This is a genomic window from Actinosynnema sp. CA-299493 (assembly GCF_050946825.1).
In the GTDB taxonomy this organism is placed as follows: Bacteria; Actinomycetota; Actinomycetes; order Mycobacteriales; family Pseudonocardiaceae; genus Actinosynnema.
On the sequence record NZ_CP191993.1, the window covers coordinates 6415828 to 7338573 of the forward strand.

General features: G+C 71.0%; 804 protein-coding genes, 5 tRNA genes, 3 rRNA genes and 20 pseudogenes (1 of these 832 only partly in view). 410 read left to right on the top strand and 422 right to left on the bottom strand.

The window, feature by feature from the left end; translation table 11 throughout:
- A protein-coding gene (locus ACQPYE_RS26660; RefSeq protein ID WP_498715230.1) for a hypothetical protein crosses the window boundary here: on the top strand, nucleotides 1-263 show its end. It extends 607 nt beyond the left edge of the window; the window shows 263 of its 870 coding nt (coding positions 608-870); the start codon falls outside the window, past its left edge; its stop codon occupies nucleotides 261-263.
- Nucleotides 260-4558: an NACHT and WD repeat domain-containing protein gene (locus ACQPYE_RS26665; protein ID WP_498715232.1), complete on the top strand. Its 4299-nt coding sequence runs from the start codon at nucleotides 260-262 to the stop codon at nucleotides 4556-4558. Before ACQPYE_RS26660 ends, ACQPYE_RS26665 begins: the two co-directional genes overlap by 4 nt.
- Here the strand turns inward: ACQPYE_RS26665 and ACQPYE_RS26670 are convergent.
- Entirely contained in the window at nucleotides 4552-4839 is a 288-nt protein-coding gene (locus ACQPYE_RS26670) for a hypothetical protein (RefSeq protein WP_498715234.1), read from the bottom strand. The two genes, ACQPYE_RS26665 and ACQPYE_RS26670, sit on opposite strands and share 7 nt — an antisense overlap.
- A gap of 587 nt (nucleotides 4840-5426) precedes the next feature.
- Here ACQPYE_RS26670 and ACQPYE_RS26675 point away from each other — a divergent pair.
- The 5 genes and pseudogenes from ACQPYE_RS26675 to ACQPYE_RS26695 all read left to right on the top strand — a co-directional run bounded on the left by ACQPYE_RS26675 (nucleotide 5427) and on the right by ACQPYE_RS26695 (nucleotide 11096).
- Nucleotides 5427-5780 carry a CU044_2847 family protein gene (locus ACQPYE_RS26675; protein ID WP_498715236.1) on the top strand — a complete coding sequence of 118 codons (354 nt, stop codon included), beginning with the start codon at nucleotides 5427-5429 and terminating at the stop codon, nucleotides 5778-5780.
- 32 nt (nucleotides 5781-5812) lie between these two features.
- A complete protein-coding gene (locus ACQPYE_RS26680) occupies nucleotides 5813-7588 on the top strand; it encodes a VMAP-C domain-containing protein (protein WP_498715237.1) in 1776 nt (591 codons plus the stop codon).
- 12 nt (nucleotides 7589-7600) lie between these two features.
- On the top strand, nucleotides 7601-8620 hold the full coding sequence (locus tag ACQPYE_RS26685; RefSeq protein WP_498715240.1) for an AAA family ATPase: 1020 nt from the start codon (nucleotides 7601-7603) through the stop codon (nucleotides 8618-8620).
- A pseudogene (locus tag ACQPYE_RS26690) lies at nucleotides 8610-10025 on the top strand (SAV_2336 N-terminal domain-related protein); the annotation flags it as partial. The gene ACQPYE_RS26685 and the pseudogene ACQPYE_RS26690, both read left to right, overlap by 11 nt.
- A gap of 147 nt (nucleotides 10026-10172) precedes the next feature.
- Nucleotides 10173-11096, top strand: coding sequence for a FliA/WhiG family RNA polymerase sigma factor (locus ACQPYE_RS26695; protein WP_498722993.1), 924 nt, complete (start codon nucleotides 10173-10175; stop codon nucleotides 11094-11096).
- Nucleotides 11097-11243: 147 nt separating this feature from the next.
- Here the strand turns inward: ACQPYE_RS26695 and ACQPYE_RS26700 are convergent, their stop codons facing one another.
- Nucleotides 11244-11366 carry a hypothetical protein gene (locus ACQPYE_RS26700; protein ID WP_498715244.1) on the bottom strand — a complete coding sequence of 41 codons (123 nt, stop codon included), beginning with the start codon at nucleotides 11364-11366 and terminating at the stop codon, nucleotides 11244-11246.
- A gap of 483 nt (nucleotides 11367-11849) precedes the next feature.
- On the opposite strand from ACQPYE_RS26700, the gene ACQPYE_RS26705 reads away from it, so the two are divergent.
- The 4 genes from ACQPYE_RS26705 (at nucleotide 11850) to ACQPYE_RS26720 (ending at nucleotide 16597) form a co-directional block, all read left to right on the top strand.
- Nucleotides 11850-12296: a hypothetical protein gene (locus tag ACQPYE_RS26705; protein ID WP_498715246.1), complete on the top strand. Its 447-nt coding sequence runs from the start codon at nucleotides 11850-11852 to the stop codon at nucleotides 12294-12296.
- A gap of 223 nt (nucleotides 12297-12519) precedes the next feature.
- Nucleotides 12520-13668 (top strand): integrase core domain-containing protein, encoded by a 1149-nt coding sequence (locus ACQPYE_RS26710; RefSeq protein WP_498715248.1) that lies wholly within the window; start codon nucleotides 12520-12522, stop codon nucleotides 13666-13668.
- A 282-nt stretch (nucleotides 13669-13950) separates the two neighbouring features.
- Nucleotides 13951-16209 (top strand): hypothetical protein, encoded by a 2259-nt coding sequence (locus ACQPYE_RS26715; RefSeq protein ID WP_498715249.1) that lies wholly within the window; start codon nucleotides 13951-13953, stop codon nucleotides 16207-16209.
- A 76-nt stretch (nucleotides 16210-16285) separates the two neighbouring features.
- A complete protein-coding gene (locus tag ACQPYE_RS26720; protein ID WP_498715250.1) occupies nucleotides 16286-16597 on the top strand; it encodes a transposase in 312 nt (103 codons plus the stop codon).
- A gap of 176 nt (nucleotides 16598-16773) precedes the next feature.
- Here ACQPYE_RS26720 and ACQPYE_RS26725 read toward each other — a convergent pair whose 3' ends face one another.
- The gene (locus ACQPYE_RS26725; protein WP_498722994.1) at nucleotides 16774-17811 is read right to left on the bottom strand and encodes a pentapeptide repeat-containing protein; all 1038 of its coding nucleotides are present in this window, start codon (nucleotides 17809-17811) and stop codon (nucleotides 16774-16776) included.
- 123 nt (nucleotides 17812-17934) lie between these two features.
- Here ACQPYE_RS26725 and ACQPYE_RS26730 point away from each other — a divergent pair, with 123 nt between their 5' ends.
- Entirely contained in the window at nucleotides 17935-18273 is a 339-nt protein-coding gene (locus ACQPYE_RS26730) for a hypothetical protein (protein ID WP_498715251.1), read from the top strand.
- A 93-nt stretch (nucleotides 18274-18366) separates the two neighbouring features.
- On the opposite strand, the gene ACQPYE_RS26735 is transcribed toward ACQPYE_RS26730, so the two are convergent.
- From ACQPYE_RS26735 to ACQPYE_RS26760, 6 genes are all read right to left on the bottom strand, one after another.
- Entirely contained in the window at nucleotides 18367-19071 is a 705-nt protein-coding gene (locus tag ACQPYE_RS26735) for a hypothetical protein (RefSeq protein ID WP_498715253.1), read from the bottom strand.
- Between the two features lie 49 nt (nucleotides 19072-19120).
- Nucleotides 19121-20188: a restriction endonuclease gene (locus ACQPYE_RS26740; RefSeq protein WP_498715255.1), complete on the bottom strand. Its 1068-nt coding sequence runs from the start codon at nucleotides 20186-20188 to the stop codon at nucleotides 19121-19123.
- 227 nt (nucleotides 20189-20415) lie between these two features.
- On the bottom strand, nucleotides 20416-20613 hold the full coding sequence (locus tag ACQPYE_RS26745) for a hypothetical protein (RefSeq protein ID WP_498715256.1): 198 nt from the start codon (nucleotides 20611-20613) through the stop codon (nucleotides 20416-20418).
- 360 nt (nucleotides 20614-20973) lie between these two features.
- Entirely contained in the window at nucleotides 20974-21642 is a 669-nt protein-coding gene (locus tag ACQPYE_RS26750; RefSeq protein WP_498715258.1) for an HNH endonuclease family protein, read from the bottom strand.
- Between the two features lie 344 nt (nucleotides 21643-21986).
- The gene (locus tag ACQPYE_RS26755) at nucleotides 21987-22877 is read right to left on the bottom strand and encodes an IS5 family transposase (protein ID WP_498715214.1); all 891 of its coding nucleotides are present in this window, start codon (nucleotides 22875-22877) and stop codon (nucleotides 21987-21989) included.
- A 115-nt stretch (nucleotides 22878-22992) separates the two neighbouring features.
- Nucleotides 22993-24453 carry an NF041680 family putative transposase gene (locus ACQPYE_RS26760; protein WP_498715260.1) on the bottom strand — a complete coding sequence of 487 codons (1461 nt, stop codon included), beginning with the start codon at nucleotides 24451-24453 and terminating at the stop codon, nucleotides 22993-22995.
- A 254-nt stretch (nucleotides 24454-24707) separates the two neighbouring features.
- On the opposite strand from ACQPYE_RS26760, the gene ACQPYE_RS26765 reads away from it, so the two are divergent.
- Nucleotides 24708-25591 (top strand): IS5 family transposase gene (locus tag ACQPYE_RS26765; protein WP_498715262.1). Its coding sequence is split into 2 segments (ribosomal slippage): nucleotides 24708-25055 and nucleotides 25058-25591, totalling 882 coding nucleotides; the frame shifts between segments, so codons are not numbered across the junction.
- Nucleotides 25592-25903: 312 nt separating this feature from the next.
- On the opposite strand, the gene ACQPYE_RS26770 is transcribed toward ACQPYE_RS26765, so the two are convergent.
- The 4 genes and pseudogenes from ACQPYE_RS26770 to ACQPYE_RS26785 form a co-directional block, all read right to left on the bottom strand.
- A complete protein-coding gene (locus ACQPYE_RS26770) occupies nucleotides 25904-26269 on the bottom strand; it encodes a hypothetical protein (RefSeq protein ID WP_498723100.1) in 366 nt (121 codons plus the stop codon).
- 28 nt (nucleotides 26270-26297) lie between these two features.
- Nucleotides 26298-26879: pseudogene (locus tag ACQPYE_RS26775) on the bottom strand (DNA cytosine methyltransferase); the annotation flags it as partial.
- Nucleotides 26876-28063: a TRM11 family SAM-dependent methyltransferase gene (locus ACQPYE_RS26780; RefSeq protein WP_498715264.1), complete on the bottom strand. Its 1188-nt coding sequence runs from the start codon at nucleotides 28061-28063 to the stop codon at nucleotides 26876-26878. The gene ACQPYE_RS26780 and the pseudogene ACQPYE_RS26775, both read right to left, overlap by 4 nt.
- A complete protein-coding gene (locus tag ACQPYE_RS26785; RefSeq protein ID WP_498715265.1) occupies nucleotides 28060-29262 on the bottom strand; it encodes a hypothetical protein in 1203 nt (400 codons plus the stop codon). The genes ACQPYE_RS26780 and ACQPYE_RS26785 overlap by 4 nt, the downstream gene beginning before the upstream one ends.
- 464 nt (nucleotides 29263-29726) lie before the next feature.
- Here ACQPYE_RS26785 and ACQPYE_RS26790 point away from each other — a divergent pair, with 464 nt between their 5' ends.
- The 10 genes and pseudogenes from ACQPYE_RS26790 to ACQPYE_RS26835 all read left to right on the top strand — a co-directional run.
- Complete coding sequence (locus ACQPYE_RS26790; RefSeq protein WP_498715267.1) at nucleotides 29727-30728, top strand: hypothetical protein; 1002 nt, start codon at nucleotides 29727-29729, stop codon at nucleotides 30726-30728.
- Nucleotides 30729-30922: 194 nt separating this feature from the next.
- The gene (locus ACQPYE_RS26795; RefSeq protein ID WP_498715269.1) at nucleotides 30923-31240 is read left to right on the top strand and encodes a pilin; all 318 of its coding nucleotides are present in this window, start codon (nucleotides 30923-30925) and stop codon (nucleotides 31238-31240) included.
- Between the two features lie 311 nt (nucleotides 31241-31551).
- Nucleotides 31552-33309 carry a TrbL/VirB6 family protein gene (locus ACQPYE_RS26800; protein ID WP_498715271.1) on the top strand — a complete coding sequence of 586 codons (1758 nt, stop codon included), beginning with the start codon at nucleotides 31552-31554 and terminating at the stop codon, nucleotides 33307-33309.
- Nucleotides 33310-33368: 59 nt separating this feature from the next.
- The gene (locus tag ACQPYE_RS26805; RefSeq protein WP_498722995.1) at nucleotides 33369-34547 is read left to right on the top strand and encodes a PrgI family protein; all 1179 of its coding nucleotides are present in this window, start codon (nucleotides 33369-33371) and stop codon (nucleotides 34545-34547) included.
- On the top strand, nucleotides 34547-36472 hold the full coding sequence (locus ACQPYE_RS26810; protein WP_498715275.1) for a VirB4 family type IV secretion system protein: 1926 nt from the start codon (nucleotides 34547-34549) through the stop codon (nucleotides 36470-36472). The genes ACQPYE_RS26805 and ACQPYE_RS26810 overlap by 1 nt, the downstream gene beginning before the upstream one ends.
- A 156-nt stretch (nucleotides 36473-36628) precedes the next feature.
- The gene (locus ACQPYE_RS26815) at nucleotides 36629-39154 is read left to right on the top strand and encodes a type IV secretory system conjugative DNA transfer family protein (RefSeq protein WP_498722996.1); all 2526 of its coding nucleotides are present in this window, start codon (nucleotides 36629-36631) and stop codon (nucleotides 39152-39154) included.
- A 51-nt stretch (nucleotides 39155-39205) separates the two neighbouring features.
- Nucleotides 39206-40267, top strand: coding sequence for a replication-relaxation family protein (locus ACQPYE_RS26820; RefSeq protein ID WP_498715278.1), 1062 nt, complete (start codon nucleotides 39206-39208; stop codon nucleotides 40265-40267).
- The gene (locus ACQPYE_RS26825) at nucleotides 40264-41250 is read left to right on the top strand and encodes a C40 family peptidase (protein WP_498715281.1); all 987 of its coding nucleotides are present in this window, start codon (nucleotides 40264-40266) and stop codon (nucleotides 41248-41250) included. The genes ACQPYE_RS26820 and ACQPYE_RS26825 overlap by 4 nt, the downstream gene beginning before the upstream one ends.
- A gap of 143 nt (nucleotides 41251-41393) precedes the next feature.
- Nucleotides 41394-42266, top strand: coding sequence for an IS5 family transposase (locus ACQPYE_RS26830; RefSeq protein ID WP_498715164.1), 873 nt, complete (start codon nucleotides 41394-41396; stop codon nucleotides 42264-42266).
- 263 nt (nucleotides 42267-42529) lie between these two features.
- Nucleotides 42530-42685, top strand: a pseudogene (locus ACQPYE_RS26835) (IS110 family transposase); the annotation flags it as partial.
- A 156-nt stretch (nucleotides 42686-42841) separates the two neighbouring features.
- Here ACQPYE_RS26835 and ACQPYE_RS26840 read toward each other — a convergent pair.
- Together ACQPYE_RS26840 and ACQPYE_RS26845 are read right to left on the bottom strand one after the other, a co-directional pair.
- A complete protein-coding gene (locus tag ACQPYE_RS26840) occupies nucleotides 42842-45406 on the bottom strand; it encodes a tetratricopeptide repeat protein (RefSeq protein WP_498715283.1) in 2565 nt (854 codons plus the stop codon).
- Nucleotides 45403-45804, bottom strand: a complete 402-nt coding sequence (locus tag ACQPYE_RS26845) for a Het-E N-terminal domain-containing protein (protein ID WP_498715285.1) — start codon at nucleotides 45802-45804, stop codon at nucleotides 45403-45405. Before ACQPYE_RS26845 ends, ACQPYE_RS26840 begins: the two co-directional genes overlap by 4 nt.
- A gap of 357 nt (nucleotides 45805-46161) precedes the next feature.
- On the opposite strand from ACQPYE_RS26845, the gene ACQPYE_RS26850 reads away from it, so the two are divergent.
- Nucleotides 46162-47253: an IS701 family transposase gene (locus ACQPYE_RS26850; protein ID WP_498722997.1), complete on the top strand. Its 1092-nt coding sequence runs from the start codon at nucleotides 46162-46164 to the stop codon at nucleotides 47251-47253.
- Nucleotides 47254-47336: 83 nt separating this feature from the next.
- On the opposite strand, the gene ACQPYE_RS26855 is transcribed toward ACQPYE_RS26850, so the two are convergent.
- From ACQPYE_RS26855 to ACQPYE_RS26865, 3 genes and pseudogenes are all read right to left on the bottom strand, one after another.
- A complete protein-coding gene (locus ACQPYE_RS26855; RefSeq protein WP_498715288.1) occupies nucleotides 47337-48311 on the bottom strand; it encodes a hypothetical protein in 975 nt (324 codons plus the stop codon).
- Nucleotides 48312-48906: 595 nt separating this feature from the next.
- Nucleotides 48907-49248, bottom strand: coding sequence for an ATP dependent DNA ligase (locus ACQPYE_RS26860; RefSeq protein ID WP_498715291.1), 342 nt, complete (start codon nucleotides 49246-49248; stop codon nucleotides 48907-48909).
- 98 nt (nucleotides 49249-49346) lie between these two features.
- A pseudogene (locus ACQPYE_RS26865) lies at nucleotides 49347-50018 on the bottom strand (ATP-dependent DNA ligase); the annotation flags it as partial.
- 7 nt (nucleotides 50019-50025) lie between these two features.
- On the opposite strand from ACQPYE_RS26865, the gene ACQPYE_RS26870 reads away from it, so the two are divergent.
- The 4 genes from ACQPYE_RS26870 to ACQPYE_RS26885 all read left to right on the top strand — a co-directional run bounded on the left by ACQPYE_RS26870 (nucleotide 50026) and on the right by ACQPYE_RS26885 (nucleotide 52424).
- Entirely contained in the window at nucleotides 50026-50223 is a 198-nt protein-coding gene (locus tag ACQPYE_RS26870; RefSeq protein ID WP_498715292.1) for a hypothetical protein, read from the top strand.
- Nucleotides 50224-50357: 134 nt separating this feature from the next.
- The gene (locus ACQPYE_RS26875) at nucleotides 50358-50618 is read left to right on the top strand and encodes a helix-turn-helix transcriptional regulator (protein ID WP_498715294.1); all 261 of its coding nucleotides are present in this window, start codon (nucleotides 50358-50360) and stop codon (nucleotides 50616-50618) included.
- Nucleotides 50587-51752 (top strand): IS3 family transposase gene (locus ACQPYE_RS26880; protein ID WP_498715296.1). Its coding sequence is split into 2 segments (ribosomal slippage): nucleotides 50587-50871 and nucleotides 50874-51752, totalling 1164 coding nucleotides; the frame shifts between segments, so codons are not numbered across the junction. Before ACQPYE_RS26875 ends, ACQPYE_RS26880 begins: the two co-directional genes overlap by 32 nt.
- A gap of 450 nt (nucleotides 51753-52202) precedes the next feature.
- Nucleotides 52203-52424 carry a hypothetical protein gene (locus tag ACQPYE_RS26885; RefSeq protein WP_498715298.1) on the top strand — a complete coding sequence of 74 codons (222 nt, stop codon included), beginning with the start codon at nucleotides 52203-52205 and terminating at the stop codon, nucleotides 52422-52424.
- Between the two features lie 51 nt (nucleotides 52425-52475).
- Here ACQPYE_RS26885 and ACQPYE_RS26890 read toward each other — a convergent pair whose 3' ends face one another.
- Nucleotides 52476-52991 (bottom strand): ATP-binding protein, encoded by a 516-nt coding sequence (locus tag ACQPYE_RS26890; RefSeq protein WP_498715300.1) that lies wholly within the window; start codon nucleotides 52989-52991, stop codon nucleotides 52476-52478.
- Nucleotides 52988-53718 (bottom strand): annotated as a pseudogene (locus ACQPYE_RS26895) (SAM-dependent methyltransferase). Before ACQPYE_RS26895 ends, ACQPYE_RS26890 begins: the two are co-directional and overlap by 4 nt.
- Before the next feature lie 398 nt (nucleotides 53719-54116).
- On the opposite strand from ACQPYE_RS26895, the gene ACQPYE_RS26900 reads away from it, so the two are divergent.
- A complete protein-coding gene (locus tag ACQPYE_RS26900) occupies nucleotides 54117-58937 on the top strand; it encodes a DEAD/DEAH box helicase (RefSeq protein WP_498715302.1) in 4821 nt (1606 codons plus the stop codon).
- A 149-nt stretch (nucleotides 58938-59086) separates the two neighbouring features.
- On the opposite strand, the gene ACQPYE_RS26905 is transcribed toward ACQPYE_RS26900, so the two are convergent.
- The 5 genes from ACQPYE_RS26905 to ACQPYE_RS26925 form a co-directional block, all read right to left on the bottom strand.
- On the bottom strand, nucleotides 59087-60304 hold the full coding sequence (locus ACQPYE_RS26905; protein WP_498715303.1) for a hypothetical protein: 1218 nt from the start codon (nucleotides 60302-60304) through the stop codon (nucleotides 59087-59089).
- A 157-nt stretch (nucleotides 60305-60461) separates the two neighbouring features.
- Nucleotides 60462-61202, bottom strand: a complete 741-nt coding sequence (locus ACQPYE_RS26910) for a TatD family hydrolase (RefSeq protein WP_498715304.1) — start codon at nucleotides 61200-61202, stop codon at nucleotides 60462-60464.
- Nucleotides 61203-61222: 20 nt separating this feature from the next.
- Nucleotides 61223-62584, bottom strand: coding sequence for a Qat anti-phage system QueC-like protein QatC (gene qatC, locus ACQPYE_RS26915; protein WP_498715305.1), 1362 nt, complete (start codon nucleotides 62582-62584; stop codon nucleotides 61223-61225).
- Nucleotides 62581-63312 carry a Qat anti-phage system associated protein QatB gene (locus tag ACQPYE_RS26920; protein ID WP_498715307.1) on the bottom strand — a complete coding sequence of 244 codons (732 nt, stop codon included), beginning with the start codon at nucleotides 63310-63312 and terminating at the stop codon, nucleotides 62581-62583. Before ACQPYE_RS26920 ends, qatC begins: the two co-directional genes overlap by 4 nt.
- Nucleotides 63312-65408: a KAP family P-loop NTPase fold protein gene (locus ACQPYE_RS26925; RefSeq protein ID WP_498715308.1), complete on the bottom strand. Its 2097-nt coding sequence runs from the start codon at nucleotides 65406-65408 to the stop codon at nucleotides 63312-63314. Before ACQPYE_RS26925 ends, ACQPYE_RS26920 begins: the two co-directional genes overlap by 1 nt.
- Before the next feature lie 1049 nt (nucleotides 65409-66457).
- Here ACQPYE_RS26925 and ACQPYE_RS26930 point away from each other — a divergent pair.
- Together ACQPYE_RS26930 and ACQPYE_RS26935 are read left to right on the top strand one after the other, a co-directional pair.
- Nucleotides 66458-66805, top strand: coding sequence for a helix-turn-helix domain-containing protein (locus ACQPYE_RS26930; protein WP_498715310.1), 348 nt, complete (start codon nucleotides 66458-66460; stop codon nucleotides 66803-66805).
- 101 nt (nucleotides 66806-66906) lie between these two features.
- Complete coding sequence (locus ACQPYE_RS26935; protein ID WP_498715311.1) at nucleotides 66907-68022, top strand: site-specific integrase; 1116 nt, start codon at nucleotides 66907-66909, stop codon at nucleotides 68020-68022.
- A 117-nt stretch (nucleotides 68023-68139) separates the two neighbouring features.
- Here the strand turns inward: ACQPYE_RS26935 and ACQPYE_RS26940 are convergent.
- The 4 genes from ACQPYE_RS26940 to ACQPYE_RS26955 all read right to left on the bottom strand — a co-directional run bounded on the left by ACQPYE_RS26940 (nucleotide 68140) and on the right by ACQPYE_RS26955 (nucleotide 70082).
- Nucleotides 68140-68211: transfer RNA gene (locus ACQPYE_RS26940), tRNA-Val, on the bottom strand.
- A gap of 49 nt (nucleotides 68212-68260) precedes the next feature.
- A complete protein-coding gene (locus ACQPYE_RS26945; protein ID WP_498715312.1) occupies nucleotides 68261-68689 on the bottom strand; it encodes a TIGR02611 family protein in 429 nt (142 codons plus the stop codon).
- Nucleotides 68690-68715: 26 nt separating this feature from the next.
- Nucleotides 68716-69492 (bottom strand): anti-sigma factor, encoded by a 777-nt coding sequence (locus ACQPYE_RS26950; protein ID WP_498715315.1) that lies wholly within the window; start codon nucleotides 69490-69492, stop codon nucleotides 68716-68718.
- Entirely contained in the window at nucleotides 69489-70082 is a 594-nt protein-coding gene (locus ACQPYE_RS26955; RefSeq protein WP_498715317.1) for an RNA polymerase sigma factor, read from the bottom strand. Before ACQPYE_RS26955 ends, ACQPYE_RS26950 begins: the two co-directional genes overlap by 4 nt.
- 293 nt (nucleotides 70083-70375) lie before the next feature.
- Between ACQPYE_RS26955 and ACQPYE_RS26960 the strand changes: the two genes are divergently transcribed.
- From ACQPYE_RS26960 to ACQPYE_RS26975, 4 genes are all read left to right on the top strand, one after another.
- Entirely contained in the window at nucleotides 70376-70801 is a 426-nt protein-coding gene (locus ACQPYE_RS26960; protein ID WP_073893954.1) for an SsgA family sporulation/cell division regulator, read from the top strand.
- Nucleotides 70802-70946: 145 nt separating this feature from the next.
- Nucleotides 70947-71019: transfer RNA gene (locus tag ACQPYE_RS26965), tRNA-Gly, on the top strand.
- A 58-nt stretch (nucleotides 71020-71077) separates the two neighbouring features.
- Nucleotides 71078-71149 (top strand) — tRNA-Cys (locus ACQPYE_RS26970).
- 1 nt (nucleotide 71150) lies between these two features.
- Nucleotides 71151-71225 (top strand) — tRNA-Val (locus tag ACQPYE_RS26975).
- A gap of 14 nt (nucleotides 71226-71239) precedes the next feature.
- Here the strand turns inward: ACQPYE_RS26975 and ACQPYE_RS26980 are convergent.
- Nucleotides 71240-72304 (bottom strand): tyrosine-type recombinase/integrase, encoded by a 1065-nt coding sequence (locus tag ACQPYE_RS26980; protein WP_498715319.1) that lies wholly within the window; start codon nucleotides 72302-72304, stop codon nucleotides 71240-71242.
- A 447-nt stretch (nucleotides 72305-72751) separates the two neighbouring features.
- Here ACQPYE_RS26980 and ACQPYE_RS26985 point away from each other — a divergent pair, with 447 nt between their 5' ends.
- From ACQPYE_RS26985 to ACQPYE_RS27005, 5 genes and pseudogenes are all read left to right on the top strand, one after another.
- Nucleotides 72752-73060: a transposase gene (locus tag ACQPYE_RS26985; protein ID WP_498715320.1), complete on the top strand. Its 309-nt coding sequence runs from the start codon at nucleotides 72752-72754 to the stop codon at nucleotides 73058-73060.
- Complete coding sequence (locus tag ACQPYE_RS26990) at nucleotides 73057-73851, top strand: IS3 family transposase (RefSeq protein WP_498715321.1); 795 nt, start codon at nucleotides 73057-73059, stop codon at nucleotides 73849-73851. Before ACQPYE_RS26985 ends, ACQPYE_RS26990 begins: the two co-directional genes overlap by 4 nt.
- A pseudogene (locus ACQPYE_RS26995) lies at nucleotides 73779-74621 on the top strand (transposase); the annotation flags it as partial. The gene ACQPYE_RS26990 and the pseudogene ACQPYE_RS26995, both read left to right, overlap by 73 nt.
- A 680-nt stretch (nucleotides 74622-75301) precedes the next feature.
- Nucleotides 75302-77056, top strand: a complete 1755-nt coding sequence (gene ltrA, locus ACQPYE_RS27000) for a group II intron reverse transcriptase/maturase (RefSeq protein ID WP_498714643.1) — start codon at nucleotides 75302-75304, stop codon at nucleotides 77054-77056.
- A gap of 119 nt (nucleotides 77057-77175) precedes the next feature.
- Nucleotides 77176-77693 (top strand): annotated as a pseudogene (locus ACQPYE_RS27005) (IS30 family transposase); the annotation flags it as partial.
- Nucleotides 77694-78445: 752 nt separating this feature from the next.
- Here ACQPYE_RS27005 and ACQPYE_RS27010 read toward each other — a convergent pair.
- The 6 genes from ACQPYE_RS27010 to ACQPYE_RS27035 form a co-directional block, all read right to left on the bottom strand.
- Complete coding sequence (locus tag ACQPYE_RS27010; RefSeq protein WP_498715322.1) at nucleotides 78446-79045, bottom strand: pentapeptide repeat-containing protein; 600 nt, start codon at nucleotides 79043-79045, stop codon at nucleotides 78446-78448.
- A gap of 183 nt (nucleotides 79046-79228) precedes the next feature.
- Nucleotides 79229-80266 carry a hypothetical protein gene (locus ACQPYE_RS27015; protein WP_498715323.1) on the bottom strand — a complete coding sequence of 346 codons (1038 nt, stop codon included), beginning with the start codon at nucleotides 80264-80266 and terminating at the stop codon, nucleotides 79229-79231.
- Nucleotides 80267-82195: 1929 nt separating this feature from the next.
- Nucleotides 82196-83005 carry a serine peptidase gene (locus tag ACQPYE_RS27020; RefSeq protein WP_498715324.1) on the bottom strand — a complete coding sequence of 270 codons (810 nt, stop codon included), beginning with the start codon at nucleotides 83003-83005 and terminating at the stop codon, nucleotides 82196-82198.
- Nucleotides 83006-83120: 115 nt separating this feature from the next.
- Nucleotides 83121-86357: a hypothetical protein gene (locus tag ACQPYE_RS27025; RefSeq protein ID WP_498715326.1), complete on the bottom strand. Its 3237-nt coding sequence runs from the start codon at nucleotides 86355-86357 to the stop codon at nucleotides 83121-83123.
- Nucleotides 86358-87502: 1145 nt separating this feature from the next.
- Complete coding sequence (locus ACQPYE_RS27030; RefSeq protein ID WP_498723101.1) at nucleotides 87503-87733, bottom strand: hypothetical protein; 231 nt, start codon at nucleotides 87731-87733, stop codon at nucleotides 87503-87505.
- A complete protein-coding gene (locus tag ACQPYE_RS27035; protein ID WP_498715327.1) occupies nucleotides 87661-88521 on the bottom strand; it encodes a tyrosine-type recombinase/integrase in 861 nt (286 codons plus the stop codon). Before ACQPYE_RS27035 ends, ACQPYE_RS27030 begins: the two co-directional genes overlap by 73 nt.
- A 695-nt stretch (nucleotides 88522-89216) precedes the next feature.
- Between ACQPYE_RS27035 and ACQPYE_RS27040 the strand changes: the two genes are divergently transcribed.
- Genes ACQPYE_RS27040 through cutA form a run of 3 tightly spaced genes read left to right on the top strand, consistent with a single transcriptional unit; the run spans nucleotide 89217 to nucleotide 92937 of the window.
- Nucleotides 89217-90089, top strand: a complete 873-nt coding sequence (locus tag ACQPYE_RS27040; protein WP_498715328.1) for an FAD binding domain-containing protein — start codon at nucleotides 89217-89219, stop codon at nucleotides 90087-90089.
- A gap of 5 nt (nucleotides 90090-90094) precedes the next feature.
- Complete coding sequence (locus ACQPYE_RS27045; protein ID WP_498715330.1) at nucleotides 90095-90580, top strand: (2Fe-2S)-binding protein; 486 nt, start codon at nucleotides 90095-90097, stop codon at nucleotides 90578-90580.
- The gene (gene cutA, locus ACQPYE_RS27050; RefSeq protein WP_498715332.1) at nucleotides 90577-92937 is read left to right on the top strand and encodes an aerobic carbon-monoxide dehydrogenase large subunit; all 2361 of its coding nucleotides are present in this window, start codon (nucleotides 90577-90579) and stop codon (nucleotides 92935-92937) included. The genes ACQPYE_RS27045 and cutA overlap by 4 nt, the downstream gene beginning before the upstream one ends.
- Nucleotides 92938-93223: 286 nt before the next feature.
- On the opposite strand, the gene ACQPYE_RS27055 is transcribed toward cutA, so the two are convergent.
- Together ACQPYE_RS27055 and ACQPYE_RS27060 are read right to left on the bottom strand one after the other, a co-directional pair.
- Complete coding sequence (locus ACQPYE_RS27055; RefSeq protein WP_498715333.1) at nucleotides 93224-94891, bottom strand: pectate lyase family protein; 1668 nt, start codon at nucleotides 94889-94891, stop codon at nucleotides 93224-93226.
- A 947-nt stretch (nucleotides 94892-95838) separates the two neighbouring features.
- Entirely contained in the window at nucleotides 95839-96534 is a 696-nt protein-coding gene (locus ACQPYE_RS27060) for a DUF4386 domain-containing protein (RefSeq protein WP_498715334.1), read from the bottom strand.
- 82 nt (nucleotides 96535-96616) lie between these two features.
- Here ACQPYE_RS27060 and ACQPYE_RS27065 point away from each other — a divergent pair, with 82 nt between their 5' ends.
- A complete protein-coding gene (locus ACQPYE_RS27065) occupies nucleotides 96617-97306 on the top strand; it encodes a TetR/AcrR family transcriptional regulator C-terminal domain-containing protein (RefSeq protein ID WP_498715335.1) in 690 nt (229 codons plus the stop codon).
- Between the two features lie 498 nt (nucleotides 97307-97804).
- Here the strand turns inward: ACQPYE_RS27065 and ACQPYE_RS27070 are convergent, their stop codons facing one another.
- The 14 genes from ACQPYE_RS27070 to ACQPYE_RS27135 form a co-directional block, all read right to left on the bottom strand.
- Nucleotides 97805-98476, bottom strand: coding sequence for a response regulator transcription factor (locus ACQPYE_RS27070; RefSeq protein ID WP_498715336.1), 672 nt, complete (start codon nucleotides 98474-98476; stop codon nucleotides 97805-97807).
- Entirely contained in the window at nucleotides 98452-99579 is a 1128-nt protein-coding gene (locus ACQPYE_RS27075; RefSeq protein ID WP_498715337.1) for a hypothetical protein, read from the bottom strand. The genes ACQPYE_RS27070 and ACQPYE_RS27075 overlap by 25 nt, the downstream gene beginning before the upstream one ends.
- Nucleotides 99572-100705, bottom strand: coding sequence for a sensor histidine kinase (locus tag ACQPYE_RS27080; RefSeq protein WP_498715338.1), 1134 nt, complete (start codon nucleotides 100703-100705; stop codon nucleotides 99572-99574). Before ACQPYE_RS27080 ends, ACQPYE_RS27075 begins: the two co-directional genes overlap by 8 nt.
- A gap of 715 nt (nucleotides 100706-101420) precedes the next feature.
- On the bottom strand, nucleotides 101421-102176 hold the full coding sequence (locus ACQPYE_RS27085) for an ABC transporter permease (RefSeq protein WP_498715339.1): 756 nt from the start codon (nucleotides 102174-102176) through the stop codon (nucleotides 101421-101423).
- 83 nt (nucleotides 102177-102259) lie between these two features.
- On the bottom strand, nucleotides 102260-102673 hold the full coding sequence (locus tag ACQPYE_RS27090; RefSeq protein WP_498715341.1) for a lasso peptide biosynthesis B2 protein: 414 nt from the start codon (nucleotides 102671-102673) through the stop codon (nucleotides 102260-102262).
- A complete protein-coding gene (locus ACQPYE_RS27095) occupies nucleotides 102670-102927 on the bottom strand; it encodes a lasso peptide biosynthesis PqqD family chaperone (protein WP_498715343.1) in 258 nt (85 codons plus the stop codon). Before ACQPYE_RS27095 ends, ACQPYE_RS27090 begins: the two co-directional genes overlap by 4 nt.
- Nucleotides 102927-104747 carry an asparagine synthase-related protein gene (locus ACQPYE_RS27100; protein WP_498715344.1) on the bottom strand — a complete coding sequence of 607 codons (1821 nt, stop codon included), beginning with the start codon at nucleotides 104745-104747 and terminating at the stop codon, nucleotides 102927-102929. Before ACQPYE_RS27100 ends, ACQPYE_RS27095 begins: the two co-directional genes overlap by 1 nt.
- Before the next feature lie 101 nt (nucleotides 104748-104848).
- Complete coding sequence (locus ACQPYE_RS27105) at nucleotides 104849-105877, bottom strand: helix-turn-helix domain-containing protein (protein ID WP_498715345.1); 1029 nt, start codon at nucleotides 105875-105877, stop codon at nucleotides 104849-104851.
- A 1038-nt stretch (nucleotides 105878-106915) separates the two neighbouring features.
- Nucleotides 106916-107194 (bottom strand): hypothetical protein, encoded by a 279-nt coding sequence (locus ACQPYE_RS27110; protein ID WP_498715347.1) that lies wholly within the window; start codon nucleotides 107192-107194, stop codon nucleotides 106916-106918.
- Nucleotides 107195-107265: 71 nt separating this feature from the next.
- Nucleotides 107266-107898 (bottom strand): hypothetical protein, encoded by a 633-nt coding sequence (locus ACQPYE_RS27115; RefSeq protein ID WP_498715348.1) that lies wholly within the window; start codon nucleotides 107896-107898, stop codon nucleotides 107266-107268.
- Nucleotides 107899-107906: 8 nt separating this feature from the next.
- Entirely contained in the window at nucleotides 107907-108587 is a 681-nt protein-coding gene (locus ACQPYE_RS27120; protein ID WP_498715349.1) for a hypothetical protein, read from the bottom strand.
- A complete protein-coding gene (locus ACQPYE_RS27125; RefSeq protein WP_498715350.1) occupies nucleotides 108584-109723 on the bottom strand; it encodes a WXG100 family type VII secretion target in 1140 nt (379 codons plus the stop codon). The genes ACQPYE_RS27120 and ACQPYE_RS27125 overlap by 4 nt, the downstream gene beginning before the upstream one ends.
- A complete protein-coding gene (locus ACQPYE_RS27130) occupies nucleotides 109720-110046 on the bottom strand; it encodes a hypothetical protein (protein ID WP_498715352.1) in 327 nt (108 codons plus the stop codon). The genes ACQPYE_RS27125 and ACQPYE_RS27130 overlap by 4 nt, the downstream gene beginning before the upstream one ends.
- A gap of 13 nt (nucleotides 110047-110059) precedes the next feature.
- The gene (locus tag ACQPYE_RS27135) at nucleotides 110060-110581 is read right to left on the bottom strand and encodes a YbaB/EbfC family nucleoid-associated protein (RefSeq protein WP_498715354.1); all 522 of its coding nucleotides are present in this window, start codon (nucleotides 110579-110581) and stop codon (nucleotides 110060-110062) included.
- Nucleotides 110582-110722: 141 nt separating this feature from the next.
- Here ACQPYE_RS27135 and ACQPYE_RS27140 point away from each other — a divergent pair.
- From ACQPYE_RS27140 to ACQPYE_RS27150, 3 genes and pseudogenes are all read left to right on the top strand, one after another.
- A pseudogene (locus ACQPYE_RS27140) lies at nucleotides 110723-110866 on the top strand (neutral zinc metallopeptidase); the annotation flags it as partial.
- 541 nt (nucleotides 110867-111407) lie between these two features.
- Nucleotides 111408-111923: a hypothetical protein gene (locus ACQPYE_RS27145; protein ID WP_498715357.1), complete on the top strand. Its 516-nt coding sequence runs from the start codon at nucleotides 111408-111410 to the stop codon at nucleotides 111921-111923.
- 262 nt (nucleotides 111924-112185) lie between these two features.
- A complete protein-coding gene (locus ACQPYE_RS27150) occupies nucleotides 112186-112614 on the top strand; it encodes a hypothetical protein (protein WP_498715358.1) in 429 nt (142 codons plus the stop codon).
- Nucleotides 112615-112801: 187 nt separating this feature from the next.
- On the opposite strand, the gene ACQPYE_RS27155 is transcribed toward ACQPYE_RS27150, so the two are convergent.
- Nucleotides 112802-113425 carry a universal stress protein gene (locus ACQPYE_RS27155; RefSeq protein ID WP_498715360.1) on the bottom strand — a complete coding sequence of 208 codons (624 nt, stop codon included), beginning with the start codon at nucleotides 113423-113425 and terminating at the stop codon, nucleotides 112802-112804.
- A 28-nt stretch (nucleotides 113426-113453) separates the two neighbouring features.
- Nucleotides 113454-115139: pseudogene (locus tag ACQPYE_RS27160) on the bottom strand (HAD-IC family P-type ATPase); the annotation flags it as partial.
- Here ACQPYE_RS27160 and ACQPYE_RS27165 point away from each other — a divergent pair.
- From ACQPYE_RS27165 to ACQPYE_RS27185, 5 genes are all read left to right on the top strand, one after another.
- Nucleotides 115138-115476 (top strand): hypothetical protein, encoded by a 339-nt coding sequence (locus ACQPYE_RS27165; protein WP_498715363.1) that lies wholly within the window; start codon nucleotides 115138-115140, stop codon nucleotides 115474-115476. The pseudogene ACQPYE_RS27160 and the gene ACQPYE_RS27165 overlap by 2 nt on opposite strands.
- 107 nt (nucleotides 115477-115583) lie before the next feature.
- A complete protein-coding gene (locus ACQPYE_RS27170; protein ID WP_498715366.1) occupies nucleotides 115584-115766 on the top strand; it encodes an FxSxx-COOH-like cyclophane-containing RiPP peptide in 183 nt (60 codons plus the stop codon).
- Nucleotides 115767-115777: 11 nt separating this feature from the next.
- Nucleotides 115778-116794 (top strand): hypothetical protein, encoded by a 1017-nt coding sequence (locus ACQPYE_RS27175; RefSeq protein WP_498715368.1) that lies wholly within the window; start codon nucleotides 115778-115780, stop codon nucleotides 116792-116794.
- A 22-nt stretch (nucleotides 116795-116816) separates the two neighbouring features.
- The gene (locus ACQPYE_RS27180) at nucleotides 116817-117206 is read left to right on the top strand and encodes a DUF6153 family protein (protein WP_498715370.1); all 390 of its coding nucleotides are present in this window, start codon (nucleotides 116817-116819) and stop codon (nucleotides 117204-117206) included.
- A 10-nt stretch (nucleotides 117207-117216) separates the two neighbouring features.
- A complete protein-coding gene (locus ACQPYE_RS27185; RefSeq protein WP_498715371.1) occupies nucleotides 117217-117912 on the top strand; it encodes a DUF305 domain-containing protein in 696 nt (231 codons plus the stop codon).
- Between the two features lie 95 nt (nucleotides 117913-118007).
- On the opposite strand, the gene ACQPYE_RS27190 is transcribed toward ACQPYE_RS27185, so the two are convergent.
- On the bottom strand, nucleotides 118008-118592 hold the full coding sequence (locus ACQPYE_RS27190) for a TetR/AcrR family transcriptional regulator (protein ID WP_498715372.1): 585 nt from the start codon (nucleotides 118590-118592) through the stop codon (nucleotides 118008-118010).
- 94 nt (nucleotides 118593-118686) lie between these two features.
- On the opposite strand from ACQPYE_RS27190, the gene ACQPYE_RS27195 reads away from it, so the two are divergent.
- A complete protein-coding gene (locus ACQPYE_RS27195) occupies nucleotides 118687-118944 on the top strand; it encodes a hypothetical protein (RefSeq protein ID WP_498715373.1) in 258 nt (85 codons plus the stop codon).
- Nucleotides 118941-119474 (top strand): DUF2269 domain-containing protein, encoded by a 534-nt coding sequence (locus tag ACQPYE_RS27200; RefSeq protein ID WP_498715374.1) that lies wholly within the window; start codon nucleotides 118941-118943, stop codon nucleotides 119472-119474. The genes ACQPYE_RS27195 and ACQPYE_RS27200 overlap by 4 nt, the downstream gene beginning before the upstream one ends.
- A gap of 15 nt (nucleotides 119475-119489) precedes the next feature.
- Here ACQPYE_RS27200 and ACQPYE_RS27205 read toward each other — a convergent pair whose 3' ends face one another.
- On the bottom strand, nucleotides 119490-119792 hold the full coding sequence (locus tag ACQPYE_RS27205; RefSeq protein WP_498715375.1) for a (2Fe-2S) ferredoxin domain-containing protein: 303 nt from the start codon (nucleotides 119790-119792) through the stop codon (nucleotides 119490-119492).
- Nucleotides 119793-120004: 212 nt separating this feature from the next.
- Entirely contained in the window at nucleotides 120005-121420 is a 1416-nt protein-coding gene (locus ACQPYE_RS27210; RefSeq protein ID WP_498715376.1) for an MFS transporter, read from the bottom strand.
- 205 nt (nucleotides 121421-121625) lie between these two features.
- Between ACQPYE_RS27210 and ACQPYE_RS27215 the strand changes: the two genes are divergently transcribed.
- From ACQPYE_RS27215 to ACQPYE_RS27225, 3 genes are all read left to right on the top strand, one after another.
- Nucleotides 121626-121988, top strand: a complete 363-nt coding sequence (locus tag ACQPYE_RS27215; protein WP_498715378.1) for a BlaI/MecI/CopY family transcriptional regulator — start codon at nucleotides 121626-121628, stop codon at nucleotides 121986-121988.
- Nucleotides 121985-122923, top strand: a complete 939-nt coding sequence (locus tag ACQPYE_RS27220; protein WP_498715379.1) for a M56 family metallopeptidase — start codon at nucleotides 121985-121987, stop codon at nucleotides 122921-122923. The genes ACQPYE_RS27215 and ACQPYE_RS27220 overlap by 4 nt, the downstream gene beginning before the upstream one ends.
- A 408-nt stretch (nucleotides 122924-123331) precedes the next feature.
- Nucleotides 123332-123739 carry a four-helix bundle copper-binding protein gene (locus ACQPYE_RS27225; RefSeq protein WP_498715381.1) on the top strand — a complete coding sequence of 136 codons (408 nt, stop codon included), beginning with the start codon at nucleotides 123332-123334 and terminating at the stop codon, nucleotides 123737-123739.
- A gap of 130 nt (nucleotides 123740-123869) precedes the next feature.
- On the opposite strand, the gene ACQPYE_RS27230 is transcribed toward ACQPYE_RS27225, so the two are convergent.
- From ACQPYE_RS27230 to ACQPYE_RS27245, 4 genes are all read right to left on the bottom strand, one after another.
- Complete coding sequence (locus tag ACQPYE_RS27230) at nucleotides 123870-126152, bottom strand: heavy metal translocating P-type ATPase (RefSeq protein WP_498715383.1); 2283 nt, start codon at nucleotides 126150-126152, stop codon at nucleotides 123870-123872.
- Entirely contained in the window at nucleotides 126145-127131 is a 987-nt protein-coding gene (locus ACQPYE_RS27235; RefSeq protein ID WP_498715384.1) for a DUF8832 domain-containing protein, read from the bottom strand. Before ACQPYE_RS27235 ends, ACQPYE_RS27230 begins: the two co-directional genes overlap by 8 nt.
- 70 nt (nucleotides 127132-127201) lie before the next feature.
- Entirely contained in the window at nucleotides 127202-127408 is a 207-nt protein-coding gene (locus ACQPYE_RS27240) for a heavy-metal-associated domain-containing protein (RefSeq protein WP_123743082.1), read from the bottom strand.
- Nucleotides 127409-127437: 29 nt separating this feature from the next.
- Nucleotides 127438-127719, bottom strand: a complete 282-nt coding sequence (locus ACQPYE_RS27245; RefSeq protein ID WP_498715386.1) for a metal-sensitive transcriptional regulator — start codon at nucleotides 127717-127719, stop codon at nucleotides 127438-127440.
- Between the two features lie 257 nt (nucleotides 127720-127976).
- Between ACQPYE_RS27245 and ACQPYE_RS27250 the strand changes: the two genes are divergently transcribed.
- The 5 genes from ACQPYE_RS27250 (at nucleotide 127977) to ACQPYE_RS27270 (ending at nucleotide 130787) form a co-directional block, all read left to right on the top strand.
- Entirely contained in the window at nucleotides 127977-128258 is a 282-nt protein-coding gene (locus ACQPYE_RS27250; RefSeq protein WP_123743084.1) for a metal-sensitive transcriptional regulator, read from the top strand.
- Between the two features lie 105 nt (nucleotides 128259-128363).
- Nucleotides 128364-128567 (top strand): heavy-metal-associated domain-containing protein, encoded by a 204-nt coding sequence (locus ACQPYE_RS27255; protein ID WP_123743085.1) that lies wholly within the window; start codon nucleotides 128364-128366, stop codon nucleotides 128565-128567.
- 62 nt (nucleotides 128568-128629) lie between these two features.
- On the top strand, nucleotides 128630-128860 hold the full coding sequence (locus tag ACQPYE_RS27260; RefSeq protein WP_498715389.1) for a CDGSH iron-sulfur domain-containing protein: 231 nt from the start codon (nucleotides 128630-128632) through the stop codon (nucleotides 128858-128860).
- Between the two features lie 62 nt (nucleotides 128861-128922).
- Entirely contained in the window at nucleotides 128923-130152 is a 1230-nt protein-coding gene (locus ACQPYE_RS27265) for a cytochrome P450 family protein (RefSeq protein ID WP_498715391.1), read from the top strand.
- Between the two features lie 77 nt (nucleotides 130153-130229).
- A complete protein-coding gene (locus ACQPYE_RS27270; protein ID WP_498715392.1) occupies nucleotides 130230-130787 on the top strand; it encodes a pyridoxamine 5'-phosphate oxidase family protein in 558 nt (185 codons plus the stop codon).
- Here ACQPYE_RS27270 and ACQPYE_RS27275 read toward each other — a convergent pair.
- Entirely contained in the window at nucleotides 130736-131401 is a 666-nt protein-coding gene (locus ACQPYE_RS27275) for a thiaminase II/PqqC family protein (RefSeq protein ID WP_498715394.1), read from the bottom strand. The two genes, ACQPYE_RS27270 and ACQPYE_RS27275, sit on opposite strands and share 52 nt — an antisense overlap.
- A gap of 204 nt (nucleotides 131402-131605) precedes the next feature.
- Between ACQPYE_RS27275 and ACQPYE_RS27280 the strand changes: the two genes are divergently transcribed.
- From ACQPYE_RS27280 to ACQPYE_RS27320, 9 genes are all read left to right on the top strand, one after another.
- On the top strand, nucleotides 131606-133177 hold the full coding sequence (locus ACQPYE_RS27280; RefSeq protein ID WP_498715395.1) for an MFS transporter: 1572 nt from the start codon (nucleotides 131606-131608) through the stop codon (nucleotides 133175-133177).
- Between the two features lie 425 nt (nucleotides 133178-133602).
- A complete protein-coding gene (locus tag ACQPYE_RS27285) occupies nucleotides 133603-136614 on the top strand; it encodes a non-ribosomal peptide synthetase family protein (RefSeq protein WP_498715397.1) in 3012 nt (1003 codons plus the stop codon).
- A 5-nt stretch (nucleotides 136615-136619) separates the two neighbouring features.
- Nucleotides 136620-137405 (top strand): leucyl/phenylalanyl-tRNA--protein transferase, encoded by a 786-nt coding sequence (locus tag ACQPYE_RS27290; protein WP_498722998.1) that lies wholly within the window; start codon nucleotides 136620-136622, stop codon nucleotides 137403-137405.
- A 20-nt stretch (nucleotides 137406-137425) separates the two neighbouring features.
- Nucleotides 137426-138175: an N-acetyltransferase gene (locus tag ACQPYE_RS27295; RefSeq protein WP_498715399.1), complete on the top strand. Its 750-nt coding sequence runs from the start codon at nucleotides 137426-137428 to the stop codon at nucleotides 138173-138175.
- Between the two features lie 29 nt (nucleotides 138176-138204).
- Nucleotides 138205-139269, top strand: a complete 1065-nt coding sequence (locus ACQPYE_RS27300; protein WP_498715401.1) for a methyltransferase — start codon at nucleotides 138205-138207, stop codon at nucleotides 139267-139269.
- Between the two features lie 12 nt (nucleotides 139270-139281).
- A complete protein-coding gene (locus ACQPYE_RS27305; RefSeq protein WP_498715403.1) occupies nucleotides 139282-141084 on the top strand; it encodes an acyl-CoA dehydrogenase family protein in 1803 nt (600 codons plus the stop codon).
- A gap of 104 nt (nucleotides 141085-141188) precedes the next feature.
- On the top strand, nucleotides 141189-141815 hold the full coding sequence (locus ACQPYE_RS27310) for a GntR family transcriptional regulator (RefSeq protein WP_498715405.1): 627 nt from the start codon (nucleotides 141189-141191) through the stop codon (nucleotides 141813-141815).
- Between the two features lie 228 nt (nucleotides 141816-142043).
- Nucleotides 142044-142559, top strand: a complete 516-nt coding sequence (locus ACQPYE_RS27315) for a DUF4396 domain-containing protein (RefSeq protein ID WP_498715406.1) — start codon at nucleotides 142044-142046, stop codon at nucleotides 142557-142559.
- Nucleotides 142560-142563: 4 nt separating this feature from the next.
- The gene (locus ACQPYE_RS27320) at nucleotides 142564-143370 is read left to right on the top strand and encodes an alpha/beta fold hydrolase (protein WP_498715407.1); all 807 of its coding nucleotides are present in this window, start codon (nucleotides 142564-142566) and stop codon (nucleotides 143368-143370) included.
- Between the two features lie 78 nt (nucleotides 143371-143448).
- Here the strand turns inward: ACQPYE_RS27320 and ACQPYE_RS27325 are convergent, their stop codons facing one another.
- The gene (locus tag ACQPYE_RS27325; RefSeq protein WP_498715409.1) at nucleotides 143449-143871 is read right to left on the bottom strand and encodes an Imm1 family immunity protein; all 423 of its coding nucleotides are present in this window, start codon (nucleotides 143869-143871) and stop codon (nucleotides 143449-143451) included.
- Nucleotides 143872-144968: 1097 nt separating this feature from the next.
- Here ACQPYE_RS27325 and ACQPYE_RS27330 point away from each other — a divergent pair.
- Nucleotides 144969-146066: an ABC transporter permease gene (locus ACQPYE_RS27330; RefSeq protein WP_498715411.1), complete on the top strand. Its 1098-nt coding sequence runs from the start codon at nucleotides 144969-144971 to the stop codon at nucleotides 146064-146066.
- Between the two features lie 805 nt (nucleotides 146067-146871).
- Here ACQPYE_RS27330 and ACQPYE_RS27335 read toward each other — a convergent pair.
- Nucleotides 146872-147753 carry a recombinase family protein gene (locus tag ACQPYE_RS27335; protein ID WP_498722999.1) on the bottom strand — a complete coding sequence of 294 codons (882 nt, stop codon included), beginning with the start codon at nucleotides 147751-147753 and terminating at the stop codon, nucleotides 146872-146874.
- A gap of 196 nt (nucleotides 147754-147949) precedes the next feature.
- Between ACQPYE_RS27335 and ACQPYE_RS27340 the strand changes: the two genes are divergently transcribed.
- The 6 genes and pseudogenes from ACQPYE_RS27340 (at nucleotide 147950) to ACQPYE_RS27365 (ending at nucleotide 153344) form a co-directional block, all read left to right on the top strand.
- Complete coding sequence (locus ACQPYE_RS27340) at nucleotides 147950-149023, top strand: 3-methyl-L-tyrosine peroxygenase-related protein (RefSeq protein WP_498715412.1); 1074 nt, start codon at nucleotides 147950-147952, stop codon at nucleotides 149021-149023.
- A gap of 35 nt (nucleotides 149024-149058) precedes the next feature.
- Complete coding sequence (locus tag ACQPYE_RS27345; RefSeq protein ID WP_498715413.1) at nucleotides 149059-150030, top strand: TauD/TfdA family dioxygenase; 972 nt, start codon at nucleotides 149059-149061, stop codon at nucleotides 150028-150030.
- A 71-nt stretch (nucleotides 150031-150101) separates the two neighbouring features.
- The gene (locus ACQPYE_RS27350; protein ID WP_498715414.1) at nucleotides 150102-151364 is read left to right on the top strand and encodes a hypothetical protein; all 1263 of its coding nucleotides are present in this window, start codon (nucleotides 150102-150104) and stop codon (nucleotides 151362-151364) included.
- A 94-nt stretch (nucleotides 151365-151458) separates the two neighbouring features.
- A pseudogene (locus tag ACQPYE_RS27355) lies at nucleotides 151459-152217 on the top strand (FAD-dependent oxidoreductase); the annotation flags it as partial.
- 298 nt (nucleotides 152218-152515) lie between these two features.
- Nucleotides 152516-152731: an STAS domain-containing protein gene (locus ACQPYE_RS27360; RefSeq protein WP_498715416.1), complete on the top strand. Its 216-nt coding sequence runs from the start codon at nucleotides 152516-152518 to the stop codon at nucleotides 152729-152731.
- Between the two features lie 313 nt (nucleotides 152732-153044).
- Nucleotides 153045-153344 carry a hypothetical protein gene (locus ACQPYE_RS27365; protein ID WP_498715418.1) on the top strand — a complete coding sequence of 100 codons (300 nt, stop codon included), beginning with the start codon at nucleotides 153045-153047 and terminating at the stop codon, nucleotides 153342-153344.
- Nucleotides 153345-153733: 389 nt separating this feature from the next.
- Here the strand turns inward: ACQPYE_RS27365 and ACQPYE_RS27370 are convergent, their stop codons facing one another.
- Both ACQPYE_RS27370 and ACQPYE_RS27375 read right to left on the bottom strand, forming a co-directional pair.
- Entirely contained in the window at nucleotides 153734-155395 is a 1662-nt protein-coding gene (locus ACQPYE_RS27370; RefSeq protein WP_498715420.1) for an FAD-binding dehydrogenase, read from the bottom strand.
- Nucleotides 155392-156294, bottom strand: a complete 903-nt coding sequence (locus tag ACQPYE_RS27375; RefSeq protein ID WP_498715421.1) for an alpha/beta fold hydrolase — start codon at nucleotides 156292-156294, stop codon at nucleotides 155392-155394. Before ACQPYE_RS27375 ends, ACQPYE_RS27370 begins: the two co-directional genes overlap by 4 nt.
- An 819-nt stretch (nucleotides 156295-157113) precedes the next feature.
- On the opposite strand from ACQPYE_RS27375, the gene ACQPYE_RS27380 reads away from it, so the two are divergent.
- A complete protein-coding gene (locus ACQPYE_RS27380) occupies nucleotides 157114-158484 on the top strand; it encodes an NsdA family TPR-like regulatory protein (RefSeq protein ID WP_498715423.1) in 1371 nt (456 codons plus the stop codon).
- Between the two features lie 67 nt (nucleotides 158485-158551).
- Here the strand turns inward: ACQPYE_RS27380 and ACQPYE_RS27385 are convergent, their stop codons facing one another.
- Nucleotides 158552-160294, bottom strand: a complete 1743-nt coding sequence (locus ACQPYE_RS27385) for an alpha-keto acid decarboxylase family protein (protein WP_498715426.1) — start codon at nucleotides 160292-160294, stop codon at nucleotides 158552-158554.
- Between the two features lie 159 nt (nucleotides 160295-160453).
- On the opposite strand from ACQPYE_RS27385, the pseudogene ACQPYE_RS27390 reads away from it, so the two are divergent.
- A pseudogene (locus tag ACQPYE_RS27390) lies at nucleotides 160454-160712 on the top strand (transposase); the annotation flags it as partial.
- 147 nt (nucleotides 160713-160859) lie between these two features.
- Here the strand turns inward: ACQPYE_RS27390 and ACQPYE_RS27395 are convergent.
- Nucleotides 160860-162539: a long-chain-fatty-acid--CoA ligase gene (locus tag ACQPYE_RS27395; protein WP_498715429.1), complete on the bottom strand. Its 1680-nt coding sequence runs from the start codon at nucleotides 162537-162539 to the stop codon at nucleotides 160860-160862.
- 502 nt (nucleotides 162540-163041) lie between these two features.
- Between ACQPYE_RS27395 and ACQPYE_RS27400 the strand changes: the two genes are divergently transcribed.
- From ACQPYE_RS27400 to ACQPYE_RS27410, 3 genes are all read left to right on the top strand, one after another.
- Nucleotides 163042-164625: a PHA/PHB synthase family protein gene (locus ACQPYE_RS27400; protein WP_498715431.1), complete on the top strand. Its 1584-nt coding sequence runs from the start codon at nucleotides 163042-163044 to the stop codon at nucleotides 164623-164625.
- A gap of 62 nt (nucleotides 164626-164687) precedes the next feature.
- Nucleotides 164688-165797, top strand: coding sequence for a Leu/Phe/Val dehydrogenase (locus ACQPYE_RS27405; RefSeq protein WP_498715433.1), 1110 nt, complete (start codon nucleotides 164688-164690; stop codon nucleotides 165795-165797).
- A 68-nt stretch (nucleotides 165798-165865) separates the two neighbouring features.
- Entirely contained in the window at nucleotides 165866-166714 is an 849-nt protein-coding gene (locus ACQPYE_RS27410) for an SDR family oxidoreductase (protein WP_498715435.1), read from the top strand.
- A 170-nt stretch (nucleotides 166715-166884) separates the two neighbouring features.
- Here the strand turns inward: ACQPYE_RS27410 and ACQPYE_RS27415 are convergent, their stop codons facing one another.
- Nucleotides 166885-167784, bottom strand: a complete 900-nt coding sequence (locus ACQPYE_RS27415; RefSeq protein WP_498715437.1) for a phosphotransferase — start codon at nucleotides 167782-167784, stop codon at nucleotides 166885-166887.
- Nucleotides 167781-169154, bottom strand: coding sequence for a helix-turn-helix transcriptional regulator (locus ACQPYE_RS27420; protein ID WP_498715439.1), 1374 nt, complete (start codon nucleotides 169152-169154; stop codon nucleotides 167781-167783). The genes ACQPYE_RS27415 and ACQPYE_RS27420 overlap by 4 nt, the downstream gene beginning before the upstream one ends.
- Before the next feature lie 552 nt (nucleotides 169155-169706).
- Between ACQPYE_RS27420 and ACQPYE_RS27425 the strand changes: the two genes are divergently transcribed.
- Nucleotides 169707-170816: an ISAs1 family transposase gene (locus ACQPYE_RS27425; RefSeq protein ID WP_498715440.1), complete on the top strand. Its 1110-nt coding sequence runs from the start codon at nucleotides 169707-169709 to the stop codon at nucleotides 170814-170816.
- A 97-nt stretch (nucleotides 170817-170913) separates the two neighbouring features.
- Here ACQPYE_RS27425 and ACQPYE_RS27430 read toward each other — a convergent pair whose 3' ends face one another.
- Nucleotides 170914-171336, bottom strand: coding sequence for an Imm1 family immunity protein (locus ACQPYE_RS27430; protein WP_498715442.1), 423 nt, complete (start codon nucleotides 171334-171336; stop codon nucleotides 170914-170916).
- 372 nt (nucleotides 171337-171708) lie between these two features.
- Here ACQPYE_RS27430 and ACQPYE_RS27435 point away from each other — a divergent pair, with 372 nt between their 5' ends.
- From ACQPYE_RS27435 to ACQPYE_RS27460, 6 genes and pseudogenes are all read left to right on the top strand, one after another.
- On the top strand, nucleotides 171709-172569 hold the full coding sequence (locus ACQPYE_RS27435) for an alpha/beta hydrolase family protein (protein ID WP_498715443.1): 861 nt from the start codon (nucleotides 171709-171711) through the stop codon (nucleotides 172567-172569).
- A 595-nt stretch (nucleotides 172570-173164) separates the two neighbouring features.
- Nucleotides 173165-173404 (top strand): STAS domain-containing protein, encoded by a 240-nt coding sequence (locus ACQPYE_RS27440; RefSeq protein WP_498715445.1) that lies wholly within the window; start codon nucleotides 173165-173167, stop codon nucleotides 173402-173404.
- Nucleotides 173405-173716: 312 nt separating this feature from the next.
- Entirely contained in the window at nucleotides 173717-174841 is a 1125-nt protein-coding gene (locus ACQPYE_RS27445) for an AI-2E family transporter (RefSeq protein WP_498715446.1), read from the top strand.
- Nucleotides 174842-175075: 234 nt separating this feature from the next.
- Nucleotides 175076-175594, top strand: coding sequence for a divalent metal cation transporter (locus tag ACQPYE_RS27450; protein WP_498723000.1), 519 nt, complete (start codon nucleotides 175076-175078; stop codon nucleotides 175592-175594).
- Between the two features lie 198 nt (nucleotides 175595-175792).
- Nucleotides 175793-176629, top strand: coding sequence for a (2Fe-2S)-binding protein (locus ACQPYE_RS27455; protein ID WP_498715447.1), 837 nt, complete (start codon nucleotides 175793-175795; stop codon nucleotides 176627-176629).
- Between the two features lie 398 nt (nucleotides 176630-177027).
- Nucleotides 177028-177471: pseudogene (locus ACQPYE_RS27460) on the top strand (class I SAM-dependent methyltransferase); the annotation flags it as partial.
- A gap of 275 nt (nucleotides 177472-177746) precedes the next feature.
- On the opposite strand, the gene ACQPYE_RS27465 reads toward ACQPYE_RS27460, so the two are convergent.
- Nucleotides 177747-178946 (bottom strand): cytochrome P450, encoded by a 1200-nt coding sequence (locus ACQPYE_RS27465; protein ID WP_498715449.1) that lies wholly within the window; start codon nucleotides 178944-178946, stop codon nucleotides 177747-177749.
- Nucleotides 178947-179117: 171 nt separating this feature from the next.
- Between ACQPYE_RS27465 and ACQPYE_RS27470 the strand changes: the two genes are divergently transcribed.
- A complete protein-coding gene (locus tag ACQPYE_RS27470; RefSeq protein WP_498715451.1) occupies nucleotides 179118-179855 on the top strand; it encodes a class I SAM-dependent methyltransferase in 738 nt (245 codons plus the stop codon).
- A 43-nt stretch (nucleotides 179856-179898) separates the two neighbouring features.
- On the opposite strand, the gene ACQPYE_RS27475 is transcribed toward ACQPYE_RS27470, so the two are convergent.
- From ACQPYE_RS27475 to ACQPYE_RS27485, 3 genes are read right to left on the bottom strand one after another with little or no spacing between them, the layout of a single operon-like run.
- The gene (locus tag ACQPYE_RS27475) at nucleotides 179899-181116 is read right to left on the bottom strand and encodes an ABC transporter substrate-binding protein (RefSeq protein WP_498715452.1); all 1218 of its coding nucleotides are present in this window, start codon (nucleotides 181114-181116) and stop codon (nucleotides 179899-179901) included.
- A 50-nt stretch (nucleotides 181117-181166) separates the two neighbouring features.
- On the bottom strand, nucleotides 181167-182213 hold the full coding sequence (locus ACQPYE_RS27480; protein ID WP_498715453.1) for an ABC transporter ATP-binding protein: 1047 nt from the start codon (nucleotides 182211-182213) through the stop codon (nucleotides 181167-181169).
- Nucleotides 182210-183316 (bottom strand): FecCD family ABC transporter permease, encoded by a 1107-nt coding sequence (locus ACQPYE_RS27485; protein WP_498715454.1) that lies wholly within the window; start codon nucleotides 183314-183316, stop codon nucleotides 182210-182212. The genes ACQPYE_RS27480 and ACQPYE_RS27485 overlap by 4 nt, the downstream gene beginning before the upstream one ends.
- Nucleotides 183317-183551: 235 nt before the next feature.
- Between ACQPYE_RS27485 and ACQPYE_RS27490 the strand changes: the two genes are divergently transcribed.
- Nucleotides 183552-184310: a class I SAM-dependent DNA methyltransferase gene (locus tag ACQPYE_RS27490; protein WP_498715457.1), complete on the top strand. Its 759-nt coding sequence runs from the start codon at nucleotides 183552-183554 to the stop codon at nucleotides 184308-184310.
- Nucleotides 184311-184373: 63 nt separating this feature from the next.
- Here the strand turns inward: ACQPYE_RS27490 and ACQPYE_RS27495 are convergent, their stop codons facing one another.
- Nucleotides 184374-185528, bottom strand: a complete 1155-nt coding sequence (locus ACQPYE_RS27495; protein WP_498715458.1) for an MFS transporter — start codon at nucleotides 185526-185528, stop codon at nucleotides 184374-184376.
- A gap of 426 nt (nucleotides 185529-185954) precedes the next feature.
- On the opposite strand from ACQPYE_RS27495, the gene ACQPYE_RS27500 reads away from it, so the two are divergent.
- The 3 genes from ACQPYE_RS27500 (at nucleotide 185955) to ACQPYE_RS27510 (ending at nucleotide 188983) form a co-directional block, all read left to right on the top strand.
- Nucleotides 185955-187034, top strand: a complete 1080-nt coding sequence (locus ACQPYE_RS27500) for a pyridoxal-phosphate dependent enzyme (protein ID WP_498715459.1) — start codon at nucleotides 185955-185957, stop codon at nucleotides 187032-187034.
- Nucleotides 187031-188218, top strand: a complete 1188-nt coding sequence (locus ACQPYE_RS27505) for an ATP-grasp domain-containing protein (RefSeq protein ID WP_498715462.1) — start codon at nucleotides 187031-187033, stop codon at nucleotides 188216-188218. The genes ACQPYE_RS27500 and ACQPYE_RS27505 overlap by 4 nt, the downstream gene beginning before the upstream one ends.
- 72 nt (nucleotides 188219-188290) lie before the next feature.
- Nucleotides 188291-188983, top strand: coding sequence for a DJ-1/PfpI family protein (locus ACQPYE_RS27510; protein ID WP_498715463.1), 693 nt, complete (start codon nucleotides 188291-188293; stop codon nucleotides 188981-188983).
- A gap of 229 nt (nucleotides 188984-189212) precedes the next feature.
- On the opposite strand, the gene ACQPYE_RS27515 is transcribed toward ACQPYE_RS27510, so the two are convergent.
- Nucleotides 189213-189956, bottom strand: a complete 744-nt coding sequence (locus ACQPYE_RS27515) for a zf-HC2 domain-containing protein (RefSeq protein ID WP_498715464.1) — start codon at nucleotides 189954-189956, stop codon at nucleotides 189213-189215.
- A 63-nt stretch (nucleotides 189957-190019) separates the two neighbouring features.
- Here ACQPYE_RS27515 and sigC point away from each other — a divergent pair, with 63 nt between their 5' ends.
- Complete coding sequence (gene sigC / locus ACQPYE_RS27520) at nucleotides 190020-190571, top strand: RNA polymerase sigma factor SigC (protein ID WP_498715466.1); 552 nt, start codon at nucleotides 190020-190022, stop codon at nucleotides 190569-190571.
- Between the two features lie 33 nt (nucleotides 190572-190604).
- Here sigC and ACQPYE_RS27525 read toward each other — a convergent pair whose 3' ends face one another.
- The gene (locus ACQPYE_RS27525) at nucleotides 190605-191150 is read right to left on the bottom strand and encodes a vitamin K epoxide reductase family protein (protein ID WP_498715467.1); all 546 of its coding nucleotides are present in this window, start codon (nucleotides 191148-191150) and stop codon (nucleotides 190605-190607) included.
- 5 nt (nucleotides 191151-191155) lie between these two features.
- Entirely contained in the window at nucleotides 191156-191890 is a 735-nt protein-coding gene (locus ACQPYE_RS27530) for a DsbA family protein (protein WP_498715469.1), read from the bottom strand.
- Between the two features lie 194 nt (nucleotides 191891-192084).
- On the opposite strand from ACQPYE_RS27530, the gene ACQPYE_RS27535 reads away from it, so the two are divergent.
- Complete coding sequence (locus ACQPYE_RS27535) at nucleotides 192085-192228, top strand: hypothetical protein (RefSeq protein ID WP_498715470.1); 144 nt, start codon at nucleotides 192085-192087, stop codon at nucleotides 192226-192228.
- A 429-nt stretch (nucleotides 192229-192657) separates the two neighbouring features.
- On the opposite strand, the gene ACQPYE_RS27540 is transcribed toward ACQPYE_RS27535, so the two are convergent.
- Both ACQPYE_RS27540 and ACQPYE_RS27545 read right to left on the bottom strand, forming a co-directional pair.
- Nucleotides 192658-194076 carry an NF041680 family putative transposase gene (locus ACQPYE_RS27540; RefSeq protein ID WP_498715472.1) on the bottom strand — a complete coding sequence of 473 codons (1419 nt, stop codon included), beginning with the start codon at nucleotides 194074-194076 and terminating at the stop codon, nucleotides 192658-192660.
- 155 nt (nucleotides 194077-194231) lie between these two features.
- The gene (locus ACQPYE_RS27545; RefSeq protein ID WP_498715474.1) at nucleotides 194232-194957 is read right to left on the bottom strand and encodes an ABC transporter substrate-binding protein; all 726 of its coding nucleotides are present in this window, start codon (nucleotides 194955-194957) and stop codon (nucleotides 194232-194234) included.
- 234 nt (nucleotides 194958-195191) lie between these two features.
- On the opposite strand from ACQPYE_RS27545, the gene ACQPYE_RS27550 reads away from it, so the two are divergent.
- The 4 genes from ACQPYE_RS27550 to ACQPYE_RS27565 all read left to right on the top strand — a co-directional run bounded on the left by ACQPYE_RS27550 (nucleotide 195192) and on the right by ACQPYE_RS27565 (nucleotide 198863).
- Nucleotides 195192-195815 (top strand): superoxide dismutase, encoded by a 624-nt coding sequence (locus ACQPYE_RS27550; RefSeq protein WP_498715475.1) that lies wholly within the window; start codon nucleotides 195192-195194, stop codon nucleotides 195813-195815.
- A 128-nt stretch (nucleotides 195816-195943) separates the two neighbouring features.
- Nucleotides 195944-196693 carry a class I SAM-dependent methyltransferase gene (locus ACQPYE_RS27555; protein WP_498715476.1) on the top strand — a complete coding sequence of 250 codons (750 nt, stop codon included), beginning with the start codon at nucleotides 195944-195946 and terminating at the stop codon, nucleotides 196691-196693.
- On the top strand, nucleotides 196690-197262 hold the full coding sequence (locus ACQPYE_RS27560) for a GNAT family N-acetyltransferase (protein WP_498715477.1): 573 nt from the start codon (nucleotides 196690-196692) through the stop codon (nucleotides 197260-197262). The genes ACQPYE_RS27555 and ACQPYE_RS27560 overlap by 4 nt, the downstream gene beginning before the upstream one ends.
- Nucleotides 197263-197405: 143 nt before the next feature.
- The gene (locus tag ACQPYE_RS27565) at nucleotides 197406-198863 is read left to right on the top strand and encodes a PepSY-associated TM helix domain-containing protein (RefSeq protein WP_498715478.1); all 1458 of its coding nucleotides are present in this window, start codon (nucleotides 197406-197408) and stop codon (nucleotides 198861-198863) included.
- 82 nt (nucleotides 198864-198945) lie between these two features.
- On the opposite strand, the gene ACQPYE_RS27570 is transcribed toward ACQPYE_RS27565, so the two are convergent.
- Together ACQPYE_RS27570 and ACQPYE_RS27575 are read right to left on the bottom strand one after the other, a co-directional pair.
- The gene (locus ACQPYE_RS27570; RefSeq protein WP_498715480.1) at nucleotides 198946-199194 is read right to left on the bottom strand and encodes a hypothetical protein; all 249 of its coding nucleotides are present in this window, start codon (nucleotides 199192-199194) and stop codon (nucleotides 198946-198948) included.
- A complete protein-coding gene (locus ACQPYE_RS27575; RefSeq protein WP_498723102.1) occupies nucleotides 199191-199592 on the bottom strand; it encodes a hypothetical protein in 402 nt (133 codons plus the stop codon). The genes ACQPYE_RS27570 and ACQPYE_RS27575 overlap by 4 nt, the downstream gene beginning before the upstream one ends.
- A 7-nt stretch (nucleotides 199593-199599) precedes the next feature.
- On the opposite strand from ACQPYE_RS27575, the gene ACQPYE_RS27580 reads away from it, so the two are divergent.
- Entirely contained in the window at nucleotides 199600-199704 is a 105-nt protein-coding gene (locus tag ACQPYE_RS27580; protein ID WP_498723001.1) for a transposase family protein, read from the top strand.
- Nucleotides 199705-199776: 72 nt separating this feature from the next.
- Here ACQPYE_RS27580 and ACQPYE_RS27585 read toward each other — a convergent pair whose 3' ends face one another.
- The gene (locus ACQPYE_RS27585; RefSeq protein WP_498715481.1) at nucleotides 199777-200097 is read right to left on the bottom strand and encodes a hypothetical protein; all 321 of its coding nucleotides are present in this window, start codon (nucleotides 200095-200097) and stop codon (nucleotides 199777-199779) included.
- A 239-nt stretch (nucleotides 200098-200336) separates the two neighbouring features.
- On the opposite strand from ACQPYE_RS27585, the gene ACQPYE_RS27590 reads away from it, so the two are divergent.
- Together ACQPYE_RS27590 and ACQPYE_RS27595 are read left to right on the top strand one after the other, a co-directional pair.
- Complete coding sequence (locus ACQPYE_RS27590) at nucleotides 200337-201512, top strand: glycoside hydrolase family 27 protein (protein ID WP_498715482.1); 1176 nt, start codon at nucleotides 200337-200339, stop codon at nucleotides 201510-201512.
- A 197-nt stretch (nucleotides 201513-201709) separates the two neighbouring features.
- Nucleotides 201710-202204, top strand: a complete 495-nt coding sequence (locus ACQPYE_RS27595) for an RICIN domain-containing protein (protein WP_498715483.1) — start codon at nucleotides 201710-201712, stop codon at nucleotides 202202-202204.
- 87 nt (nucleotides 202205-202291) lie between these two features.
- Here ACQPYE_RS27595 and ACQPYE_RS27600 read toward each other — a convergent pair whose 3' ends face one another.
- From ACQPYE_RS27600 to ACQPYE_RS27615, 4 genes are read right to left on the bottom strand one after another with little or no spacing between them, the layout of a single operon-like run.
- Nucleotides 202292-203758 carry a glycosyltransferase family 2 protein gene (locus tag ACQPYE_RS27600; protein WP_498715485.1) on the bottom strand — a complete coding sequence of 489 codons (1467 nt, stop codon included), beginning with the start codon at nucleotides 203756-203758 and terminating at the stop codon, nucleotides 202292-202294.
- A gap of 40 nt (nucleotides 203759-203798) precedes the next feature.
- Nucleotides 203799-204212 carry a GtrA family protein gene (locus ACQPYE_RS27605; RefSeq protein WP_498715486.1) on the bottom strand — a complete coding sequence of 138 codons (414 nt, stop codon included), beginning with the start codon at nucleotides 204210-204212 and terminating at the stop codon, nucleotides 203799-203801.
- Nucleotides 204209-205243 carry a glycosyltransferase family 2 protein gene (locus ACQPYE_RS27610; protein WP_498715488.1) on the bottom strand — a complete coding sequence of 345 codons (1035 nt, stop codon included), beginning with the start codon at nucleotides 205241-205243 and terminating at the stop codon, nucleotides 204209-204211. Before ACQPYE_RS27610 ends, ACQPYE_RS27605 begins: the two co-directional genes overlap by 4 nt.
- Complete coding sequence (locus ACQPYE_RS27615; RefSeq protein ID WP_498715489.1) at nucleotides 205240-207534, bottom strand: glycosyltransferase family 39 protein; 2295 nt, start codon at nucleotides 207532-207534, stop codon at nucleotides 205240-205242. Before ACQPYE_RS27615 ends, ACQPYE_RS27610 begins: the two co-directional genes overlap by 4 nt.
- 488 nt (nucleotides 207535-208022) lie before the next feature.
- On the opposite strand from ACQPYE_RS27615, the gene aspT reads away from it, so the two are divergent.
- The 4 genes from aspT (at nucleotide 208023) to ACQPYE_RS27635 (ending at nucleotide 213755) form a co-directional block, all read left to right on the top strand.
- The gene (gene aspT / locus ACQPYE_RS27620) at nucleotides 208023-209702 is read left to right on the top strand and encodes an aspartate-alanine antiporter (protein WP_498715491.1); all 1680 of its coding nucleotides are present in this window, start codon (nucleotides 208023-208025) and stop codon (nucleotides 209700-209702) included.
- A gap of 177 nt (nucleotides 209703-209879) precedes the next feature.
- Nucleotides 209880-211589, top strand: coding sequence for an aspartate:alanine exchanger family transporter (locus ACQPYE_RS27625; RefSeq protein ID WP_498715492.1), 1710 nt, complete (start codon nucleotides 209880-209882; stop codon nucleotides 211587-211589).
- A 20-nt stretch (nucleotides 211590-211609) separates the two neighbouring features.
- Nucleotides 211610-213265, top strand: a complete 1656-nt coding sequence (locus ACQPYE_RS27630; RefSeq protein WP_498715493.1) for a bifunctional aspartate transaminase/aspartate 4-decarboxylase — start codon at nucleotides 211610-211612, stop codon at nucleotides 213263-213265.
- A 295-nt stretch (nucleotides 213266-213560) separates the two neighbouring features.
- Nucleotides 213561-213755: a hypothetical protein gene (locus ACQPYE_RS27635; protein WP_498715495.1), complete on the top strand. Its 195-nt coding sequence runs from the start codon at nucleotides 213561-213563 to the stop codon at nucleotides 213753-213755.
- Between the two features lie 653 nt (nucleotides 213756-214408).
- Here ACQPYE_RS27635 and ACQPYE_RS27640 read toward each other — a convergent pair.
- Both ACQPYE_RS27640 and ACQPYE_RS27645 read right to left on the bottom strand, forming a co-directional pair.
- The gene (locus tag ACQPYE_RS27640) at nucleotides 214409-214822 is read right to left on the bottom strand and encodes a hypothetical protein (RefSeq protein ID WP_498715497.1); all 414 of its coding nucleotides are present in this window, start codon (nucleotides 214820-214822) and stop codon (nucleotides 214409-214411) included.
- 1361 nt (nucleotides 214823-216183) lie between these two features.
- Nucleotides 216184-216816 (bottom strand): IS630 family transposase, encoded by a 633-nt coding sequence (locus ACQPYE_RS27645; RefSeq protein ID WP_498715499.1) that lies wholly within the window; start codon nucleotides 216814-216816, stop codon nucleotides 216184-216186.
- A 470-nt stretch (nucleotides 216817-217286) separates the two neighbouring features.
- Between ACQPYE_RS27645 and ACQPYE_RS27650 the strand changes: the two genes are divergently transcribed.
- Nucleotides 217287-219188, top strand: coding sequence for an alpha/beta hydrolase family protein (locus ACQPYE_RS27650; RefSeq protein ID WP_498715501.1), 1902 nt, complete (start codon nucleotides 217287-217289; stop codon nucleotides 219186-219188).
- Nucleotides 219189-219379: 191 nt separating this feature from the next.
- Here the strand turns inward: ACQPYE_RS27650 and ACQPYE_RS27655 are convergent, their stop codons facing one another.
- The 5 genes and pseudogenes from ACQPYE_RS27655 to ACQPYE_RS27675 form a co-directional block, all read right to left on the bottom strand.
- A complete protein-coding gene (locus tag ACQPYE_RS27655; RefSeq protein WP_498723103.1) occupies nucleotides 219380-219754 on the bottom strand; it encodes a hypothetical protein in 375 nt (124 codons plus the stop codon).
- A gap of 2 nt (nucleotides 219755-219756) precedes the next feature.
- On the bottom strand, nucleotides 219757-219912 hold the full coding sequence (locus tag ACQPYE_RS27660; protein ID WP_498723104.1) for a hypothetical protein: 156 nt from the start codon (nucleotides 219910-219912) through the stop codon (nucleotides 219757-219759).
- Nucleotides 219913-220186: 274 nt separating this feature from the next.
- Nucleotides 220187-220723: pseudogene (locus ACQPYE_RS27665) on the bottom strand (DNA cytosine methyltransferase); the annotation flags it as partial.
- On the bottom strand, nucleotides 220720-221754 hold the full coding sequence (locus ACQPYE_RS27670) for a TRM11 family SAM-dependent methyltransferase (RefSeq protein ID WP_498715504.1): 1035 nt from the start codon (nucleotides 221752-221754) through the stop codon (nucleotides 220720-220722). The gene ACQPYE_RS27670 and the pseudogene ACQPYE_RS27665, both read right to left, overlap by 4 nt.
- The gene (locus tag ACQPYE_RS27675) at nucleotides 221751-222842 is read right to left on the bottom strand and encodes a hypothetical protein (RefSeq protein WP_498715505.1); all 1092 of its coding nucleotides are present in this window, start codon (nucleotides 222840-222842) and stop codon (nucleotides 221751-221753) included. Before ACQPYE_RS27675 ends, ACQPYE_RS27670 begins: the two co-directional genes overlap by 4 nt.
- Nucleotides 222843-223411: 569 nt before the next feature.
- Here ACQPYE_RS27675 and ACQPYE_RS27680 point away from each other — a divergent pair.
- The 11 genes from ACQPYE_RS27680 (at nucleotide 223412) to ACQPYE_RS27730 (ending at nucleotide 239621) form a co-directional block, all read left to right on the top strand.
- Nucleotides 223412-224398 (top strand): hypothetical protein, encoded by a 987-nt coding sequence (locus tag ACQPYE_RS27680; protein ID WP_498715507.1) that lies wholly within the window; start codon nucleotides 223412-223414, stop codon nucleotides 224396-224398.
- 191 nt (nucleotides 224399-224589) lie between these two features.
- Nucleotides 224590-224907, top strand: a complete 318-nt coding sequence (locus ACQPYE_RS27685) for a pilin (RefSeq protein ID WP_498715509.1) — start codon at nucleotides 224590-224592, stop codon at nucleotides 224905-224907.
- Between the two features lie 398 nt (nucleotides 224908-225305).
- Nucleotides 225306-226934 (top strand): TrbL/VirB6 family protein, encoded by a 1629-nt coding sequence (locus ACQPYE_RS27690; RefSeq protein WP_498715510.1) that lies wholly within the window; start codon nucleotides 225306-225308, stop codon nucleotides 226932-226934.
- Nucleotides 226931-228046, top strand: coding sequence for a PrgI family protein (locus ACQPYE_RS27695; protein WP_498715512.1), 1116 nt, complete (start codon nucleotides 226931-226933; stop codon nucleotides 228044-228046). Before ACQPYE_RS27690 ends, ACQPYE_RS27695 begins: the two co-directional genes overlap by 4 nt.
- Nucleotides 228046-229905, top strand: a complete 1860-nt coding sequence (locus ACQPYE_RS27700) for a VirB4 family type IV secretion system protein (RefSeq protein WP_498715513.1) — start codon at nucleotides 228046-228048, stop codon at nucleotides 229903-229905. Before ACQPYE_RS27695 ends, ACQPYE_RS27700 begins: the two co-directional genes overlap by 1 nt.
- A gap of 45 nt (nucleotides 229906-229950) precedes the next feature.
- The gene (locus ACQPYE_RS27705) at nucleotides 229951-232548 is read left to right on the top strand and encodes a type IV secretory system conjugative DNA transfer family protein (RefSeq protein ID WP_498715516.1); all 2598 of its coding nucleotides are present in this window, start codon (nucleotides 229951-229953) and stop codon (nucleotides 232546-232548) included.
- A gap of 89 nt (nucleotides 232549-232637) precedes the next feature.
- Entirely contained in the window at nucleotides 232638-233708 is a 1071-nt protein-coding gene (locus tag ACQPYE_RS27710; RefSeq protein WP_498715519.1) for a replication-relaxation family protein, read from the top strand.
- Nucleotides 233709-233711: 3 nt separating this feature from the next.
- A complete protein-coding gene (locus ACQPYE_RS27715) occupies nucleotides 233712-234707 on the top strand; it encodes a C40 family peptidase (RefSeq protein WP_498715520.1) in 996 nt (331 codons plus the stop codon).
- A 682-nt stretch (nucleotides 234708-235389) separates the two neighbouring features.
- Nucleotides 235390-235728, top strand: coding sequence for a transposase (locus ACQPYE_RS27720; RefSeq protein WP_498715521.1), 339 nt, complete (start codon nucleotides 235390-235392; stop codon nucleotides 235726-235728).
- Between the two features lie 358 nt (nucleotides 235729-236086).
- Entirely contained in the window at nucleotides 236087-238780 is a 2694-nt protein-coding gene (locus tag ACQPYE_RS27725; protein WP_498715523.1) for an RICIN domain-containing protein, read from the top strand.
- Between the two features lie 346 nt (nucleotides 238781-239126).
- On the top strand, nucleotides 239127-239621 hold the full coding sequence (locus ACQPYE_RS27730; RefSeq protein WP_498715524.1) for a hypothetical protein: 495 nt from the start codon (nucleotides 239127-239129) through the stop codon (nucleotides 239619-239621).
- A 64-nt stretch (nucleotides 239622-239685) separates the two neighbouring features.
- Here the strand turns inward: ACQPYE_RS27730 and ACQPYE_RS27735 are convergent, their stop codons facing one another.
- From ACQPYE_RS27735 to ACQPYE_RS27770, 8 genes are all read right to left on the bottom strand, one after another.
- A complete protein-coding gene (locus tag ACQPYE_RS27735; RefSeq protein WP_498715525.1) occupies nucleotides 239686-240534 on the bottom strand; it encodes a DUF4082 domain-containing protein in 849 nt (282 codons plus the stop codon).
- Between the two features lie 283 nt (nucleotides 240535-240817).
- Nucleotides 240818-241204 (bottom strand): hypothetical protein, encoded by a 387-nt coding sequence (locus tag ACQPYE_RS27740; RefSeq protein ID WP_498715526.1) that lies wholly within the window; start codon nucleotides 241202-241204, stop codon nucleotides 240818-240820.
- 641 nt (nucleotides 241205-241845) lie between these two features.
- Complete coding sequence (locus ACQPYE_RS27745; RefSeq protein WP_498715527.1) at nucleotides 241846-241998, bottom strand: hypothetical protein; 153 nt, start codon at nucleotides 241996-241998, stop codon at nucleotides 241846-241848.
- A 518-nt stretch (nucleotides 241999-242516) separates the two neighbouring features.
- Nucleotides 242517-244763: a peptidase domain-containing ABC transporter gene (locus ACQPYE_RS27750; protein WP_498715529.1), complete on the bottom strand. Its 2247-nt coding sequence runs from the start codon at nucleotides 244761-244763 to the stop codon at nucleotides 242517-242519.
- On the bottom strand, nucleotides 244763-244972 hold the full coding sequence (locus tag ACQPYE_RS27755) for a hypothetical protein (RefSeq protein ID WP_498715530.1): 210 nt from the start codon (nucleotides 244970-244972) through the stop codon (nucleotides 244763-244765). The genes ACQPYE_RS27750 and ACQPYE_RS27755 overlap by 1 nt, the downstream gene beginning before the upstream one ends.
- Nucleotides 244972-245412, bottom strand: a complete 441-nt coding sequence (locus ACQPYE_RS27760) for an ArsR/SmtB family transcription factor (protein ID WP_498715532.1) — start codon at nucleotides 245410-245412, stop codon at nucleotides 244972-244974. The genes ACQPYE_RS27755 and ACQPYE_RS27760 overlap by 1 nt, the downstream gene beginning before the upstream one ends.
- Nucleotides 245413-245568: 156 nt before the next feature.
- Nucleotides 245569-246273 carry a DUF169 domain-containing protein gene (locus ACQPYE_RS27765; protein ID WP_498715535.1) on the bottom strand — a complete coding sequence of 235 codons (705 nt, stop codon included), beginning with the start codon at nucleotides 246271-246273 and terminating at the stop codon, nucleotides 245569-245571.
- Nucleotides 246274-247846: 1573 nt separating this feature from the next.
- Nucleotides 247847-248596, bottom strand: coding sequence for a hypothetical protein (locus tag ACQPYE_RS27770; RefSeq protein WP_498715537.1), 750 nt, complete (start codon nucleotides 248594-248596; stop codon nucleotides 247847-247849).
- A gap of 313 nt (nucleotides 248597-248909) precedes the next feature.
- On the opposite strand from ACQPYE_RS27770, the gene ACQPYE_RS27775 reads away from it, so the two are divergent.
- Both ACQPYE_RS27775 and ACQPYE_RS27780 read left to right on the top strand, forming a co-directional pair.
- The gene (locus ACQPYE_RS27775; protein WP_498715538.1) at nucleotides 248910-249776 is read left to right on the top strand and encodes a MarR family transcriptional regulator; all 867 of its coding nucleotides are present in this window, start codon (nucleotides 248910-248912) and stop codon (nucleotides 249774-249776) included.
- 67 nt (nucleotides 249777-249843) lie between these two features.
- Nucleotides 249844-250782, top strand: a complete 939-nt coding sequence (locus ACQPYE_RS27780) for a DUF4192 domain-containing protein (RefSeq protein WP_498715541.1) — start codon at nucleotides 249844-249846, stop codon at nucleotides 250780-250782.
- 505 nt (nucleotides 250783-251287) lie between these two features.
- Here the strand turns inward: ACQPYE_RS27780 and ACQPYE_RS27785 are convergent.
- Complete coding sequence (locus tag ACQPYE_RS27785; protein ID WP_498715543.1) at nucleotides 251288-251785, bottom strand: DUF6933 domain-containing protein; 498 nt, start codon at nucleotides 251783-251785, stop codon at nucleotides 251288-251290.
- Nucleotides 251786-252007: 222 nt separating this feature from the next.
- Here ACQPYE_RS27785 and ACQPYE_RS27790 point away from each other — a divergent pair, with 222 nt between their 5' ends.
- From ACQPYE_RS27790 to ACQPYE_RS27800, 3 genes are all read left to right on the top strand, one after another.
- A complete protein-coding gene (locus ACQPYE_RS27790; RefSeq protein ID WP_498723002.1) occupies nucleotides 252008-252217 on the top strand; it encodes a hypothetical protein in 210 nt (69 codons plus the stop codon).
- 25 nt (nucleotides 252218-252242) lie between these two features.
- The gene (locus tag ACQPYE_RS27795) at nucleotides 252243-252833 is read left to right on the top strand and encodes a hypothetical protein (protein ID WP_498715544.1); all 591 of its coding nucleotides are present in this window, start codon (nucleotides 252243-252245) and stop codon (nucleotides 252831-252833) included.
- A 454-nt stretch (nucleotides 252834-253287) separates the two neighbouring features.
- On the top strand, nucleotides 253288-253827 hold the full coding sequence (locus ACQPYE_RS27800; RefSeq protein ID WP_498715546.1) for a pyridoxamine 5'-phosphate oxidase family protein: 540 nt from the start codon (nucleotides 253288-253290) through the stop codon (nucleotides 253825-253827).
- A 17-nt stretch (nucleotides 253828-253844) separates the two neighbouring features.
- On the opposite strand, the gene ACQPYE_RS27805 is transcribed toward ACQPYE_RS27800, so the two are convergent.
- The 3 genes from ACQPYE_RS27805 to ACQPYE_RS27815 all read right to left on the bottom strand — a co-directional run bounded on the left by ACQPYE_RS27805 (nucleotide 253845) and on the right by ACQPYE_RS27815 (nucleotide 257181).
- Nucleotides 253845-254027 (bottom strand): hypothetical protein, encoded by a 183-nt coding sequence (locus ACQPYE_RS27805; RefSeq protein WP_498715547.1) that lies wholly within the window; start codon nucleotides 254025-254027, stop codon nucleotides 253845-253847.
- Nucleotides 254028-254089: 62 nt separating this feature from the next.
- Nucleotides 254090-255886, bottom strand: coding sequence for a vWA domain-containing protein (locus ACQPYE_RS27810; protein WP_498715548.1), 1797 nt, complete (start codon nucleotides 255884-255886; stop codon nucleotides 254090-254092).
- Nucleotides 255887-255924: 38 nt separating this feature from the next.
- Complete coding sequence (locus ACQPYE_RS27815; RefSeq protein ID WP_498715549.1) at nucleotides 255925-257181, bottom strand: AAA family ATPase; 1257 nt, start codon at nucleotides 257179-257181, stop codon at nucleotides 255925-255927.
- Between the two features lie 1104 nt (nucleotides 257182-258285).
- Here ACQPYE_RS27815 and ACQPYE_RS27820 point away from each other — a divergent pair.
- A complete protein-coding gene (locus ACQPYE_RS27820; protein ID WP_498715550.1) occupies nucleotides 258286-258717 on the top strand; it encodes a DUF6892 domain-containing protein in 432 nt (143 codons plus the stop codon).
- Between the two features lie 155 nt (nucleotides 258718-258872).
- On the opposite strand, the gene ACQPYE_RS27825 is transcribed toward ACQPYE_RS27820, so the two are convergent.
- The 6 genes from ACQPYE_RS27825 to ACQPYE_RS27850 form a co-directional block, all read right to left on the bottom strand.
- Nucleotides 258873-261899 (bottom strand): BTAD domain-containing putative transcriptional regulator, encoded by a 3027-nt coding sequence (locus ACQPYE_RS27825; RefSeq protein WP_498715551.1) that lies wholly within the window; start codon nucleotides 261897-261899, stop codon nucleotides 258873-258875.
- A gap of 126 nt (nucleotides 261900-262025) precedes the next feature.
- Nucleotides 262026-262454: a hypothetical protein gene (locus tag ACQPYE_RS27830; protein WP_498715552.1), complete on the bottom strand. Its 429-nt coding sequence runs from the start codon at nucleotides 262452-262454 to the stop codon at nucleotides 262026-262028.
- Between the two features lie 44 nt (nucleotides 262455-262498).
- Nucleotides 262499-262888, bottom strand: coding sequence for a hypothetical protein (locus tag ACQPYE_RS27835; RefSeq protein WP_498715553.1), 390 nt, complete (start codon nucleotides 262886-262888; stop codon nucleotides 262499-262501).
- Between the two features lie 83 nt (nucleotides 262889-262971).
- Complete coding sequence (locus ACQPYE_RS27840) at nucleotides 262972-263379, bottom strand: pilus assembly protein TadE (RefSeq protein WP_498715555.1); 408 nt, start codon at nucleotides 263377-263379, stop codon at nucleotides 262972-262974.
- A 108-nt stretch (nucleotides 263380-263487) separates the two neighbouring features.
- Nucleotides 263488-263835, bottom strand: a complete 348-nt coding sequence (locus ACQPYE_RS27845; protein WP_498715556.1) for a TadE/TadG family type IV pilus assembly protein — start codon at nucleotides 263833-263835, stop codon at nucleotides 263488-263490.
- A 104-nt stretch (nucleotides 263836-263939) separates the two neighbouring features.
- The gene (locus tag ACQPYE_RS27850; protein ID WP_498715557.1) at nucleotides 263940-264104 is read right to left on the bottom strand and encodes a hypothetical protein; all 165 of its coding nucleotides are present in this window, start codon (nucleotides 264102-264104) and stop codon (nucleotides 263940-263942) included.
- A 139-nt stretch (nucleotides 264105-264243) separates the two neighbouring features.
- Between ACQPYE_RS27850 and ACQPYE_RS27855 the strand changes: the two genes are divergently transcribed.
- On the top strand, nucleotides 264244-264540 hold the full coding sequence (locus tag ACQPYE_RS27855; RefSeq protein ID WP_498715558.1) for a hypothetical protein: 297 nt from the start codon (nucleotides 264244-264246) through the stop codon (nucleotides 264538-264540).
- Nucleotides 264541-264602: 62 nt separating this feature from the next.
- On the opposite strand, the gene ACQPYE_RS27860 is transcribed toward ACQPYE_RS27855, so the two are convergent.
- The 8 genes from ACQPYE_RS27860 to ACQPYE_RS27895 form a co-directional block, all read right to left on the bottom strand.
- Nucleotides 264603-265496 (bottom strand): type II secretion system F family protein, encoded by an 894-nt coding sequence (locus ACQPYE_RS27860; RefSeq protein ID WP_498715560.1) that lies wholly within the window; start codon nucleotides 265494-265496, stop codon nucleotides 264603-264605.
- A 5-nt stretch (nucleotides 265497-265501) separates the two neighbouring features.
- Nucleotides 265502-266425, bottom strand: coding sequence for a type II secretion system F family protein (locus ACQPYE_RS27865; RefSeq protein ID WP_498715562.1), 924 nt, complete (start codon nucleotides 266423-266425; stop codon nucleotides 265502-265504).
- The gene (locus tag ACQPYE_RS27870) at nucleotides 266413-267861 is read right to left on the bottom strand and encodes a TadA family conjugal transfer-associated ATPase (protein ID WP_498715564.1); all 1449 of its coding nucleotides are present in this window, start codon (nucleotides 267859-267861) and stop codon (nucleotides 266413-266415) included. Before ACQPYE_RS27870 ends, ACQPYE_RS27865 begins: the two co-directional genes overlap by 13 nt.
- Nucleotides 267858-268745 carry a CpaE/TadZ family protein gene (locus ACQPYE_RS27875; protein ID WP_498715565.1) on the bottom strand — a complete coding sequence of 296 codons (888 nt, stop codon included), beginning with the start codon at nucleotides 268743-268745 and terminating at the stop codon, nucleotides 267858-267860. The genes ACQPYE_RS27870 and ACQPYE_RS27875 overlap by 4 nt, the downstream gene beginning before the upstream one ends.
- A complete protein-coding gene (locus tag ACQPYE_RS27880; RefSeq protein ID WP_498715567.1) occupies nucleotides 268745-269242 on the bottom strand; it encodes a hypothetical protein in 498 nt (165 codons plus the stop codon). The genes ACQPYE_RS27875 and ACQPYE_RS27880 overlap by 1 nt, the downstream gene beginning before the upstream one ends.
- 337 nt (nucleotides 269243-269579) lie before the next feature.
- On the bottom strand, nucleotides 269580-270428 hold the full coding sequence (locus ACQPYE_RS27885; protein WP_498715568.1) for a hypothetical protein: 849 nt from the start codon (nucleotides 270426-270428) through the stop codon (nucleotides 269580-269582).
- Entirely contained in the window at nucleotides 270422-270994 is a 573-nt protein-coding gene (locus ACQPYE_RS27890) for a hypothetical protein (RefSeq protein ID WP_498715569.1), read from the bottom strand. Before ACQPYE_RS27890 ends, ACQPYE_RS27885 begins: the two co-directional genes overlap by 7 nt.
- 61 nt (nucleotides 270995-271055) lie before the next feature.
- The gene (locus ACQPYE_RS27895; protein ID WP_498715571.1) at nucleotides 271056-271751 is read right to left on the bottom strand and encodes an A24 family peptidase; all 696 of its coding nucleotides are present in this window, start codon (nucleotides 271749-271751) and stop codon (nucleotides 271056-271058) included.
- Nucleotides 271752-271959: 208 nt separating this feature from the next.
- Here ACQPYE_RS27895 and ACQPYE_RS27900 point away from each other — a divergent pair, with 208 nt between their 5' ends.
- Nucleotides 271960-274287 (top strand): tetratricopeptide repeat protein, encoded by a 2328-nt coding sequence (locus ACQPYE_RS27900; RefSeq protein ID WP_498715573.1) that lies wholly within the window; start codon nucleotides 271960-271962, stop codon nucleotides 274285-274287.
- Here the strand turns inward: ACQPYE_RS27900 and ACQPYE_RS27905 are convergent.
- Nucleotides 274236-274829, bottom strand: coding sequence for an LOG family protein (locus tag ACQPYE_RS27905; RefSeq protein WP_498715574.1), 594 nt, complete (start codon nucleotides 274827-274829; stop codon nucleotides 274236-274238). The two genes, ACQPYE_RS27900 and ACQPYE_RS27905, sit on opposite strands and share 52 nt — an antisense overlap.
- A gap of 73 nt (nucleotides 274830-274902) precedes the next feature.
- On the opposite strand from ACQPYE_RS27905, the gene ACQPYE_RS27910 reads away from it, so the two are divergent.
- Complete coding sequence (locus tag ACQPYE_RS27910; protein ID WP_498715576.1) at nucleotides 274903-275853, top strand: nucleoside hydrolase; 951 nt, start codon at nucleotides 274903-274905, stop codon at nucleotides 275851-275853.
- 143 nt (nucleotides 275854-275996) lie between these two features.
- On the opposite strand, the gene ACQPYE_RS27915 is transcribed toward ACQPYE_RS27910, so the two are convergent.
- The 5 genes from ACQPYE_RS27915 to ACQPYE_RS27935 all read right to left on the bottom strand — a co-directional run bounded on the left by ACQPYE_RS27915 (nucleotide 275997) and on the right by ACQPYE_RS27935 (nucleotide 279824).
- On the bottom strand, nucleotides 275997-276455 hold the full coding sequence (locus tag ACQPYE_RS27915) for a PPC domain-containing DNA-binding protein (RefSeq protein WP_498715577.1): 459 nt from the start codon (nucleotides 276453-276455) through the stop codon (nucleotides 275997-275999).
- 9 nt (nucleotides 276456-276464) lie between these two features.
- Nucleotides 276465-277523 (bottom strand): asparaginase, encoded by a 1059-nt coding sequence (locus tag ACQPYE_RS27920; RefSeq protein WP_498715578.1) that lies wholly within the window; start codon nucleotides 277521-277523, stop codon nucleotides 276465-276467.
- 38 nt (nucleotides 277524-277561) lie between these two features.
- Complete coding sequence (locus ACQPYE_RS27925) at nucleotides 277562-277831, bottom strand: hypothetical protein (protein WP_498715580.1); 270 nt, start codon at nucleotides 277829-277831, stop codon at nucleotides 277562-277564.
- A gap of 201 nt (nucleotides 277832-278032) precedes the next feature.
- A complete protein-coding gene (locus ACQPYE_RS27930; RefSeq protein WP_498715581.1) occupies nucleotides 278033-278581 on the bottom strand; it encodes an NUDIX hydrolase in 549 nt (182 codons plus the stop codon).
- Complete coding sequence (locus ACQPYE_RS27935; protein ID WP_498715583.1) at nucleotides 278574-279824, bottom strand: helix-turn-helix transcriptional regulator; 1251 nt, start codon at nucleotides 279822-279824, stop codon at nucleotides 278574-278576. Before ACQPYE_RS27935 ends, ACQPYE_RS27930 begins: the two co-directional genes overlap by 8 nt.
- Nucleotides 279825-279959: 135 nt before the next feature.
- Here ACQPYE_RS27935 and ACQPYE_RS27940 point away from each other — a divergent pair, with 135 nt between their 5' ends.
- Nucleotides 279960-280337 carry a hypothetical protein gene (locus ACQPYE_RS27940; protein WP_498715584.1) on the top strand — a complete coding sequence of 126 codons (378 nt, stop codon included), beginning with the start codon at nucleotides 279960-279962 and terminating at the stop codon, nucleotides 280335-280337.
- Here ACQPYE_RS27940 and ACQPYE_RS27945 read toward each other — a convergent pair.
- Entirely contained in the window at nucleotides 280321-281193 is an 873-nt protein-coding gene (locus ACQPYE_RS27945) for an IS5 family transposase (RefSeq protein ID WP_498715586.1), read from the bottom strand. The genes ACQPYE_RS27940 and ACQPYE_RS27945 overlap by 17 nt on opposite strands.
- A gap of 547 nt (nucleotides 281194-281740) precedes the next feature.
- Between ACQPYE_RS27945 and ACQPYE_RS27950 the strand changes: the two genes are divergently transcribed.
- The 4 genes from ACQPYE_RS27950 to ACQPYE_RS27965 all read left to right on the top strand — a co-directional run bounded on the left by ACQPYE_RS27950 (nucleotide 281741) and on the right by ACQPYE_RS27965 (nucleotide 285162).
- Complete coding sequence (locus ACQPYE_RS27950; RefSeq protein ID WP_498715587.1) at nucleotides 281741-281869, top strand: hypothetical protein; 129 nt, start codon at nucleotides 281741-281743, stop codon at nucleotides 281867-281869.
- Between the two features lie 350 nt (nucleotides 281870-282219).
- Nucleotides 282220-282492, top strand: coding sequence for an integrase core domain-containing protein (locus ACQPYE_RS27955; RefSeq protein WP_498715590.1), 273 nt, complete (start codon nucleotides 282220-282222; stop codon nucleotides 282490-282492).
- Between the two features lie 367 nt (nucleotides 282493-282859).
- Nucleotides 282860-284638: an ATP-dependent nuclease gene (locus ACQPYE_RS27960; RefSeq protein ID WP_498715593.1), complete on the top strand. Its 1779-nt coding sequence runs from the start codon at nucleotides 282860-282862 to the stop codon at nucleotides 284636-284638.
- Between the two features lie 311 nt (nucleotides 284639-284949).
- Nucleotides 284950-285162, top strand: a complete 213-nt coding sequence (locus tag ACQPYE_RS27965) for a KTSC domain-containing protein (protein WP_498715595.1) — start codon at nucleotides 284950-284952, stop codon at nucleotides 285160-285162.
- A gap of 442 nt (nucleotides 285163-285604) precedes the next feature.
- On the opposite strand, the gene ribD (ACQPYE_RS27970) is transcribed toward ACQPYE_RS27965, so the two are convergent.
- The gene (ribD, locus tag ACQPYE_RS27970; RefSeq protein WP_498715596.1) at nucleotides 285605-286525 is read right to left on the bottom strand and encodes a bifunctional diaminohydroxyphosphoribosylaminopyrimidine deaminase/5-amino-6-(5-phosphoribosylamino)uracil reductase RibD; all 921 of its coding nucleotides are present in this window, start codon (nucleotides 286523-286525) and stop codon (nucleotides 285605-285607) included.
- Nucleotides 286522-287793, bottom strand: a complete 1272-nt coding sequence (locus tag ACQPYE_RS27975) for a helix-turn-helix transcriptional regulator (RefSeq protein WP_498715597.1) — start codon at nucleotides 287791-287793, stop codon at nucleotides 286522-286524. Before ACQPYE_RS27975 ends, ribD (ACQPYE_RS27970) begins: the two co-directional genes overlap by 4 nt.
- Nucleotides 287794-287930: 137 nt before the next feature.
- On the opposite strand from ACQPYE_RS27975, the gene ACQPYE_RS27980 reads away from it, so the two are divergent.
- The 9 genes from ACQPYE_RS27980 (at nucleotide 287931) to ACQPYE_RS28020 (ending at nucleotide 294903) form a co-directional block, all read left to right on the top strand.
- Entirely contained in the window at nucleotides 287931-289109 is a 1179-nt protein-coding gene (locus ACQPYE_RS27980) for a radical SAM protein (RefSeq protein WP_498715598.1), read from the top strand.
- Nucleotides 289106-289732: a 3'-5' exonuclease gene (locus ACQPYE_RS27985; protein ID WP_498715599.1), complete on the top strand. Its 627-nt coding sequence runs from the start codon at nucleotides 289106-289108 to the stop codon at nucleotides 289730-289732. Before ACQPYE_RS27980 ends, ACQPYE_RS27985 begins: the two co-directional genes overlap by 4 nt.
- Nucleotides 289729-290346 carry an AAA family ATPase gene (locus ACQPYE_RS27990; RefSeq protein WP_498715600.1) on the top strand — a complete coding sequence of 206 codons (618 nt, stop codon included), beginning with the start codon at nucleotides 289729-289731 and terminating at the stop codon, nucleotides 290344-290346. The genes ACQPYE_RS27985 and ACQPYE_RS27990 overlap by 4 nt, the downstream gene beginning before the upstream one ends.
- A gap of 176 nt (nucleotides 290347-290522) precedes the next feature.
- Nucleotides 290523-290960, top strand: a complete 438-nt coding sequence (locus ACQPYE_RS27995) for a hypothetical protein (protein ID WP_498715602.1) — start codon at nucleotides 290523-290525, stop codon at nucleotides 290958-290960.
- Between the two features lie 322 nt (nucleotides 290961-291282).
- Nucleotides 291283-291861, top strand: a complete 579-nt coding sequence (locus tag ACQPYE_RS28000; RefSeq protein WP_498715604.1) for a Scr1 family TA system antitoxin-like transcriptional regulator — start codon at nucleotides 291283-291285, stop codon at nucleotides 291859-291861.
- A 222-nt stretch (nucleotides 291862-292083) separates the two neighbouring features.
- Nucleotides 292084-292935: a helix-turn-helix domain-containing protein gene (locus ACQPYE_RS28005; RefSeq protein WP_498715606.1), complete on the top strand. Its 852-nt coding sequence runs from the start codon at nucleotides 292084-292086 to the stop codon at nucleotides 292933-292935.
- 75 nt (nucleotides 292936-293010) lie between these two features.
- Entirely contained in the window at nucleotides 293011-293253 is a 243-nt protein-coding gene (locus ACQPYE_RS28010) for a transcriptional regulator (protein WP_498715607.1), read from the top strand.
- Nucleotides 293250-294053, top strand: coding sequence for a tetratricopeptide repeat protein (locus ACQPYE_RS28015; protein WP_498715608.1), 804 nt, complete (start codon nucleotides 293250-293252; stop codon nucleotides 294051-294053). Before ACQPYE_RS28010 ends, ACQPYE_RS28015 begins: the two co-directional genes overlap by 4 nt.
- Nucleotides 294054-294417: 364 nt before the next feature.
- Complete coding sequence (locus ACQPYE_RS28020) at nucleotides 294418-294903, top strand: NUDIX hydrolase (RefSeq protein ID WP_498715609.1); 486 nt, start codon at nucleotides 294418-294420, stop codon at nucleotides 294901-294903.
- A gap of 568 nt (nucleotides 294904-295471) precedes the next feature.
- On the opposite strand, the gene ACQPYE_RS28025 is transcribed toward ACQPYE_RS28020, so the two are convergent.
- Nucleotides 295472-295633 carry a hypothetical protein gene (locus ACQPYE_RS28025; protein WP_498715610.1) on the bottom strand — a complete coding sequence of 54 codons (162 nt, stop codon included), beginning with the start codon at nucleotides 295631-295633 and terminating at the stop codon, nucleotides 295472-295474.
- A gap of 684 nt (nucleotides 295634-296317) precedes the next feature.
- Here ACQPYE_RS28025 and tgmB point away from each other — a divergent pair.
- The 12 genes from tgmB (at nucleotide 296318) to ACQPYE_RS28085 (ending at nucleotide 310232) form a co-directional block, all read left to right on the top strand.
- Nucleotides 296318-297265, top strand: a complete 948-nt coding sequence (tgmB, locus tag ACQPYE_RS28030; RefSeq protein WP_498723003.1) for an ATP-grasp ribosomal peptide maturase — start codon at nucleotides 296318-296320, stop codon at nucleotides 297263-297265.
- Entirely contained in the window at nucleotides 297262-299823 is a 2562-nt protein-coding gene (fxsT, locus tag ACQPYE_RS28035) for an FxSxx-COOH system tetratricopeptide repeat protein (RefSeq protein WP_498715612.1), read from the top strand. Before tgmB ends, fxsT (ACQPYE_RS28035) begins: the two co-directional genes overlap by 4 nt.
- A 473-nt stretch (nucleotides 299824-300296) precedes the next feature.
- Nucleotides 300297-300725: a hypothetical protein gene (locus ACQPYE_RS28040; RefSeq protein ID WP_498715614.1), complete on the top strand. Its 429-nt coding sequence runs from the start codon at nucleotides 300297-300299 to the stop codon at nucleotides 300723-300725.
- 7 nt (nucleotides 300726-300732) lie between these two features.
- Entirely contained in the window at nucleotides 300733-303114 is a 2382-nt protein-coding gene (locus ACQPYE_RS28045) for a tetratricopeptide repeat protein (RefSeq protein WP_498715615.1), read from the top strand.
- Nucleotides 303115-303359: 245 nt separating this feature from the next.
- Nucleotides 303360-303563: a hypothetical protein gene (locus ACQPYE_RS28050; RefSeq protein WP_498715617.1), complete on the top strand. Its 204-nt coding sequence runs from the start codon at nucleotides 303360-303362 to the stop codon at nucleotides 303561-303563.
- 134 nt (nucleotides 303564-303697) lie between these two features.
- Nucleotides 303698-305005, top strand: a complete 1308-nt coding sequence (locus tag ACQPYE_RS28055; protein ID WP_498715618.1) for a helix-turn-helix transcriptional regulator — start codon at nucleotides 303698-303700, stop codon at nucleotides 305003-305005.
- The gene (locus tag ACQPYE_RS28060; protein ID WP_498715619.1) at nucleotides 305002-305535 is read left to right on the top strand and encodes a flavoprotein; all 534 of its coding nucleotides are present in this window, start codon (nucleotides 305002-305004) and stop codon (nucleotides 305533-305535) included. The genes ACQPYE_RS28055 and ACQPYE_RS28060 overlap by 4 nt, the downstream gene beginning before the upstream one ends.
- A gap of 127 nt (nucleotides 305536-305662) precedes the next feature.
- Nucleotides 305663-305959 (top strand): hypothetical protein, encoded by a 297-nt coding sequence (locus tag ACQPYE_RS28065; protein ID WP_498715620.1) that lies wholly within the window; start codon nucleotides 305663-305665, stop codon nucleotides 305957-305959.
- 147 nt (nucleotides 305960-306106) lie between these two features.
- Nucleotides 306107-307399: a Na+/H+ antiporter NhaA gene (nhaA, locus tag ACQPYE_RS28070; RefSeq protein ID WP_498715622.1), complete on the top strand. Its 1293-nt coding sequence runs from the start codon at nucleotides 306107-306109 to the stop codon at nucleotides 307397-307399.
- A 28-nt stretch (nucleotides 307400-307427) separates the two neighbouring features.
- Nucleotides 307428-308822 carry an FAD-dependent monooxygenase gene (locus ACQPYE_RS28075; RefSeq protein WP_498715623.1) on the top strand — a complete coding sequence of 465 codons (1395 nt, stop codon included), beginning with the start codon at nucleotides 307428-307430 and terminating at the stop codon, nucleotides 308820-308822.
- Entirely contained in the window at nucleotides 308819-309409 is a 591-nt protein-coding gene (locus ACQPYE_RS28080; protein WP_498715624.1) for a TetR/AcrR family transcriptional regulator, read from the top strand. Before ACQPYE_RS28075 ends, ACQPYE_RS28080 begins: the two co-directional genes overlap by 4 nt.
- Before the next feature lie 523 nt (nucleotides 309410-309932).
- On the top strand, nucleotides 309933-310232 hold the full coding sequence (locus ACQPYE_RS28085) for an integrase (protein WP_498715625.1): 300 nt from the start codon (nucleotides 309933-309935) through the stop codon (nucleotides 310230-310232).
- 102 nt (nucleotides 310233-310334) lie between these two features.
- Here ACQPYE_RS28085 and ACQPYE_RS28090 read toward each other — a convergent pair whose 3' ends face one another.
- Complete coding sequence (locus ACQPYE_RS28090) at nucleotides 310335-310709, bottom strand: hypothetical protein (RefSeq protein ID WP_498715626.1); 375 nt, start codon at nucleotides 310707-310709, stop codon at nucleotides 310335-310337.
- A 732-nt stretch (nucleotides 310710-311441) separates the two neighbouring features.
- Nucleotides 311442-311876: a hypothetical protein gene (locus ACQPYE_RS28095; protein WP_498715627.1), complete on the bottom strand. Its 435-nt coding sequence runs from the start codon at nucleotides 311874-311876 to the stop codon at nucleotides 311442-311444.
- Between the two features lie 410 nt (nucleotides 311877-312286).
- On the opposite strand from ACQPYE_RS28095, the gene ACQPYE_RS28100 reads away from it, so the two are divergent.
- Nucleotides 312287-313492: a serine/threonine-protein kinase gene (locus ACQPYE_RS28100; RefSeq protein ID WP_498715629.1), complete on the top strand. Its 1206-nt coding sequence runs from the start codon at nucleotides 312287-312289 to the stop codon at nucleotides 313490-313492.
- A gap of 234 nt (nucleotides 313493-313726) precedes the next feature.
- Here ACQPYE_RS28100 and ACQPYE_RS28105 read toward each other — a convergent pair whose 3' ends face one another.
- Nucleotides 313727-314032, bottom strand: coding sequence for a DUF7489 domain-containing protein (locus ACQPYE_RS28105; protein ID WP_498715631.1), 306 nt, complete (start codon nucleotides 314030-314032; stop codon nucleotides 313727-313729).
- Between the two features lie 313 nt (nucleotides 314033-314345).
- On the opposite strand from ACQPYE_RS28105, the gene ACQPYE_RS28110 reads away from it, so the two are divergent.
- Entirely contained in the window at nucleotides 314346-314639 is a 294-nt protein-coding gene (locus ACQPYE_RS28110) for a hypothetical protein (RefSeq protein WP_498715632.1), read from the top strand.
- Nucleotides 314640-314936: 297 nt separating this feature from the next.
- Nucleotides 314937-315215, top strand: coding sequence for a hypothetical protein (locus ACQPYE_RS28115; RefSeq protein ID WP_498715633.1), 279 nt, complete (start codon nucleotides 314937-314939; stop codon nucleotides 315213-315215).
- A 344-nt stretch (nucleotides 315216-315559) separates the two neighbouring features.
- Here the strand turns inward: ACQPYE_RS28115 and ACQPYE_RS28120 are convergent, their stop codons facing one another.
- Nucleotides 315560-316297 carry an ANTAR domain-containing response regulator gene (locus ACQPYE_RS28120; RefSeq protein WP_498715635.1) on the bottom strand — a complete coding sequence of 246 codons (738 nt, stop codon included), beginning with the start codon at nucleotides 316295-316297 and terminating at the stop codon, nucleotides 315560-315562.
- 761 nt (nucleotides 316298-317058) lie between these two features.
- Here ACQPYE_RS28120 and ACQPYE_RS28125 point away from each other — a divergent pair.
- The 4 genes from ACQPYE_RS28125 to ACQPYE_RS28140 all read left to right on the top strand — a co-directional run bounded on the left by ACQPYE_RS28125 (nucleotide 317059) and on the right by ACQPYE_RS28140 (nucleotide 320309).
- Complete coding sequence (locus ACQPYE_RS28125) at nucleotides 317059-317601, top strand: EF-hand domain-containing protein (protein WP_498715636.1); 543 nt, start codon at nucleotides 317059-317061, stop codon at nucleotides 317599-317601.
- Between the two features lie 29 nt (nucleotides 317602-317630).
- Nucleotides 317631-318182: a DUF6875 domain-containing protein gene (locus ACQPYE_RS28130; RefSeq protein WP_498715638.1), complete on the top strand. Its 552-nt coding sequence runs from the start codon at nucleotides 317631-317633 to the stop codon at nucleotides 318180-318182.
- Complete coding sequence (locus ACQPYE_RS28135; RefSeq protein ID WP_498715639.1) at nucleotides 318179-319702, top strand: pyridoxal phosphate-dependent decarboxylase family protein; 1524 nt, start codon at nucleotides 318179-318181, stop codon at nucleotides 319700-319702. The genes ACQPYE_RS28130 and ACQPYE_RS28135 overlap by 4 nt, the downstream gene beginning before the upstream one ends.
- A gap of 160 nt (nucleotides 319703-319862) precedes the next feature.
- Complete coding sequence (locus ACQPYE_RS28140; RefSeq protein WP_498715641.1) at nucleotides 319863-320309, top strand: ATP-binding protein; 447 nt, start codon at nucleotides 319863-319865, stop codon at nucleotides 320307-320309.
- Nucleotides 320310-320552: 243 nt separating this feature from the next.
- On the opposite strand, the pseudogene ACQPYE_RS28145 reads toward ACQPYE_RS28140, so the two are convergent.
- Nucleotides 320553-321325 (bottom strand): annotated as a pseudogene (locus tag ACQPYE_RS28145) (SulP family inorganic anion transporter); the annotation flags it as partial.
- Between ACQPYE_RS28145 and ACQPYE_RS28150 the strand changes: the two are divergent.
- The 3 genes from ACQPYE_RS28150 (at nucleotide 321303) to ACQPYE_RS28160 (ending at nucleotide 322695) form a co-directional block, all read left to right on the top strand.
- Complete coding sequence (locus ACQPYE_RS28150; protein WP_498715643.1) at nucleotides 321303-321755, top strand: RICIN domain-containing protein; 453 nt, start codon at nucleotides 321303-321305, stop codon at nucleotides 321753-321755. The pseudogene ACQPYE_RS28145 and the gene ACQPYE_RS28150 sit on opposite strands and share 23 nt — an antisense overlap.
- A gap of 334 nt (nucleotides 321756-322089) precedes the next feature.
- Complete coding sequence (locus ACQPYE_RS28155; protein ID WP_498715644.1) at nucleotides 322090-322284, top strand: hypothetical protein; 195 nt, start codon at nucleotides 322090-322092, stop codon at nucleotides 322282-322284.
- A 36-nt stretch (nucleotides 322285-322320) separates the two neighbouring features.
- A complete protein-coding gene (locus ACQPYE_RS28160; protein WP_498715647.1) occupies nucleotides 322321-322695 on the top strand; it encodes a hypothetical protein in 375 nt (124 codons plus the stop codon).
- 402 nt (nucleotides 322696-323097) lie between these two features.
- Here the strand turns inward: ACQPYE_RS28160 and ACQPYE_RS28165 are convergent, their stop codons facing one another.
- Complete coding sequence (locus ACQPYE_RS28165) at nucleotides 323098-324330, bottom strand: hypothetical protein (protein WP_498715650.1); 1233 nt, start codon at nucleotides 324328-324330, stop codon at nucleotides 323098-323100.
- 1490 nt (nucleotides 324331-325820) lie between these two features.
- On the opposite strand from ACQPYE_RS28165, the gene ACQPYE_RS28170 reads away from it, so the two are divergent.
- From ACQPYE_RS28170 to ACQPYE_RS28185, 4 genes are all read left to right on the top strand, one after another.
- Nucleotides 325821-326039 (top strand): hypothetical protein, encoded by a 219-nt coding sequence (locus tag ACQPYE_RS28170; RefSeq protein ID WP_498715653.1) that lies wholly within the window; start codon nucleotides 325821-325823, stop codon nucleotides 326037-326039.
- Between the two features lie 181 nt (nucleotides 326040-326220).
- Complete coding sequence (locus ACQPYE_RS28175; RefSeq protein ID WP_498715655.1) at nucleotides 326221-326787, top strand: hypothetical protein; 567 nt, start codon at nucleotides 326221-326223, stop codon at nucleotides 326785-326787.
- Between the two features lie 155 nt (nucleotides 326788-326942).
- Nucleotides 326943-327425 (top strand): hypothetical protein, encoded by a 483-nt coding sequence (locus ACQPYE_RS28180; RefSeq protein WP_498715657.1) that lies wholly within the window; start codon nucleotides 326943-326945, stop codon nucleotides 327423-327425.
- 308 nt (nucleotides 327426-327733) lie between these two features.
- The gene (locus ACQPYE_RS28185; RefSeq protein WP_498715659.1) at nucleotides 327734-328666 is read left to right on the top strand and encodes a serine/threonine-protein kinase; all 933 of its coding nucleotides are present in this window, start codon (nucleotides 327734-327736) and stop codon (nucleotides 328664-328666) included.
- A gap of 1013 nt (nucleotides 328667-329679) precedes the next feature.
- Here the strand turns inward: ACQPYE_RS28185 and ACQPYE_RS28190 are convergent.
- Both ACQPYE_RS28190 and ACQPYE_RS28195 read right to left on the bottom strand, forming a co-directional pair.
- Nucleotides 329680-332907: an NACHT domain-containing protein gene (locus ACQPYE_RS28190; protein WP_498715661.1), complete on the bottom strand. Its 3228-nt coding sequence runs from the start codon at nucleotides 332905-332907 to the stop codon at nucleotides 329680-329682.
- A 181-nt stretch (nucleotides 332908-333088) separates the two neighbouring features.
- Nucleotides 333089-334096: a 3'-5' exonuclease gene (locus ACQPYE_RS28195; protein WP_498715663.1), complete on the bottom strand. Its 1008-nt coding sequence runs from the start codon at nucleotides 334094-334096 to the stop codon at nucleotides 333089-333091.
- A gap of 722 nt (nucleotides 334097-334818) precedes the next feature.
- Here ACQPYE_RS28195 and ACQPYE_RS28200 point away from each other — a divergent pair.
- Entirely contained in the window at nucleotides 334819-335472 is a 654-nt protein-coding gene (locus ACQPYE_RS28200; RefSeq protein WP_498715665.1) for a response regulator transcription factor, read from the top strand.
- 11 nt (nucleotides 335473-335483) lie between these two features.
- Nucleotides 335484-336578 (top strand): sensor histidine kinase, encoded by a 1095-nt coding sequence (locus ACQPYE_RS28205; RefSeq protein ID WP_498715668.1) that lies wholly within the window; start codon nucleotides 335484-335486, stop codon nucleotides 336576-336578.
- On the opposite strand, the gene ACQPYE_RS28210 is transcribed toward ACQPYE_RS28205, so the two are convergent.
- Nucleotides 336561-336728 carry a hypothetical protein gene (locus ACQPYE_RS28210; RefSeq protein WP_498715669.1) on the bottom strand — a complete coding sequence of 56 codons (168 nt, stop codon included), beginning with the start codon at nucleotides 336726-336728 and terminating at the stop codon, nucleotides 336561-336563. The two genes, ACQPYE_RS28205 and ACQPYE_RS28210, sit on opposite strands and share 18 nt — an antisense overlap.
- A 187-nt stretch (nucleotides 336729-336915) precedes the next feature.
- On the opposite strand from ACQPYE_RS28210, the gene ACQPYE_RS28215 reads away from it, so the two are divergent.
- Genes ACQPYE_RS28215 through ACQPYE_RS28230 form a run of 4 tightly spaced genes read left to right on the top strand, consistent with a single transcriptional unit; the run spans nucleotide 336916 to nucleotide 340317 of the window.
- Entirely contained in the window at nucleotides 336916-337407 is a 492-nt protein-coding gene (locus tag ACQPYE_RS28215) for a hypothetical protein (protein WP_498715670.1), read from the top strand.
- Nucleotides 337404-338438 carry a peptidoglycan-binding protein gene (locus ACQPYE_RS28220; protein WP_498715671.1) on the top strand — a complete coding sequence of 345 codons (1035 nt, stop codon included), beginning with the start codon at nucleotides 337404-337406 and terminating at the stop codon, nucleotides 338436-338438. The genes ACQPYE_RS28215 and ACQPYE_RS28220 overlap by 4 nt, the downstream gene beginning before the upstream one ends.
- Nucleotides 338435-339121, top strand: a complete 687-nt coding sequence (locus tag ACQPYE_RS28225) for an ABC transporter ATP-binding protein (RefSeq protein ID WP_498715672.1) — start codon at nucleotides 338435-338437, stop codon at nucleotides 339119-339121. The genes ACQPYE_RS28220 and ACQPYE_RS28225 overlap by 4 nt, the downstream gene beginning before the upstream one ends.
- Nucleotides 339118-340317, top strand: coding sequence for an ABC transporter permease (locus ACQPYE_RS28230; RefSeq protein ID WP_498715673.1), 1200 nt, complete (start codon nucleotides 339118-339120; stop codon nucleotides 340315-340317). The genes ACQPYE_RS28225 and ACQPYE_RS28230 overlap by 4 nt, the downstream gene beginning before the upstream one ends.
- A gap of 95 nt (nucleotides 340318-340412) precedes the next feature.
- On the opposite strand, the gene ACQPYE_RS28235 is transcribed toward ACQPYE_RS28230, so the two are convergent.
- From ACQPYE_RS28235 to ACQPYE_RS28265, 7 genes are all read right to left on the bottom strand, one after another.
- Nucleotides 340413-341663: a hypothetical protein gene (locus tag ACQPYE_RS28235; protein WP_498715675.1), complete on the bottom strand. Its 1251-nt coding sequence runs from the start codon at nucleotides 341661-341663 to the stop codon at nucleotides 340413-340415.
- 428 nt (nucleotides 341664-342091) lie between these two features.
- A complete protein-coding gene (locus tag ACQPYE_RS28240; RefSeq protein ID WP_498715676.1) occupies nucleotides 342092-342520 on the bottom strand; it encodes a hypothetical protein in 429 nt (142 codons plus the stop codon).
- A 474-nt stretch (nucleotides 342521-342994) separates the two neighbouring features.
- Nucleotides 342995-346264 carry a CHAT domain-containing protein gene (locus ACQPYE_RS28245; RefSeq protein WP_498715678.1) on the bottom strand — a complete coding sequence of 1090 codons (3270 nt, stop codon included), beginning with the start codon at nucleotides 346262-346264 and terminating at the stop codon, nucleotides 342995-342997.
- 23 nt (nucleotides 346265-346287) lie between these two features.
- A complete protein-coding gene (locus ACQPYE_RS28250) occupies nucleotides 346288-347373 on the bottom strand; it encodes a hypothetical protein (RefSeq protein ID WP_498715679.1) in 1086 nt (361 codons plus the stop codon).
- 121 nt (nucleotides 347374-347494) lie between these two features.
- The gene (locus ACQPYE_RS28255; protein WP_498715681.1) at nucleotides 347495-348250 is read right to left on the bottom strand and encodes a hypothetical protein; all 756 of its coding nucleotides are present in this window, start codon (nucleotides 348248-348250) and stop codon (nucleotides 347495-347497) included.
- Between the two features lie 533 nt (nucleotides 348251-348783).
- Complete coding sequence (locus tag ACQPYE_RS28260; protein ID WP_498715683.1) at nucleotides 348784-350022, bottom strand: metal-dependent hydrolase family protein; 1239 nt, start codon at nucleotides 350020-350022, stop codon at nucleotides 348784-348786.
- On the bottom strand, nucleotides 350019-351770 hold the full coding sequence (locus ACQPYE_RS28265) for a flavin monoamine oxidase family protein (RefSeq protein ID WP_498715685.1): 1752 nt from the start codon (nucleotides 351768-351770) through the stop codon (nucleotides 350019-350021). The genes ACQPYE_RS28260 and ACQPYE_RS28265 overlap by 4 nt, the downstream gene beginning before the upstream one ends.
- Nucleotides 351771-352260: 490 nt before the next feature.
- Between ACQPYE_RS28265 and ACQPYE_RS28270 the strand changes: the two genes are divergently transcribed.
- Nucleotides 352261-352920, top strand: a complete 660-nt coding sequence (locus ACQPYE_RS28270; protein WP_498715686.1) for a hypothetical protein — start codon at nucleotides 352261-352263, stop codon at nucleotides 352918-352920.
- Nucleotides 352921-352942: 22 nt separating this feature from the next.
- Nucleotides 352943-354040: a carboxylate-amine ligase gene (locus tag ACQPYE_RS28275; RefSeq protein WP_498715687.1), complete on the top strand. Its 1098-nt coding sequence runs from the start codon at nucleotides 352943-352945 to the stop codon at nucleotides 354038-354040.
- 32 nt (nucleotides 354041-354072) lie between these two features.
- Here the strand turns inward: ACQPYE_RS28275 and ACQPYE_RS28280 are convergent, their stop codons facing one another.
- On the bottom strand, nucleotides 354073-354720 hold the full coding sequence (locus tag ACQPYE_RS28280; protein WP_498715689.1) for a hypothetical protein: 648 nt from the start codon (nucleotides 354718-354720) through the stop codon (nucleotides 354073-354075).
- Between the two features lie 220 nt (nucleotides 354721-354940).
- On the opposite strand from ACQPYE_RS28280, the gene ACQPYE_RS28285 reads away from it, so the two are divergent.
- From ACQPYE_RS28285 to ACQPYE_RS28310, 6 genes are all read left to right on the top strand, one after another.
- Nucleotides 354941-355387, top strand: a complete 447-nt coding sequence (locus ACQPYE_RS28285; protein ID WP_498715690.1) for a response regulator transcription factor — start codon at nucleotides 354941-354943, stop codon at nucleotides 355385-355387.
- A 109-nt stretch (nucleotides 355388-355496) separates the two neighbouring features.
- Complete coding sequence (locus ACQPYE_RS28290) at nucleotides 355497-359255, top strand: amino acid adenylation domain-containing protein (protein WP_498723004.1); 3759 nt, start codon at nucleotides 355497-355499, stop codon at nucleotides 359253-359255.
- A gap of 64 nt (nucleotides 359256-359319) precedes the next feature.
- A complete protein-coding gene (locus ACQPYE_RS28295; RefSeq protein WP_498715692.1) occupies nucleotides 359320-359982 on the top strand; it encodes a hypothetical protein in 663 nt (220 codons plus the stop codon).
- 23 nt (nucleotides 359983-360005) lie between these two features.
- A complete protein-coding gene (locus ACQPYE_RS28300) occupies nucleotides 360006-361244 on the top strand; it encodes an FAD-dependent oxidoreductase (protein WP_498715693.1) in 1239 nt (412 codons plus the stop codon).
- Between the two features lie 16 nt (nucleotides 361245-361260).
- On the top strand, nucleotides 361261-362034 hold the full coding sequence (locus tag ACQPYE_RS28305) for a HisA/HisF-related TIM barrel protein (RefSeq protein WP_498715695.1): 774 nt from the start codon (nucleotides 361261-361263) through the stop codon (nucleotides 362032-362034).
- Between the two features lie 3 nt (nucleotides 362035-362037).
- Nucleotides 362038-363006, top strand: coding sequence for a zinc-dependent alcohol dehydrogenase family protein (locus tag ACQPYE_RS28310; protein WP_498715698.1), 969 nt, complete (start codon nucleotides 362038-362040; stop codon nucleotides 363004-363006).
- A 247-nt stretch (nucleotides 363007-363253) separates the two neighbouring features.
- Here ACQPYE_RS28310 and ACQPYE_RS28315 read toward each other — a convergent pair whose 3' ends face one another.
- The 5 genes from ACQPYE_RS28315 to ACQPYE_RS28335 form a co-directional block, all read right to left on the bottom strand.
- A complete protein-coding gene (locus ACQPYE_RS28315) occupies nucleotides 363254-363964 on the bottom strand; it encodes a hypothetical protein (RefSeq protein ID WP_498715700.1) in 711 nt (236 codons plus the stop codon).
- 180 nt (nucleotides 363965-364144) lie between these two features.
- Nucleotides 364145-364585 carry a hypothetical protein gene (locus ACQPYE_RS28320; protein ID WP_498715701.1) on the bottom strand — a complete coding sequence of 147 codons (441 nt, stop codon included), beginning with the start codon at nucleotides 364583-364585 and terminating at the stop codon, nucleotides 364145-364147.
- Complete coding sequence (locus tag ACQPYE_RS28325) at nucleotides 364582-364776, bottom strand: hypothetical protein (protein ID WP_498715702.1); 195 nt, start codon at nucleotides 364774-364776, stop codon at nucleotides 364582-364584. Before ACQPYE_RS28325 ends, ACQPYE_RS28320 begins: the two co-directional genes overlap by 4 nt.
- Before the next feature lie 25 nt (nucleotides 364777-364801).
- Nucleotides 364802-365179 carry a hypothetical protein gene (locus ACQPYE_RS28330; protein WP_498715705.1) on the bottom strand — a complete coding sequence of 126 codons (378 nt, stop codon included), beginning with the start codon at nucleotides 365177-365179 and terminating at the stop codon, nucleotides 364802-364804.
- 24 nt (nucleotides 365180-365203) lie between these two features.
- Nucleotides 365204-365575 (bottom strand): hypothetical protein, encoded by a 372-nt coding sequence (locus ACQPYE_RS28335; RefSeq protein ID WP_498715707.1) that lies wholly within the window; start codon nucleotides 365573-365575, stop codon nucleotides 365204-365206.
- An 837-nt stretch (nucleotides 365576-366412) separates the two neighbouring features.
- Here ACQPYE_RS28335 and ACQPYE_RS28340 point away from each other — a divergent pair.
- A complete protein-coding gene (locus tag ACQPYE_RS28340; protein WP_498715710.1) occupies nucleotides 366413-367747 on the top strand; it encodes a GAF domain-containing protein in 1335 nt (444 codons plus the stop codon).
- 47 nt (nucleotides 367748-367794) lie between these two features.
- On the opposite strand, the gene ACQPYE_RS28345 is transcribed toward ACQPYE_RS28340, so the two are convergent.
- Together ACQPYE_RS28345 and ACQPYE_RS28350 are read right to left on the bottom strand one after the other, a co-directional pair.
- The gene (locus ACQPYE_RS28345; protein ID WP_498715712.1) at nucleotides 367795-368106 is read right to left on the bottom strand and encodes an STAS domain-containing protein; all 312 of its coding nucleotides are present in this window, start codon (nucleotides 368104-368106) and stop codon (nucleotides 367795-367797) included.
- A complete protein-coding gene (locus ACQPYE_RS28350; RefSeq protein WP_498715713.1) occupies nucleotides 368106-372254 on the bottom strand; it encodes a SpoIIE family protein phosphatase in 4149 nt (1382 codons plus the stop codon). The genes ACQPYE_RS28345 and ACQPYE_RS28350 overlap by 1 nt, the downstream gene beginning before the upstream one ends.
- Nucleotides 372255-372680: 426 nt before the next feature.
- On the opposite strand from ACQPYE_RS28350, the gene ACQPYE_RS28355 reads away from it, so the two are divergent.
- Nucleotides 372681-373025 carry an STAS domain-containing protein gene (locus ACQPYE_RS28355; RefSeq protein ID WP_498715714.1) on the top strand — a complete coding sequence of 115 codons (345 nt, stop codon included), beginning with the start codon at nucleotides 372681-372683 and terminating at the stop codon, nucleotides 373023-373025.
- A 13-nt stretch (nucleotides 373026-373038) separates the two neighbouring features.
- Here the strand turns inward: ACQPYE_RS28355 and ACQPYE_RS28360 are convergent, their stop codons facing one another.
- Entirely contained in the window at nucleotides 373039-373461 is a 423-nt protein-coding gene (locus tag ACQPYE_RS28360; RefSeq protein WP_498715715.1) for an ATP-binding protein, read from the bottom strand.
- 172 nt (nucleotides 373462-373633) lie between these two features.
- Here ACQPYE_RS28360 and ACQPYE_RS28365 point away from each other — a divergent pair, with 172 nt between their 5' ends.
- From ACQPYE_RS28365 to ACQPYE_RS28375, 3 genes are all read left to right on the top strand, one after another.
- Entirely contained in the window at nucleotides 373634-374065 is a 432-nt protein-coding gene (locus tag ACQPYE_RS28365; protein ID WP_498715716.1) for a hypothetical protein, read from the top strand.
- 694 nt (nucleotides 374066-374759) lie between these two features.
- Nucleotides 374760-375890: a tryptophan dimethylallyltransferase family protein gene (locus ACQPYE_RS28370; protein WP_498715717.1), complete on the top strand. Its 1131-nt coding sequence runs from the start codon at nucleotides 374760-374762 to the stop codon at nucleotides 375888-375890.
- Nucleotides 375891-375913: 23 nt separating this feature from the next.
- The gene (locus ACQPYE_RS28375; RefSeq protein ID WP_498715718.1) at nucleotides 375914-377383 is read left to right on the top strand and encodes a tryptophanase; all 1470 of its coding nucleotides are present in this window, start codon (nucleotides 375914-375916) and stop codon (nucleotides 377381-377383) included.
- 24 nt (nucleotides 377384-377407) lie between these two features.
- Here the strand turns inward: ACQPYE_RS28375 and ACQPYE_RS28380 are convergent, their stop codons facing one another.
- Entirely contained in the window at nucleotides 377408-378676 is a 1269-nt protein-coding gene (locus tag ACQPYE_RS28380) for an FG-GAP repeat domain-containing protein (protein WP_498715719.1), read from the bottom strand.
- 212 nt (nucleotides 378677-378888) lie between these two features.
- Between ACQPYE_RS28380 and ACQPYE_RS28385 the strand changes: the two genes are divergently transcribed.
- Nucleotides 378889-379269 (top strand): hypothetical protein, encoded by a 381-nt coding sequence (locus ACQPYE_RS28385; protein ID WP_498715721.1) that lies wholly within the window; start codon nucleotides 378889-378891, stop codon nucleotides 379267-379269.
- 202 nt (nucleotides 379270-379471) lie between these two features.
- Nucleotides 379472-380338 carry a diacylglycerol/lipid kinase family protein gene (locus tag ACQPYE_RS28390; RefSeq protein ID WP_498715722.1) on the top strand — a complete coding sequence of 289 codons (867 nt, stop codon included), beginning with the start codon at nucleotides 379472-379474 and terminating at the stop codon, nucleotides 380336-380338.
- A 37-nt stretch (nucleotides 380339-380375) separates the two neighbouring features.
- On the opposite strand, the gene ACQPYE_RS28395 is transcribed toward ACQPYE_RS28390, so the two are convergent.
- Nucleotides 380376-381485 (bottom strand): sugar ABC transporter substrate-binding protein, encoded by a 1110-nt coding sequence (locus ACQPYE_RS28395; protein WP_498715724.1) that lies wholly within the window; start codon nucleotides 381483-381485, stop codon nucleotides 380376-380378.
- Nucleotides 381486-382047: 562 nt separating this feature from the next.
- On the opposite strand from ACQPYE_RS28395, the gene ACQPYE_RS28400 reads away from it, so the two are divergent.
- Nucleotides 382048-382884, top strand: coding sequence for a lipase family protein (locus ACQPYE_RS28400; protein ID WP_498715725.1), 837 nt, complete (start codon nucleotides 382048-382050; stop codon nucleotides 382882-382884).
- Between the two features lie 179 nt (nucleotides 382885-383063).
- Nucleotides 383064-383639 carry a hypothetical protein gene (locus ACQPYE_RS28405; RefSeq protein WP_498715726.1) on the top strand — a complete coding sequence of 192 codons (576 nt, stop codon included), beginning with the start codon at nucleotides 383064-383066 and terminating at the stop codon, nucleotides 383637-383639.
- Between the two features lie 110 nt (nucleotides 383640-383749).
- On the opposite strand, the gene ACQPYE_RS28410 is transcribed toward ACQPYE_RS28405, so the two are convergent.
- From ACQPYE_RS28410 to ACQPYE_RS28420, 3 genes are all read right to left on the bottom strand, one after another.
- Nucleotides 383750-384682, bottom strand: a complete 933-nt coding sequence (locus tag ACQPYE_RS28410) for an enediyne biosynthesis protein UnbU (protein WP_498715727.1) — start codon at nucleotides 384680-384682, stop codon at nucleotides 383750-383752.
- The gene (locus ACQPYE_RS28415; RefSeq protein ID WP_498715728.1) at nucleotides 384679-386598 is read right to left on the bottom strand and encodes a CRTAC1 family protein; all 1920 of its coding nucleotides are present in this window, start codon (nucleotides 386596-386598) and stop codon (nucleotides 384679-384681) included. Before ACQPYE_RS28415 ends, ACQPYE_RS28410 begins: the two co-directional genes overlap by 4 nt.
- 136 nt (nucleotides 386599-386734) lie before the next feature.
- Nucleotides 386735-387973, bottom strand: a complete 1239-nt coding sequence (locus tag ACQPYE_RS28420; RefSeq protein WP_498715729.1) for an ABC1 kinase family protein — start codon at nucleotides 387971-387973, stop codon at nucleotides 386735-386737.
- Between the two features lie 575 nt (nucleotides 387974-388548).
- Between ACQPYE_RS28420 and ACQPYE_RS28425 the strand changes: the two genes are divergently transcribed.
- The gene (locus ACQPYE_RS28425; protein ID WP_498715730.1) at nucleotides 388549-389082 is read left to right on the top strand and encodes a P-loop nucleotide/nucleoside kinase family protein; all 534 of its coding nucleotides are present in this window, start codon (nucleotides 388549-388551) and stop codon (nucleotides 389080-389082) included.
- A 478-nt stretch (nucleotides 389083-389560) separates the two neighbouring features.
- Here ACQPYE_RS28425 and ACQPYE_RS28430 read toward each other — a convergent pair whose 3' ends face one another.
- The 8 genes from ACQPYE_RS28430 to ACQPYE_RS28465 form a co-directional block, all read right to left on the bottom strand.
- The gene (locus ACQPYE_RS28430) at nucleotides 389561-390745 is read right to left on the bottom strand and encodes a PrsW family intramembrane metalloprotease (protein WP_498715731.1); all 1185 of its coding nucleotides are present in this window, start codon (nucleotides 390743-390745) and stop codon (nucleotides 389561-389563) included.
- Entirely contained in the window at nucleotides 390742-391377 is a 636-nt protein-coding gene (locus ACQPYE_RS28435) for a hypothetical protein (protein ID WP_498715733.1), read from the bottom strand. Before ACQPYE_RS28435 ends, ACQPYE_RS28430 begins: the two co-directional genes overlap by 4 nt.
- 145 nt (nucleotides 391378-391522) lie before the next feature.
- Nucleotides 391523-392065 (bottom strand): potassium-transporting ATPase subunit C, encoded by a 543-nt coding sequence (locus ACQPYE_RS28440; RefSeq protein WP_498715734.1) that lies wholly within the window; start codon nucleotides 392063-392065, stop codon nucleotides 391523-391525.
- Between the two features lies 1 nt (nucleotide 392066).
- Complete coding sequence (kdpB, locus tag ACQPYE_RS28445; RefSeq protein WP_498715736.1) at nucleotides 392067-394112, bottom strand: potassium-transporting ATPase subunit KdpB; 2046 nt, start codon at nucleotides 394110-394112, stop codon at nucleotides 392067-392069.
- Nucleotides 394109-395731 carry a potassium-transporting ATPase subunit KdpA gene (gene kdpA, locus ACQPYE_RS28450; protein ID WP_498715737.1) on the bottom strand — a complete coding sequence of 541 codons (1623 nt, stop codon included), beginning with the start codon at nucleotides 395729-395731 and terminating at the stop codon, nucleotides 394109-394111. The genes kdpB and kdpA overlap by 4 nt, the downstream gene beginning before the upstream one ends.
- Nucleotides 395731-395832: a K(+)-transporting ATPase subunit F gene (gene kdpF, locus ACQPYE_RS28455; protein ID WP_498715738.1), complete on the bottom strand. Its 102-nt coding sequence runs from the start codon at nucleotides 395830-395832 to the stop codon at nucleotides 395731-395733. Before kdpF ends, kdpA begins: the two co-directional genes overlap by 1 nt.
- Nucleotides 395829-395966 (bottom strand): hypothetical protein, encoded by a 138-nt coding sequence (locus tag ACQPYE_RS28460; RefSeq protein ID WP_498715739.1) that lies wholly within the window; start codon nucleotides 395964-395966, stop codon nucleotides 395829-395831. The genes kdpF and ACQPYE_RS28460 overlap by 4 nt, the downstream gene beginning before the upstream one ends.
- A 186-nt stretch (nucleotides 395967-396152) precedes the next feature.
- Nucleotides 396153-398135 (bottom strand): amino acid transporter, encoded by a 1983-nt coding sequence (locus ACQPYE_RS28465; RefSeq protein ID WP_498715740.1) that lies wholly within the window; start codon nucleotides 398133-398135, stop codon nucleotides 396153-396155.
- Between the two features lie 272 nt (nucleotides 398136-398407).
- On the opposite strand from ACQPYE_RS28465, the pseudogene ACQPYE_RS28470 reads away from it, so the two are divergent.
- The 6 genes and pseudogenes from ACQPYE_RS28470 to ACQPYE_RS28495 all read left to right on the top strand — a co-directional run.
- A pseudogene (locus ACQPYE_RS28470) lies at nucleotides 398408-398521 on the top strand (magnesium transporter); the annotation flags it as partial.
- A 406-nt stretch (nucleotides 398522-398927) separates the two neighbouring features.
- Nucleotides 398928-399296: a DUF1048 domain-containing protein gene (locus tag ACQPYE_RS28475; protein WP_498715741.1), complete on the top strand. Its 369-nt coding sequence runs from the start codon at nucleotides 398928-398930 to the stop codon at nucleotides 399294-399296.
- Nucleotides 399293-400060, top strand: a complete 768-nt coding sequence (locus ACQPYE_RS28480) for an ABC transporter ATP-binding protein (protein WP_498715742.1) — start codon at nucleotides 399293-399295, stop codon at nucleotides 400058-400060. Before ACQPYE_RS28475 ends, ACQPYE_RS28480 begins: the two co-directional genes overlap by 4 nt.
- A gap of 9 nt (nucleotides 400061-400069) precedes the next feature.
- Nucleotides 400070-400831: an ABC transporter permease gene (locus ACQPYE_RS28485; RefSeq protein ID WP_498715743.1), complete on the top strand. Its 762-nt coding sequence runs from the start codon at nucleotides 400070-400072 to the stop codon at nucleotides 400829-400831.
- Nucleotides 400832-400906: 75 nt separating this feature from the next.
- Nucleotides 400907-401266 carry a Cd(II)/Pb(II)-sensing metalloregulatory transcriptional regulator CmtR gene (cmtR, locus tag ACQPYE_RS28490; protein ID WP_498715744.1) on the top strand — a complete coding sequence of 120 codons (360 nt, stop codon included), beginning with the start codon at nucleotides 400907-400909 and terminating at the stop codon, nucleotides 401264-401266.
- On the top strand, nucleotides 401263-401973 hold the full coding sequence (locus ACQPYE_RS28495; protein ID WP_498715745.1) for a cation efflux transmembrane domain-containing protein: 711 nt from the start codon (nucleotides 401263-401265) through the stop codon (nucleotides 401971-401973). Before cmtR ends, ACQPYE_RS28495 begins: the two co-directional genes overlap by 4 nt.
- A 45-nt stretch (nucleotides 401974-402018) precedes the next feature.
- Here the strand turns inward: ACQPYE_RS28495 and ACQPYE_RS28500 are convergent, their stop codons facing one another.
- Nucleotides 402019-402414 (bottom strand): BlaI/MecI/CopY family transcriptional regulator, encoded by a 396-nt coding sequence (locus ACQPYE_RS28500; RefSeq protein ID WP_498715746.1) that lies wholly within the window; start codon nucleotides 402412-402414, stop codon nucleotides 402019-402021.
- Between the two features lie 71 nt (nucleotides 402415-402485).
- Here ACQPYE_RS28500 and ACQPYE_RS28505 point away from each other — a divergent pair, with 71 nt between their 5' ends.
- From ACQPYE_RS28505 to ACQPYE_RS28530, 6 genes are all read left to right on the top strand, one after another.
- Nucleotides 402486-403412 (top strand): M48 family metalloprotease, encoded by a 927-nt coding sequence (locus ACQPYE_RS28505; RefSeq protein WP_498715747.1) that lies wholly within the window; start codon nucleotides 402486-402488, stop codon nucleotides 403410-403412.
- A 172-nt stretch (nucleotides 403413-403584) separates the two neighbouring features.
- A complete protein-coding gene (gene efeU, locus ACQPYE_RS28510) occupies nucleotides 403585-404409 on the top strand; it encodes an iron uptake transporter permease EfeU (RefSeq protein ID WP_498715749.1) in 825 nt (274 codons plus the stop codon).
- A 16-nt stretch (nucleotides 404410-404425) separates the two neighbouring features.
- A complete protein-coding gene (efeO, locus tag ACQPYE_RS28515) occupies nucleotides 404426-405541 on the top strand; it encodes an iron uptake system protein EfeO (RefSeq protein WP_498715751.1) in 1116 nt (371 codons plus the stop codon).
- The gene (efeB, locus tag ACQPYE_RS28520) at nucleotides 405538-406800 is read left to right on the top strand and encodes an iron uptake transporter deferrochelatase/peroxidase subunit (protein ID WP_498715752.1); all 1263 of its coding nucleotides are present in this window, start codon (nucleotides 405538-405540) and stop codon (nucleotides 406798-406800) included. The genes efeO and efeB overlap by 4 nt, the downstream gene beginning before the upstream one ends.
- 674 nt (nucleotides 406801-407474) lie before the next feature.
- Entirely contained in the window at nucleotides 407475-408248 is a 774-nt protein-coding gene (locus ACQPYE_RS28525) for an IclR family transcriptional regulator (protein WP_498715753.1), read from the top strand.
- A 520-nt stretch (nucleotides 408249-408768) separates the two neighbouring features.
- Nucleotides 408769-409734: an ABC transporter substrate-binding protein gene (locus tag ACQPYE_RS28530; RefSeq protein WP_498715754.1), complete on the top strand. Its 966-nt coding sequence runs from the start codon at nucleotides 408769-408771 to the stop codon at nucleotides 409732-409734.
- Nucleotides 409735-409791: 57 nt separating this feature from the next.
- Here ACQPYE_RS28530 and ACQPYE_RS28535 read toward each other — a convergent pair whose 3' ends face one another.
- Nucleotides 409792-410256 (bottom strand): DUF6292 family protein, encoded by a 465-nt coding sequence (locus tag ACQPYE_RS28535; RefSeq protein WP_498715755.1) that lies wholly within the window; start codon nucleotides 410254-410256, stop codon nucleotides 409792-409794.
- A 374-nt stretch (nucleotides 410257-410630) separates the two neighbouring features.
- Here ACQPYE_RS28535 and ACQPYE_RS28540 point away from each other — a divergent pair, with 374 nt between their 5' ends.
- Nucleotides 410631-411374 carry an ANTAR domain-containing response regulator gene (locus tag ACQPYE_RS28540; RefSeq protein ID WP_498715756.1) on the top strand — a complete coding sequence of 248 codons (744 nt, stop codon included), beginning with the start codon at nucleotides 410631-410633 and terminating at the stop codon, nucleotides 411372-411374.
- Nucleotides 411375-411407: 33 nt separating this feature from the next.
- Nucleotides 411408-411923 carry a hypothetical protein gene (locus ACQPYE_RS28545; RefSeq protein WP_498715758.1) on the top strand — a complete coding sequence of 172 codons (516 nt, stop codon included), beginning with the start codon at nucleotides 411408-411410 and terminating at the stop codon, nucleotides 411921-411923.
- Between the two features lie 140 nt (nucleotides 411924-412063).
- Here the strand turns inward: ACQPYE_RS28545 and ACQPYE_RS28550 are convergent, their stop codons facing one another.
- Nucleotides 412064-413839: an N-acetylglutaminylglutamine amidotransferase gene (locus ACQPYE_RS28550; protein ID WP_498715760.1), complete on the bottom strand. Its 1776-nt coding sequence runs from the start codon at nucleotides 413837-413839 to the stop codon at nucleotides 412064-412066.
- Between the two features lie 208 nt (nucleotides 413840-414047).
- Here ACQPYE_RS28550 and ACQPYE_RS28555 point away from each other — a divergent pair, with 208 nt between their 5' ends.
- Entirely contained in the window at nucleotides 414048-415523 is a 1476-nt protein-coding gene (locus ACQPYE_RS28555; protein WP_498715762.1) for an amidase family protein, read from the top strand.
- Between the two features lie 3 nt (nucleotides 415524-415526).
- On the opposite strand, the gene ACQPYE_RS28560 is transcribed toward ACQPYE_RS28555, so the two are convergent.
- The 8 genes from ACQPYE_RS28560 to ACQPYE_RS28595 form a co-directional block, all read right to left on the bottom strand.
- On the bottom strand, nucleotides 415527-416669 hold the full coding sequence (locus ACQPYE_RS28560) for a carboxylate-amine ligase (protein WP_498715763.1): 1143 nt from the start codon (nucleotides 416667-416669) through the stop codon (nucleotides 415527-415529).
- 299 nt (nucleotides 416670-416968) lie between these two features.
- Nucleotides 416969-417487, bottom strand: coding sequence for a DUF2231 domain-containing protein (locus ACQPYE_RS28565; protein WP_498715765.1), 519 nt, complete (start codon nucleotides 417485-417487; stop codon nucleotides 416969-416971).
- Between the two features lie 54 nt (nucleotides 417488-417541).
- Entirely contained in the window at nucleotides 417542-418033 is a 492-nt protein-coding gene (locus ACQPYE_RS28570) for a hypothetical protein (RefSeq protein WP_498715766.1), read from the bottom strand.
- Between the two features lie 77 nt (nucleotides 418034-418110).
- Entirely contained in the window at nucleotides 418111-418467 is a 357-nt protein-coding gene (locus tag ACQPYE_RS28575; RefSeq protein WP_498715767.1) for an STAS domain-containing protein, read from the bottom strand.
- A 38-nt stretch (nucleotides 418468-418505) separates the two neighbouring features.
- The gene (locus ACQPYE_RS28580; protein WP_498715768.1) at nucleotides 418506-419369 is read right to left on the bottom strand and encodes an inositol monophosphatase family protein; all 864 of its coding nucleotides are present in this window, start codon (nucleotides 419367-419369) and stop codon (nucleotides 418506-418508) included.
- A 195-nt stretch (nucleotides 419370-419564) separates the two neighbouring features.
- Entirely contained in the window at nucleotides 419565-419819 is a 255-nt protein-coding gene (locus ACQPYE_RS28585) for a hypothetical protein (RefSeq protein ID WP_498715770.1), read from the bottom strand.
- Nucleotides 419820-419841: 22 nt separating this feature from the next.
- Nucleotides 419842-421605 carry an aa3-type cytochrome oxidase subunit I gene (gene ctaD / locus ACQPYE_RS28590; RefSeq protein ID WP_498715771.1) on the bottom strand — a complete coding sequence of 588 codons (1764 nt, stop codon included), beginning with the start codon at nucleotides 421603-421605 and terminating at the stop codon, nucleotides 419842-419844.
- 199 nt (nucleotides 421606-421804) lie between these two features.
- The gene (locus tag ACQPYE_RS28595; protein ID WP_498715772.1) at nucleotides 421805-422290 is read right to left on the bottom strand and encodes a DUF6292 family protein; all 486 of its coding nucleotides are present in this window, start codon (nucleotides 422288-422290) and stop codon (nucleotides 421805-421807) included.
- A 243-nt stretch (nucleotides 422291-422533) separates the two neighbouring features.
- Between ACQPYE_RS28595 and ACQPYE_RS28600 the strand changes: the two genes are divergently transcribed.
- Nucleotides 422534-423298 carry an ANTAR domain-containing response regulator gene (locus ACQPYE_RS28600; RefSeq protein WP_498715774.1) on the top strand — a complete coding sequence of 255 codons (765 nt, stop codon included), beginning with the start codon at nucleotides 422534-422536 and terminating at the stop codon, nucleotides 423296-423298.
- Between the two features lie 140 nt (nucleotides 423299-423438).
- Here the strand turns inward: ACQPYE_RS28600 and ACQPYE_RS28605 are convergent, their stop codons facing one another.
- Both ACQPYE_RS28605 and ACQPYE_RS28610 read right to left on the bottom strand, forming a co-directional pair.
- Complete coding sequence (locus tag ACQPYE_RS28605) at nucleotides 423439-424908, bottom strand: aminotransferase class I/II-fold pyridoxal phosphate-dependent enzyme (RefSeq protein WP_498715775.1); 1470 nt, start codon at nucleotides 424906-424908, stop codon at nucleotides 423439-423441.
- Nucleotides 424909-424985: 77 nt separating this feature from the next.
- Nucleotides 424986-426422: a M20/M25/M40 family metallo-hydrolase gene (locus ACQPYE_RS28610; protein WP_498715776.1), complete on the bottom strand. Its 1437-nt coding sequence runs from the start codon at nucleotides 426420-426422 to the stop codon at nucleotides 424986-424988.
- 326 nt (nucleotides 426423-426748) lie between these two features.
- Here ACQPYE_RS28610 and ACQPYE_RS28615 point away from each other — a divergent pair, with 326 nt between their 5' ends.
- Entirely contained in the window at nucleotides 426749-427450 is a 702-nt protein-coding gene (locus tag ACQPYE_RS28615; protein WP_498715777.1) for a GAF and ANTAR domain-containing protein, read from the top strand.
- 45 nt (nucleotides 427451-427495) lie between these two features.
- Nucleotides 427496-428251, top strand: a complete 756-nt coding sequence (locus ACQPYE_RS28620) for a GAF domain-containing protein (protein WP_498715778.1) — start codon at nucleotides 427496-427498, stop codon at nucleotides 428249-428251.
- Here ACQPYE_RS28620 and ACQPYE_RS28625 read toward each other — a convergent pair.
- On the bottom strand, nucleotides 428248-428526 hold the full coding sequence (locus ACQPYE_RS28625) for a hypothetical protein (RefSeq protein ID WP_498715779.1): 279 nt from the start codon (nucleotides 428524-428526) through the stop codon (nucleotides 428248-428250). The two genes, ACQPYE_RS28620 and ACQPYE_RS28625, sit on opposite strands and share 4 nt — an antisense overlap.
- Nucleotides 428527-429017: 491 nt before the next feature.
- Between ACQPYE_RS28625 and ACQPYE_RS28630 the strand changes: the two genes are divergently transcribed.
- Nucleotides 429018-429764, top strand: a complete 747-nt coding sequence (locus ACQPYE_RS28630; RefSeq protein ID WP_498715780.1) for a GAF and ANTAR domain-containing protein — start codon at nucleotides 429018-429020, stop codon at nucleotides 429762-429764.
- Between the two features lie 51 nt (nucleotides 429765-429815).
- On the opposite strand, the gene ACQPYE_RS28635 is transcribed toward ACQPYE_RS28630, so the two are convergent.
- Nucleotides 429816-430838: an SGNH/GDSL hydrolase family protein gene (locus tag ACQPYE_RS28635; protein WP_498715781.1), complete on the bottom strand. Its 1023-nt coding sequence runs from the start codon at nucleotides 430836-430838 to the stop codon at nucleotides 429816-429818.
- Between the two features lie 535 nt (nucleotides 430839-431373).
- On the opposite strand from ACQPYE_RS28635, the gene ACQPYE_RS28640 reads away from it, so the two are divergent.
- Nucleotides 431374-431637, top strand: a complete 264-nt coding sequence (locus ACQPYE_RS28640; protein ID WP_498715782.1) for a hypothetical protein — start codon at nucleotides 431374-431376, stop codon at nucleotides 431635-431637.
- Nucleotides 431638-431711: 74 nt separating this feature from the next.
- Here the strand turns inward: ACQPYE_RS28640 and ACQPYE_RS28645 are convergent, their stop codons facing one another.
- Complete coding sequence (locus ACQPYE_RS28645; RefSeq protein WP_498715783.1) at nucleotides 431712-431984, bottom strand: hypothetical protein; 273 nt, start codon at nucleotides 431982-431984, stop codon at nucleotides 431712-431714.
- Nucleotides 431985-432254: 270 nt separating this feature from the next.
- Between ACQPYE_RS28645 and ACQPYE_RS28650 the strand changes: the two genes are divergently transcribed.
- The gene (locus tag ACQPYE_RS28650) at nucleotides 432255-432575 is read left to right on the top strand and encodes a hypothetical protein (protein ID WP_498715784.1); all 321 of its coding nucleotides are present in this window, start codon (nucleotides 432255-432257) and stop codon (nucleotides 432573-432575) included.
- Nucleotides 432576-433084: 509 nt separating this feature from the next.
- Here ACQPYE_RS28650 and ACQPYE_RS28655 read toward each other — a convergent pair.
- Together ACQPYE_RS28655 and ACQPYE_RS28660 are read right to left on the bottom strand one after the other, a co-directional pair.
- Nucleotides 433085-434254 carry a cytochrome P450 gene (locus ACQPYE_RS28655; RefSeq protein ID WP_498715786.1) on the bottom strand — a complete coding sequence of 390 codons (1170 nt, stop codon included), beginning with the start codon at nucleotides 434252-434254 and terminating at the stop codon, nucleotides 433085-433087.
- A gap of 333 nt (nucleotides 434255-434587) precedes the next feature.
- Nucleotides 434588-434893: a hypothetical protein gene (locus ACQPYE_RS28660; RefSeq protein WP_498715787.1), complete on the bottom strand. Its 306-nt coding sequence runs from the start codon at nucleotides 434891-434893 to the stop codon at nucleotides 434588-434590.
- A 489-nt stretch (nucleotides 434894-435382) separates the two neighbouring features.
- Between ACQPYE_RS28660 and ACQPYE_RS28665 the strand changes: the two genes are divergently transcribed.
- From ACQPYE_RS28665 to ACQPYE_RS28675, 3 genes are all read left to right on the top strand, one after another.
- The gene (locus tag ACQPYE_RS28665) at nucleotides 435383-437686 is read left to right on the top strand and encodes a molybdopterin-dependent oxidoreductase (protein ID WP_498715788.1); all 2304 of its coding nucleotides are present in this window, start codon (nucleotides 435383-435385) and stop codon (nucleotides 437684-437686) included.
- Between the two features lie 170 nt (nucleotides 437687-437856).
- A complete protein-coding gene (locus ACQPYE_RS28670; RefSeq protein ID WP_498715789.1) occupies nucleotides 437857-438408 on the top strand; it encodes an EF-hand domain-containing protein in 552 nt (183 codons plus the stop codon).
- Nucleotides 438409-438595: 187 nt separating this feature from the next.
- Entirely contained in the window at nucleotides 438596-439855 is a 1260-nt protein-coding gene (locus ACQPYE_RS28675; RefSeq protein WP_498715790.1) for an ROK family protein, read from the top strand.
- Nucleotides 439856-439881: 26 nt separating this feature from the next.
- On the opposite strand, the gene ACQPYE_RS28680 is transcribed toward ACQPYE_RS28675, so the two are convergent.
- Nucleotides 439882-441564: an ABC transporter substrate-binding protein gene (locus tag ACQPYE_RS28680; RefSeq protein WP_498723005.1), complete on the bottom strand. Its 1683-nt coding sequence runs from the start codon at nucleotides 441562-441564 to the stop codon at nucleotides 439882-439884.
- A gap of 233 nt (nucleotides 441565-441797) precedes the next feature.
- Between ACQPYE_RS28680 and ACQPYE_RS28685 the strand changes: the two genes are divergently transcribed.
- From ACQPYE_RS28685 to ACQPYE_RS28700, 4 genes are all read left to right on the top strand, one after another.
- Nucleotides 441798-444245 (top strand): glycoside hydrolase family 2 protein, encoded by a 2448-nt coding sequence (locus ACQPYE_RS28685; protein ID WP_498715791.1) that lies wholly within the window; start codon nucleotides 441798-441800, stop codon nucleotides 444243-444245.
- Nucleotides 444246-444566: 321 nt separating this feature from the next.
- Nucleotides 444567-446105, top strand: a complete 1539-nt coding sequence (locus ACQPYE_RS28690) for a cellulase family glycosylhydrolase (RefSeq protein ID WP_498715792.1) — start codon at nucleotides 444567-444569, stop codon at nucleotides 446103-446105.
- Nucleotides 446106-446361: 256 nt separating this feature from the next.
- A complete protein-coding gene (locus ACQPYE_RS28695; protein WP_498715793.1) occupies nucleotides 446362-446634 on the top strand; it encodes a GlsB/YeaQ/YmgE family stress response membrane protein in 273 nt (90 codons plus the stop codon).
- 96 nt (nucleotides 446635-446730) lie between these two features.
- Nucleotides 446731-446910 (top strand): hypothetical protein, encoded by a 180-nt coding sequence (locus tag ACQPYE_RS28700; RefSeq protein WP_498715794.1) that lies wholly within the window; start codon nucleotides 446731-446733, stop codon nucleotides 446908-446910.
- A 28-nt stretch (nucleotides 446911-446938) separates the two neighbouring features.
- Here the strand turns inward: ACQPYE_RS28700 and ACQPYE_RS28705 are convergent, their stop codons facing one another.
- Nucleotides 446939-447796: a DUF4253 domain-containing protein gene (locus ACQPYE_RS28705; RefSeq protein WP_498715796.1), complete on the bottom strand. Its 858-nt coding sequence runs from the start codon at nucleotides 447794-447796 to the stop codon at nucleotides 446939-446941.
- Nucleotides 447797-447976: 180 nt separating this feature from the next.
- On the bottom strand, nucleotides 447977-448624 hold the full coding sequence (locus tag ACQPYE_RS28710; RefSeq protein WP_498715797.1) for a TetR/AcrR family transcriptional regulator: 648 nt from the start codon (nucleotides 448622-448624) through the stop codon (nucleotides 447977-447979).
- Nucleotides 448625-448711: 87 nt separating this feature from the next.
- Between ACQPYE_RS28710 and ACQPYE_RS28715 the strand changes: the two genes are divergently transcribed.
- Nucleotides 448712-449560, top strand: coding sequence for an SDR family oxidoreductase (locus ACQPYE_RS28715; protein WP_498715798.1), 849 nt, complete (start codon nucleotides 448712-448714; stop codon nucleotides 449558-449560).
- A 95-nt stretch (nucleotides 449561-449655) separates the two neighbouring features.
- Here ACQPYE_RS28715 and ACQPYE_RS28720 read toward each other — a convergent pair whose 3' ends face one another.
- Nucleotides 449656-449805 carry a hypothetical protein gene (locus ACQPYE_RS28720; RefSeq protein ID WP_498715799.1) on the bottom strand — a complete coding sequence of 50 codons (150 nt, stop codon included), beginning with the start codon at nucleotides 449803-449805 and terminating at the stop codon, nucleotides 449656-449658.
- 59 nt (nucleotides 449806-449864) lie between these two features.
- Here ACQPYE_RS28720 and ACQPYE_RS28725 point away from each other — a divergent pair.
- A tRNA-Arg gene (locus ACQPYE_RS28725) sits at nucleotides 449865-449936 on the top strand.
- Between the two features lie 22 nt (nucleotides 449937-449958).
- On the top strand, nucleotides 449959-452271 hold the full coding sequence (locus ACQPYE_RS28730; protein WP_498715801.1) for a hypothetical protein: 2313 nt from the start codon (nucleotides 449959-449961) through the stop codon (nucleotides 452269-452271).
- Between the two features lie 7 nt (nucleotides 452272-452278).
- Here the strand turns inward: ACQPYE_RS28730 and ACQPYE_RS28735 are convergent, their stop codons facing one another.
- On the bottom strand, nucleotides 452279-452581 hold the full coding sequence (locus ACQPYE_RS28735; RefSeq protein WP_498715802.1) for an SDR family NAD(P)-dependent oxidoreductase: 303 nt from the start codon (nucleotides 452579-452581) through the stop codon (nucleotides 452279-452281).
- A 101-nt stretch (nucleotides 452582-452682) separates the two neighbouring features.
- Between ACQPYE_RS28735 and ACQPYE_RS28740 the strand changes: the two genes are divergently transcribed.
- The 5 genes from ACQPYE_RS28740 (at nucleotide 452683) to ACQPYE_RS28760 (ending at nucleotide 457473) form a co-directional block, all read left to right on the top strand.
- Nucleotides 452683-453351, top strand: coding sequence for a fasciclin domain-containing protein (locus ACQPYE_RS28740; RefSeq protein ID WP_498715804.1), 669 nt, complete (start codon nucleotides 452683-452685; stop codon nucleotides 453349-453351).
- A 131-nt stretch (nucleotides 453352-453482) separates the two neighbouring features.
- A complete protein-coding gene (locus ACQPYE_RS28745; protein WP_498715805.1) occupies nucleotides 453483-454226 on the top strand; it encodes an alpha/beta hydrolase in 744 nt (247 codons plus the stop codon).
- A complete protein-coding gene (locus ACQPYE_RS28750) occupies nucleotides 454223-455503 on the top strand; it encodes an NAD(P)/FAD-dependent oxidoreductase (protein WP_498715807.1) in 1281 nt (426 codons plus the stop codon). Before ACQPYE_RS28745 ends, ACQPYE_RS28750 begins: the two co-directional genes overlap by 4 nt.
- A 6-nt stretch (nucleotides 455504-455509) precedes the next feature.
- Complete coding sequence (locus ACQPYE_RS28755) at nucleotides 455510-456235, top strand: DUF1365 domain-containing protein (protein ID WP_498715808.1); 726 nt, start codon at nucleotides 455510-455512, stop codon at nucleotides 456233-456235.
- Nucleotides 456232-457473, top strand: a complete 1242-nt coding sequence (locus ACQPYE_RS28760; RefSeq protein WP_498715810.1) for a class I SAM-dependent methyltransferase — start codon at nucleotides 456232-456234, stop codon at nucleotides 457471-457473. Before ACQPYE_RS28755 ends, ACQPYE_RS28760 begins: the two co-directional genes overlap by 4 nt.
- A gap of 56 nt (nucleotides 457474-457529) precedes the next feature.
- Here ACQPYE_RS28760 and ACQPYE_RS28765 read toward each other — a convergent pair whose 3' ends face one another.
- Genes ACQPYE_RS28765 through ACQPYE_RS28775 form a run of 3 tightly spaced genes read right to left on the bottom strand, consistent with a single transcriptional unit; the run spans nucleotide 457530 to nucleotide 460580 of the window.
- Nucleotides 457530-458345, bottom strand: a complete 816-nt coding sequence (locus ACQPYE_RS28765; protein WP_498715814.1) for an anti-sigma factor — start codon at nucleotides 458343-458345, stop codon at nucleotides 457530-457532.
- A gap of 51 nt (nucleotides 458346-458396) precedes the next feature.
- Entirely contained in the window at nucleotides 458397-459269 is an 873-nt protein-coding gene (locus ACQPYE_RS28770; RefSeq protein ID WP_498715816.1) for a DUF1295 domain-containing protein, read from the bottom strand.
- Nucleotides 459270-459272: 3 nt separating this feature from the next.
- A complete protein-coding gene (locus ACQPYE_RS28775) occupies nucleotides 459273-460580 on the bottom strand; it encodes a class I SAM-dependent methyltransferase (protein WP_498715817.1) in 1308 nt (435 codons plus the stop codon).
- Between the two features lie 307 nt (nucleotides 460581-460887).
- Between ACQPYE_RS28775 and ACQPYE_RS28780 the strand changes: the two genes are divergently transcribed.
- Nucleotides 460888-461298 carry an ATP-binding protein gene (locus ACQPYE_RS28780; RefSeq protein ID WP_498715819.1) on the top strand — a complete coding sequence of 137 codons (411 nt, stop codon included), beginning with the start codon at nucleotides 460888-460890 and terminating at the stop codon, nucleotides 461296-461298.
- 206 nt (nucleotides 461299-461504) lie between these two features.
- Nucleotides 461505-463106: an ABC-F family ATP-binding cassette domain-containing protein gene (locus ACQPYE_RS28785; protein WP_498715820.1), complete on the top strand. Its 1602-nt coding sequence runs from the start codon at nucleotides 461505-461507 to the stop codon at nucleotides 463104-463106.
- A 24-nt stretch (nucleotides 463107-463130) separates the two neighbouring features.
- On the opposite strand, the gene ACQPYE_RS28790 is transcribed toward ACQPYE_RS28785, so the two are convergent.
- Nucleotides 463131-463433: a hypothetical protein gene (locus ACQPYE_RS28790; RefSeq protein WP_498715822.1), complete on the bottom strand. Its 303-nt coding sequence runs from the start codon at nucleotides 463431-463433 to the stop codon at nucleotides 463131-463133.
- A 96-nt stretch (nucleotides 463434-463529) separates the two neighbouring features.
- Nucleotides 463530-464600 (bottom strand): LacI family DNA-binding transcriptional regulator, encoded by a 1071-nt coding sequence (locus ACQPYE_RS28795; RefSeq protein WP_498715824.1) that lies wholly within the window; start codon nucleotides 464598-464600, stop codon nucleotides 463530-463532.
- Between the two features lie 225 nt (nucleotides 464601-464825).
- Here ACQPYE_RS28795 and ACQPYE_RS28800 point away from each other — a divergent pair, with 225 nt between their 5' ends.
- The 4 genes from ACQPYE_RS28800 (at nucleotide 464826) to ACQPYE_RS28815 (ending at nucleotide 468788) form a co-directional block, all read left to right on the top strand.
- Nucleotides 464826-465878, top strand: a complete 1053-nt coding sequence (locus ACQPYE_RS28800; protein ID WP_498715826.1) for a sugar ABC transporter substrate-binding protein — start codon at nucleotides 464826-464828, stop codon at nucleotides 465876-465878.
- Between the two features lie 2 nt (nucleotides 465879-465880).
- Nucleotides 465881-466918 (top strand): ABC transporter permease, encoded by a 1038-nt coding sequence (locus ACQPYE_RS28805; protein ID WP_498715829.1) that lies wholly within the window; start codon nucleotides 465881-465883, stop codon nucleotides 466916-466918.
- The gene (locus tag ACQPYE_RS28810) at nucleotides 466915-467688 is read left to right on the top strand and encodes an ATP-binding cassette domain-containing protein (protein ID WP_498715832.1); all 774 of its coding nucleotides are present in this window, start codon (nucleotides 466915-466917) and stop codon (nucleotides 467686-467688) included. The genes ACQPYE_RS28805 and ACQPYE_RS28810 overlap by 4 nt, the downstream gene beginning before the upstream one ends.
- A 158-nt stretch (nucleotides 467689-467846) precedes the next feature.
- A complete protein-coding gene (locus ACQPYE_RS28815) occupies nucleotides 467847-468788 on the top strand; it encodes a carbohydrate kinase family protein (protein WP_498715835.1) in 942 nt (313 codons plus the stop codon).
- A gap of 23 nt (nucleotides 468789-468811) precedes the next feature.
- Here ACQPYE_RS28815 and ACQPYE_RS28820 read toward each other — a convergent pair whose 3' ends face one another.
- Nucleotides 468812-470023: a PLP-dependent cysteine synthase family protein gene (locus tag ACQPYE_RS28820; RefSeq protein ID WP_498715837.1), complete on the bottom strand. Its 1212-nt coding sequence runs from the start codon at nucleotides 470021-470023 to the stop codon at nucleotides 468812-468814.
- A 183-nt stretch (nucleotides 470024-470206) separates the two neighbouring features.
- Between ACQPYE_RS28820 and ACQPYE_RS28825 the strand changes: the two genes are divergently transcribed.
- The 7 genes from ACQPYE_RS28825 to ACQPYE_RS28855 all read left to right on the top strand — a co-directional run bounded on the left by ACQPYE_RS28825 (nucleotide 470207) and on the right by ACQPYE_RS28855 (nucleotide 479166).
- On the top strand, nucleotides 470207-471541 hold the full coding sequence (locus tag ACQPYE_RS28825) for an ATP-grasp domain-containing protein (RefSeq protein ID WP_498715838.1): 1335 nt from the start codon (nucleotides 470207-470209) through the stop codon (nucleotides 471539-471541).
- On the top strand, nucleotides 471538-472971 hold the full coding sequence (locus ACQPYE_RS28830) for a pyridoxal phosphate-dependent decarboxylase family protein (RefSeq protein WP_498715839.1): 1434 nt from the start codon (nucleotides 471538-471540) through the stop codon (nucleotides 472969-472971). The genes ACQPYE_RS28825 and ACQPYE_RS28830 overlap by 4 nt, the downstream gene beginning before the upstream one ends.
- Nucleotides 472968-473498 carry a hypothetical protein gene (locus ACQPYE_RS28835; protein WP_498715840.1) on the top strand — a complete coding sequence of 177 codons (531 nt, stop codon included), beginning with the start codon at nucleotides 472968-472970 and terminating at the stop codon, nucleotides 473496-473498. Before ACQPYE_RS28830 ends, ACQPYE_RS28835 begins: the two co-directional genes overlap by 4 nt.
- A gap of 113 nt (nucleotides 473499-473611) precedes the next feature.
- The gene (locus ACQPYE_RS28840; protein ID WP_498715842.1) at nucleotides 473612-474754 is read left to right on the top strand and encodes an acyl-CoA dehydrogenase family protein; all 1143 of its coding nucleotides are present in this window, start codon (nucleotides 473612-473614) and stop codon (nucleotides 474752-474754) included.
- 26 nt (nucleotides 474755-474780) lie between these two features.
- Nucleotides 474781-475587 (top strand): alpha/beta fold hydrolase, encoded by an 807-nt coding sequence (locus ACQPYE_RS28845; protein WP_498715843.1) that lies wholly within the window; start codon nucleotides 474781-474783, stop codon nucleotides 475585-475587.
- Nucleotides 475588-476014: 427 nt separating this feature from the next.
- Entirely contained in the window at nucleotides 476015-478072 is a 2058-nt protein-coding gene (locus ACQPYE_RS28850; protein WP_498723006.1) for a PQQ-dependent sugar dehydrogenase, read from the top strand.
- Between the two features lie 71 nt (nucleotides 478073-478143).
- The gene (locus tag ACQPYE_RS28855; protein WP_498715844.1) at nucleotides 478144-479166 is read left to right on the top strand and encodes an SMP-30/gluconolactonase/LRE family protein; all 1023 of its coding nucleotides are present in this window, start codon (nucleotides 478144-478146) and stop codon (nucleotides 479164-479166) included.
- Between the two features lie 57 nt (nucleotides 479167-479223).
- Here the strand turns inward: ACQPYE_RS28855 and ACQPYE_RS28860 are convergent, their stop codons facing one another.
- Nucleotides 479224-479601: an HNH endonuclease gene (locus ACQPYE_RS28860; RefSeq protein WP_498715845.1), complete on the bottom strand. Its 378-nt coding sequence runs from the start codon at nucleotides 479599-479601 to the stop codon at nucleotides 479224-479226.
- Between the two features lie 130 nt (nucleotides 479602-479731).
- Here ACQPYE_RS28860 and ACQPYE_RS28865 point away from each other — a divergent pair, with 130 nt between their 5' ends.
- Nucleotides 479732-480028 (top strand): HPF/RaiA family ribosome-associated protein, encoded by a 297-nt coding sequence (locus ACQPYE_RS28865; RefSeq protein WP_498715847.1) that lies wholly within the window; start codon nucleotides 479732-479734, stop codon nucleotides 480026-480028.
- Nucleotides 480029-480046: 18 nt separating this feature from the next.
- Here ACQPYE_RS28865 and ACQPYE_RS28870 read toward each other — a convergent pair whose 3' ends face one another.
- A complete protein-coding gene (locus ACQPYE_RS28870; protein WP_498715848.1) occupies nucleotides 480047-480664 on the bottom strand; it encodes a CGNR zinc finger domain-containing protein in 618 nt (205 codons plus the stop codon).
- A gap of 138 nt (nucleotides 480665-480802) precedes the next feature.
- Here ACQPYE_RS28870 and ACQPYE_RS28875 point away from each other — a divergent pair, with 138 nt between their 5' ends.
- The 6 genes and pseudogenes from ACQPYE_RS28875 to ACQPYE_RS28900 all read left to right on the top strand — a co-directional run bounded on the left by ACQPYE_RS28875 (nucleotide 480803) and on the right by ACQPYE_RS28900 (nucleotide 488274).
- Nucleotides 480803-481762 (top strand): pyridoxamine 5'-phosphate oxidase family protein, encoded by a 960-nt coding sequence (locus ACQPYE_RS28875; RefSeq protein WP_498715850.1) that lies wholly within the window; start codon nucleotides 480803-480805, stop codon nucleotides 481760-481762.
- Nucleotides 481759-482225 (top strand): annotated as a pseudogene (locus ACQPYE_RS28880) (nuclear transport factor 2 family protein). The gene ACQPYE_RS28875 and the pseudogene ACQPYE_RS28880 overlap by 4 nt, the downstream one beginning before the upstream one ends.
- Before the next feature lie 152 nt (nucleotides 482226-482377).
- Nucleotides 482378-483196 carry a lipase family protein gene (locus ACQPYE_RS28885; protein WP_498715851.1) on the top strand — a complete coding sequence of 273 codons (819 nt, stop codon included), beginning with the start codon at nucleotides 482378-482380 and terminating at the stop codon, nucleotides 483194-483196.
- A gap of 64 nt (nucleotides 483197-483260) precedes the next feature.
- Entirely contained in the window at nucleotides 483261-487082 is a 3822-nt protein-coding gene (locus tag ACQPYE_RS28890; protein WP_498715853.1) for an nSTAND1 domain-containing NTPase, read from the top strand.
- A 103-nt stretch (nucleotides 487083-487185) separates the two neighbouring features.
- The gene (locus tag ACQPYE_RS28895) at nucleotides 487186-487770 is read left to right on the top strand and encodes an RNA polymerase sigma factor (RefSeq protein WP_498715854.1); all 585 of its coding nucleotides are present in this window, start codon (nucleotides 487186-487188) and stop codon (nucleotides 487768-487770) included.
- Nucleotides 487771-487806: 36 nt separating this feature from the next.
- A complete protein-coding gene (locus ACQPYE_RS28900; protein ID WP_498715855.1) occupies nucleotides 487807-488274 on the top strand; it encodes a peroxiredoxin family protein in 468 nt (155 codons plus the stop codon).
- Nucleotides 488275-488278: 4 nt separating this feature from the next.
- Here ACQPYE_RS28900 and ACQPYE_RS28905 read toward each other — a convergent pair whose 3' ends face one another.
- Nucleotides 488279-489823 carry an MFS transporter gene (locus ACQPYE_RS28905; protein WP_498715856.1) on the bottom strand — a complete coding sequence of 515 codons (1545 nt, stop codon included), beginning with the start codon at nucleotides 489821-489823 and terminating at the stop codon, nucleotides 488279-488281.
- Between the two features lie 125 nt (nucleotides 489824-489948).
- On the opposite strand from ACQPYE_RS28905, the gene ACQPYE_RS28910 reads away from it, so the two are divergent.
- Nucleotides 489949-490953 carry a methyltransferase gene (locus ACQPYE_RS28910; RefSeq protein WP_498715857.1) on the top strand — a complete coding sequence of 335 codons (1005 nt, stop codon included), beginning with the start codon at nucleotides 489949-489951 and terminating at the stop codon, nucleotides 490951-490953.
- A gap of 294 nt (nucleotides 490954-491247) precedes the next feature.
- The gene (locus tag ACQPYE_RS28915; RefSeq protein WP_498715858.1) at nucleotides 491248-491649 is read left to right on the top strand and encodes an STAS domain-containing protein; all 402 of its coding nucleotides are present in this window, start codon (nucleotides 491248-491250) and stop codon (nucleotides 491647-491649) included.
- Nucleotides 491650-491681: 32 nt separating this feature from the next.
- Here the strand turns inward: ACQPYE_RS28915 and ACQPYE_RS28920 are convergent, their stop codons facing one another.
- Entirely contained in the window at nucleotides 491682-492443 is a 762-nt protein-coding gene (locus ACQPYE_RS28920) for an ANTAR domain-containing protein (RefSeq protein WP_498715860.1), read from the bottom strand.
- A gap of 276 nt (nucleotides 492444-492719) precedes the next feature.
- On the opposite strand from ACQPYE_RS28920, the gene ACQPYE_RS28925 reads away from it, so the two are divergent.
- On the top strand, nucleotides 492720-494303 hold the full coding sequence (locus ACQPYE_RS28925) for a lipase family protein (protein WP_498715863.1): 1584 nt from the start codon (nucleotides 492720-492722) through the stop codon (nucleotides 494301-494303).
- A gap of 16 nt (nucleotides 494304-494319) precedes the next feature.
- Here ACQPYE_RS28925 and ACQPYE_RS28930 read toward each other — a convergent pair whose 3' ends face one another.
- Nucleotides 494320-494790 carry a hypothetical protein gene (locus tag ACQPYE_RS28930; protein ID WP_498715865.1) on the bottom strand — a complete coding sequence of 157 codons (471 nt, stop codon included), beginning with the start codon at nucleotides 494788-494790 and terminating at the stop codon, nucleotides 494320-494322.
- A 183-nt stretch (nucleotides 494791-494973) separates the two neighbouring features.
- On the opposite strand from ACQPYE_RS28930, the gene ACQPYE_RS28935 reads away from it, so the two are divergent.
- The 7 genes and pseudogenes from ACQPYE_RS28935 (at nucleotide 494974) to ACQPYE_RS28965 (ending at nucleotide 501629) form a co-directional block, all read left to right on the top strand.
- Nucleotides 494974-495387: a hypothetical protein gene (locus ACQPYE_RS28935; RefSeq protein WP_498715866.1), complete on the top strand. Its 414-nt coding sequence runs from the start codon at nucleotides 494974-494976 to the stop codon at nucleotides 495385-495387.
- 189 nt (nucleotides 495388-495576) lie between these two features.
- A pseudogene (locus ACQPYE_RS28940) lies at nucleotides 495577-496188 on the top strand (RNA polymerase sigma factor); the annotation flags it as partial.
- Nucleotides 496189-496571: 383 nt separating this feature from the next.
- Nucleotides 496572-497510, top strand: coding sequence for a hypothetical protein (locus ACQPYE_RS28945; RefSeq protein WP_498715868.1), 939 nt, complete (start codon nucleotides 496572-496574; stop codon nucleotides 497508-497510).
- Between the two features lie 227 nt (nucleotides 497511-497737).
- Entirely contained in the window at nucleotides 497738-497980 is a 243-nt protein-coding gene (locus ACQPYE_RS28950; RefSeq protein WP_498715870.1) for a hypothetical protein, read from the top strand.
- Nucleotides 497981-498063: 83 nt separating this feature from the next.
- On the top strand, nucleotides 498064-500679 hold the full coding sequence (locus ACQPYE_RS28955; protein WP_498715875.1) for a CHAT domain-containing protein: 2616 nt from the start codon (nucleotides 498064-498066) through the stop codon (nucleotides 500677-500679).
- Nucleotides 500680-500874: 195 nt separating this feature from the next.
- The gene (locus tag ACQPYE_RS28960; RefSeq protein ID WP_498715878.1) at nucleotides 500875-501285 is read left to right on the top strand and encodes an STAS domain-containing protein; all 411 of its coding nucleotides are present in this window, start codon (nucleotides 500875-500877) and stop codon (nucleotides 501283-501285) included.
- 113 nt (nucleotides 501286-501398) lie between these two features.
- Entirely contained in the window at nucleotides 501399-501629 is a 231-nt protein-coding gene (locus ACQPYE_RS28965) for a hypothetical protein (protein WP_498715880.1), read from the top strand.
- A 57-nt stretch (nucleotides 501630-501686) separates the two neighbouring features.
- On the opposite strand, the gene lexA is transcribed toward ACQPYE_RS28965, so the two are convergent.
- Entirely contained in the window at nucleotides 501687-502346 is a 660-nt protein-coding gene (gene lexA / locus ACQPYE_RS28970) for a transcriptional repressor LexA (RefSeq protein WP_498715881.1), read from the bottom strand.
- A gap of 82 nt (nucleotides 502347-502428) precedes the next feature.
- Here lexA and ACQPYE_RS28975 point away from each other — a divergent pair, with 82 nt between their 5' ends.
- Nucleotides 502429-503100, top strand: coding sequence for an enoyl-CoA hydratase-related protein (locus ACQPYE_RS28975; protein WP_498715882.1), 672 nt, complete (start codon nucleotides 502429-502431; stop codon nucleotides 503098-503100).
- Nucleotides 503101-503232: 132 nt separating this feature from the next.
- Here ACQPYE_RS28975 and ACQPYE_RS28980 read toward each other — a convergent pair whose 3' ends face one another.
- From ACQPYE_RS28980 to ACQPYE_RS29025, 10 genes are all read right to left on the bottom strand, one after another.
- Nucleotides 503233-504456 carry a putative PEP-binding protein gene (locus tag ACQPYE_RS28980; RefSeq protein ID WP_498715883.1) on the bottom strand — a complete coding sequence of 408 codons (1224 nt, stop codon included), beginning with the start codon at nucleotides 504454-504456 and terminating at the stop codon, nucleotides 503233-503235.
- Nucleotides 504457-504732: 276 nt separating this feature from the next.
- Nucleotides 504733-506607: an FAD/NAD(P)-binding protein gene (locus tag ACQPYE_RS28985; protein ID WP_498715884.1), complete on the bottom strand. Its 1875-nt coding sequence runs from the start codon at nucleotides 506605-506607 to the stop codon at nucleotides 504733-504735.
- 372 nt (nucleotides 506608-506979) lie between these two features.
- The gene (locus ACQPYE_RS28990) at nucleotides 506980-507525 is read right to left on the bottom strand and encodes a TetR/AcrR family transcriptional regulator (protein WP_498715886.1); all 546 of its coding nucleotides are present in this window, start codon (nucleotides 507523-507525) and stop codon (nucleotides 506980-506982) included.
- 185 nt (nucleotides 507526-507710) lie between these two features.
- The gene (locus ACQPYE_RS28995) at nucleotides 507711-508709 is read right to left on the bottom strand and encodes a carotenoid oxygenase family protein (RefSeq protein ID WP_498715887.1); all 999 of its coding nucleotides are present in this window, start codon (nucleotides 508707-508709) and stop codon (nucleotides 507711-507713) included.
- A gap of 135 nt (nucleotides 508710-508844) precedes the next feature.
- Nucleotides 508845-509456: a hypothetical protein gene (locus ACQPYE_RS29000; RefSeq protein WP_498715888.1), complete on the bottom strand. Its 612-nt coding sequence runs from the start codon at nucleotides 509454-509456 to the stop codon at nucleotides 508845-508847.
- Between the two features lie 227 nt (nucleotides 509457-509683).
- Nucleotides 509684-511291: an acyl-CoA carboxylase subunit beta gene (locus ACQPYE_RS29005; protein ID WP_498715889.1), complete on the bottom strand. Its 1608-nt coding sequence runs from the start codon at nucleotides 511289-511291 to the stop codon at nucleotides 509684-509686.
- Nucleotides 511288-512310 carry an SDR family NAD(P)-dependent oxidoreductase gene (locus tag ACQPYE_RS29010; protein ID WP_498715890.1) on the bottom strand — a complete coding sequence of 341 codons (1023 nt, stop codon included), beginning with the start codon at nucleotides 512308-512310 and terminating at the stop codon, nucleotides 511288-511290. Before ACQPYE_RS29010 ends, ACQPYE_RS29005 begins: the two co-directional genes overlap by 4 nt.
- Before the next feature lie 34 nt (nucleotides 512311-512344).
- Nucleotides 512345-512851 (bottom strand): flavin reductase family protein, encoded by a 507-nt coding sequence (locus ACQPYE_RS29015; RefSeq protein WP_498715893.1) that lies wholly within the window; start codon nucleotides 512849-512851, stop codon nucleotides 512345-512347.
- Nucleotides 512848-513306 carry an acyl-CoA thioesterase gene (locus tag ACQPYE_RS29020; protein ID WP_498715894.1) on the bottom strand — a complete coding sequence of 153 codons (459 nt, stop codon included), beginning with the start codon at nucleotides 513304-513306 and terminating at the stop codon, nucleotides 512848-512850. The genes ACQPYE_RS29015 and ACQPYE_RS29020 overlap by 4 nt, the downstream gene beginning before the upstream one ends.
- Nucleotide 513307: 1 nt before the next feature.
- The gene (locus tag ACQPYE_RS29025; protein ID WP_498715896.1) at nucleotides 513308-519079 is read right to left on the bottom strand and encodes a type I polyketide synthase; all 5772 of its coding nucleotides are present in this window, start codon (nucleotides 519077-519079) and stop codon (nucleotides 513308-513310) included.
- A 443-nt stretch (nucleotides 519080-519522) separates the two neighbouring features.
- Here ACQPYE_RS29025 and ACQPYE_RS29030 point away from each other — a divergent pair, with 443 nt between their 5' ends.
- The 5 genes from ACQPYE_RS29030 (at nucleotide 519523) to ACQPYE_RS29050 (ending at nucleotide 524653) form a co-directional block, all read left to right on the top strand.
- The gene (locus tag ACQPYE_RS29030) at nucleotides 519523-520506 is read left to right on the top strand and encodes a hypothetical protein (protein ID WP_498715897.1); all 984 of its coding nucleotides are present in this window, start codon (nucleotides 519523-519525) and stop codon (nucleotides 520504-520506) included.
- Nucleotides 520507-520531: 25 nt separating this feature from the next.
- Entirely contained in the window at nucleotides 520532-521596 is a 1065-nt protein-coding gene (locus ACQPYE_RS29035; protein WP_498715898.1) for a cobalamin-independent methionine synthase II family protein, read from the top strand.
- A 258-nt stretch (nucleotides 521597-521854) separates the two neighbouring features.
- Nucleotides 521855-523174, top strand: coding sequence for an ABC1 kinase family protein (locus ACQPYE_RS29040; protein WP_498715899.1), 1320 nt, complete (start codon nucleotides 521855-521857; stop codon nucleotides 523172-523174).
- A gap of 7 nt (nucleotides 523175-523181) precedes the next feature.
- The gene (locus tag ACQPYE_RS29045; protein ID WP_498715900.1) at nucleotides 523182-523787 is read left to right on the top strand and encodes a carboxymuconolactone decarboxylase family protein; all 606 of its coding nucleotides are present in this window, start codon (nucleotides 523182-523184) and stop codon (nucleotides 523785-523787) included.
- Nucleotides 523784-524653, top strand: a complete 870-nt coding sequence (locus ACQPYE_RS29050; RefSeq protein ID WP_498715901.1) for an SDR family oxidoreductase — start codon at nucleotides 523784-523786, stop codon at nucleotides 524651-524653. Before ACQPYE_RS29045 ends, ACQPYE_RS29050 begins: the two co-directional genes overlap by 4 nt.
- Before the next feature lie 71 nt (nucleotides 524654-524724).
- On the opposite strand, the gene ACQPYE_RS29055 is transcribed toward ACQPYE_RS29050, so the two are convergent.
- Nucleotides 524725-526272 carry a GMC family oxidoreductase gene (locus ACQPYE_RS29055; protein ID WP_498715903.1) on the bottom strand — a complete coding sequence of 516 codons (1548 nt, stop codon included), beginning with the start codon at nucleotides 526270-526272 and terminating at the stop codon, nucleotides 524725-524727.
- Nucleotides 526273-526635: 363 nt separating this feature from the next.
- Here ACQPYE_RS29055 and ACQPYE_RS29060 point away from each other — a divergent pair, with 363 nt between their 5' ends.
- From ACQPYE_RS29060 to ACQPYE_RS29070, 3 genes are all read left to right on the top strand, one after another.
- Nucleotides 526636-527631: a DUF1702 family protein gene (locus ACQPYE_RS29060; protein ID WP_498715904.1), complete on the top strand. Its 996-nt coding sequence runs from the start codon at nucleotides 526636-526638 to the stop codon at nucleotides 527629-527631.
- Nucleotides 527628-528995 (top strand): cytochrome P450, encoded by a 1368-nt coding sequence (locus ACQPYE_RS29065; RefSeq protein ID WP_498715905.1) that lies wholly within the window; start codon nucleotides 527628-527630, stop codon nucleotides 528993-528995. The genes ACQPYE_RS29060 and ACQPYE_RS29065 overlap by 4 nt, the downstream gene beginning before the upstream one ends.
- A 286-nt stretch (nucleotides 528996-529281) precedes the next feature.
- Nucleotides 529282-530307, top strand: coding sequence for a carboxymuconolactone decarboxylase family protein (locus ACQPYE_RS29070; protein WP_498715906.1), 1026 nt, complete (start codon nucleotides 529282-529284; stop codon nucleotides 530305-530307).
- A gap of 177 nt (nucleotides 530308-530484) precedes the next feature.
- Here the strand turns inward: ACQPYE_RS29070 and ACQPYE_RS29075 are convergent, their stop codons facing one another.
- From ACQPYE_RS29075 to ACQPYE_RS29085, 3 genes are all read right to left on the bottom strand, one after another.
- Nucleotides 530485-530754 carry a hypothetical protein gene (locus ACQPYE_RS29075; RefSeq protein ID WP_498715908.1) on the bottom strand — a complete coding sequence of 90 codons (270 nt, stop codon included), beginning with the start codon at nucleotides 530752-530754 and terminating at the stop codon, nucleotides 530485-530487.
- Between the two features lie 13 nt (nucleotides 530755-530767).
- Nucleotides 530768-531577 (bottom strand): helix-turn-helix transcriptional regulator, encoded by an 810-nt coding sequence (locus ACQPYE_RS29080; RefSeq protein ID WP_498715910.1) that lies wholly within the window; start codon nucleotides 531575-531577, stop codon nucleotides 530768-530770.
- A 172-nt stretch (nucleotides 531578-531749) separates the two neighbouring features.
- A complete protein-coding gene (locus tag ACQPYE_RS29085) occupies nucleotides 531750-532505 on the bottom strand; it encodes a helix-turn-helix domain-containing protein (RefSeq protein ID WP_498715911.1) in 756 nt (251 codons plus the stop codon).
- A gap of 1834 nt (nucleotides 532506-534339) precedes the next feature.
- Between ACQPYE_RS29085 and ACQPYE_RS29090 the strand changes: the two genes are divergently transcribed.
- Nucleotides 534340-535032, top strand: coding sequence for a TetR/AcrR family transcriptional regulator (locus tag ACQPYE_RS29090; RefSeq protein WP_498715912.1), 693 nt, complete (start codon nucleotides 534340-534342; stop codon nucleotides 535030-535032).
- A gap of 220 nt (nucleotides 535033-535252) precedes the next feature.
- Here ACQPYE_RS29090 and ACQPYE_RS29095 read toward each other — a convergent pair whose 3' ends face one another.
- On the bottom strand, nucleotides 535253-535954 hold the full coding sequence (locus tag ACQPYE_RS29095; RefSeq protein ID WP_498715914.1) for a DUF899 domain-containing protein: 702 nt from the start codon (nucleotides 535952-535954) through the stop codon (nucleotides 535253-535255).
- Nucleotides 535955-536727: 773 nt separating this feature from the next.
- Between ACQPYE_RS29095 and ACQPYE_RS29100 the strand changes: the two genes are divergently transcribed.
- Genes ACQPYE_RS29100 through ACQPYE_RS29110 form a run of 3 tightly spaced genes read left to right on the top strand, consistent with a single transcriptional unit; the run spans nucleotide 536728 to nucleotide 540151 of the window.
- On the top strand, nucleotides 536728-537183 hold the full coding sequence (locus ACQPYE_RS29100; RefSeq protein WP_498715915.1) for a hypothetical protein: 456 nt from the start codon (nucleotides 536728-536730) through the stop codon (nucleotides 537181-537183).
- The gene (locus ACQPYE_RS29105; RefSeq protein WP_498715917.1) at nucleotides 537180-539129 is read left to right on the top strand and encodes a CRTAC1 family protein; all 1950 of its coding nucleotides are present in this window, start codon (nucleotides 537180-537182) and stop codon (nucleotides 539127-539129) included. The genes ACQPYE_RS29100 and ACQPYE_RS29105 overlap by 4 nt, the downstream gene beginning before the upstream one ends.
- 5 nt (nucleotides 539130-539134) lie before the next feature.
- Nucleotides 539135-540151: an enediyne biosynthesis protein gene (locus tag ACQPYE_RS29110; protein ID WP_498715919.1), complete on the top strand. Its 1017-nt coding sequence runs from the start codon at nucleotides 539135-539137 to the stop codon at nucleotides 540149-540151.
- A 970-nt stretch (nucleotides 540152-541121) separates the two neighbouring features.
- Here ACQPYE_RS29110 and ACQPYE_RS29115 read toward each other — a convergent pair.
- Nucleotides 541122-541895 (bottom strand): helix-turn-helix domain-containing protein, encoded by a 774-nt coding sequence (locus tag ACQPYE_RS29115; protein ID WP_498723007.1) that lies wholly within the window; start codon nucleotides 541893-541895, stop codon nucleotides 541122-541124.
- A 1248-nt stretch (nucleotides 541896-543143) separates the two neighbouring features.
- Here ACQPYE_RS29115 and ACQPYE_RS29120 point away from each other — a divergent pair.
- The 3 genes from ACQPYE_RS29120 to ACQPYE_RS29130 all read left to right on the top strand — a co-directional run bounded on the left by ACQPYE_RS29120 (nucleotide 543144) and on the right by ACQPYE_RS29130 (nucleotide 545998).
- The gene (locus ACQPYE_RS29120; protein WP_498715921.1) at nucleotides 543144-543800 is read left to right on the top strand and encodes a winged helix-turn-helix transcriptional regulator; all 657 of its coding nucleotides are present in this window, start codon (nucleotides 543144-543146) and stop codon (nucleotides 543798-543800) included.
- A 415-nt stretch (nucleotides 543801-544215) separates the two neighbouring features.
- Complete coding sequence (locus ACQPYE_RS29125; protein ID WP_498715922.1) at nucleotides 544216-544773, top strand: hypothetical protein; 558 nt, start codon at nucleotides 544216-544218, stop codon at nucleotides 544771-544773.
- 4 nt (nucleotides 544774-544777) lie between these two features.
- The gene (locus tag ACQPYE_RS29130) at nucleotides 544778-545998 is read left to right on the top strand and encodes a DUF6239 family natural product biosynthesis protein (protein WP_498715924.1); all 1221 of its coding nucleotides are present in this window, start codon (nucleotides 544778-544780) and stop codon (nucleotides 545996-545998) included.
- A gap of 17 nt (nucleotides 545999-546015) precedes the next feature.
- Here the strand turns inward: ACQPYE_RS29130 and ACQPYE_RS29135 are convergent, their stop codons facing one another.
- Nucleotides 546016-546222 (bottom strand): DUF2795 domain-containing protein, encoded by a 207-nt coding sequence (locus tag ACQPYE_RS29135; protein WP_498715925.1) that lies wholly within the window; start codon nucleotides 546220-546222, stop codon nucleotides 546016-546018.
- 128 nt (nucleotides 546223-546350) lie between these two features.
- Here ACQPYE_RS29135 and ACQPYE_RS29140 point away from each other — a divergent pair, with 128 nt between their 5' ends.
- Both ACQPYE_RS29140 and ACQPYE_RS29145 read left to right on the top strand, forming a co-directional pair.
- A complete protein-coding gene (locus ACQPYE_RS29140) occupies nucleotides 546351-546536 on the top strand; it encodes a hypothetical protein (protein ID WP_498723105.1) in 186 nt (61 codons plus the stop codon).
- Between the two features lie 133 nt (nucleotides 546537-546669).
- A complete protein-coding gene (locus ACQPYE_RS29145) occupies nucleotides 546670-547008 on the top strand; it encodes a VOC family protein (protein WP_498715927.1) in 339 nt (112 codons plus the stop codon).
- A 112-nt stretch (nucleotides 547009-547120) separates the two neighbouring features.
- Here ACQPYE_RS29145 and ACQPYE_RS29150 read toward each other — a convergent pair whose 3' ends face one another.
- From ACQPYE_RS29150 to ACQPYE_RS29170, 5 genes are all read right to left on the bottom strand, one after another.
- Nucleotides 547121-547537, bottom strand: coding sequence for an RbsD/FucU domain-containing protein (locus ACQPYE_RS29150; protein WP_498715929.1), 417 nt, complete (start codon nucleotides 547535-547537; stop codon nucleotides 547121-547123).
- A 7-nt stretch (nucleotides 547538-547544) separates the two neighbouring features.
- Entirely contained in the window at nucleotides 547545-549005 is a 1461-nt protein-coding gene (locus ACQPYE_RS29155; RefSeq protein WP_498715931.1) for a family 43 glycosylhydrolase, read from the bottom strand.
- 300 nt (nucleotides 549006-549305) lie between these two features.
- Nucleotides 549306-549869: a YdeI/OmpD-associated family protein gene (locus tag ACQPYE_RS29160; RefSeq protein ID WP_498715933.1), complete on the bottom strand. Its 564-nt coding sequence runs from the start codon at nucleotides 549867-549869 to the stop codon at nucleotides 549306-549308.
- Between the two features lie 42 nt (nucleotides 549870-549911).
- Complete coding sequence (locus ACQPYE_RS29165; RefSeq protein WP_498715935.1) at nucleotides 549912-550199, bottom strand: hypothetical protein; 288 nt, start codon at nucleotides 550197-550199, stop codon at nucleotides 549912-549914.
- Nucleotides 550200-550269: 70 nt separating this feature from the next.
- Nucleotides 550270-550551, bottom strand: a complete 282-nt coding sequence (locus ACQPYE_RS29170) for a CGNR zinc finger domain-containing protein (protein ID WP_498715936.1) — start codon at nucleotides 550549-550551, stop codon at nucleotides 550270-550272.
- A 365-nt stretch (nucleotides 550552-550916) separates the two neighbouring features.
- Between ACQPYE_RS29170 and ACQPYE_RS29175 the strand changes: the two genes are divergently transcribed.
- The 5 genes from ACQPYE_RS29175 to ACQPYE_RS29195 all read left to right on the top strand — a co-directional run bounded on the left by ACQPYE_RS29175 (nucleotide 550917) and on the right by ACQPYE_RS29195 (nucleotide 555739).
- The gene (locus ACQPYE_RS29175) at nucleotides 550917-551888 is read left to right on the top strand and encodes an arabinan endo-1,5-alpha-L-arabinosidase (protein ID WP_498715937.1); all 972 of its coding nucleotides are present in this window, start codon (nucleotides 550917-550919) and stop codon (nucleotides 551886-551888) included.
- 207 nt (nucleotides 551889-552095) lie between these two features.
- Nucleotides 552096-553364 (top strand): ABC transporter substrate-binding protein, encoded by a 1269-nt coding sequence (locus tag ACQPYE_RS29180; protein ID WP_498715939.1) that lies wholly within the window; start codon nucleotides 552096-552098, stop codon nucleotides 553362-553364.
- On the top strand, nucleotides 553361-554332 hold the full coding sequence (locus ACQPYE_RS29185) for a carbohydrate ABC transporter permease (protein ID WP_498715940.1): 972 nt from the start codon (nucleotides 553361-553363) through the stop codon (nucleotides 554330-554332). Before ACQPYE_RS29180 ends, ACQPYE_RS29185 begins: the two co-directional genes overlap by 4 nt.
- Entirely contained in the window at nucleotides 554329-555165 is an 837-nt protein-coding gene (locus tag ACQPYE_RS29190; RefSeq protein ID WP_498715941.1) for a carbohydrate ABC transporter permease, read from the top strand. The genes ACQPYE_RS29185 and ACQPYE_RS29190 overlap by 4 nt, the downstream gene beginning before the upstream one ends.
- A gap of 4 nt (nucleotides 555166-555169) precedes the next feature.
- Nucleotides 555170-555739 carry a hypothetical protein gene (locus tag ACQPYE_RS29195; RefSeq protein WP_498715943.1) on the top strand — a complete coding sequence of 190 codons (570 nt, stop codon included), beginning with the start codon at nucleotides 555170-555172 and terminating at the stop codon, nucleotides 555737-555739.
- 249 nt (nucleotides 555740-555988) lie between these two features.
- Here ACQPYE_RS29195 and ACQPYE_RS29200 read toward each other — a convergent pair whose 3' ends face one another.
- Nucleotides 555989-556978 carry a LacI family DNA-binding transcriptional regulator gene (locus ACQPYE_RS29200; RefSeq protein WP_498715945.1) on the bottom strand — a complete coding sequence of 330 codons (990 nt, stop codon included), beginning with the start codon at nucleotides 556976-556978 and terminating at the stop codon, nucleotides 555989-555991.
- Nucleotides 556979-557098: 120 nt separating this feature from the next.
- On the opposite strand from ACQPYE_RS29200, the gene ACQPYE_RS29205 reads away from it, so the two are divergent.
- Nucleotides 557099-558340, top strand: coding sequence for an MFS transporter (locus tag ACQPYE_RS29205; protein ID WP_498715947.1), 1242 nt, complete (start codon nucleotides 557099-557101; stop codon nucleotides 558338-558340).
- On the opposite strand, the gene ACQPYE_RS29210 is transcribed toward ACQPYE_RS29205, so the two are convergent.
- Together ACQPYE_RS29210 and ACQPYE_RS29215 are read right to left on the bottom strand one after the other, a co-directional pair.
- Entirely contained in the window at nucleotides 558312-560687 is a 2376-nt protein-coding gene (locus ACQPYE_RS29210) for an ABC transporter permease (RefSeq protein ID WP_498715948.1), read from the bottom strand. The two genes, ACQPYE_RS29205 and ACQPYE_RS29210, sit on opposite strands and share 29 nt — an antisense overlap.
- Nucleotides 560684-561376, bottom strand: a complete 693-nt coding sequence (locus ACQPYE_RS29215) for an ABC transporter ATP-binding protein (RefSeq protein ID WP_498715950.1) — start codon at nucleotides 561374-561376, stop codon at nucleotides 560684-560686. The genes ACQPYE_RS29210 and ACQPYE_RS29215 overlap by 4 nt, the downstream gene beginning before the upstream one ends.
- 205 nt (nucleotides 561377-561581) lie before the next feature.
- On the opposite strand from ACQPYE_RS29215, the gene ACQPYE_RS29220 reads away from it, so the two are divergent.
- Both ACQPYE_RS29220 and ACQPYE_RS29225 read left to right on the top strand, forming a co-directional pair.
- On the top strand, nucleotides 561582-562847 hold the full coding sequence (locus tag ACQPYE_RS29220; RefSeq protein WP_498715951.1) for a sensor histidine kinase: 1266 nt from the start codon (nucleotides 561582-561584) through the stop codon (nucleotides 562845-562847).
- Complete coding sequence (locus ACQPYE_RS29225; protein ID WP_498715953.1) at nucleotides 562844-563515, top strand: response regulator; 672 nt, start codon at nucleotides 562844-562846, stop codon at nucleotides 563513-563515. The genes ACQPYE_RS29220 and ACQPYE_RS29225 overlap by 4 nt, the downstream gene beginning before the upstream one ends.
- Before the next feature lie 30 nt (nucleotides 563516-563545).
- Here ACQPYE_RS29225 and ACQPYE_RS29230 read toward each other — a convergent pair whose 3' ends face one another.
- Entirely contained in the window at nucleotides 563546-564751 is a 1206-nt protein-coding gene (locus ACQPYE_RS29230; RefSeq protein WP_498715954.1) for an alpha/beta hydrolase family protein, read from the bottom strand.
- A 71-nt stretch (nucleotides 564752-564822) separates the two neighbouring features.
- The gene (locus ACQPYE_RS29235) at nucleotides 564823-567987 is read right to left on the bottom strand and encodes an ATP-binding protein (RefSeq protein WP_498715955.1); all 3165 of its coding nucleotides are present in this window, start codon (nucleotides 567985-567987) and stop codon (nucleotides 564823-564825) included.
- Nucleotides 567988-568114: 127 nt separating this feature from the next.
- On the opposite strand from ACQPYE_RS29235, the gene ACQPYE_RS29240 reads away from it, so the two are divergent.
- Nucleotides 568115-568975, top strand: a complete 861-nt coding sequence (locus ACQPYE_RS29240; protein WP_498715956.1) for an alpha/beta fold hydrolase — start codon at nucleotides 568115-568117, stop codon at nucleotides 568973-568975.
- Between the two features lie 174 nt (nucleotides 568976-569149).
- On the opposite strand, the gene ACQPYE_RS29245 is transcribed toward ACQPYE_RS29240, so the two are convergent.
- Nucleotides 569150-570292, bottom strand: coding sequence for an NsdA family TPR-like regulatory protein (locus tag ACQPYE_RS29245; RefSeq protein ID WP_498715957.1), 1143 nt, complete (start codon nucleotides 570290-570292; stop codon nucleotides 569150-569152).
- Between the two features lie 243 nt (nucleotides 570293-570535).
- Between ACQPYE_RS29245 and ACQPYE_RS29250 the strand changes: the two genes are divergently transcribed.
- The 4 genes from ACQPYE_RS29250 (at nucleotide 570536) to ACQPYE_RS29265 (ending at nucleotide 573295) form a co-directional block, all read left to right on the top strand.
- Entirely contained in the window at nucleotides 570536-570976 is a 441-nt protein-coding gene (locus tag ACQPYE_RS29250) for a hypothetical protein (protein WP_498715958.1), read from the top strand.
- Nucleotides 570921-571757: a tetratricopeptide repeat protein gene (locus tag ACQPYE_RS29255; RefSeq protein ID WP_498715960.1), complete on the top strand. Its 837-nt coding sequence runs from the start codon at nucleotides 570921-570923 to the stop codon at nucleotides 571755-571757. The genes ACQPYE_RS29250 and ACQPYE_RS29255 overlap by 56 nt, the downstream gene beginning before the upstream one ends.
- Nucleotides 571758-572051: 294 nt before the next feature.
- Nucleotides 572052-572879, top strand: coding sequence for a DddA-like double-stranded DNA deaminase toxin (locus ACQPYE_RS29260; RefSeq protein ID WP_498715962.1), 828 nt, complete (start codon nucleotides 572052-572054; stop codon nucleotides 572877-572879).
- Complete coding sequence (locus tag ACQPYE_RS29265) at nucleotides 572864-573295, top strand: Imm1 family immunity protein (protein WP_498715965.1); 432 nt, start codon at nucleotides 572864-572866, stop codon at nucleotides 573293-573295. The genes ACQPYE_RS29260 and ACQPYE_RS29265 overlap by 16 nt, the downstream gene beginning before the upstream one ends.
- A 299-nt stretch (nucleotides 573296-573594) precedes the next feature.
- On the opposite strand, the gene ACQPYE_RS29270 is transcribed toward ACQPYE_RS29265, so the two are convergent.
- Both ACQPYE_RS29270 and ACQPYE_RS29275 read right to left on the bottom strand, forming a co-directional pair.
- On the bottom strand, nucleotides 573595-574605 hold the full coding sequence (locus ACQPYE_RS29270; RefSeq protein WP_498715966.1) for a TerC/Alx family metal homeostasis membrane protein: 1011 nt from the start codon (nucleotides 574603-574605) through the stop codon (nucleotides 573595-573597).
- Nucleotides 574606-575096: 491 nt separating this feature from the next.
- Nucleotides 575097-575588 carry a DoxX family protein gene (locus ACQPYE_RS29275; RefSeq protein WP_498715967.1) on the bottom strand — a complete coding sequence of 164 codons (492 nt, stop codon included), beginning with the start codon at nucleotides 575586-575588 and terminating at the stop codon, nucleotides 575097-575099.
- A gap of 91 nt (nucleotides 575589-575679) precedes the next feature.
- Here ACQPYE_RS29275 and ACQPYE_RS29280 point away from each other — a divergent pair, with 91 nt between their 5' ends.
- The gene (locus ACQPYE_RS29280) at nucleotides 575680-576231 is read left to right on the top strand and encodes a TetR/AcrR family transcriptional regulator (protein ID WP_498715968.1); all 552 of its coding nucleotides are present in this window, start codon (nucleotides 575680-575682) and stop codon (nucleotides 576229-576231) included.
- A gap of 145 nt (nucleotides 576232-576376) precedes the next feature.
- Here ACQPYE_RS29280 and ACQPYE_RS29285 read toward each other — a convergent pair whose 3' ends face one another.
- The gene (locus ACQPYE_RS29285) at nucleotides 576377-578371 is read right to left on the bottom strand and encodes a GTP-binding protein (protein ID WP_498715969.1); all 1995 of its coding nucleotides are present in this window, start codon (nucleotides 578369-578371) and stop codon (nucleotides 576377-576379) included.
- 328 nt (nucleotides 578372-578699) lie between these two features.
- Here ACQPYE_RS29285 and ACQPYE_RS29290 point away from each other — a divergent pair, with 328 nt between their 5' ends.
- Complete coding sequence (locus tag ACQPYE_RS29290; RefSeq protein WP_498715971.1) at nucleotides 578700-579245, top strand: hypothetical protein; 546 nt, start codon at nucleotides 578700-578702, stop codon at nucleotides 579243-579245.
- Between the two features lie 59 nt (nucleotides 579246-579304).
- Here ACQPYE_RS29290 and ACQPYE_RS29295 read toward each other — a convergent pair whose 3' ends face one another.
- From ACQPYE_RS29295 to ACQPYE_RS29315, 5 genes are all read right to left on the bottom strand, one after another.
- Nucleotides 579305-582571 (bottom strand): discoidin domain-containing protein, encoded by a 3267-nt coding sequence (locus ACQPYE_RS29295; protein WP_498715972.1) that lies wholly within the window; start codon nucleotides 582569-582571, stop codon nucleotides 579305-579307.
- A complete protein-coding gene (locus tag ACQPYE_RS29300) occupies nucleotides 582568-584004 on the bottom strand; it encodes a glycoside hydrolase family 43 protein (RefSeq protein ID WP_498715974.1) in 1437 nt (478 codons plus the stop codon). The genes ACQPYE_RS29295 and ACQPYE_RS29300 overlap by 4 nt, the downstream gene beginning before the upstream one ends.
- 29 nt (nucleotides 584005-584033) lie before the next feature.
- Nucleotides 584034-586544: a glycoside hydrolase family 127 protein gene (locus ACQPYE_RS29305; RefSeq protein WP_498715976.1), complete on the bottom strand. Its 2511-nt coding sequence runs from the start codon at nucleotides 586542-586544 to the stop codon at nucleotides 584034-584036.
- Between the two features lie 87 nt (nucleotides 586545-586631).
- The gene (locus tag ACQPYE_RS29310) at nucleotides 586632-587501 is read right to left on the bottom strand and encodes a hypothetical protein (protein ID WP_498715977.1); all 870 of its coding nucleotides are present in this window, start codon (nucleotides 587499-587501) and stop codon (nucleotides 586632-586634) included.
- Nucleotides 587502-587676: 175 nt separating this feature from the next.
- Nucleotides 587677-589614, bottom strand: a complete 1938-nt coding sequence (locus tag ACQPYE_RS29315; RefSeq protein WP_498715978.1) for a glycoside hydrolase family 127 protein — start codon at nucleotides 589612-589614, stop codon at nucleotides 587677-587679.
- A 168-nt stretch (nucleotides 589615-589782) separates the two neighbouring features.
- On the opposite strand from ACQPYE_RS29315, the gene ACQPYE_RS29320 reads away from it, so the two are divergent.
- A complete protein-coding gene (locus tag ACQPYE_RS29320; protein ID WP_498715980.1) occupies nucleotides 589783-590808 on the top strand; it encodes a LacI family DNA-binding transcriptional regulator in 1026 nt (341 codons plus the stop codon).
- A gap of 142 nt (nucleotides 590809-590950) precedes the next feature.
- Here ACQPYE_RS29320 and ACQPYE_RS29325 read toward each other — a convergent pair whose 3' ends face one another.
- The 4 genes from ACQPYE_RS29325 to ACQPYE_RS29340 all read right to left on the bottom strand — a co-directional run bounded on the left by ACQPYE_RS29325 (nucleotide 590951) and on the right by ACQPYE_RS29340 (nucleotide 594870).
- Complete coding sequence (locus ACQPYE_RS29325; protein WP_498715983.1) at nucleotides 590951-593248, bottom strand: heavy metal translocating P-type ATPase; 2298 nt, start codon at nucleotides 593246-593248, stop codon at nucleotides 590951-590953.
- Complete coding sequence (locus ACQPYE_RS29330) at nucleotides 593241-594182, bottom strand: DUF8832 domain-containing protein (RefSeq protein WP_498715985.1); 942 nt, start codon at nucleotides 594180-594182, stop codon at nucleotides 593241-593243. The genes ACQPYE_RS29325 and ACQPYE_RS29330 overlap by 8 nt, the downstream gene beginning before the upstream one ends.
- A 143-nt stretch (nucleotides 594183-594325) precedes the next feature.
- The gene (locus ACQPYE_RS29335) at nucleotides 594326-594532 is read right to left on the bottom strand and encodes a heavy-metal-associated domain-containing protein (RefSeq protein WP_077005321.1); all 207 of its coding nucleotides are present in this window, start codon (nucleotides 594530-594532) and stop codon (nucleotides 594326-594328) included.
- A gap of 56 nt (nucleotides 594533-594588) precedes the next feature.
- Entirely contained in the window at nucleotides 594589-594870 is a 282-nt protein-coding gene (locus tag ACQPYE_RS29340) for a metal-sensitive transcriptional regulator (protein WP_498715987.1), read from the bottom strand.
- Nucleotides 594871-595535: 665 nt separating this feature from the next.
- Between ACQPYE_RS29340 and ACQPYE_RS29345 the strand changes: the two genes are divergently transcribed.
- Complete coding sequence (locus ACQPYE_RS29345) at nucleotides 595536-595664, top strand: hypothetical protein (protein ID WP_498715988.1); 129 nt, start codon at nucleotides 595536-595538, stop codon at nucleotides 595662-595664.
- 20 nt (nucleotides 595665-595684) lie between these two features.
- On the top strand, nucleotides 595685-596449 hold the full coding sequence (locus ACQPYE_RS29350; RefSeq protein ID WP_498715990.1) for an alpha/beta hydrolase: 765 nt from the start codon (nucleotides 595685-595687) through the stop codon (nucleotides 596447-596449).
- 4 nt (nucleotides 596450-596453) lie between these two features.
- Here ACQPYE_RS29350 and ACQPYE_RS29355 read toward each other — a convergent pair whose 3' ends face one another.
- Both ACQPYE_RS29355 and ACQPYE_RS29360 read right to left on the bottom strand, forming a co-directional pair.
- Nucleotides 596454-596657, bottom strand: a complete 204-nt coding sequence (locus ACQPYE_RS29355) for an Rv3202a family protein (RefSeq protein WP_498715992.1) — start codon at nucleotides 596655-596657, stop codon at nucleotides 596454-596456.
- Between the two features lie 45 nt (nucleotides 596658-596702).
- On the bottom strand, nucleotides 596703-598808 hold the full coding sequence (locus ACQPYE_RS29360) for an amylo-alpha-1,6-glucosidase (protein WP_498715994.1): 2106 nt from the start codon (nucleotides 598806-598808) through the stop codon (nucleotides 596703-596705).
- Nucleotides 598809-598994: 186 nt separating this feature from the next.
- Here ACQPYE_RS29360 and ACQPYE_RS29365 point away from each other — a divergent pair, with 186 nt between their 5' ends.
- The 6 genes from ACQPYE_RS29365 (at nucleotide 598995) to ACQPYE_RS29390 (ending at nucleotide 604271) form a co-directional block, all read left to right on the top strand.
- Nucleotides 598995-599849, top strand: a complete 855-nt coding sequence (locus ACQPYE_RS29365) for a hypothetical protein (RefSeq protein ID WP_498715996.1) — start codon at nucleotides 598995-598997, stop codon at nucleotides 599847-599849.
- 47 nt (nucleotides 599850-599896) lie between these two features.
- The gene (locus tag ACQPYE_RS29370) at nucleotides 599897-600532 is read left to right on the top strand and encodes a helix-turn-helix transcriptional regulator (RefSeq protein WP_498715997.1); all 636 of its coding nucleotides are present in this window, start codon (nucleotides 599897-599899) and stop codon (nucleotides 600530-600532) included.
- Nucleotides 600529-601620: an alanine racemase gene (locus ACQPYE_RS29375; protein WP_498715998.1), complete on the top strand. Its 1092-nt coding sequence runs from the start codon at nucleotides 600529-600531 to the stop codon at nucleotides 601618-601620. Before ACQPYE_RS29370 ends, ACQPYE_RS29375 begins: the two co-directional genes overlap by 4 nt.
- Complete coding sequence (locus tag ACQPYE_RS29380; RefSeq protein WP_498715999.1) at nucleotides 601617-602546, top strand: ornithine cyclodeaminase family protein; 930 nt, start codon at nucleotides 601617-601619, stop codon at nucleotides 602544-602546. Before ACQPYE_RS29375 ends, ACQPYE_RS29380 begins: the two co-directional genes overlap by 4 nt.
- Before the next feature lie 89 nt (nucleotides 602547-602635).
- Nucleotides 602636-603793, top strand: a complete 1158-nt coding sequence (locus ACQPYE_RS29385; RefSeq protein ID WP_498716001.1) for a glycoside hydrolase family 6 protein — start codon at nucleotides 602636-602638, stop codon at nucleotides 603791-603793.
- A gap of 124 nt (nucleotides 603794-603917) precedes the next feature.
- The gene (locus tag ACQPYE_RS29390; protein WP_498723008.1) at nucleotides 603918-604271 is read left to right on the top strand and encodes a DUF2203 domain-containing protein; all 354 of its coding nucleotides are present in this window, start codon (nucleotides 603918-603920) and stop codon (nucleotides 604269-604271) included.
- 55 nt (nucleotides 604272-604326) lie between these two features.
- On the opposite strand, the gene ACQPYE_RS29395 is transcribed toward ACQPYE_RS29390, so the two are convergent.
- The 6 genes from ACQPYE_RS29395 to ACQPYE_RS29420 all read right to left on the bottom strand — a co-directional run bounded on the left by ACQPYE_RS29395 (nucleotide 604327) and on the right by ACQPYE_RS29420 (nucleotide 609693).
- A complete protein-coding gene (locus tag ACQPYE_RS29395) occupies nucleotides 604327-605100 on the bottom strand; it encodes an AfsR/SARP family transcriptional regulator (protein WP_498716002.1) in 774 nt (257 codons plus the stop codon).
- 184 nt (nucleotides 605101-605284) lie between these two features.
- Complete coding sequence (locus ACQPYE_RS29400) at nucleotides 605285-606874, bottom strand: S8 family peptidase (protein WP_498716004.1); 1590 nt, start codon at nucleotides 606872-606874, stop codon at nucleotides 605285-605287.
- Nucleotides 606875-607068: 194 nt separating this feature from the next.
- Nucleotides 607069-607707: a hypothetical protein gene (locus tag ACQPYE_RS29405; protein ID WP_498716006.1), complete on the bottom strand. Its 639-nt coding sequence runs from the start codon at nucleotides 607705-607707 to the stop codon at nucleotides 607069-607071.
- Nucleotides 607691-608131 (bottom strand): DUF4383 domain-containing protein, encoded by a 441-nt coding sequence (locus ACQPYE_RS29410; protein WP_498716007.1) that lies wholly within the window; start codon nucleotides 608129-608131, stop codon nucleotides 607691-607693. The genes ACQPYE_RS29405 and ACQPYE_RS29410 overlap by 17 nt, the downstream gene beginning before the upstream one ends.
- 70 nt (nucleotides 608132-608201) lie before the next feature.
- Nucleotides 608202-608726, bottom strand: coding sequence for an STAS domain-containing protein (locus tag ACQPYE_RS29415; protein ID WP_498716008.1), 525 nt, complete (start codon nucleotides 608724-608726; stop codon nucleotides 608202-608204).
- Nucleotides 608727-608736: 10 nt separating this feature from the next.
- Nucleotides 608737-609693: a Ppx/GppA phosphatase family protein gene (locus ACQPYE_RS29420; RefSeq protein ID WP_498716010.1), complete on the bottom strand. Its 957-nt coding sequence runs from the start codon at nucleotides 609691-609693 to the stop codon at nucleotides 608737-608739.
- 100 nt (nucleotides 609694-609793) lie between these two features.
- Here ACQPYE_RS29420 and ACQPYE_RS29425 point away from each other — a divergent pair, with 100 nt between their 5' ends.
- Nucleotides 609794-610594 (top strand): SDR family NAD(P)-dependent oxidoreductase, encoded by an 801-nt coding sequence (locus ACQPYE_RS29425; protein WP_498716012.1) that lies wholly within the window; start codon nucleotides 609794-609796, stop codon nucleotides 610592-610594.
- A gap of 146 nt (nucleotides 610595-610740) precedes the next feature.
- Here the strand turns inward: ACQPYE_RS29425 and ACQPYE_RS29430 are convergent, their stop codons facing one another.
- Nucleotides 610741-610956 carry a hypothetical protein gene (locus ACQPYE_RS29430; protein WP_498716013.1) on the bottom strand — a complete coding sequence of 72 codons (216 nt, stop codon included), beginning with the start codon at nucleotides 610954-610956 and terminating at the stop codon, nucleotides 610741-610743.
- A gap of 52 nt (nucleotides 610957-611008) precedes the next feature.
- On the opposite strand from ACQPYE_RS29430, the gene ACQPYE_RS29435 reads away from it, so the two are divergent.
- From ACQPYE_RS29435 to ACQPYE_RS29465, 7 genes are all read left to right on the top strand, one after another.
- Nucleotides 611009-611380 (top strand): hypothetical protein, encoded by a 372-nt coding sequence (locus ACQPYE_RS29435; protein ID WP_498716015.1) that lies wholly within the window; start codon nucleotides 611009-611011, stop codon nucleotides 611378-611380.
- A gap of 10 nt (nucleotides 611381-611390) precedes the next feature.
- Nucleotides 611391-611903, top strand: coding sequence for a GNAT family N-acetyltransferase (locus ACQPYE_RS29440; RefSeq protein WP_498716016.1), 513 nt, complete (start codon nucleotides 611391-611393; stop codon nucleotides 611901-611903).
- 88 nt (nucleotides 611904-611991) lie between these two features.
- Nucleotides 611992-612909 (top strand): anti-sigma factor RsbA family regulatory protein, encoded by a 918-nt coding sequence (locus ACQPYE_RS29445; protein ID WP_498716017.1) that lies wholly within the window; start codon nucleotides 611992-611994, stop codon nucleotides 612907-612909.
- Nucleotides 612910-613048: 139 nt separating this feature from the next.
- Nucleotides 613049-613789, top strand: a complete 741-nt coding sequence (locus tag ACQPYE_RS29450; protein WP_498716018.1) for an alpha/beta fold hydrolase — start codon at nucleotides 613049-613051, stop codon at nucleotides 613787-613789.
- A gap of 15 nt (nucleotides 613790-613804) precedes the next feature.
- A complete protein-coding gene (locus ACQPYE_RS29455; protein ID WP_498716019.1) occupies nucleotides 613805-616252 on the top strand; it encodes an NACHT domain-containing protein in 2448 nt (815 codons plus the stop codon).
- 9 nt (nucleotides 616253-616261) lie between these two features.
- A complete protein-coding gene (locus ACQPYE_RS29460) occupies nucleotides 616262-616909 on the top strand; it encodes an HAD family hydrolase (protein ID WP_498716020.1) in 648 nt (215 codons plus the stop codon).
- An 8-nt stretch (nucleotides 616910-616917) separates the two neighbouring features.
- Nucleotides 616918-617874, top strand: a complete 957-nt coding sequence (locus ACQPYE_RS29465; protein ID WP_498716021.1) for an LLM class F420-dependent oxidoreductase — start codon at nucleotides 616918-616920, stop codon at nucleotides 617872-617874.
- 25 nt (nucleotides 617875-617899) lie between these two features.
- Here ACQPYE_RS29465 and ACQPYE_RS29470 read toward each other — a convergent pair whose 3' ends face one another.
- The 3 genes from ACQPYE_RS29470 to ACQPYE_RS29480 all read right to left on the bottom strand — a co-directional run bounded on the left by ACQPYE_RS29470 (nucleotide 617900) and on the right by ACQPYE_RS29480 (nucleotide 621340).
- Nucleotides 617900-619219, bottom strand: a complete 1320-nt coding sequence (locus tag ACQPYE_RS29470; protein WP_498716022.1) for a serine/threonine-protein kinase — start codon at nucleotides 619217-619219, stop codon at nucleotides 617900-617902.
- Between the two features lie 310 nt (nucleotides 619220-619529).
- Entirely contained in the window at nucleotides 619530-620018 is a 489-nt protein-coding gene (locus ACQPYE_RS29475) for a hypothetical protein (RefSeq protein ID WP_498716024.1), read from the bottom strand.
- 53 nt (nucleotides 620019-620071) lie between these two features.
- Complete coding sequence (locus ACQPYE_RS29480; RefSeq protein ID WP_498716026.1) at nucleotides 620072-621340, bottom strand: PucR family transcriptional regulator; 1269 nt, start codon at nucleotides 621338-621340, stop codon at nucleotides 620072-620074.
- A gap of 82 nt (nucleotides 621341-621422) precedes the next feature.
- On the opposite strand from ACQPYE_RS29480, the gene gabT reads away from it, so the two are divergent.
- From gabT to fxsT (ACQPYE_RS29515), 7 genes are all read left to right on the top strand, one after another.
- Nucleotides 621423-622682, top strand: coding sequence for a 4-aminobutyrate--2-oxoglutarate transaminase (gene gabT, locus ACQPYE_RS29485; RefSeq protein ID WP_498716027.1), 1260 nt, complete (start codon nucleotides 621423-621425; stop codon nucleotides 622680-622682).
- Nucleotides 622679-624109 (top strand): aldehyde dehydrogenase family protein, encoded by a 1431-nt coding sequence (locus ACQPYE_RS29490; RefSeq protein ID WP_498716029.1) that lies wholly within the window; start codon nucleotides 622679-622681, stop codon nucleotides 624107-624109. Before gabT ends, ACQPYE_RS29490 begins: the two co-directional genes overlap by 4 nt.
- A 3-nt stretch (nucleotides 624110-624112) precedes the next feature.
- Nucleotides 624113-624814: an effector-associated domain 2-containing protein gene (locus ACQPYE_RS29495; RefSeq protein ID WP_498716031.1), complete on the top strand. Its 702-nt coding sequence runs from the start codon at nucleotides 624113-624115 to the stop codon at nucleotides 624812-624814.
- A gap of 101 nt (nucleotides 624815-624915) precedes the next feature.
- Complete coding sequence (locus ACQPYE_RS29500) at nucleotides 624916-626418, top strand: VMAP-C domain-containing protein (RefSeq protein ID WP_498716033.1); 1503 nt, start codon at nucleotides 624916-624918, stop codon at nucleotides 626416-626418.
- The gene (locus ACQPYE_RS29505; protein ID WP_498716035.1) at nucleotides 626415-627440 is read left to right on the top strand and encodes an AAA family ATPase; all 1026 of its coding nucleotides are present in this window, start codon (nucleotides 626415-626417) and stop codon (nucleotides 627438-627440) included. Before ACQPYE_RS29500 ends, ACQPYE_RS29505 begins: the two co-directional genes overlap by 4 nt.
- Nucleotides 627437-631780, top strand: coding sequence for an FxSxx-COOH system tetratricopeptide repeat protein (gene fxsT, locus ACQPYE_RS29510; RefSeq protein WP_498716037.1), 4344 nt, complete (start codon nucleotides 627437-627439; stop codon nucleotides 631778-631780). The genes ACQPYE_RS29505 and fxsT (ACQPYE_RS29510) overlap by 4 nt, the downstream gene beginning before the upstream one ends.
- Nucleotides 631781-631961: 181 nt before the next feature.
- Nucleotides 631962-633662: an FxSxx-COOH system tetratricopeptide repeat protein gene (gene fxsT, locus ACQPYE_RS29515; protein ID WP_498716038.1), complete on the top strand. Its 1701-nt coding sequence runs from the start codon at nucleotides 631962-631964 to the stop codon at nucleotides 633660-633662.
- 15 nt (nucleotides 633663-633677) lie between these two features.
- Here fxsT (ACQPYE_RS29515) and ACQPYE_RS29520 read toward each other — a convergent pair whose 3' ends face one another.
- On the bottom strand, nucleotides 633678-635318 hold the full coding sequence (locus ACQPYE_RS29520) for an aKG-HExxH-type peptide beta-hydroxylase (protein WP_498716040.1): 1641 nt from the start codon (nucleotides 635316-635318) through the stop codon (nucleotides 633678-633680).
- A 92-nt stretch (nucleotides 635319-635410) separates the two neighbouring features.
- The gene (locus ACQPYE_RS29525; RefSeq protein ID WP_498716042.1) at nucleotides 635411-635542 is read right to left on the bottom strand and encodes an FxSxx-COOH-like cyclophane-containing RiPP peptide; all 132 of its coding nucleotides are present in this window, start codon (nucleotides 635540-635542) and stop codon (nucleotides 635411-635413) included.
- A 257-nt stretch (nucleotides 635543-635799) separates the two neighbouring features.
- Here ACQPYE_RS29525 and ACQPYE_RS29530 point away from each other — a divergent pair, with 257 nt between their 5' ends.
- The 3 genes from ACQPYE_RS29530 (at nucleotide 635800) to ACQPYE_RS29540 (ending at nucleotide 637184) form a co-directional block, all read left to right on the top strand.
- Nucleotides 635800-636075 carry a hypothetical protein gene (locus tag ACQPYE_RS29530; protein WP_498716044.1) on the top strand — a complete coding sequence of 92 codons (276 nt, stop codon included), beginning with the start codon at nucleotides 635800-635802 and terminating at the stop codon, nucleotides 636073-636075.
- A 5-nt stretch (nucleotides 636076-636080) separates the two neighbouring features.
- Nucleotides 636081-636455, top strand: coding sequence for a hypothetical protein (locus ACQPYE_RS29535; RefSeq protein WP_498716047.1), 375 nt, complete (start codon nucleotides 636081-636083; stop codon nucleotides 636453-636455).
- 213 nt (nucleotides 636456-636668) lie between these two features.
- Nucleotides 636669-637184: a lytic polysaccharide monooxygenase auxiliary activity family 9 protein gene (locus ACQPYE_RS29540; RefSeq protein WP_498716049.1), complete on the top strand. Its 516-nt coding sequence runs from the start codon at nucleotides 636669-636671 to the stop codon at nucleotides 637182-637184.
- 149 nt (nucleotides 637185-637333) lie between these two features.
- On the opposite strand, the gene ACQPYE_RS29545 is transcribed toward ACQPYE_RS29540, so the two are convergent.
- From ACQPYE_RS29545 to ACQPYE_RS29555, 3 genes are all read right to left on the bottom strand, one after another.
- Complete coding sequence (locus ACQPYE_RS29545; protein WP_498716051.1) at nucleotides 637334-638062, bottom strand: SDR family NAD(P)-dependent oxidoreductase; 729 nt, start codon at nucleotides 638060-638062, stop codon at nucleotides 637334-637336.
- A gap of 339 nt (nucleotides 638063-638401) precedes the next feature.
- Nucleotides 638402-639049 (bottom strand): UdgX family uracil-DNA binding protein, encoded by a 648-nt coding sequence (locus ACQPYE_RS29550; RefSeq protein ID WP_498716052.1) that lies wholly within the window; start codon nucleotides 639047-639049, stop codon nucleotides 638402-638404.
- Nucleotides 639050-639051: 2 nt separating this feature from the next.
- Nucleotides 639052-639234, bottom strand: coding sequence for a CsbD family protein (locus ACQPYE_RS29555; RefSeq protein WP_498716054.1), 183 nt, complete (start codon nucleotides 639232-639234; stop codon nucleotides 639052-639054).
- A gap of 73 nt (nucleotides 639235-639307) precedes the next feature.
- Here ACQPYE_RS29555 and ACQPYE_RS29560 point away from each other — a divergent pair, with 73 nt between their 5' ends.
- Together ACQPYE_RS29560 and ACQPYE_RS29565 are read left to right on the top strand one after the other, a co-directional pair.
- Nucleotides 639308-639667, top strand: coding sequence for a VOC family protein (locus ACQPYE_RS29560; RefSeq protein WP_498716056.1), 360 nt, complete (start codon nucleotides 639308-639310; stop codon nucleotides 639665-639667).
- Between the two features lie 209 nt (nucleotides 639668-639876).
- A complete protein-coding gene (locus tag ACQPYE_RS29565) occupies nucleotides 639877-640410 on the top strand; it encodes an ANTAR domain-containing protein (protein ID WP_498716058.1) in 534 nt (177 codons plus the stop codon).
- Here ACQPYE_RS29565 and treZ read toward each other — a convergent pair.
- From treZ to ACQPYE_RS29595, 6 genes are all read right to left on the bottom strand, one after another.
- A complete protein-coding gene (gene treZ, locus ACQPYE_RS29570) occupies nucleotides 640370-642115 on the bottom strand; it encodes a malto-oligosyltrehalose trehalohydrolase (RefSeq protein ID WP_498716060.1) in 1746 nt (581 codons plus the stop codon). The two genes, ACQPYE_RS29565 and treZ, sit on opposite strands and share 41 nt — an antisense overlap.
- Nucleotides 642112-644241, bottom strand: a complete 2130-nt coding sequence (gene treY, locus ACQPYE_RS29575; RefSeq protein ID WP_498716061.1) for a malto-oligosyltrehalose synthase — start codon at nucleotides 644239-644241, stop codon at nucleotides 642112-642114. Before treY ends, treZ begins: the two co-directional genes overlap by 4 nt.
- 104 nt (nucleotides 644242-644345) lie before the next feature.
- Entirely contained in the window at nucleotides 644346-646469 is a 2124-nt protein-coding gene (gene glgX / locus ACQPYE_RS29580; protein WP_498716063.1) for a glycogen debranching protein GlgX, read from the bottom strand.
- Between the two features lie 51 nt (nucleotides 646470-646520).
- On the bottom strand, nucleotides 646521-646859 hold the full coding sequence (locus ACQPYE_RS29585) for a hypothetical protein (protein WP_498716064.1): 339 nt from the start codon (nucleotides 646857-646859) through the stop codon (nucleotides 646521-646523).
- Nucleotides 646860-646950: 91 nt separating this feature from the next.
- On the bottom strand, nucleotides 646951-648855 hold the full coding sequence (gene malQ, locus ACQPYE_RS29590; protein WP_498716065.1) for a 4-alpha-glucanotransferase: 1905 nt from the start codon (nucleotides 648853-648855) through the stop codon (nucleotides 646951-646953).
- Between the two features lie 135 nt (nucleotides 648856-648990).
- Nucleotides 648991-649914 carry a LacI family DNA-binding transcriptional regulator gene (locus ACQPYE_RS29595; RefSeq protein WP_498716066.1) on the bottom strand — a complete coding sequence of 308 codons (924 nt, stop codon included), beginning with the start codon at nucleotides 649912-649914 and terminating at the stop codon, nucleotides 648991-648993.
- A gap of 109 nt (nucleotides 649915-650023) precedes the next feature.
- Here ACQPYE_RS29595 and ACQPYE_RS29600 point away from each other — a divergent pair, with 109 nt between their 5' ends.
- Nucleotides 650024-650506: a peroxiredoxin gene (locus ACQPYE_RS29600; RefSeq protein WP_498716068.1), complete on the top strand. Its 483-nt coding sequence runs from the start codon at nucleotides 650024-650026 to the stop codon at nucleotides 650504-650506.
- A gap of 39 nt (nucleotides 650507-650545) precedes the next feature.
- Here ACQPYE_RS29600 and ACQPYE_RS29605 read toward each other — a convergent pair whose 3' ends face one another.
- From ACQPYE_RS29605 to ACQPYE_RS29635, 7 genes are all read right to left on the bottom strand, one after another.
- A complete protein-coding gene (locus tag ACQPYE_RS29605; RefSeq protein WP_498716070.1) occupies nucleotides 650546-651130 on the bottom strand; it encodes a TetR/AcrR family transcriptional regulator in 585 nt (194 codons plus the stop codon).
- A gap of 2 nt (nucleotides 651131-651132) precedes the next feature.
- The gene (locus ACQPYE_RS29610; protein ID WP_498716071.1) at nucleotides 651133-652083 is read right to left on the bottom strand and encodes an LLM class F420-dependent oxidoreductase; all 951 of its coding nucleotides are present in this window, start codon (nucleotides 652081-652083) and stop codon (nucleotides 651133-651135) included.
- Between the two features lie 172 nt (nucleotides 652084-652255).
- Nucleotides 652256-653179 carry a M23 family metallopeptidase gene (locus tag ACQPYE_RS29615; RefSeq protein WP_498716072.1) on the bottom strand — a complete coding sequence of 308 codons (924 nt, stop codon included), beginning with the start codon at nucleotides 653177-653179 and terminating at the stop codon, nucleotides 652256-652258.
- A 309-nt stretch (nucleotides 653180-653488) separates the two neighbouring features.
- Nucleotides 653489-655603 carry a transglycosylase domain-containing protein gene (locus ACQPYE_RS29620; RefSeq protein ID WP_498716074.1) on the bottom strand — a complete coding sequence of 705 codons (2115 nt, stop codon included), beginning with the start codon at nucleotides 655601-655603 and terminating at the stop codon, nucleotides 653489-653491.
- 356 nt (nucleotides 655604-655959) lie between these two features.
- Complete coding sequence (locus ACQPYE_RS29625) at nucleotides 655960-657072, bottom strand: PfkB family carbohydrate kinase (protein ID WP_498716076.1); 1113 nt, start codon at nucleotides 657070-657072, stop codon at nucleotides 655960-655962.
- 23 nt (nucleotides 657073-657095) lie between these two features.
- Nucleotides 657096-657791, bottom strand: coding sequence for an RNA polymerase sigma factor ShbA (gene shbA, locus ACQPYE_RS29630; RefSeq protein ID WP_498723009.1), 696 nt, complete (start codon nucleotides 657789-657791; stop codon nucleotides 657096-657098).
- 182 nt (nucleotides 657792-657973) lie between these two features.
- Nucleotides 657974-659221, bottom strand: coding sequence for a class I SAM-dependent methyltransferase (locus ACQPYE_RS29635; protein ID WP_498716078.1), 1248 nt, complete (start codon nucleotides 659219-659221; stop codon nucleotides 657974-657976).
- Between the two features lie 248 nt (nucleotides 659222-659469).
- On the opposite strand from ACQPYE_RS29635, the gene ACQPYE_RS29640 reads away from it, so the two are divergent.
- The 3 genes from ACQPYE_RS29640 to ACQPYE_RS29650 are packed head-to-tail and all read left to right on the top strand — an operon-like array spanning nucleotide 659470 to nucleotide 661110.
- A complete protein-coding gene (locus ACQPYE_RS29640) occupies nucleotides 659470-660315 on the top strand; it encodes an alpha/beta fold hydrolase (protein WP_498716079.1) in 846 nt (281 codons plus the stop codon).
- Between the two features lie 38 nt (nucleotides 660316-660353).
- Nucleotides 660354-660539 carry a helix-turn-helix domain-containing protein gene (locus ACQPYE_RS29645; RefSeq protein ID WP_498716081.1) on the top strand — a complete coding sequence of 62 codons (186 nt, stop codon included), beginning with the start codon at nucleotides 660354-660356 and terminating at the stop codon, nucleotides 660537-660539.
- 4 nt (nucleotides 660540-660543) lie between these two features.
- Complete coding sequence (locus tag ACQPYE_RS29650; RefSeq protein WP_498716084.1) at nucleotides 660544-661110, top strand: nucleotidyltransferase family protein; 567 nt, start codon at nucleotides 660544-660546, stop codon at nucleotides 661108-661110.
- Between the two features lie 87 nt (nucleotides 661111-661197).
- Here ACQPYE_RS29650 and ACQPYE_RS29655 read toward each other — a convergent pair whose 3' ends face one another.
- A complete protein-coding gene (locus ACQPYE_RS29655) occupies nucleotides 661198-661836 on the bottom strand; it encodes a DivIVA domain-containing protein (RefSeq protein WP_498716085.1) in 639 nt (212 codons plus the stop codon).
- 22 nt (nucleotides 661837-661858) lie between these two features.
- On the bottom strand, nucleotides 661859-662740 hold the full coding sequence (locus ACQPYE_RS29660) for a lysozyme (protein ID WP_498716087.1): 882 nt from the start codon (nucleotides 662738-662740) through the stop codon (nucleotides 661859-661861).
- Between the two features lie 298 nt (nucleotides 662741-663038).
- Here ACQPYE_RS29660 and ACQPYE_RS29665 point away from each other — a divergent pair, with 298 nt between their 5' ends.
- Nucleotides 663039-663416: a hypothetical protein gene (locus ACQPYE_RS29665; RefSeq protein WP_498716089.1), complete on the top strand. Its 378-nt coding sequence runs from the start codon at nucleotides 663039-663041 to the stop codon at nucleotides 663414-663416.
- Nucleotides 663417-663550: 134 nt separating this feature from the next.
- The gene (locus tag ACQPYE_RS29670) at nucleotides 663551-665683 is read left to right on the top strand and encodes a transglycosylase domain-containing protein (protein ID WP_498716091.1); all 2133 of its coding nucleotides are present in this window, start codon (nucleotides 663551-663553) and stop codon (nucleotides 665681-665683) included.
- Nucleotides 665684-665934: 251 nt separating this feature from the next.
- Here the strand turns inward: ACQPYE_RS29670 and ACQPYE_RS29675 are convergent, their stop codons facing one another.
- Both ACQPYE_RS29675 and ACQPYE_RS29680 read right to left on the bottom strand, forming a co-directional pair.
- Nucleotides 665935-666507 (bottom strand): transposase, encoded by a 573-nt coding sequence (locus ACQPYE_RS29675; protein ID WP_498716092.1) that lies wholly within the window; start codon nucleotides 666505-666507, stop codon nucleotides 665935-665937.
- A 296-nt stretch (nucleotides 666508-666803) separates the two neighbouring features.
- Nucleotides 666804-667568, bottom strand: coding sequence for a DeoR/GlpR family DNA-binding transcription regulator (locus ACQPYE_RS29680; RefSeq protein ID WP_498716094.1), 765 nt, complete (start codon nucleotides 667566-667568; stop codon nucleotides 666804-666806).
- 103 nt (nucleotides 667569-667671) lie between these two features.
- On the opposite strand from ACQPYE_RS29680, the gene ACQPYE_RS29685 reads away from it, so the two are divergent.
- Both ACQPYE_RS29685 and ACQPYE_RS29690 read left to right on the top strand, forming a co-directional pair.
- Nucleotides 667672-668412: an SIS domain-containing protein gene (locus ACQPYE_RS29685; protein WP_498716096.1), complete on the top strand. Its 741-nt coding sequence runs from the start codon at nucleotides 667672-667674 to the stop codon at nucleotides 668410-668412.
- A 62-nt stretch (nucleotides 668413-668474) separates the two neighbouring features.
- Complete coding sequence (locus ACQPYE_RS29690) at nucleotides 668475-670046, top strand: penicillin-binding transpeptidase domain-containing protein (RefSeq protein WP_498716097.1); 1572 nt, start codon at nucleotides 668475-668477, stop codon at nucleotides 670044-670046.
- A gap of 124 nt (nucleotides 670047-670170) precedes the next feature.
- On the opposite strand, the gene ACQPYE_RS29695 is transcribed toward ACQPYE_RS29690, so the two are convergent.
- The 4 genes from ACQPYE_RS29695 to ACQPYE_RS29710 form a co-directional block, all read right to left on the bottom strand.
- Nucleotides 670171-672042: an ABC transporter ATP-binding protein gene (locus ACQPYE_RS29695; protein WP_498716099.1), complete on the bottom strand. Its 1872-nt coding sequence runs from the start codon at nucleotides 672040-672042 to the stop codon at nucleotides 670171-670173.
- 490 nt (nucleotides 672043-672532) lie between these two features.
- Nucleotides 672533-673348, bottom strand: a complete 816-nt coding sequence (locus tag ACQPYE_RS29700; RefSeq protein WP_498716101.1) for an enoyl-CoA hydratase/isomerase family protein — start codon at nucleotides 673346-673348, stop codon at nucleotides 672533-672535.
- Between the two features lie 66 nt (nucleotides 673349-673414).
- The gene (locus tag ACQPYE_RS29705; protein WP_015103570.1) at nucleotides 673415-673624 is read right to left on the bottom strand and encodes a helix-turn-helix domain-containing protein; all 210 of its coding nucleotides are present in this window, start codon (nucleotides 673622-673624) and stop codon (nucleotides 673415-673417) included.
- Between the two features lie 177 nt (nucleotides 673625-673801).
- On the bottom strand, nucleotides 673802-675430 hold the full coding sequence (locus tag ACQPYE_RS29710) for an ABC-F family ATP-binding cassette domain-containing protein (protein WP_498716103.1): 1629 nt from the start codon (nucleotides 675428-675430) through the stop codon (nucleotides 673802-673804).
- A gap of 142 nt (nucleotides 675431-675572) precedes the next feature.
- Between ACQPYE_RS29710 and ACQPYE_RS29715 the strand changes: the two genes are divergently transcribed.
- Nucleotides 675573-676346 (top strand): SDR family oxidoreductase, encoded by a 774-nt coding sequence (locus ACQPYE_RS29715; protein ID WP_498716105.1) that lies wholly within the window; start codon nucleotides 675573-675575, stop codon nucleotides 676344-676346.
- Nucleotides 676347-676818: 472 nt separating this feature from the next.
- On the opposite strand, the gene ACQPYE_RS29720 is transcribed toward ACQPYE_RS29715, so the two are convergent.
- The 5 genes from ACQPYE_RS29720 to ACQPYE_RS29740 all read right to left on the bottom strand — a co-directional run bounded on the left by ACQPYE_RS29720 (nucleotide 676819) and on the right by ACQPYE_RS29740 (nucleotide 679569).
- Nucleotides 676819-677295 (bottom strand): hypothetical protein, encoded by a 477-nt coding sequence (locus tag ACQPYE_RS29720; RefSeq protein WP_498716106.1) that lies wholly within the window; start codon nucleotides 677293-677295, stop codon nucleotides 676819-676821.
- Nucleotides 677288-677803, bottom strand: coding sequence for a SigE family RNA polymerase sigma factor (locus ACQPYE_RS29725; RefSeq protein ID WP_498716108.1), 516 nt, complete (start codon nucleotides 677801-677803; stop codon nucleotides 677288-677290). Before ACQPYE_RS29725 ends, ACQPYE_RS29720 begins: the two co-directional genes overlap by 8 nt.
- A 4-nt stretch (nucleotides 677804-677807) precedes the next feature.
- Nucleotides 677808-678212: a hypothetical protein gene (locus ACQPYE_RS29730; protein ID WP_498716109.1), complete on the bottom strand. Its 405-nt coding sequence runs from the start codon at nucleotides 678210-678212 to the stop codon at nucleotides 677808-677810.
- 81 nt (nucleotides 678213-678293) lie between these two features.
- Entirely contained in the window at nucleotides 678294-678980 is a 687-nt protein-coding gene (locus ACQPYE_RS29735) for an acVLRF1 family peptidyl-tRNA hydrolase (protein ID WP_498716111.1), read from the bottom strand.
- Between the two features lie 13 nt (nucleotides 678981-678993).
- Nucleotides 678994-679569, bottom strand: coding sequence for a hypothetical protein (locus ACQPYE_RS29740; RefSeq protein ID WP_498716113.1), 576 nt, complete (start codon nucleotides 679567-679569; stop codon nucleotides 678994-678996).
- A 320-nt stretch (nucleotides 679570-679889) separates the two neighbouring features.
- On the opposite strand from ACQPYE_RS29740, the gene ACQPYE_RS29745 reads away from it, so the two are divergent.
- Complete coding sequence (locus ACQPYE_RS29745; RefSeq protein WP_498716115.1) at nucleotides 679890-680867, top strand: hypothetical protein; 978 nt, start codon at nucleotides 679890-679892, stop codon at nucleotides 680865-680867.
- A 71-nt stretch (nucleotides 680868-680938) separates the two neighbouring features.
- On the opposite strand, the gene ACQPYE_RS29750 is transcribed toward ACQPYE_RS29745, so the two are convergent.
- The 5 genes from ACQPYE_RS29750 to ACQPYE_RS29770 all read right to left on the bottom strand — a co-directional run bounded on the left by ACQPYE_RS29750 (nucleotide 680939) and on the right by ACQPYE_RS29770 (nucleotide 690747).
- Nucleotides 680939-683728, bottom strand: a complete 2790-nt coding sequence (locus ACQPYE_RS29750; protein WP_498716116.1) for a S8 family serine peptidase — start codon at nucleotides 683726-683728, stop codon at nucleotides 680939-680941.
- 144 nt (nucleotides 683729-683872) lie between these two features.
- A complete protein-coding gene (locus ACQPYE_RS29755) occupies nucleotides 683873-685441 on the bottom strand; it encodes a deoxyguanosinetriphosphate triphosphohydrolase family protein (RefSeq protein ID WP_498716117.1) in 1569 nt (522 codons plus the stop codon).
- A 120-nt stretch (nucleotides 685442-685561) separates the two neighbouring features.
- Nucleotides 685562-685678, bottom strand: a 5S ribosomal RNA gene (gene rrf / locus ACQPYE_RS29760).
- Between the two features lie 116 nt (nucleotides 685679-685794).
- Nucleotides 685795-688876, bottom strand: a 23S ribosomal RNA gene (locus ACQPYE_RS29765).
- A 353-nt stretch (nucleotides 688877-689229) separates the two neighbouring features.
- Nucleotides 689230-690747 (bottom strand): 16S ribosomal RNA (locus ACQPYE_RS29770).
- The 16S, 23S and 5S rRNA genes sit together here, the layout of an rRNA operon.
- 514 nt (nucleotides 690748-691261) lie before the next feature.
- Here ACQPYE_RS29770 and ACQPYE_RS29775 point away from each other — a divergent pair.
- From ACQPYE_RS29775 to ACQPYE_RS29795, 5 genes are all read left to right on the top strand, one after another.
- Entirely contained in the window at nucleotides 691262-692230 is a 969-nt protein-coding gene (locus ACQPYE_RS29775; RefSeq protein ID WP_498716119.1) for an MASE1 domain-containing protein, read from the top strand.
- Nucleotides 692230-693315 (top strand): lycopene cyclase family protein, encoded by a 1086-nt coding sequence (locus ACQPYE_RS29780; protein WP_498716121.1) that lies wholly within the window; start codon nucleotides 692230-692232, stop codon nucleotides 693313-693315. The genes ACQPYE_RS29775 and ACQPYE_RS29780 overlap by 1 nt, the downstream gene beginning before the upstream one ends.
- A gap of 41 nt (nucleotides 693316-693356) precedes the next feature.
- Nucleotides 693357-695060 (top strand): EAL domain-containing protein, encoded by a 1704-nt coding sequence (locus tag ACQPYE_RS29785; RefSeq protein ID WP_498716122.1) that lies wholly within the window; start codon nucleotides 693357-693359, stop codon nucleotides 695058-695060.
- Between the two features lie 82 nt (nucleotides 695061-695142).
- On the top strand, nucleotides 695143-696255 hold the full coding sequence (locus ACQPYE_RS29790; protein WP_498716124.1) for a carboxylate-amine ligase: 1113 nt from the start codon (nucleotides 695143-695145) through the stop codon (nucleotides 696253-696255).
- A 64-nt stretch (nucleotides 696256-696319) separates the two neighbouring features.
- Nucleotides 696320-696733 (top strand): CBS domain-containing protein, encoded by a 414-nt coding sequence (locus tag ACQPYE_RS29795; RefSeq protein WP_498716126.1) that lies wholly within the window; start codon nucleotides 696320-696322, stop codon nucleotides 696731-696733.
- 72 nt (nucleotides 696734-696805) lie between these two features.
- Here the strand turns inward: ACQPYE_RS29795 and ACQPYE_RS29800 are convergent, their stop codons facing one another.
- The 8 genes from ACQPYE_RS29800 to ACQPYE_RS29835 all read right to left on the bottom strand — a co-directional run bounded on the left by ACQPYE_RS29800 (nucleotide 696806) and on the right by ACQPYE_RS29835 (nucleotide 703465).
- Nucleotides 696806-697204, bottom strand: a complete 399-nt coding sequence (locus ACQPYE_RS29800) for a metal-sulfur cluster assembly factor (RefSeq protein WP_498716128.1) — start codon at nucleotides 697202-697204, stop codon at nucleotides 696806-696808.
- Nucleotides 697201-697644: a Fe-S cluster assembly sulfur transfer protein SufU gene (gene sufU, locus ACQPYE_RS29805; protein ID WP_498716129.1), complete on the bottom strand. Its 444-nt coding sequence runs from the start codon at nucleotides 697642-697644 to the stop codon at nucleotides 697201-697203. Before sufU ends, ACQPYE_RS29800 begins: the two co-directional genes overlap by 4 nt.
- 1 nt (nucleotide 697645) lies before the next feature.
- Nucleotides 697646-698923 (bottom strand): cysteine desulfurase, encoded by a 1278-nt coding sequence (locus tag ACQPYE_RS29810; protein WP_498716131.1) that lies wholly within the window; start codon nucleotides 698921-698923, stop codon nucleotides 697646-697648.
- Nucleotides 698924-698986: 63 nt separating this feature from the next.
- Complete coding sequence (sufC, locus tag ACQPYE_RS29815; RefSeq protein ID WP_498716133.1) at nucleotides 698987-699760, bottom strand: Fe-S cluster assembly ATPase SufC; 774 nt, start codon at nucleotides 699758-699760, stop codon at nucleotides 698987-698989.
- A gap of 52 nt (nucleotides 699761-699812) precedes the next feature.
- On the bottom strand, nucleotides 699813-700133 hold the full coding sequence (locus ACQPYE_RS29820) for a non-heme iron oxygenase ferredoxin subunit (RefSeq protein WP_498716135.1): 321 nt from the start codon (nucleotides 700131-700133) through the stop codon (nucleotides 699813-699815).
- The gene (sufD, locus tag ACQPYE_RS29825) at nucleotides 700130-701320 is read right to left on the bottom strand and encodes a Fe-S cluster assembly protein SufD (RefSeq protein WP_498716136.1); all 1191 of its coding nucleotides are present in this window, start codon (nucleotides 701318-701320) and stop codon (nucleotides 700130-700132) included. The genes ACQPYE_RS29820 and sufD overlap by 4 nt, the downstream gene beginning before the upstream one ends.
- 1 nt (nucleotide 701321) lies before the next feature.
- Nucleotides 701322-702767: a Fe-S cluster assembly protein SufB gene (gene sufB / locus ACQPYE_RS29830; RefSeq protein ID WP_053721370.1), complete on the bottom strand. Its 1446-nt coding sequence runs from the start codon at nucleotides 702765-702767 to the stop codon at nucleotides 701322-701324.
- On the bottom strand, nucleotides 702764-703465 hold the full coding sequence (locus ACQPYE_RS29835) for a helix-turn-helix transcriptional regulator (protein ID WP_498716138.1): 702 nt from the start codon (nucleotides 703463-703465) through the stop codon (nucleotides 702764-702766). Before ACQPYE_RS29835 ends, sufB begins: the two co-directional genes overlap by 4 nt.
- Before the next feature lie 116 nt (nucleotides 703466-703581).
- Here ACQPYE_RS29835 and mptB point away from each other — a divergent pair, with 116 nt between their 5' ends.
- Nucleotides 703582-705144 (top strand): polyprenol phosphomannose-dependent alpha 1,6 mannosyltransferase MptB, encoded by a 1563-nt coding sequence (mptB, locus tag ACQPYE_RS29840; RefSeq protein WP_498716139.1) that lies wholly within the window; start codon nucleotides 703582-703584, stop codon nucleotides 705142-705144.
- A gap of 237 nt (nucleotides 705145-705381) precedes the next feature.
- Complete coding sequence (locus tag ACQPYE_RS29845; protein ID WP_498716140.1) at nucleotides 705382-709026, top strand: patatin-like protein; 3645 nt, start codon at nucleotides 705382-705384, stop codon at nucleotides 709024-709026.
- A 208-nt stretch (nucleotides 709027-709234) separates the two neighbouring features.
- On the opposite strand, the gene ACQPYE_RS29850 is transcribed toward ACQPYE_RS29845, so the two are convergent.
- Together ACQPYE_RS29850 and ACQPYE_RS29855 are read right to left on the bottom strand one after the other, a co-directional pair.
- Nucleotides 709235-711259, bottom strand: coding sequence for a glycosyltransferase (locus ACQPYE_RS29850; RefSeq protein WP_498716142.1), 2025 nt, complete (start codon nucleotides 711257-711259; stop codon nucleotides 709235-709237).
- Entirely contained in the window at nucleotides 711256-711897 is a 642-nt protein-coding gene (locus tag ACQPYE_RS29855) for a DUF998 domain-containing protein (protein ID WP_498716144.1), read from the bottom strand. The genes ACQPYE_RS29850 and ACQPYE_RS29855 overlap by 4 nt, the downstream gene beginning before the upstream one ends.
- A 122-nt stretch (nucleotides 711898-712019) precedes the next feature.
- On the opposite strand from ACQPYE_RS29855, the gene ACQPYE_RS29860 reads away from it, so the two are divergent.
- From ACQPYE_RS29860 to ACQPYE_RS29870, 3 genes are all read left to right on the top strand, one after another.
- A complete protein-coding gene (locus ACQPYE_RS29860) occupies nucleotides 712020-712958 on the top strand; it encodes an ABC transporter ATP-binding protein (RefSeq protein ID WP_498716145.1) in 939 nt (312 codons plus the stop codon).
- 65 nt (nucleotides 712959-713023) lie between these two features.
- Entirely contained in the window at nucleotides 713024-713743 is a 720-nt protein-coding gene (locus ACQPYE_RS29865; protein ID WP_498723010.1) for an ABC transporter permease, read from the top strand.
- Between the two features lie 46 nt (nucleotides 713744-713789).
- Nucleotides 713790-714743 carry a COX15/CtaA family protein gene (locus ACQPYE_RS29870; protein WP_498716146.1) on the top strand — a complete coding sequence of 318 codons (954 nt, stop codon included), beginning with the start codon at nucleotides 713790-713792 and terminating at the stop codon, nucleotides 714741-714743.
- Here the strand turns inward: ACQPYE_RS29870 and ACQPYE_RS29875 are convergent.
- The 4 genes from ACQPYE_RS29875 to ACQPYE_RS29890 all read right to left on the bottom strand — a co-directional run bounded on the left by ACQPYE_RS29875 (nucleotide 714680) and on the right by ACQPYE_RS29890 (nucleotide 718998).
- Nucleotides 714680-715144 (bottom strand): GbsR/MarR family transcriptional regulator, encoded by a 465-nt coding sequence (locus ACQPYE_RS29875; RefSeq protein WP_123746618.1) that lies wholly within the window; start codon nucleotides 715142-715144, stop codon nucleotides 714680-714682. The two genes, ACQPYE_RS29870 and ACQPYE_RS29875, sit on opposite strands and share 64 nt — an antisense overlap.
- Nucleotides 715145-715302: 158 nt before the next feature.
- Nucleotides 715303-715830, bottom strand: a complete 528-nt coding sequence (locus ACQPYE_RS29880) for a DUF742 domain-containing protein (protein ID WP_498716148.1) — start codon at nucleotides 715828-715830, stop codon at nucleotides 715303-715305.
- 7 nt (nucleotides 715831-715837) lie between these two features.
- Nucleotides 715838-716281: a roadblock/LC7 domain-containing protein gene (locus tag ACQPYE_RS29885; protein WP_033440767.1), complete on the bottom strand. Its 444-nt coding sequence runs from the start codon at nucleotides 716279-716281 to the stop codon at nucleotides 715838-715840.
- Nucleotides 716278-718998: a sensor histidine kinase gene (locus tag ACQPYE_RS29890; protein ID WP_498716151.1), complete on the bottom strand. Its 2721-nt coding sequence runs from the start codon at nucleotides 718996-718998 to the stop codon at nucleotides 716278-716280. The genes ACQPYE_RS29885 and ACQPYE_RS29890 overlap by 4 nt, the downstream gene beginning before the upstream one ends.
- Nucleotides 718999-719327: 329 nt before the next feature.
- Between ACQPYE_RS29890 and ACQPYE_RS29895 the strand changes: the two genes are divergently transcribed.
- The 3 genes from ACQPYE_RS29895 to ACQPYE_RS29905 all read left to right on the top strand — a co-directional run bounded on the left by ACQPYE_RS29895 (nucleotide 719328) and on the right by ACQPYE_RS29905 (nucleotide 723889).
- Nucleotides 719328-719744 carry a DUF485 domain-containing protein gene (locus ACQPYE_RS29895; protein ID WP_498716158.1) on the top strand — a complete coding sequence of 139 codons (417 nt, stop codon included), beginning with the start codon at nucleotides 719328-719330 and terminating at the stop codon, nucleotides 719742-719744.
- Nucleotides 719744-721318, top strand: a complete 1575-nt coding sequence (locus tag ACQPYE_RS29900; RefSeq protein ID WP_498716160.1) for a monocarboxylic acid transporter — start codon at nucleotides 719744-719746, stop codon at nucleotides 721316-721318. The genes ACQPYE_RS29895 and ACQPYE_RS29900 overlap by 1 nt, the downstream gene beginning before the upstream one ends.
- A gap of 66 nt (nucleotides 721319-721384) precedes the next feature.
- Nucleotides 721385-723889: a tetratricopeptide repeat protein gene (locus ACQPYE_RS29905; RefSeq protein WP_498716161.1), complete on the top strand. Its 2505-nt coding sequence runs from the start codon at nucleotides 721385-721387 to the stop codon at nucleotides 723887-723889.
- Here ACQPYE_RS29905 and ACQPYE_RS29910 read toward each other — a convergent pair.
- The 3 genes from ACQPYE_RS29910 to ACQPYE_RS29920 are packed head-to-tail and all read right to left on the bottom strand — an operon-like array spanning nucleotide 723886 to nucleotide 725882.
- Nucleotides 723886-724737, bottom strand: coding sequence for an ATP-grasp domain-containing protein (locus ACQPYE_RS29910; protein ID WP_498716162.1), 852 nt, complete (start codon nucleotides 724735-724737; stop codon nucleotides 723886-723888). The genes ACQPYE_RS29905 and ACQPYE_RS29910 overlap by 4 nt on opposite strands.
- A complete protein-coding gene (locus tag ACQPYE_RS29915; protein ID WP_498716164.1) occupies nucleotides 724734-725021 on the bottom strand; it encodes a hypothetical protein in 288 nt (95 codons plus the stop codon). Before ACQPYE_RS29915 ends, ACQPYE_RS29910 begins: the two co-directional genes overlap by 4 nt.
- 60 nt (nucleotides 725022-725081) lie before the next feature.
- Nucleotides 725082-725882 (bottom strand): nucleotidyltransferase domain-containing protein, encoded by an 801-nt coding sequence (locus tag ACQPYE_RS29920; protein ID WP_498716165.1) that lies wholly within the window; start codon nucleotides 725880-725882, stop codon nucleotides 725082-725084.
- A gap of 109 nt (nucleotides 725883-725991) precedes the next feature.
- Between ACQPYE_RS29920 and ACQPYE_RS29925 the strand changes: the two genes are divergently transcribed.
- Together ACQPYE_RS29925 and ACQPYE_RS29930 are read left to right on the top strand one after the other, a co-directional pair.
- On the top strand, nucleotides 725992-727614 hold the full coding sequence (locus tag ACQPYE_RS29925) for a DUF885 domain-containing protein (protein WP_498716166.1): 1623 nt from the start codon (nucleotides 725992-725994) through the stop codon (nucleotides 727612-727614).
- 94 nt (nucleotides 727615-727708) lie between these two features.
- On the top strand, nucleotides 727709-728680 hold the full coding sequence (locus ACQPYE_RS29930; protein WP_498716168.1) for a quinone oxidoreductase family protein: 972 nt from the start codon (nucleotides 727709-727711) through the stop codon (nucleotides 728678-728680).
- A gap of 130 nt (nucleotides 728681-728810) precedes the next feature.
- Here the strand turns inward: ACQPYE_RS29930 and ACQPYE_RS29935 are convergent, their stop codons facing one another.
- The gene (locus tag ACQPYE_RS29935; protein ID WP_498716170.1) at nucleotides 728811-729398 is read right to left on the bottom strand and encodes an FKBP-type peptidyl-prolyl cis-trans isomerase; all 588 of its coding nucleotides are present in this window, start codon (nucleotides 729396-729398) and stop codon (nucleotides 728811-728813) included.
- A 221-nt stretch (nucleotides 729399-729619) separates the two neighbouring features.
- On the opposite strand from ACQPYE_RS29935, the gene ACQPYE_RS29940 reads away from it, so the two are divergent.
- The 3 genes from ACQPYE_RS29940 to ACQPYE_RS29950 are packed head-to-tail and all read left to right on the top strand — an operon-like array spanning nucleotide 729620 to nucleotide 731991.
- A complete protein-coding gene (locus ACQPYE_RS29940; protein ID WP_498716172.1) occupies nucleotides 729620-730627 on the top strand; it encodes a hypothetical protein in 1008 nt (335 codons plus the stop codon).
- A 6-nt stretch (nucleotides 730628-730633) separates the two neighbouring features.
- Entirely contained in the window at nucleotides 730634-731281 is a 648-nt protein-coding gene (locus ACQPYE_RS29945) for a cupin domain-containing protein (protein ID WP_498716174.1), read from the top strand.
- Nucleotides 731282-731340: 59 nt separating this feature from the next.
- On the top strand, nucleotides 731341-731991 hold the full coding sequence (locus ACQPYE_RS29950; protein WP_498716175.1) for an HD domain-containing protein: 651 nt from the start codon (nucleotides 731341-731343) through the stop codon (nucleotides 731989-731991).
- Between the two features lie 332 nt (nucleotides 731992-732323).
- On the opposite strand, the gene ACQPYE_RS29955 is transcribed toward ACQPYE_RS29950, so the two are convergent.
- On the bottom strand, nucleotides 732324-733247 hold the full coding sequence (locus tag ACQPYE_RS29955; protein WP_498716177.1) for a heme o synthase: 924 nt from the start codon (nucleotides 733245-733247) through the stop codon (nucleotides 732324-732326).
- Between the two features lie 255 nt (nucleotides 733248-733502).
- On the opposite strand from ACQPYE_RS29955, the gene tkt reads away from it, so the two are divergent.
- The 7 genes from tkt (at nucleotide 733503) to ACQPYE_RS29990 (ending at nucleotide 743443) form a co-directional block, all read left to right on the top strand.
- Nucleotides 733503-735596 carry a transketolase gene (gene tkt, locus ACQPYE_RS29960; protein ID WP_498716179.1) on the top strand — a complete coding sequence of 698 codons (2094 nt, stop codon included), beginning with the start codon at nucleotides 733503-733505 and terminating at the stop codon, nucleotides 735594-735596.
- Nucleotides 735597-735619: 23 nt separating this feature from the next.
- Nucleotides 735620-736732, top strand: a complete 1113-nt coding sequence (gene tal / locus ACQPYE_RS29965; protein WP_498716180.1) for a transaldolase — start codon at nucleotides 735620-735622, stop codon at nucleotides 736730-736732.
- A 25-nt stretch (nucleotides 736733-736757) separates the two neighbouring features.
- On the top strand, nucleotides 736758-738374 hold the full coding sequence (locus ACQPYE_RS29970) for a phosphoglucose isomerase-related protein (RefSeq protein ID WP_498716181.1): 1617 nt from the start codon (nucleotides 736758-736760) through the stop codon (nucleotides 738372-738374).
- Nucleotides 738375-738421: 47 nt separating this feature from the next.
- Complete coding sequence (gene zwf / locus ACQPYE_RS29975; protein WP_498723011.1) at nucleotides 738422-739912, top strand: glucose-6-phosphate dehydrogenase; 1491 nt, start codon at nucleotides 738422-738424, stop codon at nucleotides 739910-739912.
- Complete coding sequence (opcA, locus tag ACQPYE_RS29980) at nucleotides 739909-741120, top strand: glucose-6-phosphate dehydrogenase assembly protein OpcA (protein ID WP_498716182.1); 1212 nt, start codon at nucleotides 739909-739911, stop codon at nucleotides 741118-741120. Before zwf ends, opcA begins: the two co-directional genes overlap by 4 nt.
- Nucleotides 741117-741890 carry a 6-phosphogluconolactonase gene (gene pgl / locus ACQPYE_RS29985; RefSeq protein ID WP_498716184.1) on the top strand — a complete coding sequence of 258 codons (774 nt, stop codon included), beginning with the start codon at nucleotides 741117-741119 and terminating at the stop codon, nucleotides 741888-741890. The genes opcA and pgl overlap by 4 nt, the downstream gene beginning before the upstream one ends.
- 266 nt (nucleotides 741891-742156) lie before the next feature.
- A complete protein-coding gene (locus tag ACQPYE_RS29990; protein ID WP_498716186.1) occupies nucleotides 742157-743443 on the top strand; it encodes a sensor histidine kinase in 1287 nt (428 codons plus the stop codon).
- A gap of 13 nt (nucleotides 743444-743456) precedes the next feature.
- Here ACQPYE_RS29990 and ACQPYE_RS29995 read toward each other — a convergent pair whose 3' ends face one another.
- The 3 genes from ACQPYE_RS29995 to ACQPYE_RS30005 form a co-directional block, all read right to left on the bottom strand.
- On the bottom strand, nucleotides 743457-744734 hold the full coding sequence (locus ACQPYE_RS29995; protein ID WP_498716188.1) for an APC family permease: 1278 nt from the start codon (nucleotides 744732-744734) through the stop codon (nucleotides 743457-743459).
- Between the two features lie 120 nt (nucleotides 744735-744854).
- Nucleotides 744855-746519, bottom strand: a complete 1665-nt coding sequence (locus ACQPYE_RS30000; protein ID WP_498716189.1) for a serine/threonine-protein kinase — start codon at nucleotides 746517-746519, stop codon at nucleotides 744855-744857.
- Nucleotides 746516-747334, bottom strand: a complete 819-nt coding sequence (locus ACQPYE_RS30005) for a hypothetical protein (RefSeq protein WP_498716191.1) — start codon at nucleotides 747332-747334, stop codon at nucleotides 746516-746518. The genes ACQPYE_RS30000 and ACQPYE_RS30005 overlap by 4 nt, the downstream gene beginning before the upstream one ends.
- Before the next feature lie 97 nt (nucleotides 747335-747431).
- On the opposite strand from ACQPYE_RS30005, the gene ACQPYE_RS30010 reads away from it, so the two are divergent.
- Nucleotides 747432-748289: a hypothetical protein gene (locus ACQPYE_RS30010; RefSeq protein ID WP_498716193.1), complete on the top strand. Its 858-nt coding sequence runs from the start codon at nucleotides 747432-747434 to the stop codon at nucleotides 748287-748289.
- A 78-nt stretch (nucleotides 748290-748367) separates the two neighbouring features.
- Here the strand turns inward: ACQPYE_RS30010 and ACQPYE_RS30015 are convergent, their stop codons facing one another.
- The 5 genes from ACQPYE_RS30015 to gap form a co-directional block, all read right to left on the bottom strand.
- Nucleotides 748368-748712 (bottom strand): RNA polymerase-binding protein RbpA, encoded by a 345-nt coding sequence (locus ACQPYE_RS30015; RefSeq protein WP_015103628.1) that lies wholly within the window; start codon nucleotides 748710-748712, stop codon nucleotides 748368-748370.
- A gap of 76 nt (nucleotides 748713-748788) precedes the next feature.
- Nucleotides 748789-749022, bottom strand: a complete 234-nt coding sequence (gene secG / locus ACQPYE_RS30020; RefSeq protein WP_360449807.1) for a preprotein translocase subunit SecG — start codon at nucleotides 749020-749022, stop codon at nucleotides 748789-748791.
- 90 nt (nucleotides 749023-749112) lie between these two features.
- On the bottom strand, nucleotides 749113-749901 hold the full coding sequence (tpiA, locus tag ACQPYE_RS30025) for a triose-phosphate isomerase (protein WP_498716196.1): 789 nt from the start codon (nucleotides 749899-749901) through the stop codon (nucleotides 749113-749115).
- Complete coding sequence (locus ACQPYE_RS30030; protein WP_498716197.1) at nucleotides 749901-751064, bottom strand: phosphoglycerate kinase; 1164 nt, start codon at nucleotides 751062-751064, stop codon at nucleotides 749901-749903. Before ACQPYE_RS30030 ends, tpiA begins: the two co-directional genes overlap by 1 nt.
- A gap of 22 nt (nucleotides 751065-751086) precedes the next feature.
- Nucleotides 751087-752091, bottom strand: coding sequence for a type I glyceraldehyde-3-phosphate dehydrogenase (gene gap, locus ACQPYE_RS30035; RefSeq protein WP_053721402.1), 1005 nt, complete (start codon nucleotides 752089-752091; stop codon nucleotides 751087-751089).
- 434 nt (nucleotides 752092-752525) lie between these two features.
- On the opposite strand from gap, the gene ACQPYE_RS30040 reads away from it, so the two are divergent.
- Entirely contained in the window at nucleotides 752526-754583 is a 2058-nt protein-coding gene (locus ACQPYE_RS30040; RefSeq protein WP_498716199.1) for an acyltransferase family protein, read from the top strand.
- Nucleotides 754584-754719: 136 nt separating this feature from the next.
- Here ACQPYE_RS30040 and whiA read toward each other — a convergent pair whose 3' ends face one another.
- From whiA to ACQPYE_RS30075, 7 genes are all read right to left on the bottom strand, one after another.
- Nucleotides 754720-755706 carry a DNA-binding protein WhiA gene (whiA, locus tag ACQPYE_RS30045; protein WP_053721404.1) on the bottom strand — a complete coding sequence of 329 codons (987 nt, stop codon included), beginning with the start codon at nucleotides 755704-755706 and terminating at the stop codon, nucleotides 754720-754722.
- The gene (locus ACQPYE_RS30050; protein ID WP_498716201.1) at nucleotides 755697-756728 is read right to left on the bottom strand and encodes a gluconeogenesis factor YvcK family protein; all 1032 of its coding nucleotides are present in this window, start codon (nucleotides 756726-756728) and stop codon (nucleotides 755697-755699) included. The genes whiA and ACQPYE_RS30050 overlap by 10 nt, the downstream gene beginning before the upstream one ends.
- Nucleotides 756725-757582, bottom strand: a complete 858-nt coding sequence (gene rapZ / locus ACQPYE_RS30055; protein ID WP_170232487.1) for an RNase adapter RapZ — start codon at nucleotides 757580-757582, stop codon at nucleotides 756725-756727. The genes ACQPYE_RS30050 and rapZ overlap by 4 nt, the downstream gene beginning before the upstream one ends.
- 26 nt (nucleotides 757583-757608) lie before the next feature.
- Complete coding sequence (gene uvrC, locus ACQPYE_RS30060) at nucleotides 757609-759552, bottom strand: excinuclease ABC subunit UvrC (protein WP_498716202.1); 1944 nt, start codon at nucleotides 759550-759552, stop codon at nucleotides 757609-757611.
- A gap of 112 nt (nucleotides 759553-759664) precedes the next feature.
- Nucleotides 759665-760126 carry a Rieske (2Fe-2S) protein gene (locus tag ACQPYE_RS30065; protein WP_498716204.1) on the bottom strand — a complete coding sequence of 154 codons (462 nt, stop codon included), beginning with the start codon at nucleotides 760124-760126 and terminating at the stop codon, nucleotides 759665-759667.
- 100 nt (nucleotides 760127-760226) lie between these two features.
- Complete coding sequence (locus ACQPYE_RS30070; RefSeq protein WP_498716206.1) at nucleotides 760227-760637, bottom strand: Rieske (2Fe-2S) protein; 411 nt, start codon at nucleotides 760635-760637, stop codon at nucleotides 760227-760229.
- A 14-nt stretch (nucleotides 760638-760651) separates the two neighbouring features.
- Nucleotides 760652-761143: a hypothetical protein gene (locus ACQPYE_RS30075; protein WP_498716208.1), complete on the bottom strand. Its 492-nt coding sequence runs from the start codon at nucleotides 761141-761143 to the stop codon at nucleotides 760652-760654.
- Nucleotides 761144-761418: 275 nt separating this feature from the next.
- On the opposite strand from ACQPYE_RS30075, the gene ACQPYE_RS30080 reads away from it, so the two are divergent.
- Genes ACQPYE_RS30080 through ACQPYE_RS30090 form a run of 3 tightly spaced genes read left to right on the top strand, consistent with a single transcriptional unit; the run spans nucleotide 761419 to nucleotide 764461 of the window.
- A complete protein-coding gene (locus ACQPYE_RS30080) occupies nucleotides 761419-762975 on the top strand; it encodes a helix-turn-helix domain-containing protein (RefSeq protein WP_498716210.1) in 1557 nt (518 codons plus the stop codon).
- 2 nt (nucleotides 762976-762977) lie between these two features.
- Nucleotides 762978-763460 (top strand): hypothetical protein, encoded by a 483-nt coding sequence (locus ACQPYE_RS30085; RefSeq protein ID WP_498716212.1) that lies wholly within the window; start codon nucleotides 762978-762980, stop codon nucleotides 763458-763460.
- A gap of 44 nt (nucleotides 763461-763504) precedes the next feature.
- Nucleotides 763505-764461: a helix-turn-helix transcriptional regulator gene (locus ACQPYE_RS30090; RefSeq protein ID WP_498716213.1), complete on the top strand. Its 957-nt coding sequence runs from the start codon at nucleotides 763505-763507 to the stop codon at nucleotides 764459-764461.
- A 3-nt stretch (nucleotides 764462-764464) separates the two neighbouring features.
- Here the strand turns inward: ACQPYE_RS30090 and ACQPYE_RS30095 are convergent, their stop codons facing one another.
- From ACQPYE_RS30095 to rpe, 7 genes are all read right to left on the bottom strand, one after another.
- On the bottom strand, nucleotides 764465-765802 hold the full coding sequence (locus tag ACQPYE_RS30095; RefSeq protein WP_498716215.1) for a M28 family peptidase: 1338 nt from the start codon (nucleotides 765800-765802) through the stop codon (nucleotides 764465-764467).
- Nucleotides 765803-766011: 209 nt separating this feature from the next.
- Nucleotides 766012-766461: a PH domain-containing protein gene (locus ACQPYE_RS30100; RefSeq protein ID WP_498716218.1), complete on the bottom strand. Its 450-nt coding sequence runs from the start codon at nucleotides 766459-766461 to the stop codon at nucleotides 766012-766014.
- Nucleotides 766458-766937 (bottom strand): 6,7-dimethyl-8-ribityllumazine synthase, encoded by a 480-nt coding sequence (ribH, locus tag ACQPYE_RS30105; protein WP_498716220.1) that lies wholly within the window; start codon nucleotides 766935-766937, stop codon nucleotides 766458-766460. The genes ACQPYE_RS30100 and ribH overlap by 4 nt, the downstream gene beginning before the upstream one ends.
- Nucleotides 766934-768202 (bottom strand): bifunctional 3,4-dihydroxy-2-butanone-4-phosphate synthase/GTP cyclohydrolase II, encoded by a 1269-nt coding sequence (locus tag ACQPYE_RS30110; RefSeq protein ID WP_498716221.1) that lies wholly within the window; start codon nucleotides 768200-768202, stop codon nucleotides 766934-766936. Before ACQPYE_RS30110 ends, ribH begins: the two co-directional genes overlap by 4 nt.
- Nucleotides 768199-768810 carry a riboflavin synthase gene (locus ACQPYE_RS30115; RefSeq protein WP_498716223.1) on the bottom strand — a complete coding sequence of 204 codons (612 nt, stop codon included), beginning with the start codon at nucleotides 768808-768810 and terminating at the stop codon, nucleotides 768199-768201. Before ACQPYE_RS30115 ends, ACQPYE_RS30110 begins: the two co-directional genes overlap by 4 nt.
- Nucleotides 768811-768819: 9 nt before the next feature.
- On the bottom strand, nucleotides 768820-769815 hold the full coding sequence (gene ribD, locus ACQPYE_RS30120; RefSeq protein WP_498723012.1) for a bifunctional diaminohydroxyphosphoribosylaminopyrimidine deaminase/5-amino-6-(5-phosphoribosylamino)uracil reductase RibD: 996 nt from the start codon (nucleotides 769813-769815) through the stop codon (nucleotides 768820-768822).
- 14 nt (nucleotides 769816-769829) lie between these two features.
- On the bottom strand, nucleotides 769830-770480 hold the full coding sequence (gene rpe, locus ACQPYE_RS30125) for a ribulose-phosphate 3-epimerase (RefSeq protein ID WP_498723013.1): 651 nt from the start codon (nucleotides 770478-770480) through the stop codon (nucleotides 769830-769832).
- A 164-nt stretch (nucleotides 770481-770644) separates the two neighbouring features.
- Between rpe and ACQPYE_RS30130 the strand changes: the two genes are divergently transcribed.
- A complete protein-coding gene (locus ACQPYE_RS30130; RefSeq protein WP_498716225.1) occupies nucleotides 770645-771283 on the top strand; it encodes an SDR family NAD(P)-dependent oxidoreductase in 639 nt (212 codons plus the stop codon).
- Nucleotides 771284-771466: 183 nt separating this feature from the next.
- Here ACQPYE_RS30130 and ACQPYE_RS30135 read toward each other — a convergent pair whose 3' ends face one another.
- From ACQPYE_RS30135 to pyrR, 20 genes are all read right to left on the bottom strand, one after another.
- Nucleotides 771467-774145 carry a helix-turn-helix transcriptional regulator gene (locus ACQPYE_RS30135; protein WP_498716226.1) on the bottom strand — a complete coding sequence of 893 codons (2679 nt, stop codon included), beginning with the start codon at nucleotides 774143-774145 and terminating at the stop codon, nucleotides 771467-771469.
- Between the two features lie 36 nt (nucleotides 774146-774181).
- Nucleotides 774182-774733, bottom strand: a complete 552-nt coding sequence (locus tag ACQPYE_RS30140; RefSeq protein ID WP_498716228.1) for a flavoprotein — start codon at nucleotides 774731-774733, stop codon at nucleotides 774182-774184.
- Nucleotides 774734-774797: 64 nt separating this feature from the next.
- Nucleotides 774798-776225, bottom strand: coding sequence for an RsmB/NOP family class I SAM-dependent RNA methyltransferase (locus ACQPYE_RS30145; protein ID WP_498716230.1), 1428 nt, complete (start codon nucleotides 776223-776225; stop codon nucleotides 774798-774800).
- Entirely contained in the window at nucleotides 776222-777151 is a 930-nt protein-coding gene (gene fmt / locus ACQPYE_RS30150; protein WP_498716232.1) for a methionyl-tRNA formyltransferase, read from the bottom strand. Before fmt ends, ACQPYE_RS30145 begins: the two co-directional genes overlap by 4 nt.
- Nucleotides 777152-777355: 204 nt before the next feature.
- Nucleotides 777356-777898, bottom strand: a complete 543-nt coding sequence (gene def / locus ACQPYE_RS30155; protein ID WP_498716234.1) for a peptide deformylase — start codon at nucleotides 777896-777898, stop codon at nucleotides 777356-777358.
- A gap of 46 nt (nucleotides 777899-777944) precedes the next feature.
- Nucleotides 777945-778091, bottom strand: a complete 147-nt coding sequence (locus ACQPYE_RS30160; protein ID WP_498716236.1) for a hypothetical protein — start codon at nucleotides 778089-778091, stop codon at nucleotides 777945-777947.
- Between the two features lie 209 nt (nucleotides 778092-778300).
- Nucleotides 778301-780082: a gamma-glutamyltransferase gene (gene ggt, locus ACQPYE_RS30165; RefSeq protein ID WP_498716238.1), complete on the bottom strand. Its 1782-nt coding sequence runs from the start codon at nucleotides 780080-780082 to the stop codon at nucleotides 778301-778303.
- A 66-nt stretch (nucleotides 780083-780148) separates the two neighbouring features.
- Entirely contained in the window at nucleotides 780149-782134 is a 1986-nt protein-coding gene (locus ACQPYE_RS30170; RefSeq protein ID WP_498716240.1) for a primosomal protein N', read from the bottom strand.
- A 227-nt stretch (nucleotides 782135-782361) separates the two neighbouring features.
- On the bottom strand, nucleotides 782362-783564 hold the full coding sequence (gene metK / locus ACQPYE_RS30175; RefSeq protein ID WP_498716241.1) for a methionine adenosyltransferase: 1203 nt from the start codon (nucleotides 783562-783564) through the stop codon (nucleotides 782362-782364).
- A 74-nt stretch (nucleotides 783565-783638) separates the two neighbouring features.
- Nucleotides 783639-784877, bottom strand: a complete 1239-nt coding sequence (coaBC, locus tag ACQPYE_RS30180) for a bifunctional phosphopantothenoylcysteine decarboxylase/phosphopantothenate--cysteine ligase CoaBC (protein WP_498716242.1) — start codon at nucleotides 784875-784877, stop codon at nucleotides 783639-783641.
- On the bottom strand, nucleotides 784874-785152 hold the full coding sequence (gene rpoZ, locus ACQPYE_RS30185; RefSeq protein WP_053721631.1) for a DNA-directed RNA polymerase subunit omega: 279 nt from the start codon (nucleotides 785150-785152) through the stop codon (nucleotides 784874-784876). The genes coaBC and rpoZ overlap by 4 nt, the downstream gene beginning before the upstream one ends.
- On the bottom strand, nucleotides 785149-785817 hold the full coding sequence (gmk, locus tag ACQPYE_RS30190; RefSeq protein WP_498716244.1) for a guanylate kinase: 669 nt from the start codon (nucleotides 785815-785817) through the stop codon (nucleotides 785149-785151). The genes rpoZ and gmk overlap by 4 nt, the downstream gene beginning before the upstream one ends.
- Entirely contained in the window at nucleotides 785814-786131 is a 318-nt protein-coding gene (gene mihF, locus ACQPYE_RS30195; protein ID WP_077005726.1) for an integration host factor, actinobacterial type, read from the bottom strand. Before mihF ends, gmk begins: the two co-directional genes overlap by 4 nt.
- Nucleotides 786132-786432: 301 nt before the next feature.
- Nucleotides 786433-787233 (bottom strand): orotidine-5'-phosphate decarboxylase, encoded by an 801-nt coding sequence (pyrF, locus tag ACQPYE_RS30200; RefSeq protein ID WP_498716247.1) that lies wholly within the window; start codon nucleotides 787231-787233, stop codon nucleotides 786433-786435.
- A gap of 14 nt (nucleotides 787234-787247) precedes the next feature.
- Nucleotides 787248-790547 carry a carbamoyl-phosphate synthase large subunit gene (gene carB, locus ACQPYE_RS30205; RefSeq protein WP_498716248.1) on the bottom strand — a complete coding sequence of 1100 codons (3300 nt, stop codon included), beginning with the start codon at nucleotides 790545-790547 and terminating at the stop codon, nucleotides 787248-787250.
- Nucleotides 790548-790549: 2 nt separating this feature from the next.
- Entirely contained in the window at nucleotides 790550-791662 is a 1113-nt protein-coding gene (gene carA, locus ACQPYE_RS30210; RefSeq protein ID WP_498716249.1) for a glutamine-hydrolyzing carbamoyl-phosphate synthase small subunit, read from the bottom strand.
- Nucleotides 791659-792144, bottom strand: a complete 486-nt coding sequence (locus ACQPYE_RS30215) for a PH-like domain-containing protein (RefSeq protein ID WP_498716251.1) — start codon at nucleotides 792142-792144, stop codon at nucleotides 791659-791661. Before ACQPYE_RS30215 ends, carA begins: the two co-directional genes overlap by 4 nt.
- Nucleotides 792141-793415 carry a dihydroorotase gene (locus tag ACQPYE_RS30220; RefSeq protein WP_498716252.1) on the bottom strand — a complete coding sequence of 425 codons (1275 nt, stop codon included), beginning with the start codon at nucleotides 793413-793415 and terminating at the stop codon, nucleotides 792141-792143. The genes ACQPYE_RS30215 and ACQPYE_RS30220 overlap by 4 nt, the downstream gene beginning before the upstream one ends.
- 47 nt (nucleotides 793416-793462) lie before the next feature.
- Entirely contained in the window at nucleotides 793463-794422 is a 960-nt protein-coding gene (locus ACQPYE_RS30225) for an aspartate carbamoyltransferase catalytic subunit (protein ID WP_498716254.1), read from the bottom strand.
- Nucleotides 794419-794991 (bottom strand): bifunctional pyr operon transcriptional regulator/uracil phosphoribosyltransferase PyrR, encoded by a 573-nt coding sequence (pyrR, locus tag ACQPYE_RS30230; RefSeq protein ID WP_123746566.1) that lies wholly within the window; start codon nucleotides 794989-794991, stop codon nucleotides 794419-794421. The genes ACQPYE_RS30225 and pyrR overlap by 4 nt, the downstream gene beginning before the upstream one ends.
- Before the next feature lie 258 nt (nucleotides 794992-795249).
- On the opposite strand from pyrR, the gene bldD reads away from it, so the two are divergent.
- A complete protein-coding gene (gene bldD, locus ACQPYE_RS30235) occupies nucleotides 795250-795738 on the top strand; it encodes a transcriptional regulator BldD (RefSeq protein ID WP_015103676.1) in 489 nt (162 codons plus the stop codon).
- A gap of 154 nt (nucleotides 795739-795892) precedes the next feature.
- On the opposite strand, the gene nusB is transcribed toward bldD, so the two are convergent.
- The 3 genes from nusB to ACQPYE_RS30250 all read right to left on the bottom strand — a co-directional run bounded on the left by nusB (nucleotide 795893) and on the right by ACQPYE_RS30250 (nucleotide 798039).
- Nucleotides 795893-796312 carry a transcription antitermination factor NusB gene (nusB, locus tag ACQPYE_RS30240; protein ID WP_498716255.1) on the bottom strand — a complete coding sequence of 140 codons (420 nt, stop codon included), beginning with the start codon at nucleotides 796310-796312 and terminating at the stop codon, nucleotides 795893-795895.
- 1 nt (nucleotide 796313) lies between these two features.
- Complete coding sequence (gene efp, locus ACQPYE_RS30245) at nucleotides 796314-796877, bottom strand: elongation factor P (protein WP_498716256.1); 564 nt, start codon at nucleotides 796875-796877, stop codon at nucleotides 796314-796316.
- Between the two features lie 76 nt (nucleotides 796878-796953).
- Nucleotides 796954-798039: a M24 family metallopeptidase gene (locus ACQPYE_RS30250; protein WP_498716258.1), complete on the bottom strand. Its 1086-nt coding sequence runs from the start codon at nucleotides 798037-798039 to the stop codon at nucleotides 796954-796956.
- Between the two features lie 177 nt (nucleotides 798040-798216).
- On the opposite strand from ACQPYE_RS30250, the gene ACQPYE_RS30255 reads away from it, so the two are divergent.
- Complete coding sequence (locus tag ACQPYE_RS30255) at nucleotides 798217-798636, top strand: hypothetical protein (RefSeq protein WP_498723106.1); 420 nt, start codon at nucleotides 798217-798219, stop codon at nucleotides 798634-798636.
- Nucleotides 798637-798693: 57 nt separating this feature from the next.
- Here ACQPYE_RS30255 and ACQPYE_RS30260 read toward each other — a convergent pair.
- The 8 genes and pseudogenes from ACQPYE_RS30260 to ACQPYE_RS30295 all read right to left on the bottom strand — a co-directional run.
- A pseudogene (locus ACQPYE_RS30260) lies at nucleotides 798694-798924 on the bottom strand (VOC family protein); the annotation flags it as partial.
- 304 nt (nucleotides 798925-799228) lie between these two features.
- Complete coding sequence (gene aroB / locus ACQPYE_RS30265) at nucleotides 799229-800341, bottom strand: 3-dehydroquinate synthase (protein ID WP_498716259.1); 1113 nt, start codon at nucleotides 800339-800341, stop codon at nucleotides 799229-799231.
- 19 nt (nucleotides 800342-800360) lie between these two features.
- Nucleotides 800361-801428 (bottom strand): DNA glycosylase AlkZ-like family protein, encoded by a 1068-nt coding sequence (locus ACQPYE_RS30270; protein ID WP_498716261.1) that lies wholly within the window; start codon nucleotides 801426-801428, stop codon nucleotides 800361-800363.
- Nucleotides 801429-801947, bottom strand: a complete 519-nt coding sequence (locus ACQPYE_RS30275) for a shikimate kinase (RefSeq protein ID WP_498716262.1) — start codon at nucleotides 801945-801947, stop codon at nucleotides 801429-801431.
- Nucleotides 801944-803143 (bottom strand): chorismate synthase, encoded by a 1200-nt coding sequence (gene aroC, locus ACQPYE_RS30280; protein WP_498716264.1) that lies wholly within the window; start codon nucleotides 803141-803143, stop codon nucleotides 801944-801946. Before aroC ends, ACQPYE_RS30275 begins: the two co-directional genes overlap by 4 nt.
- 122 nt (nucleotides 803144-803265) lie before the next feature.
- Entirely contained in the window at nucleotides 803266-803823 is a 558-nt protein-coding gene (locus ACQPYE_RS30285; RefSeq protein ID WP_498716265.1) for a prepilin peptidase, read from the bottom strand.
- A 153-nt stretch (nucleotides 803824-803976) separates the two neighbouring features.
- The gene (locus ACQPYE_RS30290) at nucleotides 803977-804429 is read right to left on the bottom strand and encodes a PTS sugar transporter subunit IIA (protein ID WP_498716266.1); all 453 of its coding nucleotides are present in this window, start codon (nucleotides 804427-804429) and stop codon (nucleotides 803977-803979) included.
- Nucleotides 804426-804662: a PTS sugar transporter subunit IIB gene (locus ACQPYE_RS30295; protein WP_498716267.1), complete on the bottom strand. Its 237-nt coding sequence runs from the start codon at nucleotides 804660-804662 to the stop codon at nucleotides 804426-804428. The genes ACQPYE_RS30290 and ACQPYE_RS30295 overlap by 4 nt, the downstream gene beginning before the upstream one ends.
- Before the next feature lie 166 nt (nucleotides 804663-804828).
- Between ACQPYE_RS30295 and ACQPYE_RS30300 the strand changes: the two genes are divergently transcribed.
- The 3 genes from ACQPYE_RS30300 to ACQPYE_RS30310 are packed head-to-tail and all read left to right on the top strand — an operon-like array spanning nucleotide 804829 to nucleotide 807204.
- The gene (locus ACQPYE_RS30300; protein ID WP_498716268.1) at nucleotides 804829-805599 is read left to right on the top strand and encodes a GntR family transcriptional regulator; all 771 of its coding nucleotides are present in this window, start codon (nucleotides 804829-804831) and stop codon (nucleotides 805597-805599) included.
- Complete coding sequence (locus ACQPYE_RS30305) at nucleotides 805596-806903, top strand: PTS transporter subunit EIIC (RefSeq protein ID WP_498716270.1); 1308 nt, start codon at nucleotides 805596-805598, stop codon at nucleotides 806901-806903. The genes ACQPYE_RS30300 and ACQPYE_RS30305 overlap by 4 nt, the downstream gene beginning before the upstream one ends.
- A gap of 31 nt (nucleotides 806904-806934) precedes the next feature.
- Nucleotides 806935-807204, top strand: coding sequence for an HPr family phosphocarrier protein (locus ACQPYE_RS30310; RefSeq protein ID WP_498716272.1), 270 nt, complete (start codon nucleotides 806935-806937; stop codon nucleotides 807202-807204).
- Between the two features lie 148 nt (nucleotides 807205-807352).
- Here ACQPYE_RS30310 and ACQPYE_RS30315 read toward each other — a convergent pair whose 3' ends face one another.
- The 6 genes from ACQPYE_RS30315 to ACQPYE_RS30340 form a co-directional block, all read right to left on the bottom strand.
- Entirely contained in the window at nucleotides 807353-808204 is an 852-nt protein-coding gene (locus tag ACQPYE_RS30315; RefSeq protein ID WP_498723014.1) for a shikimate dehydrogenase, read from the bottom strand.
- Complete coding sequence (gene mltG, locus ACQPYE_RS30320; RefSeq protein ID WP_498716273.1) at nucleotides 808201-809421, bottom strand: endolytic transglycosylase MltG; 1221 nt, start codon at nucleotides 809419-809421, stop codon at nucleotides 808201-808203. Before mltG ends, ACQPYE_RS30315 begins: the two co-directional genes overlap by 4 nt.
- Complete coding sequence (gene ruvX, locus ACQPYE_RS30325) at nucleotides 809418-809930, bottom strand: Holliday junction resolvase RuvX (RefSeq protein WP_498716275.1); 513 nt, start codon at nucleotides 809928-809930, stop codon at nucleotides 809418-809420. The genes mltG and ruvX overlap by 4 nt, the downstream gene beginning before the upstream one ends.
- Nucleotides 809917-812589, bottom strand: coding sequence for an alanine--tRNA ligase (gene alaS, locus ACQPYE_RS30330; RefSeq protein WP_498716277.1), 2673 nt, complete (start codon nucleotides 812587-812589; stop codon nucleotides 809917-809919). The genes ruvX and alaS overlap by 14 nt, the downstream gene beginning before the upstream one ends.
- An 81-nt stretch (nucleotides 812590-812670) precedes the next feature.
- Nucleotides 812671-812940: a hypothetical protein gene (locus ACQPYE_RS30335; RefSeq protein ID WP_498716279.1), complete on the bottom strand. Its 270-nt coding sequence runs from the start codon at nucleotides 812938-812940 to the stop codon at nucleotides 812671-812673.
- Entirely contained in the window at nucleotides 812937-813332 is a 396-nt protein-coding gene (locus tag ACQPYE_RS30340; RefSeq protein WP_498716280.1) for a DUF948 domain-containing protein, read from the bottom strand. The genes ACQPYE_RS30335 and ACQPYE_RS30340 overlap by 4 nt, the downstream gene beginning before the upstream one ends.
- Nucleotides 813333-813600: 268 nt before the next feature.
- Here ACQPYE_RS30340 and ACQPYE_RS30345 point away from each other — a divergent pair, with 268 nt between their 5' ends.
- The 5 genes from ACQPYE_RS30345 to ACQPYE_RS30365 are packed head-to-tail and all read left to right on the top strand — an operon-like array spanning nucleotide 813601 to nucleotide 820219.
- A complete protein-coding gene (locus ACQPYE_RS30345) occupies nucleotides 813601-814983 on the top strand; it encodes a pyridoxal phosphate-dependent decarboxylase family protein (RefSeq protein WP_498716282.1) in 1383 nt (460 codons plus the stop codon).
- Nucleotides 814980-816629: an IucA/IucC family protein gene (locus ACQPYE_RS30350; RefSeq protein WP_498716284.1), complete on the top strand. Its 1650-nt coding sequence runs from the start codon at nucleotides 814980-814982 to the stop codon at nucleotides 816627-816629. The genes ACQPYE_RS30345 and ACQPYE_RS30350 overlap by 4 nt, the downstream gene beginning before the upstream one ends.
- Nucleotides 816626-817204 carry a GNAT family N-acetyltransferase gene (locus ACQPYE_RS30355; RefSeq protein ID WP_498716286.1) on the top strand — a complete coding sequence of 193 codons (579 nt, stop codon included), beginning with the start codon at nucleotides 816626-816628 and terminating at the stop codon, nucleotides 817202-817204. Before ACQPYE_RS30350 ends, ACQPYE_RS30355 begins: the two co-directional genes overlap by 4 nt.
- Nucleotides 817201-818481, top strand: a complete 1281-nt coding sequence (locus ACQPYE_RS30360) for a lysine N(6)-hydroxylase/L-ornithine N(5)-oxygenase family protein (RefSeq protein ID WP_498716287.1) — start codon at nucleotides 817201-817203, stop codon at nucleotides 818479-818481. Before ACQPYE_RS30355 ends, ACQPYE_RS30360 begins: the two co-directional genes overlap by 4 nt.
- Entirely contained in the window at nucleotides 818471-820219 is a 1749-nt protein-coding gene (locus ACQPYE_RS30365) for an IucA/IucC family protein (RefSeq protein ID WP_498716288.1), read from the top strand. The genes ACQPYE_RS30360 and ACQPYE_RS30365 overlap by 11 nt, the downstream gene beginning before the upstream one ends.
- A gap of 96 nt (nucleotides 820220-820315) precedes the next feature.
- On the opposite strand, the gene ACQPYE_RS30370 is transcribed toward ACQPYE_RS30365, so the two are convergent.
- Both ACQPYE_RS30370 and ACQPYE_RS30375 read right to left on the bottom strand, forming a co-directional pair.
- Nucleotides 820316-821044 carry an SAM-dependent methyltransferase gene (locus ACQPYE_RS30370; RefSeq protein ID WP_498716289.1) on the bottom strand — a complete coding sequence of 243 codons (729 nt, stop codon included), beginning with the start codon at nucleotides 821042-821044 and terminating at the stop codon, nucleotides 820316-820318.
- Nucleotides 821045-821085: 41 nt separating this feature from the next.
- Nucleotides 821086-822432, bottom strand: coding sequence for a replication-associated recombination protein A (locus ACQPYE_RS30375; RefSeq protein ID WP_498716290.1), 1347 nt, complete (start codon nucleotides 822430-822432; stop codon nucleotides 821086-821088).
- Nucleotides 822433-822522: 90 nt separating this feature from the next.
- On the opposite strand from ACQPYE_RS30375, the gene ACQPYE_RS30380 reads away from it, so the two are divergent.
- From ACQPYE_RS30380 to ACQPYE_RS30395, 4 genes are read left to right on the top strand one after another with little or no spacing between them, the layout of a single operon-like run.
- Nucleotides 822523-823287 carry a type VII secretion target gene (locus ACQPYE_RS30380; RefSeq protein WP_498716292.1) on the top strand — a complete coding sequence of 255 codons (765 nt, stop codon included), beginning with the start codon at nucleotides 822523-822525 and terminating at the stop codon, nucleotides 823285-823287.
- Entirely contained in the window at nucleotides 823287-824309 is a 1023-nt protein-coding gene (locus tag ACQPYE_RS30385) for a CHAP domain-containing protein (protein WP_498716293.1), read from the top strand. Before ACQPYE_RS30380 ends, ACQPYE_RS30385 begins: the two co-directional genes overlap by 1 nt.
- On the top strand, nucleotides 824306-824584 hold the full coding sequence (locus tag ACQPYE_RS30390) for a YbaB/EbfC family DNA-binding protein (RefSeq protein ID WP_498716294.1): 279 nt from the start codon (nucleotides 824306-824308) through the stop codon (nucleotides 824582-824584). The genes ACQPYE_RS30385 and ACQPYE_RS30390 overlap by 4 nt, the downstream gene beginning before the upstream one ends.
- The gene (locus tag ACQPYE_RS30395) at nucleotides 824572-824826 is read left to right on the top strand and encodes a hypothetical protein (RefSeq protein WP_498716296.1); all 255 of its coding nucleotides are present in this window, start codon (nucleotides 824572-824574) and stop codon (nucleotides 824824-824826) included. Before ACQPYE_RS30390 ends, ACQPYE_RS30395 begins: the two co-directional genes overlap by 13 nt.
- A 116-nt stretch (nucleotides 824827-824942) precedes the next feature.
- Here ACQPYE_RS30395 and ACQPYE_RS30400 read toward each other — a convergent pair whose 3' ends face one another.
- The gene (locus ACQPYE_RS30400; protein ID WP_498716297.1) at nucleotides 824943-825692 is read right to left on the bottom strand and encodes an ESX secretion-associated protein EspG; all 750 of its coding nucleotides are present in this window, start codon (nucleotides 825690-825692) and stop codon (nucleotides 824943-824945) included.
- 72 nt (nucleotides 825693-825764) lie between these two features.
- Here ACQPYE_RS30400 and ACQPYE_RS30405 point away from each other — a divergent pair, with 72 nt between their 5' ends.
- On the top strand, nucleotides 825765-826514 hold the full coding sequence (locus tag ACQPYE_RS30405; RefSeq protein ID WP_498716298.1) for a helix-turn-helix transcriptional regulator: 750 nt from the start codon (nucleotides 825765-825767) through the stop codon (nucleotides 826512-826514).
- Here ACQPYE_RS30405 and ACQPYE_RS30410 read toward each other — a convergent pair.
- From ACQPYE_RS30410 to ACQPYE_RS30430, 5 genes are read right to left on the bottom strand one after another with little or no spacing between them, the layout of a single operon-like run.
- Entirely contained in the window at nucleotides 826441-826977 is a 537-nt protein-coding gene (locus ACQPYE_RS30410; RefSeq protein WP_498716300.1) for a hypothetical protein, read from the bottom strand. The genes ACQPYE_RS30405 and ACQPYE_RS30410 overlap by 74 nt on opposite strands.
- Nucleotides 826978-827006: 29 nt before the next feature.
- Complete coding sequence (locus ACQPYE_RS30415) at nucleotides 827007-827645, bottom strand: hypothetical protein (RefSeq protein ID WP_498716301.1); 639 nt, start codon at nucleotides 827643-827645, stop codon at nucleotides 827007-827009.
- Nucleotides 827638-827904: a WXG100 family type VII secretion target gene (locus ACQPYE_RS30420; protein WP_498716303.1), complete on the bottom strand. Its 267-nt coding sequence runs from the start codon at nucleotides 827902-827904 to the stop codon at nucleotides 827638-827640. Before ACQPYE_RS30420 ends, ACQPYE_RS30415 begins: the two co-directional genes overlap by 8 nt.
- The gene (locus ACQPYE_RS30425; RefSeq protein WP_498716305.1) at nucleotides 827901-829127 is read right to left on the bottom strand and encodes a PPE domain-containing protein; all 1227 of its coding nucleotides are present in this window, start codon (nucleotides 829125-829127) and stop codon (nucleotides 827901-827903) included. The genes ACQPYE_RS30420 and ACQPYE_RS30425 overlap by 4 nt, the downstream gene beginning before the upstream one ends.
- Nucleotides 829124-829594, bottom strand: coding sequence for a hypothetical protein (locus tag ACQPYE_RS30430; protein WP_498716306.1), 471 nt, complete (start codon nucleotides 829592-829594; stop codon nucleotides 829124-829126). The genes ACQPYE_RS30425 and ACQPYE_RS30430 overlap by 4 nt, the downstream gene beginning before the upstream one ends.
- 417 nt (nucleotides 829595-830011) lie before the next feature.
- Here ACQPYE_RS30430 and ACQPYE_RS30435 point away from each other — a divergent pair, with 417 nt between their 5' ends.
- The 4 genes from ACQPYE_RS30435 to ACQPYE_RS30450 all read left to right on the top strand — a co-directional run bounded on the left by ACQPYE_RS30435 (nucleotide 830012) and on the right by ACQPYE_RS30450 (nucleotide 833765).
- The gene (locus ACQPYE_RS30435; RefSeq protein WP_498716307.1) at nucleotides 830012-830617 is read left to right on the top strand and encodes a uridine kinase family protein; all 606 of its coding nucleotides are present in this window, start codon (nucleotides 830012-830014) and stop codon (nucleotides 830615-830617) included.
- Nucleotides 830618-830646: 29 nt separating this feature from the next.
- Nucleotides 830647-831066: an SRPBCC family protein gene (locus ACQPYE_RS30440; protein WP_498716309.1), complete on the top strand. Its 420-nt coding sequence runs from the start codon at nucleotides 830647-830649 to the stop codon at nucleotides 831064-831066.
- Between the two features lie 113 nt (nucleotides 831067-831179).
- On the top strand, nucleotides 831180-832490 hold the full coding sequence (locus tag ACQPYE_RS30445) for an MFS transporter (RefSeq protein WP_498716312.1): 1311 nt from the start codon (nucleotides 831180-831182) through the stop codon (nucleotides 832488-832490).
- 141 nt (nucleotides 832491-832631) lie between these two features.
- Nucleotides 832632-833765 carry a lytic polysaccharide monooxygenase gene (locus ACQPYE_RS30450; RefSeq protein WP_498716315.1) on the top strand — a complete coding sequence of 378 codons (1134 nt, stop codon included), beginning with the start codon at nucleotides 832632-832634 and terminating at the stop codon, nucleotides 833763-833765.
- Between the two features lie 25 nt (nucleotides 833766-833790).
- On the opposite strand, the gene ACQPYE_RS30455 is transcribed toward ACQPYE_RS30450, so the two are convergent.
- The 4 genes and pseudogenes from ACQPYE_RS30455 to ACQPYE_RS30470 all read right to left on the bottom strand — a co-directional run bounded on the left by ACQPYE_RS30455 (nucleotide 833791) and on the right by ACQPYE_RS30470 (nucleotide 836206).
- The gene (locus ACQPYE_RS30455) at nucleotides 833791-834579 is read right to left on the bottom strand and encodes an energy-coupling factor ABC transporter ATP-binding protein (RefSeq protein WP_498723015.1); all 789 of its coding nucleotides are present in this window, start codon (nucleotides 834577-834579) and stop codon (nucleotides 833791-833793) included.
- Nucleotides 834580-834594: 15 nt separating this feature from the next.
- Nucleotides 834595-835233 (bottom strand): annotated as a pseudogene (gene cbiQ / locus ACQPYE_RS30460) (cobalt ECF transporter T component CbiQ); the annotation flags it as partial.
- Complete coding sequence (locus ACQPYE_RS30465; RefSeq protein ID WP_498716316.1) at nucleotides 835230-835538, bottom strand: PDGLE domain-containing protein; 309 nt, start codon at nucleotides 835536-835538, stop codon at nucleotides 835230-835232. The pseudogene cbiQ and the gene ACQPYE_RS30465, both read right to left, overlap by 4 nt.
- Nucleotides 835535-836206 (bottom strand): energy-coupling factor ABC transporter permease, encoded by a 672-nt coding sequence (locus tag ACQPYE_RS30470; RefSeq protein ID WP_498723016.1) that lies wholly within the window; start codon nucleotides 836204-836206, stop codon nucleotides 835535-835537. Before ACQPYE_RS30470 ends, ACQPYE_RS30465 begins: the two co-directional genes overlap by 4 nt.
- Nucleotides 836207-836390: 184 nt before the next feature.
- On the opposite strand from ACQPYE_RS30470, the gene ACQPYE_RS30475 reads away from it, so the two are divergent.
- Both ACQPYE_RS30475 and ACQPYE_RS30480 read left to right on the top strand, forming a co-directional pair.
- Nucleotides 836391-838874, top strand: coding sequence for a DEAD/DEAH box helicase (locus tag ACQPYE_RS30475; protein ID WP_498716317.1), 2484 nt, complete (start codon nucleotides 836391-836393; stop codon nucleotides 838872-838874).
- 73 nt (nucleotides 838875-838947) lie between these two features.
- The gene (locus ACQPYE_RS30480; RefSeq protein WP_498716319.1) at nucleotides 838948-841896 is read left to right on the top strand and encodes an AfsR/SARP family transcriptional regulator; all 2949 of its coding nucleotides are present in this window, start codon (nucleotides 838948-838950) and stop codon (nucleotides 841894-841896) included.
- A gap of 51 nt (nucleotides 841897-841947) precedes the next feature.
- Here the strand turns inward: ACQPYE_RS30480 and ACQPYE_RS30485 are convergent, their stop codons facing one another.
- Nucleotides 841948-842553: an RICIN domain-containing protein gene (locus ACQPYE_RS30485; RefSeq protein ID WP_498716320.1), complete on the bottom strand. Its 606-nt coding sequence runs from the start codon at nucleotides 842551-842553 to the stop codon at nucleotides 841948-841950.
- 790 nt (nucleotides 842554-843343) lie between these two features.
- Here ACQPYE_RS30485 and ACQPYE_RS30490 point away from each other — a divergent pair.
- From ACQPYE_RS30490 to ACQPYE_RS30510, 5 genes are read left to right on the top strand one after another with little or no spacing between them, the layout of a single operon-like run.
- Complete coding sequence (locus tag ACQPYE_RS30490; protein ID WP_498716321.1) at nucleotides 843344-843652, top strand: hypothetical protein; 309 nt, start codon at nucleotides 843344-843346, stop codon at nucleotides 843650-843652.
- Between the two features lie 36 nt (nucleotides 843653-843688).
- Nucleotides 843689-844528: a LytR/AlgR family response regulator transcription factor gene (locus ACQPYE_RS30495; RefSeq protein WP_498716322.1), complete on the top strand. Its 840-nt coding sequence runs from the start codon at nucleotides 843689-843691 to the stop codon at nucleotides 844526-844528.
- Entirely contained in the window at nucleotides 844525-844911 is a 387-nt protein-coding gene (locus tag ACQPYE_RS30500; protein ID WP_498716324.1) for a DUF485 domain-containing protein, read from the top strand. The genes ACQPYE_RS30495 and ACQPYE_RS30500 overlap by 4 nt, the downstream gene beginning before the upstream one ends.
- Nucleotides 844908-846629, top strand: a complete 1722-nt coding sequence (locus ACQPYE_RS30505; RefSeq protein WP_498716325.1) for a sodium/solute symporter — start codon at nucleotides 844908-844910, stop codon at nucleotides 846627-846629. Before ACQPYE_RS30500 ends, ACQPYE_RS30505 begins: the two co-directional genes overlap by 4 nt.
- A complete protein-coding gene (locus ACQPYE_RS30510; protein WP_498716326.1) occupies nucleotides 846626-847798 on the top strand; it encodes a histidine kinase in 1173 nt (390 codons plus the stop codon). The genes ACQPYE_RS30505 and ACQPYE_RS30510 overlap by 4 nt, the downstream gene beginning before the upstream one ends.
- 64 nt (nucleotides 847799-847862) lie before the next feature.
- Here the strand turns inward: ACQPYE_RS30510 and ACQPYE_RS30515 are convergent, their stop codons facing one another.
- Entirely contained in the window at nucleotides 847863-848111 is a 249-nt protein-coding gene (locus ACQPYE_RS30515; RefSeq protein ID WP_498716327.1) for a hypothetical protein, read from the bottom strand.
- A 103-nt stretch (nucleotides 848112-848214) separates the two neighbouring features.
- A pseudogene (locus ACQPYE_RS30520) lies at nucleotides 848215-848556 on the bottom strand (transposase); the annotation flags it as partial.
- A 417-nt stretch (nucleotides 848557-848973) separates the two neighbouring features.
- Between ACQPYE_RS30520 and ACQPYE_RS30525 the strand changes: the two are divergent.
- From ACQPYE_RS30525 to ACQPYE_RS30535, 3 genes are read left to right on the top strand one after another with little or no spacing between them, the layout of a single operon-like run.
- Nucleotides 848974-849819 (top strand): metallophosphoesterase family protein, encoded by an 846-nt coding sequence (locus ACQPYE_RS30525; RefSeq protein WP_498716328.1) that lies wholly within the window; start codon nucleotides 848974-848976, stop codon nucleotides 849817-849819.
- Nucleotides 849816-850475 (top strand): 4'-phosphopantetheinyl transferase family protein, encoded by a 660-nt coding sequence (locus ACQPYE_RS30530; RefSeq protein ID WP_498716329.1) that lies wholly within the window; start codon nucleotides 849816-849818, stop codon nucleotides 850473-850475. Before ACQPYE_RS30525 ends, ACQPYE_RS30530 begins: the two co-directional genes overlap by 4 nt.
- A 24-nt stretch (nucleotides 850476-850499) precedes the next feature.
- Nucleotides 850500-851978 carry a glutamate-cysteine ligase family protein gene (locus ACQPYE_RS30535; protein ID WP_498716331.1) on the top strand — a complete coding sequence of 493 codons (1479 nt, stop codon included), beginning with the start codon at nucleotides 850500-850502 and terminating at the stop codon, nucleotides 851976-851978.
- Between the two features lie 67 nt (nucleotides 851979-852045).
- Here ACQPYE_RS30535 and ACQPYE_RS30540 read toward each other — a convergent pair whose 3' ends face one another.
- The 6 genes from ACQPYE_RS30540 to ACQPYE_RS30565 form a co-directional block, all read right to left on the bottom strand.
- Complete coding sequence (locus ACQPYE_RS30540; protein WP_498716335.1) at nucleotides 852046-853290, bottom strand: tetratricopeptide repeat protein; 1245 nt, start codon at nucleotides 853288-853290, stop codon at nucleotides 852046-852048.
- A gap of 58 nt (nucleotides 853291-853348) precedes the next feature.
- Nucleotides 853349-856624 carry a DUF4082 domain-containing protein gene (locus ACQPYE_RS30545; protein ID WP_498716337.1) on the bottom strand — a complete coding sequence of 1092 codons (3276 nt, stop codon included), beginning with the start codon at nucleotides 856622-856624 and terminating at the stop codon, nucleotides 853349-853351.
- 289 nt (nucleotides 856625-856913) lie between these two features.
- A complete protein-coding gene (locus ACQPYE_RS30550) occupies nucleotides 856914-858326 on the bottom strand; it encodes a cellulase family glycosylhydrolase (protein ID WP_498716338.1) in 1413 nt (470 codons plus the stop codon).
- A 166-nt stretch (nucleotides 858327-858492) separates the two neighbouring features.
- Nucleotides 858493-858885 carry a hypothetical protein gene (locus ACQPYE_RS30555; RefSeq protein ID WP_498716340.1) on the bottom strand — a complete coding sequence of 131 codons (393 nt, stop codon included), beginning with the start codon at nucleotides 858883-858885 and terminating at the stop codon, nucleotides 858493-858495.
- A 37-nt stretch (nucleotides 858886-858922) separates the two neighbouring features.
- Complete coding sequence (locus ACQPYE_RS30560) at nucleotides 858923-859330, bottom strand: hypothetical protein (RefSeq protein ID WP_498716343.1); 408 nt, start codon at nucleotides 859328-859330, stop codon at nucleotides 858923-858925.
- A 9-nt stretch (nucleotides 859331-859339) separates the two neighbouring features.
- On the bottom strand, nucleotides 859340-859882 hold the full coding sequence (locus ACQPYE_RS30565; protein ID WP_498716346.1) for a TetR/AcrR family transcriptional regulator: 543 nt from the start codon (nucleotides 859880-859882) through the stop codon (nucleotides 859340-859342).
- Nucleotides 859883-859927: 45 nt separating this feature from the next.
- Here ACQPYE_RS30565 and ACQPYE_RS30570 point away from each other — a divergent pair, with 45 nt between their 5' ends.
- Nucleotides 859928-861535, top strand: coding sequence for an AMP-dependent synthetase/ligase (locus tag ACQPYE_RS30570; protein WP_498716348.1), 1608 nt, complete (start codon nucleotides 859928-859930; stop codon nucleotides 861533-861535).
- Here ACQPYE_RS30570 and ACQPYE_RS30575 read toward each other — a convergent pair.
- The 8 genes from ACQPYE_RS30575 to ACQPYE_RS30610 all read right to left on the bottom strand — a co-directional run bounded on the left by ACQPYE_RS30575 (nucleotide 861502) and on the right by ACQPYE_RS30610 (nucleotide 870934).
- Nucleotides 861502-862221 (bottom strand): DUF998 domain-containing protein, encoded by a 720-nt coding sequence (locus ACQPYE_RS30575; RefSeq protein WP_498716349.1) that lies wholly within the window; start codon nucleotides 862219-862221, stop codon nucleotides 861502-861504. The two genes, ACQPYE_RS30570 and ACQPYE_RS30575, sit on opposite strands and share 34 nt — an antisense overlap.
- A gap of 533 nt (nucleotides 862222-862754) precedes the next feature.
- The gene (locus ACQPYE_RS30580) at nucleotides 862755-863741 is read right to left on the bottom strand and encodes a LacI family DNA-binding transcriptional regulator (protein ID WP_498716351.1); all 987 of its coding nucleotides are present in this window, start codon (nucleotides 863739-863741) and stop codon (nucleotides 862755-862757) included.
- Between the two features lie 55 nt (nucleotides 863742-863796).
- Nucleotides 863797-865503, bottom strand: coding sequence for a discoidin domain-containing protein (locus tag ACQPYE_RS30585; protein ID WP_498716352.1), 1707 nt, complete (start codon nucleotides 865501-865503; stop codon nucleotides 863797-863799).
- Nucleotides 865500-866762 carry a DUF1996 domain-containing protein gene (locus ACQPYE_RS30590; RefSeq protein ID WP_498716354.1) on the bottom strand — a complete coding sequence of 421 codons (1263 nt, stop codon included), beginning with the start codon at nucleotides 866760-866762 and terminating at the stop codon, nucleotides 865500-865502. The genes ACQPYE_RS30585 and ACQPYE_RS30590 overlap by 4 nt, the downstream gene beginning before the upstream one ends.
- A gap of 249 nt (nucleotides 866763-867011) precedes the next feature.
- Entirely contained in the window at nucleotides 867012-867590 is a 579-nt protein-coding gene (idi, locus tag ACQPYE_RS30595) for an isopentenyl-diphosphate Delta-isomerase (RefSeq protein ID WP_498716355.1), read from the bottom strand.
- Nucleotides 867591-867615: 25 nt separating this feature from the next.
- Nucleotides 867616-868971 (bottom strand): class I adenylate-forming enzyme family protein, encoded by a 1356-nt coding sequence (locus ACQPYE_RS30600; protein ID WP_498716356.1) that lies wholly within the window; start codon nucleotides 868969-868971, stop codon nucleotides 867616-867618.
- 6 nt (nucleotides 868972-868977) lie between these two features.
- Complete coding sequence (locus ACQPYE_RS30605) at nucleotides 868978-870051, bottom strand: 3-dehydroquinate synthase II family protein (RefSeq protein WP_498716358.1); 1074 nt, start codon at nucleotides 870049-870051, stop codon at nucleotides 868978-868980.
- Nucleotides 870052-870136: 85 nt separating this feature from the next.
- A complete protein-coding gene (locus ACQPYE_RS30610; RefSeq protein WP_498716360.1) occupies nucleotides 870137-870934 on the bottom strand; it encodes a 2-amino-3,7-dideoxy-D-threo-hept-6-ulosonate synthase in 798 nt (265 codons plus the stop codon).
- Between the two features lie 212 nt (nucleotides 870935-871146).
- Between ACQPYE_RS30610 and ACQPYE_RS30615 the strand changes: the two genes are divergently transcribed.
- Nucleotides 871147-872103, top strand: coding sequence for a LysR family transcriptional regulator (locus ACQPYE_RS30615; protein WP_498723017.1), 957 nt, complete (start codon nucleotides 871147-871149; stop codon nucleotides 872101-872103).
- An 87-nt stretch (nucleotides 872104-872190) separates the two neighbouring features.
- Here the strand turns inward: ACQPYE_RS30615 and ACQPYE_RS30620 are convergent, their stop codons facing one another.
- The 3 genes from ACQPYE_RS30620 to ACQPYE_RS30630 all read right to left on the bottom strand — a co-directional run bounded on the left by ACQPYE_RS30620 (nucleotide 872191) and on the right by ACQPYE_RS30630 (nucleotide 874802).
- Nucleotides 872191-872550, bottom strand: coding sequence for a cupin domain-containing protein (locus ACQPYE_RS30620; RefSeq protein ID WP_498716361.1), 360 nt, complete (start codon nucleotides 872548-872550; stop codon nucleotides 872191-872193).
- Between the two features lie 396 nt (nucleotides 872551-872946).
- Nucleotides 872947-873372, bottom strand: a complete 426-nt coding sequence (locus ACQPYE_RS30625; RefSeq protein WP_498716362.1) for a hypothetical protein — start codon at nucleotides 873370-873372, stop codon at nucleotides 872947-872949.
- A complete protein-coding gene (locus tag ACQPYE_RS30630; protein ID WP_498716363.1) occupies nucleotides 873369-874802 on the bottom strand; it encodes a hypothetical protein in 1434 nt (477 codons plus the stop codon). The genes ACQPYE_RS30625 and ACQPYE_RS30630 overlap by 4 nt, the downstream gene beginning before the upstream one ends.
- Before the next feature lie 76 nt (nucleotides 874803-874878).
- On the opposite strand from ACQPYE_RS30630, the gene ACQPYE_RS30635 reads away from it, so the two are divergent.
- The 3 genes from ACQPYE_RS30635 to ACQPYE_RS30645 all read left to right on the top strand — a co-directional run bounded on the left by ACQPYE_RS30635 (nucleotide 874879) and on the right by ACQPYE_RS30645 (nucleotide 879781).
- Nucleotides 874879-876267, top strand: a complete 1389-nt coding sequence (locus ACQPYE_RS30635) for an SDR family NAD(P)-dependent oxidoreductase (protein ID WP_498716364.1) — start codon at nucleotides 874879-874881, stop codon at nucleotides 876265-876267.
- Between the two features lie 281 nt (nucleotides 876268-876548).
- Nucleotides 876549-877496 (top strand): hypothetical protein, encoded by a 948-nt coding sequence (locus ACQPYE_RS30640; RefSeq protein ID WP_498716365.1) that lies wholly within the window; start codon nucleotides 876549-876551, stop codon nucleotides 877494-877496.
- Entirely contained in the window at nucleotides 877493-879781 is a 2289-nt protein-coding gene (locus ACQPYE_RS30645) for a hypothetical protein (protein WP_498716367.1), read from the top strand. The genes ACQPYE_RS30640 and ACQPYE_RS30645 overlap by 4 nt, the downstream gene beginning before the upstream one ends.
- 9 nt (nucleotides 879782-879790) lie before the next feature.
- Here the strand turns inward: ACQPYE_RS30645 and ACQPYE_RS30650 are convergent, their stop codons facing one another.
- The 4 genes from ACQPYE_RS30650 to fxsA all read right to left on the bottom strand — a co-directional run bounded on the left by ACQPYE_RS30650 (nucleotide 879791) and on the right by fxsA (nucleotide 885971).
- Nucleotides 879791-880963: a hypothetical protein gene (locus ACQPYE_RS30650; RefSeq protein ID WP_498716368.1), complete on the bottom strand. Its 1173-nt coding sequence runs from the start codon at nucleotides 880961-880963 to the stop codon at nucleotides 879791-879793.
- A gap of 31 nt (nucleotides 880964-880994) precedes the next feature.
- Nucleotides 880995-881957, bottom strand: a complete 963-nt coding sequence (locus ACQPYE_RS30655) for a hypothetical protein (RefSeq protein ID WP_498716369.1) — start codon at nucleotides 881955-881957, stop codon at nucleotides 880995-880997.
- A gap of 19 nt (nucleotides 881958-881976) precedes the next feature.
- Nucleotides 881977-885711 (bottom strand): FxSxx-COOH system tetratricopeptide repeat protein, encoded by a 3735-nt coding sequence (gene fxsT, locus ACQPYE_RS30660; RefSeq protein WP_498716370.1) that lies wholly within the window; start codon nucleotides 885709-885711, stop codon nucleotides 881977-881979.
- Between the two features lie 92 nt (nucleotides 885712-885803).
- A complete protein-coding gene (gene fxsA, locus ACQPYE_RS30665) occupies nucleotides 885804-885971 on the bottom strand; it encodes an FxSxx-COOH cyclophane-containing RiPP peptide (protein ID WP_498716372.1) in 168 nt (55 codons plus the stop codon).
- Nucleotides 885972-886181: 210 nt separating this feature from the next.
- Here fxsA and ACQPYE_RS30670 point away from each other — a divergent pair, with 210 nt between their 5' ends.
- From ACQPYE_RS30670 to ACQPYE_RS30685, 4 genes are all read left to right on the top strand, one after another.
- Nucleotides 886182-887312, top strand: coding sequence for an FxsB family cyclophane-forming radical SAM/SPASM peptide maturase (locus ACQPYE_RS30670; protein ID WP_498716374.1), 1131 nt, complete (start codon nucleotides 886182-886184; stop codon nucleotides 887310-887312).
- The gene (locus tag ACQPYE_RS30675; protein ID WP_498716375.1) at nucleotides 887309-888454 is read left to right on the top strand and encodes an aKG-HExxH-type peptide beta-hydroxylase; all 1146 of its coding nucleotides are present in this window, start codon (nucleotides 887309-887311) and stop codon (nucleotides 888452-888454) included. Before ACQPYE_RS30670 ends, ACQPYE_RS30675 begins: the two co-directional genes overlap by 4 nt.
- Nucleotides 888455-888623: 169 nt before the next feature.
- The gene (locus ACQPYE_RS30680) at nucleotides 888624-892055 is read left to right on the top strand and encodes a TM0106 family RecB-like putative nuclease (RefSeq protein WP_498716377.1); all 3432 of its coding nucleotides are present in this window, start codon (nucleotides 888624-888626) and stop codon (nucleotides 892053-892055) included.
- A 128-nt stretch (nucleotides 892056-892183) separates the two neighbouring features.
- A complete protein-coding gene (locus ACQPYE_RS30685) occupies nucleotides 892184-892831 on the top strand; it encodes a hypothetical protein (protein ID WP_498716381.1) in 648 nt (215 codons plus the stop codon).
- 51 nt (nucleotides 892832-892882) lie between these two features.
- Here the strand turns inward: ACQPYE_RS30685 and ACQPYE_RS30690 are convergent, their stop codons facing one another.
- The 6 genes from ACQPYE_RS30690 to ACQPYE_RS30715 all read right to left on the bottom strand — a co-directional run bounded on the left by ACQPYE_RS30690 (nucleotide 892883) and on the right by ACQPYE_RS30715 (nucleotide 899256).
- A complete protein-coding gene (locus tag ACQPYE_RS30690) occupies nucleotides 892883-893872 on the bottom strand; it encodes a zinc-dependent alcohol dehydrogenase family protein (RefSeq protein WP_498716384.1) in 990 nt (329 codons plus the stop codon).
- Nucleotides 893869-894669, bottom strand: coding sequence for a carbohydrate ABC transporter permease (locus ACQPYE_RS30695; RefSeq protein WP_498716385.1), 801 nt, complete (start codon nucleotides 894667-894669; stop codon nucleotides 893869-893871). The genes ACQPYE_RS30690 and ACQPYE_RS30695 overlap by 4 nt, the downstream gene beginning before the upstream one ends.
- A complete protein-coding gene (locus ACQPYE_RS30700) occupies nucleotides 894666-895640 on the bottom strand; it encodes a carbohydrate ABC transporter permease (RefSeq protein WP_498716387.1) in 975 nt (324 codons plus the stop codon). Before ACQPYE_RS30700 ends, ACQPYE_RS30695 begins: the two co-directional genes overlap by 4 nt.
- Nucleotides 895641-895671: 31 nt before the next feature.
- On the bottom strand, nucleotides 895672-897015 hold the full coding sequence (locus ACQPYE_RS30705) for an ABC transporter substrate-binding protein (RefSeq protein WP_498716389.1): 1344 nt from the start codon (nucleotides 897013-897015) through the stop codon (nucleotides 895672-895674).
- Nucleotides 897016-897082: 67 nt separating this feature from the next.
- Entirely contained in the window at nucleotides 897083-897844 is a 762-nt protein-coding gene (locus ACQPYE_RS30710) for a DeoR/GlpR family DNA-binding transcription regulator (RefSeq protein WP_498716390.1), read from the bottom strand.
- Nucleotides 897845-898182: 338 nt separating this feature from the next.
- On the bottom strand, nucleotides 898183-899256 hold the full coding sequence (locus tag ACQPYE_RS30715; protein ID WP_498716392.1) for an alkene reductase: 1074 nt from the start codon (nucleotides 899254-899256) through the stop codon (nucleotides 898183-898185).
- A gap of 210 nt (nucleotides 899257-899466) precedes the next feature.
- Between ACQPYE_RS30715 and ACQPYE_RS30720 the strand changes: the two genes are divergently transcribed.
- A complete protein-coding gene (locus tag ACQPYE_RS30720; RefSeq protein WP_498716393.1) occupies nucleotides 899467-899871 on the top strand; it encodes a MarR family winged helix-turn-helix transcriptional regulator in 405 nt (134 codons plus the stop codon).
- On the opposite strand, the gene ACQPYE_RS30725 is transcribed toward ACQPYE_RS30720, so the two are convergent.
- The 6 genes from ACQPYE_RS30725 to ACQPYE_RS30750 form a co-directional block, all read right to left on the bottom strand.
- The gene (locus ACQPYE_RS30725) at nucleotides 899855-901375 is read right to left on the bottom strand and encodes a glycoside hydrolase family 13 protein (protein ID WP_498716395.1); all 1521 of its coding nucleotides are present in this window, start codon (nucleotides 901373-901375) and stop codon (nucleotides 899855-899857) included. The two genes, ACQPYE_RS30720 and ACQPYE_RS30725, sit on opposite strands and share 17 nt — an antisense overlap.
- 25 nt (nucleotides 901376-901400) lie before the next feature.
- Nucleotides 901401-902240, bottom strand: a complete 840-nt coding sequence (locus ACQPYE_RS30730) for a carbohydrate ABC transporter permease (protein ID WP_498716396.1) — start codon at nucleotides 902238-902240, stop codon at nucleotides 901401-901403.
- Nucleotides 902237-903106 (bottom strand): carbohydrate ABC transporter permease, encoded by an 870-nt coding sequence (locus tag ACQPYE_RS30735; RefSeq protein ID WP_498716397.1) that lies wholly within the window; start codon nucleotides 903104-903106, stop codon nucleotides 902237-902239. Before ACQPYE_RS30735 ends, ACQPYE_RS30730 begins: the two co-directional genes overlap by 4 nt.
- Entirely contained in the window at nucleotides 903106-904464 is a 1359-nt protein-coding gene (locus ACQPYE_RS30740) for an ABC transporter substrate-binding protein (RefSeq protein WP_498716399.1), read from the bottom strand. Before ACQPYE_RS30740 ends, ACQPYE_RS30735 begins: the two co-directional genes overlap by 1 nt.
- A gap of 277 nt (nucleotides 904465-904741) precedes the next feature.
- Complete coding sequence (locus ACQPYE_RS30745; RefSeq protein WP_498716401.1) at nucleotides 904742-905743, bottom strand: LacI family DNA-binding transcriptional regulator; 1002 nt, start codon at nucleotides 905741-905743, stop codon at nucleotides 904742-904744.
- Nucleotides 905740-906282, bottom strand: a complete 543-nt coding sequence (locus tag ACQPYE_RS30750) for an enoyl-CoA hydratase/isomerase family protein (RefSeq protein ID WP_498716402.1) — start codon at nucleotides 906280-906282, stop codon at nucleotides 905740-905742. Before ACQPYE_RS30750 ends, ACQPYE_RS30745 begins: the two co-directional genes overlap by 4 nt.
- A 59-nt stretch (nucleotides 906283-906341) precedes the next feature.
- Between ACQPYE_RS30750 and ACQPYE_RS30755 the strand changes: the two genes are divergently transcribed.
- The 5 genes from ACQPYE_RS30755 (at nucleotide 906342) to ACQPYE_RS30775 (ending at nucleotide 913998) form a co-directional block, all read left to right on the top strand.
- Complete coding sequence (locus tag ACQPYE_RS30755) at nucleotides 906342-906920, top strand: hypothetical protein (protein ID WP_498716403.1); 579 nt, start codon at nucleotides 906342-906344, stop codon at nucleotides 906918-906920.
- A gap of 151 nt (nucleotides 906921-907071) precedes the next feature.
- Complete coding sequence (locus ACQPYE_RS30760; protein WP_498716405.1) at nucleotides 907072-910026, top strand: type 2 lanthipeptide synthetase LanM family protein; 2955 nt, start codon at nucleotides 907072-907074, stop codon at nucleotides 910024-910026.
- Nucleotides 910023-910235 carry a hypothetical protein gene (locus ACQPYE_RS30765; protein WP_498716407.1) on the top strand — a complete coding sequence of 71 codons (213 nt, stop codon included), beginning with the start codon at nucleotides 910023-910025 and terminating at the stop codon, nucleotides 910233-910235. The genes ACQPYE_RS30760 and ACQPYE_RS30765 overlap by 4 nt, the downstream gene beginning before the upstream one ends.
- A 91-nt stretch (nucleotides 910236-910326) precedes the next feature.
- Entirely contained in the window at nucleotides 910327-913251 is a 2925-nt protein-coding gene (locus ACQPYE_RS30770) for an ATP-binding protein (protein WP_498716408.1), read from the top strand.
- A 60-nt stretch (nucleotides 913252-913311) separates the two neighbouring features.
- A complete protein-coding gene (locus ACQPYE_RS30775) occupies nucleotides 913312-913998 on the top strand; it encodes a peptidylprolyl isomerase (protein WP_498723018.1) in 687 nt (228 codons plus the stop codon).
- On the opposite strand, the gene ACQPYE_RS30780 is transcribed toward ACQPYE_RS30775, so the two are convergent.
- Nucleotides 913995-914720, bottom strand: coding sequence for a hypothetical protein (locus tag ACQPYE_RS30780; RefSeq protein ID WP_498716409.1), 726 nt, complete (start codon nucleotides 914718-914720; stop codon nucleotides 913995-913997). The two genes, ACQPYE_RS30775 and ACQPYE_RS30780, sit on opposite strands and share 4 nt — an antisense overlap.
- Before the next feature lie 96 nt (nucleotides 914721-914816).
- Here ACQPYE_RS30780 and ACQPYE_RS30785 point away from each other — a divergent pair, with 96 nt between their 5' ends.
- Nucleotides 914817-915470 (top strand): MOSC domain-containing protein, encoded by a 654-nt coding sequence (locus ACQPYE_RS30785; RefSeq protein WP_498716411.1) that lies wholly within the window; start codon nucleotides 914817-914819, stop codon nucleotides 915468-915470.
- Between the two features lie 34 nt (nucleotides 915471-915504).
- Here the strand turns inward: ACQPYE_RS30785 and ACQPYE_RS30790 are convergent, their stop codons facing one another.
- Entirely contained in the window at nucleotides 915505-916344 is an 840-nt protein-coding gene (locus ACQPYE_RS30790; protein WP_498716414.1) for an aldo/keto reductase, read from the bottom strand.
- 129 nt (nucleotides 916345-916473) lie between these two features.
- Nucleotides 916474-918498 carry a phenylacetic acid degradation bifunctional protein PaaZ gene (paaZ, locus tag ACQPYE_RS30795; protein ID WP_498716415.1) on the bottom strand — a complete coding sequence of 675 codons (2025 nt, stop codon included), beginning with the start codon at nucleotides 918496-918498 and terminating at the stop codon, nucleotides 916474-916476.
- 135 nt (nucleotides 918499-918633) lie between these two features.
- Between paaZ and ACQPYE_RS30800 the strand changes: the two genes are divergently transcribed.
- The 3 genes from ACQPYE_RS30800 to ACQPYE_RS30810 all read left to right on the top strand — a co-directional run bounded on the left by ACQPYE_RS30800 (nucleotide 918634) and on the right by ACQPYE_RS30810 (nucleotide 922098).
- Nucleotides 918634-919875: a ricin-type beta-trefoil lectin domain protein gene (locus ACQPYE_RS30800; RefSeq protein WP_498716417.1), complete on the top strand. Its 1242-nt coding sequence runs from the start codon at nucleotides 918634-918636 to the stop codon at nucleotides 919873-919875.
- A 22-nt stretch (nucleotides 919876-919897) separates the two neighbouring features.
- Complete coding sequence (locus ACQPYE_RS30805) at nucleotides 919898-920977, top strand: acyl-CoA dehydrogenase family protein (RefSeq protein ID WP_498716419.1); 1080 nt, start codon at nucleotides 919898-919900, stop codon at nucleotides 920975-920977.
- A 152-nt stretch (nucleotides 920978-921129) separates the two neighbouring features.
- Entirely contained in the window at nucleotides 921130-922098 is a 969-nt protein-coding gene (locus tag ACQPYE_RS30810) for an LLM class flavin-dependent oxidoreductase (protein WP_498716421.1), read from the top strand.
- A gap of 17 nt (nucleotides 922099-922115) precedes the next feature.
- Here ACQPYE_RS30810 and ACQPYE_RS30815 read toward each other — a convergent pair whose 3' ends face one another.
- Nucleotides 922116-922472 carry a chorismate mutase gene (locus ACQPYE_RS30815; protein ID WP_498716422.1) on the bottom strand — a complete coding sequence of 119 codons (357 nt, stop codon included), beginning with the start codon at nucleotides 922470-922472 and terminating at the stop codon, nucleotides 922116-922118.
- Between the last annotated feature and the right edge of the window lie 274 nt (nucleotides 922473-922746).

Below are 922746 nucleotides of genomic sequence, written 5' to 3' on the forward strand. Positions count from 1 at the left end.
CGTTGGGCATCGCGAACCTGGTGTTCGACCGCCTGGACCCTCCGCCGGTCGCCGCACGGGGTGCGTGGCCCGGCGACGAGAGCTTGGTGTGGACCAACGTCGCTGATCCCGGCGATGTGGTGGCGCTGGTCAAGGACCTGCGGCCGCGGTTCGGAGACCGGGTGCGTAACGCGGTGGTGGACAACGGTGCGAAGGCGCACTCGGTGTTGCCCTACCTGACCGACGCCCTCACCGGTGCGGCGATCGCTGCGGGCCTGGCATGACCGGCGCCACCCCCTCCCCCGTCTCCTCGCCTTCCACCGGTCCGTTGCCGGTGGAAGGCGAGGGACGTCGACTGCTGGTGGCCACGGCCGTCACCAGCCACCGCCACCAGCCGGAGTGGGACCGCCCGGAGCTGGCCCAGGCCCGCCGGGAGGTGATCGAGCTGTTCACCGGACGCTTCGGCTACCGGCACCTAAGCGAGCTGGGACTGGATCCGACCCGGCAGCAGCTGATCGCCGGCCTGGAAGAGGTGTGCTCGCCGCTGGCGGCCGATCCGATCGGCGAGCTGGACATGCTGGCGGTCTACATCACCTGTCACGGGCACGTCCTGGACGACACCGGCGAGCACGTGCTGGTCACCTCCGACACCCACCCGGAGCACCTAGGCGCCGCGGTGACCACCGCGGACCTGACTGCGGGCATGCTGCGCGGCACGAAGGTCCGCAGGTTGTTACTGATGCTGGACACCTGCCAGGCCGGGCGGGGCGGCAACGAGCTCGCCGCCGCGGCCCTATCGCGGCTGACCGACACCTGGGGACGGCAGCCGGGCGCGGGCATGGCGGTGATCGTCTCGGCGCAGCCGTCCGAGGAAGCCGCCACCGGCGTGTTCCCCCGGCTGCTGCGCCAAGCGGTGGACGCCGTACCGGTCGCCGGGCACGGCCCGCAGGCATTGGACTTGCAGGCGCTGGTCACCGAGATGAACAAGCACGCACCCGGTCATCAGCGCATCGGTATCGAGCAGGTCCGTATGACCGGCCACGCGCCAACGTTCCTGCCCAACCCCCGCCATGACCCCGCTCTCGACGGCGTCGACCTGGCCGTCCAACAGGCCGCCGAATGGCGGGCCCAGGCCGACGAGCGGGAACTCGCCTTCCAGGAGGCGGTGGTGCGCAAAGCGATGGGCAGCCACGACGCCCCCGGTGGCGGCTGGTGGTTCACCGGCCGCCACACCGCCCTGCACGACCTCACCACCTGGCTGAACACTCCCGACCCCGCGAGGCCGCTGCGGGTGGTAACCGGCGACCCCGGTTCGGGCAAGTCGGCCGTGCTAGGCCTGCTGGCAACCCTCGCCGATCCCGACCGCCGCCACACCGTCCCCGCCCATACCCTGGGCCTGCCTTCTGGCGCCGTCCCGACCATCGGGGTGGTCGACACCCGGTTGACCGCGCAACAGGCGACCACCGAGCAGATCCTGCACGCCCTCGCCTCCGCCGCACGACTGGACGCCACCAGCCTCGGACGGTTGCTGGCAGGTCTGGAACCCATGCTCCGGCAGCGGGGAAAGCCATTCACCGTCCTGCTCGACGGTGTGGACGAAGCCGCCACGCCCCATGACCTGGTGGGCAGGCTGCTGGCACCACTGGTGGATCACGCCCAGGGCCGGATCCGGTTACTGGTGGGCACCCGCCCGCACATGCTGCCCGCTCTCGCTCCGGGACTGCACCGCGGCGATGTCGACCGTGTGATCGACCTGGACGACGAGCGCTACGCCGACACCGACGCCATGACCGCCTACACCCTGCGCACCCTACTCGGCGCCGTGGCTGGCAGCACTTACCGCGACCGACCCCGTCACCGCCTGCTGCCCGTCGCCGAGGCGGTTGTCAACGCCGCGCACCCGTCGTTCCTGGTCGCCCGGATCACCGCCACCACCCTGGCCTCCCAACCACCGGTCACCGACCCGGAGGACCCCGGCTGGAGGCGCTCGCTTCCCCGGCTGCCCGGCCCCGCCATGCGCCGCGACCTGGACACCCGCCTAGGCGTCGAGGCGGCCCGCGCCCGTGACCTGCTGCTGCCTCTGGCCTTCGTCCAGGGCAACGGCCTGCCTTGGGAGGACCTCTGGGCACCGCTGGCGTCACGAATCTCCCGGCGCGACTACACCGACAAGGACCTACTGTGGCTGCGCGATCACGCCGGGTCCTACATCGTGGAGAACACCCATGAGGGGCGCTCGCTGTACCGCCTCTACCACCAGGCCCTGGTCGAGCACCTGCGCGACGGCGCCGACCATCGCGCGGTGCACGACGCGTTCGTAGACGTCCTGCTCGACCGGGTCCCCCTCGGCGCGGACGCCCGTACGGCCTGGTTCCGAACTCATCCCTACACCCGTGCGCACCTGGCCACCCACGCCGCCGAGGCGGGCCGAGTCGACGAGATCATCACCGATCCCGAGTACCTCGTTTACGCCGATCCCGACACTCTTCTCCCGGCTCTGCAACACACCACCACCGATGCAGCCGTGCGCACCCGCGCGATCTACCGCAACACCGTTCACCGCGACCTCACCCCCGCCCAACGCCGACTCACCCTCGCTATCGACGCCACCCGATTCGACGACACCACCCTCGCTACCGAACTTGCCCACAACCTGCCCTGGCGCCCCCGCTGGGCCACTGGAAAACAGACCAGCACTACCCACCGCGCCACTCTCACCGGCCACACCTGGCCGGTGAGGACGGTGGCGTGCACCGAAATTGATGGCCAACCCGTCGCCGTCACCGCCAGCAGCCACGACCGCGCGGTGCGAATCTGGAATCTCACCGACGGCACCCTGCGCACCACCATCACCGGCCACACCGGGCGAACGAGGGCGGTGATGGCGGTGGCATGCACCGAGATCGACGGCCAACCCGTCGCCGTCACCGCCAGCGGCGACGGCACCGTGCGGGTCTGGGATCTGGCCGACGGCACCATCCGCACCACCCTCACCGGGCCGATGGAGGTGGTGGTACCGGTGGGAGCGTTGGCATGCACCGAAATCGACGGCCAACCCCTCGCCGTCACCGGCAGCGGCGACGGCACCGTGCGGGTCTGGAACCTGAGCAACGGCACCCTGCACACCACCATCACCGGCCACACCGGGCCGATAGAGGCGGTGGCGTGCACCGAGATCGATGGCCAACCCGTCGCCGTCACCGCCAGCAGCCACGACCGCGCGGTGCGAATCTGGAATCTCACCGACGGCACCCTGCGCACCACCATCACCGGCCACACCGGGCGAACGAGGGCGGTGATGGCGGTGGCATGCACCGAGATCGACGGCCAACCCGTCGCCGTCACCGCCAACAGCCACGACCGCGCGGTGCGGGTCTGGAATCTCACCGACGGCACCCTGCGCACCACCATCACCGGCCACACCAGGCCGGTAAGAACCGTGGCATGCACCGAAATCGACGGCCAACCCCTCGCCGTCACCGGCAGCGGCGACGGCACCGTGCGGGTCTGGAACCTGAGCAACGGCACCCTGCACACCGCCATTACCGGCCACACCAGGCCGGTAATGGCGGTGGCGTGCGCCAAAGTCGACGGCCAACCCCTCGCCGTCACCGGCGACGGCGACGGCGCGGTGCGGGTGTGGGACCTAGAGGCAACCGAATCACAAGCGACTTCGGTTACCGACGGAACCGACACCTTGGCGGTGACCTGGGTCGAGGTCGACGGCCAGCCCGCTGCCGTCACTGGCAGCGGCGACGGCACCGTGCGGGTCTGGAACCTGAGCAACGGCACCCTGCGCACCACCATCACCGGCCACACCGGGCCGGTGGAGGCGATGGCGTGCACCAAGGTCGACGGCCAACCCGTCGCCGTCACCGCCAGCCGCTACGACCGCGCGGTGCGGGTCTGGAATCTCACCGACGGCACCCTGCGCACCACCATCACCGGCCACACCAGGCCGATAAGAACCATGGCATGCACCGAAATCGACGGCCAACCCCTCGCCGTCACCGCCAGCGGCGACGGCACCGTGCACCTCTGGAACCTGAGCAACGGCACCCTGCACACCACCATCACCGGCCACACCGGGCCGGTGGAGGCGATGGCGTGCACCAAGGTCGACGGCCAACCCGTCGCCGTCACCGCCAGCAACCACGACCGCGCGGTGCGGGTCTGGAATCTCACCGACGGCACCCTGCGCACCACCATCACCGGCCACACCAGGCCGATAAGAACCATGGCATGCACCGAAATCGACGGCCAACCCCTCGCCGTCACCGCCAGCAGCGACGGCACCGTGCACCTCTGGAACCTGAGCAACGGCACCCTGCACACCACCATCACCGGCCACACCAGGCCGATAAGAACCATGGCATGCACCGAAATCGACGGCCAACCCCTCGCCGTCACCGCCAGCAGCGACGGCACCGTGCACCTCTGGAACCTGAGCAACGGACAGGGCGAACTCCTGTTCCGCCAGAATGGAATCCAGGCGCTGACAGTGACTCCGAACATCGAGATTGTCAATAGCACAGGGTGGGATCTTGTCGTAACTCATAGAATTCAGCGACTATCTTATTGAATCGAAAGTGATCGGTTTCCTGTAGGCTGCCTGGGTGGTCCAGCCACCGAATCAGGATCCTGGGCACCACCGCGCACCCGACCGCGTCCTGGGTCACCCAAGCCGCCAGAAACCTCGTCATAGACCTCGAAGACGAGGGCCAACACGTGCGGTTCCTGATCCGAAACCGTGACGGGAAGTTTCCCGCCCTGTTCGACGCCGTCCTCGCCGACGCGGGCATCGAGGTCGTCCTCAGCGGCGTCCGCACTGGACAGGTCGATCGCGGATGGGTAGACAAGCACTCGAAGCTCCTAGCGGTGGCCTTGCTCTTGGTCGAGAAGTCATCTACCAGGAGCTTCGCCACGTCTCCACCACGGCCACCGCCCACGCCACCAAGTTGGAAAGGGTTCAGTCATAGAAACATCTCAGTGCTGTCAATCCGCAGCAGCCGGGCAGGCAGGTGAGATGGCAGTTCCATCGACCTTCGAACAATCGACCGAGACCGTCGCGCAGCGGCTGGGCTGGCGGGCGCGGAAGCCGGTGCCACTCCGTGGGCATACGCTGTCATCGGTTACATCTGACGCGTATATTGCTCCAAAAGTGTCCACTTGCCTGCATCTCACGCCGCTGGCCAGCAGATTCGCTGCAGGAAAGAAGGTAGCCGCATACTTTCGGTGCAATAACGTCAAGCTGACTCTAACCGATGCCCCTTCTGACGACTGCAATCAAGAGGTGAGACTAAGACACACGTATAGTAGCTCCAGCATTGCCCTCATCAACCTGCCGCTTCACATCGTCAGACGCCCATGATGCTGCCCAATCTCTTGACACACATCGCTACGATCAACTGCACTGACTGTACCTATACCTAAAATACCGAAAGGACCTCATGGCTGAGTTAATGCAGATGGATACAGCAAATGACAGTTTCGTATTGGTCGAGGTTGACGACTCTGACCCGGGCTTCCAACGCGCCAGTCGTCAAGGGGCCATCATCAAAGCTACCGAAACTTTCGAAAATGCGCTCGATAACGTCAAGAACGCCGCACTCTCCGCACTGGACCGAATGACCAGTGGCCCACGCCAACCAGATTCCATTGAAATCGAGTTCGGCGTCAAGATGAACGCTGAAGCAGGCGCAATTATTGCAAAGACATCGATTGAGGGTCACCTGAAGGTGAAGATGATCTGGCAACGAGCAGGCCTACAGACCGATGCCAATAACGAAGAGCCGGACGATTAATTAAAATAGTTCTACGATATCATCGAAGGCGGGTGACGACTGCAACAGTGAACAACAAAGGATGGCGTGCTCAAATCACCGATAACCACGGCCGTGTGCTGGGGTCAGGATTTCTGATCGATCCTCATCGCGTCATGACTTGCGCTCATGTGGTCGGAAAAAATACTGACCTAGTGGTAATTTTTTCAGAAATGCCACAACTCGACTCCTATAGAGCAAAGGTCGAGTTTCGAGGGCCATGGACCGTTGATGACGAGCGCGGAGATATCGCCGTGCTCAGCCTCTCGTCCGCGACGTCAATTCCTCCGGCGCGGTTCGCTCGATTAAATGAGCTCGCCGAACGGAGGCTTGATCCGAGTCGTTCAGAACTACATGTGTACGGTTTCCCGCGGGGATACGATCGTGAAGGTGCGGACACTCAGGTACGCGCGCCGTATGAGAGCCTACACCTCGGTGAATGGTCACAACTCGAGGCAATAACTGATCGAGGTATACGCCTCCAAGCTGGCTTCAGCGGAGCTGCGGTAAGCTTCGCCGATACCGGCGAAGTGGTCGGCTTGGTTGTTGGCGCCGATCGCGACAAAGAAACCAGAACAGGAAAAATGTTACCCCTCAGTGGAATACGTCGCCACTGGGCTCCGCTCATCAATTTACTTCCAATCGGTAGGCTTTTACCTCTTGCCTGGAACGCGCTGCAAGAACTCTTAACAAAAGCATCATTAAGCAGCGCCGATCTTACTCGAATTTATTTGGCAAGCCTACAGGATGGCCTTGGACCCGAACCACCGCAGTTTACATCAACCTGGGAGCTCGCACGGTTTCTTGCCGACGAGGTCATCTCCGAGAGTGACGCGCCACTTGCACGCTTTTGTATACAAGTCGCAGATGCGATCGATGACGATGAGTTACGCACCGAACTCGTCCGTTGGCGCGAGAAAAACCTGTCTTGGTCTACAGCCAATTACACGGCTAGTAGTAGCCTAAATCATTCTAATCTGAATCAAGAACCAGGCCGCGTAACCATCGGATTAAGACCGAGTGGAAATCCAAACGAGTTCCTTCTTGCCGTCACATCGACTACTTCAAAAACGGCACACTCAGTTTTTCAAGGAATAGTCACAGCTCGTCAAGTGCGCCGAACCGTTGAGCGTGTATTGCCAGAAGCCATTAGTCGCGTGCCAGCCGCATTAGACGTCATGATCGAATTTGAACTTCCGCTGAGCTGGCTAAATAAACCCGTGCACGAATGGCATGCAGATCAGATAGAAAAGCTACCCATTGGCTGGGCGTATCCAGTCGTGGTCCGAATCCCGCCATCTCCTACGGGGACAGACCGGCTTCGTCGACTGGACCGACGATGGAAAAAGCTTCTCCTACAGCCTAAATTGACTCCCCTGGATTCCGTCGACTGTCGAGATCAGCGGGACCGTAATCGGCTGACGGCGTGGCTTTTGGCCGACGCCGAGTTAACCGTGCTAGCGCTCGCAAATCCTCCGAAGCAAACTGCGCAGGACCCGGCACTACGTGCAGCACTATCTGCAGGCGTCCCCGCCATGGTTTGGGCACAGCAAAATTGCGTTGATGATCATATCGACAAGAGGGCATGCCGCGGAGACCGATTCCTGCATGCTATTACCGAAGCGCTCAGTAACAGTTCACCAACTGAACTACCTGATCGGGTACGAATCCTTCGAGCAGAAGCTGCCGCCAAGCCAGACGAGTCGAACGATGAATACACATCAATTATCTTATACTGGGACAAACCCTATATTTTTGATCATCACCTGCCACTCGGTGTGGCCCGATAATGGAGGTGCTCGATGTCGTGGACGATCTACTCCGGTGACAGCAAGCCACATGACGGCATTGAACGGCTCCCACCGCCGCCGCCCTGGCGTGCATTCAATGGTGAGCCACTAATACCGCCTCCACCATCCGATGAGTCAGCGTTCCTTCCTTCTGAACTCCACCAAGCGCTCGCGTACCAGGCGGCACCCGATACCATCCAACTCATTAATGCGGCGTTGTACTTACGTCGGCCGCTCCTGGTAACCGGACCACCGGGAGCAGGAAAATCTACGCTGGCTTACGCGGTTGCTCACGAACTCAAACTTGGTTCAGTGCTGTACTGGCCCATCACCAGCCGAAGCACACTGCAGGACGGCTTATACCAATACGATCCGCTCGCCCGCTTGTATGCCGCGAGCAAAAGTCATGATTCACGCAGCACCGATGATATCGGCCGCTACTTAAGACTCGGCCCGCTGGGAACAGCACTACTACCTTATGAGCGACCAAGGGTACTTTTGATCGACGAGATTGACAAGTGCGACATTGATCTACCGAATGACCTTCTAACAGTGTTCGAGAAAGGTCAGTATGAGATACCCGAACTTACCCGAGTGGCCGATACCCAGCCCACGTGCGAGCTACGCATCTCACATTATCAGAAATCAGTCACGATAACTCAAGGCGTTGTACGCTGTCGAGAGTTCCCACTCGTCATCATGACGAGCAACGGTGAACGCGAGTTTCCTCCCGCGTTCTTACGGCGATGCGTGACCGTTGAACTGCGCGACCTTGAGTACGACCAACTTGCTAAAGTCGTCGAAGCGCACCTTGGCGAACTTGCACATTCTGGCAAGGATCTGATTGATCGTTTCCTAGAACGCAAACAGGCAGGCGAACTTGCTACTGATCAACTGTTGAATGCAATATACCTGGTTCACCACGCTGCACGTGCGGGATCAATTGATCGAAAAGCTTTAGCCGACCGTGTACTTCCATATCTTTCCGGCCGCATTTCTGTGACAGCCGATGAGGATCTCGATGACGATTGAAAGGCTTGGCGCGGTTTTGGGCGCGATTGGCCCTAGACCACTCGCGACAGAACTTGCGGATATCATCTGGTTGACGAATCACATCAATGAAGCCGCTACATCCGCGCAACCAGGCCACTCCAATCCCATATCCAAGTCATCACCTAGCCTGTCCGGGGATCCCGCGAGCCATGAGCCAGACGGTATCCAGCACATCAATGAAACGCCGACAGCGCAGGTCCCGATAGCTGCGACACCAATCCAACAAAGCGCCCTATATGCTGCGCTCCCAGGCACGACTACAGGTATCGATGCCTTGGCTCTGATCGCCCCCACGGCGGCCATGCTTGAGGGCCGCCTAGCCATCGCACGAGCGCTTCGCCCATTAAAAAGACGCGTTTTCGCACGGAATCGTCTTATCTTGGATGAATACGCCACGGCACACCACGCGGCCCAACTCCTGCCGGACCGCCATGCATGGATACCCGTTATGCGCTCAGGCCAGGAACGCTGGCTCGATCTTACTCTCGTGTTCGATGACAGTTCCACTATGACCATGTGGCGACCGCTGATAGGTGAGCTCCGACGCGCGTTTACTGATGTAGGCGCGTTCCGAAGCATCCAGGAGCTAACTCTAGTTTCAGAGTCAGACGGACTAAAACTCAAGGATGCCACAGAACCAAGTCGGGCGCTTAATCCGACCATGCTGGCGAGCTCCCCCGGCCAGCGAGTGACGTTGATCATCAGCGACTGCGCCAGCCAGCCTTGGTGGCGGGGCGAGGTCGGAAAAATTCTGAGTCATTGGGCGCGTAGTTGTCCTGTCGCTATCCTTCAGCCCCTGCCAGAACGACTGTGGAATCGGACTGCTGCGCCAGCCGAGCCTGTCATCATGAGTGTGCCGAAACCTGGCGCTCCGAATACACAACTCCGGTGCGTGCCTGCTGAGTACCCTGGTGGAGGGCCGCTGCAGGGCTTGCCAGTGCCAGTACTTGAAATCACGCCACGCTGGCTCAACAGTTGGGCACATATGGTTATGGGACGCCCTCTGGCTGATGCTATTGCGGCCGCAACTTTCCTCAGTCTTGGTCCGCCCCAGACTATGGATGACACATCTACTGATGAGATCCCGCCGCGGGAACGAGTTCTTAGGTTTCGACGGACCGCTTCATCTGAAGCATTTAGGCTTAGCGCTTATATCGCTACCACGATCCCTGCGCTTCCCGTAATGCGGTTAGTGCAAAGTGCCATGCTCGATGAGTCGCAACCCACCTATCTTGCCGAGGTTATACTCAGTGGACTGCTTCGCGTGGTCGATACCGAAACAGGGCATTATCAGTTTGTCGAAGGTACTCGAGAAATCTTACTTGAAACGCTATCGCGCTCCGAGTCGAGGCAAGCGCTCGAAGTGCTCAGAAGGGTATCTACCGAGATCGAGACCCTTGCAGGTCGGCATACTGACCACTTTCAAGCCCTACTAGCTTCCTCCTCAAACTCCAGTCGTTATGCACTTCCCATAGCAGAAAGACCATTTGCGCTTATCAGCGATATAGCGCTTGCACGCCTCGTCTCTCCGATGACTCGGAGCGCATATGACACTGATACCGCAGTGCCTTCACAGCGTTCCGCAGTCCGTCCGGCAATTGAGCCGAATTTACAGCAAGGAAGTGAGCCGATCGACAGGACCATTGCTACAACGGCGCGCACGGCAGCCGACAAACATATACCACCCGCGCAGCTTGATCCTGGCGACATCATCGAGTTGTGGCGCCGCTATAATGAGTCCCGCGCCCAGAGCCAGCGCGACCAATTGCTGTTGCACTACGCGCCGTTGGTTAAGTACGTCGCTGGCCGCGTCGGTACCGGCCTACCCGCTCACATCGACATCGCGGACCTCATCCAGGGTGGGATCTTCGGCCTGGTCGACGCGATCGAGAAATTCGAACCTGAGCGCGGCCTCAAGTTCGAGACGTACGCCATGCAGCGTATCCGCGGCGCGATCCTCGACGACCTCCGCTCCCAAGACTGGGTACCAAGCTCGGTACATAGCCGCGCCCGCGACATCGAGCGTGCTCTGGAACACCTCAGCGCCACATTGCAGCGCACACCGACCGACCGTGAGCTCGCCGCAGAGCTTAAGATCGGCCTTAATGAACTGCGCCAGCTCTACAGCCAGCTACAGCTCACTAGCATCGTCGCACTCGACCAGCTTATTTTCTCCAACAGGAGCGGCTCCTCCCTCGCCGAGTCACTGCCCGACGACGGTGCGGAAGACCCTGGCGCGAACATGATCGACCAAGATAGCCGATACCAACTCGCCAACGCTATCGCCGAACTCGCCGAACGTGACCGTGTTGTCGTCACTCTTTACTATTTCGAGAATTTGACACTCGCTGAAATCGGCAGGGTTCTCGGTGTCACCGAGTCGCGGGCCGCCCAGTTGCATACCAGAGCGGTACTTCGTCTACGCGCACGAATTAGCCAAGATCCATCCCGCTAAGAGGTGTCACGTATTGGGTAGAAAGTGATCACTTGTCTGTAGATTGATCAATGCGATCGAGGTCGTGTGAGGTTGTGCCTGCCGAAAACCTCATTCATGCAGGTGGAAACGTATAAGTACGTCGCGAGCCTGCGAGAGCCGCCGCGCTCAGCAGGTGAGCAGCTGAGACGGCGGAGTCGTGTGGTCGAGCCGTTTCACGTAGGCGTCCCCGCCGACGGCGGCGCGCTGCGCGCACGCGTCGTCCTGGGTGGCGAAGGTCCCGTAGTACACCGCGTAGATGTCGGCCCCATCAAGTTGCTTGCGCAGCGAGCCGCACCCGGTCGTCGACGAGTGCAGGTACCGCGTACCTGTGGGTGCCAGAACTCTGCACTGGGACGCTGAGCTGCAGCGATCCTGCCCCCTCGGCTGACAGAGCATGATCGTGAGGTGTGGCGTTCCGACTGCCGTACCCGATCTTCGTCCGACTCGGTGATCGGCTGGCGCTCCTCGGCCGGCCCTCTGCGACCAAGGACGTCGAACTGCTGGTGCTACGACACGAGGTCGCGGTACTGCGCCGGACCACTCCCCGTCCGCAGCTGGAGTTGGCCGATCGCGCAGTGCTCGCCGCGTTGACACGGCACCTGCCACGACTGCTACGCGAGCACCGAGTAGTGACCGAGGGCGTCGACGTCGCGAGGCCTGAGGGCACCCCTAGAGTAGGCGGCTACGGCTCTCGCGGCCTCAACACCCGGAGTAGCAACTGAACGGTCACACATGACGCTGGGCGAGGACGATAGCGGTGCCAGTCGGCGCAACGACTTGTCCGGGACGGTAAACGGGCTGAGCATCCAGGCGAACGTCATTAGCGGACCGGTCTTCATCGGCGACCGGAGTGTTCATGATCATGTTTTGGCTCTCCTTGAAGAGTTTGCAGATGTCAAGCGAAAGCTCGTCGAGAGCATGGCAGCCGACCGCGAAATCACGAAGTTCGTCTGGTTCCTTCAAGACGTACTAGCTACGTTGCGGATCGAATCCGGGCGACTGGTTTGGGAATTGAGCCAAGAGCGCGATGCTTCGGAACGACTCCGCGCTGAGCTGACCTGTGCCGTTCGAAAAGTCATCGTCGCTGGTAGAGCGAGAATGTCGCCGCGTTGGGACCATGGCCAGGCCGATACCTCGGCGGTCCTGTTGACGATCGTGCCAGCATCGACGCGGAAATAGGCATACGGGCAGCACGTTGTGCCTGCCGATAATCTCATCCGCGCAGGTAGAGGTTGTACGGAGACCAAGACCTCAAAACGCTCATCGGCACGGCTGCCATCCGCCGTGCCATCGGCCAGCACGGCATGATGACCGGCTGTGCTGCTCCGACTGGCCTTGTGCCTGCCGATAATCCCGTCCATGCAGGTGAGAGCACGGTCGGGGCAAGGTCTCGGGATGGCCGATGAGGGTGCTCGTGTTCCACGGGCGCGGCGACGGGCGCGGCATGATGGCGGCTGTGCTGCTTCGACTGGCCTACCTGGGCATGACCAACACGTTCGCGCTGCTGCGCCTGCTGCCCATGAGCGACCGGGACAAAGACACGGAGATCCTGGCGCTACGCCACCAGCTCACGATCAAGGACGCCGGAATCGACCCGGCACCCGAACGCACCACGACGACGTGGTCGGCCTTCCTCCACTCGCAGGCCGACGCCCTGCTGGCCTGCGACTTCTTCGAGACCTCCACGTTGAGCGGCACCCGCCTGTACGTGCTCGCGGTGATCGAGCACGCCAGCCACCGGATCCTGGGTCACCCAAGCCGCCAGGAACCTCGCCATGGACCTCGAAGACGAGGGCCGACACGTGCGCTCCCTGATCCGCGACCGGACAGGAAGTTCCCAGCTCTGTTCGACGCCGTCCTCACCGACGCAGGCATCCAGGTCGTCCTCAGCGGAGTCCGCATCCCCCACATGAACGCGATCATGGAACGCTGGGTCCACAGCTGCCGCCACGAACTCCTCGACCGCACCCTCATCTGGAACCAACAGCACCTACTCCACGCCCTACGCGAGTACGAGCACTTCTACAACACCCACCGACCCCACCAAGGCATCCACTACGCGCCCTACCGCCACCCATCACCGACCAAGCAGCGCTCACCCACCTCGACATCCGCCAACGACAGCGGCTGGGCGGAATCCTCAACGAGTACTAACACGCCTCCTGACCTGCACGGACGACGTTTTCGGCAGGCACAGCGTACGCGCGGCCGCCTCGCCCAGACCGTCACGTGCATCCTCCGCGATCGCAACAGCGGCTTCGAACTGATCTCCGGTGCCCTCTGCGGCCGCCCCAAGTGCGTGTGCCAGCACGACGTTCGCCCGCAACGCCCTCGGGTCGTCCAGACCATGCGCCGATGCCTCACCCACGAAGGCGACAGCCAATTCCAGGACTTCGATCGCCAGGTCGGCCCGCGTCACGACCTTATCGTTCCCGGCGGATTGGGGTTCGCGGAGGCCGGCGTCGAGCAGCCGCCGCGCCGTCTCCAGGGTGTCGAAGTGCGCCGGCCCCTGCACTCGAAGCCGTTCGGCGTACACAACCGGTCCCGGTGACGACCTCGTGCACGTTGACCGGTCGGTTCCAGGCCGCGCTACCGCCGCCGGAGAACGCGGTCGTGGCCAGGAACTTCCTCGCCGACGCCGTGGCCTGCAGCGGCACCGGCCGCACACGTCCACGCCGACCGCAGAATGCGTGACGAAACGTTGTACTCGGCCGCGCGGGTGAGGTTAAGGTCCTGTCTGCTCGGCCTGTAGCGAACCATCCACGTGAGCCGATTACCAAGTGTGTTCGCAGACTACCTCGTAACCAGCCTAGCGCTCCGCACTCTGGCGACGATGTCGTACGAGTGGGTCCGCAACCGGCAGCAGATGCAGAACGGGCCGTTCAAGGTCTCGACGGACGAGCTTTTAACCGCAGCCAAGCAGGCGGTGCTGGCCGACCCCGCCACAGTCGACCTCGTCTCGGAGGTCGCGGCCGAGGAGATCGAGACAATCCTGACATCTGGGCGGGCGCTCGCGTCGATCAGTGCCACAGGACCGTTACGGCGTATCCGCGCGTCGGCTCGCAAACTGCACTCGATCCTGTCCGACGCGGCCGGAGACGCACTGCCTGCAGAGCAGCTCGCACTGCCGATCGACGAGTGGGAGGTGCGGCCCTCTCTGCGAGCGCTGCTGGTCGCGGCACGGGATACCGAGCAGTTCGTCGGTATCGAACAGGAGTGGCGGGCACAGCGCGAAGCGGCGGTGACAGCGATCGCACGCCACTTGCGGGCGACGTTGTTCATGACGCTCAACAACGCTCGTGGCAAGGACTACTCGACCACCATGCACGCGGCACCGGTAGTCGGGCTGACGGGCAGACCCAACCCCAGCCCGATCCCCGTAAGCACCGACGCCGTCGCGCGGATCGAGGCGATGATCAGGGACCGGCGGGGCGGCAGCATCGGGGTCGCGGGCCCTCGAGGGGTCGGGAAGACCACGTTCCTGCGGCACTTCACCGCCGACGGCGGGCCGACCGGCGCGCGCCGCGGTGTCATGGTGTCGGCACCGGTGGAGTACGACGCGCGCGAATTTGTGCTGTACCTGCACGCCGAGCTGTGCAAGATGATCACCGGCGCGACCGAACCGGCGAAGGCGTTGCCGAAGCTCCCGCCGAACAGGGACATGCCGCTGGCGACGGACATGCTCGCTGTGGCCGCGGCCGTCGGCGGCCTGGGTCTGCTTACGTTGGCCGTCCTGCGGCGCGTCGCCCAGCCCGCGCGGGAGTTCGCCGACTTGGGGGCTGGACTGTTGTTGCTCTCCCTGGTGGTGTCGGGTGTCCTCGGCGCTTCGGGGTTCTCTGCTGCGGGGTCGCTACGGTCGTGGTCGCGGGTGGCCGCGTGGACCGCCGCCGCGACGTTCAGCGGCGGCCTGGTCCTCTTCCTAGGCAACGGGGCGTGGGGACCGGCCGCGTCCCAGGTAATGTGGGCTCTCGGGCTGCTAGTGGTGCCACTGACGGTGTTCGCGTTGCGCAAGCAGTTGGCCCGGCGGCGCGCGGAGCACCCGGTGCCCGTGGACAAGGTTGTCGCCACGGCCGACAACCACTTCCGTGACATCCGTTACCAGCAGAGCTTCACCACGGAGCGCACGATGACGGTGAAGCTAGCCAACGGCGCCGTTCCGTTGGGTCTGGACCGCGCGGACAAGGCGGGCGCGACGTTGACCGAACGACCGAAGGGCCTGCCCGACCTGGTCGAGGATCTAATCGGGCTCATCACCACGATCTCGGAGCAGTGGCCGCTGATCGTCGGGATTGACGAGCTCGACAAGCTGCGGTCGGCGGCGAAGGCGGAGGAGTTCCTCAACGACATCAAGGGCATCTTCCGGGAACGGCAGTGCGTCTTCCTGGTGTCGGTCTCCGACGATGCCGCGGCCGGGTTCGAGCGGCGGGGCGTGCCCTTCCGCGATGTCTTCGACAGCACCTTCGATGACGTGATCACGCTGCGACACCTGGACCTGGCGGCGTCCCGTGACGTCCTCTACCGGCTGCTTCCGCAGTGGACCGAGCCGTTCATCGCGTTCTGTCACGTGTGGTCCGGTGGTCTCGCCCGGGACCTGGTTCGCGGCACGGGTCAGTTACTCGACCACCGCGACGTCGACGGCAACGTCGAACTCGCCGCAGTCATCCCAGCCATCTGCCGACGTGAGGTCGGCGCGCGCGTCGACGCCATCTGCCACGAACTTCTGCGCGACCCCACAGACAAGCACCGTATGGACCTGTTAGCCGAGATCGAGAAGGCTTATGGCATTGGCGATCCCGAGTCGTGGCTCGACCGTCATCGTGCGCTGCAGGCCTGGGCCGATACCCACGACCATGACGCGGCAGCCGCCGCACCGGTCACGTTGGCCCGTGAACTGGCCGGATTCGTGCTGCTGGCCAGGACGGTGCTGGACTTCTTCGACACAGACGCCGTCGCCCTGCGCCTCCAGCAAGCCACCCGCGACCCCACCCACCCGCTCGAAGCGATCGCTGTCGCCCGCCGGACGCTCGCCGTCACCCCGAAACCTGCCATCGACAGCATCTCGCGGTTTCGCAGTGCCTGGGGATTCCCCTGAGGTCGTTGATGAGGTTCCCCCGGTAGCTCGGAGTCACTTTCCAGACATGGTCCGAAGGGCCTGAAGGGAGTCGTCCGTGGCACTACCGAAGAAGTACCCCGACGAGTTGCGGGCTCGGGCTGTCCGGTTGTACCGGGAGTCGGACCCCAAGCCGGTGATCCGGCGCCTGGCCGAGCAGCTGGGCGTGCACCACGAGGCGTTGCGGAACTGGATCCGGCGGGACGAGGCCGACCGCGGCGAACGTGGCGACCGGCCCACCGCGACCGAGTCCGACGAGCTGCGCTGGCTGCGACGGGAGAACGCGGAACCCAAGCACGCCAACGAGATCCTGAAAACCGCGTCCGCGTTTTTCGTGGCGGAACTCGACCCGACCCGGCGACGGTCGTGAAGCTCGTCGAACAGCTTCGCGACCGCTTCGGGGTCGAGTTCGTCCTCCGGGTCCTCGGCGTCGCCTCCTCCACCTACCACGGCTGGGTGGCCCGACAGGCCGACCCTGTGTATGCCGATAACCTCATCCATGCAGGTGAGAAGCGTGTGCAGGGACAAGGGCTCGGGTAGCCACATTCAGACTTGCTCCCGGAGCAGTTGGGTCCAGCTGTCCCCTCCGTCGGGCAAGTCCTGGTGCCATTCCGGTGGCCACGTGGCCGTCTTGTCGGTACGTGCGGCGGCGTCGCCAAGGTCGATGCCCTCGGGTGTGGTGACGTCGACGAAGGACACGTTGCCGTGGAAGGTGGCCGAGCGGAGGTTGGCCTGGTAGCGGAACGTGGCGCGGTCGAAGGTGACGTCGCCGTGGAAGGTCGCGTCACGTAACCAGGTGGGGCCGGTGAACACCGCATCGGCGAACGAGGCCCGGCCGATGATCGTCACGCCGGCCATCCGGGTGTTGGGATGGATGCGGCAACCCACGAAGTTGGCGGTGATCAGTGTGGCGTTACCGAGGTAGACGTCCAGGTCGTCGCCCCAATAGTCCGGTATGGGCTGACCTTCGACCGCCGGTGGGCGGTGGACATGCGCACGGAGAAGACCCTGGACGGCGTAGCGGACCTCGACCTCCTGTCGACGTTCCCGGCGGTCCTGCTCCACGATCGGTTCGGCGCCCGCTTCCAGTTGCTGCGAGGTAAGTCGTTCGTCGGGGTCGAGGTAGGGCATGCGCAGGTAGGAGCACAACACGCTGACCACCGGGCGGCGCTGATCCGGATGGTCCTGGGCGAGGCGTTCCAAAGCGTAGAGCGCGGCCATCCGAACAGCCGCCTTGTCCGACCCGAGCATCTCGGACGCCTTGGTGTACAGGTCGGTCACCCGACGCTGCTCATTGTCGTGACGGGTATCGGAGGCGACCTGCTCCGTAGACCGTTGCCGACGCCACGCCAGATACAGCGCGACCGCCCCACCGCACGCGGCGGCGACACTCAACCCGATCTTGACGGCATCCAGCCGCGCGGCACTCAGATCACGGCCGGCCAACCCCGCGGTCGCGACGGCCCACAGCACCGCGGTCAGAAGCACCGCGACACCGACGCTGACAACAGCGCTCCACACCAACGCCCGACGGGGTAAGACGCCCGAGGTTCGATCGATCATGCCTCGTTGATAGCGCAGCACCGGCAAATAGGTATGCCATATCGGACTGCAGGTCGACAATCTGTCGCGGTTCCCGGCACGCCAGGGTGCGCCGGGACCGCCGAGCTGCTGGATCAACTCGCGGTGGCGGTCCAGGATGAGCGGGTGGACTTCGAGGATCTGAACACCGACAGGCTCAACGAGGCGGCCTGCTACTTCGCCGCAGGCGAGGCTGCCCGACGCACCCGCCATCCGATCGCGTTGCACGAGGACGGACGCAGGTGGCTACTGATCATCAACGGGCATCGTGCCCGGGTCTTCGCCCGGCGCACCGCCGCGGCCCGGCCGATGCGCCGCGGTACCGGCCAGGATGCCACCGACGCCCACTCGTTGGTCTTCGTCGACCTCTCCGAACCCACGCCGCGCTTCTACATCACCCCACCCGACGTGAGCGCCGGTCAGGTCGAGCAATGGCCCGACCGATGGGACCGATTCGACACCTGATCCGGCATAGACCTGCCTACCCTTGGAGGCCATCGTCGCAGCTCAGGCCGTCGTGGACGAGCCTTTGACCTCTATGGCATCGTGGAATCACAGTCAGCCACGAGGTTGCTTGTCGCCTTTGGCAGGTTCCTCGATCTTCACTGCAAGTAGTCGCATCCGACCGCCGACGGTGTGGTCGAGCATGGAGAAGTCGCGCCAGACCATCCGGTAGTGGCCGGTCAGGGTGATGGGCTGTTCGCGCCCTTTGGTCGTTCCGGCACCGGCCTGTGCCGACCAGGCCCGTTCGCCGCTGAGGGTGGCGTCTTCGTGGATTCGGAAGGCGTCGGCGGCGGTGGCGCGGAAGGTGGTCGGTGGCCGCCAGTCCAGGTCATCGTTGCTCCACAGCAGTACCAGGCCGTCACAGCCGGCCCTGGCGGCGACGAAGCGCTCCACGCGGGAGATGTCCTTGAGGAAGTCGTAGCGGCGGATGTCGTGGGCGCCCTGGTTGGGCAGGTCGAACCGCTCGCCCGCGACGGTCCCGCTCCAGCGCTTCTTCCAGTACTTGACCTCGATGGCGGTGGACCGGCCGAGGTCGGGGCGGTACAGCAGCAGGTCCAACCGCTCACGCACCGCCGGGTCAGGCCGGATCTCCAGCCGGACCTGCACGTGGGGGTGGAGCAGGTGCGCCTGCCAGGCCAGGGCGTGTTGCAGGTCGGCTTCGCTGTGGAAGACCGGGCGTGCGCGGGCGAGACCGGACAGCAGGTCGACCAGACGCATGCTTCCAGCGATCGTCGCGTCGTCGAACAGGTCGGTGTTCAAGAGTCGTCCTTTCCCGCGTGTACCTGCACGGGCGGTTGGTGGGGTGTCGTCAGCCGGTCTCCTCCACCAGGGTCCACACCTGCTTGAGCGGGAGGTCCGCCCGCAGGTTCGGCGGCAGCGCGGCGTAGTGCCGGAACACGCGGTCCAGGAGATCTTTGGAGTTCCAGACTTTGATGGCGAAGCGCTGGGTGGACAGGTACCGGCGGGCGTGGTCGGTGATGTCGCCCCAGGCGACGAGCAGGCCGATCGCGCCGTGGGCGGACATCGCGCCCTGCAGCTGCTGCACCACCGGCAGACCGACCCGTCCGGCCTCGGACTTGACCTGCACCACGAGCCTGGGCTCGCCCAGGCCGAGCGTTCCGGTGCCCGCGATGATGTCGACGCCCTGGTCGTTGCCTTCCGGGGAGACCTCACAGGTGAACCCGTCCGCTTCCAGCAGCGCGGCGGTGAGTTCGGCGAGGCGGTGTCCGGCGAAGGTCTCGATGAGGCGGCCGGCGATCCGGTCGGTGGCGTATTGCCCGATGTCCACGCCGAACTGCGCGGAGTCGGCGGCATCGTCGACCGTATCCCCGTCGGAGCCGGTATTCGTCCTGCTGGACTTGTCCGACGCCCTGGGGGGACGCGCACCGGGGTCACGGCCGTCGGTGAGCAATCGCTCGATCCGCCAGGCGGCGTCGTTGCGGGACACCTCGCAGATCGTGGAGAAGGCGCCGAGGGAGTACAGCAAGTCCTGTTTGATCGCCGTGCGCGGCAGATCGGTCACCAGCCACTGCACAGGCCGCACGTGCCGACGTTCAGGATCGGGCTCGGCGTCCAGGTAGCGGTACCGGTCGCCGATGCGGCCGATGGCGACGTGCGGGGAGGACTTCAACGGCATGACGACCAGGTCGCCGACACCGATCCGCTCCCGCAGCGCCCACAGCTGGGCGGTGAAGTTCCTGGCAGCCTGCTCTTTCGCCTCGGGCACGGCGGCCAGCACCGCCTCGAGCACCGCCTCACGGGTGGAAGCACCGCTTAGGTCGGCCACATCACCGAACCCGCCACCGGTGTGACCGGTGGTCAACGCCCACCGCTCACGCTCCCCCGCCTTGCCCGCCCGCGCTAACCACGCCCGCACCCAGACCTCCCATACCGCACAACCCGGATGGGTGAGCCTAGTACGAAGGCAGAGGCCTGATCGGCGGCGAAGAAGCCGATCAGGCCTGACCGACCATGGTGGCCGGAGCGCTCAGGCAAGCCTGGTCCGTGGCATGCCGGTGTCGATCCGGACGCGTCGTCTGCACCTCGGCCGAGTCGAATGGCAGATAGACCTCGGGTGGGAGCGCAGAAGGCGCGGCAGTCCCCTCACTCGTCGGCTTGGGCCTCCGCTACGAGGCGCAAACGGGCAAGGTCGTAGGGGTCGCCACGCCCTTCCCGCCCCGCGTCGAACACCGCCTGCCGCAGCGTCATGTCGGCCCACTCCGACGTAACCCCCAGGCCCGCAGCGTGGGCGAAGTAGTCAGCCTCGGCACGGCCGGCACCGGCATATAGATCGTTATCCACGTCCGAGAGAGTGGCGCATACCGCTGTTCGTCGCCATCCGAGCTCCGGCACATCGACTCGGTTGCATAAAACAGGAGATTTAGTCTGCACTGAAGAAATAGAGTGCACTACTCTACCGATTGGTTTCCTTCTCGCTCCCGTCCAGCCCTGGGCCGAAGGCACCAGCACGCGTGCACTACGACCCGATTCGGCCGCTTCGTAGACGGCTCACAGCGTCGCCTCGTGATTGCGGCCCGCTGCGGCTTGATCGGGCCTTCTTCACGGTCATCCTGGATCCGGCGATGCCGCTGCTGCCGAACAGTGGCGGTCACGCCACCGGCACGTGGATCCCGGTTCACCGTCCGGCCGGGTGGCGTGTGGTTACGCGGGTCGGACGGTGATGGGATCGTTCGGGCACTGCGCCGCTGTTGTGATCAGTGCGTCGTGTTCGATCGTGTCGACGGTCAAGCCCCAGCGCAGCTTCACCGTGACCCATTCGGCGACGTAGCGGCACACCGCAGGTGTGTGCAGTGGCAGCCAGGTGGCAGGGTCCCGGTCGGCTTTGCTGCGATTGGAGCGTGCGGTCACCGCTACCAGGGCGACGGGTTCGTCCAGGTCGTTGGCGTAGGACTGGCGGCGCTGTGCGGTCCAGTCGAAGGCGCCGCTGTCCCACGCCTCGGCCAACGGCACCATGTGGTCGATGTCCAACCCTTGAGGGCCGTCGACCTGGGTGTCGTCATAGTAGGAGTACCACCGACCTTCTGACAGGGTGCAGGGCGGTGCGACCTGCGGGGCGGTGGTCGCCTCCTGCAGCAGGACTTCAGCGCGGGTGGAGCAGCCGTCGCGGTCGGCGTCGATCCAGTGGCGGAACTTGGCGCGGTCGTAGCCGTCACGTATCTCATCGGCCACGACCAGGCGGGTGATCGCTTCGCGCAGTGGCACCGCCTCGGTGCGCGCCGTGTCGGTTTCCGCTGCGGCCTGCCCGGCTGCTGTCGCGAGCGCGATGCAGACCAACGCGATCGCCGCCAGCACTCGTCGATACGCCTTCATCGTGTCCCTTCGCCGTGACCGGACCTAATGGGTCCAGAAGTAGTAGCGGTGTCCTGTGACCGCCTGACGGCGAATGAGATTCCACCCGATGGTGAAGCGGAGGCCGGGGCGCGGGGCGAGGGTTGATCGCCTCGGGTGCCGCTGTCTTTGGCGACGTGCCGTCGTGGCATGGGGGTGGGGCCGGAGATAGGGTGTCTCGCTGTCGGCCCTCGGCGTGCGGTGATTCGTTTCCCCGACCGTGACCCCGTGCCGAGGGCTGCTCTCATCCCGAATACAGGTAGGCCTCGTCGCGCGACGGAGTTGATCGTGCTGTGGGCCGGCAGATGTAAGTAGCCGTTTCCGAGCTACGGGCGTTGGGCGAGTCGACGGCTGGTGATGCGGATCATGGACCAGCGGACCATGGCCTCGTGGTGGTGGGGTAGGCGTTCGTAGTCGCGGGCGCAGCGGCGGTGTCCGGTAATCCAGGCAAGGCTTCGCTCGACCACCCATCTCCTCGGCAGCACGGTGAAATACGGCACCTGCGGACGTTGGACGATCTCCACCATCAGGCCGAGGGTCTTGCGGGCCCAGTCGAGGAGCGGGCCGGTGTAGCCGCCGTCGGCCCACACCAGTGCGGCCCGTTTCCCGGCGGTGTCGCGCAGGCGGCGCAGCAGGCTGCGGGCGGCGACCCGGTCCTGCGTCGAGGCGGGCGTGACCAACACGGCCACCAGCAAACCCAGGGTGTCCACGACGATGTGCCGCTTGCGGCCTTGGACCTTCTTCCCACCGTCCCAACCCCGCGTGGCCCGGCTCACGGTCTCCGCTGCGCGCACCGACTGCGAGTCCATCACCGCCGCCGACGGCGCCGCCACCCGGCCCTCGGCCAGGCGGACCCGGTCACGCAACGCGTCGAGCAGCCGCTGCGACGCACCCGCCTTCTCCCACGCGGCGAAACGCTTATAGACCGTCTGCCACGGAGGGAAGTCCGCGGGCAGGGCCCGCCACTTGATGCCATTGTCGACCACGTACAGGATGGCGTCCACGATGACCCGTCGGCAGTGCTTCTCCCACCGCCCGCCCCGACCGGCCAGGCACGCCGGATCGGGCAACAGCGGATCCAGCTCGGCCCACTGGGCGTCGGTGACGTCGGTGGGATAACGACCCGTCCGTCGTCGGGTGGGCTGGTGGGACGCGGCCAGACGACAGCAGGGAGTACCCGCGGTGGAACCGCCCGCGGGGATCGGGCACGATAACAACGGAACTCCTGGTGGAACGGCGCATAGACACCGTCCGATCTACCAGGAGTTCCTTGTGTCCGCACCAAAGGCCCTCCACCAGCCCAAGCTCGGAAACAGCTACTAAGCTTGTCTTTTAACCTGTTCGGCGGGGTTTGGTGCCCTTCTTGTGGTGGGCCGGTCGGGTGTGTGCCTGGCCGGTGGCCAGGAGTAGGCCGACGTCGAAGCGTTGCGCGATGACACGGTTCTTCGATCCGGCCGGTCGCCCTGGGCCGGGCCGGACAGGTTTGGGTGCTGCTGCTGGGCGGGCGATCTTCGTGTGGAGGTTGCGGAACCCGCGCCGGACGCGGGCTGGGGTGAGTTTGGCGGGTTCGGCGGGGCGTTCCCAGGGGTGGCGTAGGTCGGCGACCAGCGGACGGGCCAGGCGGAGTTGGGTGTGGGCGGCGAGGATCAGCCAGGTCCACCTGTCGGCCTCGGGGTCGCGCAGTCGGGGTCTGGTCCAGCCGAGGGTCTGCTTGAGCATGCGGAAGGTGTGCTCGATGTCGAAGCGCCGCAGGAACATCTGCCACCACCGGTCGACCTGCGCGGGGTCGGCGTCGATGCCGGAGCACCATAGCCAGACGGGTTTGTTCACCCCGCCGGAGGGCAGTCGCTGCACCGTCAGGCGGATGACGGTGCCCTCGATGATCGGCAGTGGCGCGGTGTGGTCGATCCAGGCGGCCTGGCGGGTCAGGCGTGGGTGCAGCCGGTTCCATGCCTGTGCGGTGGCGGTGCCGTAGAGGCGGGTGTCGGTGCTGGTGGTCACGTGTTCAGTGCCCCAGGTGGTCGGGTCGCCGAAGACGAACTCGCCGCCGTGCTTGGGAAAGCGTCCGCCCAGCGGGTTGTGGACCCGGGGTGGGGTCGGGCGGCGCAGCACCCGGTCCGACCGCATCCGCCCCAGCACCAGCACCGGCAGATCGGCCAGCAGGTAGGCGATGCGGGGGGCGTCGTAGCCGGCGTCGAGCACCACCAGGATCTCCGGATCGCCCTGCTTCCACTGGCCGGCGGCGATGAGTCGTTGGACCACGCCGCGCAGCTGGGCGACAGTGACCGCGGCGAGGTCGGCGCCGGGCGCAAGGCGGACCGCGTCCAGCAGCGCGGTCCACGAGGTGCCGCCGGTTTCCAGCGCGGCCACGAACGAGTACGGCCATCCCGGGATCATGCGGTGCTCGCCCTTGCCGCGCCCGTAGACGTGGCAGAACGCGCGGTCCGGACAGGTCGCGCCGTCCGGCCGCAGCCACGGTGAGACGTCGACCGCGAGCACCAGGCGGCCGTCTGCCGCCCGCGGTAACGGCATCCCGGCCAGCGCGTCACGCAACCGGTCGACCTCGATGCGGCCGTTGTTGACCGCGTCGTAGAGGCCGCCGTGCCCGCGCCGGTGCTCCGGTGCCAGCGACAACCCCACCAGGGTCCGTACCGGCCCGTCGGTGCACAGCACGGCGTCGGTCAGCTCGAACAACCCGTCCGCCCGGCGGGTCAGGCAACGGTGGAACTCTCGCCGGAACCCGGACAACGCCCCGAGCGCCGGCCCGGAGTCGAGATGGTGCACACTGATCACGCAGCCCTTTGGTCGATCATCCTTCTGTCGCAAGAGTGATGATCAACCAAGGGCTGCTTCCATGATCAACCGGGGTGCACATCACCGACCGGGACCTAAAAAGACAAGCTAAGCGATCTTGGTTTGCGGGTCTGTCGCTGTTGGCGGTTGTGGTGTTTATGCCGCGCCAGCGTTTCGGCTTGTCGCGGGTTGGTGGTCGGTGTCTAGGGCGTGTCCGCCGGAACGTTGATCGTGGGGTTTGATCAAATTGTGTTGTGGCGCGTGGTGATCTGACGGATGCGGAGTGGGCGGTCCTGGAGCCGTTGCTTCCCGGTCCGAGGCCTGGGCGGGGTGGCCGGTGGGGTGACCGTCGGCGGGTGGTCGACGGGATCCTGTGGCGGATGCGGACGGGCGCGCCGTGGCGGGATCTGCCGGAGCGGTACGGGCCGTGGAAGACCTGTTACGAGCGTTATCGCCGGTGGGCGGTCGACGGGACGTGGGCGCGGCTGAAGCGGCAGGTCCAGGGTCGTGCCGAGGCCGGGGGCGACATCGACTGGGACGCGCAGGCCGACTCCACGATCGTGCGCGCCCACCAGCACGCGGCCGGTGCCCGAAAAGGGGGCTGAGTCCGGAGGAATCGCGGGCAGCCCAAGGGCTGGGCCGGTCCCGGGGCGGGCTCACGTCCAAGATCCACACTATCGCGGACGGCCGGGGCCGCTCACTGTCGACCCATGTCACTCCCGGCCAGGCCGCGGACACGAAGCGGTTGGAGGCGCTGTTGGAGGGCATCTCCGTGCCCCGGCCCGGTGGCGCGGGCCGGCCGCGCAAGCGTCCGGACTCGCTGACCGCGGACAAGGCCTACGGCAGCAGGGCGAACCGGGCCTCGCTGCGGCGCCGGAAGATCAAGGCGGTGATTCCCCAGCGGCGGGATCAAGTCGCCAACCGGCTGCGCAAGGGATCGGCCGGTGGACGGCCCCCGTCCTTCGATGCCGATGCCTACAAGCGGCGCAACCAGGTCGAACGGGGATTCAACCGCCGCAAGCAGTTCCGCGCCCTCGCGACCCGCTACGACAAGCTCGCCCTGCACTGGCAGGCCACCAACGACATCGTCGAGACCATCGACTGGATCCGAGCCGCCCCAGACAAACCCCGATCATGACCCGGCGGACACGCCCTAGTAGTTCGGCGAGGTCGTCGAGCAGCAGTGATACCGCGTGGGCGGCCTGGTGGGGAATCACTCCGTTGCCCAGTGCCCGCAGTTGGGCGGTGCGGGGCAGTGGGAGGTCGGTGACCCACCCGCGGGGTAGGCCCATGAGGTGCTCGACGAAGGTGGGTGCGAGTACGGGGCGGCCGTGGTTGCCCGGTTGCGTCGGGTGCGGTGTCGGGCGGCCGAGCACGGTTTCCCAGCGGCGGATCGCCGCCTCGTAGGCGTCCCAGTGCGCCGCCGCCGTGTGAGCCGATACGGGGAGGGTTACGTCGGGAACGGTTGCGAGTGGTCCTCGGTGTCGTCGTCGGTTGTCGGGGTGATCAGGCGGATGACCGCCGAGGGCAGCATCAGGTCGCCTTTCGAGCCGCGCTGCGCCGGGCAGCCTTTCGTCCCGTCCGTGGCGCGCGGTGTCGGCAGCAGGGGCTGTCGGTCCGCCAGTGGCAGTACCTGCTGGGACAGCGGTGGCCGGAATCCCCGCCCGGCTTTGCGGCCGGTCGTCCCGGTGTCCGAGGCCCTGGGTGTGGGCAGCAGCCGTACCCGATCCGGTAGTGGGTGGACGCCGGTGTGGATGCGGTGCGTGCGACTCTGGGCGTCGAAGGCGGTCGGGGTGGACGGCGGTGCCGAGGTCACGTCGCCAGGCGAGCAGGAACACGCGTTCACGGCGGTGCGGGGCTCCGATGTCGGCGGCGCGGACGCTACGCCATGCCGCGTCGTACCCCGCTTCGGCCAGGTCGCCGAGTACACGGTGGAGTCCTCCGCCTTTCCAGCGAAGCGCGGCGACGTTCTCCAGCACGACGTGCGTTGGTCGTAGTACGCGAAGGCCTGCCACGATGTCGGTCCAGAGGCCACTGCGGTGCCCTTTCTCGATGCCCGCGCGCTTGCCGGCGGCGGAGACGTCCTGGCAGGGCCAGCCCGCCACCACGACGTCGACGGGTTCGACCGCTGCCCAGTCGATGTGCCGCAGGTCGCCGAGGTTCGGGATGCCCGGCATCCGGGCGGCGAGGATCTGCGTGATGTGCGAGTCGGGGTCGGCGACCCAGGCGATCCGGCCGCCGCCGAGCGCGGTCAGCACGCCGAGGTCGAGCCCGCCGTAGCCGGTGCACAGCGACCCTATGGCGGGGCCGGGCTCGGCGGCCGGTGGCTCCGGGTGCCTCTGTCCCGGTGCCACCGTCGGGGTCGGGGCGATCGCGAGCGTGGGAGCCTTTCGCTCGCGTGGCGACCGATGTGGTCGGCCGGTCATGCCGCCCGACTCTCCGGCGTGCTCAGGTCCGTATTCGGGTTCGCGGTGTCCTGCGTTCCTCCGGTGACCGATGCTCTGGATTCGGGGAGAGCCGTCACGCCCGCTGAGGGCGAACCTGTGCCATTCAGGGGCGTCCTGAGGATCAGTACGTCCTCGTGTGCGATCAGGTGCAGGGGTAGCCCGGCTTCGCGTTGTTTGCGGATGAAGTCGCGTTGGAAGAACGAGCCCCTGGGTACGAGGTCGTGTTCGGCCGCGCGTGCGAGCAGGGCGACGCAGCGTTCGACGGGGATGAGTCCGGCGGCGCGTCCGCAGGCGAGGATCTGGGAGGGCAGGTCGATGAGTTCGGCGTGTTCGCGCCAGGGGCGGATGGTGATGGCGATGTGTCCGCCGGGGCGCAGGAAGGTGGTGAGTCCGGTGAGGATGCGGGTGAATCCGGCGAGCAGGCGGTGGTGGCCGATGTTGGCGAGGTTGCCGCGGTCGAGGGTGTTGCCGTAGAGGTGGTGGTACTTCTGCACTCCGACGCCGGGTATCGCCGAGACCTGTCCGTGGGTGGAGGGCCCGTACGGCGGCGAGGTGACCACCAGTGCGGCCTGCCCGAGGTATTCCGGTGGTAGCAGTGAGGTGATGCGGCGGGCGTCGCCGTGGAACACCCGGCCCTCGTGGGTGACGCCGGTGTGGTGGGCGAGGGCGAGGTTGGCGCGGGAGACCTCGATCCAGTGGGGTTCGTACTCGACCCCGACGGCGCGGCGTCCGGCGTGCAGGGCCTCGACGAGGGTGGTGCCGATGCCGCACATCGGGTCGAGCACCAGGTCTCCGGGCGCGGTGTAGTGGCCGATCGCGTAGGCGGCGACGGCGGGGAGCATCTTGGCCGGATGAGCGGTCGACTCGGCCGTGTAGCGGCCTTTGCGCTGCGCGCCCGGTGAGGTCTGCGCGGTCGTCCACACCGACACCGGAGACTCCTCCACGGCGTCCTCGGCGGAGCGGTTCGGCGTGGTGTCGACGCGGTCGACGGCGGCGCGCGGGACTCGCCGGGTGGGCCCGTCGGCCGCGCCCGCAATGCGGGTCCGGGTCGGGTAGACGCGTGTGTCGGAGGCGGTGCGGAGGACGTCGTCGTCGGCCACGGGTGTACCTTCCTGACGAGTGGTCGGGGCCTGCGCGGGGTTCGGGATCGGGACGCTGGTCATCGGATGACTCCGGGGTCGACCACTGCGGTGCCCGCGGCCTGGCGGGGTGGTTCGTAGTCGTGCTGCTGTCCGAACACGAGTAGGTCCGAGTGGATTCGGCGATGCGGCGTGGGCAGCCCGCGCACGGCCGCGCGGTGTCGGGCGCGCGTGTCGTCCTCGGCCGTCGGACTGTCGAGTCCGGTGAGCGCTTCGGAGCCGAACCGGCCGGCGCGCACCGGCGCGTGCAGGGCGACGATGTGCTGGAGGTAGAGCAGGTCGGCGTTCTGCGCCGCGGCCACCACTGCTCCGGTCGGATCGGTCAGCTCACCGCTCGTCCAGTCGCAGTGCGTGAGCACGGCGAGGATCCCGCCGACCCGTAGCAGCCGTGCCGCGACCAGTGCCACGAGGTCGCCGGCGTGGTCTCCGCCGTGCTGGGGACGCAGGCTTGTGATGATCAGGTCCGTGGCCGCCGGCGGGACGTCGGGGTCGTCGGGCACACGGTCGCCGATGTCGGAACGCGACGATGCCGAGACGGTCGAGCGTGGCGCATCGGGGTTGCCGACGAGGTCGTCCCAGAACGGTCGCGACGCCGGACCGATGGTGGTGGGATCCGCCGTCACGCGCACCACACGGCCTGTCCGGCGGAGGCCTTCGACGGCGGCGAGCGCGTCGGCCAACACGCCGTCGGGGTCGGTCGGTGGCGTGTTGTCGACCGTCCTGTCATCGCCTGCCGGCGTGCGCGGGGAGGTGTCGCCTGGGGTCGGCCAGGGCAGCAGCACGACCTGTCCGCCGGGCTTGCTGAACGCGCGGACGATCTTGCCGATGATCGGTGTGGGCCAGGTGGTGTCGAGGTCGATCGGAGCCGGGCCGGCCGTCCACACCGTCGCCGGTGTCGGCGTCGCGGCCGCGTCACGTGACCGCGACCGGGTGCGTTCGGAGCCGGGTTTGGCGGGGCTGACCCTGGTGGTGGTCGGGGCGGTCGGGTAAGGGCGGCGGTTCCCGTCCAGGTGGCGGCGCGAACTGATGCCCGCTGGGCGGGTGGTGTCGTCGCGGCGCGTCGGGCCGCGACGTGCGGGGTGGTCGGGCTGGGTCATGGATTCCTCGCAGAGAAGTCGGGATGCGGGGCGAACGCGGCGCGCTCGTACACCCTCGACTCCGAAATCCGGACTGTTTTTCAACAACCTGTACCCGGATTTCTTGAGGCCCCCTCCGGCGCTCATGAGTGATCACACGCAGAGGGTCCTTATGTACGCCCGTGCCGAGGGCCGGAGAGCACAGTCGGAAGAAGTCGCCGGAGCGGCTCGATTGCTCGCGTCTCGGAAGAAAACGCATGACACCACGGTGCGGCTTGAGCTCGCGACCCTCGCCACCGGAACGCCACCAGATTGCCACCGATCTCCTGTTCCGCCTGGTTGAGCGCGGTTTCCGCTGGACATCGGATGATCTTGGGCACCGGCCGAGAAGTCACGGGAAGGCACGCCAGGTGATCTTGACAGTGGCTCGGCATGACCTTTCGAGGTACCCGGTGGCGGTTCGGTGGCTTTTCGGATGCGGTTTCGTGGCATTGCCGTGGACGTGACCTGGCTTCCTTGTGTGGTCGTTGTTGGTCGATCACACAAGGAGTCTCGCCATGGCGAAACGTCACCTGTTGAACTGTGTTCCTCTAGGGCGCGATTGTCTGCCGTTGGATGCGGCGAGGACGGCATTCGAGTGGCTGGTCACCGGCCCGGATCCGCTCTCGGTCGAGGGTCGGCGGTTCCCTGGTCTGCCGCGGCGGCGGGTGCCGCTGGACGAGCTGCGGGAGCTGCTGCTGGATCACGCGCTGCCGATGTCGACGGTGGATCCGGTCTGGGTGCATCTGGTCACGCGCTCACGCGACGAGGGCGGCGCGGCGACGGTGGGCTGTGTCGGGGTCGCGCTGCCGGCGTTGTTCGCCATCGCGGCCGAGCTGTGCGGGCCGTTCGCCGACGAGCACCACGACATCCATGCGGCGGTGCTGACCGGGTTCCTGTCCGAGTTGGCCCGTGCGGACCTGGACAGGCCGTGGGTGATGTGGCGGCTGCGGTGCGCGGCGTTGCGCGCGGGACACCTGTTCATCCGCGACGCGTTGGAGAGCCCGACTCCGTCGGAGGAGGACTTCCACTCCGGCGAGCCGGCCCGGCCGTGGGGGCATGAGGATTTCGTGCTCGCCCGCGCGGTGGCCGAGGGCGTGATGACCGGGGCGCAGGCCGAGCTGATCGGCTCCACCCGCCTGGAGCCGGAGTACACGCTGCGCCAGGCCGCCGTGGACCGGGGCGTGAGCTACAAGGCGATCGAGCAGGTCCGCCGCCGGGCGGAGCGCAGGCTGGTGGCCTGGCTCGCCGAGCAGGCCCCGTACGACGACCCCGGCGACCGACGTGAACGCGATGTGGAGATCCGGGCGGTCAGCGCGGTCACGATCACCGCCGCCGTCCGCGAAGCCACGTCCCCGTCGACAACCATACCCCGACAGTCACGCATGGTGACCGCTCGTGGTGGCGGGTCGGCGAAAGAAGTCCGGCGAAGCGTGTTGAAAAACGCCCCGGATTCCGGAGTCGAGGGCTGCGGGAGACGAGCGGTCGCTCCCGCGCACATCACCTCGCCCGACCGTCCGACCGGAACCACGCGGACGTCGAGCACGACTCCGGAGGAACCCCGATGCGCCTGACACGTCCACCGGCCAACCGCCCGTCCGATCGCCGGAACAACGGCCACCGGCCGGGCCACAAACCTGTCGCCCGTCGGTCCGCGACGACTCGGCCAGACCGGTCCGGTGCGTCGCGATCGACTGCCGGCACACCGGCCACACCTCCGAGGTGTGCCGCTCCGACGCGGTGGCGCACCACCGTCGCCCGGCGGCTCGTGGCGGCGGCGGAACTGGTGGTCGGGCTCGTCGTCGTCCTGCCCGTGTCGTCGGCTCATGCGGACACCGCGGTGCTCGCGGTCGCTGGCAGCGTCGACGAGGTCCTGACCAACATCCGCAATTGGTTGATGGGCATCCTGGCCGGACTGGCGACGGTGTTCCTGACCGTCGGTGGTGTGCGGCGGGTGTTCGGCGGCGGCGATCCCGGCGAGCAGGAGAAGGCGAAGACCGCGTTCAAGTCCGCCGGGATCGGCTACGGGTTGGCCGCGCTCGCCCCGCTGGTCGTCTCGGTGCTCAAGGGCATCGTGGGCGCCTAGCCATGGCCACCACCACACCCACCGTGTGCCGGCACCGGCAGCCCCCGTGCGACGAGTCCCCCATCATCGTCGCGGCCCCGGTGTCGCCGGGTGATAGCGGCGGCCTTGCACAGCAGACGATCGGGCGTCGACGACGCACGGTGTGGGTGTTGTTGGCCGGTGTGGTCGCGGTGCTGGGCTGCACCCTGGTGCTGTCGGCGTCCGCGCAGCCGACGACACCGACACCTCCCGCTCAACCGTCCGATCCGTGTGCCGGTCCGGGACCACACGCGGTGCCGTGCCCACCGTCGTCGACGAGCTCGCCGACAGCGGTGCCGTCGACCACGGCACCGTCGAATCCCTGCCTCACCCCACAGCCCGGCCAACCCGTTCCGCCCGGATGTCTACCGCGCCCGACGACGACCTCGTCCCGACCGTCTACGACCCCGACGGGCACCCCACCGGCACGTCCCGAGGGCCCGGAGTGCGGGATCCTCAATCCGGGTGCGTGCGTCGGGGAGGGCATCGCCGGGTTCCTGCACCTGCTGGTCGGCGAGTCGCTCAACGTCCTGCTGGGCTGGGTCGGCAGCAGCCTGCTGTCCACCCCGACACTGGCCGACCTGCCCCGGGTCGGGGAGATCTGGGAGCAGTCGCGGCTGTTCGTGGTGGCGGTCTACTCGCTGCTGGTGATGCTGGCCGGGCTGCTGCTGATGGGGCACGAGACGGTGCAGGCCCGCTACTCGCTTCGCGACATCGCGCCGCGTGTCGTGGTCGGGTTCCTGGCCGCCAACCTCAGCCTGTTCGTCGGCGACCATGCCATCCGTTTGGCCAACGCCGCGACCATGGCCGTGCTCGGTGACGGGCTGGACCCGCAGACCTCCGGGAAGGCGGTCACCGAGCTGTTCGTCAGCCTGGTGGCCAACTCACTCGTGACAGGCGGGTTGTTCGCCGGGGCGCTGTCGGTGGTGCTCACCGTCCTGCTGGTCGGACTGCTGGTCGGCTACATCGTGCGGGTCGCGCTCACGGTGATCCTGCTGGCCGGGGCGCCGCTGCCGCTGATGTGCCACGGCCTGCCCCAGACCGAAGGGCTGGCGTACTGGTTCTGGCGTGCCGGGGCCGGCGTGCTGGGCATCCAGGTCGGGCAGAGTCTCACGCTGATCTGCGCGCTGAAGGTGTTCCTGGAGCCCGGTGGTTTCCACTTCTTCGGCGCCCCGACAGCGGACGGGTTGATCAACCTGCTCGTGCTGATCTCCCTGGTGTGGGTCTTGGTGAAGATCCCCGGCTGGGTGATGCGGCAGGTCCAGATCGGCGGCGGACGACGCTCGTTCGTCGGCGGACTGGCGCGCGCGTTCGTGGTCGGCAAGACGATGGGAGTGCTCGGCGGACGCGGTATCGGCAGCGCTGCTGCATCGCGGTCGGGCGGTCCGGGTCCCGGTACGGGTGGCGCGGCGCGCCGCGAGCCGCCGTGGCCGCCGCCGATCCGGGAGTGGGGCGGCATCGGCGGCCCGGGGACCCCGGAGGCGGTCGGACGCCGCCTGCGCGCCCAACGGGCGCAGGAGTCCGCGCGGCGGCGCACGGTGTCCGGGCAGCAGCACTTGCGGTTCCTGCAGCCCGCGCCTCAGACGCCGACGCACGACCTCGCCGCGTGGAACCCCGCGGGCAGCACCACCGTGCCCGAGTTCCGGACCGCCGGCGCGTCCGAAGAAGATTCGTCGTCGAGTCCCCTGCCCTATCCGGTCGGCACCACGGCACCGCCGGTGTTCGGCACGGCGGCACCGCGTGGGTCGTCCCGGTCCACGCCGCTGCCTCCGTCGCGCACGGCGTCGGTGCCGCCGGAGCTGCGGTTCCGGCCGGCCACCGGAGACGCTCCCGTGCGCCCGGTCCGGGCGGCCACGCGGGCCGAGGTGCCGGTGTTCCGGCCGGTGTCACCGCAGACCGGTGCGCACGGCCGGCGGGCCAGGACCCACACGCCGGCGCCGGTGCTGTTCCAACCACCGCGTCCTCCAGACACGCCACCACCGCCGTCGGTTCCTCGTGCCCGTGGTGTCGCGCCGGTGCGGCCCACTCGATCGGATGGTGAGCGGTCGTGAACTCGCAGGAGAGCAGGGCGGGCGGGTCCTATGCGGTGCGGATCCCGGCCGACGTCGACATGCACGACCGTGTGCTGGGGCCGCTGACCGCGCGTCAGCTGGCTGTCCTCGCCGCCGCTGGAGCGGTGCTCTATCTGCTCTGGGCGGCCACGCGCACGCTGCTGCCGACGCCGGTGTTCGCCGTGTTCGCCGTCCCTGTCGGCGCGGCCTCGGCGATGCTCGCGCTGGGCCGTCGTGACGGCGTCGCGATGGACAAGCTGGTGCTCGCCGCGATCCGGCAGCGGCTGGCCCCGCGGCAGCGTGTCGCCGCGCCGGAGGGCGTGCGCCCGGCCCCGGCCTGGCTCACCGCCGCCGCGGGCGAAACGGCAGGCGGTCATCCGCGTGGCGGGCGGCGGGCGCCACGGTCCGAGGGGGTGTCGCCGTCGGCGTTGCGGCTGCCCGCCGAGGCGGTCACCGACACCGGCGTGGTCGACCTGGGCGGCGACGGCCTGGCGGTGGTCGCGGTCGCGAGCACGGTGAACTTCGCCCTGCGCACACCGAACGAGCAGGAGGCGCTCGTCGCCGGGTTCGGCCGCTACCTGCACTCCCTGACCGCCCCGGTGCAGGTGCTCGTGCGCACCGAACGCCTGGACCTGTCCGGGCAGATCGCGCAGCTGCGCGAGCACGCGGGTGGGCTGCCGCACCCGGCGCTGGAGGCCGCCGCGTTGGAGCACGCCGACTACCTGGTCCAGCTCGACGCTCAGTCGCAGCTGCTGCGCCGCCAGGTGCTGCTGGTGCTGCGCGAGCCCTACGGTGTCGCCGCCCCGACCGACGGCCTCGGCGGTCCGGGCCCGCTCGCGATGCTCGGCGCGATGGCCCGCGCACGCCGGAGGAAGCACGCGGCCGGTCAGGTCGACGGTGGGGCGCGGTGGGCGGCGGAGTCGAGGTTGGTACGCCGCCTGGGCGAGGCGATCGAATTGCTGTCCCCGGCCGGGATCGTGGTCACCCCTCTGGACGCCGGGCAGGCCACGGCGGTGCTGGCCTCGGCGTGCAACCCCGACAGCCTGCTGCCGCCGTCCGCCCGCCTGGCCGGCGTGGACGAGGTCATCACCACGCCCACGCCCCACCCGGACGCGGCCGGACCCGACACCGCCGACGGTTTCCCCCAGGGTGCCGGCCGTGTGTCCGGGCCCTACGAGGACTTCGACGACCCGGACTTCCAGGACGACGACTACCAGGATGAGAGGGGGCGGTCCTGATGGGCTCCCGCGTAGACCGCCGCCGAGCCGCCCCGGCGGCGTCGCCCGGCGCCGCCGCGTTCACCCCTGATGCCCTGTCGGTCGGTGCGCGGCATCTGGAGGTCGGCGGCGACTGGGTCTCCTCGTTCGCCGTGGTCGGGTTCCCGCGGGAGGTGCACCCCGGCTGGCTCTCACCGTTGTTGACCTACCCCGGCCGGTTGGACGTGTCGGTGCACGTGGAGCCGATCGACCCGGTCACCGCCGCGTCCCGGTTGACCAAGCAGTTGGCGAAGTTGGAGGCCGGGCGCCGCCACACCGCCGAGCACGGACGCCTGTTCGACCCACTGGTCGAGGCCGCCACCGAGGACGCCTACGACCTGTCCTCCCGTGTCGCGCGCGGCGAAGGGAAACTGTTCCGGGTCGGGCTGTACCTGACCGTCCACGCCGGCACGGAGCAGGGGTTGGCGGACGAGGTGGCGGCGCTGCGGTCGCTGTGCGCGTCGTTGCTGTTCGACGCCAAGCACACCACCTACCGGTCGTTGCAGGGCTGGGTGTCGACCCTGCCGATGGGCCTGGACCTGATCGGCATGCGCCGCACCTTCGACACCTCGGCGTTGGCGGCCGCGTTCCCGTTCACCAGCCCCGACCTGCCCGCCCCCGACCCCACCTCGGTCGCCGCCCCGTCAGGGGTGCTCTACGGCTACAACATCGGCTCCCAAGGACTGGTGCACTGGGACCGGTTCGGCGAAGCCATGCACAACCACAACTCGGTGATCCTCGGCCGGAGCGGGGCGGGCAAGTCCTACCTGGTCAAACTCGAGCTCCTGCGCAGCCTCTATCGGGGCATCGAGATCGCCGTGGTCGACCCCGAGGACGAGTACGCCCGCCTGGCCGCCGCGGTGGGCGGCACCTACGTCCACCTCGGCGCGCACGGTGTCCGGTTGAACCCGTTCGACCTGCCCGTCCACACCCGCGCCGACGGCCGCCGCACCGCACCCAAGGACGCGCTCGTACGGCGCAGCCTGTTCCTGCACACCGTCATCGCCGTGCTCGTCGGCGGCGAACCCGCCGCGGCCGAGCGGGCGGCGTTGGACCGGGCGATCGCGGCGACCTACCAGAGCGTCGGGATCACCGCCGACGCCCGCACCTGGACCCGCCCCTCCCCCACCCTGCGCATCCTGCGCGACCAGCTCGCGGTCGCGGGTCAGGCCGGTGACCCGGCCGCCGGCGAGCTGGCGGCACGGTTGCACCCCTACGTGGAGGGCGCGTTCAAGCAACTCTTCGACGGTCCCAGCAGCGTCAACCCCGAAGGCCACCTCGTCGTGTTCAGCCTGCGCGACCTACCCGATGAGCTCAAGGGCATCGGCACGCTGCTCACCCTGGACGCGGTATGGCGACGGGTGTCCAACCCGGCCATCCGCCGCCCGCGGCTGGTCGTGGTGGACGAGGCGTGGCTGCTGATGAAGCAACCCTCCGGCGCCGACTTCCTGTTCCGCATGGCCAAGGCCTCCCGCAAGCACTGGGCCGGGTTGACGGTCGCGACGCAGGACACGGCCGACGTGTTGGGCAGCGATCTGGGCAAGGCCGTCGTGGCCAACGCGGCGACCCAGATCCTGCTGCGGCAGGCGACGCAGGCCATCGACGAGATCACCCGGACGTTCGACCTCTCGGCCGGGGAAAGGGGGTTCCTGCTCTCGGCCGACCGCGGGCAGGGCCTGCTGTCGGCCGGCACGCAGCGGGTGGCGTTCCACGCCATCGCCTCCCCGACCGAGCACTACCTGGTCACCAGCGACCCGGCCGAACTCGCCGCCTACGCCGCAACGACCGACCCGACCGACGAGGCCGATGCCACCTACGTCGATCTGGGATCCGGCGACGACGTCCCCCGCGCCGCAGTCGGCCACGAGTCCCCCGCCGACGACCACGTCAAGGCCGACTCCGCCTGATCATCACCGCACGTCCATCTCCGCGCGTTGCGCGGCTTCCACGAAGGACACGTGATGCTGCCCTGGATGCAGGCTGCCGTCGATCAGCCACCGGAACCACCACCGGACAGGGACGTCCGCCCGTCGCGCTCGTCGGCTGTCCTGGCCGTCGAGTGGATGGAGGACTATCTGCGCGACCCCGGCGGCGCCGTGCTCGCGCTGCTGGAACGGCTGCGCGATCTCGCACTGGGTTGGGGTCCGATCGTGGCGCCGGTACTCGCGGTCCTCGTCACCGTGATCGTGACCGGTCGACGCTGGTGGGCGCGGCGCTGCCACGAGTTGCTGCTCGCCGACGCCCGTCTGGTCACCGTGCTCGCCCCACCACAGGTGGATCCCGCAGGAGGGGCGGCGTTGTGGTCCAACCTCGTCGGCCTGCTGCGGCCGGGCTGGCGGCGGGCGTTCACCGGCCAGCCCCACATCGTCTGCGAGTACGTGTTCTCCGAGGCCGGTGTCGCGATCCGGCTCTGGGTGCCCGGTGTCATCCCGCCCGGGCTGGTCGAACGGGCGGTCGAGGCGGCCTGGCCAGGCTCGCACACCCGCGTCGGCCCCGCTCTCCCGCCGCTGCCCGCGTCCGGCGACGGCCGCAGACGGGTGGTGGTCGGCGGCGAGCTGCGCCTGGCACGCCCCGAGGCACTGCCCATCCGGTCGGTGTTCGACGCCGACCCGCTCCGCGCGCTGATCGGGGCGCCCGTGGGGCTCGGCCGCGACGAGCACGCCTGCGTGCAGATCCTGGCCCGCCCGGTCACCGGCCGCCGCGTCCAACGCGCCCGCCGCGCCGCCCGACGCGTGCACACCGGCAGGTCGCCTCGCCTGGTGGGTCGACTGTTGGACGTAGTCACGCCCGGTGTACGAACCGGCGGGTCCCGGGGCGCGGCGGCGTCGGGCGCGGTGCGCAGCGATCCGCAGACGTCGCTGGAGTACGCGGCGCAGAACCGGGCGATCGTCGCCAAGCAGCGCGGCAGCCAGTACGAGACGGTGATCCGCTACGCCGTCGCCACCCTCCTCCCCACAGACGCGGTCGACGGCGAGGTGCGGGCCGCGCGGGATATCGCCCGAGGCCGGGCACACGCCCTCGCCTCGTCGTTCGCCTCCTACACCGAGCACAACCACTACACCCGCCACCGCCTCCGCAACCCCGGCACCGTGATCGACTCGAGGCGGCTCGGGCGCGGGGACCTGCTCTCGGTGCCGGAGCTGGCAGCCCTCGCGCACCTGCCCACCGACGAGGCCATCCCCGGTATCCAACGCGCCGGAGCCCGCGCCATCGCACCACCACCCGGCATCGCCACCCCCGGCCCCGAGGCCAAACCGCTCGGGATCACCGACACCGGACACGAACGCCCCGTCGCGCTACGGGTACCCGACGCGCGGCACCACCTGCACGTCATCGGCGCCACCGGCTCCGGCAAATCCACCCTGCTGGGCAACATGATCCTGGCCGACGCCGAAGCCGGACGCGGCATCGTCCTGATCGACCCCAAAGGCGACCTCGTCACCGACATCCTGTCCCGGCTGCCGGCCGCAGCCGGGGACCGGGTCGTGCTCTTCGACGCCGACAGCCGCAGCCGCCCGCCGTGCCTCAACCCCCTCGACGGCGGCGAGACCGACCTGACCGTGGACAACCTCGTGTCGGTGTTCCGGCGGGTCTACTCGGCGTTCTGGGGACCGCGCACCGACGACGTCATGCGCGCCGCCTGTCTCACCCTGCGCACCCAGCAAGGCGTCGCGACCCTCGCCGACCTGCCCAAACTCCTCGGAGACCCCGCGTTCCGGTCACGGGTCACCGCCTCGGTCACCGACCCCGTGCTGCGCGGATTCTGGTCCTGGTACGAGGAACTGACCGACTCGTCCCGTTCCCAGGTCATCTCGCCGTTGATGAACAAGCTGCGCGCGTTCCTGCTCCGCCCGTTCGTCCGCGACGCCATCGCCGGCGGCCCCTCCACCGTCGACATGAGCAGCGTCCTGGACGGCGGGATCTGCCTGGTACGCATCCCCAAAGGCTCACTCGGAGAGGAGACCACCCGGCTGGTCGGATCGCTGGTCGTCGCCCGCACGTGGCAGGCCACCACCGCCCGCGCCCGCACCCCGCAACGCCAGCGACGCGACGCCTCCCTGGTGATCGACGAGTGCCACAACTTCCTGCACCTGCCCTACCCGATCGAGGACATGCTCGCCGAAGCCCGCGGCTTCCGCGTCGCCATGACCCTGGCCCACCAACACCTCGGCCAACTCCCCCGCGAACTCCGCGAAGGCATGTCCACCAACGCCCGCAGCAAGATCTTCTTCAACGCATCCCCCGAAGACGCCCGTGAGCTGTCCCGCCACACCGCACTGCGGTTGTCCGACCACGACCTCGCCCACCTCGGCGCCTACCACGCCGCAGCCCGCCTCGTCCTGGCCGGCGAGGAAGCGCAACCGTTCACCCTGCGCACCACTGTCCTGCCACCCGCGATCCCCGGCCGCGCCCGCGACATCCGCAGCGCCGCCCGCCGCGCCCTGCGCAACCCCACCACCGGCACCACCCGACCCACGTCCGACCCGCAAACCCGGCCCGACCAGCAAGACCCGCCGCTGAACGCCGCCGGCGATCGACGCACCAGGCCCGCCGGGCGGCCGCAAAGCGCCGACCCGCGCCGCCGCTGACCGACCCACCCGACGGGAACTTTTCCACCACTCCACTCGCGGAGGTTCGCCGTGATCACCAACCCGACCCGGCAACGCACCCTGCGCGGCCACAAGCCCACCCGCCCCACCCCACGCGCCGCCAACACCGCCGACCACCAAGCCGCTCTCGCCTGGCGGCTCACCCCACGCGACCGGTGGATCATCCGCATGGTGCACGAACACCGCGTGCTCACCGCCCACCAGATCACCACCCTCGCCTTCCCCTCCTTCCGATCGGGCCGGATGCGACTGCGCGAGCTGTACCTGTGGGGCGTCGTCGACCGGTTCCAGCCCTACGTCACCATCGGCACCGCCCCCATGCACTACGTCCTCGCCCCCGCCGGAGCCGCCGTCCTCGCAGGCGAAGACGGCTTGGACGTCAAAGAACTCGGCTACCGACACGATCGCGCTTTCGGCGTCGCCCACTCCCTGCGGCTCGCCCACACCGTCGGCGTCGCCGAATGGTTCACGGCCCTGGTCGACCACGCCCACCACAGCAACCCCGACCACCGCACCGCCCTGACCGCCTGGTGGTCCGAAGCCCGCTGCGCACGCCACTTCGGTGACCTGATCAAACCCGACGCCTACGGCCGCTGGACCACCCACCGCACCGAGATCGAGTTCTTCCTCGAATACGACTTCGGCACCGAGGTCCTCGCCAAACTCACCGGAAAACTCGCCGGTTACGCAGCCCTCGCCCACGCCACCGGCATCACCACCCCACTCCTGGTGTGGCTACCCACCTCACGCCGCGAAGCCACCACCCGCCGACTCCTGCACCAGGCATGGAGCGAACTCGACAACCCCCACTCGGTGCCGGTCGCGACAGCCACGGCCGAACTGCTCAACCCCCAAGCACCTCATCCCAGCCCCGCCGACGAGGTCTGGCTGCCTCTGGACACCACCGGCGGCACAACGGGACCGCGCAGGGCACTGCACCGACTACTCGACGCCTGGCCGCACCTCACGACAACCACCGACGACGACCCCGACCGGGAGCCGGACACTCCGACGCTGATGGCCCCGGCACCGCCGCCCATGCCACCGGCCACCCCACGCGCACCCGTCGCCGACAGCCCTCGGCGCCGATGACCGCGAAAACCGCCGCCGCGATCGGAACGATCCTGCTGCTGATCGCCGCCGGAGCAACCGGCACGATGTCGGCCGTGTTCGGCGGCTCGTCCGACACCTCGATCGACTGCATGAACCCGATCGCCGACATCCCGCCCGAGTACTGCCTGCTCTACGTCACTGCGGCACCGCACTGCCCCGACCTGGACTGGACGATCCTCGCGGCCATTGGCAAGGTCGAAACCGACCACGGCCGACTACAGGCCCCCGGCGTCACCGAGGGCGAGAACCACGCCGGAGCCGGCGGACCGATGCAGTTCCTCGCACCCACCTTCGACAGCGTCATCGCCGCGCACCGGATACCGGCAGGCGGCGCCAGCCCGCCCTCGCGGTACAACCCCCACGACGCCATCCACGCCGCAGCCTTTCTACTGTGCGACGAAGGCGTCCGACGAGGCGACCTGCGCGCGGCGATCTTCGCCTACAACCACGCCGACTGGTACGTCGACATGGTCCTCGACCAAGCCGCCAAGTACGCCCAAGCCGCCGCAACCATCGACGGCGACGGCGACTGCAACGCCATCCAAGCCCCCAACACCGCCACCCTCGCAGCGATCAACTACGCCTGCGGTATGCGAGGACTGCCTTACGTGTGGGGCGGCGACGGACCCGACGGCGGACACGAAGGCTTCGACTGCTCCGGCCTGACCAAAGCCGCCTACACCGCCGCCGGAATCACCCTGCCCCGCACCGCCCAGACCCAATTCGACGCAGGCCCGCGCGTCCCCGCCGAGCAACCACTGCTGCCGGGTGACCTCGTCTTCTACGGCACCCCCGGCAACATCCACCACGTCGGCCTCTACATCGGCAACGGACTCATGATCAACGCCCCAACCTTCGGCCAACCCGTCCAGATCGACAACCACCGGTACAACGGCGACGACTACGCCGGAGCAACCCGCCCCGCCGCCTCTCGTGCTGTCACTGCCTCTACAGCGCGGTGAGCGCACACCGTCGGTCAGCTATTAAGTGTCCGTTTCCGAGCTTGGGCTGGTGAAGGGCCTTTGGTGCGGACACAAGGAACTCCTGGTAGATCGGACGGTGTCTATGCGCCGTTCCACCAGGAGTTCCGTTGTTATCGTGCCCGATGCCCGCGGGCGGGTCCACCGCGGGTGCCCCGTGCTGTCGTCTGTCCGCCTCCCACCAGCCCGCGCGACGGACGGCGCGGTATCCCACCGACGTCACCGACGCGCAGTGGGCCGAGCTGGACCCGTTGTTGCCGGATCCGGCGTGCCTGGCCGGTCGGGGCGGACGGTGGGAGAAGCACTGCCGCCGGGTGATCGTGGACGCGATCCTGTACGTGGTCGACAACGGCATCAAGTGGCGGGCACTTCCCGTCGACTTCCCGCCCTGGCAGACGGTCTACAAGCGCTTCGCCGCCTGGGAGAAGGCCGGTGCGTCGCAGCGGTTGCTCGACGCGTTGCGTGACCGCGTCCGCCTGGCGGAGGGCCGGGAGGCGGCACCCTCGGCGGCGGTGGTCGACTCGCAGTCGGTGCGCGCCGCCGCCACCGTGGGCCGGGCCACGCGTGGCTGGGACGGAGGGAAGAAGGTCGCCGGCCGCAAGCGGCACATCGTCGTGGACACCCTGGGCTTGCTGTTGGCCGTGTTGGTGACGCCCGCCTCGACGCAGGACCGGGTCGCCGCCCGCAGCCTGCTGCGCCGGATGCGCGACACCGCCGGCGGGCGGGTCCGTCTGGTGTGGGCCGACGGCGCCTACACCGGCCCTCTGATCGACTGGGCACGAAAGACACTTCGTCTGGTGATCGAGATCGTCCAACGCCCGCAAGTGCCGTACTTCACCGTGCTGCCCCGCAGGTGGGTGGTGGAGCGGACGTTGGCGTGGATCACCGGGCACCGCCGCTGCGTCCGCGACTACGAACGCCTACCCCACCACCACGAGGCCATGGTCCGCTGGTCCATGATCCACATCACCAGCCGCCGACTCACCAGACCCCGGTAGCTCGGAAACAGCTACTAACAAACCGCACTGTCATGCCGACGAGCGAGCGTTCGTCGTACGTCCGTTACTGCCGTGGTCTCAGGGTCTGGTAGCTGGTGATGGCTTGACGGCCAGCCAGAGCAGGCGGCCGGCAATCTTGCCACCGCCCTTACCCGCGAGTAACTTGCTGTTGGGGGCGCGAGGGGGTGTCGGTGGATCGCTACGACCTGATCGGACAGGGATATCGGCGTCAGCGGCTGCCGGATCCGCGGACCTGCCCGGAATCCAGATGGTTCTACGACCGCAAACGCACCGAAGGCAAACACCACACCCAGGCCGTGCTCGCCCTCGCCCGCCGACGCGTCAACGTCCTCTGGGCACTGCTGCGTGACAACCGGCCCTATCAACCTGCCCCTTACCTCGCTGCCGCCGCCGCTTGACAAACCGATTAAGAGTCGTCGAGGTCGTCGAGTTGCCGTTGGACGCGGTCGGCGTCGGTGTCGCGGCCCTGTTCCCGCCACCTTCGCCGACAACGGCCTCCCGATAGCACGGGCGGAGACCAACGCTTGGCCTTCTCCGCCCTGGTCATTCCGGATCTACCCGTTCTGGCTGCGTTGCCGCCAGTAGGCGAGCTCGCTGCGGATGATCAGGGTGTCGGTGTGGTCGGGACCCAACACCCGGAGCAGGTCGTCGAGCAGTTGCTGGAACTCGGTGGCGGCACCGGCCGGGTCCCCCGCCTCACCGCGCCAGTAGGCGAGCTGGCTGCGGATGATCGGGGTGTGCGGGTGGTCGGGACCCAGCACCCGGAGTTGGTCGTCGAGCAGTTGCTGGTACTCGGTGGCGGCGCCGGCCGGGTCACCCGCCTCACCCCGCCAGCGGGCGAGGTGGCCGCGGGCAGTCAGGGTATGGGGGTGGTTGGGACCCAGCACCCGGAGTTGGTCGTCGAGCAGTTGCTGGAACTCGGTGGCGGCGCCGGCCGGGTCACCCGCCTCACCCCGCAAGCGGGCGAGGTGGCCGCGGGCGCTCAGAGTGTGAGGGTGGTCGGGACCCAGCACCCGGAGCAGGTCGTCGAGCAGCTCCTGATATTCGGTGGCGGCGCCGGCCGGGTCACCCGCCTCACCCCGCCAGTGGGCGAGGTTCCCGCGGGCGCTCAGGGTGTCAGTGTGGTCGGGACCCAGCACCCGGAGCAGGTCGTCGAGCAGCTCCTGATATTCGGTGGCGGCGCCGGCCGGGTCACCCGCCTCACCCCGCCAGCGGGCGAGGTTCCCGCGGGCAGTCAGAGTGTGGAGGTGGTTGGGACCCAGCACCCGGAGTTGGTCGTCGAGCAGTTGCTGGAACTCGGTGGCGGCGCCGGCCGGGTCACCCGCCTCACCCCGCCAGGAGGCGAGGTTGTTGCGGGCGGACAGGGTGTGGGGGTGGTGGGGACCCAGCACTCGGAGCAGGTCGTCGAGCAGTTGCTGGAACTCGGTGGCGGCACCGGCCGGGTCACCCGCCTCACCCCGCCAGGAGGCGAGGTTGTTGCGGGCTGTCAGGGTCTCGGTGTGGTCGGGACCCAACACCCGGAGTCGGTCGTCGAGCAGTTGCTGGTACTCGGTGGCGGCACCGGCCGGGTCACCCGCCTCACCCCGCCAGCGGGCGAGGTTGTTGCGGGTGGACAGGGTGTCGGGGTGGTCTGGGCCGAGGTGTCGGGTGGTGACCTGGTGGAGTCGGGCGAAGTGGGCGATGGCGGCGTGGACCTGGCCTGAATCGCCGAGTGATCGTCCGGTGCGGAAGAGCACGATGTGTGTGTCAGGGGTGATCAGGGCCGGGGTGGTGGTGTCGTGCAGCGTGGTGGTGGCGGAGCGCAAAGCTTGGGCCAGTGCGACGTCGCGGGTGTCGATCTCGGGCCAGGCGTCGAGCAGGCCGGTGGCCGCGGTGCGGGCCAGCTCGGTGGTGGTGTCGTTGGTGAGGGTGTCGCGGACGGCTCGTTGCAGCAGGGCGTGCACGCGGATTGACCGGTCGGGTCCGATGGTGGCCAGGCTGAGTCGGTGCAGGACGCCCACCGCGTCGGTCACGTCGTCAGAGGTGATGGTGCGGCCGATGACGGTGGCCAGGTGCTCGCAGATGGTGGTGGTGGTCAGCACGGTCAGGGGTGTGCCGTTGGGGTCGAGCAGGCTGAGCAGCCGCAGCACCGGCCGGGCCAGCCCGTGTGGTCGCAGGGTGTCGGCGTGTTCGATCGACAGCGACCAGGTCGCGGCGACGGTGTCGCGGTGATGGTCGGGCAGTTCACGAGTGGTGGGCATGAGTTCGGCCAGGGTGCGGCGGCGGTCGGCCAGCCGCTCGCGGTATCCGGCCACAGTGAGCAGGGGGTTGTTGTCGATGAACGCCGCGGCTTGGGCCAGGGCCAGCGGCAGCCCGCCCAGGTCGCGGGTCAGCCCGCGCAGGTCCTCGGGGTCTGTGTCCTCGGGCAGGACACCGCGTAGGTAGTCCACCGCCTCGGTCTCGGTGAACACGTCCAACTCTACGACCACCCGGCCGTCGCCTAGGGCGCTGTCGCGGTGTCGGGTGGTGACCACCACCCGACCACCCCGATGGTGCCGCGGCCAGAGATCTCGTAGGTCGCCGGGGTCCTGGAGGTCGTCGAGCACGATCAGCCACTGGCGTTCGGTAGTGGCCAACCAGTCCCGCAGCAACCGCGCCGCCTCCTGCGGCGGCAGCGTGTCGATGTCGGGGTGCCGTTCGCACAACACTTGTTTGGCGGTCTCGGCGTAGGCGGTGAGCACCGCGTCACGGGACAGGGCGCTCACCCACACCGCCACGTCCAGCCCGGGGTCCTGCCACAGCGACCAGGCCAGACGCGCGGCGGTCTGGGATTTGCCCACTCCACCCTGGCCCCGCACCACCGCGCCCGCGCCGGTGGGGGCGCCGACCAGGACCGCCGCGTGCCCGACGGCCACCGCCGCGGCCACCGCGGTATCGGCGGGCCGGGGCTGGTAGTGGTCGTCCACCGGCGGCGGGGTGCCGACACGGACCGGCCACGTCACCGTCCGCGCCGGGTAGGTGATGTGCTGGTGGTAGACGTTGGTCTGCGTGCTCCCATTGCCGGCCAGGACTCCCTGGCCGCCGTACACGACGGTCGACGGCCCCTGGGGTGGCTGGTCCCGCTCGTCGGGTTCGGTCATCGGGGCTGCGAGAAGGTGTTGTGCTGGGTGGTCCCGTCGCCCACCTGGACTCCCTGGCCGCCGTGCACGACCACCCGGTACTTCCCGTCCCCGGCGCCGCTGGGGTCGGTCAGTTCCAGCAGTCGCCGGGCCGCCGCGACCAGTTCGGGGTCGGTGTCGGCGCCGACACCGCGCAGTGCCGCCGCCAACTCCCCGGCCCGCTCACCCGGCTCGACGGCGTCGTCCTCCACGGCCCGCACCACCTCGCCCGCCACGGACCCGTCACGACGCAGAACACGCAACACGCCTGCCTTAAGACCCAGGTAGGCGTCCTTCACCGCCGCGGACGCGGTATCGGTCAACCCCGCCGCCGCCCCCGCCGTCAACGCCGTGACCAATAACTCCACCGACTCGATCACCGAACCCGCCCCTCATCGCACGTCGACCTTGTTCATCGTTCATCGGGATGATCGTCGCCACCCGTCCGCCCGCTACACCGGTGACGATCATCGCCCGCCCCGCCAGCCGGACAGAAACCACCCGGCCGCAGACACACACCGACCGCTACACCTCGCCGAGATCCTTCACCGGCCAACCCGTGACCGGCGTTAGTACGACAGCCGCACAGTGTGATCACCGTCGGCGTGTCATGATCGCGGAGCCGGTCATCGCGTGATCGACTCCGGGGCGTGTTGAGTGTGGAGCAGGGCGCGCAGTCGCCGTCCGGGACGGCCGGAGACGATCGCCTGGCGCGGTGGCGGGCGGGGTTCGCGGACATGTTCGCGCTGGTGGCGGGTCGGTTCGCGCAGGCGGACTCGCGTCGCCGTGCCCGGTTGTACGTGTTGGGCCTGCTCTCGGGTGCCGAGCGGAAGAACTCGTGGACGCTCGCCGAGCAGGCCGGTGACCTGTCCCCGGACGGCATGCAGCGGTTGCTGAACTTCTACCGCTGGGACGCCGACGCGGTGCGCGACGACCTGCGCGGGTACGTGCTGGACCACCTCACCGACCCCGGCGGTGTCGTAGTCGCCGACGAGACCGGTTTCCTCAAGAAGGGCACCAAGTCCGCCGGAGTGCAACGCCAGTACTCCGGCACGGCTGGGCGGGTCGAGAACTGTCAGCTCGGCGTGTTCCTGGCCTACGTCTCGCCGAGGGGTCGGGCGTTGATCGACCGCGAGCTCTACCTTCCGAAGTCCTGGACCGAGGACCGCGAGCGGTGCGCCGAGGCCGGGATAGGAGACGAGGTCGGGTTCGCGACCAAACCCACCCTGGCCGCGCGGATGCTGCAACGGTTGCTCGACGCGGGCGTCGCGGTGCCGTGGTTCACCGCGGACGAGGCCTACGGCGACAACCCGGGACTGCGGACCTGGCTGGAGGAGCACAGCCTGGACTACGTCATGGCCGTCTCGTGCGACGACCGGTTCACCACCCCGCGCGGCCCGGTCCGGGCCGACGATCTGGCCGCGACCGCGCCGCGCAAAGGCTGGCAGCGTCTCTCGGCCGGGGCCGGCGGCAAGGGACAACGCCTCTACGACTGGCTGCTGCTCGATCCCGGCGCCGACACGCACCACCTGTTGGTGCGCCGCTCGATCGGCAAACCCACGGAACTGGCCTACTACGTCTGCCACACCCGCCGTCCCGTCGCGTTGGCCGAACTCGTCCGCGTCGCCGGAAGCCGTTGGGGTGTCGAGGAAACCTTTCAGTTCGCCAAGAACGAGACCGGCCTGGACCACTACCAGGTCCGCAAGTACGACGCCTGGTACCGCCACATCACCCTGTCCATGCTCGCCGCCGCGTTCCTCGCCGTCACCGCACACGCCGAACGGGCCCGCGACGCAAAGGGGGCTCCACCGGAAGCCATGGAAATCTGATTCCGTTGTCATGCAACGAGATCAGACGCCTATGGGCCAGTTTGACCCGGCCCGAGCACCCTCGAACACACATCTTCCACTGGTCAGGCTGGCGACGACTCCACCAGACCCGCGCCCGACACAGCCACTACCAGCGACAACGCCTCAAGCATCCCAGATTGCGGCTGTAGTATTAGGACTGCGGCAGTGAGGTCGAAGTCGGTGTCTGCCCAGAAGGTCGTCATAGGGTGGTCGGCGTCGCTGTCGGGATTAATGTGCGTGGTGAGGATGCGTTGGGCGGTTAGCCGGACCTCGCGTTCCTGGACTCGTTCGCGGTGCTCGTCGCGGGTTGCCTGATCGGCGTTCACGTCAGGCGGGTCACCGGGAAGGTCGAAGGGTGCGCGTAGGTAGGCGCAGAGCACGTTGACCACGGTTTGGCGCAGGGCCGGGTTTTCGGGATGGTCTTGTGCTAGGCGCTCCAGGGCATACAGGCCGCCGTGACGTACTGGAGCCTTGTCCGATCCGAGCTGCTCCACCGACTTCGCGTACAGGTCGGTGATCCGGCGTGCTCCGGCGTCGCGTTCGGTGGTGACTGCGACACGCTCAGCGTGTTGGCGAGTGTGCTCGGCGATCTCGCGTTGCAGTTCGTAGGCGCGGGTGACGTCAGCCTGGTCGCGTTCCTTCTGTACCAGTCCGATCTCGGTGGCGTGTTGGCGTCGCCATGCCAAATACAGCGCGAAGATTCCGCCTCCGCCTACTCCGATGCTCAACCCGGTGCGCAGTGCGTTGAACCGCGCGTTTACCAGCTCCGCGCCGGACAGTCCTGCGGTTCCTGCCCACCACAGCGCCACTACCAGACCGACCGTTGCCGTGGCGATCACAGCCGCCACGGTCGCGATCACCTTGGGCGGCATCGGCTCCAGCGGCGTGCGTGACGTGGATGCTGTCGGCAGCGGCACGGGAGCACGGGTGGCGGACTGCTCGCCGGGGGCAGGGTGGGATAACGGCACTGGAGTGGAGCGGTCCTCGGGCATGTTCGCATCATCGTTGGTCGACGTGGCTGTGTTTCCCGACGACACGCCTGTCAGGCTGGGCAACTTGCTGCGGACGGTGTTCCGGCGGGTGTCTGTGCCGAGGACGTACCGAAGTGGCTGCGCCGAGAGCTGCAAGTGCTGGTCAGGTGTGGTTCAGGCGGGACTCTGTAAATCAGTCACGACTCTGGGGTGCGCTCGGGTTCGTCACCGAGCCGAAGTTAGGCCAGAACGCGACCGCGGTCCGGTGCACGGGTCCTTCCGGTGGCACGACCTCCAGCAGCGCGATGAGTGAACGAGCGGTCTTGGTCCACCGCCTCGAAGTATCGGATGAGGTAGGTCCTCCTGCGGCTGTCCACCCTGCAGCAGCACGCCACCGCGCGGAGCGCGTCGACCAGGCGTTGGCATCCTGTCGCGCTCCTCGACGCGCTAGCCCGGCAGGGACGCCACCAGGCGCCGGATCCGATCGACCATCCGCTCGTACACGCGCCGCTCCACGCGACCCACCCCTCGATTATCGACAACCTGCCCACACTTCGCGGGCAGACACACCGCGGTCGGGGGAGAACCGCTCCACAGTCACCAACAAGCGTTCGATTTCACGTCAAGATGAATCACACCACCGCGCCCACCCGCCGACCTGTCAGCGGCCGGGATGGTGGACGTCCGCCGGATCCAGGTCGTCACGCAGACCGCGCCAGGACGGGTGGCGGAGCCGGTGGTCGGTGGTCCAGTGGCGGAATTCGACCTCGCCGACGAGCACCGGCTCGACCCACCGCGCGTCACGGGCGAACTCGCGTGGGACCGGTGTGCCGAACAGGCTGGTTGGGCGCCGAAGCCCATTGAGCCGTTGTTGCATGTCGACCAGGGCCTTGTCGGTGAAGCCGGTGCCGACGTGCCCGACGTAGACCAAGCCGGTCTCGTCATACGCACCCAGCAACAGCGACCCCACCGTGCCCGAGCGCCGCCCCTGCCCGGCTTCCATCCACCGACGACAACCTCGTGGGTCCGACGCAACGGCGTCTTGATCCACGCGGGAGACCGTCGACCCGGCTCGTAGCGGGAGGCAGCGCGTTTGCTGACGATGCCTTCGAGGCCGTGCTGCTCGGCGACGTGAAGGATTGTCGCGGGTTCGGTGTCGGGGAAGCTCGGCGGGACCTGGATCGGATGATCGCCGGGCAGCTGCAGCGCGATAAGCATGGCCCTCCGCTCGTGATAGGGCAGGTGCTGCACGGATCGCCCATCGACAACCAGCAGATCGAACGCGTAGTGGGCGACCGGCGCGATGCGCAACGCCCGGACACCCACGGTGCTGCGAGTGCGCCGCTGAAGCAGCCCGAAGTCCGGGCGCCGGTCAAGCCCCAGAGCGACGATCTCCCCATCGAGCACGATGGTGCGCCCGTGCAGCACGTCCGACAGCACCCGCAGCTCCGGAAACCGGTCGATCAGCTCCAGCCCGTTGCGGCTGAGCATCCGCACCCGATCACCCCGGCAGTACGCCACCCCTCGGTAACCATCCCACTTGAACTCCACCGCCCAACCCACACCCGTCGGCGGTTCCCCCAGGGTGGCCAGCATCGGAGGGATCAGCGGCAAGTCAGCGGCCCCGCCCGCTGCATGCCCCATCCCGACCACCTCCCGGACCGACGAATATTCATCGTCGCCGGGAATCAGGCGGGTCGTGACCGGAGGGAGACCGGCGAGCGTCCCTCGCGGATCACACGGCTGGCAGACACGCGCACCACCAGCCAGCATTGCGACCGTGAACGACCCTTACGCAGATGCCAGCAAGGCCGAGACCGACTACTTCACGCAGGCCGAGAACCTCGGCGCGTCCAAGGAACATGCCGACCGAGTCCTACGGCAGGCGATCCTCGACGTCAGCCGAGGAGAAGCCGACGACCCCTACGAACTCGCCCGCCTCCAACTCACCGCCGATCTGCACCAGAACCCGAAGTGAAGCGGACCTGGCTGCAACTACCTCGGGCAGGTTTCCGCCGTTGCCGCGATCACACAGCCTGGACCGGCTATGATTACCAAGCGCGATAGACCGATCTCCGAACGCACCGTTACTTGGCCTTCTGCGGAGCGACCGTGAACCAAGAAGACCTCTCAGCAGGTGGTAACAGCGTCGCGGCGCGGCTGGCTCGGGAGATCAGGAATCGTCGACTCGCCGCAGGCCTGAGCCAACCAGAACTGGCCAAGCTGATCGGGTACACCCGCCAGTACGTGTCGCTGGCCGAGCGGCACAGGCAGGGTCTGCTGCACGGATTGGTGACATCTGAGTTGGCTTGCCGTGATGGTGAGCTGGGAGGATGTCGCTGTGCCCAAGCCCTACCCTCGGGAGTTCCGTGACGATGTCGTGCGGGTCGCCCGTGATCGCGAGCCCGGCGTGACCGTCGAGCAGATCGCCAAGGACTTCGGGGTCCACCCGATGACCTTGTTCAAGTGGCTGCGCCAGGCCGACACCGACGAGGGCGTCAAACCCGGTGTGAGCAGGAACGACTCGGCCGAGCTGCGCGAGGCGCGCAAGCGGATCAAGCTGCTGGAGCAGGAGAACGAGGTCCTGCGCCGCGCGACCGCATATTTGTCGCAGGCGAACCTGCCGGGAAAAGGCTCTACCCGCTCGTGAACGAGCTCGCCGCCGACGGGATCCCCGTCTCGGTGACGTGCCGGGTACTCGACATCGCTCGACAGCCGTACTACCGGTGGCGTGCCCGGCCGGTCACCGGGACGGAACTCGATCAGGCGTATCGGGCAAATGCGTTGTTCGACGCGCACCGCGACGATCCGGAGTTCGGATACCGGCTCCTGGCCGACGAGGCCCGCGACGCCGGCCTGCCGATGGCGGATCGGACCGCGTGGCGGATCTGCTCGTCGATGGGCTGGTTGAGCGCGTTCGGCAGGAAACGCGGCCGCAACGGCAGGAAGGCCGGCCCGCCGGTCCACGACGACCTGGTCCGGCGCGACTTCACCGCCACCGCACCGAACCGGCTGTGGCTGGCCGACATCACCGAACATCCCACCACGGAAGGAAAACTGTATCTGTGCGCGGTCAAGGACGTCTGCTCCAACCGGATCCTGGGCTACTCCATCGACTCCCGGATGAAGTCCCGCCTCGCCGTCACCGCGCTCACCAACGCCGTCGCCCGCCGCGATGATGCCGTCGGCTGCGTGGTGCACACCGACCGCGGATCGCAATTTCGATCAAGGAAATTCGTCCGTGCGCTCGCACGCCACGGGCTGGCCGGCTCGATGGGCAGGGTCGGCGCCGCAGGAGACAACGCCGCGATGGAAAGCTTCTTCGCGTTGCTGCAGAACAACGTTCTCGACCGGCGTACCTGGCCCACCCGCGACGAGCTCCGGATCGCGATCGTCACCTGGATCGAACGCACCTACCACCGCCGCAGACGCCAAGCCGCTCTCGGCAGGTTGACCCCCATCGAATACGAAGCAATCATGACCACGTCAGCCAGTCAGGCTGCGTGACTACCACTGTCACCTACTCGTGCAGCAGACCCAACTGCGGATGACCAGCATGGCCGCCCAGGTTGCTGCCACCAATCCAGCCCAGTACGCCGACCAGGCCGCGCATCGACTCGCCTGCTTGCAGGGGCAACGCGGGCCGAGGCCCTGGAGCGGCTGGCAACCCGTACCCTAAGAGGGGCATCTGGTCTCGATATGGACGATTTCCGTATCGGGGTCGTCGACCTTGGTCGCCGGGACTTCGGGCCGGAGGCTAGCGGGTGGGCGTTGAACTCGGCGCCGGGGTGCTCGCCCAGGCCGCGGTACAGCCGGGCGGTGGTGGCGTCGAGGTCTTCGTAGCTCATCTGCAGCACTCCTCCGACGGACAGCTCGTGCGAATCCAAGGCGGCGGATGACGCCTTTGGCGGGGTGGCCGCTCAGGCGGGTGATCAGGCGCGCGGAGTCGCGTCGGGGATGCGCGGCGAGGTGGGCCCCGGCGATGGTCAGCGCCAGCGGGTGCCCGTGGCAGCGATCGGCCAGCGCACGCAACAGCTCGTCCCCGATGGGCCGGCGGTCCTCGTCGAGCAGTCCGGCCAGCAGCGCGGCCCCGGTGGCGGCGGGGAAGCAGTCGAGGTCGAGGGGGCGGTAGCCGACCACGGCCAGGCCGGCGAGCCGGTGGCGACTGGTGACTGGTGACTGGTGACTGGTGACTGGTGATCAGGGTCGTGCCGCACGCCGTGGCGGACACTAGGGGCTGCACCTGGTCGCGAAGCGGGCGTTGTCGATCAGGACGGCCAACGCTTTGTCCGAGGTGACCGTCCGGTACAGCGCGGACAGCGCGGCCACGTTGCCGGGGAGATCGTCGGCGGCGACGCCGAGCGCGCGCAGCCACCCGGCGAGGACCTGACCCGTGGTCGGTGGCGGGTGGCCGCTCCAGCCGTTGAGGTCGATGTGCAACACGCCGTCGGGGTGGCGGTCGTGGTGCCGGTCGAGCCAGCGCACCGCCAAGCATGTCTTGCCGACTCCGCCCAGGCCGGTCAGGACCACGCGCATCGCTCCCGCTGCGGCCAGCAGACGGTCCAGCCGGTCGAGTTCCTCGGCGCGGTCGACCCAGGTGCGTGCGGGCGGCGGAAGCTGCCGGAGCACCGGCAGCCGTCGGTCGTGAGCGTGCAGGACGATCGTCTCGGCGGTGACCGTGTGGGTCTGAAAGACCGGACCGACGACCGTGCCCGCGATGCTGTTGATGTGCTGGGCCCTGCTCACACCTGCTCTGGGGCCTGGAGGCGGCGGCCAGCCATCACGGCATTGCCCAACGAGCGCTCGGGCCGGGGACCCGTCAGGCTGTCCGGCCACCACCAGCCGACGGGCACCACGCCGTCCGGCTGCGGCTGCCACGGCCCGAGCAGGTCGGCGAGCCGCTGTTCGCTGCGGTGAACCAGGGTGATGCCGGCCTCGGCGAGGCAGTCCTCGATCGCGGCGGCCAACTCGAGCCCCAGCGGCGTGCCGTCGGCGTGCGAGGCGGCCAGCGGCGAACCGGGCGCGAGCCGCTCGTAGTACCCGGCCAACGCCGCAGCGGGGTCGTCGGCGTCGGGCAGGCAATGCAGCACTGCACCGGCGACAACGCCCACCGGTCGGCTCAGGTCCAGCAGCCGGGCGGTCACGGCGTGGTCGAGGACCTCGTCCACGTGCCGCAGGTCTGCCTCGACCACCCCGGTTCGCGGGTCGCCCTGCAGAAAACGCCCGTTCCCACATCGAGAAACTGCTCGATCCCGGCGGGGAGCATGTGGAGCACCGCGCGGCGCCGGAACGTGCTGTTCTCGCGGATGAACACGCCGTAGCCGGGCGCCAGAGCCGCGATCTGGTCGGCCACGACCCGATCAGCGGCGAAGTTGTGCCCGCCGCCGAGCAGGTAGTCGTAGATCCGGGACAGCGACGGCGCGTCAAGATCGACCGGCGCGTCGAGGCCCAGCGCACCCTTTTGCGTCGCCATCACCGTGACGTTCCCCCGCCCGGCTCGTCATCACGAGCCTGACCTGCTGTGGACCTGGTCGGCCCCGCCGGTGGGACGTCCGCGTTACCGGAAGTCGGCCGGGTTGGTGCGGGCGATTAGAGCGGCCACATCAAGGTCTGAACCAGAGCGGACACGCGGCGCTCGTGAGGCGTCCATGAGGCGACACCGCACCTGAACACGACTTCATCACTCGCCCGAGTGACCGTCCGTCGCCGCTCGCCCACCCCGACCCGTCACGTTCCACCTCGATCGAACAGTGTTCGACCACAGTGCTAGCTTCGCTGATATGAGTTCGCCGCTTCCGCTTGCCGAATCGGACGGCGCACGTCCGGGAGCCTCAGCATGTCGGCGTATGCGGCATGACTAGTCTCGTGGTCGTGACCATTCTCGAGGTGCTCGACGGACTGCGTGTTCAGGCGTTGGACGAGCGGGACAAGGGTGACAAGTTCGAACGGCTGATTAAGGCGTACCTGACGACTGACCCGGAGTGGACGGCGAAGTTCTCTGACGTCTGGTTGTGGTCGGAGTGGCCAGGCCGTAGCGGGGTGACCGACATCGGCATCGACCTGGTCGCGGCCAACCGCGGCAGCGGCGACTTCACCGCGATCCAGTGCAAGTTCTATGCCCCGGGCCGCAAGGTCGAGAAGAGCGACATCGACGGGTTCCTGGCGCTGTCCATGCGGCCGGAGTTCAGGTTCTCCCAGCGGATCGTGTTCGATACGGCGTCAGGCTGGTCCGGCAACGCCGAAGAGACATTGAAAGGCGTCGCACAGCGAGTCGACATCAACTATCTGAGCGACGCGGCGATCGACTGGTCACAGTTCCGCTGGGCGACACCGGAAGTTGTTGTCCCGACGGACAAGAAGCAGCTCCGGCCGCACCAGGCCAATGCGCTGGCCGATGTCGTGACCGGTCTGGCCGAGCACGACCGCGGCAAGCTGATCATGGCCTGCGGCACCGGCAAGACGTTCACCTCGCTGCGGATCGCCGAGGACAAGGTCGGCGCGGGCGGTAGCGTGCTGTTCCTGGTGCCGAGTATCCAGTTGCTCTCCCAGTCGCTGCGGGAGTGGATGGCCAACGCCGAGACGGACATCCGGCCGTTCGCGGTCTGTTCTGACGTGCGGGTCGGCCGTAGGACGCAGACCGATGACGCGGACATGTCGCCCATCGACCTGACCGAGCCGGCCACCACCGACCCGGCCACGCTGGTCCGGCGGGTGAACTCCGGTGAGCAGGCCGGCCAGCGGATGACGGTGGTGTTCGCGACTTACCAGTCCATCGACGTGATCATCGCGGCCCAGCAACAGGGTTTGGCCAAGTTCGACCTGGTGATCTGCGACGAGGCGCACCGCACGACCGGCGTGACGCTGTCCGGGCAGGACGAGTCGAGCTTCGTCAAGGTCCACGACCAGAACGTCCTCAAGGCGAGCAAGCGGCTCTACATGACCGCCACCCCACGGGTGTTCGGCGATGGCGTGCGGCAGAAGGCCACCGAGGCCGACGCCGTCCTCACCGATATGAACGACGAGTCGTACTACGGACCCGAGCTACACCGGCTCGGCTTCGGTGACGCGGTCGAGGCCGGCCTGCTCACCGACTACAAGGTCCTGGTACTTACCGTCGACCAGCAGTACATCGCCGACCACTTCGGGCGCGCCATGGCCGAGTCCGGCGAGATCAAGATTAATGAGGCGGCCAAGCTGATCGGCTGCTGGAACGGCCTGGCTAAAAACTTCGGCACCACCGACGAGGCCCCGCCGATGCGGACTGCGGTCGCGTTCGCCCAGAACATCCAGTCCTCCAAGGCAGCCGCGCAAGCGTTCCCAACCATGGTTGACCAAGCCATCCTCGATCTGCCCGACAACCGCACCCCATTGCGGGTCGAAGCGCGGCACGTCGACGGCACGATGGGCATCCACGAACGCAACGCCCACCTGGCCTGGTTGAAGGCGCCCACCTCGGACGGCGACACCCCAGTCTGCCGAATCCTGACGAACGCCAAATGCCTCTCCGAGGGCGTCGACGTGCCAGCGCTGGACGCGGTCCTTTTCCTCACCCCACGCGGCTCCCAGGTCGACGTAGTCCAGTCCGTCGGTCGGGTGATGCGCAAGGCTCCAGGCAAGGAGCTCGGCTACATCATCCTGCCAGTCGTCGTCGCCAGCGGGGTCGCACCTGAGGATGCGCTGCGCGACAACGAGCGCTACAAGGTTGTCTGGCAGGTGCTCCAGGCGCTGCGCTCGCACGACGACCGCTTCCACGCGCTGGTCAACCGGATCGAGCTCAACAAGACCAAGCCGACCGACAAGGTCGACATTATTCCGGTCACCAACCCCGCCGACACCGATACCGACAGCTTCAGTCGCGAGGACACGGAAAAACAGCGGCAGCAGGCGGTCCAGACCCTCCTCGAATTCGATGCCGACAAATTCCGCGACGCCATCTACGCCAAGATCGTGCAGAAGGTCGGCGAGCGCCGCTACTGGGAGACCTTTGCCAAAGACGTCGCGGACATCGCCCAGAGTCACGTCACCCGCATCAAGGGCCTGCTCGCCGAACCGGACTCTGAACCGGCCCGCGAGTTCGAGAAGTTCCTCGGCGGTCTACGCGGCAACCTCAACGACAGCATCACCGAGGCCGAGGCGATCGACATGCTCGCCCAACACCTCGTCACTCGCCCGATCTTCGAGACCTTGTTCGACGGCTACGACTTTGCCGAGACCAACCCCGTCGCCAAAACCATGGAACGTATGCTCGCCACCCTTGACGAGCACAATCTTGAAACCGAGAACCAGTCTCTGGAAAAATTCTATGAAGTAGTCCGCCGCCGTGTCGAGGGCGTCGACAACGCCGTGGGCAAACAACGCATCCTGATCGAGCTCTACGACAAGTTCTTCGCTACCGCGTTCAAAAAGACCGTCGACAAACTCGGCATCGTATATACCCCCGTCGAGATCGTCGACTTCATCCTCCGCTCTGCCGACGACGTCCTCCGTCAGGAATTCGGCCAGGGCCTTACCGATCAAGATGTTCACATCCTCGACCCCTTCACCGGCACCGGGACCTTCGTAGTCCGCCTACTCCAGTCCGGCCTCGTCAAGCCGCACGACCTGGCCCGCAAATACGCCAACGAGATCCACGCCAACGAGATCCTGCTGCTCGCGTATTACATCGCCTGCGTCAACATCGAAACCACCTACGTCGACCTCACTGGCCAACCCATCCCGTTCCCTGGCTTGATCCTCACCGATACCTTCCAGTCCTGGGAACCCGATGACCGCCCCGACCTTGGCATCTTTCCCGAAAACAATGAACGCCTCGAAAATCTGAAAAAACTTCCCATTACCGTTATCATCGGAAATCCACCCTACTCGGCTGGCCAGGGTAGTGCCAACGACGACAATGCCAACGAGTCGTACCCGGCACTGGACAACGAGATCGAAAAGACCTACGTGGCGCAGTCATCGGCGACCTCCCGCAAGGCGATGTATGACTCCTACATCCGCGCGATTAAGTGGGCAAGCATCCGCATCAAGGATCGCGGGGTCATTGCATACGTCACCAACGGCGGGTTCCTTGACTCCAACGGCGCGGACGGCATGCGGAAAACGTTGGCCGAAGAGTTTTCTGCTATTCACATTTACAACCTGCGCGGCAACCGAAGGAATGCAGGCGCCGAGGGTCGCCCCATCTGGGAAGCATTCGCCAAAGGTTCCGGCGGGTCCATTGCAGGCATCGCAATTGTTGTGCTGGTCAAAAACCCGGCCATGTCGGGACCAGCCGCTATCCAGTACGCCCAGGTTGCGGACTTCACATCGGCTCGCGAGAAGGTCGCCGAAGTTGTGGCAGCGGGCTCGATCCTGGGGACATCGCCAAAAACGATTACCCCCAACAAGCATGGGGACTGGATTAACCAGCGGCGTGGCGACTTCAGCAACTTCATACCGCTCGGCTCTCGGGACGGCTCTGCGGCTGTCTTCGCGTCCTACTCCCTCGGAGTCGGCACGAACCGTGACCCATGGGTCTACAACGCGAACAAGGATCAAATCCACGCCTCAATGGAAGTTGCGAGCCGCGCGTACGCGGAAAGCCTCACTGCGGATCGAGTCACCGACCCGCGCAGGATCAAGTGGTCATCGTCGTTGCAACAGCGTCTGGATCGCCGCGAAGAGATCCCGTTCGCCGGCGGCAACTGTGTAGTTGCGCAGTACCGGCCTTTCGAACGCTCCTACCTATACGGAGATACCCGGTGGATACACCGTCCCGGGGCACTCAGAAGCTACTTTCCCGATCAAGTTGAGAACTACGGGATGTCGATCACTGGAGTTTCGTCGCACGCCGACTTCTCCCTGATCGCAGTGGGCGTGGTCCCAGACCTACACGTGCTGGACAGTGCCCAGTTCTTCCCCCGCTGGCGTTACGAGCAAGTCGTAGAAGACGGGTCGCTTAATCTTGAGGTCGACGGTGAGATCGTCAACGGCTATCGCAAGATCGACAACGTCACCGACGGGGCACTGAAGGAGTTTCAGGCCGCGTATCCCGCCGAGATGGTCACGAAGGACGACATCTTCTTCTACATCTACGGCCTGCTGCATTCGCAGCAATACCGCGAAACCTACGCCGCCGACCTGAAGAAGATGCTGCCACACATCCCGTTCGTCCAGGATTTCCGCAGCTACGTCGACGCCGGCCACCTCCTGAGCGAGCTACACCTCGGGTATGAGTCGGTCCAGCCGTACCCGCTTGAGGGACTCGATGTTAACGGCCCGGAAGGCGACGCGGCTTACAACTTCTTCGCTGTCGGGGACAAAAAGATGCGCTTCGGCCTGCCGACCGCCGATCAGAAAGCCACCGGCGAACGTGCCGACCGCACGGTAATCAAATACAATGACCGGATCACGCTGGGTGACATTCCGCTCGACGCCTACCGCTACCGGCTTGGTAACAGGTCAGCGGTGGAGTGGATCATCGACCGCTACAACGTCAAGACCGACAAGGCATCTGGGATCGTCAACAACCCTAACGACTGGTCGCGTGACGTTGGCAACCCCCGATACATCCTCGACCTGCTGGCCAGGATCGTGGCCGTCTCGCTGGAGACGAACAAGATCGTGGACAGTCTCCCGGCGCTAGACCTTCTAGAGTCACTGGGAGTTGATGAGGCGCCAACAGGCAGGCGACACTCCGCCAGCCATGGTTGATATGCCGGAATTTTGCGTACTGAAGTCGCCAGCGAAAAAAACCGGAACATCAAGATCAACAAACATATTTCAGCACGCAGGCCAGCGTCATACTTACTGAAATACTCAGTGGCGCCCGGCAAGGTCTCCCGCCGTGTCATAGTGGCGGGTCACCTTGCCGGGAACTCGTCGAGTTGTGGAAATTTTAGGCTGGACAAATCTTCTGAGAGCCATGCCGGTTCGTCGCGGTATGCCGTCTCCCATCTCTGAAATTCCGGCATTGCATCGTCACGGAGTGGGATGACGACTGTCTCCCGGACAAGGTGGGCGCTGACTAGACGACGTATTCCCATTCCGTGTTGGGAGTCGATGGCCTGGTTCTCGGCAGTCGGGTCTGCGGCTCCGAGCGATACCACGGTACTCGATGACAGGACGATCCCGGCGAGGTGCTCGACTCCGGCGTCGGCGAGGTCGCGCTGGAGTGTGGTCGCGACTCGGTTGAGTCTCTCGGGCCAGTCCAACGTGGGCCATTCGGTGAATTGGAAGAAGCCGTCCAAGGCATCGATCCGCAGCCAGACTGGCACTGAACCGGCGCTCTGGCGGGCTTTGCCGTGCACGGCGCGGCCGAGGCGATGCCAACCGTCTCGGGCGAGTGTGGCACCGACGAACGAGTGCTCCCACCCCGGTGAGCTGGGCATTCGGATCTCGGCTCGCCCTAGGTCGGACTCGACGATTTGGTGATCGTCCGTGTCATGTGAGCGAGCGGCGAGTTCGATGGCGTCGAGCCAGGCTTTGGTCTTGGTGTCATCGCCTTGGTCGGTCATATGCACGGCGATGCGGACCTTGTGCCGGAGTTCAATAGCTGTGACGGCCTGCCAGACGTGGTGTTCGTATCGCTCTCGTTCGAGGTCGGCTTTGGCGCGGGCGAGGGTGGTTGTCTCCACAAGAAACGACGAACCTTCGCGCCGGGTGATTAGCAGGTCCGCCCGGTTGGTGCTGCCGCTGATCTCGGGCTCGAAGGAGATGGAGGTGCCGGGTTCCCGCAGGGCCCGGTTCACTTCGAGTTGGAGCAGGGCATGTCGCCATCCGTCACTGGTGACGCCTCGCTTCACAGCTCGGAGGATCTCTTCGAACGTCGGCTCGCTGGCGGCGGCCTCGAGCCGGGTGACCAGTGCCAGGAACTGGGGTAGTGCGGCGGTATGGAACCCGAGAAGGGTCAGTTCGCTGGGCAACCATCCCTGTCGCTGGTATTGCTTATGAGGCCAGTAAGGGCCCAGTAGGCGTTCCAGGCTGCCGATGGCTTGGTCAAGGGCCGCAGCGCCCGCTGAACTGAACCGTCCATCGGAGACGCGCCGGCGCAGGGCATCCCAGCTGGGTCCGTCTTCCACCACGAGATGATGTCAACCACGAGGCAGGAAGGCCAGCACTCGCCTGGGTGGCGCGCCGCCCCGTGCGATCGATGTAATGAACGCTGCGCGTTGACCTGCGGCTGCGTCGCCCGCGTGAAGATCGCGAGGTGGTCGCAGTGGCTCGCACTTGTGTAGTTCAACCGGTTGTGGTGTCTGACCGGTCGAGCAGTCGCTGCTGGTTGTCCAGGATTGCTTGCCGGACCTGTCCTTCCGGCATCTCCCACAGACGAGCAAGGTGGTTCAGCACCGCCACAACGTCGGCGGGCGTGGCGGCGGTGCCTGAGTGTTTTACATAGGGGCCGTCGGTTTCCAGGAGCACGCGCTCAATCGGAAGGCGTTGGAGGAGTCCGGCCGCTTTCCGGGATCTGATCATGGCGGGGTTGATGGAGAACGACATCCCGGCGGCGAGCGCATCGTCGGCGACGTCGAGTGGACCTGTGTACCAGTGCAGGATGGCGGGAACTTGTGCTCGGGCGAGTCGCGTGACGGTGTCGCGTTCCGCGCCGCGGCTGTGCACTGTGACCGGTCGGGTCCGTAGCCGTGGTTCCGCGAGGATGGCGTCAAATGCCAGGAGCTGCGCGGATTTGGTGGGCAGCCCGGCTCGGCTGAAGTCGAGGCCGATTTCCCCGATCCAGGTCGCTTGGGGGAGAAGCCTGAAGAATCGGGCGAGGTCGTGTGGACCGAGTACCCCGGCGCGAAGAGGGTGGTAGCCGAGAGCGACGTCGACTTCCTCACGTCGGCCGAGTCGAGTGCGCAGCAGCCGGTATCCACCGGGGTCCTCGGTGACGGCGATGACGTGGACGTTGGCGGTGCTTGCGTGTTCCAGGACGGCGACAGGGTTGTCGTAGACGTCGACATGGCAGTGGGTGTCGATCAACGGGTGGAATGTCGGCAGTGTCACGTCAAAGACTCCAGCAGCGTGACCAATTCGCCTTGTGCCCCAGTCGTAAGCCAGGAGCGCAGTTCGGTGATTCCTCGACGCCAGACACCGGTGAACGCCGCCCGCTCCCCGTATGGAAGTGGCCCGTTGCGGAGTACATCGCGGTCCGGGCGGTCGGCGAAGGCGCCGCTGATGACTGCGCGTAGGTCGGCTCCGCGCCGCCTGCGGCGGTCGAGCAGGGCATCCTCGGATAGGACGTCCCAGGAGTATCGGTCGTCGTCCCAGCCGACATGGGCGAGCGAGGCGCGTCGGATCAGGCAAGGGAAGCAGTAGCCGCAGTTTCCCTGGGGCCGGCCGACGAAGCGTGCGGTCTCCGGATGCGAGCAGGACACGCTCATCGGAGCCAACCGCCGCAGCAGCGCCGGATTGCGGGACTCGGCGAGGATCTCGCCCTTGGTGCGTAGCCGGTACGGGTTCAAGATCGGGTTGACGACCCCGACGGCTTCCGCGGCGGCCTGCAGCTGCGCCATGAAGTGAGGGTGGGTGGTGCGGGTGCTCGCGCTGCCCACTCGTGCCCGTGTGAGCGGCACGTTGATGCCGATAAAGCCGTTCTCCGGGACGTACACGGGTACGTGTGGTCCTTCTGCGGCGGCCAGACCCAGCGCGGTGGTCAGGAACAGCAGGGACCGTGAGCGGGTGGTGTTCTCTCGCAGGCGTGGCAGGGGGCGAGCCTGGTGGGCGTTCTTGGGTGCCGGCCGGAGGTAGAGGCGGCGGGCGGTGATGCGATCAGGCCCGTAGTAGGCGGTCAGCTCATCGAGCAGTGCCTGTTGCGCGCTGGACGCCTGGCCTCCCTCGTGGTGCGACAACAGGCACAAACGGCGGCGCGGGTCTTCTTCGAGCAAGTCCACGACGCCACAGAGCGAGTCCAGACCACCCGAGAAGAGGCACACCGCGTCGACACCAAGTCCAATGGCTCTGCCCGTTGAAAGCACCCCGGCGACGTCGGTAAGAGGATGCCGAGTGGACCTGTGGGGAATGACCTGCCAGTGGTCGCCGGTCAGGAAGGCCAACGTTCCGTCGAAGTCCGCGCTCCTCCAGGCTGCGGTGTCGGCGACGGGCAGCCGCAGGATGATGTCCCTCGTCCAGGCATCCACGGTGGTCCGTCTGCTCGCCGTCTTGTCCGCGCAGTAGACCGCGGCTCCCAGAAGCATCAGGTCGGCGGCCGAACGAGGTGGGCACCAGTCCTTGAAGAACTCCGGGCCCGCGTCGCCGGTCTGGATGGTGGCAGCCGGACGCGCCGGGGCCCAGTCGAGCAGGCGCACCTCATCGGGCTCGGTCACGGGCGCCGAGAGGTCGGTGCGTACCAGGTAAGTGGTCATTCGTCGTCCAGGCTCTGGAGAGTCTCATAGGTGATCCGGACGGCGTCCTCGGCGATCTCACGCCCCTGCGGGCCTGCCCAGTCCACGGAGAACGGGTCAGCGGGCAGCCGCAGGGTGACCAGGTCCTGGATGATCTGGCGCATCTCCTCGTCGGCGCGGCGAGCAGCCTGGGGATCGGTGATGCGACTGAGCCGTTCGGCCACTACCGGCACGCGGTTGTAGACGTACTGGGCCAGGAACATCTCCAGCAGTGGGACGATGCTCTCGCGTGACACGGTCGTCTCGGTGGTGTCGGTCATCTCGTCCCAGGTGTCCGCGTCGGCGAACACTTGGTCGAGGACCTCGCAGACGGCGTCGCGAGCGGCCTCGGAGTCCAGGTCGTTGCCGTCCCCGGCGACGAACGTGATCAACTCGTCGAGCACGTCGAACCGAGCCCTGCCGACCAACTCGGCTAGGCCCAGCGAGGTCAGGGTCGTTTCAAGGCCGCTGTCACCCACTCCGCCGAGCAGCGATCCCAGGCGTTGGATACCTGCGCGTCCCGCCCGAGCGCCGGACGCGGCACCGGCGCTTCCACCTAGCACGGGCACATGACGAGCAAGGACACGTCGGGCGTAACCACTGGTGTCGGACGAACCCGCGCGCAGTCCGCGCACGTAGGAGGTGGTCGCGTGCTTCAGCGGTGTCCAGGCACCTCCTCTACCGGCTGTGCGATCCGCCGAGGTACCCATCAGGGGCGCTCGCTGCGACTCTGCGCCTCGCGAGCATTGGTGATGACGCTCTTAAGCCGTGCGACGTCGCAGGTGGCCCAGCGGTCGAGGACCGCGACTGCGGCCGGATCGGTCTTGGGCAACCGGATGACCGCCCGCCCCGCCCACTTCACGGGCACCGCGTTGACGGGAATGCGCATCAGCGCTTCGCAGACGGCGGGCAGGGTGTCGGGGGCGCGATCGACAAGGTCGAGTGCGGCGATGAACGCTGGTCCTGTGGGGTGGCGCGCCAACGTGTCGAGAAGTGCCTCCACCAGTTGGACACGTTCGCCGTCGGGCAACGCGGCGACGGCCTTGCACGCGGCAAGCCGTGCCGCGTCGACATCTGTCTGCACCTTTGTGAGCAGCTCCTGAAGGTGCTGCGGCAGCCGTGTCACCGCCACGCCGAGGGTGAGCTTGTCGCGGGAGTAGGTGAAGTAACGGCGGAGGTCGACCTCTCCGAGGCGGGGAGGGAGTTGGAGCCAAGTACGGACGTGAGGCTTGTCAATCCAGGCTCGGACATCGTCGGGCAACACCGTTCGATCCCCGATCGTGTCCGCATTCTGGTCCGCCGTGGCTTTCTTGCTCTTCGATGGGGATGCGGCGCTTCCGGTGCGCCCCGCTGCGGTGTGCGACGCATCGTCAGGTGTTCGTGCACTGGTTGAAGGCGCGACTGTCGCCACGGCCGCTTCCTCCGCCATCCGCAGTTCCGGGATGGGGCCAACTGAGGCCAACTGCCAGTCGAACAGTCGCCGGAACTCGGCGACGTACTGCTCCTCCAGCGCCATCAACTTGGCCAAGACCGGCAACTGTAGGTCGATGCCCCGGCGGTCGGCGCTGCGGTGCTTGAGCATGAGGTTGTTCAAGAAGCGCTTGAGCTGCCTGGGATTTCCTCGCAATCCACTGCCGAGCACCTCCGAGACGCTCGCGGCCCATTGCAGATCTCGTACGAGCCCGGCCGGCACCTCACCGAGCACGTCGAAGCACACGCCGAGGTTGAAGGCCACCTGGAGGTTGCCTGACGTACGTCGCTGTTGTGTCTCGGCCACGACCTTGGCGAACTGCTCCTTGTTCAGATGCAGCTCGGCCAGCAGCAGGTTCATGTAGGTGTCGGCTTCTGGTGCGGACAGTTGTGGGATGGTCACCTTGAGCTGAAGCATCTTCTCCAGATAGTTCGCGCCCAACCCCACGCCGTCCCGGACCAGAGCGGGGTAGCGGGAGTCGATCGCCGACTCCACGACAGCCTGGTTCGCCGCGATCACGTAGGCCGTCTTCGAGGTGTTCACGAACAGCCTGATCGCCTCGAAGGTGTCGACGACCGTCTCGGGCAGGCAGCGATCAAGGTCGTCGATGAACACCACGATGGCTTCGACGTCGGACAGGTGTTGCACCAGGCTCTCGAATTCGGCGCGGAACTCGCTGGCATTCGTGACCGGCTCGACAGCCCCGGTGGACGGCTGTTCTGTGTCCTCGGGATCTTGCAGGCGCTGGGCGCCCACCGTGGCAGTTGCATCGGCGAAGGTCTTGATACCTTCGAGGACAGCGGGATCCATCGTCGGGTCAAGTGCCTGTGCGAGCAATGGTGCCGCGGTCGGCAACGCGGTCATCCCGCCGCGCCCGAGTCGGCGACTCCATCGGCCGAAGCCGCGAGCGGCCCTCTTTAGCACCGAGACCTTCTCCTGCTCCGGATCGTTGTCCTCGATCCGCTCGGCGATCGCGTCGAGGATGGTCGTCATGAGTGCGACCTTGACGTCGTCGTAGTCCTCGTACTGCCACGGGCTGAAGGACACGCACAAATACGGTGACACCGATTCGTCGTCATCCTCGCCACCGGACCGCTCCAGCTCCGCCCTGGTGATGGCCATCAGGCTGCTCTTGCCGGACCCCCAGTCACCCAGCAGGCCAACGGTCAACGGCAGGAGCTTGGGCTCAGTGACCGCCACATACAGGGTGTCGACCAGGAAGTCGAACCCCAGCAGGTCGATGTCAGCCTCGTTGTCCGCCCACACAACCCGCTCCGATCCGTACGACGCCCGGCCGACCCCGTCCGGCAGCAACGCGACCAGAAGGGAGATCATAAGGAGGATAGGCCGCCACACCTTCGCTACGTGCCCCAACGCGACCGTGTCGTATGAACGCGAATGAAATTCACAAAATGGATCACGTTGCAGTCAAGCGCTCGGATCTCGACATAGCCGCCGACCCGATCGGCGCGCTTCCAAATCCGGAAACAGGCAGCGGCGTGACCGGTCCACAGCTCCGAGGATCGCCCCGTGGGCGAGACCGCCTGATCCCGCCCACGGCAGCCCGTCACCCCTACGGCGACAACCCGAACCGGCACTCAATCACCAGACTGCCGCTAAAAACCGCTGGTCAGCCCAGGTCCCATCCTTTGGTAATCTCGCCGGGGATTCGAACCTGCGCACCCGGCCAGGGCATCGCCGCATACCCCTTGCCCACTCGGCGACGCGGACGTCGTCGACAGTTCGCCCATGGGCCACCGCGGTCGCGTCGATCGAGTCGATGCACCGTAGCGCGGCCCGCTCCGGCACCGTGCCGTCCATACGCCAGCGATCAACGGCACGGTGATCGCCGCTCTGCGTCCGAACGCGTCGATTAAAGCAAGATGGAGACCATATGGGCAGGTCGGAGCTGGTTCAGCACGCTCGGCGCACGGTGACGCCTTGTTGAGTAACCGCGACGCCTCCCTGACGAGCAACCACCGCGGCCACCGCAACCGGTAGTCGACACTGTCGAAGCGCGAACCCATCCCCGCATCTTCCCAGGCGCACAGCCCCTCCGATGCGCGGTGGTCTCCACGCTGCTCGTTTCAACCGCACCGGGCAGCTGCGATTTAGCTGCTACATTCTTTTAGTCAACACTGAAGCTATTATAACTCTCAACACCTGCTGGTGGCACCGGAAACGCACCTGCGCCGGCACCAGCGCCTTGTCGCAGAAGAAATGGACGCACCCCGAACCGGACGGCGTGCCCCGAACCGTCGCGTCTCCGGATCGGTCAAGCCGAGAAACTTGGAGCGGCTGTGTTGCTTTTGATGCCTTTCGGCGGAGTTGAGGGGTGCTGACCGGCGCCGTACCGCGGCACCGCTTCCCTATCGGAGGTCCTCATGGCGAACACAGTCCCCGGCCGGGCGGTCGGATCCGCCGCCGACCCCGTCGACGGGCAGGCGACGACCGACTCCGACGCGGCCGCTCCGGATCTCCCCGAGGCAGCGGACGGGGTGCGGCTGTTGCACACCCCGGCGCAGGCGGCGCGGGCGTTGTCGGTGCGAGAGTCCTGGTTGCGACGCATGGCCGGGCGCGGCGAGATCCCGTGCACCTTCCTGGGCAAGCATCTGCGGTTCTCCGACGCCGACCTGCGCTCGATCATCCACTGCGGATCCCGCGCCGCCCGCCGGGACGCGACGTCCCGCCCCGATGCACGCGGTCCGTACACGCACCGTCGGCAGGGGTGAACACAGTTCGGTTGCATCGCAACGGATATGGAGCGTCACTGTCCGTCGGCCGTCGTCCACGACGGACCGACACCCTCAACGAGAAGTAAGAGGAGACTGGCATGGCCTGGGCGGAGAAGCGCGGCGACGGGTACCGGGTGCGCTACCGGTTGCCGGACGGGTCGTTGTTCACGGAGAACGGGTTCGACACTCGTGAGGAGGCGGAGAACCGGGCGAAGGACGTGGAGTCCGATCAACGACGCGGGCGGTTCGTCGACCCGCGGCTGGCGCAGACCCGGTTCGGCGACTGGGTGAAGGAGTGGGTCCAGGCCCACGACGTCAGCCCGGTCACCTGGGCCACCTACGACTCCCATCTGCGCAACCACATCCTGCCCCGCTTCGCCGACACCGAGCTGGGCGACCTGTCGCGGATGGTGGTCAAGATTTGGGCCAAGCAGCTGCGACGGTCGTTGGGCGAGCGCAGCGTCAGCGATGTGGTCAACCTGCTCTCGAGGATCATGGGCGAAGCCGTCGACGAAGGCCTTATCGGCGCCAACCCCTGCCGCAAACTCCGCCTCACCAACGGTGATCAACCCGAACGACCCCACGCCACCACCGCCCAGATCGCCGGCCTGGCCGCCCGTGTGTCCCCTGACAACGCCGCCCTGATCGTCACCGCCGCCTACACCGGCCTGCGCTGGGGTGAACTGACCGGCCTGCAATGGACACGCGTCGACACGGCCAACCGGGAGATCCGCGTCGACGGCAAGGACGGAGCCCTCCACGAGGTCGGCGGCAAACTCACCCTCGGACCACCCAAGACACCCGCCAGCGTCCGCACCGTGCACCTACCCAAATTCCTGGCCGACCTCCTCGACGACCACCACGACCGCCACCCCGCCGCACGGTTCGTGTTCACCGGAACAGACGGCGGCTTCCACCGACGGTCCAACTTCCGCCGCCGCGTCTGGCTACCCGCACTACGTGGGGACACCACCACCGACCGACCGCGGATCAACCCCGAGATGCACTTCCACGACCTACGCCACACCCACAAGACCTGGCTCATCGAAGACCGCGTCCCCGAAGTCCTCCAACACAAGAGGATCGGCCACAAGTTCCACGGCGTCATGGGCGTCTACTCCCACGTCACCCAACCCATGATCGACGCCATGCTCGCCGCACTCCAACACCGCTGGGAGCAAACCCGGGAGCAAACGGGGAGCACGACACCATGACCACCTTCGCAAATACGGTTGTGGTCAAGATCGTTTGCTCCCCAGATGCTCCCCGAAACGATCAATGGCCCGCAGACAGTGATCGTCTGCAGGCCATTGACCAGGTAAAACACACTGTGGGCGATACTGGGATCGAACCAGTGACCTCTTCGGTGTGAACGAAGCGCTCTCCCGCTGAGCTAAACGCCCTTATTCGGTTCTCACACCCGCTCTCGCGGTGTGGTCGTAGCTTACAACATCATCCCCGTGAACCAAAAATCGGGCTCTGCAACCAGGTCCAGTCGAGGCCGAACCAGCCGCCTACCAGCGCGAACGCACCGAGCAGCCAGCACGTCGCGATCACCACGAGGCCGGTGGCCGCGAGTACCAGAGCCTTGACCAAGAGGTTCTGTCGCCGCAGCCACGCGACCCACGCGTCGTAGTAGCCCTTGGCGAACCTCAGCACGCGGCCAGCCCACTCGAACTCGGTGGCCAGGATCGCCAGGCCGGCGAAGACGACCAGCCAGCCCGGTCCGGGGTACGGGATCATCAGCACGCCCGCGACCAGCACCAAGCCGCCGACCACACCGACACCGATGCGGTAGGTCAGGTTCAGCGCGGGGTTTCGGCGGAACCAGGGACGGTGCTCCGCGTCCTTGTCGGCGTCTTCGCGCTGCTCTGTACTCATGCCCACATCATCCGCCCATTCGTCATTCACGCAGGACCCACCCGGCCCGATGCCAACACCGCCGACGGTTGCGCGGGCGCGGTGCGGCCCTCTTCCAGCGAGATCCCGAAGCCGTTGTGCCGGTGCGCGTCCGGCGACCAAGTCAGCAGTCGGACGTCCGACCCATCCTCCACGACGTCGAATGTGGCCAACGCCACAGGCTCCGGTGTGCTGGTCCCCCACACCACGTAGACCTGCCGCGCCGCGTCGTTGGACGGCAGGTTCGTCGGCACGATCGCGGCGTCGTCATCACCGGACAGCAGCACAGCCAGGGCGGCACCCGACTCGTCCTGCAGCACGGCTCGGGTCGTCCCCGGGTCCGCGGCGATGCGCAGCGCGCGCTCCATCTGTCCGGCCCGCACGTCCTGCTGTGCAACCCGGTCGTTCAGCTGGCCGAACTTCACGCCTGCGACACCGATCCCGGCCACCACGACGAGCGCCGCGGCGGCCAGGAGCAATTTGCGTCCCCACCCGCCGGGCCGGTCGCGCCGCCGTGGCTCCAACTGGACCGGCTTCTCCACCACGGACACCTGAGGGGTGTGCTCGATCGCATCCATCAGGCGTGTCCGCAGTCGCTCCGGGGGGTCGTACTGGTGGACCGATCCGCCCAATGCCGCCGTCACCTCTTGGGTGGCGCGGACCGATTCCAGGCACCGTGCGCATCCCCGGAGGTGGGTGCGCATCAGCTCTTCTTCGGCTGGTTCGAGCGCGTGCATGGCGTATCCGACCGCGAGTTCGTCTTCAGGGCACCGGTCGTCCGTCACCGTTGTGCTCCCGTCGTCTCATCTGGCGTGTCGCCGCCGGTCTCGCCCGTCCACGCGGAGCGCAGTGTCGTGCGCAGTTTGCGGATGGCTGCGAACGTGCGTGATTTCACCGTGCCGAGGGGTACGCCGGTCAGCGCCGCGACCTCGATCTGGGTGTAGCCGCCGAGGTAGGCCAGTGTCAGCACCTGCCTTTGGTCTTCGGGAAGCCGTTGCATCGCTTCGCGCACCTCGGCGCCCGCCACAGCGCTCAGCGCGGCGTGGTCGGCGCCTTGCGCGGGTGTGACGTTGCGCTCAGAGACCTCGTCGGTCAAGGGGAGGCTTCGTCTACGCTGGGCGTTCTCGCGGCGGACCGCGTCGACCGCGCGGTGGTGCACCACGGTCATCAGCCACGTGCCGAATCCGCCGCGTGAGTGGTCGTAGGCCGCGGGGTTGCGCCAGAGGGCCAGGAACGCCTCCTGGACGACGTCCTCGGCCAGGTCCGGGTCGACACAGATCCGTCGGGCCAGTGAGTACGCCGGTTTCGCGTGCCGGTCGTAGAGTTCGCCGAACGCGGTGCGGTCACCCACCGTCACCCGTGCGGCGAGGTCCACGTCGGTGGGGCGCGGTCCCGGGTCGCGATGCGGCGGGGGTGGGTCAGCCACCAGAGAGGTCCTCACGTCCAACATTCGCGCAACAGTCGGTACCGGGTTCAGGTTAAACCCAGCAAGATGGGAGCAGCCCGACTCAGTGGACACGGAACGCATCGAGGTGGTCGCCCAGTGGAGTTGGATAGCCCCAATCGGGTGATAAACCATGAGGAGTTGAGCGTTCCTCGCCACATATACGTCACAAGTAGAGAACTCGGTCGTTCCATTGGCCGGGAAGGGAGAAGAGGGTAACGACGATGCGCAATGACCACGTGACACTCCGCTCAACAGCGGTCTTCGACCTGCTGGCACCGAGGACCCCGGCCGTCCCGGTTCAGGTGGAGCTTCGCTATGACACGAAAGACCCGTACGCGGTGGTTGCCGCGTTCCGAACCGGCCGTGCCGGGTGGGTGGAGTGGGTCTTCGCCCGCGACCTGCTCGCCGATGGCCTGATCGCCGACGCGGGTGACGGTGACGTCCGGATCCGCCCGGCCGCCGACGACCCCGAAGTCGTGGTGATCGAACTGAGCTCGCCGTCCGGCCACGCCATGTTCGAGGCCTCGGCCCAGGAGCTCGCCGACTTCCTCGATCGGACCTACGACGTCGTGGTGCCCGGGAACGAGCACCTGTGGGTCGACGTCGACGAGGCCCTGACCCACCTGATCTCCAACGATCTGACGTAAAAGTGCAGGTAGCGGGCCCGCGAGGAGGTCTGGGACCCCCCGATTTGATCCCGCTGCGGTGCATGTAATAAAGTTCCTCTCGCACCGAGGAAGACCGGAACGACAAGCCCCAAAAGGGAAAAGTTCCAAGTAATCCACGGGGCATGCGGATGTAGCGCAGTTGGTAGCGCATCACCTTGCCAAGGTGAGGGTCGCGAGTTCGAGTCTCGTCATCCGCTCGGCAGAGGGCCCCTTGGGCTCAGGCCTGACTCCTGGGTGCTAGCCTTCAGGAATCACGGCGGAGTGGCCGAGTGGCTTAGGCAAGGGCCTGCAAAGCCCTGTACACGGGTTCGATTCCCGTCTCCGCCTCGGACGATTAGCTCAGCGGGAGAGCACTACCTTGACACGGTAGGGGTCACTGGTTCAATCCCAGTATCGTCCACCATCTATAAACGCAGGTCAGACAGCCCGTCGGTGATCACCACCGGCGGGCTGTTCTGCTGTCTTGGGAGCAAATTGGGAGCAAACGATCTTGACGTGATCGTCGACACCGTATGTGGTCACCCCGTTCGGACCCGTGGGAGCGACCAGCGAACGCTCCCACCGACGCTGCAGCCCGTCGAGCATCGCGTCCATCATGACCTGCGTCACATGCGAGTAGGTGCCCCGGACCCCCGCCATTCGGTGCCCGAGCCGCTTGCACTGGAGGATCTCCGGCACGCCGTCCTCGATCAGCCAGGTCTTGTGCGTGTGACGTAGGTCATGAAAGTGCAGACCAGGGTGGACAGGTGCCCATCCCCGGGTCGAATCGCCGTTGACGAGGGGCAACCAGACCCGCCGCCGGAAGTTCGACCGGCGCAGAAGTTCTCCGTCCAGACCGGTGAAGACGTGTTCCTGCATCCGGTCGGCCCTGTGCTCGGTGAGCAGGTCGACCAGGAACGGCGGCAGGTGCACCGTGCGGACACCTGCTTTCGACTTCGGCGGACCCAGCTCCAACCGGCCGCCCACCTCGTGCAGCGCGCCCTTGTCCGGGTCGATCATGATGACCCCGCGGGCCAGGTCCACCCGGCCCCAGCGCAGCCCGGCCAGCTCGCCCCACCGCAGCCCCGGGTACGCCGCCATGACCACCAACACGGCATCCGCGGGCAAACACCGCTGCGCCATCGCCCGCACCTGCCACGGCGAAGCATGAGGCCGCTCGTCGTGATCACCGATGTTGACCCGCAATCGCCGACACGGGTTCGCCCCGATCAACCCCTCGTCGACCGCCTCACCCAACAACATCGACAACAGTGTTACGACATCGCCCACGGTCCGCTCGGCCAACGACCGACGCAGCGTCTTGACCCACCCCTTCACCGCGATCCGCGAGATCTCCTTCAACGGCACGTCAGCGAACTGCGGCAACACGTGGTTGCGCAGGTGCGAGTCGTACTTCGCCCACGTCGTCGCACTCACATCATGCGCGTCCGCCCAGGTCGGCACCCACTCCCCCAGCGGCATCGCACCCACCGACGGGTCCACGAAGGTCCCCCGACGCTGATCCGACTCGATGTCCCTCGCCCGGCCGACCGTCACCGAACGATCGGCGAACCCGGTCTCCGACCTCAACGTCCCGTCCGGCAACCGGAACCGCACCCGGAAACCCGAACCGTGCTTCTCCACCCACGCCATACCCGTGACTCCTTGTCAACGACGAAACCGCACCCGAACGGGCGCAGCAGATATGGACGCTCCATAAAGGACAGATGTCAAACCGTATGTGGTCACCACCCATCCGAAGCCGAGTGCCCGTCGACCATCGGACCGACATCACCTCCGACACGAAACACAGCAGGATGACCCTTGGGTCTGCTGCACCGATAGGTGACATCTGAGTTGGCTTGCCGTGATGGTGGGACTTGACCCTGGATATTGGACACCAGACACACTTGGATCCTGACGATCCGGGTGGACAGGAGTCCCGTTCAGATGGTGATGAAGCACTACCCGCCGGAGTTCCGGGCCGAGGCGGTCGCGCTCTACCGGTCCCGACCGGGCGCGACGATCAAGTCCGTGGCCGAGGATCTCGGGGTCAACCACGAGACGCTGCGCAACTGGATCAGGCTCGACGACGCGCAGCGCACCGGACCGCAGGTCACCACCTCAGCGACCGGTATGGCCCCGCCCTCGCCGGGGGACGAGAACGCCGCACTGCGCAAGCGGGTCCGCGAACTGGAGGAAGAGCGCGACATCCTGCGCAAGGCGGCCAAGTATTTCGCGGGCGAGACGCGCTGGTGAACCGCTTCCAGTTCGTCGACGATCATCAGCGCCACCATGGCGTGAAGCGGTTGTGCCAGGTCATCGGGATCGCCCGGTCCAGCTATTACCACTGGAAGGCCACCGCGTCGGACCGGGCCGCCCGCGTCGCGGACGATGCGCGCCTGGCCGCCCGTATCCGGGTGATCCACCGCGAGTCGGCCGGCACCTACGGCGTCCCGCAGATCACCGCCGAACTGCACGACACCGGAGATCGCGTCAACCACAAGCGCGTCGCCCGGGTGATGCGCGGGATCGGCCTGGCCGGTCTGCGGTTGCGCCGCCGGCACCGCACCACCCTCGCCGACCCAGCGGCGGTCAAGGCCCCCGACCTGCTCGAACGCGACTTCACCGCCGACACGCCCAACACCCGCTACGTCGGCGACATCACCTACCTGCCCATCGCCGACGGCACGTTCCTCTACCTGGCCACGGTGATGGACCTGTGCTCTCGCCGCCTGGTCGGCTGGGCCGTGGCCGACCACATGCGCGTCGACCTCGTCCTCGACGCCCTGCACGTGGCCGAGCGGACACGCGGCAGCCTGGCCGGGGCGATCTTCCACAGCGACCGCGGGGCGCAAGGTGAGTTCAACTGGTCGTCGCAACACTTCGATGACGGAGGTGTTGGATGGGATGGCCGAGGAAGCAGGTGCCGCAGGCGCCGAGCGGGGCTCGACGTCAGTGGGCTGTGGATAGGGCGATGCGGGCGCCGATGCGCTCACCGGGGCGGCCGGAGCCGTCGCGGGCGGTTCAGCGGGATTTCTGGCGTCTGATCGCCTCCGGGGTCACGACGGTCCAGGCCGCGGAGGGGGTCGGCGTGTCGTCACCGGTCGGGATCCGTTGGTTTCGACACGCTGGCGGGATGACGCCGCTGAGCCTCGACGATCCCACCGGCCGGTACTTGTCGTTCGCTGAGAGGGAGGAGATCGCGCTGCTGAGGGCTCGGGACATGGGCGTGCGTGAGATCGCGCGCGTGATCGGCCGCGATCCTGGGACCGTGTCTCGTGAGCTGCGGCGCAATGCCGCGACCAGGGGTGGCAAGGCGGTCTATCGCGCGGTGGTGGCGCAGTGGAAGGCTCAGCAGGCGGCGAAGCGCCCGAGAACGGCGAAGCTGGCGGGTGACGAGCGGTTGCGCGAGTACGTGCGGGACCGGCTCGCCGGCGATGTCCGTCGCCCCGACGGCACGGTCGTCGCGGGCCCCGGGACGCCGCCGTGGAAGGGGTTGAACAAGCCCCATCGTCAGGACAGGCGCTGGTCGACGGCGTGGAGTCCGGAGCAGATCGCGCATCGCCTGAAGCTCGACTTCCCCGATGATGAGTCCATGCGCATCAGCCACGAGGCGATCTACCAGTCCCTGTTCATTCAGGGACGTGGCGCGCTCAAACGTGAACTGGTCACGTGTCTGCGCACGGGCCGGGCGCTGCGAGAGCCGAGGGCCCGATCACGCAACAAGCCGCGGGGACACGTCACCGCCGATGTCGTCCTCAGCGAACGCCCCGCCGAAGCTGCCGACCGCGCCGTCCCCGGTCACTGGGAGGGCGATCGTGCGACACGAAGTCGCACGAATGTGAGTGGACTGACCGATTGGAGAGGCGGTTGATGAGGCCGTAGGTGCAGTCACGGGTCCGTGTCCGTATGACCCGTCCCCGCCCTCGACGTGCGATTCCGGTAACGGCGTGGTGCGAAGCTCGGGGGAAAGCCCAAGGACTCCTGTTCCATCCGGGAGTTACCGGCAAGGGGAAGACCGGACGGGTGAACGCAAGTGAACTCCCGATGATGCCTCGTGATCCCAAGCCCCGCCGATGGAATGTGTTAGTGGGGTGCATGGCTGGCCGTTGAGAAGCGGCAGGCGCTGGCTGGCAGAGGTCTCTCCGGCCAGGTGGACACCGCCGCCTCGGGGTAAAGGGAGCACCCACCCCGGTCGTATCTCACTCGTGTGGAACGTGGAAAACCCGTTGAGGTCCAGGCCTTCGTGGCCCGGTCGGTCGACCGCAAGGAAGGCTCAACTCTCCAGCGGGAACAGGACGGCCCAACAAGCCAATGCCGGAAGCCGAAAGGAAACGGGAAACTTGGGCGCTTTGACCGGATTCTCCGCCGGTGGCCCCGGATAACCGTCCGGATACGGGTGCGCTGCCCGGACCCGAAAGGGTGCTGACGTGGGCCGGGTGAGCCTGTGGGGAAACACTGGACAGGACGACGGAACCGAGGGACAAGTTGGACGCTGTGTGGATCACGGGCGGAGCGGCCTCGGTCGTCTCGGCTGTTTCTGCGCCGGTGAACGGACCCGAGGGCGAGGACTTGGACTGGCCGTCGATCGACTGGCGGCGGGTCGAGGAAGACGTACGGCGTCTGCGGCAGAGAATCTTCGCGGCATCGCAGGCAGGGGACCTGAAGAAGGTCCGAAATCTACAGAAACTGATGCTCCGATCCCGCTCGAACACGCTTCTGGGCGTGCGACGGGTCACGGAGATCAATGCTGGACGCGCGACGGCGGGAGTCGACGGGAAGGTCGTGCTGATGTCCCAGGACAAGGCCGCACTGGCCGACTGGGTCCAGCACCGGGCCCGACCGTGGATTCCCAAGCCCGTCAAGCGGGTGTTCATCCCCAAGTCGGGGACCACGAAGAAGCGCGGGCTCGGGATTCCCGTCATTGTCGACCGGTGCCTGCAAGCCGTGGCATTGGGGGCATTGGAGCCCGAATGGGAAGCGCGGTTCGAGCCGAAGTCGTACGGTTTTCGGCCCGGCCGTGGCTGTCACGACGCGATCGGAGCCGTCTACTCCACGCTCAACGGGAAGAATCCGCAGCGTGCGTGGGTGCTCGACGCGGACCTGACGGCGGCGTTCGACCGCATCGGCCATGCCCGGCTCATGGCCGCACTCGGCACCTTCCCCGCCCGGGGACTGGTCCGACAGTGGCTCAAGGCCGGGATCGTGGATCGCGGTCGGTTCGCCCCGACCGAGGAAGGAGTTCCGCAGGGTGGGGTGATCAGCCCGTTGCTTTTCAACGTGGCCCTGCACGGAATGGAGGAGGCCGCGGGCGTCCGCTACTACACCACCGGCAGGGACGCCGGAAGTGCGCAAAGCGGCAGCCCCGTGCTGGTCCGGTACTCGGATGATTTTGTCGCGATGTGCACCAGTCGCGAACAGGCCGAACAGGTCAAGGAACGACTGGCGGCATGGCTGACACCCAGAGGACTCGCCTTCCACGAGGACAAGACGCGCATCGTCCACGCGGAGAGCGGGTTCGACTTCCTGGGGTTCAACGTCCGCCGCTATCACGGCAAACTGCTGATCAAGCCGAGCAGGGCGGCCCGGCGACGAATCCGGGAACGGCTCAGCGCCGAGATGCTGGCCCTGCGTGGGGCCAACGCCGGTGCGGTGCTCAAGAAGATCAACCCGATCGTACGCGGCTGGTCGGCCTATTACAGGACAGTGGTGTCCAGCGAGATCTTCACGGCGCTGGACAACCACATGTGGAAGCTCGCTTACAAGTGGGCCAAGCACAGCCACCCGAACAAGTCGAAGCACTGGGTATCCGACAAGTACTTCGGCCGGTTCAACAGGACCAGGAAGGACAGGTGGGTGTTCGGTGACCGCGACAGCGGCGCCTACCTCCTCAAGTTCTCCTGGACGAAGATAGTCCGGCACCGGTTGGTCAAGGGAAGGGCGTCCCCGGACGACCCCGCCCTGGAATCATACTGGGCTCAGCGGCGCCGCAAGGGAACACCTCTGCCGGTCGACGCCATGACCATGCGCCTCATACAGGCGCAACACGGTCGTTGCCCAGCCTGCGGAGGTCTCCTGCTGTACGCCGACCACCCGCCGCGAAGCCCACGAGAATGGGAAACATGGCGGGTGGTCATCCGGAAGGCGATCTCCAAGCAGTACATCGCGCTTCCAGACGAGAGTGCGCCGGGCGATCAACGAATCCACCTCCTCCACGCCCATTGTCAACGACGGAATGAACCGCCGCGATGACAAGTCCAGCACTGTTGCCTGCCGGCGAGCCTTTGGGGCTTGCTTGAGCCGTGTGCGGTGAAAGCTGCTTGCACGGTTCTGAGGGGGCGGGGACGCAGTAATGCGTCCCCGCTACCCGACTGATCATCGGGTCGGGCCGCTCGGCGATCGGCACCATTGTCGAGCGCAGCAGCCGCTCCACGCTCCTGGTGCATCTGCCGCGGCTGGAGGGCTGGGGCGAGACGCCGCCTGTGAAGAACGGCCTGTCGCTCGGCGGCTACGGCGCCGTCGCGATGAACGCCGCCCTGACGGTGTCGATGACGAAGCTGCCCGAGCAGCTCCGCAAGACCCTCACCTGGGACCGGGGGAAGGAACTGTCCGCGCACGCCCGGTTCGCTCTCGACACCGGCACGAGAGTGTTCTTCGCCGACCCCACTCACCGTGGCAACGGCCGACGAACGAGAACACGAACGGGTTGCTGCGTCAGTACTTCCCCAAGGGCACCGACCTGTCGAGATGGTCCGCCGAGGACCTCGAAGCCGTCGCCCTGGCCCTGAACAACCGGCCCCGCAAAGTCCTCGGCTGGAAGACCCCCGCCGAGGTATTCACCGAACAGCTACAGTCGCTCCAACAGCCCGGTGTTGCATCGACCGATTGAACTCGCCCAGGATGCGGCGCAGGGCCTCCCGACTGACCGCCGCCACGCTGGAGGCGGGCACGCAGTTTCGACAGCAACCAGATGAGAACGCGGCGGTGATGCCCCCAGGAGGCGGGGGACGTCTGCTCGATCAGGCAGGTCCGTTGCCGGACCGCCTCACCGATCGCCTTCGGGCGTCCCCCGCCCCATTCCGCCTGCCCGTGGGTGGACATCAGGACCACGACCGCCCGACGCAACCGCACCGGGTCCTTCACTGAACTGCCGGGCCAGCTTCTCGCGCTCGACCCCGCCGACTCCCGCGAGATCTTGACTCGGTGGGCGGGCGTCTACGAGCGCGAAGCCGCCTGAGCTGCGCGTCCCGCCACGTCACTCGGCCGGCGGTGTCCGCTGGGTTGTGAGACCACCAGCCGCCCGTCTCGAAGAACTCTAGGAACAGACACCGCGTAAGCCCGTCCGACCGCAGCACGAGGTCACGATGCCGTACACCATCCGACTCCGATGCGACATGTTCACCGAATCAGCGAAGCTGGCGGGCTTCCGATCCGACTACGCGCTCGCCACGAAGAGGGAGATCAACCGCTCGACCCTGGCGCGAGTACTCAGGAACGAGCTGCAACCCGGTCCCCGCGTTCATCGCAGGTGCTCTCATGGCCCTCGCACCTGTGCAGTTCACCGACCTGTTCCACATCGCGCACACCGACCGGCAACTTCGCGGCGGGTCGGGCAGTGCGATCGCCAACCGGATCGTCTCGTCAAGCGCAGGAGGGCACCCGAGGAGCATCCGCAGTCGGCCATCCGACGACCTTTTCGGTCTGGGCGGGGTCGACTACGGCATCGGCGACGTTCGCACCGGTGGCATCGGCGCCGTCGAGAACAGCCTTGGTGAGATCGACTCGATACATGCACGTGCCGCGCAGGTCGGCGCCGCGCAGGTCGGCACCCACCAGTGACGCCCGGTCGAGCACGGCACCGCGGAAGGACGCCCCGGAGGCCAGCGCGCCGGTGAGGTCGCGAGCGCGCAGGTCCACCCCGTCGAAGACCGCGCCTGCGAGCAGCGCCCCCCGCAGGTCGCGGTTCTTGACGTCGTCAGCGGTTACCACCTTCCCGCGCAGGTCGACCGGTTCCGGTGGCCCCGTCGGGGTCGCGAGGAAGTCCACACCCGCCAGCCTGCCCACCACTACTCCGGCTCCGAACACGATGGCCAATGCCGAGATCCAGATCCGCAGCCCTCGGCTGACCACGTCCCGGCCGACCAAGAGCACCAGGGTCGTCACTGCCACTAGCGAGGCGAGCAGTGCTCCGAACGCGCTCCACAGCTCTCCAGCCGCTGCGACGACGGCGATGGCACCCACCGGCCACAACCACAGTAGACGGTCCGAGAGCTGGGATCCGTGACGATAGAGGCCAACCGGCTCGCGTTCACCGGGTCCGGTGTCCGTCATCGAGGGTGATGCAGGTGGGGGCGGTGGAGGCATACCAGGCGGCTCTTCGCCTTGGGCTGCCGTTGGCGTTGCGTTCTCGACCACTCTGGTGTTCTACCCGGTCCCCGATCGTTCCTGCTCGTCACCTGCCGCACCAGCTTGGGACGGGAAGGGGAACTGCAAGGGCGGCGGCGGGTGTTCGTAATCGATGTCGCGGTCAGTCGGCAGGGTAGACCTGAGCAGGGACATCAATCCAGCGTTGAGCTCCCGCTCGGACGTGATCGACTCGGGAAGTTTCAGATGGAGGCGTTCGTAGAGCGAAAATCGATTTAATTCGATCATGACGGTGAGCGCGGTGCCGTACTCGTGAGCGACGACGATTGCACCCTTGTAAGCAAAGTATGCCACTGCGTATGGGATAAGGGCGAGCAGAAGCCACACGCCGTGCCGCCACATTACGGCTACCGTAATCATCGCAGCAAGCATACCGAGCACAGCGATTCGAACTGCGAGTTCTAATTGCGTCCGCTGATCGGATACGTACTGAACTCCTCGCTCGTCCGCAACCATGGCCATCCGGGGAATGGCTGGAATCATCCCGATGCCGTACGGCGAGCCGCTGCTCATCTCGTACCGGCGCAAAACGTTCCCCAATCGAGTAGGCAAGAAGTCGTTTTCGTTGAGAGGGTACGACGCCAGGAGCCGGTTCGCCTCCCTTCGTCGCACTCTCGCCAAGAGCACACGGTTACGCATATCCGGCTCGCGCGACCCGCCACCGACGACCTCATCGGCCTCCAGGATTTCGTCGACCATTTCCTTTGACAGCGATCGATGGTGATTTATTCGTAAAACGGCAAGGATTTGTCCGACTCGGGATCGTCCCCAGTATCCCTCAAGCAGTTGAATGAGAGTGTACTGGAGCGAATGCAATGCCACCGCAGCCGTGAAGGAAAGGATTGCCAGCAATACACCGGCCTTCAGGTCAAGGTCACGGACCGCATCGCCGAAGCGCACCGGTCCGCTCCATGCACCGCTAGCCAGCAACAAGTAGACGTAACTTACAAAAACAGCCGACGGCAGTGCGCTGACCACGGTAAAATAACGACCTATGCGATGAGTTCCGGAAATGGCCCCCAGAATCTCGGCCGCCATCTAGCCCACCTCCCATGACTGACCGGTCAACTCACATTTCCACTTTTTGTCTTTGGATCGCCGAACCGCGTATCCGTGCCCACCGGGCCTGACATTATGCGAGCTACATAAACACGGTGTTGTACTAAGTTGTCCACACTCTCCGGTAGAGCAGACCCACGGTGCGTTCTCCCCTGCCTTCACTGCAAGCCAGGTGCACGGACATTTTCTGCCGTGCATTTGACCATCTCTAGGGCACCACCAATAGTTTTCGTCTTGCCGAAGCGCCATGTTTTTACATTTAGGGCAATGAGCCCGAGAGAACAGATGCCCGCAAATCAGACACTGAAATAAGTCGTATGAGGCATCGATGCATCGAGAACCCTTGTTGCAGCGGGGACATTTCGCCACCGACGAGGCGGACGAGTCGGGACCAGGAGGCGTGAAGCCAGGGTTCTGCAAGACCTGGTGAATGAGTAACAGAAGAATGACCAGTGTGTCCTTGACCGGGCGGGGGATCACTGGAGCCAAGCGCGCCACCCCCTCCACTTCCGCGCTTGCGCTCGGTCTAGCAGGTGTTCGAGGGTATGTCCATGGGTCATGGTTGGCATACCGGCACTCGGGTAGGAGTCGCGTGCCCGACAAGACAAGATCAACTTCGAGCGATCCGCAGCGCGCCGCCTTCGGATGCCCGAGGTCGACGATCCCGAATCCGCTAGATGAGTAAGCTCAAGGGGCAGAGGCCTGGAGACATGGGACGAGGGTGTCGATGTACGGGTTGTGACGACCGACATTGACACCTCGCGACCGCACTCCACGTCAGAACCGACGACCTACTGAAGGACGCGCCGCCCTTCGCGCCATGGTGACCGAAGGTCGGCGGATCGGACGGGGGCGGTCGTCGTCACAGGCCCGGGAGCCGGTGGCCGTGTCGTGGCTACGATCGGAGGGGGATCGGCGATTGTGACGGCAGGCTGTTCCTGAGTCTGTGGCGCCGCGGTCGTCGGCGGCGTGATCGGATTGCCCCACTGCTGCACTACGCCAACCACTGCGGCCCGCTCACAGCCTCGGCGAGCGAGATACTGCCGCGGGCAGCATAGTTCCAGAGCTTGGCCGGCCAGACCGCGCAGGCAGTTGAGAGAGGACGCCGTCACACTGCCGAACCGGCTCGATCGATGGACGGTGTCCTGCGTCCGCAACACGTCGGCAGCCGTCACATTCGGCGTCCGTCTACCGATAGCCACGCATGGCACTCCACATGATCTCATCCGAACTACCTTCACCGTCTGTGCGTGCCGGATGGCGAAGACGTATCCACAGCCTGGCATGGGTGGTGGCGTTACTCGCGTCGCTGCTCACTTCGACTCCTGCGCAGGCGCTGGGTGACGACTACCCCTGGCCAAACGCCGACATGAACCAGCACTCGTGTGTCCCGCATGAACAGCATCCACTCCGTCGACTCGTCGGGTGGTGGCAGCAAATCCCGCGATGTGAGCAGTTCATGATGGCGCAGCGTGCGCTTGGCGAACGCAGCGTGCCGTCGCAACAGGTAGAGCGTAATGCGCATGGCGCACCTCCCTGCCGGACTGTTCTCACCGGACGCTACGTGTCTTTGGACCTTTGTCCAAATCACACGATTGAGGGGAGCCGGCGAACCGGTAACGAACATCCGTTCGAAGTGAACCAGTTAGCCACCTAATGGTCAGGACAACGGATCTTCCTGATCGCCCGGAGGTCCCCCGTCACCTGAGGCATCACCGCTTTTTCGACGTGGTCGCTGTCGCAGCTGCGCGACCACCTGTTCGACCACGGAACCGTCGCGGCGATCAGCTGGGAACCCGGCGCCTCATCGTGCACACAGGCGGCCACGGTGCAACGCGGATCACGAACTCCTCCGCGACCACGGTGACAGACCGCGAAGGCACGCTCGACCGACGAACCGACCACGTGTCAGCGCGCCTCCAGTTCGGCGGCCAGCGGCCCACAGGCGAGGTAGTTGGTCACCATGTGGAAATCGAACGCGTGGATCACCGAGGTGTGGTCGACGGTCACGCCCGCGAACCGCGACGAGACTCCACCGGACGGAATCGCGACCAGGTCGCCTGGGTCGGCGATGTTCACCCAGCGTCGCACGTTCGGGGGACGTGATCCCAGACCGTCGACCGGAGCGGGCGCGAGGCGGGGGAAGACGGCGTGAGGGAGCGCCAAAGGGGATCCGAGAGTGACGAGGAGGTCGATCTCCAGGTCTTCCTGCTGCCATAGGGTTTCATAGGCTACGACGCTTCCCAACGAGTGCGCCAGCACGACGGACGGTCGGTGTTCCCGGATCGTTGTGGCAACTGCCTCGCGGCTGGCTTTGCGGGCATCCGGGGTGTGCAGGTAGTGGGCGACCTCACGGCAGAACTTCCGGATGAACAGCTCCACCAGACGCGGCGCGAGCTTGCGGCGCTCCGCGATCCAGGCCAGGACCTGTCGGACGGGGAGGGTGCCCCAGCCCTGTGCAACGGACGGCGGCATGTCGAACTGGTCCACCAGCGCGAACAGCATGTCCAACGCCTCAGGAGTCAGGCCGTCCTGCTCACCCTGTCGACCAGGGATGTCCAGGTGATCGCCGTAGTACGCCACGGTCAGGTCCACCGGCGTCGGGCAACCTCGAGCTAAGGCACGGCTCCAAATCGCGGCCAACTGGTCACGCGCCTGATCCGGACGCACGGACGGACGGTGGTTACCGATGCCATGGACACCGACGACTCGCAGCATGTGATCATTCCTTCGGTCCGAAGTGCCATTTCGCGTCTTCGTCACACACCGCGCTCGCTTCCCGGCGCAGTCACGGTTGCGTGCACGAGGCAGGCGCGCCCACCCACCGTCCGCTTCACCGTTCTCGCCCGGCGCGTTGATCGAACACCAGGACATCCGACCCGCTGCACACCACCAGGCCGCCGTCGGACGAAATGCTCAGGGCATGCACCTCGACGGGCATGACCAGGATCGCCCTGCACGTTGCCGTGGTGAGGTCCCACATCCTGACCGTGCGGTCGGCCCCACCGCTGAAGGCCATTGGCCGACCGTCGACCACGGTGCAAACCACCGCCGAGACCCAGCTCATGTGTCCCATGAGCGGCTGATAGACCGCCCGACCAGTCGCGATGTCCCACAGATGCACCACGTCGTCGTCACCTCCGGTGACCACGACGTGACGGCCATTCAGCACCCCGCAACTCGCGGCGTAGACACGGTCGCGATGCCCGCGCATCGGCGGGTGGAGCAGCATGCCACCGTCCGGGTCCCAGATTCGGACACCGTGGTCATTGCTGCCTGTGACGACAAGCGGGTGGTCGTCGGGATCGACACAGGCCACGGCTCGTGCCCACCGATGCGCGTCCTGCGGACCGCCGATCGGCTCCTTGGAAGCAAGGTCCCACAACCGCACCGACTCGTCGCCGCACACCACGGCGACCGTGCGACCGCGGAGCCGGACGCACGCGATGGCGTTGACCCAGCCGCACCCGGCTTCGAACGCGGTGACCAGGTCACCCGTAACCACATCGCTCACCCTCACGGTGGAATCAGCTCCGCCGGTCACGACGACTTGCCGGCCTGCGAGGTCGGTGGTGGAGAGGGCGGACACATGACCTCGATGGCCGGTCAACGGCGCGCTGATCGGACCACCGGACACTGCATCCCGGATCCAGACCGCACCTGTCGAGCCGGCGACCGCGATGAAGTGCCGGTCGTTCACCACGCCACAGGCCACCGCAGTGGCCCTACCCTCGTCGAGGGACACGGTGTCCGCCCAACGTGGCACCCAACCCTCGGGACCGGTGTCCGCTACGAAGCGTTCAGCCAAGTCAGGCTCGCCGTGCCGGGCCGCTTCCACGGCGAGCACCCAGCGCCAGTCCGCGAGCTCCGCGTACTGTCCGCCGTGCAGTTTGGCTTCACAGGCCCGTTCGTAGACTTCCGCGTTCAACTTGGCAGCGGACGTCGTCGCCCGCCGTAGTTCGGGACGTAGGCTTGCGACGTCCGCATGCACCAGGAACTCGACATCGGCCAGCAGCTCGTCGACCCTGTCGGCCTCGACAGCGTGGTGGATCGTGTGTCGCACCAGGTACGGCGGCACCGAGGACCACCGCCCCCACTCGCCGCCGCGGACGGCGCTCAAGATGCGGTCGAGGACCAAGCTCGCCTGCAACGGGACAGAGGAGTAGGAAGCGTCGACGTCGTGCGCAGGTCTGACTGTGGGGAAGCGGCGCAGGTAGTCGGCAAGGCTCTGGTGGAGGAGCCGGTAGAGGGTGGTGCCGTCCCTTTCCACTGTCGTGCGCAGGTAGAAGCGGCCGGCGTCGAGGCAGTTGATGACGTCCTCGGCACGCATGTCGTCCGCGAACCCGGCTGCCACCAGGCCCGCGACCTCGGCCGGCATGCCTTCGCCCTTGGCGTAGGCCAACGCGGCCAAGGTCGCTCGAAGTTTCGCGCCGAGCAGGTGCACGCCCAGGTCGAGCTCCAAGACCTCCGGAAGGTTCCGCGGCACTGTCGCGCCCAGCTGTTCGGCCTCCTCCACGGTCATCGCGGGAACGATGCCGTTGAGGTAGCCGGCGAAAAGCCCGGCGACCAGGAATGCTCCCCATTGCGGCCCGGACGGATGAGAGTTCTTCCTCACCAGGCGTTCGGCGATCGTCGCGGCGAGCCGATCCCTCACGGGCCGCCGCACGGCTGCGGCATAGCGGGGAAGGTCCGCGAGCCGGGCGGTCAGGTACTCCTCGATGTCCACACGAAGCTCGGCAGGCGTCACTTTGTCGAGATCCAGCAACTCACCAGCCCGTACGGCGAGGTCGTTCGCACTCGCGGAGTGATGCCACGGCCGGAGTCCGACCAACAGTCGGCACACGGGCGCGTTGTCCATGCGCATGGCGGCAGCCAGCGGGAACAGTAGTTCGGAAATGACCTGTCGCGGGTGCAGCGCCTCGTCGACCGCGTCAACCACGACGACCGGCGTGGTCGGCAGTGCCTTGAACTCGCGGATCAAGTCGAACGCCGTCCAACCGTCGCCGGTCTCGGAGAAGTCGAACTGTCGGGCGAGCGAGGCGATCAACTCTTCGGCTCGACGCTGACGAGCGTGCACGGCGCCGAGGTGCTCGTTGCGCGAGGGACAGCCAGAAGCTTCCAGTCGTGCGCGCACATGCGGTACCGCATCTGCGAGGACCGGGTGCGCGGAGCACACCAGCGCGCCGAGCAATGCCGATTTGCCTACTCCCGGGCTACCGACGACGACCCGCAGGCCGGAGGTCGGGAAGCCACCGTCCATCCATCGAGCAAGCAAACGCAACTGCTTGCGGCGCCCTGCGAAATGCAGACCGACTCTGCCGAGGAAGTGCTCGGAGTCAAGCACGTCGTCGAGTTCGTCGAGAAAACTTCGCAGCGGCGACTCGATGGCCTGCCGCGCCTCACGCTGCGGGTCGTCGCTGTAGCGCGGATTCGGGAAGAACGGTAGCTCGGCTACCTTCTGCGCCGGATCGATCGGTGTCGCGTGAACCCTTTGCGGCAGACCTGGCATCGCTTCGACTCGTTCGGCGATCCGCCGTGCGACGGTTTGGAACGACACGTACCTGCGACTGGGATCGGTCCCCAGACCATCCTTCGCGAGTTGGGCCAGCACGGCCGCCACTGCCATACTGAACCGACCGTCGAAGGCGTCCTCATCCGGGCCCGCCGCAGCGATCACCCACACTCGCGCATCATGGTTGCCGAGACCGGTGAGCCAAGGCAGGCGGGCAGCTTTTCCCGATCGGCAAAGGTCAAGCAGGAACAACGCCGCGTTGCTCCGCTGCTGAGCGGTCGACACCCACTCGCTGACGTTCGTGCCGAGCCCAATACGGCCACACGCCGGAACCACGTCGAGGCGAGTGTCGTCATCACCCACTTCACCATGCGAGACGACATGCACGATAATGCCAGAGTCGTCACTGTCGAGTATTCCGCTGACGGCACGAACAAGTTCGGGGCGCTCCGGTTCGCGTAGAACCGTCGTGTCGTACCTCAAGTCGGCGAAGGCCCGCTCGACTTCAAGGACCACCTCGCCCACGAAGGCCAGCGGTTGCCGGACGATGTCGGTCAACGACAGCTCCTCAGCGTCCGCGTGAAGAGCCGCAAACTGCTCCACTCCGACGAGAAGCGCCTTGTTCCGCACTGTCCTCCCTTGATGAAGTCGCGTCACCGCAGGTCGCCAGGCGGCGACACAGACCAGGACAGCCGAGGGTAATCCACACCCAGTACGGCATGCCGCAGGTTCATCCGTCTGTTGCTCGTTCGGGGTACGGCGCGAGACCTAAAACCTGCAACTGCCCGAACAGACCACGTTCGGCGCGGCATGCGCGGTTTACCAGGCGGTCCCATATCGAGCTCGGAATCGATGCAGGCCTACCAATCCGCATTTATGCGGAGAAATTATCTTTCCGGAATGCTAATGCACCACACGGATAGCCCTGCGGGACATGTGCGGACTCTCGCTCTACGTCGGCGAGTCGTACCTAGTGTTCGCGTTCGGCGACTCCACTGGCAGCGAGGTGTCGTCCCACTATCGCTCCGGCACCCGCCGGCAAACGCCGGCCCGCCCGTGACGACCACGGCGATGGCCGCCCCGGCCGCGGCACCCACCTGCACCTCCGCCGCTTCCTGACCGCCCCGGACCGGATGTGGGTGGCCGCCACCACCCACATCCGGACACGTGTCGCAGCGCCTCGGTGGCACCCATTCAGTGCTGACGGCAACCTCGACCCCCGCAATCGAGCGCGGAGCACCGCGCTAGCGGACCCGAGCAGGGCCGAGGCAAGCCCTACGCGGCGTAGAGACACCCCTATGTGATCTCGACGCTCATCACAGGCAGCCCGCCCGTCGTCGCACAACCCGATTACGCGCTGTCGGGTATCAACCCCATGCCGCTGTGCAGGGAAACGACGACGAGCCTCGCACAACCAATTAACCACTAACCAGAACGACTTACGCTGAGGAGCGGACCTCAACCACTGCGCTCGACCAGCCACCTGGGAGCAGCGCTGTGGGAGCAGATTGGGAGCCGCAGGACGCGTCCAACCGCATCCAACGGCTCCCAACCACGGTCAACTGCACCCATGCAACCTGCTGGAGGCTTGTTCCGCAGGTCAGAGCAGGTGGCGATGTACGTTGACACGGTAGGGGTCACTGGTTCAATCCCAGTATCGTCCACCATCGATATACGCAGGTCAGACAGCCTGCCGGTGATCTTCACCGGCAGGCTGTTCTGCTGTCATAGGAGCACATCCGGAGCAACGATTCTGGTGTGACCGTCGACACCGTCACCCCTGCCGGACCCGTGGGAGCGACCAGCGAGCGTTCCCATCGCCGCTGCAGTCTGTCGAGCATCGCGTCCACCATGACCTGCGTCACATGCGAGTAGGTGCCCTGCACCCCGGCCATCCGGCGTCCGAGCCGCTTGCACTGGAAGATCTCCGGCACGCCGTCCTCGATGAGCCAGGTCTTGTGCGTGTGACGTAGGTCGTGGAAGTGCAGACCAGCGTGGATCGGTGCCCACCCTCGGGTCGGATCGCCGTTGACGAGAGGCAGCCAGACCCGCCGCTGGAAGTTCGACCTTCGACTTCGGCGGCCACAGCTTCAGACAGCCGCCGTGACGACCACCACGCTATCCACGGGCGAACACACCGCGGGGGTCTCGCCCGCACCTGCCACGACGAAGCATGAGGCCGCTCGTCATGATTACCGGTGTTGACCCGCAACCGCCGACACGGGTTCGCCCCGATCAACCCTTCGTCGACCGCGTCGCCCAGCAACATCGACAACAGCGTTACGACATCGCCCACGGTGCGCTTGGCCAGCGACCGACGCAGCGTCTTGACCCACCCCTTCACCGTGATCCGCGAGATGTCCTTCAACGGCACGTCGCCGAAGCGGGGCAGCACGTGGTTGCGCAGGTGCGAGTTGTACTTCGCCCACGTCGTCGCACTCACATCGTGTGCGTCCGCCCAGATCGGGACCCACTCCCCCAGCGGCACAGCGCCCACCGAGGGGTCCACAAAGGTGCCCCGACGCTGATCGGACTCGATGTCCCTCGCCCGGTCGACCGCCATCGAACGATCGGCGAACCCGGTCACCGACCTCAATGTGCCGTCCGGCAACCGGTACCGCACCCGGAAACCCGAACCGTGCTTCTCGACCCACGCCATACCGTGACTCCTCGTCAACGACGAACCGTGCCCGAACGGGCGCAGCAGGTATGGACGCTCCATAAAGGACAGATGTCAACCCGTATGTGGTCACCACACCCATTCGAATTCCGAGATTCAGATGGCCATTGGCCTGGCCGTGTCGGTTGCCCAGGTTCGTGTACAGGTCCAGCGCGCGGGTCGACGTCGTCTCCGCCAACCCGTACTCACCTCGCACGCCCTGCACGCGAACACCTACGCGACATCGTCAACAGGGCGAACGTTGCCTGATGCGGCGCTAGGCCGGCCGGGGGCGACCCATTGACACCGATGGCGCGGGTGGCGACAGTGGTTGACCAGCCTCATCGCGCCGGACCGGACGACGAACGCTCCTCCCGTCGTTCGTGCACGGCACCGGAGGAGGAGTGGCCGATGGAGCTGCCGGCTCCGGTCGTCGATGACTTACGTGGTGGCCCCGCTGCGTCCGTGCCGGTCCGGTCGGCGAGGCCGAAGGGGTGTCGCTTCCGCCCAGTCGCCTCGGGTGTGACCGGTGAGGACGGGCGACAGCGCCGGGCTGGCGCGCAGATCGCCCCGCGCGTCGTGCCGGGGTCCGCGCGGCGCTCCGGGCCGGGCGAGGCCTGCCGCCACCCCGGGATGGTCCAAGTCCTCCGGTCGGGGTCGTGCGGCGGGCCGGCCGCCGCGATCGCCGCCTCGGGGGGCTGCCACGCCCGGTGGCCGCGTATCACCGGGTACCGACGACCGGTTCGGGTCGGTGCCCGGTGAAACCCGCGCCGTTCGATTACCACAGACCTCGCTCGTTGGAGGAGGCGCTGGTCACCCTGGACCGGCTCGGCACCGCCGGGACCGTGATGGCGGGCGGGCAGAGCCTGGTCCCCCTGATGAACCGCCGGGAGGTCTCGCCCGCGAACATCGTCGACATCAACTCCCTGGTCGAGCTGTCCGGCATCATCCACGAGGACCGCGCGGTGCGCGTCGGCGCGCTGGTCCGCCACGCGGAGTTGGAGCGCGACGCAGCCGTGCGGCGGTGGAACCCGTTGCTCGCGGAAGCGGTGCCGCACATCGCCCACGCGGCGATCCGCAGTCGCGGCACGACCGTCGGCAGCCTCGTCCACGCGGACCCCACTGCCGAGATGCCGGCGGTCCTGGTCGCGCTGGGCGGCTCCGTGGAACTGCGGTCCGCGGCGGGCGGGCGCACGGTTCCCGCGACCGAGTTCTTCCTGGGTACCAACCGGTGCTGCGCGGCGGTGGGCGAGCTGGCGGTGGCCGCGAGCTTCCCCGTCCCGCCGCCGCGCACCGGGACCGCCTGGTTGGAAGTGGCCCGGCAGCGCGGCGGTCGAGCGGTGTGCGGCGTCGCGGCCGTGGTAACCCTGGATACCGGCCGGCGCGTCGAGCGCGCGACCGTGACGTACGCGGGTGTCGGCGCGACACCGGTGCTGGTGGACCTGACCGAGGTGATGACCGGTGCCCGGTTCGACGACCTCGCGCGGTGGCGCGTCGCGGCGGACGAGGGCGGGTCCGCCCTGGCGCCCGCGGACGACCTCCACGCGAGCGCGGGGTACCGGCGACACCTGGCGCGAGTCCTGGCCGAACGCGCCGGGCGACTGGCCGCGATCCGCGCGACGGGAGCGTGAAGCCCTTGTCCGAGCACGAGATCGAGTTGTCGGTCAACGGCAGGCGACAGGTGGTGCGGGTGCCCGCGCGACGGCTGCTGTCGGACTGCTTGCGCCACGACCTGGCGTTCACCTCCACGCACGTGGGCTGTGAACAGGGCACGTGCGGCGCCTGCACCGTGCTGGTCGACGGCGCGCCGATGCGGTCGTGCCTGTTGCCGGCGGTCACCGTCGACGGTTGCGAGATCACCACCGCCGAGGGCTGCCGGGCGCCCGACGGCGGCCTGGGCCGCGTGCAGCGGGCGCTGGTGCGGTGCCAGGGCGTCCAGTGCGGGTTCTGCACCCCCGGCATGGTCGTCAGCATCGTCGCGTTCCTCCGCGAGTGCCCCCGGCCTTCACCCGAGCAGGCGCGTGACGCCATTGCCGGGGTGCTGTGCCGGTGCACCGGGTACCAGGACCTGGTCGCGGCGGTCCTCCACGCGGCGCGGCCGGACGGGGAGGAGAGCGGATGACCGCGCCGCACGTCGGCCGGCCGGTCACCGGCGCGGCGGCCGAGCGCTTCGCCGCCGGGACCGGGCGGTTCCTGGACGACCTGGGTTCGGGCGCGGCGGCGGCAGCCTTCGTGCGCAGCCCCCACGGCCACGCCAGGGTGCTGCGGATCGACCTGGCGGACGCCGAACGGGTCCCCGGCCTGATCGCGGTGTTCACCTACCGGGACCTCACCGGCGGGGCGCGTGAACCGCTGCCGGTGCTGATCCCCCACCCCTCGCTGCACTCGCCGCGCACCGGCCTCCCGCTGGCCGACGACGTGGTCCGGCACGTCGGGGAGCCCGTCGTCATGGTCGTGGCAGTGGACAGGTACGTCGCCGAGGACGTCTGCCGGCTGATCAGGGTGGACTACGAACCGCTCCCGGTGGTGATCGGGATTCCCGCAGCGCGGCGTGCGGACCATCTCGTGCACCCCGGGGTCGCCGGAAACGTGGCCGCGCGCATGGTGCAGGAGAACGGTGACGCGCGGGCCGCGGTCGCCGCCGCGCCGCACCGCCTGACCCTGCGGCTCGGCGTGGAACGGTCCGCCGCGATGCCGATGGAGTGCCGTGGCGTGTACGCCCGACCCGACCGGGACGACCGGTCGCTGCGGGTCTACTCCGCCACGCAGGCGGCGGCGTCGCTCAGGTTCGCGCTGGCGGCCATCCTCGACCTGCCCGCGGACCGGGTGGAGGTGGTGGCACCCGACGTCGGCGGCGGTTTCGGCGTGAAGCTGGTGCACCCCTGGCCCGAAGAGGTCCTGGTCCCCTGGGCGGCGCTGCGCCTGGGCCGCGAGGTCAAGTGGGTGGAGGACCGCGCCGAGCACATCGCCGCCGCCTCGCACGAACGCGGGCAGCAGCACGAGGTGGAGGTGGGGTTCGATGGCGACGGCCAGGTCCGGGGCCTGGCCGTGTCCTTCTGGCACGACACCGGCGCCTACACCCCTTACGGCGTCATCGTCCCGCTCGTCACCAGCACCCAGTTGCCCGGCCCCTACCGCCTCGGCGCGTACCGGGTCGAGTTCCGCTCGCTCTACACCAACACCGCGATAGTCACGCCCTACCGCGGCGCGGGGCGGCCGCAAGGCGCGTTCGTGATGGAGCGCACCCTCGACGCGATCGCCCGGTTCCTCGGCGCGGACCGCGCCGAGGTGCGCCGCCGGAACATGATCCGGCCCTCGGAGATGCCCTACGACCAGGGGCTGACGTTCCAGGACGGCCGTCCGCTCGTCTACGACTCCGGTGACTACCCCGCCCTGCTCGACACCGCGCTGACGAGATCGGGGTGGCACGATTTCGCCACCCGCCGCGAACGGGAACCCGACAAGCGCCTGGGCATCGGCATCGCCTGCTACGTCGAAGGCACCGGCATGGGCCCCTACGAGGGTGCTCGCGTGCAGGTCGACACCGGCGGCCACGTGACGGTGACCGTCGGCCTGACGACCCAGGGACAGGGGCACGGGACCGTGTTCGCCCAGATCGCAGCCGACGAACTCGGGGTCGCGCCGCGGGACGTCACGGTGGTCTGCGGGGACACCCGGCGGTTCCCCTACGCCGCGGGCACGTTCGCGTCCCGGTCGGCGGTGGTGGGCGGCAACGCCGTCGCGCTCGCCGCACGAAAGGTGCGGGCCAAGGCGTTGCGCGTCGCGGCGAGGGCGCTGGACGTGCCGCCGGACGAACTCCGCCTGGCCGACGGCGCGGTCGTGGCGAACGATCGGGCGATCCCGCTGGCGACGGTGGCCGTCCTGGCCAACCCGCTGCGCTACGCGTTCGACCACCGCACCCGGCAGGCGACCCAGTTCGCCCCCGACGCGGACCCCGACCGGCCGCCGCTCGACGCCGACGACGCACCGGGTCTGGACGCGACCGCGTTCTTCTCACCGATCCGTTCCACCTTCTCCGCCGGGGTGCACGTCGCGGTGGTCGAGATCGACCCCGACACCGCGGAGATCGCACTGCGGAACTACGTCGTGGTGCACGACTGCGGCAGGCCGATCAACCCGGCTGTCGTGGAAGGCCAGATCCGCGGTGGGGTCGCGCAAGGCATCGGCGGCGCGCTCTACGAGCGCATCGTCTACGGGGACGACGGCCGGTTGCGGACGGGTTCGCTGGCTGACCTCCTGCTGCCCACGGCGCACGAGGTCCCCGAAATCACGATCGACCACCTGGTCACCCCCTCGCCGCTCAACCCCCTCGGGGTCAAGGGCGTGGGAGAAGGGGGAGTCGTCCCCGTGATGGCCGCCATCGCGTCAGCGGTCGAGGACGCCGAGGGCATCGTGCTCGACCGGATGCCGATCACCCCGGCCGAACTGTGGGAACTCCGGCAGAAGCACCGCGGCTGACGGGGGGCGACGGTGACGGCCTTGGGGCGGTGTGGGGTGCCAGAACTCTGCAGAGGGATGCTGAGCTGCGGCGATTATGCCCCTCGGCCGACAGGGCGGGATCGTTCTGGCACCCCACAGGCTTGCGACTCCCTCGGGCCGGTGAGCCGCGTGCGGCCAGCCGACGCCCGGTGGCATCGCGGCGAAAGCGGCCGGGTCCGGCGCCGGTGCTGTGCTCGGGCCGTCACGTCGAAACGGCGGCTACCGGGCCGGTGTGGCTCGGTAGCCGCCGTGCGAAGCCCTGCTGCTAGCAGCTGCCGTTCGACTCCTTCATGCCCGTGTTGGCGCCTGCCGTCTGTCCGACGATGGTCGGCACGCAGGCGGCCTGGTCGAGCGTGAAGTTGTAGGGGATGCTGACCGTGGTGGTGGACTTGACGTCCGGCCCGGCGGGCTTGTGCTCGCTGTCGGGCGTGGACCAGGTGACGTTGTCGAAGATGTTCCCGCTGACCTGCCAGTAGCCGGCCATGTCGGTGTAGAAGGTGCCGAGGACGTCTCGGGAGTTCTTGAAGTAGTTGTTGTCGACCTTGGCCTTGGCCCCGGCCCTGGAGTTGATGCCGGACTCGTTGAGGCTCACGTAGTAGTTGTTGTACATGTGGCCCACGCCGCCGCGCAGCAGGGGTGCCCGGGAGTCGATGTTCTCGTAGAGGTTGTGGTGGAAGGTGACGAACCCGTTCGAGAGGTCGCTCTCGCTGGACCCGACCAGTCCGCCGCGGCCGGAGTTGCGCAGGGTGCTGTAGGACAGGGTCACGTACTGGGTGTTGTTCTTCATGTCGAAGAGGCCGTCGAAGCCCTCCGCCTCACCGCCCGACGCGAGCAGGGTGGTGTGGTCGACCCAGACGTTGCGGACGTTGCTCTCCATGCCGATGGCGTCACCGCCGTTGGACGTGGGAGAACCCGACTTCTTGACGTTCCGGATCGTCACGTTCCGGATGATGATGTTGCGGGAATCGCGGATGTGGATGCCCAGCTGGTCGAAGACCGCTCCGCTGCCGACGCCGATGATCGTGACGTTGCTGATCTGCTTGAGCTCGATCACGCCTGAGGCGGTCGAGCAGCTGCCGCCCGACACCTGAGTGGTGTTGCCGTGGTTGATGGTGCCCTCGACCTCGATGATGATGGGGGTGCTGGCGCTGGCCCGACTGCACAGGGCCGCGTGGATCTGCGTTCCCGTGGTGGCCCGGACCCTCGCACCGCCCTGACCGCCGGTGGTCCCACCGTTCTGGGTCGCGTAGCCGGTCGCGGCGCCCGTGGGCGGCGGGTTCGTCGTGGTCGTGGTCGAGGTCGTGGTGGACGTCGTCGTGCTGGTGGACGTCGACGTGGACGTCGTGGTGGACGTGGAGGTCGACGTCGAGGTCGGCCCGCCGCTCACAGGGGTGAACGTCCACTGCTTGGTGGCCACGCTGTCGCAGGAGTTGATCTGCACCCCGGCGCCGGCGGTGGTCGAGCCGTCCTTGATGTTCATGCACTTCGTGCTGTTGGTGTCGACCACGCGGTAGTTGCTGCCACTCGCGGTCAACGTCCAGGTCTGGCCGGCGCCGCCGCACGCGACCTGCTGGACCGCCTTGCCCGCCGACGTCGACGCGTCCTGCACGCCGGCGCACAGACCCGTGGCGACCGAGCTGATCCGGTACCCCCCGCTGACCGCCGTGAGCTTCCACTGCTGGCTGCTCGCGGTGCCGCACGCCGCCTGCTGGAGCTGCACGCCCGCGGTCGCGCTGGGCACGTCGAGGCAGTGCCCGCTACCCACGTTCTTCAGCGTGTACGTGCCCGCGCCGATCGCCGCCGACGCGGTCGTGACCGGCCAGGCGACGAGCGTGGCGGCCAACGCCGTGACGCCCGCCGCCGCTGCCGCGCCCGCACGCCATCGCGCGCGGTGCGGCCGTACGGCCCGCGTGGAGGGAGGTTGAACATTCATCGACTACTCCGCTTCTGGCTTACCCGGACACCGGAACTGGCGGTGGCGACTATTCACGCTGGACGAGATCCGCCGCCGAGGAATTCGCCGGCACGTGCTGGCCAATGCCAAGCATCCAAGGCGCTTCCTCACGTCGTTGTGGGAAATCACTTTCCGGCCGAATGCTAGAGGGTCCGGAAGTGGCCGGTCAATAACGGTTTCGGCGACTGGCGCCGGGCAAGTGTCGAATACGATCGAACGCCCAGGTCAATGGCACCCGAACTGATCATCCGCCGACCGCGCGACAATGCTTCCAATCATACTTGTGAACAGAACCGGCGGTTGCCGATCACACTTGTGAACAATGGGCGCCGGTGGTCGCATTCAACCCGGCAGAAGCCGCCGAGGGCTGGCCCGGACCATGCCCGTGAAACCGGAAGCACTCCCGCAGCGCGTCGGCCAACGGCCGCACGTGAGGGAGCGGACCGTGTTCGGCCGCGTGCGCCATCGCCGCGACGAGGTTCGAGGCCTCGGCGTCCAGCCACTCCGGTACCGGTGGTGCGGTGAACGCGCGTCGGGGTCGATCGTCGCCACCGCGGCGGTCCGCGCTGTACTGGTGGTCGCCGCAGAGCACGGCCGCCACCTCGGCGGAGAAGTCCGCGCCCGGCCGAGGGCCAGTCGCTGCAACAGGATTCGCGCCCTGGTCGGCGAAACAGGTAGGACAGGCGAACGTCGCGCACCGTCATTCCCGGCTCGATGCCGACGGCGAGCGTCTCCATCGGAACGATCTCGACGCTCGCGGACTGCTCCGCACCTGCATCCTCTGGGACTCATCAACGAGTACAGACATGCCGCTCGATCAGCAGCGATGACTTTCGGGCGGCACAGTGCCGGTGCCGCACTGCCGACTGGAGGGTGAGCCGGAGTCGGTGCGGTGGCACCGCACCGGTTCCGGCATCCCGTTCTCGTCAGGCCGCAGCCGGTGTGGCCGACGGTGTCTCTTCGTGGGCGCGGGCGCCCACGCCGCGCACGAGCAGGTAGCCGACCATCCAGACCTCGCCCACGGTCGCGGGCAGGGCGAACGCGTCGACGACGCCCTCCGCGCCGGGGACGAGGTAGCGCACGAACGCGCCGAGCAGGTAGGCGACGCCGCCGGCGATGAGCACCCAGCCGAGTGCGCGTGGCATCCACCCGGAGCGGAGCACGCACCAGCCCATCGGGATCAGCCACAAGCCGAAGAACAACGCCCCGACGCCCCACAGGTTTGCGCTGACCAGGTAGAGCAGTTGGACGGTGGCGGCAGCGTCGCCCATCGGCTCCAGCGCGACATCGAGCGCGGTGGCGAGCATCGCCGCGCTGGTGAGGACTACGACCGCGTTGACGAGGCCGAATGCTGCGATGCCGGCGGCGGCGAACGGGTCCGCGGTGCGGAACAGCCGGTAGAACCACCCGGCGGCAAGCGCCTGCGTGACGACCACGAGCAGTTCGACCGCGATGCCGGCGCGGGCGAGCGTCTCCTGCTGGACCAGGTTGGCGAGCGTCGCGGGTGGATCGCCGGCTGCGAAGAGTTGCGACCGGATGAGCAGGAAACCGAGGCCGCCGGCGACAGCCAGGCCGAGGTAGAGCAGGCCTGTCGTGCGGGCGGTGCGGATAAGCGGGTGCATCGTGGCTCCTCCGAGAGTCGAGGCGGCCTTACACCGTAAGGTGTCTTACACTGTAAGGTACCGGTCAAGAGCGAGGAGACACGTGGCAGACAAGGCATCCCGGACGCCGCTCAGCCGCGAGCGCGTGTTGGCGACGGCCGTCGCCCTGGCGGACTCCGACGGGATCCAGGCGCTGACGATGCGCCGCCTCGCGGCCGACCTGGAGGTCGAGGCGATGTCGCTCTACTACCACCTGCCTGCCAAGGAAGCCCTGCTCGACGGCGTCGTCGAGACGGTGCTCGCCGAGGTCGACGCCGCGACCGCCCACCTCCCGACGAACGGTGACGACGACTGGCGCGCGCGGATCCGGCGGCAGTTCCTCGCGGCACGCCAGGTCATGCTGCGCCATCCGTGGATGCCCGGGCTGCTGGGCACGCGCCGGACGGCTCCACCGAGCGTGTTCACCTACTACGAAGGCATCCTGGGCACCATGGTCGGCGCCGGGTTCTCCTACCGGCTCGCGCACCGCGCGCTGCACGCGTTCGGCAGCATGCCGCTCGGGTTCGTGCAGGAGATCTTCAGCCCGGAAGCGGCCGGCGGCATCCCGGAGGCGGAATTCGTCGAGCTTGCCCGGCGGATGCCGCACCTCGCGGCCATGATGTCGACCGAAATGCACGACAGCGCCGATCCCACGCTCGGATGGTGCGACAGCCAGGTCGAGTTCGAGTTCACCCTCGACCTGCTCCTCGACGGCCTCGAACGCCTCCGCCGCACCGCCAATGCCCGAAGCTAGCGGTGTGCCTGCCGACAACTCCATCCATGCAGGTCGGAGCCGTGCGCAGCGCGAGGGGTGGAGGTGCTCCCAAATGCGGCTGACGCGGCATGACGACCGGCTGTCCGGCCGCCTGATCCGCGTCCTCGGCGCCACCACATCCTCGGGTCGCCCGAGCCGCCGGAAATCTCGTCATGGACCTCGAGACCGAGGACCGACACGCGCGGTTTCTGATCCGCGAGCGCGACGGCAAGTCCCCGCCCTGTTCGACACCGTCCTCGCTGACGCCGGCAGCCTCGACGCGTATCACCACCACGTCGCCTGACCTGTGTGGACGACATTGCCGGCAAGCACAGCGTTCGAGTCCCGACGCGGCTCCTACAGCATTCACACCGATCCCACAGGCCGGTGGCGCGGCATTCCTGGTCCGACTGCCACTCGACAGGACGTAACGACCGCCTCGGGTCACCGGGGGAACCTCATCCCGACCTCGACCGCGGACCTGCAGGCGTCACGTGCTCAGAGCTGGTCGACGTCCACGATTTCGTCTTGGATGGCGCGGGCGACGAGGGCGGCCTTGGTCAATGCCTCGCGACCGACGTTCGCGTACTTCATCCGGACGCGCTCCAAGTACGAGTTGACCGTGCCCAGCGAGATGCCCAGCCTCTTCGCCACCCGTTCCTTCGAGTCCGACTGGAACCAGGAAACCAGAACCTCGTACTCGCGGGCGGACAGGGCAGGGCGGGTGGGTCTTCGGTCACCGGCCAGCGCGCCCGCCATGGCCGGTGGTGTGTAGCCCTGCCCCTGGGCGGCGGCGAGCACCGCTTGCACCAGGTGCTTCTCGCCTTCCGCCTTCGTGAGGTAGCAGAGTGCGCCCAGTTCCAGCGAGTGCAGCGCCAACTCGTTGCTGGCGTGCATGGTGTAGACGATGACCCGCCTGTCCGCCCGGGCCAGTCTGCGGACCTCGCGGAGGTTGATGGGTCCGTCAAGCTGGAGGTCGAGGATCACCACGTCCGCGTGCGCCCCCGGGCCGACCCACGCCTCGCGGACATCGGCCGACGAGCCGAGCACCTCGACAGGTGGAGTGGCCGTGGTGAGCCACAACTGGACGCCCGCGCGCACGGCCGGGTGGTCGTCGATGACGACTGCCGTCGCCCGCCCGTTCGTCAGTCGGCCAGTTGCCGTGTCCACATCGCCTCCATCCACAGGGTTCCGTCCTTGGTCGAACTGGTGATGTCGATTCCATCCGCGTGCGGGATCTTCAGGTGCGCCCGGTTGGTATCGGCGACAACGGCCACCCTCGTCACGTGCTCCGTCCGGAGCAGTGTCACGTGAGCGTTGTCCACGGCCATGGCCAGCGCTGTCATCACCGGTTCGGTCAGGCCACGCCGGACCTCCACGGGCACGGCTTGCGCGGACCCGCTGACCCGCAGCTCCACCACGAGGCCGCTTCGCTGGGCGACGTCGACGCACGCTGCCAACTCGTGGCCCAGCGAGTCCGGGACGCTGTCGTTCTCCGCGAGCAGCCTCCCCAGTCGGGCCGCGCCGAGCGCGCAGCGCTGCCTGCCCTGCTCCGTCTCGACATCCAGGGTCTGGTCGGCGAGGCCCACCAGGAGCGGCAGCGCGCCGCCCAGCTGGTCGGCCCATCGCGATCGGTTCTGGCGTTCGACGTCCGCGGCGATCAACTTGCCCGTGACCAGGCTCGCCCGCTGCGCCGCCAGCTCCGCGCCCACGGTGGCACGCGTGTGGGAGAAGCGGATGGCGACGGCAACAGCGAGCTGGAACCCGAGCACGCTGAACACGGCGGTGCCCGCGGCTGCGAACGCCGCCGCCGTGAGCGGAGCGATCAGCGCGTAGTTCACCAGGTTGATCGCGGCGTTCGCGCCGAGCGCCGTCGCCGTCGCCGTCAACTTGCGCGTGGCGAGCAGGAGCAGCAGCGGCCAGCCGACCAAACCGAAGCTCCAGTGCGCGTCTTCGAAGAACCGGTCGGGCGGCACCGCGAGGGTTCCGAGGGCGGACGCGGCGAACAACGCGATCGTTCCCGAGACGATGAAGGCCGGTGGCAGCAGCCGGGAGCGCAGCACCCACCACCCGCTGCCGAGCGTGACCACCGCGACGATGACGAAAGCTGCCACTGCGACCCATGTCGGTCGGTAGTGGGGGAACCACGTCACCAGGGAACGGAAGCTGAGCGCGAACTGCACGAAGACCGCGACAACGAACAGCACGACGCGCAAACTTCCGGCGTACTGCTCGACTTGTGTCGTCGGCGGCGGCGCCGTGCTGTCACGCATCGGGCCACACCAGTCGGACGGTCGTACCACGACCAGGTTCGGAACGCACCTCGGCGCATCCGCCGCAGGCCGCCATTCTGCCTACTATGGACGCGGATATGCCGTGACGTGTCGCGGGCACACTCTCGGGGTCGAACCCGAGCCCGGCGTCGCTGAGTTCGAGCAGGACGCCACGACCCGCTGCCGTCACCAGCAGCCGAACGTGCCGCACGCCCGCGTGTCGCTCCACGTTGGACAGCGCTTCGCGCAGTGCGCGCACCAGAGCGAGCGCCGGGTCCAGCGGCAGCAGCGCCTGGCAGGTGCCCACCGTCTGGACGATCAGTGAGCTTTCCCTCCCGACCGCGTCGACCAGCGCGGCGAGGTCCACCATTTCAGTGGTTGCGGGCGTGCCCACGCGGTGGCCCAGGATTTCCAGGTCGCGCCGCGCGTAGCGGCTCAGTTCCGCCGAACCGGGCCGAGGGTGCACGCTCGCCGCGACGAGCAGGGTGGCCGCCGCGGTGTCGTGCAACAGGGCCAGGTACTCCCTTTCTTGCTTGCGGCGCGCGGTGTCGAACGCGATCTGCTGTTCCAGCTGCTGCTTCTCGTCGCGCATGCGGTCGAGCCTGCGGGCGTTGCGCAACGCTATCCACGTGCAGAACCACGCCGCGCCCGATTCTGCGGCGACCCGGACCGCGAGGACCACCGACGGCGCGTCCGGGCGTTGCGCCAGTGCGTCGGCGGCAATGAGCACGGCACAAGCCGCGGCCGCAGCGGGTGCCGGCCACTGCCATTGCAGGGTGATCGCGGTGATGGAGACGACGGCGAAGGACCATTCGTTCGGGTGGAACGCGGTGGGACTCGACGCGAGGGCGGGTTGCAACGCGGACACCACCACCGCGAAGAGCACGGTCGCGCAGCCCGGCCAGTACACCCGATCGACACTCGCCGACAGGCAGTCGACCACGGCGAGGCCGAGCCCGACACCTGCGAGAGCGAAGGCGAACGGCCGGGCGTCCGCCGGAGCCGCGCTCGCGCCCAGGACGCTGACCACCGCCACCACCAAGGCGCGTATGAGACAGGCCAACCGCCAAGTCGACTCGACATAGGCCCGCTCGAACGACATGGCAGACATCGACGACGTCGTCACCGCGCGGATCCTCCTGCACCGGCTCCTGAGCGAGGGCTTCCGACCTGACAGGGGCACCCGACTGCTGTCGCGGTGTCGGGTTACGCACCGGTTATCTAACTCTCGCCTTGACGAAATGTGTCAACGATTTGTGCATTATGATCATGGAATAACCGGCTGATCGGACTTGTCCGATCGGAAAACACCTGGTCAAGCATGCAAGTCCATGGTTCTTCATCCTGCGGCATACCGAAGGGGCGGCTGCGACATCGTCCGTCGCCTGCGGATGCCGCTGCGAGAGCGACAGATCCACTGCGGCCGTCCGGGATCGGTCGTCAGCCGTATGCCGCGCCCTGGCACGGACAATGTCATGGCCTCGCGAATCCGATCGGTACCCACCATTCTCACCGCTCACTCCGGTCACACCTTCGGCGTCGTCAAGATCGTGGCGAGCATCCGGGGCGAGCTTTCGCTGATTCGTACGTGGGCAACGGTGCTTGGATATGCCTGCCGATTGCGCCCCACTAATACTTTCACCGTGATGCCGCAGGCCACGGCACCGGTTGGGCGATCGGTCCGCGCCTGGCATCGTCAGGAGCAGGTCGACTCGGGTCGTGCGCCGGGCTCGATCTCGGCGGAGAAGCCGGGGTCGTCCGCGGTCCGGTGCGGATCGCCGAGTCGGAATGGAGCCGGCCGACCTGAAGCGTGGAGCCGGCGTGATGCACGGACACTCCCCTCACCGCGCACGGGTGAATCCGCGTACGGCGATCCGGACGCTCACCAGGCACACACAGGCGCCGGCGGCCAGAGCAAACCAGACCGAGTGGCCCACGGAGGTGCCGAGGACGAGGCCGCGAATGGCGTCGACGCCATGGGTCAGCGGGTTCACCAGGGCCACGAGGCGCAACCAGTCCGGGAGTCCGGCGAGCGGCACGTAAGCGCTGGATGCGAACATCAGGGGAAACATGGCCATCATGCCGATCGACTGCATCGCCGAGGCATTGCGCAGCCACGTCGCGATGGCGAGGAAGACCCAGCCCAGCGACCATCCGATGGCCATCGTCATCAGGAACGCACCGAGGAGACCCGCGAGACCTCCGGCGGGCACGCCGGCGGAGATCACCAAGGCCAGGGCGAGCAGCAGGAAGAGTTGTCCTGTGAGGTTCATGAGGTCGCCCGCGCTCCGTGCGAGGAGGACTGCGACGGGACGGACCGGCATCGACCTCAGGCGCACCACGATTCCGTTGGCCAGGTCTTCCACCAAGCCCACTCCCGATTGCAGGGCGGACCCGATACCGGTGGTCATCATGATCGCCGGAAGCAGGTAGTCGAGGTAGGAAACCCCCGGCGGGAACCGCGCGGAACTCTGGAGCATCCCCCCGAAGAGTTGGCTGAAGACCAGGAACACGAGCAACGGCTGGAGCACGCCGAGCACCACGAGACGAGGGTCGCCCAGGTAGACCCGGACCGAGCGCGACGTCAGCACCAGCACCTGCGTGACGAGCCCGGCTCCCGTCCACGTACGAGGTTCGACGGAGGTGCCGGCTCCATTCGCGGAACGCGGTCGGACGCCCTTCACGGCACCGACATGACGACGCTGAAGTTCATCACGGCCTCGGTGTCCTCCCCGATCGGCACACCGTCCACCGCGACCCACGCGTGCGCGGCGAAGGGTTCGGTGACGACCCCTGTGCACCACTGCGGCCAGACCCCGCTCATGCGGCACAGCAGCGCCGTGGCGATCGATCGCTGCAGGCAGCGCGGGCCCGCACAGGCGATGCTGACCGCCACGACGGCGTCACGGGCTCCGAGCGCCTGCTCACCGCTCGCCGGGCGCGCACCCCGATAGGCGAGCCCGAGGACACGTCTCAGTCGCCGCGGCGGCATCCTGGCCAGCAGTCTGGCCGCGGCCACCGCCACAAGCGCGGCGGGGCGGCGTCGCCAGGGAACGGACCCGGACCTCTCGAGCGTCATGTGCAGGCTGCTCATCGCGCGATCACCTCGGCTTCGCGCAGGGCGCGCAGGAGGTTGTCGACGTCCGCGGCGATCTCGTCCGCCGCGTCGGGGAACCGGGTCCGGAGGTCTTCCACCGCCGCATCCTGTGCGCGTCCGTCCAGCAGGTGTTGGAGGACTACCGCTCCGGTGCCGTTCACCACCCAGTAGCGGCCGTTTCGCTCGTTCAGCAGGACCAAGCCGTGAGGGGTTGGGGTGACTGTGATGTCCGGGATCAGGGCGAAGGTCATCACACCTCTTCCAGGGACGGGGCGGGCAGGTTCTCGGGGGTCAGACTCCTGAGCCAGAGTTCGCAGGCGAGAGTGGGGTCCAAGGGCATGAGCGGGCGGGCATCGGCGTGGGAGTCGCGGATGACTCGGCGGAGTATCCGGGGGTCGACCAAGCCCATCCGCGCGAGTCTGGAGTCCTCGACCAGTTCCAGCAGTTCGGTCCTGCGGTTGCGCAGCCCCGCGTACATCTCCGCACTGGCGTCACCCTTGGTCTTGCGGTCGAGGATGTCGGCGGGGACGGCATCGCGCATCGCCGTGCCGAGCACGGGTTTGAACCGGCGCCGGTCGACCCGGTCCTCGAACCGGATCGCCAGCACGGCGTCCAGCACCCGGTCGTCGGTGTAGGGGGCCTCGAAGGTCACGCCGGCCGCCGAGGCGATTCGGGAGTTGCGCCGGATCGCCCGGCCGTTCACCGCGGTGATCCTGATCATCTCGTGCTGCGCCGGGATCGACGCCAACGGTTCGGGGTCGGCGGCCGCGGCCTCTCGCAGGACGCGTCGCACCGTGACCGCGGCGTCCGAGGTGACCCAAGGTGGGAGTTTCGGCGCCGCCTCCCACGCAGGTGCGCCGAACTGCGAGGGGTTCTCGACCAGGTCGTCGGCGCACGAGGCCAGCCAGCGCGAATATGACTTGCGGAAACCGAGCACCTTCGCCGTGGCGGTCAACGACCAGCGGCGTCGGGAGCGCATGGCTCGGACATGCGCCAAGGCGGCAAGGGGGCTTTGTCGTGCCAAGGCGTGCAGGGCCATCGTCCCGGCGTGGAAGAGTTCGTCCCCGCCGACGCCTTGGACGTGCCTTCGAGATCCGTGCGTCGCGACCAAGGCGGCCAGGTGCTCGTTGGTCGCCCGCGCCCTGGCGAACATCAGCGGGCCTTCACGGTCGTGCAGCCCGTCGCTCAACGGCGCGTACCAGTCCGGCGCCGATCCGGCAGGTACCACGAGGTGACGGGCGGCGCGCAGGTCGGATTCCGCTCGGGTGGCCCACGTCCTGTCGTCGACGGACCTGCCCAGCGCTTCGTAGTGGACGGTGACCAGGTCGGCGTCACCCCTGGACGCGAGGAAGCACAGTGTGGTCGAGTCCAGCCCTCCTGAGAGGTCCGCGCTGATGACGTCCTCGCCGCTCGTCCTCGCGGCGACAGCGTCGACGAGCGCGTCGCGGACCGTTGCTCCCGATCCGAGGGGGAGGTCGGGCTCCGGTGGTGTCCACCACCGTCTCGTGCGGCCGACACCGTCACCGTCGACTTCCAGGCATTCGCCCGTACGGGGGACTTGGACACCGTGCCACACGGTGCGCTCGCTCAGCGGCCACGGCGGTCCGAACGGCGAGAGCAGTTCCAGCGCGAGTTGCTCCTCGTCGACCCTTGCCCGTGTGCGGTCGACCAGGGACTCCGGCCGGTTGGACGCGATGGTCAACCCGGTGATCGACGCGAAGTAGACCTGGCGGGCGGTCGACAGCGTGCCCTGCACCCGGACTCGGCCATCGATGGACGCGATCAGGTGGAAGCTGCCCGCCAGTCCTCCGGCGAGTGTGTCGAGGTCGCGAATCGACCGCACCGCCCGCAGGCGCTCCTCCAACACCGCGGGGGTCACGAGCGCGCTGCCGAGGAGGACCAGACGCTTGGCACCACTGATCGCCGCCACCATGTCTTTGTCGTGCCATTCGCCGACGATCCACGGCCGTCCGGAAAAATGCGCGATCGTCCTGGTGCCCGTTGGTGCGGCAGCGACACCGGGCACCAGGGTGGCGGAACGCGAATTATCTGGCATTACAAGGAATTCCATGACGTGTCCGTCTCACGAAGAGCGGAATGGCGGAGTGGCGGCCGGCACCATGGTGCCGGCCGCTCCACACCTTCAGTTCCGCAGTCGGTCAGAACGCGGGATCAGAACCAGTACGCGCCCCACGGGCTGTCGATCCAGTAGCCCCTGCTGGTGAGCTGGGTCAGCTCGTCGAAGTCGCCGACCTCGACCAGGGTCGGGGCTTCGTAGACTGCGGTCACGTTCTCCATGATGTCCTCCGTCTGCTTGCCGAGTGCTTTTCGAGGTGTTCTGCCGGACGAACCGACAAGGTGATCCTGCCTGCGCACCGCATCGCCGGTCTTGGACGAAATCGCCATCGACCTCCACCCGGCGGTGATTTGTCGTGGGGACATGCCGGTCAACGCGCGGCACTCACGGCTCAGGTGAGCTTGGTCGTAGAAGTGGCACTCCACGGCGACCCGGGAACCGGGTAGTCCCGCGGAGAGGGACCGTAGAGCGCGGTGCAGGCGCAGCACACGGGCGGCCATCTTGGGTGGTACGCCGAGCTCCTCGGAGAACCGGCGCGACAGTTGGCGGTGGCTCCAACCCGCTGCAGTCGCCACCTGGGGAATCAGTGATGTTCCATGGGTCAGCGTCATCGCTCTCCACGCCCGCCGGACAGGCGGTGACGTTGGTGTCCCGCTGTCCCAGCGGCGGAGCAGTGCCGCGTCGAGCACGGCGAAGCGCGTCGACCAGTCCGCGGCGCCGGATAGCGTGCGCAGCAGTGCTTGCAGGCCCCTGTCCTGCAAGTGGATCTTCCGAGCGCTGAGCGCGGCATCCCGGCCGGCACTTCCCAAGAGTGTGTGTGCCGCCCAGGGATGGATGAAGACGTCCACTCCCGCGCAGTGGCCGCAATCGACATCCGCGTCCTCGGCGACAAATTCCGAGAGTGATGCCTTGAAGACCAGATGCCGACAACTCCCCTCGGGTCCGGACCCGTTCGGCGATCCGAAGCGGAAGGACAACGTTGCGGTGACGCCTTTCCTGTCCACCATCTCATCGGCATGAGTGAACTCCGGACCATAGGCACGGTAATGCGTGATCGCATGCCGTAGTCGTTCGTGTGGACGAACCGAGAGGCTGATCGAGTTCTGTTTCGACTGCAGAATCACACACTCCCCCTGTTTCGAATTTCCTTCCCAATGACCTCTGGCAAGTCCTCGTCGGAATGAATGCCGACCGAACGGCGGGCGGGATCGGATGGACAATGCTTTCCACTGGCACGAGTCGGCACTGCAGAAGAGGTTCTTATTTTTGACTTGCGCTAGTCGATACCCCCTTCACGACCGACGCTAGCGGTGCCCGCGGTCGGTGGGTGTCAGTCGATCATCCGACACCCACCGACCCGGTGGGTGTGCGACCAAGACCACCTTGGTCGGCGCGGCCTGCCGATGTCGGCGTAGTTGATCCTGTGCCGCTCGGAAGGTCATCGTCGCTGGTAGAGCGAGGCTGTCACGGTGTCGGAAGCATGTCCGGGCGATCGTGTCCGTGCTGTGGAGGTGACCCGCAGGTCGCTGTCCGTCCTGCCGGTGCTTTCCGCAGCGCCCCGCACGTCTGACATCGCAGACTCGTGTCTCGCAAGTGGGACTAGAGCTCGTGGCACGGTGTGGTCATCGATGAGTCCAAGGCGAAATGACCCGTTCCGGCCACCGCGTTGCCCACTCGACGGTCTGGCCGAACAGGGTGTGGTCGAGGACTTCGCGCCGTCCACGCCTGGGTTGGGTGGGCGGCGCGGCGACCGGCGGGCGGCGTTGGGCACGCCGCCCAAGTGCGGAGCGTGGCAGCAACTCCCGCTGTGGTTCGTGGTCCCCGCGCCGCTCGTGCTGATCGCGATCGGCTGGGCCATCCCGCTGCTCGGGGTGAGCCGGCGGGCGGGGACTTTCTCCGCTTCGCGAAGGACGATCTTCTCGTGTCCTGTGCCGATTGCCTACGCCAGCAGGAGAGTCTGCCGCGTTCACCCGACTTCACCGGCGCAGTGCTCGCCGCCACCCGTCGGTCCAGTCGGTCGGATCGGTCACGAACGGGTGGTCCAGGCGCATGGCCTCGCCGGGACCGCCTGAAATCCGCAAGCCGACATCGACCACGCCGGCATCGGGGATCCGGAACACCACACCGACGCACCAGCGGGCCGCTTCACGCGGCCATGAGCATCATCCACCGTGCCCGCTGTCGCCATCGTGACCCGGCTCCGGAACCACCACCGCGGACTGCCCGCCGATCGGCCCGACGACCGAGCCGAGCGTCCACGCGGCAGCCGCCACCAGCACCAGGACAACCCCGAACGCGACCAACTTCGCCACCGGGGTCAACCGCGCGATCCGATCTCCGACACCGCCCACCCCGATCGCCCAGCCGCAGCCCGCCACCAGGACCAACGCGAGCACGCCGGCGACGACCACCATCACGAACCGCTCGATGCCTCGACGCACCTCACCATGCGACAAAGGTACCGGGCACTTGTGCCGACGAGCGGCTCACCGGGGTGCTCCGGAAACCCTGGTCACAGGTTGGCGTGCACTGTGCGCACGGTCTGCTCGGCGTGGTCGTCGCGCAGGTCGAACGTCGAGCCGTCGCCGAACTCCATGCGCAGGAACCACTCCGGGGTGACGTGTCGGCCCAACGGCGCGGGGGTGAAGGCGCGGACGGTGGAAATCGGGCCCTCCCACCAGGTGACCAGGGGCGGCACGTCGCGGGACTGGCCCAGTGAGCGCACGCGGCCCAGCAGCCCGCCGGAGACCGGTTCCTCGGGGATGGCGACCTCACCCTCGACGATCAGGGCGACGCGCCGGTTGGTGATGAGCAACCAGCACTCGTCGCGACCGGCGGTGAACAGGTCGGCGAAGCGGACCGCGAGCTGGTCCAGGCGTCGGGCGTGGGCCCAACCCCAGACGGCCGGGTCGTGGGCCCACTCGTCGAGGTGGAAGCGGCCCTGGCCCACGGCGGCGGTGGGCAGCGGCCACGCCGGAGCAGGCGTGGACAAGGCGGGCGCGGCGGTGCGGTGGGGCGCGATGCGAGTGGTGCCGACAGTGCTGCCGACGTGCCCCTGCGGGTTGGCCAGCCACACGACCTGCTCGCCGGGGGCGGCCCAGTGCCGCTGGGCGATCTCACCGATCTTCGTCCGGTTCTTGGGCACGTCTTGTCCTAGGCGTTGACGAGGGCGAGCAGCCGTTGTGCGGCTTCGGGACGTCCCTTGGCCAGGACGTCCACACCGGAGCCGTCGGTCAGGGACAGCCGCAGCACGGTCGCGGAACCGGGCACGGAGCCGCGGGGCAGCTTGCGCTCGGCGAGGGAGACACCGGCGATGTGCGGCCGGGGCAGCTCGGCGAGCGCGGTGATCCCCGCGGTGGGGACGGGTTCGTGCGGCGGGTACGGGCTCGTGCCGGTGAACGCGTCCCGGGCGCCGCGGGCGAAGTCGCCGACCCGGTCGAGCAGCGACTTCTCCGGCTCGGGTTCGGCCGGGTCCGGCACGGCCGCCACCCAGGCCAGTCGACGCGGGGTGAGGACCAGCCAGGAGACGGCGGCCTGCCGGGACGCGAGCGCGGCACGGGGGCCGAGGGCGTCGGGAGAGGCGCCGAAGACGACGACTCCGGGCAGTTCCCGGGCGCCGAGGTCGTCGTCGGCCGCCGCGGACGCGATGTCGGCGGCGAACCCTGCCACACCGCGCAGCGCCTTGCCCGCGAACCCGGCCGCGGGGTTGCCGGACCAGTCCAGACCCGACACGTCGAACCTCGTGGACGCGCCGGCGGCGCCCGCGCACAGCAGCACGGGCTCGTCCGGTGCGGCCCAGTGCTCCCTGATCGCCAGGACCCCGTCGAGCTTCACCAGGTGAACCCGCGGTCCTGGGTCTCGCGGCGTTCCTCTTCGGACGGTGCGTCGCGCGCCTGGTCGTAGGCCTCCTGGGTGCCGAACTTGACGGCGCCGTCCACGGCGGCGTCCACGCCGGCGCTGACGACCGCGCCACCGACCCTGGTCTGACCGCCGAGCATGCCGGTGAGCACGGTCTGGGCGATGTTGCCGGCCAGCGCGCCCTCACCGGTGACGCCCTGCATGAACCGGTTGCCCGTGGTGGAGGCCAGGGAGACGTCGTCGGCGCGGGTGACGATGTTGACCAGCGGGTTCGAGCCGAGGTTGCGGCCCGCGAACTGCTGGGCCGCGTTGCCGCCGCGCAGGCCGTTCATGCGCTGGATGACCTGGCGCAGCGGACCGCGCAGCCGAGTGAGCAGGGCCTCCAACCGCTTGACGATCTTGAACAGCTCCATCTGGAGCTTCGAGACGCGCATGGTGATCCGCACACCGGTGCTGCCGACCTGCACCGTGGTGGTCGCCCCGGCGGCGGCGACCGAACCGCCTGCGGTGATCCAGGACGCGGCCAGCGCGGCCAGCCACTGCACGATCAGGCCGATGATCAGCTCGGTGAGGATCTGGATCACGAACTCGACGAACATGTCGAACAGGTCGGCGATCATGTCCAGGGTCTGCTTGAGCCCCCGCACGTCCTCGGCCAGGGCCGACACGCCGTCGCCGAACTCGGTGACCTGGCGGCGGAACGCGTCGCCGGCCGCTCCTTCCCAGACCCCGGTGGTGGCCTCCGCGCGCGTCTTCTCGGCCTCGGCGACCTCGTCGAGCCAGGACGCGACCTGCTCCCAGCCGTTACCGGTGGCACGCATCTGCTCCGGGTCGCCGACCGCCCACTCGGCGAGCTCGATCAACGGGCTGAGCACGATGGAGACCAGGAAGCCCAAGCCGTTGTCCAGCAGCGCCTGGCCGGGACTGGCCATGGTCTGCAACAGCTCCATGCGCCCGGAGATCGTGGCGGCGGCCATCTGCGGCGGGCTGGTCGCGTCGGCGAGGTCCTGCAGCGCCCCGACGCCCGAGCTGCCGCGCCCGGCGGCCTGCTCGAACCAGTTCTTCTGCTCGCCGCCGTTGAGGTCGGCGACCGTGCCCGGTCCGGCGTTCACCGCCCACCGCCCAGGCCGTCACCGATCTGCGTCAACGCCTGCGAGATGCCGTCGTCCACACCTCGGTAGACCTCGAAGCTGCCACGAAGCTGCTCACCGGTCTGCTCCAGGAAGCCCTTGGCGTCGGTGGCCAGCTGCCGGCACTCGTCCAGGCTGGAGAAGTAGCCGCTGCTCAGCCCCACGGCGTCCCCGATGGGGCCGAAGCACTGGTCGTCGACGCGCGCCTGCTCCAGCAGGTCGGCGAGCTGCCCGAACTTGCCGGCGAGGCTCTCGCTGCCGGCCGCGAAGGCGGTCAACGCCTCCGGGACGATGCTGAACGTCATCTGCTGCTCCCCCTCAACGCAGGTACGTGCTCGGTGGTTCGTCGTCTTCGACCGGCGCGGCCGGCCGGTTCCGCTGTGGTTGGCCGGGCGGCGGGGCGAACGGCGGCCCGCCGGCAGGCCCCGACGGTGGGCCGGTGCGCGGCGGCGCGGGCGGCGCGAAGTCCGGCGGTGGCGGAGCGGACGGCATGATCGGCTCGACGCCGGAGGCCGCCATGCCCTGCTTGAACTGCTCCAACCGGTCACCGAGGATCGGGGCGACCGCCGCGTCGAGTTGGCGCGCCGCGTCCTGGGTGGCCGTCCGGATCGCGTCCAGGATCTCCTGCTGCAGCGCCACGTGCGAGCGTCCCATCGCGGCCGGCGACAGCTGCAGGCCCAGCACGGCTCCGGACGGCGCCGCCGTCACGACCACCGCGCCGTCCCGGCTGCGGCCGACCCCGCGCAGCTCCTTCATCGCCTCCTGGAGCTGACCGGCCTTCGCCGCCTGTTCCTGGAACGACTTCATCATGTCCTGCAGTCGCTGCTGGTGATCAGCCACGACAACCCCCGTTCGGCGCGACGCCCCCGCTTTGCCGGATCCCTCGGCTGACGGGACCCGGCCGGCACCCTATCGACACCCGACCCGAACGCGCCGCCGAACACGTGACTTCCGCATCGGGCGTTGTCGTGTTCCCCCTATCGTGAGCGCCTCGGTGGTGGGAAGGTCGACACCACCAAGTTCAGCCACGGCTCCTCGGCTCAGCGGCAGAAGTGGTACACCACCGGCCTGCAGACCGGTGATCCCGCGCGCTGCAACACCTTCGACACCGACGACCTCGACTGACCGTTGCCCGCGATCGGGTTCACAGTCGTCACCCCGACGATTGCGGTGAGGCCCGCGCGACGAGCGTTATACGTTGATGGTGCCGGCCGCGTCACGCACGGTCGGCATTGGTTCGGCTCCCGACGCCACTCCCACTGGACTGGAGCCGGACCACCGTCACCACTTGCGTTGACGCGCTGACCCCGCGGCCGTGGAAGCCGGCCACCAGCGCCACCCCACCGGCGGCGAGTGCGATCTGGATGGCGCAAACGCCCGACCGGACCACGCCACCCTCTCCGATGACGCCCCTCGGGGAACTTCCACCCGGTCGGACGACGTGGGTGAGCAGCCCGCGCCGACGAGGGCGGGCGCGATCACCGCACCAGCTCGCACTGGTCGGACGGGTCGGTGACCGGTTTGGCGCGCGTGTCACCGCATCGGGCGGACACCGCCGCAACCTGGCATGGGCGGGCGGTGCGAGGGCATCCGCCGGGCACTCCCGGATGCCGGGGCGTCCCGACGACACGGTGAGGTTCCGCCGGAGGGCACCGTCGTAGAAGGAGTGGGTCGTATGCGCACGTACAGGATCGTTCCCGTTCTCGCCGCCGCCGTCATGATGACGGTCTCCGGCGCCGCCGCGGACGGCGCCGGTCCCGCGGCCACGCCGCACCGGGAGGTCGCCGCGCCTGCCGCGGCCGGTCTCCCGCCGATGGCGCTGTTGTTCGCGACCTCTCAGCGCGATGTGCTCACGACGCTGCGGGTCGAGGTCTGCACCGGCGCGGAGGTCGCGGGGACGCCCACCTTCAAGGTCGACGTCAAGACCAGCGACGAACCGGTCAACCCCGCCTGCGTCAACGCCACCCTGCCCGAACCTCCGCAGCGGCACCGCGCCACCGACCCGCGCCCGCGGGTGACAGCGGACACCGACAACGACGGCATCAGCATCGCCAACGCCGTCAACATCAACGCGATCAACATCAACCTGTGCGTCAACGGGGAGGTCACGGTCATCGGGCCGATCGTGGGGAGCGAAAATATCGATCCCGATGCGTGCAAGAAGGTTCCCCTCGGCAAGTAGGACCTTCTCCCCCGCGTCGTACGCCATGGGCGTTGCGGCGGGATCCGGACGGGCGGTGCCGTCCTATCGGACGCGGCCCGGCGGCGGTGGGAGGCCGTGGACAAGACACGAGGTTCTGAAGTGTCCAGTGTCCGCTCTGAGGGTCCATGGACATCGGAATAGAGATCAGCGTGAGTCGTTGAATAATTACGGCGTGTAGTCGTGGCGGCGTTGCCTTGCCACGTTCGTCGGGTTTCAGCAGACCGGATGGTGAATAGCGGTTGTGATCGGCATGGACGCCATCGGGCGGTCGACCCTTCCTGTGCCGTCCGCAGGGCGGCGAATCCTGTACGAGCGAAGGGAAGCGAGGATCATGATGCGTCGACCAACTGGAAAGATCGCCTGTTGTGGTGCCGCGATGGTGCTGGCCCTGGGTGCGCCGGCGTACGCCTCGGCCTCAACTACCGCCGGGACCGCGGCCCAGGAGGCGTACGCGTGCTCGTCCGTGGAGTGGGACGGTAGCGACGTCCAGGCCGAGGGGTGCGAACCGGAGGAGAGTCCCAACCTGAAGCCGGATCCGTTCATCATCCACCACAAGTTGGAACTGCTCCCGAGGTACATCCTCTGCCAGTCCGGCTCGCAGGTCTGGGACGTCATTCGCGGGAATGATTGCCAGTACGTATGGTACGAGCAGGATGACGAACGTGCGTGACGGCTCATAGTGCACGTTTCCGTCTTATCGGCGTCGAGCCGGGCTGATGACGTGCATTTGACCCGAGCGCAAATGCGGCCCTCGGCCGGTCGTCTGCCAGCGACTGGTGGATGACCGGACCGAGGGTCCGCATTCATCACCCCTGTGGTCGCCCCCTCGGCCGTCGCGTAGGCCGCCAGGACGCGCATCACAGGTCCTGCGCGGTGGCGCGCACCACCAGCACCGGGCACGGGGCGTGGTGGAGCAGGGCGTGGCTGGTGGAGCCCAGCAGCAGGCCGGTGAGCGCGCCGCGTCCCCGGCAGCCGACGACCAGCAGCGCGGCGTCCCGGGCGCGGTCGATCAGCGCTCGTGCCGGGTTGCCGCGGGCGACGACCAGTTCCAGCGGGACGTCGGGGTACTTCTCCCGCCACGGCGCGGCCAGCGCGGCGAGGTTCCCGCCTTGCTCGGCGTCGTACTCGGCCAGGTCGATCCCGACCACGTCGGTCAGCGGCTCGGGTGGCGCGTGCCAGGTGTGCACCAGGATCAGCGGCACGTCGCGGGCCGACGCCTGGTCGAACGCCTGGGTCAACACGGCCGGGCTGTCGCCCTCCACCCCGCACACGACCGGGCCGGATCGCCGGTCCCCGCGGACGACGACCACCGGGCAGGCGCCGCGGCTGGTGACGGCGATGGCCGTGGAGCCCAGCAGCATCGAGGTGAACCCGCCCAGTCCGCGCGAGGCCAGCACGACCAGTTCCGCGTCGACCGACTCGGCCACCAGCAACGGCGACCTCCACGTGCACGTCCAGCCGCAGGTCGGGATCGATGTCACGGGCGACGTCCGCGGCCTCGTGCAGCCACTGCCACGCCTGCTCGTGCAGCGCCTTGCGGGTGCGCCCGTCGAGGTCGGGCACGTCGCCGGGCAAGGGCAGTTCGGCGTGCACCAGCCGCAGCGGCAGGCCGCGGGTCCGCGCCTCCTGCGCCGCCCACCGCACCGCGTCGAACGCGGGCTCCGAACCGTCGACGCCGACGACCACGGGCTTGCTCATGCGAACCGCCTCCTCATCCACTTGTGCCCGGCGTCCACCAGCAGGACGACCGGGATGGTCATCGCCGCGAGCGCCCATCCCAGCGGGGTCGGCGCGCTGCCGCCCAGCAGGGTCGGACAACGGCGGCACGAACAGGAACACGGCCAGCACGGCGAGTTCGAAGAGCACCGCGCCGATCAGGATCCGGTTGCCCAGCAGGGTTTTCACCGGTGTGGTGGCGCTGCGGCAGGCGAAGGCGTTGGCCAGTTGCCCCAGCACGATCGCGGTGAACGCGGTGCCCGAGGCGGTGGCCAGCAGCACCGGGTCGCCGAGGTTCCAGTCGCCCGCGAGCAGCACGAGCGTGAACGCCGCCATCGCGGCCAACGCTTCGGCCGGTCCCAGCACGCCGAACGCGCGGACCAGCACCGAGCGGTCGATCAGCGACCCGGTCCGCGCGGGCCCGGTCATGGTGCGCGGGTTCAGCTTCTCCGCGCCCAGCGCCAGCGCGGGCAGCAGGTCGGTGCCGATGTCGAGCGCCAGCACCTGGAGCACGCTCAACGCGAGTGGGTACGAGCCGCCCGAGAGCGCCCAGAACACGAACGGCGTCAGCTCGGCGACGTTGTCGGTCAGGTGGTAGGTCAGGAACCGGCGGATGTTGGCGAACGTCGCCCGGCCCAGCTCGACCGCGTCGACGATGGTGCCGAAGTGGTCGTCGAGCAGGACGAGGTCGGCGGCTTCGCGGGCCACGTCGGTGCCGGAGGCGCCCATGGCCACGCCGATGTCGGCCGCCCGCAGCGCCGGCCCGTCGTTGACCCCGTCACCGGTCATCGCCACGACGTGACCGCGGTGCTGCAACGCCTGGGCGATGCGAAGCTTGTCCTCGGGCGTGACACGGGCGACGACGACGACGTCGTGGTCCAGCAGCTCACCCAACGCCGCGTCGTCGGCGGGCAGGTCCTTGTCCTCGACCACCAGCCGGTCGGGGCCGAGCAGTCCCACCTGGGCGGCGATGGCGCGGGCGGTGGCCGGGTGGTCGCCGGTGATCATGGCGAGCTTGATGCCGGCCTTGCGGCACAGGGCGATCGAATCGGTGACGTCGTCGCGCGGCGGATCCTGCAACGCGACCAGGCCGAGCAGGGCCAGGCCCTGTTCGGCGTCCTCCCAGCCGGTGGCCGTGCCGGGTCGCCAGGCCACCGCGAGCACGCGAAGCCCTTGCGCGCCGAGTGCGTCGATCGCCTCGTGCGCTCCCGGTGCCAGTGTGCACAGCGGGAGCACGGTGTCGGGTGTGCCGGTCACGTGCACGCCGTCACCGTCGACCACTGACGAGCGGCGTCGGCGCGGGTCGAACGGGAAGCGGGTCGCCGCCGGGGTCGCGGTGTCTGCGCCGACCCGTGCGGCCAGCACGTGGAGCGCGACCTCCATCGGGTCGCCGACCGGCTGGACCGGTCCGCGAACCGGTGACGGCATCCCACCCACGTCCGCCGGTGCGCGACCCGCACCCCAGGACGAATGGGCCATGCGAGACTTCCACGCCGCCGAACGCCCACCGGGCGAGGACTACGAATCCGACCCTCTCGTCGTGGTCCTCTGCTCGTTCTACAACGGACCCCTCGCCGAACTGCAAGCAGGCCAAGCCCTGCAACGCGTCCTGCTCACCGCCACCACCCTCGGCCTGTCCGCCTCCTTCCTGTCCCAGGCCATCGAAGTCCGCCCCGTCCGCGACGAACTCCGCCGAGCCCTCGGCGGCACCCTCGAACCCCAGACCGTCCTGCGCATCGGCTTCGGCTCACCGGTCCCCGCCAGCCCCCGCCGCACCGTCCGCGAGTTCATCCTGGAGCCGATCGGGACGGCCTGAACTCCACGAGACCGCATACCTGTCCACAGGTCCTGTGGGCAGCCGGAATAATTTGACGTATCTGACTCTTGCCACGTCGAGAGCCGCCTCCGCGAGGAGGAGGACGGGTGGTCGACACCGCGGACGGTGGGGAAGCCGAGTTGGAGTCGGACCTGGTCGATCTGACCGAGGTCGACCTCCAGCAGCTCGGACGGCTGCCGCGCACGGCACTGTGGACGTCGTTGCAGCGCATCCTGCTGGAGAACGGGACGCCCACGGACCAATACGCCTCCTTCCAGAGCCGGATCTGAGCGCGGGGGCCATGATGACCGAGCAGCCGCCCAGCGAGCGCACCGCGTCCAGCCCACCCTTGATCGTTGCGTTCACCTCGCCCACCAACGGCATCGGGCGCACCGGCGTGGTGGCCAACCTCGCGTGGCTGTTGGCCGCCGCCGGTAATCGGGTGGCGGTCGCAGACTGGGGCACCGAGGTTCCTCGCGTGCACGACTACCTGAGCCCGTTCCACGTCGCGGATGTGCCCATGCGGGAGTTCCTCGACGAGGTGGTCAGGCCGCGGCGGCTCGGAGTCCCCACCTCGGCGCACAGCACCTACGACGAGGAGCTGTTCCCGGCGCTGGTGGTCCGCCGCTGCCGCATGCCCGATGGTGTCGGACGTCTCGACGGGGTGGCCCCTGCGGACTCCTCTTCGCCTGTGCGGGGCTTCGCGCCGGAGCAGGGCGGTCTGGGTGAAGTCGAGCGGCTCCGCGACGCCATTCGGCGCAGCGATCACGACTTCGTGCTGGTCGACGCGCCCACCAACATGTCGGCTGACACGGGGAGCCGCATGGCGCGGTTGTACGACGTCGTCGCCGTGTGCTTCCTGCCGCTCAACAGTGCCATCCGGCAGGCCGCCTCGATCGCCGGGGAGGTCTGGGACTCCGCCAGGGTAGGCGTGCGGGTGCTCGCCGTACCGCTGCGGTTCGATCAGGGTGACCCCGCCCGGGCGGAGCAGAACGCCGCCACCGTGAACGCGGCGTTCGACCGGTTGTTGTCGGAGAGGCCGACGGTGAGGAGGTTGTGGCCGTTACGGCGGCGCACCAGGCCGAACTCCTCGACGCGCCAGCGGTGGGCGAGGCGCGCAGGGTCGCGGCGACGGTCAGGTAGGTGGCCGGTTCAGCGACTCGGGCATGCGTGGCAGCGGCACCATCGGGCACGGAAAGGGCGGCTTTGCCCACGCGGGCTTCGCGGGCGACGGAGACCACGGAGACGCCGAGTCCCTCGGTGGCGTAGAAGCGGCGGGCTGAACCCGGCCGAGCGCCCTGTCAACTATCCGTCATAGGACATTTGTGTATCCTGGGATCGTGCTCCGCCGCTTCCGCACCCGGACCTCGCAATGGGCTCTGGTGTGGGCTGTCGCGTTCGCCGTGGTCGGCATGCACCACCTCGGCACGCAGGAGCCAGCCGTCCACGCGACGACTGCTTCGGCAGCCGCGTCGGTGGTCGACTGTTGCCCCCATGCGTCCGAAGAGCACACTCCGGCGCCGACCGGGCAGCACGACATGTTGCACTTGTGCCTGGCGATCCTGTGCGCCGCGCTCGGCTTGACGCTCGCCATGGCAGCCCTGCGGGGCAGGACCGTCACTGAGCGCCTCAGTTCGCTGTCGATGCGAGCGGTACGACCGCGATCCCCTCCTCCGAGACCGGGCGGCGCACCAGCGCGGCTGGCCGAACTCTGCGTCCTGCGGCTGTGACAGGCGGCGCGTGACGTCCTCCGAGGACGTTGACGCGACGCCGCACATCCGACTGGACTTCACCACCGCAGAGGACATCATGACCAGGAAGAACCTGGTCAGGACGGCGCTTACCGTCCTGACCACCGGACTCGTGCTCGCCGGGTGCGGCGACTCCGGCTCCGGCGGCCACGACATGGGCAGCATGACCGGAACCGCCAGTTCCACAAGCCCCACCAGTGCTGCCGCCACGCCGTCGGGTCAGCACAACGACGCCGACATCGCGTTCGCACAGGGCATGATCCCCCATCACCAGGGCGCGATCGAGATGGCCAAGCTCGCCGAGGGCCGGACGTCCAACACCAAGGTGCTCGACCTCGCGTCACGCATCGAGAAGGCTCAGGATCCCGAGATCAAGACCATGACCGAGTGGCTGAACACCTGGGGCGCCGAGGTGCACACCACGGGAATGCCGGGCATGGATCACGGCTCGGACATGGCCGGCATGAGCGACGCCGAGATGGACATGTTGGAGCAGGCCAAGAACGCTGACTTCGACAGGATGTTCCTGGACATGATGATCAAGCACCACCAGGGCGCGATCGACATGTCCAAGCTGGAACTCCAGCAGGGCGACAACCCCGACGCCAAGAAGCTCGCGCAGCAGATCATCGACTCGCAGCAGACCGAGATCACCGAGATGCAGGGACTGCTCGCGGCCAGCTGACCGTCGACGGAATCCCAGGTGCTCCGCATCACGCCTACTGCGCTCGACAGGAGGCGTGATGCGGGAACCCGACGAACGGGAAGTCCCGATCCAGGTCAGGGTGGCGGTCGCAGACCTGTGATCGTGACGGTGACGAGCCTGCGGACGGCGGCCTCGGATCGCAGGCTCGCGGCTGCCGAGAGGGCGTGCACGCAGAAGGCGGCGAGTTCGTCGGGTGCGACGTCGTTCCGGAGGTCACCGCTCGCCGCGACTTCGATCAGCAGGTCCTTGATCAGGTCTTGGACCTGCTGCTGTGCTTGGGCGAGTTGTGGGCCCTGGTGCAGGGTCGCGGCGAGTTGGTGGCCGGGACGGTCGTGGGACGAGCGGTCCCGCGAGATGCGCGCGTAGGCGTGCAGAACGGTATCGAGCCGCTCGCGGGGGTCGGCTACCCGATCTCGGATGTCGGCGAGCTGCCGGAGGTGGCTCTCGACCTGCCGTTGGTGCCAGGTGTGCAGGATCGCTTCGACGTCGGGGAAGTACTTGTAGAGGGTCGCCCTCCCGATACCGGTGGTCTCGGCGATCTTCGACATGGTCACCGACAGCAGACCGTGCACGCGGACCAGTTCTGCGGTGGCGTTGAGGATCGCCTCGTGCACCGCTTGGCGGTGCGCGTCGATCGTCTCGTTCCACAGCCGGGGCACAGCCGAAGTGTACGAGACGGCCGGGTAGAGACAGTGTGGTTAGACATCGACAGAGTGTCTCGATAAACTCGCCGGACCGACGAGGAGGTCCACCGTGAGCACACCGCCCGTTCCCTCCGGCGATGACACCGCCCCGACCTCCGACCAGGGACAGGACTCGGATCAACCGCCCAGGGTGCCGCGCTGGGTGAAGGCGCTTGTGGTCATCGCCGGCATCCTCGCCCTGCTGGCCTTGATCCTGATGTTGACCGGTCTCGGGGGTGAGCACGGTCCCGGTCGTCACACGGGCACCGGTGTCTCCCCGGCCGTCGTCGTCCCAGCCGAGGAGATCACCCCCGACGGTGAGGTGTGAGATTCGCACCGAGGATGCGCAAGTTCGTGCTGCTCACCCACATCACGACCTCGGTGGGGTGGTTGGGCGCGCTACTCGCCTACCTCGCGCTGGACATCACCGCCACCACCGGCCAGGACGCGGAGACAGTCCGCGCCGCCTACGTCGCGATGGCGACCATGGTCTCCTACGTCATCGTCCCGCTCGCGCTGGCATCAGCAGTCATCGGCATCTTCAATGCGCTGGGCACCCCGTGGGGCCTGCTCCGGCACTACTGGATCCTGGTAAAGCTGCTGCTCACGGTCTTCGCCGCGACCGTGCTCCTGATCGAGACTTCGACGGTGCACCACCTGGCCGACACGGCTACCTCGGGCACCGACCCCCGTGAGCTGCCCGGCACGCTGCTGCACTCGATCGGCGGCTCGGTGGTGCTGCTGCTCATCATGGTGCTGTCGGTGTACAAGCCACGCGGCGTGACGCGCCACGGGTGGCGCAGGCAGCAGGAGCAGCGACGTCAACCGGGCAATCAACAGCCGACATCGGCGCGATGACCAGCCCCTTGGGGCTCAGCTCGCGGCGCTGTCGTCAGCCGGACGGTCAAGCAGGTGGTCGGTCAAGCCTGCCGGCATCTCGGCACGGCCCGGCCCACCCGCGGCGACCCAGTCGAGGATGTGGTCCACCGCCTCGTCGGTGAGCACGCCGCCCAACCACACAGGCCTCGCACCGGTGCCCCGCGCCGGTCTGACCACGACGACGTTGGAGAACTCGCAGGAGCTCAGGCAGTTCGCCACGGTGACCGCCTGCGGCCCCACGGCTTCCCGGAACCTGCGCAGTTGCGTCACGTGGTCGACGTCCGGGTGCTTCTTCACGGTGCCGCAGCAGCAGCCCCGACAGACGGTCAACCTGCTCGATTCGGACACCTGATCTCCATACGTCGCCGTTACGACCGTGAACCTACTAGGACGGGTAGTGCGTCAGCCAGCGCCGACGACCGAGAAGTGCTTACCTGCGGAAATGCTCCCCGCATACCCGGTCTGGGGTATGCGGGGAGCGGACCGGTGCGCGTTCACACACCACCGGGCTAGACCTTGGCCGCCACCTGCTCGGCGGGTTCGGCGGCCCGGCCGCGCAGGGTGAAGGCCGCCAGCAGCGCGGCCACCAGCGCGACCAGCGCCGCGCCGGTGAAGGCGGCCGAGTAGCCGTCGGTCAACGCGACCGCGTCACCCAGCCGGTCGGCGCCCTGTGACGTCGCCACCGCCGTCATCGCGGCCAAGCCGAGCGCCGAGCCGATCTGGTAGGTGGTGTTGACGATGCCCGAGGCCAATCCGCCCTGGTCGGGCGCGACTCCACCGATGGCGGCCATCGTCGCCGGGATGAAGACCAGCGCCATGCCGACCGCCGAGATCAGCGAGCCGGGCAGCACGTCGACGACGAAGCTGCCGCCCGGATCGGCGGTGGCCAGCAGGCCCAGGCCGGCGGCGAGCACGGCAAGGCCGGTGACGATCAGCGGCTTGGTGCCGAACCGTCCGATCAGGCGTCCGCTGGCGGTGGTCATGAGAACGGTCATCAGCACCGTCATCGGCAGCAGCGCCGCGCCGCTGGCGAACGAGTCGAACCCGAGCACCTGCTGGACGTAGAGGTTGAGGAAGTACCACATCGGGATCCACGCCGCGCCCAGCAACGCCATCGCGACGTTCGCCGCCGCCAAGTCGGGCGTGCGCCACACCTTCAGCGGCATCAACGGGTTCTTGACCGCACGCTGCAGCAACAGGAATCCGATCAGCAGCACTGCCGCGGCGCCGAGCTGCACGAGCGTCGCGGTCGACGCCCAGCCGCGTTCGGGAGCCTGCACGGTGGCGTAGACGGCCAGGGCGAGCCCGCCAGTCACCGCGATCGCCCCGCCGACGTCCAGGCCGCCGCTGCGTCCGGGGACGACGGGGAGCAGTTTGGGGGTGAGCGCGAGGGTCAGCACACCGATCGGGATGTAGACGATGAACACCCACGGCCAGCTCAGCCACTCGGTGATCACGCCACCGAGGAACACGCCCGCCGTGCCGCCCGCCGGTGCCGCCGCGCCGTAGAAGGCCATCGCCTTGGGCAGCTCGTTCGACTGACCGGCGAACAGCACCATCAGCAGCGTCATCGCGGCCGGTGCGATCAATGCCGCGCCGACACCCTGCACCGCACGTCCGAGCACTTCCACGCCCGCGCCGGTCGCCGCGGCGGCGACCACCGAGCCGACGATGAGGGTGGTCCAGCCGATGGCGAACACCCGACGGGCACCCCAGAGGTCGGAGAGTCTGCCGCCGAGCAGCAGCAGACCGCCGAGCGCGACCGCGTAGGCGTTGAACACCCACTGGAGCCCGCCCGGTGTGAAGCCGAGTTCGCGCTGCATGTCCGGCAGCGCCACGGCGATGATCGAGGTGTCCATGATGACCATGAACTGCGCTGCCGCGAGCACGACGAGTGCCCACCAGCGCCGGGGATCGGGATTCATGGCAAGTCCTTCCAATTGTTCCGCTTATACCCCATGGGGGTATGTTGCCAAGCGATCGAAACATACCCCCGTGGGGTAGTTGGTTGTCAAGCCGCAGGAACCCCGGACGGGCACCAGCACGAGGAAGCAAGAGGCGACCTAGCAGGAGCCGCGACTTCCAGGGCCATCCTCGACCGCGTAACATGTCGTGGTCGGAGGGGGCGGGATGCACGGGCTCGGCGAGCTGGAAGCAGCGGTGATGGACGTGCTGTGGCGCACGCCGGAGCCGATGAAGGTGCGCGATGTCCTCGACCGGCTCGACACTGGTAAGCAACTCGCGTACACCACGGTCCTGACCGTGCTGGACAACCTCCACCGCAAGGGCTGGGTCCAGCGCGAACTGGTGGGCAAGGCCTACCACTACGAAGCGATGACGAGCCGCGCGGAAGCCGCCGCGAAGGCGGTGCGCGAGCTGGTGAACGCCTCCGGCGACCCGGACGGCGTGCTGCTGCACTTTGCACGCTCCGCGTCGGAGCACGAGACAGAACTGTTGCGCAAAGCGCTGCCGAAGAGATCGCGCAAGACATGACCGTGGCCGCCGCACTGCTGGTGGCGGCAGGTCTGATGGGTGTGCTGGCACCCCGTCAGTTGTTGCGCCTGGTCACCCGCGGCGCCGACCCGCTCGTCCCGTTGCTGGCCTGGCTGGCGTCCGCGGTGAGCGTCGTCACCACCTCTGCCCTGGCCGTGACCCTGCTCCTCCTGCCGGACCACGGCACGGACGTACTGGCACTCGCGCACGAGTGCTGGTCATCGCTCGAACACGGGTTGGCCCCGCGCGTCGAGGCCGCCGGTGGCGTCGTCGGCCTGGTGTTGTTGACCGGGCTCTTGATCCGGCTCACGGTCCTGAGCGTCAAGGGCGCACGGCACCGGGCACGCAGGCGTCGCGACCACCTCGCCGTGCTCCGGGTCGCGGCTCGCCACGAACCCGGCTCGCCTTCGACGCTCTGGCTCGACCACGACGAACCGCTGGCGTTCAGCCTGGCCGGCACGCCGGGCGTCGTCGTCGCCACCGAAGGCCTCAACCGGCGACTGACCGACAAGCAGGTCGACGCCGTACTCACCCATGAACGCGCTCATCTCGACGGCAGGCACCACCTCCTCGTCGCCGCGGCTGACGCGTTGTCGACCGTGCTGCCGTTCCTCCCCCTGTTCCGGCGGACTCCTGGTGTGGTGCGGGAGTTGGTGGAGGTCGCCGCAGATGCCGCCGCGGTCCGCGCCTGCGGCGTCGAGGCGGTCCGGGCCGCCCTGCTCAAGGTTTCGGGCCACGGCGCACCCGGCTCGGCGCTCGCGATGGGTCGGGATTCGGTCGAGGTGAGGTTGGCACTCCTGGCCCACCCACGTCGACGTCCGGACTCGGCACGCAGCCTGCTGGCATACGGGGCAGCTTGCGCGACAGCCTTGACGGTCCCGGTCTTCGCGGCGTTCGGCGGCCTGCTGGCCGTGATCTTGGTCGCCTGTCACTGAGCCCGGACCTGAACGACACAACACGGCGCCCACTTCGCCACTCTTACAAGCAGGTCGACGACGCACGCGCCCAGTACCAACAGCTCAATTCGGCCGACAAGGCCATCCTCTCCAACCCCGGCGACACGTCGCGCATCGCCGTGCCCGCAGGGACCGCCGGCCGGGCGTTGGAGTACGCCCTCACCCAGCGCGGCGACCCTTACGTCTTCGGCGTCGACGTCATCCGACGCATCGAAGGCTGAGTGACCAGATCAAGGTGGACCCGTCTGACGGTCCCACCGACATCGTGGCTTCACCATAGGGGTACCCCCTATAGGCATAGTTCAACAGCACGTCATCAGGCCGTTACGCTTGATTGGCACGTGGGTACTCCCGGTAGGCATCTACTACGACTACTAGGAGGTCCTGGTGACCACGACGCAGGAGATGCTCCGCACCTACCCGGCCGACCTGGGAGGTATCGACCAAGAAGCTCTCGCGAGGTGCATCGAGGCGTGCTTCGAGTGCGCGCAAGCGTGCACCGCGTGCGCGGACGCCTGTCTGAGCGAGAGCGGCGTCGCCGAGTTGGTCAAGTGCATCCGAACCAACCTGGACTGCGCCGACGTCTGCACCACCACCGGCCGGGTGCTGTCCCGCCACACCGGCTACGACGCGAACCTGACCCGTGCGTTGCTCGAAGCGTGCGCGACGGCATGCAAGGCCTGCGGTGATGAGTGCGGCCAGCACGCGAGCATGCACGAGCACTGCCGGATCTGCGCCGAGGCGTGCCGTCGCTGCGAGCAGGCGTGCCGGGAGTTGTTGGCCTCGTTGAGCTGACCGGTGTCGGAGCCACCGCTACCAGCAGGTCGGGCGGGAGGCTCCAGAGCTGGAAAGCCGGTACGGTCGCGTGGATTAAGACTGCGGTGTGGGTCCGAAGTGGCATTCGGACCCACACCGCAGTCGGGTGTCAGGCGACCTTTGCGAGCGCCTTCTCCGCAGTGGTCCGGGCCCCGGCGGTCTGGTCGGTCGGCGCGGTGGCACGGAAACCGCGCAGGCGCAGGCTGTTGCTGACCACGAACACACTGGAGAACGCCATGGCGGCACCCGCGATCATCGGGTTCAGCAGTCCGGCGGCAGCCAGGGGCAAGGCCGCCACGTTGTAGGCGAAGGCCCAGAACAGGTTGCCCTTGATGGTGCTCAGAGTGCGGCGGGCGAGCCTGATCGCGTCCACTGCGGCCATCAAGTCGCCGCGTACCAGGGTGAGGTCGCTCGCCTCGATGGCGGCGTCGGTGCCGGTGCCCATCGCGAGGCCCAGGTCGGCCTTGGCCAACGCCGCGGCATCGTTCACCCCGTCGCCCACCATGGCCACGACCTTGCCCTCGCCCTGGAGGCGGGTGATGACGTCGACCTTGTCCTTGGGCAGGACTTCGGCGATGACCTCGTCGATGCCGACCTCGGCGGCGACCGCGCGGGCGGCGGCCTTGTTGTCGCCGGTCAGCAGGACCGGGGTCAAGCCCAGCTCGCGCAGGCGCCGGACGGCTTCGGCCGAGGTCGGCTTGACCGTGTCGGCGACCGCGAGGACCGCTTTCGCCTGCCCGTCCCACGCGACGAGGACAGCGGTGTGGCCACGCTGTTCGGCCGCCTCCTTGGCTTTGACGAGGTCCTGGTCGAGGTGGACGGACCACTCGGCCAGCAGGCGTTCACGGCCGACGACGACCGCGTGCCCGTCGACCACGCCCTGCACGCCCACGCCCTCGTGGTTCTGGAAACCTTCGACCTCGGGCAGCTCCCCCACCCGGTCGGCCGCGCCGGTCGCGATCGCCTTGGCGATGGGGTGCTCGGAGGCGTGCTCCAGCGCACCCGCCAAGCGCAGTACTTCGTCCTCCGCGACGCCCGCGGCCGGGTGCACGGCGACCAGGCTCATCCGGCCGGTGGTGACGGTGCCGGTCTTGTCCAGCACGACGGTGTCGACCCGCCGGGTGGACTCCAGCACCTCCGGCCCCTTGATCAGGATGCCGAGCTGTGCGCCCCGGCCGGTGCCGACCAGCAGCGCGGTCGGCGTGGCCAACCCGAGGGCGCACGGGCAGGCGATGATCAGCACCGCCACCGCGGCGGTGAACGCGGCGGAGACGCCGCCACCAGCACCGAGCCAGAAGGCCAGCGTGCCCACGGCGAGGGCGATGACGATGGGGACGAAAACGCCGGAGATGCGGTCCGCCAAGCGCTGGGCTTCGGCCTTGCCGCCCTGTGCGTCCTCGACCAGCTTGGCCATCTGCGCCAACTGGGTGTCGGTGCCCACGCGGGTGGCCTTGACGACCAGGCGTCCGCCGGCGTTGACGGTCGCACCGACCACGGCGTCGCCGGGACCGACCTCGACCGGCACGGACTCACCGGTCAACATGCTCGCGTCGACCGCGGAGCTGCCCTCGTCGACCACACCGTCCGTGGCGATCTTCTCGCCGGGCCGCACCACGAACCGGTCCCCGACCATCAGATCGGCGATCGGGACGCGTACCTCGCGGCCGTCGCGCAGCACGGCGACATCCTTGGCGCCCAGTTCCAGCAGCGCTCGCAAGGCCGCGCCCGCGCGCCGCTTGGAGCGGGCCTCGAAGTAGCGGCCGGCCAGGATGAACACGGTGACGCCGGCGGCGACTTCCAGGTAGATCGACCCGGCGCCGTCGGCGCGCTGGACGGTGAGCTCGAACGGGTGCGTCATGCCGGGCGTGCCCGCGGTGCCCCACAGCAGCGCGTACAACGACCAGCCGAACGCCGCGACCGTGCCCATCGAGATCAACGTGTCCATGGTGGCCGCGCCGTGGCGCAGGTTCGTCCACGCCGCCCGGTGGAACGGCCAGGCGCCCCAGACCAGCACCGGGGCCGCCAGCGTGAGGGAGATCCACTGCCAGTAGGTGAACTGGAGCGCTGGAACCATGGCCAGCACGATCACCGGCACCGCGAGCACGGTCGAGCCGATCAGCCGCTGCCGCAGGGTCCTGGTGGGGTCGACCTCGGCGGCCTCGGCGTGTTCCGGGTCGGCGGAGGGCAGCGTGGCGCCGTACCCGGCGGCCTCGACCTGCTGGACCAAGGTCTGCGGGTCGACGTCATCGGAGAAGGTGACGCGCGCTTTCTCGGTGGCGTAGTTGACCGTGGCGGTCACGCCGTCGAGTTTGTTGAGCTTGCGCTCGATCCGGTTGGCGCACGAGGCGCAGGTCATGCCGGTGATCGAGAGTTCGAGCCGCGTGTCAGCCATGTCCGTGCCCTTCCTCTTCCCCGTGCCCTTCCTCGACCGGTGCCGACGGTGCCGTCGGCGTCGGCGCGGGCTGCTGGCCCTGGATGCCCTCGGTGGTCACCGTGAACTCCGCGGTGCGCACGACACCGCCGTGCTGGAAGTCCAGGAACAGCCGGTACCCGCCCGCGGACGGCACCTCGGAGACGAACGCGACCTCCGGCCCGGCGGCCGTCTTCCCGTCACCGGGCGTGCCCTCGGGGTGGACGTGCAGGTAGGCGAGGTCACCCTGCCGCAGGGCCACCAGGTGGCCGTAGGCACCGAGATAGGGCTCCAAGTCGGTGACGGGCGTGCCACCCCTGCTCACGGTCAGCCGCACCGGCGACGCCTCACCGGGCTTGAGCTCGCCGTCCAAGCGCACCTCGTAGCCGTCGACCTGGGCCACCCGCGACGGCGTGTACTGCTGCGGCTCGAACTGCCCGGCGGCGGTGACGTCGACACCCAGCGTGACGGCCTCGCCGCCGGTGGGCTTGAAGTCGGCGAACACCCGGTAGGAGCCCGCGCCCGACACCGGCAGTTGAACGGTCCAGGTGCCGTCGGCGGCCATCTCCGGGTGGACGTGCCGGAAGCCGGAGGTGTCGCGTCGTACCGCGATGAGGTGCATCCGCTTGTCGTGCTCGACGTCGAAGGCGGTCACCGCCGCGCCGTCGGGGCCGGTGATCCGGAAGGAGAAGGTGTCGGTGGTCCCGGCGGTCAGCGTCGTGTCGACGGGCGTGAGGGTGTAACCGCCCCGAGACGATGCCAGCCCGGCCGGCTGGTCCTGCTCTGCTCCCGCGACGGCGTCGCCGTGGTCGTCCCCGTGCCCGGCGCCCTCAGCGCCGGACGTGTCGTGGCCCGCGGCCTCGACGGAGAAGGGACCGACAGCGCTCCCGGCCGCCCAGGCGCCACCGGCGACCAGGGCGAGCGCCACGCCGTAGGTGGCGAGCTTCGCTGCTGCATTCATTGCGAATACCCTTCACACATGATGGAGGCCGGCGGACCGGCGCTCCGCGTCACCCGGTGCGTCGCGCGAGTCAGCTCGCCAACGCGTAGCCCGCTTCCTCGACCGCCGCACGCACGTCCGCCTCGGCCACAGGTTCAGCACTGGTGACCTTGACGGCCCCCGTCGCCAGGTCGACGTCGACGTCGGTGACACCGGGGATCTCCGAGACCTCCTCGGTCACGGATGCCACGCAGTGGTCACAGGTCATGCCGGTGACGGTGTAAGTGGACTCGGCCATGGGGTTACTCCTCGTCAACGTGTCGATGTTCAGGAACGCACCAGGCGTGCGATGGCCTCGCTTGCCTCATTGACCTTGGCCTCCGCGCCCTCGCCACCCTGCGTCAGCGCATCCGCCACGCAGTGCTTGAGGTGCTCGTCGAGTAGGTTGAGCGACACCGCCTGCAGCGCCTTGGTCGCGGCGGCGATCTGGGTGAGCACGTCGATGCAGTACTCGTCGCTCTCGACCATCCGCTGCAAGCCGCGGACCTGCCCTTCGACGCGACGCAGCCGTTTCAGCACCGCGTCCTTGTTCGCTGTGTACCCGTGCATCCGATGCCCCTCTCACTCAATCCTGACGATACCCCGCAGGGGTATACAGGTCAAAGGTGCCCCTTCGAGTGACCGGCGCACCCGAACGACACGATCAGGGTGAGGACTCGCGCCATGTCGCCAAAGACTACCCCCCTGGGGTAAGAGGCAATCCTTGACCGACGACTCCCACCACGCCCGCCGCAGTTCGGCAGCGTCGTCGACACCACGTTCCGCGTATCCTGAACTTGGGTTGACCTGCCGAAAGGACTCTCGCCATGCCGGGCTACGCACACCGCCGCGACGACCACCTGAAGCGGTTGCGCCGCATCGAGGGCCAGATCCGCGGCCTGCAGCGCATGGTCGAGGGTGACGAGTACTGCATCGACGTGCTCACCCAGATCGCTGCCGCGACCAAGGCGCTGCAGGCGGTGTCACTCGGCCTGCTCGACGAGCACCTCAAGCACTGCGTGTCCGAAGCAGTCGCGGAGGGCGGCGAGGTGGCCGAGGCGAAGATCGCCGAGGCGAGCGCGGCGATCGGGCGACTCGTACGGTCCTGACCTGGAAGTTTCCCAGCAGACGACACAGCGCTCCTCCTTGTCGGGCAACCACTTCGTCGGCTCTGATACCGTACGGGGGTTCCGTTTACTAGCTTGGGAGCGTCGATGAGCACCATCTCGATCAACGTTGAAGGCATGACGTGCAACTCCTGCGTCAACAAGGTGACCGACGCGGTCAGCGCCGTTGACGGTGTAGAGGACGTCGACGTGGACGTCGCCAGCGGTGAGGTGACGGTCTCCGGCAGCCAGGTCGACCCCGAGATCGTCAGGACGGCCGTGACCGAAGCCGGCTACCGGATCGCTTCCTGAACCCACCCTCGCCCGGCGGCTCGCGGCACGCGCCGCGAGCCGCCCGACCCCGGGAACCCACGATGGACCAGCAGCAACCCGAAGTAGTGATCAAGGTCGTGAACTCCGGCCCCTACCAGGTGAAAGGGCCGGTGAAACTGGTCGATCACGAAGGCCGGGAGTACGACGTGCCGCAGCGTCGGAGCGTCCTGCTGTGCAGGTGTGGCCAATCGCAGGACAAGCCGTTCTGCGACGGTGCGCACACGAGGACCGGCTTCACGGCCGAAGCGTCTGCCGAGCGACCCGCTACCTGACCCGTGCGGCGGGTACCAGTGTCGACAAGCCCGTGATAGGCGTACTTCCGAGGAGGTGCAGCATGATCGGCTTCAGCACACCCACGAGCACGAAGCTCGACAGCGGTGGTGGCGGGTGCATGTACAAACAGATCGACGAACTCAGGGCGTCCGCTCCCGCCGTCCCGGTCGAGTTACCCGAGGGTGTATCCGCCTGGTCCGTCACCCGAGGCGACGTGGTCAAGCGGTTGCTCACCCATCCAGGTATCTCGCGCAACCTCAAGAAGAACAACTCCGACTACCAGCCCGGTTCGATCCCGTGGCTGGCGCCTTGGGTGGACGTGGACTCGATGTTCACCGCTCAGGGCCACGAGCACACCAGGCTGCGCAGGCTGATCGCCCCGGCCTTCACCCCCAAGCGCATCGACGCGATGCGGTCGCAGCTCGAGGCGATCACCGCCGACCTGCTCGACGACCTGTGGTCACGCCCCGGGAACGAGCCCGTCGACCTGCACGCGGCCTTCTCCCACGGTGTGCCCACCCGGCTGATCTGCGACCTGTTCGGCGTCCCGGACGACCAGCGGGCCGAGGTGCTGCGCATCCTTCGCGTGGTCGTGGCGACCGATGTCCCCGAGGACGAGTCGGCCAGGCTCAACGAGGACATGGACCGCGCGATGCGCCTGCTGATCGACACCAAGCGGCGCGAGCCCGGCGACGACCTGACCAGCTTCCTGCTCACCGCGCGAGTCGAGGGCGAAGCGCCGCTGAGCGAGCAGGAGCTGATCTCGACGCTGCTGCTGATGATCGGCGGTGGCAGTCAGACCACCGTTTCCTTGATCGATCATGCGGCGCGTGAGCTGCTCGCCCACCCCGACCAGCTCGCTGTCGCCCAGGCCGATCCGGCGAAGTGGACCGACGTGGTCGAAGAGGCACTGCGGGTCCACTGCCCGGTGATGCACCTGCCGATGAGGTGGGCGACCGAGGACATCGAACTGGGTGAAGGCGTGGTCATCCACGCCGGGGACGCGGTGCTGATCGCGTTCGGCGCGCACGGCCGCGATCCGAGACTTCACGACAACCCGGGTGAGTTCGACATCCACCGCGCGAACAAGGAACACCTGGCGTTCGGTGCGGGTCCGCACTTCTGCCCCGGCGCGCGTCTGGCTCGACTGGAGGCCGCGGTCGCCCTGCCGGCGCTGTTCGACCGCTTTCCACGCTTGGCCCTTGCCGTGGCTCCGGACGAGGTCGAGCCGCTGCGCTCGTTCATCGCCAACGACGTCCTGGCCTTGCCCGTGCTGCTCAACCACCGATGAGCCGGCCTGGTGGCGGGCGGGGGTGACACAGGTCCCGTCCACCACCGGGTCTCCGCGTTGCAGAAAGGCGGGACATCGTGAACGACAGCCCGGCAGTCCGGACGCGGCGGCTGCTCGACGAGGCGAAGTACCTGACGTTGGCCACCGTGTCGCCGGACGGCACGCCCTGGTCGGCGGTGCTCCAGTACGCGTGGCTGGCCGAGCCGCTCCGGTTGCTGTTCGGCTCGGCCGTGCAGTCCAGGCACTCTCGCGACATCGCTGTGCGGCCCCAGGTGAGCGGGACGCTGTTCACGGCCAAGACCGGCGGTGGGCTCACGGCGGTGGACGGAGCGCAGTTCAGCGGCACGTGCACCGAGTTGCGGGACGAGGACGTGGAGCGCTTCCACAGTTCGTTCTACGACGCGGTGCTGCCCGATCCGCAGGATCGTGCCCGGTGGACGTTGCCGTCATCGCAGCTGGCGCCACCAGCCCCGCACCGCCTGTACGTGATCGAGGTCGAGCGGTGGTGGCTGGTGGACACCAGCACGTGGGCGGAGGACCGGATCGACCGGCGGGTCGAGGTGTCACCGGTTGACCTCGCGAGTCAGCTCTCGGTGATTCCCTCGGCCAGGGCATCCCAGAACAGCGACTCGTAGACGCTCACCAAACGGGCGGTCCGCACGGCCTCGTCCGGGTCCTCGCCCGCGGCGAGGCCGTGCGCCACCACGGCTTCGGCCTGGTCGAGCAGTTCGTCGGGCGTCTCGCCGAAGAAGCGGAAGTGGCCCACCGCCTTACCGGAGAAGCCGTATCGGGTCTGGAGTGCGTCGGCCACGCGCCGGTAGGTGGAACCGGACTCCGCGACGTTCGCCAGCAACGCCAGCGCGACCGCGCTACTGCCGCCACCGAGGGCGACCTGCGCCAGGTACGCGGGATAGACCTGGGCGAGCGGAAGCGGTTCGTGGGCACGGCGCTCGGCCTGGTCCACGTCGACCGCCGCGGCGAAGTCCGACAACAGCCGCAGCGCTTCGCCCTCGCCTTGCGCCATCGTCAGGTAGAAGTCACCGGCCGGAGACTCCGGGAAGCGCGATGCGAGCAGGGTGAAGCTTCGGCGGTCGCTGGCGACCAACCGGTGCAACTCCGCGGCGAGCTGCCGCAAGCGCTCGACGGGAAGGGCGCCGTTGTCCAACAGATCGAGGAATCTGTTGCTGTACGGGCGTTCTGCGGTGCGCTGTCGCGCTCGGGCGACGAGCTTCTTGACCTCGTGGTCCATGCAGGCATGGCAACACCGACCTGGAGCCCTGTCAAACCCGAGCACTCCTCTCGACTTGCTACCCATACCCCCTAGCGGTATAAGTTGTACCCGTACCCGGGCTGGGTATGTGTACCACACCGGCCGATCGGGTAGTCGAATCGAAGGACGTCGGTCGCCGACCTGGGCGACGACCGCGACGATCACGCCGCGAAGGGAAACACCATGTCCTCTGCGAACAGCACGTCCGCCCCGAAGGCCGGACGCCGGGAGTGGTTAGGACTGGTCCTGCTGGTCCTTCCTTCCCTGCTCTTGTTCATGATGCTCACGATCCTGTTCCTGGCGATCCCGCACATCGCCGCGGACCTGGCTCCCAGCAGCACGCAGATGCTGTGGATCCTGGACATCTACGGCTTCATGATGGCCGGGTTCCTGGTGACGATGGGCACCCTCGGCGACCGGATCGGCCGACGTCGGATGCTCATCCTCGGCGCGGCGATCTTCGGCGTCGTGTCGGTGGTGGCCGCGTTCACCGACGACCCGGCACTGATGATCGTATGGCGCGCGGTCCTGGGTCTGGCGGCGGCGATCCAGATGCCCGCCACGCTGGGCCTGATCTTCGCCACGTTCCAGGACGCCAAGCAGCGCGGTGTCGCGATCGGCGCGTGGGCGGCCGGCATCTCCGCCGGTGTCGCACTCGGACCGCTGCTGAGCGGCCTGCTGCTGGAGGCGTTCTCCTGGCGCGCGACCTTCCTGGTCGCCGTTCCGATCATGGCCCTGGTCGTGATCGGCGCGCCGTTCCTGCTGCCCGAGCACCGCGACACGGGCGCAGGTCGTCTCGACCTGGTCAGCGCGGTGCTGCTGCTGGCGACGCTGCTGCCGTTCGTCTACGGCGTGAAGGCGTTGGCGAAGGACGACGCCCTGGTGGTGGCGCTGGTGACCATCGCAGCGGGTCTGCTGTTCGGTGTGTGGTTCACGCTGCGCCAGCTCAAGGCCGAGCACCCGCTGCTGGACGTGCGGCTGTTCGCCAACCGCACCGTCAGCGGCGCACTGGCCGTGTTCATCCTCTCCGCCACCGCGCTGGGCGGCACGTACCTGATGTTCACGCAGTACCTGCAGCTGGTCGCCGGGTTGTCGCCGCTGCAGACGGGTCTGGCGATCCTGCCCGCGGCGTTGATCCTGATCGTGGTGGCGACGTCCTCGCCGATCATCGCCCGCAAGGTGCGTCCCGGCTACGTCATCGCCGCCGGTCTGGCCATCCAGGTGATCGGCTACGGGATGCTGACCCAGGTCGACAGCGCGTCCGGGCTGCCGCTGCTGATCGCGGGCTTCATCGTGCTGTACCCGGCGGTCGCACCGTCCATGGCGCTGACGACCGACCTCGTCGTCGGTTCCGTCCCGCCGGAGAAGGCAGGCGCGGCGTCGGGCCTGAGCACCACCGCGAACGACCTGGGCATCTCGCTGGGGGTCGCGCTCGTCGGCAGCGTCGGCGTGGCGACCTACCGCAACGAGATCGACGGCACGCTTCCGGCGGATCTGCCGGCCGAGGCGAGTTCGGCCGCGCGGGACAGCATCGACGGCGCGGTGGCCGCGGCGGGCCAACTGCCCGGCGACGCCGCCTCGTCCTTGCTGGACGCTGCACGCGCCGCGTTCACCAGCGGTCTGAACCTCGCCGCCATCGTCGCGGCGGTGATCGCGGCGGTCGCCGCCGTGATCGCCGCGACGCGGTTGAAGCACGTGCCGCCGACCGGTGCGGCTTCGACGGACCAGGCTCAGACCGAGGCGAACGCGCAGTAGGTCCTCGCGTCCCGGTGCGGTCCCCAGCCGCACCGGGACGCGGTCCAGGAGAACACCGAATTCCTTTCCCGCGCACATCGGACGGCGTCGGGAAATTTGTCATGCCCATTTCCAGGACAACAAAGGCATCCCCTTCCACTTGACGATGTCCGGTTCCACCCGTAATGTCGGTGGTGAAATTTCACCAAAGCCCTTCCGCTAATCGTCGTTTACTTGCGGAATCGAGGCCACCGAGCACAGCCACGAAGACCAGACGTCGCCCGGGACGTCCGTGATCCACGTGCAGAGCTCAACCCAGCGGGTTCGGTGCCGCAGTCGCGCCCGGGCCGCGTGGAACGGACGTCTTCAGGGTGTCAACGAACACGCTTGACGGCAGGCCGCCATTCGAGCGCTTGTCTCGTCGGGCTCCACGCTGAGGGGACTTGATGAACGTTCACCGGGAATTACCGGTTCACCACCTCGTCGCCAGGCACGCCGTCACCCGACCGCACCACACCGCCGTCGTGTGCGGGAACGCGCGAATCGACTACGCGGAACTCGACGCACGGGCCAACGGGCTGGCCAACCACCTCCGGGACAGCGGGGTGGACCGTCGATCGGTGGTCGTGGTCCACCTGGAGCGCTCCGTCGACGCGATCGTCGCGCTGCTCGCCACGTGGAAGGCCGGCGCGGCGTACCTCCCGGTCGAGCGCGGTGTGCCGGTCGGCCGGCTGGAGACCTTCATCAAGGAGACCGGCTGCCAGGTCGTCATCACCGACGAGCCCGGCCGCTTCACCGACCTTCCCGTCAGCGTGGCCACCGCCGACTCCGGCACCGCGACCTCGCCGCCCGAGGTGACGGTGGATCCCTCGGACACCGCGTACGTCATCTACACCTCCGGCTCCACCGGCGTGCCCAAGGGCGTGGTGGTCCAGCACCGGTCGTTGAGCTACCTGCTCGGACAGCTCGGTCCGCTCTACGGGATCACCCCTGCCGACCGGGTGCTCCAGTTCGCCTCCCTGTCCTTCGACACCTCGATCGAGCAGATCCTGGTCGCCCTGACCGGCGGCGCGACGCTCGTCCTGCCGGAGACGACGTGGGCTCCCAGCGAGTTCGCGGACCGGGTGGTCGGGCACGGCATCACGGTCATGGACCTCACCCCCGCCTACTGGCGCGGTTTCCTGTCCGAGCACGCCGGGAAACCGGTCGACCTGCCGGTGCGGCTGGCGATCGTGGGCGGCGAGGCGGTACGCGCCGAGGACTGCCGCACCGCACTGCGGCTGATGCCCGACACGCGGCTGGTCAACGCCTACGGGTTGACCGAAACCACCGTCACCTCCTGCACCGCGGAAGTCACCGAGGACGTGCTGCCCGCGCTGGGCAACGCACCGGTCGGACGCCCGCTGCCCGGCACCGTGGTGCACGTCCTGGACGAAGACCTGCGACCGGTCGTTCCCGGTGAGCGGGGCGAGGTCTACCTCGGTGGTCCGGGTGTCGCCTACGGCTACCTGGTCGAGGAGGCCCCGCACCGGGCCCGGTTCCTGCCCGACCCGCTCGCCGAGGAACCGGGAGCGCGCATGTTCCGCACCGGCGACCTCGGCGCGTGGACGGCGACGGGCGAGCTGGAGATCCTCGGCCGCACCGACCGACAGCTCAAGATCCGCGGCTTCCGGGTGGAACCGGCGGAGGTCGAGGCGGTGCTGGCCGGGCACGACCTGGTCGAGGACGTCGCCGTGACCGCACACGAGCACAACGGGCAGGCGCAGCTCATCGCCCACTACACCGTGCCGGGCAACACCGCGCACTCCCCCACGGCCGAGGAGTTGAGGACCTTCGCGTCCGGTCTCCTACCCGGCTTCATGGTGCCGACGGCCTTCGTGGAGCTGGCCGAGATGCCGGTCAAGACCAACGGGAAGATCGACCTCGACGCCCTGCCCGAGCCCGTGCCGGACGCGCCGACGTCGAGGGGCGCCGGCTCCACCGCCGGGGCGACCGAGCACGGCATCGCCAAGCTGTGGTGCCAGGTCCTCGGCGCCGAGGAGGTCGGCCCGGAGAGCAACTTCTTCGAGCTGGGCGGCAACTCGATCCTCGCCGCCGAACTGCTGGCGAAGGTGCGTGCCACGTTCGGCGTGCAGATCACCCAAGTACGACCGCTGATCCGCCTGCTGCTGGAGGACGCCACCCTGCGCGGCTTCGCCCAGGCGGTCCAAGACGCCCGCGCCGGCACGCTCGCGGGTGACGACACGCGCAAGCAGGTCGACTTCGCCGCCGAGTCGCAGGTCGAGGTGCCGATCCAGCGCACGGTCACCGACCCGCCCCGCTGGCAGGACCCGGGGCACGTCTTCCTCACCGGCGTCAGCGGCTTCCTGGGCATCTACCTGCTGCGCGAACTGCTCACCACCACCGACGCGATGGTGCACTGCCTGGTGCGCGCGAAGGACGACGAGCACGCCCTGCGCCGCATCCAGCACAACGCGGTGCACTACTTCCGCGACGACCTCGACGAGCACCGCGCGGCCGGACGGATCGTGCCGGTCGTCGGAGACCTCGACCAACCGCTGTTCGGCCTGTCCGAGGAGCACTTCGACACCCTGGCCCGCACGGTCGACGTGGTCCACCACCCCGGCGGGCTGGTGAACTTCATCTACCCCTACTCGCACATGCGCCCGGCCAACGTCGGCGGCACCCGTGAGGTCGTCCGGTTGGCAGGCCGGTACCGCAACATCCCGGTGCACTACACCTCCACGATGGCCGTGGTGTCCGGTTTCGGCACCGCGGGCGTCCACCACGTCACCGAGGACACTTCCGCCGACCATGCCGACCACCTGTCCGTGGGCTACGTGGAGAGCAAGTGGGTCGCCGAGGCGCTGCTGAAGAACGCGGCGAAGCAGGGACTGCCCGTGGCGATCTACCGCGCCGCGGACATCTCCGGGGACTGCGTGACCGGCGCGTGGAACACCTCCACCGAGATGTGCGCGATGAAGAAGTTCGTCGTGGACACCGGCGTCGCGCCGATCGCCGCGCTGCCGTTGGACTACACGCCGGTGGACCGCTTCGCCGCCGCCGTCGTGCACATCGCCCGCTCGGCGCTGCCGGCAGGCGAGGTCTACCACCTGACCAACCCGAACAAGGCCTACATCGGTGACCTCGTGGAGCGGTTGCGCGCCCACGGCCACGAGGTGCGCGAGGTGTCCTGGAGCGAGTGGGTCGAACGCATGGTGGAGCTGGCCGTGGAACGGCCCGACCACCCGATGACCCCGTTCGCCCCGCTGTTCATCGACCGGTGCGCGACAGGCGCGATGAGCGTCGCCGAAATGTACTTGGAAACGACCTTTCCCGAGTTCACCCGCACCAACGTCGAGAACAGGCTGCGTGGCAGCGGCATCGAGATCCCGCCGGTCGACACCGCGATGCTCGACCGCTACCTCCGCTACCTGACTTCCGTGGAGTTCCTGTGAGCGCGATGACGAACCGATTACCGACCCACCACGCCACCACGTGGGGACTGCTGGACCTGGCCGGCGCCCCTTCCGAGGGACCGGTCGCATTCCGCGACGAGCTGTCCCCAGCGGCCTTGTTCGACGCCTACCGGCACGGTCTGTTCCCGTTCCCCGCCTCGTCGCCGGAACAACGCTTCGTCCATGAGGTCGTCAGCGAAGCCGACGTGGCCGCCGGCCTCGTCCAGGTCTTCAACGGCGGTGACCCGTACTCGGTGGCCTGGTGCTCACCCGATCCCCGACCGGTGATCTTCGCCGCCCGGGCCCGGATCCAGCGGAGCCTGCGCCAACAGCTGCGCAACAAAGTCGTGTGGACCACCACGCTCGACCGCGCCTTCGAGCGCGTCGTGGAGCAGTGCCGCGCGGACCGCGAGTCGCAGTGGCTGACCGACGACCTGGTGAACGGCGTGATCGGGCTGCACGAGGCAGGGCACGCGCACAGCGTCGAGGTGTGGGAGGGCGAACAGCTCGTCGGCGGCACGTTCGGCGTGCTGGTCGGCGGCGTGTTCAGCGCCGACTCCCAGTTCACCCGTCGCAGTGGCGCGGGCAAGGTCGCCGTGTTCGACCTGATGCGGCGGCTCGCCGATGCCGGTGGGATCGCCGTGGACGTCCAGCACGACGGCGCCCATGCCCGCCTCTTGGGCGCGGCGCCGATCCCGCGAGCGGATTACCTCGCTCTGCTGCGCGAACACGCCGGAGACCCCGTCGTCCTGTCCACCGACGCGCTGCCGGCCGCGCGGCTGGCGGCCTGACGCAACCCTCGGAGGTAGCCATGTCCACCCTGGTGGACCTGCAGGTGGTCAGTCTCGCCGAACGCCCCGACCTGGAAGAGGCCATGCTGACCATGGAGGCGGCCTGGCCCGAGTACATCCGTCCGGACCCGGTGCTCGTCGACTGGGCGTTCGATCGCCACGCGCGCCACCAGCTCGTCGTGCTCGACGACGGCGAGGTCGTGGCCCGGGCCGCGAGCGTGCCCTTCGCGTGGGACGGAGACCCCGGCAGCCTGCCCGACACCGGGTGGGACGAGGCGCTGCGGCAGAGCATGACCGACACCTACGCGGGCGCGCACCTGAACACGCTCTGCGCGCTCGAAGTCGCCGTGGTGCCCGGCAAGCGGGCACAGAACCTCTCCGGCCGCACGCTCGCCGCCCTGAAGGAACGAGCACGCCGGGAGGGCTACAACGACGTCGTCGTCGCCGTGCGCCCCAGCCACAAGCACACCGAGCCGCACGTGACCATGGCCGAGTACGCCGCGCGCACCCGACCCGACGGGCTGCCCGCGGACCCCTGGCTGCGCGTGCACGTGAGGGAAGGCGCCGAGATCGTCAAGGTGTGCCCCGCGTCGATGACCATCGGTGGCAGCCTCGCGCAGTGGCGTGCCTGGACCGGCCTGCCGTTCGACCGCAGCGGCCCTCTCGTGGTCCCCGGCGCGCTCAGCCCGGTGATGGTCAGCGTCGAGCACGACCACGCCGCGTACGTGGAGCCGAACGTCTGGGTCCGGCACCGGCTGACCCGTCCCTGACAGACCACCAGCAACGGAAGGCGTTGGAGATGACCAGCACAGCACCCGCGAGCACTGACAAGAAGGCCGGTGACCGTGCCGCGCTGATCGAGCTGATCGGCGGTTACATGACCGCTCACGCGCTGGGCTTGGCCGCCGAGCTGAAGCTCGCCGACCACATCGGTGACAGCACGCGCACCAGCACCGAGCTGGCCGCGGCCACCGGCACGCACGAGCCGTCGCTGCACCGCCTGCTGCGCACGCTCGCCGCGGCCGGTGTCACCACCGAGCCCGAGCCGGGGCGCTTCGGCCTGACCGAGGTCGGCGCCCAGCTGCGCACCGACTCGCCGGACTCGCTGCACGCGTTCACCAGGATGTTCTGCGACCCGACGCTGTTCACGGCCTGGCAGGAGCTCGGCCGCGTCGTGCGCACCGGCGAACCGTCGTTCGCCCACGTGCACGGCAAGGACATCTACGGCTACCTGGCCGAACACCCCGAGCTGAGCGCGCTGTTCAACGAGGCGATGGGCCAGGAGTCCCGCATCTCGGCCGACCGGATCGCCGCCGCCCACGACTTCTCCGGGGTCGAGCACGTCGTGGACCTCGGTGGCGGCGACGGCACCCTGCTGGCCGCGATCCTGGGCGCCAACCCGCACCTGCGCGGCACGGTCGTCGACAGCCCCAGCGGTGTGGCCCAAGCGGCCGAGGTGCTCGGTGCGGCCGGCGTCGCCGACCGGTGCGAGGTCGTCGCCGGCGACTTCTTCCAGTCCGTGCCCGCCGACGGTGACCTGTACATCATCAAGAGCGTGTTCCAGGACTGGGACGACGAACCGGCGCGCGCGATCCTGCGCACCTGCCGGGCCCACATGCCCGACACCGCCACCCTGCTGATCATCGGCTCGGTGCTTCCCGAGACCGCGTCCGCCGAGACGGTGTCCGCCGAGACGCGGATCATGTTCTACACCGACGTGAACATGATGGTCACCTCCGGCGGTCGGGAGCGGACCGAGAGCGACTTCCGGACCATGCTCGCCGACACCGGGTTCACGGTCGAGTCGGTCGCCCACGCCGCCGCGGGGCCGTTGTCGATCATCCGCGCCACCCCGGCGTCCTGAAGGAGCGGCTCCTTGAGCACCGAGCAGTTGGACGAGGCCGTCGATCTACAGGCATCCGGTGGAACGAGCCGGAAACCGAGCTTCGGGCGCGAGTTGTTCCGGGGCAGCGCGCGGATCGACCTCCTGACCCTGCCTCCGGGCGTCGGACAGCGCTTGGACGAGGAGAGCGAGGCGTTCCTGGAACGCCTGCGCGAGTTCCTCACCCACATCGACGCCCCGGCGATCGAGCGGGACGACCACCTCCCCGACGAGGTGATCACCGGCCTGCGCGACCTCGGCGCGTTCGCGATCAAGATCCCGCGCGCCTACGGCGGCCTGGGGCTGCCCGGCGTGTGCTACCACCGGGCGCTGATGCTGGCCAGCAGCGTGCACCCCGCGTTGAGCGAGCTGCTGGCCGCGCACCAGGCCATCGGGCTGCCGCAGCCGATCGCCCTGTTCGGCACCGAGGAGCAGAAGCAGGAGTTCCTGCCCCGGTGCGTCCGGGAGATCTCCGCGTTCGCCCTCACCGAGCCGGACATCGGCAACGACCCCTACCGGATCCACACCACCGCCGTCCCCCACGGCGACACCTACGTCCTCAACGGCGTGAAGTCGTGGGCCACCAACGGTGTGCTCGCCGACCTGCTGGTCGTGCTGGCTCAGGTCCCCGACACGGAGGACCACGCGGGCGGCATGACCGCGTTCGTGGTCGAGGCCGACTCCCCCGGTGTCACGATCGAGCACCGCAACGCCTTCCTGGGCCTGCGCGGCGTCGAGAACGGCGTCATCCGGCTGCACGAGGTGGTCGTGCCCGCCGGCAACCGGATCGGTGGTGAAGGGGAAGGACTGGAGATCGCCCTCGCCGCCCAGGACACCGGTCGGCTGTCCCTGCCCGCGGTGTGCGCCGCCGCCGCGAAGTGGAGCCTGAAGATCGCCCGCGAGTGGTCCAAGGCCCGGGTGCAGTGGGGCCGCCCCATCGGCGAGCACGAGGCCGTGGCGGGCAAGATCGCGTTCATCGCCGCCACCGCCTTCGCGCTGGAGGCCATCGTCGAGGTGACCGGGCGCCACGCCGATGACGGGCAGGTCGACACGCGGATCGACGCGGAGCTGGCCAAGCTGTACGCCACGGAGAAGGCGTGGCTGATCGCCGACGAGCTGGTGCAGGTCCGCGGTGGGCGTGGTTACGAGACGGCCGAGTCCGCCGCGGCGCGCGGTGAGCGCGGTGTGCCGGTCGAGCAACTGCTGCGCGACCTGCGCGTCGGCCGCATCTTCGACGGCTCCAGCGAGGTGCTGCGCGTGTTCCTCGCCCACGAGATCCTCTCCGAGTACCGGTGGGACGGCCCCGGCGACAGCACGTCGACCGGCCTGGCGCACTATGGGCCGCTGGTCCCGCACCTGTTGTTCGTCGAGCAGGCCGCGCACAAGGTCGCCCAGCGCCTCACCGACGGCTTGGCACGGTGGGGCGAGGAGTTCGAGGAGCACCAACTCCACGTCGGACGGCTGGTCGACATCGTCGCCGAGCTGTACGCGATGAGTGCCGCGTGCGTGTACGCCAAGGCTCGTGACGACCTCGGTGAGGCCGCCGTGGAACTCGCGGACGCGTTCTGCCGTCAGGCCACCCGACGCGTGCAGGAGCTGTTCGACCGGCTGGCCTCCAATACCGACGATCACGACCGCGTGATCGCACGCCGGGTGCTGGACGAGCAGCACACGTGGTTGGAGCAAGGCGTTCTCGATCCCTCGACCGACGGCCCGTGGATCGTCCAGTCCGCCCCTGGGCCATCACGTCATCGCAACCTGCGCCGGAAGGTGCCGAAGGCGGCCGACCCCACCTGATGATCAGCCGGGCAGGCCACTACGCCCATGATCACTGGGGTATCGGAGGAAGGAGTTGATCCCTTGTGCTGGATCGTCCTGAACCGGAACCGCAGACCGGGAGCGTGACCGACGCGGCGTACCGGCACCTCAAAGAGCAAGTGCTGACCGGCTGCCTCCGTCCCGGTGAAGAGCTGCGCGAGGCCCGGCTCGCCCAGTTCACCGGTTTCGGCCGCTCACCGATCCGCGAGGCGCTGCGGCGCCTCGTGCAGGAAGGCTTCATCGAGGTACGTCCCAGGCTGGGCTACCGGGTCACCGCCATCACCCTCGCGGGAGTGCGCGACCTGTTCGAGATGAGGCTGCTGCTGGAACCCGCCGCCGTGGACCTCGCGGCTCGACGCGCACCACTTGAAACGCTGGAAGCACTGGCCCCGCCCGTGCAGGCGACCTACACCCAAGACGACACCGAAGCCCGCCGGCAGTTCCTCACCACCAACCGCGAGTTCCACGTACGCATAGCCCATGCGTCCGGCAACGATCGACTTGCCCATGCCATCGAGGGTCTGCTCGACGAGATGCAGCGACTGCTGTTCGTCAGCATCGGCAGTCGAGGTCTCCCCCCTGATCACACTCATGAGCACACCGTCCTGTATGACGCGCTCCTGCGCCGCGACGCTCCCGCAGCACGCAACCTCGCGATGGCGCACGTGGAGGCAAGCCGCAGACTGGTGTTGGAGCACTTCCTGGGCTGAGACTCGCGTGGCATGCCATCGGTTCTCCACAGTGGAAGAGCGCTCGTGGCAACGGCGTCAAGGTATAGGCGGGTGCATCGCTCGCGTGGATGCCATCGAAGGCCACCTCGGGGAACAAGCCCGAAGCTCGGCATCGGGCGATGGACCTCGCTCGTACATCCAGCTCGCGACCCACGCCTGTGCTATCGTCCGAATACCCCCTAGGGGTACATCCGGAAGGAGTTGACGATGGACGCCGAACACACTGAGCACCACCGCGGACACGGCACCCACGAGCAGCACGACACCCATCACAAGCATCAGCCCGGCGCGAGCTGGGGCATGGCCGCCTCGGCCACCCTGCACTGCCTCACCGGCTGCGCCATCGGCGAGGTCCTGGGCATGATCATCGGTACTGCGCTGGGCTGGGGCAACCTCGCCACCGTCGTGCTGGCGGTCGGACTGGCGTTCGTCTTCGGCTACGCCCTGACCATGCGCGGGGTCCTCAAGGCCGGTGTCGGTTTCCGGCGCGCGCTGAAGGTGGCACTGGCCGCCGACACCATCTCGATCGCCGTCATGGAGGTCATCGACAACGCCGTGATGCTCACCGTCCCCGGCGCGATGGAGGCCGGTTTGTCATCCTGGCTGTTCTGGGGGGCTCTCGCATTCGCCCTCGCAGTCGCCTTCGTGGTCACCGTGCCGGTGAACAAGTGGCTCATCGGACGCGGCAGCGGCCACGCCGTCGTGCACGCCTACCACCACTGAGTCGATGACCCACCCACCCGAGCACTTCACCTACCGCGGCGGGGACGGCTGCGCGCTGCACGCGGCCTCCCTCGGTGACGGCCCGCCCGTCGTGCTCCTGCACGGCGGCGGGCCCGACCACCACAGCCTTCTACCGCTGGGCAGATCCCTGGCCGACCGGTACACGCTGGTACTGCCCGACGTGCGCGGCTACGGCCGATCGGTGTGCACCGACCCCGGCAGGCACACCTGGGACAACTACGCCGACGACGTCGTCGCGCTACTGGACCACCTCGAAGTCGAGACCACCGTCCTGGGCGGCACCGGCCTGGGTTCCAGCATCACCCTGCGCACCTGCCTCCGACACCCCTCGCGCGTCCGCGCCGCCGTGCTGATCAGCGTCGAGGACGTCGAAGACGACCGCGCCAAGGCAGCGGAGGTCGACTTCCTCGACGCCTTCGCCGCGCGAGTACGCACCCATGGCATCCAGGCGGCGTGGACCCCGATCCTCCCCACCCTCGCGCCCGTCATCAGCACTCTGGTCGCCGACGCCATCCCCCGCTCGAACCCCGACAGCATCGCCGCAGCCGCCGCCATCGGCCACGACCGCCTGCTGCGCTCTGTCACCGAACTTGCCGACATGACCACCCTGACGCTCGTGATCCCCGGCATTGATCAACGCCATCCCACGGCGATCGCCGAAGCCGTAGCCGCGACGCTGCCCCACAGCAGGCTCGCCACCACCGCCATGTCGGACGACCTGCGCACCGCCGAGGACCTCGCTACCGCGTTCGAGCCACCTATCAGCGCGTTCCTCGCCGGATTCCAGTAGTCCCAGCCCCATGAGGCAGGAACTCTGCGCTGAACTGCCGGATCATGCTCGGTAAGCAAACCGAGATCGGCTTCGTAGTCAGGTTCCCCAGGGTCGCCAGGTGACCGCCGATGACCGGTCACCGTCGCCGGCGATAAGGTCATGGGCGGCTTTGATCACATCGGCCAGCGGCAGCTCAGCGTCGGAGGGCCACTCCCGGGCGTGGGCCTGGTGGTCGTAGAGGATCGGTTCGCCGTCCGGGTCGCCGCCGTTGGTGGTGATGTAGGAGCCGGTGGCGTCGGCGTGGGCGATGAAGCCGCGGTCGGGGGCGATGCCCAGCCGGACAGCCACCCAGCCCTCGGCCCACGGGTCGGGGCGGGCCAGTTCGACCATCGGAGGGACCGGGCCGTCCTGGGCGGCGAAGTCGGCGGCCATGCGTTGCAGCAGCGCGTCGAGATCGGCCGCGCTCGTGATGGGGGTCGGCTCCTCGCCCCTCTTGTACCAGGCCATCAACGACGCCACGGCGGTTTCCTCCGGTGAACCTCTTGTAGTAGCCGTCCGGGCCGTGCACGGCGAGCGTGTAGCCCTCGGGCAGCACGACCTCGGATCGGCACCCGAACACGGCCCTGAGATCGGCGGTTCGACATCGCCGCCCCGCAAGGCGGGCGGATCCTCGCCTGGGCACCGGACATCTGCACGATCGCACCGGACGAGATCATCCAACACGTGGAGCCGTGGGAGCTGTTCGGCATCGACCAGCGGAGCGGCCGTTGTGACCGACACGCCACGACGACGGATCCGGATGGCGGACTCGTCACCCGGAACTCCCGCACACTTACCCTGTTGCGGTAGGACTCCCGAGACTTCTTGAGCAGAAAGTGATTACCTTCCGGTGACCGGTGAAGGGACGGGGTATAGCGGTATGGACGCCGGCACAGCGATACGGGCCAGCCACGTCGCGGCCCAGACCCCTGGCAGGAGTGGTTCACATGTCCAAGTCCGACGTAGCACGATGGTTGGGTGCGCGCCTTGCAGCCTTCGCGGCGGTTGCTGCGGTGGCAGCCGCACCGGCCACTGCGGTGACCCCGCGCTCGCTGTGACGACCACCTCGGCCACCGTCATCACATGCGAGGAAATCCGAGACTGGGCCTGGCAACGATCACTTTGGGGGAACGGGGTGTCGACCGGACCTCGAGGGTCCGGCGAAGCAGGTGGCCATCAACGGACCTCACCACACCTACTCCTGCGGGTCCGCGGAACCACACGACGAGGGCGTCGTTCGCGCATTCAACCGCGACAGGCGCGAGTGAGCAGCCCGACGTCCGGCAGGGTCGCTGCAAGCCCGCGATTGTGACTGCCCGGAGCTGGCAAATCCTCCAGAGGCCCATTCCCGTCCAGGTGCAGGGAAAGCGGTTGTAGTTCGGCGCGGCGGTCGCGTACGCCGCCGTTGACCGGACGAGGCGAGGGCGTCGGTCCGGGCACGTCCCGGCCGAATCGCCACTCCTCCGGGTGAAGCTCGCCCGCCACGGACGGCCCCGGCGCCGGTGTGCCGGATAGGGTCGGGTGTCCACTCCAGCCACTCGTCTCGACCGTGCGGCACCGCGGAGGACCAGCGCCCGATGAGCCACGCAGCACCGACCGCGGACACCGGGGCCGCGAACCGCGGACGGTCGCGGTTCGCCACCGAGCTGCGCGACGCGCTCAGCGTGCGCGCGATGCTGTTGGTCCTGGGTGTCCTGGCGCTGCAACTGGGTTTTGTGCTGTCCTACATCGGCGCGTTCCACGCCCCCACGCCGCACCGCATCCCGGTCGCGGTCGTCGCGCCCGCCGCCGTGGCCGACCAATTGGTCCGGCAGCTCGACGAACTCGACGGCGAACCCATCCGGGCCCGCACTGCGGACAACGCGGACCAGGCCCGCGCACTGGTGCTGGACCGCACCGTCGACGCGGCCGTCCTCGTCGACACAGGCGGTACCACCGACACCCTGCTGGTGGCCTCCGCCAGCGGCCCCGCCGTGTCCGACACCGCGGCCCAGATCGCCCAGCGCGTCGAGTCCGCGCGGAACCGCGAGGTCACCGTCGAGGACATCCTCCCGCCCGCCGCCGGCGACGGCCGCGGCCTGTCCTCGTTCTACCTGGCCCTGGGCTGGATCATCGGCGGCTACCTGGTCGCCGCCATCCTCGGCATCGCAGGCGGCGCCCGCCTCGCCAACACCCGGCGCACCCTCATCCGGCTGGGCGCGCTCGCCCTCTACGCGGTGGCCTCCGGCCTGGGCGGCGCGCTCATCGTCGGCCCCGTCCTGGACGCGCTGCCCGGCCACCACGGACAGCTGTGGGCCATCGGCGCGCTCGTCGTCTTCGCCGCGGGCGCCGCCACCGTCGCCTTCCAGGTCCTGCTGGGCATCGCCGGGATCGGGGTCACCATCCTGGCCTTCGTCATCCTCGGCAACCCCAGCGCGGGCGGCGCCTACCCGGCACCGCTGCTGCCTCCGTTCTGGCGCGCCATCGGTCCCTGGCTTCCGCCGGGTGCCGCGACCACCGCGATCCGCAACACCGTCTACTTCGAGGGGCACGCGACCACCGGGCCGCTGTGGGTGCTGGCCGGCTACGCGGTCGGCGGTGCCGTCCTCGCCCTGGTCGCCACCCTGCTGCGGCAACGGCGCACCGCTGAGCCCTCGCTCGGCCGGCACGAGGCCGAGGAGCCGCGCACCACGTGAACGGCGACCACCCGGCCGTCGGACCACTGTGGACGACCCGGTGCGACGTGCCGGGCCCGCACCGGTGATAGCGTCGCCACTCGCGTCGGCCGAGGGCAGGCCCCTCCGCACGCGACGTGATGAGGACGGTCCGTTCCGGTGCTCGATGGGATCGTCATCCTCGTGGCTGTGGTGCTGTGGTCGTGCCAGGCCGCGCGCTGCCGGGTGAAACTGCCGGCGCACCGGCAGGCCACCGTCGTACGCATCGCACTGGCCACCCCGCCGGGAGGGCGTGGTCGGGCCGCTGGTCAAGGGATTTCCGATCGCGCCCGCGATCAGGTGCGCGACGATCGCCACCGCACAGCTGTAGATTTCGTTGAGCGAAAGCCGGAGTGGAAATTTCTCGGACACATAATTTGCCCCGCGAGATACTTCCAGGTCAATTGGGAGCCTCGTGGGGCTTTGTGTTTCCCGACCTCGCTCGAAGCCTACTTGCTGACTGCTGCTCGTGGGGTGTCTGCTGGCGTGAGGGCATGACCAGTGGGCGACGTCCGGCTCTTCGTGCCGGGGCCTGTCGACTGTGGTTGTAGTGGCGTCCGCTCGGCGGGTGATCGTCACGCCCGGTCCGGGAGGTGTCCCGCGACCGCCTGGCGAAGATAGCGGCGTCCTGTCTGCGTTGCCGGTGTCGCCGCTGTGGCACTGCGTGACGTTGCGGGCGGGGGCGGCGGCCGGAGAGGCTGCCGCGCGGGGTGGGTTTGACCAGCCGGTGCGTCACCCCGGTCCGCAGGTGCGTCGGGCCGGTCCGTCTCCTCGGCTGTCGCATAGGTCAAGACCAGCAGGAGCTGGTCGTCTCCGTTCCGGAGCGTGTCGTCGCCGGGCTGCCGGGCAGGCGTTTGCGTGGTGTGCGCGCTGATGTGATGGCACCGCGTTCGAGGAGTGCGACGCGGGTGGCGTCGCAGCGGAAGACGAGCCAGAGTTCGTCGACCAGTCGTGCGGTCTGCTCGGCGTCGGGGTTGTCGGCGATGCCCGTAGTGGTGAGGTGTGCGGCGATGCGGGCGAGCACGTGGTCCTCGCGCAAGTACAGGTTGCCGGGCGCACTCTCCGGTCGGGTATGGGCGCTGGTGCGACCGTGACGGCAGCGGTAGGCAGCCCGGCCGTGGGAGCGGCGCGAATCCATCTTCCGCCCGCACAACCCGCACTGAAGCCGGCCCGCCAACAGGTAGACGCACTCGCCGCCATCAGCGTCGACAGCCTGGCCGGTGCTGTGCCGGGCGGCTTGGACGGTCTGGGCGGCGACGAAGTCCTGCTCGGACACCAGCGGCACGTGGGCGATACGGGCCGAGATCGCCCACGCGTGCTGCTCGTTGCGGACGCTGGTCCGTCGGCCGCTCGGCGAGCGGGTGGCGCGGTCGGCGCTGGTGCGGTTCCACACCTGGCGGCCGGTGTAGCGGGGATTGCCCAGGATCTCCACCACGGTGCGCAGCGACCATTCGGCATCCACCCGAGCCCTGTCGCGTTCCGTGTCCGCACCCGCGGGGCTGGGCACGGCCTGCTCGTTGAGGTGACGGGCGATGCCCGCGGCACTGTGCCCGCCAGGCGTAACGAGAAGATCAGCTTCACCACGGGTGCCGTGGCCGGGTTCGGCACGAGCAGTTGCCCGACTACATGCAGCCCCACCGGATACAACGACTCCACAACTCCCCCTCACGCCCAACGGCAAGACCGACTACCGCACCCTGCACAACCTTCGACCGGAGTGGTGACTCACTGTCATCCCGGGCTTGCCGCAGGATGCCGGTGTGGCGGCAGGTGGGATACCCGATCGGGCGGCCCCAAAGGATTCGCAGGTCGGGATACTCGAGGTCGTGGACCCACCAACGGCCGCCCGGTATCCGCCTGTCGCCGTGTTCAGGGACCCGCGCCCCGACGGGACCGTCCCGGACCTCGATCTCCTCGCACGAATCGGCGCGCGACGAACAGCGGCGGCGCTGGCCGCGGTGCCGACGCACGCCGGCCCCGTCGAGCGCACGGCTGCCCTGAGGCGGGCTTCGGCGGTCGCGGACGGGCTGGTGGCGGCGCTGTCCGCGCGAGGCGCGGCCGTGGTCGGCGAGGACAACCCGGCCGAGTCGACCAGCCAGTCGTTCTTCCGCGTGCGCGAGGTGGACCTGTCCGACCACCAGGCCGCCTGGCACGGCGCCGCCATCGTGCAGCGAGGTCTGCGGGACCTGTGCGAGGCGCCGCTGTCGGGCGCCGATCTGGCGGTCGAAGTCGCGGGCATGGCGCAGGCCGTGCTCGACCTGACCGGGGCCGACAGCCAGGACGGTCCTCCCGACGAGCCGTTCCCCACCGCACGGGCGGGCGACGAGGCGTCGCTGGAAGAGCGGTGGACCGCCCGGTGGATCGTCGGGCACCAGGTGCACGTGCTGTTCAACGTCTGCGCGGCGGTCGCGGTGACCGACGCCGCGCACCACCTGCGCCGCGGTGCGGTCCGGGCCGCGCTGCAGCGACTGGGCCACGCCACCACGTTCGTGCGCGGCTTCCCCGCGGCCATGACCCACGCGAGCACGATCCCGGTCGAGTACTACACCGCCGCGGTCCGCCCCTCCATGCAGCCGCCCGAGGTGGCGCGTCCGTTGAGCGGGCGGCAGCACCGCGGCTACAAGACCTTCCGCACGGCGATGAAGGACCTGCTCGCGGTCGTTCCCGACACCTACGGACAGTTGGCCGCCCGCGACCCGGAACTCGCCGCCGCACGGGACGCGTTGCTCGAAGCCGACTTGATCGACAGTGAACGGCACGTCACGCTCGCCTACTCGATGGTGCGCCTGCAACGCTCGATCGCCCAGCTACCCGACGGCCCGGACAACGCCGTGGGCGAACTGCGCCTGATGCGCCACCGACGGGCGGCGCAGTACGCGCCGCTGATCCGCTTCGGCGACCACTACATCGCCGAAGCCGTCGCCGCCCTGCGGCACTGATCCCCACCAGGCGCCGGAACCAGGAGTGAACGCCGATGCCCGAGCTGACCGCCACCGCCGACCTGGAGCTGACACCGTCCGACACCGCCGAGGTCGACCGCGTCGCCCAAACCCTGTGCTCCGATCGACACCCCGTGGACGCGCCAGAGTGGATCGACCGCGCCCGCGACGCCTGGGACGAGCTGCCGCTCGCGTTGCGCCGCGGGGTCCGCCGGTTCCGGCGGCACTCCGGCCCGCACGGGGTGCTGGTGATCCGAGGACTGCCCGTGGACGAAGCCGCGCTACCGGCCACGCCGTCGAGGCCGGAGTCGGTGCAGCGCGAGCCCACCGTCGCGGCGGCGGTGCTGACCATGGTGGCCTGCGGGCTCGGCGACCCCGCCGCGTACCTGGCCGAGAAATTCGGTGCCCTCGTGCAGGACGTGGTCCCCGTGCCCGGCAGGGAGAACTTCTCCGGCAACGCCGGATCGGCGCTGCTGACCTTCCACAACGAGAACGCCTTCCACCCCCACGAACCCGACCACGTGCTGCTGCTGTGCCTGCGCGCCGACCACGACCGCACCGCCGGGCTGCGCACCGCGTGCCTGCGCGAGGTGCTGCCGCTGCTGCCCGAAGCCACCCGCGACGCACTGTTCACGCCCGAGTTCATCCTCCGACCACCACCCTCCTTCGGCGTCGACGACACCGCCCGCGCACCGCAGCCGCTGCTGTTCGGCGCGGTGGACGACCCGGACATGCGCATGGCCCAGATCGCCACCACCCCGGCGACCCCGCGGGCCGAAGCGGCGCTGGCCGAACTCGCCCGCGCCTTCGACACCGCCGCCCGCACCACCCGGCTCACCCCCGGCGACCTGGCCGTCATCGACAACCGGGTCACCGTCCACGGCCGAACCCCCTTCCGCCCCCGCTACGACGGAGCCGACCGCTGGGTCCAACGCACCTTCGCCGTCACCGACCTCCGCCGCTCCCGCGACCACCGCCCCGGCGACGGCTACGTGCTCACCCGATGACCACGCTCCCCTTGCACCTGTCACCCGATCGATACGTGGCCCGCCCGAGTCAGGCGTGATTCGCTCAAGACATGAACCCGATCGAGGAAGCCGGTGACAGATCGAGTCCCGACGGCTACCCCTACGCCTTCCACATCGCCCTGGACGGCAACGGGCTCAATGGCTTGGAAGGCCGTGCCGGGGTCTGCGTGTTCCACTACGACCCGGTCAGCGGACGCCACACCACCCGGATCCAGTACTACGACGGACTCGCCGGCGGCCACGCCATCAGCCTCAGCCCCGATCGACGCACCGGGTTCCTCGGCAACACCGGCCAGCACCTGGCGTTCTACGACACCGCACGGCCCGAGGAGACTGAACGGGTCTCCACGCTGCGCTTCGAACCGACCGACTCCTCGATCAAGGGCAGCACGCACGCCGTGTGGCTGGACAGCTCCACGGGCATCACCGCCATCGGAGAGTCGTTCTGGAAGTTCGACGTCAACCGGCTGACCGCCGCCGAGAACATCGGCGCCCACGGCCTGAAGCTCCCCCACGCGATCAAGCGCACCGCCTCGGGCCGCCACCTCGTCTACGGCGGTATGGACCACCCCCGTCGCGGTGAGGCGTGCGAGGTCGGCATCTTCGACCTGGAACGCCGAACGCACCGGGTGATCGAGCTGCCCGCGACCTGCTGGCACGTCGCCACCCACCCCACCGAGGACCGCTTCTACGCCCTGTCCTTCCGCGTCGTCCCCCAAGAGGGCCGCGACTGGCACGAATGGGCGATGGCCTACTTCAAGGAGTACGTCTTCGAGATCGACGCCGACTCGGGGCAGGTCCTGCGGCACTGGAGCGCCGCAGGCGACATCCCCGCCCACATCAACTCCGACGTCTGCCTCTCCGACCGCGAACTCATCTACTGCACCGGCGGCAGCAACACCGTCGTCCTGATCGACCTGGCCGACTTCTCCTCCTACCGGATCATCGACGAACGCCCCGACCTGCGCGACCAGGTCAAGGCCGGGCGCCAGGCCGCACGTCAGGTCCTCGATGTCCTCACCAGGGGCTCCGCCCTGGCCAGCACCAAGCACTTCCTCGCCGCCCTGCGCGTCAGCCGCGGCACCCTCATCGACGGCGTCTACGCCTGCCAACTCTCCGCCGACCAGACCCTGCTGTTCACCGCCAACCGCGGCCTCAACACCATCCCCGTCTACGACTACCCCGCCTGCACCGTCCGGCTACGCGTCAAGATGCCCGACCTGCACGACCACGTCGACGGCCTGCGACCCTGGTCCGACCCCCGCCTGGGCTTCCACCACGGCGCGCTCATCAGCCCCCGCACCGGCCACTGAAGACCGCGCGAGCAGCACCTCCGACCGGAACCACACGGCCCGGACGCCTTCCGACAGGTGCGGATCGGCCCTACCCGGCAGACTGCGGTTCGTGATGGGACACAGCCGGTTCGACGTGGACGTCCTGGTCGTCGGTGACGGGGTGCTCGGGCGTTCGATCGCCTACGCCCTGGCGTCGGAGGGCGCGTCGGAGGGCGCCGGGGTCCGGGTTGCCCTGTGCGGCCTCGCGGGGCCGGCGGCGTCGACCGCGGCCGGCGCGATGCTGGGTGTGCTGGGTGAGGTCACCGACGCGTCGTCGACCAGGCCGCACGGTGACCTGAGGCTGCGGATGGCCGTCGAAGCAGCCGCTCGCTGGCCCTCGTGGCGCGCGGGCGTTCGTGAGCGCGCAGCCGCCGCGGCTCCCGCCGAGGACGGGTACGGCCAGGGGACGTTCATGCTTCTCAACGCCGTCTCCGCCCCACTGGACGAACGCGCTTACACCGCCGTGCAGGTCGCCGGGGACCGGCACGGGCTGCCGGTCGAGCACGTCGACCCCGCGGACATCCCGGCTACCGACCGCTGGACAACGACCGCGCGTTGCGGGCGCTGCACCTGCCCGCGGAAGGCTTCCTGGACGCGCGGCGCTGGCTGGCCACCCTCGACGCGGCGCTGGACGCGCTCCCCGGCACGACCCGGCGTCCTCGGTGGACGTCTGGCCGCCACAGCGTCCGGCTACGCCGTGCACAGCACCGACGGGACGCACGCCGCCCCCACAGCGGTCGTCGCGGCCGGCGCCTGGACCAGCCCGGTGCTGCGCGCGCTGGACCCGGACCTCACCGTGATGCCGGTGCTGGCGGTGCACGGCACCGCCGTCACCGCCCGCGCCCCGTCCCACTTCCCGCGGTCCTGCGGACACCCAACCGCGCCTACGCCTGCGGCCTGCACGCCGTTCCCCAAGCCGACGGCGCCTGGCACGTCGGAGCCTCCGCCGCGCCCGCTCTCACGCCCGGCGCGGACCCCACCGCGGGCGGCCTCCGCTTCCTGCTGGACGCGGCACTCGGCCAACTCCACCACGGACTCGCCACGGCGCCGCTGCACCGGCTCCACCACGGCAACCGCCCCATCGGGCTCGACGGCCACCCGCTGCTCGGCCCTGCTGCCCGGCCCGGCCTGTGGGTGGCCAACGGAACGCAGCGCACCTGACGCTGGACTTCTCCGGCGTCGCGTTCTGCGACTCCTCGGGGATGAGCGCGCTGCTCGGGATCTGGATCTGGCGGTGCCTGCACGCCCACGGCGGCACCCTCACTGTCACCGCTGTGCCCGCCAACATCGCCAAAGCCCTGCGCCTCGGCGGTCTCGACCAGATCATCACCGTCCGCACCGCCTGACACACCCGCCTGTGGGAATCCGCTGCCCGATTCGGCCATGCGGCGAGAGCGGGTCTGTCGAGGTGGCTGGTGCTTCACGCGGTCAGATCCTGTCTCAAGCGGCCCGGCCGACCACGAACCGTCCACTCAATCGGCTCCCGGTACTGCGCCTGGCACAGGACAACCCCACCGGGGCTACCGCCGCATGCATGGCGAACTGCTCGTCTCGGCACCAAGGTCGCAGCCTCCACGGGTATGGCAGATCGACAGGGCTACCCGGCTGCAGACGGTTGAACGCTCTCGGGTGCGGTTCTGTCGTGCCGCCGTCGGTGCTGTGGCGGACACGGTGGCAACGCTTGGTCGACGTCGGGTAGATATCGAACGCCTCGTCCAGTCGGGTGGCCTTGATCGAGCACAGCACGACACGGTGACCGGCAACCACGACGAACCTGACGCCGCATCGGTCGGCGTCCCTGGCGGCCTCGATCAACAGGGAAGATTCCACCCGTCTCCGGCGCCCCGCGACGTCGAGGTCCACTTCGGCGACATCACCCTCGACACCGCACCGCGGATCGAATCGCTCATCCCGCGCATCGATCGAGCCGAACGGCGAGGTCTTCCTATACGCCGATGACGTCGACGCCGCTACGCCAAATCCCCGGGATTGCGGAGGTTGCCCCGGAAGCCGGGCAGATTTCGGGCGGTGGCGCAACGGCTGTGCGGCAAGGATCTGTGCGGGTCTACACCTGAGGCCCGCACTCGCCCTGGCAAAGCGGCGGCGGCGAAGACACCAACGACCTGTCCACCAGTACTTCCCCGAAGCACCGACCTCTCGGTCCGCACCCCGAGGACCTTGCCGCCGTCGCCGCCCGACTCGACCGCCGCACACGCCAAGCGCTCGACTGGGACACCTCCAGCCGAGCGCTTGGCCAAACTCCTGAACGGAGCCAGTTGATCACCTGGGTCGCAACGACCCATGGAATCCGCCCAGGGCTCAAGCCGCCCGATGGGGCCGTCGTGGGCTCACCCCAGCTCGCGGTCGAGCGCGCGCCCGGCGACCCGGCCGGAGAAGACGCAACCGCCGAGGAAGCTGCCTTCCAGCGCGTGGTACCCGTGCATCCCCCCTCCGCCGAACCCCGCCGCCTCGCCGACCGCGTACAAGCCGTCGACCACCGTCCCGTCGCGGCGCACCACCTGCGAGTCGAGGGTGGTCTGCACCCCGCCCAGGGTCTTGCGGGTGAACAGGTTCAGCCGGATCCCGTACAGCGGCCCGTGCGCGGGATCGAGCAGCCGGTGTGGGCCGGCAGTGCGTGTCAACCGCTCCACCGTGTACTTGCGGACGTTGTGCAACGACATCAGTTGCGCGTCCTTGGAGTAGTCGTTGCGGACTTGGAGGTCGCGCGTCGCGGCCTCGTGCTCCACGCGCGCGAGGTCCAGCGGCGCGTGGGGGGTGAGCGTGTTCATCGCCTCCACCAGCGCGGACAGGGTTCGGCGGATCACGATGTCCTCGCCGTGGTCGAGGAAGGCGCGCACCGGCTTCATCAGGCTCTTCTTCGCCCTCAGCAGCAACAGCGCGAGGTTCTTGCCGGTCACGTCGGGGTTCTGCGCCGAGCCTGACAGGTCGAACTCCTTGTCCACCATCGTCTGCGTCATGACGAGCCACGAGTGGGCGTGCCCGCCGAGCGCCACGTGTCGCAGCACGTCACCTGCGGAGTGGCCGGGGAACAGCGGCGGTGGCAGCCGCCGCCCGGTGGCGTCGAGCCACAGGCCCGAGGGGCCGGGCAGGAAGTGCACCGCGTCGCGGGGCCAGACCGGGCTGTGGTTGCGCAGACCCTCCGGGTAGTGCCACATGCGGTCGAGGTTGACCACCGAGCCGCCGGCGCGCGAGGTGATGCCCAACATCCGCCCGTCGACGTGCGCGGGCACGCCGATGAGCATCGACTCCGGGAAGGTGCCGAGGCGGTCGACCGGCCAGTTCGCGCGTACCAGGTCGAGGTTGCCGCCGATACCGCCCGAGGCGACGACCACCGCCTGCGCCCGCAGGTCGAACGCGCCGACCTCTTCCCTCGATGAGGGCGCGCCGCGTGGTGCGTCCGAAGGCGCCAGCAGCGCGCCGCGCACGCCGACCACGGCGCCGCCCTCGACGACGATCTCGTCGACCCGGTGCCGGTGCTTGAAGGTCACCGACCCCCGGGCGGCGGCGTCGAGCACCGGGTCGCGGAAGACCCGCACGAGTTCGGGGCCGGAGCCCCAGACGACGTGCATCCGGGGCACGGAGTTGCCGGGCCCGGTCGCGGTGCCCGATCCGCGCTCGGGCCAGCCGACGTTGGGCATCAAGCGCAGCCCGAGGCCACGCAGGTAGTCGCGCTTACCTCCGGCGGCGAAGTCCAGGTACGCCTCGGCCCAGGCACGCGCCCAGCGGTCCTCCCGGTCGCGGTCGAACGCCGCCGAACCCAGCCAGTCCGACCGCGCCAGCTCGTGCGAGTCCTCGATGCCCACCCGTCGCTGCTCGGCGCTGTCCACCAGCAGCAGACCGCCTTGGGCCCAGTGCGCCTGGCCGCCGAGGTTGGCTTCGTTCTCCTGGTCGACCACGATCACCCGCCGTCCGAGGCGGGACAGCTCGTAGGTCGCGACGAGCCCGGCCAGTCCCGCGCCCACGACGATGACGTCCGCCTCGTCGTTCACGACCGCTCCTCTCCGTCGACCTGGTCACCGAGGCCGGCGAGGAAGTGGCGGACCGGCCGGAGCAGCTTCTCCGGAGCTTCCAGCGGCAGCAGGTGGGCTGCGCCGGTGACCAGCACCAGCCGGCCCCGGCGCAGCCTCCGGCGGGCCGCGATCCCCTGCCAGAACGGCACCTGCCGGTCCCGCAACCCCCACGCGACCAGCGTCGGCATCGGCAGCTCCGGCAGCCGGTCGAGGAGCGGGTCGCGCTGGCCGAAGAGCCCGGTCGTGGAGCGCTGCGAGCGCAGGCTCGTCTCCAGCGCGACGGGGTTGGAAACCGCGCGCGTCTGGCTCGACCACCAGGCCGAGGAGATGCGCCACGGCCGGCGCGCCCCGGTCAACGCCGTCGTCACGACGAGCAGTCGCGGACCGAACGGCAACACCGGGACCAGCCACTTCGTGAGGCCGCCCAACGGGGTGACGGACTGCACGATCGCGAGCGGGTTCACGGCGCGGCCCATGCCGGAGGAGTCGACCAGCACCAGGGCAGGCACCCGGCTCGGCTGTGCCAGCGCCGCGTGGACCGCCACCGCTCCTCCCAACGAGTGCCCGATGAGCACGGGCCGCCGCAGGTCGAGAGCACGGGCGAACCGCCACACGAACACCGCGAAGGCCGCCGGGGAGGCGCCGGCCACCGGCTCGGTGTAGCCGTAGCCGGGCAGGTCCACGGCGATGACCCGGTAACGGCCCGCGAGGCCTTGGATGACGTCGTGCCACTCCTCGGCCACGGAGCCCTCGCCCGGGATCAGCAGGACGGGGGGCCCGGCGCCGGCGACCAGGTAGCGGGTGGCCGTGCCGTCCACGTTCGTCCAGCGCTCCTGGACCTCGATCGCTCGTGTCCGCTCGGCGGTGGAAGTGGTCATCGGGTTCTCCTTGCTCAGGCTGGTCCGGAAGCTCCGGGCCGCGCGGCACGGGCTCGGCACCGGTGCGCGTCCGTCGCGGTGGCCGTGAGTGCCCACAGTCAGAAGTTAGGCACGCGGCGGGTGGCGCGGGCAGGCGTACTGGGGGCGCTCGGGAGCGCGGGTGCCGCGTGGCGCGCGCCCGCTCGTGGAGATTCATTCGCAGCAAGCCGTAGAACGGCGGGCGCGAATTTCCCACTGGCGACCTCAATCACGCCTATCTGACCGGTACGGTGATGCATGAGGCCGAACGGGTTATTTTCGACCTGGACTGCGCACGGTGGCCACCTTCACCCCAACGGCTTATACCCAACCCTCTCCGACCTGCGCTTACATGACTTACGCCATGCTCACTACCTTTACCAATAGAGGCGGCAATGGTGCACGGAGAGGTGGGGCGCAGGTAGTGGACCGGGTTTGATCGAATCCGCGCCGCACTGGAGAGGGCCACGCCGGAGTCGATCTACATTTCTCCGCCACCACCGCTGTGCAATATATCCCGCAGTCGCGGCCCGCGATTCCCGGGTAAGGAAGCGGCAACGTGCGGCCCGCGATGGTGATCGGCGCCGGTGCCATTGCCCGGCGTTTGCCCGAACGGCCTCCTCGGAGGTGTCCGTCAAGGGGTTGGGGCGATCGACCGACGCGGAATCGGCGGTCCGAACCACTCAGGCCCCACCCCGGCAGGCGTCCGAGGCCGGCGCGGCCGACCGGTGTGACCGCCGGGGGTGCGACCGGCGACTGCCCAAGGCCGACCACACGACGAACCGAGGAGATGCGAGAGCCATGGGTGTACGACTGCCTGCGAGCCGGAAGGCGAACGAACGGCTGCGCGCCGTGATGGAGGAGGCGAGGTGCTCCAACACCGGACTGGCCCGCCGGGTCAACACGTGCGGCGCCGAGCAAGGTCTCGACCTGCGCTACGACAAGACGTCGGTGGCTCGCTGGCTGCGGGGACAGCAGCCGCGGGGTCCGGCGCCCGCGATCATCGCTCAGGCGCTGGCGCACAAACTGGGTCGCACGGTGACCGTCGACGAGATCGGCATGACACCGGACCGGGGCGCGGCGCCCGCCACGGGGTTGCGGTTCGAGCCGGTCCTGGCGAGCGCCCTCCAGCAGGTGTGCGCGCTGTGGCGCGCGGACGCCGACCACGGTGGCGCGCCGACCGGGGAGGTGCTGTCGACCTCCGTGCTCGTGCAGCCCAGCCGGGACTGGCTGATCGCCGGCCCGGATGTCGCCGCCACCGACGACGGGTCGTCCGCCGTGGGCACGACCGGCGTCGACGCGGTGCGGGCGGCGACCGCCGCGTTCGCCGACCTCGACCACCGCTTCGGCAGCACCAGCGTCCGCCCCGTCGTCGTCCACTACCTCGACAGCGTCGTCTCACGGCTGCTCGTGGACTCCCCCGGCGAGTCCGCCGGACGGCAGTTGCTCGGCGCCGCCGCGCGCCTCACCGAACTCGCCGGCTACATGGCGGTCGACATCGCCCGACCCGGTCTCGCGCAGCGCTACTACATCCAGGCCCTGCGGCTCGCCCAGGCGGCGGACGACCGCGGCATGGGCGGGTACGTGCTGGCTTCGGGTATGAGCCGCGTGGCTCTGGCGCTGGGCAGTCCCCACGAGGCCGTCCAGCTCGCCCGGGTGGCGCAGGAGGGGGTGCGGGACCAGGTCACCGCCGGTGTCCACGCGGTCTGCCACCTCGCCGAGGCGCGCGGCCACGCCGTGCTGGGTGACGCGCGGGCCTGCGAGCGGGCAGCGGGTAGGGCGATCAGGGCGCTGGAGCACGGCGACCCCGCCGGAGAGGCGGACTTCCTCGTCCACGTCGACCGGGCCTACCTGGCGGAGGAGTTGGCCCGGTGCGCCCAAGACCTCGGCCAGGCCGCGACCGCCGTGCGGTGGTCCCGGGAGGCCGTTCAGGGCTGTCGCCCGGACTGGTCACGGCGTCGTGCGCGCAGGCTGCTGCTGCTGGCCACAGCGCAATTGCGGGTGGACGACCTCGAACAGGCCCGCTCGACCGCCAAGCAGGCGGTGGAGGTGCTCAAGGGGGTGCACTCCGCGCAATGCGCCGACGACCTGGTGGGCTTCAGCGCCCGGTTGGCTGCCCTGGGCCACCGGGAAGAGGCACGCGAGCTCGTCGCCGGGCAGGACGGGAGCTGATCCGCTCGGCGCACGTGATCCGGCCCGGCGACGAGTCGGCGCCGGGCCGGATCGGTCCGCGCGTCCGTCACGGCACCCACTTCGCCCGGTCGGGCCGGTTCGCGGACATCCGGTGGAACGACGGGGGCACGTCGTCCTTGTGGAGGAACACCTCGATGAGGACGAGCCGGTCCTCGGTCGCGGCGGCGCGGACGAGCGCCCGGTCCAACTCGGCGCGCCTGCGCGCCGACAGCACGAGCGGGTGCGGCACGCCGAGCGCGGTCGGCACCTCGGGCCAGTGCCAGCGGACCACGTCGTTGTAGACGGCGCGCTGCCCGTGGGTGATCCGCTCGACGGTGTAGCCGTCGTTGTTCACCAGAACCACGATGGGGTTGAGGCGGTGGCGGCCGATGACGCCCAGTTCCGGTGCGGTGAGCTGAGCCGCACCGTCGCCGATGAGCAGCAGCCCCCGCCTGGAGGGATCGGCGAGCTGCCCGAGCAGCGCGGGGATGCCGTAGCCGATGGAGGCCCACAGCGGCTGGGCCACGAACCGCGCGCCGCTCGGGAAGCGTCGGCCCGCCACGCCCATCAACGCCGTGCCGTTGTCCGCGTAGACGGTGTAGTCGGACCGCACGGCCTCGCCCACGGCCTCCCACAGGTAGGACTGGGTCAGCGGAGTCCGCGGTCCGCACAGCGCCCGGCCGACGGCTCCGGCGGACTTCCTCACCGCCGTCGCGAGGTGCGTGGTCGGCGAGACCTGCCGTCGCCGCTCGGACGCGGTGACCGCCGCCCGGGACATGGGGCGCTCCTTCACCAGCTCCGCCAGCACCTCCAGCGCGGCGGCCAACGGCACGCCGGGGAAGGTGACGCCGTCCACCTTGGCGGCTTCCGGGCCCAGGTCGATGGCCCGGCCGGGGTCGAACTCGTGCGTGAACTTGCCAGTGGCCATGTCGGTGAGGACCACACCGGCCATGATCAGCGGATCCGCCCGGTCGATGGTGGCGCGGACGACCGCCTCGCTCGTGGCCCCCGCGTACAGGCCGAGGAAACCGGGGTTGCCCTCGTCTACCACGGTCTTGCCGGCCATGGTCGTCGCGTGCGGCAGCGGACCGGCCGCCACCAGCGCGGCCAGCTCGGCCCGGGCGTGGAACCGGTCCACCAGGAAGTCCGCCAGTACCGCCGCGTCGTCCGACCCGGCGAGTCGTGCCCGGGCCGCGTCGCGGAACGCCTCCAGGCTCTCCGCGTCGGCCGCCTTCAGGTCCGGCACCGCCAGCGGCGGGCGCGGCGCGGCGGGCCCGAGGGCGACATCGCGCGGTATCCGCAGGTAGCCAGGGCGGCTTTCGCGCAGGCAGGTCGTCACCACGCGGTCGACCTCCGACAGCGCGTCCTCGGGCCGCAGCACGGCGTCCGCGCACACCACCTGCCGGTGCACTCGGGCGAACCGGTCGAAGTCGCCGTCCCCCATCGTGTGGTGCACCAGGCCGCCCGCCCGCTCGGTGGCCCGGGTAGGTCCGATCGCGATGTGGAGCACCGGAACCCGCTCGGCGTAGCTGCCCGCCACACCGTTGACGGCGTTCAGCTCGCCCACCCCGAACGTGGTCAGCAGCGCGCCGAAGCCATTCGCGCGACCGTAGCCGTCAGCGGCGTACGCGGCCGACAGCTCGTTCGTCGTCCCCACCCACTCGACCCCGGGGTGGGCGAGCACCCGATCCAGCACTTCGAGGTTGTAGTCACCCGGCATCCCGAACAAGTGCCGGACCCCCAACGCGCTCAGGCGGTCCAGGATGTGGTCGATCACCGTGGCGCTGGTTTCCGATCGACTGGTCGTCATGTGCCTTCCTCTCTCGTCATGGACATGCGGGCCCACCGGTGTCCACGGGGTGCGCGGTGCGTCGGGCCCGTGGAACGCGCGCCGGGGGTGCGGCGGCAGGTCGGGCGCGCTCTCGCCGCGCCTTGTCGGGATCCGCGCGCCCCTCCCACGCTTTCCTGCATGGGAGGGAAACTGTCCCGACGCCTGGTGCCGGACCCGCTGTGGGCGGTGGTGGTGCCACTGGTGCCGGAGTTCGGTCCACGACCGCAGGGAGGCGGCACCGCCCCGCTGGACGGTCGGGATGTCTTCACCGCGATCGTGTTCGTGCTCGTGAGCGGCTGCGCCTGGCGCCGGTTGCCGCCCACGTTCCCCGTCTCACCCGCCACGGCGCACCGCCGCTTCGTCGCCTGGACCGAGGCCGGGCTGTGGGAGGGGATGCAACGGGCGCTGGCGAAGAGCCGCGACCTCGGTGACGACCGGGCGTGGGCGTCGACGATCGTCGATGCCGCGTTCACCCGGGCAGCGCGCCGTGAGTGAGCGGCGCCGTCGTCCGGACGTGGGTGTTCGCGGCGCGCGTTCCTCGGCGTCACTCCGCCAAGTGGGTCACCTCGAGTTGGCCGCGCGAGTACTGGTCCCGGATGAGCCGCTTGTCGTACTTGCCCACCGACGTCTTCGGCACCAGCGCCACGGCTGCCCACCGCTCGGGCACCATCCAGGACTCGACGTGCCCGCGCAGGAAGTCGCGCAGGTCCCGGAAGTCCACCGCGCTGTCCGCCCGCAACGCCACCGCGGCCAGGGGCCGCTCGCCCCAGCGGTCGTCGGACACGGCGATCACGGCCGCCTCGACCACCGCCGGGTGCTCCGCCAACGCGTTCTCCAACGCCACACTGGAAATGAACTCACCACCCGACTTGATGACGTCCCTCGCCCGGTCGGTGAGTGTCAGGAAACCATCCGGGGACACGCTGCCCACATCACCGGTCCTCAACCAGCCGTCGACGGTGAAGCTCTCCTCCGGCCGTTGCGGCGGCCCGTCGCACCCACCGTGGTAGGCGGCGGTCACGCAGGGACCGCGCAGTTGCAGCTCGCCGGTGCTCACCCCGTCGTCGGGCACGACGGAACCGTCCGGCCCGACGACCCGGAACCGGATCGACACCGGGAACTGGCCTTGGCTGACCCGGTACGCCCGCTCGCGCTCGGCGTCGACGTCCAGTGGTGGCAGTGCCGTGGTCGCTAGCGACGACGTCTCGGCCATGCCCCAGGCGTGCAGCAGTTCGATGGCGTGGCGGTCCCGGTAGGCGGCGATGAGCGCGGGCGGGCAGGCGGACCCTCCCACGAGTCCGCGGCGCAGGCTGGACGTGTCGTGGGGACGGGCGTCCAGCTCCTCCAGCAGCCCGGCCCAGACAGTCGGCACCGCCCCCGCGAAGTCCGGGCGCCCCGCTTCGATGATGTGGGCGAGCGAAGCGGGCTTGAGGTGCCGGTCGGCCAGGATGAGGTCCGCGCCGGTGAAGAGCGCGACGTGGGGGATGCTCCAGCCGTTGACGTGGAACATGGGCGCGATGGGGAAGACGGTCTCGCGGTGGGTGAGGTCGTAGCGGTTCGGCGCCGCCACTTGGAGGCAGTGCAGGTAGATCGACCGGTGGCTGTACACGATCCCCTTGGGGTTGCCGGTGGTTCCGGACGTGTAGCAGATCGCCGCGGCGGTGCCCTCGTCGAGCTCCTCCTCCCAGAGGTAGTCGGTCGGCGCATCGGCGAGCAGCTCTTCGTAGTCGTGCACCTCTCCCGCGAACCGGGCCAGTGCCCGGCGGTCGCCGGACCCGGCGACGACGATGTGCCGGACGGAGGTAGGCAGCAGGGGGAGCACGGGGGCGAACGCCTCCAGCAAGCCGGCGTCCACGACGATCACCTCGTCCCCGGCGTGCTGGACGGTGTAGGCGACCTGCACCGCCGACATGCGTGTGTTGAGGGCGTGCACGACGGCCCCCATCGCGGGTACCGCGAGGAACAGCTCCAGGTGGCGGTTGTTGTTCCACATGAAGGTGCCGACCACGCCCTGCCGGTCCTGCGGTCGGGTGCCGACCGGCACTCCCAGCCGGCTGCGCAGCACATGTGCCAGGCGGGCGGCACGTGTGCCCACTTCCGCATAGGTCATGCGGTCGAAACCGGTCCCGTTCCACGTGGCCACGGTGGAGACGCCTTGGACCGTGGAGCCGTACCTCAAGATGCGTGCGATGGTGAGCGGCACGGCGGGCATGGTGCTGTGCATGGGAATCCTCCGGGTCGGATGTCGCTTCCAGTGGACCGGACCTCAGGCGCCTTCGATCCGTGCCACCGAACGTAGGCGTCGACACGACATCCGTCGCCCGTCGAAGCCATCTCACGTGGTGGGCCGATTCGTGGCGGTCAACGTGGTCGTGACCACCTCGTGCGGGTGAAACCCGGGGGAACGTGCAGTCAGGCACACGGTTTCGCCACGTCGGCACGCACCCACGTGAAACGGCGGCCTGTTGTCGCACATGGTGTCGCGGCCGGGTGCCCGCGCGGTTCCGCGCGCCACCACCGCGCGCCCTCTGCACCCCCGGCGCAACCGCGAGGCCACGGCCACCCAACGCGCCTGCCGTTGCGCGCTGCGCGGTTCTACGGTCTTGCAAAGGAAGTGGACGCCCACCCGGCTGCCGCGCTCCCCGGCGACGTGCCGGGACAGTGCCGGGCGTCCGGAGCCACCACGGGGACCGGTTGAACCGCTGGTCCGGTGAGGAGCACGTCCAGTGGATCCGCACTACCGCGAAGCGCACAGTCCGGATTGGCCGCAGACCGCCGGGCAGCGCGCTGCCGCCGACGTCGAGTGGTGGCACCGCGAACTCCTCACGGCGATGAGATCCGGCCCGGACCCCGACGACGGCCGGTTCCGCGACGCGGCTTGGCACGCCACCGGCTACCGGTTCCTGCTCCGGGGATACCTGGCGTGGCGGAAGCTGGTGCCTGCCGTCGCCGGGACGCCGTTCGCGTCGGCGCGGCGCCGCGCGCAGGCGAGGTTCCTGGCGGAGGTCGTCGCCGAGGCGGCGGCTCCCGTGAACACCTTGCTCGGCAACCCGGCGGCGTTGCGCCGCGCCGCGGCCACCCGCGGCGGGAGCCTGGTCCGCGGGGCGGGCAACTTCCTCGACGACCTGGTGCGACGGCGGGGGCGCCCGGCCAAGATGCAGTCGGGCTCCTACCGCCTGGGGGAGAACCTGGCCACGACGCCCGGCCGGGTCGTGTACCGCGACGACCTCGTGGAGGTGCTCCAGTACGAGCCGCAGACTTCCGAGGTGCGCCGGACTCCCCTGCTGCTCATCCCCGCTTGGGTGAACAAGTTCTACATCTACGACCTGGCACCGGGCCGCAGCCTGGTCGAGTGGGCCGTCCGGGAAGGGTTCACGGTGTTCGCCATCAGCCAGCGCAACCCGCGGCCACACCAGGAGGACGTGGGGCTGGACGAGTACTTCCGGCGCGTTCCACTGCGCGCCTTGGACATCGCGCGGGAGGTCACCGGCTCGCCGGAGGTCCACCTGGTGGGGGTGTGCGCGGGCGGAATGCTCGCCGCGTCCCTGGCCGCCTGGCTCACGGCGGGCGGGGAACCGGGTGCGGCGTCGCTGACGCTGCTGATGTCCGCCCTCGACCACCAAGCAGCCGACAGTGGTGAGAACCTGTGGTCGGAAGTCGAGATCAAGGCGCTGACCCGTGTGCTGTCGAGGCGGCGAGGCTTGGTCGACGCCGGCCGGATCAGCCTGCTGCTCGACTTGCTGCGCTCCCGGGACACGCTGTGGCAGCCGTTGATCTCGGGCTGGCTGCTCGGCGAACGGCCGGCGCCCTTCGACATCTGGGCCTGGAGCGAGGACGGGGTGGACGTGCCCCGCGTCCTCTTCGAACAGACGCTCCGCCTATCGGCCGACAACGCGCTGGCCCGCGGCTCGCTGCGAATCGCGGGGAGGCCGATCGACCTCGCCGCCGCCACGCAGGACGCCTTCGTGGTCGCCGGCGTCCGGGACCACATCGTCTCCTGGGAAACGGTGTACCGCAGCGCACGGCTGCTCGGCGGCGAAGTCGCCTTCCACCTCGTGCCCTCAGGGCACGTGGGCAGCATCATCAACCCACCACGCCCCGCAGCGGCCTACCGGACAGGTCCGACCGAGTTGCCGGCCGACCCCTCGGACTGGGCGGCCGGCTCGGCGGCGCGGCAGGAATCCTGGTGGCAGGCGTGGTCCCGCTGGCTCGCTCCCCGGTCGGGGCCGCACGTGCCCGCCCGCGCACCCGGGAGCGACCGTCACCCCGCCGGTCCCCCCGCACCCGGTCTCCACGTGCGATCGCGCTGACCGGAGGTTCCCCGGTTCTCGTCACGACAGCAGACCAAGTCATCACCCCGAGGAGGAACGACATGAGCACGTTCACCCGTAGCGCTCCCCTTGCCGCTCTCGGCCCGGCCGCCCTCGACCACGAGCAAATCATCCTGTGCCAGGACGCGGCCACAGGACTGAAAGCCGTCATCGCCATCCACTCCACCGCGCTGGGCCCGGCGCTGGGCGGCACCCGCTTCCGCCGCTATCCCAGTGACGAGGAAGCCGTCAAAGACGCGTTGGACCTGTCACGCGGCATGTCGTACAAGAACGCCATGGCCGGGCTCGACTTCGGCGGCGGCAAGGCCGTCATCATCGGCGAACCGGCTCGGGACAAGTCCGAGGAGCTGCTGATGGCCTTCGGGCGGTGCGTGGCCGACATGGGCGGTCGGTTCACGACCGGGTCCGACCTGGGCACCGACCTGACGGACATGGCGGTGCTGTCCCGCGTGTGCCGATGGGTCGTGGGCCTGTCCCACGAGACGGGCGACGTGGGCGACACGTCGAACCTCACCGCGCAGGGGTTGGTCCACGGCATCCGCGCGGCGGCCGGACACCGCTGGGGCTCCACGTCGCTGCGAGGGCGGGTGGTCGGTGTCGCGGGGCTGGGAAAGGTCGGTCGCAGGCTGGTGGGCCTCCTCGTCCACGAAGGCGCGGAGGTGGTGGTCACCGACCTGCGTGCCGAGGCAGTGCGCCGTGTCGTGGAGGAATTCCCCGGAGCTGTGGCCGTTGAGGACGCTGACGCCCTGGTCCGATTCGAGGGCTTGGACGTCTATTCCCCTTGTGCGGTGGGAGGAACCCTGAACTCCGCCGTCGCCTCGGTACTCACCGCCGAGGTCGTGTGCGGCGCCGCCAACAACCAGCTCGCCCATCCGGAGGTGGAGCAGCGGCTCGCCGACCGGGGGGTGCTCTACCTCCCGGACTACGTGGTCAACGCCGGTGGCGCGATCCGCGCGGCCGGGGAATCGCTCGGGCACTCCGTGCGCGAGAGCGCCGCGAACGTCGGACGGATCTTCGACACCACGCTGGAGGTCCTGGAACGCGCCGAGTCGGACGGCATCCTGCCCGGCGAGGCCGCCGACCGGACAGCCCGGCAGCGCATCACCGCCGCGGCCGAGAAGCATGTGAGCAGGACTGCGGCACGCGCGTAGCAGGTGCGCAACCAACTCGGGTGGCAGCAACCGCGTCACCGAGCACGAGGACACCGAGGAGTCTATCCATGATCTTGGACAGGTTTCGTCTGGACGGCAAAGTCGCCGTGGTGACCGGAGCCGGTCGCGGCATCGGCGCGGCGAGCGCCGTCGCACTCGCCGAAGCCGGAGCGGATGTCGTGCTCGCCGCACGCACGGAACCCCAGCTGCTCGCGGTGGCCGAGAAAGTGCGGAGAACGGGTAGCCGCCCCCACGTCGTGCCGGGCGACCTGTCGGACCCGGATGCCGCGGCGGCGTTGGCCGATCGCGCCGCGGCCGAGTTCGGCCGGCTCGACGTGGTGGTCAACAACGTCGGCGGCGGCTCGGCCAGGTCACTGGCGCGCAGTTCGACGGAAGACCTCGAAAAGGCCTTCCGCTTCAACGTCTCCACCGCGCACGCGCTGACGCGTGCCGCGGCCGACGTGATGCTGCGCGGCGACGGCGGCGCGATCGTCAACATCTCCTCGGTGATCGGACGCGTCACCGGCCGCGGATTCCTCGCCTATGGCACGGCGAAAGCGGCGTTGACCCACTACACGCGCCTCGCCGCCGCGGATCTGTCACCCCGGATCCGGGTCAACGCCGTGGCCCCGGGCACCGTGCTCACGTCGGCGTTGCGAGCGCTCCTCGGGGAAGGCGCGATGCGCACGCAGGCCGAGGCCGCGACGCCACTGCGGCGAATCGGCGATCCGGAGGACGTCGCCGCCGCGGTCCTGTACCTCGCCACGGATGCGAGCGCATACCTGACCGGGAAGGTCATCGAGGTCGACGGCGGGTTGCAGGCGCTCAACGTGGACCTGGGTCTCCCCGATCTCCAGGCGGGTAACGCACAGGTCGGCCAGTGGCCGCAAGCGGTCCGGGACCGGGCGACGGGCTGACGGGTGGCCCGGTCGTGCCGCATCAGTCTCCGGCCTGCTCCGGTCAGGGGATGCGGCACTCTGCCCCTACACGCCGGGTCTGCTGCACGGATTGGTGACATCTGAGTTGGCTTGCCTTGATGGAAGACGACTTGGGTACGGCGGCGCTCCCCCGTGGCGATAGATGATTGTCACGGCACTGCATGCCAGCCGCTCCACGGTCTCGGACCTTGATGGCCATGCAGGCAGGCGAGTCGGTGTGCGGCCTGGTTGGCATAGCGTGCTGGATTGGTGCTTGCTACTTGGATGGCCATGGTGGTCATGCGCAGTTCGCGGATGTCACGCAAGACGTCAAATCCGGCCCAGGTGGTGACGTCGAAGCCGTAGGCCCTGCTGTAGGCGGTCCATTCAGCGGTGTTCATCCAGTCGGTGGTGACGTGCGAGACGGCGGTGGAGACCAGGTCCCATTCCGGTGGGCCGAGCGCGCAGCGCTCGAAGTCCAGCAGCACCACGTCGCCATCACGAGTACGGACCACGTTGCCTTCCCACGCGTCGCCGTGGACCACCGCGCGTGGCAGGCCGGGTGGTAGGGCGTCGTAGGCGTCCTGGAGTGCTGCCAGCCGCCTCAATATCCATGCCCGGTCGTCGTCGCTCAGCACGGACGCGGCCTGGATGCGTTCGGCGAGCCGCACGAATGGGTCCAGTTCGGGCAGTTCGAAGTCCTCCGGCGGAGCAAGGGCGTGGAAGCGGCGCAGGACGGCAGCCACGTCGTCACTGGAACCGGGCTCGTGCGGGGGCAGTTCGTGCCAGAACGTCACGGCTCTGCCCTCGACCACGACCGGTTGTTCCACCTCCCGCAGCACGCGTACGGCCGGCACGCCGCCGTCCTCCAGCCACCGGGCTACCTGTACCTCTTTGGCCGCCGCGGCGTCTTGCCCGACGCGCGCGACCCTGGCCACCAGGGAACCGGGCAGCCGGTAGAGGTCGTTCTCCCCGAGCCGGATCACCGCAGTACCTGCCGTGTCCAAGCCCGCCTTCGCGGCGGCGCTCTCGAGTGCCGCGCGGCTGGTGTTCCGTTGGGTGTCGGTCATCCGACCACCGCTGTGCCGATGCGGTGCCGCAACTCGGCCACCTCCGTGACGTTGTCGTGCACAAGCGCGAAGCGGTGAAGATCGCGCAGGTCATCCGCGGCGCGTCGTGACTTCACGGTGCCCGCCCAGTCCAGCGCCAGGCTACCGAGCACGGCGGCTTCCGCCGGATCTCCGACGGCCATGACCAGGGAGGCAAGCTTGGTCTGGCTGATCGCACGGGCACGGGCGAACTCGTCACCGTGTCCGGTCACCGCCGAGGCGAGCCTGTCCCGGGCTTCCGCGTAGAAGTGTCCTCGGACGGCGGTGTCCCACAAGGCGTGCCCCGTGTCCCCGGCATGTTGAGCGGTGTCGTAATACCGCATCCACGGCGGATCGTCGTCCGGGCGGCTATGGCCGAACTCCTCGTCGGCGGCACCGACCGCGCTCGCCGTCTCCTGCATCCTGGCGAGCTTGGCCAGCGCGCGGGCACGACCGGTGTGCAGCATGGCCCGCTCGGTGGCGGTCAACCGATCGGCACGCACCAGGGCCAACTCGGTGAACGTCAGCCCACTGTCGGGATCACCGCACCAGATCGCCTGGCGTGCCATCGAGGAGAGCACCTTGGCGCGCAGGTGCCAGTCCCCTGCCTCCTCGGCGCACGCCAGGGCGAAGCGGAACATGCGACGCGCGTCGTCGTGGGCGTAAGCGTCGAAAGCCATGAACCCGGTGACGTGACCGAGGTAGCCCACGGCCGAGAACAGGGCTGGGCGGACCTTGTCCGAGCACCGTGCGCCCAGCAGGCCCGCGCAAAACCGCAGTTGCGCGGTGACGGCCGTGCGGACCAGCCCTCCACCGTAGAGAGCGTCCCAGCCCTCGAAAGCACGTGCAGCGGCCCGCACCTCCTCGACTTCCGTCAAGCCGACCACCGAAGGAAGAGGCTCAGGCTGGACCGGCACGATGAGCTCGGCCAATCCGGACCAATCGGCTGTCGACCTCGCAGAGGAAGGCCTCACATTACCCGTTGACGTTGTCATGACGTCATCCGAGTGAAGGTTGAGTCGTATCCGACTACCTACATCACGAGGGTCATCGATGTCGTCCAGTGACCTTTTCTGCTGTCCACCTTCTGCTCTGCCGAATTGCTGACGGAGTCGTCTCTGCTCGTCCTTGACTTCTTCTCTCAGCGTGATCAGCGCACCCTCGGCGCCCAAGGCGTGGTCGAGAGCCCTGACCATCTCGGCGGAGGGGAGGTTGTGGCCGGGGCGTTCGGCCAGGGACACGTACTGCCTGGTGTAGCCGACCATCCGAGCCAGTTGCGGCTGGCTGAGACCGGTCTCGGTGCGGCGTCGACGGATCTCGCGGGCGAGCCGAAGTCCAGCCGATTTGGTCACGTCAGACTGCTTATCATCACTCATGTCGCCTCCGCCTGCACTGGAGGAAAAGGGGGCAAATCCATATTCCGACTGTTTGCGCTACCCCCTGATCGTACCGGTCCTGACCAAACCCACACGAACGACTCGACGAACCGAAAGGGAAGATAACCGACGACAGGATCTGTCCGAGCTGCCTGCTGTCGATAGGCACAGTAGTACTCAGGACGCTGAATGAGTCACCGCCAGCACAGCTCTACACCACGCCAACGTGCTTCATCGTCAGGAAACTCGGTCGCAGTGGGTGAGGTAGGTCCGTCCCCAGGGCGATTGCGTAGTCGGACAGCAAGGCTCTGAGCTGGGAGTTCGTGGAGTGAAGGGCCTTCGTGGAGGCGATGGTGGCGGGTGAGATCGCGTCGGTGATCATGGAGTTGCGACGCTTCACGACTCCGAGGAAGACCTCACCCGCCGATGACATCATCTCTCATCACCGCACTGACCGTCACGACGCCCTCCGGCAACGGCCCGGCGGCGCCTGTCACCGATGGTGAGCAGGGTGGTCTGCTGGACGCCTTGGCGAAGGTCCCGGACCCGCGTGACCCGCGCGGGATCCGATACCCACTGTCGGCACTGCTGATGGTCGCGGTCTGCGCGGTCCTGGCCGGGGCGTCGTCCTTCGCGGCGATCAGCGACTGGCTGCGGGATCTCGACCGTCATGCCCGTGACCGGCTCGGTTTCGACCGCATCCCTTCCGGCACAACGATGTGGCGGCTGTTGACCCGCCTCGACGCCGACCAGTTGGCCACCGTCCTCGCCGGCTGGCTCACCACCCGCACCCGACGATCACCACCGGCCCGACCAGGCCGACACCGCCGCGTCATCGCCGTGGACGGCAAGACCCTGCGCGGCGCCCGCGTCGGCGACGGCCGCCAGGTCCACCTGCTCTCCGCGCTGGACACCGACACCGGCATCGTCCTGGCCCAGATCACCGTGGACCCGAAAACGAACGAGATCCCCGCGTTCACCCCGCTTCTCGACGCCGTCCACACGGTCGTCGGCACCCTGAAAGGCACCGTGTTCGTCGCCGACGCACTGCATGCCCAAGCCGGCCACGCCCGGCAGGTCGCCGCCCGCGGAGCCCACCTGATGACCGCGGTCAAAGGCAACCAACCGAAGCTCCTCGCCCAACTCAAATCCTTACCCTGGCCCGAAATCCCGGTCGGTGGCCGCACCCGAAACCGCGGCCACGGACGCCGCGAGACCCGCACCGTCAAAGCCGTCACCCCGCGCACCCCCGGCGGCATCGCGTTCCCGCACGCCGAGCAGGCCGTCCGGATCACCCGCAGCCGCACCACCAGCGCAAAGACCACCCGCGAAACGGCCTACTTCACCATGTCCCTGCCCGCCGGCGACGCCCCGCCGGCCGAACTGCAGGACTGGATCCGCCGCGAATGGCTCATCGAGAACCAGATCCACCACGTCCGCGACGTGACGCTCCGTGAAGACTCACACCAAGCCCGGACCGGCACCGGCCCCGCCGTCATCGCCACCCTGCGCAACACCGCGATCGGATGGCACCGCACCAACGGCGACACCAACATCGCCCGCGCCCTCCGACGCGCCAACCGCCGATCACACGACCTCATCACCGCCGTGACCAGCAGCTACCCCACAACGCAATGACCCTGGGTCCGTCCCTCCGAACGCCCATCGTGACGTCCGAGAGTGAAGCCAGAGTCCGGACGCCGTTCCCGCCGGAGGCTGCGAATAGACCTCTCAGTCAGGTTTCCCATGGTCTCCAGGTGACCGCCGACGAGCGGTCACCGTCGCTGGCGATGAGGTCGTGGGCTGCCTTGATCACGTCCGTCAGCGGCAGTTCGGCGTCGGAGGGCCATTCGCGGGTGTGGGCCTGGTGGTCGTAGAGGACCGGTTCGCCGTTCGGGTCGTCGCCGTTGGTGGTGATGTAGGAGCCGGTGGCGTCGGCGTGGGCGATGAAGCCGCGGTCGGGGGCGATGCCCAGCCGGACGGCCACCCAGCCCTCGGCCCACGGGTCGGGGCGGGCCAGTTCGACCATCGGCGGGACCGGGCCGTCCTGTGCGACGAAGTCGGCGGCCATGCGTTGCAGCAGCGCGTCGAGATCGGCCGCGCCCGTGATCGGAGTCAGCTCCTCGCCCCTCTTGTACCAGGCCATCAACGACGCCACGGCGGTTTCCTCCGATGGACTTCTTGTACGGCCTTGAGGTCGGCCAACGGCCCTGGTGGCAGATCGGGTCTGGCCAGCAGTCGCGGCTTGGACGACTGCTTCGCCTCGCTGCTTTCCTCGCTCACCCCACACATAGTGCCCGCACCGCGGACGCTCGACCTACCCACTGCCCGCATACCTGGAGGGTGGGTGAGCAGGCCTCGGCCCGTGACCGACTGTCGAAGACCGGCCGTGCGACTTGCTAGCACTTCACCTGAGCCCTGTCATCCGCACCGCCACCGGGACCGGTGGTTGCACCGATGCGGACCGGTGGGGCGGTGGCGCAGGGTCGTCGCTGTCCACGGTTCCCTGCCAAGCGAGGTGTACACCGACGTGCAACTCCGCACACTGATCCCCGCGCTGGTTTCCGCGCTCACCCTGTCGCTGGTGGCGGTCTCCCCCGCCAACGCCGAGGTCGAGTACCGACGCGGCCCGGCTCCGTCCAACGCGAGCATCGAGGCGTTGCGCGGTCCCTTCAGCACCGCCTCCACCTCGGTGTCGTCGCTGGTGAGCGGCTTCGGCGGCGGCACGATCCACTATCCGACGAGCACCTCCGAGGGCACCTTCGGCGCGGTCGCCATCTCACCCGGCTTCACCGGCACGGAGTCCACCATCGCGTGGTTGGGCCCCCGCCTGGCGTCGCAGGGCTTCGTGGTGATCACGATCGCCACCAACACCCTCTACGACCAGCCCGACAGCCGGGCGGACCAACTGCTCGCCGCCCTGGACTACCTGACCCAGCGCAGCGATGTCCGCGGCCGGATCGACGCCTCGCGGCTGGGCGTCATGGGTCACTCGATGGGCGGCGGCGGCACGCTCCGGGCCGCCGAGCAGCGCCCGGCCCTGCAGGCCGCGATTCCCCTGACCGGTTGGCACACCGACAAGACCTGGGGCAGCGTGCGGGTGCCCACCCTGGTGATCGGTGCCGACGGCGACACGATCGCACCGGTGGCCTCGCACTCCCAGCCGTTCTACACCTCGCTGCCGTCCACCCTGGACAAGGCGTACCTGGAGCTCAACGGCGCCAGCCACTTCACGCCGAACAGCTCGAACACGACGATCGCGAAGTACAGCATCGCGTGGCTCAAGCGGTTCATCGACAACGACACCCGCTACGAGCAGTTCCTGTGCCCGGCGCCGAGCCGGAGCCTGACGATCTCGGAGTACCGAGACACCTGTCCCCACTCCGTCTGATCCACTCGAAGACCCACCCTGAAAGGCCCGGGCGTGGCACCGCGACGATGTCCGGTGCCACGCCGGGCCTGGTGGTCCGGGTCGCCGACGCCGCGTCCACCGGCACCCGCGCCAACGCACCGGTTGGACCGGGATGGCCGGGCGCGTAGGCCGGGAACAGGTACGCGACTGTCACCACCGGTGGCCCCGACCACGAGTGCCGACCGAACGCGCGGAGCCGGTCGCCTTCGGCACGTGCCTGAGGATGGCGGGACTACTGACGCCCAGCAGGCGCGCGAGCTCGAGCAGCCCCCGTCGTAGCGATCCCGGCACCGGGCCCGAACGAGAGCCGGTACGGCGCGAAAGTTGCCGATGACCGAGGCGGGCGGTTCCGCTCGCCCGTCCGTGGACGACGCGGTCGCGGTCCGTGCACACCAGGTCACCCTGTCGGGGGTTCGGTGACCGGCGGACCCAGAACAGGCACTGTCGATCCGAGCGGCCCGGAGCGCGAGTCCGTCCGCCTCGGGCAGCAGCGGGTACGGCACGTCGTGCGGGTGGGCTTGCCGCCACTGGTCAGTTCGTCCGTCCCGATCTCGGACCGGACCAGGTGGTCCTGTTGAACCGGCGGCCCGCCGCGCTGGTGGTCGACCTCGACGGAGTGGAGTTCTTCGGGTCGTCGGGCATCACGACGCTGCTGGAGGCCAGGGAGCGTGCCCGTCCGGCTGGGGCGGGGTTCGCCGTGGCCGCGAGTCGGCGACCGGTGCTGAGAACGCTTCAGGTGACCGACCTGGTGGAGGTGCTGCACGTCCGGGTGAGCTTGCCGGAAGCAGTCGACTTCGCCCGATCGGCCGTGTAGCCCGAACTACGGTCGAGAGGAACGCGTGCCTTCCGCCGGGCTGATGCGCGTGTCACGGATTCGGGTGCCGGCGGCGTATCGGTGCCTGTCGAAGAGCCGCGCCGGTCGGGTCGGGCACCGGGGCGGTCCGGTTTCCGATTCGTCGTTGCCGCTCACGTGTGCACGCCGAGGGTGTGGATTCGTCCGGACCGGGTAGGTGATGCACGCCCCGGTTCGGGGCTTCGACGAGGAAGAGGTGTGATGGGCGGTCGGACGGAGTTCTCGCGCCCCGACGATGACGCAGCACCGTCGGCACAGGGACATCACGAGTTGGTGGGCCAGCCTCATCGAGAGGACGAGGAAGGACCGGTGGCCGAGGCCGAGGCGGTCGCGGCGGAGATCAGCACGCCGCAGCAGCCGCTGGGGCGGCCCGGCAAGCCTCTCAACCGGAGGTCTCCGTTCTTCGTCGGGATGCTCGGCGCGGCCGGTGTCGCGGCCACCTACCTGCTCGCCCAGATCATCGTCACCGCGCAGGACATGCTGGTGCTGATCGGGTTGGCGTGGTTCATCGCGATCGGCCTGGAACCGGCGGTGTCCTGGCTGGTCGGCCGCCGCCTGCCCCGCTGGGCCGCCGTCACCGCGGTGTTCGCCGGGGTACTGGGGCTGGTCGGCGGCTTTCTCGCCGCCGCGATCCCGGTGATCGTCGCGCAGGCCGGCGAGTTCGCGGCCGACGTGCCCGACCACCTGCAACGCCTGCAGGACAGCAACTCCGCGCTGGGGCGGCTCAACGGCCGCTTCGGCGTCGAGGAGCAACTGCGCCGACTGCTCGACGGCCAAGCAGCGGTGGAAGGCGCACTGGGTGCCGGCCAGGCCGTGCTCGGCGTGCTGGGCGACCTGCTGATCGTCGTGGTGCTCACCATCTACTTCCTGGCCGACCTGCCCCGCATCCGCCAGGGCCTCTACCGGCTGGTGCCGCACTCGCGACGGCCCAGGGCCATCCTGATCGGCGACGAGATCTTCGCCAAGGTCGGCGGCTACGTCCTGGGCAACCTCACCATCTCCCTGATAGCGGGTGCCCTCACCTTCGTGTGGCTGCTGGCGTGGAACGTGCCGTACGCGCTGCTGCTGGCCGTCACCGTCGCCCTGCTCGACCTCGTCCCCGTCGTCGGCGCCACGCTCAGCGCCGTCGTGGTGTCGCTGGTCGCCTTCACCGTGTCGCTGCCGGTCGGGCTGTCCACCATCGGGTTCTTCGTCGTCTACCAACTGCTGGAGGACTACGTGCTCGTACCCAGGATCATCGGCCGCGCGGTCAAGGTCCCCGCCCTGATCACCGTCGTCGCCGTGTTGCTGGGCGGTGTGCTCCTCGGCGTCATCGGCGCACTGGTGGCCATCCCCATCGCCGCAGCGGTGCTGCTGCTCCTGCGCGAGGTCACCTTCCCCCGCCTCGACAAAGCCTGACCCACCCGATCGGGCGTTGTGCTCGTGCCGCACGTCCGGAATGCGGCACGAGCGCGGACGGGCCGACGAGACTTACGTGGTGGCCAACGTCGTCAGCGACTCCAATTCGTGTGACAGTCCTCCGCCGCCCAGGGCACTCAGGGACCAGTCCTGCACCGCCGAGCCGATCACCCCCGCCGACAGGCATCGTCTGGGCACCCACGTACGGCCGCGCACGAGGGCGGCGGGCTGTACCTGACCGACGACGAGGTCGCCGCGTCGGCCCTGATCGGATACGACGCCGTGGACAGCATGGAGGACGGGCACGCGGCGATCGGCGCCGAACTCGGCGACGGCATTGCCCAGCTGTTCGCCGTCGGGCTGCTCGCCTCCGGTTTCGCCTCCACCGCCGCGGGCTGCTACTCCGGCGTGGTCGTCCTGGACGGTCTGATCGAGGTCCGCGCGCCTCTCCTGGTCCGACGCCTGGCCACGCTGGTGCCCGCGCTCGTCGTGCTGGGCGCGGGTGTGGACCTGACGGTCGCACTGGTGCTCTCGCAGGTCGTGCGGTCCTTCGGCATCTCCTTCGTCCTGATTCCGCTGGTCCGGCTGACCTCCGGTCGCGTCGTGATGGGCGTCCACGTCAACCACCGGGCCGTCACCACCGCCGCAGTTCTCGTCGCCGCAGCGGTGATCGCGCTGAACACGGCGTGGATTTCATCTGACCGTGCGATGAGCCGTTCGACTCCTGGCGATGGCACACCACAAACACAGTGAGACGCGTCACAGGAACTGGCGCGCTGTCTCATGCGACCACCTGGGCAGAGGACTTTCGCCTGGGCTTGATCGGGAACACCAGCCGGGATCGCACCAGGACGCTGGTCCTCGTCACACAGCACCAGCCGCCGCCGGTCAAAGCCGCTACCCGACCTGGAGGCACCTGTGAGGCCCGTCAGTTCGTCACCGCTTGATTCGGTGGCCGACCACCGAGACCGCACCGGCCTCAACACCACCGGCTGCGGCACGGCCGATGACACGATCCCGCAGGATCCGGGCGGCTTCATCGACGGCGAGCGCACCGACCCGCCCGGCGCGGTGGCCGGTTTCCCGTGGGCGCTGCCTACCGGAGCTCAGTCGATCGGGCGCGCCGAGGTCGCCGCCGCGCTGTCGGCAGCGGCGAGGATCAGCCCGGACTGCGCGGCCGACCAGGACCACACCGGCGAGCCGCTGCGCTCGCTGCACACCGATCCCGCAGCCTTGACCGAGGCCGTGCGGCGGGTCGGCGCGAGGTTCGAGGCCGCCGAGGCCCGCGTGGCCGCGTCGACCCTGCAGTTCCTGGTGGCGCACCGGCTGTGGTCGGTCGCCCTCGGCGCGCTGGCCGGCGGTGGTGTCGTGCCCGACCTGGTCGGGGTGCGGTACCGGGTCGACGAGGACGCCTCCGTGCGGCTGTCACTGCCCGACCCCGGTGGGTGGACCACCACCGGTGATGCCGCGCCGCTGCTGCTGCGCGCCGTGGTCGAGGATCACCTGGTGCCGTTCCACCGCGGGCTGCGCGCCGTGGTCAAGGTCGCCGACGGGCTGCTGCGGGGCAATGCCGCCGCGGCCCTGCGCAGCGCCCTGCGGCCACTGCCCGCCGACCTCGGCACACTCGGGGACCGCCTGCTGTCCACCCCGCTGCTGCGCGGCGCGCTGTCCTCCGACGGCACCCGCCGCAGTTGCTGCCTGTTCTACCGCACCCCCACCGGCCACACGTGCCGCGCCTGCCCGCTCGTCGGCGCCGCGGTCACCGCGTCGAGAGGGAACCGCACCTGACCGGTCCCCAGGGGCGGTGTGACCGAGGAGGTCGACATGCATGTCCACCGGTTGACCGCCGAGGATCACGGGTTGCTCGATGTCGCGGTGCGCAGGTTCCGTGACGTCGTGGTCGAGGATCACGCCTCGTTCCTTGAGGATTCCGCGACGGTCGTGTTCGTGGCGTTGGAGGACGACGAGGTGCTCGGGTGGGTGTGGGGCTGCCGGTGGGCGCCCTTCGCCGCACGCCGATGCGGGTTACTGGTGGGTGCTCGACGGCGCTACGGCCGGCTGACCTCCGACATGGCGGTCCGCTTGCGGGCGTGTGCCGCCGGGACCTGCGCGCCCGCCGGGCTCGCGGACGCGTACCCGGAAACGGGACGACACCCGGACGACACCCGATCGAAGGTGCTGCCGGCATGGCTCGATGCGCGTGCACACCGCCTACGAAGGTGCCCTCGGCGACCACTTCGCCCACCGTGCCACCGACAGCCCCTACAACGCCCACACCGACCGGCCGGCCGTGCTCGCCCTGGCCCGGGGACGTCACCGGGTCGAGGGTCCTCGACGCCGGGTGCGGCACCGGGCACTACATCGCTGAGCTGCGGGCGCGGGGAGCGGCCGAGGTCGTCGGTGTCGACGGCAGCGCAACGCTGCTCGGTCACGCCCGCGAGCGCGTCGGGGGCGATCCCGCGGTGCGGCTGCACCGGCACGATCTGGAGGAGCCGCTGACCTTCCTGGCCGACGGCTCGTTCGACGTCGTGGTGATGGCCCTGGTGCACCACCACGTCGAGGCCCGGAGGCACCTGCTCGCCGAGGTGCACCGGGTGCTCCGGCCGGCCGGCGTCCTGGTGCTGTCCACCACGCACCCGATCGCCGACTGGACGTGGCACGGCGGGTCCTACTTCGACGCGGGGCGCGTCGAGGCGGGCGTCGGCGACGGTTTCACCATCAACTACCGCCGCATGACGTTGCAGACCTTCCTGAACGAACTTCTCGACGCCGGTTTCGCGTTGGAGCGCGTCGCGGAACCGGGCCACCGAGGAGGCCCGGAGTGTCGACGAGCGGCGGTACCTCAAGACCCAGCGGACGCCGTTCTTCCTCGCGGTCAGGATGAGGAAGAACCCGTGCGCGGGGGCTACCAGGTGACGGGGAGCCGCTCCGGGCCGCGTGCCATCCGGCCGTGTCGCCAGGACAGCTCGTCCTCGGCGGCGGCCGGCCGCAGGGTCGGGAAGCGGCGCAGCAGGGAACCGAGGGCCACACGCAGCTCGGCCTTGGCCAGCTGGGCGGCGACGCAGTAGTGCAGGCCGAAGCCGAACGCGAGATGCGGGTTGGGTTTGCGGGTGACGTCGAGTTCGTCGGGGCGGTCGAAGACGCGGTCGTCGCGATTGGCGGCGTCGGGGTGCACCATCACCGCGTCACCGGCGCGGACGAGCACGCCGCCCAGTTCGACGTCCTCCAAGGCGATGCGGGTGAATCCCGCCGAGGTGACCAGGGGGTTGAAGCGCAGCAGTTCGTCCACCGCCCGGTCGATCAGCGCGGGGTCGGCGCGCAGCGCGGCGAGCTGGTCGGGATGGGTGAGCAGGGTGTGGATGCCGTTGCCGAGCTCGCTGGTCGTGGTCTCCAGACCGGCGTAGAGCAGGGTCACGCCCAGCACGACCAGCTCGTCCTCGCTGAGCCGGTCGTCGGTGTCGCGCGCTTGGACCAGGGCGCCGAGCAGGTCGTCGCCGGGTTCGCGGCGGCGGGCGGCGACCAGGCCGGCCACGTAGTCCTTCAACCGGGCGAACGCGGCGTGGATCTCCTCGCTGGAGAACGCGGTGGTGGCCAGCGCGACGTCGATCCAGCCCGCGAACTCCTCGCGGTCGGCGACCGGCACGCCCAGCATCTGGCAGATCACCGCTACCGGCACCGGCACCGCGAAGCCCGCGATCAGGTCGGCGGGCGGTCCCTGCTCCTCGATCCGGTCGAGCAGTTCGTCGGTGACGTGCTGGGCGTGTTCGGCCAGGCGCTCGATCCGCCGGGGGCTGAAGGCGGCGGCGACCAGGCGGCGCAGCCGGGTGTGCTCGGGCGGGTCGACGGTGTGCAGCGTGGCGTCGGTGTGCCTGCGGGGTGAGGCTCGGGGCACGTCGCGGTCCAGCAGCGCGGCCCGGCTGAACCTCGGGTCGCTGAGCACCGTGCGGACGTCTTCATGCCGCACGGCCAGCCACGCGTCGCCCCCGTAGGGCAGGGAGATGCGGCTGAGCGGTTCGTGCTCCCGGAGATGGGCGTACTCCGGCTCCAACTCCAGCGCGGTCGGCTCGCGGAACGGGTAGGCGCGTGCTGCCTGCGTGGGTCGCATCGGATCCCCAACCTCGAAGTCGGCTGTCACCACCACAGGTCGTCCTGGCAGGTTCGGAAGTTCCCGACAGTCGACGGCGGTCGACGTGTCTCGGGAACCGGTCGAAGCTCTCCGACGACCAGTAGGACGGGAAGGCGTTATTCCGCGCGAGGACGCTACGGCTGGAGCGGCATGGGCTGGTACGAGGACGACGACCTGTGGGTGGGGTTCGCGGAGGTGATGTTCCCGCCGCGTCGGGTCGAGGAGGCGGAGCGCCTGGTGACGACCTCGCCGCTGCTCAAGGTGGCTGCGGGCGATCGGGTGCTGGATCTGGCGTGCGGCCCGGGCACGCACGTCGTGCCACTGGCCCGGCGAGGGGCGGTGGTCACCGGGGTGGACCTGAGCGAGGCGATGCTGGTGCGGGCGCGCGAGGCGTGCCGGGAGGCAGAAGTCGAGGCGCGGCTGGTGCGGGCGGATATGCGCGCGCACGTCGAGCCGGACGCTTACGACCTGGTGGTGAACCTGTACACGTCGTTCGGCTACTTCACCGACCCGGACGAGAACCTGGCCGTGCTCCGCAACGCGCACACCAGCCTCGCCCACGGTGGACGGCTGCTGGTCGACATGTTGGGCAAGGAGGTGTTCGCCGGGTGGGTCGGCCGCCCGCAGGCGGTGGACGTCGGCGGCGGCACGGTGTTCATGCGTGACACCGTGCTGGACGACTGGACACGGGTGCGCAGCGACTGGACCTGGGTGCGCGGGGACGAGGTGCGGCGCACGTCGATCCACAACACCCTCTACAGCGCCGCGGAGCTGCGGGCGCTGTTCGAGGAGGCGGGGTTCACCGATGTCGAGTGCTTCGGCGACTTCGACTGCTCCCCCTACGACAACCACGCCCGCCGGCTGATCGTGCGGGGCACCCGCGCCTGAACGCCGGGTCCGCCGGGCAGCCGTGCCCGGCGGACCCGGTGCCTCAGGAGGCGCGGGCGAAGCAGGTGCCCTTGGCGTCCGGGAACAACTCGGGCGCCAGGCCGATGGCGAAGTCGCGGATGAGCACGTCGACGTCGAGGTAGGTCTTGGCGCGGCACTCCTCGAAGTTCTCGTCGACACCGGCGATGAAGTCGTCGTCCCGGAAGGGCTTGAACTGGTTGGTGCGCGGGTCGGCCTCCAGCGCGGCGCGGGTCATCTTCATGGGGTCGTAGACGATGAAGAAGTCCGCATTGGCCGCGGTGCCCACGGCCTTCTCGAAGTCGTAGGGCTGCCCGTTGGGCGCGGGGTTGTCGGGCGCGAAGACGTTGTCCACCCCGAGTTGGGTGAGCAGGCGGCCGACGAGGGTTTCGGCGCCGTGGCCGTGCACGAACTCGCAACCGCGCTCGGGGGCGACGCAGAGGTAGCCCGCCTTGCGGTTGCCGATCTTGCCGGAGACGGTGGAGACGACCTCGTCGTAGCGGGTCTTGATGGTGTCGAACTCGGTGTTGGCGGCGGCTTCGGCGTTGTAGAACGCGGCGACCATCTTGATCCACTCGGCGGAGGCCAGGGCGTGGCGCTCCAGCCGGTTGGACACGCTGACCCCGGGCATCCCGGAGGCGCGGGCGTTGCTGATGTCGTCGAACCCCTTGCCGAACCCGGACATGAGGATGACCTGGTTCTTCAGGCCCAGCACGGCTTCCTTGTTCAGGTCGGTGTACTCGCCGATCGACATGGGCTTGCCGGCGGCCTCGGCGACGCCCGCGTACCACTTGTCCTTCCCGGCGTTGCCCAGCAGCTGACCGCTCAGTCCGGTGATGGTCTTGTTCTTGCCCAGCCGGTCGACCATGGCGAGGGCGTTGAACGAGGTGACCGAGACGTTGGTGACCGGCACCTGGACCGTCAGCGCGCCTTCCAGCTCGCCGGTGGCCTCGGGTTGGGGCGTGCCGCACTGGTAGAGCACGTACTTGAGCTCGGGGCCGTCGGTGTTCTCGGTGTCGGTGAGCGTGATGGTCTTGTAGGAGCCGTGGTAGGTGATCTTCCACAGCTCGGATTCGGTGACGGTGGCTTTGTCGGGGAAGTAGTCCCGGCCCTCGGCGTAGTCGGTGACGCAGCCGTCCGCGCCGGCCTGGCCGCCCGACGCGTCGGGATTCGACCCTCCGCAGCCGGCCAGGGCGAGGGGCAGCGCGAGCAGCGCGACGGCCGAGCGGGTGAGTGTGTTCACGGTGGTGCTCTCCTGCGTGTCCGTGGTGGGTCGGGCGGTGGGACCGGGTGTCACCCGGTCCGGGCGTCTTCGGGCAGCGGCGCGGCGCGGCCGCGCAGGTGGATGACCAGGGCGTCGAAGCCGACGCCCTGCGCGCCGTTGACGTTCCAGCGGCACGGTGTGCCGTGCTCGATGCTCAGGACGTGCCCGCACGGGTCCGCGACCGGTTCCCACCCGGCGCGGCGCACGGCGTGCTCGGCCCACTGGCGCAGACGTCCGTCGGCGACGACCTGGACGGTGGCGCCGGGTTCGGTGTCGTCGGCCACGACGATGGTGGCCGCGGCGTCGTCGAAGGACATGTTCTCGCCGGTGAAGGTGCGGGTGATCGCGTCGCCGTAGGCGAGGTCCTCGGGTGCGCCGGCGGTCACCGCGCCGTCGCCGCCGACCAGCCACACCTGGTCGGCGCGGCGCAGCGCGAACGACAGGTCGTGGGTGGACAGCACGATCGCCGTGCCGGTGGTCGCGCTCAGCCGGGTCAGCATCGCCGCGAACTCGATGCGGCGCGCCACGTCCAGGAACGCGGTGGGCTCGTCCAGCACCAGCACCGCCGGTTCCTGCGCCAGGGCGCGGGCCACCATCACCCGCTGCCGCTCACCGTCGGACAGGTCGGTCAACGGGCGGTCGCGCAGGTCGGCGACCCCGGCGTCGAGCAGCGCCCGGTCGACGGCGTCGCGGTCTCGCGGGCTCTCCCGGCCGATCCACGACCGGTAGGGGATCCGACCTAGCGCCACCACCGCCTCGACGCTCATCTGCCCCACGTCGACCGGTTCGGTCAACGTGACCGCGAGCCGCCGGGCGCGCTGCCGCGGCGACAGGTCCGCGAGGTCGTGACCGTCGAGCAGGACGTGACCGGCCAGCGGCGGCTGCGCCCCGACCAGCGTGCGCAGCAGGGTGGACTTGCCCGCGCCGTTGGGGCCGATCAGGGTGATCAGCTCGCCGGGCCGGGCGGCCAGGTGCACGTCGCGCAGCACGGTGACCTCCGGGTGCCGACGCCGCCGCCGGTAACCCGCGCTCACGGCCACGGCTTGCAGGGCGGGCCGGGTGTTCTCGGTCGTCACGCCTGCCTCCTCGCCCGACCGGACAGCAGCACCCACAGGATCACCGGCGCGCCGACGAACGCGGTCACCGAGTTCAACGGCAACGACGTCCTGGTCAACCCGTTGCCACCCGCGATGTACTCCGCGACCAGCACGATCACCGCGCCGATCAGGGCGCTGGCGGGCAGCACCAGCCGGTGGTCGGCGGTGCGCAGCAGGCCCCGGGCCAGGTGCGGCGCGGCCAGCCCGACGAACCCGATGGCCCCGCAGTAGGCGGTGGTGATGCCCGACAGCACCGCGACGCTCGCCAACGCCAGGAAGTGCACGCGGCGGACGTTGATCCCCAGGCTGCCCGCGTACCGGTCACCCAACAGCAGGGCGTTGAGCGGCTGGGCCAGGAACACCGACAGCACCAGCACCACCGCGCAGGACACCGCGATGACCTGCAGCTCGTTCCAGGTCACGTTGCGCACCGAACCGCGGGTGAACGTGGCCAACGCTTGCAACCGGTCCGGGTCGGTGTAGTAGACCAGCATGTCCACCACCGCCCCGGCCAGATAACCCAGCATCACGCCCACGACCAGCACCACCACCGGGTCACCCACCCGACGGGCGATGCCCAGCGCGATCAGCAGCACCCCGGCGGCCCCGGCCACGGCCGCCCCGGTCACCCCCAGCTGGCTGACCACGCCGAGCCCCGAGAGCCAGCCCACGCCGCTGGTGCCCAGGATGACGACCGACGCCCCCAGGATCGCGCCGGAGCTGACGCCGAGCACGAACGGGTCGGCCAGCGGGTTGCGGAACAACGTCTGCATCTGCGCCCCGCCCACCGCCAGCGCCGCACCGGCCAGCAACCCGGCGACCACCTTGGGCAGCCGCGCGTCCAGCACGATCGTGCGGCTGATCTCGGACTCCGCCTGCCGGCCGGTCAGGATGCGCAGCACCTCCCCGATCGGGATGGCGATCGAGCCCTGCGCGACCAGCACCACCACCGCGCCCAGCAACAGCAGGAGCAGTAGCCCGAACAACCCCGCCACGTACCCGGCCCGCCCACGCGCCCTGGCCCCGCGCGGCGGTGCGACGACCTCGGCCGCGTCCTCGACCCCCGTGCCACTACCCGACACCGCGCACCCTGTTCCTCTCGCTCCGGGCCGCTGTCGAACCGGCCACCACCGTAGAAGTCGTGCCGCACCGCCATCCGGTTCCCGAGGATCGCGGAAACGCACAGGCGGTGACGATTCCGCACGAGTCGGGAACTCAACGGATCGGCCGGCCGACCTTGGTGGACGTGCCGTGGCCGCCGAACCCTGCCCGCACCACGCGCCCGGCCGCGGGAAACGGCCCTCGGGAGGACACCTCATGCAGAGCTTCGGACCGGAGACCTACGGCGAGCTCAACGCCGACGTCTACGACGAGTGGCACGCCGCGCACGACCCCGCCGACGCGGTGCGGGGCCTGGCCGAGCTGGTCGAGGAAGGACCGGTCGGGCCGGTGTTCGAGCTCGCGGTGGGCACCGGGCGGGTGACGATCCCATTGGCCGAGGCGGGTGTCGACGTGAGGGGCGTGGACGCCTCGGAGGCCATGGTGGCCCGCATGCGCGCCAAGCCCGGCGGCGACCGCATCCCCGTCGTCATCGGCGACATGGCCGACGTCGACGACGGCACCGACGACCTGTTCGCCATGGTGTTCGTGGTGTTCTCCACCTTCTTCTTCCTCCAGGACCAGGAAGAACAGGTGCGCTGCTTCGCCAACGCCGCGAAGCGCCTGCTGCCCGGCGGCCGGTTCGTCCTGGAGTGCCCGATGCCCGACGTCGCCCGCTACCAGCGCAACCAGACCCTGGAGACCCACCAGGTCGGCCTCGACCGGGTGCGACTCGCCGCAGTCCGCCACGACCCGGTCGAACAGCGCTTCGAGGGCCACCACGTGCTGATCACCGAGCACGGGATCAAGCTGGCGCCGGCGTTCATGCGCTACGCCTGGCCGGCCGAACTCGACCTCATGGCGCGCCTGGCGGGGCTGCGACGCGTGCACCGGTGGGGAGGCTGGCGCCGTGAGCCGTTCCGCGCCGAGGGCAACTACATCACCGTCTACGAGAAGCCCGTGATGACGGCTTCGTAATCCCGCAGGGGTCAGGCGTGGACGTGGGACATCGCGAACCGCGGTGTCCCACGTCCCACCGGATCACCTCGGCATGGACAGCCTTCGGGCCACCACCAGCACCAGCGGCGGCAGCAGCAGGCACTGCGCGGCCACCGCCAACCAGAACCCCGGCAGCAGACCCGCCTCCTCGAACAGCCCGTACACCGCGCCGCCGACCACCCCGCTGAGCAGGGAACCCACCCCGACCGCCAGCCGCTGCTGCCCGAAGGTCACCGTGGCCGACCGCCGCGACCCCGTCAGCGCCTCCAGGTCGTTCTTGAGGAACAACACCGCCGTGCCCACCGCCATCACCGCGACACCCGTGGCAAGACCAGCCACCCCGCCGGTGGCCAAGGCGGCCATGCCGGCGGCCATGCAGCAGAAGCCGACCGCCATCGCCGCCGGGTAGCCGACGCGACCGACCCGCCGCGCCACCAGCGGCTGCACCGCCACCAACCCGAGTGAGTACCCCATCATGACCACCCCGTAGACCGCCGTGGGCACACGCCCTTCCGCGAAGGTCGACAGGTATTGGTAGAACTGCATGTAGAGGTAGTGGGTCAGCACGGTCACCGCGAACGGCAGCCCGGCCAGCCCCCGCAGCACCCGTCGGAACGGCTCGACCTCGGGCCTGGAACCGGTCGTCCGCTCCGGGCGCAGGAAGAAGTGCGCCACCGCCAGCACGGCGTAGAGCGCGGTGGTCATCGCGAACAACCGACCCGGCTGGTGCAGGAACAGCGCCCCGACCACCGGCCCGAGCGCGATGCCGAGGTTGCCGGCCGCGTTGCCCGCCGACAGCATCCGCGGCCGCTGCTCCTCGGTCGCCGAGTGCACCAGGTAGCCGCGGTAGGCCGGCGAGTAGAGCGCCCCGGCGCCGCAGCTCAGAAACAGCGCGAGCACCGTCAACCCGGGTTCGTCCGCCCCGACCAGGTAGGTCAGCGCAGCCATCACGTAGACGAACGTGGCCAGCAGCAGGCAGCGCTTGAGCCCGATCCGCTCGGCGAACGCGGCCGTGAGCGGTGCGCCGGCGAACTGCACCAGCGTGGCCGCCCCGAGCACCACACCGACCTGCGCCATCCCTGCTCCCAGCCGGTCGCGCAGCAGCACGGCCAGGTACGGGTACACCGCGAAGGTGCCCACGTTGACCAGGCACCCGGCAACCAGCAGCGCGGCCTGCGCTCCCGTGAGACCCGCCACCCCGGTTCCCCGGAAACGCCTTCGGGTTCCCGCGCGAGGAGGTATTCCGGCGCCCATCAACCGTCCCAACCCATGCGCAGCCTCCGTGCCCCCGTCGCCCCCGCACCGGCCGGTCCACCGGCCCGGCGCAGAACTGGTCGTTCCACCACGTGCGGGAGTTCCGAGTCTCACCCCGAATTCCACCGCCCAGGGAACCGATCAGGTCCTGCGGACGACCAGTAGGACTGGAAGCGGTGCGGCCGGTGGGCAGGCCGGCGCGACCCGCACCACCGTGCGCACGGTAGCGGTCCGCGCATCCCCACCCGCACCGCCGCTCGACGACCCGCCCCACACCCGGAAGGGCTCGATCATGACCCTGACCCGCACGACGGTCCCACCGGCGGCGGCAGCGGCGCGCTGCCCACGGCCGGCCGGGAGGTGAGGACCGTGCTCGACCACAACGCCGTGGCGCCGCCGGTCCACGACCACATCACCGACGCCGTCAAAGCGCCCTCACTGATCCGGCTCTCGCCGAACACCGTGCTGGTCCGCTTCGAGACCCTCAAGGTGTACGCCGCGCTCGGTGCGGTGCGCCACCTCCTGGACACCGGGGTGGTTCACCGTGGACAGACCCTGGTCGACAGCTCCAGCGGCATCTACGCCCTCGCGCTGGCCATGGCCTGCCACCGCCACGGGCTGCACTGCCACATCGTCGCCTCCACCACTGTCAACGACACCATGCGCGCCCAACTGGAGATCCTGGGCGTCACCGTGGATCAGATGCCGCCGTCGGACGATTTGCGACTGGACCAGAGCAGGCGGGTGGCCCGCGTGCGCGAGTTGCTGGCCCGACGTCCCGACCTGCACTGGATGCGCCAGTACCACGACCCCGTGCACCACCTCGGTTACACCGAACTGGCCGACCTGCTGCGCCGCGCGTTACCCGGGCAGGCGCTGACCGTGGTGGGCAGCGTCGGCACCGGGGCCTCCACCGGCGGTCTGACCCGGTCGCTGCGCGAACACGACCCGGACGTGCGGCTGGTGGGCGTGCAACCGTTCGGCAGCGTCACCTTCGGCAGCGAGCGGTTCACCGACCCCGAGGCCATCATCGCCGGCATCGGCAGCGCCATCCACTTCGACAACGTCCACCACAACCTCTACGACCGCATCCACTGGCTGGACTTCCAGCACGCCATGGCCGCCACCATCGGCCTGCTGCGCGAGCACGCCGTCTTCGCCGGCCTGTCCACCGGCGCGGCCAACCTCGTCGCCACCTGGGAAGCCGCACGCGATCCCCTGCGCACCCATGTGGTCATCGGCGCCGACACCGGCCACCGCTACACCGACCGCGTCTTCTCCCGCTGGCGCGAGGCCTCCGACCCCGCGCTGCTCAAGCCCGTGGAGATCGACTCGCTGGACGAGTTGGCCCCGCCGTGGGCGGCGATCGAGTGGGCACGCCGCTCGTACGGACCGGTCGAGCCCGCGCAGGAACGCCTCTTGGAGCTCAGGAAGGACCCCGTGCCGTGACCGTCGTGCTGCTGGAAGCCCTCACCTTCGGCCTCGGCCGCCTCGCCGACGCCGCCCGCGCCGCCGGGCACGACCTCGTGCTGCTCACCGGCGACCGCGCGATCTACCGCCACGAACTGTCCCGCTGCGGTGACCGCGTGCGGGTCGTGGACATCGACACCACCGACGTCGCCGCCTGCGAGCGCGCGCTGCGGGACACCCCCGACCTCGCCGGGCTGATCAGCTCCACCGACACCTGGGCGCTACCCGCCGCGGACGTGGCCAAGCGCCTGGGCCTGCCCGGACCGGCGCCGGACGCGGTGCGCGTGCTGCGGGACAAGGCCGCCGTCCGGGCCCGGCTGCACGCACACGGCCTCAGCCGCACCGGCCCGCTCGACCCCGCCACGGCGCAGGACTTCCCGCTGGTGGTCAAGGACTCCGCGGGCACCTCGTCCCGCGCGGTGTGGCTGTGCCGCACCCCCGCCGAGCGCGACGCCGCCCTGTGCGAAGCCGCCGACACCCCGCTCAAGGGCCACCTGACCGCCGAACCGTACTTCGAAGGCCCGCTCTACAGCGCCGAGACCATCACCTGGCAGGGCGAGACCCGGCTGCTGGGCGTGCTCAGCCGGGTGCTGTCCCCCGAACCCGCCCGCCGCGAGGAGGCGTCCGCGTTCCCGGTCGCCTTCCCCGACTCCGACCTCGCCGAGCTGGACGACTGGATCGGCCGCGTGCTGAAAGCCGCCGGGCACGAACGCGGCTTCGCGCACACCGAGTTCGTGCTCACCACCGACGGCCCCGAGGTCGTCGAGATCAACGCCCGCATCGGCGGAGCCCTCGTCGGCGAAGCCCTCTGCCGGGCCCTGGGCGCCAACGCCTACGACGCGATGGTCCGGATCGCCCTCGGCGAGCGGCCCGACCTGCTCGACAGCACGGCCGGTGACGGCACGGCGACCGGGTTCGTGGCGCTCTACCCCCGCGAAGCCGGGGTCCTGGAGGGCTGGACCGGGCTGGACCGGCTGCCCGACCTGCCTGGGTCACCCGAGTGGTACCCGACCGCGAGTCCTGGCGACCTGCTGGAGCACCTGACCGATCAGCGCTCCTGCACCGGCATCGTCCTCGCCGAAGGCCCCACCGCCGAACTCGCCCTGCACCGCGCCCAGGCCGCCGCCGGCGGCATCACACCCTTGATCCGGGCGCGAGGCTAACCACGTCGCTCCGCGTCGATGCCGTGCCGCGTATACGCCGCACGGCGGACAGCAACAATCCGGGAGTTCATTGTGGAACGTCGTTCTTTCCTGCGTGCCTCGGCGTTGTCGGCCGGTGGACTGGTCGGGGTGGCCGCGACCGCCCCGACCGCGTCGGCGGCGAACCCGCTGCGAGTGCAGCTGCTGATGTTCGACGGTGTGGAGGAGCAGGACTGGGCCGGCCCGGCGGAGGTGCTCGGCCTGGCCGGCGGGCTCAGCGGCGGCGCGCTGTCCACCACCCTGGTGACCACCGGGAGGCCCGGTACCGTGACGTGCAGCTTCGGCGCCCGGGTCGAGGTGGCGAAGGGGTGGTCGCCGCACGAGGCGGACGTGCTGGTGGTGCCCGGTGGCGGACGCTACACCGACCCGGCGAGCCCCGGTGTGCGCCGGCTGATGGCCGACCGGGAGTTCCTGCGCCGCCTGGCCTCGGTCGACGCGCTCCGGGTGGGCATCTGCACCGGCGTCATGGTCCTGTCGGCCGCGGGGATCACCAGGGGACGCAACGCGACCACCCACCACCGCGCGAAGGCAGACCTCGCGGCCCAGGGTGCGATCGTGGTCGACGCCCGCGTGGTCGACGACGGCGACCTGGTCACCGGCGGGGGCGTCACGTCCGGTCTGGACGTGGCGCTGTGGCTCGTGGAGCGCTTCCTGGGCGCGCGGTCGGCCCAGCAGGCGGAGACCTTCCTGGAGTACGAGCGCCGGGGCACCGTCTGGCGCGCCTGATCGGCGACGAGGAAGTCCGGCAGTGCGCGCACCGCACACCACCGGCCCTACTCGACGGTGGGGTCGTGTGGTGCGGGCGCTCCGCTGCCGCCGCGCCGTGTCCGTGACGAGTGGACGTCCGGAAGGCCCGCGCCGGCCGGGGGAAGGGGTGCCCGGCCGGCGCGGGTGATCGCGGCGGTGTGCGACGCCAGGGCAGTGGGAGGAAGACCGGCCCGGCGTGTCCGCGGGGTCAGGCGGCTCGTCGGTGGTGGGCGGTGGGTCGCAGGTGACGCCGCTGCCCGCGACGCTCCTCGGGGCTCAGGACGGTGTCGTCGCCGTCGTGGTCGTGCTGGTCGAGGTCGTCGCGGTCGTGCCTGGCGGGCATGCCCGGGGTCGGCTCCCGGTGAGCGCGGGCGACGAGGTAGAGCAGCACCAGACCGGCCACCAGGGGCAGGTGGGATGCGACGCGGGTGGTGGTCGCGGTGCCGTCGAGCAGGTCGCTGACCGAGAAGGCCAGCAGCACCGCGACGAACCCGCCGAGGGTGGGCAACAGCCCGGCGGCGCGGTGCGAGCTCACGGCGGCCACCATCAGGCCGATGCCCAGGGCGAGATTCCACGCGGCGCCCTCGTTGAACAGGTGGGTGGAGATCCCGGGGCCACCGTGCCCGCCGGTGGCCCCGGCGAGGAGTTGGGCCAGGGCGAGCCACAGCTGGACGATGGCGACCGCGGCCAGCGCCAGGCGTGGCCTCAGGGCGGTGTGGCGGGGTACGGAGGTGTGATCGGGTGGGGCGGCGGCCAGCACGGCGTCGACCAGGTCCGGGTCCGGCCCGACGGGACGGACCCGGATGGTCCTGGTCAGCGCCTGTGCGCTCGCCTGCCACCGGGTGCAGGCGGGGCACTGTGCCAGATGCGCGTCCGTCTCGGCGGCGGGTACGGGCTCGGTCTCGCCGTCCAGGCGGGCCGAGAGCGCTTCACGGCAGGATTGGCAGTCCACGCTCCAATAGTCGGGCCATTCGGCTCACGAGTTCCCCACGGGGTGTGGTTACGATTCGGAATCGTGACAGCCTTCGACGACGAGGTGACGCGCTGGGCGCTGGACGCGCGTTCCGGCGACCGCGACGCCCTGGAGCGGTTCGTCCGCGCCACCCAGCGCGACGTGTGGCGCTTCGTCGCCCACCTGTCCGAGGTCGCGTTGGCCGACGACCTCGCGCAGGAGACCTACGCCCGCGCCCTGCCGAGCCTGTCGCGCTTCGCCGGGCGCTCCTCCGCCCGCACCTGGTTGCTGGTCATCGCCCGCCGCGTCGTGGTCGACCACATCCGCATGGCGCAGTCACGACCTCGGCTGTCCTCGGGCGCGGACTGGGCGCAGGAGGCCGACCGCCAGACAGCCGCCACCGGCTTCGAGGACGTCGTCGAGCTCAACATGCTGCTCGACGCCCTGGACCCGGACCGCCGCGAAGCCTTGGTGCTCACCCAGGTCCTGGGCCTGCCCTACGCCGAGGCCGCCGAGGTCGCCGGCTGCCCGGTGGGCACCATCCGCTCCCGCGTCGCCCGCGCCCGCGACGACCTGCTGCGCGCCACGGGTGACGAGGCCACCGACGTGGGATGATCTTCCGCTGGGCGGCCGGTCTTCGCGACACCGTCACAGCAGGCTCGTCCAGTAGTCCCAGAAGGCGTGCAGCACCAGACCGGCGATCAGCGCGTACCAGAGGGCCAGGACGGCGCTGTGCAGGCGGCGCAGCGGCGCGAGCGCGGGCCAGGTGTCCAGGGTGGTGTACCAGAAGATCGGGATGGTCACGACCCAGACCACCAGGCAGTAGGGGCACAGGGCGTGGATGTCGTACAGGCTCGCCGCGATGAGCCAGTGCACGAACACCACGCCGAAGGCGGTGCCCGCGTTGAGCGCGATCCGGTACCAGCGCGGTGGTTCGAACCCGGCCAGCACCGCTACCCCGCTGGTGACCACGACCGCGAACGCCGCGATGCCGATCAGCGGGTTGGGGAAGCCGAACGCGGCGGCCTGCGGGCTGTCCATGACCGACCCGCACGAGATGACCGGGTTGAGCGAGCACGTGGGGATGTAGGCGGGGTCGCGCAGCTTGGCGATCTTCTCCAGCGTCAGCGCCACGGCTGCTGCCAGGCCGAGGGCGCCGCCGAGGACGTGCAGCCAGGCAAGGCGGTGGTTCACCCGGTTCACCCGGCCAGGGCGGCGTCGATCTTCGCGCGCAGCTCGCGGTCGATGTCGGCGACGGTGCGCCCGGCGGGCTGGAACTGCTCGCCGTCGAGGAAGAACGTCGGCGTGCTGCCCACCCCGAGTTCCCCGCCGTCGGCGACATCGCGGTCGATGGTGGCCCGCACCTCGTCCGAGGCCATGTCGGCGAGGAAGCGCTCCAGGTCCAACCCGAGGCTCGTGGCGTACTCCTCGAACCTCACGGTCGCACGGCCGGTGTCGGAGCTGGTGGACTGCCCGGCCACGGCCCACTGGTCGAAGTTGTCGTAGAGGGCGTGGTACATCTCGGCGTGCTTGCCCTGCTTGACGGCGGCCTCGGCGGCGCGCGCGGCGGGGACCGCGAGCAGGTGCATCTCCAGCGGGAAGTTGCGCGTCACGAACGTGATGCGTCCCTGGTAGTCCTGTTCCAGCTTTTTGGTGATGTTGGCGTAGTAGGAGGCGCAGGCGGGGCACTGGAAGTCCAGGAACTCCACCAGGGTGACCTTGTCACCGTCCACCCTGGACAGGGTGTGCGCGCCCGCCGGGAACAGCGTCTCGTTCGACGCGGCACCCTCCTCACCGGACCGGTTGGCCAGCAGCACCCCGCCGATCACCAGGACCGCGACGAGGACCACCGCGCCGGTGAGGACGAGGTTGAGGGAGGGACCGCGGCGCGCGGCCATGGTGTTGCGGTTCTTCTGGCGGCTTGTGCGTGACATCGGGTACGTCGTTTCTGATCGGGTTCGACTTCTCGTCAAGTTGGTCGGATGACGATCGGAGTAGTTCCGGGAACTCCGCGACTTGTTCGCCCGACTGGTGCAGTCGTGAGGGTTGACCAGGCCGCTGTGCTCGCGACCGGTATTGCGGTGTCGTGCGTCACGTACGTGGTCCTGGCGGCGGGGGACGTGCACGGGTGCTCGGCGACACCGATCCGGGACGGGTGGCGTCGTGGCTGTTCGGGGTGGTCCGGTTCACCGCCGAGGCGGGTGCGGTGGTGGCGGTCGGCGCGCTGGCCTTCGCCGCGTTCGTTGTGCCGGCCGGGCGCGCGCGGGACTGACTGCCGACGCCCACGCCGCGGTCCGGCGAACGCCACCACCGGCACCGTGGCGACGACCAGACCCACCACCAGGGCGGCGTACCCCGGCCCGGACACCGGGTATGGCCGCTTGAGTCCCGGCGCGGTGCTAGCCGTGCGCGGCATCGGCCAGCTTCTTCACCGCGACCGTGTTGAGCGGGCCCGGGTAGATCCCGTCCGACACCGACGTGAACCGCTTGGTCTTGGACGCCTCCACCGCGGGAACTTCGCGAACAGGTCCTCGGCCATCACCTGCGCGTTCTCGCCGGGCTGGAACAACCCGACCACCAGCAGGTCGACCTGCGCCGCGGCCAGCGCCTCGGCGTTGATCTCGGCCAGTTCGGCGTTGGTCTTGCCGGCGAACGGGTTCACCCCGCCCGCGCGGTCGACGACGTCGTCTTAGCTTGTCTTTTAACCTGTTCGGCGGGGTTTGGTGCCCTTCTTGTGGTGGGTCGGTCGTGTGTGGGCCTTGCCGGTGGCCAGGAGTAGGCCGACGTCGAAGCGTTGCGCGACAACACGGTTCTTCGACCCGACAGGTCGTCCTGGGCCGGGCCGGACAGGTTTGGGTGCCGCTGCTGGGCGGGCGATCTTCGTGTGGAGGTTGCGGAACCCGCGCCGGACGCGGGCGGGGGTGAGCTTGGCGGGTTCGGCGGGGCGTTCCCAGGGGTGGCGCAGGTCGGCGACCAGCGGGCGGGCCAGGCGGAGTTGGGTGTGGGCGGCCAGAATCAGCCAGGTCCAGCGGTCGGCGGCGTCGGGATCGCGCAGTCGGGGTCTGGTCCAGCCGAGGGTCTGTTTGAGCATGCGGAAGGTGTGCTCGATGTCGAAGCGGCGCAGGAACATCTGCCACCACCGGTCGACCTGCGCGGGGTCGGCGTCGATGCCGGAGCACCATAGCCAGACGGGTTTGTTCACCCCGCCGCTGGGCAGCCGCTGCACCGTCAGGCGGATGACGGTGCCCTCGATGATCGGCAGTGGTGCGGTGTGGTCGATCCAGGCGTTGCGGCGGGTCAGGCGTGGGTGCAGTCGGTTCCATGCTTGTGCGGTGGCGGTGCCGTAGAGGCGGGTGTCGGTGCTGGTGGTCACGTGTTCGGTGCCCCAGGTGGCCGGGTCGCCGAAGACGAACTCGCCGCCGTGTTTGGGGAAGCGTCCGCCCACAGGGTTGTGGACCCGGGGTGGGGTCGGGCGGCGCAGCACCCGGTCCGACCGCATCCGCCCCAGCACCAGCACCGGCAGATCGGCCAACAGGTGGGCGATGCGGGGGGCGTCGTAGCCGGCGTCGAGCACCACCAAAATCTCCGGATCGCCGTGCTTCCAGTGGCCGGCGGCGATCAGCCGTTCGACCACCCCGCGCAGCTGGGCGACGGTCACGGCGGCGACATCCGCGCCGGGCTGCAACCTGACCGCGTCCAGCAGTGCGGTCCACGACGTTCCGCCGGTCTCCAGCGCGGCCACGAAGGAGTACGGCCATCCCGGGATCATGCGGTGCTCGTTGTGTCCGCGGCCGTAGGTGTGGCAGAAGGAGCGGTCCGGGCAGGTGTTGCCGTCCGGACGCAGCCACGGCGAGACGTCCACCGCGAGCACCAGCCGACCGTCCGCCGCACGGGGCAGCGGCAACCCGGCCAACGCGTCACGTAACCAGTCTGTGTCGATCCGGCCGTTGTTGACCGCGTCGTACAGCCCACCGTGCCCGCGTCGGTGCTCCGGTGCCAGCGACAGGCCGACCAGGGTCCGCACCGGCCCGTCGGCGCACAGCACGGCGTCGGCCAGCTCGAACAGGCCGTCCGCCCGGCGGGTGAGGCAACGGTGGAACTCATGCCGGAACCCGGACAACTCCCCGAGTGCCGGTCCAGGGTCGAGATGGTGCACACTGATCACGCAGCCCTTTGGTCGATCATCCTTCTGTCGCAAGAGTGATGATCAACCAAGGGCTGCTTCCATGATCAACCGGGGTGCACGTCACCCGTCCGGGACCTTAAACGGCAAGCTTAGATTCCGCCGCCGAACACCGCGGGCAGGCCGTTGTTGTTCATCATCGACATTCCCGGGTAGACGACCAGGACGTTCGCGCGCTGCTTGCCCGCCACCGCCTGCTCGGCCCCGGCCAGGCGAGCGCGCTGCTCGTTGACGTAGTCGGCGGCCCGCTGCCGCACGTCGAAGATCCGGCCCAACTCCAGCAGCAGCTCGAACGACGGCTCGACCGACTGCCCCCGGTAGCGCTCCTGGTCCTCCGGCGACGCCGCCGGGTCACCGAAGCCGCAGTTGACCGGCGTCACATAACTCGCGACACCGACCGCGGCCAACTGCTCGCGGCTGATGGAGCCGATCTTCTCGTCGAAGCCGCCCGCCCACGGGGAGATCACCAGGTCCGGTCGCAGGCCGAGCACCTGCTCTCGCGGCACCTCGAAGTTCTGGTTGAGCGTCAAGCCGCCGGTGGGGACCGCTGTCACCTTCTCCACCATCGCCGGGTCGTCCGACACCCCGTAGGACTGGCTGTTGGCCAGGACGCGGTCCTGCAGGCCCAGCACGACGAAGCTCTCCACCTCGGCCACGGAGGTCCCGTTGAGTAGGACCACCCGGCCGGGAACCCGGTCGAACGTCACCGTCCGGCCGCAGTTGCGGATGGTCAACGGGTAGGTCGTCGGGCCGCGGTCGCCGACGGCGGCACGGAACGGGACGTGGGCGCCGTGGAGGCGCCCGACCCCGCACCACATCCGAGGACGGTCACCGCCACCAGTGCCAGGGGATCGCGAACACGCGCCGGGTCGTGGATGTCAACACACCCACCAAGTCGTCCGGGGGTCTCCCCTGGTTCCCGCCGCCCGCGAACCCGGCCGGTGTCCCAGCACCGTCTGCGACACGCGGTACCCGACAGGTTCATCCTGTTGCAAATATCTTGCAGTTAGTATCTTATGGCAACAGCACACCGAGCGATGAGGTGACCACGCGTGGGCCAGTACCACCTGCCCGACCTGCCCTACGACTACTCCGCGCTGGAGCCGGCGATCACCGGCGAGATCCTGGAGCTGCACCACTCCAAGCACCACGCCGCCTACGTCAAGGGCGCCAACGACACCCTGGAGCGCATCGCCGAGATCCGCGAGAAGGACGACTTCTCCGGCATCGTCGGACTGGAGAAGACCTTCGCGTTCAACCTGTCCGGCCACGTGCTGCACACGGTCTTCTGGGAGAACCTGTCCCCCGACGGCGGCGACCGCCCCGAGGGCGAGCTGGCCGCCGCGATCGACGAGCACTTCGGCTCCTTCGACGCCTTCGCCAAGCAGCTCTCCGCCGCCACCTCCACCGTGCAGGGCTCGGGCTGGGGCGTGCTGGCCTGGGAACCGCTGTCACGCCGCCTGGTGGTCGAACAGGTCTACGACCACCACGGCAACATCGGCATGAACACCAGCCCGCTGCTGGTCTTCGACGCCTGGGAGCACGCCTACTACCTCCAGTACCGCAACGTGCGCCCCGACTACGTCCAGAAGCTGTGGTCACTGGTCAACTGGACCGACGTCACCCGCCGCTTCGACCTCGCCCGCAACGGGCTGCCCACCCTGCCCGCCGCCTGACCGCGGGCCGCGAACCCGGCAGTGGGTGCTCCGACAAGCCCTCCTCTGCCGTGACCGGTGCCCCGGATCAACCGATCCGGGGCACCTCGCCGTCTTCCCTGCACCGGTCCGTCATCGAGGAGGTTGAAGTGGGTAGTCGTGTCGACAGCGCTGTCGCCCGCGAGTGGGTGCGGCGGTGGGACCACCAGCAGGAGCGCTACATCGCCGACCGCGAGGAGCGGTTCCGGGTGATCGGCGACGTGGTGGAGAAGGCGTGCGCGAGGGTCGGTTCCCCCGTGGTGGTCGATCTCGGGTGCGGCCCGGGATCGCTGACCACCCGGCTGCGCGACCGTGTCGGCGGACGCGTGGTCGGCGTCGACGCGGACCCGTTCCTGCTCGAACTGGCCCGCGCCACCGGCGAGGGCATCGACTACCTGCACGCCGACCTCGCCTCGCCCGGCTGGACCGACCGGGTCGGCGGCCCGTGGGATGCCGCGGTGTCCACCACCGCGCTGCACTGGATCGCACCCGAACCGCTCGCCGACCTCTACCGCGAACTGGCGCGGATGATCCGCCCCGGCGGCGTCCTGGTCAACGGCGACCACCTCCACCACGACCAGCCCGCGCTGCGCGAGTTCGCCGCGCACGTGCGGGACCGCCGCGCCGAACGCGCCGGGGTCACCGGCAACGAGGAGTGGCGGCCCTGGTGGGAGGCGGTGCGCGCCGACCCCGACCTGACCGCCGCCTTCAGCCCCGAGGAACTGGCCTGCGCCCACGGCGGCTACGGCAACGGCCTCAGCGCCGGCGACCACGCCGCGCTGCTGCGCGCGGCGGGCTTCACCGAGGTGGGCGTCGTGTGGCAGTACGGCGACGACCACGTACTGGTGGCTGTGCGGTGACCGACGACCTCACGCACCGCGACCCGACCGGGCACCACGTGCTCACCGAAGTCGACGCACCGGGCCTGCTCGCACTCGCACAACCCCTGGAGCGGATCTACCGCGCCTGCTTCGCCGCACCACCGTGGAACGAGGACGAAGCCCGCTTCGCCAGGTTCGCCGACCGCCTCGCCCGGCACATGGCCGAACCCGGCGTGCGCGGCATCGTCGCCCGACACGACGGGGAACCGGTCGCCGTCGCCTACGGCTGGCCGTCCGCGCCCGAGGTCCCGGACACGCCCTTCTACACCGGCGCCCACAACGCCCTCGCCCCCGCCGACCGGTACCGGCTGCGCCCATCCGCGATCGAGGTCGTGGAGCTGATGGTCGCCCCCGGACACCGCGGGCACGGCCTGGCCGGCCGACTGCTGGAACGCTTCGTCCGGGGTTACCCCCGCGCCTGGTTGTGCACCCACCCCGACGCCCCGGCCCGACACCTCTACCGGTCACGGGGATGGGTGGAACGCGGCTCGTTCACCGACGTCAACGGCGTGCCGCTGATCGTGCTCACCCTCGACGCCGCGCCCTGACCGCTCCCCACCCAGTACGACAACCACCGAACCGGCGCTGCCCGACAGCCGCGCCGCCGGGTTCTTCGAATCGCCGGGAACCAGGTGGCCACCCGGCACGACTAGTGGGCAGGTGTTCCTCCCTTCCCCACCAGAGGTGTCCCGTGTCCGCTCCTCCCGTCGACGACGTGCGCACCGACGAAACCCCCGCTGCCACACCCCGGGTGTCCGTCGTGCCGTTGTTGCGCCGTCTGCACTTCTACGCCGGGGTGCTGGTAGCACCGTTCCTGGTCGTGGCCGCGCTGTCGGGGCTGCTCTACGCGCTCGCACCCCAGCTCGACACCCTGCTCTACGACGACGTGCTGGAGGTGTCCTCGACCGCCGGCACGCCCCGCCCGGTGTCCGAGCAGGTCGCCGCCGCGCAGGCCGCCCTGCCCGACGGTGCGGTCACCGGCGTGCTGCTGGCCGACGACCCCGACACCACCACCCAGGTGGTGTTCTCCCTACCCGGCCTCGACGAGGAGTACAACCGGACCGTCTACGTCAACCCCCACACCGCGCAGGTGCAAGGCCAGCTGACCACCTGGTTCGGATCGACCCCGGTCACGACCTGGCTGGACAACCTGCACCGGCACCTGCACCTCGGCGAGCCCGGCAGGCTGTACTCCGAGCTGGCCGCGAGCTGGCTGTGGGTGATCGCACTGGGCGGCGTGGTGCTGTGGCTGAACCGGCAGCGCACCGCCCGCCGCCGGGTCAAGGCGGTGCTGGTCCCGGAGTCCGACGCCAAGGGCGTCCGCAAGACCCGCTCACGGCACGCGAGCCTCGGGATGTGGGTGCTGATCGGCGCGCTGTTCCTCTCCGCCACCGGCCTGACCTGGTCGACCTACGCCGGCGAGAACTTCAGCGCCGCCCTGACCGCCCTCAACGCCAAGGCACCCGTCCTGGACACCAGCCTGAGCGGCACCACGGGAAGCACCGGCTCCGACGGGCACGGTGAACACAGCAGCGGATCGCAGGACGCCGAGCCGGTAGACCCCGCCACGTTCGACCGGGTGCTCGTCACCGCACGCGCCGCAGGGCTGGACGGACCGCTCCAGCTCGGCGTCGCCGCCGAACCCGGCACCGCGTGGACGGCCGCGCAGAACGACAACACCTGGCCGGTCCGCCTCGACAAGGTCGCCGTCGACCCGGAGACCACTACCGTGACCGCCCGCGCCGACTGGGCCGACCGCCCCTTCCTGGCCAAGCTGTCGTCCCTGGGCATCCAGGCCCACATGGGCAGGCTGTTCGGCCTGGTCAACCAGATCGCCCTGTTCCTGCTCGCCGCCGCCATCCTCACCCTGATCGTGCTCGGCTACCGGATGTGGTGGCAGCGCCGCCCCACCCGCGCCGACCGCCGCGCCCTGCTGGGCACCGCCCCCAAGCGGGGAACCTGGCAGCACCTCCCGCTGTGGTTCGTCATCCCCGCACCACTCGTGCTCATCGCCATCGGCTGGGCCATCCCCCTGCTCGGCCTGAGCCTGCTCGCCTTCCTCGTCCTCGACGGACTGATCGGCCTGACCCGCAAACGCACCGGCCGCGGGAGCGGAACCGACGACGTGGCGGCCCGGCCGGCGAGCTGAGCGGAAACCGGTCGCCCACGAGCCGAGTCCCCCGGCGGCTGTTCGGTGGCGCGGATCAGCTCCGCACCACCGAACAGCCCGGTCACTCGCCATGTCCGTCACCGGAGTGATCCTCCGACACCCCCGTCACAGGCTGACCGCCGATCGGCCCCACCGCCGAGCCAAGGGTCCACGCCGCGGCCGCCACCAACACCAGCACAACCCCGAACGCGGCCAACTTCCCCACCGGATTCAGCCGCGCCACCAACTCACCGGCACCACCCATGCCGATCGCCACACCGCAGCCCACCAACAGCACGACCGCGAGCACACCTGCCACGACCGCCATCACCGGCGCCCCACCAAGCCAATCAGCTCGACCATGCGCCAAGGGTACCGACCGGCGACGGCACACAGCCCGCGCGACATCGCCATCGCGCTCTTCCGGCAGCCAGGAGAACTCCTGAACGGGCCACACCACGTCACACCGCCGACCGAACCACCCAACACACGAACCCGACCCTCGACAAAACACTCACCACAGGACCACGGCAGGTCGGCCATGCCTGCAATCCCGGGCTCGCGGCAACCGACCACACCGGACGGTGCTCGCTCCCGCAGACGCGATGCGTGAATTGATAACAGTCCAAAAGAGACTATAAGACGAGCGGCCCTGACCGTAATCGACAGTGACACCGAGTAGTCGATCATGATCATGATCATGATCATGTGGTGGATGTCGATCTCCACTCGGGATATGGCCGCGCCGTGTCCGGTGTGCGGGACTGCGACGGCGAAGGCGCACGGGAATCACCACCGGACAGTGAAGGACGTGCCGGTCGACGGCCGCCAGGTCGTTTAAGGCGAAGTTCTCCCCGCGCTACGAACCGGTGCACATGGCCTTCCGCGACGAGGCCGACCTGCCGCCACCCGATCACCGGCCTGACCCGCCGCCAGCGCGCCGGCAGGGGTGGTGGTCGTTCAGGTCGTTCAGGTCGTCGGGGGCGGTGGGGGCGAGACCGAAGGCGGTGGTCATGCCGATGCCGGAGGTCACCGGGACGACCTGGGTGGTGGGGTGCTGCGGCGCGGCGATGAGGAACTCGTCGGGGACCGAGGCGTAGACGCCGGTCCAACGTCGGCGCACGGTCAGCGCGGGCACGCCAAGCAGGCGGGCGGCTTCGCGCAGCACCAGGTCGTCGGTGTCCTCGTCGAGGAACGGGTCGTGGGTGAAGGAGGCAAGACCGTTGAGGTTCACGCGACGTCGAGCGCGAGGCCGGACGGCGCGACCTCCCCGGACCGCTCCTCCCGCCACACCCGGAGATCCCGGTGGTGCCCGACGCCGAACGGCACTGCCCGCCCCGGCGGTACCGCGGCGGACGCGGCCACCCGGGTGCGATTCCCGGCCGAGCCCACGACTCGGTGAAATCCCGGTTTCGGGTTTCCCTGCGCCAGGGCTTCTGGTTCCGTGGATCGCATCGTCCTGCTGGAGGTGGCGTGCGTCGGTCGGTGGCACAGGTGGCGCTCGCGGGACTGCTGGTCTCCGCGGTCGTCGTGGTCGGGCCCCCCGCGGCCCGTTCCGTGTCGGCGGGCTTGGCCCCGACGCCCCCGATGGGGTGGAACTCGTGGAACAGGTTCGGCTGCGACGTCGGGGAGCGGATGGTCCGCGAGACCGCGGACACGATGGTGGAGTCGGGCATGCGCGATGCCGGCTACACCTATCTCAACCTGGACGACTGCTGGATGGCGCGCGACCGGGACGGGCGGGGGGAACTGGTGCCGGACCCGGCGAAGTTCCCCAACGGTCTCAAGCCGGTGGCGGACTACGTGCACGAGCGCGGGTTGAAGTTCGGCGTCTACGCCGACGCGGGCTCGAAGACGTGCGCGGGCTACCCCGGCAGCCTGGGGCACGAGCAGGTCGACGCGCGCAGCTTCGCCGAGTGGGGTGTCGACTACCTCAAGTACGACAACTGCAACAACGACGGCAGCCCCGCGGCCGAGCGGTACGCGAAGATGGGACGCGCGCTGCGGGAGTCGGGCAGGCCGATCGTGTTCAGCATCTGCGAGTGGGGGCACCAGCGCCCGTGGGAAGGCTGGGGTCGCAAGGTCGGCGGGCACCTGTGGCGCACGACCGGCGACATCTCCGACTCCTGGGCGAGCTGGACGGCGCTGCTGGACCTCCAGGTCGGGTTGGAGGCCTACTCCGGGCCCAACGGCTGGAACGACCCGGACATGCTGGAGGTCGGCAACGGTGGCATGGCCGAGCACGAGGACCGGGCGCACTTCACGATGTGGGCGCTGTTGAACGCGCCGTTGATCGCGGGCAACGACTTGAGGGTGATGGACCCGGCGACCAGGGACATCCTGCTGGACCGCGACGTCATCGCCGTGAACCAGGACTGGGGCGGGCGGCAGGGTCATCGACTGCGCGACGACGGTGAGCAGGAGGTCTGGATGAAGCCGATGTCGGACGGATCCGCCGCCGTGGTGCTGCTCAACCGGGCGTTGGCCGAGCGCGAGATCGGTGCCACCGTGGACGCGATCGGGCTGCCGTCCGCGGCGGAGTACCGCGTGGTCGACCTGTGGACCGACGAGGAGACCGAGATCGCCGACGAGGTGCGCACCCGTGTGCCCGCTCACTCCGTCGTGGCCTACCGGATCTGGCTGACGTGAGCGGGGCGCTCCGCGCGGTGGCCAAATCCTTCTTTCGAATGACGCACAGCGCGAACACCGGTGGAGGAATCCTTTTCAGACGGTCATCCGCGACGTGTCACCCGCACGAGTGTCGTCCGGCGCATCCCGTTGGGAGTACAGGGGATTCCGAGTAACGTCGACTTGAATCCGCCCGCGGAGGAGGGAACTGATCAGCGATGACTTCCGGAATCACGAGAAAAGCGCTCGCCCTCGTGGCGTTGGCCGTGCTCGGCGGTTCGGCGCTCGTCTTCCCGGGCACCGCGTCGGCCGAGGACCCCCGGATGATCCGCAACGGCGGCAGCGGGCGCTGCCTGGACGCCGACGTGGGCACCATCGGCGACGACGGCACCAAGGTCCAGCTCTGGGAGTGCCACGGTGACGTCAACCAGCTGTGGGACCTCGAATACGGTGGGCTCATCCGCAACAGTCGGAGCGGGCGTTGCCTGGACGCAGAACTGGACAGCATCCACCGCAACGGCACGAAGGTCCACCTGTGGGACTGCCACGCCGACAAGAACCAGATCTGGGACTTCGACCACGATCGCGGAGTGCTGATCAACTACATGAGCGGGCGCTGCCTGGACGCCGATCTGGGCACCATCGGCGGCAACGGCACGACGATGCGGCTCTGGGACTGCCACGGCCGGTCGAACCAGCGGTGGCAGTTCTAGCCGGTGGCGGATCCCCGTCGTCGGCGGCGAAGGCGGAAAGCGGTGCGCGGTGTCCGCGCGAGCGGGCTTCCGGCCTGCCCGCCCGTCTCAGCCGGGTGGCGACCGGAGCGGGACACCTCGGACCTCGTCTTCGCTGACCAGGCCGTGGCGGGTGAGTTCCCAGTGGTGGCGCTTGCTGGGGCGCAGTAGTTGGACGAGCGCCTTGTAGGCGGCGACGCTCATCAGCGCCCAGTACAGGGGGACGGTGAGCATGGTCGGCACGGCGCGGTGCAGGCCGCGTTCCATGCACCCGGCCATGAAGTGGTACAGCACGGCGAGGTTGCCCCCCAGCATGGCGACCGTTCCCGCGTAGAGCACCGCCGGCGGGAACAGCGGCTCGATCCGCTCCGGGCCCGCGACGAGGTAGAGGCACGTCAACGACCAGAACAGCGGGTTGACCAGCGTGGTGAAGGTCGTGAAGCCGAAGGTCAACTGGAAGCCGACGAACTTCCGAGGGCCGAGTTCGCGCAGCAGCCGCCACGGGTTGCGCATGTGCACCAACCAGGTCTGGAGGTAGCCCTTGATCCAGCGGCTGCGCTGGCGGATCCAGTTGCCCAGTTCGCTGTTGGCCTCCTCGTGGGTGATCGAGTCGATCATCCGCACGTCCCAGCCGCGTCGGGCGATGCGCACGCCCAGGTCGGCGTCTTCGGTGACGTTGTGCGGGTCCCAGCCGCCGAGCGCGTGCAGGGCGTCGACCCGGAAGTGGTTCGACGTGCCCCCCAAGGGGATGGGCAGGCGGAAGCGGTCCAGCCCGCGCAGCACCAAGGCGAAGGTCAACGCGTACTCGGCGGCGAAGTTGCGGGTCAGCCAGTTCGTCCACGGATTCCAGTAGGCCAGCTCCGCCTGCAGGCACACCACCCGGTCCGGTTGCCGCGCGAACGCCACCGCCGCCTTGCGGAGCTGGTCTGATTCGGGCCGGTCCTCCGCGTCGTAGACGACGCACAGCTCGCCGGTCGCGCGGGTCAGGCCGACGTTGCACGCGTTGGGCTTGGTGCGCGGCCCGCCCTCGGGAACGAGCACCACCTCGAACACCGGCGGCAGGTCCAGGCGGTCCAGCGCTGGACGGGTGATGTCGTCGTCCTGTTCGACCAGCAGCAGCACCTGCAGCCGGTGAGCGGGGTAGTCGAGCCGGTGGATGGTCCCGATCAGGCCTGGCAGCACCGCCTCTTCGCGGTGCACCGGGACCAGCACCGTGTAGGGCGGCAGGTCCTGGTCGGCGGTCAGGAGGTCGTCGCGCACCCGGATGACCCGTGCACCGGGGCCCGCCACCACCAGCAGGCATCGGAAGCAGATCACGAGCACGTAGACGATCGTGGTGCCGGTCACGAACGCCTGCGCCCACCACAGGGGAGGCGGTGCGGCCGTGGTGAAGGCGCCGGCCAGGACGGTGCACGCCAGGACGACGGACACCACCGCGAGCGTGGACTTCTGCGCGTGGCTGAGCAGTCTGAGGGCGCTGTACCGCTCGGGGAGGACGAGGTCTTCGGCCCGGTCTCGGGGGGAACTGGTCGTCATGCGCGTTGTGGTTCCATTCGTGGGCGCGGGCGGGTTGCCGTCACCGGGCGGGCCCGCCCCGGCGGAAGACGACCTTGCTGTACAGGACGTAGTTCCACACCAGTCCGAAGGCCAGGGCGATGAGTTTCGGCCCCGTCACCGCGGTCAGCGTGGTCGGGTCGCCGAACAGCCCTTCGGTCGTGTCGATCACCAGGGGTTGCAGGACCCACAGCCCTGATGCCGTGCACAGGACGAACAGCGCGACCTGGGCGCGCAGGGGGCCTGACCGCGCGCGGAAGGTGAACGACCTGTTGAGCACGAAGCTCGACGCCATCCCCGTCGAGGTGGACAGCAGGTTCGCGAGGAACACCGGGGTGCCCGCCAGCACGAGTGCGGTGTAGCCGAGGAGGTCCGCGGTGGTGTTCACCGAACCGACCGCGCCGAATCGCAGCCGGAGGCTGGTGGCCGGCTTCACCGGTTCAGGCTCCGGTGGCCCGACCGCACCGACCGGTTCCGCGCGGTCTTCTCGGCGGTGGTGCGCTGGTCGGCGGCTGTGCGCACCGAGGACACGGTGTAGAGCGGTCGCCCTTGGGCTTCGGCGTAGGTCCGGCCGATGTAGCTGCCCAGCACCCCGAGCATCGTGATCTGCACCCCGCTGAGGAAGAACATCGCGATGGCGGTGAACGCCCAGCCGGGCACCGCCGTCTCCGGAGCCAGGGCTTTCACCCCGGCCGTGTACAGGATTCCCAGGAAGCTCAGCAGCGAGATGCCGTACCCGATCCTGCTGATCAACCTGAGCGGGGTGACGGAGAACCCGAGGAGGCCGCCCGCGGCCAACCCCAGCATCTTGCCCAAGGGGTAGCCGGTGGTGCCCGCGTGCCGCTCGTCGCGGTCGAACAGCACCCCGGTCTGGCGGAAGCCGATGTAGCTGACCAGGCCGCGCAGGAACCGGTCGCGTTCGCGGAACTTGCGCAGTTCGTCGACCACCCTGCGGTCCAGGAGCCTGAAGTCACCGGTGTCGCGCGGGATGTCGACCGAGGCGATCTTGCGCAGGAACCAGTAGAAGGCGCTCGCGGTGACCCTCTTGAACGTCGTGTCGCGGCGGGTGCGGCGTTGCGCGTAGACCACCTCGTACCCCTGCCGCCACTTCGCGATCAGCTCCAGGCTCACCCGCGGCGGATCCTGCAGGTCGCTGTCCATGATGATCACCGCATCGGCGTCGACGAGGTCCAGGCCCGCCGTGACCGCCAACTGGTGGCCGAAGTTGCGCGCCAGTTCGATCACGGTGACGCGGTGGTCCGCGTCGGCCAGCGCCTGCAGTCGGGTGGCGGAGTCGTCCTCGCTGCCGTCGTCGACGTAGATGAAGGAGAAGTGGTAGCGGTCCGAGAGCACCTCCGTGACCTCGCACACCGTGCGGTGCAGCAGCTCGATGTTCTCCGCCTCGTTGTAGACCGGGAAGACGTACGCGATGGTCCGCTCCCCGCCTCCTTGGCCCTCGTGGGTCACTGCCGCTCCAGTCCTCGGCCCTCCACGCGCCGGTAGAAGATGTGGTGGTCGTCTGCGTAGGCCGGCTTGTACTCGACGTGCATCAGGGGGCTGTCGTGCAGGCGCCGCCACACCTCGTCCTCACCGCCGGGCGTGCGACGCAAGTGGACCCAGCGGATGCCCTGCCCGACGGGGTCGTCGAGCGCGGGCTCCCACTGGCGGAAGCTGCCCTCGTAGACCACGCGCGCCGCGGGCACGCGGGAGTCGAAGGTGACCGTCTCGTTGCTCCACGACTGCATCAACACCCGGCCGCCGTCGTAGTGCTCGCGCAACCAGGCCGCGGCTCGGGCGTTGGCGCGTTCGGTCCCGCCCGCCCGGAAGGCCGCCGCCTCCTCCAGCGTCGCGGTTCCCGCCATCGCCAGGTACCCGCAGCCGAACAGCACCGCGAGCGCGGGCAGGGACCGGACCAGCGCCCGGCTCGCCGGCGCGACGAGGTAGGCGGTGAACACCGCGGCGGGCAGCACCATGACGAGCCCGAACCGGACGTTGTAGAGGTCGCCGCTGATCTCGGGCACGTGCAGCGGCCGTTGACCGGCGTGCAGCGCGCAGACGAAGAACGGCAGGAACACCAGCAGGGGCATCGGTGCCAGTGCCTCGTCCCGCAGCCCGGTCCGCCGCGTGAAGCAGACCAGCCCGACCACGGCCAGCGCCAGGACCACCGGCCCGAGGTTGTGGTTCACGGCGTACGAGTAGGTCGACAACGACACGGCCCAGTCACCTGCGGCCCGCTCTCCCACGCCGACCCACAACGCGGGCTTGGCGAACTCGCCACGCACGAAGTTCAGCGGGTCGCCGAAGATCGCGGCGTTCCACGCCGCCCAGCCCACCGCGCCGCTGACCGCCAGGCAGCCGAAGAACACCAGGTCGGCGCGCACTCGGACCAACGGCTTCGGCTCGATCCGCGACCGCCGCCACGACCTCACCCCGACGACCACCGCCACCGCGGCCAGGAAGACCCACCCCTCGTAGCGCACCAGGGTGGCCCCGAGGACGGCGACGGCCGTCGCCAGCAGTTGTCGGTAGTCGTCCTCCCGGCACCACCGCAGCAGGTGCCAGGTCGCTGCGGACAGGCAGGCGAGCAGCAGGGATTCGGTCATCGGGGTGCTCTGCAGGTACAGGACGTCGGGATTGGCGCAGAACACCAGCGCCGCGGTCACCCCTCCCCCGCGGCGACCGGTCAGCGCGGAGCCGATGCGGTACAGCCAGCCCGCGGTGGCGACGTAGGCGCACATGGACACCGCGCTCGGCAGGACGCCCGCGTGGTACCAGGAGTCGTTCACCACGAGCGGCAGGGCCAGCACGTGCGACAGCGGCAGCCAGACCCCGCCCAGCTGGGCGGCGCCGGGTGTCGGCGAGTCGAACACCCGGCGGGTGATCAGGAGGTGTGACACCGCGTCCGGATAGGCCAGCGTCATCCCGCTCGTGGCCACCACGGCGCAGGCGCCGATCGACAACGCCACCGCTGCCAGGAGCACCGCGCGGAAGATCGGGTCACGTGGCGGGACCACCCTGCCGGTGACGCGACCGACCGGACCCGAGCGGATCCGAGCCGTCCGGGTCCCGAGCACGCTCGCGACCGAGGCGACCGGACCGTCGTCGTCCCATCCGGGCACGTGCTGGACGGGGACGGTCAGGACCCTCGCCTCACGCCGGCGCAGCTCGGCGAGCAGGTCCACCGGCACCACCGCGGACCGCGCGGTCGAGCCGAGGTCGGCCAACGCCCGCCGGTCGACCAGGTGGTGGGCCGGGTCCGGGCCGTGGAGGCCGGTGCGCGGCAGGACCGGGCACACCACCGCCCACAGCCAGGAGAACACCCCGGGTCGCGGTGGACCGGCTCGGCCACGCCGGTACCCGACGACCAGGTCGGCCCGTTCCTCACGCGCCACCGCCAGCAGGGCCAGCAGTTGCGCGGCGGCGAAACGACCGTCGGCCAGGAAGACCCGCCGGTGGTCGCTCTCCGCCAGGGCCACCGCCAAGGCCCTGCCCGGCACCGCGTCCTCGTCCTGACCCGGTTCACGACGGACCGCCTTGACGCGATCCGGGTACCGGTTCGCCAAGACGTCCGCGGCGCCTCCCGTGACGGGGTCGTCCTCGGTCACGAGGAGCACGCTGCACCGCTCACCGGCCCGGTCCAGCGCGGACACCAGTTCGTCCACCGCCGCGGCCGCCAAGTCGCCTCGATCCCCCTGGACCGACATGACCACGGTGACGCCCTCGGCGGCGCGCTGCTCGGACGGACCCGGGCGGAGCATGGACCTGGTCACTCCTCGTGGAGAAGAACGATTCGCCGCAGGCGTGGTGGAAGCGGCCAGGGCTGCGATCGGCCCGAGTTCCCTCCGCGACAGAGCATCGACGCCGCGGTCGACCGTCGCAAGTGGAACCACTCGGTCATCGACCCTCCGCACCCGTGCGGGTGACGATCCACTTCACCGGACGTCCGCCGAAGAGGCGCTCGAATCCTCGGCCCGCCCCGGCGCGCCGATTCGCGCCAGGAGACTCCGGTGCTCACACCCACCCGGGTGTGGTCGGATCACGGGCGGAGTCGACGGTGAAAGGACCGGGTGGCCTGTTCTCGCGACGGGCTCGCTGCTCCGGCACGTGGCCGAGCCGCTGGTGCGCGACACGAAATCACAGACGACCGCGCAGGACCCCGCAGGGGTGAAGTCGCCGATCTCACGCTGCGAGCGGACCGCGGGCTGTCGAGGCTGTGCTGACCGTCGCCAGGAGAGGACAGGGCCACGTGGACTGGGTGAGATCGCTGTTGCAGGCCACCCCCGAGATCGCCCTCTTCGTGTGCCTGGCGCTCGGGTACACCGTCGGCAAGGTGCGGGTGGGGTCGATCCAGCTGGGCGGCATCTGCGGCACGCTGATCGTGGCGATGGTGGTGGGGCAGCTCGACGTCACGGTGGACGACCAGGTGAAGAACATCGCGTTCGCGTTGTTCATCTTCGCGCTCGGCTACACCGGCGGGCCTCAGTTCTTCGGCAACTTCAACCGGTCCGGGCTCAAGATCGGGGTGCTGTCGTTCATCGAGACGGTGACCGTGGTGGCCATCGTCCTGGTGCTGGCGGGCGTGCTGGACCTCGGGGTCGGGGTGGCGTCGGGCATCCTGGCGGGGTCGGCCACGGAGTCGGCGGTGGTCGGGACGGCGTCGGAGGCGATCGGGAAGCTGGGTCTGCCCGTCGACGAGGTCGTCGCCCAGCAGGGGCAGGTCGCCACCGCCTACACCGTCTGCTACCTGTTCGGCCTGGTGACGATCGTGCTGTTCACCAGCGGGGTCGGCCCGGCGCTGCTGCGGGTGGACCTGCGCAAGTCGGCGGCGGAGCTGTTCGAGCGGATGGGTGGGGCCGGTGACCAGGAGGGCCGGTCCCCCGCCATGCCCGACATCGTCGGCCGCAGCTACCGGATCGGCCCGGCCGCGGGCCGCACGCCGGCCGAGGTGGAGGCGGCGCTGGCCGGGCGCAGCGCGGTGGAGCGGGTCGTGCGAGGCGGGAAGCCGATCCCAGTGGCGCCGGACCTGCGCCTGGAGAAGGACGACGTGGTGCTGGTGGTCGGCCGGCGGGAGGCCCTGGTCGACGCGGAGTCGGTGCTCGGCCGCGAGGAGGTCACCGTCGACGGCGACCCGGTGACGCTGGAGAGCCGCGAGATCGTGGTGACCGCGAAGGACGCGGACCACACCACCGTGGGCGAGTTCCGGGCGGAGCGGAGCGCGCCGAGCCACGGGGTCTTCATCACCGGGCTGCTGCGCGGGGAGAAGCGCCTCCCGGTGGTCGACGGCACGACGCTGCGGCGCGGCGACTCGCTGGACGTCGTCGGCGCGACCCCGGACGTCGACCGGGTGACCAGGAGCCTCGGCTACGCGGTTCCGCGCGGCGCCGGGACGGATTTCGTCTACCTGGGGCTCGGTGTCGCCCTGGGCATGCTGATCGGCAAGCTGACCGTGCGCGTCGGCGACGTCCCGCTCTCGCTGGGGACCGGCGGCGGCGCGCTGGTGGCGGGGCTGGTCTTCGGCTGGTTCCGCTCCCGGCACAAGGCGATCGGCAACATCCCGCCCGCCGCGGCCACCGTCATGAAGGACCTGGGGCTGGCGACCTTCATCGCCGCGACCGGGCTGGCCGCCGCGCCGCAGGCCGGGCCGATGCTGGCCCGGTACGGGGTGCTGCTGCCGCTGGCCGGGATCGGGATGGTCCTCGTCCCGGCCCTGCTCTCGCTCTTCGTGGGGCACCGGCTGCTCAAGATCGAGACGCCGATCCTGATGGGGGCCATCGCCGGGCAGCAGTGCAGCACGCCCGCGATCTCCTCGGTCACCGCGGCGGCGGGCAACCCCGTGCCGCTCATCGGCTACACCATCACCTACGCGCTCTCCAGCATCCTGCTGCCGCTGACGGGACCGGTCGTGGTCGGTCTCGTCGGCACCTGACCGCAGACGGACCACCCTGTGCGGGCTTCTTGCGCCCAGGTCGAGGGTGCCCGGTGCCTCGACGCGGCCCTGAGCGCGCCACGGCGCGTGCCGCCGGGGAGGCGGTCCGGTCCGCTCGTCCCTCTGACGGGTGATCCGGCTGATCCCCACCCGCGGAACCGGCGATGATGTGTGAGCGTGGTCGCTGTGGACCTGCTGAAGGACAAGGTCTTCGGGCCCTACCCGGAGCTGCTCGTCTTCATCGTCGTGGCTCTCGGCTTCCTCGTCGGCAGGCTCCACTACCGCGCCATCGCGCTCGGGGCCGTCACCGGGTGCCTGCTGTCCGGCCTCGCCTTCGGCTGGCTGTTCGACGTCGGGGTCAACGGCACGGTCAAGTCGCTGTTCTTCGTCCTCTTCCTCTTCGCCCTGGGCTACCGGGTCGGCCCGCAGTTCTTCAGGGGACTGCGCTCCGACGGCCTGCCCCAGGTGTTCCTCGCGATCGTGGTGTGCGTGTCGGGCCTGCTGGTCTGCTGGCTGTTCGCCGCGATGCTCGGCTACGGCCCCGGACTGTCCGCCGGTCTGCTGGGCGGCGCGCTCACCCAGTCGGCGGTGATCGGCGTGGCCGGGGACGCCATCGGCAACCTGCCTGGCCTGTCCCCCGAGCAGGCCACCGAGCAGGCGAACCTGGTGGCGGTCGGGTACGCGGTCACCTACCCGCTCGGCACCATCCTGGCCGCCCTGCTGTTGGCCAACGTGCTCCCCCGACTGCTGCGCAGGGACCTCGCCCGGGAAAGCGCGGATTTGGCCGCGGAGATGGACGTGCACGCCGAGGACCCGGACCTCGGCCACGGCTACTACGAAATCGTGCTGCGGGCCTACGACCTGACCAGCACGGCGGTGGCGGGCAGGACGATCGATGCGTTCGAGCGGGCGCAGGCCGAGCAGGGCAGGCGGATCTACATCACCCGGGTGCGCCGGGACGGGAAACTGCTGGAGCAGAGCCAGGACATCGTCCTCACCCAGGGCGACGTGGTCGCGGTCAGCGCCCTGCGCGGCGACCTTATCGGCTTCGACCCCGAGGACGAGATCGGCCCCGAGACCGACGACGTCGCCCTGCTCGGCTACGAGACCGAGCACCTGCACGTGGTGGTCCACAACCGCGACCAGCTCCACAAGAGCATCGCCGACCTGCGCACAGAGCCGTTCATGGCGGGCGTCTACGTCGACAAGCTCTACCGGTCCGGCTCGGAGTTCCCGTTCCGGCTCGGCACGGAGGTCGAGCGCGGCGACACCGTGGTGCTCACCGGCCCCAAGCGGCTCGTCGAGCCCGCGGCCAGGGCCATCGGCACGCCGGTCCGCACGAGCTTCGCCACCGACATGACCTGGGTGTCGCTGGGGGTGTTCCTCGGCGGCTGCCTCGGGATCCCGGCGCTGACGCTGAGCGGGGTGCCGATCAGCCTGTCCACGTCGGGCGGCGCGCTCATCATGGGCCTGGTCTTCGGCTGGCTGCGCGGCAAGTACCCGACGTTCGGCAACGTGCCGCCCGGCGCGCAGTGGTTCATGGACACCTTCGGGCTGTGCCTGTTCGTCGCGGTGGTCGGCATCGACGCCGGTCCCGGTTTCGCCGGCGGCCTGGCCCAGGCCGGGTGGGGGCTGCTCGGGTTCGGCGCGGTCGCGACCGTGGTCCCGCTGCTGGTGGGCTTCGTCGTCGGGTGGTGGGTGCTCAAGATCCGGCTGCCCATCCTGCTGGGCGTCCTCGCCGGTGCGCAGACGACGACGGCCGCCATCGGGGCGATCAACGAGTCCGCCCGCAGCCAGATCCCCACCCTCGGCTACACGATCCCCTACGCCGTCGGCAACGTGCTGCTCACGGTGTGGGGCGCGGTGATCGTCATCCTCCGGCACTGACGCACAGAGAGGCAGCGGCCATGACCGAGCCCGGCCACACCCGCGCGGAACTGCGGCGGTACGCGCAGCTGAGCCCGTTCGAGCTGAAGGAGCGGTTCATCGCCCTCGCCGAGCAGCGGCTCGCCGAGCAGCCCGTGCAGAAGCAGCGGGCCAACGACCTGATGCTCAACGCCGGGCGTGGCAACCCGAACTGGACGGCGGCAGCCCCGCGAGAGGCGTTCTACGCGTTGGGGGCGTTCGCGATGGCCGAGAGCCGTCGCGTGTGGACCGCGGGCGACCTGGCGGGCATGCCCGCGAAGGGCGGTATCGCCGCGCGGTTCACCGACTACGCGTTGGCCAACCCGGGACTGCCCGGGATGGCGGAGCTGCGGCGGGCGGTGGACCTGGGCGTCGAGGAGTTCGGGTTCGACCCCGACACCTGGGTGCACGAACTGGCCGACGGCATCACCGCCGACAACTACCCCGTGCCGGACCGGATGCTGCGCTGCGGCGAGCAGGTGGTCGCCCGGTACCTGCGGGAAGAGCTCTTCGACGGGCACGCCCCGGAAGGGCAGACGCTGAACCTGTTCGCCACCGAGGGCGGCACGGCGGCCATGTGCTACATCTTCGACTCGCTAATGGCCAACGGGCTGCTGAAGCGGGGTGACCGGGTCGCGCTGATGGTGCCGATCTTCACCCCGTACATCGAGATCCCGGTGCTCGACACCTACGGCCTCGAACTGGTCCTGGTGCAGGCCGACAAGTTCAGCGACACCGGCGTGCGGGAGTGGCGCTACCCGTCCCGGGAGATCGCCAAGCTGGCCGACCCGTCGGTGAGGCTGGTCTGCCTAGTCAACCCGAGCAACCCGCCGTCACTGGCGCTCTCGGACGTGGTGCGCAAGGAGATCCAGCAGGTCGTCGCGACCCGCAACCCGAACCTGATGATCGTCACCGACGACGTCTACGGCACGTTCGTCGAGGGGTTCCGCAGCCTGGCCGCCGACCTGCCCCGCAACACGCTGCTCGTCTACTCCTACTCCAAGCACTACGGCGCGACCGGCTGGCGGCTGGGCGTCATCGGCCTGCACGACGACAACATCTACGACGAGCAGATCGCGAACCTGCCCGACGCCGAGCGCGACCGGCTGCGGACGCGCTACGGCACGCTGACCCTGGAACCGGACGAGATCCGCTTCATCGACCGGATCGTCGCCGACTCCCGCCGGGTCGCGCTCAACCACACCGCGGGCTTGAGCACACCGCAGCAGGTGCAGATGACGCTGTTCTCGCTGTACGCGCTGCAGAAGGCGGGGCAGGAGTACAAGCACCAGGTCCGCGAGATCGTCGACCGCCGGCTGAACCTGCTGCTGGAGGGTTCCCAGATGCGGATCACCGACGACCCCCACCGCGCCGCCTACTACATCGAACTGGACCTCCTCGCCGAGGCCGAGCGCCTGCACGGCTCCGCGTTCGCCGAGTACCTCCAAGCGACCTACGAGCCGGTCGACCCCCTGTTCCGGCTCGCCGAGCAGACCTCGGTGGTCCTGCTCAACGGCGGCGGTTTCGACGGCCCCGAATGGTCCGTGCGCGTCTCCCTGGCCAACCTGGAGGACCTGGACTACCTGCGGATCGGCCACTACCTGAACCTGATCTTCCGCCAGTACCTGAACGAATGGCAGGAGTCGACCGCCAGGTGACCGCCCTCTGGTTCACAACGACGCCGACGGCCGGGCGGGTGACGGTGGCGTAGGCCGCAGGCGACGACTTCTCTGAAGTTAGCGCGTTGACCACATACGTTCGCCGGGTTGGTCAGGCTGCTCGTGGTCGGGTTGCCGTTGGCGTTGAGCCAGCCGACGCGTACCTGGCCGACCAGCCGCTGCTCACCGTCACCGCCTACCGGGGCCTGCTGGCCGACCGGTGCCGCGCCCTGGCCGAACTCACCCCACCCGAACACACCCTGCCCGAACACCAATGCACCATCGCGGTCACCTGGTGGGTTCCATCGAACGCGCCGACCTCGTCAAAGACCCGACCCGGCCGTGCGGCGCGGGCCTGGCCCGCCCGCTGCTGGAAATCGCCGCCCTGCTCGACCCCAACGACATCCCCTCACCACCTTCACCGCCCAACCCGTCCTGGACCACCTCACCGGCTGGCCGATCGAACCCGACGACGTCCACGACGGACTGACCGACTACACCGGTTCAACCTCATCACCCTCACCCCGAACCAGCCCCCACTGGCGGTGACGGTGCACGCCCTGGCCCAACGCGCAGTCCGCGACAGGCTCACCCCGACCGGCTCCACATCCTTGCCCACACCACCGCCGACACCCTCCACGCTATCTGGCCCGACTCTGACACCACCCAACCCGATTTCGCCTATCGCGATGGTCAAGTCGGCCCGGACCGGGACGCCGTCGGCGGCCAGGATCATGACGTCGATCGGGGTGGAATCGAGAACGGAGATTCAACACATCGACGCGCTCAACAAAGCTGGTGGCATGGAAATGATGCTGCGAGCCCGCGAGGTCATCCGCCAGAACCTCGGGGCCGCTCTGGCACGGGAGCACGAAGCCGCCTGGGATGGCGTCGCCTACCGGGCGGCCTGTGTTGCCTGTGATCCTCGGTGGAAGATCGTGGTGGGGGCGGTCAAGGTCGCGGTGCCCACCGGGGGAGCAACCATGTGCAACAGAGGGGCCCTTGCGATGCGGAAGCGCCGCGGTCAACTTTGCAACCGGTCGCGGCGCTGGGTGCCATCTGCTCCCGAGTCCCATATGAGTGGCGACGGTCGGGCGTCCAGCAGGACAGACGACTGTCACGCGTAGGAGGTCCGGCCGCCGGTCACGCGGTAAGCCAGGAACCACAACCGTTGGAATTGCACGCCCGGAACTGCGGCCGCTGGGTCGACCACGTGAAGTACTCTGCGAAGTTCGGTCGCTTAGTGTTCTGCCAGGTCGCCCGTCCGTCTGCGGTCACCCAGTTCACCTGACCGAAGCTTTCGCCGTAGACCGTTCCACCCACCCTCCACATCGGCACGCGGCCGCCGACACCGTCGCTCCCTTCGCTGTACGTCCAGCAGAACTCCACCCGGGCACCCCCCGGGCTGGTCGCGTCCCGACATTCCAGGGAGGCGGCACTGCCCGACTGCCCGGCCTTCCCGGACGCGACGCGAGCCACCGCGTCCGGCGCGTCCGGCGCGGCGGCAACCGAACCGGCGGACATCACCCCGGCAACTATGAGCAGCATCGGGATCATAAGCTTGGACCCGTATCGACCCGACATCGAAACCCCTATTCTCACAACACAGACCACGGCACGAAAAACATCCGACGTGTTAAACAGGAAATTTACCGGTCAATCTGCACACATCCTCGACACTTACCGTCGAACAGGCGCTCACCAGCCTCATCGCCCCAGAAATGTTCCGCTGCGGACAAAATCAAACTAGCTCACCACCCACCTGCAACTGACCTGAGCGCAGAATATTACCCATTTGGCGCACCAAAACGAGGACCATCGCAACAATCCGTCCCGACCCCGCCGCTGCCGAGCCGGAGGTGTTGCGCCGTCCGAGTGAGGGTCCGCGTTGTCGAACGCTCGACGACAACCTGGGAAGACGTGGCCCATGACCGTCAGCAGCCACGCCCACCGTGTTCCCACCGCAGCTCCCCTCAACCGAATTCGTCAACCAGGTCTGAAAACTTCGCCAGCCAGTTATCCGGACCTGGTTGACGAACCGCAGGGCAGCCGCTCGCGCCTCCGTCAACCTCGCGCGGACCGGACAACAGCACAACGACTGCGGCCCGACCCCAGACGGGGTCGGGCCGCGTCCCGTTTGCAGGGCCGGTGGCGGCTACCCGCCCCCGCGATACCGACGTCGCCCGCGCGGAGGCCGCAGCGGACAGCCTGACCCCCACGTCGCTACGTGATCGACTTCGGGTGATCAGGAGATCGGTCAGCAGTTCTCGCCGATGAGGCCATCGCCTCCGCAAACTGCGCCGTACCCGCACCGGTACGCTTCATGAATATTGAACCGAAAGTGCGTGGTTGCCTTCCTTGCTGTCGAATCACCGCAGGTCGGGAGTTTGAGGGTCGACAAGCGGACAATATCTTCCGACTTTGTCGGCGGAACAATCGTTGCGCTTTAGGGCCGCCACATCAGAGCAAAACGTCATCGGGTTCGTGTCGACCCTGTGTGGGAAGCCAGCCGGATGGCCGACCTGGGGACGCCACGGCCTCAACGTCGGCTTCGCAGACCGGAACCGGTCACAGAGCAGCGCCGACGAAGGTGCCGCTGGACATCGACCCCCTCGCTGATGGCCGGCTCCCGAAGCCGATGAACGGTGTCCCATCACCGGCATCCGGCGTCGGGATTCATTGAAACGACGTGGGCGGCTGCCCTCTTCTCCGCAACGCGCCGCTGATCGCCTCGCGTGGCGGCGCCACGTCGGCCGTGCCGTGTCGGTCTGCGCCGCGGCCTGGTGGGTGCTGCCGTGAGCACGGTGCCAGCCGACGCGATCATCGCCGCCGCTCGCCGGGATCTGCTCATCGTGCCCCCGGTGTTGTCGCGTACTTGCTCCCGAGGAACCGCTAGTGCCGCGATGGTGGTGTCGCGGTCATCGTCTCGGCGGGTTGTGGAACCAGGTGCGCAGGGGTGAGTCGGTGTCGAAGCCGGTCTTGGGGCGGGCGTGGGTGTTGCGTCGGCGGATGTAGACGGCGATGGCGGCATTCTGCTCGGCGTGGCTGTGGTGGTCGGTGCCGCTCAGGGCGAGGTGGCGCAGGGCGATGAACTCGACTTCGATCCAGTTGAGCCAGGAACTGTAGGTGGGCAGGAACACCAGTTCGGCGTTGTTGTCCTCGGCCCACTCGCGGACGGCGAGGTGGTGGTGGGATGCGTAGTTGTCCAGCACGAGGTGGAGCCGTTGTCGCGGCCAGCGGGCTCGGAGGCTGCGCAGGAGGTCGAGCAGTTCGTGGTGGCGTTGACGACGCCGGATCCGGTAGTGGATCCGACCGGTGGTCAGGTCGAGTGCGGCGAGCATGTACATCACGCCGTGTCGCCGTGGACGCCTGCCGCGAGGGTGGGGCGGCGGGACCGAACGTTGCCAGGCCGGGCCTTTGCGTGGGCGCAGGCGCAGCGGGCCGAACTCGTCCACGCAGATGACGCGGCCGTCGTGTGGTGGGTGGTCGTACAGGGTCAGGACGTTGTGCGCCTTGGTGTGGGGGGTCGATGTCGCGTCGGAGGTGTTCATGCGGCCTGCTCCTCGGCGATGACCGGCCGGCCGGAGCGGCCCAACCAAGGTGAGCAGCCGTCGGAGTCGTCCTCGACGCTTATGTCCGTGGAGGTCAGCTGCGGGCCTGGAGTAGTGGCGTGGCGGAGGGCGTGGTCGGGCCCGGCAGCTTCGGCCCACCCCTGAGGGCCGTTGTCGCGTACCCGGTACCGGCTCGCGTTGCCGTGGAAGGGGCAGCCGACGCAGGCGGACTCCACCGGCTGCGCGGATCCGTGCTGGGCGAGGTACTGCACGCAGCGGGCCCGGTCGAAACCGAGGCCGATCAGCGGAAAGGTACTGCGCGGCGCACTGCGCGGGTGCGGATCGTCGGCACGGCAACCGTCCGCACGGTTCGAGGGCAACGATCCGCCCAGGAACCCGCCGGACAACCTCGCGTCAACCTGCGCTGACTCGCTCGCGTGCTGCCCTATCGATGTCGGCAGACTGATCACATGACAGGTCTGACCGCCGAACTCGTCGTTGATGGTCGCGCACCGCAGACCCCGACCCTTGCCCCGAACGGGCAACTGCTCTGCTACGTCCTCGCTCCCACCAGCCGGACCGGTGACCACCTCGACACCGAACTCTGGCTCGTCGACACCGACAGCGCCGCCGCGTCGCGCCGGGCTACCACCGACACCGCAACGGAGTCCCGACCACGCTGGTCCGCGGACTCGGGCACGGTGTTCTTCCTGTCCGACCGCGCGGACCGCGGCACCCCACAGGTGCACCGGCTCGCCCTCGCCGACGGCGCGGCGGCCGCGGTGACCAGCTGGCGCGCCGGCATTGTCGACCACCTGCCGCTCGCCGACCCCAACCTGGTCGCTCTGCTCGCCCAGGACGAACCCACCGAACAGGACGCGCGCCGCGCCCAGGACCGTGACGACGCCATTGTCGTCGGTGAGCGCGAACCGCGTGCCCGGTTGCGCCTGCTCGACCTGCGCACCAGCCTGGTCACCACTCCGGATGTGTTCGGCGACCGGCACGTCGTGGAATTGCGGCAACGACCCGACGGTGGCCCGCTCGCCGTGCTCACCCAGGCCGGCAGCGATAACGACTACGGCCCCCGCACCGGCCGACTGCACCTGTTCGATCCCACGACCGGGGTCACGGTGGACCTCGGGACGGTCGGGGCGGACGCGCGATCCCTGGCCTGGTGGCCGGGCGAGGACGGCTGGCACCTCGGTTATCTCGCTCTCACCCCACCGGTTCTGCAAGCCGGTACCGCTGTGTTCGACCTGGCCGTGGACAGCCGCGTCCTGCGCAACCGGACGTCCGGCCTCCCGATGTGCCCCACCGAACTGCACCAGACCGACACCGTCCCACTGGTCGTGTTTGCCGACGGCCTGAACACGACCTTGGCCCGACTCGACCCCACCGGCCCCACGACCTTGTCGCAGCACCCCGGACGCCTCGACGACCTCACCACCACACCCACCGGCGAGAAGATCGCGGCACTGACCGGCACCCGGTACCAGCCCGCGAACGTTCACGTCGGGCCGCCGACCGGGCCGCTGCGGAAGATCACCGACACCCGCCCGGAACTGAGCGGCATCGCATTCGGGACCCAACAACCGCTGGCCTACCGTGCCGCCGACGGCCTCGACCTGGACGGCCTGCTCGTGCTGCCGGTAGGGAAGACCGCGTCGGACGGCCCGTTCCCCCTGGTCACGATCGTGCACGGAGGCCCCTACGATCGTTACGCCGACCGCTTCCAGCTGTTCTGGTTCCCCAGCGCGCAGTGGCTGGCCACCGCCGGCTACGCGGTGTTCCTGCCTAACCCGCGCGGGGGCCAAGGCCACGGCCACCAGTTCGCCCTCAGCGTGGCCGGCAGGGTCGGACAAGAGGAGTGGACCGACATCCTGACCGGCATCGACCTGCTCATCACCGAGGGCGTCGCCGATCCGGATCGACTGGGCATCGCCGGCGGGAGCCACGGCGGGTTCATGGCCGCCTGGGCGGTCGGTCAGACCGACCGATTCCGCGCCGCGCTGGTCCTCGCCGGCGTCATCGACTGGGGCATGCTCGCCGCGACCGGGGAGAACGGCCAGTTCGAAGCTGCGCTCGGGGGCAGCACGGGGTGGTCGGGCATCGGCCCGCACCCGCACGACGCGGTCAGCCCGATCTCCTTCGCCGGCCGCATCACCACCCCGGTGCTCATCCTGCACGGCGCCGAGGACACCAACGTGCCCCTCGGCCAGTCCGTGTACTTGCACCGGGCGTTGCGGCATTTCGGTGTCGAGCACGAGTTCGTGATCTATCCGAGGGAAGGGCACTCGATCCGGGAACGCCACCACCAACTCGACCTCCTGCGCCGGACCCGTGCGTGGTTCGACCGCCGGCTCCGGCCCTGACCGAGGGTGTGTGGCCCGGGTGTCGGTGCGGAGGTTCCCGGCCGAGACCCGGTGTACCGGGATGTCGTGCTTCGCGGCGTGCGCGGTCAGGCGTTCCGGGTTGGCGTAGACGGCTTGGAGTTCCCGGCCGGTGCCGGGGGACAGCAGTCGCAGGGCGGGCCCGTGATCGGGCGCCGCCGGGTGTCGTGTGGTCATGACGCGAGCACCTCCTCTCCGGTCTGGGACCGGTGGTCGGGGTGGAGAAGTTCGGCGAGGTCGTCCAGCAGCAGCGACACTGCGTGGGCGGCCTGCTGCGGGACTACGCCGTTGCCCAGCGCTCGCAGCTGCGCGGTGCGGGGTAGCGGGAGGTCGGTGACCCAGCCGGGTGGTAGGCCCATGAGGTGTTCGACGAAGGTGGGTGCGAGCACCGGGCGGCCGTGGTTACCGGGCTGGGTCGGGTGCGGTGTCGGACGGCCGAGCACGGTTTCCCAGCGGCGGATCGCCGCCTCGTAGACACCCCACTGCACCGACTCGGACGACGCCTGGACGGTCGGCTCACCGGCCGGGCCGCCGGTCGGGTCCGGCACCGCTACGAGGTGGCCTTTCCTTCCTGGCCGTCGGCCGGGGTCAGCAGCCGGATGACCGCCGACGGCAGCATCAGGTCGCCCTTGGACCCGCGCTGTGCCGGGCAGCCCTTCGTGCCGTCCGTGGCACGCGGTGTCGGCAGCAACCCTGTCAGGTCCACGAGTGGAAGCACCTGCTGCGACAGCGGTGGCCGGAATCCCCGTCCGGCCGCACGGCCCGCCGTTCCGGTGTCCGAGGTCCGCAGGGTGGGCAGTAGCGGACGCTCGCCGGGCGGCGTCGGGCCACCTCGTCTGCTCGCGGCTGCGGCGTCGTTCGACGAGCCGTCGTGCGCGGTCGACATCCCGGCCCTCTCGACCGGGGCAGAGCAGGCGGAGCCAGGCGAGCAGGAGCACCCGTTCGCGGCGGTGGGCGGCTCCGATGTCGGAGGCGCGGACGCTACGCCATGCCGCGTCATACCCCGTTTCGGCCAGGTCGCCGAGTACACGGTGCAGTCCTCCCCCTCGCCAGCGAAGCGCGGCGACGTTCTCCACGACGACGAGCGCTGGTCGTAGTAGGCGAAGGCCCGCCACGATGTCGGTCCAGAGTCCACTGCGGGCTCCTTTCTCGATGCCCGCGCGCTGGCCGGCGGCGGAGATGTCCTGGCAGGGCCATCCGGCGACGAGCACGTCGACCGGCTCGACTCCCGCCCAGTCGATGTGCCTCAGGTCGCCGAGGTTGGGCACGCCCGGCATCCGGGCGGCGAGGATCTGCTCGATGTGCGGGTCGGGGTCGGCGACCCAGGCGATCCGGCCACCGCCGAGCGCGGTCAGCACGCCGAGGTCCAGGCCGCCGTAACCGGTGCACAATGACCCTATGACCGGTTCGCGGTCGACGATTGAGGTGCCCCGCCCCGGCCCCGACGTCACCGCCGGGGCCGGGGCGGGAGCGAGCGGACGTGCCGTCCGCGAACGAGGCGAACGGTGCCGGGTCATGCCGCCCGTCCTCGCCGTGCGGGAACGTCACCGAGATGGCCGGTGGACCGCGTCAAATGGACCTGCCCGAGGTCGGTCACGCTCGCCGCAGGCCCGCCGGCGGTCTTGTGCAGGGCGGTGCGGAAGACGAGCACGTCCTCGTGCGCGATCAGGTGCAGCGGTAGCCCAGCCTCACGCTGTTTGCGGATGAAGTCGCGCTGGAAGAAGCTGCCGCGGGCGACGAGGTCAGTGGCGGCGACGCGGGCCAGCAGGGCGACGTTGCGCTCCACCGGGATCAGACCGGCCGTGCGTCCGCAGGCGAGGATCTGGGAGGGCAGGTCGATCAGTTCGGCGTGTTCGCGCCACGGGCGGATGGTGATGGCGATGTGCCCGCCCGGCTTCAGGAAGGTGCGCAGCGCGGCGAGGATGCGGGTGAACCCGGCCAGCAGCCGGTGGTGGCCGATGTTGGCGAGGTTGCCGCGGTCGAGGGTGTTGCCGTAGAGGTGGTACTTCTGCACCCCGACGCCCGGCACCGCCGAGACCTGCCCGTGGGTCGACGGTCCGTAGGGCGGGGAGGTCACCACCAGCGCCGCCTGTCCCACGTACTCCTCCGGCAGCAGCGTCACGAGCTGGCGGGCGTCGCCCTGGAAGACCCGCCCGTCGTGGTCGATGCCCTGTTCGGTCGCGAGGTCGAGATTGGCGTTCGCGACGTCGACCCAGTGGGGTTCGTACTCGACGCCGACGGCGCGGCGGCCGAGGCGGACGGCTTCGACGAGGGTGGTACCGATGCCGCACATCGGGTCGAGCACCAACTCGCCCGGGCGGGTGTAGTGGGTGACGGCGTGGCGGACGACCTCGGGCAGCATCTTGGCCGGGTGCGCGGTCGACTCCGGGACGTAGGTGTTCTTGCGCTGGGCCGCCGGCGACGCCTGCGCGGTGGTCCACACCGAGACTGCGGGCGGCTCGGACCGGTCGCCGCTGGTGCCGGTTGAGGGGTTCGCGTCGGTGTCGGCGGAGGGTCGAGTAGAACGGGGAGTGCGCGGCACGCTCATCGGATGTCTTCCTTCCGCACGGGTGCGTCCGTCGGGGGTTGGTGGTCGTGCGGTTGGGCGAAGACGAGGACGTCGGAGTGGATGCGCCGATGCGGTGCGGGCAGTCCGCGTACTTGCGCGCGGTGCCGCGTGCGGGCCTGTGCGTCGTCGGTGTCGGTGTGGTCTGACGTGCCGTCGCGGTGGTGGGTGGGTGGTGTGTCGGCGAGGTGGAACTGTCCGTCGCGGACGGGTGCGTGGACGGCGACGACGTGCTGGAGGTAGAGCAGATCGGCGTTCTGCCCAGCGGTCACCACGGCACCGGTCGGGTCCGCCAGCTCACCGCTGGTCCAGTCACAGTGCGTGAGCACGGCAAGGGTGCCGCCGGCTCGCAGCAGGCGGGCCGCATGGACGGCGACGAGGTCTGCCGCGCGGTCACCGGAGTGGTGCGGACGCAGGCTGGTGATGACCAGGTCCGCAGTGCCGCCGGCCATCGACCGCTCGTGGTGCGCCGTGGCCTCGATGGCGACCGCTGGTGTCGTCGGGACGGTCGCGGACGCCGGGCCGGTGCCGTCGAGGAAGTCGGCCCGGAAGGGGCGGGAGGCCGGGTCGGTGGCGATCGGGTCGCCCGGGACGTGCTCGACGCGCACTGCGCGGTCGAGGTGTTCGATCGTGCGCACGGCGTCGGCGAGTTCGGGGTCCGACTCGGCGTCCGGCGCGTGGTCGATGACGCCGTCGATCCCCTCCGGAACGGTCCCCGGCAGTTGTTGGTCGGTGGTGGGCCAGGTGAGCAGGACGACCTGTGCGGCGGGACGGCTGAACGAGGTGACGATGCGTTGCACCAGCGCTGCGGGCCACGTGGCGTCGAGGTCGATCGGGTGCGCGGTGGCGGTCCAGACAGTGGCCGGGGTGGGTGTGGAGGCCGAGCCGCGCGACCGGGAACGGGTGGTGTCGCCGATGGGCTTGGCGGGGCTGACGCGGGTCGTTGTCGGGGCGGTCGGCCAGGGACGACGGTCCGCGCCCTGCCGTCCACCGGGGCGAGGTGGGGTCGGGCGCGTGGTGTCGGCGTGGCGTTGTGGTGGGCGGCTGTCGGAGTGCTCGGGTCGGGCCATGGGATTCCCGTCGCTGAGGTGGGGTGCGCCCGTCGGTGCGGGACGCTGACGACACCCGAGAACTCCGAAATAAAGGTCCTCCGGGGACATGCGGTGGGCCACTTTCCGAATGACTCCATAGTCACGTTGAAACTGGTGAAGGCTTACGCTCCGCCTTCGCGCATGCGAGGAGGGCGGCTTTCACGCGGGACGGTGGCGGCGGTTTCCGGCGCTAGTCGTCGCCGGTCCGGCTCGTCACTTTCGCGCCGCTGCCTGAGGGACACCGCTATGACCAAACTGGTACCGAACTAGTACCGGACCCGACTAAGCACAGCTAGAGGGGCATTACCGCCGCGCCGTTGAGGATCTTGAAAACGTCAAGCCGATGATCATGCTCACCGTGAAGGTCGATCTGCGGATTATCAGGGAGGCGCGCGGAAGGTCGTCGGTACCTGTGCGGTACCAGTTTGGTCAGTGGTTGGTACTACCCGCTGTGGCGTCCTGGGCGATTCGTTGTTCCGACTCGCTTCGGGAGCTGTTCCATGACTTCACATGACGTCGTTCCGCGCTCGGGTTTCGAGCGTGGTGACATGCCGTTGGACGCCGTCCGGTCCGCGTTCGCATGGCTGACCGTCGGCCCGCATCCGGTAGGTGTCGACGGCCGGTTGTTCCCCGGCCTGCCGGCGCGGCGGGTGCCGCTGGACGAGCTGCGCGACCGGCTGCTGAACCGCCGTTGCCCGCAGGCGCTGCGGGACGCGGTGTGGGCGCACCTGGTCCTGCTCGCCCGCACCGAGGGCGGCACCTGGACCGTCGGCGCGGTCGGTGTCGCCCTGCCCGCGTTGATCTCCATCATCGCCGCGCTGTCGGCGAAGTTCGCCGGCGATCCCAGCGACATCCACGCCGCCGTGCTCACCGGGTTCGTCGCCGAACTGGGCGAGGTGGACCTGCGTCGGCCGCGCATCATGTTGCGGTTGCGGTGGGCGGCCTACCGCGCCGGCCACGCGGCCGTGCGCGAGGCGCTCGACCGGCCGATGCCGTTCAGCCCGGGGTTCCGCTCGACCGCGCCGCAACCCCCGTGGGGCCACCCCGACTTCGTCCTGGCCCGCGCCGTCGCCGAGGGCGCCATCACCGCGACCGAGGCCGAACTCATCGGCTCCACCCGCCTGGAAGGCGTGTCCCTGGCCGACGCCGCGGCGGTACGCGACCTGTCCTACCAAGCGGTGAAGAAAGCACGCCGGCGCGCCGAGCACCGCCTCGTCGCCTACCTGCTCCACGACGCCGCGGACACGACGCACGCCGGTGCCAGCGAAGACGATCCGGCGACCCGGGCGGTCGACTCGGTGGTCATCACCACGGCCACCCAACGGTCGATCTCCACTACCGATTCGTCACGCAAGGTGACGGCCTTGCGGAAGCGCGCGCCACGGAAATCTGGGGATCGTATGTCCCCGCAGGACGGATTTTCCGGAGTTCACGGACGCGGGAGGACTTCGCCCTCCCCCACGCCCACCACCTCCTCGCCCGAGCCGCCGCAGCGGCTGTCGGGCCCGACTCCGGGAGCGTCGCAATGCGCCTGACCCGTACCCCCGTCCGTCTTCACCGCCACCGCGGGAACGTCGACAACCGACCCGTCGACGGACCCGCACCGGACCGGAACGAGAGCAGCTCGCACGTCCGGCCGACCGGCTGCACAAGCTCCGACTCGCACAGCCGGCAGACAACGATCCCTCCGACCTCTCATGCAGTGCGCGGGCGTGTGTTGCGTCGCGTGTTCGTGCTCACCGAGGTGGTCCTGCTGGTGCTGCTGGCCTCTGCGGCAACCGCGCACGCGGGCACGGTGGTGCTCGCGATCGCGGGCAGCGTCGACGAGGTGCTCAACAACATCCGCAACTGGTTGATGGGCATCCTCGCCGGGCTGGCGACGGTGTTCCTCACCGTGGGCGGTGTGCGTCGGGTGTTCGGCGCCGGTGACCCCGGCGAGCAGGAGAAGTCCAAGCAGGCGTTCAAGTCGGCCGGGATCGGCTACGGCCTGGCCGCGCTCGCCCCGCTGGTCGTCACCGTGCTCAAGGGAATCGTGGGGGCCTGACCATGGCCGCATCCACCACGCGCCCGCACCCGCAGGACCGGTCCGCAGCCGACGTCCGACCCGGGACCTCGCCGGTCGACGACGACACCACTGGGCGCACGACCCGACGACGACGCCGCACCGTGTGGGTGGTGCTCACCGGCGTGGTCGCGGCGTTGGCCTGCACGCTGGTGCTGTCCGCGTCAGCCCAACCCGCCGATCCCTGCACCGGCCCGGGACCATACCCACTGCCATGCCCGACGAGCTCACCGACGACAGCGGTGCCGACCACCGCGCCGGCGAACCCGTGCCTCACCCCTCAACCCGGTCAACCTCGCCCGCCACAATGCCTTCCCTCACCAACGACCTCGACTCACCCCGCCGCCACACCGACGAGTGCTCCACCGACACCTCCGGCGATGTCCGAGTGCGGGATTCTCAACCCCGGTGCCTGCATCGGGGAGGGCATCGCCGGGTTCCTGCACCTGTTGGTCGGCGAGTCGCTCAACGTCTTGTTGAGTTGGGTGGGCAGCAGTCTGCTGTCCACGCCGACGCTGGCCGACCTGCCCAGGGTCGGGGAGATCTGGGAGCAGTCGCGGCTGTTCGTGGTGGCGGTCTACTCGCTGCTGGTGATGCTGGCCGGGCTGCTGGTGATGGGGCACGAGTCAGTGCAGGCTCGTTACTCGTTCCGGGAGATCGCGCCGCGTGTGGTGGTCGGGTTCCTGGCCGCCAACCTCAGCCTGATCGTGGGCGATCACGCCATCCGCCTGGCCAACGCCGCGACCATGGCCGTGCTCGGTGACGGGCTGGACCCGCAGACCTCGGGCAAGGCGGTCACCGAACTGTTCGTCAGCCTGGTGGCCAACTCGCTGGTCACCGGTGGGCTGTTCGCCGGGGCGCTGTCGGTGGTGCTCACCATCCTGCTGGTCGCGCTGCTGGTCGGCTACATCGTCCGCGTCGCGCTCACGGTGATCCTGCTGGCCGGAGCACCTTTGCCGCTGATGTGCCACGGCCTGCCCCAGACCGAAGGACTGGCCTACTGGTACTGGCGCGCCGGGGCCGGAGTCCTGGGCATCCAGGTCGGCCAGAGCCTCACGCTGATCTGCGCGCTCAAGGTGTTCCTACAACCCGGCGGCTTCCACTTCTTCGGCGCACCCACCGCCGACGGACTGGTCAACCTGCTCGTGCTCATCTCCCTGATCTGGGTCCTGGTGAAGATCCCCGGCTGGATCATGCGACAGGTCCAGATCGGCGGCGGACGACACTCCCTCGTCGGCGGACTTGCCCGCGCGTTCGTGGTCGGCAAGACGATGGGCCTGCTCGGCGGTCGAGGCGCGGGTGTTCCCGTCGCGTCCGCGGCGGGCGGCGCGAAACACGGTGCCCGAACACCGCACGGACGCGACCCGATGTGGCCTGCGCCGGTGCGGGAGTGGGGCGGCATCGGCGGCGTGTTCAGCCCCGAGGCGACCAGCCGTCGCCTGTACACCCACCACGCCCGGGAAGTCGCGCGGCGGCGCACGGTATCCGGTCACCAGCACCTGCGGTTCCTCCAGCCCTCCCCTCAAACGCCCACGCACGACCTGGCCAGTTGGAGCCCTGTGGGCAGCACCACCACTCCGGAATTCCGGACCGCGTCACCCGCCACCGACGACTCGCCGGAACCCGGTCAGCCACCGATCGGCACCGCGGCGGCACCCGTATTCCGCACGACGGGTAACGACGCCCCTCCTCGGCCCACGTCACCCTCCACACGCGCGGTCACCGTCCCGCCCGAGGTGCGGTTCCGCCCTCCCGCTCGCGCGACTCCCGTCGCACCGGTCCGGGCGGCGGAGCGGGCCGAGGCACCGGTGTTCCGCCCGGCCGCGCCGCCACCGCCCGGCGCGCACGGCCGGCGTGCCAGGACCCACACACCCGCGCCCGTGCTGTTCCAGCCGCCGGGTCCGCCCACCACGCCACCGACACCCGGCGGTCCGCCGGTTCGAGGTGTTCCTCCGGTCCCTCCCGCACGCCCCGTGCGGCCGGCGCGTCCAGGAGGTGAGCAGCGGTGAGCCACCCCGTGCGCATCCCGGCCGATGTCGACATGCACGACCGCGTGCTCGGCCCGCTGACCGCACGCCAACTCGCCGTCCTCGCCACCACCGGGACAGTCCTCTACCTGATCTGGTTGGTCACCCGCGCGTTCGTGCCGATCCCGGTGTTCGCGGCCTTCGCCGTCCCGGTCGGCGCGGCGGCGACGATGCTCGCGGTCGGCAAGCGCGACGGAATGCCGCTGGACACACTGCTGCTCGCCGCCATCCGACAACGCCTGGCCCCGCGCCACCGCGTCGCCGCCCCCGAAGGCGTGCGACCGGCACCCGCATGGCTCACCCAGACCGCGAACCACACCACCGACGGCAAGGACCGCGTCGAGCGACCCGAGCAGGTCTCCCCTTCGGCGCTGCGGCTGCCGGCCGAGGCGGTCACCGAGACCGGAGTGGTGGACCTGGGCGGCGACGGCCTGGCGGTGGTCGCGGTCGCCTCCACGGTGAACTTCGCACTGCGCACCCCGAACGAACAGGAGGCGCTGGTCGCCTCGTTCGGCCGCTACCTGCACTCGCTCACCGCACCCGTGCAGGTGCTGGTACGCACCGAACGGCTCGACCTGACCGCCCAGATCGCCGAGCTGCGGGAGCGCGCGGGCGGACTGCCGCACCCCGCGCTGGAGGCCGCCGCGGTCGAACACGCCGACTACCTGACCCAACTCGGCGGGCAGTCCGACCTGCTGCGTCGCCAGGTACTGCTCGTGCTGCGTGAACCGCTCAACGGTGCCGTCCCGACCGACGGGCTGGGTGGCCCCGGTCCGCTGTCGCTGCTCGGCGCGATGGCAGGCAAGCGCTGCACGCGAGCGGGCGGTGAGAGCGGTGCGGGGATGCGGCGAGCAGCGGAGTCACGCCTGGTACGCCGCCTCGGCGAAGCGATCGACCTGCTCGCCCCGGCCGGGATCGTGGTCACCCCGCTGGACGCCGGGCAGGCCACGGCGGTGCTGGCTTCGGCGTGCAATCCCGACAGCCTGCTGCCCCCGTCGACCGGGCTGGCCGGGGCCGACGACGTCATCACCACACCCGACTCCGACCTGGTCGACGACGACTGGGACTACGAGGACGAGAGGGGACGGTCCTGATGGCCTTCCGCACCCGACGCGACCACAGCCCGCCCGCCCCGGTCGGTTCCTCCGCGTTCACTCCCGATGCCCTGTCGGTCGCCGCACGGCACCTGGAGGTCGGCGGCGAATGGGTCTCCAGCTTCGCCGTCGTCGGCTTCCCGCGCGAGGTGCACCCCGGTTGGCTCGCGCCGCTGCTGACCTACCCCGGACGGCTGGACGTGTCGCTGCACGTGGAGCCGATCGACCCGGTCACCTCCGCCTCCCGGTTGCGCAAGCAGCTGGCGAAGTTGGAGGCCGGGCGGCGTCACACCGCCGAGCACGGGCGCCTGTTCGACCCGCAGGTCGAGGCGGCCACCGAAGACGCCTACGACCTGTCCTCACGGGTTGCCCGTGGCGAGGGCAAGCTGTTCCGGGTCGGGCTGTACCTGACCATCCACGCCGTCTCGGACAAGGCGCTGGGCGATGAGGTGGCCGCGCTGCGGTCGCTGTGCGCCTCGCTGTTGCTGGACGCCAAGCACACCACCTACCGGTCGTTGCAGGGCTGGGTGTCGACCCTGCCGATGGGCTTGGACCTGATCGGCATGCGCCGCACGTTCGACACCAGCGCGCTGGCCGCCGCGTTCCCGTTCACCAGTCCCGACCTGCCCGCTGCCGATCCCACGTCCGTGGCCGCACCGTCCGGGGTGCTCTACGGCTACAACGTCGGTTCCCAAGGGCTGGTGCACTGGGACCGGTTCGGCGACGGGATGCACAACCACAACTCCGTCATCCTGGGCCGCTCCGGCGCGGGCAAGTCCTACCTGGTCAAGCTGGAACTGCTGCGCAACCTGTACCGGGGCATCGAGATCGCCGTGGTCGACCCCGAGGACGAGTACGCCCGTCTGGCCGCCGCAGTGGGCGGGGTCTACGTCCACCTCGGCGCGCGGGGTGTCCGGCTCAACCCGTTCGACCTGCCCGTCCACACCCGCGCAGACGGCCACCGCACCGCACCCAAGGACGCGCTCGTGCGCCGGTCGCTGTTCCTGCACACCGTCATCGCCGTGCTCCTCGGCGGCGAACCGACAGCGGCCGAGCGGGCCGCGCTGGACCGAGCGATCGCGGCGACCTACCAGTCGGTCGGCATCACCTCCGACGCCCGCACCTGGACTCGCCCCTCCCCCACCCTGCGGGACCTGCGCGACCAACTCGCGGGCGCCGGCCAGGCCGGTGACCGGGCGGGCGGTGAGCTGGCAGCCCGGCTGCACCCCTACGTGGAAGGCGCGTTCAAGCAACTGTTCGACGGGCCCAGCAGCGTCAACCCCGAAGGCCACCTGGTGGTGTTCAGCCTGCGCGACCTGCCCGACGAGCTCAAGGGCATCGGCACGCTGCTGACCCTGGACGCGGTGTGGCGGCGGGTGTCCAACCCGGCCATCCGACGCCCGCGCCTGGTCGTAGTGGACGAGGCATGGCTGCTGATGAAGCAACCCTCCGGCGCCGAGTTCCTCTTCCGCATGGCCAAGGCCTCCCGCAAGCACTGGGCGGGCCTCACGGTGGCCACGCAGGACACCGCCGACGTGCTCGGCAGCGACCTGGGCAAAGCGGTCGTCGCGAACGCGGCCACCCAGATCCTGCTGCGGCAGGCGTCGCAGGCCATCGACGAGATCACCCGGACCTTCGACCTCTCCGCCGGGGAACGGGCCTTCCTCCTCTCCGCCGACCGTGGACAGGGGTTGCTGTCGGCGGGCACGCAGCGGGTGGCGTTCCAGAGCATCGCCTCGCCGACCGAGCACTACCTGGTCACCAGCGACCCGGCCGAACTCGCCGCCTACGCCAACGCCGCCGGTACGGACGAGGAAGCCGACGCCGCATTCGTCGACCTGGGCCTCGACGCCGCCTGACCACTTTCTCCGCGCGTTCTCACGCGCCGTTCGAAGGGCTCCCTCATGTCGACTCGAACATCCGCCTGGGTCTCGGCTGCCTATGACCGGCCACCACAATCTCTCCCCGCCACCGGCATCGAGGCTCTCCGACCGTCGACTGTTGCGGCGGCCGGGTGGCTGGAGGACTACCTGCGTGACCCCGGCGGTGCCCTGCTGACGTTGCTGGGCCGGCTGCGTGACCTCGTACTGGAGTGGGGTCCGATCGCGGCACCGGTCTTGGCCGTGCCCGCCATCGCGATCGTGGTCGGCAGGTGGCGGTGGAGGCGCCGTTGCCACGAACTGCTGCTGGTCGACGCCCGTCAGGTCACCGTGCTCGTCCCACCCACCGTGGATGCCGCCGGCGGGGCAGCGCTGTGGTCCAATCTGGTCGGCTTGTTGCGGCCGGGCTGGCGGCGGGCGTTCACCGGCCAGCCGCACGTGGCGTGCGAGTACGTGTTCTCCGAGGCCGGTGTCGCGATCCGGCTGTGGGTGCCCGGCGTCATCCCACCGGGCCTCGTCGAGCGTGCCGTCGAGGCCGCTTGGCCCGGCGCGCACACCCGCGTCGGCCCGGCCGAACCACCCCTCCCCTCACCGAGTGAGGGACAGCAACGGCTGGTGGTCGGCGGCGAGCTGCGGCTGGCGCGCCCGGAGGCGTTGCCGATTCGCGGTGATTTCGACGCCGATCCCCTTCGCGCCTTGATCGGTGCGCCGGTCGGGCTTTCCCGTGATGAGTACGCCTGCGTGCAGGTGCTGGCCCGCCCGGTGACCGGTCGCCGGGTGCAACGCGCACGCCACGCCGCCCGCCGGGTCCACACCGGCGGCTCGACCCGTCTGGTCGGCCGCCTGCTCGACGCCGTCACGCCCGGCACGGGCATTCAGTCGCGACGTTCACCGTCGTCACGGGCGACGACCGGAGCGCCGCACACCGATCCGCAGACGTCGCTGGAGTACGCGGCGCAGAACCGCGCCATCGTGACCAAGCAACGAGGCAGCCAGTTCGAGACCGTCGTGCGCTACGCCGTCGCCACCCTCCTACCTTCCGACGCCGGCGAGGACGCGGTCCGTCAAGCCCGCGATGTGGCCCGCGGTCGCGCGCACGCCCTTGCCGCTTCGTTCGCCTCCTACACCGAGCACAACCACTACCGACGTCGTCACCTGCGCCACCCCGGCCGGGTCATCGACTCCCGTCGCTTCGGGCACGGGGACCTGTTGTCGGTGCCCGAGCTGGCGGCGATCGCGCACCTGCCCACCGACGAGGCCATCCCCGGCATCCAACGCGCCGGAGCCCGCGCCATCTCGCCGCCACCCGGCATCGCCACCCCCGGCCCCGACGCCAAACCGCTCGGGATCACCGACACCGGCCACCAACGCCCCGTCGCGCTGCGCGTCATCGACGCACGCCACCACCTGCACGTCATCGGCGCCACCGGCTCCGGCAAATCCACCCTGCTGGGCAACATGATCCTGGCCGACGCCGAAGCCGGTCGCGGCATCGTCCTGATCGACCCCAAAGGCGACCTCGTCACCGACGTCCTGTCCCGCCTGCCCCGCTCGGCCGCCGACCGTGTGGTCATCTTCGACGCCGACAGCAAGTCCCGACCACCGTGCCTCAACCCGCTTGACGGCGGTGAGACCGATCTGACCGTGGACAACCTCGTCTCGGTGTTCCGGCGGGTCTACGCGGCGTTCTGGGGACCGCGCACCGATGACGTCATGCGCGCCGCGTGCCTCACCCTGCGCACCCAGGACGGCGTCGCCACCTTGGCCGACCTGCCCAAGCTGCTCACGGACACCGCCTTCCGCAACCGCGTCACCGCCGGCGTCACCGACCCGGTGCTGCGCGGATTCTGGTCCTGGTACGAGGACCTCACCGACTCGTCCCGTTCCCAGGCCATCGCGCCGTTGATGAACAAGCTCCGCGCGTTCCTGCTCCGCCCGTTCGTGCGCGACGCCGTCGCAGGCGGCCCCTCCACAGTGGACATGAGCAGCATCCTGGACGGCGGGATCTGCCTGGTGCGCATTCCCAAAGGCTCACTCGGCGAGGAGACCACCCGACTGGTCGGATCACTGGTGGTCGCCCGCACCTGGCAGGCCACCACCGGCCGGGCCCGTACCCCGGAACGCCAACGGCGCGACGCGAGCCTGGTGATCGACGAGTGCCACAACTTCCTCAACCTGCCCTACCCGATCGAGGACATGCTCGCCGAAGCCCGCGGCTTCCGCGTCGCCATGACCCTCGCCCACCAACACCTCGGCCAACTCCCCCGCGAGCTCAAGGAAGGCCTGTCCACCAACGCCCGCAGCAAGATCTTCTTCAACGCCTCCCCCGAGGACGCCCGCGAACTGTCCCGCCACACCACACCACGACTCTCCGAGCACGACCTCGCCCACCTCGGCGCCTACCACGTCGCCGCCCGCCTCGTCCTCGGCGGTGAACAAGCCCAACCGTTCACCATCCTCACCCAACCCCTCCCGCCCTCCGTCCCCGGCCGGGCCCGCGAGATCCGCGCCGTCGCGCGCCGGACAGCACGGACTGATGTGACCGAGGCCGCCACCGGCACCGGACCGTCGAGTCCTTCCCGACCGGTGGAACGGAGCGCCGACCCCCGCCGCAACGGCTGATCCCGACCCGCTCCAGCCCTTCGCCACCGTGCCCCGGCGAACACCCGAACCGAGGGCTACTTCGCCCTGCTCACCAGAAGGAGTACACCGTGATCACCAACCCGACCAGGCAACGTGCCCTGCGCGGCCACAAGCCCACCCGACCGACCCCGCGCGCGGCCAACACCGCCGAGCACCAAGCCGTACTGGCCTGGCGGCTCACACCGCGCGACAAGTGGATCACCCGGATGCTCTGGGAACACCGGGTCCTCACCGCCCACCAGATCACCGCCCTGGCCTTCCCGTCACCGCGGTCCGGACGCCAACGGCTGCGTGAGCTCTACACCTGGGGCGTGGTCGACCGCTTCCAACCGTTCGTCACCCTCGGCACCGCCCCCATGCACTACGTGCTGGCACCGGCCGGCGCGACCGTGCTCGCCGCCGAGGACGGCCTCGACGTCAAAGAGATGGGCTACCGACACGACCGGACCTTCGGCATCGCCCACAGCCTGCGCCTGGCCCACATCATCGGGGTCAACGACTGGTTCACCGCCCTGGTCGACCGCGCCCGCCACCCCAAACCCGGCGAACAGGCAGCGCTGACGGCGTGGTGGTCGGAGACCCGCTGCGCACGCCACTTCGGCGACCTGGTCAAACCCGACGGCTACGGCCGCTGGCACCACCACGACCACCACGGCGACCGACAGATCGAATGGTTCCTCGAATACGACTTCGGCACCGAGGCCCTGACCAAACTCGCTGCCAAGCTCACCGGCTACGCCGACCTCGCCCAAGCCACCGGCATCACCACGCCACTGCTGGTGTGGCTGCCCACCTCACATCGCGAAGCCACCGCCCGCCGACTACTCGCACGAGCCTGGCACGAACTGGAGAACCCCCGCTCGGTACCGGTCGCCACCGCCGCAGCCGAACTGCTCAACCCCGACACCACCCACCCCAGTCCCGCCGACCAGATCTGGCTCCCACTCGACACCCCGACCAGCCGGCCACCACGACGAGCACTGGCCCAACTGCCCGACGCCTGGCCACACCTCCCACCCCCGATCACCACCGACGAGACGGTGATCGGGTCGGACTCACCACAACCGGCAACCCCGCCACCCTCGCCCATGCCACCTGCGGTGACGGCGCGCGGAGCGGACCAACCAGGGAGGCGGTGAACCTTGTCCGCCAAGCTCCCGGTCGGGATCGCCGCGACGCTGCTGCTCGTCGTCGTCCTACTCGGCCACGCCATGGGCACCGTGTTCGGTGCGCTGTTCGGCAGCTCGTCCAGCACCGTGGACTGCGCCAAACCGATCGCCGACATCCCGCCCGAGTACTGCCTGCTCTACGTCACCGCCGCCCCGCACTGCCCCGACCTCGACTGGACGATCCTCGCCGCCATCGGCAAGGTCGAAACCGACCACGGTCGACTACAGGCACCCGGCGTGCACGAGGGTGAGAATCACGCCGGAGCCGGCGGGCCGATGCAGTTCCTCGCACCCACCTTCGACGGCGTCATCACCGCACACCCGATCCCGCCAGGCGGCGCCACCCCGCCCTCCCGGTACAACCCGCACGACGCCATCCACGCCGCAGCCTTCCTGCTGTGCGACGAAGGAGTCCGCCGAGGCGACCTGCGCGCAGCGATCTTCGCCTACAACCACGCCGACTGGTACGTCGACATGGTCCTCGACCAAGCCGCCAAGTACGCCGCCGCCGCAGCGGCCGGCGTCGGCAACGGCGACTGCAACGCCATCCACGCCCCCAACACCACCACCCTCACGGCGATCAACTACGCCTGCGGCATGCGCGGCCTGCCCTACGTATGGGGCGGCAACGGCCCCGACGGCGGCCACGAAGGCTTCGACTGCTCCGGCCTGACCAAAGCCGCCTACGCCGCCGCCGGCCTCACCCTCCCCCGCACCGCACAAGCCCAGTACGACGCAGGCCCACGCGTCCCGGCCGGACAGCCGCTACTGCCCGGCGATCTCGTCTTCTACGGCGCACCCGACAGCATCCACCACGTCGGTCTCTACATCGGCGCCGGGCTCATGATCAACGCCCCGACCTTCGGCCAACCGGTCCAGATCGACAACTACCGGTACGACGGCGACGATTACGCAGGAGCGACCCGCCCAGCAGCTTCCAGCGCCGCCACAGCGTCCGCAGCAAGATGAATACTCCGCATGAAGGGCAAGCACCGGACGAGCGCCTCACATTGATTTCACAATCCCAACGTTCGCATGGATCGCTTTGTTGTGAGGCAATCAGGGCCTAGCGCGCGCTCGCATTTATCGAGGTGGCTTTGAACAACGGGATCGCCCTGCCGTGGTCGCCTGCCGCCCGGCAGGCGCAAGCCAGGTTGTTCCGCAAGGCCAGTGTAAGCGGATGGTCGGAATTCAGGGCCCGCCCTCGACGAAAGATATCGCCCTGCCCAGATCACCCACCGATCCGCAGGCGCCGGCCAGGTTGTTTCGTGAGGTCAGCGTGTCCAGGTGGTCAGGATCGTTGAGGCGTTTGAGACTGGCAGCGGCACAGTAGGCGATGACGGCACCGAGATCACCATGGTTTGAGGTACAGACCCAGATCCGCCCAGGAGCCGGACGGCTTGAGCGGTGTCGGTGGCGGATGTGGTGCCCGGCCAGCAAGGTCGCGAGTGGGGCAGGATCATCTGGCAAGTGGGCCGGCCGGTGGGATTGGACAGGTGAAGTTCGACGAGGGCGCTTGCCGAGGTGGACGCGGCTGTGTCGCGGGCGGCGGCGATGTCGATGGACTGTCGGTGCCGGTCGGTCGGGTCGGGGGTACGGCTGACCGCCTGGACCAAGCGGTGCATGGCAGCGGTTTCTTCGGATACAGACCTTGAAAGCGGGCCGGAAGGTCAACGTCGTCGCCGACCGGCACCCGGTCCATCGCAGCAAGGCCGTCCGGGTGTGGCTCGATGCCGACGCCGACCGGGTCGAGCTTTACCTGACGCCCGGCTACAGCCGCGCGCTCAACCCGGACGAGTTGCCCAACGCCGACCTCAAAGGCAACGTCGACGTCTCCCGCGCCCACAACGTCGACCGCCTCGCCCACGAGACCCGACGCTTCCTGCACCGCCGCGAACGCCAACCGCACCTCGTCCGCAGCTGCTTCCAGGCCCCGCACGCCTGCCATGCCATCGTGCAGGAAGCTCAATACTTCCTGCTCAATAATTAGCACGGGTACTGCTCAAATAATTAGCACGGATCGCAACGGTCGGCCGCTTTTCAACTCGTGAGGGCTCCGTTACAGTCTGTACCTGGGAACGCTCCCAGCTCCTGAGGGGTTACCGTGCCAAGGTTGTCGCGCGTGCTCGCCGTTCTGTCCGTCGGCGCGTTGGTTCCGATAGGCAGTCGGCAGATCACGTCCGACTGGAACCACGATTGCTTACCGACCGATGCCTTGTTCCACGGGCATGGAGCCGGTAGACGAGTCCATAGTGGTCCTCTCCATTTCGGCGGCCCGGCGGTAATGACGATGGGTCCGATGATCGGTGTATCCCCGTAGACGTGACACCCGCGAAAGGGGTTTTTTGATGCGTCGGAACAGCCCTCGCACGCTGTCCCAGCGCTTGGCCCGCGCAGCGCTGGCCGGCGCCACACTCCTCGCGACCATCGGCACGGTGCAACCCGTCGCCGCAGGACAACCCTCCGCCGCAACACAGCCGGCCGTCGCAACACAGTCCGCCCCCGCGGCCGCGGCTGCCGGCGCCACCGCGATCGCCTCGGTCGACCTGGCCGGGACGTGGGGTTTCACGCCGGCGGGTCGGGGGGCGACCTCGATCACCGTGCCCGGCGGCGGCTGGTACAAGCAGGGCTTCACCGACGTGAACGAGGCGGTGTACTCGCGCACCATCACGGTGCCCGACTCGGGCCAGCCGCAGTCGACGTGGATCGAGTTCGGGGCGGTCAACCACCAGGCGACGCTGTCGGTCGACGGCCGGGTGGTGGCGACGCAGACCACGTCGTTCACGCCGTCGAACTTCGACATCACCGCCTACGCGGCCCCCGGCAGCACCCACACGATCAGCGTCGCCGTGAAGGGTCGCGGCGCGTTGAAGGCGTCCAACGGCCGGTACCTGGTGCCCGACGCCGCCACGTGGTCCGAGGCGATCCCGCAGGGGATCTTCGGGTCCGCGTTCCTGCAGGTGTACCCGGCGGTGTACGTCAGCGACACATTCGTGCGCACGTCGGTGGCGAACAAGACGTTGAGCTACGACGTGTCGGTGCGCAACACGTCGGGCAGTTCCCGATCGGTGACGCTGACCGGGTCGCTGTCGTCCGCCAACGGAACGGCTTTCAGCTACCCGGAACTCCCCAGCCGCACGGTCACCGTGCCGGCCAACTCGACCATGACCGTGACCGTCGGGCCGGTCGCGTGGAACCTCGACAGCACCTCGTACTGGTGGCCCAACGTGCCGTACCGGTCGGGGTACCGGGCGCAACTGCACCGGCTGACGGTGCACGCCGTCGCCGATGACGGGCGCACCAGCGACGCCACGTACCGGTTCGGGTTCCGGGAGGCCACCCAGAACGGTGACTACTACTACCTCAACGGCGTGCGCGTGAACTTCCGCGGCGACAACCTCCAGGGAGCCGACTACGACCGGGTCAACAACGGCGGCAAGGGCGACGCGTACCACACCCTGCCCGGCTTCCTGCCCCCGTCGCCCGGCAACGGCGGCTGGCCGCAGGCGGTGGACAACTACCAGCGGCTGAACTTCAACGTGGTGCGCATCCACCAGGAGCCCGCGAGCCCGTACATGTTGGATGTCGCCGACGAGATGGGCCTGATGATCATCGGCGAGGTCGCGATTCGCGGCTCCCAATCCTCGCAGGAGTGGAGGGAGACCGTCGGGCGCAACAACATGATCAACCACGCCCGTGCGCTGGTCCTGCGCGACCGCAACCACCCCGCGATCATCCGTTGGAGTCAGAACAACGAGCCGAACCAGAGCGGCCAGGATTCCGAACAGTTCGAGAAGGACTTGTACGCGGCGATGAACGGCGCCGACGGAACCCGGCCGATCATTGTAGAGGTGGGCGTCGGCAACAATGTCAGCCTGTATCCCGGGATGACGTACGCCAACTTCGCGGTGATCCCGCACTACGTCGACGGCTTCGGCAAGTACGGGGAGGGCCTGATCACCGTGAATGGGCGGCCCGACGGCGAGGGCGAGTACATCTGGCCGGCATGCAACACCAAGCAGGGCTTCGAGTGGTTCGCCACGGCAACCCTGGCCAAGCGCGGCAAGGGCGCCACCGACCTGCGTCCGTACACGCTGCTGTCCGCCTGGGCCAGCGTCGTGCCCGGAGTGCGCACCGGCGACTTCGTCCCGGAGGAGGGCGGTCGCCCCGTCTACGGCGCGGACAACCTACCGGACCCCTGGAGCAACCCGCAGTTCCAGCGCGTGCAGGCGGCGTTCAACCCGGTGGCCGCGGTCGACCTCCCCTACTGGTCGGCCTCCGGCGTCTCGGACTCCAACGGCACCTTCCCCCTGCCGCAGGCCGTGCCCAACTACGCCCGGAACGCCGCGGTCACCCGCAACATCACCGTCTTCAACGACGACTTCGCCGACACTTCGGTGGGCTTCACCTGGACGGCGCGGCTCGACGCGCCGGACGGCGCGGTCGTCGCGTCCGGGAGCACGACCCTGACCGTCCCGCTCGGCTCGCGGGTCACCCAGCCGGTGTCCTTCACCACCCCGGCCACCGGCAACCGCGTGTACCTGCAGCTGTCGACCACGAAGTCCGGCAGGTCCGTCTTCACCGACGCGGTGGAGTACTTCAACCTCGGAAGCGGCGGAGACGGACCCGCACCGGGCACCTACCGCATCGTCAACCGCAACAGCGGCAAGCCGCTCGCCGTCGCGGGCAACTCCACCGCGGACGGCGCCAAGGTGGTCCAGCAGAGCGGCACCGGCACCTGGACCGTCGCCACGACCTCCGACGGCTCCTACACCCTCCGGTACATCCCGAGCGGAAAGATGCTCGACGTCAACGGCGGCAGCAGCACCGCCGGACTGCAACTACAGCAGTGGACGGCCAACGGCGGCACCAACCAGATGTGGTACCTGCGGTCCACCGGCAACGGCTACCACACCATCACCAGCCACGACAGCGGACTGGTGGCGGACGTCTCCGGCGCCGCGACCAGCGACGGGGCACAGGTCGTGCAGTGGGCCGCCAACGGCGGGACCAACCAGCAGTGGCAACTGATCCGGGCCTGACCGGACGACCCGGTTCTCGCCTGCCGCCTCGGCAGCGACCGCTACCCCTGACCGCCCGGCCCTGCGGCCAGGGGTAGCAGCGAGATGTCAACTCCGAACATCGGCAAGCAACCACCACCGAACACCTGCCCCCGCTCCCATCGGTACGGACCGGCAGACCACGAGGAGGCGCATCGGTTGTCACCCGCAGAGCGTGAGGTGTTCCGGTCGCGGGCGGTGGCGGCTCCGGACGGACGAGGCCGGGTGGGAACGCGTGACCGTGGAGTCGGCGCCGACTGCGACGACGATCCCGGTCACCCGCGACCGGCACGTAGGATCACCCGGCCCACATAGCCGAGGAGTGCTCATGTCGTCCAGGACGGTTGCTGACCCGGTCGCGTCGGAGGTCGACGCGCGTGCCCGCTGGGCGTCATTGGATCCGGTCGCCGCGACCGGCCAGGACCAGCACGGCCGTCGCCTGGAGATCGCGCCGAGCGAGCTGCTGGCGCCGATCCTGCGGCGGGCCCGGCTGATCAGCGCCTCGGCGGCGCTGTGCGAGGCGGTCGTCGCGCACCTGGCCGCGTCCGGGGTGGACGCCGTGGTGGACCAGGTGCGAGCCGATCCGCGCGCCGCCGACGAACTCGCCGCCGACGGGCGCGGCCCGGTGCAGGTCATCGCGGTGCGCGCCGGGGATCGACTGGTCCCCTTGCGGCCCGGCCACGGCACGCTGCGGGTGTGGCCACTGACCGAGGACGTCGACCTGACCGGTGAACCGCTGGCCGAGGTCACGGTGGACGCCGACCCGGACCGGTGGGTACCGGCTGCCCGGATCGCCGAAGCACTACGACCCCATCTGGTCTGATCGGTCCATCCGGCGGTTCACACCCTCGCGGCGCCGCGAGGGTGTGGAGAGCCGGTGGGCTCGCTCACCGCGTGAGGCTGAACGTGGGCATGATCCAGTAGTTCGCGCCCCGGTAGGTCTCCGTCGGGTATCCGCCGCCCGTCCCGTAGCGGTAGTAGCTGCGGGTGGCCCGGAACGGTGATTGGACCAGCAGCCCGGTGAAGTAGTCGGGAGACGCGGCGTAGCCACCGGCCGGCGTGTAGTAGGTGATCATGAGCTGCTGCCAGCGCAGCACCGGCAGGGGCGAGGCGAAGCGCACTTGCTGGACGCCCGTGCCCGGGGGTGCCGTGACCTGCACGATCCGGGTGCCGGACGGGTTGTAGACGCGTACGACCAGCTCACCGGTGTACGCGCCCCGGCGGATCGCCGCACCGGTGAGGTAGCCGTCGCGGTCGACCATCGTGCTCAGGCCCAGCTCCACCGGTTGGTCGTCGGAGTGGGCCGCCATCGGCTTGTCGACCATGTCGAACACGCATTCGCAGGTGATCTGCGGCGCGGGGAGCGTCGACCCACCGACCCGCACCACCACCGACGAAGCCGGCCCGACCACGTCGTCCACGACCGCGCGGGCCAACACCGAGTGCGAACCGGTGGTCGTGGGTGTGAAGTCGTGGAACCACCCGTCCGGTGTCCCCGAAGCGGTCACCCACCCGACACCGCCGTCGGTGGACACCTCCACCCGCACACCCGGCTCGGCCGAGGACGTACCGGTCACCATCACCGTCGTGCCGGACACGACGAGCAGGTTGGGCGTCGGAGTCCGGATGACCGCCACCGGATCGGCGGTCGGCGTCGGCGCCGCGACGGCCGGTGCGGCGGTGGCCGTCAACGCGATCGCGGCCACAACGGCGAGCAGTGCTCGTGAACGGAACACGATGTCCCTCCCGTGGCGCGTCCGTCGCGCCCAGGGGTGGGATCGCGCACCACACCCGTCCCGCTACCGGAACCGGCGCCGGACAAGCCCTTCGGCCCAACACCTAACCCGAACCCGACCAACCGGTTGCGCCGTTGAGCCGGCGCCGTTGCGCCGAAACGCCCCGGTGCGAGTGATCGGTCGGGACCAGTTCCGGGTTCGGCTCCGTTCGTGGACGCCGTGATGCGACGCTGCAACCGAGCACCTTCCGGAAGTGCCCGTCGCGGATCGCGCGCAGGAACACTCAGGCAGCTGCGGCGTGAGCGAGTCCAGCGCCAAGCTCCTTGAGGAGGTGATGCGGTTCACCGAGCTGGGCCACACCATCTTCGTGGCCGAACACGCTGATTGCCCCGGACGTGCGGTCGACGTCTGGGTCGACCGCGACATGCAGGTCGAAGTCATTCACTTCTGCGTGCAGTCCATGCAGCACGGTCACCACACGATCGCTTCGGTGAAGATCGCCGAGGCCGAGACCCGGTTGTGCGCCGCCGGTATGCCGATCATCGACCCCGAAGCCGACGACGTGGCCGAACTGGACGGCCTGCTCCCCGACGAACAAGCCGGGCACACGCTCACCGCCGACGCGCACGCCGGCTGCCCCGGCCACGCCGCCTACATCGACCACGCCCACGACCGGGAGGAACCGGACGTCCACTACGTCTGCACCGACCACACCGCCACGGACACGTGCTGCGCTTCGCACCCGCGGCGCGGCCGGAGCCCGACAGCGCCTTCGAGACCGGCGAGCGCAAGCGCACGAAGGAGAACAACCAGCTCTGGCGTGACGGCAAGGCCGACCGCTGGGAGTGGCTGGTCAGGCACTTCGCCCAGTGGCACAGGACCAAGGCCAAGGAGATCGTGTTGCCGCCGCGGGTGCACCACTGGCTCGGGTTGGCCGAGGTGCTGGCGGGCGACTACCTCAGCGACGCCGCACCCCTGCACCGCTACACCTGCACCCTGCTCACGCTGGACGAACCGAAGGACCACCGGCGCGAGCTGCACCCGATCACGGTGCAGCTGCGCAAGAAGTCCACCACCAAGCCGGCCCGGTCCCGAAGCTTCAGCACATCGCACTCACCGGCTACATCACCGAACTCGGCCGTCTCATCGGTGACCTCGACGGCAAGCAGGCTCAACCGTGACCCGCGCCGCCACCCAGGCCCGTCTGCACCAGGTGCTGACCTGGCTGCTCGCGGGCCAACCCACCGCCGCCGACGGCGAACTGACTGTGGTCAACCTGTGTCGGGAAGCCGGTGGGTGCCGCGACTCGTTCTACCGCGCGCCCCAAAGTTCGAAGACGCCGTTGCGGCAGCCCAAGAGAATCGCGACACGTGTCAACCGGAACTCGTCGCACTGCGCGACGAGGTCACCATCCTCAAACGGCAGCGCAAACAGACCGCCGGTCAACAGGTCGTCACGGTCCATGAAATGAAGGAAACGGTCAGGGTCTATGCCAACCCTGATCCAGATCCTCGCCCTGCGGAATTCCGAATTGGAAGAACAGGTCCGATGACTGCACCTCCGACTGGACGACACCGACCACGCCGTCATCGCGTTGCCCGACCGATCCTGACACCGACAGAACCAATCCGTGCCGGAGCGGTGCGGCGGTCCAGTTCGGGCCGTGGTCGATGTCCGTTGACGGCTCATCGCGAAGCTGTGTCTGTCGGGTGGCTGCCTTCGGCGTGCGTGGCTGGAAGGATGGGCGGTGGGCCGACGTGGTCGGCCTTGTCCGGGCCGGTGGTGAGCGGGCCAGGGTCAAGCTGGCCCGCTCACCACCGGTCATACCTCGACCACCTGCAGTGGTTGGTCGGGGTTACACGGTGGCGCTGCACACGCAGACGCCGTCCGGAGTGGCGGCGCATGTGCTGACGTCGCCCTGGCCGCCGACGACCGAGTCGAGCTCGGTGTCGGTCAGCTCCAGGATCTCCTCCATGCTGGGTTCACCTCCTTCCGTTGCCGTGGGTGGTCTCCGCTGTCGCGGAGGTGGCTGGTGTGGGCACCTGCGGTGCGGTGGCGGGTTGGTCGAGTTGTGCGGTGACCAGGGCGGTGTAGTGCCCGTCGTGGGTGAGCAGCTCGTCGTGGGTGCCGGTTTCAACCAGGCGGCCGTCGTGCAGGACGAGGATCCGGTCGGCGTCGCGGACGGTGCTGAGCCGGTGGGCGATGACGATCTGGGTGCACCGCTGGTCGGCGAGGTTGCGGTGGACCTGGGCCTCGGTGACGGCGTCGAGGTGGCTGGTGGCCTCGTCCAGCAGCAGCACGGCGGGGCGACGCACGAGGGCACGAGCCAGGGCGAGCCGTTGGCGTTGGCCGCCGGACAGCCCTGTGCCGCGTTGGGCCAGGCGGGTGGCGTAGCCCTGGGGCATGCCGTTGATCTCGTCGTGCAGCCCGGCCAGGCGCGCGGCACGCGCGATCTCCTCGTCGGTGATCGCCGGGTCGTGCAGGGTGATGTTGTCGCGGATGGTGCCGCTGAACACGAACGGCTCTTGCAACACCACGCCGATCTGGCCGCGCAACGCGCGCGGGTCGAGCGTGCCCGCGTCGTGGCCGTCGAAACGAATCGTTCCCGCCGTAGGGCTGTACAGGCCGAGCAGGAGCATGCCGAGCGTGGTCTTGCCCGATCCGGTGGAGCCGACCACGGCCACGCGTTGACCGGGGCGGACGGCGATGGTGACGTCGTGCAGGACAGCGGGGCTGTAGGGGTCGTGGCCGAAGCCGACCCGGTCGAGCTCGATCGCCCCCCGCAGCCGCGGCGCCGTGTCGTCGGAGGGCTCGGGACGTGGTTCCGTTGCGGTGTCGAGCACGTCGGCGAGGCGTTGCAGCTGCGCGCCGGCCAGTTGCAGGCGTTGGCCGTTGACCGTGACCGAGGCCAGCGGGGTGAGGATCGCGGCGGCCAGCCAGGTGACGGCGAGCATGGTGCCGGGTGACAGGGTGCCGTCGAGCACCCGGGGCAGGCACAGCCACAGCACCAGCAGCGGTGTCACGAAGCGCAGCGTCGAGGTGACCGCGTCGATGGTGGAGGCGAGGTGGCCGCGGCGCAGGGTGACCGAGGTCCAGGTGGACACCAGCCTCGCCAGCCTGCTCATGGCGCGGTCCTCGGCCGCGGCGGCCTTGACGGTGGTCATGCCTTCGAGCATCTCCACCAGGTAGCCCTGGGCTTCGGACTGCGTGGCCAGGTCCAGTGCCATGCGTTCGCGCACCAAGCGGGTCGTGCTCCACAGCAGTACCACCACGGCGACGGCCACGGCCAGGACCGCGAGCGCGACGGTCAGGTCGACGAAGAACAGCACGCCGAGGTAGGTCAGCACCAGCACGGCGTCCAACAGCGAGCCCAGGGTCTGGCCGGTCATCAGCTCGCGCAGCATGGCGATGCTGCTGAACCGGGTCACCAGGTCGCCGGTGCTGCGTTGCTCGAAGAACCGCAGGGGCAGCCGCAGCAGGTGTGCGCTGAACCCCAGTAGGGCGTGGGTGTCGAGCCTGCCCTGCAACCCGATCAGCAACGCCGCCCGCAACAGGCCGGTGACCAGTTGCGCGACCGCCACGACCAGCACGCCCACGCCGAGCAGGGTCATCAGCGACGAGCCACGCAGCGCGGACGTCTCGTCGATCACGAGCTTGGTGGCCAGCGGCATCGCGACCACGAGCGCCTGCGCGACCAGGCTCACCAGCAGCACCTGCGCCAGCAGGCCACGTGTGCCGGGCAGGGCGAGCAACGATCGCAGGTAGCGGCGCCAGAAGGGTTCGGGGCGCCGACCGCCGGGCTTCGCGCCCTCGTCGGGCCGGATGCTGAGCACGACCTTGCCCAGTCCGGCGGAGAACTCCGAGGGCAACAGCCGCCGCCGTCCGAGCCTGGGGTCCACCAGGTCGACGCCGCGATCGGTGATCCGTTCCACGACGACGAAGTGGTCGTCCTCCCAGTGCGCGATCACCGGCAGCGGCACCTGCTCGAACACGGCAGGGACCGCCGGGTAGCCGCCGGCCCGCATGCCCAGCTGTCTGGCGGCGCGGATCATCACGCCGGCGCTGATCCCGTCACGGCCGACCGGGCACAACCGCCGCACCTCTTGCGGTGAGATCATCTGGCCGTGGTGGTTGAGCACCATGGTCAGGCACGCGACACCGCACTCGGCGCGGCTGGCCTGCAACACCACCGGCACCCTGCGCCGCCCGGGTCGGGCGAGGACGGGCATCACAGGACCGTCCCGATGGCCACGGCGACGCCGGCCAGGGCCAGCAGCACCGCCGCGAGGACGAGCCACGTCCGGCGCACGGCGGCGGGACGCGCCGGGGCGGGAAGCAGTTCCTCAGTACGGCCGGCTGGCCACCGCGCGGCGTCGTCGCCGAACAGGAGCCCGTCTGCGGCGTAGGGTGACGCGGCCGATCGCATGGACGACGGCATCACAGGTCCCTGACCGGTTCGACCGGCGGATCGGCCTGCGCCTGTGGCGACAAGGGCTGTGGCGGCGCGTCGCCGAGGTCGATCACGGTGCCCAACCGGCGCATCGCGTCGCGGTCCACCGAGTAGTAGGCCCAACTACCCCGCTGTTGGCGGCGCAGCAGACCCGCGCCGACGAGTTGCTTGAGGTGGTGGCTGATCGTGGACTGCGGCATGCCCATGGCGACCTGGATGTCGTAGACGCAGGCCGCGAACGCGCTGGACACCAACAGGTTCATCAACTGCACCCGGGTCGGGTGCGCCAAGGCCTTGAACACCACCGACAGATCGTGGGCCTGGTCCTGGGACAGCCGCGGCGTGGTCAGCGGAACGCTGCAATGCGGCGCGTCCGGCGATCGCGTCGCGACGACCTCCAACTCGATGAGTCGCCCAGGCGTCGTCACGACCGTCCACCCCTCACATCGAATACTGTCGATCCTCAAGGGATCGAACTTTGTCGATGTGACCGAGAGTAGGCCCGGAGTGGCGGACCGCGCAATCCCCCGGCACTGCCGACTGGTCAAGAGTCAGGTGTCAGGGGACCGCGCGGCGTCAGCCCGTCACGCGAACTGGGCCAGCTTGCTCTCGTAGAACTCCTTCATGCCGGCGTTGGCCTGCACGGTGACCTTCAGCGCCTCGACGAACTCGCCGACCTTGGCTCCCGGCAGCACGGCCAGCATCCGGTCGGCCGCGATGCCGGTGAACGTGCGCATGCCGATGCAGCCCAGCGCCATGCGCGGCTGCCCGGTGTCCATCGCCAGCGCCAGCGCTGAGCACGCCGGACGCCCGGTCACCTGCCCCGCGTCGGCGGTCCAATTCGCCGTACCCGCCGCCTCGTTGTAGATCATCGCCTGGGCCGGGGTCAGCCACAGCAGCACCACGTCCGGCTCGACGGGCAGGTCCGCCAGCGGCCCGTAGACCACGCCCACGCCCGCCTTGCTCACCGACGGGATCTTCGCCACCTCCGACATTTCCAGGTACTGGGCGTCGCACATCGACTGCACCAGCCCGCCCAGCTCCGCGTTGACCTCTTCCGGCATCTCGAAGCCCATCACCATGGACCCCACCGGACAGTTGAAGTGCTCCGCGGCCTCGGCGTAGAACACTCCCTTCTCCGCCACCCGCCACAACGCGCAACTGGACGGCACCGGCCGACCGGTGTCGACGACCCCCTCCGGACGCGCGTCCACCTTCGACAGCGCCACCGGCGGCAGGTCCAGCGACAGCAGATCGGTCAAGGCGGTAGCCAGCTCGGGATGACTCATCACTTCGTCCTCTTCTCATTCCATGCCACAACGCATCAAGCACGTCGAGACAAGGCGTATAAAGCTCATATTTCGATGGCGCGTACCACTGTCCGCGCACGGTGATCAACGCAGGATCGACCGACAGACCTAAGGCATCCCCCAATAATCCACCCGTGATGCGCCTAACGGAGCATCCCAATACCCGCAGTCTGAACCAGATTCAATCAACCACGAACCCCGCAGACGGGTACGATTTCCGGCCTGACGAATACACATTCCGGTCACACAGCGTGCGAACTCCGCAACGGCGGCTACGGCATCAGGGTGACGACGACAGGCCCCGACTCAAGCCCGACCGGCGCCGGGAGGGCCCGGACTAGAGTCGATGCGGCCGCACGCGACCAGCTCGGCGGCGTTGTCAGCGGCCAGCGCGCGAGCGAGACGTACCAGGTCCACCACCCGTGAATCGGCGACCCGGTAGCAGGAGAAGCGACTGTCCCGGCGGACCTTGACGTAGCCGCAGTCGGCCAGATGCGCCAGAATGGGTCGCGACCCGACCCTGGGCAAGGCCGATGTGCCGGACGCACTCGCCGACCGACCATTCTGGCCGTCAGGAACTCCAGCAGCCGCAGCCGGGCCGGATCACCGAGCGCGCGGAAGAACTTCGCCAGCACCGCGGCCACGCCCGATCTGCCCTTCGCGCCCTGGGCGGCTACGGCAGGTACCGGTCGAGCCAACGCAGGAACACCCCCAGCGCACCACGCTCGTGCCATCCTCGTCGGATCACCGCCTCGCGGACGACGCGGACGCCACTCCGCAGCCTCCCGGCCGCCGAAGGTCGCAGTTCATCACGTCGCCGCACGGCACGCCGCTGCAACCACCGGGCGCAACGCAGACACACACCCACCTCGGGATGCTCCCCGAGCCGGACCAGTTCCGATTCCGGGAATCCGTCTCCGCAGCACCAGCATTTCGTCGCCGAGGTGCTGTCCGGCTCGGGCCGCACAGTCATCGGGCCACCTCCGATCCATGTGGTCGCGCGGATCCTCAGTGACCAGGAATCTGCTCGCACGAGCGTTGTCGCCGTAGCGATTCCTACACTCTGGTAGACCGGAGTCACGGCGTGGCTCCCTGCCAGGCGGTCCCTCCTCGCTCCACAGCCTGGCGGTGACCGAGCGCGAACATCATCGGCCCGCGCCTGTAGGTCCGCATCACGCCTTCGGCAGATGACAGTGCGGGGAACTGCGACATCCGATGGCCTGCGACAGCTTGACTGTCTACATAACGGTCGTGATCGCCGCCCGCTACACCACCGACCCGTCCAGTCGGAACTTCGCCTTGCGGGATCTGGCCGTGATCACCGGGATGACCGGACAGGTTCTGTCGCCGGTCTGGGCATGTTGCCGGAAGCTCCCTGTACTTGCGGTTTCATTTCGAGGGTGTGGCCGGGGCCGAATGCGGCGCGCAGGCCGAGTACGGCGTGGTCGTCGACGGGGCGGTCGGTGGGCATCGCACGGTCCTTCCATGGTCCGGAGGGTTCCGGTGGCGCGTCGTGGGACCGCCCGGGGAACGGCGACTGGTGTCCGGGTGGTCAGCGGGTGGTGTCGGGTCGGGTCGTGTGGGGGCCGAGGGTGCAGTCGGGTAGGTGGGCCGGGTCGTGGCGGAACCGGTCGCAGGGGTGGATGCCGGTGTCGGGGTCGAGGTGTTCGCCGAGGTCGGCGAGGGTGGCGACGGGTGTGGCGGGTACGTCGATGCCGCATTCGGGACACGGGGTGATCAGGAACCAGCCGTTGCCGTAGGCGGCGGGGTCGGTGATGAACCGCCACGTCTGTTCGGTCGCGGGGTCGGCGACGATGATCAGGTCGCCGGGTACGTGCCCGTCCCGTGTGCGGTGTTCGCGGTAGGTGTCGTCGGTGACGGTCACCTGGTCGGCGGGGATCTGGAGTGCGGCGGCGATGGTGCGGGCGACACGGGCGCGGCGGGCCCACCGCCCCCATCGGACCGGGTCGTCGTGGCGGTGGTCGAATCCGTTGGGATCGACGGCGCGGTAGGCGCGTGCGACGTGAACCGCTCGTTCGGCGAGCCCTGGCGGGATGGTCGCCCCTGTCGTGCCGGGTACTGGCCGGAGTCCACGGCCATCGCTGGTGTCGCCCGGATTTCCGGCGGCATCAGCGTGTATGAGGCGGCGTCCGAGAGGGATGGGAACACCGATGTTCGGTTGTGTGTTTCCATCGTTCGTCGGCGACTCGTCGTGCTGAAGTTGTTTCGGCGTTGACGGGCCTGTGCCCGACGGGTCGTCGGGTGGGGTCTGTGCCCGTCGGCGCGGTTCGCTGGTCGACATTCGCTCGGCGTTCCTTCGGTTCCGTGATCAGTGGCCGCGGTGTCCGTGTGTATGGACGCTCCATTGAGGCGGTCATGTCAACCGATGTGCGGGATCACCGATGGAATGAACCCTTATGGGTACGTCAAGTCACGTGGACCTCAATGTCCACACGAGACGGTCATGGTTCCTCGACAGACGACTTGACTTCATAGCGCGAAGGAAGCGTTCATAGTCGTGCGGCCCGGAACCATCGGATGCGCACCGCGGGGCCGCACCCGCTCCGGCCGGGGCATGACCACCGCATCGATCACAAGCTCGAATCGAGGTAGTCGTGTCCAGCAAGACCCGCACCCGCGAAACCCACACCACCCCCGAGCCCGTCCCTGCACCGATCCTGCGGTCAGTTCCCGATCGCACGACCGTCGTCAAGGCCCGCACGGACGTGGAGAACAAGCTGTGGGCGGCGTTGCACGCCAACCCGAACAGCACCGCCGCCGACCTTGCCGAGACGGCGGCGATCGGAAGGTCGACAGCGCAGAAGCTTCTCGTCAAGTGGGCGAACGACGGCAGCCTCACCCGCACCCTCGGCATCGCCAACGGTGGGCGGCGCGCCGCCGACCTGTGGGCGATCACCGAAACCGACACCGACCCGACCCGCGCGGACCACCAGGTTCCAACCGGTGACGTCGACACGGCAGACACCACGCAGGCCGGTCCGCCCGCACCGATCGAGCAGAACACGCCCGACACGATCGACGCCGCGCCCGACGACGACCATCCAACCGAGCCGACAAACACCACACCGACGGACGTTGATCAGAGCTCCGATGACGATCGACCTGCGGACGACGGACCGACCGGTGACCGACCCGTCCAGGAACAGCCCGTCGCAGAGTTGGGTGACGTGCCCTCCGACGACCCTCCGGCTACGGCCGAAAAGGCACAGGCGGGCGTGGGGTCGAAGGGCGGGCGGTTGGCGTCGGGGGCGTTGCGCGGGCTGGTCGAGGACTACCTGCGGGAGCACTCCGGTCAGGACTTCAGCCCAAACACCGTGGGCAAGGCGCTGAACCGGTCGGCCGGTGCGGTGCACAACGCGCTGGAGAAGCTGGCCGCCGGCGGCTATGCCGTGCGCACCAGCGACAAGCCCAAGAAGTACGCGCTCGCCCCGACCTCCGACGACTCCGCCGTACGCAACTGACGGGCGCAGGGGCGCGGGCATCTCCCGCCCCCGCCACCCACACCGAACGACCTACGGGAGCACAACCATGCCCATCACCGACCCGGCGGACGCCACCACCACCGATCACGACGAGCACGCCCTCACCTCCACGCCGCCCTGCCACGCCATCGCCGACTTCCACGACGAACACGACGCCCAGCCGCGCTGGCTCGGATCCGTCCAAGGCCACGCCGACCCGGCATCACTGCGCGCCATCGAGTCCGGCCGGAGGCTGCTGGAGGCAACCGACCCCCATGCCTTCGCCACCGCCGTGGCCGACCTGGTCGACGCGTGGGCCGACCAGGACGACGGTCTGCGCTATCCACCGGCGGACGGGTGGCCCTGGCCGTGGCCGGACCTGCGCCACGCCGACTGGATCTACACCTTCGACGGACAGCAGGTCTGGGTCGTCACCGACCGCGCCACCGTCGGCACCATCATCCCCACCGCCCTGCTGCCCGACCCGCAGGACGCCCTCGCACGACGGGTCGAACTGCTCGACGACCTCCACCGTCGAACCGACCCCACCGCCGAGGACCGCTCCACCTCCCCCGGCCGGCCCAGCCCTCGGCGACACCGATTCGACCTGCTGCACGAACACGTACTCCGCACCGCCGACCGCACCCACCCACTGACCGACCGCGAAGTCGCCGACCTGGCCTTCGCACTGACCAACCCACTGGTCCGCGACGCCTGCCTGTCCTTCGCCCTCGGCGAGCACGCCGGGCACGCCGAGGCGCTGTGGACCGAACTGGTCCGGGCCAGCCCCACACCCGAACGAGCCGAACCCGCCGCGCTCCTGGCCGCGTTCGCCTACACCCGAGGAGACCTCGACCTAGCCGCCGCCGCGATCGGACTCGCCACACGCAGTTGCCCCGGGCATCGTCTCGGCGAACTGCTCGGCACCGCCCTGCGCAACGGCGTCACTGCGGACGCCCTACCTGAAATGGCCAGGCAAAGCCGGGAACTGATCGCAGAGCTGTGACGTCACCACCCGAGCACCGGATGCCGTCCTCTCCGACCTGATCCCGAACCAGCCGTCGGCGGCCAACCAGGGTCGCCGACGGCTGTTCCCTCTCACAGACGCGACCAGGTCGCCCCTGGCCCGAGGACCCTCGATCCCGTGCTGCGATCAAGGCCGGCCACTCGCGAGTCGACCGCTCGGCGTCGGGCCGGACCAACGCGTCCGGACGACGAACAGTGCCGCGTCGTGCGTAGTGCACGCGCGACCGTCATCGGTCGGCACCGACCGCTTCCACTCCCACAACCTGCAGACGGCCCACCGGCACCATCGCCGCCGGGCACGTCGACGCGCGCGAACTGTCAGTGGCCAGTTCGCTCTCCCCCTGACGGCCACTTGGCGGGGAGGTATCCGGCCGTGTCGTCACCACGCTCGGTGAGCTTGCCTGCTACCGGCCGTCTCATCGCCGGCAGACTGGGCCGCGTGCTCCGTGGCGTACCGGTGGACATGACCGGTCTCGTGCCCGGTGTCAGGTCGTGATCGCCTGCAACGTCGCGGCGAGTTCACGGTCCGGACTGACGTTCCTGCCGTACAGCGGGCTGCACGGGGTCGCGGCCAGTCGGACCGCGAGTGCGACGAGGTCCACGGTGGGATCGTCGTCGTGGTGGATCTCCGCGAGGCGGGCGAAGTCGACCATCACCCCCACGACGCTGCGGTTGGCGGTGACACCGAACTGAGCGGTCCGCATGTGTCGCTGTTCCTGGTCGACGATCGCGGACGGCGTGTCGAGGGTGGTCAGCACCGTGCCAATCTCCTCGGAGAGCCTGCCGGCCAGAGTCTTCGCGGGTGCCAAAGGCAGCAGCACGGGCAGCAACGTCACCTCGTTGACCAGCAGCACGACCCGAGGCCGCCAGAACAGGACCGTGGCGTACCAGGGGCCCAGCAACGTCGTGCCCCGATCGTCGGCGGGCGCGGTGGGCGGACCCGTCAGACGCAGCAGCTTCCTGGTGGCACGCACGATCAACACCCGACCATTCTGCCCCGATCCCGACCGCGGCACACCACCACGTCAGCCGTCGACGCCGACGCCGGTCACGGAGACCCGGCTCGGCGCGGCTCGCCCGCGGCGGCGCGAACCGGTCCGACGTGACGAGCGCGGAGGCAAGGCTGCGCTTGTCACCGACCGCGCATCCGGCCGCGAGCGGGAACTGCAACCAACCACCACAACTGGCCGTCCTCGGGAATCGTCATCGACGAGCTCGGCTACAGGGAACCCGACCGCCGCGACACCCAACCGCTCTTCCAGGTCCTCACCGAACGCGAGAAGACCAACTCCACCGCCATCGCCTCCGACCAGCCCTTCTCCAAAGCGCACAGGTTCGCGCGAACCTGTGTCAGGCAGCGCCGAAACGCACCGAGTTCTCCGGGAACACGGCGAAAGGAATCAACGTGCGTGTGAGCCGCAGGCATCCTAGGCTCGGTTGGTGCTTACCGAGGACATCCGGAGTGGTCTGAACGTCGCGTTGAACGAAAGCCGGTTCCTGTCGGTGCAGGTCGATCGCGCGGTGCGCAGTGCCATGGTGTGGTTTGAGGTGCTGACCTTGCCCGAGGATGGACCCCCGCCGGCCGACACCGTGGTGGCCCTCGCCGTTCGAGGGGTGACGCGTGTCGCAGCGTCGTTGCGCGAGGGGTGGTGGGACGATAGGGAAGCCGCAGTCACGCCGGTCACGCTCGACCGCCTCGACGCCGTGGTGCGCGAATTCAGCGGATCAGCGATCTATGGCTGGGACTTCATTGATCCTCCAGATGAATCCTGGGTGCATTGGTGTGAGCGGTTGAGCCTGGACGAGGTGCTGTCCGCGGAGGCGGCAGACCACGTGTTGGACCTGTTCCAAGAGGGCGCGACCGTGAGCCGTCACCTGGACCTGCGGTTGTGGTTCACCGAATTGAGCGTCGTTGATCGGCACGGCCAGAAGATCGAGCTTGAGCAGTTCGTGGCAGGCGGGGCGCGGTGGTGGGATGCCTTATACACAGGCGATTCTCGCACCGACGGTCACGGCATCGTTCCGGGGTGAGCGTCGGCCTGCTCGCAGGAAGGCGCATGCCGTCGATGTGGTCAGCGAGGTAGATCAGTGGCGCTTGGGGGTCCATGCCGAACGCGGCGGCGACGAGTTTCGGGTCCATGGTGTTGCCCAGGTCGACCAGGCGGGTGCTGCGGATGACGCGGGGCGAGAGCCCGCAGCCGTCAAGGACGTGGCTGAGATAGGCGGTCGAAGCGGGTCCCCGCCCGGCCTTGGTGCCCTTGATGTCGCCGAGGGACGGACATACCGCATCGTCGAACTCACGCCGGCCCAGATGGCTGGCCCCACACCTTCACCAACCCACGCCTCCGCGCTGCGATCACCAACTGACTCACCTTCGCCGGCAACATCCCAGAGACCGGCGCCCACCTCCTACCGACTCGCCCACACCCGGTCGGCGACCGCGCACCGAGCCGACACTGTCGGTGGGAGCTGATTGACTGGTCGAGTGTTCGAAACTCCCGACGAGCTCCACAGCCTCCAACTCCTGCTCGACACGTCCCTGGCCGGCTCCGGCAGCCACCTCAAATCGATCATCCGGCCAGGTGAGAGCACCTTGAATGCCGAGCAGGTCGTCCGAGTCTGCCAAGGCATGTGCACCCTGGCCATCGCCACGGTCACCCGGCGCGGCGAGCCACGCATCAGCGGCGCCGACGGACACCTCCTGCACGGCCGCTGGATCTTCGGCACCCACCGCCAGGCCGCCAAAGCCCGTCATCTCGCGGCCCGGCCCGGCATCAGCGCCACCTTCATGCGCGGCGAGCAGCTCGGCATCTTCACACACGGACAGGCCGTCCCGCTCAACCCCGAAGGGACCAGCAGCGACCCGACCTGGCCAGCAATCCGCGACTACCTCGTCAACCACTACCACGGCGACAACGACGACCCGTTCTGGGACGACAACATCTGGTACCGCATCAACCCCAGCTGGATGGTCGCCTACAGCACCGACCCCGCCGGGCTGCTCGACCAACAACCGCCAGCCTGAACAGAGCCCGCGCGGGTTCACCCCAGGCCGTCACTCCGGGGCCAGTCGAGGTTGACGTCTTCAGCCACGTGCTTGCGCAGCTCCTGGCGCTCATCGGCCGACACGCCGCCCGCCGGCGGAGCGGCTTGGGCCTGTTCGGCTGTGCGGGCCCAGTTGCGGAGGGTCTCGTGCCCGGGCGCGGTGTCGGTCATCGTGGTCATCTCGCGTGTGGTCGGCCGATGGGGCGGTTCGGGGTGCGGTACCGGCCCCGGATCCGGCGGGGTCAGCGGGTGGCGCGGAGGGCGGCGGTGGCCGCGCGTCCGATGGCTTGGGCGGTGGTGGCGGGATCGGTCAGCAGGTGCACGGTCGCCCCGCCGAGCGGGGTGTCGTCGGGGTCGGTGCTCAGCCACAGCACCGCGCACCCGGTCGTGCGCAGCCGGTCGAGTGCGCGCTGTCCGTCGTGGCGGGGTTGGTCGCGGAACCGGCCGTCGGAGACCACGACCAGCAGGCGTGCCGCGCCGGGGCGGGACAGCCCGAGGGCTCCGTCGAGGGCGTGCAGGGCGGTGGGGACGTCCTCCCAGTTGTCGCGGGACTCGAACTCGGTGACCCCGGCGGGGTGCTTGTCGGGGTGGGTCAGGGGGCGGACGTGGTGGCCGAAGATCACGCTGGCGGTCTGGGTGGGGACCCTGGTGTGGCGGGCGGCGTCGGCGAGGATCCACGCCGCCGAGGCCACGTGGGCGCGTGCCCAGCCCATCGAGCCGGACACGTCGCACGCCACCCCGATCCGCAACGGCGGCGTGGTGACCGGGGTGCGGGTGATCCGGGTGAACGGTTGCGCGGTCACGGTCGCCCCGGCCGCGCGTTGTGCTTCGGCGGCGAGCACGCCGCGCATCCGCAACCGCCCCGGCGGCACTGCCGAGGCGGACTTGACCGCGACCCGTTCCCTCAGGCCGGCGGTGTCCAATGCCCGCGCCAACACCCGCGCGGCCGTGCGTTCCCGCAGGGTGGGTGGGCGGGTGCCCGTCGTGGCGGTGCGCCCGTCCCGGGGACCACCGGCCTGGAACACACCGCGTGCCGCCCGACGGGCTACCTGGTCGGCGGCGGCCTCACGCGCCCTGTCGGCGGCGGCGACGGCGGCGGGGTCCTCCGGTGCCTTCTCCCGCGCCACCCTGCCCGCCACGTTGTCCAACACGGCGGCGATCGCACCCGCCAACGGCGACGGCGGGGCACCGACCGGGGGCATGCCCGTTCCGCTACCGGTTGTGGTGCCGCTGGAGGGGTCGGGTGTGCCGGAGGGATCGGGTTCCGCGCCGGGGTCGGGGTCGCCGGTGTCCGGGTCGGTGCCGGTGATCTCGCACCACCGCCGGCCGAGGTCGAGCATGGTTTCGCCGTCGTCGTCGGCGGTGCGCAACGCCGTGCGCCACACCGCCCGCAACTCGTCCAGGGTGTCCTCGCCGAGCACGTCCCGCACCACCCGCGCGACCGGGGCGACCTCGACGCGGGTCAGCACACCGGCGTCCGCCCGTCCCAGGAGCAGGGCGGCGGCGCGGGCGGCGTCGGCCTTGGTCATCTGCGGGGCGGTGGCGGGGTCGGCGAACAGGTGCAGGTCGGCGACGACGATGCCGCGCACGCACGCCCGCAACCAGTGCCGGTCATCCGGCCGGCGACGGACCTGCGCGGCTTCCATGCGCGGCTCTTCCAACAGCATTGCGGCGGCCACCACACCCGACGGGGCGTCGCACGGCGGTTCCCAGGCGGTGTGACGGGCGTGCCCGCACTCATGGGTCAGCGCACCCCACGCCGAGGCGTAGCGGGACCGGTCGGAGAGGTCGGACGGATTGACGGTGGCGGGGTCGACGCCGAGGTGGTCGCCGTCGACCTCGATCAGCGCGCGGGCCGGGTAGAAACACGCCGGGGCACCACTGCCCGCACCGGGCGCGACGCTGACCACGAGGTCGTCCCGGTCGGCGATCACCGGGACCTCGTCGGCGAACGCGGCGGACAGGGCCAGCCACTCCGGGCGGGTCGGGAACACGGCGGCACCGGTGACGGTCGGGTCGGCGGTGAAGTGGGTGCTCATGGTCGGAGTCCTTACGCAGCGGTCACGGGGTGGCAGGGTCAGGGGGTGATGCGGGCACCGAGGGCGAGTGGCTTCACGGTGCGACCGAAGGCGTCGCGCACCACGGCGGCGACGGTCTCCCGGTCCTCCTCCGGCGCGATGCCCACCAGGTTCGCGGCGGCGGCGTCCACCCCGAGCACGGCGGCGACCTTCTTGAACGCCAGCAACTCCCGCAGTTGTGGTGCCCAGCCGACCTCGCCCCGCTCCTGCCGGGTGGCCAGGTTGCGCGCCACCCGTACCGCCTTCTTGTCGACCCCCAACTGGTCGGCGAGGTCGTAGTCCGACGACACCGCGACCTGCACCGAGAACCGGCTGGAGAGGGCGTCGGTGAGCACCGCCCCGTGCACACCGGGGTTGTGCCCGGCGACCACGTAGAACCCCGGTGCGGCGTCCACCACCTCGCCGCCGTTGGCCTTCACGACGATCTGCCGGCGGCCGTCCATCGCGGGGTAGACCACGGCGAGCACGGTCGGCGGAATCAGGGTGGCGTCGTCGATGAACAGCGGCACGCCCTCGCGCATCGCACGCACCAGCGGACCGTGCACGAACACGAACTCCCCGTCCGGGGTCTTGGTGTAATCGCCCACCAGGTCGGCGACCACCGTGTCCCCGTCGCCCTGCACCGTGACGCAGTCCGGGAACGCCGCCTCCACCACAGACGTCTTGCCCGTGCCGGGAGGCCCGTACAGCAGCGCGGCGACACCGGCCTCCCGCAACCGCCGCAACGCCGTCACATCCGGCAACGAAGTGCCCGCCAACAGGCGCGGGTGGTACTCGGTGCCGTTGGGGCGCAGCACCGGACCTGTCACCACGGCCGCCGACCGTGCCTTCCCCGGTGCTGGACCGGTCGCCGCCACGGTGCGCGCGGCAGCGCTCATGGGCACCGTGGCGGACGGCGCGGCGAGCGGCTTGAGACGGGGCGTTCGGGATGGTGCGGCGGTGAACGCGGTCGCGGCGGCGGATGTCGTGGTCGCGGTCGCCCGATAGGCCAGCGGCGTGGCAGAAGCGACCACCGCCGCGCCCTGGTCCGCCAACACCCGGCACGCGTTGCCCACCGCACCGGAGGACCGGTTCAACGCGTGCGCGATGGCACGCGGCGTCAGCGCGGTACCAGGACTGTCGGCGAGGACCCTCGCGACCATCGCGCGCAGCTCACCGCTGCGCAACCGCGACACCGACCCACTTGCCTTCGCGGTGGGCGCGGTGGTGGTGACGGTCGTGGGTGGTGCGGTCGGCGGCATCGCATGTCCTTCCATGGCGTACAGGGTGATAGCGGCAGGGACCGGTGTGGACGTTCAGGGAAGGGACGTCAGGGCCGTAGTCGAGACATGGCTCACGCCGGGCATGACATTCGAAAGGTTTCCGACTTCCCGGCCTAATTCAATTATTGCTCGACACCACACAAGATACAACTCGAATGACGACTTCTTCTCAAGACTCTTCTCAGACCAGCGATCGCAATCGCGTTCACCACGGACCATCGACGTGCAGCCAGCCATCCGAACCGCCACGATCCCAAGAGAACGAATCGGACGACTTCAAGGCAAAGCAGAGACGTGGACCGAACTAAATATGGTGAACGAGATCGGGGAATTCATTTCAGTAGAGCGAAGGACAGAAATCATGAGCTGAGAGAAGGCAGACCGGAAGGCGTGGAGCGACCGACAGGCGCGAGACTGCGAGACCGCCCGATGTTCACCGGCTTGCGAGCAAGCGAGTCTGGGATACCAGCGGATCCTCTTGCAGCACCCTGACCAGCTTCTTCGCCGGATGGAGAAGGTAGTGCCCTAACAGGATCCCCGACCTGATCCCCAATGTGATCCCCCATGCGCCCCTCCGGCGGAAGTCACCGTACGCGCAGTCGATCTCCATGACAGTCACTCAGCGCGACGACCGACGACTCTGCTTTTAGCGGACTCTCAAGGGAACATGACCACTCACCATCTCCATCTCAACTTTGAAGACTCGCCGCGCCGGACCGAAATTCCGGCATCGATCAACCCGCACCGCAGTGAAACCGGAATAACTGGAGACGACATCCCGCACGATAGCATTCCGGCTCACACCCCAAATGAAGGCATACCGTGCCAGGCCAGAGCGTCCGACGGGTCGAAGCAACTCTTCCTCGGAGTCGAATACTTGCCGAAGCCGCCGAGTCCTCGGAAGAGGATGTCCACAGCCGACCTCGGATGTCTGCACAGGACAGTTGAACGACACCTGGACCGGTGCTCTGGGCGGCGTGCTGACCGCCGCCGACGGTGTGCTGCTGTGCCGACCGACGTCGGTGTGCACGTTTCGTCGATCAGTGTGGGTGTGTGCTGACTGCCCCGATTGTCGGGGCGACCTGGTAGATAGGGGGCATGTTCCGCGACTTCAACTTCAAGCTGCTGGTCATCGACAAGCTCATGTACCAGGACAAGGTGATCCAGCCCCGTTTCCGGATCGCCGACGTCCTCCACGCCAAGGGCGCCACCGGCGACCTCTGGAAGTACCTGTACCAACAGGACCTGCTGTACACCGTCCTGGAGGAAGCCCGCCAGTACTTCACCGACCTGGAGATCACCCCCGACCAACTGGCCACCGTGGAGGAACTGACCACCGACGGCGGCCTGGAGATCTACCACCAGTGCTCGCCGTTCTGGGACGGAGAGGACGACCTCTTCGACGTCACCTCACTGGACGACCTCGCCCTGCTCCCCAACCTCCGCGTCATCCACGGCGGCAACGAGTCCATGATGTCCGCCCCCGACGCCGCAGACACCCTCAAAGCCCGCGGCATCGCCGTGGGCTGACCAACACGTCCATCGCCACCACTCAACGGCCCTCGCCCCTCGCAGAAAGAACTCCTCAAGGCTTCCCTTCTCCCCTGGGACCTGCCCGCGCGGCAAGCGATTCAAGGTCAGGTGTCGTGGACGCGCCTGGGCGGTGCAGCACTTCGTCGGATTCGTCAACCTGCCCTGTTGTGCCCGCGTCGGTCGGTCGCTGACAGGTGAGGGACGTCGGCGGTGGTGTCGTGGCGGTGGCGCAGCCGGTCGGCCAGGCTGATCGCCTGCGGGGTGGGCCGGTCGTCGACTTCGGCGAGTCTGGTGGTCAGCAGGGTGAGTGTGCGCGGGATGGCGTCGAGCCGGCCGAGGCGTTCCTGCAGTCGCATGATGTCGCGGTAGATCAGTTCGTTGTGCGGGTCGAAGGTCCGTGCGATCTCCAGCAGGTCCAGCGTCTGCTGGGGGTCGTGCTCGACCAGGGCGCGGGCCAGTGCGGCGACGGCGTCGATGGCGTCGCGGCGGATGGCCTCCCGCGCGGTTTCGATCCAGTCGGTGCTGATCCCGTCGGCCAGCGGGCCGCGGTAGGTGTCGACGATGCGCCGGTAGGTCTCGACTCGTTGGTGGTCGGTGGCGGCGGTGCGGCGGGCGGTCACGGCGGCGGCGAAGGACCAGTAGTCGACCTCCACCAGGCCGGGGTCGAGGCGGTACCGGCCTTCGCCCGCCAGCAGGACGTCCGACAGGGCACCCTCGGTCGCAGCCGTGACGGCGCGGCGAAGGCGGCTGAAGCTGGTGTTCATCGCGTTGGTGGTCTTCTCCGGCGGGCTGGTGGCCCACAGTGCGGAGATGAGCGCTTCACGGCTGGCGCCGTCGGGGTGCAGGGCCAGGAACACCAGCAGCTCGCGCAGCCGCGGCTGGAAGGCGGAGCTGATCTCGCGTTCGGTGATGTCACCGTCGGGTCCTGCCGACTCGGGACGCCACCACACCTGCGGCGGTCCCAGCACGCTGAGCCGCATCGGCACGAACGGGACACCTTGGGTAGGACGGGCAACGTCGCCAGACCTGTGGTCCTGGGAATGGCCAGGGCTGGTGACCGGTGACGTGTGGTCGGCGCGGGGTTCAGTTCGTGTGCGCGTGGGTCGGTCGGGGCGCAACCGGGAACCGGGCGAGGTCGTGGACGCCGTCGCGAAGATTTCCAGGTCGCGGGCGTCCCGTCGTTTGACACCGCTGCGGGCGACCGGCAGTTCCAGTTCGTCGTCGGCTGGTTCCTCGGCGACCGGGTACTCGTCGTGTCGGCCACCCTCACCGCTATCAGCGGGGGCCACGGTGAATGCGTCCGAACCGGCGTGAAGACGAGGAGGAAGTACCGGTAGCGGAGGGTTGTCAGCAGTGTGTTCGGTTTCGGTCGCGTCGTCGGGGGCGGCACGGTGCAGCAGGGTCAGGAGATCGGTGGTGTGGTCGTCGCCGAGCCGGAACACTCGGGTGCCGCGCAGTGGTTCGCCCATGCCGGGGCTGGTCGCGGAGATGGTGCCGTCGTCGCGGACGTAGGCGGTCACCCCTGAGTTCCATTGCCCCAGCAGCAGCCCGGTGACGCCGACGGCCGCTCCGTTGTCCAACACCGCCTGCAACCGTCGCGACTGCCGACCTGGGGTGCGGGCCACCAGCACGATCGGCCCCGACGGGCGGTCGGTGGACCGGCGTTGGCCGGCACGCACCAGGGTCTCGGACTCCAGCACGTCCAAGGCCGCGTCGAGGTCGGGCACCACGTGCAGACCGGCCGGGAGCGACGCCTGCACCGCCCGCCGACCCGCCAGGACAGCGAGGTCCTCGACCGGAACGAGTACCGTGGCCGCTTCGTCCGCGGTGGTCAGGGCGGCGAGGAGCAACGCGCGGGCCGCGCCGGCGGCACCCGCGCCGAGCAGGCCCAGACCACGCGTCGTGGCCAGGCTCAGGGCTATCTCGCGGCCGTCGCGCACGCCGACCGGCAGAACCGGCGCCTGATCGTCGGGGGTGTGGTCGTCGTGGCCGAGCACGATCGGCGGTACCGGTTCCCGTCGGCCCGTCCGGTCGTGGGCCAGGTCGTCGTCAGCGCGACCTGGGCCGTGGCCGCCTTGGTCGGCACGCAGGTGTGCAAGCCGTAGCTGGTACACCACCGGGGCGACGGGGAGGTCGCTGCGGTCGCCGCTTCCAGGCCGGTAGTCACGCCGGTTGCGGCGGCGTACCACGACCAGAGCGGCGCTGATCACCGAAACCAGACCGAGTCCGACGAACAGCTCCTCGCCCCAGCTGAACCCTGGTCCGGCGGGCGCGTCGGTGCTCGACGACGGCGGTGTGGCCGGCACCCGGGAATCCTGCGAGGTTGTGGCAGGTAGTCGTGTGGGGGTGGATGCCGGTGTCGGCGGGTTGGTGGACGGCGGCGTCGCGGTGGTCGGCGATGGTGAAGTGGGTTGGTGCGGCGGTGTCCCGGGCACGGTGGCGTCGTCGGGCAGGGCCAGCTCTTCACCGGGGAAGACCAGGCTGGGCCGGGTGAACGTGCCGCCGTCGGGTTGGGGTTTGCCGTGGTTGAGCTCATAGATCTCCGGCCAGCGGGTGCCGTCGCCCAGCGCGCGTTCGGCCATGCGCCACAGCGAGTCGTACACGCCCGTCTCGGGGTCGTACGGGAGCACCACGGCAGAGGTCGCACGGGCGGGCCGCTCGTCGGCCCCACCGGGCGCTGCCCGGAGGGGCGAGGTGTGAGCGGTCGGGCGCACCCGGGTTGAGGCTTGCTCGGACGGCTGGTTCCAGGCCGGACCCGCCGCGACCACGTCGGTGCTGCCCGGTCCGACTGCGTGCAGGGGTGATGCGGGAAGACCGGCGCGCTGGCCGAGTAGCGCGATCAGGACCGCGCCGACGAGCACGGCCGCGATCCGGTGGACCGGCCCGGTCGCGAACAGGTCCGGCGCTCGTGCGTCGCGGGCGATGTCGATCGCGCAGCGGGCGACGTCGAGGGCGAAGAAGACCCAGACCAGCCAGGTGAGGCAGGCGAGGGAGTCCAGCAGGAACGTCGTGGTCATCGGGCCGAGCAGCACGCCTTGGATCTCCGCCCAGGTGGGCAGGTGGTTCGGCAGCGGCCAGCCGACGAAGTGCGTCAGCGCCCACGGCAACCCCGCCAACAACGCTCCGAGAACGGCAGCGGCCAGCAAGCCGCGCACCAGTTGCGCGAGCGACCCGAGCACGTGCCCAGCAGCAGCACGCCGTGCCCGACCGCGTTCTCGCGGCAGCGTTCGGCGGGGAGGGTGCGGTGGTGCCGTCATCACGTGCTCGTTTCCACAGCAGGATAAGGACTCCGGCCCGGAGGGAAGTCAGCTCGCCTGCGCGACCGGACCCTCAGCTGCGCCCTGCGGCCTGGCTGCGGCCAGTACTCCGCGCGGAACGGGTGCTTGGCCGGACGTCGACGTCCTCGATTCCGGGCCGCGACGGTCGTCGCCTTGGGCGCTGGAGGTGCCGGTGGGCTTCTTGCGCTTGCCGCGACCGGGTTTGCGGCCGGCGAGCCAGGCGGTGAGGTCGGCGGGCTTGAGGTCGGTGAACTCGGCCAGTTCGTCGACGCCGATGACGTCCTGGGCCTCGGCGAGCACGTCGCCGAGCTCCCGCTCGACGTCTTCGAGTTGGTCCAGGACGGCGGCGCGGCGCTGGGCGAGTTCGCCGACCTGCTGTGCGGCGGCGGCCCGTCGCGCGCTGCGGGCGGTGTCGGTCTGTTCGACGCGGCGGCGGATCTCCTCGGGCGTTGCCATGCTCTTCTCCTTCTCCGGTCGGCATTCACGGTGGACAGCGGTGGTCAGGGATCGATGGCGGTCACCCCGCGCTGCGGATGGGCGCTGCCCTGGCCGTGCACCGACAGGGAGCCGATGCCGACCAGCCCGAGCAGTTGGGTGGTCCGGGTAGCGGTCACGGTGACCGTGACGGTGTCCCCGGAGACGGTCACCGTGCCGGTGGCGCCTTCGATGGCCAGGTGCGTTTGGGCGGCGGCGACCGCGTGCGCGGGCACCAGGTGCACGGTGCCGGTGGCGCGGTAGGCGGTGAGGTCGATGGCCTGTGCGCCGGCACGGGCGGCGGCTTCGGCCTGGCCGTTGGCCCGCACCTTCGCGGCCAGTGCGAGGCCGCCGTCCAGGGTGAGGCCGGCCAGGGCGAGGATGCCGGTGGTGAGCACCACGACGAACGCGGTCACCCCGCCCTCGTCGGCACGCCACCACCGAACCCGCGAACACCACGCTGCACCTCCGCCATGACGGGCAACGTGGTGTCGACGGGTCATGTCAGGCTCCCGGTGTTCGATGTCGAACGCCACAGGTCGACCGGTTCGACAGAGGTGGCCGAGAGGGTCTTGCCGCCGGGTACGCCGAGGACGATCGCGTCGCCGAAGTCCACGGTGCAGGACACGGTCACGCTGACCGTGCTGCCGGGCCGCAGACCTCCGGTGGCGGTGCTCACCGACAGGGACGCGCACGTCACCCCGGCCTGTGACAGCGCGCTGGCGGCGGTGGACTGGGCGGCGGCAGTGGCGGCGGCGGGGGTGCGTTCGATGCTGGCGGCGCGGGCGGCCTGGTGGGCGGCGTCGTCGATGCGGATACGGGCGTCCACGCCCCGGTGGATCACCACGCCCACGAACACCAACAGCATGACCAGGAACGGCGCGGCGATGGTCACTTCGGCGGCCACGGAACCGTCGTCAGTCCGCCACCAGGCCGACCACTGTCGGCGACCGTGGCCGCACCGGAGGGGTGTTGCGCGCGTATCGGGTGTTGTGGGTGGTGCGGTCATCGCACCTCACCCGCTTTCCAGGTCGGGGACGAACCGTTCGACCGGGCCGGTGGCTTCGGCGTGCACCGGCAGGCTCAGGAACGGCACTACGGAGTTGGCGGTGCCCGAGATCCGCACCGACGCCGCCGTCACCCCTCGGTCGGTGGTGACGGCGGTGCCGGTCAAGGGCCCGCCTGCGAGCTGGTCGAGGATCTGCTGTGCGCTCGCCGTTCCGGCCGCCGAGGTCCCGTTCTGCGATCGCGCTGCGGCCAGGCCTTGCGAGGCGGCGGCCTGGGCGATGTGGGTGGCGTGCGACCAGAGCGCGAACTGCACGATCGCCAGCAGCATCAGCAGAAGCAGCGGTGTGGCGATCACCAACTCCGCGCTGACCGCTCCGCCGTCACCGCGCAACGCCCATCGGACACGATGGCCGCGCCGTGGCGGTCGCCCATGGAGGCGATGTCCGTGGCTCATGTGGATCACATCGTGATCCCGTTGGCCTTCTCGGTGACCTTGGCGACCACGATCGCGATCACCGCGAGCGCGGCCACCACCAGCAGCGCGGTCACCAGGACAGCCTCCGTCGAGTACCCGGCATCGGGCAGCCTGCGCAGTTCCTGCCAACGAGCTCGCAGCACCGTCATCCATGCATCCAGTTGCGGGAGCATCACGTTCCTCCTTGTTCGTTCCTGTTCGCGGTGTCCACACCAGGTGGTTTCCGTACGTCACTTGTAATTTCGTTGATTTCCTCGCAGCGACTGTCGGGTCTGGCACGATCGCTCCATGGCAGCGGAAGCTCGTTTGACGAGGCGGATCCGCCGGGATTTCCCGGAGCCGGGTTCCGCGAACGGAATCCTTCGTCTGCTCGCCGACAGCCCATCAGTGAGGGGCAGCGAGCCGGAGGGCACCGAACGCATCCAGGCGGCGATCGTCATCCTGGCCGCCGGAGACCTCACACGACTGCGTGCGGCGTTGGCCGTAGTCGAGGCGGACTGGCGTGACCTGCTCGTCGCAGCCGGTCTCGCCCACAACGACTGGCGCGCACGACTCGATCAGGAACTCGGTACCGCCGACACCTGAACGGGCTGGGCGACAGCTCTGCCCCGACACGGTGATCATCCCCTTTCGGTTGCGGCTGACGTTCACAATCCGGTGAGCACCTGGCTCAGGGCCGGGTAGGCGATGAAGACGAGGAATCCGAGGAACAGGGCCATGACCGGCAGCGACATGCGCTCGGTCGCGGCCTGTGCGTCGCCCTCGGCCTCGGTGATCTGGTGGGTCCGCAGGGCGTGTGCCTTGGCGGCCAGCGAGACGCGGACCTTGGCGCCCTCGGTGCCGGCCAGGCTGACCGTGGCGGCGAGCTCGGACAGCTCCGTCACGTCCAACTCCTCCCCCAACCGGCGCAGGGTCGCCCACGGGGTCGTGCGGGTCAGACGGGCGGTGTCCAGGGCGCGGCGGATCTGGGCGAACGCCCACCCGCGGCCGACGCTCACCGAGTCACCCAAGGCGCTGTCCACCCCCGCACCACCGGCCAGCGTGATCCACACCAGGTCCAGGTAGGCGGACAGGGCGTGGCGGAACCCGACGCGCAGCTTGGCGGCTTGTGAGCGGGCGTGCAGGTCCGGCAGGACGAAACCCACGACGGCCAGCAGCAGACCTGCGATGACCGGGAACCGCAAGCCCGGACCCAGCCCTGCCACCGTGAGCACCACGGCCGACAGCACGGGCAGCAGCAGGCCGGCGAGGGCGAGTGTGGCCTTCTCCGCCAGGTGGGTCGAGGTCGACCGGCCGATGACCGCGAGGTCCCGCGCCAGGCGCGGACCGGGCAACCCGAGCGCACGCAGCGGGGCGACGGCGGGGCGACCCAGCCGTGCGGCCCAATCGGTGTCGTCGGTGGCGAGGATCGGCGCGGGCGCCGGTGGCGTCGTGGCGCGGGCCAGGACAGCGCCGAGGGCAGGGCGCGGCGGGACCAGGTAGACCGCCACGGCCCACAGGCCGATCCCGAGCCCGATGCCCAGAGCGATGGAGGTGATCACGGCGCTCACCCCTGTCTTCCGGTGGCCACGGGCACCCGCTGCCCACCGGCCGGGCCCGGCTCGGTGGTGGACAGGAAGCGGTCGGGTCGGGTGACCCGGGCGATGCGGGCCAGCCAGACGAAGCCGAGGGCGAACACCGTTCCGATGCCCAGCAGGACGATCTGGCCGGTCGCGCTGTCGTAGACGGCCATGTAGTCGCGGTTGAGCAGCACCACCACGACCGCGAACGCCAGCGTGGTGCCGACGATGACCCGCACCGACGTGCGCGTACGGGCACGTCCGGCCTCGACCCGCATCCGCATCGAGGCCTGCCCGCGCGCCGCGTCGGCCAGCGAACCGAGCAGATCGGCCAACCGGCGGGTCTGCTGCTCGGCGGCGAGCACCAGCGCGGCGACGACCAGGTCCCCTACCGGGTCGTCCAGCCGCTCGCCGAGCCGGCGCAGCGCGGGAGCCAGACGCTCGCCGTTCTCGATCCCGGCGGCCAACCCGCCAACCTCACCGCGGATCGCAGCCGGGGCGAGCGGGGCGGTGGCGAGGATGGCCTGCTCCAACCCGGCCGCGGCCGACAGGGTGTCGCGCAGCATCTCCGTCCAGGTCGCGACCGCCTCGATCCGCGCCACCCCGCGGACGTGCTCCGGGTCGCGTCCCAACACCCGAGGCAACGCCCACACCGCCAGCCCTGCCAGCACCCCACCGACGACCCACCCGGTCAGCAGACCGGTCACCACCGCAGCGGTGACCGCCAACGCCACGCGCAATGTCCGGCGCCGGTCCAGCGCGCCGGTGGCGTGCGTACGAGCCCGGCGAGGCCGGTCCGGGTCGGTGCCGCGCTGGCCGAGGACGATCAGCAGCAGGCCGACCCCGGCGCCCATGCCGAGCAGGGCGGCCACCGCCGTGGTGGGGCTGAGGGTGATGCTCACGGAACCCACCACCCGTCGGGGTTCTCCAACACGCCGGGGTCGAAGCCGACGTCGACCAGGTCGTCGAGGGTGTCACCGCTCACCGCACCGGCCACCGGCCGGGCACGCCGGTCGGGGCCGGGCCGGTAGACCTCGTTGGAGATCACCTGCGGGCCGTCGGCACCGACCACTTCGCGGATCGAGGACACCACCCGTGTCCGGCGATCGGTGGCACGGGCCAGGTGCACCACGAAGTGCACCGCGCTGGCGACCAGCAGGTTCGTCGCCTCCAACGGCAGCCGTTCGACACCCTGCGCGGCGTAGGAGGCCAGCCGGGTGAACGCGACACGCGAACTGGAGGCGTGCAGGGTCGCCATGCTGCCGTCGTTGCCCTGGCTCATCGCGTTGCACATCGGGATGACCTCGGGCCCGCGGATCTCCCCGACGATCACCCGATCCGGCGACATGCGCAAACCCCAGCGCACCAACTCCGCCTGGCTGACCGCGCCCTCACCCTCGACATTGGGCTCACGGGCCTGGAACGCGGTCACATCCGCGTGAACCTCCGGGTCGTGGTCCAAGCCCAGCTCGAAGGCGTCCTCGACGGTGACGATCCGCTCCAGCGGGTCCATCTCCGAGGCCAACGCCCGCAGCAACGTCGTCTTGCCCGCACCGGTACCGCCGGTGATCAATACGTTCTTGCGTGCCTTGACCAACGCCCGCAGGAACACCTCCAACCCGGGGTCCAAGGTGCCTCGACGACGCAGCTCGGACAGCGTGACGGTGAGGTAGCCGTGGCGGCGGATCGACAACGCCGTCACCCCGCCCGCCGTCAGGCCCATCACGGCGAACAACCGCTCCCCGCCGGGCAGCTGCAGGTTGACCGCCGGGGAGCCCTGGTCGAACCGGCGCTCCTGACTGCTGGCACGAGCGGCGAGCAGCCGCACCAAGTCGGTCAACTCCTCGTTGGACCCCGCGATCGGCCCGACCCGGGCTCGGCGACCGTCGTCGTACTGCACGAACACCCGGTCCCAGCGGTTAGCGTTGACCGTCTCCACCGTCGGGTCGTCCAACAGCGGCTGCAACCCGGCCATGCCGAACAACTCGTTGACGACCTCGCCCACTACCCGCAGCTCGGCCTCGCGGGGCAGCAGCTGCCGTCCTGCGGCCAACTCATTCTCGGTGTGCATCCGCAACGCCTCGTCCAGAACGCCCCGCGCCAACTCTCGCCGCGTCTCCCGGCCGGCGGTCGCCCCGGTGCGGTCCTGTTGATCTGCCACCCGCTGCGGCAGTTCCGCGTTCAACCGCTCACGCAGGTACCGACGCAGCCGGGTGGCCGGAGCCACGAGGTCCGTCTCGCCGGAATCAACTGCCGATGCCCGGCCGCCGAACGGATCGGCCTCGCCTGGCCGCGGGTAGGGACGCAGCGGCACGGGCGGCGGGTAGTGGTCGGTTGGATCAGTCATGACGCCTGACCTCCTCGCTGCCGATACGGGTCGATGTCCGGCCCGGGCACCGGATAGATGCCACTGCGCCCGCCATGGCCCGCGGGCAGCCTGGTCACCAGTGCTCCCAGCGCCGCAGGTTCCGCAGACGGCTGAGACAGCGGGGTGGGCCGTTCGCGGGCGGCGAGTTGGATGGCGACCTTGTGCGCGAATCGACCCAGCGCGGAATGGGAAGGGCCGCTGCGACCCCAGCGCAGCGTGTTCGGCCGCCCGCACAGCACAGCAGCGCCGTTCGGGTCGTGCGGCACCCGACCCAACGGCGACACCCCGAGTTCCCGGGCCACCTCGGCGCCGCTGTAGCCCTCGCCCACCAGCAGCAGCACCGGGTTCGGGCTCCAGCGGCCGACCACAGGCAGCCTGCGCGGCAGGTGCGCCAGGTCATCCGCGTGAGCCCGCGACAACAGCACCACCACATCGGACGACCGCACGATCGACAACGCGGGTGAACCGGGATCGACCCGCCCGCAGTCCACCACGACCACCAAGCCGGGCTGGTCGGCCGCCACACGCAGAACACCAGGCCCACCGGCTGGATCCGGAGCGAGAGCGGACAGCGCCGCACCGGCCCGCTCGGCGTCCGGCGGTGCGGCGATCACCGGCAGACCACCGGGAAGCTGCCGGGTGTGCGACCACACCAGATCGATGTGACCGTCCCGACGGGCGGCGGCGGCCAGACTCACGAGACCGGGCGCCGAGGGCAGGGAGAACCGCACACCCAGATCACCCCCGGAAGAGTCGGCCTCCACCACCACGGCGCGAGCAGGAACCGGCCAGCGCGCGGCCAAGGCCACCGCGAAGGTGGTCACCCCCGGCGAACCCTTCAACGACAGCACCGAGACCAACATCAACGACCCCCCACGGTCGAGAGCATCACGATCGACAACTGCCCGGCAGGCACCGCCGCGACCTGACGGGCAGCGGCCTCGGGCAACTGCACCGACACCACGGTGCCCTGCCCGCCGGGTGACGCGGTCACGCTGGTCACCACGGCAGGCCAGACGATGCCGCCGTCCGTAGGCGGACCGGTCGCGGTACCCGCCTGACCAGGAACGAACACCACCGAAACCCGCGCACCTGCAGAGACCTCGGGTGGGAACTGACCGGACTTGAGCGCGAGCGCCGCGACAGCCTGCCCCCTGACCGGAACCACAGCACCACCGACCGAGCTCGACGTGAGCAGAGCCCCGATCGACAGACTGGTGGCCATCGGCCTGCCGACCACCGTGGCCGCCTGGTCCGCGCCCATCACCGCCACACCGGGGTCGACCGCGACGTTGACCTGTCGCAGGTCCTGCGCGCTCAGCACGTGACCGACCGACACGTCGCGGGTCAGCACGAGCACGGCCCGGCGGTCGCCGGAGTTCAACGAGATCAGCACGAACCCGCCCACACAGGCCAGCAAGAGCAGCACGCCGAGTAGCAGGTACGGCAAGCTCCGGCGGCGAGTGGTGGCACGCAGCCGCGAGGCGGACGGCTTCCTGCCCTCGCTTATCCAGGGGCCGTCGGCCGTGGCCGCAGGCCGGTCGATGTCCAGCCGGATCGTGGTATTGGTACTCACGCCGGAACCTCCAAAAGGCATAGGGGTGGTGCGCCGCGTCGCCGAGAGGGATCAGCGAACGGAACAGGTCTGGCTATCGGTTGGGCTCTGCAGAGATGGACCGGTGGGGACGGGGTGCCGGTCAGCCGCCGCCGTTGTTCAACGCCTGCGACTCCGCGACACGAAAGCCAGCGCCGCCCGTGGTGGTCATGTCCGGGAACGTGCCGCCCTGCCCAGCGCCGGACCAGGTCACCGTCCAGTGCACCGTCGCCGTCACAGCAAACGCCTGCCCCGGTTGGCTCGCCGACGACCGGCGGTAGACGTGGCCACAGTCCGGTGAAGGCACCTCCGCGTCGGTGCCCGCCGTATACGGAGTCCCCGCATCCATACAGGTCACGGTCGAGCCGTCACCCATCGACCAGGTCACCGAGATCGGAGCCGCGACCGCGGTCACCGACACACCCGGAACCGACGCGTTCGCCGACACCTCCTGCCAACCACCGCTCAACCACAACCACGTCGGCAAGTTCACCAACTGCACCTCAGCGGGGTTGGCCGCGATCACGACTGAAGGCAACTGCAAACGGTTGCGCGCGATGGCTGCCACCTGCTCCGGCGACAGCGCCGGTTGCGCACCACCGCCGGCAGGCACCCACACGGGCCCGTGGGACAGCGGATCCTTGCCATCCGGCGAACACAGCACCATGAACCAACCGCCCGGCTGCTCCGGCTGCCCTTGCGGTGATTGGTAGTCGACCGGCTTGTAGTTGCAGTCCGCATAGGGATCGTCGCCGTTGTCATGTTCGGAGGGTGGTTCTTTGCCTCCGGGGCGTCCGATCACCGGCCCGGGTCGGTTACCGATTCCAGCACCGAGATCGCAGATCGGCGAGGGATCTTGGGTGCAGTTCACATCGCCCCATGGGTCCTGGGCCCTGGCAGGCGCAGCTGTCATCGAGAGGATGAGCACTCCGATGATCGCGGGACTCAGCATGTTCCCACCTCGTGTACGCCGAAGTCGCTGACCTTCCAGGATCCGTCGACCTGCTTCTCCACCACCGCGTTGATGTGCCGCCTGCCTCCAGGTTCACCGTCAGCGAGTGCTCCGCTGTCGGCGTAGTGCTTGGTCCATGTCGTCGAGTCGCCGCAGTCGGAGACGATCACCTTGGCGGGCAGATCAGGAGGCTCCACTGAGGACACCACCGGATTCAGGACGGGTTGCCCGCGCGTCACGATCTTCAAATCGCGGTAGCCGAAAAGACCTCGGGTCAAGGTCGACAAGGCGCCGCCGGTGGCGTAGCGGGCCAGTTCCGGCGACTGCCAGTCGGCGGTGGCACCGGCTGTGGCGTAAGCAGTCCACATCTGCCGATAGGTCTGCACGCCTTGTGCCCGTGCCTCATCAACCGGATTGGTTGCCGCCACCGTGGATGTTTCGGGGAGAGGGCCGTCCACGTCGGCTGGCATGCCTGACTGGTCTGGCGAAATAGAGGTTGATGAACTGCACGCGGACACAGAGAGGAAGACGGCCAGAGCGGTCGCCGTGCTGTGGAAAATCTTCATATCATCCTTCAGGTCTCGATCGTGGTGACGGGAGAAGGCGCATCGGCGGACTTCCAGATGATCACGGTGTGACGAGAGCGAGCAGGGCTCCGCCGACGATGGCCGGGCCGAAGGCGAGGCGGTCCGTCCGCGAGATTCGTCGGGTGATCAGCAGTGTCGTGCCTGCAGTGGCGCCCAGGAGCAGCGCGAGCACAACGCCGCGCAGCAGGTCGAGCCAGCCGACCCACCCAAGGTAAAGGGCGACCGCTCCCAGGAGCTTGACGTCGCCCGCCCCCAGAGCGGCAGGAATGATCATCGCCACTGTCAACGACGCAGCGGACGTGATCGCGACGGCTAGGAGCGCTCGTATCAGGGCGTTCAGGTCATCGTGGGAAGCCGCGACATATCCCAAGATCGCCACTCCGCCCGCGAACAGGGCTCGGACGAGTGGGGCGGGCAGGCGGTGGCATGCCCAGTCGATCATCATCAGCGGAACGCCGATCGCTGCCAGCCACAGGACGGCGAGCTGGTGGGGCACACCGTCGAACCGCTGGTGAAGCACGACCAGACCGACTCCGACGACCGCGCCCACCATGAACCCGTCGCGCGTCCCGAGCGCGTTCAACGAAGGCCAGGACCAGAGCCCAGTTTCCGGATACGGAACCTGTGGCCGTCCGCCGTTCGCCTGGGGCCCGTTCGTGCCAGCTGGATCTCCGGCCACCACGCCGAGCGTCACGGGGCCGCACGCTGCGCCGATCATTGCGACTTCAACCCACATGTCACAACCTCTCGCGAGGTGAAGCGAAGATGACTTCACGTATCCGACAACCGCACTGTTCACTCGATCGGGGTTTCATCGGATCGGTTGGACCATCGGTCTGCATCTGATCCCCATATCCTCGACTCCTGTCGGTCGCCATCGGGGCCGGCTGGCACCAACGGTGGCAAGGTCGCCTGGGAGGTGACAAGGGGGGCGGTGTATTCACTTGGACGGAATAAAGAATAGGCAGGCCGACATAGGGCCCGAGCTGCGCCGGAGGCGTACCGCAGCGAAGCTGTCGTTGCAGCAGTTGGCGGACCGATGCCACTACAGCCCTGGGCACATCAGCAACGTCGAGCACGGGACCAAGCCTGCGAGTGAGGACTTCCTCCGGGCCTGTGACCAGGCGCTCGACACTGGCGGCACCCTGGTGGCACTGCTGTCCGCGCGAGGCGATCGCGCCAAATCACGTACGTGGAGCAGTCCTTCGCAGTTGCCTCCGGTGCCACGACTGGTGGGCCGTTCTGCACTCGTCGACGAACTCGACAGGACACTCGACGCGGTGATGAATACCCGATCGTTGGGCGTTATTGCGCTGGATGGGGCAGCTGGCAGCGGCAAAACCACACTTGCCGTTACATGGAGTCACCGGATACGGCAGAACTTCCCCGATGGGGTGTTGTTTTACGATCTCCGCGGCTACTCGGCGAATTCTGCTCCAGCAGACCCGACCGAAGTGTTGGAGACCTTTTTGCTCGATCTCGGGGTGCCGCCGGCAGACATCCCGCCGACCGCCGACCGCCGAGCCACCCTCCTGCGCACGAAGCTCGATCGGATGCGCGCCTTGCTGCTCCTGGACAACGCATCCGACGCACAGCAGGTACGCCCTCTGCTCCCAGGAGGGTCAGGCTGCCTGGTGATCATCACGAGCCGTCGACGACTGTCCAGCCTGGCAGTCCGGGAGGGCGCCCGATGCGTCACCGTTCCCTCGTTCACCTCCGACGAAGCAGTGACCCTGTTGCGCGAAGCGATCGGCACCGAGCGGGTGAACAGCGAGCCGACCGCCGCCTATGAGATAGCCCGGTTGTGCGCGCACTTGCCGTTGGCGGTCAGGGTGGCCGCGGAGCGGATCAGCGCCCACCCGCACGTGACGTTGGACGAGCTGGCGAGGGAACTGTCCGCGATCGACAAGCGGTTGGATGTCCTCTCGCAGGAGGACGAAGCGGTGCGCGCGGTGTTCTCCTGGTCCTACCGCGCCCTGGGCGACGATGCGGCCAGGCTGTTCCGCCTGCTCGGCCTGCACTCCGGTGACCGGTTCGGTCCCGACATCGCCGCGGCGTTGTGCGGCATCGAGTCCCGCAGCGCGATGCCGCTGCTCAGGCAACTGTCGGCCGTGCGGCTGGTTGACGAAGTCGGTCAAGACCGCTTTCGTCAGCACGACCTGCTCAAGGCGTACAGCGTCGAACTGGTCCGCACCGAAGAATCCGAGGATCAACGCACCGCGGCCGTGACCCGGCTCGTCGACTGGTACCTGCACACCGCCTATAGGGCCAACCACGCCCTGGCCCCGCAACGGCGCGATCCCGAACTGGACCGTCCTGCCGACGGGGTGCCGTCGTCACCGGCCGGCTTCACCTATGAGCAGGCGCTCACGTGGTGCGAAGCGGAGCTTCCCAACCTCGTCGCGGCCACCCGGTTGGCACATCACAGCGACCTGCACAAGCAGGCGTGGCAGCTACCGGTCGGGCTCTGGAACTACCTGTTCCTGCGCAAGCCGTGGACGGCCTGGATCACCTCCCACACCATCGCCTTGGCCGCCGCAGAGGCCGGCGGAGACGTTTTCGGTCGGGCATGGGCGCTCAACAACCTCGCTCACGCCCACCGCGAGCGTCAGGAATACGACCTGGCCAATCGCGAGCTGGAAGAGGCGTTGACCCTACGTCGCCAGATCGGGGACGAGACGGGGCAGGCGTGGACACTGACCGGCAGCGGCTACCTGGCCGCCGAACTGGGCAGGCGGGATGAGGCGGTGACGCTGTTCAGCGAGGCGGTGGAGTTGTTCCGCGGTGTCGGCGATCGCCATGGTGAAGCCATCGCATCGGCCAGCCTCGGTGAGGCGATGCGACGTTCCGGCCGCGACGCGGAAGCCTTGCACCACCTGGGCAGGGCTCTGGAGATCATGCGTGGCACCGACGATCGCTACGGCGAAGGCTTCACCCTGACGAAGCTCGGCACCACACTGCACGACCTGGGCCGCTATCAGGAAGCCCTCGGCCAGTTCGACCTCGCGCTGAAGACTCGTCGACAGGTCGGTGACCGGTGGGGCGAGGCTGAGACGTTGGTCAGCCGTGGCCATACCCTGAATGCTCTCGGCGACCGGCAAGAAGCGCAGGCCTCATGGCGCAAGGCGCTGGCCATCCTCGACGAACTCGACGACCCGCGCGCGAACGAGGTCCGGGATTACCTGAACTCCGCGAGCGATGACATGCCAACGCCTCGCAGTCATGAACCCGACGGTCCGGCAGTATCCACCGGGTCGTCCGACCAGGTGTAGTCGGGCGGTTGGTAAGCGATGAAGCGGTCCAGCAAGCGGTCCACGTCGTCGTCGACCAGCAGCATCTCGCGGTACGGCCGCTTGAGGAACCCCTCGGCCACCATGTGGTCGACCATTGCCAGCAACGGGTCGAAGAACCCGGCCACGTTGAGCACCCCGACCGGCTTGGTGTGCACCTTCAGCTGCGCCCACGTCCACGCCTCGAACAACTCGTCCAGCGTGCCCGCTCCGCCCGGCAACGCCAGCACCGCGTCCGACAGTCCGGTCATCATCGCCTTGCGCTCGTGCAAGCCCGCCACCACACGCAGCTCGGTCAGCCCCTGGTGGGCGATCTCCCACCCCACCAGCGACTCAGGGATCACCCCGATCACCCGACCACCGGCCTCCAGCGCCCCGTCGGCAACGGCTCCCATCGTGCCCACTCGGGCACCGCCGTACACCACCTCGATCCCCCTCCGGGCCAATGTCGCGCCGACCTGCCTGGCCGCCGAGAGGTAGGTCACCCCGGCACTGGAGGAACCGCAGTAAACGCACACCCGCATGACGCCGAACCTAAAGGCACACCGCTCGAACGAGTGATAGCGACGCCCCTGACCAACCTGATTGGGTGACCACGTGCGCATCGTTCTGGACACCGACCCCGGCATCGACGACGCACTGGCCATCCTCTACCTCGCCGCCCAAGAGCAAGCCGAGATCGTCGCCGTAGGCAGCGTCCACGGCAACGTCCCGGCTCCCCAAGCCGCCGACAACGCCCTCCGGGTGCTCGAACTCGCGGGCCTGCACACCGTGCCGGTGGCAATCGGCGCACGTCGCCCGTTGGCGCAGCCACTGCACACCGCCGAATTCGTCCACGGCCACGACGGCCTCGGCGGTCACGCCGGTCCTCCCCCCGAAGGCCGCCCGATCCAGCAGTCCGCGGCCGAGCAGCTCGTCCGCCTGGCCCGCCACCACCCTGGCGAACTCACCCTCCTCGCCCTCGGCCCGCTGACCAACATCGCCCTGGCACTGCTGCTGGAACCCGAACTGCCCGGGCTGCTGCGCTCGGTCATCGTCATGGGCGGCGCCCTGACCGCCCCCGGCAACATCACCCCTTCGGCCGACGCCAACTCCTGGCACGACCCCGAAGCGACCGACCTCGTCCTGGGAGCCGGATTCCCCCTGACCCTCATCGGCCTGGAGGTCACCGAAGCAGCCCGTGTCGACCAGGCGTGGCTGGACACACTTGCCACGATCGACAACTCCCGCGCCCGCTTCGCCACGAGCATCATCGGCCACTACGCCAACTTCTACGCCGCCATGTTCGGCCGCCGCGAATGCACCCTGCACGACCCGCTCGCCGCCGCCATCGCACTGGATCCCGACCTGGCCACCTACCGTCGACTGGCTGTAGCCGTCGAACTCACCGGCACCCATACCCGCGGCCGGCTCATCGCCGACCTGCGCCCCATCGTCAACACCACCCACATCGAAAGCTCCATCACCACCGACCGCCACCCCGTTGACGTCGCTCTCACCGCCGACGCCGCCACCTTCTTGTCCAGACTGCTCGAAGCACTCAGCTGAAGGCGACATCGAAGCGGCAGCCGAGGGCACGTGGACGCGGATGAGGCGGAAGAGCCCCCGGATGTCGCATGAAGCGGCACCGAGGGTACCGGCCGAACCCGGATCTACCGGGTCGTCGCAGGGCCTTGAGCGCGGCGATGTTGTCAGCCGAAGTGGAGCTGTGGGACGTCGTAGAGGTTTGCGTTGCGGCGGCGGATGAGGGCGGGCTGCGCGATTTCGATGATCAGCATTTCGGTGAGGAACTGGACTCGTGCGTTGAGCAGGTGGCTGGTGTACCCGGCGGCACTGTGCTCTTTGAGGCCGACCGAGACGTGAGTGTGGGGGTGCACCTGGTCGCCAGCTTCGTCGTAGGCGAGGGTGCCGCCACCGAAAGCTTCGACATTGGTGAGGTGAACCTTGGACCAGACCGGAGCCTGTGGATCTTGAAGTTTGTCGCATGTGCCGACGATGTCGACTTCACTGAAGCCGGCGATGAAGCTGGGGATGTAGGCGTGCCGGACCTGGTGGTGGTCACAGAAGGCGGCCAGTTCGGTGAAGAAGTCGTCGCCGTGGTCGAAGGCGACACCGAAGCTGCGGCCGAGGGTGAGTTCATGGCTGCGCACGGTAGGTCCTTATCCAGTCGTGGTCGTGTACGGCCAATCGGCAACTGTGCCGTGGCTGCCGGCTGCGGCGAACGCCATCGTGATGGTCTTCCGATCACAGCCAGCTTCCACGGAGAGGAGTCCGTGGAGAAGCAGGCGGGACTTGAGGGGGTCGAGGAAGCCCGCCCGGATGAGTCCACGCGACAGCAGGTCGTGTTCGGAGCCGGGGAACGCGTAGGTGGTTGAAAGCACGGATCCGGCTCCGGTGCGGGAGCAGAGCACCATGGGGATGCGTGCTGCGATGTGTTCCAGGGCAGTCACCCAGGCGACGGGGACGTGGCCCACCCCGAACGCCGCCACGACGAGGCCGTCGAGCTGGCTGGCCAGCGTGTGCAGCAGTGACCCGTCGTCTCCGAGAGAGGCGGTGACGACTCCCACCCGCACGTCCAGGCGGTTGCCGATGTCGGGAAGCAGCGTACGACCGACGGGCCTGTTGACGATCCGGGGCCGGCCTTCGACGAGGTAACCGAGCGGTCCCCCGTCGGGTGACTTGAAGGTGGAACCGCTGGTGGTGTGGGTCTTGCGGACCCTGTGAGCGGCGTGGATCTCGTCGGCGAAGACAACCAGGCAACCGAGGCCGTGCGTGGCCGGGTCCGCAGCGGTCTGGATGGCGGCGAGCAGGTTGGCTGGCCCGTCGGCCCCGGCGAGGGTCGGGTTGCGCATGGCGCCGGTCACGACAACCGGTTGTACGGCGGCGTGCCGAAGATCGAGGTAGTAGGAGGTCTCCTCGATGGTGTCGGTGCCCTGCGTCACCACAACACCGTCGACTCCGGCAGCACACCGGTCACGGATCTCGTCCGTCAGTGCGGCGAGGTCTTCGAAGGTCAATGACGCGCCCGGCACACGGCGGAAGTCCACCACCTCGACTTCGATACCGGTGTCTGCCAGACCTGGTACGGCGGCGACCAACTGCTCCGCGGACAACGCGGGCACGACGCCGCCGCCTGTCGTCGCTGTCATCGCGATCGTCCCACCGAGGCCGATGACCGCGACGCGATGAGCAGGCCTACTCGAGGCTTCAAACGACACGAGCGGTCCCCTCCGATCCGGGCCGGTTGATCACCACCCTAGTCATTCCGCCCGGCGGCACTTCCGACGAACCAGCAGGCCCGTTCATGAACTGTCGCGCCTCGGGCCACCGAATGCGCGCGGGCATGATTCGACGCATCGTGGAACTCGCGCAGCTTGGGCCGGTGCTCGGTGATGTCGACCTGCCAAATACCGTCGGCACCCATCCAGTTGGCCACCACCGCGCGACGCCGGTCTGCCACGAACCCGTCCAACGAGCCGTACTCGGGGTCGGTGACGACGTCCACCCGGATGTCGAACGACTCCATCAACGCCACGGCAAGCAGCAGGAGCACCCGCTCAGGGCGGCTCGACCCTGTAACAGCCGTGTTCGGGACGCAGAACGTGCTACCCAAGTCGGCCTGATCCGTGGCCGTTCTCCGCAAGGAGTCGAACTTGTGGGCGAGGAACAGCCAAGTGCTCGCCTCCTCGCTTTCGTCTTCCTCGCCGCGATCAGCGTTGGTCTGGATTCATTCGTGCGGTCCTGTGGTAGCGAGGTAGACGGCCAACGCGGTCAGTGAGGGGCCGTCGGTGATCTGTCCGGTTTTAATGAGTCTGCGCAGGTCGGACACCGGGATCCATTCAACGCGACTGGCTTCGGCGACTTCGTGACCGCCGACCAGCGTTGCGGATCGCGCCAGGTACACGTAGTACCTCTGGCTGCTGATGCCGGTCATTGGGCTGTAGGTGACCATGAGTGTGACGTCATGGGGTTCGTAGCCGGTTTCCTCACGAACCTCGCGAGCAACGGCTTGGGCGGGATCCTCGCCCTGCTCGGACCACCCGGCGGGGATTTCCCAGCCCCAGGTGTCCGTGGTGAAGCGATGTCGCCACAGGAGCAGAACGCGGTCCCGGTCGGTGACGACGGCGCCTGTCGAGGCGCGGGGGAAGCGTAGGACGTGGTGTTCGAAGCGTGGCCCGTCCGGGATGTCGACGTCGTCGAGGTCGACGTTGACCCACTCGGAGGCGTAGACCCTGCGGGTGCCTCGGACTGTCCACTGTGTCGGATCGTCAGCCACGCGCTACCTCCTTCAGCCTGGCGTCCAGGCTTCGCGTGCCAGCCAGGCCGACTGAGCGAACCATCTGGCCTCGAATGGCGTACGCACGGGTCAGGATCGGTTCCACCATGGCGTCATCCGCCCAATCCAGTGCGGTGATGGCCAACCGTGCCGCCTCCACAGGCTCGTCGTCGTGGAGATGACACTCGGCCAAGTCCAAGCCGAGCAGTGCCCGTCCTTTGACATCGTCGGCTGCCCGCCGACCAAGCGCTGCGCGCAGCAACGACGTGGCGGGCCGGGTCTGACGCAGTAGAAGGTAGGTGCTGCCCGCGATGCCGTCCAGGCGCGCACCGTCGAAGAAGTCAGTGCCCTGAGGCGGGTCGTTGATCGCCTCCACGTGGCGGCGGGCCGCGTCGAGTGCTCGGAGACTGGCTCGGGTGTCACCCATCGCGGCATGAGCTCGCGCCAGGAGTGCACTCACCCAGGCACGGCGTCGTGGGCTCGACGACGCACTTTCCAGATAGGCGCGTTCCAGCGACTCGACCGCCAAGCGGTAGTCCCCGCTGAAGAACGGGCCAAGCGAACGGACCGCGAAGACCCAGGTGGCGAGGTCGGGCGACTCTGCCTCCAGGGCGGCCAACTCGGCCACGTCGAAGTACCCGACAGCTTCGTCCTGACGATTGCGGTCCAGGCACAAGTTCCCGGCGATACCGGTCAGCACACCCAACAATGACGCGACACGACGACGCACGCGTTGCGGCTGCGGGCGGGACAGCACGTCGTTGATCCGGGCGATCTGGCCGGACACGGACGGCCAAAGCGCGTTCGGCGGAATCGCAGGGTATCGCTGTGCGTACAGGGAGGCCGCCCGTTCCATGTGATCCAGTGCTGTACCGCTGATATCGGATCGCGTCAGCGTGTCCACGAGCACCCACGGGTTGATATCCGACCCATCCGACGGGCTAACGACGGGCTCGATCCATCGTTTACCTCTGCGCTGTGCTTGCTGTTCCGCTTTGGCCTGTTCTCGGAGGGCAAGAAGTTGACCGTTTGCGTCGAGCGCGTTGTCGATGGCCTTGACGACTTCAATCGACGGCAGATTGTGCCCGGCGCGCTCGGCAAGTGAGACGTACTGGCGGGTGTAGCCGATGAGCTTGGCCAGTTGAGGTTGACTGAGACCGGCTTGTTCGCGGCGCTCTTTGATTTCCTGGGCGAGTCGAGCTGCTGCGGTGATGTCGGAGTCGGGCGAGCGGTGGTTGGTCATGATGGCTCCGCTGCGACAGGAGGGAAAATAGGGGGCAAGTCTCTCAATAATCGATTTGCCCGTTCCGCAATCGTAGCTGGTCCGGGTCGAATGGCCCCAGGGTGGTTCGGGTGATCAGGGGAGGCAGGTGCGGCCATGGAACGGGCGGGTCGGGGCGAGCGGGTCGGCAGGTCGGGTGTTCGGCTGCTGGGTGCGGTGGAGCGGGCGCGGTTGCGGCCGGAGTTGTTGGAGGTGGTCGAGTACCGGAAGTCGGGGTTGAGCCTGAACTGGATTATCGGGTGTCCGCTGGACTGTGGGTACTGCGTACGGCACCTGTTCGACAACTACGGGATGAAGGTGCCGCGGGCGTTGACGGGCGAGGAGGAGGCGGTCGGGTTGCTGACCGGGCACCGGTTCTTCCAGCCGCACGTCACGCCGGTCCAGCTGCTCAACCGGGCGACGGACCCGATGCTGCCCGTGGTGAAGCCGCACCCGCGCTTGAGTAGCTGTTTCCGAGCTACCGGGGTCTGGTGAGTCGGCGGGTGGTGATGTGGATCATGGACCAGCGGACCATGGCCTCGTGGTGGTGGGGTAGTCGTTCGTAGTCGCGGACGCAGCGGCGGTGCCCGGTGATCCACGCCAACGTCCGCTCCACCACCCACCTTCTGGGCAGCACGGTGAAGTACGGCACTTGCGGGCGTTGGACGATCTCGATCACCAGACGAAGTGTCTTTCGTGCCCAGTCGATCAGAGGGCCGGTGTAGGCGCCGTCGGCCCACACCAGACGGACCCGCCCGCCGGCGGTGTCGCGCATCCGGCGCAGCAGGCTGCGGGCGGCGACCCGGTCCTGCGTCGAGGCGGGCGTCACCAACACGGCCAACAGCAAGCCCAGGGTGTCCACGACGATGTGCCGCTTGCGGCCGGCGACCTTCTTCCCTCCGTCCCAGCCACGCGTGGCCCGGCCCACGGTGGCGGCGGCGCGCACCGACTGCGAGTCGACCACCGCCGCCGAGGGTGCCGCCTCCCGGCCCTCCGCCAGGCGGACGCGGTCACGCAACGCGTCGAGCAACCGCTGCGACGCACCGGCCTTCTCCCAGGCGGCGAAGCGCTTGTAGACCGTCTGCCAGGGCGGGAAGTCGACGGGAAGTGCCCGCCACTTGATGCCGTTGTCGACCACGTACAGGATCGCGTCCACGATCATCCGGCGGCAGTGCTTCTCCCACCGTCCGCCCCGACCGGCCAGGCACGCCGGATCCGGCAACAACGGGTCCAGCTCGGCCCACTGCGCGTCGGTGACGTCGGTGGGATACCGCGCCGTCCGTCGCGCGGGCTGGTGGGAGGCGGACAGACGACAGCACGGGGCACCCGCGGTGGACCCGCCCGCGGGCATCGGGCACGATAACAACGGAACTCCTGGTGGAACGGCGCATAGACACCGTCCGATCTACCAGGAGTTCCTTGTGTCCGCACCAAAGGCCCTTCACCAGCCCAAGCTCGGAAACGGACACTGAGATGTGGCCGTGCCGTGTCCGATGAGCGGGACCGCGACGGCAAGGTGCACGGGCATCACGCCGGACGGTGAAGGACATACCGATCGACGGTCGTCAGGTCATCGTGCACCTGCGCGTGCGGCGGCTGGTCTACCCGGCTCGGAGCTGCCTGCGGCAGACCCTCCTCATTCGGTCCTCCGCGGCCAAGGACGTCGAACTGCTGGTACTGCGGCACGAGGTCGCCGTGCTACGCCGGGCCAATCCCCGCCCGCGGTGGGAGTGGGCCGATCGAGCTGTGCTCGCCGCGCTGGTTCACCGACTCCCTGACAGGTGCGCGAGCACCGGTTGGCGACACCGGGAACCCTCCTACGCCAGCACCGGCGCTTGATCGCGAGGAACTGGATCCACCCGAACCGAACCCGGCGGCCATTGGTCAACGACGGTGTCGTGGCTTCGATCGAGCGGATGGCCCGGGAGAACACCCATTGGGGCTACCGCCGGATCCAGGGCGAGCTACTCAAGCTCGGCCACCGGATAGCCGCCTCAACCGTACGCCGCGTGCTCAAGCGCCTGTGAGTACCGCCCGCGCCCCAGCGCAACACCGACGCCTCCTGGCGACTGTTCCCGCACGCCCAGGCCGCGAGCATGTTGGACTGCGACTTCTTCCACGTCGACTGCGCCGTCACCCTTCAAGTGCGTCTACGTGTCTTCGTGATGGACGTGGCCACCCACTACGTGCACATCCTCGGAGCCACCACAAACCCCGACGGCCCTTGGATCACCCAACAGGCCCGCAACCTGCTAATGGACCTGGCTGATCGAGCCGACGACTTCCGGTTCCTGATCCGGGCCGGGCCGGGCCGGGCCGGGCCGGGTAGTTCACCACCTCGTTCGACGCTGTCTTCTCCGACACCGACATCAAGGGCGTGAAGTTCCACCACGCTGCCCGAGCAGTCAACGGCCACGCCGAAAGGTTCGTCGGCACCGTCAGACGCGAAGTCACCGACCGCCTGATCGTCATCAACGAACACCACCTGCGAGCGCTTCTGGACCGCTACAACCACCGCCGACCACACCAGGCGTTACAACTCACACCACCGCGACCAGACCAGCCGATCACAGAGCCGAGCCGCACCTCGATACGTCGCCGACCAATCCTCGGCGGCCTGATCAACCAGTACAAACCCACAGCAGGATGAGCGCAGGTCAGACCATGTGACCGACTTTCGGCACCCCACAGGCTGGTCAGGGTCAAGGCGCCGTTCCAGGACAACAGCGAGCCGCCATCTGCAGCGAAGGAGACACGACCTGCCTTTTCTGCATTTTTGCGGTCTGGGGTTGGGCAGTGAGTACGAGATGGTGAGAGGGTCGGCGTGTCGACCACCCTTGATGGCATGAGCCGACGCTAGAAGATCTAGCATCTTCGGCCATGGGGGCGAGCAAGTTGCCGTCGACCTCCTTTGGACAGCAGCCCAGCGACGTGGTCGGGACGTCACGGTGGGCAGAACGGAGCAATCCGCAGTCGTGCACCTGAAGAGCTTCTCCGCGAACGGGTTCCGTTCGCTCATGAAGGTCGAGGACATCCCGATCAGCTCGCCGACGATCGTCGCGGGCCACAACGATGGGGGCAAGACCGCGCTGCTGGCGTCCCTTTCGTTCCTGCTCGGCGATTACGAGGCTGTCGAAGAGGATCGTTCCTACGTTCCCGGACCTCCGGGGACCCGCTGCGGAGCCACCGACGTCGAAGGGCTCTTCGAACTCGACGAGTGGGAGCAGGAGACGTTCAGACTCCCCTCGATGGTCAGGATCCGTCGCACTGCGGACGACGAATCGGCACGGTGGGAGTGCTGGATGCCGATGCCGACCGACGAGCGCCTGCGTGACCTCACCCAGTACAAGGCCCCGGAGCTGGCCAAGCTGGCCCGGCAACTGGTTCCTGAGGAGGCTGCGACCCGCAAGGCCGACAATCTCGCGGTGTTGGAGAAGTACGGTCGGATCCACAGCGAGGGCGAGGATTGGATTCCCGTCACTCAGCAGGTGGTCGACCGGCTCCCGCACCTGCTGCCCTTCGACGGCAAGGTCGCCAGGGCCAACGAGGCGGTCAAGTCGGCGTTGACTTCCCGGTTCCAGAGCCATGTGCAGGATCCCGACTTGCGCGGGCGCCTGACCGACATCGAGGACGAGGTCAAGAACCGCCTGCGCACGGACTCCAAGTCGCTGTGCGACCACATCAAGTACCGCTGCCCCGACATCACCGAGATCTCCGTGGAGCCGGAGATCTCGTTCACCCATGGCTTCCGCAGCGCTCAACTGCGTATGACGCGCAACTCGGGCGGCCCGGTCGACATGACGCGGTCCGGTGACGGCAGTGGACGTCGGGTCGCGCTGGCCATCTGGGAGTGGACCAGCAACCTGCTCGCCGAGCAGAACGCCAGTGAGCCCGATCCCGTCTCCTTGGACCAACTCACGCCGTCGCCGTTGCAGACGATCATCGTCTACGACGAGCCGGACACCCACTTGGACTACGCGCACCAGCGCAAGGTCATGGGTTTGATCCGCGAACAGAGTGCGATCCCGAACGTCAACGTCGTCGTCGCCACCCATTCGATGAATCTCATCGACGGTGTCGACATCGCCGACGTGGTGCACCTCAAGCTGGCCGACGGGTACACGGTCGTCGAGCGACTGGGTACCGAGACGCACGAGAAGATCGACGGCTTTCTCGGCAAGCTCTCCGCGAGCGTCGGACTGCGCAACTCCGTGCTCCTGCACGAGCGCTGCTTCATGGCCGTCGAGGGAGACACCGAGCAGCAGGCGATCCCGCTCCTGTTCAGCCTCAGCGAAGGCGTCTCGCTCCAGGCTGCGGGCATCGCATTGTGGGCGTGCAACAACAACGAAGGCGCTCTGCACCTGGCGAAGTACCTCGTGGACCACGAGAGACTCGTCCGCTTGGTCGTCGACGCGGACAGCCGTCGCATCAGAATGTTCCAGGACACCAGCCTGGAGATGAAGTTCGGCCGGCGGAAGCAGGAGGTCGTCACCTTCATCGGCGAACCGGACGGTCACAACGAGCTGGAAGAGATCTTCCCGGACGAAGTGTGGGCCAGGGTAGCCAATGAACGATGGCCACGCGGTACACCCTGGACATCGGACGACTTCGCCGAACACCGCGCGAGTAAGTTTAGTTCGAAGGTGCAACAGATGCTACAAGAGGGCAGCGAAGCCGGCCCTGGCGGCAAGACCGCCATGATGCACGGCTTGGCCCTCTCATTGCGATCACCGGATGACGTACCCGACCAACTCCGCAAGGTCTTCAAGGAAATCCGGGAGCTAGCCGCAGAGTAAGTACCGACTCTCGTGCTCGCGCGGCTCCGTCGTAGGACGGCGTCGCGCGAGCATGCGGGCTTTGCGCTGCTCGCTGGTCGGAGCTTCCCAGAAGTGCCACCCGATCGGCGGCTTCCACCTCCGGTAGTGCGACCGTTCCTCCACGCCGCACCACTTGCACCCGTTGGGGCTGCCGGTCTCCGGCTCAGCGCTGCTGTCACCGCTCGCCATGGGTCCTCCTCGGTCCTGCCGTAGTTGTACCCCCTCCCACCGACATTTTCGCCGCACCGGACCGAAGCCGCAGGTCGACGGCGTGACACCCCGAGGTCCCAATGAACCGCCAGGTCGTCCAGTCCTCGAGCATCTCCTCCATCGGCTACGGCGAACCCAGCCTCACCCTCGAAGTCGAGTTCCACCACGGCGGGACCTATCAGTACCTTTCGGTCTCCGATGCGGTTCACCTCGGATTTCTGAACGCCTCCAGCCACGGCCGGTTCTTCCAGAGTCACATCCGAAATCGTTACTCATACATTCGGGTTAACTGAGCTTTGTTGCTTTTCAAGGTATTCATCTTCCATCCGAGCTGCCCCAGGACAGATATTTGAGCCAAAAGTGATCATCTTTCGGTAGGTTGATCCGTCGTGATCGAGGTCGAGGGTGCGCACCGGTTGTCGCCTGCGGAGCCTGAGATGTGCGGTTGCGGGTGGTGGCCGCGTTGGAGCCCAAAAAGGTCGAGGGCTATCGGCAGGCTGCGGAGGTGTTCGGGGTCTCGAAGCGCTCGGTGGCGGCCTGACGGCGCGCCTACCGGCGGAACGGCCGCGACGGCCTGGCGACCGACACGGGACGCCCCAGCCCTGCCGAACTGATCGGCCCGGAGGGATTGGGGTACACTGTTCGCCGCAATGGCGCGACTACGCGCAGAAGCTGCTGACCGTGGCTCCACCCGAAGCCCAAAGCAGCGATTGCCGAATAATCTGATCTGCCAGCTCACGGTGAACGTGTCTGCCCATGCCAAACCTGTTTATTGGGCGGAGCGACGGACGCATCGACTTGGATATATTGCCCAAACACGCTGACCCGGTCGATCGAAAACTTCGACAACACCGCTTCCTCCACTGACCCTGACGAAGCGGAAGGTCCTACTGAGCGCGCATATGCCGTCACGTAGTCGATCAAACCATCCCGAAGGAACGGCCTTGCAGTCAAAGGGCTCGTGATCAACACTGATCGCGCTCCACCTGTGTGCAATAGTGCGAGCTGCGCTGCGGGATCGTCGGCGGGGACGGCGGCGGGCAACCTGAACGCGGTGTCTCCGTGACCGTTCGGCAGGCCTTCAGTGAGTCGACCGGTGTCGCCTAGGACCGCGTCGAACTCGACTCGGTGCCGGGCGACGAGTACATCGCTAGGCGCGATGATCCGACCGGATGTGTCGATCTCGTAGAGCCATGTGACGTGTGGCCGTCCCAGTTGCAGGCTGTGCAGCCACGGGCGGAGCACCAGTTGCGCGGATTCGGCCAGGAGGCCGACTTCGACGTCGACGCCTGCCGCTCGCAGTCGCTCGGCGCCTCCTTCTTCTCGGGAGGTCGGGTCGATCACCGCGATCACAGTTCGGCTGATGCCCGCGTCGATGAGTGCTTGGCGGCACGGTGGTGTCCGGCCGTGGTGATTGCACGGTTCAAGGGTGACCACCGCGGTGCCGCCGCGGGCGCGTTCGCCTGCTGCGGTGAGGGCGTGGACCTCGGCGTGTGCTTCGCCTTTGCGTTCGTGGTAGCCCTCACCGACGACTCGCCCGCCACGGTCGAGGATGACGCAGCCGACCGGCGGGTTCGGGCTGGTGCGTCCGAGCCCGAAGGCGGACAGGACGATGGCACGCTGCATCGCGCTGACCTCGTTCACCGACGCGCTCACCGGGCACCGTTGAACGTCACCTTGGCCCGGAACGCGGCAACCGATGGCAGCGTGTCGTAGCGGGTCAGTGCGTTGGCGACGACCCGCAGCTCGTTCTCGGTCCGTGCGGATCCGGAGCCGCGCGCGATGTCCAACGCCTCGGCGGCGAGATGCGCGGCTTGTTCCGCTTCTCCGACGGCGGCTGATGCCAGCGCGTAGCGGCCAAGGGCGATGCCCCTGTCACGCCGGTACACCGCCGGCAGGGACGGCAGGACCACGTCGTAGAGCTCGATGGCCTTGCGGGGATGCCCCAAGGTCAGCCAACAACCGGCGCGCTGCAGTTCGAGGTAGTTGGCGGTGCAGAAGGAGCCGTGCCCGCCACGAGCCTCACCTGTCGTGTCCGATGCGGCCCATTCGTGCGCTTCGTCCAATGTGCGTTGAGCAGCGAGCACATCGCCGTCGAGTGCGTGTCCATGAGCTTGCTGCTGGGTGATGGCCGCGCGCATCGGGGACGGGAGCGCCGAGCCTTCGCGGTGGGCGGCGTGCGCCATGCCGATCACTCGGGCGGGGTCGCGGTTGGTCGTGGCCTGCTGGCTGCGACGGAACAACGTCCACGCCAGCATGAGGCGGTCGTCCGCTTCGTGTGACCATTCCATCGCCCGGTCTGTCCACCGCTCGGCGAGCAGGGTCTCGCCGGCGTCCTCGTGCAGCCATGCGGCGGACTCGGCGTACTGCGCCGCCAACGCCACCACCTCGCGTCGGACCAGGCCTCTGGCCGAGCGAGCGATGCTCATCACGAGTCTGAGGTACTCGTGCACCGAACTGAGCGCGAATCGCGGACCGAAGAGGTTGTCGGTCTTCACCAGGAGGTGCCACTGCTCCCGGAGGTGGCTGAGCAAGCCCGGAATGTCGCTCGAAGCCAGGCCGCTCAACAACGAGACCCCACTGAGCGGGTCGGTGTCGGCTGATTCGCCGTGGGTGATCGGGGTCGGCGCGGGGGTGGTTGTGTTCGGCCGGATCCGGCGGGCCTGCCGTTCCCGATGTGCCTGTTCGCGGAGGGCGAGGAGTCGTCCTCTTGCCCCCAGTGCCTCGTCGAGGGCTTTCACGATCTCCAGCGAGGGCAGATTGTGGCCAGGGCGTTCGGCGAGTGACACGTACTGGCGGGTGTAGCCGATCCGTTGAGCGAGTTGCGGCTGACTGAGTTCGGCGTCGTTGCGGAGCCGCTTGATCTCGGCGGCCAGCAGCGCCGCGGCGGGATGTGCCTCGTCGTATGCCCGGTTTTCGTTCACGGTCTCCTCCGCTGCGGCAGGGGGCAAACGAAGGGCAAATGCTCTAAGTAATCATTTTGCCCCGTTCCGTGATCGTAGCTGGTCCGGGTCGAATAGTCCCAGGGTGAACCGGGTGATCACGGGAAGCGGGTGCGGCCATGGAACGGACGGGTCGAGGCGAGCGGGTCGGCAGGTCGGGTGTTCGGCTGCTGGGCGCGGTGGAGCGGGCGCGGTTGCGGCCGGAGTTGTTGGAGGTGGTCGAGTACCGGAAGTCGGGGTTGAGCCTGAACTGGATTATCGGGTGTCCGCTGGACTGTAGGTACTGCGTACGGCACCTGTTCGACAACTACGGGATGAAGGTGCCGCGGGCGTTGACGGGCGAGGAGGAGGCGGTCGGGTTGCTGACCGGGCACCGGTTCTTCCAGCCGCACGTGACGCCGGTCCAGCTGCTCAACCGCGCGACGGACCCGATGCTGCCCGCGGTGAAGCCGCACCTGTTCCGGTTGTTGCGGTTGCTGGACGAGCGGGGGTTGACCAATCACGTGCTGGTGATCACCCGGTGGCGGGTGGAGCAGGAGGACTGCGCCGCGCTCAACGCGTTGCGGAACCTGAAGGTGACCCTGTTGATCACCCATTCGGGTATCGATGATCCGCAGATCGAGCCGGTGGACTCGGCCATCGCCGCGCGGTCGTTGCGCACGGCGTTCGAACACGCGGAGCGCTATCGGGTGGTGTTGTACTGGCGCCCGATCGTGCCCGGCCTCAACGACACCGACGTCCACCTCGACCACGCCCTGGACCTGGGCCGCTCCGCCCATGCGACGGTGTTCACCGGCCTGTTCTACCGTGACGTGATCCGCGACTACTACCGCGCGCAGGGCCTGCCCGAGCCCTACGAGACCGGGGCGCGGCGCAAGGTGTTCCCGGAACGGTTGGAGCAGCGCATCCTGACCGCCGCAGCACGCCGGACCGACGGTGCGGTGTTGTTCCGCAAGACCTCCTGCGCGGTCGCCTACGCCCACGGCATGGCCGACTACAACGGCCACTACGGCATCCGCGAGCTGTGCGACATCTGCCCGGTCGCGCAGCTCGGCCGGTGCGCGACCGGGTGGGCTCCGCCGGACCCGAACGCGGCCGCCGCGCTGGCACGGGAGTTGGGCGGCAGGCTGGTGGCGATCACCGACCGGGCCGTGATCGTGGACGGCCTGGACGAGCAGGCCCGTTACCTCATGCAGCACAGCTTCGGCTTCCAGGTCCACGACGTGGCCAAGCCGCACCACCCGCACCGTCACGGCCGCGCCGACATCGGCTGGCCCACCACCGTGGAGGCATCATGACCACCCCGCCACCTGGCGCGTCGTTGCCCGCCGTATTGGACGGCCACCCACTGGTGGTGGTCGACATCGAGGGCAACGGCGGACAGCCGCCGCAAATCGTGGAGATCGCCGTGCTGCCCGTCGACGGACCGGTCGCCGGACGTGACTTGCGCAGCTGGCTGGTGCGCCCCTCCTCCCCCATCACGCCGATCGCCCGCCGCATCCACGGCATCGGCAACGACGAGGTCGAACGCAAACCACGCTGGCACGGCGTCTCCCACGACATCCAACAGACACTGACCGGCCGCACCTTGGTCGCGCACAACGCGAGCACCGAGTACCGGGTGCTCCGCGCGCACCTGCCCAGCTGGCAGCCGCCCCTGGTGCTCGACACCCTCACACTTGCCAAACATGTCTGGCCCGACCTGCCCGGCTACGGCCTCGACAAACTCGTCGCGCACGCCGGTCTGGACACCACCGGCGTCAGCGGGCAGCGTCCGCACCGCGCCGGCTACGACACCTGGTGCGCCTGGTTGCTCTTCCGCACCCTCGTCGACCAGTCCGCGCTGGACTGGGACGGCCTGGTCCGCGCCGCCGCCCACCCCGACTTCCAGCCCGACCACGCGCAGGACGGGCTGTGGTGACCGGCGAAGTGGAGAAGCCCGTCGCGATCGGAGCGCTGGGCGCCCACTCGACCGGCAAGAGCGCCTTCCTCGCCCGACTGGCCCACGAACTGCGTCGTGAGCAGGTCCAGGTCTCCACGGTCGCAGACCTGGGGGAACAGGCCCAGCGCGTCGGGCTGCCGATCCTGCGCAACCACACCTGGGCCTCCACCCTGTGGATCATCACCAGAGGCATCAGCAACGAACTCGAAGCCTGGCTGCACGCCGACGTCGTCCTGGTCGACCGCGCCGTCCCCGACGCACTCGGCTACTACCGCGCCGCCCTCGCCCACCGCGACGAACAACCAGACCCCCGCATCCAGGCACACCTGGAAGCGATCGTCCGCGACCACAGCACCACCTACGACCTGCTCTACCGCACCACCCTCGACCCCGACATCCCCCTGGGCGACAACAAACCCCGCGATCCCGACCAGACCTTCAGACAACTCGCCGACCACCACGTCGCAGCCGTCCTGCACGACCTCGCCCTGCCACACCGCCTACTTCCCTCCGACGGCCACGACCGAGCACTCGACGACGCCCTGGACTTCATCATGGGCAGGCTCTCCGGAGCAGAAGTCAACACGCCATGACCATCCTTTACTCCACCATGGATGGCCGCGCCGACCACAGGACTGCCGGGACGACGGTCGGGCCAGTCGACCACGTCGAGCAGGGCGCTGCCTGAACTATCCGAAGCACGGTCGCCGGAACAGTTGCGATCAATCGGGAGGAGCCAGTCATGACCCGCCACCGGCAAGGACACGCCGTGCTGCGCCTGCTCATCCGCCTGGGCTGGCAGCACGATCCGGCCACGTGGACAGTCCGCTGCAGAAACCGGAGCGGCCGACGGGCACGACTGGAAATCCACGTGGCCGCCACCGGTATCTCGATCGACGGCATCCACGCCGATCAGCTGGTCCTGACACCTCTTGAGGTTGGAAGGCTGCGAGCCGCGCTCCGACAGGCGCTACTCGCATTCGACCGGCTCGCCGGTCACGACACCCAGCCCGACCACACGCTCGTCACACCCGTCACTTCGTCGATGCCCACCGAGCTTCCCCACAGCCGCGCACGAGTCCGCCTCTCCGCCCGGCCCACCGTGACTGCAATCCGCACGCGACTCGCCGTATCCCCGACTCCTGACGCCCCGGAGGTGAACAATGAACAACAACTCCGCACCAAGCCCCGCCGGTTCGCGGCGTGACCCCGCGGCAGGGCAGGACATCAATCCACACCGGGTCACCGCTCGGCCGTCGTCGGCGTATCGCACCGCCGGCTGCCGTACGCAGCGGAGCGGACCACCCGACGTCCACTCCGCCTCCTGGTCCACCGGCCCGGTCCGCACGCCGCTCGCCCACACCCGATCACGCCACCCCCACGTGACCGCCGTGCGCAGAGCGCCGAACCGACGCCGGCCGCCGGGGCGGCAGGTTCCGCACCCCCTGCCGCCCCACCTCGCTTTTGTCGATCCTTCCGCTTCCACCCGCGCCACCCCCCTCCATCACCAACGCACGGAGAACACGGACATGACCCGCAACGACGGCCGACCGCACCCAGCCACGCCAACCCTGCGAGGCCGTGTCCTCGGCACCGAACTGCGACGGGCCCGCGAAGCCTCCGGCCTGTCCATCACCGAACTCGCCGCATGCAGCGGCCACTCCCCCGACACCGTGCGACGACTGGAAGAAGGCATCACCGACGCCTCGGCGCCCGACCCGACGCTGTGGTGCCGCTGGGGCACCTTCGCCACCAGCGTGATCACCATTCTGTGCCGCATCTCGGAACGGATCGACATCTTCGCCCCGTCAGGCATCAACCCGGCTTTCGAACGACTCGCCCCCGACCGCTGCACCGCCTACGTACTGGAACACACCCACATCGACCACACCGACGTCACAGTCCGCGTGATCCCCCGCAGCGCGGGCTACTTCCCCGGCCTCGAACAACAACCACCGACCCGCTTCTCCCTTCCGGACGGCCCGGCCATCGTCCAGTACGCCTACCCCCACGCAGCACACTTCACCGAAGAACCAGAACACCTGCTGGCGGCCTACACGCTCTTCGAACAACTCGACCAGATCGCCCTCGCCGCAGACGACCGGTGACTGACCGGACCCTCTTCGAGGAATCCCTGTCCGGCGGCAACGCGGCGAAACGGTCGCAGGGACCAACTGCGATACCCCTATGGCGACTGCCCATGGCCACCGCGATACACAACCCGATCGCATGGCCGGAACTGACGGAGCTCAGCTTGCCCGCCCGGCCTCTTCCCCCTCCCCCGACGGTCACCCGACCGTACTGCCACCCTCAGGCCACAGGAGAAACCGATGGAGACCGACCAGCAGACCACCACGTCCAGGAACACCACCGCTCGTAGCCGTGAACTCGGCGAAGAACTGCGCCGAATCCGTCATCGGGCAAGGAAATCGGCCTCGGACACCGCCGACGCGCTCGGATGGTCATTGGGCAAGCTCAGCAAACTGGAGACCGGCAGCCGGGGAACCAGCCCGTGGGAGATCGCCGTCCTGACCGGCAGGCTGGGCGCGGACAAACCCGCCCGCGACCGCATCCTCACCATCGCCACCGAACTCGACACCGGCAGCTTCCTCCGCCACCACGGCACCGCCCCCGACACCCTGACCGCCCTGCGCCAGAACGAACAAGCCGCACTCACCATCACCACCTACCACCCACTCACCATCCCCGACCTCGTCCAAACCGGGGACTACACCCACGCCCTGACCGGCGACCGCGTCCTCGTCCAAGACCGGGCCATCAGGCAGGAAATCCTGCACAGCACCACCCGCCCCGACACGGTGCTCTACATACACGAAGCCGCGGTGCAGTCACTGGTCGGAGATCGGGTGGTCATGCGAGACCAACTGCGGCACCTGACGTCGATGTACGCACCGACAGGGATATCAGTGCGCCTGATCCCGATGATCGCGCCGTTCCACCCGGCCCTCGCCTGCCCCGCCACGCTGCTCACCTTCACCCCGCCGACCCGCCCCCTGGCGTACATCGAGACCGACACCACGACCGTGTTCCACGACGACCCGACCATCGTCGCCCACTACGAGACCAAAATGCGCCGCATCGACTCGCTGGCCCTGTCGGACACCGACTCCCGTGACGTCCTCGCAAGCTGGGCCGACACCTACAACAGCCACACACCCTGACCCACCACACCACGCCGCCCAGCTCCACACGCGCCGCCACTACAGCGCCGAATCCCGGCGGCAGGGAAGAACCCGATGAGCACCCACTACGTCGCACTACGGATCGATGTCTTCACCAAAGCCGCACGGCTGGCCGGTTTCCGCTCCGACTACAAACTCGCCAAAGCTATGGGCCTGAACCGCTCCACCGTCACACGCGTCCTGTCAGGCGACCTCCGACCCGGCCCCGCGTTCATCGCCGGCGCCCTCATCGCACTCCCACCGATGTCCTTCGAAGACCTCTTCGAGGCGACCACCGACCCGGACGGGTCCGCATGACCGACCCCGGACCCACCGTCGCACAACTACGCCGCGAACTGACCTCCCTGGGCTCCGACGCACACCCACCGTTCGACCCCGCGCGCGTACTGACAACGCTGCACGCGACCATCGGACAACCCGAGGCAGCGGTGGCGCTGCTGACCGACACATGGCGCGCCGTCCCCGCAGACCTCGACCAATCGTGGCTCCACAGACTGTGCGACCTCGGCACCGAACTGGCCGCCACCCTGCCCACCTCCCTACTGCTCGCCACAGCCTTCCGCCACGCCGCACAAACACTGCGCACCCGAGGCCTCCTCCACCTCGCCGCTGGCCAAGGCATGCGCGAACTGTCCATCCACCGCCTACACGATGACAACCCCGACGACGCCGCCGCCGCCCTACACGACCTCGCCCACACCTACCGCGCCCAACACCGCCTGCACAAGGTCATCGACTGCGCCGACGAAACCCTGGAAACCTACCTACTGCACGACCACGACACCGGCACGGCCCGCACACTGCTCCACCTCGGCGAACTCATGATCGAAGCAGGCCGACACGACTCAGCCGTCAAATACCTCACCCGGGTCGACAAGGAGCACCGACACGCGCTCACCACCACCGAACAAGCCCATGGCCTCGCCGCGCTGGGACAGGTGCTCCGACTGTCCGGCAAACACGCTCCAGCGCACCGCGCATTCAACCGGGCCGTCGCTCTGACCATCGGCATCGATGATCCCACGGCGCAAGAAATCCGAGTCCTCGCCACGCGGCCGGACGACACCGCCGAGATCCCGCTCCGGCCGGGTCCATGACCTCAAGCGATGGGCAGATTTGCCCCGGCCCACCTGCGCCGGCGACGGCCACCACCAACTCACCGACGAGACCCTGCCCGCCTCGCCACCGACCCCATCGTGATCAACGACCGTTACATCCCACACGTGGTTGTCTGGCTCGTTGCCCGCCCGAAGACGTCCTTGCGCTCGCTGAGACCAAACCACCTCGAAACCCACCACCTGGTCGAGGCCTTCACCGCTACGGGCTACAGCGCGACCAGGCCCGGACACGCCGACGGCCAACTCGACGTCATGATCACCACCAAGCACATCACCCTCCTCGACCCGCTCACTGCCACCCGACTATCTACCCCGTCCACCACGCCCCAGGGACACCGCACGAATGGCCGGCACCAGCCCCCGCATCGGCGCACGCGTACTCCTGCTCGACCCCACCGACCGGGTCCTGCTCATCCACGCCCGCGACCCCGACCAACCCGACCACCACTGGTGGGAACTCCCCGGCGGCGGCTGCGACCCTCACGAGACCCTTACCGACGCTGCCCGACGCGAAGTCGCTGAGGAAACCGGCCTCCGCTTGGACCGTCTTGGTCCGAAGCTGTGGATCCGCGAGAGTCGATTCCACTACCGCGGCCGCGGCCACCATCGCATCGACCACGTCTACCTCGCTCGCACCACCACAACAACTCCCCAACTGGCCCTCAGACCTACCGACAACGAGAAGCGCGGCCTCATCGAACGCCGTTGGCGCACCCTCCACGACCTGGTCAACAGCACCGACAAACTTCTCCCCTCACAGCTCCCCCAACTGCTGCACCAAGTCATCAACGGCCACCTGCCGACCGAACCCGTGATCCTCGTCGACTGACCGGCACGGCAAGCCGCCCGCTGCGTGCGCTGCGCCGCCGAACCACAACCGACACCGCCTCACCAGGCCCGAGACCAGCTACCACCCGAGACTCAGCAGTACCCCGCCGCGGTACGCGACCTCGACACCCGCAGAGTGCTCCGCACCCGCATCCTCGGCGGTCTCATCAACGAATACAGACAGGTCACCTGACCAGCAGCGATGACTTTCCGAGCGGCGCACAGTCACCGCGCTGCGGCGCAGTTCGCGGGCGGCCGAGGCGAACGCGCTCGGTCAGGTCCGCCGCCCGCTCGGCGTCGACCGGCACGGCGTGGCAACTGGGGTAGACGCTCTTGCCGTACGGCTCGGTCAGCGCTTCGAAAGCGGCGTCGCCGCCGCTGAGGAACCGGTGACGAGGTCCGCCTCGCTGTCCACCATGCCCACCTCTCGGCATGAGTCGGGCCGTTGGGCCAAGTGGTGCCTGGTGGGAGGTCTTCGTGCACCGCATCACTGCGATCTGCGGGGTCACGATCGGCCGGCCACTGCGGGCGGGGGATGCGCCGGACGCTCACTCGGTGGTGCCGGAGTCTCAGGAGACGATCCGGCGGGGAACCGCGAGTCCTTCGCCTACAGCGAAGGTCAGGACCTCCAGGTCCACCTGGCGCGGGTTGGCGGTGCCGTTGTGCCGGATGGACCACGCGCCCACCGAGAGGATGGCGCGATCACCCGATTCGACGGCGATGCCCGTCACAGAGATTTCGTCATCGACGGACCCGATACACCTGATCGCTCGCACACACGTGCGAAGGCCGCATTACCCACACTCCTGTGGCAGGACCGGCAGGTGCTCGGCACCGGCGAGGGCGTGACGAAGGCTTTCGTGGGCACGGCACAGGCGACCTGCGGACGAATAACACCGTCGCCGCCACGGTGGCAGGTCGACGCCCGCAGGGTCCGCCATAGTGCGGATTACCCAGCCCGGGGCACTTCCGCGAATGCTCTCACGTGACACGCGATCCCGATGGCACCCATTTGACTGACGGGGGTTGGTCATGGACCCGCCTGTCTGTTTTACTGGTCAATCCAGGCAGGCGATCGACTCGTCGGGGGCCGCTGTGACTATCCATAATGGAGGATTTGCAGAAATCGGTAGCGTTTTGGCGTCGGTCGACGACCGGTTCCCGACTCGACAGCGGGCGCGCCCTCGCCCTGACCGTGATCGCATCGCGTTCCGCTCGTTCGGGCTCCGGTTCCTCCACGAAACTCCGGTGGCAGGCCAGCCGCCCTATCGGTACTCGCATGAACTCCAGTCAGTGGTGCACGACGGCCCTCGAACGCACGTCGTGCTGGCCGGCACGTCCAGCGGCGGAACCGACGGCCCCACAGGTGACGAGGAGATGGACTTCCACCAGCCCGACGACGAGTCGCCGTGACGGTGTTGATCATCAGTGGTGACTCCGACCCCACGGTCAACCGGGTCGTCCTCGAGCTCCGTAACCGCGCGGTGCCGGTCTTCCGATGCGACGTCGGGTGGTTTCCCGCCGGTCTGTCCCTGGATGCCGTGCTCGACGGGGGCAGGTGGCGTGGTTCGTTGACGACACCTCACCGCAGCGTCGATCTCGAGGCCATCAGGTCGGTGTTGTTCCGCAGTCCCACGGGCTTCACGTTCAAGACCGGGGTGTCCGCGGTCGAACTAAGGCACATGCGGATGGAGGCCAGGTTGGGGCTCGGCGGTGTCCTTGCGTCACTACCGGTGCCGTGGTGCAACCACCCTGCCCGGCAGGCCGACGCCGGGTACAAGCCGTGGCAGTTGGCGGTCGCCGCGCAGAGCGGGTTCTCCGTGCCTACGACGATGGTCACCAACGACCCGAAGGCGGCCCACCGGTTCACCGCCGACCTCTCCCAGGTCGTGACCAAGGTCCTCGGCGTCAACCGGCTGGACGACGGTCAGGTCACGAGGATCGCCTACACGCACCTGCTCCAATCCTCCGACCTGGATGATCTCGGCGGGGTCGAGACCACGGCGCACCTGTTCCAGGAGTGGGTCGAGAAGTCCTTCGAGGTGCGCCTGATCGCCGTCGGCACCACTCTGTTCGCGGTGGCGATCCACGCACACAGCGCCGCCGCGCGCGTCGACTGGCGCAGCGACTACGGCGCGCTGTCCTACTCGGTGATCGACCCGCCGCCGGAGATCGTCGACTCGGTCGGTCGGTTCCTGGACGCGTTCGGGCTCACCTTCGCGGCGTTCGACTTCGTCGTGACCCAGGAGGGTCTGTGGCGATTCCTGGAGGCCAATCCCGCGGGCCAGTTCGGCTGGTTGGAGGAGGCGGTGGGGTTGCCGGTCAGTGCGGCCATCGCCGACATGTTGGCGGAGGCGGCATGACCTCGGGCGCCTCCGGGCAGTCCGCGCGCTCGACCGGGCACGGCAGCGTCCTGCAGGCCGGCCGCGACATCGTGACCATCCACGACACCTCACGGTCGCCGCATCCGGACCTGTCGAGATTCGTATCGGTCGAACCGCTCTGGGACCGACTCGACCACGACGTCCACGGTCGCACCGGTCTGGTGGACCGCCTGACGCGGATGACCTCGGACGACACCGGGCGGATCATCGTGCTGCACGGTGGCGGCGGCTACGGCAAGACGACCCTGGCACTGCACTTCGCCGCTCGGATGCGCGACCGCGGGGTCGTCGTGTGGTGGGTGTCGGCCCACGACGAGACCGGTGTGACCACCGGCATGCGGGAAGTGTGCTCGCGTATCGGCGTATCGCTGGAACACATCCACGCCGCCTGGACAGGCCAGACCTCGGCACCGGACCTGCTGTGGCGACACCTCGTCGCCTTCCCGCACCCGTGGCTGCTCGTCATCGACAACGCCGACGACCCCGAACTCGTGCTCTCCGCCCGCTCCACCCACCCGGCGGGGCCGAGTTGGCTTCGCAGCACGAGCGGCAGCAACGGATCGGTCCTGGTCACCAGTCGCGACGGGCGGCGGCAGGCATGGGGCCCGCACGCGACACTGCTGCCGGTCCCCGCACTGGACCCCGACGACGGTGCCCGCGTGCTGCTCGACCTGACACACCGGGACGCCGACCAGTTCCCGGCCGCCCGGGCCGTCGCCGACCGCCTGGGCAGCCTTCCTCTGGCTCTACGACTGGCCGGCCTGCACTCGGCGCGCATGGCGACCGCACCTCCGTTGCCCGGACTGAAGACCGTCCGGAACTTCGACGACTACCTGGCCGCACTCGACGAGCACTTCGTCACCACGGTCGACGCCGCATCACCGCACCCCCGCGAACGCAGAGAGCCACGAGAGTTGATCACCGAAACCTGGGAACTGTCCTTGGAAGCGCTCCGACGACGCGGACACGCCGACGCACGCACAGTGCTGCGCCTGCTGTCCTGCTTCGCGGACAGCCCGATTCCCTACCGGCTGCTGGACGCCCGCGTCATGGCAACCTCTCCCCTGTTCACCGGGATCACACCGGAGAAACTCCTGACCCTGCTCCAAGCCCTCGCCGAACTCGGCCTCACCGAACAAGCTCCAGGACCACACCAGCCCCAGGCGACACCGGTGGCCGAACTGGTGCTGCACCCGGTGGTCCGGGAAAGCAACCGTCACCACCGCGACGTCGTCGACAACCTGGTCGAGTACGCCACCGTGACCGGGGCACTGCTGGACTCCGCCACCCGCGACCTGGACTACGAGGACTCCACGACCTGGACTCAATGGCAAACGCTGGCCCCGCACTGCACCGCCCCGCTACGACTGTGGGAGGAAACGGGCGCCGAAGCCCTCGACCACGCCGAACGCATACGCGTCACCGCCCTGAGCGTCTACCGGTGCGGACGGTTCCTCTACCAATGCGGCCTCTACTCCCAGGCCGAGCACGAATTGACCGCGGCCCTGGAGCCACAGCACAAGATCCTCGGCGACACCCATCCCGACACGATCCGGACCCGGGTCACCCTGGCCTCGGTCCTCACCACCGAGGGCAAGTTCGACGCCGCCGACACCGAATTCCACACCGCCCTCGCGATCCAGACGACACTCCTCGGCGAGGCACACCCCGATACCCTGGACACCCGCAGCCGACTCGCCGTGGCCCTGCGGGCACGCGACCGCCTCGACGAGGCCGAAGCCGAGTTCCGCGACGTACTGGACCGGCAGGTCGCCATCCTGGGTGCCGGGCACCGTCAGACCCTCGACACCCGGAACCGTCTCGCCCACCTCATGCACCTGCAAGGCCGGGTCGAGGAAGCGGAAGCGGAATTCCGCGCCGTGCTGGCCGCCCGGGAAGCCGTACTCGGCAGACACCACATCAACACCCTGGACACCCGCAGCGAACTGGCGTCACTGCTCCACGTCCGCGGCGACCTCGCCGCCGCCGAGGCCGAATACCACCGACTACTCGCCGACGAACGCCAAGCCCTGGGCGAGGACCACCCCAAAACCCTCATCGCCTACAGCCACCTGGTCATGCTGCGCCACGACCAGAACAAGATCGACGACCTCCAGACCCTGTACGAGGACGTCCTGAAAAAACAGAAACGCGTACTCGGCGCGACCCATATCCACACCCTCGCCACCTGCCATCGACTGGCGAAATTCCACTTCGAAAGCTCGCGACTGGAAACGGCCCGACAGCAGTTCGAGGATGTGTTCAAGGCAAAAACTGAAGTTCTCGGCGAAGAGCACCACGCCACGCTCATCACTCGCGAGTACCGGGCACTCACCCTCGCGGCCTCGGGAAAGACCCAGGCCGCCGTCGACGAACTGAAGGCACTGCTGGCGATCCGACTCCGCACCACAGGACAGCACCATCCCCTCACAGCGGCGACGCGAGCCAATCTTGCCTCGGTCGAAAAAACGGCGGAGGAACTCATGTCGAGGGAGGGCAACAGCTCTTCGGAACCGCACGAACCGGCATCAAGCTGACCGGGGTTCGTCAGCCGCAGCGACCGCAGGAACGCGACAGCCGCTCGGTGAACCAGCCGACGTGACCGATGTAGACCAGGCCCGGTTCGTCCGCCGTAGGCGCCCAGCAGCAATGATCCGACGGTTCCCCGCCGTCCTACCCCACATCCTGCACCTGCGCGAACACCCGTCGCCTCTCGACGCGGACGATTCCGAACCGCACATCATGCCCCTGACCGATCTCGTGCTGCACGGTTGATCACGCAATCAGCGACAGAATCACTCGTGTGACAGCCCTCCGGACAGCGAACCGCTCGTCGGCCGGCTGGTCTGCTCGATCGGTCATCGGCGGGGCCCACCGTCGCGTTCACAGCGGACTTCCCGAAGTCAGCGACATGGATTGATTGACTCCGCATTAATGCGGATCGTTGGTCTTCGGCCAGACGTGATGCACCGGACGAACGCGGAGTGGTGATACTTCTGGAGGACCATCCTTGAGGCGAGGGGTTGACGTCGTGGTGATGGAGTTCGTGGAGCCGGTGTTGCTGGCGTTGACCGCGGGCGCGGCGGTGGGTGCGGGTGAGACCGCTTCGACCGCGGTGCAGGACGCCTACCGGGGGTTGAAGACCGCAGCCGGCAAGGTGCTGCGCAGCAAGGTCGCCGATGAGGGCGACGAGGCCGCGACGGAGGCCGCGGTCGAGGAGCGGCTCACGGAGCCGCAGGTCCACCGCGACGAACTCGTAGCCGCCTTGGCCGAGACCGACCCGGACGAGCGGGCCGAAGTGCTGACCGCGGCTCACAGGTTGTTGGAACTGATCGATCCGCAGGACGTTGCGGCGGCCAAGTACAGGGTTGAGTTGCGGGACAACAAGGGTGTGCAGGTCGGTGACCACAACACCCAGACCAACCACTTCGGCGCCTGACAGCCGCATGACCTCGGCTTCGCCGGAAGGGGACGACCGCTCGACCGCCTCGGCGCGGGAGGGCGGGTTCGACGTGCACGGCAACCTCGGGCCGCAGATCGGCGACCACAACACCCAGCACAACACCATCGCGGTCACCCTGGCGCAGGCGGGGGTGAAGTGGCCCGTGCGCATCGGCGTGCCGCCGGAGGTGGTTCACCACTTCCAGGACCGGGCGGCGCGCTCGCGGTTGACCGAGGCCCTGTCGGCGGCCCGGGCCGCCGTGGTGACCGGTGCCGCGTCCGGCTCGGCGGTGGTGTCCGGGTTGGGAGGGGTCGGCAAGTCGCAGCTCGCGGCCGACTACGCCTGGCGGGTGTGGCACGACCGCTCGTTCGACGTGGCGGTGTGGGTGTCGGCGTTGTCCCGCGACGCCGTCATCACCGCCTACGCCGATGCGGCTCGACAGGTCCTGCGGGAGCAGGACCCTCGTATCGCGGACCGCACCCCCGTGGACGCCGCCCGGTCGTTGCGGGCGTGGTTGGCCGGTACCGACCGTCGTTGGCTGATCGTCCTCGACGACGTCCAAGCCCCCGCGGACCTGCGCGACCTACGGCCTCCGCACAGTCCCTCCGGCCAGGTCGTGATCACCACCCGTCGCCGCGACGCCGCCCTCACCGGGGGCGGTTACCGGCTCGTCGAGGTGGGCGTGTTCACCGAGCGGGAAGCTCTCGACTACCTCGACGGCGTCCTGCCCGAGAACGCGCGTCGAGGCACCGACCCCGAGCAGTTGCGCCTGCTGGCCGAGGACCTCGGTCGTCTGCCGCTGGCCCTGGCCCAGGCGGCGGCGTTCATCGCCGACAAGCCGCTGCTCACCGTCGAGCAGTACCGGCAACGGCTGGCGGACCGGCTCAAGAGCCTGGCCGACGTGATGCCCGCGCACGACGACTTGCTCGACGAGCACGGGCAAACGGTGGCCGCCACCTGGTCGATGTCCATCGACCTGGCCGAGCAGCTCTCGCCCGCGGGCATCGCCCGCCCGTTGCTGGTCCTGGCCGGCCTGCTCGACCCCAACGGCACACCGCTGGCGGTGTTCACCACCGAGGCCGTCCTCAGGCACCTGACGGGGCTCGTCGGGAATGACGTCGACGCCGAGATGGTCAACGATGCGCTCGCCGTCCTGCACCGGCTCAGCCTCGCCACCCTCGACACCAGACGATCAGCCCGCACACTCGCGGTGCACGCGATGGTGCAGCGCGTCGTCCGCGACACCCTCGACCCGGCGGAACTGCACGCCTCGGCCCACGTCACCGCCAATGCGCTGCTGACCGTCTGGCCGGGCATCGACACCACCGACCCCGACCTGACGCAGGCGCTGCGCTCGGCCACCCAAAGCCTGCACGCCTGCACCACGCCCGCCCTCTGGCAACCGGAAGGCCACACCCTGCTGTTCCGCGCCGGCGTCTCCCTCGGCGGGAGTGGCCAGGTCGCCGCCGCGATCGACCACTTCGGCATGCTGCGCCGACAGGCCGAGACCGAACTGGGTGCGGATCACCGGGACGCGCTACGCGCCCGGTGGTACCTCGCGTACTGGCGAGGTGCGGCCGGAGACGCCGCCGGTGCCGTGGCCGAGTTCGAAGCACTACTGGTCGACCAGCACCGCGTCCTGGGGCCCGACGACCCCGACACCCTCGACACGCGCAACGACCTGGCCTCCGGACGCGGTGACACCGGAGACGCCGCCGGCACCGTGGCGGAGCTGGAAGCGTTGCTGCTCGACCAGCAACGCGTCCTGGGCGCCGACCACCCGGACACGCTCGACACCCGGGCCAACATCGCCCGCTGGAAGGGAGAGGCAGGACGCCCGGCCAAGGCCGCGGCGGAGCTCGAAGTGCTCCTGCTCGACTTCCGGCAGGTACTGGGGCACGACCACCCCGCCACGCTGATGGTCCGGCACGAACTGGCCTGGTGGACAGGCGAAGCGGGAGACCCCGCCGGCGCCGTCGCGGACTTCAAGACCTTGCTGGACGACTACCGCGACCTGCTGGGCACCGACCACCCCCACACCCTCACCACCCGCCACAACCTCGCCCGCTGGCGGGGTGAGACCGGGGACAGCGCCACCGCAGCCGTGGAACTGCATGCGCTCCTCACCGACCAACAGCGCGTGCTCGGCCCCGACCACCCCCACACCCTCACCACCCGCCACAGCCTCGCCCACTGGCAAGGCGAGAACGGCGACACCGCCACCGCCATCGCGGAACTGCGCACCCTGCTCACCGACCAACAGCGTGTACTCGGCCCCGACCACCTCCAGACCACCGCGACCAACCACAGCCTCACCCACTGGCAGGAACGTCACACGACGACAAGCGCGGAGTCGTCCGTGGACCAGCTGCCCGCTGGCCCGTGATCGCCGCTGGTCGCTCACGTGTGGTGATCTCGCATACGGGAACGACCGGCTCGAAGCAGGTGACCTCACCCCCGCCGGGAGGACAGCGCTCGCGGTGCGCTGGGCGAGCAGCGCCCGCCCACATGTTCCGGGCGATCGGTTCATTGTCATCGGAATCAGGTGGGTCGCGACCAGAGGAGACCCGGGCAGCGTCCCGCGGACCACACGGCTGGCAGACACGTGCACCACAGGCGAGCATTGCGACCATGAAAGACCCGTACGCCGACGCCGACGCTGCCAAGACCGAGAACGACTACTTCGCTTACGCCGAGGACCTGGGCGCGTCGAAGGAACATGCCGACCGGGTCCTGCGGCAGGCAATCCTCGACGTCAGTCGAGGAGACGCCGCGGACCCCTACGAACTCGCTCGTCTCCAACTCGCCGCCGACCTGCATCAGAACCCGGAGTGAAGCGGGCTCCGGCCGCCAACCTTCTGAGCGGGCTTCGGCCGTTGCTGGGGCGCACGGCCTGCACCAGTTATGATTACCCATCGTGATGGACCGATTTCGGACCGTACTGTCACGTTGCCTTCTGAGGAGCGACCGTGAGCCAAGAAGACCTACCGGCGGGTGGTGACAGTCTCGCGGCTCGGCTGGCTCGGGAGATCAAGACTCGTCGGGTCGCCGCAGGCCTGAGTCAGCCACAGCTGGCCAAGCTGATCGGCTACACCCGCCAGTACGTGTCGCTGGCCGAGCGGCACAGTCACAACCTGCCCTCGTCCGAACTCGTCAACGCCATCGACGAAGCACTCGCCGCGAACGGGGCGCTGACCACCCTCCGCAGGCAGGCGAAGCACGAGCAGCAAATGCTTCGGCGGTCAACCGTTGCAGCCGTCCACCCGATATCCGATCAGCCGCTCTACCAGCACATACAGCCCCTGCACACGAGGCGGAGTCCAGGAAACGCGGCCACGCACCCGGCTTCCAACGTCGGATCCGAACCGCCTGATCTCGCATCCCGTCCCGGTGGTGTCCGGTACGCGGCGGCGCTCGTGCAGGGGCTGCACCGGGACTACCAGGCGGCCCGCTACGCCGAGGTCGCGCAGGTCCTGCCCGGCGTTGACGACACGGTCAGCGCGCTGGCGGACAGCAGCACCGGTGACCAGCGTCGTCGGGCGTTGAGCCTGCAATGCCAGGTCGCGATCGTGGCGGCGAAGCTGGCGACCAAGGTCGGCGACGGGGTCGCGGCCTATGCGGCGGCCGAGCGCGCGCGGACGGCCGCAGAGCACGCCGAGGATCCGTTCGGCCAGGCCGCTGCCGCCTACCAGCTCACCTGCGCACTGCTGCGGCTCGGCGGCGCCGACGAAGCGGAACTCCATGCCGTCGGCATCACCGACACCATGACCGGCGACGATCCGGACAGCGTCACCTGGCGGGGTGCGTTGACGCTGATCAGCGCGGTGATCGCCGCCCGCCGAAGCGATCCCGCCGAGGCCGGCCGCCGCCTGGACCACGCCGAACAGCTCGCGACCCGGCTCGGGGGCGACTACAACATCGGCTTCACCGCGTTCGGCCCGACCAACGTCCGGATCCACCGCGCCGCGGTCGCGGTCTCCGTCGACGACCCCCACCGGGTACTCGCCATCGCCGAGCAGGTGGACGTCACCGCCCTGCCTTCCGGCCTGCACGGCAGGCAAGGGCAGTTCCACCTGGACAGCGCGTGGGCACACGCCCGACTCGGCGAAGACCCGCTGGCCGTCATCCACCTGCTCGAGTCCGAGCGGGTCGCCGCCCAACTCCTGCGCACCCACCGCATCGCACGAACAGTGGTGCACGACCTGCTGCGCCGCGAACGTCGCCACGCCGTTCCCGGCCTCCGAGTCCTGGCCCGACGGATCGGAGTCCTCGCGTGACCGGACAGCGCCCATGGGTGTACATCGTGGCCTCTGCCGCGCCCCCGGTCCTCCGCCTCCACGAACTCATCGCGCTCCTGCACGACGACGGTTGGCGGGTGTGCGTCATCGCGACACCGACCGCGGCGACGTGGGTCGACCTCGGGCAATTGGCCGACCGGACCGGCTGCCTCACCAGAACCACCACACACCCACCCGGTCATCCCCAAGACGCTCTACCGCACGCCGACGCGGTGATCGCAGCACCGATCACCTTCAACTCCATCAACAAGTGGGCGGCCGGCATCAGCGACTCACTCGCCCTCGGCGTCCTGAACGAACTGATCTCCACCGACATCCCGATCATCGCCGCGCCCTGCGTCAAACCCCTGCTGCGCCAACACCCGGCCTACACCCCCAGCATCACGACACTCACCGACACCGGAGTCACCGTCCTCGACCCGGACTCCACAGCGGCGCGAACCGAAGACGGGTTGGCAACCTTCCGTTGGGCAGCGCTCACCACTGCCCTGATGGCCCACACCGATTAGGGCCTGTCCGGGGTTGTGATCAAGGTGCAGGCCGAAGGCCGCGCATCCAAATCATGGCTCCACGTAGATGCAGACCGGCGAAGTAGCCCCGGAGCGGATCTCCCATGTGACAGTCGGCGACTGAGCCGTGGCGGTCATCGCGATCGTGCTGGTCCGGCCCGCCGCGATGCTGCTGTCGTTGCTGCGCACGCCGCTGCCGCCCTGGGAGCACACCGCCGCGGCCCGGTTCGGGCCCAATGGCGTTGCCTCGGTGGTCTGCGTGCCGCTGGCCGTCCAGGCGGGCATGCCCGCCTGGTTGGGCTGGGCAGTGGTCTGGTTCGACGGCGGGTGGGACTCGCCGGGGGCCGCCGTCACCGCCCTGTTGGTCCTGCTGCCCACCGGTCGAGCGACCGCATCCTTGGTTATGACCACGCACGGTGGCTGAAGGACACCGGCCGTTCATGACGATGTGACCACCTGGTTCGTGCTCCGACGGACACCGCCGGGTACGGTCGGGGTGTTGCCCGCATGCGGGCATGGTGTGCCGGGAAGCCTGGTCGGCGACGTGTTTCGCCAACCCTGGGAGCCGCCCGTGCAACGCCGTGCCACCACCCTGTTCAACCGGGGCTCCTGGCCCGAGGCCAAGCGGATCGCCGACATCCTCCGCCTGGAGACCGTCGGCGGGGTGATCATGCTGGCCGCCGCCCTGGTGGGCCTGGCCTGGGCAAACTCTCCGTGGGCGCCGACCTACGAGGCGCTGCGCGACTTCGAGTTCGGCATCGCGGCGCTGCACCTGGAGCTCAGCGTCGGGCACTGGGCTTCCGACGGGCTGCTGGCGATCTTCTTCTTCGTCGCCGGGCTGGAACTCAAGCGGGAGTTCGTGGCCGGGGACCTGCGCGACCCGCGGCGGGCGGCGGTGCCGGTGGCCGCCGCGTTCGGCGGGGTGGCGGTGCCGGCCCTGATCTACGTGCTGGTCAACCTGGGCACCCCTGGGGCGACGTCCGGGTGGGCGATCCCGACCGCCACGGACATCGCGTTCGCCCTGGCCGTGCTGGCGGTGATCGGCCGGTTCCTGCCGTCGGCGCTGCGGACGTTCCTGCTCACCCTGGCCGTGGTGGACGACCTGATCGCGATCGTGATCATCGCCATCTTCTACACCGACGACCTGGCCGTGACGCCGCTGCTGCTCATGGTCGTGCCGCTGGCGCTGTTCACCGTGCTGGTGCAGCGGCGGGTGCGCTCGTGGTGGCTGCTGTTGCCGCTGGCCGCGGCCACGTGGGGGTTCATGCACGCTTCCGGGGTGCACGCCACGGTGGCCGGGGTGCTGCTGGGCTTCGCCGTGCCGGTCATCCGCCGCACGCCCGGCGAGGGGCCGGGGCTGGCCGAGCACTTCGAGCACCGGTTCCGGCCGTTGTCGACCGGGGTCGCGGTGCCGGTGTTCGCGTTCTTCGCCTCGGGCGTGGCCCTCGGCGGGATGGCCGGCCTGACCTCGTCGCTGGCCGACACGGTGACCCTCGGCATCGTGGCGGGTCTGCTGCTGGGCAAGCTGGTGGGCATCACCGCCGCCACCTGGCTGGTGTCGCGGTTCACCCGCGCCGAACTGGACGACGACCTGGCGTGGGTGGACGTGGTGGGCCTGGCGGTACTGGGCGGCATCGGGTTCACCGTGTCGCTGCTGGTGGGAGAGTTGGCCTTCGGCGAGGGCAGCCGTCCCTACGACGACGCCAAGATCGGCATCCTGCTCGGCTCCCTGCTGTCCGCCCTCGTCGCCACGGTCATCCTGCGCGCGCGCAACCGCGTCTACCGACGCATCCACGAGGAGGAAACGCGCGACGACGACCACGACGGCATCCCGGACGTCCACCAACGGAATGTTATTGACTAACAGTTGTTAGTGGATAACACTACGGCTCATGGGCGTAGTGGTGGTCGGCGCGGGTCCTACCGGTTTGGCGGCGGCGTGCGCGCTGCGCCTGTACGGCGTGCCGGTGCGGGTGGTCGACGCGGCGGCCGGGCCGGCGACCACCTCTCGTGCCCTGGGGTTGCAGCCGCGCGGCAGCGAGGTGTTGGAACGGCTCGGCGCGCTGGGCGACCTGCCGGCACGATCGGTCGGCATCCGCCGGGTCGTCGTGCACGTCGGTGGTCGCCACTCGGGTGAACTGCGGGTCGGTCACCCCACCGCGCTGGTCCGCCGCCCCGGTCTGCTCGTGTCGCAGGCCGAGGTCGAAGCCGGGCTGCGGGCACGCCTGGCGGACCTGGATGTCCGGGTGGAGTGGGGCATCGCGGTCACCGACCTCGACCAGGACGGACGCGGGGTGGCGCTGTCCACCCCGACCGGGCCGGTGGCGGCCGACTGGGTGATCGGCTGCGACGGCGCGCACAGCGCGGTCCGCAAGGCCGCCGGCATCGGCTTCCCCGGCGTCCCGCTCGTCGAGGGCTTCGTGCTGGGAGACGTGCGCACCGACCTGCCGCTGGAGCGCGACTCGGTCGGGGTGTGGGTCGACGGCGGGGAGGTGTTCGCGGCCTTCCCGCTGCCCGGAGGGGTGTGGCGGTTCATGGCACCCGCCCCGGGCACCTCGGTGGACGACGTCCCGGAGTTCCTCACCCGCGCCGCGCACCGGCACGCCGGCGCGCGAGTGGCGACCGGCGGGGACTGGCTGTGGGTGTCGGTGTTCCGCATCCACCGCCGCCTGGCCGAGACCTACCGGCGCGGCCGGGTGCTGCTGGCCGGCGACGCCGCGCACATCCACAGCCCGTTCGGCGGACAGGGCATGAACACCGGGCTGGGCGACGCCGAGAACCTCGCCTGGCGGCTGGCCCTGGTGTCCTCCGGCCGTGCCGGCGACCACCTGCTGGACGACTACCAGGCCGAACGCCGCCCCGTCGCCGAGGAGGTGCTCGGAGCCACCAGCGGTCTCACCGGGCTCGTGCTCGGCGAGTCCCCCGTGGCGCGACTCGTGCGCGACCGGGTGCTGTTCCCCCTGATGGGCCTTCGACCGGTGGAGAAGCTGATCTGGGAACAGGCGTCGCAGCTGAAGACCAGCTACGCCCGGTCGCCGTTCGGGCGACGGCCCAGGGTCGGCGACCGGGTGCCGGAGTTCGCGGCGGCCGACCGGTTCGGCTGGACCCTCGTCTCACCGCGCGACGACGCCTGCGCTGCGGTCGCCCGCGACGTGCTCGGCGACGTCCGGCACGTGCACCGCGACGGCGACGCGCTGCTGGTGCGCCCGGACGGCCACCTGGCCTGGCGCGGCAAGCCGGAGCCGGCCGCGCTGCGCCGGGCGCTGGCGGTCATGCTTGACCGGTGACGAAGCAGGCAGCGCGAGGCGGGGTGCGCGAGCAGCGCAAGGCCCGCACCCGCCGCACCATCCAGGAACACGCGCTGCGCCTGTTCCTCGACCAGGGCTACGAGCAGACCACGGTCGAGCAGATCGCCACCGCGGCGGACGTGTCGCACATGACCTTCTTCCGCCACTTCCCCACCAAGGAAGCCGTGGTCGAAGACGACGACTACGACCCGCTCATCGCCGACCTCGTCCGCACCCGCCCTGTCGGGGAAAGTCCGCTGGAGGCGCTGCACGCGGCCCTGCGCGCCGGCTTGGACGCGGTGCTCGACACCGACCGCGACGCCGTCTACGCCCGCACCCGACTCGTCGTCACCACCCCCGCCCTGCAAGCGCGGCAGTGGCACAACACCGCCACCACCGGCGAACTGCTCGCCACCGCACTCGCCGACCGCGAACAGCGACCGGTCGACCTGCGGCTGCGCGTGATCGCCGCAGCCGCCACCGCCACCCTCACCACCGCCCTCACCGCCTGGGTCGAAGGCCAGGGCACCGACGACCTGCGCTCACTGGTCGACGAGGCATTCGCGGCCCTGACCCCGGACCGGTAGACGAGGCGGACGAACAGGGACGCACCCGACCACCGCAGCGATGCCTGTCGTCCCACCACCTGACCGACCCGATCAGCCCGGAGGCAGCAGCACACCGACACCACGAGGGCTCCGACAGTCGGCATGGACGGCAGACAGGGGTCATTGGCCACTCCGGGCGCGGCGATGCGCTCCGGGTCCTGCGGGTCTACTCCACTCGCCCGACGGTGAACCGCACCTCGATCGAACCGGCCACGCCAACCCGGTTCCGCGCCGACCACGACGCCCGGCGCGGTCCGACCCGTCGCCAGCAGTTCGTCAGCCCTGTCCACCAAGAGGTTGGTGCCCACGACGAACCCCGCGAACAGCAGCAGCATCACGCGGCCGCGACGGCGCAGGCACCGCACCGCCACCGTCGCCACCGCATCCGGCACGGTGTGCCGGCCGGGCCGCGTCAGGTCGTCCTGGCCGCGCACCCCACCGCATCCCAGGCCACCCAAGCCGCCAAGACCTCGCCACGGACATTGAGCACGCAGGCAGCTCCGTGCGGTTTCCGATCCGCGACCGGGACCGGAAGTACCCGGCGCTGTTCGACGCCGTCCTCGCCGACACGGGCATCCAGATCGTTCTCAGCGGAGTCCGCATCCCGCACATGAACACGATCATGGAATGCTGGATCCACAACTGCCGCCGAGAACTCCTCGACCACACCCTCATCCGGAACCAACAGCACCTGCTCCACGCCCTGCGCGAGTACGAGCACCTCTACGACAACCACCGGCACGACATTCGCCGACGACAACGACTCGGCTGCATCCTCAACGAGTGCCAGCGCGCTGCCTGACCTGCACGGACGGCATTTCGAACAAGCACAGAATTCCCGACGATCATTCGCGAAACGTTGATCGACCCCGGCGGTGGCACCGCCGGGGTCGGTCGGCGTCACTCAGATGACGCGCAGGTACAGGTAAACGGTGGAGCCGGCGTGGGATTTGTCGAAGCTGGTGGTGTTGCCGTCCCCTGCGGCCTTCACGATGCCGAAGCTGTCCCCGTTGCCCCAGGTGCCGAACACCTCCGCCCGCTTGCCGTCGGCGTCGGTGTCCGAAACCCAACCCTGTGCCCGGATTCGCCCGCTGGCGCAGGTCAGCCGCCATGCTGCGGCGCCGCCGCCGACCGTCGGGTTGAAGCTTTGGCCGCAGGTCCCCTGGATGATCACGATGCCGTCGGTGCTCGCCGCAGCGGGGCCGGCCCCGATCAGCGCACTGCCCAGGGCCAGTCCGGTCATGGTCGCCGCGAGGGCGGCCTTTCTCCCCTTGTTCATTGTCTCTCCGTGGTTCGTCGGAAATGTTTCCGGTGAATTCCGGGCGCTCGTCGAAGTGTTGCCCGGGTGTCGACCGTGGCAGCTTCCCGGCGGGGCCACAAGGGGGGTTCCGGAGAAGCACTCGGTTGGCTCAGCGTAGGTCGAAATAATTTTCGTGCCGCTCAAAAGTCATTACCGCTGGTAGAGTGAGGGCCTCACGTCTTGAGAGCATGTCCGGGTGATGATCTCTGCTGTACAAGGTGACCCGGAGGTTGCAGCCCGTCTCGGCGGCGCTTCTGCGCAGCGAGGCGGCAAAGGATACCGAACTGCTCGTGCTGCGGCACGAGAACGCGGTCCTGCGCCAGCAGTTGGCGGGTCTCGTCCGCTACGAGTTCGCCAACCGGTCCGGTTCGCCACTCTGTCCGGGCTGGTGGATCCTCGACTTGGTCGGGGATCTTTTCGGTCACCGCGGGCACTCTGCTCGCCTGGCACCGCAGATTTGTGGTTCGTGCGCGGGACTGCTCCGCGCGTCGATGCACCGGACACCCACCGACCTGGGTCGCGATCAAGACGCTCGTGCTGTCGGACGCGAGTACCCCGCACCAACCCTTTCAGTCCATCGAGCCCACCCGAATGGACGTCAGTCGCCGCACCGGCACGACAGCCGCGCATGCCTTCGGCGGTGTCGCGGCCGGTCCTCGGTCCGGTAGGCCGGTACTACGTGGACGAACCGGAGTTCCGGAGCTCACCGGGTCACGGGTGCGGAGGGTCCAGAACGACCGCGTGCTTGGGCAGCACGCCGGGCAAGCCGTTCCCGTGCCCGGTCACCCCGGCATCTCCGAGGCCACCGATCCAGGCGAACACCCCGGCCAGCACCCCGACGACCGCTACCGCGCCGCCAGCCACCGCCAAGCCGAGACGCCCTGAAACCAGGCCTGCCAGCCCGAACACCACGAGCACACCGCACGCCCACATGCCCCACCGCCACCGCGCGCGCCTGAGCTCCGTCGCCGCGACGCTGTGGACGGTGAACGTCAACTCACGCGCGCACACGACGCACCGACGCAGCTGCCGCACGACCGGTTCCCCGTCCGCCGGCCGCTGCACCTCCCACGGCACGGCACCCCGGTACTCGAACGAGGCATCACCCGGCGAGGTACGCGCCCAGAAGTTCACCCGATGACGCACCACGGCACGGTGACTCCTGACCGGCTTCACCGGCACGCCACACCCCCTTCCGCTGCGGGACTCACACGCACGAGCGCGCCGACGTTAACAAAACGTGCCGTCGCACCGGTTCGCTGCTCCTTGATGCGCGTCGAGCCGTCAGCGCGCTGACCTCGACGGACGAACATACCCACCCCCGGTCGGCACAGGACCGGTTCCGGGCACCGGACCTGCTTTCAGCAGCCGCGCCACGTACACGGCGTTGCTCGTCGGCTACTTGTCGGTCGGGGTAGCGGGTCGGACGTCCAGGCCGAGCCGGAACGCCTGAGGCCCCGTCTGTTGCGACCACAACACGGACTTCCCCTGAACTGTTTCGGGTCTCCGCAGCAGGGCACCCGGAAGCATCGGGTCGGGTGATGGAAGGTGTCGCGGTGTCACTGACGGTGAACGGCAGCCTGTTGGCGGGTCGCTATCGGTTGCTGGAGTCGGTGGGTGTCGGCGGGATGGCCGAGGTCTACCGCGCCGAGGACGTGGTGCTGGGCCGTGAGGTGGCGGTCAAGGTGTTCCGGCCCGGGTGGGACGACACGGCCAGGCACCGGTTCGAGGCGGAGGTCCGCACGCTGGCAGGGCTGTCGCACCCCGGTCTGGTGCCGGTCCACGACGCCGGTACCGGCGGCGACACGCCGTTCCTGGTGATGCGGCTGGTCGAGGGGCACACCCTGCGCGGCGAGATCGCCGACGGCCCGTTGCCGGCGTGGCGGGTGCGCCGGTTGGGTGCGGAGTTGGCCGAGGCGCTGGCCTACGTGCACGCCCGGGGTGTGGTGCACCGCGACGTCAAGCCGTCCAACATCCTGCTCGACGCCCACGACAAGCCGTACCTGGCCGACTTCGGCCTGGCCCACCTGCCCGGCGCGACCCGGCTGACCCGCACCGACCAGATGGTGGGCACCGCGGCCTACCTCGCCCCCGAACAGGTCCGCGGCGTAGACGTCGACCACCCCGCCGACGTCTACGCCCTCGGGCTGGTCCTGCTGGAGTGCCTCACCGGCCACCGCGAGTACCCCGGTGGCGAGGTCGAGGCGGCCGTCGCCCGCCTGCACCGCTCCCCCACGATCCCCCCGCACCTGCCAGCCGAGCTGGCGAGCCTGTTGTCGTCGATGACCGCCACCGCCCCCGATCGACGGCCGACCGCAGCCGACTGCGCCCGCGCTCTGCGGCTCAGCCCGGTCGATGACACCGTCCCGGTTCCGGACGGCGTCGCGAAGACCGCTGCGGTGGAGGTGCCACTCCTGGCACGGGTGCCGCGCAAGGCGCTCCTGGCCTCGGCCGCAGCGCTGTTGGGCGCGGTCAGCGTCGCGTGGGCGATGGCCCCGGGGGCTCAACCGGTGAACTCGGCGCCGACGTCCGGCAGTTCCACGACCACCACGTCCTCCAGCACAACGGCCCCCGCCTTCACAGCGCCACCGCAGACCGCGGCACCGGCCGAGCAGACCGCCGCCCGGGTCGACACCGCCGCCCCCGCTCCCGCCGCCCCGGAAGTGGCGCACCAACCAGCCGCCGCCCGGGTCCCGGCTGCGGAACCGGGTGCGAAGAAGCAGAAGGACAAGACGCAGCCACCCGGCAAGGGCAAGAAGTAGCCGGCGGCACACGGGCGGACAGGCGCGGCAGCGCCGCTGCACGACGTCGGGACGTTCGAAGGACCCGTGCGCGATCCCGAGCCTCGACAAGGCTCCGCATCACCGCGCCGCCCGGTAAGGGTGGACCGCAACGCACGGAGAACGCTGCACTCGCGTCGAGCAGGCGGAGCTCCGAACGGTCGACGGCAGGTCGAACCCGGACCGGTGGTGGACATCCCAGCCGACATCAGGTCATCAGACCCGGGTGGGCCAGTGCTGTCCCGGCTCTTTGGCCACTCGATCACCGACAGCGAGGCCGCGGAAGACTTCGGGCGTCACCCCGACACTGATTGTTTCGTCGTCATCGGTGAGCACGATCACCCAGAAGTCGAAGTGGACGCTTCTCCCCGTGACGACCTTCTCATGACGCCGCTCGACGACTTGGCCGCTGAACATCCGAGCCCTTGTCACCGTCACGCGGTTGCCCGCGAGCGCCAGCACGGTGAACCCGACGCAGGCCGCGACCACCAAGGCCACCACCACTTCGACCGGCATCCCCATGCGCACGACTTACCCGGGCCACCGCCATCGACACGCCCTCACCTCGACCGACACCCGTTTGGAGCAGTTCTCACGGAACCGCCCGGCTGGAGCACCGAGGGGTGTCCGCCACCAGTGCGGCATCCACTCCTCCCGCCGAGCCCGGCGGATGGACGGGATGCGCGTGATCCGACGGCGTAGCAGGCGGGTAGGAGGAGCCGGCCAACCCGTGCCCGTCGGACCGGGTCGGCGCGGTCAACGGCGATCGACGAAGCGCGGTTCGACGGTAACGACAGATCCATCACCCGGCGATACAACGGACGTGGCCGATGACATGCACCCGACGGGATCCCTGCGGACCTCGACAGTCCTGCGGCTGCTGGCTGTGGTGTTCCTCGGTGTGGCGGTGGTCGACGCGGTCGTGGCCGTGCACGAGGCGGTGATGTGGCCGCTGGTGGCCGCGATCGGCTGCACGGGAGTCGCGTTGTGGCTGGAACGGCTCGTGTTCCGCAGCCGAGTCGCCGACCGCGCGCCGGACGGTCCTGCTCTCGCTTCACCGCGACACCCCGGCAAGGCCGGCACCTCGGTGGTCGTGCTGGCGGTCGTGCCGGCACCGACGCGTAAATAAGTGTGCGAACAGCACGCGGCCGGTGGTCATCCGACGACGCGGTGCGTGCGGCGGCATCGGCCCCGGACCACGATCCACGACCACCGCGTGCCGACCTGGCGTCGGCGGGTGTCACCGAGGCTCCCCGCTGGACAAGCGGGCGATCAGCAGGTGACGACGGCCTCGCGGGTCTTGGACGAAAATCTGCGGGTGAAGGGTTGGCGGTCACCCGATCGGGGTAATTACGGCTGCCGGGACGCGTCCGCTTCCGGTGCAGCCTGACCGGGATGCCCCATCGATCGACCAGGGACCACAGCGATGAGCAGCAGCAACCGCCCCGTCGACGGTTCCGCCGAGCACCGCGGCGGCACTTCCTCCGCCGGTCGCAACGGCACCGCGACTCCTGCTCGGACGAGCACCGCGCCGCCCGTCGACGCGGTCGCGACCCCGATCTACGACGAGCTGGCCGCCCGCTTCGACCTGCTACCCGGCCGCGAGGGCGCAGAGCGCCGCGCCGACACCCCGCCGGTCGACACGACCCGGTCCGACGCCGCGGAGGCGGACGAGGAACCGGTAGCCATGCGCCAGGCCTCCTGACGAACCACCGGCCACCGGATCAGGCACTTGTCGTGGTGAAGGTCGCCGGGATCACGTCGACCCGCGGTCGCCGGTTGATCGGATCGAGGGCACGTTGGGCGCATCGCAGCCGCGCCGAGGCAGTGGTTCTGCCGCCCGACACCCCGACTCATGCTGGTGATCGGGTTGTGCTCGACGGGGTGATGCAGCGGGGCCGGGCCTGATCGTGGTGGACGAGCTGTCCTGGAAGTGGGGCACCTCCCCCGCTGCCCGGTGGAGGCAGGGCCGTGTGGACGACCATCTCCGGACGCGCACCGAACCGGTGGCGCACCACCACCGTCCCCGAACGCGGCGGGTCGTGCCGGTCAGGAGGATCGGGCGCCGGTGGCGTGGTCGACGAACCGCGCTGCCAGGTCGCGGAGTTTGACGTTCTCCCGTTGGGATTGCTCGACCAGCAGGGTGAACGCCTCGTCGGCGTTGATCTGGCGGATGGCCATGAGGATGCCCTTGGCCTGATCGATCACCGCGCGGGTCTCCAGCGCGATGCGCAACTGCCCGGTGACGTCGCGGGCGTGCTGGTAGCGGCAGTAGGCGCGCAGCGCGGCGGTGGCGGCGCCGGTGTAGAGGCCGAGCAGCTTCTCGTCCAGCTCGGCGAAGCCGCCCGGGTGGCCGCTGTAGCAGTTGACGCCGCCACCGTGGCCGTCGTTGATCGCCAGAGGCGCGGACAGGAAGCTGCCGAACCCGGCGGCGCCCGCGTCCCGGGCGAACTCCGGCCACCGCTCGGCCACCTCACCGATCGACACGCGCACCAGCTCCCCGGTGCGGGCCGCTTCCAGGCACGGTCCGTCACCTCGCTCGTACTGGCCGCGGTCGAGGTCGACGACGACTTCGCTGGTGCTCGCGATGGTGGTCGGTTCGCCGTCCTGGAGCAGGGTGATGGTGGCCTCGTCCACGCCGGGTACGGCGGTGGTGACCTGCTCGCACACCCGGTGCAGCAGGGCCTCGAAGTCGTCCTCGGTGCCCAGTGTGGCGGTGAGGGACGCCAAGGCGCCGGTGACCTCGTCGAGCACTTGCGGCCACGAGTCGTCTGGGACGGGTTCCATGGGGGACGCTCCTGTCGGTCGCACCGAGCAAGGAAACCCCAGGGCGACGAGGCACGACGAGCGGGACGACACCATTTGCCGTCGATGATCGTCTCGGCGATGGTGCGATTCTTTCCCTGCCGCGCTGCTGGACGAGGAGAGAGGCGCCGTACCCCGCCTCACGGCGGAATTCCTGCGTTCGCGGGACCGGTGTGGTGAAGGCGGCACACCGCTGAATCGATGCGCGCGACGAACCTTCAACGCCAAGCTATCAGCACCGATGGCACGTCCGCGGAACGCGAGGTCCCGGATTCGCGACCGTTCCGATAGCCGCAGTCGACGTCCGGGGAGGCCGTGAGCGAGGTCTGGTCGTGCCCGGTGAACGCGGTCCGGAGGTGGTCACGCTGATCTGGACGGGGAGGAACTGCCGGCCATCATGGACCGGGTCTGCCGGCAGGTCGTCGGCGCGATGCCGGCGCGGACCTGGCCGTCGGCCGGGCCACGGCGGGTGCGGCGCGTCGCGGTGGCTGCGGGTGATCGGCCAACCGACGGGGTGTGCAACGCCCGGTGCGACGGCTTCGTCCGGTATGGCGGAGAACACGGCGTGGTCTGCGCGGAAGGCTTCGGCGAGCCTCCGTTCTGATGCGACAGTCCACTCGACGGTGACTCACTCGATGGATGGAACTCGCGGGTGGAGGGGTGCAGTGGTGTGGATTGCCTGTGACCATCCCGCTGTGGAACCCGCCAGAATTCCACCGTCCCAGGCAGGGAGTTGTCCCACCATGACCATCGTGCAGGACGCGTACACCACCAAGATGGCCGCCCGGTTCGCGACGTTCGACCGCGATCACGACGGGCGGGTCACCGTCGACGACTTCGAGGCGATGGCCAGGTCAGTCCTGCTCACCTTCGGATTGCCGCCGGAGTCGGCCAAGGGCCGTGAACTGATGGCCGGTGCCCGGGCGTTCTTCACGGGGCTGGCCGAAGTGGCCGACGCCGACGACGACGGGGCGATCACCGAGTCGGAGTTCGTGTCGGCGGCGCAGGACCGGTTGCGGGACAACCCCGGGGGATTCGCCGTCATCGTGCGCCCCTGGGCGGAAGCCGTGGTGTCCGTCGCCGACGCCAACGGCGACGGCACCGTCGACCTGGAGGAGTGGGAGCGGACGCTGTGCGCGATGGGCGCCGCACCGCACGCCGCGGCCGAGCAGGCCGCCCACGTGGACAGCGATGGCGACGGCGTGGTCAGCGTTGCGGAGGTGCTGGCCACCGCGGTGGCGTTCTACACCGACAGCCAGGCCGGGCACGAGTTCGACCAGGCATGACCACGGCGTTAGCTACCGGTCCGCAAGGGTTGCCCGTCCCCGTTCCGTGGGGCGCCAACCCGTCCGACGGGGTTCTCGGCGAGCTGGACCGGTGGGCTCGGGAGTACCTGTGCCAGTCCCACCTCCAGCTGGGGCGATCAGGGCCGGTCTGCCCGTACGTGCCTCGGGCGCTGGAGGCGGGGACCCTGTGGGCGGCCGTGATCGCCCACAGGGTCCGGGAGGTTGACGACGTGGTCGGGGTGATGGGCCACTACCGGGACTGGTTCACCGCCCGCACCGACCCGTCCGAAATTCACCACGCGCTGCTGGTCGTGTTCACCGCACTGGATCCGCACGAGGTCGAGCGGGCGCAGCGGCGGGCCAAGACCTCGTTCGCCCGCGCCGGGTTGATGATCGGCGAGTTCCACGACGGCCCACCCGCCGCCGGTGGCATCCGCAACCCGGCGTTCCGCCCGCTGCGCAGCCCGCTGCCGCTGCTGGCGGTGCGTCGCATGGTCACCACCGACCTGCCCTTCCTCACCGACGCACCAGAGCACCTCACCGCTTACCACTCCCGGTTCCCCGAGCGAGAAACCCCGTGACACCACCACAGCCCTCCTCCGCCGGCCACATGGACGTCGAGGAGTTCCGCCGGCACGGCTACGCGGTGGTGGACTGGTTGGCCCGTCACTGGACCGGACTCGAACACCGACCGGTCACCCCCGACGTGCGCCCCGGACAGGTGACGACCTCGCTGCCGTCCAGTGCCCCGGAGCACGGCGAGCCGTTCGAGGCGCTGCTGGCCGACGTGGACCGGCTGCTCGTGCCCGCGATGGCCCACTGGCAGCACCCGATGTTCCTCGGCCACTTCCCCATGACCAACTCCGCGCCGTCGGTGCTGGGCGAACTGCTGACCGCGGGCCTGAACCCCCAGGCGATGCTGTGGTCGGCCAACCCCGCCCTGGTGGAGCTGGAGGGCGTGGTGTGCGACTGGCTGGCCGACCTGCTCGACCTGCCCACCTCGTTCCGCGGCAACGGCGTGCTGAACGACACCGCCTCGGGCGGCGTGGTGGTGGCGTTGGCCGCAGCGCTGTGGCGACGCGGCGGCGAGCACTGGCGGCAGCACGGCGCCGGGCCCCGCTACACCGCCTACACCTCCACCGAGGGCAACTGCTCCATCGCCAAGGCCGTCCGCGTCGCCGGCCTCGGCGAATCCTCCCTGCGACTGGTCGACACCGACCCGGACACCCTCGCCCTGCGCGTGGAGCACCTGCGGGAACTCGTCGAGGCCGACCTGGCCGACGGGCGGGTCCCGGTCATGGTCGCCGCCACCATCGGCACCACCTCCACCACCGCCGTCGACCCGATCGCCGACATCGGCCGGCTGTGCCGGGAGCACGGCATCTGGCTGCACGTCGACGCCGCCTACGCCGGCGTCGCCGCCGCCTGCCCGGAACTGCGGTGGATCCACCACGGCGTCGAACTGGCCGACAGCTACTGCGTCAACCCGCACAAGTGGCTGCTCACCGGCTTCGACTGCAGCGCGCTGTGGGTCGCCGACCAGACCGCGCTCACCGCCGCGATGACCACCTCGCCGCCCTACCTGCACGAGACCACGGGCGCGGTGGACTTCCGCGACCGGCAGATCCCACTGGGCCACCGCTCCCGCGCGCTCAAGCTGTGGTTCGTGCTGCGCTGGTACGGTGCCGAAGGGCTGCGCGCCCACCTCCGCCACGGCATCGCCCTCGCCCGACGCTTCGCCGACCACGTCCGCGCCGACGAGCGCTTCGAGATCACCGCACCCCACCCGTTCAGCCTGGTCTGCTTCCGCCTGCGCGCCGACGACACCACCAACGCCGAACTCCTGCACCGCCTCAACGCCACCGGCGAACTGCTGCTCAGCCACACCGAAGTCCACGGCCGCCACACCCTGCGCATGGCCACCGGCGGCCCGACCACCACCACCGCGCACATCGACGCCGCCTGGCAGCGGATCAGCGCCACAGCCACCGAACTGCCGGGTTCCCGGCGACGCGCCGGAGGTGCGCCCGTCACGGACGAGCAGACCGTGCGGCGTGGCAGAACGGTCACGACCCCACCGGCGCGCCCGTCCCGGACCTGACCGCGACCGTCGTAGTGGGCGAGGTGAGACCACCACAGGGTGTTCGCCGGGTGGACCGTGATCGTTGTTGCACCACATCGGGTGATCGCCGGTCCGTGATGATGATCTTGCTATTGGGTAAGCAAGCTGTGACGCAACACAGTCGGCAGTGAGGACGGCCATGATCACCGACGAGACTCCCGCGAACAGAACCCGACCCGCCGAGCTGTCCGAACACCCTGTGCTCGAACTGGTCGGTGAGATGCCTGATCTCGCCGGAGTGCGGCGCTGGACGAGCGAGGCCTTGGCCGATCTCACCGAGGACGAGATCGCCGACGCGAGGTTGGTGGTGTCCGAGCTCGTGACCAACGCCTACCAGCACGGGCAGCACCCCCTGCACCTGCGGTTGCGGCGCACCCGTGCTCTGATCCGCGTGGAAGTGACCGATCTGTCGCCGCACCTGCCGGTGGTGGGTCGATCCTCGGTCCGGGTGACCCGCGGTCGCGGGATGGTGCTCGTGGACCGGCTGTGCCGACGCTGGGGAGCCGTGCGCCACGCGGTGGGCAAGACGGTGTGGGCCGTTCTGACTCGCCAACCCGGCCGCGCCACCACGGCGACGGCCGGTTGACCCGTTCTCCACCGCACAACGTCGATCTACGACGGAAGCGAACAACCTTTGCCGTCCACGCGACTGGAACTGCGCGGCGGTTCGTGTTCGATCTGCTCTACCAGGCAAGACGTCACCCAGACACCGACACACCTTCACACCTGGCACGAGCACTGGCCGAACGCGCCCGACACCTGACCGACGCCGCTTGAGCACCACGCGGTGCCCCGACCGATCCTGGCGGGGCAACCGGCGTCGAGGCGGTCAGTGGCCGGCGGTGAGTTCGCCGGTGAGCTTGCCGTGCAGGCGGGCGCTGTGCGGGTCGAGGCCAACGATCTCGACGGTTTGCCGCGCTGGGCGTACTTGGTCTCGATCGCGTCGAGCGCGGCGACCGAGGAGGCGTCCCAGATGTGCGCGGCGCCGAGGTCGATGACGACGTGGAGCGGGTCGCCGGTGTAGTCGAACCGGCCGACGAGGTCGTTGGAGGAGGCGAAGAACAGCTCGCCGGTGACCCGGTAGACGACGGTCGTGCCGTCGGGGTCGGGGACGGCGGTGACCTCGGCCAGGTGGGCGACGCGCCTGGCGAAGATGACCATCGCGGTGATCGAGCCGACGACGACGCCGATCGCGAGGTTGTGGGTGATCACCACGCAGGCGACCGTCGTCACCATGACGGTGATCTCCCCCAGCGGCATGCGGCGCAGGGTCTTCGGCGCGATCGAGTGCCAGTCGAACGTCGCGAACGACACCATCACCATCACGGCGACCAGCGCGGCCATCGGGATGTCGGAGACGACCGGGCCGAACACGATGCACAGCACCATCAGGAACGCGCCGGAGAGGAAGGTCGACAGGCGGGTGCGGGCATCGGAGACCTTCAGGTTGATCATCGTCTGGTCGATCATCGCGCAGCCGCCCATGCCGCCGAAGAAGCCGGTGACGATGTTGGCGACGCCCTGGCCGATGGACTCGCGGGTCTTGTCAGAGTGGGTGTCGGTGATGTCGTCGACCAGCTTGGCGGTCATTAACGACTCCAGCGGCGGAGACGGGCCCGCACCGGGCACCTACCGCATCGTCAACCGCAACAGCGGCAAGCCGCTCGCCGTCGCGGGCAACTCCACCGCGGACGGCGCCAAGGTGGTCCAGCAGAGCGGCACCGGCACCTGGACCGTCGCCACGACCTCCGACGGCTCCTACACCCTCCGGTACATCCCGAGCGGAAAGGCGCTCGACGTCAACGGCGGCAGCAGCACCGCCGGACTGCAACTACAGCAGTGGACGGCCAACGGCGGCACCAACCAGATGTGGTACCTGCGGTCCACCGGCAACGGCTACCACACCATCACCAGCCACGACAGCGGACTGGTGGCGGACGTCTCCGGCGCCGCGACCAGCGACGGGGCGCAAGTCGTGCAGTGGGCCGCCAACGGCGGGACCAACCAGCAGTGGCAACTGATCCGGGCCTGACCGGACGACCCGGTTCTCGCCTGCCGCCTCGGCAGCGACCGCTACCCCTGACCGCCCGGCCCTGCGGCCAGGGGTAGCAGCGAGATGTCAACTCCGAACATCGGCAAGCAACCACCACCGAACACCTGCCCCCGCTCCCATCGGTACGGACCGGCAGACCACCGCAGTGAACGCATCGAACCGCCTCGCCCGCGAGCGGCAAGCACCTGAAGTCCGGCACGTTGGCCGTGGCCCGTGTGATCGGATCAGGCGCATGCGAGCCGGCCGCACGGTGGTCGCAACACCACCGGCGTGCTCGTGGTGAAGCGTGAGGAGATTCCGTAGCGTCGGGCGCGTGCCCAACCCGGTGCGTATCGAGATGTCCGGCGAGGCGACCCTGGTCGTCCAGGCCGGGTCGATCACGGGCGGCGTGCACCTGCACCCACGGCACGCCGTCGCGGTCGACGGACCCGGGCTCCCGGACCTCCCCCGCGAGCACGATCAGACACTGGCCCGCTGGCCGACGCCGGACGGTGGGACGAGGCGCTGACCATCGCGCGCCGGGCCGCACTGGGCCGGCGCCTGGTTGGCGGAGCGGTTCGCCGCGACCGGCATGCCCGAAGCCGCCGCAAACCTGGCCGCCCACACCCTGTCCACCAACGACCAAGCCGACGCCGAGGCGGTGGTGTCGGGCTTCGTGGAGGCCGGTCACCCGCCGACCGAACGGCTGCTCGCCGCCTTGGTCGACAGGGGCAATGACGAGCTTGCGATCACGCTGGCCGACACCGGCCTCGGCCACGCCGGCCGAGAGCCGGCGGCGCTGCTCGCCGAACGCGGCCGGCACGGCGAACTGCTCGACCGGACGCATAAGGGCAACGAACACTGCGCGCAACGGCTCGTCGCCCGCGCCCACGAGGGAAAGATCCCGAACAGCGAGCGACTGCTCGCCGAAGGGCTATGACGCCAACCCGACGGGCGCGCCAAGCATGAACGCGGCAGCCGAGCAGCAGCCCGTCGACCACTCGGATCCCGCCCGACACGACCCCATACCCGCGCTTCCGTTCACCGCTGCACCGCGCAAGGACTGTCGAGACGACATCACGCGTCGCCTCAAACGCTTCATCGTCCGTGCCAGGTCCACTACGCCCTGACCAAGTAGCCGTTTCCGAGCTACTTGTGTTGGGTGAGTCGGCGGGTGGTGATGCGGATCGTGGACCAGCGGACCGCGGCCTCGTGGTGGTGGGGCAGGCGTTCGTAGTCGCGGACGCAGCGGCGGTGTCCGGTGATCCGTCGCGCGAGCCGGACGCCGGGCTTGCGGTGGTGGCCGCAAGCCCGGGGCGTGAACCTTGGTTACTGCTGTCGGTCAGCAGGAGCAGACGCCACCGTTGTTGACACCGGCTACGCCGTTGGCGCCGGCGATGCCGGGAGATCCGTTGACGACGGTCGCGCCGGCTTCGACGGTGCCGGTGTTACCCAGGCCGCCCGCGCCCGCGGCGCCGCCGAGTCCGCCGGCACCTCCGGGGCCGCTGCACCCGGTGCCGCCATTGCCGCCGGCACCGCCGTTACCACCGTTGCCGCCGGTGACGGTGATGACATCGGCACCCAGGTCGCCGTTGACGGCTCCGGAGTTGCCAATACCGCCCGCGCCACCCGCGCCGCCGACACCGCCCGCACCGCCGGGCTGGGTGGCGCTGATGCCGTTGCCGCCCTTGCCTCCGCCACCACCGGCGCCACCGAGACCGCCGTTGGCCTTGAGGGTGTCGACTCCGGCGCCGCCGTTGATCGTGCCGGAGTTACCGATACCGCCCGCGCCACCCGCGCCACCGACACCGCCCGCGCCGCCGCCGCTGCCGCAGCCGCCGACACCACCTGCGGCACCGGCTCCACCCGCACCGCCGGTGGCGGTGACGCTGTCGAGACCGGCGTCCGCAGTGCCACCGTTGACCGTGCCGGAGTTTCCGACACCGCCGACACCGGCCGCGCCACCGATGCCACCGGCGCCCGCGCCGCCCGCGACAGCGCCGCCGTTGCCGCCAAGCGCGCCGAGACCGCCGTTGCCGCCCTTGCCGCCGGTCGCGTTGACGGTGTCGTTGCCCACGCCGCCGTGGATCAGTCCGGCGTTGCCCGCCCCGCCGACCCCGGCTACGCCGCCGTTGCCGCCGGCGCCCCCGGCGCCACTGCTCAGTCCGGTCCCGCCGATGCCGCCGTTGCCGCCGTTGCCACCCGCGCCGCCGATGACGGTGATGCTGTCCGTACCGACGCCACCGTCGATGATCCCGGTGCCGCCGACGGCGACACCGCCGCCTGTTCCGACGCCGCCGTTGCCGCCGGCGCTGCCGGCCGGGGTGCCCACGGTGCCGTTCGCACCGGGAGCCCCGGCCGAGCCCGCGACACCCGCGACACCGGTGACGGTGATCGTGTCGTTGCCGCCGAGGCCGTTGACGGTCCCGTCGACCGGGCCTCCGGTGATGGTGATGATGTTGTTGGCCGAGGTGCCGTCGAGGACCTGGCCGGCGGGGATGCCGGCGGTGCAGACGAAGTTGTTGCCCGTCTGCGTGCACCCCGGCGGGATCGCCAGGGCCGTGCCCGGTGCCACCAACGCGAACCCGGCCACCGTACCCAAACCGATCAGAGCCCGGCCCAAGCGGCGGGCCGTGCCTGCGCGTGCTGTTGAAATCATGATCACTCTCCACCCGTGGGTGGGTCCGAGCCGATGCCGCGGACCCGCAGGGGTAATCCGAATGACCGGGGTCCAGAGTCACCAGGGTCGACGCTCCTGAAATGAGACGTCGAATCGGACAGCGCCCTTCGCGGACCACACTCCACCATTTTGCGGTGCGAGGGAAGGCACATCATGGTCGACCACCCCAATGCGATCGGTTCTCACTCCGATGCGTGGAAGCCGGCTCCTCCGGAATTTCCGCTCCGAGTGACCCGATCATCGCACCGGTCTTTCTGCCTTCATTTCGAATATCACCGAAGTCGAAGGCAAGCCGGAAACGCCCGACACCCCCACCTGCGACGACACAGCGGACTTGAGAGGTTTTCACAGTCACCACTTCCGATCACTCCGACGACCGCGCGCCCTCCCGGAACGCTTCGACTCGGCACGTGTCTCCTTCCACCAGTCATCCAGGGCGATCTTGGAATTCAACGGTCGTCCGACATAAACGCACGACCGGCCGGAGTAATATTCCCCCGGCCAAGTCCGAAGAAGTCGATGAAGACCGCGCACCGCCAGTCCCCTGCTCGGTGGATCTCCGAGCCCCTGGCGGACCGCGGGCCGAACCCCGGAGATTTCGGCGGCAAGACCGCAGAGCGGACAACATTGCGAGCCACCGTGCCTGACCCCGGAACGACGAAAGCCCCCGGAAACCGCGATCCCGAGAAAGCCGACCGCTCGCGCACCGCCCGGCGAGTTATCGCCATCACCGCGGTGGTCGCCACCTGTCCCCTCGGCGCGGAGTTCGTCACGGGAGTGGCGAACGCCGCGGCCGCTCTGACCTCGATCGTGACGGTGTCGATCGACGGCGCGACCGGCAGGTGGGCTCCTGACAGGAGTTCCGCCGCAGTGCCGGCGACGTCGGCACAACCCGCGCCGACATCCGAACAGCCGATCCCCGCCGCCCCGGAACAGGCCCGACCACGTCCTCGGTGGTCGACACCTCACTCGTTCCCGAGCCGACGAGCCAGAGCGGACCCGTACCGACGGCCCAGCCCTGACGACCGCGGGTCACCGCGCCGTCCGGCTCACACCGTCCACCTCGCGGTGTCCTCACCGCGTGGTTCCCGCTCGACATCAGGAGCAACGCCATGCGAGTCACCTCGAAGATCAAGCCTGTGGTCGGCCTCGCCGCCGTCGGCACGTTGATGGCCGTCACCGGGGTTCGATCGTCGCGTTCGCGGCCTCGGTGCCCGCCCTCAGCCCTGCGGTGAAGTTGGTGCTGCCGTCCTGCTATTGCAGGCGCCCCGACGCGTCGTGAAAGACCTGTCCAGAAGACCCGGCCGGTGGTGGAGAACGCAGCCAGGCGACGGCGCCCACGCCCGGCCTCCCTTGGAAATGACCGTGTCGGGTAACGGGTCTCGATGTCCACCGCGATCCCGATCCCGCCGGGCGGCGTGCCGTCCACCGCGCCTGCGGGCACACCACCGGCCAGCACCAACACGGCGGTGGCCGACACGGCTCCGAGCCTTCTCATCCGTCGTGTCACCACGTCGCGGGAACTGCGCTCGTCCGACGAGATCGCGGAGCACCCGAAAATCCGCCGAACGGTTGGTAATCGGGAATCACGGCACAGGATGTGACTCTTGCTCGCAATCCTCCGAGCCGCTGTCGCAACACCGGCAGCGCGGACCTGCGGCAACGAAATCTGCGGTTCCGCGCTCGTGGGCGCATACGGAAAGTGTCATCGCATTTCGCCCGTTCGGCATGCCACCACGTGATTACAGTGTGAACCCGGACGAGTCACGGATGTGGGGTGCTCCGATGAGGACTGCGGGAATCGGGAAACTGGTGTCGGCGGCGCGGCGGTCCTTCGTGGGCGTCGTCGTCGCCATGTCGGTGGCGGTCGCGGTGGTGGCCGCCGCACCAACGGCCCAAGCCGCGGACGTCGAGTTGCTGTCGTGCGTGGGCAGCGGCGCCAACACCTACCAGCCGGGGGTCACCGCGCAGCCCAGGGTCGTCTCCATCACCTCCAGCGCGGACTACGGCTCCTGCGTCTCGAGCGGATCACCCACGATCACCTCCGGCGGGTACGCGATCGCGGCGAACGGTCTGGTGTCCTGCCTGGGTGGTGGAGTCTCCATCACGGTGACCATCACCTGGAACACCGGTGAGACCACCACCGTGGCCGCGGTGGGGCTGGTCGTGCTGCGACCCGCCAACGAGGTCGTCGTGGTCTACCAGGGCACCGTCACCGCGGGCCGGTTCACCGGAGCCGCCGTCGTGATGACCGCGGCGCTGCTCAACACCACACCGGCGCAGTGCTTCACCCCCGAAGGCGTCACCGGCACCAGCGGCCCCGCCAACATCACCATCACCCAGCTCACCTGACCGACCGCCTCGCAAGGAGTGCTCGCAGGCCACGCGCGAGGCCTCGCAGTCCGTCGCGAGGACGTGTCGCCCGCTGCACCCGGAGGTGGCATGTCGGACTCGCACGGATCGCGGAGCCGGATTCGCCCACCACCTTCCCGGGGAACAGGAATCCCATGCGCCTGCGTTCATCGATCGCCGCCGTGGTCGGCGGCCTGCTCGGCGCCGCAGGGATCTTCCACGCGCCCGCTTCGGCGTCCGCGGTGGATGTCAACTGCGCCCTGGGCACCCGGATCGGCACCTACTCCCCCGGCATGACGCTGCTGCCCAGGCACATCGATTTCCACGCCACCGGCACGCTGGGCGGCTGCGTGTCCCCCAGCCACCCCGACATCACCGGCGCGACCTCCACCTCCACCGTCAGCGGCACGTTCAGCTGCCTGGCCGGCTCCACCACCAACACCTCCACCTACCACTGGAACACCGGGCACAGCAGCACCGTCCGAGGCGGCTTCGAGGTCAACCTCAAACCCGGCGGCACCACCGTGCTCGTCCTGACCGGCACCGTGGTCGACGGACTGTTCCAAGGCGCGACCGTCGTGCAGACCAAAGTCCTGCCCGCCACCGACCTCACCGCCTGCCTCACCCACAGGGCCTGACCAGCGTCAGCGGTACCGTCACCTTCACCGCCGTCCGGTGAACCGACGAACGGCGGAACGACGAACGGCGGAACGACGAACCTCTGGCGGTCCGTGGCACATCCTTCTCGACCCACGTGACCGACATCGGGCTCGACAGCCTGATCAAGGAGTACGATTCGCCCGCCCCCCGGATCGGCACCGTCGTCCACCGAGCCTCGTGACCAGTGACAACAGGGCGATCGAGTCGCCCTGTGCCGATGAGCTCACGGAGCGGGACCGGAGCACCCCACGCCTCACCGACGCCATCGGATCGAATCCCGTACCCGATGGATGCCCTGATCGAGGGTCGCGGCACGATGGTCTATTCAGGTATGTTCGACATACTGCGGATAACGTTCCTATTCGACGAACCGACAATGGGTATTGAATGTCGTGTCGGTTCTGCGGAGGCAGGTGTGGCGGTGCCCCTTCCTGTCGGCCACCTGGTGGGCGGTAGGTACGAGTTGACCGGGTTGCTCGGGGCCGGGGGCATGGCCGAAGTCCACCGCGCCCTCGACCAGGACCTGCGTCGGCCGGTGGCGATCAAGGTGTTCCGGCCGAGCGCCGATGTGGACGCCGTACGCAGGTTCGACCTCGAGGCCCGGACGTTGGCCCGCTTGGCGCATCCCGCCGTGGTGTCCCTCTATGACGCGGGGCTCCACGGCGGTAGGCCGTTCATGGTGCTGCAGTTGGTCGAAGGACCCACGTTGCGCGCCCGAATACAGCAGAGCGCCTTATCGGTGGCCCAGGTCCGCCGACTGGGCACTGAGGTGGCCGAAGCGCTGGCGCACGTGCACGACCAGGGCGTGGTGCACCGGGACGTCAAGCCCTCGAACATCCTGCTCGACCACGACGACACGCCGTACCTGGCCGACTTCGGGCTCGCACGCTCGGCGCACGCCACGTGGTTCACCCGCACCGGCCACGTGCCCGGGACAGCGGCCTACCTCGCCCCCGAGCAGGTCCGCGGTGGTGACGTCGGCCCCGCCTCCGACGTCTACGCCCTGGGACTGGTATTGCTGGAATGCCTGACCGGCCGACGCGAATACCCCGGCAGCCAGGTCGACGCCGCGATGGCACGCCTGCACCGCCCACCAGCCATTCCCGACACCCTGCCGTCCGACCTCGCGCGCCTGCTCTCACTGATGACCTCCCTCACCCCACGCCGCCGACCGACCGCGCAACACTGCGCAGAAGCACTGCACACCCCGGGCTGGTAAGCCATCACGACCGTCCCGCGTACGGCGTCGACCGCAGGACTGGTTGCGGCGGCCGGCATCGCCTGGACCGCGTTGTCCTTCACCGGCCCCGCCCGACACCCCGGACCAACCCACTCCCCGATGTCGTCATCCACTACCTCCGATCAACCGACCGAGAATCCGAACGAGGTGATCGGTAGGGTCACGACACCGGCGGCAGCACTGCGGCGCCCCTCCGGCGCCGTCATCCCGCTGACGTCCCCATAACAACAGGTGGCACCGCACAAGGATTGATGAACGCGTTGCGCGCCACGGGCAACGCGTTGCGGGTCAACCTGTGGATGAGGAACGTCGAGCGCGGCCCTGCCGTGGAGCGCGGTGCCGCGACGGCGTCGCTGAGCGAGCTGGAGGCGTTCGTGTCGCTGAAGGGCAAGTTCCGGCACGACGGCGAGATGAACGGCACGACGGTGTTGTGGGCACCCTTCGGACCGCTGTCCGACGGGCTGCGAGGGCGGGTGGAGTGTCGGACCCAGGGATCAAGCGCGATGTGCCGGCGGGCGTATTCAACGCCGTGTGCCTGGGCAGAGTGGTGTCGGGGACGGCCAGGAGTGGGTGGTGCAACCGATCGCCGTGTTCCGGTGACGACCGGAGCAAATGACCAAAGCTCTCGCCGAGCGGGGTCGGTCTACACGGTCGGGGATCTCGCCGAGGAGGGAGGTACTCGGCGGCATCGTGTGGGTGAACGTGGAGCGGGATCTGCCCACCCAGGTGACTGTTCGACCGAAGGACCGCCCTACTGCTGGTCACTCGATCCACCGGACACGAGATCGACACGGCGGAGCTCGAAATCATCGAACGGGTGGCAGCAGGTCGTGCGCTGTGCCATCGGGCTGCACGTCTTCGTCAGCAACCTCGCAGGTCGACCTGTGCTGAGCCGCCTGGTGCAACGTGTCGCGGAGCGGATCGAGGGCCGGTGCTCGTCAGTCGACCTACGGGATCGGGCATGCGGCGGTCCGACCCCGCTGCCGCCTGCGTCACTGGCGCGCCGCGTGCTCTGACTCGATCACCACGCGGGAGATCTCGTCGACCGACTCTTCGCTCACCTTCTGCACGAAGGCGGCGTTCCTGGGCGACGCATTCATCCACTCCCGGAACGGGGCGCCAGTGCCCGGCACCAGATCCGCCTTTCGGCCCCTGCTGTGCTCCGCGGTCGCGGCCAGGTCGGAGAGGAAGCCCACCACATCGCCGGACACCCCGAAGCGTCCCGTCTTGCGCAGGTGGTTGAGGTAGCGCCAGAAGTCCCGGTCCCGTTCGCAGCCGTCGATGATGGCGGTCAGGTCCGCCACGCTCAACGGCCCGGCGCCTTCGCGCTGTGCCACATCCCGCGCCACCTTGCGAGACGTCCGGCTCACCGGGTGCACAGCCGGGTCCGGTCCGAGGTACCGCCACGTCGGCATGACCACTTTCTTGCCGATCACCGCCGCGAGCCAGAAGCCCAAGATACCAATGCCGCTCATCAAGATGAAGAGACCGACCCCGAGGAGCACTTCGAGCAGCATGTCCAGCAGCCTTGAAAGGAGCGGCTTTTCGTCGCCCCCGCCGGTCGGCGTCGATGTCGTCGTCGGCTGGATCGCGCTCGTCGCCCCCGCCGGGCTGCCGCTCGGTGAACTGCTGTCGGTCCCGGATGCGGGAGGCTGGTCGTCGGGACGCAGGCCAAGCCAGACGAGGAAGCCGATGACTCCGACGACGAACAGGGACAGGAGCCAGTACCGGACCCGCCACAACCTCTTCACGCAGGCGCGGAGCACCCACACGATCGCCTGCGCCGGGTAGACGACCAGCCAACTGCCGAACGCCATGGCCTTGTGGGTGGTCAGGTAGTGCGCCACCGAGGGGTACAGCAATCCGGAGATCCCGATGAGCACCGAGCCGGCGGCGGTGAACGCGATCCCCTCGGTGTAGTTGATCAAAACCACGACCATCAGAGCCGTCACGGCCAGCCGGAGCAGGATTCCGGCGGTGCCTACCACTTGGCCCGTGCTCGGCCCCGGATCAAGCCGCAGGAACCTCGCGAGAGTCAACAGCCGTGCCACCGATTTCCTCGGCCTGGTGGCCCAGGAGACGCGGGGCGACATCATCAGCATCTCCAGCGACAGGCGGTTGAGCAGCACGTAGCCGTTCACGATCACCACTACGCCGAGGACCAGTCCGGTATCGAGAACGTCGATGCCGGACAGAAAACCGACGGCGACTATTGCGGCGATGATCGAGAGGGCGAACTCGATCACGGGCAGGACGGTGATGGCGGACAAGGTCCGCAGCAGTCCTTTCGCACCTTCCAGTTGGCGGATCTGGTGGCGCAACGCGGATCTGCGTGCTCTGAGCCGGCCTTCGCCCCACAGCGTCAGGAGACCCTTCCGCATGTGGAGAGCGAGGTTGTGAGGGAGTTCAGGGAGGAGTCCGGCCTGCCGGTAGGCCTCACCGCGCAGCAACGAACTCGGGGACTCGAAAGCTTTCCGGATGATCGACAGCCGAGTCTCGGTGTCGGCCAGACCGACGATCTCCAGCACCCAGAACTTGTCATGACGACGCCCCGCGTTCCAGGTGGACTCGAGGAAGAGCGAAAGCGCCCCGCGGAACTCCGGCCGCAGGGCGTCCTGAGCGCCGGCGAGGCCCGCTGACATCAGGCTGAGCAGATGCAGTGAACCTTTCGGCCAGATGCCGGACGGCTGGTGCAGCGACATGGCCGCGGTCAGGAGTTCTTCCGCCTTGCGCAGCACGGGTTCGACGATTTTGTCGGCTTGGCTCTGCAGCATGGTCACGGCGGTCTCCCGCCAGTTGTGGTCCAGGACCAGCGTCTCGGGCGGTACGAGATCGAGGTTCTCGAGGACTACGCAGGTGGCGAAGTACTCTTGGATCCGCCGGTGGATGAAGGTGAACTCGCCGCCGTCCCGTGTCTTGACCTTGACGGGCCGCGCGATCTTGGCGTACTCCAGCGCGCGCAAGGCGGCTTCCGCCGTGTCGTCGTCCAGGGAGGAGTCCCGGTTCCGGAGCATCGACCGGAGTTCGGGCCGATCGACCTGCAGCCCGAACCCCGGTGTCGAAGCCATGAGGAACGCGGCGTGCTCGGCCACCAGGCGGACCGTGCCCTGCCCGACGTTGTAGAGCTTGCGGAAATCCCTCTCGTGCCGGCTGATCATGTCGTTGACGTATCCGGAGAACAGCTTGTGCGACACGTCCGGGAACTCGCCATTGGTTTCGACGTACAGGCAGAGCAGACTGAGGACCAGCGGTGTGTGGGCCAGTGTGCGCAGCTCGGGGTCGGCGGTCTCCAGGCCGTTGAACAGCACTGCCCGCCTTGCCGAGTCCAGGTTCCACTCGACGGCCAGCGTGTGCTGGCGTTCCTCGGTCAGGGCCAGGATCCGGAACCTCGGCCAGCCGATTCGTCCAGGCCCCCGGTACTCCCGGGAGGCGAGCACGCCTCGGCACCGGTTGAAAGGGCCGAGGAACGTGCTGATGGCCGTGATGTACTCCTGCACGACCTCGTCCACGTCGGTGGAGCTGAGGATGTCCGGAATCTCGTCGAACGAGTCGAACAGGAACAGGAACTCGCCCTCGTCCAAGCCGGGCGGGAGCTCGGTTTCCAGGAACTTCCTGACCCTCGCGTTCTGGTGCGGGTTGACCGCGTCCTTGACGAACTCGGCGACGTGGTCGGAGGTCACCGGGCGGGGCGGGCGGAAGGTCTTCAGGTTGACGTAGAGCGGCAGGACGACCTTCGGCGGCGCGGACTTGCGCCCGCTCAGCCGCTTGGCCATCGCCTGTGCGGTGTGCCGCAGAGCGATGCTCTTACCCGCCCCCGGGACACCTTCCACCAGGATGTTCTTCTCCGCCGTCCGTTCGACGGCGACGGAGAGGGACTTGACCCGCTGTGGGATGTTGCCGGCGGGCGTCAGCAGGTCGTGGAGCTTGCCGAAGTGCCGGTGGTGTGTACGTCCTTCCATCTCCACTTCGGCTTCGAGTTCGGTGTACCGGCTGTGCTCGAAGCTCTCCCCGTCGGCTAACTCCTTGGTGATCTCGAGGACGTGCTCGGCGAAGCGTCGTTGGCCCTCCCACCGCACCCGTGCCGCCTCACGTCGTTCTGCCACCGATGGTCGCTTGCGGCTCGTGTTGATGTAGATGTCGCCGGCCCTGCCCGTCTGCACAACGGTTTCGGCTGAACCGCTCAGTGTGTTCGACACCGAGTTCGGGGCTGTCTCGTCCATTAGGCACCTCAGGCGGCTGGGCGGGCATCGGTCTGGTCATCGCATCACTGGCCGGTGGCGTGGTGAGCCGTTCACCGGCCCGGAGACCCCAGCGGCAGGCCGACGAGCTGACCGGTCTGAAGCCGGGACGACTGGCAGCGAACCGGAGCTCACCCGGCACGGACGGTTCGACGGCTCGGGACTACGGGGTGGTGCGCTCGGATCCGGTGATGAGGTTTCGCACGTCGTGGGGTGCGCGGATCAGGTAGTGGCGCAGCAGGTCGGTGGTTGCCTCGGCGTCGGCGAGGGCGCGGTGGGCCGTGCCGTGGGTGAAGGGTATGCCGGTCGCGGTGAGGCAGTCGTGCAGTTTGCGGCGGCCTTCCCCGTGGACGTGGTTGTCGAGCTTCATCGTGCACAGCGTCCCGCTCGGGGTGAACGGGTGGCCGGCGCGGGCGAACTCGGCGTTCAGGAAGTTCACGTCGAACGAGGCGTTGTGGGCTACGACGACGGCACCGTCCAGGTGGGCCGCCAGGATGGGTGCCACTTCGGCGAACAACGGCGCGCCGGCCAGGTCGTCCTCGGTGATGCCGTGGATCTCGGAGGCCGCGAGTGGGCGTTGCGGGTTGACCAGTGCGCTCCACTCGTCCAGGACGGTGCCGTCGGGGGCGATGCGGATGACCGCTGCCTCGATGATCCGGTCCTTGCCCCAGGCGGCGAAGCCAGTGGTTTCGACGTCCACGATCGCGTAGGCCGTCGGGGTGGCGACGAGGGGTGACGGGACATGGGGGACTCCGGTGATGACGTCCGCGTCGTGCTCTGGCAGTCGGTCGACCAAGTCCGTCAGCGCGGAGCGGGCTCCGGCCATGTCGAGGTGACCGGCGGCGTAGGCGCGGGTGCGCAGGGGCTTGCCGAGGTGGACGTCGTGCTTCTCGACCGCGGTGTCGGGCAGTGCGGCGGCGATGTCCTCGGCGGTGGTGTTGTCCTCCAAGAGCAGTTGTTGGAGGACCGCGCGCAGTTGGGCCGGTGTGCACTTGGGCACGGTGAAGGCAACGCCGTCCCGGGCGGCCGGCACGCCGGCGCGGGTCAGCCAGGCGGTGAGTGTGTTGAGGATGCGGTCACCGCGCCAGGGGAACACGATGGTGTCGTCGCCCCTGGCCAGGCCCGCCACCGACGACGTGGTGCCGGCCGGCACCCAGGCCGGGGCGGACACCGGGGGCTGACGTCGCGATACCGGCTGAGACCGGGGAGGAGGCGGCGGCGGACCTGGCCGCGCTGAATGCGGTACGGGCACCGCCGGCGGCACGAACGCTGGGATCGGCGGCGAAGGTCGCGGTGGCGCCATGACGGCGGGCTTGCTCTCGAACAGCTGCCGCAGTCGGCCCAACAGCCCCACTCGGCCCCCTCAACTCGCGCCGTGTGCACACGGACGGTCCCTCTAAAACGGTGACAGCGGCTACGTCGCGTCAGATCCATGCCGCGTTAGCGCCCGAATGGGTGAATTACTTCAGTGGTGCTTTCACCTTGTCGCAGCAACAAGCCAATACATGAAAATTACTCACTCAACCGTGTGAATGGACGGCGCAGCGCTACCGCGAACGGCCGCAATCTTCCGCGAGGAGTACCCCCACACGGTGGGCGCGATGGCCACGGCCCCGGGCAACTGCACATTCCGGTCGTCCACCCCGCCGGAGGAGCTGGTCGACCCCAAGCGCCGCGGTTACCCGCGCGGCCTCGTGGTGCAGGCAAGGCAGACCGGTCGCCGCACCCCCTGGCGGACGGTATCCGCACGGTGCCCGACGCGTACGGGCCGCTGCGGCACTGACGGGAGCCGCCCGCCCCCGGGTGCTCCCGGGAAGAGGGGCGGCTTCTGCTCGCGGCGGTGCTCGGGCGGCGGAAACGCGGTGGAAACACCCGGCCCCCTATCTTGGACCGATGCGCGTGCTGCTGGCCGAGGACGAGGTGGAGTTGGCCGACCTGGTGGCGATGGGTCTGCGCAAGCACGGGTTGGTGGTGGACGTGGTGCACGACGGGCTGGCCGCCGACGAACGGCTGACCTACCACGACTACGACGTCCTCGTGCTCGACCGCGACCTGCCGGGCAGGCACGGCGACGAGGTGTGCGCCGACCTGGTCGCGCAAGGCGGTCGCACGAAGATCTTGATGCTCACCGCCGCCGGTTCGCTGGAGGACCGGGTGGACGGCCTCCGGCTGGGCGCGGACGACTACCTGGTCAAGCCCTTCGAGTACCCGGAACTGGTGGCGCGGGTCCACGCGCTGTGCCGGCGCAGCCAACCGGTGCTGCCGCCGGTCCTGGAGCGCAGGGGCGTGCGGCTCGACGTCGCCGACCGGACCGTCACCCGCGACGGCCGCCCCGTCGACCTCTCGCCCAAGGAGTTCACCGTGCTGGCCGTGCTGCTGCGCGCGCGGGGAGCCGTGCTCAGCCCGGAGCGGCTGCTCGAACTCGCCTGGGACGAGCACGCCGACCCGTTCACCAACGCGGTGCGCGTCGCGATGTCCAAGCTGCGCGCCAAGCTGGGCGACCCGCCGGTGATCGAGACCGTGCCGGGCGCCGGCTACCGTCTCTGAGGGACGACGACGTGCGGGTCACCATCCGGGTCAAGCTCACCCTGCTCTACGGCGGACTCATCCTGGTCAGCGGCGCCCTGCTGCTCACCGCCGTGTACCTGGTCATGGACCAGCGGCTCGAACCGCAGCTGGCGCAAGCGGTCCGGGGCACCCCCGCCGTACCGACCGGGAGTGTCCAGGTCTACTCGCGCGACAGCGACCAGGTCGTCGAGGTGGCCAGCACGACCGCCCTCGACACGCTGGTCGTCGTCTCGGCCCTGTGCCTGCTCGGCATCGCCGCGCTGTCGCTGCTGGGCGGCTGGTGGCTGTCCGCCCGCGTGCTCCGCCCGCTGCACACCATCACCGCCACCGCCCGGCGGCTCTCGGCCGGCACCCTGCACGAACGGCTCTCCCTCGGCGGACCGCGCGACGAGCTGATCGAGCTCGCCGACACCATCGACGGGATGCTCAACCGCCTCGAATCCGCTTTCCGGAGCCAGCGCCGCTTCGTCGCCCACGCCTCCCACGAGCTGCGCACCCCGCTCGCGCTGCAACGCGCGGCGCTCCAGATCGGCCTCGACGACAACGCGGACCCCGACGTGGTCAGGACCCGGGACCACCTGCTGACCGCCAACCGCCGCATCGAGCGCATCATCGACGGCCTGCTGCTCCTGGCGCGCAGCGACCGCGGCTTGGAGCACCGGGAACCGGTGGACCTGCGCGATGTCGTCACCGAGGTCGTCGACCAGCACCGCGACCTCGCCGCGGAACACCGGGTCGGACTCGACGTCGAGGCGGCGGACGCCACCGTGCTGGGCGACCGCGTCCTGCTCGTCCAGCTCACCGCCAACCTGGTGGCCAACGCCATCCGCCACAACGCGCCCGGCGGCACCGCCTGGATCCGCACCGACGGGCACGGCCGGCTCAGCGTGGCCAACACCGGCCGCCACGTCCCCGAGGACCAGCTCCCCCGGCTGTTCGAACCGTTCCACACCACCGGCTCCGGCGCCGGTCTCGGCCTGTCCATCGTGGACTCGATCGCGCGGGCGCACGACGGTGCGGTCACCGCCACGCCCCGTCCCGACGGCGGCTTGGAAGTCGAGGTCGTGCTACCGACCGGTCCTTGACCGGGGCGCGGCGACCGGCACGAGCGGCAGCAGGTCGGGCCCACCACCGCCGATGATCACGTCCTCGCGCTCCACGGGGTGGGTTTCCTCCCGGGTGGTGCCGTCCTCGGCCGCGCCGGGCTCGGCCGCGACGCACCCGGCGAGCTCCACCTGGCAGCCGACGAACGGGCCGTCCGCGCTCCGCCACCGAAGGTCTGCCTCACACCGGTGGTGAGGCCGTCGTACCCGTCCCCGTACCCGCGCCCCGGGAAGACCGGCCGCCCGAGGCGGAAACCGCCTGGAAACACCGCCCTCGGTAGACCTGCTCCCGACGGATCGCTCATCGAGGAGGAACGACGTGGGTACACGCCTGGGAGCACTGGCGCTGCTGTTCGCCGTGCTGGTGGTCGGTTGCGGCGACACGACCGGGAGCGGCGGCGGGAACGCCGCGACCGACGAGAAGACCAAGGCGTTGAAGTACGCGCAGTGCATGCGCGACAACGGTGTCGACATGCCCGACCCGACGTTCGGGGAGGACGGGTCCGTCCGAGACGGCGTGATGGCCCTGGGCAAGGACGACGACCCGACCGCGTTCACCAAGGCGCAGGAGGCGTGCAAGGAGTTCCAGTCCTCCGACCGCTTCGACCCGAACGACCCGGAGGTCGTGGAGGAACGGCTGGAGTTCGCCCGGTGCATGCGCGAGCACGGCGTGGACATGCCCGACCCCCAGGCCGGGAAGGGCATGGCGATCGACGAGGGCGGTGTGGACGACAAGACGCTCCAGGACGCCCTGACGGCGTGCGGCAAGGCCGGTTCCGTTCCCGCCGCACCCGCGGAAGGCGGCCGGTGAAGCGGCTCACGGTGGTGGCCGCGGCGGCAGTCCTGGTCGCCGGCGCGGGCGGGGTGGCCACGGTCGCGGTCACCGGGCAGGAACGGGTCGCGGAGGTCGTGCCGGACCCGCCCGGCGGGACGGCCACCGCGGACCAGGGTGACCTGGTGCAGCAGGAGCAGGTCAACGGCACGCTCGGCTACGCGGGCTCCCACCAGGTGACCGCGCGGGCCGGCGGGGTGCTCACCTGGCTGCCCGCACCGGGCTCGGTCGTGCGGCACGACGAGCGGGTGTTCGCGGTGGACGACCGGCCCGTCCCGCTGTGGCGCGGCGACAAGCCGCTGTGGCGGCGGGTCGAAGCCGGTGTGGGCAAGGGCTCGGACGTGACGCTGGTCGAGCAGAACCTCAAAGACCTGGGCCTGTTCCCCGGCACGCCCGACGACGCGTTCACCTGGACCACGGCGGCGGCGCTGCGCGAGTGGCAGCGGGCGAAGGGCCTGGAGCGCACCGGCGCGCTCGACGTGGGCGACGTGGTGGTGCTGCCCGGCGAGATCCGGGTCACCGAGGTGACCTCAGTGCTCGGCGCGGGCGCGGGTGGCCCGGTGCTGCGGGCCAGCGGCACCGGGCGGCTGGTGACGGTGGAGATGCCGGTCGCCAAGCAGACCATCGCCCGCCAGGACGCGGAGGTGGAGGTCCGGCTGCCCGGAGGCGCCCGGACGAAGGGCACGGTCGTCTCGGTGGGGACGGTCGCGAGGAACCGCGACGACGGCACGGCGGTGATCGACGTGCTGGTCACCCTGGTCGACCCGGCGGCGGCGGGCGGTCTGGACGGCGCTCCGGCCACCGTGCACTTCACCACCGAACGGCGCGAAGGCGTGATCACCGTCCCGGTCAACGCGCTGCTGGCGCTGCCCGGCGGCGGCTACGGCGTCGAGGTCGTGCGCCCTGGCGGGGTGGACCTCACCCCGGTGGAGCTGGGCCTGTTCGGCAACGGGCGGGTCGAGGTCACCGGCGTGGCCGAGGGCGCGGAGGTCAGGGTGGCCACGTCGTGACCCCGCCGGTGATCGAACTGGACCGGGTCGGCCGGACCTATCCCGGCCACGTGCACGCACTGCGGAGCGTGTCGCTGCGTGTGCACGCGGGTGAACTGCTGGCGGTGGTCGGCCCCTCGGGCTCCGGCAAGTCCACGATGCTCCAGCTCATGGGCACCCTCGACCGGCCGACCGAGGGCGTGGTGCGGCTGCTCGGCCACGACGTGGCGCGGCTGGACGACCGGCGGCTCGCGGCCGTGCGGGCGAAGCGGATCGGGTTCGTGTTCCAGCAGTTCCTGCTGACCGCCCACCTCACCGCGGCCCAGAACGTCGCCACCGGCCTGCTCTACCACGGCGTGGGCCACGCCGAGCAGGTGCGGCGGTCGACCGAGGCGCTGGAACGGGTCGGTCTGGGCCACCGCACCGCGCACCGGCCCGCGCAGCTCTCCGGCGGGGAGAAGCAGCGGGTCGCCATCGCCCGCGCGCTGGTCTCCGGCCCGGCGGTCGTGCTCGCCGACGAGCCGACCGGCGCGCTGGACTCGGCCACCGGCGCGGGCGTGCTCGACCTGCTCCGGCAGCTCAACGACGCGGGCACCACGATCGTCGTGATCACCCACGACCTCGGCATCGCGGCCTCGCTGCCGCGCCGGGTCGAGCTGCTCGACGGCCGGGTCCGCCACGACAGCGCGTCGGCGTCGCGGTGAGCGCCCCGCTCCCCCACCCGGCCCGCGTCCGGTTCCCCCAGCTGATCCGGGTGGGCCTGGTGGGCGTGGCCGGCCGGCCGGGCAGGGCCGCGCTGTCGGCGCTGGGCATCGCGATCGGTGTGGCCGCGCTCGTGGCCCTGCTCGGCATCGGCGCGGCCGGACAGGCGGAACTGGCCGCGAAGCTCGACGCGCTGGGCACGAACCTGCTCCGCGTGAGCGCGGGCAAGACGTTCACCGGCGAGACGAGCCGGTTGCCCCGCGAGGCCGTCGCGATGGTCGCCAGGGTGCCCGGCGTGCACCGGGCCGGCGGCACGGGCGAGGTGCGCGGCGCCACCGTGCACCGCACCGACCTGACCGACCCGCGGTCCACCGGCGCCATCCAGGTGCTCGCGGCGCGACCGGACCTGCTGGACGTGGTGGGCGCGCAGGTGCGCACCGGCACGTGGCTCAACACCGCCACCGGCCGGTACCCGAGCGTGGTCCTGGGCTCGGCCGCGGCCGAGCACCTGGGCGTGGACGCGTCCGGCACGCAGGTGTGGCTGGGTGGCCGCTGGTTCACCGTGCTCGGCGTGCTGGCCCCCGTGGAGCTTGCGTCCGAGCTGGACCGGGCCGCCCTGGTCGGCTGGGTGGCCGCCGAAGCGCTGCTCGGCTTCGACGGCCACCCCACCACCGTCTACGAGCGCTCCGACGACGACGCCGTGCAGCGGATCGCCGAGGTGCTGCCGGGCACGGTCAACCCGCAGCACCCGAACGAGGTCGAGGTCAGCCGCCCGTCCGACGCCCTGCGGGCGAAGATGGCCGCGCAGAACACCTTCGCCACCGCCTACCTGGGCCTGGGCGCGGTCGCGCTGGTGGTCGGCGGCATCGGCGTGGCCAACACGATGGTGGTGTCCGTGGTCGAGCGCCGAGCCGAGATCGGCCTCCGCAGGGCCCTGGGCGCGGGCAGGAGGCAGATCAGGACCCAGTTCCTCACCGAGGCGGTGCTGCTGTCCGTGCTGGGCGGCCTCACCGGCGTCCTGCTCGGCCTGGCGACCGCCGCCGGGTGGGCCCTGCACAGCGGCTGGCCGATCACCGTCCCGGCGGTGGCGGTGGCGGTGGGTGTCGGCTCGTCTGTCCTGATCGGCTCCGTCGCCGGCTGGTTCCCCGCGGCCCGCGCCGCTCGGCTGTCGCCCAGCGAGGCGCTGAACACCGCCTGAGTGAACGGGATGGGCACCGCGTGCCCGGCGACCGCGATCGAGCGGTCGCCGGGCACGTCCACGTGGTCGTCACGGCTCCTCGCGCCCCGGCTCGGCTACCGCTGGTAGGGCAAATCCTCCAGGACGTTCCCGGCGGCGTCGAACGTCACCACGCGCTCGGTGACCGGCCCCCGCTCGCGCGGCGCGGTGAGGTCGGGGTCCGCGATCACGAGGGTGCCGCCGGCGAGCACGGCGGGCAGTTCGCGGCCGGTCGCGCGACGCAGGACGACGGCGGCGACCCGCGGCTCCACCAGGCCGACCAGGGCCACCCGGTCGCTCCGGTCGTCCACGAACCCGTGGTACAGCCTGGTCAGCGCGACGGTCTCACCGGTGACGGCGAAGTCGCGCACCGGACCGCGCGCCGGGCCGAAGTCGGCCACGTGGGGAAGCTGACCGGTCAGGTGCGAAAGCAGCAGGTCGCCGTACCGGCCCAGTTGGACGGACTCGGTCTCGTCGAGCACCGCGTGCGCGCCGGGCTGCCAGCACGACGGGTCGACCACCGGCCGCACGGCGGCCTGTTCCAGCGCGTGCGCGAGGCGACGCCCGGCAGGTGACCGGCGATCGGCCGCCGGCGCGGGCCGATCCACCACACCCCCGGCACGCGGCGGCACGGCGACCGGTGTGGCCTCGCCGTCGACGCGCAGCACGACGCCCCCGTCGTCGGCGGTGAAGGCGTTGGGCACGACGAACACCCCGTCCACCACGACCGCGGACTCCTCGGCCCACCCACCGACCACCCTTTCCACGGCCACACGGGTGGTCCCCGGTGGCACGACACCGGCGAGCGTGCCCGAGCCGGTGTGCAACACCAGCTCGGGCGGCGCGAAGGGCACCGGGGGCGACAACGTCGTGGTGGTCGGTGTCAGTTCGGCGAACAGCGGACCGTCCGGAGTGGAGAAGACGACCACGCGGACGCCGGTGTGCCGCGCCGTGAGCACGGGCCGCCAGGTGCGTGCGGGTGGGTGCGCGGCGGTCGCCACCCGCGCGCAGCGGGCCACGTCGTCGTCATCGGCCCACCCCCGGTGCACTCGGTAGCGGTTGTCGGTGGTCAGCGCGCCGCGATCCGGCATCGCCGCGAGGTCGTCCAGGTGTCGCCGCAGTCGCGGCCAACTGGGGAAACCGTGGTGGCGGGCCACCACGAGCTGCGCGGAAGCCAACGTGAACGAGTCCGCCGCGATCTCGGGGGCGTGCTCGGCGACGAGGGCCAGCGCACGCGGTTCGGTGGCGCGGACCTGCCGCAGCAAGTCCTTGGCGCGCTTGCGGATCTGCTCGACGTCAGGGCGCTCGGGCAGGGGGATGACGGGCATTCCAGCCTCCTGGGCACCTGCGGTCCGCTGCTCAGGGCACTGAGGAGGGTGGCTTCGGAGGACGTGCGCGAAAGCCGGAGGTGGGCTCAGCCCTTCCCGCGGACCCGGGGGCGCTCCCCGGCGCCGACCACCACCGTACACGACGGAGCGCTTCGCACCCGGGATCCACCGCGACAGCGGGAACTCCCAGCCACTGCGAGGTCGACCGCCGGCGGCGGGGAGTGGAGGCAACCTCGTGGTCGCGAAGCCGGGCACGTCCCCGCGAGGGTTGGAGGACCGCCCGTGAGCGCGGCACCAAGCTCAAGTTCGGTGGCTCGTCACACCTCATCACCACCGGGCCGCGCTCAGGCGAGGCCACGGCGCTGATCCCGCCCACCGCTTGGAGCACCACCTCGAAACCTGGCAGCCATCGGCCAGGTGGAAGTGGCTTACGACTCCCCGGCGCGACCCCGCCTCGGCACGCCCAAGACGAGGACCGCGGCGAAGGCGCCGCACATCACCACCTGGTAGCCGAACGAGATCGGCTCGCTGGACGCGAGGTAGAGCGCGTCCGCGAACCCGACCGCCCACCACCCCGCCAACGTGCTCAGCGCGAAGCCGTGCCAGAGCAGGAACACCGCGCAGAAGACCAGGACGGCCACGCCCGGGGCGGCCCGGCGCCGCACCCGGCGCACCATCGGCACGAGCGCGGCCAGGTTGACCGGCAGGCCCAGCACGACCAGCACACCCAGAGCGGCCAGGTCGAACCTGGTGACCTCACCGGGCGGACCGCCGAACAGGAGCAGGGCGGACGCCGCCTGGACGCCGGTCACGACGACCGCGAGCCGGCTCGCCCAACTGCCTCGGGACTTCTCCATCGGACTCCACTCCGGTGCTCACGGGACGACGACCGGGCCGGCGGCGCCCGTGGTGGCGGACAGCAGCGCCCGCCACCACGGGTAATCATGCCTGGTCAGCAGTAGCCGACCTCGGTCTGCCCGACCGGGCCGTGCTCACCGCGCCGCTTGAACTCGCGCTGCTTACAGGCGGCTGCATCGTCACCTCGACGAACCGGAACCGGCCCTTCAGCTCCTCGATCGGGTCGGGGCCGGCGGACCGCTGGCGGCCATCACCTTGACGAACGGCAGCAGGGCATTCACCAGGCCGTTGGAGCGGCGGCACGGCCCGCCGGCCCTCGACAACGCCGGCAGTAGCACCGCCCGGTTCCTGATCCACAACCACGACCGCGACGGAAGTCCTCCCACCCTGTTCGACGAGTCGTGCTCAGCTCAGACCTGTGCGACGGGCTTCCACCGCACCGGTCGATCGACAGCTGATGAGCAGGTTGCCGGTCACCTCACTCCCCCGGTCCGCGTGGTCATCGTGAACGGAGCCCATGCGTGGGGCGATCCGTGCTGCTTCATGGTGTGCAGCGTGGCGATCCGGTGGGACTCGGCGAGGTCGTCGACGGATCCTGGCTCGTGGTGCTCGTGGAAGGCGTGCAGCCACGTCAACGCGGCTTCCTGGTCGACGTTCCACAGTGGGCTGATGAGGGTGTGTCCGCCGCTGAACAGGTGCCCGCGTTCCAGCCCGCTGCGAAGTCCTCCCGGTCCGATGTGGGTGCGGCCGGTCGCGCAGGCGATCGTCACCAGGACCGCGGGTGCGGGGTCCAAGGCCGCGAGTCGGGACCAGTCGATCAGGAAGTCGCCGAGGTCGGGGTCGAGTTCCACCAGCAGCTTCTTCGGGGGCAGCAGGCCGTGGGCGGCCACGCAGAAGCCGGGGCCGTTCGGGCCCTGGTACCCGTGGCAGAGGAAGTAGACCTCGTCGGCGGTCGCGCAGGCCGTCAGGACGGTGTCCGCGATCGCGTCGGTGTTCGTGATCGGCGCCTCGCCGCCTCCGGTGAGTTCGACGGCTGCGGCCGTCAACCCTTCCACGAACCAGGGCGCGTCGAGGTCGTTGGGCACGGCGATTACCTTCGTGCGCGTGGTCGTGCGGACGGGTACGGGTGTGAGGTAGGTGTGCAGGTTGGGGGAGAGCACGACCGGTCGCTCCGCCACCAGTGGCTGATCAGGCCACCCGGCCGCGTGCAACGGCGTGGTGGCCAGCCGCCTGCCGGGCAGGAGCACCAGCGGCAACCCCGGTGACAGGTGGGGGCGCAGGCCACGAGCGATCCGACCCGCCAGGTCCCACCACACCGTCACCTGGGCATCGGTGCGGTGCGGCGCGACGGGATTCGCGGAGTCGTAGGCGGCGACCTGGGCGACCGCGGTGGCGACCTCTTCGGAAGTGGCCGCCACGGTGACGACCGCGGGTTCACGGACCTCGTCGCCCGGGATCACGACGAGCCGCAGGACGCTGACCCCGTCGAGCACGGCTACCACGTCCTGGCCCCGCACCTGCGGCAGGAGATCCGCGGCCGACCCGGTCACCAGGTCCCTGCTGTTGGCGACCTCGTGCACCGCGAGCAGGTCCACCGCGGAGCCACCGGTCTCGGCTGCCACCGCGAGGGCGTGATCGATGGCGTCGCGCTGTTTGCTCAGCCACCCACGAGCGAAGCGGGCATCGACGCCCGCCGGGACGGACTCGTTCAGCGACTCGACCACACGGCGCAGGAACGGCCATGGGTCGCCGCCCTCGGCGGCGACCACGCGCGCCCACAGCGCCGCGGCACCCGCGTCCATTCGGTCGACTTCCAGGAAGTCGCCCAACCACCGTTCGAGGGCGCCGCGGGCGCCGGTCACGTCTCCTGACCCCAACGCCCGGTCGACCAGCGAGCCGACCATGCTCAGCCGCTCACCGGGATCGAGCCGGTGCGGTTCGAGCTGGTCGAGTTCCCGCGCGCACTGCGCGGCGAACGCGGCGAACTCCTTCGGGGGGTCGGCTATGCGGATGACTTGAGCCGCCACGCTCGGTTCCTCCAGCGGCAGGCTGATGCCACTGCACAACCCCCACGCAGCCGCCAAGCCGGGCAGGCCTTCCAGCGCTCGATCGAGTTCGTGCAGCACCACGGCGCGGAGCACGAGAAGACGGACTCGACCGGGATCCGCTATCTCGTGCAGCAACGCGCGGTCGAGGGCGTCCAACGCCGGCTCCCACTCACCGATGTCCAAGTGCATCAGCGCCCTCGTCTGCAAGACCTCGGGGTCGTCACCCAGCCCTTCGAACAGGCCGAAGGCCTCTCCGTAGCGACGCAGGGCACGCAGCGCCGAGGCGCTTCGCCTGCGGATTTGCTCCGATCGAACGTCGGCATCAGGCAGCGGAGCGCTCGCGAGCTCCGCCTTCGCGTACTCGTCGAGCGCCACAGCAGGTGAGTTGCGCGAGCGGATGAGGCCGGTCGCGAAGTGCAGCTCCGCTCGAACCAGGGTGGGCAGGTCGGCGACGTCCACCTCCAGCGCCTCCCACCAGCCGAGCAGCCGCAACGCGGCGTCGGACCAACCGGATCGGTCGAGGGCAGCGCCGCAGTACGTCACGAACACGGCGACTTCGGACGGCCCGGTCTCGGCGGCGAGGGCATCGGCGTAGCGCAGGACCAGTTCCACCGGTTGTCCGGCGTCCACCCACTGGCCGAACGTCTCCGCCAAGAAGGAGATCCACTCGTCGGTCGGCGCGTCCTCCTCCACCATCCAGGCGATCAGGTCGTGCATGCCCTCTTCAGGAGTGGAATCGGTTTCCACACCGACGAACGTGCGCGCTCTCGCCTGGGATAGCTTCACGCTGAGCAAACTTCTCCAGCCCGCTCGCTCGAAGAGTCCTCCGAATCGATTCCCCAACTCTTCGAGTTGTCCCTTCCCGCGGGAGTCGAGTGCATCGACGGCCGCCTTGAACAGCGTGTCGAAGCCGGTGCTGAACTGCAGGGCCTCGGCGTCGAGGAAGAAGGCGTCATCGAAGTCCTGGAGACCGAGTTCGCGCTGCGCCCACATGTAGACCAGCAGCCCCGCCCAATCCCCGGCTCTCGGGTTGGGGATCCCGGCCAGCGCGTGGGCCACTGCGCACACGTACTCCATGTGCCAGTTGAAGTACTCACCTTCGCATCCTCGCGCCAGTGCTGACAGCACATGGGGGAACAGCGCCTGAACGGGCACGGCGGAACGGAGCCGGTCCGCGAGCCGAGGCAGCGTGGAACTCCTGGCCACCTCAGTGGCGTGCGCGACGATCACGGCCACCACGACGTCCGCAACCGCCTCGGCCGACCCCTCGTCCCGGATGAAACCCATCCGCATCCCCAGGAGGGCTGCCCGGGAAACCTCCAGTGGAGCCCAGTCGTCCGCATACGCGCCACGAATGTGCACATCGGCGTCGCCTAGCAGCCGTTGCAGGACATAGGCGCGGAACATGTCCGCTTGGGGTGTCACGCCCGGCGTCGCTCCGGATTCGGCGTCCGGATCCAGGACCACTGGAACCTCGCCGAGCCCGTGCACGCTGATACGCGCATCGACCGTCGTCACGTGGCCGCAGAAATGCCGCACCTTGTTCAGGGTGTCGAATGCCAGCGCGTCGAGGTGGTCGGTGTCGACGGCGTAGTCGATCAGGGTCACCGGCTCGGGCAGCAGCATCGGGACCCCGCAGTTCTCGCAGGTCCGCGCCACTCGATCACTGCTCGCGGAACTGGTCAACTCCTGCACGGCCGTGGTCTCCTCGGTCGATCTCACTCCGTCGGAACGGCCTGGCCGTCCACCAGTCGGATCCAGGCCCTGGTGCTGGTCTCCTTCACCTCCACCGGCGTGGGGCGGAAAGCGTCCAGGTCGATGCCGGGGTCCTGGCGCACGACGGATTCGCGGATCTCCTCCGACACCACGAGCACGACGGTCCCCGTGGACTTCTTGAGGGCGTCCTTCACCGCGGGCGCGTCGAGCATCCGGTGAGCGAGGATCATGGTCTGCCCGACGTAGCCCGTGCCGTCGCGGCGGAGCTCGCCCGCGTCAACCGCCATGCGCAGTCGGAACCGAGCCTCCGGCGCGTGGACCGCGTTGTGCCGGCGAACCGCGGCGGCGATCCGAACCGGCAGGACGTCCACGAGCACGATCTTGGGCACCTCGGGCGGGAAGACCAGCAGCAGACCGTCGCCCGTGTCGCCGACCTCCGCCGAGTCCCACGGCACACCGGACTCGGCACACGCGGTCGTCATGACGCCGCGGAGCCCGTCTCGCGCGGCCATGCGGTGTTGCGTGGTCCGATCCGGATCGCCGTAACCCTCGATGTCCACCACCACGATCGAGCGGTGCAGGGACGTACGCGCTTCCGCACGGGTCTGGGGGTGATCAGTGGAATGAGGGACTTGACCGAGGGCCGCCTTGACCAGCGCCGAGAGCTCGGCCGGTGCGCGGTAGCCCGTCCTCCTGCGCACGATGATCCTCTCGGTGCCGTCGGGGTCGCGTTCGAAGGTGGTGACCTCCTCGTGCTGCTGCCGCCTTCGCAGGCTGATCGTGGAAATGATGGTGGTGGCGAGCGCCGCCATCATGATGATGTCGCTGAGCCCGAGCACGAGCTGTTTGCGCCCGGCACCCTCCAGGGACTCCTCGACCAGTTCGGCGGTCTCGCCTTCGGCGGCCAGGCTCAGGGCGATGAGCGCGAGCGTGTGCAACTCGTCGAGGTGGCCCATCGGCTCGCTCAGCAAGCTGGAGTCCGGCACCTCTTCGGGTTTGATCGCCAAGGCACTGCCGAGTAACAGCACCGCCTCGAACGCGATCTCCTGCCCGGTGTCGTCGATGCGGTCCTGCAGGTTTTCAGTCACTGAATCTCCTCGGCGGGCGGCGTCACTCGGGTGCTTGTGGTCAAAAGGCCGGTACGAGAGCCCAGGCGGCAAGGCATCGCGGTCAGGGTCGGACGCAACCTGGTCACCGATCCGGGACGAGTTAAGCGCGCCACCCCGCGGCCCACTTGAGTGCCCGGGAAGTGGAGTTGTACGACGCGCCGAGCAGGATCAGGACGATCAGCACCCACGGCAGCGGCTTGAACACGAACCAGTTCCACGACCACGTCGGACCGACGTAGCTGGACTGCGTGTCGGGCCATGACGGTTCTACCAGGGCCTGCGCGAGGAACAGCAGGACGAAGCCCTCGACCAGCACGACGCTGCGCGCAAGGGTCAGCAGGAACACACCGCGCGGCATCTCACGAGGTTCCTCTTTGCGGACCTCGGCGGTCGTGAAGCGCAGACGGGCCAATGTGAGCACCACCAGCAGCACGACCGTCAGCCCCGCGACGGCCACGCGGAACCCACCCGGATCTCCGGGTTCGATCCACGAGTCGGGCATCAGCACAGCCACCACGTCGCGAGTCGCGCCGAGAGCCGTCGACTGCTTGGTAGCCAGTAGGAAACCCGCCAGCGCGAACCCGCCCAGGCTCACCAGTAGGCCGGCGAGCCGCGCGGTGATCCCGCCACTACCTCCTCCGGAGGGACCCCGCGCCCTTTGGGGACGGTGACGGTCCAACTCCGGGTCGTCCTCACGCTCGTCCCGGTGCGACGAGTCCGGGCCGTAGTCCGGCTGCGCCGGGCGCCACCCCGTGTCGAACGATGTCGGACCGTCCCAGATCGAGCCCGGGTTCTGCTGCGTGTAGTCGCTGGTGCCGTGCTGCGGTCCGTTGCCGTAGAGATCGTCGTCAGACATGGCAGGAGTGTCCGTCTTGGCGGCCGGATGATCTCCGCAGAAGCACGGTCTGCCGAGAACCGCCGGTCAGCTGCCGAAGCCGGGCCGAAGGACACAGCGGCGCCTGAGGGACGCCGGACGCCGTCTCAGGGCCGGAGTCGCAACGTCAGCCCTCAGCACGCCACACCTCTCAACCCTGCAACTTCGTCATGATCGAGTCGACTTGAGCGGTCCGGTTCTGCGCCGTGTAGAGATCGAGCGCTCGCCGCCACTGCACTCTGGCCGCAACAAGGTCCACGACAGCGCAAGCATCTCCTGGTCTGGCTATGGCATCGGCTTCCCCCTTGCGCGCGCATCGACTCCACGCCGAAGCTCCGGGCTTCGGCGTAGTTCCCCATCCCCCGCGCCCGCGGTCGTGAGGCCGAGCGCTGTTCTCAGCGGGTTCCGATCCGCCCCGGCGGTCACGTCCCGGTAACCAGCTGTGCCGTCGAACCGCGACGCATGCCCCGACGGCCCCGCTCAACGTCCGACCACACGGCGACGGCGTGTCGATGTCAAGACCGAAGGTGGATGTCGCCGTCCTGCATCACGAAGTCGACCTGTCCCATCATGCTCATCGTGGTCAGTGGGTTGCCGGGCACGGCGATCAGGTCGGCGACGCAGCCGGGTCGCAGGCGGCCGAGTTCCGGTCGCTTCAGCAGGTCGGCCGCGACGCTGGTGGCGGCGCGCAGCACACGTGCGGGTTGGATGCCGGCCTCCGCCATGTCCACGAATTCCCGCCAGTTGTCCGCGTAGGGGACGGTGCTGGCGTCGGTGCCGAAGGCCAGGGTGACGTCGCTGTCAGCGAGCAGTCGGCTTGACGTGCGGATGCGGTCGGCGTGCGCCCGGAACTTCTCCCGCACCACGGGGAGTTTGCTCGACCAGAACTCGTCGTCGTCCAGTCTGCCGAGGAAGTGGGCCATCGAGTGCAGGGTCGGCACCAGGGGAACACCGTTCTCGGCCAGCAGCTCGAAGGTCTCCTTGCCCGCCATGTTGGCGTGCTCGACCGAGTCCACTCCCGCGCGTACGGCGCGCCGCACGGCTTCGTCGTTGAAGGCGTGCACCGCGCAGGGCAGTCCGAGGTCGTGCGCCGCGCCGACCAGCGCGTCCATCTCGCGTTGGGAGTAGGTCACCGTCGCAGGGTCGTCCGCCGGGGAGGAGAAGCCGCCGCTGGCGGCGAACTTGATCCAGTCCGCGCCGGCCCGCGCCTGTTCCCGCACCAGGCGCAGCACCTCCTCGACGCCGTCACCCAGGGTGCCGACCTGGAGGTTGTACCTGGTGGCGAGGGCGGGTTCCTTCTCCCCGTGGCCACCGCGCGCGGACAGCATGTTCGGCGCGACGACGAGGCGCGGGCCGACGACGACACCCTCGGCTTGGGCGCGGCGCAGGTCGATGCCGCCGGGGTAGTCGGCGCTCCCCAGATCGCGGACCGTGGTGAACCCGTTGTCCAGCAGTGTGCGCATCGCCGGCAAGGCCCACAGGATCTGGAGGCCGGTGGGGTCGGTCACCCGGGCCTCGTCGAGCACGTGCACGTGGCAGTCGATGAGGCCGGGCAGCAGCGTGTGACCGGGCAGCACCACAGTGGTGCCGGCCCACGCCGTGTCCACGTCCCGGCCGACCGCCTCGACGCGCCCCTGACGCACCAGGACCCGCGCGTGGCCGTCGGAGCGCAAGTGCTCGCCGTCCCACAACCTGTCGGCGAGGACCACGACGTCGTCGCGCGTCGGGTCGTCGGAGGTCAGCGACGTGCTCACCGGGTTTCGTCCTTGTCGCCGTCGGACAGGACCAGCGGACGGTAGTGTTCATCGGCCCACAGATCGCCGGGTCCCGGGTTGTCCGGGGTGGTGTCGCCGCCCAGGCAGCGCAGCACGCCCCAGGCGGCGTTGAGGCCGGACGCCATGGCGTGGTCGAGCCACCCCGGCGACCACGCGACGTCGTCACCGGCCAGGAACAGCGGTGAGGCGGGCTCACCCGGCACTGCCGGCGAGCCGGTGAAGTCCTTGAGGAAGTGCGCGAACAGGTCCCACTGGTAGGTGTACTCGCCGGGGCGGGCGAACCGGCAGTAGCCGCGGAAGTTCCGCTCGTTCTCCCACGAGATCGTGCACGCCTCGGCGGTGCTCGCCTGCCTTCGCAATTCGTCGGCCAGGTCCGGGTGGATGTCGGCCAGCTCGCGGACCAGGGCCCGCACCCGCTCCTGCACCGAGGACGCCGCCAGTTTCATCGAGTCCTGCGCCCAGGTGAAGCTCAGCACCAGCACGCCCCGCCGGCCACCGGGTTGCCGCGGTTCGCCGTAGTCGAACGTGTAGGTCGCCCTGGGCAGCCGGTCGGTGATGGTGACGCCGTCCATGCCGGTGCCCTCCCAGAACGGCGTCGGGGTGACGAGGACGGTTTTGGCCGACTGCCAGTAGCTGAGCCGGCGGATCGCCTGCCGCAGGCGTGGACCGAACGGAGGGCTGCCGTCCAGGGAGCGGACTTCGACACCGCTCTCCAGGATGTGCAACTGCGGTGTGAACACGGCGGCGGGATACCACTGGCTCGTGCCGTCCTCGCAGTGCACGACCACGCCCTGCGCGTGGTCCGCGCCGACCTCCAGCGCGGTCACCGCCGGCCGGGGCGCACCGCGGTTCACCTCCGCCAGACTGGTCGCGGTGCCGTCCGGGCCCGTCGTCCTCCGGTTCCAGAAGGCGTCCGCCAGCGCGCTGATCCCCTCTTCCAACAGGTACATCGTCGAGCCCTCGGTCGTCAGCAGCATCCGGAGCGTCTCCAGGAACGACAGGTCGTAGAACGCGTCCCACACCGTGGTCGCCACGCCCGCGGTCCCCACCAGGTGGGCGTCCGAGCGGCTCAGGCCGACTCCTCCTGGATCGCGCAGGAACCGGTAGAAGCTCCACTCCTCGAAGCGGTGCACGAGGTCGGTCCACATCCGCCTCGCGCGCGGGAGGTCGCGCGCGGCCAGTGCCGCCTGCAGTTCGAACACGCCTATGCGGTGCAGCGCCGACTCCCACTTCCGGTGGGCTTCGCCGAACCGGGCGTGCTCGGGGTACAGGTCGGTGATGGTGCTCACGGAGTAGCTCGTCCCGTCGAGGTCGAGCACGGTTCGAGGCGTGACGTCGGCGGCGTACTCGTCGCGGAAGGGTTTCCACCGCAGGTCGAACGCGTCCGTGTAGTGGCGCAGCAGCCGCGCCGAGTCGGGGAACCGCATGCACCCCAACTCGACCACGGCGCTGTCCGCCGCCGCGAGCCGCCGCGAGAACATGCGACCGCCGAGCCTGCGACCACCGGGGCCGTCCAGCTCGGTCTCCGCCTCGTAGAGGATCGGCCGGCAGCCGATCCGCAGCAGTTCGTAGGCGGCGGTCAAACCGCTGCCACCGGCGCCCACCACGGCCACCGGCGAACCCAGCGCGTGCTCGGGCAGCCGGCCGATCCGCCGCCCGTCCGAGACGTAACCGGTGTAGTCGAACGGGAAGTCGACCTGCAAGTCGGTGGCACGCGGTTCGGTCACCCTCTGTTCCTCCCTCGAAGCCGCAGCCGTGGCCGCGCAGCCAGAACCGCCACCGTGCGCGATCCGCTTCGACGGGATTGTGCTCCGGTATCCGCGAGAGTGGTCCGCCACAGGACTTTCAGCGACCGGCCGGCCGTGCGGACGAACACCGGAGCTGCTGCGGATCAGCGGCTCACACGGCTGCCCCGGATGGGGGGCGGCGTGGCCCTTCCGACACAAATTAGCAGCGACTCGGGCGTTCGTCCAGCGTCGGGGGGCGAGTGCGAGCCGGTATCCCCCTTATGTCGCAACACTTCCACGACAGTGGGACTACTATCGTCCACATCGGACAATTGCCTTGCTCGCGCGGTCGATTCCATCAGCGAACGACAGCCGTGCGCCGTCGATGGCCTAGGGCAGAAGTTGCATACCTGTTGGCACATCGGCGTTCTATCCTGGTCGCAGTGCGTTGCCCCGGTTCGCCGTCGGATGCGCGGCCAGGAGGGATACCATGGCGGAGGCCACCGAGATCATCCACAACTACCAGGCGCTCCTGCCGGTCGCACATCAGGTCCGGAGCAATGAACTGCTCGCCGCCGCGCGCCAGGGGCGGGTCCACCCGCAGCACCTCCAGCGGTTCGCGATCGGCGAGTTCCTCACCCAACAGGCCGAGATCCCCCGTTACGGCGTGCTGATCGACCGGTTCCGCCACGAGGTCCCGGCCGGGTTCTTCGCCCACGTGGCGACCCTGTTCATCTCCCAGAGGCGACTACTGGCCGATGCCGTGATCCCCGCGGTCGGCCTGGACGCCGACGAACTGCGCCACGCGGATCTGCCGCAGGCCGTCACCCAGCTCAACCAGGCGGTGTCGTGGGTGGCCTCCCACGCGGGTCCGGCCGAAGCGGCGATGGAGGTGCACACCGACTTCCAGCTGTTCTGCCCGGTCGCGGCCGAACTCGTGAGCGCGCTGCGCGAGCTCGACAACGTTCCCGATCCGGTGGTCGCGTACCTGGAGAACTACTCCGCCGAACCCTCCGAGATGCGGCAACGACTGCCCGAGGTGGTCGAGCACGGCCTCTCCCGGGGCGAGCCCGAGCGGTGGGTCACCCGCAGCGCCGAGGAGATCCCCGACCTGCTGACCGACTACTGGCACTACATCGCGACCGGTTGACCGCGGCTCGGGGAGGATTCCGTTGAGGCTGACGATGGGTGTGGAGGAGGAGTTCCTCCTCACCGACGCGGAAACGCGGCACGCGGTGTGGCGGTCGGGTGAGGTCATCCACTCCACCTCGCCGCGGGTCGGCGAAGGGATCGTCCCGGAACTGGCCCTGACCCAGGTCGAGACCGTGAGCAAGGTGTGCACCAGCCTGCCCGAGCTCCGCTCGGAACTGCTGGGGTTGCGCCGCGCCGCGGCCCACGCCGCCGAAGCGGCCGGATCCCGCCTGATTGCCAGTGGCACCGTCGTCCTGGGCCATCCCGGTCCACCGCCGGTCCTCGACCAGCCGCGGTACCACCGGATCGTGGAGCGCTTCGGCCCGGTGGTGGACCAGCAGTGCGTCTGCTCGTGCCACGTGCACATCGGCGTCGACGACCCCGAAGAGGCGGTGCAGACGGTCAACCACCTGCGCCCGTGGCTCCCGGCGCTGCTCGCCCTGTCCGGCAACTCGCCGTACTGGGAAGGACGCGACACCGGCTACCACAGCTGGCGGACCCAGTTGTGGGGGCGCTGGCCGACGGCAGGGCCGCCGCCGTACCTGGCCGACGCGGACGAGTACGGACGAGTGGTCACGGATCTCCTGGACAGCGGCGCCATCCTCGACAACGCCATGCTCTACTGGTACGCGCGTCCGTCACACCACCAGCCGACGGTCGAGGTGCGGGTGGCCGACGTGCCGCAGACCGTGGACGACACCGTCCTGATCGCGGCGTTGACCAAGGCACTGGTCGCCACCGCCCTGGGCGACATCCGTGCGGGGCGCGAGGCGCCACGCGTCGGCGATCAGGCATTGCGCGCCGAGTGCTGGCGCGCCGCCCGCTACGGTCTCCGCGACGACGGAGGTCCTCCACCGGCCGGCGGTGAGCGCGCGCGGCCCGTGGCGGGTGTGCCGGAACTGATCGCCCACGTCCGCCCGGTGCTGGACGCCGCCGGTGAAACCGGTCCTGTGCTCGACGCGCTGGGCTCGTTGCGCGTCGGCGGTTCGGGCGCCCACCGGCAGCGACTGGCCCACCAGCGACGAGGTCGGCTGGAGGACGTCGTGGACATGTTGGCCGAACGCACGACGGCGGGGTGAGCGCCGGGCCGGCCGGGAAGGTCCTCGGGTGGTCAACCGGTGACGACGAAGCGCCAGAACCCGCGCAGCAGTGGTTCCATCGCCGGCGCGCTGCGGGTGACCCACTCTTCCCGCTCCCCCGCCGCCAAGCCGAAGTCGATCACCTCGGCCGCGCCGTCCACGACCTCGTCGGGAGCCTCGGCGTAGTGCTGGACGTAGGCCTGCACCTCGGACGGGACGTCGGCGTCGGCCAACGCTTCGGCGAGCGGCGCGCACACGCCGCACCACAGCAGGAAGTCGGTGCGGGCCAACATCGCTGCCTCGCTCGCGCCGGCGTGCAGCGCGACCCACGAGATGAACTCCGTGAAACGCTTCACCTCCGGTGAGACGGGGGCCACCCGCATGTCATCCGGAACCAGGCCGACCGCTCCGGCCACGTCCGAGACCAGAAATCGACGCGTCTCCAGCAACGTGTCGGCGATGAACACGAAGAAGCTCCCCGGCACCTCGTGGTGGAACCTGGCGACCAGGGTGGCATAGGCGGTGAACTCGGCCTCCTGCGCCTGGAATTCGGCCAGCAGCAGCCGCCTCAACTGCCCGGTGTCCACCTGCTTGACCTTCGCCGCCGCCAGGAGCCCGTTCTCCCGCACGTGCTCGTGAACCGGCACGGTGAAGTTCTCCACCAGTTGCCTGCCACCCATCCCGAACCTCCTTGATCGGATCCCCACCGTATCCGGTATTCGCACCCGACACATCGAACCTTTGCCCTAGTGCCGGACAAGCCGTCTGGAATACGGCGACGACTACCCGTTCAGCGGCTGTCGACCGCTCATAGCGACTACTATTGTTACGGGGCAGTAACTTGACCACGACATGATCGGGACGGGCCCGATGCCATCCCAAGAAGACTTTTACCGAGCCTTGGACAGAGCGCTGGAACTCCAACGACTCGCATCGGACGCCTGGAACCACGTCCACCACTTGCTCGGAACACAACACCAGGACCTCGTGCGCCCGGTGGCGAGCCCGCCGACCGACCTGACGCCGCGGGAGACGCAGGTGGTCACCCTGATGGGCTCCGGCATGTCGAACCGGTCCATCGCCCGCCACCTGCGCATCTCGGAGCGCACCGTGAAATCACACCTGCACAGCATCTTCACCAAGCTGGGGGTCACCACGCGCGGCGAAGCCGCCGCGCACTTGAACAACAGCCCCGTCCCCGGCTGGATGTGCCCGAAGTGCCCGGCCGCGTATCGCCGTGCGGAGGACTACCCGCCAGACCGGATTCGTGAGGACACGCACCGGCCCCTGGACACGGTGACGATTTACGAAGAGTCGCGACAGCTGCCGACAACGAGAAGGGAATAAATTTCCACGAATATTTCCAGCCTTTCCGTCAATGACTCCAGCAGTCGCCAGTCGTTCTGCAAGCGCGACCGGGCCGTGCCCGGTCGCGATGAGAGGTTCTACCGTGGGAATGCGAGAGTCGCAGCGCACCGAGCACGCGGACCGGGTTCGGACCTGGAACGCGACGGCCACCGATTATCCGCGGGACGCGCTCGTCCACGAATTGTTCATCGAACAGGCCCGCGCGACCCCCGATGCGGTCGCCCTGTCACCCCAGGACAGTGACGACCTGGACTACCGCGAGGTCCACCGCCGCATGGAGAACTTCGCCGCGCTGCTCGCCGCCAAGGGAGTCCGGACCGGCGATTCCGTCGCGGTGGCGCTGGAACGCTCGGTGGACGCGTACGTGGCCATCCTCGCCATCCTGCGCACGGGCGCCCGGTGGGTCCCCGTCGCCCCGGACGACCCTCCTGCGCGGATCTCGACCATCTTGGCCGACGCGGGCTGCACGGCGGTGGTCACCGCGGCGGCCCATGGCGACGCGCTACCCGCCGAGGTCACCGCGGTGGACCCCACAGGCACCACGGACACCGCGCCACCGCCGATGCCGGAACTGACCGCGCGAGATCCCGCCTACGTCATGTTCACGTCCGGGTCGACCGGCACGCCCAAAGGGGTCGTAGTGCCGCACCGCGGGATCGTGCGGCTGGTGCGGAACACGGGCCCCCTCGCGTTCGGGCCCGACGACGTCGTGTGCGCGACGGTCAACCCGACCTTCGACATGTCCGTGTTCGAGCTGTTCGGAGCCCTGTTGAACGGCGCACGCCTCGTGATCCCGACCCGGGAGACCGTCCTGTCCGCGCCGGAGCTGGAATCGCTGATGGCACGGGAGCGAGTGACGACGATGTGGCTGGGGTCGGCCCTCTTCCACCAGTTCGTCGCCCAGCGGCCGACGATGTTCCGCGACCTGCGCTGCCTGGTGGCCGGCGGCGACGCGCTCAACCCGAACATCGTCCGCAAGCTCCTGGCGGAGGGCCGGCCGGCGCGGTTCGTCGACGGCTACGGCCCGACCGAGAACTCCGGGTTGAGCACGGCCCACGTGGTGGACGACCTGCCACCGGAAGCCGAGTCGGTGCCGATCGGGCTGCCGATCGACAACTCCACCGCGTACGTGGTCCGCGCGGACGGCTCCCTCGCCGATGTCGGTGAGGAAGGTGAGCTGTGGGTGGGTGGCGACGGCGTGGCGCTCGGTTACCTGGACATGCCGGACCTCACCGCGCAGAGGTTCGTGCCGGACGTGTTCCGGGGCGAGCGGGGAGGAACGCTCTACCGCACCGGTGACGTGGCCCGGTGGCGACCGGACGGCGTGCTGGAATTCCTCGGGCGCCGCGATCGGCAGGTCAAGGTCGACGGCTTCCGGGTGGAGCTGCGGGAGGTCGAGACCGTGCTCGCCGCGCACCACCAGGTGCAGGACGCGGTGGTGGAGGTGCTCGACGAACCCGACGGTGGTCAGCACTTGTGCGGCTGGGTCACGGCGGCCCGCGACACCGGTCCGGAGGAGCTGGTCGCGGCGTTGCGCCGCCACCTGCGTGACCGGTTGTCGACCTACATGGTGCCCAACGACATCAGGGTCGTCGACGCCATGCCGCTCAACTCCAGTGGGAAGGTCGACCGGAATCGGCTGCGGGACCTCGGCGCCCCCGAGCCGCCCGCGGTGGACGAGCAGGACCGACCGGAGGAGGGCGTCGAGAGCCTGGTGGCGGCGGTGTGGCAACGGGCGTTGGGTGTGTCCGCCGTGCGGCGGCACGACGACTTCTTCGCCTTGGGCGGCCAGTCCGTCCAAGCCGCGCAGGTCGCCGCGGCGGTGAGCGGCCGGGTCGGGATCGCGCCTGACCGCGTCGGGTCGTTGGTGCGCACGCTGTTGACCGATCCGAGCCTGGCGCGGTTCGCGCGGCAGGTGGAAGCCCTGCGATCGGCGGACCGACCCGACGAGGCGGCGGTGGACTTCCGGCAGGAGGCCGAGCTGCCGGAAGGGTTGCGGTTCACCGCGCCACCGGCCGGTGATCCGTCGACTCCCCGGCGGGTCCTGCTCACCGGCGCGACCGGTTTCCTCGGCGTGTTCCTGCTCGACCGCCTGGTCGAGGCCGGAGCGTCCGAGGTGCACTGCCTGGTCCGGGCGCACGACCAGGCCCACGCGCGGCGCAGGCTCGCCGGTCGAGTACGCCGCTACGGCCTCGACCACGACAAGGTCGCGAGCCATGTCGTGCCGCTGCCGGGCGACCTGTCCGAACCGCGCCTCGGGTTGGGCGAAGACGGGTTCGACCGGCTCGCGGAGACCGTGGACACGATCGTCCACAACGGAGCAGCGGTCAACTTCGCCTACCCCTACGAATCGCTGCGGGGCAGCAACGTCGACAGCGTCCGCACGCTGCTCGAACTGGCCGCGTCCCCCCGGCTCAAGACCTTCCACCACATCTCGACCATCTCCGTGCTGACGGGGTACGCCGCCACCGGTGACCGCTACGTCATGGAGGACCAACCGCTCGACTTCCCGGAGAGGCTTTCGCTGGGCTACCTGGAGACGAAGTGGGTCGCCGAGCAGATGGTGCGCGACGCCGCCCGGCGCGGCCTCCCGGTGTCGATCTACCGACCGTCCGAGATCACCGGCACCCGTGACCGCGGCACCTGGAACACCGACACCTTCCTGTGCGCGTGGCTCCGGGCGATCGTCGAAACCGGGACGGCGCCGGACGTCGCCCTGTCACTGGACTTCGTCCCGGTGGACTACACGGCCGAGGCGATCGTCCACATCATCCGCACCGGGCGGCACGAGGGCCGGACGCACAACCTCACCAACCCGCGCACCGCGCCCCTCGACCTGCTGGTGGACCGGCTGCGCCACCGCGGCTACCGGATCCGCCCGATCCCCTACGACCACTGGGTCGCCCACGTGACGAACGACAGCAGGAACGACCCCGGACGCCCGATGACCCCCTACCTCCAGATGTTCAACACCAGCGCGGCGGACGGCGAGCTCACGGTCGAGGAGATGCAATTCGCCGGGAACTTCCCCGCGTTCAGCCGCACCAACACCCGACGCGCCACCGACGGCGCGGCACCGCACCTGCCCCCGGTCGACGCCGACCTGGTCGACAAGTACCTCGACTACCTGACCGGTTCCGGTTTCCTGCCGCCCGCGCCGAGCCTCGACACGACCCGCCCGCCCACGCCGGACGACCCCACGCCGTCGGGAGGAGGACGAGGCGTCGCACTCGCGGACCTGCTGCTGCCCGACTTGCGCGGGCACGTCGACGCGAGCCCGCTGTACGAGGCGTTGCTGCGGGACGACCTCGATCCCGATCGGGTCCGCCGCGTCATCACCCGCGAAGTGCACCAGCGCCGGACCGAGGTGGACGCTCTCACCCGGCTGTCGCGCAGGTTCCGCGGCACTCCCGCCGGCACGCTGTTCGGCGGTCTGGCCGAAGCGGCCGACGGCCTGCTGGCCGACGCACGTGCGGCCGACGAAGCTCTGGACGCCCCGGCACAGGAGAAGATCTCGGCCCACACGGACCTCTCCGAGTTCCTCACCGCACTGGCCTCCGACGCAGAACCCGGCGCCGCCGCGGCGGCGGTGCGAAGCGCGTCGGTGCTGCACTCGGCGGTCTGCGCTGAGCTCGGCCACGCGCTGCGCCGCGCCGCCACGACCGCTGCCGAGCCGGTGCTGCGCTACTTCGACGAGTCGCGTCAAGCCGCTTCCCGGTCGTTCGCGGCCTTCGGAGACGTGATCGTCCAGGCCGTGGATGAGGGCGAGGACGCCGACGTGATCACCCGGACGGCGAAGAGAGTGGATCCGCTCCTGCACGCGTACTGGGCCACCGACACCGGTTGATGCTCCGGGGCGGGAGACCCCGGCAACGGCAACCGCGAAACGCACCACCGATCGAGGAGCCACCATGACAGCACACACCGCGGCAGCTGATCTCGCCGGACGGCTCGGCACCCTCCGCGAGGAGGAACCGATCGGCAACGCCGTCCTGGACAAGGTCAACGACGGCAGCGTCACCGAGAGCGACCTGCACGGGATGGTCCTGACGGAACTCCAAGCGCACCAAGCGGAGCTGGTGGCCTACGGGATCGGGCTGGCGAGGTACCCGCACATGCCGGCGACCGCGTTCTTCACGCAGATCACCGAACTGGTCGCCAACGCCACGCCCAAGCTCGAAGCGTGCGCCCGTGCGTTCGGGTTCAGCGACGCCGACCTGCGACGCCGGGAGCCGGACCCGAGGATCTACGCGTTCGGCGGCTGCCTGTCGTGGATCGCGGTGACCGGCAGCGAGGCGTCGCTGGCGCTGGCCCTGCACACCGACATGACCGTCTACTTCCCGGACTGCCTGGCGATCTCCACCGGGGTCAGGAAGTCGTCCCTCGACGTGCCGGACGAGTTCTTCGACTACTACGAGGGGACGGCGTCGGAGGACCTGCTCTCCCTGGCGCTGGAGGTCGTGGACGATGGTCTCCGCCGGGGCGACGACCCCGACGAGGCCGTCTTCTCGGCCCGGTTGCTGGAGGCCAACATCGGGCAGTTCTGGCGTGCCGCCGCCTCGGCCTGGTCCTGACCGCACGACGCGAGGAGATCGCCATGCGAGTCGGCATCATCGGTGCGGGCATCGCCGGTCTGGTCACCGCCTGGCTGATCGACGAGGCGTGCGCCGCGGTCGTGCTGGAAGCCCGTCCCCGGATCGGGGGGAACGCGCGGTCCGTGACGGGGTGCGTCGACGGCGTGCCCGCCGTGTTCGACCTCGGCACCCAGGAGATCGCGGCGGACGACTCCTCGCCGCACACCGCGCTGCTGAGCGCTGTCGGCGTTGACGAGCGGCACGTGGTCGACGTCCCGTCCTCGCACACGTTCTCCACGGACGGGGACGCTTCCCCGCTGCTGGTGGACGACCACCCCGGACGACCCGCCCACGTGGGCCGTGGTCGGTGGTGGGAACACGTGCGGTCGTTCCTCGACGGCGTGGGGGAGCTGCCGGACTGGGACGTCCCCTTCGGCGCGGTGCCGGCACTGCGGTCGCTACCACCCGCGGTGCGGGATCACGTCCTCTGCGCACTGCCGGCCGGCCTGTTCGGGTGCCCCGTGGCGGAGGTGCCCGGACTGTCGGCCCGCGTGGTCCTGACCTACCTGTCGGCCGTCGCGAACGACACGGCACCGCACGTGCGCCTCTTGCGCGGCGGCATGGAAAGCCTCGCCTGGGCGCTCGCCTCGAAGCTGACGACCGCCGAGATCAGGACCGAGGCGGTGGTCGACCGCGTCGAACGCACCGGCGACGGGTACGTGCTCGTCGATGCCGCGGGCCGCCGCTGCGCGGTGGAGCAACTCGTGCTCGCCGTGCCGCCACCGACCGCCGTGCGCCTGCTGCCCGCGTCGATGACCGGGCCCGGCACGCCGTTGCACGTGTTGCGACGGTTCACCTACCGGCAGCTGCGCTACGCCCTGCACCTGGACCCCGCCTACGTGCCGACCGACCGCTCGCTGTGGTCGACCCAGAACCTGGTCAGCCACGACGGCTGGGCGGAGACGAGCACCTGGTGCGGGCCCTCCCACGGCGTCGACGTCTTCAAGAGCCAGATCACCCACCGCGCCACCCCGCCACGACGCGTCCTGGCGGCGAGCACCTTCCAAGCCCTGTCACCCACCACCGACGTGATCGACGCGCAACGGGCGCTGACGGACCTGCAGGGACTCGGCGGCCTGCACTTCGCCGGCCACCACACCACCGGGCTGGGCGACCAGGAAAGCACGATCGCCTCGGCCGCCGCGGTGGCTCGCCGCATCGCGCCGAACAGCACCCGCCTGCGCCATCTGCCCGCACCGTGACCCGCTGGAGGACCTCATGCCAGTCACCGATCCCCGAACTCTCGTCGACCTGCTCATCCCGTGCGTCGACGTGTCCGCCGGGCGCTCCACGGAGCCCACCGGCGTCCCCGGCGTGCGGGACCAGTGGGATCCGGTCGAGTTGGTCGGGCGCTACGCCGATGCGGGCGTGCGACGGGTCCTGCTCGACGTGGTGGACACGTGGGACCAGGCCGACGACGCGATGCGGGTCATCGCCGGCGCGGCGCCCCTGGTCGAAGTCCTGGTGTCGCTGCACGACGGTCGCATCCCCTCGGTCGAGGACTGCGGGCGCCTGCTGGACGCCGGGGCGACCGCGGTGTCGGTCAGCACGAGCGTGATCACCGACCCGGACACCGTCGCGGCCGCCGTCGCGCGCTTCGGACCCGACCGGGTGGTGGGCACGGTCAACGCCCGGTACCGGTCCGGCGGGCAGGACGGCTGGACGGTCTACGTCGAAGGCGGTGACGAGGCGACCGGGATCGACGTCGTCTCCTTCGGGCGGACCCTGACCGGACTCGGGTGCGGGATGGTGATCGCCAACTGCGCCGACCGGGAAGGCACCGGGCGAGGCTTCGACCACGCCCTCACCCGCGCCTTGGTCGAGGCCACCGGACTCCCCGTGGTCGCCTCCGGCGGCAGCCGGACCGTCGAGGACCTGCACCAGGGCATCGCGGAAGGCGGCGCGTCCTACGTGCTGGCCAACAAGATGTTCCACTCGGGCAGCGTCACGATCGAGGACGTCCGCCGCGTTCCCCTGCCCGACGGGCGGTGACCCGTGCGCAGCGTCGTCTTCTTCCGGTACGGGCCCGCGTCCCGGGTCGTCACGCTGGAGGACCGTCCCCGGCCCCGGCCTGGCGCCGGTGAGGTGCTGGTGAGGGTCCGTGCCCGCCCGGTCAACCCGTCCGACGAGCTGTTCATCGAGGGGCGCTACGGCCGCCGTCCCACGCTGCCCACCGTGCCGGGGTTCGAAGGCGTGGGCACCGTCGAGGAGACGACGACCGGCGGTGGCCTCGCCGTCGGCCAACGCGTGGCCCTGTCCTCTCAAGGCACCTGGCAGGAGTACGTCGCGGTGCCGGAGACCGACGTCGTCCCGGTACCCGACCGGCTGGCGGACCCGGTGGCCTGCCAACTCACCGTCAACCCCCTCACCGCACTCCTGCTGACCCGTCAACTCGCGCTGCGCGGCGGAGACTGGTTGCTGATCACCGCGGCCGGGTCCGCGCTGTCCCGCATGGTCCTGCACCTGGCGCACCGCATCGGCGTCCGGTGCGTCTGCGTCGTCCGCGACGGCGACCACGACGACCTGACCCGCGCCGGAGCGACCGCCGTGGTCAACACCGCCACCGACGACCTGGTCGGCCGCGTGCGCGAGTTGACCGGTGGGCAAGGCGTCCACGCGGTGCTCGACGTCGTCGGCGGGGAGCCGGGCAGCACCGCCCTCCGCTGCCTCCGCGACGGTGGCCAGGCCGTCGTGCTCGGCATGTTCGACGGCGGCGCGATCACCGTCGAACCCCACGCCCTGGTGTTCGGCGACGTGACCGTCCGCGGCTTCTGGCTACCCCACCAGCTCTCCCGGCAGACCGCCGAGGTCCGTGCCGAGCTGACCGAACGCGCCCTCGACCTGCTGGGCACAGCCGACTTCGCCGCACCCATCGCCGCCGCCTACGACTTGGACGACGTCATCACCGCACTGGACCACGTCCACCGACCTGGCCGCCGGGGCAAGGTGATCCTCACCGGCTGACCCACCTGGCCACGTGCCCGACAGTTCCTTTTCCCACCACAGCGCCGGCTTCTCAGCGACCTGGGCACCGACCGGCCGGCCCGGCTCAAGGCCGGTGCCGCTCCACTGACACCCGCCGGCGAGATCGCTTCGCACCCCGGCGTGCCACGCGGAGCGGCCGGTCAGGTCTTCTGGAACGCGCTGTTCCCGGGGCGCACCGCGTGTTCACCAGGTCCTGCGCCGCCAATGACTTCCGAGGGGGCACAGGTCAGCTCACGGTGAAGTCGGTGGAGGCGCTGCCGGTCTGCCCGGCGTCGGTGACGACGTCGACCTGGAGTCGGTAACGGCCCGGCATGTCGAGCGAGTCGTTGAAGTTGAACATGGTGATGCCGCCGGACGTGCACCTGCCATTTCGGATCTTCTGCACCACGGCGTCCTCACGGGTCAGCACCCAGGAGGGGTAGCAGCCGGAGCTGAGTTGACCGACATCGTCGTAGACGTCGACGTTCGCGCCCGGTGTGGCTCCCGCACGGTATTCCGACGGGCCGATCTTGCCGCCCGACCCCATCTTGATGGTGATCACCAGCGCTCCGGCCCGGGTCGGCCGGGCGGCCGTCGTGGTGGGCCCGGGAGCCGGTGGCCGGGTCGTGGTCACCACCGGAGGGGGATCGGCGATCGTGACGGCAGGCTGTTCCCGGGTTTCCGACACCGTGGCCGTCGGCGGCACGGTCGGGGTGTCCTGCCGCTCGGGAGACCGGGCGATCGTGGTCTGGGTCGACTCACCCGCTCCGACGAAGCGCTCGACGAACGACAAGGCCCCGTCGAGGTTGGCCGCGCCGACCACCAAAGCCCCCACGACTGCACCAGCCGCGCCCAACTTGCCGTACTTGGCCCAACGGTCGCTTGCGGTTGTCGGCGTACGCCCCAGTGTGCACAGGTAAGTACGGGATGCCGTGCACATCAGCGGCGACCAGCGCAAGGGTGCTGACCGACGTCAAGTTCATCGAGCCTATGGACGCTGGCGGCCGTAGTGGCCAAGCCGGCACGCGAGCGCGCTCTGCGGCATGCGCGGATATTCTGCGTTTCCCGACAACGCCGACCCACCCCGGTCGCACTAATCAGCCAAACCCGCCAACAGTCCCATGTCGCTGACCACGCACTATTGGGGCGGGCGAAGTTTGCCAGGAAAAAGATACTTAGTCATCCTACCTAGCAGATTCGAGACTGCAGGTCCACTACCCTCCTCCCCTTCCGGAGCGTTTACTTGCCCAGAAGGCGTCGGGACTGACTGTTCGGATCCGGCGACCGACTTCGGTTTCTGAGCAGAGGCAGCCGATCGTGCGACGATGTCCTTGATGAGCCTGTCGATCTCGTGCTGATAGTCGACCAGCAAAGACTTGCGCAATTCATCGCGCACACGGGGGTCAAAACTCTCGTACTCGGCCAGTACCGCGGTTTTGTAACGCTCCGCGGAAGTGCTGAACAAATCGACATCGGCTCGGCCGATATGGCCCGCACGCACCATTTCCAGAATTCGACGTCCCGCCGGTTCCTCTATCTGCGTCCGGATCAGCGCCTCCAACTCGGCACGGTCACTCATCCTCGCTCCAGCCTGTCCTGCTCAATCTCGGCTTCGGCCACAATCTCCGAAATGCGCATGTCAACTCTAACCTCTTGACGAATGAGTGCGGCCTTGCGCTCCAAACCGGCAGCCAGTTGGGCAATTTTAGCCGCCTTGCCCGCCTCAGCAACCCCGCCACCGGCTGGATTTTGTTTCTCTACTTCGCCCATCGCGAGACTCCCATCTCGAACCGGATCATTGATCCCGCAATTTACCCATCTCGTGCTTTAGATCGCTAAGCAGGTTCTCCTCCAGCAGTCTCCGCACCTCCGGATGCCAGGAGTGATCGGCCTGAACAAGCAGAAGGTAGTCATTAAACCGTTTCGCGGTAACTATGTTCAGCTCGCACCGCTTGGCTACCCTGGCGTCCTGCATCTGCACTTCGACTTGTATTCTAAGCTTATTCACGGTCATGATCACTCCGCGCACCACGGCCGCAGCCGGGTAGTGGAGCGCATGCATCACCGCTTCGACCACCAATGCGCCAATATCTCGACCGGACGACATTAAGCCATCTTGGCCCCGCAAGGTAAAAGGCACCCGCGACCCGGCCGGTTCGATCGAATTACCCACTGACCTCACACCTCACTGATTCGGTCATACGTCCGCGACCACGAAACCGATCACTGCGAGCACGCCGACGCAGAACGCTGTCAGCAACGTCAGCCAGAAGCCTTGGAGTACCGAACTGATCAGCAGTCCGAATCCAACATCGACAAGGAACAACTCGACCTCACTGTCCATGTCGCCGTGGCGCGCCTTGCGCTGCCTGCCAAGCAACGCGCGCACCGGATACGACAAGATCTGGCGAACCGTCCGCAGAAACCCCTCTTCGCCCGACAATGCCTGAAATCCAGATATCAGTAGCCATCGGAAGAGTGGAACGAGCAAGAACTTCGCGCCACCGATACTCAGGCACAGGAGTAACAGCGCCAACAACGCCGAGCCCAGGAACTCGAAAATCGTCAACCTCCCGCATCGCACATTGGTGAAGGGTCACCACGCCTTCGGCGGGCACTTACCAACAGATCGGCCGGTATCGCGTCAGCGTTACGGACTCCACAGGCGGCAGGACGACCACCATGCAGTCTCCGCGCGTCCATCGGCTCGCTGGAAGCCGCTCATCGACAGATGAGGGACGTTCACCTGATGGGTCGACGACGGAAATGCCACCGACCCATCAGGGCAAGTACTGGACGTGCCAGAACACCAGGACGAACTTGCCCGTGCCTGGGGGACCACCTGGTGCTCGTGTGCACGTTCATCCGTACCGGGCTGGGCACGTTGACCTGTACGCCGACAGCGGTCGACATGCGGCTCTGCACTTCCTCGGGGTAGGCGCTGTCGAAGGCTCTATCGACCGGAAGGGCCAAAAGGTTTCGGCGCGTCCGCTTCACACGGCCCAGCATTTTATGAGTTCTACTCGACTATCACGGGTCGCCGGCACTGCGGCGAGTCGTTCAACTACCAGCAGTAGCACTTGCAGCACGGGGTTGCACAGGTACGAGTCGTGACTCCATCCACGTCATCACGCTCACATCATGAGTTTCAGCGGCCGCCCAGGTGGGTACCCAGCCCCCGGTGGCATGCCCGCTACCCACGATCCACAGAGATGCCGACGCCGATCCGACACCGCGCCTCAGTGGACGCAGCAGGCATGGACGCTCCACAAAGGACCGGCGCCAACCCGTACGTGGTCGAGGTTGTGGGTCGGGCACGGCCGTGTCCCAGGCGCTAAGCCGTCGCACAGCCCGGTACGTCCCCGCATTATCATCGGCACCACAGACTTCGGGAACGGATTACACGATGACGGCGGCACCAGACCAGCACTTTCTCGCCGCAGAGACCGCGGTCGCCGGACAGGCGGCCGAGGAGGACCTGCGCGTCTTGTTCGGGCAGTCCATCGCCGTGTACGCCTCGTTGGCGGGGCCGGGGCACGTGGTGGAGACGGCGAACCCGGCGTTCTTCGCCGCCATCGGCGAGCACCGGGCGCGCACCGGCGTCCCGCTGGCGGAGTTGATGCCCGAACTGGCCGGCCAAGGCTTCATCGCCCTGCTCGACGAGGTCTACCGCACCGGTGAGTCCTACACCGGACGCGACGTGCGGGTCGTGCTCGACACCGGGCCGCACGCGCGGGACGCGTTCTTCGACTTCACCTACGAGCCGCGGCGCGACGGCGAGGGCAACGTCGTCGGGATCCGGGTGATCGGGGTGGAGACCACCCAGGTCAAGCACGCGCAGCACCTGATGGCCGAGCACCGCGCCCTGCTGGAGCAGATCGCCCGGCAGGCGCCCCTGGACGAGGTCCTCGACGGGATGGCCCGCTGCATCGAAGAGCTGGCCCCGGAGGAAGTGCTCGTCTCCGTCCTGCTCGCCGATCCCGACGGCCTGCACCTGCGCCACGGTGCCGCGCCCAGCCTGCCCGACTTCTACAACCAGGCCATCGACGGGATCGCCACCGGCGAGGGCGTCGGCTCGTGCGGCACGGCCGCCCACCGGCGGGAACCGGTCATCGTCACCGACATCGCCACCGACCCGTTCTGGGACGACTTCCGGGACCTGGCCGACCGGGCGGGACTGGCCGCCTGCTGGTCCACGCCGATCCTGGCCCGCGACGGGAGCCTGCTGGGCACCTTCGCCATGTACCACCGAGCCGCCCGGGCCCCGCAGGACGTCGACCTCGCACTGGCCCGGATCTTCGCCGGCACCGCGGCCCTGGCCATCGAACGCCACCACGGCGAGCAGGCACGACGCGACGCCGAGACCCGCGCCGAAGCGGCCCACGCGGAGCTGGCCAAGGCGATGCGCGCGGAGCAGAAGCTGCGCGCCGAAGCCGAGCAGCGCGCCGAAGCCGCCGCGGAACTGGCCGACCGGATGCGCGACGCCACAGCCGCGCAGGCCGCCGTGCCACACCCCCGGCAGTGCGGGCTCGGCGGCGCGGACGGGTGCCCCGAACCGGCCGAGCTCAAGGTCGCCGACGCCTGGGGCGACGCGGCATGGGGCTGCCACGACCACGCCGAGGAAGCCCTCCTCACCGTGCGGTCGGCCTTCATCGCCAGCGAAGAACTCGGCGGCCTGGCCGCCTACATCGACCGCCGACCCGCCCGAGCACGGCACAAGGGACAGCCCCACACCGATTGAGCTTCAGGCGGAAGCCGGGCGTCGGCGCTACGGCCGCAGAGCCTGCGTCACAGGTCTTCGAGCCCGCGAACGGGAGTCAGCTCGGTGAGCCCCGAGGTGGTCAGGACGGGCTCCAGGAGGGGGTTGGCGGCGAGTTCGATGTGGTCCGCGTAGGAGAACAGGACGCTCAGGCCGGCGCTGTCGAGGTAGTCGACCTCGGTGAGGTCCACCAGCAGTCGCCCCCGGGCACCGTCGGAAGCAGCGGCCAGGGCCGCGGCGAAGGCATCGCTGTTGCTCATGTCGATCTCGCCGACGGCCTTGAGGACCGCGGTTCCGTCCGGGCCGCGGTCGGTGGTGAGGGTCAGCGGTGTGGTGCTCATCAGGTGATCCTCGTGTGCATCTCGACGGTCGTGCCGGCCGGGCCGCGGGTGATGGTGACGTCCCGCATGGTCGCGCGCATCAGGTCCACGCCGCGTCCGCGGTGCGGGTTGGCCTGTGGCTGGGGTGTCTTCCAGCGGCCGTTGTCCACCACCGTCAGGTACAGGTCGTCGACCAGCACCTCGGCCCGCAGCCGGACGGCGTCGGCCGGCTCGTCCCGGTAGCCGTGCTCGATGGAGTTGGCGCAGGCCTCACCGGCGGCGAGCAGCACGCTCTGCACGGTCCGAGGGGGCAGTCCGCACTGGTTCAGCCAGGTGCGCAGGGTGTCGCGGACCGGAGCGAGCTGACCGGTTTCCGCCGTGAAGGTCAGCTCCAGGGGAGCGGGGTGGCGGTACAGCAGGAGGGCGACGTCGTCCTCGTACCCCCCGGCCGGCGCCAATCGGTCCATCACCCGGGTGGCGAGGTCGTCGAGCGGGGCGTCGCGGCCGGCCTGGACGGCTTCACCCGCCTCGTCGATGCCCTCGGTCAACGGGCGGCGCCGCCGCTCGACCAGCCCGTCGGTGTACATCAGGAGAGTGGCGCGGGGTGGCAGGACGCACTCCGCCTCGGGACGTTCGCGACCGGGCCGCACGGCGAGCGGGGTCGACCGCCCCTCCTCCAGCAGGCGCGTGGCGCCGTCCGCTTCGGTGAGGATGGCGGGTGGGTGTCCGGCGCTGGAGTAGACCAAGCGACCGGTCTCCGGGTCCAGGACGCCGCAGAACACGGTGGTGCACAACGCGCCGGGCAGGGCGGCGGCGAAGTGGTCCAGGGCCATGAGCGTGCGCGCCGGGCCGATCTGCTGCAGCAGCAGCGCCCGGCAGGCGCTGCGCAACTGGCCCATGATGGCGGCGGCTTCCAGGCCGCGGCCGACGCAGTCGCCGACGACGATGCCGATGTGGCCGTCGGGCAGGACGACGGTGTCGTACCAGTCACCGCCGATCCCCAAGGGGCGTACCGCGGGTTCGTAGCGCACGGCGAAGCCGTCGGGCAGTCGGGACGGGCCGAGGATGGCGCGTTGCAGCGCCAGGGCGGTTTCGCGTTGCTGGTCGATCTGGTGGGCGCGGCTCAGTCCCTGGGCGAGGTGCCCGGCGAGCAGGGACAGCAGCAGCTGGTCCTGCTCGGTGAAGGGGCGGTGGTCGTCCAGGTCGAGCCAGAGCACCATGGTGCCCTCGGGGTGTTCCAGGCTGATCCCGGCGCCGTGGGTGGTCGGGCTCAACGCGGGGCGCTCGCGCAGCGCGGTGAGGGCCTCGCGACGGTCTTCGGTCAGGTCTTCCCAGGACAGGTCCGGGTCCGTGCTCGTCAGGGTGGACTTGCCGTGGTCGGTGAACACGACGGCCACGGCGCGCCGGGCGTGCCACAGGTCTTCGAACTCCCGCAAGGCTCCGGCCAGGGCTTCGGGGAGGCTGGCGGCCTGGGACAGACGCATGCTCAACGCCGCCAGGGCGGTCTCGCGCTGGATGGCGTAGTGCTCGGCGGTGACGTCGCGGAAGGTGCCCACGATGACGGTGCGACCGGTGTCGGGGTCCTGGGCGGGGTTGAACATGACGCTGACCCACAGCGGGTGCCCGTCGCGGTGCGTCACCGGGATGGTGCAGCTGCCCTGGTCGCGGCCGAGCAGACCGGCGAAGGCGTCGGCGACCTGCCGGTGGGCTTCGGGATCGGTGTCGGCGTCGGGCAACCAGGGGTGGGTCGGGGCGTAGGGCAGGCCCTCGGGTCCGAAGCCGAGGATGTCGGTGAACGCGGCGTTGGTCTCCACGACCGTGCCGTCCTCGTCGCAGACGAAGAACGCCTCCTGGAGGGAGTCGATCAGCGCGGTGCGCCAGCGGGCCTGGTGGTTGCGCAGCCGCGACAGCTCCACGTTCGCCCGCACGCGGGCCAGCAGCTCGGCGGCGGCGAACGGTTTGACCAGGTAGTCGTCCGCGCCTGCCCGCAACCCCTCGATCGACGCCTCCGGCCCGGCCCGGGCCGACAGCAGCAGCACCGGCACCGCCGCCGTGCGGTGATCGGCCCGCAGCGCGGCCACCAGGTACAGGCCGTCCAGGCGGGGCATCATCACATCGCTGACGACCAGGTCCGGGGCGTGGCTCCGGACGGCGTCGAGGGCTTCCGCACCGTCGACGACGGCTCGGACCTCGTACCCGGCGCCCGACAGGAGCCGGGTGAGGTACTCCCTCATGTCGGCGTTGTCGTCGGCGACCAGCACCCTCGTGGGCACGGTGGGACCGGGTGCGCTCGGACCGCCGATGTCCGACCCCACGACGTCCGCGCCACCCTCGTCGGGCAGCCAGCGCAGGGCCTCCTGCACGTACGGGTCGGCCGCCGTGGACGCCGCCGTGGACGGTGCGCCGCTGGGCGCCAGGGCGTCGGCCGGCAGGTGGGCGGAGCCGAACGGCAGCCTGATGGTGAAGCGGGTGCCCTCCCCCACCGCGCTGTCGGCGGTGATCGTGCCGCCGTGCACGCCCACCAGCTCCCGCACCAGGGCCAGCCCGATGCCGCTGCCCTCGTTGGACCGGGCGCGGACGTTCTCGATGCGGTGGAAGCGCTCGAACAACCGAGGGATCTCCTCGGGCGCCACGCCGATGCCGGTGTCCGCGACAGTGACCACGGCCTCGCCGTCACCGGCGCGGACGGACACCGCGACCGAGCCCTCGAAGGTGAACTTCAGCGCATTGCTGAGCAGGTTGAGAACCACCTTCTCCCACATGCCGCCATCGAGGTACACCGGTTCGGGCAGCGGTGGGCAGTCCACCTCGAACGCCAACCCGGCCTTCTGGATCGCGGAGCGGAAGACGCTGGCCAGGTCCGCGGTGACGACGGCCAGGTCGACCGGCGCGTAGGCGGCCTGCATCCGGCCTGCCTCGATGCGCGAGAAGTCGAGCAGCTGGTTGACCAGCTTGCCCAGCCGCAGCCCGTTGCGGTGCACGACGTCGAGCTCTTCGCGCGCCCGCGGGTCGGACTCCGCCAACCGGTCGCGCAGCTCCTGCACCGGCCCCATGATCAGGGTCAGCGGGGTGCGGAACTCGTGGCTGACGTTGGAGAAGAACGCGGTCTTGGCCCGGTCCAGCTCGGCCAGCTCCTCGGCCCGGCGCTGCTGGGCCTGGTAGCTGCGGGCGCTCGCGATACCGGCCGCCACGTGCCCGGCGACCAGGTCCACGAAGCCCCGGTAGCCCTCGTCCAGCGGCCGGTAGCGGTTCAACCCGGCCACCACGAACCCGTACGGCGTGCCGCCCTGCTGCTGCAACGGCGCCAGCAGCGCCCTGGTGGGAGGCTGCGGCCAGTCACCGCCCGGCAGCCCGGCGAACGCGGGTCCGTCGAGTTCCACCAGCGCGGAGTCACCCCGGGCAGCCGCCGCCACGGGCCACACCGCGGCCGGGTCGTCCACCGCCAACTCCGCCGGCGCGGCCGGGTGCCCGGCCGCGATCCTGGTCGCACCCGCCAGGTGCGCGCCGCCGTCGTCGTCGAACAGGTAGGTCAACGTGAAGGGCAGGTCCCGCAGGTTGCGGGCCAGCTGCCGGCAGGAGAAGGCCAGCGTCTCCTGCTCGGTGCGCACGACGCTGGGATCCGAACCGAGGTCCCGCAGGGTCGCCATCCGCCGCTCGCCGATGACCCTCTCGGTCTCCTCGCTCACCACGCACAACATGCCGACCACGACACCGGCGTCGTCGCGCAGCGGGCTGTAGGAGAACGTGTGGTAGGTCTCCTCGGGGTAACCGGACCGTTCCAGGAACAGCAGCAGCGCCTCGTCCCAGGTCGCCTCCCCCGTGGTCAGCACGGTGTCGATCCGCGGCCCGATGTCACCCCAGATCTCGGCCCACACCTCGCTCGCCGGGCGACCCAGCGCCCACGGGTACTTCCGGCCGAGGGTGTCCCGCCGGTAGGCGGCGTTGCAGAAGAACGTCAGCTCCGGTCCCCACGCCAACCACATGGGGAAACGGGACGACAGCAGGATGCTCACGGCGGTGCGCAGGCTCTGGTGCCACTCGACCGGCGGCCCCAGCGGCGTCGCCGCCCAGTCCACGACGGCGAGATCCCGACCGACCTCGGCGTCAGCGGCGAACACGTCGACCGCGGCGGCCGACGCTCTGTGCCCTGCGTCGTCAGAACCTGCCACTCGATCCTCTTCCTCCACACCGGCCACCGCTGCGACGGCTGTCACCCGGCTCCGCGATCGTCACGAGCCCGGTGACGGGGCTGGCTGGATGATAAGCAATCACGTCGTGGTGGGCGCGCTCCGGACCGGGGGTGCACGTGTCCGACTGCTCGATCGGCGGATATCCGCACCTCATGGTCACCGTGCCCGGGATGGAGCAGGTGCGGGACGTGCGGTTTTGCGCACCACCATCGGGTGGCCGCCACGAGGCCGGTCTCCGAATGTTCCGCCGGTTGATTGTGCCGAGCCGTGACGGACACGTACTGTTGAGTTCGGTGAGTCCTCACCGATCCGCCGCAGAGCGACGATACGGGTTGAACAACAGCAGCTCGGTTGCCGGTTCTCGTGGGTTCCGACGAGAGGCACCCCATGCTCCGCTCTTCCGAGATGGCGACAGTCGAGACCATTCGACACCGCGATGTCCCCGTGGTGGTGGTCATCGGTGAGATCGACTCGACCACGACCGCACCGGTCCGGGCCCACGTGGTCGACCAGCTCGACCGACGCCCACGCCGACTGGTCATCGACCTGTCCGGCGTCGACTTCCTCGGCTCCACGGGCCTGCAACTGCTGGCTGAAGCAGCGGTGCGTGCCGAAGCTCAGGGCACGACGCTCGCGGTGGTGGCGCGCAACCGCGCCGTCCTGCTTCCGATGCGGATCACCGAAATGGACGCGGAAGTGATCGTGCGCGACACGGTCGACCAGGCGATCACCGCCATGCGGTCGCGCTGACCACCGGTTACTCTCAGCCAGCCGGCGATTGTGTGACGTAGGGCACCTGCGCCCACACCGTCTTGCCGTGCGCACGGTGCTCGATGCCCCAGTCCGCGCTCAAGTTCGCCACGAGCACCATGCCCCGGCCGCGGTTGGGGCCCAAGCTCGACCGTCCCACCACCACCTCACCGGGCGACGCGTCGTCGACCTCGATCCGCACGGAGCACGGCTCCGGCACGCGGTGCAGCCGCACGCGCCGCGGCGCCTGGCCGTGGTCGTAGGCGTTGGCCACCAGTTCGGTGGCCACCAGCAGGCAGTCACCCACCTCGTCATCGGTGAGGTCGGACAACGCCGCCTCCACCCAACGGCGCACCCGAACCAGCGGTGGCTCTTCATCGACCAGGTCGAAGATCAGCGTTCCAGAGCCGCTCTCGTCTTCTTCGAGCAACGTCACGCGTCTCACGTCCTCTCCGCCGAAGACGTTGGACGGCGTGGAGGTACCCACGTGTTCTGACCGTCAACCACACGGCGATGAATACCGTAACCGCTCACCGAACGGCTCGCGTCAGTCCACAGATCAGACCATTGGCGGGTACGGCACCCCCTGAATCGCTTAAGGTGCCGGAATGGCGGAGGACGGGTTCGTCGAGGTGCGCGGGGCCAACCGGGACAACAACGTGATCCTGCACCTCTTCGCCGCGGCGTTGATGGTCACCGGACCGATCGTCTACGCGGCCAACGACGGCGGCACCGTCGGCATCGTGCTCACCGCGGTGCTGCTGCCGCTGGGCATCGCCGTGTGGCGCGGTATCGCGCGGGCCAAGCGGCGGCTGCTGCGCCTGGACGAGGTGGGTCTGCCCGCGACCGCCGTGGTCCTGTCCATGGAGCCGATCAGCGAGGACGCCACGGTCCGCGTCCGGCTCCTGATCAAGGGCCCGGACGTGCCCGAGTTCGTGATCGAGCACGACGCCAGGTACGACCCCAGCCTGAGGCCGGGGAACAAGCTCGTCGCGTCCGTCGACCCCGACGACCACCGCGACTTCGAACTGGACTATTAAGCCCTGGGTGACCCGCGCCACGCCGTGCCGCGTGCTGGTCCGGCCGGTGTGGGGTGGGCCAGGACATCGAGCGGGCGGCTGCCGCGGTGGTGCGTCGCACGGCGTGCAGGACCGCGCTCGCGGAGGGCAGCCACCGGTGTCCCGGGTCGGGGGCGACGAGCCAGGACCCCGACGGTCGTGGCGACGGCAGGGCCGGCGCGGCGCCCACCCACAGGTGCCTGACCCCGAGCGGCATGTCCGCCTGGGCGAGCACCGCGTCGTTGCCGTCGCGGAGGAAGGTCACCCGGTCGTTGCCCGTCCCGGTTCGCAGGGCCGGGCGGGGCACTCCCAAGCGCACACGGTCGGGCACCAGGGATACCGGCGGAAGATCGGTCCGGCGCGCCGCCTGCGCGACGCCCGACCGGTAGGTTGACCGCGTCGTCCCCCCGACCAGGCACCGCGTCGGGCTCTGGGGAGCACGACCTCACGTCTCGATGCAGGCGGTAAGCCACGAACTGGCTCGGCGACGGGCCTACGTCGTGAAGCGGCTGACGCGACGAGCCGGGTTCTGGCCGGCGGATGACCTGCCGCACCGGCGTTCGGCAACTCCATCGAGGGATGCATGTCCCCCGTACGGGCACTGTTGCTTCCGTGATCACGGGATGTGCCGGTTACTGGAGTGACGATACGACTCTGGGGGCAGGGGAATCTCGTCATGTCAGACGCGACCGCGTTCATCCGTTCCACCGTCCGGAATTCCGGCTCCGATTCGTTGGGGCACCTCGTTCACCGGCAGTTCACCGCCCTGGCCGAGGCGGTGGGGCTGACAGGTCGGCACGTGGAGTTCGGGCACCTCGGGTGCGCGCTGTTCGGGCCTTCCGCCACCCTCCCGGTGGGCGAGCCCGGATGGTGGCGCTCGGACGTGTCCGACGACCACTCGCCGGTGGAGTACTCGATCTCGTTCGAGGCGGGCCAACAGCCGCAGCTGCGGCTGTTGGCCGAGCCGAACGGGGTGCCGCCGGGAGTTCGCGAGAACGTGGCGGTCGGTCGGCGGGTCCTGCGCGGGCTCGCGGAGCGCCACAGCTTCGACCTGCGGCGGTTCGCCCTGGTCGAGGACCTGTTCCTGCCCGAACGGCCACGGGGCACGTTCGGGTTGTGGTGCGCGGTCGTGCTGACCGCGCACGGCGAGCCGTCGTTCAAGGTCTACTTCGATCCGTGCGCACGGGGCGCCGCGCGTGCCCCGGACCTGCTGGAGGAGGGGTTGGCCCGGTTGGGCTTCCGCCGCGCCCGCCGGCTGGTCGGTGACGCGGTGGCCGACGGGAGCCGGCCGATGTACTTCGCGCTGGACCTCGGGCAGTGGTCCCGGCCGCGGGTGAAGGTCTACTTCGCCCACGACGGCGGTGGTCCCGAGGACGCGGCGAGGGCGGCGGGCGCGGTTCCCGGCACCTCCGCAGCGGCGGTCGAGGAGTTCTGCCGCGCCGTCGGCGGGGCGGGCCCTTCCGCGACGCGGCCCCTGGTCTCGTGCTACTCGCTGGTGGACGCCGACCGGGAACAGCCTGGCGGGTACACCGTGCACGTGCCGGTCCGGGACTACGTCGAGCACGACGGGGAAGCGCGCGCCCGCGCGGTCGCGGTGATGCGTAGCCAGGGACATGACCCCGTGGTGCTGGACCGGGCGCTGGCCGCGGTGACCGGGCGGCGGCTGGACGCGGGGGTGGGGCTGATCTCCTACCTGTCGCAGGTGTTCACGCCGCACGCCCGGCGGTTGACCGCGTACCTGTCCGCGGAGGCCAACCTGGTCCGACCGCCGCGCACCCGCGTTCCCGACGCGGTAGCGGGCAGGTGAGCGACGTGGACGAGGTGCCGGTCATGGAACCGTTCCGCGCCAAGGTCGTGGAACCCATCCCGCTCACCACGCGGGCCCAGCGCGAGCAGGCGTTGGAACGGGCCCGCCACAACCTGTTCAACCTGCGGGCCGAGGAGGTGACCATCGACCTGCTGACCGACTCCGGCACAGGCGCGCTGTCCGCCGCGCAGATGGCCGCGGCGATGCTGGGTGACGAGAGCTACGCCGGGGCCCGCTCGTCACACCGGTTCCAGGAAGTCGTCGGGGACCTGACCTCCTACCCGCACGTCCTGCCGGTGCACCAGGGGCGGGCCGCCGAGCGCATCCTGTTCTCCACCCTGCTGCGCCCGGGGCAGCTCACCCTGGGGAACACGCACTTCGACACCACCCGCGCCAACGTCGAGCTCGTCGGCGGACAGGCCCGCGACCTGCCGTGCCCGGAGGCGGCGGACCTGGACAGCCCTCACCCGTTCAAGGGCGACATCGACCTGGACGCGCTGCACCGGACCCTCACCGGCCCGGACGGTCCGCGGGTGGCCGCGGTCGTCATGACGCTCACCAGCAACGGCATGGGCGGCCAGCCCGTCTCGATGGCCAACCTCACCGACACCGCCCGGCTGTGCCGCGCGCACGGGGTGCCGTTGTTCCTGGACGCGGCGCGCTTCGCGGAGAACGCCTGGCTGGTGACCCGGAACGAGCCCGGCTACCGGGACCGCAGCCCGCGCGAGGTGGCCGAGGAGGCGTTCCGGCTCGCCGACGGCTGCACGGCCAGCATGAAGAAGGACGGCCTGGTCAACACCGGCGGCTTCCTCGGCCTGCGCGACCCCGACCTGGCACAGCGGTGTGAGCTGCTGCTCGTCGCCACCGAGGGGTTCCCCACCTACGGCGGCCTGGCGGGCCGCGACCTGGACATGCTCGCCCAGGGACTGATCGAGGTCACCGACCCCGACTACCTTCGGTCCAGGGCCGCCACGACCGCCTACCTCGCCGAACTGGCACGCGCGGCCGGGGTCGCGGTGGTGGAGCCGCCGGGCGTGCACGCGGTCTACCTCAACGCCGGCCGACTCCTGCCGCACATCCCCCCGCACCGCTTCCCCGGGCACGCGCTGGCCTGCGCGCTGTACCTGGAGGGCGGCATCCGCAGCGTGGAGTGCGGCTCGCTCTACCTGGGCAAGGAGGACGAGCACGGCAACCCCGTGGTCAGCGCCCCGTGGGAACTGCTCCGCCTGGCCATCCCGCGCCGGGTCTACAGCCAGAGCCACATCGAGCACGTCGGCCGGACCCTCGCCCGGATCGCCGGGAACACCGACCACCTGCCCGGCTACCGGATCACCGGACAACCACCCCTGCTGAGGCACTTCAAGTGCACGCTGGAACCCGTACCGCTCCACACCGACGAACTCCGGGCGACGACCGATTCCACCACCGCGCCGAGCCCGCGACCACGCCCGACGGCGGTGGCGGTCCCACCCGCGTCCGCCGCAAGCCTCTGAGCCGGGCACGAGGCGAGGTTTTCATCAGCCGGAGTGGCCATCAGGTTGGTCGTCACCCGTGAGATCGGCGAACTGGACGCTCACCGGGTCGCCGATCCAGCCCTTGCCGATCATCACCGAGGAGTGCCACGGGTGGTCGGGGAAGGTGTGGTTGTTCCACCACGCCGAGGTCGTGCCGTCCTCGTTGATCGAGATCAGCTCGTCGAAGCCGTCGCCGTCGAGATCCGCGAAGCGAACGCGCACGGGGTCGGCGTGGCCCGGTCCGAGGTCGACGGCCGCGCTCCACGGTCGAGCGGGGAAGACGCCCGTGTTGCGTCCGACTCGGATCGGGCTGCCGGACGCCGTGCCCAAGGTGATCAGCTCGGCCTTCCCGTCACCATCGAGATCGGCGAACCGCGCGTGCCTGGACGGCGCTTCGCCCAGCTCCACCGGGTCGCTCCACGGCCACTCAGGGAAGTCGCCGTTGTTGGGCCAGGCGCGGACCAGCTCGTCGACGGCGATCATCTCATCCCTGCCGTCACCGTCCAGGTCAGCGAAGTGGATGTCGGCCGGATCTGCCGTCGAACCCTTGCCGACGATCACCGAAGAATGCCACGGCCGGTCGGGAAAGCCCCTGTCGTTCCACCACGCGGTAACCGTCCCATCGGCGGCGATCCGGACCAGTTCGTCGAACCCGTCGCCGTCCAGGTCGGCGAATCGGGCCAGAGCCGGGTCGCCGTGGCCCAGCACCATGCTGACCGGGTCGCTCCACGGCCATCCCGGGAAGCCGCCCGTGTTCGACCACGCGCGGACCGTGCCATCGGCGGCGGTGCGGATGTCGATCATCTCCGCTTTTCCGGCCGGAGGTTTCCCACGCTGCGGCGGATCGGTCCCCGCGGTGACCACGACCGCCGTTGCCGTACCCGCCAGCAGGAACAGCGCGGCCAGGATGACGACCAGTCGGCCGCGACGAATCCTGAAACGGGAAGCGTTTTTCACCCTCTCGGATTGTGACGGCACCTCAGTTTTCCCAGGTGGGTGCGGTTCCGGTTTCACGGGTATCTCCGGCGCCGAAACCGCCGCGACTTCGTGCCAGCGGCTTTCCCATTGCTCCGCGTCCCCTTCGCAGGCCCGCACGTACGCCAAGGTCACCGCGAGACTCGGCAACTCACGCCCTCCGGCCGCCCGCGCCAGGGTCGCCGGCGCGTAGTGGGCCCGCAGCGCCAGCGCCCGGTACGGCGGGCTGCCGGCCTTCTCCCGCAGCAGGCGCAGGTCGTGGGCGAAGAGCTGCACCACCCCCGCCTGCGGATCCAACCGGCTCTCAGGCCGCGGCATGCCCGTCTCCTCTGTCCGACCGGCCCGGCCGGGTTGTCTCCTGCGCTCCGGGTTGTCTCACGTTCATTGTCTCGGCCGTCCGGCACGCGGAAACAATTCCCCGATGCGGTAGAACTGGATCGCAGGACGGGCACAGCCCGTCGCCCTCTCTACCCGATCAGGTGAATCAATCTCCAGCAAGGGAATCCACCATGCCAAAGACACGTTTGCTGTTGGCCGCTTTTTGCGCGTCCCTCGTCTTCCCCGCCGGCACCGCCTCGGCGACCGACGAGGAAAGGGTTCTGAATACGACGGAGTGCGAGGAGTACCTCTGCATCAACATCATCCACTCCGACCGATTCGTGAACAAAGTGGAGGTGTACCAGAACGGCGACGGGCCGAACTGGTACGGCCACGTGGGATTCACGTCGAACACCCTGCCGCACCAAGTCGGACCGGACGGCAACCCCGTGCCCTGGGTGGTCGTCGAGCCTCTCCAGACGGTCCGGGAGGGCACGGACCTGTGCGGTGAGGCGTGGGAGAAGCACGGCGCGGGCTACCGGGATGTCGGCCACGTCTGCGTGCGCCTCTGACGATCACGCCCGCGGTGGCGCCCCGCTGGGGGTGGGGCGCCACCGCGACCTGGCAACCCACCGGCCGGGCAGGTCCGGCCGCCACAGCGCTTTGCGTGTCGCGTCCCACGTGTACGTTCGCTCGTCGCAGGGCATCCGGTCCGGTGTCGACCTCGTGAAGGCGGTTCGGGTGGATCCAGGGCGTGGCGGGCTTCGTGTTGCGGTGGTCGTTCATCCGGTCGCCGAGGTGGATCACCCCGGGTTGCGGGACCTGGTGTCCCGTACCGCCCGGGACCGGGGCTGGGGTGAGCCGCAGTGGTTCGAGACCACCCTTGAGGACGCCGGGACGGGGGTGACGGCGCTCGCCCTGCGCGACCACCCGCGGCTGGTCTTGGCGTGTGGTGGGGACGGCACGGTGAACGCGGTGGCCGCCGGGTTGGCGCACACCGGGGTGGCGATGGGGATCGTGCCGATCGGCACGGGCAACCTCGTGGCCCGGAACCTGGGGGTCGGCAGTGGCGTGGAGGACGCCGTGACGTCGGCGTTCGACGGGGTGGACCGCCGCGTCGACATGGGGCTGCTGGACGGACGCCCCTTCGTCGGCATGGGCGGGATCGGTCTGGACGCGGAGATGGTCCGCGACACCTCGCCCAGGATGAAGCGCCTCCTGGGGTGGCCCGCCTACGTGCCGGCGGTCCTCAAGGGCCTGAGATCGGGCGCCGGCCGGATGGCTGTCCGGTTGGACGACGGTCCCTGGCTGACCCGCCGCGTCCTGGGGGCGGTCGTCGGCAACATAGGCGCCTTGCAGGGCGGGGTCTCCCTCCTGCCGGAGGCGGACCCCGCCGACGGGCTCCTGGACCTGGCGTTGCTGCGTGACGTGCGCGCCAAGGGTTGGCTCGTCACCGCGGGACGCCTGATCGGTTCCCGCCGGGTGGACGGGCCGGTGGTGGAGCGGTTCCGGTTCCGACGCCTGGAGTTGCGCAGCAGCCGCACCAAGCCGTTCGAGGTCGACGGAGAAGTCTGCGGCACGACCAGGACGCTGACGGTCGAGGTGGACCCCGGAGCGCTCGTCGTCAAGGTGCCGGCCTGAACTCGGCGACCCTGTCCCGGGTCGAACCCCGAGATGTTCACCGGACCTGGTAGACCTCGGGCTTGAGGATGGTTCGCGTCACCGTCTGGCGGCCGTCGAGCATCCTCTGCAGCACCTCGACGGCGCTCTCGGTGAGGCGGTGGGGGTCTTGGACCACCGTGGCCCGCAGCGGACTCGCGGCGTTCGCGATGAGGTGTCGTGCCTCGGGTATCCCGTCGACGCCGATGACCGTGGTCTCCCTGGTGAGCGGTGATTCCGTCGCACGCAGTGCGTCGACCGCCCCCAGCGCCATCTCGTCGTTGGTGCAGAACACGGCGTCCAGACGGGGCGCCCGCACGGTCTGCGACCGGATGTGGGCCTGGACCGCCTCGTAGGCGCGTAAGCGGCTGAAAGCGCAGGTGTCGTCGACGCTGATCGACACGGTGCCCAAACCGGTTCGCAGGACGTCCGCGCACGAATCCTGGCGATCGGAGTGCTCACGGCTGGCGACGATCAACACGTGTGGCCGCCGCACGCCACGTCGCCGCAGGTGGTCCACCAGCCAACGCCCCGCCTCCGTCCCCAGGTCGGCGCTGACGTAACCGACGAACGCCGTGTTCGCGGGGTACTCCCTCTCGTCGTCGAACGGGTCGACGTCGGTGAACACCACCGGCAGCGCCAGTTCGGCGCAGAACTCCACCAGCAGCGAGCGCATCCGGTGCAGCTCGGTCGGGACGACGAACCCGCCCAGGTAGCTGTCCTTGGTGTTGAGCACCCGCCGCAAGTCGTGGCCCTGCGAAGCGGCGTCGTAGTCCCGGTCGGGCACCTTCAGCACCAGGTTGATGCCCTTGCGGTCCAACGCCCGGTGCAGGCGCTGCACCAACTCGGCCACCCAGTACTTCTGGCTGAAAGCCGAGGTGACGAGGAACGCCTGGCGCGGGTCCACCTTCCGCGCCTTCCTGCGAAGCAGGAGCGGAACGGTCACGAGCGACACCGCTACGGGAATCGTCCACGCGGGCACCGATTCGAACAGCACACCGCTGCGGATGACGACGACGCTGCCAACCACGACGACCACACCGCACACGGCGACCAACGCGGTGATCCCCACCGGTGCCGACCTGATCACCGATGCCCGGTGGTGGACGTGCTGCTCGAACGTGACCACAGCGTCCCGACCCGCCTGAATGACAGCGCCGGAGGACGAGGCCCGACCCCGCTGCCGGACAGCACGACCAAGACGGTCCGACGGCCCGGGTGGATCTTGTCGCGCAGCGGCGTCCGATCCGTCGCCATCGCCGGCCCGGGAACCCCTGCCCATGACGGTCCCCCTCGACGCCATCACGTGCGAACCCAAGGCATAGCCGATCCCGGCCGTGCTGATCACGCACTTCTGCGGACAAGGCGTCTCCGCGTTCGGCTGCACCCGAGATCGTGATACCTCGCAGACCACCGGCAACCGACGGTCCGGTCCTCGGCGGCCGAGGCATGATGACCGCGGCCAGGCGTGTCGGGCCGGGAACGCCGATTCGGAACAGTTCTCCAGGAAGATCGACCGGTGGTCGCCGAGCCGTCGACCCGAGGCTTTCGAGCGGCACGGGATGATGAGGTTGCACGGCGGGGTGAACTGTGGCGCGGCCGGTGGCGCGGTGGGCCGCAGCGGAGGTAGGCACAGGTGGTGTGGCGGGGACGTGGCCACCGTTGACCTGTCGCCTGCACGAGGATGGACGATGTCCGCACCGACGATGAACCACCAGGCCACCGGGTACGACCCCCGCCAGGCGTACTGCATGGCGAAGGCCGCCGAACTGGCCTACCAGGACCGGGACGAGATCGAGGCCACCGCCGCGGAGTGGGGCTTCGACCGGGTGCGGCACCACCACTCGACGTTCAAGCCGCCGTTCGCGATCAGCCACACCCAGGCCTACACGATGGCGAGCCCGACGATGATCGTCACCGCCTTCCGCGGCACCGAGCCGCTGCAGTTGCGGGACTGGTTCTCCGACGCGACCGTTCCGCCGTGGCCCGGACCGGCGAAGACCGGCCTGGTCCACTACGGGTTCGCCGAGGCGTTGCGCGCGGTGATCCCGTCCGTGCTGGCCGCCGTCGAGGAGCTGCGCGACGACGAGCAGACGGTGTGGTTCACCGGGCACAGCCTCGGCGGCGCACTGGCGATGCTGGCCGCCGCGTGGCTGCACTTCGAGAAGCCACAGCTGTCGGCGCACGGCGTCTACACCTTCGGACAACCCCGCACGTGCAACAACGCCTTGGTCAAGGCCTACGACCAGGCGCTGGCCGGACGGACGTTCCGAGTGGTCAACAACAACGACATCGTCGCGCAGGTCCCACCCGGGCCGGTGTTCCGCCACGTCGCCGCACTGCGCTACATCGACTCCGCCGGCAAGGTCCGCGACTCCATGCCCAGGGTGTCCAAACTGCTCGACCGCGCCAAAGGCCTGACCGCCGACCTGTTCGCCCCGGCCGCCGACGGGATGCGCGACCACCTCATGAAGGCGTACGTGGCCGCCCTGGAGAAGAACCTCCCTGAGGGCTCCGCACCGCGATGACCACGGGGGCACCTCTCGAATGGGTGCGAGAGGTCCGGTCGAACGACGCTTGCCGCCACCACGACCACTGCCCGTCACGTCGGCTGACACGATCTAGTCGATCTCGTCGTGGACCCGGCCGGCGCCGCCGATCTGACTTAGGTTCGGTTCGACGCGCTGCCGAGGTCGTGGAGGACCTGATGGTGAACCTGTTGCCCAAGATCGGTGTCGAGATCCCGTGCAGTTGCCTGGCCCTCAACACCCCGATGACCATCGGCACCAGCCTGTTCACCCTCGACTTCAAGGGCGGCATCAAGATCCGGGTCGAGGTCAACCCCAACGAACCGCTCAACTCGGTACGACTGCGAGTCGTCGGCCACAAGATCAGTGCCGAACTGCCGGCGGACGACAGCGCGGGAGGTCCCGCCACGGTCACCATCGAGCAGAACGACATCGACATCGACGCGAAGAGCGTGCTGCGACTGATCGGGAAGTTCCCGCCGAAGTTCGAGCAACTCATGGTGCTGAGCTTCACCATGACCATCGACAACCCCGGAGCGGTGCTGCGGAGCGCGGGGATCCGGACGACCGTTCCCTCCGAGCCGCTGGTGCTGTCCACGAAGAACCCGGTGCAGCTGACCAGCAAGCTCACGAAGTTCCCCCCGAGGGGGGACATGTACAAGCTGACGAGCCCGATGGAGCTGGTGCTGCCGGACAACCCGGACACCACGATCGTGAAGATCGACTCGTTCCCGATCAAGGTGGGCGGCTCCTGACCGGTCCGGCGGACACGCCGGTCCCGTCGAGTCCGGGTTTGTCGGCGGCGGGCGTCGAAGCCCGTCGCGCAACGCGGCCGGCACACGCCATGCCCACTCCCCGCGCTTCGTCAAGGCTCGTGCAGCACGGCCGGACGCTCGACGGTGATCCGCTGTCGCGGCACCACCGGAGCCACCCGTGGTGGGCGGGCGGCGGTGGCCAGCAGCACGACCACGCGGAGCACGCACACGACGACCAGGGCGAAGAACAAACCGAACACCACGTGGAACTGCACCAGCACGCCGTACACCGCAGCCGTCGCCAGCCCGAACAGGACCTGGTTGCGCGGCCGGACGGGCGTCGTGCCGGGATCGGTGATCATGTAGTTGGTGAACAGGATGAACGCCGTTCCGCTCAGCGGCAGCAACGCGCTGACCAGGGAGATGTCGGTGACACCCCACCGCAGCACCGCCTGGGCGACGAACCCTCCCACCCAGCCCAGGATCAGCGGCACCTTGCCGGTCAGCCGCGCGTTCACCACGGTCCCGGCGACCAGCAGCAGGGCTGGGACGACCGCGCCCCACCACCCGGTGACCCACTCGGTGAACTGGTACGGCGGCGCGACACCGATCCAGGGGAAGGCCACCAACACCACGACGATGCCGAAGTTGCTCGGGTTGAGCACGTGCCGCGAACGTCCACCGACCGGCACTCGGATCACGTACTTGCTCGCCACCCCGACCACCGTCGCGAGCACCGTGGGCAGCAACCGGTCGTTGGCGTACAGCAACATCGCGCACGCCATGCCCGTGATGTAGGCAGGGAGCAGGAAGTCCACGACCGCGCCCGGCCGGCCGAGCCAGCGCGGGCGGCACCCTTCCGCCGCCGCCTCCACCGAGTCCAGCACGAGCTCCGCGACGAGGCCGGCGAGGACCGCGACCACGGGAGTCAGGTACGCCTGCTCGAAGCCGAGAACGGTGTGCCCGAGCACCGTCAGCGCGGTGATCGACACCCCGAACCGGCGCAGTGCCGCGGAACGGCGATCACGACCGGTCGTGGTCACTCGTCCTCCCGCACACTGCCATCGGGCTCCAGCCGGAGCACGTGCCACCCGGCCGCCAGGGAGACCGAGCCGGTGTGCCGCCGGCCGCAGCCGTCCCGCCACGACACCCGGGCCGACACCGTGGCGGCCGGGTTCGCGCCGAGGCCGAAGTGCAGGTCCGCGGCGTTCACCCCGTTGTGGCCGTTGGCCGGGTAGAGCTGAGCCAACCTGGCACCGCCATCCGGAGTCGACACCTCGACCTCCGCGCCGATCGCCGGCGTGGTCGGCCCACCCGCGTGCGCCGTGCACCGGGCCGCGCCGGTCGGAAGACGCAGCCGCAGGCCGAGGAAGCTCCCCGCCGGGGACGTGTTCCGGTACAGGGTCGACCGCGCCCACTGGTTGGCGACCACGAAGTCCAGCCGGCCGTCCGAGTCGACGTCCCCCACGGCGAACGCCCGGCTGACCGCGGCGCTGTCCACGCCGACCGGGCCGGCCACGTCCACGAACCGGCCGTCCCGGCCGCGGACGAAGAACGTGTTGCGGTCGTGCCCGGACAGGTCGACGCCCTCGGTGAAGTCCGGCCACAACTCAGGGTGGCGGACCACGAGGTCGTTGGACATGGCCAGCTCCTGCAACTGGGCCCAGCGGTTCTCCGCACCGGCTACGAACCCGGTCGCGTGCATGACCTCGTCCGCCCCGGTGTTGTCGAAGTCGGCGGCCTTGACGTCCCACGACCAGCCCGACCGGGACAGGCCGAGATCCTCGCTGACGTCGTCGTAGGGCGCCACCCCGTGACGCAGCTGTTCGGCCATGGCGGTCCTGCCGCCGGTCGCGACGAAGGCGAAGTTGCTCTCCTGGAGGGCGTGGGGCTCGGTGATGTTGCTGACCAGGATCGCGGGCACGCCCGTGCCCAGCAGGTCGGTGAACGCCACCCCCATGCCCTTGAACGAGTCGTCGCCCAGCACCTTCGACTTCGGTGTGGTCGCGTGCCGGACGCCGCCGGCCGGGGTGAACGCGGCACGCCCCGGCGCGGACCCGTTGACCAGCAACCGGTCGGGGCCGAAGTCGTTGGCCACGTACAGCTCCGGCAGCCCGTCCCCGTCGAGGTCCTGTGCTCCGAGCGCGAACGTCCACCCGGTCCGGTCCGCCGGCGCGAACGCGTCGCGGGCCTCGGCGAAGTGCCCGCCCCCGGCTGACCGGAACAGGCGCAGCGTGCCCCCGTTCGCCGCGTGCGAGAGCGAGTCGTTCATGACGGGCTCGGGGGAACCGGCGGTCGGGTCGAGCACCCGGACGCCGTCCGGGAAGTAGTTGCCGAACACCAGGTCGAGGTGGCCGTCGCCGTCGAAGTCGCCCGTGGTCGCGGCGTTGGTGTTCCACACCTGCCACGGGCTCACCAGCTCACGCGCGGAGAACGCGGCGGCCGACGGCGACACGCCGGGGGTGCGCCGGAACAGCACGGGCGAGCGGCCCCAGTAGTAGACGACCACGTCCTGCCAGCCGTCCGCGTCGAGATCGGTCGGCAGGCAACCCATCGGCGCCGCGTGCGGAGGCAGCTCGGACCCGCCGGGAACGAGCGCGAACGGCCGGTAGCGGTCACCGGTCGTGGGCGCCGGCGCCACTCCCACCGTGTCCGTCCGCGGATCCACCAGGCACAAGTCGTGCGAGACCGTGCCGCCATCCGCGGCGAAGAGTCCGGTTCCCGCGCCGACCGAGGAGATCCAGGACCGGACGCCCTCGTAGGCGGGGGCGACGGAACGCAGGTGTCGAGCACCGGGTTGATCGGCAGGGCTGACCGGGTAGCCGGTGAACGAGAACCGCTCGGCCAGCGCATCGCGATCCGCCGCCGACGGCTGGGGCCCGACCGTCGCGGCGAACACCGCGGCACAGCCGAGCAGCGCGACCAACCGGACGGCGTGCCGGCGCAGGAACGTCCTCATCGCCCCTCCCGCTGTCGACTGCTGCCGGGTGATCCGGTGGCGCACCGACGAGGGTCCGCGCTCAGTGGCCGCGCGCAGGCCCACCCGAGGCCCCGGGCGAGCAGGGCACGGCCCGTTCCGGCTCCCTCCGACAGCCTCACCGCGATGCCCCGCCGCGCACCATCGCACGCTCGAACAGCGCGGTGACCAGCAAGGGCTTCGCCTCCCGCTGGAAGTCGACCTCCGGGTAGAACTCGCGCACGGTGCCCTCCAGAACCAGCAACGACAGGATCGGGAACACGAACTGCGGGTCGGCGTAGAAACCGTGCCGCCGCTGCACGTCGAACAGCGTGGTGGCGAACGAGATGAGGTCGAACTCCTCCGCCCGCCGGCCGGCGCTCTCCTCCACCAAGGTCACCAACTCGGCGCGGAAGCCGTCCGGGTCCGCACCCGGCGCCACCGTGGCCGTCGAGGCCACGATGTCCGCGCACGCCGGCCCGTCGCCACGGCCCATGCAGTAGAAGAACGCCGCGAACTTCTCCCGAGCCGAATCCGACAGCCGCACGGTGAAACCGGCGTCCAGGATCACGATCGAGCCGTCCTGGCGGAAGTACAGGTTCCCGGGGTGCAGGTCGCAGTGGACCACACCGTCGAGGAACAACATCCGGTACACCGCACGCAGCGCGATCACCACAGCCCGCCGCCGGTTCGCCACCGAGAGCTCGTCGGGCCGGAAGCGGACCAGGTCACCGACGAAGTCCATCACCACCATGTCCTCTGTGGACAGATCGCGGTCGACCGCCGGCACGGTCACCCCCGCGACGTCCGCCATGGTCCTCCGGAAACCGTCGAGCAGCTCGGCCTCGCGGGTGAGGTCGAGCTGCGCCCGGATGCCTTCGGTGAGCTGCCGGGCGATGTCGACGACCGGCGCACCGCGCAGGACTGGCAGCCGAGCCAGCACCCCGGCGACACGCTCCAGCACAGCCAGGTCCAGGGGCAGCGACCGCTCCACATCCGATCGACGCACCTTGACCGCGACGTCCCGGCCACCGGCGAGCCGAACCCGGTAGACGCAGGCGATGCTGCCCGACCCGACGAGCGTCGCCGACGAACCGGCCAACCCCCGCAGTGCCGCGAACGACGACGCGGGTTCCGGCCGCACCTGGTCGTAGAGCCGGGCCAGCGCACGGCAGACCTCCGGCGGCAGCAGATCCGCCCGCGTGCTCAGCAACTGCGCCGCCTTCACGAACGCCGCGCCGAGTTCGACCACCGTGCCCGCGAGCCACGACTCCAGCACGGGCCCGTGCCCGCGCAACCGGCCGGTCACCGCCAACCAGGCCAACGACAACGAGCGCCTGCCGAGAACCACCAGAACCCGCGCGAACCGAAGAACCACCGCACCCCGACCGACATTCCCGACGGCCATCCCCACGAGCGCCTCCGAATCGCCGGGTACGACATCGCGCCGAGACGCTAGCAGCGACCAGCCACACCGGCCGACACGCAATCAGACGACGCGAAACACCCTTATGAGCGAACATCCGCCCACCAATACGGTGAAGACGTGCGCCACTGCGGACCCGGCGTCAACGCCACATCCCGCGAGCATCGGCAACCGACCAGTCCTGAGCGTTCAGACGTCCCCCATCGCCGGAGCGGGAACGCATCCGGCTACGGAACGCACACGCCACTTTCGGGTAAACCGGAAGCTCCGGCGAGCACATCACCGCTGTACAAGATCACCCGGAGGCGTCGGGACCGCCATGAGCCCACAGGGCGATCCCGGCGCAGGCCCGAGCGCCTGCTCACGCAGCGTGCGCCGGCCGGAACCAAGGTTCCAAGGACAAGTGCTACAACGTAAACACGACACAATTCCCGCTCTCCCAAGGGGTCGGGCCGCCGAGATCCGCGCCTTGGTCGGGAGCGCGAGGTCGGTGATGATGGAGCTGTCGCTGAGCTGGGGATGGGATGATGCAACCGACGCTCTTTTTGATGGTCGGGCTGCCGGCCGCTGGGAAGACCAGTGCTGCGCGGCGCATCGAGGTCGAGCGCGACGCGCTTCGCCTGACGAAGGACGAGTGGGTCAAGGCCCTCTACGGGCACGAGAACCCGCCATCGGCCTCCGACGTGATCGAAGGACGGCTCAACGAGATCGGGCTGCGCGTCCTGGAACTCGGCGGCAACGTGGTGATCGACTACGGGCTCTGGGGGCGGGACGAGCGCTCCGCGCTGCGGCAGGCGGCGGCGGATCGGGGCGCACGTGTGGAGATGCACTACTTCGAGGTGTCCCAGGCCGAGCAGCGGAGGCGGCTCGATCAACGCCAAGCCGACGAGCCGCACACCACGTGGCCCGTGTCCGACCAGGAAGCCGCCGAATGGGCTGACGTCATCCAGATCCCCACACCAGGTGAACTCGACGGCACCGAACCCATCGACGACCCACCGGCCGGCTTCACCTCCTGGGACGAGTGGCGCAGGCACCGCTGGCCACCGGCGATCTCCTGACCGTTACCGACAGATCCGCGCGTGAACGGGAACGTGATCTCGCCCCACTCCAGGAACGACAGCCGCGCAGCCCACGACGCCAGGACCGGGTCGTGCTCGCTCTCGGCGACCAGGCGCCCGTGCAGCGACCGTGGGTCGGTGCCGAGCACCGCCGCGTGCGGCGCCAGATCGGGCCAGTCCTCCAGCGCGCGCAGCGTCAACCCCAGCCGGAGCAGGAAGTTCGGCACGTACACCTCGTCGTCCCGGAACGTCAGGTCCTCACCGTCGACGTAGATCTTCACCGAACGCAGCTGTGGGTGCTCCACCTCGACCGGCCCTACCAGGACCCCGAACCGCGCCCGATCACCGATCACCGAATCCTCCAGCTTCCCCGGAAAACCGCACCGTACCGGCAAGGCAGACCTGGCTCCTGCGTATTTCCGCGCAGCGCACCGCCCTACCTGGTTACGTCCGACTCGGTTGGCCGGGCACCTGCGGGTCAGGGTTTTTCGCGTAGGCGGTGGAGTTCGGCACGTGCGTGCACGACGCCGGGGCTGTCGTCGCCCCCGGCGCGGGCGAGTTCGTGGGCGAGGTCGCCCGCGCCCTCGATGAGGTGCCGGGCCTTGGTGCGGCTGCGCAGGTGCTTGCGGTAGTCCTTGCGGTCCTTGCGCAGACCGCTGACCGCGTCGAGCAGCGCGGGGTCCACGGCGCCCGTGCCGATCTCCGGTGCGAGGAGGTCACGGGTCCAGGAGCGTTCCCGCCGCGCGGCGTGCCGCAGGACGTAGAACAAGAACGCCAGTTCGACGATCGCGATGAGCAGCGCCAGCGGGATGAACAGCACGCTGCCGCCGCTGAGGCCTGCCATGTCGTCCCAGGCGAAGTGGAAGGCCATCGCCGTCAGCATGGTCAGCACACCGCGCACGACGTGCCGCTCGCCCGGCGTCCGGCCCAGCACCCACATCAGCCCGGCGCAGAAGATCGCGCTGAACAAGGCGTGCGACACGATCCCGGACGCGCCGCGGAGGAGGAACATCTGCAGCGAAGAACCGAACTGGTCGACGCCGAAGCCCTGCACCGCGCTGTTGTAGACGTACAGGATGTCCTCGAAGACCTCGAACCCCAGGCCGGTGAACGCGCCGATGATGAACCCGTCGTAGGCGCTGCGGACCAACCGCGGGGCCAAACCGATGAGCAACACCAGGGCCAGGGCCTTGCCGAACTCCTCGTTGATCGGCGCGGTGAGCCCGGCGCCCCAGTCGGCGGCGAAGGACGTGCCACCGAGCTTGGCCCAGATCTCCAGCAGGGCGCCGTTGGCGGGTAGCGCGATCCAGAACGTCGCGGCGACACCGCCCCACGCGAACCCGGTCGCCAGCAGCCCGGCCGGCAGGGCGGTGAACCGGTTGTGGTGGCGCAGCAGCAGCAACCACGGCACCAGGTAGAGCCCGAACAGCAGCACGCCCCCGGACAGGGCGGGCGCGTAGAAGCCGGCGTTCTGGCCGAAGTAGCGCAGCATGGTCAGCGCGCCACCGCCGACACCGAGCACGTACACCCAGAAGGCGAGGTTCTGCGGCTGGAGGAAGCGGAACGGCCGTCCCCAGCCGGACTGCTCGATGGCGGCCAGCTGCGCCGCCTTGGCCTCCGACGGCAGCGCCGCCGTGTTCCCGGACGACGTCACGTCGGTCATCGGCCCGCTCCCGGTGTGATGCTGCGCAGCAGTGCCGCGATCTCGTCCTGCACGTGCTCGAACCGGCCGGGCGCGGTGCGCACCCGCACCAGCAGCGCGGGTGCCGCCTCGACCTCCCGCGCCGTGCCGGTGGCCATCTTGAACGCCACGTCCAGGCTGTCGCCGCCGGGTCCCGTGTCGCTCTGCGCCACCCCGACCAGCCCCGTGGCGGTCGTGATCGCGCCGGGCGCGCCGTCCACCGCCGGCGCGTCCTGCGCGCGATTCACCTGATCGAGGAATTCCCGGGCGGTGCCGTCGAAGGATGCTCCCCGCAGTTCGGCCTGTGCGCCGCCCGTGACCAGCAGGACGTACACGCTCGTCGACGACGCACCGGCGCCACCGACGAGCGTGCCGTCCTCCAGCTGCCAGCCCACCGGCGGCACCGCGGTCGCCCCGTCGCCCAGGTCCAGCACGTCACCGGCCCGCACCTCGTTGTGCCACGGTATGGCCGCGTTGAGCGCGGGCAACCCGTAGATCAGCAGCAGGGCGATCCCCAAGGCGATCAAGCCGGGCTTGAACGCCCGCCGGTCCATCCCGAAGAACCGGTGCTCGACCGGCACCCGCGTCCCGGACGCCTCGCGCGCCTCCGCCATCCCGGCTCCTTCCCGGCACCCGGCCTGCCCGCACCTCGACCGGCGGCGCGACCGCCCGGAATCGGACGGGACCACCCGGTGGTGGGGGAACGGTAAGCACAACGCGTCCCGGCCGCATGACGAACGCACCCCGAACGCGCGGTGCTCACCGCGTTGGTGCGACCGCGCGGTTGAGGGCGGTGACGTTGACCCCGGGTTCGCCGAGGACGCCGAGCGCGCGGCCGTCGGTGTGCTCCGCGACCAGGTCGCGGACCCGTTCCTCGGTCAGCCCGTTCTCCCTGGCGACCCGGGGCACCTGGAGATCGGCGTAGGCGGTGCTGATGTGCGGGTCCAGCCCGGAGGCCGAGGCGGTGACCGCGTCCTGCGGCACCCGGTCCTCCCCCACGCCCTCGCGCCGGGCGACCGCGGTGCGGCGTTCGGCGACGACGGCGTCGTAGTCGGCGTTGCGCTCCCCCTTGTTGGAGCCGCCGGAGGCGGGCAGCGCGGCGGCCGACGGGCGGGCGACGAACCACCGGTCGCCCGCGCGCGGGACGGCGACGAGAGTGGTGTCGACCGCCTCGGCGTTGGCGTGCAGCCCCGGCACGCGGGACACCACCCACACCGCGGCGGGGTAGAGCACGCCGGTGATGACGGTGAGCACGAGCAGGACGCGCAGTCCGGCCAGCGCCTGTCTGACGAAGGAGGTCATGTCAGCCGATCCCGGGGATGAGTCGGACGAGCAGGTCGATGAGCCAGATCCCGGCGAACGGCGTCACGATGCCGCCCAGGCCGTAGACCAGCAGGTTGCGCCGCAGCAGCGCGGACGCGCTGGAGGGTTGGTAGCGCACGCCCCGCAGGGCCAGCGGGATCAGCACGACGATGATCAGCGCGTTGAAGATCACCGCAGAGAGGATCGCCGACTGCGGCGAGCCCAGGCGCATGACGTCGAGCCGGTCGAGCTGCGGGTGGATCGCGGCGAACATGGCCGGGAGGATCGCGAAGTACTTGGCGAGGTCGTTGGCCACCGAGAACGTGGTCAGCGCGCCGCGGGTGATCAGCAACTGCTTGCCGACCTCCACGATCTCGATGAGCTTGGTGGGGTCGGAGTCCAGGTCCACCATGTTCCCGGCTTCCTTGGCGGCCGAGGTGCCGGTGTTCATGGCCACGCCCACGTCGGACTGGGCCAAGGCGGGGGCGTCGTTGGTGCCGTCGCCGGTCATCGCGACGAGCCTGCCGCCTTCCTGCTCCTCGCGGATCAGGGCCAGCTTGTCCTCGGGCCTGGCCTCGGCGAGGAAGTCGTCCACCCCGGCCTCGGCCGCGATGGCGCGGGCGGTGAGCGGGTTGTCGCCGGTCACCATCACCGTGCGGATGCCCATCGCGCGCAACTCGGCGAACCGCTCCCGCATCCCGGGCTTGACCACGTCGGACAGCCGGATGACCCCGAGCACCCGGTCATCCTCGGCCACCACCAGCGGTGTGCCGCCCCGTGCGCTGATCCCGTCCACGACTGCCGTCGTGGACTCGTCGAGGGTGAAGGCGCTCGCCGCGCCCTTGCGGACGCGTCGGCCGTCGAGGTCGACGCCGCTGACCCGGGTCTGGGCCGTGAAGGGGACGAACTCGCCGGTCTTCTCGTGCTCGTCGGCCTGGGCGGAGCGGCCGTGCTCGACCGCGCAGAGCTCGACCACGCTGCGGCCTTCGGGGGTGCCGTCGGCCAACGACGACAGCCGGGCCGCGTCGACCAGCGCGTCCAGCGAGGTGCCGCGGACCGGGATGAGCTCCGTGGCGCGTCGGTTGCCCCAGGTGATGGTGCCGGTCTTGTCCAGCAGGAGGGTGTCCACGTCGCCCGCGGCCTCCACGGCACGGCCGGAGGTGGCCAGGACGTTGCGCTGCACGAGCCGGTCCATGCCCGCGATGCCGATCGCGGACAGCAGCGCGCCGATGGTGGTGGGGATCAGGCACACCAGCAACGCGGTCAGCACGATCACCGACTGCTCGCCACCGGAGTACACCGCGAAGGGCTGCAACGCGACCACCGCGAGCACGAAGATGACCGTCAGCGTCGAGAGCAGGATCGTCAGCGCGATCTCGTTGGGCGTCTTCTGCCGCCGGGCGCCCTCCACCAGCGCGATCATCCGGTCCACGAACGTCTCACCCGGTTTCGCGGTGACGCGCACGACGATCCGGTCCGACAGCACGGTCGTGCCGCCGGTGACCGCCGACCGGTCGCCGCCCGACTCGCGGATCACCGGCGCCGACTCGCCGGTGATGGCCGACTCGTCCACGGTGGCGATGCCCTCGACCACGTCGCCGTCACCGGGGATCACCTCGCCCGCCTCGACCACGACCAGGTCGCCGACGACGAGTTCGGCGCCGGGCACGGCGCGGCCGTCGGTCAGGCGGGCGACGGCGTCGGTCCTGGTCTTGCGCAGCGCGTCCGCCTGCGCTTTGCCACGTCCCTCGGCGACGGCCTCGGCGAGGTTGGCGAACAGCACGGTCAGCCACAGCCACACCGCCACGGTGGCGGTGAACACGTCGGGGTCGGTCACGGCGAAGACCGTGACCAGGACCGACCCGACCCACACCACGAACATCACGGGGTTGCGCGCCTGGTGGTGCGGGTGGAGCTTGCGCAGCGCGTCCGGGAAGGAGGCGAGCAGTTGCCGGGGGTGGAACACGCCCGCCGCGACCTGGCGGCCCGGACCGTGGTCGTGGACCTCTTCGGGAGTCCGCTGCGGGTGGTCGGTGGTGGTTGTCACAGCAGGGCCTCCGCGATGGGACCGAGGGCGAGGGCGGGCACGAAGGTGAGCGCGGCGACCAGCACGATCGAGCCGGCCAGCAGCGTGGCGAACAGCGGTCCGGTGGTGGGCAGCGTGCCCGCCGTCTCGGGGACCTTCCGCTGCGCGGCCAGCGAACCGGCCAGGCACAGCACCGCGATGATCGGCACGAACCGGCCCAGCGCCATGCACACGCCCAACGACGCCTGGAACCACTCGTCGGTGACTGTGATGCCGGCGAACGCGCTGCCGTTGTTGTTCGACGCCGACGCGTAGGCGTAGAGGATCTCCGACAGGCCGTGCTCACCGGGGTTGTTCAGCGCGTCTCGGGTGGCGGGCAGGATCGCGGCGGCGCCGGCGCCGAGCAGCACCAGGGCGGGCATGGCGAGCATGGACACCGCGGCGGCCGTCACCTCGCGGCGGCCGAGCTTCTTGCCCAGGTACTCCGGGGTGCGGCCGACCATCAGCCCGGCCAGGAACATCGCGATCACGGCCATCACCAGGATGCTGTAGAGGCCGGTGCCGACACCACCGGGCGTCATCTCGCCGAACAGCATGTTCAGCAGCGCGCCGCCACCGCCGAGACCGGTGAAGCTGTCGTGCGCGGAGTTGACCGCGCCGGTCGAGGTGGCGGTGGTGGTGTTGGCGAACAGCGCGCTGGAGGGGATGCCGAACCGCAGCTCCTTGCCCTCCAGCGGTCGCAGCCCGGTCGCCTCCGCGACCCAGATGACGGCGAGCATCGCGCCCCACAGCGCGCCCATCACGCCGAGCAGCACGTGACCCTGCCTGCGGTCGCCGACCATGACGCCGAAGGTGCGGGTGAGCGAGACCGGGATGAGCAGGATCAGGAAGAGCTCGACCAGGTTGGTCCAGCCGTCGGGGTTCTCGAAGGGGTGAGCGGAGTTGGCGTTGAGCACGCCGCCGCCGTTGGTGCCCAGTTCCTTGATCGCCTCCTGGGAGGCCACCGGGGCGGTGGCGACGGTCTGCCCGTCGACGTCCACACCGGACTTCAGGCTCATCACCACGCCCGAGGCCACCAGCACGATCGCGAACAGGAAGGCCACCGGCAGCAGGACGCGGATCGTGCCGCGGGTCAGGTCGACCCAGAAGTTGCCCACCCGGTCCGTCCGGTGCCGCACGAAGCCGCGCACCAGCGCCACCGCGACGGCCATGCCGACGGCCCCGGACGCGAAGTTCTGCACCGTCAGGCCCACCAGCTGCACGGTGTGGCCCATGACGGTCTCGGGCACGTAGGACTGCCAGTTCGTGTTGGTGACGAAGCTGACGGCGGTGTTGAACGCCATCCCGGGTGGCACGTCGCCGCGGCCGAAGTTCCACGGCAGCAGCGACTGCACGCGCTGGAGCACGTAGAGCAGGACGATCCCGACGAACGAGAACCCGAGCACACCCAGCGCGTAGGTGCCCCAGCGCTGCTCGGAACCCGGGTCCACCCGCGCCACCCGGTAGAGGGCGCGCTCGACCCTCGTGTGCTTCGAGGAGGTGTAGACGCGGGCCATGTAGTCGCCGAAGGGCCGGTGGACCACGGCCAGGGCGGCCACCAGCAAGCCGACCTGGAGCAGGCCGGCGGTGGTCGAGGACATCAGAACCTCTCCGGTCTGATCAGCGCGACGAGCAGGTAGCCGATCAGCAGCAGGGCCAGGACGCCGCCGACCACGTTCGCCACCACACCCGTGCCGCTCACAACCCCTCCAGACCGCGCACGCCCGACACCAGCAGCGCGAACACCCCGATCAGCAGCAACGCGTAGGCCAGGTCGGCCATGAGCGCGCTCCCTTCCCGACTCCGGGCGGCACCCGTCCGTGGACGCCGCGACACCCGGAAGGGTGCGTCAGGACGAGGCCGGTTCCGGGCGGGCTGACGCGTCCTTGACGCCTCCGACCGGGTCCCTTACGGCTTGTTGACGGTCGGGCGAGACCCGCGTCACCCCAGGTCACAGCCCGAACCACCCGTGCCGCGGTAGGCGCCGCACCAGGCGAACCGGTCGCCTGGTGAACGTCGCCGCTACCCGCCGACGTGGATGCCGGGACGCCGGTCCGGGTCGGCTTCGGTGGAGCGGATGATCTCGCGCACCACCGGCGCGGTGTCGCCGCGACCCAGCAGCAGGTACCGGAGCAGGTGGCCCAGCGGGTTGCCCTCGCTCCAGGCGAAGTGGCAGTGCGGTCGCACGCCCGTGGTGTCGCGCAGGGCCAGCAGGATCGCGGCGATGGCGTTGGGCGCGGCCGGGCTCTCGGCGCGCAGCACGCGGTGCCCGTCGACCTCCACGCCCCGCACCTTGAGCACGTCGCTGAAGCCCGACGGGTCGACCACGTCGATCTCCAGGAACATGACGTCGGCCGCGCCGGGCACCGGGTTCGCGCCGCGCTGCTCGGCCTCCTTCTCCGCGTACTCCGCGGCGTCACCGGCCTGGCGCCGGTTGGCGATGATCGTCAGCGCGCCGTCGTGGGTGATGGAGTCGGTGACGAACCGGCGGGCGGTGGCGTCGAACTCGATGTGCTCGACGCGCAGCTCGGTGGTGCGGCTGATCCGGGACACCAGCGAGACCGCGATGATGCCCAGGATGAAGAAGAACGAGATGGTGATGCCGTCGGGCTTCTCGATCACGTTCTCCACCAGGGCGTAGACCATGATCAGCGTGAGCACCGTGAACGCGATCGCCGCCGGCCGCCGCCGGGCGCGCGCGGCGGACAGGGACACCGCGGCGGAGGCCGAGACCATCATCACCAGGATGCCGGTGGCGTACGCGCCGGCCTGGGCGTTGACGTCGGCCTGGAAGACGACGGTGATGAGGACGCAGATCGCGGTGTAGACCAGCACGACGGGACGCACGGCGCGCGACCACTCCGGTGCCATGCCGTAGGCGGGCAGGTAGCGGGGCACGATGTTGATCAGACCGGCCATCGCGGACGCGCCGGCGAACCACAGGATCAGGACGCTGCTGATGTCGTAGGCCGTGCCGACCCACTCCCCCAGCAGCTCGTGGGCGAGGTAGGCCAGGGCGCGGCCGTTGGCCTCGCCACCGGGCTGGAACTGCTCCACCGGCACCAGGACCGTGGTCACGAAGCTGGTCGCGACCAGGTAGACCGACATGATGACCGCGGCGGTGGTGAGCAGCTTGCGGGTGTTGCGGATGCGGCTCTCCAACCGCTCGGCCTGCGTGCGCCCGTCGGCGGCGACCAGCGGCATCATGCTCACCCCGGTCTCGAACCCGGACAGGCCCAGCACCAGCAGCGGGAACGCCAGGACGGCCGGTCCGACGACGCCGAACAGCCCTCCGCCACCGGCGGTCAAGGCGTCCAACCACCGGTCCAGCGCGACCGGTCCGGAGACCACCTCCAGCACACCGGCCACCACGACCACGGCGTTGAGCAGCAGGAACACCGCCACCAGCGGGATCGCCACGCCGACGGCCTCGCTGAACCCGAGCAGGAACACCCCGCCCAGGACCAGCAGCAGCACGACCGTGACCAGCACTTCATGACCGTGCAGGAACTCCGGCGCCCGCGGGTTCTCCAGCGCGTGCACCGTCGCGTCGGCCGCGGACAGGGTGATGGTGATGATCCACGACGTGGCCACGAACCCCAGCAGCACCAGCACGAACAGCTTGCCCCGCCAGAACGGCAGCAGGTCCTCCAGCATCGCCACCGAACCCTGCCCGTACGGCGACTCCCGAGCCACCCGGTGATACATCGGCAGCATCCCGAACAGGGTCAGCGCCACGATCAGCAACGTCGCCAGCGGCGAGATCGCGCCCGCCGCCAACGCCGCGATACCGGGGAGGTAGGACAGGGTGGAGAAGTAGTCCACCCCGGTCAGGCACATGACCTTCCACCACGCCGTGGGCTTGGCGTGCTGCTCCGAACCCGCCGGCCCCACCGGCTGCACGCGGTGCTCCAGCAACCACCGCCCCAACCGGGACGACGGCGCGGACTGGCGGACCGGACTGTCCACCCGTTCGGGGACAGCGAACTCCGGTGTGTCGGACATGCAGGGTCTCCTGTTGTGATCACTTCATCGGCTACGGCATGCGGTCACCGCGCGGCGGGTGCGCGGCGACGGACCGGAGGGCGCAGGGCGGTCCGGTCAGGGCACAGCGGCAGTCAACTTCCCGCCGGATGCCGCCGAGGTGAAAAGGGGCGCCGTCACGCGTAAAAATCGCGCAAAGAATTCGATCGGATCCGCCCTCGAACCACGACGCAGGATTGCGAATTGTCTGCATTGCCGCATTGAGCGGAGTCGAGGGGCCTGCCCGCCACGGCACCACGGCCAACGAGATCGTCGAGTCCGGTGAGATCATGGTCTTCCTCGGCGCCGACTACGTCGTCACGGTCCGTCACGGGCACCACTCCGGGCTCGCGACCCTGCGGGAGGAGGCGATCGTGCTGCGCAGACCCACCTTCTGGGTGGTCGTCTTCCTGCTGACCTGGATCACCCTCGTCACCGTCCAGATCAGCCTCGGCATGGGCGCCGCCCCCGTCGAGGGCGGCAGCGCGCCCTGACGCAGGGCCGCTGACCCACGTCACCCCCGCGAGGAGCGACCGGACTCCGCAGGGATCGGACTCAGCGGGGGTCGGACCGCCGTGCCTGGACGAGGGCCGTGTCAGCGCGATGGCTGTCCCGTGTCAGGGCAGAGGCCGATGCTCGTCACCGTGACCACCCCCACCGCCCGGCGGAACTTGCACCGCCGGCTCTACTCAGCTTTACTAGGTACCGGTAGTCAGTACTACTAGGTAGAGGCCGGGGAAGCAGTCCACGGCTCCACGAAGGGGATGACCGGACATGAACATCACCGACCTCGCGTCGAAGGTGATCGGCGACAAACGCCGCTGGCGGGCCTATAAGGCGCGCACGAAACAACTGCCCGAGAACTACCGCACCGCGGTCGACGCGCTGGAGCGGTACCTGATGCACTTCGGGCCGGGGGACGGCGACAGCGCGGCCACGATGTACGAAGACCTCGCCGACCTGTTCGAACGGGCCGCGGCGGACGGCACGCCCATCCACGCCATCGTCGGGGACGACCCGGCGGAATTCGCCGAGGCGTTCCTGCGGAACTACCCCAAGGGCAGCTGGATCACCCGGGAACGGGAACGGCTGAACAGCGCCGTCAAGAAGGCCGAAGAAGCACCCGGGGAGACCTCGTCGTGAAGAACACGACCACCGAGCCCGTGATCCGCGTACAGGGTCTGAAGAAGTCCTACAAGGCTCTGGAAGTGCTGCGCGGCGTGGACTTCGAGGTGGCGCGCGGCAGCATCTTCGCACTGCTCGGCTCCAACGGGGCCGGCAAGACCACCGCGGTGAAGATCCTGGCCACGCTGCTCAAAGCCGACGCGGGCCGGGTGAGCGTCAACGGCTTCGACGTCGCCACGCGGGCCGCGGACGTGCGGGAGTCCATCAGCCTCACCGGGCAGTTCGCCGCCGTGGACGAGATCCTCAGCGGGCGCGAGAACCTCGTGCTCGTCGCCCGGCTCCGGCACCTCGGGAAGCCCGGCACGATCGCCGACGACCTGCTGGAGCGCTTCTCGTTGACCGACGCGGCGGCGCGGAGGGTGTCGACCTACTCGGGTGGCATGCGCCGCCGGCTCGACATCGCGATGAGCCTCGTCGGGAACCCGCCGGTCATCTTCCTCGACGAGCCGACCACCGGCCTCGACCCCCAGGGGCGCATCGAGGTGTGGCAGGCGGTCAAGGAGCTCGCCGCCCGGGGCACGACGGTGTTGCTCACGACGCAGTACCTGGACGAGGCCGAACAGCTCGCCGACCGGATCGCGATCCTGCACGAGGGCCGGATCATCGTGAACGACACCCTCGCCGAACTGAAGAAGCTGCTCCCGCCCGCCGAGGTCGAGTACGTCGAGAAGCAGCCGACGCTGGAAGACGTCTTCCTCGCGCTCGTCGGCGACAAGAAGTAGGGAACGACGATGGCCAAGAACTTCCTCGGCGACACCACCGTCCTGCTGGGACGGTCCCTGCGCCACATCGCGCGCAGCCCGGACACCATCATCACCACCGCGATCATGCCGATCGCCATGATGCTGATGTTCGTCTACGTCTTCGGCGGCGCGATCGACACCGGCTCCGACTCCTACGTCCAGTACATGCTGCCCGGCATCCTGCTCATCACCGTCGCCTCCGGCATCTCCTACACCGCGTTCCGGCTCTTCCTCGACCTGAAGGGCGGCATCTTCGAGCGGTTCCAGTCCATGCCGATCGCGCGGTCGTCGGTGCTGTGGGCGCACGTGATCACGTCACTGGTCGCCAACCTGATCTCGCTCGTCGTGGTCCTGCTCGTGGCGCTGCTGATGGGTTTCCGCGCGAGCGCGGGAGTGGTCGAGTGGCTCGCGGTCGCGGGCATCCTGTTCCTGTTCACCCTGGCGTTGACCTGGCTCGCCGTCATCCCCGGCCTCACCGCGAAGTCCGTCGACGGCGCGAGCGCGTTCTCCTACCCGCTCATCTTCCTGCCGTTCCTCAGCTCCGCCTTCGTCCCCACCACCACGATGCCCGGCCCGGTCCGCGCCTTCGCCGAGCACCAGCCGGTCACCTCGATCGTCAACACCATCCGCGCCCTGTTCACCCGGCAGCCGATCGGCGCCGACATCTGGACCGCCCTCGCCTGGTGCGTCGGCATCCTCGTGGTCGCCTACGTCCTCGCCACGGTCACCTACCGCCGCAAGATCGCCTGACGGCGGCGTCCGGGGCTCGACGACCAGACGATTCAGCGATGGCTGTAGTACAGCCGAAGCTGTATGGTTCCGTCCATGTTGAAGTGTGAGACGCGCGAGGACGCGCTGGCCCGTCTGGGCAAGGCGCTGGCCGACCCGACCCGCTGCCGCATCCTCGTGGCCCTGCTCGACGGGATCAGCTACCCCGCCCAGCTCGCCGACCACCTCGGACTGACCCGCTCCAACGTGTCCAACCACCTGTCGTGCCTGCGCGGCTGCGGCCTGGTCGTGGCCACCTACCAGGGACGACAGGTCCACTACGCCCTGGCCGACGCCCACCTGGCACGGGCGCTGGGCGAACTCGTCAAGGTCGTGCTCGCCGTGGACACCGCCGAGCCGTGCCTCGACGACGAGCGGCCCGTCGGCTCCGCGACCACGGCGGAGGCGGTCCGATGAGCACCGAGTCCACCCGGGTCGACCTCCCGCTGACCCCGAGGCCCGCCGCGGCCGGTCCCGGGTGCGCGGACGGGTGTTGCGCCCCGGGGACCGCCGACAACGCCGAGCTCGACCCGCGGCGGAGGTCGTTCCTCACCCGCCGGGTGCGGCTGCTGGTGGCCGCGACGATCACCTACAACGTCATCGAGGCGATCGTCGCGCTCACCGCCGGCACGATCGCCTCCTCCACCGCGCTGATCGGCTTCGGCCTGGACTCCGTCATCGAGGTCGCCTCCGCCACCGCGGTGGCCTGGCAGTTCGCCGGCGCCGACCCCGGGAAGCGCGAGCGGACGGCGTTGAAGATCATCGCCGTGTCGTTCTTCGCCCTGGCGGCCTACGTCACCGTCGAGTCGGTGCGCTCCCTGCTGGGCGCGGCCGAAGCCGGCCACTCCACCGCGGGCATCGTGCTGGCGGCGGTCTCACTGCTGGTCATGCCGTTCCTGTCGGCCGCACAACGCCGCGCTGGCCGCGAACTGGGCTCGGCCAGCGCCGTCGCCGACTCCAAGCAGACCCTGCTGTGCACCTACCTGTCCGGCGTGCTGCTCGTCGGCCTGGTGCTCAACTCGCTGTTCGGCTGGTCCTGGGCCGACCCGGTCGTCGCCCTGGTCATCGCCGCCGTCGCGGTCAAGGAGGGCCGCGAAGCCTGGCGCGGCGAACACTGCTGCTGACACCGCACCTCCACAGCGGAGCCCTGACCGGCCGAGGTCGGGGCGTCAGTCGCCGAGCTCGCGCAGCAGGTCGCGGAGCACGCGTTCGTCTTCTTCGTCCAGCGCGCCGACGAAGCGGGTCAGCACGGAGGCGCGGTCCGGTTCGCCCGCCAGCAGCCTGCCCATGCGCCACGCGGTGAGCGACGACGGGTCGGTGGTGGCCCGGTACCGGTAGGCGCGGCCGTGACGGGTCCGCGTGGCCATCCCCTTGTCGTGCAACCGGGTCAGGGTGGTGACGACGGTGCTGTAGGAGATCCGGCCCGACGGGTCCACGATGTCGCGGACCTCGGCCGGTGTCAGGGCCGTGTCGGCGTCGTTGAGCACCTCCAGGACCCTGGACGCCAGGGCTCCCGGTTGGCGCCGGGGCGGCCGGTCGTCGCCCTCCGCGGCCTTGTCGTCCACGGTGCGAATCGTACCTTCGGCCGATTCCGGTCATCCGCCTCGTCCACGTCCGCGCGTGCGAGACTGGGCGCGTGTTCGACCACTTCGCCTGGTCCGTGCTGGCCACGCCGCTGCTGGTGCTGCTGGGCACGGTGTGGCTGGCCGAGCGGGTGCGCGCCGACGTGGCGCTGCGGGTGTTCGGGTGGACGGCGGTGGTGGCGGCCGGGGCGAGTTCGGTGACCCTGGTGGCGTTCGCGCTGAAGGCGTTGGCCGAACTGCCGGTCGTCGCCGGGTGGGGGCACTGGTCGCCGGAAAGGGTCATCGCCGACACCGCGCACGTGCCGTGGGTGTCGTGGGTGTCGCTGGCCTGGACCTGCACGACCGCGGTCGTGGTCGCCATCGCACGGTCACGACGCGGGCGCGTGCTCAGGGCGGTGCGCGACGAGGTCTCGTGGTGGGACCGGGACGGCGCCGTCGTGGTCTTCGACGACACCCGGGTCGACGCGTTCGCGGTTCCCGGCGAGCGGGGAGGACCCGGTCGGATCGTCGTCACCACCGGGATGCTGGACGTGCTGGACGAACCGGGGCGTGCCGCGGTGTTCGCCCACGAGCGGGCGCACCTGACGGGTGGCCACCACCGGTTGGTGTGGCTGGCGCGGTTGGCCGCGATGGTCCACCCCGTGCTGTGGCCGGTGGCGGGCAAGGTCGCCTACCTCGCCGAACGCGCCGCCGACGAGGCCGCCGCCGCGGTCTTGGGCGACCGGCGCGCGGCGGCCAAGGCCCTCGGCCACGCCGCGCTGGCCGTCTCGCGCGCGGGTCGCCGGTCGCACGGCCTGCCGGCCGCTTCGGGATCGAGCCCCGGAGCCGTGCCCCGCAGGGTGTCGGCGTTGATCGCGCCGGGACTGCGGCGGCGGTGGCCGGTGGTGCTGCCGGTGCTGCTGGCCGCCGCGACGGTCGGGTGGACCGGCGAGTGCGTCTACGACCTGTTCGAACTGCTGGACCTCGCCTCCGCCCAGTAGCCGGCCGGATCCGTCGCGTCAGCCGAACGCCTCGCGGTAGCCGTCGTGCCGCCTCGCGGTGACCGTCGTCTCACCCGGCCCACCTGCACCGGCGTCGCTTGACAAACCCACCCGCCTTTCTTCTACAGTCTTGTCGAAGTTCGCATAGGCTTACCTAACAGGGCGGTGCGCGGTGCTGGTGAGCAACGGGCTGATCGGGTTGCGGGAAGGGCTCGAAGCGGCGCTCGTCGTCAGCATCCTGGTCGCGTTCCTGGTCAAGACCGACCGCCGGTCGAAGTTGCCCCACGTCTGGACGGGCGTCGGGCTCGCCGTCGCGCTGTCGGTCGCCGTGGGCGCGGTCATCACGTTCACCACCGCCACCCTGAGCTTCGAGGCGCAGGAAGCGCTCGGCGGCGGCCTGTCGATCCTCGCCGTCGCGTTCGTCACCGGCATGATCTTCTGGATGCGGTCGACCGCGCGGACGATCGCCGCGGAGCTGCGCGGCCGACTCGACCGGGCCCTCGACGTAGGACCGGCGGCCATCATCACCGTCTCGTTCCTGGCCGTCGGCCGCGAAGGCCTGGAGACGGCCGTGTTCTTCTACTCCAGCGTCCAGAGCGCGGGTGGCGGCACCACGCAGCCGCTGATCGGGTTCGTGCTCGGCATCGCCGTCGCGATCGCGCTCGCGTTCCTGCTCTACCGGGGCGCGATCCGGTTCGACCTGGGCAAGTTCTTCACCTGGACGGGCGCCCTGCTGGTCTTCGTGGCCGCCGGCGTGCTCGCCTACGGCCTGCACGACCTCCAGGAGGCCGCGATCCTGCCCGGCCTGCACACCCTCGCGTTCGACCTCAGCGAGTCCGTCCCCGAGGACTCCTGGTACGGGGCGCTGCTGAAGGGGATCTTCAACTACTCCCAGCGCACGACGGTGCTCCAGGCCGTCGCCTGGTGCGCGTACGTCGCGATCGTCCTGCCGCTGTTCCTGATCCGCCCGCGCGCCCGCGTCGCGGCGGGCAACTGAAACCGGAGTAACGCACGTGTCCAAGCGCACCCTGGGCTTCGCCCTGCTCCTCCTGCTCACCGCGTGCGGCACGAGCGCGCCCGCGGCGGACGGCTCCGGCCCCATCGCGGTCGAGGCGTCCGACGACGCGTGCAGGGTCGCCCGCACCGACGCCGCCACCGGCAACGTGACCTTCGAGGTGACCAACAAGGGCAGCAAGGTCACCGAGTTCTACCTCTACGCCGAGGGCGACCGGATCCTCGGCGAGGTCGAGAACATCGGCCCCGGCCTCACCCGGCGGCTCATCGTGGAGGTCACCGAGGCCGGCGCGTTGCAGACCGCGTGCAAGCCGGGCATGAAGGGCGACGGCATCCGCGGCGCGTTCACCGTCACCGGCGACGCGAAGAAGTCCACCGACTCCGACGCGCGGCTGGCCGAGGCCACCAAGAGCTACCAGCGCTACGTCAACTCCCAGGCCGACAGCCTGCTCACCAAGACCACCGAGTTCGTCGACGCGGTCAAGGCGGGCAAGGTCGAGGAGGCCAAGGCCCTCTTCCCGATCGCCCGCACGTACTGGGAGCGCATCGAGCCCGTCGCGGAGAGCTTCGGCGACCTCGACCCGAAGATCGACGGCCGCGAGGACGTCATCGAGGAGGGCCTGGAGTTCACCGGCTACCACCGCCTGGAGAAGGACCTGTGGGAGACCGGACCGCAGGCCGACTCGCCGGCCATCGCCGATCGGCTGCTGACCGACGTCAAGGACATCGTGCGGCAGGCCAAGGCCGTCGAGCTGACGCCCCTGCAACTGGCCAACGGCGCCAAGGAACTCCTCGACGAGGTCGCCACCGGCAAGATCACCGGCGAGGAGGACCGCTACTCCCACACCGACCTGTGGGACTTCCGGGCCAACGTCGACGGCTCCCAGGCTGCGGTCGCCGCGCTGCGACCCGTGATCGAGGAGAAGGACAAGGCGCTCGTCGCGACCGTGGACGAGAAGTTCAAGGCGCTCGACGCCCTGCTGGAGACCCATCGCGCCGGTGACGGCTTCAAGCTCTACACCGACCTGACCGAGCCGGAGATCAAGGCGCTGGCCGCCGCCGTCGACGCGCTCGGCGAGCCGATCTCCCAGGTCGCCGAGGCGGTGTCGCGGTGACCGGACTGCCCCGACGACGCCTGCTCGGGTTCGCCGGAGCGGGCGTCGCCCTGGCGGGCGCGGGCGCGGCGGTGGGCGCGCTGACCTCGTCCCCGTCCTCGTCCTCGAACGACGTGCGGTCCGCCTCGTCGCCGGCCGACGCCGTGCCGTTCCACGGCGAGCACCAGGCCGGGATCACCACCCCGGCGCAGGACCGGATGCACTTCGTGGCGCTCGACGTCACCACGACCAAGCGCGCGGAACTGGTCGCGCTGCTCAGGGAGTGGACCGCGGCGGCCCGCCGGATGACCTCCGGGCAGGAGGCCGCGGCGGGCGGCGCCGTCGGCGGCAACCCCGACGCCCCGCCCAAGGACACCGGCGAGGCGCTGGACCTGCCGCCGTCCGCGCTGACGCTCACGATCGGCTTCGGCCCGTCGCTGTTCGACGACCGGTTCGGCCTGGCCGACCGGCGCCCGCCACGCCTGGTCGACCTGCCCCGATTCCCCCAGGACGACCTGGACTCGGCCCGCACCGGCGGCGACCTGTGCATCCAGGCGTGCGCCAACGACCCGCAGGTCGCCGTGCACGCCATCCGCAACCTGGTGCGCATCGGGTTCGGCCGGGTGACGGTGCGCTGGTCGCAGCTGGGGTTCGGGCGCACGTCGTCCACCTCCACCGCCCAGGCCACCCCGCGCAACCTGTTCGGCTTCAAGGACGGCACCAACAACCTCAAGGCCGAAGAGACCGACCAGCTGCGGCAGCACGTGTGGGTGCAGCCCGGCGACGGCCCCGACTGGCTCACCGGCGGCACCTACCTGGTGGCCCGCCGCATCCGCATGCACGTCGAGATCTGGGACCGCACGTCGCTGGCCGAGCAGGAAGCCATCGTGGGCCGCACCAAGGGCGTCGGCGCGCCGCTCGGCCAACTCGCCGAGTTCGACCCGGTCGACCTGCACGTCAAAGGAGCCGGCGGCACACCGCTCATCGCACCGGACGCCCACGTCCGCCTGGCGTCCGCCGAAGCGCTGGGCGGCGTCAAGGTCCTCCGCCGCGGCTACAACTTCACCGACGGCACCGACGGCCTCGGCCACCTGGACGCGGGACTGTTCTTCGTCTGCTTCAACCGCGACACGGCGAAGCAGTTCGTGCCGATGCAGCAGGCGCTCGCCACGAAGGACAGGATGATGGAGTACCTGGAGCACAACGGCTCCGGCCACTTCGCCGTCCCCCCGGGCGTGCGGGAGGGCGGCTTCTGGGGCGACACCCTGTTCACCCCGTAGGACACCGGCCAGGCGGACCGCCGTCGTTCGCCCGATCGCGTGGAATGACAAGCAATGTCCAAGCGCTCCGTCGACGGACCGCGTCCGGCGCCGCCGACACCAGGGGCCGGTCCGGCGCCGACTGGAGTGAGCAGTGCGTCGGCGGGAGTGGACGAGTGCGATGGCCACCGCACCCAGCGCTCCGACGGCCGCGAAGGCGTAGAAGCCCCACGGGTGGGCGACCCCTGCGGTGAGCAGTGCCCCGCCGAGGACCGGGCCGGAGATCGTGCCGAGCCGGCCGATGCCCGCGGCCCGGGAAACCTCCGGTGGCAGTGCGCGAGATCCGCTCCGGCAAGCTGCGAGCAAGTATGCGCAGAACGTCCGACCACGCGCTTCGAATCACTTTCACCCTGTGGAAGAACGCTCGGTTTTCGGCGCACGACGTCACGTCGGCAGCAGCGCGATGACCGTTGGGACGCCCAAGGCGAACATCACTCAAATGAGCTTTGATCAGATTTCTCGGCACGGTGAGGCACCGACCCCCACCACGTGTCCGATTCGATCCTCCACCGGGCAGTTCGGTTCCCGAAGATCGCGGCCTCCCACTTCCACCCCACGGAAGTTCGGTGCTCACGAACGGACGGATCACCGCTATCATCTGCCGGTTTCCAGACCGGAAGGGGTGCGGAGGTCGAATGTCGGAAGGAACGCCCGATCGCGAACGGGGAGTCCTGGCCAAGGCGTTCGACGTGCTGGCGGCGTTCGAGGGGTCGCGTGAGGGCCTGGGTTTGGCCAACCTGGCCCGCCGTTCGGGCTTACCGCTCACCACCGTGCACCGACTGGCCGCGGAAATGGTGCGGCAGCAGGTGCTGGAACGCCTTCCCGACCGTCGCTACGTCGTGGGTCGGCGCTTGTGGCAACTCGGCCTGCTGGCCCGCGTGCAGGGCGAGCTGAGGGATGTGGCGCTGCCGTTCCTCCAGGACCTGTACGAGGCGACCCGCGAGAACGTGCACCTCGCCATCCGCGACCACGATCAGGCCCTCTACCTGGAACGACTGCACGGTCGCACGTCCGTGCCGCTGGTCAGTCGCGCCGGCGGCCTGCTCCCGCTGCACGCCACCGGCGTCGGGAAGGTGCTGCTCGCCCACGCGCCACCGGACGTCCTCACCCACGTCGTGGAGAACGCCGAGAAGGTGACGCCCTACACGGTGACCGAACAGGGCCGCCTGCTGCGTGAACTGGCGGAGGTGCGGCGGCGTGACTACGCCAGGACCGTGGAGGAGATGACCCTGGGCACGTGCTCGGTCGCGGTGCCCGTGCGCGACCCCGAGGGGGTCGTGGTGGCGGCGATCGGCCTGGTCACGACGACGCGACGAGAGCCGGAGCGGCACCTGCCGCCGCTGCGGATGGCCGCGGCCGGCATCACCCGCGACCTGGCCCGCCACCACGGCGACCGGCTGTCGCCGTAGCTCGCGTAGCGGCGTCAACCGTCGACCACCAGATCGCCATTCCACTCAGCGGAAATCACCCCGAAGGGAATTGCCCCCACCACCGTTTTTGAAAAAGTTTCGCCTTACTGACCGGAAAGTTCGCCTGTATGGCCGAACCAGTCGAGGCAGGCGTCTGGCTAGATTTGCGACTGGCCCCCGGCGCTTATAGCCGCCGAACGACACGGCCGTGAAAGCGCGAACGAAAGGCCGCACCACACCCAAAGGAAAATGAGGGCAGCTCACCCCGAAACAGGGGCGGAGCTACACCTCGATCGGAAAGAGCGATCACCCGCAGGCCGCCCGGAGCTCCCATTGACCGCGATGGGCCCACTCCGGGCGGGATCAGGCACCAGCCGACGCATCGAATCGTCGCGCGGATCCATCGCGCCCTGTTGCCGCGCGTCCGGCTTTCCGCACACCAGTCACCACCAGGAGAGATGTACCCATGGCTCGAAGTGTCGGTTCATCGGCACGAAGGATCGTCAGCGCTCTGTCCGCCGTGACGCTGCTGGCCGCGATCTCCGGCTGCGGCGCGCTCGGCGGCACCGCGGAGGACGCCACCGGCGCCGCGGCGCCCGGCGAGGTCGAGAAGAGCAGGATCAGGCTGGGCCTGCTCCCCATCCTCGACGTCGCCCCGGTCCACATCGCGATCAAGAGGGGGTACTTCGAGCAAGAAGGGCTGGAGGTCGAGCCGGTCACCGTGACGGGTGGAGCCGCGGCGCTGCCCGCCCTGATCGGCGGCGACCTCGACATCACCTTCGGCAACTGGGTGTCGTTCTTCGCCGCCCAGTCCAACGACACCGCGAAGGGCGTCGGCGGGCTCAAGCTGATCATGGACGGCTACCAGGCGAAGCCGGACATGTTCCTGATCATGGCGAAGGCCGGGTCGGACATCAAGTCACCCCGGGACCTGGCCGGCAAGACGCTCGGGATCAACACCTTCAGGAACATCGCGGAACTGACGTCGAGGGCTTCCCTGGAGGCCAACAACGTCGACCCGAAGACCGTGACGTTCAAAGAGGTGCCACTGCCCGAGATGGAGGCGGCGATCGAGAACGGTTCGGTCGACGCCGCGTTCTCCAGCGAGCCGTTCATCACGAGGGCGCAGCGCAACTCCGGCCAGATCGCGATCCTCGACGCGGCATCGGGCCCGACCGACGGCATCCCGATCGCCGGGTACGGCACGACCGGCAAGTTCCTCGCGGACAACCCCAACACCGCTGCCGCGTTCCAGCGCGCCCTGGTCAAGGGCCAACGCGACGCCGAGGACCAGGCCATGGTCCGAGGGCTGCTGTCCGAGTACGCCAAGGTCGACAAGGACACCGCTTCGCTGGTCCACTTCGGCGAGTTCCCCACCACGCTCGACGCCACCCGCCTCCAGCGCGTGGCCGACCTGATGACGACCTACGGGCTGTTGAAGGACAAGTTCGACGTCAGGCCGATGCTGGCCCCGATGCCGGGCTGACCACCGGTGGCCGCGTGGCGGTGACGGCGTCGCACTCACGCCGTCACCGCCACGCCACTACGTGGTCCTGCCGGTCATCGCGCCACGCGGCTCCGCGCTGCTGGGGGACCGGGGAGCCGGCACCTGGTTCAGGGGGACGCGCGACGCCGAGCGGCCGTCGTCCGGCACGGGCGGAAGCCGGTCACCCACCTGTCGTGTGTCCGCGGTCGACCGGAGGAACAGACCCGTGACCCATTCGGCCACGGCGACGGGCGTCGGCACCGCCAGGCCGGCGAGGCGCTCCACCACCACCATGTCCTCATCGACCTCGACCACGGCCGTCCAGCCGTGGCGCTCGTCCCACAGCAGTGCCACGTCGTGGTCCGGGAACGAGGCCAACCGGCCGTCGAGTGCCAGGTAGATGCCCGCCAAGTGCTCGCCGAGCACGCACCAGCAGTCACCGCTGAGGCCCACCGCCGAGCTGACCGAGCGTGCGTACCTCCGCAACGCGTGCGTCATCGTGTCGTCGAAGTACAGGTCCATCAAGCCTCGCCGCCTCTGCTCGGTGCCCACCGCGCATACCGCGCCGACTGCTTGACGCCACCCCATCGAGTACCCGGCGACACCGCGCCCAACCGCACGCGGCACGACCGCGTGGCAGGTCAGCCGACGGGCGGGTACTGGGCCTGCTTGAGCAGCCGGGCCAGGTGCGCGACGCCTGCTGCGCAGCCTCCGCCGTGCGGTGGGCCGCATGGACGTGAACGGCGGTGGCATCGACTGTCCTGGTCCGCTCTCCGCGCGGGCAATCCGACTTCCGCCACTCCTGACTGAGGCGGCCTGAATCTGGCTACTCTGGGTGTGTGGGCCGTAGCCGCTCCAGTCGAGCGCCCTCGGCCGCCGCGGGAACGGGGTGGGTGATGAGCTGGCCGGGAATCAGCGGCGAGGAGGAGTTCCTCCAGCGGCTCGACGAGGTCACCGGCGCTCTGGCGGGTCTGTCCCGGGTGCTGGAGGAAGAAGAGGACCTGGCGGTCATCATGGACCGCGTCTGCCGGCAGGTCGTCGGCGCGGTTCCCGGCGCGGACCTGGCGAGCGTGACGGTGCTGGGCGGTGGGATCCCGCAGTCCGTGGCGTGGACCAGGCCGCACACCCTCGCCGTGGACCGGGCGCAGTACGAGGCCGGTGAGGGCCCCTGCCTGGAGGCCGCCCGGTCCGGGCAGGTGCAGCGCGTCGACGTGGCGGAGGCCGCCGGCCGGTGGCCCGCCTTCGCCGAGGCGGCCGGCGGTCTGGGCATCGGCAGCTACCTGTCCGCGCCGCTGTTCATCGACGAGGAGTACCGCGGTTCGCTGAACCTCTACGGCCGGCACACGCACGGCTTCCGGGAGCTCGACGCCGCCCTGCTCGAGCTCTACACCACCGCCGCCGAGGCGGCCCTGCGCAACGCTCGCCGCTACCTGCGGGCCCGCCGGCAGGCGGCCGAACTGGAGGAGGCGCTGACCTCGCGGGCGGTCATCGACCAGGCCAAGGGCATCGTGATGGCCGTCCACCGGATCTCCGCCGAGGAAGCGTTCGCCCTGCTGGTGGACCGGTCGCAGCAGGAGAACCGCAAGCTCCGCGACCTGGCCGAGCACTTCGTCGACGAGACCACCCGACCCGAAGCCTGACATGGACTCCGGCCCGGCGGGTATCCGCCGGACATGCTGATGCGCTCGCTGGGACAGGGTCTGCTCGCCGGAGCGGCCGGGGTGGCGGTGATGACGGTCGTGGAGAAGGTCGAACAGCGGTTCACCGGAAGACCCGACTCCCACGTGCCCCGCCAGGTGTTGGAGCGGCTGACCGGTCAGCCGGAGCGGCGCTCGCGGGCGCGCAACCTCTCCATGCACTTCGGCCAGGGCGCGTTGCTGGGTGTCGTCCGGGCGCTGATGGCCAACGCCGGCCTGCGGGGTCCGGTCGCCTCCGCGATGTTCGCGGTGGTGCGGTTGACCAACGACCAGATCCTGGAGAACGCCACCGGTGTCGGCGCGCCGCCGCAGACCTGGCCGCGCAAGGAGTTGGCCGTGGACCTGGTGCACAAGGGCGTGTACGCCTTCGCCACCGGAGCGGTCGCCGACGCGCTGGCCGCGCGCAACGGTCCCGGCCCCGGCCAACGGCACGCTGCGCTGCGCCCCGGTCGCCACTCCGATGTCGGACCGATCGCCCGGACCGACCGGTAGAGCACCCGCAGGACCGGGCCCGCAACCGCTCGGCCACCCGCAGGACCGGGCCCGCAACCGCTCGGCCACCCGCCGCGAACGGACCGAGCGCTCGTCACGCGTCCGCGATCGGACCGGCGGCCTGGCCGCGGGAACGCGGTTCAGGCGATGCCGTGGTGCTGGAGCCACAGTTCGAGCACGCCGACCTGCCACAGTTCGTTGCCGCCGACCTTGGTGGTGTGGCCGTTCGGGTCGTCGAGCAGGGCCTTGACGTAGTCGGGGCGCAGGATGCCGCGCTGCCGGGCCGCGGTGGACGACAGCGCGGTGCGCACCATGTCCAGGACGTCGCCGTCGAGTCGGGTGAGGGCGGGGACGGGGAAGTAGCCCTTGGGCCGGTCGACCACCTCGACGGGCAGCACGTCGCGGCCGATGTCCTTGAGGATCGCCTTGCCGCCCTGGCCCGACTTGAGCTCCGGCGGGCACGCCGCGACCAGTTCCACGAGGTCCTGGTCGAGGAACGGCACCCTGGCCTCGACGCCCCAGGCCATGGCCATGTTGTCCACCCGCTTGACCGGGTCGTCCGGCATCAGCAGGTGCGTGTCGGTCCGCAGCACGGCGTCCAGCGCCGTGTCCGCGCCCGGCCGGTCGAGGTGGGCGGCGAGCAGGGCCGAGCTGGGGTCGCCCTCGGCCGACCAGTCGGGGTGCAGGATGTGCGCGAGGTCGTCGTGGTCGGCGAACGCGTCGCGGAGCACCCTCGCGGCGTCGTGCCGCGGCGCGTCGGCCGCGGGCTGGTGGTAGCGGTAGCCGCCGAACACCTCGTCCGCGCCCTGGCCGGACTGCACGACCTTGACGTGCCGTGACACCTCCCGGCAGATCAGGTGGAACGCGGTGACGTCGTGGGTGCCCAACGGCTCGCTCATCGCCGCGACCGCGTGCCCCACCGCGGGGGCGAGCTCGTCGTCGCCGATGCGCAGCTGGTGGTGGTCGGTGCCGAACTTGTGCGCGACGGCGTCGGAGTAGGCGAACTCGTCGCCGACGAGGCCGTCGCGGTCGGTGAAGCCGATGCTGAACGTGCTGGGCCGCTGCCCTTCCTCGGCCAGCAGGGCGACCAGCAGGCTGGAGTCCACTCCCCCGGACAGCAGCACGCCCACCTCGACGTCGGCGACCGTCCGTCGTCGCACCGCGGTGCGCAGGGCGTCGCGGACGGCCTCCTGCCAGTCCCGCGCGGACCACCCGGCGTGCTCGGGCCGCCGGGTGTAGTCGGGCCGCCAGTAGACGTGGTCGCGGGGCTCGCGGCCGGGTTCGAGGACGCGGACGGTCGCGGGCGGCAGCTTGCGCACGCCCCGCAGGATCGTGCGCGGCGCCGGGACGATGGAGTGCCACGAGAGGTAGTGGTGCAGACCGACCGGGTCCAGGCCGGTGTCCACGCCGCCACCGGCCAGCAGCGCGGGCAGGCTGGAGGCGAACCGGGTCCGGCCCGCCACGTCGGCGAGGTACAGCGGCTTGATGCCCAGCCGGTCGCGGACCAGCAGCACGCGGTCGCGCCGCTGGTCTACCAGGACGATGGCGAACATGCCGACGAGGTGCTCGACGAACCGCTCACCCCAGCGGTCGTACGCCTTCAGGACGACCTCGGTGTCGCTGGTGGACGTGAAGTGGTACCGGTCGGACAGCTCCGACCGCAGCTCCTGGTAGTTGTAGACGCACCCGTTGAAGGCGACGGCGAGTCCGAGGTCGGCGTCGACCATGGGCTGGGAGCCGGTGTCGGACAGGTCGATGATCGAGAGCCTGCGGTGCCCCAGGGCCACCCGCCCCGCCGACCAGCGGCCCTCGCCGTCCGGTCCGCGCGAGCGCATGGCCCCCGTCATGCGCGCCACGGCGTCGAGGTCCGGAACGTCGTTCCGGCCGGTCACCACCTCACCGGCGATTCCGCACATGGTCAACCTCCACGGCTCGGTTGAGAAGACGTCCCCCACCGGGGTGGCCTCCGTGTACCCCGATCATGGAAAACCAAGCACCACCGACCCGGTGACCTGCGGTTCCACGGCCCTGGCAGGTGGCGTTACCCACAGCGAACGCTCCCGAAACACAGATGTGACGACGAATGGCTTGACGCCGGCCGCTCGCCGGCTTGGGGTGTACGCCATGCCCTCCCCGCCCGCCGCGCCGCCGGCCCGCGCCGAGACCGACGGGTGTCCGGACCTCGATCTGGACGCGGCCACGATCCCGGAACTGGCCGACCGGATGCAGGCCGGTGCGCTGACCTCCGTCGAGCTGACCCGCGCCTACCTGGACCGCATCGCCACCGTGGACCGGCAGGTGCGGTCGGTGCTCGTCGTGAACCCCGAGGCGCTCGACCAGGCCGCCGAGAGCGATCGCCGGCGCGGTCGCGGCCAGTCGCTCGGGCCGCTGGACGGCATCCCGGTGCTGGTCAAGGACAACATCGACACCCGCGGTCTGGGCACCACGGCCGGCTCGCGGGCGCTGGGCGTGCCACCGGTCGACGACGCCGAACTGGTCGGACGCCTGCGCGCGGCGGGGGCCGTCGTGCTGGGCAAGACCAACATGTCGGAGTGGGGGAACTTCCGCTCCGCGTGGTCCACCTCCGGCTGGTCGGGCGCGGGTGGGCAGACCCACAACCCGCACGTGCTGGACCGCAACCCGTGCGGCTCGTCGTCGGGGTCGGGCGCGGCGGTCGCGGCGTCGTTGGCGCAGGTCGCGGTCGGCACCGAGACCAACGGCTCGATCGTGTGCCCGTCGAGCCAGGCCGGTGTCGTCGGCTTCAAACCCACGCACGGCCTGATCAGCGGCGACGGGATCGTGCCGATCTCCGCGCGGCAGGACACCGCCGGGCCCGTGGCGCGACACGTCGTGGACGCCGCGATCCTGATGTCCGTTCTGGAGGGGCGCGGGGTGGACTACGCCGCCGCGCTCACGGCCGACCCGCTGCGCGGTGCGCGCGTGGGCGTGTGGCGCAGGGCGGGCCACGACGCGGAGGCGGACCGGGTCGTCCAGGAGGCGGTGGACGTGCTGCGACGCCATGGCGCCACCGTGGTCGAGGTCGACCTGCCCTACCAGGGCCGGATCGAGGCCATCGGGCTGCCCGCGCTGGTCGCGGAGTTCAAGCACGACCTGGAGGCGTACCTCGCGACGCGGCCGGGGGTGCCGCGGACCGTGCGGGAGCTGATCGAGTTCAACGAGGCGGATCCCGTCGAGCTGAGCAGGTTCGGGCAGGACCTGTTCTTCGAGGCCGTGAAGGCGCCGCCGATCACCGACCCGACCTACCTCGACCAGCGCCGCACGGCCACCGACCTGGCTCGCCGATCGATCGACGAGGTGATCGGGGCGCACCGACTGGACGTGATCCTGGCCCCGACCAACGGCCCGGCGTGGCGGACCGACTACGCCGGCGACCCGGTCGGGCTCGGCTCCTCCACGCCCGCGGCCGTCTCGGGCTACCCGAACGTCACCGTCCCGGCGGGCTTCGCCGGTCCGCTGCCGATCGGTGTGTCGTTCATGGCGGGACACGGGGCGGACGTGACGGTCCTGCGGTTCGCGGCGGCGTTCGAACGCGCCGCGCCGGTGCGCCGCGCGCCGGCCTACCTGCCCACCCTCCCGTGACGCTCACGCGGCGGTCTCGGGCAGCCAGTCGTGGCCCGTGTCACGGCTCAGCAGCTCCACGACGTCCTCGATCCGCCCGCGCCGCTGCAACGCCCGGCGCTGGCGGACGGCACCGTTGCCGTTCTGGAGGACCTTGGTGAGCAGGGCGGTGACCACGCGCAGCTCCCCGGTGTGGCGCAGGGCCGGCCGGACGTGGCGGATCAGCCGCCGCACCAGGTGTGCGGCCGGGACGCGGCGGTTGCCGAACAGGTCGATGCCGTCGCCCTCGATGCCGTCGTGCGCGGCGCGCCAGTAGGCCGCGCGCAACGCCTCGGTGGTGACCGGCAGCCCCCGATCGCCCCGGCCGACCGCACCGAGGGCGGTGACGACCAGGGCACGCACCAGGGCGGCGAGCAGGACCGACTCGTCGACCGTGGTGGGCACGTCGGAGACCCGGACCTCGACGGTGGGCAGGTGGTCCGAGGGCCGCACGTCCCAGTACACCATTCCCGGGTCCAGCACCGCTCCGCTGTCGACCATCATGTCCAGCACGGCGTCGTAGTGCTCCGCCGACGTGAAGTACGGCGGCGCGCCGGAACACGGCCAACGGCTGTTGAGCACCGACCGCCAGCTCGCGCAGCCGGTGTCCACGCCCTGGTGGATCGGCGAGTTGGCGGTCAGCGCGAGCAGGACCGGCAACCACGGCCGCAGGTGGTTGCACACCTGCACCGCGGTCTCCCGATCCGGCACGGCGACGTGCACGTGACAGCCGCAGACGCCGTGCTCGGCGGCCAGCAGACCGTAACCCTCCCCGATGCGCCGGTAGCGGTCCGAGTCGCTGAAGGACTGTCGCATCGGTCCGGTCAGCGGCGCGCCGACCGCCAGCAGCCGCGCCCCCGCCTGGAGCGCCGCCGCCGAGGCCGTCGACCGCGCGGTCAGCAGGTGCCCGCGCACCTCGCGCAGCGTGCGGCACACCGGTGTGTTGCTCTCCACCTGCACCCGGGTCAGCTCGGGCTGGAGGTCCGCGCCCAGCCGGCGGGCCAGGTCGACGACCTCGCCGGCCACCGGGACGGGCAGGCCGCTGCCGGGGTCGACGACCAGGAACTCCTCCTCCACCCCCAGGGTCGGCACGTCGGTGCCCGGGAGTGGCAGATCAACGTTGATCATGGTGTCCTCACCGCTCGCTCATCGTCGGCACGCGAGTGCGCCCGCGCGCCGCCTTCACGCGAGCGTGACGACGACACGATCCCCGCACGGGGCAACCGCGTGGCTGTCGGCACACTGCTTGACCGACGAGAAGTCCCTTCCGCGGCCTCGTTCCGATGGACACGAGACCCCGTCGAGGGATCACGGAATACCACTCACGAGTGCGGACAAACCGAGTGTGACCGGCTCCTGCGGCTCGCTCTTCGATCGGCCACGAAGCGTCGCACGCGAAGGGCGACGACGCCGTGCGAACAGGCGGCTCAGCGCGCGTCCACCGGCCAGCGGTGGACACCGGCGGCTTGCGCGTAGGACAGGTGGCCACCGAGTGCGCCGCCCGCGCTGAGCACCACCAGCCCGACCAGGCCCCACGCCCGGGCGCAGCGGTGGCCGCGGCACCGGGTCGAGGCGAGGAAGCAACCGGCGGCGAGCACGTTGCCGATCGCGTGCAGGAGACCGACGCGCCGCTGGCGGACGTCCAGGCGGGAGAAGTCGGCCAGACCGGCGAGCACGGTCGGCGGTGTCGCGGCCAGCCCGATCAGCACCAGCCGGCGTGCGGCGGCCCGGTTCCCGCTGACGTCGAGAACCGCGGAGCACACCCAGGCGCCGATCGGCACGGTCACCAGCAGCGGGTGCACGGGGTGGCCCAGCCACGCGCCGCGCAGCAGCCGGTCCGCCCGGCCCCGGCCCACGACCCGCCGCACGACGCGCGCGATCACGCCGGCCGGGGCGTCGACGGCGTCGAGCGACTCGGCGGCGTGCAGTGTCCGACGCAAGCTCATGCGTCCCGAGTACCCGCCGCCTGCCCGACGAACCACCGGCGGGACGCGGGGTGCCTACCGCGGGCCGCGGGCGGTGAAGGCGTCGACGCCGGCGCGGGCGCGGAAGGGTTCGAGGTCGGCGCGTTGGCGTGCGGCCCGGTCGATCAGGTGGTCGAAGTCGATGTCGGGCAGGCGTTCCCGCAGGCCCGCGAGGTCGCGCAGGGTTGTCCAGAGCTGCTTCTTGCCGTCGATGCCCATCGCGAGGAACTCCAACTCCTCGAACCGGCTCAACGGCGAGTACGACGTCAGCCGGCCGTTGCGCTTGAGCCGGCCGAGGCGCTCGGCGCCCCACGCCAACCCGGTCTTGACGGGGTCGGTGCGCACCCCGAGCCGTCGCATGATCGTCCGGAACGTCTCGACGTCCTCCGCGATGGCCGTCGCGACACCCCCCACCGCGGCGCCGAGCTCGGTGCCGCGGTTGTTGCGCTGCGCACGCCTCGCCAGCTCGCGCCACAGCACGCCCATCGCGAGCTGGTCCCTGAGGTAGATGCCCAGAAAATCGTCCACGGGCACGAGGTACCCGGCCCGCCGCCCACCGGAACCCTTCCCGCGCGGGCGAACCGCTCCTCTGCGGGACGACCGGCTCAAGTGGACGCGAGCCGCACCGCCACCACCGCGGCCCGCACCGTCGGGTGCAGGGGCAGCGCCGTGTCGACCTGGCTCATCCGCAGTGGCCGCAGCACGCGCTGGTTGTCCGCGACGACGGCGAAGGGGATGCCCAGCCTCGCGGCCCGGTGCCGGGCGTTGATGAGCAGGGCGATGCCGGACGACCCCAGGAAGTCGACCGCGCGCAGGTCCAGGACGATCGCGCCGGGACTCGTGTCGAAGACGGCGTCCAACGCGTCCGCGAGGGGCCGCTGCGATGCCACGTCCAGCGAACCCGACACCCGGACCGAGGAGATTCCCTCGTCCACGTCGGTCCTGGTCGAAAGGTGGGTCATCCAAGCCTCTCCTCGCGATCGGGATTGCGGGTCGGGCGTCACCGGTCGGTGACGGCCAGGCCGTGCCGGGCGACGGCCGGTGGGTGCACTCCGGCCAGCAGTTCCCGCAACGGGCCCCACAGCACAGGCGCCGCGGCCAGCACGTCGCCGCTGCCGGGCCACGTCCGCGGTGACGTGCCGACGAGGTCGCCGACCGTGCCGCCCGCCTCCTGCACGAGCAGGACACCCGCGGCGCAGTCCCACGGCTTCAGGTCGGGCGCCCACAGCGCGTCCGCCCGTCCGGTGGCGACGCGGGCCAGCGCCGCGGCGGTGCTGCCCCCACGCCGGACCTCGCCCACGCGTGCCACGAGCGCGTCCACCGTGCGGCCCGCCGAGGCGCCGCGCCCGTCGGAGGCGACCTCGACCAGGGCACGGGCCAGGTCGCGCCTGCCCGGAGGGGGCACGGGGTCGTCGTTGCTCGTGGCGCCGCCGCCCAGCCGGGCCCCGGTCAGCACGCCCGCCGCCGGCTCCGCCACCACCCCGGCCAGCAGCGTGCCACCGGGCGCGGCGGCGGCCACGCTGACCGCCCAGTCCGGCCGTTCGTAGAGGTAGTCGACGCTCCCGCCGATCGGGTCGACGATCCACCGCACGTCGGTGTAACCGGCGGTGCTCCCCTCCCGGCCGAGGATGCCGTCGTTGGGCCGCTGCCTGCGCAGGACGGCCCGGATGGCTTGATCGGCTTCGTGGCGCGCCTCGTCGATGAGGACGTCGAGCGCGATGTCGCCCTCCTGGAACAGGCGGTGCGCGCGGTGGCGCCAGAAGGCTGCGGTGCGGCCTCCCGCCCGCGCGGCGGCGCGGGCGACGGCCAGCAGCTCGTCGAGGTCCACGGCGCTCCGGCGCGAGGTCGGCGATGTCTCGGTCATGTCCGGTCCTGAAGGGGTCGGCCCGCTGCCCGGGCGGCGGGGTGACCAGGTCGCCACAGGCGCGCCCAGCCACCGGGGTGGTGGGGGTCGGCGCCTGCTCGACCGACCTGCCGAGGAACCGATCGGTCGACGCCGGCACGGCGCGGTCCGATCGATCCCGGGATACCCGGCCCACAACGGGCAAACCCCTCCCGGTCACCCTTGCGGCGCGGCCGGGCGCGGACGTGTGACGTGCGGGCACGCCGCCGCCATGAGCAGCAGGCAGCCCGCGAACGCCAGTGGCAGGTGGACGGCTGCTCGGCCGACCGCCGGCACGATGCCGAGCAGCGCCGACCACGCCTTGGCCGAGGTGCGGTGCACGGGCCGCCGGATCGTGGTCCGGCCGGAGAGCGCGCGGGCCGGGTCGGTGGTCTCGATCCGGCGGAGTCGACGGCGCTCGTACCGGGTCATCGGGTTCTGCTCCCCCACGACGTCAGTCGTCCTGTCGGGTGTCACGGTCGGTCGGGGCCAGGTACTTCTCGGTCGTCGGGTCGACGCCGGTGTCGTCCTGGTCGCGGTTGCGCACCGAGTAGTGGGCCTCGTCGCGCATCCGCTCGACCATGTGCGGGTAGTGCAGCTCGAACGCGGGGCGTTCGGAGCGGATGCGGGGCAGCTCGGTGAAGTTGTGCCGCGGCGGCGGGCAGCTGGTCGCCCATTCCAGCGAGTTGCCGAAGCCCCACGGGTCGTCGCGACCGGCGGGTTCGCCGAAGCGGTAGCTGCGCAGGACGTTCCAGATGAACGGCAGGGTCGAGGCGCCCAGGACGAACGAGCCGATGGTGGAGATGGTGTTGAGGCCGGTGAACTGGTCGCTCTGCAGGTAGTCGGCGTAGCGGCGCGGCATGCCCTGGTTGCCGAGCCAGTGGTGCACCAGGAAGGTCAGGTGGAAGCCGAGGAACGTGGTCCAGAAGTGGACCTTGCCCAGGGTCTCGTCCAGCATCCGGCCGGTCATCTTGGGGAACCAGAAGTAGATGCCCGCGTAGGTGGCGAACACGATCGTGCCGAACAGGACGTAGTGGAAGTGGGCCACCACGAAGTAGGTGTCGTGGACGTGGAAGTCGATCGGCGGCGAGGCGAGCAGGATGCCCGACAGGCCGCCGAACAGGAACGTCACCAGGAACCCGACGCCGAACAGCATCGGCGACTCGAACGTCAGCTGCCCCTTCCACATGGTGCCGATCCAGTTGAAGAACTTGATGCCGGTCGGGATGGCGATGATGAACGTGGACGCGGCGAAGAACAGCAGCAGCACCGCGCCGGTGGCGTACATGTGGTGCGCCCACACGATCACCGAGTACAGCGCGATCGCGATCGTGGCGTACACCAGGCCCTTGTAGCCGAAGATCGGCTTGCGGCTGAACACCGGGAAGATCTCCGACACGATGCCGAAGAACGGCAGCGCGACGATGTAGACCTCGGGGTGGCCGAAGAACCAGAACAGGTGCTGCCACAGGATCACGCCGCCGTTGGCCGGGTCGAACACGTGCGCGCCCAGGTGCCGGTCGGCCAGCAGGCCCAGCAGCGCGGCGGTCAGGATCGGGAACGCCACCAGCACCAGGATCGAGGTGATGAGGATGTTCCAGGTGAAGATCGGCATCCGGAACATGGTCATGCCCGGCGCGCGCAGGCAGACTACCGTGGTGATCATGTTGACCGCGCCGAGGATCGTGCCCAGACCGCCCACGACCAGGCCGGAGATCCACAGGTCGGCGCCCACACCGGGGCTGTGGATCGCGCTGGACAGCGGCGTGTAGGCGGTCCAGCCGAAGTCCGGCGCGCCGGCCGGCGTGAGGAACGAGCCGACCGCGATCAGGCCGCCGAACAGGTACAGCCAGTACGACAGCGCGTTGAGCCGCGGGAACGCCACGTCCGGCGACCCGATCTGCAACGGCAGGACGAAGTTGGCGAACCCGAACACGATCGGGGTCGCGTAGAGCAGCAGCATCACCGTGCCGTGCATGGTGAACAGCTGGTTGTACTGCTCGTTGGACAGGAACTGAAGCCCCGGCCGCGCCAGCTCGCCGCGCATCAGCAGTGCCATCAGCCCACCGACCAGGAAGAACGCGAACGACGTGGTCAGGTACATCAGGCCGATCACCTTGTGATCGGTGGTGCGGAACAGGCGGAGCAAAGCCGACCCCTTGAGACGGGGCCGCGCGGCCCCGCGGGCAACGATCGGCGTCGGCTTGAGCGTCGTCATGACCATCCTCGACTCACCGGGGCGGTGCGCCGGCCCACCGGCGCCACCGACCGCTTCCACCTTCCGGGTACCGACTCGGACCGCCACGGACGCGCCCGACCACCGCCAGTGCCGGCCCCCGCACCGCCGTGACTTCCGGTGGCGTTGACCGAGGTGGCCCACCGCGAGCCCGCTGCCGGAGTGCGTGCGCCCCGGCGCCTCATGCGATCCGGGACAGCGCGGTCGGCGGCACGGCGGCGTACGGCGCCAGTCGACGGGCCAGGTCCGCCCGCGCCGGGCCGGGTGACCCGTACCCGGCATCGGGGTGCGGGCCACCCCGCAGCAGCGCGTCGACCCAGCGGGCCACCGCACGCGGCCAGGGCAGCAGGTCCGTGCCGAACCACGCCTGCACGATCAGGTCCTCGCCGCTGTGCGTCTCCACCGCCGCCGCCCAGCCGCTGCGCTGGTCCCACAGCAAGGCCGCCTCGCGGTCAGGGAACGCCGGGAGCCTGCCGTCGAGCTCCAGGAACACGGTCGCCGGCCCCTCGGCCTGCACGTACGAGCGCTCAGGGGCGAGCCCCAGCTCAAGGGTCACCGACCGCGCGTAGCCGCGCAGCGCCCGGACCAGGAAGTCGTTGAACTGCGATTCCACCGCGTCGCCGCCTTCGTCCAACCATCGGGTGAACGCGCCGGCTTCTTGACGCACTGGTTCAGTACCCCGCACGGGACGACGAAACCACCCTTCCGGGTGAAAGACCGGGTGAGGTGCGGGCCGGACGCCGTGATCCACCCCGTCGGTGCCGCTCGGCCACGAGGGGTGTTCGCCCAGCGATGCCGCAGGAGCACCGCCACAGGTTCGCGCCGACAGGTGTGACCGCGGTGTGCACGGGGCAGGAGTGCTACGTGGAACGGGCCGGCGATGCCCGTTGCGGTGGAGGAGGCTGGGGCGATGGGCGGGCAGCGTGAGGAAGCGGGTGGTCACGTCGCGAACGGGTTGGCCCGTCGGCTCGACGAGGTCACGAAGGCGCTGGCGCAGCTGTGGGCGGTCCTGGACCAGGAGGAGCAGCTGTCGACCGTCCTGGACCGGGTCTGCCGACAAGTGGCCCAAGCCGTGCCCGGAGCGGACGTCGTCAGCGTGACCATGCTGGGCCGGGACGGCCCGAGAACCGCGGCGGCGACCGGGCAGCCCGCGCTGGACGTGGACACCGCGCAGTACCGCACGGGCGAGGGGCCCTGCCTGGAGGCCGCCCGGACGGGCCGGGTCCTCCAGGCGATGGTGACCGCCGCGTCAGATCGGTGGCCGGTGTTCTCGGCGGCGGCCGCGAAGTCGGGCATCACCGGCTACCTCTCGGCTCCGCTGCGCATCGACGAGGAGCGGTCCGGCTCGCTCAACCTCTACAGCAAGCAGGAGCGCGGGTTCGAAGAACTCGACGCGGCCGTGCTGGAGCTGTACACGACCGCCGCGGAGGCGGCGCTGCGCAACGCCCGCCGCTACCTGCGGGCCCGCCGGCAGGCGGCTGAACTGGATCAGGCGTTGACCAGCCGCGCGGTCATCGACCAGGCCAAGGGGATCATCATGGCGGTGCACGGGATCACCGCGGACGAGGCGTTCGCCATGCTGGCCGCCCGCTCCCAGCGCGAGAACGTCAAGCTCCGCGACCTCGCCCACCGCTTCGTCGCCGAGAGCAGCAACCGAGTCGACCGGGACAGGTGAGGTTCCGCGAACGGACCTCCGGTCGCACCAGCCCACGCACCGAACTGACCGTCCAAGTGCTCCCGCCGCTCGCGTGGTGCCCGGCGAGCGGCGGGAGCACTCGGCACGTCGGCTTCACGCCTGCCCGGACCCCCGGTCCGTCAACGCTCGCGGACCACCACGCGGAAGGACTTGACCTCGGAGTCGGCGGGGTCGGGCAGCATCATGCCGGCGTCGAGGCCCGAGCGGACGTAGTCCACGACCGCCTGGTTGATCACCTCACCGGGCAGCACGGCGGGCGCGCCGGGCGGGTAGGGGGTGACCATCTCGGCGCTGACCCGGCCGACGGCCTGGTCGGCGGGAACCTGCTCGACCTCGGCGAAGAACGCGTCGCGGGGCAGCATCGCGGTCTCCAGTTGCAGGTCGTCGGGCGTGGGCAGGTCGACCGGCTTGGGCGTGGGCATCCCGTCGGCGGCCTTGACCAGGGCGGCCAGCGCGTCGAGCAGGACGGCGGCGGTGCGGTGGTCGTCGGCGTGGGTGAACTGGGCGACGATCCGGCGGTGGTCGGACAACCCGAGGGCGACCCGCTGCTCCTCGCGCAGCCAGTCGGCGGCCTGGTAGCCGCTGATGCCCAGCCCGGTCAGGTCCACCACCACCTTGAGCGGGTCGAAGGTGTGCGCGAGAGCTCCACCGACGAACTCCGCCTCGCCCATCACGCGCAGGCCGGGCAGCTCGTCGATCGCGGCCCGGGTGGCGTGCGCCAGCGAGATGGTCGCGGTGAGCAACTCCTCCCCGTGCTGCACCATGTGCCTCCGCCAACCGTCCAGCGTGGCGTAGACCAGGGACGACGGGCTGGTGGTGCCCAGCAGGTCCTCGCGGGACTTGAGCGCGTAGGGGTCGACCAGGTCGCCCTGGAGGTGGAACACCGAGCTCTGCTCCACCGCCGCGCCGGACTTGTGCACGCTGGTGACGACCACGTCGGCGTTCGCGTCCATGCCCCACGGCGGCAGTTCGGGGTGGAACGGCAGGTGCGCGCCCCACGCCTCGTCCACGATCAGCGGCTTGCCGAACTCGTGGCAGACCTCCGCGATGGCGGCGATGTCCCCGCACGTGCCGTAGTCGTTCGGGGTCACCAGCAACATGCCCTTGGCCTCGGGCTCGGCTTGGAACAGCGCCCGCACCTCGTCGGGGCCCGGCGGGTGGGACAGGTGGCGCTCGGCGTCCCAGTGCGGCGACAGCCACACCGGGGACACGCCGGACAGGATCAGGCCCGAGGTGACCGACTTGTGGGCGTGCCGGGGCACGATCAGCTTCTCGTGCGGCCCGGCGACCGACAACATGGCGCTCTTGACCGACAACGAGCTGCCGCAGGTGGAGAAGAACGCGTGCTCGGCGTCCACGGCGTCGGCCATCAGCTGCTGCGCCTGCTCGATCACGCCCTGCCGGTTGAGCCGGTCGTCCAGACCGTTGACCGAGATGACGTCCGAGGCGAACACCGCTTCGCCCACGACTTCCAGCACGCGCGGGTCCACACCCCGTCCCTGCCGGTGGCCGGGCGGGTTGAACGGCGTGTAACCGCGTTCGTGGAACGCCTGCAACGCTTCCAACACCGGTGCTCTGCTGTGGTCCATGCGAACGGAGTAACCAGAACGGGATCACTTGAACGTGCCCCACCACCGGCGCGTCGGTCAGCGTCGGTCAGCGTCGGTCAGCGGCGCTCGTGCAGCGCGGCGAGCCGTGGCCACAGGTGGGCCAGCGTGGCGGCTCCGGCGAGCAGCACGTCGACCGACACCCGCTCGTCGCTGTCGTGCCACCGGTCCTCGGGCAGCCCGGTGCCGAAGAACACGACCGGCGCGTCCAGGGCGCGGGCCAGCAGCTCGGCAGGCCCGCCGCCCGCGTTGCCCATCCGGCCCGGCGGTGTGCCGAACCCCTCGCGCACTGCCTCCGCGAGCGCGTCGAGCGCCGGGTGGTCCTCCGGGGTGCGGTACGGCTCCTGGCCGGCCTCCTCCGAGACCGTCAGCTCGTAGTCCACGTCGTCACCGATGTTCTCCGCTACCCAGCGCCGCACCTGCCCGGCCACGTCGGCGACCGTATGGTCCGGCACCGTGCGGATGCTCAGGTCGGCGACCGCGACCGCCGGGATCGCGCCGGTCGGCGGTCCGACCGGGTCGCCCGCGATCACGGTGAGCACCTCGACCGCCGGCCGGGTCCACAGCCGCTCCAGCACCGTGTACCCCGCCTCGCCGCCGATGCTCCGGGTCTCCGACCTGGTCAGCCAGTCCTCGTCGCTGAACGGCAGCGCCGCCAGGTCGGCCCGGGTGCGCTCGGAGGCCTCGGCCACGTCGTCGTAGAACCCGGGCAGGGTGACGCGGCCCTTCTCGTCGTGCAGCCGCGCCAGCAGCCTGGACAGCTCCTCGGCGGGATTGGGCGCCGGGCCGGACACCGCGCCGCTGTGCACGTCGCGCAACGGGCCGAACACTTCCAGGTGCGCGAGGAGCTGCCCCCTCACGCTGGTGCAGATCGCGGGGTGGTCGGCCCGCCACAGCAGCGTGTCGGAGAACATCACCAGGTCGGCGTCGAGCCGGTCGCGGTGCTCCTCGATCACCCCGGCGAAGTGCGGCGACCCGGCCTCCTCCTCACCCTCGACCAGGAACTTGAGGTTCACCGCGGGCGCCGTGCGCCCGGTGGTCGCCAAGTGCGCCCGGACGCCCCACAGGTGGGCCATCACCTGCCCCTTGGCGTCGGAAGTGCCCCGACCGTAGAGACGACCGTCGCGCAGGGTCGGCTCGAACGGCGGCGTCTCCTCCCACTGCCAGTCCTTGGCCGCGCGCACGTCGTGGTGGCTGTAGACCAGGACCGTCGGCGCGCCGGGCGCCTCGCACCACTCCGCGTAGACCGCGGGCCAGCCCGTCGCGCCCCACTCCTCCACCACGGGAAAACCGACCTCCCGCAACGCCCCGGCCAGCCACTTCGCCGACCGGGTCAGGTCGACGTCGTGCTCGGACTCCCCCGCGACCGAGCGCAGGCGCACCCACCCGATCAGCTCCTCGACCACCCGGTCGCGGTGCTCCGCCAGGTAGCCGCGCACCCGACCGGTCACCTCGCCGTCCCCTTCGGGCCCGGATCGCGTCCCCTCGTCAGCCATCCTCGTCCCTTTCCGCTGTGCTGTCGTTCCGCGGACCTGGCGGATCGGATCGAGTACCCGACTCGTGGTCGGACAACCAACGCTCATCCGAGAGGGCGCCATCCGGACCGCGCGCCCTGACGCGGCACCGGCTGCCGAGCACCGGGCCCACGTGAGGTCGAGTGTGCGAGGGAGCGCCGAGCCGGGATAATCGGCTTCCTGGCACTCCCGGATGAGGCCGGGGCGCGTCCGCGACGTACCGCGTTCGTGCGCGAGGTCACCGAGGCAGGACTCATGGCTGGTTCGTGGTCCGGTGCGGCGGTGCTCACCTGCGGCAGCGAGGACGGATGTTGGACGGGCAGCGTCGAGACCAGTTGGCGCGGATGGTCGCGGAACGCGTGGCTTCGCCTGGTCGTACTGGGTGGACGCAGGCGCTGTGCGAGGTCTGCGCGCACGCCCTGGCCGGGGTCGACGCCGCCGCCGTGACGCTGCGCAGCGCGTCCCGGGCCCAAGAGCTGCTCGGCGCGAGCGACCACTGGGCCGGGGTGCTGGAGGAAGCCCAGTACACCGTCGGCGAGGGCCCGGGGGTCGAGGCGTTCACCACCGGCGGCCCGGTGCTCGTGGCGGACCTGAGCGCGCACCGCGCGAACTGGCCCGGGTTCGCGGACCTGGCCGAGGAGGAAGGGCTGGCGGCGGTGTTCGCCTTCCCGCTGCAACTGGGCGGCATCAGGCTCGGCACGCTGGGCCTCTACCGCCGCCGACCGGGCGGCCTGCCGCCCGACGTGGTCGCCGACGCCGCCGTGCTGGCCGATCTGACGGTCCTGTGGCTGCTCGACCACAGCGGCGCCACCGACGGCGCAGTACGCGCCGAGGTCTCCTACCAGGACGTCAACATCGCCACCGGGATGCTCTCCGCCCAGTTGCGGATCAGCCTGGAGGACGCCTTCGCCCGGCTGCGGGCGCACGCGTTCGCCGGCCGCCGATCGGTGCTCGAAGTGGCCCGCGACGTGCTGGCGCGGCGCCTGCCGCTGGACCGGTTCGCGGACTGAGCCGCCACCGCGCGCCGCGACCGCGGCGGGCCGTATGATTTTCAGGTGCCCGCCCCCGATCAGATCGCCGCCGCGTTGAGCGACATCACGGCGGAGCTGGTCGACGGCCGTGACGCCGACGCGGCGCTGCGCATGATCACGGCCGCGTGCACGCGGTTGCTCGACGCCTCCGCCACGGGCGTGATGCTGGTCGACCCGCGCGGCGGCATCAAGGTCGTGTCGGCGTCCGACGAACGGGCCCGGTTCGTCGAGCTGCTGCAGTCGCAGATCGACGAAGGTCCCTGCGTGGACTGCATCCGCGACGGCGCGGTGGTGAACGCCGCCGACCTCGCCCGGGAAACGGACCGCTGGCCCGAGTTCGTCCCCGCCGCCGCCGCCGCCGGCTACCACGCGGTCCACGCGATCCCGATGCGGTTGCACGGCGGCACCATCGGCGGCTTGAACGTGCTCTACGCCAGGACCGCGCCCTGGGAGCGGTGGCAGGAGCAGCTCGCCCGCGCCCTGGCCGACCTGACCGTGCTCGGGCTGTCGCAGGAAGGCGACGCGCGACGCGTCGACCGGCTGGTCCAGCAGACCTTGACCGCGATGAACGACCGGGTCCGCTTCGCCCACGCGACCGGCATCGTCGCGGGCGCCCTCGACCTCGCCCCCGAACGGGCCGGCGCGTCGATCCACGACTACGCCACCGCGCACCGCACACCGGTGCGCGACATCACCCGCGCGCTGGTCGACGGCTCGCTCGACCCGGCCGCCGTCGCCTCCCCCGCCGACGCGCGCGGGCAACGGCCGGAGGACGGCTAACGCCCGTCCCAGTCGGGATCGGCCCGCCCCTCGGCCGCCGCGTCCACGATCGCCGCCATGCGCGCCGCTTCCACCCGGCAGTGCTCGTCGTCGTAGCGGGCGGAGAACCGCTCGTCGGCGGAAGTCGGATCGCCACCACCCACTCCGCCCTGGATGATGCCGACCGCCTCGTAGAGCCCGCCACGGCTGACCACCTCGTCCACGATCCGCCGCGCCGCAGCGGCGCGGTCGACGGGGCTGCCATCCGGGTGCACCACTCCAACCTTCCTCTTCACCTCACACGAACACCACCCCACGACGACGCGCCACCGTCCCGACTGGACGGACACATCGGGAGCGAGGAAGGCGACGGCCACCGCGATCGAGGAGATGGGGGCGAGCCATGACGTCACCCTTCGGACGCTGGAGGCGCGCCGGCCGCTTGATGTCCCGGCCGAGTACCCACCACACGATCGTGCCAACCATGCGCCCACCGGCAGGGTAACCGGCGACCCGTCATCACGTCGTGACCTACTGCCTGCGTGACGCATGCGCCCGACATGACCGCCGAAGCACCACGAACGTGCCGTTAAGGGCTACGCTGTGGGAACTGAGGTTACTCGTGTGCACTGGCTGGACGGTGTGCCACCTTCGTGGCATTCCGAACCTGCGTCACACCGCCCACGCGGCGGGACGCGACGGCGGGGTGCGCTACAGGTTGTCCGCCTTGCGTTCGTCCTCGTGGACGGGTCTCTCCTGCTCGGCGCGACCGACAGGGGAACCGACTGTGGGAACTGGACAAGACGAGTCGTGGCCGCCGGCGCCGGACGAGGTCGCCGACGCCCTGACCCGCCTGACCGCCGCGCTCGACGGCTTGGAAGACCTCCCGGCGGCGCTGGACCGCATGTGCAAGCAGGTCACCCGGGCGATACCGGGCGTCGACGAGGTCAGCGTGACCCTGCTGACCGACGGACGACCCGGCACCGCGGCCGCCACCGCCGACGTCGTCGTGGAACTGGACCGGGTCCAGTACGCCTTGGACCGCGGCCCCTGTCTGGAGGCCATCCGCACCGGCGCGCTGGTGCGCAGCTCGATCACCGACGCGGCCGACCGGTGGCCTCCCTTCGCCCGTGACGCCGAGGCGGCGGGCTTCGGCAGCTTCCTATCCGTCCCCCTCTCGATCGACATCGGACACGCCGGCAGCATCAACTGCTACAGCCGTGCCGGGCACGGCTTCACCGACCTGGACGAGAAGCTGCTCGACCTCTACACCGCCACCGCCACCGCGGCGTTGCTGGCCCACTCCCGCTACCGGGACGCCGTCGACACCACCGAACGACTGCGGGCGGCACTGGACCACCCCTCGGTGATCGACCAAGCCAAGGGCATCCTCATGGCCACTCACCGGATCAGCGCCGACGAGGCCACCCGCCTGCTGGTCGAGCAGTCACAACGCGACGACACCGCGGTGCACGACCTGGCCGTCCGACTCGTCGCCGACATCACCAGCACACCACCACGACCGACGACCTGACACCACCCGCCACACCGCCGACCACAGACCTTCAGCCGGTCGGCGCCATCGTCACGCTGCGCCGACGGCGTTCTGGATGGCGGTGGCGAGGTGGTGAGCCTGGATGTCACGGCCGCGGGTGTTGGGGTGCAGCAGCCAGGGCAGCGGCACGCCGAGGAGCTTGACCTGGGACGTCTCGAAGAGGCCGCCGATGCCGCGGTCGTCGCCGTCGCAGGCGGTGTTCTCGCCGGTGACGGCGTAGAGGTCGACGAACACCGCTCCGGCCTCGTCGGCCTTGGCGCGCATCAGGTCGTTGAGGCGTTCCTGGACGTCGTCGAACACGGGCAGGGCGTCGGCCGGGATGTCGGCCAAGGGCTTGTACTTCCGCCCGGGTGCGGGGATCAGGCACTTGACGATGTCGGCGGGCACGATCCGCGGGTAGCCGACCAGCACGACCTCGGCGTCCGGGGAGGAGTCCTCGATCCTGCCGAACAACACCTCGAACTCGTCCTCGACCGCCTCGAACCGGGAATCGAGCCACTGCCTGCCGCCGCCGGCGGCGAAGAAGGCGGCGCACCGCTCGGCGGGGTCCTCGGGGTCGACCGGGTCGCCGGGCAGCGTCGCGCCCAGGTCGCGGAAGCGCTGGGAGCACTGCTGGAGGATCTGGACGAAGCCGAGGGTGTTGCCGCCGAGGGTGCCGACGACGAGCCTGGTCTCACTGCCCAGGGCCTCCTGCTGGGGCGGCTTGCTCCGGCCGCCCGGCAAGGGCTGCGCGGTCCAGAAGTGCTCGATGAGCGCGCCGCCGCAGGACCGGTCGGAGGCGACGTCGAGCGCGGTGCCCTGCTCGGCGAGTTCACGGGCAGCCGCCGCCGGGTAGTTCTCCTCGGACCGGAAGCAGTAGTACTCGTTCGCGTCCCAGGCCCCGGAGATCGGGGCGATGCCGAAGTTCGCGGCGTAGGAATCGCCGAAGAACACCGTCGACACCGGCTCCGCCCGCGCCGACTCCTGCGCGGCGGCGGGCACGGCGGCCCCCGCGCAGAGCACCACGGCCACCGCCGCCGCAAGCAGGTTGCGGCCCCGCCGAGCTGCTGTCACCACTGCGATCTCCCACCGGTCCGTTCGGTGCCGCTGCCGTCCACCCGGACGACGGCGGCGGTCGCCTGGCCGGCGACCTGTGCACGAACGTAGGCATGACTAGACCTGACCGCTCGAAGACGAAGCGGACTCCACCCGACCGTGCGCCGAGCCCGACGTCCTCGGAACACCGAGCCACTCGCACCGGCCGGAACACGGTCCGTGTCCGAGCGGGACCGCTTCTCCGCCTGACCGGGGGATGCCTTACCCGTGTGGTCGATTTTTCCCACTGTCAGCGACAGGCAGAGCGGCGGCTACCTAGCGTCGGGCGATATCGGTGTCGATGTCGGTGTCGCCACAGTGAGCACGGAGGTCGCGATGGTCCCCGGGTGGTTCGGCAGGGCGTCGGTGATCGCGGTGGCGGGACTGCTGCTGACCGGCCTGCCGGGCACGGCTGCCAGGAGCCCTCTGCTGACCGGGCTCCGCGTCGCCCGAGCAGGACACCGGAACACCACCGGTTCGAATTCGACCAACCCCCTTCCGTTGGGAGACGGCAATGATCGCTACCGCGTCCAAGGTCCTGGTGACCGCACTCCTGCTCGGAGCCGGTGTCCTGACGTCGGGGCCGGCGACGGCAGCACCCGCGCCCAGGGACTTCGGCGACTGCATGGACATCGCCGTGGACGAGCACGACGCCGACCCGTGGATCGCGCACGACGCCTGCGGCGCAACCGAGCTGACCACCTGCTACCGCATCTTCCGCGACGCCTACGGTCGACAGCCCTGGGCGCTGGAAGCCTGCCGAGCCCGCACCGACTGACCTCGTCGGGGTCGACACGCCGCAGTGGCTGGTTCACCTTCGGCGCGGTCCCGTCCCACGGGACCGCGCCGCTGTCAGGGCAGGTAGTACATCGGGTTGGGCAGCTTGACGTTGCGCGGTGAGTGCTCGCGGTGGTCGAACCTGAAGTCGTTGTCGGCCTGCCGGCCGTAGGTGATCTCGGCGGTGTCGTCGATGTCCAGCACGACCGCCGGGTTGGCCGCCAAGTCCACCTCGGTGAGCGCCTGCCGCGCCTCATGGGCTTTCTCTTGGACGTCGTGTGCCCACTGGCTGTTGTCCGAATGCTGGTTCTTCCCGTTCACCAGGCGTCCGCCGTAGTACTCCTTCACCGCGATCTTCGCCTTGCCGAGGTTGGCAGGCTCACCGGATCATCGAACATCCTTTCTCCGCGGGCCGGGTTCACTCGGCGTCTCGGCCCGGTGGCACCTGTCCAGGTGGTGTCGGGCGGGCGGGCCGGCCGGATTCCCGCGGTGCGACGACCCTGCGTCCAAAGAGGACATCGGTGGCGGTGTCCGGTGACGTGTGGAGGGAACAGGATGCGCCGAGTCGACACAGCCGGGGCTTCGGAGGAACTCACGCGACGGTGGTGGTCGCGGCTCGTGCTCGCGGTCCTGGTGGCGGTATCGCTGGTCGCCGCGCCGGTCACCGCGTCGGCCGGCGGACCCGGCGTTCTGGAGCCGTTGACCGACGAGCAGTGGGCCGCCCACGTCCGGGAGGTCGAAGACAAGGTCGCCGAAGCACTCACGCGGGGCAGGGCCACGTCCGTCACCCACACCGTCGGCGGTGACGGCGTGCGCTGGCTGCCCGAACGGGCGGCGAAGCAGCGCCGGATCGCCGGATCGCCGGATCGCCGGATCGCCGGATCGCCGGATCGCCGAGGAGCTGTACGTGCGGGGCGCGTGGGTCCCCGACGGCGGTGAGGCGCTGTTCACCGGCGGTCTGCCGGGCGCGGGCAAGACCACCGCGCTGAACCAGAACCCCGATGTCGACCCTTCCCGGTACCTGGTGCTCAACGCCGACGACGCCAAGCAGAAGCTCTGCGAGGCGGTTGCGGAGCGCTTGCCGACCTACCGCGCGTTGTCGAAACGGGGCGACCGGCCCTGCATCGCCTTATGGGATCCGGGTGTCCTGTGTCGCGGTGGTCGGCGGCGCGCTGTGGCCCACCGACGCACCACCTGCGTCCCGCACCACCGCGGTCGGAACGCGGAACCACTCGTTGGTGTGCTCGCGCAGGCGGTGGGTCTGTCGGCAGATCCCGCAGCAGCAAGGCGATGCGGAGCGCGGCAGACCTGGGGTCGCGTGGACCGGGCCGTGGGAGGCACAGGTGGGCACGGTGCCCGGCGTGTGGGCCGGGCACCGTGCCGGGTCATGGGCTCAGTGGAGGTGACGCATGGTCTTCTCCTCTCCTCGTCGGGTTTCGGTTTCGTGGTCAACCCCAACGCAGGTCGAGCCGGTCGAGGCCGCGCAGTGTGGCGTTGCGGCGGAAGACCGGCTCTCCCAGCGGTCGGGGTGGTCGGTGGTGGCGGGCCAAGGCGCCCAGGGCGGTGCGCGTGAGCAGCAGTGCCAGTGGTGCGCCGAGGCAGGCGTGGGCGCCGCGGCCGAAACCCAGGTGGTGGTTGGGGTGGCGGTCCAGCCGCAGGGTGTCCGGGCCGTCGAAGGCGCGCGGGTCCCGGTTGGCCGCGGCGATCAGGACTGTGACGATCTCGCCGCGGCGGACGGGGTGCCCGTTGACGTCGGTGTCGCGCACGCAGCCGCGGGCTTCGGCCTGGACCGGTCCGGCGCAGCGCACCAGTTCCTGCAACGCCGGGTCGGTCACGCCGTCGGCCAGGGTTGCCAGCGCGCCAGGGGTGTCCAGGCAGGCGAGCAGGGCGTTGCCCAGCAGCCGGCTGGCCGATTCGTAGCCGGAGTGCAGGATGACGCGCAGCGAGTTGCGCAGCACCGTCCCGGACACCTCGGTGGTGGCGCGGTGGGCGGCGAGGTAGCGCACCACGCCCGGCCCGGTGGTGGGCTCGTCGAGCCACCGGCCCGCCAGCTCGGCCAGAGCGGAGCGGGCGGCGCGTCCCGGTTCGACGGTGTCCGGGCGCAGGGCGTAGTCCATGGAGTCGACGATGTCCGCCGAGATCGCGGCGAACCGACGGCGGTCGGGCAGGGTGACCCCGAGGACGTCGGTGATGGTGTCCAGGGCCAGCGGTCCGGCGAACTCGCCCGTGAAGTCGAACGACGGCCGGTCGGCCAGTGCCGCGAGCCTGCGCTCGACGTTGTCGGCCATCCGCCTGCGCAGGCGGTCCCAGTCCAGGGCGCGGAAGGCGTGGACCAGCAGGGCGCGCACCGCGGTGTGCTCGGGCGGGTCGAGGGTCTGGACGCTCAGCGCGGAGTCCGGGGTGTCATCCCCCAGCCGTCGCCAGTCGGAGCAGAACCGCTCGGTGTCCGCCAGCACCGTCGAGCAGTCGTCCAGCGAGGCCGCCACCCAGGAGTCGAGGGTCTCGCTCCACCACAGGCCCTCACGGCGCCGGAACGGCTCCCATGCCGAAGCCGGGTCGCGCAACGCACGTGGTGTGATCAGGTCCCTGATCGGATCGTGGACCGGTGCTTCGATCACTGGTACCTCCAGCGTTCGATCGCAAATCACCTGTCACCCAACACTGCACAGGCAGCACGATCCGGGCAACCGGTGAGCGAGACGCTCACTCGACAGTGGACTCAACCACTCACCGTGGGTGAAACAGCGGCGGGAATTCCCGAGACAGCGCTATGGGTATCGCCCGATCGAGACCCGGGTCAGTGGTGTGGACAGCCGGGACGTGGCGGAGTTGTCACCGGTGCCGGTGACGGTGTCGCATCCAGTCCGACACTGGTGCCGAAGCGGGTGCCGGGCTACGGGCGGCTCACTGCGCCAGACACGGCACCCGCTGCGCACGCAGGCTTGGTTCGATCAGAACTCTCGTCGGCACTCGTACCCCGTGACGGACGTCCCGGCGGCATGACCGTTCTCGCACTCGTAGTGCCAGCGGGCGTACTCGGGTTGGATGATGAACGGGTCCGGAATGATGACGGGAGACGTCCAGTCCCCACACTCGTCGGCCGTCACGGTCGGCAGGTCGTCCTCATCCACCTCTGCGCAGACGAAGACGTCGGGGTCGTTCGCGCTGTGGGCCGACGCGGACATCGGCGCGGCTACGGCCAGTGCGAGCGTTGCACCCAGCACGGCGGCTCGACGGATCAACCGGTACGTGGTCACTGTTCCTCCTTGCTCGTGGTGATTACTGCTCGGGCAAGCCCGGCTCGTCACCGGACATCCCCGCCCCAGCACAGCAAGCCCGCCGGCCATCCACCACCTCACCAGCGCGGATCCCACCTGACCGCATGAGGACAGCCAACCGTCCGAGTGGGTGCCGGACCGCTAAACGTGACTGAGCGAGGCCACCCGGCGACACCCCCTCAGTCACTCCCCAGCACGGGTCCTGGTTCAACACCACACACCACCCGATGAGATGCCCGTCCGAACGTTGACAACGACACCGGGTAGCACACTTTCCGCACAAATCAGATCGGGAAGGCTTGCCAGTACTCCATTCAATCAGTTGAACCGAGCACCTCCGGCCACCTGCACGTCCATTCAGCGGATGCACCGGATTCGGAAGTGGGCTGATCCCTTCTGCCCCGCCTCGACCGGGACTACCGTGGGTGGAAACCGCAGAGGCGGAGTTGATGCACTATGGAACGGCGCATGTCGGTTGCGACGCACTGGGGCAGTTACGTCGCCGTGGTCGATTCCGGTCGATTAACGCGGATCGAGCCGAGGCACGACGACCCGGCGCCATCGCCCATCGGCCCCGGGATGGTGACGGCCGCCGACGACAGCGCTCGCGTGTTGCGCCCCGCGGTGCGCAAGGGCTGGCTGAACGGCGAGCCGCGCGCCCACGGCACGGCCAGGGGCACGGACGCCTTCGTGGAGGTGAGCTGGGACCACGCGATCACGCTGGTGAGCGATGAGCTCCGTCGGGTTCGCGCACAGCACGGGGACAGCGCGGTGTTCGGCGGGTCCTACGGTTGGGCGAGCGCGGGCAGGTTCCACAACGCGCAGGGTCAACTCCAGCGGTTCCTGTCGCTGGGCGGGGGATACACCGACTCGCGCAATACCTACAGCACCGCGGCTCTGGAGGTCATCCTCCCCCACGTGATCGGCGGTCACCCGTGGAGCTACCAGAGCCGGATGCCGATGTGGGACGAGATAGCCGAGAACTGCGAGTTCGTGGTGGCGTTCGGCGGGCTGGCCCTCAAGAACAGCCAGATCAACCCCGGCGGGCTGGCCAGGCACCAGACGCGGGATTGGCAACGCCGGTGCCACGAGGCCGGCGTGCGGTTCGTGAACATCAGCCCCATCCGCAGCGACGTCGCTGGTTTCCTCGACGCCGAGTGGCTGCCCGTCGTCCCCAACACCGACACCGCCGCGATGCTCGGCATCGCGCACACGATGCTGGTCAACGGCTGGCACGACGAGGACTTCCTCCGCCGGTGCTGCGTCGGGTTCGACCGCTTCGCCTCCTACCTGCTCGGCGAGCTCGACGGCATCCGGAAGGACGCCGCCTGGGCGGAGGCGATCACGGGCATCAGCCGCGAGGTGATCACCGACCTCGCCCGCCGCCTCACCACCCAACGGTCGCTCATCATGGTCAACTACGCGGTGCAACGGGCAGACCACGGTGAACAGCCGATCTGGATGTCCGTCGTGCTGGCCGCCATGGCGGGCTCGATGGGTCGGCCCGGAGGCGGCTGGGGCGCGGGCTACGCGACGATGGACGCGACGGGCGTGGCGGAAGGCCGCGCCTTCGTGGCGTCGGTACCGGCGGTTCCCAACCCGGTTCCGGACTTCATCCCCGTCGCGAGGATCGCCGACACCCTGCTGAACCCGGGCGAGGTCATCGACTACGACGGCAAGCGCCTCACGTTGCCCGAGCTCCGCCTCGTCTACTGGTGCGGGGGCAACCCGTTCCACCACCACCAGGACCTCCACCGGCTGACCCGCGCCTGGCAGACCCCGGACACGGTGGTGGTGCACGAAGCCTGGTGGAACACGACGGCCAAGTTCGCGGACATCGTCCTCCCCGTCGCCACCACCCTGGAGCGCGACGACTTCGCCGCCGGGTTCTCCGACCCCCACCTCGTCGCGATGCCGAAGGTCCGCGAACCGGCGGGCGAGTCGCGCACCGACCACCGGATCTTCGCCGCCTTGGCCTCCCGGCTCGGGTTCGAGCGGGAGTTCACCGAGTCGCGCTCCGAGATCGACTGGGTCCGGCACCTCTACGAGCAGACGAGGACCGAGCTCGGCGGCGAGGCCGCCTTGCCGGCTTTCGACGACTTCTGGCAGGGCTCCACCGCCGAGCTGCCGCCGCTGACCGGACCGTTCCCCGGCAGTTTCGAGGCCCTCCGCGCGGACCCGGGGCGGTTCCCCCTGTCGACGCCGTCGGGCCGGATCGAGGTCTTCTCCGAGGAGATCGACTCGTTCGGCTACGACGACTGCGCCGGGCACCCGAAGTGGTTCGAACCGGCGGAGTGGCTCCGGGCCGACCTGGCGGACCGGTTCCCGCTGCACCTGATCTCGAACCAGCCCGCCTCACGCCTGCACAGCCAGTACGACAACGGTGACCACAGCCTCGGTTCGAAGATCCGCGGCCGTGAGCCGGTGACGATCAACCGGTCGGACGCCGCGGCGCGCGGCATCGAGAGCGGCATGGTGGTGCGCGTCCACAACGACCGGGGCAGCTGCCTCGCGGGCGCGATCCTGTCGGACGACCTCATGCCGGGCATCGTGCAGCTGTCCACGGGAGCGTGGTGGGATCCGGTCCAGCCGGGCCTGAGCGGGACGTTGGACCGCCACGGCAACCCGAACGTCCTCACCGCGGATCGGCCGTGCTCGCGCCTGTCCCAAGGACCGAGTGCCCTCAGCGCGCTGGTCGAGGTCGAGCCCTACGACGGCCCCCTTCCCGATGTGCTCGCCTTCGCACCACCAAGCCTCGTGCCACCCGGTTGACGTCCACCGCGTCCGGCTACACCGTCCACGACCGGCCGCACCCGGTCGTCGGTGAAGCCGGACGCCGCCTACCGCGTGGGCGATGGCGACGTCACCCGAACGAGTGATTCGATCTCTCCGGTGGCGCGCCGACCGGGTAGACCGTGATCATCCGACTACGTTGCGCGGTCATGAATGGAGTTCGGGATCTCAAGTACCGCCAGTGGTTCAAGGGTGCGGACGTCGACGGTGACGGGGTGATCACCCGCGAGGACGTCCGGTTGATGGGCGAGCGCTACATCGCGGCCCGCGGTGACGCGTCGGAGTCCGAGACCGCCCGCCGGCTCACCGACGGGTTGGACGCGTTCTGGGCCTCCGTGATCGCGCCGATGGACCAGGACGGTGACGGGAAGGTCGACCTGCGGGAGATGACCGAGGGGTTCCGGCAGGCGCTGGCCGACCCCACCCTCTACCCCCACCAGGTCGGACCGGTGGGCGACTGCTACTTCGACCTGATCGACCTCGACGGCGACGACAGGGTCGACCAGGCGGAGTTCGGGGAGATCTTCGGCCTGGCGGGCAACGTGTCCCCGGAGGACTGCGCCGCGGTCTTCGACGCGTTGGACGTGGACGGCTCGGGCGGGCTGAGCCGCGACGAGTTCCACCAGGCGCTGGCGGAGTTCTTCTACGGCGACAACCCGGACGCCCCCGCCACCCACCTGTTCGGCAGGATCGCCGGCTAGTCGTACCGCCCGACCACCGCCTCCCGCTGGGCCGGCGGCGGTGGTCAGGTGAGGGCTTCATCAGGTTCCCTCCGAAACCGAATGCGCTGGTAGGCGGCAACCAGAGGCAGTGGTGGTGGCCGCCCCGGTGGGTCGGGGAAGGGTTAAGTGAAGTAGCCTGGCGAAAGGGTGCGGCGGAGGAGGGATCGTGGCGAGGAGCCCGGTGTGGGCGAGCCGGCCGAAGACGCGGGGCGTGGTCCTGGACGTGATCAGGGCGGCGCGCTCGATCAGCCGGGTGGAGCTCGCGACGGCGACCGGTCTCACCGGGGCGACGATCTCCGAGGTGGTGCGCGAGCTGTTGGGCGACGGGCTGGTCGTGGAGGCCGGCCGGGGTGCGCCGACGGGTGGCAAGCCGCGCACGATGGTCCAGCTCAACCCGCCTGCCCGCTACGGGGTGGGGGTGCAGCTCGAACGCAACGCGTGCGTGATCGTGGTGGTGGACCTGGCCGGCCGGCCGGTGGCACGGACCTCGTTCCACGGCGTGGAGTCGATGCCGCCGGAGCAGGCGTTGCCGCTGGTGGCGTCCCGGGTGGACGCCCTGCTGACGACGGCGGGCATCGACCGGGAGAAGGTGCTCGGGGTCGGCCTGGTCAGCTACGGCCCGCAGGACCGGGGCGCGGGCGTGCTGCTGACACCGCAGCCCACCGAGGACTGGTACGGCTACCCCGTCGCGCCGCGCCTGGCGGAGAGCCTGGGCCTGCCCGTGCTGCTGGACAACGACGCCGCGGCGGCGGCCATCGGCGAGTACTGGATGGGTGCGGTGGACCCGCACAGCACCTACGGCTGCTTCTACATGGCCACCGGCATCGGCGGCGGGGTGGTGGTCGCCGGCGAGGTGTACCGGGGCAGCTCATCCAACAGCGCGGAGATCGGCCACATCTCCATCGACGTCAACGGCGAGGAATGCCCGTGCGGCAACGTCGGGTGCCTGGAGAACTACGCCGGCCCGTCGGCCCTGGTCCGGCAGGCGCTGGCGATGCCGGACCTCGCCCGGCGGCTGGCGCTCGACCCGGCCGCCGACGACTTCCTGACCGAGTTCGCGCGGATCGCCGCCGCCGCGAACGCCGGTGATCCCGAGGCCCGTGAGCTGGTCGAGCGGTCGGCGCGCTACCTCGGCCACGCCGCGGTCACCGTGGCGGTCCTGTTCGACCTGGACACGATCGTCCTGGCCGGGCAGAGCTTCGCGGTGGCGGGCTCGATCTACCAGGCGGTGATCCAGCAGGAGCTGGACCGCCGGTTGTTCGCCCGCGAGGCGCACTCGGTCCGGGTGGTGCCGTCGGTCAACGGGTCGGACGCGGCGGCGATCGGCGGTGCGGTCCTCGTCCTGCAGAGCGAGCTGATCCTGGGCACCGGCCGCGCCGAGGACGGGGCACGGCCGGTGGCCGCCGGCGCAGTCGAGGCACCGTGACCCTTCGTGCGAGGTTGATGCCGGGGTCACTTCCCCGTGGGGCGCAGGCGCAGGAGGACTTCCGCGTTGTCGGGGTGCGCCCAGACCGCCGGTGAGGCGTACAGGTCGCCGTCCTTCGGCCAGCCGGTGAACTTCGCGTCGTGGTAGACGCTGATCGTGCCCTGGGTCAGCACCGGGATGTAGGGCATCGCCTGCTCGACGCGGGTCTGGATCGTGTCCAGGTGGGGTTGCCGGGCGGCGGTGTCGGCGGGGTCGAGGAGCTTGAGCGCGTCGAGGGCCTGGTCGACCCGCGGGTCGGAGAACCGGCTGACGTTCGGGCCGGGCTTGGTGCCCACCGCGGCGGTCTGCGCGGTGCTGTAGAAGTAGTTGTAGAGGTAGTACGGGTCCGGCGCGGGGCCCTGGTAGAGCGAGTCGATGATGAGCTGGAACGCGCCGCGGTCCTTGGCGTCGACGAACTCGTTCCAGGACACCTGCTGCGCGGTGAGCTTGATCCCGGCCTGCCGCAGCTGCTGGCCCATCGTGTCCACCGCGGTGATGTAGTCGGTCCAGCCGGCGACGACGCTCAGCGTCAACGACACCGGTGCGCCGTCCTTGGCGTAGATGCCGTCGGGGCCCTTGGCGTAGCCGGCGCTCTCCATTACCTGCCGGGCGGCGTCCAGGTCCGGGCGCGTCGGGGCGGTCCGGTTCCGGAGCCGGTCGGAGAGGAGGGCGTCGTCGCGTCCCGGCAGCAGGAAGCTCGGTGAGATGTCGCTGCCGGTGTTCTCGAACGCCAGCGCGTTGGTCTGGGTCCGGTCGATGGCGTGGTAGATCGCCTGGCGCACGGCCGGGTCCGTCTGGGGTCCCTGGCAGCCCAGGGCGGCGTTGCCGCACGTGACCAGGGCGATCTGGTTGGCGTGGGTGACGGTGGCCTGGTAGCCGGGGTAGGTCTTCGCGACGTCGCCGATCTCCGGCACCGGCCCGGTCTGCCAGTCGACCTGGCCCGCCTTGAGCGCGGCGACGCCGGCCTGGTTGCCGGACAGCGACAGGGAGCGGACCTTCTTGACGGCGGGCTCACCGCCCCAGTAGGTCGGGTTGGCCTTGACCGTGAACGCCTGCGGCTTGAACTCCTCCAGCAGGTACGGGCCGGTGCCGATCGGGTCCTCCACCACGGCGACCGCCGGATCGGCGATGCCCTTCCACTTGTGCTCGGGCACGATGTAGGTCCGGCCGAGCACGGACGGGCCGTCCAGGAACGACGGCCGGTCGAACGTGATCCTCACGTGCGTGTCGTCGGTCGCCTCGGCGCGTCCGGCGTAGCCGGTGTTGTTCATGCCCTTGTTCCTGGCGATCATGTCGAGGGTGAACACGACGTCGGCGGCGGTGAACTCCTCGCCGTCGGACCAGGTCACGCCGTCCCGAAGGGTGATGGACAGCCGCGTGCCGTCCTCGTTCCAGGCGAACTCGGCGCCCAGCCTCGGTGCCGGGTCCGCGTCGCGGAGGACGTTGTAGAAGAACAGGGTCTGGAAGATCGTTCCCGCGCCGCCGATGCTGGTCGGCGCGAACGGGTTGAAGTTGATCTGGTAGTCCCCGGACTGGCCGCTGTACGTCACCAAGGTGGAGCCCTCGGCCCCGGCCGACGTGCCCGATGGTCCGCACCCCGCGGCCACGACCGCCGCGGCGAGCAGGGCGGTCGCGGCGCGCACACGCGCGCTGGGGCTTCTCGACATCATCACGACGTCCTCCTTGACGTGCGGTCCGCGGGACGCGTCACGACATCCGCCCTGCGCCGGGCCATTATTAGGTCATCTAACTAAGGCGTCAACAGGGCAAGTTCGCTGATCGACGCGCAAGCCCTCGCCGGTTCTTGGCAGCTCTGCGTCAAGGTGTTGACTTACTTCGTCTGCCTGAGTAACCATCTCGATGCGCTTCGTCCCCGCGTCGACCACCGAGGAAGAGGGCCGCCATGACGCACTCGGACCTGCACGACGGCTGGCGGCTGCGCGCGGTCGGAGGCCCGGTACCGGCCGACCTGGCCGACCGGGACGTGCCCGCGCGGGTCCCCGGCAGTACCCACCTCGACCTGCTGGCCGCGGGCCTCATCCCGGACCCGTACGCGGACCGCAACGAGGCGGCGCTGACCTGGATGCACCGGGTCGACTGGCGGTACTCGACGACGTTCCGGGCGGAGGCGGCGCGGGCCGGTGAACGGGTGGAGCTGGTCTTCGACGGCATCGACACCGTCGCCACCGTCGAGCTGAACGGCGAGGTGCTCGGCCACACCGCCAACATGCACCGCGGCCACCGCTTCGACGTCGGGCGATCTCTGCGCGACGGCGACAACGACCTGGCAGTGACGTTGTGGTCCGCCCTCACCCACGCCGAGCGGGCGGAGGCCGGGCTCGGGTGGCGTCAGCGGGCGTACCCGCACCCGTACAACGCGATCCGCAAGATGGCCTGCTCCTTCGGCTGGGACTGGGGACCCGACCTGCAGACCGCCGGCCTGTGGAAACCCGTGCGGCTGGAACGCTGGGACACCGCACGCCTGGCGCAGGTGCGCCCGCTCGTCACCGTCGACGCCGACGGCACCGGCCGCGTCGACGTGCACCTGGCACTGGAGCGCGCCGCGGACCGCGACTACACCGCGCTGGTCAAGGTCGGCGAGCGCGCGGAAGCCCTGGCCGTCACCGGTGATCGCGCGCACGTCACCGTGCTCGTGCCGGACGCCCGGTTGTGGTGGCCGGCCGGCTACGGCGACCAACCGCTCTACGACCTGACCGTCGCGCTGCTGGTCGATGGCCGGCAGGTGGACGCCGTCGAGCGTCGGATCGGGTTCCGCACCGTCACCGTGGACACCGAGCCGGACGAGCACGGCACGCCGTTCGTCTTCGTCGTCAACGGCAAGCGCGTGTTCGCCAAGGGCGCCAACTGGATCCCCGACGACCACTTCCTCACCCGGGTCACCCGGGAGCGGCTCGTCCGGCGGGTCGACCAGGCCGTCGAGGCGAACATGAACATGCTGCGGGTCTGGGGCGGTGGCATCTACGAGACCGACGACTTCTACGACGTCTGCGACGAACGCGGCGTGATGGTGTGGCAGGACTTCCCCTTCGCGTGCGCCTTCTACGCCGAGGAGGAACCGCTGCGCGGGGAGGTCGAGGCCGAGGCCCGGGAGAACGTCACCCGCCTGGTCGCCCACCCGTCGCTGGTGCTGTGGAACGGCAACAACGAGAACCTCCCCGCTCACACCGACTGGGCGGGGTGGCGCGACAACCTGGGAGGACGGACCTGGGGCGCCGGCTACTACCACGACCTGCTGCCCGAGATCGTCGGAGAACTCGACCCCACCCGCCCGTACGCACCGGGCAGCCCGTACAGCCCCGGCGACCTGCCACCCAACGACGCCCACCACGGCACCCGCCACGACTGGGACGTCTGGAACGCCCTGGACTACACCCACTACCGCGACCACGTCCCCCGGTTCAGCGCCGAGTTCGGCTTCCAGGGGCCACCCACCTGGACCACCCTCACCCGCTGGATCCACGACCAGCCGCTGACCACCACCTCCCCCGCGTTCCTGCTGCACCAGAAAGCCGAGGACGGCAACGGCAAGCTGGACCGCGGCCTGGCGCCCCACCTGCCGGCCCCGACCGACTTCGAGCAGTGGCACTGGGCGACCCAGCTCAACCAGGCCCGCGCGGTGGCCTTCGGCGTCGAGCACTACCGCTCCTGGTGGCCACGCACCGCCGGAGCCCTGGTCTGGCAGCTCAACGACTGCTGGCCGGTCACCTCCTGGGCCGCCATCGACAGCGACGAACGCCCCAAACCCCTCTACTACGCCCTCAAGCACGCCTTCGCGCCACGCCTGCTGACCGTTCAACCCCGCGCAGGACGCCCCACCCTGGTCGCGGTCAACGACCACGACTACCCCTGGACGGGCGCGGTGAGCGTGACCCGGCAGGACTTCGGCGGCGAGGTGCTGGCCGCCGCCGAACTGAAGCTCGACGTGCCGCCCCGATCCACCGCCCGGCTGGAACTGGCCGGTCACCTCCTCGAACCCGAGGACCCGACGAGCGAGGTGCTGATCGCCGCGGCCGACGGCGTCCGCACCCACCACCTGTTCCTCGAAGACCTCGACCTCCGCTACCACCCCACGCCGTTCACCGCCGACGTCACACCCGTGGCAGGGGGGTACCGCGTCGACGTGCGGGCCACCTCGTACGTCCGCGACCTCGGCCTCCTGGTCGACAAGGTGGCTGCTGACGCGGTCGTCGACGACATGCTCATCTCGCTGACCGCCGGCGAATCGCACCGCTTCCTCGTGCGCACGTCGCAGAAGCTGCCCGAACCGTCCGTGTTGCTGCACCCGCGCGTGCTCCGCCATGCCGTGAACCCGATGCCACCGCCGCGCTGAAAGGGCGGTCGATCACGCCGAAGCCCGGAGCCGATGGCCGACATCATGAATCGGCCACGGCTCCGGGAATTTGACGACTTGTTTTCCGGACGCCATCGCGCGCGAATTGGCGAAGCGCTGCCCGCAGACCGTTTCGCACAGAGGTCTTCAAGTTTCCCGGAATTTTCGCTACCGTCCTTTCTGGGAACGCTCCCAGGTCGCTCTACCTGGGCACTTCGACCGGAGCGACCCACTCTCAATCAGGTGGCCCCCTCCTCACCTGTCAACTGATTCCCGGACGACAGGGCAGGACTGGGCTGTTACTCGCACAAAGGAGTGCTGATGTCGGGAAGAGTCAGGAAGCGCCGTACCGCGCTGGCCGCGTTGGGCGCTGTGGTGTCCATCGCGGGCACGGCCCTGATGGCGGCGGCGGGCGGGTCGTGGGCGAGTGACGCGAGCGCGGCGGCGGCGTTCGCGTGCCGGGTCGACTACACGACCAACGACTGGGGCAGCGGGTTCACCGCCACGGTGAAGGTCGCCAACCTCGGCTCGTCGCCGGTCAGCGGTTGGTCGCTGACCTATTCCTACGCCGGCAACCAGACCTTGCAGCACGGCTGGAACGGCGGCTGGTCGCAGGCGGGCAAGAAGGTCACCGTGACCAACTTGGGGTGGAACGGCACCATCGCCCCGAACGGCAGCGTCTCGGCGGGGGCGAACTTCGCCTACAGCGGCGCCAACGCCAAGCCTGCGGACTTCGCCGTCAACGGTGCGGCGTGCACCGGTGTCGACCCGACGACCACCACCACCACGACCACGACCACGACGACCACCACGACTCCGCCGGTCGACGGTGCGGCGCCGGAGTTGCGGGTGTCGGGCAACACGCTGGTCACCGCGGCGGGCGCGCCGTACCGGCTGCTGGGAGTGGACCGCTCCAGTGGTGAGTTCGCCTGCGTGCAGGGCAAGGGCATGTGGGACGGCGGTCCGGTGGACCAGGCGTCGGTGGACGCGATGAAGACCTGGAACATCCACGCGGTGCGGGTCCCGTTGAACGAGGAGTGCTGGCTGGGCGTGTACGGCTCGCCCGGCGGCGCCGTCTACCAGCAGCACGTCAAGGACTACGTGGACCTGCTGGTGCGCAACGGCATCAACGTGATCCTCGACCTGCACTGGACCTGGGGCGCCTACACGAACAGCCCGGACTGGCACTGCAAGGACGAGCACGCGGTGTGCCAGAAGCCGATGCCCGACGCGAAGTACTCCCCGCAGTTCTGGACCGGCGTCGCGAACACGTTCAAGGGCAACGACGCCGTCGTCTTCGACCTGTTCAACGAGCCCTACCCGGAGATGGCCGCCGACTGGGACAAGACCCTGGGCTGGCAGTGCTGGCGCGACGGCGGCACCTGCACCGGCATCCCCTACGAGGTCGCCGGGATGCAGGACCTGGTCGACGCGGTGCGGTCCACCGGCGCGACCAACGTGCTGATGCTGGGCGGTCTGGAGTGGGCCAACGACATGCGCGAGTGGCTGAACCACAAGCCGGTCGACCCGCAGAACAACATCGCCGCCTCGTGGCACGCCTACAGCTTCAACGCCTGCGCCACGGAATCCTGCTGGGACAGCCAGATCGCCCCGCTCGCGGCGCAGGTCCCGGTCGTGCTCGGCGAGTTCGGCCAGGACGACTGCGGCTTCGACTACATGCAGCGGGTGGCGGACTGGGCCGACGCCCACCACATCGGCTACCTCCCGTGGACCTGGAACCCCTGGGGTTGCAGCACCGGCGCCGTGCTCATCAAGGACTGGAACGGCACGCCCGAGCCCGGCGTCGGCGAAGGCTACAAGGCCCACCTGCTCACCCAGGACCCCTACTCGACCCGCTGACCGATCACCCGCACAGCTCCACCCGCACGCCGAGCCGCCCCGGCCGCCGGTCCGAACACGACCCCGGCCGGGGCGGCTCGGCGTGCGGGCTCCGCCACCTCATCCCGACCGGCTTCCTCGACCGGGGGTCGGGCATCGGCCGCATCGCGAAAATGTCCTCCGGAGGTGTGAAATCGGTGCGAGTTGGGCAACCCGGTGCCTGTAACGATCACGCCGCGTCAGGAAGACGGCGTGGCACGAGGACAAGGAAGCTACTGTGGGCATCCTGGGTTGGATCGTTCTGGGCCTCATCGCCGGCGCCATCGCGAAGGCGATCATGCCCGGCAAGGACCCCGGCGGCATCGTCATCACCATGCTGCTCGGCATCGTCGGCGCCATCATCGGCGGCTTCATCGGACGCGCGATCTTCGGCTCCGACATCGGCAGCTTCTTCGACCTGAGCACCTGGCTGCTCGCCATCCTCGGCTCGCTGGTCGTGCTCGGCATCTACCACGTCGTCACCAGCCGAGGCCACCGCGCACACAGCTGACACCCCCACCACAGCACACGGGCCCGCCGGCACACAGCCGGCGGGCCCGCTGCTCGTCCGACACCGCCGTCACCACGTCGACCGGAGGAACCGCGTTTGTGCCAGAACGAGCGCGGAGTCTTCTTCCGGGGCCGACTGGTCCTTGAAGAAACTGCGCGGGCGACGGCGTTCGCGCAGTTGGAGTTGGCCGGCGCGTCGACCATCCTCGGTCACGTCGACGCGCTGCCCGAAGGCATGGCCGGCTCATGGGTCGAGGTCCACCCCTACTCGGTGTGACTCGGTCGGTGCGCGGTCGTGGTGGCTGTCAGTCCCACCAGAACGTCCAGGAGTGGTCGTTCACGAGTCGGTCGGCGTAGGCGGCGAGCGTGTGGGGGGCCTCGCCCTGCCAGACGTTGTCCGGGCAGAGGGCGAAGTGCTCGGCGGCGATGGCCAACGCGCTCTCGCGGGTGCGGGGTGGTGCGGCGACGCTCAGCACGAGCGTGGCGAACCCGACGCCGACGACCCGCGCGCCGAACCGGTCTTCCCAACCGCGCAGCACCGCGGAGACCTCGGCGGTGTCGCCGATGTGGTTCGTCGGGCCGGTCCAGCCGGCCGCGGTCAGCGCGTCCGCGCCTCGCCCGGCCGCCACCAGGCCCAGGCGCAGTGACGGATGACCCGCCAGGAGCTGCCCGGCGAGTCCGTCGGCGATGCGGTCCGGGTCCGCGTCGAGCGGCGGAGTGGACGCCGACCCGGGCCAGGTGCGCCCGAACGGCGCGGTGACGGCCGAGCGTTCGGCCGGGGTCAGCGAGTCGTCGGGATCGTCGTCGGTGTTCCAGGCCCACCAGCGCGCCAGCAACGCCTCCGGGTCGTGCCCGCCCGGCGAGGACATGTCACCGGGCAGCACCTCGCCGTTCGCCCACGGCCGGTACTCCTCGTCCTCGTCGTCCAGGGAGTCCAACAGCAGCGGCCACAACCCCGACCGGGCGTGCTCGGCACGCAACCGCGGCCACAGCCCGGCCGGCGCGGGCCCGTCACCGAGCCAGAACGCGGGCCGCCCGCCGTCCTCCTCCTCCGGGACGACCGGACGGCCCGGCGGCAGCGGAACCGACAGCGACCGACCGGCATCGGCCCCGTCGACGAACAGCGCCCGCAGGTCGGCGGGCAGCGGCGGTTCGGAGATCATGACGGGATCGTAGGCCCAAAGATCGACAACCGGGCCCCATGTCGCCCACCAGGGCGAACGACCCGGCCGGATCGCTGCCAACCGCATCAGCAGACGTTCGCTGGATGGGGAAATCAGCGCAACAAATGTCACGGTATCGGCCAGGAGGGCCGCTGACCCGAGTGCGGGGACAGGGCGTCGCTACGTCGTTTCGCCGGCGTCCGCGACCATGCGGACGAGGGTGTCGACGAGCTCGTCGGCGGTGGTGTGCCACTTGTCCGGGACGAGGTGGCCGCTGAGCTCCATGCCCGCGATGCCGTGGGCGCTGCTGAGCAGCAGGGCGCCGTAGTGCGGTGCGTTCCGCTCCCCCACGAGGGTGGCGACAATGGCCAGGAACTCGTCCTGGAAGCGTCCGGCCGCGCGAACGGCCGCAGCCGGGTCGCCCTCCGGTCCGCAGAGCTGGAGCCGGACGCGCTCGAAGCCTTCACCGCGTTCTCCAGGACGGTCTCCGCGTTGCCTGAACAACATCTGGTAGAGGTGCGGCTGGTCCCGGCCGACGCCGATGAGGGCGCGGAGAGCGCCACGCAGCTTCTCGGAGGCCGACAGGGCCGGGTCGTTCCGCAGGGCGTGCACCCGGTCGCCGATCCGTTCCCAGCTTTCGGTCGCGACGGCGGTCAGCAGGCTGTCCTTGCCCGCGAAGTGCCGGTACGGCGCTCCCCGCGTCACGCCTGCCCGCGCGCCCACCTCGCGCAAGGTGACCGCTTCGGGCCCGCCGAGGTCGAGGAGTTCGGCGGCCGCGTCGAGCAGGGCGCGGCGGGTGGCGGCGGCGGACTCCGCACGGGTGACCATGACGCCCATCATACAGTTGACGTTGTCATCTGAACTGGTAGCGTCGCCAAGGTGACAACGTCATCTGAAAACCGGAAGCTGGTCGTCGTGACCGGAGCCTCCACGGGCATGGGCGCGTCAGCCGCCCGCGAACTGGCCCGCCGGGGATTCCACGTCCTGGCCGGCGTGCGACGCGACCGCGACGCCGACGCCATCCGATCGACCGGCGTCGAGCCGATCATCCTCGACATCACCGAGTCCGAGCAGGTGGAAGCACTCGCCGCGCGGGTCGCCGGCGACCCGCGCGCGCTGCACGCGCTCGTCAACAACGCCGGCATCCAGGTGAACGCCCCGGTCGAAGCCCTGCCGATGGCGCAGTGGCGGTGGGTGTTCGAAGTCAACCTCTTCGGCCACGTCGCCCTCACCCAGGCGCTCCTGCCCGCGCTGCTGCGCAGCAAGGGACGCGTGATCAACATCAGCTCGGTCGGCGGCAAGGTCGCCATGGCCACGTACGGCGCGTACGCCGGCGCGAAGTTCGCCCTGGAGGCGGTCAGCGACTCGCTCCGCCGGGAGGTCGCGCCGCTGGGCGTGCGGGTGGTCGTGATCGAGCCCGGCGGCATCCGCACGGAGATGGCCACCCGCGGGATCGCGACGGCGAACGACCTGGCCGCCCGGATGACGCCGGAGCAGCACGAGCGCTACGGCAGCCTGGTCCAGGCGACCAACGCGTTGATGGCCTCCGGCACCGCCTCGGGCCTGACCGCCGACGCCGCCGCCCGGGTCATCGCGAAGGCCGTGACGATCCGCAGACCGCGCACCCGCTACACCATCGGCCGGGATGCCGCCCTGATCACCCGCCTGACCCGGATGCTGTCCGACCGCACGCTCGACCGCGTCATCGCCGCCAACCTGCGCCGCCACTACCCGAAGGGAGCCACCCGCGCCTACAGCGGCTGACGAACAACACGGTGTTCGTCCTGCCCACCGGCGGTCGCCTGACAGTTCGAAGCCGGTGTTGTCGTATGCGGTCTTGGCCATCGTGCTGTTGATCATCAGACGACGGTGATCTGTTCCACCGACTGCCCGGCGGTCCGAGCTCGGTCGTGCGTCACGGGCATCCGCTCATCGGCATGTGCGGACGTGCAGTCGGCTGTGAGCTTCGGCGCGATCGGCTCGGATTCGCCGTGGAGGTCGGCGGTCATGGTTCTTCGGGGTAAATCGGGAGCGGTCTACGTGCGTGGTCGATACGATCCGCGCACCTCATGGAGTAGATCAGTGGCAGATCGCCCCGCTTCGGACGGGGAGGGCGCGGGTTCGATTCCCGCCTCCATGTCCGATCAACCGTGGAGTCCGCAGTGTCCGACCAGGTCCGCACCGCTTCGTCCGGCTACGCGACCGGTCAGCTGGTGCGGGCGCTGGCCGCGGCGGTCTCCGCGGGTACCGAGGCCGACCGCGAGCGGGCGCTGCGCAAGCTGCGGCGCTGGGAGGACGTCGTCAGCGGGATGGCCGACGGCACGCTCACGGTCGGCTCCCGCACCCCGGTCGCGGACACCCCGGCGTGGGTGACGCTCGATGTCGCGCACGGCGGATTCGCGACCGGCAGGTACCTGGCCGAGGTGCGGCTGTCCGAGGACGAGACGGCCCGCGTCGCCTCCCTCCCGGACGACGTGCCCGGCAGGAACGAGCGGGAACGGCTCAACTCCTGGTACCTCGGCGACGCCGGTCAGGCCGAGCTGCTGGACGCGATGCGCAGCGGGCACTACCGGGTCGAGGTGCCGGAGGACGCGGCGCTGCCCGTCGTGGCGTTGCTGCTGGACAAGGGTTTCCCGGAGCAGGCGCTCGACCTGGTCGCCGAACTGCGCCCGCTGATGCACCGGCTGCGGCTGACGCCACGATTCGAACCGATCGCCCGGCCTTCGGACGCCGCCGTCCGCCTCATCCCGGTGCAGGAAGCCGCCGCGTCGCTGCGTTCCGCGCGGGTGCCGGTGCAGCTCGCCACGATGCGCGACGCGCTGACCGTGTGGGATCCGCTGTACGACCGGCTGGTCGCGCTGTGGTGCCGCACCGTCGACGACGAGCTGCCGCACCTCGATGAGAACGGGACCGTACGCGGCGGCTGGCCGTGCCGGACGTGGCCCGCGGACTGGACGGCGGCCAGGACCGAGTGGCTCGCGGACTTCGCCGAGACGTCTCGCACCCACGCACCCTCGGGCAGGCAGACCAACCCGAAGAGCAACTTCGCGAGACTGCGCAGCGCACTGGAGTCCTGCCCGGACGGCAGCGACGCGCTCACCGCGCGGGAGGTCGGCTGGATCCGCCGCGTCATCGCGAGCACGGTGAGCCACCGGGGCGCTCCGGGAACCGGACAACGCGACGCGTGGCGCACCACCCAGGTGGCCACCGTCGCGGCGCCGACGCACGCCGCACTCGCCGGCGTGCTCGCGAGCAGGCTGGACCGGTACCCGACGGACGGAGGCCTGCCGTCGCTCGACGTCGCGACGGCCGAGGTGTCCGAAGCCGAGGCGACCGACGAAATCCCCTGCGGCACGACGATGCCGGACCACCTGGTGCACAAGGCGGCGCGGTCGCTCGAAGCACCGGTGGACGAGCTGGTGCGCCTCGGCGTGATCACGTCGGGGGAGACGCTGGCGATCGTGCTGCCGCAACTCACCTCACGGCTGCTGAGCGCGGCGATCGACGACCCGGCCGTGGCGGGGCTGCACGAGCAGACCTACACGGCGTTCCGGCGTCGCCGCGGCCTGCTGCTGCTCAACCTCGAACACCAGGTGCGGTTCACCGAGCTGCCCTGGGTGGACGCGCTCGCCCCCTGCCGCTCGCCCAAGCCGGACAACGCCGCGGCCGCACATCGCGCCCTGCGGCAGACCACGATGCTGGCGCTCACCGCGTTCCCGCACGCACTGCTGCCGAACCCGCTGGTGACCGAGCTGAGGGCGCTGGCGAAGCAGGCAGGGCTGGAGCTGCCGCTCGTGGAGGAAGTGGCCGCGGACATCTTCATGGGCACGTTCACCACCAAATGGCGCGATGCCGGCGCGGTGGCGAGCCGTCTGCTGGCCGGCACGCTCTACGCGGACTACTACGACCTGCCGACGGACTGGCCCAAGCCCCCGCGCAAGAGGAGGATGCGTCGGGGCACGCACACCGCCGAGGACTTCTCGGCGCTGTGCCGGGAGCGGGCGGGCACCTCCGGCGGCTCCACCGCGGCGAACGGCATGGTGCTGGAGCAGAGCCAGATCCTGACCACGCACAACCTCGCCGTGCTGGTCGACGGCCTGAACCTGACCGACGAGCTGCGCGAACGCGCGCCGGGACTCGCGTGGCAGGCGTTCGGGTGGATCGTCCGCAGGCTGACCCAGCGCGCGGCCCACCGGCACGCCGCGCTGATCCAGGTGAAGAACGCGGCGTACGCGTGGCGACAAGCCCTGTTCCTGCTCGCCTTCTGCGAGCCCGCCGTGCAGCTCGCCCACGCGGAAAGGCTGGCGGGCGAGGCGCGCGGCACCGCACTCGAACCGGCGGTCGAAGGTCTGCTGCACGTGCTCCACGGTGGCCGTTTCACGCCAACCGGAACCGTGCGGCACGGCACGGCCGTGCGGTTCCTCGGCTGGGCCGAGAACACACACCCGCTCCTGACCCCCTCCGGCCACAACTGACCCGGATCTACGGCAGGCGGGGGCAGCCCGCGACCGACACCCCGATGCCGACCGGCCCGAGGTCGCGTTCCACCTCGTCCACCACGCGCGCGACCGCCTCGGCGTCCGCAACGTCGGCGACGAAGGGCGTGACCCGGTCGCCTCGGCGGAGGCGCACGTTTGGGTCGACGTCGACCGCGGCGACCGAAGCGCCCGCGCGGACCAGCCCGTCCACCACCGCCGCGCCGATACCGCGCGCCGCGCCGGTCACCAGCGCGATCCGGATCCGTCCAGTGGACCGGCAGCCACCGGCGCCGGTGGCGTGACCCAACCGTGACCAGCCCGGTGCAATCCGCGGCAGGGGCGGCGCCGAACCACTCATGACGAACCCGGGAGCACGGCACCGGGACATCCACAAAGGAGTGATCCCCCATGCGCAAGACCCCGCGACTGGCCGCCATCGGCGCCTTCGCTGCCCTGGCCCTCTCGCTGGCGGCCTGCGGCGACAGCGGACAGTCCTCCACCGCTTCCGGCGACAGCGCGACGAGCACGACGTCCGCGGCCGCCGCCACGACGACCACCACCAAGGCGATGGGCAACGGCGTCACCAAGACCGGCGACGTGTTCGGCGCCGGCTGTGCGAGCCTGCCCGCCGAGGCGACCAACGAGGGCTCGCTCGACGGCATGGTCAACGACCCGGTGGCCACCGCCGCGAGCAACAACCCGTTGCTCACCAAGCTGGTCGCCGCCGTGAAGGCCGCGGGCCTGGTCGACACCCTCAACAAGACCGACGCCGGCTACACCGTGTTCGCGCCCTACGACCCCGCCTTCGACGCCCTCGGCGCCGACACGCTGAACGCCGTGCTGGCCGACACCCCGAAGCTGACCTCGATCCTGACCTACCACGTGGTCCCCAAGCGCATGGACAAGGACGGCATCCTGTCCACCGCCACGTTGACCACCGTCCAGGGCGGCACGCTCAAGGTCGCCGGCTCCGGTGACGACGTCACCGTCAACGACGCCAAGGTGCTGTGCGGCAACGTCCCCACCGCCAACGCCACCGTCTTCGTCATCGACAAGGTCATGATGCCCACCGGCTGACCACCACTGCACGCGAAGGGCGCTGCGGCCACGGCCGCGGCGCCCTTCGCGCGTGAGCGGGTCCCTCCAGACGCAGGCAACACTGAGTGACCCCGGTCACATCAGCCATCCGATCGGGTGCACTGCGTCGAATGGGAGACGTGCCGCACCCCGGGTCCCCCCTCCCCCGAGTCCGCCCGCTCCTCGTCCGGAGCGGCGACTCGCCCCAGCCGTTCGCCGACGCGGCGGTCCTGGTGCTGCCGGGCGGTCGTGCCCGCAGTCGGGAACGGGCCGGTCGGGCGAACCTCGCGTACCGCCGGATGGCGCCGATCGCCGCCGGGCTGCACCGGGCCACCCGCGGGAGGTCGGTCCCGGTGTGGCTGCTGCGCTACCGCTACCGGGGCTGGAACGAACCCGACCGCGATCCCGTGCACGACGCCCGGTGGGCCCTGGCCCAGCTGCACGACCGCCACCCGAACGCCCGGGTCGTGCTGGTCGGTCACTCGATGGGTGGGCGCACCGCGCTGCGGGTCGCCGACGACCCCGCCGTGACGGCCGTCTGCGCGCTGGCGCCGTGGATCGAGCCGGGCGAGCCGGTCGACCAGCTCCGGGGCCGCAGCCTGCTGGTGGCGCACGGCGACCTCGACCGGTGGACCGATCCCGCCGCCTCCTACCGCTACGCGGTGCGGGCCAAGGCCGTCACCGGCGCGACGTGCCGGTTCGTGGTGCACGGCAGCGGCCACCCGATGCTGCGCCGGTGGGCCGACTGGAACGGTCTGGTCCGCCGCTTCGTCCTGAGCGCGCTCGACGCCGCACCCGATCCCCTCATCACCGAGGCGATGAACGCCCCCACACCGCGCGGGTTGTCCGTCGCACTGCCCAGAGGAACCCGATGACCACCACGCAAGGCTCCCTCAGACAGCGCGTCGCGGTCGTGGGCGCGGGCGTCGCCGGCCTCACCGCCGCGTACCTGCTCCAGCGCCGCTACGACGTCCTGCTCTTCGAGGCCGAACCACGTCTGGGCGGCCACGCCCACACGCACGACGTCCTGGCCGACGACGGCGGCACGGTCGCCGTCGACAGCGGGTTCATCGTCCACAACGAGCGGACCTACCCCAACCTGCTGCGGTTGTTCGCCGAGCTGGACGTGCGCACGCAGGACACGGAGATGTCCATGAGCGTGCGCTGCGAGGGCTGCGGGCTCGAGTACGCGGGGGCCAAGGGACCGGGCGGGTTGTTCGCCCAACCCGGCAACACCGGCCGGGCGCCCTACCTGCGGCTGCTCGGCGAGGTCACGGCATTCCACCGGCAGGCGCGAAGGGTGCTGCGGGACCCCAGGGCGGAGGACGTCACCCTGGGCGCGTTCCTGGCCATCGGGGGCTACTCCGACTACTTCGTCGACCACTTCGCCGTGCCCCTGGTCTCCGCGGTGTGGTCGACCGACCAGGAGGCCAGTCTGCGTTACCCGGCCCGGTACCTGTTCGAGTTCCTGCACAACCACGGCATGCTGTCGATCACCGGTTCGCCGCGGTGGAAGACCGTGGTCGGCGGTTCCCGCACCTACGTCGAACGCGCGGCCAAGCAGCTGACCGCCGTGCACCTGTCCACCCCGGTGCGGGCCGTCACGCGCGCCGCGCACGACGTGCGGATCCGCGACGACGCCGACGAGGTGCACCGCGTCGACAAGGTCGTCCTCGCCACCCACCCGGACCAGGCGCTGGCGCTGCTGGCCGACCCGACCACCGCGGAACGGGACGCGCTGGGCGCGTTCCGGTACACGCGCAACGAGACGTGGCTGCACACCGACGCCTCACTGCTGCCCCGGTCACCGCGGGCACGCGCCTCGTGGAACTACCTCAAGCCCGGCTGCCGCTCCGACGACGGCGAGGTGCTGGTCACCTACCACATGAACCGCCTCATGCGGCTGACCGAGCCGCTGGACTACCTGGTCACGCTCAACGCGACCGACCGGATCGCGCCGTCGGCGGCGATCGCGAAGATGACCTACGAGCACCCCGTCCACACCCGCGAGTCGCTCGCCGCCCAACGCCTCCTGCCGGCGCTGAACACGGACCGGACCGCCTTCGCGGGCGCCTACCACGGCTGGGGCTTCCACGAGGACGGCTGCGCCTCGGGTGTGCGGGCCGCCGCCGCGCTCGGCGTGGACTGGTAGCCCGCCGTGCAGACACCCGCGCTCTACGACACCGTGGTCACCCACACCCGCCGGCGGCCGAACCGGGGGTTCCGGCACCGCGGCTACCAGTGGCTGGTGGACCTGGACCGGCTGCCACACCTCCCGTGGTGGCTGCGGCCCTTCGCCCGCTTCCGCGCCGCCGACCACCTCGGCCGCCCGGACCGGAGCATCCGGGAGAACCTCGACGCGTGGCTGTCCGGCCAAGGCGTGGACCTGCGGGGCGGGCAGGTGCTGATGCTGGCCAACGCGCGCGTGCTCGGCCACGTGGTCAACCCGTTGACCGTGTACTGGTGCCACGACCCGGACGGCGAGCAGGTCTGCGTCGTGGCGGAGGTGCACAACACCCACGGCGAACGGCACTGCTACCTGCTGCGCCCCGACCGGCACGGACGCGTGCGGACCGACAAGGAGTTCTACGTCTCCCCGTTCTTCCCGGTCGAGGGCGACTACATGATGCGGCTGGGACGACCCGGTGAGCGCCTATCGCTGACCATCGTGCTCCGCCAACGCGGGCGCACCGCGTTCAGCGCCTCGCTCACCGGCTCCCGCCTCCCCGCGACCCCGGCCGCGTTGCTGCGGCTGTTGCTGCGCGACCCGCTGCCCACGCGCCGGGTGAGCTTGGCGATCCGCCGCCACGGCGTCGCGCTGTGGCTGCGCCGCGTGCCGATCGTGCCCCGCACACCCCACACCGCGCAGGAAGGTGTCCAGTGACCGCGTCCCCGATCACCTCCGTCCACCCGGGCTCGACCTGGCCCGGCCTCGCGGCGCCGCGGTGCTCGCCCGGCCGCGCCGCCGTGGCGGAACTGCTGTTCCGCCACGCGGTGCGCACCTTGCCGGTGCGCGTCGCCCTCCCCGGAGGGGAGCGGCTGGGCGCGGGCGGCCCCGACTCGCCGGTGATGCGGATCGTCCGCCCGACCTCGTTCTTCCACCGGCTCGGCGCGGACGCCAAGATCGGGTTCGGCGAGGCGTACCTGGCCGAGGACTGGACCAGCAACGACCCCGCCGGCCTGCTCACCCCGTTCGCCGCCCGGATGGCGGACCTCGTGCCACGACCGCTCCAGGTGTTCCGCCGCTGGGTCGACGCCCGCCAACCGGCCGCCGAGCGGAACACCGTCGAAGGCGCGCGCGCCAACGTCCACCGCCACTACGACCTGTCCAACGACCTGTTCGCCGCGTTCCTCGACCCGTCGATGACCTACTCGGCCGCCTGGTTCGCGCCCGGCAGCGACGACCTGCACGCCGCGCAGCTGCGCAAGATCGACGGCGTGCTGGACTACGCCGGGGTCCGCGCGGGCACGCGGTTGCTGGAGATCGGCACCGGCTGGGGTTCGCTGGCGATCCGGGCCGCGCGGCGCGGCGCGCACGTCACGACGCTGACCATCTCCGCCGAGCAGAAGGAACTCGCCGAACGGCGCGTCGCCGAAGCCGGGCTGGCCGACCAGGTGCGGGTGCTGCTGCGCGACTACCGCGACGCCGACGACCTCTACGACGCCGTGGTGTCCGTGGAGATGGTCGAAGCCGTGGGCCAGGACTACTGGCCGGGCTACTTCCGCACCCTCGACCGCCTGCTCAAGCCGGGCGGCCGGATCGGTCTGCAGACCATCACCATGCCGCACGACCGGCTCCTGGCGACCCGCCACTCCTACACCTGGATCCACAAGTACGTCTTCCCCGGCGGACAGCTGCTGTCCGTGCCCGCCGTCGAGGAGGCCACCCGACGGCACACCGGGCTCGCCATCACCCAGCGGCGTCCGCTCGGCCAGGACTACGCCACGACGCTGCGCCACTGGCGCACCCGGTTCCTGGCCGGGTGGGACCAGGTCGCGGCGGCAGGGTTCGACCCCGCGTTCCGCCGCACGTGGGAGTTCTACCTCGCCTACTGCGAGGCGGGCTTCCGGTCCGGGTACCTGGACGTGTGGCAGTTCGGCCTGACCAAGGGCCGCCGCTGACCCGCCGCGCCCGGACACGACGACAACGGAGTCGCCGGGTCACCCGCGGGCATCGCTCACACCAGCGCGAGGACCACCACGGTCGGGGTGGTGGGCCGGGGTGATCCGCCGTGCGGCTCCACGGTGAGGCCCACGGCCTCCCGGCCGGTGAAACCACCGGCCAGCAGGGGATCGAGCTGCCCGCCGGAGTCGGTGAGCAGCCCTGCCGGACGTGGTCCTCCGGGCCCGATCAACCACAGCTGGTAGGCGCGGTCCTCGGGCAGTCGCGCCAAGTCCCGGGCGAGGAACAGCACCTGCCCCCTGCTCGACGACGCCACGACGGTGCCGGTGCCGCCGCCGTTCACCTCACCGCGGACGAGTCTGGCGTCCGGTGCGGACAGCAGTTCGGCCACCCGGCCGTTCCGGTCGTCGACCTGCTCCAGGGCCCGCACGTCCTGTTCGAGCCGATGGTTGGTGTCGACGCCCCGCACTCCCAGCGTGACGGCGACCGCGATGCCCGCCGCGGCGGCCAGCGCGGCTGTCCCGCGCAACCACGGGTTCCGGGGTCTGGACCCACCGGAGGGCCGCACGGAGGGGTCGGACGATCCCCCTCCAGGTCGGACGGTCGTCGTGCGGTCGTCGGTTTCCGGTGGCAGTTGGCGGGTGTCGGCGATGGCGCTCAACACCCGGTCACGCAAGTGGCCCGGAGGCTCGACCGCGGCCGCTCCCGCCAACAACGCGGTCGTCTCGAACAACTCCGCGGTCTCCTGCGCACAGGTCGGGCAACCCGCGACGTGCTCCTCGAAAGCACGCCGCTCGGCGTCGGAGACCGCGTCGAGCACATAGGCCCCGATCAACGTGTGCGCGTCCACGCGCGCGGTGCCACCGGTCACCGGGCCACCTCACCCACGTCACCGGCGGCGGCTACGACCTGGAGCTTGCGCTCACGCCCTGCCATCGTGCCCCTTCCGATCACCGCGTCCTCCCCACCGGCATCCGTCGCCGATCCCGGGGAGGCGCCTCCTCGGCAGTGGCAGGAAGCCGCTCGTGCGCTCCACGTACTCGGCGTAGGCGGGACGTCGACGGCGCAGGTGCTCCTCCAGCATGGGCTTGCCCGTCCCCTTGGCCAGGAGGAACGTCATGAGCACCGGTGACACGACGGTCACCAGGCCGTGCCAGGACGCGGTCGCCGGCAGGAACAGGCCCCACCACACGCAGGCGTCACCGAAGTAGTTCGGGTGCCGGGTGTAGCGCCACAAGCCCCGGTCGAGCACTCGGCCGCTGTTGTCGGGGTCGGCCTTGAACCGCCGCAACTGCCAGTCGCCGACCGCTTCGAACACCAGTCCGACCGACCACAGCACCACTCCGGCCACGATCAGCGCCGGGTGCGCCGCGGGACCGTACTGAGCGGCCTGCACGGGCAAGGAGACGAGCCACAGCACCACGCCCTGCGTCAGGTAGGCGCGCACCAGCACGTGCACGTGGGGGTTGCCCCTGGCGCGACCGCGCATCTCGGCATAGCGGTGGTCCTCGGGTTGCCCCCGGCTCCGCAGTCCGATGTGGATCGCCAGGCGGGTTCCCCACAGCACCGTCAGCGCGGTGACGAGCACCCGCGTCGCGGTGTCACCCGCGCCACTGGACATGACGAACGTCGTGCCCGCGACCAGGGCGAAACCCGCTCCCCACGCGACGTCGAGGGTGTCGTGCCGGTCCCTGGTCACCGAGACCGCGAAGGTGACCGCCACCAGCAGCGCGACCACACCGGCGCTGACCGCCAGGTTGACGGGCAGCCCCTCGGGCAAGGCGGGCCAGGTCACGGTTCACCGCTCCGACGCGACGCGGTCCGGCGCCAACGGGTCGGCCCGGCGCCACGGCATCCCGCTCGCGCCCGTCGCGGTCGGGCGCACGGCGAGGACCTGGTCCACGCCCATGCGGTTGTCCTCGAACGCCAGCGCCCCACCCGCCAGGTACAGCCGCCAGACCCTGGCCTGCCCCTCGCCGACCAGCGCGACGACCTCCTCCCACCGCCGTTCGAGCGTGGCGGCCCACTCCCGGACCGTGCGCACGTAGTGCTCGCGCAGCGCGTGGACGTCCCGGATCTCCAACCCCGCCCCTTCGAGGTGCGCCAACGTACGGCTGAGCGGTCGCATCGTCATGTCGGGCGCCACGTAGGTCTCGATGAACGCGCCGCCACCCGGCGCCGTGGCGCCCCGTGACATCTGCTGCAACAGCAGTCGGCCTCCGGGCCGGAGCAGGCGGTGCAACGTCGAGGCGTACACCGGGTAGTTCTCCTCGCCGACGTGCTCGCCCATCTCGATCGACGCCACGGCGTCGAACGGCTCGTCGGCGATGTCCCGGTAGTCCTGGAGCCGGACCTCGACGGTGTCCCGCAGGCCGAGTTCGTCGATCCGGCGGCTGACGTGGTCGTGCTGCTGCCGTGACAGCGTCACGCCGGTGGCGCGCACGCCGTGGTGCCGGGCGGCGTGCAGGAGCAGCGATCCCCAGCCGCACCCCACGTCCAGCAGCCGCATCCCGGGGCGCAGGTCCAACTTCCGGCAGATCAGCTCCAGCTTGTCCCGCTGGGCGTCCGCGAGCTCGCGGTCGAGGTCGTCGTCGACCCAGTACGCGCAGGAGTAGGCCATGGTCGGGTCCAGGACGAGCTCGTAGAACGCGTTGCCCAGGTCGTAGTGGTGGGCGATGGCCGCGCGGTCGCGGCCGCGGGTGTGCAGGCGACCGGCCGGTTTGGACTCCTCGGCGGGCGGGCGCGGGCGGGGGCCGAGGACACCGAGGCGGACCGCCGTGCGCAGCAGTCCCAGGCGTTCGGCGGCGGAGAGCCGGCGGCGCGGCCGGTCCGCTCGGACCGAGGACCAGAACCGGCGCAGCCCCGTGGTGATGTCGCCTTCGACGTCGAGGTCACCGGAGACGTAGGCGCGGGCCAAGCCGAGCTCGTCCGGGTTCCACAGCAGCCTGCGCAGGGCGCGGCGCGACCGCAGCACCACCCGGGGACCGTCGGCGGGGCCCGCCTCGCTGCCGTCCCAGGCCCGCAGCCCCACCGGCAGCTCGGCGCCCAGCACCCGCTCGACGACGTCGGCCAGCACCCGGGCGTGCCCCGTCTTACCGTCCCGCACGTCGTCCCCTTCCGTCGGTGGTCTCCGGTGGGTTCGCGGCAGGACGGTCCACGGCTCGGTCGCACGCCGATAAAGTGACGCCCGTCACAACACCATCCACCGGCGGCACCGCCGAGGGCGTTCGACCGGACGGGACCCGAGCGGCACTCCGCCACGGCCGCGGCCGGGTCGTGTCCCGCGTGTCGACCCCCATCGGCGGTCGATCCCGGGTGGATTGACCCTATCGTGGTCGCCGATCGATACTGGCGGGCGTGCGCCGCCGGACGGGTGGCCGGCCACGCGTCTTCAGCAAGGAGGACGTGAGCCCGTGAGCACCGACGACCCCGTGACGACGGTGGCGTTCGACCTGGCCGAGGACGTCCCACCGCTGGCCGCGGTGCGACGGTGGACGGCGGGGACGTTGGCCGACCTGACCGAGGACGAGGTCGACGACTGCATCCTGCTGGTCAACGAGCTGGTGAGCAACGCCTACGACCACGGCGCCGGTCCTCGCGCCGTTCGGCTCCGGCGCTCGCCGAACTGGAGCCACGTCCGGATCGAGGTGGACGACACCTCACCGGACCAGTTGACCTTCGGCCGCTCCCGCCTCGGCCCCACCCGCGGCCGTGGCCTGATCATCGTCGACCGGCTGTGCAAGGACTGGGGCGTGGACCTCCACCCCGGCGGCAAGACCGTCTGGGCCGAGCTGGCCTGCGGCGCGGCGCACGTGCCGCGGTGATCGAGCGGTGCCGACCCCGTCTCGGCGGTGAGGGGTCTTCGGGCCGCCGGAAACCGGGTGCGGCGGGAGCGGACCCCGTCCTATCCTGGTGAACGTGATGCAGCACCTGTTCTTCCTCTGAGGGACGACGCCTCCACCGGTAGCGCGGTTCGCGCTACCGGAGTTCGTCCTTCCTGCTCATCACCTTCTCCGGAGGCAGTTCTCCCATGTCGTCCCAACTCCGGCCCGCGCCAGTGCGCGCGGCCCACGTCCGCGCGTCCGACGTGCACCTCTCCTTCGGCGGACGGCCCGTGCTCGCGGGGGTCGACCTCGTCGCCGCCGCCGGTGACCGGGTCGCCGTGGTCGGCGAGAACGGTCGCGGCAAGACCTCCCTGCTCCGGGTGCTCGCCGGCGACCTGCCCGCCGACCGGGGCGAAGTGCGCCGCGCGGGCTCGACCGGCGTCGCCGACCAGCAGATCCCGCTCGGTCCCGCCGACACCGTCGGCGACCTGATCGACCTCGAACTGGCCGCGGTGCGCGCTGTCCTGGCCCGCGTGCAGCGCGCCGCCGAGGCGCTCGCCGACAGCCGTCCCGGCGCGGACGACGCCTACGCCACCGCGCTCGCCGAGGCCGAGGCCCTCGACGCGTGGGACGCCGACCGGCGGGTCGAGGTCTCGCTGGCCGCGCTGCACGCCGTGGACGACCGGACCCGACCGCTCGGCGCCCTGTCGGTCGGTCAGCGGCACCGCGTGCGGCTCGCGTGCCTGCTCGGCGCCGGGCACGCCGTGCTGCTGCTGGACGAGCCGACCAACCACCTCGACGCGGCCGGGCTCGACCACCTCACCGAACGGCTGCGCGCCCACCCGGGCGTGGTCGTGCTGGTCAGCCACGACCGGGCGCTGCTCGCCGACGTGGCCACCGCGGTGGTCGACCTCGACCCGTCCAGCGACGGCCGGCCGCGGGTGTACGGCGGCGGCTACACCGCCTACCTCGATGCCCGCCGCGCCGAGCGGGCCCGGTGGGAGGCGCTGCACGCCGAGCAGGTCGCCGAGCGGCAGCGCCTGGCCGACGACCTGACCGCGGCGCGGAACCGGCTTCAGGACAACTGGCGGCCCGCCAAGGGGCACGGCAGGCACACCCGCGCCACCCGTGCGCCCGGCCTCGTGCGGACCGTGCACCGACGGCAGGAGGAGCTGGACGCGCACGTGGTGGAAGTCCCGTCACCACCGACCCGGTTCACCATGCCGGAACTGCCCGAGCACCGCGGCGCGACCCTGCTGCGGGCGGACGGCGTCACCGTGGCCGGAAGGCTCCCCCGTCCGGTCGACCTGGCGTTGGACTCGGGGGATCGACTGGTGGTCGCCGGACCCAACGGCGCGGGCAAGTCGACGTTGCTGGCCGTGCTGGCGGGAGCCCTGGAGCCGACCGCGGGGACGCTCACCCGCGCCCGGGCGGTGCGGGTCGGGCGGTTGGGCCAGGAGTCCGACCCGCACGGCCGGCGCACGGCGGCGGAGCTGTACGACGAACGGCTCGCGCGGTCGGGGGTGCCGGGGCCGGGTCTGGATGAGCTGGGCCTGCTCGACGCCTACGACCGGAGCCGGCCGGTGGCCGAGCTGTCGGTCGGCGCGCGCAGGCGGTTGGACCTGGCGCTGGTGCTGGCGGCCAGGCCACACGTGGTGCTGCTGGACGAGCCGACCAACCACCTGTCGGCCGCGCTGGTCGACGAGCTGACCACCGCCCTCGACTCCACGCCGGCCGCGGTCGTGATCGCCACGCACGACCGGCAACTGCTGCGCGACACGCAATCCTGGCCACGGCTGGCCCTGTGAGGCAGCCGGGGCTCGTTCACCCGATCAGGGCTTCGCGCGCGTCATCTCGAAGTCGGGCGGCAGGTGGAGCCAGGCGGTGGACTCGGCGTCCCAGCCGGTCAGGATCGCGGTGCCATGTGGAGTCGTGATCGGGACGTGCTGCGCCGTGAGGAGGCCCGGAACGGTCAGGTGCACGGCGTCGAGGTCTTCGGCGGCCCGGGTCCAGCAGACCCGGGCGCGCCGTTCGACGAGCGCGGGTAGCTCGTCGTCGATCACACCGTCGAGCCGGTCCGCGGAGTCGACGTCGCCGAACAACTCCCGCAGGATCAGGCACAACTCGATGAACACCGGGCTCCTGCCCCTGTCGATCACGTGATCAGTCACGGTCGACGACCAAGGTCACCGCGCCCGGTCGCGTCACCGGCATCACCGGCATCATCGGCGTCATCGCGGTTCGCGGGCGAGGGCGTGCGGGCGGGAAGTGGTCAGGGGCGGTGGGATCTCGCCCGAACCGCGGTGGACGAGGGTGGCCGGGACGACGGCGTGCGTCGGCGGGGACTGCTCGCCGGTGATGCGGGCGAAGACGAGTTCGGCGGCTTTGCGACCGAGTGCGGGGACGTCCTGGCGCAGCACGGTGACGCCGGGTTCGAGCATGTCGGCCAGGGGGAAGTCGTCGAAGCCGATCAGCGCGACCCGGTGGTGCAGGTCGCGGGCGCGCAGGGTGCGCATGGCGCCGACGGTGACGAGGTTCTGGGCGGTGAACAGGGCGGTCGGTGGTTCGTCGAGGTCGAACAGGGCCGCGGTGGCGGTCGCCGCGGCGTCGGGGCCGTGCAGGTCGGTGCGGACGAGTTCCTCGTGCAGCGTCAGGCCGGTGTGGGCGAGCCCTTCCAGGTAGCCGGTGTAGCGCTCCTGGCTGGTCCAGAGCGTCTGGCGGTCGCCGAGGAAGGCGACGCGCCGGTGACCGAGGCCCGCCAGGTGGAGCACGGCCTGGCGGGAGCTGTCGCGGTTGGTGGTGGTGACGCTGTCGGTGCCGTCGAACGTGGGCGGGCGGTCGACCAGCACCATGGGTGTGCCGCGTTCGCGTTCCTGCTGAAGGGCGTCCTGGTGGCCGCCGACGGCCATCACGACCATGCCGTCGACGCGGCGGGTGGCCAGGGAGGTGAGCAGTTCGCGCTGGAGGTCCGGGTCGTCCTCGCTGCTGCCCGCCAGCACCAGCACGCCGTTCTGCCGGGCCAGGTCCTCGACCGCGCGCAGGAGCGCGGCGTCGAACGGGTTGGACAGGTCCTCCAGCAGCACGCCGATGGTGGCGCTGCGCCGGTCGGAGCGGCGCAGGCTGCTGGCGGTCAGGTTGGGTCGGTAGCCCAGGGTGCGCGCGGCGGCGCGGACCCGTTCGACGACCTCGGGACCCGCGCCGGGCAGGTCGTTGATCACCCGCGACACCGTCTTCGTGCTGACCTGGGCGAGTGCGGCGACATCGCGCATGGTCGGCTCGCGCCGTGGCCCCCGTGAGTCCATTGAGCTCTGCTCCATCCTGGGTAACGCTTGCGTAACGGCAGCTTGTCGTGACCTGGACCACGAAGCTAGCGTCAACGATGACTTAACGAAAGCCCCACTTCCCGAAGACAGCCTTGTCGGCTTGACGGTGCGGGGCTATCTGCTGCTATTCGCGTAACAGGCAACCAGACCGGGACCTCATCGTCTTCGGCGGCCGGTTACGTCAACGTTGACGTTGGAGGAGACATGACCGGACGGTCGCGCACGGGCGCCAGGCTCACGGCCCTGGTGTCGGCGGCACTGCTGGCACTGGCCACCGGATGCGGCGACGGCGGCGACGCGGCCGGCGACGGCACGCTCGTGGGGCTGGTGACCAAGACCGACACCAACCCGTTCTTCGTGAAGATGAAGGAGGGCGCGCAGGCCGCCGCGGGCTCCACCGGCACGCGGGTGCAGTCGTTCGCGGGCAAGCAGGACGGTGACAACCAGTCCCAGGTGGACGCGATCGAGAACCTGATCGGCGCGGGCGCCAAGGGCATCCTGATCACGCCCAACGACTCGAAGGCGATCGTGCCGTCGGTGGACAAGGCGCGGCAGGCCGGCCTGGTGGTGATCGCGCTGGACACGCAGCTGGAACCGGCCGACGCGGCGGACGCGACCTTCGCCACGGACAACTACCGGGCCGGGCTGCTGATCGGGCAGTGGGCCAAGGCGAAGTTCGAGGCCGAGGGCAAGCAGGCGAAGATCGCGCTGCTGGACCTCAACCCCAACCAGGTGTCCGTGGACGTGCAGCGCGACCAGGGCTTCCTGGAGGGCTTCGGCGTCGACGTGGAGGACAAGGCGAAGATCGGCGACGAGAGCGACCCGCGCGTCGTGGGCCACGACGTCACCGACGGCGCGCCGGAAGGTGGCCGCACGGCGATGGAGAACCTGCTCCAGAAGGACCCCGGCATCAACCTCGTCTACACGATCAACGAGCCCGCGGCGGCCGGCGCGTACGAGGCGCTGAAGGCGGCGGGCAAGGAGAAGGACGTCACCATCGTCTCCGTCGACGGCGGATGTCCCGGCGTGCAGAACGTCAAGTCGGGGATCATCGGCGCGACCTCGCAGCAGTACCCGCTGAAGATGGCCCAGCTCGGCGTGGAGGCGATCGCGAAGTTCGCCCAGGACGGCACCAAGCCGCAGAACACCGCCGGCAAGGACTTCGTGGACACCGGCGTCACCCTGATCACCGACCAGCCCGCGACCGGGGTCGAGTCGAAGGACTCCGCCTGGGGCCTGCAGAACTGCTGGGGCTGAGCATGTCGACGACGTTGTCCACGAGCCGCTCACCCGGCGGCAGCCCTCTCGGCGAGGACGCCAAGCGCTCGCCGCTGGCCCGGCTGCAACACCTGCTGCACTCGCAGGCCACCATCGGCCCGGCCGCGGTGCTGCTGGTCGCCGTCATCGTGTTCGCCGTGCTGTCGCCCCGCTTCCTCACGCCGGGCAACATCTCCCTGGTCCTGCAACAGGTCGCGGTCATCGGCACGCTCGCCGTGGGCCAGACCATCGTCATCCTCACCGCCGGCATCGACCTGTCCTGCGGCGCGATCATGGTGCTGACGTCGATCGTGATGGCCAAGGTCGCCGCCGACACCGGGCTGCCGGGCCTGCCCGCGCTGCTGCTCGGCTTCGTCGTCGGCACGCTGTGCGGCCTGCTCAACGGGTTGCTGGTGACGCGGCTGAAGCTGCCGCCGTTCATCGTCACCCTCGGCACGCTCAACGTGTTCTTCGCGCTGAACCTCTGGTACTCCTCCAGCGCCACCATCCGCGGCGCCGACATGCCGTCGTTGCTGCTGTGGACCGGCCAGACCGTCAACCTGGGCGGCACGCGCGTCACCTACGGCTCGATCATGATGGTGGTGCTGGTCGCGGCGATGGCGTTCGCGCTGAAGAACACCGCGTGGGGTCGGCACGTCTACGCCACCGGCGACGACGTCGAAGCGTCCCGCCTGTCCGGCATCCGCACCGGCCGGGTGCTGCTGAGCGTGTACGCGACGGCTGGCCTGGTGTACGCGCTGGCGGCGTGGGTGCTGATCGGCCGGATCGCCTCGGCGAGCCCGCAGGCCGGGCAGCTGGACAACCTGGACTCGATCACCGCCGTGGTGATCGGCGGCACCAGCCTGTTCGGCGGGCGCGGCGCGATCGTCGGCTCGCTGATCGGGGCGTTGATCGTCGGCGTGTTCCGCAACGGGCTGGCGCTGGCCGGGGTGGACGTGCTGTGGCAGACCTTGGCCGTGGGCGTGCTGATCATCGTCGCGGTGTCGCTGGACCAGTGGATCCGGAAGGTGAAGCCATGACCACACCGGTGCTGCGGGCTCGTGGCCTGGTCAAGCGCTACGGTCGGGTCACCGCGCTGGCGGGCGCCGACCTGGAGCTGCTGCCGGGCGAGATCCTCGCCGTCATCGGCGACAACGGGGCGGGCAAGTCCAGCCTGATCAAGGCGCTGTCCGGGGCCGTGGTGCCGGACGAGGGCGAGATCCTGCTCGACGGTGAACCGGTGTCGTTCTCCTCGCCGATCGACGCGCGTGACGCCGGCATCGAGACGGTGCACCAGTCGTTGGCCGTGTCGCCGTCGTTGGACATCGCCGCCAACCTGTTCCTCGGCCGCGAGCGCCGCCGCAAGGGCGTGCTCGGCTCGGTGTTCCGGATGCTCGACCGCAACGGGATGCGCGAGGAGGCCCGGCGGCAGCTCGACGCGCTGGGCATCATGACGATCCAGAACCCCGGCCAGGCGGTGGAGACGCTGTCCGGCGGACAGCGCCAGGCCGTCGCCGTGGCCCGTGCCGCCGCGTTCGGCAGCCGCGTGGTCATCATGGACGAGCCCACCGCCGCGCTGGGCGTGCGCGAATCGCGCGCCGTGCTCGACCTGGTCCTCCAGGTCCGCGACCGCGGCCTGCCGGTCATCCTGATCAGCCACAACATGCCGCACGTGTTCGAGGTCGCCGACCGCATCCACATCCAACGCCTCGGCCGGCGCAAGGCCGTGGTCGACCCGAAGACCATCTCGATGTCCGACGCCGTCGCGATCATGACCGGGGCCGTGGAGCCGCCCGGACAAGCCGCCTGACGCCCCCGCCCCGCGCGACTCCCCCACCGGGCGCCGCGCGGGACGAGCACGCCTTCCCGGAGGTGTCATGAGCCGACGTCGCCTCGTCAGCCTCCTCACCGCTCGCGGTGGTGGAGCCCCTCCGGCTCCACCACCGCTCCCCCGGACAAGGACAAGACATGATCATCGTTGGTGGCGAGGCCCTCATCGACCTCGTGCCCGACCGCGCCGGCGGTTACCGCCCCATCCCGGGTGGCAGCCCGGCCAACACCGCCGTCGGCCTCGGCCGCCTCGGCACGCAGACCGCGCTGCTGGCACGCCTGGCGGAGGACCGCCTCGGCGCGGTGCTGCGCGCCCACCTCGAAACCTCCAACGTCGACCTCCGCTACGCCGTCGGCTCGACCGCGCCGACCACGCTCGCCGTGGTGGACGTGGACCAGGACGGCGTGGCCGACTACTCGTTCTACATCGACGGCTGCGCCGACGGCGGCTGGCAGGTGACCGACCTGCCGCCCGCCCTGCCACCGGACGCGGCGCTGCACGTGGGCGGTTCCTTCGCCCTCGCGGTCGAGCCGATGGCCGCCACGTTCGAAACCCTGCTCTCCCGCGAGCACCCGCACCGCGTCATCACCCTCGACCCCAACGTCCGGCCGATCCTCATCACCGACCCCGCCGCCGCGCGCGCCCGGCTGCGGCGCTGGCTCGGCATGGTCGACGTGGTCAAGGTCAGCGCCGACGACCTGCGGTGGATCGCGCCCGACCGCCCCCTCGCCGACGTCGTGTCGGAGTGGCACGAGCTGGGGCCGGCCCTCGTCGTCGTCACCCGCGGCGCGGAGGGCGTGCACGCCTCCGGACCCACCGGTCACCTCGACCTCCCCGCCCTCCCGGTCGACGTGACCGACACCGTCGGCGCCGGAGACGCCTTCATGGCCGGCCTGCTGGCCGCCTTCGACCGCCACGACCTGCTCACCCGTACCAACTTGACGACCCTGACCCACGCCGAACTCGCCGACACCCTCGCCTACGCCCAACGCGTCGCGGCCATCACCTGCACCCGTGCCGGCGCCGACTCCCCGTGGTTCGACGAACTGCTCTCCGACGAGGTCCGCTCCGCGACCTGACGATCGATCGGTCGGGCGCACCGTCACACGTTGTCCCAGACGGTCGAGTAGTCGGTGGCGGGCGGGAAGTCGGTGGCGGGCGGGAAGTCGCCTGGTTCGCGCCAGGTCCCGGTGCTGAGGAACCGGGTGATCGTCTCCTCCCACGGACCGGTGACGATGCTGTTCTTGACGTACCAGTCCGGGTTGTAATAAGTCTTCGGGTACCGGTCGCCGCTGTCGCAGAGCACGGTCGCCACCGACCCCGTGCGCCGATCGAGGAGCATCTCCGCGATGATCTTCAACGTGGCGAGGAAGTGGGTACCCGAGGACGCGCCGGGCTTCGGGAAGCCCGGCGTCGCGGCCAGGACCTTCATCGCCGCCAGCGACCCGGCGTCGGGCACCTGCATCATGCGGTCGACGGTGTCGAAGACGAACGACGGTTCGATCCTCGGCCTGCCGATGCCCTCGATCCTGGACCCCTTGCCGGTCATGGTCCGGTCGCCGTCGCGCCAGCCGCAGAAGGACGCGGAGCCCTCGGGGTCGGGCATGCAGAGCAGTGTCGCCCGGTTGGTCGCCCTGGCGTAGCGGGAGAACACCGCCGCCGTCCCGCCGGTGCCGCCGCCCATGACGAACCAGCTCGGCTCGGGGTGGACCTGCCTGAAGACCTCCGCGGCCATCCCGCCGGCCCGCCAGTCGTACGCGCGCTCGGCGTTGGTGAACTGGTTCAGGTAGTGGCCGTTGTTCTTCCGGGCGATGGCCTCGGCCTCCTGGTAGATCATCCCCGGCGCCACCTTCTTGACCGAACCTCCCCACGCCTCGATGGCCTCGATCTTGTCCGGACTGGTCGCCTCGGGCACGACCGCGATGAACCGAAGGCACAGCTTCCTCGCGTACCAGGCCTCCGAGATCGCCGTCGAGCCGCTCGACGCCTCCACCACGACGGGTCTCCCGCCGTTCGACGGGGCCTTGATCCAGCCGTTCGCCAGCGCGTCGACGTACAGCGCCTCGGCCAACCGGTGCTTGTGGCTGCCCGACGGCTGCTCGGCCTCGACCTTGAACGACAGCGTGATACCCCACGCGGCGGGTAGCGGGTAGTGGATGACCCGGGTCAGGTGCGGGTGCAGCGACGGGTCCTCGCGCAGGCTGCGCAGCCGGGAGCGCGTTCCCTCGGCGTCCGTCGACCGGAAGCGGTCCAGGTCGTCCAGCCCGCCGGAGGAGGCGCACTCGGGCGCGACCGCTGTGTCGTTCGGGTTCATCGCCGCTCCGCGTTCTCTTTGTGCGTCTCACCATTCAGCAAGGCGGCCGGCCGTCGCGCCAGCAGGTCCACCTGAACGAATTACCGCCGGTGTGGTTGCGGGAACGGTCGACCTTCGACCCGGAAGGATGAACCACGGCACCGTTTCCCGCTCCTCGAAGCGGACAGGTCCTACGTTGCCCGGATGAATGAACACGGACGAGTGGACGGCGCCGTCCGCGTGATGCCGTCCGGCGTCGCGGCGGGACCGGGCTCGGCCGCGTTGGCGGCGGCGGTCGACGAGATCGTGTGGTACGACCGGTCCGCGTTCGTCACCGCCGCGTGCGGGCCGGCGATCCCGGGGCTGACGCACCGCCCGCGACCCCGCCACGGCGCCGGCCCCGTCGCCGGGCACGATGTCCGCGGTGGTGCGGGACGGCGGGTGTCGGTCACGTTCGCCCCGGAGGACGACGGCGCCGCGCGTCCGTGGGAGCACGACCCGTCCGCGCGGTTGCTCGCGCCGCCCCGGGCGGTGGCCGACTGGGCCGCGGACAAGGTCAACGCCGTGTCGATCTTCCGCGACGCCGGCGTGCGCACTCCGCCGTCGGTGGTGCTCCCGGCCGGCGCGACGACCGTTCCCGACGAGGTGTCCGACTGGCTGCGGGACGGTCCGGTGGTCCTGCAACGGCCCGCCAACAACCTCATCGGCCGCGGCACCAGGCTGTGCGCGGACGGGGAGTTGGCCGAGGCGTCGGCCGCCTGGTCGGGTGAACCGCTGAAGGTCTCGCGCCACGTGCCGGGGTTGCCGATCACGGTGTCCGGGTGCGTCGGCCGCGACGTGACGGTGGTGTCGGGGGTCTCGCACCAGCTGGTCGGGCTCGCCGAGCTCGGGGCCGGCTGGGGCACCCACTGCGGCAACCAACTGCTCGGTGACGGCGACGTGCCGGGAGAGGCGCTGGCGGCGTGCCACGCGGTGGGCGAACGTTTGCGCGCACGCGGGTTCCGGGGTGTGTTCGGCATCGACGCGGTGCTCGACCGGGAGGGCCGCGTGTGGGCCGTCGAGATCAACCCCCGGTTCCAGACCGTCGTGTCGCTGGTGCACGCGGCCGAGGTGGGGCGAGGGCTGCTGCCGTTGCTGGGCGTGCACGTCCTGGCGGACCTCGTGCCGCTCGCCCCGGTGCTCGCCGCGGCCGGCCGCGACTCGCCCGCTCCACCGTTCAGCCAGCTCGTGGTGCACTTCACCGACGCCGGTCGGGCCCGGGACCTGCCGGAGAGCGGGTGCTACCGGATGGTGGCACCCGGGACCGCCCGCCGCGTGGCCGACCGCGCGTTGTCGCGGTTGGGCCCCGACGCGGCGCTGGTGTGGGCGCACGCCGCCGAGGGAGACCCGGTCGAACCGGGTGACGAGGCGGTGCTCGTGCAGTTCGGGCACCGGGTGGCCACCGTCGAGCACCCACCCCGCCTCACCCCCGACGCCCGGGCGTGGCTCGAAGTGCTGCGCCCCGCCACACATCACCCGTTCGCGGGACGTGACCGGTGATCGGCCGGGTCGACGCCGGCGAGCTGCGCCGGCTCGCCCACGCGGTGGCCGACCTGGTGGTGGACCACCACCTCGGGTTGACGACGTCGTCACCGGGCCGCCGGGCCCGACCGGAAGACCTGGCGTGGCTCGACGAACCGGCGCCGCGCGGCCCGACACCCGCCGACGTGGTGCTGCCCCTGGTCGCCGACGGGATCCTGCCCCACCTGCTCAAGGCCGACCACCCGCGCAGCTTCGCCGGCGTCCCCGGCCCGGCGGACCCGGTGGCCGCCCTCGCCGACGCGGTGGCGACGGGGCTGAACCTCACCACGGTCAACTGGTCGCTGGCCGCCGGTCCCACCCAGGTGGAACTGGTCACCGCCGGGTGGCTGGCCACGGCGTTGGGCCTGCCACCCGGCAGCGGGGGCGTGTTCACCTCCGGCGGCTCCGTCGCCAACCTGACCGCCATCGCGGTGGCCCGCGACCGGCTCGGCCCGCCGCCCCACGACCGCGCCCCGGTCGTCTACCACGGCGACCAGGCCCACCCGAGCGTCGGCCGTGCCCTGCGCGTGCTGGGCTTCGCACCCGACCAGACCAGGGTGCTGCCCGGCGAGGACGACCGCCTCGTGCCCGACGCCGTGCGCGCCGCGGTGACCGCCGACCGCGCCGCCGGACGCCGACCGCTGATGGTGATCGCCACCGCGGGCACCACCAACACCGGCACCGTCGACCCCTTGGCCGAACTGGCGCGGGTCTGCCGGGACGAGGGGCTCTGGTTCCACGTCGACGGCGCGTTCGGCGCCGCCGCGGCCTTCGGATCGGCGGAGAACCCGTGGCTGGCCGGACTGTCCGAAGCGGACTCGATCACCGTCGACCCGCACAAGTGGATGTTCCAGCCCTTCGGCCTGGGCTGCCTGCTGCTGCGCGATCCCGGCGCGTCGGCGAGGACCTTCCACCTGGGCTCCGACTACCTCGCGGCGATGCACGACCCCGGGCAGTCCCGGGACCTGGGCGCCAACGGCATCGAGTACACCCGTCCCTTCCGGGCGTTCAGGTTGTGGTTCAGCATCAAGGTGCACGGCCTGGACGCGGTGCGCGACGCCGTCGACCGCGGGCTGGCCCTCGCCTCCCACCTGGCCGCCGAGGTGCGCGGTCGGCCGGACTTCGAACTGCTCACCGGACCCCGGCTGGCGGTGGTGTGCTTCACCCACCGCGCCGCCGGGCACGACGCACGGGTCCACCGGCGGATCAGCGACCGGCTCCTCGACCTGACCCCCGGCTCCCTGCTGCTGCCCACCCGGATCGCCGGCCGGCCCTGCTTCCGCGCCTGCACCACCAACCCCCGCACCACCGAGCAGGACCTCGACACGCTGCTCGACCAGATCGGACGACTCGCCGTCACCGAGTCGGAACGGCACAACGGGCCATCGGCCCTTCCGGAGGAAGAATGACGCACACGCGCAGGACGACGACCACGGCACTGCTCGTCCTACTGCTCTCGGTGATCACGGCGTCCGGAGCCCGGGCGCAGCCGGTTCCCGGCGCGGTCGGAGCGCTGACGACCTGCGTCGGGACCAACACCGTCCACTTCGACCCCGGCCTGCGGCTGCTGCCGCGCCAGGTCGGGATCTCCGGCAGCGGCGCCTACACCTGCGCCTCCACCGACCCCACCATCACCTCCGGGACCTCGGTCGTCACCGGATCGGGGACGTTGGGGTGCCTGACCTCCGACGGGAGCACCACGGAGGTCATCACCTGGAACACCGGCGAGCGGAGCAGGCTCGCCTACACCGCCGCCCTCATCGTGCAACCCGGCGGCGAAGCGGTCGTCGTCGTCATCGGCGTCGTCGAGTCCGGCAAGTTCGCGGGCAGCCGGATCGCCTCTCCCGGCGCGCAGGTCACGCTCGACCCGCTGCGCTGCCTCGGCGACACCGGCGTGGAACTGATCACCGGACCGTCCACCCTGGTCGTCGGCTGACCTCCGCACGGCCACCGGCCACCGGATGACGGAGCCGGATCCCTTGATCACCGCCGGCCGGCACGCCACAGTGTGCGGACGAGGCGCGAGCCCACGCGGGAGGACCTGGAACCATGACCATGCCGATGTCCGACGACCACCCGCTCGGCCCACCCCCGGACGAGCGGTCGTGGGTCCGCGTCGCCACCGAACTGGCCACCGGTTTCGCCGCCACCACCGACGAGTTCGACCGGACCGCGCACCTGCCGGTCGAGAACCTGCGGGCGCTGCACGCCAGCGGCCTCGACCAGGCCACCCTGCCGAGGGAGTCGGGCGGGCAGTCGCTGAGCTACCGCACCGTCGGCGTCGTCCTGCGGGTCCTCGCTGCCGCCGACCCGTCCACCGCCTGCCTGTGGCTCATGCACATCGGCGCCGCCGAGGGCCTCGTGCGCCACTCCACCCCCGACCTCGCCCGGTACTACGCCGACGAGCTCATCGCGGGACGCCGCTTCGCCAACGCCCTGTCCGAGCCCTCGGGCGGCAACCAGTTCCTCTCACCCCAGCAGGTCGCCGAGCCCGTCGCCGGCGGGTACCGGCTCACCGGCGCGAAGCGGTTCGTGTCCGGCTGCGAGATCGCCGACCACTTCCTCGTCAACGCGCTCGTGGACGGCCAGCCCACCCTGTTCGGGCTCGAACCCGACCACACCGTGACCTTCGAGCCCCAGGACACCCTGGGCCTGCGCGCCACCCGCAGCCACCTGGTCGGGCTCAACGGCACCGTGCTCCGCGCCGACCGGCGGTGCCCGCCCTCACCCGTGCCCAAGCCCAACCACATCGCCGCGGGCCTGGCCTGGCTCTCGCTCGGCATCGCCGACACCGCCCTGGACACCCTCGTCCGCTACGCGCGCACCCGGACCCTGCCCTCCACCGGCCAACCCCTGGCCGCCGAGCAGCACCTCCGGTTCGACGTCGCCGACGCCGTGCTCCGACTCGACGCCGCCGCCCTGGTCGCCCACAACAGCGCCTGGCTGGCCGACCAGGACTCCCCCCACTTCCTGCCCTCCGCGCTGCGCGCGAAACCCACCGCCAACCGCGTCGCCCGCGACATCGCGCAACTGTGCCTCCAAGTCGGCGGCGGCTCCGGCTTCGTCGCCACCTCGCCGATCCAGCGGATCTTCCGCGACGCGCAGACGGGGTGGCTGATGGCCCACTCCGTGGAGTTCTGCCTGAACCACATCGGCGCCACCACCATGCTCGAACCGGAGGACCAGCCCTGAGCGGGCACTCCACGCGGAGGCAGTCCATGGCCGATCCACCCACCGGCGTCGCACCGCGGACTTCCACTCTCGTGGTCGACGACGGCACCGCGATCACCTACCACCGCTGGGCGCCGGACGCCGACGTCGAACCGCACCCCGTGCCGGTGGTGCTGCAGCACGGCTTCATCGCCGACACCCTGGTCGAGTGGGCCGGTCACGGCACGGTCGCGGCCCTCACCGCGGCCGGTCGCGGCGTCGTGGGCGTCGACGCACGCGGTCACGGCCTCTCGCAGAAGTCGCCCGACCCCGCGCGCTACGGCGAGCCCCGCATGGCGCGTGACCTGCGCGCGGTCATCGCGACCCTGGGCGTACCCACCGTCGACCTCGTCGGCTACTCGATGGGCGCGATCATCGCCCTGCTCACCGCCGCCGAGGAACCCGCCGTGCGCAACCTGGTCGTCGGCGGTGTCGGCGCGGGGGTCGTGGAGGTGGGCGGCGTCGACACGCGCGCGCTGCCCGACGACGTGCTCGCCGACGCGCTCCTCGCCGACGACCCGGGCCCCCTGCCGCCCGGGATCGCCGCCATGCGCGCGTTCGCCGAAGCGGTGGGGGCCGACCTGCCCTCCCTGGCCGCGCAGGCACGGTCCGCGCACCGGGACGGCGTCGACCTCGCCGCGATCACCGCCCGGACCCTGGTGGTCACCGGCGACGACGACCCGCTCGCCCGACGCCCCCACGTCCTCGCCGAGGCCATCACCGGCGCCCGGCTCCACGTGGTGGCGGGCGACCACGGCACGGCGGTCGGCAGTCCCGCCTTCCGAGCCGCCGTCGTCGACTTCCTGAGCGGCTGACGCGCCGTTCGCTGTTAACGCTAACGCGGGCCAGTTGACGCGCCGCCGCCCTTGTCGGCGACGAACCGGTTGCGCTACGGTGATTCTGGGAGCGCTCCCAATCGGGCTGCCCCGGCACGCGACGACCACGACGCACCCTGCTCGCAAGGAGGCGAAGCATGGCTCCACGTGCGCAGAAGTCAGCCAAGTCGCTCCCGATCCACCACAGACCCGGCTCGGTCCCCTCCGCGACCGCCGATCAGCTCAGCTGAGCACACCTCCGCTCGAACACTCCGGTGCAGGTCGACCGCCATCGACTCGGCATTGTTCCGCCGCACATCTTGTTAGCGATAACAAGGCGATTCGCCTTGCATCCCGCGAGAGGAACACCATGCGAGACCCCCTGGCGACGAGGAAGGACCCGGTCCACCGCTCACGACTCCGAGCGGTGTCGGTGGTGGTGCTGTCGGTCCTCGGTGCCGCCCTCCCGGCACCCGGCGCGTCGGCCGCGACGGTGGACACCACCGCCTCGTACGTGCTGGTCAACCGCACCAGCGGCAAGGCACTGGACGTGTACGGACGCGCCACCGCCGACGGCGCCCGGATCTCCCAGCGCACCCGCGACGACGGCGCCTGGCAGCAGTGGCAGTTCGTCGCCTCCGGCAACGGCTACTACCGCGTCAAGTCCAAGCACAGCAACAAAGTCCTGACCTTCCAGTCCACCGCCGACCGCGCCGGGCTGGTGCAGACCACCGACGCCGGCCGCACGAGCCAGCAGTTCCGGTTGGCCGACTCCGCCGACGGGCGCGTGCGGCTGCTCAACCGGGCCAGTGGCAAGGCCGTGAGCGTGCTGAACTCCTCCACCGCCGACGGCGCCCAGCTCGTCCAGCTGCCCGACGCCGACAGCGCCGCCCAGCAGTGGCACCTGGTCCGGCTCGGCGCCGACACCACGCCACCGACCACACCGGCCTACCCCCGCACCTCGAACCTGACGTGCACCGGGGTGACGTTCTCCTGGTCGGCGTCCACGGACGACGTCGCGGTGGTGTTCTACGACATCTACCACGACGGGCAGCTCATGACCTCGGTGCCGGGCACGGCGCGGTCCGCCGACCTGACCGTCGCGCCGGGCGCCACCTGGGGCCTGTACGTCAACGCCCGCGACGCCGCGGGCAACGTCTCCCAGGCCAGCTCCACCGTCACCATCACCGTGCCGCAGTGCCAGGCCGACACCGAGCCGCCCACCACCCCCGCCGACGTGACCGCCACCGCGTCGGGCACCACGGTCACGGTGCGCTGGACGCCGGCCACCGACAACATCGGGGTCACCGGCTACGAGGTGCTCCGCGACGGCGTCCAGGTCGGCTCGACCAGCGGCGCGGCCACGACCTCCTTCACCGACAGCGGCCTGGCCACGAACACCCGCTACACCTACCAGGTGCGGGCCCGCGACGCGCAGGCCAACCGCTCGGCCCCGAGCGCGGGCGTCGCGGTCACCACGGGCAGCTCGTGCGCCACGTCGCTGTGCTCGGTCACCAGGGTCACCACCGAGACCGACCTGCCCTGGGGCCTGACCACCCTGCCCGACGGGCAGGTGCTCTACGGTCGCCGCGACGCCTTCGAGATCGTCCGCCTCGACCCCGCCACCGGCGTGAAGACCGTCGTCGGGCGCGTGCCGGGCGCGGCCGGGACCGACGGCGAGGGAGGCGTGCTGGGCATCGCCGTGGCCGCCGACTTCACGGCCGACCCCTGGTTGTACGTCATGCACACCAGCTCCACCGACAACCGCGTGGTGCGCATCCGCTACACCGGCGGCGCGCTCACCGGCAGCCCGCAGGTGCTGCTCACCGGCATCCCGCGCAATAAGTACCACAACGGCGGCCGGCTGCGCTTCGGTCCCGACGGCAAGCTCTACATCGCCACCGGCGACGGCCAGAACGGCGAGTGGGCCCAGGACCGCGCCAACCTCGCCGGCAAGGTCCTGCGCATCGACCGCGACGGCGCCGTCCCCTCGGACAACCCCTTCGGCACGCCGGTGTGGAGCTACGGCCACCGCAACCCGCAGGGCCTGGCCTTCGACTCCCAGGGCCGGTTGTGGGAGCAGGAGTTCGGCAACTCCGTCATGGACGAGACCAACCTGATCGTCCGCGGCGGCAACTACGGCTGGCCCCGCTGCGAGGGCACCACCGGCAGCTGCGACGAACCCGGCTTCGTCGCGCCGAAGCGCACCTACCCCGTCGCCGACGCCTCGTGCAGCGGCATCGCCGTGGTCCGCGACGCCCTCTACATCGCCTGCCTGCGCGGCGCGCGGCTGTACCGGGCCGAGATCTCCGGCGACGGCCTGACCAACGTCGAGCAGCACCTCACCGGCGTCCACGGGCGGCTGCGCACCGTGGAACCGTCCGCCGACGGCGGCCTCTGGCTGACCACCAGCACCCGCGGCGACAAGGACAGCATCGTGAACAACAGCAACGAAAGCATCCTGAAAGTCCAACTCGGACGGTGAATGGCGTCGCCGGGCCGGGGCGGTCGTCCCGGCCCGGCGGCACGCCTTCCCCGACCACGAAGGGAGTCGCCATGACTCACCGCAGGACAACCCGACACCGCCGCACGCGGACGCTCACGGCGGTGGTGATCGCCATCGCCGGCGCCGTGGCGCCGGGCACGACCGGCGCTTCCGCCGCCGTGGCGACAGCCGCACCGTGCACACCCGGAGCGACCTACGGCCCGCCGTTACCGGCGCAGTCGGTGTCGGCCCAGCTCGTCCGGGGAGGGTTCAACTTCCTCGAAGGCCCGACGTGGGACCAGCGGACGGGCACCTTGCTGCTGTCGCACATGCAGAACGCCAGTGGTCCGCAGGGCGTGCAGCCGTCGTCCGTGCTCCGGCACACGCCACCGGCCACCTTCGAGACGTTCATCGCCGACTCCGGCAGCAACGGCCTCGCGGTCACGCCCGACGGCACGCGCCTGCTCGCCGCCACCCACGACAACCGCGGTCTCTCCTCCTACAGCCTGACCGACCGCAGCCGCACCACCGTCGCGGCCGACTACCTCGGCCGCGCGTTCAACTCGCCCAACGACGTGACCATCGGCCAGGACGGCACCACCTACTTCACCGACCCGAACTTCCAGCGCGGCAACCGCGCCGACGAGCAAGGCGGTCGAACCGGTGTCTTCCGCGTGCGCGACGGCGTGGTCGGGCTCGTCGACGACTCCCTGCGGCAGCCCAACGGCATCGTCCTGTCGCCGGACGGCAGGACGCTCTACGTCGGGGCCACCAGCAGCAACGCGATCGTGAAGTACACCGTCCTCCCCGACGGCACGACCGCCAACCGCACGACGTTCGCGACCATGCGGACGCCCGACGGCGCGACGATCGACTGCGCGGGCAACGTGTACTGGGCCTCCTACGACGAAGGGCTCGTGCACGTCTTCTCCCCGTCGGGCGCACGGCTGGGCACCATCTCCGCCGGTCGCAACACCACCAACGCCGCGTTCGGCGGGCCGGACGGGCGGACCCTGTACATCACCTCCGGCACCTACGGCGGCGGGTTCGGTCTCTACCAGACCCGCCTCAACGTGCCGGGCAACCCGTACTGAGCGAAATCCCCGCGGCCCTGCCGCCGGCGTCGTGCCCGGCGCCGGCGGCAGCAGCCGCTAAGCGGGGCCCACCGGGGCGGCCTGGCTCCGGAAGCGCGCCGCCAGCTCGGCGTTGACTTCCACGTGGCGGAGCAGGAATGCCCGCTCGTCCAGTCGCTTGCGCCGCAGCCAACCGGTGACCTCGGTGTTGCACTTGCTCGCGTTGCACGACCCGCAGGCGGGCACGATGTTGTCGAGCGTGTAGCGCCCTCCGCGCGACAGCGCCTGCACGCAGTCCTTCTGGAGGGGCACGCCGGCGGCCCCGCAGTAGGCGCAGCCGCCCCAAGCCGCCTGGAGCGCGGTCCACTCCGCCGCGGAGAGGTCGTTCTCCACGCGCTCCATCCGGCGCTTCCGCTTGCGCGCGGCACGCACCTTCCTGCTGCCACCGATGGCCATGCGCGGACCTTACGCCCACCGGTCCCGTGCCGGACCACGACCCGGTTCAGTCTACACTGAAGTTATAGAGCGTGACATAAATTCACGTCCGGGGTTCGTCGACCGGCCCGGGAGGGAGGAGGGTGGAGGCATGAGCCACGTGCACGAGATCGCCGACATCCGGGTCGACCTGGCCCGCGGGGTCCCCGGCGAGGCCGGGGAGTACGCCCGCCTCAAGGTCTCCGCCATCGCCAAGTACTCCCCCGCCGACATCGGCTACGCCAAGGTGCGGCTGAGCACCGACGGACCCCGACTGCTCGTGGCGCACGCGTCGCTGGACGTCAACGGCACGCCGGTCAACGCCGACGCGACCGCGGCGACCTACCAGGAGGCCGTGGACCTGCTGCACGACAAGCTGCGGCACCAGCTCGCCGACATGGGCCGCTGACCCGTCGCGGCGCGGCGGTCAGGCCGTCGCGCCGCGGTGGCGCTGGTAGTGGCGGGCGGAGCGGGCGCGGTTGCCGCAGCCCGCCGAGCACCACTCCCGACGGGGGTGGTCCTTGAGGAAGTACAGGACGCAGGACGGCGCGAGGCAGGCGCGCAACTCGTGGCGGGTGTCCTCGCCGAAGAGCGCGACGGCGTCCTCGGCGATGGCGGAGACGGCGGCGGAGGCGGCCGTCCCGCCGGTGCGCGTGTGCCGCGAGGGTGCCCGACCGGGCGTCCAGGACAGCGCCGACCACCGGGGCGTGTCACCGGCGGCCCGGTTGAGCGCGGTCACGGCCGCTTCGAGGCCGCGGTCGGCGACGGCCGCCGGGCGCGGGTCCCCGGTGACCTCGGCGGCCAGCCGGCGCAGCGCGTCGCGCAGGCCGATCAGCCGGTGGCCGAGGCGGTCGAGGTCGGCCGCGGTGAGCACGTCGAGGTCGCCGGGGGCCACCAGGTCCGTCCTGGCCGAGACGGCGCGCAGCCAGCCCTTGATGCCGTCGCGATCGCGCAGCGAGTCGTGCACGCCGTCCCGGTCGGCCCAGATGGTGTTCATCAACTCCACCGGGAGCGGCTCGCCCAGCAGCGGCGCGTCCGTGTCCATGCCGTGGAGGCTAGCGCACTTCTAACGGTTACCCACGTCTCTGTCCGTTGACAACGGGTGCGGAAGCGTGCCATGGTCATTCTAATGGTTACTGACGCACCCAAGCGTCAGAATCGGTTACCGGAGGAGCGCCGTCGGATGACCGGTCCCACCCACGCCGCACGCACCGGCACCACGGGTTTCCACGAGGGCGAGCTGGCCGTGCAACGCCTGGCGGGCGTTTCCGCGGACGCCGCGCGGCTCTCGGGCATGGCGGCCCCCGGCCGGCTGGGCCTCGGCGCGGCACGGTTCCTGGCGCAACGGTCCTTCGCCGCGATCACCGCGCGCGACGCCGCCGGCGCGCTGTGGCTCTCCCCGCTCACCGGCCCGCCGGGATTCCTGCACGCCGACTCCCCGACCACCCTCGCCGTGCGGACGCGACCCGCCGAGGGCGACCCGCTGCGCGACCTGCCGGCGGACCAGCCGGTGGGGCTGATCGCGGTCGAGTTCGCCGCCCGCCGACGCCTGCGCGTCAACGGCGACCTGTCCGCCGCCGGGGACGACGGGCTGCGCGTCGAGGTGGAGCAGGCGTTCGGCAACTGCCCCCAGTACATCCAGGCCCGGCACCTGCGCGGCGCACCCGTCGCGTCCCGGGGGGCCACGCCGGTCCGACGCGGGACGGACCTCACGCCGGACGACGTCGACCTGATCCGCCGGTCCGACACCTTCCTGCTCGGCACCACCCACCCCGACCGCGGCAACGACGCCTCGCACCGCGGCGGCGCGCCCGGGTTCGTCCGCGTCGAGGACGGGCGGCTGTGGTTCCCCGACTACTCGGGCAACAACATGTTCACCACCCTGGGCAACCTCCGGTCCGACCCCGACGCCGCCCTGCTGTTCTTCGACTTCGCCACCGGCCGCACCCTGCACCTGTCCGGCCGGGCCGAGGTGGAGTGGACCCGCCCGGGCGTCCCCGGCGACGACGACCGCACCGGCCGCCGGGTCCACTTCACCCCCCGGCAGGTGCGCGCCGGCCACCTGCTGCCGCTGCGGGCCGACTCCGTGGCCCCCGCGCCCGACAACCCGCCGCTCACCGCACCGTGGAGGACAGCCCCGTGACCGACGCACGTCCGCCGTTCCCGCCCTTCGACCTCGACGCCGCCCTGGCCAAGGTCCAGGCCGCCGAAGACGCCTGGAACACCCGCGACCCGCACCGCGTCGCCCTCGCGTACACGGAGGACTCCGCCTGGCGCAACCGCGACGTCTTCGTCACCGGTCGCGACGGGATCGTGGGGTTCCTGACCGCCAAGTGGGAGCGCGAGCTCGACTACGTCCTGCGCAAGAGCTTGTGGGGCTTCCGGGAGAACCGCGTCGCCGTCCGCTTCCAGTACGAGTGGCACGACGTGGAGGCCGGTGGTTCCGCTCCTACGGCAACGAGCTGTGGGAGTTCGCCGACAACGGCCTGATGCGCCGCCGCGAGGCGAGCATCAACGACCTGCGCATCGACGAAGCCGACCGCCGCTACTCCGGCCCGCGCCCCGAGGACGAGCGGGGCCCCGGCCACGACATCCCGCTCGCCTGAGCCGCACCGTCCACATGGGTGGGTGACAGGGCGGCACGGTGGGGTGAACGGCGCTTCGCCCGGTGGCGCGGTGGTTCGCGGCGGAGGTAGGCACGAGTGGTGCGGCAGAGCGCGTGGCCGCCGTGGACGTGTTGTCTCCGTGAGGATGGGCGATGTCTGCACCGACGATGAACCACCAGGCCACCGGGTACGACCCCCGCCAGGCGTACTGCATGGCGAAGGCCGCCGAACTGGCCTATGAGGACCGGGACGGGATCGAGGCCACCGCCGCGGAGTGGGGCTTCGACCGGGTGCGGCACCACCACTCGACGTTCGAGCCGCCGTTCGCGATCAGCGACACCCAGGCGTACACGATGGCGAGCCCGACGATGATCGTCACCGCCTTCCGCGGCACCGAACCGGTCCAGTTGCGGGACTGGCTGTCCGACACGACCACCCCGCCGTGGCCCGGACCGGCGAACACCGGCCTGGTCCACTACGGGTTCGCCGAGGCGTTGCGGGCCGTGTTCCCGTCCGTGCTCGCGGCCGTCGAGGAGCTGCGCGACGACGAGCAGACGGTGTGGTTCACCGGGCACAGCCTCGGCGGCGGCCTGGCGATGCTGGCCGCCGCGTGGCTGCACTTCGAGGAGCCCGCGCTGTCCGCGCAGGGCGTCTACACCTTCGGGCAGCCGCGAACGTGCAACAAGGCCTTGGCCGACGCCTACGACCGGGCGCTGGCCGGACGGACGTTCCGGGTGGTCAACAACAACGACGTCGTCGCGCAGGTCCCACCCGAGCCGGTGTTCCGCCACGTCGCCGCACTGCGCTACATCGACTCCGCCGGCAAGGTCCGCGAGTCCATGCCCGTGGTGTCCAACCTGCTCGACCGCGGCAAGGGGATGACCGCCGACCCCTTCGCCCCGGCCGCCGACGGGATGCGCGACCACCTCATGAAGGCGTACGTGGCCGCCCTGGAGAAGAACCTCCCCTGAGACCTCCGCACGCGTGCCCGCCGGTCCCGGCGCCGCCCGCGGCCGTGCCTTACAGTGACGGCCCGTGACCTTAGGTGATCAGATCGGCTTCGCGCTGGTCAGGGTGCACAACAGCGGAGGCGTCGTGGGGGCGGGGTTCCTCGTCGCGCCCACCTTGGTCGTCACGTGCGCCCACGTCGTCGCCGAGGACGCGACCGCCGAGGCGCCGCCCGCGGGGGACGTGCTGGTCGACTTCCCGCTGCTGACCGGCACCGGCCCGGTGGTCGCGTCGGTGGTCGGTTGGCAGCCGGTCAGGCCCGACGGGACGGGCGACGTCGCGGTGCTCGGCCTGCACCCGCCGCCGGGTGCGCGGCCCGTCCCGATGGCGCCCCGGTCGGCGGACGTCTGGGGCCACCGCGTGCGGGTGTGCGGGTTCCCCCGCGGGTTCGAGGACGGGCGGTGGCTGTCCGGCGTCCTGCGCGCGCGCCAGGGCACCGGGTGGCTCCAGGTCGAGGTGGACGGACCCGTGCGCGCGGGCTTCAGCGGCGCTCCCGTCTGGGACGAGGACGCGGCCGGCGTGGTCGGCATGCTGGTCGCCCGCGCCGGGGACGGCACGGCGTTCGTCGTGCCCGGTGGCGCGCTCGGCGAGTGGGACGACCACCTGCCCGCGCCGTTCCGGGGCCTGTCGGCGTTCGACGAGGTCGACGCGCCGTTCTTCCACGGCCGTGACGCCGACACCGCCCGCCTGCGCGCGCACGTGGCCGAGAAGGACCTGGTGCTGGTCGTGGGCCCGTCCGGCAGCGGCAAGTCCTCCCTGGTCCGGGCCGGGCTGCTGCCGGGCCTGCGCGCCGACGGCGTGCACGTCGAGGTCTGCAAGCGCCTGCCGGGCGACCTGCCGGACGGGCGCTCGCTGCTGTTCGTGGACCAGTTCGAGGAACTCGTCGACGAGGACCCGGGGCTCGCCCGCGACCTGCTGCGCCGGCTCACCGGGGTGCTGGCGGAGCCGGGCAGGCGGGCGGTGCTCACCGCGCGGTCCGACTCCCTGGACGGCCTGCTCACCGCCGGGTCGGCGCGGGCGCTGGAGCACGCGGTCATGCTCGTCGGACCGCTGGACGTCGAGGGCCTGCGCGCCGCCGTCACCCGTCCCGTCGACGCGGTCGGCGGGACGCGGTTCGAGGACGGCCTGGTCGAGCGGATCGTCGCCGACGCCGGGCGCGAGCCGGGGCGGCTGCCGCTGGTCGAGTTCGCCCTGACCGAGCTGTGGGAGCGGCGTCGGGGCGGGTGGCTCACCCACGGCTCCTACGACGCGATCGGCGGCGTCTCCGGAGCCCTGACCCGGTACGCGGACCGCGCGCTGTGGCTGCCGACGACCGGCGCGAAGCAGATCCTCACCCGGTTGGCCCGCCCGGACGGCGCGGGCGGGTTCGTGAAGACCAGGATCAAGGTGTCCGAGGTGGGCGACCCGAAGATCCTGGAGAGGTTGGCCGCCACCAGGTTGGTGGTGATCGGCGACGGTGTCGTCGAGCTGGCCCACCAGGCGCTGGTCGACCGCTGGGACCGGCTCCGCGGCTGGCTGGAGGCCGACCGCGAGTTCCTGGCCTGGCGCGCCGACCTCGACCAGCGGCTGACCCAGTGGGAGGACGCCGCGCGCGACCGCAGGAGCCTGCTCGGCGGCCTGGCCCTGGACCGCGCCCTGTCGTGGCGGGGCAAGCGCGCCCTCTCCGATGCCGAACGGGACTACATCGAGCGCAGCCGGGTCCGCTCTCGGCGCGAGACGTGGACGGGGCGGTCGCTCACCGCGGTCCTGGCGGTCATCGCCCTGCTCGCGGGCGTGTTCCTGGTGCGGTCGGAGGCGCAGCGCCACGAGTTGGACGAACGGGTGCGGTTGTCCGACGCGAGCCTGCTGGGCGAGGAGTCCCTGCGGTTGCGCGACTCCCAGGTGCCCACGGCGCTCCAACTCGCCCTGGCGGCGTGGCGCGAGCACCCGGCGGCGCGCAACGCGCACCGCGCCGTCCTCGCCCAGCGCCAGGCGTGGTGGTCGGCCGACCGCGTCCTGAAGCGCGCGGGCGGCCACCCGGCCGCGAGCGCGGACGGCGGCGTGCTGGGGCTGTGGGACGAGAAGCGGCGCAAGGTCACCGTCTGGTGGGACGACCGGTCCTGGGAGGTGCCGACCGACGACGTGGGTGCCCATGCGATCAGCCCCGACGGCGGGCTGCTCGCCCTGGCCGCGCACCGCTCCGAGGTGCTGCTGTGGAACCTCCGCGACCGCACCGGACCGGTGCCGCTGCCGCACCGCCCGGACGGGGGTGTCGAGCGCCTGCGCTTCGCCGCGGACGGCGGCAGCCTCACCGCGACGGCCCACCGGCGCCTGGTCGCCTGGGACGTCGCGTCGGCCGCCGTCGTCGCCGAGACGTCGTGGGGCGCTTGGGACGCGGTGCTCCTGCCGGACCGCGGCGCCTTCCTCGCCGAGCGGTTCGACGAGCACGACAACGGGGTGGAGTTCGACGTGGCGGTGCGCCGCGTGCTGGTGCGGGACCCGGCCGGCACGACGCTGCGGGACTTCGGGAAGGGCACCGTGATCGTCGGTCAGGGCGAGGCCGTCGCGGAGTGCGCGCCGGACGGGATCCGGCTGCACTCGCCCACGTCCGACGAGGTGCGCGCCGCGCCCGTGGGCGGGACGGGGTGCCGGCTGGGTTTGCTCACCATGGACGACGCGCGCGACACGACGCGGCGCTTCATCCGGCTCGGCGACGGCGAGCCGGACCGGCGCACCTACCTGCACTGGCCGTCCGGCCGCACCTACACCGTGCGCGGGCCGTTCGGGAAGCGGCCCGTGGTCGTGGGCGCGCTGACCCCGGACGGCGGGTTCACCGCGGAGGTCGTGCACGGCGACCACTCGGTCCGGCTGCGGGCGCCTCGGCCGGACCCGCCCGTCGGCGTCCTCGGCGAGGTCGGAGCCGTGGTCTACCACCCCGGCGACGGGCCGCACGCGGTGATCGCGATGGACGGGGTGCTGCGGTTCGTCGACGCGAGCGGCTCGCTCACGGGCGAACTGCCCCTGTCGAGGCGCCTGGGGCAGGTCGGGTTCTCCCGGGACGGCGGCTCGCTGCTGATCTCCTCGGACGACACCGTCAAGGTGCACGACACCGCCGACCTGCGGTTACGGCACACCATCCGGCCACCGGACCGGCGCGCGCCCGACCCCGGGCCGATGACGTTCGCCCAGGTGTCGGAGTACGAGGTGGCGGTCGGGTTCGACGCGACCATCACCCGGTGGCGGCTGGACACGGGCAGGCAGGTGGGCGTCCCGATCGCGCTCGGCGACAACGGGCAGCTCCACCCCCGTCCGGGACCGGACCACGTCGGCCAGGTCGTGGTGGAGGGCGGGGGCGGTCTGGAGGTGTGGGACACCACGACGGGCCGGGCGCTGGGGAAGCTCCCGGTGCCGGTCAGCGGCCTGCGCGCCGGCTTCGTCTTCGACGGGACGGGCAAGCGGATCGCCGCGCTCGAACCCGAGGGCGCGGGCGTCCAGGTGTGGGACCTGGAGCGCCGGGAGCAGGTGACGAGGTTCCCGGTGGTCGCGGAGGCCCTGCCGGCGTTCGTGGACGACACCCTGGTGGTCCAGACGCCGGACGGCGTCCAGGTGTGGCGCGGTGACGAGCTGGTCGCGGACGTCGAGCTGTCCGCCGGTGTCCGGCGCGGCGTCCACGTGAAGGACGGGGTGTTGCGCCACCTGGCGCGCCACGACCGGGGCGCGGGGCGCGGCGTGGACGCGCCGTGGTCGCTGCCGCTGGACCCCTGGGACGCGTTCGCCGCGCTGTGCCGACTCCAGTACCGGGGTTTCACCCCGGCCGAGCTGGAGATGCTGCCGGACCGCGTCGACCCGCGACCGCCCTGCCACTCGTAGCCCGAGGCGGTGAATCCTTTCGCGGGTTTCGGGGCTCTTATGGGTGATGGTTACGTCGAGGGGGACACGGGCGACCGGTTCGCCGCGTGAGGTGGGGGTGGACGTGGTCGACCGTGGTTGGGCGAGTGAGCAGCTCGTCAAGGCCGCGCAGGGCGGGGACCTGGAGTCGCTCACCGCCGTGGTGCACGGCGCCCATCCGCACGTGCGGCGGTTCGCCGGGCACCTGTGCGCGTCCACCCAGGACGCCGAGGACGCGGCGCAGGAGGCGTTGATCGTCCTCTACCGCAAGATCGGTTCCCTGCGCGCCACGGCGGCGCTCGCGTCCTGGATGTTCCGGGTCGTCCGGCACGAGTGCCTGCGCCGCGCCCGACGGCTGGTCGAGCACCACGACGAGCGCGGGGACGAGCACCGGGACGAGACCGGCGGCGACCCGGCGGCGTCCGCGGAGGACCAGGTCCTCAAGCGGCTGGAGGCCGAGCGCGTCGCGGAGGCGATCCGGGCGCTGCCCGACCTCCAGCGCCGGGTGCTGGTCATGCGTGACGTGCTGGGTCAGCCGGGGCGAGAGGTCGCCGCGGCGCTCGGGTTGAGCACGCCCGCGATGAAGTCCCACCTGCACCGGGCCAGGACCGCGCTCCGGCTCGACCTCCGCGGCGAGGTCGAGGGCGCTCTCGACGCCGCCCGCGACTGACCGGACCGACACCCCGATACGAAGGGAAGTCCCACCATGCTCGAAGCCGGTTCACCCGCGCCGCGACTGGACCTGGAGGACACCGCAGGCCAGGCCGTCCGCCTCTCCGACTACCAGGGGAGGCACGCGGTGCTGGTCTTCTTTATGCGGTCCACGTCCTGCCCGGTCTGCAACCTGCACGTCCGGGACCTCGTCGGCCGTGCCGGCGAACTGGCGGCCGACGACGTCCGCGTCCTGGTCGCGGTCCCGGAGGACCGCGCGACGGCGGCGGCGTGGAAGGCGAAGCGCGAGATCCCGTTCCCCGTCCTCACCGGCCGACGCGAGAGCCCGCACGAGATGATCGGGCTGGGACGGAAGGTCTTCGGCTCGGTGCAGCGGTCCGGCAGCCTCCTGGTCGACCGACAGGGCGTCGTCCGCCACGCCCACGGCGCCACGCTGCCCACGAACAGCTACGACAAGAAGGGGATCGCCGCCGCGATCGCGTCCCTGCGCGCCCCGGCCTGAGCGGTCAGCGGCTCGCCGGCGCCGCGACCGGCCCGTCGGCGACCGGCTCGTCGGCGACCGCCGGGTGGGTCCGGCGCAGCGCGACCATGCCGACCACCGCGAACACCACGACCACCGCGGCGCCGACGACGGCGACGGTGTGCAGCCCGGACGCGAAGGCGTCCCGCGCGGTGGCGAGCACCCCGTCCGCCAGTGGAGCGGGGAGGGTACCCGCCGCGCGCAGGGCGCCGGCCATGCTGTCCGTCGCCAGGGCGGCGGCCTCGGCGGGCACCTCCGCGGGAACGACGATCCGGTCGCGGTAGACGGCCGTGCCGACGCTGCCGAACACCGCGATCCCCATGGCGATGCCGAACTCGCCGCTCGTCTCCGACATCGCCGCCGCGGCGCCGGCCCTGCGCGGCGGCACCGAGCCCACCACCATCTCGGTGCACAGCACGCCCTGCGGGCCCATCCCGAAGCTCGCGATCGACATGCCCGCCACCACGAACGCCACCCCGCCGGCGCCGGTGGCCTGCGTGAACAGCACGATCCCGCCCGCCGCGACCAGCATCCCGAAACCGAGCACGAACTCCGGCCGGAAGCGCCGCGCCAGTCGCGGCGCGATCAGCGACCCGACCACCACCGCGCCCGCCTGCGGCACCAACCAGAGCCCGGCCTGCACGGCGCTCAACCCGGCGACCATCTGCAGGTACTGGCTGACCAGCAGGAAGACACCGCCCATGGTGAGCGCGCCGACCAGCATGATGCCCACCGCCGCGCTGAACGCAGGCACCCGGAACAGCCGCAAGTCCAGCACCGGGTCCGCCAGGCCGCGCTGCCGGCGGACGAACACCGCGCCGACCGCCACGCCGGCGGCGAGCACGACCACGCCGACGACCGACACGCCGTCCTTGGCCGTCTCCTTGAGGGCGTAGACGACCGGCAGGATCGCGCCGAGGGACAGCACCACGCTCGCCGGGTCGAGCCGCCCGGCGGCGGCGTCGCGGTACTCCGGCAGCAGCTTCGGCGCGACGGCCAGCAGCAGGACCATGACCGGCACGGCCAGCAGGAACACCGAGCCCCACCGGAAGTGCTCCAGCAGCACTCCGCCGACCACCGGCCCGATCACCATGCCGCCCATGAAGCAGCTCATCCACACCGAGATCGCGGTCCCGCGCTGCCGGGGGTCCTGGAACATGTTGCTGATCAGCGCCAGCGTGGACGGCATCAGCGTCGCGCCGGCGATCCCGAGCGCGGCCCGGGCCGCGATCAGCATCTCCGGGCTGGTGCTGAACGCCGCCACCGCCGACGCCACGCCGAACGCGGCGCCGCCCACCACCAGCAGCTTCCGCCGGCCGATCCGGTCGCCCAGGGTGCCCATCGTGACCAGGAAGCCCGCGATCATGAAGCCGTAGACGTCGATGATCCACAGCAGTTGGGTGCCGCTCGGGCGCAGGTCGGCGGCCAGGTGCGGGACCGCCAGGTGCAGCACGCTCATGTCCAGCGACAACAGCAGCGTCGGCAGCGCCAGCACCGCCAACCCCCACCACTCGCGTCGTCCTGCCCTCATCGTCGTCTCCCCGGTCTCGGTCGTGTCCTGCCACCCCTCAGTCGAACGGCGACGGCCCGGATCGACACCGCGGCCGGAACTCTTCGCCGAATTCGTCTTTGACGAGCCTGCGATAGTCGATCCTCGTGGAACGACACGACGACGAGACGACCGCGCTGCGCGACCTGGCCGGGCTCGCCACGCCCATGGCACTCCGGGTCGCGGTGACCCTGGGGTTGCCGGACCGGCTGCTCGGCGGCGGTCCTCCCACCGACGAACTCGCGGACGAGCTCGACGTCGACCCGGTCGCGCTCGGGCTCCTGCTGGCCCACCTCGCGGACCTCGGGGTGGTCGAACGCACCCCCACCGGCCACCGGACGAGCGAGTACGGCGCGCACCTCCGCACCGACGCCGGCAACGGCCTGGCCGACCTCCTCAACCTGGACGCGGCGGGCGGGCGCGCGGAACTGGCGTACGTCGAGCTCGCGCACAGCGTCCGCACCGGCCGGGCGGCCTACCCGCGCCGGTACGGGCAGGACTTCTACACCGACCTGGACGAGCACCCGCGCCTGCGCGAGTCGTTCGACCGCCAGATGGCGCACCGGTTCCGCGCGCACGTCCCGCGGATCGTCGCCGCCTTCGACTGGTCCCGGTTCGCCACCGTCGTGGACGTGGGCGGCGGCCAGGGCGGGCTGCTCGCCGAGATCCTGCTCGCCCACCCCGGAACGCGCGGCCACCTGGTCGACCTCCCGCCGACCGCCGCCGAGGCCCGCCGCACCTTCGCCGCGCACGGTCTCGAAGGGCGGACCGAGGTGACGGCGGGCAGCTTCTTCGACCCGCTCCCGGCCGGCGCGGACGCCTACGTGCTGTTCGACATCCTCCACAACTGGGACGACGAGCACGCCGACCGCGTCCTGGGCCGGTGCGTCGAGGCCGTGCGCCCCGACGGGCGCGTGCTCGTCATCGAGGGGGTCGGCGGGCTGCGGGCGAGCAGCGCGAGCGACCTGGACATGCTGGTGATCTTCGGCGGGCGCGAGCGGCGGCTCGACGAGTTCCGCGCGCTCGGCTCGTCGCACGGCCTGGTCCTCGACACCGTGACCGACCTGACCGACCACCGCTGCCTGCTCGAATTCCGCTTCACGCCCGAATAGCGCCACCGCGCGTTCCCAGGCCGCGCCGCGAGGTCGAGACCGACCCGACGACCCCGCTCTCGTGCTGACCGCGCGCGGCGCCGGGTGCCGGTTCGACGCGGACGCCTGACGTGGGGGTTCGCCCGGCGCTCGTCGGGTCGTCCGCCGCCCGGGACACCGTCGGCGCAGGTGGGCGGTTGTGGATGCCTGATAGGGGTCGTATGGTTGTGGTGCACAGCTACCACTACGGGGAGCGACGAATCGGGTTGAGCAGAAGCTCGGTTGTTGGTTCTGGTACCAACCGAGGAGTGCCCAGTGGGCGAAGCCTGCACCGAGACCACACCCGGGACAACCACTCGCACCACCGATCACGACGGCGTGGTCGTCGTCACGGTGACCGGTGAGATCGACATGTCCTGCGAGCAGCCGATCCGGGCGACGATCCTGAGACAGCTGGACCGGCGACCCGCCGGTCTCGTCCTCGACCTCGCCGCCGTCGACTTCTTCGGCTCGGCCGGCATCCAACTGGTGGTGGAGGCGGTCCTGCGCGCGGAACGCCTCGACGTGCCGCTGGTGCTGGCGACCGACCGGCGCACCGTCCTGCGCCCGTTGGAGATCACCCTGGTGAACGAGACGGTCGACATCCACCCCACCCTGCGCGGCGCGCTCGCCGCGCTGCGGAACCACGCGCCGTCACCGCAGGCGGCGAACCGGTAGTCCGCCGGCCGGGACGGGGGCTGCCCGGTCCGTCAGTCCCCGCCGGCCAGGATCTCCTCGACGAACTGCTCGGCGAAGTCGCGGAGCTTGACGTTCGCCCGCTGCGACCGGTCGACCAGCATCGCGAACGCCTTGTCCGCGGGCACCCGGTGCACGGCCATGACGATGCCCTTCGCCTGGTCGATGACCGCCCGCGAGGTCAACGCGTGCCGCAGCTGCGCCGCCTGCCCACGAACGCGCAGGTAGCGACCGGCGCTGCGCAACGCCGTCTCCACCGCCGTGGTGTACAGCTCCAGCAGCGCCGCGTCGAGCGCCCGGAAGCCGTCCGGCCGCTTGCTGTAGAGGTTGAGCGAGCCCGGCGAGTCCTCGACGCGCAACGGCACCGACAGGTAAGCGGCGACGCCGAAGTCCGCGACCAGTTCGCCGAACGCCGGCCACCGGCGCGGCAGCTCGGCCGGCACGGCGAGCACGAGCTGCCCGGTCCGGGCGGCCTCCAGGCACGGCCCCTCGGCGGCCAGGTACTGCGCGAGGTCCACGTCCAGCGCCGCCTGACCGGTCGCCGCGCCGGTCACCGGCTCGCCGTCGGTCAGCAGCGTCACGCTGACCATGTCCGCGTTCGGGATCGCGTGCGCCACCTGCGCGCAGATCCGGTCGAGGATGACCGCCAGGTCCTCCTCCTGCTCCAGGAGCCCGGACAGCCCCTCCAACGCGCCGGTGACGTCGTCCAGCCGCCGGACCAGCCCTTCGACGACGTGGTCGTCCGCCGCAACCCGCCGCACGCCGCCCATCGCCATCGCCTCCCGTCCGTGCCGGTCAACACCCCGTGGCCGCCACCGGCGCCACGATCCGTCACCCCTATCGTGCCCACTTCGAGGCTTTGTCACACTTCCCGCACGAAGGCGTGAGCTGGCGCGGGAGGGGAACACCCGAAAGTTGGGGTGAGACCGGAACGGGGACGCATTCACCGTCCCGCACGCTCACGGCCTGGCGATCCCGACGAGCGCATCGCCGCTCGACGGAGAAGCAGTTCACCCGATCGGTGCGTCGAAAGCCGCTACCGTTCGGGTGAGATGACCGCAGCCACCGGGGCCGGACCCGCCAGACCGCCGGGCGCGCTGATCCGCGCCGACCCGCTCGCGCGCCGGTTCCACCCGGAGCACGCCGAGGCCGCGTACCGCGTGTTCTACCAAGGCGTCGGGCACGACGGCCGGGGTCGCCTCGTCACCGGGTCGGTGTTCATCCCCGAGGGCACGCCTCCCGCCGACGGCTGGCCGGTGGTCAGCTACGCCCACGGCACCACGGGCCTGGCCGACCGCACCGCACCGTCGCGCACCGGCCTGCTCCGGCTGGAACGCGCGCACGTCGCCACCTGGCTCGCGGCCGGCTACGCCGTCACCGCGACCGACTACGAAGGTCTCGCCACCCCCGGCCCGCACCCGTACCTCAACGGCGAGGCGGTGGCCGACGACGTGGTCGACATCGTCCGCGCCGCACGGCGGCTCGACCACCCGCTCGGCCACCGGTGGCTCGTCGCGGGTTTCTCGCAGGGCGGCCACGCCGCGCTGTTCACCGCCCTGATCGCGACGGGGTACGCGCCGGAGCTGGACTTCCTCGGCACGGTCGCGCTCGCGCCGCCCGTGCACCTGGCACGCGTCATCGCCACCCGCACCAGCGACGCCTCCGGGACCGTGTCCGCGTTCGTGCCGATCGTCCTGGCGGGCATGCGCACCCGGTACCCGGACTTCGCCGACGGCTTCCTCACCGAGCGCGGCGTCACCCTGGTCGACCTGGCCGAACGCGTGTCCCTGGTCGAGATGCTCCGTGCCACCAGGGCGGTCACCAACCACGAGACCGGCATGACCGACCTGACCCGGCACGTCGACGTGGCCCGGGTGCTCGACGAGTGCCGCGTCCCGGTCACCCGGCTGGACCGCCCGGTCTTCCTCGCCGCGGCCGGGCTCGACGAGATCGTGCCGCCGGGCGTGATCCACGACTTCGCCGACGACATCGCCACCGCGGGCAGCACGGTCCACCTGACCACGTACGCGGACGCCGACCACGGCACGATCCTCACCGCCGCCCACCCCGACGCGACGGACTGGGCGGCGGCGCTCACCGGCCACACCCACGCCCCCGTCACGCCCGCCGCGCGCTTCGACCTCCTGGACGCGACCGGCGACGGCTACCTGCGGCGTGACGACTACGAGGTCTTCGCGCTGCGGCTGGTCCAGTCGTTCGGCCACCCGCCCCGCTCGGCCGCCGCGATGGCCGTCCGGCTCGGCTACCGGGGCCTGTGGCGCGCGCTGGCCGCCGAGTCCGACACCGACGACGACGGTCGCGTCGGCAAGGCCGAGTTCCTCGCCTGGACGGGCCGCGCCGCGCACACCGCCTTCGACCGGACGCTGCGCCCGCTGGCGGCGGCCGTGCTGGCGCTGGTCGACACGAACGGCACGGACGTCCTGGAACGCGACGAGTTCCTGACCCTCACGACCCGGTGCGGCCTGCCCGACGCCGACGCCCGCGGCCTGTTCGAAGGCCTCGACGTCGACCGGCGCGGCGCCGTGGAGGCGGCGGAGATCATCCGCGCCACCAGGGAGTTCTGCCTGGACCCGACGCCGGACAAACCCGGCCGGTGGCTGTTCGGCCGGTTCTGACCCGCGTCGGCGAGCGTCACGTCTGCGGCCACATCGAGTACACGAGGTCCTCCCCGTTCGCGCACACGACCTGCGGCAGCGCCGGTTCCGGGACCTGGTTGCACGTCATCGTGGCGACCACCAGCGGCGCGAGCCCCGGAGTCGGGTCCCGGCGCTGGGCGTAGTAGTCGACCAGCACCGCGGCGGCCTGGTCGCACGTCAGCCGGCCCGACGGCGTCTCCACGACGACGGCCAGCATCGGCTTGCCCAGAGCGCCGGGGAACGGGTCGTCGCAGTACCGGGCGGGCGCGCCCTCGTCGATCGTCGGCAGCGGAACGGGGCCGGGCTCCGGGTCGGGCTCGGACGTCGGCTCCGGGGTCGACCCGGCGGTCGACCCCGAGGTCCGCTCGGTGGTCCGCTCCACCTCGACCGTCGTGGTCGCGGCCCCGGAGCCGATCACGGTGGCCGAGCAGCCGGTGACCAGCGCGAGGACCGCGACGAGGACCACCCCCGACAGGGTGGCCCGGTGCTGGTGGCTTCCGGCGTTCGATCGCCTGGCGGGCGGCAGCGTCGTCACGGTCACTGGGACGTGCCGGGGACGCCGGCGGTTGCGGTCGGTTTCACATCACAGCGCGGTAACGGTTGGCTGAGGCGGGCTCGGGGGTCCCGGCGGGGCGGTTTGCTGTCCGCCATGAACACGAAGGTCGCGTCCGCGCTGCTGGCGCTGGGTTTGAGCGCCTCCCTGGTCGGGTGCTCCAGCAAGGAGGACGAGTTCGTCCGGGAGTTGAAGGCCGCCGGGTTCACCGCGGTCGGCGAACCGAGCACCGAGTCCGAGAAGAAGACCAAGAAGATCGGCAAGCGGACGGTCAAGTCCTCGCAGAAGACCATCGAGGTCGTGGTGCGGGTCAAGGGCTGCGACCTGGAGTTCGCGAAGGTGTCCGGGCAGTCCGGCTACTGGCTGGACGAGCTGCACGTCAACGGCCAGGAGCCGGACTGGCCCGGCTACCCCGAGAACCTGAAGCAGCAGGACGTCGTGAGCGCGTTCGCGGGCAACCAGCCCAAGCCGGCCGGCTTCGAGGACTGCTACCGGCCGGACCAGCCCTAGCCCGGGAGCCGGTCGGATCAGCGGCCCCGTCCTCGATCACGAGGGCGGGGCCTCGTCGCGTTCACCCGAAGGCGTTCGACGAGAGAACCCGGGAGTTGACGACCGCACTAGTGCGGGCCGCTTGTCGCGCGCTCGTGGTGGTGTAGCGGACGAACGCGCGGTAGTCGTCCGGGAGAGGGAGTGGTGGCACTGCCCGGAGCACAGCGGACCGGACCCGGCCCCGAACCCCGCCCCGAACCCCGCCGGCCGGAGCCGGAGGGGGCACAGCGGCATGCCGCCTGCCTGGTCGCCGCGCGCGACGGCGACCGCCGGGCGCTGGACGCGCTGGTCGCGGACCTGACACCGCTGGTGTGGCACGTCGCCCGGGGGCACGGCCTGGACCGCGCCACGGCGGAGGACGTCGTGCAGGCGGTCTGGCTCGCGCTGCCGCGCGCCCTCGACCGGATCGCCGACCCGCGCGCGTTGGCCGGGTGGCTCGTCGTCACGACGCGCCGCGAGGCGAAGCGGACCTGGACACCGGCCCGCCGCGAAGCGTCGGTGAGCGACGACGCGGCGGAACTGGTGAGCGAGCACGGCCTGCCCGAGGACGCCGTGCTGCTCGACGACCGGGACCGCCGGCTGTGGCGGGCCTTCGGCCGGTTGTCCCAGCGGTGCCAGGAACTCCTGCGGCTCACCGCGCTGGCCGGCCGGGCGGAGCACGGCGCGGTCGCCGAGGCGCTGACCGCGCCGCGCACCGGCGCCGGCCCGACCCGGCGCCGGTGCCTGGACGTGCTGCGCGCGCACCTCGACGCCGAGACCGGTTGGCCGGGCCTGCCGTCGCCCGCCCGGCCGCAGCGCCCACCCCGTGACCCGCGGGTGCGGTTGCGCTCCGACCGGCCGGTGGTCGCCGGCGCGCCGGCGGAGGTCGAGTTCGGCTACACGGTGGTCCGGGACGCCCTCACGACCTCCGGGCACGACGCCCCGCCCGTGGCGGAACCGGTGCGCGTGCTGCTGCACGCCGAGGGCGCCACCGTCGAACCGCTGACCCGGGTGTTCCGGCTGCCGGCCGACCTCGACGCGCGGGCGGTGCGGTTCCGCGTGGTGCCGGTCGAGCGGGGCACGCTCGAACTCGTGTTCCGGGTCTACCTCGGCGACGGCCACCTGCTCCAGGAGGTCCGCGCCGACCTGCCGGTGGGTGAGGCCTGATGCGCGAGCTGACGAGCACGGTCACGGTCGACCACAGCGACCGCCTCCGGTCCATCCCGGACACCCGCCACCACCGCGACCGCACGATCCACCTCCGGTTCCCGCGCCTGGCCGACGGCTACCTCGTCCAGGCCTGGGGCAGCGCTTTCCCGCAGGACGGCGGCGGCCACCAGGGGCGCGTGCTCCTGGGCGCGGCCACGGTGCAGGCCGGCGTCGACGACCTGCGGGCGCGGTGGCGCGCCAGGCTGGTCGACCACGTCGACCACGTCGACCACGTCGACCACGTCGACCACGTCGAGCCGGGTGCGGGGCCGACCAGCCGGCCGTTCGCCGACGGCTGGGACCTGGCCGGCCGGGACGTGGACGAGGCGGTGCTGTCCCTCGCCCGCGCCGGCCACGACCTGTTCACCCTGCTGTTCCGCAACGGCGACGCCGGGCTCGATGAGATCCACGACCGCCTCCTCACCGCGATGCGCGCCGACGAGCACACCGTCACCGTCGAGTCCGACGACCTGCACGTGCCGTGGGGACTGCTCTACGTCCCGCTGGACGACCGCGAATCGTTGTGGGACAACGACTACCGCTGGGACCCGCGTGGTTTCTGGGGCTACCGCCACCTGATCGAGCACACCTCCTCCCGCGCGCCCGGCGTCGTCCACCCCGACCGTCACGGGGACGTCCACGACCACCTGCGGCACCGGGGCGCGTGCTGCCTGGTCGAGCCGCAGGTCGACCCGCCGCGCGCCTTCGCCCGCGAGTACGCCACGAGGCTGTCCGACGCCTTCCTGGTGCCCGGCGCCAGGCTCGGCGACGTCGTCCGCGACCTCGCCCGCGCGTTCCTGGACGAGCACCACAACCCGCTCGGCCTGCTCTTCTCGCTGCACGGCGGCATCGGCGCGCACCCGGCGGCCGACGAGCCGGCGGCGTCGACACGGTGATCGGACTACCGGCGTGGTGCGTTACCTGAATGGGTGACAGTTAGGGGCATTTACGCACGGCAGAGACCGTATGCCTACCCGATGTGCGAAATAGCTTCTCGACGGTTACGCCGTTGTGCCACTATTGCCCTGTTCGAGCGGTACGAGGGGCCCGCTGAACCTGACTCAGAGCAATCGTCTGAGTCGCTTGCAAGGCCAAGACAGATCCTCAGGGGAGGGAGATCGTTTTGTCGACGCCCACCGAGACCAAGATCAACTTCGTGGACGAGAACGTCGGGATCGCGGAGACCGCGGAGAACGTCCAAGAGGACGGGACCACGACTGCGATCACGCCGGAAACCACACCGGGAACCACGCCGGAGCAGCCGGAACACCTGCACGACCACACGCACCACCACCGGCTGGAGAACGGCGAATTGTCGCCGCTGTGCTCAGGTGGCGGGTGTGCGGACGGTTCACCGGTGAAGTGACCTGTCAAACGTGATCGAGCCCGTCGACCGGATCTCCCGGTCGACGGGCTTTATCACGTCGCGTTGTGTGATGTCATGGAACCGTGCCTGAACCCGCTTCTCCCGATGAAGCCGCCGTCATCCGCGAAGCGCGCGAACTGCACCTGAGCGGGGTGGAGGCGACCTGCGCCGGACGGCACCACGAGGCGGCACGGTTGCTGCGGCGCGGGCAGCGCCTGGCGGACACGATCGACCCCGTGGACCCGGTGGTCCGATCCGAGTGGCTCGCCACGCGGATCCGGTTGGCCTCGACGTCCGCGACCGTGATGGCGGAGACCTCGGGCCCGGCCGCCGGGCTGACCGGACTGGTCGAGGCACGGCGGCTGATCGAGGACGTGGCCGATCCGGTCGTGAAGACGGAGCTGCGCGGACGGGTCGAGCACAACCACGGCCTGCTGTTGCTGAACGCGGGGTTCATCGAGGACGCGATCACCGCCTTCGACGCCGCGCTGGAGCACAAGGAGCGCCGTCTCGCCGCCGGCGGGCCGGTGTCGCCGTTGGTCGACCTGGTCGTGAAGACGCTGCGGAGCAGGGGCACGGCGCACACGCGGCTGGGCTCCGTGCGCCAGGCGCGGCTCGACCTCACCAGGGCCGTGGCGCTGGCGACCGAGCACGGGCTGCTGGACCGCGCGGCGGACGCGAACCACGCGGCCGGGTTGTTGGACCTGCGGGTCGGCGACGTGCCGGCGGCGCTGCGGCGCTACGAGACCATCGACCGGTCGTACCGGCAGCAGGGGCTGGACGTGCCGGTGCTGCTCGGCCTGAACCGGGCGCAGGCGCTGATGTCCGCGGGCCTGGCCGACGAGGCGGGCGACCAGCTCGACACCCTGCTCCCGGTGATGCGCGCCGAGCAGAGCGTCACCCGCGACCTGGCCGACGTCGAGCTGTACCGGGCGGGCGCCGCGTACATGACCGACGACCTCGACCTGGCGCGCGCCATGGCCTCGTCGGCACGGCGGCGGATGCGGCGCTGGGGCTGTGAGACCTGCGTCGCGAACGCCACGCTCATCGGGCTGCGCGTGGACACCCGGCTCGCGTTGCGGTCCGGCCGGGTGTCCCGGTCGTTGCCCGGGCGCGCGCTGGACTTCGCCGACTCGCTGCCCGTGCCGCGGTTGGCCGAGCAGGCGGCTCTCGCCCGGATGCTGGCGGTGCGGCTGGAGATCCGCCGCGGTGACGTCGGCGCGGCGGCGGGCATCCTCGACCGGGTGCCCCGGCCCGGGAAGCTCGCCCCGATCGACTACCGGATGCTGCGCCGGCTGTGCCGGGCCGAGCTCGCCATCGCCCTCGGCCGACGGTCCGCCGCGCTCACCGAGATCCGGGCCGGCCTGACGGACCTCGAACACGTGCGCGACCGGATGGGCGGTCTCGACCTGCTGTCCGGGACCGCGCTGCACGGCCGGGAGCTGGCCGAGCTCGCCGTCCAGCTGGTGCTCGACGGCGGCCACGCGCGGCGGTTGTTCTCCTGGCTGGAGCGGACGCGGGCGCAGACCTACCGCTACGAGCCCCTGACCCACCTCGACAACCCCGAGCTGGCCGAGCGGATCGCCGAGGTCCGCAGCCTCACCCAGTCGATCCACCAGGCCGAGCACGACGGCCACTCGACCGCCGTGCTGCGCGGTCGCCGGGCCGAACGCCTGCGCGAGGCCAACCGGCTCGGCTGGCACACGGGCCGGTGGGGCAGGCCCCGGCCGGTCGCCGGGCCGGCCGACGTCATGGCGCGCCTCGGCGACCGGGCCCTGGTGAGCTTCGCGTCGTCCGACGACGACCTGGTCGCGGTGGTCGTGGTCGGCTCCGACGTGCGGCTGGCGCGGCTCGGGTCGGCGGAGCGAGCGGCCGAGAGCGCCCGGATGCTGAACGCGGACCTCAACGCGCTGGCGCCCGACCACCTGCCGGAACCGCTGGTGCGGGTGATGTCGGCGTCGGCGCGCAAGCAGGCCGACCGGCTCGACGCGCAGCTGGTCCAGCCGCTGGCCGAGCTGATCGGCGAGCGCGAGCTGGTGGTCGTGCCGACCGGCGCGCTGTACGCGGTGCCCTGGGGCGTGTTGCCGACGCTGCACGGGCGGCCGACCGTCGTCGCGCCGTCGGCCACCGCGTGGCTGGCCGCGGACCGCGCCGAGAGCGGGTCGGGCGGGCGGGCGGTGCTGGTGCGCGGCCCGGGGCTGCCCGCCGCCGTCGGTGAGATCGACAAGCTCGGCGCGCACTACACCACCGCGGCGCTCCTGTCGGGCCGGCGGGCGTCGGTCGCCACGGTGCTGGAGGCGTTGGACGGCGCGGGGATCGCGCACCTGGCCGCGCACGGCGTCCACGAGCCGGAGAACGCCCTGTTCTCCCGGCTGGAGCTGAGCGACGGCCCGCTCTACGCGCACGAGATGGCCGGCCTCGCCCACCCGCCGCGGCAGGTCGTGCTGGCCGCGTGCGAGCTCGCCCTCAACCGGATCCGCCCCGGCGACGAGCCCCTCGGCTTCGCCAGCGCCCTGCTCGCCAGCGGCTCGCAGCTGGTGGTCGCCCCACTGAGCCGGGTCGGCGACCAGGCGTGCGCCGCCGCGATGGACGACTACCACCGCAGCCTGGCCGCCGGCGCGCGACCGGCCGTGGCACTGGCGGACGCCATCGCGATCGACCCGCTGCGGCGGCCGTTCGTGTGCCTCGGCAGCGGCTGAACCCGCTGCCCGCGTTCGACGTGCTCACCGGTCCGTCGACCCGCGGTCGGCGCGGCCCTCCTTTGTAGACCGACCAAGGCGTGACCCGGAGTGCGCAACCTCATCCCGCACGTCGGCGCATTGGCGGTGTCGGCCGGGCCTCCAGCGGGTAATGGTGGGAGGTGTCGCAGCCGGGATCGGGGTGAGGGAGCGACCGTGCACGGTGATGGAGAGCAGCCGTCGGTGACGGTCGAGGACGCGGGTGACGACGGTGTGGTGATCGCCGCCGTGCACGGCGACTTCGACGTCGACAGCTTCCGCGACGTGCGCGAAGCGTTGTTCACCTGCCTGAACGGCCGGGCGTCCGCGCTGGTGGTCGACCTGGGCGACGTGGGGTTCTTCGGGTCGATGGGCATCGCGGTGCTGGTCGAGGCGCGGCAGCGCGCGGACGTGGTGGGCGCCGGGTTCGCCGTGGTGGCGGGCAGGCGCACGGTGGCGCGGCCGATCCGCCTGACCGACACCGAGGACCTGCTGCGGCTGCACCGCACCCAGGACGAGGCGCTGGCCGCGGTGCGCGCCCGGTCCTCGCGGGGTGCGGACGCCGGGTTCTCGTGGTGGTCGTCGTGAGGCGGCCTCGGCGCCGATGACCGGGGTCGAGCCACCCCGTCCCGCGCGAGCCGTGACCACGAGGCCCGCCGTCCCCGGCTCGACTACCCTCGAAGAGGTCGGAGGGAGCGGTCGTGACGGATGAGGAGCTCGTGGTCGAGTTCGCCCTGACCCGGCTGGACAACCCCGGCCTCGACCTGGAGGACATCGCCGCGCTCGTGGTCCGGCGGGTCGGTCACGACCGCATGGTGGAGTTCGCCTCGCGGAACCTGGCCACGCGCGGCGAGCTGCGGGGCGCGGCGTTCCCGTCCGCGGTCGAGCACGTGCTCCGGGTCGTGCTGACCCTGCGCGGTCCCGCCGACTGAGGCCGCCCGACCGCCGGACGCGGTGGCCGGAGCACCTCGGCGGGCGGCACGGGGAGGTCAGACGCTGCGCAGCACCGAGACTACGGCGCCGAGGACGACCGCCCGGTCGCCGTCGATGGCGCTGTAAGCCGGGTTGCGCGGCTCCAGGAACACGTGCCCGTCGCGACGCCGGTACACCTTGACGGTCGCCTCGCCGTCGATCATCGCGGCGACGATCTGCCCCGAGTGCGCCTCGTGCTGCTGCCGCACCACCACGATGTCGCCGTCGCAGATCGCCGCGTCGACCATCGAGTCGCCGCGCACCTTCAGGCCGAACACGGTCCCGCGCCCGGTCAGCTCGCGCGGCAGCGTCAGCACGTCGTCCACGTGCTCCTCGGCCGCGATGGGCGCGCCGGCGGCGATGTGGCCGACCACGGGCACGGGCACGGAGTCGGCGGCCGGCCGCGTCGACGGCTCGCGCAGGAACAGGCGCACGTCCATCGGCCGGGACATCGCGGCGCCACGCCGCAGGAAGCCCTTCTCCTCCAGTGCCGCCAGGTGCTTGGACACCGAGGACGAGGACCGCAGGCCGACCGCGTCGCCGATCTCCCGCGTGCTCGGCGAGTACCCGTGCCTGACCACCCAGTCGCGGATCACCGCGAGGATCCGCTGCTGGCGTGGCGGGAGGGTGGAGGTGTCCAGGTGCTCGAAGGCGTCAAGATCGTCGTAGGCGGTCACCTGCTCGATCATAGAGCGGGGTGGCACCGGCAGTGCCCGGGCACTAAGTTACCGACTGGTAGCCACAGACCCGGAGGAACCCATGCCGACGCTCGACCGCCAGGACGACGTGTTCACCCTCGACCTCGGGGACACCGAGAACCGGTTCCACCCCGACTGGATCGCCTCGGTCGACGCCGCCCTCGGCGAGGTGGAGCGGGCGGAGGGCGCCCGCGCCCTGGTCACCACCGCCACCGGCAAGTTCTTCTCCAACGGCCTCGACCTCGAATGGCTGATGGCCAACGGCGACCACTACCGCGAGTACGTCGTGTCCGTGCACGAGCTGTTCGCGCGGGTGCTGTCGCTGCCCTTGATCACGGTCGCCGCGCTCCAGGGGCACACCTTCGCCGCCGGCGCGATGTTGTCCCTGGCGCACGACTTCCGCGTGATGCGCGCCGACCGCGGGTACTGGTGCCTGCCCGAGGCCGAGATCAACATCCCGTTCACGCCGGGCATGTCCGCGTTGATCCAGTCCCGGCTGGCGCCCCGGACCGCGCACGAGGCCATGACGACCGCCCGCCGCTACGGCGGCGTCGCCGCGCTGGACGCCGGCATCGTCGACCACGCGGTGGACGAGGACGCGGTCCGGTCGACCGCGGTCGGGATCGCCTCGGCTCAGGCGGGCAAGGCCGGTCCGACCCTGGGCACGATCAAGGCGCGCATGTACGCGCCCGCGCTGGACAGGTTGCGCGACAAGGACGACCTGCTCGGCTGAGCGGGCCGAGGGAGTGGCCTCCGACCTGGGGGTCGACATCGGAGGCCACTCCGGGCAGCGCCGGCCGTCGCGTGGGCGGTGCGGTCGGGCTGCGGCGGGGTGACACCGCGGCGCGGCGGGTGGACCGGCGCGTCACCGTGACTCGTGGGCCTCCAGGGCGAGTTGCCTCAGTTCGGCCGTGCACATCATGAACCGGTCGGTCGGCAGGTGCTTGAAGTAGTAGCCCACGTCCGCCCCCAGCGCGAACACGTGGACCGGCACCCCCGCCCGCCTGCCCGCCTCCACGGACTGGCGCAGTCCGGACATGACCGCCGGGTGCCGCGTCTGGTACGAGGAGGCGACCCGGTGGTTGCCCCGGTCCGCGGCGAGGTAGAACTGCGTCAGGTCCTTGGTGCCCATGAAGATCTCGCTCGCGCCCGCCTCGCAGAACTCCGTCACCGAGTGGACCGCGGCGGGGGTTTCCACGAAGACCGACAGCGGCACGTCGTCGGGCAGTTCGAGCCGCTCCCGCAGGCGCAGGAACTCGTCCTGGTCGTTGATGAACGGCACCGCGAAGTTCAACCGGTCGACGTCCGGGCCGAGGTGTTCCCGCACGTAGGCGCGCAAGGCCCGGAACGCGTGCGGGTAGTGCGGTTCGTGCAGCAGCCAGCGCGCGCCGTGCAGGCCGAGCTCCGGATTGGACTCGTGGTCGACGTCGACGTCGTTGGTGATCTGCGCGGCGTCGTCCGACCGGAGGTCCAGCAGCCTCATCACGAGGCGTTGGCCCGGGACGAGCTGGTCGACGATGCCGCACAGCTCCGCGCCGATCGCCGCGCCGTAGCGCTCGGCCTCGGGAATGCCCGCGCGGAGCGCGTCGAGCGGGCTGAGCCCCGCCGAGAGGCAGACGAACTCCTCGCGGACGAAGAACGAGGTCACCTGGTCGACGCGGGGTTGGATGGCATTCGTCGACTGGATGTCGGTCGCGTCGGCGATGACGACGCAGACCGAGCGGAGGTCATCGGGGGTGACGGTGGGGTATTCCACGGATTGCGCCGCGACTTCGCTCTCGCCGAGGGTGACCGACTCGCGGTCGGTCCGCACGGTCACTTCGCCGACCAGCCCGGCGAGTTCGGCGTGCGGAATCCGGAGCACCGGAATTCCCCGGGACCGGCACAGCGATTCCATGTGACCGGTGCGGCCACCGCCGGAACAGACCACGGCGGCCGATCTGACGATGGTGTCGTAGAGCTCGGGACCGAGCGCGTCGACCACCAGCACGGAACCGGGCAGCGGTCTTCCGGTGTGGTTGGCGATGCCGCGAACACTCGTCGACGGCGAACCGACGAGCAAAACCCCGGGGATCTCGCGCGGGCTCACGGCATCCTCCTACCGATTCCGATCGGCGTGCGGACCTGGCGAGGGCGTCGGCCTGACCGCCGACCTGCGGGGCCGACGTCGTCGTGCACGACATCGGCCCCGGGTTTGTGTGGCACAAGACGAGGCATGGCACGAGCCTCGCAGTCGTCCGAGCGGCGGCGCATCTTCTCGAGTGCGAGGTCGTGGTCCATTCGTGCGACACCGCCTTCGGCCGACGGGCAACGGCGGAGTAGTCGGGAGCCGGGTGGAAATGGTGGGAGATGAGTGGAGTTCGGTTCAGGCCACCGGCTCCACCGTCTCTTCGAGCCCGAGCAGGAAACGGAGTTCGCGCGGGGTCACGGAGAGGTCGGTCAGCTTCGTGGTGGCGGCGGAGCTCACCGCGAACCGCACGGCTCGATCGCTCGGCGGCGGTGACGCGTCCGCGCGCGTGGCGAGGTCCCGGATGCGCTGGATGTTCCCCTCGATCCGGTCCGCCAACGACTGGCGTTCGTCGTGGTGTCGGGCGGCCATTCGGCGGACGTCGAGCATGACCGAGTGCGTGACGAGTTCGCGCAATTCGGGATCGGTCGCGTCGGTCAGCGTTCCGGCGATGTCGTCGCCCGACACGTCGTAACACGATTCGAGGCGGTGCAGCGTGGTGGCCGCGACTTCCACGGAGTGGTTCTTGATGGCGGCGAGGTTGAACGTGAACGCGCCGGTCCGGCCATTCCGGATGATCTCGTCGCCCTCACGGGGGCTGCCCACAACGGAAACGGGACCGGATGGCGTGCCGTCAGGTCCGAGGAGCCGGCCGTGGGGGTCGACTTCGACGCCGCGCCCGGTGCGGCGGTGCGCGACCGCGATGTCCCGCTGGAGCAGGTTCGACCAGAGCGTCGAGTCGGCGCGCTCGTAGTTCGTCTCACGCCCGAAGTTCGACACGACGAGGTCCGCTTCGATGGTCCACGTCGAATCCCGACCCGCGACGGACAGCACGAGGGTGCCCGCCTCGGTGGCGTGGATCCGCTGCACGCGACCGGTGGTGAGCGCGATCTGCTTGTCGTCGCCCATGGCGGCGTCCACGATGTTCGTGGTGTAGGCCATGGCACTCACCCGCAGCACGGCCAACAGGCTCCCGTAACCGTCGAGCAGCGCGCGGAGCTCATCGGTGGGAATTCGCTCCAGAATCGCGGGAAGGTAAGGCTCCCACGACTTGGCGACCCGTTCCGTCACCACCACCGGCGATACTTCGGGATGCTCACGGGTGAGGAGCGCGCAGGCGCGTTCCCATTCTTCCCGGAACCGGCGGACGAATTCCTCCCGCCCTTCGTAGTGGTCGCCGAGCAGTTGCGGCGGGGGCAGTTCGAGCACCTGGTGCTGGTGGTTCGGCGGATAGGTGCGGGGCGTGAGACCGGAACCGGAAATCATGTGGATCCGGCCTTCGTGCCCCCGGCGCAACAACAGCGTCGCCGAGTCGTACGCGCTGAGCAGCGTGCCGACGATGGCCACGACGCCGTCTTTCCGCACGCCCAGCACCCGTTCGATCCCGCTCTTGGAGTACGGGCTGCGCACGAACGACGGGTGCTCCAGCACCTCGGCCGCGAACGCCGGGTACTTCGTCTCCAACCCGGTCGCGAGCACGACGTGGTCGGCCTTGAGGATCGCGTGCCCGGTCCCCTCGCCGTCGAGCGGCTCGGCGAGGTCCTCCACCACGACGTGCGCGTGGTCGCCGAACACCTCCACGTCGACCGCTTCGCCGTCGACCTCGACCAGCGTCACGCCCGCCGCCGCCTCGCGGACGGCCTCGGCGAGGCGGCTCTCCAGGTAGTCCTGGTAGATCCGGCGCGGCGCGGGACCGGACTCGGTGAACTCGAAGCCGTGCCAGTCCGGCGGCCAGTCCGACCGGTCGGCCTCGTGGTTGGCCCAGCGGATGAAGTCGTCGACGTCCTCGCGGAATGCCGACATGCGGCCCGCCTGGATGTTGAACACGTGGTGCCAGTGGTTGCTCTCGCGCTGGTACGCCACCCCCGAGTTCCGGTATTCCGGACGACGTTCCACCAGCACCACCTCTAATGGCTCGCGGGCGAACCGGAGAAAACGGATGGCGGTCGCGGTCCCGGCCAGACCCGCGCCGACGACGACAACCCTGCGGAACCGATCGGAGCTTTTCACCATGCCACCTCTGTTCCCTCTGGCGCTGCCCGCCGAAGTCGGCACTACGTGGTCGAAGCCGCGCCGTGCCGCACCGGGCATTGGGTGATCGAACGGTAGAATACCTTCGATCGTGCGAGGTGGACATGCCGTGAGACCCAATTGTTCTGAGGATTTCACGTCGGCGCCGACCGGACGTCCGACGCGTTCGACGGGATGATCACCGCAGGTCACGACACCGGACCGGAGCGGGGTCGACCACGACGGATTCCCGCACATTCCCGAAGCTGTTTCCACGCGCGTGCTTGACAATTCTTCGGACGACTCCCCCGGACGCACGAGAGGCCGTCGACGACGCGTCGACGGCCTCTCGCGGCGGGAAGGGAGGGGCCGGCGTCAGGAACCGCCCGACCGCGGCGCGGCGGCCGAGAGGAGCGCTTCGGCCAGGCCCCGTCCCCGCTTGGCGGGGCCGTCCGGACCGAACGACTGGCCCGACGCGTGCAGGCCCTCGAAGACCAGCACCAGGTGGTCGGACAGCGCGTCCGGGTCCTCGACCCCGAGCTTGTCGGTCAGCTCGCGGATCCGCGCCCTGGTCCACGACTTCGCCGCGAGGGCGTTCTGGTGCGCGGGCAGGTCGGGCTCCGGGAACTCGGCCATCGACATCAGGAACTTGCAGCCGCGGAACGTCGCGGAGGAGACCTCGGCGAACATGAGGTCGAACACCGCCAGGATCTGGTCGCGCGGATCGGGACCCGCTTGCTCGACCGCGGCGGTGAACCGGTCGCGGAGGTCCAGGTCGGCGAGCTCGACGTAGGCGCCGACGAGGTCGTCCTTGGACGCGAACAGGCGGTAGAGGGTGGTGGGCGCGACACCGGCCTCGGCCGCGACGAGGTCGACGCCCGTGGCCCGGATTCCCCTCAGGTAGAACAGGTCCCCGGCCACTCGCAGTACGTGGGACCGGGTCTCAGCAGCGGATCGATGCACGGCGCCCCTCGTCGTTCACCACGCTAGGGATGGTTCCCTCCAGGCTACTCCCGCACCGGTGGCCCCACCATTGCCCGCGAGGGCCAACCGCTGTGGCGACCGGTGCAACGGGCCGGCGTGAACGGACGAGGCCGTGGACCGGGTCACGCCGCGTCGTCGCCCGCGAGCCACGTGGCGCACCGCGACGCCCGCACCTCGAACGGCAGGCGCACCACCGCGACCGGCGGACCGGCGAGGTCGGCCGCGTCCAGCACCAGCACCTCGTCACCCGCGACGGCCACGACCCAGCCCTGGCCCTCCTCCTTGCCGCTCGGCACGAACACCGGCTGGCCGGGCGTGGTGCCGAGCTCGCGGCGCCACGTGCAGCCCAGCGCCACGTCGTGGCGGACGATCGCGGTGCCCGCCGTGCCGAACACGAAGCGGTGGTGGCGACCCGCCACGCGCTCGTCGACGACGCCGACGTCCATCGCCGGCAGCTCGACCCGGCGCACGCCGCCGGTGGCGAGGTCCAGCGTGTGGCGGCGCAGGACGCCGGGCGCCCAGACGGCGTCCACGACCACGCGGCCGAGGTCCTCGTAGACGTTGACCAAGGACAGCACCTCGCCCTCGTCCACCTCGAACCAGAGCGGCCGGCCGTAGGCGAGCAGGCCGATGCGCGTGGGGCCGGTGGCCGGGCCGGAGTACGGGTCGCGCATCCCGACGAGGTCGGCGGCGCGGCTGTAGTACGGCGCCGAGTCGAAGACGACCACGAACCGGTCCGTCACGCCGACCGCGCGCATCCGGGGCGCGTTGTCCAGCGGGAAGGGCTCGGCCCGCAGCACCTCGCCGTCGACGCCGAGCGTGACGTGCTCGGCGTAGCCCAGCTCCGGGTGCGACATGGCCGTGTGCCACACCTCGCCGTCGAAGACGGGGCGGGCCATCGTGGCGCCGGAGGGCCAGTCGGCCGGCGCGAGGGCGGCCGGCCTCGGACCGCGGTACCACCGCGCGCCGTCCGGCCCGAGCCGGACACCCGACACGCCGTACTTGCCGGACCAGACGAGAGCACCGTCCAGCTCGGCGGGCAGCGCACCACGCACCACCAGCGCTTCTGCGACTTCCCGCACCGACGCGACCACGCCCATCACCCCGTCCACACGTTCCATAACACTGTCTTACTACTATTTATAGCGGCGTTATGGAACCTCGTCAAGGCGATCCGGCCCCTGCCGGCGGGTATACCCGGATGGCGTATTGCGCCTCTGTCCGACGGCTCGCCGGACGAGGCCTCCGACAGGCGGTCACCGCTGGTCACCCGGAGGGTCCGCGCTCGCGGGGGTCTCGATCCCCGGCCTCGTGACGCGGCCGGCCGTGAGTCGGCGGTGCCGGGTGACGTCGTGGTCGAGCTGCCGGGCCAGGCGCGGGATGGTGGTCGAGGTCAGGTAGCCGTCGGCGCCGGCGTCGAGCACGCGCCGGACCGGACCGGGGTAGCTGACCGCAAGGCCGTCGTCCTCGACCTCGGTGACGATGACGCGGGCCTCGGGGAACGTCGACCGGAGCAGCCCGACCAGCTGCGGACTGCTCGGCGGCACCAGCAGCACGTCGGCCGTCCTCGGCGCCGCGTGCAGGTCGAGCACGATGTAGTCCTCGCCGAGCGCCGCCGACAGCGCCGCCCGCGCCGACCTGGACAGCTTCATCGCGGTGGCCACCACGGTCACGTCGCGCACCGACGGCTCCGGCCCGTCCTCCCCGTGCCGTGCCCCCGTGCCGGTGACCGTCGCGATCGGCGCGCCCTCGCGCGTGACGACCAGGCTCTCGCCGGGCCCGAGGGCGTCGACGAGCGCCACGACGTCCTCGGGCAGGCGCGTCACGTCGAGGTGCCGTGCGCCGGGCTCGGCGCGTTCGTCGGTCATGTCCTACGGACGGGCACGCCCCCCTCGACGTTGTCCGGGAGTCGCGGCGCTCTGGCTGGTCACCCCGGAACGAGCGGGCAACGTCCTGCGGCCCGGCGACGATCTCGCCGATCTCGTCCGGAACGTCGGCGGGGAGGGCGGGTGCACGTGGTCCGGCTGACCTGAGCCCGGACGCGGCAACGGCACCTCGCTGTGGGTCGAGGTGCCGTTGTGGAGGTGCCGCGGCGCTACAGCGGCACGTTGCCGTGCTTGCGCGCAGGCGTCGGGCGACGCTTGTCGCGCAGCATCGCCAGCCCCCTGGCGACCGCGGACCGGGTGTGCGACGGGTCGATCACGTCGTCCACCAGACCCCGCTCGGCCGCGTAGTACGGGTGCACGAGCTGTTCCGAGTACTCCGCCAGCAGCTCGGCCCGCAGGGCGTCCGGGTCGGCCGACGCGGCGAGCTCCTTGCGGAAGATGACGTTCACCGCGCCTTCCGCGCCCATCACCGCGATCTCGTTGGTGGGCCAGGCCAGCGACAGGTCCGTCCCGATGGACCGGGAGTCCATCACGATGTACGCGCCGCCGTAGGCCTTGCGCACGATCACCTGGATGCGCGGCACGGTCGCCTCGCAGTAGGCGTAGAGCAGCTTCGCCCCGTGCCGGATCACGCCCGCGTGCTCCTGCGCCGTGCCCGGGAGGAAGCCCGGGACGTCCACGAGGGACACCAGCGGGATGCCGAACGCGTCGCAGAACCGCACGAACCGCGCCGCCTTCTGGGACGCCTCGATGTCCAGCACGCCCGCGAACACCAGGGGCTGGTTGCCGACCAGCCCCACGACCGCGCCGTCGATCCGACCGAACGCCACCACCACGTTGCGCGCCCACCCCTCGTGCACTTCGAGGAACTCCCCGTCGTCCACCAGCTCCTCGATCAGGGTGCGCATGTCGTAGGGCTTGTTCGGCTCGACGGGCACGATCGAGGCGAACTCCGGCCGCACGTCGTCCACCGCGCCCACGGGCTCGTGGGCGGGCGGGGACTCCAGGTTGTTCGACGGCAGCATCGACACCAGGTAGCGGACGTCCTCCAGGCACGACTCCTCGTCGTCGTGCACGAACGACGCCACGCCCGACAGCTCGCCGTGCACCGCCGCGCCGCCCAGCTCGTCGTGCGTGACCTTCTCCCCCGACACGGCCTGCACCACGTCGGGACCGGTCAGGTACATCTGCGCGGTGCCGCGCACCATGAACGTGAAGTCGGCCAGCGCGGGCGAGTACGCGGCGCCGCCGGCGGACGGCCCCAGCACCACCGCGATCTGCGGGATGACACCGGACGCCGCGACCTGGCGGAGGAAGATGCCGCCGTAGCCGTCCAGCGCCATCACGCCTTCCTGGATGCGCGCGCCGCCGCTGTCGTTCAGCGCGATGATGGGCGAGCCGGTGTCGATGGCCATGTCCATCACCTTGTGGATCTTCGCCGCGTGCGCCTGGCCGAGCGAACCGCCGAAGATGGTGAAGTCCTGCGCGTAGACGAAGACGCGCCGTCCGTCGATGGTGCCCGAACCCGCCACCACGCCGTCGGTGTGCGGGCGGTGCTCGGACACCTTCAGGCCGTGCGCCTGGTGCCGCCGGTAGAGCTCGATCTCGGTGAACGAGCCCTTGTCCAGCAGCATGTCCAGGCGCTCGCGCGCCGTGTGCTTGCCGAGCGAGCGCTGCCGGCGCACCGACTCGGCGTTGGACACCGCCCGGTCGCGCAGGTCGTCGTTGCGCTCCCGCAGCAGTTCCATCGTGCGGGCGGGCAGTTCGGGCCGGAAGTCCGAGTGCCCGTTGACGTGGTCGATCCGTGAAGTGGTCATCGGCGTCCTGCCTGGCGTTCGGTCACCGCACCGGTGTCGGCGAGCCACCGCACCGCGTCGGTGACCGTGTCGGCGAACGGGCGGGGTTTGAGGTCGAGCGTGCTCGCGGCCGGGTCGACCCGGACCGCCGCGCCGACCGTGGCGATGGCCCCGTACTCGGCGGGGATGTGCCACGGCCAGAGCGGTTGCACCAGGTCGACGAACCGCCCGACGGGCGTCATCATCGCCGGGGGCAGGAAGACCGCGGGCAACGCGCGCCCGGTGGCCTCCCGGACACCCGCCAGGTACTCCCGCATGTCGAGGTAGTGCCCGGGACCGAAGTGCCGGCCGACCGAATCCGGGGCCGTCGCGTCCGGGGACAGCATCGCCACGTGCAGCGCCGCCGTGTCCCGCACGTCGCCGATCTGCAACCCGCCCGCGGGCCACATCGGCATGAGCCCGCGCACCGTGTTGCGCAACCGGTCGATCTGGTCGCCGAACTTGGGGTCGTACGGCCCGAGGAGGGCCGGTGGGTAGCTGATGACCACCGGCGCCCCCTCGTCCTGGTGCCGTCTCGCGATGGCCTCCGACGCCGCCTTGGTCGCGGCGTACGGCTCACGGGTCGTGCCGACGGGCGACTGCTCGTGGATCACCCGCACACCGGGCGTGAACAGCGCCGCGATGCTCGACACGTGGACGACGCGGCCCGCGCCGGCACGGCGGGCGGCGGAGAGCACCACCTCCGTGCCGTGCGCGTTGGTCCGCAGCATCTCCGCCCGCCTGCGCCGGTCGAACGAGTACACCGACGCCGCGTGGACCACCGCGTCCGCGCCCCGCACCGCCGCGTCGACCGACCGCTCGTCGGTCACGTCGCCGACCACGACGTCCACCGCGTCGGGTGGCACCTCCAACGGTCGCGTGGCGGCTTCCACCGCGCTCGCGTCCCGGACCAGCAGGCGGACCCGGTGGCCGGCGCGCACGAGCTCCGCCACCGTGTGCGAGCCGACGAAACCGGTACCACCGGTGACGGTCACCAGCATGTGCACTCCTTCCCGAAGCGTGCGGACCCTGAGGTCAGACCTGGTGGAACGAGCTGCCGTAGAACAGCAGCGCGGACGCGGACGCGCCCCGGCTGGAGCTCAGCACCTGACCGACGAAGATCGTGTGGTCCCCGCCGTCGTAGAACTGCACCAGCTCGCACTCCAACCAGGCCAGCGAACCGTTCAGCAGCGGCGCGCCACTGTGCGATCCCTCGATCCAGTCGACCGCGTCGAACTGCTCCGGCCCGAGCGGGCGGCGCTTGTCGGCGAAGTACTTCGCGGTGTCCCGCTGGTCCGCGCCCATGATCGACACTCCGAACCGCTTGGTGTTGGTGATCGCGTCGTGCATGACCGCCGAGTGGGCGATGCAGGCCAGCACGAGCGGCGGGTCGAGCGACACCGAGGTGAACGCGTTCGCCGTCATGCCGTGCGCGTGCTCGCCACCGACCGTCAGCACCGTGACCCCGGTCGCGAACAGGGACATCGCGTCCCGCAGCGTGGTCTCCTCCATCGTGGGCGCCGCCTCGTACATGTCCGTCATCCCCCCAGCCCGGCGCGGGCGAGCACCGGGGCCTCGGCGTAGGGCGCGAGCGCCTTGCGCAGGTCTTCGGGCACCCGGGAGGGCACCGTGTTGGTGTTCGGGCCGCGCATGCACGCGATCCGCTGCCGTCCCTTGGCGACCAGGACCTCCTGGTCGCCGGTGACCTTGACGTAGTCGAAGCTGAACTGGATCTGCGTCTGGGTCAGCTCCTCCAGCCGCATCCGCACCGACAGGTCGTCGAAGAGGGTGATCTCGGAGAAGAACTCGCACTCCACCTTGAGGGTGAACAGCTTGAGGTCGTCCTGGAGGTCCTTCAGCACGCTCGGCGCCTTCTCCTTCAGGAACATCTCCCGGCACCGCCCCTGCCACCGCAGGTAGTTCACGTAGTACACGTTGCCGACGAGGTTGGTCTCCTCGAAGCCGACCGTGTGGCGGATCTCGTAGTAGTCGGTCATGTCAGCCCTCCTTGCCCACGAGCACCGCGAACACCACCGGTTCGGACCGGTCGACGACGGTGGTCACCCAGGTGGCGACCTTGGCGTCGCCGGTCGACAGCACGGCCCAGCCGTCCGGGTGGACCCGGTCGACGGTGAGCGCCTGCGTGGTGGAACCGGTCTTGCGCAGGCACTCCAGGGCACTCCACACGCGGGTGCCGGCGATGGCCGCCGTCTCGCCCACCTCGGCGGTGAGCAGGTCGCGCACGGCGATCAGGTCCTCGCCGAGCAGCCCCGTCCAGTCCTCTTCGGACCGGGCGACGGCCTCCTCGACGTCGACGCCGAGCGTGCCGCCCGCCGCCGCCGCGGCGAAGGTGACGCCCGCGCTGTGCGAGGCGGACACCTCGACCCCGTCGACCTCGGGCTTGCCGTCGGGCCGGTAGTGCACCTCGACGGGACGGTCCAGCGCCCGGCTGAGCGCGAGCGCGGTCTGCGCGCGGCGCTCCGGCGAGGCGTCGGTCGGGTCGGGCTCGACCACGATCGCGCGGCTGCCGCCCAGGACCCGCTCCAGCGAGCGCTCCAGGTAGGAGCCGAGCATGGTCGGCGTCCACGGTCCCGCGCCGTCGCGCTTGCGCACGGCCCGCAGCACCAGGCCCTCCCACCGCTCGACGAGCCGGCCCTCGGGGTCGCGCACGTCGAGGTCGTAGGTGTAGCTGTCGCCGTCCTGCGACCGCTCGCGGGCGTCCAGCACCACGTACTGGGCCAGCTGGTCGACCTGCGCGGCCAGGTAGAGCCGCTCCACGCTCTGCGGCAGCAGCGTGGCGTCGGGGACGCAGCACTGGATGGCGTGCATCATCACGTCCCGCGTGCCCGGGTCGGCCAGCATCCGGTCCTGCGGCAGGAACGGGGCGAACCAGGTGGCCACGGACGTCGTGGCGACCTCGGCCACCGCGTGCCGGGCGCTCGCCCGCCGGTAGCCCTGCAACCGCTGGAACCGCTTGCCCTGGAACAGGACGCTGCCGTACAGCTCGGTGACCGGGTCGACCGGCACGAGCGGCAGCACGGGACCGCCGTCGACCACGTCGCCGGGGATCGCCGGTCGCGGGAACCGCAGCCGGGCCCGGAAGTGGTCGGCGGAGAACCCGGTGTCCTCGGCCCGGATCGCCACGTCCACCGTCTCGGCGTCACGGGCGAGCGCGGCGATGCGCACCGTCAGCGAGCCTCCCGGCCGCACGACCACCGGCCGCAGGAACTCCACGTCCTCCAGCAGCGGCGGCGAGTCGTGCCCGGTGAGGGCACTGGCCACCTGGGTCATCGCCTCCATGCCGATGACCGCCGGGAACAGCAGGTCGCCTTCGAGCAGGTGGTCGCCCAGGTACGGGTCGCTGCCGTCGGACAGGTCGGCCTCGGTGACCAGCTCGACCGCCGGGTAGTGGACCAGGACGCGGTCCACGAACCTGGCCAGCGGCAGCTCGGCGCGGGCCATCTCCAACGTGGGCAGGCCCGCCGCGCGGCCGGAGACCACGAGCACGGGGCCCACGGTCGGGTCGGCCAGCACCTCGCGGAGCACCGCGATGCCCGCGTCGGTGGAGATCGGCGTGATGCCGTCGCGCATCAGCGCCTCGACCACGCCCAGCCGCTCGCCCATGCCCGCGCCGGACCAGACCGACCACTCCAGGGCCAGCACGCGCGCCTGCGGGTGCTTCACTCCGAAGTCGACGGTCAGCTCGCTCATCCAGTCGTTGGCGGTCGAGTAGTGCGCCTCGCCGCGCAGACCCGCCCGGCCGATGATGCTGCCGAACGTGACCAGGAGCTTGATCCGGTCCTGGTCCACGGCGTCGAGCACCGCGTTGAGGCCGGTGATCTTCGGCGCCAGCGTCGCGTGGAAGTCCTGCTCGGACAGCCCGGTCAGCGCCTTGGGCTCGTTGCGGCCCGCGCCGTGCAGCACGGCGGTGACCTCGCCCAGCTCGGCGCGGAACTTCGCCACCGCGACGGCGATCTGCTCGGCGGAGGTCACGTCGGCCCGCTCGTAGCGGTGCTTGATGCCCGCCGCGGTCATCCGGGCGAGGTTGGCCGCCAGCTCCGGGTCGGCGGCCGGGTCGGCCCGCCCGATCAGCGCCAGGGACGCGCCCGAGTCGGTCGCCATCGCGATGGCGCACTCGGCCGTGATGCCCTTGCCGCCACCGGTGACCAGCAGCACGTCGTCCGAGTCGAGGGGCGATCCCCCGGCCTGACCGGACACCGCCCGCAGCACCGGCACGGTCCGCACGCCGTCGGCGTCGTACCGCACCTGCGAGAAGTCGGTCGTGGCCGCGACCTCGGCCGCCACCAGGCGTGCCACGTCGGTCTCCGGGCCGGTCTGCCCCGGTGCGAGGTCGACCAGCGTCACCGGGATGTGCGGCGCCTCCAGGTGCAGCGTGCGGGCCAGGCCCGACGCGCCGAGCTTGTGCTGCACGACCGCGAGCCTGCGGCCGGACGCCAGCACGTCGCGCGTGGCCTCCAGGAACAGGCCGACGTGGGCGTCACCGCCCTCCGGCGGCAGCAGCAGGAGCACGCCGTCGCCGGGCAGGCCGGCCTTCAGCGGCTCGACCAGCGGGTGGCCCTCGGGGGCGTAGACGGTCCACTCCCCCACCGCGCCGGGCGTCGCCGCGACGAGCTCGCGCTCGACGTGCTCGACCAGGAACGGCCGCACCCACGACGCGACGCCGGGCACCTCGCCGCTGTCGCGCTCGTCGGCGTGCGCGGTCTCGGCCAGGTTGTCGATCAGGTCGGCGAGCTCGCCCATCCGCACGGTGGCGAAGTTGGTCGTGCCCTCCAGGGCCGGGCGGCCGAGGCTGCGGGTGACCTCGTTGACCAGCTGGCCGACCGTGATGGAGCTCAGGTGCAGGTCGTCCAGCGGGTGGGTGTCCGCGGTGATGGCGTCCAGCGGCAGTTCCACGCGCTGCGCGGCCAGGCGGCGCAGCAGTTCCAGCGTGGACTCGCCGTCGGAGCCCGCGGCCGTCTCGGACTTGGCCGACTTGACCGCCGCGGAGGCGTTCTCCTCGGCCGTGCGCAGGCTCGACTCCAGCGCGGGAGCCGTCTCGCAGGGGCTCGCCAGGAACGTCATCGTGCCGTCCAGCGGCAGGTCGCGGAGGACCCGGTCGCCGAACAGGGCATCCGTGCGGACCGGCGCGCCGAGCACGTGCGCGGCGGCGACGACGGTCAGCAGCGACGTGAGCGAACCGCTGTCGGTGTCGACGGAGAGCGCGGGCTTGCCGGGCGCGATCTCCTCCAGCAGGCCGGTGAGGACGCGGCCGGGGCCGACCTCGACGACCAGGTCGGTCACGGCGGCGGCCTTGGTGGCGGCCTCGTGGAACCGGACCGGGAGGGTGATCTGGTCGCGCAGCAGCTCGCGCAGGTCGGCGCCCGCCTCCAGCACGTCACCGGTGACGGTGGAGTGCACCGGGCGGATCAGCCGGCCGAAGTCGAAGTCGACCAGCCGCTCCGCCATGGCCGACGACGCCGGGGACACCAGCGGCGAGTGGAACGCGTGGGAGACGTTGATGCGGGTCGCCTGCACGCCCTCGGCCCGGGCCACCGCGCACACCCGGTCCACGGCCTCGGCCGGGCCGGACAGCACGGTCTGCGCGGGACCGTTGTACCCGGCGATGACGACGTCCTCGCCGGCGGCCAGCTCCAGCGCGCGCTCGGGCGTCGTGCCCAGGCCGGCCATCGCGCCGCCGCCCTTGCTCGCGCTCGCCATGACGCGACCGCGCTCGGCGGCCAGCGACAGCACCCGGTTGGCGCTGAGCGCGCCGGCCCAGTGCACCGCGGACAGCTCGCCGAGGCTGTGCCCGACGGCCGTGTGCGCCTCGATGCCCAGGTCCCGCAGCACGTTCAGCGCGGCGAGGGAACCGGCGACGATGCGCGGCTGCGCCACCTCGGTGGCGACCTGGTCGCCGTCGGTGGGCAGGCCGGCGGTCCGGAAGACCTCCTCGGCGACCGGGAAGCGGCGGCGGATGGCGCCGACCGCGCCCCGGCCGGAGCCCTGGCCCGGGAACAGGAACGCCAGGCGCGGCGCCGCCGTCCGGTCGTCCAGGAACACGCCGTCGTTGGCGTCGAAGAGCGTGCCGCCCTCGCTCACCGCGACCATCAGCCGCTCGACCTTGCGCTCGGCCTCCTCGGGCGTGCGGGCCACGACGGCTCCACGCAGCGAGGCGCCGGTCAGCCGGGCCGACAACGCCCCGGCCAGGTCGGCGAGCTCGGCGAACGCCAGCTTCGGCAGCAGCGCGGCGACCTCGGCGACGCGGTCCTTCAGCGTCGTGCGGTCGGGCGCGTCGAACAGCAGCACCTCGGCGTCCTGGCGACCGGCGACCAACGCCTTCGTGCGGACGTCGAGCTGCTCGCGGCGCGTCGCGTCGGGCGCGGCCTCCAGGGCGATGTGGGTGTTGATGCCGCCGAAGCCCATGGCCGACACGCCGGCGCGCACCGGCTGGTCGTCCGGCCACAGCTCGGCCTCCAGCGGCACGTACATCACCGCGTCGTCGGCGGTCAGCTTCGGGTGCGGGTCGTAGTGACCCGTGCCCGGTGGGATGACCTGGTGGTGCACGGCGAGGGCCGCCTTGATCAGTCCGGCGACCCCCGCCGCTGCCTTGGTGTGCCCGAAGTTGCCCTTGACGGTGCTCAGCGCGGCGGGCCGGGCGTCCGGATCGGCGGTGCGGCGGGCCGAGGACAGCGCCTCGATCTCCGTCTCGTCGCCCAGCGCCGTGCCGGTGCCGTGGCCCTCGAAGTAGGACACCGACTCCAGGCCGTAGCCCGCGCGGCCGTAGGCGCGGTGCAGGGCCAGTCGGTGGCCGTCGGCCTCGGGGCGGGTGATGCCGCCCTTGCCGTCCGACGACACGCCCCAGCCGGCGATGGTGGCGTAGATCCGCGCGCCCTTGGCCAGGGCGTCCTCTTCGCGCATCAGCACGAGCGAACCGGCGCCCTCGCCCGGCCAGAAGCCGTTGGAGTCCTTGTCGTAGACCTTCATCACGCGCTTGGCCAGCGCGCCGGTCTTGGCGAAGCCGATGACCTCGAACGGGTCGATCGACAGGTCGACGCCACCCGCGATGGCCACGTCCATGTCGCCCTCGACGAGCGACTTGGCGGCCGTGGCGACCGACAGCAACGACGAGGAGCACGCGCCGTCGACGGTGTAGCCGCCGCCGCGCAGGTCGAAGTAGTTGCAGATGCGGCCCGCGATGGTGTTGGCCAGACCGCCCGCCAGGGTGTCCTCGTTGATCTCCGGGAACGGCGCCTTGTAGTCCACTTCCAGCTGGCTCAGGAAGCCCGCGATCTCGTCCTCGGGCCAGCCCTTGCCGGTCAGCGCCGCGGCGACGGTGCGCCGCACGTACGGCCAGCGCAGCCGCATCACGTTCGCCCGGGAGAACTCACCGGTGAGGCTGTTGCCCAGCACCACGCCGGTCGACCGCTTCGGCAGGCCCTCGCCGTCGGGGAAACCCGCGTCGGCCAGCGCCTGGGAGGTCACGTCGAGCGCCAGCCAGTGCGTCAGGTCGGTGGAGCGGAACGTGCTGCCCGCCACGCGGTAGCGAACGCGGTCGAACTCGAAGTCGCGCAGCACCGCCGCTTTCGTGCTGTAGAAGCGGTCTGGTGCCTCGGGGTCGGGGGAGTAGTAGTCCGCCTGGTTCATCCGCTCGTCGGGCAGCCTGCGGAAGGCCCGACGACCGGCCAGGACGTTTTCCCACAGTTCCCCGGTTGAACCGGCATCGGGGTAGCGCAGGCCGATGCCGACGATTGCGATCCGCTCACTGCTCATGCTTTCACCGTCTTTGAGGACATCGGGGGTTCTGGATGGTCCGAGAAAAAAGCTGTCGCGCACTGAAAAGTGCAAACACACGACACTTCGTAAAAGTGCGCAACGTAAGACTGCACGACCGCCCGACGACACTGCTTCTCCGATTTTGCCCTGCTGACCTGCGCTTTTCCATAACAGCGTGATTTGAATTCCGCGGGTGACCGGCGGGGCACCTCGCGCGCCGCCCGGCCCGACCACCACCAGGTGCCCGCCGCAGGCCGCAGACCTGCGGGCTCGACCGGTCACGCGGCCGTACGCCACCCGACGTGAGCCATTCGGCCCACCAGGTGCGCACACCGGAAGAAGTAATCGAGACATCACACTGGGATGCTTTGCAGGCCCCCGAATCGACGCCACGTAGGGGCTCACATCGGCCGTTCAGCATTGCTCCGGAGAGGGATCACATGGCGCGCACCGGAACCAACAGGCTCGTCCGGCAGGAGCCCGCAACGACGGCGGTGGCCACGTCGTCGTTCGTCAACGGCCACTTCCCGCGCAGGCGCGGGCTCATCGTCCTGCTCAGCTCGATCGCGGGCTTCCTGCTGACCGTGGTGTGGTCGGCGCAGTTCGTCGACTCGACCATCGGCGACAGCGTGGCCAACACCCTGCTCGGCCACGACGCCAAGGAGACCCCGATCCAGGGCATCGCGGCGGGCATCGCGTTCGCCTTCGTCAGCGGCATCGCGGGCACGTTCACCGCGTGCAACATCGCCGCGTTCGGCGCCGTCGCGCCCATGCTCAGCGCCACCGGGTCGCGCTGGGCGAAGCTGGCCGCGACGCTCAAGCCGGTCGGGTGGCTGGCCGTCGGCATGATCCCGGTGTCCGCCCTCTACGGGGTCCTGGTCGGGATCATCGGCACGCGGATGCCGCAGTTCTCCACCGCGGCGAACCAGCCGGGCACCCTGAGCAGCCGCGGCATCCAGTCGTTGATCGTGTTCGGCATCATCGGGCTCGTGATGGTCTACCTGGGGCTCGCCGCGCTCGGGTACGTGCGCGACCCGTTCCGCAAGATCGCCAAGCGGTTCCCGAACGCCCCGATGGTGTTCATGGGCGTGCTGATCGCCGGCTTCCTCATCGGTCGCCCGTTCGGGCTGTTCCGGCAGATGTTCCGTGACGCGGCGGAGAGCCACAATCCCCTGTACGGCGCTGCGGCGTTCACCCTTCAGTCGGTAGGCAACATCGTCATCATGGCTCTACTGTTCCTCGCGCTGGCGTACTTCACCGGCGGCCGTTTGCAGCGGTGGCTCTCCGCGAAACCGAGTCGGATCGCCGCTGTCACGGCCGTCGCGCTGATCGTCGCCGGTGTCTTCACCTTCATGTACTGGGACATCAGGATGCTGGCGCGGCGGGAGATCATCCCGTGGTACCCGACCGCACCTTGGGCCTGATCACGGCGATGGGAACAAGCACACCATGGGTATACCGACCGAGCCGATCGGCAGCGTCCCGCGTCCCGCGGAGCTCCTCAAGGGCTTCCAGGACCACGCGGAAGGCCGCATCGACGCCGCTGCGCTGCGCGCACTGACCGACGAGGCGTTAGCGGACACGGTCAGCCGGTTCGAGGCCACCGGTTCGCCGGTGGTCACCGACGGCGAGCAGGACAAGCCGAGCTTCCTGACCTACCCGGTGGCGGGCATCGCCGACCTGGCGGCGGGCGGCGCGGTCGTGCCGTTCGCCGACGGTCACACCCGTCAGCTGCCCGTGCTCACGAGCGGGCCGTTCCGCTACTCCGCGCACGCCGTCGACCTGCTGCGCGCCGCGCAGCAGCTCACGGCGCTGCCGGTGAAGCAGCCGGTGATCGCGCCGTCGGCACTGGCCCTGCTCTACCCGGCCGACGGGATCGACGGCTACTCGCGCGACGAGTTCATCGCGGACCTCGTCAACGAGACCGAGGCCGACATCCGCGCCTGCCTGGACGCGGGCGCGGCCGTGGTGCAGCTGGACTTCACCGAGGGGCGGCTGTCGCTCAAGCTCGACCCGTCGGGCGGGCTGCTGCGCGACTTCGTGGCGCTCAACAACGCGGTGCTGGACCGGTTCTCCGCCGAGGACCGGACCAGGATCGGCCTGCACACCTGCCCCGGCGGCGACCAGGACTCCACGCACAGCGCGGACGTCGACTACGCCGACCTGCTGCCGGACCTGTTCCGGATCAAGGCGGGCCGGTTCTACGTGCAGCTGGCCAGCGAGCCCGACCGCCGCCGGGTGCTGGCGATCATCAAGGAGCACCTGCCCGCCGACGCGCAGGTCTTCATCGGCGTGACCGACCCGATCGACCCGCGGGTGGAGACGCCCGAGGAGGTGCGCGACCGCGTGCTGGAGGCGGCCGAGTTCCTCCCCGTCGAGCGGCTGGGCACCTGCGACGACTGCGGTTTCGCCCCGTTCGCCGACGACACGTCCACCTCGCGCGACACGGCGTTCGCCAAGATCGCCGCGCGCGTCGAGGGCACCAGGCTCGCCGAGGCGGCCCTGGGGATCTGACCCGCGATTCCACGACGCCGGGGCAGCCGCGATTTCGCGGTTGCCCCGGCGTCGTCGTGTCCGCCGCCTTCCGGCCGACGACTCGTGAACAGCAATGCGCGAGAAGAGGAAAGCGGTCGTGTAACGCTGTAATGCATAAGTGGATTTCCCTTCGGACCCGCAAGGCACGGAGGGAGTAGGCGGCGCGTCACCGGCGCCGAGACGATCGCAGGCGGGCGGCGGCGTGCCGCCCGGCCGAATCGCACGACAGGGGCGAGGATGACCGAGACCACTGGCCGCCTGGTGCGGCTGCCCGGGCTGGTCCTGCGCTGCGCGTGGGTCGGCGCCATCGTGTTCTTCTACGGCCTGCTCATCGCCGGTTCGGCGCTCGGCGCGCGCTTCCGGCGTTCGAAGGACGGGCGAGGCCTGCGCGACGGCGACCGGTGGGTCCGGATGCTGACCCGCCTCGGGCCGTCCTACATCAAGATCGGCCAACTGCTGAGCACCCGGCGCGACCTGCTGCCGGAAGAGGTGACCACCCCGCTGGGGCGGCTCACCGACGGCGCCTCGCCCCCGCGCAGGCGGCGGATCGAGCGCGCCGTCCGGCACGCCTACCGCGACCGGCCGTGGCCGTTCCGGGAGTTCGACTGGGAGCCGGTCGCCTCCGGCAGCATCGCGACGGTCCACGAAGCCGTCACGCTGGACGGCAGGCACGTCGCGGTCAAGGTGCGCCGGCCCGGCATCGAGCGCGTGATGTGGCAGGACTTCACGCTGACCTCCTCGGCGATGAGCCTGATGGGCATGCTGCCCAAGCTGCGCAAGATGCCGTTCAAGCTCATGCACGGGCAGGTCGGCGGCGCGATCCTGCGGCAGCTCGACTTCGCGGCCGAGGCGGCGTCGCTGACCGCGTTGCGGGCCAACCTGGAGGGCGGCACGCGCAACGTGACCATCCCGGCGCCGCTGCCGGAGCTGTGCACGCCCGAGACCGTGGTCATGGAGTTCATCAGCGACCTGAGGCGGTTCGAGCCCGGCGAGCTGGACCTCGCCACCCGGCGCTCGGTGCAGCGGGCGGTGCTGGGCACGGTCTACGAGATGCTGTTCATCGACGGCTTCGTGCACTGCGACCTGCACCCGGGCAACCTGTACTTCGACCTCAACGCCGACCTGGTGATGCTGGACGCCGGCTTCGTCATCCAGCTGCCCGACCCGGTGCGCCGGTCGTTCGCGGACTTCTTCATCAACATGGCGATGGGCGACGGCTGGATGTGCGCCCAGATCGTCATCGAGAGCGCCGCCGAGGTCGCCGACGACTGCGACCTGGAGGGCTTCCGCACCGCGCTCGGCGAGCTGGTGTCGGAGACGTCGGGCGCGAAGTCCGGCGAGTTCGACCTCGCCACCTTCGCCGGCCGGCTGTTCGACCTGCAACGCCGCTTCGGCCTGTTCCCCGCGCCGGAGTTCGCCTTCCCCCTGCTCTCGCTGCTGGTCATCGAGGGCATGATCAAGGGTTTCGACTCCGACCTCGACTTCCAGGCCGAGGCCATCCCGGTGCTGCGCCGCCGCAACATCCCTCGTGACGCCCCATCCGCTGTTGAAAGGTGAGTCGAGCATGGACGCAACCACCCACGTCCGGGTTCCGCTGGTCGACGAGGGTCAGGCCGAAGGCCGCCTCGCCGAGCTGTACGCCGACATCAAGAGCAACACCAACCTGCCGTTCGTGCCGGACATGTTCCGCCTGCTGTCCACCCGGCCGGACCTGCTCGAAGGGGTGGTGGCCGGCTACAAGGGCATGTTCATCACCGGCATCATGCCCCGGCAGACGCGCGAGCTGATCGCCGCGTGGACGTCGAAGGTCAACCAGTGCCCCTACTGCGTCGGCACGCACAACTTCTTCTTCCAGGCCTTCGGCGGCCCCGAGGAGACCGCGAAGGCGGTCGAGTCCGCGGAGTCCGTCGAGGACCTGCCGGTGGACGAGAAGCACAAGGTACTGCTGCGCCTGCTCACCAAGCTGAGCAAGGAGGCGTACAAGATCACCGACGTCGACTGGAAGCTGGCCACGGACGCCGGCTGGACCTCCGAGGAGCTGCTGGAGGGCTTCTTCATCGCCGGGATGTTCAACTTCATCACCCGCATGGTGGACGGCCTGGGCCTGGGCTTCTCGGTGGCGGCGAGCCGGGTGTCGCAGCAGGAGGTCCCGGCCGGAGGTGAGGCGTGACGGCGTCCCGCGCGGTCCTGATCACCGGCGTCAACTCCTCGGGCGGGCTGTCGTCCGGCACCGGCCGCGCCACCGCGCTGCGCCTGCACCGCGCCGGCTGGCCGGTGTACGCCACCGGGCGTGACCTGGACGGGCTGAAGGACCTCGCCGAGGAGGGCATCACCACGCTCCAGGTGGACGTCACCGACGAGGAGTCGATGGTGGCCGCGGTGGAGCGCATCACCGAGGACCACGGCGCGGTCGGCGTCCTGGTGAACAACGCCGCCTACAGCCTCAACGGGACGATCGGCGAGACGCCGATCGACCAGGTGCGGCGGCAGTTCGAGACGAACTTCTTCGGGCTGTCCCGGATGACGCAGCTGGTGCTGCCCGGCATGCGCGAGCAGCGCTCCGGGCGGATCATCATGATGTCGTCGATCTTCGGCCTGTTCGCCACCCCCGGCCGCGGCTACTACCAGGCGACCAAGCACGCCCTGGAGGCCATCAGCGACTCGCTGCGGCTGGAGGTGAAGCCGTGGGACATCAAGGTGTCGATCATCGAGCCGTCGCCGATCCTCGGCTCGTTCGTGCCGACCACGGTCGGCGACCTCGGCCTGGACACCGACAGCGACCTGTACGCCGACTTCTGGGAGCGCTTCGTCGTCTGGCACGGCGCCTACCGCGAGGTCGACAAGCCCAAGGGCCGCGGTCGCACGGCGGTGCGCTCCAGCAAGGTCGCGGAGACCATCGAGAAGGCCATCACGGACCCCAACCCGAGGATCCGCTACCGGCTCGGCCTGCCGACCCACCTGCTGAAGCCGCAGCGCGCGATCTTCGGCGACCGGGCCTGGGAGGTGTTCGTCACCAAGTTCTTCCCGCAGCCGTAACGGTTGCGGCACCACGACGAAGCGGCTCCGGACCAAGAGGTTCCGGAGCCGCTTCGTCGTGGTGACGGGTCTCAGCCCTCACTCAGCCAGGCCGCCATCCGCTCCCCGATCATGATCGAGGTCAGGTTGGTGTTGGCGCGCACCGTGCTCGGCATGATGGACGAGTCGGCGACGTAGAGGGACTCGATGCCGTGCACCGCGCCCCGCTCGTCCACGACCGAGTCCGGGTCCGAGGCCGGCCCCATCCGGACCGTGCCCACCGGGTGGTAGGCGCTGTCGAGGCTGGTCTTCACGTACTGCCGCACCATGTCGTCGTTGTCGATCATGGCGTCCCGCAGCACCACGAAGCCCTGGCCGAGCTTCATGATCTCCGGGTGGTGCGCCAGCTTCCACGCCGTGCGGACGCCGTCGACGAGGATGTCCATCTCGCGCTCGTCGTCGAGGAAGTTCAGCACGATCGTCGGCTGGGCCGTCGGGTCGGCGGACGGCAGCGTGATCCGGCCGCGGGAGCCGGGGCGCTGCGACACCACCATCACGCCGAGGATCTCGGTGGCGCCCGCCAGCATCTGCAGCTCCGGGAAGTGCGCCAGCGAGAAGTGGTTGACCATGTAGTACTGCAGGTCGTTGAACTCGCCGCTCACCGGTGACGTGGTGCGCAGGATCTGCTGGAGGAACGCCTCGGTCGGGTCGATCACCCCCGGCTGCGGCACCAGGAACGCCCCGGTGCGCTGGTGGTCCACCAGGTTGCCGCCGACGCCCGACAGGTCCGCGCGGACGTCGATGCCCAGCCGGCGCAGGTCCTCGGCCGGGCCGATGCCGGAGCGCAGCAGGATCATCGGCGACGCGACCGCACCCGTGGCCAGGATGACCCGACGGCCCTCGACGAGCTCGTAGGAGCCGCCCTTCGCCGCCGCCATGACCCCGATCGCCTTCGCGCCCTCGAACACCACCCGGTCGACCGAGGTGTTCGCCCTGATCTCCAGGTTCGGCCGCGACCGGACCAACCGCAGGTACGTCGTGCCGGTGGTGGCCCGGTGCACCGTGTCGTGCCGGGTGGACGGGATCGAGCCGACGCCGGTCGCGTCCGGGTGGTTGTGGTCCTTGACCTCCGGGAAACCCGCCGCCAGGCAGGCCTCGACGAACGCCGTCTGCCCCGGCGACAGCTCCTCGGGCCGCCACCGGCGGATCGGCATCGGGCCACCGCCGCCGTGGAACTCGCTGTCGCCGAAGTCGTAGTCGTTCTCCAGCTTGCGGAAGTAGGGCAGCACCTCCTCGTAGGACCACCCGGGGTTCCCGGCGGCGGCCCAGTCGTCGTAGTCCTCCGCGACGCCGCGCAGACCCACCGTCGCGCCGACCGCCGACGAGCCGCCGGCGAGCTTGCCGCGGGGGAAGCGGATGCGGCGACCGTCGTGGACGTCCGCCCGGAAGGTCCAGTCATTGCCGTCGAACGACATCGCGCGGCCGTAGAAGATCTCCTCCGGCAGGTCCTCCGGCTCGACGTAGTCCGGGCCGCCCTCCAGGAGCAGCACGCGTCGAGCCGGGTCCTCGGTCAGCCGGGCCGCGAGCGCCGCACCGGCCGACCCGGCGCCGACGATGATGTCGTCATATTGAGCCGTCATAAGCAGTCCTCGAAGATTGGGCGCTTCGGTCGCAGGGTTCTGCGACCCACCCGCCGAGCCTCGCACCGGCCGCGATGACCTTGCTACTCGCGCGTTGCCCGGCGTGCGCGCGCCGTCGATCCCCCGCGATGAAGTAGAGGACCGCTCGGGAACACGGCCGAATCGTGCCGCGAATTCGTCTCTCACCTGGGAATTCCGCACCGGGGGCCGCCTTCTCCGATCATGCCGACTTCGCCGGTCGCGATGCCCGCGGAGGGAGCCGGCGGGCACGCTGGGAGTAGGCATCCGGGCGCGGTTGCGCCGACCATTTCAACCAAGTCCCAAACGCCGCGGCCATCCGTGGCGGGACGAAGGGAGCGAACATTGTCCAGCTCTTGGGGCGCGCTCAGGCGCCGCATCCTGACTCCCAACATCTCCGCGACGAAGCTGTCCGTGCGTGGCTTCCACTACAAGGACGAGACCGCGCGAGAACTGCTGGAGACGGTCGGGCGTTCCTTCCTGGAGGGCTACGGCTACGCCGCCGAGTCGCGTGAGCCGATCGAGGCCGAGCGCAAGCTCGAGGAGATGCCGTACAAGTTCCGCGGTTTCGCCTACGAGGGCGCCGGGATGGGCTTCGCGGTGCGCGACGCGCTCCCGTTCGGCCGCGGCGGGCGGACCGGCCGGTTCCTCCAGGGGCGGGCCAAGAACCACGACTACATGGTCCTCGTCGGCGTCGGCTGGGCGATGGCCCGGGTGCCGAGGTCGCGCTGGTCCAAGCTCGGACTGGACGACGACCCGTTGCTGCGCTGGCTCGCGCTCGACGGCTACGGGTTCCACCAGGCGTTCTTCAAGACCGGCAAGTACGTGCACGAGCAGTACCGCGAGCCGGCCTTCCCGTGGCCCACCGACGGCTCCAGCTGGTACTCGCCGCGCGGCATCGACCAGGGCATCGGTCGGGCCATGTGGTTCGTCGGCGGCGCCGACCCGAAGGTCGTGGCCGACCTGATCGAGGGGTTCGCCGAGGAGCGCCACGCCGACCTGTACGCGGGCTCCGGGCTGGCGGCCACCTACGCGGGCGGCCTGCCCGAGAGCGAGCTGCGCTGGTACGCCGACCGGGTGGGCCCCTACCTGCCCAACGTCGCGCAGGGCAGCGCGTTCGCCGCCACCGCGCGGGTGGACCAGGGCCTCGTCGTCGACCACACCGGTGTGGCGACCAAGGTCTTCTGCGACATGACGCCCGAAGAAGCGGCGAAGTTGTGCCACGACACCCGGCCGCCGGCGGTCGCCGAACTGCCCGAGCACCCCGGGATCCCGGCGTTCGAGGTGTGGCGCAAGCGCATCACCGCGGCGTTCACGACCGATGCGGATGTGACGACATGACGACGACCGACACGGCGGGCGCGCGGCGGGCCGTTCCCGGACCGCCGCGCAGCGAGACGCTGAGCCTGCTGGCCAGGATGGCGCGGGACCGGCTCTCCGTGATGACCACCGTGTCCCAGCAGTACGGCGACGCGGTCCGGCTGCGGCTCGGCCCGAAGTCGATGTACTTCTTCAACCACCCCGACCACGCCAAGTACGTGCTCGCCGACAACCCGACCAACTTCGTCAAGGGCATCGGCCTGGTGCACGCGCGCCGTGCCCTCGGCGACGGTCTGCTGACCAGCGAGGGCGAGCTGTGGAAGGCGCAGCGCAAGACGATGCAGCCGGTCTTCCAGGCCAAGCGGATCGCGGGCAAGGCCGACGTGATCGCGCAGGAGGCCGCGGGTCTGGTCGCCAAGCTGCGCGGGCACCGCGACGGCGGGCCGATCGACATCAGCGAGGAGATGACGGGGCTGACGCTCGGCGTGCTCGGCCGCGCCCTGCTCGACGCCGACCTCGGCGCGTTCGAGTCCATCGGGCACTCGTTCGAGGCGGTCCAGAACCAGGCGATGTTCGAGATGATGTCGTTGAGCACGGTGCCGCACTGGGTGCCGTTACCCATCCAGCGGCGCTTCCACCGCGCCAGGGCCGACCTGGACCGCATCGTCGCCCAGCTGGTCGACGAGCGCCGCGCGAACCCGACCGCCGAGGGCGACGACGTGCTGTCCCGACTGGTCGAGGCGACCAGGAACGAGCCCGACCCGGCGGTCGCGCACCAGCGGGTGCGCGACGAGATGGTGACCCTGCTGCTGGCCGGGCACGAGACCACCGCGAGCACGCTCAGCTGGACGTTCTACCTGGCCGACAAGCACCCCGAGGTGTGGGAGCGGATGCACGCCGAGGCCGTCGAGGTGCTGGGCGACCGGCAGCCGACGTTCCAGGACATCCCCCGCCTGCGGTACACCACCCAGGTGATCCAGGAGGTCATGCGGCTGTACCCGCCGGTGTGGATCCTGCCGCGGGTGACCGTCGAAGAGGACGAGATCGGCGGGTACCACGTGCCGGCCGGCGCGGACGTGCTGCTCTGCCCGTACACCCTGCACCGGCACCCCGGGTTCTGGGAGGAGCCCGACACGTTCGACCCGGACCGGTTCTCCCCCGGCCGGTCGTCCGGTCGGTCGCGGTACGCCTACATCCCGTTCGGCGCCGGTCCGCGCGTGTGCGTCGGCAGCGGTCTCGGCATGATGGAGGCGACCATCGTGGCCGCCAGCGTGGTGCGCGAGCTGCGACTGTCCACAGTGCCCGGTTACGACGTGCGCGGCGAGCCGATGCTGACGCTGCGCGTGCGCGGCGGGCTGCCGATGACCGTGCGGTCGGCCGCGTGAGGCACGGGTCGGCACCCGGACCGGCCGGCGCCATGAGCCGCGACTGCGCGTCCACCTGACGCGGAGGGCCGGCCGGGAGTCGGGGATCACCGGCGGGTGCCGGTAGTGCGCGCAGCGCCGGACGGCCGAACCGGGTCGTGGCACCTTACCAGCGGCGGAAGTTTCCATTACGCTGTGATTCTTCTTTCTCCCGATCCCTGAAGCGCCCGCGGAGGAACCGATCCCCATGCGACCAACACTGGTACAGGCCGGCTTGCGCGGGCTCTCCACCGCGCAGGTGCGGCAGGTGCGCGCAGTGCGTTACGGCGCGGCCGAAGAGGACGTGGCCCGGGTCTACCGGGAGCTCGAACGCGACTTCGGCGTGCTCGCGCCGCCGATCGCGCTGCACGCGTCGTCACCCGACGTGCTGGCGGCGGCCTGGTTGATGCTGCGCGAGACGCTGCTCGTGCCGGGCACGGCGCCGCGCGCGCACAAGGAGGCCGTCTCCACCGCGGTCTCCGAGACCAACGAGTGCCCGTTCTGCATCTCGATGCACTCGTCGATGCTGATCGACCTGGTCGGCTACCGGAACGGCACCATCCCGGACCCGGACACCCGGGCCGCCGCCGAGTGGGCGACCGCGAACGCGACCCCGGACGGGGCGGCCGGGCACCCGGTGCCGTTCCCGGCGGCGCAGGCCCCCGAGATGGTCGGCACGGCGGTGGTACTGCAGTACCTCAACCGGATGGTGAACATCTTCCTCGGCGAGCTGCCGCTGCCACCGGGCGCGCCGGCCGCGTCGATGACCGTCGTGCGCCGGGTGCTGGTGTGGTTGATCAAGTCGGCCGAGCGGCGCGGTCCGCGATCGGGCACCTCGCTCGACCTGCTGCCCGACGCGCCGCTGCCCGAGGACCTGAAGTGGGCCGAGGGGCACGCCGCGATCGCCGGCGCGTACGCGCGTGGCGCGGCGGCCATCGACGTGGCCGGTCGGCGTTCGGTGCCGGCCGAGGTGCGCTCGCTGGTGCTGGAGCACCTGGCGCGGTGGGACGGCAAGCCGATGGGCGTGAGCCGCGCGTGGGTGGAGGACGCGATCACCGTGCTGCCCGAGGACCAGCGGGACGCCGGACGCCTGGCGCTGCTGACCGCGCTGGCGTCCTACCAGATCGACCAGTCGGTGCTCGACCGCTTCCGCGCGGGACGGCCGGACGACGGGTCGCTGATCGACCTGACGTCGTGGGCGAGCCTGGCCGCGGCGCGGCGCGTGGGCAGCTGGATGACGTTCCGCTCGGAGACCGAGGCCCTGCCGCCGGCGGCTCGGTCGACGCACGAGTGACGTGATCGCGCCGGCGGTTCCGACCGACACCGGAGCCGCCGGCGCGATCACGCCCGGCGGCTTTGCGGCTTGCGGATCTGGGGCTCCACGGCTCTGCGGCACCCCGGCAGGCGTCACGGGTGGTTGCCCGACAAGGGGTTCGCGCCACCCGGCCGTCTCGGCGTCGCGGAGCAGCGGTCAGGTCTGCCGGCGCTCGTCCGTCCGACGCCCGTCAGCTCTCGGCGGCCTTGGCGGCGGCACCGGAGGCGGGGCCGCCAAGGCCGAGCCGAACCGGTCGACCACGACCAGCAGGAGCACGGCGACCAGCAGACCCGCGCCCGCGCCGATCGCGGTTCCCACCAGGCGGCCGACCCGCCAGCCGATCGCGCCGCCCGCCGCCACGAGCACGAGCAGCGCGGCCGACGCCGACGGCTGGACCAGCCACCTCCACGAGCCGGCGCGACGCACCGGGCACCTCCGGTCAGCGGGCCCGCGCGCCGAAGGGCGTCACGCGGCCCAGCGGTGCGCGGGCGGCCGGCACGGCCAGTTCCACGTCCGGCACGTCGCGGGTGTCCAGCTCGGGCAGCGCGAGCAGGATCGGCAGGTCCAACGTGGACGCCGACCTGGTCTCGATGTCCGCCTCCGCCGTCCGGCCCGCCCGCACGGAGCCCGCCTCGGCGGCGCCGACGAACAACGGCCGCCGCTTGGACGGGTTGGGGTCGAGGTCGTCGACCGCGACCACCGCGGCCCGGAGGTAGTACCGGCCCTCCGGCATCGCTTCGAGCCGGTACGGCCCCGAGCCGTCGCGGATGTCGCACGCGACCGGGACGCCCTGGGCGATCGGGTCCTTGAACGCGCCGACGTACACGCGCACGGGCGTCGCGGTCTCCGGCACGCCGACCCACCCGGCCACCGAACCCGCCTGGGTGCCGCGCGCGGACCCGGAGAACGACGAGGGCGACAGGATGCCGCCGTAGGACAACGCGCGGTAGCGGGCGGGCGGCACGCCGACGCTGCGGGTGAAGCGGCTGGTGAACGTGCCGAGGCTGTTGTAGCCCACCATGTACGAGATCTCGGTGACGCTCAACGACGTCTCCAGCAGCAGCTGCTTGGCCTTGGTGAGCCGGATCGCGGTGAGGAACCGGCCGGGCGAGGTGCCGGTCAGCGTCCGGAAGACCCGGGAGAAGTAGAACTTGCTCAGTATCGCGGTGTCCGCCATGTCCGCCAGTGAAAGCGGCTCGTGGTACCGGCTCCACATCGTGTCGATCGCGCGCTCTACCGCAGTCTGCACAACAGTCCCTCCATTCCGTTCGCTGAAGCGGTCACGGTGAGCACCTCGTACCTCCCGACGCCGGCGGACCACCGGTCTCCGGACACCGCCCGCGGCGGTTCGTACGAGGATGCCCCGCCGTTGTGGCACGGTCTACTTCGCGCTTGCGGTGCGACGTCGGCGATGACGGCGGCTAACGCCGGCCCGTGCCGACCGCGACCGGCGCCTGCGCCCGCTCGCGCATCCGGACGCTGACCCGCAGGTGTTCCCCCGGGCCGACGGCGACCACGTGGCCGTTCCCGCCGGCGAACTCCAGGCCCGAGCGGGACAGGCGCGGGTTGCCGGCGCGCATCGCGACCGCGACGCACCGGGTGGCCGAGGCGCCGACGACGAGCTCGTGGTCGAGCGGGCCCTCGACGAGCGTGCTCGACGCGGGCACGCCGCACGGGATCAGGTCGTCGATGAGACCCACGGTGACCTTCGACGCGTCGTCCCACGCCGGGACCTCCAGCGTGCCGACCACCGAGCCGCTGCCGCCGAACCGCGGCAGCGGCATCGCGTCGAACACCGACGAGCCGGTCTCCAGGGGGTTGTCGAAGTCCGGCAGCGCGACGGCCGCGAGCACACCGCTCACCCCCGGGTTGCGGTACTGGGTCGGCGAGAGGCCGACCGCACGGGTGAACCTGGTGGTGAACGTCCCCACGCTGCTGTACCCGATGGTGGCGACGATGTCCGCGACGTTCATCCACGTGGTCAGCAGCAAGCGTTTCGCCTCGAACAGCCGGACAGCGGTCAGGTACCGACCCGGCGGAACGCCCACGGCGGCGTGGAACAAGCGGGAGAAATGAAATGGACTGACCAGTGCCGCACCGGCCACATCGCGCAGGGTCAGTGGTTCGTAGTAGTTCGTGCGCATCAACGTGATGGCGCGCTGAACGGCATCGTGCACGGTTGTTTCCTTTCGGCCTGAATAGCGGTCGGTTGATTCGCGGCACGGTGCCACCGCAGCCGGACGTGCGGCGTCCAGACTGTTCGTAGTCCCAGATAAAGCCGCTGCGGTGCGGCGCGAACCTGCCAACTCGCTTTTTCGTGAATACGGCGGTTCCTGCACGATGCCGATCTTCACCACCCCAGATGGCCTTTGTGCGAAGCCCCCAATAACTTCGCAACGGGAAGGACGCTAGCAGGGACGGGTGGCGCTGGAAATTACCCGAGAACCAGGACCGCAATATGTGAGACGACCCTGCGCCGTTTCGGGCAACCAGTACGACCGCACAGGTGAACGCCGTGGCCGCCGATCGCCGAGGTGGCCTACCGCCCATCACGATGGGTGACAATTTACTCACCGGATGTCCGAGCGACCCCGTCCGCCCGCCCACAAGGTCCCCCGGGGGCCGCCCCGACCCGGATCCGGAGGGCTCGGACCAGCGGAGCCCGCAGGTCGGACGCGGTCTCGCCGCAGCTCCCGGGCCAGGCACCCACCGTCACCGACCGCTGTGCCGACCCACCAACCCGTCGACCGGACGGCCGGTGCGGGGCTTCATGGTCATCGCTAAGTGTAACGGTGTCATGCCACCGCCGGCGGCGACCCGGACCGGACCGGTCGGAACAGACCGCCCAGCCGAGACGGGAAAGGTCGAGTCGACCCGCAGGAAGACCGTGATCGATTCTCGGGAATTCCACGTGGCCGGGTTTCCGATCATTCCCGAATCGACCGCCACCACACCCGACGCGACGCCGGACCCGGGACCCGCGGCTCGTTCACATCGGGATCCCGCAGGTCCGTCCGAGCCGCCGCGCACGCCCCGCCCTCTCGATACCGGACCGCCTCGCCAGGGCGGTGAGTCGCCGACCGGCCCGATGACCGTTCGGCTCACCGGCGAATTCGGCCATTCGCCGTACAACGCGACCGCGGGCGCGCCCCTTGCTTGATCGATCCTTCTGCATTACTGTTGCCCACATCCGATAGGGAAGGTTCCCTTACATCGGTCGGCGATCGACTCGGAGACGAAACGGGAAGGTGGGAAATGAGCGCGCACGCGGACGTCGGCCGATCCGGAACACCCCCGTACCGCACGACCCGCCTCCCGACGTCCCGCTCCTGCGGACCACCACCATCGGCGGCCAAGCGCCCGCCGCACCCCTGTCGTTGATCGCCCACGGCCCCCTTCGCGGCCGAAGCGGCGATCAGCCCCTCTCAAGCCCATCCCGGAGCCGGCACCCCAGGCCGACTCCGAGGTGGCGCCCGCGGTGGTGGAGGAGAAGTCGGCGAACCGAGTCGTCTGCTCCACCACGGGCGAGGCAGCGGCACTCCCCCGACCGCTGCCTCGCCCCACCGCACCGCCCGGGCACGCTCCGGTGTGGACGATCGCCGACGCGGTCTTCCCGACGTGCCAGGTGTTCCCGGGAATCGACAGGACGTCGGTTCGGCAAGCCGAAACGACTCGTGAGGAACCAGGTTCGCCCCTGGCGCGCCGTGAACGCGCCGCGTCACCACCACGCCGCCGTACCGGATTCGGGCACACCCACCGCGGCGGTCGTCCCGACCCGGCCCGCGGACCGGCCCAGCGGCGAACCAGGTCGTCGCGGGCACGCCACCCGATCCCGGACCCCTGCCCGCGTCGACACGGCCGTGACAGGCGATCTGAAAGGCGGGCTCGACATGTCCGGAGAGGTACGCTCGCGTGGTCGATGCCCCGGGCGAACGCGAGGGTCACACGATCGGAGTACGTTGGCATAACAACGTTACGCAAAGAATAACGGTGTTGTGCAACACTGTTGACGTGAGTCCTCGCAAGCTGGATCCGGAAACGCGCGCCACGCTCGTCGACATCGCGGCGCGACTCCTGGCCGAGCACGGCGCCGAGGCGCTGTCGACCAGGAAGATCGCCGCCGAGGCCGGCACGTCGACCATGGCCGTCTACACCCACTTCGGCAGTATGAGCGGCCTGGTCCGGGAGATGGTGAACGAGGGCTTCGCCCGACTGGAGCGCCAGTTCTCCGCGGTGCTCCGGACCGACGACCCGGTGGCGGACATGGCGGTGCTCGGCTACGCCTACCGCCAGAACGCCAAGGCGAACTCCCACCTGTACGCGGTGATGTTCGGCGGGCAGTCGCTGGCCGGGTTCTCCCTCACCGACGAGGACCGCCAGTACGGGCGGTACACGCTGCTGACGGTCGTCGACTGCGCCACCCGCTGCATCGAGGCCGGCCGGTTCCGCGACAACGACCCGCTGCTGATCGCGCACGAGATGTGGATCGCGACGCACGGCCTGGTCAACCTCGAACTCGGCGGCTACCTGATCGACCCGGTCGACGCCGACCGCTGCTACGACACGATCCTGCACAGCCTGCTCGTCGGCGTCGGCGACGACGCCAAGTCGGTCGCGGCGTCGATGGTGGCGTCGAAGAAGCGCCGGGCGCACGAGGTCGAGGCCGACCTGGACCCCGCGGAACCGGTCACCACCCGACGCTGAGCACGCGCCGCCCGGCTCGCCACCCACCCGGCTCGCCACCCACCCGGCTCGCCACCCGTCCGGCTCCCCCGCCGACCCCGGCCCCGACTCGTCCCCTTCGACTCACGGGACCCGTCGTGGGCCGTTCGCCGCGCCGGCTCCCGGAAACGACGCGAGCGCGGGGGCAGGGGCCGTGTCACAGCCCTGCCCCCGCGCTCGCGAGTTGTCGATCCGCGGTCGGCTACGCCTTGTACCGGGTGCCGTTCCACCAGTTGTCATTGGGCCCGTGCGAGTCCTCGACGTTGTAGGTGTCCTTGAAGCGCCACCAGTCCCACGGGTGCTCGAGCTGGTCCTCCTGCCGCCCCAGGTGGGTGATGTCCAAGTAGTTGTAGAAGCTCTTGAAGATGTCCCCACCGCGGTCGAAGATCGAGTAGGTGAAGAACACCTCGTCACCGTCGCGGTAGAACGAGCTGACACCCGGCGACTCGCCCTTGTCGGTGGAGACCTCGTAGTCGTAGTTGAAGTCGCTGCCGAAGGACGAGTACCAGGGGAGGTTCCAGCCCATGCGCTCCTTGAACGGCGCGAAGTCCGCCATCGGCGCCCGGGAAATCATGACGAAAGTGGTGTCGCGGGCCCACATGTGCGAGAGCTCGCCGACGCTGTCCGCCTGCATGGAGCAGCCGATGCAGCCCTCGGTGGCGCCCGGGCTGAACATGTAGTGCCTGACAATGAGTTGGCGGCGGCCCTCGAACAGGTCGAGCAGCGAGAGCCGGCTACCGTTCGGGCCTTCGAAGGTGTAATTCTTCTCGACCTTCACCATCGGCAACCGGCGACGCTCCTCCGCGATCATGTCGCGGGCGCGCGTAACTTCTTTCTCCTTTTCCAGAAGCGCTTTGCGCGCTTCCAACCACTCTTGCCTCGAAACAACTTTCAGCTGGGTCATCGAATCTCCTCAGGATTTTCGGGGGAACGACTCCACCGATACCCGGCACGGCGGATGTCGAGTGGTGCCACTCGCTTCGGCCGGGAACCATCCCTCGTCAGGATATGTCGATTTCAGGCGACGAAACTTCTTCCAGATTGACATCTTGACAGCACCGAGCGAACCTGGACACGGTGCGTGATCGCGGTGTCGCGTGCGATCACGAAGGTCGCGTACGAGTGACCTGGCGGCGTCGACAGCCCGGTGACGTGACCGTGCGCCCCGGCGGAGCGGCGGCGGGGACTGTCCAGCATGAGCGCCCGAGGAGCGGCGCGCATCCGCGTTCGTGCTCATCTCCGGCAAGCCGGAAGAATCCACCGGCCGATCCTTGACGGACAATGCCGACGCCGCCGAGGCGTCCGCATTCGATCGTCCAAAAGCGACCGGGAACGACCCGACCGGCCACCGGTAAATGTAGCGGAAGACCTGTCACGTCACCCGGACAGCGCACGCGGCAAGTCGCCGGTAAGTCAGTAGCTAAATGCAACCTCCAGGGTGCACCGAGTCGGCTCCAGACGCCGCGAAACGCCACTCGAACCGCGCTGACCTGCAAGAATGCCCACCGGATGAGGTCGACGACGACGGCCGGGCCGGACCGAAGACCGCATCGGCAAATGCTCGTGCACGTGCACCGTCCGGTGAGCAAGCCTGAAGTAGCTACGCTCGTGAACCCTCTGCAACTCTTTTCACGTTCGCTTGTCCGGTGACGGGTCACCTGAGCTGGGGGGACGAGGTTGAGTGCACTGCGCGCCTCACGGCGCAATTATCCCGGGATCGTCGGGCGTCGGTTCACCGCAGATGACGCCTATGCGATCGCACGTGAACCCGTCGGAATGGGATTCGTCGCCGGTCGTGACGGGCGGGCGGTGACCCGGACGCCGCGGCCCGGGAATAAGTCGCGGGAAGAGTTTCCAATCCCCGTGGCACACCGGGACACCGGTCGTGGCACGTGGTTCGTCGGCGAGTCCGACGCCGAGCGCGTCGCCGACCTGATCGACAAGTGCCCGGAACGCCGGGAAGAGGAGCCGCACGTGGGTGCGGCGCCGACCGGCGCGACAGGCACGGCCGCCCCGTTCACCGGGGATGTGCGCACCGCGCCGGCGGCTGCCGACAGCGCGGCGCTCGTGTTCGAGACGTGGCGGCGACGCATCGCCGAGCAAGTCATCCACCAGGAAGGAGTCAGCTTGTGACCTCCACAGCCAGTTGGCTGCGCAGGCAACTACCCGGCGTCTTGGCACTCGTGCTCGTCGCGGCCACGTTCTTGGTGGCCCGGCTGCCGGAGGTGTCGGCCGAGGACCGGCAGGAAGTCGCGGCCCAGTTCGGCTTCCAGCCCGAGTCCATCGCCCTGCCCGGCGGCTACACGCAGCAGACCATCCGCGAGGTGAACCAGCGCTACCAGCACATCAACGCCTGGATCTCCTCGGTCGGTTCCGCGGTCGCGATCAACGACCTCGACGGCGACGGCCTCGCCAACGACCTGTGCTTCGTCGACGTGCGCATCGACCAGGTGGTCGTCACGCCGGCGCCGGAGTCGGGCAAGACGCCGCGCTACGAGCCGTTCGCCCTGTCGTCCGGCTCGCTGCCGATGAACGACGTGATGGCGCCGATGGGCTGCGTGCCCGGCGACTTCAACGAGGACGGCCGGATCGACCTGCTCATCTACATGTGGGGCCGCACGCCGATCCTGCACCTGGCCCAGGCCGACGCGAAGGGCATGGACGAGGACACCTACGAGGCGACCGAGCTGGTGCCCGGCAAGTCGTCCGGCACCTACGACGGCCCGGAGTGGAACTCGAACTCCGCGACCGTCGCGGACTTCGACGGTGACGGCCACGCCGACATCTTCATCGGCAACTACTTCCCGCACGGCCCGGTGCTGGACCCGTCCAAGAACACGGGCGTCTGGATGAACGACTCGATGTCCGCCGGTTTCAACGGCGGCGAGGACTACATCTTCCTCTCGAAGGACGCCTCGGGCGCCACCCCGACGTGGGACATGTCCGACCCGTTCCCGTTGGAGGTCTCCCGCGGGTGGGCCCTCGCGTCCAGCTCCACCGACGTGAACCACGACCTGCTGCCCGAGCTGTACGTCGGCAACGACTTCGGCCCGGACCGCCTGCTCTTCAACATGTCCACGCCGGGCAACCTGAAGTTCGAGGTCGTCGAGGGCTCGAAGGGCCCGATGGAGCCGAAGTCCAAGAACGTCGGCATCGACTCCTTCAAGGGCATGGGCGTCGACTTCGGCGACCTGAACGGCGACCAGGTGTTCGACATGTACGTCAGCAACATCACCGCGTCGTTCGGCATCGAGGAATCGCACTTCGCCTTCATGAGCGAGGAGAGCAACCTGAACCGGGTCACCTCCAGCCTCGAGGACGGCGAGGCGATCTGGGAGGACGAGAGCGCGCCGCTCAACCTGGCCTGGTCCGGCTGGGGCTGGGACGTGAAGCTGTCCGACCTCGACAACAACTCCGAGCTGGAGGTCCTCCAGGCCACCGGCTTCGTGAAGGGCGACGTGAACCGCTGGCCCCAGCTGCAGGAGCTGGCCACGGCCAACGACACGCTGCTGGACGACCCGATGTGGTGGCCGATCGTCGGCCCCGGCGACGACGTGGGTGGCAACCACCACTTCCACTTCTTCGCCAAGAACAAGGAGGGGTTCTACAGCGACCTGTCGGGCGACCTCGGCATGGCCGCCCAGATCCCGTCCCGCGGCATCGCGACCGGTGACGTCGACGGCGACGGCAAGCTGGACATGGCCATCTCCCGGCAGTGGTCCGACCCGGTCCTCTTCCACAACGACGGCGGCTCCGCCAACGGCTTCCTCGGACTGCGCCTGACGCACGACGACGAGCAGACCGCGGGCGCGTTCCCCGGCGCGGGCTCACCGGTCATCGGCGCCCAGGTCACGATCACCTCGTCGTCCGGCAAGAAGCAGATCAACCGCGTCGACGGCGGCAGCGGCCACTCGGGCAAGCGCAGCCACGAGGTCCACTTCGGACTCGGCACCGACAACGGGCCGGTCCAAGCGCACATCAAGTGGCGCGACCGGGACGGCGAGATCCACGAGCAGGACATGACACTGAACCCGGGTTGGCACGACATCCAGCTCGGCGACCAGGCCAAGGAGAAGTGACGGAAATGGCCGAGACCAAGACGGTGGCGGCAAGCCCACCGCGCCACGACCCCAAGGTCATCAAGGCGCTGCGCAACTTCGCGATCTCGATCAGCGTCTTCAACATCATCGGTTACACGATCCTCGGGTTCGAGCAGGCGTGGCTGTGGCCGTTCATCGCCATCGCCACCGCCTACACCGTCGAGATCGGGCTGGAGTGGATCGGCGCCCGGCAGGAGGGGCGCGCCCCGCGCTACGCCAGCGGCGGCATCAAGGGCATGGTGGAGTTCCTCTACCCGGCGCACATCACCGCGCTCGCGGTGAACATGCTGACCTACGTCAACGACCAGATCTGGGTGATGATCTTCGGTGTGGTCGTGGCGGTCGGCGCCAAGTGGGTCCTGCGGGCGCCCGTGAAGGGCCGCCTGCGGCACTACATGAACCCGTCGAACTTCGGCATCGCGGTCATCCTGCTCGTCTTCCCCTGGGCGTCGGTCGCGCCGCCGTACCACTTCAGCGAGCACGTCGGCACCTTCTTCGACTACCTGATCCCGGCCATCATCCTCATCGCGGGCACCATGCTGAACGGCATGCTGACCGGCCGGTTGTGGTTGATCCTGGCCTGGCTGGTCGGCTTCGCGCTGCAGGCCATCATCCGCGGCATCCTCCTGGACACCTCCATCCAGTCGGGCCTGGGCATGATGACGGGCATCGCGTTCGTGCTCTACACCAACTACATGGTGACGGACCCCGGCACGTCACCGTCCAAACCGGCCGCGCAGATCGCGTTCGGCGGCGGTGTGGCCGCAGTGTACGGCGTCCTGATGGGCATGAGCGTCGTGTACGGCCTGTTCTTCGCCACGGCGATCGTCTGCCTGATCCGCGGCGGCTTCCACTGGACGGTCCACTTCATCGAGAAGAACCGCCTCCAGGTCGAGAAGCAGAAGGAGGCGGCGGCGGCACAGCAGGTGCTGGTCGAACCGTCCCTCGTGGACCCGGCCCTCAACGGCGCGCCGAAGCAGGGCGCGGTCGTCACCACCTGACCGCGCACGGCTCGCACGACAACCGCGCAGACGAGACCGCACGGCAGCCCGCCACCGCACCGGTGGCGGGCTGTCGGCGTGTTCGGGTGGGATCGTCCACTTCGCGCTCCGTAGTGGAGCGGTGGCACGCTGTGCCGGCATTCGGCGGCACTCGGCGATGGACGGCGGCACCGGACCGGAAAGGCGCGCGGGTCCCCCGGAACAGGCGATTCGCAGTGCGTAGCCGCACAGTCGCGCGGTGTGCTCACATTCGGGTCGCACTGGGCTCTGACGGCCCCGTAGCGGGGCTGGAGCGGCACGGCCGGGGTGAGGTGGGCGGTTCGGGCATGGGGGGCGTCAGGCGGGGCGATCGGACGTTCGGCGCCCCAGGGTCCGCGCCGGATTCGCGAAAACCGCCGTCGCTTCGGCATTCGAGTACGGCGTGCCGTAGGGAAGTCTGCCCTTTCGGGCACCCGGCCGGACCGCGGTTCGGGCGCGCGGGGGTTTTCGGTGCGCGGCGTTCGGACGCACGAGCCCCGGCGAGTGGCGTTCAAACGCACGGGGTTCCAGCGTGCGGCGTTCGGACGCACGAGGTTCCGGCGCATAGCGTTCGGACGCACGAGCTCCGGCGCGCGGTGTTCAAGCGCGCGGGTTTCCGGCACGCGATGTTCGGACGCACGGGTTCCGGCGGGCGGTATTCAAGCGCGCGAAGTTTCCGGCGCACGGGGGTTCGGACGCACGGGCTTCGGCACCCGCTTTCAGCCGCACGGGCTCCGACGGGCGATGTTCGGGCACACGGGGTTTCCAGCGTGCGGCGTTCGGACGCAAGAGGTTCCGGCGCGCGGCGTTCGGACGCACGAGGTTCCGGCAGGCGGCGTTCGGAGGCACGGCGTTCAGGCGCACGGGTTCGGGCCCACGGGTTCGGGCGCGCAGTGCGGAGGACCCGCCGTCCGGCCGGGACGGCGGGTCCTCCGAGTGGTCTGGCCGGTCGTCAGCTCGCCGCGCCGGCGTCCAAGGCGACGGTGCGGATGTACGGCAGTGCGAGCAGCACCGGCGGGTCCAGCGTGCCGATCGGGCGCAGGCTCAGGTCGACGTCCTTGACCTGGGCGCCCGCCCGCACCGGCACCGGGCCGTACGACGCCACGTTGAGCGCCTGGTCCTGTCCGAACGGCCCGTCGCCGACCATCGATCCGCGCCCCAGTGCGACGGAGTGGGCCAGCAGGTGCCAGGTGCCGGGCGGCACGTTGGTCAGCACGTACGGTCCCGGCCGGTGGAGCATGGTGCAGCGGACCGGCTTGCCCTGCGGGATCCGGTCCGGGAACAGGCCCAGGAAGATGATGCCCGGGGCACCCCCCAGAGGTGCGTAGATCTCCCCCTGCACGGTCGACGTGCGTGCGTCGGGGCTCCGCCGGGTCAGCGGGATCGGTGGAGTCAGTCCCCCCAGTTGGCGATACGTCGACGGCGACACCCCGACACTGCTCCGGAACCGCGAGCTGAACGTGCCGACACTCGTGTAGCCGACCCGATGGCTGATATCGGTTACGGCCAACGTGGTGCACACCAGCAGCCGTTTGGCCTCCTGCAGCCTGATCGCGGCCAAAAATCGGCCGGGCGAGACACCGGTAACCCGCTGAAAAGCCCGGGAGAAGTGGAACTTGCTGTACATGGCGGTCCGGGCCATGTCATCTATGGTGAACTGCTCACCCAGATTCTGGTGCATGAAGTCGATGACACGGCCCACTGCCCGCTCTATTACGTCCTCCACTACGACCCCCATTCGCAGATGTAATGAAAGCTGAAACATGCCCCGACCCGCCGGCCGACCCATCGCACGCTGATGAACTGGCGCATCGTCGCGACCCAGCTCCCAATGAAACCCTCCGGTACCCCCAGTACCCCCGATTTTTGCAAGCTACCAGGGGCCCAACAGCCTGCGCAAGGAGCGCAGACGCCGTTAACCGGCCCATCCCATGATCGTCATTCACCCCGTTCCGATGATCTTGTGAACGTTCCTCGGCTCTATTTCCGGTGACCATGGAACAGATTCTCGGCCACCAACGGAGGTTATTGATGCGCCTTTCGGGTGATGTTGCCGCGCTCCTGCTCCGCAGCCCGGTCATCGCCTGTGACGGCCGGCACCGGACGACCGCCGGAGCGCCGGTGGTCATATCAGAGGACCACCGGGGCCCGTTTTCAGCCGGTATACGGCAATCACGAAGATGCGCCGCCAACCGTCCGCGGGGGACACTGGATCCTCACCACGCCACACCGCCGAGGGCTATTACCGACGGCACCGACCCCCGGTCCGCGGGCGCCACCCGGTCATTTTTCACGAACAATGGCCGACCGCGCCGACGCGACCGGCCGGGTCGAGCGTCCGCCCACTCCGGACCGGGAAACCACCGGCGCGACGCGCGCGCCGGCACGTCGTCGGGCGGCCGTCAGGCGGTCGTCGGGCGCGGATCCCGACGACGTGCGAGCCGCGGCGGCGCGGCGTCCGGCACGTCGGGCTCAGGGCATTCCCAAGCGCGGCAAGGCGGATCGAGCCCGCACAGGCACCACACAGGACGGAACGGATCGGGCGCACGCCGGAGATCGCCGCGTCGCCGGACGGCACGCGGACGCACACCGGACGCACCGTCCGGTGTGGACGCACACCCCGCGCGCCCGGCGGCGTGGAGCCCGCGGGGCGGCGCGGAGCCCGCGCGGATGGGCCGGTACCAACCCATCCGCGCGGGAGGCGGTCGCTCAGTCCAGGGAGGACGCGCGGGCCGCCCGCGCGTTCCGCTCGAGCGGGCTGGGGGTCCCACTGACGAGTCGGAACACGGCATCGGCGCGGAGTCCGGTCACCGCGGGATCGCCCGGCGGCGCGGCCTGACAGGTCGCGACCACCGGCACCCCCCGGATCTCGGTCCGCGATCGACGTCTTGGCCCCACAAGCTAACGGACGTTGGTCCTAAAAAGCAACCAACCAATGTGGTTCCCGTATCAACCTTGGCTAGACTGGGAGACCGTGGCGACCAGGCGGAGGTACGACGACGGGTGCGCGGTGGCCCACGCGCTCGACCTCGTCGGCGAGCGATGGGCCCTGCTGGTCGTCCGCGAGCTGCTGTTCGGGCCGAAGAGGTTCACCGACCTCCGGATCGGACTGCCGGGCGCGAGCCCCAACGTGCTGTCGCAGCGCCTGCGCGAGCTGGACGAGGCGGGCGTCCTGCACCGCCGGCGGCTCCCCCCGCCCGCCTCCGCGTGGGTGTACGAGCTGACCCCGTGGGGCCACAAGCTCGAACCGGTCGTGTTCGCACTGGGCAAGTGGGGTGCGCAGGCGTCGGGCCCCCGCGCCGGCAGGCCGATCAGCGTGGACTCGATGATGCTCGCGATGCGGACGTTGTACGACCCGGCGCTGACCCGCGGGCTGGTCGCCGACGTGGTGGTGGAACTGGGCGAGGACGGGTTCCGCGCCACCGCCACGCCCGACGGCCTGCGGCTGACCCGGGAACCGGTCGACCGGCCGGACGCGGTGATCCGCACGGACACCACGACGCTCAGCGGCATCGTCTCGGGGCAGCGCACGCTGACCGAGGCCCTCGACTCCGGGGACCTGGTGGTGGCCGGCGACGACGCCGTGGCGACGCGGTTCCTCACGTTGTTCTCCCGCGAGCGCCTGGCGTAGCGCCCGTCCTGCCGATCCCGGGCGCCACACCACTACGGAATACCGCTCCGATCGAAATCGTTATCATTCCACGCGACCGAGCCGAATGGCCGCCGGAAATCAGCGACTCCGCGCCCGTAGCACACGACCGGTCGTCCGCGCTTCTTCAGGATTGCTCTCTTCCCGCCCGTCCGGGTCGACCCGGCATTCCGGGACCGCAAGCCGGAAGAGGAAAAGCGCATCGGACCGCTATACAGTCGACCTGCGGGTTCCCGCGCGGTCACCAGGGGTGACCACCCTACCCACGCGTGGCCCCGGTGACCTTCTCCGTGATTGCGCAGTCCGCATCCAGGCGTTCTTGGCGCGCCTGATTACCGATATCGTCGCTGGTCACGGGAATCGATCGGATCGAGACCGGCGCAGCAGGAGGAAACCCATGGTAGACACTCACGCCCATATCCACTCGACGGGCGGTCCGCTGAACACAGTCAGGCACAAGCCGGCGCTCTACGTCTTCGCCCTGATCGTGCTCGCGCACTGGGCGGAGCACATCACCCAGGCCGTGCAGATCTACGCGCTGGGCTGGCCCGTGCCCCAGGCCAAGGGCGTGCTCGGCGTGTGGTTCCCCTGGCTGGTCACGTCCGAGGTCATGCACTACGGCTACGCGCTGATCATGCTCGTGTTCCTCTTCGCACTGCGCAAGGGGTTCGTCGGCCGCTCGAAGACGTGGTGGACGGTCGCGCTCGGCCTGCAGTTCTGGCACCACATCGAGCACCTGCTGCTGATCATCCAGGCGTCGGCCGGGACGAACCTGCTCGGCAAGCCGGCGCCGACGAGCATCATCCAGCTGATCATCCCCCGGGTGGAGCTGCACCTGTTCTACAACACCGTGGTGTTCATCCCGATGGTCATCGCGATGGTGCTGCACATGCGGCCCTCCGCCGAGGAACGCGCGCAGATGCACTGCTCGTGCGCGGTCGGCGCGTCGGCCTGATCGCATGCACAACCACGGCGCCGTCGGCCTGCCGCTCGGCTTCACCCTCCTCCGGCTGATCCTGCTCGGCGCGGTGACCGTGGTCGCCGGCTGGGCCCTGGTCCGGCCGTTCGTGCCCGCCGCGTCGGGGTTGTCGACCCGTCGGGTGGTCACCGGGTCCGCCGGTATCGGCGGCGTCGTGGTCCTGCTCATCGCGGAAGCGTCGTGGCTGCCGCCGTTGGCGGCGGTGGCCTTGATCGGGCTGCTCGCCGCGCCCCCCGCGACCCGCGTCGAACGACCGGTCCTCGGCCGGCTCGTGGTGGCGGTCGCCGTCCTGGCGACGGTGGCCGCCGGCACGTGGTTCACCGGGCCGCCGTCGTCGTTCGCCTACATCACGTTGATGGCGGCGTTCGTCGGGGTGTCCTGGCTCGTGCTGTGCCCGCCGACGGCGGTGGTGCGCGTCGTCGGCGCGGCGCTCGGCGTGACCTTGTTGGCCGGCCTCGGCCAGGTCACCATCGCCGGGCAGCTCGTCACCCCGGCCACCGGGGACCCGTTGCTGACCCGGGTGGCCCTCGGCGACGGCACGGTCGACGTGCTCGTGGTGCCGCACATGCCCGGTTGGAACATCGTGCAGACCACCGACACCCCGCTGTCGGTCGGCAACGCGCCCAACGCCCTGGCGCCCGTGCTCCCGCGTGACGGGACGACGGGCCGGTGGGCGCTGGTCTGGCTGCCGGAGGGGCGCAGCGACCTCTGGCTGGACCGGTCGGGCGCCAGGACGACGGTCCCGGTGAACACCGGCTCCGTGGCGTGGACCGGCCCGGACATCCGCGGCCCGGAAGGTCCGGACTACGCGTCCGCGGTGTTGGCGGCGAAGCTGACCGGCAAGCGCGGCGACCTGCCCTGGCCCGGGCTGACCGACGCCGACGCGGCGGCGTTGCGCGCGGAGGTCGCGTCGATCGGCGGGCCGTTCGCCGTCGTGGCGGACGGGTCGCGACGCGCGACCGAGGCGACGGAGGTCGTGCGCGAGGAGGCCGCGCGCCTGGGCTTCGCGGTCACGCCCGGTTCGCCGGACGTCCTGGTGCTCGGCGGCGCCCCGCCACCGGACACGCGGCGCCGCCTCGCGCCGTGGCTGGCACCGCCGGACCTGACGACCCCCGAGGCGGACCGGTACGCGCGGACGCTGTCGGCCGCCTTCCCCGGCGCCACTCCGTCCCGTTCCGGCCTCGCCGCCTGGTCCGGCTGACCCTTCCCCGGCAGCCGCTACCGGGGTTCGTCGCCGCCGAACTCGACCGCGCCGAACACCTCGTGCAGGCTCGCGTAGTCGGTCGGCGGTATCGCCCGCAACGCCTGGACCGCGGTCGGGTCGCCCTTGCGGATCGCCGCGTCGAGCAGGTCGTCCTTGCTCGCCGGGAAGTCGACGTCGGTCAGGCAGCTCTCCAGGTGGTCACGGGTCAGTGTCCCGGCCATGGCTCCTCCAGCCCTCTCCCCTGTTCTCTCGCCTGCCGGTGCGGTACCCCGGACAGCCGCGGGTAAGCGCGGTTCGGCCGGACGTCCCGGGGTATTCCACCCGGGCAAGCGCCTCATCCCCCAGGAGCATGGAGGAGGACCTGCCCATGCACCGCGAGAGCGACAAGCACGGCCCGATCAAGGATGACGAGCTCAAGCACGAGCTGGAAGGCACGTTGCGCGGCAACCGCCCGAGCCGGGCCGAGGAGTGGCGCGATCCCGAGCCACCCGCCGACGACGACGTGACCGTGCCCGGCATCGACGAACCCCGGTAGCCGCGACCCGGCACTCCACTTCGGACGGTCCCTCGGGTGGACCGTCCGAAGTGCCTTGTTCATTGTTGCTCGATCCGCCGACGGGGCCGTCGGGGCGTTGACCGCGGGCGGGGGCGTCATTAGCGTCGATCCCGTGACAGCCGAACGCATCGCTCCCGTCGTCCCGACCGATGACCTCGCCGGCGCGGTCGAGCGGTGGTCCGCGTTGCTCGGCGTGCCGCCGACGTTCGTGGACGGCGACCGCTGGGCGCAGTTCGACGTGGCGGGCGGGCGCTTGGCCCTGTCCGGCGCGGACCGCGTGCACGACGGTCCGGCGATGCTGGTGAAGGTGCCCGACCTGGAGGAGGCGCGGACCCGCGCGCAGTCCCTCGGGTTCCGGGTCGGCGACATCACCACCGGCCCGCACGAGCGGCGCTGCGTCGCCGTCGGCCCCGACGGGTACGCGGCGATCCTGCACAGCCCGCTGGGCTGAACCACCCCCGCGGCTCAGCGCGGTGGTCCGATGAGCGAGCGGTGACGCCGCCGCGGCAGGTCCGGCCCCCGACCCGCACGCACGCCGGCGCGAGCGGGTCGGGGGCCGGGGATCAGGAGACGGCGCCGACCGTCAGCAGCAGGTTCGCGTAGTGCCGGCCGTCACCGGTCGCCACGCACACCGCCAGCTCCGGCGCGCGGCAGGCCGCGTAGAAGTCCTGCCGTGCCAGCGGTTGCAGCGGCAGGTCCGGGCCGAGCACCCGCTCGTAGTCGGCCCACGCCGCCGGCGTGCCCAGGTCGTCCGGCCTCATGGTGTGCACGGCCTCCACCGGGATCGCCGACAGCACCGGCGCCAGCACCTCGTCGACCGAGACGAGGCCGGGGCGCAGGTTGAGGTGGATCAGCTCGGCCCGGTGGTGGACGTTGGTCCGGTGCGCGTAGTTGGCGTCCGCGATCAGGACCTTCGACCCGTGGCCGGCCGTGGCCAGGGCGTGCAGCAGCGGCGGGTGGAGCAAGGGGTAGTGCAGCACTTTTCGGTCACTCCAGGATGAACGTGGCGTCGGCGCGCGCGACGGCGTCGGGCGCGGTGGTCAGGTTGACGGTCGTGCCGTTGTGGCGGAGGTACTCACCGGGGAAGTTGGCCGACTCGAACGACACCGCGGCGCCCGAAGCCAGGCCGGCCCGGCGGTGGAACGACGCGTCGGCGCGGAACACGGCGCTGCCGTCGTTGCGCTCGACCCACAGCTCGTGGTTGCGGTGCCGCAGGTAGTAGCCGGGGAAGTTGGTCGACTCCAGCGACACCGTGCCGCCGCCGCCGAGACCGGTGACGATCCGGAACTGCGAGTCGGCCAGCGGGTTGGTGTCGGCCTCGACGCGGGCCCGGTACTCCCAGTGCCGGACGAACCGGTCCGGGTAGTTGTACGACTTGAGCCGCACGGGCGTGACGCCGTCGGCCACCGGGATGCCGAAGTTCGGCGTGCCGTCGGAGTTCCAGTAGACCTTCTGCACGCGGGTGCGGCGGTTCGGGTCGCGCAGCGGGTCGCCGGAGATGTCGCGGTAGTTGCGGTCGTGGTAGACGAGGATGTCGCTCTGCCCGTCCTCGGAGACGGTGAACGAGTTGTGCCCCGGACCGTACTGGCCGGTCGCGGCGTTGGAGGCGAACACCGGGTTCGCGCCCTTCGTCCACGACGACGGGTTGAGCAGGTCCGCCGACGCCGACGCGGTCAGCAGGCCGAGGCAGTAGTTCGCGTCGGTGGCGCTGGCCGAGTAGGTCAGGAAGACCCGGCCGTTGCGCTGGATCACCGTCGGCCCCTCGGCGACCTTCACGCCGCCGCGCGTCTCCCATGCCAAGGTCGGCACGGTCAACCGGGCGACCGATCCGGTGACCTGCCACGGGTTGGCGCCCATCCGGGCGAGGTAGAGGTTCGAGTTGGTGGCGATGCCGGGCTCGGACTGCGCCCAGGTCAGGTAGCGCGTGCCGTTGACCACGAAGGTCGACATGTCCAGGGAGAAGGTGTCCCACGGGACGTTGACCTTGCCCCGCTCGGTCCACGTGCCGGTCAGCGGGTTGGCGCTGCCGTTCTCCAGCACGTAGGGCCGGATGCGCCAGATGTCGTCGGTCCGGCCGGCGGCGAAGTAGACGTACCACTTGCCGTTGATGAAGTGGATCTCCGGCGCCCAGATGTGCGCGCCCATCTCACCCGACGAGTGCTTGCGCCAGATCACCGACTCCGGGGCGCTCGCCAGGCCCTGGATCGTGGTCGCGCGGCGCAGGACGATCCGGTCGTACTCCGGCGCGGTCGCGGTGAAGTAGTAGTAGCCGTCGGTGTGCTTGAAGATGTGCGGGTCGGCCCGTTGGTTCGCCAGGGGGTTCGTGTGCTGCGTGGCCGGCGAGGCCTGCGCGGCGGGCGTCACCACCAGCCCCGCGAGCGCGGTCACGGCCGCCACCGCGACCACCGCCAGCCTGCGGGCTGTCCACCGGGGAACGGCACTGTTCATCGGTTCCACTCCATCGTGGCGTCGGGATGCGGCGCTGTTAACGCTAACAGCGCAGGTCACGCGCCTCAATACCCCATTACGAGACGATTGAGGTCCGAGGGCCGGCAAGTCGCGCCCCGCCTCACATTCCCCCACCATAGAGGCTGGTTATCGGCATGATTCACCGCCAGCACTGGTGTTAGCGATAACATTGCGCTACCTTCGCCGACAACGCGGGCACCGACTTGCCGGGTGGGCGGACGCGACTCTCCCCCCGTCCACCCACCCGGCCACCACCTCAGATCCACTGTGGACCGGCGGTCACCCCGTCACACCGCCCACGATCCGCCGCAGCCGCGCCGCGCGCGCGGCCGGCGTCCTCGCTTTCATGAGCTGGAGGAGCAACGCGTACCGCCGCGTCCGGTCGAGGCGCTCGAACCGGTCCCGCGCGCGGTCGTCGCCCGCCAGCGCCCCGGCCAGGTCGGGCGGCACGGTGGCGTCGCGCTGCCGCTGGTAGGCCGCGTCCCACCGGCCGTCGGCCCTGGCGGCCTCGATCGCGGCGAAGCCGCCCTCCCGCACCCGCCCGGCGGCGACGAGCGCCTCGACCTTCCCGACGTTGACGCGCGACCACGAGCTGCCCCGTCGGCGCGGCGAGTACCGCTGGAGGTAGTGGTCGGCGTCGAGCCCCTTGCGGTGGCTGTCGATCCACCCGTGGCACAAGGCGACGTCGAGCGCCTCGGCGATGGTGACCGACGGCAGGCCCGACCCCTTCTTGGCGATCCTGAGCCAGACGCCGCCGCTCGTGCCGTGGTGCTCGGCCAGCCACGACTCCCAGCCGGCGGCGTCGGCGAAGTCGAGGGTCGGGGTGTCGGTGAGCGCGTCCATGCCCCCATCGTGCGGGGTGAAGTGCTCACCGAGTGAGCACTTTCAGGCGTCGGACTCGCGGCGTTCCGCCGCGGTGTCGGGCGCGGACTCCGGGATCTCGGTGCGCACGTCGGAGTCGCGCAGCACCTCGCGCGCCTGGGCCTCCGGGTCGGCGCTGCCGGTCCGCTCCTCCTCCGGCAGCAGGTTCGCCCTGGTCCGGGACCTGCGGTCGACGTCGTTGCGCCGGTCGAACACCGGTGGCTCGTCGAGGTCGTGCGCACGCCTGAGGCGCGCCTCCTCGGACTCGGAGAGGTCCGTCGCGCCGAGGTCCAGCGGTTCCTGGTGCGTCATGGCCTTTGCCATACCCCAACGGCCGCCTCTTGACGCGTCGGCGGTCATGACGAGCGGTGACGACGGGCGGTCACGGCGTGGCGCGGACCCGGCTGTGGTGCCGGCGGGCCTTCAGCCGGTTGCCGCAGCCCGTCATCGAGCACCACAGCCGCCTGCCGGTGCGCGAGACGTCCTGGAAGTGCAGCACGCACTCGGGGTTGGCGCACTTGCGGACGCGGTCCGGCGCCGCCTCGCGCAGCACGACGAAGTCACGCAGGCACGCCCACGCCGCGCGCCATCGCGGGTCGGGAACGTCGTCGTGCTCGACCCGGCCGCGCCCGTCAACCGCTACCGCGTGATCGCGCCGGACCACGTCGGCACCATCACCGGCTACATCCGGGGCTTCCTCGGCCGGGTTCTGAGCTGATCAGAAGGTTTGTGAGCGCTAACAGCCACCGCTGTCCCAAGTTTCCGGCCTGCCTGTTAGCGATAACAGGCAGGCTTGCCCACCCGAACGGGCCTGCGCTACGGTGCCGGAGAAGCGCTCCTGGTCCGGCCCACCGGCAGGCGACCGGAGGCGCGTCACGATTCCTGCTCGCAAGGAGGCGACGCACGGGTCCGCGCAGGCATGCCGCTGCCGGGTCGAGACGCCGAGCCTCCCTCTCCCCGCACCGCCGCAGTCCACTCAGGACACCCACGCCGCCGCGTCCAGTCCACCCCGAGAGTTTCGAGGAAACCGTGGCCGCACTGAGGAAACGCGCTCTCGCCACCTTCGTCACCGCACTCGCCGTCACCGGCGTGACCGTCGTGGCCGCGCCACCGGCGTCGGCCTACCCCGGACCCGGCGTCGTCACCGGCGACATCCGGGTGCACGACCCCAGCGTCGTCAAGAGGCCCGACGGCAGCTACCTGGTCGCGCACACCGCGGACGGCATCGGCCTGAAGACGTCGACCGACCGCACCGCCTTCCGCAACGCGGGGGCCGCCTTCCCCAACGGCGCCTCCTGGACCACCACCTACACCAACGGCAGCCGCAACCTCTGGGCGCCGGACATCTCCTACCTCAACGGGCAGTACTACCTGTACTACTCGGCCTCCTCGTTCGGCTCGAACCGGTCGGCGATCTTCCTGGCCACCAGCCCCAGCGGTAACGCCGGCACGTGGACGCACCGCGGCCTGGTCGTCGAGACGCGCACCAGCGACAACTACAACGCCATCGACCCCGACCTCGTCGTGGACGACCAGGGCCGCTGGTGGCTGAGCTTCGGCTCGTTCTGGTCCGGCCTCAAGATGATCGCGCTCAACTCCTCGACGGGTCTGCGCGCCGACTCCACGATCCGCTCCATCGCCGGTCGCAACGGCGGCGCGATCGAGGCGCCGAACATCGTCAAGCGCGGCGGCTACTACTACCTGTTCGTGTCGTTCGACTACTGCTGCCGCGGCGCGCAGAGCACCTACCGGGTCATGGTCGGCCGCTCCACCAGCGTCACCGGCCCGTACGTCGCGCGCAACGGCACGGCCCTGACCTCGGGCGGCGGCACGGAGATCCTCGCCGGCCAGGGCAGCGTCCACGGCCCCGGGCACCAGGACGTGTTCTCGGACGTCGACAGCGACATCCTCGTCTACCACTACTACGGTGATGACGGCGCGTCCCGTTTGGGCATCAACCTGCTGGCCTTCGACTCCGCTGGGTGGCCGTACGTCCGATGATCACCGACCGGCTCTCCGCCACCGTCCGCCGCGGTTCGCGGTGGACGGTGGCGTCGGCCGGGGCCGGCGGTGCCCGACCGACGACCGCCCGATCGCCGAAGTGGGCATTGACGTTGGCGCAACCTGCTCGTAGCCTCCCGGAAAGCGCTTTCCCCTACTGCACCGCGCGTCACGTCGGGAAGCGATCGAGACCGGAGGGTTTTCCGAATGGCTGCACTGAAACGTTTCAGAGTCCTGGCGACGTCGATGGTCGCGCTGCTGGCCGTCGCCTGCGGCGGCAGCGGCGGCAGCGGCGACGAGACCCAGGCCGGTCCCGCCACGCTGCGGTTCTCGTGGTGGGGGAACGCCGAGCGCGCCGAGTTGATGCAGAAGGCGATCGACCTCTTCCAGAGCAAGAACCCCGAGATCAAGGTCACCCCGAGCTTCCAGGAGTTCGAGGCGTACTGGCAGAAGATGGCCACCGAGACCGCGGGCGGCAACGCGCCCGACGTGCTGCAGATGGACTTCGCCTACCTCCGGGAGTACTCGGACCGCAACGCGCTCTACGACCTGAAGAAGCAGGACGGCAAGAACCTCGAACTCGGCGACCTGCTCGAAGGGCTCAAGGGCGCGGGCGAGATCGACGGCAAGCTGTACGGCGTGCCGACCGGCGGCAACACCTGGGGTTACATCTACGACCCCGCGCTGTACGCCCAGGCGGGCGTCGAGGAGCCGAAGGAGGGCTGGACCTGGGACGACTACCGTGACGCCATGAAGGTGATCGCGGAGAAGACCGGGGTCTCCGGCGGGGGCAACTACGTCGGCAGCTACTACAACCTGGAGCTTCAGCTCCGCCAAGAGGGCAAGCTGCTCTACACCGAGGACGGCAAGCTCGGGTTCGACAAGGCGCGGCTGGCCGAGTTCTTCGAGGAGGGCAAGGCGTTGACCGACGCCGGGGTCGTGCTGCCGATCGAGAAGGGCGTGCAGATCAAGCCGTCGTTCGCGCTGGAGCAGAAGCTGGTCGCGGGCGACCTCGGCTGGGACAACTTCATGTCCCGCTACGCCAAGGCCAACCCGGCGCTGAAGCTCGGGCCGGTGCCGACCGACCAGGCGGACACGTCCGGCCAGTACCTCAAGCCGTCGATGCTGCTGAGCGTGTCGCAGAAGACCGAGCACCCGGCGGCGGCGGCCAAGCTGGTGTCGTTCATGGTCAACGACCCGGAGGTCGGCAAGATCTTCGGCGCGAACCGCGGCCTGCCGCCGACGAACGCGCAGCGCGCCGCGGCGCAGCTGGAGGGCCCGCTGGCCGCCGTGGCGGCGTACGAGGACGGCTTGAAGGACGAGTTCGGCAAGACGCCCCCCGCACCGCCGAAGGGGGCCGGCTCGCTGGAGCAGGCGTTCATCCGGATCACCGAGGAGCTCCAGTACGGCCGCATCTCCGTGGACGAGGCGGTCGACCAGTTCTTCACCGAGACGGAAGAGACCCTCGGGTCGTGAGCCGGGCGACGATCGCGCCGGATCGGCGCGCCGAAGTCGCCGCACCGCGGCAGGCGGGTTCGCGCGAGCGGGCCCGCCGGTCCGGCGACGGCCTGGCGGGTTACCTGTTCCTGTCGCCGTGGATCATCGGGATCGTCCTGCTGACCCTCGGGCCGATGGTGACCTCGCTGTACCTCTCGTTCACCGACTACGACCTGTTCAACACGCCGAACTGGATCGGGCTGGAGAACTACCAGCGGATGTTCACCGACGCGCGGTGGCTGCGGTCGGTCGAGGTCACGGCGATCTACGTGGCGCTGGCCGTGCCGATCAAGCTCGCCGCGGCGCTGGCCATCGCCGTGCTGCTCAACGGCAAGCGCGCGGGTCAGGGCTTCTACCGGGCGGCGTTCTACGGGCCGTCGCTCATCGGCGGCAGCGTCGGCGTCGCCATCGTGTGGAAGATGATGTTCAGCGACGACTCGGTGGTCGACCAGCTGCTGCTGCGGTTCGGCATCGACACCGGCGGCTGGGCCGGCAACCCGGACTTCTCGCTGATGATGCTGGTGCTGCTGGCGACGTGGCAGCTCGGCGCGCCGATGGTGATCTTCCTGGCGGGGCTCAAGCAGGTGCCGCGGGAGCTGTACGAGGCGGCCGAGGTCGACGGCGCGGGTCGCGGGCGGCGGTTCTGGTCGATCACGTTGCCGATGATCTCGCCGGTGCTGTTCTTCAACCTGCTGCTGGAGACGATCAACGCCTTCCAGGTGTTCACCTCGGCGTACGTGGTGGGCGGGCCGAACGGGCAGCCGGCGGGCAGCACGCTGTTCTACACCACCTACCTGTTCGACCGCGGTTTCGGCGACTACCGCATGGGTTACGCGTCGGCGATGGCGTGGATGCTGCTGCTCGGCGTCGGCCTGGTCACCGTGGTCCTGTTCCGCACCGCGCGGGGTTGGGTGTTCTACTCCGGCGACTCGGGGGACAAGCGATGAGGCAGTCGTTGACCAGGGTGGCGTGGCACGTCGGCGCGCTGGCCCTGCTCGCCGTCGTGCTGTACCCGATCCTGTGGGTGGCGGCGGCGACGTTCAAGCCGTCCGAGGCGATCGTGGGCAGCCTGCAACTGCTGCCCACCGATCCGACGCTCGCGAACTACGAGCGGGTGTTCGAGGGCGTGGTCGGGATCGGCGTCGGCCGGTTCTTCTGGAACTCCACCGTGCTGGCGGTGCTGTCGGTGGTGGGGACGGTCGCGTCGTCGGCGTTGGCGGCCTACGCGTTCGCCCGGCTGCGGTTCCGGGGTCGGAGCGCGCTGTTCGGGATCATGATCGCGACGCTGCTGCTGCCGTTCCACGTGTTGATCATCCCGCAGTACGTCGTGTTCCAGAACCTGGACCTGGTGGACACCTACGTGCCGTTGCTGGCGGGCAAGTTCCTGGCGTCGGAGGCGTTCTTCGTGTTCTTGATCGTGCAGTTCATCCGGCAGCTGCCGCGTGAGCTGGACGAGTCGGCCAAGATCGACGGGGCCGGGCACTGGATCGTGTTCTGGCACATCATCCTGCCGCTGTGCCGGCCGGCGCTCATCACCACGGCGATCTTCACGTTCATCTGGAGCTGGAACGACTTCTTCGGGCCGCTGATCTACCTGAGCACGCCGGACAAGTACCCGCTGCCGCTGGCGTTGCAGCTGTTCATCGACGAGTCGACGGGGTCGGACTTCGGCGCGCTGATGGCGATGTCGATGCTGGCGCTGGTGCCGGTGATCCTGTTCTTCTTGTTCTTCCAGCGGTTCCTGGTGGAGGGTGTGTCGACGTCGGGGTTGAAGGGGTGAGCCGGTGAAGCGGTTCTCGTTGTTCGGCGAGTGCCTGATGGCGGGGTTGCTGGTGCTGCTGGCCGCCCTGCCGGTGGTGACGCTGGTGCCGGCGCTCGCGGCCGGGTGCGCGCACATCAAGGCCCACGTCGACGGGGAGACCACGACGATCCGGTCGTTCTTCGAGCGGGTGCGGTCGGCGCTGCCCGGCGGGTGGGTGGTGTCGGTCGGGGTGGTGGCGGGGTTCGCCGTGCTGGTGGTGGACGTGGTGTTCTTGCGGACGCGGGTCGCCGGTGGCGGTTACGTGGCCGTGGTGTGCGGGGTGGCGGCGGTGGGCCTGGCGGTGGTCGTGCTGCGTGCCGCGGCGCTGTGGTCGGTGGGTTCGCGGTGGCCGGCCGTGCTGCGGGCGGCCGGCCGACGTGCCGCCTCGGACTTCGGGGGCTCCCTCTTGCTGGTGATGTCACTGGCCGTGATGCTGATCGTCACCTGGCAACACCTGCCGCTCGGGCTCCCGATGGCCGGTTGCGTGCTGATGGCCGCCGTCGCGGTCGACCGTCGGCACAGTCCGGTCGCCGAAAGTCCGGTCTCTGGCTAGACTACCCCTGACCAGCCTTTTCCTAGTGTCGCCCTGTCCACGAACGAGTGAATCTCAACCCGACCAACAATCAAAACGCCGTTATCGACGTCCTGGGACGTCGGTTGAAACAACGAGGCCGGCGACCAACCCGCACCCCACCACCCACCACCCCGGGTGACCGATCCTGCCGCCACCGGCCCTACCGGACCGGCCCATGACGCGTCAGGCGCTCGCGCGTCACGTGCTCGCGCCTCACGTACTCGCGCCTCACGTGCTCGCGCGGAGGACCAGGGTGGACGGGTAGAAGGTCTGCGGGGCCGTGGGTCGGTGGTCGAGGACGGCGGTGGCCGCGCCCGTGGCGATGGCTTCGACGGGGTTCGTGGTGGTGGTCAGGCCGGGGCGGCTCAGGGTGGCGTAGGCGATGTCGTCGAAGCCGGCGACGGCGACATCGCCCGGGACGTCCGCGCCGGTGCGGCGCAGGGCCGTCAGCGCGCCCAGGGCGGACAGGTCGCCCAACGCGAAGATCGCGTCCGTGTCCGGCCAGCGGCTCATGATCTCGGTGGCGGCGGAGTCGCCGGTGGCCGCGGTGAAGTTGCCGGCGGCCAGGCGGGGTGGGGCGCCGGCGTCGGCGAGGGCCCGGCGGTAGGCGGTGAGGGCGCGGTCGGTGCACGGGAGCCACGAGGGGCCGGTGATCATGGCGATGCGGCGGCGGCCCGTGGTGAGGAGGTGTTCGACCACCCTCCTCGTACCGGTGGCGTTGTCGACGTCGAAGGACGGGACGTCGCGGGTTCCGATGCCGATCGACGCGATCCGGCCCCGCGCGGACCTGGGGATCGTGGCCAGCGCCGGGACGGTCGGGTTGACGACGATGATGCCGCCGATGTCGCGGTTCTCGGCCAGTTTGCCCAGTTCGGCCGGGTCGTGCAGCGGCAGCCAGTGGAGGGACACGCCGACCCCGCGCGCGGCGGCGGTGGTGGCGGTGGCGGTGGTCACGCGGGCCACGTAAGGGTCGTTGAGCACGTGCGCGGTCCCGCCGCCGACGGCTACCGCGAGGCGCGTGCCGCTGCGGGTGGCCAGGGCGCGGGCGACGGGGTTGGGGGTGTAGCCCAGTTCGCGGGCGGCTTCGGCGACCCGGTGGCGGGCGGAGGCCGAGGCGGGGCCCCGGACGCTCAGGGCGCGGGAGGCCGTTGCCACCGACACGCCGGCTCGGCGTGCCACGTCCGCCAAGGTCGGCTCACCGGCTGCGGATGTCGACATGCGCGCCTTCTCGACCACGGCGGCAAGTGTGCCGGCCGGCCCCTTGTGGTGGAAGCGCTTCCATGGGTGGGGTGGAGATCAGGGCAAGCGCGAGTGCCGGAAATGGCTGGGGGGAAGAGCATGTCGACCGTTGAGGAGACGGCGGGCGGGGCCGGGGGCACGTCGGGTGGGGCCGGGGGTGCGGCGGGCGAGGGCGGGGGTGCGGCGGTCGGGGTCGCGGTCACGTTCGGGCTCAACGGGGTCGCGGTGGCGTCCTGGTTCGCCCGCGTCCCCGCCGCCCGCGACGCGCTGGGGCTCGGCGCGGGCGCTCTCGGGTTGTTGCTGCTGGCCATGTCGGCGGGCGCGACGTTGGCGATGCTCACGGCCGGCGAGGTGACCCACCGCCTCGGCACCCGCCGGACGGTGCGCGTGTCGACGGTCGGGGTGTGCGCTGGGCTGGCGGTCGCCGGCGTGGCCATCGGGGTCTGGCCGTCGGTAGCGGCCACTGCGGTCGGGTTGTTCCTGCTCGGCTACGGGTCGGGCACGTGCAACGTGGCGATGAACGTCGAAGCGGCGGCTGTCGAGCGGGTGCTCGGTCGCACGGTCATGCCGCGGTTCCACGCGGTCTGGAGCCTGGGCACGGTGGCTGCCGCCGGGTCGGCCGCGGTGGCGGTCTGGCTGGACGTGCCGGTGACCGCCCACCTGACGGGCGTCGCGGTCGTCACGCTGGTTGGCACGGTCGTCGCCGCGCGGTCGTTCGGGCACAACGCGCACGACAAGCACGACACGCGCAGGGGGAAGAGCGGCGTGCTGACGGCCTGGCGCGAGCCGCGCACGGTGCTGATCGGCCTGCTGGTGCTGGTGCTGGCGTTCACCGAGGGCACCGCGAACGACTGGGTCGCGGTGGCGTTCGTGGACGGGTACGCGTTCGGGCCGACGGCGGGCGCGGTCGTGTTCGGCGTGTTCGTGGCCACGATGACGTTCGGCCGGGTGGTGGGCACGGTCGCCCTCGACCGCTGGGGACGGGTCCCGGTGCTGGTGGGCACCATGCTGCTGGCGATCACCGGGACGACCCTGGCGGTGCTGGCCGGCGAGCCGGCGGTGGCGGTGGCCGGGGTGGCGTTGTGGGGCCTCGGCACGTCGCTCGGCTTCCCGGTCGGCATGAGCGCCGCGGCCGACGACGAGGGCCGGGCGGCGGCACGGGTCAGCGTGGTCGCGGTCATCGGGTACACCGCGTTCCTGGCCGGGCCGCCGGTCGTCGGCCTCCTCGGGGACCAGGTCGGCGTCCTCCGGGCGCTGCTGGTCGTGCCGCTGCTGCTGCTCCCGGCGCTCGCCCTGGTCCCCGTCCTGCGCCCTACTCCGTCCGCAAGGCCGTCGCCGTAGACGTCTTCGCCGCCCAGGTGGCCGGTGGCAGCGCGCCCACGATCGCGATCAGCAGGCCGCCGACGCCGAGCAGGAGCAACGTCAGCGGGTCGTGCACGGCGAAGGCGGTCGACGGCAGGCCGATCCCGGCGCTCTCCCCCATCGCCGGCAGCACCGCCTGGTGCAACGCGACCCCGACGGGCACGCCGACCGCGCCACCGACCACACCGATCACGACCACCGAGGCGACCACCATCGCGATCGTCTGCCGCGGTGTCATGCCGAGTGCTTTGTGGACGCCCAGGTCCCGGATCCGTTCCCGGGTGTCGAGCACGACGGTGTTCAGCACCCCCATGGCGGCCACCGCGACGAGCATCAGGGTGAGGACCGCGGTCAGGCTGTCGATCAGCACGATGGTGTCGCTGGCCTGGCCGGACCGACCCGCCCGCGCGGTGACGCCGAGCGGCTTCAGCGCCGCGTTCAGCCCCTCGGTGTACGAGGTGACGTCGGTGCCGGGCCGCACCGCGATGTGGTGGCCCACGTCCGCCGACCCGGACGCGTACGTGGCCGCGTCGGTCAGCACCACCATGCCGTCGTTGCTCATCTCGAACACGTCGCCGACGATCCGCAGGGTGACCGACTTCCCGCCGTCGTCCACCGTGACGGTGTCGCCGACCGCCGTGCCGGTGGCGGTCAGGAACGTCGTCGGCGCGACGGCTTCGCCCGGCCGCTCGAACCACCGGCCGGAGACCAGCTGGTAGCCCTCCCAGGTGGCGTCGCCGGTGAACGAGACGAGCGCGGTCGTGCCGGCCACCCCGCTGACGGTCACGTTCGTCCGGGTGGTGCGGTAGTGCGCGCGCGTGCCGGTCTGGGCGTCGATGGCGGCCGAGACCGCGACCGGGTCGGCCGGGCGGACCCCGACACCAGCGCCGGGACCGGGACCGGGACCGGGACCGGGACCGGGACCGGGACGACGATCGCCGCCGGCCGGCCCCTCCACGCCGATCGTCACGTCGGCCGAGTCGTGGTCGCGGGCGATCTGGATCTGGTTGAGCGACGACGCCAGCCCGACCGCGAACGTGACCGCCGTGGCGCCGAACAGCACCGCCGTCACCATCGCCGCCGCACGGGCGGGTCGCGCGAACGGGCGGGCCAGGCCGAGGCCGACGGGTCGCGGCACGGCCAGTCGGCCGGTCAGCCTGGCGGCCCACCGGCCACGGCCGGGTCGCGGGGTGCGGCCGACGGCGATCGCGTCCACCGTGCGCAACCGCCCGGCGCGCAACGCGCTCGCCCACGCCACCACCGACACCAGCGCCAGCGCGCCGACGACCACCAAGACGTCCAGCCACGGCGCGACGGTCAACGACACCGCGCCGTAGACGTCCTCGGTCTCGGCCAGCACCGGGATGGTCAGCAGGTTGCCCGCCACGACGCCGATCGCGGCGCCGACCGCCGCCGGGATCAGGGCCTGAGCCACGTAGGCCCACACGACCTGCGCCGGGGTGAGTCCGAGGGCCTTGAGGATGCCGATGCGCCGGGTGCCCGCGCCGACCGCGCCCGCGACCACGTTGCCGACCACGAGCAACGACATGACCAGTCCCAGCAGGCCGAACGCGACCAGGAACGGCACGAACACCGCCACGCTCCGGTCGGCCGCCCGCTTGAGCACCAGCCACGACTGCGATCCGCTCAGCGCGCCCTCGGGCGCCGCCGCCGCGACCGCCGCGCGGGCCGCGTCGACCTGCTCGGTCGTGGCGGCGGACGCGAAGCGGTACAGCACCTGGTAGCCCTCGGGGGTGGTGATCCAGGACGGTGGCACCCAGCCGTCGGCGGTGCGGCTGACCGAGCGGGCGACGCCGACCACGGTCACCGTCGAGCCGTCGGCGAGGGAGAGGCGGCGGCCGACGCCGGAGCCGGTCGGCGAGTGCGCGTACGGGCCGTCGGCGGACACCACGACCTCGCCGGGCGCGTCGGCCCACTCCCCCTCGGTCACCGTCACCGCGTCGACCGGTCCGCCGGGTTCGGCCCGGCCGACTACCGTCATCGGCGACGCGTCGCCGGGTCCGCCGCCGGGCCCGTCGGCGCTCGGCGTGATCGACGCGGTCGGGAACGGCCCGGCGGAGGCGGTGACGCCCGCGATGGGCGCCAGCAGCTGCTCCGCCGTCGCCTTCGCCGCGTCGAACCGTGCGGACAGGTGTGCGCCGCGCTGCGCGGCGAACGCGTCGTCGAACGGCGCGGTGGACGCCACCAGCAGCGACCCGCCGAGCACGGACGACGTGACGGCCATCGTGGTGGCGAGCCCGATCACGGCGGTCTGCACCCGGCGACGCGCGACGCCCGAGCGGACGACCCGGCCCAGCCCGCTCATCGGGTCGGCTCCGCGGTGACGTCGCCCGCGATCCGGCCGTCGACCAGCTGGATCGTGCGGCGGGTGCACGACCTGGCCAGCGCGAGGTCGTGGGTGACCACCACCAGGGTCTGGCCGTCGGCGTTGAGCTCGGTGAGCAGCGCGCTGACGTCCTCGCCGGAGGCGGTGTCCAGCGCGCCGGTCGGTTCGTCGGCGAGCAGCAGCGCGGGCCGGTTCATCAACGCCCGCGCGACCGCGACCCGCTGCCGTTCGCCGCCGGACAGCCGTCCCGGGTAGGCGCGGGCGTGCCGGGCGACGCCGAGCTGGTCGAGCAGTTCCGCGGCACGCCGCGCCGCCGTGCCGCGCGCCATGCCCGCCAGTTGCGCGGGCAGGACCACGTTGTCGGCCACGGTGAGGTCGTCGAGCAGGTTGAAGAACTGGAACACCATGCCGACCCGGGCCCGCCGGTAGCGCGCGGACGCGGCCTCGCCCAGGCCGTCGACCCGCACGCCGGCCACGGTGACCGTGCCGGTGTCCGGCCGGTCGAGGCCCGCGATCAGGTTGAGCAGCGTGGACTTGCCGCTGCCGGAGGGGCCGAGGACCGCGACGGCCTCCCCCTCCCGCACGGTCAGCGTCACGTCGCTCAACGCCGGTGGCCCGTCGTCGTACCCGCGGCTCACGTCACGCAGCTCGATCACCGGCGTGGTCATGGTCGGCTCCCTGGTTCGTCCTCGATGTGGCGCGGTGGACGCTAGGAGCGGCGCGGATCCGGGCGCGTCGGTCGGCCGGGGCATTTCCGGTACCCCGCCGGGATGAGGGCGGCGCGGTGTCATCCCTGAGGCGTAGTCGAGCGGTGTAGGCGCAGGGGTCGCCGGGTGGATGCCCGGTGGTCGGCGCGTCGGTGAGAATGGCCGGGTGACGAACGCGCCGGTGGTGGGCCGACTGCGGGCCTGGGCGGCCTCGGTGGTGCTGCCGACCGGTCCGCTGCCGCGGCCCACGGTGCGCAACCACGTGTTCGACGCGGTGCTGGCGCTGGTGGTCGGCATCGCCTCGGTGCGGTACGCGGTCGACTCGCAGGACGTGCCCGTGCGCGTCGTCGTCGGCGGCCTGTGGCAGCCGATGCCCGTGCCTCCTCCGCCGCAACCCGACGCGTTGTTCGGCGCGGTGGTCATCGCGGTGGTGGCCGCGGTGGCGTTGGTGCTGCGCCGTCGTTACCCGCTGGCCGTGCTGTGGGTGGTGCTGTACGCGACCTTGGCGTCGCCGTCGGAGTCGCCGAGGCTCACGTTCTACGCGTGCGTCATCGCCGCCTACTCGGCCGCCGCGTACAGCCCGCACCGGCGGCCCGCGTTGGCGAGCCTGCTGGTGGCGGTGCTGGTGGTGGCGGTGTTCCGGGACTCGGAGCTGCCGGTGGTGCCGAACGAGTACGTGCCGCTGCTGGTCCTGGTGCCGCTGATCGTGGCGGCGAACGGCCTGCGCACGTGGAAGGTCCGCACGGACGAGGGCCGGGCGCAGGTGTCGGCGCTGGAGCGCGAGCAGGCGGAGGCGTTGCACCGGGCGGTCGAGCACGAGCGGGCCCGCATCGCCCGCGAGCTGCACGACGTGGTGACGCACCACGTGAGCGTGATGACGATCCAGGCGGGCGCGGCGCGCAAGGTGATGGCGTCCTCGCCCGGGCAGGCGCAGGAGGCGTTGTTGGCGGTCGAGGCGGGTGGGCGGGCGGCGATGACGGAGTTGCGGCACGTGATGGGGCTGTTGGCGACGGACGGCGCCGACCCGGCCGACCTCGCGCCGCAGCCGGGGCTCGACCAGCTGGCGGCCCTGGTCGCCCGGTTGCGGGACACCGGGGTGCCGGTCGAGTCGACCGTGACCGGGCAGCCGCGCCCGCTGCCGTCCGGGGTGGAGCTGGCCGCCTACCGGGTGGTGCAGGAGGCGTTGACGAACGCGGTGAAGCACGCCTCCGGCGGGTCGGCGGCGGTGACCGTGGCCTACGGCGTCGACCACCTCAGGGTGGAGGTGGTCGACACCGGCGGCGAACCCGGTCCCGGCGCGGCCACGGGCAACGGGCACGGGCTGATCGGCCTGCGCGAGCGGCTGGCGGTCTACGGCGGCACGCTGGACGCCCGACCCCGGACCGGCGGCGGTTACCACGTCACCGCGTCGATCCCGGTGCAGGCGCCGTGAACGCCCCGCTGCGAGTGGTGGTCGCCGACGACCAGGTGCTGGTGCGCACCGGTTTCCGGATGATCCTCACCGCCGACGGCATCGACGTGGTCGGCGAGGCCACCAACGGGCTGGAGGCCGTGGAGGCGGTGCGGCGCACCGTGCCCGACGTGGTGCTGATGGACATCCGGATGCCGGAGCTGGACGGCCTGGAGGCCACCCGCCGCATCCTGACCGGCGCGGGACCGGAACCGCGGGTGATCATCCTGACCACGTTCGACCTCGACCACTACGTCTACGCCGCGTTGTCGGCGGGTGCGAGCGGGTTCCTGCTCAAGGACGTGACGCCAGAGCACCTGGTCGCCTCGGTGCGGATGGTGCGCTCCGGTGACGCGCTGCTGGCGCCCGCCATCACCCGCCGGCTGGTGGAGCGGTTCGCGGACCGGGGCGCGGACACCGCGTCGTCGCACCGCGACCTGGCCGCGCTGACCCCGCGTGAGCTCGAGGTGCTCGGCCTGCTGGCGCGTGGGCTGAGCAACGCCGAGCTGGCCGGGAAGCTGCACCTGTCCGAGGCGACGGTGAAGACCCACGTGGCGCGCATCCTGGCCAAGCTGGGCCTGCGCGACCGCGTGCAGGCCGTCGTCGTGGCCTACGAGACCGGCCTGGTCACCCCCGGGGGACGTGGCTGAGGGACGTGGTTGACGGGCGTGGCTGACGGTTCAGCCGAGGAACCGCACGTCGGGGTGCCGGTCGGACGGTCCGTCGAGCAGGTGTCGCGGCCGGTGGCGCAGGTGCTGGTCGAAGAACGCGGTCAGGTAGGCGCGCTGGGCGGCGGTGCTGCGGGCGGGGTCGACCGTGCCGACGATCGGCGTCGTCACCGCCGGGTCGAGCCCGAGGTGGGCGGCCAGTCGCGGCACCAGCGACTGGTGGTCGGTGAAGGACGAGTGCTCGCCGTCGGGCAGGTGCAGCTGCCGCACCCACCCGCGGTGGTTGGCCAGGAACTCCTGCCACGACAGGTCGGACGCCGCGCTGTGGTCGCCCGCGCTCATCAGCAGGAACGGCCGGTCCAGGCCCTCGTCGGCGACCCGGCCGAAGTCCCGGGCGGACTGGGAGTACGCCATGCTGCCGTCGAGGTTCGCGCCCGCGTCGATCCGGCGGTCGGACACCATGGTCTCGCCGGCGGTGAAACCGCCCGCCGAGTGGCCGGCCACGCCGACCCGGGACAGGTCGAGCGACCGGCCGAGGCCCGGTGGCAGGCGGCGTCGGCCCGCGTCCGGGTTGCCGCCGGCGGCGAGGACCTCCAGTTGGTCCAGGACGAAGCTCGTGTCCTGGGTGCGCGTCGCCATCAACTTCTTGTTGACGTCGATCGTCAGCGGTGGCAGGGAACGCGGCGCGACCCGGCCGTCGGGGAACTGCACCGCGAGCGGCTCGTGGGTGTGGTCGATCGCGATGACCACGTACCCCTTGCTCGCCAACTGCTCGGTGAGGCCGGTGCCGAGGGCGCGCGGGTTGCCGCGCCCCGGCGAGTACAGCACGACGGGCCGTCGACCGGGGATGGCCGGCGCGTCGGGGACCGAGTGGGTGGCGAAGCCGTAGTCCAGCACGGCCGGGTCGATGCCCAAGGTCCTGGCGTCGCTCGCGGCGACCGCCGAGGCGACGGCGGGCGGCATGAACGGCGCCTCGTCGCGCGCGCTCGGCACCGCGGGGTACCGGACGGTGACCATCAGTTCCCTGCTGGTGTCCGGCCGCCACGGGTCCGGTCGGGTGTGGTCCACCAGGTGCAGCTCGGTGGCGCCCACCGCGTGGGGGCCGGTGGGCGCGGGGAGCGCGAACCGCACCGGCGACGGTGAAGCCGCCGCGGGCACGGCGGCGGCCAGCGCCACGCCGGCGAGCAGGGCCGGCACGATCACTCGTTTTCCAGTCACCTGGCGAACCTAGGACGGCTCGTGGGCACACCGGATCAGGACGATCACCCAGTGGAACCCCGGAGCGACCACTAGGTGAAGTCCCATCCGATCCATTGTGGAGCTTTCAAGGCGTCGGCGATCCCCCGCGCTCGGCGGTGGTGCTCGGCGGCCTGCTCGGGCCGGCCGAGCGCGGTGGCGAGGTTGCCGAGGTGGTGGGCGGTCGGGCCGAACGCGACCAGGCCGCTGCCCGCGCCGGCGAGTTCCCCGGCCGCCGGGAGGAGCCGGTCGTAGAGGCGCGCCATGGTCGGCCGGTCGCCCGCTTCGACGGCGATCACGGCGTGCAGGCACATCCGGGCCTCGAACAGCAGGTCGTGCGGCGAGTCGGGGACGACGGCCGCGAGGGCTTCGGCGCGCTCGCCCCGTGCGAGCAGGACGATCGGGCGCGCCCACGGCTCGTACGGGCCCCAGTCGGCGCCCGGCACGTCCGGCACGTCGCCCAGGCCCAGCAGCGCCAACGGCAGGATCCCGCGTTCCAGGCCCGGCATCCCGGCGCCGGACAGGCGGGACGCGGCGGCGCGGTAGGCGGCCCTGGCCTCGTCCCGCCGACCGGTCACGGCCAGGCGCAGCGCGGCGTACCAGGCGGTGAAGACGCCGACCAGCGGCAGGTCGTGCCGTTCCGCGAGCGCGTCGGCCGCGGCGGCGTGCCGGTCGGCGGCGGCCAGGTCGGCGAGCGCGGCGTGGGACTGCACGAGGACCAGGTGGGCGAGCACCTCGAACGTCACCAGGCCGTGGCGGGCGGAGAGGTCGAGCAGCTCCGCGCCGATCCGGGCCCGGTCGGGTGCGAGGCCCGCCCGGTGGAACGTCTGGAGGAACCGGCCGTTGAGCGCCAGGGCCAGCAACGACGGGTCGGCCAGGTCGCGGGCGACGGCCTCGGCTTCGAGTGCCGCTTCCCGGCCGCGCCGCCCGGTGTCGGCACGTCGTTCCATCGCGATGGTGATCAGCAGGCGGGCGCGTTCGGCGTCGTGGCCGGGAGGCAGGGCGTCCAGCGCGCGTTCGGCCGCGTCGACGAGGCGGGCGGACAGGGCCTCGTCGTCGTTGGTGGTCCAGATCGCGGGCACGTCGAACGAGCCGATCGTGCGGGCGGTCAGCACCGGGTCGCCGCCCGCCTCGGTGACGGCTTCCGCCCGGTGCCGGCGGGCCTGGTCGAGGTCGCCGGTCACGGCCAGCGCCCGCACCAGGCCCATCACGGCGTCGAGGCGGTCCGATTCCGCGCGGGCCAGCGTCTCCCGCCACCACCTGGCCGCTTGGTGCGGCGCCGACCGGCGTTCCGCGCGTTCGGCGGCGGCCCGGGTGTAGCGCGCGGTCCGCGCGGCGGGGGCCCGGTTCCCGGCGCGCAGGAGGTGGTGGGCGATGGCCTCGACGTCATCGTGGCGCACCCGTTCGAGGACGTCGGCGGTGGCGGCGTGCCACCGGGCCCGGCGGGCGTGCGCGATGTCGTCGTAGAGCGTGTCGTGCACGAGCGCGTGGGCGAACCGCAGGCGGTCGGCGTCCGGCTCGACCAGGAAGCCCGCGAGCAGCGCCGACTCGACGGAGTCCAGCACCGCGTCCTCGTCACCGGCGAGCGGGATCAGCACGTCCAGGTCGACCTCCTGGCCGAGGACCGACGCCTGGCGCAGGTGGGTCCGCGCGGTCTCGGTGAGGTGGGCGAGGCGGTGGCGCAGGACGTCGCGGACGCCGGCGGGGACGGTGCGCAGGGCGGGGTCGGTCTCCCAGAGGCGGGTCAGCTCGCGGACCAAGAACGGGTTGCCGGCGCTGCGGGTGTGGATCGCGCGGACGTCGGCGTCCGTCGGCTCGCGGTCGGTGACGGCCTCGACCAGTTCGCGCACCTGGGATTCGGTCAGGCCCCCGAGGTAGACGCGGGCGGGCTCCGTGCGGGCGGCCCGGCCGAGGGCCTCGGTCAGGGCGGCGGAGATCTCGGTGGAGCGGTAGGTAGCGACGACCAGCACGCGACCGGCGTCCGGGTCGGCGGCCAGGGACGTCACCAGCGCGAGGGTGTCGTCGTCGGCCCAGTGCAGGTCGTCGAAGACCAGCAGGACCGGTCGCCGCACCTCGGCCAGCGAGGCGGCGATCGCGCGGTGCCGCTCGAACCTGCCGGCGGGCAGGTCCTCCGTCAACGCCAGCTTTTCCGCCATCCGCGTCCACGGCCAGGCGGCGGGCGCGTCCTCGGCGCACGTGCCCCACGCGGTCGCCCAGCCGGCGCCGGCGAGCCGTCCGGCCAGTTCCCCGGCCAACGCCGTCTTGCCCGCACCGGCCGTGCCCGAGATCAACGCCAGCCGCCGGCCCGTCCGCGCGGCCCGCTCCAGCTCGGCCAGCTCGTCCGCGCGGCCAACGAACGGGGTGGACCGGGTGATCGGTGGTTCGGGCACGAGGGTCGGCGACTGGGCGAGGATGTCGGCCTCGATCTGCCGGAGGGCGTGGCCGGGGTCGACGCCCAGCTCCGCGCGCAGCACCTCGCGGGACTGGCGGAGGGTGGCCAGCGCCTCGCCCTGGCGTCCGGTCCGGTAGAGCGCGAGGGCGAGCAGCCGCCGCCCGTCCTCGCGCAGCGGGTGCGCGGCGACGTGCGCCCGCAGGTCCGGCACCGACTCCGCCGCCGCGCCCAGCGCCAACGCCGCCTCGGCCCGCCGTTCCACCGCCAGCAGCCGCAGCTCATCCAGCCTCGCGGCCTCGCCGTGCGCCCACGGCCGGTCGGCGAACTCCGCGTACGCGGGGCCGCGCCAGAGCGCGAGCGCGTCGTCCAGCAGCGCTTTGGCGTGCCCCGGCCTGCCGTCGGCCAAGGACCGGACCGCCTCCCCCACCGCCACCTCGAACCGCCAGGCGTCGACCTCGTCCGCCTCACCCGGCCCGTTCGCCTCGCCCGTTTCGTTTGTCTCGCCCGTTTCGTTCGTCTCGCCCGGCCCGTTCGCGCGCAGCGCGTACCCCGGCGGCACGGTCACCAGCAGCCGGGAGGGTGTCCGGGGTGGCCGGTCGGGTTCGAGGGCCTTGCGCAACGCGCCGACGAACGTCTGCACGGCGCCGAGCGCACCGTCCGGCGCGTCGCCGTCCCACAGGTCGTCGATCAGCCGCGTGACCGGCACCACCCGTCCCCCGGCGACCAGCAGGCGTGCCAGGACGGCGCGGTGCCGCGGCCCCTTGAGGTCGAGCGGCCCGCGTCCACCCACGGCCTCCAGCGGGCCCAGCACCCGGAAACGCACCATCGCCCACAACGTATCCGTCCTGGTCGGGGCGTGCCGCGGGGCGCTGATCGGCTGCTGATCGAGCGCTGATCGGGGTCGCTCAGAGTGGGTCGGGCAACCGCGCCCCACACCGAACCCGGAGCCGCACATGAAGTTCACCAGGCAGCGCGTCACCGTCGCCGACGGCGTGGCGCTCAACGTCGCCGTGGGAGGCTCGGGCAGCCCCGTCGTGCTGCTGCACGGCTTCCCCCAGACGCACCTGATGTGGCGGCACGTCGCCGCCGACCTCGCCGCCGACCACACCGTCATCTGCCCCGACCTGCGCGGGTACGGCGACAGCGACAAGCCCGCCGACGACGGTCGGACGTACTCGAAGCGCACGATGGCCGCCGACGTCGTCACCCTCGCCCGCGCGCTCGGGCACGACCGGTTCGCGCTGGCGGGCCACGACCGGGGCGCGCTGGTCGCCGTCCGCGCGGGGCTCGACCACCCCGACGCGGTCACGCACCTGGCCTCGCTGGACGTGCTGCCGACCCTCGACATGTGGGACGTCATGCACGGCGTCACCGCGTCCGTCGGCTTCCACCTGTACCTGATGGCCCAGCCGCCCGGTCTGCCGGAGGCGATGATCAGCGCGTCGGCGGACGCGTTCTTCGGCCACTTCCTGGACACCTGGGCCGTCGACCCGGCCGCGATCCCGCCCGACGTGCGCGCCGCGTACCTGAAGGCGTCCCGCGAGGCCGTCCCGTCGATCGTCGCCGACTACCGGGCCTCCGCCACCGTGGACGTCGAGCACGACGTGGCGGACCGGGAGGCCGGGAACCGGCTGCGCATGCCGGTGACCGTGCTGCAGCAGGACTGGGGCTCGGCCCTCGGCTTCGACGCCGCCGGCCGGTGGCGGGAGTGGGCGCCGGACCTGGACCACCGCACCGTCACGTGCGGCCACTTCATGGCCGAGGAGGCGCCGGGCGAGGTCGTCAAGGCGCTGCGCGACCTGCTCACCCGCTGACCCCTGCGTGTCCTACCTACGGCCCCCTGATGGGGCCATCAGCGTTGATGCTGGTCGGCGCGGTCTTCGACCACCGGGTTGGGACCGCCGGTTTGAGGGGCTTGACGAGTCACCGCCCGACTTGTTCTCGCTCCTGGGCCGGGCGGGTTGTGCATGGCGCATGTGTCACACCGGTCAGTGTTCGCTACGCCGTGCGGCCGTTACGCGTTGGCGCAACGTCAGAAGGGAAGCGGTTGCGCGGGCGGAGCGGACATCGCTCAGGGCCGCTTCCGCTTCCGCTGCCAACGCCTGAGCTTCATCCACCCGGCCGGTCCGGGCGTAGAGGTCGGCGAGGTCGATCATCCGTCCTGCTCGGCCGCGCAGCCGGTCCGGGCCCATGCGGGGCAACAGGTTCTCGAACCGCCGGATCGCTTCCCCGTGCTCGCCGGCGGCAGCCAGCGCCTGGGTAATGATCGAGTCGAGGCTTTCCGGTGTGAGGAAGCGCAACCACTGGGGGGTTTCACCGCCGCGTTCGGCCAGTGCCTCGGCTTTGACGATGTGCTTGATCGCGCCGTGCTTGTCGCCGGTCTTCGCCAGGTGTCCGGCCAAACCAGCGTGCAGGTTCGCGCGTTCCAGGCCGCAGACACGGGTGTCGGACACTGCCGACCGGACAAGGGTGACGGCATCGTCCGGGTGATCGTCGCCAACCTGGGCGGCCATGTTGAGCACCACGTGCGCGCGTAGGTCCGGATCGGCTCCCGCGTCGGCCGTGCGAAGAGCGAGGGTGGACAACCGGCGGGCCGAGTAGGTACGGCCGGAGTCGAAGTGGGTCCACGCCGTGCGGTCGGCCAGCGCACCGACGGCCGCTGAGAGCGCAATCCGCGTGTCGTCCCGCATCGGCGCGTCCAGGAGCGTCACCGCCCATCGCAGAGCGCCGCTGGAGACGTCTGCCGCGACCGCACCGCCGAATCGCAGGTCCATCGTCGTGTAGACCGACGTGGCGTGCCGCACTGCTTCGACCTCGGATCGGCCGACCGTGCCGGGTGCCTCCGCCGACGTGAGGCCGTCCAGTAGTCGGGCAAGAGGTTCCGGCGTGTTCGCTCCGGCGAGCACGGCGGCTGCCGCCGCCAGTAGCTCTCGTCTGTTCACTTCCTCACCCAGCCCTTGTGCGTCGAGCGCACGCTCGTAGGCGGCCACCAGTTCAGGTGTCGCGGTCCGCTGTCCTGTCTCCACCATGCCCAGGAACGACTTGCTGTAGTGGGTCCGCTGAGCCATCACGGCCAGGCTGACGCCTGCCGCCTCTCGGGCCGCGCGCAGTGCCCTTGCCGTCTCGGACATGACGCCTGGCTCCCGATGACTGTGGACGGGTGTGGACGGGTTGTTCATTCCAGCAACGCTCCGCACACGAGAGGCTACCCGTAGGCACAAACGAGTCCGAAGGTCCGAAAGGCTTGAATGCCACTGCCGACGTGCGGGGTGAATGGATGTGTTGATCTCGATCGGGATAGCGGTCACGGTCGCTGTTCCGGCAACTGCATGGCTCATCGGCACCGCGTGTGCACTCCGTTGTGGATGCGTGGAGTGCACAGCGAGAACGGCTTGGCTTCGGGCGGTATGCCGCCGGACTTCGCGGTTCGCCAGTTGGGCATCGCGAGCGTTTACGTGGCGAACGTGGGTGTGACGCAGATGGCACATACCGTAAGAGTCAAGTCGGGAATGATCGAGAAGGCGATGAGTCTTTCGGGGCACCGCTCGGAGTATTCCATGGCAAAAGCGATGGGCATCAATCGCTCAACCTTGGCGCGGGTGAGGTCCGGGCAACTCCAACCCGGCCCGTCGTTCATCGCCGGCGCACTGGTAGCGCTGTCCCCGTTCGAGTTCAGCGACTTATTCGAGATAGTGCCGCGTAATCATGATGTTCACCAAGTCGACCCACAGTCTGGATCTGAAACCGAGAATGATGACGATGACCTCCCTCAGTCGCGTATTGATCAACGTCCGATTCCACATGATGCAAGGTGAAGTCGAAGAGGCGGTGCGTTCGCTGGTTGACGAGTGGCCAGGAGCCCTGGCTGAGGGTTGTGCGGACGATGTCGTCAGGCTGCATGAAACAACTTTGGAGCTGGCTGACCGATTCCCTCTCGCAGAAGCGGTTTCGCACGTACTCCACCGCGCCACCGTGGCCTACGCCCGGGCGGGGGACTTCACCGCTGCTACTGTGACGGCGGCGCGGATGGTGTCCGTCTGGCGGGCGCGCTGTCAGCGGAACCCGACTCCCGACAATCTGGCGGGACATATTCACGCTTTGGATACGATGGCCGGAATTTTCCGCGCACGCGACATGGCGGCCTCCGTGGTTGGATGCCTGGTGGAGTTGGCAGAATGGCACCTCACCCATGGCAACAATATCGGAGTCGCTTGGGCGCTCCGGGAGATCGGAGCACTGGCTCTCCGGTCAGACAACCTGACCAACGCTGCCGAGAAGTTCACCCGGGCCGACGAAATATACGCTGACGAGGCCGGTGACCCTTCAGCCGCCGAGGAGCGTGCCGAGTGTCACGTACTCCTGGGCCGCTTGGCGTACATCAACGGTGATCACGAAACGGCGCGACTGTGGCTCGAACGAGCGGCGGTACACCTGAAGGATGATGCCGAGGGTGAGGTCCGGAGCCTCATAGAGGAGTTGAGCAAAGGCGACCCCTTGCCCGAACTGCGGATACTGAAAGTCGGCGTATTCGGCCTGCCATTCTGGGAGAACGATGAGCAATCCGACTCAATTCCATGTTCGGAAGTTTCCACCTAGCCGACCTCGGCATGGGCACCAGCCACGAGCTGAAGTTGGTCCAGGGGTGCTGACTATTCCCTGATAGTTCGGCACACAGGCCGGATTACGGATTACATTGGGCGAACACGAACGGTTACGGCTTGCTCGCTTGCCAAGGTCCAGGAAACGGGGCAAGTGGGGCCGCAAGTCAAGCAAGGCGGTTGCAACTTGCCTGTGCTCTACACCTTGGCAAGTGGGCAAGTCCGCCCCTGTCCATGCCGTCTCGGTCGCTGTCGGTCCCCTGTGCGACGCTGCCGCCCGGGAAGGGGCGGGGTGGCGTCGATCGAGGAAGTGGCCAAGTGCGTGTCTCAGGCGTGCGATCAGGCGTCGAAGTCCCGGGACGCGTTGGGGCAGGCTGAGGACTTGGTCGAAGAGGCACACGACCTGTTGGCCGCGAACCTGCGCGGGGCCGTTGATCTGGAGTCGGACACGGAGAGGACGCTGGCCCGGTTCACCGAGGTTAAAGACGGCATCACCGACTTGTGGAAGATCCTTGGTATGGGCATGGACCGGGCACAAGCAGCCTTGACCACGCTCACGGGTGAGAACGCCGCACCACCGCCCCCGGACGCTCCACGGCCCGCACAGCCGCCGCGACGGCCACCGGAGCGACAATCGTCCACGCCACCACAGGTCCGCCCGGTAGAGCCGAGTGCACCGCCCGTGATCCCGCCGGAAAAGGTCGAGGAACTACGGCGGGAACTTCCTCCCGATGTGCCGCCTGCCGATCAACGGCCGCCAGGCACGCCACGACCCAAGACACACGGGCGGTGGATCGGTCCGGACGGACAGACGCGGCCAGTTGTCAGCGGTGAAGACGAGATGTATCGGGAATCCGAAACGGCGTTGGCCGCTCTCGGCTTGCGCAGGAAGTTGACCCGTGCGTCCGACGTCGAAATGAAGATGGCGGCCTACATGCGCAACCACGGTGTCCGATCGGCCACACTATTGATCAACAACACGCCGTGTCGCGGTCCGCTCGGCTGCGACGAGCTTGTACCGGTGCTGTTGCCCGAGGGGGCCACACTCACCGTGCACGGCGCGAACGGCTTCACGAAGACCTACGCAGGAGGGGCTACGCCACCGTGGCGCAAGAGCTGAACGTCTACTACGAGGACGGCCACGCCGACGATCCTGTCGTCGTCACCACACCGGAGGAAGTCCGGGAGCTGTTCGCGGCCGTGCGAGGCAAATACCCAGCCGGCAGCGCAGTCCTGCTCACCGTCGTCCCCGCCGCCGATCCGTGGGTCTCCGAGCTGAACGCGGGGATCGACGGTGACGTGGGCGTTCTGCACTACTCCGGTGAGGACTGTCCGGAGGGCGTCCACAGCCACAGCTCCACGCCTTCCAACACCGATCCGGTGATCTACTACTACGTCACCGCAGACACGGAGTTCCCGCCTGACGCCGAAGTGCCTGCCACCGACGTGGAAGCCGCCGTGATCGATTACCTGACCACCGGGCAACGTCCGACCGTCGTGGACTGGCAAAACGACTCCACCCCGGCCGGAGGCTGAACCCCGGCATGGTTCGTGGCCTGGCCCCGGTCGGTACGTCAACGCACGCGTGGTGGGTTCTGCGGCGTTCTCAGCGCCGTCCAAGCGGCTGCCGCGTCCACCGGCGCAACCGCGTCCACACGCCGAACCGGGGCCACCAGGGCGGCCCGCCGGTTGGTCAGGACAGCCCGGATCGCGTCGTCTCGCGACCTCACCGAACGTCGAGATCGTCGCCACGTCCGGGACTCCTCGTGAGAGTGGTGCTCCCATAGGAAGTCCTACGTTCACGTCACGCGCGTTCCGAACGCAGGACACGCGGGTCAGTCGGGGTGTTCCGACTCGGCCTCGGCGCGGCGGGCCCGAAGCGAGCCGGGGTGTGCCTTCAGGGACGGGTCGCGCCGCGTCTTGACCAGGCTCGCCACGGTCACCACCGTCAGCACCACCAGGATCACGGCGAGGCTGAGCAGCGTCGGCACCTCCGGCACGCGCGGGTCGAGGTCCTCGTGCGCCCAGTGCAGGATCAGCTTCACCCCGATGAACGCCAGGATCAGCGACAGCCCCGTCGACAGGTACACCAGTCGGTCCAGCAAACCCTTCACCAGGAAGAACAACGCCCGCAACCCGAGCAGCGCGAACGCGTTGGCGACGAATACGATGTACGGCTCGGATGTGATGCCGAAGACCGCCGGGATCGAGTCCAGCGCGAACAGCACGTCGATGCTGCCGATCGCCAGCAGCACCACGAACAGCGGCGTGACCACCCGTCGGCCCTCGACGCGGTCGAACAGCTTCCCGTCCCGGTAGTCGTCGGTGATCGGCAGCACCCGGCGCGCGGTCTTCACCACGAGGTTGTCCTCGACGTCCGGGTCCTCCTCCCGGTGCCGGAACAGCTGCACGGCCGTGTAGAGCAGCAGCAGGCCGAACAGCAGGAACACGAACGAGAACAGCGCCAGCAACGTCGCGCCGACCGCGATGAACACCGCGCGCAACGCCAGCGCCAGCACGATGCCGAACGTCAGCACCTTGTGCTGGTGCTCCTCCGGCACGGCGAACTTCGACATGATGATCACGAACACGAACAGGTTGTCGACCGACAGGCTCTTCTCCACCAGGTAGCCGACGAAGTACTCGGTGCCTGCCTGCCCGCCGTACTGAAGCGTGAACCACACGCCGAACAGCAAGGCGAAGGCCACGTAGAACACCGACCACGCGGTCGCCTCGCGGATCTTGACGCGGTGCGGGCGCACGACCGCCAGCACCAGGTCCACCGCGAGCAGCACGAGGACGAGACCGATGGTGATCGCCCAGGTGAGCCCTCCGATGTCCGCCACGATCAGCGGACGCGGCGGTCGGAGGTGGGCGGGACCGGCGTCGGTATCGGCTTCGGCGGCACCGGCTCGGGCCCGGACGGCTGCGGCCGGCGCGGGACGGGCTCCGGGGTCGACGGGTCGGACGGGTCCGGCTCGTGGACACGAGGCGGGAAGGCGAAGGGACGTGACCGGGCCGGCTCGTAGGCACGAGGCAGGAAGGCCAAGGGACGCGACGGGGCCGGCTCGTGGGCACGAAGCAGGAAGGTGGAGCGGCGCGGCAGGTCTGGCCGGTGGGCGCGGAGTCGTGGGTTCACGCGGGCCTCCTCGTGGAGTCGCCGCGGGATACCCCGGCCCGCGGATGGCGTAACCGGTGGCGCGACCTGTCAGCCCGATCGGGTGGGCGTAACACCGGACCTGAGCGGGACGACGCCACGGTCACACGGAGGTCCACCCGCTCGAACTCACCGAGGTGGACCGGGTGCTGACTGTCGTGCCGTCCCTCGATCAGGTGGTCACCGGCTGACGCTGTCGAGCGGCGCGCTCTCGCGCGACCCGAGGGGACGACGGGCGTAGTGCGCCACGATGGTCACGGTCGCCGCGAGGAAGACGAGCTGCATGAGCGTGCGCGGCAGCAGGGCGTCGCCGAACGAGGGTGAGATGCCCTGCTCGGCGGCGTAGACGTTCGCCGGGAACATGCCGACCAGCAGCACGGAGAGCCCGGCCGCCGCCCACAGCGCGGTGCGGCGCCACAGGACGCCCACCGCGCCCGCGAGTTCCAGCACGCCCGTCACCGTGATCACGAGACCGGGCGCGGGGATGGCGGGCGGCACCATCGCGATCAGCTCTTCCCTCATGCCGACGAAGTGCGCCACACCGGTCGCGACGAACATCGCCGCGACCCCGCACCGCACGGCGAACGGCCAGGCGGGCACCAGGGTGACGCCGACGGCGCGCAGGCCGACCACGACGAGGGTGACCAGGACGAGGATCACGAGCGGTGCCACGGGAACTCCTTCGACCACGCGAACTTGACAGTGGCAAGATTGCCCACGAACGGCGAACTTGTCAATGACTAGATTGCGGTAGGCTGCCGGCGTGACCACGGAGCGCCCGTACCACCACGGGGACCTGCGCCGCGCCGTCCTGGACGCGGCCGTCGAGGCGATCACCGAGCACGGTCCCGCCGGCGTCGGCCTGCGCGACCTGGCCCGACGGGTCGGGGTGTCGCACGCGGGGCCGGTGCACCACTTCAAGGACAAGGCCGGCCTGCTCACCGCGCTCGCCGCGGAGGGCTTCACGTTGCTGGCCGACGCGCTGGACGGGACGGTGGCGGCGGGCGGCGACATCGTCGACCTGGGCGTGGCCTACGTGCGCTTCGCGATCGGGCACCGGGCGCACTTCGAGGTGATGTTCCGGCCCGACCTCCTCCGCCCCGACGACCCGGCGCTGACCGAGGCGCGCGACCGGGCGGGCGCGGCCCTGGCGAACGGCGTCGCCGACCGGCCCGACCCGGAGCTGGCGTCGGTCGCGGCGTGGTCGCTCGTGCACGGCTTCGCGACGCTGTGGAACACGGGCGCGCTGTCGCGGACCGATCGTGACCCGGAGGCGGTGGTGCGGGCCTTCGCGGGCTCGATGTTGTCGACCTAGCCGATCCCGCGCACGCCGACCGCGGGCGGCGCATCGCGTGGAGCCGATGCGCCGCCCGCGGCGATCAGGTGTCACATCACGTGCTTGAAATCGCCCCAGCCGTGCCCGATCTCGCGCGGAGAGGACAGGGCGAGGTCGTTCGCGTTCACCGGTCGGCCAGGTTCCGGTTGGACAGGAACCGCAGGTACTCGTCGTGGTCGAGCGGGTTGCCGTCCGTCCTGGCCCGGGTCGGCGCCGGACCGCGGACCCGGCGGGCGGGCCCCGGCTCGTGCCGGACGCTCCCCTCGCCGCGGGTCAGGCCGGGCAGGGCGGCGGCGAGGTCGTGCAGCGACCGGGCCGGGAGGTCGCCCGGCACGAGCCACCCCGAGCCGGACCCGACCGCCGGGCCGAGGTCCGCGCCCAGCGAGAGCAGCAGACCGGTCACGACGCCGAGCGCGTCGTCCGGCACCTCCACCTCGACGGTGCAACCGGGCTCGTGCACGGCGCTGCCCGCCTGCCGCAACGCCCGCAGCAGCACCACGGGCGTCAGGTGGCGGAAGTCGGCGGCGACCGTCATCGGCGCGTTGCACCCGACGCGCGTGATCGTCACCGCGCAGTCGGTCACCTCCCACCCGTGCAGGCCTTGCCGGAGCGTCGCGGTCACCGCCTCCTCGATCGCCCGGTGGTACGCCTTCGGCAGCAGGCCGAGCTGGGCCTGCCTGGTGAAGGTGTGGCCGGAGCCCGGCGGCAGGGGCTCCACGCGCACGCCCACCGTCTGCCAGAAGTCGTTCGGCCCGCGCGGGTCGAACTCGTGCACGGCCTCACCCCGGCCCACCGGCCGTTCGAAGTACACCGGCCGGACCTGCTCGAACACCGCCTCGATGCCGAACTCGCGCCGCAACCGCTCGGCGATCACCTCGCGCTGCACGGCGCCGTAGAGCAGCACGGACGTCGCGCCGCCGCCCGCCGGCCGGGTCCGGATGAGCGGGTCCTCGTCGGCCAGCCTGGTGAGCGCGGCGTGCAGGTCGGTCGCCCGGCCGGGCTCCTCGGGCCGGACCACCGACTCCAGGATCGGCGGCGAGAAGTGCGGTTCCGGACCGTCGTCGTCCGCGCCCAACCGGTCGCCGACGCGCACCTGCGGCAGACCGCGCAGCCTGCCGATGTCGCCCGCGGCGAGCGGCCCGGCGCCGCCGCCCACGACCTCCAGCCCGGCGACGCGCCCCCGGTGCACCTCCACCGCGCCCGAGGCGTCCCGCCGCCGGAACGCCAACCGCTGCCGACCGTGCACCGTCCCGGAGAACAACCGCAGGTAGGCGACCTTCTCGCCCTGGCCGGTGCGCTCGACGGCGAACACCGTGCCGCGCAGGTCGTCGGCCGGGGCCGGGCGCGGCGCGAGGAACCTCCGGACCCCGTCGACCAGGTCCGCCGTGCCCGCGCCGGACACCGCCGAGCCGAAGTACACCGGGTGCACCAGCCCTCGGCACGTCTGGTCCCGCAGCGGCCCGAGCACGTCCCCGGGCACGTCCCCGTCGATCACCCGGCCCAGCAGCCCGAGGTCGTGGTCGGCCAGGACCTCGGCCGCCTCCGCCGGGAACGCGCGGTCGGCGCAGGAGCGGGCCACGACCCTCGCGTCACGCGTGCCGAGCCGCTCGACCCTCACCATCGGCACCACGGCGGGTGTCAGCCGGCGGCGGACCTCGGCGAGCAGGTCGTCGTGCCGCGCGCCCATCCGGTCGATCTTGTTGACGAAGAGCAGGGTCGGCAGGCGCAACCGCCGCAGCGAGCGCAGCAGCACCCCGGTCTGCGCCTGCACGCCCTCGACCGCCGAGATCACCAGCACCGCCCCGTCCAGCACGGACAGGGCGCGTTCGACCTCGGCGATGAAGTCCGGGTGCCCCGGCGTGTCCACCAGGTTCACCTGGAGGTCGCCGAGCCGGAACCAGGCGACGGCGGAGCGGATCGTGATGCCGCGGCGGCGTTCCAGCTCGCCGCTGTCGGTCTGCGTGTCACCGCCGTCGACGCTGCCGAGCCGCGGGATCGTCCCGTGGTCGAACAGCAGCCGCTCGGTGAGGCTGGTCTTACCGGCGTCGACGTGCGCGAGCACGCCCAGGTTGAGGGTTCGAGTGGAGATGACGGTCCTCGGGGGTGTGGGAAGGGGCACCGGGACGGAGCACACCGTCGAGTCGCCGCATCTCATTCCTCCTCAAGGCTCGATCACCTGCGCGGCACACCGTAGGGCGAACGCCCGGATCGCGCCGGCCGATTTCGGCGGCGCCCGGCGAACCGACCCACCGGCGACCGGGCGACCGGGCGACCGGGCGACCGGCACGCCATACCACGGTCCGGCTAGTCAGAAAATCTCCCACTTGGCTGCTGTGCGGTAACTTGCCGGCGCTTAAGCTGCTGTCCGACGACCCCTGCCGCATCCCTGCGCCGATCCCCGGTGGATCCCGGGTCGGCGAGGGCTGCCCGTCGAAAGGACAGTCCCCATGCGTACCGGTCGGTTCCGCGCCGCCGTCGTGGCCGTCGCCACGGCACTGCTCACCATCACCGGCGCGACCACGGCCTCGGCCGCGCCCGCCGAAGTCGTCCAGGACACCGTCTTCCAGCCCGCCGCCGACACCCCGGTCACCGCCCTGGTCACCAAGCTGACCCACGCCGAGGCCGCGGCCCGCTTCCGCGCGGCCGGCATCACGTGGTCGTCCAGCGGTGGGTGCAGTGACCGCAACAACCCGACCTGCACCTCGTTCACGCAGATCAACCTGCCGACCGTGCAGGGCGCGGAGACCCTCAAGCGGGCCACCGGCTGCGCGCTGAACATCACCGGCGGCACCGAGACCGGCCACGCCAGCGGCACCTACAGCCACTGGAACGGCTACAAGCTCGACTACAGCCTCTCCACGTGCCTCGGCAACTACATCCGCGGCACCTTCTCCTACATCGGTGGCAACAAGTGGCAGTCCGGCTCCGGGAACGTCTACTTCCTGGAGAGCAACCACTGGGACGTCACCTACTACAACTGCGGCGGCTGCTGACACCGTCGCGTGAAGGGGGACCGGCGGCGCGACCGGTCCCCCCGCTCACACCCTTCCGCTCACCCGAAGGCCTTCACCTCCAGCAGCCCGACCGAGCCCGCACCGCTCTGGAGCACGACCCGCAACCGCGTCGTGCTCACCGGCGTGAACGTCACCTCCTGGTAGGCGTCCGGCGCGACCGGGTAACCGCTCGCGCCCGCCACGTCGACGTAGGCCGACCCGTTCCACTGCTGGACCTTCCACGACGCGGGCACGCGCACTCCCCCGTTGTCGTCGAAGAAGTACACCCGCGCCGACCGCACCGACTGCGCCGACGCCCACGTCAGCTCGGCCCACTGCTCGCCGGTCTCGGGCCAGGCGCCCCACAGCGGGTTGGCGGTGTCGTCGGACGACGGCGGGTCGACCCCGTCGTTGATCGCGGCCACCGACTCCCACGACGAGGTGTAGGACGCCGACGGCGTGGCGGAGGCGGCCAGGTTCACCGGCGGCTGAGGATCGGTGCCGCCTCCCCTGTGGTAGGCCTTCACCTCGGTCAACCCGGTCTTGAACCCGGACGCGTGCGTCACCTGGACCCGGATCCGCTGCGTGGACACCGGCGTGAACCGGACCCGGTTGTAGTTGGCCCTGGGCGTGGCCGGCGTCTTGGCCTGCGCCGCCGCCCCGACCCACGCGGAGCCGTTCCAGTACTGGATCGCGTACGACGACGGCGCGCGGTACCGGTTGCCCGCCCGGTCGTCGCGGAAGTGCAGCCGCACCTCGTCCACCGAGCGCTGCTGCCGGAAGTCGACCTCGTACCAGTCCGTGCCGTTGGGCGACCCCGAAGTGCCCCACAGCGGCTCGTTGATCGGGAACCCGTCGACCGCCGCACCGACCGACGTGCCGGACGCCGTGTACGACGCCGTGACGCCCGCGCCCTGCGCCAGGTTCGGCGTGGTGGAGGTCAGGTCGACGCCCGCCTTGGCGAACACGTCGACCATCCGCGCGCCGGTGTGCGCCACGTCCTGCGGCGCGCGCAACCCGTTGACCACCGCGGAGTAGTTCACCGTGCCCGCGCCGGACGGGAACGTGACCTCGCCGTTGGCCGGGTTGTAGAGCACGCGGGTCAACCGGTCGACGGTGAACGCGCGCGTGCCGTCGAGGTAGACCGAGTAGCCCTGCGGCACGCCGTTGTAGCGGGTGACGCCGTCGGCCGGGTCGTCCCACACCACGCTCAGGTCCATGTTGCGGTAGCGCAGGTTGTTGACCGCGAAGTGCGACCAGCCGATGTTGATCGGCGACAGCTCGATCCGGCTGTCGGTGCGCGGGCGCAGCCCGGCCACGTCCTCCACCACGGTCCAGTTGCTGCTGCCCAGGATGTTGTGGTGGATCCACGAGCGGTAGTCGACGGTGCGGCTGCCGGGGTTCCAGTTCGCCCAGAACTCGTTGGCGTCCGGCCACTGCGTGTTGCCGCCGACGTACTGCGCCCAGGTGTTCCAGTAGAGCAGCTTCTTGTAGTCCTCGGCGGTCATCCACTGGTTCGGGTAGTTGCGCAGCACCGAGGAGTACAGCCGGAACTGGACGGTGGAGTTGATGGTGGAGAAGTTGTTGGAACCGGGGTGGCCCGCCTGCGCGGCCTCGGCCTTGTCGCGCTGGTTGGCCGTGTAGAACGGGAACACCGGGTACTCGTCCGGGTCCGCGAACAGCCGCAGCGCCTGCTTGTACTGGTCGGTGCTCGGCATCAGGCCCACCGAGAACGGGTAGTAGTTGTTGATCTCCTTCCACGGCACGTGGGTGTTCGTGGCCACGTGCTTGTGCTCCAGCAGCTGCCGCGACGGGTTCCACAGCGTGTTCACCACGCCGGTGCGGATGCGGTCGGCGAGCGCTTGCATCTCGTTCGCCTTCGCGGTGTTCCCGGTCAGCGCGTAGGCCTGCTGCGCGGCCATCGCGCCGCTCCACACGTACGCCGTCTCGGCGCGGTCGAGGTTGCCCGCGCGCCAGTCGAACGACACCGCGTCGGCGTCGTTGCCCGTCATCGCGCCCCAGTCGTACTCGATGACGCCGTTGTTGTTGGTGTCGTAGGTGGCCAGCTGCCCCTTCACGTCACCTTCGGCGTACTTGGCCAGGTTGCCCGCCACGCCGGGCTGGCCGCCGTGGACCTGGTAGCTGCGCCAGGCCGCCTCGGAGATGTACTGGGTGTAGGAGTTGGACCAGTTCTCCGGGTCGCCCGGGTTGTCCATGAACCGGCCGCCCTTGGACGACTGGCCGGCCGACAGCCACGGCCCGTACGAGTAGACCGGGTCGCGCAGGTACTTCAGGTCGTCGATGTGCATCGGCTGGGTCAGCGCGATCGCGTTGTTGTAGCCGGTGACGCCCTCGATCGAGACCGGGAACTGGAAGTCCTGGCCCGGGATGTCCACGTCGAGGTGGTTGAACCGCATCAGCCACCAGCGGTAGTAGACGTTCTTCTTGATCGCCGGGTCGGGCACGTCGATGTAGGGGATGTTGTCCGCCCACCACCGGTTGTAGTCCCGCACGTGGGTGGCGAACGCGACCGACGGCGAGTGGCCGCGGTAGGCGTTGTACTCGGTCAGCGACTCGGGGATCTCGTCGGTGACGAAGCCCAGCACGACCTTCGTGGTGACCGACTGGCCCGCGCCCAGGGTGACCGACCTGGTCAGCGCGCCGCTCGCGGCGGTGAACCCGTCGCCGGCCAACCTCGGCCGGATGGTGGTGAGGTTGTTCTTCACCTGCCGCGACCCGGTCAGCTCGGCGCCGCTGACCGCGGTCGCGTACGGCGAGGTGACGCGCAGCGGCACGGTGGCCGACGCCGAGCCGGTGTTGGTGACGGTCAGGTTGGTGACGGCGACGTTGTTGTGCGTGATGAACTTCGCGACCTCTGCCCGCACGCCCGTGCCGGTGTAGACGCCCTTCCAGTGGCTCGGGGCCTGCCACCGGCTCGCCACCTGCTCGGTCAACGTCCCGGAGCCCACGGTGATCGCGTAGGCGTTCTGGCTGCTGATGTTGTCCCAGTACGCGGCGTTGCCGCCGAACCCGATCACGGCCGGGTTGTGGGTGTTCATGAACGCGCCGCGACCGCGGGTCATCAGCCACGGGCCCGCCGGGTCGTTGCCCGGCCGGGCGAGCAGGCGGTCCACCCAGAAGTCGGTGCCGCCGCTCTCCGCGTCGTAGATGGCGCGCATGGTGCTGCCGGTGCTGTAGCCGACCGGCGGCGCGGGGACCGCCGGACCGCTGAACGCGGGGTAGCCGATCGTCTGCGCGGCGGAGGCGCCCTGCACCGGCACGAGGAGCGCGCCGAGCACCACCACCGCCGCCAGCCGTCGGGTCACGCCTGGAAGGCTTGCCATTCCAACACCCCCGTCGAGAAGTCGGGCTTCGAGGTGATCGACAACCGCAGCCGCGTGGTGCTCACGGCGGTGAACGTGGTGGTGTTGACCGCGTTGCCGGCGACGCCGCACGCCGACTGGCCGGGCACGGCGGCGTACGCGCTGCCGTTCCAGTACTGGACCTGGCACGAGGCGGGCAGGTCGATGCCCTGGTCGTCGTCGAACCAGTACGTGGCCACCTTGTTCACCGACTTGGCGGTCGGCCACTGGTACTCGACCCACTGCGTGCCGCGCTCCGGCCAGTTGCCGTAGGCGAGGTTCGAGCGGTCCGCCGAGTTCGCGGGCGTGCCGCCGTTGTTCAGCGCCGTCAACGACTCCCACGCGGAGACGTAGGAGGTGGACGCGGTCGCGGACGGCGCCAGGTTGGTGCCCGTGCCGGGGTTCGTGCCCGGGTTGGCCGGCGGTCCGGTGGTGGTCTGGGTGACCTTGCGCATCGTGCCGTCGGCGTTGAAGGTCAGCAGGTCCACCGCGACGGAACGGCGGAAGTTGCCGCCGCCGGGCGCGTTGGCGTTGTGGTAGACGATGTACCACTGCCCGTTGAACTGCACGACGCCCGCGTGGTTGGTGGTCGAGGAGACCTGGTCGAGCACGACGCCGCGGTGCGTCCACGGTCCCAGCGGGCTGGTCGCGGTGGCGTAGCGCTGGCAGGCGTAGCTCGAGTTGGTGACGCAGCCGTTGGTGTCGTTGGCCGCGTACACCATGTAGTAGAGGCCGTCGCGCTTGAACATCCAGGGCGCTTCCCAGTAGTTCGCCAGGCCCTGCGGCGTGACGACCGCGCCGTCCAGCTCGACCATGTTGGCCTTGAGCTTCGCGGCGCGCACTCCCCAGTAGCCGCCCCAGTAGAGGTAGGACTGGCCGTCGTCGTCGGTGAACACGGTCGGGTCGATGTTCAGCCCGGACGAGTTGGGCGTGCTGTCGCTGACCAGCGGACCGCCCTTGGCGTCGCGGAACGGCCCGAGCGGGCTGTCGCCCACCGCGACGCCGATGTCCATCCAGCCCGCGCCGTTGCCGTTGACCGACGTGTACCAGTAGTACTTGCCGTTCTTCGGCTCGACCTCGCTCGCCCACGCGTCCGCGCCCGCCCACGGGAACGTGCCGATGTTCGCCTTCGCGCCGTGGTCGGTCCAGGTGGCGGCGTCCGTCGAGGACAGCACCCGCCACTCGCGCATGACGAAGTTGTTGGTGCCGGTCGCGGCCTCGTCGCGGCCCGCGTAGACGTACATCGTGTTGCCGACGACGAGGGGCGCCGGGTCGGCCGTGTAGTAGCTCGTGATGATCGGGTTGGCCGCGGACGCGGTCGGTGCGACGGCGACGGCGGCGGAGGCGACGAGCGCGAGTGCCGCGCCCAGCCTCACCGCCCGGATTCGGGTGCCCATGGAGGAGTCCTAACGGTGGGGGACGGTGGCTAGCGGCCGGTGGCGTGCAGGTCGGCCACTTCGGCGGCGGTGAGGGCGCGGCCGTGGACCCGGAAGCCGTCCACGGCGCCGTCCAGGTAGGGGTCGCCCGCGTACTGGGAGCGCCCGATCCAGTTCTGCGTGGTGCTGCCGAGCGCGGCCGGCCGCACGGTCAGCGCCGTGTTGCGGGCCACCTCCACCCCGTTGACGTAGAGCACGCCGAGGTTGCCGGTCTGCGTGACGGCCACGTGCGTCCACGCGCCGGAGGGCAGCGGTGACGGCGCGTCGACGCGCTGCTCGGCGCCCGACCCACCGGTGGTGATGGCGAACCTCGCGCCGCCCGCCGAACTGCGCGGGGTCAGGAACAGGTAGGCGTTGGCGCCCGCGCCGAAGTCGAACACGCGCGCCCACGTGGTCACCGCGCCCAGCCACACCCAGGTGGCCACGCTGAACGCCGTCGCGCCCACCAGCAGGCCCGCGGGCAGCAGCACGTGCTCGCCGGCGCCGCCGAGGTCGACGGCCGAGCCGGTGCGCCCCGTGGTCCACCGCGCGCCGCCGGCGAGGGTGGCGGTCCGGCCGTTGCCGGTGGCGTCGGCCGCCACCGAGCCCGCCGCCTCGTCGAACGGGTAGTGCGCGATGAACGGCGGCGGCGCGGGCGTGTCGGCGACGTTCCAGTAGACCGTGTAGCGCTGGCCGTGCAGCTGGTAGAACGGCAGCAGCGTCACCTGGCCGGTGCTCGCCGTCGCCGTGTACCGCAACGGGGTGGTCGTGGCCCGGAGGGTCCCCGGCTGGAGCGCGGGCATCGACGTCAGGTTCGTCGTGCCGTAACCGCCCGCGAGCACGATCGGGCCGTGCTTGACCGCCTGCACGGCCGGGTTGTCCCGCGCGGGCTCCCGGGTCAGCGCCATCGGCAGGCTGAGGTCCACCACGTCGCCGCTGCTCCACGTCCGGTCCAGGCGCGCGTACGTGCCGGGCACGGTCGCCACGTCCTGCACCACGCCGTTGAGCTTGAGCTGGGCGCCGGCGGCCCAGGACGGGACGCGCACGCGCAGGTCGATCTGGCCGGACCCGGTGACGGTGAGCCGGGTGGCGGCCGACTCCGGGAAGCCGGTGTCCTGCCGCACGGTGATCCCCCGGCCCGGCCAGGTCAGCGCGGAGGCGATGAACAGGTTGACGTACAACGTGGCGCCGGCGTGGAAGTAGATGCTGTCGGCGTGCTTGGTGTTGGTCTCCATCCCGGTGCCGTGGCAGCAGGTGAAGTCCTGGTAGTCGTTGCTGTACGTGCGCTGGCCGCCGGGCCGCAGCGGCACGTAGTAGCTGTGGTGGCCGTGCGCGGAGGACGGGTTCTGACCGCCGAGCAGGTGGTTGTAGAGCGCCTTCTCGTGGAAGTCGAAGTAGTGCGCCCTCGGGTCGGTGCGGAACAGCTGACGGGTCAGCTTGAGCATGTTGTAGCTGTTGCAGCACTCGCACGTGCTGTCGGACAGCTCCGACGCGATCCGCCCCGGCGCCTTGAAGTACTCGCCGTTGGAGTTGCCGCCGATGGCGTAGGTGTGCGAGCCGACCACGATGTTCCAGAAGTTGGTCGCGATGTCGCGGTACCGGGTCAGGCCGGTGGCGTGGTACTCGCGGATCGCGCCGAGCGCCTTGGGGATCTGGGTGTTGGCGTGGTAACCGTTGAGCGCGTCGGTGTTCGCCGCCAGCGGGTCGAAGACCTCGGCGTGGTCGAAGTGCTGGGCCGCGGTGAGGTGCGCCGGGTCGCCGGTGACCTGGTAGAGGTTGGTCAGCACCTCGTTCATGCCGCCGAACTCGGTCTTGAGCATGGCTTGGCGCTGGGCCAGGGTCAGCCTGCCGTTGCGCAGACCGACCCAGGCGGCCATCCGGGTCAGCACGGTGAGCGCCTGCGCGTTGCCCGCCAGCAGGTTCATGTCCAGCAGGCCCGCCATGACCTTGTGCAGGGTGTAGTAGGGCGCCCAGACCTGCTGGCGGGCTTCCACGCGGTCGATGAAGCTCTCCGGGAACGCGGAGAGGTAGCCGGTGGTGAACCCGGCGGCCTGCGCCCGGTCCTGGCAGGCGGCGAGCTGCGTGACCAGGTGGTCGCCCTTGCTCCGGAACGCGGTGTCGCCGGTGCTCGCGTACGCCTGGGCGAGCGCGGTCAGCACGTGGCCGGTGGAGTGACCGCGCAGCTCGGTGGTCGGCGACTCCCACCCGCCGCACGCGGCGGCCGACGACGGCAGGCCCACGTTGAGCCGGAACGTGTGCAGCAACCGGTCGGCGTCGAGGAACTTGAGGTAGGCGTGCGTGCGGGAGGTGTTGGTCTGGAACGGCCCGGCCAGCAGGGTCACCGCGCCGAGCGGGAACGCGTGCGCCGACGCGCCCGTGTCCGGTCTGGCGGTTGCCCTGATCGGGTCGGCGGCGGCAGCAGCGTTGGCGTTGGCGTTGTGCAGGGTGGGCAGGGCGGTGGCCGAGGCGACCACCGCGCCGGCGCGCAGCAAGGCACGGCGGGATGGGGTGTGCGGGGACATGGTCGTGACCTTCCGTGGCAGAGGGGCCTTCCGTGGCAGAGGGCCGGGCGGCGCCCCCGGTGCCGGGCCGGGGGCGCCGGCGTTCGCTCAGCGGCCGTAGCGGCTCTTCAGGTGCCGCCACCAGTCGCGGAACATCCAGGAGTCGAACTCGGTGATGGTCGACGCGCTGCCCGCCTTCATGAGGAAGCCGCCCACGCCGGACGGCGTCCAGTCGTAGAAGTCGTCCAGGCCGAAGGTGTGGCCGATCTCGTGCAGCAGGATGTGCACGTTCGGCGAGTTGAGGTTGTTGACGAAGTACTCGCTGCCGATGCGCTGACCCCAGTCGCCACCCGCGCCGCCGCCCATGCCGGCGGTCAGCCACAACGACTGGTCGTAGTGCCGGGGCACCCCGCCGGGGCAGTTGCGGTACTGGCCGTCGCGGACGAAGAACCGGCCGCACTGCTCGGCGCACTGCGGCGCGTTCTCCCGGATGTTGTTGACGTAGACGTCGACCGAGTTGTCGCTCCACTGCAACGTGCCGCGGTCGCGCACCGCCCAACCGACGACCTTGATCGGGACCTGCGCGTAGGGCCAGTTGTTGTGGCCCACCATGAGGTCCGTCCACTTCTTGTACTGCTCGGCGAGCTTCGCGTGGATGCGGTCGCGCAGCGACGCGCTCACCGGGGCCGACGAGTCCCACCGCACGCAGAAGTTCAGGTAGCCGCCGTTGGCGAAGACCTGGTCCCAGCCGTAGTTCCGGAACCCGTACAGGTCGCCGTACGTGCTCTCCTGGTGCGACCAGACCTGGTTCAGCGGGGTCACCAGGTTCGACGGCGGGCTCCACGTCGCCGGGTTGGCGGCGGCCGTGACGTCACGCGCCCGCACTTCCTGCTCTGCCTGCACTGCCTGCTCTGCCTGCGCGACGCCCGCGCCGCTCACCGCCAGCGCGAGCGCCACGGCGGTCAGCACTGTTCTCATCCATGATCGTGACACGACGATCTTCCTTCCGGTTGCCGGACGAAGCAGCGTCGGACGCGCGGGTCTGCGTCGGGGTGGGCCCGCGGACGTGGCTGCGTTGCATGGCGGCGGAGAGCGTGAGGCAGCGCACTGCCTTGGAGATCAGCGGTGGGAGGAGCCCGCGCCACGGGTGGCGTCAGGTGGTGGGCAGCCAGACCCGCATGGTGGACGGACCGCCGCGCGCCCACCGGTGGTACGGCACGAGGGTCAGCGGGGTGCTCGCCCGGGCGCGGTCGTCGGTCGGGCGCGGCGCGCCGTAGGGCCAGTCGTCCGGACCGGGCGCGGCGAACCGGGCGCGCACCTCGACGCCCGCCTCCGTGTCGACCGGCGGCACGGTGTCGTCCACGCGCAGGGTGTCGAGGTCGACCTCGGACTCGACCTTGGACTCGGCGCAGTACACCAGCGGCCCGCGTTCCACGGCCACGCACCCGCGCGTCGCGTCGATCCTCGGGTCGGGCGCGGTGAAGCGGGGCAGCGTCGGCAGCTCCAGCCGGATCTCCTCGCCGACCGCGAACGACCGGTACACCACGATGTCCCCCACCGGCACGTGCCGGCGACCGTGGGTGGTGACCAGCTCGGCACCCACCGCCCACCGCGGCACGCGCAGGGTGATCGACCACGGCTGGTCGTCGGTCTTGGTCACGCGGACGGTCACCGTGCCGTCGTCCGGCAGACCGGAACGCACTTGCAGGCCCACCTCACGGCCGTCGTTCAGCCGGGTGGAGACGTCGGAGTCGACGTACTGGTGCAGGCGGACGCCCGAGTCGTCGACCGTGACCAGGTAGCACGAGAGGCCTGCCAGCAGGCGTGCCGCGTTCGGCAGGCAGCAGGACACCTCGAACCACGGCGCTCTCGGCCCGCCGCCGAACCCCAGCTGCTCCTCGTCCGCCGCCACCGCGGCGGTGGGCGTCCGCTGGTGCAGGGTGTGCGCGTAGAAGAAGGACCGGCCGTCGTCGGCGATCGCGGTGGCGACGACGTTGTAGAGGATGCGTTCGACCACCTCGTCGTACCGGCCGTCGCCGGTGGCCAGCAGCAGCCGCCAGGCGAGCATGATCGCGGCCACCCCGGCGCAGGTCTCGGAGTACGCCCGGTCCGACGGCAGCACGAAGTCCTCGCCGAACGCCTCGTCGGCGTGCCGGGAGCCCATGCCGCCGGTGAGGTAGGTGCGTCGGGCCAACGTCCGGTCGAACTGGGCCGCGACGGTCTGGAGCAGCTCGTCGTCACCTGTCTCGACCGCGACGTCCACGGCGGCGGCGGCCAGGTAGAGCGCGCGCACGGCATGGCCGTGCAACACGGTTGACTGCCGCACGGGCTGGTCGTCGCTGAAGTACGACCAGCCGAAGTGGTGGCGCGGCAACGTGCGGTGGCCTCGGCGTTCGATGAAGAGCGCGGCCTGGTCCAGGTAGCGCTGCTCGCCGGTGAGTCGGGCCAGCTCCACCAGGCCGAGCTCGATCTCCGGGTGGCCGCAGACGCCCGGCGTGCCGTCCGGTCCGAACGCCTCGCAGACGTGGTCGGCGGCGCGGCGGGCCACGGCCAGGAGCGGGTCGGCCTCACCGCCGCCGGTGCGCGCCCTGGCGACGGCGGCTTGCAGCAGGTGCCCGGTGCAGTAGAGCTCGTGGCCCCACAGCAGGTCGCTGTACCGGGCGGGTTGGCCCGGACGACCGAACGCGGTGTGCAGGTAGCCGTCCGCCGCCTGGGCCGCCGCGATCACACCGGTCAGCTCGGCGATCCGCGCGTCGAGGGCTTCGCGGGCTCCGGGCGCTCCCGCGCCGCGACCGATCTCCCAGGACATCGCCTCCAGCAGCTTGTAGACCTCGGAGTCGGTGAACTCCCGGCCGCGGCGGGTGGCCGTGTCCGGGGCGGTGTTCGGGGCGGTGAAGTTGCCGGTCCAGCCGAGGCGGTCCTGCCACGACCGGGCGTGCGGGAGGGACGCGGTGGCGTTGACGTCCTGGCGCGCACGCCAGAAACCGCCGGTGATCCGGACCTCGTCCTGGCCGAGCGGGCGCAGCTTCCCGCGCGACGGCACGACGGGACGGCCCCCCACGGCAGTGGTGTCCGGTGACGTCACTGTCATCCCAACCTCCCGCGATCCGTGTGCCTCGTCCAGCACTCTGGCAGCCGAAAACGTTTTCGGCAATCGTCCTTGTGGCGTCTCGGGAATGTGCTCCAGGATGGCACTTCACGGTCGTGAAGAGCGCCGACGATCGATTCGACGTTCGACAAACGTTTCGAAAGGCTTTCGATGGGCAGACGGCGGTCCGACGCGGTGACCCTCAGCGACGTGGCGCGGCTGGCCGGCGTCTCGATCTCCACCGCCTCCAAGGCCATCAACGCCAGGACCGAGGTCGCGCCCGCCACCCGCGAGCGCGTGCTGCGTGCCGCCGCCGAGTTGTCGTTCCAGCCCAACGCCCTGGCCCGCGGGTTGATCTCGGGGCGGACGCGCACCATCGGGCTGCTCACCGACGAGCTGGGCGGCCGGTTCGCCATCCCGATCCTGCTGGGGGTGGAGAACGCGCTGGCCAACGAGCAGATGTCGGTGCTGCTGTGCGACGCGCGCGGTGACGCGATCCGGCGCCGGCACTACATCAGCACGCTGCTGGCCAGGCAGGTCGACGGGTTCATCGTGCTGGGCGACGACAACGACATCCGGCCGTCGCTGACCCGGGACATCCCGGTGCCGGTCGTGTACGTGTACTGCGAGTCGAGCGACCCGGAGGACCTGTCGGTGATAGCCGACGACGAGGGCGGCGCGCGGCTGGCGGTGGAGCACCTGGTGTCGTTGCGGCGCAGGCACATCGGCCACATCACCGGGCCGCAGGCGTACCGCGCGGCTCGTGACCGGGTGAGCGCGTTGCACCGGGTGCTGGCCGAGCACGGCCTGGGGCCGGCGGGCGGCGGGCCGCTGTACGGCGAGTGGTCGCAGCGCTGGGGCAGGCACGCGGCCCGGGTGCTGCTGGCCACCGATCCCGAGGTGGACGCGGTGTTCTGCGGCAACGACCAGATCGCGACCGGCGTCGCGGACACGTTGTCCCACCTGGGCAAGCGGATACCGGAGGACGTGGCGATCGTCGGCTACGACAACTGGGAGGAGTTCGCCGCCGACTGCCGGCCGCCGCTGACGACCGTGGACCTCGACCTGGAGCGGTTGGGCACCACGGCGGCCCGGTACCTGTTCGAGGCGTTGGACGGACACCGGCCGTCCGGGGTGGTCCGGCAGCCGTGCCGACTGGTCGTGCGGGAGTCGACCTCCGCGATCGGCCGAACCTGACCACGAGAGTCCTACGTCCAGAACGCGCGAGTCCTACGTTCAGAACACCCGTGTCCTACGTTCAGGACACCCGAGTTCAACGCTCAGGCGCGGAGGAAGCGGCCCGGAGCCGGGTTCAGCTCCGGGCCGCGGTGAAGCGCCGTCAGACGGCGGCGGGCACCTTGCCCTGGGTCGACCCCGCCGCACGGGTCGACCGCGACCGAGTCGTCGCGGTGCTGCGGAAACCGCGCAGCCGCAAGCTGTTCGACACCACGAAGACCGACGAGAACGCCATCGCCGCACCCGCGATCATCGGGTTGAGCAACCCGGCCGCCGCCAGCGGCAGCGCGGCGACGTTGTACGCGAACGCCCAGAACAGGTTGCCCTTGATCGTGGCGAGGGTGCGCCGCGACAGCCGGATCGCGTCCGCCGCCGCACGCAGGTCGCCCCGCACGAGCGTCAGGTCGCTCGCCTCGATCGCCGCGTCGGTCCCGGTGCCCATGGCCAGGCCCAGGTCGGCCTTCGCGAGCGCGGCGGCGTCGTTCACGCCGTCGCCGACCATCGCCACGACCTTGCCCTCGCCCTGGAGCCGGGCGACCACGTCGACCTTGTCCTTCGGCAGCACCTCGGCGATGACCTCGGTGATGCCGACCTCGGCGGCCACGGCACGCGCGGCGGCCTCGTTGTCGCCGGTCAGCAGCACGGGCGTCAGGCCGAGGTCGCGCAACTGCCGGATCGCCTCGGCGGACGTCGGCTTCACCGTGTCCGCCACGACCAGGACCGCACGCGCCTCGCCGTCCCACGCCACCAGGACCGCGGTGCGCCCCTTCTCCTCGGCGGCACGCCGGGCCGACGCCAGCGGACCGTCCAGGTGCACGCCCCACTCGGCCAGCAGCCGCTCACGGCCGACGATCAGCGCGTGCCCGTCGACCACGCCCTGCACGCCCAGCCCTTCGAGGTTCTGGAAATCCTCGACCTCGGGCAGCTCGCCGACCCGTTCGACCGCGCCGCCGGCGATGGCCTTGGCGATCGGGTGCTCGGAGGCGTGCTCCAGAGCCCCGGCCAGCCGCAGCACCTCGTCCTCTTCGACGCCGGACGCGGTGTGCACGGACACCAGGCCCATCCGCCCGGTGGTGACGGTGCCGGTCTTGTCCAGCACCACGGTGTCCACGCGCCGGGTCGACTCCAGCACCTCCGGCCCCTTGATCAGGATTCCGAGCTGCGCACCACGTCCGGTCCCGACCAGTAACGCGGTCGGCGTGGCCAGGCCCAGGGCGCACGGGCACGCGATGATCAGCACCGCGACCGCCGCCGTGAACGCCGCCGACGCACCACCGCCGGCGCCGAGCCAGAACGCCAGCGTGCCGACCGAGAGGGCGATCACGACGGGCACGAAGACCGCCGAGATCCGGTCGGCGAGGCGTTGCGCCTGCGCCTTGCCGTTCTGCGCGTCCTCGACCAACCTGGCCATCTGCGCCAGTTGCGTGTCGCCGCCGATCCGCGTCGCGCGGACCACGAGCCGACCACCCGCGTTGACGGTCGCGCCGACCACCGCGTCACCGGGACCGACCTCGACCGGCACCGACTCGCCGGTCACCATGCCGGCGTCGACCGCCGAACTGCCGTCCGCCACCACGCCGTCGGTGGCGATCTTCTCCCCCGGCCGGACCACGAACCGGTCCCCGACCGCGAGCTCGCCGATCGGGACGCGGACCTCGCGCCCGTCGCGGAGCACGGCGACGTCCTTCGCCCCCAGTTCCAGCAGCGCCCGCAGGGCCGCGCCCGCGCGGCGCTTGGAACGGGCCTCGAAGTAGCGGCCGGCCAGGATGAACACGGTGACGCCGGCGGCGACCTCCAGGTAGATCGACCCGGCGCCGTCGGCGCGCTGGACGGTGAGCTCGAACGGGTGCGTCATGCCGGGCGTGCCCGCGGTGCCGAACAGCAGCGCGTACAGCGACCAGGCGAACGCCGCGACCGTGCCCATCGAGATCAACGTGTCCATGGTCGCCGCACCGTGGCGCAGGTTCGTCCACGCGGCGCGGTGGAACGGCAACGCGCCCCAGACCAGCACCGGAGCCGCCAGCGTGAGCGAGATCCACTGCCAGTGGGTGAACTGCCACGCCGGGATCATGGCGAGCAGGACCACCGGGACGGAGAGGACCGTGGACACGACCAACCGCTGCCGCAGCTGCGTGGTCGGGTCGTCGTCGGTGGGGGTGGGGGTGGGGGTGGCGGTGGGGGTTTCGGGCACGGGCAGGGCGGCCTGGTAGCCGGCGGCCTCGACCTGGTCGACCAGGACCTGGGGGTCGATGGCTTCGGGGAACGTGACGCGCGCCTTCTCGGTCGCGTAGTTCACCGTCGCGGTGACGCCGTCGAGCTTGTTCAGCTTGCGCTCGATCCGGGCCGCGCACGAGGCGCAGGTCATGCCGGTGATCGCCAGCTCGATCCGGGTGTCAGCCATGGCCGTGCCCCTCCTCTGCCCCGTCGGTGTGGGTGCCCCCGGCGGCCACGGTGAACTCGGCCGTGCGCACGACGCCGTCGTGCTGGAAGTCCAGGAACAACCGGTAGCCACCGGCCGACGGCACCTCGGCGACGAACGCGATCTCCGGGCCGGCGGGTGTCCTGCCGTCGCCGGGAGCGCCCTCGGGGTGCACGTGGAGGTAGGCCAGGTCGCCCTCGCGCAGCGCCACCAGGTGACCGTACGCCGCCAGGTAGGGCTGCAGGTCGGTGACCGGCACGCCGTCCTTGGCGACGGTCAGCCGCACCGACGAGGCCTTGCCCGGCACGAGGTCGCCGTCCAGGCGGACCTGGTAGCCGTCGACTTCGGCGACGCGGGACGGCTCGTGGGCGCGCGGCTCGAACGCACCCGCCGCGTTGACGTCGACACCGAGCGTGACCCCCTCGCCACCGGTCGGCTCGAAGTCGGCGAAGACGCGGTAGCTGCCGGCCTCGGGCAGGCTCAGCGGCACGGTCCACGTGCCGTCCGGCGCCATCTCGGGGTGGACGTGCCGGAAGTGGGAGGTGTCGCGCCGGATCGAGATGAGGTGCATCCGCTTGTCGTGCTCGACGTCGTAGGCGGTGACCGCCGCGCCGTCCGGGCCGAGGACGCGGAAGGAGAAGGAGTCGGTTCCCGTGGTCAGCGTCGTGTCGGTGGGCGTGAGGGTGTAACCGCCCCTGGACGACGCCAGCCCCGCGGGCTGGTCCTGCGCGGTCTCCGCGACGGTGCCGCTGTGGTCGTCCCCGTGCCCGGCGCCCTCAGCGCCGGACGTGCCGTCGTGGCCGCTCGGAGCGGCTTCGACGGCGAAGGGACCGACAGCGCCACCGGCCGCCCAGGCGCCACCGGCGACCAGGGCGAGCACCGCACCGTAGGCGGAGAGCTTCGCTGTTGTGTTCATCGGTCAGTCCTCGAGACTGGAGGAGCCCGTCGACCGTTCGGCTGGTCGACCGTTCGGCTGGTCGACCGGGCAGCGGTCGACGGGCCGACAGGTCGACGGGCTCCGGGGTCGGCTGCTGTGCCGTGGTGGTGGCTCGGGTCAGGTCAGCCGGCGAGGGCGTAGCCGGCCTCTTCGACGGCGGCGCGGACGTCCGCCTCGGCGACCGGGGCGGCGCTGGTCACCTTGACCGCGCCGGTCGGCAGGTCGACGTCCACACCGGTCACGCCGTCGATCTTGGTGACCTCCTCGGTCACGGACGCGACGCAGTGGCCGCAGGTCATGCCGGTGACGGTGTAAGTGGACTCGGCCATCGGGTGCTCCTGGAGTTGGTTGGTTCGGGTTGGGAGGGGTGGGCGATCACGGACAGCTAGGAACGCACCAAGCGGGCGATTGCCTCGCTGGCTTCGCGGACCTTGGCGTCGGCGTTCTCGCCACCCTGGGTGAGGGCATCGGCGACGCAGTGCTTCAAGTGCTCGTCGAGCAGACCGAGGGAGACGGCTTGGAGCGCCTTGGTCGCCGCCGCGATCTGGGTCAGGACGTCGATGCAGTACTCGTCGTCCTCCACCATCCGCTGCAACCCGCGGACCTGCCCCTCGACCCGGCGCAAGCGCTTGAGGACGGCGTCCTTGTCGGAGGTGTAACCCCGCATGTCCACTCCCTTCGGTCACCTGTCGCGTGCCCGTCAGGGATATTCATACCCCCGGGGGGTACCTGAGTCAACTTGGACGTCCAAGGTGGTGACTGGTGTCACTCACGGAGGGTCACCCGCGCACCCTACCCCCGTACTGTATCCACGCCCGGTCGGCGGGGTTCCGGTGCGATCTGCTCAGGCGGTGCAGCGGAAGCAGAAGTGGGGGGCGAAGTGAGGGCCGACCGGGCGGTCCAGGCCGGGCCGGGCCGCGGCGGCGGCCTGGCCCTACAAAGCCTGTCATCTGGTGGCGGTCTCTTGTGCGCACGTCCGCTGCGGGGTGATGTGGGGTCGGGCAACCTGGTGAGGTGGGAGGGCGAAGGTGGGTCGAGAGCGGGAGCGAAAGCGGGGGGGCGAAAGCGGAGGGCGAAAGCGGGGCGAAGGCGGGTGCGAGAGCGAAGGCAGAGGCGAAGGCGGGGGCGAGAGCGGCGCGGTGGTGCGGCTCGGCTCGATATGACATGGGGCCCTTACGGGCACTCCAGGCAGGCCAAAGCCGGCAGGCCCGGCGGGGAAGAGCGTCCCGCCAAGCCTGCCGGCTTCGACCAGCCTAAAGCACCCGAACCCATGTCAAATCGGGCCTTGGTGGGATGTGGCGGGTCGTCGGGGTGTGGCAGGCAGAGGTGGACGTGAGGGTGGTCGACCTCGGTCGGGCGGGCACGCCCGCCGCGCAGCGGCTCGTGGTGGACGGCATCCCGGTGCGGGCGGTGACGCTCATGCAGAGGCCCGATCCGACGACGGCGGCCAGGTCGAGGTGAGGGGCGGGAAGGTGGTGGCGATGGTCGTGGTCGTGCTGCTCGTGGTGCTCGGTGGCGTGTTCGCGTTCCAGCGCAAGCTCGTCTACCTGCCGACCGGTGGGCCGTTGCCGGCTGCGGGTGAGGTCGGTGGGCTGGACGTCGTGCTGACCACCGGTGACGGGGTGGAGTTGACGGCTTGGCACTTCCCGGTCGCGGAGGCGCGGGCGGCGGTGCTGGTGGCGCCGGGCAATGCCGGTGATCGGCGGGTGCGGGTGCCGCTCGCGCGGGCGTTGAACGCGCGGGGGTTGTCGGTGCTGCTGGTCGAGTACCGGGGGTTCGGCGGCAACCCCGGGAGCCCGACGGAGACCGGATTGGCGTTGGACGTGCGCGCGGCCCGCGAGTTCCTGCTCCGGGAGGGGGTGTCGCCTGAGCGGTTGGTCTACTTCGGGGAGAGCCTGGGGTCGGCGGTGGTGGCGGAGCTCGCGGTCGAGCACCCGCCGGCCGGGTTGGTGCTGCGGTCGCCGTTCACGGACCTCGCCTCGGTCGGGGCGCGCCACTACCCGTTCCTGCCGGTCCGGTGGCTGCTGCTGGACGAGTTCCCGACCGAACGGCACGTGGCGCGGGTGAACGTGCCGGTCACCGTCGTCTACGGCACGGCGGACTCGATCGTGCCGCCCGAGCAGAGCCGGGCGGTGGCTGCGGCGGCGCGGGGGCGGTCCGTCGAGGTCGCGGGAGCCGACCACAACGACCGCGTGCTGCTGGACGGCTCGCGGTTGGTCGACGCGATCGACGCGATGGCCGGCTGACGCGCTACCAGGCGCCGTCCGGTTCGTCGGGCAGCGGCACGGCGCGGCGCTGGTCGGCGACGTCGGCCGGGTCGGCTTCGGACACCTCCGACGGCTCCGGGACCTCTTCCCGGCCGACGGCGGCCTCCTCGTCGAGGATCCCGGTGTCGGGCTCGGGCTCGGCGGGGCGCAGCTGGTCGGCCACGTCGTTCGACGGCTTCTCGATCACGGTGATCCTCCACGGCGGCGAGGGCGGGACGACGTCCGACGGGGTTCACCCGCCGGCGGGTGGCTCAAACCCGCGGGCGGGGACAACGGACCAGTCGGGTGGCAGGCCGGAGACCGCGACCTGCCCGCCGCTCGCGGTGACGCGCGCGGTCTCGGGGCCGAGGCGGAGGCCGGTCAGGGTCAGCTCGCCCCAGCGCGGGGGCAGGTGGGGGTTCGTGGTCACGGTGCGGTTCGGGACGTCGGGTTCCAGGCCCAGGCAGGCGCGGACCAGCAGCAGCGGCGCCGCGCTGGCCCACGCCTGCGGCGAGCACGACGTCGGGTAGGGCACGGGTGGGCTGAAGTCGGCGCGGGAGAAGCCGCAGTACAGCTCGGGGAGGCGTCCGCCGAACGCGGCGGCGGCGTCCAGCAGGCCGTCCGCCAGGCGGTGGGCCAGGTCGACCGCGCCGGGCAGGTGGGCGTAGCGCAGCAGCCCGGCCACCGCGATGGCCGTGTCGTGCGGCCACACGGATCCGTTGTGGTAGCTCATCGGGTTGTACGCGCCCATCGAGGACGCGAGCGTGCGCAGGCCGTAGCCGGTGTCCATGTCCGGCTCGGCCAGTCGCCGGATCACCTCGGCCGCGTGCTCGTCGGTCGCGATGCCCGACCACAGGCAGTGGGCGACGTTGCTGGTCAGCGCGTCCACCGGCTGCTTGCGACCGTCCAGCGCGACGGCGTACCAGCCGCGGTCGGGCAGCCAGAACGCCTCGGCGAACCGCCGGCGCAGCTCGTCGGCGCGGCGGCGCAGGCGGGTGGCGGTCGCCTCGTCGCCGAACCCCTCGGCCAGCTCCGCACGGCCCAGCAACGCCGCGTGCACGTAGCCCTGGACCTCGCACAGGGCGATCGCCGGGACGGCCGGTCGACCGGAGGCGTCGTTGACGCCGTCGGCGCTGTCCTTCCAGCCCTGGTTGACCAGCCCCCGGTCGGTGGCGCGGCGGTACTCGACGAAACCGTCGCCGTCGCGGTCGCCGTGCCGGTCGACCCACGCGAGCGCGGCGTCGGCGGCGGGCAGCAGGGAGCGCACCACGTCGGGGTCCGCGCCCCACCGCCGGCACTCGGCCAGCAGCATCACGAACAGCGGCGTGGCGTCCACCGTGCCGTAGTAGTGGTCGCCGCCCAGCACGGCGGCGCTGTCCGGCCCCCGGCGCAGTTCGTGCAGGACGCGGCCCGGTTCCTCCTCGGTCAGCGGGTCGACCGCCGTGCCCTGGAGCTCGGCGAGGATCTGCAACGTGCCCACCGCCAGACCGACGTCCAGCGGTAGCGCCATCCACGCGGTCAGCAGGCTGTCGCGGCCGAACAGGGTCATGAACCAGGGCGCGCCGGCGGCGACGAACGGTCTGCCGCCGCGCGCCGGGTCGTGGATCCGGAGCGCGCCGAGGTCGCTCCGGGTGCGACGCAGGACGTCGGTGAGCACCGGGTCGCTCGCGGCGACGGAGGTGCAGGCCGCGCGCCACCTCCGGATCTTGCGGGCGGGTCCGCCGGCCCCGCGGTGGAACCGGGGCCGCACCGGTTCGCCGGCCGCGATCGGCCGCACGAGGACCTCGGTGGTCCACCGGCCGCGGGCCGGCACGACCACGTGCCAGCTCAGCGTGCCCGGCGTGACGTCGGGATCGGCGGTGGCGGTGACCGCCACGCCGCGCGAGCCGTCCTCCCGGTCGCGCAGCAGCAGTTCCCCTCCGGCGGCGGCAGCGTGGCGGTCGTGGCGCCCGGCCCGGCCCTCCTTGACCGCGAACAGGTCGGCGAAGTCGGCGTCCACGTGCAGTTCCAGCCGCACGGTGGCGGCCTCGCGGCCCAGGTTGTCGATCGTGATCGTCTCGCGCATCCCGTCGTCCACCAGCCGGTCCCGCACCAGCAGCAGGGTGCTGTCCCGCCTGAGCACGAACCTGGCCGCGAACGCCTCGGGGTGCGACACCGACAGCGGGTGCGGCGCGTCGCCGTCGAGCCGGAGCCGCCACCGCGACAGCACGCGCGTGTCGCGGAAGAACAAGCCGTGCGGGCTGCCGGGCTCGATGTCGCCGTCGGCGGTCGAGAGGCAGAACGTGGTGCCCTCGAACACCGTCGTGGTGCCGCCGGTGAGCGCGGGTTCGCCTGCGTTGAACGGCTGCGGGTTCGCCATGTCGGACAACTCTTCCCACTGGACCGGGAACGGGAGCCGCCGTGCGGGGCAGTGGTGGTTGCGCATTTCGGTGGAGGGGAGCGAACCTCGGGTTTGGTGGTCTCAGTACGGTAGGAAAGCGTTGTGGTTGAAGGTGTGTCGCGCTGTCGATTTTCGGCGCGACGATCACGGGGAGGTGCTGCGCCGATGGCGGTGGACGGGGACCTGGTGCCGTTGCGGGCGGACTTCGACGTGGTGTGGCGCGGGTACGACCGCGGCCACGTGCGGCGTTACGTCGAGGGCGTCGAGGCCGAGCTCCGCGTGCTGGCGGTCGATCGCGACGCGGCCGAGGCGCGGGCCGACGACCTCGCCCGCCAGCTGGAGACCGCCCGCGCCGAGATCCGCGTGCTGCGGGAGCACGTCGACCGGATCTCCCGCACGCCGATCGACCCGGACGCGCTCACCGGGCGGCTGCGGAGGATGGCGGAGCTCGCGCACGAGGAGGCGGCCGAGATCACCACGCGGGCGCGGGCCGTCGCCGAGAACCACTGGGCCACCGCGGAACGGGCCGCGGCGCGGGTGCGCGAGCGGTCGGAACGGCTCGTCGCCGAGCTCGACGCCCAGCGGCGGCAGGCCGAGGCCGAGCACCGGACGCTGATGCGGGAGGCCGGTGAGCGGCTCCTGGCCACCACGCGGCAGGCCGAGCAGCGCAGGCGTGAGCTGGACGAGCAGGCGGCGGCGGTGCGCGAGGAGGTCTGGATCGACTTCGAGCTGGCGATGAGCGCGCGGCGGGCCGAGTCGATGGCGGCGATGGCCGCTCGGGAGGCTGCCGCCCGGGCGCGGGCGGATCAGCTGGTCCGCGCGGCCGAGGAGCACGCGCGGCGGATCGTGACCGAGGCGCGGCAGCGGGTGGACGAGCTGCGCGCCCGCCGTGACCGCATCGCCGCCGGGCTGCGTGGCGCGCGGGAGCTGCTGGCCCAGGCGAACCCGTTGCTGGACGAGATCCCGGCCCAGCGGACGAACTCGGCGCCGGTGCCGGAAAGCGCAGCGGAGGCCGTGTAGCCCAGACAGGTTGTCCAAAGATTGGACTTTGTGTCTAGACTGCCGGCATGACGGCGGATGCGATCCTGACGGCGCTCAAGGGCGTGGTGCCCGGGTTGGCGGCGACGTTCGGGCGGTCGTGCGAGGTCGTGCTGCACGACTACCGGCAGCCGGAGCACTCGGTGGTCGCGGTCGCCGGTGACGTGACCGGACGGCGCGTCGGCGGCGCGATGAGCGAGATCGGGCTGGCCGTGCTCGCCGCGGGCGACGAGGCGGTGGACGAGCTCAACCACCTGACCCGGACGTCGGACGGGCAGCTGGTCAAGTCGTCCACCATGCCGTTGCGCGACGAGCACGGCACGGTGTTCGGCGCGCTGTGCGTGAACCTGGACGTGACGGCGTTGCGCCAGGTCGGCGACCTGCTGGCGGACCTGGCCGGTGGCGACGGCGCGCCGACGACCACGACGTTCAGCGACGACGTCGAGGAGGTCGTCGACGCCGTGCTGCGCGCCGAGGAGCTGGCCTCGGCCAAGTCGGTGGGCAAACCCGAGCGCCTGCGCCTGCTGCGAGCCCTCGACCGGCGTGGCGTGTTCCACCTGCGCGGCGCGGCGCCGAAGGTCGCGGCACGGCTCGGCATCTCGCGCGCCTCCCTCTACGCCGACCTGGCCGCGTGCCGGTCCGAACCGACCGATGAGGAGCGATGACCCCCTACCTGCTCGTGGACGAGGCGAAGGTGCGGCGCAACGTCGACCGCCTGCGCGGCCACCTCGACGCGCACCGCACTCCCCTGCGCCCGCACGTGAAGACGGCCAAGTCCGTCGACGTGGCCCGGTTGGTGTTCGACGGCGGCACGGGCCCCATCACGGTGTCGACGTTGCGCGAGGCCGAGGCGTTCGCCGACGCGGGGTTCACCGACATCGTCTACGCGGTGGGCATCGCGCCGGCCAAGCTGGACCGCGTGCTGGCGTTGCGGCGGCGCGGCGTGGACCTGGTGGTGCTGCTGGACAACGTCGCGCAGGCCCGCGCGGTGGCGGAGGCGTCGGCGGCGTCCGGGATCGCGATCCCGGCCTTGGTCGAGGTCGACTGCGACGGCCACCGCGGCGGCGTGCTGCCCGGCTCCCCCGACGTCACGGCGATCGCCGCCGCGCTCGACGGCGCGGAGCTGCGCGGCGTGCTGACCCACGCCGGCGAGTCCTACTTCTGCCACACCCGGGACGCGCTGGCGCTGGCGGCGGAAGCCGAACGCGCCGCCGCCGTGCGCGTGGCCGAAGACCTGCGCGCGGCGGGGCACGCGTGCCCGGTGGTGAGCATCGGCTCGACGCCGACCGCGCACGCCGTGGCCGACCTGACCGGCGTGACCGAGGTCCGCGCGGGCAACTTCGTGTTCTTCGACCTGGTGATGGCGGGCATCGGCGTGTGCTCGGTGGCCGACCTCGCGTTGTCCGTGGTGGTCACGGTGATCGGCCACCGGCCGGGCCGGATCATGACCGACGGCGGCTGGATGGCCACCTCGCGCGACCGCGGCACGTCCCGCCAGCCGGTCGACCAGGGCTACGGCCTCGTCGCGCCGCTGGACGGCCCGCCGTTCGAGGACCTGCTGATGACCGACGCCAGCCAGGAGCACGGCACGCTGGCGATGCGCCCCGGCAGCGACCGCCCGCTGCCCGACCTGCCCGTCGGCACGCGGGTCCGCGTGCTGCCCAACCACGCGTGCGCCACGGCCGCGCAGCACGACACCTACCGGCTCGTCGGCGACGCGGGCACGACCTGGAAGCGGGTGAACGGCTGGTGATCTTCCTGTCGGAGGAGGAGACCCGGGCGCTGGTGACCCGGGAGCTGGCCTACGAGGCCGCCCTGTCGGCGTTGCTGGAGGCGGCGGACGGCGGGGTGCTGTTCCCGGCCGTGGTGGGTCACGGTTCGTCGCCCGCCAACCGGTTCACGGTCAAGTCGGCCGCCGGCGCGCGGGCGGCCGGGGTGAAGATCGGCAGCTACTGGCCGGGCAACACCGAGCGCGGGCTGCCGCGGCACAACTCGGTGATCCTGCTGTTCGACCAGTCCGCCGGCCGGGTCGCGGCGGTGATCGAGGCGGGTTTCGCGAACGCGTTCCGCACCGCCGCCGCCGACGCCGTGGCCGCCGACGTGCTGGCCCGGCCCGACGCGCGGTCGTTGGCGGTCTTCGGCACGGGTCCGCAGGCGTGGCACGAGTGCGTGGCGCTGGCCCGGGTCCGCGACCTGTCGGTGGTCCACGTGGTGGCGCGTGACGCCGCACGTGGCGCGCGGTTCGTGGCCGACCTGGCGGCGGAAGGGCTCGCGGCGGTGCTGACCGGGCCCGAGGAGGCGTGCCGGTCGGCGGACGTCATCGTCACCGCGACGACCGCGCGCGCCCCGCTGTTCGAGGCGGGGTGGGTGCGGCCGGGCACGCACGTGGCGAGCATGGGGTCCGACGGCAGGGGCAAGCAGGAGCTGCCGGTGGAGCTGCTCGCGTCCGCGCGGCTGTTCTGCGACTGGCCCGCGCAGTCCGTGGTGATCGGCGAGTTCCAGCACGTGCCGGACGCCCGGCCGACCGCGGTGGGCGACGTGCTCGCGGGCCGCGCGGCGGGCCGGTCGTCGCCCGACGACGTGACGGTGTTCGACAGCTCGGGCATCGCGCTTCAGGACCTGCACCTCGGCGTGGCCCTCCTGCGCGCCGCCGGGCTCGCCCCGCCGCCGGCGGGATAGCGGCCGGGGGTTGTGATGCAGCTCATGAGGACGCATGCTTGCGGCCGGTCGGGAGCGCTCCCAGGAAGCGTTCCGTGAGGAGCGGTCGAGTGGACAACGGAGTGAGGCAGCGGCGCGTCGGGCTGGCCCTGGCGGTGGCCGCGGTGTGCGCGTTGAGCGGCGCGAGCGGCGCCGGAGCGGAGGAAGCGGTGACGGCTTCAGGACCCCCGCACCTGCCGAAGGGCACGTCGTTCTACGTCGAACCGGACGGCAACGCCGCGCGGCAGGCCGAGCGGTGGCGCGCCGAGGGGCGCACCGCCGACGCCGACCTGATGGCGGCCGTGGCCGCGCAGCCGACCGCGATCTGGTTCACCACGGCGGGCGCGGAGCAGGTGCGGCGCGACGTGCGCGACGTCGTGCGCGCCGCGCGGGCGAAGCACCAGGTGCCGGTGCTCGTGGCGTACTTCGTGCCCTACCGCGACTGCTCGCAGTGGTCGGCGGGCGGGGCGCGCAGCGAGCAGGAGTACCGGGAGTGGATCGACGCCTTCGCCGACGGCATCGGTGACGAGAAGGCGGTCGTGGTGGTCGAGCCGGACGGCCTGGCCCTGCTGACCAGCGAGCCGTGGTGCACGATCGGGCCGGACGAAGAGCTGGTGCCCCAGCGGTTCCGCGAGATCAACCACGCCGTGGACACCCTCAAGCGCGGCAAGCACACCCGCGTCTACCTCGACGCCGGGCACTCCGCGTGGCAGGCGCTCGACGACTACGACGCGGGCTACGGCGAGCCGCGGCAGCAGCTGGGCATCGTCAACCGCCTGCTCCGGGGCGGCGTCACGCGGGCGGACGGTTTCGCGCTCAACACGTCGAACTACCGTTTCACCGAGGACCTGGTGCGGTACGGCACGCGCATCTCGAAGTGCGTCTACCTGCGCACGGAGGAGGGTGCGACCACCTGCCCGGCCGACGACGAGCTGGACGCGATGCCGGTGCTCAAGTCGAGGATGACGCACTTCGTGCTGGACACCAGCCGCAACGGCCGCGGCCACTACACGCCCGGCGAGGGCGAGACCGACTGGTGCAACCCGCCCGGCCGCGGCCTCGGCGAACGCCCCACGGCGAACACCGGCATCCCGCTGGTGGACGCGTTCCTGTGGATCAAGCGCCCCGGCGAGTCGGACGGCGAGTGCCAGGGCGGCCCGGCCGCCGGCCGCTGGTGGCCCGAGCAGGCGCTGGAACTGGCGGAGCTGGCCTCACCGCCGCTGCGCTGACGTGACCGTCGGGGGCCGCCGGCCGCTGGTGGCCCCCGACTCGGCGCCTGCCGCACGGCCGACCGTCGCCACCGCTACCGGTAGCCTGTCCGGGTACGGCTATCACGGCGGACCAGGGGTGACAGTGTTCAGCGTGCCCGAGGCGCGAGAAGAGCTGACCCGGCTCCGGCCGGTGCTCACCGAGATCGTCGAGGTCCGGGCCGACGCCGCCGAGCTGGCCGCCTCGCTCGGCGGCGGTGCGCCCACCGACCTCGGCGGCCTGCCGGAGCTGAAGGCGGCGCAGGCCCGGCTGGACGACCTCATGACCACGGTGCAGGCGACCGGCGCCGAGCTGAAGGGCTTCGCGCCCCTGCTGGTCGACTTCCCGTCCGAGCTCGACGGCGTGCCGGTGCTGCTGTGCTGGCTCGAAGGCGACCAAGGCCTCGACTGGTACCACCGGGCGGACCTCGGGTTCGCGGGCCGACGCCCCCTGGCGTGACGGGTCGACCCGGTCCCGGTGCGAACCGCCCAGCGCGGCGGACAACCGGCCGGCGTCACCAACCCTGGCGGCAACCGGCGCGGCACCACGGCCCGCCGAGGGCAGGCGCCTCGTCGCGCAGGATGCGTCGCTCCGACTCCCCCAACGCCGAACCCGGCGCCACGCCGAGCTCGTCCTTCAGCGTCCGGTACGCCTCGCGGTAGACCGCCAAGGCCTCGGCCCGCCGCCCGACCGCGGCCAGCGCGACCATCCGCGCCTCGTACAGCCGTTCCCGGTACGGGTGCTCGGCGATCAGCGGCGCGACGTCGGCCAGCACCTCGTCGTACCGCCCCAGCGCGAGCCGTGCCCCCAGCCGGCCCTCCCGCGCCGCGAGCCTCTCCTCGTGCCACCCCGCCCGGACCGGATCGGCGTGCTCGTCGTCCACGTCCGCCAACGCCGGCCCGCGCCACAGCGCCACCGCCGCGCCGAACGACTCCTCGGCGGCCTCGTGGTCCCCCGCCTCGGCCGCCCGCCTGCCCCGCGCCGCCAACGCCCGGAACTCCACCAGGTCCAGCTCGACGGCACGCGTGGTGAGCTGGTAGCCGGTGGGCCGGGTGACGATCACGCCGTCGTCCAGCTTCGCGCGCAACCTGCTCACCAGGTTGTGCAACTGCGCGCGAGCGGACCGGGGCGGCTGCGACCACAACCCGCCGATCAACCGCTCCACCGGCGTCACCCGGTCCGCGTTGAGCACCAACGCCGCCAACACGTACCGCTCACGCGCGCCGCCGACCGGCACGGCGTCTTCCCCGCGCCACGCCACCACCGGCCCCAACACCCCGAATCGCACCGAACCGGTATACCGCAGCCAACCCGGCGCGAAAGCGGCCGGAACCGGTCCCTGTCCGGTAGCGGAACCCACCGCGCCGCGGACCGCGTTCACGCCCGACCCGGCCCCCGGACACCTGGCCCACGGACACCGGCTCGACTGCCCCGGCGAGGGCAGTCGAGCCGGTGGAGCGGTCAGCGCGAGGTCAGAACGCGATCCCCCAGCCGTCGATCTTGCCGGTGTCGTACGTGTACACGTCCTTCACCCGCAACTTCCACGTCCCGTTCTTGTCCTCCGCCGACGTGTCCACCTCGAACGTCTCGTGGATGCCGTCCGCGGAGTTCTCCCCACCCGAACGCCGCAGCTCGAACACCGCGCCGCTCGGACCGATCAGGTCCACCGCCAGGTCAGCGGTGTACGGGTGCACGACGTCCACCTTCACCGCGGTCGCCGCCGTGCCACGACCGTCGCACCCGGACACCACGATCTCCGACGTCACGGCCTCACCGGCATCCGGGATCGCCACGTCCTCGGTGTTCGTCTTGCCCTCGCACGTCGGCGGTTCCGGGTCGCCACCGGTGATGAACCCCGTGTGCAGCAGCTTGTTCGGCGTGCCGGGCCCGACGTTCTTGACCACGCCGTCGGTCGCGTTGTCGATCAACGCCTTCGCCACCTCGGCGGGGGTCGCCGCGGCCCGAGCGGGGCTCGCGCCGAGGTACAGCGCCGCCGCGCCCGCCACGTGCGGCGTCGCCATCGACGTGCCGCTGATCGTGCGCTCCGCGCCGTTGTTCCAGGTCGACGTGATGTTGGTGCCGGGCGCGAAGATGTCGGTGCAGCGACCGAAGTTGGAGAACGACGACCGGGCGTCGGTGTTGTCCGTCGCGTTGGTCGTGATCGCCTCCGGGGTGCGCGCCGGCGACGTGTTGCACGCGTCGCGGTTGTCGTTGCCCGAGGCCACGGCGACCGTGACGCCCGCCGCGACGACCTTCTTCACCGCGTCGTCCACCGACGCGCTGGCCGATCCGCCGAGGCTCATGTTGGCCACGGCCGGCTTGGCCGCGTTCTGCGCCACCCAGTCCAGGCCGCCGATGATCTGCGACCACTGGCCGGACCCCTGGCAGTTGAGCACCCGCACGCCGACCAGCTTCACGGCCTTCGCCACGCCGTAGGTGGTCGAGCCGACCGTGCCCGCGACGTGCGTGCCGTGACCGTTGCAGTCCTGCGCTTCCTCGTCGTCGTCGATGAAGTCGCGCCCGTCCGCGGCCCGACCGCCGAAGTCGCTGTGCGCCTTGTGGATCCCCGTGTCGACGATGTACGCGGTCACGCCCGCGCCGGTGCTGTGGTAGGTGTACTTCTTGTCCAGCGGCAGGTTCTTCTGGTCCACCCGGTCCAGGCCCCAGGTCGGGTTCTCCTGGGTGTCGGTGGCGCGCGCGACGCCGTCCTGCTCCACGTACTCGACCGCCGGGTCGGCGGCCAGTTTGCGCGCCTGCGTCGAGCTCATCGTGGCGGCGAAGCCGCGCAGCGCCGCCGTGTAGGTCAGCTTGACCTCGCCGCCGTACGTGCCGACCAGGGCTTCCGCCACGGCGGGCGTCTGCTGCACGCTGACCGCGGTCTCCCGCAGCGCGACGATGTAGCTGTCCTTCACCGCGTCCGGCCGGTCGGCGCCGAGGACGTCGCCCTCGGGTTGGCGCCCAGCGGCGTGACCGTGGCCGTAGCCCCCGCCCGCCAGCAACAAGGCCGACGTCGCGAGGGCCGCGGTGACGACCCGTCGCCGGGTCGAGCGATCGTGTCGCATCGGTTGTTCTCCGTTCCACTCGACCGCGCGGCAGGGGTGTCGGTGAGGACTCACGGCCACGGGGACCCACCCTCCGGTGACGACGGACGCCTGACCATCCGGACAGCGGTGCGCGGGAGCGCGCGGAGCAAGGGGCGGTGGCCTCCGGACCTCGACCGGCTCGTCATGACATCGACTACCCGGCCGGTGCGCGCTCATGCGTCCGGAGCAGTCACCGGATCGGGCGATCGGCCGCGTCGACTACCCCGATAGGCCCTCTCACGGACCCGGGCGAGGGCCGCCGGCGCCAGGTCGAGGCCGGGCGGGCGGTTCCGGACCGGGTCGAGCGCGGGCAGGTCGCGATCGACGTCCAGCGGTCGCACGACGAGCCGGCCGACCGGCCGCCACGGCGCGCCGACCTCCAGCGTGAAGCCCAGTTCGGCCGGCAGCCCGGCCAACGCCGCCGAGCAGAGCCGGTGGTGGTCGGGGACGGCGGCCAGCCACACCAGCCGGTCGCGCCAGCGGAACGGGGCGATGCTGCCGTACCGGGCGCTGGTCCACGTCCGCGCGGGCCGCGGCAGCACGCGGGCGGCGCAGGTCGACAGCAGCACGTCCCACGGTCCCGGCAGCCGGAACGCCACCCCGAGCACGTCGGGCAGCCCGCCCGGGGTGCCCACGCCCTTGGACAGCCGACCGGACACCTCCGTCACACCGACCGGCAGCGGCAGCGCGGGGTCGAACGTCGTGGTCACCGTGCCCTCGAACCACCGGCCACGCGGGTGGAACGCCTTGGCGTCCCGCGCGCGGGCCAGCCCGCGGAAGGCCGGTTCGACGAGGTCAGGCACTACGCGCATGCGGGTTGCCCTTGAGCGCCGTGCCGAGCGCCACCATCCCCAGCCCCAGCCCGAAGTGCAGCCAGTCGTCGGCGTCGTTCACCGGCACGAAGTTCGCCGCGCCCGCCTTGTCCACGATCAGCCCGTACAGCCACAGCACCAGGTACACCGCGCCGCCGCCGACCAGGAACGCCCGCGCGGCCGACGCCGTGCGCGCCATCACCAGGCCGACCGCGCCGAACAGCAGGTGCACCAGGTTGTGCAGCACCGACACGTGGAACACGCCCAGCAGGTGCGCGCCGGACCCGGTCCCGGCGAACGTGATCCGGTCCAGGTGGGTGGTGATCCCGGGCACGAACCCGAGCACGCCCACCACCAGGAACACGATCGCGACCGCCATCGCCGCCGCGCGGACCGGGTGCGGCAGCCGCGTGCTCGCGCTCATAGCGGATCACCTCGCTTGTGACGGTGGTTCCCCGCTCGACTACCCCGTGGTCACGGCCCGAAACAGCCGGTCACCACCCGGCGCTGACCGGCCCCTCGTCGGCGCCCGGTCTGACGCTCTCCCTGCCTCCCCGCGACACACGGCCTCGCACCACACCGCCGCCCACCACGCGGCCACCCGCCACGCCCTGCTCGCCCAGCCGCTCCGCCGGCTTCTCCTCCAGCCTCGCCACCACCCGCTCCTCCGTCCTCGCCGCCGCCCGCCCGGTCGCCGCCGAGGCCACGTCCGGGTAGCGCGGGAACAGCCGATCCAGGTCCGTCCGCTCGAACACCCGCCGCACGTGCGGCGGCACGGCGGCCAGCCGCAGCCAACCGCCCGACCGCTGTGCCCTGGCCCTGGTGCGGACCAGCGCGCTCATCGCCTGGGCGCCGCAGAACGCGACCCCCGACATGTCGAGCACGATCCGGTCGCGTCCCTCGCTCACCAGGCGGTCCATCCGGTCCAGCACCCGGCGTGCGCCCGCCAGGTCCAACTCCCCGGTCGCCACGACCACCGCACACCCCGTCCGGTGAGCCTCGACCGACAGCGCCAGCATCCCGATCCCTTCACGCCACCCGGCAGTACTCGTCGTCATCGCCCGCCCCGAGCAGGGCGAGCAACAGCCCTTCCCTGGTCGACCAGGGACAGATCTCCACTTCGTCGTACCCGGTGGCCACCATCAACGCCTCCGCCACCAGGGCACCCGCCAACGACTGCTCCGCGCGATGCCGCGAGATGCCCGGCAACCGGGCGCGCCGGGGCACGGGCATCCGGGACAGCCGGGGTATCCAGCCGCGCAGGTCGGCCAGGCGCAGGGTGCGCGGCACGAACGGCCCCTCGTGCTGCGGTCGTGCCCCCGCCAGCCGCGCCAACTGCTGGAACACCTTCGAGCAGCCGACGGCCAGGTGCTCATGAACCGAGGTCCCCTCCAGCGCGGCCACCACCCGGTCGTGCACCCGCACCTGTTCCCGGGCCAGGCCCCGGTGGTCGCGCGGCGCGGTGCGGTCGGAGGCGAGCCGCCGGGTCAACGTGCGGGCGCCGAACGGCAGCGAGCGCGTGAACGACGGCTCCACGTCGTCACCGGCCGCGAGCTCCACCGTGCCGCCGCCGACGTCGAGCACCAGCAGCGGACCGGCGCGCCAGCCGAACCAGTGCCGCGCCGCGCGGTACGCCAGGCGGGCTTCCTCCTGGCCGGGCAGCACGCGCAACCGGGTTCCGGTGCGGCGGGCGACCTCGGCGATGACCTTGTCGGCGTTGGACGCGTCGCGGATGACGGAGGTGGCGAAGGGCACGAGGTCGGAGACCCCGGCGCGTTCGGCGATCCGGTGCGCGGCGTGGACGGCGGTCACAACCTGTTCCACGCCTTCCGGGCGGAGTCGGTTGTTCCGGTCGAGCGCCCGGTCGAGCCGCAGCCGGGTCTTGTGCGAGACGACGGGGTGCAGCGGCGAGCCCGACACGACGACCAGGTGGGCGCTGAAGCAGCCGACGTCGAGCACGCCGACCTTGCCCGGTCGTCCGGACATACGTCACCACCATCCGAGAGCTAGAGGTACCGAGAGGAGTTCCCGAACGTGCGTCGGGTGAAACCGGATTGGGTGACCCGACTCCGGGTAGTTCACGACCATGAGTGCTTCGGAGAGGCCGTTGGCGGTGGTGACCGGCGCGTCCAGCGGGATCGGGCTCGAACTGGCGAAGGTGTTCGTCGAGCACGGGTTCGACCTGGTCGTGGCGGCGGAGAACGACGTGGTGCACGACGTGGCGCGGGAACTGGCGGCCGGCGGGGCGCGGGTGGACCCGGTGCGGGCGGACCTGGCCACGTTCGAGGGCAACGAGGACCTGGTCGCGGTGGTCGAGGACGTGGGACGGCCGGTGGACGCGTTGGCGGTCAACGCCGGGGTCGGCGTGGGCGGCGACTTCGTCGACGACAGCGACCTGCGCAGCCACCTGCGGGTGGTGGACCTCAACATCTCCTCGGCGGTGCACCTGGCGAAGCGGTTGGTGCCCGCGATGGTGGAGCGCGGGGCCGGCCGGGTGCTGTTCACGTCGTCCGTGGCGGCGACCGCGCCCGGGCCGTTCCACTCGGTCTACGCGGCGTCGAAGGCGTTCCTGGCGTCGTTCTCGCAGGCGTTGCGGGAGGAGCTGCGCGACAGCGGGGTCACGGTGACCGCGCTGATGCCCGGCCCGACCGACACCGACTTCTTCCGCCGGGCGGGCATGACGGACACGAAGGTCGCGACCGGGCCGAAGGACGACCCGGCGGACGTCGCGCGGGAGGGGTTCAAGGCGCTGATGGACGGGGACGACCACGTGGTGGCCGGTTCGCTGCGGAACAAGGCGCAAGCGGCGGCCGGCCGCGTCCTGCCGGACCCGGTGAAGGCCCGGGCGATGCGCGGGATGACCGAACCGGGCTCGGGTCGCTCGTGAAGGACGGGCCGCGGACCTGGCCGAACCGGGCTTGAGCGCCCCGTGGAGGACGGGCCGCCGGACCCGACCGGACCGCACCCGGGTGGGCGGTGGAGCACGGGCCGCCGGGCCTGGCCCGACCGCACTCCCCGATCAGAAGTCCCGGATCAGAACTCCGGGATCTCCGGCACGCGCCTCTCCGCCCGGCCCGTCCTCCCTCCCCTCGCCGACACCCGTGCCTCCGCCGGCTCCCGCGACGCCTCCGGCTCGGGGATCTCGTCCCCGATCAGCGACCGGTACGCGTCGACCTCCTGCGGGGTGGGGTCGATCGGCGCTTCCTCGGCGACCTCGTCCGGGTCCACTGGTTCCTGTGCTGCCGTCATGACCGCTGGTTACCCCGTGTGCCGCCGCTCGAACGGGGGTAGCCGTGACGCCGTGACCATCCACGCGAGACGAGATGTGCCCGCCCTGCCCGACCTGGTGTTCAACGCCGCCGCCGACCCCGTCCGCCTGGCCTCCTGGCTGCCCGACCCCTACCAGGTCGTCGGCCGCACGGACGACGTGCTGATCCTGCGCGCCGGCGACGAGCACCACCAGGTCGGCCTCGCCGCCGACTACGACCAGCTCCTCCTCACCTGGACGCCGCTGGCCGGGCACGGCTGCCGGGGCGAGCTGCGCGTCTCGCTGGTCGGGGCGGCGGGCAGCGTCGCCGAGCTCGAGGTCGACGGCTGCCCCGACGACCAGTTCCCGGCACGCCTGCTCGAAGCCCTGGCGAACGAGGTTGAGGAGAACCTCACCGCCGGCTGATCATGCGGCGGTGGACCTCCGCCCAGCCCGGCCCGACGAACTGCCGCTGCTGCCCCCGATCGAACGGGCCTCCGGCGAGCCCTTCCGCGACTTCGGCATGCCCGAGATCGCCGACGACGACCCGACGCCGGTGAGCGCCCTGGTCCGACTGCACGTCTGGGTGGCCGCCGACCCGCGCCCGGTGGCCTGGGTCGCGGTCGAGGTGTCGGCCGAGGACCGCGCGGCGCACGTCGAGCAGGTCTGCGTGCACCCCGACCACGCCCGGCGCGGCATCGGGGCGGCGCTGCTCGACCACGTCGGGCGCTGGGCCGCGACGCGCGGGCTGGAGGCGCTGACCCTGACCACGTTCCGGGACATCCCGTGGAACGCCCCCTATTATCGACGACTCGGGTTCCACGAGGTGGTGGACCTCTCGCCGGGGCTGAGCGCCGTCGTGGCGGCGGAAGCCGCACGCGGCCTGGACCCGGCGACACGCGTGTGCCTGCGCAGGCCGCTCCGCGACGGCGTCCGGGCGCGATACTGAACGGGCAGGGCTCGCGGTAAGCAATCGTTCCCTCCCGTCAGCGCCCGTTCACCCACCCCCCGCTCGCAGCCGTTCGGAGGTTCCCCCGGTGGTCGACTTCGTGCACGAGGCACTGCTCTACCGCGATGACGAGGAGTACCTCGCGGGGACAGTGCCGTTCGTGCGCGACGGCGTCGCCGCCGGCGAGCCGGTGCTGGTGGCCGTGCCGCAGCGGGGCATCGACCTGCTGCGGCGCGCGCTGGGCGGGCGGGCCGAGCAGGTCGAGTTCCTGGACATGCGGCGTGCCGGGCGCAACCCGGGCCGGATCATCCCGGGCGTGCTGGCCGCGTTCGCGGACAACTCCGCCACCACCGGCCGGGTGCGGATCGTCGGCGAGCCGATGTGGCCCGACCGCACCGAGCTGGAGTACCCGGCCTGCGTGCAGCACGAAGCGATGATCAACACCGCGTTCGAGGACCGGCCCGCCTGGATCCTGTGCCCGTACGACGCGACGAACCTCGCGCCGGAGGCGGTGCGCGACGCGGAGGCCACGCACCCGGTCGTGGTCGAGGGGCAGCGGCGCAGGACCAGCGCCGGCTACCGCGAGCCGTTCCTGATCGCCGAGGAGTTCAACCGGCCGCTGCCGTCCCCGCCGCCGGACGCGCTGACCCGCCGGTTCGACCTGGACGCCCTCGGCGCCACCCGGCGGCTGGTGGCCGGGTTCGCCGTCGAGGCGGGCCTGACCGCCGACCAGGTGGAGGACCTGGTCCTCGCGGTCAACGAGCTGAGCACCAACAGCGTGGTGCACGGCGGCGGCTCCGGCACGCTGCTGCTGTGGCGCGAAGGCGACGCGGTGGTGTGCGAGGTGCGTGACGCGGGCCGGATCGCGAGCCCCATGGTGGGCAGGCGCAACCCGGGCGCGACCCCGCGCGGCGGGTACGGCGTGATGCTGGTGAACCTGCTGTGCGACCTGGTCCGCGTGCACACGCACGAGGACGGCACGGCGATCCGCGTGTACGTGGGCTGACCTCTCGGCGTACCGAAGCGTCCGCATGTGCGCTTGCCCACCGGCGGACCCGCCAAGACCGCATCCACGCTGGTCACGAATTGCCCTTTGCCCGCGATCCCCTGCCGCCGCACGCGCGTCGACCGGCAGAATCGGTCACGTGACTCCCGCACTTCTGCTCGCCCACGGGGCCGGTGGCACGGTCCGCGCCAACTTCAGCCCCCTCATCCCGCGGCTGTCGCGCAACCGCAAGGTGCACGCGGTGGACTTCCCCGGCTCCGGGACCACCCCGCGCGCGACCGGTCCCCTCGACCTGGACGACCTCGCCGACCGGCTGGTGGCCACCGCCGAAGGCGAGGACCGGTTCGCGGTCGTCGGCTACTCGATGGGCTGCGCGGTCGCCGTGCGCGTGGCGCAGCGGCACCCCGAACGCGTGACGGCCCTGGTGCTCACCGCCGGGTTCGCCCGCATCGACGACGAGACCCGGGAACGGATGCGGCAGTGGCGCCGGCTGGTGGACGCCGACCGCGCCGAGCTGGCCCGCTTCCTGCTGACCATCGCGTTGGGCGAGCCGTTCCTGCGGCGGATGACCGCCGAGCAGACCGACGGCTTCCTGGAGCTGATCGCGCTCACCATCCCGCCCGGCACGCCGGAGCAGGTCGACCTGGTGCAGCGGATCGACCTGCGCGACGAGCTGCCCGCGCTGACCGTGCCGACGCTGGTGATCGGCGCCAAGCACGACCGGCTGATCGCGCCCGGCACCACCCGCGAGCTGGCCGACCTGATCCCCGGCGCGCGGTGGGCGGAGCTGGACAGCGGCCACTCGCCCGCCGTGGAGGCGCCCGCCGAGTGGGTCCGGCTGATCGAGGAGTTCCTGGACTCCGCCGCCGGCCCCGCCTGACCACCCGCCGCGCCCATGCCCGGCGGCTCACCCGTGCGCAACAGCTTCAGCGGCACGGCGTCGTTCGTGTTGCAGGCCCGGGACGTGCACGGCGACGTGCACGTCCACCTGCCGGCCGCGGCCGGTCCGGTCGACCTCGCGGCGGCGGAGCTGGCCGCGCTGGTGCTGGCGCAGTGGCGCGACGAGTCGGCCGCCCGCGACGTGTTCGACCCCGCGCCGCTGCCGGTGGTGTGGCGGGCGGGCCGCGAGCACGCCGACCACCCGGAGAACATCGGCGGCGACGTGCCCGGGGGCGACGACCTGGCACGGCTGGCCGAGGCGTTCCGCGCGCTGCCGCGCGGCAGGCTGGTCGTGCTCGGCGCGCCGGGGTCGGGCAAGACCACCTTCGCCATGCTGATGGCGCAGCAGCTGCTGGTGGGCCTGCGCGAGGGGCAGACGGTGCCGGTGCTGCTGTCGGTCGCGTCGTGGGACCCGGTGCGCGAGAAGCCCGCCGAGTGGTTGCTGCGCCGGATCACCGAGGAGTACCCCGGTCTGCACGTCACGCACGGCCGGGCCGCGGTCGAACGGCTGGTGCGCGACCGGCGGGTGCTGCCGGTGCTGGACGGGTTGGACGAGCTGCCCGCGCCGGTGCGCGGCCGGGCGCTGGCGGAGCTGCACAAGGGGTTCGGCGAGGTGATCGTGACTTCCCGGGCGGAGGAGTACGCGGCGGGCGGCGAGGTGCTGCGGTCGGCGGCGGTGCTGCGCGCCGAGCCGCTCACCGCGTCCGCCGTGGTCGCGCACCTGCGCACGGCCGTCGCACCGGGCCGATTACCGGCCTGGGAGCCCGTGCTGGCCGCGGTGGACGCCGAGCCGGAGGGCGACCTCGCCGCCGCGCTGTCCACCCCGTTGACGGTGTGGCTCGCGCGCCGCGTCTACCGCGCGCCCGCCACCGACCCCGCCGAGCTGACCCGCCTGCCCGACCGCGCGGCCGTGGAGGAGCACCTGCTCGACGGGCTGATCCCGGCGGCGTTCGACGACGAGGACCGCGGCCGGTGGGACATCGGGCAGGCCACCCGGTACCTGCGGTTCCTGGCCGACCACCTGACGGCGCAGGGCGAGCAGGACATCGCCTGGTGGCGGCTGAGCCGGGCGCGGCCGGCCAGGGTCGCGGCCCTCGCGCTGGCCTCGCTGGTCACCGGGGTCGTCCTGGCGGCGCTGGTGGTCGCGGACCTCGGCTTCACCCACCTCGACGGGCTCGGCTGGTTCCCGACCGCGCTCGGCTTCCCGATGGGCGCGGTCGTCTGGCTGGTCGTGGAGTCCACGTCCGGCGGGATGACCGCCGACGGGCGGGCCCCCACCGGCCGACCGGGCCGGTTGGCGTGGCGCAGGCGGGTCCGGGCGCTGGCGCAGCAGGCCCGGCACCGACCGCGCCGGGCCGCCGTCGCCGTGGCCGGCTGGGTGGGCGGCACGGCGCTGATCGGCCTGCCGCTGGCGTCCGTCGGCGACGACTTCGGGTGGTTCCTGCTGCCCGCGGCCCTGCTGCTCGGGCTGACCAAGTCGGTGCTGATGTCACCGGTCGACGCGGACCGCGCCGTCGACCCGGACGCGCTGCTGCGCGGCGACCGCAAGGCGGTGCTCGCGGCGCTGCTGCTCGTCGCGCCGCAGGTCGGCTCGCTCATGTACCTGCCGACGCTGCACCAGGGCAAGCCGGTCGTCGTGCAACTGCTGCTGGGCGCGGCGTTCATGGTCGGCTCGTGGGCCGGGTGCGGCGCGGTGGTGCTGCTGGTCAGCGCGTCCGGCCGGTGGGTGGTGACCAGGGTGGGCCTGGCCCTGACCGGCCGGCTGCCGTGGGCGGCCACGGCCTTCCTGCGCGAGGCGCACCGGGCGGGCGTGCTGCGCCGGGTCGGCGGCGTCTACCAGTTCCGGCACGTCCGGCTGCGCGACCGGCTGGCCACGGTGGCGCCCGCGCCGGCACGGACCCTCGCCACGGTGCCGGTCCGGGGCAGCGAGGTGCTGTTCCGGCAGGCGAACGCGGTCTCGCGGGCCTGGGCGGCGCTGTCGATCGGCGGTGCGGCGGCGTTCGCGGTCTTCGTGGCGCTCGGCACGGTCCCGCGGCTGTTCGTCCCGGGCTGGGCGCCGGTGGCCGTCCTCGGCGTGGGCGTCGCGGTGCTGCACTGGCACGTGCGCGGCGTGCCGTGGCGGCCCAACCGGTTGCGGGTGGAGCCGGCCCGGCTGGTCGTGTCGTGGCAGGGCCGGTCGCGCGAGTTCACCCCCCGCGAGGTGGGCCGGCTGGAGATCCGGCGGATCGACGACGAGGTCCACTACCTGCACGTGCGCACGAGAGCGCGGATCCGGCCGGTCGGCGACGACGGTTGGCTCGTCGTGTGGCCGCTCGGCGTCACCCCTCACCAGCACCCGGACCTGGAACGGGCGCTGGCGCGGTTCGCGAGGTCGGCCGGTTTGCGGGTCGCCCGGTCGGGTTAACCAGGCCGCATGACCAACACGCTCGTCCTCGACGTCGACGGGACGCTGGTGGACACCAACTACCACCACGCGGTGGCCTGGTTCCGCGCGTTCCGCCGCTTCGACATCACCGTGCCGACCTGGCGCCTGCACCGGGCCATCGGGATGGGCGGCGACAAGCTCGTGGCCGCCGTCGCGGGCGAGCACGTGGAACGGCAGCACGGTGACGACCTGCGCAAGGCGTGGGAGGTGGCGTTCGAACCGATGCTGGCCGAGGTCAGGCCGCTGGAGGGCGCGCACCGCCTGGTCGCCTCGGCGCTGGAGCGGGACTTCGCGGTGGTGCTGGCCAGCTCCGGCAAGCGCCACCACGTCGACCACTACCTGAAGCTGATCGACGCGTCCGGCATCCCGTCCACCTCGTCGGACGACGTCGAGGAGAGCAAGCCCGCGCCGGACCTGATCGAGGTGGCGTTGCGGCGGGTCGAGGGCAGCGGTCGGGCCGTGGTCATCGGCGACTCGGTGTGGGACTGCGAGGCCGCCGGCCGGGCCGGGCTGCCCTCGGTGTGCCTTCGCACGGGTGGTTTCGGCGAGGCCGAGTTGCGGGACGCCGGCGCGTCGGCAGTCTACGAGGAACTCGACCAGTTGCGGGCGGACCTCACCGACCTGCCGATGGCGTAGGAGGAATCGTGCGGATCGGTTACACGCTGATGACCGAGCAGGCCGGGCCACGTGAGCTGGTCGAGCACGCCGCGCTCGCGGAGCAGGCGGGGTTCGACTTCGAGGTGATGAGCGACCACTACTCCCCTTGGCTGGACGAGCAGGGGCACGCGCCGTACGCGTGGAGCGTGCTCGGCGCCGTCACGCAGGCCACCGACCGGGTCGAGCTGATGACGTACGTGACCTGCCCGACCGTGCGCTACCACCCGGCGGTGGTGGCGCAGAAGGCGGCCACTGTGCAGCTGCTGTCGGGCAACCGGTTCACGCTGGGCATCGGCGCGGGCGAGAACCTGAACGAGCACGTGGTGGGTCGCGGCTGGCCGCCGGTGAACGTGCGGCACGAGCTGCTGCGCGAGGCCGTGGAGATCATCTCCCAGCTGTTCGACGGCGGGTACGTCAACTACTCGGGCCAGCACTTCCGGGTCGACTCGGCGAAGCTGTGGGACCTGCCCGAGCAGCGCGTGCCCATCGCGGTCGCGGTGTCGGGCAACCAGTCCGTGCGCACGTTCGCGCCGCTGGCCGACGCGATGGTGGCGACCGAGCCGGACGCGGCGCTGAGCCAGGAGTGGGACGTCTTCCAGGGCAAGCAGTCGCGCAAGATCGGCCAGCTGCCGATCTGCTGGGACCCGGACCGCGACTCGGCGGTCGAGCGCGCCCACGAGCAGTTCCGGTGGTTCGCGGGCGGGTGGAAGGTCAACTCGGAACTGCCCGGCACGTCCGGTTTCGCCGGCGCGACGCAGTTCGTGCGGCCGGAGGACGTGGCCGAGCGGATCCCGTGCGGCCCGGACGTCGGCCCGGTGGTGGAGGCGGTGGCGAAGTTCCGCGAGGCGGGCTTCACCGACCTGGCGCTGGTGCAGATCGGCGGCGACCAGCAGCCGGAGTTCCTGGACTTCGCCAAGGCCGAACTCCTGCCGGCCCTGCGCTGACCGGCGGGACCACCCCGCGCCCCGGTCAGCCCCTGCCGGACCTCCCTTCGCGGTCCTTCGACGGTGGTCCGGTCACCACCGCGGGCGGCCCCTGGGTCGGCAGGACCACGACCGGCGCGTCCGACGGCACCTCGACCGGCGCCGCCGGCCGGGTCTTGGTGTTCGTGGTGGTGGGCGCGGTCTCGGACACCGGTTCGCGGACGGCAGGAGCGTCGCCCCCGGTGCTGCCGGTCGGCGGCTGCCGCGGCGACGCGCCCTCCACCACGGTCACCGTGGACGGGTCGTCCGGCACGGTCGCACCCGTCTCCCGCGCCTGCTCGGCGAGCGGATCGGACGTGGTGGTCGTCGTCGGCCTGCCGACGCGGTCACCGGTCTCCGGTTCGAACGGGTCGCTCATCGCCAGGACACCGACCAGGGTCAGCAGCACCGCGGCGGCGACCGCGCCGAGCAGCAGTGACCGGTGGTCGGACCTCGGCTCGGGCTCGACCACCTCGGGCCGGTCCACCACCGCCACCTCGAGCAGCGGCGACAGTCCCGCGCTCGCCCGCTGCGCGGCGGTCAGCAACCGCTCGCACTCGGCCGCCGACGGACGCTTGGCCGGGTCGGACGCGGTCATCGCGGTCAGCACGCCGGCCCACGGGTCGGGCAGGTTGGCCGGGATGCGCGGCTCGCGGTGCAGCCGCGACAGCGCCGCCTCCGTGTCGCCACCCGGGTACTCGGGCCGCCCGGTCAGGCACTCCAGCAGCACCAGGCCGAGCGCGTAGACGTCGGCGGCGGGCAGCACGTCGCCGCCGCGCACCTGCTCGGGCGCGAGGTAGCCGGCCGTGCCGACCAGGATGCCGGACCTGGTCACGCGGGTGACCTGGCCCTGCAGCGCCAGGCCGAAGTCGGCCAGGTACGCCCGTCGCCCGGCCGGGTCGAGCAGGATGTTGGACGGCTTCACGTCCCGGTGCACCACGTCGTTGGCGTGCACGTGGGCCAGCACGCCGGCGATCTGCGCCCCGATCGCGGCCACCACCTCGGGCGACATCGCGCCGCGCATCCGACGGCGCAGCGTGCCGCCGTCGACCGGCTGCATCACGAAGTACGGCCGGCCGCGGAAGCTGCCGGTGCCGTACACCTCCACCAGGCCGGGGAACCGCATCGCGCCGAGCACCTGCGCCTCGCGGTCGAGCCGGATCCGGTCCTCGCCCGAGTCCTCGCCCAGGAAGAACTTGATCGCGACCTTCCGGTCGAGCCGCGTGTCGACCGCCCGGTACACCTCGGCCATGCCGCCCGATCCGTACAGGCTGCCCAGGGCGTACCTGCCGTCGACCACCTCTCCGGTCAGGTCACCGTCCCACATCCGGTTGAACCTCCGCTGTGTCGACGACGTCGGCCCGGACGCCGGAAGCTACCGGTACGCCGGTACGGCCGGCCACCCGGTTCGCCGTTCCGCGGACCCCTACCCGTAGCACCGCTGTCACAAACCACCGACTTCTTCGGGATGCCGAAGTGCTCGGCGAGGCGGACGGGGAGTCAGGCCGCGCAAGACGGACGACCCGGACGAAGGGTATGAGCACGCACCCGCGGCAGGGGCCGAGCCGACCGGCTGAGCGCCGAAGACCACCCGTTCGAGTGGCCTCCGGCGCACGGTCGGGCGAGATCGCCTCCCGTTACGGCGTGGCGGTCGCGCAAGTCGCCGTCGGCGGGGTCGTGGTGGTGGTAGGGGGCAGGGTGGTCACCGGCGGACCGGCCGAGGCGGGCCGGGTGCCGCTGCAGTAGTGCGACTCGACGCGACCGTCGGCCGAGTCGCCGTGCGCGAACACGACGTACTCCGTGCCCGGGTACAGCCTGATGCCGCACATCGCGCCGCCGGCGGACGTGATGACGGCGACCCGGCGGGGCACGTCGCCCTTGTGCTCGGTGCGGACGGCCACCGAGTACCGGTACTTGTCGTCGTAGGGCGAGGTGGGATCGCCTGCCTCCACCGCCTCGCTCAGCACGACCGCGTTGAAGACGTGGGTCGCTTGCTGGAAGCGCTGCCCCTCGGTGCTGGGCACGCAGCTGCACGCGCTGGCGGGACTGGTGAACACGGCGGTGAGCAGGGCGGCGGTGACGGTGACGACACCGGCCGCGTGGGCCAGGAAGCGGAAGCGCGCCAAAGGATCCCCCTCGGAAAAGAGAGCGTCGGCCGCGGTGCGCGCCCAGCGTACGGTCACGCGTGCAGGGCCAACCAGAGTTCGGCGCGCGTGCCTGCGGGTTCCAGCGAACGCCCGAGCAACCGCTCCACCCGCTTGAGCCGGTTGCGCACGGTGTGCCGGTGCACGCCCAGCCGGGTGGCGGCCGGGTCGGCTTGGCCGTGGCACGCCAGCCACGCCCGCACCGTCTCGCGCAGCACGTCGTCCAGCGGCGCCAGCAGGGCGGCGGCGAACTCCGCCGCGTCCGGCGCGAGCATCCCGGACCCGGCGACCTCCTCGAACGCGTCCACGCCGGCCTCCAGCGCGCGCAACGCCTCCCGGTAGCCGCGCGCGACGCCGCTCGCGTCCACCGGGCGGGACGCGGCGGCGGGCACGTCCACCTCGCGGGCCAGCACGACCACCCGCCCGTCCACCTCCGCCCAGAACCCCGCCGGCTCGGCCGGCTCACGCAGCACGAACACCCGGAACGGCTCCTCCGGCAGCCCGTCCACCGGCACGCCCGCCAGCGCCAGCCGGAACCGCGCCCCCCGCAGCTCCCGGCGCACCGCGTCGACCTCGTCCGACCTCGCCAGGGCCACCGTCAGCAGCGACGCGGCGGTGTTGACCACGTTCGCGTCCAACGGCGCGCGGGCCGCGACGGCGAGGTAGCCGCGCCGCCCCAGCACCTGCATGGCGACGTGCCGCCCAGCCGCCTGCCACGCCGCGCCGGCCGGTCCGCCCACCGCCGCGAGCCGCCGCACGTGCCCGGCGAGGTCCGGCAGCGCGCCGACCACGTGCACCGGCGTGCCGTGCGGGTCGAGCACCGCCGCCGCGCCGTCGATGAGCCGGGCCAGCCGCCGCACCACGCCCGGCGGCCCGTCGCCGACTGCGGCCCGGGTCAGCGCCCGCTGCGCCGCGCCGGTGCGCGCCAGCACCGCGTACTCGTCCGCCGCGACGGCCCGGGAGACCGCCTTGGTGATCGCGATGAACGGCGTGGCCCTGGGCACCTCCAGCAGCGCCAGCCCGGCCTCCCGGGCGGCCCGGACCAGGTCTTCCGGCACGCGGTCGTGGCTCAGCCCGGTGCCGAACCCGAGCCCCGCCGCGCCGGCCGCCACCAGCCGCCGCACGTACCCGTCGGGCGGCCCGAGGGCGATGCCGGTGGTCAGCAGCAGCTCGCCGCCCTCCAGGAACGGCGTCGGGTCGGCCAGCTCGGTGCTGTGCGCCCACGCCACGACCCGGTCCAGCCCCGCGTCCACGTGCACGGTCAGCCCGACCTCGCGGGCCAACGCCCCGACCGTCAACACCATGGCCAGTGTGTACACCCCGTCGCCCGCGGTTCACCACCTCGGATACTGTCGCCCGACGCTCGGCCGGTCGATGCTGGGACCCATGGCCCGACTGCGCACGGAGATCCCCGGTCCCCGGTCACGTGAGCTGGCCGAACGGCGCAAGGGCGTCGTCGCGGCGGGTGTCGGCTCGGTGCTCCCGGTGTTCGTCGACCACGCCGAGCCCGGCCTGGTGGTCGACGTCGACGGCAACCGGCTGATCGACCTGGGCTCCGGCATCGCGGTGACCGGCGTCGGCAACCCGGCGCCCGGCGTCGCGCGGGCCGTGCGCGAGCAGGTCGACCGGTTCAGCCACACGTGCTTCATGGTCACGCCGTACGAGGGCTACCTGGACGTGTGCGAACGGCTGGCCGAGCTGACGCCCGGCGGGCACGACAAGCGCTCGGTGCTGCTCAACTCCGGCGCGGAGGCGGTGGAGAACGCGGTCAAGATCGCCCGGCACGCCACCGGCCGGCCGGGTGTGGTGGCGCTGGACCACGGCTACCACGGCCGCACGAACCTCACCATGGCGCTGACCGCCAAGGAGATGCCCTACAAGCGCGGCTTCGGCCCGTTCACGCCCGAGGTGCACCGGATCCCCGGCTCGTACCCGCGGCACGACGGCCTGACCGGCGCGGAGGCGGCACGGCGGGCCGTCGCCGCGGTCGACCGGCCGGAGGAGATCGCGTGCGTCGTGGTCGAGCCGATCCAGGGCGAGGGCGGCTTCATCGTGCCCGCGCCGGGCTTCCTCCCGGACCTCGCCGACTGGTGCCGGTCGCACGGCGTGCTGCTGGTCGCCGACGAGGTCCAGACCGGGTTCTGCCGCACCGGCGACTGGTTCGCGTGCGACCACGAGGGGGTGACACCCGACCTGGTGGCCACGGCGAAGGGCATCGCGGGCGGGCTGCCGCTGGCCGCCGTCACCGGGCGCGCCGACGTGATGGACGCCGTGCACGCGGGCGGGCTCGGCGGCACGTACGGCGGCAACCCGATCGCCTGCGCCGCCGCCGTCGCCGCGATCGACACCATGCGCGACCTCGACCTCAACGCCGCCGCCCGGCACGTCGAAGCGACCGCGCTGCCCCGGCTGCGCGGCCTCACGTCGGACGCGGTGGTGGAGGTGCGCGGCCGCGGCGCGATGCTGGCCGTGGAACTGACCTCCGCCGAGGAGGCCGCCCGGGTCGCGGCCCGCTGCCACGCGGCCGGGGTGATCGTGCTGACCTGCGGCACCCGTGGGAACGTGATCCGCCTGCTGCCACCGCTCGTCATCCCGGACGAGCTGCTGGCCGAAGGCCTGGACGTGCTTGAAGGAGCCCTTCAGTGACGACGACGCCGTACTGGGTCGCGGGACAGCCCGCGACGAGCGAGGACCTGGTCGAGATCCGCACGCCCCACGACGGCGCGGTGGCCGGCGTGACGTCCAACGCGACCGCCGAGGACGTGGAGCGGGCCGTCGCTTCCGCGCACGCCGTGGCCGGCGAGTTCGCCGACCTGCCCGCGCACGCCAGGGCGGCGGCGCTGGACCACGTGTCGCGCCGGCTCGCCGAGCGCGCGGACGAGGTGGCCGCGCTGATCACCGCCGAGTCGGGCAAGCCGGTGAAGTGGTCGCGGATCGAGGTCACCCGCGCGGTGTCGACGTTCCGCTGGGCCGCCGAGGAGGCGCGCCGGTTCTCCGGTGAGCTCCAGCGGCTGGACACCGACCCGGCGGCGAACGGCAGGCTGGCGCTCGTGCGCCGGGCGCCGCGCGGACCCGTGCTGGGCATCGCGCCCTTCAACTTCCCGCTGAACCTGGTGGCGCACAAGGTCGCGCCCGCGCTGGCCGTGGGCGCGCCCATCATCGTCAAGCCCGCGCCCACGACGCCGCTGGTCGCGCTGCTGCTGGGCGAGCTGCTGGCGGAGACCGACCTGCCCGCCGGGTCGTGGTCGGTCCTGCCGGTGCCTAACGACGTCGCGGGCGCGCTGGCCGAGGACCACCGCCTGCCGGTGGTGTCGTTCACCGGGTCCGGTCCGGTCGGCCACTCGATCCTGGACCGGGTGCCGCGCAAGCACGTCGTGCTGGAGCTGGGCGGCAACGCGGCGGCCGTCGTCTGTCCCGATTGGACGGACATCGAGTGGGCGGCGCGGCGCATCGCCACGTTCTCGATGTACCAGGGCGGGCAGTCGTGCATCTCGGTGCAGCGCGTGTACGCGCACGAGGACGTGTACCCGGCGTTGGCCGAAGCCGTGGTGGCGCACGTGCGCGAGCTGGGCACGGGCGCCCCGACCGACCCGGCCACCGACGTCGGTCCGCTGATCGACGAGGCCGCCGCGCGGCGGGTCGGGGCGTGGGTGGACGAGGCCGTGGCGGCGGGCGGACGGGTGCTGACCGGCGGGCGGAGGGTGGGTGCGGCCTACGAGCCGACCGTGCTGGCCGACGTGCCGCCGGAGTGCAAGGTGGTGGACGAGGAGGTGTTCGGGCCGGTCGTGGTGCTGGCGTCCGTGCCGTCGGTCGAGGAGGCGTTCGACCGGGTGAACGCGTCCCGGTTCGGGTTGCAGGCGGGCCTGTTCACGCACGACGTGCGGCTGGCGTTCCGCGCCGCCAAGCGGCTGGCCGTCGGCGGGGTGATCGTCGGCGACGTGCCGAGCTTCCGGGCCGACCAGATGCCGTACGGCGGGGTCAAGGAGTCGGGGACGGGGCGCGAGGGGGTGCGCGCGGCCATGGAGGACCTCACCGAGCAGCGGGTCCTCGTGCTCACCGGACTGGAGTTGTAGCGCTTGACGCCGGGCCACGCCGTCGTCGCGATCGCCACCGACCCGGCCGCCGACCTCGACCTCGGTCGGCGGCTGCTCGTGGCCGTCCTCGACGGCCCCGCCCGCACCGCGCCGGGCCACGACGACGTCCTCTTCACGCGACCGCCGTCGGCCCGCTTCGCGGTGCGGCTCACCGAAGCCCTCCACCGGCACAACGACTCGGCCGCGCCCCCTCTCCGCTTACGGTTGGCCATGGCTCACGGCGAGGTCTCCACGGCGCTCGCCGTGCTCGGCTCCGAGGCCCTGCGGTCCGCGCACGCGGCCACCACCCGTCCCGTCACGATCGCGGTCACCGACGGCTACGCCCGGGCCCGCCCGATCACCGACCTCGACCGCCACCGGCTCGTGCGGGTGCCCGCGGTGCCCGAACCGGTCTGGCTGCTCGACGCCCGCGTGCCGGACGCCGAGGCCCTCTTCCACGCGCTGATGGCGCTGCCGTCGATGCGGCGGGAGGAGTCGCGCCGGCTGGTGCTCGACCTGCTGCCGCCCGCGATCACCGCCGCCGTGCCGCACCACCCGACCGACGCCCTGCACGTGAGCGGTTTGTTGCTGGCGTGCCTGGAGCACGAGGACGGCTTGAATGCCCTCCGCCACGCTTTGCACTTGGTGGAAGGTGAGGATTCCACACCAATGGTGTGGATTGACACCCTATTGCGCAATGAATGAACCCCGACCGGTAGCGACAATCCGTAACGTGCAACCCGGGACAAGCCGATACCGGAAGGGGTCGACCACTGGGCGCGGACCGCTCGAACGGGGGACCACCGATGGTCCATGCGGACGATGACGGCGGCCGAGGGCTGCTCATGCCCCTGGTCGACGTGCTGGCGCGCGTCCCGAGCCTGGCCGATCGCGCCGGTCGCGTCCTGGTCATCCGCATGATGTCCGCAGAATTGCGGGAAACCCTGATCGTCGAAGAGCACCACACCGCCATCGGGCACTTGTTCAACCTCGCCGAGGTCTGCCAGCAGAGGCCCGAACGCCTGTCGGCGCTCATCCGCATCGTGAGCCGCTTCGACCACGACTCGCGGTCGATGGTTGAATTGCGCCGCGTCGTCGCCGAACTGACGCCGATGGACCTCTTCCCGACCCACGAACGAGCAAGGCTGTTCACATTGCTGGCTGGCGTCGTCGTGCCCGACATCGCGGACATCTACCGCGTCGTGGCCGGACCGACCGCGCCGAGCCTGTACGGGCCGACGACCTACCCCGAGGTGTTCCGGGTCCTGGAGACGCTGAACGCGGGCGCGGACGGCGTGCCGCGGCCGATGGTGTTCGTGGAGCACATCGCGGCCCGCGTGCGCACCGAGCTGGCGATCGAGCTGCACCGGTGGAACGAGGCGCAGGCGGTGTCGATGAACCTGCTCCCGGAGCTGACCGCGGTCCGGGACGGCCTGCGCCCGGAGACCGCCCAGCCGCTCACCCCGCCGCCCGGCTCACCCGCCTACCTCGTGCTGCAACTGCGCCGGGAGGGGCCCAGCGGGGAGGAGTTCCGCCTGTCGCACTGGCGGCAGCTCGGCCGGCCCGAGCCGTGGTCGCCGCTGCGCGGCGCGGACTCGGTGGGCACGCTGGACGAGGTCAAGGAGCAGGTCGCCGCGCTGATCGAGCGGGTCGAGGACGACTGGGCGCAGTACAGCCCGGACATCCGGGTCGAGTTCGTGCTCGACTACGAGAACCTCAACCTCGACGTCGACCAGTGGCCGTGGGAGATCGGCGGGGACGACGAGGTGGTCGTGCCGGTGGGCTGCCGGTACCCGGTGGTGGTGCGCAGCCTCGAACGGATGACCACCCGGAAGTACCACCGGGAGTGGCGGCAGCGGTGGGCCGAGCTGACCGGGCAGCTGGGCCGGTCGGCCGGGCTCGCGCACACCTCGACGTGCCGCGCGTCGAGCGGCACCGAGCAGGGCCTGCGCGAGCTGCTGACGCGGTTCAACACCGAGCGCGGGCTGGTGTCCCTGGTGCTGAGCGCGCCGCCGTCGCCGGAGCACGCGGGACGTGACGAGGTCGCGGCCGGCGTGAAGGCGGGCGTGCCGCTGGTGGTGTGGCACCGGCACGACTGCGGCACCCCCGAGTTCGGCGACGTGGTCGAGTCCGTGCTGCACGGCCAGGACGAGCTGCACCTGCTGGAGCGCGTCCGCCTGGCCCGCAACACGGCGTTCAAGGAACGGCACCACGTCGGCGAGGCGCTGACGATCCTCTACGACGACCCGGAGCGGATCGTCGTGCCGAGCCAACCGGGTCCACCCCGGGAAGGGGTTGCGGTCGGATGAACGACGGCCAAGTCCACGCCGGCCGAGTCCACGCCGGCACCGTCTACCGCGGCACGGGGGACGTCGCGGTGGCGCCGGTCGCGGACCTGCCGCCGCCACCGCCGTGGCGGACGTTCACCGGTCGCGGCAGCACGTCCCGGCCGGCCGACGACGGCGGCGAGGGCGACCGCCGGGTGGGCGGCGTGCGCGCGGTGCGGCGGACACCGCACCCGAACGAGGTCGCGATGGTGGACGCGGCGATCCGGCTGCGGCGCCCGCTGCTGGTCACGGGCGCGCCGGGCACGGGCAAGTCGTCGTTGGCCTACCTGGTCGCGCGTGAGCTGGGCCTGGGTCCGGTGCTGCGCTGGCCGATCACCAGCCGCACCACGCTCAAGGACGGCCTGTACCTGTACGACGCGATCGCGCGGGTGCAGGCGGTGGGCGCGCACGACCCGGACTCCGGGATCGGCGACTACGTCCACCTCGGCCCGCTGGGCACCGCGCTGCTGCCCCACGACCTGCCGCGCGTGCTGCTGATCGACGAGCTGGACAAGGGCGACATCGACCTGCCCAACGACCTGCTGAACACGTTCGAGGAAGGCGAGTACGAGATACCGGAGCTGGTCCGGTACGCCAAGCACCGCGACGAGGTCGAGGTGCTGACCGCCGACCGCGGGCACACCGCGACCGTGCACCACGGCGTCGTGCGCTGCCGCGAGTTCCCGATCGTGATCATCACCAGCAACGGCGAGCGCGAGTTCCCGCCCGCGTTCCTGCGCCGCTGCCTGCGGCTGCACGTGCGGCAGCCGGGCAAGGAGCAGCTCGGCGAGATGGTGGCGGTGCACTTCGGCGACGCGCACGGCGTGGACGTGGCCCGGCTCATCGCGGACTTCCTGGCCCACCGCGCCGACGTCGGCACCGTGTCGGCCGACCAGTTGCTCAACGCCGTGCACCTGGCCACCTCCGGGTCCTACCAGCCGGACGAGGAGTGGGCCGAGCTGCTCAAGGCGATCTGGCACCCGTTGGCCGCGGAGGCCGGATGACCGGACCGCGGGCCGCGCCGCCGGCCGGTCGGGTGCTGCTGCAGCACCTCGACGCGACCGACAGCCGGGCGGAGGTGCTGCGCACGGCGGACCTGACCTTGCGCGAGGTCCGGGACTCGCTGTGGCTCGCCGGCGCGCTGCGCCCACCGGCGTCCGAGCCGACCGCGACCGAGCCGGCCGCCACCGCCGGCGAACCGCGGGACGACACCCCGCCCGCCCCTCCCCCGCCACCCTCGGAAGATCCACCGCGGGACGTGCCGGAGCCCGCGGACGGTCCGGGGTCGCGGCCGGGGTCGCGGGTCGAGCCCGGGACGGGCCGCATCGAGCGGTGGGCCCACACGACGATGACGCCGGCGCGTGCCGACCCCGTGCTCGCGGCGAGCGGCGCGGTGGGCGCGGTGTCGGCGTGGCCGACCGTGCCCGCGCTGCCGGAGCGGCGCGGCATCAGCCGGGCGTTGCGGCCGTTGGCGCGCCGGCAGCCGTCGCCCCGGTCGAAGGTGCTGGACGAGGAGGCGACCGCGGTGCGGGCCGCCCGGGACGGGCTGTGGCTGCCGGAGTGGCGGGCCGCGCCGTGGCGGCGCTTCGAGGTGGCGCTGGTGGTCGACACGACCGTGGCGGCCGAGCTGTGGCGGCAGACCGTGCGCGAGTTCCGGGTGCTGCTGGAGCGGCAGGGCGCGTTCCGGGACGTGCGGACCTACGAGCTGGACAGCTCGCGCACGGCGGCGCGGGACGTGACGCTGCGGTCCGAGGGCGGCGCGCGGCACGCGTGGCGCTACCTGGTCGAGCCGTCGGGCAACCGGATCGTGCTGGTGCTGACCGACACCATCGGCCGCGCCTGGCACAGCGGCGCGGTCGGGCACGTGCTGCACGCGTGGGGCCGGTCGATGCCGGTCGCGGTGGTGCAGACGCTGGCGCAGCGGCTGTGGTCGTGGGGCGGCCTGCCGACGAGGCGGGTGCGGCTGTCCGCGCCCGCGCCCGGCGTGCCGAACCGCAGGCTGCGCGTCGCCGGCGAGGTCGACGGCGGCGGCACGCCGGTGCCGGTGCTCGGCCTGTCCGCCGAGTGGATGGCGGGGTGGGCCAGGCTGCTGACCGCACCGGGCTCGGAGTGGGTGGAGACGACGGCCGCGCTGGTCGCGCCGCAGACCGCGCCACCGGCGGATCACGTCGACGAGGAGCCGTTGAGCGCGGTCGACCGGGTGCTGAGGTTCCGCACCTACGCCTCGGTGGACGGGTTCCAGCTCGCGGGACTGCTGGCCGCGACGCCGCTGAACCCGCGCTTGATGGGCTTGGTGCAGCGCGTGCTGCTGCCCGGCTCGGACCTCTCGGCGTTGGCCGAGGTGATGCTCGGCGGCCTGATGACGCGGCTGCCCGGGTCGAACGGCGCGAGCGACGCCGTCGCCTACGACTTCGACGCCGGTGTGCGGGAGGAGCTGCTGGCCACGTCGCGGCGCTCGGACACCGCCCGCGTCGCGCGCGTGCTCGACGCCTACGCGGGCGCCGACAACGAGGCCGTCCACAACTACCGGCTCGCGCTGGACGAACCGGACCGCACCCCGGAGCCGGCGCCGACGTCGGAGAACCTGCCCTACCTGAAGGTCCAGGAGGCGGTGTTCCGCGCCCTCTCCGGGGCCGCCTACTCCCGCAGGTCCAAGCGCATCCGGGAGCTGCTGGGCCCGGGCGACCGGGACCGCGTCCCCACCGCGGGTCCGGACGGCACACCCGACCAGGAGAACAACTCTGTGACGAACCTCGACATCCGACCACCGGCGCCAGTGGTCGGGTCGCTGCCGCGCGAAGGAGAAGACGTGGACGCTCCCGGTAGCCCGCTGTTCACCGGCGAGCGGCTCCCCGGTTCGACGCAGCCGCAGGTGTGGGGGCACGTGCCGTTGCGCAACCCGGACTTCGTCGGCCGCGACGACCTGCTGGAGTCGCTGCGCCTGCGGCTGGGCGAGGCCGGTCCGACCGCCGTGCTGCCCGAGGCGCTGCACGGCATGGGCGGCGTGGGCAAGTCGCAGACCGTGGTCGAGTACATCCACCGGCACGCCTCGGAGTACGAGGTCGTGTGGTGGATCCCGGCGGAGCAGCCGGCGCAGATCAAGTCCAGCTTCGTCGAGCTGGCCAAGAAGATCGGCGTCGCGGCCTCGGGATCGGCGGAGACGGCGGTGCCCGCCGTGCTGGAGGCGCTGCGGCGCGGCGAGCCGTTCCGCCGGTGGATCCTGGTGTTCGACAACGCCGACCGCCCCCAGGACGTGCGCCAGTACTTCCCCGCCGGCAACGGCCACATCGTCGTCACCTCCCGCAACTCCGAATGGGGCGGCTACGCCCGACCGGTCGCCGTCGACCTCTTCACCCGCGCCGAGAGCATCGAGCTGCTGCACCGCCGCGCGGGCGACCTGGACGACGACGAGGCCGACGCCCTGGCCGAGGCCCTCGGCGACCTGCCGCTGGCCGTCGAGCAGGCCGCCGCGTGGCGCGCGCAGACCGGCATGCAGGTCTCGGAGTACCTCCAGCTGCTGGAGCAGAACCGCACCGAGCTGCTGGAAGCGGGCACGTCCAGCGAGGACCAGCTCCCGGTCGCGGCGGCGTGGAACGTGCCCCTCAACCGCCTCAAGAACGACCACCGCGCCGCGTTGCAGCTGTTGCAGGTGTGCGCGTTCTTCGGCCCGGAGCCCATCTCCCAGAAGCTGTTCCGCGGCGTGCGCGACATGCCCGTGCCGGACGCGCTGCGCGAGGCGCTGGGCGACCCGATCAAGCTCAGCCGGGCGATCCGCGAGATCAGCCGGTACAGCCTCGCCAAGATCGACCACCGCAACAACGCCCTGCAGCTGCACCGCCTCGTCCAGACCGTGCTGAAGAACCGGTTGGACAACGACGAGCAGGCACGCATGCGGCACGCGGTGCACGTGCTGCTGGTCAACGGCGACCCCGGCGACCCGGACGCCTCGACCAACTGGCCGCGCTACGCCGAGCTCCTGCCGCACGCGCTGGTGTCGAAGGTGGTCGACTGCCAGGACCGCTGGGTGCGGGTCCTGGTGATGAACCTGGTCCGGTACCTGCTCAACGCCGGTGACTTCGGCGGCGCGCGCGACCTGGCCGGCCAGGCGTCGGAGTCGTGGCGCCAGTCACTGGGCGAGCGGGAGTTCGACACGCTGGAGATCACCCGCCGGTACGGCATCTCGCTGCGCAGGCTGGGTCGGATCGAAGAAGCGCGTGCCCTGAACCAGCGGACCTACGAGCTGTTCCGCGAGGTGATCGGCGACGACCACGAGGGCATGCTCAACATGCTCGACACCCTGGCCCTGGACCAGCGCGCGCAAGGGGTGTTCGGCGAGGAGCTGCTGACGCGCCAACGCATCTACGACCGCGCCGTCGAGATCCTGGGCGAGGACGACCCGCAGACCCTGATCTACGCGCACAACCTGGCCAGCTCGTTCCGGTTGACGGGCGAGTACGCCAAGGCGCTCGGGATCGACCAGGAAGTGCTGCGCCGGCGCAACGCGGTCATGGGCAACGACCACCCGCTCACCTTCGCCTCGTACAACAGCACGTGCATGGACCTGCGGGAGCTGGGCCGCTACGCGGAGGCCGCGCGGCGGCAAGGCGATTCGCTGGTGCTGCAACGGGAGCTGTTCGGCGACGACCACCCCCAGGTGATCGGCGCGTCGCGCAGCCTGGCGGTCGCGCTGCGGAAGGCGGGCGAGCACGTGCGCGCCCGGGAGGTGACCGAGGACGTCATCAAGCGCTACCGGAAGCGGCACGGCGACGAGCACATCGACACCACCACGGCGCGGATGACCCTCGCCCTCGACCTGCGCCACCTCGGCGAGCTCGACCGGTCGTGGGAACTGGCGCGGCGCAGCCACGAGACGTTCCAGCGCATCGTGGGCCGCAACCACCCGTACACCCTGGTCGCCGGGATCGCCCTGGCGGTGACGCACCGGGCGCGGGACGAGGTCGACGCCGCGCTGGCCCTGAACCGGGAGCTGCGCGCGACGTTGACCGACGTGTTCGACCACGACCACCCGTTCACCCTGGTGGCGACGACGAACCTGGCCAGCGACCTGGCCGCCGCCGGCAACCACGCGGAGGCCAGGGCGTTGGACGAGGACACCCTCGAACGGTCGACCCGGACGCTGGGCCCGGAGCACCCGTCGACCCTCGCGGTCGCCCTGAACCTGGCCATCGACCTGGGCAACGTCGGCGACGAGAACGCGGCGGCGGTCCTGCACGCCCGCACCGTGACCGGTTACCGCAAGGTGCTGGGCGACGAGCACCCCGGCACGATCACCGCCACGCAGTTCGTCCGGGCGAACTGCGACACCGACACGATGCAGTTCTGAGATCCGGCCGGTGACCGGTCAACCCGGTCACCGGCTCCCGACACCGGCGTCCAGGACGAACCGTCGTCCTGGACTGGTAAGCGCGCGCCCAAGACCTGGCGTCACGCGGTTCCCGGCCGGCGTCGGACGAGCCGAAGCCCTATCCGGAGAACAAGCGCGCGGTCAGCGTTGAGGAGCAGTCATGGACGTGTTCGACGAGCCCGCCCACCTGTGGGGTCATGTGCCGTTGGGCAACGCGCACTTCGTCGGCCGCGAGGACCACCTGGAGCAGTTGCGCCTGCTGCTTAGTCAGGCGGCGGGTGCGGGCCCTGCGCTCCCCGTGGCGCTGCAGGGCATGGGCGGCGTCGGCAAGTCGCAGACCGTGGTCGAGTACATCCACCGTCACGCCTCGGAGTACGAGGTGGTGTGGTGGATCGCTGCCGACCGGGTCGAGTCGATCACCAGGGGGTTCGTGGAGCTGGCCGAGCGGCTCGACGTGGCGGGCGAGGGGTCCGTTGACAGCGCTGTGCCCGCCGTGTTGGACGCGCTGCGCCGAGGAACGCCCTACCGCCGCTGGATCCTGGTCTTCGACAACGCCGACCGGCCGCAGGACGTGCGCCGGTACTTCCCCGCGGGCAACGGCCACATCGTCGTCACCTCCCGCAACTCCGAGTGGGGCGGCTACGCCCGACCGGTCGCCGTCGACGTGTTCACCCGTGCGGAGAGCATCGAGCTGCTGCGCCGCCGCGCAGGTGGCCTGGACGACGACGAGGCCGACGCCCTGGCCGAGGCCCTCGGCGACCTGCCCCTGGCCGTCGAACAGGCCGCCGCGTGGCACGCGCAGACCGTTATGCAGGTGCCGCAGTACCTGCAACTGCTGGAGCAGAATCGCGTCGAGTTACTGGAGGCGGGCACCTCGGACGACCAGCTCTCGGTCGCCGCCGCTTGGAACGTGGCCTTCAACGAACTCGAAGAACACCACCCGGCTGCTCTTCAGCTGCTCCAGCTGTGCGCGTTCTTCGGTCCGGATCCCATTCCGTTGCAGCTGTTCCAGGACGCGAGCGGTGCCGAGCTGCCCGAGCACCTCGCCACCGCGCTCGGCGACCCCATCCTGCTCGGCCGGGCGATCGTCCAGATCAGCCGCTACAGCCTGGCGAAGATCGACCGGCGCAACAACGCCCTGCAACTGCACCGCCTCGTGCAAACCGTGCTCAAGAACCGCCTGTCGCCTGCGCAACAGGCCCTGCTGCGGCACGCGGTGGACGTGCTGGTGGCGCGTGGCCGGCATGATCCGTTCGCCCCTCCGGGAGCCGGGAGGCAACGGCGCGCTGAGCGGACCACACCGAGAAGGCAAGGGCCCGCCATGTCGGTACGCCTCGGGTTCCTCGTCGACGTGATCCAGTACGGCAAGCGTTCCGGGGACCAGCGCATGGAGGCGCAACGCCGACTGCTGCACCTCGTCGACGCCGTCATGAGCCACCTGCGGCTCGACAGCGCCACAGTCGACCGCCAAGGAGGTGGTGACAGCGTGATGATCTTCCTCGGTGCGGAGGTGGACATAGTTCGGGTCCTGCCGCTGCTCCTCGAAGGCTGGCGGGACCTCTTGCGCGCCGACAACGAGACGTACAAGGATCGAGTCAGGCTGCGGATGTCCATAACAGCCGGCTCCGTCGCGCCGACCGAGTTGGGGTTCGCCGGAGAGCCCGCCGTGACACTGGGACGCCTGAACGAATGCGCGCTACTGCGAAGCGCGGTGACCGACAACGAAACCGCCGACCTGGTGGTCCTGATCTCCGGCGTGCTGCACAAGCTCGCAGAAGTCGACCAGCACGACCCCGCGTTCGTGTGCCGCCACGTGGACGAAAAGGAGTACAGCGACGACGCGTGGCTGTGGCTGCCATGAGCCGGGACGGGAGGCTTAGGCGACGCGGCCGGCGGCCTGGTCGAACCAGGTCACCAGCTCCACCGGCGACGGCGCGGCCCCCGTCCGCACGGCCACGCCGCGGTGCACCGCCCGCACCAGCTCGGGCGCCCGCCGCAGCACGTCCGAGTCGAGCGCGAGGCCCAGACCCGCCCACGCGGCCACGTCGTGCGGCGTGGCGCGCAGCCTGGCGGCGTAACCCTCGGCGGCCACGTCCCGCGCGCCGCGCAGGTAGGCGAAGTCCGGCCCGTCCCGGTGCGGCGCCCGGTCGAACTCGCGCGGGTCGAGCACGCGCAGCTTGAGCAGCGCCGCGAGCAGCGACTCACCCGAGCCGGCCGCGGGCACGACCGAGCCGTGACCTCCCTGACCGGGCGGGCGGCCGTCGAGCCAGGCCGCGACGGCGTCCCCGACCGCGCGCGGGTCCGGCCGGACGTGCCGCAGCCGCCAGGTCGTCGCGTGCTCGGCGGTGATCTCCTCGACGGCCGCGGCGACCTCCGGCGGGGAGTCCACCGGGCGGCACGCCGCGAGCCGCACGGCCACCGCCGCGACGAACTCGCGCCCCAGGTCGGTCAGCTCGACCGAGCTCCGCAGCCCGTCGACGGCGCGCCCCACCTGCCGGGCCCGGTAGGCGAGGGTGAACTCGGCGCGCCGGGCCAGTGCCGCGGGCGCGAGGTCGCGCTGGACGTGCCAGAACTCCACCACGCTGACGAACGCGTAGACGCCGTGCAGCAGCCCGTCGACGGGCCGCGGATCGTCCCGCCAGGGCGCGTAGTGCCCCGCCGCGCCGTCGGAGGTGTGCAGGTCGACCAGGTCGAGCAGCGCGTTGACCTTGGAGTGCTGCAACTCGTGCACGAGCGCTTCGGCGAACTCCGTCGCGGAACGCTTGGGCGACATGGCTATCGCGCCGAACGCCGCCGACGAGGACGCCGCGAACACGTCCCGCCGGGCGTCCAGCGGCACCACGGCCGACAACCCGGCCGACAGCTCCTCCGCCGCGCCGGGGTGCCGTGCGGTCACCAGCTCCCACGCCTCGTCCAGGTACTTGACCCACTCGTCCCACTCGCTGTCGCCCAACGGGTCCGGCGGCAGCGGTTGGCCGAACTCCCGGTACGGCCCGAGGTCGTCGACCACCACCTCGACCACGTGCCCCCGCGCGGAGCCGCGGTGCCGTCGGACGGCCTGCCACTCGACCGGACCCGGCGCCTCGACCGTCGTGCCCGCCGCCGAGTGGACCACCCGGGCCTGCCCCACCGGGAAGCGCCCGGACAACCGGTACGCGCCCACCGTCGGCAACGTGACCGCGCCGTGCACCACCGGCACGGTGACCGCGCACGGCTGTCCACCCCGGACGGCGGCGGCGACCGCGACGGCGTGGAACCAGCCGACTTCCGACCACAGCGGCGTGGCGTCGACCGCGGTGCCGAGCACCTGGCGCAGGGCACGGGACAACCAGACGCCCACCGAGTGGTGCATCAGGACTTCTTCCACCACGTCCGGCGCAGTCCGCTCCACATCGGACAACAACGTCCACGCGCCGTCGAGGTCGGCGAAGGGACCGAGCCGGGTCGCGAACGGGGAAGCGGCCTCCAGGAAAGCGCGCAACCGGAGCTTGCGAACGCTGTACTGGGTTCTCCGCAAAATTGTCATTCCAGCCGCGGAGACCGGTCCCGAGCAGATCTCGTCGAACACGAATCGGGGCAAGCGGTGCGTGCTCAACCCGCTGGGCACCACTAGGCCTGCTCCTGGACCGAATCGCCGAAGTCGCCCAACCGGAACCGGTCGAGCGTGCGACGAACGGCCTGGTCGAGCACGGTGTCGCGCAGCGTTCTCATCTCGGACAACGACGTCGAAGTGAGGTCCAACAAGTCCGAGGACAGTTCTTCTGGTGTTTCCACGGTCATACCGGCCGCCTCCCGATACCGTCCGATTCCATCATGCACGAACAGGCACATGTCCGGGAGTGGCCGAACGGATAATCCGCCCGACGGCCATCGCCCCTACGACGAACGGCCCCCGTCCCGACCGACGCGATCAGGTCGGATCGAGGGCGGGCCGGAGTCGAAGGGTGTGGGCCGGAAACTCCGGTGCCGCGGGACGCGCGCCGGTACGGTCGCCGCTCGTGGACAGGGTGCGGGTCAGGTCGAAGGCGGAGCTGGGCGGCGCCGGGTTGCCCGCCGGCCGGCCGGTGCTGGTGCTGGTCGGCGGCGCGGACGGGATGGCGCGGGACGCGTCGGAGGCGTTGGGGGTGGTGCTGCGCCGGTTGGCGCCGCTGCTCGACGCGTGCGGCGCGGTGGTGGTGGACGGCGGCACGGATGTCGGCGTGATGCGGGCGGTCGGGCGGGCGCGGGCGGCGGCGGGTGGGCGCGGGCGGCGGCGGGTGGGCGGTTCCCGCTGATCGGGGTGGCCGCGGAGGTCGCGGTGGACCTGGCCGCGTTCGAGCCGAACCACACCCACCTGGTGCTGGTGCCCGGTGGCGCGTGGGGTGACGAGTCGCCGTGGCTGGCCGAGGTGGCGGACGTGGTCGCCGGCCCGGAGCCGTCGCTGACCGTGCTGGTCAACGGCGGGCCGATCGCGTTCGCCGACGCCGAGCACAGCCTGTTCCACCACCGGCCGCTGGTCGTGCTGCGCGGCAGCGGGCGCACCGCCGACCTCATCGCCGAGGGCGCGGACGAGCGCTCCACCACGATCGCCTCCTCCCCGTTGACCACCGTGCTCGGGTTCGACGAACTGCACGCGCACGTCGAACGGACCTTCCGCCCGGACGGGGTGCGATAAGCGGCGGAGGAGTCGGGCGACGGACGCGATCTCCCTCCACCCGGCCGAATACGACCCCGGTCCGGCCTCAACCGACCAGTTGACGGTTGTCACCGACCAATCACAGAGAGTATGGTCTAGACCGGCCGCCGCGTTTGGGTGAACGCACCACCCAGCGCGCTCGGGTTGGCGTTCGCCACAAGCGTTTCCGCCCATCCGATCAGAGGAGTCCACATGTCACTCCGCCGAAGGATCGCCGCAGTGGCGGCAGGCGTGCTCGCCGCGCCGCTCGTGACGATCGCCCTGCCCTCGGCGCCCGCGTTCGCGCACGGGTACGTCTCGTCGCCGGCCAGTCGTCAGGCGCAGTGCGCCCGCGGCGTCGTGTCGTGCGGCGACATCAAGTGGGAGCCGCAGAGCGTCGAAGGCCCGCAGGGCCTGCGCAGCTGCAACGGCGGCGTCGCCCGGTTCGCCGAGCTGAACGACAACAACAAGGGCTGGCAGGTCGCGAACACCGGCCGGACCGTCACGTTCAACTGGACCTTCACCGCACGGCACCGCACCGCGAACTACGAGTACTACGTCAGCGGCAGGCGGGTCGGTTTCGTCGACGGCGGCATGCAGCAGCCCCCGGCCACCGTGTCGCACACGGTGAACCTGGGCGCGTCCGGCCGTCAGACGGTGCTCGCCATCTGGAACATCGGCGACACCTCCAACGCGTTCTACGCCTGCATCGACGTGAACGCGAGCTAACCCGCGAGAGTCCTACGTCCAGCACGCGAGAGTCCTACGTCCGCGCACCCCGAGTTCAACGCTCAGGCAACGCCAAGCCTGCGCCGAACGGTGAACTCGGGTGCCGTGAACGTAGGACTCTCGCGGCGTGAACGTAGGACTCTCGCGGGTCAGGAGGTGAAGCCGCCGTCGACGTGCAGCTGCGCGCCCGTCACGTAACGGGCCTCGTCGGACGCCAGGAACGCCACCGCCGCCGCGATCTCCGCCGGCTCCGCGTAACGCCCCAAGGCCGTGAAGCCGCGCACGACGTCGGAAACGGCGCCGTCCGCCGGGTTCATGTCGGTGTCCGTCGCGCCGGGGTGCACCAGGTTCACCGTGATCCCCCGCGGCCCCAACTCCCTCGCCAACGCCTTCGTCATGCCCACCAACGCCGCCTTGGACGCCGAGTACAGCGAGAACCCGGGGAACACCGCCCGCTCGGCCACGTTGCTGCCGATGCCGATCACCCGCCCGCCGGCGCCGAGGTGCGGCAACGCCGCCTTGACCGCCACGAACGCCGCCCGCACGTTCACGTCGAACGTCCGGTCGAACTCCGCCACCCCCAGCTCCTCCACCGGTCCGACAACGAACTCGCCCGCGTTGTTCACCAGCACGTCCAACCGCCCCAGCACCGCGACGGTCTCCTCCACCGCCGCGACCACCGCCGCCGCGTCACCGCTGTCCGCCCGCACGGCCACCGCCCGCCGCCCCAGCCCCTGCACCCGCTCGACCACGTCACCCGGGCTGGTCCGGTAGGTGATCGCCACATCCGCGCCCAGCTCCGCCAACCGCACCGCGATCGCCGCGCCGATACCCCTGCTGCCGCCCGTGACCAGGGCGACCTTGCCGTCGAAGTCCATGCCGCGAATCGTGCCCCGCCGGCGCGTCCCGGTCCGGCGGGAATCAGACGTCGCGCTGGGCGAACCCACCGCGCAGACCGCTCCGCATCGGATCGGCCCCGGAGCCAACACGGAATTTACGTTGCGAGAGTCGCGTGGGCTCGCATAAGTTCGAGGTACACGAGGAAGGAGGTGGTCCGAAGTTGAATAGCTATAGGACTCGTCGTGAGGTGGCTGTCCGCTAGGACCGACCTTTCCCAGGTGGTCTGGGCGAATCCCAGGCAGCCACCCGGCCCCCGTGACCCCGAGCCCAGTCCAGCTCGGCCCGCACCTGGTGCGGGAAGCGGTCAGGGGGCCGTTTCACGTTCCGGAAGACCGTTCGCCCAGGTGGGCGCGCACGACCCGCAGGTCGGCCAGGAACTTCCGGTACGCCTCGTCGCGGTCGGGCGCGCGCAGCACCGCCGAAGGGTGCACGGTCGCGATCACGTCGTAGTCCTCGCCCCGCTCGACCTGGCCACGGCGCTCGGTGACCTTGAACGAGGCGCCCAGCACGGCCTTGGCCGCCGTCGCGCCCAGGCACACCACCAGCGCGGGCCGGACCTGCGCCAGCTCCGCCCGCAACCACGGCAGGCAGGCCACGACCTCGCCGCGTGACGGCGACTTGTGGATCCGCCGCTTCCCGCGCTCGGCGGGCACGAACTTGAAGTGCTTGACCGCGTTGGTCAGGTACACGCCCTCACGCGCCAGGTCGGCCTCGTCCAGCGCCTTGTCCAGCAGCCGGCCGGCGGGCCCGACGAACGGCTCGCCCTGCCGGTCCTCGACGTCGCCGGGCTGCTCGCCGACGAGCACCAGGCCGGCGTCGGCCGGTCCCGCGCCGAACACCGTCTGGGTGGCCGGCTCGTGCAGGTCACAGCCCCGGCAGCCGGCCGCGGCACGGCGAAGCGCCGCCAGGTCCGCGCCCTCGGGCACGAACTCGGCGGCGCTGGAAGTGCGATCAGCCGGCGGCACGACTAGCGGTCGTCGCCGCGGAACGCGTCCTTGACCTTCTCCCCCGCCTGCTTCAGCGAGCCCTTGGCCTGGTCGGCGCGGCCCTCGGCCTGCCACTGCTCGTTGTCGGTGGCGTCACCGACCGCTTCCTTCGCCTTGCCCTTGAGCTCCTCGGCCTTGTTGCTGACCTTGTCGTCGGTCCCCATGACCGTTCCTCTCGTCAGGACTCTTCCGTCTGCCGAGGGATACCCGTCGCCCGGACGGGGAAACTCCGACGACATGACCGCACGTATCGTCGCCATCGCCGTGGACTGCCCTCCGGGCCAGGTCAGCGCCTTGGAGGAGTTCTGGTGCGCGGCTCTCGGGCACCGCGTGACGCGCCGTTGGAAAGACCCCGAAGGGGTGGAGTACACCGAGTTGACCGGCGCCGGCCCGATGCTGCTGCCGCAACCCGTCGCCGAGCCGAAGCGGACCAAGAACCGGCTGCACCTCGACCTCGCGCCCGGCGGCGACCGGGACGCGGAGGTGGCCAGGCTCACCGGCCTCGGCGCACGCGTCGTCGACGCCGACCCGCGCCTGCCGTGGGTGGTGTGCGCCGACCCGGCGGGCAACGAGTTCTGCGTGCTGCCGCCACGCTGAAACCCCTCCAGTTGCACCGCACCGCCCGTCCTCTACTACGGTGATCGTCTACGCGGTTGAAAAGCCAGCCGCAAGCCACCCGGCGCCCGCGAGGGCACCAGGGTCAGCGAGAGCTGTGGGCTTGCCGGGTGCTGGCACCCGCGTGTCCGGACGTTCTCGCACTGCTGGCCTGGCTGACCGGTACCGACGTGCGAGAGAGGAGCCCGACCGTGGTCGGGGACAACGGGCATGACGATTCGCTGACCGCGCGGATCGCCAGCCTCGAGGCCGAGATCGTGGGGCTGCGCAAAGCGGTGCAGACGCGCACCGTGATCGGGCAGGCCACCGGCTTGATATCCGCGGTGCAGGGCTGCACCCCCCAAGAGGGGTTCCAGCTGCTCGTGCGGATGTCACAGCACCACAACGTGAAGCTGCACACGATCGCGCTGAAGCTGCTCGACCTCGCCACCGAGCTGGGGCCGAGGCAGGCCGTGCGCGCCGTCCACGTCTCCGCCGAGCCCGCACCCGCGGCAGCACCCGTGCCCGATCCGGACGACGGCCACCTCGCCGTCCCCGAGTGGCCCGGGGTGGAGGTGGTGAGCGCGGCACGCGGTCTGGTCGCGGCCTACGAAGCGGCTCGGTACTCCGGCGACGACCGGCCGGAAGTGCGAAGACAGCTGGCCGACCAGGTCGAGTCGGCCGGTCGGCTGCTGGCCGAGAAGCTCACCGAGGTCGGTTGGCTCGTCCCCGATCCGGGGGCGTGACCGGCGCGCGCTCGACGATGGCGAAGGAGTCGGCGGGCAGGTGCACCGCCTGCCCGTCCACCTCCACCTCCGCCGACGCGAGCAGCACCTCGCCCACCTCGACGTCGAGCCGCACCTCGGCGTCGTCCCCGAGGTTGCACAGCACCCGCAGCGAACCCCGGTGCAGCACGAGCACCCGCCCCTCCTCGCGCACCGCGAACCGGTCCAGCCGCGGGTCCGCGAGCTCCGGGCGCGACCGGCGCAGCGCGATCAACGCGCGGTAGAGGTCGAACAGCTCCCGGTGGCCGGGCTCGGACACCTCGTCCCAGCGCAGCGTCGAGCGCCGCACGGTCTCCGGGTCGATCGGGTCGGGCACCTCCGACTCGCCCCACCCGTGCCGGCCGAACTCGCGGCGCCGCCCCGTGCGCACCGCCTCGGCCAGCTCCGGGTCCGGGAACGACGCGAAGAACTGCCACGGCGTGCTCGCCGCCCACTCCTCGCCCATGAAGATCATCGGCGTGTACGGGGAGCACAGCACGATCGCCGCGCCCACGGCCTGCCGCCGCCACGGCACCGTCGCCGACAGCCGGTCGCCGGTGGCGCGGTTGCCGACCTGGTCGTGGTTCTGCAGGTAGGCGAGGAACCGGTAGCCGGGCAGCCGGTCGCGGTCCACCGGGCGGCCGTGGCGCCTGCCCCGGAACGACGACCACGTGCCCGCGTGGAGGAACACCTCGCGCAGCGTCCTGCCCAGCGCGCCCTCGAAGTCCGGGTAGTAGCCGGACGTCTCCCCGCTCAACGCCACGTGCAGCGCGTGGTGCAGGTCGTCGGACCACTGGGCGTGCAGGCCGAGGCCGCCGCCTTCCCGCGCGGTCACCAGCCGGGCGTCGTTCAGGTCCGACTCGGCGATCAACGTCAACGGCCTGCGGACGGCGGCCGACAGCGCGTCCACCTCGACGGCCATCTGCTCCAGCACGTGCAGCGCGCTGCGGTCCACGAGAGCGTGCACGGCGTCCAGCCGCAGCCCGTCCACGTGGAAGTCGCGCAGCCAGCCCAGCACGTTGTCCACGACGTACCGGCGCACCTCGTCGGAGCCTTCGCCGTCGAGGTTGAGACCCGGCCCCCAGTCGTTGCTGCCCGCGAAGTACGGCCCGAACCGGTCGAGGTACGCGCCGGACGGCCCGAGGTGGTTGTACACGACGTCCAGCACCACGGCCAGTCCGCGCCCGTGGCAGGCGTCCACGAACCGCTTGAACCCGTCCGGTCCGCCGTAGGGCTCGTGCGCCGCGCCCCACAGCACGCCGTCGTAGCCCCAGCCCGCCGTGCCGTCGAACGAGTTCACCGGCAGCACCTCGACGTGCGTGACGCCCAGTTCCACCAGGTGGTCCAGCCGCCCCACCGCGCCGTCGAACGTGCCGGCGGGCGTGAACGTGCCGATGTGCAGCTCGTAGATCACCGCGCCGGGCAGCGCGCGCCCGGTCCACGCCTGGTCGGTCCACTCGAACGCCGAGTGGTCGTAGACGCGTGACTCGGCGTGCACCCCGTTCGGCTGCCAGGACGAGCGCGGGTCGGGCAGCACGTCGTCGGAGTCGCCGAGCAGGAACCCGTAGTCCACCCCGGCCACCTCGGCGTGCCACCACCCGCCGGCGCCGGCGGTCATCTCGTGGTCCCGACCGTCCACCCGCACCCGGACGCGCTCGTGCGCCGGCGCCCACACCGAGAAACTCACCGATCTCCTCTTACCAGCAGTGCCACGGGGTAGCGGTCCAGCATCCCGGCCAGCAGCGGGTCGGCCGGGCGGGAGGTGAGCACGTCGGTCCACTCACCCGGCGGCAGGGGCAGCACCGCGTCGCCCCAGCCGCCCGCGTTCGCCAATCCCACCGGAAGCCGGGTCGCCACCGCGACCAGACCCGACCGCTCGAACGCGACTACGTGCGGTGCGGTCCGCCCGGACGCCTCCAGCGGCCGGTAGCCGCGGAACAGATCGGGCCGGTCCCGGCGCAACCGCAGCGCGCGCTGCACGACGAGCAGCTTGGCCGCGCCCGAGTCGTCGACGTCCGGCAGCCAGCCGTCGTCGAGCCGGTCCAGCAGCCGCCGCCGCACCTCGTAGTCCACCGGTCGCCGGTTGTCCGGGTCGACCAGCGACAAATCCCACAGCTCGCTGCCCTGGTACACGTCCGGCACACCGGGCGCGGTGAGCTGCACCAGCTTCTGGCCGAGCGCGTTGGACCAGCCGGGCACGACGATCCGCTCCACGAACGACGCCACCTCGGCCGCCACCGGACCGGACAGCACCTGCTCCGGCCACGCCGCCACGGCCGCCTCGAACGCCTCGTCGTGGTCGACCCACGTGGTGCGGACCTTCGACTCCTTGGCCGCCTTGTCCAGGTAGGCGCGCATCCGGTCGGCGGTGATCGGCCACGCGCCGACCAGCGACTGCCACGCCAGCATGGCCAACGACGGCTCGTCGATCGGGTGCGCGGCGTTCCACCGGCGCACCGACTCGGCGAACTCGCCGGGCAGCTCCGCCAGCACCGCGAGCCGGGCCCGCACGTCCTCCGAGCGCTTCGTGTCGTGCGTCGACAACGCCGTCATCGTCGTGGGCGACCCCGCTTCCCGCGACGCCGCACGCGCGTGGAACTCGCCCGGCGGCACCCCGAACCGGTCCGGCGCGCCACCGACCTCGTTGAGCGCCACGAACCGGGTGTAGCGGTAGAACGCGGTGTCCTCGGTGCCCTTCGCGACCACCATGCCGGACGTCTGCTGGATCCGCGTGGCCAGCTCGCCCTGCGGCTCGGCGCGCACCTGCCGGTCCAGCGCCGCCGCCGCCGGCGACCTCGCCGCGGTCACCGCCGCTTCCCACGCGTCGAGCCCTTCGGGCAGGTAGGAGCGGTAGACCGGGAAGTTGACCATCACCTCGGCCACCGCGCGTTCGGCCTCGGCCTGGTCCGCGTCGCGCACCAGGGCGGCGATCCGCCGCACCTCGGCGCGCAGGATCGTGCGGGTCACCAGGTCCCGGCACTCGTGCTCGACGGCGGCGAAGTCCGCCGGCACGCCGAACTCCTCGGCCAGCGCGGTGAACGCCGCCTCGCCCGCCGGGTCCACGAACAGCCCGCACACCTCGCGCAACGCGTCGTAGCCCGTGGTGCCGTCGACGGGCCAGCTCGCGGGCAGGCGCTCGTCCGCGCCGAGGATCTTCTCCACCACCAGCCACACCCCGGCGCGGTCCCGGAGCCGCCGCGCGTACCCGCCGGGATCGGCCAGGCCGTCGGGGTGGTCGACCCGCAGCCCGGTCACCTCGCCCGCCGCGACCCACCGCAGCACTTCGCCGTGGGTCGCGTCGAACACCTCCGGGTCCTCGACCCGCACCGCGGCCAGCGTGGTGATGTCGAAGAACCGCCGGTAGTTCAGCTCGGTGTTGCCGCGCCGCCAGAACGCCAGCCGGTAGTGCTCGTGCTCCTCCTCCGACGCCTCGTCGGCGGCGAAGGGCAGCAGCAGCGGCCCGGACTCCCAGTCGACGTCGAAGTACTTCGCGTACCGCGACCCCCGGCCGTGCCGGAGCACGTCCGCCCACCACTGGTTGACCTCGTCGTGGCCGACCGCCATGTGGTTGGGCACGATGTCGAGCACGAACCCGAGGCCGGCCCGCTTGAGCGCCTCGTGCAGCGCCACCCGCCCCGGCTCGCCGCCCAGCTCCTCGCGCGCCCGGGTCGGGTCGACCACGTCGTAGCCGTGCGTGGAGCCGGGCACGGCCTCCAGCACGGGCGAGGCGTACAGCGCGCCGACACCCAACGCGTCCAGGTAGTCGACCACGGCCTCGGCGTGGGCGAAGGTGAAGTCGGGCGTGAACTGCACCCGGTAGGTCGACGCCGGGGGCTCCCCCGCGTTCGAAGAGCTCCGCGGGCGTCCCCCCTCAGGGACCCCTGGTTTGATTCTACCGGCGGGGTCTGACAATTCCGTCACTCCTGCTCCAACCGCTGCAGCACCACCAGCGAGCGGGCGACCAGGGTCAGCGAGCCGCCTCCCGGCACCACCTCGCCCTGGCCCGGCGGCGCGACCTCGCCCGTCGCGGTGTCGACCACGACCGTCCACTGCGGACCGTAGCCCTCCTCCGGCAGGGTGACCTCGATGTCCTCGTGGTGCGCGTTGAACGCCAGCAGGAACGAGTCGTCCAGCACCCGCATGCCCCGCGGGTCGAGGTCCGGGATGCCCTCGCCGTTGAGGAACACCACGACGCAGCGGCCGAAGTCGTCGCCCCAGTTCTGCTCCGTCATCTCTTCACCCGAAGGTGTGAACCAGGCGATGTCGCGGAGCTCGTCGCCCTTGCGGATCGGCTTGCCCTGGAAGAACCGGCGCCGCCGCAGCACGGGGTGCTGCCGGCGGAACGCGGTCAACGCCGAGGCGAACTCCAGCAGGTCGCGGTTCTTCTCCGCCAACGTCCAGTCGACCCAGGACAGCTCGGTGTCCTGGCAGTAGGCGTTGTTGTTGCCCTGCTGCGTCCGGCCGATCTCGTCGCCGTGCAGCAGCATCGGCACGCCCTGCGACAGCAGCGTGGTGGCCAGCAGGTTCCGCCGCTGCCTGGCCCGCAGGTCGTTGACCTCGGGGTCGTCGGTCGGCCCCTCGACGCCGCAGTTCCACGACCGGTTGTCGTCCGCGCCGTCGCGGCCGTCCTCGCCGTTGGCGTCGTTGTGCTTGTCGTTGTACGACACCAGGTCGTTGAGCGTGAACCCGTCGTGCGCGGTGACGAAGTTGATCGACGCGTACGGGCGGCGGCCGTCGTCCTGGTACAGGTCCGACGACCCGGTGATGCGGGACGCGAACTCGCCGAGCGTGGCCGGCTCGCCGCGCCAGAAGTCGCGCACCGTGTCGCGGTACTTGCCGTTCCACTCGGTCCACAGCGGCGGGAAGTTGCCGACCTGGTAGCCGCCCGGCCCGACGTCCCACGGCTCGGCGATCAGCTTCACCTGCGAGACCACCGGGTCCTGCTGCACCAGGTCGAAGAACGTCGACAGCCGGTCCACGTCGTAGAACTCGCGGGCCAGGGTGGCGGCCAGGTCGAACCGGAACCCGTCGACCCGCATCTCCGTCACCCAGTACCGCAGCGAGTCCATGATCAGCTGCAACGTGTGCGGGCTGCGCACGTTCAGCGAGTTCCCGGTGCCCGTGTAGTCCATGTAGAACTTCGGCTCGTCGTCCACCAGCCGGTAGTACGCCTGGTTGTCGATGCCGCGCATGGAGAGCGTGGGACCGAGGTGGTTGCCCTCGGCGGTGTGGTTGTAGACCACATCCAGGATGACCTCGATGCCCGCCTCGTGCAAGGCGCGCACCATGCCCTTGAACTCCTGGACCTGCGTCCCGGTCTCCGGCATCGCGGTGTAGCCGGCGTGGGGCGCGAAGAACCCGATCGTGTTGTAGCCCCAGTAGTTCCGGAGGCCTTTTTCCTGCAGTCCGTGATCGGTGATGAAGTGGTGCACCGGCATCAGCTCGACCGCCGTGACGCCGAGGCCCTTGAGGTGGTCGATCACCGCCGGGTGCGCCAGGCCCGCGTAGGTGCCGCGCAGGCTCTGCGGCACCTCGGGGTGCTGCATGGTGAGGCCGCGCACGTGGGTCTCGTAGATGACCGACTCGTTGTACGGGGTCTTCGGCGGGCGGTCGTTGGCCCAGTCGAAGAACGGGTTGACCACGACCGACAGCGGCACGTGGCCCGCCGAGTCGAGGTCGTTGCGCGTGTCCGGGTCGCCGAACCGGTAGCCGAACAGCGACTCGTCCCAGTCGACGTCGCCGGCGATCGCCTTGGCGTACGGGTCGATCAGCAGCTTGTTCGGGTTGCAGCGCGGGCCGCGTGCCGGGTCGTGCGGTCCGTGCACGCGGTAGCCGTACAGCTGCCCGGGACCGACGCCGAGGAGGTAGCCGTGGTGGACGAAGCCGTCCACCTCGGGCAGCCGCACGCGCGTTTCGGCGCCGTCGGCGTCGAACAGGCACAGCTCGACGTAGTCCGCGACCTCCGAGAAGAGGGTGAAGTTGGTGCCGACGCCGTCATAGGTGGCGCCGAGCGGATAAGGAGTTCCGGGCCAGGGCCGCACAGGGTTATTCCTCCGGACGAGCGTGAACGATCCGACCCCTACCGGTCTGGATCAGGACCGGCCGCCGTGCGACCGGACGAGCTGACCGCGGGCCGCGACGAGGAGCAGCCTCGCCTCTTGCAGTTCGCCGTAGCGCAGGTGGTCGCAGGCGGCGCTGGCGCAGGCCACGGCCTGGGTCAGCGCGTCGTCCGACCCGGCTTCGACGCGCCGCAGGGCGTCCCTCAGGGACTCTTCGGCGTGCCCGGCCCCGGCGAGCGGGTCGGCCAGGTTCGAGGGCCGGACGTCCACCAGGACCTTCTCGACGGTCGACTCCAGGACACTTGCCGGACTGCTCTGGGGGACCATCTGCTCGGGCACGAGCCCGGTGCGGGTCATCAAGTCGGTGTTCACGGGTGACTGCCACCTCCAACCATGGCGCGGGTGACTGGCTGACGATACTCCGCGGCCGGGCCGCGCGCTGTGACGTGCACGTTTCGCTTCATCACGGACCATTCCCGCCTGCTGCGGACGGGCGACCGGCGGCCAGCGCCGCCACCGCCCGCCGCACGCCCGGGTCGTCGAACAGGTCGGCGAGCGGGATGGGCAACGGGATTCGCCAGTTCGGGTACTGGTCGGTGGTGCCTGGCAGGTTCGGCTGGCGCGTCTCGCCCAGCGCGTCCTGCGGCGAGGTCAGCACCAGCACGGAGCGGACCTTCGCGAGCAGGGCGTGGAACCCGGTAACCAAGTCATCGGCAGGGACACCTTCGTGCTTGAGGAGTTCGAGCAGTTCGCCACGCTCTCGCTCGGCTGCCTCATATTCCCCGTCCACCGGCCCGTCAAACTGCCCCAGTTCGGCTCGCACCCGAACGTGTTCGGCGGCGAGGAACCCGGCCACCGTCGGCAGGTCGTGGGTGGAGATGCTGGCCATCGCCGACGCGGTCCACTTCTCCGGCGGGACCAGCGGGTGCCCCGGCAGGTCGTACTCGCGCTGGAACCACAGGACCGCCGAGCTGAGCATCCCGTGCTCGTGCAACGCCTCGGTGACCTTCGGCTCCACCGTGCCGAGGTCCTCGCCCACGACGACGGCGCCCGCCCGGTGCGCTTCCAGCGTCAGCACGGCCAGCATCGCGTCCGGGTCGTAGTGCACGTAGGTGCCGCGCTTGGGCGCCTCGCCCGGCGGGATCCACCACAGCCGCCACAGTCCCGCGACGTGGTCGATGCGGATGCCGTCCGCGTGCCGCAGCACGCTGCGCACCACGGCCCGGAACGGCTCGTAGCCCTGCTCGGCGAGCCGGTCGGGCCGCCACGGCGGCAGGCCCCAGTCCTGGCCCAGGCGGCTGAACGCGTCCGGCGGCGCGCCGACCGTGACGTCCGCGGCGAACGCGTCCCGCACCGCCCACGTGTCCGCGCCGCCGGGGTGCACGCCGACCGGCAGGTCGTGCACGACGCCGACGGCCATGCCCGCGTCGCGCGCGGCCCGGCGCGCGGCGGCCAGCTGCTGCTCGCACAGCTCCTGCAACCACGCGTGGAACGCCACCCGCTCGGGGTCGGCGGTGGCCGTCGCCGGGTCGCGCTGCGCCGGCGGCCACTCGCGCCAGTCCGGGCCGTGGGCCTCGGCCAGCGCGCAGAACCGGGCGAAGTCCAGCAGCTCGCCCTCGGGCGCGCGGTGCTCCTCGTGCCGCCAGAGCAGTTCGAGCGCCTTCGCCTTGGCCGTCCACACGGCGTCGTAGTCGATCAGCTCGGTGTCGTCGGGCGGGCGCAGCGCGTCGATCTCGGCGCGGGTGGCGGCGTCGGCGTCCCGGTAGGCCCGCAGGTCGGAGATCCGCAGGTAGAGCGGGTTGGCGAAGCGGCGGCTCGACGGGGAGTAGGGCGAGCGCTCCACCGGTAGGGTCGGGCTGACCGCCTGCACCGGGTTGACCAGCAGCACGCCCGCGCCCAGCTCGGCCGCGCTGCGCCGGGCCAGGGTCGCGAGGTCGGCGTAGTCGCCCATGCCCCACGACTCGGCCGAGCGCATCGCGTAGAGCTGGAGCATCCACCCCCACGACCGGGGGACGGGTGGGAGCCGGCGCGGCGCGACGATCACGGTCCGCGCGCCGAGCTTGTGGTAGCCCGCCGGCAGGGCCGCGGGCAGCTCGACCCGGCCGCCGTCCTCCAGCTCGACCTCGCGGGCCCCGCCCGCGCGGGTCTCGTCCAGCACGTCGCCCTCGCGCAGGACGATCGTGCTCGGCGGTGGTTTCGGGGTGGCGAGCGCGCGTCGCACCGCCTCCGGCGTCGAGGCGTCCACGTCCAGCTGCGCGAGCACCGCGACGACCACATCGGGGTCGACGTCCGCTCGGCGTTGGTTGGCGTCCTCGTAGTGGGTGGCCACGCCGTGGGCCTCGGCCAGTGCCGCGAGCTCGTCGTCCACGTCGGACAGCTTCGCCTTCCCCGTCGGTTGGGATCCAGACCGGTGACGAGTGGTCACCCGAAGGTTGCAGGAAGTTGCCCGTGGTTAATAACCCGGCCGAGTGACGTCCAAACCTGTTCGCCGGTGTTCACGCGGTCACATCCGGCGGACCGGTCCGGTCGACTCGCGCACCACGAGCCGCACCGGGGGCGGCTCGGTCCGGTCCTCCTCGCCGCGCAACCGGGCCAGCAGCACCTCCACGGCGTGCTCGCCGCGTTCACGCCACGCGCCCTCCACCGCGGTCACGCCGACCGCGCGGGCCAGGTCCGTGCCCTCCAGGCTGACGATCGACACGTCGCCCGGCACGTCGCGCCCGTCGCGGCGCAGCCGCAGGAGCACGCCGAGCGCCACCTCGCCGCTCGTGCTGATCACCGCGGACGGCAGCCGCTCCCCGTCCAGCAGCGCGTCCACCACCTGCTCGCCGCCCGCCACCGTCGAGGACGACCACAGCGTCCACTCGGGACGGACCGGCAGCCCCTCGGCGACCAGCACCTCGTCGTAGGACTCGTCGATGTCGCCGGCCAGGACCAGCGCGACGTCCCGGTGACCCGACCCGGTGAGGTGGCCGACGGCCAGCCGCAGCGCCTCGCGCAGGTCGTCGTCCCACACCGCGACCACGGGCACGTCCAGGCCCGCCAGCGCGGCGTCCTCGGCGGCGGTCAGGTTGACCGCCAGCGCCAGCACGCCGTCGACCCGCCGGGCCAGCGGCAGCTCCTCGAAGAACCGCTTGCGCGCGTCGGCGTCGCGCAGCACGTAGAGCAGCACGTCGTACCCGGCCTGCCGCAACGCGCCCTCCGCGCCCGCGAGCAGGTCGCCCCGTCCCACGTCGGCGGTGAGCACCGCGACGGCGTACCGGCGCCCGCCCGCGAGGCTGGACGCGTCCCGGGCGATCGCGTACCGCATGCGCTTGGCGACCTCGGTGACGTACCGGCGGGTCGCGTCGGACACGCCGGGCTCGCCGCGCAGCGCCCGCGACACCGTCGCCGCGGACACCCCGGCCGCCCTCGCCACGTCGGACATGCTCGTCAACTCACACCTCCCGGCCTGGTACGAGATTAGCGAGAACCGTACGGTTGCCCTGTCGCGAGCACCCTGCGAGACGTGATCGGCACCCTGCGGAAGGACCTCCATGAAGCCCGGCGACCAGGCACCCGACTTCACCCTGCCCGACCAGGACGGCACGTCGCGCGCGCTGTCCGACCTGCTCGCCGACGGGCCCGTGGCGCTGTTCTTCTACCCCGCCGCGATGACCTCCGGGTGCACCGCGGAGAGCTGCCACTTCCGGGACCTGGCGACCGAGTTCGCCGAGGTGGGGGCCCAGCGGGTGGGGATCAGCCCGGACTCGGTGCAGCGGCAGAACCAGTTCGCGACGCTGAACGACTTCGACTACCCGCTGCTGTCCGACGGCGACGGCGCGGTGGCCGCGGCGTTCGGCGTGAAGCGCCGCTTCGGCCCACTGCCCGTGAAGCGGCACACGTTCGTCATCGACACCGACCGCACCGTGATCGAAGTCATCAAATCCGAGTTCGCCATGAACGCGCACGCCGACAAGGCGCTGACCGTGCTGCGCGAACGGGCCGACCGCGCCGCTGACGGGCCGACCGGGACTTGACCGCACGGCGCGGACGACCTGACCGCGACCTGGCCGCCGCTACGCGGGCCTGAGCCCGGCGAGGACGAAGTCGGCGATCTCGTCGCCGAGCCGGGTGGGCGACTTGGGCCCGTCCGGCCGGTACCAGGTGGGCAGCTGGTTGACCACGCCCAAGGCGATCAGGACCACCGTCTCGGCGGGCACGGCCGAGCTGAACCCGCCGTCGCGCTGGGCCTGCTCGACCACCGACCGGAACGTCTCGTGGTAGCGCCGCCGCTCGGACCGGAAGGCGGCCATCCGGTCCGCGTCGAGCCGGTGCATCTCGCGCACGAACACCGCCGTCTCGTCCACGCTCGCCGCGGTCGTCTCGACCAGGCTGACCACGATCCGCCGCACGGTGGTGGCCGCGTCGAGGTCGGCCGACACGATCCGGTCGAGGTCGGCCATCTGCCGCCCGATCAGCGCGCGGTAGATCTCGAACAGCAGGTCGTCCTTGGAGCCGAAGTAGTGGTAGAGCGCGCCCTTGGTGACCGAGGCCGCCTCCACGACCTCCTGCACGGTCGTCGCGTCGAACCCCTTCGCGGCGAACAACCGCACGGCCGCGCCCACGATCCGCTCGGGCGTCGTCCCGGTCCGCCGCGCCACGGTCAGGCCCCCGGCGCCAGCGCGCGCGCCAGGTCGAGCGGGTCCGCGCCGGTGGGCAGCAGGGCGATCACGGGCGTGTCGACGCCGTTGGCCGCGTACTGGGCCACGTGCGCGCGGCACTCGTCCACGTTGCCGTGCACGATCAGCGCGTCCACCACCTCGTCCGGGATGAGCGCGCCCGCGCCGCGCCGGTCGCCGGACGCCCACGCCTCGTGCATCGGGCGCAGCGCCTCACCGCGGCCGAGCCAGTCGTGGAACGCCGCGTACGCGGGGACGGTCAGGTAGGTGCTGATCAGCACGCGGCCCAGCGCGCGGGCCGCGTCGGCGTCCTCGGTCGGGCACACGAAGATCCGGGCGGCCAGCTCGCCGCCGCCCATCTCGGCGCGCACCTTGGGCACGTCGGCAGCACCGAGCCAGTTGGTGATGGCGCCGTCGGCCTCGCGCCCCGCCAGCCTCAGCATCCCGGGGCGCAGCGCGGCCAGCATGATCGGCACCGGGTGCTCGGGCGCGCGTTCCAGCTTGAAGCCGCGCACGGTGAACGTCTCGTACTCCTCGGACACCTTCTCGCCGGTCAGCGCGGCCTTGAGGAACCGCAGCGTGTCCCTCGTGCGCTTGAACGGCTCGTGGAACGGCACGCCGTTCCACCGCTCGACGATCGCGGGCGAGGACGACCCGATGCCCAGCACGAACCGCCCGCCGGACACCTCGGCCAGCGTTGCGGCCGTCATCGCCAGCGTCGCCGGCCCGCGCGTGTAGACGGGCGCGATGGCGGTGCCGAGCCGGACGCGGTCGGACCACTGCGCGGCGAGCGCCAGCGGCGTGAAGGCGTCGGTGCCCGCGGTCTCGGCCGACCACGCGTCGGTGTAGCCGAGATCGGCGAGCTCGGCCACCAGCGCGCGGTGGTCGAGCACCGGCACGCCCGTCAGCGGCAGGGTGATTCCCCAACGACCCACGATCGCCTCCCTGAAGGTGTCCGACGGCCACCGTACCTCAGGTACCGACCAGTCGGTATGCCTTCCGGGCCGGTGTCACCTCGCGGGCGTCCGCACCCCGAACGTCGTCCTGCCCCACCGGTCGGGGCCGGCGGGGCAGGACGGGACGTGCGGTGGACCGGTGCGCGAGGAGTCAGAGGGAGATGCCGCGCTCGCCCAGCCAGCCGATCGGGTCGATCTTCTGCGAGCCGTTGACCCACACCTCGAAGTGCAGGTGGGGGCCGGTGGACTGGCCGCGGTTGCCCATGGTGGCGATCTGCTGGCCCGCCTGGACCTGCTGACCGGCCGACACCAGGGTCTCGTTGACGTGGCCGTAGATGGTGATGGTGCCGTCGTTGTGCTGCACCCGCACCCAGAGGCCGAAGCCGGACGCCGGGCCCGCCTCGACCACGACGCCGTCCATCGCGGACAGGATCGGGGTGCCGATGGAGTTCGCGATGTCCACGCCGTAGTGCGTCGTGCCCCAGCGGGCGCCGAAGCCGGACGTGAACTGGCCCTCGGCGGGCTTGACGACCGCCGGACGCCGGGCCGCCGCCGCGGCGGCCTCCTCGGCGGCCTTCTGCTCGGCGGCCCGGGCCTGCTCCTGGGCGATCCGGGCGTTCTCCGCGTCGACGCGGGCCTGCTCGGCCGCCGCGGCGTCCTGCTGCCGCTTCAGCTCGGCCTGCCGGGCGGTGAAGCCCTCGGACGCGTGGCGGATCGCCTGGTCCACGTGCTGCCGGACGAAGAGCCCCTCGGAGCGCATGAGCTTCGCCGCCTCGAACGCGGGCTGGACGGCGTGCACGGTGCGGATGGTGTCCTGACCGGGCGCCGCGCTGTGCGCCAGCGCCGCCGCCAGGTCGGAGCCGGCCGCGACCGGGAGGAACCGGGTGTCGCCGCCGTCGAAGCCGCCGCCGGCGGCGCCCACGCCGGTGGCGAGGGCGCCTGCCGCGACCACCGCGGCCGCGACCCGGCCGCTGACGGGTTTCCGATCGCACTCGGCGCGATGGGAGCGGTTGCCGGACGGCGTGCGGGGCGCGAGGAACGCGCGTCGACCGTCGGCTTTCGTGTGCCGTGCCAAGGTAGTGCCTTCCTGCATCGGGGAGCACGGCCCGGCCACGGGGACACCTGGCGGGGGATCCAGGCTGGCGGCGCTTTCGGGGAGCGACGCCGTGTCCCTATGGTGACCGAACCGTGACATGCGGCGGGGACCGTAACCCGATGTAACAAGAAAGAGCAAGCCTCGGCACTACGACTAGTGCTTTTTGGTGACACACCCCACTGATCGTCACACAGCGTGTTCGAGTAACGGGGAGTTCCGTCTCGGGCCGTTATGAAAGCCCAGCTCAGAGGCGGCTCCGAGGCTGACGCAACCCGTGACGGAGGTCGACTACCGGTAGCGCGGGTCGACGGCGGGCAGGGCGGCGGGGGGCTTGCCCTCGTGGATCACCCGCATGGCGTTGAACCACGTCGGCGCGGCCACCTGACCACCGAAAACACCGCCGGCGTCGTACGTGCCGCACAACCTCGGCGGGGTGCCGTTGCAGATCACCTGCGGCGCCACCCCATCGGTGAACGTCATGACCGCGCCGGCGAACTGCGGGGTGGCGCCGATGAACGCCACCGACCAGTGGTTCTCGGTGGTGCCGGTCTTGCCGATCATGGGCCGGTTCCAACCGGTCGCCGCGCCCGCCGCCGTGCCGCCCGGCTTGGTGTCCGCGCTCATGCCGACGGCCAGCGCGTTGGCCACCTCGGGCGCGACGGCCTGGTCGCACGGCGCTTCCTTCAGCTGCACCGGCCGGCCGTTGCGGTCGACCACCTGCTCCACCGGCGTCGGCGGGCACCACTTGCCGCCGCTCACGATCGTCGCCGCCACGTTCGACAGCTCCAGCACGCTGGTCGGGCCGGCGCCGAGGGTGAACGAGCCGCTGTTGTCCCGCTTGTAGACGTCGCCCTGGGACGGGCCGTTGGAGCCGTCGGCCTTGAGCGGGTCGCCGCGCCAGTCGACGCCCTGCATCGACTCGCGCAGCCCGAGCCGGTAGGCCATGTCGACCACGTTGTTCAGCCCGGCCTTCTCCTCCAGGATGATGAACGCGGTGTTCGGCGACTGGGCCAGCGCCTCGGTCAACGTCATCTTGTCCTTGTAGTCGCCCGCGTTCTTGACCGTGTAGGGCTTGTTGCCGTCCTTGTAGACCTTCGAGGTGTAGGTCTTCGGCACGTCGATCTGCTTGTCGATGCCCGTGACACCGCGCTCCAGCGCCGACGCGGCGGTGAACACCTTGTAGATCGAGCCCGCGCCGAACTTGGTCACCTCGGCGGGGATGGAGTAGGCGCTCTGCCCGGCGTCGGCGTTGTTGCCGAAGTCGCGGTTGGCGGCCAGCGCGCGCACCCGGTGCTTGTCCGTGCCCGGCTCCACGACGGCCATCGCGTTGGCGACGCCCGGCTGGGTCTTGGGCACCTGCGCCTCGGCGGCCTCCTTGGCCGCGCGGGTGGCGACCGGGTCCATCGTGGTGGTGATCGTGTACCCGCCGCGCAGCAGCTCCTCGGTCGGGAGGCCCGCCTTCTCCAGGTAGTCGATCAGGTAGCGGCAGAAGAAGCCGTAGACCGGCCCGTCGCCCGCGCCGACGCAGCCGTTGGGCAGCAGCCTCAGGTCGGGCACGACGCCGATGTCGGCGGCCTTGTACTCGGCCGCCTTCTCCTCGGCGACCTTCGCGTCGGGGCCGAACGCGCCGTTGTCGCGCATCCGCTCGATCACGGTGTTGCGGCGCTTGATCGCGGCGTCGACGTCGGAGCCCGGGTTGAGCCTGCTCGGCTCGTTGACCAGGCCGGCGAGCATCGCGGCCTGCGGCACGGTCAGCTTGTCCGGGGTGGTGTCGAAGTAGGTGCGGGCCGCCGCGCCGACGCCGTACGCGCCGTTGCCGAACGGGACGACGTTGAGGTAGGCGGTGAGGATCTCGTCCTTGCTCATCTTCTGCTCTAGCTGGGTCGCGATCCGGGCCTCGCTGATCTTGCGGCCCAAGGTCGCCTCGGTCGCCTTCTCGTAGGCCTCCTCGGAGCCCTTGCCGACCACGAACGCGAGGTAGTTCTTCACGTACTGCTGGGTGAGCGTCGACGCGCCCTGGCTGGTCTCGCCGTCGACGCCCGCCTTGGCGGCGGCCCGGGCGATGCCCTGCCAGTCGACGCCCTTGTGCTCGAAGAACCGCTTGTCCTCGATCGCGATGATCGCGGCCTTCATGGTGTCCGCGATGCCCTCGGACGGCACGGGCACGCGGTACTGGTCGTAGAGGTAGGCGATCGGCTGGCCGTGCATGTCCAGCACCGTCGTCACCAGGGGCAGCTCGGCCTTGGTCAACTCACCGGAGGTCTGGTCCACCGTGTCCGCGGCCCGGTTGGACGCCAGGCCCAGGCCGCCGACCACCGGGAACAGCACCGCCGCGACGAGCACACCCGCCATCAGGCACAACCCCACCAACTTGACCAGACCTGTCGCGCGCGCGGCGAACACTGAACCAGCAACCCCTTCCACAACCCCGCGGGAACCCCCACTGACTAAGTCGCGCGAAGAGCACCGCGGGTTGCTCCGCGAAGAGCAGAAGTTTCGGCGCGATCTTCGACGACGCTCGTCGAAGTTACTCCTGCCCGGCGGAGAGCGTGGTCAAACCCCACTGGGCCGGACGGCGGAGCCCACCAGGCACGGGAGGGTGATCAGCCTCACGCCCGCCCGGCGGCACGGCCGGCGCCCGGGCCCAGGGGGTCCGATCGGTGCCGCGGCACGTCCGTGATCGAAGGGATCGAGGGGTTCCCGGCACCGGCAAGATCACGAACGGGTGAACCCGGTGCGCGTTCCGACGTGGCCGGCGGTCAGTTCGACGCGCGCAGCCGGATCGTCGCGCTGGCCCGCCGGACCTCGACCCCGGTGTGGTTCGGCAGCACGTCCTCCAGGAACCCGTACTTCTTCAGCTCCTCGTCCGGCCGCCGCGACACCGTCCGCCACCACGTGGCGATGTCCGCCCACCCCGGCGCGGACAGCGACCCGCCGAAGTGCTGCACCGAGAGCGCGGCGCACAGGTTCGCGAACCGCACCCGGTGCGCCAGCGGCCAGCCGGACAGGGTCCCGAGCACGAACCCGGCGCCGAACACGTCACCGGCGCCGGTCGAGTCCAGCGGCGCGACGTTCAGCCCCGGCACGTCCACCACCTCCCCGGTGGCCGAGTCGACCGCCACCGCGCCGCCGCCGCCCCGCGTCACCACCACCACGGGCACGTGCTCGGCCAACGCCATCGCGGCGCGCTCAGGCGTGTCGCACCGCGTGTACCGCTGGGCCTCGGCGTCGTTGGGCAGGAACACGTCGTACTGCTCCAGCCGCCGCAGCAGCTCGGGCGCCCACAGCTCGGTCCGGTCCCACCCGATGTCGGCGAACAGCAGCGCGCCCTGCTCCTTCGACCGCGTCACCCACCGCTCGTCCTCGGCGCCCACGTGCACGAAGCACGCCCGCGTGGGCGGCGGCGGGTCCAGGATCTCGTCGGCCGACACCGGCGGCTGGTGGCCGTGCGTCACCATCGACCGGTCGCGGTCCATCGCCATGGACACGGTCACCGGCGAGTGCCAGCCGTAGTACCGGCGGCAGTGGCTGAGGTCGACGCCCTCCTGCTCGGCCAGGACCTCCCAGCAGAAGTCGCCGTAGACGTCCTCGCCGAACGCGGCGGACAGCGCGGTCCGCAGTTGCAGCCTGCTCAGCGCCACGGCGAGGTTCGCGATCCCGCCGGGGCACGAGCCGAGCCCCTCGGCCCACACCTCGGTGCCCGGCGCGGGCGGCCGGGGCAGGCCGGTGAAGATGATGTCGAGGAACACGGTCCCGGACAGCAGCACGTCGAACACCGGGTCGGCACCCGCGCCCGGCCCCGGCGCGAGCGGCGGTGACGAGGGGTCCGACGGCGGCACGAGCGGAGGCACGAGCGGAGGCGTGGCGGCCATGGACCCAACGATGCCAGTCCGGGTCAGCCGTCGACAGCCGCGAACATCTCGCGCATACGGGCCAGCGCACGGTGCTGCGCGACGCGCACCGCGCCCGCGGTCGAGCCGACGGCCGCCGCCGTCTCCTCCGCCGACAGCCCCACCGCGACCCTCAGCACCAGGATCTCGCGCTGCCGCTCCGGCAGCTTCCGCAGCAGCTGCGTGACGTGGCCGATCAGCTCGCCGGTCATCGCCCGCTGCTCCGGCCCGGCCTCCGAGGTCGGCGTGTCGGGCAGTTCGGGCACGACTTCGGCCCGGCTGCGCACCGCGCGCCTGCGGGCGTCGGCGACCTTGTGCGCGGCGATCCCGTACACGAAGGCCAGGAACGAGCCCGGCTCGTAGTGGTACCTGCCCAGCGCCGACACCACGGCCAGGCAGACCTCCTGGGCGATGTCCTCGGCCGAGACGAGCGTGCGCTCCCTCGACCCGACCCTGGCCCGGCAGTAGCGCAGCACCAGCGGCTGGATGCGCGCCAGGAGCTGGCCGATCGCGCGCGGCTCCCCGAGCAGCGCCTCGTCGACCAGCTCGGACAGCTCGGCCTCGGCCAGCCACTGGGTGGTCACCTGTCGCGGACCCTCGCCCACGACGAGCCTGACCTCGGGACGACCGGGCGCGTCAGCCGCGTGGCGGACCGCGCCGACCCCCACTTCGACGTCGGCTCGCACGGATGCGTGCTGCACCATCCGGCGACCTCCTCACGCTTGTGTCGAACCTCCGGCCATCCCGGCTCATTGATGAGGAGCACGCAGCGGGGCTCCTGATACGGGACGAGCCAAAGCTGACCACGATCCGACGCAGCGTGGTCGGGACAACACCCGGTGGTGACGACGGAGGTCCCCGTTCGGCGTAGTGACCGGGGCCGTTACTTCACCGCGGCGAACTGGCGGACACTCAGATGGCCTACCCGGAAGCCCGCTTCGGAGTACGCCAGGTAGAACTCCCACATCCGCCGGAACGTGTCATCGAAGCCGAGCGCGGCGACCTCGTCCCACCGGGACAGGAACCGCTCCCGCCAGCGGCGCAGGGTCTCGGCGTAGTCGCGGCCGAACTCGCGGCTGTCGACCACCCGCATCGCGGTGCGCTCGCGCACGGTGTCCTCGATCGCCCGGACGGACGGGATCAGGCCGCCGGGGAAGATGTACTTGTGCACCCAGCCGTAGGCGGACGCGCTCGCGAGCATCCGGTCGTGCGGCATGGTGATGGACTGGAGCCCGAACCGGCCGCCGGGCACGAGCGCCCGGTCGACCGCGGCGAAGTAGGCGGGCCAGTACTCCGCGCCGACGGCCTCGATCATCTCGACCGACACCACGGCGTCGTACCGGCCGCGTTCCTCCCGGTAGTCGCGCAGGTGGACGGCGACGCGGTCGCCGACACCGGCCTCCTCCGCCCGCCGCACGGCCAGCGCGCGCTGCTCGGCGGACAGGGTCAGCGAGGTGACGGTCGCGCCGCGCCGAGCCGCCCGGACGGCCAGCGCGCCCCAGCCCGTGCCGATCTCCAGCACCCGGCTGCCCCGGCGCACGCCCGCGTAGTCCAGCACGCCGTCGACCTTGCGCAGCTGCGCGTCGGCCAGCGTGCCGCCGGAGCCGTCGAACCAGGCCGACGAGTAGGTCATCGTGTCGTCCAGGAACACCCGGAACAGGTCGTTGGACAGGTCGTAGTGCCGGTGGGCGTTCCGCCTGGAGTTCACCACGTCGTTGCGGTCGGACTCGGGGTGGCGGCGCTCGACCCAGCGGCGCAGCGGTTGCAGCCCCGGCGGGACCAGGGTGGTCAGCCTCGCCGCGAACGCGGTCAGCAGGTCGGCGAGCGCGGTGGACGTCCAGTCGCCGACCATGTACGCCTCGCCGAACCCGATCTTGACGTCCACGCCGAGCCGGCGGAAGAACGCGTCGGGCCGGCGCACGCGCATGACGGGCGCGTCCGGACCGCCCGCGCCGAGCACGCGCCCGCCGGGCAGCAGCACGCGCACCGGCAACCCGCGCACCGCGTGGCGGAACAGGGACTCGGCGACCTCGGCCCGCACGACGGACCGGGGCGGGCTCCACAGGCCGGGCCAGACGCCCTGGCCCGGCCGGGGCAGGGCGAGGGCACGACGGGTGGTCCTGGGCGACATCGGCCACTCCTGGGACTGCGGGCGCGCGGCCCACGGCACCGTGGGTCGTCAGCGGCCGTCGGACGGGTGGTGGCGCCGGGCGGCGCGCGGCCTTCCACGGCGGCGCCGGCCCACGCGTGACCCGCGCCCTCCCATGGTGGCACCGCCGCCGCAGCGGGCAAGCCGACGCCGGAGCGACGGCCCCGCCGCGACTCCGGTGCGTCACCGCGCGCGAGAATGCGCACCACAACACGTGGACCGGTCGAGTGATGGGACTGAAGATCACCGTGATCGAACAGCTGAGCGTGCGGACCGACGAAGGCGACTTCGACGCGATCGCGGCGGGCCCCGAGGACGGCCGGCCGGTGCTGCTGCTGCACGGCTTCCCGGAGGCCGCCGTCGAGTGGGAGCACCAGGTCGCGGTGCTCGGCCGCGAGGGCTTCCGGGCGGTGGCGTTCGACCAGCGCGGCTACTCCCCCGGCGTGCGGCCGGAGCGGGCGGCCGAGTACGGCGTCGACGCGCTGGTCGGCGACGTGCTGGCGGTGGCGGACTCGTTCGGCTGGTCGGTGTTCGACCTGGTCGGCCACGACTGGGGCGGCGCGGTGGCGTGGTGGACCGCGGCCGAGCACCCCGGGCGGCTGCGGAAGCTGGCGGTCGTGTCCACGCCGCACCCCGGCGCGTTCGCCGAGGCCCTGCGCACCGACGAGGACCAGCACCTGCGGTCCGGTTACCTGACCGACTGGCGCAACGGCAACACCGAGAAGCGGATGCTGGACGACGACGCCGCGGCGTTGCGGCAGATGTTCGAGTGGCGGGTGCCGTCGAGCCGGGTCGACGAGTACGTGCGGCGGCTGTCCGAGCCGGGCGCGCTGACGGCCGCGCTGAACTGGTACCGCGCCGGGCGTCCGGGCGGCAAGGCCGGGAAGGTGTCCGTGCCCACGCTGTACGTGTGGAGCACGGAGGACGTGGCGTTCGGGTCGACGGCGGCGTTGAGCACCGGCGACTGGGTCACCGGCCCGTACCGGTTCGAGATGCTGGAGGACGTGTCGCACTGGGTGCCGGAGGAGGCGCCGGAGGCGTTGACGGCGCTCCTGCTGGAGCACCTCTCGTCCTGAGTTGAACCGCCCCCGTGCCGCCGCACGTGTTCTCGCGTATGACGGAGTTGACCTACTCGGAGCGCAGGGTCGCGACCCTCGCCGCGTGTGGCCACAGCAACCGGGCCATCGCGATGCGGTTGCACATCACCGTGAGCACGGTGGAGCAGCACCTGACCAGGGTCTACCGCAAGCTGGCGGTGGCCGGCCGGACGGAGCTGAGGGGGCACCAGGCCATAGTGTGACCGCATGGCGGTCGCGGGGTTGCTGCTCGCCGCGGGCGCCGGGCGGCGCTTCGGCGGGCCCAAGGCGCTGGTGTCGCACGGCGGCGTGCTGTGGGTCGACCGGGCCGCGGCGGTGCTGCGCGAGGTGGGGTGCGAACCGGTCGTCGTGGTGCTCGGCGCCTCGGCGTCGTCGGTGCGCTCGCGGGCGGCGCTGGACGGCTGCGTCGTGGTGGACAACCCCGGGTGGGCCACCGGCATGGGCTCGTCGCTGCGCGTGGGGCTGGCCGCGCTGGCCGGCGTCGCGGTCGAGGCGGTCGTCGTGCTGCCGGTGGACACGCCGGGTGTCACGGTGGCCGCGGTCCGGCGGCTGCGGGCGTTGGCGGAACCGACGGCGCTGGCGCGCGCCTCGTACGACGGCGCGCCCGGCCACCCCGTGCTGATCGGCTCCGGGCACTGGGCGGGGGTGGCCGCTTCGGCGGTCGGCGACGCCGGCGCGCGGGACTACCTGCGTGCGCACGGCGCGCTCGACGTGCCGTGCGGCGACGTGGCGGACGGCGACGACGTGGACCACCCGCACGACCTCCCGAGCTGAGGGCGTGCGCCGGCGAACGGCCGCGTGCGTGCGACCGTTCGCCGGCGACGTGGGCACGGCCGTTCGCCGGCGACGTGCGCGTGACCGTCAGGCGGAGGTCGGGCGTTGCTCCTCCGCGTCCGGCTGCACGACGGGCAGCGGGCCGGAGATGATGCGCGGCATCGGCACGTCCAGCGACGGCGCGGTGTCCACGGTCCAGCGGTCCTGGCCGTCCACCTTCCCACCGTCCACCTTCCCGCCGAGCAGGGCGCTCGCCTCCGCCGTCGCCTGCTGCACGATCCGGCGGGCCCGTCGCTCGGCCTCGGCGAGCCGCCGCTGCGTCTCCTGCTCGGTCTCGTCCAGCAGCACGGCCTGCTGCCGCGCCACCTCCTCGGCCCGCTTGAGCATCTGCTCGCTGCGCTCCCGCGCGTCGGTCTCGAAGGCGTCCGCCTTCTGCCTGGCCACGTGCATCAGGTACCGGATGCAGCCGGACACGGCGTTGTCCTTCGCGTAACCCGCGTGCAGCACCCGGTACTCGCCGAGCTCGCTGCGCGCGTCCTCCAGCTCCCGCATCAGGTCGTCGGCGGTGGCCACGGCCCCGTCCCGGTCCAGCCGGAGCACCTCCAGCTCCTCCCGCAGGCGGGCCACCTCCTGCACCGAGCGGACCAGCTCGTCGTCCACCTCACGTCGGTCGTAGCCGCGCCACCGCACGGAGAAGGACCTGCCCTGGGACTTGTCGATGTGCATGGCTGCCGCCGTTCCGGACGACTCAGCCCCGGGCCAGCGCCACGAGGTCGTCCATGGTGCCGTTGAACAGGTTCTGGTCGATCGGGGTCGACGTGTGCTGCCAGATCGAGTGCGCCGACCAGCGGTGCGGCAGCGGGCCGATGCTGTCGGCGTAGCGGGCCACCCACACCGGGTTCGTCCCGGTGAAGTCACCGAGGCTGCCCGTGCACAGGTCCCACCACGTGGTGGACGTGTAGATCATCGGCCAGCGGCCGGTGCGCAGCTGGTACGTATCGCTGAACTGGCGGATCCAGGTCACCATCGCCTCGGGCGCGAGGCCGTAGCACTTGTCGTCGCCGTACGGGTTGTACTCGACGTCGAGCGCGCCGGGCAGCGTGCCGCCGTCACCGACCCAGCCGCCGCTGTGGTCCACGAAGTAGTTCGCCTGCGTCGCGCCGTCGGACTTGTCGGGCAGCGCGAAGTGGTACGCGCCGCGGACCATGCCCACCTCGCGCGAGCCGCCGTACTGCTGACCGTACTTCGGGTTGACGTAACCGGTGCCCTCGGTCGCCTTCACGTAGGCGAACCGCATCCCCTGCGCCCACCAGTGCGGCCAGTCGACGTCGCCCTGGTGGCTGCTCACGTCCATGCCGGGGACCGTCGGGCCGGTGAGCACGAGGTCGGCGGCGGCGACCGGGTTCCCGCCCTCGTGCTCGGCGATCTGCGAGCCCGCGGCGTGGTCGACGGAGTTCGCGGTGTCGGTGTTGGCGTTGATGGCGTTGTTGGCGGTGATCTCGGCTCGTGGTTCGGCCGCCTCTACCCGCGACCCGGCCCCGGTCGCCGGCACGTGCAGGGCGGCGAGGCAGAGGAGCACCACCGCCGAGGCGGTCGTGCGGGAAGGCCACCTGGGTGATCGCGCCGGCATTGGACTTCCTCCCCTTCTCCGCCCGGGCGGAGCCGTGCTCGACTCGCGGCTCGCGGTGGCTCACGCCGAGTCGCGGCCGTGACTTCTGCTCGAACGGCTACCACCGTTCGCACCCGGACAACCTGAAGAAGTCGTTTCCACCTGATCGAATGACAGAAGCCGTCTTTCGCGGCACGCCATGTGACCATCCGGTGTGCCTGGGTGACGATCAATTCTTCGAGCACTGGGAAAAATGGGCATGAAGTGCCACTTCCGAGGGCACTCACCCGATGAGCGCGACGCACAGAAGGTGAGAGCCATGACCACGACCCAAGTGGACTGGGAGCCGTTCATCGAGTCACTGCACGAGGCGGCCGGCCTGTGGGACCGCGGCCTCGCGTGCCGGGCCAGTCGGCAGCAGGTCGACGACGACGTCGACGCCGACCGGCCGCGGGTCGTGCCGATCACCGAAGCCGAGGCGGAACGGCTGATGAGGGCCGTGGCGTTCCTCGCGCGGCGGTTGAGCGTGGCCGCCGAGTGCGTCGTCTACGTGACCGCCGAGTCCAGGCTGGAGCCCACCGAGGGCGACCCGGCGGCGCAGGCGGACGCGTTGTCGTTGACCGCGCTGCACGCCGCCGCGATGCGGCACGCGGCCGACCTCGCCAGCGCCGCGTTCACCCGCTCCGACGCCGCGTGAAGCGACGCTGAGTAGAAACGTTCACGATCGGGTGAACAATGCCGGGTTAAACACCAGGTCGCGATTATCCGTAGTTGCGGTGAAACCGGCCTCTCAGGTGTTTCCGCCGCCCGTCCGAGCGTAACTCCCCAGTCATGCGCACCGCCTCCCTCGCGAAACTCATCGGCCTCTGCCTCGTGGCCGGGGTGCTGGTCGCCGGGATGGCGATCCCGGTCGTCGGCGCCGCCGGCCTGGTGTCCAACAGGGTGAGCGACCAGGTGGCCGCCACCACGGTCAGCATGCTGGACTCGCCGCCGCCGTTGATGACGACGATCACGGACAAGGACGGCGTCCCGTTCGCCTACCTCTACGACCAGTACCGCGTGCTCACGCCGCCGGACAAGGTCGCGCAGGTCATGAAGGACGCGCTGGTGTCCGCCGAGGACCGCCGGTTCTACGAGCACAACGGCGTCGACTGGCTGGCCACGCTGCGCGCCGCGTTGCGCAACCAGTCCGAGGGCTCCGTCTCGCAGGGCGCTTCCACGATCACGCAGCAGTACGTCAAGAACCACCTCGTGCACGTGCTGGAGCGGGAGGACGCCGGCGGGCAGAAGAAGGCGCAGGAGCAGACGTTGTCCCGCAAGCTGCGGGAGGCGCGCATCGCGGTACACGTGGAGTCGCAGCTCACCAAGGACGAGATCCTGTCGCGGTACCTGGACGTGGTGCCGTTCGGCGGCACGATCTACGGCATCGCGGCGGCGTCCCAGGCGTACTTCGACACCACGCCCGACCGGTTGACCGTGCCGCAGGCGGCGCTGCTCGCCGGGATGGTGAACAGCCCGACGTTCCTGGACCCGGAGGCCCGGCCGGACAAGGCGGTCGAGCGGCGGAACATGGTCATCGACCTGATGGCGGAGAACGCCAAGCTGTCCCGCGAGCAGGCCGAGGCGCACAAGCGCGCGCCGCTGGGCCTGTCCACGCCCGTCCGTCCACTGCCGACCGGGTGCGTCGGGTCCGGGGTGGAGTTCGGGTTCTACTGCTCGTTCGTGATCAACCACCTGACCCGCAACGGGTACTCGTTGAACGAGTTGAAGATCGGCGGCTACACCATCCAGACCACTTTGGACCGCTCGCTCACGGTCCAGGCCAAGCAGGCGGCCGAGGCGCAGGTGCCGAAGACGATCGAGGGCATCGCGAACACCGCGGCGGTCGTGCGGCCGGGCAAGGAGCGGCACGAGGTGGTGGCGCTGGTGGCCAACCGGGACTACGGGCTGCACAAGGAGCAGTTCCAGACCCAGTTCGACCTGCCGAGCGCGGTGGAGAACAAGTTCGGCGCGGGGTCGGTGTACAAGGTGTTCACGGCCGCGTCGGCGTTGGAGAAGGGCGGGCTCGGGATCGAGAGCGTCATCGAGTCGCCCGGTTCGCACTCCTCACGCGTGTTCCGCGGCGGTGCACCTGGGTGCCCGGGCACCGGCGAGCCGTTCACGTACTGGTACTGCCTGCGCAACCACGACGGCAGCTACCCGCCCCGGATGCCGCTGAAGGAGGCGTTGGCGACCTCGCCCAACACGGCGTTCGTGATCCTGGAGGAGCAGGTCGGGTTGGACTCGGTGGTCGACATGGCGTACCGGCTGGGGATGCGGGACACGCTGGCGACGAACATCGCGGGCGTGCCGCCGGACCCGAAGTCGAAGCAGAAGGAGTTGCGGGTGACGCAGGCGGACTTCTACAAGAAGGCCGGGAACGCGTCGTTCACGCTCGGGCCGGCTCCGACCAGCACGCTGGAGCTGGCGAACGTGGCCGCGACGCTGATGTCGGGTGGCGTGTGGTGCCCGCCGACGCCGATCGTGAAGATCACCGACCGGAACGGCGAGGACACGGGGTTCACCGACGCGCCGTGCGAGCAGGTCGTGGAGGAGCCGTTGGCGAACGCGCTGGCGGTGGGGTTGAGCGGGGACGACCAGGACCGCGGCACCGCCGCCGCGGCGGCGAAGCAGTACGGGTGGACCCGGCCGGCGCTGGGGAAGACCGGCACGACGGAGGAGTACAAGTCCGCCGCGTTCCTGGGGGCGACCCCCGACTACGCCGGTGCGGTGCAGGTGTTCAACGACAGCACTTCGCCACGGGGCATCTGCGTGAACGCCGGCCCACCCCGGCTGTGCGGCGAGGGTGACATCTACGGCGGCACCCTGCCCGCGCGCACGTGGTTCGACTTCATGACCAAGGCCCACGCCAACCTGCCGGAAAAACCCCTCCCCCCAGTCGAACCGCGCTACCTTCGCCCCTGACAACCGCACCTCGGCCCCTGGGACCACAACGTCACCCGCCACCCCGGACACCTCAGACACCCCCGTCACACCATCGGGTGATCATCGCCCGAAAATGTACGGAAACACTGTTACCCCACCTCGGTTAATATGACCGAGCCCCGAACCACCACGGCCTGAAACCACGGGCTCGGACGTCAGCACGAACGCCAACGGCAGCTTGGCGGCGTCGACCGCAGCGTGAATGTCGACTGCGGCGCAGATCTTGCTGCTCAGCCCGCCTCGGGACCGGCCGAGCCCGGCTGCCTTCGCCCGCGCCTTTGCCCTCGCCCGCGCCTTCCCGCGACGTCGGAGGGCGGCATGATCCTGATCGGGTGATGTGCCCGCGTCGGCCGTGCCCGGTGCCGACCGCGCTGGATCACCCGCAGCACCCGCTGCTGTGCGGGCAACGGAGTCCCCTTTTCCTCGGTCAGCGCCTGTTCCAGCGCGTCGAGGGTCTCCCCGGCAATCGCCAGCCCTGCCGATTCGTGATGCGCACGCACGATCACGGAGTCCACGCCGACCAGGTCAAGACCGACCTGTCCACGTGACGCCGCTTCGGCGATCAGCGCGTCCATCAACGTCTGGAACACCCCCGCCTTGGCCCAGGCGTTGAATCGGGAGTAGACGGTGGACCACGGCCCGTACCGTTGCGGGATGTCGCGCCAATCCGATCCGTTGCGGAACCGCCACAGGATCCCGTTGAACTCCTCCCGCGCCTGACGGGACGACGGCCCGGTAGCCGCCACCAGCACGTGCGGCTCGATCAGGCCCCACTCGGCATCGGTCAAGTCGAAACGCGCCACACCCGTGTTCTACCAGCCCTACCAGCACACCACGGGACCCGACCTAGATCCGAACTACCCCGCCGGCACCCAGGACCAGAGGACCCACCACCTGGCCAGTACACCGTGCCGAAGCGCACGACCCGCCGGTCGCCCATCACGCGACGGAAGAGCACCAGCGTGGCGAACCCGGCGTGGCCCCAGCCGGCACGCCCCGCTCCCGCGACCTGCGGACGGCGTCTCACAGGTACAGAGCCGCCCAGTCGCCGACCGCGCGCCGACCGCGCCCGCCGGCGACACCGGTGGCGTCGGCGGCGTCAGACGAGCATCACCTCCACCCCCGCCTCACGAATCCGGCTCACCTCCCCCTCCGGCGCGTCCGAGTCGGTCACCAGCACGTCGATCTCCTCCACCGCGCACACCCGACCGAACGCCGTGCGCCCGAACTTCGAGCTGTCGATCGCCGCGATCACCCGCGCCGACGCCTCGACCGCCGCCTTCTTCACCGCGCCCTCGGCCAGGTCGTGCGCCGACACACCGTTGCGCGCGCTCAACCCGCAGCTGCCGAGCACCATCGTGTCGAACCGCATCACCCGGAACGCGTGCTCCGTCAACGGCCCGACGAACGCCAGCTCACCGGGCCGGATGTCGCCACCCGGCAACACCATCCGCACCTGCTCCGCCCCCCTCAGCTCGTCCGCCGAGTGCAACGACAGCGGCAGCACGGTCAGCCGCCGCTCGCCGAGCCGCCGCGCCACCTCCACCGTGGTGCTGCCGCCGTCGAGCACCACGGTCTCGCCGTCGTCCAGCAGGGCCGCGACCGCACCGCCGATCCGCCGCTTCGCCTCCAACCGCTGCCGCGCCCGTGCCGCATAAGGCGTCTCCTCCCCCGTCAACATGCTCACCGCCGCACCGCGCACCCGCCGGAGCAGCCCTTCCCGCTCCAGCACGTCGAGGTCGCGCCGCACCGTCATCTCCGAGGTGCCCACCAAGTCCGCCAGGCTGCCGACGGACACCCGCTCGCCGCCCCGCAAGCGGTGGAGGATCTTCTCGTGACGCCAGGACACGTCCATGGCGTTCATTTGAACACCGGACATGTTCGTGGGTCAACACCCTGGCGGGTGATGGGACGATCCGGTAGGACTTGGCACCGGCACCGTTTGGTATAGACCACTGGAGGACCGCATGACGACCGAGCCCGCGACCGACACCGACTACGGCGACGTCGTGCGCACCCACCTCACCAGGGTGGAGCAGCAGAACGCGGCGGCCCTGGACGACGTGGCCGAACTGGTGCTGGCGAGCGTCCGCGCGGACGGCATGGTGCTCACGGCGGGCGCGGGCCACTCCCTCGCCGCCGTCGCCGAGACGTTCTACCGCGCGGGCGGCCTGGCCTGCGTCCGCCCGATCTACCACCCCGAACTGCTGCCCATGCACGGCGCGGTGAGCAGCACGTCCGCCGAACGCCGCTCCGGCCTGGCCGCCGAGGTGCTGCGCGAAGCGGGCCTGGCCGCGCACGACGTGCTGTTCGTCTTCTCCACCTCGGGCGTGAACCCGTACCCGGTGGAACTGGCGGTGCTCGCGGCGAACGCCGGCTGCCCCGTGGTCGCGGTGACGTCGGTCGCGGCGAGCGCGCTCGCACCGCGCCGTGCGGGCACCACGCTCGCCGAGAACGCCACCGTGGTGCTGGACAACCTGGTGCCACCCGGCGACGCGACCTACCCGCTCGCGAACCCCGTCACCGCCGCCGTGTCCACGATCGCGACCGCGTTCCTGTGGAACCTGCTGATGGTGCGCCTGGTCGACAAGGCCGCCGAGGCGCGCGTGCCGCTGCCGCTGTGGCGCAGCGCGAACGTCGAGGGCGGGGACGCGGCCAACGCCGACCTGCTGCGCAAGTACCAGACGCGGGTGCCCCAGCTGGGCTGAATCGACGTTCACGAATTCTCCACACGTCCGGGTTAATCTCCGGGCGCTGAGGGGGGAATTCCGTGAACAAGAGGATGAAGCGCTGGGTATTGGCCGGTGGGGGCGCCGTGACGGTCGCGGTGATCGTCGCGGGCGCGCTGGTGCTGTGGCCGAACGACGAGCGGACGGCCGACGACAAACCCGAACGGGTGGCTCCGGGCGTCATCGCCCAGCAGTTCTTCACCGCGATGACGTCCGGTCAGGCGGGACAGGCGGCGGCGGTCACCGACGCGGCGGACGTGGCGGGCGCGGTGATCGCCCGCACCCGGCAGGGCATGCCGGGTGCGACGTTCCAGGCGCGGCTCGGCAGGCTGCCGCAGGTCGCCGACGGCGCCACGACGGCCGAGGTGGACGCGAACGTCACGTGGACGTTGCCGGGCGGTGTGCCGCTCGAGTACGCGACCAAGGCCGAACTGCGACTGGTGGACGCCCAGTGGCGCGTGCACTGGGCGCCGACCTTGCTGCACCCGCAGCTCGCCGAGGGCCAGAGCCTGGCCTACACCACGACGCCCGCCGACGGCGCGCTGTTCGACCGCACGGGCCAGCCCGCGCCGCCGGGCTTCGCGCCCGTGGTGATGGACTCGGTGCGCGCGGCCGTCGGCACGCTGAAGGGCACGCCCGGTTGGCGGGTCGCCATCGTGGACCAGGCCGGGGCGGCGGTCGCAGTGCTGCGGGAGCAGAAGGCGCAGGTCCCGCAGTCGATGACGGTCACGCTGGACCCGAGGACGCAGGCCGCTGCGCAAGTCGCGGTCGACCAGGTCGGTGGTCAGCAGGCCATGCTGGTGGCGATCCAGCCGTCGACCGGCGAGATCCTGGCGGTGGCGCAGAACGCGACCGCCGGGCACGACCCGCTCGCGCTCTACGGCCACTACGAGCCTGGGTCGACGTTCAAGGTCGTCACGGCGACGGCGGCGATGACCAGTGGCCTGGCGACGGCCGACACGCCGGTGGCGTGCCCGGGCAAGGCGACCATCGGCACCCGGCAGATCACCAACGACGACTCGTTCGAGCTGGGCACGGTGCCGCTGCACCGGGCGTTCGCGGCGTCGTGCAACACCAGCTTCAGCCGGCTGGCGGCGGACCTGCCCCCGACCGCGCTGCCCCAGGCCGCCGCGTACTTCGGGCTGACGTCGGACTTCACGGTCGCGGGCATCACCACCAACACCGGCAAGGTCCCGCCCGCCGAGTCCGTGCCGGCCAGGGTGGAGGCGGGCATCGGCCAGGGCGAGGTGCAGGCGACGCCGTTCGGCATGGCGCTGGTCGCGGCCACGGTCGCCAACGGCCGCACGCCCGTGCCGCGGCTGATCCGGGAGATCCCGACCGAGGGCCAGGCGCCGGCGGCGTTGCCCGGTGGGGTCGTGGGCGCGTTGCGCTCGATGATGGGCGAGGTCGTCACCGGCGGCACGGCCCGCGAGCTCGCCGTTCACGGCGCCGTGCGCGGCAAGACCGGCACCGCCCAGTTCGGTGACGGCACCCGGTCGCACGGCTGGTTCATCGGGTACCGGGGGGACCTGGCGTTCGCCGTGCTGGTGGTGAACGGCGGCTCGTCCAAGGTCGCGGTCGCCGCCACCGGCACGTTCCTCGGCGGGCTCTAGCGGGGCGCCTTCAGCCGCAGGTGATCAGCCGGCGGTCTCCAGGTCCGCGGAGGCCTTCACAGCGGGCGATCCTTCGGCGGGCGGCCCCTCGGTGAGCGCTTCGGCGGACGATTCAGCAGGCGCTTCAAGCAGGCGCTTCAGTGGGCGCTTCGGCGAACTGCGTGCGGTACAGCTCCGCGTAGCGCCCCTCCGCCGCGAGCAGTTCGGCGTGCGTGCCGCGTTCCACCACGCGTCCGCCCTCCACGACCAGGATCTGGTCGGCCGCGCGGATCGTGGACAGCCGGTGCGCGATCACCAGCGCGGTCCGGCCGCGCAACGCCTCGGTCAGCGCGACCTGCACCGCGGCCTCCGACTCGGAGTCCAGGTGCGCGGTCGCCTCGTCCAGGATGACCACGCGCGGCCGGGCCAGGAGCAGGCGGGCGATGGTGAGCCGCTGCCGTTCACCGCCGGAGAGCCGGTAACCGCGCTCGCCCACCACGGTGTCGAGGCCGTCGGGCAGTGATTCGACGAGGTGGTCCAGGCGGGCGCGGCGCAGCGCGTCCCACAGCTCGTCCTCGGTCGCCTCCGGTCGCGGGTAGGCGAGGTTCGCGCGGATCGTGTCGTGGAACAGGTGACCGTCCTGGGTGACGACGCCGACGGTCCGCCGGATCGAGTCGAACGCCAGCTCACGGACGTCCACACCGGACAGCCGGACCGCGCCGGAGTCCGCGTCGTAGAGGCGCGGGATCAGGGAGGCGATGGTCGACTTGCCCGCGCCGGACGACCCGACGAGCGCCACGAGCTGTCCGGGCTCGGCGCGGAAGCTGATGCCGTGCAGCACTTCCTGACCGCCACGGGTGTCCAATGTGGCCACTGACTCCAGCGAGGCCAGCGAGACCTTGTCCGCCGCCGGGTAGGCGAACCGGACGTCGTCGAACTCGACGGACGCCGGGCCGTCGGGCACGCGGCGCGGGTGGGTCGGTTCGGCGATCATCGGCTTGAGGTCGAGGACTTCGAAGACGCGTTCGAACGACACGAGCGCGGTCATCACGTCGACCCGCGCGTTGGCGAGGGCGGTGAGCGGCGAGTAGAGGCGGGTCAGGAGGAGCGCGAGCGAGACGACGGTGCCCGCCGCCAGGTGACCGGTCAGCGCGAGGTAGCCGCCGAGGCCGTAGACCAGGGCTTGGGCCAGGGCGGAGACCAGGGTCAGGCCGGTCATGAACCAGCGGGTCGCCATCGCGGTGCGGACGCCGATGTCGCGGACGCGCGCCGCCCGTTCGTCGAACTCGGCGGTCTCGGCCTCGGGTCGGCCGAACAGCTTCACCAGCGTCGCGCCCGGCGCGGAGAACCGTTCGGTCATCTGGGTGGTCATGCCCGCGTTCAGCGTGGACGCCTCGCGCTGGAGGTCCGCCATCCGGCTGCCCATGCGCCGCGCGGGGATCACGAACACCGGCAACAACACCAGGGCGAGCGCGGTCACCTGCCACGAAAGGGTGAACATCACGCCTAGCGAGAGCCCCAGTTGGATGACGTTGGTGACCACCCCGGAGAGCGTCGACGTGAACGCCCGCTGCGCGCCGATCACATCGTTGTTCAGCCGGCTGACCAGCGCACCGGTACGCGTTCGGGTGAAGAACGCGATCGGCATGCGCTGCACGTGCTCGTACACGGCACGCCGCAGGTCGTGGATCAGACCTTCCCCGATCCGCGCCGACTGCCACCGCTCGACCAGCCCGAGCCCCGCGTCCACCACCGCGATGCCGGCGATCACCACGGCCAGCCACACCACGACGGACACGTCCCGGCCGCCGACGATCGCGTCCACCACGCGTCCGGCCAACACCGGCGTGCTGACCGCCAGCACCGCCGACACGACCGTGAGCAGCAGGAACACGACCAGCTTGGGCCGGTGCGGCCCGGCGAACCCCCACACCCGCCGGAACGTCCCCCGCCGCACCGCCGTTGGCACGTCCGACGCCCGCATCGCGCTGCGCATCAATCCCCAGGAACCGTCCACGACAGACGGTAACGCCCACGGCCCGCTCGACGTTCCCGTTCCTGCGGGCGCCACGACCCGGAAAGCGTTTGCGACCCGGGCGGAGCTGCGGACGCCCACCCTCCGAGCGCGTCATCCGCGTGCGGACGGCGGTGGCGGAACGGGCGGCGGTCTGCGGCGGGGCGGGTCTTCGGCGGCGCTGCTGTGGGGTGGCTTGGGGCGCTCTGCGGTGGGTGTGCAGTGGGCGGCGGAGCTGCGGTGGGCGGGACGGGCTGCGTGGGGTGGGCGCAGGGGCGGTCTGCATGGGGGCGGCGTGGCCGGGGGGGAGGGTCGGCGGTGGCGGATGGGTGAGGTCGGGGTGTCGGGTGTCGGGTGTCGGATGGCGGGGTGGGATTGGTTCGGGCGGGATGGGTTCGGGGTGGTTCGGGGCTCGGTCATATCAACCGAGGTACGGGAACGGTGTTTCCGTACATTTTCGGCCCGATCTCACCCGATCGTGTTTGGCCTCGTGTCAGCTCTGGCCGCCGGCCAGGGCGGACAGTTCGGCGAGGCGGCGCAGCTGCGCCTCACGTTCGGCCCGCAGCTGCTCCTCCTCCGAAGCGCCGTCCGCCGCCGACGCCAGCAGCGCCAACGTCTCCCGAACGGCGCCGGGCATCGGTTGCAGCAACTGGCCGACCAGGGCGTCGACCGCGCCGTCCAACCCGTCCGCGGGCACGACGGTGGTCGCGAGGCCGATCCGCAGCGCCTCCTCGGCGCCGACCCGCCGCCCCGTCAGGCAGATCTCGGCCGCGCGCGAGTACCCGACCAGGCGCACTAGGGGCAACGTGCCGCCGAGGTCGGGCACCAGGCCGAGCGACGTCTCGGCCATGCAGAACTTGACGTCGTCGGCGGCCACGCGGAAGTCGCACGCCAACGCGAGCTGGAAGCCCGCGCCGATCGCGTGCCCGCGCACCGCGGCGATCGTCACCCGAGCCGGGTCGCGCAGCCAGCGGAAGCCCTCTTGGAACTCCGCGATCAGCGCGGCGCCTGCTTCGGGTCCCCGTCGCGTGATGTCCGGCAGACCCGGTTCGCCCTCCACCGGGGCGCCCGTGAACATGCGCCGGTCGAGCCCTGCGGAGAAGGCGCGACCGGAACCCCGGACGACCACGACGCGGACGTCCGGGCCCAGCTGTTCACCGATCGTCCGCAACGCCACCCAGGTCGACGGCGTCTGCGCGTTGAGCACATCGGGACGGTCGAGCGTGATCGTCGCGCGCGGTCCGTCCACGACGAGCCGCACGCCTCCGCGTTCCAGCAGGTCGGCGTCGATGGTGGTCGGTGCCGACATGCGTGAACCCCCGGGTTTCGTCAGGCGTCGTCTCTCCTCGACGCCTTGTGGTTACCGGAGGGTAGCTTACTTCTTCTTCGTGCGGGTGGCGCCACCGCGACCGCGCAGCTGCACACCGGACTCGCTGAGAACCCGGTGCACGAAGCCGTAGGAGCGCCCGGTGGACTCGGCCAACGCCCGGATGCTCGCGCCCTTTTCGTACTTCTTCTTCAGGTCAGCGGCCAGCTTGTCCCGCGTGGCGCCGGTAATCCGGGCACCCTTCTTCAGGTCAGCCACCTTGTCCCGCCTTCCGTAGACAGCAGGTCGGGCCTTCGTAAGCCCCTGTCGTCGCAATGATCGAACACGAAGACCAAGAACGCCAGGTGATCAAGCGAAATGATCTGCGAGCGGTCGTTTGATCACACAGAGTCGATCAGTGCTCACGTTCGGGTGAGAGAGGCGAAACCCGTTGGCTCAGGCCAACTGCACGAGTTCCAGGTACTCCTGGGACCAGTGATCCTCCGTGCCGTCGGGCAGCAGGATCACCCGCTCGGGCTCAAGCGCCTCGACCGCTCCGGGGTCGTGCGTGACCAGGACGACCGCGCCCTCGTACCGCCGCAGCGCGTCGAGCACCTGCTCGCGGCTGGCCGGGTCGAGGTTGTTCGTCGGCTCGTCCAGCAGCAGCACGTTCGCCGCGCTCGACACCAGGCCGGCCAGCGCCAACCGGGTCTTCTCGCCACCCGACAGCGTGCCGGCGGGCTGTTCGAGCTGCTCACCGCTGAACAGGAACGTGCCCAGCAGCGACCGCAGCTGCTGCTCCGGCGTGTCCGGCGCGGCGTGGCGGATGTTCTGCCACACCGTGGCCTCATGGTCGAGCGTCTCGTGCTCCTGGGCGAAGTAGCCGAGCTTGAGGCCGTGGCCGGCGATCACCTCGCCGCTGTCCGGGCGCTCCATCGAGCCGATCAGCCGCAGCAACGTGGTCTTGCCGGCGCCGTTCAGCCCGAGGATGACCACCCGTGAGCCGCGGTCGATGGCCAGGTCGACGCCGCTGAAGACCTCCAGCGAGCCGTAAGACTTGCTCAGGCCCTCCGCGGTCAACGGCGTCCTGCCGCAGGTGGCGGGCTGCGGGAAGCGGATCTTGGCGACCTTGTCCGCCTGGCGGGTGTCCTCCAGGCCGGACAGCAGCTTCTCGGCTCGGCGGGCCATGTTCTGCGCGGCGACCGCCTTGGTGGCCTTCGCGCGCATCTTGTCGGCCTGCGCCATGAGCGCGCCGGCCTTCTTCTCCGCGTTGGCGCGCTCACGCCGGCGGCGCTTCTCGTCGGCGGCGCGCGCTTCGAGGTACTTCTTCCAGCCCATGTTGTAGATGTCGACCTCGCCGCGCGTCGCGTCGAGGAACCACACCTTGTTGACCACGTCGTCGAGCAGCTCGACGTCGTGGCTGATCACGACCAGGCCGCCCTCGTGCGACTTCAGGAACCCGCGCAGCCACGCGATGGAGTCCGCGTCGAGGTGGTTGGTCGGCTCGTCGATCAGCAGGATCGTGCTGGACTTCGTGCCGACGCCGCCCTCGGAGGCGGCGAACAGGATGCGGGCCAGCTCGACGCGGCGGCGTTGACCGCCGGACAGCGTGCGCAGCGGCTGGGCGAGCACGCGGTCGGCCAGGCCGAGGTTCGCGCAGATGCGGGCGGCTTCGCTCTCGGCCGCGTACCCGCCGAGCGCCGAGAACCGCTCCTCCAGGCGGCCGTACTTGCGCACGGCCTCCTGCAGCTCGGCGTCGTCGACCAGCTCGGCCATCGTGGACTGCATCTTCTCCATGTCCCGGAGCAGCTGGTCCAGGCCGCGCGCGGACAGCACGCGGTCCTTGGCGATGACCGACAGATCGCCCTCGCGCGGGTCCTGCGGCAGGTAGCCGAGCTCGCCGGTGCGGCGGACCTCGCCCGCGTACGGCTGACCCTCGCCCGCGAGGACGCGCAGGGACGTGGTCTTGCCCGCGCCGTTGCGGCCGACGAGGCCGATGCGGTCGCCGGACTGGACGCGGAGGGTGGCGTCGGACAGCAGGATGCGCGAGCCCGCGCGCAACTCGAGATCGGTCGCGGTGATCAAGTTTTACTCCGGGTGTGTGGTCATGCGAGGTCAACGGCGCAGCTGGCGCGGGACCTACTCGATGAGGATGACCACGGGTCCAGTCTACTGGGTGGGCGCCACCTGATCAGCAGTGTGTGTCCACCGGCATACATTGCCCGGTATGACTTCGGACTTCACGGGCAGGGCGGCCCTGGTCACGGGCGCCAGTCGGGGTATCGGGCACGGCATCGCGCTGGAGCTGCTGTCGCGCGGCGCGTCGGTGGCGATCACGTCGCGCAAGGCGGAGGCGGTCACGGCGGCGGCCGAATCGCTGGCGACCGCAGCGGGCGTTTCACCCGATCGTGTGCTGGCGGTCCCGGGAAACGCAGGAAACGCCGACGACCGCGCGCAGGCCGTCGAGGCGACCGTGGAGCGGTTCGGGCGGCTGGACGTGCTGGTCAACAACACCGGCATCAACCCCGTGTTCGGCGCTCTGGTGGACGCGGACCTCGACGCGGTGCGGAAGATCTTCGACGTCAACGTGGTCGCCGCGCTCGGGTTCGTGCAGCTGGCGTGGAAGGCGTGGATGCACGAGCACGGCGGCGCGGTGGTGAACATCGCGTCCGTGGGCGGGCTGCGGTCGACCGGGGTGATCGGGGCGTACGGGGCGAGCAAGGCGGCGCTGATCCGGTTGACGGAGGAGCTGGCGTGGCAGCTCGGGCCGAAGGTGCGGGTGAACGCCGTCGCGCCGGCGGTGGTGAAGACCCGCTTCGCCGAGGCCCTGTACACCGGGCGTGAGGAGGAGGCGGCGGCCGGGTACCCGATGAAGCGGCTCGGGACGCCGGAGGACGTCGCGCGGCTGGTCGCGTTCCTGGCTTCGGACGCCGCCGAGTGGATCACCGGCGAGACCGTGCGGGTGGACGGCGGGCTGCTCGCCACCGGCACGCTGGGGTAGGTCGGTCCCGGACTCCCCGGTTCACCCTGGGGACCGGACGACGGCGGGGCTCATGCCGGACGAGCCCCGCCGTTGGTGTCGGCGGGGTGGGAACGACGCGCGGGCAGCGGCGCGCGGAGCGGACATGGGTGGCGCGCGGGGTTGGGATGAGGCAGCAGGGCAGGCGCCGGAGGGCCGGGCCGGTCAGCAGGAGGCGCGGGGTGCGGGACCTGGTCTGGAGAAGGTACGGCGCGCCGAGTCGGGAACACCCAGTCGCTTGACGGTCTCAGCGAACCACTACCAGCAAAAATGCAGCGCTGCACGCGGAATCAGGCGGGCACGGATTGGCGACCGAACGGTGGGTGGCCGGTGGCGGACAAGTGGGCGCATTGGCCGGAAGCACAGCGGTGTCGGCGGAGTGAGCGGGAGCAGCGGGTGTCGGGCGGAGAGGTAGCTGGGCGGGAGGGTCGGGCGGGGGTAGGTGGCGGGGTAGTTAGCGGGTGGTTTGGAGGGTGTCGGTGGAGGTGGTGGTTGGGTTGGGGCTTGTGGTTCTTGTGGTGGTCGGTGTGGTGATCGTGGTGGTGGAGGTGGTGATCGGGGAGGTGGTGATGGTGGTGCGGTTGGGGTTGGTGGTGGTGGGGTTGGGGGGTGTGGCGGTTGGGTTCTCCGCCGAGGGCGAGGTGGGGTTCGGTGTGGTGGTGGCGGTGGGGTTCGGTTGCAGTGGGGTGCTCGTGGTCGGGATCGGGGGGCCTGCCGGGCGGTTGTCGTCCTGGCTCGGCGGCTGGTTCAGGGCGAAGGCGACCACCACGGCGACCACGGCGGTGCCGGTGCCGGTCGCGGCGACGGCGTAGGTGCGCCGGCGGCGTTTGACGGCGGTGCCCCGGTGGACGATGTCCACGGCCCCGAACGTGCGTGGCTGCGGCTTGATGTTCAGTTCTTCGAACGTCTTCTTCAACTCGTCCTCAAGCACCGCGCGACACCTCCTGCCACAACTCGCCGAACTCCGGTCCCAGCCTCTGCCGCAACGCCTTGAGGCCGCGGCTCGTGTTGCTCTTCACCGTGCCGACCGAGCAACCGAGGGCCGCGGCCGTCTCCTCCACCCCCAGGTCGTGCCAGTACCGCAGCACGAGCGCCGCCCGCTGCTTCGAGGGCACGGCGCCCAACGCCTTCCACACCACCAGCCGGTCCTCGCTCAACGACCCCGCCGCCGGCACCTCCGGCATCACGTCGGTGAGCTTCTCCCGTTTCCACCGCGCCCGACGGCGCTCGGCCAGGAACGTGCGCACCACGATCTGCCGGAGGTAGGCGTCCAGCCCTCCGCCCTGCGCCGGCTTCGGCCCCGCCAGGTAGAACTTGAGGAACGCGGACTGCACCACGTCTTCGGCCTCGTGGTGGTTGCCGCACAACAAGAACGCGGTGAAGCGCATCGAGTCGGCACACCGGTCGAAGTAGTGGGTGAACTCCGCGTCCCAGCTCACGCCGTCAGCGCCTCGTGGTGGCCGTCGTCGTGGTCGGCAGCGGCGTCGGTTGCGGGGACAGCGTCGTGGTCGTCGGGAACGACCCACCCGGCGACGTGGTCACCGTCGTCGTGGTCACCGGCGGTTGGGACGTGGTCGGCTCCGGGCGCGGGCTGGTCGTCGTGGGCCACGGCCCCGGGCTGGTGCTGACCGTCGGCTGCGGCGTGGTCTCGATCGGCGCCGTGGACGTCGGCGAGACAGACGTCGGTGAGATCGCGATCGGCGACGTGGTGACCGACGTGGCGGGGGGCTTGGTCGTGGTCGACGCGGGCGCTTCGTCGCCACCGCCGGACGCCAGCGCGGTCCCGGCCACGGCGATACCGCCGAGCACGACGGCCCCCGCCGCCAGCACGAGTCGTTTGCGCAGCAAGACTGCTCCTCGGGTTCGTGGGGCCGCTGCGGTTCGGCGTCCCCTCACCCTTCTAAATGCGGTCGGGTGCGGCGGGGGTTGTCACGAGTTTTGGGGAGTTTCCCGGACCACGACCTCCACCGCCCGCGCCCGCGCGGCGGCCTCGTCCAGCACCGCCCGCCGAGGCTCCGGCACGTCCAGCACGCGCGGTGACGCCAGCGCGAACACCTCCCCCAGTCGGCGGTCACCCCGCAGCGCCTCCAACGCCTGACGATCGCCACCGAGCACGACCGCGTCCAGCTCACCGAGCCGAACCCGGGGCGCCAACACCCTCGCCGCGTCGTCCGCCGCCGCCTGAAGGGCGACCCGGGCCTGCCCCTCCCGACGCCGCGCGAACCGCTGCTGCGACCACCCACCCGCCTTGTTGCGCCCGTGCACCTGACGACTGTCCGTGGTCGACACGAGCACGACGCCGTCCCGTGCCACCCCGACGCTGTGCCCGCCGAGCCGCACCAGCAGCAACCCGATCCGGCGCGACGCGAGCGCGTGCGCCAGCAACGCGTCCAGCACCAGACCTTCAGACTCACTCTCGGGGGTGAATTCACCGAACGCGGCCGTCACCGAGGCCGTCGTCCCGTCCACCGCCGTGACCAGGCAACGACCGGGCGTCACCGACGTGGACACCACCCCGCCGTGCCGCCCGGCGAACCGGGAGAACCACCCGGCCAGGCGTTCGGGCGGCACCTCGACCGCCCGGCCGCCGCCGGAGACCGGGCGGACCTTGGTCACGGCGGCACGGCGCTCATGCCGGCGCGACCGCGACCCAGACCGGCAGCGGGTGCCCGCACTCGGCGGGCGAGAGCCGCTGCACGGCGCCGAACCCGGCATCGGTCAACGAGGCTGACATCTGCTCGGGCGACAGCACGCGGTGCCGGGTCGACACGGTGTTCGCCACCTCCCACGTCTCCGCGCCGCGCACGAGCCGCACGACCTCCAGGGCGTAGGACTCGCCGTCGGCCGCCCAGTCCCACAGCTGCACGGTCACCTGCCGGTCGGGGCCGCGCCCGGACACCTTCGGCGGCGGCGCGGTGGGCCGGAGCCGGCCGAGCTTGTCCAGCTCGGGGACGGCGGCCACGAACAGGCCGCCGGGCCGCAGCACCTGCCGGGCCAGCAGCAGCGCCTGGTCCAGCGCGTTCTCGTGCGCCAGCCGGGGCAGCAGGTCGTCGCCCGCGCGCACCACGTCGACGGGCGGCCCGCCGTGGTGGCGCACGACGTCGAGCAGGTCGAGCACCACGTGGTGGCCGGCGCCGAGCACGGCGGCGGCGACCTCCGTCAACGCGTCCTCCGGCAGGGGCACGAGGTCCTGGGCGGCGGTCACCGGGCACACAGTAGGCCCAACGGATCAACGACCGCCAACGGCACGTGGCCGGTGGGGCGCAGGACGGGCGGCGCCGCGTACCAGTCCGGCATCGGTGCCGAAGGGGTCGACGCCAGGACCCCGAAGCCCGCGTTGCACAATGTTACCGACGGGTTTACAAAGGGAAGAGCACGGATGTTCACCACTTGACAGAACGATGCCCATCCCAGTGAACTCGTAACCCGTATGGCCCAATCATTGACTCCACCTGGAAGGCACCAACGCCCTGCGTTGGCGGGTAGGGTCACTGGGGCGTGATCTCATGACAGCGGGGAGTCACAATGACCAACGCTGCCGGTCGACCCAACCTGTCCGTCGACGAACTCGACTCGACGGGACACGGCAGTCTTGCGCAGCTTCTCACCACGGGACCGTTCCCCGAGGCGCTGAGAGCCGCGATCAAAGCGAGCAGGCTGAGTCTCGACCGCATCCAGCACCGGCTCGCGCTGCGCGGGGTCACCATCAGCGTCGCGACGCTGAGCTACTGGCAGTCCGGCCGACGCCGACCCGAGCGACCCGAGTCGCTGGAGGCGCTGCGCCACCTGGAGACCGTGCTCGGCGTGCCGCAGGCAGGCCTGTCGGCGCTGCTCGGGCCGCCGCGCCCGCGTGGCAGGCGGTCCCGACCGACGACGATGATGCCCATCGACGCGCTGTGGGCGCGTCGTGAACGGGTGGCGAGCCTGCTCACGAAGGTGGACACGTCGTCGGACGTGAAGCTGGGCCGGATCAGCCAGCACGACCGGATCGAGATCGCCGCGGACGGCGGTCAGCGCTCGGTGTGGGTGCGCCAGATCCTGCGCGCCGAGCAGGACGGCCCGGACCGGTGGGCGCTGGTGTTCGAGACCGAGCAGGCCAACGTGCTGCCGCAGGTGGTGAACCTGCGCAACTGCCACCTCGGCCGCGTGGTCGAGGACACCGAGGCCAACATCATGGCCGCGGAGATGATGTTCGACCGGCCCCTGGCCAGGGGCGAGACCATCATCATGGAGTACGAGCTGCTGTTCGCCGAGGGCCACTACCCGGCGGGCAACAACACCTTCGCCCGCAAGTTCCGGCTGCCGGTGCGCGAGTACGTGATCGAGGTGCGGTTCGACCAGTCGAACCTGCCGGCCCGCTGCCAGCAGTTCAGCGTGCCCGCCGGCGACGACACCCCGTCACGGCGCCGCAACCTGGCCCTGGACGCGGCGGGCGGCGTGCACGCCGTGGCTCTGGGCTTCGGGCCCGGCGTGTTCGGCATCCGCTGGGAGTGGCCGAAGTAACACGTGAACATCCGTGCGCAGAAGGGCCCCGGGAGCGTGCTCCCGGGGCCCTTCCCACACGCTGGTGAACCCTAGATGTAACCGTTGATCTTCAGCGAGACCGAGCGGATCGAGCCGCGGTCGGACGCCGCGCCGTCCGTGACCTTGAACGTCCACGTGCCGTCCACCGGCTCGGCCAGCAGCGCGCCCAGCGGGGTGGTGGGCCGCCACGTGCCGGTGTACGGCGCCAACGCGCTGGTCACCGACGAGAACGGCTGCGCGGCGGTGTCGTCGAACACGACCTGGCACAGGTTGTTGCCGGTCGAGCCGTTGCGCTGGAACACCGTGGCGGTCGCGCCGGACGGCGAGGTCAGCGTGCCGACCAGGTCACCGACGAACGTGTGGTCGATGCCGACCGTGGTCGCGCCCGTCGTCGCGTTGCAGGTGTCGCCGTCGATGGAGAACACGACCTTGGAGCCGCGGCCGACGCCGCTGACCGGGATCTCCACCGAGACGCCGGTGGCGTCGTTGTCCGGGATGGCCACGGCCGGCCCGGCGTAAGCGAACGTCTTCGTGTCGCGGGACGGCTCGCCGACGTTGAGCGTGAACGTGCTCGTGGTGGGCGAGGTGGAGCCCGCGAAGGTCACCCTGGCGTCCAGCCGGATGGCCGAGCCGACGGTCGACGACGCGGGCACGGTCACCTTGAACGTGTTGGTGACCGTCTGGCCGACCTCGATGTTGCCGTAGGACTTCGACCGCGGCGCGATCGTCACACCCGGGGTGGGCGTGGTGAGCACGAGGCTGGTCGACGCGGCCGTGCCGTCACCGGAGTTGACCACCGGCACGGTGACCGTGGCCGTGGTGCCCGGCTTGAGGTACTGGCTGCCGTCGGCGTCGTTGACCACGGACGGCTTCGCCGCCTTCGCCAGCGGCTGCGGCGAGGCGCCGGTGTAGGCCAGCACCAGGTCGGCGCGCACGACGCCCGCACCGGTCCGGTTGTCCCGGCCCGCCTCGACGAGGTCGATCGCGGTGGCGGTCATCGCCTCCCGCACCTCGGCGGGCGACAGGCCGGGGTTGCCGGACAGCACCAGACCCGCGATGCCGGCCGCGTTCGGCGCGGACGCCGACGTGCCGAAGAACGGGTTGAAGCCGGCCACGCTGGTCTGCACGCCGTCGGCCGCGGTCAGGTCGGGCTTCTGCCGCAACTCCTCGCGCGGGGTGCCGTCGGGCGCGAAGAACACCCGGCGCGGACCGTCCGAGGTGAACCGCTCGGGCTTCTGCGTGCCGTCGAACGCGTTCGGGAACGGGCCGCGCGGGTTGGCCGGGTCACCCGGCTCCAGGTCGAACGGCAGCGGGTTGTTCGCCGGCGCCGCCGCCACGCTGATCGCGCCCTTGGCCGCGGAGTGGCCACGGGTCACGCCGGGCGTGGCGAACTTCTTGAGCCCGTCGGAGGAGTCCTTGAAGCGACCGCCCAGGGCGCTCAGCGCCAGGTACTTGTCCTCACCGCGGAACTTGACCACGGCCAGCCGCAGGCCGGACGCGCCCGTGGGCGTGTTCAGCCGCTCGTACGGGTCCTGGCTGCCGTCCTGCACGCCCTGGCTGAACGCCACCACGTTGCCCTGCGAGTTCGCCAGGTACAGGTCGTAGTCGTTGAACGACGAGGTCAGCGGGTCGGACCAGAACAGCGTCACGGGCACGTTGCCCGAGCTGTCCGACAGCGGGTTGAACACCTGCTTGGCGTCGGGCGAGGGGTTGAAGTCGTGCGCGGTGCCGGCGAACTTGCCGACGCCCACGCCGGAGTCGACGAACTGGCCCTCCCAGTGGCCCGAGGTGCCGTCGGCGACGTTGCCCTCGTTGCCGGCGGAGGAGAAGAACAGCGCGCCGTCGGCGGTGACCGCGTCCACGGCCTGCGCGATCACGCCGTCCTGGAACGGCGACTCGTTGAAGTAGAGGATGTCGTCCACGATGACGTCGCAGCCCAGCTGGAAGCGCAGGGCGCGGATGTTGTCGGCGAAGCTCGCGTCGCCGTTGACCGCCGTGGCGAAGCCGAGGCTCGCGTTCGGCGCGATGTCGTGGAGGATCTCCAGCATCGCGGTGCCCTCGTTGCCGGAGCCCTCCTGGCCGGCCAGGACCTCGACGCCGGCGGGCAGCTCGCCGGCCGTCTGCGAGAGCGCGAGCGAGTCGACGCCGTCGGACAGCGCGCACAGCTTCACGCCCGTGCCGGTGACGCGGAAGGAGCTGCGGGCGGTGTCCGCCGCGTGCGCCCGGTCGCCCTCACCGGTCTTGACCGCCTGCGGCGCGATCAGGGCCTCGCGGGTGCGGGTCTCGATCTCCCGGGCCTTGTCCTCCTTCGAGGTCGCCGGGTCGGCCTTGCGGTCCTGCTTGTTGAACGTCTTGTACTCGACCGCCGTCTCGACGCGACGGACGTCGCCCCGCGCGGAGAGCTTGGTCAGCGAGCCGAGCGGCAACTGGGCGCGGACCGTCCGACCCTCGGTGGAGACCGAGCGGATGGCGCCGCCGGCCGTCTTCACGGCGGCCACCAGGTCGTCGGTGACCTTGAACGCGCGGATGTCCACCACGACGGTGTTTCCGCTTTGGACCTTCACCCCCGTCTGGAGGGCGGGGAGCTTGGCGAACGTGGTGGAGTTCGACCGGCGGCGCTGCTCGACCACGAGCGCGCTGTCCACTTTGGACTCGGCTTCGGTGAGCGACCGCTTGATGTCCTGCAGCGCGGCGATCTGCGCGGCGGTCTTGTCCTCGACGCCCTTGGACGCCTTGGTCGGATCGGCGGAGGCGGGCGACACGGCGCCCAGGGTCAGCAGCACCGCGGCGCCGGCCGCGATGAGGGCGTTTCTTCGTGAACGACGTTTCGGTGAGCGCACAGGCGTCTCCCCCAGATATTGCGTGCCCCCGACGCACGCGGCCTGCGGTCGGATGTCTCCGACCGAGGGGTCAACGTATTGCGCACGGACAAGTACCGTCTGCCACCGTTCGGCCTACTTCCCAGACGGTGAATCCATCACATTTCACAGTACAAAAGCATCTGTCCACAGCTGACCGGTTCGTCCGGACAGCGCGTCGAGCAGCGCCGCGGCCTGGTTGTCGGTGAGCGAGGCGATGAAGTCGACCACCGCGCGGCCACGCGCCAGCGCCCGGACGGCGTCCGGACCGGACGGCGTCTCACCCGTCGCGCCGACCAGTGCGGACGGGTCCGTGCGCGCCAGCGCCGCGTACTCCTCCCCCGCCAGCTCGACCAGGTCGTGCAGCCGGCGCGGCAGCCGGTTCGCCTCGTGCCGGTCGGTGACCCACTGCTCCAACGCCTCGACCAGCGCCGTCAGCAGCCGCGCCTGGCCGCGCTGGTGCAGCGCGAGGTCGGGTCGGAGCAGCACGAACCGGCGGTGCACGAACTTCAGCACCTGCACCTCGTGCCACTGCGGCACGGCCAGCACCACGTGCCCGGACCTGGTCGTGGGCTCCTCGACCACGCCCACCGAGTCGACCAGGCGGCGTGTCCAGCGGGCGGAGAACCCGGCCACCGCCTGCTCCGCCTCCACCGAGCCGTCGAACGGCACCGCCAGCAGACCGTCGACCAGCTCGGCGCGCACCTTCGCCACCGCCTGCGCGAACGCGTCGTCGTGCACGGCCCACGAGTCCTTGGCGTGCAGCCGGCGGCGCAGCGCCTCCAGCGAACGGCCCGGTCGGCGTTCCTGGGCGGCGAGGTCCGCGGCGCTCAGGCCCGCCAGCTCCACCGCGTGGTCCAGCCAGGTGTTCAGCTCGGTCGAGACGGTGGCGTGCTGGAGCACGCCCACGCGGTGGAAGTCCTCCAGGTCGTGGATGGCGTAGGCGATGTCGTCCGCCGTGTCCATGACCGACGCCTCGACCGTCTGCTGCCACGACTCCACCCGGGCCGTGTAGAACGCGCGGGACTGCACGACGTCGTCCAGCTCGGTGACGTAGGCGGAGAACTTGCTCGACCCGGTGCCCGGCCCGTCGGTCGGCTCGGCCGCGCCACGGGGCGGCGCGGGCAGGTCCCTCGGGTGCGGCTTCGGGTACGACAGGCGCGTCCACGGGTACTTCAGCATCGCCGCGCGCACCGCCACCGTCAGGTCGAGCCCGACCGCCGCCGGTCCCCGCACGTCCGTGGTCGTGACGATGCGGAACGACTGGGCGTTGCCCTCGAACCCGTCCGACAACCCGAACCGGTGCCGGGCCAGGCGGTCGAGGACCTGCTCGCCGAGATGCCCGAACGGCGGGTGCCCCAGGTCGTGCGCCAACGAGGCGGCCTCCACCACGTCCGGGTCGCAGCCGCCGAGCTTGTCCAGCAGGTTGGCCACGTCGAGCCGGGTGGTGAGGCGCTCGGCGATGGCGCGGGCGGCCTGCGCGACCTTCAAGCTGTGCGTGAGGCGGTTGTGCACCAGCAGACCCGAACCGGTCGAGCTGACGACCTGCGTGACGCCGCCGAGCCGGGCGAAGAACGGGGAGCTGGCCACCCGGTCCCGGTCGACGCGGAACGGATTCGTGGCCAGGTCCGCTTGGACGGTGGCGCTCCCGCCGGAGCGGCGCTGCGTTCGGGGGTCGACCGGCTCGTGGTGCATGGCAGAAAACTACTCAACCGAGCCCGGTCATGCCGAGCAGCCCGGTCACACCTCACCGTGCCGAACGTGAAAAAGCCTTCAGGGGCACCCTGATCCGGGTGCCCCTGAAGGCGAAGAATTGTTCGGCGGCGTCCTACTCTCCCACACCCTCACGAGTGCAGTACCATCGGCGCTGGAAGGCTTAACTACCGGGTTCGGAATGGGACCGGGTGTTCCCCAACCGCTATGACCACCGAAACACTATGAAATTACCAACCCGTAGGCACCCCAACCCACCCCGACCTACGTCATGGGTGGACCGTGGTGGTCCGGTTCGGTTCTTTCAGAACCGCACAGTGGATGCGTAGCGTCTTCGAGACAAGTCCTCGGCCTATTAGTACCGGTCAACTCCAGCCGTTACCGACCTTCCATCTCCGGCCTATCAACCCAATGGTCTCTTGGGGGCCTTAACCCACAAAGGGGTGGGATACCTCATCTAGGAACAGGCTTCCCGCTTAGATGCTTTCAGCGGTTATCCCTTCCGAACGTAGCCAACCAGCAATGCCCTTGGCAGGACAACTGGCACACCAGAGGTCCGTCCGTCCCGGTCCTCTCGTACTAGGGACAGCCTTCCGCAAGTATCCTACGCGCGCGGCGGATAGGGACCGAACTGTCTCACGACGTTCTAAACCCAGCTCGCGTACCGCTTTAATGGGCGAACAGCCCAACCCTTGGGACCTACTCCAGCCCCAGGATGCGACGAGCCGACATCGAGGTGCCAAACCATGCCGTCGATATGGACTCTTGGGCAAGATCAGCCTGTTATCCCCGGGGTACCTTTTATCCGTTGAGCGACCACGCTTCCACAAGCCATGGCCGGATCACTAGTTCCGACTTTCGTCCCTGCTCGACCTGTCGGTCTCACAGTCAAGCTCCCTTGTGCACTTGCACTCGACACCTGATTGCCAACCAGGCTGAGGGAACCTTTGAGCGCCTCCGTTACCCTTTGGGAGGCAACCGCCCCAGTTAAACTACCCACCAGGCACTGTCCCTGATCCGGATCACGGACCGAGGTTAGACATCCAGTACGACCAGAGTGGTATTTCAACGACGACTCCACACTGACTGGCGTCAGCGCTTCACAGTCTCCCACCTATCCTACACAAGCCGAACCGAACACCAATACCAAGCTATAGTAAAGGTCCCGGGGTCTTTCCGTCCTGCCGCGCGTAACGAGCATCTTTACTCGTAATGCAATTTCGCCGGGCCTGTGGTTGAGACAGTCGAGAAGTCGTTACGCCATTCGTGCAGGTCGGAACTTACCCGACAAGGAATTTCGCTACCTTAGGATGGTTATAGTTACCACCGCCGTTTACTGGCGCTTAAGTTCTCAGCTTCGCCCCGAAAGACTAACCGGTCCCCTTAACGTTCCAGCACCGGGCAGGCGTCAGTCCGTATACATCGTCTTGCGACTTCGCACGGACCTGTGTTTTTAGTAAACAGTCGCTTCTCGCTGGTCTCTGCGGCCGAAAAATCCTAGCCCGCAAGGGGCTTCAAATCCCTCGGCCCCCCTTCTCCCGAAGTTACGGGGGCATTTTGCCGAGTTCCTTAACCACAGTTCGCCCGATCGCCTCGGTATTCTCTACCTGACCACCTGTGTCGGTTTGGGGTACGGGCCGCATGAACACTCACTAGAGGCTTTTCTCGGCAGCATGGGATCACTCTACTTCGCCTCAATCGGCTATGCATCACGTCTCAGCCTGTATGCAGCACGGATTTGCCTATGCTACGGCCTACACGCTTACACCAGTACTACCACTCACTGGCGGAGCTACCCTCCTGCGTCACCCCATCGCTTGACTACTACAAGTTCAGGTCCCGCGCTCCACGTAGTCCCAGATCCGAAGACCCAGGACAGGCTTTGGGCGGTTAGTATCACAAGGTTCGCCATGGGCGCGTTCACACGGGTACGGGAATATCAACCCGTTGTCCATCGACTACGCCTGTCGGCCTCGCCTTAGGTCCCGACTTACCCTGGGCGGATTAGCCTGGCCCAGGAACCCTTGGTCATCCGGCGGACGAGTTTCTCACTCGTCTTTCGCTACTCATGCCTGCATTCTCACTCGTCCAGCCTCCACACCTGGATCACTCCGGCGCTTCAATGGCTGAACGACGCTCCCCTACCCATCCCAGCATGACACTGAAATGACACGGCTTCGGCGGTGTGCTTGAGCCCCGCTACATTGTCGGCGCAGGACCACTTGACCAGTGAGCTATTACGCACTCTTTAAAGGGTGGCTGCTTCTAAGCCAACCTCCTGGTTGTCTGGGCGACCCCACATCCTTTCCCACTTAGCACACACTTAGGGGCCTTAGCCGGCGTTCTGGGCTGTTTCCCTCTCGACTACGAAGCTTATCCCCCGCAGTCTCACTGCCGCGCTCTCACGTACCGGCATTCGGAGTTTGGTTGATTTCGGTAAGCTTGTGGGCCCCCTAGACCATCCAGTGCTCTACCTCCGGCACGAAACACACGACGCTGCACCTAAATGCATTTCGGGGAGAACCAGCTATCACGGAGTTTGATTGGCCTTTCACCCCTAACCACAGCTCATCCCCCAGGTTTTCAACCCTGGTGGGTTCGGGCCTCCACGTAGTCTTACCCACGCTTCACCCTGGCCATGGCTAGATCACTCCGCTTCGGGTCTAGACCACGCGACTCAATCGCCCTATTCGGACTCGCTTTCGCTACGGCTACCCCACACGGGTTAACCTCGCCACGCAGCACTAACTCGCAGGCTCATTCTTCAAAAGGCACGCCGTCACCCCTAAAGGCTCCGACGGATTGTAGGCACACGGTTTCAGGTACTATTTCACTCCCCTCCCGGGGTACTTTTCACCTTTCCCTCACGGTACTAGTCCGCTATCGGTCACCAGGTAGTATTCAGGCTTAGCGGGTGGTCCCGCCAGATTCACAGCGAATTTCACGAGTACGCTGCTACTTGGGAACATCACTAGGAGATGTCGGGTTTTCACGTACGGGACTCTCACCCTCTACGGCCACGCTTTCCAGACGCGTTCCGCTAACCACGACATTTTATGACTCCTTGCCAATCCGGCAGAACTGGCCAGTAAGTCCCACGACCCCGTACACGCAACCCCTGCCGGGTATCACACGAATACGGTTTAGCCTCTTCCGCTTTCGCTCGCCACTACTCACGGAATCACGGTTGTTTTCTCTTCCTGCGGGTACTGAGATGTTTCACTTCCCCGCGTTCCCTCCACACGCCCTATGTGTTCAGGCGTGGGTGACCCCACATGACTGGGGCCGGGTTTCCCCATTCGGATACCCTTGGATCTCAGCTCGGTTGACAGCTCCCCAAGGCTTTTCGCAGTCTCCTACGTCCTTCATCGGCTCCTGGTGCCAAGGCATCCACCGTGTGCCCTTAATAACTTGCCACAAAGATGCTCGCATCCACTGTGCAGTTCTCAAAGAACAACCAGACACCATCCCACACTGCCCACGCCTACCCGGCCCGAAGACCAGCGGTTCGCGGACGGAGACCGTCCTGTCGTTTCTCGCTGAGGAAAACACTCACGTGTTCTCTCAGGACCCAACAGCGTGCCGAACACGAGACCAAGCCCCCACACGACCCTTCCACGCCCCCGAAGGGACAGTACTAACTCGTATGGCAACAAGACCGAATGCATTAGCCAGCATCCACATCATTGAGCAACCATCCGACGATCATTCGCCGCCGGCATGGCTCTCCACAGGCCACCCGAAAGTGACCGGTGAGGAATGCTCCTTAGAAAGGAGGTGATCCAGCCGCACCTTCCGGTACGGCTACCTTGTTACGACTTCGTCCCAATCGCCAGTCCCACCTTCGACCGCTCCCCCCAGCAAGCTGGTTGGGCCACGGGCTTCGGGTGTTACCGACTTTCGTGACGTGACGGGCGGTGTGTACAAGGCCCGGGAACGTATTCACCGCAGCGTTGCTGATCTGCGATTACTAGCGACTCCGACTTCACGGGGTCGAGTTGCAGACCCCGATCCGAACTGAGACCGGCTTTGTGGGATTCGCTCCACCTCACGGCTTAGCAGCCCTCTGTACCGGCCATTGTAGCATGTGTGAAGCCCTGGACATAAGGGGCATGATGACTTGACGTCATCCCCACCTTCCTCCGAGTTGACCCCGGCAGTCTCCCATGAGTCCCCGCCATTACGCGCTGGCAACATGGAACGAGGGTTGCGCTCGTTGCGGGACTTAACCCAACATCTCACGACACGAGCTGACGACAGCCATGCACCACCTGTACACCAGTCCGAAGAGGCCTACATCTCTGCAGGTTTCCGGTGCATGTCAAGCCCAGGTAAGGTTCTTCGCGTTGCATCGAATTAATCCACATGCTCCGCCGCTTGTGCGGGCCCCCGTCAATTCCTTTGAGTTTTAGCCTTGCGGCCGTACTCCCCAGGCGGGGTGCTTAATGCGTTAGCTGCGGCACGGAGGACGTGGAAGTCCCCCACACCTAGCACCCACCGTTTACGGCGTGGACTACCAGGGTATCTAATCCTGTTCGCTCCCCACGCTTTCGCTCCTCAGCGTCAGTATCGGCCCAGAGACCCGCCTTCGCCACCGGTGTTCCTCCTGATATCTGCGCATTTCACCGCTACACCAGGAATTCCAGTCTCCCCTGCCGAACTCAAGTCTGCCCGTATCGACTGCAGGCTCCACGTTAAGCGTGAAGTTTTCACAGCCGACGCAACAAACCGCCTACGAGCTCTTTACGCCCAATAATTCCGGACAACGCTCGCACCCTACGTATTACCGCGGCTGCTGGCACGTAGTTAGCCGGTGCTTCTTCTGCGGGTACCGTCAGTTGCCCTTCGTCCCCGCTGAAAGAGGTTTACAACCCGAAGGCCGTCATCCCTCACGCGGCGTCGCTGCATCAGGCTTTCGCCCATTGTGCAATATTCCCCACTGCTGCCTCCCGTAGGAGTCTGGGCCGTGTCTCAGTCCCAGTGTGGCCGGTCACCCTCTCAGGCCGGCTACCCGTCGTCGCCTTGGTAGGCCATTACCCCACCAACAAGCTGATAGGCCGCGGGTCCATCCTGTACCGCCGGAACTTTCCACCCCACAAGATGCCTAGTGGAGTCATATCCGGTATTAGACCTAGTTTCCCAGGCTTATCCCAGAGTACAGGGCAGGTTACCCACGTGTTACTCACCCGTTCGCCGCTCGTGTACCCCGAAGGGCCTTACCGCTCGACTTGCATGTGTTAAGCACGCCGCCAGCGTTCGTCCTGAGCCAGGATCAAACTCTCCAATAAGGAATGTTTGATCGCTCCGAACAACACTGACAATAATGTCAGTTGTCCAGTAACAATCTCAAAGGAAACCTCTTGACGAGGTTCATAAATTTACTGGCTATTCGGCACGCTGTTGAGTTCTCAAAGAACACGCGCTCACCATCTCGTCCCGCAGTCTTACCGCGGTGCAATCCGGGGCTTTGTGTTTCCGGTGTTTCGCTTGCTGTGGTTGAACCTTAGCTCGTTCGTTTTCGCGGTGTCAAATCGGCCGGTTTCGGCTTCTCGGCTCCGCGACAAACTCGCTTAGCATTCAATTGTGTGCTACCAGTCCAGGGCCGAGGCAGCACGCTGTGCTGCTGATTCAGTCCCGGGGGCTTCTGCGCGCCGCGCTCCGTTCCGGTTTCTCTCCGGCCCGTTCCGCGCTGGCAGAGAGAAAGTTACACCCCGCCTCCCGCAGAGACAAATCGGGGGGTCGACTACGTCATCTCCGCAGCTAGACGTGGTGCGACCCCCGGGGACGGTGGATGCTGTGCCGGTGCAGCCCTCGCCTCGGTTCGGCCGGTACGCGTTCCACGTCGTCCTCGTCGCGGCTTGTTACTACGCGGGCGCGCTGGTCGGTCTCCTCCAAGCACTGGTCAACGACCAGGTGACGCCGTTGTGGCCGCCGACCGGTGTCGCCGTGCTCGCCCTCCTGCTGTGCGGGCTGAAGATGTGGCCGGGGATCGCACTGGGCGCGTTCGTGGCCAACACGACGCTCGCCGACCTCGACGCGACGGTCCTCATCACCGCCGGCAACACGATCGCTCCCCTCGTCGCCTACCTCCTGCTGAGGCGAGCGGGCTTCCGGTTGGAGATGGACCGCACGCGTGACGCGCTCGCCCTGGTGCTGTTGGGCGGGCTCGTGGGCATGGCGGTCAGCGCGACCTTCGGCGCGGGCACGTTGCTGGTGACGGGCGTCATCGACGGCGCGCTGTTCTGGTCGACGTGGACGGTGTGGTGGACCGGTGACGCGCTGGGCGTGCTGGTGTTCGTGCCGATCGTCCTGGCGTTCCGCTCGTTCCGCCCGCGCGGCCACACCGCGCCCCGGTGGGTGGAGGCCGCCGGGTTGACGGCGAGCACGGCGGCGGTCATGGCCGTGGCGAGCACGAACGACCTGCGGCTGATGTACCTGGTGTTCCCGTTCCTGATCTGGGCGGCGCTGCGCTTCCAGCACCTGGGCACGGCCCCGTGCGCGTTGATCGCGACAACTTTGGCGGCGCGGGGCGCGGCCCGCAGCACGGGTCCGTTCGCCGACCTGGAACTGCCGGTGCGGATGGTGACGCTCCAGGCGTTCAACGGGACGGCGGTGCTGACGGCGCTGCTGCTGTCGACGGTGATCTCCGAGCGCAACGCGGCGCGGGCGGCGATCGAGCGGACGGTGACGCAGCTGGCGGACGTGGTGGCGCGGTACCAGCCGCCGGCACTGGGCGACCTGCTGCCGCCGAGGCCGCCGGAGGAGCGCTGATGGACGTGGTGGTCGTGGGTGGTGGGCCGGCGGGTCGGGCGTTGGCGCGGGCGTGCGCGGCGCGGGGCCTCGGCACGACGCTGGTCGATCCGAACCCGGAGCGGCCGTGGCGGGCGACCTACTCGGCGTGGGTGGACGAGTTGCCCGCCGACGCGCCGGTGGCCGTCAGCACGTCGGGGGCCAGGGCGGTGGCGACGGCGGAGCACGTGATCGCGCGGGGTTACGCCGTGCTGGACAACGAGCGGTTGCGGTGGCTGCCGGCCGAGGTGCGGGTGGTCGCCGGGCGCGTGGTCGCCCGCACCGACCGGACCGCGACGTTGGCCGACGGGCGGGTGTTGGCCGGACGGGTGGTCGACGCGAGCGGCGCGGTGGGTGGTCGGGCGGCGCAGACGGCGGTCGGCGTGGTGGTGCCGGCGAGGTCGGCGACGCCGTTCGTGGGTGCGGACGAGGCGTTGATCATGGACTGGCGCAGGCCTCCCGCGGCCACGACGGGTGATCCGACGTTCCTGTACGCGATCCCGGTGTCGGCGGACGAGGTGTTGTTGGAGGAGACGTCGTTGGCGCGCCGGCCGGGTCTGCCGCTGCGCGAGTTGCGGCTGCGGTTGCACGCGCGCCTGGCCGGGCACGGCATCCCGGTGCCGGAGGTGGAGGAGCGGGTGCGCATCACGTTGGACGGTCGGGCGCGAGACGGCGCATTCGGCGCGGCGGCGGGGTGGGTCCACCCGGCGACGGGGTACAGCGTGGCGGCGGCGTTGCGGCGGGCTCCCCTCGTGGCGGACGCGATCGTGGCCGGCCGCGCGGTGGCGCGGTCAGGGGCGGAGCGCGCGGTGCGCGGGTTGCGGCTGAGAGGCCTGGAGGCGTTGCTGGCGCTGCCGCCCGACGAGGTCCCGGAATTCTTCGACGAATTCTTCCGATTGTCGGGAAGTCTTCAACGCGACTACCTCGGCCGGCACGATGACGGGCTCGCTGACCTGCGCGGGACCGTTCGGGCGATGCTCCGGCTGTTCGGCTCGGCCTCGTGGGGTATGCGTGCCCGGTTGGCATTTCCTGTGCAATCGGCCAAAAGTGCGGGAACACCTGGTTAACGGTCTCGGCAAAAGAAGATCGACCGGGCACGATCGACGCCGTGCCCGCCTTGCTGGATGACGTTCGCTTCGCCTTCCAGCCGTTGTTCAACCTCCACACCGGAGGGGCCGTGGCGGTGGAAGCGCTGGCCCGACCGCACGACGGCACCGTCCAGGACCTGCTGCGGATGGCGTTCCGCGCCGGATACCTGGCCAACACCGACGTGGCGCTCGCGTGCCGCGCGGTCCGGCACGCGGCCGACCACGGGCTCGGCGTGCCGCTGCACGTCAACCTGCTCGCGTTGACGGTCGCGGACAAGCCCGAGCTGATGGCCCCGCTCCACGGCGCGCTGCGCGAGGTGGGGCGCACCCCGGCCGACGTCGTGGTGGAGGTCGGCACGCCGTACTCGCGCGCGCCGCGCCGGCTGCTGGTCAAGGGCGTCGAACGGCTGCGGGAGGACGGGTTCCGGATCGGCCTGGACGGTGTCGGCGAGGGGGACTCGCCGTTGTCGCTGCTGACCGAGGTGCGGCCCGACGTGGTCAAGCTGGACCGCGAGGTGGTGGTGGCGCTGCCCGCGGACCCCGCCCGGTACGCGCTGGCCCAGGCGTTGCAGCACGTGTGCGAGCACATCGGGTCGCTGATCGTCGCGGAGGGCGTGGAGACCGAGGCCCAGCTGGCCGCGCTGCGCCGGCTGGGGGTGCGGCTCGCGCAGGGCAACCTGCTGGCGGCCCCGCAGCGCCGGCCCAAGGTGGACGCGACGATCGCGGCGGTGTTGAGCGAGGTCAACGACCCGGAGGCGGTCACGAGCACGATGACCGCGCCGTTGCGGCGCCAGGCCGGGCCGAAGGTCACCGACTTCCTGCACCCGGCGACCACGCTGCCCGACTCGGCGACGTCGGAGGAGGTGCGCGACGTGCTCGCGAACCAGCCGACGGTCAGCGGCGTGGTGCTCGTGGACGGCGAGGGCAGGCCGCGGTGGACGGTGGACCGCAACCGGTTCCTGCTGGCGGTGACGGGGCCGTTCGGGCACGCCCTGCACGCCAAGCGGGAGGCGGCGCGGCTGGCGGACCGGCCGAAGCTGATCGGCGCGGGGTCGAGCGCGCTGGAGCTGCTGGACGTGGTGGCGCACGCCAACCGCGAGCGCACCAACGACGACCTGGTGGTCGTGGACGACGACGACCGCTGTCTCGGGGTGGTGCGGGTCGCGGACGTGGTGCGCGGCGTGGCCGAGATGAAGGTGGAGCAGGCCGCGGCGTTGAGCCCGTTGACGAGGTTGCCGGGCAGCGACTCGATCGCGCGCGAGGTGGACCGGCGCATCCTGGGCGGCGAGCTGTTCGCGGTGGGGTGGCTGGACGTGGACGCGTTCAAGCGGGTGAACGACTCGGCGGGGTTCGCGGCGGGTGACGACCTGATCCGGGCCATCGGGCGTGCGCTCACCGAGGGCGCGCCGTCGTACCCGGGCGTGCAGGTGGGTCACGTCGGCGGGGACGACTTCCTGGTCGTGGCCGGGTTGGACGAGGTGGTGCCGTTCGCCGCGGGTGTGCTGGACGTGCCGTTCGAGGTCGAGGGGCGCGGGGTGACGTTGTCGTTGGCGACGTTGATCTGCGCGGCCGGGTCGGTGGGGTCGTACCGGGAGGTGTCCCGGTTGCTCGCGCCGTTGAAGGCGCACGCGAAGTCGTTGCGGGGCACCAGTTGGGTGCTGGGGCGGCCGGGCAGCGACCACGTCGACGTCCTGCGCGGCGGGCCGCACCTGGCGGTGAGCTAGGAAGTTCACCGCAAAGCCGCATGTGCGGCCTGCTCGGTTACTCATAGCATCAAGCGGACTACCCTGAGTCGGGAGGTCCCTGGTGAGCGAGGTCACCGCCCTACCGCTTCCGCGAGTCGCCTCGGACCTGCCGCTGTCGGTGGGGGTCGAGGAGGAGTTCCTGCTGGTCGACGCGGCCACCGGGGTGCTGGTGCCGTTGGCGGGCGAGGTGCTGGGCGGCGCCCGGGCCGGCCTCGACCTGCAGACCGAGATCACGCTCTACCAGGTGGAGAGCGCCACCGGGGTGTGCCGGAGCATGGCCGAGGTGCGTGAGCAGCTCCTCGCGGCACGTCGGGAGCTCGCCGCGCTGGCGCGGGCGCACGGCGCGCGCATCGTGGCGACCGGGACCCCGGTGCTCGACGGCGTCCACCCGCCGCCGTTGACCGACTCCGACCGCTACCGCACCATCGCCGCCGAGTACGGGTCGTTGGTTGACGGGCTGACCATCTGCGGGTGCCACGTGCACATCGGGATACCGGACGAGGACACCGGGGTGCTGATCAGCAACCACCTGCGGCAGTGGCTGCCGGTGCTGCTGGCGATCAGCGCGAACTCGCCGTTCGGGAACGGGCGTGACACGGGGTACGCGAGCTGGCGCTACCTGTCGTGGAGCCCGTGGCCGTCGGCGGGGGCGCCGCCGTGGTTCGAGTCGCCGGAGGACTACCACCGCAGCACGCGGGTGCTGCGGTCGACCGGGGCGGCGTTGGACCCGGCGATGATCTACTGGGACGTGCGGCTGTCGGACCGGCACCCGACGGTGGAGCTGCGGGTGTGCGACGTGGCGGCGACCGTGGACGAGGCCGTGCTGCTGGCGGCCCTGGTGCGGGCGATCGCGGTGACGGCGTCGGCCGGCGTGCCCGCGCGGCGCGTGCCGGACCTGGCGTTGCGGTCGGCGTTGTGGCGGTCGGCGCGGGACGGGTTGGACGGCGCGGGGATCGAGCCGCTGAGCGGTCGGCTGGTGCCGGCGGCGGAGATGGTGCGGTCACTGGTGGACTGGGCGCGTCCGGCGCTGCGCCAGGCCGGTGACGAGGACCTGGTGGTCGACGGCGTCGACCGGTTGCTGGTGGACGGCACGGGCGCGGTGCGGCAGCGGCGGGCGTTCCGGCGACGCGGATCGCTCGCGGACGTGGTCGAGATGCTGGTGGCGCAGACGTAGCCGCCGAGGTGTGGGCACGGCGGGCTGGGGCACCCTCGGTCATGGGCGAACAAGGAGGTTCGGCATGACCACCGCACGGGAGATCATGAATTCCGGTGTCCAGTGCGTCAAGGAGGACCAGAGCCTGCTCGACGCGGCCCGGATGATGCGGGACCTGAACGTCGGCTCGTTGCCGATCTGCGGTCAGGACGACCGGCTGCACGGCATCATCACCGATCGGGACATCGTGCTGCGCTGCGTGGCCGAGGGCCGCGACCCGGCGTCGATGAAGGCCGGTGACATGTCCGGGCACCTGCACTGGGTCGAGGCGGACGACGACCTGTCGCACGTGCTGCGGACGATGGAGGACAACCAGATCCGCCGGCTCCCGGTGATCGAGAACCACCGGCTGGTCGGCATGGTCTCGGAAGCGGACCTCGCCCGGCACCTGGACGAGTCGCAGATCGCGGAGTTCGTGGAACGCGTCTACGCCCGCTGACGACCGCCGTGGGCAAGACACGAGCAGGGGCCCTCGCGATGAGGGCCCCTGCTCCGTGCGGCGTGGGTCGGGTCAGACGGTGAAGCCGAGGGCGCGCAGCTGCTCCCGGCCGTCGTCGGTGATCTTCTCCGGGCCCCACGGCGGCATCCAGACCCAGTTGATGCGGAAGTCGTTGACGATCCCGCTCGCGCCGCCACCGCCGCCGACCAGCGCCGACCGCGTCTGGTCCTCGATGACGTCCGTCAACGGGCACGCCGCCGAGGTCAGCGTCATGTCGATGAGCGCGGTGTTCTCCTCGTCCACGCGGATGTCGTAGACCAGGCCCAGGTCGACGACGTTGATCCCCAGCTCGGGGTCGACGACGTCGCGCATGGCCTCCTCGACGTCGTCCACCGCGGCCACGTCTGCCTTCGGCGCGGGCGGCTCGGGCATGCCCTCGATGCCGCGCACCACGTCTTCTTCGGCGGTCATGCCTTTGCTCCCTCGCTGCGTGCCACCGCGTCCTTGAAAGCCATCCACCCCAGCAGCGCGCACTTCACGCGCGCCGGGTACTTCGCCACGCCCGCGAACGCGATGCCGTCCTCCAGGACGTCCTCGTCCGGCTCCACCTGGCCGCGGCCCTGCATGAGCTCCACGAACGCGTCCATCTTCACGAACGCCTCGTCCAGGGGCTTGCCGACCACCAGGTCCGTCAGCACCGAGGTGGACGCCTGGCTGATGGAGCAGCCCTGCCCGTCGTAGGACACGTCGCGCACGGTGTCGCCGTCGAGCGAGACCCGCAACGTCACCTCGTCGCCGCACGTGGGGTTGACCTGGTGCGACTCGGCGTCGAACGGGTCGCGCAGGCCGCGCCCGTGCGGGTTCTTGTAGTGGTCCAGGATGATCTCCTGGTACATCTGCTGAAGCTGCATCTCAGACCACCCCGAAGAACTTCTGCGCCTCGCGGACGGCGTCCACCAGGGCGGTCACCTCGTCCGGCGTGTTGTACAGGTAGAAGCTGGCCCGCACGGTGGCGGCGGCGTCCATCCGCCGGTGCAGGGGCCACGCGCAGTGGTGGCCGACGCGCACCGCGACGCCCAGGCTGTCGAGCACCTGGCCGGCGTCGTGCGCGTGGATGCCGTCGATGACGAACGACACCGCGCCGCCGCGGTCCACCACTTCCGTCGGACCCACGACCCGCACGCCCGGCACCTCGGCCAGACCGCGCAGCGCCAGCTCGGTGAGCTGGTGCTCGTGCGCGGCGATCCGGTCCATGCCGATGGCGTCGAGGTAGTCCACCGCCGCGCCCAGCGCCACGGCCTGCGACGTCATCGGCACGCCCGCCTCGAACCGGGCGGGCGGCGGCGCGAACGTCGACCGCGCCATGTGCACCATCTCGATCATCGACCCGCCGGTGAGGAACGGCGGCAGGGTCTCCAGCAGCTCACGGCGCCCGTACAGGACGCCGATGCCGGACGGGCCGAGCATCTTGTGGCCGCTGAACACCGCGAAGTCCACGCCGAGCGCCTTGAAGTCGACCGGACCGTGCGGCACGGACTGGCACGCGTCCAGCACGGTGAGCGCGCCCACCGCGCGGGCCGCGTCCGCCAGCACCCGCACCGGGTTGACCGTGCCGAGCACGTTCGACTGGTGGGTGAACGCGACGACCTTGGTGGCCGGGGTGATCAACGAGTCGATCTCCGACAGGTCGAGCCGGCCCTCGTCGGTCACGCCGAACCAGCGCAGCGTGGCGCCCGTGCGGGCGGCCAGCTGCTGCCACGGCACGAGGTTCGCGTGGTGCTCCATCTCGGTGACGACGATCTCGTCGCCGGGGCCGAGGCGGAACCGCTCGGCCTCGGGACCGGCGGTGGCCGCGTTGCCCATCGCGTACGCGACGAGGTTCACGCCTTCGGTCGCGTTCTTGGTGAACACGATCTCGCCGTGGTCCACGCCCACGAAGTCGGCGATCTTCTGCCGCGCGCCCTCGTAGGCGTCCGTCGCCTCTTCGGCCAGCTGGTGCGCCCCGCGGTGCACCGCGGCGTTGGCGGTCTCCAGGAAGGCGCGCTCGGCGTCGAGGACCTGCCTCGGGCGTTGCGAGGTGGCGCCGGAGTCCAGGTAGACCAGCCGCTTCCCCTCCCGCACGGTGCGGCCCAGGATGGGGAAGTCCGCGCGGACGGTAGCGACGTCCAGTGCGGTAGCGGTGGTGGTCACTGGTCCGACGCCTCCTCTCGATACGTGTTCACGGAACAAGGTGTTGCCCCACAGGGTGCAACGTCAGGCGATGCCGGCTGCTTCCGGCTTTCCGATGTACTTCACGTAACCCTCGGCCTCGAGCTGGTCGGCCAGCTCCGGACCGCCGGACTCGGCGATGCGGCCACCGGCGAACACGTGCACGAAGTCGGGCGAGATGTACTTGAGGATCCGGGTGTAGTGCGTGATCAGCATGACGCCGACCTCACCGGACCGCTTGTACCGGTTCACGCCCTCGGACACGACGCGCAGCGCGTCGACGTCCAGGCCGGAGTCGGTCTCGTCGAGGATCGCGATCTTCGGCTGGAGCAGCCCGAGCTGCAGGATCTCGTGGCGCTTCTTCTCGCCGCCGGAGAAGCCCTCGTTGACCGAGCGCTCGGCGAAGGCCGGGTCGATGTCCAGCTCGGACATCGCCTCCTTGACCTCCTTGACCCAGTGGCGCAGCTTCGGCGCCTCGCCGCGCACGGCGGTGGCGGCGGTGCGCAGGAAGTTCGACATCGAGACGCCGGGCACCTCGACCGGGTACTGCATGGCGAGGAACACGCCCGCGCGGGCGCGCTCGTCCACGGTCATCCCCAGCACGTCCTCGCCGTCCAGCAGCACGCTGCCGGAGGTGACGTCGTACTTGGGGTGCCCGGCGATGGCGTAGGACAAAGTGGACTTGCCCGAGCCGTTGGGGCCCATGATCGCGTGGGTCTCGCCTGCCTTGATGGTCAGGTCGACGCCCTTGAGGATCTCCTTGGAGCCGTCGTCGGTGTTGACCGAGACGTGCAGGTCCTTGATCTCCAGAGTGGCCATTGGGTGCTTCGTTCTCCTGGTGTTGCGGGCGAAAGTCAGTTCGTAGCCAAGGTCAGTTCACCGCCGCGGTGACGTCCACGTAGACGTCGTCACCGCGGAGTTCGACGGCGAACACGTCGACCGGCTCGGTGGCGGGCGGCGAGGACGGGCGGCCGGTGCGCAGGTCGAAGCACGACCCGTGCAGCCAGCACTCCACGCCCTTGCGCGTGACCTCGCCCTCGCTCAGCGCCACTTCGGCGTGCGAGCACAGGTCGCGCAGCGCGTGCACGGTCTCGCCGTCGCGGACGAGCAGGACCGGGGTGTGCTCGTCCCCGACCCCGAACGCGGCGGGCTTGCCGTCGTCGAGGTCGGCCAGCGAGCACACCCTGATCACACGCCCACCGCTTCGAGCTCCGCCTCGATCGCGGCTTCCAGGCGCTCGCGCACCTCGGGAACGGCGATCTTGAGCAGGATCTCGTGGAAGAAGCCGCGCACGACCAGCCGGCGCGCCTGGTCCTCCGGGATGCCTCGGGCCTGGAGGTAGAACAGCTGCTCGTCGTCGAACCGGCCGGTGGCGCTGGCGTGGCCCGCGCCCTCGATCTCGCCGGTCTCGATCTCCAGGTTGGGCACCGAGTCGGCGCGCGCGCCGTCGGTGAGCACCAGGTTCCGGTTGAGCTCGAAGGTCTCGGTGCCCTCGGCGGCGGCGCGGATCAGCACGTCGCCGATCCACACCGTGTGCGCGTCCTCGCCCTGCAAAGCGCCCTTGTAGACCACGTTGCTGCGGCAGTTGGACGCCGAGTGGTCGATGAAGGTGCGGTGCTCCAGGTGCTGGCCCGCGTCGGCGAAGTACAGGCCGAGCAGCTCGGCGTCGCCGCCGCGGCCGGTGTAGGTGACCACCGGCGTGAGGCGGACGACGTTGCCGCCGAGGGTGATGACGGTGTGCTTGAACGAGGCGTCGCGGCCCAGCTTGGCGTGGTGCGACGAGACGTGCACCGCGTCGTCGGCCCAGTCCTGGATGGCGACCACGGTCAGGTGCGCGCCGTCGCCGACGACGAACTCGATGTTGTCGGCGTACGCGCCGGAGCCGCGGTGGTCGATGACGACGACGGCCTCGGCGAACTGCTTCGCGTGCACGTGCAGGTGGCCGTAGGCGACCTGGCCCTCGCCCGCGCCGGTCACCGTGATGGTGGTCGGCTCGGACTTCGCGTCACCGGGGAGGGTGACGACGGTGGCCTCGGTGAACGACGTCCACGCCTGGGCGGCGACGCGGTCACCGGGGGTGCCCGCGACGCCGAGGCGCTCGTCGCCGCGCGCCGCGGTCTCGACCGTGACGCCCTCCGGCGCGGTGACCTCGACGGTCGCCGTGCCGGTGGCCTCGGCGCCGTTGTGCAGGTTCGCCAGGCGCTTCAGGGGGGTGAAGCGCCAGATCTCCTCGCGACCGCCGGGCACCTCGAACGCGTTCACGTCGAAGGACGTGAAGTGGTCCGCGCGCGAGGAGATCGGGGCTGTGCCCGTCTTCCCGGCGCCACCGTGCGAGTGGGCCGTCAGGCCGTGTTGCTGGTCTTCGGTGGTGACGGCCATGTCAGCCGACGGCCCCTTCCATCTGCAGCTCGATCAGGCGGTTCAGCTCGAGGGCGTACTCCATCGGCAGCTCGCGCGCGATGGGCTCGACGAACCCGCGCACGATCATCGCCATGGCCTCGTCCTCGTTGAGACCGCGGGACATCAGGTAGAACAGCTGGTCCTCGGAGACCTTCGAGACCGTGGCCTCGTGGCCCATCGACACGTCGTCCTCGCGGACGTCGACGTACGGGTAGGTGTCCGAGCGGCTGATGTTGTCCACCAGCAGCGCGTCGCACTTGACCGTGGACTTCGAGTGGTGCGCCCGCTTGTTGACCTGGACCAGGCCGCGGTAGGAGGTGCGACCGCCGCCGCGCGCCACCGACTTCGACACGATCGTGGACGACGTGTACGGCGCCATGTGCACCATCTTCGCGCCGGCGTCCTGGTGCTGGCCCTCGCCCGCGAACGCGATCGAGAGGACCTCGCCCTTGGCGTGCTCGCCCATCAGGAACACGGCCGGGTACTTCATGGTGACCTTGGAGCCGATGTTGCCGTCGATCCACTCCATGGTCGCGCCCTCTTCGGCCTTGGCGCGCTTGGTGACCAGGTTGTAGACGTTGTTCGACCAGTTCTGGATGGTCGTGTAGCGGCAACGACCACCCTTCTTGACGATGATCTCCACGACGGCGGAGTGCAGCGAGTCCGACGAGTAGATCGGCGCGGTGCAGCCCTCGACGTAGTGCACGTACGCGCCCTCGTCGACGATGATCAGCGTGCGCTCGAACTGGCCCATGTTCTCGGTGTTGATCCGGAAGTAGGCCTGGAGCGGGATGTCGACGTGGACACCCTTGGGCACGTAGATGAACGAGCCGCCCGACCACACCGAGGAGTTCAGCGCGGAGAACTTGTTGTCACCCGAAGGGATGACGGAGCCGAAGTACTCCTTGAACAGCTCCGGGTGCTCGCGCAGCGCGGTGTCCGTGTCGAGGAAGATGACGCCCTGCTCCTCGAGGTCCTCACGGATCTTGTGGTAGACGACCTCGGACTCGTACTGGGCCGCGACGCCGGACACCAGGCGCTGCTTCTCCGCCTCCGGGATGCCGAGGCGGTCGTAGGTGTTCTTGATCTCGTCGGGCAGGTCGTCCCAGGTCGCCGCCTGCTTCTCGGTCGACCGGACGAAGTACTTGATGTTGTCGAAGTCGATGCCCGACAGGTCGGAGCCCCAGGTCGGCATGGGCTTGCGGTCGAACAACCGCAGCGCCTTGAGCCGGAACTCCAGCATCCACTCGGGCTCGTTCTTCTTCGCCGAGATGTCCCGAACGACGTCCTCGTTCAGGCCCCGGCGAGCGCTCGCGCCTGCCACGTCCGAGTCGGACCAGCCGAACTCGTAGTTGCCGATGCTCGCCAGGGTCTCTTCCTGGGTGAGCGGGGCTGTGGTGGTGCGCTGCTCGGCAGCGGCAGTCATGCGGGCTCCCCTCCATCTGGGATCCGGGGTGTGTTCGGGATGTGCGTCGTGCACACGGCATCGCCGCGGGCGATGGTGGCCAGGCGCTGGACGTGCGTGCCGAGCAGGTCGGCGAACGCCGCCGTCTCGGTCTCGCACAGCTGCGGGAACTCCGCCGCGACGTGCGCCACCGGGCACAGGTGCTGGCAGAGCTGCTCGCCCGCACCCACGTGGCGCGCCGAGGCAGCGTAGCCCTCCCTGGTCAGGGCCACCGCGAGGGCCTTGGTCCGCTCCGCGGCGTCGGGCTGGGCCACGATGGCCGCGCGGTGCCGGTCGACGAATGCGGACACCCGTCGTTCGGCGAAGGTTCGTACCGCCTCCTCCCCGCCGTGCTCGGCGAGGAACCGCAACGCGGACGCGGCGAGGTCGTCGTAGGCGTGCCCGAAGCGGGCCCGCCCCTGCTCGGTCAGCAGGAAGAGCTTGGCCGGGCGACCCCGGCCGCGCTGGCCCCGTCGAGAGGCCTCCCTGCTCGTCGCCTCGCCGTCGGCCACCAGCGCGTCGATGTGCCGGCGCACCGCCGTGGGGCTCAGGCCCAGCTGCTCCGCGACCGAGGCCGCGGTCACCGGACCCTGCTCCAAAAGGAGCCGTGCGACGGCGTGCCGGGTACGGCCGTCGTGCCCGGACGGCACAGCGGTCGAAGAGGTCCCGGCGTTTTTCACAACACCAGTGTTGCGTATTTCGTCGGCGGTCGCAAAGATCGGCCCTCGCCGGGTGACCCGAGTCACGCGTTCGGGCCGGTCGCTACCCTTCGGACGTGGCGGCGGGCGGAATGGTGATGGCTAACCGGAGCGAGATCGGCGAGGCAGCACCCCTCGACGCGCCCGAACGGCGACAGCTCGACGTGATCCGCCGGTGGGGCACGGTGGGCGCGTTGCTGCTGGCGGTCGGGTCGCTCGGATCGGGCGCCGCGCCGATCTTCAGCCCGCTGCCGGGCACGCCGCTGCTCGGGCTGTTCCCCCGGATGCCCAGCGCGTCGATGGCCGTCGCGTGGACCGGCATCTTCCTCATCGTGTCGGCGTGGCTGTGGCTGGGCCGGTTCGCCCGGCCGGGACGTCCCCGGCTGGTGTCGCGCAGCCAGCTCGACCGCACGCTGCTGATGTGGATCACGCCGCTGGTGTTCGTGCTGCCCATGTTCAGCCGGGACGTCTACAGCTACCTGGCCCAGTCGCAGATCGCGGCCAACGGGCAGGACCCCTACGAGCTCGGCCCGGCCACGGCGCTGGGCGTCGAGCACGACCTGACGAAGAACGTGCCGAACATCTGGCGCGAGACGCCCGCGCCGTACGGGCCGCTCTTCCTGGCCGCCGGGCGGGTCATCTCGATGGTGACCGGCGACAGCGTGCTGCCCGGCATCTTCCTGCACCGGCTGCTGGGGCTGCTGGGGCTGGCGATGATCGTGTGGGCGCTGCCTCGGCTGGCCCGGCGCTTCGGCGTGCCCCCGGTGAGCGCGCTGTGGCTGGGCGCGGCGAACCCGCTGGTGCTGTTCCACCTGGTCGTGGGCGTGCACAACGAGGGCCTGGCGATCGGCCTGATGCTGGTGGGGCTGGAGTTGGCGTTGCGCAAGATGCCCGTGGCGCCGGGCGTGCCGATGACGCGCGAAGAGCTGCTGTGGATAGTCCTGGGCGCGACCATGATCACGTTCGGCGCGGCGGTGAAGATCCCGGCCGCGCTGGGGCTCGGGTTCCTGGGCGTGCTGATCGCGCGGCGGTGGGGCGGGCGGTTCTCCGACCTGGTGCGGGCGGCGTTGTTGTTGCTGGTCATCTCCGGTGTGGTGATGGTGGGCACGTGCGTCGGCACCGGGCTCGGGTTCGGGTGGGTGGAGACGCTGAACGTGGCCGGCACGGTGAAGAGCTGGATGTCGCCGCCGACCGCGATGGGGTTCATGGGCGGCGGCCTCGGGCTGCTGCTCGGGCTGGGCAACCACACCGAGTCGGTGATCGTGCTGATGCGGATCGTGACGCAGGCCGTGTCGGTGGTGATCGTGGCGACGCTGCTGTGGAAGGCGTTCCGGGGTCGGATCAAGGCGGTCAACGGCCTGGGGGCCGGGTTGGGCGCGGTGCTCGTGCTCGGGCCCGTGCTGCAGCCGTGGTACGTGCTGTGGGCGGCGTTGCCGCTGGCCACGGCCGTGCTGGCGCGCCGGTTCCGGGTGTTCGCCACCGTCGCCAGCGCGGTGATCGCGGTGATCCTGCCGCCTACCGGCTCGGCGTTCGACGGGCGGGCCTACATCGTGCCGCAGGCCGTGGCGGGCGCCTTGATCGCGTTCGCCGTGTGCCTCTTCGTCGCCCGCAGGCAGGTGCTCCCCCTGCTCAAGCGCGACCCCCTCCCCGGCTACGCCTGACCCCGCGAGAGTCCTACGTTCACGCCGCGAGAGTCCTACGTTCGGAACACCCGAGTTGAACGCTCAGAGCACGCGGCATCGGGCCGGGGCCGCGCTGAGCGTTGAACTCACCCCTCGTGAACGTAGGACTCTCGACGCGTGAACGTAGGACTCGCGTGTGCGGGATGTAACTGGGTGGGGGCGGTGGGCGAGGTAGGGGGTGCGGGAGGATCGGGGCAAGTCGGGGAGGTGGGCGTGATGGTGGACGTGCCCAGGGAGCAGATCCGGTTCGCCGTCGTGCTCAACGGGGGTGTGAGCCTCGCCGTGTGGATGGGCGGGGTCGTGCTCGAGCTCGACCGCCTGACCAGGGGTGACGGCCCGTACGCCGACCTGCTGGACCTGGTCGGCAGCACGGCGCGCGCCGACGTCATCACGGGCACGTCGGCAGGCGGCATCAACGGCGCCGCGCTGGCGTTGTCGCAGGTCAACGCCAACGCCCGGCTGGAACGGCTGCGTGACCTGTGGGCCGAGCAGGGCCGCATGGAGCAACTGCTGCGCACGCCGTTCCGGGGGCAGCCGGCGTCACTGCTGCGCGGCGACGAGTTCTTCCTCCCGAGGCTCCGGGAAGCACTCGGACGCCTGACCTCGGACTTCGTCCCGCAGGAGGACCGGCCGGTCGACCTGCGCATCACGACCACGCTGCTCACGGGCGTGCCCACGGTCACCCACGACGACCTCGGCCAGACCCTCGTCCAGGCCACCCACCAGGGCAGCTTCTCGTTCCGCCGCGACCCCGGCGGCCGGGACGACTTCACCGCCGAGAAGCTGCCCACGCTGGTCAGCCGGATGGCGCTGGCCGCGCGCTCGTCCGCCTCGTTCCCGTTCGCGTTCGAGCCGTCGTTCATCCCGGTCGCGCCCGGCGCGCCCGACGGGGACAAGCCCAACATGGCCGAGGTCGCCTCCTGGGCCAACGACACCGACAACCGGTCCCGCTACGCCGTCGACGGCGGTGTCCTGGTCAACACGCCCACCGAGGAGGCGTTGGAGGCCATCGACCGGATGCCCGCCGAGGGCCCGGTGCGGCGGGTGATGCTGCTGGTGTTCCCGCACGCCCCCGAGGCGGTCGTGGAGCCGGTGGCCCCGGTGGACGGCGCGCTGCCCAGCACCCTGGCCACCGGCGGCAAGCTGCTCGGCGCGCTGACCAGCCAGAGCGGGCGGACCTACGTCGACCGCATCGAGGAGCACAACCGCAACGCCGCCTCCCGTCGTGGCGGGCGCAACGCCCTGCTCGACCGGCTCGCGTCCGGCGGCTCGGTCACCGGCCGGGTGTACGCGCTGGCCGAGACCCTGCACGACCACTACGAGGACGTGCGCATCCGGCACGCCGCCCGCGACGTCACGACCCGCCAGTTCGAGGTGCCGGGCGCGAACGCCGCCGGCTGGACGTTCGAACGGGTCCGCACGGCGGCCGAGGCGGCGCAGCGCGAGTACCGCGCGGACCACAGCAGGCTGCCGTACGTGCCGACGCGGCCACAGCCCGCCGCGTTGCCCGACCACGGCTGGCCGTGGGGCATCACGATGGCCGAACGGCTCGCGTCCGCCGCGATGGACCTGCTCAAGCGCCTGGTGTGGGTCATGCCGGACGCCCAGCGGCTCGCGATGGCCCGCACGAACCTGTTCGACGTGCGGGCCAGGCTGCGCGCCGCCCGGATCGAGCTGGACGAGCACTGGACCACCGGCGTCGCGGAGGAGCTGGACCAGGAGTACTGGGAACGGCGGGTGCGGCGGTTCGCCGAGAAGATGCTGGACGAGCCGGACGGTGTCGGGCAGCGGGTGCGCGAGCAGGTGGAGCGGATCGCGGGCGTCCTCGGCGACGCGCACGACATCCTCGACCAGCTGGAGGAGGAGCAGCTGCGGATCGGCGGGCTGCGGTCGTGGCACCGGCTGCTGACCGAGCCGCGCACCGACGCGGAGGCCGGTGCGGGCCTGGTGGCGGGCGAGCTGTGGCTGTCGCGGGTGCTGGCGCTGGAGGTCGCGACGACGTGCCTGGCCGACGACACCCGCGGCGGCCTCGACCAGGCCGTGGAGCTGGTGCAGATCAGCCTGCAGACGCGCAACGCGTTCGCCGAGTACAGCGTCACCGCCGAGGACAAGGCGGGCGGCGCGTCGCTGCACCGGTTCTCCGGGTTCCTCAAGCGGTCCTGGCGGGTCAACGACTGGATCTGGGGACGGCTCGACGGCGCGACCATGCTGTGCAAGGTGCTGTTCGACCCGAAGCGGCTGCTGCGCGTGGACCGGCTGACCGGCACGGGCGGCGACCCCGTCGAACGGGCCGCGGCGAAGGTCGACGAGCTGGTGGTGGAGCTGTTCGGCGACGGCGTGCCGGACGAGCTGGCGCCGTGCGTCGAGCGGGCGAAGGCCGAGCTGGGGAAGGTCTACGCGAGCCCGGACGGCGACCACCCGCCGACCTGTTCGGCGTTGGCGGAGCTGGCCGCGTGGGGCCTGCACGTGCGGATCATCTGCGAGGAGCTGCCCGCGTTGCGCGCCGCGATCCTGGCCGACCGGCACGAGGGCGCGGACCGGCGTTCGCGCGGCGAGCTGTTCCTGGAGGAGCAGGCGGCGCTGCTGGCCCGGCTGCCCGTGCGCACGGACGCGGAACGGGTCGAGGTGGGCGTGCGGGGGTTGAGCGCGTTCGACCGTGCGGGCATCGGGCGTGAGCCGCTGGTGCAGGAGGCGAGCAGCGACCAGGTGATCCGGACGGCGGCGACGGCCGCGGCGGTGGCGATCACCGTGGCCGACAGCGACAACTCGGGCCTCGGCACGGCGAAACCGCTGACCAGGACGTTGCGCGGGGCGGCGCTGCTGCCGTACTGGACGATCACCGGTCTGACCAGGGGCGGCCGGTTGGCGCAGTTCCTGGGGCTGCTCGGGTTCGCGCTGGGCGGGGCGCTGCTGGTGCTGTCGCTGTTCGACCTGCTGCCGCCGTGGGCGGTGGGTCCGGCGGCGGCGCTCGGCGGCGGCACGCTGCTGGCCGCGTTCGGCTACGCGGCGCTGCGTTCCGGCACGTTGCTGCACGGTCTCGTGCTGCTGTCGCCGGTGATCCCGCTGGTGACGGTGGCGATAGACCGGACCAGGAACGCGTTGGCCGGGGAGGCCGGCGACCAGGCCGTGACGGGCATGGTGGCGGTCGGTGGCGTGCTGCTGGTCGTGGTGGGGCTGCTGATCATCGGCAGCCTGCCCGCGCCGGTGGGCACGCCGCTGGCCGTGCTGGGCAGGATCCGGCTCAAGCCCCGGCTGCTGGTGCGGGTGCTCGTGGCGGCGGCGATCGTGGTCGGCGTGTGGGCCGTGGTGCGGTACCGGCTGTACGACCTGAGCCCCGTGCCGGTGGTGGTGGGCACGGTCGTGGCGATCGTGTTCGGCGCGGTCACGTCGTACGTGCTGGGCAGTTCGCTGCGCCGGTGGCGGCAGGTGGACGGGGTGTGGGACACGGAGGCCGCCGAGCCGCCCGCGTCCGCGACCGCCGGGTGGGCCGCGGTGTACGGGGCCGTGCTGCTGGTCGTCGCCGCGGTGGTGCAGGTGTTCTCGCTGCGGTTCACCGGGTGGGAGGCGGTGCTGGGCACGGCGTTGGCGTTCGGCCTGGTGCTGTTGCTGGTGACGACGTGGTGGGTGCCGCTGCGGGCCAGGCGGACCATCGCCACGTCGCTGGTGGAGCAGATGTCCATCGTGGACTTCGAGGCGGAGGACGTGGCCGAGGCGCTGCTGCGGCGGCTGGAGGGGCACGGGATGCTGTTCAAGTTCCTCACCGAGCTGGACGCCACCGGCAAGCCGCGCCTCAACGCCACCGGCCGCCGCGTGGCCAACCGCGCCGCCCACCGCTCCGTCACCGGCTCCGACCTCGACTGACCCCTGCGCGAGAGTCCTACGTTCACGCGGTGAGAGTCCTACGTTCAGGGCCCCCGAGTTCAACGCTCGGCACGTGCTGCGGCCGGGGCTCGCGTGCTGAGCGTTGAACTCGGGTGTCCTGAACGTAGGACACGCACGTTCCGAACGTAGGACACGCGCGACGTGAACGTAGGACTCTCGCGGCGTGGAGGTAGGACTCTCGCGGGGGTCAGGCGGCGAGGGCCGGGGTGTGGTGGACGGGGGGCAGGCCGAGGGCGCGGGCGTAGAGGGACTCGAAGGTCTCCAGGGTGGTGTCGATGGCGTGGGCGGCGATGAGGTCGCTGCTCGCCGCGCCCATGCGGGCGGTGACGGTGGGGTCCGCGGTGACGGCGTGCAGGCGGTCCGCCAGGCCGCGCACGTCGCCCGGCGTGAACAGCCAGCCGTTGCGCCCCGGCTTGCACAGGTGCGGCAACGCCATCGCGTCCGCCACCACCACCGGCTTGCCCGCGGCCATCGCCTCCATCGTCGCCAGGCTCTGGAGCTCGGCGATGCCCGGCATGCAGAACACGTCGGCGGCGGCGTAGGCGTCGAGCAGCTCGACCTCGCTCACGACACCGCGGAACCGGACGCGGTCGGTGATGCCCAGGTCACGGGCCAGCAGCTCCCACTCCGCCCGGCACGAGCCGTCGCCCACGATCTCGGCGTGCAGGCGCGGCACGAGGGCGAGGGCGCGCAGCAGCTCGTCGACCCGCTTCTCCTCGTCCAGCCGACCCACGAACAGCACGGTCGGCGCGTCGGTGTGCCGCACGGGCTTGCGCCCCCGGTACCGGTCGATGTCGATCCCGCACGACACCGGCACGGCCCGCGCCGGGAACCCGTTGTCGTGCAGCAGCTGCACGGCACGCGGCGTCGGCGCGGTCACCACGTCCGCGAGGCCGAACACCCGGCCCAGGTCGCGCCACGCCCACCGCGACGCCACCCCCTGCAACCACACCGGCACGCGGGCGTGCCCGAACAGGTTCTCCGGCATGAAGTGGTTCGTCGCCACCGTCGGGATGCCCAGCGACGCCGCCTGCCGCAGCACGTGCCGACCCACCACGAAGTGCGCCTGGACGTGCACCAGGTCCGGCCGCAGCTCCTCCAGCAGCGCGCCGACGTCCTCGCGCACCTGCCACGGCAGCCCGACGCGGAACGTGCGGTGGAACGGCGTGCGGTGCGAGCGCACCCGGTGCACGGTGATCCCGTCGGCGCGTTCGGTGCGGGCCGCGCCGTCCGCCGACACGCAGATCACGTGCACGTCGTGGTCGCGGCCGGCGAGTCCGGTGGCGAGGCGGTGGGCGAACCTGGCCGCGCCGTTGACGTCCGGGGGGAACGTCTCCGCGGCGATCACGATCCGCATGGCGCGTCCGTTGGTCACTGTCGTCTCCGATCGGGTGGGAACTGCGGGAAGGGTTCGGGTGCGGGCGAGCGCGACGACGCCACCGACGGCGAGCGCGGCGCACGCGACCTGGGCGAAGCCGACGAGGGAGCTGGTCCGGGTCGCCTCGCCGAGCAGCCCCGCGCCGATGCCGACGGCCACGAGCGGGTCCACCACGGTGAGGCAGGCGACCGCGACGTGCGGCGGTCCGCCGGCGTAGGCGTGCTGGATGAACCAGCCGCCGACGACGAGGGCGGCGGCGATGCCCGCCGCCGAGAACGCGGTCGTCCACGCCAAGCCGCCCCGTTGGACGTCCTGGGACACCGACCGCATGAGCACCGACACGAAGCCGTAGGCGACGCCGCCCGCCGCGCCGAACCCGAGGGCGCGCACCGCCGGCCGGGTCGACAGCACGCCGACCAGGCCCGGGACCGCGATCAGGCCCAGTGCCAGCAGCGCGGCCCGCAGCTCGGCCTCCGGCGCGACCGCAGTGGACGTGGCGCTGCCCGCGGCCAGGAGCACGAAGGCCCCCACGCCGAACGTGGTCCACGCGACCGTGGGCAGCTCACGCCGGCGACCGTCGAGCACCGCGGTGATGCCGATCGCGACCACGCCGACCGGCTGCACCACGCTCAACGGCGCCATCCCCAACGCCGCGGCGTGCACACCGGCGCCGAGGACGAGCAACACCAGGCCCAGCAGCCACCGCGGCCTGCGCAGCAGCTCCAGGACCCGCAACGCGCCGTCGCCGGCCCGCACGGCGTCGTGCTGCAGGCGTGCGGCGAAGGCGAAGAACACCGCGCCCACGACCGCGAGCAGGACGGCGACCCACGTCATGACGTCTCCTCGCGGCGCAGGACGGCGGAGGCCAGCGCGAACAGCAGGCCGTACAGCAACGCGAACAACAAGCGCTCGAAAAGTCCGAGCACGACCGCGCCACCGCCCGGGAAGACCACCGACACGTGGCTGAGCATGAATGCCACCGAGGTGATTCCAGCGGCGATGGAAAAACGACGCAAGGTGGCACTGGGGATGAACGTCCGGGAAATCAGCCACCCGGCCAGCGGCAGGCTCGCGAACATCACCGCGCCCGCGTAGCGGTGCACCGCGCCGGAGAACGACGTGGGCGTGCCGATCGGGTCGGTGGGGAACACCGTCGCCACCGCGAGCCCCGCCGACCACAGCCCCATGAGCACCGCGACCGGCCCCCGCCTGGGCAGACCCGACCGGACCAGGGCGACGAGCAGGCCCGCCGACGCCGCCGCCAGGGACAGCGACGTCACGGCGAGCAAGCCGCTGCCGTTGTCCACGAAGATGTAATCGCTGATCGTGTGTGCGATCGGGCTGAGTTCGCCGACCGACGCCACGTGCAGGTAAACAATCGGGAACAGTGACAGGACGAGCCCCACGACGGTCAGCGGCAACACCGCCGCCCGTCTTTCCCCCCGGATCTCCACCACGAGGAAAATCTTCACCCGGAATGGTGACGGAAGATATCGGGAACACCCCCGAGACGACCCTGATGCCACCCGGAGAACCCTGGTGGGGCTGACCCCACCACCGGGGTGGGCACGGCGACGCCCTAGGCTTCCGCGTCGTGAGCCCGCACCCCCAGCACCCTGCCGTGGAAGTGTCGGGGCTGGTCAAGCGCTACGGCTCCACCGTCGCGGTGAACGGACTCGACCTCACCCTGGACACCGGCTCGGTCCTCGCCCTCCTCGGCCCCAACGGCGCCGGGAAGACGACGACCGTCGAGGTGTGCGAGGGGTTCCGGGCGGCCGACGGCGGCGAGGTCCGCGTCCTCGGGCTCGACCCGAAGCGCGACGGCGACCGGCTGCGGCCCCGCATCGGCGTGATGCCGCAGGGCGGCGGCGGCTACCCCGGCGTGCGGGCCGACGAGATGCTGCGCCTGGTGGCCGCCTGCGCCGCCAACCCCCTCGACCCCGCGTGGCTGCTCGACGTGCTCGGGCTGACGTCCTCGGTGCGCACCCCGTACAAGCGGCTGTCCGGTGGGCAGCAGCAACGCCTGTCGCTGGCGTGCGCCCTGGTCGGACGGCCCGAGCTGGTGTTCCTCGACGAGCCGACCGCCGGCATGGACCCCCAGGCCCGCCGCCTGGTGTGGGAGCTGGTGTCGGCGCTGCGCGCGGACGGCGTGAGCGTGCTGCTCACCACCCACCTCATGGACGAGGCCGAGGCCCTCGCCGACCACGTCGTCATCGTCGACGCCGGCCGCGTCGTGGCGCAGGGCAGCCCCGCCGAGCTCACCGAGCACCACGCCGACGACCGGCAGCTCCGCTTCCGCGCCCGACCCGGGCTGGAGCTGACGCTGTTGCGCGACGCCCTCCCGGAAGGCCTCCAGGTGCGTGAAGCCAGCCGGGGCACCTACCTGGTGCACGGCACCATCGACCCGCAGGTCCTCTCCACGGTCACCTCGTGGTGCGCTCAGCAGGGCGTGCTGGCCGAGGAGCTGACCGTGGCCAGGCGCAGCCTGGAGGACGTGTTCCTGGAGCTGACCGGCAGGGAGCTGCGATCGTGACGGAACCACCGACCTTCGCGGCGGGCACGTTCACGCCCGCGCCCGGACGCGGGAAGCTCGGGCGGATGCTGTTCGCCCAGGCCCGCACCGAGACCCTGCTCACCCTGCGCAACGGTGAGCAGATCCTGCTGACCGTGCTCATCCCGGCGGCGCTGCTGGTCGCGATGAGCCTCATGGACGTCATCCCGGTGCCCGAACCGCGGGTCGGCTCGGCCACCGCGCGCATCCTCGCGCTGGCCGTGATCTCGTCCGCGTTCACCGGGCAGGCGATCGCGCTGGGCTTCGACCGGCGCTACGGCGTGCTCAAGCGGCTCGCGGCGACCGCGCTGCCCCGCTGGCTGCTCGTCGCCGGGCGGGTCGTCTCGGCCCTGGCCGTGGTCGCCGTGCAGGTCGTGATCATCGCCGTGATCGCGCTGCTGCTGGGCTGGCGGCTGCCGTCCGCGACCGGCCTGCTGTGGGCGGCCGTGCTGATCGTGCTCGGCACGTTGTCGTTCGGCGCGCTCGGCGTGCTGCTCGGCGGCGCGCTGCGGGCGGAGATCGTGCTCGCGCTGGCCAACATCGTGTGGTTCGCGCTGCTGCTCATCGGCGGCGTCGCGCTCGGCGTGGACACCCTGCCGACGTGGCTGGCGACCGTCGTGGACGCGCTGCCGTCCGCTGCGCTCGCGCTCGCGCTGCACGACGCCGTGGTCGACGGGACCGCGCCGGCGCCGGGGCACGTCGCCGTGCTGGTGGTCTGGGGCGTGGCCGCGGGCGCGCTGGCGATGAGGACCACGAAGCTCGGGTGACACCCCCGGACGGCGGTTCTCAGCCGGTGGTACCTACCATCGGGTCGTGTCCGTCCCATCCTGGTTCACCACCTTCCTGAGCACGTTCCAGCGCGCGTTCGCCATCGCCGTCGTGATCGCCCAAGGCGGCATCGCGGTCACCGGGTCGATCGTGCGGGTGACCGGGTCGGGCCTCGGCTGCCCCACTTGGCCGCAGTGCTTCGAGGGCAGCCTCGTGCCGGTCGAGCACCCCGAGGTGGCGTCGCTGCACCAGTGGGTCGAGTTCGGCAACCGCACGCTGACCGGTGTGGTCGGCGTCATCGCCGGGCTGTGCGTGCTGGCGGCGTGGTTCAACCGGCCTCGGCGCAAGCGGGTCGTGGTGCTGGCGCTGGTGCAGTTCGGCGGCGTCGTGGTGCAGGCCGTGATCGGCGGGTTCACCGTGCTCACCGGCCTGCTGTGGTGGACGGTGAGCGTGCACTTCCTGGTGTCGATGGCGCTGGTCTGGTTCGCCGTGCTGCTGGTCGCGGCGCTGGGCGAGGGTGACGAGCCGGCCCGGCCGCTCGTGCCGCGGCCGTTGCTGGCGTTGCAGGGCGTGCAGGCGGTCGTGCTCGGGCTGCTGCTGCTGGCCGGCACGTTCGTCACCGCCGCCGGGCCGCACGCGGGCGACGCGGCGACCCCTCGCCTGGACGTGTCGGTGGACACGCTGTCCCAGCTGCACGCCGACCTGCTGTTCCTGTTCCTCGGCATGGTGATCGCGCTGGGCTTCGCGCTGCGCGGCCACCCCGTGCCCCGGCGGCCGTACTACGTGCTCGTGGCCGTGGTGCTGTCGCAGGGCGCGCTGGGCATGGTCCAGTACTGGACCGGCGTGCCCGAGGTGCTGGTCTCGCTGCACGTGCTGGGTGCCGGCGCGGTCGTCGTCGCCACCGCCGCCCTGTGGGTGTCGACCCGCGAACGGCCTCAGCGCGAGGACGAGGGCCTGCGGTCCCAGACGGCGGGCAGTTCCGTCGCCAGCCACGTGTAGAGGTCGTCCACGGTCCGCAGCCGCACGGCGCGTTCCGGGTCGCCGCTCATCAGCCGCATCCCGGCCTCGGTCAGCTCGCGCACGCTCACCATGGCGTCCAGCTTGCGCTGGATCAGGTCGACCCACCGCTTCTCGTTGATCCGGTACTGCGCCGCCTGCCTGCCGCGCCGCGTCCGCTTCGTCACCAGACCGGCGTTGACCAGGAACTTCAGGTTCGTGCTGATCGAGCCGCTGCTGGCCTCCAGCTCCTGGGACAGCTCGGCGGCGGTCCGTTCCGTCGGCTGGCACACCAGCAGGTAGCCGAGGATGCGGCCCCCGATCAGCGGGATGCCCTCCTCGGCGAAGTGCGCGGCGAACCGCTCGATCCACGCCGACAGCCGTGTTTCCCGTCCGACGCTCATCCGACCCCCTCGGCTCGACGACCGGCACTTCGGTCGACACTGAAGCCACGATAGGTCGTGCGCTGATCATCGTGCAAAGGCGGCGCGCCGTGCCGAGCGTTCAACTCGGGTGTTCCGAACGTAGGACTCTCGCGGCGTGAACGTAGGACTCGCGCGTTCTAGAGGCGGCGGAGGCCTGCCAGGACGCGCTCCATCAGGCCCAGGTCCGGCAGTTCGCCGTCGGTGGTGGCGGTGCGGTGGACGTCGATCAGGCCGCGTTCGGCCATGTCGCCGAGCAGCACCTTGGCCACGCCGAGGGGCAGGCGCAGGAGGGCGGCGATCTCCGCCACCGACCGCGGCCTCGTCACCAGGGCGATCACCTCGTGGTACTCGGACTTCATCGCTCCCGGGTAGTCCCAGTCCACCGCCGACACCAGCGTCTCGATCTCCAGCTGGAACGACGACGTGGTCCGGCCACCGGTCCACGAGTAGGCGCGGACGATCGACGCCGCCTCCTCGCGCGGGTACTCGACGTCGTCCTCGTCGTCGAAGACCGGGCGGTGGGGCTTGGTGTCCCCGGGCCCGGTCCGGTGCTGCTCGGGCTTCGGCTGCTCCTGCTTGCGACGGCGGGAGGAGTCGAGGCTGAACCCGTTGAGCAGGGCGGCGAACGTCTCGTCCGACGCCCCGGTCTCCTCGTTCCGGTCCATGACCACCTCACGCAGAAGGGCGGGCCATCATCCGCTTCGCGCCGTGGAGCTGGGCGCGCAGCTCGGGGGTCAGGAGCTGGCCGACCTGGTCCACGACCACGGTCATCTCGTAGGCGACCTGGCCGACATCGGCGTCCGGTGCGGCCAGCACCGCGAGGCACGAGCCGTCCCTGATGGACATCAGCAGCATGATCCCGTACTGCATCTCGATCACGGAGCGCAACACGCCGCCGCCGTCGAAGCACCTCGCCGCCGACTCGGTCAGGCTCGCCACGCCCGCCGCGATCGCGGCCAACTGGTCGGCCCGGTCGTCGGGCAGCCCGCTGGACGCGGTCAGCAGCAGGCCGTCCACCGAGATCACCACGGCGTGGGCCACCCCGGGCACGCGATCGGCGAAGTTGCCCACCAGCCAGCCGAACTGGTCGACCTGTCGCGACTTCTGCGTGCTCATCCGTTCTCCTGCCCCGCTCGATTCTCACCGGAACCCCGCACACCTTGCCGGATCCCGGTCTGGTAGCTGGCGAGGAAGCCGCGTGTCGCCTGCGGATCCCTCCGTACGGGTGCCACCCCGTCGGGCGCACTCGGCCGTTCGGCCACCAGGTTGGTCCGCGGCTGCCTCTTGGGCAGTTCCGCCGGAATGTCGTGGTCGGGCTTGTCGTTCACGGGCGCCTCCCCGCGCGCGTGGATGTCCGCGGCCCGGTGCCGCGCCGGTTCCGCCGGTCCGGTGCGCGCCGGTCCGACGGGCGCCGGTCCGGTCGGCGCGGGTCCGGAAGGCGCCGGTGCGCCGCCGAACCAGGTCGAGGCCGTCCGCCGCGGCGCGGACGCCGACGTGGCGGGCGGTGTGGTGCCGGGCGGTGTCGTGCCGGGTGGTGTGGCGGTGGGCGGCGCGGGGGCCGACGGTGTGGCGTGCTGCTCGTCGACGGTGCGCCCCCGGAAGGGCGTCCACCCGTCGTCCTTCAGCGGCGCGGCGGGCGGCAGGACCGGTTGCGGCAGGACCGGCGGTGGCACGGCGGCACGCGGCAGAGCAGGTTGCGGCCCGGTCGACGGAGACGGCGAACCCGCGGCACGCGGCAGCGCGGGCTGAGGGCCGGTGGAGTAGGGCTGGGTGCCGGCGGTGCGTGGCAGGGCGGGTTGCGGACCGGTGGAGTAGGGCTGGGCGCCGGCGGTGCGGAGAGCCGGCTGCGGGATGGACGGCGACGGGATGGACGGCTGCGCGGCCGGCACGCGGGCCGGCGTCGGGCCGGTGGCGCGGACCAGCTCGGCGGGCAGCGCCACGACCGCGCGCAGCCCGTCGCCCTGCTCGCGCAGCGACACGTCGATGCCGTGCCGCCCGGCGAGCCTGCCGACCACGTACAGGCCGAGCTGGCGCGACACGGGCAGCTCGCCGGAGTCCTCCGAGGCGGCCAGCGCGATCCGGCGGTTGGCCTGCGCCAGGTCCTCCTCCGACATGCCGACGCCGAGGTCGACCACGTCGACGAACACGCCGCCGCCCGGCCGGGCCCGGCCGCCGACGACCACCTGGGTGCGCGGCGGCGAGAACGCGGTGGCGTTGTCCAGCAGCTCGGCGACCAGCCGGACCAGGTCGCCCGCGGCGTAGCCGACGACCTCGACCGACGGCGTGGCCTGCACGACGACCCGCTGGTACTGCTCGATCTCGGACGCGGCGGCGCGCAGCACGTCGCCCAGCGGCACCGGCCGGGTGAAGCGGCGGGCCACGTCGCTGCCGGAGAGCACCATCAGGTTCTCGTTGTTGCGGCGCATCCGGGTGGCGAGGTTGTCCAGCTTGAACAGGTTCGCCAGCTGCTCGGGGTTCTCCTCCTGCCGCTCCAGCTCCTCCATGAGCTTGAGCTGCCGCTCCACCAGGCCCTGGCTGCGGCGGGACAGGTTGATGAACGCGTTGCGCATGCCGGTGCGCAGGTCGGCCTGCTCGGCGGCGGAGCTGACCGCCTGCCGGTGCACCGCGTCGAACGCGCGCGCCAGCTGGCCGAACTCCTCCCTGGTGTGCACGGGCACCGGCGTCACGCTCACGTCGTGCGCGGCGTTCTCCCGCAGCTGCGCCACCAGGGTGGGCAGGCGGTGCTCGGCGACGTCCAGCGCGGCGGTGCGCAGCGCGCGCAGGGAGCGCAGCAGGTAGCTGCCGACGACGTAGCCGACCGCGGCGGCGGCGAACATCGAGGCGAGCAGGATCACCGACGCCGCGCCCGCCCGGTCGCTGGTGGAGTCCTGCAACCGGCTCGCGGCGGCGGTCAGCTGGCCCTCCAGCGACCGCAGCACGATGCCGAGCTGCCGGAGGGTGGCCTCCGAGCCGAGGTTCCAGGCGTCGGCCTTGACGAACAGCTCCACCGCGGTGGAGTTGGTGCGGATCTGCTGGAACAGGCTGTTGCGGAGGTCGACGTCCGGGCCCGCCACGGTGCTGCGGTAGTCGGCCTGCTGCTGCGGCGTGGCGACGGCGGAGAAGTCGGCCAGCTTGTCCTGCTGGCGGGTGTAGGACTGCTCCAGCGCGGTGACCTCGGAGTCGAGCAGCCGGACGCGGCTGATGCCCGCCTGCACCGTCGCGTGCTGCCAGGACACCTGCTCACCGGCCATGGCGAGGTTGTGCAGCGCGGTCGCGGTGCCGGACAGCGCCGGGTCGCCGAAGTCGCCGACCATGGCCTGGTCGAAGTCGAGCAGGGCGCGCAGCACCACGGTGTAGCCGCCGATGCCGCCTTCCAGGTCGACGCTGCCCGACACCACCCGTTCGCGCAGCTGGGGCAGGCCGTCGAGCTGGACGACCACGTCGCGGAACCGGGCGTTGGCGACCTCGCCGAGGGTCGTGGTGCGCTCCATCAGGTTCCGCACGCCGGCGGTGGCGTTGTCGGTGGCGCGGGTCAGCTCCCGGAACTCGGCCTCGGGCACGCCCGTCCCCTCGGTCCGCTGCGCCGACCGCGCGCGTTCCGCCTGCACGCCCGCGATCAGCGGGTCGATGCCGGCACGCAGCGTGACGATGCGCTGCATCGAAGAGTAGGTGTCGGCGCTCTTGACGTACCCGCGGATCTGCACCACGCCCGCGCCGACGGCGACGAGCACGGGCACCGCCAGCACGGCGGCGAGCTTGACCGGCAGACGCCAATTCCGCCAGTCCGCGACGGCGCTCCACCACTGCCCGCGCGCGTTGTTGTCGCCAGTCACCAGACAAGCCCCGGAAAGTCCGTAGTTGTTTCGAAGTTGAACGACGTCGACGCATTGATGATCGACGAGCGTGATGTTGCTGGGCGGATAGTAGGTGGTGGACAGGCGTGGGACAACGACCTTGCGGTAGGTCCTCATCCGATCGGCGCAGCGTGACCACCCCGGGCGCCTCGGATGCCAATCGAGACAACGGTCCGGCACCGACTGAGCAGCGGTGACACGACCGTTGGCGGCACGTCGTTGACTGGCGGCGCAGCGCGGTTACGCTGAGCGCTCGCCGGCGGCCGCGCATCCGCGTGCTCGGCGAGGCAAATCCCCGTGGAGGATTGATGACGAAGGCGATCCTGCCTCCGACGGATTCCAGACCCGCTCGCGGCGGGCGCGGCTTCGCCACTTTCGACGACCCCGGGTCTTCCCTGTTGGTCGACGAAGCGGGCGACCCGGACTTCGTCGCGCTACAGGCGAGCGCTGATTTCCGCGAGCTCCGCCGGCGGATAACGATCTTCGTGGTGCCGGCGACGTGCGGGTTCCTGCTGTGGTACCTGGGTTATGTCGCGCTGTCGGCGTACGCGCCCGACTTCATGGGCACGCCGGTGTGGGGCGTGATCAACGTCGGGCTGCTGTTCGGGCTGCTCCAGTTCGCCTCCACCATCGCGCTGACGCTGGGCTACGCCCGCTACGCGCGGCGCACGCTCGACCCGCAGGTCGACGCGGTCCGCGCGCTCACCGCGGAGGACCGGGCCTGATGGGCGGCAACACCACGATCAACCTCGGCGTCTTCGGCGTCTTCGTGCTGATCACCCTCTACATCGTGTACCGGGCGGGCAGCCGCAACGCCACCGCGTCGGACTACTACGCGGCGGGCAGCAGCTTCACCGGGCCGCAGAACGGCATCGCGCTGTCGGGCGACTTCCTGTCCGCCGCGTCGTTCCTCGGCATCTCCGGCAGCATCGCGGTCAACGGCTACGACGGGTTCCTGTACTCGATCGGCTGGGTCGTGTCCTGGCTGCTCGGCCTGATGATCATCGCGGAGCGGCTGCGCAACACCGGCCGGTTCACCCTCGGCGACGTGCTGGCGTTCCGGATGCGGCAACGCCCGGTGCGCGCCGCGGCGGCCAACGTGACCCTGGTGATCTCGCTGTTCTACATGATCGCGCAGATGGCCGGCGCGGGCGCGCTGATGGCGCTGCTGCTGGACGTGCACAGCAAGGTCGGCCAGTCGGTGATCATCGCCGTGGTGGGCATCGTCATGGTGCTGTACGTGCTGGTGGGCGGCATGAAGGGCACCACCTGGGTGCAGATCATCAAGGCCGTTTTCCTGATCATGTGCGTGACGCTGCTGACGGTGTTCCTGCTGGGCAAGTTCGGCTTCAGCCTGTCGGCGATCCTGGAGACGGCGTCGCGGAACACGCCGCTCGGGCCGGAGGTGCTGGAGCCGGGCGTGCGCTACGGCGGCACCCCGACCAGCCGGCTCGACTTCATCTCCCTGGCGCTGGCCCTGGTGCTCGGCACCGCGTCGCTGCCGCACGTGCTGATGCGGTTCTACACCGTGCCGAACGCCCGCGAGGCGCGCCGGTCGGTGGTGTGGGCGACCTGGATGATGGCCACCTTCTACCTGTGCACGCTGGTGATCGGGTTCGGCGCGCTGGCGCTGGTCGGCTCGAAGGAGATCTCGGCCGCGCCCGGCGGCGAGAACTCGGCCGCGCCGCTGCTGGCCTACGAGGTCGGCGGCGCGGTGCTGCTCGGCGTGGTGAGCGCGGTGGCGTTCGCGACGATCCTGGCGGTGGTGGCCGGTCTGACGTTGACGGCGTCGGCGTCGTTCGCGCACGACGTGTACGCGAACGTGATCAAGCGGGGTCAGGCGGACCCGCGGTCGGAGCTCCGGGTCGCCCGGTTGACCGCGGTGGTGGTCGGCCTGCTGGCGATCGTCGGCGGCATCGCGGCCAACGGGCAGAACGTGGCGTTCCTGGTGGCCCTGGCGTTCGCGCTGGCGGCGTCGGCGAACCTGTCCACGATCATCTACTCGATGTTCTGGAAGCGGTTCAACACGCCGGGGACGCTGTGGGCGGTGTACGGCGGGCTGGGGTCGTGCGTCTTCCTGCTCGCCTTCTCCCCCGCCGTGTCCGGCGCGAAGTCCTCGATCTTCCCCGACGTCGACTTCGCCTGGTTCCCGCTGAGCAACCCGGGCCTGGTGTCCATCCCGTTCTCGTTCGTGTGCGGCTACCTCGGCACGGTCCTGAGCAAGGAGAAGGCCGACCCGGTCAAGCAGGCCGAGATGGAGGTCCGGTCGCTGACCGGCATCGGCTCCGGCCTGAAGTAACACCGCGCGCCCGCGCCGGGATATCCCGAACCACAACGGGGTGTCCCGGCGGAGCGGAGCGTGGTGGTGGACGACTTAGAGGTGCGGCAGGCCGCGGTGGCGTCGGGTTCGGCGGACGTCGTCCAGGCCGGCCGCGACATCCACGTCCACCGGCACGCGCCGGCGCCGCAACCGGGACGGGGTTCGGTCGCCGTGCCGTCCGGGCAGCTCGACCACCAGGTGCGCGGCCGGGCTGAGCTGCTGGCCGAGCTGGGCTCGCGGGTGCGCTCCGGCGGCGACGTGGTGGTCCTGCAGGGCGCGGGCGGCAACGGCAAGACGACCTTGGCGCTGGCGCTGGCCGAACAGGTCCGCGGCCAGGCCGAGGTCTGGTGGGTCGACGCCACCAGCGCCGCCGCGGTCGGCGAAGGGCTGCGTGAGGTCGCGCTGCGGGCGGGCGCGAACGCGGAGGCCGTCCGCGCGGCGTGGTCCGGTGAGATGTCGGCGCCCGACCTGCTGTGGCGGGAACTCGACCGGGTCGCTTCGCCGTGGTTGCTGGTGCTGGACAACGCCGACGACCCGGGGGTGCTGGGCGCGGCGGCCGAGGGCCGCGGGTGGCTGCGGCGCCCCGGTCCCGGGCGGACCGTGCTGGTCACGAGCCGGGACGGCGGGACCGCGACGTGGGGCAGGCGTGCGGTGCTGTTGCCGGTGCGGCAGTTGGCCGACGACGACGGCGCGGCGGTGTTGCTCGACCTCGCGCCGGACGCGGGCACGGCCGCCGAGGCGCGGGCCCTGACCGCGCAGCTGGGTGGCTCGCCGCTGGCGCTGCGACTGGCGGGCACCTACCTGGAGTCGACCGCGCGCAGCCCCGCGTTGCCGGGTTTGTCCGTGCCGCGTGGTTTCCGCGAGTACTCCGCGGCCCTGGCCGCCCGGTTCGTCGAGTTGACCGAGGCGGTGAGCGTGGGGTCGCGGCACGAGCGGCAGGTGCTCAGCCGCACCTGGGAGCTGTCACTGGACCTGCTCGCCGAACGCGGGCACCCGTTCGCCCGGCCGTTGCTCAGGTTCCTGTCCACGCTGGCCGCCGCGCCGGTGCCGTACGCGTTGCTCGACGCGACACGCCTGGCCGGATCTCCGGTGTTCGCGGGGCTCACGCCGCAGCGGCTGGCGGACACCCTCAGCGCGCTGCTGGGCATCGGGTTGGCCGACCAGAGCCCGGACGCGATCGTGCTCCACCCGCTGTTGCGGGAGATCAACCGGCACCAGGCCGACGCGCTGGACCACGCGGCGCAGTACCGGTCGGCCCGGCTGTCCGTGCTGGACGGCGCGACAGAGGGCCTCGACCCGGATGACGTGAGCAGGTGGCCGCGCTGGCGCATGTTGTTGCCCCATTGCGCGGCCGAGCACGAGCACGACGAGGTAGGAGCACGCGTGCACCAGCGCGCGGGACTGTTCGCCCGGACCGCCGGCCAGTACGTGCTGTGTGAAGAGCTGCACCTCCTGGCGCACAAAGTCACCTCGCGGTTGTTCGGCCCGACCCACCCGGCCACCCTTGACGCGAGACACGGCGTCGCCGGGGCGCTGCACCGGCGTTCGGCGGTGGTCAAAGCGGAACAGGAGTACCGGGAGGTGCTGGCTGCCCGGACCGAGGTGCTCGGCGCCGGCCACCCGAAGACGCTCACCACCCAGCACGACCTCGCGATGGTGGTGGACCGGAGGGGAGACCACACCTCTGCGATGACGCTGTACCAAGAGGTGCTGGCGACCCGCACGGCGGTGCTGGGTCCGGAGCACCCCGAGACACTGCGCACCCGTCACCGACTAGCCGGCACGCTGCGCGCCCTTGGCCGGCTGGACGATGCGTCCGCCGAGTACCGCGAAGTGCTGACCGCCCGCACTCGTCTCTTTGGGCCCGAGCACCGCGACACCTTGGAAACCCGGCACAACGCCAACGGCATCCTCCTCGACCGAGGTGACTTCGAGAGGGCGGTGACCGAGTACGAGGCCGTGCTCGCTGCTCGCCGCCACGCGCTCGGTGCCGACCACCCGGACACCCTCATCGCCTGGCAGAACCTCGCCCATGCCCGAGGACTGAGCGGAGACCTGGAATCCTCGGAAGCCGAGCACCGCGAAGTGGTCTTGGCACGCACCAGGGTGCAGGGCGCGGAGCACGGCGGCACTTTGATCAGCCGGAACAATCTGGCGCGAGTGCTGCGCGACATGGGCCGAATCGAGGACGCGGAAGCCGAGTACAGGGAGGTGCTGGCGATCCGCCAACGGGTTCTCGACGCCGACCACCCGTCCACGCTGATCACCCGGCGACACCTGGTGCAGGTCATGGCTGCCACAGGGCGGGGCACCGAAGCCGTGGCGGCGTGCCGCGACCTGGTGGTCACCGCGGTCCGGGTGTGGGGACCGGAGCAACTCGGCACTCTCAGGACGCGTGCGACGCTGGCCGCCGCGCTGCTCGCCGGGGGCCGGCGGGCCGAAGCGGAGGCGGAGTACCGGGACGTCCTCGCGGTCGCGCGCGAGCGGTTCAGCGCGGGCCACCCGGTGATCGCCGAACTGGAGGAGGCGCTGGCGCGGCTGCCCGACTAGCGCCGGGCGAGGGCCGCGCGGACCGCGGAGGCGAAGCGGAGCGGGGCGGTGGTGTCGGTGTGGCGGAAGCCCAGGGAGGGTTCGACCAGTTCGAGTTCCAGCAGCAGCGGCGCGTGGTCGGGGCCCGGGATCAGGTCCACCCGCGCGTAGAGGAAGTCGGGGCGGCGCAGGCCGGTCAGCGTGGCGGCGGCGTCCAGGACGTCCTCGGCGACCCGGCGTTGCGCGGGTGACGGCGTCGCGCCGGTCAGGCGTTCCACGATGTACAGCCCGGACTCGTCGTACTCCGCGTCCGGGGTGAGCATGGCGCCCTTGGTGAACGCGTGCGAGTACTGGCCGCCCAGGAAGACCATCGCGGTCTCGCCGACGGAGTCCACGTGCGACTGGTACGGCTGCACGAGCGCGGGCACGCCGAGGGCGGCCAGGTGCGCGGCGGCCGTCGCGTGGTCGCCGGCCGCGACGCGCAGCGCTCCCCGCGACCCCGCGCCGACGGTCGGCTTCACCACGAACTCGCCGTCCGGCCAGTCGGCGAAGCCCGGCCCGGCCACCGCCGTCGGCACGACCGGCACGCCGTGGCGCGCCAGGTCGACCAGGTAGGTCTTGTCGGTGTTCCACCGCACCACGGACGCCGGGTTCGCCAGCGCGGGCTCGGCGTCGCACCACGCCAGGAACTCCGGCAGCCGCTCGGGGTAGTCCCAGGTGGACCGCAGCACGACCAGGTCGGCCGACGCCGGCGTGCCCCACGCCGCCCACGACGCGTGCACGCCGACGTCGGCGAGGGCCTCCACCAGGGCGTCGTCGTCGCCGTCGCCGGCGGGCAGCGCGTCGCAGGTCGCGAAGACGACCTTCACCGGCCGGCCATCTTCCGCCGGTGCGCCGGTCCGATCTTCACCGCGGCCGTCGTCTCCCGATCCCACTCGTGCCGCTCCAGGTCGGGGACGGCCTCGACCAGCGCCTCCGCCGACGCCACGTCCGGCAGCACCACGTCGCCCATGGCGCCGTCGTCGCCGACCAGCACGACCCGCGCGCCGGCCCGCCCGACGTTCTCCACGACCGCCCGGGCGGGCTTGCCGTGCGCGGCCACGAACGCCGTCGCCGTCTTCACCGCGCGCCCGATCTTCTTGTCCTCTGCCACGTCGGCCAGACTAGAACCTGTCGGTAACTTCCGCGCACGTGACCGCACTCACGACCTCGGTCAGGACGACGACCACACCGTCGACCACACCGACTCGTACGCCTCCACCAGCCACTTGTCGGCCCGCGCGTGGTCGGGCCGCTCGGGCAGCGCGGAATCCGCGGTCAGCTCCTCCAACCGCGCCTCCAACGACTCGGCCGCGTCCATCGCCTCCTGCCGGGTGTGCCGGCCCTGCCGCAGGTCGCGGATCCAGGTCAGCCACGGCTCCGGCATCGGCAGCGTGATCCGGCCGGTCTCCAGCAGCTCGACGCCCTGGACGCCCAACCGCACCATGTGCGCCGCGAACTTCGTGTCGTAGCCGTGCCGCGCCACCAGTTCGGGCCGGTTGACGCGCCTGGCCACCGTGCCCTCGACCATGCGCCGGCGCTGGCTGTGCAGGTAGCCGATGAACCGCCGCCCCGCCAGCCGGGACACGATCATGTCCGCGTTGTCGCGCAGGTCACGCCCCAGGTCGGTGACGGAGACGATCTCGTGCTCGGGCGCGAACAGCGGCAGCAGCACGGTCGGGTTGCCCTGCAACGCCAGGCGCAGCCACTTGCGCAACGAGTAGACGACCAGGTCCAGGTCACCCGCGGCGGACGGCGTGTTCAGCACGCCCGTGCGCTCCTCGGCGCTGCGGTGGATGTACTGCTCGAAGCGGCGCAGCCCGATCACGAACTCCGGCGGCTCGACGCACACACCCATCTCGTCGCGGTCGTCGGTGCCCTCGATGGCGGTCCCGTGCACGCCCGAACCCACCTGCGTGCGCAGGATCGTGGCGCGTCGGGCGATCTCGGCGAATTCCGGGTTGTTGTGCTTCACGGCCGTTCTCCCTCTGGCGGACGAGGAGAACCTAGAGCGCCGACGGGCGGAGGCCCAGGGAATTTCCGCCGGCTCCCGGACCTCGCGGTCGCGAGGTAGCTTGCGGGTCGTGACCGATACCCCGCACCTCACCCACCTGGTCGAACAGTTCCTCGCGTGGCACTTCGACCGCAACCCGGGCAACGCCGCGATGCTCGGCTCGCTCGCCCACGACCACACCCTCGGCGACTTCAGCGCGGACGCGTTCACCGAGTACGAGCGCGGCGCGGACGCGTGGCTCGACCGGTTCGCCGCGGTCGAGGCCGACGACCTCCAGGGCTCGGTGGACCGCGACCTCGTCGTCGCCGTGCTGCGCGGTGTGCGGGCGAAGGCGACGTGGCCGGCGTGGCGGCGCGACCCGTCCGTGTACACCTCCGCGGTGCTGTACCCGTTGTTCAGCGCGTTCCTCAACCGGTTGCGGCCGGAGCCGGAGCTGGTGGCGAGCGTGGTGCGGCGGCTCGCCGAGGTGCCCGCCGTGCTGGCCGCGTGCCGGGCGAACCTGGACCCGGGGCTGGCCGCGCCGAAGATCGTCGAGCGGGCCGCCGACCAGGCCCGCACCGGCCGGGCGTTCCTGACCGCCACGCTGCCCGCCGAGGTGTCCGACCCGGTGCTGCGGGCACGGCTGGCCGAGGCCGCCGAACCGGCCGCGCGGGCGTTCGACGAGCTGGCGGCGTTCCTGGACGGGTTCGCCCACCGGGCCGAGGGCGACTGGCGGATGGGCGAAGGGCTCTACTCGACGCTGCTGCGCGAGCAGGAGGTGCTGGGGTACGGCGCGGCGGAGCTGCACGAGCGGGGCAAGGCCGCCTACGCCGAGCTGGACGCCGAGATGCGCGCGCTGGCCGGGTCGGACGACTGGCACGCGGTGATGGCGTCGTTCCAGGACGACCACCCGCCGACGCCGGAGGCGATGCGCGACGAGTACGAGGCGGAGACCCGGCGGGCGCGGGCGTTCCTGGTCGAGCACGGCCTGGTGACGTTCGCCGAGGGCGAGGAGTGCCGGGTGGTGCCGTCGCCCACGTTCCAGCGCCCGGTCCTGTCGGTGGCGTCCTACATGTCGCCGCCGCCGCTGACCGACCAGCGGACCGGCCACTTCTTCGTGCCGTTCCCGCCGGACGGGTTCACCGCCGAGCAGACCACCCAGCGGCTGCGCACGAACTCCCGCGCCCAGCTGGCCACGATCGCGGTGCACGAGGCGTACCCCGGCCACCACTGGCACCTGTCGTGGCTGGCCGCGCAGGACCGGCCGGTGCGCAAGGTGTTCCGCACGCCGTACTTCTCCGAGGGCTGGGCGCTGTACGCGGAGAAGCTGCTGCGCGAGCACGGCTACTTCACCGCCGAGGTCGTCGGCGACGCGGCCAAGGCGCGGGCGCAGGAGTTGGCGCACGTCGAAGCGCGCTTGTTCCGCGCGGCGCGGATGATCGTGGACACCGCGCTGCACTGCGGCGAGATGACGGTCGAGGAGGCCGAGGTGTTCATGAGCACGAAGGCGTCGCTCACGCCGGGGACGGCGGCCGGCGAGGTCAGCCGGTACTGCGCCTGGCCGACGCAGGCGCCGTCGTACCTGACCGGCGCGTTGGAGATCGAGCGCATCCGGGCCGAGCACACCGGGTCGTTGCGCGAGTTCCACGACACCATCGCGGGCGCGGGCGCGTTGCCGCTCGGGCTGGCGCGCAAGGTCGCTCTCGGCAGGTGAGACGAGCCGGGAGCGGCGACCCGACGCGGAACAGGCCGGCCGCCGCGGCGGTTGGCGTACTGACGTACGGACAGAGCGACCAGGAGGACGACAGATGCCCAAGGCAGTGGTGGTGCGCGCGACCGGCGGGCCGGAAGCGCTGGAGTTCACCGACGTCGAGGCGAAGACGCCCGGCGCGGGCGAGCTGCTGGTGGACGTGGCCGCCGCCGGGGTGAACTTCATCGACTGCTACCACCGCGAGGGCCGCTACCCGCTGGCCCTGCCGTTCGGTCCGGGGCAGGAGGGCGTCGGCCGGGTGAGCGCGGTCGGCCCGGACGTCACCGGCTTCACCGTGGGCGACCGGGTGGCCTGGGCGCAGACCATCGGCAGCTACGCGGAGCAGACCGTGGTGCCGGCCGAGGACGCGGTGCCGGTGCCCGAGGGCGTGGACGACGACACAGCGGGCGCGTTGCTGCTCCAGGGCTTGACCGCGCACTACCTGGTCGCGTCCACGTACCCGGCGCAGAAGGGTGACACGGTGCTCGTGCACGCCGCCGCCGGCGGTGTGGGGCTGCTGCTGGTGCAGTTGGCCAAGGCACGGGGCGCGCGGGTGATCGGCACGGTGTCCACCGAGGAGAAGGAGGCGTTGGCGCGCGAGGCCGGCGCCGACGAGGTGATCAGGTACGACCGGGTGGACTTCGTGCCCGAGGTGCGGCGGCTGACCGACGGCGCGGGCGTCGCGGCCGTGTACGACGGCGTCGGCAAGACGACGTTCGACGGGAGCCTGGCCAGCCTGAAGCCGCGCGGCACGCTGGCGCTGTTCGGCGCGTCCAGCGGGGCGGTGCCGCCGTTCGACCCGCTGCGGCTCAACCACGCGGGTTCGGTGTTCCTGACCCGGCCGTCGCTGGGCGCGCACCTGGCCACCCCCGAGGAGCGGCGGTGGCGGACCGGCGAGCTGTTCGCCGCCGTGCTGGACGGTTCGCTGAAGGTGCGGATCGGCGGGCGCTACCCGCTGGCCGAGGCACGGCGGGCGCACGAGGACCTGGAGGCCCGCCGCTCCACCGGCAAGCTGCTGCTCCTGCCCTGACGCTGCTCCTGCCCCGACCCCGACGAGCACCGACAGGGACCGATGAGCGCAGACGGGCGCCGGCCCGGACGCGCGGAAGGGCGGCCCCGGCACGGGACCGCCCTTCCGCCACGCTCTCCCGGCGGTCGGCTCAGCCCGTGACCTTGACCGCGTCGACCACGAAGATCAGCGTCTCGCCGGGCTGGATGTCGCCCTTGCCGTTCGGGTAACCCTTGTCCGACGGCACGACGAGCAGCCGGCGACCGCCCTCCTTGAGCCCGATCAGGCCCTCGTTCCAGCCCTGGATCACGCTGGCCTGGCCGATGTTCGTCAGCTCGAACGGCTCGCCGCCGTCCCAGGACGCCTCACGGGTCCGCTGGTCGCGGAACGTCGCCAGCACGTAGTGCAGCTGGGCGCTGGAGCCGGGCTTGATCTCCGCGCCGACGCCCTCGGTCAGGTCCTCGACCACCAGACCGTCCTGCGGCGTGCAGCCGGTCGGGACGGTGATCGTCGGCTTCTCCCCCGCCGCGCCGGTCACCTGGTACTGCGCCACCTCGCACGGCGGACCGCTCGGCTCGGGCAGGTCGGCCTCGGTGGGCCGCGCCTCCGGCTGGTCGGCGGTCGCGGACGGGGTGGTGGTCAGGGTGGACGGCCGGTCGCTAGCGGTGCACGCGGTCAGCGCCAGACCGGCGGACAACAAGGAGACGAGGGCCAGGGCCGTACGGCCGACAGTACGCATGGTTGCCGAGCTTAGGGTTCACCCCCGCGTGGCGCGTCGCGACCCCACCGGCAGGCCCAACGCCGATCACGGTGCGCTGCTGTCGATCTACGAAACAATCCGCAAATGTGCCACTAATTACCGCTTCCGCCGTTGCTCGCGCGCGCGTACAGTAACTGCGCGCACTTGATCGCATACCGAGAGCATTCGGCCGTTCGAGTGCCCACCAAGGAGGTGACCTCGTGTCCGCGGAGCCGAAGGGCGTCCGCAGCAACCTGTTACAAGAATTGTTCTGGACCAGAACAGGACTGCTCCTGCTGAGCCTGGTCGTCACTTCCGGCAGCAGTCTGGCTATTTCCAGCACAATGGATCAAGGAGCGCTGCGCACGTTCCTCACGTCGGTCGGCACCGGCACCCTGATCTCGGCCGTGGTCGGTTTCGGGCAGACGTTGATCACCAATTCGGCCGCGCAACGGGCGTTGATCACGCCGGTCGTGGAGGAGAGCCGCCGGGCGCTCCGCGACCTCACCGCCGAGTACCGGGCCCTGGACCGCGAGTTCTTCCCCACTCACGTGTTCGAGCCGACCGCGCGACCCGACCCGGCGTTCAACCAGGTCATGATGCAGGACCTGGAACGCACGCGGCTGTACGTGTTCCGCGGCTTCGCGGGTCGCTACGCGGCCGGCCGGCTGCTGCTGTCGCAGTCGGAGTGCGAGCTCAGAGCCGTCCTGGCTGATCCACGGGACGACGACGCGATCAGCGGGCGCGCTCGGTACCTGCTTCGCAACGAAGGCGTGGACGGCGACTACGACGCGATCGCCGAGAGGTTGCGCGAGCAGATCTCCATCGGTCTGGTGGGCTTGTTCCTGGCCCGCGGCCGGTGCTCGCGGATCGACCTGACGATCGTGTCCGACCCGCCGTTGGACCGACTGGAGCTGTTCGACGACAGCGTGTGGCTCACCCTCTACAGCAACACCAGCGCGGGCGTGATCCGCCTGTACCCGCGCACGGTGCGGTTCGCGGAGGGCTCGTTCATCTACGGGATGGAACGCGCCGAGTTCCTGCGCATCAGCAATTCCAAGGCAGGGCTCCACATCGTCATCACGCCGGGCACCAGTCGGGCGGACTTCCTCGCCCTGTTCGAGAAGATCACCGGCAACCCGCTCACCGAGGACGGGTTCCGCTCGCTCGAGGAGAAGTTCCACCGATTCCGCAAAGAATTCTCCGCCTCCGCTCAGCTGGGGAGCTGATAAGTCGTGCTCACCGAGTTCACCGGGTTCTCCGCCCTCGCGGAGCTCGCCACGCTCATCGCCGTGGCCGACCCCCCTGTCGTCGACCACTGGGGACACGTCGAGAGGCGTTTCCAGGAGTGGGCGGGCCGACCCGGCCTGCGGGAGAGGCTGCGCGGGCACCTGCGCGCCCTCTCACCGCAGGACGAGATGCGCGTCGTGGCCAGGTCCCGCGAGACGACCACCCACTTCGCGTGGTGCCTGCGGGACGAGCCCGCCGAGCCGTTCACGTTCTGGCTGCACGAGTACAAGCCGCAGCGTGACTGGCGACCGGGCTACGCCGACTCCATCCACAACCACCGCTACCACTTCTGCACCACCATCCTGTCGGGCTCCTACCTGCACGAGCGCTTCACCGCGGACGTGGCCGACGACGGCAGGCAGATCGTGTCCACCACCCTGCTGCGCAGCGCCGAGGCACGTGAGGGCGCCTCGGGCACGATGCTCGCGCACGAGTTCCACCGCATCCCGAAGGCCGCCGACGACACCATGACCTTCCTGGTCAAGTCGCGCGCGGTCAGCCCGTGGAGCCTCAGCTACGACCCCGACACCGGGACCAGCCACCGGCACGTGCCGGTCGAGGCGAGGCTGGAGGTGCTGACGAACAACCTGTAACCCGCGCCAACGATCTTCGCGCGCACCTACCATCGGCCCACCCGGCACGGGAGGGTCCAATGAGTACTGTCACGAAGGCAGTCACGGCGCAGGCGATCTCCGAGGTGCGGGGCGAGGTGTGGCGACTGTGCCGCGACCTCGCCGCGAAGCTCCAGTTCCACGGCTGGCACCACGTCAGCTTCGTGCGGGACAAGGCCGTCCACTTCGCCCGGCGCAACGGTTCGGACGTGACGCTGGTCGAAGTGGCCGCCCTGGTCCACGACGTGAACTACATGGTCAGGCGCAACTCGCTGCCGGTGGACGGCAGGCGGCTGCGGCTGGACATCCTGGCGCGCGCGGGCGTGCCGGACGACGTCGCGGCGCGGGTGGACGCCGTGGTCGAGGAGGCCGAGATGCGCACCCGCCACCGCGACATCTCGCTCGAGGCGCAGGCGCTGTCCGACGCGGACACGCTGTTCAAGGCCCTGCCGGTGACGCCGGTGGTGCTCGCGCCCAAGTACCTCGAGGAGAACGGCATCACGCTGAAGGAGCTGGCGCACAAGATCGTCGGCGAGCAGCGGGGCAAGCACGACGCGGGCTACTACTTCTACGACCCGGAGGCGGCGGCCACCTACTCGCGGTGGGCCACGGCGAACCTGGAGCTGTGGTCGTGCATCGTGGAGTCGCTGGACGACCCCACCGTCACCGAACTGCTGTCGGCGGTGCCGTAGGAGCTACTTCTCCCAGACCACCAGGTCGAACTTCACGCTGTCCTGATCGGACGACACGACGCGGTGGTCGCGGACGTGGTCCCGGTGTGCGCTGGAGCCGCTTCGGCAGCGGGGCTCAGCTCCAAGGCGCCGACATGCCCGCGGCCATCGCGCCGCCGACCGCGACGAGCACCGGCAGGGCGAACAGCCAGGGCGGTCGGCGCGAGGTCCTTGAGCCGGCGGTTCACGGTCGCGGTGTCGTAGGCCCCACCCGATCGAATGAACTTCGCCGCACCGGTCCCGACCTGCGGCTTCCGGTCGTTATCCGCAAATATGCGGAAAGTGCATGAGGCTCAGAACGGCCGGCCGAGCACCGGCAGGCCCACCACCGCGTCCACGGCCAAGCCGCAGAACACGAGCATCAGGTACAGGTTCGACAGGTGGAAGAACTTCATCGTGTTCGTCGACCCACCGCGCCGCACGACACCGTGCAGCCGGTGGGCGAACACCGCGAACCACACACCCGACGCCGCCGCGATCGCGACGTAGATCCACGAGGTCACCGGCGCCAGCAGCAGGGTGCACCCGACCGTGATCCACGAGTAGATGACGATCTGACGGGTGACCTGCTGCGCCGTCGCCACCACCGGCAGCATCGGCACGCCGGCGCGCGCGTAGTCCTCCTTGAACTTCATCGCGAGCGCCCACGTGTGCGGCGGCGTCCAGAAGAAGATCACGCCGAACATCACCAGCGCGGGCCACGCCACGGTGCCGGTCACCGAGGACCAGCCGATGATCACCGGCATGCAGCCGGCCATGCCGCCCCAGATGATGTTCTGCGAGGTCCGGCGCTTGAGCACGAGGGTGTAGACGAAGATGTAGAACAGGATCGTGGCCACCGCGAACACGGCCGACATCAGGTTCGTGGTCAGCCACAGGAACCCGAAGGACACGACGCCGAGCACGATGCCGAAGATCAGCGCGTTGCGCGGCGGGATGGCGTCCTTGGCCAGCGGCCGGGCGCTGGTCCGCTTCATCACCGAGTCGATGTCGGCGTCGACGTAGCAGTTCAGCGCGTTCGCCGAGCCCGCGGCCAGGGTGCCGCCCGCGAGGGTGCACGCGATCAGCCACAGCGGCGGCAGGCCGCGGGCGGCCAGGAGCATCGCCGGGATGGTGGTGATCAGCAGCAGCTCGATCACCCGTGGCTTGGTCAGCGCCACGTAGGCGCCGACGACCTGCCGGGGCGACCGCGCCGGAGCCTCGGTGACGGCACTCATGGCGTCGCGCTCCTCGTCAGGTCTGGGGATGAACCGATGGTAACCGCGTGGTGTTCGAGCAGCCCGTTCGGGTACTCCCGGAACGCACCAACCACCCTTGTGCGTACACCCACAGAGCGTGCGTGCCACGAGCGTCCGCTAGTCGGACTAGGCTGGCCGGCGGACCTTGGTAGCCGCGGATCGGGCCTGACGGGATCGATTAAGTTCACGCCGGCCGTCACAACCGCCGCCTAGTGAGTTTGGAGCTGGAAGTCAGTGTCCGTCACCGATGACATCGCCCGGTTGACCGAAGCCCACCTGCCCGAAGATTGGACCGACCTCGACAAGCGCGCGGTGGACACCGCCCGCGTCCTGGCCGCGGACGCCGTGCAGAAGGTCGGCAACGGCCACCCCGGCACCGCCATGAGCCTCGCGCCGCTCGCGTACGCGCTGTTCCAGCGCGTGATGCGGCACGACCCGGCCGACGCCGACTGGATCGGCCGCGACCGGTTCGTGCTCAGCGCGGGCCACTCGAGCCTCACCCTGTACGTCCAGCTGTTCCTCAACGGCTACGGCCTGGAGCTGGACGACCTCAAGGCGCTGCGCACGTGGGGCTCCAAGACCCCCGGCCACCCCGAGCACCGGCACACCAACGGCGTGGAGATCACCACCGGACCGCTGGGCCAGGGCCTGGCCTCCGCCGTCGGCATGGCGATGGGCGCGCGCCGCGAGCGCGGCCTGTTCGACCCGGACGCGCCGGTCGGGCAGAGCCCGTTCGACCACGAGATCTTCGTGATCGCCTCCGACGGCGACATCGAGGAGGGCGTGACGTCCGAGGCGTCGTCCCTGGCGGGCACCCAGAAGCTGGGCAACCTGACGGTGGTCTACGACGACAACAAGATCTCCATCGAGGACGACACCACGATCGCGCTGTCCGAGGACACCGCGAAGCGCTACGAGGCCTACGGCTGGCACGTGCAGGTCGTCGAGGGCGGCGAGAACGTCGCCGGCATCATCGAGGCGCTGGAGAACGCGAAGGCCGAGACCGAGCGCCCGTCGTTCATCCTGCTGCGCACGATCATCGGCTACCCGGCGCCGACCAAGCAGAACACCGGCGCGGCGCACGGCTCCGCCCTGGGCGGCGACGAGGTCGCCGAGGTCAAGCGCATCCTGGGCTTCGACCCGGAGCAGACGTTCGAGGTCTCCGACGAGGTGCTGGAGCACACCCGCGCGGTGGTCAAGCGCGGCGAGGCGGCCAAGTCGGAGTGGCAGAAGTCGTTCGACGCGTGGGCCGAGGCGAACCCGGAGCGCAAGGCGCTGCTGGACCGCCTGGTCGCCAACGAGCTGCCCGAGGGCTGGGCCGACGCGCTGCCGTCGTGGGACCCGGACCCGAAGGGCGTGGCGACGCGCAAGGCGTCCGGCGAGGTGCTGAACTCGCTCAAGGACGTGCTGCCGGAGCTGTGGGGCGGCTCGGCCGACCTCGCGGAGTCGAACAACACCACGATGAAGGGCGTCGAGTCGTTCGGCCCGGAGTCGATCTCCACCAAGATGTGGAAGACCAGCCCGTACGGCCGCACGCTGCACTTCGGCGTCCGCGAGCACGCCATGGGCTCGATCCTCAACGGCATCGCGCTGCACGGCCCGACGCGCCCGTACGGCGGCACGTTCCTGGTGTTCAGCGACTACATGCGCCCGGCGGTCCGGCTGGCGGCGCTGATGAAGTCCCCGGTCGTCTACGTGTGGACGCACGACTCCATCGGCCTCGGCGAGGACGGCCCCACGCACCAGCCGATCGAGCACCTGGCCGCGTTGCGCGCGATCCCGGGGCTGACCGTGCTGCGCCCCGGTGACGCGAACGAGACGGCCGCCGCGTGGCGCGCCGTCATCGAGCACGCCGAAGGCCCGAAGGGCATCGCGCTGACCCGGCAGAACCTGCCGGTGCTCGACGGGACCAAGGAGCGGGCCACCGAGGGCGTGGCGCGCGGCGGGTACGTGCTGGAGGGCGACGCCGAGCCGGAGCTGATCCTCATCGCGACCGGCTCGGAGCTGCAGATCGCGGTGGAGGCCCGGCGCGTGTTCGAGGCCGAGGGCATCGCCGCCCGGGTGGTGTCCATGCCCAGCGTCGAGTGGTTCGACGCGCAGGACAAGGGCTACCAGGAGCAGGTGCTGCCGTCGTCGGTGAAGGCGCGCGTGGTGGTCGAGGCGGGCATCGCCCAGCCGTGGCACCGGTTCGCGGGCGACGCGGGCGAGATCGTGTCCATCGAGCACTTCGGTGCCTCGGCGGACTACCAGACGCTGTTCCGCGAGTTCGGGTTCACGACGGAGAACGTCGTCGCGGCGGCCCGCCGCTCGCTGGCCCGGACCAAGTAGAGAACTTCAGGGGAGTTGACGAGATGAGCACCAATCCGCTGGCCGCGCTCAGCGACGCGGGCGTGTCGATCTGGCTGGACGACCTGTCCCGCGAGCGGCTGGACTCCGGCAACCTGTCCGGCCTGATCGCCGAGCAGCACGTGGTGGGCGTGACCACCAACCCGACGATCTTCGCCGCGGCCCTGTCCAAGGGTTCGGCCTACGACGCGCAGGTGCGCGAGCTGGCCGCGCGCGGCGCCGACACCGACGCCGCCGTCCGCGAGATCACCACCACGGACGTGCGCAACGCGTGCGACCTGTTCCGCGACATCTACACCGCCACCGACGGCGTCGACGGCCGCGTGTCGATCGAGGTCGACCCGCGGCTGGCGAACAACACCGAGGCCACCGTCGCCGAGGCGCTCGACCTGGCCAAGGCCGTGGACCGGCCGAACCTGCTGGTGAAGATCCCGGCCACGGTCGCGGGCCTGCCCGCGATCACCCGGGTGCTCGCCGAGGGCATCAGCGTGAACGTGACGCTGATCTTCTCCGTCGAGCGCTACCGGCACGTGATGGAGGCGTTCATCGCGGGCCTGGAGCAGGCCAGGGCCAACGGGCACGACCTGCACGGCCTGCACTCCGTGGCGTCGTTCTTCGTGTCCCGGGTGGACAGCGAGATCGACAAGCGGCTCGACGCGCTGGGCACCCCGGCGGCGGCCGGGCTGCGCGGCGAGGCCGCCATCGCGAACGCGGTGCTGGCCTACGCGGCGTACGAGGAGACGTTCCGGGGCGAGCGCTGGGAGGCGCTGGCCGCCGCGGGCGCCCGCGCGCAGCGTCCACTGTGGGCGTCCACCGGCGTGAAGGACCCGCAGTACTCCGACACGAGGTACGTCGACCAGCTCGTCGTAGCCGACACAGTCAACACGATGCCGGAGAAGACGCTGCACGCCGTCGCCGATCACGGCAAGATCGAGGGCGACGCGGTCACCGGCCGCGCGGCACGGGCGCAGGAGGTCTTCGACGGGCTGGTCGAGGTCGGCATCGACCTGGACGACGTGTTCGTCGCGCTGGAGACCGAGGGCGTCGACAAGTTCGAGAAGTCGTGGGCCGAACTGCTCGACACGGTGACCGGACAGCTGGACCAGGCCAAGGGCTGAGAGCCCGGGAACGGACAGGACTGACATGACCGAGGTGATCTCCGTGGAGATCGTCCGCACGCCGAACCAGAACCAGGTCGACACCGTCGTCGGCGACCTGGTCCGGGATTCGGCGCCGAGCAGGCTCACCGCGGGGGACGCCACCCTGTGGGGCGCCGACGCGGAGTCGGAGGCGTCGATCCGCCTGGCGTGGACGACGCTGCACGAGACGTCCCGCCCGCTGGTCGCGGAGATCACCGCGCTGCGCGACGAGCTGCTCGCCGAAGGCGTGGACCGCGTGGTCCTCGCCGGCATGGGCGGCTCGTCGCTCGCGCCCGAGGTGATCACGGGCACGGCGGGTGTCCCGCTGGTGGTGCTGGACACCACCGACCCCGGCCAGGTGGCCGAGGCGCTGGCGGGCGACCTGCGGCGCACGGTCGTGGTGGTGTCGTCCAAGTCGGGCGGCACCGTCGAGACCGACAGCCACCGGCGGATCTTCGAGGCGGCGTTCACCGCCGAGGGCGTCGACGCGGCGTCCCGCATCGTCGTAGTGACCGACCCGGGCTCGCCGCTGGAGGCGGCGTCGCGGGAGGCGGGCTACCGCAAGGTGTTCCTGGCCGACCCGCACGTCGGCGGCCGGTACTCGGCGCTGACCGCGTTCGGCCTGGTGCCGTCGGGCCTGGCGGGCGCGGACGTCGGCAAGCTGCTGGACGAGGCGGCGTCGGCCGCGCCGCTGGTGTCGGCCGACTCGCCGGACAACCCGGCGGTGGTGCTGGCGGCGACGTTCGCGGTGGCGCACGCGCACGGCGCGGAGAAGGTCGTGCTCGCCGACACCGGCTCGGGCATCGCCGGGTTCGGCGACTGGGCCGAGCAGCTGATCGCCGAGTCGACCGGCAAGAACGGCACCGGCCTGCTGCCCGTGGTGGTCGAGGGTCCGGGCGCGCCCGGGTTCGTGGACGCCCGCACGGACGCCACGACCGTCGCGATCGGACCGGCCACCGGCTCGTCGACCATCGCGGTCGAGGGCTCGCTCGGCGCACAGTTCCTCCTCTGGGAGTACGCGACCGCGCTGGTGAGCCGGGTGCTGGAGATCAACCCGTTCGACCAGCCCGACGTCGAGGCGGCGAAGAAGGCGTCCCGGTCCCTCTTGGACGCCCCGGCCGCGTCGCCCGTCGAACCGGCCTTCGTGGACGGTCCGATCGAGGCGTACCCGAGCGAGGGCTGGCTGCCGGCGGACGTGAAGACGGTCACCGAGGCGTTGCGCGCGCTCGTCGCCGCCGCGCCGGAGCACGGCTACCTGTCCGTGCAGGCCTACCTCGACCGGGTGGACGACGCGTCGTTCGCCCTCGTTCGCCCGGAGTTGGCGCAGCGTTCACACCTGCAGGCCACCTTCGGATGGGGGCCGCGGTTCCTGCACTCGACCGGCCAGTACCACAAGGGCGGTCACCAGAACGGCGTGTTCCTGCAGCTGACCGGCGCGTCCGAGACGCGGTTGGACGTGCCGGGCAGGCCCTACGACCTCAGCACGTTGCAGTTGGCCCAGGCGCTGGGCGACGGCCAGGTGCTCGCCGAGCGCGGCCGACCGGTGCTGCGGCTGCACCTGACCGACCGCGTCGCCGGGCTCGCGCAGCTCGTCGAGGCAATCCAGGAGGACGGTTCGTGACGGCGCCCACCAAGCGCAACCCGCTGCGCGACCCTCGCGACAAGCGGATGCCGCGCATCGCCGGGCCTTCCGGCCTGGTCATCTTCGGCGTGACGGGCGACCTGTCGCGCAAGAAGCTCATGCCCGCCATCTACGACCTGGCCAACCGCGGCCTGCTGCCGCCTGGCTTCGCGCTCGTCGGCTTCGCCCGCCGCGACTGGGCCGACCAGGACTTCATGAAGGTCGTGCACGACGCCGTCAAGGAGCACGCGCGCACGCCGTTCCGGCAGGAGGTCTGGGACCAGCTCGCCGAGGGCATCCGGTTCGTGCAGGGCACCTTCGACGACGACGCCGCGTTCGACTCGCTCGCCGCGACGCTCTCCGACCTGGACCGCGACCGCGGCACCGGCGGCAACCACGCGTTCTACCTGTCGGTGCCGCCCAGCGCGTTCACCACGGTGGTCAACCAGCTCAAGCGCGCGGGCCTGGCCACGCCGCCGAACGACAACCCGGGCCAGTGGCGCCGGGTGGTCATCGAGAAGCCGTTCGGCCACGACCTGGCCAGCGCCAAGCAGCTCAACAAGACCGTCAACGAGGTCTTCCCCGAGGAGTCGGTGTTCCGCATCGACCACTACCTCGGCAAGGAGACGGTGCAGAACATCCTGGCGCTGCGCTTCGCCAACCAGCTCTACGAGCCCATCTGGAACGCCAACTACGTCGACCACGTGCAGATCACCATGGCCGAGGACATCGGCCTGGGCGGTCGCGCGGGCTACTACGACGGCATCGGCGCGGCCCGCGACGTGATCCAGAACCACCTGCTCCAGCTGCTCGCGCTGACCGCGATGGAGGAGCCGGTGTCGTTCCGGCCGAGCGACCTGCGCGCGGAGAAGGTCAAGGTGCTCTCGGCGACGCGCTCGATCGGGCCGTTCGACGAGACCACCGCCCGCGGCCAGTACACCGGCGGCTGGCAGGGCGGGCAGAAGGTGCTCGGGCTGCTGGAGGAGGGCGGGTTCGCGAAGGACTCGGTCACCGAGACCTACGCGGCCATCACCTGCGAGGTGAACACCCGCCGCTGGGCCGGTGTGCCGTTCTACCTGCGCACCGGCAAGCGCCTGGGTCGCCGCGTCACCGAGGTGGCCGTGGTGTTCAAGCGCGCGCCGCACCTGCCGTTCGACGACACCGCCACCGAGGAGCTGGGGCAGAACGCCCTGGTGGTGCGGGTGCAGCCGGACGAGGGCGTGACCATCCGGTTCGGGTCCAAGGTGCCGGGCAACTCGATGGAGGTCCGCGACGTCACGATGGACTTCGGCTACGGCCACGCGTTCACCGAGTCGTCGCCCGAGGCCTACGAGCGGCTGCTGCTCGACGTGCTGCTCGGCGAGCCGTCGCTGTTCCCGAAGAACGACGAGGTCGAGCTGTCCTGGGAGATCCTGGACCCCGTGATCAGGCACTGGGGCGCCACCGGCGCGCCGGAGAAGTACAAGGCAGGCACCTGGGGACCGGCGTCGGCGGACGAGATGCTGGCCCGCACCGGCAGGCACTGGAGGCGTCCGTGATCATCGACCTGCCCTCGACCACCACGTCGCAGGTCAACACCAAGCTCGTGCGGCTGCGCGAGGAAGGCGGCGCGGTCACCCTCGGCCGGGTGCTGACGCTGGTCATCGTGACCGACGACGGCACCAAGACCGAGGACGCCATCGACGCGGCCAACGACGCCAGCCGCGAGCACCCCTGCCGGGTGATCGTGGTGGCGCGCGGCGCGCGCAAGGCCGCGCCCCGCCTCGACGCGCAGATCCGCGTCGGCGGCGACGCGGGCGCGTCCGAGGTCATCGTGCTGCGCCTGTACGGCGAGCTGGCCAACGAGGGCGCTTCGTGCGTCGTGCCGCTGCTGCTGCCGGACACCCCGGTGGTGGCGTGGTGGCCGAACGAGGCGCCCGCCGTGCCCGCCGAGGACCCCATCGGGCAGCTCGCGCAGCGCCGCATCACCGACGCGGCGGCGGAGAAGAGCCCGATCCGGGCGTTGGAGCAGCGCAGGCTGGGTTACACGCCGGGTGACACGGACCTGGCGTGGACGCGGCTGACGCTGTGGCGGGCGATGCTCGCGTCGGCGTTCGACCTGCCGCCGTACGAGAAGGTCACCGAGGCCGAGGTGAGCGGCGAGGTCGACTCGCCGTCGACCGACCTGCTGGCCGCGTGGCTCGCCGGGTGCCTGCGGGTGCCGGTGAAGCGCCTGCGGGCCAGTCGCGGCGAGGGCATCGTCGACGTGCGGCTGGAGCGCCGGTCCGGTGTGGTGGAGCTGTCGCGCCCGGACGGCAAGGTGGGCACGCTGACCCAGCCCGGCCAGCCGGAGCGGCGGGTGGCGTTGCAGCGCCGGCAGGTGCGCGACTGCCTGGCGGAGGAGCTGCGCCGGCTCGACCCGGACGAGGTGTACGAGGCGGCGCTGCGGTCGCTGGGCAAGGTCGTGCGCGGCCGGAGCACGCCGAAGGCCGCCGCCGGGGCGACGCGCAAGCCCGCGCGGGCCGCGACCGGTGACGCCAAGCCCTCCGCCGGCGCGGTGGACGGCAAGGTCGAGGCGAAGGCCGTCGACAAGGCCGAGGCGAAGACGGACGCGAAGGCCGAGGCGAAGGTCGAGGCGAAGGCGGACGCGGGCGGCAAGGTGAACGCCAAGCCGGTGAAGGCCGCGTCGAAGACCGGCGCCAAGGCCGGTCCCAAGGCCGCCGCGAAGGCCGCGCCCAAGTCGACGAAGGCGAAGGCCGGCTCGTGAGCCGTCCCGAGGTGGTGGTGCACCGTGACGGCGACCTGCTGGCCGCCGCCACGGCCGCCCGCCTGATCACCGCGCTGGTGGACGCGCAGGCCGCGCGCGGGTCGGCGTCGCTGGTGCTGACCGGCGGGCGGACCGGCATCGCGGTGCTGGAGCACCTGCGCGCCACCCCCGCCCGGGACGCGGTGGACTGGACCCGGGTCGACCTGTACTGGGGCGACGAGCGGTTCCTGCCCGCCGGGCACCCCGAGCGCAACGAGACGCAGGCGCGGGAGGCGTTGCTGGACCACGTGCCGGTGCCGGCTTCGCGGGTGCACGTCGTGGAGCCGTCGGACGGGCGGTTCGGAGACGACCCGGAGGCCGCCGCCGAGGCGTACGCCGCCGTGCTCGCCGCCGCCGCGCGCCCGGAGGACCAGGGCTCCGTGCCGTCGTTCGACGTGTGCCTGCTGGGCGTCGGCGAGGAGGGGCACGTGGCCTCGATCTTCCCGGAGTCGCCGGCCGTGGCGGAGCGGGAGCGCGCGGTCGTGGCGGTGCGCGACTGCCCCAAGCCGCCGCCGACCCGGGTGAGCCTCACCCTGCCCGCCATCCGCGCGGCGCGGGAGGTGTGGCTGATGACGACCGGTGCGGCGAAGGCCTCCGCCGTGGCCCTGGGCCTGTCCGGCGAGGACGAGGCGCGGCTGCCCGCCGCCGGCGCGCGTGGTCTGCACCGGACGCTGTGGCTGCTCGACCCGGCCGCCGCCGCGAAGGCTCCGGGCACCCCGCCGGCCGTCTGATCCGCCGGTCGGCCCGACCCACAGCCGGTCCGAACCCCGCTGTCCCGCTGCCGCCGTCGTCCGTCCCGGGCGCGGCGGCAGTGGCGTTCCCGGGGTGATGTGGCGCACTCGCGGGCGGTTCCCACGCACGTTGTCCGCTCACCGGACGTTCGCGCTCGCAATTTTGTGCGGCGTCCGGCGTCCCGTTCGGGTAATCACAGCATCTCGAAGGGTGAGCGGGTCGTCCGAGCGGGTCGGGGGCGGAAAGGCGGGTCATGCCAAGCGTGATGACAGCGCAGTACGGTGAGGACCGGCGGACAGCTGACACAGGAGGTCGGACCCTGGCCGGCAACGCTGTCGGAAGGCTGCCGAGCGGTCGGGTCAACGGCGTCGCGACCGAGCGGGTGCGGCGTGCTGCCTTCCCGGAGGCGGTCGGGCGGTTCCTGGGTCGGGTGCTCGGCAGGCACCGGCAGCCGGCGTTCGACGCGGCGGCCGTCGGCATCGCGGCGCTGGACGTGTGGCTGCGGGTCGTGCCCGAGGCCGAGCCGTACAACTACGTGCTGTCGGTCGTGTCGGTGGCGGCGGTGGCGTTGCGCCGGCGGTTCCCGTTCCTGGTGGTGCTGATCACCGTGCCCGGGTTCCTGGCCGGGTGGGCGCAGTTGGCGGCGATGATCGCGCTGGGGACGTTGGCGCGACAGCAGTTGCTGTCGAAGCAGACCTACGTCGGCGCGGCGCTGGTGTGGCTGAGCCGGTTCTTCGTGTGGCCGCCGGACGAGTTCGCGGCGCTGGACTGGAAGACGCACGTCCACAACGCCATCTACGGGTGCATCGTCGCGGGGATGCCCATCGCGATCGGGTTGCTGGCGCACGCGCGGGAGGAGTTGTCGGCGCGGATCGCCGAGCTGGCGGCGAGCCGGGAGCGGGAGCGGATGCTGCACTCGCACGCCGTGCGGGCGGACGAGCGGGCCCGGCTGGCGCGGGAGATGCACGACGTCGTGTCGCACCAGGTGAGCTTGATCGCGATGCAGGCGGGCGCGCTGCGGGTGGCGGTGGCCGATCCGAAGGCGAAGCAGGTCGCCGGGACGATCCGGATGTTGAGCACCAGGACGTTGGACGAGCTGCGTCAGCTGGTGAGCGTGCTGCGGACGACCAGTGGCGAGGACTCCCCGCAGCCTCGGGTCGAGGACTTGGCGCAGTTGGTGGGCGCGGCCGGGATTCCCGCGACGTTGACCGTGCGGGGCCCGGTGGCCGACCTGCCCGCCCCGGTGTCGGGCGCGGCGTACCGGACGGTGCAGGAGGCGTTGACGAACGTGCGGAAGCACGCGTGCGGTGCGGCGACGGCGGTGTCGCTCGTCGCCGACGCCGACCAGCTGCGGGTGGAGGTGCGCAACGAGGCGCCGGAAGGCGCGGTGGGGTCGGTGGACGGGGCGGCGCTGCCCAGTGGCGGTCACGGGTTGACGGGGCTGCGGGAGCGCGCGGCGCTGTTGGACGGCGAGCTGGAAGCGGGCCCGACGGACAGCGGCGGCTTCGTGGTCCGGGTGACGTTCCCGCTTTTCCGGACGCTGGAGGACTGAGCCAGGGCCAGGGTCACGCCGGGTCCGACCGGGCCCGGCGCGCGCGGAGCAGGTTCACCGCGGCGAGCAGCACGCCCAAGCCGATCAGGACCAGGCCGCGCAGCCAGACCGCGCCGTCGATCCTCGTGAACAGCAGCAGGCACGAGGCGAGTCCCAGCCACGGCACGACGGTGAGGACCCGGAAGTGGTCGGCCTCGCCCGCGTCCCGGCGCAGCACCAGCACCGCCGCGTTGACCGCCACGAAGACCACCAGCAGCAACAGCACCAGCGTCTCCGCCAGCGCGGCCACCTCACCGGTCAGCGCGAGGACCAGGGACAGCGCCGACGTCACGAGGATCGCCACCCACGGCGTCCGCCGGCCGGGCAGCACGCGGGCCAGGGCCGAGGGCAGCAGGCCGTCGCGGGCCATGCCGTACGCCAGCCGGGAGGACATGATGCCGGTGAGCAGGGCGCCGTTGGCCACGGCCACCAGGGCGACGAGGCCGAACAGCCACCCCGGCACGCCACCCGCCAGCCGCACCACCTCCAGCAGCGGCCCGCTCGACTCCGCCAGCCGGTCGGTCGGCACGGTGGCGGCGGCGACCACGCCGACCAGCAGGTACGCCACACCGGCCGTGGCCAGCGCGCCGAACAGCGCCAGGGGGTAGGACCGGCGCGGCTCCCGGACCTCCTCGGCGAGGTTCACCGACGTCTCGAACCCGACGAACGAGTAGTACGCCAGCACCGTGCCCGCCAGCGTCGCGCCGACGACCCCCTGCCCGCCCGTGCCGATCTGGGTGAGCCGGCCGAGGTCGGCGTCGCCGCGCAGCACCACCCAGGCGCCCAGGCCGATGACCAGCACGAGACCGCCCACCTCGATGAGCGTGGCCACCACGTTCGCGCCCAGCGACTCCTTGATGCCGCGGATGTTGAGCAGGGCCAACGCGGTCAGGAACACCACCACGACGACCAGGGTCGGCAACGAGACCAACGCGCTGAGGTACTGCCCGGCGAACCCGCGGGCCAGCGCGCCCACCGACACGACACCCGCCGCGAGCATGCAGAACCCGACCAGCGAGCCGACCGCCGGGCCGAACGCCCTGGTCACGTAGTGGGCGGACCCGCCCGCTCGCGGGTACTTGGTGGCCAGCTCCGCGTAGGAGCCGGCGGTGAGCGAGGCGAGCAGGAGCGCGGTCAGCAGGGGCAGCCACACCGCGCCGCCGGACTCCCCCGCGACCGACCCGACCAGCACGTACACACCCGCGCCGAGGATGTCGCCCAGGATGAAGAAGTACAGCAGGGGTGTGCTCACGGCTCGGTTCAGCGCGACGACCATGCCGTCCAGTACCCCGCGCGACGCCCGGCGAAGCGGATCACGCCTCGGCTCACGCCACTCCCGGCAGCGGTCCGCCTCGTGCGCGCGACCGACTGCTCAGCGGAGTGCCGACCGCCGGGCGGCCACGGCCGCGCACACCGCCGCCACCACGCCCAGCCCGCCGCACACCAGCGCCGGCCACAGGTCGGGGGTGTGGCGCAGCAGCACGGACGGCAGGAGCCACGCGGCCACCCCGAGCACGAAGCCCAACGGCCCCGCCACGACCACCGCGCCCGTCCCGGCCTGACGCCGCCGCAAGGACCGCACGACCGACTCCAGGTACGCGAGCGCGAACAGCAGCAGCACCGCGCTCCCCGCCCCCATGATGCTGATCATCGGGTGCGTCACCGGGCGGAGGGAGTAGGCGGTGGACCGGCCGTCGGCCGTCACGGTCGCCACCGCCGCGCCGCCCACGATCCACCGGCTCGCGCCCGGCAGCTCGAACGTCAGCGGTGACGTGGTGGAGGCGGGCGGGGAGGCGGGCACGTCGGCCAGGGTGATGCCGGCGGCCGTCACGGCGAGGCGCGCGGTCACCGGGTCGCCCTGGCCCGCGGACACCGGCTTGCTCAGGTCGGCGTCGAGGACCGGCAGGTCGCGGGCCGGCGCGGTGAACGGGACGGCGATCATCACGGCCGCCGCCAGGGCCGCCGCCGCCGCGAACCACCGGGCGGGCTTCGGTGCGGGCCCCTGCGCCGCCAGCACCTGCGCCGCCGGCACGAGGGGCTGCGCGCCCAGCCGCACGGGCGTCGCCGGGGTGTCCACGAGCGTCGCCCGAACGGGGAGGTCGAGGCTCTCCCGCGGCACGGCGGGGCCGGGCGCGGACCGGTTGGCGGCGGCGGCCACGTGCGGGCTCAGGTGGACCGGGACGCCGAGGCGCAGGAGCCAGTCCCGGCCGAAGACCTCGGCCGCCGCGCCGGCCAGGTCCACCGCGAACGTCTCCGCGTTACGGTACCGGGACCGGGGGTCGCGTTCGAGTCCTCGCATGATCACCTGGGCGAGCGGGGTCGGCACCTCGACCAGGGGACGGGGCTGCTGGTGGACGTGACGCTGGATCATCGCCAACGCCCCGCCGCCGCTGTCGAACGGCAACCTGCCGCTCAGCAGCTCGTAGAGCACCGTCGCCGCGCCGTAGACGTCGGCCGCCGGGCTCAGCGGATTGCCCAGCGCCTGCTCCGGCGACAGGTACGCGGGCGTGCCGAGCACCTGACCGCCGTGCGTCACGAGCGTCGCGCCCTCGCTCACCACCTGCGAGATCCCGAAATCGGCGACCTTGAGCACCCCGCCGGCGGTGAACAGCAGGTTCTTCGGCTTCACGTCCAGGTGCAGCACCCCGGCCCCGTGCGCCGCGTGCAAACCCGACAGCATCGCCAGGCCGATGGCGCACGACGACGCGGGCGTGACACCCGAACCGGTGAACCTCGACCACACCGTGCCGCCGTCGAGCTTCTCCATCACGAGCAGGTGCTCACCGCGGTCCTGGACGTAGTCGTACACGGGCACGATGTGCGGGTGGTCGAGCCGCGCCAGCAGCCGCGCCTCGTGCGCGAACCGCGCGCTCATCCGCTCGTCCGAAGCGAGCACCCCGGGCAGCCGCTTCACCGCCACCGCACGCCCCAGCGGCCGGTGCACGGCCGCGTACACGACCCCCATCCCGCCGCGCCCGACCTCTGCGCCCAGCTCGTACTGCGGCAGCGCCGCGACGACGTTCGCCGACACCGTCACGCCGCACCGCCCGGCAACGGCCGCGTGATGCGCTGCGTGGCCTCGGGATCGACCGGGTCGGCCCGGTCGATCCGGTCGACCGGGCGCAGGTCGTCCACGTCCGGGTGCGGGGTCAGGTAGCCGAGGGTGAACGCGACCGCGGCCGCGCCCAGGACGAACGGGATCTCCGCGGCCGGCGACGGCGCCACGACCCGCAGCACGGACAGCGAGATCACCGCGACCAGGCCCGTGCCGACGCCGGCGGGCAGGAACCGCATCGCCCGCTGCCACCGGTTCGCGGGCAGCCGCCGGCGGGCCAGCGCGAACAGCGCGCCCGCCCACGCGAGCGAGGTCAACCCGAACACCGCCAGCCCGAACACCCCGTAGACCGACCACACCGACCCGCGCACGTCACCGGTCATGCCGATCGACGCGACCACGTCGCGGTCGGTGTCGAGCACCTCCAGCTCGGTCGGCAGCAACCCGGTCGCCTGGGCGCCGAGCTGCCCGAGGTCGAGCACGAACCCGCGCGTGACGCTCTCCTTGGCGGGCACGTCGAACGGCACGGTCGTGTCGTAGGAGAAGAACGTCAGCGCCAGCGCCGTGCCGGACAGCCGGATCGTCTTGACGTGCCGCACCACGTCCGTCCCGTTGTGGACGGTCACGGAGATGAGGGAGGAGCGGGACGGGTCGAGCAGCAGCTCGTCCTCACCGACCGGAGTGCCGTCCACCGTGGCGTCGATGGTGACCGCGTCCCCGGCGGCGTGGGCGGGGACGACGCCGAGGAAGATCCCGCACAGGAGCAGTAAACCGACGCTGCTCATAATGCGTCTCACAAGGGCACCTCATCGGGGGTAGCGGACTGGTCCGGGGGTCGGTATGCGATCGGCAGGAACACTAGCTTCACTCGGTGCCTTGGCATACGCCGTCGGGGTGCTCGTAGCGGCACCGGTATCGGCGCAGCAGCAGGGGGTCGCGACCGCGAGCCCGGATTCCGGTCCGGCGGGCAGCACGTTCACGGTGAGCTGGACCGGCGTGTACCTCGACCCGGACTGCTCGAACTACACCGTGCAGCTGCTGTGGGACGGCGGGCGGGTGATCGGCAGCGGCAGGCACTCGGGGCGCGGCGCCGGTTCCGGCTCGGCGACCGTGCCGCCGGACGCGGGTGTCGGCGTGCACCGGGTCACGGCGCGTCCTCAGTGCGCGGCGACGTCGAGCCCGACGGACAACTTCACGGTGACGGCGAGGCCGACCACGACCACCACCCCGCCGCCGGTCACGACGACGACCGCTCCCCCGGTGACCACGACCACCACCGCGCGCCCGACGACGACCACCACCACCCGGACGACCACGACCACCACGTCGACGACGACCACGACGACCAGCTCCGCGCCGTCCAGCACCGTCACCACGACCCCGTTCGACGGTGACGGCGCGTTGACGTTGGACAAGGACAACATCCAGCCGGGTGACCCGTTGACCGCCACCGGCACGGGGTGCGAGCCGGGTTCCCCGGTGCGGCTCAGCTCGCTGGGCGAGGCCGTCGGCGCGGCGAAGGCGGACGACTCGGGCACGTTCAGCACCAGGGTCGAGTTCACCACGATCCAGCCGGGCCGCCACGTGATCCGCGCCGACTGCGGGGTGGTGCTGGTCGGCAGCGTGGACGTGGCGCTGACCAGTTCGACCGGCGGCACGACGTCCACCCTGGTGATCCTGGTGTTCTTCCTGCTGGTGGGCGCGATCATGGTCCGCCGCCAGTTCTCCGGCCTGTTCACCAGGCGGAGCTGACCGGGCGGGCGCGGGGACGACGACGGCCCCGGCGGGAAGTCCCACCGGGGCCGTCGTGCCGTTCTCGCCCAAGCCTGTCTAGGGCTCTTCGCGCTGCTTGCGCAGCTTGGTGAGCGCCTCTTCGAGGATCGCCTCACCGTCCGCGTCGGAGCGCCGCTCCTTCACGTACGCCAAGTGCGTCTTGTACGGCTCGTTGCGCGGCGGAGCAGGGGGTGCCTGCTCGTCGCGCCCGGCCGGCAGACCGCACCGGGGGCAGTCCCAGTTCTCCGGGATCTCGGCTTCGACCGCGAACGACGGCCGAGACTCGTGCGCGTTCGCGCACCAGTACGACACCCGACGTCGGGGCGCGGACTCGCCGCGCTCCGATTCGCCCATCGGGCCTGCGCCGACGCGGGTACCGCGAATCGCGTTACCACCAGCCATCGACCCTCACACCCCCACCACGTGGTTTCCCTGTGTCCGCGTCGACCAACACCGTCGGCCGGGTCGCCGACCTGTGTCAGTTGACCTTCATCAGCAGCCCGATGCCCACGATGGCGATGACCCAGACCGCGCCGACGAACAACGTCAGCCGGTCGAGGTTCTTCTCCACCACGCTGGAACCGGACAGGCTGGACTGCATACCGCCGCCGAACAACGAGGACAGACCGCCGCCACGCCCGCGGTGCAAGAGCACGAGCAGGATCAGCAGCAAGCTGGAGACGATCAACAGGATCTGAAGGAACAGGATCATTTCTTCCTCGCTGTCAGGCAGGTGACGCCACAGAGTACCCGGTCGACTGCCGACCGTGGACCACCGCGGGTGGAGAGTGTGTCAGTCACATCAGGGTAGAGGGCCACCCGCCGCCAGTGCGCACAGCTTGGCGAACTCGTCCGCATCCAGGCTCGCACCACCGACAAGGGCGCCGTCGACGTCCTTCTGGGAGATCAACTCGGCGATGTTGCCCGACTTGACCGAGCCGCCGTAAAGCACTCGAACGGCCGAAGCGACGTCCTCGCCGTGGAGCTCCGCGAGCTTGACCCGAATGGCGGAGCACACCTCCTGCGCGTCCGCCGACGAGGCGACCTTGCCCGTGCCGATCGCCCACACCGGCTCGTAGGCGATGACGACGTCGCGCACCTGCTCGGCGGTGAGGCCCTTCAGCCCCGCGACGAGCTGGTCGGTGCAGTGCCCGACGTGGTTGCCCGCCTCGCGGACGTCCAGCTGCTCGCCGAGGCAGAAGATCGGGGTGACACCGTGCTTGAGCGCCGCCTTGACCTTCTTGTTGACCGTCGCGTCGTCCTCGCTGTGGTACTCACGCCGCTCGGAGTGACCCACAGTGACGAACGAGCAGCCGAGCTTGGCCAGCATCGGGCCGGACACGTCGCCGGTGTAGGCGCCCGAGTCGTGCGGCGACAGGTCCTGCGCGCCGTACTTGAGCAGCAGCTTGTCGCCGTCGACGAGGGTCTGGATGGACCGGATGTCGACGAACGGGGGCAGCACCGCGACCTCGACCTTGGCGAAGTACTTCTCCGGGAGCGAGAAGGCGATCTTCTGCACCAGGGCGATGGCCTCGAGGTGGTTGAGGTTCATCTTCCAGTTGCCCGCGATGAGGGGCTGACGCTGAGCCATCACGCCTCCAACACAGACACGCCGGGCAGTTCCTTGCCCTCCAGGTACTCCAGGGACGCCCCACCACCGGTGGAGATGTGCGAGAACCCGTCTTCGGGCAGGCCGAGGGCGCGCACGGCCGCGGCCGAGTCGCCGCCGCCGACCACGGTGAACGCGTCGCTCTTGACCAGCGCCTCGGCCACCGCGCGGGTGCCGCCGGAGAAGGCCTCGAACTCGAACACGCCCATGGGGCCGTTCCAGAACACGGTCTGCGCGTCGGCCAGCTTGGCGGCGAACAGCTCGCGCGTCTCCGGGCCGATGTCCAGGCCCTGCCGGTCGGCGGGGATGGCGTCGGTCCGCACGACCTCGAACTCCGCGTCGGGCGCGAAGTCGACGGCGGCCAGCACGTCGACCGGGAGCACGAGCTCGACGCCGCGCTCCTCGGCCTCCGCGAGGAAGCCGCGGACCTGGTCGAGCTGGTCCTCCTGGAGCAGCGAGCCGCCGACCTCGTGGCCCTGGGCCTTGAGGAAGGTGTAGGCCATGCCGCCGCCGACGAGGAGCCGGTCGACCTTGGTGAGCAGGTTCTTGATGACGCCGAGCTTGTCGGACACCTTCGCGCCGCCGAGCACGACGACGTACGGGCGCTTGAGGTCGTCGGTGAGCTTGCGCAGCACCTCGACCTCGGCCAGCACGAGGCCGCCCGCGTAGTGCGGGAGCTTCTGGGCCACGTCGTAGACCGACGCCTGCTTGCGGTGCACGACGCCGAAGCCGTCGGAGACGAACGCGTCGGCCTTGGCGGCCAGCTCGTCGGCGAGGGCCGCGCGCTCGGCGTCGTCCTTGCTGGTCTCGCGGGCGTCGAAGCGGATGTTCTCCAGCAGCACGACGGTGCCGTCGCCCGCGGCCTCGACGCCGATCTCGACCGGCTGGCCGAGCAGCTCACCGAGCCTCGTGGCGACGGGGGCGAGCGAGAACTTGGGGTCGGGTTCGCCCTTGGGGCGGCCCAGGTGCGCGGCGACCAGGACGCGGGCGCCCGCGTCCACGAGCGCCTTGATGGTCGGCACCGACGCGCGGACGCGGCCGTCGTCGGTGATCCGGTCGCCGTCGAGGGGGACGTTCAGGTCGGCGCGCACCAGGACGCGCCGACCCGAGACACCCTCGCTGAGCAGATCGTCGAGAGTCTTCACAGCGAGTGATCCGCCCCTGCGCTCAGAGCTTGCTGGCGACGAGGTTGACCAGGTCGGCGAGGCGGTTGGAGTAGCCCCACTCGTTGTCGTACCAGCCGACGACCTTGACCTGGTTGCCGATGACCTTGGTCAGCGGCGCGTCGTAGATGCACGACGCCGGGTCGGTGACGATGTCGGCCGACACGATCGGGTCGGTGTTGTAGCGCAGGTAGCCCTTGAGCGGACCGTCGGCGGCGGCCTTGTAGGCGGCGTTGACCTCGTCCACGGTGACGTCGCGGCCGACGGTGACGGTCAGGTCGGTGGCCGAGCCGGTGGGCACGGGCACGCGCAGGGCGTAGCCGTCGAGCTTGCCCTTCAGCTCCGGCAGGACCAGGCCGATCGCCTTCGCGGCGCCGGTGCTGGTGGGCACGATGTTCAGCGCGGCGGCGCGGGCGCGGCGCAGGTCCTTGTGCGGCGCGTCCTGGAGGTTCTGGTCCTGCGTGTAGGCGTGGATCGTGGTCATGAGGCCACGCTCGATGGTGAAGCTGTCGTGCAGCACCTTGGCCAGCGGGGCCAGGCAGTTGGTGGTGCACGAGGCGTTCGAGATGACGGTCTGCGAACCGTCGTACTGGTCGTCGTTCGCGCCCAGCACCACGGTGAGGTCCTCACCCTTGGCCGGCGCGGAGATGATGACCTTCTTCGCGCCACCCTCGTCCACGTGCTTGCGGGCGGCCGAGGCGTCGGTGAAGAAGCCGGTCGACTCCACCACGACGTCGACGCCGAGGTCCTTCCAGGGCAGCTTGCCCGGGTCGCGCTCGGCCAGCGCCTTGATGACCTTGCCGTCGACCGCGATACCCTCGTCGGTCACGGTCACCTCACCGTCGAGGCGGCCGAGGATGGAGTCGTACTTGAGCAGGTGGGCCATGGTGTTGACGTCACCGAGGTCGTTGAAGGCGACGATCTCGATGTCGTGCCCGCTGGCCTGAACGGCGCGCCAGAAGTTGCGACCGATGCGGCCGAAACCATTGACACCTACGCGAACCGTCACGGTGAGTCTCCTCGGTACTCGACTGGCGTTGTCCGCCAGGGGCGTGCAGTCATGGGCTGACCAGGCAGCCGAGAGCCAGCCTAGCCTCCGGCCTGCGTCCCTGGTCACGTGGACCACCAGGATCTCTTTATCGAACAAGAAAATCCAGCTTGACCGGCTTGTTACTTCTGGGTAACTCGGAGGCCGGGCTTTCGCGACCCCGGAGTCCGGCCACGGCGTGCCACGGCGCCGGGCCCGCCGTCCCCAGCGTATGACGCTCGGTGCCCGCCCGCAGGGGCACGCCTTCGCGTGACGGAGGGTGGCCGTCGCGAGCGTTCGACTCGGGGGTCCGGAACGTGGGACACGGTCGTTCTGGACGTGGGACACGCCCTGGGTGGGGGCAACTGTTACACGATCGGGTTAAGCTGCGCCGCTTTTCGAGTCGAGTCGAGGCGGTGGCAGTGGCGCTGGTGACCGGTGAACCACCCGTCGCGGCCCCGCGTGCCGCCGATCGCCCGGCGGTCCGGGCCGACATCCAGGGCCTGCGCGCGCTGGCCGTCGCCCTGGTGATCGTCTACCACCTGCGCCCCGAGTGGCTGCCCGGCGGTTTCGTCGGCGTCGACGTCTTCTTCGTGCTCTCGGGCTTCCTGATCATCGGCACGCTCACCGGCGAGGTGCGGCGCACCGGGCGGGTCGGGCTGCTCGACTTCTACGCGCGGCGGATCCGCAGGCTCCTGCCCGCCGCCACCGCCGTGCTGCTGGCCGTCACGGCGGCGGTGTTCGCGGTGCTGCCCGAGTCGCGGTGGCCGACCGTGCTGCGCGAGGTCCTGTTCTCCGCCGTCAACGGGCAGAACTGGCTGCTGGCCGTGCTGTCCGACGACTACGGGCACGCCACCGCCGGCGCCTCACCGGTGCAGCACTTCTGGTCGCTGGCCGTGGAGGAGCAGTTCTACCTGGTCATCCCGCTGGTGCTGCTGGCCGCGGCCGTCCTGGCGGCACGCCTGGGCGGTGGGCCGGTGCGCTACGCCGCGGTCGCGGTCGGCGTGGTCACCGTCGCGTCCTTCGCGTTCTCGGTCTGGTACACGCCGGTGGACCCGGGCGCGGCGTACTTCATCACGCCGACGCGGATGTGGGAGCTCGGGATCGGCGGCCTGGCCGCGATGGCGCTGCACCGGCTGAGACCGGGCCGGGTGGCCCGGCTGCTGCTCGGCTGGTGCGGTCTGGCGGCGGTGCTGGCGAGCGCGTTCTGGTTCAGCACGGACCTGGCGTTCCCGGGCTGGATCGCGGCGCTGCCGACGGTCGGGACGGTCGCGCTGCTCGTCGCCCGGGAGGAGTCGCTGGCCCGCGTGCTCGGCCTGCGCCCGCTGACCTACCTCGGCGACATCTCCTACAGCCTCTACCTGTGGCACTGGCCGGTGATCGTGTTCGTGCTGGAGCTGACCGGGCGCGAGTCGTTGGCCGGGCACGAGGCACTGGCCGCCGCCGTGAGCCTGGTGCTGGCGGCGGTGTCGAAGCACTTCGTCGAGGACCCGTTCCGGCGCCGGCGGCCCGCCCGCAGGCGCGTGACGTACGGGATCGGCGCGGTGATGGTCGCGGTGACCGTGGCGGTCGCGTCGGGCGGTTGGGCGTCGGCCGAGTCCGCGCTGGCCGCGTTGCGCGGCAGGTCCGTGATCGACGCCGACCACCCCGGCGCGCTGGCGCTGGACCCGAGCCGCCCGCTGTCCGCGCCGACCGGCGTCCCGCTCGCGCCCGCGCCCGCCGTGGCCGGGGAGGACTGGCCGCACGACGACTGCGTCACGCGTGACCTGGGCGACGGGCTCAAGTCGTGCGTGGTCGGCAAGTCCGAGGCGGCCAGGACGGTGGTCGTGGTCGGCGACTCGCACGCGGCGCAGTTCAGCACCGCGCTGGCCGAGTTCGCCCGGCGTGGCGGTGGCGACCAGTGGCAGGTGCACCTCCTCGTGCGCAACGGCTGTCCGTTCTCGACCGTGCCGCCGACGGAGGCAGGCACGCCGCTGACCGTCTGCTCCGAGGAGAACCTGAAGAAGCTCGACCACATCCGCGCCCTGTCGCCCGACCTGGTGGTCACGGCCGCCATGTCGCCGGAGTCCTACCTCAAGGACCTCGGGTGGACGTGGGAGTCGACGGCCGACATGGTCGACGGCTACCGGACCGTGCTCTCCGAGTTGTCCGACGCCGCCATCCCGGTCGCCGTGATCCGCGAGCTGCCCCGCCCGGGACGCCCGGTCGCGGAGTGCCTGGAACGCCACCCCGACGACCCGGCCGACTGCGACACGCCCCGGGCACGGGCCGTCGGCTCGTCGGCCGACCCGCTGGCCGACGCCGCGACCGGCCTGCCGGGCGTGCGGGTGGTCGACCTGACCGACTGGATCTGCCGCGCCGACACCTGCCCGGCCGTGGTCGGCAACGTGGTCGTCTACCGCGACAACCACCTCACCGACACCTACGTGAGGTCCCTGGTCGACCCGCTCGTCGCGGCCCTGGGGCTGAACTAGGACGTGCCGCGGGGTGGTGCGGCACGTCCTGAGCGTTCAACTCGGGGGTCCTGAACGTAGGACACGGTCGTTCCGAACGTAGGACACGAGTGTTCCGAACGTAGGACTCGCGCGGGCTGGAGGTAGGACTCTCGCGTCAGACCTCGGCGTCGAGCATGTCGGCGGTCACGGCGGACTCGGTGTCGGGCATGCCCAGCTCCTTGGCCCGCTTGTCCGCCATCGCCAGCAGCCGGCGGATGCGGCCCGCGACGGCGTCCTTGGTCATCTGCGGGTCGGACAGCTGGCCCAGCTCCTCCAGGGACGCCTGGCGGTGGGCCAGGCGCAGGGCGCCCGCGGCGGCCAGGTGGTCCGGCGCCTCGGCGCCCAGGATCTCCAGCGCGCGCTGGACGCGAGCGGCGGCGGCCACGGCCGCGCGGGCCGAGCGGCGCAGGTTGGCGTCGTCGAAGTTCGCCAGGCGGTTCGCCGTCGCGCGCACCTCGCGGCGCATCCGGCGCTCCTCCCAGGCCAGCACGCTGTCGTGCGCGCCGAGCCTGGTCAGCATCGCGCCGATCGCGTCGCCATCCCTTATCACCACGCGCTCCGCGCCGCGCACCTCGCGCGACTTCGAGCCGATGCCCATCCGCCGGGCCGCGCCGACCAGCGCCAGCGCCGCCTCCGGCCCCGGGCAGGTCACCTCCATCGACGACGACCGGCCCGGCTCGGTCAGCGAGCCGTGCGCCAGGAACGCGCCGCGCCACGCCGCCTCCGCGTCGCACACCCCGCCCGACACCACCGGCGCGGGCAGGCCGCGCACCGGGCGTCCGCGCGGGTCCAGCAGACCCGTCTGCCTGGCCAGCCCCTCGCCGTCCTTCACCACGCGCACCACGAACCGGGTGCCCTTGCGCAGCCCGCTGGAGGTGATGGTGAACACGTCCGACTGGTGCCCGTACAGCTCGTGGATCTCGCGGCGCAGCCGACGCGCCGTCGAACCCAGGTCCAGCTCCGCCTCGACGACCACCCGGCCGCCCACGATGTGCAGCCCGCCCGCGAACCGCAGCAACGAGGCGACCTCCGCGCGGCGACAGCAGGTCTTGGAGACGGCCAGCCTGCTCAGCTCGTCCTTCACCGCCGACGTCATCGCCACGGCGCCTCGCCTCCCCTGCTCGTCCGGTCTTCCTGGAGGGTTGTACTCGACGCCCCGCCGGTCTCGTCACCAGGGCCGGCCAACGCCCGGGTGATGCCCGACGCCAGCGCGGTCGGGTCGTGCCGGTCGGGCGCGCCGGCCACCGCGATGGGCGCGAGGTGCGCCGCAGCGCCGAGAGCTGCGGCGGCCCTGCGCAGCCGGTCCGGCACGGGCACCGCGTCGACGTCCGCGATCACCGCGTCCACCCGCAGGGCGGGCGCGTGGGCGCACAGGACGTCCAGGTGCAGCTCCGGCGAGAAGCCGTCGGTTTCCCCCGGTTGGGGGACGAGGTTGAGCACGACCACCTTCCGCGCCGACGTGCGCACCAGGGCGTCGTGCAGCTCGGGCACGAGCAGGTGCGGCAGCACGCTGGTGAACCAGGAGCCCGGCCCGAGCACCACGACGTCCGCCGCGAGCACCGCCTCCACCGCCTCCGGGCAGCCGCGCGGCGCCTCACCCGGGCCGCCGGGCCCGTTGAGCCGGATCCGCTGCACGCGTCCCGGCGTGGTGGCGACGGCGACCTGGCCCCGGATGCGGCGCACCACGTCGTCGTCATCGTCGAGCCCGGTCACGTCGGCCTCGATCGACAGCGGCTCGGTGCACATCGGCAGCACGCGACCGCGCACGCCGAGCAGCCGTCCCGCCTCCTCCAGCACCGCCACCGGGTCGCCGAGCTGCTCGAACAGGCCAGCCAGCACGAGGTTGCCCACCGCGTGCCCGGCGAGCGCGCCGGTGCCGCCGAAGCGGTGCTGGAACAACGTCGACCACAACGCGCTCGACTCGTCGGCGCCCGCCAGCGCCACCATCGCCTTGCGCAGGTCGCCGGGCGGCAGCAGGCCCAGCTCGCGGCGCAGCCGCCCCGAGGAGCCGCCGTCGTCCGCGACCGTCACCACGGCCGTCACGTCGTCGGTCACCCGGCGCAGGGCGGTGAGCGTGGCGTGCAGCCCGTGCCCACCGCCCAGCGCTACCGCTCTGAAGCTCACTCGCGTCCCAGGTCCCGGTGCACGACCTTGACGGCCATGCCGTCCTCGCTGGCCAACCGGCCCGCGAGCTCCTCGGAGATGGCCACGCTGCGGTGCTTGCCGCCGGTGCAGCCGACCGCCAGCGTCAGGTACCGCTTGCCCTCGCGCCGGTAGCCGGCGCCGATCAGCCGCAGCAGCTCGTGGTAGCGGTCCAGGAACTCCTCCGCGCCCTCCTGCGTGAGCACGTAGTTGCGCACGTCGCCGTCCAGGCCGGTCTGCTCGCGCAGCTCGGGGATCCAGAACGGGTTCGGCAGGAACCGCACGTCCATGACCAGGTCGGCGTCCATCGGCAGGCCGTACTTGTAGCCGAACGACAGCACCGTGACGCGGGTGCGGGTCGCCGACTCCGTGCCGAAGGTGTCCTCGATCTTGGCCCGCAGCTGGTGCACCGACAGCGCCGAGGTGTCCAGCACCAGGTCGGCCTCCTCGCGCAACGGCGTCAGGAGGATCCGCTCGGCCTCGATGCCGTCGGCCAGCCGGCCGTCCGCCTGCAACGGGTGGCCGCGCCGCACCGACTCGAACCGGCGGATCAGCACGTCGTCGGTGGCCTCCAGGAACAGCACCTTCGGCTTGTAGCCGCGCGCGTCCAGGTCCTTGATCACCGCCGCCAGGTCCTCGGTGAACGCGCGGCTGCGCACGTCCATCACCACCGCGACCCTGGTGATCGCGCCCCTCGCCTGCGCGCCGAGCTCCACCATGGTCGCGATCAGCTCGGGCGGCAGGTTGTCCACCACGAACCAGCCCAGGTCCTCCAGGCACTTCGCGGCCGTGCTGCGGCCCGCCCCCGACAGGCCCGTCACCACCGCGACTTCGATGCCGGACTTCTCGCCGGCCGGTGCGCTCACGTTCGCTCCCCTTCGGTGCCCGCCGTGCCCAACGTCGCGTGCACGGCCTCCGCGGTGCGCCGGCCCACTCCGGGCACACCGCTGATCTCCTCGACGCTCGCCTCGCGCAACTTCTTCAGCGAGCCGAAGTGCTTCAACAACGCGGCCTTGCGCGTCTGACCCAGCCCCGGGACGTCGTCCAGCGCCGAGGCCGTCATCCGCTTGGACCGCTTCTGCCGGTGGTAGGCGATGGCGAACCGGTGCGCCTCGTCGCGCACCCGTTGCAGCAGGTACAGGGCCTCGCTGGTGCGGGGCAGGATCACCGGGTCCGGCTCGCCGGGCACCCACACCTCCTCCAGCCGCTTCGCCAGGCCGACCACGGCGACGTCGGTGATGCCCAGCTCCGCCAAGACGTCGGAGGCTACCTGCGCCTGCGGCGCGCCGCCGTCCACCACCAGCAGGTTCGGCGCGTACGCGAACCTGCGCGGCTTGCCCGTCTCCGGGTCGATGCCGGGCGTCGCGCCACCGGTGTCCTTGTTGTCGCGCAGGTAGGCCTGGAACCGCCGCCGCACCACCTCGGCGATCGAGCCGACGTCGCCCTGCTCGGCGCCCTCCCGCACGGCGAACCGGCGGTACTCGGACTTGCGCGCCAGGCCGTCCTCGAACACCACCAGCGACGCCACCACGTCCGTGCCCTGCACGTGGCTGATGTCGGTGCACTCGATCCGCAGCGGCGCCGTGTCCAGGCCCAGCGCCTCCTGGAGCTCCTGCAACGCCGCGGAGCGGGCCGTCAGGTCGCCGGCGCGGCGCAGCTTGTGCTGCTGGAACGCCTCCTTGGCGTTGCGCTCCACGGTCTCCATGAGCGCCCGCTTGTCACCGCGCTGCGGCACCCGCAGGGCGACCCGGCTGCCGCGCAGGGCCGACAGCCACTTCTCGACCGCCTCGGCGTCGTCGGGCAGCTCCGGCACCAGCACCTCGCGCGGCACCGGCGCCGACTCCACGCCACCGGCCCGCGCCGACTCGGCCTGCTCGCCGTAGAACTGGGTGACGAACTGGTCCACCAGGCCGGTCACGCCGCTCTCGTCGACCTTGTCGACCACCCAGCCGCGCTGGCCGCGCACCCGGCCGCCGCGCACGTGGAAGACCTGGACCGACACCTCCAGATCGTCCTGCGCGAACGCGACCACGTCGGCGTCCGTGCCGTCGCCGAGGACGACGGCCTGCTTCTCCAGCGCCCGCTTGAGGGCGGCCTGGTCGTCGCGCAGGCGGGCCGCCTTCTCGAACTCCAGCTCCTCCGCGGCGGCCATCATCTCGCGTTCGAGGCGGCGCACCATCGAGTCCGTCCGGCCGGCCAGGAAGTCGCAGAAGTCCTCGACGATGTCGCGGTGCTCGTCCGGGCTGACCCGGCCCACGCACGGCGCGGAGCACTTGTCGATGTAGCCGAGCAGGCAGGGGCGGCCCATCTGGCCGTGGCGCTTGAACACGCCGGCCGAGCAGGTGCGCGCCGGGAAGACGCGCAGCAGCAGGTCCAGCGTCTCGCGGATCGCCCAGGCGTGCGCGTACGGGCCGAAGTAGCGCACGCCCTTGCGGCGCGGGCCGCGGTAGACGTGCAGGCGGGGGAACTCCTCGTGCAACGTCACGGCCAGGACCGGGTACGACTTGTCGTCGCGGTAGCGGACGTTGAAGCGCGGGTCGAACTCCTTGATCCAGTTGTACTCCAGCTGGAGGGCCTCGACCTCGGTGCCGACGACGGTCCACTCGACGCTCGCGGCGGTGGTCACCATCTGCCGGGTGCGCGGGTGCAGGCCGGTGATGTCGGCGAAGTAGGAGTTCAGGCGTTGGCGCAGGCTCTTGGCCTTGCCGACGTACACCACGCGACCGCCGGCGTCGCGGAACTTGTAGACGCCGGGGGCTTCGGGGATGGTGCCTGTCGCAGGGCGATAGGTCGACGGATCGGCCACAGGCAAAGCGTACGTGGGAGCACCGACAGCCTCGCCGTGGCCGACCCCGCGCCGGGCCGGCCAGGTCTGCTACCGGTTCCCCGGCCGGGGGGCGGCCCGGCCGGGCGGCAGGTCAGGCGGGCACGACCTGGCCGGCCTCCACCTTCACCGGCACCTCCGCCAGGCCCTTCGTGGCCGGGCCCTTGGTCACCGCGCCGTCCGCGGCGTTGAAGGTGCTGCCGTGGTTCGGGCACGTGATCACGCCGCCCTCCGGCGGCGACACGGCGGTGCCCTGGTGCGGGCAGGTGGCGTCGTAGGCCTTGACCGTCTCGCCGGTGCGCACCAGCACGAGCGGCTTGCCGTTGGCCGGGTTGCCGGCGATCATCCCGCCGCCCTCGGGCACGTCGGCCAGCGCCGCGATGATCGGGGGGCCGGCCGGGGTGGTGCCGCCGGGGGCCGTGCCGCCGGTGGTGCCGGCGCCGCTCGGGGTGGTCCCGCTGCCGCACGCGGCCAGGCCGCCCGGGACCGCCAGCGCGACCAGCACGCCGCACAGCATCGAGCGACGGGACAGTCCTGTCTTCTCCAAGGAGCTCAACGCAGGTCCTCCGCTAAGTGGTGGTGGGTAGTCGTCCGGTACACGCAATACGACAGCACGTGAAGCGGGGTTCAACACTTCCACCACTTGGGACGGTTCTTCAGGAAAGCACCACGTCCGGACCGGACACCGCGACCGCCACCTCGGCCAGCCCGCGCGGCGACGGGCCGGCCAGCACCGCGCCCGTCGCCGGGTCGAACGCGCTGCGGTGCGTGGGGCAGCTGATCGTGCCGGCGGCGGGCGGGTTGACCGTCGTGCCCTGGTGCGGACAGGCCGGGTTGAACGCCCGCACCTCCGACTCCGACGGCCTGACCAGCAGCAACTGGCCGTCGCCGCCGACGTCGACCAGTGCGCCGGAGCCCACCGGGACGTCGGCGAGCCCGGCTAGGCGGTCACCCGCGCGGGCCGAGCCGACGCCCGGCCGGCGCGTCGGCTCGCCCGTGCCGCAGGCGGTCGCCGGCACGCCCGCGGTCAGGGCGAGCAGGCCGCACAGCAACGTCCGTCGGTCCACCCGCCCATCCTCGCCTACCGGTCCTTCGTCACCGCCGTCCGGGCCAGCGCCAGCACCGCCGTGAACGGCGGGAACCAGTGCCGGGAGTGCGACGGCGGGTTCGCCCACCTCAGCGACCCGTAGCGGGTCATCGTCGGCGGCAGCGCGATGCGCTGCGGCGAGCGGACGAACTGGACCTCGGCGGGCGCCTTCAGGTGCGTGGGCAGCAGGGCGACCAGCTCGGCGAGGAAGATCCAGTGCTCCCGGGGCCCGGGGATGACGGTGACGGGACCGGCGAGCATCCTGGCCTTGAGGTCGGCCAGGACGCGGGAGCCGATGCGGGCGGGCATGGCCAGGGCGGTGGTGGCGGGTCCGAGCGGCAGGAAGACGCCCTGCTCGGTGACGGACACCTTCCAGCCCAGCAGCCGGTAGCCCGCGATCGCCTCGCCGAGTGCCTGCTGGTGCGCGCGGTCGCGTGGTCCGTATCGCGGGCCGTTGTCGGCGGTGGTGGCGGCGGTGATGCTCATCGGCGGAGGTCCCTCCCCGGTCGGGTGGAGTGGGCGGCGTGCGCGGGCCGCGGGGGTCGTCCCGGCACTGGCACACCACGAAGCGTCGACCCGGTCCGGGCGTTTCACCACACCGTTGTCGGGTCGGATCCATGCACCGGGCGGATCACCGCCATCCACCACCCGGCGTCACGGGGTCCCCGGCCGGGGGCCCACCCCGCCTTATGCACGAAATGCATGGACTCCTGATCACATCTCTATACACTGGTGACCACGCTCAGTGACGGGAGCGAGCCATGGAACGGAAAGCTCGAAGAGCAGCCAGTACCAGGCGCGCATGCCCGACGTGCGGGGCGCTGATCGCCGCCGACAACACCGACCGGCTCTGCCAGCGTTGTCGCCGCAACGCGCGGACCGAGCTCTACGGACCACCCGGGGTACCCGGGGACTTCTGGGACCACGAGGCGATGGCCGCCGCGTTCTCCGACCGGGACATGGGCGCCCTCCTCGCCGCCTACCGGCACCACCCCCAGCACGTCAGTCGCGTCACCCAAGACCGCATGGCGTCCTGGCTGGGGATCTCCCAGGCGCAGCTGTCGCGGTACGAGACCGGTGAGAACCCGATCGACCGGATCGACCGGCTGCGCCACTTCGCCAGGGCGCTCGGCGTCCCGGCCGACCGACTGTGGTTCGACCGCGTCGGAATCCCAAGCCAGGCGGACGCCGATCGCGGCGCCCCGCCCGATGTGCTCGCCGCGGCGTGGGACGCGTCGAGCATTGCCAGATCGGTCGAGGAGACGGCGAGGAACGACTTGGCGATCAGCAGACGAGCGGCGCTCACCGGAGCCGCCGCGGTGGCGATGGGTCCCGCACTGGTCGAACCGTTGCAGCGGTGGCTGCACCCCTTGCAGCCCCTCTCCAAGTGGTCGTCCAGCGCGGCGATCAGCGAGGAGGAGCTGGCGGCGCTGCAACGCGTCGCCGACGGGCTGCGCGGGTGGGGTGGCCGGGGCGGGTACGGGTTGGCGCGCAAGGCGGTGCTCGGGCAGTTGGAGGAACTGGCCGAGCGGTTGTCGCGGGCGCCGGCGGGCCCGACCACGGAACGGGCCTTCTTCATCGGGGCCGAGCTGTCCAAGGTGGCGGCGAGCATGTCCTGGGACGCGGGCATGCACGACGCCGCGCAGCGGTACTACGTGCTCGGGGTGCGCATGGCGAAGGCCGGGCGCAACGACCCGTTCGCCGCCCTGTGCCTGGCGGCGATGGCCCGGCAGATGTTCGACCTGGGCCGTCCCGAGGACGGTCTGGAGCTGGTCCAGCTGGGCCAGTACGGCACGCGGCGCAACGCCACCCCGACGTTGCAGGCGCTCCTGCTGACCCGTGAGGCGTGGGCCTACGCGCAGATGGGTCGGGTGCGGGAGTTCCACCGGGCGGTCGGGCAGGCGCAGGACAGCTTCGCGCAGCGGCGGCCCGGTTCGGACCCGTGGTGGCTGGACTCGTTCGACGAGGCGGAGCTGGAGGGGGTCATCGGGGCCCGGATGCGCGACCTGGCCGGGCACGACCCGAAGCAGGCGCCGATGGCGGAGCAGCACATCCGGCGGGCGCTCGACCTGCGCGACCCGGCCAGGGTGCGCAACCGGGCGTTCGACGTCATCGGGCTGGCCCGCACGAAGATGGTGGCGGGCGAGCCCGAGGAGGCGTGCGGGCTGATCCAGCAGGTGCTGCCGACGGCGGTGGGCCTGGCGTCCGGGCGGGTGGTGCGCAAGCTCCAGGACTTCGCCAAGGAGGCCGAGCGGCACCGCGACCTGGCGGTCGTGCGCGACACCCGTGAGGCGATCCGCGGGGTCCGGACGGCCTAGTGATGCGGGTGGGGATCACCGGGCACAGCAAGCTGGCGCCCGATTGCGTCGACGCCGTGCGCGAAGCCATCCGCGCGGCGTTGGAGGCCGAGGCGGCGGGCGGGTCATCCTTGGTCGGGGTGACCTGCCTGGCGCCGGGCGCGGACCAGTTGTTCGCGCGCGCGGTGCTGGAGCTGGGCGGCCGGGTCGAGGTCGTGCTGCCCGCGATGGACTACCGGGACAAGCTGAAGCCGGAGAAGCGGGCCGACTACGACGAGCTGCTGGCGCGGGCGCACGTGGTCAGCGTGCTGCCGAACGAGCTGTCGGGCCGGCACGCGTACGTGATGGCGAACGAGCGGATGCTCGCGTCGGTGGAGCTGCTGATCGCCGTGTGGGACGGCCTGCCCCCGGACGGGCGCGGCGGCACGGCGGACGTCGTGGAGACGGCGCGCGCGTCGGGCGTGCCGGTGGTGGTCGTCTGGCCGGAAGGCGCACGACGCGGCTAGGACGCGGACAGGAGCTGTCCGCGTTGGCCGGCAGACTGCGGCTCATGCTGGAGACCTCGGCCCGTCTGCTCAAGCTGCTGTCGTTGTTGCAGGTGCGCCGCGACTGGACCGGATCGGACCTCGCGCACCGGCTCGGCGTCGACGTCCGGACCGTGCGGCGCGACGTCGACAAGCTGCGCACCCTCGGCTACCCGGTCAACGCCGCGCCGGGCGTGTCGGGCGGCTACCAGCTGGGCGCGGGCGCCGAGCTGCCGCCGTTGCTGCTGGACGACGACGAGGCCGTGGCGGTCGCCGTGGGGTTGCGCACGGCGGCCAACGGCAGCGTGGCGGGCATCGAGGAGACGTCCGTGCGGGCGCTGGCCAAGCTGGAGCAGGTGCTGCCGTCCCGGCTGCGGCGGCGGGTGAACGCGCTCCAGGCGCACACCGTCGCGCTGCCGACGCGCGGGGCGCAGGTCGACCCGGGCACGTTGACCGCGATCGCCATCGCGTGCCGCGACCACCAGCGGCTGCGGTTCCCCTACGCCGGGCGCGACGGCGGCACCCGCCGGCACGTGGAGCCGTTCGGCCTGGCCCACACCGGGCGGCGGTGGTACCTGGTGGCGTGGGACGTGGACAAGGAGGACTGGCGCACGTTCCGGGTGGACCGGATCGAGGAGGAGCCGACGCCGGGCGCCCGCTTCACCCCGCGCGAGCCGCCGGCGGAGGACCTGGCGTCGTACGTGGCGCGGCAGCTGTCCGTCGCGCCGTACCCGCACGAGGCCCGGCTGATCATGCACGCGCCGTACGACGTGGTCGCGGCGCGCACCTCGTACGGCTCGGTGCACCTGGAGCGGATCGACGACGAGCGGACCCGGCTGACGGTCGGCACGCCGTCGTTGGAGGACGTCGGCCCGTGGATCGCGATGATCGGCGTCGACTTCGAGGTCGAGGGCCCGGAGGAGCTGAGGCAGCACCTCCGGGCCACCGCCGGACGCCTGCTGCGCGCGGCCGGCGACACCTGATCGCTAGTCCCGGGCGCAGGCCAGGCGGTAGGCGGCCGCGCCGATCAGCTCCAGCGAGATCTGCAGGCGGTCCGGGCTCACGTTCTGCGCGATCGTGTCCTCGGGGGTGTGGTAGAGCGGTTCCAGCTCGTGCGGGCCGCCCTCGCCGCGCCAGCTGAAGTTCGCCGCCGCGATCCCGCGCTCGTGGAACGGCACGTGGTCGCTGCTGCCGCGCGGCACCGGGCCGTGCGCCTGCGCGCCGTAGCCCAGGCGGGCCGCGGCCGCCGCGACCTGCGCGGTCGTGGCGTTGTCGCCGCCGTCCACCGAGAGCAGCCAGTACGCGGTGGCCGGGCCGTGGCTGGTGGCGACCATGTCGTTCTGGAAGACGCCCGCGATGCGCGCCGCGTCCGCGTCGGCCAACTGGTTCACGTAGTGGCGGGAGCCGAGCAGGCCCTGCTCCTCCGAGCCCCACAGCGCGAACCGCAGCGCCTTGTGGGTCGGCAGGTGCCGCAGCACGCGGGCCAGTTCGAGGGTCAGCACCGTGCCGCTGCCGTCGTCGTTCGCGCCGGGCGAGCCGGGCACGCTGTCGTAGTGGGCGGTCACCATGACCACGCCCGCGTCGCGGCCGGGGAACGTCGCCGGCCGTTCGGCGATGACGTTGTGCGAGGTCAGGCCCGCGAGGTGGGTGGTGGAGACGGTCACCGCGACGGCGCCCGCCGCCCGCAGCCGCTCCACGTGCACCTGGGCGACGCCCAGCACCGGCACGGCGACGTTCGCGGTCAACGTCGGGGAGAACGCGCCGGTCTTGCCCGCCGGCGGCGTCGACACCCGGCCGACCAGCACGGCCGCCGCGCCCAGCCGTGCCGCGTCCAGCACCGCCGTGGAGCCGGTGGGCACGTTCACCAGCAGCGCGACCTTCCCGGTCAGGTCGGCGGGCAGGGACGCGCCGGTGTCCAGGTCCACCACCGGGCCGCTCGCGGTCACGCCCAGCGCGCCGAAGCGCGACGCGCCCGCGTGCCACGTGTCGGGCCCGACGGTCAGCGTGGACAGGTACTTGTCCGGCACCGCGAACGGCTGCACCGTCACCTGGTAGCGCAGGTCCCGCAGCACGGAGGCGAGGTAGTCGCGGGCCCGGTGCTCGGACTCCGTGCCGCCGATGCGCTGACCGATCCGCTCGCTGAGCACCCGCAGGTGCTCCATCGCCTTGCGCGACCGCACCCGGCCCACCACCGGGTAGTCGCCGAGGAGCAGGTCGGGCCCGTCGGACGCGCCGGGCCGCTGCGCCCGTGCCGCCGGGTTCAAGCCGAGCGTCACCGCGCCCGCCACGGCCGCGGCACCGGTCAGGAGTGAACGTCTGCGCATGTGCGGACCCCCAAGCTCGTAGATCACCCGAACCTAGGCAGGGGCCCGATCCCCTACAAGGGTGCCGTTGGGGGACACCCGTCGGCCAACGGCACCACGACGATCAGCGCTTACGCCGGCACTCCCGACCGGGTACGCGAACGGTGAACTCAGGGGTCCTGAACGTAGGACTCACGCGTCCTGAACGTAGGACTCGCGCGTGGGGGTGATCAGTTGAGGGCGGCTCTGTGCAGGTCGCGGAGGGCGCGGACGGCGGCGACGGCGTGGTCCCGGTCCACCGCCTGGACGGCCATGATCGACACGTACTCGTCGTCCGGCAGCTCCAAACGCGCCCACGACGCGCCGTCCGGGAACGACACGTGCAGCACCTCCGGCCAGGCGAAGCGGTGCGCGGTCACCACGTTGCGCACCTCGACGCCCTCGGCGTCGGCCCGCACCCGCGGCCTGGCCAGCAGCAGCATGCCGCACGCCAGCAGCACGCCCAGGAAGATCATCGCCACCTGGTCGGACGTCCGGAAGATCACGCCGGTCGGCGTGTCGCCCAGCAGCAACCCGACCACGGTGAACACCGCGACCAGGAACACCGCGCTGGCCCAGGCGACCACGCGGATCCTCTTCGGGCGGAACTCGATCACGTCGGCGGCCACGGCGGTCCTCACGAGCCCGCTCGCAGCCCGCGCAGCACGAGGGCCGTGCCCAACGCCGCCATGCACGCCTCGAACCCCTTGTCCTCCGCCGAGTCCGGGAACCCGGCGCGGGCCAGCGCCTGGTCCTCGTCGTCGGTGGTCAGCACACCGTTGCCGACCGGCGTGGACTCGTCCAGCGCCACCCGGGTCAGCCCGGCGGTCAGGGCGTCGCACACGTACTCGAAGTGCGGCGTGCCGCCCCGGATCACCACGCCCAGCGCCACCACCGCGTCGTGCGTGCGGGCCAGTTCCTGCGCCACCACCGGCAGCTCCACCGCGCCCGCCACCCGCACCACCGTCGGCGACGGGACACCGGCCCGCGCCGCCGCGGCCAGCGCCCGCTCGACCAGGTTGTCGGTGATCTTCGTGTGCCAGCGCGTGGCCACGACGCCCAGCGTCAGCCCCGCTGCGTCGGGGACGGCGTCCTCGGGTCGCCCTTCGCCGCTCATTCCGCTCCCTCCGTGGTGGACACCACCGCGCCGCCCTGGGACAGCGCCTCGTACTGCTCGAGCTGGTGCAGCTCGTGCCCCATCCGATCGCGCTTGGTGCGCAGGTACCGCAGGTTCTCCGGGTTGGGCGAGATCGGCAGCGGCACCCGGTCGAGCACGGTCAGCCCGTAGCCCTCCAACCCGACCCGCTTGGCCGGGTTGTTGGTCAGCAGCCGCATCGACTTGATGCCCAGCGAGCTCAGGATCTGCGCGCCGGTGCCGTAGTCGCGGGCGTCGGCGGGCAGCCCGAGGCCCAGGTTCGCGTCCACCGTGTCCGCGCCCCGGTCCTGCAACTGGTAGGCCTGCAACTTGTGCATCAGGCCGATGCCGCGGCCCTCGTGCCCGCGCATGTAGAGCACGACGCCGCGGCCCTGCGCGGCCACCGCCTCCAGCGCCGCGTCCAGCTGCGGGCCGCAGTCGCAGCGCAGCGAGCCGAACACGTCGCCGGTCAGGCACTCCGAGTGCACCCGGACCAGCACGTCCTCGCCGTCGCCGAGGTCGCCGTAGACCATCGCGATGTGCTCGATGCCGTCGAGCTTGCTGTCGTAGCCGACCGCGGTGAACGTGCCGTGCGCGGTCGGGATGCGCGCCTCGGCGACCCGCTCCACCTGCGTCTCCACCCGCCGCCGGTAGGCGATCAGGTCGGCGATGGTGATCAGCACCAGGTCGTGCTTGCGGACGAACAGCTCCAGGTCGTCACGCCGGGCCATGGTGCCGTCGGCGTTGGCGATCTCGCAGATCGCGCCGGCCGGGCGCAGGCCCGCCATCCGGGCCAGGTCGATCGCCGCCTCGGTGTGGCCCGCGCGCCGCAGCACGCCACCCTCCTTGGCGCGCAGCGGGAACACGTGCCCGGGGCGCACCACGTCGTGCGCGGTCGTCGCGGGGTCGGCCAGCAGCCGGATCGTGCGCGCGCGGTCGGCGGCGGAGATGCCGGTGGTGACGCCCTCGCGGGCGTCGACCGACACGGTGAACGCCGTGCCCATCCGCTCCGTGTTGTTCCCGACCATCAGGTCGATGCCCAGCCGGTCCAGCGCCTCGGGCTCCATCGGCGTGCACAGCAGGCCGCGGCACTCGGCCATGGTGAACGCCACCAGCTCCGGGGTGGCCTTCTCCGCCGCGAAGATCAGGTCGCCCTCGTTCTCGCGGTCCTCGTCGTCCACGACGACGACGGGCCTGCCCGCGGCGATCTCCGCGATGGCCCGCTCGATGTCGGCGAAGTCCTTCACCGGGCCTCCTCGGCGCGCAGGTGGGGCAGCGCGAGCCGCTCGACGTACTTCGCGAGCACGTCCACCTCCAGGTTGACGTGGTCGCCCGGCGCACGCCGGCCGAGGGTGGTGAGCTCCAACGTGGTCGGGATCAGGCTCACCGAGAACTGGTCCTCCGAGACGGCCACCACGGTCAGCGACACGCCGTCCACGGTGATCGAGCCCTTCTCCACCACGTACCGCGCCAGGGCCGGCGGCAGTCCGAAGTGGACGATCTCCCAGTGCTCGGCCTTCTCCCTGGCCAGCACCACGCCGGTGCCGTCCACGTGGCCCTGCACGATGTGGCCGCCCAGGCGCTGGCCGACGGCGGCGGCGCGCTCCAGGTTGACCTGGTCGCCCTCGGCGACCTTGGCCAGGCTGCTGCGGGTCAGCGTCTCGCGCATCACGTCCGCCGTGAACGCGCCCGCGGCGACGTCCACCACGGTGAGGCACACGCCGTTGACCGCGATCGAATCGCCGTGCTTCGCGTCGCTGGTCACCACCGGGCCCGCGATGGTGACGCGGGCCGCGTCCGGCAGGTCGGTGACGGCGACGACCTCACCCAACTCCTCGACGATCCCGGTGAACACCGTTCCTCCTCAACGCGCGGGGACTGCGGAAACCCGCACGTCCGGCCCGCACATACTGACCTGCTCCACGACCAAACCCACAGCGTCGGTGACGGTCGACACGCCCGCGTCCCGCAACGCCTGCGGACCGTCGCCCAGGAACTTGGGGGCGAGGTAGGCGAGCACCCGGTCGACGCGGCCGGCCGCCACGAACGCACCCGCCAGGGTAGGCCCGCCCTCCAGCAGCACGTCGACCACGCCCCGCGCGGCCAGCGCGCCGAGCACGACGTCCGGGTCGTGCGTCCGCAGGTGCATCGTCTCCGCCTCGTCGTCCAGCACACGGGCCCCCGGGGGCAGGTCGCCCGTCCCGACGACGACCCGCAGCGGCTGTCGGACCCCATCCTGCCCCGGACGGGTCCTCCGCGCGGTCAATCTCGGGTCATCCGTGCGGACCGTGCCGGCGCCGACCACGATCGCGTCCACCACCGCGCGGAACTCGTGCACCTCGGCCCGCGACTCCGCCGAGCTGATCCACCGGCTCGTGCCGTCGCCCGCCGCCACCCGCCCGTCGAGGCTGGCCGCGTACTTCCACGTCACGTGGGGCCGCCCGGTCCGCGCGTAGTGCAACCAGGCCCGCAACGGCCCCCGCCGCACGACCTCGCCCGACACGCCCTCCTCGACCCGGACGCCGGCCTCCCGCAACACCGCGGCCCCACCGGCCGCCTTCGGGTTCGGATCCGCCACCGCGAACACCACCCGCGCCACCCCCGCCGCGAGCAACGCCTCGGTGCACGGCGGCGTCCGCCCGTGGTGGGAGCAGGGCTCCAACGTCACCACGGCCGTGCCGCCCCGGGCCGACCCGCCCGCCTCCGCCAACGCCACCACCTCGGCGTGCGGCCCACCCGGCGGCCGGGTGGCCCCGACGCCGACCACCGCACCACCCGCGTCCAGGACCACGCAGCCCACCGGCGGGTTCGGGCTGGTCGTCCCCCGCACCCGCTCACTCGCCGCGACGGCCAGCGCCATCGCCTCGTCCACGGTCACCTGGCGCGCGCCGCCTGCTCGCGCAACCGCTCCAAGGCCGCACCGGGATCCGCCGCGTCGTACACCGCGGATCCGGCCACGAAGCAGTCCACCCCGGCCTCCGCCGCCTGCTCGATCGTGTCCGCGTTGATGCCGCCGTCGATCTCGACCACCAACCGGAGGTGCCCGGTGTCCACCAACCGCCGCGCCAGCCGCACCTTGTCCAGCACCTCGGCCATGAACGACTGCCCGCCGAACCCCGGCTCCACCGACATGACCAGCAACGTGTCGTAGTGCTTCAGCACGTCCACGTACGGCTCCAAGGGCGTGCCCGGCTTCACCGACAACCCCGCCTTCGCCCCCGCCGCGCGCAAGTCCTTCGCCAACTTCACCGGATCCCGCGCCGCCTCCACGTGCACCGTCACGTTATAGGCGCCCGCCTCCGCGTACCCGATGGCCCAGCGGTCCGGGTCGTCGATCATCAGGTGGCAGTCCAGCGGCAGGTCGGTCGCCTCGCGCAGCGACTTCACCACCGGCAGCCCGATGGTCAGGTTGGGCACGAAGTGCGCGTCCATGACGTCCACGTGCAGCCAGTCGGCCGACGGCACGGCGGCGGCCTCGTCGGCGAGTCGGGCGAAATCGGCGGACAGGATGCTCGGGGCGATCATCGGCTGGTGGACCACGGCTGCCGAGTCTAGGCTTCCGCGATTGCCCGGACCGGCCCGGGAGCCACATTTCACCCTCCGCTTTCCGACTACTCACGCGGGTAGTTCCCTAGCCGGTGTGCCTGCCATAACGTGCACACGGGGGCAGCAACTGGGGAGCACTGGGGATGAATGCCGAATTCCGCCACAAGATCGCACTGATCACCGGAGCCTGTTCACCGCTCGGCGCCGAGGTAGTCGAGTCGCTGGCCAGGCAGGGCGCGCTGGTCGCGGCCGTCGACAGCGACGGCGCCAGACTCGCCGACCTCGTCGAACGCCTCCACGCGCAGGGCCTGCGGATCGCCGGCAGGCAGATCGACGTCACGTCCAGCGCGGCCGTGGACGCCCTCGTCGACCAGGTCGAACGCGAGTTCGGCGCCATCGACGCCCTGGTCGCCATGGCGGGCGCCCTGCGCCCCGGCCCGGTCCTCTCGATCACCGACGACGACTGGTCGCACTGCTTCGCGGTCAACGTGGACGGCGTGTTCAACGTCTCCCGCGCGGTCGCCACCAGAATGATCGACCGGGGCAACGGCACGATCGTCGTGGTGCCCGCCCACGTGATCGCCGTACCGCGATCGGGCTTCGCCGCCTACGCCGCATCACGCGCCGCAGCCATCGCCTACACGGAGTGCCTGGCCGTCGAAGTAGCCGCCCACGGCGTCCACTGCACCGTCGTGGCACCCACCGACACCCACCGCGTCGCCGACGAAGTCACATTCCTCCTCACCGACACAACCCCGATCCACAACGCCGTCGGCGCCTGACCGAACATCCCATCACCACACAACCGCCACATCCCCACCAAGGCCCGATGTGACATGGGTTCAGGTGCTTTAGGCTGGTCGAAGCCGGGCAGGCTTGGCGGAACGCTTTACCCCGCCGGGCCTGCCGGCTTTGGCCAGCCTGGAGTGCCCGTAAGGGCCCCATGTCACATCGAGCCGCCCTGCTCACACCTTCGAACTCTTCGAACTCTCCGCGCCCTTCGCGCCCTTCGCGCCCTTCGCGCCCTCCGCGCCCTCCGCACTCTCCTGCTCGTGCGCCAACCTCGCCAACTCCACCCGCGAACTGATCCCGAGCTTCCTGAAGATCCCCCGCAGGTGGTAGTTGACCGTGTGCGGCGACAGGTACAGCTGCTTCGCCACCTGCCGGTTGGTCAACCCGACCCCCACCAGCCGGGCTATGTCCCGCTCCGCCCCCGACAACAACCGCCACTCCTCCGCCGAACCCCCATCCCCACCCCCACCCGCACTCCCACCCGCCGAGCCCCCGGCCCCCTCATCCACACCCACACCCCGTAACCGCGCCAACTCCCCATCCGCCCCCATCCGCTCGAAGATCCGCGACGCCACCGTCGTGTGCGCCGAAGCCCGGACCACCTCACCGGCCTCGGCCAGCACCGCCGCCAGGTCCTCGTTGGCGTTCGCCCGCGCCCACGGGTGCCGATGCCGCTCCGCCACCTCCAGCAACCGCTCCGCGTCCCGGTCCACCAGCGCCCGCGCGTGCCCGGCCGCCACCGACACCGCCTCGAACCCCGGGTTCTCGGCCGCCAACCGCTCGGCCACGTCCACGACCTCGCCCGCCAGCCCGCTGTCCCCCACCGCCGAGGCCTGCCGCACCAACCACGACGCGGCTCCCGGCTCCTCGATCAGCATCCGGCGGGCCGAACCGGGGTCGTCCATCCGCTCCCGCGCCAGCCCGGCGGCCCGCTCCGGCCCGCCCTGGGCGTGCGCCAGCAGCAACTCCACCCAGTCGTACTGCCCCGAGTGCAGCACCGCCTCGCCCGCCGCCAGGTCCGCCCGGTACCGGCGCACGTGCTCGGCCGCCGTCACGACGTCGCCCCGGTGCAACGCCACCGTCGCCAGCACGGTCGACGCGAGCGGCACCAGGATCCGCAACCCGCGGTCCCGGGCGGTCGACAGCCCACGCCGCGCCGTCGCCAGCGCGTGGCCCAGCTCCCCCGCCTGGACCAGCACCCTGGCCCGCGCGATCGTCCGGGCGGTCGGCGCACCCGCGTTCACCGCTTCGTCATCGCACGCCGCCCCGCCCCCCACCGCCCCCTCGCCCACCGGACCACCCCGGCCCACCTCACCCCGGCCCACCTCACCCCGGCCCACCCCATCCCGGACCAACCTCTCCGCCTGCTCGAACTCCCCCAACGCCGACAGCTTCAACGCGAACGACACCGCCGACTGCGACTGCCACCACGCGGTCGGCCGGTCGAGCTCCCAGCGGGTCGACTCACGGCCCCAGTACATGCCCTCGGCGATCTTCCCGGCGCTCCACTCCAGGCACGAGTGGACCGTCGCCGCCATCACCACGTCCGCGTCCGCGGGCTCGCGGTCCCGCGTGGTCAGCACCGACAACGCGTGCGCGCCTGCCCGGCTCCCCGTGGCGAAGTACAGCGACAACAACCGCCCGGCCGCCGCCAGCCGTCGCAACGGCGCGGGCACGCCCGGCGTGGCCAGCACGTGCTCCATCGCGGACACCGCGTCGGCGGGCCGGCCATCCGCCAGCAGGATCCCCGCCAGCACCACGTGCAGCTCCGCCGCCGCACCGGCCGGCACACCACCCACCAGGCTCTGCCGCGCCAGCGCGATGGCGGAGCCGAGCTTGCCGTTGGCGGCCAACGACCGCACCCCGCTCACCGCGACCGCGCCCTGCTGCTCTTCTTCCTCCCCCCACCCCTCGGCGGGTTCGCCCACCTCGGCCTGCCTCGTGCGCAGCACCTCCACGTCGTGCCGCAGGGCGTGCCGCACCGATCCCGGCATCGAGTCGACCACCGCCCGCCACACCAGGTCCGACCCGAACTCCAGGTGCTCGTCGACGCACACCACCAGGCCGGAGGCCAGCACCTCGTCCACCGCGAGCAGCAACGCGCCGGTGGTCTCGTCCATCAGCGCGGCCACGTCCCGGAGCAGGAACGACTTGCCGATCACGGCCGCGACCCGCAGCACCTGGGTGGCCTTCGCCGACATCGCGTCGGCCTGACCGCGCACCGCGGCCCCGACCCGGCGCGGCAGCCACCCGCCGCGCGGACGGGCCACGCCGTCACGCACGTCGAGCCGGCCTTCCTCCTTCAACCCCGCCACCAGTTCGGCGACCAGCCGCGGGTTGCCGCCCGCCCCCGCCGTCAACGAAGCCAGCTCCGGGTGCGGCGCCGCGTCCACCAGGTCGGTGACCATCCGCTCGACCGCGTCGTCGTCGAGCGGCCCGAGCGGGAGCAGCTCCCCGTACCGGCTCAGGGCGTCGCGCACCTCGACGGCCTCGCCGCAGAACGCCACCAGCACCGACACGACCGGCTTCCCGGCACCCACCCCGAACGCCGCCGCCGCCAACTCCAGCAGCGCCGCCGGGTCCTCGTGCGCCTGGTCCACCACGATCAGCAACGGCACCCGATCGTTCTCCACCCGATCGAGTGCCGCCGCCACGTCGGCCGATCCCGCCAACCCGCCACCCGAAACGGGCACGACGGCGTAACCCCGATCACGGGCGACGGCGACCGCCGCACGCAACAGGGACGTCTTTCCGGAGCACGGCGGGCCGTCGATGGCCAGCAGGCCACCGGGCGCGGACAGGAAGCGGAGAACCGAAGCCCATTCACGATCCCGGCCGTACAATTTCGACACAATCCAGACTGCTACGCGTCTCGACTGGCTGTCAATTCAGCCGGTTGCGCCGTTACCGCCGTTTTCACCTAATGCGACGAGCGGCGCCACCCGATCCAGTTCACGCACCACCGACCCGGGGTCGGTCGCGAACACCACCCCGGCGGAGCGCAACACCGCCAGGTGGCCTTCGAACGCGGGGTGGGCCGCCTGGTCGGCGGACACCTGCGGCAGCACCACCATCGGCGCGCGGCGGCCCAACGCCTCGCACAGCACCGTGAGCGCCTGGTTGTCGGCGATCCCCGACGCGAGCTTGGCCAGCGAGTTCGCGGTCGCCGGCGCGAACACGAACGCGTCCGGCACCGGGTGGGGCTTGGGCTCGGTCGGCAGGCGGGACGTCGACCGCACCGGCAACCCGGTCAACGCCCGGAGCGCCTCCGCCCCGGGCTCCATCCACCGGGCCGCGGTGGGGGTGAACGTGATGGCCAACCGCCACCCCCTGTCGGCCAGCGGCCGGGCAAGGGCGTCCACGAACCACCGCTCGACCCCACCCGCCGCCGCCGCGACCACCCCGAGCACCGGCCCACCACCCACCAAACCGCCATCCACCGGCTCACCACTCACCGGCCCACCACCCACCGGACCACCGGCTCACCACCCACCGGGCCACCACTCACACGGGCCGCCGCAGGATCGCGCAGAACATCGCGTCCGTCCCGTGCTTGTGCGGCCACAACTGCACCTGCGGCCCGTCACCCAGATCCGGCACGCCCGGGAAGAACTCCCGCGCGTCCAACCACTCGGCCCCGGTCCGCCGCGCCACGTCGCCCACCACGCCCACGGTCTCCGACAAGTGCGGCGTGCACACCACGTACGCCACCACACCCCCCGGCCTGACCAGCGACAACGCCGCCGTCAGCAGCTCGCGCTGCAACTTCGCCAACGGCGCGACGTCCGACGGCTGCCGCCGCCACCGCGCCTCCGGCCGCCGCCGCAACGCGCCCAGCCCCGTGCACGGCGCGTCCACCAGCACCCGGTCGAACCCGCCCTCCTCCAGCCCGGACTCCCGGCCGTCGGCCACGTGCACCGCGATCGGCAGGTCGCCCATGGCCTTCTTGATCAGCTCCGCCCGGTGCGGCGCCTTCTCGACCGCGTCCATCGACGCGCCCGACAACCGGGCCAACGACCCCAGCAGCACGGCCTTGCCGCCGGGCCCGGCGCACAGGTCCAGCCACCGCTCGTCCCGGCCCTCGACCGGCACCCGCGTCAACGCCACCGCGCACAGCTGGCTGCCCTCGTCCTGCACGGTCGCCAAGCGCTCGCGCACCGGGTCGAGGTCGCCCGGGTCGCCCGAGCCCGTCTCCAGGTGCACCCCGTACGGCGAGTACGGCGCCATCTCCCCACCGGTCATCGCGGCCAGCTCGTCCGCGCCGCACTCACCGGGCCTGGCCGCCAGGTGCACCGCCGGCCGCATGTCGTCGGCGGCCAGCGCCTCCCGCAACGGCTCGCCGCGACTGCCGAGCGCCTCCGCGAACGCTTGCGCGATCCACCGGGGGTGCGCGTTGGCCATGGCGACGTACCCGATCGGGTCGGTGTCCTCGTCCGGCGCGACCTCCTCGACCCAGGCCGCCTCGTCCTGCCCGGTGACCCGCCGCAGCACCGCGTTCGCGAACCCGGCCGCGCCCGAACCCCGGTCGGCGCGCACCAGGTCCACCGTCGAGGCGACGGCCGCGTGGGCCGGGATGCGCGTGCGCAGCAACTGGTACGCGCCCAGCCGCAACGCGTCCAGCACCGCGCCATCCACTTCGGACAGCGGCCGGTCGGTGCACGCCGCCAGCACCGCGTCCAGCAACCCCTGCGCGCGCAGCGACCCGTACGTCAGCTCGGTCGCCAGGGCCGCGTCGCGCCCGGTGATCCGACGTTCCCGCAGGATGCCCGGCAGCACCAGGTTCGCGTAGGCGTCGCGCTGCCGAACGGCGCGCAACGTGTCCAGCGCGGCCTGCCGCGCCGGGTCCTCCACCGGCGGCCGGGCCGGACCGGTGCGCCCGCGTGGGGGGTGCGCCCGCTGGGGGCGGGATGGACGCGAAGACCTCTGGGTCATGAAATCCGTTCCCCCGCCTCGATCCGGGCGCCGCGCGCCCAGTCGGTCGCCGACATCCGCTTCTTGCCTTGCGCCTGCACGTCGCCCAACGCCACCGGGTCGGTGGCCGTCCCGACGAGCACGCGCTTGCGCTCCACCCGGATCTCGCCGGGCGCGAGCGGTTCCTCCGCCTCGACCGGGAGCACCGGGCCGAGCTTGATCCGTTCGCCGCGGAACTCCGCCCACGCGCCGGGGTCCGGCGTCACCGCGCGGGCCACCCGGTCGATCGCGACGGCGGGCGTGCCGAAGTCGAGCCGCGCGTCGTCCACGGCCACCTTCGGCGCGTGGCTGACGCCCTCGTCGGGCTGGTCGACCGGCCGCAGCGTGCCGTCCGCGATGCCGTCCACAGTGGACAGCAGCAGGCGGGCGCCGGACTCGGCGAGCCTGCCGAGCAGGTCACCGGCCGTGTCCCGCTCGCGCACCCGCTCGGTCACCACGCCGAACACCGGGCCCGCGTCCAGCTCCTTGACGATGCGGAACGTGGTCGCGCCGGTGATGTCGTCACCGTGCCGCACGGACGCCTGCACGGGCGCCGCGCCGCGCCAGGCCGGCAGCACCGAGAAGTGCAGGTTCACCCAACCGTGGTGCGGGATCGCCAGGGTGGACTCGGGCAGCAGCGCGCCGTAGGCCACCACCGGGCACAGGTCCGGCTCCAGCTCCGCCAACCGCGCCCGGAACGCCGGGTCGCCCGCCTTGGCCGGCGCCAGCACCTCGATCCCGCGTTCGTCGGCCAGCGCCGCGACCGGGGAGCGCTCCACCCGGCGGCCACGACCGGCGGGCGCGTCCGGCCGGGTCACCACGGCCACGACCTCGTGCCGGCCGGACTCCAGCAGCGCCCGCAACGACGGCAGCGCGACCTCGGGTGTGCCCGCGAAGACCAGCCGCATGTCAGACCCCTCCGCAACGCACGTCGGGACTCGGACGGGACGGCCTGGTTCCTTGGACGAACACGCACTCTCCTCGCATCTACCGCGACACCGCTCTACCGCGACGCCGCGGACCGCAAGTCTAGAAGAGCGCCTCCGACCCAGCTCGCCCGCGAGGTCGACTTGCCGGCGACCTCGCCCGCCGTCCGCGCGGCGGGGCGGCGATCAGGCGCCGAACAACGGGTGCGGCGACTGCTTGATCGCGGGCACGCCGCCGTCGAACCACGACTGCTGCCGGATCGCCCGCATGGCTTCCTTGCGGGTCTGGTCGTCCAGCCGGTCGAGGAACAGCACGCCGTCCAGGTGGTCGGTCTCGTGCTGGACGCAGCGGGCCAGCAGGTCCGTGCCCTCGACCTCGATCGGCTCGCCGTGCATGTTCCAGCCCTTGGCCACGACGTGCCGGTGCCGGCGGCAGTCCCACGACATGCCGGGGATGGACAGGCAGCCCTCCGGGCCGTCCTGCTCCTCCTCGCCGACCACCTCGAACGTCGGGTTGACCAGGTGACCGGCGAAGCCGTCGCAGTGGTAGGTGAACACCCGCAGGCCGACACCCAGCTGCGGCGCGGCCAACCCGGCGCCGCCCGCCTCGCTCATGGTGTCCCACAGGTCCTTGACCAGCTTGCGCAGCTCGGCGTCGAAGTCGGTGACCTCGACGGCGGGCGTCCGCAGCACCGGGTCGCCGAACAGCCTGATCGGTTGGACGGTCACGCGCACTCCTCGAAGCCTGGGGAGGGTCCAGTCTACGAAAGCACGCTCAGTGCTCCAGGTCACGGCCGAGGAAGGCGACGCCGACCAGCGCGGCCAGGAAGTGCCCGACGAACCGGGCCGCCGTCACGACCGGCGTCACCACACCGGCCACCGGCTCGGCGACCGCACCGGAGGTCGTCGTGATCGTGGTCATGTCGGCTCCTTCGGCTCCTCGCGTGCCTCCAGGGTGCGCCCCGGTGACGTCGGCGGGCGTCCGCTCGGAGTAGCGGAAGGGCCTCATCCTCCGGGATGGGACCGGCCGTGACAGCGGGGGCGTTGCCCAAGGCCGTGCGGGAGGCCGTGGAGCCGGCAACGCGCGGGTGGCCCCACCCGGCCGAGGGGCGGGTGGGGCCACACCACCTGTCATCGCGTCGGCCACACCACCCGGGCCGCGCCGCCGCCACGCCGGGACGTCTCCGCCGCCGCGCGCCACCGGCCGTCGGGGAGGCGTTCGACCGCCGTGACCGCGCCGATCTCGGCGGTCGACGCGAACCGGTGGCCCAGCGCGCGCAGCGCCTCCGCCTCCGCGCCCGCCAGGAACGCGGGCTCGGCCTGGGTGTTGGCGGCGTTGCGCTGGGACGCGCGCGGCGCGGCGATGGCCTCGACCAGCGGCGTGTCGCGGTCCAGTCGCCGGGTCAGCACCTGCAGGACGGTGGTGATGATGGACGCGCCGCCGGGCGAGCCGAGCGCCAGCACCGGCTTGCCGTGCTCCAGCACGATCGTCGGTGACATGGACGAGCGCGGGCGCTTGCCGGGGCCGGGCAGGTTCGGGTCCGGCACGCCCGGCGTCACCGGCGTGAACGAGAAGTCGGTCAGCTCGTTGTTGAGCAGGAACCCGCGACCCGGCACCACGATGCCGCTGCCGCCCTCCTGCTCGATGGTCAACGTGTAGGCGACCACGTTGCCCCAGCGGTCGGCGACCGTCAGGTGCGTGGTGTCCGTGCCCTCGTACGGCGTGGCGACCGGCTCGCCGCCGGCACCGCACGGCGTCGGCTCGCGCGGGTCGCCCGGCGCGACCGGGCCGGGCATGGCCGCCGTCGGCGAGATCAGGCACGCCCGGCTGTCGGCGAAGCGCTGCGACAGCAGTTCCCTGGTCGGGACGTCGCTGAACGCCGGGTCGCCGACCCACCGGTTGCGGTCGGCGAACGACAGCCGGCTGGCCTCCAGGAACCGGTGCAGGTACTGGACCGGGTCCTCCGCGCCCAGGTCCGTGGTCTCCAGGATGTTCAACGCCTCGCCGGTGGTCGTGCCGCCGGACGAGGGCGGCGCCATGCCGAACACGTCGTGGTCGCGGTAGCGGACGCGGGTCGGCTCGCGCAGCGGCGCCTGGTACCCGGCGAGGTCCGCCGCCGTCATGTCACCGGCCCGGACCTCACGGGTGGCGCCGGGCCTCACCGGCGGCTGCCGGACGGCCGCCACCAGGTCGCGCCCCACCTCGCCCCGGTAGAACGCCGACGTGCCGCCCTGGCGCAGCCGGCGGTAGGTGTCGGCGAGGTCGGGGTTGCGGAACGTGCTGCCGACCGCCGGCGGCGCGCCGCCGGGCAGGTACAGCGCGCTGGTCGAGGTGAAGTCGGCGAACCGGCCGGCGTTGTCGGTGACCTGCCGGTTGAACGTGGCGTCGACGGTGAAGCCGCGCCGGGCCAGCTCCTCCGCCGGCCGCACGGCCTGGTCGAGCGACCACGTGCCCCACTGCCGCAGTGCCTGCTGCCAGGTGCGCGGCGTGCCCGGCACGCCGACCGACAACCCGCTGGTCACGGCCTCGGCGAACGGGATGGCGACGCCGTTCTCGACGAACAGGTTCGCGTCGGCGGAGGCCGGCGCCGTCTCCCGTCCATCCACTGTGGACACGCGGTGCGTGCGGGCGTCGTAGTGCACGAGGAACCCGCCACCGCCGATGCCGGCCGAGAACGGGTCGGTGACGCCCAGCGCGGCGGCCACGGCGACGGCGGCGTCCACCGCGTTGCCGCCGCGACGCAGGACGTCGACGCCGATCTGCGAGGCGTCGGGGTCGACGCTGGACACGACGCCGCCGGAGCCGACCGCTTCGGGCACGCGTGGCGGGTCGGCGGAGGCGGAGGCGGTGGCGGGCAGGAGAGGTGCGACGAGGAGTGAGGCGAGGACGCTGGCGACAGTCGACCGGAGCATCGTTCCCTTCTACTCCACCTCGGCGCGAAGCAGAACCACCAGGGAGCCGCCGTGTCGGTTCGGACGTCAGAGGACTTCGAGGGGGTCGAGCTTGACCCGCACCACGTCCGGCTCCTTCCGGGCACTGCGCACGGCCAGCACGTCGGCCAGCAGCGTGGCCAGCGCGCGGCCCTCCGCCCTGGACACCCGGACCAGGGCGCGTTCCTTGTCCTCCGAGAGCGGCACCGGGCCCAGGACCTCCCCCGTCGGCGGCAGGTCCAGCTCCTCCAGGACACCGGCCAGCGCGTCCGGCGCGCCGTCCACGGTCGCCATCCGCACGGCGGGCGGGAAGCCCAGCTCGGCCCGCGCCGCCAGTTCCTGCCGCGCGTGCCACACCGGGTCCCACCGGACCAGGGCCTGGACCGGCGCCAGCGACGAGTCCGCGACCACGACCACCCGCCCGGCCGCGTGGACCAGGGCCGCCGCCGTCATCCACCGGCGCAGCGCCTCCTCCGCCGCCCGCAGGTCGGCCCGGCCGAGCAACGCCCACCCGTCCAGCAGCAGGGCCGCGCCGTAGCCGCCCGGGGCGAACGGCTCCGCGCCCGGCGTGGCCACCACCAGGGACCGGCCGCCCGGCACCTCGGCCAGCACCTCGTCACCGCCCGACGTGCGGACCGGCACGCCGCTGAACGCGCGCCCCAGCTCCTCGGCCGTGCGGCGGGCGCCGATGATCTGGCCGCGCAGCCTGCGCGAACCGCAGCTCGGGCAGCGGTACGCCGCCTCCGTCGCGCCGCACCACCGGCAGTAGGCGGGCCTCGGCACGCCGTCCTGGGTGCCGCCCGGCAGCGCCAACGGGCCCGCGCACCGGCGGCACCGGGCCGGTGACCGGCACTGACCGCAGGCCAGCGCGGGCACGTACCCGCGCCGCGGCACCTGGATGAGCACGGGGGTGTCGGCGGCCAGGGCGGCCCGCGCCGCGTCGAAGGCGATCGACGGCAGCCTGGCCGACCTCGCCGCCGCGTCCTTGACCTCCTGCCACTCGCTCTCCCCCACCGCCGCCACCCGCGGCGCCACGGCCCGCAGCGCGTCGCGGGCCGCGACCACCTCGTGCGCCCAGCCGCTGTCCACCAGCAGCTGCGCCTCGGCGGTCCGGGCGAAGCCGCCGACCAGCAGCGACGCGCCGGTCAGGTGCGAGCGCTGCACCAGCACGTCGCGCACGTTCGGGTACGGCATCCTCGGCTCGGAGTGCAGGTCGTCGCCGTCGTCCCAGACCGCGACCAGCCCGAGGTCCCGCACCGGCGCGAAGGCCGCGCCCCGCGTGCCCAGCACCACCCGCACCGCGCCCCGCCGCACGGCCAGCCACCGCTTGTACCGCTCGGACGGCCCGAGGTCGGCCGACAGCGCCACCACGCCCGCCTCGCCCACCAGCGCCGCGCACGCCCGCTGGAGCCGGGCCAGGTCGCGGTGGTCCGGCACGACCACCAGCGCGCCCTTGCCCGTGCTGGCCACCGACGCCGCCGCCTCGGCCAGCCGGGCGGGCCAGTCCTCGGCCGGCAGCGCCTGCCACACCGCCCGCGCGGCCCGGCCGGACCGCAGCGCGTCCAGCAGGTTCGGTCCGAACGGGTAGCGCGCCCACCCCTCGTCCGACGGCGCGCCGGGCGGCGGCGCGAGCTCGTCGGAGGGCTTGGCCTCGGCCCGCGCGTGCCGGGGCGGGATCGCCATCCGCAGCACGTCGATCAACGACCCCGCGTACCGGTCGGCGACCACCCGCGCCAGTTCCGCCACCTCCGGCGACAGCACCGGCTCCGGCGAGATCACCCGGTCCAGGAACGTCAGCTTCCGCCCGTACTCCGAGGACTCCGCCCGCTCCAGCAGGTAGCCGTCCACCAGCTGGCCCGCGAACCGCACCCGCACCCGGCAGCCCGGCACGGCGTCCGCGTCCTGCTCGGTCGACACCTGGTAGTCGAACGGCCGGTCGAGGTGCGCCAGCGGCACGTCCACGCACACGCGGGCAACCGGCAGCGAGGCGGCGGGAACCCGCTCGCCGCGCCTGGTAGTCGCCTCGCCCGCCACGGGTGGAGGTCTACCAGAGACCGGGGCGGCCACCCGCAACCCGGTGCCGCGTCGCGAACCGTGCAGTCATGACCCCATTATCGAACAACAGTTCGAACCAAGCAAGATCACGGCCGGGTGACCGCCGTGATGTCACCTGGCGCGCTCGCCGTCGCGCACCCGGCGACGACGAAACAGGGGCCCCCTGAGCGGGGACCCCTGCGGAGTGCGGGCGGTGCGGCGGTCGGTCAGGCGCCGGCCGCGGCGCGGAGGGCGTCGGCCCGGTCCGTGCTCTCCCACGGCAGGTCGACGTCGGTGCGGCCGAAGTGGCCGTACGCGGCGGTCGGGGCGTAGATCGGGCGCAGCAGGTCCAGGTCGCGGATGATCGCGGCCGGGCGGAGGTCGAAGACCTCGGCGATCGCCTGCTGGATCTTGGTCGGGTCGACCGTCTCGGTGCCGAAGGTCTCCACGAACAGACCGACCGGGGCGGCCTTGCCGATGGCGTACGCCACCTGCACCTCGATGCGCGTGGCCAGGCCCGCCGCCACCGCGTTCTTCGCCACCCAGCGCATCGCGTACGCGGCGGACCGGTCCACCTTCGACGGGTCCTTGCCGGAGAACGCGCCGCCGCCGTGCCGCGCCATGCCGCCGTAGGTGTCGACGATGATCTTGCGACCGGTCAGGCCGGCGTCACCCATCGGGCCGCCGATGACGAACCGGCCGGTCGGGTTGACCAGCAGCCGCACGTCCGAGGTGTCCAGGCCGAGCGCGTCGACCTCGGGGGCCACCACGTGCCGCCGGATGTCGACGCCGAGCAGCTTCTCCAGGTCGATGCCGTCCGCGTGCTGCGTGGACACCACGACGGTGTCCAGCCGCACCGGCTGGTCGCCCGCGTACTCGATGGTGACCTGCGTCTTGCCGTCGGGACGCAGGTAGGGCACCGTGCCGTCCTTGCGGACCGCGGTCAGCCGCCGCGACAGCCGGTGCGCCAGCGCGATCGGCAGCGGCATCAGCTCGGGGGTGTCCGTGCAGGCGTAGCCGAACATGAGGCCCTGGTCGCCCGCGCCCTGCTTGGCGATCTCGTCCTCGGTACCCTCGACCCGCTTCTCGAACGCGGTGTCCACGCCCTGCGCGATGTCGGGCGACTGCGAGCCGATGGCCACGTTCACGCCGCACGAGAAGCCGTCGAAGCCCTTGGCCGACGAGTCGTAGCCGATCTCGACGATCTTGTCCCGCACGATCGACGGGATGTCGGCGTAGGCGTCGGTCGTGACCTCGCCCGCCACGTGCACCTGGCCGGTGGTGACCATCGTCTCCACCGCCACGCGCGAGCGCGGGTCCTTCGCCAGCAGCGCGTCGAGGATCGAGTCGCTGATGGCGTCGCAGATCTTGTCGGGGTGCCCTTCGGTCACCGACTCACTGGTGAACAGCCTGCTGCTGTGCTGGCTCACGACACTCCCTAACTATGGATCCGACTATCGATCTGCGAATGGTCTCGAGCTTACTGAGCGCTCGGGCGCGAGGGTCACCGTTCGACGGCAGGGGCGACGGCGTCCCACAATGCGGACGCCAGCCGTGCCTTCGAGCCGTGCGGGATCGGTGTCTCCGCGCCGTCGGCGGACAACAGCCAGCCGGCGTTGTCCTCGACCTCGAAGGCGCGGCCGTCGCCGACGGCGTTGACGACGAGCCAGTCGCAGCCCTTGCGCTTGAGCTTCGCGCGACCGTACTCGAGCACACCGGTGTCGGCGTCCCCGGTCTCGGCCGCGAACCCCACGACGACCTGGCCCGGCCGCCGCGCGGCGACCAGTTCGGCCAGGACGTCCGGGTTGCGGGTGAGCGCGACCGGGTCGGGATCGCGATCGGTCTTCTTGATCTTGTGCTGGACCAGGTCCACCGGTCGGAAGTCGGCGACGGCCGCGGCCATCACCACGACGTCGGCGGTGGCGGCGACGTCGTGCATCGCGTCCCGCAGCTCCAGCGCCGAGCCGACGCGCACGACGTCCACCCCGGCGGGCGCGACCAGGTCCGCGGTGTGCGCGGCGACCAGCGTCACCCGTGCCCCGCGCTGGGCGGCGACCCTGGCCAGCGCGAAGCCCTGCCGGCCGGACGAGCGGTTGCCCAGGAAGCGCACCGGGTCGAGCGGCTCGCGCGTGCCGCCCGCCGACACGGCGACGTGCACGCCCTCCAGGTCGCGCGGCAGCGCGTCGGGGCGCGCCAGCAGCAACCGGGCCAGGTCGACGATCTCGGCGGGCTCGGACAGCCTGCCCTTGCCGGTGTCCTTGCCGGTCAACCTGCCGCTGGCGGGCTCGGCGACGATCACGCCGCGCGAGCGCAGCAGCGCCACGTTGGCCCGGGTCGCCGGGTGCTCCCACATCTCGGTGTGCATCGCCGGCACGAGCAGGACCGGGCAGCGCGCGGTCAGCAGCGTGTTGGTGAGCAGGTCGTCGGCCAGGCCGTGGGCGGCCTTCGCGATCAGGTTCGCCGTGGCGGGCGCGACGACGACCAGGTCGGCGTTCTGCCCCAGCTTCACGTGCGGCACCGAGGGGACGTCCTCGAACACCCCCGTCCGCACGGGCCGGCCGGACAGCGCCTCGAACGTGGCCGCGCCGACGAACTCCAGCGCGCCCTCCGTCGGCACGACGCGCACGTCGTGACCGGACTCGGTGAGCCGGCGCAGCACCTCGCACGCCTTGTACGCGGCGATGCCCCCGCCCACCCCGAGGATCACGTCGGGGCGGTCGGGGGCGGCGACGGCCTCGGTCACTCGCCCTCGGTGTGCTCGAGGAGACCCGCGTGGATCTCCCGGAGCGCGATCGACAGCGGCTTCTCGCGCGGGCCCGGCTCGACCAGCGGGCCGACGTACTCGAGCAGGCCCTCGCCGAGCTGCGCGTAGTAGTCGTTGATCTGGCGCGCGCGCTTGGCGGCGTAGATCACCAGCGCGTACTTCGAGCTGACCTGCTCCAGGAGGTCGTCGATCGGGGGGTTGGTGATGCCCTCCGGAGTACCCGAGAGCGGGCCCAGCTCGGTGTGCGTGGTCACTCGTCAACGCTCCTGCGGTTCAGGGGTGGGTCTGCGGGTCGTCCCGCGCCTCGCGACGCGCGTGCTGACGCGTCGGGCACCGGGCCGACCACCAAGTTTAGCAAGCTCGCGGCGGCGGACCGCACGTCGTCGTTCACCACGACCTCGTCGAACTCCGGTTCGGCCGCCAGTTCCTCCCTGGCGATCTCCAACCGGCGGGCGACGACGGCGGGGTCCTCGGTGCCGCGGCCGGTCAGCCGACCGACCAGGTCCTCCCACGACGGCGGGGCCAGCATGACCAGCCGGGCCTCCGGCATCGCGACCCGGACCTGCCGGGCGCCCTGCAGCTCGATCTCCAGCAGGGACGGCGTGCCGGCCGCCAGGGCCAGCTCCACCGGCGCCTTGGGGGTGCCGTAGCAGTTGCCCGCGAACTCGGCGTGCTCCAGGAGCTCGCCCCTGGCGACCATCTCGCGGAACTCGGCGGTGTCGACGAAGTGGTAGTGCACCCCGTCGACCTCGCCCGGTCTCGGCTTCCGCGTGGTCACCGAGACGCTGAAGTGGATCTCCGGTTCCATCCGGCGCAGCTCGGCCAGCACGCTGGACTTGCCGACGCCGGACGGCCCGGACAGAACGGTGAGGCGGGGCCGGGCGCGAACGCCCGACCCCACCCCGGTGCCATCACTCACTCGCCGCTGAACTCGGTGAGCAGCGCCTTGCGCTGCCGCTCACCCAGACCGCGCAGCCGACGGGACGGAGCGATCTCAAGGCGCTCCATGATCTGCTGCGCACGCACCTTGCCGACGCCCGGAAGGGCCTCGAGCAGCGCGGACACCTTCATCTTGCCAAGGACCTCGTCGCTCTCGGCGGCCTTCAGCACGTCGGTCAGGTTCGTGCCGCCACGCTTGAGGCGCTCCTTGAGCTCAGCCCGAGTGCGACGAGCGGCAGCAGCCTTCTCCAGCGCTGCGGCCCGCTGCTCCTCGGTAAGCTGGGGAAGGGCCACGATTTCCTCCGTGGTGTGGGAATTTCAATTCTGGATCGGTGCCGCGACCGTACCGAGCGCAATTGCCTGGGTACAACGTGGGTCCCAGTCAGGTGAATCTTTCAGCGCTGGAGTGGTTGCGGCGGGTGGTAGTAGTACCAACACCCACCAACAAGCCCATCACCGCCACCGGTAACGCCTTGCGCACGCCGTGTGTGGTATGCACTCGATGAGTGGTGGACCTGTCGGTGGCCAGGACCGTACCAGGGAACGTTTGCGCAGGTGAGCGGACCACGTTAAGCGTGTCGCGATTTGATCGTGATCACATCTCCAGGGAGCGCCGCACGGCGTCCGCCGCCGACCGCAACTTTGCGGCTTCGGGGCCGTGCCTGAGCACGTCCCGGGAGGACGCCGGGAGCACCCCGCGCAGGTCCGCCCCGAACACCGCGCGCAGGTCGGCGACGGTCGCGCCCTGTGCCCCGAACCCCGGCGCGAGGACGTATCCGTGCAGGTCGGAGAGGTCCAGCCGGTGGTCGCCGACGGTCGCGCCCACCACGAGACCGACGTCGCCGAGCGGGTCGAGACCGGCGTTCGCGCGGGCCGCGGCGTCCACCACCGACTGCGCCACGGAACGCCCGTCGGGCCCCACGGCGCGCTGCACGGAGGCGCCCTCGGGATTCGAAGTCAACGCGAGGACGAATATTCCGCGACCGCTCGCGGCGGCGGCTTCCAGCGCCGGGTCGAGCGATCCGAAGCCGAGGTACGGCGACGCGGTGACCGCGTCGCCGGCCAGCGGGGAGCCCTCGGCGAGGTACGCCGCGGCGTACGCGGCCATGGTGGAGCCGATGTCGCCGCGCTTCGCGTCCACCAGCACGAGCGTGCCGCTGCCCCTGAGGTCCGCCACGACGCGTTCCAGCACCGCCACGCCTCGTGACCCGTGCGCCTCGAAGAAGGCCGCCTGCGGCTTCACCAGCGCCACGTGGCCGCCGAACGCCTCCACGCACGTCAGCGCGAACCGCTCCAGCCCCGCGGCGTCCTGGGAGAGGCCCCAGGACGCCAGCAGGCCGGGGTGCGGGTCGATGCCCACGCACAGGGGGCCGTGCTCGGCGACCGCCTTCGCCATCCGCGCGCCGAACCTCACTCGTCACCCCGCAGGGCCGCCTGGAGCGCCTGGAGGGGCCGCACGCCGATGTCGCCGCGGATGGCGGCCTCGATGCCGTGCACGGCCGCCGCCGCGCCCTGGATCGTGGTCACGCACGGGATGTCCTTGGCCACGGCCGCGGTGCGGATCTCGTAGCCGTCCACGCGCGGGCCGTGGTTGCCGTACGGGGTGTTGATGATCATGTCGACGGTGCCCGCGAGGATGGCGTCCACGATGTTGTCGGCGCCCTCGAAGTGCTTGCGCACGACCGTGCAGGGGATGCCGTTGCGGCGCAGCACCTCGGCCGTGCCCGCGGTGGCCAGCACCTCGAAGCCCAGGTCGGCGAGCCGCTTGACCGGGAAGATCATGGCCCGCTTGTCCCGGTTGGCCACCGACACGAACACCCGGCCCGACGTGGGCAGGGAGCCGTAGGAGGCGGTCTGGGACTTGGCGTAGGCCATGCCGAAGGACACGTCGATGCCCATGACCTCGCCGGTCGACTTCATCTCCGGGCCGAGCAGCGAGTCGACGCCCTTGCCCTCCGGCGTGCGGAACCGGTGGAACGGCAGCACGGCCTCCTTGACCGCGACCGGCGCGTGCGGCGGCAGCTTGGCGCCGTCGCCGGTCTTGGGCAGCAGCCCCTCGGCGCGCAGCTGGGCCACGGTGGCGCCGAGCATGATCCGGGCGGCGGCCTTGGCCAGCGGCACCGCCGTGGCCTTGGAGACGAACGGGACGGTGCGCGAGGCGCGCGGGTTGGCCTCCAGGACGTACAGCACGTCGTCCTTCAGCGCGTACTGCACGTTGAGCAGGCCGCGCACGCCGATGCCCTCGGCGATGGCCAGCGTGGACCGCCGGACCGCCTCGACGTCGGACTCGCCGAGCGTGATCGGCGGCAGGGCGCACGCCGAGTCGCCGGAGTGCACGCCGGCCTCCTCGATGTGTTCCATCACACCCCCGATGAACACCTCGTCACCGTCGTAGAGGGCGTCCACGTCGATCTCGATGGCGTCGTCGAGGAACCGGTCGACCAGCACCGGGTGCTCCGGGCTGACCTCGGTGGCGCGCTGGATGTAGCCCTGGAGGGTCTCCTCGTCGTAGACGATCTCCATGCCGCGCCCGCCGAGCACGTACGAGGGCCGCACGAGCACCGGGTAGCCGATCTCGTCGGCGATGGCCTTGGCCTGCGCGAACGAGGTGGCCATGCCGTACTTCGGGGCGGGCAGCCCGGCGTCGGCGAGGACCTGGCCGAACGCGCCGCGCTCCTCGGCGAGGTGGATGGCGTGCGGCGGGGTGCCCACGATCGGCACGCCCGCGGCCTCGAGCCGCCGCGCCAGGCCCAGCGGGGTCTGGCCGCCGAGCTGCACGATCACGCCCACGACCGTGCCGGAGCGCTGCTCGGAGTGGAACACCTCCAGCACGTCCTCGAACGTCAGCGGCTCGAAGTACAGCCGGTCCGCCGTGTCGTAGTCGGTGGAGACGGTCTCCGGGTTGCAGTTGACCATCACGGTCTCGTACCCGGCCTCGCGCAGCGCCATGGCCGCGTGCACGCACGAGTAGTCGAACTCGATGCCCTGCCCGATCCGGTTCGGGCCCGAGCCGAGGATCAGCACCTTCGGCTTGTCGCGCTGCTCGGAGACCTCGCTCTCGGCCTCGGGGTCCAGCTCGTAGGCCGAGTAGTGGTAGGGCGTCTTCGCGGCGAACTCGGCGGCGCAGGTGTCCACCGTCTTGAACACCGGCCGCACGGCCAGCCGGTGGCGCAGCGAGCGCACGCCGTCCTCGCCGGCCAGCTCCGGGCGCAGCGCGGCGACCTGCCGGTCGGACAGGCCCGCCCGCTTGGCCTTGCGCAGCAGGCGCTCGTCCAGCACGGGCGCGTCCTCGATCTCGCCGCGCAGGTCGACCAGCCAGGCCAGCTGCTCGATGAACCACGGGTCGATCCGCGACGCCTCGTGCACCTGCTCGATCGTCGCGCCGAGGCGCAGCGCGCGGTCCACCGTGTACAGGCGTCCGTCGTGGCCGTCGCGCAGGGCGTCCAGAGTGGACTCCAGCGTCACGTCGGGGTCGGGGGTGGTCCAGAAGCCGGCGGCCTTGGTCTCCATGGAGCGCAACGCCTTGCCGAGCGCCTCCACGAAGCTGCGGCCGATGGACATCGCCTCGCCGACCGACTTCATGGTCGTGGTGAGGGTGCTGTCCGCGCCGGGAAACTTCTCGAACGCGAACCTCGGCACCTTCACCACGACGTAGTCCAGCGTCGGTTCGAAACTGGCCGGCGTTTCCCCGGTGATGTCGTTCTGGATCTCGTCCAGGGTGTAGCCGATGGCGAGTTTCGCGGCGATCTTGGCGATCGGGAAACCGGTCGCTTTCGACGCCAGCGCGGACGAGCGGGAGACGCGCGGGTTCATTTCGATGACGACCATGCGGCCGTCCCGGGGGTTGATGGCGAACTGGATGTTGCAGCCGCCGGTGTCCACCCCGACCTCGCGGATGACCGCGATGCCGACGTCGCGCATGTGCTGGTACTCGCGGTCGGTGAGCGTCATCGCGGGCGCCACGGTCACCGAGTCGCCGGTGTGCACGCCCATCGGGTCGATGTTCTCGATGGAGCAGACGACGACCACGTTGTCGTTGCGGTCGCGCATCAGCTCCAGCTCGTACTCCTTCCAGCCGAGCACGCTCTCCTCGATCAGCACCTCGGTGACCGGGGACTCGGCCAGGCCGCTCGCGGCCAGCCGCTCCAGCTCCTCCGGGGTGTGCGCCATGCCCGAGCCGAGGCCGCCCATGGTGAACGACGGCCGGATGACGACCGGCAGGCCCAGGTCGGCCACGGTCGCGCGGACGTCGTCCATGGTCTTGCAGACCGCGCTGCGCGGCACGTCCGCGCCGATCTTGCGGACCAGGTCCTTGAAGATCTGCCGGTCCTCGCCGCGCTGGATGGCGTCGATGTCCGCGCCGATCAGCTCGACGTCGTACTTCTCCAGGACGCCGCGCTCGTGCAGCGCGATGGCGGTGTTCAGCGCGGTCTGGCCGCCCAGCGTGGCCAGGATGGCGTCCGGCCGCTCGGCCGCGATGACCTTCTCCACGAACTCCGGCGTGATCGGCTCGACGTAGGTGGCGTCGGCGAACTCCGGGTCCGTCATGATCGTCGCCGGGTTGGAGTTGACCAGCGAGACCCGCAGGCCCTCCTCGCGCAGCACCCGGCACGCCTGGGTGCCGGAGTAGTCGAACTCGCAGGCCTGGCCGATGACGATCGGGCCGGAGCCGATGACGAGCACGTGCTTGAGATCAGTCCTCTTCGGCATGGTCAGCGGCCCTCGCCCATCATGGTCACGAACTCGTCGAACAGCGGTGCGGCGTCGTGTGGACCGGCCGCGGCTTCGGGGTGGTACTGCACGCTGAAGGCGGGCACGTCCAAGGCGCGCACGCCCTCGACCGTGCCGTCGTTGGGGCAGTAGTGGCTCAGCAGCACGCGGCCGAAGTCGGAGGTGAACTCCTCGCCCGGCTCGCCCTCCAGCGCGAACCCGTGGTTCTGCGCGGTGATCGCCACCTTGCCGGTCGCCACGTCGATCACCGGGATGTTGATGCCCCGGTGGCCGTAGCGCAGCTTGTAGGTGTCGCGGCCGAGCGCGCGGCCGAGGATCTGGTTGCCGAAGCAGATGCCGAACAGCGGGATCCGCCGGTCGAGCACGGCCCGGGTCAGCTCGACCGCGTGCGCCTGGGTGGCCGGGTCGCCCGGGCCGTTGGACAGGAACACGCCGTCCGGCTTCACCGCGACCAGGTCGTCCGCGGTCGAGGTCAGCGGCAGCACGTGCACCTCGATGCCGCGGGCGGCCATCATCCGCGGCGTGTTGGACTTGATGCCCAGGTCGAGCGCGGCGACGGTGAGGCGGCGCTCGCCGACGGCCTCGACCACGTACGGCTCGGCCGTGGTCACGTCGCCCGCGAGGTCCGCGCCCACCATGGCGGGCGCGCTGCGGACGCGGTCCAGCATCTCCTCGACGCTGCCGAGGTCGTCGCCGGAGAACACGCCCGCGCGCATCGCGCCCTGTTCGCGCAGGTGGCGGGTCAGCATCCGGGTGTCGACGCCCGAGATGCCGACGACGCCCTGCTCGGCCAGCGCGTCGTCCAGGCGGCGCGTGGAGCGCCAGTTGGACGGCACGCGGGCCGGGTCGCGGACCACGTAGCCGGAGACCCAGATGCGGCCCGACTCGTCGTCCTCGTCGTTCCAGCCGGTGTTGCCGATCTGCGGCGCCGTCTGCACCACGATCTGGCGGTGGTAGGACGGATCGGTCAGCGTCTCCTGGTACCCGGTCATGCCGGTGGAGAACACCACCTCGCCCAGGCTCGCGCCGACCGCGCCGTAGGCCTCACCGCGGAACACGCGGCCGTCTTCCAGCACCAGTGCCGCGTTCGTCATGAGTCGCCTCCCAGCGCTTGCACCCACTGCTCGTACACGTCCTTGTCGTCGCCCCGGAACCCGGTGTCGAACACCCGGTCGCCGAGGTGCCAGCGCACGACCAGCAGGCCGTCCGCCGTCATCACCTTGCCCGCGAGGCCGCGGGCCGTGCGGGCTCCGTCGAGTTGCGCCGCGGGAATCCACAGCGCGCTCGCGCCGGTGCGTTCCACCAGCACGCCGTTCTCGGTGAGCCTGAGGGTCGCCTCGGCTCGGTGGCCGATGTCGCCGACCGCGACCCGGTCCTGCCAGTCGTCGCCGATGGTGGTGCCGACGTACACGCCGGTCGTCTCCAGCATCGTCGCGCCGGTCTCGGCGGGCGGTCGCGGGAACGCCGGCAGCACCTCGGCCTGCCGGCGGGCGCGCCGCCGCCAGCCGTGCCACATGCCGTACAGGCACAGCAGGAAGATCGCCAGCACGGCGAGGGAGAGCAGCACGCGCGTCATCCGACGATCCTTCCGCCGACGGCCGTCACGCGCCCGCGCAGCAGCGTCGCGACCACCGCGCCGGGCAGCTCCATGCCCTCGAACGGGGTGTTGGCCGCGATGCTGGCGAACTCCGCGCCGCGCACCGTCCAGGTCGCGTCCGGGTCGACCAGGGCGAGGTTCGCGGGCTCGCCGACCTCGATCGGCCGGCCCTGGTCGGGCAGGCCCGCGATCTCGGCGGGCCGCTCGCTCATCACCCGCGCCACGCCGCGCCAGTCCAGCAGCCCGGTCCGGACCATGGTCTCCACCACGATCGACAGGGCGGTCTGCAGGCCCAGCATGCCGGGCCGGGCGGCGGACCACTCGGTGTCCTTGTCCTGCACGGCGTGCGGCGCGTGGTCGGTGGCCACGCAGTCGATGACGCCCTCGGCGAGCGCCTCGCGCAGCACCCGCACGTCGGCCGGCGTGCGCAGCGGCGGGTTGACCTTGTTCACCGGGTCGTAGGTCGCCAGCCGCTCGTCGGTCAGCAGCAGGTGGTGCGGCGTGACCTCGGCGGAGACCTCCGTGCCGCGGGCCTTGGCCCACCTGAGCACGTCGGCCGTGCCGGTGGTGGAGACGTGGCAGACGTGCAGCCGGGCGCCCGCGTGCCGCGCCAGCAGGCAGTCCCGGGCCACGATCGACTCCTCGGCGGCGGCGGGCCAGCCCGGCAACCCGAGCCGGGAGGCCTGCTCGCCCTCGTGCGCCTGCGCGCCCGCGGTGAGCCGGGGCTCCTCCGCGTGCTGGGCGATGACGACGTCGAGCGCCTTGCTGTACTCCAGCGCGCGCCGCATGATCAGCGGGTCGTGCACGCAGTGGCCGTCGTCGGAGAACACCCGCACGCCCGCCTTGGCCATCGTGCCCAGCTCGGCGAGCCGCACGCCCTCCAGGCCGACGGTGACCGCGCCGACCGGGTGCACGTCGACCAGGCCGACCTCGCGGCCACGCCGGGCGACGTGCTGGACGACGACCTCGTTGTCCGCGACCGGGCTCGTGTTGGCCATGGCGAACACCGCCGTGTAGCCGCCCAGCGCGGCGGCGGCCGAGCCGGTGGCGATGGTCTCGGTGTCCTCGCGGCCGGGTTCGCGCAGGTGGGTGTGCAGGTCGACGAAGCCGGGCAGCAGGACCGCGCCGTTCCCCTCGACGACGTCCGCGCCTTCTTCGTCCACGGACCCGATCGCGGCGATCACGCCGTCGCGGATCAGCACATCGGTCGGGTCACCCTCGCCGTACGGTCGCACTCCCCTGAGGATCAAGGAGACCGCGGGACTGCTCGTGTTCAATGGTTCGGTCGCAAGCTCCCTCACCGGGTTTCCTCCTCGTGGGCAAGCAGGTGGTAGAGGACGGCCATGCGCACGTGCACGCCGTTGCGCACCTGGTCGGTGATGGCGGCGCGGGGCGAGTCGGCGACCGCCGAGGCGATCTCCATGCCGCGCAGCATCGGACCGGGGTGCAGCACGACGGCGTGCTCGGGCAGCAGCTCCAGCCGCCGCTCGCTCAGGCCGTAGGCGATGGAGTACTCGCGGGCCGACGGGAAGAAATGTCCGTTGCCTCCCGCGCCGGCGGGCCCGCCGTACATCCGCTCGGCCTGCACTCGCAGCAGCATCACGGCGTCGAGGCTGGGCAGCTCGGCGTCCAGCTCGTGCGAGACGGCGACCGGCCAGTTCGAGACGCCGACCGGCAGCAGGGTGGGGGGTGCGACCAGGGTCACGTGCGCGCCCAGCGCGGTGAGCAGGTGCACGTTGGACCGGGCGACCCGGCTGTGCAGCACGTCGCCGACGATCGCGATCCGGCGGTCCCGCAGGTCGCCGAGGCGTTCCCGCAGGGTGGCCGCGTCGAGCAGGGCCTGGGTGGGGTGCTCGTGCATCCCGTCGCCGGCGTTGACCACCGACGTGCCCGCCTCGTGCAGCCAGCCGGCCAGCCGGTGCGCCGCGCCGGACGCCGGGTGCCGCACGATGACGCAGTCCGCGCCCGCCGCGGCCAGGGTCAGCGCGGTGTCGCGCAGCGACTCGCCCTTGCCCACGCTGGAGCCGGACGACGAGACGTTCACCACGTCCGCGCTCATCCACTTGCCCGCGATCTCGAAGCTGACGCGCGTGCGGGTGGAGTTCTCGTAGAACATCGTGATGACCGTGCGACCGCGCAACGTCGGCAGTTTGCGCACCTCACGGCCTTCGAGGGCCTGCTTGAGGCTCGCCGCGGTGTCCAGGATGGCGGTCGCCTGGGCCGGGTCGATGCCCTCGGTGGTGAGCAGGTGCTTCACCGCAGCACCACCCCGTCACGCTGGTCGAACTCGTCCAGCAGCACGTGGACCTCCTCGGTGCGGGCCGTGGGCACGTTCTTGCCCACGTAGTCCGCGCGGATCGGCAGCTCCCGGTGGCCGCGGTCGACCAGGACGGCCAGCTGCACGGCGCGCGGGCGGCCGTGGTCGCGCAGGGCGTCGAGCGCGGCGCGGATCGTGCGACCGGAGAACAGCACGTCGTCCACCAGGACCACGAGCTTGTCGTCGACGCCGCCCTCGGGCAGCTTGGTCGCCTCCAGCGGGCGGGTGGGCCCTCGGCGCAGGTCGTCCCGGTAGAGGGTCACGTCCAGCGTGCCGGTCGGCACCTCGACACCCGAGAACTCGGCGATCCGCACGGCCAGCCGGCGGGCCAGCGGCGCTCCCCGGCTCGGAATCCCCATCAGGACTACTGCGGGTGCGCTCGGTGCATCAAGAGCGGTCTTCTCGATGATCTGATGGGCCATTCGGGCGACGGTGCGCGCGACGTCACCGGCCGACAAGAGCTCTCGCTCCCCGGCCGGGTCCGTCGCGCCACGTTGACGTGGCGCCACGGTTGGACCTCCTTCCCCGCCTCGCTGGACGGGTCCTTAAAGGACGTCGGACACCCGGCTGCGACCGGGCTGACCAGCACCGTATCAGGCGCGCGCGGTCAATCTTCCGGGTGGTGTGCGTGGTCTCGCCCACCTGGGCCGGCGAGATCAGCTTGACCTGGTGACCACGGAGAGCAATCATTACTCTGCGTATTGATCTAAGCCTCCCCGCGGCAGTCCCCTACCGGCTGACGGGGCGAATGAACGGAGAACCGCCACATGGGCGACTACGCCAAGGCGCTGGGGGCAAAGCTCCGCGCGATCCGCCAGCAGCAGGGCTTGTCTTTGCACGGCGTCGAGCAGAAGTCCGGCGGTCGATGGAAGGCCGTGGTCGTCGGCTCGTACGAGCGCGGCGACCGCGCCGTGACCGTGCAGAAGCTCGCCGAGCTGGCCGACTTCTACGGCGTCCCGGTGGCCGAGCTGCTGCCGGAAGGTCGGGTGCCGTCCGGTGCGGAGCCCGCCACGAAGATCGTCATCAACCTGGAACGGCTGCAACAGCTGCCGGCGGAGAAGGTCGGGCCGCTCGCGCGGTACGCGGCCACCATCCAGAGCCAGCGCGGCGACTACAACGGCAAGGTGCTGTCCATCCGGACCGAGGACCTGCGCTCGTTGGCGATCATCTACGACATGACGCCCGGCGAGCTGACCGAGCAGCTCATCGACTGGGGCGTGCTGCCTCCCGAGGCCCGTCCGGCCAAGGAGGACTGAGCACGCGGAAAAGGGCCACCCGGCGGTTCGCCAATGGGTGGCCCTCCCGACCTGTGACCTGCTCGGCGGCAGGCGCCGGGTGCGCGGCCGCGCGATGCCGCGATGTGCGACCGCGGCACGCGGCGGTGTGGTGCGCGACGGGTGTGGTGCGCGGCTAGAGCACGGCCCGGAGCTGGTCGGCGATGACCGCGATCCGGCCGAGCACGCCGTTGACGAACCGCGGCGAGTCGTCTGTGGACAGGCCCTTCGCCAGCTCGACCGCCTCGTCGATCGCGACCGCGTCCGGCACGTCGGCGGCCCACAGCAGCTCGTAGAGCCCGATCCGCAGCACCGCGCGGTCGACCGCCGGCATGCGCTGCAGCGTCCACCCCTCCGCGTGCTCGGAGATCAGGTCGTCGATGCGCGCGCGGTGCGCCGTGACGCCTTCCACCAGGACGATCGTGTAGTCGTTCACCGGCGGCACGTCCGTCGAACCGACCCGGTCCGAGAGCAGCGTCACCGGGTCGGCGCCCCGCAGGTCGGCCTCGTAGAGGACGTCCAGCGCGCGTTTGCGGGCCTTGCTCCGTGCGCCCATCTCAGCCGTTCACTCGGCCCAGGTAACGGCCGTCGCGGGTGTCGACCTTGATCTTCTCGCCGGTGGTGACGAACAGCGGCACCTGGATCTCCGCGCCGGTCTCCAGCGTGGCGGGCTTGGTGCCGCCGGTGGAGCGGTCGCCCTGCAGGCCCGGGTCGGTGTGCTGGATCACGAGCTCGACCGAGGTCGGGAGCTCGATGAAGAGCGCGACGCCCTCGTGCAGGGCGACGATCGCTTCCTGGTTCTCCAGCATGTAGTTCGCCGCGTCGCCGACCGTCTCGCCCGGGACGTTGATCTGGTCGTAGGTGTCGCCGTCCATGAAGACGAAGTCGGCGCCGTCCTTGTACAGGTAGGTCATGCCGCGCTTGTCGACGGTGGCCGTCTCGACCTTGGTGCCCGCGTTGAAGGTCTTGTCCACGACCTTGCCGGACAGGACGTGCTTCAACGTGGTGCGCACGAAGGCGCCGCCCTTGCCCGGCTTCACGTGCTGGAACGCGGTGACGGTCCACAGCTGGCCGTCGAGGTTCAGCACCAGGCCGTTCTTCAGGTCGTTGGTGGTGGCCACGGTGGTGGGCTCTCCTGTTGCGTGAGTGGAGGACGACGTCGGCTTGGCCGACGAATCCGATTCGGGCGATCCGACTTCAGATGACCACGAGCTCCTTCGTGGTCAGGGTGAGGAGCTCCGGGGCGCCTTCGCGCACCACGAGCGTGTCCTCGATGCGGACACCGCCCTTCCCGGCCAGGTACACACCGGGCTCGACGGTGACCGCCATGCCGGGCAAGAGTGTACCGTCACCCGCCTTCGACAGCGCTGGAGCCTCGTGGATCTGCAGGCCGACGCCGTGGCCGAGGCCGTGCAGGAACTCGTCGCCGTACCCGGCCTCCTCGATCACGCCGCGCGCCGCCGCGTCGACGTCCGAGACCTGCGCGCCGACCACCAGCGCGGCCCGGCCCGCCGCCTGCGCGGCCACGACCAGCCGGTGCAGCTCGCGCTGCCAGTCCGCGGCCCGGCCGACGACCAGGGTGCGGGTCATGTCGGAGTGGTAGCCGTCGACCAGCGCGCCGAAGTCCAGCTTCACGAAGTCGCCGTCGCGGACCGGGGCGTCGGTCGGCCGGTGGTGCGGCACGGCCGAGTTCGCGCCCGTCGCCACGATCGACTCGAACGACGGCCCGGCCGCGCCGTGGTCGAGCATCCGGCTCTCCAGCTCGCGGGCGATCTCCTTCTCGCTGCGGCCCGGGCGCAGGCCGCCGTGCTCGATGAGCCCGGCCAGCGCCCGGTCGGCCGCCGCGCACGCCATGCGCAGCGCCTCGACCTCGGCGTCGTCCTTGACCAGCCGCAGCCGTTCGACCAGGTCGGCGGCGCGCACCAGCTCGGCGCCGTGGGCCGCGGCCGTGAGCACGTCCAGTCCGTCCACGGTCACGTGGCGGCTCTCGAAGCCGACCCGGCCCGCGCCCGCCTTCACCGCGCGCTCGACCAGCGCCGCGTCGCACGGCCGGTCGATGACCCGCTTCAGGTCCGGCACCTGCGCGGCGGCCTGGGTGAGGTAGCGGCCGTCGGTGCAGAACACCGTCGCGTCGTCGGAGTCCGCGTGCACGAGCAGCGCCGCGTTCGACCCGGTGAAGCCGGTGAGGTAGCGGACGTTGAGCAGGTCGGTCACCAGCAGCGCGTCCAGCTCCCGGTCCCGGAGCGTGGCGCGCAGGGCGGCGCGGCGAGTGGAGTGCGGCATGTCAGCAGCCTAAGCCCCGGTGGTCCACCTGACCCCGCCACTCGATCGGGTGAACCGTGCTGAATCGTGCGACGGTTCGCGTGACGGACAGTGGGGACCTGCGACGAGCCGCCGGACGTCCTGGCGGGCGCTGTGGCGGACCGCCGGTGCGGCTCAGGGCGGCTTAAGGTGGGACGCATGCGCGCGTGGCTGGTCCGAGGGCTCTGGCTGGGTCTGTTCCACGGCGGGGTGCAGACCGGCGCCTCGGCGGTGAGCGTCCACAGCCCCGAGGCCTCCTCGTCCACCCGGTACATCGCGTTCGGGCTGGTGGTCGTCATCGGCGTGCTGTGGGGCGCGTTGGACGCGTGGCGGCTGCTCGACGGGCGCGGCATGGTGTGGTTCGCCGCGGCGCTGGTGGCCGGTCCGCTGGCCGGGGCCGTGGGCGTGGCCGGCCGGTCGCTGGTGGACCAGACGGGACTCGAATCGCTCGGACCGGCGCTGACCGGCGGCGCCGCGTTCACCGCGTTGCTGGTCATGGCGACGGCGGCGGTCGGGATGGGCATCGGCAACGCGCTGCCCCAGCCGGACGACTCGCGTCAGCCTGACGTTTCGCACTAGCCCGCCACTGGGTGTCAGCCACTGGGTGTCAGCCGCGCAGTTTCGCCTATCGCTCGTCACCCGGTCTTCGACGTGGAAGGCGAGGTGGTTCAACCCCGTGCCGAGCCGGTGGTGCGCGTCCAACGCGGGCGACTGCTCGACCACGAGGTAAGTCGGGCCGAGCCGCCAGCTCACCCCTGCCGGCCAACGCTGGTACTCGACCCAGCCCAGCTCGGTGAGCAACCAGCCGATGCTGTGCTCGGCCCGGGCCAGGTCGGGCACCCACAGCTCGACGTGGTGCAGGAGCCCCACCACCATCCGCCCTCCACATCCCCGAGCCGCCCGCCACCCCGCCCCCGCCCCTCGCGCGCCTCCGCCGTCCCTGGTCGCACGGGTCGCACGGTGATCACCCGAAAGGGGCACGGGCTTCGGGGATGGATGGTAAGCCCGGATTTGTTGCCGGAAGGAGAAAGGTGTGGCGCCCCGGCCCGTCGTGCCTGCGTCGGCTGGTTCTGTGTCGACGTCGACTCGGGTGGTCTCGGGGCGACTCGGGGTGGTCTCGGGGCGGGGTCAGAGGGTTCGGATCAGGGATGCGAGGTCAGGGGATGCGAGGTCAGAGCAGGATGCTTCCGCCCGACTTCGGCTTCGGCTCGGCCGCGACCGCGGAGTAGGCCGCCGCGATGAGCGCCGGGTCCGGTCCCTCCAGCCGACCGGGCTTGGCCAGGCCGTCGAGCACCACGAACCGCAGCACGCCCGAGCGGGTCTTCTTGTCCGACCGCATGCCCTCCAGGAGCTGGCCGAGCGCGTCCGGGTCGTAGCCGGTCGGCAGGCCGAGCGAGGTGAGGATCGAGCGGTGGCGGTCGGCGGTGGTGTCGTCCAGCCTGCCCGCGAGGCGGGCCAGTTCGGCGGCGAACACCAGGCCGACGCTGACCGCCGCGCCGTGCCTCCAGCGGTAGCGCTCGCGGCGTTCGATGGCGTGCGCCAGGGTGTGGCCGTAGTTCAGGATCTCCCGCAGGTCCGACTCGCGCAGGTCGGTCGACACCACGTCGGCCTTGACCTGGATCTTGCGCCGGACCAGCTCCTCGATCACGTCGCCGGACGGGTCGAGCGCGGCCTCCGGGTCGGCCTCGATCAGGTCGAGGATCACCGGGTCGGCGATGAAACCGCCCTTGACCACCTCGGCCATGCCCGCGACGAGCTCGTGGCGGGGCAACGTCTCCAGCGTGGCCAGGTCGACCATGACGGCGTCCGGCTCGTAGAACGTGCCGACGAGGTTCTTGCCCGCGTCGGTGTTGATGCCGGTCTTGCCGCCGACCGCGGCGTCCACCATGCCCAGCAGGGTGGTGGGCACGTGGACCAGCTTCACGCCGCGCATCCAGGTGGAGGCGACGAACCCGGCCAGGTCGGTCACCGCGCCGCCGCCGAGGCTGACCACGACGTCCGCGCGCCCGAGCCCGATGCGGCCGAACACGTCCCAGCAGTACCCGGCGACCCGCAGGTCCTTGCCGTCCTCGGCGTCGGGGACCTCGACGCGGTGCGCGTCGATCCCGGCCGCCTCCAGCTCGCCGCGGACCACCTCGGCGGTCTCCGTCAACGTCGGCGTGTGGACGATCGCCGCCCTCGCCGTGCCCTTCAGGGTCTCGACCAGGTCGCCGAGCAGGCCGCGGCCCACCACCACGTCGTACGGTCGTTCCGCGGCCACGCGGATCCGCACCGGCTCGCCCATCACCACTCCCCTCGTCGGGTCACCATTCGACCACGTCCGCTCCGAGCACGTCGCCGCCCCACACCCCGGCCAGCACCGCGGCCTGGTCCTTGATCGCGCGCCGCGCCGGTCCCTTGACCTTCGACCAGCCCGTGACCTGGAACGTCACCGTCCGGCCGCGGAACCCGTGCCGCCACGCGCCCGCGACCCGACCGTGCAGGACGAGCGCGCCGGGGCTGCCGACTGGCCGCCACACCCGCTTGGCGACGTCCGGGTCGGCGACCAGGTGACGCGGGCCGAGCAGGTACGGGTCACGCGCGAACAGCAGCAGGCCGGCGGGCGGGTCGGGCGCTTCCGGCACGTCCTCGTGCACCAGCAGCCGCTTGCCGTCGACGCGCACGGTGCGCAGGTCGGGCCACGTGTCCTGGGGTCCCGCGCCGAGCCACTTCTCCGCGTCGGCCTTGGCGAACGGTCCGACGAGCCGCGCGTAGTCGCGCAGCAGGGTCGGCTCGCCGGGGTCCTCGACGTCGGGTCTCGCGGTCGGGCGGCGGAAGACGAGCTTCGCGCCCAGGTGCTCCAGTTCGACGCCCGCGAGGAGCGTGGCGAGGCGGAACACGTTCTCGATGACGTGGTGGGCGTCGCAGCCCGGGCAGTGCGGGGTGACGGCGTCGGGCAGCAGCGGGCTGATCGCGGCGGACAGCTCGCCCTTGGTGGCCGTGTCGCCGGGGAACTCGCGGTGCAGGAGGTCGACGACGAGGTCGAGGTGCGCCAGGTCGGGCGTCGGGTGCGCGCCGCACCAGGCCGCCAGCTGCCGCGGGGTGCGCGGCCGGAGCTGGCGGCGCAGCGCGGGCAGGTCGTCGCGGCGGTGCAGGTGCGGCGCGCCGCGCAGGCTCAGCACCCGCGCCAGGTCCCCGGCGTTCAGGTCCCCGGCGTTCAGGTTCCCGGCGTTCACGGTGTCCTCGCGGCGGCCTCTCACGCCCAACGCCGCCGCGCCCGTCTTCGGCGGGCTGTCCAGCACGCCCAGCGGCAGCACCGCGTCGGGGTCGTCGCCGTGCAGACCTTGCACCGCAGCGCGGCGCGCGAGGACCTGTGCCCCGGTCAGGTCCACTCAGGTCCCTTGCGCCGGCCCCGTCGGGCGGAGCACGGCGTCGACCACCTGCTCCGGCGTGAGGGCGTCGGTGGTCACCTCGATCGTGGCGACCTCCCGGTACAGCGGCAGGCGGGCGTCCAGCAGCGTCTTGAAGGTCGCGCGGGGGTTCACGCCCGCCAGCAGCGGCCGGGCGCTGGACATGCCGGTGCGCCGCACGCCCTCAGCCATGCCGACGTTCAGGAAGACCACGGCGTGCCCGGCGAGCCGGCCCCGGGTGGTCGCGGACAGCACCGCGCCGCCGCCGAGCGCCAGCACGCCGTCGTGGGTCTTCAGGCCTTCGACGACGGCTTCTTCCTCCATCGCGCGGAACGCGGGCTCGCCGTCGTCGGTGAAGATGTCGGAGATCGGTTTGCCGGCGGTGGCGACGATGTCGTCGTCGGTGTCGCGGAAGGCGACGCCGAGGCGTTCGGCGAGCAGCAGGCCGACCGTCGTCTTGCCGGCTCCGGGTGGGCCGAGGACGACGAACCGGGGGCTCACAGACCCTCCCAGCGGGCTTCCAACGTCTCCAGGTAGGAGGCGACGTTGCGCTTGGTCTCGGCGATCGAGTCGCCGCCGAACTTCTCCAGCGCCGTCTCGGCCAGCACCAGCGCCACCACGGACTCCAGCACCACGCCCGCGCGCGGCACCGCGCACACGTCCGAGCGCTGGTGGATCGCCACCGCGGGCTCTCCGGTTCGGACGTCCACAGTGGACAGCGCGCGGGGCACCGTCGAGATCGGCTTCATGGCGACGCGGACGCGCAGCGGCTCGCCGTTGGTGATGCCGCCCTCCAGGCCGCCCGCCCGGTTGGAGCGCCGGGTGACGCCCTTCGGTCCCGGGCCGCGGTCGATCTCGTCGTGCGCCTCGCTGCCCCAGCGCTCGGCGGTGGTGAAGCCGTCGCCGATCTCCACGCCCTTCATCGCCTGCACGCCCATGAGCGCGCCGGCCAGCCGCGCGTCGAGGCGGCGGTCCCAGTGGACGTGCGAGCCGAGGCCCGGCGGCAGGCCGTAGACGATGACCTCGATCACGCCGCCGACCGTGTCACCCGCCTCCTTCACCGCCTCGACCTCGGCCACCATCGCCTCGGTGCCGCGGGCGTCGAAGGCCCGGACCGGGCTCTCGTCGACGGCGGCCAGGTCGTCCGGGCCGGGCACGGGCGCGTCGGCGGGCGTCTTGGCCTTGCCGATGGAGACGACGTGGCTGATCACGTCCGCGTCGAAGACCTGCTTGAGGAAGTGGCGGGCGACGGTGCCGAGCGCGGTGCGGGCGGCGGTCTCCCGGGCGCTGGCGCGTTCCAGCACGGGGCGGGCCTCGTCGAAGCCGAACTTCTGCATGCCGGGCAGGTCGGCGTGGCCGGGGCGGGGCCTGGTCAGCGCCTCGTTGCGGCCGGTCGGCTTGAGCTCGGACGGGTCGACCGGGTCGGCGGACATCACCTTCTGCCACTTGGGCCACTCGGTGTTCCCGATCCGGACCGCGACCGGGCCGCCCTGCGTGAGCCCGTGGCGGACACCGCCGAGGATCTCGACCTCGTCGGCCTCGAAGCCCATGCGCGGGCTCCGGCCGAAGCCGAGCCGACGGCGCTCCAGTTGAGCGGTCAGGTCGGCAGTGGTGACCTCGACCCCGGCGACCATGCCTTCCAGCACGGCGACGAGGGCCGGTCCATGGGACTCCCCAGCGGTGATCCAGCGCAGCACGCCGCGAATCCTTTCACAGTGTGAACACCGGCCGAACGCCCAGGTCGTGCCCGTCGGCCCGGCCCGCCACGTGGACGACTCAGCTGGGGCGGTGGCGGGGGTCGGGGTGATCGGAGCCGCCTTCAGCCTCCTGACACCGACACGAGCCACGTCGTCGCCAGGAGGCCGGGTCCGTGCGGGATGCCGTCGTTCGGCCATCTCAGGCTCAACGCGAGGGTGAGCGCGCTCGCCAGCAATGCGCCGAGCGGTAGGGCGAGCCACGACACCGAGGCCAGCACCGCGCCGAGCGAGCCCGCCAGCTTCACGTCTCCCCCGCCCATCGACGACGGCGACAGCACGCGCACCAGCAGGTGGAAGCCCCCGAAGAGCAGGCAACCCGCCAACGCGCGCCACAGGTCTGCCCCGCACAGCCACAGCGCGACGCCGATCGCCGGGTACGCGGGCAGCGTCAACGCGTCCGGCAGGCGGCGGTGGCGCAGGTCGGTCGCGGTCAGCAGCACGCCGAGCCACGCCAGCAGCAGCGGCACCGGCAGCCAGTGCGGAGGAGCCAACGCCCAGGCCACGAACCACAGCACCGCCGTCGGCGCGGCGCACCACAGCCAGCACACGTCCGCACCGCGCGGGAGGCGGCGGAGCAACCCGGCGCCCACCGCGCCGGCCAGGAATCCCGAGATGACCACGGGGCCAGCGTCGTCCCGGAAACGCCCGGGGCGCAACGAGAAGTGCGGGTGAATGGTCCATTCACCCGCACTCGTCCCGTCAGCCGAGTCCCGTCAGCTGAGCCCCGTCAGCAGAGCCCTGCCAGCCGGCGACCCGTCAGCCCAAGACCCGGCTCAGCGCTGCCACGAGAACAACGCGTCACCCGCCGCCACCGGACCGCCGGCCTGGTCCAGCACCGCCTCCGGCGCCGCGTCCAGCGCGATCACCGGGCAGATCGGCGAGAACCCCGCCGCCTCCACCTCCGCCGGGTCCCACGTCACCACGGCCTGCCCCGCGCGCACCGCCTCGCCCTTGACCACGTGCAGCGTGAAGCCCTCGCCCTTGCGCTTCACGGTGTCGATCCCGAGGTGCACCAACACCGCCGCGCCCTCCGAGGTGGCCACGACGAACGCGTGCGGGTGCAGCGTCACCACGGTCCCGTCCACGGGGGACACCACGTCCGCCCGCTCGCGCACCGGCTCGACCGCCACCCCCGGACCCACCATGGCCTGGGCGAACACCGGGTCCGGCACCTCGGTCAACGGCACGACGCGCCCGCCGACCGGGCTGGTCACGCGCAGCGTCACAGCAGGTCCTCGATGTCGCTGGCGATCGTGTCGGCCTCGGGCCCCACGATCACCTGCACGACGTTGCCGGCACGCATCACGCCGTGCGCGCCCAGGCCCTTCAAAGCCTTCTCGTCCACCAGGGAGCCGTCTTCCAACTCACAGCGCAGGCGCGTGATGCACGGCTCGATCTCCACGATGTTGTCCGCGCCGCCGAGCGCGGCGAGGATCCCCGCCGCCTTGTCGTCCGCCACTTCGAAGTCCTCTCTCGACACCTGCCCTGAGGGTGCCACCGCTCGGGCACGGTCCCGTAACGGCGGTTGACACCCGGTTGGCGCGCGGAGCATCCTCCCCGCACCAACTGGTCTAGACCGGAAAGTACCAATCCCGGGATGGACGTGCGAGCACCGGGGAGGTGTCATGCGCCGCGACGAGATCGTCGACGGGCCCAGGCCCAAGCACGCCCAACTGCGCGACATCCTGCGGCGCCTGGCCGAGCAGGAACTCCCGCCCGGCTCGCTCATCCCGTCCGAGCGCGACCTCGCCGAGCAGTACGGTGTGTCCCGCATCACAGTACGCGCCGCCGTGGGCCACCTCGTCACCGAAGGCCTGCTGACCAGGGCGAAGGGCCGGGGCACGTTCACCGCTCGGCGGCGCATGGACGTCCAGCTGTACCTGGAGTCGTTCACAGACGACATGCGCCGGCGCGGCCTGACGCCCACGACCGAGGTGCTGGCCTGCGCCGAGGAGGCGCCGCCACCCGAGGCGGCCACCGCGCTCGGCCTGCTGCCGCACGAACCGGCGTGCCGGCTCGTGCGCCTGCGCCGGGCGGACGGCGTGCCACTGGCCGTCGAACGGGGCTGGTACAGCCCTCGGGTCGTGCCGGACCTCGACCGGCACGACCTCACCACCTCGCTCTACACCCTCATCGCCGACGCGTACGGCGTCCAGCTCGACCACGCCGGCCAGACCGTGTGGGCCGAGGGCGCCGACCCCGACACCGCGAAGCTGCTGGACGTCCGTCCCGGCAGCTCGCTGCTCGTCTTCCGCCGGGTCTCGAGCTCACGAGGCAGACCCGTCGAGGACATGACGTCCTGGTACCGGGGCGATCTCTACCAGGTGACCATGCAATTGGACCGGACCGTCCCGGAATCCGGCCCGCACCACTCCGCCAAGGGAGGTACCCCATGAGCGCCAGCGCCCCACAGGCGACCGGCGGTCGTGAGATCAAGGGTCTGGCCGGGCTGCAGCGATTCGGCCGCAGCCTCATGCTGCCGATCGCCGCGCTGCCCGTAGCCGCGCTCCTGCTACGACTCGGCCAGGACGACATCCTCGGCAAGGAGGGGCTGGGCTGGAACGCCGTGGCCGGCGTCATCGGCGGAGCGGGCAACGCCCTGTTCGCCAACCTGCCGCTGCTGTTCGCCGTCGGTGTCGCCATCGGCTTCGCCAGGCGCGGTGACGGTTCCACCGCGCTGGCCGCCGTGGTCGGCTTCGTGGTGACCGAGGCCGTGTTCAAGGCGATGTCGCCGCTCGTGCTGCCGCTGCCGGCGGACGCGGCGGCGGACGCCAAGCAGGAGCTGATCAACTACTCGGTGCTGACCGGCATCGTGGTCGGGCTGATCACCGCGGTGCTGTGGCAGAAGTACCACCGCATCAAGCTGCCCGCCTACCTGGCCTTCTTCGGCGGCCGGCGGTTCGTGCCGATCCTGGTCGCGGGCGTGATGATCCCGGTCGCCGTGGTCATGGGCCTGATCTACCCGTGGTTCGACGCGGGCCTGACCTCGGTCGGCGAGGCGATCTCCGGCAGCACGATCATCGGCGCGGGCATCTACGGCACCATCAACCGCCTGCTGCTCCCGCTGGGCCTGCACCACATCCCGAACACGTTCATGTGGCAGGTCTTCGGCGAGTACGAGGGCAAGACCGGCGACATCCAGCGGTTCTTCGCGGGCGACCCGTCCGCGGGCACGTTCATGACCGGCTTCTTCCCGATCTTCATGTTCGCGCTCCCGGCGGCGGCGCTGGCCATCGTGCACACCGCGCGGCCGACGCAGAAGAAGGTCATCGCGGGCATCATGGGCTCGGCGGCGCTGACCTCGTTCATCACGGGTGTGACCGAGCCGCTCGAGTTCGCGTTCATGTTCGTGGCGTGGCCGCTGTACGTGATCCACGCGGTGCTCACCGGCACGTCGCTGGCCATCAGCAACGCGCTGGACATCCACAGCGGGTTCGGGTTCTCCGCGGGCGCGATCGACTACGCCCTCAACTTCAACATCTCGACCAAGCCCCTGCTGATCCTGGTGCTGGGCGTGATCTACGCGGCCATCTACTACTTCCTGTTCCGCTTCGTCATCACCAAGTGGAACCTGAGGACGCCGGGTCGCAGCGAGGACGAGGACCCGGAAGCCGACCCGAGCATCGTCGACGACGGCGACAGGGGCGGCCGGACCGGGAAGCGCGACAAGGAAGGCCGGTCGGACGCGACGGCGTCCTGACGGCGGACGAGAAGGAACGAGAGGACGGGTCATGCCTGAGCGACGGGTCACCGTGGCGAGCAAGGTCGGACTGCACGCGCGCCCTGCCGCACTGCTGGCGAAGGCGGCGGCCGGGCAGCCGGTGAAGGTCACCATCCGCAAGGACGACGGCCAACCGGTCGAGGCGGCGAGCGTGCTGGGTCTGATGACGCTCGGCGCGATGCACGGCGACGAGGTCGTCCTGGCCGCGGACGGCGAAGGCGCGGACGCCGCGCTGGAGGCGATCGCGGAGATCATCGCCACCGACCTCGACGCGGGCTGATCCCCTCAGCACGACGCCCGGGCCCTGCTCGCACCCTCGCGCGAGCAGGGCCCGGGCGCGTTCTGAGCGTTGAACTCGGGTGTTCCGAACGTAGGACACGGGTGTTCCGAACGTAGGACACGCGTGTTCTGAACGTAGGACTCGCGGGTTAGAGGGGGAGCGGGAGGAGGTTGGCGGTGGCGGCGCGGAGTGCGGCGCGCATCGCCTCGCGCGGGGCGGGCAGGCCGGTGAACTGCTCCGACTGGCCGAAGGCCTGGTGCAGGAGCATGTCCAGGCCGGTGGCGAGGGTGCGGCCCCGCTTCTCCACGGCGTGGGCCAGCGGGGTCGGCCAGGGGTGGTAGATGACGTCCAGGACGCACGGCGCCCCGGCCAGCGCGCCGGCGATCGGCTCGGTCGCGTCCGGCGGCACGGTGCTGATCAGGACGTCCGAGGCCGACGCCAGGTCGGCGAAGTCCGCGGCGTCCCAGGTGACGACGTCCAGCGCCAGACCGAGGCGGGACGCGCACGACTCCGCCTCCGCCGCCCGGCTCACCGAGCGGACCACCAGCGTGACCGCGCGGACGCCGACGGACGCCAGCGCCACCAGGGCCGCGGTCGCCGTGCCGCCCGCGCCCAGCAGCACCGCGCGCGAGCCGGACGTGAAGCCGCACGAAGCGCGCAGAGCGCCGAGGACGCCGTCCACGTCGGTGTTGTCCGCGCGCCACCCGCCGTCGACCGGCACCAGGGTGTTCGCGGCGCCGACCCGCACGGCCCGGGACGTCGCCGAGGTCGCCACCGCCAGTGCCGCCCGCTTGTTCGGCATGGTCACCGACAGGCCCGCCCACGCCGGGTCCAGGCCCGCCACCAGGGACGGCACCTCGTCCGCCACGCACTCGACGCGCGTGTACCCCCAGCCGGTCAGGCCCAGCGCCGCGAACGCGGCGTTGTGCAGCACCGGCGACAACGAGTGGGCGACCGGCGAGCCGATGACCGCCGCGCGTCGAGCCTCGACCACGCTCAGAAGACGCCCCTCTCGCGAGCGTCGTCCGACACGGCCAGGTGCTCCTCGTAGGTGTTCGTGAAGCACGTCGTGCCGTCCTTCTCGCACTTCACGAAGTACATCCACGGTCCGTTCTCGGGCGTGATCGCGGCCGTGACCGCCTCGCGGCCGGGCGAGCCGATCGGGGTCGGCGGCAGCCCTTGCCGCTGGTAGGTGTTGTACGGCCCGGACGCCTCGCGGTCCTCGTCGCTGGTGGTGATGATCGGCCGGTCCAGCTTGTAGTTGACCGTGGAGTCCAGCTCCAGCTTCTGCGGCGCCGCCAGCCGGCTGAAGATGACCCGCGAGATCTTGCCGAAGTCCTTGGTCAGGCCTTCCTTCTCGATCAGGGAGGCGATGACCAGCACCTCGTAGGGCCGGAAGCCGGTCTTGCCGGTGCCGCTGGGGATGCCGTAACCCTGCAACCGGCTCAGCGACGTGGCGATCACGCTCTTGAGCAGCTCGACCGCGTCCGCGCCCGGCTTGAGGTGGTACAGGCCCGGCACGATGAGGCCTTCGAGCCGGTTCGCCCTCGGCGCGGCGGCGACGTCGGGCAGCGCCCACTCGGGGATGCCGAGCGCGACCGGGTCGGCGTTGTCCGCCGCGTCGCGCAGCTGCTCCGGGGTCACGCACTGCTTGGCGCCGTCCAGCTCCACGCACGAGGCGTCGGACAGCAGCGACAGGACGCCCTTGGTGATCTTGCCGTCGGGCGCGGTGATGTCGTGCAGCACGAAGCCGCCCTTGACCTCCAGCGGCACGACCTTCGCCGCCGGGTCCACCATCCGGGTCACCGCGGCCGCGCCGGACATCTTGGTCTTCATCAGGTAGAAGCCGGGCTGGATGGCGGTGACCCGCGAGTCGCTCGCGCCCGCCTCGGTGAACGCGCGCGCGCTGGCCACCACGCCCTGCTCCTTGAGCGTGGTGGCGATGGTGGTCACGAGGTCGCCGTCCTTGACCTCGACCACCACGTCCGCCTCGCCCGCGCCCGCGAAGTCGTCGTACGAGCCGATGCCGCTCAACGTGCGGTACCCGTAGTACGCGCCGACGCCGCCGCCGGTCAGCACCAGGGCCACGACGACCCACAGGATCGTCCTCTTGCGCCTGCGCTTGGCCCGGCGGGCCGCGGCCTCGCTCCTGCCGCGTGCGACCCGCTCGTCGTGGCGGGTCTCTGGATCGGTGAACAACCCGAGGTCGTCGTTCACGAGCCGTCCTTAGCTCCGGGGGCCCGCTCCGCTTCGGATCGAGCCACTTGTCGCGCCCGTGCGTCCAGCCAGGACTGCAGGATCTCGACAGCGGCAGCCTGGTCGACGACGGCACGTTGCTTCTTGCCGCGCACCCCGCGCTCGGCGAGCACCCGGCTCGCCGTGACGGTGGTCAGCCGCTCATCGGTGAGCCGCACCGGAACCGGTGCGACGCGCTCGGCCAACGCCGCAGCGTACGCCGACGCCGCCTCCGCCGCCGGCCCGTGCCTGCCCGCCAAGGTGCGCGGCAGGCCGACCACGACCTCCACCACGTCGTGCTCGGTGACGAGCCCGGCCAGGTCGCCCAGGTCCCGGCCGGTCTTCGCGTCACGCGCCAGGGTGACCAGCGGCGTCGCCAGGAACGCGCCCGGATCGCTCAGCGCCACCCCGACGCGCACCGCGCCGACGTCGACGCCCAGCCTCCGACCGAGGCCGGGGTCGTCGACGCCGGGGCGGTCAGCGCTGCTCAAGGGCGCGGTCCACCTCGGTCCGCAGGGCGGCGACGGCCTCGTCGACACCGCCCGGGTTCGTGCCGCCGCCCTGGGCGAGGTCCGGCTTGCCGCCGCCGCGGCCACCCACGGCCGGGGCGAAGGCGGGCACCAGCTTGCCGGCGGCCAGGCCCAGGTCGCGGGCGGCGGACGTGGTGGCGACCACGAAGCTGACCTTGTCGCCGTCCGGGGCGAACAGGCCGACCACGCCCGGCTTGTCGCCGAGCCGGTTGCGCACCTCGCCGGCGATGGTCCGCACGTCGGCGCCCGACGTGCCCTCCGGCAGCCGCAGGGCCACCAGGGACACGCCGCGCACGTCCAGCGCCTGCTCGGCCAGGGAGCCGGCGTCGGCCACGAGCTGGGCGGCCCTGACCTTCGCCAACTCCTTCTCGGCCACCCGCAGCCGCTCCACCAGGGCCTCGACCCGGGCGGGCACCTCGGCGTCGGGCACCTTCAGCAGGGCGGCGACGTTCTGCACCAGGGCCCGCTCCTGGGCCAGGTACTTGAAGGCCTCGATGCCGACGTAGGCCTCCAAGCGGCGCACGCCGGAGCCGACGGACGACTCGCCGATCACCGTGATGGGGCCGATCTGGGACGAGTGCTCGACGTGCGTGCCACCGCACAGCTCGCGCGACCACGGCCCGCCGATCTCGACCACGCGCACGGTCTCGTCGTAGGTCTCGCCGAACAGGGCCACCGCGCCCATCTCCTGGGCGCCACCCATGTCGGTGTAGACGACCTGCACCGGGAGGTCCTTGCGGACGGCCAGGTTGGAGACCTCTTCGATCTCGCTGCGGGCCTGTTCGGACAGGCCGCCGGTCCAGGCGAAGTCCAGCCGCAGGTAGCCCGGCTTGTTGTACGAGCCGCTCTGCAGGGCCGACGGGCCGAGCACCTGCCGCAGGGCGGCGTGCACGACGTGCGTGCCCGAGTGGCCCTGGCGGGCGCCCACGCGCCACTCCGGGTCGACCCTGGCCTCGACGTGCTCGCCCTCGGCGATCTCGCCGCTGACCACGCGCACCTGGTGCACCCACAGCTTGCGGGCCACCTTCTGGACGTCCACGACCTCCAGCTCGGCGTCGGCGGTGACGATCGTGCCGGCGTCGCTCTCCTGGCCGCCGGACTCGGCGTACAGCGGGGTGCGGTCGAGCACGACCTCCACGATGTCGCCCGCGCGAGCGGAGCGGACCCGCTTGCCGCCGCTGACGATGCCGCGCAGGGTGGCCTCGCTGGCCAGCTCGGTGTAGCCGGTGAACTCGGTGGCGCCGAGCTCCAGCAGCTCCCGGTACACGGTCTGGTCGCCGTGGCCGGTCTTCTTGCCGGCGGCGTCGGCCTTGGCGCGGGCGCGCTGCTCGGCCATCAGCTTGCGGAACCCGTCCTCGTCCACGCTCAGGCCGGCCTCGGCGGCCATCTCCAGGGTGAGGTCGAACGGGAAGCCGTAGGTGTCGTGCAGCTGGAACGCCTGGTCACCGGGCAGCGTGGCGCGGCCGTCGGCCTTGACCTGCCCGGCGGCCGTCTCGAAGATCCGCGACCCGGCGTCGAGCGTGCGCAGGAACGTGTCCTCCTCGGCCTTGAGCACCTGCTGGATGCGGGCGAAGCCGGAGACCAGCTCGGGGTAGGACGGGCCCATGGCGTCGCGCACGACCTCGGCGAACCGCACCAGCACCGGCTCGGTGACGCCCAGCAGGCGGGCCGAGCGGACGATGCGGCGCAGCAGGCGGCGCAGCACGTAGCCGCGGGCCTCGTTGCCGGGCGTGACGCCGTCGCCGACCAGCAGCACGCCGCTGCGGGCGTGGTCGGCGATGACGCGGAAGCGCACGTCGTCGGTGGCGTCGGCGCCGTACCTGCGGCCGGAGAGCTGCTCGGCCTTGGTGATGACGGTGCGGACGAGGTCGGTCTCGTAGACGTTCTCGACGTCCTGGAGCAGCATGGCGACGCGCTCGACGCCCATGCCGGTGTCGATGTTCTTGTCCGGCAGCTCGCCGAGGATCGGGTAGTCCCGCTTGGCGCCGCCCTCGCCGCGGACGTTCTGCATGAAGACCAGGTTCCAGATCTCCAGGTACCGGTCCTCGTCGACGACCGGGCCGCCCTCCTCGCCGAAGGCGGGGCCGCGGTCGTAGTAGATCTCCGAGCACGGGCCGCACGGGCCGGGCACGCCCATCGACCAGTAGTTGTCCTCGATGTCGCGGCGCTGGATGCGCTCGGGCGGCAGCCCGGCGACCTTCTGCCACAGGTCGGCGGCCTCGTCGTCGTCCAGGTAGACGGTCACCCAGATGCGCTCGGGGTCCAAGCCGTAGCCGCCGTCGGCCTGCGGCCTGGTGACCAGGTCCCAGGCCAGCCGGATGGCGTCTTCCTTGAAGTAGTCGCCGAAGGAGAAGTTGCCGGCCATCTGGAAGAACGTGTTGTGCCGGGTGGTCTTGCCGACCTCGTCGATGTCCGGCGTGCGCACGCACTTCTGGATGCTCGTCATCCGCGGGGCGGGCGGCGGGGCCTCGCCGAGGAAGTACGGCTTGAACGGCACCATGCCGGCGTTGACGAACAGCAGGTTCGGGTCGTCGAGCAGGAGCGAGGCGCTGGGCACGTACTTGTGGCCGGCGTTCTCGAAGTGCTCGCGGAAGCGCTTGATGATCTCGTGGGTCTGCACGGTGACGTCCTTCGGGAGTGTGGAAGCCCACGTCGGCCTGGCCGACGGTCGGGCGAGGGCGCGGTGAGGCGGACGAACGACCTACTCGGCGTCGTCCGCCCCGCGCGCTCGCCGACCCGGCGTGAAGCCCGTCCGACGTTCCACGGTGTCCTGCAACTCCTGTTCGCGCTCCGACATCCCGGCGCGCACCTCGGCGCCGAACGAGCCGAGGGCGCCCGCCAGCTCGCGCAGGCCCTGGCCGACGTTCTCGCCGATGCCCGCGGGCGTGGCGGCGTGCGCGGCCTGGTTCGCCTTGCGGGTGGCGAAGACGCCGGCGGCGATGCCGAGCCCGAACCAGAACAGCCGCCTCATCGCCTGCCCCTGCGTCGAGTGTGCTTGCTGGAGATCTCCTTGGTCGCGCGCCGGGCGCGGATGGCCTTGCTCACCCCGTAGGACAGCGCGGCGGCCTTGACCAGCGGCCCGCCCAGCGTGGCGGTGAACAGCGAGGTGAGCGCGGAGACGTTGCCGGTGACCGCGCGGGCGTTGGCGGTGATCCCGTCCACCCGCTCCAACTGCGTGTTCACGTGCGTGATCGTCGTGTTGGCGCCGGTGAAGAGCGGGTCGCTGTTCAGGTGCGCCTTGCGGATGGCGATCGTGGCCTCGTCCAGCGTCCGGCCCAGCTTGATCAACGGGATCGCCAGCAGGAGCACAAGCAGCACGAACGCGCCGGCGGCGACCAGCGCGGCGATCTGCCCTGGCGACACGGATCCTCCTGGTGGATTGCACGGCTCAAGGTGGTGGCCAAGGTTACCGCGACCGCGCCGGGGCCTCCGAACGAGATCGGGGCACGGCTGTGCCACCTGGTGGGACGCCTCCCCAAGACCCCCCATTTGGCGTCGATTCGATCGTGGTCGCGGCGGCTAGCGTGGTGACGCGAGTGATCGTCACAGCACGGATGGTGACCGAGGGCTTGACACGCACCACGCCGAGTAGATGAGGTAAGCCTAGCCTTAGTCGATCGTCGGAGGTGTCGTGTTCGCCGTCAGCCCCTCCGGAGGACCGATCCCGCCGGGCCGACCGGCCGACGTGCTGGCCAGGGCCCGCCGGGTGCTCGGCGAGGTGCCCGAGCACGGCATCGGCGCGGACGCCGCGCTGGCCCGCGTCACGACCGTGCTGACCGAGGGCGGTGTCGACCTGACGAGCCCGTTCGCCGCCGCCCACCTCCAGCCGCCGCCGCTGGCCGTCGCCGTCACGGCGGACGCGCTGGCCGGCGCGGGCAACGCCTCGCTGGACACCTACGACTCCGGCCCCGCCGCCCTCGCCGTGGAGCGGTGGGTGGTGGCGGCGCTCGCCCGGCTGGCCGGGTTCGACGCCGACGCCGACGGCGTGTTCACCCCCGGCGGCACGCTGTCGAACCTGACCGCGCTGCTGCTGGCCAGGGACGCGGCGGCGGCCCGGCTCGGCCTGGACGTGCGGGCCGACGGGGTGGGCGCGCTGCCCGACCCGGTGGTGCTCTGCTCGGAGCTCGCCCACTTCTCGGTGGCGCGGGCGTGCGCGGCGCTCGGCCTCGGCGAGCGCGCGGTGCGCACGGTGTCGGTGGACTCGCACCGGCGGATGCGGCCGGACGCGCTGGCGGCGGTGCTGCGCGCGGGCGGCACGCCGGTGGCCGTCGTGGCGACCGCGGGCACCACGGACTTCGGCTCGGTCGACCCGCTGCCGGAGGTGGCGGAGATCGCCCGCGAGCACGGCGCGTGGCTGCACGTGGACGCCGCCTACGGCTTCGGCGCGTTGTTCTCGGCGAAGCTGGCCGGGCTGGTGGACGGGCTGGCGCTGGCCGACTCGGTGACCGCGGACCTGCACAAGATCGGCTGGCAGCCGGCCGCGGCGAGCGTGCTGCTGGTGCGCTCGGCGTCGTTGTTCGGGCCGCTGGAGCGCTCGGTGGCCTACCTGAACCCGGAGGACGACCGGGCCGAGGGCTACGACGGCGCGCTGGGCCGGTCGTTGCAGACCACGCGCCGGCCGGACGCGGTGAAGGTGGCCGCGACGCTGCTCGCGCTGGGCCGCGCCGGGCTGGGCGCGCTGGTGGACCGGTGCCACGAGCTGGCCGGGCACGCCGCCGCGCTGATCTCCGCCGACCCGTCGTTCGAGCTGGTCGGCGGCGCGACGCTGACCACGGTGGTGTTCCGCTACCGGCCCGCCGACGAGTCGCTGGCCGACGAGGTGAACGCGCGGCTGCGCCGGGCGTTGCTGCGGGCGGGCGCGGCGCTGATCGGCCGCACCGAGGTGGACAAGGCGACGTGCCTGAAGCTGACCCTGCTCAACCCGAACGCCCGGGAGGCGGACCTGGTCGCGCTGCTGGCACTGGTCCGCGATGCGGGTTCCGCCGCCGAACGACTCGTGGAAGGAGCCGCATGACACGCGATCCGCTGGAAGGAGACCCCCGGTCGACCGCGGAGCACGCGCACTTGGAGGCGTTGTTGCGCTGTTGGGTGCGGGAGCGGGACGTGCCGGTGACGGACCTGGTGCGGATCGAGGTGCTGGGGCTCCCGCTGGAAGCCGAGGTGCGGTACGCGTCGCCGACCGGGCGGCACCGGTTCGGCACCGTGACGTTGGCCGGCAGACCCGCCGACCCCGTGGTGGCGGCGGCGCTGGTGGGCGCGGAGCTCGGCGGTGACGCGGCCGACCTGGTCGAGCGCACCGCCGAGTCGGTGCGCCGGGTCGCCGGGTACGTCGCCTACCGGCGCCGTGCGCCCGTCGGACCGGCGGACCGGTTCCTGGACAGCGAGCAGCGGTTGATGCTCGGGCACCTGCACCACCCCGCGCCCAAGAGCCGCGACGGCCTGTCCGCCGCCGACGACGCCCGGTACGCGCCGGAGCTGCGCGGCTCGTTCCCGCTGTTCTGGTTCTCGGCCGCGCGGGAGGTCGTGTCGCACGGCTCGGTGTCCGGTCCGGACGCGGTGACGCTGATGTCGACGCTGGCCGGGCGCGCCCCCGAACCCGGCCGGGTGCTGGTGCCCGCGCACCCGTGGCAGGCGCACGACCTGCTGGGCAGGCCGCGGATCGCGTCGCTGGTCTCGCGCGGGCTGCTGGAGCCGCTCGGCGAGTTCGGGCCCGCCTGGTCGCCGACCTCCAGCCTGCGCACGGTGTACCGGACCGGCGCGCCGGTGATGCTGAAGCTGTCGCTCGGCCTGCGGATCACGAACTCGCGGCGCGAGTCGACGTCGACCGAGCTGCGCCGGGGCTCGGAGGTGCACCTGCTGCTGGAGTCCGGCTACGCGGCCGGCACGGAGAAGGCGCACCCGGAGTTCAGCGTCGTGCGTGACCCGGCCTGGCTCGCGGTGGACGAGGGCGGCGACGTCACCGGGCTCGACGTGGCCGTGCGCGACGTGCCGGCGGACATCGGCGACTCGCGGTGCCTGGCCGGCATGGTCGCGCCGCGGCCGGGCATCGGGCGTTCCCTGCTGGGCGAGCTGGTGCTGCGGCTGGACGCGGCCCGCTGGGTCGCCGACTACACCGACCGCGTGCTGGTGCCGATGCTGCGGCTGTACGCGGAGACCGGCATCGGGCTGGAGGCGCACCAGCAGAACACGCTGGTGCGGCTGGACCCGGCGGGCCGGGTGGTCGGCGGGCGCTACCGGGACAACCAGGGCTACTACCTGGCGTCCTCGCACCTGCCGAGGGTGCTGGAGCGGCTGGGGGCCGAGGAGTCGACGCTGGCCGTGGTGGACGACGCGGTCGTGGACGACCGGCTCACCTACTACCTGCTGCGCAACCAGGCGCTGGCGGTGATCGGCTGCATCGGGGTGGAGGGGCTGGCCGACGAGCGCGACCTGCTCGGCGTGCTGGCGGCCCGGCTGGAGGCGGCGCTGCCCTCGCTGGCCGAGGCGGGCCCGGACGGCGACCGGCTGGCCCGGCGGTGGCTGGAGGCGGACGAGCTGCCGTGCAAGGCGAACCTGCTGACCAGGCTGGAGGGCATCGACGAGGTGCTCGCGCCGCTGGACGCGCAGTCGGTGTACTTCGACGCGCCCAACCCGTTGCGGGAGGGCAGGTGCGCCCGGTGAGCCACCTGGACGCCTACCGGCGGACCGACGACCTGTCGGCCGTGCCCGCTCCCCCGCTGCCGGTGCTCGCCGGCGACTGGCGGGCCCGGGTGGTCGACCCGGACACCCGCGACCTCGACCTGGTGCACCGCTGGATGCAGTCGCCGCACGTGGTCGCGTTCTGGCACCAGGCGTGGCCGCGCGAGCAGTGGGACGAGGAGCTGCGGCGGCAGCTGTCCGGGCGGCACTCGTTGCCGGTGCTGGTGAGCCGGGGCGAGGACCCGGTGATCTACCTGGAGGTGTACCGGGCGGCGCGGGACGTGGTGGCGGAGGTCTACCAGGCCCGGCCGCACGACCTCGGGCTGCACGTCGCCGTCGGCGAGCTGTCGATGACCGACCAGGGGCTGGTGCGCCGGCTGCTGCCGGAGGTGACGGCGGCGCTGTTCGACGCCGACCCGCGGTGCACGCGGGTGCTGCTGGAGCCGGACGTGCGCAACCGGCGGGCGATCGCGTCGTTCACCGCGAGCGGGTTCGCGCCGGTCGGCGAGGTGCTGCTGCCGGACAAGGTCGCCCTGCTGATGGTGCGCACGCGATGAGCCCCGGTGGCGCGGTCACCGACGTGGTGGCGATCGGGTGCGGGCCGTTCAACCTCGGGCTGGCCGCGCTGGCGTCCACCGTGGACGACCTGGACGTGGTGGTGCTGGAGGCGCGCCCGGAGCTGCGCTGGCACAGCGGGGTGATGTTCCCCGACGCGGTGCTCCAGGTGAGCTTCCTGGCCGACCTGGTGACGTTGGTCGACCCGACGCACCCGCTGTCGTTCCTGGCCTACCTGCGCGACGCGGACCGGCTGTACCCGTTCTACGTGCGGGAGAGGTTCCACCCGACCCGGCGCGAGTACGAGGACTACCTGAGGTGGGCGGCGGCGCGGCTGCCGGTGCGGTTCTCGCACGAGGTGACGTCGGCGCGGTGGGAGGACGGCCGGTTCGTGGTGTCGGGGCCGGGGTTCTCGGTGCAAGCGCGGCACCTGGTGCTCGGGGTCGGCACCACGCCGTCCGTGCCGCCCGCGTTGGCCGGGCTGGGTGACCGGCTGGTGCACAGCTCGGACTACCTGCACCGGTCGTCGTCCGCCGACCGGGTGACCGTGGTGGGGTCGGGGCAGTCGGGCGCGGAGATCGTGCTGGACCTGTTGCGCCGCAACCTGGCCGGCGGTCCGGCGGTGACGTGGCTGACCCGCACGCCGGTGTTCGCGCCGCTGGACTACACCAAGCTGGTGCTGGAGATGACCACGCCGGCGTACGTGCGGCACTTCCACTCGTTGCCGCAGGACCGGCGGGACGCGCTGCGCGCCGAGCACTGGCGGCACTACCGGGCGATCTCGGCGGAGACGCTGGAGGAGCTGCACGACCTGCTGTACCGGCGGGAGTGGGAGCGCGGGCTCGCGCCGGTCGAGCTGCGGCCCGGTGTGGCGGTGGTGTCGTCGTCGGTCTCCGGTGCCGAGGTCGTGCTGGAGTGCGCGCACCGGGACACCGGGCGGACGTTCCGGCACCGCACGGACCTCGTCGTGGCCGCCACCGGGTACGCGCAGGCGCCGACGCCGTTCCTGGAGCCGTTGGAGCCGCACGTGCGCCGGGACGCCCGGGGCCGGTACGTCGTGGCGCTGGACCACTCGATCGAGCTGGACCCGTCCGTGACCGGCCGGGTGTTCGTGGCGAACGCCGACCTGCACAGCCACGGCGTGGCCGCGCCCGACCTCGGCATCGGGGCGGTGCGCAACGCGACCATCGTCAACGCGGTGACCGGCCGCGAGGTCTACCCGCTGCCGGGGCACACCGCCTACACCAGCTTCACCGCACCTGGAGACGATGGTGACTGACCTGTGGCGCGAGTGCTCGGCGGCGTTGCTGGCGAAGGCGATCGGCGAGCTGTGCTTCGAAGGGCTGCTGACCCCGACCGGTGGCCGCGAGCTGCGGTTCGAGGACGCGGTCTACACGTTCTCGGCGACGCGGACGGCGTTCGGCGGGTGGGTCGTGGAGCCGGGGTCGGTGCGCCGGGCGGCGTCCGGGATCCTCGGCGACGACGTGGTGGAGCCGTGCGACGACGTGCAGCTGTTCGTGGTGGACGCGTTCCGGCACCTGCGGGTCGACCCGGCCACGACCGCCGGTTTCCTGGCCGAGGTGACCGCGACCCTGGCCGCCGACGTGGCGCTGGCGTCGACCGCGCGGCCGGTGGCGGAGCTGGCTTCGCTGCCGCGGGCGGAGCTGGACGGGCACCTGACCGGGCACCCGTGGCTGATCGCGAACAAGGGGCGGGTCGGGTTCTCCGCGGACGACCTGGCGCGGTACAGCCCCGAGGCACGCACACCCGTGCGGCTGCCGTGGCTGGCCGTGCACCGGGGGCTCGCCGAGTTCCGCGGCACGTCGTCGCTGTCGGAGTCGTCGGTGCGGGCGCACGAGCTCGACCCGGTGACGGTCGAGCGGTTCACCGAGTCGTTGCGGGAGGCGGGGGTCGACCCGGCGGCGTACGTGTGGCTGCCCGCGCACCCGTGGCAGCTCGACCACGTCGTGCGGACGTTGTGGGCGCCGGAGCTGGCCACCGGCGCGATCGTGGAGCTGGGCGAGGCGCCGGACTGGCACCTGCCGACCCAGGCCGTCCGGACCATGTCCAACGTGGACTCGCCCGAGCGGTACCAGGTCAAGCTGCCGCTGCGGGTGCTGAACACGTCGGTGTACCGGGGCATCCCGCCGCACTGCACGCTCGCCGCGCCGGTCGTCACGCAGTGGCTCTCGGGGCTGTGGGCGACCGACAAGCTGATCGGCGAGTGGGGCACGGAGCTGCTGGGCGAGGTGGCCTCGGTGACCGTCCGGCACCCGCGGCTGTCACGCGCGGGCGCCGTGCCGTACCAGTGGCTGGAGACGATGGGGTGCATCTGGCGCGAGCCGGTGGCGTTGCGGCCCGGTGAGCGCTCGTGGTCGCTGGCGGCCCTGCTGCACGTGGACCGCGCCGGTCGGCCCCTGGTGCTGGAGTACATCGGTGACACCGACCCGGCGGTGTGGTTCGCCGCGCTGCTGCGCGCGTTGTTCCGGCCGCTGCTGCACGTGCTCTACACGTACGGGATCACGTTCAACCCGCACGGCGAGAACGTCGTCGTGATCACGGATGCCGATGGCGTGCCGGTGCGGGTGGCGCTGCTCGACCTGGTGGACGACGTGAACGTGTCGGTGGAGCGGGTGCCCGCGCGTGGCCTGGAACCGGACGCGCACGACCCCGTGCTGCCGCGCAAACCGTGGCCGATCCTGCGCCAGTACATCGTGGACGCCCTGCTGATCGGCGTCTTCCGCCCGCTGTCCACCCTGCTTCCCCTGCCGGCAGACCGCTTCTGGGGCCTGGTCCGAGGCGAGGTCGACGCCTACCGCACCCGCTTCCCGGACCTGGCGACCCGGATGGACGAAGGCTCCCTGACCACCCCGACCTTCCTCCGCTACCCCCTCAACAGCTACCGGATCACCCTGGGCTACCAAGACCTGACCGCCCGCCCCCCGGTCCCGCGGACGGACACCCTGCCCAATCCCCTGCACGCCGCACCGTCGATCCCGCCGGTGGACGGTTGGTGAGCGTCATGCCGGCACGCCAAGCGCTCGACCGCCCGTGGGCGAAGGGGACCCGGTCGCCTCGTCCGGTATCCCCGGCCGGACGAGGCGACCGGAGGGTCAGAGGCGGGCCAGGGTCAGGTAGGCGAAGCCCAGGTGGCCCCGGTAGCCCTTGAGGTAGGCGTCGCGGTGGTCGTCGACGATCGAGCGGACCTCGGCGGACTGCGGGTGGTCCGGGTGCTCCAAGAGCCAGCGCTCCCGGGAGGCGCACCAGCGGGACTCGAAGCTGTCCCACTCGTCCGGGGTGGCGGTGGCGAGGTTGAGCAGGCGGTAGCCGCCGGCCGTGGTCAGGTCGACCAGGTCGGACAAGGTGCCGAACTCGTCCTCGCCGAAGAGCTCGACCGACTTGGCGTTGGGCGGCCGTTCCCAGAAGCCGTCGCCGAGCAGCAGGGTGCCGCCGGGGCGGAGGCGGGCGTGCATGGCGGCCAACGTCTGCTTCGTGCCGCCCCACGCGTGCGACGAGCCGATGGAGATGGCCACGTCGGCGGGCCCGGTCTCCCACGTGGTGACGTCGGCCGGCTCCAGGGTGACGCGGGACGCCAGGCCCCTGGCCTCGGCGTTCGCCCGGCCGCGGGTGATGGCGTAGTCGTCGCTGTCGACGCCGAGGCCACGGACGTTCGGCTCGTGCTCCACCGCCCTGAGCAGCAGTTCCGCCCAGCCGCAGCCGTAGTCGACGACCCGCTCGCCCGGCCGCAGGTGGAGGCTGCCGATCAGGTCGTAGGCCTTCCCGTCCGAGAGCGGGGAGTTGAAGTCGAGCAGGGCGTGGCCGTTCAGCGGTACGTCTGTCACGGGGCACACCGTGTCAGAACCAGGACGGATCGGAAATGGATTTACGCCTGGCCGCGGACGGCCTTGCGCAGTTTCGGCAGGCGGTCGGCGAGCACGCGTTCCGCTCCCCGGCCCGTCGGCTGGTAGTAGTCCCGGCCGACCAGGTCGTCCGGCGCGTACTGCTGGGTCACCACGCCCTCCGGCACGTCGTGCGGGTAGCGGTAGCCCTGGGCGTTGCCCAGCTTGGCCGCGCCCGCGTAGTGGCCGTCGCGCAGGTGCGCGGGCACCGAGCCGACCGCGCCCTCGCGCACGTCGGACATGGCCTCGCCGATCGCGGTCGTGACGGCGTTCGACTTGGGCGCGGTGGCCAGGTGGATGGTGGCCTGGGCCAGGTTCAGCGCGCACTCGGGCAGCCCGATCAGCTGCACGGCCTGCGCCGCCGCCACGCACGTCTGCAACGCGGTCGGGTCGGCCATGCCGACGTCCTCGCTGGCGTGGATCACCAGCCGCCGCGCGATGAACCTCGGGTCCTCGCCCGCCTCGATCATCCGGGCCAGGTAGTGCAGCGCGGCGTCCACGTCCGAACCCCGGATCGACTTGATGAACGCGCTGGTCACGTCGTAGTGCTGGTCGCCCTGCCGGTCGTAGCGCACGGCGGCCTTGTCGACCGTCGCCTCCAACGTCGGCAGGTCCAGCACGCCACCGTCGCCGACCGCGTCCGCCGCGGCTTCGAGGGCGGTCAACGCGCGCCGGGCGTCACCGCCGGCCAGCCGGACCAGGTGGTCCTCGGCGTCCGGCTCGACGGCGACCGTGCCGCCGAGGCCGCGTTCGTCCTCCACCGCGCGCTTGACCAGCACGCGCACCGCGTCGTCGGTCAACGGCCGCAGTTGCAGCACCAGCGACCGGGACAGCAGGGGTGACACGACGGAGAAGAACGGGTTCTCCGTGGTCGCCGCGACCAGCAGCACGATCCGGTCCTCGACCGCGCCGAGCAGCGCGTCCTGCTGGGTCTTGGAGAACCGGTGCACCTCGTCGATGAACAGCACGGTCGACTCGCCGGAGCGGACCAGGCGGCGGCGGGCCTCCTCGATGACCGCGCGCACCTCCTTCACGCCCGCCGACAGCGCCGACAGCGCGGCGAACCGCCGGCCGGTGGCCTGGGAGACGAGCGTGGCCAGCGTCGTCTTGCCGGTGCCCGGCGGGCCGTAGAGCATGATCGAGGCGGGCGACGAGCCCTCGACCAGCCTGCGCAGCGGCGCGCCCGGCCCGAGCAGGTGGTCCTGCCCGACCACCTCGTCCAGGGTGCGCGGGCGCATCCGCACGGCCAGTGGCGCGTTGGCGGCGATGCGCGCCGCCTTCTCCTCCGGGTCGACGCCGAACAAGCCGTCGTCGAACAGCCCTTCGTTCACGTGTTCGACTGTAGCTCCCTTGTGCACTGCCGCTGTCCGAGCGTGCAACGGTGGTTCCGCCGCAGGTCGCGGGTGGTGCAGGGTGACGGCATGAGCAAGCTGAGTCCGGAGCAGATCGCCCGGCACGCCCACGACGCGGGGTTCCGCGGGCAGGACCTGACGATCGCGGTGGCGGTCGCGCTGGCCGAGTCCGGCGGCGACCCGCGGGCGCACAACGCCACCCCGCCGGACAACTCCTACGGGCTGTGGCAGATCAACATGCTGGGGTCGATGGGCCCCGCGCGGCGGGACGAGTTCGGGTTGGAGTCCAACCGGGACCTGTTCGACCCGGCGGAGAACGCCCGTGCGGCGAACGAGATCTCCGGGGACGGCCGGTCGTGGACGCCGTGGTCGACCTACACCAATGGGGCGTACAAGCGTCACCTGGACGAGGCGCGGCGGGGCGTCGAGGCCCTGAAGCGCGGCGGGTCCGGGTCAGGTGGGGGCTCCGGCGGGGGTTCCGGTCAGGGCGGCGGCTCGCGCGGCGGCGGGTTCTCCGTGGACGTGGGCGTGCTGAGGGACTACGCGCGGCGGACGCGGAACTCGGCCGACGACCTCACCGCGCTCGGTCGGCGGCACGTGCGCGAGGTGCGGGAGGTCGCCGAGGACAGCTTCGGGCGCATCGGCAAGCAGTCCGGGTTCGCCGACGCGCTGGACAACTTCGGCGCGGCGCTGCGCAAGCAGGTCAAGGCGGTCGCGCACAACACCGACGCGCTGGCCACGTCCGCCGGCCGCTCGGCCCGCGCGTACAAGGAGCAGGACGACGACATCGCCGGCTCGTTCCGCGGCGGGATCAGCGGCGGAGGGGAAGGGTAGTGGACACCCGAGCGATGGCCCGGCACTTCGCCGAGAGCATGATCGGCCACCGGAACTCGTTGGCGGGCAAGGCCGAGGACGCGGTGAAGGTGCAGTACGCGCTGCACCAGACCGCGACCGGCCTCACCGACGGGCACGAGGACCAGCGCAAGGCCGCCAAGACCGTGCTGGAGCACTGGAAGGGCGACCACTCCCAGGGCTTCGAGCAGCGCTCGAACCGGTTGGGCAGGCAGCTGCGGGTCACCGCCGACGCCGCCCGTGACGCGGAGAAGATCGTCGCCGGCGTCACGAGCGCGTTGACGACCGGGCACACGCGGGCGCGGCAGGCCGTGGACGAGTACCTCGACAAGGCGTCCCGGCTGCTGGACGCGGGCAAGGCCGTCGGCACGCAGGCCGCGCTGCTCAAGGCCGTGGCGCAGGCGGCCGACCTGGAGCCGAAGTACACCAAGGAGACCACCGAGGCCGTCCGGCACGTGCGGGGCGAGCTGGAGGACGCCGCTCGCAGGCTGCGCGCGGTGGAGAAGGACGTCGAGCACGACGGCGTCGCGGACGGCCGGGCCGAACGCACCCGGGGCGGCACCAAGCCGTCCCGCGCCCGTGCCCGCGGCCGGTCGCGGACGATCATCTCGGCCGCGCGGCGTGAGCTGGGCACCCGGGAGAACCCGCCCGGCAGCAACCGCAACCCCTACGGGCCGACGGCGGCGTGGTGCTCGTCGTTCGCCACGGCGATGTGGCGCAAGGCGGGCGTGGACATCCCGCTGCTGCCGTTCACCGGCGACGTGTTCCGGTGGGGGCAGAAGCACGGCCAGGCGTACACGTCGTTGAGCGCGGTGAAGCCGGGCGACGTGCTGCTGTTCGGGTCGGGGCCGAGCAGCCCGGCGACCAGCAAGCACATCGGGATCGTGGAGAAGGTCTCGGGCGGGACCGTGACGCTGATCGAGGGCAACTCGGGCGACAGCGTGCGGCGCAACACGCACCGGCTCAGCTCGGCGACGTTCTACGGAGGGGTGCACCCGTCGTGATCACGGGGAACGCGCACGACCCGGACACGGGGATCGTGGTGGAGGTGGGTCCCGGCGGCGGGTTGCTCGACCTCGCGCTGGACTCGCGGTCGTTGCGGCTGGGGCAGACGGGGTTGGCGCGGGCGATCCTGGCGCTGGTCGACACGGCGACGGCGCGGGCGAACGCGCGGGCGCGGCACGTGGTCGGTGACGACGTGTCGGCGTTGGGGCTGGACGTGCGGGCGAGGCTGGTGGAGTCGGTCGAGGACACGACTCCCGAGACGTGGCGGGTGTGATGGGGCTCGGTGAGCGGTTGGACGCCGTGCGGCGGGAGGCTTCGGCGTCGGGCGTGACGGTGGTGGTCGACCTGCACGGGAAGCCGGTGGACCTGTCGTTCACGCGGGAGGCGCTGGCGCTGCGGCCCGCCGAGCTGGCCGGCGTGATCCGCGAGCTGGCCGACGAGGCCGCCGCGGCCGCCGTCGCCGAGGGCGTGGCGATCCTGGCGGACGTCGTCCCACCGGACCTGCTGACGTCCTGAGCGTTCAACTCGGGTGTTCCGAACGTAGGACACGCGCGGTCCGAATGTAGGACACGCGCGTTCTGGACGTAGGACTCTCGCGTTCTGGACGTAGGACTCTCGCGGGAGTCCTACGTTCAGGTCAGCAGGGCGGTCAGGTGGCGGGTCAGCCACGGCGTGTCGGCGGGTGAGAGGTGGACCCACTCGGTGTGGTGGGACTCCTCGGTGGTCAGGGCGTAGCGGCCGGCGGCGGTCTCGGTCCAGCTCAGCACCCGGGAACGGCCCCGCGGACCGGTGACGGCCAGCTGACCGGTCGACTTGCGCGGCGAGTCCACCAGCGTGGTGATCGACCGGGTGGCGCGGCCGGTGATGCCCGCCTGGGCGAGGGTGCGTTCCAGCGCGGCGTGGCCGGACTGGGCGTAGGCGTCCATCGCGGCGGAGAACGCGGACCTGGGCATCCGCACCTGCTCGCCGGGGCCGGCCGGCGCGTCGCCGATGACGCGCGTGATCGCGGACGCCAGGTCGGTGATCGGCTCCAGCGCCACCTCGCGGTCGTTCAGCACGGCCAGCACGCCGTGCCCGCCCCTGGCCGTGGCCAGCACCCGCCACGGGTACGGGCGGAACACCAGCGCGTCCACCGCGACCTCGCCGTGCGCGAGCAGGGCGAACAGGTCCTCCAGCTCGGGTGAGACGTCCGCGCCGTCGGCCAGCCCCGCCTCGGTCAGCGTGCGGAGGACCTCCGCGCCGAGGGCGTCCCGGTCGTCCATCGTCTCGCCGTGCGACGGCACTTCGAGCGGGTAGGGCGGCTCACCCACGCCCAGGTCCTCCCACAAGAGGTCGAACTCCAGGTGGGACAGGAGGACCGCGGTCGTCGAACGTCGCGCCATGACGCCAGAAGGTAGCGCCCGGCGGCGTCTCGCGCGGCCGGTTGGCCAACACCGGTGGTTACGCTGCTCCCCGTGGACGTCGCCGGCGGGTTCCTGACTGTGCGGGCTTCCGGCGCGGCGGCGGCCAAAGCAGCGCTCAGCGGGGGTGCGACCACCCCGGAGCACATCCAGCTGCTGGTCGGCTGCACGCTCTCGGGCGGTGTGCCCGGCAACGGCGCCGCGCTTCGGTTTCCCGATTGCGCGCTGCACGTCCTGCCCGACGTGGTGATGCTGACCGTGGCCGAGGCACGGCTCACCGTCGGCTTCGGCGAGCTCAAACCGCTGATGTTCCGGCCGGTCCCGGTGGACGCCGCGCTGGACGCCGTGTTCTCCGGCGCGGTGGCCCACGTGCTCGCCGCCGCGCACGCCCTCGACCCGCACGGCCTGTCCCACCACCTGCTCGGCCTGGCCGAACTCGTGCTGCGCAGCGCGCTGCGGGCCGAGCTGGAACGCGTGGACTCCCTGGTCGCACGACGGCGCGAAGCGTTGGAGTACATGCGCGAGCACCTGGCGGACCCGGCCCTGAGCGCGGACCGGGTCGCCGAGGCGTTGTTCATCTCCCGCCGCCGCCTCTACCAGCTCTTCGACGACGGGCAGGGCGTGTCCGAGCGCATCCGCGGCCTGCGGATCGACCGGGCCAAGGCGTTGCTCGCCGACCCGGCGAAGGCGGCGCGCGGCATCGGCGAGATCGCCAAGGACTGCGGGTTCGTCAGCGCCGCTCACTTCTCCCGGACGTTCCGCCAGGTGGTCGGCCGGACGCCGAGCGAGTTCCGTAGCCGCTGAACTCCACGCCCGAGACGAACCGGCCCGCGATGCCCGCCACCTCCAGCCAGCCGCGCCCGGTCGGCGAGTGCAGCGTGAACACCGCGATCCGCGGGTGGTCCGGGTCGCTCACCACGACCTGGAGCTGGGCGCCCGGCCCGGCGACCGGGATGCGTTCCACGATCACCACCGGGTAGCCGGTCGCCGTCTCGCCGCGGGTGACCTCGCGGATCGACGGGCCGTCGAGGTGGAAGCCCAGCTCGTCGGGGTCGGCGGGCCGGTCGACCGCCACCACGCCCGCCATCAGCAGCGCGGGGTCCGCGTCCCGGTGCTCGACCACGGCCAGCAGGCCGGCGCCGTGCCGGTGCGCCAGCTCCGCGGCCTGCGTGGCGGACACCTCCAACCCCGGGTCACGGGTGCCTTTGAGTCGTCGCAGCACGGCTAACAGCTCCGCCGCGGTGCGTTCGGGGGTGCCGAGTGCCACCGGGGTCACCCCCGGCACGGGAGCGAGTCTCACCCCAGGCCCGCCCGGAACGCCGCCGCCGCGCCCCTGGTGGACGCGGGCCGAGGTGGGCCGAGCAGCACGGACGCCAGTTCGGCGGTGAGGGACGAGAAGCTCGTCAGCGTGTCCGCGACGACCGTCGAGGACTCCTCCGCGCGCAGCCGGTCCGCGACCCGCCTGGCCTCCGCGCGGTGGTCGCGCTCCAGCAGCCGGGCCTCCTCCAGCACGTCGTCCAGCTGACGGCGCAGCTCGTCGTGCCGCGCCACGGCCCGGTCGTGCGCCTCGCCGTCGGCGGCGGTGAAGGACGCCATCGCGCCGGTCCGGTCGAGTTCGTCGGACGCTTCCGCGAGCGCGCGCCGCACACCGAGCGCGCGCCGGTCCAGCTCCTCGGCACGCCGCTGGTTGCCCAGCAGCGTGGTGGCCCAGCCGTCGAGCACCTCGGCCGCCGCCCGCATCGCGCGCCGCACCGCCGTCAGCTCCGACACCACCGCCTCCAACCGCGTCCTGAACCCGTCCGCCGCCGCGCCCCGCCACGGTTCCGGTGGCGCGTCGGGGACTGTAAGCGCAACCGACAACCGCTCGCTCGCCGCCGCCACCGCGCCCGCGTGGCCCGGCGCGGGATCGAAGCCCAGACCCCGGTAGTCAGTCATGGCGCAGCTCGTCGGCCTGCCGGTAGGTCTCACCCGCCGCGCGCAACGCGTCCGCCACGGCGTCCAGCTCCACACCGCGCACCACGCCCGCCCACTCGGCCACCAACTGGTCGACCGCCTCGGTGACGCCTTCCGGCCCGAGGTCGCCCGACGGCTGCTCCAGCGCGGAGGCGACGGCGCGCACCTCGTCGGCCACCTCGTCCAACCGGCCCGCGAACGCGGCCAGCTCGTCCGGGTCGACCTGGTAGCCGCCGCTCATTCGCCGAGCACCGGCGGGAACGCGGGCGGCAGGTCGTCGAGCAGGTCGAGGCCGAGGTCGTAGCGGTTGCGGTGCTCGCCGTCGTCCTCGCGGTTGCCCGGCGCCACCGGCGGGTACATGCCGAAGCCCTGCGGGCCGCCCGCGCCGACGACCGGTCCGACGCCGCCACGTGCCGCCGCGCCGCCCGGCACCGCGCCGAGCACGCCGGACGTGCCGCCCGGACCGAAGCCGCCTTGCCCGGCGCCACCACCCGGGCCTCCGCCCAGGCCACCCGGGCCGGCGCCCAAGCCGCCGCCGAGGCCGGAGGAGCCGCCGCCCGGGCCGAACCCGGACTGCGAGCCGAACCCGCCGGGGCCGCCGTAGCCGCTACCGGGGCCGGGCGTGCCGGCGGCCGCGACGGACGTCGTGCCCTCGGGCCGCACGCCGGGCTGGAGGGGTGACGGGTCGCCGGGCTGCTGCTGGACCGGAGGCGGCGCGCTCCACGGCGGCGGCACGGGCCCTTGGTCCGACGGCGGCGTCTGCGGCTGGGTCCACGTCGGTCGTGCGTCCACCGGTCGGGTGCCCGCCGGGGCCTCGTCGAACACCGGCAGCTCGCGCCCGATCCCGTGGCTGGCCGCCTCGTACTGCTCCATGACCCGGACCGCCCGGTCCATGGCCTCCTGCTGCTCGCGCTTGTCCGGCAGGTGGTCGTCCAGCAGCTGCTTGAGCATGTACGCGCCCTGCGGACCGTCGAGCGTGGTCACGTCGTACCCGGCGCGGAACCACTTCTCGGCGTCGGGGTGCACCGGCTCGGGGATCGCCCGGGCCGCCTCCTGGACCGCCGAGGTGTAGCCGTCGAGCCCGTCGCCCACCTGGAACGCGTGCCCCGAGGACCGCGCGCCCCACTTCGTCAGCTCCGACACCGACTCGGCCGCCGCCACCGCCGACGGACCCCGCCACGACAGCACGAGGTTCTGCACGATCTTCTGCACGTCCGCGGTCGCCTGGTCGACGTCGGCCGCCAGCCGCTGCCACTCGTAGGCGCGGGTGGCCATCTGCGCGGCGTCGGCCGACTTCACCATGTCCCAGAGCTGCCGGTGCGTGTACGCGCGCCAGTTGATCTTGCCGAAGTTCTCCGGCTCCCGGTTGGCCTGGCGCTGCCGCACGCGCTTGCCCTGCCGGCGGCGCGTGGCCGCCGAGTGGTCGTGGAAGTCCGACCAGTACCCGCCCTTGCGCTCGGTCACCGCAGCCGCCCCAAGTCCTGTCGCACCTGGTCGTCCTGGGCCTGCTGGGTCTTGCCCACCTGCTCCAGCGAGTCGCGCAGCAGCGCCAGCTCCCGCACGTAGGACCGCAGCGCCGTGCGCACACCGCCACCGACGTCGCCGCCGCGCAGGCCGAACGCCCGGCGCATGTTCAGCGCGACCGGGCCCCTGCCGTCGCCGAGCGGCTGGTCCATCTCGCGGTCCGCGCGGGCCAGCAGCTCGGTCAGCACCCCGTGCAGCCGTTCCAGGTCGGACACCGCCGTGGTGAAGGAGGCCAGGTCCAGCTCGATGAAGTCACCGCCCTCGGCCACCACGCCCGCCGCGCCCGCGCCGGTCGGCCCGGCCACCACCGACATCGCGACCGCGTCCGCGTCCGACCCGCGCTGCTCATCGCGCAGCTCTTCACGCATCCGCCTGGCGTCCTCGACGCCGCGCACCCTGACGACCATGGACACATGGTGGTGCGCCGGTGTGCGGGTGACCAGAGCGGGTGCACAGTGGGAGCAACGGCGGTGCACGATCGGACAAGGCAAGCGACACCGCAGCAACCCCGCGATGGACCGCCGCCGCAGCAGCAGATCGGCCGCAAGTAGCGGCAATTGCCCCCGGTCGGCACCCGATGAGCGGTGGGCGGCGCGGCAGCGGTCCGCCAAACCCGATAAAGAGCGCAACGACGCGGCAAGTTTCGCAGCGATGCGTTTAACGGCGAAGCAGATCGCTTGGCGGAGGGCTCCGGCGGACCACTTGGCGGCGGGCGGAAGTCGGAAGGCGGCACCGATGCGAGCCGATGAGCGTGGCGGTGGCGGTTGAGTGGGCCAGTGGCGGGTGGGACCGCGAGTGGTGGGGGTGTGCGAGGATTGGTACCCGTGCCGTCACCTGCCGTTCACGCGCGCGCCGTGTTGCTCGCCGGCCCCTCCGGTTCGGGCAAGTCCACCCTCGCCGCCCACCTCGGCCTGCCCGTGCTGCGGCTCGACGACTACTACCGCGAGGGCGACGACCCGCTGCTCCCCCGTGACGAGACCGGTCGGGCGGATTGGGATGCGGAGGGGTCCTGGAACACCTCCGACGCGTTGGCCGCCGTGGTCGAGTTGGCCACCACCGGCACCGTGGAGGCGCCCGTCTACGTGCTCGGCGAAGACCGCCGGGTCGGCTGCCGCACGGTGACCGCACCCGGCCTGTTCATCGCCGAAGGCCTGTTCGCGGACCGCCTGGTGACGGGCTGCCGCGAAGCGGGCGTGCTGGCCGACGCCATCGTGCTCGCCCCGAACGCGCTGGTGACGTTCGCCCGCCGGTTCGCCCGCGACGTGGCCGAGGCGCGCAAGCCGGTGCCGCTCCTGGCCCGCCGAGGCCTGCGGCTGCTGCGCGAGCACGCCGGTGTGGTGCGCCGGTGCGTGGACGCGGGCATGCGCCCGGCCCGCCCGCACCACGTGCGGCTCGCCACGATCGGGGGCATGGCGCCCGCGTCGGTGTAACCGGGACGCGCCGGGGTACTGCTGCCGGCATGGCTGAGTTCGAGCACGAGCAGACGGTGCCGGTCGACGCGCGGGTGGTGTTCGACCTGGCCCGGGACGTGACCGCGATGGAGGCGTGGCTGCCGGACGGGCTCCAGGTCGAGCCGAGCGGCCCCGAGCGGGTCACCGGGCGGGTGTCCATGGGTGACGAGATCGACGAGGCCGAGGGCTACCTGGCCGAGGACGCCGAGCAGCGCCGGCTGGAGTGGGGCGACCTGGAGGGCGGCGGCTACTCCGGCTGGCTCCAGGTGGACGACGAGGGCCCGGGCCGCAGCCGCGTGGTGCTGCACCTGGACGTCACGGGCGAGCACCACGCGGCGGTCGGCGGCGAGGCGCACGAGATCACCGACGAGCACCTCGTCCAGGCGCTGAGCCGGCTCGCAGCGCTGGCGACACAGAGCGTCACGTGACTGTTTTCACTGATCATCAGGTTTGAACGCGGAAAAGCGACACCTAGTGTGAACGCCGTTCACCTGGGCACGTCCGCACGTCGAGGCCCCGGATCACCTTCAAGGGAGCTTCGATGTTCCGCGCCTTGCGGAGCCGCAACTACCGTCGCTGGGCGTTCGCCGACCTCGTCTCGGTGACCGGCTCGTGGATGCAGTTGATCGGCTTGAACTGGGTCGTCCTCGACCGCACCGGCTCGGCCACCTCGGTCGGCGTCTCGGTGCTGCTGGGCGCCCTGCCGTCGGTGCTGCTCGGCCCGTGGGCCGGCGCGCTGGCCGACCGGCTGCCGGTGCGCCGGATCATCCTCGCCTGCCAGGCCATGCACGCCGTGCTGGCCGCGGTGCTCGCGCTGGTGGTGTGGCAGGGCGCGCCGATCGGGGCGGTGTTCGCGCTGACGTTCGCGGCCGGTCTGGTGTCGGTGTTCGACCTGCCCGCGCTCGGCCGGTTCGGCGGGCAGGTGGTGCCGCGGGAGGACCTGGGCAACGCGGTCGCGCTGGGCTCGGTGCTCAGCTCGACCGGCCGCATCCTGGGCATGAGCAGCGCCGCCGTGCTGGCCGCCGCGCTCGGCTCGCCCGCCCTGTTCCTGATCAACTCGGTGAGCTTCCTGGCCGTCATGGGCGCGGTGCTGACCATCCGCCGCGCGGAGCTGCACCCGTTGGCGAAGAGCCCGGACGACGGCGTGGGGGTGGTCGCCGGGCTGCGGTACGTGGCGGCCAGCGGGCGGTTGCTCCTGCTGTTCGCGCTCGGTTTCACGCTGTCCAGCCTCGGCCGCAACTACCAGGTCACGATGGCCGCGATGAGCGCGGACGCGACCGCGTACGGCCTGCTGTCGACGGTGTTCGCGATCGGCACCGTGGTGGGCGGGTTGGCCGCGGCGGCGCGCAAGGCGCTGACCGTGCGGCTGCTGCTGGTGGTCGCCTGCGCGACGAGCCTGCTCCAGGTGACCAGCGGGCTGATGCCGGGCACGCTCGGCTTCGCGCTCGTGCTGCTGCCCATCGCGGCGGGCGCGGTCGTCATCGACACGACCATGAGCACCCGCGTCCAGCTGGACACGGCGGACGGGATGCGCGGCAGGCTGCTCGCGGTCAACTCGGCCGTCGGCGCGGCGGCGGGCGCGGTGGGCGCGCCGCTGCTCGGCTGGTTGTGTGAACGGATCGGCGCGCCGGAGACGCTGGTGCTGGCGGGCGCGTCGACCTTGATCGCGACGGTGTTCGCGGCTTCCGTGCTGGCCGCGCCCGCGCACCACCGGACCGCGATGGCGCACCGCGTGCTGCGCAGGCCGCACCAGCCGGCGCCGCCCGCAGGCCACCCGGGCCACCCGGGTCACCCGCACGGCCCAGCGCGCCCCGCGAAACGCCGGATGCGGCGTGCACGCGTCCGGGTGTAGCCGACCGCGTCCATAGGGCCGCACGCGCTGCGCCGCTGAGATGCACTGTGTAGTCGCCCATTCACAGATCGAGGTGCGCGAGGTTACAGTCACACCTGTTCCTGGGAGCGCTCCCAGAACCTCAACGAGGAGGTGAACGACGTGACGGCCCGACGATGGATCGCGCTGGCCTCGGCCGGTGTGGCCGGCCTGATGATCGCGACGCTCGTGAACGTGATCAGCCCGACCGCGGCGTCCGCACACGGCGCCATGATGACGCCCGGCAGCCGGACCTTCCTGTGCTGGAAGGACGGCCTGAGCCCGCAGGGCAGCATCCAGCCGAAGAACCCGGCCTGCGCGGCCGCGGTGTCCGCCGGCGGCACCAACGCGCTCTACAACTGGTTCGGCGTGCTGAGGTCCGACGGCGCGGGCCGCATGAGCGGCTTCATCCCCGACGGCAAGCTGTGCAGCGGCGGCAACCCGACGTTCTCCGGGTTCGACATCGCGCGCAACGACTACCCGGTGACGCACCTGACCGCCGGCGCGAACTTCAACATCACCTACAACAAGTGGGCCGCGCACCCCGGCAGGTTCGACCTGTACATCACCAAGGACAGCTGGAGCCCGACCCGGTCGCTGGCGTGGAGCGACCTGGAGAGCACGCCGTTCGACAGCGTGACGAACCCGCCGGACAGCGGCGCGGTGGGCAGCGTCGAGGGCAAGTACTACTGGAACGCGAAGCTGCCCTCGGGCAAGTCCGGCCGGCACATCGTCTACTCGGTGTGGACCCGCTCGGACAGCACCGAGACGTTCTACAACTGCTCCGACGTCGTGTTCGACGGCGGCAACGGCCAGGAGACCGGCGTCGGCGACGGCAGTGGGACGACCACCACCACGACGACGACCACGACCACCACGTCGACGTCGACCACCACCACGACCCCGACGTCGACGACCACCACCACTCCCACGACGCCCACCCAGCCGGGTGGCGCGAACTGCATGGCGATCTACAAGATCACCAGTGCGTGGTCGGGCGGCTTCCAGGCCGAGGTGGAGCTCATGAACCACAGCAAGAGCGCGTACAACGGTTGGACCGCCACCTGGACGTGGGGCGGCAACCAGGCGATCAACAGCCTGTGGAGCGGCGTCAAGTCCGGCTCCGGCTCGCAGGTGATCGTCAAGAACGCGGCGTGGAACGGCTCGGTGGCACCGGAGGCATCGGTGAAGTTCGGCTTCACGGCCAACTACTCCGGCGCCAACTCGCTGCCCACGGTGTCCTGCACCAGCCCGTAGTCCCCCTGTCGGGCTGATTCGGGGATCACTCCAGGCGGAACCCGAACGGGAGCTCCAGCCGGTGCCGGGCGAGCAGCCCGGTGTCGGCCAGGAGCTCCCGCGTCGGTCCGTCGGCCACCACGACACCGCCGTCGATCACCACGCTGCGCGGGCACAGCTGCAAGGCGTAGGGCAGGTCGTGGGTGACCATGAGCATGGTGCGGTCCAACCCCAGCAGCACCTCGGCCAGCTCTCGGCGGGCCACCGGTTCCAGGTTCGCCGAGGGCTCGTCGAGCACCAGGACCTCGGGGTCGCAGGCCAGCACGGTGGCCAGCGCGACGCGGCGGCGCTGCCCGCCGGACAGGTGCAGCGGCGACCGGTCGGCGAAGTCCGCCATGCCCACGGCGGCCAGCGCGCGGGCCACCCGCTCGTCGAGCTCCGCGCCGCGCAGCCCGAAGTTCGCCGGGCCGAACGCCACGTCCTGCCGCGCGGTGGGCAGGAACAGCTGGTCGTCGGGGTCCTGGAAGACCAGGCCGACGCGGCGGCGGATCTCCTTGAGGTGCGCCTTCTCCACCGGCAGCCCGGCCACCTCGACCCGGCCGGACCCACCGCCCAGCACGCCGTTGAGGTGCAGCGCGAGCGTCGTCTTGCCGGCGCCGTTCGGCCCGAGGACGGCGACGCGCTCACCGCGTTCGACCCGCAGGTTCACCCCGTAGAGGGCCTGGCGGCCGTCCGGGTACGCGTACGCCAGCTTCTCCACCACCAACGCGGGCGCGGACCGCCCCGGCTCGACGGACACCGCTTCGCCGCCGCCACCGCCCGCGCCATCGGGCATCCGGCCCGTCCAGCCGCGCGACACCATCGCCAGGTGCACCCTCTCGCCGCGTTCGTAAGAGCGGATGAACAGGCTGCCGACACCGCGCGCGGTCGCGCCGAGCTGCCAGAGGAACCGGGGGTCGTCGCCCCGGGAGATCCGGGCCACCCGCATCCGCTTGGCCTCGCCCACGATCACCTCGGCGTAGCGCAGCATCAGCGTCGCGATGGTGATCAGCACCGGCGGCGTCCGCAGCCGTTGCAGGCCCAGCAGCAGGTCCTGCGGCGCGGTGGTGGCGGCGAGCGTCAACGACGTCAGCAGCCCGAGCGTGCCCTTGACCAGGATGTTCCACCCGGCCAACGCGCCCTCCACCGACACGGGCAGGCCCAGCACGTCGACCCGGTCCCCCGCGCCGGTGAACGGCAGCAGCACGGCCAGCACCACGAACGGCGCCTCGATCACCGACCGCGCGGCGAACCACCGCACCGGCACGCGGGCCACCGCCCAGACCCCCGTGAGCGCGAGCAGGTAGGCGCCGAACGCCCAGAACGCCTCACGCGGCGTGGCCACCACGCACAGCACGGCCACCACCACGGCGACGATCTTCACCTGCGGCGCGAGGCGGTGCACCGGCGAGTCGCCCGGCCGGTGCAGGAAGCCGTGGCCCGCGCTCACCCCTCGTCGGGCTTCGCGTCGGCCGGCGCGCCGGAGCGCTTGCGCAGCAGCCGGAACAGCCCGCCCGCGACGGCCAGCGTGACCGCCACGCCGAGGACGCCCGCGAGGCCGGTGAACCGGTCGTCGCCGCCCAGCGCGTAGTCGGCCAGCGGCCACCCGGACAGCGGGTGCTCCCGCGCGTGCTCGGCGATGCCCTGCTGCTCGGTGACGTGGTCCAGCCCGTCCGGGTCCGGATCGGCGAAGTAGGACACCACGCCCGCCAGCAGCACGCTGACCACCGCGAACCCCAGGAAGAAGCGCTTCACGCCCTCAACTCCAGCTTCTGCGGCACGCCGCGCAGCAGGTGCACCAGGTCCGGCCGGACCGCCGCGACCGCGGTCACGGTGACCGCGGTGATCACGCCCTCGCCGATGCCGATCAGCACGTGCACGCCGAGCACCGCGGCGGCGACCGTGCCGAACGGGACACCGCCCTGGCCGCCGATGGCGTACTCGATCACGAAGCCGAACGACGCGAGCACGGTGTTGACCAGGGCGGACACGAACGCGACCGCGGCGAGCCCGCCCTTGCCCCTGGTGGCGAGCCGACGCAGCGCCAATGCCGTGAGGTAGCCGACCGCGGTGCCGACGAGGGCCATGTTGGTGACGTTCGCGCCGAGCGCGGTGATGCCGCCGTCGGCGAAGAAGAGGGACTGGACGACCAGCACGATCGTCACGCACAGCGCGCCGACCCACGGCCCGACCAGGATCGCGGCCAGCGCGCCGCCGAGCAGGTGCCCGCTGACACCGGGCAGCACCGGGAAGTTCAGCATCTGGGTGGCGAACACGAACGCCGCCACCAGGCCCGCCATCGGCGCGGTCCTGTCGTCGAGGTCGCCACGCGCCTTGGCCAGCGCCACGCCCACCCCGGCCACCGCGACCGCGACGAACAGCAGCGAGGTCGGCGCGTTCAGCAGGCCGTCGCTCATGTGCATTGCTACCGGATCGGACACGCGCACCACGCTAGTTGCCAGTCGTGCGCAATGGCCAGCTCGATGCAACAACGATTCCGACCACACCGCCGGGAGACCGCGCCACCCGGACCGACGCGGTGGGCGCTGACCAGCGACGATCACGCGATCGTGGCGCGCCGGGCGGTGGCACTATGCTCTGCCTGCGATGACTCTCACCGACCGCCTGCCGGCCACCCCCGATCCCGACGTCCTCTACGACACCTTCGCCGACTGGGCGCGGGAGCGGGGGCTGTCGCTGTACCCGGCGCAGCAGGAGGCGTTGATCGAGATCGTCTCCGGCTCGAACGTCATCCTCAGCACGCCCACCGGCTCGGGCAAGTCGCTGGTCGCCATCGGCGCGCACTTCGCCGCCCTGGCGGAGGGCAGGAGGACCTACTACACCGCGCCCATCAAGGCCCTGGTGTCGGAGAAGTTCTTCGCGCTGATCGAGACGTTCGGCGCGGAGAACGTCGGCATGGTGACCGGCGACGCCAGCGTCAACGAGAGCGCGCCCATCATCTGCTGCACGGCCGAGATCCTGGCCAACATCGCCCTGCGCGACGGCACGAAGGCCGACGTCGGCCAGGTCGTCATGGACGAGTTCCACTTCTACTCCGAGCCCGACCGCGGCTGGGCCTGGCAGGTGCCGCTGATCGAGCTGCCGCAGGCCCAGTTCCTGCTGATGTCGGCGACCCTGGGCGACGTCGCGTTCTTCGAGAAGGACCTGACCCGCCGCACCGGCCGCACGACGTCGGTGGTGCGGTCCGCCGAACGCCCGGTGCCGTTGAACTTCCAGTACGTCACCACCCCGCTGCACGAGACGATCGAAGAGCTGCTGCACGGTCGCGAAGCGCCGATCTACGTGGTGCACTTCACCCAGGCCTCCGCGCTGGAACGCGCGCAGTCGCTGATGAGCGTGAACGTCGCCACCCGCGCCGAGAAGGACGCCATCGCGGCCACGATCGGCCGGTTCCGCTTCACCTCCGGGTTCGGCAAGACGCTGTCGCGCCTGGTCCGGCACGGCATCGGCGTGCACCACGCGGGCATGCTGCCGAAGTACCGGCGGCTGGTGGAGCAGCTGGCCCAGGCCGGCCTGCTGAAGGTCATCTGCGGCACGGACACCCTCGGCGTCGGCATCAACGTGCCCATCCGCACGGTCGTCTTCACCGCCCTGTCGAAGTACGACGGCCAGCGCACCCGCCACCTCAAGGCGCGCGAGTTCCACCAGATCGCGGGCCGGGCGGGCCGCGCGGGCTACGACACCATCGGCACGGTCGTGGTGCAGGCGCCCGACCACGTGGTGGAGAACGAGAAGGCGCTGGCCAAGGCGGGCGACGACCCGAAGAAGCGGCGCAAGGTGGTGCGCAAGAAGGCGCCCGACGGCTTCGTGTCGTGGAGCGACCAGACCTTCGAGCGGCTCAAGAACGCCGAGCCGGAGCCGCTGACGTCGAGCTTCCAGGTCAGCCACGCCATGCTGCTCAACGTGATCGGCAGGCCCGGTGACGCGTTCGGCGCGATGCGGCACCTGCTGGAGGACAACCACGAGGACCGGCCCGCGCAGCGCAGGCACATCCTGCGGGCCATCCAGATGTACCGCGGCCTGCTGGCGGCGGGCGTGGTGGAGCGGCAGGGCGGCGAGATCCGGCTCACCGTGGACCTCCAGGTGAACTTCGCGCTCAACCAGCCGCTGTCGCCGTTCGCGCTGGCCGCGATCGAGCTGCTGGACCGCGAGTCGCCGTCGTACGCGCTCGACGTGCTCTCGGTGGTCGAGTCCACCCTGGACGACCCGCGCCAGGTGCTGTCGGCGCAGGAGCACAAGGCGCGCGGCGAGGCCATCGGCGCGATGAAGTCCGAGGGCATCGAGTACGACCAGCGGATGGAGCTGCTGGAGGAGGTGACGTACCCGAAGCCGCTCGCCGAGCTGCTGGAGGCCGCGTTCACCACCTACCGGCGCGGGCACCCGTGGGTCGCCGACCACCACCTGTCGCCGAAGTCCGTGGTGCGGGACATGTTCGAGCGGGCGATGACGTTCACCGAGTACGTCTCGCACTACCAGCTGGCGCGCTCGGAGGGCCTGGTGCTGCGGTACCTGGCCGACGCGTACAAGGCGCTGCGGCAGACCGTGCCCGAGGACGCCAAGACCGAGGAGCTCAGCGACCTCCAGGAGTGGCTGGGCGAGCTGGTCCGCCAGGTCGACTCCAGCCTGCTGGACGAGTGGGAGAAGCTGCGCAACCCCTCGGAAGACGCAGCGGAGGCACCGTTGAGCGACACGCCACCCGCCGTCACGGGCAACGTGCGGGCGTTCCGGGTGCTGGTGCGCAACGCGTTGTTCCGGCGGGTCGAGCTGGCCGCGCGGCGCGACTACCACGAGCTGGGCCGGCTGGACGGCGACGCGGGCTGGTCCGCCGAGGACTGGCAGGACGCGCTCGACCCGTACTTCGAGGAGCACGACGAGATCGGCATGGGCCCGGACGCGCGCGGCCCGGCGCTGCTGGTGATCACCGAGGAGCCGGGGCTGTGGCGGGTGCGGCAGGTCCTGGACGACCCGGCGAAGGACCACGACTGGGGCTTCACCGCCGAGGTCGACCTGGCCGAGTCCGACGAGATCGGCACGGCCTCCGTGCGGATCACCGAAGTGGGCAGGCTGTAGCAGGGTCCATCCGGTGGTACTCCGGCGCGGACCGGCGTACGAGCATGTCAACGTCGGGACAGAGCGGAGGCGGTTGACCCTGTCGCAGGACGAGTTCGGCGTGCTGGGGTCCCTCGTGGTCCGCCGGAACGGCCGCTCGGTCCCCGTCACCGCCGCCAAGCACCGCATCGTCCTGGCGACCCTGCTGCTGGACGCGAACCGCTCGGTGCCCGCGAGCGACCTGATCCGCCGGGTGTGGGGCGAGACGCCGCCGGACCGCGCGGCGCAGACGTTGCCGGTGTACGTGATGCGGTTGCGGCGCGCGCTCGGCGAGCCGCCGCTGATCCACACCACGCCGACCGGCTACCGGATCGACCTGCCGCCCGGCGCGCTGGACCTGCACCGGTTCGAGGCGGCGGCCGAGCAGGGCGCGAAGCTGGCCGCCGCCGAGGACTTCGCCGCCGCCGCCGACGCCTACGAACGCGCGCTGGGGTGCTGGCACGGGCCGCCGCTGGCCGACGTGCCGTCGGAGTCGCTGCACGAGACCGAGGCGCCGACCCTGGCCGAGCAGCGGCTGCGGGTGATCTCCGAGCTGGTGGACGTGAAGCTGCGGCTCGGCCGGTCCGACGAGGTGGTCGCCGACCTGCGCCGGCTGACCTCGCAGCACCCGCTGCGCGAGCGGTTCTGGTCGCAGCTGATGGTGGCGCTGTACCGGGTGGACCGGCAGGCCGACGCGCTGGACGCCTACCGGCAGGCGTCCACGGCGCTGGCGCGCGAGCTGGGCGTGGACCCGAGCGACTCGCTGCGCGCCGTGCAGCACGCGATCCTCACCGGCGACCCGGCGCTGCACCAGCCGGTCGCGAGCACGTGGGCCCCGGTGTCGCAGCTGCCCGCGCCGGTGGGCAACTTCGTCGGCCGGGGCGCGGAGCTGACCCGGGTGACGGAGCTGCTGACGCGGGGCACGGCGACCGTGGTCGTGTGCGGGCCGCCGGGCGTCGGCAAGACGGCGTTCGCCATCTCGGTGGGGCACGCGGTGCGCGACCGGTACCCCGACGGCCAGCTGTACGTGAACCTGCGGGGGCACTCCACCTCGCCGCCGCTGCCGACGTCCGCCGTGCTGGCGAGGTTCCTGCGGGCGATGGGCGTGCGGGCCGACCACATCCCGGTGGACGAGGAGGACCTGGTCGCCGGCTACCGGGCCCGGCTGCGCGGCCGACGGGTGCTGATCACGCTGGACAACGCCGCGTCGGCGGAGCAGGTGCGACCGCTGCTGCCCGTCGACCCCGGTTGCTCGGTGCTGATCACCAGCCGCAACGAGCTGCGGCTGCGCGGCACGACCGTGCGGCTGGACGTGCTGCGCGGCGACGAGGCGTGGAAGCTGCTGGCCCGGTCGCTGGGCGCGGAGGCGGCCGTGACGCAGTTCGACGCGCTCGGCGAGCTGGCCCGGCTGTGCGGGTACCTGCCGCTGGCGCTGCGGATCGCGTTGGGGAACCTGGTCGGCTCCTCGCACGTGGACGTGGCGTCGTACGTGGAGGAGCTGCGCGGCGGCGACCGGCTGGCCGTGCTGGCGGTGGACAACGACGACACGGCGGCGGTGCGGCGGGCGTTCGACCTGTCGTACGCGGCGCTGACGCCGGACGCGGCGCGGCTGTTCCGGCTGACCGGGCTGCTGCCGGGGCCGGACTTCAGCGTGTTCGGCGCGGCGGCGCTGCTGGACGCGCCGGAGGACGTGGCGCGCGGGCTGCTGGAGGACCTGGCGTCGGCGCACCTCGTGCAGCGGGTCGGGCCCGACCGGTTCGCGCTGCACGACCTGCTGCACGACTACGCGGCCGACCGCGCCGAGGCGGCGGGCGAGGACCTGGGCGCGGCGCGGCGGCGGCTGTTCGACTGGTACCTGCGCACGGCGGTCGAGGTCGGTGACGTGCTGTACCCGGAGCTGGGCTCGTCCGGGCCGCCCCGGATGAGCCCGGACGAGGCCAGGGCGTGGCTGGCCGCGGAACGGGCCAGCGTGCTGGCGGCGACCGAGCACTGCGCGGCGCACGGTCCGCTGCCGATGGCGTGGCAGCTGGTCAACTCGGTGAGCGGGTACCTCGGGTCGCACGGGCACCACGTGGAGTTCCTCAACGCCGTCGGCGCGGCGCTGGGCGCGGCGCGGGCGGCCGGTGACCACGACGCCGAGACGTTGATGACGGTGTGGTTGGCGACCGAGCACCGGAACCTGGGCAACCTGAAGGCCGCGCAGCGGTACCTGGGGGCCGTCCGGCCGTCCGCGCGGGCGGAGTGGCTGTACGTCGGGTTGGCCGGGATCGTGCACCTGGAGCTCGGCGACCTGCCCGACGCGCTCGCCTCGTTCGAGCGGGTGGCGGAGCTGGGCGAGGTCGAGGGCGCCCTGCCGCACGTGCGGATCTCGGCGTTGACCGGGCTCGGCGCGGTGTGGTTGATGCGCGGCGACCTGGCGACGGCCGAGTCGTTCCTGTCGGCGGGGCTGGCGCTGGCGCAGGCGGCCGACGGGGTGAACATCGAGGCGGCGTGCGCCGCGCTGCTCGGGCGGTGCAGCACCTCCGCCGGGGACTACGCGCGGGCGGCGGAGCTCCAGCGCTACGCGTTGGAGGCGTGGTACCGCAGCGGCGCGCGGCACCCGCGGGCGGAGTCGATGGCGCACCTGGCGGCGGCGTTGTGCCTGGGCGGGGAGCACGCGGAGGCGATGCGGACGGCCCAGCGGGCGTTGGCGCTGGTGCAGGAGCTGGGCGGCAGTCGGCGGATCGAGTCGGAGGTGCACAACGCCCTCGGCCTGGTCCTGCGCCACCTGGGCAAACCGGGACGCGCCGTGGCGGCCCACCTGCGTGCGCTGGAGCTGGCCACGTCGTCGGACTACCGCTACGGCGTCGCCCGCTCGCACGTCAACCTGGTGCACGCCCTGGCCGCCGACGGCCGCCGCGCGGAAGCCCTCCGCCACGCCCGCGTGGGCCACGACCTGGCCACCCGCAGCGGCTTCGGCGAGTTCGAGTCCCTGGCCGCCGCCGCCCTGACCGACCTGACGTGACTGCCCGGCGGGTGGGTGGCGGTCGCCCGCCACCCACCCACCGGACCGTGCTCAGATGCCGTACCAGCGCTGGTCGCCGTACCCGGCCGCGTCGTACTGGTAGACCGGGGCGCCGTTGACGTTGTTGGAGCCCTGAACGGACAGCGCCCTACCCGTGTAGTAGTTGAGCAGGTAGGAACCGATGTAGGTGGAGCCGGAGTACGCGTCCACGATCACCCACAGCTGGTCCTGGTAGGAGGCGCACGGAGCCTGGAACGCCGGCGCGCCGTTGACGTTGTTGGACCCCTGGACGGCCAGGCACTGCCCGCTGTACTGGTTCCGGATGCGGAAGACGTCGGTGCCGGCGGCCTGCGCCTCCCACTTCTGGTCCGCGTAGGCGGGCGTGCAGTTGATCTGGAACGCCGGGGCGTTGGTGCCCTGCACCGCCAGGCACCTGGCCGTGTAGGCGTTGCTGACCTGCGAGTAGGCGAGGGCGGCGGGATCCTGGGTCGTGCGCTTGATCGTCCGGAGGCCCGACTCGGCGATCTTGGCGATCGCGGTGTCGACGGCCTCGGTCGACGAGGCGGCCTGGGAAGCGGGCGAGAACATCACGATCGCGGTCACCGCGGCGAGGAACCCCACCGCGAGCCTGACGAACGTCTTCTGGACAGACATCATCCTTCATCCCTTTCGAATTGAACACGCGGTCGACAGGTCGAATCGGACCGAACAGGCCAGAGCCACTTGCCGCTGTCCGCATTCCCCGAACCAGTAGCCGGGGAATTCAGCGGTCTCCGGAACACAGGGCCGTCATCGACGGTGGCGGCACCGTGCACTGCCACGTCAATCGGCTTCCCATCAGGCAATACGGCCTATTCGAGCGCGACGAACATCTTCCCATCGACTCAAACCGAGTTGACGGGCCTGACGGTACTGCATCCCGAAAAGCTGTCAACCAGCAATAGCCGAGAACGCGAAGGAGGGGGACGATCCGAACCAACCGAACAGTAAGACACGAAGAGGTCGCGAGGACAATCCACGCGCGAATCAGGGAGAACTCCTCACGCACACCGACGTCCGGCAGTTGCGCGGAGAACCGCAGGACAACCCGACCGAAGACCACTCGGGAGCGTCAGCGCAGTTCTTTGGCGTGCCGATCACGCGGTCAACCGACGACGACACCTCCGTTGACGCCCGACCCGGTCTCCCCCGTCCCGCCGCGGGACCCGTCGGAGCGCGCCGCCTGCCGTCCCTCCGGCGGGACACGCGACAGTGCAGCGCTCGGGACCCCCGCCGGATGACGCGAGTGTCGGACTCGGGGGGCTGGAGGTTCGACACGTGGGCGCCGAAGGTCCGACACGCGGATTCGGTTGCCAATTGAGACCACTCCTCCGGGTCGTTGACCGCGTGGTCGGCGAACGAGAGCATCGGGTTTCGATACTTCGGCGGCTCACTCGTGGGGGATGTCATGGATTCCGATCCGCACGTCGGACTGGCGCGGATCGTGGACCCGGTGCCGCGCACTTCCGCCGAATTGGTCTGCGCCCTGACGGAGCTGGCGCGGCTGGCGAACGAGTGGTCCGACGTGGTGCGCGGGCTGCACGAGCCGACCCGGCGGCTGGTCGGCAGCGCGGCGGCGGCCTCGGTGTCGCTGGCCGCGCGCCGGGCCGAGGAGGCGTTCCTGGAGCTGGAGATGACCCTGGGTGACGCCCAGGCGGCGCGCCGGTCATTGCCCTTGGCCACCCCGAGAGGTGAGGATAGGCGTCCGGTGGTCTAATCGCCGACGTCGCCGACCACACCACATTGGAACTCCATGACCTCAGGACTTCCCTGCCCTCTCTGCGAGGGCCCGGAGCGCCGTGGGGCGCTTGAGCGGACACTGAGGGTGCTCGCCGTCGACGACGAGGCCCCGGCGCTGGAGGACCTCGTCTACCTGCTGCGCTCCGACCCGCGCGTCGCCCACGTCGAGGGCGTCACGGACGCGACCAAGGCGTTGCGGACGCTGCACCGCGCCATGGACGCGGGCCAACCGGTCGACGCCGTCTTCCTCGACATCCGCATGCCCGGCCTGGACGGGCTCGACCTGGCCCGCGTGCTGTCCCGGTTCGCCCAGCCGCCGCGCATCGTCTTCGTCACCGCGCACCAGGAACCCGCGGTCGAGGCATTCGAGCTGAAAGCGCTCGATTACCTGCTCAAGCCCGTTCGGGCGGAACGGCTGGCCGAGTCCGTGCACCGGATAGTGCACGAGGTGCTCGATTCGAAGGCGCCGGAACCGGCCACCGCCGCGCCGGCCGAGAAAACGCCCGAAGTGGGCGACGAAGTCATTCCGGTCGAACTCGGTGGCATCACCAGGTTCATCCGGTTGGCCGACATCCGGTACGTCGAGGCGCACGGCGATTACGCCCGGCTGCACACCGCGACCGGGAGCGGGCTGGTCCGCGCCGCGCTCAACGGGCTGGAGGAGCGGTGGCGTTCCGCGGGGTTCGTGCGCATCCACCGCAGCCACCTCGTGTCCCTCGGCCACATCGACGAGCTGCGGCTGGAGGACGGCCACCTGAGCGTCAACATCGGCGGCGCGGTGCTGCCGGTCAGCCGGCGGCACGCCCGGCACCTCCGGCAGCTGCTGGTGCGCCGCAACCGGCAGCCGTCGTGACCTCGCCGCAGCGACCGCACGCCCAGCGGGTCGTGGTGACGAGCCCGCGCACCCGCGCGCCGCGCGCGCCCCGGCCGTACCCCGCGTCACGGGAGATCGACGAGCAGAGCGAGCTGGGCGCGGTCTACATGCGGTCGCTGATCCGGACGCAGCGGCGGCTCGGGCTGCTGCTGTGCGCGGTCGTGTGCGGGAGCGTGGCGGCGCTGCCCCTGGTGTTCACGCTCGCGCCCCAGGTCGGCGCGCAACGGCTGCTGGGCCTGCCGCTGCCGTGGCTGCTGCTGGGCCTGCTGGTGTTCCCCGTGTTCGTGCTGGCGGGCTGGTTCTACGTGCGCCAGGCCGAGCGCAGCGAGCGGGAGTTCGCCGAGCTGGTGGAGCGTTCGTGAGCAGTGGGTACGGCATCGTCGCGGTGCTGGTGGTCGCGGTCGGCACGATGCTGGTCGGCACCTACGGGCTGCGGATCTCGCGCACGACGTCGGACTTCTTCGTCGCCTCGCGCACCGTCTCGCCGTGGTGGAACGCCTCCGCCATCGGCGGCGAGTACCTGTCCGCGGCGTCGTTCGTGGGCATCGCCGGGCTGATCTTCGCGCACGGGCCGGACATGCTGTGGTTCCCGGTCGGCTACACGGCGGGCTACCTGGTGCTGCTGGCGCTGGTCGCCGCTCCCCTGCGCCGCAGCGGCGCGTACACGCTGCCGGACTTCGCCGAGGCGCGGTTCGCGTCGCCGGCGGTGCGCGCGGTGGCGAGCGTGTTCGCGCTGGGCATCGGGTGGCTGTACCTGTTGCCGCAGTTGCAGGGCGCCGGCCTGACCCTGCACACGGTGACGGGCACGCCGGACTGGGTGGGCGCGCTGGTGGTCGCGCTGGTGGTCACCACGAACGTGATCTCCGGCGGGATGCGCAGCATCACGTTCGTGCAGGCGTTCCAGTACTGGCTCAAGCTGACCGCGATCGCGGTGCCGGTGGTGTTCCTGGTGATGGCCTGGCACGCGCACGGCGCGCGGGACCTGACCGGGCCCCAGTTCCCCGAGTTCCCGAAGCGGACCACGGTCACGTTCGACTCCGACACGACGTTCGACGCGTCCCGCGCCACGCCCTTCAACGGCGCCGGCCGGGTGGACGGCGAGCGGGTCGACGGCGGCGGCCAGTTGACCGTGGGCCGGCACGAGGTGTCCGCCGGCACGCGGCTCACGTTCCCCGAGGGCGCCGCGGTGCCGCACGTGCGGTCGATCCCGTCGAACACCAACGACGTGTGGGCGCTGCCGATGCGCGGCGGCGAGCGCTTCCCCCTGTACGCGGTGTACTCGCTGATCATCGCCACCTTCCTGGGGACGATGGGCCTGCCGCACGTGATCGTGCGCTTCTACACCAACCCGAACGGCCGCGCGGCCCGGCGCACCACGTTGATCGTGCTGGGCCTGCTGGGCGTGTTCTACCTGATGCCGCCGATCTACGGCGCGCTCGGCCGCCTGTACACGCCGGAGCTGCTGATGACCGGTGACACGGACGCGGTGGTGCTGGTGCTGCCGAGCCGGATGATCGACGGGCTCGGCGGGCAGCTGCTGGGCGCGCTGGTGGCCGGTGGGGCGTTCGCCGCGTTCCTGTCCACGTCGTCCGGTCTGATGGTGTCGCTGGCGGGCGTGCTGAGCCGGGACGTGCTGCGGCTGCGCGGTGTGCGCGGGTTCCGGGTGTCGACGGTGCTGGCCGTGCTGGTGCCGTTGGGCATGACGTGGCTGGTGGGCAAGGTGCCGGTGGCGGACATGGTCGGCCTGGCGTTCGCGGTGGCGGCGTCGTCGCTGTGCCCGCTGCTCGTGCTGGGCATCTGGAGCACGCGCATCTCCACGGTCGGCGCCGTCGCCGGGATGGTGGCGGGCGGGCTGCCCGCCCTGGTGGCCGGGCTGGTCACGATCAGCGCGCGTGGCGGCGGCGCGTGGTACCACGTGTTCCTGGCCCGGCCCGCCGCGTGGACCGTGCCGCTGGGCTTCGTCGTGATGTACGTGGTGTCGCTGCTGACGCCGCGCAAGGTGCCTCCGGGGGTGAACCACGTCATGGTGCGCTTGCACGCGCCGGAGAACCTGGGTCTGCGCAGCCAGGACCGGTTGTGACGGCGTTGTGGACGGCGGGCGCGATCCTGCTCGTCGGCCTCGCCGTGGTGACCACGCTGTGGTGGACCTCCCGCACCCGCAACGACTTCCTGACCCACGAGCAGCGGATCACGTTCGAGACGCTGCACACCGCGTGGTCCGCCGCTCCCCCGCTGCGCGCCGGGCTGGTGCCGGAGGCGGCGAAGAAGTCGGCCAAGCACCTGCGGACGCTGCTCGGCACGCCCGCGCTCGCGTTGACCGACGAGACCGAGGTCGTGGCCTGGGAGGGCGACGGCGAGCACCACGCGGCCGAGGCGATGGGCCTGGCCGCCGACGTGTTCGGCACCGGCCGCACCAGGGCGTTCGACATCACCTGCTCCGCGCCCGACTGCCCCGTGCACACGGCCGTCCTCGCGCCGCTGACCGTGGAGGGACGGGTGGTCGGCGTGCTGGCGGCGTACAGCCGGGAGGCGTCGGCCGGGTTGGTCCGGGCGACCAACGAGGTGGCCCGGTGGGCGTCGGGCCAGCTGGAACTGGCCGAACTGGACCGGTCGCGGACCCGGTTGGTGGAGGCGGAGGTGCGGGCGCTGCGGGCGCAGATCTCGCCGCACTTCATCTACAACTCGCTGTCCGCCATCGCTTCGTACGTGCGCACGGACCCCGAACGCGCTCGCACGCTGTTGCTGGACTTCGCCGACTTCACCCGCTACTCGTTCCGCCGGGCCGGTGACTTCACCACGCTGTCGGAGGAGCTGAAGTCGATCGACCAGTACCTGGCGCTGGAGCGTGCCCGGTTCGGCGAGCGGCTCAAGGTGACGTTGCAGATCGCGCCGGAGGTCCTGCCGGTGACCGTGCCGTTCCTGTGCCTGCAACCGCTGGTGGAGAACGCGGTGCGGCACGGGATGGAGGGCAAGGTCGGGCCGGGGCACATCTCGATCCTGGCGGCGGACGCGGGCGAGGAGGCGCACATCACCATCGAGGACGACGGCATCGGCATGGACCCGGACGCCCTGCGCCGCACGTTGGCGGGCCAGGTCGGCGAGACGGCCGGGATAGGGCTGGGGAACATCGACGAGCGCCTGCGCCGCTGCTACGGCGACGACTACGGTCTCGTGGTGGAAACGGCCCAGGGGTTGGGGACGAAGGTCAGCGTGAGGGTGCCGAAGTACCAGGCGGGCGTGCACGCCTGACCGACGACGGGGACGGGTGCTCGCCGACCTGACCGGCGGGTTCGCCGAGCTGTTCCGGTGAGGTTCAGGCCGGCGCGAGGACGCCCAGGGCCGCGGCGCCGGCGGCGGTGAGGCGGGCGGTCGCGAGGTCACCCGGCGCGACCGGGCGCGCCGGCTCGATCAGGCCGGCGTGCACGAGCGCGCGGGCCGTCATCGGGTCGCAGAACGGCAGACCGTCCACCCGCACGTCCGGCTCGGCGCTGCGGGTCAGCTCGACCCGGTTCGCGACGGTCGCCTTCAGCAGCGCGATCTCGCGTCTGGAGAGCTCGTCCACGTCACACACACCTCCATTGGGACGAACGGCGCAGCGGGCGTCCCGGTTCACCTCTGGGACGCCCGCGTCGCCACCGCCGTTCCCGTTCCGCTCAGCCCACGGCGCGCGCGCCGCGTCGTTCCGCCGCTTCCAGCACCAGCCGCAGCCACTCGGCGTCGCCCGCCGCGCCGTCCACCGCCGCCCGGCGCAGCCGCAGCCACAGCCCGGCCTCGCTCCACTCCTGGAACCGGCGGTGCACGGTCGGCACGGTCACGCCGAACGTCGGCGGCAGGTGCCGCCACGCGCAACCGCTGGTCAGGACGAACACGATCGCGGTGAAGATGGCGCGGTCCGACACCCGGCCCCGGCCGCCGCCCTGGCGGCGCACCTTCGCGGGCGGCAGCAACGGCTCCACCACGGCCCACAGCGACGGCGGCACCAGGCGCACGGCCAGTTGCTCGATCACGTCGGCGTGCGGCGGTCGTGGTGGCGCCTCCGGCGCCCGGCGCACCCACGGCTCCTGCCGCTGGGCGTCGCCGCGCTGGCGGGCGCGCAGCAACATGGCCAGGGCGGCGTCGTCGGTGCGCCTGGGGGCGACCGCGGGGTGCGTGTGCTGTTGCACCTGGCGGGCGATCTCCGCGCCCACCGTTCGACCGAACGGCTGCGCTGGTCGTACGTAGTTGGTCATCAGGTCCTCCGCCCAGGACGTCGTGATGCCCATCACGCTAGGAACACCGACGCCCCCTGGTAAGAGAACGCGCGACGAACGGGAGTGGTCCAGCGTCACACGGCCACCGTCACCCGGCCGAACGGCCACACAGGAGCGACGAGCGGATGAGCGGTCACTCCCCGATACGCGCTGCGCACGGATACGCTCGAAGGTGTGAGCACTGCGCCGCGACTCCTCGCCACCAGCGACCTGCACGTGACATACCAGCAGAACCGCCGGTTCGTCGACGCGATCCGACCCCACTCGCCGGACGACTGGTTGATCGTGGCGGGTGACGTGGCGGAGAAGTTCGACGACGTCGAGTGGGCGCTGGGCGTGCTGCGCAACCGGTTCGCCAAGGTGGTGTGGTCGCCGGGCAACCACGAGCTGTGGACCACGAAGGACGACCCGGCGCAGTCGCGCGGCGAGGTGCGCTACAAGCAGCTGGTCGAGCTGTGCCGGAGCATCGACGTGCTCACGCCCGAGGACGAGTACGCGGTGTTCGAGGGCGCCGGCGGCCCGGTGGCGGTGGCGCCGCTGTTCACGCTCTACGACTACACGTTCCGCCCGGCGGGCACGACGGACAAGGCGTCCGCGCTGGCCGTCGCGCAGGAGGCCGGTGTGATCTGCACCGACGAGTACTTCCTGCACCCCGACCCGTACCCGAGCCGTGAGGCGTGGTGCGCGGCGCGGATCGAGGAGAGCGAACGCCGGTTGCGCGCCGTGGACAGCTCGTTGCGCACCGTGCTGATCAACCACTGGCCCCTCGTGCGCGATCCCACGTTCGTGCTGCGGTACCCCGAATTCGCCTTGTGGTGCGGCACCGAGCGGACCGCGGACTGGCACCTGAGGTTCCGCGCGGCGGTGATGGTCTACGGGCACCTGCACATCCCGCGCACGATCCGCAAGGACGGCGTCCGCTTCGACGAGGTGTCGCTCGGCTACCCGCGGGAGTGGCAGCCGCGCGGCTGGACCGCCGCCCCGCTGCTGGACGTGCTGCGAGAGGGGGACGCGCGGTGATCACGGACCTGCTCGCGCCGCCGGTGTCGGCGTTCGACGCGTTCGACGACCCCGACGGGGTGGTGTTGTTCCCCGAAGAGGAGGAACACGTCGCCCGGGCGGTGGAGAAGAGGCGCAAGGAGTTCACCACCGGCCGGCACTGCGCGCGCACGGCGCTGGCCGGTCTCGGCTTCCCGCCCGCGCCGCTGCTGCCCGGTCCGAACCGGGAGCCGACGTGGCCTCAGGGCGTCGTCGGCAGCATCACGCACTGCAAGGGCTACCGGGCGGCGGCCGTCGGCCGGGTGTCGGAGGTGTGGACGATCGGGATCGACGCCGAGCCGAACGAGCCGACCCCGGACGGCGTGCTGGAGGCCGTCGCGGTGCCCGGCGAGTTGGCCCGGATGGGTGAACTGCGGGCGTCGAGCGACAAGGTGGCGTGGGACCGGCTGCTGTTCAGCGCCAAGGAGACGGTCTACAAGGCGTGGTTCCCGCTGACGCGGAAGTGGCTGGGGTTCGAGGACGCCGAGGTGACCCTCAACCCGGACGACGGCACGTTCACCGCGCGCATCCTCATCGAGCCGCCCGTGGTGGACGGCGTCGTGCTGGACGGGTTCACCGGTCGCTGGCTGGCGCGGGAGGGGTTTGTGGTGACCGCGATCGCGGTACCCGCGCGCTGATCGAGGCGTGCGGAAGGCGGCGGTATGGGCGACGACGTCGGGCGACAGGAGTTCACCCGCGATGACCGGACGCGGTACCGCACGAAGGTGCGCCGCTGCCTGGACGTGTTCGCCCGGATGCTGGGCGAGTCCCGGTTCGAGTTCGACCGGCCGACGACCGGGTTGGAGATCGAGCTCAACCTGGTCGACGACGCGGGCGACCCGGCGATGCGCAACGCCGAGGCGTTGGAGGCCATCGCCGACCCCGACTTCGTGACCGAGTTGGGCCAGTGGAACCTGGAGATCAACGTCGCGCCCCGGCTGCTGACCGGTGGCGGGATCACGGCGTTCGAGGACGTCGTGCGGACGTCGTTGAACGAGGCCGAGCACAAGGCGCGCGGCGTGGGCTCGCACATGGTGATGATCGGCATCCTGCCGACGTTGCAGCCGAAGCACCTGGCGGTGGACGCGCTGTCGGGCAACCCGCGCTACGCGCTGCTGAACGAGCAGGTGCTGGCCGCGCGCGGCGAGGACCTCCAGATCGGGATCAGCGGCGTCGAGCGGTTGCAGCTCACCGCGGACTCGATCGTCCCGGAAGCCGCCTGCACCAGCACCCAGTTCCACCTCCAGGTGTCGCCGGAGGACTTCGCGGCGTACTGGAACGCGGCGCAGGCCATCGCGGGCGTGCAGGTCGCGATCGGGGCCAACTCGCCGTTCCTGCTGGGCAAGGAGCTGTGGCGGGAGACGCGGATCGCGTTGTTCCAGCAGGCCACGGACACGCGCAGCGACGAGCTGAAGGAGCAGGGCGTCCGGCCGCGGGTGTGGTTCGGCGAGCGGTGGATCACGTCGATCTTCGACCTGTTCGAGGAGAACGTGCGGTACTTCCCGGCGTTGCTGCCGATCTGCGACGAGGAGGACCCGTTGCAGGTGCTGGAGCGCGGCGACACGCCGTCGTTGGCCGAGCTGCGGCTGCACAACGGCACGATCTACCGGTGGAACCGGCCGGTGTACGACGTGGTGCGCGACCAGCCGCACCTGCGGGTGGAGAACCGCACGTTGCCGTCCGGGCCGACGGTGGTCGACATGCTGGCGAACGGCGCGTTCTACTACGGCCTGGTGCGCGTGCTGGCCGAGGAGGAGCGGCCGCTGTGGTCGCAGATGTCGTTCAGCGCGGCGGAGGAGAACTTCACGGCGGGCGCGCGGATGGGCCTCGACGCACAGGTGTACTGGCCGGGGCTCGGCACGGTGCCGGTGGCGGAGCTGGTGCTGCGCCGGCTGCTGCCGATGGCGCACGAGGGCTTGGTGCGGATGAAGGTGGACGCGGCCGAGCGCGACCGGCTGCTGGGCGTGATCGAGCAGCGGTGCCTGACCGGGGTGAACGGGGCGACGTGGCAGGCGCGCGCGTTCCACAAGCACTACGACCACACGGCGCTGGACCGGCCCGAGGCGCTGCGGCGGATGCTGCGCACCTACCGGGACCTGATGCACACCAACGAACCCGTCCACAGCTGGCCGGTCTCCTGACGCCGGGCCGCCACGCCGGGTCCGGCGGCGGTGTCGAGCCCGGAGTTGTCCGCACCGCGCGGCGCGGTCAGCCGGACGGGCCGTCGACCAGCGCCTCCATCGCGTCGGCCTGGCGCGCCGCGATGGCGCGGTGCCACCACAGGTCGCCCTCCGGACGGCCCTTGTGCAGGGCGGACAGGCTGAGCATCGCGTCCGGGTGGCCCGCCTCGGCGGCGCGGGTGAACCAGGTCTCCGGCTGGTCCGACGGCGGCTCGACCCGGCGGCCCGGACGCCGTGCGGCGGCACGCGTGGTGGCGCTGCCCCAGCGGGTCAGCAGCATCCCCAGCTCGTGCATCGCCTGGGCGTTGCCCGCGCCCGCCGCACGGCGGAAGCAGCGCTCGGCCCGGTCGACGTCGTCCCGCCACCGGGCCAGGACGCCGAGGACGACGAGCACCCACCCGGCCGCGTCGCGTTCCCGCCGGTCCAGCGCGCCGGGGTCCAGCGGCGGCAGGGTGGACCACAGGTCGTGGTCCACCTCGACCCCGGCCGAGGTCGCCGCCCGCGCCAACCACTCCTCCGCCTCGCCGACCTCGCCCCGGTGCGCCAACAAGAGCGCGAGGTCGGCCATGGCGGACCGCCGACCGGTCCCGGCCGCCTCCCGGTACCACTCCTCCGCCTCCGCCACCTCGCCCTTGGCCACCAGCACCGAGCCGAGGTGGCCCATCGCGTCGACGTGACCGGCCGAGGCGGCACGGCGGTGCCAGGTCTCGGCCTCCTCCAGATCGCCGCGCGCCGCGAGCAACGAACCCAGCTCCACCATGAAGAACGGCTCGTCGGTCACCTCCACGGCCCGGCGCGACCACCGCTCGGCCTCGGCGAGCTCTCCCCTGGCCCGCAGCCGCGTGCCGAGCACCACGAGGGCCCGCGGGTCGCCCGACTCGGCGGCGCGGCGGTACCACTCGTCGCCGCCACGTCCCGTCGACGACATCAGGTCGGCCAACGCGGTCATGGCCTCCTGGTCGCCGTGGTCGGCGGCCTCCCGGTACCAGTGCTCGGCGTCGTCGAGCCGGTCGTCCTGCCGCGCGATCCGCGCCAGGCCGTGCATGGCGACCGTGCTGCCCCCGGCCGCGGCACGCGCGTACCAGTGCGACGCTTCGCCGACGGCGCCGCGTTCCTCGTGGAGCAACGCCAACAGGTTCATGCCGTCCACGTCACCGCTGTCGGCGGCGGCGCGGTACCAGACCTCCGCCGCCGCGACGTCACCGCCGCGCGCCGCGGCCACCCCGAAGCCGACCACGGCCGCCGTGTCACCGCTGTCCGCCTTCTTGCGCACGTGTCCCCCTGGATCTCGCCCCGCCTCCGATGCTGCCGCACGGTCGGGCCCGACGCACTCACCTCGTCGAAGATCCCCCGATCGCCGGGGTGAAGACGACGTCGACCCAGTAGTTGTGGTGGTTGGCGGTCCGGGGGAAGTCGGGGTAGCCCTGGATGCGGCCGAACATCCCGTTGGGCGTGTCGGGACCGCCCGGTGCGGTCAGCGCCGGGGTGTCGACGCCACCGGACCGGAAGTAGTCGCGGGTTTCGGACTGGTGGCCCTGGTAGGTGCTGTACCAGGCCAGGTAGGTGGTGCCCGCGGTGACCGGCGCCGGGGTGGTGAAGGTCGTCCGCTGCCAGCCCGACGCGGTCTCGGCGTCGAACTCGCGGGAGGCCAGGGTCGTGTTGTCGGGGAGCGACAGGTAGGCGACGTGCGGACCGCCGTTGGCCGGCGACTTGTAGTACTTCACGCCGGTCACGAAGCCGTCCGCGGTGGGCACGAACTTGACGCCGAAGCCCGCGCCGCCCAGGTAGCCGCCGTCGACCGCCTCCGGCACCGCGGCCTCGCTGAACAGCGAGCACGGGCACGGCGGGTTCCCCGTGGTGTACGACCACGTCAGGGTCTCCGTCGCCGTGTTCTCGTGCACGTCGACCGCGCGCACGGCCGCGGTGTACGTGGTGCCGCGGACCAGCGGCGCGGCCGGGGTCCAGACCAGCGCGCGGTCGTCGTCGGCGCGGGTGAGGGCGCCCCGCATGGTGACGCCGTGGGAGTCCACCACCTTGAAGGTCGTGCCCACCGGGCTGACCCGCTCGTCGTAGGTGACGGTGAGCGGCGCGTCCAGCGGGACGTCCGCGGCGTCGTCGGCCGGCGTGTGCCCGGTGTGCACCGGCGGCGTGGTGTCGGTGAACGGCGTGAAGTCGACGTCCACCCAGTAGTTGTTGCCGTCCCAGGAGTGGTCGGGGAAGCCGCCGCCCGGCACGAACACACCGGCCGCGCTGCCCGCCGCGGTCGTCAACGGCGCGGAGACGACCGGGTGGCGGCGGAGGAAGTACTGCCCGTCCACGGCGTAGTGCCCGTTGGGCGCGGTGTAGGAGACCACGTAGGTCGTGCTGCTCGCGATGGGCGTCGGTTCGGCGAACGCGAGCGTCTGCCAGCCGGTCGCGGTCTCGTCGGTGAACGTGCCGGTGGCGACCCGCTGCCCGGCGGCGGTCCAGAGGGAGCCGGTGTGGACGCCGGTGTTGCCCTCACCCTTGTAGAACCGGACGCCGGTGACCCAGCCGCCGCGGCTGGTGGCGAACCGGGCGCCCAGCTCGTACGCGCCGCCGTCGTTCGCGGACGGGACGCGCGGCACGGTCGCGGTGCTGAACAGCGCGCAGGGGCAGGGCGCGGTGGCCTGGGTGGTGATCGCCCACGTGGCCGGCGACTCCACGGTGTTGCCGTTGACGTCGGCCGCCTGGACGCTCGCCGCGTACCGGGTGCCCGCCTTGAGCGCGCCGTTCGGCGTCCACGTCACGGTCTTCCCGTCCGCCGAGTACGTCGCCGTGCCGTGCAGCGACGCGCCCGCCGGGTCGGTCAGCACGACGACGGCCGACCCTGGGTCGACCGCTTCGCTGAACCCGAGCGTCAACGGCCCGTCGAGCGGCACGTCGGTGGCGTCCGGTCCGGGGGTGCGGGTGTCGAGGGTGGGCCGGGTGGTGTCGCCGTTGAGGCCGTTGCGGTACACGACGTCGACCCAGTAGTTGGACGCGAGGTGCGCGCTGGTCGGGAACCCCCCGCCGTAGCGGTACACCCCGTTCGCGCCGTCGCCCGGGGCGGTGACCGGGCCGTAGGTCGTCGGCTGCGACTCGAAGTGCCGCTGGGTGGCGGCGTAGTGGCCCTCGGGCGCGAGGTAGGACGCCACGTAGGTGGTGTTGGGCTGGACGGACACCGGCGCGGCGAACGTCAGCGTCTGCCACCCGGTCGTCGTCTCGCCGCCGAACGTGCCGGTGGCCAGCAGCAGCCCGGTCGACGTCCAGAGCGACCCGGTGTGCGTGCCGGTGTTGCCCGGCCCCTTGTAGAACCGGACGCCCAGCACCTCGCCCCGGCCCGCGAACCGGACCCCGACGCCGAGCTCGACCGGGCGCGCGTCGTCCGCGGCGGGCGTGGCCGGGGTGGTGAAGTCGTCCCACAGCGTGCACGGGCACTGCGCCGCCCGTGGTGTGCCGGTGGTGAACTGCCAGGTGTGCGTGGCGGTCCGGTTGCCCGCCGCGTCGCGGACGCGCACCGACGCGGTGAGCGCCGTGCCGGCCGGCAGCGGGGCGTCCGGCTGGAACTGGCTGGTCAGGCCGTTGCCGGACAACGAGGTGACGCCGGCGACGGTGCCGTCCGGACCGGTGAGCGCGAACTCGGCGGAGCCCGGCGCGACCGGCTCGTCGAAGGCGGCGGTCACGACCTCGGACAGCGCGACGCTGCCCGCGCCGGCGACCGGGGTCGTGCCGGTCAGGTCGGGCGCCCTGGTGTCCGCGCCGGGTTCCGGCGACCACACCACGTCGACCCAGTAGTTCGTGCCGGAGGAGGTGGCGCCGGGGAAGCCCGCGCCCGCGCGGAACACGCCGTTGGGGCCGTCGACGCCGGTCTGCAGGCCGGTGAGCGGCTCCAGGTAGCGCGAGGACCGGGTGAAGTAGCCGTGGTCGAACGAGTAGTGCCCGGCCGGCGCGAAGTAGGAGGTCACGTAGGTGGCGCCGCCGAGGACCGGCACGGGCGACGGGAAGACGAGGGTCTGCCAGCCGCTCGCCGTCTCGTCGCGGAACGTGCCGGTCGCCAGCCGCACGCCGGCGGCCGACCACAGCGAGCCGGTGTGCGCGCCGGTGTTGCGCGGTCCCTTGTAGAACCGGATGCCGCGCACGTGGCCGTCGTGCGTCGAGCGCCACTTCACGCCCAGCTCCACGGCCGCGTCGTCCGCCGCGTCGGCCGTCGTCGGCACGTCGGAGTCGGACCACAGGCCGCACGGGCACGTCCTCGCGGCGACCGGCGTCTCCGCGGCAGCCTCGCCGACCGTGCCGCCCTCGGCGTCGAGCGCGCGGACCCGCAGTCCCGCGCCGCCCGAGGCCGACGGTGTGAAGGTGTGGCTCCACGTCGTCCCACCGGCCTGCCAGGCGGCTGCCCGCCACGTCACGCCCGCGTCGGTCGACACCTCGACCGCCGCTACCGGGCCCTCGTCGGTCACGGTGCCGGAGAACGTGTACGGCGTGCCCACGGTCGCCGTCGTCGGCACGTCGGTGATCGCGGTCGGCGTCGCGGCCACGGCCGCCGGCGCGTGCCACGTGGTCGGCGTGACCACCAGTGCGGCGGCGAGGACGGCCACCGCGAGCACCCGGGCCACCGCCGTGCCGGAGCTTCGTCTGGCTGCACCACTTGGGGACATCCCGCACCGCCCGGTGTCGCGGAGCCTTGGACAGCCCCGGTCACGCCGGTGATCGACCCGCGGTGTGACGCCGTTACCCGATAGGCCTTCTGCCCACGCGTCGTGGTCCCTGTGGCGCAGAGGACTGCTTCTCACCGTCGGCGACGCCGCATCGTGGCGGACTGCCGTCCGCGGTGGCGCGGCGCCGCCGGAGGGAGTTCGGGGAACGGCCGGAGGAGCAGGCCGGCGAGGTGGCCGGTCAGCTCGTCGGGAAGTTGTCCGGGGTCCTCATGCGGTCGCGGATCCAGACGCCGGCGGGCTTGAGCACGCCCGTGCCGGTGAAGGTGGAACCCGCGCACGTGCCCTCCTTGAACACCGCGCCCGAGCGGAAGTCGTCGGAGAAGTTCCAGTTCGTCCAGCCGATCTTGTTCGCGGCCAGGAAGTCCAGGTACTTCTGGCTGTACGCGAAGTCGTCGGCGCCGTCACCGGTGTAGGTCTGGGTGCCGAACTCGGTCACGAAGATCGGCAGCCGCGACGCCGCCCGCTGCAGCGCGGCGAAGTACTCGTCCTGGTGCGACGCCGCGTAGAAGTGGAACGTGTACATGAAGTTCGTGGCGTTGATCGGGTTGTCGACGATGTCCTGCTCGCTGCGGCCGTCGGAGATGCCGAGCGAACCCCAGCCGTGCGTGCCGACGAACACCACGCCGTCGGGGTCCTGGGCCCGGATCACCGGGATCATCTGCTCGGCGTAGGACTTGATCCCCGCCCACGACACGGTGTTCGGCTCGTTCGCGATGTCGTAGATGATGTTGGTCTTGTCCCGGTGCCGCCGCGCGACCTCGGTGAAGAAGGTGCGCGCCAGGGAGATGTTCGCGTTCGGGTCACCGGGGTCGAGCTGGTGCCAGTCGACCAGCGCGTACATGCCGCGCCGGGTGGCCTCCTCGACGTAGCCGTGCACCAGGTCGGTGAACTTGCGCGGGTTCGTCTCGTACCCGCCCTCCTGCACGTACATCGAGATGCGCAGGACGTCGGCGCCCCAGTCGGTCGCCAACGCGTCCAGCGAGGCGCCCTTGACGCACTGCGAGTACCACTGGATGCCGTGCGTGCTCATGCCGCGCAGCTGGATCGGCTTCCCGTGCTGGTTGCACAGCTTCACGCCGCACACCCGCAGCTGCCCGTTGACGTCCGCGGGCCGGCCGGCCCCGGTCGTGCCGGTGTCGACGGTGAGCCGGTCGAGGTTCGGTCCGCCGGTGGCCGTGGTCGCGGTGACGCGCACCCGGTTCGCGCCGGCCGCGAGGGACGCGGTCGCCGAACCGGTGCCCCAGGTGGACCACGCGCCGGTGCCGGGGAACGCCACGCCCACGCCCGCCGAGCCGTTGACGGTGACGCTCACCGGCCGGTCGGCGGTGGTGCCGTTGGCGTAGCGGAAGGACAGGGTCGCCGCGCCGGCGGTCGCGGCGGTCACGGTGAACTCGACGTACGCGCCGGAGGCGTTGTCGTAGTTGACGAAGCCGCCGCCGGTGTAGCCCGCGTGGTTGGACTCGACCAGGCCGCCGGAGATCGTCGCGCTCTCCGCCTGGTGCTCGGTGACGGCCGCCGCGCCGACGTCGTCAGCCGAAGCGGTCGGCACGGACAGGACGGCCGCGACGAGCGGCGTCAGGAGGGTCAACACAGGCCATCGGGGTGCCACAGGGCGCCTCCCACGGTTCAGGGGTGAGGTGGAGCACGGCGGCGGCGGTTCAGTTAGGAAACTTTCCTATCCGTTGGGTGGATCACAGCACCCCACGACACCCGCTGTCAACGGTCCGGGCGACCGGTTCCGGTTCGGGAGAACGACCTCAGGAGACCCGGGCGGAGGCCCGGCGGGCGCGCAGGTGGGTGCTCGCGCTCCACGCCGACACCAGGCCGGGCAGCAGCACGTGCCACGGCAGTCGGGCCAGCACGTCGAGGCGCACGGTCAGCACGATCCGACCGGACGCGCCGCCGTCCAGCCACACCACCCGCAGCGGCACGTCGCCCGACACGTCGTCGACGGTGGCGAGCGCCACCAGGCACGAGGGCAGCGACACTCGGTGGACGCACGACTCGGCGGTGAAGCCGTCGGCCCGCAGCACCTCGTGCCGCACGAACAGGGACCGCACGGCGGCGACCAGGCGTCGTTCACCCACGCCCGCGCGCACCTGGATGGTCATGGACTCGTACCCGGCGGTCGCGACAGGGCGTGTGGACACTCAGCGCCTTCCCTAGTGAGGTCAGCCTAAGTTAGCACTAGTAGTCGTCGCCGCCGAAGAACGTTTCCTCCAGCCGGTCCGCCGTGCCCGCGAGCAGCGCCAGCGGCTCGGTGAACTCGTGGATGTCCAGGTCCGACAACGGCAACGAGTGCCGCAGCACGACGTGGTCGCCCATGATCGCCGCGCCGCACGCGATGGTCGAGTTGCCGACCTCGGCGAGGAACGCGTGCAGGTCGACGCGCGTGGCCAGCCCGATCGGCGAGGCGATCTGCACCCACTCGTGCAGCTTGTCGAGCACTTCGCGGACCAGGATGACCACCTGGGTCCGCTCGTCGTCCTCGTCGTACTGCTCGAAGTTGAACAGGATCCGGATCTCGTCCTCGTTCTCCGCGATCACGTCATAGGTGTCGTGCACGTATGCGGCGAGGTCGCCCCAAGTGGCCATGCGATCACCCTAGGGCGCGACCGCCGCCCACACCGCATCCCCGACCAGATCCGACGCCAGGGCCAGGTCGAGCACGCCCATGAGGTGCCGCCGGGCGCACTCGTGCGCGGGACCCATCACCACGGCGTCCAACGCCCACAACGGGATCTCCCGCAACTCCCCCGCCGCCATGCGCGCCGCGAACCAGCGCGCGACCGGCTCGAACACCTCCGCCTTCACCGCGGGATCGGCGGTCGCCGGCGCGGCGTAGAGGAACCGCGCCCGGCCGGGGTGCTCGGCGACCCAGCGCAGGTACCGCGCCGCCACCTCCCGCACGACCTGCTCCGGGCCGCCGACCTCCAGCGCCGGCGCCAGCGCCGCCACGCAGTGCGCGAAGCTCTCCCCGTACAGCACGGTGAGCAGGCCCGCCCGGCTGCCGAAGTGGTGGTACACGCTGCCGTTGGACACCCCGGAACGGGCGGTCAGCGCGCTGATCGTGACCGCGTCCAGCCCACCCTCGTCGACCAGCGCGAGGGCCGCGTCGAGCACTGCCCGCCGACCAGTCGATCTCACGGGGTTAGAGTACCGCTCTAGAGCGTCGCTCCCCAGGAGGTCACCGTGGCCCGTTCCATCCCCGATCTGCTGCGCGAACGCGTGCGCGAGACCCCGGACGCCGAGGCGTTGCGCCGCCGCGACGGCGCCGGGTGGACGTCGCTGACCTGGGCCGAGGTCGGCGAGCAGGTGCGCAGGCGGGCGCTGGGCTTCCGCGGGCTCGGCGTGCGCGACGAGGCGCGGGTCGCGATCATGGCGGCCACCAGCGTGGACTGGATCCTCACCGACCTGGCCGTGCTCGCGGCGGGCGGCGTGACGACGACCATCTACCCGAGCAGCACGCCGGACGTCGTCGCGCACATCGTCCGCGACTCGGAGAGCGTGCTCGTGGTGGCCGACCCCGAACTGGCGGGCAAGGTCGACGCGAAGGTCGTCACGACGGACTGGGAGCCCGACGAGGTCGAGGGCGACTACGACGCGATGGTGGACGAGCTCACACCGGACCGGCTGGCCACGCTGATCTACACCTCCGGCACCACGGGCACGCCCAAGGGCGTCGAGCTGACCCACGACAACTGGCTCTACACGGCCGAGGCGATCCACGAGCTGGGCGTGCTGACGCCGGAGGACCTGCACTTCCTGTGGCTGCCGATGTCCCACGCGTTCGGCAAGGTGCTCCAGGTCGGGATGCTCGCGACCGGCGTGCCCACCGCCGTGGACGGCGACGTGGACCGGATCGCGGCCAACCTGCTCGACCTGCGCCCGACCGTGGTGGCCGCCGCGCCGCGGATCTTCGAGAAGATCCACCAGCGGGTGGTGGCCTCCGTGCGCGAGGCGGGCGGGGTGAAGGCGAAGCTGTTCGACTGGGCGTTGGCCGTGGCCGAGCACCCCGGGTGGAAGGTGCGCCGGGCGATCGCCGACAAGCTGGTGTTCGGCAAGTTGCGCGACCGGGTCGGCGGTCGGATCAAGTACTTCGTGTCCGGCTCCGCGCCGCTGTCGCGCCCGGTCGGCGAGTTCTTCGACCGCGCGGGCATCACCATCCTGGAGGGCTACGGCCTGACCGAGTCGTCGGCGGCGTCGTTCGTGAACCGGCCCGGCGCGAACAAGCTCGGCACGGTCGGCAAGCCGCTGGTCGGCACCGAGGTCCGCATCGCCGACGACGGCGAGGTGCTGATCGGCGGGCGCGGCATCATGCGCGGCTACCGCGGGTTGGCCGAGGAGACCGCCGCGACGTTGCGGGACGGCTGGCTGCACACCGGCGACATCGGCGAGCTGGACGAGGCGGGCCGGCTGCGCATCACCGACCGGAAGAAGGAGCTGATCAAGACCTCCGGCGGCAAGTACGTCGCGCCGCAGGCGGTGGAGGGCCTGGTCAAGGCGGGCAGCCCGTACATCGGCAACGTGCTCGTGCACGGCGACGGCCGCAACTACTGCGTCGCGCTGGTCACCATCGACGCCGACCTCGCGCCCGCCGACCTGGACGCGGACGCCGAGGTGGCTCGTGCCGTGTCGGCGGCGAACGAGAAGGTGGCGCGGCACGAGACGATCAAGAAGTTCGCCGTGCTGCCGAAGGACTTCTCGGTGGACGACGGCACCCTCACCGCGAGCCTGAAGATGCGGCGCAAGGAGATCGAGGGCCGCTATAAGGACGTGCTGGACGGCTTGTACTCCTGAACCCGGTGTTCACCGGCGGGCCGGTGCGCCACCGCGATGGCCCACACCGCCGCCACCAGCACGGCCACCACCTCGGTCAGCACCAGCAGCCGCTCGACGTACCCGAGCGGGATCACCCGCCACCAGGACGTGCCCACGACCGCGTTCACGCCGATCGCGTACAGGATCGGCGTGAACGCCAGGGCCGACAGCACGCCGAACCGGAACGTCCACCGGGCGTGCGCGCCCCACACCGGGTCGCGCCGCCACGGTCGGGCGAGCAGGATCGCGGCGACCGGCAGCGCGACGAACGCGAGCAGGCTGCCGAAGCGGTGGATGCTGCCGCTCACGCTCGGGCCGATCGCCCAGTCGTTCTTGGGGAAGATCACGACCAGCGTCAACCCGACCGACCACGCGGCGAACGCCACCGAGCCCACCGAGTGCCACCTCGCCACGCCGTGCCGGACCAGCACGGCCAGGATCGCCACCGAGCCGAGCACCAGCAGCAGGACGGCGGTGTCGAACACCCAGCGCTGCGGCCCGAGGGCGTACTCGCTGATGGTGCGGCGGAGGTGTCGGGTGGAGTCGCCCAGCCGGTAGACGTCCATCCCGCCGACGAGGGCGACGGTGAGCAGGACGGCGACAGCGCCCGCCAGGGCGACGAAGCGGGCCGGGGAACGGGTCGGGGCGAGTTCGGCGGTCGGCACAACGGACAGAACGGACGCGACGGGTGCGTTGTTCCGACGTTCGGCGATCGACAGCTTGCCGACAGCCTGCGCCGGCTCTCGCGCCCCCTGCCTGGATCACCCGACCAGGCGAAGAATGCAACCTGGGACAACCCGAACCGCATTACTCACGTTAGCCGGATAAAACGGCCGGCCCGGCGGCGGGGACGGTCGTGCACGAGGAACGACCACGAACGAGGAGGGCACCACTCACCCCCAACCACCCCACCCCACCACAGCCCCACCCCAACCACCCCACCCCAACCACCCCAGCCCAACCACCCACGCCGACCTCACGCCGCCCACCCCTGCGGACCGCTTGCGCCCGATAGCGCGCTGGCAGCGGTCGCGGGTACCTGCCGCTAGCGGTGACGCGCAGGTCGAGGTCACGGGCGCACACAGGTCACGGGCGCGGACAGGTCACGGGCGCGATGACGCGTAGGGCGCGGCGGCGGGGTGGGTGTGAGCGAGCGGGGTGTGGGCGAGCGGGATGGGTGTGGGCGAGCGGGTTCGGGTCAGCTGGATCGGCGGACCACGAGCGTCGGCGCGAACACGACGGAGCTGACCGGGCGGTCCGGGCGTTCGACCCGTTCCACCAGCAGGCGGGCCATCTCGGCGGCCATGTCCTCCACCGGCTGGCGGACCGTGGTCAGCGGCGGGTCGCACTCGACGGCCGGGCTGCTGTCGTCGAAGCCGACCACCTTGACGTCCTCGGGCACCCGCAGCCCGCTGTTGCGCAGCACCGGCAGCGCGCCGGTCGCCATCAGGTCCGAGGCGACGAACAGGCCGTCGACGTCCAGGTCCACCAGTCGCCGGGCCGCCTCGGCGCCGCCCTCGCGGGAGAAGTCGCCCTCGACGACCACGGCCTCGGGCAGGCCGTGCCGGGCCACCGCGTCGCGGAAGCCGCGCAGCCGGTCCTGGCCGGCGGGCGTCTCCAGCGGACCGGTGATGGTGGCCAGCCGACGGCACCCCGAGGCCACCAGGTGGTCGGCGGCGAGGGCCGCGCCGGCGGCCTGGTCGACGTCGACGTACGTGATCGACATCGGCCGGACGGGGCGGGCGGCCAGCACGACCGGCAGGTTCGACTCGATCAGCTGCCGGGGCAGCGGGTCGGCGCCGTGGGTGTGGATCAGGATCACGCCGTCCAGCCTGCGCTGACGGATGTCGTCCACCACCTCGCGGTGGTCGCCCGTGGTCAGCACGAGCTGCACGCCGAGCGGCCGGATCACCGGCAGCACGCCGCTGACCACCCGGCCGAAGTACGGGTCGTGCACGGTGCGCCCCTCCTCCGGCAGGACGAGCCCGATGGCTCCGGCCCTGCGGGTGACGAGCGAACGCGCCGCGCGGTTGGGCGTGTACCCGGTCGTGGAGATGGCCTTCTCCACGACTTGGCGCAGCTCACGGTCCACCGTGGCGACCCCGTTGACGACCCGGGACACCGTGGCCCGGGAAACCCCCGCGATCCGCGCGACCTCTTCCAACGTGACTGGTCTGCGGTCCACGTCAGCCTTTATACCGGGAGGTGCGGTCCCACCGAGGCAGGACCGCACCCTCCCGTCACTGGTAGACGCGGACGTAGTCGACCAGCATGCGCTGCGGGAAGACCGTGGTGGCGTCCGGCGGGCCGGGCCAGTCACCGCCCACCGCGTTGTTGAGCAGGATGAAGAACGGCTTGTCGAACACCCACGGACCCCGCGTCGCCTCCACCGTCGCCTTGTCGATGGTGAGGACGGTCACGTTGTCGATGCTGAACACCATGCCCTTGCTGTTCCAGTCGACCCGGAACAGGTGGAACGCGTTGGCGTAGTCCTGGCCGATGTCGCGCACCTGCCCGATCCCGCCGCCGCCGAAGTAGGCCGGGCCGTGGATCGTCTGGTACGCCGTGTTCGGCTCGCGGCCCAGGTGCTCCATGATGTCGATCTCGCCGCTGGCGGGCCACGGTGTGCCCTTGAAGATGTCGTTGCCGAGCATCCAGAACGCGGGCCACAGGCCCTTGGTTCCCGAGACCTTGACGTTGGCCTCGATCCGGCCGTAGGTCCACGACGCCTTGCCCTCGGTGATGAGCCTGGCCGACGTGTACTGGCACGTGCCGCTGCCGCTGACCGGGTCGACCGGGCACGCCGAGCCGGGCGTGACCTCGCGCCTGGCCTCCAGCACCATGTTGCCGGCGCCGTCGGTGAACGCGTTGCGGTTGTCGGTGTAGTACTGGAGCTCCGCGTTCTGGCCGGTGCCGACCTCGGGCCGCCACTTGCCCGCGTCCGGCCTGGTGCCCGCAGGCGCGTTGAACTCGTCGCTCCACACCAGCCGCAGCGGGTTGCCGGGGTCCGGCGCCTGCGGCGGTGGTGACGTGGGGCTGCCGCCGGTGCCGTACACCTGGAACTCCCACAGCGAGTAGCCGTACTGCCCGCTGCGCTTGGTCAGGTTCACCCGGACGTACCGACCCGTACCGGACACGGTGAACGTCTGCTTGAACCCAGTGCCGTTGGTGACGGTGTGGATCGTGGTCCAGCTCGACGCGTTGGCCGAGGTCTGGATCTCGAACCCGGTGGCGAACGCCGGGTCCCACTGCAGCACGACCTTGCTGACCTGCGCGGTGGCCCCGAGGTCGACGTAGATCCAGCCGGGGTCGACCCAGCCGGTGCCGGCGTTGGTGGCCCAGCGGGTGGCCGGGTTGTAGTCCAGCGCCTTGGCCGGGGTGCAGCCCGGGCACGCGCCGTCGTCCTGGAACGACGAGGCGAACGCGGGCTTGTTGTAGGACAGCAGGCCCCCGGTGGGCGTCGAGTTCGTGCCGGTGCGCACGGCGAACTCCCACAGCGACACGCCGTACTGCGTGGCGCGGGCCGTGGTGTGGAGCCGGACGTAGCGGCCCGTGCCGGTGAAGGTGACGTTCTGCGTGCCACCCGTGCCGGTCGTGGTCTGGTAGACGGTCGTCCACGTCGTGCCGTCGGCCGAGACCTGGAGCTGGAACGCGGTGGCGTACGCGGCCTCCCACTGCACCGTCGCGCCGCACACCTCCCGGCTCGTGCCCAGGTCGACCCGCAGCCACTGCGGGTCGCTGAACGCGCTGGACCAGCGGGTGCCGGTGTTGCCGTCCACCGCCGAGGCGGCCGTGAACGGGCTGCCGGTCTCGACCGACGACGCGGTGACGGGCGCGTTCAGCGCCGCGTTGGCCGTGCCGCACTCGGCCGCCTGCGCCGCGGTGACCGGGACGACCGGCACGACCAGCGCGCCGAGCAGGGCGACCGCGGTGATCAGGCGCTTCACGGGCGACCGTCCGCGCCGCACTTGATGATCGGGTTGATGCAGTCGCGCACCCGGCGGGCGAGTTCCGCCTCCGGCCACGCGTTGAAGAAGTCGCCGTGCATGGTGAAGCCCGGTCCCGAGGCGAGCTTGAACCGCGCCGGGTCGCCGCTCACCGGGTAGCGCAGCACCTGGCGCAGCTTAGGCACCGGCACCGGGTGGGTGGCCGGGCAGTCCGCGTTCACCGGGTACGCCATGTGGCTCTTGTGGTCGGCCGAGTCCAGGTCGCGGCCGTTCCAGCACTGCGGGAAGTCCAGGTAGGACTCCAGCATGGTGCCCGCCGGGCAGTTCACGAAGTCCTTGGACGCGCCGACGTGCCCGGCGTGCAGGCAGGACCAGCGCGAGATCGTGCTGGCGTCGGGCTGGGTGGCCTTCGCGTTGCCCGCCACGACCCGCAGGCCGAGGGGGAACGGCTGGATGCGGGCGATGACGTCGTCGCGCACGCCTTCGCCCAGGTAGTAGAACGTGGTGCCGGTCGGTTCGACGGGCTGGTTGTCCGCGTACAGGGTGGGGACCCAGTAGGAGGACAGGTCGACGCCCGGGTTGCAGTTGCTCGTGCCGGCCAGCAGTGACTGGACGGTGGAGCGGGCGTTGGTGGTGACGTTGCCGAAGAAGCTGTGCATGTGCGACGCGCCGGGCAGGTTCGGCGCGACGATCGGGTCGTCCGGCAGTCGGTGGCTGTACGGGCACTCCGCCAGGAACTCGGCGACCCGCACGATCGGGCCGCTGGAGTTGGTGACGCCGAAGACCTGGAACTCCCACAGCGACACGCCGTACTGGGTGGCGCGGGCGGTGGTGTAGACGCGGACGTACCGCGCGGTGGCCGAGACGTTCAGCGTCTGCACGCCGACGTTGCCGGACGCGGTGGCGACGGTGTTCCAGGCGTTGCCGTCGGCCGAGGTCTGGAGCTGGAACGAGCGCGCGTAGGCGTTCTCCCAGTTCAGGCTGACCTGGCTGATGGCGGTGGACGAGCCGAGGTCGACCCGGAGCCACTGCGGGTCGGCGGCGGCGCTGGACCAGCGGGTGCCGGTGTTGCCGTCGACGGCGGCGGAGGCGGGCGTGCCGCCGTTCTCGGTGGAGGAGGCGGTGACGGGTTTGCCCTGGGACAGCAGCACCGGCGCCGCCGAGGCGGGAGAGGTGACGAAGGTCAGCGCGGACGCGGCCAGGGCCGTGACGGCGAGTGTGGTGACCAGACGACGCCATCGGCGAATGGTGGGGATCACGACTCCCCTTTCGAAGGGCGTTGCGGGGACGGTTAAGAGAGCGCTCTCACAGCGGAACGTAAGACGGCCCCCTGTATCAGTCAAGGAAAGGAGGCAGTTCCGGTCATCCCGTAACAACGGCTCAGAGAGCGCTCTCTGGACCGAGCGTTCAACTCGGGTGTTCTGAACGTAGGACACGCGCGACCTGAACGTGGGACACGGTCGTTCTGAACGTGGGACACGCGCGGCGTGGAGGTAGGACTCCCGGGGTCAGGAGAGGCGGGCGGCCGGGGGGAGGGTGGTCGGTGAGGCGGTCGGCCAGGCCAGGGGGTCGGGGCCGAGGGCCCACAGCTCGGCGACCTGGAGGGCGCACCACGGCGAGACCGGGCGGGCGCCGGCCAGGACGGCGGGGGCGAACTCGGCCCACGGCGCCCACTCGAAGGAGTCGACCTCGTCCGGGTTCGGCTCCGGGTCGCCGGCGACCAGACCCCGGAACACCGGGCACATCTCGTTCTCGGTGACCCCGTTCTCCATCACCGCCCGGTAGCGGAACGCGGGCAGCACCAGGTCGAGGGTGACGTCGGCCAGGCCGAGCTCGTCGGCCAGCCGCCGCGACACCGCCGACGCCACCGGCTCGTCGGGCGCCGGGTGGCCGCAGCACGAGTTGGTCCACACGCCCGGCCACGTCTTCTTGTGCAGGGCGCGCCTGGTCAGCAGCAGCCTGCCCGCCCCGTCGAACAGGTACGACGAGAACGCCAGGTGCAGCGGGGTGGACGCGTGGTGCACGGAGGCCTTGTCGGCCACGCCGATCCCGGCACCGGACTCGTCCAGGAGCACGACTTGTTCCACGTCGCCCACCCTGCCACACCGGCGATCACCGCGCGTCGGCGAGCACCCTGGGATTGCGCACGAGCTTGCCACTCGGGGTGCGCGGCAACGCGGGCAGCACGTGCACCCGCCGCGGCCGCTTGAACTCGGCCAGCCGCTCGGCGCACCAGGCGGCCACCTCGTCCGGCGTCAGCGCGTCCGACGCGGTCGCGACGTAGGCCTCGATGGCCCCGTCGTGCACCACGATGGCCTCGGTGACCAGCGGGTGGCCCCTCAGCGCCTCCTCCACCTCGGTCAGGTCGACGTTGAAGCCGAGCACCATGACCAGGGAGTCGGACCGTCCCAGCAGCACCAGGTTGCCCCGTGCGTCGAACTCGCCGCGGTCACCCGTGTGGAACCACCCGTCGGAGTAACGCGAGGCGCCTTCCTCGTGCAGGTACGGCGACTCGTCCAGGGCCACCTCGACCAGGCCCTCGCGCACCCTGATGGTGGTGTCGGACAGCGGCCTGCCCGCTGATGGCCGGGACGTGCCGCTCACGTCCATCGTCAGCGCCCCCGTCTCGGTGGTGCCGAAGCACTCGCCCACCGCTACCCCGTGGACAGCGGCGAACTTCTCGGCCACCTCCGGCGGCATCAGCTCGCCGCCGGAGAACGCGCCGCGCACCGACCGCAGCGCCTCGGACCCTCCCTGCTCGGCGAGCAGCTCGAAGTGGTACGGCTGGCCGGTGAGGAAGTCCACCCGGTGTCGCGCGGCGGTCCGCAGCACGTCCTCGGCGGAGGCCGACCGCGCCGCGAACACCAGCTCGACCCCGGCGGCCAGCGAGTGCAGCAGTCCTCCCATCAGCCCGTAGCTGTAGGCGGTGTTGTTGAGGATCAGGTACTTCTCGCCGTGGCGGGCCATCCCCTCGGCGGCGGCGAACCGCATCACCTCGCGGATGATCGATTCGGTGCTGCGGCCGATGATCTTGGGCCGTCCGGTCGAGCCCGAGGTGAACTGCACCAGCCGGTGCCGGGTGGCGGCGGGCCGGCCGTTCGGCTTGCGCTGGGTGACCAGCTCGTACCGCTCGCGGAAGGCGCCGGTGAACCGACCGGTCGCGCGCACGAGGAACTGCGGGTGGGTCAGGTCGCACAGCACGCCGACCTCGGTCGAGGTGAGCCGGTGGTCGATCGGCACGACCCTGGCGCCGAGCGTCCACAGCGCCAGCACCGCCTCCATCTGGGTGAAGCTCGGGGGCACCTGGACGGCGACCGTGCTGCCCTCTCCCACTCCTGAGGCGGCGAACAGGCTCGCCTCGGCGGCGACGGACGCGCGCAACGCGCCGTGGGTGACGGTGTGCTCGTGGGTGAACACCGGCACGTCGTCGCCTTGGCGGGACAACAGGTCGGTGACGAACTCGCGCATCTTGGCTCAGGTCTCCTTGCAGAACTCGCCGATGGGGATGCCCACGTGCCGCTGCTCGGTCGCGATGTAGCCGAGCAGCTCGTCGCCGCGTTGGAGCTCGGTGACGTTGCGGACCTTCCCGCCGGGGCCGAGCACCCGCACGTGCCAGTCGTCCTGCACGGTGAGGCTCACCTCGACGCCCTCGGGCGAGTGCGCGGTGATGGTCAGGATCGGGCGCGATTCGAGCTTGGCCCGGCCGACGGTGAGCTTGCGGGTGCGGCCCTCGGAGTTCACCGCGAGCACCGTGCTGCCCGAACGCAGTTCGGACAGGTAGTTGGTGCGGTTGTCCGGTCCGAGCACGTAGGAGTGCAGGGCGCCGGCGTTGACCCGGAACGGCCGGGTCGGCATGTAGGGCAGCGGGTGGGTCTCGCTGCAGCAGAGGATGAAGCCGGAGGAGAACGAGCCGACGAGGATGCCCTCGTCCTCCTGGAAGTGCGAGGCGGTGTCGACGCAGACGCGGTCGCCGAGGCCGTTGTGGGTGATGCCGTCGACGACGAGCGTGGTGAGGTCGAGCGGCGCGGTGGTCGCTTCCAGCAGCCTGGCCAGCTTGAACACGTCGTTGGCGTCGCGGGGTGCCATCAGCACGCCGTCCGAGCCGTGCTCCAGCACGTCGAGCACGATCGCGGCCTCTTCGAGGTCGGCCACGACGGTGACCAGCTTGCCGGGCGCGCCGTCGGCGGCGGCGATGACGATCTCCAGCGGGATCTTCGTCGGATCGGTGAACGCGACCACGGCGTGCCCGAGCCGGACCGCCGCGGCGCACGCGAGCTTGAGCGTGCGGTCGTCGCGGACCTGCACGAACGCCGCGTCGGTGGTGAGCCGGTCGAGCGCGTCCTGGTCCTCGACGACCACGGTGACCAGGTGCGGGCTGTCGACCGCCGCGTCGGCGAGGAGCACCCGGGTGATCGTGGGCGGCAGCGTGTCCAGCAGCGCCGGGTCGTCGGAGACGACGCCGGCGAGGCGGGCGTGCACGGCGGCGTCCACGACGGCTTCGCGGTGCGCTTCGGGGACGGTTCGGAGGTCGATCCAGGCGAACTTCAACGGTTCTCCAAGGGGTGAGAGCCCGATCGGCGTGCGGACGGGCCGCCGCCGGTCGGATGACCGGCGGCGGCCGTTGGCGACAAGCTCATGACGAGGCCACGACGCCCGTCATGGCGCGGACCAGGTCCGCTTCGGTGTCGTCGTGGACGATCGAGGCCAGTTCCGCGACCAGCGACATGGGCGCGGGCGCGGTGAACACGCGGCGGCCGACGGCCAGGCCGGCGCAGCCGACCGCCATCGCGGTGCGGGCGTGGTCGACCACGCTGCCGCCGGTCGCGGGGCCGCCCGCGACCAGCACCGGGATCGGACAGCTGGCGATCACGTCGGCCATCCGCTTGGTGGGTCGCGCGAGGTTGGTCTTGACGATGTCGGCGCCGAGGTCGACCGCGATGTTGACCACGTGCGCGAGCAGGGCGGGGTCGTTCGGGTCGGCGATGCGCGGTCCGCGCGGGTAGACCATGGCGATCAGCGGCACGTTCCACTCGTCGCACGCCTTGGCGACCACGCCGAAGTCGGCGAGCTGGCGCTCCTCGGTGTCCGAGCCGATGTTGACGTGCACGCTCACCGCGTCGGCGCCCAGTCGCAGCGCCTCGTCGACCTCGCCGACGATGACCTTGGCGTTGGTGTCGGCGGCGTGCGCGGTGCCCGCGCTGAGGTGGACGACCAGGGCGCAGCCCGCCAGCACGTCCGGGTCGATCGTCCGCACCCGTCCTTTGTGGACGATGATGGCGTCGGCGCCGCCCACCACGACCGAGTCGATGAGCTCGTGCCACCGGTCGCGCGGCACCACCGGACCGTCCGAGACGCTGTGGTCGAGCGGGACGAAGAGGTACCTGTCGTCGCGCGGACGGGAAAGGCGTCGCAACCGCAACGCTTTCGCCATGTCGCTCACACCTCCTCGGTATTCGGTGGCGGCCACCAGCAGGGTGGTGGAACCACTGAGCGCGGCGGGAGGTGTGAGGTGGCGATAACTCACCAGTTATGCACCTGTTGGAGCAACGGGCAGGGGTTCACCCCGGCACGTGGTCGTCACCCCTGGCCACCCTCGCGATCGGTGTCCGGTCCGTCTTGTTGCCCTAGGCTGCCGCAGTGAACATGGAGCTCAGGCATCTCCACGTCGTGCTGACCGTGGCGGAAGCGGGCAGCATCAGCCGAGCCGCCTCACTGCTGAAGATCGCGCAGGCCGGGCTGACCGCGCAGTTGCGGCGCATCGAGCGGGGCTTCGGTGGTCCGTTGTTCCTGCGGCGCACCGACGGCGTCGAACTGACCGAACTCGGCCGCCACGTCGTGCTGCGGTCCCGTGACCTGGTGGAACGGTTCGACGACTTGCTGGTGACCGCGCGCAAGCTGGCCGCGGAGAGCGACGGCACGGGCATCCGGCTCGGCGGCGTGGCCGGTTCGCTGACGCCGTTGCTGGTCGGCGTGGTGCGCGCGCTGCTGCCGACGCACCCGCAGACCACCCACCTCGAACGCACCAGCGACGCCGTGCTCGACCTGGTGCGCACGGGGAAGTTGGACCTGGCGCTGGTCACGGAGTTCCCGCAGAGTCCACTGCGGATTCCCGAAGAGGCCGACTGCCGGACCGTCGTGACGGAACCGATGTTGGTCGGGATCGCGGTCGGGCACCGGTTGTCGGCGCGCAACGAGATTCGGCTGTCCGAACTGGCCGATGAGGAGTGGGCCGTGCCGGACGAGAGCTACGGCGGCGGAAGGTTGAACCTTCACCTGGCTTGCGAGGCGGCCGGGTTCACGCCGCGGTGCGCGCACTTCGGGGTCGATCCGGCGTCGGCGGCGGAGCTGGTGCGCTCGGGGCACACCGTGGCGTGCTTCTTCCCGACCGGCCACGACCTGCCCGGCGTGCTGCTGAAACCGATCGTGGGCAACCCGGTGCACCGGCGCGTGACGGTGGTGTGGCGGCGGGACTGCGCGGCGGCCGAGTACGTCGACGAGGTCCACGCGGCGCTGCTGCGCGCCTACCAGGAGCGGATCTGGGCGCACGGTCCGCGCACGGCGAAGCTCGCCGCCACCGGGCTGACCGCGGCGGCCAGCTGACGGCCCGGACCCCGGCTGACGCCCCGGGCCATGGCAGCCCGGCACCGGCCCGGAGTCCTCACACCGCCGGTCCTCGGGGTGGACGGCTCAGCGCGCGTCCTCGTCGCGCGCGCTGTAGCGCTCGGCCATCTCCACGTCCCACCAGGCGGCGAAGAACTGGAAGTCGGCCTCGCCGTCGTTGACGAGCTGGTGCTCCTCGTACGGGCGGAAGTGCACGATGTCGCCCGCCGCGAACGGCGACCGGCCCTCGTCGGTGACGATCTCCGCCTCGCCGTGGACGGCCACCCAGACCTCGTGCTCGCGGTGGGCGTGCGTGCTCGACGCCGCGCCCGGCTGCACCACGCACCACGAACCGTCGAACGGGGCGTTCACCATCGGCCACGGCATCAGCCTGCGGGCCACCAGCCCGCTGTCCCGGACCAGTTCCCCCGGGTCGAGTCGGCGCATCTCCACGGTTATCGCCCCACCACGACGGCGGCAAGCTCCACGTGTCCCACGGTGCTCTCCCAGCGCCGACCGGAATCCGACGTTGTCAACGGCGAACGCTCGGGCGTGGTCGCCGGAGATCGTCGCCAGGGCACGCCGGGGCGGAAATCCATTGCCACCGAACGGCCTACCGCCAGAACTTATAGATCACGGTGCGCGGCGGCCACACGCTTGAGCACGCGCGTTCGCCACGAGCGCGCGACGGGTTCGGTCGGCGTTCCCCGGTGGACCGCGCCGGCAGGCCTCCGACCCGGCACTACCGCAGGTCGGAGCGTTCGGGCAGGTCGAACCGGGTCGGCCCGGTGGCCGTCGGCGCGGTCCGCCGACCCTTCGGGAACGCGAAACCCGGACGGCCGATCAGCGGTCCGCGTGCCGCAGCACGCTCTCCACCTCGGTGCGGAACGCGTTGACGCCGTCCTCGCCCTCGGGCGCGCCGTGCGCTTGGAGCAGGTGCAGCAACGCCACGCCGTCCGCGGACCGGCGCGACAGCGCGCGGAACGAGAACGCGGCCTCGTAGACGGCGGTCGCCGTGGCCAGCGCCGCCGCGACCGTCGCCAGGAACGCCCACAGCGCGCGCCGCCCGTCGTCGGCCACCGCCACCGCGCCCAACGCCGCCGCCGCGGTGAACAGCAGCACCGACAGGCTCGTGGTCCACCGGCGTGCGGCGGTGTAGCGGGCCTGGGCCTGCTCGAACCCGGCGAGCCGTTCGCCGACCCGGTGCCGCAGGTAGGCGCGGAGGAACTGCTCGCGGTGGTCGTGGACCGCCGTCGTGGCGCTGGTCATGTGCGGCTCACCGATTCGTGCCGGAGCCGCGCCACGGCCGTCGCCAACTCGCGGGCGCGGTCCTCGCGCTCGGCGTCGTCGACGGCGGGTGGCGCGGCGAGGTGGTCGAAGTACAAGGCGCGCAGCTGCTCGGCCCGGACCTTGGCGTCGGGGTCCTCGCCGGACCGCGCCACGACCGCGAGCACCGCCGCCGCCGCGCCGGACACGGCGAGCAGCACACCGGGCCACGGCTCGTCCCGCAGCCAGACCTGCAAGGCGGCGAACACCGTGGCGCCGAAGCCGGCCGCGATGGCGAGCACCACCAGCAGGCGGGCGCGGTCGCGCGAGCGGAGGGCGGCGACCTCGCACTCGTGCAGCACGGGGGCCACCACCTGGTTGGCCTCGTGGATCGCGTCGGCGAGCAGCGGGTAGTCCAGCACGTAGCCGGGGTCGATCACGGGGTGCGGCTCGGGCGCGCGGAACCGCACGCGCGGCCACACGGCGGGCGGCGGCACGTCGGCGTGCAGCCTGGCGCCGGGCCGGTTGCCCAGCACGCGCCGCACCACGGCCGCCACCTTGTCCGCGCCTTCGTCCAGGTGCACCAGGGCGACCTGGCCGCTGCGCACCAGCACGGCGAGGTCGTCGTCGCGCTCGGCGACAACGGGCTGCGGCACGGCCTCGGCCGCGGCGGTCCCGACCTGGGCCTCGACGTCCTCGCCACCCGCGACAACGCCGGTCCCGGGCTCGCCGCCCGCGATCGGGCCGGGAGTGGCAACACCCGGCCCGCCCTCCGCGATCACGCCAGGAGTGGCGGCACCTGGCCCGCCGCCCGCGATCACGCCGGGAGTGGCGGCAGCCGGCCCGCCCCCCGCGATCTCGTCCGCCAGCCCACCCGTGCCGGCGAGCACGAGCAGCGGCCGGTCGCGGCCCAGGTGGTCGACCAGGGCGGCCCGCGCGACCTCGCCACCGCCGACCAGCACCGCGAGCGCCGGGCGCTTCGGCCCGGTGACGGCGTCCACCGCGCGGAACAGCGCGGGCAGCTCCTCGCCCCACTTCGACCCCGGCACGAGCACCGCCGTGTCGTGGTTCACGTTGAGCCGTGCCTCACCGTCCGCCGGCTCCGCGTCCTCCGCCGCCACCCGGCCCGACGGCGCGACGCCGACCAGCCGCGGCCACCGGCCGTCCAGCGACTCGGCGGCCAGGCCGACCAGGTGCGTGACGCCCACGTCCGCGCCCGCCGTGACCACGACCGCGTCCGCGCCGGCCGCCGCCGCGAGCACCGCGCGCAGCACCGGGAGCACGGCGGCGGCCAGGTCGGTGCTCAGGGCGTCGGCCGAGCCGAACACCGCCAGGACCGGGCGTCCGCGCGGCAGGCCGAGGGCACGCGGCCGGATGTCGGCGTCGGGATGGGCCAGTCGCCGCACCCGTGGGCCGGCACCCGCTGTAGGCATGCCGGGCACCCTAGCGGTGGCTCACGTGAATTTCACCCGTTCGGGGTCGGATTTCACCGCAGGTAGAGTGCTCGACGTGTCGATTGACCCCGCCGAACTGGAAATCGCCCTAAGGGTGCTCGCCCAAGTGGACGAACTGGACACCGAGCACGCCGACGCGGTAGCCGTCCGCCGGGCCACCGCCGGCATCTGGAAGAACCTCCGCAAGCGCCGCAAGGCCGACCGCCGGGCCTCGGTCACGGCCGCCGACCGCGCCGTCATCGAGGCGACCGCGACCGGCTCGCCGTCCCGCATCGACGACGAGACCCGCGGCCTGCTGCTGCGCGAGCCGGAACCCGGCGCGAAGGCGGGCACGCTGCTGCGCGCCCGCTCCTGCTACACGTGCAAGAAGCGGTACACCGAGGTCGACGCGTTCTACCACCAGCTGTGCCCGGACTGCGCGGCGCTCAACCGCGCCAAGCGCGACCAGGGCGCGGACCTGACCGGCAAGCGCGCCCTGCTCACCGGCGGCCGGGCCAAGATCGGCATGTACATCGCGCTGCGGCTGCTGCGCGACGGCGCGCACACCACCATCACCACCCGGTTCCCGCACGACGCGGTGCGGCGGTTCGCGTCCATGCCCGACAGCGCCGACTGGCTGCACCGGCTCCGCGTGGTCGGCATCGACCTGCGCGACCCGGCCCAGGTCGTGCGGCTGGCCGACTCGGTGGCCGCCGCCGGGCCGCTGGACATCCTGATCAACAACGCCGCGCAGACCGTGCGCCGGTCGTCGAACGCCTACGCGCCCCTGGTGGCGGCCGAATCGGCCCCGCTGCCGGCCGGCCCGTTGCCCGAGCTGGTGACGTTCGGGCACACGATGGCCGCGCACCCGGTGGCGCTGGCGGGCACGTTGGCCGACACCATCCCGGCGGTCACGGCGCTGGCGCTGACCGCCGGGTCCAAGGAGATCGACGCGGGCGGCCTGGTGCCCGACGAGGCGGCGGTCAACAGCTGGGTGCAGCGGGTGGACGAGGTCGACCCGGTCGAGCTGCTGGAAGTGCAGCTGTGCAACAGCACCGCGCCGTTCATCCTGATCTCCCGGCTGCGGCCGGCGATGGCCGCCTCGCCCGCGCGCCGCAAGTACGTGGTGAACGTCTCCGCGATGGAGGGCCAGTTCAGCCGCGCCTACAAGGGGCCGGGCCACCCGCACACGAACATGGCCAAGGCCGCGCTGAACATGCTGACCCGCACCAGCGCCGAGGAGATGCTGACCGAGGACGGCATCCTGATGACCGCCGTCGACACCGGCTGGATCACCGACGAACGGCCGCACCCGACCAAGCTGCGGCTGGCCGCGGAGGGCTTCCACGCGCCGCTGGACCTCGTCGACGGCGCGGCCAGGGTGTACGACCCGATCGTGCGCGGCGAGCTGGGCGAGGACCTGTACGGCTGCTTCCTGAAGGACTACGCGCCCGCGGCCTGGTGAGCCCGTTCGCCGCGCGTGATCACCTGAGCGTCGACCGCGGCTACTCCGTCCACTCCCGGCAGCACCAACGGGGATGGGCCGAACGGGGTGCGCCGGTTAACGGATCCGTGCCCGTGTGCGACTCTCCGTCGGTAGGCTGGAGCTTTCGCCAGACCGCCGCGAGGCGACGGGGGTGGGCATGGACGGCGGGCGGGCCGGTCGAGCCGCCGCACTGCCGCGCGTGACCGGGGTGGGTGGCGCGGTGACCGGGTGGGTGGCGCGGTGACCGGGTGGGTGGCGCGGTGACCGCGCCCCGCGTCAACCCGTTCCCGCTGCCGGGCTGGGAGAGCACGCCGATGCGCCCGCTGCGCCCGTGGCACCGGCCGGCGCACCGCGACTACTACGTGCCCGTCGACGGCACCGAAGAGGCCTTCGACCTGTTCCGGCAGGAGATGGGCGACCTGGGCGTCCTGCTGGAGTACGGCCGCCTGGCGCTGGTCACCGGCGAGTCCGGGTGCGGCAAGACCGCGTTGGTCAACCGGTGCGCGGACTGGGTCGCCGCCGAGCTCGCGCGGCGGGACATGCGCGGGGTCGTGCTGGACCTGACCGGCTGCCTGCCGACCGACCGGGAGCTGTCGATCGACGAGCGCACCGCCGAGGTGTGCGACCGGATGTTCGACCTGCTGGTGGACGCCGGGGCGCTGCGCCCGGAGAGCGAGGACCGGCTGGACGCCGTCCGGGCCGTGCCGGGCCGCGTGTTCCCGCGCCTGGGCCGGGCGCTGCGCGAGGAGGTCGCGCTGGTCGTGCTGCTGCCCAGCCCGAACGAGCTGGTGGACGAGGTGATCCGCTACACCCGGACGCTCAACAGCGCGAAAGTGCTGTTCCTGACCGAATCCGCGTACTTGGGCACGGACGAGGTGGCCGACGTCGTGCGGCAACTGGAAACCTGGGTCCCGCCGATCACCCTGCACGTCGGCCCGCTCGACACCGGTGACGCGCAGCGATTCGCGGAGGACCGGCTGTCGCGGCACGCGGCAGCGGGCAGTTATCCACGGATGAGTGATGGCGCGATCGAACTGGTGGCGAAGCACTGCCAATCGATCGCCATGCTGCAAAGATTTTTACATGGCACTTACGAACACAAACGTGAAGCGGGACTAGGGTACACCGAGGCCGATCTGGTGACCGTCGAGGACATCAGGGCGTTCTTGAACACGAAGTCCCGGAATGGACCGGTGAATGGGCCATGAGCGACCGCAGCGATCTCCCGCCCTCGCGGAAGAACCCCTTCTCGCCGATGGCGGTCGCCCGGATCACGGACTTCGACGCCGACCCCGACGCGGTCGACGTGGCGATCACCACCGACGCGACGCGGCAGGCGCTCGCGCACCTCACGTCCTACCTGGACGCGCCGCCCGCGCGCGGCGGACGTGACCGCACCGGCACCGTGGTCGCCGTGCTCGGCGACTACGGCACGGGCAAGACGCACCTCGCCGTGCGGCTGGTCCGGCACGCCCGGCAGGTGCTGGCCGACCCGACGCACGCGCTGTACCTGGACGCGACCGCGGAGAGCTTCATCGAGCTGTACCGGCGGTTCATGCAGAAGCTCGGCCGCGAGGGCGTGCGGGCGCAGGTCAGCGAGTACTACGCGGACATCGTCGCGGACTCGTTGCAGAGCAGCGGGCTGACCAGCGACATGCTGGAGTGGCTCGGCAGCAGGCAGCTGGAGCCGCAGGAGGTCGTCGAGCGGCTGGGCCTGATGGAGAGCGCGCTGCTGCGCAAGGTCCAGGACACGCTGCGCGAGGTGACCAACAACAAGGACTTCGGCACCGCGCTCACCCTGCTGCTGCGGCCGGGGTTCGAGCACTCGGTGTGGTCGTGGCTGCTCGGCGGCGCGCCGGACCAGGTGCTGGTGGAACGCGGCATCGACACGCCCATCGACACCGAGGTGGCCGCGCTGGAGGCGATGGGCGTGTTCGCCCTGCTGTTCGGCGGCAGGCAGCGGCGGTTCGTGCTGGCGGTCGACGAGCTGGACAAGATCTTCTCCGCCGACAGCCGCCCGCAGGCCAGGACCATGGCCGCGTTCCAGACGTTGTTGCAGGTGTTCGCCAAGGCCGGGGCGTGCCTGGTGCTGTGCGGGCTGCCGGACTTCAAGTCCGTGCTGCCGCAGGCGGTGCGGGAGCGCATCCCGTACACGGTGGTCATGTCGGGGCTCAGCCAGGGCGAGGTGCGCGAGTTCGTCGAGCTGGCGCAGGAGCAGGTGTTCGGCGCGCGGCAGCTGGCGCCGTTCACCGTCGACACCACGCGGTACCTGCGCGACCTCGCCAGGGGCAACGCCCGCAACGTGATCCGGCTGTGCCACCGGGTGTTCCGGATGGCCGACGACCTCTCCCGCGAGCCCGGCCACGAGTTCGCCGTCACCGAGGACGTGGTGCGGCAGGCGGCGCGCGACCTGTTCGGGTCGTTGAGCTCGGACGACATCGACGGCGTGGTCCGCAGGCTGCTCGACGCGAACGGCCTCGACTACCTGCACCGGCACCTGCTCGGCACGGCCGAGGACTCGCTCGCGGACTTCTGGGTCACCTTCCCCGAGCACACGACCGGCTGCGCCGTGCTGGTCACCCGGTCCCTGCTGGAGAACGCGGACCTCGGCGCGGTGCGGCGGCGGATCTCGGCGGTGCGCGAGGCCGAGCCGGACGCCGAGCTGATCCTGCTGGTCAACGGCGTGGTGGCGGACGGCGTGGCGATCCAGCTGCGGGAGCTGCTGGGCCGCGAGCCGCTGGTGTACGTCGACCGGACGTTCGCCGACGACTTCAAGGCGCTGGTGAGCGCGACAGGGCGGCGGTTGACCGGCGACGCGGACCCGTTGTCGGCGCTGCGGTGGCGGATGGACCAGCTGGCCAAGCAGCAGTCGAGCATCTACGGGTTCATCGAGCACCTGGCCGAGCACATGGACGGCGTGCGGGCGTCGTCGGACCGGCAGCTCGGCGCGATCCAGCGGCAGCTCGGCGCGTTGGCGGGCGGCACGCCGGGCCGTGCGGAGGCGGCGGCGGCGTCGAACAGGCTGCCCGGCGAGGTGGAGCGGCTGTTCCGGGACGCGGTGGACGCGTTGGAGGACCTGACGCAGGTCGACGTGATGTTCGAGGAGGCGTTCGACCACGCGCCGACGGCCACCCAGGAGGCGGTGCACCGGCGGCTGCGGACGCCGGAGTTCACCCAGGCCGCGGCGCAGGCGGAGTTCATGCGCAAGGCCGTGCAGGCGTTCCGGGCCGGGGTGTCGCAGTGGTACCAGGCGTCCGAGGACGCCGACGCGCAGGACCGGTTGGAGGAGCTGTGCGGCATCTACGACGGGATCGTGGAGTTCCTGCCGCTGTTCCTGCTGGACCCGCTGTTCAAGCTGCCGCCGTGGTCGGCGCGGGCGGGTGGCCTGGTGGCCGAGGTGGGCCAGGGCTCGCGCCGCGCCCGCGTGCACGAGGCGCTGCGCAACCTGAGCCCCCGCGTGCGCCGCGCGGTCTTCCGCTCGTCCCCGGCGTGACCGCGCCGCTCAGGGCGTGGGCTTGACCCGGTAGGTCGCCGCCGTCTGCGGCGCGGGGGCCGGCTTGAGCGGCACCCTCGGCACGCGCGTCGGCCGGCGCACCGGCACCGGCACCGGCACCGGACGGGTCGCCGACCAGCGGTCGTAGGCGCCGTTCGTCACGGCGTGCAGCAGGTTCACCACGATGACGGCCGGCGCCACCACCGCGATGGCGCCCGGGAACACCGGTTCCAGCAGCAGCGCCAGGATGATCGCGGTCAGCCCGTTCTGCTGGCCCAGCGCCAGCCGCACCCGGTCGCCGCGCCACCGCTTGGGCGCCGTCAGCCCGAACGCCACCACGGCCTGCGCGCCGAACGCCGCCGCGCCGAGCACCGCGCCGACGCCGGCCAGCGCCCAGCTGAACTCGGCGGCCAGCACCAGCCCGACCGCGGCGGTGGCCAGGAACATCCCCGCCTGCGCCAGCCCGTCCACCCACCGGCCCAGGTCCGGCCGGAAGAACAGACCCAGCAGCGCCAGCGCCAGCAGCAGCGAGTGCTGCACCGCGACGAACCCGATGGCGAGCACCGCCACGACCATCACCGCGCGCACCGCGTACCGGACCGCGCGGCCACCGGCCTCGGCCCGCCGCACCCGCCCGCGCACCAGCGACCACAGCACGAACGCCACCCCGGCCAGCGCCAGGTTCAGCACCAGGTCGACCGCGAACGTCCCCACGCCGCCGACCGCGCCGCCCCTCAGCGCGAACGCGGTGAGGTAGACCGTGAGCAGCACCGTGATCGGGTCGTCGAACGACGCCCACGCCGACAGCAGCGCCTTCGCCGAGTCCGACATCCGCGACTTCGCGTGCATCGCGGCGACCGACAGCGGGTCGATCTGCGCCACCGCCACCGCGAGGACCAGGTGGGCCGGGTCGCGGAACGCGAAGAACACCACGGCGAAGATCAGCGCGACTTTCGCCAGCACGCCGATCGTGACCGCCAGGACGACCGTGCGCAGTTGCCTGCGGAATTCCGCGATCACGATCCCGCTGGTGCTCGCGTACAAACCGAATCCGAGCAGTGCGGTGATGAAGAACCCGTACACCGGCGACCGGTCGACCTCACGGAGTCCGAACTGCCAGGCGACGAGCCAGCCCGCGCCGAGGGCCGAGAGCAGCGCGGCCGAGCGGATCACGGGCGTCACCATTACACGGTAGGCACGGGTGGATGAGTGTTCAAGGACCGAGTGGAGTGAGTTCTTCCGCCAAAGCGGACATTCGATCATCCGCCACCGGCACCCGCGACTGGTCGATCGTCACGCCGACCAGGTATTCGCCGGCGCGCAACCGGTAGTAGTAGATCGCGCCCATCTCGACGTCGATCACGAGTCGTTCCATCAGCCCGCCGACGACCGGGCTCACGGCCCGGTTCAGCTTCGTCGTCACCGCGCCGAGCTCCTGCGCGAACCCGTGGTAGAACCGGCGCCGCGCGTCGACCGTGACCTGCTTGAAGAACGGCGCCAGCGACGGGTCGCCGAGGCAGTCGACCATCGCCCGCACCTCGCCGCCGGCGACGTGCGCCACCAGGTGCAGGTCCTGCGCCCGCACCGCCGCCAGGCACGCGGTCAGCGGCCCCTCCCCCGCCGTCACGTGCGCGCCCACCTCCTCCACCACCGGCAGCGGCTTGACGTCCACCGCGCTCTCCCACCCGCCGGGGTTGAGCGAGCCGAGGCTGAGCTGGGCCCGCAGCCGGGTGGCGAGCCCGGCGACGGCCCGGTCCGCCTCGTCCACGGCGGGGTGGCCGAACAGCGGCCCGGCGCCCGAGTGGTCCAGCACCAGGCCGACGACGTGCTCGGTCGGCACGACGGAGTCGCAGAACAGCGCGCCCTCCTCGGTGTGCAGCACGGTGCGGATCAGCCGGCCCGTGCGCACCTCCTGCAACGCCCGGTCCAGCGTGGCGACCTGGAACGTGAGGTGCCTGCCCAGCCGCTTGAGCTCCTCGCGGCGGGTGCCGCCGGGCAGCGCGTCCGGGGTGGGCGGCGGGTCGCCGAGGGCGTCGATGCCGAAGTCGAACACGCCGTTGCTGTAGTGCGCGAGGTAGTGCAGCGCGGGGGTGTCCGCGATCGCCTCGTGGCACGCCTGCCTGGCCAGGTCGAACTCCGGGCCGACGTGCTCGGCCTGCTCCTCGTGCAGCTCCACGCCGCTCCCTCCTGCGCGGTCAGGTGTGCGGGACGTCGACATCGCACTCCCGCCAGTCCTGGTCGGTCGGGTGCGCCGCGAGTCGCAGGTTGTGCGCCGCCGCGGCGGTGTGCGGGTGATCGTGCCCCAGGAACTCCAGGCAGTCGGTGTGCGCCTCGGCGATCAGTTCGGCGGCCCGGTCCGCGTCACCGGCCGCCGCGTGCACCCGTGCCTCGTCGATGGCCGCCGCCAACGTCCACGGGTGCGTGTCGCCGAGCCGTGAGCGCAACGTCCGCGTCGCGTCCTCCACTTGGCTCACCGCGCCGGCCGGGTCGCCCGCCGCGCGCAGCGCCAGCCCGAAGCCCAGCTTGCACAGCGCCACGAACGGGTGGTCCTCGCGCAGGCCGACGTGCTGCCGGAAGCCGTTCAGGGCGGTTCGGGCCAGCTCGACGGCCAGCTCCGGGTCGACGCCGACGCGGCGGTGGTCGGCGGCGAAGCTCAACGCGCAGCCCAGCGTGTACGGGTGGTGCGGGCCGAGGACCTCGCGGTAGTCCCGCAACGCCTTGCCGGTGCGCTCCTTGGCCTCCTTGGCCCGGCCGACCAGGCGCAGCGCGATGGCGCGGTTCCACTGCACGCCGATCTGCACCTGGTTCAGCTCGTGCCGCAGCGCCTGCAACTGCTGCGACGCGTGGAGCAGCGAGTCGAGCGCCTCCGGGTAGCGGCCCAGCTCCCGCTGGTACAGCCCGATCTGCGCGAGGGTCGCCCAGGTCCGCGGGTCGCCCGTGCCGAACAGCCGTCTGCGCCTGCGGTAGTTGTCCTCCTCCAGCGCGAGCGCGCCCGCCGCGTCGCCGGACAGGAACATCGAGGACGCCAGGTTGTTGGCCGCGCTGCGGGTCTCCGGGTGGTCCTCGCCGAGCACCGAGCGCAGACCCTCCCAGGTGGCCTGGTCCTCGGCCAGCGCCTCGGCGAACAGGCCGAGCCCGCGCAGGTCGCCGCCACGGCCGCGGGCCGTGATCAGGGGGCGCGGGTGGGTGAGGTCCAGCGCGCGCCGCTGCCGGGCCAGCGCCAGGTCGTCCAGCCGCAGCGCCTCGGTCGGCTCGCCGAGCACGCGGTGCACGTTGGCCAGCTCGGTGGCCAACCGGTTGCGCAGCGGGTCGGCCGCGCCGAACCGCTCGGTCCACGAGTCCAGCAGCGCCCGACCCGGCTCCAGCGCGGCCCGGCGCACGCCCGCGCCGCCGTCGGTGAACAGGAACCGCACCTGGTTGACCAGCCAGCGGCGCACCTTCGGGTCGTCGCCGGCCAGCGCGCCGGAGGGAATGACGTGCTTCTGCAGCTCGGCGAACCGGGCGTGCCGGGTCGGCGACTCGCCCTCGACCTCGGTCGGCGCCACCGCGGCCAGCGCGCCGAGCACGTCGGCCCGCCGCTGCTCCCGGTCGGTCGGCGACATCCGGTCGCGCAACGCGCGCTGCACCACGCGGTGCATGCGCAGCGAGTACTGGTCGCCCCAGTCGACGCGGTACAGCCCGTACCGCGCGCCGTGCCAGAGCACCCGGTCGATCTCGGCGGCGTCCAGCTCCAGCGGCTCGGCGTCCACGCCGCCCGAGGCGATCACCCTGGCCAGGAACGCGGGCGAGCGCACCAGGCCGAGGTCCGCGCCCTCCGGCGACAGGAACGCGCACAGCTCCGCGACCAGCACCGCCAACCGGCCGGTCGCGTTGTCGCGCAACGTGTCCACCGCGACGTCGACGACCCGCGCCACACCGTCCGGTTCGGACCGGCCGAGGCGTTCGAACAGGGTGCGGGTGGCCCAGGCGGCGGCGTCGGCGTCCCGGGACCCGGCGCCGACCTCGGTCCGCGCCGTCTCGCCCAGCCAGGACGACGTCAGGTCCAGCGCCAGCGGCAGGTGGCCCACGGCCTCCGCGACCCGGCCGGCGTCCTCCGCGGTCAACCCCGGCACGCGGTCCAGCAGCAGGCGGACGCTGTCCTCGGCGCGCATCGGCACCAGCTCGACGGCCTGCCCGTCCGCCGGCCCCGACGTGATCAGCACGTGCCCGGTGGAGCCGGCCGGCACCACGTCGGCGAGCACGTCCGGGTCGTCGGCGTTGTCGTAGACCAGCAGGAACCGCGCGTACGCCGGGTCGTTCGACAGCCGTTCCAGCGCGGACAGCGTGCCGTAGTCGGTCGAGCCCGGCTGGCTCAACCGGACCGCCAGCTCGGCCAGGCCGCTGAGCACCGACTGCCGGTCGTGCGCCGACAGCCACCACACCGCCGCGTAGTCCGACGAGAACCGGTAGGCGTACTCCAGCGCCAACTCGCTCTTGCCGACACCGGGCACGCCGTTCACCGTCACCACCGCGCGCCCGTCGCCGGCCGCCGCGAGCTGGTCGCGCAACGCCTCCAGTGCCTCGTCGCGGCCGACGAAGCCGGGGTGGCGCGGCGGCAGCCCGAACACGCCCGGGTCGCTGCCCGGCGTCCGCATCCCCGGCTCGTGCACCGTGCCGGGCCGGTCGATCAGGCCGAAGTGGCCGAGCAGCCGGGCGCTCAACGTCTCCGGGGTGTGCTCGCGCACGTCCAGCCCGCCGTCCGCGGGACCGTCCTCGGCCAACCGCAGCCGCAGCACGGTCAGCGGCAGGGCCGGCAGCTCCACCGGGCCCAGGTGCGGCGACGACAGGATCAGCACGCCCGGCGGCACGTCGGCCTCGAACCACTCGCGCGCGTCGGACAGCCGGCGCACCCGCGCGCCCGCGCGTTCCAGCTGGCCGCGCGCCCAGTCCGCCCAGGCCCGGTCGCGCGGCGCGTGGACGAGGACCACGCGGTCCGGCTCGGTGGTCGACGTCAGCCCGAACACCCGCCGGTAGCGGGCGCGCAGCACCGGCGACACCGGGACCACCTCGGTGACCGCGCCACCGGTGACCGCCGCGGCCAGCCTGCCGTACTGCGCCTCCAGCGCGCCGCCCGTGCCCGGCTCCTCCACCAGGATCGCCAGCAGCGGGTCGAACGCGTCGAACGGGCGGTAGGGGATCTCGATCGTGCCGCCGTCGGGGACCCGCTTCGCCTGCCCGGCCAGCAGTTCGGCGAACGCGGCGCGGATCGCGGACCGGATGCGCTGCGCCCGCGACTGCTCGTCGGCGTCGTCGAACAACGTCGCCACCGGCACCACGTCGATCCGGATCGGCGCGCGCTTGCGCAACCGGCCGGCGAGGTCCGCCGCGTCGGCGATGGCCCGGGGACGCGGGCGGAAGCACACCACGGCCAGCTCGCACAGCGTCGCGATCAGCGTCAGCGTCTCGTCGCCGGCGCCGGTCGGCGCGTCGATCAGCACCTGGTCGTAGTCGGACTCGGCCAGCCGGGCGCGCAGCTCGGCGATCGCGCCCGCGTCACCGTGCCTGGTCTCGGGCCGCGGCCGGCCCGCCGCGTCGGTCGGCATCGGCGACACCACGTCGATGTGGCCGGGGACCGTGACGTCGCCCGCCGGCGGCGCGAACCGCTCCACGACGGGCGCCGGGTCGTCCTCGTGCGCCGGGTCGGCCCGGTACGCGGTCAGCAGCCCGCGGCCCAACGCGTCCGGCAGGCCGAGGCGGGCCACCAGGAACGGCTCCAGGTACTCGCGCACCCGCGGCACCTCGGAGCCCCAGTCGACGACCAGGACCCGTTGCCCGGCCGCGGCCAACGCCCACGCCAGGTTCGCCACCGCGCTGGTGCGGCCGGTCCCTCCGGTCGCCGACAGGAACGCGGTGACCCCGGTGGGGCCCGGTGTGGTGCGCGGGGTGCTCATCTGCTGCTCCTGAGCGGCGGGGGGACTTGGGAATACCGGTGGCGCGGGCCGCTCGCCCGCGACTCAGCCGCGTTTCACCCGAACGGCAGCAGTCACAAGGAGCTCTCGAAGGCCGCGAACCGGTTGGGCAGCTCCGCGCTGTCCGCGAGGATCCGGTGCAGCGCGGCGCGCAGCGCGGTGTCCGGCAGCTCCGCCAACCGGGCCAGGTCCACACCCGTGACGTCCAGGAGTTCGGACTCCAGGACGGGTTCGGCAGTCATCTCCACCTACCCCCTAACCGCAATGCTGCGGTTACCACCGCAGTCGCCTGATTGCCGGCGAACGCCGGCGGCGCACTTCCCATCGTAGTGAACGACAACGGTCACCGTCGGGAATCCTCCGATTGGCGGAGGTAGTGGGCGGCGCGCTGTGTTTGATTGCTGGTGGGGTCTCGATTGCTTGTGGTGCGGGAATTTTGGGGGGTGGTGGCGGTGAACCCGGGGAATGGGTTGCCGTTCCGCCAGTTCGTGCTCAAGGTGCACGGCAGGTGCAACCTGGCGTGCGACTACTGCTACGTCTACGAGCTGGCCGACCAGCGGTGGCGTGCCCGACCGAGGGCGATGTCGCCGGAGATCGTCGCGCACACCGCCGAACGGGTGGCGGAACACGTGCGCGGGCACGGGTTGGCGGAAGTCGAAGTGGTGTTGCACGGCGGTGAGCCGCTGCTCGCCGGACGGGCCGCGATCGAGTCGCTGATCACGCGGTTCCGCTCGGTCGTGCCGGTGCCGGTGCGGTTCGCCGTGCAGACGAACGCGACATTGCTCGACCGCGAATTCCTGGAGCTGTTCTCCGCGCACGGCGTCCGGGTCGGGGTGAGCGTGGACGGCACGCCGCGGGCGCACGACCGGCACCGGGTGCGGCCGGACGGCAGCGGCAGCTGGGCGGCGGTGCGGGCGGCGTTGGCGGCGATGCGGTCGTTCCCGGCGGTGTACGGCGGTCTGCTGTGCGTGGTGGACGTGGCCGAAGACCCGCTGCGCGTCTACGAGTCGTTGCTGGAGCTCTCGCCTCCCGCGGTGGACTTCCTGCTGCCGCACGGCAACTGGTCGGTGCCGCCGCCGGGCCGTGTCGCGGGCGCGGGCTCGACGCCGTACGCGGAGTGGCTGATCGCCGTGTTCGACGTCTGGTACCCCCGGCCGGTGACGCGCGTGCGGCTGTTCGAGGAGCTGCTGGCGGTGTTGCTGGGCGGGCGTTCCGGGGTGGAGGGGATCGGGTTGAGCCCGTCGGCCCAGGTGGTGGTGGAGACCGACGGCACGATCGAGGCCTCGGACATCCTGGCGTCGTCCTCGCCGGCGGCCTCGGCCACGGGGCTGCACGTGGCGCGCGACCCGTTCGACGCGGCGTTGGAGCTGCCGGACGTGCGCGCCGGGCGGTCGGGGCTGGCCGGGTTGTCGGAGCCGTGCCGGCGGTGCCCGGTGGTGTCGGCGTGCGGCGGCGGGCTGCGGGCGCACCGGTTCCTGGAGGGGGCCGGGTTCGACCGGCCGTCGGTGTACTGCCCGGACCTGGCGCGGCTGATCGGGCACGTGCGGTCGCGCGTGGCGGCGGACCTGGCGGCGTTGGCGTGACGGTCGGACCGTTCCGGGTCACCGCCTCGGACTTCGCCGCCCTCGCGCGGGGCGGGGGTGGTCCGGCGGTGCGCACGCTGCGGCTGGCGCGGCGCAGCCGGACGTTGCTGATGATCAGGTCCATCGCGGCGGACCCGGCGGCGCGGGAGGCGTTCTCGTTGCTGCGGGAGGTGGCGCGGGTGGCGCCGGAGGCGGTGGACCGGGTGCTGGACCACCCGTCGGTCGGCGCGTGGGCGACGCGGACCGCGTTGGCGGCGCGCCGGGGGGCCGGGGCGCGGCCGGCGGAGCTGGCGTTCACGGCGGCCGCGGCGGCGGTGCGGGCTGGTGTGGCGGTGGACCTGGAGTTCCCTCCGGTGGAGGTCTTCTCGCTGCCGTCGTTGGGCGTGGTGGTGGGGCCGGGGCTGGCCTACGAGCCGTTGCCGGAGATCCGCTTGGGCGCGCACTCCCTCCAGGTGGACCTGTGGGCCGGTGGCGGGGTGCCGGACGAGCTGCCGGTGGCGTCGTCGGTCGACCTGCCGCGGTGGCGGGACGCCCTCGGCGCGGCGTGGGACCTGCTGACCCGCGACCACCCGGTGCTCGCCGCGGAGTTCGCCGAGGTCGTGTCGGTGCTGACGCCGATGCCGTCGTCGCCGACGGGCACGAGCAGCGCGACGTTGGCCGACGCGTTCGGGTGCGTGTTCCTGTCGCCGACGCCGGACGCGGAGACGTTGGCCGTGACGCTCGCGCACGAGGCGCAGCACAGCAAGCTGGTGGCGTTGATGGACCTGTTCGCGCTGGTCAAGCCCGGGAGCGAGGCCTTGTTCTACGCGCCGTGGCGGGAGGACCCGCGCCCGGCGGCCGGTCTGCTGCACGGCACCTACGCGCACCTGGGCGTGGCCGGCTTCTGGCGTGCCCGGCCCGGTCCGGCCGCGCGGGTCGAGTACGCGCGCTGGCGTTCGGCCGCGCTGATCGCCGCCGAGGCCCTGCTGGCCGGCGACGAGCTCACGCCGACCGGCGTCCGTTTCGTCACCGAGCTGGCCACCGTCCTGCGCGCCTGGTGCGCCGAATCGCTCCCCCCGGCCGCCGAAGCCGTGGCCGCCGCCGAAGCCGCCGCCCACCAGGCCCGCTGGCAAGCCGCCAACGGCCCCCTCCCCCGACCGTAGAACTCACACGTCGCGCGTGTCCTACCTTCGAAACAGGCGTGTCCTACGTTCAGGACACCCGAGTTGAACGCTCGGGACGTGGCGCGGGCCGGGTGGTGGTGGCCGCAGTCCGGCGACTCGCCGCGCGCGGTCCGCCGGGTTGGCGGGTCCGGCCGCGATACTGCCCGCCATGCTCACCGCCGACGGCCACCTGGTGCACTCCCCGGCGGACCTGGTGGACCTGTTGGAGTGCGACCACCGCGCCCGGCTGTCGCTGGCCCTGGCCACCGGCCTGCCCGGCGCACCCGTGCCGGACGCCCAGCCGAATACCCTCGCCACCCGGCACGGCCACGCGCACGAACAGGCCGTGCTCGCGAAGTTCCGCACTGCGCACGACGTCGTGGAGATCCCCCAGCCCGCGCCGACGCACGCGGGCATCACCCGGGCCGCCGAGCTGACCGCCCGGGCGATGGCGGACCGGGCCCCGGTGATCTACCAGGCCGTCTTCTACGCCGACGGCTTCCACGGCCGCGCCGACTTCCTGGTCGCCACCGACCGGGGCTACGAGCCGCACGACGCCAAGCTCGCCCGGCACGCCACCCCGGCCGCCGTCGTCCAGCTCACCGCCTACGCCAACGCGCTCAAGGACCACGCCGGGCCCGCCATGCACCTGCTGCTCGGCGACGGCGCCACCAAGACGTTCCAGGTCGCCGACTTCCTCCCGCTGGTCCGCGACCTCCAGACCCGCCTCACGGCACGCCTCGCCGCACCCGCCACCCTGCCCGAACGCCTCTGGGACGACGAACGCCCGGCGTGCGCCACCTGCCGCTTCGGCCGGCACTGCGCCACCGGCCGCGAACGGGACCGCGACCTGTCCCTGGTCGCCGGCATCCGCGCCGACCAGCGCCGCAAGCTCGCCGCCGCCGGCCTCGGCACGATCGACGCCCTCGCCAACGCCACCCGCGCCGACCGTCCCGCGACGATGTCCGCCGCCACGTTCACCGGCCTGCGCGCCCAGGCCGCGCTCCAGGTCATCCAGGACGACTCCCGCACCGACGACGACCCGACCGGCAAGGTCGCCTACGAGGTCGTCGCGCCGGAGGCCCTGGCCACGCTGCCCGCGCCCAGCACGGGCGACCTGTTCTTCGACATGGAGGGCGACCCGTTCGCCCTCGACGGCGAGGGCCTGGAGTACCTGTTCGGCGTGGTCGACGGCGACGAGCGCTTCACGCCGTTCTGGGCGCACACCCGGCCGCAGGAGAAGGCGGCGTTCGAGCGGTTCGTCGACCACGCCACCCGGGCGCTGGAAGCCCACCCGGACGCGCACGTCTACCACTACGCGCCGTACGAGGTGAACGCGCTCAAGAAGCTCGCCGCCCTGCACGGCACGCGGGAGGACGCCGTCGACCACCTGCTGCGCTCCGGCGCGCTGGTCGACCTCTACGCCGTCGTGCGCAAGGCCCTGCGCGTGTCCCAGCGGTCGTACTCGATCAAGTACCTGGAACCGCTCTACATGCCGGAGGCACGCGCGGGCGAGGTCACCACGGCCGTTTCCAGCATCGAGGCGTACGAGGAGTTCCTGGCCCTGCGCGACGCCGACCCGGCCCGCGCCGAGGACGTGCTCACCGGCATCGCCGACTACAACACCTACGACTGCGTCTCCACGCTGCGGCTCTACCGGTTCCTGCTGGAGGTGCGCGCGGAGGCGGGCATCGAGCCGCACGTGCCGGAGCCGTCGTTCACCGAGGAGATCGAGGACGAGCTCGCCGCCCAGCGCCGGGCCGAACGCGCCGAACGCCTCGCCGCCGTGGTCGACCCGCTGCTGGCGGGCCTGCCGGACAACCCGGCCGAGGCGACCGACGACGAGCGGGCACGGGCGCTGCTCGCCGCCGCCGTCGGCTACCACCGGCGCGAGACGAACCCGGCGTGGTGGGACTTCTTCCGGCAGATGGCGGCGCCGCTGTCCGAGCTGGAGTCCGACAGCGCGTGCGCGGTGCCGGTGTCGGTGCGGGCGCAGGACTGGGCGATGCCGTCCGGGCGGGTCCGCAAGGCCAAGCGCGAGGTGCGGGTGTGGTGCGACCCGGACCGGCCGCACCCGTTCGCGAAGGGCGACCAGGTCCGGCTGCTCTACCCCGGCAGGCCCGCGAACGTGACCCGGGACGCGGTGGTGCTCGCCGAGTCGGCCGAGGACATGGTGGTGCTGGAGAGCGTCGCGCCCGACGACGTGCACGGCGAGCAGCCCGTCGCGGTGCTGCCCGGCAGCCCGGTCCAGCCGAAGCCGAAGGACGAGGCGGTCTACGAGCTGGCGCGCTCGGTCGTGGACGGGCTGCCGGCGCTCCCGCCGCACCCCGGCATCGACCTGATCCGCCGCACGCCGCCGCGCCTGAGGACCGGCGCGCTGCCCAGGAGCGACGACCTGATCGCCGACGTGATCGCGGCGGTGGACGCGCTGGACGGCTCCACGCTCGCCGTGCAGGGCCCGCCCGGCGCGGGCAAGACCTACCTGGCGGGACGGCTGATCGCGCACCTGATCCGCGGCGGTCGCAGCGTCGGCGTGACGTCCACCAGCCACAAGGCGGTGGAGAACGTGCTGAGCGCGGCCCTGGCGGCGGGCCGCGAGCTCGGCGTGCCGATCCCCGCGGCCAAGCGCGCGAAGGGCGCGCCCGCGAAGGACTGCTCCTGGGAGCAGCCGCGCGACAACCCGGCGCTGGTGCGGTGGCGCGACGACCAGGGCGGCGGGCACCTGGTCGGCGGCACGGCGTGGACGTTCGCCAACGCGGCGTTGCGCGAGCAGCCGTTCGACGTGCTCATCGTGGACGAGGCCGGCCAGTTCGCGCTGGCCGACGCGCTGGCCGTGTCGACGTGCGCGCGCAACCTGGTGCTGCTCGGCGACCCGCAGCAGCTGCCGCAGGTCGTGCAGGGCACGCACCCGGCGGGCGCGGAGGCGTCGGCGCTGGGGCACCTGATCGGCGACGCCGACGTGATCCCGCCCGAGCTGGGCTACTTCCTGGACCAGACGCGGCGGATGCACCCGGCCGTGTGCGCGCCGGTGTCGAACCTGTCCTACGCCGGGCTCCTGCACGCCCACCCCAGCGCCGCCGCGCGCGGGGTCGACGGCGTGCCGTCCGGGGTGTACGTCCACTCGGTGCACCACTCGCACAACACCACGTCGTCCATCGAGGAGGCGGACGCGGTGGTGGGCGTGGTGCGGTCGCTGATGGGTCGGCTGTGGACGGACGGGCCGGACGCGCGGGCGCTGGACGACTCCGACATCGTGGTGGTGGCGCCGTACAACCTCCAGGTGCGCCTGGTGCGGCGCGAGTTGGAGAAGCACGGCTACGAGCACGTGCGGGTCGGCACCGTGGACCGGTTCCAGGGCCAGGAGGCGCCCGTGGTGATCACCACGATGACCTCGTCGGCCGCCGTCGACCTGCCGCGCGGGCTGGACTTCCTGTTGTCCCGCAACCGGTTGAACGTCGCGCTGTCACGGGCGCAGGCCCTGGCGGTCGTGGTGTGCTCGCCGAGGTTGGTGGAGGCGGACATCCGCGGCGTCGACCAGCTCCGCCTGGTCTCGGGGATGATCGGTCTGATGGCCGACGCCGCCCGCTGGGACGTCGACTGAGGCGACGAGAGTGATGAGGTTAGGTCACAATTTTACGGAAAGTAGTTACCGAACCCCCGATCGGGTTGTTACAAAGCCCCCGATATGGTGACGCGGTTCTCCTCAGCCCTTCCCTCAGGAGCCCTCACATGCAGTTCGCCAGAGTCGGTGCCCTGGTCGGTGCCGCTGTCGCCGCCGTCGCCGCGACCGTCTTCGCCGCTGTCCCCGCCTCCGCGCACACCCCCCGGCTCGAGGCTTCGTGCAAGGACGGCACGACCACCCTCACCGTCAAGCTCACGGCTTACGCGCAGAACAAGGCCAACCACGTCAAGGTCACCCTCGACGACGCCGACGAGCTGGAGAACAAGGACTTCGGGGCGAGCTTCGAGGGCAAGTACTCGGCCAGCGGCGACGTCAAGCGGGTGTTCGTCGTCGAGGTGACCGCCGCCGACGACAAGAAGTACTCCTTCAAGGAGACGAAGACCGTCGAGGCGTGCGTCGTCCCCACGACGACCACCACCACGACCACCACGACCACCACCACGGTCGAGACGACGACCGAGGAGACCGAGCCCACGACCACCACCACGGCGGTCGAGGTCACCACCTCGGAGTCCTCGGCGCCCGCCACCTCCACCACGACCACGACCGCCGCGGTCGTGCCGGTGGCCGACACGGGTGACGGCCTGGCCAACACGGGCGCGAGCATCGCGATCCCGCTGGTGATCGGCGTCGTCCTGCTCGGCGGTGGCGCGGCCCTGCTGATCGTGCTGCGCCGGCGCGCGGCGAACAACTAGCACCGACCGCCTCGGCCCCGGTCGCGACCACGCGACCGGGGCCGAGGCGTGTCACGGCAGCACCTGGATCTTGCGCCCCCGCCCCGCCTGGAACCGCGCCAGCGCCGAGGCGTAGTCCGCCAGCGGCAGGCGGTCGCTGATGAACACCTCCGGGTCGAGCACGCCGGTGGCGAACAGGTCGGCCGCGCGCTCGAACGAGTGCAGCACCGCCATCGAGCCGGTGATCGTGATCTCCTGGTTGTAGATGCGGTACGGGTCGATGGTCACCCGCGCCGCGTAGTCGGCCACGCCGAACTGCAGGAACGTGCCGCCCTTCGCGACCCGGCCGAGCCCGTCCTGGATGGCCTTCTCGTTGCCGGTGGCGTCGATGACCACGTCCCACCCGCGCGGCCGGTCGAGCTCGTCGGGCGACGTCGCGGTGGCCGTGACGCCGAGCAGCTCGGCCGTGGCCAGGCGGTCCGGGTTGAGGTCGACCACCTCGATGGACGACGCGCCGGTGAGCTTGCCGAGCTGCAACATCATCAGGCCCATCGTGCCCGAGCCGTAGATCAGCACCCGGCCGGCCATCCGCGCGCGCAGCACGTCGTAACCGCGCACCGCGCACGACAGCGGCTCGATCAGCGCGGCGTCCTCGGTGCGCACGTGGTCGGGCAGCTTCACGCAGTTCGCGACGGGCGCCAGCGCGTACTCGGCCGCGCCGCCACCGGTCGTGACGCCGATCGCGGCCCACCGCTCGCACAGGTTGCCGCGCCCGGACCGGCACATGCGGCACTCGTGGCAGTACAGCGAGGGGTCCACCGCGACCCGGTCGCCGACCGCCAGCTCGGTGACCTCCGAGCCGATCTCGACGATCACGCCCGCGAACTCGTGCCCGGGCACGACCGGCAGCGTCGGCGCGAACTCGCCTTGCAGGATGTGCAGGTCGGTGCCGCACAACCCGCACGCCGCGACGTCCACGACGACCTCGCGCGGGCCCGGCGCCGGGTCCGGCACCTCGGCGACCTCCACCGCGCCGACCCCGGTGATGACGGCTGCTCTCACTTCACGGCTCCCAAGGAGAGGCCCTGGACCAGCTTGTCCTGGGCGGCGAACCCGGCGACGAGCACCGGCAGCGACACCACGACGGCGGCGGCGCACACCTTGGCCAGGAACAAGCCCTGGCTGGTGACGAACCCGGTGAGGTAGACCGGCGCGGTGCCCGCGACCACACCGGTCAGCACGCGGGCGAACAGCAGCTCGTTCCAGCTGAAGATGAAGCAGATCAACGAGGTCGCGGCGATGCCGGGCACGGCGACCGGCGCGACGACCCGGCGCAGCGTGGTGACCAGGCCCGCGCCGTCCAGCGCGGCGGCCTCCAGGATCTCACCGGGCACCTCGGCCAGGAACGACCGCATCAGCCACACCGCGATCGGCAGGTTCATCGACGTGTAGAGCACGACCAGGAACGAGATGTTGTCGAGCATCCCGGTGTGCTGCGCGACCAGGTAGATCGGCAGCAGACCGGCCACGACGGGCAGCATCTTGGTGGACAGGAAGAAGAACAGCACGTCCGACCACTTGTCGACCTTCTTGATCGAGAGCGCGTACGCCGCCGGGATCGCCAGCAGCAGCACGAGCAGGGTCGAGCCGACCGACGCGCTCAGCGAGTTGATCAGCGGCGGCCACGGTTCGGAGTCGAAGAACTCGGCGTAGCCGTCGAACGTGATCGGCGCGGCCGGGGACGGCGGGTTGGTCGCCGCGTCCGACTCGCTGTGCAGCGAGGTCAGGACCATCCACGCCACCGGCGCGAAGAACAACAGGCCCGCGCACCACGCGGCCAGTCCCAGCAACCGCTTCACCCCCGCACCCCCGTCCGACGGGCGGCTCGGCCGCCGTCCTCCCACAGCAGCGACGACACCACGCGCAGCGCGAAGGTGGCGATGATGATCGAACCGACCACCACGACCACGCCGGCGGCGGACGCCTGGCCGTAGTCGTGCGCCTGGTAGAAGGTCTGGTAGATCGTGTACGGCAGGTTGGCCGTGCCGAGGCCGCCGGAGGTGATGGTGAAGACGGCGTCGAAGTTCTGCACGATGTAGATCGAGCCGAGCAGCGCCCCCAGCTCCAGGTACTGCCGCAGGTGCGGCAGCGTGAGGTAGCGGAACACCTGCCAGGCCGTGGCGCCGTCGATGCGCGCGGCCTCGACCGCGTCCTGCGGGCGGCTCTGCAGGCCCGCCAGCAGGATCAGCATCATGAACGGCGTCCACTGCCACACCAGCGACGCCTCGACCGCGAGCAGCGGCATGCCGCTGATCCACTCCGGCTGCGGCGCGCCGGCGCCGAACAACCACGTCAGCACCCCGTTGAACAGGCCGTACTCCGGGTTGTAGAGCGCGTGCTTCCACAGCAGCGCGGCGGCGACCGGCACCACCAGGAACGGCGCGATGAGCATCGTGCGCACGAGACCGCGCCCGGCGAACCGCCGGTCGAGCAGGAGGGCCAGCCCCAGCCCCAGGACCAGGCAGACCAGCACCACGGTCACGGTCAGCAGGACCGTGACGCCGATCGCGCCGCGCAGGTCCGGGTCGGTGACCACGGCGGTGTAGTTGTCCAGGCCGGCGAACCCGCGGTCGGCCGGGTCCAGCGAGTTCCACCGCATCAGCGAGATCACCAGCGTGGCCACGAACGGCAGCTGGGTGACCACGATCGTGAAGACCAGGGCGGGCAGGAGCGGTGCGCGCCGTGCCCAGCGCGCCGCCGCCGCGGGCCGAGCCCTCCGTGCCGGTGGCGGCGGCCGGTCCAGGACCGGGGCCTCCCGCACCGCGGTCACCGGGCCCTCCCGATGGGGGTGGGGTTGCCCATCACTTCCCCCGGTGCTTCGCGGCGACGACCTCGGCCAGGGCCTGGCTCTCCTCCAGCGCGGCGTCCACGGTGGTCGAGCCCGCGATGGCGGCGCTGATCCTCTGCGACACCTGCGTGCCCAGGTCGGTGAACTCGGGGATGCCGACGAACTGGATGCCGCTCGCGGGCCGCTCCTGCACGCCCGGGTCGGTGGGCCTGGCGCCCGCGATGGCCGCCTCCGCCTGCTTGGCGAACGCGCCGCCCGCGGCCAGGTACTCCGGCCGCTGGTAGGTCGACTTCCGCTTGCCGTCCGGCAGCTTGGACCAGCCCAGCGTCTTGCCGACCAGCTCCTCGTAACCCTTGCCGGACGCCCACGAGACGAACTTCCACGCGTCGTCGGCCTTCTTGCTCGCCTTCTGGACGCCGAACGCCCACGTGTACAGCCACGCCGAGGACTCGGTCTTGACCACCGGGGCCTGGGCGAAGCCCAGCTTGCCCTTCACCGGCGAGTCGTCGGCCTCCAGCAGGCCGGCGGCGACCGTGGCGTCGTACCACATAGCGACCTTGCCCTGGGTCATGTTGTTCAGGCACTCGGCGAACCCGGCCTGCGGCGCGCCCGCCTCGCCGTGCGCGCGGACCAGGTCGACGTAGAACTTCGTGGCCTCCTTGAACTCCGGCGCGTCGAGCCGCGCCTGCCAGTCCTTGGTGAACCACGTGCCGCCGAACGTGTTGACCACGGTGGTCAGCGGCGCCATCAGCTGGCCCCAGCCGGGCTGGCCGCGCAGGCAGATGCCCTTCATGCCGGGCTGCGCGCCGTCGACCTGGGCGGCGATCTCGGCGACCTGCTGCCACGTCGGCCTCTCGGGCATGGTCAGGTTCTTCGCGTCCAGCACGTCCTTGCGGTACATGAGGAACGACGACTCGCCGTAGAAGGGCTGGGCGTACACCTTGCCGTCGGCGGCGGTCAGGGACTGGCGGATCGGTTCGAGGACGTCGTCCTGGTCGAAGCCGGCGTCCTCGGCGACGTAGTCGTCCAGCGGGGTGAGCCAGCCGTTCCCGGCGTAGATCGGCGTCTCGTAGTTGCTGATCGTGGCCACGTCGTACTGGCCGGCCTGGCTGGAGAAGTCCTGGCTGATCTTGTCGCGGACGTCGTTCTCGGGCAGCACGGTGAAGTTGACCGTGATGCCGGTGTCCTTGGTGAAGTGGTCCGCGGTGAGCTCTCGCAGGTCCTGCATCTGCGGGTTGTTCACCATCAGGACGTTGATCGAGTTCTCGGCGCCGCCACCCCCGCCGCCCGCGCCGGCGCACGCGGTCGTGGCCAGGAGCACCGCGGCCACCAGGCCGCCGCACCGCAATGACTTCATCGTCTTGCCCTCCTTCGGGCGAGCGGAACCAGGCCCCTGGTGCTCCGGGGCCACCTCGTGGGTCGGGTCAGGCCCGGACGACCTTCGGTCCGAGCAGGGCGTAGCGGTGGGCCTCGCCGGCGGGCAGCGCGGAGTCCGTGACGACCGCCTCCAGGTCGGCGACGCCGCCGAACCGGTGGAAGCTCGACACGCCGAACTTCGTGTGCACGCCGACGAAGATCCGCCGGCGGGCCGAGGCCAGGGCCTGCGCCTTGACCGCGCCCACCGCCGGGTCCGGCGTGGTGAGGCCGTGCTCGCGGGAGATGCCGTTCGCGCCGATGTAGGCGAGGTCGATCACCATCTCCGAGAGCATCCGCGTGGCCCAGTGGTCGACGGTCGCCAGCGTCCGGCCGCGCACCCGGCCGCCGAGCAGCAGCACGGTCGCGGACGGCACTTCCGACAGCACGGCGGCGGTGGGCAGGGACGCGGTGATCACCGTCAGCGGCCGGCCGGTGGGCAGGGCCTCGGCGACGAGCTGGGGTGTGTAGCCCTCGTCGACGAACACCGTCTCGGCGTCACCGAGCCGGTCCGCGGCGGCCCGGGCGATGCGCCGCTTCTCCGGCACCATGGACGCGGACCGGAACTTCAGGCCCGTCTCGTACCCGGCGCTCTCCACCGGGAACGCGCCGCCGTGCGTGCGGCGGACCAGGCCGTGCTCGTCGAGCAGGCGCAGGTCGCGTCGCACGGTCTCCTGCGCGACCTCCAGCTCGGCCGCGATCTCGGCCACGTCGACCCGGCCGTCCGCCCGTGCCCTGGCCAGGATGCGGCGCTTGCGCTCGTCCGCCCGCACGACACCTCCCTGCCCGGTCGGACCGTCACCGCCCGTTCGGGCCGTGCTTAAGGTCTAACACCGCCGGAATGGTGTGGCCAGCGCCACAGCCAGGTGAACGCTGCCCGGGTTCCGCCCGCTTCGCCTGACCGAACACACACGAACGAGTGAATCCGTGCCCGAACGCACCCACCACCCTGCCCGTTCACACCCCATCACCCACGACAAGGCCCCCGAGTCCACCCGACCCGGGGGCCACCCCACTCGCGAGTCCTACGTTCAGAACACGCGTGTCCTACGTTCGGAACGACCGTGTCCTACGTCCGCGTACCCCGAGTTGACCGCTCAGGACGGACCGCTCAGGCGTTCACGCTGGTCAGGGCCGGGTAGTCGATGTAGCCCTGCTCCGCGCCGCCGAAGAACGTCGACTGGTCGGGCGTGTTGAACGGACCGCCGTTCGCCAGGCGGGCGGGCAGGTCCGGGTTGGCCAGGAACAGCGCGCCGAAGCTCACCGCGTCCGCGACGCCGTCGTCCAGCAAAGACAGGTGGTCCGGACCGGTCACGCCGTCCGGCGTGTGCGGGTTGAGGATCAGGACGCCGGAGAAGCGCTTGCGCAGGTCCAGCGTCAACGCCCGGTCGCCGGTCTCGCCGATGTGCAGGTAGGCCAGGCCGACCGGGTCGATCGCGTCGACCAGGGCCGGGTACAGCTCGGCGGTCGTCTCCTCGGCGATGTCGTTGTACCGGTTGAAGGGCGAGATCCGCAGGCCGACGCGGTCACCGCCGATCGCCTCGACCGTGGCGCGCACGACCTCGACGGTGAACCGGATGCGGTTCTCCACCGAGCCGCCCCACTCGTCGTCGCGCAGGTTGGTGTTGTCGGCCAGGAACTGGTGCAGCAGGTAGCCGTTGGCGCCGTGCAGCTCGATCCCGTCGAACCCGGCGTCGACCGCCCGGCGCGCGGCGGCGGCGAAGTCGGCGATGGTCGCCTCGATGTCGGCGGGGCTCAGCTCGACCGGCGTGACGAGCTCGGTCATCCCCTCGCCGGTGTACAGCTGGCCCGCCGCGCGCACCGGTGACGCGCCGACGGGGTGCAGGTCGCCGGGCAGCAGGCTCGGGTGGCCGATCCGACCGGAGTGCATGAGCTGCGCGAAGATCCGCCCGCCCGCCTCGTGCACCGCGTCCGTGACGACGCGCCAGCCCGCGACCTGCTCGTCGGTGTGCAACCCCGGCGTGTGCGGGTAGCCCTGGCCGACCGCGGACGGCTGGATGCCCTCGGTGATGATCAGCCCGGCACTGGCCCGTTGGGCGTAGTACTCGGCCATCACGGGCGTCGGCACCGTGTCGTACGCGCGGCTGCGGGTCATCGGCGACATCACGATCCGGTTGGCCAACGTGGTGCCGGCGAGGTCGAGCGGCTCGAACGCGGTGCTCATGTCTTCCTCCAGATTGCTGTTTACCTGTTCGAACAGCTAACAACACGGAGTACATTCCGATCTTCCGCTGTGACCGCGCTCACGATCCCCGGCGGCTAGAATCGAGACATGGCCCCGACCGGACAAAATCCCACGTCAGCGCCCCCGCTTCAGATCGACCAGGACGGCCGCGTCAGCCACGCGATCTTCCGCGTCGCCCGTCTGCACCGCATGCTCGCCGGACAGCTGCTCAGGCAGGCGGGCCTGCACCCAGGCCAGGAGATGGTGATGATGCGCCTCTGGGACCGCGGCCCGCAGCGGCAGGCCGACCTGTGCGGCGAGCTGGGCGCGGACTCACCGACGATGACCAGGACCGTGCAGCGGCTGGAACGCGCGGGCTTCGTGCGCCGCTCGCCCGACCCGACCGACGGCCGCGCCGTGCTCGTCGAGCCGACCGCCGCCAGCCAGGCGCTGCGGCACCAGGTCGAGCGCATGTGGCGCGAGCTGGAGGAGGCCACCCTCGGCGACCTGGACGAAGACCAGCAGGCCGAGACCCTGAGGGTGCTCGGCCTGCTGGAGTGCAACCTGGCGGTCCGGGCGAACAAGCCCGTCGGTCGGCTCAGCGACCAGGCCTGATCCAGGCCGCGGTGTCCGGCGGCACGGCGCCGTCCACGAGAGGGCCGCTGGTCAGCAGCACGGCGTCGTGCGCGGGCAGCGCGACCGGTTCGGCGGACAGGTTGAGCACGCACGCGAAGTCGTCGCCGCGGCTGAACGCGACCACGCCCGGCCCGAGGTCGAGCCACCGCATCGGCCCGTCCCCCAGCGACGGCTCCGACCGCCGCAGCGCCAGCACGGCGCGGTAGTGCGCGAGCATCGAGTCGGGCACGCCGGTCTGCGCGGCCACCGACAGCGACCGCCAGCGCTGCGGCCGGGGCAGCCACGACGGGCCGTCGTCACCCCACGGGATCGGCACCCGGCACCCGTCACGGCCGCGGTCGGTGTGCCCGGAACGCACCCACACCGGGTCCTCGCGCAGCTCGTCGGGCAGGTCGTCCACCTCTTCGAGCCCCAGCTCCTCCCCCTGGTAGACGTAGACGCAGCCGGGCAGCGCGGTGGTCAGCATGATCGCCGCACGCGCGCGCTTCGTGCCCAGCTCCAGGTCCGTCGGCGTCAGGTGCTGCCGCCGGCCGAAGTCGAACGACGAGTCCTCCCGCCCCATCCGCGACACGTGCCGCGTCACGTCGTGGTTGGACAGCACCCAGGTCGGCGGCGCGCCGACCGGCGCGTGCGCGGCGAGCGTGCCGTCGATGACCCGCCGCAGCTCGCCGGGCTCCCACGGGCAGCACAGGAAGTCGAAGTTGAACGCCGAGTGCAGCTCGTCCGCGCGCAGGTAGCGGGCGAACCGCTCCGGGTCGGGCAACCACATCTCGCCGACGAACACCCGCTCGTCCGGGTACTCGTCGAGCACCTTCCGCCACGAGCGGTAGATGTCGTGCACGCCGTCCTGGTCGGAGTACGGCAGCTCGGCGTCCGGCCTGGAGAAGTCCTTGACCAGGCCGTCGGCGACGTCGATGCGGAACCCGTCGACGCCCCGGTCCAGCCAGAACCGCAGGATCGACTCGAACTCGGCCCGCACCTCCGGGTTGGTCCAGTTCAGGTCCGGCTGCTCCGGGCTGTACAGGTGCAGGTACCACGACCCGTCCGGCGCCTGGCTCCACGCCGGTCCGCCGAACCGCGACCGCCAGTCGTTCGGCGGCTCGTCGCCCTCGTGGAACCAGAACCGGTCCCGCCCCTCGCCCGCCAACGCCTCCTGGAACCAGGGGTGCCGGTCGGAGCAGTGGTTGGGCACGATGTCGATGATCACCCGCAGGCCGACCGCGTGCGCCTCGCCGATCAGCTTCTCCGCCTCGACGAGCGTGCCGAACACCGGCTCGATGTCGCGGTAGTCGGCGACGTCGTAGCCGCCGTCCGCCAACGGCGACGGGTACCAGGGGCTGAGCCAGATCGCGTCCACACCCAACTCGGCGAGGTACGGGAGCTTCTGGCGCAGACCCGCCAGATCCCCGATCCCGTCGCCGTTGCCGTCGGCGAAGCTGCGCGGGTACACCTGGTAGATGGCCGCACCGCGCCACCAGTTCATGTGGATTCCTCCCTCGGTGATGTGTTCAGCCCTTCACGCCGCCGGCGGTGAGACCCGCCAGGACGTGCCGCTGGAACACCAGGAACAGGCCGATCATCGGCACGCTGGACAGCACCAGGCCGGCCAGCAGCAGGTTGACCGGGGTGTCGGGGGCGAAGCGCTGCAACGCGACGCTGAGCGTCTGCCGCGCCGGGTCGGAGAACACCAGCAGCGGCCAGATGAAGTCCTTCCACGCGGCCACCACCGCGAAGATGGACACGACCGCCAGGATCGGCCGGGACAGCGGCAGCACGATCCGCCACAGCATGGTGAACTGGCCGGCGCCGTCGATCCGCGCCGCCTCCAGCACCTCCGCGGGCAGCTGGTCGAAGAACCGCTTGAGCAGGAACACGGTGAACGCGTTGGCCGCGCCCAACAGCCACAGCGCCAACGGGTTGTTGAGCAGCCCGAGGTCGGCGATCGTCAGGTAGGTCGGCACCAGCAGCACGGCGGCGGGCATCATCAGGGTCAGCAGCATCATGCCGAGGATCCCCTTGCCCAGCACGGGTTTGAGCCGCGACAGCGCGTACGCCGCGGGCACGTCGACCGCGAGCTGCACCGCCCACACGCCCACCGCGACGACGATCGTGTTGAGGAAGTACCGGCCGAGGTCCATCAGCTCCCACGCCTCGACGTACGTGCCGGGCAGCCACGTCCGCGGCAGGATCGTCGGCGGCACCCGGGCCAGCTCCACGGCCGGTTTCATGGCCGAGAGCACGACCCACACCAGCGGCACCACGAAGATCGCGGTGAGGACGACGGTGGTGACCGCCAGCGCGACCTTGTAGCCGACCCCGGCCCGTCCCGGCGCGATCAACGTCCTCACGCGTCCGCCTTCCGCGTCACCCGCAGGTACAGCGCGGTGAACGCGCCGAGCACCAGCAGCAGCAACAGGCTCAGGGCACTCGCCGTGCCGAAGTCGTTGTAGTAGAAGGCGTACCGGTACAGCAGGAGCAGCACGGTGACCGTGGAGTCCTCCGGCCCGCCGCCGGTCATCACGTACGGCTCGGTGAACACCTGCATCGTCGCCACGACCTGCAACAGCAGCAGCACCAGCAGCACGAACCGGGTCTGCGGCACCGTGACGTGCCACAGCCTGCGCAGCACGCCCGCGCCGTCCAGCTCGGCCGCCTCGTACAGGTCGCCGGGGATGCTCTGCAGCGCGGCCAGGTAGATCAGCGTGGCGGTGCCCAGGTTCGCCCAGGTCGCCACCACCACCAGGGACAGCATCGAGGTGTCGGCGCTGTCCAGCCACGCCGCACCTTCCAGCCCGAGCCCGCGCAGCGCGGAGTTGAGCAGGCCCGGGCCGGGGTCGTACAGCCACTTCCAGATCAACGCGGCCACCACCGGCGGCAGCATCACGGGCAGGTACACGATGAGCCGGAAGTACCCCTTGAAGTGCCGCAGCTCGTTGAGCACGACCGCGAGCAGGAACGGCACCACGAAGCCGAACACCAGCGCCAGCGCGGTGAACAGCAGGGTGTTGCGCCACGCCGTGGCGAACAGGGGGTCGGCGAAGAGGCGCTCGAAGTTCTCCCAGCCGACCCACGTGGGCTCGGTGACGAAGTCGACCTGCTGGAAGCCGAGCACCGCCCCACGCGCGATGGGGTACCAGGAGAACACCGCGAAGCAGATCAGCGCGGCGGACAGGAACCCGTACGCGGTCAGGTTCTCCGCGACGCGGCGACGCATCACTTGACCTGGGCCAGGACGGGGTTCACCTTGGCTTCCGCGTCGGCCAGGAGCTGACTGACGTCCGCGTCGCGGTTGGTGAGCACGGCCTGCATGACGTTGTCGAGGATCGCGTACACCTGCTGGGCGTTCGGCGGCTCGATCCGGCCCTTGGGCGTGGCGTCGACGTAGGACTTGAAGTTCGCCACCGGCACGGTCGCCAGGCTCTCCTTGAGCTGGGCCTGCTTGGCGGCGATGTCACCGGTCCAGACGTCGGCGACCGGCGGCACGGGCAGGCCGATCGGCTGACCCTGGTCCTTGTACCGCTGGAGGTTCTTCTCGAACCGGTCCGGGTTGAGGAACTTCCACTGGACCCACTTCAGGCCGGCCTTGATCTTCTCCGGCGTCGCCTTCGGGTTGAGCATGTAGCCCTCGCCGCCGATGAGCGTGCCCTCGCCGTCCGGGATGCCGGTCAGGCCGTAGTTCGCGTAGTCGCCCTTGAACTGGTTGACCAGGGTGGGCACGTTGTCCGGCGCGGCCAGGTACATGCCGAGCTGGCCCGCGCCCATCATCTGCTGGACGTCCTCGATGACGAGCAGCTGCTTCTCGCCCATCGTGTTGTCGGCCCAGCGCATGTCCTTGAGGTGCTGGAGGGCTTCGCGGCCCTTGTCGTTGTTGAAGTCGGCGACCCACTTGTCGCCGTCCTGGCGGGCGACCTGGCCGCCGACGGAGTACATCCACGCGGTGAAGTGCCAGCCGCCCTGGTTGTTCTTGCTGTACTCGGCGAAGCCGACCTTGCCGTCACCGAGCGCGGTGATCTTCTTGGCGGCCTCGCGGACCTCGTCCCACGTCTTCGGCGGCTGGTCGGGGTTCAGGCCCGCCTGGGTGAACAGCGCGCGGTTGTAGAGCAGGCCCATCGAGTAGTTGGCGGTGGGGACGCCGTAGACCTTGCCGTCCTTGCTGAAGACGTCGCGCAGCTCCTGCCGGATGGCGTCGTAGTGCGGGACGTCCTTGACGTAGTCGGTGATGTCCGCGGCCTGCTTGCGCGCGATGAGGTTCGCCGGGTCCGTGAAGTAGGCGTAGAAGACGTCCTCGAGCTGGCCGCCGGCCAGCTTCGCGGAGAACGTCTTGGGGTCCATGAACCCTTCGTGCGGCTCGATGTCGATGTCCGGGTTGGCGGCCTCGAACTCGGCCACGTCCTCGTCGAAGACCTTGCGGTCGAACGGCTGGGTCTGCGGCGGCTGGCCGTTGACCGAGATCGTGACCTTGCCGCCGGCGGCGCCACCGGTCTCGTCGGCTTGCGAGCACGCGACGGCGGTGAGGCTCAGGCTGCCTGCCAGCAGCAACCCCGCCGCTCTGCGGAGGCTGGATGAGTTCATGGGGGCGGACCCTCCTCGGGTGTGGTGTGGCGCACACGGTAAGTCGCCCCAACACTCCGCCGCAAGATGTCTACGAAAACTCGCAACTTCCCGACATCAACTCGTAAGCACTCCACCCGCACCTCCAAACCCGCGAGAGTCCTACGTTCAACGCGCGAGAGTCCTACGTTCAAGCACCCCGAGTTCAACGCTCAGCGCAGGCGGCACCTGTCCGAGTGTTGAATTCAGGGTTCGTGAACGTAGGACTCTCGCGGCGTGGAGGTAGGACTCTCGCGGGTCAGCGGGGGGCGGGGGCGGTGGAGGAGCGGACGACCAGTTCCGGTTCGAAGAGGAGTTCCTCGTCGGGGACCGGGGTGCCGGCGATCTGGTTCGCCAGCAGTTCGACGGCGGCGCGGCCCATCGCCTCGATCGGCTGGCGGACCGTGGTCAACGGCGGTTCGGTGCAGGTCATGAGCGGCGAGTCGTCGTAGCCGACCACGGACACGTCGTGCGGCACCTTGAGGCCGTGCCGACGCACGGCACGCACCGCGCCCAGGGCCAGGGGGTCCGAGGCGCACAGGATCGCGGTGACGCCCCGGTGCAGCAGTCGGGTGGTCGCGGCCTGCCCGCCCTCCAGCGAGAACATCGCGTGCTCCTCGAACAGCTCCACCCCCGCCCCCGACGCGCACGACACCAACGCGGTCAGCTTCCGCCGCGACGGCATGTGGTCCGACGGACCCAGCACCGCCCCGATCCGCGTGTGCCCCAGCGCCACGAGGTGCCCGAACGCCTGCTCGACCGCCACGGCGTCGTCGCACGACACCCGCGGGAACCCGAGATCCTCTATGGCCGCGTTCACCAGCACCGCGGGCAGCTTGCGCCGCGTCATCTGCCGGTAGTGCTCGTGCGACGCGTCCGCCTGCGCGTACTGCCCGCCGGCGAACACCACCCCGGACACGTGCTGCTCGAACAGCAGCTCCAGGTAGTCCGCCTCGGTCACGCCGCCGGCGGTCCGGGTGCACAGCACCGGCGTGAAGCCGCGCTGCGCGAGGGCGTTGCCGACCACGTCGGCGAACGCGGGGAAGATCGGGTTCTGCAGCTCCGGCAGCACCAGGCCGACCAGCCGGGCGCGTTCACCGCGCAGCTGCGTCGGCCGTTCGTACCCGAGCACGTCCAGCGCCGTGAGCACGGCCGACCGCGTCGCGTCGGACACCCCCGGCTTGCCGTTGAGCACCCGGCTGACCGTCGCCTCGCTCACGCCGACCTTCGCGGCCACTTCCGCCAACCGCCGTTGCGTCATGGAGCAACTGTACGGCAGGACTTACGTTCCGCTTGCGTTGACTTGCACTCATTTGCGAGTTCGACGGCGGCCCGCAACACCGAGCGCCGCGGCACGACCCGGTCCACGAGTCCGATGCGCAACGCCTCCTCGGCACTCACGCGCCGTGCCACCAGCACCTGATCGCCCGTCACCCGACCGCAGGTCACCCACCCGAGCCCGCCATCGGCGGCCAGCACCCGCCAGTCACACGCCATGGCCAGCTCCGCCGCCTCGCCGGACGGGCTGCCGCCGATCGCCGCGACCACCGGCACGGGCAGGTTCGCCAGCTCGTCGCCCACCCCCCGCAACGCCGCCGCCACCGCCTCCCGCTGCGCCACCGACCCCCGGACCAGCCGCTCGGTGTCGGCGGCGCACAGGCCGGGTTCCACCACGAGCACGACCGCACGGGCGCAGGCCAGCACGGGCAGCAGCGCGCGCACCTCGGCCAGCACGGTGTCCGACGGCTCCTCGATCCGGATGACCGCGATTCCGCCGGAGACATCGAGTGAGACGGTCATGAGCCGCCATCGTGGCCGACGGTTCCCCCGGTTGTCATGTTCCACCCCACCATCGGGTGATGGCGGGGTACAACTCCACTGTGAAGCGGTGGGTGGTGGCGGTGGCGTTGGTCGGCCTGACCGGGTGCGCGGTGCCCGTGACGGGACAGCCGACAGCCGGTCCGGTGTCGTCGGTCTCCGGCACGAACGGGGCCGAGCCCGAGGTCGTGCGCTGGATGAACAACTTCTGCGGCGTGGCGAAGTACATGGTCGCCTCGGGCGGGGTGTCGTTCGACCAGACGCAGACCGACCCGGTCGAGGCCAAGAAGGCGGTCGGCGACTCCCTCGGCCGCGTGATCGACGTGCTCGACGTCGTCCTGCACGACCTGGACGAGCTGACCCCGGCCCCCTCCCCCGCCGCCGACACCGCGGTCGAGGTCATCAGCGAGCCGTTGACCAGGGCACGGGACAAGTTCGTCTCGGCCAAGTCGACGGTCGACGCGGCGGCGGAGATGACCACCGACGTCTTCTCCACCGTCATCCAGGACATGACCGAGGCCGTCACGGTGATGAACGAGGCCGTGGAGAAGATGGGCGTGGTCTCGCTGCCGGACGAGTTCCGCGACGCCGCCGGCCAAGCCGAGAACTGCGCGAGCTGACGGCCGCACCGGCCGTTCACCTCTCCGTAGTGGGCTGGTGACCTGCGGTGGGAGCCGATTCCGCACATCTGCGGCCCCACACCCGCGCACCCGCAAATCTGGGGGCAGTGCCCCCATGTGCGCCACCGCACGCCCATGACACGTTGTGCGCGTGTTCCCCTCCGCCGTCGACCGGCCGCCCGCAGCGTGGTGGCTCAGCGGTGTGCGCGGGAACCCCCAAGAGCTGGTCGTCCCCCGTGGACGGCCCTCATGGGCCGCGTTCGTGGAACGCGCCACCACGACCGCGGCCCGTGCAGACTTCGCCGGCGACCGTCCGGACAGCGACAACCCGGACAGCGGTAGCCCGGCCGGCGACGATCCGAACGGCCACGCCGACAACCCGGCCGAGGCGTTCGCGTTCGCGCTGAGACCCCTGGTGCGCGCGGCGGTCGCCCTCGACCCCAGGCTGGACGCCGACTTCGCCCGCGCGCTGGGCAAGCGGCTGGCCCGGATCGCCGCGCGCACGCTCGTGCTGGAGCTGAACCTCGACCGGGTCGGCGGACGGCTGGCCGGTGACACGCCGCGGGAGCGGTTCGCCGACTTCGTCCGGGGCGTCGACCTGCCCGCGCTGTTCGCCAGGTACCCGGTGCTGGCCCGGCTGCTCGGCCAGGCCTGCCTGCACGCGGTCGAGGCGCACGCCGAGCTGCTCGACCGGTTCGCCGCCGACCGGCCGGCGATCGTGCGGACCCTGCTCGACGGGCGCGACCCCGGCCCGCTCGCGCACGTGGAGACCGGGCGGGGAGACCCGCACGCGCGGGGGCGTTCGGTGGCCGTGCTGACCTTCGCCGACGGCCGCCGGGTGGTCTACAAGCCCCGGTCGGTGGCGTTGCACCAGGCGTTCGCGGACCTGGTGACGTGGTTCGACGGGCACACCGGCCTCGGCCCGCGGCTGCCGCGCGCCCTCGCCGGACCGGGGCACGGGTGGCTGGAGTTCGTCGAGCACCGCCCGTGCGCGGACGTCACCGAGGTCGGCCGGTTCTACCAGCGGCTCGGCGCGCTGATCGCGCTGCTGTACGCGGTGGACGGCACCGACATGCACTACGAGAACCTGATCGCGGCGGCCGACCAGCCCGTGCTGGTGGACGTGGAGACGCTGTTCCACCCCACCGTCGGCACGCCGGCGGACCCGGCGGTCCGGGCGCTGGCCCGGTCCGTGCACCGCACCGCCGTGCTGCCGCGCGTGCTGCTGGGCGAGCACGGCGCGCTGGACGTCGGCGGCATGGGCGGCGACCACGGCGACCGGCCGCCGACCGAGGGCGTGGCCTGGCTGCACCCCGGCACCGACCGGATGCGCCTGGTCCGCAGGCCCGCGCCGATGCCGCCCGCGCGCAACCGGCCCGTGGTGGACGGCGTGGAGGCCGAGCCCGCCGACTACCAGGGCGCGCTGCTGGCCGGGTTCCGGATCGGCTACGACGCCCTCTGCGACCACCGCGCCGACCTGCTCGGCCCGAACGGGCTGCTGAGCGCCTTCACCGACCTGCCGGTGCGGTTCGTGCCCCGGATGACCCAGCTGTACGCGACCGTGCTGGACGAGTCGACGCACCCGGACGCGGTGCGCGGCGCGGCGGACCGCCAGGACATCCTCGACCTGCTGTGGGACGGCACGGCGGACGACGACGTGTCCCGCGCCCTGGTCCCGCACGAGATGCGCGACCTGTGGGCGGGCGACGTGCCGCTGTTCACCACCCGGCCGGGCAGCCGCGACGTGTGGACCTCGACCGGGCAGCGGCTGCCGGACCTGCTGCCGTCCTCCGCGCTGGACGCCGTCACGGCCAAGGTCGCCGCGCTGGACGAGGTGGACAAGCACGACCAGCAGTGGCTGATCAGCGCCGGGCTGGCGAGCCGGCCGCGGCCGGTCGACCACCGCACCGGCCGCGGTGTCGCCTCGCCGCTGGAGGCGGGCGTCCCCGATCCGCAACGGCTGCTGGTCGCCGCGTGCGGCATCGCCGACGAGGTGCTGGCGCACGCCACGACCGCCGACGGCCGGGTCAACTGGGTGGGCCTGGAGCTGGTGGACGACCGGCACTGGGCGGTCGCCCCGATGGGCGCGGGCCTGTCCAACGGCTACACCGGCGTCGCGTTGTTCCTGGCGCAGCTCGGCGCGCTCACCGGCGCCGCCCGGTACACCGAGTACGCGCGGGACGCGCTGCGGCCGATCCCCGGCCTGCTGGCCGCGTTCGCCGAGGACGCCGGGATGGCGGCGGCCGTCGGCAGCGGCGCGTTCCACGGGCTGGGCGGCATCTCCTACGCCCTGGCACGGCTGGCGAACCTGCTGGACGACGACGGGATCGGCGACTGGCTGCGCTCGGCCGTGCGGGTCGCGACCGAGGTCGAGGCGATCGGCGAGGACCCGGCCAACGTGGTCGAGGGCTGGGCCGGCGGCCTGGCCGCGATGCTGGCGGTGCGGGCGGAGAGCGGCTTGCCGGCCGCCTGGGCGCTGGCCCGCTCCTACGCCGACCGGCTCACCGCGGCCACCCCCGGCGGCGACGGCTTCGCGCGCGGCCGGGCGGGCGTCGGCTGGGCGTTGCTGCGCTACGCTCGGGCGGCGGGCGACCAGCGCTGCGGTGTGGTCGGCCGGGCGAACCTGCGCGCGGACCACGCGCTGCGGCAACGCCTGCTCGACGTGACCGAGGCGGACCACAGTTGGTGCTCCGGGCTCTCCGGCGCGGTGCTCGCGCACTGCGCGCACCCGGATCAGCCGGTCGACGCGCACACCCTGCACCTCGACCGGTGCCTGAACGCCTTGGCGGTGCACGAACCCTTGCGCGACCTGAGCCTGTGCCACGGTGAGCTGGGCGTGATCGAGGCCCTGACCGTCCTCGCGGAACGCGGGCACGGCCTGGCCGCGGCCATGCGGACCCGGCGCGCGGGACTGGTCCTCGGCGCGCTCGACCAGTACGGGGCGCGCTGCGGCACGCCCGGCGGCGTGCCGTCGGCCGGCCTGCTCACCGGGCTGTCCGGCATCGGGTACGGCTTGCTCCGCCTGGGTTTTCCCGAGCAGGTGCCTTCGGTGCTCCTGCTCGGATCAACGCACGACATCCACCCCCTCGAGGAGAACACCCGATGAACGACGCCAACCGCGACGAGGTCACCACCTGGAGCGAAGACCAGGACGGCGACCACCCCGCCGGGGAGATGGCGCTGTCCCGCAGGGCCAAGGCGGGCGCCCGTGCCCGCGCGCTGGCCGGCCTGACCATGGCCGTCGGCGCGTACGCGGCGGTCGCCGTGGGCGAGAGCACGATGACCACGGTGAGCGCGCCGGGACTGCCCCTGTAACCAGACTTCACCCTGCCGCCGGACTGCCCGCCCACACTGGGGGTGCGGGCAGTTTGGCATGCGGCCGTTCGGCTTGACTAAGGTTCGGCGCATGCACACCCGCGCGCCGGTCGTGGTCGGCCGCGACGAAGAACTCCACGTGCTCGACCGCATGCTGGCCGACGCGGGCACCCACCGGGGCCGCGCGGTGTTCCTCGTCGGCGAACCGGGCATCGGGAAGACCCGGCTGGCGCGCTTCGCCGCCGGCGCCGCCTTCGACCGCGGCATGCGGGTGCTGCGGGGTCGCGGCAGCACGATCGGGCCGATCGTGCCGTTCCGTCCGCTGGCCGAGGCCCTGATGTCCCTGCTGCGCGCCGGGGACGGCCTCGACCTGCGCGAACTGGGCCCGTACCGGTCGGCGCTCGGTCGGCTGGCGCCCGAGTGGGGCGCCGAGGAGCAGCGGCCCGCGCACTCCGTGCTGGTCCTCGCCGAGGCCGTGCTGCGGCTGCTGGCCGTGGTCGGCCGCACGCGGCCGTGCCTGCTCGTGCTGGAGGACCTGCACGACGCGGACGCCGAGACGCTGGCCGTCGTCGACTACCTGGTCGACAACCTCGACCAGGCGCCCGCCGCGCTCCTGGTGACCACCCGCGCGGACCCCGGCCCCACGCTGGACGTGGTCCGTTCGGCCGCGCAACGGCAGGCGGGCGTGCTGGTGGAGCTGCGCCGACTGGACGAGCGCCAGGTGCGCCGGATGGTCGGGCTGTGCCTGGAGGCGGAGGACCACGAGGTGCCCGCCGAGGTCGTGCGCCGGCTGTGGGCCGACAGCGCGGGCAACCCGTTCGTGGTCGAGGAGATGCTGCACGGCCTGGTGAACGGCGGCCTGCTGGTGCGCGGGCCGGGCGGCTGGCAGGTGCTCGGCGAGCTGCGCATCGACGTGCCGTCCGCGCTGGTCCGGCTGATCGCGCGGCGCACCGACCGGCTGGGGCCGCAGGGTCGCGAGGTGCTGTCGGTGGCCGCCGTGCTCGGCCACCGGTTCCCGCTGTCGGTGCTGCGCCGGGTGACCGGCATGGACGACCGCGCCCTGCTGTCGCACCTGCACGCCGGCGTGGCCGCGCAGCTCGTCACGCCGGACGAGCCGGTGCCCGACTGGTACGCGTTCCGGCACCCGCTGACCGCCGAGGCGCTGCTGGCGCAGATGCCGCCGCCGCACCGGGCCGAGCTGGCGCGGCGGACGGCCGACGCCGTCCGGGAGCTGCACCCCGACCTGCCCGGCGAGTGGTGCGCGCTGGTGGCGTCGCTGCGGCTGGACGCCGGGCAGACCGCCGAGGCGGGCGCGCTGCTGGCCGAGGCGGGACGGCGGGCCCTGGCGGGTGGCGCGGCCGGGTCCGCGGTGCGGCTGCTCGACCACGCGCACCGGCTGCTGGCCAGCGAGGTGGACGTGGCGGTCCGCGCCGACGTGCTGGACTCGCTGCTGCCCGCGCTCGCCGAGGCGGGCCAGTTCGAGCGGGCGTTCGCGCTGGTCGACGCGGTGACCGAGCTGAGCGCGGCCGGGTTGGGCCGGGTGCGGCGGGCCGAGCTGCACACCAAGCTGGCGCAGGTGGCCAACACCGCGGGCCGGTGGACCGACGGCATGGCGCACGTGGAGACGGCACGCGCGCTGCTCGGCGCGGACGCGACCGACGAGCACACCGCCCGGCTCGACGCCGTGGCCGCGTTCCTGACGTTGAACCTGGAGGTGCCGGACCGGATCGAGTCGGCCGAGTTCCTGGCCAGGCGGGCGGCCGACGCGGCGAAGCGGGTGCCGCTGCCCGAGGTGGGCTGCGAGACGTGGCAGCTGCTCGGCGTGCTGGCGCGCGACCGCGACCTGGCCGAGGCGGCCGACTGCTTCAGCCGGGCGCGGGCGCTGGCCGAGGAGCACGGGCTGCCCATCCAGCGGGCGTACGCGGTGATCCGGCAGGCCGGGCTGGACTGGCTGGCCGAGGGCAAGGCGGCGGAGCTGGCCGAGGCGCGCGAGGAGGCGTTGCTGATCGGGGCGATCAGCGTGGCCTACAACGTGGACGCGATCCTCGGGCTGGACACCGTGCTGCGCGGGCAGTACGGCGCGGCGGCGGAGCGGCTGACCCGGGTCGTCGCGGACACCCGGCGGCTGCAACTGCGGAACCTGACCCTGTACGGGTTGATGGCGCAGGCCACGGCGGCGGCGCACCAGGGCAAGCGGGCCGAGATGGACGCCGCGATCGAGGCGTTCGACGAGGTCGGCGGGGTCGGCTCGCAGGAGCGTCCGCTGTGCTTCGGGTTGGCGCGGGCGTTCTGCGCGCTGCTGGAAGAGGACCGGGTGGGCGCCGGGCACGACCTGGCGCGGGCCATCGCGCACGAGGCGGAGACGCCGACCGTGTACCACCTGTCGGGCCGGCACGGGTTGCAGCTGCTGCTGGACGCGTTGTCGGGCGGGTTGGACCTGGCCGGCTACCGCGCGGTGACGCGGTCGGCGGCGGCCCGGATGCGGTGGAACCGCGGCTTCGCGCAGTTCGCGCTGGCCGTGCTGCTGGGCAGGCTCGGCCGGGAGGCGGAGGCGGCGCAGGCCGTGCGCGCGGGCCGCGAGGCGGCGGCGATCCACCCGCTGGCCCGCCACCTGGGGCTGCGGCTGGTGGCCGAGGCGGCGGTGGCCGACGGCTGGGGCGAGCCGGTGAGCTGGCTGCGCGGCGCCGAGGAGTACTTCCACCAGGCCGGGCAGCCCGCCGTGGCCAGCGCGTGCCGCGGCCTGCTGCGGCAGGTCGGCGCGTCGGTGCCGCAGCGGCGGACCGGGTCCGACCAGGTGCCGCGCGAGCTGCGGGCGCTGGGCGTGACCGTGCGCGAGTTCGAGGTGTTCCGGCTGCTCGCGGGGCGTCTGGGCAACAAGGCGATCGCCACCCGGCTGCACATCTCGCCGCGCACGGTGGAGAAGCACGTGGCGAGCCTGATCGCGAAGACCGCGCGGCCGGACCGGGAGTCGCTCAGCGCGTTCGCCGCGTCGCTCGGACCCGCCGACCGGCCCTAGCAAGGCGGTCGCGGGTCCGTTAGACCTGGTGCGGTGAGAATCCTGGTGGCAGTGGCGCTGATGACGGCTCTGGTCGGCGGGGTGGCGCAGGCCTCCCCCGGCACACCGGAGGCCGGCACGCCGGACACGACTCGCGGGCCGTGCGCGTACACCGCGACGCCGGACGAGCCGGCCGCCCGGCCCGTGCCGCTGCCGCCCGACCCGCGGCACACGCCCGACCGCGGTCACGCCGAGGTGCTGCTGAAGACCAACCGGGGCCCCGTGCCGCTCGTGCTGGACCGCGCGAAGGCGCCGTGCACCGTCCAGAGCTTCCTGCACCTGGTGCGGCAGAAGTTCTACGACGACACGACGTGCCACCGGCTCACGGCGTACCCGACGTTGAAGGTGCTGCAGTGCGGCGACCCCTCGAACACGGGTGAGGGCGGTCCGGGCTACCGGTACCGGGACGAGCTGCCGACCGACCTCGCGCCCGTCCCGAACGACCCCACGGGCCTGCGCCGCGTCTACCCGCGCGGCACCCTGGCCATGGCCAACGCGGGCCCGGACACCAACGGCAGCCAGTTCTTCCTGGTCACGTCGGACTCCGTGCTGCGGCCGAACTACACCGTCTTCGGTCGCGTCACGGCCGCCGGGCTCGCCACCCTGGACGAGGTCGCCGCCGGCGGCATCGCGCCGAACCCGGACAGCGAGGTCGACGGCCGGCCCGCCCTGACCACGGACGTCCAGCGGGTCAAGCGCGCCGGCTAGGAGACGGGTGCGCTCACCCGGATGTCGGCGTTCCAGTCGGTGAAGCGGTGCAGGGTGCGCTGGAAGACGTTGTCCTCCAACGTCTTCAGCACCTGCTCCACCCGCACCGGCAGGTCGCCCGGACCCACCCACACGGTGGCGGACGCGGTGAAGCCCGACTCGTAGGCCGCCAGCAGCTGGGCGCGCCGCGAGCTGTCGGGCGTCCGCTCGGCTTGCAGCCGCAGGTCGACCAGGAGCGTGTAGCGGCGCGTCGACACGCCGTCGAGCTCCTCGTCGCCCTGCTCGACCAGCAGGCTCCCGGCCAGCGACTCCACCACCGACGCCGGGTCGACCTCGTCGGCCAGGCCGGCGACCGTGGTGTCCGCCCGCACGGGCGCGCGGTCGGTGAGGTCGAGCCTGGTCCACGTGCCGCCGTCGGTTCGAGAGTAGCCGGCGTCGGCCAGCACGACGACGTCGGTGGACGCGTCCTGCCGCAACGACACCAACCGGCCCTCACGGGCGTGCAGCAGGCCGCCGTCGAACGTCACGCGCCGCCCGGTCAACGTGGTCTCGGCCGTGAACCGGACCGACCCCTGCTCGTCGGCGCGGGCGGCCAGGCCGGTGATCAACGTGGCGCTGTCGCCCACCGCCGGGCCGAGGGTCGGCGTCGGCAGGGCTGTCCGCTCCGCGCAGCCCGCCAGCGACACCCCGGCCAGCAGCAACGCGACGACGGACCTGCGCATGTCTCTCCCAGCGGACGGTGAACAAGGCCCATCCTCCCCCACCGGCGACCTATGAGGAGTGCGAACCCCGAAAGTGCCTCGGCTACCGTCGTGGCCATGCCTCACGTGCTCTCCGTCAACGTCGGCTCCCGCGTCGAGTTCGACCAGGCCGCCGTCGGTCACACCGGGATCGGCAAGGGCCCCGCGCCCGGCCCCGTGGACGTCCGCGCGCCCGGCCGGGTCGGCAGCGGCCTCGTCGGCGACCACATCTCCGACGGGCGCCACCACGGTGGCGACGACCAGGCCGTTTACGCCTACGCGCGGGAAGACCTCGACGCGTGGGCGGCGGAGTTGGGTCGCGCAGACCTGCGGCCCGGGCTGTTCGGCGAGAACCTGACCACGGTGGGCGTCGACGTGTGCGGCGCGCGGATCGGGGAGCGGTGGCGGATCGGCCGGCTGCTGCTCCAGGCGACCAGCCCGCGGGTGCCGTGCCGGACGTTCGCCGAGGTGATGGCGGAGCGCGGGTGGGTGAAGACGTTCACCCGACGCGGGCTTCCCGGCACGTACTTCCGCGTCCTGGAGCCCGGCACGATCACGGCGGGTGACGAGATCACGGTCGAGCACCGGCCCGACCACGACGTCACGATCGCGCTCGCGTTCCGGGCCCTGACGTTGGAGCCGGCGTTGCTGCCGGGCCTGCTGGCGGCCGGCGACGACCTGCCCGAGGACCTGCGACGCCGGGTCGAACAGCGGACGTTCGACCCGGCGTGACGACAGCCGCGCCCAGGGGCGCGGCTCATGGCGCTCAGGCCAGCGCGGACAGCTTCTCGAACTCCTCGTCGGTCAGCTCGACGCGCGCCGCCGCCAGGTTCTCCTCCAGGTGCGCGATCGAGGACGTGCCGGGGATCGGCAGCACCACGGGCGACTTGCGCAGCAGCCACGCCAGCGCCAGCTGCGCGGGCGTGGCGCCGTGCTCCTTGGCCGCCGCGTCGAGCACGCCGCCCGGGCGGGCCAGCTCGCCGGTCGCCACCGGGAACCACGGGATGAACGCGATGCCCAGCTCGGTGCTGCGCTCCAGCACGGCCTCGTGGCCGCGGTTGGCCAGGTTGTACAGGTTCTGCACGCTCACGATCGGCGCGACCGCCCGTGCGGCTTCGAGCTGGTCGACGTCCACCTCGGACAGTCCGATGTGCCGGATCTTGCCCTCTTCCTGCAGCTTGCGCAGCTCGCCGACCTGGTCCTCCAGCGGGTAGTCCGGGTCGACGCGGTGCAGCTGGTAGAGGTCGATGCGCTCGACGCCGAGCCGGACGAGGCTGGTCTCCACGGCCTGCCGCAGGTACTCGGGCTTGCCGAGCACGGGCCACTCGTTCGGGCCGGTGCGCAGCAGGCCGCCCTTGGTCGCGATGACCAGGTCGTCCGCGTACGGGTGCAGGGCCTCCCGGATCAGCTCCTCGTTGATGTGCGGGCCGTAGGAATCCGCGGTGTCGATGAAGTTGACGCCCAGCTCGACCACCCGGCGCAGCAGCGCGATGGCGTTGTCGCGGTCGGCCGGGTACCCCCAGATGCCCTCACCGGTGAGCCGCATCGCTCCGTAGCCGAGGCGGTTGACGGTCAGGTCGCCGCCCAGCGAAAAGGTCTCAGACACCTCTGGTGCTCCTCGTGACTCAGGTGTTGCTCGGTCTCTTCTCGCGCCAACCAGACGGAGTGCGCCGGTTGTTCCCGTTCGGGTTGATCATCTCGGCGCACGTCCACCTGGTGGACCCCTGACGGCCCCCTACTGCTTGGCGACGAGCGTGAGCACGTCGTACCTGGCCACCGACTCGCCCTTCTGGTTGACCAGGTCGGCGTCCCAGCGGACCTCGCCGTAGTCCTGGTCCTCACGCGGCGTGATCTGCTTCGCGGTCAACGTCACGGTCAGCTCGTCGCCGGGGAACGTCGGCGTGAGGAACCGCAGGTTCTCCAGCCCGTAGTTGGCCAGCACCGGCCCCGGCTCGGGCGAGACGAACAGGCCCGCCGCGAACGACACCACCAGGTACCCGTGCGCGACCCGACCGCCGAAGAACGGGTTCGCCGCCGCGGCTTCCTCGTCCATGTGCGCGTAGAACGTGTCGCCGGTGAACTCCGCGAAGTGCTCGATGTCGGCCAACGTCACCGCGCGCGGCCCGGCCACCACCGTGTCGCCGATCCGCAGCTCGCGCAACGACTTGCGGAACGGGTGCACGTCCGACTCGGTGCGCGGCGCGCCCGTCACCCACCGCCCGGTGACCGCGCTCAGCACCCGCGGGCTCGCCTGAACCGCCGTGCGCTGCATGTGGTGCAGCACGCCCCGGATGCCGCCCATCTCCTCGCCGCCGCCCGCCCGGCCCGGACCGCCGTGCACCAGCATCGGCAGCGGCGAGCCGTGGCCCGTGGACTCCTTGGCGTCGTCGCGGTCCAGCACCAGGACGCGACCGTGCCACGGGGCCACGCCCAGCACCACGTCCCGCGCGAAGTCGGCGTCGTGCGTGACGACGGAGCCGACCAGGCTGCCCGCGCCCCGGGCGGCCAGCTCGACCGCGTGCTCGGCGTCGCGGTAGGCCATCAGCGTCGACACCGGCCCGAACGCCTCCACCTCGTGCGGCTGGGCGTGGTCCGGGTCGGCCTTGAGCAGCACCGGCGACAGGAACGCGCCGCGCTCGGCGTCGGCGTCCACCACGTCCACGTGGTCCGGCGAGCCGTAGACGACGTCACCGACCTCCAGCAGCGCCTTCAGCGACCGGCGGACCTCCTCGCGCTGCTCCAGCCCGGCCAGCGCGCCCATCCGCACGGTCTCGTTGGCGGGGTTGCCGATCACGACCTTCGCCAGGCGCGCGGCGGTGGCGTCGGCGACGGCGTCCAGGAGGGAGGCGGGGACCAGGGCGCGCCGGATCGCGGTGCACTTCTGGCCTGCCTTGACCGTCATCTCGCCGACGAGCTGCTTGACGAACAGGTCGAACTCGGGCGTGCCCTCGACCGCGTCCGGGCCGAGGATCGAGCAGTTCAGCGAGTCCGCCTCGGCGTTGAAGCGCACGCTGTTGCGCACCACGGCCGGGTGGGTCCGCAGCACCTGGGCGGTGGACGCGGAGCCGGTGAAGCCGACCAGGTCCTGGCCGGTCAGGTGGTCGAGCAGGTCTCCCGCGCCACCGGTGACGAGCTGCAGGGAGCCTTCCGGGAGCAGGTCCGAGGCGAGCATCAGCTCGACCAGCTTCTCGGTCACGTAGGCCGTCTGGGAGGCGGGCTTGATCAGCGAGGGCACGCCCGCGATGAAGGCGGGCGCGAACTTCTCCAGCGGGCCCCACATCGGGAAGTTGAAGGCGTTGATCTGCACGGCCACGCCGCGCAGCGGGGTCGCGATGTGCCGGCCGACGAACGTGCCGCCCTTGCTCAGCGGCTCGACGTCGCCGTCCACGTGGATCTTGGCGTTGGGCAGCTCGCGCTTGGCCTTGCTCGCGTAGCCGAACAGCACGCCGATGCCGCCGTCCACGTCGATCAGGGAGTCCGTCCTGGTGGCGCCCGATCGGGCGGACAGGGCGTACAGCTCGTCGCGGTGCTCCCGCAGGTGCGCGGCGAGGGCCTTGAGCAGGGCGGCGCGCTGGTGGAACGTCAGCTCCCGCAGCGCCGGTCCGCCGACGCGCCTGCCGTGGTCCAGCGCCGCCGCCATGTCGATGCCCCGCGACGAGATGCGGGCGATCTCCTCGCCGGTCACCGCGTCGTGCAGCGGCGCTCCTTCGACGGACGGGACGTGCCAGCGACCTGACACGTAGCTGCGCAGCATGGCCATCGGTGTCGACCTCCTCGTCGGGCCGGTGGGTGTCCCGGCATGACCCGACAGTAAAGCCTCCGTACTTTCATCGTGACTTGATACAAGGTCATCGAGTAAGTTCTGGCTGCCGTCGCCAGAGTGAGAGGAGTGTCGATGAGGACACGAGTGGTGGTGAGCGCGGTCGTGCTCGCCCTCAGCGGGCTGGCCGTGCCGGCCGCCCAAGCCGCACCCGCCCCCGCGCCGGGCGCCGCCGACGTGGGCACCATGGCGGTGACGTTCGCCGAGGAGTTCAACGGCTCGGCGGGCACGCGGGTCGACGCCTCCAAGTGGAACACGGAGGTCGGCGACAACGGCGGCAACAACCGCGAGCACCAGTACTACACGACGTCGGCGAGCAACGCGGCCATGGACGGCGCGGGCAACCTCGTCATCACCGCGCGCAAGGAGAACCCCGGCAACTACAACTGCTGGTACGGCCGGTGCCAGTACACCTCGGCCCGGATCAACACCGCGGGCAAGTTCACCACCACCCACGGCAAGGTCGAGGCGCGGATGAAGATGCCGCGCGGCAAGGGCATCTGGCCCGCGTTCTGGATGCTCGGCCAGGACATCAACTCCGGCAACCCGTGGCCGAACAGCGGTGAGATCGACATCATGGAGTTCCTGGGCCACGACCTGGACACCGTGTACGGCACCATCCACGGTCCCGGCTACTCCGGCGCGGGCGGCATCGGCGCGCCGTTCAACGGGCCGAACTTCGCCGACGGCTTCCACACCTTCGCCATCGAGTGGTCGCCCACCGGCATCGCGTGGTCCGTGGACGGCAACGTCTACCAGCGCCGCACGCCCGCCGACGTCGGCGGCAACCAGTGGGTGTTCAACAAGCCGTTCTTCATCATCCTGAACCTGGCGGTCGGCGGCGAGTGGCCGGGCTACCCGGACGCCTCCACCACGTTCCCGCAGCAGTTCGTGATCGACTACGTGCGGGTGTCGACGGTGGACGGCACCCCGCCCGCCAACGGCCGGATCACCGGGATCGGCGGCAAGTGCGTGGACGTGGCCGGCGCGAACTCCACCAACGGCACGCCCGTGCAGTTGTACGACTGCAACGGCACCGCGGCCCAGCAGTGGTCGCGTCCGGGCGACGGCACGATCCGCGCGCTGGGCAAGTGCCTGGACGCGGCGTCGGGCGGCACGGCGGACGGCACGCTGGTCCAGCTGTGGGACTGCAACGGCAGCGGCGCGCAGAAGTGGGCGGTGAGCGGCGCCAACGACATCGTGAACATCCAGGCGAACAAGTGCCTGGACGCGTCGAACAACAGCTCCGCCAACGGCACCCGGCTGCACCTGTGGACGTGCACCGGCGCCGCGAACCAGAAGTGGACCGTCGCGTGACCGAACGCGGCATGATCAGGACATGCACAGCCTGATCAGAGCGGAAGCGGCCAAGGCCGACCACGACCGCCGACTCTCCCCGGCGGTCGTGGCGGCACTGGTCGAGGCGGGCGCGACGCGGATGCTCGCGCCCGCCTCCCTCGGCGGCGGCGAGGTGGACCTGCCGTCGTGGGTGGCGGCGATCGAGGACCTGGCCCGTGCCGACGGATCGGCCGGGTGGACCGCGATGACGACCAGCGCGACGTCGTCCCTGGCCTGGTACCTGCCGCCGGACACGGCCGCCGAGGTGTTCGGCTCGCCGAAGTCGGTGATCGCGGGCACGGCCGCACCGGTGGGCGGGGTCGTCGCGGCGGACGGCGGCCACCACGTGACCGGCCGCTGGGGCTGGGGCAGCGCGGTGCCGCTGTGCGACTGGGTGGTCGGCGGCGCGATGACCCCGGACGGCCCGCGACTCATGATCTTCCCGTCGTCCGACGTGACGGTGCACGACACCTGGCACGCGACCGGCCTGCGTGCGACGGAGTCCCACGAGTGGGAGGTCGCGGACGCGTTCGTGCCGGCCCGCCGCCAGGTGTGGCCACCGGCCGTGCGGGTGTCCGGGCCGTTGCCGGCGTTCCCGTTCTTCGCGTTCCTGGCCGTCGGGGTGGCGGCGGTGGGCTTGGGGATCGCCGCGCGGGCGGTCGAAGAGGTCGAGGCGTTGGCGGTGACCAAGACGCCGCAGCACAGCCGCGGTCTGCTCGCCGAGGAGGCGGACGCGCAGCGCGACCTGGGCGTGGCCGAGGCACGGCTGTCGGCGGCGCGGGCCTTCCTGCACGCCGAGGTGGCGGCCCGCTGGGCGTCGGCGGTGGCCGGCGTGCCGAGCACACCGCAGGACCGGGCACGGCTGCGCCTGGCGTGCTCCCACGCCGCGACGGAAGCCGCGTCGACCACCCGCCTCGCGTTCGACATCGGCGGCGGCAGCTCCGTCTTCGAGTCCTCACCGCTCCAGCGCTGCCTGCGAGACGCCCAGGTGGCCGCCCAACACGCCATCGTCTCCCGCCGCCTGTTCGAGACCTACGGCAAGGTCAAACTGGGCATCCCCACCGACACCACCCGCCTCTGACCCCGCCCTCTCCCCCTGGCTGATGACCTCCTCCGCCCGCTGACCCGGACCGTGGTGCTCCCTGGTGACCCGGATGTGGTGTCCCGTGTGGCCGGAATGTGGTGTCCCTGTTCGGCCGGAATGTGGTGGCGACCGGAACCGTTGACCTCGTCGTGAGGCTTTCCGTGCTGGACCGGTCGCGGGTGCGGGCCGGGAGCGGCCACCCCGAGGCGCTGCGCGACACGGTCGCGTTCGCCCGCCAGGCGGAACAGCTCGGCTACCACCGCTTCTGGGTCTCCGAGCACCACGGCGTGCCGGGCGTGGCCGGTTCCGCGCCGACGGTGCTGGCGGCGGCCGTCGCCGCCGCGACGTCCCGGATCAGGGTCGGCACCGGTGGCGTGATGCTGCCCAACCACCAGCCGCTGGTCGTCGCCGAGCAGTTCGGGGTGCTGGAGTCGCTGTTCCCTGGCCGGATCGACATGGGCCTCGGGCGGTCGGTCGGCTTCATCGAGGCGGTCCGCAAGGCGTTGGGGCGCGACAAGGAGGACGCCGCCGACTTCGGTCCCGCGCTCACCGAACTGCTGGGTTACTTCACCGGCGACCAGGCGGTGCGCGGCTACCCGGCCGACGGCCTCCGCGTGTCGCCGTTCGTCCTGGCCACCGGCGCCGGCGCGCGCGTGGCCGCGGCACACGGCGTCCCGCTGGTCATCGGCTCGTTCCGCGGCGAAGACGCCATGATCGACGCCGTCACCACCTACCGCGCCGAGTTCCGCCCGTCGACCTGGGCGGCGGAGCCGTACGTGGTGATCTCCTCGACGGTCGCCGTCGCGGACACCACCGAGGACGCCTGGCGACTCCTCGTGCCGGAGGCGTGGGCGATGGCCCACTCCCGCACCCGAGGCGAGTTCCCGCCGCTGAGCTCGCCGGACGACATCCTCGCCCAGCCCATGACCAGCCGTGAGCGCAGGTTGTTCGAGCAGTCGCTCCAAGGCCACGTCCACGGCACGCCGTCGGAAGTCGCCAAGTCCCTCGACACCCTCCTCCACCGCACCGCCGCCGACGAGGTCCTCGTCACCACCAGCACCTACGACCGCGCCGCCATGCTCGACTCATACCGCCGACTGGCCGAGCTCTACCTCTGACCGACCGCCGCCTGCGGTCAGCTCTCGGCACTCCGGTTCGCCGCGTGCTGCGCCAACTCGACCTCGATGAACGCCCCGATCATCGCCCGCCACACCGCCTCCGCCACCACCGGCTCCAACCCGACCCCCACTGCCCGCTCCCGCACCGACGCGATCACCTTCGCCACGCGATCCGGCGCACGAACCGCCTGATCGTCCGCCTTGAACACCGCGGCAGCCCGCACCAGTTCCTGTCGTTGCGCCAGGAGGCGCACCAGCTCGGCGTCGATCACATCAATGCGCGCCCGCACCTCGGCCAATGACGCCGGCGGCAACGTCGAGGGCGGCGACGGAAGCGGTGATGAAGAGTCAAAGTCGGACACATCCATCATCATCCCCGACCCACCCAACACCGCACCGCAACCCTCACCACCGGTGGGCCTCCGCCGGCCATCCCGTCACTGACACGGCAGGCACCCAGCGTTCGGCTCACAGCACCTACCTGGCGTTCTACCGTGCGGCGGCACGCAGTACGCGGTGCGGCGGTGCCGGCAACCGGTCCTCTTCATCCCGTCCGCCCGGCGATGTGCGCAGGATGGCACCGCACTCGTTCGCACAGCGCGCCAACCCGGCAAATGCCAGGCCGAGCGGCATCAGCCAGCCGCTCGT

Bases quoted from the DNA above. Each gene is read 5' to 3' on its own strand.
- ACQPYE_RS27755 (WP_498715530.1), bottom strand. From the start codon at position 244,972: ATGCCGTCGTCCATGCGATCGGCCGCGTCACCCTACGCCGCAGACGGG.
- ACQPYE_RS27830 (WP_498715552.1), bottom strand. From the start codon at position 262,454: ATGGCAACGCCCGAGGAGATCCGCCGCCGCGTCGAACAGACCGACACC.
- fxsT (WP_498716038.1), top strand. From the start codon at position 631,962: ATGGACGTGTTCGACGAGCCCGCCCACCTGTGGGGTCATGTGCCGTTG.
- ACQPYE_RS27020 (WP_498715324.1), bottom strand. From the start codon at position 83,005: ATGCTGCGAGTCGTCGGTGTCCATGGCATCGGTAACCACCGTCCGTCC.
- ACQPYE_RS29040 (WP_498715899.1), top strand. From the start codon at position 521,855: ATGACCGAGACCACTGGCCGCCTGGTGCGGCTGCCCGGGCTGGTCCTG.
- ACQPYE_RS29635 (WP_498716078.1), bottom strand. From the start codon at position 659,221: ATGTCGCCCAGGACCACCCGTCGTGCCCTCGCCCTGCCCCGGCCGGGC.
- ACQPYE_RS29665 (WP_498716089.1), top strand. From the start codon at position 663,039: ATGACCACGACCCAAGTGGACTGGGAGCCGTTCATCGAGTCACTGCAC.
- ACQPYE_RS28370 (WP_498715717.1), top strand. From the start codon at position 374,760: ATGTCAGACGCGACCGCGTTCATCCGTTCCACCGTCCGGAATTCCGGC.
- ACQPYE_RS28010 (WP_498715607.1), top strand. From the start codon at position 293,011: ATGAGCACCCACTACGTCGCACTACGGATCGATGTCTTCACCAAAGCC.
- ACQPYE_RS27470 (WP_498715451.1), top strand. From the start codon at position 179,118: ATGGGCTGGTACGAGGACGACGACCTGTGGGTGGGGTTCGCGGAGGTG.
- ACQPYE_RS29645 (WP_498716081.1), top strand. From the start codon at position 660,354: ATGACGGAGTTGACCTACTCGGAGCGCAGGGTCGCGACCCTCGCCGCG.
- ACQPYE_RS27055 (WP_498715333.1), bottom strand. From the start codon at position 94,891: ATGAATGTTCAACCTCCCTCCACGCGGGCCGTACGGCCGCACCGCGCG.
- ACQPYE_RS28900 (WP_498715855.1), top strand. From the start codon at position 487,807: ATGCTCGAAGCCGGTTCACCCGCGCCGCGACTGGACCTGGAGGACACC.
- ACQPYE_RS28400 (WP_498715725.1), top strand. From the start codon at position 382,048: ATGTCCGCACCGACGATGAACCACCAGGCCACCGGGTACGACCCCCGC.
- ACQPYE_RS30300 (WP_498716268.1), top strand. From the start codon at position 804,829: ATGCGCCGCGACGAGATCGTCGACGGGCCCAGGCCCAAGCACGCCCAA.
- ACQPYE_RS28815 (WP_498715835.1), top strand. From the start codon at position 467,847: ATGATCATCGTTGGTGGCGAGGCCCTCATCGACCTCGTGCCCGACCGC.
- ACQPYE_RS29045 (WP_498715900.1), top strand. From the start codon at position 523,182: ATGGACGCAACCACCCACGTCCGGGTTCCGCTGGTCGACGAGGGTCAG.
- ACQPYE_RS28740 (WP_498715804.1), top strand. From the start codon at position 452,683: ATGCGCAAGACCCCGCGACTGGCCGCCATCGGCGCCTTCGCTGCCCTG.
- ACQPYE_RS27595 (WP_498715483.1), top strand. From the start codon at position 201,710: ATGACTTCCGGAATCACGAGAAAAGCGCTCGCCCTCGTGGCGTTGGCC.
- fxsT (WP_498715612.1), top strand. From the start codon at position 297,262: ATGACCTCGGGCGCCTCCGGGCAGTCCGCGCGCTCGACCGGGCACGGC.
- ACQPYE_RS29430 (WP_498716013.1), bottom strand. From the start codon at position 610,956: ATGACGGCAGCACAGGAACCAGTGGACCCGGACGAGGTCGCCGAGGAA.
- ACQPYE_RS28820 (WP_498715837.1), bottom strand. From the start codon at position 470,023: ATGAACCCGAACGACACAGCGGTCGCGCCCGAGTGCGCCTCCTCCGGC.
- ACQPYE_RS30335 (WP_498716279.1), bottom strand. From the start codon at position 812,940: ATGAGGCGGCTGTTCTGGTTCGGGCTCGGCATCGCCGCCGGCGTCTTC.
- ACQPYE_RS29140 (WP_498723105.1), top strand. From the start codon at position 546,351: ATGGAGGAGGACCTGCCCATGCACCGCGAGAGCGACAAGCACGGCCCG.
- ACQPYE_RS29095 (WP_498715914.1), bottom strand. From the start codon at position 535,954: ATGACCCAGCTGAAAGTTGTTTCGAGGCAAGAGTGGTTGGAAGCGCGC.
- ACQPYE_RS29255 (WP_498715960.1), top strand. From the start codon at position 570,921: ATGACCTCCCTCAGTCGCGTATTGATCAACGTCCGATTCCACATGATG.
- ACQPYE_RS27210 (WP_498715376.1), bottom strand. From the start codon at position 121,420: ATGAATCCCGATCCCCGGCGCTGGTGGGCACTCGTCGTGCTCGCGGCA.
- ACQPYE_RS29125 (WP_498715922.1), top strand. From the start codon at position 544,216: ATGGTAGACACTCACGCCCATATCCACTCGACGGGCGGTCCGCTGAAC.
- ACQPYE_RS28140 (WP_498715641.1), top strand. From the start codon at position 319,863: ATGATCACCGACGAGACTCCCGCGAACAGAACCCGACCCGCCGAGCTG.
- ACQPYE_RS28015 (WP_498715608.1), top strand. From the start codon at position 293,250: ATGACCGACCCCGGACCCACCGTCGCACAACTACGCCGCGAACTGACC.
- ACQPYE_RS27855 (WP_498715558.1), top strand. From the start codon at position 264,244: ATGGCAGCGGAAGCTCGTTTGACGAGGCGGATCCGCCGGGATTTCCCG.
- ACQPYE_RS27985 (WP_498715599.1), top strand. From the start codon at position 289,106: ATGACCACCCCGCCACCTGGCGCGTCGTTGCCCGCCGTATTGGACGGC.
- cutA (WP_498715332.1), top strand. From the start codon at position 90,577: ATGACCGCGCCGCACGTCGGCCGGCCGGTCACCGGCGCGGCGGCCGAG.
- ACQPYE_RS29375 (WP_498715998.1), top strand. From the start codon at position 600,529: ATGACCCCCTACCTGCTCGTGGACGAGGCGAAGGTGCGGCGCAACGTC.
- ACQPYE_RS28005 (WP_498715606.1), top strand. From the start codon at position 292,084: ATGGAGACCGACCAGCAGACCACCACGTCCAGGAACACCACCGCTCGT.
- ACQPYE_RS30145 (WP_498716230.1), bottom strand. From the start codon at position 776,225: ATGACCCAGAGGTCTTCGCGTCCATCCCGCCCCCAGCGGGCGCACCCC.
- ACQPYE_RS27380 (WP_498715423.1), top strand. From the start codon at position 157,114: ATGGGTGTACGACTGCCTGCGAGCCGGAAGGCGAACGAACGGCTGCGC.
- ACQPYE_RS30680 (WP_498716377.1), top strand. From the start codon at position 888,624: ATGCTCACCGCCGACGGCCACCTGGTGCACTCCCCGGCGGACCTGGTG.
- ACQPYE_RS27415 (WP_498715437.1), bottom strand. From the start codon at position 167,784: ATGACCGACACCCAACGGAACACCAGCCGCGCGGCACTCGAGAGCGCC.
- ACQPYE_RS29350 (WP_498715990.1), top strand. From the start codon at position 595,685: ATGGTCGTGGTCGTGCTGCTCGTGGTGCTCGGTGGCGTGTTCGCGTTC.
- ACQPYE_RS29180 (WP_498715939.1), top strand. From the start codon at position 552,096: ATGGCTGCACTGAAACGTTTCAGAGTCCTGGCGACGTCGATGGTCGCG.
- ACQPYE_RS27705 (WP_498715516.1), top strand. From the start codon at position 229,951: ATGTCGACTCGAACATCCGCCTGGGTCTCGGCTGCCTATGACCGGCCA.
- ACQPYE_RS27250 (WP_123743084.1), top strand. From the start codon at position 127,977: ATGCCGGGCTACGCACACCGCCGCGACGACCACCTGAAGCGGTTGCGC.
- ACQPYE_RS29335 (WP_077005321.1), bottom strand. From the start codon at position 594,532: ATGGCCGAGTCCACTTACACCGTCACCGGCATGACCTGCGGCCACTGC.
- ctaD (WP_498715771.1), bottom strand. From the start codon at position 421,605: ATGACGACGCTCAAGCCGACGCCGATCGTTGCCCGCGGGGCCGCGCGG.
- ACQPYE_RS30630 (WP_498716363.1), bottom strand. From the start codon at position 874,802: ATGCCTACAGCGGGTGCCGGCCCACGGGTGCGGCGACTGGCCCATCCC.
- ACQPYE_RS27645 (WP_498715499.1), bottom strand. From the start codon at position 216,816: ATGAACACCTCCGACGCGACATCGACCCCCCACACCAAGGCGCACAAC.
- ACQPYE_RS29625 (WP_498716076.1), bottom strand. From the start codon at position 657,072: ATGGCCGCCACGCCTCCGCTCGTGCCTCCGCTCGTGCCGCCGTCGGAC.
- ACQPYE_RS30430 (WP_498716306.1), bottom strand. From the start codon at position 829,594: ATGGTCGTCAGGGTGCGCGGCGTCGAGGACGCCAGGCGGATGCGTGAA.
- mptB (WP_498716139.1), top strand. From the start codon at position 703,582: ATGGCTAACCGGAGCGAGATCGGCGAGGCAGCACCCCTCGACGCGCCC.
- ACQPYE_RS28105 (WP_498715631.1), bottom strand. From the start codon at position 314,032: ATGGGGATGCCGGTCGAAGTGGTGGTGGCCTTGGTGGTCGCGGCCTGC.
- ACQPYE_RS29930 (WP_498716168.1), top strand. From the start codon at position 727,709: ATGCCCAAGGCAGTGGTGGTGCGCGCGACCGGCGGGCCGGAAGCGCTG.
- ACQPYE_RS27315 (WP_498715406.1), top strand. From the start codon at position 142,044: ATGGACGCCGAACACACTGAGCACCACCGCGGACACGGCACCCACGAG.
- ACQPYE_RS30780 (WP_498716409.1), bottom strand. From the start codon at position 914,720: ATGCGCAGGTCCGTCGTCGCGTTGCTGCTGGCCGGGGTGTCGCTGGCG.
- ACQPYE_RS29795 (WP_498716126.1), top strand. From the start codon at position 696,320: ATGACCACCGCACGGGAGATCATGAATTCCGGTGTCCAGTGCGTCAAG.
- ACQPYE_RS28405 (WP_498715726.1), top strand. From the start codon at position 383,064: ATGGTGAACCTGTTGCCCAAGATCGGTGTCGAGATCCCGTGCAGTTGC.
- gabT (WP_498716027.1), top strand. From the start codon at position 621,423: ATGGCCCGACTGCGCACGGAGATCCCCGGTCCCCGGTCACGTGAGCTG.
- ACQPYE_RS29165 (WP_498715935.1), bottom strand. From the start codon at position 550,199: ATGACGCACCAGGAACCGCTGGACCTCGGCGCGACGGACCTCTCCGAG.
- ACQPYE_RS27405 (WP_498715433.1), top strand. From the start codon at position 164,688: ATGAGCACGTTCACCCGTAGCGCTCCCCTTGCCGCTCTCGGCCCGGCC.
- ACQPYE_RS30815 (WP_498716422.1), bottom strand. From the start codon at position 922,472: ATGATGATGGATGTGTCCGACTTTGACTCTTCATCACCGCTTCCGTCG.
- ACQPYE_RS27905 (WP_498715574.1), bottom strand. From the start codon at position 274,829: ATGCGGGTGTGCGTTTACTGCGGTTCCTCCAGTGCCGGGGTGACCTAC.
- ACQPYE_RS29935 (WP_498716170.1), bottom strand. From the start codon at position 729,398: ATGCGTACTGTCGGCCGTACGGCCCTGGCCCTCGTCTCCTTGTTGTCC.
- ACQPYE_RS27690 (WP_498715510.1), top strand. From the start codon at position 225,306: ATGTCCGAGTGCGGGATTCTCAACCCCGGTGCCTGCATCGGGGAGGGC.
- ACQPYE_RS30560 (WP_498716343.1), bottom strand. From the start codon at position 859,330: ATGGCCACTTGGGGCGACCTCGCCGCATACGTGCACGACACCTATGAC.
- ACQPYE_RS28475 (WP_498715741.1), top strand. From the start codon at position 398,928: ATGAACATCACCGACCTCGCGTCGAAGGTGATCGGCGACAAACGCCGC.
- ACQPYE_RS27850 (WP_498715557.1), bottom strand. From the start codon at position 264,104: ATGACGGTGCTGCGAGCTCGTTGGCAGGAACTGCGCAGGCTGCCCGAT.
- ACQPYE_RS30250 (WP_498716258.1), bottom strand. From the start codon at position 798,039: ATGCCGCACTCCACTCGCCGCGCCGCCCTGCGCGCCACGCTCCGGGAC.
- ACQPYE_RS28050 (WP_498715617.1), top strand. From the start codon at position 303,360: ATGAAAGACCCGTACGCCGACGCCGACGCTGCCAAGACCGAGAACGAC.
- tpiA (WP_498716196.1), bottom strand. From the start codon at position 749,901: ATGGCTCAGCGTCAGCCCCTCATCGCGGGCAACTGGAAGATGAACCTC.
- ACQPYE_RS29955 (WP_498716177.1), bottom strand. From the start codon at position 733,247: ATGAGTGCCGTCACCGAGGCTCCGGCGCGGTCGCCCCGGCAGGTCGTC.
- ACQPYE_RS29200 (WP_498715945.1), bottom strand. From the start codon at position 556,978: ATGTCGACATCCGCAGCCGGTGAGCCGACCTTGGCGGACGTGGCACGC.
- sufB (WP_053721370.1), bottom strand. From the start codon at position 702,767: ATGACTGCCGCTGCCGAGCAGCGCACCACCACAGCCCCGCTCACCCAG.
- secG (WP_360449807.1), bottom strand. From the start codon at position 749,022: ATGATCCTGTTCCTTCAGATCCTGTTGATCGTCTCCAGCTTGCTGCTG.
- ACQPYE_RS29500 (WP_498716033.1), top strand. From the start codon at position 624,916: ATGGTCCATGCGGACGATGACGGCGGCCGAGGGCTGCTCATGCCCCTG.
- ACQPYE_RS29715 (WP_498716105.1), top strand. From the start codon at position 675,573: ATGACTTCGGACTTCACGGGCAGGGCGGCCCTGGTCACGGGCGCCAGT.
- ACQPYE_RS29420 (WP_498716010.1), bottom strand. From the start codon at position 609,693: ATGTCCGGACGACCGGGCAAGGTCGGCGTGCTCGACGTCGGCTGCTTC.
- ACQPYE_RS27630 (WP_498715493.1), top strand. From the start codon at position 211,610: ATGACCGAGCCCGGCCACACCCGCGCGGAACTGCGGCGGTACGCGCAG.
- ACQPYE_RS29305 (WP_498715976.1), bottom strand. From the start codon at position 586,544: ATGTCCCCGCACACCCCATCCCGCCGTGCCTTGCTGCGCGCCGGCGCG.
- ACQPYE_RS28975 (WP_498715882.1), top strand. From the start codon at position 502,429: ATGCCGACGCTCGACCGCCAGGACGACGTGTTCACCCTCGACCTCGGG.
- ACQPYE_RS30475 (WP_498716317.1), top strand. From the start codon at position 836,391: ATGACTCTCACCGACCGCCTGCCGGCCACCCCCGATCCCGACGTCCTC.
- ACQPYE_RS27100 (WP_498715344.1), bottom strand. From the start codon at position 104,747: ATGGAATTCCTTGTAATGCCAGATAATTCGCGTTCCGCCACCCTGGTG.
- ACQPYE_RS29210 (WP_498715948.1), bottom strand. From the start codon at position 560,687: ATGAGCGGGCTGGGCCGGGTCGTCCGCTCGGGCGTCGCGCGTCGCCGG.
- ACQPYE_RS26930 (WP_498715310.1), top strand. From the start codon at position 66,458: ATGGCGAACACAGTCCCCGGCCGGGCGGTCGGATCCGCCGCCGACCCC.
- ACQPYE_RS28440 (WP_498715734.1), bottom strand. From the start codon at position 392,065: ATGACCTCCTTCGTCAGACAGGCGCTGGCCGGACTGCGCGTCCTGCTC.
- ggt (WP_498716238.1), bottom strand. From the start codon at position 780,082: ATGCTCCGGTCGACTGTCGCCAGCGTCCTCGCCTCACTCCTCGTCGCA.
- ACQPYE_RS27725 (WP_498715523.1), top strand. From the start codon at position 236,087: ATGCGTCGGAACAGCCCTCGCACGCTGTCCCAGCGCTTGGCCCGCGCA.
- ACQPYE_RS29655 (WP_498716085.1), bottom strand. From the start codon at position 661,836: ATGCACATCGACAAGTCCCAGGGCAGGTCCTTCTCCGTGCGGTGGCGC.
- ACQPYE_RS26685 (WP_498715240.1), top strand. From the start codon at position 7,601: ATGTCGTGGACGATCTACTCCGGTGACAGCAAGCCACATGACGGCATT.
- ACQPYE_RS29640 (WP_498716079.1), top strand. From the start codon at position 659,470: ATGGGACTGAAGATCACCGTGATCGAACAGCTGAGCGTGCGGACCGAC.
- ACQPYE_RS28355 (WP_498715714.1), top strand. From the start codon at position 372,681: ATGGCGACAGTCGAGACCATTCGACACCGCGATGTCCCCGTGGTGGTG.
- ACQPYE_RS29065 (WP_498715905.1), top strand. From the start codon at position 527,628: ATGACGACGACCGACACGGCGGGCGCGCGGCGGGCCGTTCCCGGACCG.
- ACQPYE_RS29370 (WP_498715997.1), top strand. From the start codon at position 599,897: ATGACGGCGGATGCGATCCTGACGGCGCTCAAGGGCGTGGTGCCCGGG.
- ACQPYE_RS27580 (WP_498723001.1), top strand. From the start codon at position 199,600: ATGGCCGCGCCGTGTCCGGTGTGCGGGACTGCGACGGCGAAGGCGCAC.
- ACQPYE_RS29365 (WP_498715996.1), top strand. From the start codon at position 598,995: ATGGCGGTGGACGGGGACCTGGTGCCGTTGCGGGCGGACTTCGACGTG.
- ACQPYE_RS28255 (WP_498715681.1), bottom strand. From the start codon at position 348,250: ATGTCTGACGACGATCTCTACGGCAACGGACCGCAGCACGGCACCAGC.
- ACQPYE_RS29130 (WP_498715924.1), top strand. From the start codon at position 544,778: ATGCACAACCACGGCGCCGTCGGCCTGCCGCTCGGCTTCACCCTCCTC.
- ACQPYE_RS29900 (WP_498716160.1), top strand. From the start codon at position 719,744: ATGGGCGGCAACACCACGATCAACCTCGGCGTCTTCGGCGTCTTCGTG.
- ACQPYE_RS28415 (WP_498715728.1), bottom strand. From the start codon at position 386,598: ATGAGGACGTTCCTGCGCCGGCACGCCGTCCGGTTGGTCGCGCTGCTC.
- ribH (WP_498716220.1), bottom strand. From the start codon at position 766,937: ATGAGCGGCGAAGGGCGACCCGAGGACGCCGTCCCCGACGCAGCGGGG.
- ACQPYE_RS28985 (WP_498715884.1), bottom strand. From the start codon at position 506,607: ATGGTGAAAAGCTCCGATCGGTTCCGCAGGGTTGTCGTCGTCGGCGCG.
- ACQPYE_RS29290 (WP_498715971.1), top strand. From the start codon at position 578,700: ATGCGTACCGGTCGGTTCCGCGCCGCCGTCGTGGCCGTCGCCACGGCA.
- ACQPYE_RS30415 (WP_498716301.1), bottom strand. From the start codon at position 827,645: ATGACTGACTACCGGGGTCTGGGCTTCGATCCCGCGCCGGGCCACGCG.
- ACQPYE_RS26920 (WP_498715307.1), bottom strand. From the start codon at position 63,312: ATGGGTACCTCGGCGGATCGCACAGCCGGTAGAGGAGGTGCCTGGACA.
- carA (WP_498716249.1), bottom strand. From the start codon at position 791,662: ATGACGAACGCGGCACTGGTGCTGGAAGACGGCCGCGTGTTCCGCGGT.
- fxsT (WP_498716037.1), top strand. From the start codon at position 627,437: ATGACCGGACCGCGGGCCGCGCCGCCGGCCGGTCGGGTGCTGCTGCAG.
- ACQPYE_RS27245 (WP_498715386.1), bottom strand. From the start codon at position 127,719: ATGCACGGGTACACAGCGAACAAGGACGCGGTGCTGAAACGGCTGCGT.
- ACQPYE_RS26805 (WP_498722995.1), top strand. From the start codon at position 33,369: ATGCACGACCGTGTGCTGGGGCCGCTGACCGCGCGTCAGCTGGCTGTC.
- ACQPYE_RS28560 (WP_498715763.1), bottom strand. From the start codon at position 416,669: ATGATCAACGTTGATCTGCCACTCCCGGGCACCGACGTGCCGACCCTG.
- ACQPYE_RS27805 (WP_498715547.1), bottom strand. From the start codon at position 254,027: ATGACCACGATGACCGACACCGCGCCCGGGCACGAGACCCTCCGCAAC.
- ACQPYE_RS28535 (WP_498715755.1), bottom strand. From the start codon at position 410,256: ATGGACCTGTACTTCGACGACACGATGACGCACGCGTTGCGGAGGTAC.
- ACQPYE_RS29015 (WP_498715893.1), bottom strand. From the start codon at position 512,851: ATGACGGACATGTACGAGGCGGCGCCCACGATGGAGGAGACCACGCTG.
- ACQPYE_RS30440 (WP_498716309.1), top strand. From the start codon at position 830,647: ATGGCTGAGTTCGAGCACGAGCAGACGGTGCCGGTCGACGCGCGGGTG.
- ACQPYE_RS30075 (WP_498716208.1), bottom strand. From the start codon at position 761,143: ATGAGCATCACCGCCGCCACCACCGCCGACAACGGCCCGCGATACGGA.
- ACQPYE_RS30365 (WP_498716288.1), top strand. From the start codon at position 818,471: ATGGTGACTGACCTGTGGCGCGAGTGCTCGGCGGCGTTGCTGGCGAAG.
- aroB (WP_498716259.1), bottom strand. From the start codon at position 800,341: ATGGGCGAGCCGGTGCGGATCCGCGTGGCCGCGGAACGACCGTACGAC.
- ACQPYE_RS28795 (WP_498715824.1), bottom strand. From the start codon at position 464,600: ATGGACTCACGGGGGCCACGGCGCGAGCCGACCATGCGCGATGTCGCC.
- cmtR (WP_498715744.1), top strand. From the start codon at position 400,907: ATGTTGAAGTGTGAGACGCGCGAGGACGCGCTGGCCCGTCTGGGCAAG.
- ACQPYE_RS29700 (WP_498716101.1), bottom strand. From the start codon at position 673,348: ATGTCGGCACCGACCACCATCGACGCCGACCTGCTGGAACGCGGAGGC.
- ACQPYE_RS27750 (WP_498715529.1), bottom strand. From the start codon at position 244,763: ATGCCCGTCCTCGCCCGACCCGGGCGGCGCAGGGTGCCGGTGGTGTTG.
- ACQPYE_RS29310 (WP_498715977.1), bottom strand. From the start codon at position 587,501: ATGAGAACAGTGCTGACCGCCGTGGCGCTCGCGCTGGCGGTGAGCGGC.
- ACQPYE_RS27780 (WP_498715541.1), top strand. From the start codon at position 249,844: ATGCCCATCACCGACCCGGCGGACGCCACCACCACCGATCACGACGAG.
- fmt (WP_498716232.1), bottom strand. From the start codon at position 777,151: ATGCGGCTGGTCTTCGCGGGCACACCCGAGGTCGCGCTGCCGTCGTTG.
- fxsT (WP_498716370.1), bottom strand. From the start codon at position 885,711: ATGAGCACCCCGCGCACCACACCGGGCCCCACCGGGGTCACCGCGTTC.
- ACQPYE_RS27700 (WP_498715513.1), top strand. From the start codon at position 228,046: ATGGCCTTCCGCACCCGACGCGACCACAGCCCGCCCGCCCCGGTCGGT.
- ACQPYE_RS28075 (WP_498715623.1), top strand. From the start codon at position 307,428: ATGGGCGTAGTGGTGGTCGGCGCGGGTCCTACCGGTTTGGCGGCGGCG.
- ACQPYE_RS30455 (WP_498723015.1), bottom strand. From the start codon at position 834,579: ATGCCCGATGGCGCGGGCGGTGGCGGCGGCGAAGCGGTGTCCGTCGAG.
- ACQPYE_RS26705 (WP_498715246.1), top strand. From the start codon at position 11,850: ATGACGCTGGGCGAGGACGATAGCGGTGCCAGTCGGCGCAACGACTTG.
- ACQPYE_RS28805 (WP_498715829.1), top strand. From the start codon at position 465,881: ATGTCGACGACGTTGTCCACGAGCCGCTCACCCGGCGGCAGCCCTCTC.
- ACQPYE_RS28340 (WP_498715710.1), top strand. From the start codon at position 366,413: ATGACGGCGGCACCAGACCAGCACTTTCTCGCCGCAGAGACCGCGGTC.
- ACQPYE_RS29950 (WP_498716175.1), top strand. From the start codon at position 731,341: ATGAGTACTGTCACGAAGGCAGTCACGGCGCAGGCGATCTCCGAGGTG.
- ACQPYE_RS28280 (WP_498715689.1), bottom strand. From the start codon at position 354,720: ATGGGTGGCAGGCAACTGGTGGAGAACTTCACCGTGCCGGTTCACGAG.
- ACQPYE_RS29235 (WP_498715955.1), bottom strand. From the start codon at position 567,987: ATGGTGCGTTTCCGGGTGCTGGGCCCGCTGGAGGCCGTGGGTGGACGC.
- ACQPYE_RS28680 (WP_498723005.1), bottom strand. From the start codon at position 441,564: ATGATGTCGAGAAGCCCCAGCGCGCGTGTGCGCGCCGCGACCGCCCTG.
- ACQPYE_RS29425 (WP_498716012.1), top strand. From the start codon at position 609,794: ATGAGTGCTTCGGAGAGGCCGTTGGCGGTGGTGACCGGCGCGTCCAGC.
- ACQPYE_RS28585 (WP_498715770.1), bottom strand. From the start codon at position 419,819: ATGACCCGGTACGAGCGCCGTCGACTCCGCCGGATCGAGACCACCGAC.
- ACQPYE_RS28860 (WP_498715845.1), bottom strand. From the start codon at position 479,601: ATGGCCATCGGTGGCAGCAGGAAGGTGCGTGCCGCGCGCAAGCGGAAG.
- ACQPYE_RS27060 (WP_498715334.1), bottom strand. From the start codon at position 96,534: ATGCACCCGCTTATCCGCACCGCCCGCACGACAGGCCTGCTCTACCTC.
- ACQPYE_RS27320 (WP_498715407.1), top strand. From the start codon at position 142,564: ATGACCCACCCACCCGAGCACTTCACCTACCGCGGCGGGGACGGCTGC.
- ACQPYE_RS29330 (WP_498715985.1), bottom strand. From the start codon at position 594,182: ATGAACACAACAGCGAAGCTCTCCGCCTACGGTGCGGTGCTCGCCCTG.
- ACQPYE_RS27925 (WP_498715580.1), bottom strand. From the start codon at position 277,831: ATGGAGTCGTTCGACATCCGGGTGGACGTCGTCACCGACCCCGAGTAC.
- ACQPYE_RS28835 (WP_498715840.1), top strand. From the start codon at position 472,968: ATGACGCACACGCGCAGGACGACGACCACGGCACTGCTCGTCCTACTG.
- ACQPYE_RS28235 (WP_498715675.1), bottom strand. From the start codon at position 341,663: ATGCCCGTCATCCCCCTGCCCGAGCGCCCTGACGTCGAGCAGATCCGC.
- ACQPYE_RS29685 (WP_498716096.1), top strand. From the start codon at position 667,672: ATGACGACCGAGCCCGCGACCGACACCGACTACGGCGACGTCGTGCGC.
- ACQPYE_RS29410 (WP_498716007.1), bottom strand. From the start codon at position 608,131: ATGAGCGCGAGCACGCGGCTGCCGCACCCGGTCCGCGCGGCGGCGATG.
- ACQPYE_RS27095 (WP_498715343.1), bottom strand. From the start codon at position 102,927: ATGACCTTCGCCCTGATCCCGGACATCACAGTCACCCCAACCCCTCAC.
- ACQPYE_RS26860 (WP_498715291.1), bottom strand. From the start codon at position 49,248: ATGGAAGCCGGGCAGGGGCGGCGCTCGGGCACGGTGGGGTCGCTGTTG.
- ACQPYE_RS28240 (WP_498715676.1), bottom strand. From the start codon at position 342,520: ATGGAGAAGTCCCGAGGCAGTTGGGCGAGCCGGCTCGCGGTCGTCGTG.
- ACQPYE_RS30420 (WP_498716303.1), bottom strand. From the start codon at position 827,904: ATGAGCGGCGGCTACCAGGTCGACCCGGACGAGCTGGCCGCGTTCGCG.
- ACQPYE_RS28045 (WP_498715615.1), top strand. From the start codon at position 300,733: ATGACCTCGGCTTCGCCGGAAGGGGACGACCGCTCGACCGCCTCGGCG.
- ACQPYE_RS27255 (WP_123743085.1), top strand. From the start codon at position 128,364: ATGAGCACCATCTCGATCAACGTTGAAGGCATGACGTGCAACTCCTGC.
- ACQPYE_RS27810 (WP_498715548.1), bottom strand. From the start codon at position 255,886: ATGAGCACCCACTTCACCGCCGACCCGACCGTCACCGGTGCCGCCGTG.
- ACQPYE_RS30310 (WP_498716272.1), top strand. From the start codon at position 806,935: ATGCCTGAGCGACGGGTCACCGTGGCGAGCAAGGTCGGACTGCACGCG.
- ACQPYE_RS30160 (WP_498716236.1), bottom strand. From the start codon at position 778,091: ATGACCACGATCACGACGACCTCCGGTGCGGTCGCCGAGCCGGTGGCC.
- ACQPYE_RS28385 (WP_498715721.1), top strand. From the start codon at position 378,889: ATGCCAAAGACACGTTTGCTGTTGGCCGCTTTTTGCGCGTCCCTCGTC.
- ACQPYE_RS29875 (WP_123746618.1), bottom strand. From the start codon at position 715,144: ATGAGCGTCGGACGGGAAACACGGCTGTCGGCGTGGATCGAGCGGTTC.
- ACQPYE_RS28435 (WP_498715733.1), bottom strand. From the start codon at position 391,377: ATGGCGGAGGCGCGCGAGGCGTCCGGGACGCGGGTGCCGGTCGAGCAC.
- ACQPYE_RS28020 (WP_498715609.1), top strand. From the start codon at position 294,418: ATGGCCGGCACCAGCCCCCGCATCGGCGCACGCGTACTCCTGCTCGAC.
- ACQPYE_RS28550 (WP_498715760.1), bottom strand. From the start codon at position 413,839: ATGTGCGGAATCGCCGGTGAGGTGGTGACCGGCCGGAACGACGTTCCG.
- ACQPYE_RS30645 (WP_498716367.1), top strand. From the start codon at position 877,493: ATGAGCGACCGCAGCGATCTCCCGCCCTCGCGGAAGAACCCCTTCTCG.
- ACQPYE_RS28090 (WP_498715626.1), bottom strand. From the start codon at position 310,709: ATGAACAAGGGGAGAAAGGCCGCCCTCGCGGCGACCATGACCGGACTG.
- ACQPYE_RS28300 (WP_498715693.1), top strand. From the start codon at position 360,006: ATGCGAGTCGGCATCATCGGTGCGGGCATCGCCGGTCTGGTCACCGCC.
- ACQPYE_RS28710 (WP_498715797.1), bottom strand. From the start codon at position 448,624: ATGGTCACCCGTGCGGAGTCCGCCGCCGCCACCCGCCGCGCCCTGCTC.
- ACQPYE_RS30600 (WP_498716356.1), bottom strand. From the start codon at position 868,971: ATGCGCGAGTTCGTCACCGACCTGTTGTCCCGCCAAGGCGACGACGTG.
- ACQPYE_RS26785 (WP_498715265.1), bottom strand. From the start codon at position 29,262: ATGAGCGCCGGAGGGGGCCTCAAGAAATCCGGGTACAGGTTGTTGAAA.
- ACQPYE_RS28295 (WP_498715692.1), top strand. From the start codon at position 359,320: ATGACAGCACACACCGCGGCAGCTGATCTCGCCGGACGGCTCGGCACC.
- ACQPYE_RS30490 (WP_498716321.1), top strand. From the start codon at position 843,344: ATGGATTCCGATCCGCACGTCGGACTGGCGCGGATCGTGGACCCGGTG.
- ACQPYE_RS27410 (WP_498715435.1), top strand. From the start codon at position 165,866: ATGATCTTGGACAGGTTTCGTCTGGACGGCAAAGTCGCCGTGGTGACC.
- ACQPYE_RS30720 (WP_498716393.1), top strand. From the start codon at position 899,467: ATGCTCGCCGGACAGCTGCTCAGGCAGGCGGGCCTGCACCCAGGCCAG.
- ACQPYE_RS28785 (WP_498715820.1), top strand. From the start codon at position 461,505: ATGTCGTCCCAACTCCGGCCCGCGCCAGTGCGCGCGGCCCACGTCCGC.
- ACQPYE_RS29460 (WP_498716020.1), top strand. From the start codon at position 616,262: ATGACCAACACGCTCGTCCTCGACGTCGACGGGACGCTGGTGGACACC.
- ACQPYE_RS27960 (WP_498715593.1), top strand. From the start codon at position 282,860: ATGAAGGTCGAGGACATCCCGATCAGCTCGCCGACGATCGTCGCGGGC.
- ACQPYE_RS26710 (WP_498715248.1), top strand. From the start codon at position 12,520: ATGAGGGTGCTCGTGTTCCACGGGCGCGGCGACGGGCGCGGCATGATG.
- ACQPYE_RS29970 (WP_498716181.1), top strand. From the start codon at position 736,758: ATGACCGAGGTGATCTCCGTGGAGATCGTCCGCACGCCGAACCAGAAC.
- ACQPYE_RS28720 (WP_498715799.1), bottom strand. From the start codon at position 449,805: ATGACCGCCGACCTCCACGGCGAATCCGAGCCGATCGCGCCGAAGCTC.
- ACQPYE_RS30765 (WP_498716407.1), top strand. From the start codon at position 910,023: ATGAACGACGCCAACCGCGACGAGGTCACCACCTGGAGCGAAGACCAG.
- ACQPYE_RS27770 (WP_498715537.1), bottom strand. From the start codon at position 248,596: ATGTCGACCAGCGAACCGCGCCGACGGGCACAGACCCCACCCGACGAC.
- ACQPYE_RS26695 (WP_498722993.1), top strand. From the start codon at position 10,173: ATGACTCGGAGCGCATATGACACTGATACCGCAGTGCCTTCACAGCGT.
- ACQPYE_RS30080 (WP_498716210.1), top strand. From the start codon at position 761,419: ATGGAACGGAAAGCTCGAAGAGCAGCCAGTACCAGGCGCGCATGCCCG.
- ACQPYE_RS29865 (WP_498723010.1), top strand. From the start codon at position 713,024: ATGCTGTTCGCCCAGGCCCGCACCGAGACCCTGCTCACCCTGCGCAAC.
- ACQPYE_RS28580 (WP_498715768.1), bottom strand. From the start codon at position 419,369: ATGACCGAGACATCGCCGACCTCGCGCCGGAGCGCCGTGGACCTCGAC.
- ACQPYE_RS29020 (WP_498715894.1), bottom strand. From the start codon at position 513,306: ATGACCGACTACTACGAGATCCGCCACACGGTCGGCTTCGAGGAGACC.
- ACQPYE_RS27375 (WP_498715421.1), bottom strand. From the start codon at position 156,294: ATGACCACTTCCACCGCCGAGCGGACACGAGCGATCGAGGTCCAGGAG.
- ACQPYE_RS30740 (WP_498716399.1), bottom strand. From the start codon at position 904,464: ATGAACTCATCCAGCCTCCGCAGAGCGGCGGGGTTGCTGCTGGCAGGC.
- ACQPYE_RS28200 (WP_498715665.1), top strand. From the start codon at position 334,819: ATGCGCGTGCTGCTGGCCGAGGACGAGGTGGAGTTGGCCGACCTGGTG.
- sufD (WP_498716136.1), bottom strand. From the start codon at position 701,320: ATGGCCGTCACCACCGAAGACCAGCAACACGGCCTGACGGCCCACTCG.
- ACQPYE_RS30775 (WP_498723018.1), top strand. From the start codon at position 913,312: ATGACGGCTCTGGTCGGCGGGGTGGCGCAGGCCTCCCCCGGCACACCG.
- qatC (WP_498715305.1), bottom strand. From the start codon at position 62,584: ATGACCACTTACCTGGTACGCACCGACCTCTCGGCGCCCGTGACCGAG.
- ACQPYE_RS28190 (WP_498715661.1), bottom strand. From the start codon at position 332,907: ATGGACGAGACAGCCCCGAACTCGGTGTCGAACACACTGAGCGGTTCA.
- ACQPYE_RS29555 (WP_498716054.1), bottom strand. From the start codon at position 639,234: ATGGGGACCGACGACAAGGTCAGCAACAAGGCCGAGGAGCTCAAGGGC.
- ACQPYE_RS27745 (WP_498715527.1), bottom strand. From the start codon at position 241,998: ATGGACCGTGACGACCTGTTGACCGGCGGTCTGTTTGCGCTGCCGTTT.
- ACQPYE_RS30745 (WP_498716401.1), bottom strand. From the start codon at position 905,743: ATGACGCAACGGCGGTTGGCGGAAGTGGCCGCGAAGGTCGGCGTGAGC.
- ACQPYE_RS26935 (WP_498715311.1), top strand. From the start codon at position 66,907: ATGGCCTGGGCGGAGAAGCGCGGCGACGGGTACCGGGTGCGCTACCGG.
- ACQPYE_RS30350 (WP_498716284.1), top strand. From the start codon at position 814,980: ATGACACGCGATCCGCTGGAAGGAGACCCCCGGTCGACCGCGGAGCAC.
- ACQPYE_RS30625 (WP_498716362.1), bottom strand. From the start codon at position 873,372: ATGACCAGCGCCACGACGGCGGTCCACGACCACCGCGAGCAGTTCCTC.
- ACQPYE_RS28365 (WP_498715716.1), top strand. From the start codon at position 373,634: ATGGCGGAGGACGGGTTCGTCGAGGTGCGCGGGGCCAACCGGGACAAC.
- tal (WP_498716180.1), top strand. From the start codon at position 735,620: ATGAGCACCAATCCGCTGGCCGCGCTCAGCGACGCGGGCGTGTCGATC.
- ACQPYE_RS30735 (WP_498716397.1), bottom strand. From the start codon at position 903,106: ATGCGTCGCCGCGTCGCGGAGAACCTGACCGCGTACGGGTTCCTGTCC.
- ACQPYE_RS29030 (WP_498715897.1), top strand. From the start codon at position 519,523: ATGGCGCGCACCGGAACCAACAGGCTCGTCCGGCAGGAGCCCGCAACG.
- ACQPYE_RS28290 (WP_498723004.1), top strand. From the start codon at position 355,497: ATGCGAGAGTCGCAGCGCACCGAGCACGCGGACCGGGTTCGGACCTGG.
- ACQPYE_RS27275 (WP_498715394.1), bottom strand. From the start codon at position 131,401: ATGGACCACGAGGTCAAGAAGCTCGTCGCCCGAGCGCGACAGCGCACC.
- ACQPYE_RS27280 (WP_498715395.1), top strand. From the start codon at position 131,606: ATGTCCTCTGCGAACAGCACGTCCGCCCCGAAGGCCGGACGCCGGGAG.
- ACQPYE_RS29010 (WP_498715890.1), bottom strand. From the start codon at position 512,310: ATGCTGGTGACCGTCACCGGTGGTACCGGTTTCGTCGGCTCGCACACG.
- ACQPYE_RS29055 (WP_498715903.1), bottom strand. From the start codon at position 526,272: ATGACGGCTCAATATGACGACATCATCGTCGGCGCCGGGTCGGCCGGT.
- paaZ (WP_498716415.1), bottom strand. From the start codon at position 918,498: ATGGCCATGCTGCGCAGCTACGTGTCAGGTCGCTGGCACGTCCCGTCC.
- ACQPYE_RS30800 (WP_498716417.1), top strand. From the start codon at position 918,634: ATGAGGACACGAGTGGTGGTGAGCGCGGTCGTGCTCGCCCTCAGCGGG.
- ACQPYE_RS29405 (WP_498716006.1), bottom strand. From the start codon at position 607,707: ATGCGCGTAGTGCCTGACCTCGTCGAACCGGCCTTCCGCGGGCTGGCC.
- ACQPYE_RS27680 (WP_498715507.1), top strand. From the start codon at position 223,412: ATGCCGTTGGACGCCGTCCGGTCCGCGTTCGCATGGCTGACCGTCGGC.
- ribD (WP_498723012.1), bottom strand. From the start codon at position 769,815: ATGGCGCTGGCCGTCGCGGCGAGTGAGCGGGTGCGGGGGACGACCAGC.
- fxsA (WP_498716372.1), bottom strand. From the start codon at position 885,971: ATGACTGCCGAACCCGTCCTGGAGTCCGAACTCCTGGACGTCACGGGT.
- ACQPYE_RS27295 (WP_498715399.1), top strand. From the start codon at position 137,426: ATGTCCACCCTGGTGGACCTGCAGGTGGTCAGTCTCGCCGAACGCCCC.
- ACQPYE_RS27870 (WP_498715564.1), bottom strand. From the start codon at position 267,861: ATGACTGATCCAACCGACCACTACCCGCCGCCCGTGCCGCTGCGTCCC.
- ACQPYE_RS28605 (WP_498715775.1), bottom strand. From the start codon at position 424,908: ATGGACCACAGCAGAGCACCGGTGTTGGAAGCGTTGCAGGCGTTCCAC.
- ACQPYE_RS28485 (WP_498715743.1), top strand. From the start codon at position 400,070: ATGGCCAAGAACTTCCTCGGCGACACCACCGTCCTGCTGGGACGGTCC.
- ACQPYE_RS28125 (WP_498715636.1), top strand. From the start codon at position 317,059: ATGACCATCGTGCAGGACGCGTACACCACCAAGATGGCCGCCCGGTTC.
- ACQPYE_RS26750 (WP_498715258.1), bottom strand. From the start codon at position 21,642: ATGAAGGCGTATCGACGAGTGCTGGCGGCGATCGCGTTGGTCTGCATC.
- ACQPYE_RS29415 (WP_498716008.1), bottom strand. From the start codon at position 608,726: ATGCTGGCGCTGTCGGTCGAGGCTCACCGGACGGGGTGTGCGGTGGTC.
- ACQPYE_RS28185 (WP_498715659.1), top strand. From the start codon at position 327,734: ATGGATGCCCTGATCGAGGGTCGCGGCACGATGGTCTATTCAGGTATG.
- ACQPYE_RS30130 (WP_498716225.1), top strand. From the start codon at position 770,645: ATGAATGCCGAATTCCGCCACAAGATCGCACTGATCACCGGAGCCTGT.
- ACQPYE_RS26665 (WP_498715232.1), top strand. From the start codon at position 260: ATGACCGGCGCCACCCCCTCCCCCGTCTCCTCGCCTTCCACCGGTCCG.
- ACQPYE_RS29160 (WP_498715933.1), bottom strand. From the start codon at position 549,869: ATGGACGCGCTCACCGACACCCCGACCCTCGACTTCGCCGACGCCGCC.
- ACQPYE_RS28180 (WP_498715657.1), top strand. From the start codon at position 326,943: ATGCGCCTGCGTTCATCGATCGCCGCCGTGGTCGGCGGCCTGCTCGGC.
- ACQPYE_RS26715 (WP_498715249.1), top strand. From the start codon at position 13,951: ATGTCGTACGAGTGGGTCCGCAACCGGCAGCAGATGCAGAACGGGCCG.
- ACQPYE_RS28670 (WP_498715789.1), top strand. From the start codon at position 437,857: ATGAATGGAGTTCGGGATCTCAAGTACCGCCAGTGGTTCAAGGGTGCG.
- ACQPYE_RS29320 (WP_498715980.1), top strand. From the start codon at position 589,783: ATGGGCAGACGGCGGTCCGACGCGGTGACCCTCAGCGACGTGGCGCGG.
- ACQPYE_RS30610 (WP_498716360.1), bottom strand. From the start codon at position 870,934: ATGGCGAAAGCGTTGCGGTTGCGACGCCTTTCCCGTCCGCGCGACGAC.
- ACQPYE_RS29325 (WP_498715983.1), bottom strand. From the start codon at position 593,248: ATGGCTGACACCCGGATCGAGCTGGCGATCACCGGCATGACCTGCGCC.
- ACQPYE_RS27235 (WP_498715384.1), bottom strand. From the start codon at position 127,131: ATGAATGCAGCAGCGAAGCTCGCCACCTACGGCGTGGCGCTCGCCCTG.
- ACQPYE_RS29850 (WP_498716142.1), bottom strand. From the start codon at position 711,259: ATGACGTGGGTCGCCGTCCTGCTCGCGGTCGTGGGCGCGGTGTTCTTC.
- ACQPYE_RS29880 (WP_498716148.1), bottom strand. From the start codon at position 715,830: ATGGACCGGAACGAGGAGACCGGGGCGTCGGACGAGACGTTCGCCGCC.
- ACQPYE_RS29480 (WP_498716026.1), bottom strand. From the start codon at position 621,340: ATGGTGTTGACGGTCGGGGCGTTGGCCCGCGAGGTCGGGCTGACCGTG.
- kdpA (WP_498715737.1), bottom strand. From the start codon at position 395,731: ATGTCCTCGACCACCGCCGGCCTGCTCCAGGTCGGCTTGCTGGTGGCC.
- ACQPYE_RS26840 (WP_498715283.1), bottom strand. From the start codon at position 45,406: ATGACCGAACCCGACGAGCGGGACCAGCCACCCCAGGGGCCGTCGACC.
- ACQPYE_RS28865 (WP_498715847.1), top strand. From the start codon at position 479,732: ATGAGCCACGTGCACGAGATCGCCGACATCCGGGTCGACCTGGCCCGC.
- ACQPYE_RS28875 (WP_498715850.1), top strand. From the start codon at position 480,803: ATGACCGGTCCCACCCACGCCGCACGCACCGGCACCACGGGTTTCCAC.
- ACQPYE_RS28425 (WP_498715730.1), top strand. From the start codon at position 388,549: ATGCAACCGACGCTCTTTTTGATGGTCGGGCTGCCGGCCGCTGGGAAG.
- ACQPYE_RS28705 (WP_498715796.1), bottom strand. From the start codon at position 447,796: ATGATCTCCGAACCGCCGCTGCCCGCCGACCTGCGGGCGCTGTTCGTC.
- ACQPYE_RS28270 (WP_498715686.1), top strand. From the start codon at position 352,261: ATGGCGGAGGCCACCGAGATCATCCACAACTACCAGGCGCTCCTGCCG.
- ACQPYE_RS27075 (WP_498715337.1), bottom strand. From the start codon at position 99,579: ATGCGTGACAGCACGGCGCCGCCGCCGACGACACAAGTCGAGCAGTAC.
- ACQPYE_RS29470 (WP_498716022.1), bottom strand. From the start codon at position 619,219: ATGTGGGACGGTGACCTGACCGGAGAGGTGGTCGACGGCAGGTACGCC.
- ACQPYE_RS26830 (WP_498715164.1), top strand. From the start codon at position 41,394: ATGCCCGCGGGCGGGTCCACCGCGGGTGCCCCGTGCTGTCGTCTGTCC.
- ACQPYE_RS28610 (WP_498715776.1), bottom strand. From the start codon at position 426,422: ATGGCTGACGAGGGGACGCGATCCGGGCCCGAAGGGGACGGCGAGGTG.
- ACQPYE_RS29315 (WP_498715978.1), bottom strand. From the start codon at position 589,614: ATGACAGTGACGTCACCGGACACCACTGCCGTGGGGGGCCGTCCCGTC.
- ACQPYE_RS27240 (WP_123743082.1), bottom strand. From the start codon at position 127,408: ATGGCCGAGTCCACTTACACCGTCACCGGCATGACCTGTGACCACTGC.
- ACQPYE_RS29205 (WP_498715947.1), top strand. From the start codon at position 557,099: ATGTCGACCGTTGAGGAGACGGCGGGCGGGGCCGGGGGCACGTCGGGT.
- ACQPYE_RS30725 (WP_498716395.1), bottom strand. From the start codon at position 901,375: ATGAACTGGTGGCGCGGTGCGGCCATCTACCAGGTGTACCCGCGCAGC.
- ACQPYE_RS28305 (WP_498715695.1), top strand. From the start codon at position 361,261: ATGCCAGTCACCGATCCCCGAACTCTCGTCGACCTGCTCATCCCGTGC.
- ACQPYE_RS27670 (WP_498715504.1), bottom strand. From the start codon at position 221,754: ATGAGCGTGCCGCGCACTCCCCGTTCTACTCGACCCTCCGCCGACACC.
- ACQPYE_RS27175 (WP_498715368.1), top strand. From the start codon at position 115,778: ATGATGACCGAGCAGCCGCCCAGCGAGCGCACCGCGTCCAGCCCACCC.
- ACQPYE_RS28845 (WP_498715843.1), top strand. From the start codon at position 474,781: ATGGCCGATCCACCCACCGGCGTCGCACCGCGGACTTCCACTCTCGTG.
- ACQPYE_RS26780 (WP_498715264.1), bottom strand. From the start codon at position 28,063: ATGACCAGCGTCCCGATCCCGAACCCCGCGCAGGCCCCGACCACTCGT.
- ACQPYE_RS30535 (WP_498716331.1), top strand. From the start codon at position 850,500: ATGGGCGACGACGTCGGGCGACAGGAGTTCACCCGCGATGACCGGACG.
- ACQPYE_RS27015 (WP_498715323.1), bottom strand. From the start codon at position 80,266: ATGGCGGCCGAGATTCTGGGGGCCATTTCCGGAACTCATCGCATAGGT.
- ACQPYE_RS30705 (WP_498716389.1), bottom strand. From the start codon at position 897,015: ATGAAGTCATTGCGGTGCGGCGGCCTGGTGGCCGCGGTGCTCCTGGCC.
- ACQPYE_RS28120 (WP_498715635.1), bottom strand. From the start codon at position 316,297: ATGGAACCCGTCCCAGACGACTCGTGGCCGCAAGTGCTCGACGAGGTC.
- ACQPYE_RS30805 (WP_498716419.1), top strand. From the start codon at position 919,898: ATGCACAGCCTGATCAGAGCGGAAGCGGCCAAGGCCGACCACGACCGC.
- ACQPYE_RS26810 (WP_498715275.1), top strand. From the start codon at position 34,547: ATGGGCTCCCGCGTAGACCGCCGCCGAGCCGCCCCGGCGGCGTCGCCC.
- ACQPYE_RS29215 (WP_498715950.1), bottom strand. From the start codon at position 561,376: ATGACCACGCCGGTGATCGAGCTGCGTGACGTGAGCCGCGGGTACGAC.
- ACQPYE_RS28565 (WP_498715765.1), bottom strand. From the start codon at position 417,487: ATGAGCTTGCGTCGGACACTGCACGCCGCCGAGTCGCTCGACGCCGTC.
- ACQPYE_RS27615 (WP_498715489.1), bottom strand. From the start codon at position 207,534: ATGCTCCGCCCGGGTCCGTCCGAGCAGCGCGCCGCCGAGGGCGTCACC.
- ACQPYE_RS26850 (WP_498722997.1), top strand. From the start codon at position 46,162: ATGTTCGCGCTGGTGGCGGGTCGGTTCGCGCAGGCGGACTCGCGTCGC.
- pyrF (WP_498716247.1), bottom strand. From the start codon at position 787,233: ATGGCGAAGGCGGTCGCCGAGCACGGCCCCCTGTGCGTGGGCATCGAC.
- ACQPYE_RS30785 (WP_498716411.1), top strand. From the start codon at position 914,817: ATGCCTCACGTGCTCTCCGTCAACGTCGGCTCCCGCGTCGAGTTCGAC.
- ACQPYE_RS30445 (WP_498716312.1), top strand. From the start codon at position 831,180: ATGTTCCGCGCCTTGCGGAGCCGCAACTACCGTCGCTGGGCGTTCGCC.
- ACQPYE_RS27730 (WP_498715524.1), top strand. From the start codon at position 239,127: ATGTCGTCCAGGACGGTTGCTGACCCGGTCGCGTCGGAGGTCGACGCG.
- ACQPYE_RS28840 (WP_498715842.1), top strand. From the start codon at position 473,612: ATGACCATGCCGATGTCCGACGACCACCCGCTCGGCCCACCCCCGGAC.
- ACQPYE_RS30090 (WP_498716213.1), top strand. From the start codon at position 763,505: ATGCTGGAGACCTCGGCCCGTCTGCTCAAGCTGCTGTCGTTGTTGCAG.
- sufC (WP_498716133.1), bottom strand. From the start codon at position 699,760: ATGGCCACTCTGGAGATCAAGGACCTGCACGTCTCGGTCAACACCGAC.
- ACQPYE_RS28175 (WP_498715655.1), top strand. From the start codon at position 326,221: ATGAGGACTGCGGGAATCGGGAAACTGGTGTCGGCGGCGCGGCGGTCC.
- ACQPYE_RS29135 (WP_498715925.1), bottom strand. From the start codon at position 546,222: ATGGCCGGGACACTGACCCGTGACCACCTGGAGAGCTGCCTGACCGAC.
- ACQPYE_RS28320 (WP_498715701.1), bottom strand. From the start codon at position 364,585: ATGAGTGACCGTGCCGAGTTGGAGGCGCTGATCCGGACGCAGATAGAG.
- ACQPYE_RS27215 (WP_498715378.1), top strand. From the start codon at position 121,626: ATGCACGGGCTCGGCGAGCTGGAAGCAGCGGTGATGGACGTGCTGTGG.
- ACQPYE_RS28665 (WP_498715788.1), top strand. From the start codon at position 435,383: ATGTCGGTTGCGACGCACTGGGGCAGTTACGTCGCCGTGGTCGATTCC.
- ACQPYE_RS30360 (WP_498716287.1), top strand. From the start codon at position 817,201: ATGAGCCCCGGTGGCGCGGTCACCGACGTGGTGGCGATCGGGTGCGGG.
- ACQPYE_RS30215 (WP_498716251.1), bottom strand. From the start codon at position 792,144: ATGACGCGCGTGCTGCTCTCCCTCGCCGTGCTGGCGATCTTCCTGCTG.
- ACQPYE_RS29155 (WP_498715931.1), bottom strand. From the start codon at position 549,005: ATGAACAGTGCCGTTCCCCGGTGGACAGCCCGCAGGCTGGCGGTGGTC.
- ACQPYE_RS29245 (WP_498715957.1), bottom strand. From the start codon at position 570,292: ATGTCCGAGACGGCAAGGGCACTGCGCGCGGCCCGAGAGGCGGCAGGC.
- ACQPYE_RS27350 (WP_498715414.1), top strand. From the start codon at position 150,102: ATGAACCCGATCGAGGAAGCCGGTGACAGATCGAGTCCCGACGGCTAC.
- ACQPYE_RS28495 (WP_498715745.1), top strand. From the start codon at position 401,263: ATGAGCACCGAGTCCACCCGGGTCGACCTCCCGCTGACCCCGAGGCCC.
- ACQPYE_RS27035 (WP_498715327.1), bottom strand. From the start codon at position 88,521: ATGGAGCGTCCATACCTGCTGCGCCCGTTCGGGCACGGTTCGTCGTTG.
- ACQPYE_RS29190 (WP_498715941.1), top strand. From the start codon at position 554,329: ATGAGGCAGTCGTTGACCAGGGTGGCGTGGCACGTCGGCGCGCTGGCC.
- ACQPYE_RS29845 (WP_498716140.1), top strand. From the start codon at position 705,382: ATGGTGGACGTGCCCAGGGAGCAGATCCGGTTCGCCGTCGTGCTCAAC.
- ACQPYE_RS28615 (WP_498715777.1), top strand. From the start codon at position 426,749: ATGTTGGACGGGCAGCGTCGAGACCAGTTGGCGCGGATGGTCGCGGAA.
- sufU (WP_498716129.1), bottom strand. From the start codon at position 697,644: ATGCAGCTTCAGCAGATGTACCAGGAGATCATCCTGGACCACTACAAG.
- ACQPYE_RS30770 (WP_498716408.1), top strand. From the start codon at position 910,327: ATGCACACCCGCGCGCCGGTCGTGGTCGGCCGCGACGAAGAACTCCAC.
- ACQPYE_RS27935 (WP_498715583.1), bottom strand. From the start codon at position 279,824: ATGACCAACCACCGCTCGCCCGACTCCGACATCACCGCAGCAGCTCGA.
- ACQPYE_RS30750 (WP_498716402.1), bottom strand. From the start codon at position 906,282: ATGACCGTCTCACTCGATGTCTCCGGCGGAATCGCGGTCATCCGGATC.
- ACQPYE_RS27820 (WP_498715550.1), top strand. From the start codon at position 258,286: ATGTTCCGCGACTTCAACTTCAAGCTGCTGGTCATCGACAAGCTCATG.
- ACQPYE_RS27265 (WP_498715391.1), top strand. From the start codon at position 128,923: ATGATCGGCTTCAGCACACCCACGAGCACGAAGCTCGACAGCGGTGGT.
- ACQPYE_RS27675 (WP_498715505.1), bottom strand. From the start codon at position 222,842: ATGGCCCGACCCGAGCACTCCGACAGCCGCCCACCACAACGCCACGCC.
- ACQPYE_RS29110 (WP_498715919.1), top strand. From the start codon at position 539,135: ATGGCCGAGACCAAGACGGTGGCGGCAAGCCCACCGCGCCACGACCCC.
- ACQPYE_RS30400 (WP_498716297.1), bottom strand. From the start codon at position 825,692: ATGGCGCGACGTTCGACGACCGCGGTCCTCCTGTCCCACCTGGAGTTC.
- ACQPYE_RS29025 (WP_498715896.1), bottom strand. From the start codon at position 519,079: ATGAGCAGTGAGCGGATCGCAATCGTCGGCATCGGCCTGCGCTACCCC.
- ACQPYE_RS30470 (WP_498723016.1), bottom strand. From the start codon at position 836,206: ATGCACATGAGCGACGGCCTGCTGAACGCGCCGACCTCGCTGCTGTTC.
- ACQPYE_RS29540 (WP_498716049.1), top strand. From the start codon at position 636,669: ATGTCACTCCGCCGAAGGATCGCCGCAGTGGCGGCAGGCGTGCTCGCC.
- ACQPYE_RS29455 (WP_498716019.1), top strand. From the start codon at position 613,805: ATGCCCGGCGGCTCACCCGTGCGCAACAGCTTCAGCGGCACGGCGTCG.
- ACQPYE_RS29035 (WP_498715898.1), top strand. From the start codon at position 520,532: ATGGGTATACCGACCGAGCCGATCGGCAGCGTCCCGCGTCCCGCGGAG.
- bldD (WP_015103676.1), top strand. From the start codon at position 795,250: ATGGGCGACTACGCCAAGGCGCTGGGGGCAAAGCTCCGCGCGATCCGC.
- zwf (WP_498723011.1), top strand. From the start codon at position 738,422: ATGCCGCGCATCGCCGGGCCTTCCGGCCTGGTCATCTTCGGCGTGACG.
- ACQPYE_RS28540 (WP_498715756.1), top strand. From the start codon at position 410,631: ATGAGCTGGCCGGGAATCAGCGGCGAGGAGGAGTTCCTCCAGCGGCTC.
- ACQPYE_RS30495 (WP_498716322.1), top strand. From the start codon at position 843,689: ATGACCTCAGGACTTCCCTGCCCTCTCTGCGAGGGCCCGGAGCGCCGT.
- ACQPYE_RS28690 (WP_498715792.1), top strand. From the start codon at position 444,567: ATGTCGGGAAGAGTCAGGAAGCGCCGTACCGCGCTGGCCGCGTTGGGC.
- ACQPYE_RS29990 (WP_498716186.1), top strand. From the start codon at position 742,157: ATGACAGCGCAGTACGGTGAGGACCGGCGGACAGCTGACACAGGAGGT.
- ACQPYE_RS28920 (WP_498715860.1), bottom strand. From the start codon at position 492,443: ATGGCGATGGGCGGCGTGCGGCGGGTTGCGGCGGACGACCACGTCGTC.
- ACQPYE_RS29885 (WP_033440767.1), bottom strand. From the start codon at position 716,281: ATGAGCACGCAGAAGTCGCGACAGGTCGACCAGTTCGGCTGGCTGGTG.
- ACQPYE_RS27300 (WP_498715401.1), top strand. From the start codon at position 138,205: ATGACCAGCACAGCACCCGCGAGCACTGACAAGAAGGCCGGTGACCGT.
- ACQPYE_RS30485 (WP_498716320.1), bottom strand. From the start codon at position 842,553: ATGATGTCTGTCCAGAAGACGTTCGTCAGGCTCGCGGTGGGGTTCCTC.
- ACQPYE_RS30715 (WP_498716392.1), bottom strand. From the start codon at position 899,256: ATGAGCACCGCGTTCGAGCCGCTCGACCTCGCCGGCACCACGTTGGCC.
- ACQPYE_RS27765 (WP_498715535.1), bottom strand. From the start codon at position 246,273: ATGAGTCATCCCGAGCTGGCTACCGCCTTGACCGATCTGCTGTCGCTG.
- ACQPYE_RS29660 (WP_498716087.1), bottom strand. From the start codon at position 662,740: ATGCCGGCGCGATCACCCAGGTGGCCTTCCCGCACGACCGCCTCGGCG.
- ACQPYE_RS27220 (WP_498715379.1), top strand. From the start codon at position 121,985: ATGACCGTGGCCGCCGCACTGCTGGTGGCGGCAGGTCTGATGGGTGTG.
- ACQPYE_RS28000 (WP_498715604.1), top strand. From the start codon at position 291,283: ATGACCCGCAACGACGGCCGACCGCACCCAGCCACGCCAACCCTGCGA.
- ACQPYE_RS26960 (WP_073893954.1), top strand. From the start codon at position 70,376: ATGCGCAATGACCACGTGACACTCCGCTCAACAGCGGTCTTCGACCTG.
- ACQPYE_RS26825 (WP_498715281.1), top strand. From the start codon at position 40,264: ATGACCGCGAAAACCGCCGCCGCGATCGGAACGATCCTGCTGCTGATC.
- ACQPYE_RS28375 (WP_498715718.1), top strand. From the start codon at position 375,914: ATGGAACCGTTCCGCGCCAAGGTCGTGGAACCCATCCCGCTCACCACG.
- ACQPYE_RS27395 (WP_498715429.1), bottom strand. From the start codon at position 162,539: ATGCACAGCACCATGCCCGCCGTGCCGCTCACCATCGCACGCATCTTG.
- ACQPYE_RS29300 (WP_498715974.1), bottom strand. From the start codon at position 584,004: ATGGGCACCCGAATCCGGGCGGTGAGGCTGGGCGCGGCACTCGCGCTC.
- ACQPYE_RS27530 (WP_498715469.1), bottom strand. From the start codon at position 191,890: ATGTCACGCACAAGCCGCCAGAAGAACCGCAACACCATGGCCGCGCGC.
- ACQPYE_RS27490 (WP_498715457.1), top strand. From the start codon at position 183,552: ATGCAGAGCTTCGGACCGGAGACCTACGGCGAGCTCAACGCCGACGTC.
- ACQPYE_RS28170 (WP_498715653.1), top strand. From the start codon at position 325,821: ATGTCCACCGCGATCCCGATCCCGCCGGGCGGCGTGCCGTCCACCGCG.
- ACQPYE_RS27895 (WP_498715571.1), bottom strand. From the start codon at position 271,751: ATGTGGGTTGAAGTCGCAATGATCGGCGCAGCGTGCGGCCCCGTGACG.
- ACQPYE_RS27980 (WP_498715598.1), top strand. From the start codon at position 287,931: ATGGAACGGACGGGTCGAGGCGAGCGGGTCGGCAGGTCGGGTGTTCGG.
- ACQPYE_RS29400 (WP_498716004.1), bottom strand. From the start codon at position 606,874: ATGCGACACGATCGCTCGACCCGGCGACGGGTCGTCACCGCGGCCCTC.
- ACQPYE_RS28555 (WP_498715762.1), top strand. From the start codon at position 414,048: ATGCCCTCCCCGCCCGCCGCGCCGCCGGCCCGCGCCGAGACCGACGGG.
- ACQPYE_RS28345 (WP_498715712.1), bottom strand. From the start codon at position 368,106: ATGAGCACCACACCGCTGACCCTCACCACCGACCGCGGCCCGGACGGA.
- ACQPYE_RS30755 (WP_498716403.1), top strand. From the start codon at position 906,342: ATGGCGGGGTACAACTCCACTGTGAAGCGGTGGGTGGTGGCGGTGGCG.
- ACQPYE_RS29505 (WP_498716035.1), top strand. From the start codon at position 626,415: ATGAACGACGGCCAAGTCCACGCCGGCCGAGTCCACGCCGGCACCGTC.
- ACQPYE_RS27600 (WP_498715485.1), bottom strand. From the start codon at position 203,758: ATGACGACCAGTTCCCCCCGAGACCGGGCCGAAGACCTCGTCCTCCCC.
- ACQPYE_RS27875 (WP_498715565.1), bottom strand. From the start codon at position 268,745: ATGTTGGTCTCGGTGCTGTCGTTGAAGGGTTCGCCGGGGGTGACCACC.
- ACQPYE_RS26885 (WP_498715298.1), top strand. From the start codon at position 52,203: ATGCGCGGCGAGGTGGGCCCCGGCGATGGTCAGCGCCAGCGGGTGCCC.
- ACQPYE_RS26985 (WP_498715320.1), top strand. From the start codon at position 72,752: ATGGTGATGAAGCACTACCCGCCGGAGTTCCGGGCCGAGGCGGTCGCG.
- ACQPYE_RS28325 (WP_498715702.1), bottom strand. From the start codon at position 364,776: ATGGGCGAAGTAGAGAAACAAAATCCAGCCGGTGGCGGGGTTGCTGAG.
- ACQPYE_RS27465 (WP_498715449.1), bottom strand. From the start codon at position 178,946: ATGCGACCCACGCAGGCAGCACGCGCCTACCCGTTCCGCGAGCCGACC.
- ACQPYE_RS30305 (WP_498716270.1), top strand. From the start codon at position 805,596: ATGAGCGCCAGCGCCCCACAGGCGACCGGCGGTCGTGAGATCAAGGGT.
- ACQPYE_RS28545 (WP_498715758.1), top strand. From the start codon at position 411,408: ATGCTGATGCGCTCGCTGGGACAGGGTCTGCTCGCCGGAGCGGCCGGG.
- ACQPYE_RS27965 (WP_498715595.1), top strand. From the start codon at position 284,950: ATGAACCGCCAGGTCGTCCAGTCCTCGAGCATCTCCTCCATCGGCTAC.
- ACQPYE_RS29000 (WP_498715888.1), bottom strand. From the start codon at position 509,456: ATGACCGACGAACGCGCCGAGCCCGGCGCACGGCACCTCGACGTGACG.
- ACQPYE_RS26925 (WP_498715308.1), bottom strand. From the start codon at position 65,408: ATGATCTCCCTTCTGGTCGCGTTGCTGCCGGACGGGGTCGGCCGGGCG.
- ACQPYE_RS27230 (WP_498715383.1), bottom strand. From the start codon at position 126,152: ATGGCTGACACGCGGCTCGAACTCTCGATCACCGGCATGACCTGCGCC.
- ACQPYE_RS27385 (WP_498715426.1), bottom strand. From the start codon at position 160,294: ATGACGACCAGTCGATCGGAAACCAGCGCCACGGTGATCGACCACATC.
- ACQPYE_RS29650 (WP_498716084.1), top strand. From the start codon at position 660,544: ATGGCGGTCGCGGGGTTGCTGCTCGCCGCGGGCGCCGGGCGGCGCTTC.
- ACQPYE_RS30615 (WP_498723017.1), top strand. From the start codon at position 871,147: ATGGAGCTCAGGCATCTCCACGTCGTGCTGACCGTGGCGGAAGCGGGC.
- ACQPYE_RS29005 (WP_498715889.1), bottom strand. From the start codon at position 511,291: ATGACCACTTCACGGATCGACCACGTCAACGGGCACTCGGACTTCCGG.
- ACQPYE_RS29800 (WP_498716128.1), bottom strand. From the start codon at position 697,204: ATGACCGCCGAAGAAGACGTGGTGCGCGGCATCGAGGGCATGCCCGAG.
- ACQPYE_RS30380 (WP_498716292.1), top strand. From the start codon at position 822,523: ATGAGCAAGCTGAGTCCGGAGCAGATCGCCCGGCACGCCCACGACGCG.
- carB (WP_498716248.1), bottom strand. From the start codon at position 790,547: ATGCCGAAGAGGACTGATCTCAAGCACGTGCTCGTCATCGGCTCCGGC.
- ACQPYE_RS28885 (WP_498715851.1), top strand. From the start codon at position 482,378: ATGTCTGCACCGACGATGAACCACCAGGCCACCGGGTACGACCCCCGC.
- ACQPYE_RS28110 (WP_498715632.1), top strand. From the start codon at position 314,346: ATGCACCCGACGGGATCCCTGCGGACCTCGACAGTCCTGCGGCTGCTG.
- ACQPYE_RS26675 (WP_498715236.1), top strand. From the start codon at position 5,427: ATGGCTGAGTTAATGCAGATGGATACAGCAAATGACAGTTTCGTATTG.
- ACQPYE_RS27330 (WP_498715411.1), top strand. From the start codon at position 144,969: ATGAGCCACGCAGCACCGACCGCGGACACCGGGGCCGCGAACCGCGGA.
- ACQPYE_RS27650 (WP_498715501.1), top strand. From the start codon at position 217,287: ATGACAGGTCTGACCGCCGAACTCGTCGTTGATGGTCGCGCACCGCAG.
- ACQPYE_RS30085 (WP_498716212.1), top strand. From the start codon at position 762,978: ATGCGGGTGGGGATCACCGGGCACAGCAAGCTGGCGCCCGATTGCGTC.
- ACQPYE_RS28575 (WP_498715767.1), bottom strand. From the start codon at position 418,467: ATGACCCACCTTTCGACCAGGACCGACGTGGACGAGGGAATCTCCTCG.
- ACQPYE_RS26815 (WP_498722996.1), top strand. From the start codon at position 36,629: ATGGAGGACTATCTGCGCGACCCCGGCGGCGCCGTGCTCGCGCTGCTG.
- ACQPYE_RS29545 (WP_498716051.1), bottom strand. From the start codon at position 638,062: ATGGACTTCGACGGCAAGGTCGCCCTGGTCACGGGCGGCAGCAGGGGT.
- ACQPYE_RS28745 (WP_498715805.1), top strand. From the start codon at position 453,483: ATGGGAGACGTGCCGCACCCCGGGTCCCCCCTCCCCCGAGTCCGCCCG.
- ACQPYE_RS29595 (WP_498716066.1), bottom strand. From the start codon at position 649,914: ATGTCCGACGTGGCGAGGGCGGCCGGGGTGTCCGCGGCGACGGTGTCG.
- ACQPYE_RS29755 (WP_498716117.1), bottom strand. From the start codon at position 685,441: ATGCACCACGAGCCGGTCGACCCCCGAACGCAGCGCCGCTCCGGCGGG.
- ACQPYE_RS27260 (WP_498715389.1), top strand. From the start codon at position 128,630: ATGGACCAGCAGCAACCCGAAGTAGTGATCAAGGTCGTGAACTCCGGC.
- ACQPYE_RS27945 (WP_498715586.1), bottom strand. From the start codon at position 281,193: ATGCCCGCGGGCGGGTCCACCGCGGGTGCCCCGTGCTGTCGTCTGTCC.
- ACQPYE_RS29780 (WP_498716121.1), top strand. From the start codon at position 692,230: ATGGACGTGGTGGTCGTGGGTGGTGGGCCGGCGGGTCGGGCGTTGGCG.
- ACQPYE_RS27640 (WP_498715497.1), bottom strand. From the start codon at position 214,822: ATGATCCCGATGCTGCTCATAGTTGCCGGGGTGATGTCCGCCGGTTCG.
- ACQPYE_RS28925 (WP_498715863.1), top strand. From the start codon at position 492,720: ATGACCGCAGCCACCGGGGCCGGACCCGCCAGACCGCCGGGCGCGCTG.
- ACQPYE_RS29670 (WP_498716091.1), top strand. From the start codon at position 663,551: ATGCGCACCGCCTCCCTCGCGAAACTCATCGGCCTCTGCCTCGTGGCC.
- ACQPYE_RS27545 (WP_498715474.1), bottom strand. From the start codon at position 194,957: ATGTGGTGCGGGGTCGGGCGCCTCCACGGCGCCCACGTCCCGTTCCGT.
- ACQPYE_RS28115 (WP_498715633.1), top strand. From the start codon at position 314,937: ATGAGCAGCAGCAACCGCCCCGTCGACGGTTCCGCCGAGCACCGCGGC.
- ACQPYE_RS30255 (WP_498723106.1), top strand. From the start codon at position 798,217: ATGCGCGCGTGGCTGGTCCGAGGGCTCTGGCTGGGTCTGTTCCACGGC.
- ACQPYE_RS28810 (WP_498715832.1), top strand. From the start codon at position 466,915: ATGACCACACCGGTGCTGCGGGCTCGTGGCCTGGTCAAGCGCTACGGT.
- ACQPYE_RS28800 (WP_498715826.1), top strand. From the start codon at position 464,826: ATGACCGGACGGTCGCGCACGGGCGCCAGGCTCACGGCCCTGGTGTCG.
- ACQPYE_RS30620 (WP_498716361.1), bottom strand. From the start codon at position 872,550: ATGCGCCGACTCGACCCGGGGGAACTGGTCCGGGACAGCGGGCTGGTG.
- ACQPYE_RS29895 (WP_498716158.1), top strand. From the start codon at position 719,328: ATGACGAAGGCGATCCTGCCTCCGACGGATTCCAGACCCGCTCGCGGC.
- ACQPYE_RS27290 (WP_498722998.1), top strand. From the start codon at position 136,620: ATGACGAACCGATTACCGACCCACCACGCCACCACGTGGGGACTGCTG.
- ACQPYE_RS28905 (WP_498715856.1), bottom strand. From the start codon at position 489,823: ATGAGGGCAGGACGACGCGAGTGGTGGGGGTTGGCGGTGCTGGCGCTG.
- ACQPYE_RS27130 (WP_498715352.1), bottom strand. From the start codon at position 110,046: ATGACGTTCAGCATCGTCCCGGAGGCGTTGACCGCCTTCGCGGCCGGC.
- ACQPYE_RS29600 (WP_498716068.1), top strand. From the start codon at position 650,024: ATGAAGCCCGGCGACCAGGCACCCGACTTCACCCTGCCCGACCAGGAC.
- ACQPYE_RS27345 (WP_498715413.1), top strand. From the start codon at position 149,059: ATGCCCGAGCTGACCGCCACCGCCGACCTGGAGCTGACACCGTCCGAC.
- ACQPYE_RS28525 (WP_498715753.1), top strand. From the start codon at position 407,475: ATGTCGGAAGGAACGCCCGATCGCGAACGGGGAGTCCTGGCCAAGGCG.
- ACQPYE_RS30015 (WP_015103628.1), bottom strand. From the start codon at position 748,712: ATGGCTGGTGGTAACGCGATTCGCGGTACCCGCGTCGGCGCAGGCCCG.
- ACQPYE_RS27815 (WP_498715549.1), bottom strand. From the start codon at position 257,181: ATGGAAGGACATGCGATGCCGCCGACCGCACCACCCACGACCGTCACC.
- ACQPYE_RS27885 (WP_498715568.1), bottom strand. From the start codon at position 270,428: ATGCTGAGTCCCGCGATCATCGGAGTGCTCATCCTCTCGATGACAGCT.
- ACQPYE_RS28995 (WP_498715887.1), bottom strand. From the start codon at position 508,709: ATGGAACGTGTGGACGGGGTGATGGGCGTGGTCGCGTCGGTGCGGGAA.
- ACQPYE_RS29340 (WP_498715987.1), bottom strand. From the start codon at position 594,870: ATGCGGGGTTACACCTCCGACAAGGACGCCGTCCTCAAGCGCTTGCGC.
- nusB (WP_498716255.1), bottom strand. From the start codon at position 796,312: ATGGGCGCACGGAGCAAGGCCCGCAAACGCGCGCTGGACGTCCTCTAC.
- ACQPYE_RS26945 (WP_498715312.1), bottom strand. From the start codon at position 68,689: ATGAGTACAGAGCAGCGCGAAGACGCCGACAAGGACGCGGAGCACCGT.
- ACQPYE_RS28465 (WP_498715740.1), bottom strand. From the start codon at position 398,135: ATGTCCGACACACCGGAGTTCGCTGTCCCCGAACGGGTGGACAGTCCG.
- ACQPYE_RS28945 (WP_498715868.1), top strand. From the start codon at position 496,572: ATGCGCGAGCTGACGAGCACGGTCACGGTCGACCACAGCGACCGCCTC.
- ACQPYE_RS28935 (WP_498715866.1), top strand. From the start codon at position 494,974: ATGAACACGAAGGTCGCGTCCGCGCTGCTGGCGCTGGGTTTGAGCGCC.
- ACQPYE_RS29560 (WP_498716056.1), top strand. From the start codon at position 639,308: ATGACCGCACGTATCGTCGCCATCGCCGTGGACTGCCCTCCGGGCCAG.
- ACQPYE_RS28870 (WP_498715848.1), bottom strand. From the start codon at position 480,664: ATGGACACGGACGCGCCGCTGCTGGGCGAGCCGCTCCCGGTGGAGTTG.
- ACQPYE_RS27090 (WP_498715341.1), bottom strand. From the start codon at position 102,673: ATGAGCAGCCTGCACATGACGCTCGAGAGGTCCGGGTCCGTTCCCTGG.
- ACQPYE_RS28825 (WP_498715838.1), top strand. From the start codon at position 470,207: ATGAATGAACACGGACGAGTGGACGGCGCCGTCCGCGTGATGCCGTCC.
- ACQPYE_RS28600 (WP_498715774.1), top strand. From the start codon at position 422,534: ATGGGCGGGCAGCGTGAGGAAGCGGGTGGTCACGTCGCGAACGGGTTG.
- ACQPYE_RS28855 (WP_498715844.1), top strand. From the start codon at position 478,144: ATGACTCACCGCAGGACAACCCGACACCGCCGCACGCGGACGCTCACG.
- ACQPYE_RS29680 (WP_498716094.1), bottom strand. From the start codon at position 667,568: ATGAACGCCATGGACGTGTCCTGGCGTCACGAGAAGATCCTCCACCGC.
- ACQPYE_RS29240 (WP_498715956.1), top strand. From the start codon at position 568,115: ATGAAGTTCACCAGGCAGCGCGTCACCGTCGCCGACGGCGTGGCGCTC.
- ACQPYE_RS28430 (WP_498715731.1), bottom strand. From the start codon at position 390,745: ATGACCGACGTGACGTCGTCCGGGAACACGGCGGCGCTGCCGTCGGAG.
- ACQPYE_RS28685 (WP_498715791.1), top strand. From the start codon at position 441,798: ATGACGCACTCGGACCTGCACGACGGCTGGCGGCTGCGCGCGGTCGGA.
- ACQPYE_RS28640 (WP_498715782.1), top strand. From the start codon at position 431,374: ATGATCGCTACCGCGTCCAAGGTCCTGGTGACCGCACTCCTGCTCGGA.
- ACQPYE_RS27285 (WP_498715397.1), top strand. From the start codon at position 133,603: ATGAACGTTCACCGGGAATTACCGGTTCACCACCTCGTCGCCAGGCAC.
- ACQPYE_RS29360 (WP_498715994.1), bottom strand. From the start codon at position 598,808: ATGGCGAACCCGCAGCCGTTCAACGCAGGCGAACCCGCGCTCACCGGC.
- rpe (WP_498723013.1), bottom strand. From the start codon at position 770,480: ATGATCGCCCCGAGCATCCTGTCCGCCGATTTCGCCCGACTCGCCGAC.
- ACQPYE_RS28750 (WP_498715807.1), top strand. From the start codon at position 454,223: ATGACCACCACGCAAGGCTCCCTCAGACAGCGCGTCGCGGTCGTGGGC.
- ACQPYE_RS29745 (WP_498716115.1), top strand. From the start codon at position 679,890: ATGACCAACGCTGCCGGTCGACCCAACCTGTCCGTCGACGAACTCGAC.
- ACQPYE_RS30095 (WP_498716215.1), bottom strand. From the start codon at position 765,802: ATGCGCAGACGTTCACTCCTGACCGGTGCCGCGGCCGTGGCGGGCGCG.
- ACQPYE_RS27940 (WP_498715584.1), top strand. From the start codon at position 279,960: ATGGAACGGGCGGGTCGGGGCGAGCGGGTCGGCAGGTCGGGTGTTCGG.
- ACQPYE_RS30685 (WP_498716381.1), top strand. From the start codon at position 892,184: ATGCAGTTCGCCAGAGTCGGTGCCCTGGTCGGTGCCGCTGTCGCCGCC.
- ACQPYE_RS27165 (WP_498715363.1), top strand. From the start codon at position 115,138: ATGCGAGACTTCCACGCCGCCGAACGCCCACCGGGCGAGGACTACGAA.
- ACQPYE_RS27890 (WP_498715569.1), bottom strand. From the start codon at position 270,994: ATGAAGATTTTCCACAGCACGGCGACCGCTCTGGCCGTCTTCCTCTCT.